General features: G+C 37.4%; 852 protein-coding genes, 15 tRNA genes, 3 rRNA genes, 1 other RNA gene, 10 pseudogenes, 1 CRISPR repeat array, 8 riboswitches and 3 other annotated features (2 of these 893 only partly in view). Of the genes and pseudogenes, 655 read left to right on the forward strand and 226 right to left on the reverse strand.

The window, feature by feature from the left end; translation table 11 throughout:
• The 4 genes from MHH51_RS06500 to MHH51_RS06515 form a co-directional block, all read right to left on the reverse strand.
• Window positions 1-336, reverse strand: the start of a protein-coding gene (locus MHH51_RS06500; RefSeq protein ID WP_339233414.1) for an ISL3 family transposase. The gene continues 870 nt to the left of window position 1, outside the view; the window shows 336 of its 1,206 coding nt (coding positions 1-336); it begins with the start codon at window positions 334-336; the stop codon falls past the left edge of the window.
• A 401-nt stretch (window positions 337-737) separates the two neighbouring features.
• The gene (locus MHH51_RS06505; RefSeq protein WP_147212037.1) at window positions 738-1,736 is read right to left on the reverse strand and encodes an inorganic phosphate transporter; all 999 of its coding nucleotides are present in this window, start codon (window positions 1,734-1,736) and stop codon (window positions 738-740) included.
• Between the two features lie 15 nt (window positions 1,737-1,751).
• Window positions 1,752-2,369 carry a DUF47 domain-containing protein gene (locus MHH51_RS06510; RefSeq protein ID WP_147212036.1) on the reverse strand — a complete coding sequence of 206 codons (618 nt, stop codon included), beginning with the start codon at window positions 2,367-2,369 and terminating at the stop codon, window positions 1,752-1,754.
• A 564-nt stretch (window positions 2,370-2,933) separates the two neighbouring features.
• Complete coding sequence (locus MHH51_RS06515) at window positions 2,934-3,470, reverse strand: helix-turn-helix transcriptional regulator (RefSeq protein WP_339285100.1); 537 nt, start codon at window positions 3,468-3,470, stop codon at window positions 2,934-2,936.
• 337 nt (window positions 3,471-3,807) lie between these two features.
• On the opposite strand from MHH51_RS06515, the gene MHH51_RS06520 reads away from it, so the two are divergent.
• From MHH51_RS06520 to MHH51_RS06585, 14 genes are all read left to right on the forward strand, one after another.
• The gene (locus tag MHH51_RS06520) at window positions 3,808-4,050 is read left to right on the forward strand and encodes a hypothetical protein (protein WP_147212034.1); all 243 of its coding nucleotides are present in this window, start codon (window positions 3,808-3,810) and stop codon (window positions 4,048-4,050) included.
• A gap of 59 nt (window positions 4,051-4,109) precedes the next feature.
• The gene (locus MHH51_RS06525; protein WP_147212033.1) at window positions 4,110-4,559 is read left to right on the forward strand and encodes a GNAT family N-acetyltransferase; all 450 of its coding nucleotides are present in this window, start codon (window positions 4,110-4,112) and stop codon (window positions 4,557-4,559) included.
• Between the two features lie 261 nt (window positions 4,560-4,820).
• Entirely contained in the window at window positions 4,821-5,450 is a 630-nt protein-coding gene (locus MHH51_RS06530; RefSeq protein WP_339285101.1) for a helix-turn-helix domain-containing protein, read from the forward strand.
• 236 nt (window positions 5,451-5,686) lie between these two features.
• Complete coding sequence (locus MHH51_RS06535; RefSeq protein ID WP_147212031.1) at window positions 5,687-6,628, forward strand: LCP family protein; 942 nt, start codon at window positions 5,687-5,689, stop codon at window positions 6,626-6,628.
• 220 nt (window positions 6,629-6,848) lie between these two features.
• Complete coding sequence (locus MHH51_RS06540; RefSeq protein ID WP_147212030.1) at window positions 6,849-7,565, forward strand: FAD-dependent oxidoreductase; 717 nt, start codon at window positions 6,849-6,851, stop codon at window positions 7,563-7,565.
• Window positions 7,566-7,838: 273 nt separating this feature from the next.
• Window positions 7,839-8,492, forward strand: a complete 654-nt coding sequence (locus MHH51_RS06545; protein WP_339285102.1) for a hypothetical protein — start codon at window positions 7,839-7,841, stop codon at window positions 8,490-8,492.
• 192 nt (window positions 8,493-8,684) lie between these two features.
• On the forward strand, window positions 8,685-9,011 hold the full coding sequence (locus tag MHH51_RS06550) for a helix-turn-helix transcriptional regulator (protein WP_339285103.1): 327 nt from the start codon (window positions 8,685-8,687) through the stop codon (window positions 9,009-9,011).
• A complete protein-coding gene (locus MHH51_RS06555; RefSeq protein WP_147212027.1) occupies window positions 9,011-9,559 on the forward strand; it encodes a DUF2812 domain-containing protein in 549 nt (182 codons plus the stop codon). Before MHH51_RS06550 ends, MHH51_RS06555 begins: the two co-directional genes overlap by 1 nt.
• A 511-nt stretch (window positions 9,560-10,070) precedes the next feature.
• Window positions 10,071-11,960 (forward strand): heavy metal translocating P-type ATPase, encoded by a 1,890-nt coding sequence (locus MHH51_RS06560; protein ID WP_147212026.1) that lies wholly within the window; start codon window positions 10,071-10,073, stop codon window positions 11,958-11,960.
• Between the two features lie 296 nt (window positions 11,961-12,256).
• Entirely contained in the window at window positions 12,257-13,183 is a 927-nt protein-coding gene (locus tag MHH51_RS06565; protein WP_339285106.1) for a phosphate/phosphite/phosphonate ABC transporter substrate-binding protein, read from the forward strand.
• A 3-nt stretch (window positions 13,184-13,186) separates the two neighbouring features.
• Window positions 13,187-14,032, forward strand: a complete 846-nt coding sequence (phnC, locus tag MHH51_RS06570; RefSeq protein WP_339285107.1) for a phosphonate ABC transporter ATP-binding protein — start codon at window positions 13,187-13,189, stop codon at window positions 14,030-14,032.
• Complete coding sequence (gene phnE, locus MHH51_RS06575; RefSeq protein WP_339285108.1) at window positions 14,029-14,823, forward strand: phosphonate ABC transporter, permease protein PhnE; 795 nt, start codon at window positions 14,029-14,031, stop codon at window positions 14,821-14,823. Before phnC ends, phnE begins: the two co-directional genes overlap by 4 nt.
• A gap of 18 nt (window positions 14,824-14,841) precedes the next feature.
• Window positions 14,842-15,642 (forward strand): ABC transporter permease subunit, encoded by an 801-nt coding sequence (locus MHH51_RS06580; protein ID WP_339285109.1) that lies wholly within the window; start codon window positions 14,842-14,844, stop codon window positions 15,640-15,642.
• A gap of 41 nt (window positions 15,643-15,683) precedes the next feature.
• Window positions 15,684-16,439 (forward strand): tyrosine-protein phosphatase, encoded by a 756-nt coding sequence (locus MHH51_RS06585; protein WP_339285110.1) that lies wholly within the window; start codon window positions 15,684-15,686, stop codon window positions 16,437-16,439.
• Between the two features lie 160 nt (window positions 16,440-16,599).
• Here the strand turns inward: MHH51_RS06585 and MHH51_RS06590 are convergent, their stop codons facing one another.
• Both MHH51_RS06590 and MHH51_RS06595 read right to left on the reverse strand, forming a co-directional pair.
• A complete protein-coding gene (locus MHH51_RS06590) occupies window positions 16,600-17,454 on the reverse strand; it encodes an arginase family protein (RefSeq protein ID WP_156988383.1) in 855 nt (284 codons plus the stop codon).
• A 51-nt stretch (window positions 17,455-17,505) separates the two neighbouring features.
• The gene (locus tag MHH51_RS06595; RefSeq protein WP_339285112.1) at window positions 17,506-18,360 is read right to left on the reverse strand and encodes a MerR family transcriptional regulator; all 855 of its coding nucleotides are present in this window, start codon (window positions 18,358-18,360) and stop codon (window positions 17,506-17,508) included.
• Between the two features lie 299 nt (window positions 18,361-18,659).
• Here MHH51_RS06595 and sda point away from each other — a divergent pair, with 299 nt between their 5' ends.
• Both sda and MHH51_RS06605 read left to right on the forward strand, forming a co-directional pair.
• Window positions 18,660-18,836, forward strand: coding sequence for a sporulation histidine kinase inhibitor Sda (gene sda, locus MHH51_RS06600; protein ID WP_147212018.1), 177 nt, complete (start codon window positions 18,660-18,662; stop codon window positions 18,834-18,836).
• Window positions 18,837-19,110: 274 nt separating this feature from the next.
• Window positions 19,111-19,470 (forward strand): Lin0512 family protein, encoded by a 360-nt coding sequence (locus tag MHH51_RS06605; protein WP_147212017.1) that lies wholly within the window; start codon window positions 19,111-19,113, stop codon window positions 19,468-19,470.
• 369 nt (window positions 19,471-19,839) lie between these two features.
• On the opposite strand, the gene MHH51_RS06610 is transcribed toward MHH51_RS06605, so the two are convergent.
• Complete coding sequence (locus tag MHH51_RS06610; RefSeq protein ID WP_147212016.1) at window positions 19,840-20,439, reverse strand: TetR/AcrR family transcriptional regulator; 600 nt, start codon at window positions 20,437-20,439, stop codon at window positions 19,840-19,842.
• A gap of 308 nt (window positions 20,440-20,747) precedes the next feature.
• On the opposite strand from MHH51_RS06610, the gene MHH51_RS06615 reads away from it, so the two are divergent.
• The 4 genes from MHH51_RS06615 (at window position 20,748) to MHH51_RS06630 (ending at window position 24,997) form a co-directional block, all read left to right on the forward strand.
• On the forward strand, window positions 20,748-21,629 hold the full coding sequence (locus MHH51_RS06615; protein ID WP_339285115.1) for an ABC transporter ATP-binding protein: 882 nt from the start codon (window positions 20,748-20,750) through the stop codon (window positions 21,627-21,629).
• 25 nt (window positions 21,630-21,654) lie between these two features.
• Window positions 21,655-23,268, forward strand: a complete 1,614-nt coding sequence (locus MHH51_RS06620; RefSeq protein WP_339285116.1) for a tetronasin resistance protein — start codon at window positions 21,655-21,657, stop codon at window positions 23,266-23,268.
• A 208-nt stretch (window positions 23,269-23,476) separates the two neighbouring features.
• Window positions 23,477-23,785, forward strand: a complete 309-nt coding sequence (locus MHH51_RS06625; protein WP_156988379.1) for a PadR family transcriptional regulator — start codon at window positions 23,477-23,479, stop codon at window positions 23,783-23,785.
• Between the two features lie 18 nt (window positions 23,786-23,803).
• The gene (locus tag MHH51_RS06630; protein ID WP_339285118.1) at window positions 23,804-24,997 is read left to right on the forward strand and encodes a chromate transporter; all 1,194 of its coding nucleotides are present in this window, start codon (window positions 23,804-23,806) and stop codon (window positions 24,995-24,997) included.
• Between the two features lie 98 nt (window positions 24,998-25,095).
• Here MHH51_RS06630 and MHH51_RS06635 read toward each other — a convergent pair whose 3' ends face one another.
• On the reverse strand, window positions 25,096-25,788 hold the full coding sequence (locus tag MHH51_RS06635; protein WP_339285120.1) for an aspartate/glutamate racemase family protein: 693 nt from the start codon (window positions 25,786-25,788) through the stop codon (window positions 25,096-25,098).
• A 196-nt stretch (window positions 25,789-25,984) separates the two neighbouring features.
• Between MHH51_RS06635 and MHH51_RS06640 the strand changes: the two genes are divergently transcribed.
• From MHH51_RS06640 to MHH51_RS06670, 7 genes are all read left to right on the forward strand, one after another.
• The gene (locus tag MHH51_RS06640; protein WP_339285122.1) at window positions 25,985-26,332 is read left to right on the forward strand and encodes a metal-sensing transcriptional repressor; all 348 of its coding nucleotides are present in this window, start codon (window positions 25,985-25,987) and stop codon (window positions 26,330-26,332) included.
• 75 nt (window positions 26,333-26,407) lie between these two features.
• Complete coding sequence (gene copZ, locus MHH51_RS06645) at window positions 26,408-26,614, forward strand: copper chaperone CopZ (protein ID WP_077604021.1); 207 nt, start codon at window positions 26,408-26,410, stop codon at window positions 26,612-26,614.
• A gap of 86 nt (window positions 26,615-26,700) precedes the next feature.
• On the forward strand, window positions 26,701-29,127 hold the full coding sequence (locus MHH51_RS06650) for a heavy metal translocating P-type ATPase (RefSeq protein WP_339285125.1): 2,427 nt from the start codon (window positions 26,701-26,703) through the stop codon (window positions 29,125-29,127).
• 103 nt (window positions 29,128-29,230) lie between these two features.
• Window positions 29,231-29,737 (forward strand): YdhK family protein, encoded by a 507-nt coding sequence (locus MHH51_RS06655; RefSeq protein ID WP_339286269.1) that lies wholly within the window; start codon window positions 29,231-29,233, stop codon window positions 29,735-29,737.
• 73 nt (window positions 29,738-29,810) lie between these two features.
• Entirely contained in the window at window positions 29,811-30,479 is a 669-nt protein-coding gene (locus tag MHH51_RS06660) for a hypothetical protein (RefSeq protein ID WP_339285127.1), read from the forward strand.
• A 36-nt stretch (window positions 30,480-30,515) separates the two neighbouring features.
• A complete protein-coding gene (locus MHH51_RS06665; protein ID WP_339285129.1) occupies window positions 30,516-30,794 on the forward strand; it encodes a glutaredoxin family protein in 279 nt (92 codons plus the stop codon).
• A gap of 137 nt (window positions 30,795-30,931) precedes the next feature.
• A complete protein-coding gene (locus MHH51_RS06670; RefSeq protein ID WP_339285131.1) occupies window positions 30,932-31,552 on the forward strand; it encodes a nitrite reductase in 621 nt (206 codons plus the stop codon).
• A gap of 41 nt (window positions 31,553-31,593) precedes the next feature.
• Here the strand turns inward: MHH51_RS06670 and MHH51_RS06675 are convergent, their stop codons facing one another.
• Window positions 31,594-31,929, reverse strand: coding sequence for a thioredoxin family protein (locus MHH51_RS06675; protein WP_339285133.1), 336 nt, complete (start codon window positions 31,927-31,929; stop codon window positions 31,594-31,596).
• 305 nt (window positions 31,930-32,234) lie between these two features.
• Here MHH51_RS06675 and MHH51_RS06680 point away from each other — a divergent pair, with 305 nt between their 5' ends.
• Window positions 32,235-32,939, forward strand: coding sequence for an SDR family oxidoreductase (locus MHH51_RS06680; protein ID WP_339285134.1), 705 nt, complete (start codon window positions 32,235-32,237; stop codon window positions 32,937-32,939).
• 117 nt (window positions 32,940-33,056) lie between these two features.
• Here the strand turns inward: MHH51_RS06680 and MHH51_RS06685 are convergent, their stop codons facing one another.
• The 4 genes from MHH51_RS06685 to MHH51_RS06700 form a co-directional block, all read right to left on the reverse strand.
• On the reverse strand, window positions 33,057-34,043 hold the full coding sequence (locus MHH51_RS06685) for a polyprenyl synthetase family protein (RefSeq protein WP_339286271.1): 987 nt from the start codon (window positions 34,041-34,043) through the stop codon (window positions 33,057-33,059).
• Between the two features lie 49 nt (window positions 34,044-34,092).
• Window positions 34,093-34,647: a Gx transporter family protein gene (locus tag MHH51_RS06690; RefSeq protein WP_339285136.1), complete on the reverse strand. Its 555-nt coding sequence runs from the start codon at window positions 34,645-34,647 to the stop codon at window positions 34,093-34,095.
• 52 nt (window positions 34,648-34,699) lie between these two features.
• Window positions 34,700-35,116 (reverse strand): NusG domain II-containing protein, encoded by a 417-nt coding sequence (locus MHH51_RS06695; RefSeq protein WP_339285138.1) that lies wholly within the window; start codon window positions 35,114-35,116, stop codon window positions 34,700-34,702.
• A 91-nt stretch (window positions 35,117-35,207) separates the two neighbouring features.
• Window positions 35,208-37,082, reverse strand: a complete 1,875-nt coding sequence (locus tag MHH51_RS06700; RefSeq protein ID WP_339285140.1) for an FAD-dependent oxidoreductase — start codon at window positions 37,080-37,082, stop codon at window positions 35,208-35,210.
• 342 nt (window positions 37,083-37,424) lie between these two features.
• On the opposite strand from MHH51_RS06700, the gene MHH51_RS06705 reads away from it, so the two are divergent.
• From MHH51_RS06705 to MHH51_RS06725, 5 genes are read left to right on the forward strand one after another with little or no spacing between them, the layout of a single operon-like run.
• Window positions 37,425-38,477, forward strand: coding sequence for an FAD:protein FMN transferase (locus tag MHH51_RS06705; protein WP_339285142.1), 1,053 nt, complete (start codon window positions 37,425-37,427; stop codon window positions 38,475-38,477).
• A gap of 20 nt (window positions 38,478-38,497) precedes the next feature.
• Window positions 38,498-39,436, forward strand: a complete 939-nt coding sequence (gene menA / locus MHH51_RS06710) for a 1,4-dihydroxy-2-naphthoate polyprenyltransferase (protein ID WP_339285144.1) — start codon at window positions 38,498-38,500, stop codon at window positions 39,434-39,436.
• A 28-nt stretch (window positions 39,437-39,464) separates the two neighbouring features.
• Window positions 39,465-40,271, forward strand: coding sequence for an energy-coupling factor transporter ATPase (locus tag MHH51_RS06715; RefSeq protein ID WP_307725858.1), 807 nt, complete (start codon window positions 39,465-39,467; stop codon window positions 40,269-40,271).
• Window positions 40,262-41,119 carry an energy-coupling factor transporter ATPase gene (locus MHH51_RS06720; RefSeq protein WP_339285147.1) on the forward strand — a complete coding sequence of 286 codons (858 nt, stop codon included), beginning with the start codon at window positions 40,262-40,264 and terminating at the stop codon, window positions 41,117-41,119. Before MHH51_RS06715 ends, MHH51_RS06720 begins: the two co-directional genes overlap by 10 nt.
• Entirely contained in the window at window positions 41,116-41,928 is an 813-nt protein-coding gene (locus MHH51_RS06725; RefSeq protein ID WP_339285149.1) for an energy-coupling factor transporter transmembrane protein EcfT, read from the forward strand. Before MHH51_RS06720 ends, MHH51_RS06725 begins: the two co-directional genes overlap by 4 nt.
• A 217-nt stretch (window positions 41,929-42,145) precedes the next feature.
• On the opposite strand, the gene MHH51_RS06730 is transcribed toward MHH51_RS06725, so the two are convergent.
• From MHH51_RS06730 to MHH51_RS06740, 3 genes are all read right to left on the reverse strand, one after another.
• Complete coding sequence (locus MHH51_RS06730) at window positions 42,146-42,715, reverse strand: hypothetical protein (protein WP_147211973.1); 570 nt, start codon at window positions 42,713-42,715, stop codon at window positions 42,146-42,148.
• Window positions 42,716-43,145: 430 nt separating this feature from the next.
• On the reverse strand, window positions 43,146-43,580 hold the full coding sequence (locus MHH51_RS06735; protein ID WP_339285152.1) for a substrate-binding domain-containing protein: 435 nt from the start codon (window positions 43,578-43,580) through the stop codon (window positions 43,146-43,148).
• 10 nt (window positions 43,581-43,590) lie between these two features.
• On the reverse strand, window positions 43,591-44,013 hold the full coding sequence (locus MHH51_RS06740; protein ID WP_339285154.1) for a LysR family transcriptional regulator: 423 nt from the start codon (window positions 44,011-44,013) through the stop codon (window positions 43,591-43,593).
• A 157-nt stretch (window positions 44,014-44,170) separates the two neighbouring features.
• Here MHH51_RS06740 and MHH51_RS06745 point away from each other — a divergent pair.
• The 5 genes and pseudogenes from MHH51_RS06745 to MHH51_RS06765 all read left to right on the forward strand — a co-directional run bounded on the left by MHH51_RS06745 (window position 44,171) and on the right by MHH51_RS06765 (window position 47,131).
• A pseudogene (locus MHH51_RS06745) lies at window positions 44,171-45,601 on the forward strand (MFS transporter).
• A 119-nt stretch (window positions 45,602-45,720) separates the two neighbouring features.
• A pseudogene (locus MHH51_RS06750) lies at window positions 45,721-46,259 on the forward strand (cupin).
• A 77-nt stretch (window positions 46,260-46,336) separates the two neighbouring features.
• Window positions 46,337-46,546, forward strand: coding sequence for a gamma-type small acid-soluble spore protein (locus MHH51_RS06755; protein WP_147211968.1), 210 nt, complete (start codon window positions 46,337-46,339; stop codon window positions 46,544-46,546).
• Between the two features lie 207 nt (window positions 46,547-46,753).
• On the forward strand, window positions 46,754-46,897 hold the full coding sequence (locus tag MHH51_RS06760) for a helix-turn-helix domain-containing protein (RefSeq protein WP_246145231.1): 144 nt from the start codon (window positions 46,754-46,756) through the stop codon (window positions 46,895-46,897).
• Between the two features lie 6 nt (window positions 46,898-46,903).
• On the forward strand, window positions 46,904-47,131 hold the full coding sequence (locus tag MHH51_RS06765; protein ID WP_307725857.1) for a hypothetical protein: 228 nt from the start codon (window positions 46,904-46,906) through the stop codon (window positions 47,129-47,131).
• A gap of 296 nt (window positions 47,132-47,427) precedes the next feature.
• Here the strand turns inward: MHH51_RS06765 and MHH51_RS06770 are convergent, their stop codons facing one another.
• Window positions 47,428-47,886: an effector binding domain-containing protein gene (locus MHH51_RS06770; protein WP_339285158.1), complete on the reverse strand. Its 459-nt coding sequence runs from the start codon at window positions 47,884-47,886 to the stop codon at window positions 47,428-47,430.
• Between the two features lie 110 nt (window positions 47,887-47,996).
• Here MHH51_RS06770 and MHH51_RS06775 point away from each other — a divergent pair, with 110 nt between their 5' ends.
• From MHH51_RS06775 to MHH51_RS06815, 9 genes are all read left to right on the forward strand, one after another.
• The gene (locus tag MHH51_RS06775; RefSeq protein WP_339285160.1) at window positions 47,997-48,449 is read left to right on the forward strand and encodes an HTH domain-containing protein; all 453 of its coding nucleotides are present in this window, start codon (window positions 47,997-47,999) and stop codon (window positions 48,447-48,449) included.
• Window positions 48,365-48,883, forward strand: a complete 519-nt coding sequence (locus tag MHH51_RS06780; protein WP_339285162.1) for a WYL domain-containing protein — start codon at window positions 48,365-48,367, stop codon at window positions 48,881-48,883. Before MHH51_RS06775 ends, MHH51_RS06780 begins: the two co-directional genes overlap by 85 nt.
• Window positions 48,884-49,267: 384 nt before the next feature.
• The gene (gene ppc, locus MHH51_RS06785; RefSeq protein ID WP_339285164.1) at window positions 49,268-52,018 is read left to right on the forward strand and encodes a phosphoenolpyruvate carboxylase; all 2,751 of its coding nucleotides are present in this window, start codon (window positions 49,268-49,270) and stop codon (window positions 52,016-52,018) included.
• 414 nt (window positions 52,019-52,432) lie between these two features.
• Complete coding sequence (locus MHH51_RS06790; RefSeq protein ID WP_339282663.1) at window positions 52,433-54,094, forward strand: IS1182 family transposase; 1,662 nt, start codon at window positions 52,433-52,435, stop codon at window positions 54,092-54,094.
• A 147-nt stretch (window positions 54,095-54,241) separates the two neighbouring features.
• Window positions 54,242-55,294: a fatty acid desaturase gene (locus tag MHH51_RS06795; RefSeq protein ID WP_339285166.1), complete on the forward strand. Its 1,053-nt coding sequence runs from the start codon at window positions 54,242-54,244 to the stop codon at window positions 55,292-55,294.
• 101 nt (window positions 55,295-55,395) lie between these two features.
• Window positions 55,396-56,520 carry a sensor histidine kinase gene (locus tag MHH51_RS06800; RefSeq protein WP_339285168.1) on the forward strand — a complete coding sequence of 375 codons (1,125 nt, stop codon included), beginning with the start codon at window positions 55,396-55,398 and terminating at the stop codon, window positions 56,518-56,520.
• 2 nt (window positions 56,521-56,522) lie between these two features.
• Entirely contained in the window at window positions 56,523-57,122 is a 600-nt protein-coding gene (locus MHH51_RS06805; protein WP_339285170.1) for a response regulator transcription factor, read from the forward strand.
• 597 nt (window positions 57,123-57,719) lie between these two features.
• Window positions 57,720-59,210 carry an MDR family MFS transporter gene (locus MHH51_RS06810; RefSeq protein WP_339285172.1) on the forward strand — a complete coding sequence of 497 codons (1,491 nt, stop codon included), beginning with the start codon at window positions 57,720-57,722 and terminating at the stop codon, window positions 59,208-59,210.
• 518 nt (window positions 59,211-59,728) lie between these two features.
• Complete coding sequence (locus MHH51_RS06815; protein WP_339286274.1) at window positions 59,729-61,279, forward strand: glutathione ABC transporter substrate-binding protein; 1,551 nt, start codon at window positions 59,729-59,731, stop codon at window positions 61,277-61,279.
• Window positions 61,280-61,329: 50 nt separating this feature from the next.
• Here MHH51_RS06815 and MHH51_RS06820 read toward each other — a convergent pair whose 3' ends face one another.
• Window positions 61,330-61,656: a four-helix bundle copper-binding protein gene (locus MHH51_RS06820; RefSeq protein ID WP_147211958.1), complete on the reverse strand. Its 327-nt coding sequence runs from the start codon at window positions 61,654-61,656 to the stop codon at window positions 61,330-61,332.
• 509 nt (window positions 61,657-62,165) lie between these two features.
• Here MHH51_RS06820 and MHH51_RS06825 point away from each other — a divergent pair.
• Genes MHH51_RS06825 through MHH51_RS06835 form a run of 3 tightly spaced genes read left to right on the forward strand, consistent with a single transcriptional unit; the run spans window position 62,166 to window position 64,931 of the window.
• A complete protein-coding gene (locus MHH51_RS06825) occupies window positions 62,166-62,942 on the forward strand; it encodes a gluconate 2-dehydrogenase subunit 3 family protein (protein WP_339285174.1) in 777 nt (258 codons plus the stop codon).
• A gap of 20 nt (window positions 62,943-62,962) precedes the next feature.
• The gene (locus MHH51_RS06830) at window positions 62,963-64,702 is read left to right on the forward strand and encodes a GMC family oxidoreductase (protein WP_156988340.1); all 1,740 of its coding nucleotides are present in this window, start codon (window positions 62,963-62,965) and stop codon (window positions 64,700-64,702) included.
• Between the two features lie 40 nt (window positions 64,703-64,742).
• Entirely contained in the window at window positions 64,743-64,931 is a 189-nt protein-coding gene (locus MHH51_RS06835) for a twin-arginine translocase TatA/TatE family subunit (protein ID WP_147211953.1), read from the forward strand.
• Window positions 64,932-65,010: 79 nt separating this feature from the next.
• Here the strand turns inward: MHH51_RS06835 and MHH51_RS06840 are convergent, their stop codons facing one another.
• On the reverse strand, window positions 65,011-65,496 hold the full coding sequence (locus tag MHH51_RS06840; RefSeq protein WP_339285176.1) for a DUF4188 domain-containing protein: 486 nt from the start codon (window positions 65,494-65,496) through the stop codon (window positions 65,011-65,013).
• Between the two features lie 22 nt (window positions 65,497-65,518).
• Complete coding sequence (locus MHH51_RS06845; RefSeq protein ID WP_147211949.1) at window positions 65,519-66,058, reverse strand: PadR family transcriptional regulator; 540 nt, start codon at window positions 66,056-66,058, stop codon at window positions 65,519-65,521.
• A 389-nt stretch (window positions 66,059-66,447) separates the two neighbouring features.
• Here MHH51_RS06845 and MHH51_RS06850 point away from each other — a divergent pair, with 389 nt between their 5' ends.
• Window positions 66,448-68,178 carry an ABC transporter ATP-binding protein gene (locus MHH51_RS06850; protein ID WP_339285179.1) on the forward strand — a complete coding sequence of 577 codons (1,731 nt, stop codon included), beginning with the start codon at window positions 66,448-66,450 and terminating at the stop codon, window positions 68,176-68,178.
• A gap of 154 nt (window positions 68,179-68,332) precedes the next feature.
• Window positions 68,333-68,593, forward strand: a complete 261-nt coding sequence (locus tag MHH51_RS06855; protein WP_339285180.1) for a hypothetical protein — start codon at window positions 68,333-68,335, stop codon at window positions 68,591-68,593.
• 95 nt (window positions 68,594-68,688) lie between these two features.
• Here the strand turns inward: MHH51_RS06855 and MHH51_RS06860 are convergent, their stop codons facing one another.
• Window positions 68,689-69,687 (reverse strand): NADP-dependent oxidoreductase, encoded by a 999-nt coding sequence (locus MHH51_RS06860; RefSeq protein WP_339286276.1) that lies wholly within the window; start codon window positions 69,685-69,687, stop codon window positions 68,689-68,691.
• Between the two features lie 221 nt (window positions 69,688-69,908).
• Here MHH51_RS06860 and MHH51_RS06865 point away from each other — a divergent pair, with 221 nt between their 5' ends.
• Window positions 69,909-70,253 carry a metalloregulator ArsR/SmtB family transcription factor gene (locus MHH51_RS06865; RefSeq protein WP_339285182.1) on the forward strand — a complete coding sequence of 115 codons (345 nt, stop codon included), beginning with the start codon at window positions 69,909-69,911 and terminating at the stop codon, window positions 70,251-70,253.
• A gap of 242 nt (window positions 70,254-70,495) precedes the next feature.
• Here the strand turns inward: MHH51_RS06865 and MHH51_RS06870 are convergent, their stop codons facing one another.
• Window positions 70,496-71,329 (reverse strand): MerR family transcriptional regulator, encoded by an 834-nt coding sequence (locus MHH51_RS06870; protein ID WP_339286278.1) that lies wholly within the window; start codon window positions 71,327-71,329, stop codon window positions 70,496-70,498.
• A 103-nt stretch (window positions 71,330-71,432) separates the two neighbouring features.
• Here MHH51_RS06870 and MHH51_RS06875 point away from each other — a divergent pair, with 103 nt between their 5' ends.
• A complete protein-coding gene (locus MHH51_RS06875; RefSeq protein ID WP_147211940.1) occupies window positions 71,433-71,867 on the forward strand; it encodes a small multi-drug export protein in 435 nt (144 codons plus the stop codon).
• A 468-nt stretch (window positions 71,868-72,335) separates the two neighbouring features.
• On the opposite strand, the gene MHH51_RS06880 is transcribed toward MHH51_RS06875, so the two are convergent.
• Window positions 72,336-74,378 (reverse strand): 3'-5' exonuclease, encoded by a 2,043-nt coding sequence (locus MHH51_RS06880; RefSeq protein ID WP_339285185.1) that lies wholly within the window; start codon window positions 74,376-74,378, stop codon window positions 72,336-72,338.
• 346 nt (window positions 74,379-74,724) lie between these two features.
• On the opposite strand from MHH51_RS06880, the gene MHH51_RS06885 reads away from it, so the two are divergent.
• The 8 genes from MHH51_RS06885 to MHH51_RS06920 all read left to right on the forward strand — a co-directional run bounded on the left by MHH51_RS06885 (window position 74,725) and on the right by MHH51_RS06920 (window position 85,893).
• Window positions 74,725-75,051, forward strand: a complete 327-nt coding sequence (locus tag MHH51_RS06885; RefSeq protein ID WP_147211938.1) for a DUF4870 domain-containing protein — start codon at window positions 74,725-74,727, stop codon at window positions 75,049-75,051.
• A gap of 347 nt (window positions 75,052-75,398) precedes the next feature.
• Window positions 75,399-76,295 carry an NAD(P)/FAD-dependent oxidoreductase gene (locus MHH51_RS06890; protein ID WP_339285187.1) on the forward strand — a complete coding sequence of 299 codons (897 nt, stop codon included), beginning with the start codon at window positions 75,399-75,401 and terminating at the stop codon, window positions 76,293-76,295.
• 294 nt (window positions 76,296-76,589) lie between these two features.
• Window positions 76,590-77,591: an ABC transporter substrate-binding protein gene (locus MHH51_RS06895; RefSeq protein ID WP_339285189.1), complete on the forward strand. Its 1,002-nt coding sequence runs from the start codon at window positions 76,590-76,592 to the stop codon at window positions 77,589-77,591.
• The gene (locus tag MHH51_RS06900; RefSeq protein WP_339285191.1) at window positions 77,584-78,588 is read left to right on the forward strand and encodes an iron ABC transporter permease; all 1,005 of its coding nucleotides are present in this window, start codon (window positions 77,584-77,586) and stop codon (window positions 78,586-78,588) included. The genes MHH51_RS06895 and MHH51_RS06900 overlap by 8 nt, the downstream gene beginning before the upstream one ends.
• Window positions 78,585-79,367, forward strand: a complete 783-nt coding sequence (locus tag MHH51_RS06905) for an ABC transporter ATP-binding protein (protein WP_339285193.1) — start codon at window positions 78,585-78,587, stop codon at window positions 79,365-79,367. The genes MHH51_RS06900 and MHH51_RS06905 overlap by 4 nt, the downstream gene beginning before the upstream one ends.
• A gap of 34 nt (window positions 79,368-79,401) precedes the next feature.
• Complete coding sequence (locus MHH51_RS06910) at window positions 79,402-80,316, forward strand: AAA family ATPase (RefSeq protein WP_339285195.1); 915 nt, start codon at window positions 79,402-79,404, stop codon at window positions 80,314-80,316.
• Entirely contained in the window at window positions 80,313-82,160 is a 1,848-nt protein-coding gene (locus MHH51_RS06915; RefSeq protein ID WP_339285197.1) for a VWA domain-containing protein, read from the forward strand. Before MHH51_RS06910 ends, MHH51_RS06915 begins: the two co-directional genes overlap by 4 nt.
• A gap of 67 nt (window positions 82,161-82,227) precedes the next feature.
• Entirely contained in the window at window positions 82,228-85,893 is a 3,666-nt protein-coding gene (locus MHH51_RS06920; protein WP_339285199.1) for a cobaltochelatase subunit CobN, read from the forward strand.
• Between the two features lie 81 nt (window positions 85,894-85,974).
• Here MHH51_RS06920 and MHH51_RS06925 read toward each other — a convergent pair whose 3' ends face one another.
• The gene (locus MHH51_RS06925) at window positions 85,975-86,871 is read right to left on the reverse strand and encodes a LysR family transcriptional regulator (protein WP_339285201.1); all 897 of its coding nucleotides are present in this window, start codon (window positions 86,869-86,871) and stop codon (window positions 85,975-85,977) included.
• A gap of 121 nt (window positions 86,872-86,992) precedes the next feature.
• Between MHH51_RS06925 and MHH51_RS06930 the strand changes: the two genes are divergently transcribed.
• Window positions 86,993-87,727: an SDR family oxidoreductase gene (locus tag MHH51_RS06930; RefSeq protein ID WP_246145222.1), complete on the forward strand. Its 735-nt coding sequence runs from the start codon at window positions 86,993-86,995 to the stop codon at window positions 87,725-87,727.
• Between the two features lie 220 nt (window positions 87,728-87,947).
• Window positions 87,948-89,105: an MFS transporter gene (locus MHH51_RS06935; RefSeq protein ID WP_339285203.1), complete on the forward strand. Its 1,158-nt coding sequence runs from the start codon at window positions 87,948-87,950 to the stop codon at window positions 89,103-89,105.
• 97 nt (window positions 89,106-89,202) lie between these two features.
• On the opposite strand, the gene MHH51_RS06940 is transcribed toward MHH51_RS06935, so the two are convergent.
• Window positions 89,203-89,616 carry a MerR family transcriptional regulator gene (locus tag MHH51_RS06940; protein WP_156988317.1) on the reverse strand — a complete coding sequence of 138 codons (414 nt, stop codon included), beginning with the start codon at window positions 89,614-89,616 and terminating at the stop codon, window positions 89,203-89,205.
• Window positions 89,617-90,003: 387 nt separating this feature from the next.
• Between MHH51_RS06940 and MHH51_RS06945 the strand changes: the two genes are divergently transcribed.
• The 3 genes from MHH51_RS06945 (at window position 90,004) to MHH51_RS06955 (ending at window position 94,165) form a co-directional block, all read left to right on the forward strand.
• Window positions 90,004-91,113, forward strand: coding sequence for a sorbosone dehydrogenase family protein (locus tag MHH51_RS06945; protein WP_339285205.1), 1,110 nt, complete (start codon window positions 90,004-90,006; stop codon window positions 91,111-91,113).
• A gap of 203 nt (window positions 91,114-91,316) precedes the next feature.
• Window positions 91,317-91,832 (forward strand): cupin domain-containing protein, encoded by a 516-nt coding sequence (locus tag MHH51_RS06950; protein WP_339285207.1) that lies wholly within the window; start codon window positions 91,317-91,319, stop codon window positions 91,830-91,832.
• Between the two features lie 224 nt (window positions 91,833-92,056).
• A complete protein-coding gene (locus MHH51_RS06955) occupies window positions 92,057-94,165 on the forward strand; it encodes a penicillin-binding protein 2 (protein WP_339285209.1) in 2,109 nt (702 codons plus the stop codon).
• 353 nt (window positions 94,166-94,518) lie between these two features.
• Here MHH51_RS06955 and sodA read toward each other — a convergent pair whose 3' ends face one another.
• The gene (gene sodA, locus MHH51_RS06960; protein ID WP_339285210.1) at window positions 94,519-95,130 is read right to left on the reverse strand and encodes a superoxide dismutase SodA; all 612 of its coding nucleotides are present in this window, start codon (window positions 95,128-95,130) and stop codon (window positions 94,519-94,521) included.
• A 500-nt stretch (window positions 95,131-95,630) separates the two neighbouring features.
• Here sodA and MHH51_RS06965 point away from each other — a divergent pair, with 500 nt between their 5' ends.
• The 4 genes from MHH51_RS06965 (at window position 95,631) to MHH51_RS06980 (ending at window position 98,358) form a co-directional block, all read left to right on the forward strand.
• Complete coding sequence (locus MHH51_RS06965; protein WP_156987446.1) at window positions 95,631-96,614, forward strand: NAD(P)/FAD-dependent oxidoreductase; 984 nt, start codon at window positions 95,631-95,633, stop codon at window positions 96,612-96,614.
• A gap of 85 nt (window positions 96,615-96,699) precedes the next feature.
• The gene (locus tag MHH51_RS06970; protein ID WP_147209932.1) at window positions 96,700-96,939 is read left to right on the forward strand and encodes a 4Fe-4S binding protein; all 240 of its coding nucleotides are present in this window, start codon (window positions 96,700-96,702) and stop codon (window positions 96,937-96,939) included.
• Window positions 96,940-97,051: 112 nt separating this feature from the next.
• Window positions 97,052-97,525 (forward strand): DUF2621 family protein, encoded by a 474-nt coding sequence (locus MHH51_RS06975; protein ID WP_339285212.1) that lies wholly within the window; start codon window positions 97,052-97,054, stop codon window positions 97,523-97,525.
• A 275-nt stretch (window positions 97,526-97,800) separates the two neighbouring features.
• Window positions 97,801-98,358, forward strand: a complete 558-nt coding sequence (locus tag MHH51_RS06980; RefSeq protein WP_339285214.1) for an NAD(P)H-dependent oxidoreductase — start codon at window positions 97,801-97,803, stop codon at window positions 98,356-98,358.
• Between the two features lie 203 nt (window positions 98,359-98,561).
• On the opposite strand, the gene MHH51_RS06985 is transcribed toward MHH51_RS06980, so the two are convergent.
• Window positions 98,562-99,203, reverse strand: a complete 642-nt coding sequence (locus MHH51_RS06985) for a metalloregulator ArsR/SmtB family transcription factor (protein WP_339285216.1) — start codon at window positions 99,201-99,203, stop codon at window positions 98,562-98,564.
• A 607-nt stretch (window positions 99,204-99,810) separates the two neighbouring features.
• Here MHH51_RS06985 and rpsN point away from each other — a divergent pair.
• The 20 genes from rpsN to MHH51_RS07085 all read left to right on the forward strand — a co-directional run bounded on the left by rpsN (window position 99,811) and on the right by MHH51_RS07085 (window position 119,858).
• Complete coding sequence (gene rpsN, locus MHH51_RS06990) at window positions 99,811-100,080, forward strand: 30S ribosomal protein S14 (RefSeq protein ID WP_147209928.1); 270 nt, start codon at window positions 99,811-99,813, stop codon at window positions 100,078-100,080.
• Between the two features lie 162 nt (window positions 100,081-100,242).
• Entirely contained in the window at window positions 100,243-101,208 is a 966-nt protein-coding gene (locus MHH51_RS06995) for a GTP-binding protein (RefSeq protein ID WP_339285217.1), read from the forward strand.
• Between the two features lie 45 nt (window positions 101,209-101,253).
• A complete protein-coding gene (locus tag MHH51_RS07000; protein ID WP_339285219.1) occupies window positions 101,254-102,363 on the forward strand; it encodes an NAD(P)/FAD-dependent oxidoreductase in 1,110 nt (369 codons plus the stop codon).
• Entirely contained in the window at window positions 102,357-104,030 is a 1,674-nt protein-coding gene (locus tag MHH51_RS07005) for a nucleoside recognition domain-containing protein (protein WP_339285220.1), read from the forward strand. Before MHH51_RS07000 ends, MHH51_RS07005 begins: the two co-directional genes overlap by 7 nt.
• A gap of 18 nt (window positions 104,031-104,048) precedes the next feature.
• The gene (locus tag MHH51_RS07010) at window positions 104,049-105,239 is read left to right on the forward strand and encodes a GTP-binding protein (protein ID WP_339285222.1); all 1,191 of its coding nucleotides are present in this window, start codon (window positions 104,049-104,051) and stop codon (window positions 105,237-105,239) included.
• 22 nt (window positions 105,240-105,261) lie between these two features.
• Window positions 105,262-105,816 carry a dCTP deaminase gene (gene dcd / locus MHH51_RS07015; protein WP_339285223.1) on the forward strand — a complete coding sequence of 185 codons (555 nt, stop codon included), beginning with the start codon at window positions 105,262-105,264 and terminating at the stop codon, window positions 105,814-105,816.
• The gene (locus MHH51_RS07020) at window positions 105,813-106,994 is read left to right on the forward strand and encodes a GTP-binding protein (RefSeq protein ID WP_339285225.1); all 1,182 of its coding nucleotides are present in this window, start codon (window positions 105,813-105,815) and stop codon (window positions 106,992-106,994) included. The genes dcd and MHH51_RS07020 overlap by 4 nt, the downstream gene beginning before the upstream one ends.
• Window positions 106,995-107,245: 251 nt before the next feature.
• Window positions 107,246-108,607 carry a transposase gene (locus tag MHH51_RS07025; RefSeq protein WP_339283795.1) on the forward strand — a complete coding sequence of 454 codons (1,362 nt, stop codon included), beginning with the start codon at window positions 107,246-107,248 and terminating at the stop codon, window positions 108,605-108,607.
• Window positions 108,608-108,731: 124 nt separating this feature from the next.
• Complete coding sequence (locus tag MHH51_RS07030) at window positions 108,732-110,189, forward strand: YdiU family protein (protein WP_339285227.1); 1,458 nt, start codon at window positions 108,732-108,734, stop codon at window positions 110,187-110,189.
• A 251-nt stretch (window positions 110,190-110,440) separates the two neighbouring features.
• Complete coding sequence (locus MHH51_RS07035; RefSeq protein ID WP_339285229.1) at window positions 110,441-110,791, forward strand: VOC family protein; 351 nt, start codon at window positions 110,441-110,443, stop codon at window positions 110,789-110,791.
• Window positions 110,792-110,868: 77 nt separating this feature from the next.
• Complete coding sequence (kynU, locus tag MHH51_RS07040) at window positions 110,869-112,143, forward strand: kynureninase (protein ID WP_339285231.1); 1,275 nt, start codon at window positions 110,869-110,871, stop codon at window positions 112,141-112,143.
• Window positions 112,143-112,775, forward strand: coding sequence for an arylformamidase (gene kynB / locus MHH51_RS07045; protein WP_147209919.1), 633 nt, complete (start codon window positions 112,143-112,145; stop codon window positions 112,773-112,775). Before kynU ends, kynB begins: the two co-directional genes overlap by 1 nt.
• A 1-nt stretch (window position 112,776) precedes the next feature.
• Window positions 112,777-113,625 (forward strand): tryptophan 2,3-dioxygenase, encoded by an 849-nt coding sequence (gene kynA / locus MHH51_RS07050; protein WP_339285233.1) that lies wholly within the window; start codon window positions 112,777-112,779, stop codon window positions 113,623-113,625.
• A gap of 376 nt (window positions 113,626-114,001) precedes the next feature.
• Window positions 114,002-115,048 (forward strand): NAD(P)/FAD-dependent oxidoreductase, encoded by a 1,047-nt coding sequence (locus tag MHH51_RS07055; protein ID WP_339285234.1) that lies wholly within the window; start codon window positions 114,002-114,004, stop codon window positions 115,046-115,048.
• A gap of 31 nt (window positions 115,049-115,079) precedes the next feature.
• Window positions 115,080-116,024 (forward strand): ABC transporter substrate-binding protein, encoded by a 945-nt coding sequence (locus tag MHH51_RS07060; protein WP_339285235.1) that lies wholly within the window; start codon window positions 115,080-115,082, stop codon window positions 116,022-116,024.
• A gap of 36 nt (window positions 116,025-116,060) precedes the next feature.
• Window positions 116,061-116,873, forward strand: coding sequence for an ABC transporter ATP-binding protein (locus MHH51_RS07065; RefSeq protein WP_147209916.1), 813 nt, complete (start codon window positions 116,061-116,063; stop codon window positions 116,871-116,873).
• Between the two features lie 18 nt (window positions 116,874-116,891).
• Window positions 116,892-117,893: an iron ABC transporter permease gene (locus MHH51_RS07070; protein WP_339285236.1), complete on the forward strand. Its 1,002-nt coding sequence runs from the start codon at window positions 116,892-116,894 to the stop codon at window positions 117,891-117,893.
• Window positions 117,890-118,906, forward strand: a complete 1,017-nt coding sequence (locus MHH51_RS07075; protein WP_147209914.1) for an iron ABC transporter permease — start codon at window positions 117,890-117,892, stop codon at window positions 118,904-118,906. Before MHH51_RS07070 ends, MHH51_RS07075 begins: the two co-directional genes overlap by 4 nt.
• A gap of 123 nt (window positions 118,907-119,029) precedes the next feature.
• Window positions 119,030-119,126: riboswitch (guanidine-I (ykkC/yxkD leader) on the forward strand.
• Between the two features lie 76 nt (window positions 119,127-119,202).
• Window positions 119,203-119,544 carry a multidrug efflux SMR transporter gene (locus MHH51_RS07080; protein WP_147209913.1) on the forward strand — a complete coding sequence of 114 codons (342 nt, stop codon included), beginning with the start codon at window positions 119,203-119,205 and terminating at the stop codon, window positions 119,542-119,544.
• Window positions 119,544-119,858 (forward strand): multidrug efflux SMR transporter, encoded by a 315-nt coding sequence (locus tag MHH51_RS07085; RefSeq protein ID WP_339285238.1) that lies wholly within the window; start codon window positions 119,544-119,546, stop codon window positions 119,856-119,858. The genes MHH51_RS07080 and MHH51_RS07085 overlap by 1 nt, the downstream gene beginning before the upstream one ends.
• Window positions 119,859-119,970: 112 nt before the next feature.
• Here MHH51_RS07085 and MHH51_RS07090 read toward each other — a convergent pair whose 3' ends face one another.
• Entirely contained in the window at window positions 119,971-120,918 is a 948-nt protein-coding gene (locus MHH51_RS07090; RefSeq protein ID WP_339285240.1) for a YafY family protein, read from the reverse strand.
• A 124-nt stretch (window positions 120,919-121,042) separates the two neighbouring features.
• Between MHH51_RS07090 and MHH51_RS07095 the strand changes: the two genes are divergently transcribed.
• Window positions 121,043-121,876, forward strand: a complete 834-nt coding sequence (locus MHH51_RS07095) for an SDR family NAD(P)-dependent oxidoreductase (RefSeq protein WP_339285242.1) — start codon at window positions 121,043-121,045, stop codon at window positions 121,874-121,876.
• Window positions 121,877-122,064: 188 nt separating this feature from the next.
• On the opposite strand, the gene MHH51_RS07100 is transcribed toward MHH51_RS07095, so the two are convergent.
• Both MHH51_RS07100 and cax read right to left on the reverse strand, forming a co-directional pair.
• Window positions 122,065-123,270, reverse strand: coding sequence for a DUF418 domain-containing protein (locus MHH51_RS07100; protein WP_339285244.1), 1,206 nt, complete (start codon window positions 123,268-123,270; stop codon window positions 122,065-122,067).
• Window positions 123,271-123,541: 271 nt separating this feature from the next.
• On the reverse strand, window positions 123,542-124,600 hold the full coding sequence (gene cax, locus MHH51_RS07105; protein WP_156987414.1) for a calcium/proton exchanger: 1,059 nt from the start codon (window positions 124,598-124,600) through the stop codon (window positions 123,542-123,544).
• Window positions 124,601-124,818: 218 nt separating this feature from the next.
• Between cax and MHH51_RS07110 the strand changes: the two genes are divergently transcribed.
• Both MHH51_RS07110 and MHH51_RS07115 read left to right on the forward strand, forming a co-directional pair.
• Window positions 124,819-125,142 carry a metalloregulator ArsR/SmtB family transcription factor gene (locus MHH51_RS07110; protein ID WP_147209906.1) on the forward strand — a complete coding sequence of 108 codons (324 nt, stop codon included), beginning with the start codon at window positions 124,819-124,821 and terminating at the stop codon, window positions 125,140-125,142.
• 42 nt (window positions 125,143-125,184) lie between these two features.
• On the forward strand, window positions 125,185-126,147 hold the full coding sequence (locus MHH51_RS07115) for a cation diffusion facilitator family transporter (RefSeq protein ID WP_339285246.1): 963 nt from the start codon (window positions 125,185-125,187) through the stop codon (window positions 126,145-126,147).
• Between the two features lie 238 nt (window positions 126,148-126,385).
• Here MHH51_RS07115 and MHH51_RS07120 read toward each other — a convergent pair whose 3' ends face one another.
• Window positions 126,386-126,601 (reverse strand): hypothetical protein, encoded by a 216-nt coding sequence (locus MHH51_RS07120; protein ID WP_339285248.1) that lies wholly within the window; start codon window positions 126,599-126,601, stop codon window positions 126,386-126,388.
• 280 nt (window positions 126,602-126,881) lie between these two features.
• Here MHH51_RS07120 and MHH51_RS07125 point away from each other — a divergent pair, with 280 nt between their 5' ends.
• Together MHH51_RS07125 and MHH51_RS07130 are read left to right on the forward strand one after the other, a co-directional pair.
• The gene (locus MHH51_RS07125; RefSeq protein ID WP_198048712.1) at window positions 126,882-127,622 is read left to right on the forward strand and encodes a metallophosphoesterase family protein; all 741 of its coding nucleotides are present in this window, start codon (window positions 126,882-126,884) and stop codon (window positions 127,620-127,622) included.
• A gap of 24 nt (window positions 127,623-127,646) precedes the next feature.
• Window positions 127,647-128,606, forward strand: a complete 960-nt coding sequence (locus MHH51_RS07130; RefSeq protein WP_339285251.1) for a LacI family DNA-binding transcriptional regulator — start codon at window positions 127,647-127,649, stop codon at window positions 128,604-128,606.
• A gap of 248 nt (window positions 128,607-128,854) precedes the next feature.
• Here the strand turns inward: MHH51_RS07130 and MHH51_RS07135 are convergent, their stop codons facing one another.
• A complete protein-coding gene (locus MHH51_RS07135; protein ID WP_339285253.1) occupies window positions 128,855-129,280 on the reverse strand; it encodes a hypothetical protein in 426 nt (141 codons plus the stop codon).
• Window positions 129,281-129,715: 435 nt separating this feature from the next.
• Here MHH51_RS07135 and MHH51_RS07140 point away from each other — a divergent pair, with 435 nt between their 5' ends.
• Window positions 129,716-131,038: a replication-associated recombination protein A gene (locus MHH51_RS07140; RefSeq protein ID WP_339285255.1), complete on the forward strand. Its 1,323-nt coding sequence runs from the start codon at window positions 129,716-129,718 to the stop codon at window positions 131,036-131,038.
• A 328-nt stretch (window positions 131,039-131,366) separates the two neighbouring features.
• Here the strand turns inward: MHH51_RS07140 and MHH51_RS07145 are convergent, their stop codons facing one another.
• The gene (locus tag MHH51_RS07145) at window positions 131,367-132,077 is read right to left on the reverse strand and encodes a phosphatase PAP2 family protein (protein WP_339285257.1); all 711 of its coding nucleotides are present in this window, start codon (window positions 132,075-132,077) and stop codon (window positions 131,367-131,369) included.
• Window positions 132,078-132,290: 213 nt separating this feature from the next.
• On the opposite strand from MHH51_RS07145, the gene MHH51_RS07150 reads away from it, so the two are divergent.
• Window positions 132,291-133,304 carry an NADP-dependent oxidoreductase gene (locus MHH51_RS07150; RefSeq protein ID WP_156987400.1) on the forward strand — a complete coding sequence of 338 codons (1,014 nt, stop codon included), beginning with the start codon at window positions 132,291-132,293 and terminating at the stop codon, window positions 133,302-133,304.
• A gap of 160 nt (window positions 133,305-133,464) precedes the next feature.
• Window positions 133,465-133,668, forward strand: coding sequence for a hypothetical protein (locus MHH51_RS07155; RefSeq protein ID WP_339285261.1), 204 nt, complete (start codon window positions 133,465-133,467; stop codon window positions 133,666-133,668).
• A 52-nt stretch (window positions 133,669-133,720) separates the two neighbouring features.
• Here MHH51_RS07155 and MHH51_RS07160 read toward each other — a convergent pair whose 3' ends face one another.
• Window positions 133,721-134,140 (reverse strand): NUDIX domain-containing protein, encoded by a 420-nt coding sequence (locus tag MHH51_RS07160; RefSeq protein WP_339285262.1) that lies wholly within the window; start codon window positions 134,138-134,140, stop codon window positions 133,721-133,723.
• Window positions 134,141-134,351: 211 nt separating this feature from the next.
• On the opposite strand from MHH51_RS07160, the gene MHH51_RS07165 reads away from it, so the two are divergent.
• The 7 genes from MHH51_RS07165 to MHH51_RS07195 all read left to right on the forward strand — a co-directional run bounded on the left by MHH51_RS07165 (window position 134,352) and on the right by MHH51_RS07195 (window position 142,862).
• Window positions 134,352-135,143, forward strand: coding sequence for a MerR family transcriptional regulator (locus MHH51_RS07165; RefSeq protein WP_339285263.1), 792 nt, complete (start codon window positions 134,352-134,354; stop codon window positions 135,141-135,143).
• The gene (locus MHH51_RS07170; RefSeq protein WP_339285265.1) at window positions 135,133-135,549 is read left to right on the forward strand and encodes a hypothetical protein; all 417 of its coding nucleotides are present in this window, start codon (window positions 135,133-135,135) and stop codon (window positions 135,547-135,549) included. Before MHH51_RS07165 ends, MHH51_RS07170 begins: the two co-directional genes overlap by 11 nt.
• 184 nt (window positions 135,550-135,733) lie before the next feature.
• Window positions 135,734-137,302 (forward strand): IS21 family transposase, encoded by a 1,569-nt coding sequence (gene istA, locus MHH51_RS07175; protein ID WP_339283214.1) that lies wholly within the window; start codon window positions 135,734-135,736, stop codon window positions 137,300-137,302.
• Window positions 137,299-138,069 carry an IS21-like element helper ATPase IstB gene (gene istB / locus MHH51_RS07180; protein WP_042533127.1) on the forward strand — a complete coding sequence of 257 codons (771 nt, stop codon included), beginning with the start codon at window positions 137,299-137,301 and terminating at the stop codon, window positions 138,067-138,069. Before istA ends, istB begins: the two co-directional genes overlap by 4 nt.
• A gap of 232 nt (window positions 138,070-138,301) precedes the next feature.
• A complete protein-coding gene (locus MHH51_RS07185; protein WP_339285267.1) occupies window positions 138,302-138,727 on the forward strand; it encodes a hypothetical protein in 426 nt (141 codons plus the stop codon).
• Between the two features lie 178 nt (window positions 138,728-138,905).
• On the forward strand, window positions 138,906-139,526 hold the full coding sequence (locus tag MHH51_RS07190; protein ID WP_156987391.1) for a TetR family transcriptional regulator: 621 nt from the start codon (window positions 138,906-138,908) through the stop codon (window positions 139,524-139,526).
• A 129-nt stretch (window positions 139,527-139,655) separates the two neighbouring features.
• Window positions 139,656-142,862 carry an efflux RND transporter permease subunit gene (locus MHH51_RS07195; RefSeq protein WP_339285269.1) on the forward strand — a complete coding sequence of 1,069 codons (3,207 nt, stop codon included), beginning with the start codon at window positions 139,656-139,658 and terminating at the stop codon, window positions 142,860-142,862.
• Window positions 142,863-142,925: 63 nt separating this feature from the next.
• Here MHH51_RS07195 and MHH51_RS07200 read toward each other — a convergent pair whose 3' ends face one another.
• Together MHH51_RS07200 and MHH51_RS07205 are read right to left on the reverse strand one after the other, a co-directional pair.
• Window positions 142,926-143,327, reverse strand: a complete 402-nt coding sequence (locus MHH51_RS07200; protein ID WP_246145090.1) for a ribosomal protein L7/L12 — start codon at window positions 143,325-143,327, stop codon at window positions 142,926-142,928.
• A gap of 105 nt (window positions 143,328-143,432) precedes the next feature.
• The gene (locus MHH51_RS07205; RefSeq protein WP_339285270.1) at window positions 143,433-144,461 is read right to left on the reverse strand and encodes a putative sulfate exporter family transporter; all 1,029 of its coding nucleotides are present in this window, start codon (window positions 144,459-144,461) and stop codon (window positions 143,433-143,435) included.
• A 118-nt stretch (window positions 144,462-144,579) separates the two neighbouring features.
• Here MHH51_RS07205 and MHH51_RS07210 point away from each other — a divergent pair, with 118 nt between their 5' ends.
• The 3 genes from MHH51_RS07210 to MHH51_RS07220 all read left to right on the forward strand — a co-directional run bounded on the left by MHH51_RS07210 (window position 144,580) and on the right by MHH51_RS07220 (window position 148,376).
• The gene (locus MHH51_RS07210; RefSeq protein WP_339285272.1) at window positions 144,580-145,470 is read left to right on the forward strand and encodes a LysR family transcriptional regulator; all 891 of its coding nucleotides are present in this window, start codon (window positions 144,580-144,582) and stop codon (window positions 145,468-145,470) included.
• Between the two features lie 354 nt (window positions 145,471-145,824).
• A complete protein-coding gene (locus MHH51_RS07215) occupies window positions 145,825-146,712 on the forward strand; it encodes a TetR/AcrR family transcriptional regulator (protein WP_156987383.1) in 888 nt (295 codons plus the stop codon).
• Window positions 146,713-146,879: 167 nt separating this feature from the next.
• Window positions 146,880-148,376: a DHA2 family efflux MFS transporter permease subunit gene (locus tag MHH51_RS07220; protein ID WP_147209887.1), complete on the forward strand. Its 1,497-nt coding sequence runs from the start codon at window positions 146,880-146,882 to the stop codon at window positions 148,374-148,376.
• Window positions 148,377-148,447: 71 nt separating this feature from the next.
• Here the strand turns inward: MHH51_RS07220 and MHH51_RS07225 are convergent, their stop codons facing one another.
• Window positions 148,448-149,512 (reverse strand): nitronate monooxygenase, encoded by a 1,065-nt coding sequence (locus tag MHH51_RS07225; protein WP_339285274.1) that lies wholly within the window; start codon window positions 149,510-149,512, stop codon window positions 148,448-148,450.
• Window positions 149,513-149,656: 144 nt separating this feature from the next.
• Complete coding sequence (locus tag MHH51_RS07230) at window positions 149,657-150,037, reverse strand: hypothetical protein (RefSeq protein ID WP_147209886.1); 381 nt, start codon at window positions 150,035-150,037, stop codon at window positions 149,657-149,659.
• Between the two features lie 251 nt (window positions 150,038-150,288).
• Between MHH51_RS07230 and MHH51_RS07235 the strand changes: the two genes are divergently transcribed.
• Window positions 150,289-151,146: an MBL fold metallo-hydrolase gene (locus tag MHH51_RS07235; RefSeq protein WP_339285277.1), complete on the forward strand. Its 858-nt coding sequence runs from the start codon at window positions 150,289-150,291 to the stop codon at window positions 151,144-151,146.
• Window positions 151,147-151,762: 616 nt separating this feature from the next.
• Complete coding sequence (locus MHH51_RS07240) at window positions 151,763-152,425, forward strand: YoaK family protein (RefSeq protein ID WP_147209884.1); 663 nt, start codon at window positions 151,763-151,765, stop codon at window positions 152,423-152,425.
• 117 nt (window positions 152,426-152,542) lie between these two features.
• Here the strand turns inward: MHH51_RS07240 and MHH51_RS07245 are convergent, their stop codons facing one another.
• Both MHH51_RS07245 and MHH51_RS07250 read right to left on the reverse strand, forming a co-directional pair.
• The gene (locus MHH51_RS07245) at window positions 152,543-153,778 is read right to left on the reverse strand and encodes an MFS transporter (RefSeq protein WP_147209883.1); all 1,236 of its coding nucleotides are present in this window, start codon (window positions 153,776-153,778) and stop codon (window positions 152,543-152,545) included.
• Between the two features lie 38 nt (window positions 153,779-153,816).
• Window positions 153,817-154,554 carry a nucleoside phosphorylase gene (locus MHH51_RS07250; protein WP_339285280.1) on the reverse strand — a complete coding sequence of 246 codons (738 nt, stop codon included), beginning with the start codon at window positions 154,552-154,554 and terminating at the stop codon, window positions 153,817-153,819.
• 303 nt (window positions 154,555-154,857) lie between these two features.
• Between MHH51_RS07250 and MHH51_RS07255 the strand changes: the two genes are divergently transcribed.
• The 9 genes from MHH51_RS07255 to MHH51_RS07295 all read left to right on the forward strand — a co-directional run bounded on the left by MHH51_RS07255 (window position 154,858) and on the right by MHH51_RS07295 (window position 164,505).
• Window positions 154,858-156,297: a sodium:solute symporter family protein gene (locus tag MHH51_RS07255; RefSeq protein ID WP_339285282.1), complete on the forward strand. Its 1,440-nt coding sequence runs from the start codon at window positions 154,858-154,860 to the stop codon at window positions 156,295-156,297.
• Window positions 156,298-157,917 carry an amidohydrolase family protein gene (locus MHH51_RS07260; RefSeq protein ID WP_339285284.1) on the forward strand — a complete coding sequence of 540 codons (1,620 nt, stop codon included), beginning with the start codon at window positions 156,298-156,300 and terminating at the stop codon, window positions 157,915-157,917.
• A gap of 137 nt (window positions 157,918-158,054) precedes the next feature.
• The gene (locus tag MHH51_RS07265; RefSeq protein ID WP_339285286.1) at window positions 158,055-158,681 is read left to right on the forward strand and encodes a TetR family transcriptional regulator; all 627 of its coding nucleotides are present in this window, start codon (window positions 158,055-158,057) and stop codon (window positions 158,679-158,681) included.
• Between the two features lie 4 nt (window positions 158,682-158,685).
• Window positions 158,686-159,231, forward strand: a complete 546-nt coding sequence (locus MHH51_RS07270) for a GNAT family protein (protein WP_339285287.1) — start codon at window positions 158,686-158,688, stop codon at window positions 159,229-159,231.
• A 615-nt stretch (window positions 159,232-159,846) separates the two neighbouring features.
• Entirely contained in the window at window positions 159,847-161,025 is a 1,179-nt protein-coding gene (gene pgsB / locus MHH51_RS07275; RefSeq protein WP_156987380.1) for a poly-gamma-glutamate synthase PgsB, read from the forward strand.
• Between the two features lies 1 nt (window position 161,026).
• Window positions 161,027-161,476 (forward strand): poly-gamma-glutamate biosynthesis protein PgsC, encoded by a 450-nt coding sequence (gene pgsC / locus MHH51_RS07280; RefSeq protein WP_147209876.1) that lies wholly within the window; start codon window positions 161,027-161,029, stop codon window positions 161,474-161,476.
• Between the two features lie 11 nt (window positions 161,477-161,487).
• A complete protein-coding gene (locus MHH51_RS07285) occupies window positions 161,488-162,651 on the forward strand; it encodes a CapA family protein (protein ID WP_339285289.1) in 1,164 nt (387 codons plus the stop codon).
• Window positions 162,641-164,290 (forward strand): gamma-glutamyltransferase, encoded by a 1,650-nt coding sequence (locus tag MHH51_RS07290; protein WP_339285291.1) that lies wholly within the window; start codon window positions 162,641-162,643, stop codon window positions 164,288-164,290. Before MHH51_RS07285 ends, MHH51_RS07290 begins: the two co-directional genes overlap by 11 nt.
• Before the next feature lie 26 nt (window positions 164,291-164,316).
• Window positions 164,317-164,505, forward strand: a complete 189-nt coding sequence (locus tag MHH51_RS07295) for a hypothetical protein (protein ID WP_339285293.1) — start codon at window positions 164,317-164,319, stop codon at window positions 164,503-164,505.
• Window positions 164,506-164,812: 307 nt separating this feature from the next.
• On the opposite strand, the gene MHH51_RS07300 is transcribed toward MHH51_RS07295, so the two are convergent.
• Both MHH51_RS07300 and MHH51_RS07305 read right to left on the reverse strand, forming a co-directional pair.
• A complete protein-coding gene (locus tag MHH51_RS07300) occupies window positions 164,813-165,379 on the reverse strand; it encodes a spore coat protein (RefSeq protein WP_339285295.1) in 567 nt (188 codons plus the stop codon).
• A gap of 114 nt (window positions 165,380-165,493) precedes the next feature.
• Window positions 165,494-165,928 (reverse strand): YndM family protein, encoded by a 435-nt coding sequence (locus tag MHH51_RS07305; RefSeq protein WP_339285297.1) that lies wholly within the window; start codon window positions 165,926-165,928, stop codon window positions 165,494-165,496.
• Window positions 165,929-166,298: 370 nt separating this feature from the next.
• On the opposite strand from MHH51_RS07305, the gene MHH51_RS07310 reads away from it, so the two are divergent.
• Complete coding sequence (locus tag MHH51_RS07310) at window positions 166,299-166,931, forward strand: LysE family transporter (RefSeq protein ID WP_147209871.1); 633 nt, start codon at window positions 166,299-166,301, stop codon at window positions 166,929-166,931.
• Window positions 166,932-167,035: 104 nt separating this feature from the next.
• Here the strand turns inward: MHH51_RS07310 and MHH51_RS07315 are convergent, their stop codons facing one another.
• The 4 genes from MHH51_RS07315 to MHH51_RS07330 form a co-directional block, all read right to left on the reverse strand.
• Window positions 167,036-167,488 carry a hypothetical protein gene (locus tag MHH51_RS07315; RefSeq protein ID WP_339285299.1) on the reverse strand — a complete coding sequence of 151 codons (453 nt, stop codon included), beginning with the start codon at window positions 167,486-167,488 and terminating at the stop codon, window positions 167,036-167,038.
• Window positions 167,489-167,722: 234 nt separating this feature from the next.
• A complete protein-coding gene (locus tag MHH51_RS07320) occupies window positions 167,723-167,866 on the reverse strand; it encodes a hypothetical protein (protein ID WP_198048708.1) in 144 nt (47 codons plus the stop codon).
• Window positions 167,867-167,904: 38 nt separating this feature from the next.
• Window positions 167,905-168,372, reverse strand: a complete 468-nt coding sequence (locus tag MHH51_RS07325) for a hypothetical protein (protein WP_156987378.1) — start codon at window positions 168,370-168,372, stop codon at window positions 167,905-167,907.
• Window positions 168,373-168,379: 7 nt separating this feature from the next.
• Window positions 168,380-168,583, reverse strand: a complete 204-nt coding sequence (locus MHH51_RS07330; RefSeq protein WP_147209869.1) for a helix-turn-helix transcriptional regulator — start codon at window positions 168,581-168,583, stop codon at window positions 168,380-168,382.
• A 419-nt stretch (window positions 168,584-169,002) separates the two neighbouring features.
• On the opposite strand from MHH51_RS07330, the gene MHH51_RS07335 reads away from it, so the two are divergent.
• The 7 genes from MHH51_RS07335 to MHH51_RS07365 all read left to right on the forward strand — a co-directional run bounded on the left by MHH51_RS07335 (window position 169,003) and on the right by MHH51_RS07365 (window position 173,728).
• On the forward strand, window positions 169,003-169,671 hold the full coding sequence (locus tag MHH51_RS07335; RefSeq protein ID WP_147209868.1) for a thioredoxin domain-containing protein: 669 nt from the start codon (window positions 169,003-169,005) through the stop codon (window positions 169,669-169,671).
• A 10-nt stretch (window positions 169,672-169,681) separates the two neighbouring features.
• On the forward strand, window positions 169,682-170,095 hold the full coding sequence (locus MHH51_RS07340; RefSeq protein WP_147209949.1) for a disulfide oxidoreductase: 414 nt from the start codon (window positions 169,682-169,684) through the stop codon (window positions 170,093-170,095).
• Between the two features lie 131 nt (window positions 170,096-170,226).
• Window positions 170,227-171,054, forward strand: a complete 828-nt coding sequence (locus MHH51_RS07345; protein WP_147209867.1) for an AraC family transcriptional regulator — start codon at window positions 170,227-170,229, stop codon at window positions 171,052-171,054.
• Between the two features lie 8 nt (window positions 171,055-171,062).
• Window positions 171,063-171,206, forward strand: coding sequence for a DUF2000 domain-containing protein (locus MHH51_RS07350; protein ID WP_147209866.1), 144 nt, complete (start codon window positions 171,063-171,065; stop codon window positions 171,204-171,206).
• Between the two features lie 18 nt (window positions 171,207-171,224).
• Window positions 171,225-171,839: a LysE family transporter gene (locus MHH51_RS07355; RefSeq protein WP_147209948.1), complete on the forward strand. Its 615-nt coding sequence runs from the start codon at window positions 171,225-171,227 to the stop codon at window positions 171,837-171,839.
• Window positions 171,840-172,055: 216 nt separating this feature from the next.
• Entirely contained in the window at window positions 172,056-172,550 is a 495-nt protein-coding gene (locus MHH51_RS07360; protein WP_147209865.1) for an Lrp/AsnC family transcriptional regulator, read from the forward strand.
• On the forward strand, window positions 172,547-173,728 hold the full coding sequence (locus tag MHH51_RS07365; protein ID WP_156987374.1) for an aminotransferase: 1,182 nt from the start codon (window positions 172,547-172,549) through the stop codon (window positions 173,726-173,728). Before MHH51_RS07360 ends, MHH51_RS07365 begins: the two co-directional genes overlap by 4 nt.
• 95 nt (window positions 173,729-173,823) lie before the next feature.
• On the opposite strand, the gene MHH51_RS07370 is transcribed toward MHH51_RS07365, so the two are convergent.
• From MHH51_RS07370 to MHH51_RS07380, 3 genes are all read right to left on the reverse strand, one after another.
• Window positions 173,824-174,756, reverse strand: coding sequence for an aldo/keto reductase (locus MHH51_RS07370; RefSeq protein WP_147209863.1), 933 nt, complete (start codon window positions 174,754-174,756; stop codon window positions 173,824-173,826).
• 72 nt (window positions 174,757-174,828) lie between these two features.
• Complete coding sequence (locus MHH51_RS07375; RefSeq protein WP_147209862.1) at window positions 174,829-175,584, reverse strand: hypothetical protein; 756 nt, start codon at window positions 175,582-175,584, stop codon at window positions 174,829-174,831.
• A gap of 183 nt (window positions 175,585-175,767) precedes the next feature.
• Window positions 175,768-176,403, reverse strand: a complete 636-nt coding sequence (locus tag MHH51_RS07380) for a pentapeptide repeat-containing protein (protein ID WP_147209861.1) — start codon at window positions 176,401-176,403, stop codon at window positions 175,768-175,770.
• Between the two features lie 144 nt (window positions 176,404-176,547).
• On the opposite strand from MHH51_RS07380, the gene MHH51_RS07385 reads away from it, so the two are divergent.
• The 6 genes from MHH51_RS07385 (at window position 176,548) to MHH51_RS07410 (ending at window position 180,701) form a co-directional block, all read left to right on the forward strand.
• The gene (locus tag MHH51_RS07385) at window positions 176,548-177,003 is read left to right on the forward strand and encodes an 8-oxo-dGTP diphosphatase (protein WP_147209860.1); all 456 of its coding nucleotides are present in this window, start codon (window positions 176,548-176,550) and stop codon (window positions 177,001-177,003) included.
• 91 nt (window positions 177,004-177,094) lie between these two features.
• Window positions 177,095-177,526, forward strand: coding sequence for a DnaA N-terminal domain-containing protein (locus tag MHH51_RS07390; protein ID WP_339285305.1), 432 nt, complete (start codon window positions 177,095-177,097; stop codon window positions 177,524-177,526).
• Window positions 177,527-177,596: 70 nt separating this feature from the next.
• Window positions 177,597-177,872 carry an ASCH domain-containing protein gene (locus MHH51_RS07395; protein WP_147209858.1) on the forward strand — a complete coding sequence of 92 codons (276 nt, stop codon included), beginning with the start codon at window positions 177,597-177,599 and terminating at the stop codon, window positions 177,870-177,872.
• A 68-nt stretch (window positions 177,873-177,940) separates the two neighbouring features.
• Entirely contained in the window at window positions 177,941-178,867 is a 927-nt protein-coding gene (locus MHH51_RS07400; RefSeq protein ID WP_339285306.1) for a DUF2268 domain-containing protein, read from the forward strand.
• Window positions 178,842-179,621, forward strand: a complete 780-nt coding sequence (locus MHH51_RS07405) for a MerR family transcriptional regulator (protein WP_339285308.1) — start codon at window positions 178,842-178,844, stop codon at window positions 179,619-179,621. Before MHH51_RS07400 ends, MHH51_RS07405 begins: the two co-directional genes overlap by 26 nt.
• 81 nt (window positions 179,622-179,702) lie before the next feature.
• Window positions 179,703-180,701, forward strand: a complete 999-nt coding sequence (locus MHH51_RS07410; RefSeq protein WP_147209855.1) for an acryloyl-CoA reductase — start codon at window positions 179,703-179,705, stop codon at window positions 180,699-180,701.
• A 60-nt stretch (window positions 180,702-180,761) separates the two neighbouring features.
• On the opposite strand, the gene MHH51_RS07415 is transcribed toward MHH51_RS07410, so the two are convergent.
• A complete protein-coding gene (locus tag MHH51_RS07415; RefSeq protein WP_186813585.1) occupies window positions 180,762-182,666 on the reverse strand; it encodes a PTS sugar transporter subunit IIA in 1,905 nt (634 codons plus the stop codon).
• Window positions 182,667-182,844: 178 nt separating this feature from the next.
• Here MHH51_RS07415 and MHH51_RS07420 point away from each other — a divergent pair, with 178 nt between their 5' ends.
• From MHH51_RS07420 to MHH51_RS07440, 5 genes are all read left to right on the forward strand, one after another.
• On the forward strand, window positions 182,845-183,159 hold the full coding sequence (locus tag MHH51_RS07420; protein ID WP_156987364.1) for a PTS sugar transporter subunit IIB: 315 nt from the start codon (window positions 182,845-182,847) through the stop codon (window positions 183,157-183,159).
• Window positions 183,160-183,180: 21 nt separating this feature from the next.
• On the forward strand, window positions 183,181-184,422 hold the full coding sequence (locus MHH51_RS07425; RefSeq protein ID WP_339285309.1) for a PTS transporter subunit EIIC: 1,242 nt from the start codon (window positions 183,181-183,183) through the stop codon (window positions 184,420-184,422).
• Window positions 184,423-184,444: 22 nt separating this feature from the next.
• A complete protein-coding gene (locus tag MHH51_RS07430) occupies window positions 184,445-184,795 on the forward strand; it encodes a PTS lactose/cellobiose transporter subunit IIA (protein ID WP_246145088.1) in 351 nt (116 codons plus the stop codon).
• Window positions 184,796-184,818: 23 nt separating this feature from the next.
• Window positions 184,819-186,237: a glycoside hydrolase family 1 protein gene (locus tag MHH51_RS07435; RefSeq protein ID WP_156987362.1), complete on the forward strand. Its 1,419-nt coding sequence runs from the start codon at window positions 184,819-184,821 to the stop codon at window positions 186,235-186,237.
• 401 nt (window positions 186,238-186,638) lie between these two features.
• Complete coding sequence (locus MHH51_RS07440; RefSeq protein WP_147209852.1) at window positions 186,639-187,574, forward strand: YitT family protein; 936 nt, start codon at window positions 186,639-186,641, stop codon at window positions 187,572-187,574.
• A gap of 474 nt (window positions 187,575-188,048) precedes the next feature.
• Here the strand turns inward: MHH51_RS07440 and MHH51_RS07445 are convergent, their stop codons facing one another.
• The 4 genes from MHH51_RS07445 to MHH51_RS07460 form a co-directional block, all read right to left on the reverse strand.
• Window positions 188,049-188,246 carry a DUF1648 domain-containing protein gene (locus MHH51_RS07445; RefSeq protein ID WP_339285311.1) on the reverse strand — a complete coding sequence of 66 codons (198 nt, stop codon included), beginning with the start codon at window positions 188,244-188,246 and terminating at the stop codon, window positions 188,049-188,051.
• A gap of 11 nt (window positions 188,247-188,257) precedes the next feature.
• On the reverse strand, window positions 188,258-189,820 hold the full coding sequence (locus MHH51_RS07450; protein WP_339285312.1) for a hypothetical protein: 1,563 nt from the start codon (window positions 189,818-189,820) through the stop codon (window positions 188,258-188,260).
• Window positions 189,786-190,523, reverse strand: a complete 738-nt coding sequence (locus tag MHH51_RS07455) for an ABC transporter ATP-binding protein (RefSeq protein WP_147209849.1) — start codon at window positions 190,521-190,523, stop codon at window positions 189,786-189,788. The genes MHH51_RS07450 and MHH51_RS07455 overlap by 35 nt, the downstream gene beginning before the upstream one ends.
• A 68-nt stretch (window positions 190,524-190,591) precedes the next feature.
• Window positions 190,592-191,212, reverse strand: coding sequence for a TetR/AcrR family transcriptional regulator (locus MHH51_RS07460; protein WP_147209848.1), 621 nt, complete (start codon window positions 191,210-191,212; stop codon window positions 190,592-190,594).
• 204 nt (window positions 191,213-191,416) lie between these two features.
• Here MHH51_RS07460 and MHH51_RS07465 point away from each other — a divergent pair, with 204 nt between their 5' ends.
• From MHH51_RS07465 to cyoE, 20 genes are all read left to right on the forward strand, one after another.
• Window positions 191,417-192,136 carry an ABC transporter ATP-binding protein gene (locus tag MHH51_RS07465; protein ID WP_339285314.1) on the forward strand — a complete coding sequence of 240 codons (720 nt, stop codon included), beginning with the start codon at window positions 191,417-191,419 and terminating at the stop codon, window positions 192,134-192,136.
• Window positions 192,105-194,561, forward strand: a complete 2,457-nt coding sequence (locus tag MHH51_RS07470; RefSeq protein ID WP_339285315.1) for an FtsX-like permease family protein — start codon at window positions 192,105-192,107, stop codon at window positions 194,559-194,561. Before MHH51_RS07465 ends, MHH51_RS07470 begins: the two co-directional genes overlap by 32 nt.
• Window positions 194,562-194,567: 6 nt before the next feature.
• A complete protein-coding gene (locus MHH51_RS07475; protein WP_077603883.1) occupies window positions 194,568-195,077 on the forward strand; it encodes a PadR family transcriptional regulator in 510 nt (169 codons plus the stop codon).
• 237 nt (window positions 195,078-195,314) lie between these two features.
• Window positions 195,315-196,169 carry an ABC transporter ATP-binding protein gene (locus tag MHH51_RS07480; RefSeq protein WP_077603882.1) on the forward strand — a complete coding sequence of 285 codons (855 nt, stop codon included), beginning with the start codon at window positions 195,315-195,317 and terminating at the stop codon, window positions 196,167-196,169.
• Between the two features lie 46 nt (window positions 196,170-196,215).
• Window positions 196,216-197,250, forward strand: a complete 1,035-nt coding sequence (locus tag MHH51_RS07485; RefSeq protein ID WP_339285316.1) for an iron ABC transporter permease — start codon at window positions 196,216-196,218, stop codon at window positions 197,248-197,250.
• Window positions 197,247-198,281: an iron ABC transporter permease gene (locus tag MHH51_RS07490; protein ID WP_339285318.1), complete on the forward strand. Its 1,035-nt coding sequence runs from the start codon at window positions 197,247-197,249 to the stop codon at window positions 198,279-198,281. The genes MHH51_RS07485 and MHH51_RS07490 overlap by 4 nt, the downstream gene beginning before the upstream one ends.
• A gap of 39 nt (window positions 198,282-198,320) precedes the next feature.
• Window positions 198,321-199,232 (forward strand): ABC transporter substrate-binding protein, encoded by a 912-nt coding sequence (locus tag MHH51_RS07495; protein ID WP_339285319.1) that lies wholly within the window; start codon window positions 198,321-198,323, stop codon window positions 199,230-199,232.
• A 58-nt stretch (window positions 199,233-199,290) separates the two neighbouring features.
• The gene (locus tag MHH51_RS07500) at window positions 199,291-200,277 is read left to right on the forward strand and encodes an ABC transporter substrate-binding protein (protein WP_339285320.1); all 987 of its coding nucleotides are present in this window, start codon (window positions 199,291-199,293) and stop codon (window positions 200,275-200,277) included.
• 22 nt (window positions 200,278-200,299) lie between these two features.
• Complete coding sequence (locus MHH51_RS07505; protein WP_147209947.1) at window positions 200,300-201,304, forward strand: iron ABC transporter permease; 1,005 nt, start codon at window positions 200,300-200,302, stop codon at window positions 201,302-201,304.
• On the forward strand, window positions 201,301-202,323 hold the full coding sequence (locus MHH51_RS07510; protein WP_339285322.1) for an iron ABC transporter permease: 1,023 nt from the start codon (window positions 201,301-201,303) through the stop codon (window positions 202,321-202,323). The genes MHH51_RS07505 and MHH51_RS07510 overlap by 4 nt, the downstream gene beginning before the upstream one ends.
• Window positions 202,324-202,356: 33 nt before the next feature.
• Entirely contained in the window at window positions 202,357-203,112 is a 756-nt protein-coding gene (locus MHH51_RS07515) for an alpha/beta hydrolase-fold protein (RefSeq protein WP_339286281.1), read from the forward strand.
• 249 nt (window positions 203,113-203,361) lie between these two features.
• Entirely contained in the window at window positions 203,362-203,859 is a 498-nt protein-coding gene (locus tag MHH51_RS07520) for a small multi-drug export protein (RefSeq protein ID WP_339285324.1), read from the forward strand.
• Between the two features lie 147 nt (window positions 203,860-204,006).
• Entirely contained in the window at window positions 204,007-204,231 is a 225-nt protein-coding gene (locus tag MHH51_RS07525) for a hypothetical protein (RefSeq protein ID WP_186813582.1), read from the forward strand.
• 73 nt (window positions 204,232-204,304) lie between these two features.
• Window positions 204,305-205,312 (forward strand): LytTR family transcriptional regulator DNA-binding domain-containing protein, encoded by a 1,008-nt coding sequence (locus MHH51_RS07530; RefSeq protein WP_339285326.1) that lies wholly within the window; start codon window positions 204,305-204,307, stop codon window positions 205,310-205,312.
• Window positions 205,309-206,016 carry a hypothetical protein gene (locus tag MHH51_RS07535; RefSeq protein WP_339285328.1) on the forward strand — a complete coding sequence of 236 codons (708 nt, stop codon included), beginning with the start codon at window positions 205,309-205,311 and terminating at the stop codon, window positions 206,014-206,016. Before MHH51_RS07530 ends, MHH51_RS07535 begins: the two co-directional genes overlap by 4 nt.
• A gap of 377 nt (window positions 206,017-206,393) precedes the next feature.
• Window positions 206,394-207,302, forward strand: a complete 909-nt coding sequence (locus MHH51_RS07540) for a glycine betaine ABC transporter substrate-binding protein (protein WP_339285330.1) — start codon at window positions 206,394-206,396, stop codon at window positions 207,300-207,302.
• Between the two features lie 230 nt (window positions 207,303-207,532).
• Window positions 207,533-207,979 (forward strand): DUF4064 domain-containing protein, encoded by a 447-nt coding sequence (locus MHH51_RS07545; RefSeq protein ID WP_339285332.1) that lies wholly within the window; start codon window positions 207,533-207,535, stop codon window positions 207,977-207,979.
• A gap of 306 nt (window positions 207,980-208,285) precedes the next feature.
• A complete protein-coding gene (locus MHH51_RS07550; protein ID WP_339285334.1) occupies window positions 208,286-208,966 on the forward strand; it encodes a response regulator transcription factor in 681 nt (226 codons plus the stop codon).
• A gap of 4 nt (window positions 208,967-208,970) precedes the next feature.
• Window positions 208,971-210,413, forward strand: coding sequence for a HAMP domain-containing sensor histidine kinase (locus MHH51_RS07555; protein WP_339285336.1), 1,443 nt, complete (start codon window positions 208,971-208,973; stop codon window positions 210,411-210,413).
• A 283-nt stretch (window positions 210,414-210,696) separates the two neighbouring features.
• Window positions 210,697-211,614, forward strand: coding sequence for a heme o synthase (cyoE, locus tag MHH51_RS07560; RefSeq protein ID WP_147209832.1), 918 nt, complete (start codon window positions 210,697-210,699; stop codon window positions 211,612-211,614).
• 131 nt (window positions 211,615-211,745) lie between these two features.
• Here the strand turns inward: cyoE and MHH51_RS07565 are convergent, their stop codons facing one another.
• From MHH51_RS07565 to MHH51_RS07575, 3 genes are all read right to left on the reverse strand, one after another.
• Window positions 211,746-213,044, reverse strand: a complete 1,299-nt coding sequence (locus MHH51_RS07565; RefSeq protein WP_339285338.1) for an arsenic transporter — start codon at window positions 213,042-213,044, stop codon at window positions 211,746-211,748.
• Between the two features lie 339 nt (window positions 213,045-213,383).
• On the reverse strand, window positions 213,384-213,803 hold the full coding sequence (locus MHH51_RS07570) for a universal stress protein (protein WP_147209830.1): 420 nt from the start codon (window positions 213,801-213,803) through the stop codon (window positions 213,384-213,386).
• Window positions 213,804-213,817: 14 nt separating this feature from the next.
• Entirely contained in the window at window positions 213,818-215,254 is a 1,437-nt protein-coding gene (locus MHH51_RS07575) for a SulP family inorganic anion transporter (protein WP_147209945.1), read from the reverse strand.
• 87 nt (window positions 215,255-215,341) lie between these two features.
• On the opposite strand from MHH51_RS07575, the gene MHH51_RS07580 reads away from it, so the two are divergent.
• Window positions 215,342-215,899 (forward strand): recombinase family protein, encoded by a 558-nt coding sequence (locus MHH51_RS07580; protein WP_147209829.1) that lies wholly within the window; start codon window positions 215,342-215,344, stop codon window positions 215,897-215,899.
• 98 nt (window positions 215,900-215,997) lie between these two features.
• Here the strand turns inward: MHH51_RS07580 and MHH51_RS07585 are convergent, their stop codons facing one another.
• Window positions 215,998-217,299, reverse strand: a complete 1,302-nt coding sequence (locus MHH51_RS07585; protein WP_339285341.1) for an aminotransferase class V-fold PLP-dependent enzyme — start codon at window positions 217,297-217,299, stop codon at window positions 215,998-216,000.
• Window positions 217,300-217,580: 281 nt separating this feature from the next.
• On the opposite strand from MHH51_RS07585, the gene MHH51_RS07590 reads away from it, so the two are divergent.
• The 11 genes from MHH51_RS07590 to accC all read left to right on the forward strand — a co-directional run bounded on the left by MHH51_RS07590 (window position 217,581) and on the right by accC (window position 227,998).
• Window positions 217,581-218,477, forward strand: a complete 897-nt coding sequence (locus tag MHH51_RS07590) for a LysR family transcriptional regulator (protein ID WP_339285343.1) — start codon at window positions 217,581-217,583, stop codon at window positions 218,475-218,477.
• Between the two features lie 289 nt (window positions 218,478-218,766).
• Window positions 218,767-219,525, forward strand: a complete 759-nt coding sequence (locus MHH51_RS07595) for a 5-oxoprolinase subunit PxpA (protein WP_147209826.1) — start codon at window positions 218,767-218,769, stop codon at window positions 219,523-219,525.
• Between the two features lie 31 nt (window positions 219,526-219,556).
• Entirely contained in the window at window positions 219,557-220,282 is a 726-nt protein-coding gene (locus MHH51_RS07600) for an allophanate hydrolase subunit 1 (RefSeq protein ID WP_156987336.1), read from the forward strand.
• On the forward strand, window positions 220,279-221,241 hold the full coding sequence (locus MHH51_RS07605; RefSeq protein ID WP_156987334.1) for a biotin-dependent carboxyltransferase family protein: 963 nt from the start codon (window positions 220,279-220,281) through the stop codon (window positions 221,239-221,241). Before MHH51_RS07600 ends, MHH51_RS07605 begins: the two co-directional genes overlap by 4 nt.
• Before the next feature lie 5 nt (window positions 221,242-221,246).
• Window positions 221,247-222,323, forward strand: a complete 1,077-nt coding sequence (locus MHH51_RS07610) for a TRAP transporter substrate-binding protein (RefSeq protein ID WP_339285347.1) — start codon at window positions 221,247-221,249, stop codon at window positions 222,321-222,323.
• Between the two features lie 104 nt (window positions 222,324-222,427).
• Window positions 222,428-222,904, forward strand: a complete 477-nt coding sequence (locus MHH51_RS07615) for a TRAP transporter small permease (protein WP_339285349.1) — start codon at window positions 222,428-222,430, stop codon at window positions 222,902-222,904.
• A 42-nt stretch (window positions 222,905-222,946) separates the two neighbouring features.
• A complete protein-coding gene (locus MHH51_RS07620) occupies window positions 222,947-224,221 on the forward strand; it encodes a TRAP transporter large permease (RefSeq protein ID WP_246145085.1) in 1,275 nt (424 codons plus the stop codon).
• 156 nt (window positions 224,222-224,377) lie between these two features.
• Window positions 224,378-225,595 carry a pyridoxal phosphate-dependent aminotransferase gene (locus MHH51_RS07625; protein WP_339285351.1) on the forward strand — a complete coding sequence of 406 codons (1,218 nt, stop codon included), beginning with the start codon at window positions 224,378-224,380 and terminating at the stop codon, window positions 225,593-225,595.
• The gene (locus tag MHH51_RS07630) at window positions 225,592-226,032 is read left to right on the forward strand and encodes a RidA family protein (protein ID WP_339285352.1); all 441 of its coding nucleotides are present in this window, start codon (window positions 225,592-225,594) and stop codon (window positions 226,030-226,032) included. The genes MHH51_RS07625 and MHH51_RS07630 overlap by 4 nt, the downstream gene beginning before the upstream one ends.
• 81 nt (window positions 226,033-226,113) lie before the next feature.
• On the forward strand, window positions 226,114-226,596 hold the full coding sequence (gene accB / locus MHH51_RS07635; RefSeq protein WP_156987327.1) for an acetyl-CoA carboxylase biotin carboxyl carrier protein: 483 nt from the start codon (window positions 226,114-226,116) through the stop codon (window positions 226,594-226,596).
• A gap of 13 nt (window positions 226,597-226,609) precedes the next feature.
• Entirely contained in the window at window positions 226,610-227,998 is a 1,389-nt protein-coding gene (gene accC, locus MHH51_RS07640) for an acetyl-CoA carboxylase biotin carboxylase subunit (protein ID WP_339285355.1), read from the forward strand.
• A 66-nt stretch (window positions 227,999-228,064) separates the two neighbouring features.
• Here accC and MHH51_RS07645 read toward each other — a convergent pair whose 3' ends face one another.
• From MHH51_RS07645 to MHH51_RS07655, 3 genes are all read right to left on the reverse strand, one after another.
• Window positions 228,065-228,625, reverse strand: a complete 561-nt coding sequence (locus tag MHH51_RS07645; protein WP_147209817.1) for a biotin transporter BioY — start codon at window positions 228,623-228,625, stop codon at window positions 228,065-228,067.
• Window positions 228,626-228,809: 184 nt separating this feature from the next.
• Entirely contained in the window at window positions 228,810-229,454 is a 645-nt protein-coding gene (locus MHH51_RS07650) for an alpha/beta hydrolase (protein WP_339285357.1), read from the reverse strand.
• Window positions 229,455-229,518: 64 nt separating this feature from the next.
• The gene (locus MHH51_RS07655) at window positions 229,519-230,871 is read right to left on the reverse strand and encodes an MFS transporter (RefSeq protein ID WP_339285359.1); all 1,353 of its coding nucleotides are present in this window, start codon (window positions 230,869-230,871) and stop codon (window positions 229,519-229,521) included.
• 287 nt (window positions 230,872-231,158) lie between these two features.
• On the opposite strand from MHH51_RS07655, the gene MHH51_RS07660 reads away from it, so the two are divergent.
• The 7 genes from MHH51_RS07660 to MHH51_RS07690 all read left to right on the forward strand — a co-directional run bounded on the left by MHH51_RS07660 (window position 231,159) and on the right by MHH51_RS07690 (window position 240,592).
• Entirely contained in the window at window positions 231,159-231,860 is a 702-nt protein-coding gene (locus tag MHH51_RS07660; RefSeq protein ID WP_339285361.1) for a response regulator transcription factor, read from the forward strand.
• A complete protein-coding gene (locus MHH51_RS07665; RefSeq protein ID WP_339285363.1) occupies window positions 231,847-232,848 on the forward strand; it encodes a HAMP domain-containing sensor histidine kinase in 1,002 nt (333 codons plus the stop codon). The genes MHH51_RS07660 and MHH51_RS07665 overlap by 14 nt, the downstream gene beginning before the upstream one ends.
• 164 nt (window positions 232,849-233,012) lie before the next feature.
• Window positions 233,013-233,696 (forward strand): ABC transporter ATP-binding protein, encoded by a 684-nt coding sequence (locus MHH51_RS07670; RefSeq protein WP_147209809.1) that lies wholly within the window; start codon window positions 233,013-233,015, stop codon window positions 233,694-233,696.
• On the forward strand, window positions 233,693-236,284 hold the full coding sequence (locus tag MHH51_RS07675) for an FtsX-like permease family protein (RefSeq protein WP_339285365.1): 2,592 nt from the start codon (window positions 233,693-233,695) through the stop codon (window positions 236,282-236,284). The genes MHH51_RS07670 and MHH51_RS07675 overlap by 4 nt, the downstream gene beginning before the upstream one ends.
• Before the next feature lie 427 nt (window positions 236,285-236,711).
• Entirely contained in the window at window positions 236,712-238,184 is a 1,473-nt protein-coding gene (locus MHH51_RS07680) for an ABC transporter permease (protein WP_339285367.1), read from the forward strand.
• A 175-nt stretch (window positions 238,185-238,359) separates the two neighbouring features.
• Window positions 238,360-239,031, forward strand: coding sequence for an ABC transporter ATP-binding protein (locus tag MHH51_RS07685; protein ID WP_339285369.1), 672 nt, complete (start codon window positions 238,360-238,362; stop codon window positions 239,029-239,031).
• A complete protein-coding gene (locus MHH51_RS07690) occupies window positions 239,024-240,592 on the forward strand; it encodes a PASTA domain-containing protein (RefSeq protein WP_339285371.1) in 1,569 nt (522 codons plus the stop codon). The genes MHH51_RS07685 and MHH51_RS07690 overlap by 8 nt, the downstream gene beginning before the upstream one ends.
• Before the next feature lie 174 nt (window positions 240,593-240,766).
• Here the strand turns inward: MHH51_RS07690 and MHH51_RS07695 are convergent, their stop codons facing one another.
• Window positions 240,767-241,129: a YxeA family protein gene (locus MHH51_RS07695; RefSeq protein ID WP_339285373.1), complete on the reverse strand. Its 363-nt coding sequence runs from the start codon at window positions 241,127-241,129 to the stop codon at window positions 240,767-240,769.
• A gap of 189 nt (window positions 241,130-241,318) precedes the next feature.
• Between MHH51_RS07695 and MHH51_RS07700 the strand changes: the two genes are divergently transcribed.
• From MHH51_RS07700 to MHH51_RS07720, 5 genes are all read left to right on the forward strand, one after another.
• Window positions 241,319-242,017, forward strand: coding sequence for a response regulator transcription factor (locus MHH51_RS07700; protein WP_339285374.1), 699 nt, complete (start codon window positions 241,319-241,321; stop codon window positions 242,015-242,017).
• A gap of 24 nt (window positions 242,018-242,041) precedes the next feature.
• Window positions 242,042-242,479, forward strand: coding sequence for a GNAT family N-acetyltransferase (locus tag MHH51_RS07705; protein WP_156987304.1), 438 nt, complete (start codon window positions 242,042-242,044; stop codon window positions 242,477-242,479).
• Between the two features lie 57 nt (window positions 242,480-242,536).
• Window positions 242,537-243,538 (forward strand): sensor histidine kinase, encoded by a 1,002-nt coding sequence (locus MHH51_RS07710; RefSeq protein WP_339285377.1) that lies wholly within the window; start codon window positions 242,537-242,539, stop codon window positions 243,536-243,538.
• 87 nt (window positions 243,539-243,625) lie between these two features.
• On the forward strand, window positions 243,626-244,390 hold the full coding sequence (locus tag MHH51_RS07715) for an ABC transporter ATP-binding protein (protein ID WP_147209800.1): 765 nt from the start codon (window positions 243,626-243,628) through the stop codon (window positions 244,388-244,390).
• Window positions 244,365-246,263 carry an ABC transporter permease gene (locus tag MHH51_RS07720; RefSeq protein WP_339285379.1) on the forward strand — a complete coding sequence of 633 codons (1,899 nt, stop codon included), beginning with the start codon at window positions 244,365-244,367 and terminating at the stop codon, window positions 246,261-246,263. Before MHH51_RS07715 ends, MHH51_RS07720 begins: the two co-directional genes overlap by 26 nt.
• Before the next feature lie 69 nt (window positions 246,264-246,332).
• Here MHH51_RS07720 and MHH51_RS07725 read toward each other — a convergent pair whose 3' ends face one another.
• A complete protein-coding gene (locus MHH51_RS07725; RefSeq protein ID WP_339285381.1) occupies window positions 246,333-246,974 on the reverse strand; it encodes an alpha/beta fold hydrolase in 642 nt (213 codons plus the stop codon).
• Window positions 246,975-247,172: 198 nt separating this feature from the next.
• A complete protein-coding gene (locus tag MHH51_RS07730; RefSeq protein ID WP_339285383.1) occupies window positions 247,173-248,015 on the reverse strand; it encodes an N-acetylmuramoyl-L-alanine amidase in 843 nt (280 codons plus the stop codon).
• Between the two features lie 280 nt (window positions 248,016-248,295).
• Between MHH51_RS07730 and MHH51_RS07735 the strand changes: the two genes are divergently transcribed.
• Window positions 248,296-248,874 carry a TIGR00730 family Rossman fold protein gene (locus MHH51_RS07735; protein WP_147209796.1) on the forward strand — a complete coding sequence of 193 codons (579 nt, stop codon included), beginning with the start codon at window positions 248,296-248,298 and terminating at the stop codon, window positions 248,872-248,874.
• Between the two features lie 105 nt (window positions 248,875-248,979).
• On the opposite strand, the gene MHH51_RS07740 is transcribed toward MHH51_RS07735, so the two are convergent.
• Window positions 248,980-249,657 carry a cyclase family protein gene (locus tag MHH51_RS07740; protein ID WP_339285385.1) on the reverse strand — a complete coding sequence of 226 codons (678 nt, stop codon included), beginning with the start codon at window positions 249,655-249,657 and terminating at the stop codon, window positions 248,980-248,982.
• 256 nt (window positions 249,658-249,913) lie between these two features.
• Window positions 249,914-250,014, forward strand: a riboswitch (purine riboswitch).
• A gap of 341 nt (window positions 250,015-250,355) precedes the next feature.
• On the opposite strand from MHH51_RS07740, the gene MHH51_RS07745 reads away from it, so the two are divergent.
• From MHH51_RS07745 to MHH51_RS07755, 3 genes are all read left to right on the forward strand, one after another.
• The gene (locus MHH51_RS07745) at window positions 250,356-251,660 is read left to right on the forward strand and encodes an NCS2 family permease (protein WP_147209794.1); all 1,305 of its coding nucleotides are present in this window, start codon (window positions 250,356-250,358) and stop codon (window positions 251,658-251,660) included.
• A 502-nt stretch (window positions 251,661-252,162) separates the two neighbouring features.
• Window positions 252,163-252,825, forward strand: a complete 663-nt coding sequence (locus MHH51_RS07750; RefSeq protein ID WP_339285387.1) for a YehR family protein — start codon at window positions 252,163-252,165, stop codon at window positions 252,823-252,825.
• A gap of 563 nt (window positions 252,826-253,388) precedes the next feature.
• Window positions 253,389-254,102: a gamma-glutamyl-gamma-aminobutyrate hydrolase family protein gene (locus tag MHH51_RS07755; protein WP_147209792.1), complete on the forward strand. Its 714-nt coding sequence runs from the start codon at window positions 253,389-253,391 to the stop codon at window positions 254,100-254,102.
• A gap of 145 nt (window positions 254,103-254,247) precedes the next feature.
• Here the strand turns inward: MHH51_RS07755 and MHH51_RS07760 are convergent, their stop codons facing one another.
• The 3 genes from MHH51_RS07760 to msrA all read right to left on the reverse strand — a co-directional run bounded on the left by MHH51_RS07760 (window position 254,248) and on the right by msrA (window position 255,957).
• Window positions 254,248-254,853, reverse strand: a complete 606-nt coding sequence (locus MHH51_RS07760) for a GNAT family N-acetyltransferase (RefSeq protein WP_339285389.1) — start codon at window positions 254,851-254,853, stop codon at window positions 254,248-254,250.
• Window positions 254,854-254,959: 106 nt separating this feature from the next.
• A complete protein-coding gene (locus MHH51_RS07765; RefSeq protein WP_339285390.1) occupies window positions 254,960-255,403 on the reverse strand; it encodes an SRPBCC domain-containing protein in 444 nt (147 codons plus the stop codon).
• A 29-nt stretch (window positions 255,404-255,432) separates the two neighbouring features.
• Window positions 255,433-255,957 (reverse strand): peptide-methionine (S)-S-oxide reductase MsrA, encoded by a 525-nt coding sequence (gene msrA / locus MHH51_RS07770; protein WP_156987292.1) that lies wholly within the window; start codon window positions 255,955-255,957, stop codon window positions 255,433-255,435.
• 95 nt (window positions 255,958-256,052) lie between these two features.
• On the opposite strand from msrA, the gene MHH51_RS07775 reads away from it, so the two are divergent.
• Complete coding sequence (locus MHH51_RS07775; RefSeq protein WP_339285392.1) at window positions 256,053-256,610, forward strand: MOSC domain-containing protein; 558 nt, start codon at window positions 256,053-256,055, stop codon at window positions 256,608-256,610.
• A gap of 551 nt (window positions 256,611-257,161) precedes the next feature.
• On the opposite strand, the gene MHH51_RS07780 is transcribed toward MHH51_RS07775, so the two are convergent.
• Entirely contained in the window at window positions 257,162-257,692 is a 531-nt protein-coding gene (locus tag MHH51_RS07780) for a DUF4269 domain-containing protein (protein WP_147209787.1), read from the reverse strand.
• Between the two features lie 375 nt (window positions 257,693-258,067).
• On the opposite strand from MHH51_RS07780, the pseudogene MHH51_RS07785 reads away from it, so the two are divergent.
• The 37 genes and pseudogenes from MHH51_RS07785 to MHH51_RS07965 form a co-directional block, all read left to right on the forward strand.
• Window positions 258,068-259,176 (forward strand): annotated as a pseudogene (locus tag MHH51_RS07785) (transposase); the annotation flags it as partial.
• A gap of 348 nt (window positions 259,177-259,524) precedes the next feature.
• Window positions 259,525-260,118 (forward strand): DUF2179 domain-containing protein, encoded by a 594-nt coding sequence (locus MHH51_RS07790; protein WP_339285395.1) that lies wholly within the window; start codon window positions 259,525-259,527, stop codon window positions 260,116-260,118.
• An 85-nt stretch (window positions 260,119-260,203) separates the two neighbouring features.
• A riboswitch (purine riboswitch) is annotated at window positions 260,204-260,304 on the forward strand.
• Window positions 260,305-260,634: 330 nt separating this feature from the next.
• Window positions 260,635-261,126 carry a 5-(carboxyamino)imidazole ribonucleotide mutase gene (purE, locus tag MHH51_RS07795; RefSeq protein ID WP_339285397.1) on the forward strand — a complete coding sequence of 164 codons (492 nt, stop codon included), beginning with the start codon at window positions 260,635-260,637 and terminating at the stop codon, window positions 261,124-261,126.
• Window positions 261,113-262,246 (forward strand): 5-(carboxyamino)imidazole ribonucleotide synthase, encoded by a 1,134-nt coding sequence (gene purK / locus MHH51_RS07800; RefSeq protein WP_339285399.1) that lies wholly within the window; start codon window positions 261,113-261,115, stop codon window positions 262,244-262,246. Before purE ends, purK begins: the two co-directional genes overlap by 14 nt.
• Window positions 262,243-263,538: an adenylosuccinate lyase gene (purB, locus tag MHH51_RS07805; protein WP_339285401.1), complete on the forward strand. Its 1,296-nt coding sequence runs from the start codon at window positions 262,243-262,245 to the stop codon at window positions 263,536-263,538. The genes purK and purB overlap by 4 nt, the downstream gene beginning before the upstream one ends.
• Before the next feature lie 12 nt (window positions 263,539-263,550).
• Entirely contained in the window at window positions 263,551-264,264 is a 714-nt protein-coding gene (purC, locus tag MHH51_RS07810) for a phosphoribosylaminoimidazolesuccinocarboxamide synthase (RefSeq protein WP_147209781.1), read from the forward strand.
• Window positions 264,261-264,506: a phosphoribosylformylglycinamidine synthase subunit PurS gene (gene purS / locus MHH51_RS07815; RefSeq protein ID WP_339285404.1), complete on the forward strand. Its 246-nt coding sequence runs from the start codon at window positions 264,261-264,263 to the stop codon at window positions 264,504-264,506. Before purC ends, purS begins: the two co-directional genes overlap by 4 nt.
• Window positions 264,507-264,508: 2 nt before the next feature.
• Window positions 264,509-265,195, forward strand: coding sequence for a phosphoribosylformylglycinamidine synthase subunit PurQ (gene purQ / locus MHH51_RS07820; protein ID WP_156987284.1), 687 nt, complete (start codon window positions 264,509-264,511; stop codon window positions 265,193-265,195).
• Entirely contained in the window at window positions 265,179-267,407 is a 2,229-nt protein-coding gene (purL, locus tag MHH51_RS07825; RefSeq protein ID WP_339285406.1) for a phosphoribosylformylglycinamidine synthase subunit PurL, read from the forward strand. Before purQ ends, purL begins: the two co-directional genes overlap by 17 nt.
• The gene (purF, locus tag MHH51_RS07830; RefSeq protein ID WP_147209777.1) at window positions 267,383-268,789 is read left to right on the forward strand and encodes an amidophosphoribosyltransferase; all 1,407 of its coding nucleotides are present in this window, start codon (window positions 267,383-267,385) and stop codon (window positions 268,787-268,789) included. The genes purL and purF overlap by 25 nt, the downstream gene beginning before the upstream one ends.
• A gap of 30 nt (window positions 268,790-268,819) precedes the next feature.
• On the forward strand, window positions 268,820-269,839 hold the full coding sequence (gene purM, locus MHH51_RS07835) for a phosphoribosylformylglycinamidine cyclo-ligase (RefSeq protein WP_339285408.1): 1,020 nt from the start codon (window positions 268,820-268,822) through the stop codon (window positions 269,837-269,839).
• A complete protein-coding gene (purN, locus tag MHH51_RS07840) occupies window positions 269,836-270,411 on the forward strand; it encodes a phosphoribosylglycinamide formyltransferase (RefSeq protein ID WP_339285409.1) in 576 nt (191 codons plus the stop codon). The genes purM and purN overlap by 4 nt, the downstream gene beginning before the upstream one ends.
• Window positions 270,411-271,943, forward strand: coding sequence for a bifunctional phosphoribosylaminoimidazolecarboxamide formyltransferase/IMP cyclohydrolase (gene purH, locus MHH51_RS07845; protein WP_147209774.1), 1,533 nt, complete (start codon window positions 270,411-270,413; stop codon window positions 271,941-271,943). Before purN ends, purH begins: the two co-directional genes overlap by 1 nt.
• Before the next feature lie 117 nt (window positions 271,944-272,060).
• Window positions 272,061-273,305 (forward strand): phosphoribosylamine--glycine ligase, encoded by a 1,245-nt coding sequence (gene purD, locus MHH51_RS07850; RefSeq protein WP_147209773.1) that lies wholly within the window; start codon window positions 272,061-272,063, stop codon window positions 273,303-273,305.
• A 330-nt stretch (window positions 273,306-273,635) separates the two neighbouring features.
• Entirely contained in the window at window positions 273,636-274,736 is a 1,101-nt protein-coding gene (locus MHH51_RS07855; protein ID WP_339285410.1) for a glycerol dehydrogenase, read from the forward strand.
• 144 nt (window positions 274,737-274,880) lie between these two features.
• Complete coding sequence (locus tag MHH51_RS07860; RefSeq protein WP_339285411.1) at window positions 274,881-275,579, forward strand: GntR family transcriptional regulator; 699 nt, start codon at window positions 274,881-274,883, stop codon at window positions 275,577-275,579.
• 1 nt (window position 275,580) lies between these two features.
• Window positions 275,581-276,783: a CaiB/BaiF CoA-transferase family protein gene (locus MHH51_RS07865; RefSeq protein ID WP_147209771.1), complete on the forward strand. Its 1,203-nt coding sequence runs from the start codon at window positions 275,581-275,583 to the stop codon at window positions 276,781-276,783.
• A complete protein-coding gene (locus MHH51_RS07870) occupies window positions 276,783-277,694 on the forward strand; it encodes a hydroxymethylglutaryl-CoA lyase (RefSeq protein WP_339285413.1) in 912 nt (303 codons plus the stop codon). Before MHH51_RS07865 ends, MHH51_RS07870 begins: the two co-directional genes overlap by 1 nt.
• Window positions 277,691-278,713: a DctP family TRAP transporter solute-binding subunit gene (locus MHH51_RS07875; RefSeq protein ID WP_339285415.1), complete on the forward strand. Its 1,023-nt coding sequence runs from the start codon at window positions 277,691-277,693 to the stop codon at window positions 278,711-278,713. Before MHH51_RS07870 ends, MHH51_RS07875 begins: the two co-directional genes overlap by 4 nt.
• A 31-nt stretch (window positions 278,714-278,744) precedes the next feature.
• Window positions 278,745-279,242, forward strand: coding sequence for a TRAP transporter small permease (locus MHH51_RS07880; protein WP_147209768.1), 498 nt, complete (start codon window positions 278,745-278,747; stop codon window positions 279,240-279,242).
• Window positions 279,239-280,513, forward strand: coding sequence for a TRAP transporter large permease (locus MHH51_RS07885; protein WP_339285418.1), 1,275 nt, complete (start codon window positions 279,239-279,241; stop codon window positions 280,511-280,513). The genes MHH51_RS07880 and MHH51_RS07885 overlap by 4 nt, the downstream gene beginning before the upstream one ends.
• A 258-nt stretch (window positions 280,514-280,771) precedes the next feature.
• Entirely contained in the window at window positions 280,772-282,499 is a 1,728-nt protein-coding gene (locus MHH51_RS07890; RefSeq protein WP_156987265.1) for an adenine deaminase C-terminal domain-containing protein, read from the forward strand.
• Between the two features lie 141 nt (window positions 282,500-282,640).
• Window positions 282,641-282,940, forward strand: coding sequence for a YerC/YecD family TrpR-related protein (locus tag MHH51_RS07895; RefSeq protein WP_147209765.1), 300 nt, complete (start codon window positions 282,641-282,643; stop codon window positions 282,938-282,940).
• A 277-nt stretch (window positions 282,941-283,217) separates the two neighbouring features.
• Window positions 283,218-284,012, forward strand: a complete 795-nt coding sequence (locus tag MHH51_RS07900; protein WP_339285421.1) for a phosphotransferase — start codon at window positions 283,218-283,220, stop codon at window positions 284,010-284,012.
• A 200-nt stretch (window positions 284,013-284,212) separates the two neighbouring features.
• On the forward strand, window positions 284,213-284,899 hold the full coding sequence (locus tag MHH51_RS07905; protein ID WP_156987261.1) for a heptaprenylglyceryl phosphate synthase: 687 nt from the start codon (window positions 284,213-284,215) through the stop codon (window positions 284,897-284,899).
• A gap of 21 nt (window positions 284,900-284,920) precedes the next feature.
• Entirely contained in the window at window positions 284,921-287,164 is a 2,244-nt protein-coding gene (pcrA, locus tag MHH51_RS07910; protein WP_339285423.1) for a DNA helicase PcrA, read from the forward strand.
• Between the two features lie 6 nt (window positions 287,165-287,170).
• Window positions 287,171-289,180, forward strand: a complete 2,010-nt coding sequence (gene ligA / locus MHH51_RS07915; protein WP_339285424.1) for an NAD-dependent DNA ligase LigA — start codon at window positions 287,171-287,173, stop codon at window positions 289,178-289,180.
• Window positions 289,181-289,186: 6 nt separating this feature from the next.
• A complete protein-coding gene (locus MHH51_RS07920; protein WP_339285425.1) occupies window positions 289,187-290,299 on the forward strand; it encodes a CamS family sex pheromone protein in 1,113 nt (370 codons plus the stop codon).
• Window positions 290,300-290,616: 317 nt separating this feature from the next.
• A complete protein-coding gene (locus tag MHH51_RS07925; RefSeq protein WP_339285426.1) occupies window positions 290,617-291,885 on the forward strand; it encodes a tetratricopeptide repeat protein in 1,269 nt (422 codons plus the stop codon).
• Window positions 291,886-292,177: 292 nt separating this feature from the next.
• Window positions 292,178-292,468: an Asp-tRNA(Asn)/Glu-tRNA(Gln) amidotransferase subunit GatC gene (gene gatC / locus MHH51_RS07930; protein WP_077603800.1), complete on the forward strand. Its 291-nt coding sequence runs from the start codon at window positions 292,178-292,180 to the stop codon at window positions 292,466-292,468.
• A 17-nt stretch (window positions 292,469-292,485) separates the two neighbouring features.
• The gene (gene gatA / locus MHH51_RS07935) at window positions 292,486-293,952 is read left to right on the forward strand and encodes an Asp-tRNA(Asn)/Glu-tRNA(Gln) amidotransferase subunit GatA (RefSeq protein WP_156987251.1); all 1,467 of its coding nucleotides are present in this window, start codon (window positions 292,486-292,488) and stop codon (window positions 293,950-293,952) included.
• The gene (gene gatB / locus MHH51_RS07940) at window positions 293,952-295,382 is read left to right on the forward strand and encodes an Asp-tRNA(Asn)/Glu-tRNA(Gln) amidotransferase subunit GatB (RefSeq protein ID WP_147209756.1); all 1,431 of its coding nucleotides are present in this window, start codon (window positions 293,952-293,954) and stop codon (window positions 295,380-295,382) included. The genes gatA and gatB overlap by 1 nt, the downstream gene beginning before the upstream one ends.
• A 504-nt stretch (window positions 295,383-295,886) precedes the next feature.
• Window positions 295,887-296,801 carry a diacylglycerol kinase gene (locus tag MHH51_RS07945; protein ID WP_147209755.1) on the forward strand — a complete coding sequence of 305 codons (915 nt, stop codon included), beginning with the start codon at window positions 295,887-295,889 and terminating at the stop codon, window positions 296,799-296,801.
• A gap of 200 nt (window positions 296,802-297,001) precedes the next feature.
• Entirely contained in the window at window positions 297,002-298,384 is a 1,383-nt protein-coding gene (gene rlmD, locus MHH51_RS07950) for a 23S rRNA (uracil(1939)-C(5))-methyltransferase RlmD (protein ID WP_339285430.1), read from the forward strand.
• Between the two features lie 327 nt (window positions 298,385-298,711).
• Window positions 298,712-299,080 carry a metalloregulator ArsR/SmtB family transcription factor gene (locus MHH51_RS07955; RefSeq protein WP_339285432.1) on the forward strand — a complete coding sequence of 123 codons (369 nt, stop codon included), beginning with the start codon at window positions 298,712-298,714 and terminating at the stop codon, window positions 299,078-299,080.
• Window positions 299,073-301,211, forward strand: coding sequence for a heavy metal translocating P-type ATPase (locus MHH51_RS07960; protein WP_339285434.1), 2,139 nt, complete (start codon window positions 299,073-299,075; stop codon window positions 301,209-301,211). Before MHH51_RS07955 ends, MHH51_RS07960 begins: the two co-directional genes overlap by 8 nt.
• Window positions 301,212-301,299: 88 nt before the next feature.
• Entirely contained in the window at window positions 301,300-301,752 is a 453-nt protein-coding gene (locus tag MHH51_RS07965) for a DNA cytosine methyltransferase (protein ID WP_339285436.1), read from the forward strand.
• Between the two features lie 748 nt (window positions 301,753-302,500).
• On the opposite strand, the gene MHH51_RS07970 is transcribed toward MHH51_RS07965, so the two are convergent.
• Window positions 302,501-302,944: an SRPBCC domain-containing protein gene (locus MHH51_RS07970; RefSeq protein ID WP_339285438.1), complete on the reverse strand. Its 444-nt coding sequence runs from the start codon at window positions 302,942-302,944 to the stop codon at window positions 302,501-302,503.
• A 489-nt stretch (window positions 302,945-303,433) separates the two neighbouring features.
• Here MHH51_RS07970 and MHH51_RS07975 point away from each other — a divergent pair, with 489 nt between their 5' ends.
• The 12 genes from MHH51_RS07975 (at window position 303,434) to MHH51_RS08030 (ending at window position 315,237) form a co-directional block, all read left to right on the forward strand.
• Window positions 303,434-304,048 (forward strand): PH domain-containing protein, encoded by a 615-nt coding sequence (locus tag MHH51_RS07975; RefSeq protein ID WP_339285440.1) that lies wholly within the window; start codon window positions 303,434-303,436, stop codon window positions 304,046-304,048.
• A gap of 149 nt (window positions 304,049-304,197) precedes the next feature.
• Window positions 304,198-304,632: a VOC family protein gene (locus MHH51_RS07980; RefSeq protein WP_156987247.1), complete on the forward strand. Its 435-nt coding sequence runs from the start codon at window positions 304,198-304,200 to the stop codon at window positions 304,630-304,632.
• A gap of 269 nt (window positions 304,633-304,901) precedes the next feature.
• Window positions 304,902-305,891 (forward strand): O-acetyl-ADP-ribose deacetylase, encoded by a 990-nt coding sequence (locus tag MHH51_RS07985; protein ID WP_339285442.1) that lies wholly within the window; start codon window positions 304,902-304,904, stop codon window positions 305,889-305,891.
• Between the two features lie 92 nt (window positions 305,892-305,983).
• Window positions 305,984-306,637, forward strand: coding sequence for a hypothetical protein (locus MHH51_RS07990; RefSeq protein ID WP_339285443.1), 654 nt, complete (start codon window positions 305,984-305,986; stop codon window positions 306,635-306,637).
• A 418-nt stretch (window positions 306,638-307,055) separates the two neighbouring features.
• On the forward strand, window positions 307,056-308,003 hold the full coding sequence (locus MHH51_RS07995; RefSeq protein ID WP_339285445.1) for a Gfo/Idh/MocA family oxidoreductase: 948 nt from the start codon (window positions 307,056-307,058) through the stop codon (window positions 308,001-308,003).
• A gap of 17 nt (window positions 308,004-308,020) precedes the next feature.
• Window positions 308,021-309,949, forward strand: a complete 1,929-nt coding sequence (locus tag MHH51_RS08000; RefSeq protein ID WP_339285446.1) for a PTS sugar transporter subunit IIA — start codon at window positions 308,021-308,023, stop codon at window positions 309,947-309,949.
• A gap of 2 nt (window positions 309,950-309,951) precedes the next feature.
• Window positions 309,952-310,398 (forward strand): PTS sugar transporter subunit IIA, encoded by a 447-nt coding sequence (locus tag MHH51_RS08005; RefSeq protein WP_147209747.1) that lies wholly within the window; start codon window positions 309,952-309,954, stop codon window positions 310,396-310,398.
• A 58-nt stretch (window positions 310,399-310,456) separates the two neighbouring features.
• On the forward strand, window positions 310,457-311,845 hold the full coding sequence (locus tag MHH51_RS08010) for a fructose-specific PTS transporter subunit EIIC (protein ID WP_147209746.1): 1,389 nt from the start codon (window positions 310,457-310,459) through the stop codon (window positions 311,843-311,845).
• A gap of 1 nt (window position 311,846) precedes the next feature.
• Window positions 311,847-312,710: a ketose-bisphosphate aldolase gene (locus tag MHH51_RS08015; protein WP_339285449.1), complete on the forward strand. Its 864-nt coding sequence runs from the start codon at window positions 311,847-311,849 to the stop codon at window positions 312,708-312,710.
• Between the two features lie 565 nt (window positions 312,711-313,275).
• Window positions 313,276-313,737, forward strand: a complete 462-nt coding sequence (locus MHH51_RS08020) for a VanZ family protein (protein WP_339285450.1) — start codon at window positions 313,276-313,278, stop codon at window positions 313,735-313,737.
• 377 nt (window positions 313,738-314,114) lie between these two features.
• Window positions 314,115-314,642, forward strand: a complete 528-nt coding sequence (locus MHH51_RS08025) for a hypothetical protein (protein WP_339285452.1) — start codon at window positions 314,115-314,117, stop codon at window positions 314,640-314,642.
• Complete coding sequence (locus MHH51_RS08030; RefSeq protein WP_339285454.1) at window positions 314,593-315,237, forward strand: GGDEF domain-containing protein; 645 nt, start codon at window positions 314,593-314,595, stop codon at window positions 315,235-315,237. The genes MHH51_RS08025 and MHH51_RS08030 overlap by 50 nt, the downstream gene beginning before the upstream one ends.
• Window positions 315,238-315,435: 198 nt before the next feature.
• Here the strand turns inward: MHH51_RS08030 and dps are convergent, their stop codons facing one another.
• A complete protein-coding gene (gene dps / locus MHH51_RS08035) occupies window positions 315,436-315,921 on the reverse strand; it encodes a DNA starvation/stationary phase protection protein Dps (protein ID WP_147209741.1) in 486 nt (161 codons plus the stop codon).
• An 807-nt stretch (window positions 315,922-316,728) separates the two neighbouring features.
• Here dps and MHH51_RS08040 point away from each other — a divergent pair.
• Entirely contained in the window at window positions 316,729-317,115 is a 387-nt protein-coding gene (locus MHH51_RS08040) for a hypothetical protein (protein ID WP_339285456.1), read from the forward strand.
• Between the two features lie 58 nt (window positions 317,116-317,173).
• On the opposite strand, the gene ucpA is transcribed toward MHH51_RS08040, so the two are convergent.
• Window positions 317,174-317,971, reverse strand: coding sequence for an SDR family oxidoreductase UcpA (ucpA, locus tag MHH51_RS08045; protein WP_147209739.1), 798 nt, complete (start codon window positions 317,969-317,971; stop codon window positions 317,174-317,176).
• A 244-nt stretch (window positions 317,972-318,215) separates the two neighbouring features.
• Between ucpA and MHH51_RS08050 the strand changes: the two genes are divergently transcribed.
• Together MHH51_RS08050 and MHH51_RS08055 are read left to right on the forward strand one after the other, a co-directional pair.
• Window positions 318,216-318,785 carry a GNAT family protein gene (locus MHH51_RS08050; protein WP_147209738.1) on the forward strand — a complete coding sequence of 190 codons (570 nt, stop codon included), beginning with the start codon at window positions 318,216-318,218 and terminating at the stop codon, window positions 318,783-318,785.
• Window positions 318,786-318,898: 113 nt separating this feature from the next.
• On the forward strand, window positions 318,899-320,212 hold the full coding sequence (locus tag MHH51_RS08055; protein WP_339286283.1) for a D-serine ammonia-lyase: 1,314 nt from the start codon (window positions 318,899-318,901) through the stop codon (window positions 320,210-320,212).
• A gap of 66 nt (window positions 320,213-320,278) precedes the next feature.
• Here MHH51_RS08055 and MHH51_RS08060 read toward each other — a convergent pair whose 3' ends face one another.
• Both MHH51_RS08060 and MHH51_RS08065 read right to left on the reverse strand, forming a co-directional pair.
• A complete protein-coding gene (locus tag MHH51_RS08060; protein ID WP_339285458.1) occupies window positions 320,279-320,866 on the reverse strand; it encodes a YdhK family protein in 588 nt (195 codons plus the stop codon).
• 118 nt (window positions 320,867-320,984) lie between these two features.
• Window positions 320,985-322,985, reverse strand: coding sequence for a copper-translocating P-type ATPase (locus tag MHH51_RS08065; RefSeq protein ID WP_339285459.1), 2,001 nt, complete (start codon window positions 322,983-322,985; stop codon window positions 320,985-320,987).
• A gap of 198 nt (window positions 322,986-323,183) precedes the next feature.
• On the opposite strand from MHH51_RS08065, the pseudogene MHH51_RS08070 reads away from it, so the two are divergent.
• Window positions 323,184-323,723, forward strand: a pseudogene (locus MHH51_RS08070) (GrpB family protein).
• A 110-nt stretch (window positions 323,724-323,833) separates the two neighbouring features.
• On the opposite strand, the gene MHH51_RS08075 reads toward MHH51_RS08070, so the two are convergent.
• From MHH51_RS08075 to phnD, 3 genes are read right to left on the reverse strand one after another with little or no spacing between them, the layout of a single operon-like run.
• Entirely contained in the window at window positions 323,834-324,502 is a 669-nt protein-coding gene (locus tag MHH51_RS08075; protein WP_339285460.1) for a response regulator transcription factor, read from the reverse strand.
• A complete protein-coding gene (locus tag MHH51_RS08080; protein ID WP_339285462.1) occupies window positions 324,499-325,923 on the reverse strand; it encodes a HAMP domain-containing protein in 1,425 nt (474 codons plus the stop codon). The genes MHH51_RS08075 and MHH51_RS08080 overlap by 4 nt, the downstream gene beginning before the upstream one ends.
• Window positions 325,916-326,821 carry a phosphate/phosphite/phosphonate ABC transporter substrate-binding protein gene (gene phnD, locus MHH51_RS08085; RefSeq protein ID WP_147209941.1) on the reverse strand — a complete coding sequence of 302 codons (906 nt, stop codon included), beginning with the start codon at window positions 326,819-326,821 and terminating at the stop codon, window positions 325,916-325,918. Before phnD ends, MHH51_RS08080 begins: the two co-directional genes overlap by 8 nt.
• A gap of 291 nt (window positions 326,822-327,112) precedes the next feature.
• On the opposite strand from phnD, the gene MHH51_RS08090 reads away from it, so the two are divergent.
• From MHH51_RS08090 to MHH51_RS08115, 6 genes are all read left to right on the forward strand, one after another.
• On the forward strand, window positions 327,113-328,423 hold the full coding sequence (locus MHH51_RS08090) for an MFS transporter (RefSeq protein WP_186813577.1): 1,311 nt from the start codon (window positions 327,113-327,115) through the stop codon (window positions 328,421-328,423).
• A 184-nt stretch (window positions 328,424-328,607) separates the two neighbouring features.
• The gene (locus tag MHH51_RS08095; RefSeq protein ID WP_147209731.1) at window positions 328,608-328,991 is read left to right on the forward strand and encodes a DUF2089 domain-containing protein; all 384 of its coding nucleotides are present in this window, start codon (window positions 328,608-328,610) and stop codon (window positions 328,989-328,991) included.
• Window positions 328,988-329,362: a hypothetical protein gene (locus MHH51_RS08100; protein WP_339285465.1), complete on the forward strand. Its 375-nt coding sequence runs from the start codon at window positions 328,988-328,990 to the stop codon at window positions 329,360-329,362. Before MHH51_RS08095 ends, MHH51_RS08100 begins: the two co-directional genes overlap by 4 nt.
• A 569-nt stretch (window positions 329,363-329,931) precedes the next feature.
• Window positions 329,932-331,833, forward strand: a complete 1,902-nt coding sequence (locus MHH51_RS08105; RefSeq protein ID WP_339285467.1) for an endonuclease MutS2 — start codon at window positions 329,932-329,934, stop codon at window positions 331,831-331,833.
• Window positions 331,834-332,479: 646 nt separating this feature from the next.
• Window positions 332,480-333,268, forward strand: coding sequence for an Rpn family recombination-promoting nuclease/putative transposase (locus MHH51_RS08110; RefSeq protein WP_339285468.1), 789 nt, complete (start codon window positions 332,480-332,482; stop codon window positions 333,266-333,268).
• A 152-nt stretch (window positions 333,269-333,420) separates the two neighbouring features.
• Window positions 333,421-333,684, forward strand: a binding site (T-box leader).
• 64 nt (window positions 333,685-333,748) lie between these two features.
• On the forward strand, window positions 333,749-335,434 hold the full coding sequence (locus MHH51_RS08115; protein WP_147209728.1) for a 2-isopropylmalate synthase: 1,686 nt from the start codon (window positions 333,749-333,751) through the stop codon (window positions 335,432-335,434).
• A gap of 97 nt (window positions 335,435-335,531) precedes the next feature.
• Here MHH51_RS08115 and MHH51_RS08120 read toward each other — a convergent pair whose 3' ends face one another.
• Complete coding sequence (locus MHH51_RS08120; protein ID WP_339285471.1) at window positions 335,532-335,996, reverse strand: hypothetical protein; 465 nt, start codon at window positions 335,994-335,996, stop codon at window positions 335,532-335,534.
• A gap of 355 nt (window positions 335,997-336,351) precedes the next feature.
• Between MHH51_RS08120 and MHH51_RS08125 the strand changes: the two genes are divergently transcribed.
• Complete coding sequence (locus tag MHH51_RS08125) at window positions 336,352-337,314, forward strand: NAD(P)-dependent oxidoreductase (RefSeq protein WP_339285473.1); 963 nt, start codon at window positions 336,352-336,354, stop codon at window positions 337,312-337,314.
• Between the two features lie 90 nt (window positions 337,315-337,404).
• Here MHH51_RS08125 and MHH51_RS08130 read toward each other — a convergent pair whose 3' ends face one another.
• Entirely contained in the window at window positions 337,405-338,142 is a 738-nt protein-coding gene (locus MHH51_RS08130; protein WP_147209725.1) for a GNAT family N-acetyltransferase, read from the reverse strand.
• A 226-nt stretch (window positions 338,143-338,368) separates the two neighbouring features.
• Between MHH51_RS08130 and MHH51_RS08135 the strand changes: the two genes are divergently transcribed.
• The 4 genes from MHH51_RS08135 (at window position 338,369) to MHH51_RS08150 (ending at window position 340,533) form a co-directional block, all read left to right on the forward strand.
• Window positions 338,369-338,956 carry a TetR/AcrR family transcriptional regulator gene (locus MHH51_RS08135; protein WP_339285475.1) on the forward strand — a complete coding sequence of 196 codons (588 nt, stop codon included), beginning with the start codon at window positions 338,369-338,371 and terminating at the stop codon, window positions 338,954-338,956.
• Window positions 338,953-339,369: a DUF5367 family protein gene (locus MHH51_RS08140; RefSeq protein ID WP_147209723.1), complete on the forward strand. Its 417-nt coding sequence runs from the start codon at window positions 338,953-338,955 to the stop codon at window positions 339,367-339,369. The genes MHH51_RS08135 and MHH51_RS08140 overlap by 4 nt, the downstream gene beginning before the upstream one ends.
• An 83-nt stretch (window positions 339,370-339,452) precedes the next feature.
• Complete coding sequence (locus MHH51_RS08145) at window positions 339,453-340,028, forward strand: bifunctional transcriptional activator/DNA repair enzyme AdaA (protein ID WP_339285476.1); 576 nt, start codon at window positions 339,453-339,455, stop codon at window positions 340,026-340,028.
• On the forward strand, window positions 340,018-340,533 hold the full coding sequence (locus tag MHH51_RS08150; RefSeq protein ID WP_156987218.1) for a methylated-DNA--[protein]-cysteine S-methyltransferase: 516 nt from the start codon (window positions 340,018-340,020) through the stop codon (window positions 340,531-340,533). Before MHH51_RS08145 ends, MHH51_RS08150 begins: the two co-directional genes overlap by 11 nt.
• A gap of 109 nt (window positions 340,534-340,642) precedes the next feature.
• Here MHH51_RS08150 and MHH51_RS08155 read toward each other — a convergent pair whose 3' ends face one another.
• Window positions 340,643-341,746: a 5-methyltetrahydropteroyltriglutamate--homocysteine S-methyltransferase gene (locus tag MHH51_RS08155; RefSeq protein ID WP_339285478.1), complete on the reverse strand. Its 1,104-nt coding sequence runs from the start codon at window positions 341,744-341,746 to the stop codon at window positions 340,643-340,645.
• A gap of 305 nt (window positions 341,747-342,051) precedes the next feature.
• Between MHH51_RS08155 and MHH51_RS08160 the strand changes: the two genes are divergently transcribed.
• Genes MHH51_RS08160 through MHH51_RS08175 form a run of 4 tightly spaced genes read left to right on the forward strand, consistent with a single transcriptional unit; the run spans window position 342,052 to window position 343,913 of the window.
• The gene (locus MHH51_RS08160) at window positions 342,052-342,861 is read left to right on the forward strand and encodes a DUF817 domain-containing protein (RefSeq protein ID WP_339285480.1); all 810 of its coding nucleotides are present in this window, start codon (window positions 342,052-342,054) and stop codon (window positions 342,859-342,861) included.
• 35 nt (window positions 342,862-342,896) lie between these two features.
• Window positions 342,897-343,379 carry a DUF2975 domain-containing protein gene (locus MHH51_RS08165; protein WP_147209718.1) on the forward strand — a complete coding sequence of 161 codons (483 nt, stop codon included), beginning with the start codon at window positions 342,897-342,899 and terminating at the stop codon, window positions 343,377-343,379.
• An 11-nt stretch (window positions 343,380-343,390) separates the two neighbouring features.
• Entirely contained in the window at window positions 343,391-343,618 is a 228-nt protein-coding gene (locus MHH51_RS08170; protein ID WP_147209717.1) for a helix-turn-helix transcriptional regulator, read from the forward strand.
• Window positions 343,611-343,913, forward strand: a complete 303-nt coding sequence (locus tag MHH51_RS08175; RefSeq protein WP_147209716.1) for a hypothetical protein — start codon at window positions 343,611-343,613, stop codon at window positions 343,911-343,913. Before MHH51_RS08170 ends, MHH51_RS08175 begins: the two co-directional genes overlap by 8 nt.
• A 76-nt stretch (window positions 343,914-343,989) precedes the next feature.
• Here the strand turns inward: MHH51_RS08175 and MHH51_RS08180 are convergent, their stop codons facing one another.
• On the reverse strand, window positions 343,990-344,697 hold the full coding sequence (locus MHH51_RS08180) for a MerR family transcriptional regulator (RefSeq protein WP_339285483.1): 708 nt from the start codon (window positions 344,695-344,697) through the stop codon (window positions 343,990-343,992).
• 259 nt (window positions 344,698-344,956) lie between these two features.
• On the opposite strand from MHH51_RS08180, the pseudogene MHH51_RS08185 reads away from it, so the two are divergent.
• The 6 genes and pseudogenes from MHH51_RS08185 (at window position 344,957) to MHH51_RS08210 (ending at window position 352,888) form a co-directional block, all read left to right on the forward strand.
• Window positions 344,957-347,156: pseudogene (locus MHH51_RS08185) on the forward strand (excinuclease ABC subunit UvrA).
• A 229-nt stretch (window positions 347,157-347,385) separates the two neighbouring features.
• Complete coding sequence (locus tag MHH51_RS08190; protein ID WP_246145079.1) at window positions 347,386-348,114, forward strand: DUF998 domain-containing protein; 729 nt, start codon at window positions 347,386-347,388, stop codon at window positions 348,112-348,114.
• Window positions 348,115-348,392: 278 nt separating this feature from the next.
• Window positions 348,393-349,682 carry an MFS transporter gene (locus tag MHH51_RS08195; protein ID WP_339285485.1) on the forward strand — a complete coding sequence of 430 codons (1,290 nt, stop codon included), beginning with the start codon at window positions 348,393-348,395 and terminating at the stop codon, window positions 349,680-349,682.
• Between the two features lie 88 nt (window positions 349,683-349,770).
• A complete protein-coding gene (locus MHH51_RS08200; protein WP_147209713.1) occupies window positions 349,771-350,556 on the forward strand; it encodes an ABC transporter ATP-binding protein in 786 nt (261 codons plus the stop codon).
• Between the two features lie 57 nt (window positions 350,557-350,613).
• Window positions 350,614-351,699 (forward strand): hypothetical protein, encoded by a 1,086-nt coding sequence (locus tag MHH51_RS08205; protein ID WP_339285487.1) that lies wholly within the window; start codon window positions 350,614-350,616, stop codon window positions 351,697-351,699.
• A gap of 199 nt (window positions 351,700-351,898) precedes the next feature.
• Window positions 351,899-352,888, forward strand: a complete 990-nt coding sequence (locus tag MHH51_RS08210) for a diacylglycerol kinase family protein (protein ID WP_339285489.1) — start codon at window positions 351,899-351,901, stop codon at window positions 352,886-352,888.
• A 77-nt stretch (window positions 352,889-352,965) separates the two neighbouring features.
• Here MHH51_RS08210 and MHH51_RS08215 read toward each other — a convergent pair whose 3' ends face one another.
• Window positions 352,966-353,211, reverse strand: coding sequence for a phage holin (locus MHH51_RS08215; protein ID WP_147209711.1), 246 nt, complete (start codon window positions 353,209-353,211; stop codon window positions 352,966-352,968).
• 272 nt (window positions 353,212-353,483) lie between these two features.
• On the opposite strand from MHH51_RS08215, the gene MHH51_RS08220 reads away from it, so the two are divergent.
• From MHH51_RS08220 to MHH51_RS08290, 15 genes are all read left to right on the forward strand, one after another.
• Window positions 353,484-354,269: a lytic polysaccharide monooxygenase gene (locus MHH51_RS08220; protein WP_339285493.1), complete on the forward strand. Its 786-nt coding sequence runs from the start codon at window positions 353,484-353,486 to the stop codon at window positions 354,267-354,269.
• A gap of 667 nt (window positions 354,270-354,936) precedes the next feature.
• Entirely contained in the window at window positions 354,937-356,868 is a 1,932-nt protein-coding gene (gene thrS / locus MHH51_RS08225) for a threonine--tRNA ligase (protein WP_339285495.1), read from the forward strand.
• 111 nt (window positions 356,869-356,979) lie between these two features.
• Window positions 356,980-357,435, forward strand: coding sequence for a GNAT family N-acetyltransferase (locus MHH51_RS08230; protein ID WP_339285497.1), 456 nt, complete (start codon window positions 356,980-356,982; stop codon window positions 357,433-357,435).
• Window positions 357,436-357,711: 276 nt separating this feature from the next.
• Window positions 357,712-358,437 carry a GntR family transcriptional regulator gene (locus tag MHH51_RS08235; protein ID WP_147209707.1) on the forward strand — a complete coding sequence of 242 codons (726 nt, stop codon included), beginning with the start codon at window positions 357,712-357,714 and terminating at the stop codon, window positions 358,435-358,437.
• Between the two features lie 59 nt (window positions 358,438-358,496).
• Window positions 358,497-359,549 carry a TRAP transporter substrate-binding protein gene (locus MHH51_RS08240; RefSeq protein WP_339285498.1) on the forward strand — a complete coding sequence of 351 codons (1,053 nt, stop codon included), beginning with the start codon at window positions 358,497-358,499 and terminating at the stop codon, window positions 359,547-359,549.
• Window positions 359,550-359,561: 12 nt separating this feature from the next.
• Entirely contained in the window at window positions 359,562-361,463 is a 1,902-nt protein-coding gene (locus tag MHH51_RS08245) for a TRAP transporter large permease subunit (RefSeq protein WP_307725837.1), read from the forward strand.
• A gap of 30 nt (window positions 361,464-361,493) precedes the next feature.
• Window positions 361,494-362,684 carry an iron-containing alcohol dehydrogenase gene (locus MHH51_RS08250; protein WP_339285500.1) on the forward strand — a complete coding sequence of 397 codons (1,191 nt, stop codon included), beginning with the start codon at window positions 361,494-361,496 and terminating at the stop codon, window positions 362,682-362,684.
• Between the two features lie 157 nt (window positions 362,685-362,841).
• Window positions 362,842-363,756, forward strand: coding sequence for a selenium metabolism-associated LysR family transcriptional regulator (locus tag MHH51_RS08255; RefSeq protein ID WP_147209704.1), 915 nt, complete (start codon window positions 362,842-362,844; stop codon window positions 363,754-363,756).
• 144 nt (window positions 363,757-363,900) lie between these two features.
• Window positions 363,901-365,679: a sulfoacetaldehyde acetyltransferase gene (gene xsc, locus MHH51_RS08260; RefSeq protein ID WP_339285502.1), complete on the forward strand. Its 1,779-nt coding sequence runs from the start codon at window positions 363,901-363,903 to the stop codon at window positions 365,677-365,679.
• A gap of 196 nt (window positions 365,680-365,875) precedes the next feature.
• Window positions 365,876-367,033 (forward strand): putative sulfate exporter family transporter, encoded by a 1,158-nt coding sequence (locus tag MHH51_RS08265; RefSeq protein WP_339285504.1) that lies wholly within the window; start codon window positions 365,876-365,878, stop codon window positions 367,031-367,033.
• 261 nt (window positions 367,034-367,294) lie between these two features.
• Window positions 367,295-367,837, forward strand: coding sequence for a GNAT family N-acetyltransferase (locus tag MHH51_RS08270; protein WP_339285506.1), 543 nt, complete (start codon window positions 367,295-367,297; stop codon window positions 367,835-367,837).
• A gap of 12 nt (window positions 367,838-367,849) precedes the next feature.
• The gene (gene fosB, locus MHH51_RS08275) at window positions 367,850-368,296 is read left to right on the forward strand and encodes a metallothiol transferase FosB (protein WP_147209701.1); all 447 of its coding nucleotides are present in this window, start codon (window positions 367,850-367,852) and stop codon (window positions 368,294-368,296) included.
• A 165-nt stretch (window positions 368,297-368,461) separates the two neighbouring features.
• The gene (locus tag MHH51_RS08280) at window positions 368,462-368,995 is read left to right on the forward strand and encodes an isochorismatase family protein (RefSeq protein WP_339285508.1); all 534 of its coding nucleotides are present in this window, start codon (window positions 368,462-368,464) and stop codon (window positions 368,993-368,995) included.
• A gap of 328 nt (window positions 368,996-369,323) precedes the next feature.
• Window positions 369,324-369,509 carry a hypothetical protein gene (locus tag MHH51_RS08285; protein WP_147209699.1) on the forward strand — a complete coding sequence of 62 codons (186 nt, stop codon included), beginning with the start codon at window positions 369,324-369,326 and terminating at the stop codon, window positions 369,507-369,509.
• Window positions 369,510-369,524: 15 nt separating this feature from the next.
• On the forward strand, window positions 369,525-369,779 hold the full coding sequence (locus MHH51_RS08290; protein WP_077603737.1) for a spore coat protein: 255 nt from the start codon (window positions 369,525-369,527) through the stop codon (window positions 369,777-369,779).
• 123 nt (window positions 369,780-369,902) lie between these two features.
• Here MHH51_RS08290 and MHH51_RS08295 read toward each other — a convergent pair whose 3' ends face one another.
• Window positions 369,903-370,526 carry a response regulator transcription factor gene (locus MHH51_RS08295; protein ID WP_186813576.1) on the reverse strand — a complete coding sequence of 208 codons (624 nt, stop codon included), beginning with the start codon at window positions 370,524-370,526 and terminating at the stop codon, window positions 369,903-369,905.
• A gap of 309 nt (window positions 370,527-370,835) precedes the next feature.
• The gene (locus MHH51_RS08300) at window positions 370,836-371,216 is read right to left on the reverse strand and encodes an SLAP domain-containing protein (RefSeq protein ID WP_147209697.1); all 381 of its coding nucleotides are present in this window, start codon (window positions 371,214-371,216) and stop codon (window positions 370,836-370,838) included.
• A 158-nt stretch (window positions 371,217-371,374) separates the two neighbouring features.
• Here MHH51_RS08300 and MHH51_RS08305 point away from each other — a divergent pair, with 158 nt between their 5' ends.
• A complete protein-coding gene (locus MHH51_RS08305; RefSeq protein ID WP_147209696.1) occupies window positions 371,375-371,590 on the forward strand; it encodes a DUF2187 family protein in 216 nt (71 codons plus the stop codon).
• A 116-nt stretch (window positions 371,591-371,706) separates the two neighbouring features.
• On the opposite strand, the gene MHH51_RS08310 is transcribed toward MHH51_RS08305, so the two are convergent.
• The 6 genes from MHH51_RS08310 to MHH51_RS08335 form a co-directional block, all read right to left on the reverse strand.
• Window positions 371,707-372,759 carry a hypothetical protein gene (locus MHH51_RS08310; protein WP_186813575.1) on the reverse strand — a complete coding sequence of 351 codons (1,053 nt, stop codon included), beginning with the start codon at window positions 372,757-372,759 and terminating at the stop codon, window positions 371,707-371,709.
• Between the two features lie 15 nt (window positions 372,760-372,774).
• The gene (locus MHH51_RS08315) at window positions 372,775-373,731 is read right to left on the reverse strand and encodes an acetamidase/formamidase family protein (protein ID WP_339285512.1); all 957 of its coding nucleotides are present in this window, start codon (window positions 373,729-373,731) and stop codon (window positions 372,775-372,777) included.
• A gap of 227 nt (window positions 373,732-373,958) precedes the next feature.
• Window positions 373,959-375,842 carry a fructose-specific PTS transporter subunit EIIC gene (locus MHH51_RS08320; RefSeq protein WP_339285514.1) on the reverse strand — a complete coding sequence of 628 codons (1,884 nt, stop codon included), beginning with the start codon at window positions 375,840-375,842 and terminating at the stop codon, window positions 373,959-373,961.
• Window positions 375,843-375,856: 14 nt separating this feature from the next.
• Window positions 375,857-376,771 (reverse strand): 1-phosphofructokinase, encoded by a 915-nt coding sequence (gene pfkB / locus MHH51_RS08325; protein ID WP_147209693.1) that lies wholly within the window; start codon window positions 376,769-376,771, stop codon window positions 375,857-375,859.
• Window positions 376,772-377,518 (reverse strand): DeoR/GlpR family DNA-binding transcription regulator, encoded by a 747-nt coding sequence (locus MHH51_RS08330; protein WP_339285515.1) that lies wholly within the window; start codon window positions 377,516-377,518, stop codon window positions 376,772-376,774.
• A gap of 398 nt (window positions 377,519-377,916) precedes the next feature.
• A complete protein-coding gene (locus tag MHH51_RS08335; protein WP_339285517.1) occupies window positions 377,917-378,825 on the reverse strand; it encodes a YafY family protein in 909 nt (302 codons plus the stop codon).
• A gap of 75 nt (window positions 378,826-378,900) precedes the next feature.
• On the opposite strand from MHH51_RS08335, the gene MHH51_RS08340 reads away from it, so the two are divergent.
• Window positions 378,901-379,353 carry a glyoxalase/bleomycin resistance/extradiol dioxygenase family protein gene (locus MHH51_RS08340; protein ID WP_147209934.1) on the forward strand — a complete coding sequence of 151 codons (453 nt, stop codon included), beginning with the start codon at window positions 378,901-378,903 and terminating at the stop codon, window positions 379,351-379,353.
• A 123-nt stretch (window positions 379,354-379,476) separates the two neighbouring features.
• On the opposite strand, the gene MHH51_RS08345 is transcribed toward MHH51_RS08340, so the two are convergent.
• Entirely contained in the window at window positions 379,477-381,390 is a 1,914-nt protein-coding gene (locus tag MHH51_RS08345) for a VWA domain-containing protein (protein WP_339285519.1), read from the reverse strand.
• A gap of 19 nt (window positions 381,391-381,409) precedes the next feature.
• Window positions 381,410-382,279 carry a MoxR family ATPase gene (locus MHH51_RS08350; RefSeq protein WP_147209689.1) on the reverse strand — a complete coding sequence of 290 codons (870 nt, stop codon included), beginning with the start codon at window positions 382,277-382,279 and terminating at the stop codon, window positions 381,410-381,412.
• 1,018 nt (window positions 382,280-383,297) lie between these two features.
• On the opposite strand from MHH51_RS08350, the gene MHH51_RS08355 reads away from it, so the two are divergent.
• From MHH51_RS08355 to MHH51_RS08365, 3 genes are all read left to right on the forward strand, one after another.
• Window positions 383,298-384,251: a D-2-hydroxyacid dehydrogenase gene (locus MHH51_RS08355; RefSeq protein ID WP_147212341.1), complete on the forward strand. Its 954-nt coding sequence runs from the start codon at window positions 383,298-383,300 to the stop codon at window positions 384,249-384,251.
• Between the two features lie 46 nt (window positions 384,252-384,297).
• On the forward strand, window positions 384,298-384,828 hold the full coding sequence (locus MHH51_RS08360) for a thermonuclease family protein (protein ID WP_339285522.1): 531 nt from the start codon (window positions 384,298-384,300) through the stop codon (window positions 384,826-384,828).
• A 300-nt stretch (window positions 384,829-385,128) separates the two neighbouring features.
• Window positions 385,129-385,725 (forward strand): peptidoglycan-binding domain-containing protein, encoded by a 597-nt coding sequence (locus MHH51_RS08365; RefSeq protein ID WP_339285524.1) that lies wholly within the window; start codon window positions 385,129-385,131, stop codon window positions 385,723-385,725.
• Between the two features lie 499 nt (window positions 385,726-386,224).
• Here the strand turns inward: MHH51_RS08365 and MHH51_RS08370 are convergent, their stop codons facing one another.
• Window positions 386,225-387,097, reverse strand: a complete 873-nt coding sequence (locus tag MHH51_RS08370; protein ID WP_339285525.1) for a GNAT family N-acetyltransferase — start codon at window positions 387,095-387,097, stop codon at window positions 386,225-386,227.
• Between the two features lie 173 nt (window positions 387,098-387,270).
• Between MHH51_RS08370 and MHH51_RS08375 the strand changes: the two genes are divergently transcribed.
• The 3 genes from MHH51_RS08375 (at window position 387,271) to MHH51_RS08385 (ending at window position 388,785) form a co-directional block, all read left to right on the forward strand.
• Window positions 387,271-387,558, forward strand: coding sequence for a GNAT family N-acetyltransferase (locus MHH51_RS08375; protein WP_147212344.1), 288 nt, complete (start codon window positions 387,271-387,273; stop codon window positions 387,556-387,558).
• The gene (locus MHH51_RS08380; protein ID WP_147212345.1) at window positions 387,559-387,789 is read left to right on the forward strand and encodes an excisionase family DNA-binding protein; all 231 of its coding nucleotides are present in this window, start codon (window positions 387,559-387,561) and stop codon (window positions 387,787-387,789) included.
• A gap of 84 nt (window positions 387,790-387,873) precedes the next feature.
• Complete coding sequence (locus tag MHH51_RS08385; protein ID WP_147212346.1) at window positions 387,874-388,785, forward strand: RluA family pseudouridine synthase; 912 nt, start codon at window positions 387,874-387,876, stop codon at window positions 388,783-388,785.
• Between the two features lie 82 nt (window positions 388,786-388,867).
• Here the strand turns inward: MHH51_RS08385 and MHH51_RS08390 are convergent, their stop codons facing one another.
• Window positions 388,868-389,854, reverse strand: coding sequence for a P1 family peptidase (locus MHH51_RS08390; RefSeq protein WP_339285528.1), 987 nt, complete (start codon window positions 389,852-389,854; stop codon window positions 388,868-388,870).
• 98 nt (window positions 389,855-389,952) lie between these two features.
• Between MHH51_RS08390 and MHH51_RS08395 the strand changes: the two genes are divergently transcribed.
• From MHH51_RS08395 to MHH51_RS08420, 6 genes are all read left to right on the forward strand, one after another.
• Entirely contained in the window at window positions 389,953-390,474 is a 522-nt protein-coding gene (locus tag MHH51_RS08395; RefSeq protein WP_147212348.1) for a TlpA disulfide reductase family protein, read from the forward strand.
• A gap of 158 nt (window positions 390,475-390,632) precedes the next feature.
• Window positions 390,633-390,965, forward strand: a complete 333-nt coding sequence (locus tag MHH51_RS08400) for a PadR family transcriptional regulator (protein WP_147212349.1) — start codon at window positions 390,633-390,635, stop codon at window positions 390,963-390,965.
• Between the two features lies 1 nt (window position 390,966).
• Window positions 390,967-391,590 (forward strand): permease prefix domain 1-containing protein, encoded by a 624-nt coding sequence (locus tag MHH51_RS08405; RefSeq protein WP_339285531.1) that lies wholly within the window; start codon window positions 390,967-390,969, stop codon window positions 391,588-391,590.
• Between the two features lie 240 nt (window positions 391,591-391,830).
• Window positions 391,831-392,016 (forward strand): hypothetical protein, encoded by a 186-nt coding sequence (locus MHH51_RS08410; protein WP_147212351.1) that lies wholly within the window; start codon window positions 391,831-391,833, stop codon window positions 392,014-392,016.
• A gap of 28 nt (window positions 392,017-392,044) precedes the next feature.
• Window positions 392,045-393,934 (forward strand): ABC-F family ATP-binding cassette domain-containing protein, encoded by a 1,890-nt coding sequence (locus tag MHH51_RS08415; protein WP_339285533.1) that lies wholly within the window; start codon window positions 392,045-392,047, stop codon window positions 393,932-393,934.
• 384 nt (window positions 393,935-394,318) lie between these two features.
• Window positions 394,319-394,987 (forward strand): hypothetical protein, encoded by a 669-nt coding sequence (locus tag MHH51_RS08420; protein WP_147212353.1) that lies wholly within the window; start codon window positions 394,319-394,321, stop codon window positions 394,985-394,987.
• A 104-nt stretch (window positions 394,988-395,091) separates the two neighbouring features.
• Here MHH51_RS08420 and MHH51_RS08425 read toward each other — a convergent pair whose 3' ends face one another.
• Both MHH51_RS08425 and MHH51_RS08430 read right to left on the reverse strand, forming a co-directional pair.
• Window positions 395,092-396,441 (reverse strand): CoA-disulfide reductase, encoded by a 1,350-nt coding sequence (locus tag MHH51_RS08425; RefSeq protein ID WP_339285536.1) that lies wholly within the window; start codon window positions 396,439-396,441, stop codon window positions 395,092-395,094.
• Window positions 396,442-396,840: 399 nt separating this feature from the next.
• Window positions 396,841-398,196, reverse strand: coding sequence for a sodium-dependent transporter (locus MHH51_RS08430; RefSeq protein ID WP_339285538.1), 1,356 nt, complete (start codon window positions 398,194-398,196; stop codon window positions 396,841-396,843).
• A gap of 233 nt (window positions 398,197-398,429) precedes the next feature.
• Here MHH51_RS08430 and MHH51_RS08435 point away from each other — a divergent pair, with 233 nt between their 5' ends.
• Both MHH51_RS08435 and MHH51_RS08440 read left to right on the forward strand, forming a co-directional pair.
• Window positions 398,430-399,929: an aldehyde dehydrogenase family protein gene (locus MHH51_RS08435; protein ID WP_339285540.1), complete on the forward strand. Its 1,500-nt coding sequence runs from the start codon at window positions 398,430-398,432 to the stop codon at window positions 399,927-399,929.
• Between the two features lie 45 nt (window positions 399,930-399,974).
• On the forward strand, window positions 399,975-401,147 hold the full coding sequence (locus MHH51_RS08440) for a saccharopine dehydrogenase C-terminal domain-containing protein (RefSeq protein WP_147212357.1): 1,173 nt from the start codon (window positions 399,975-399,977) through the stop codon (window positions 401,145-401,147).
• 327 nt (window positions 401,148-401,474) lie between these two features.
• Here the strand turns inward: MHH51_RS08440 and mreBH are convergent, their stop codons facing one another.
• A complete protein-coding gene (gene mreBH, locus MHH51_RS08445) occupies window positions 401,475-402,482 on the reverse strand; it encodes a rod-share determining protein MreBH (RefSeq protein ID WP_147212358.1) in 1,008 nt (335 codons plus the stop codon).
• A 589-nt stretch (window positions 402,483-403,071) separates the two neighbouring features.
• Here mreBH and MHH51_RS08450 point away from each other — a divergent pair.
• Window positions 403,072-403,797, forward strand: coding sequence for a CAP domain-containing protein (locus MHH51_RS08450; RefSeq protein WP_147212359.1), 726 nt, complete (start codon window positions 403,072-403,074; stop codon window positions 403,795-403,797).
• Window positions 403,798-403,891: 94 nt separating this feature from the next.
• Here MHH51_RS08450 and MHH51_RS08455 read toward each other — a convergent pair whose 3' ends face one another.
• The 3 genes from MHH51_RS08455 to MHH51_RS08465 all read right to left on the reverse strand — a co-directional run bounded on the left by MHH51_RS08455 (window position 403,892) and on the right by MHH51_RS08465 (window position 406,909).
• On the reverse strand, window positions 403,892-405,112 hold the full coding sequence (locus MHH51_RS08455) for a CoA transferase (protein WP_147212360.1): 1,221 nt from the start codon (window positions 405,110-405,112) through the stop codon (window positions 403,892-403,894).
• A gap of 33 nt (window positions 405,113-405,145) precedes the next feature.
• A complete protein-coding gene (locus MHH51_RS08460) occupies window positions 405,146-405,922 on the reverse strand; it encodes an enoyl-CoA hydratase-related protein (protein WP_147212361.1) in 777 nt (258 codons plus the stop codon).
• Window positions 405,923-406,093: 171 nt separating this feature from the next.
• The gene (locus tag MHH51_RS08465; protein ID WP_339285545.1) at window positions 406,094-406,909 is read right to left on the reverse strand and encodes a MetQ/NlpA family ABC transporter substrate-binding protein; all 816 of its coding nucleotides are present in this window, start codon (window positions 406,907-406,909) and stop codon (window positions 406,094-406,096) included.
• A 95-nt stretch (window positions 406,910-407,004) separates the two neighbouring features.
• Window positions 407,005-407,115: riboswitch (SAM riboswitch) on the reverse strand.
• Window positions 407,116-407,351: 236 nt separating this feature from the next.
• On the opposite strand from MHH51_RS08465, the gene MHH51_RS08470 reads away from it, so the two are divergent.
• From MHH51_RS08470 to MHH51_RS08560, 19 genes are all read left to right on the forward strand, one after another.
• Entirely contained in the window at window positions 407,352-408,347 is a 996-nt protein-coding gene (locus tag MHH51_RS08470; RefSeq protein WP_147212363.1) for a glutaminase, read from the forward strand.
• Window positions 408,348-408,537: 190 nt separating this feature from the next.
• A complete protein-coding gene (locus tag MHH51_RS08475; protein ID WP_147212364.1) occupies window positions 408,538-409,008 on the forward strand; it encodes a low molecular weight protein-tyrosine-phosphatase in 471 nt (156 codons plus the stop codon).
• Between the two features lie 13 nt (window positions 409,009-409,021).
• Window positions 409,022-409,318: a YtxH domain-containing protein gene (locus MHH51_RS08480; protein ID WP_147212365.1), complete on the forward strand. Its 297-nt coding sequence runs from the start codon at window positions 409,022-409,024 to the stop codon at window positions 409,316-409,318.
• 167 nt (window positions 409,319-409,485) lie between these two features.
• The gene (locus MHH51_RS08485; protein WP_147212366.1) at window positions 409,486-410,301 is read left to right on the forward strand and encodes a YihY/virulence factor BrkB family protein; all 816 of its coding nucleotides are present in this window, start codon (window positions 409,486-409,488) and stop codon (window positions 410,299-410,301) included.
• A 186-nt stretch (window positions 410,302-410,487) separates the two neighbouring features.
• Entirely contained in the window at window positions 410,488-411,354 is an 867-nt protein-coding gene (locus tag MHH51_RS08490; RefSeq protein ID WP_339285549.1) for a transporter substrate-binding domain-containing protein, read from the forward strand.
• A 9-nt stretch (window positions 411,355-411,363) separates the two neighbouring features.
• The gene (locus tag MHH51_RS08495) at window positions 411,364-412,050 is read left to right on the forward strand and encodes an amino acid ABC transporter permease (RefSeq protein ID WP_147212367.1); all 687 of its coding nucleotides are present in this window, start codon (window positions 411,364-411,366) and stop codon (window positions 412,048-412,050) included.
• 194 nt (window positions 412,051-412,244) lie between these two features.
• The gene (locus tag MHH51_RS08500) at window positions 412,245-412,985 is read left to right on the forward strand and encodes a YfkD famly protein (RefSeq protein WP_246145265.1); all 741 of its coding nucleotides are present in this window, start codon (window positions 412,245-412,247) and stop codon (window positions 412,983-412,985) included.
• Window positions 412,986-413,333: 348 nt separating this feature from the next.
• Window positions 413,334-414,641 carry an SLC13 family permease gene (locus tag MHH51_RS08505; protein ID WP_339285551.1) on the forward strand — a complete coding sequence of 436 codons (1,308 nt, stop codon included), beginning with the start codon at window positions 413,334-413,336 and terminating at the stop codon, window positions 414,639-414,641.
• A gap of 61 nt (window positions 414,642-414,702) precedes the next feature.
• Window positions 414,703-415,485, forward strand: coding sequence for a delta-lactam-biosynthetic de-N-acetylase (gene pdaA, locus MHH51_RS08510; protein WP_147212370.1), 783 nt, complete (start codon window positions 414,703-414,705; stop codon window positions 415,483-415,485).
• 398 nt (window positions 415,486-415,883) lie between these two features.
• Window positions 415,884-418,028, forward strand: a complete 2,145-nt coding sequence (locus MHH51_RS08515) for an ATP-dependent Clp protease ATP-binding subunit (protein ID WP_147212371.1) — start codon at window positions 415,884-415,886, stop codon at window positions 418,026-418,028.
• A gap of 445 nt (window positions 418,029-418,473) precedes the next feature.
• Window positions 418,474-419,478, forward strand: a complete 1,005-nt coding sequence (locus tag MHH51_RS08520) for a response regulator (RefSeq protein ID WP_186813726.1) — start codon at window positions 418,474-418,476, stop codon at window positions 419,476-419,478.
• An 81-nt stretch (window positions 419,479-419,559) separates the two neighbouring features.
• The gene (locus tag MHH51_RS08525) at window positions 419,560-422,592 is read left to right on the forward strand and encodes an ATP-binding protein (RefSeq protein WP_147212373.1); all 3,033 of its coding nucleotides are present in this window, start codon (window positions 419,560-419,562) and stop codon (window positions 422,590-422,592) included.
• A gap of 582 nt (window positions 422,593-423,174) precedes the next feature.
• On the forward strand, window positions 423,175-426,231 hold the full coding sequence (locus MHH51_RS08530; RefSeq protein WP_147212374.1) for an ATP-binding protein: 3,057 nt from the start codon (window positions 423,175-423,177) through the stop codon (window positions 426,229-426,231).
• 271 nt (window positions 426,232-426,502) lie between these two features.
• Window positions 426,503-427,501 (forward strand): response regulator, encoded by a 999-nt coding sequence (locus MHH51_RS08535; protein ID WP_186813727.1) that lies wholly within the window; start codon window positions 426,503-426,505, stop codon window positions 427,499-427,501.
• 530 nt (window positions 427,502-428,031) lie between these two features.
• Window positions 428,032-435,678: a Cna B-type domain-containing protein gene (locus tag MHH51_RS08540; protein ID WP_339285556.1), complete on the forward strand. Its 7,647-nt coding sequence runs from the start codon at window positions 428,032-428,034 to the stop codon at window positions 435,676-435,678.
• 762 nt (window positions 435,679-436,440) lie between these two features.
• Window positions 436,441-436,638 (forward strand): anti-repressor SinI family protein, encoded by a 198-nt coding sequence (locus MHH51_RS08545; RefSeq protein WP_156987180.1) that lies wholly within the window; start codon window positions 436,441-436,443, stop codon window positions 436,636-436,638.
• Between the two features lie 277 nt (window positions 436,639-436,915).
• Entirely contained in the window at window positions 436,916-437,794 is an 879-nt protein-coding gene (locus MHH51_RS08550; protein WP_339285559.1) for an MBL fold metallo-hydrolase, read from the forward strand.
• Window positions 437,795-437,868: 74 nt separating this feature from the next.
• The gene (locus tag MHH51_RS08555) at window positions 437,869-438,714 is read left to right on the forward strand and encodes an SPFH domain-containing protein (protein WP_147212376.1); all 846 of its coding nucleotides are present in this window, start codon (window positions 437,869-437,871) and stop codon (window positions 438,712-438,714) included.
• Between the two features lie 12 nt (window positions 438,715-438,726).
• Window positions 438,727-438,906 (forward strand): Arc family DNA-binding protein, encoded by a 180-nt coding sequence (locus tag MHH51_RS08560; RefSeq protein ID WP_077603689.1) that lies wholly within the window; start codon window positions 438,727-438,729, stop codon window positions 438,904-438,906.
• 61 nt (window positions 438,907-438,967) lie between these two features.
• Here the strand turns inward: MHH51_RS08560 and MHH51_RS08565 are convergent, their stop codons facing one another.
• Complete coding sequence (locus MHH51_RS08565; RefSeq protein ID WP_147212377.1) at window positions 438,968-439,531, reverse strand: GNAT family N-acetyltransferase; 564 nt, start codon at window positions 439,529-439,531, stop codon at window positions 438,968-438,970.
• Between the two features lie 496 nt (window positions 439,532-440,027).
• Here MHH51_RS08565 and MHH51_RS08570 point away from each other — a divergent pair, with 496 nt between their 5' ends.
• Window positions 440,028-441,257 carry an Rpn family recombination-promoting nuclease/putative transposase gene (locus MHH51_RS08570; protein WP_339285563.1) on the forward strand — a complete coding sequence of 410 codons (1,230 nt, stop codon included), beginning with the start codon at window positions 440,028-440,030 and terminating at the stop codon, window positions 441,255-441,257.
• Window positions 441,258-441,360: 103 nt separating this feature from the next.
• Here MHH51_RS08570 and MHH51_RS08575 read toward each other — a convergent pair whose 3' ends face one another.
• Entirely contained in the window at window positions 441,361-442,254 is an 894-nt protein-coding gene (locus tag MHH51_RS08575) for a TIGR01777 family oxidoreductase (protein WP_186813729.1), read from the reverse strand.
• 82 nt (window positions 442,255-442,336) lie between these two features.
• Between MHH51_RS08575 and recX the strand changes: the two genes are divergently transcribed.
• Both recX and MHH51_RS08585 read left to right on the forward strand, forming a co-directional pair.
• Window positions 442,337-443,158 carry a recombination regulator RecX gene (recX, locus tag MHH51_RS08580; RefSeq protein WP_339285565.1) on the forward strand — a complete coding sequence of 274 codons (822 nt, stop codon included), beginning with the start codon at window positions 442,337-442,339 and terminating at the stop codon, window positions 443,156-443,158.
• A gap of 60 nt (window positions 443,159-443,218) precedes the next feature.
• Window positions 443,219-443,551, forward strand: a complete 333-nt coding sequence (locus tag MHH51_RS08585) for a YfhH family protein (RefSeq protein ID WP_147212380.1) — start codon at window positions 443,219-443,221, stop codon at window positions 443,549-443,551.
• A 149-nt stretch (window positions 443,552-443,700) separates the two neighbouring features.
• Here MHH51_RS08585 and MHH51_RS08590 read toward each other — a convergent pair whose 3' ends face one another.
• Window positions 443,701-444,690, reverse strand: coding sequence for a metal-dependent hydrolase (locus MHH51_RS08590; RefSeq protein WP_147212381.1), 990 nt, complete (start codon window positions 444,688-444,690; stop codon window positions 443,701-443,703).
• A 72-nt stretch (window positions 444,691-444,762) separates the two neighbouring features.
• Here MHH51_RS08590 and mutY point away from each other — a divergent pair, with 72 nt between their 5' ends.
• The 5 genes and pseudogenes from mutY to MHH51_RS08615 all read left to right on the forward strand — a co-directional run bounded on the left by mutY (window position 444,763) and on the right by MHH51_RS08615 (window position 449,577).
• Window positions 444,763-445,839, forward strand: coding sequence for an A/G-specific adenine glycosylase (gene mutY, locus MHH51_RS08595; protein ID WP_147212382.1), 1,077 nt, complete (start codon window positions 444,763-444,765; stop codon window positions 445,837-445,839).
• A 215-nt stretch (window positions 445,840-446,054) separates the two neighbouring features.
• Window positions 446,055-446,189, forward strand: a pseudogene (locus MHH51_RS08600) (gamma-type small acid-soluble spore protein); the annotation flags it as partial.
• A gap of 367 nt (window positions 446,190-446,556) precedes the next feature.
• Window positions 446,557-447,090: a DUF402 domain-containing protein gene (locus tag MHH51_RS08605; protein WP_147212384.1), complete on the forward strand. Its 534-nt coding sequence runs from the start codon at window positions 446,557-446,559 to the stop codon at window positions 447,088-447,090.
• Window positions 447,091-447,267: 177 nt separating this feature from the next.
• On the forward strand, window positions 447,268-449,016 hold the full coding sequence (locus MHH51_RS08610) for an ABC transporter ATP-binding protein (RefSeq protein WP_339285567.1): 1,749 nt from the start codon (window positions 447,268-447,270) through the stop codon (window positions 449,014-449,016).
• A 45-nt stretch (window positions 449,017-449,061) separates the two neighbouring features.
• Window positions 449,062-449,577 carry a GNAT family N-acetyltransferase gene (locus tag MHH51_RS08615; RefSeq protein WP_147212386.1) on the forward strand — a complete coding sequence of 172 codons (516 nt, stop codon included), beginning with the start codon at window positions 449,062-449,064 and terminating at the stop codon, window positions 449,575-449,577.
• A 27-nt stretch (window positions 449,578-449,604) separates the two neighbouring features.
• Here the strand turns inward: MHH51_RS08615 and MHH51_RS08620 are convergent, their stop codons facing one another.
• Together MHH51_RS08620 and MHH51_RS08625 are read right to left on the reverse strand one after the other, a co-directional pair.
• Window positions 449,605-451,266: an IS1182 family transposase gene (locus tag MHH51_RS08620; RefSeq protein ID WP_339282663.1), complete on the reverse strand. Its 1,662-nt coding sequence runs from the start codon at window positions 451,264-451,266 to the stop codon at window positions 449,605-449,607.
• Window positions 451,267-451,452: 186 nt separating this feature from the next.
• The gene (locus MHH51_RS08625; protein WP_147212387.1) at window positions 451,453-452,751 is read right to left on the reverse strand and encodes a glutamate-1-semialdehyde 2,1-aminomutase; all 1,299 of its coding nucleotides are present in this window, start codon (window positions 452,749-452,751) and stop codon (window positions 451,453-451,455) included.
• A gap of 346 nt (window positions 452,752-453,097) precedes the next feature.
• On the opposite strand from MHH51_RS08625, the gene MHH51_RS08630 reads away from it, so the two are divergent.
• The 4 genes from MHH51_RS08630 (at window position 453,098) to perR (ending at window position 455,195) form a co-directional block, all read left to right on the forward strand.
• Window positions 453,098-453,532 carry a potassium channel family protein gene (locus MHH51_RS08630; RefSeq protein WP_147212388.1) on the forward strand — a complete coding sequence of 145 codons (435 nt, stop codon included), beginning with the start codon at window positions 453,098-453,100 and terminating at the stop codon, window positions 453,530-453,532.
• Between the two features lie 65 nt (window positions 453,533-453,597).
• Entirely contained in the window at window positions 453,598-454,071 is a 474-nt protein-coding gene (gene bcp, locus MHH51_RS08635; RefSeq protein WP_147212389.1) for a thioredoxin-dependent thiol peroxidase, read from the forward strand.
• Between the two features lie 27 nt (window positions 454,072-454,098).
• Window positions 454,099-454,656, forward strand: coding sequence for a cob(I)yrinic acid a,c-diamide adenosyltransferase (locus tag MHH51_RS08640; protein ID WP_339285569.1), 558 nt, complete (start codon window positions 454,099-454,101; stop codon window positions 454,654-454,656).
• A gap of 98 nt (window positions 454,657-454,754) precedes the next feature.
• The gene (gene perR, locus MHH51_RS08645; protein WP_077603674.1) at window positions 454,755-455,195 is read left to right on the forward strand and encodes a peroxide-responsive transcriptional repressor PerR; all 441 of its coding nucleotides are present in this window, start codon (window positions 454,755-454,757) and stop codon (window positions 455,193-455,195) included.
• A gap of 266 nt (window positions 455,196-455,461) precedes the next feature.
• Here the strand turns inward: perR and MHH51_RS08650 are convergent, their stop codons facing one another.
• Window positions 455,462-455,833: a YgzB family protein gene (locus MHH51_RS08650; protein WP_156987178.1), complete on the reverse strand. Its 372-nt coding sequence runs from the start codon at window positions 455,831-455,833 to the stop codon at window positions 455,462-455,464.
• Between the two features lie 246 nt (window positions 455,834-456,079).
• Between MHH51_RS08650 and MHH51_RS08655 the strand changes: the two genes are divergently transcribed.
• From MHH51_RS08655 to MHH51_RS08765, 23 genes are all read left to right on the forward strand, one after another.
• Entirely contained in the window at window positions 456,080-456,961 is an 882-nt protein-coding gene (locus MHH51_RS08655) for a nucleotidyltransferase-like protein (protein ID WP_147212392.1), read from the forward strand.
• 1,007 nt (window positions 456,962-457,968) lie between these two features.
• Window positions 457,969-459,531 (forward strand): 16S ribosomal RNA (locus MHH51_RS08660).
• 253 nt (window positions 459,532-459,784) lie between these two features.
• A 23S ribosomal RNA gene (locus tag MHH51_RS08665) occupies window positions 459,785-462,705 on the forward strand.
• 130 nt (window positions 462,706-462,835) lie between these two features.
• A 5S ribosomal RNA gene (gene rrf / locus MHH51_RS08670) occupies window positions 462,836-462,951 on the forward strand.
• The 16S, 23S and 5S rRNA genes sit together here with 14 tRNA genes alongside, the layout of an rRNA operon.
• Before the next feature lie 67 nt (window positions 462,952-463,018).
• Window positions 463,019-463,093: transfer RNA gene (locus MHH51_RS08675), tRNA-Asn, on the forward strand.
• A gap of 3 nt (window positions 463,094-463,096) precedes the next feature.
• Window positions 463,097-463,188, forward strand: a tRNA-Ser gene (locus MHH51_RS08680).
• A 15-nt stretch (window positions 463,189-463,203) separates the two neighbouring features.
• Window positions 463,204-463,278: transfer RNA gene (locus MHH51_RS08685), tRNA-Glu, on the forward strand.
• Window positions 463,279-463,283: 5 nt separating this feature from the next.
• Window positions 463,284-463,359, forward strand: a tRNA-Val gene (locus tag MHH51_RS08690).
• Window positions 463,360-463,381: 22 nt separating this feature from the next.
• A tRNA-Met gene (locus tag MHH51_RS08695) sits at window positions 463,382-463,458 on the forward strand.
• Between the two features lie 4 nt (window positions 463,459-463,462).
• Window positions 463,463-463,539: transfer RNA gene (locus tag MHH51_RS08700), tRNA-Asp, on the forward strand.
• 23 nt (window positions 463,540-463,562) lie between these two features.
• Window positions 463,563-463,635, forward strand: a tRNA-Phe gene (locus MHH51_RS08705).
• A 16-nt stretch (window positions 463,636-463,651) separates the two neighbouring features.
• A tRNA-Tyr gene (locus tag MHH51_RS08710) sits at window positions 463,652-463,736 on the forward strand.
• Between the two features lie 15 nt (window positions 463,737-463,751).
• Window positions 463,752-463,825, forward strand: a tRNA-Trp gene (locus MHH51_RS08715).
• Between the two features lie 5 nt (window positions 463,826-463,830).
• Window positions 463,831-463,903: transfer RNA gene (locus MHH51_RS08720), tRNA-His, on the forward strand.
• A 36-nt stretch (window positions 463,904-463,939) separates the two neighbouring features.
• Window positions 463,940-464,014 (forward strand) — tRNA-Gln (locus MHH51_RS08725).
• A gap of 5 nt (window positions 464,015-464,019) precedes the next feature.
• Window positions 464,020-464,094: transfer RNA gene (locus tag MHH51_RS08730), tRNA-Gly, on the forward strand.
• An 8-nt stretch (window positions 464,095-464,102) separates the two neighbouring features.
• A tRNA-Cys gene (locus MHH51_RS08735) sits at window positions 464,103-464,176 on the forward strand.
• A 7-nt stretch (window positions 464,177-464,183) separates the two neighbouring features.
• Window positions 464,184-464,267: transfer RNA gene (locus MHH51_RS08740), tRNA-Leu, on the forward strand.
• Between the two features lie 257 nt (window positions 464,268-464,524).
• Complete coding sequence (locus MHH51_RS08745) at window positions 464,525-465,181, forward strand: SDR family oxidoreductase (RefSeq protein WP_339285573.1); 657 nt, start codon at window positions 464,525-464,527, stop codon at window positions 465,179-465,181.
• Between the two features lie 358 nt (window positions 465,182-465,539).
• Window positions 465,540-466,058: an AAA family ATPase gene (locus tag MHH51_RS08750; protein ID WP_339285575.1), complete on the forward strand. Its 519-nt coding sequence runs from the start codon at window positions 465,540-465,542 to the stop codon at window positions 466,056-466,058.
• A gap of 75 nt (window positions 466,059-466,133) precedes the next feature.
• Complete coding sequence (locus MHH51_RS08755; protein ID WP_339285577.1) at window positions 466,134-467,057, forward strand: GNAT family N-acetyltransferase; 924 nt, start codon at window positions 466,134-466,136, stop codon at window positions 467,055-467,057.
• A gap of 28 nt (window positions 467,058-467,085) precedes the next feature.
• Window positions 467,086-468,000: a serine hydrolase gene (locus MHH51_RS08760; RefSeq protein ID WP_339285579.1), complete on the forward strand. Its 915-nt coding sequence runs from the start codon at window positions 467,086-467,088 to the stop codon at window positions 467,998-468,000.
• A gap of 56 nt (window positions 468,001-468,056) precedes the next feature.
• A complete protein-coding gene (locus tag MHH51_RS08765; protein WP_147208786.1) occupies window positions 468,057-468,566 on the forward strand; it encodes a hypothetical protein in 510 nt (169 codons plus the stop codon).
• A gap of 46 nt (window positions 468,567-468,612) precedes the next feature.
• On the opposite strand, the gene MHH51_RS08770 is transcribed toward MHH51_RS08765, so the two are convergent.
• From MHH51_RS08770 to MHH51_RS08785, 4 genes are all read right to left on the reverse strand, one after another.
• Window positions 468,613-468,960: a hypothetical protein gene (locus MHH51_RS08770; RefSeq protein ID WP_339285582.1), complete on the reverse strand. Its 348-nt coding sequence runs from the start codon at window positions 468,958-468,960 to the stop codon at window positions 468,613-468,615.
• Between the two features lie 77 nt (window positions 468,961-469,037).
• Window positions 469,038-469,544 (reverse strand): GNAT family N-acetyltransferase, encoded by a 507-nt coding sequence (locus MHH51_RS08775; protein ID WP_339285583.1) that lies wholly within the window; start codon window positions 469,542-469,544, stop codon window positions 469,038-469,040.
• A gap of 263 nt (window positions 469,545-469,807) precedes the next feature.
• Entirely contained in the window at window positions 469,808-470,338 is a 531-nt protein-coding gene (locus MHH51_RS08780; RefSeq protein WP_339285584.1) for a DinB family protein, read from the reverse strand.
• A 12-nt stretch (window positions 470,339-470,350) separates the two neighbouring features.
• Window positions 470,351-471,118 (reverse strand): DUF2087 domain-containing protein, encoded by a 768-nt coding sequence (locus MHH51_RS08785; protein ID WP_339285585.1) that lies wholly within the window; start codon window positions 471,116-471,118, stop codon window positions 470,351-470,353.
• 312 nt (window positions 471,119-471,430) lie between these two features.
• On the opposite strand from MHH51_RS08785, the gene MHH51_RS08790 reads away from it, so the two are divergent.
• The 11 genes from MHH51_RS08790 (at window position 471,431) to MHH51_RS08840 (ending at window position 479,658) form a co-directional block, all read left to right on the forward strand.
• Window positions 471,431-472,474: a winged helix-turn-helix domain-containing protein gene (locus MHH51_RS08790; RefSeq protein ID WP_339285586.1), complete on the forward strand. Its 1,044-nt coding sequence runs from the start codon at window positions 471,431-471,433 to the stop codon at window positions 472,472-472,474.
• A gap of 5 nt (window positions 472,475-472,479) precedes the next feature.
• The gene (locus MHH51_RS08795) at window positions 472,480-473,712 is read left to right on the forward strand and encodes an MFS transporter (RefSeq protein ID WP_339285587.1); all 1,233 of its coding nucleotides are present in this window, start codon (window positions 472,480-472,482) and stop codon (window positions 473,710-473,712) included.
• 181 nt (window positions 473,713-473,893) lie between these two features.
• Window positions 473,894-474,025 carry a hypothetical protein gene (locus tag MHH51_RS08800; RefSeq protein ID WP_339285589.1) on the forward strand — a complete coding sequence of 44 codons (132 nt, stop codon included), beginning with the start codon at window positions 473,894-473,896 and terminating at the stop codon, window positions 474,023-474,025.
• A gap of 164 nt (window positions 474,026-474,189) precedes the next feature.
• Entirely contained in the window at window positions 474,190-474,336 is a 147-nt protein-coding gene (locus MHH51_RS08805; protein ID WP_156985587.1) for a hypothetical protein, read from the forward strand.
• Between the two features lie 117 nt (window positions 474,337-474,453).
• A complete protein-coding gene (locus MHH51_RS08810; RefSeq protein ID WP_339285590.1) occupies window positions 474,454-474,846 on the forward strand; it encodes a RidA family protein in 393 nt (130 codons plus the stop codon).
• 296 nt (window positions 474,847-475,142) lie between these two features.
• Window positions 475,143-476,387 (forward strand): MFS transporter, encoded by a 1,245-nt coding sequence (locus MHH51_RS08815; protein WP_339286286.1) that lies wholly within the window; start codon window positions 475,143-475,145, stop codon window positions 476,385-476,387.
• Window positions 476,388-476,462: 75 nt separating this feature from the next.
• Window positions 476,463-477,362 carry a PhzF family phenazine biosynthesis isomerase gene (locus tag MHH51_RS08820; protein ID WP_339285591.1) on the forward strand — a complete coding sequence of 300 codons (900 nt, stop codon included), beginning with the start codon at window positions 476,463-476,465 and terminating at the stop codon, window positions 477,360-477,362.
• Between the two features lie 65 nt (window positions 477,363-477,427).
• Entirely contained in the window at window positions 477,428-477,907 is a 480-nt protein-coding gene (locus MHH51_RS08825) for a GNAT family N-acetyltransferase (protein ID WP_339285592.1), read from the forward strand.
• 33 nt (window positions 477,908-477,940) lie between these two features.
• Window positions 477,941-478,384 carry a GNAT family N-acetyltransferase gene (locus MHH51_RS08830; RefSeq protein WP_339285594.1) on the forward strand — a complete coding sequence of 148 codons (444 nt, stop codon included), beginning with the start codon at window positions 477,941-477,943 and terminating at the stop codon, window positions 478,382-478,384.
• Window positions 478,385-478,413: 29 nt separating this feature from the next.
• Window positions 478,414-479,286 carry a hypothetical protein gene (locus MHH51_RS08835; RefSeq protein ID WP_339285596.1) on the forward strand — a complete coding sequence of 291 codons (873 nt, stop codon included), beginning with the start codon at window positions 478,414-478,416 and terminating at the stop codon, window positions 479,284-479,286.
• Window positions 479,287-479,337: 51 nt separating this feature from the next.
• A complete protein-coding gene (locus tag MHH51_RS08840; RefSeq protein WP_339285598.1) occupies window positions 479,338-479,658 on the forward strand; it encodes a hypothetical protein in 321 nt (106 codons plus the stop codon).
• 316 nt (window positions 479,659-479,974) lie between these two features.
• Here MHH51_RS08840 and MHH51_RS08845 read toward each other — a convergent pair whose 3' ends face one another.
• Window positions 479,975-481,243, reverse strand: coding sequence for an aminotransferase class I/II-fold pyridoxal phosphate-dependent enzyme (locus MHH51_RS08845; protein ID WP_147208761.1), 1,269 nt, complete (start codon window positions 481,241-481,243; stop codon window positions 479,975-479,977).
• Between the two features lie 929 nt (window positions 481,244-482,172).
• Here MHH51_RS08845 and MHH51_RS08850 point away from each other — a divergent pair.
• The 6 genes from MHH51_RS08850 (at window position 482,173) to MHH51_RS08875 (ending at window position 485,476) form a co-directional block, all read left to right on the forward strand.
• Window positions 482,173-482,427 (forward strand): hypothetical protein, encoded by a 255-nt coding sequence (locus tag MHH51_RS08850; protein ID WP_339285601.1) that lies wholly within the window; start codon window positions 482,173-482,175, stop codon window positions 482,425-482,427.
• 27 nt (window positions 482,428-482,454) lie between these two features.
• Window positions 482,455-483,513, forward strand: coding sequence for an ATP-binding cassette domain-containing protein (locus tag MHH51_RS08855; RefSeq protein WP_339285602.1), 1,059 nt, complete (start codon window positions 482,455-482,457; stop codon window positions 483,511-483,513).
• Complete coding sequence (locus MHH51_RS08860) at window positions 483,419-483,925, forward strand: ATP-binding cassette domain-containing protein (protein WP_339285604.1); 507 nt, start codon at window positions 483,419-483,421, stop codon at window positions 483,923-483,925. Before MHH51_RS08855 ends, MHH51_RS08860 begins: the two co-directional genes overlap by 95 nt.
• A gap of 98 nt (window positions 483,926-484,023) precedes the next feature.
• Window positions 484,024-484,236: a DUF3923 family protein gene (locus MHH51_RS08865; RefSeq protein ID WP_339285605.1), complete on the forward strand. Its 213-nt coding sequence runs from the start codon at window positions 484,024-484,026 to the stop codon at window positions 484,234-484,236.
• A gap of 122 nt (window positions 484,237-484,358) precedes the next feature.
• Window positions 484,359-484,838, forward strand: a complete 480-nt coding sequence (locus MHH51_RS08870; protein WP_339285606.1) for an NUDIX hydrolase — start codon at window positions 484,359-484,361, stop codon at window positions 484,836-484,838.
• Between the two features lie 149 nt (window positions 484,839-484,987).
• Window positions 484,988-485,476 carry an NUDIX hydrolase gene (locus tag MHH51_RS08875; RefSeq protein WP_339285608.1) on the forward strand — a complete coding sequence of 163 codons (489 nt, stop codon included), beginning with the start codon at window positions 484,988-484,990 and terminating at the stop codon, window positions 485,474-485,476.
• 193 nt (window positions 485,477-485,669) lie between these two features.
• Here MHH51_RS08875 and MHH51_RS08880 read toward each other — a convergent pair.
• Window positions 485,670-486,245, reverse strand: a pseudogene (locus MHH51_RS08880) (nucleotidyltransferase family protein).
• A 208-nt stretch (window positions 486,246-486,453) separates the two neighbouring features.
• Between MHH51_RS08880 and MHH51_RS08885 the strand changes: the two are divergent.
• The 8 genes and pseudogenes from MHH51_RS08885 (at window position 486,454) to MHH51_RS08920 (ending at window position 493,878) form a co-directional block, all read left to right on the forward strand.
• Window positions 486,454-487,035: a hypothetical protein gene (locus MHH51_RS08885; RefSeq protein ID WP_339285610.1), complete on the forward strand. Its 582-nt coding sequence runs from the start codon at window positions 486,454-486,456 to the stop codon at window positions 487,033-487,035.
• Window positions 487,032-487,397 (forward strand): hypothetical protein, encoded by a 366-nt coding sequence (locus tag MHH51_RS08890; RefSeq protein WP_339285612.1) that lies wholly within the window; start codon window positions 487,032-487,034, stop codon window positions 487,395-487,397. Before MHH51_RS08885 ends, MHH51_RS08890 begins: the two co-directional genes overlap by 4 nt.
• 88 nt (window positions 487,398-487,485) lie before the next feature.
• Window positions 487,486-487,997: pseudogene (locus MHH51_RS08895) on the forward strand (ClbS/DfsB family four-helix bundle protein).
• A gap of 152 nt (window positions 487,998-488,149) precedes the next feature.
• Window positions 488,150-488,914 carry a MerR family transcriptional regulator gene (locus MHH51_RS08900; protein ID WP_339285614.1) on the forward strand — a complete coding sequence of 255 codons (765 nt, stop codon included), beginning with the start codon at window positions 488,150-488,152 and terminating at the stop codon, window positions 488,912-488,914.
• Window positions 488,911-489,927, forward strand: coding sequence for a C45 family peptidase (locus MHH51_RS08905; RefSeq protein WP_339285615.1), 1,017 nt, complete (start codon window positions 488,911-488,913; stop codon window positions 489,925-489,927). The genes MHH51_RS08900 and MHH51_RS08905 overlap by 4 nt, the downstream gene beginning before the upstream one ends.
• A gap of 194 nt (window positions 489,928-490,121) precedes the next feature.
• A complete protein-coding gene (locus MHH51_RS08910) occupies window positions 490,122-490,886 on the forward strand; it encodes a class I SAM-dependent methyltransferase (RefSeq protein WP_339285617.1) in 765 nt (254 codons plus the stop codon).
• A 322-nt stretch (window positions 490,887-491,208) separates the two neighbouring features.
• Window positions 491,209-492,633, forward strand: a complete 1,425-nt coding sequence (locus tag MHH51_RS08915) for an MDR family MFS transporter (RefSeq protein WP_339285618.1) — start codon at window positions 491,209-491,211, stop codon at window positions 492,631-492,633.
• A 237-nt stretch (window positions 492,634-492,870) separates the two neighbouring features.
• A complete protein-coding gene (locus MHH51_RS08920) occupies window positions 492,871-493,878 on the forward strand; it encodes a ketoacyl-ACP synthase III (RefSeq protein ID WP_147208737.1) in 1,008 nt (335 codons plus the stop codon).
• Window positions 493,879-493,981: 103 nt separating this feature from the next.
• Here the strand turns inward: MHH51_RS08920 and MHH51_RS08925 are convergent, their stop codons facing one another.
• The 4 genes from MHH51_RS08925 to MHH51_RS08940 form a co-directional block, all read right to left on the reverse strand.
• On the reverse strand, window positions 493,982-494,701 hold the full coding sequence (locus tag MHH51_RS08925; protein ID WP_339285621.1) for an ABC transporter permease: 720 nt from the start codon (window positions 494,699-494,701) through the stop codon (window positions 493,982-493,984).
• A complete protein-coding gene (locus MHH51_RS08930; protein ID WP_339286288.1) occupies window positions 494,694-495,614 on the reverse strand; it encodes an ABC transporter ATP-binding protein in 921 nt (306 codons plus the stop codon). Before MHH51_RS08930 ends, MHH51_RS08925 begins: the two co-directional genes overlap by 8 nt.
• Before the next feature lie 74 nt (window positions 495,615-495,688).
• Window positions 495,689-496,729 carry a HAMP domain-containing sensor histidine kinase gene (locus MHH51_RS08935; protein WP_339285622.1) on the reverse strand — a complete coding sequence of 347 codons (1,041 nt, stop codon included), beginning with the start codon at window positions 496,727-496,729 and terminating at the stop codon, window positions 495,689-495,691.
• Window positions 496,719-497,432, reverse strand: a complete 714-nt coding sequence (locus MHH51_RS08940; protein ID WP_339285624.1) for a response regulator transcription factor — start codon at window positions 497,430-497,432, stop codon at window positions 496,719-496,721. Before MHH51_RS08940 ends, MHH51_RS08935 begins: the two co-directional genes overlap by 11 nt.
• 419 nt (window positions 497,433-497,851) lie before the next feature.
• On the opposite strand from MHH51_RS08940, the gene map (MHH51_RS08945) reads away from it, so the two are divergent.
• Window positions 497,852-498,592, forward strand: coding sequence for a type I methionyl aminopeptidase (gene map, locus MHH51_RS08945; RefSeq protein ID WP_339285626.1), 741 nt, complete (start codon window positions 497,852-497,854; stop codon window positions 498,590-498,592).
• 512 nt (window positions 498,593-499,104) lie between these two features.
• Here the strand turns inward: map (MHH51_RS08945) and MHH51_RS08950 are convergent.
• Window positions 499,105-500,583, reverse strand: a complete 1,479-nt coding sequence (locus MHH51_RS08950) for an amidase family protein (protein WP_339285628.1) — start codon at window positions 500,581-500,583, stop codon at window positions 499,105-499,107.
• A 608-nt stretch (window positions 500,584-501,191) separates the two neighbouring features.
• Here MHH51_RS08950 and MHH51_RS08955 point away from each other — a divergent pair.
• Together MHH51_RS08955 and MHH51_RS08960 are read left to right on the forward strand one after the other, a co-directional pair.
• Window positions 501,192-502,526, forward strand: a complete 1,335-nt coding sequence (locus tag MHH51_RS08955) for a hemolysin family protein (RefSeq protein WP_147208723.1) — start codon at window positions 501,192-501,194, stop codon at window positions 502,524-502,526.
• A gap of 365 nt (window positions 502,527-502,891) precedes the next feature.
• On the forward strand, window positions 502,892-504,316 hold the full coding sequence (locus MHH51_RS08960; RefSeq protein ID WP_147208721.1) for an aspartate ammonia-lyase: 1,425 nt from the start codon (window positions 502,892-502,894) through the stop codon (window positions 504,314-504,316).
• Between the two features lie 109 nt (window positions 504,317-504,425).
• On the opposite strand, the gene MHH51_RS08965 is transcribed toward MHH51_RS08960, so the two are convergent.
• Window positions 504,426-504,959 carry a 2TM domain-containing protein gene (locus tag MHH51_RS08965; protein WP_147208719.1) on the reverse strand — a complete coding sequence of 178 codons (534 nt, stop codon included), beginning with the start codon at window positions 504,957-504,959 and terminating at the stop codon, window positions 504,426-504,428.
• A gap of 95 nt (window positions 504,960-505,054) precedes the next feature.
• On the opposite strand from MHH51_RS08965, the gene MHH51_RS08970 reads away from it, so the two are divergent.
• Window positions 505,055-505,651, forward strand: coding sequence for a TetR/AcrR family transcriptional regulator (locus tag MHH51_RS08970; RefSeq protein WP_147208718.1), 597 nt, complete (start codon window positions 505,055-505,057; stop codon window positions 505,649-505,651).
• Between the two features lie 384 nt (window positions 505,652-506,035).
• Here MHH51_RS08970 and MHH51_RS08975 read toward each other — a convergent pair whose 3' ends face one another.
• Entirely contained in the window at window positions 506,036-507,265 is a 1,230-nt protein-coding gene (locus MHH51_RS08975; RefSeq protein ID WP_339285631.1) for an MFS transporter, read from the reverse strand.
• Between the two features lie 104 nt (window positions 507,266-507,369).
• On the opposite strand from MHH51_RS08975, the gene MHH51_RS08980 reads away from it, so the two are divergent.
• Together MHH51_RS08980 and MHH51_RS08985 are read left to right on the forward strand one after the other, a co-directional pair.
• Complete coding sequence (locus MHH51_RS08980) at window positions 507,370-509,133, forward strand: ABC transporter substrate-binding protein (protein ID WP_339285633.1); 1,764 nt, start codon at window positions 507,370-507,372, stop codon at window positions 509,131-509,133.
• Between the two features lie 60 nt (window positions 509,134-509,193).
• Window positions 509,194-510,069, forward strand: a complete 876-nt coding sequence (locus MHH51_RS08985) for an aminoglycoside phosphotransferase family protein (protein WP_339285635.1) — start codon at window positions 509,194-509,196, stop codon at window positions 510,067-510,069.
• 88 nt (window positions 510,070-510,157) lie between these two features.
• Here MHH51_RS08985 and fabF read toward each other — a convergent pair whose 3' ends face one another.
• Complete coding sequence (fabF, locus tag MHH51_RS08990) at window positions 510,158-511,384, reverse strand: beta-ketoacyl-ACP synthase II (RefSeq protein ID WP_339285637.1); 1,227 nt, start codon at window positions 511,382-511,384, stop codon at window positions 510,158-510,160.
• 109 nt (window positions 511,385-511,493) lie between these two features.
• On the opposite strand from fabF, the gene MHH51_RS08995 reads away from it, so the two are divergent.
• From MHH51_RS08995 to MHH51_RS09070, 16 genes are all read left to right on the forward strand, one after another.
• Window positions 511,494-512,351, forward strand: a complete 858-nt coding sequence (locus MHH51_RS08995) for a helix-turn-helix transcriptional regulator (RefSeq protein ID WP_260052014.1) — start codon at window positions 511,494-511,496, stop codon at window positions 512,349-512,351.
• A gap of 298 nt (window positions 512,352-512,649) precedes the next feature.
• On the forward strand, window positions 512,650-513,483 hold the full coding sequence (locus MHH51_RS09000) for a GNAT family N-acetyltransferase (protein ID WP_260052015.1): 834 nt from the start codon (window positions 512,650-512,652) through the stop codon (window positions 513,481-513,483).
• Window positions 513,484-513,578: 95 nt separating this feature from the next.
• Entirely contained in the window at window positions 513,579-514,106 is a 528-nt protein-coding gene (locus MHH51_RS09005; RefSeq protein WP_260052128.1) for a ClbS/DfsB family four-helix bundle protein, read from the forward strand.
• A gap of 528 nt (window positions 514,107-514,634) precedes the next feature.
• Window positions 514,635-515,087, forward strand: coding sequence for an NUDIX hydrolase (locus tag MHH51_RS09010; protein ID WP_260052016.1), 453 nt, complete (start codon window positions 514,635-514,637; stop codon window positions 515,085-515,087).
• 682 nt (window positions 515,088-515,769) lie between these two features.
• The gene (locus MHH51_RS09015; RefSeq protein ID WP_260052017.1) at window positions 515,770-516,348 is read left to right on the forward strand and encodes a type 1 glutamine amidotransferase family protein; all 579 of its coding nucleotides are present in this window, start codon (window positions 515,770-515,772) and stop codon (window positions 516,346-516,348) included.
• Between the two features lie 205 nt (window positions 516,349-516,553).
• Complete coding sequence (locus tag MHH51_RS09020) at window positions 516,554-516,919, forward strand: hypothetical protein (protein WP_339285641.1); 366 nt, start codon at window positions 516,554-516,556, stop codon at window positions 516,917-516,919.
• Window positions 516,920-517,205: 286 nt separating this feature from the next.
• Entirely contained in the window at window positions 517,206-517,679 is a 474-nt protein-coding gene (locus MHH51_RS09025) for a hypothetical protein (protein WP_339285643.1), read from the forward strand.
• 114 nt (window positions 517,680-517,793) lie between these two features.
• A riboswitch (SAM riboswitch) is annotated at window positions 517,794-517,896 on the forward strand.
• 95 nt (window positions 517,897-517,991) lie between these two features.
• Entirely contained in the window at window positions 517,992-519,107 is a 1,116-nt protein-coding gene (locus tag MHH51_RS09030; protein ID WP_260052022.1) for a 5-methyltetrahydropteroyltriglutamate--homocysteine S-methyltransferase, read from the forward strand.
• Between the two features lie 205 nt (window positions 519,108-519,312).
• A complete protein-coding gene (locus tag MHH51_RS09035; RefSeq protein ID WP_339285644.1) occupies window positions 519,313-519,786 on the forward strand; it encodes a GNAT family N-acetyltransferase in 474 nt (157 codons plus the stop codon).
• Window positions 519,787-519,825: 39 nt separating this feature from the next.
• Window positions 519,826-520,626, forward strand: coding sequence for a GNAT family N-acetyltransferase (locus MHH51_RS09040; protein WP_339285646.1), 801 nt, complete (start codon window positions 519,826-519,828; stop codon window positions 520,624-520,626).
• Between the two features lie 34 nt (window positions 520,627-520,660).
• Window positions 520,661-521,035, forward strand: coding sequence for a hypothetical protein (locus MHH51_RS09045; RefSeq protein WP_339285648.1), 375 nt, complete (start codon window positions 520,661-520,663; stop codon window positions 521,033-521,035).
• A gap of 2 nt (window positions 521,036-521,037) precedes the next feature.
• Window positions 521,038-521,718, forward strand: coding sequence for a response regulator transcription factor (locus tag MHH51_RS09050; protein ID WP_339285649.1), 681 nt, complete (start codon window positions 521,038-521,040; stop codon window positions 521,716-521,718).
• 106 nt (window positions 521,719-521,824) lie between these two features.
• Complete coding sequence (locus MHH51_RS09055; protein WP_339285650.1) at window positions 521,825-522,742, forward strand: ABC transporter ATP-binding protein; 918 nt, start codon at window positions 521,825-521,827, stop codon at window positions 522,740-522,742.
• The gene (locus MHH51_RS09060; RefSeq protein WP_339285652.1) at window positions 522,739-523,488 is read left to right on the forward strand and encodes an ABC transporter permease; all 750 of its coding nucleotides are present in this window, start codon (window positions 522,739-522,741) and stop codon (window positions 523,486-523,488) included. The genes MHH51_RS09055 and MHH51_RS09060 overlap by 4 nt, the downstream gene beginning before the upstream one ends.
• Window positions 523,489-523,505: 17 nt before the next feature.
• On the forward strand, window positions 523,506-524,414 hold the full coding sequence (locus tag MHH51_RS09065) for a HAMP domain-containing sensor histidine kinase (RefSeq protein ID WP_339285653.1): 909 nt from the start codon (window positions 523,506-523,508) through the stop codon (window positions 524,412-524,414).
• Between the two features lie 245 nt (window positions 524,415-524,659).
• Window positions 524,660-525,532: a helix-turn-helix domain-containing protein gene (locus tag MHH51_RS09070; protein WP_339285654.1), complete on the forward strand. Its 873-nt coding sequence runs from the start codon at window positions 524,660-524,662 to the stop codon at window positions 525,530-525,532.
• Window positions 525,533-525,650: 118 nt separating this feature from the next.
• Here MHH51_RS09070 and MHH51_RS09075 read toward each other — a convergent pair whose 3' ends face one another.
• Window positions 525,651-526,397 carry a hypothetical protein gene (locus tag MHH51_RS09075; protein ID WP_339285655.1) on the reverse strand — a complete coding sequence of 249 codons (747 nt, stop codon included), beginning with the start codon at window positions 526,395-526,397 and terminating at the stop codon, window positions 525,651-525,653.
• A gap of 354 nt (window positions 526,398-526,751) precedes the next feature.
• The gene (locus tag MHH51_RS09080; RefSeq protein WP_175637156.1) at window positions 526,752-526,901 is read right to left on the reverse strand and encodes a hypothetical protein; all 150 of its coding nucleotides are present in this window, start codon (window positions 526,899-526,901) and stop codon (window positions 526,752-526,754) included.
• Window positions 526,902-527,123: 222 nt separating this feature from the next.
• Here MHH51_RS09080 and MHH51_RS09085 point away from each other — a divergent pair, with 222 nt between their 5' ends.
• The 3 genes from MHH51_RS09085 (at window position 527,124) to MHH51_RS09095 (ending at window position 530,612) form a co-directional block, all read left to right on the forward strand.
• Window positions 527,124-529,289 (forward strand): DNA topoisomerase, encoded by a 2,166-nt coding sequence (locus MHH51_RS09085; protein WP_339285656.1) that lies wholly within the window; start codon window positions 527,124-527,126, stop codon window positions 529,287-529,289.
• Between the two features lie 154 nt (window positions 529,290-529,443).
• Window positions 529,444-529,878: a hypothetical protein gene (locus tag MHH51_RS09090; protein WP_077603521.1), complete on the forward strand. Its 435-nt coding sequence runs from the start codon at window positions 529,444-529,446 to the stop codon at window positions 529,876-529,878.
• 395 nt (window positions 529,879-530,273) lie between these two features.
• Window positions 530,274-530,612 (forward strand): DnaJ family domain-containing protein, encoded by a 339-nt coding sequence (locus MHH51_RS09095; protein WP_077603520.1) that lies wholly within the window; start codon window positions 530,274-530,276, stop codon window positions 530,610-530,612.
• Window positions 530,613-530,682: 70 nt separating this feature from the next.
• Here the strand turns inward: MHH51_RS09095 and MHH51_RS09100 are convergent, their stop codons facing one another.
• From MHH51_RS09100 to MHH51_RS09110, 3 genes are all read right to left on the reverse strand, one after another.
• Window positions 530,683-531,864 carry an amidohydrolase family protein gene (locus tag MHH51_RS09100; RefSeq protein WP_339285658.1) on the reverse strand — a complete coding sequence of 394 codons (1,182 nt, stop codon included), beginning with the start codon at window positions 531,862-531,864 and terminating at the stop codon, window positions 530,683-530,685.
• Between the two features lie 217 nt (window positions 531,865-532,081).
• Entirely contained in the window at window positions 532,082-533,236 is a 1,155-nt protein-coding gene (locus tag MHH51_RS09105; RefSeq protein ID WP_147208655.1) for an anti-sigma factor, read from the reverse strand.
• Entirely contained in the window at window positions 533,233-533,724 is a 492-nt protein-coding gene (locus MHH51_RS09110) for a sigma-70 family RNA polymerase sigma factor (protein ID WP_339285660.1), read from the reverse strand. Before MHH51_RS09110 ends, MHH51_RS09105 begins: the two co-directional genes overlap by 4 nt.
• Window positions 533,725-534,078: 354 nt before the next feature.
• Between MHH51_RS09110 and MHH51_RS09115 the strand changes: the two genes are divergently transcribed.
• The 8 genes from MHH51_RS09115 to MHH51_RS09150 all read left to right on the forward strand — a co-directional run bounded on the left by MHH51_RS09115 (window position 534,079) and on the right by MHH51_RS09150 (window position 542,989).
• Complete coding sequence (locus MHH51_RS09115) at window positions 534,079-534,729, forward strand: methyltransferase domain-containing protein (RefSeq protein ID WP_339285662.1); 651 nt, start codon at window positions 534,079-534,081, stop codon at window positions 534,727-534,729.
• A 30-nt stretch (window positions 534,730-534,759) separates the two neighbouring features.
• Complete coding sequence (locus MHH51_RS09120) at window positions 534,760-535,356, forward strand: hypothetical protein (protein WP_339285664.1); 597 nt, start codon at window positions 534,760-534,762, stop codon at window positions 535,354-535,356.
• A gap of 59 nt (window positions 535,357-535,415) precedes the next feature.
• Window positions 535,416-537,452, forward strand: a complete 2,037-nt coding sequence (locus tag MHH51_RS09125; protein WP_339285666.1) for a sigma 54-interacting transcriptional regulator — start codon at window positions 535,416-535,418, stop codon at window positions 537,450-537,452.
• 203 nt (window positions 537,453-537,655) lie between these two features.
• Entirely contained in the window at window positions 537,656-538,807 is a 1,152-nt protein-coding gene (gene iadA, locus MHH51_RS09130; protein ID WP_339285668.1) for a beta-aspartyl-peptidase, read from the forward strand.
• 42 nt (window positions 538,808-538,849) lie between these two features.
• Complete coding sequence (nhaC, locus tag MHH51_RS09135; RefSeq protein WP_339285670.1) at window positions 538,850-540,292, forward strand: Na+/H+ antiporter NhaC; 1,443 nt, start codon at window positions 538,850-538,852, stop codon at window positions 540,290-540,292.
• 230 nt (window positions 540,293-540,522) lie between these two features.
• Window positions 540,523-540,666, forward strand: coding sequence for a hypothetical protein (locus MHH51_RS09140; RefSeq protein ID WP_186813535.1), 144 nt, complete (start codon window positions 540,523-540,525; stop codon window positions 540,664-540,666).
• A gap of 100 nt (window positions 540,667-540,766) precedes the next feature.
• Window positions 540,767-542,227: a CoA-acylating methylmalonate-semialdehyde dehydrogenase gene (locus tag MHH51_RS09145; protein WP_339285672.1), complete on the forward strand. Its 1,461-nt coding sequence runs from the start codon at window positions 540,767-540,769 to the stop codon at window positions 542,225-542,227.
• Between the two features lie 162 nt (window positions 542,228-542,389).
• Window positions 542,390-542,989 carry a short chain dehydrogenase gene (locus MHH51_RS09150; RefSeq protein WP_156985549.1) on the forward strand — a complete coding sequence of 200 codons (600 nt, stop codon included), beginning with the start codon at window positions 542,390-542,392 and terminating at the stop codon, window positions 542,987-542,989.
• Window positions 542,990-543,034: 45 nt separating this feature from the next.
• Here MHH51_RS09150 and ileS read toward each other — a convergent pair whose 3' ends face one another.
• The gene (ileS, locus tag MHH51_RS09155) at window positions 543,035-546,112 is read right to left on the reverse strand and encodes an isoleucine--tRNA ligase (protein WP_339285676.1); all 3,078 of its coding nucleotides are present in this window, start codon (window positions 546,110-546,112) and stop codon (window positions 543,035-543,037) included.
• 445 nt (window positions 546,113-546,557) lie between these two features.
• Between ileS and MHH51_RS09160 the strand changes: the two genes are divergently transcribed.
• From MHH51_RS09160 to MHH51_RS09170, 3 genes are all read left to right on the forward strand, one after another.
• Window positions 546,558-547,490, forward strand: coding sequence for a D-2-hydroxyacid dehydrogenase (locus MHH51_RS09160; RefSeq protein ID WP_339285678.1), 933 nt, complete (start codon window positions 546,558-546,560; stop codon window positions 547,488-547,490).
• Between the two features lie 288 nt (window positions 547,491-547,778).
• The gene (locus tag MHH51_RS09165; RefSeq protein ID WP_339285680.1) at window positions 547,779-550,856 is read left to right on the forward strand and encodes an ATP-binding protein; all 3,078 of its coding nucleotides are present in this window, start codon (window positions 547,779-547,781) and stop codon (window positions 550,854-550,856) included.
• 230 nt (window positions 550,857-551,086) lie between these two features.
• Complete coding sequence (locus MHH51_RS09170; protein WP_339285682.1) at window positions 551,087-551,842, forward strand: glucose 1-dehydrogenase; 756 nt, start codon at window positions 551,087-551,089, stop codon at window positions 551,840-551,842.
• A gap of 212 nt (window positions 551,843-552,054) precedes the next feature.
• On the opposite strand, the gene MHH51_RS09175 is transcribed toward MHH51_RS09170, so the two are convergent.
• Together MHH51_RS09175 and MHH51_RS09180 are read right to left on the reverse strand one after the other, a co-directional pair.
• Window positions 552,055-553,566, reverse strand: a complete 1,512-nt coding sequence (locus tag MHH51_RS09175; protein ID WP_339285683.1) for an SLC13 family permease — start codon at window positions 553,564-553,566, stop codon at window positions 552,055-552,057.
• A 358-nt stretch (window positions 553,567-553,924) separates the two neighbouring features.
• Window positions 553,925-554,854, reverse strand: coding sequence for an alpha/beta hydrolase (locus MHH51_RS09180; protein WP_339285685.1), 930 nt, complete (start codon window positions 554,852-554,854; stop codon window positions 553,925-553,927).
• A 194-nt stretch (window positions 554,855-555,048) separates the two neighbouring features.
• Between MHH51_RS09180 and MHH51_RS09185 the strand changes: the two genes are divergently transcribed.
• The 3 genes from MHH51_RS09185 (at window position 555,049) to MHH51_RS09195 (ending at window position 558,599) form a co-directional block, all read left to right on the forward strand.
• Complete coding sequence (locus MHH51_RS09185) at window positions 555,049-555,672, forward strand: TetR/AcrR family transcriptional regulator (RefSeq protein WP_339285687.1); 624 nt, start codon at window positions 555,049-555,051, stop codon at window positions 555,670-555,672.
• A gap of 175 nt (window positions 555,673-555,847) precedes the next feature.
• Entirely contained in the window at window positions 555,848-556,567 is a 720-nt protein-coding gene (locus MHH51_RS09190) for a GntR family transcriptional regulator (protein WP_339285689.1), read from the forward strand.
• 676 nt (window positions 556,568-557,243) lie between these two features.
• The gene (locus MHH51_RS09195) at window positions 557,244-558,599 is read left to right on the forward strand and encodes an aminotransferase (protein WP_339285691.1); all 1,356 of its coding nucleotides are present in this window, start codon (window positions 557,244-557,246) and stop codon (window positions 558,597-558,599) included.
• A 145-nt stretch (window positions 558,600-558,744) separates the two neighbouring features.
• Here MHH51_RS09195 and MHH51_RS09200 read toward each other — a convergent pair whose 3' ends face one another.
• The 3 genes from MHH51_RS09200 to MHH51_RS09210 are packed head-to-tail and all read right to left on the reverse strand — an operon-like array spanning window position 558,745 to window position 560,793.
• Window positions 558,745-559,656 (reverse strand): ABC transporter ATP-binding protein, encoded by a 912-nt coding sequence (locus MHH51_RS09200; protein ID WP_339285693.1) that lies wholly within the window; start codon window positions 559,654-559,656, stop codon window positions 558,745-558,747.
• Window positions 559,656-560,351 (reverse strand): ABC transporter permease subunit, encoded by a 696-nt coding sequence (locus MHH51_RS09205; protein ID WP_339285694.1) that lies wholly within the window; start codon window positions 560,349-560,351, stop codon window positions 559,656-559,658. Before MHH51_RS09205 ends, MHH51_RS09200 begins: the two co-directional genes overlap by 1 nt.
• 28 nt (window positions 560,352-560,379) lie before the next feature.
• Window positions 560,380-560,793 (reverse strand): DUF4064 domain-containing protein, encoded by a 414-nt coding sequence (locus MHH51_RS09210; protein WP_339285696.1) that lies wholly within the window; start codon window positions 560,791-560,793, stop codon window positions 560,380-560,382.
• 154 nt (window positions 560,794-560,947) lie between these two features.
• Here MHH51_RS09210 and MHH51_RS09215 point away from each other — a divergent pair, with 154 nt between their 5' ends.
• The 12 genes from MHH51_RS09215 (at window position 560,948) to MHH51_RS09270 (ending at window position 572,064) form a co-directional block, all read left to right on the forward strand.
• Entirely contained in the window at window positions 560,948-561,664 is a 717-nt protein-coding gene (locus MHH51_RS09215) for a response regulator transcription factor (RefSeq protein WP_339285698.1), read from the forward strand.
• Complete coding sequence (locus MHH51_RS09220) at window positions 561,661-563,412, forward strand: HAMP domain-containing sensor histidine kinase (protein ID WP_339285700.1); 1,752 nt, start codon at window positions 561,661-561,663, stop codon at window positions 563,410-563,412. Before MHH51_RS09215 ends, MHH51_RS09220 begins: the two co-directional genes overlap by 4 nt.
• 132 nt (window positions 563,413-563,544) lie before the next feature.
• The gene (locus MHH51_RS09225) at window positions 563,545-564,255 is read left to right on the forward strand and encodes a response regulator transcription factor (protein ID WP_339285702.1); all 711 of its coding nucleotides are present in this window, start codon (window positions 563,545-563,547) and stop codon (window positions 564,253-564,255) included.
• The gene (locus tag MHH51_RS09230; protein ID WP_339285704.1) at window positions 564,252-565,709 is read left to right on the forward strand and encodes a HAMP domain-containing sensor histidine kinase; all 1,458 of its coding nucleotides are present in this window, start codon (window positions 564,252-564,254) and stop codon (window positions 565,707-565,709) included. Before MHH51_RS09225 ends, MHH51_RS09230 begins: the two co-directional genes overlap by 4 nt.
• 3 nt (window positions 565,710-565,712) lie before the next feature.
• Entirely contained in the window at window positions 565,713-566,792 is a 1,080-nt protein-coding gene (locus tag MHH51_RS09235) for a hypothetical protein (protein ID WP_339285706.1), read from the forward strand.
• Window positions 566,793-566,987: 195 nt separating this feature from the next.
• Window positions 566,988-568,013 (forward strand): hypothetical protein, encoded by a 1,026-nt coding sequence (locus MHH51_RS09240; protein ID WP_339285708.1) that lies wholly within the window; start codon window positions 566,988-566,990, stop codon window positions 568,011-568,013.
• Between the two features lie 6 nt (window positions 568,014-568,019).
• Window positions 568,020-568,211 (forward strand): hypothetical protein, encoded by a 192-nt coding sequence (locus tag MHH51_RS09245; RefSeq protein ID WP_339285710.1) that lies wholly within the window; start codon window positions 568,020-568,022, stop codon window positions 568,209-568,211.
• Window positions 568,212-568,224: 13 nt separating this feature from the next.
• On the forward strand, window positions 568,225-568,407 hold the full coding sequence (locus MHH51_RS09250) for a hypothetical protein (protein ID WP_339285712.1): 183 nt from the start codon (window positions 568,225-568,227) through the stop codon (window positions 568,405-568,407).
• Window positions 568,408-568,693: 286 nt separating this feature from the next.
• Complete coding sequence (locus MHH51_RS09255; protein ID WP_339285714.1) at window positions 568,694-568,897, forward strand: hypothetical protein; 204 nt, start codon at window positions 568,694-568,696, stop codon at window positions 568,895-568,897.
• 39 nt (window positions 568,898-568,936) lie between these two features.
• Window positions 568,937-569,122, forward strand: coding sequence for a hypothetical protein (locus MHH51_RS09260; RefSeq protein ID WP_339285716.1), 186 nt, complete (start codon window positions 568,937-568,939; stop codon window positions 569,120-569,122).
• A gap of 390 nt (window positions 569,123-569,512) precedes the next feature.
• Complete coding sequence (locus MHH51_RS09265) at window positions 569,513-570,307, forward strand: ABC transporter ATP-binding protein (protein WP_339285717.1); 795 nt, start codon at window positions 569,513-569,515, stop codon at window positions 570,305-570,307.
• Window positions 570,304-572,064, forward strand: a complete 1,761-nt coding sequence (locus tag MHH51_RS09270; RefSeq protein ID WP_339285719.1) for a hypothetical protein — start codon at window positions 570,304-570,306, stop codon at window positions 572,062-572,064. The genes MHH51_RS09265 and MHH51_RS09270 overlap by 4 nt, the downstream gene beginning before the upstream one ends.
• A 207-nt stretch (window positions 572,065-572,271) precedes the next feature.
• Here the strand turns inward: MHH51_RS09270 and MHH51_RS09275 are convergent, their stop codons facing one another.
• The gene (locus MHH51_RS09275) at window positions 572,272-573,384 is read right to left on the reverse strand and encodes a citrate synthase/methylcitrate synthase (protein WP_339285721.1); all 1,113 of its coding nucleotides are present in this window, start codon (window positions 573,382-573,384) and stop codon (window positions 572,272-572,274) included.
• A 111-nt stretch (window positions 573,385-573,495) separates the two neighbouring features.
• Here MHH51_RS09275 and MHH51_RS09280 point away from each other — a divergent pair, with 111 nt between their 5' ends.
• The 4 genes from MHH51_RS09280 (at window position 573,496) to MHH51_RS09295 (ending at window position 576,313) form a co-directional block, all read left to right on the forward strand.
• Window positions 573,496-574,377, forward strand: coding sequence for a LysR family transcriptional regulator (locus MHH51_RS09280; RefSeq protein ID WP_339285723.1), 882 nt, complete (start codon window positions 573,496-573,498; stop codon window positions 574,375-574,377).
• Between the two features lie 301 nt (window positions 574,378-574,678).
• A complete protein-coding gene (locus tag MHH51_RS09285) occupies window positions 574,679-575,029 on the forward strand; it encodes a PadR family transcriptional regulator (RefSeq protein WP_339285725.1) in 351 nt (116 codons plus the stop codon).
• Window positions 575,007-575,672 (forward strand): DUF1129 family protein, encoded by a 666-nt coding sequence (locus tag MHH51_RS09290; RefSeq protein ID WP_339285726.1) that lies wholly within the window; start codon window positions 575,007-575,009, stop codon window positions 575,670-575,672. Before MHH51_RS09285 ends, MHH51_RS09290 begins: the two co-directional genes overlap by 23 nt.
• 365 nt (window positions 575,673-576,037) lie before the next feature.
• A complete protein-coding gene (locus MHH51_RS09295; RefSeq protein ID WP_339285728.1) occupies window positions 576,038-576,313 on the forward strand; it encodes a hypothetical protein in 276 nt (91 codons plus the stop codon).
• A gap of 62 nt (window positions 576,314-576,375) precedes the next feature.
• Here MHH51_RS09295 and MHH51_RS09300 read toward each other — a convergent pair whose 3' ends face one another.
• From MHH51_RS09300 to MHH51_RS09315, 4 genes are all read right to left on the reverse strand, one after another.
• Window positions 576,376-576,699: a transposase family protein gene (locus MHH51_RS09300; protein WP_339285730.1), complete on the reverse strand. Its 324-nt coding sequence runs from the start codon at window positions 576,697-576,699 to the stop codon at window positions 576,376-576,378.
• A 197-nt stretch (window positions 576,700-576,896) separates the two neighbouring features.
• Window positions 576,897-578,111, reverse strand: a complete 1,215-nt coding sequence (locus MHH51_RS09305) for an ABC transporter permease (RefSeq protein ID WP_156985532.1) — start codon at window positions 578,109-578,111, stop codon at window positions 576,897-576,899.
• Window positions 578,089-578,811, reverse strand: coding sequence for an ABC transporter ATP-binding protein (locus tag MHH51_RS09310; RefSeq protein WP_147208546.1), 723 nt, complete (start codon window positions 578,809-578,811; stop codon window positions 578,089-578,091). Before MHH51_RS09310 ends, MHH51_RS09305 begins: the two co-directional genes overlap by 23 nt.
• A gap of 232 nt (window positions 578,812-579,043) precedes the next feature.
• Window positions 579,044-580,516, reverse strand: a complete 1,473-nt coding sequence (locus MHH51_RS09315; protein ID WP_339285734.1) for an MDR family MFS transporter — start codon at window positions 580,514-580,516, stop codon at window positions 579,044-579,046.
• Between the two features lie 292 nt (window positions 580,517-580,808).
• Here MHH51_RS09315 and MHH51_RS09320 point away from each other — a divergent pair, with 292 nt between their 5' ends.
• A complete protein-coding gene (locus tag MHH51_RS09320) occupies window positions 580,809-581,336 on the forward strand; it encodes a GNAT family protein (RefSeq protein WP_339285736.1) in 528 nt (175 codons plus the stop codon).
• Between the two features lie 129 nt (window positions 581,337-581,465).
• On the opposite strand, the gene MHH51_RS09325 is transcribed toward MHH51_RS09320, so the two are convergent.
• Both MHH51_RS09325 and MHH51_RS09330 read right to left on the reverse strand, forming a co-directional pair.
• Window positions 581,466-581,816: a hypothetical protein gene (locus tag MHH51_RS09325; RefSeq protein WP_339285738.1), complete on the reverse strand. Its 351-nt coding sequence runs from the start codon at window positions 581,814-581,816 to the stop codon at window positions 581,466-581,468.
• A gap of 127 nt (window positions 581,817-581,943) precedes the next feature.
• Window positions 581,944-582,114 carry a YfhD family protein gene (locus MHH51_RS09330; RefSeq protein ID WP_147208534.1) on the reverse strand — a complete coding sequence of 57 codons (171 nt, stop codon included), beginning with the start codon at window positions 582,112-582,114 and terminating at the stop codon, window positions 581,944-581,946.
• 469 nt (window positions 582,115-582,583) lie between these two features.
• Between MHH51_RS09330 and MHH51_RS09335 the strand changes: the two genes are divergently transcribed.
• The 4 genes from MHH51_RS09335 (at window position 582,584) to MHH51_RS09350 (ending at window position 587,868) form a co-directional block, all read left to right on the forward strand.
• On the forward strand, window positions 582,584-582,808 hold the full coding sequence (locus tag MHH51_RS09335) for a hypothetical protein (protein ID WP_339285741.1): 225 nt from the start codon (window positions 582,584-582,586) through the stop codon (window positions 582,806-582,808).
• 351 nt (window positions 582,809-583,159) lie between these two features.
• Complete coding sequence (locus MHH51_RS09340) at window positions 583,160-584,674, forward strand: Na+/H+ antiporter NhaC family protein (protein ID WP_339286292.1); 1,515 nt, start codon at window positions 583,160-583,162, stop codon at window positions 584,672-584,674.
• A 121-nt stretch (window positions 584,675-584,795) separates the two neighbouring features.
• Window positions 584,796-585,230, forward strand: a complete 435-nt coding sequence (locus MHH51_RS09345) for a GNAT family N-acetyltransferase (protein ID WP_339285743.1) — start codon at window positions 584,796-584,798, stop codon at window positions 585,228-585,230.
• A 94-nt stretch (window positions 585,231-585,324) separates the two neighbouring features.
• Window positions 585,325-587,868 carry a right-handed parallel beta-helix repeat-containing protein gene (locus MHH51_RS09350; RefSeq protein ID WP_339285745.1) on the forward strand — a complete coding sequence of 848 codons (2,544 nt, stop codon included), beginning with the start codon at window positions 585,325-585,327 and terminating at the stop codon, window positions 587,866-587,868.
• A 217-nt stretch (window positions 587,869-588,085) separates the two neighbouring features.
• On the opposite strand, the gene MHH51_RS09355 is transcribed toward MHH51_RS09350, so the two are convergent.
• From MHH51_RS09355 to MHH51_RS09390, 8 genes are all read right to left on the reverse strand, one after another.
• On the reverse strand, window positions 588,086-589,435 hold the full coding sequence (locus MHH51_RS09355) for an MFS transporter (protein WP_339285747.1): 1,350 nt from the start codon (window positions 589,433-589,435) through the stop codon (window positions 588,086-588,088).
• 321 nt (window positions 589,436-589,756) lie between these two features.
• Window positions 589,757-590,197 (reverse strand): hypothetical protein, encoded by a 441-nt coding sequence (locus MHH51_RS09360; protein WP_339285749.1) that lies wholly within the window; start codon window positions 590,195-590,197, stop codon window positions 589,757-589,759.
• Between the two features lie 214 nt (window positions 590,198-590,411).
• Window positions 590,412-590,798, reverse strand: a complete 387-nt coding sequence (locus MHH51_RS09365; protein WP_147208518.1) for an ectoine synthase — start codon at window positions 590,796-590,798, stop codon at window positions 590,412-590,414.
• Between the two features lie 40 nt (window positions 590,799-590,838).
• Window positions 590,839-592,086 carry a diaminobutyrate--2-oxoglutarate transaminase gene (ectB, locus tag MHH51_RS09370; RefSeq protein ID WP_339286294.1) on the reverse strand — a complete coding sequence of 416 codons (1,248 nt, stop codon included), beginning with the start codon at window positions 592,084-592,086 and terminating at the stop codon, window positions 590,839-590,841.
• 47 nt (window positions 592,087-592,133) lie between these two features.
• Window positions 592,134-592,688 (reverse strand): diaminobutyrate acetyltransferase, encoded by a 555-nt coding sequence (gene ectA / locus MHH51_RS09375; protein ID WP_339286295.1) that lies wholly within the window; start codon window positions 592,686-592,688, stop codon window positions 592,134-592,136.
• 320 nt (window positions 592,689-593,008) lie between these two features.
• On the reverse strand, window positions 593,009-593,737 hold the full coding sequence (locus MHH51_RS09380) for a polysaccharide deacetylase family protein (protein WP_339285752.1): 729 nt from the start codon (window positions 593,735-593,737) through the stop codon (window positions 593,009-593,011).
• Between the two features lie 299 nt (window positions 593,738-594,036).
• On the reverse strand, window positions 594,037-594,213 hold the full coding sequence (locus MHH51_RS09385; protein ID WP_198048580.1) for a hypothetical protein: 177 nt from the start codon (window positions 594,211-594,213) through the stop codon (window positions 594,037-594,039).
• A gap of 274 nt (window positions 594,214-594,487) precedes the next feature.
• A complete protein-coding gene (locus MHH51_RS09390; protein ID WP_339285755.1) occupies window positions 594,488-594,826 on the reverse strand; it encodes a DUF4363 family protein in 339 nt (112 codons plus the stop codon).
• Window positions 594,827-594,917: 91 nt separating this feature from the next.
• Here MHH51_RS09390 and MHH51_RS09395 point away from each other — a divergent pair, with 91 nt between their 5' ends.
• Window positions 594,918-595,778, forward strand: coding sequence for a DUF421 domain-containing protein (locus MHH51_RS09395; protein WP_339285756.1), 861 nt, complete (start codon window positions 594,918-594,920; stop codon window positions 595,776-595,778).
• A gap of 378 nt (window positions 595,779-596,156) precedes the next feature.
• On the opposite strand, the gene MHH51_RS09400 is transcribed toward MHH51_RS09395, so the two are convergent.
• Window positions 596,157-596,321 (reverse strand): hypothetical protein, encoded by a 165-nt coding sequence (locus MHH51_RS09400; protein WP_186813529.1) that lies wholly within the window; start codon window positions 596,319-596,321, stop codon window positions 596,157-596,159.
• Window positions 596,322-596,471: 150 nt separating this feature from the next.
• Here MHH51_RS09400 and MHH51_RS09405 point away from each other — a divergent pair, with 150 nt between their 5' ends.
• Window positions 596,472-597,470, forward strand: a complete 999-nt coding sequence (locus MHH51_RS09405; protein ID WP_339285758.1) for an SDR family oxidoreductase — start codon at window positions 596,472-596,474, stop codon at window positions 597,468-597,470.
• A gap of 385 nt (window positions 597,471-597,855) precedes the next feature.
• Here the strand turns inward: MHH51_RS09405 and MHH51_RS09410 are convergent, their stop codons facing one another.
• Complete coding sequence (locus tag MHH51_RS09410) at window positions 597,856-598,008, reverse strand: hypothetical protein (protein ID WP_186813528.1); 153 nt, start codon at window positions 598,006-598,008, stop codon at window positions 597,856-597,858.
• A 753-nt stretch (window positions 598,009-598,761) separates the two neighbouring features.
• On the opposite strand from MHH51_RS09410, the gene MHH51_RS09415 reads away from it, so the two are divergent.
• The 7 genes from MHH51_RS09415 (at window position 598,762) to MHH51_RS09445 (ending at window position 605,431) form a co-directional block, all read left to right on the forward strand.
• On the forward strand, window positions 598,762-599,157 hold the full coding sequence (locus MHH51_RS09415) for a DUF2642 domain-containing protein (protein ID WP_147208499.1): 396 nt from the start codon (window positions 598,762-598,764) through the stop codon (window positions 599,155-599,157).
• A gap of 13 nt (window positions 599,158-599,170) precedes the next feature.
• Complete coding sequence (locus MHH51_RS09420; RefSeq protein WP_147208496.1) at window positions 599,171-599,383, forward strand: hypothetical protein; 213 nt, start codon at window positions 599,171-599,173, stop codon at window positions 599,381-599,383.
• 160 nt (window positions 599,384-599,543) lie between these two features.
• The gene (sat, locus tag MHH51_RS09425) at window positions 599,544-600,695 is read left to right on the forward strand and encodes a sulfate adenylyltransferase (RefSeq protein WP_339285761.1); all 1,152 of its coding nucleotides are present in this window, start codon (window positions 599,544-599,546) and stop codon (window positions 600,693-600,695) included.
• A gap of 68 nt (window positions 600,696-600,763) precedes the next feature.
• Window positions 600,764-602,542 carry an SLC13 family permease gene (locus tag MHH51_RS09430; protein WP_339285763.1) on the forward strand — a complete coding sequence of 593 codons (1,779 nt, stop codon included), beginning with the start codon at window positions 600,764-600,766 and terminating at the stop codon, window positions 602,540-602,542.
• A gap of 12 nt (window positions 602,543-602,554) precedes the next feature.
• Complete coding sequence (gene cysC / locus MHH51_RS09435) at window positions 602,555-603,163, forward strand: adenylyl-sulfate kinase (RefSeq protein ID WP_339285765.1); 609 nt, start codon at window positions 602,555-602,557, stop codon at window positions 603,161-603,163.
• Complete coding sequence (gene cysQ / locus MHH51_RS09440) at window positions 603,156-603,989, forward strand: 3'(2'),5'-bisphosphate nucleotidase CysQ (protein WP_339285767.1); 834 nt, start codon at window positions 603,156-603,158, stop codon at window positions 603,987-603,989. The genes cysC and cysQ overlap by 8 nt, the downstream gene beginning before the upstream one ends.
• A gap of 449 nt (window positions 603,990-604,438) precedes the next feature.
• Window positions 604,439-605,431, forward strand: a complete 993-nt coding sequence (locus MHH51_RS09445; RefSeq protein ID WP_147208482.1) for a polysaccharide biosynthesis protein — start codon at window positions 604,439-604,441, stop codon at window positions 605,429-605,431.
• Window positions 605,432-605,596: 165 nt separating this feature from the next.
• Here the strand turns inward: MHH51_RS09445 and MHH51_RS09450 are convergent, their stop codons facing one another.
• The 3 genes from MHH51_RS09450 to MHH51_RS09460 all read right to left on the reverse strand — a co-directional run bounded on the left by MHH51_RS09450 (window position 605,597) and on the right by MHH51_RS09460 (window position 608,476).
• Window positions 605,597-606,523 (reverse strand): glycosyltransferase, encoded by a 927-nt coding sequence (locus MHH51_RS09450; RefSeq protein WP_339285769.1) that lies wholly within the window; start codon window positions 606,521-606,523, stop codon window positions 605,597-605,599.
• Between the two features lie 66 nt (window positions 606,524-606,589).
• Window positions 606,590-607,327: a sulfotransferase domain-containing protein gene (locus MHH51_RS09455; RefSeq protein ID WP_339285770.1), complete on the reverse strand. Its 738-nt coding sequence runs from the start codon at window positions 607,325-607,327 to the stop codon at window positions 606,590-606,592.
• 6 nt (window positions 607,328-607,333) lie between these two features.
• The gene (locus MHH51_RS09460) at window positions 607,334-608,476 is read right to left on the reverse strand and encodes an NAD-dependent epimerase/dehydratase family protein (RefSeq protein ID WP_339285772.1); all 1,143 of its coding nucleotides are present in this window, start codon (window positions 608,474-608,476) and stop codon (window positions 607,334-607,336) included.
• Between the two features lie 163 nt (window positions 608,477-608,639).
• On the opposite strand from MHH51_RS09460, the gene MHH51_RS09465 reads away from it, so the two are divergent.
• Window positions 608,640-609,740 carry a glycosyltransferase family 61 protein gene (locus MHH51_RS09465; protein WP_339285774.1) on the forward strand — a complete coding sequence of 367 codons (1,101 nt, stop codon included), beginning with the start codon at window positions 608,640-608,642 and terminating at the stop codon, window positions 609,738-609,740.
• A 76-nt stretch (window positions 609,741-609,816) separates the two neighbouring features.
• On the opposite strand, the gene MHH51_RS09470 is transcribed toward MHH51_RS09465, so the two are convergent.
• Entirely contained in the window at window positions 609,817-611,094 is a 1,278-nt protein-coding gene (locus MHH51_RS09470) for a glycosyltransferase family A protein (RefSeq protein WP_339285775.1), read from the reverse strand.
• Window positions 611,095-611,303: 209 nt separating this feature from the next.
• Between MHH51_RS09470 and MHH51_RS09475 the strand changes: the two are divergent.
• A pseudogene (locus tag MHH51_RS09475) lies at window positions 611,304-611,668 on the forward strand (glycosyltransferase family 2 protein); the annotation flags it as partial.
• A 7-nt stretch (window positions 611,669-611,675) separates the two neighbouring features.
• On the opposite strand, the gene MHH51_RS09480 reads toward MHH51_RS09475, so the two are convergent.
• Window positions 611,676-612,008: a hypothetical protein gene (locus MHH51_RS09480; protein WP_147208463.1), complete on the reverse strand. Its 333-nt coding sequence runs from the start codon at window positions 612,006-612,008 to the stop codon at window positions 611,676-611,678.
• 346 nt (window positions 612,009-612,354) lie between these two features.
• Between MHH51_RS09480 and MHH51_RS09485 the strand changes: the two genes are divergently transcribed.
• The 25 genes from MHH51_RS09485 (at window position 612,355) to MHH51_RS09605 (ending at window position 637,198) form a co-directional block, all read left to right on the forward strand.
• Window positions 612,355-613,425, forward strand: a complete 1,071-nt coding sequence (locus MHH51_RS09485) for a C45 family peptidase (RefSeq protein ID WP_147208460.1) — start codon at window positions 612,355-612,357, stop codon at window positions 613,423-613,425.
• A 184-nt stretch (window positions 613,426-613,609) separates the two neighbouring features.
• A complete protein-coding gene (locus MHH51_RS09490) occupies window positions 613,610-614,803 on the forward strand; it encodes an amidohydrolase (protein ID WP_339285778.1) in 1,194 nt (397 codons plus the stop codon).
• Between the two features lie 58 nt (window positions 614,804-614,861).
• On the forward strand, window positions 614,862-616,463 hold the full coding sequence (locus MHH51_RS09495; protein WP_339285780.1) for an ABC transporter substrate-binding protein: 1,602 nt from the start codon (window positions 614,862-614,864) through the stop codon (window positions 616,461-616,463).
• Window positions 616,464-616,627: 164 nt separating this feature from the next.
• Window positions 616,628-617,572: an ABC transporter permease gene (locus MHH51_RS09500; RefSeq protein ID WP_339285782.1), complete on the forward strand. Its 945-nt coding sequence runs from the start codon at window positions 616,628-616,630 to the stop codon at window positions 617,570-617,572.
• Between the two features lie 62 nt (window positions 617,573-617,634).
• Window positions 617,635-618,486, forward strand: a complete 852-nt coding sequence (locus MHH51_RS09505; protein WP_156985517.1) for an ABC transporter permease — start codon at window positions 617,635-617,637, stop codon at window positions 618,484-618,486.
• Window positions 618,487-618,503: 17 nt separating this feature from the next.
• The gene (locus tag MHH51_RS09510; protein WP_339285784.1) at window positions 618,504-619,523 is read left to right on the forward strand and encodes an ABC transporter ATP-binding protein; all 1,020 of its coding nucleotides are present in this window, start codon (window positions 618,504-618,506) and stop codon (window positions 619,521-619,523) included.
• Window positions 619,523-620,527: a dipeptide ABC transporter ATP-binding protein gene (locus tag MHH51_RS09515; protein WP_339285786.1), complete on the forward strand. Its 1,005-nt coding sequence runs from the start codon at window positions 619,523-619,525 to the stop codon at window positions 620,525-620,527. Before MHH51_RS09510 ends, MHH51_RS09515 begins: the two co-directional genes overlap by 1 nt.
• A gap of 32 nt (window positions 620,528-620,559) precedes the next feature.
• A complete protein-coding gene (locus MHH51_RS09520; protein ID WP_339285787.1) occupies window positions 620,560-620,994 on the forward strand; it encodes a hypothetical protein in 435 nt (144 codons plus the stop codon).
• Window positions 620,995-621,790: 796 nt separating this feature from the next.
• On the forward strand, window positions 621,791-623,050 hold the full coding sequence (locus MHH51_RS09525; protein WP_147208437.1) for an SAF domain-containing protein: 1,260 nt from the start codon (window positions 621,791-621,793) through the stop codon (window positions 623,048-623,050).
• Between the two features lie 192 nt (window positions 623,051-623,242).
• Window positions 623,243-623,599 (forward strand): PTS glucitol/sorbitol transporter subunit IIA, encoded by a 357-nt coding sequence (locus tag MHH51_RS09530; protein ID WP_147208434.1) that lies wholly within the window; start codon window positions 623,243-623,245, stop codon window positions 623,597-623,599.
• A gap of 68 nt (window positions 623,600-623,667) precedes the next feature.
• On the forward strand, window positions 623,668-624,210 hold the full coding sequence (locus tag MHH51_RS09535) for a PTS glucitol/sorbitol transporter subunit IIC (RefSeq protein ID WP_147208431.1): 543 nt from the start codon (window positions 623,668-623,670) through the stop codon (window positions 624,208-624,210).
• A gap of 27 nt (window positions 624,211-624,237) precedes the next feature.
• Window positions 624,238-625,254 carry a PTS glucitol/sorbitol transporter subunit IIB gene (locus MHH51_RS09540; RefSeq protein ID WP_339285791.1) on the forward strand — a complete coding sequence of 339 codons (1,017 nt, stop codon included), beginning with the start codon at window positions 624,238-624,240 and terminating at the stop codon, window positions 625,252-625,254.
• 55 nt (window positions 625,255-625,309) lie between these two features.
• Window positions 625,310-626,338, forward strand: a complete 1,029-nt coding sequence (locus MHH51_RS09545) for an alcohol dehydrogenase catalytic domain-containing protein (RefSeq protein WP_339285793.1) — start codon at window positions 625,310-625,312, stop codon at window positions 626,336-626,338.
• A gap of 29 nt (window positions 626,339-626,367) precedes the next feature.
• Window positions 626,368-627,363 (forward strand): 2-hydroxyacid dehydrogenase, encoded by a 996-nt coding sequence (locus tag MHH51_RS09550; RefSeq protein WP_147208422.1) that lies wholly within the window; start codon window positions 626,368-626,370, stop codon window positions 627,361-627,363.
• 104 nt (window positions 627,364-627,467) lie between these two features.
• On the forward strand, window positions 627,468-627,851 hold the full coding sequence (locus MHH51_RS09555; protein WP_147208420.1) for a transcriptional regulator GutM: 384 nt from the start codon (window positions 627,468-627,470) through the stop codon (window positions 627,849-627,851).
• 299 nt (window positions 627,852-628,150) lie between these two features.
• On the forward strand, window positions 628,151-629,092 hold the full coding sequence (locus tag MHH51_RS09560) for a sugar-binding transcriptional regulator (protein WP_339285795.1): 942 nt from the start codon (window positions 628,151-628,153) through the stop codon (window positions 629,090-629,092).
• A gap of 538 nt (window positions 629,093-629,630) precedes the next feature.
• Window positions 629,631-631,712, forward strand: a complete 2,082-nt coding sequence (locus MHH51_RS09565; RefSeq protein WP_339285797.1) for a BglG family transcription antiterminator — start codon at window positions 629,631-629,633, stop codon at window positions 631,710-631,712.
• 29 nt (window positions 631,713-631,741) lie between these two features.
• Window positions 631,742-632,215: a PTS sugar transporter subunit IIA gene (locus MHH51_RS09570; protein WP_339285799.1), complete on the forward strand. Its 474-nt coding sequence runs from the start codon at window positions 631,742-631,744 to the stop codon at window positions 632,213-632,215.
• A gap of 26 nt (window positions 632,216-632,241) precedes the next feature.
• Window positions 632,242-633,618, forward strand: a complete 1,377-nt coding sequence (locus tag MHH51_RS09575; protein ID WP_147208409.1) for a PTS transporter subunit IIC — start codon at window positions 632,242-632,244, stop codon at window positions 633,616-633,618.
• Window positions 633,619-633,637: 19 nt separating this feature from the next.
• Window positions 633,638-633,919, forward strand: a complete 282-nt coding sequence (locus MHH51_RS09580) for a PTS sugar transporter subunit IIB (RefSeq protein ID WP_229720119.1) — start codon at window positions 633,638-633,640, stop codon at window positions 633,917-633,919.
• A 67-nt stretch (window positions 633,920-633,986) separates the two neighbouring features.
• Window positions 633,987-634,433, forward strand: coding sequence for a hypothetical protein (locus tag MHH51_RS09585; RefSeq protein ID WP_339285801.1), 447 nt, complete (start codon window positions 633,987-633,989; stop codon window positions 634,431-634,433).
• Window positions 634,434-634,439: 6 nt separating this feature from the next.
• Window positions 634,440-635,477, forward strand: coding sequence for an alcohol dehydrogenase catalytic domain-containing protein (locus tag MHH51_RS09590; RefSeq protein ID WP_339285803.1), 1,038 nt, complete (start codon window positions 634,440-634,442; stop codon window positions 635,475-635,477).
• A 4-nt stretch (window positions 635,478-635,481) separates the two neighbouring features.
• A complete protein-coding gene (locus MHH51_RS09595; protein WP_339285805.1) occupies window positions 635,482-636,132 on the forward strand; it encodes an SDR family oxidoreductase in 651 nt (216 codons plus the stop codon).
• A gap of 23 nt (window positions 636,133-636,155) precedes the next feature.
• Window positions 636,156-636,905 carry an SDR family oxidoreductase gene (locus tag MHH51_RS09600; RefSeq protein WP_339285807.1) on the forward strand — a complete coding sequence of 250 codons (750 nt, stop codon included), beginning with the start codon at window positions 636,156-636,158 and terminating at the stop codon, window positions 636,903-636,905.
• Window positions 636,906-636,922: 17 nt separating this feature from the next.
• On the forward strand, window positions 636,923-637,198 hold the full coding sequence (locus MHH51_RS09605) for a hypothetical protein (protein WP_147208393.1): 276 nt from the start codon (window positions 636,923-636,925) through the stop codon (window positions 637,196-637,198).
• 76 nt (window positions 637,199-637,274) lie between these two features.
• Here the strand turns inward: MHH51_RS09605 and MHH51_RS09610 are convergent, their stop codons facing one another.
• On the reverse strand, window positions 637,275-638,225 hold the full coding sequence (locus MHH51_RS09610) for a sugar-binding transcriptional regulator (protein WP_147208390.1): 951 nt from the start codon (window positions 638,223-638,225) through the stop codon (window positions 637,275-637,277).
• Between the two features lie 199 nt (window positions 638,226-638,424).
• Here MHH51_RS09610 and MHH51_RS09615 point away from each other — a divergent pair, with 199 nt between their 5' ends.
• From MHH51_RS09615 to lpdA, 4 genes are read left to right on the forward strand one after another with little or no spacing between them, the layout of a single operon-like run.
• Window positions 638,425-639,405, forward strand: a complete 981-nt coding sequence (locus MHH51_RS09615) for a thiamine pyrophosphate-dependent dehydrogenase E1 component subunit alpha (protein ID WP_339285810.1) — start codon at window positions 638,425-638,427, stop codon at window positions 639,403-639,405.
• A 26-nt stretch (window positions 639,406-639,431) separates the two neighbouring features.
• Window positions 639,432-640,415 carry an alpha-ketoacid dehydrogenase subunit beta gene (locus MHH51_RS09620; RefSeq protein ID WP_339285811.1) on the forward strand — a complete coding sequence of 328 codons (984 nt, stop codon included), beginning with the start codon at window positions 639,432-639,434 and terminating at the stop codon, window positions 640,413-640,415.
• A gap of 14 nt (window positions 640,416-640,429) precedes the next feature.
• Entirely contained in the window at window positions 640,430-641,782 is a 1,353-nt protein-coding gene (locus tag MHH51_RS09625; RefSeq protein ID WP_147208381.1) for a dihydrolipoamide acetyltransferase family protein, read from the forward strand.
• 12 nt (window positions 641,783-641,794) lie between these two features.
• Window positions 641,795-643,168: a dihydrolipoyl dehydrogenase gene (gene lpdA / locus MHH51_RS09630; protein WP_339285814.1), complete on the forward strand. Its 1,374-nt coding sequence runs from the start codon at window positions 641,795-641,797 to the stop codon at window positions 643,166-643,168.
• Window positions 643,169-643,264: 96 nt separating this feature from the next.
• On the opposite strand, the gene MHH51_RS09635 is transcribed toward lpdA, so the two are convergent.
• Entirely contained in the window at window positions 643,265-644,821 is a 1,557-nt protein-coding gene (locus MHH51_RS09635) for a PTS sugar transporter (RefSeq protein ID WP_339285815.1), read from the reverse strand.
• A 288-nt stretch (window positions 644,822-645,109) separates the two neighbouring features.
• Between MHH51_RS09635 and MHH51_RS09640 the strand changes: the two genes are divergently transcribed.
• The 6 genes from MHH51_RS09640 (at window position 645,110) to MHH51_RS09665 (ending at window position 651,841) form a co-directional block, all read left to right on the forward strand.
• A complete protein-coding gene (locus tag MHH51_RS09640) occupies window positions 645,110-645,946 on the forward strand; it encodes a mechanosensitive ion channel family protein (protein WP_281289811.1) in 837 nt (278 codons plus the stop codon).
• A 544-nt stretch (window positions 645,947-646,490) separates the two neighbouring features.
• Entirely contained in the window at window positions 646,491-647,780 is a 1,290-nt protein-coding gene (locus tag MHH51_RS09645; protein ID WP_339285817.1) for a globin-coupled sensor protein, read from the forward strand.
• An 84-nt stretch (window positions 647,781-647,864) separates the two neighbouring features.
• The gene (locus tag MHH51_RS09650; protein WP_156985493.1) at window positions 647,865-648,695 is read left to right on the forward strand and encodes an alpha/beta hydrolase-fold protein; all 831 of its coding nucleotides are present in this window, start codon (window positions 647,865-647,867) and stop codon (window positions 648,693-648,695) included.
• Window positions 648,696-648,906: 211 nt separating this feature from the next.
• Complete coding sequence (locus MHH51_RS09655) at window positions 648,907-650,076, forward strand: ATP-grasp domain-containing protein (RefSeq protein ID WP_339285819.1); 1,170 nt, start codon at window positions 648,907-648,909, stop codon at window positions 650,074-650,076.
• Window positions 650,077-650,100: 24 nt separating this feature from the next.
• On the forward strand, window positions 650,101-650,841 hold the full coding sequence (locus MHH51_RS09660) for an alpha/beta hydrolase-fold protein (RefSeq protein WP_147208370.1): 741 nt from the start codon (window positions 650,101-650,103) through the stop codon (window positions 650,839-650,841).
• A gap of 151 nt (window positions 650,842-650,992) precedes the next feature.
• Window positions 650,993-651,841 (forward strand): metallophosphoesterase, encoded by an 849-nt coding sequence (locus MHH51_RS09665; RefSeq protein WP_339285820.1) that lies wholly within the window; start codon window positions 650,993-650,995, stop codon window positions 651,839-651,841.
• A gap of 137 nt (window positions 651,842-651,978) precedes the next feature.
• Here the strand turns inward: MHH51_RS09665 and MHH51_RS09670 are convergent, their stop codons facing one another.
• The 6 genes from MHH51_RS09670 to MHH51_RS09695 form a co-directional block, all read right to left on the reverse strand.
• Window positions 651,979-652,713 (reverse strand): GntR family transcriptional regulator, encoded by a 735-nt coding sequence (locus MHH51_RS09670; protein ID WP_339285822.1) that lies wholly within the window; start codon window positions 652,711-652,713, stop codon window positions 651,979-651,981.
• A 63-nt stretch (window positions 652,714-652,776) separates the two neighbouring features.
• Complete coding sequence (locus MHH51_RS09675) at window positions 652,777-653,598, reverse strand: PfkB family carbohydrate kinase (protein WP_147208364.1); 822 nt, start codon at window positions 653,596-653,598, stop codon at window positions 652,777-652,779.
• A gap of 6 nt (window positions 653,599-653,604) precedes the next feature.
• Window positions 653,605-654,492: a carbohydrate ABC transporter permease gene (locus tag MHH51_RS09680; protein WP_147208362.1), complete on the reverse strand. Its 888-nt coding sequence runs from the start codon at window positions 654,490-654,492 to the stop codon at window positions 653,605-653,607.
• Window positions 654,493-654,494: 2 nt separating this feature from the next.
• Window positions 654,495-655,376 carry a sugar ABC transporter permease gene (locus MHH51_RS09685; RefSeq protein ID WP_147208360.1) on the reverse strand — a complete coding sequence of 294 codons (882 nt, stop codon included), beginning with the start codon at window positions 655,374-655,376 and terminating at the stop codon, window positions 654,495-654,497.
• A gap of 85 nt (window positions 655,377-655,461) precedes the next feature.
• Entirely contained in the window at window positions 655,462-656,730 is a 1,269-nt protein-coding gene (locus tag MHH51_RS09690) for an ABC transporter substrate-binding protein (RefSeq protein WP_147208358.1), read from the reverse strand.
• A 95-nt stretch (window positions 656,731-656,825) separates the two neighbouring features.
• Window positions 656,826-657,800 carry an SIS domain-containing protein gene (locus MHH51_RS09695; protein ID WP_339285825.1) on the reverse strand — a complete coding sequence of 325 codons (975 nt, stop codon included), beginning with the start codon at window positions 657,798-657,800 and terminating at the stop codon, window positions 656,826-656,828.
• A gap of 338 nt (window positions 657,801-658,138) precedes the next feature.
• Between MHH51_RS09695 and MHH51_RS09700 the strand changes: the two genes are divergently transcribed.
• The 13 genes from MHH51_RS09700 (at window position 658,139) to MHH51_RS09760 (ending at window position 670,952) form a co-directional block, all read left to right on the forward strand.
• Window positions 658,139-658,828: a GntR family transcriptional regulator gene (locus MHH51_RS09700; protein ID WP_339285827.1), complete on the forward strand. Its 690-nt coding sequence runs from the start codon at window positions 658,139-658,141 to the stop codon at window positions 658,826-658,828.
• Window positions 658,829-658,856: 28 nt separating this feature from the next.
• Complete coding sequence (locus MHH51_RS09705) at window positions 658,857-659,867, forward strand: alcohol dehydrogenase catalytic domain-containing protein (protein ID WP_339285829.1); 1,011 nt, start codon at window positions 658,857-658,859, stop codon at window positions 659,865-659,867.
• A gap of 13 nt (window positions 659,868-659,880) precedes the next feature.
• A complete protein-coding gene (locus tag MHH51_RS09710) occupies window positions 659,881-660,636 on the forward strand; it encodes an SDR family oxidoreductase (protein WP_147208351.1) in 756 nt (251 codons plus the stop codon).
• Window positions 660,637-660,661: 25 nt separating this feature from the next.
• A complete protein-coding gene (locus MHH51_RS09715; RefSeq protein ID WP_339285831.1) occupies window positions 660,662-661,915 on the forward strand; it encodes an enolase C-terminal domain-like protein in 1,254 nt (417 codons plus the stop codon).
• Window positions 661,916-661,932: 17 nt separating this feature from the next.
• Window positions 661,933-662,919 (forward strand): C4-dicarboxylate TRAP transporter substrate-binding protein, encoded by a 987-nt coding sequence (locus tag MHH51_RS09720; protein ID WP_147208347.1) that lies wholly within the window; start codon window positions 661,933-661,935, stop codon window positions 662,917-662,919.
• Window positions 662,916-663,398 carry a TRAP transporter small permease gene (locus MHH51_RS09725; RefSeq protein WP_339285833.1) on the forward strand — a complete coding sequence of 161 codons (483 nt, stop codon included), beginning with the start codon at window positions 662,916-662,918 and terminating at the stop codon, window positions 663,396-663,398. Before MHH51_RS09720 ends, MHH51_RS09725 begins: the two co-directional genes overlap by 4 nt.
• Before the next feature lie 26 nt (window positions 663,399-663,424).
• Entirely contained in the window at window positions 663,425-664,708 is a 1,284-nt protein-coding gene (locus tag MHH51_RS09730) for a TRAP transporter large permease (RefSeq protein ID WP_147208343.1), read from the forward strand.
• Window positions 664,709-665,020: 312 nt separating this feature from the next.
• On the forward strand, window positions 665,021-666,010 hold the full coding sequence (locus MHH51_RS09735) for a C4-dicarboxylate TRAP transporter substrate-binding protein (protein ID WP_339285835.1): 990 nt from the start codon (window positions 665,021-665,023) through the stop codon (window positions 666,008-666,010).
• Window positions 666,011-666,041: 31 nt separating this feature from the next.
• A complete protein-coding gene (locus MHH51_RS09740) occupies window positions 666,042-666,992 on the forward strand; it encodes a D-2-hydroxyacid dehydrogenase (RefSeq protein ID WP_147208339.1) in 951 nt (316 codons plus the stop codon).
• Between the two features lie 215 nt (window positions 666,993-667,207).
• The gene (locus tag MHH51_RS09745) at window positions 667,208-667,681 is read left to right on the forward strand and encodes a thioesterase family protein (protein ID WP_339285838.1); all 474 of its coding nucleotides are present in this window, start codon (window positions 667,208-667,210) and stop codon (window positions 667,679-667,681) included.
• A 37-nt stretch (window positions 667,682-667,718) separates the two neighbouring features.
• A complete protein-coding gene (gene solA / locus MHH51_RS09750) occupies window positions 667,719-668,852 on the forward strand; it encodes an N-methyl-L-tryptophan oxidase (protein WP_339285840.1) in 1,134 nt (377 codons plus the stop codon).
• A 146-nt stretch (window positions 668,853-668,998) separates the two neighbouring features.
• Complete coding sequence (locus tag MHH51_RS09755; protein ID WP_339285842.1) at window positions 668,999-669,745, forward strand: sulfite exporter TauE/SafE family protein; 747 nt, start codon at window positions 668,999-669,001, stop codon at window positions 669,743-669,745.
• Window positions 669,746-670,004: 259 nt separating this feature from the next.
• Window positions 670,005-670,952: a bile acid:sodium symporter family protein gene (locus MHH51_RS09760; RefSeq protein ID WP_156985489.1), complete on the forward strand. Its 948-nt coding sequence runs from the start codon at window positions 670,005-670,007 to the stop codon at window positions 670,950-670,952.
• A gap of 46 nt (window positions 670,953-670,998) precedes the next feature.
• On the opposite strand, the gene MHH51_RS09765 is transcribed toward MHH51_RS09760, so the two are convergent.
• Window positions 670,999-671,340, reverse strand: a complete 342-nt coding sequence (locus MHH51_RS09765; RefSeq protein WP_186813524.1) for a hypothetical protein — start codon at window positions 671,338-671,340, stop codon at window positions 670,999-671,001.
• Window positions 671,341-671,641: 301 nt separating this feature from the next.
• Between MHH51_RS09765 and MHH51_RS09770 the strand changes: the two genes are divergently transcribed.
• The 4 genes from MHH51_RS09770 to MHH51_RS09785 all read left to right on the forward strand — a co-directional run bounded on the left by MHH51_RS09770 (window position 671,642) and on the right by MHH51_RS09785 (window position 675,000).
• Window positions 671,642-672,448, forward strand: a complete 807-nt coding sequence (locus MHH51_RS09770) for a transporter substrate-binding domain-containing protein (RefSeq protein WP_156985488.1) — start codon at window positions 671,642-671,644, stop codon at window positions 672,446-672,448.
• 241 nt (window positions 672,449-672,689) lie between these two features.
• Window positions 672,690-673,340: an amino acid ABC transporter permease gene (locus tag MHH51_RS09775; RefSeq protein ID WP_147208330.1), complete on the forward strand. Its 651-nt coding sequence runs from the start codon at window positions 672,690-672,692 to the stop codon at window positions 673,338-673,340.
• Window positions 673,340-674,062 carry an amino acid ABC transporter ATP-binding protein gene (locus tag MHH51_RS09780; protein ID WP_147208328.1) on the forward strand — a complete coding sequence of 241 codons (723 nt, stop codon included), beginning with the start codon at window positions 673,340-673,342 and terminating at the stop codon, window positions 674,060-674,062. The genes MHH51_RS09775 and MHH51_RS09780 overlap by 1 nt, the downstream gene beginning before the upstream one ends.
• 293 nt (window positions 674,063-674,355) lie before the next feature.
• Window positions 674,356-675,000 carry a hypothetical protein gene (locus tag MHH51_RS09785; RefSeq protein ID WP_147208326.1) on the forward strand — a complete coding sequence of 215 codons (645 nt, stop codon included), beginning with the start codon at window positions 674,356-674,358 and terminating at the stop codon, window positions 674,998-675,000.
• A 281-nt stretch (window positions 675,001-675,281) separates the two neighbouring features.
• Here MHH51_RS09785 and MHH51_RS09790 read toward each other — a convergent pair whose 3' ends face one another.
• Together MHH51_RS09790 and MHH51_RS09795 are read right to left on the reverse strand one after the other, a co-directional pair.
• Complete coding sequence (locus MHH51_RS09790) at window positions 675,282-676,412, reverse strand: FAD-dependent oxidoreductase (protein ID WP_147208324.1); 1,131 nt, start codon at window positions 676,410-676,412, stop codon at window positions 675,282-675,284.
• On the reverse strand, window positions 676,405-676,869 hold the full coding sequence (locus MHH51_RS09795; protein ID WP_339285845.1) for a DinB family protein: 465 nt from the start codon (window positions 676,867-676,869) through the stop codon (window positions 676,405-676,407). The genes MHH51_RS09790 and MHH51_RS09795 overlap by 8 nt, the downstream gene beginning before the upstream one ends.
• A gap of 354 nt (window positions 676,870-677,223) precedes the next feature.
• On the opposite strand from MHH51_RS09795, the gene MHH51_RS09800 reads away from it, so the two are divergent.
• Together MHH51_RS09800 and MHH51_RS09805 are read left to right on the forward strand one after the other, a co-directional pair.
• Window positions 677,224-678,147 (forward strand): manganese-dependent inorganic pyrophosphatase, encoded by a 924-nt coding sequence (locus tag MHH51_RS09800; RefSeq protein ID WP_339285847.1) that lies wholly within the window; start codon window positions 677,224-677,226, stop codon window positions 678,145-678,147.
• Window positions 678,148-678,390: 243 nt separating this feature from the next.
• Window positions 678,391-678,867 carry an SRPBCC domain-containing protein gene (locus tag MHH51_RS09805; protein WP_339285849.1) on the forward strand — a complete coding sequence of 159 codons (477 nt, stop codon included), beginning with the start codon at window positions 678,391-678,393 and terminating at the stop codon, window positions 678,865-678,867.
• A gap of 187 nt (window positions 678,868-679,054) precedes the next feature.
• Here MHH51_RS09805 and MHH51_RS09810 read toward each other — a convergent pair whose 3' ends face one another.
• Both MHH51_RS09810 and cspD read right to left on the reverse strand, forming a co-directional pair.
• A complete protein-coding gene (locus tag MHH51_RS09810; RefSeq protein WP_339233414.1) occupies window positions 679,055-680,260 on the reverse strand; it encodes an ISL3 family transposase in 1,206 nt (401 codons plus the stop codon).
• 230 nt (window positions 680,261-680,490) lie between these two features.
• Window positions 680,491-680,691 (reverse strand): cold-shock protein CspD, encoded by a 201-nt coding sequence (gene cspD / locus MHH51_RS09815; protein WP_077603415.1) that lies wholly within the window; start codon window positions 680,689-680,691, stop codon window positions 680,491-680,493.
• Between the two features lie 363 nt (window positions 680,692-681,054).
• Between cspD and MHH51_RS09820 the strand changes: the two genes are divergently transcribed.
• The 14 genes and pseudogenes from MHH51_RS09820 to MHH51_RS09885 all read left to right on the forward strand — a co-directional run bounded on the left by MHH51_RS09820 (window position 681,055) and on the right by MHH51_RS09885 (window position 692,384).
• Complete coding sequence (locus tag MHH51_RS09820; RefSeq protein WP_339285852.1) at window positions 681,055-681,384, forward strand: CotD family spore coat protein; 330 nt, start codon at window positions 681,055-681,057, stop codon at window positions 681,382-681,384.
• Between the two features lie 163 nt (window positions 681,385-681,547).
• A complete protein-coding gene (locus tag MHH51_RS09825; RefSeq protein ID WP_156985485.1) occupies window positions 681,548-682,102 on the forward strand; it encodes a DUF1273 domain-containing protein in 555 nt (184 codons plus the stop codon).
• 67 nt (window positions 682,103-682,169) lie between these two features.
• Window positions 682,170-682,841: an SIMPL domain-containing protein gene (locus MHH51_RS09830; protein WP_186813523.1), complete on the forward strand. Its 672-nt coding sequence runs from the start codon at window positions 682,170-682,172 to the stop codon at window positions 682,839-682,841.
• A 597-nt stretch (window positions 682,842-683,438) separates the two neighbouring features.
• Window positions 683,439-683,597 (forward strand): hypothetical protein, encoded by a 159-nt coding sequence (locus MHH51_RS09835; protein WP_339285855.1) that lies wholly within the window; start codon window positions 683,439-683,441, stop codon window positions 683,595-683,597.
• A 49-nt stretch (window positions 683,598-683,646) separates the two neighbouring features.
• Window positions 683,647-684,156: a GNAT family N-acetyltransferase gene (locus MHH51_RS09840; protein ID WP_339285857.1), complete on the forward strand. Its 510-nt coding sequence runs from the start codon at window positions 683,647-683,649 to the stop codon at window positions 684,154-684,156.
• A gap of 18 nt (window positions 684,157-684,174) precedes the next feature.
• Window positions 684,175-684,666 (forward strand): GNAT family N-acetyltransferase, encoded by a 492-nt coding sequence (locus MHH51_RS09845; protein WP_147208312.1) that lies wholly within the window; start codon window positions 684,175-684,177, stop codon window positions 684,664-684,666.
• Between the two features lie 184 nt (window positions 684,667-684,850).
• Window positions 684,851-686,029, forward strand: a complete 1,179-nt coding sequence (locus MHH51_RS09850) for an ROK family transcriptional regulator (RefSeq protein WP_339285859.1) — start codon at window positions 684,851-684,853, stop codon at window positions 686,027-686,029.
• A gap of 17 nt (window positions 686,030-686,046) precedes the next feature.
• Entirely contained in the window at window positions 686,047-687,327 is a 1,281-nt protein-coding gene (locus MHH51_RS09855) for a hypothetical protein (protein ID WP_339285861.1), read from the forward strand.
• Complete coding sequence (locus MHH51_RS09860) at window positions 687,327-688,499, forward strand: MFS transporter (protein WP_339285863.1); 1,173 nt, start codon at window positions 687,327-687,329, stop codon at window positions 688,497-688,499. The genes MHH51_RS09855 and MHH51_RS09860 overlap by 1 nt, the downstream gene beginning before the upstream one ends.
• 193 nt (window positions 688,500-688,692) lie before the next feature.
• Window positions 688,693-689,175: a GNAT family protein gene (locus MHH51_RS09865; protein WP_156985479.1), complete on the forward strand. Its 483-nt coding sequence runs from the start codon at window positions 688,693-688,695 to the stop codon at window positions 689,173-689,175.
• Between the two features lie 96 nt (window positions 689,176-689,271).
• Window positions 689,272-689,505 (forward strand): annotated as a pseudogene (locus tag MHH51_RS09870) (CotD family spore coat protein); the annotation flags it as partial.
• 49 nt (window positions 689,506-689,554) lie between these two features.
• A complete protein-coding gene (locus MHH51_RS09875) occupies window positions 689,555-689,707 on the forward strand; it encodes a hypothetical protein (RefSeq protein ID WP_246145020.1) in 153 nt (50 codons plus the stop codon).
• A gap of 459 nt (window positions 689,708-690,166) precedes the next feature.
• Entirely contained in the window at window positions 690,167-690,712 is a 546-nt protein-coding gene (locus tag MHH51_RS09880) for an NADPH-dependent FMN reductase (RefSeq protein ID WP_156985478.1), read from the forward strand.
• A gap of 274 nt (window positions 690,713-690,986) precedes the next feature.
• Window positions 690,987-692,384: a DHA2 family efflux MFS transporter permease subunit gene (locus tag MHH51_RS09885; RefSeq protein WP_339285865.1), complete on the forward strand. Its 1,398-nt coding sequence runs from the start codon at window positions 690,987-690,989 to the stop codon at window positions 692,382-692,384.
• A 40-nt stretch (window positions 692,385-692,424) separates the two neighbouring features.
• Here the strand turns inward: MHH51_RS09885 and pdxK are convergent, their stop codons facing one another.
• Window positions 692,425-693,255 (reverse strand): pyridoxine/pyridoxal/pyridoxamine kinase, encoded by an 831-nt coding sequence (gene pdxK, locus MHH51_RS09890; protein WP_339285867.1) that lies wholly within the window; start codon window positions 693,253-693,255, stop codon window positions 692,425-692,427.
• Between the two features lie 141 nt (window positions 693,256-693,396).
• Window positions 693,397-694,434 carry a C45 family peptidase gene (locus MHH51_RS09895; RefSeq protein WP_147208295.1) on the reverse strand — a complete coding sequence of 346 codons (1,038 nt, stop codon included), beginning with the start codon at window positions 694,432-694,434 and terminating at the stop codon, window positions 693,397-693,399.
• A gap of 112 nt (window positions 694,435-694,546) precedes the next feature.
• On the opposite strand from MHH51_RS09895, the gene MHH51_RS09900 reads away from it, so the two are divergent.
• Window positions 694,547-695,206: an endonuclease gene (locus MHH51_RS09900; protein WP_147208294.1), complete on the forward strand. Its 660-nt coding sequence runs from the start codon at window positions 694,547-694,549 to the stop codon at window positions 695,204-695,206.
• Window positions 695,207-695,259: 53 nt separating this feature from the next.
• On the opposite strand, the gene MHH51_RS09905 is transcribed toward MHH51_RS09900, so the two are convergent.
• The gene (locus tag MHH51_RS09905) at window positions 695,260-695,526 is read right to left on the reverse strand and encodes a hypothetical protein (RefSeq protein WP_147208292.1); all 267 of its coding nucleotides are present in this window, start codon (window positions 695,524-695,526) and stop codon (window positions 695,260-695,262) included.
• 227 nt (window positions 695,527-695,753) lie between these two features.
• Between MHH51_RS09905 and cydD the strand changes: the two genes are divergently transcribed.
• On the forward strand, window positions 695,754-697,478 hold the full coding sequence (cydD, locus tag MHH51_RS09910) for a thiol reductant ABC exporter subunit CydD (RefSeq protein WP_339285869.1): 1,725 nt from the start codon (window positions 695,754-695,756) through the stop codon (window positions 697,476-697,478).
• Window positions 697,475-699,193 (forward strand): thiol reductant ABC exporter subunit CydC, encoded by a 1,719-nt coding sequence (cydC, locus tag MHH51_RS09915; RefSeq protein WP_147208288.1) that lies wholly within the window; start codon window positions 697,475-697,477, stop codon window positions 699,191-699,193. Before cydD ends, cydC begins: the two co-directional genes overlap by 4 nt.
• Before the next feature lie 148 nt (window positions 699,194-699,341).
• Here cydC and MHH51_RS09920 read toward each other — a convergent pair whose 3' ends face one another.
• The 3 genes from MHH51_RS09920 to MHH51_RS09930 form a co-directional block, all read right to left on the reverse strand.
• Complete coding sequence (locus MHH51_RS09920) at window positions 699,342-700,355, reverse strand: cytochrome d ubiquinol oxidase subunit II (RefSeq protein ID WP_147208286.1); 1,014 nt, start codon at window positions 700,353-700,355, stop codon at window positions 699,342-699,344.
• Window positions 700,352-701,695, reverse strand: coding sequence for a cytochrome ubiquinol oxidase subunit I (locus MHH51_RS09925; RefSeq protein WP_147208284.1), 1,344 nt, complete (start codon window positions 701,693-701,695; stop codon window positions 700,352-700,354). The genes MHH51_RS09920 and MHH51_RS09925 overlap by 4 nt, the downstream gene beginning before the upstream one ends.
• A 67-nt stretch (window positions 701,696-701,762) precedes the next feature.
• Window positions 701,763-702,527: an NRDE family protein gene (locus MHH51_RS09930; protein WP_147208282.1), complete on the reverse strand. Its 765-nt coding sequence runs from the start codon at window positions 702,525-702,527 to the stop codon at window positions 701,763-701,765.
• A gap of 521 nt (window positions 702,528-703,048) precedes the next feature.
• Here MHH51_RS09930 and proB point away from each other — a divergent pair.
• From proB to MHH51_RS09975, 9 genes are all read left to right on the forward strand, one after another.
• Complete coding sequence (proB, locus tag MHH51_RS09935; protein WP_339285870.1) at window positions 703,049-704,167, forward strand: glutamate 5-kinase; 1,119 nt, start codon at window positions 703,049-703,051, stop codon at window positions 704,165-704,167.
• Window positions 704,164-705,411 carry a glutamate-5-semialdehyde dehydrogenase gene (locus MHH51_RS09940; RefSeq protein ID WP_147208278.1) on the forward strand — a complete coding sequence of 416 codons (1,248 nt, stop codon included), beginning with the start codon at window positions 704,164-704,166 and terminating at the stop codon, window positions 705,409-705,411. Before proB ends, MHH51_RS09940 begins: the two co-directional genes overlap by 4 nt.
• A 194-nt stretch (window positions 705,412-705,605) precedes the next feature.
• Window positions 705,606-706,556: an MBL fold metallo-hydrolase gene (locus MHH51_RS09945; protein ID WP_339285871.1), complete on the forward strand. Its 951-nt coding sequence runs from the start codon at window positions 705,606-705,608 to the stop codon at window positions 706,554-706,556.
• Between the two features lie 13 nt (window positions 706,557-706,569).
• Window positions 706,570-707,187, forward strand: coding sequence for a 3'-5' exonuclease (locus MHH51_RS09950; RefSeq protein WP_156985471.1), 618 nt, complete (start codon window positions 706,570-706,572; stop codon window positions 707,185-707,187).
• A 168-nt stretch (window positions 707,188-707,355) separates the two neighbouring features.
• A non-coding RNA gene (gene ssrS, locus MHH51_RS09955) (6S RNA) lies at window positions 707,356-707,543 on the forward strand.
• A 143-nt stretch (window positions 707,544-707,686) separates the two neighbouring features.
• Window positions 707,687-708,436, forward strand: a complete 750-nt coding sequence (locus MHH51_RS09960; RefSeq protein ID WP_147208272.1) for a glucose 1-dehydrogenase — start codon at window positions 707,687-707,689, stop codon at window positions 708,434-708,436.
• Between the two features lie 974 nt (window positions 708,437-709,410).
• Complete coding sequence (locus MHH51_RS09965; protein ID WP_339285873.1) at window positions 709,411-709,794, forward strand: VOC family protein; 384 nt, start codon at window positions 709,411-709,413, stop codon at window positions 709,792-709,794.
• Window positions 709,795-709,893: 99 nt separating this feature from the next.
• Window positions 709,894-709,995, forward strand: a riboswitch (purine riboswitch).
• Window positions 709,996-710,111: 116 nt separating this feature from the next.
• Window positions 710,112-710,696: a xanthine phosphoribosyltransferase gene (locus MHH51_RS09970; protein WP_339285874.1), complete on the forward strand. Its 585-nt coding sequence runs from the start codon at window positions 710,112-710,114 to the stop codon at window positions 710,694-710,696.
• Window positions 710,696-711,982, forward strand: a complete 1,287-nt coding sequence (locus MHH51_RS09975; RefSeq protein ID WP_147208266.1) for a nucleobase:cation symporter-2 family protein — start codon at window positions 710,696-710,698, stop codon at window positions 711,980-711,982. The genes MHH51_RS09970 and MHH51_RS09975 overlap by 1 nt, the downstream gene beginning before the upstream one ends.
• Before the next feature lie 62 nt (window positions 711,983-712,044).
• Here the strand turns inward: MHH51_RS09975 and MHH51_RS09980 are convergent, their stop codons facing one another.
• Window positions 712,045-713,463: a catalase gene (locus MHH51_RS09980; protein ID WP_339285875.1), complete on the reverse strand. Its 1,419-nt coding sequence runs from the start codon at window positions 713,461-713,463 to the stop codon at window positions 712,045-712,047.
• A gap of 276 nt (window positions 713,464-713,739) precedes the next feature.
• Here MHH51_RS09980 and MHH51_RS09985 point away from each other — a divergent pair, with 276 nt between their 5' ends.
• The 16 genes from MHH51_RS09985 (at window position 713,740) to carB (ending at window position 731,807) form a co-directional block, all read left to right on the forward strand.
• Window positions 713,740-714,138: a hypothetical protein gene (locus MHH51_RS09985; protein ID WP_147208263.1), complete on the forward strand. Its 399-nt coding sequence runs from the start codon at window positions 713,740-713,742 to the stop codon at window positions 714,136-714,138.
• Window positions 714,138-714,698 carry a maltose acetyltransferase domain-containing protein gene (locus MHH51_RS09990; protein ID WP_147208261.1) on the forward strand — a complete coding sequence of 187 codons (561 nt, stop codon included), beginning with the start codon at window positions 714,138-714,140 and terminating at the stop codon, window positions 714,696-714,698. Before MHH51_RS09985 ends, MHH51_RS09990 begins: the two co-directional genes overlap by 1 nt.
• Window positions 714,699-714,761: 63 nt before the next feature.
• The gene (locus MHH51_RS09995; protein ID WP_186813521.1) at window positions 714,762-715,292 is read left to right on the forward strand and encodes a DNA-deoxyinosine glycosylase; all 531 of its coding nucleotides are present in this window, start codon (window positions 714,762-714,764) and stop codon (window positions 715,290-715,292) included.
• Window positions 715,292-716,365, forward strand: coding sequence for a histidine kinase (locus MHH51_RS10000; RefSeq protein WP_147208259.1), 1,074 nt, complete (start codon window positions 715,292-715,294; stop codon window positions 716,363-716,365). The genes MHH51_RS09995 and MHH51_RS10000 overlap by 1 nt, the downstream gene beginning before the upstream one ends.
• 26 nt (window positions 716,366-716,391) lie before the next feature.
• Window positions 716,392-717,030, forward strand: coding sequence for a response regulator transcription factor (locus tag MHH51_RS10005; protein ID WP_147208257.1), 639 nt, complete (start codon window positions 716,392-716,394; stop codon window positions 717,028-717,030).
• 298 nt (window positions 717,031-717,328) lie between these two features.
• Entirely contained in the window at window positions 717,329-718,147 is an 819-nt protein-coding gene (locus MHH51_RS10010; RefSeq protein ID WP_147208255.1) for a cytochrome c oxidase assembly protein, read from the forward strand.
• Window positions 718,148-718,315: 168 nt separating this feature from the next.
• Window positions 718,316-719,248: an ABC transporter ATP-binding protein gene (locus tag MHH51_RS10015; protein WP_147208253.1), complete on the forward strand. Its 933-nt coding sequence runs from the start codon at window positions 718,316-718,318 to the stop codon at window positions 719,246-719,248.
• Window positions 719,249-719,261: 13 nt separating this feature from the next.
• Window positions 719,262-720,518, forward strand: a complete 1,257-nt coding sequence (locus MHH51_RS10020) for an ABC transporter permease (protein ID WP_339285877.1) — start codon at window positions 719,262-719,264, stop codon at window positions 720,516-720,518.
• Window positions 720,515-721,627 (forward strand): ABC transporter permease, encoded by a 1,113-nt coding sequence (locus tag MHH51_RS10025; RefSeq protein ID WP_339285879.1) that lies wholly within the window; start codon window positions 720,515-720,517, stop codon window positions 721,625-721,627. Before MHH51_RS10020 ends, MHH51_RS10025 begins: the two co-directional genes overlap by 4 nt.
• 231 nt (window positions 721,628-721,858) lie before the next feature.
• Window positions 721,859-722,824 (forward strand): alpha/beta hydrolase, encoded by a 966-nt coding sequence (locus tag MHH51_RS10030; protein WP_147208247.1) that lies wholly within the window; start codon window positions 721,859-721,861, stop codon window positions 722,822-722,824.
• 104 nt (window positions 722,825-722,928) lie between these two features.
• Window positions 722,929-723,780: an AraC family transcriptional regulator gene (locus MHH51_RS10035; protein WP_147208245.1), complete on the forward strand. Its 852-nt coding sequence runs from the start codon at window positions 722,929-722,931 to the stop codon at window positions 723,778-723,780.
• 195 nt (window positions 723,781-723,975) lie between these two features.
• The gene (argC, locus tag MHH51_RS10040) at window positions 723,976-725,013 is read left to right on the forward strand and encodes an N-acetyl-gamma-glutamyl-phosphate reductase (protein WP_339285880.1); all 1,038 of its coding nucleotides are present in this window, start codon (window positions 723,976-723,978) and stop codon (window positions 725,011-725,013) included.
• A gap of 346 nt (window positions 725,014-725,359) precedes the next feature.
• Entirely contained in the window at window positions 725,360-726,580 is a 1,221-nt protein-coding gene (gene argJ, locus MHH51_RS10045) for a bifunctional ornithine acetyltransferase/N-acetylglutamate synthase (RefSeq protein ID WP_339285881.1), read from the forward strand.
• A gap of 9 nt (window positions 726,581-726,589) precedes the next feature.
• Complete coding sequence (gene argB / locus MHH51_RS10050) at window positions 726,590-727,390, forward strand: acetylglutamate kinase (RefSeq protein ID WP_147208239.1); 801 nt, start codon at window positions 726,590-726,592, stop codon at window positions 727,388-727,390.
• A complete protein-coding gene (locus MHH51_RS10055) occupies window positions 727,383-728,576 on the forward strand; it encodes an aspartate aminotransferase family protein (protein ID WP_339285884.1) in 1,194 nt (397 codons plus the stop codon). The genes argB and MHH51_RS10055 overlap by 8 nt, the downstream gene beginning before the upstream one ends.
• A gap of 3 nt (window positions 728,577-728,579) precedes the next feature.
• A complete protein-coding gene (carB, locus tag MHH51_RS10060; protein ID WP_339285886.1) occupies window positions 728,580-731,807 on the forward strand; it encodes a carbamoyl-phosphate synthase (glutamine-hydrolyzing) large subunit in 3,228 nt (1,075 codons plus the stop codon).
• Between the two features lie 191 nt (window positions 731,808-731,998).
• Here carB and MHH51_RS10065 read toward each other — a convergent pair whose 3' ends face one another.
• Together MHH51_RS10065 and dat are read right to left on the reverse strand one after the other, a co-directional pair.
• Window positions 731,999-734,005: a S9 family peptidase gene (locus tag MHH51_RS10065; RefSeq protein WP_339285888.1), complete on the reverse strand. Its 2,007-nt coding sequence runs from the start codon at window positions 734,003-734,005 to the stop codon at window positions 731,999-732,001.
• A gap of 164 nt (window positions 734,006-734,169) precedes the next feature.
• Window positions 734,170-735,042, reverse strand: coding sequence for a D-amino-acid transaminase (dat, locus tag MHH51_RS10070; RefSeq protein WP_147208231.1), 873 nt, complete (start codon window positions 735,040-735,042; stop codon window positions 734,170-734,172).
• A 248-nt stretch (window positions 735,043-735,290) separates the two neighbouring features.
• Here dat and MHH51_RS10075 point away from each other — a divergent pair.
• The 8 genes from MHH51_RS10075 to MHH51_RS10110 all read left to right on the forward strand — a co-directional run bounded on the left by MHH51_RS10075 (window position 735,291) and on the right by MHH51_RS10110 (window position 746,392).
• Window positions 735,291-735,364 (forward strand) — tRNA-Gly (locus MHH51_RS10075).
• A gap of 191 nt (window positions 735,365-735,555) precedes the next feature.
• Window positions 735,556-737,250, forward strand: a complete 1,695-nt coding sequence (locus MHH51_RS10080) for an ABC-ATPase domain-containing protein (RefSeq protein ID WP_339285890.1) — start codon at window positions 735,556-735,558, stop codon at window positions 737,248-737,250.
• A gap of 58 nt (window positions 737,251-737,308) precedes the next feature.
• Window positions 737,309-738,445 (forward strand): tRNA epoxyqueuosine(34) reductase QueG, encoded by a 1,137-nt coding sequence (gene queG, locus MHH51_RS10085; RefSeq protein WP_156985463.1) that lies wholly within the window; start codon window positions 737,309-737,311, stop codon window positions 738,443-738,445.
• 99 nt (window positions 738,446-738,544) lie between these two features.
• Window positions 738,545-739,399, forward strand: coding sequence for an amidase domain-containing protein (locus MHH51_RS10090; protein ID WP_156985462.1), 855 nt, complete (start codon window positions 738,545-738,547; stop codon window positions 739,397-739,399).
• Between the two features lie 77 nt (window positions 739,400-739,476).
• Entirely contained in the window at window positions 739,477-739,950 is a 474-nt protein-coding gene (locus MHH51_RS10095; protein WP_147208798.1) for a tRNA (cytidine(34)-2'-O)-methyltransferase, read from the forward strand.
• A gap of 676 nt (window positions 739,951-740,626) precedes the next feature.
• On the forward strand, window positions 740,627-743,512 hold the full coding sequence (locus MHH51_RS10100) for a 2-oxoglutarate dehydrogenase E1 component (RefSeq protein ID WP_147208223.1): 2,886 nt from the start codon (window positions 740,627-740,629) through the stop codon (window positions 743,510-743,512).
• On the forward strand, window positions 743,499-744,758 hold the full coding sequence (gene odhB / locus MHH51_RS10105) for a 2-oxoglutarate dehydrogenase complex dihydrolipoyllysine-residue succinyltransferase (protein ID WP_147208221.1): 1,260 nt from the start codon (window positions 743,499-743,501) through the stop codon (window positions 744,756-744,758). Before MHH51_RS10100 ends, odhB begins: the two co-directional genes overlap by 14 nt.
• Before the next feature lie 446 nt (window positions 744,759-745,204).
• Entirely contained in the window at window positions 745,205-746,392 is a 1,188-nt protein-coding gene (locus MHH51_RS10110; RefSeq protein ID WP_147208219.1) for a nucleoside transporter C-terminal domain-containing protein, read from the forward strand.
• 71 nt (window positions 746,393-746,463) lie between these two features.
• Here MHH51_RS10110 and MHH51_RS10115 read toward each other — a convergent pair whose 3' ends face one another.
• Entirely contained in the window at window positions 746,464-747,837 is a 1,374-nt protein-coding gene (locus MHH51_RS10115; protein ID WP_147208217.1) for an MATE family efflux transporter, read from the reverse strand.
• Between the two features lie 105 nt (window positions 747,838-747,942).
• On the opposite strand from MHH51_RS10115, the gene MHH51_RS10120 reads away from it, so the two are divergent.
• Entirely contained in the window at window positions 747,943-749,028 is a 1,086-nt protein-coding gene (locus MHH51_RS10120; RefSeq protein WP_156985460.1) for an undecaprenyldiphospho-muramoylpentapeptide beta-N-acetylglucosaminyltransferase, read from the forward strand.
• Window positions 749,029-749,088: 60 nt separating this feature from the next.
• Here the strand turns inward: MHH51_RS10120 and MHH51_RS10125 are convergent, their stop codons facing one another.
• The gene (locus MHH51_RS10125) at window positions 749,089-749,643 is read right to left on the reverse strand and encodes a carbonic anhydrase (protein WP_147208213.1); all 555 of its coding nucleotides are present in this window, start codon (window positions 749,641-749,643) and stop codon (window positions 749,089-749,091) included.
• A 663-nt stretch (window positions 749,644-750,306) separates the two neighbouring features.
• Between MHH51_RS10125 and MHH51_RS10130 the strand changes: the two genes are divergently transcribed.
• The 6 genes from MHH51_RS10130 to MHH51_RS10155 all read left to right on the forward strand — a co-directional run bounded on the left by MHH51_RS10130 (window position 750,307) and on the right by MHH51_RS10155 (window position 758,498).
• Window positions 750,307-752,046, forward strand: a complete 1,740-nt coding sequence (locus MHH51_RS10130) for an ABC transporter ATP-binding protein (RefSeq protein WP_147208212.1) — start codon at window positions 750,307-750,309, stop codon at window positions 752,044-752,046.
• 2 nt (window positions 752,047-752,048) lie between these two features.
• A complete protein-coding gene (locus tag MHH51_RS10135) occupies window positions 752,049-754,076 on the forward strand; it encodes an ABC transporter ATP-binding protein (RefSeq protein ID WP_339285894.1) in 2,028 nt (675 codons plus the stop codon).
• Window positions 754,077-754,222: 146 nt separating this feature from the next.
• The gene (locus tag MHH51_RS10140) at window positions 754,223-755,041 is read left to right on the forward strand and encodes a serine protease (RefSeq protein WP_339285896.1); all 819 of its coding nucleotides are present in this window, start codon (window positions 754,223-754,225) and stop codon (window positions 755,039-755,041) included.
• Window positions 755,042-755,114: 73 nt separating this feature from the next.
• On the forward strand, window positions 755,115-755,837 hold the full coding sequence (locus MHH51_RS10145; protein ID WP_339285898.1) for a PRC-barrel domain-containing protein: 723 nt from the start codon (window positions 755,115-755,117) through the stop codon (window positions 755,835-755,837).
• Window positions 755,838-756,507: 670 nt separating this feature from the next.
• Window positions 756,508-757,248 carry an RNA polymerase sigma factor SigI gene (sigI, locus tag MHH51_RS10150; protein ID WP_147208206.1) on the forward strand — a complete coding sequence of 247 codons (741 nt, stop codon included), beginning with the start codon at window positions 756,508-756,510 and terminating at the stop codon, window positions 757,246-757,248.
• Window positions 757,248-758,498 (forward strand): anti-sigma factor domain-containing protein, encoded by a 1,251-nt coding sequence (locus tag MHH51_RS10155; protein WP_147208204.1) that lies wholly within the window; start codon window positions 757,248-757,250, stop codon window positions 758,496-758,498. Before sigI ends, MHH51_RS10155 begins: the two co-directional genes overlap by 1 nt.
• Window positions 758,499-758,558: 60 nt before the next feature.
• Here the strand turns inward: MHH51_RS10155 and MHH51_RS10160 are convergent, their stop codons facing one another.
• Window positions 758,559-758,792 carry a YhdB family protein gene (locus MHH51_RS10160; RefSeq protein WP_147208794.1) on the reverse strand — a complete coding sequence of 78 codons (234 nt, stop codon included), beginning with the start codon at window positions 758,790-758,792 and terminating at the stop codon, window positions 758,559-758,561.
• A 221-nt stretch (window positions 758,793-759,013) separates the two neighbouring features.
• Between MHH51_RS10160 and MHH51_RS10165 the strand changes: the two genes are divergently transcribed.
• From MHH51_RS10165 to MHH51_RS10180, 4 genes are all read left to right on the forward strand, one after another.
• The gene (locus tag MHH51_RS10165; protein ID WP_147208202.1) at window positions 759,014-759,583 is read left to right on the forward strand and encodes a YhcN/YlaJ family sporulation lipoprotein; all 570 of its coding nucleotides are present in this window, start codon (window positions 759,014-759,016) and stop codon (window positions 759,581-759,583) included.
• 455 nt (window positions 759,584-760,038) lie between these two features.
• Window positions 760,039-761,400 carry a dipeptidase gene (locus MHH51_RS10170; protein WP_339285901.1) on the forward strand — a complete coding sequence of 454 codons (1,362 nt, stop codon included), beginning with the start codon at window positions 760,039-760,041 and terminating at the stop codon, window positions 761,398-761,400.
• A gap of 227 nt (window positions 761,401-761,627) precedes the next feature.
• Window positions 761,628-762,386 (forward strand): (S)-benzoin forming benzil reductase, encoded by a 759-nt coding sequence (locus MHH51_RS10175; protein WP_147208198.1) that lies wholly within the window; start codon window positions 761,628-761,630, stop codon window positions 762,384-762,386.
• A 76-nt stretch (window positions 762,387-762,462) separates the two neighbouring features.
• Window positions 762,463-762,609, forward strand: a complete 147-nt coding sequence (locus MHH51_RS10180; protein ID WP_147208196.1) for a YjcZ family sporulation protein — start codon at window positions 762,463-762,465, stop codon at window positions 762,607-762,609.
• Between the two features lie 199 nt (window positions 762,610-762,808).
• Here the strand turns inward: MHH51_RS10180 and MHH51_RS10185 are convergent, their stop codons facing one another.
• Complete coding sequence (locus tag MHH51_RS10185) at window positions 762,809-764,452, reverse strand: hypothetical protein (protein WP_339285903.1); 1,644 nt, start codon at window positions 764,450-764,452, stop codon at window positions 762,809-762,811.
• Window positions 764,442-765,167 (reverse strand): ABC transporter ATP-binding protein, encoded by a 726-nt coding sequence (locus tag MHH51_RS10190; protein ID WP_156985457.1) that lies wholly within the window; start codon window positions 765,165-765,167, stop codon window positions 764,442-764,444. Before MHH51_RS10190 ends, MHH51_RS10185 begins: the two co-directional genes overlap by 11 nt.
• Before the next feature lie 318 nt (window positions 765,168-765,485).
• Here MHH51_RS10190 and map (MHH51_RS10195) point away from each other — a divergent pair, with 318 nt between their 5' ends.
• The gene (gene map, locus MHH51_RS10195) at window positions 765,486-766,238 is read left to right on the forward strand and encodes a type I methionyl aminopeptidase (RefSeq protein ID WP_147208190.1); all 753 of its coding nucleotides are present in this window, start codon (window positions 765,486-765,488) and stop codon (window positions 766,236-766,238) included.
• Between the two features lie 63 nt (window positions 766,239-766,301).
• On the opposite strand, the gene nhaC (MHH51_RS10200) is transcribed toward map (MHH51_RS10195), so the two are convergent.
• Together nhaC (MHH51_RS10200) and MHH51_RS10205 are read right to left on the reverse strand one after the other, a co-directional pair.
• Window positions 766,302-767,666 (reverse strand): Na+/H+ antiporter NhaC, encoded by a 1,365-nt coding sequence (gene nhaC, locus MHH51_RS10200; protein ID WP_339285906.1) that lies wholly within the window; start codon window positions 767,664-767,666, stop codon window positions 766,302-766,304.
• A gap of 385 nt (window positions 767,667-768,051) precedes the next feature.
• Window positions 768,052-768,948, reverse strand: coding sequence for a cation diffusion facilitator family transporter (locus tag MHH51_RS10205; RefSeq protein ID WP_147208186.1), 897 nt, complete (start codon window positions 768,946-768,948; stop codon window positions 768,052-768,054).
• A gap of 960 nt (window positions 768,949-769,908) precedes the next feature.
• Between MHH51_RS10205 and MHH51_RS10210 the strand changes: the two genes are divergently transcribed.
• Together MHH51_RS10210 and MHH51_RS10215 are read left to right on the forward strand one after the other, a co-directional pair.
• Window positions 769,909-770,145 carry a hypothetical protein gene (locus MHH51_RS10210; RefSeq protein WP_077603344.1) on the forward strand — a complete coding sequence of 79 codons (237 nt, stop codon included), beginning with the start codon at window positions 769,909-769,911 and terminating at the stop codon, window positions 770,143-770,145.
• Window positions 770,146-770,306: 161 nt separating this feature from the next.
• Window positions 770,307-771,617: an MFS transporter gene (locus MHH51_RS10215; RefSeq protein WP_339285908.1), complete on the forward strand. Its 1,311-nt coding sequence runs from the start codon at window positions 770,307-770,309 to the stop codon at window positions 771,615-771,617.
• Window positions 771,618-771,687: 70 nt separating this feature from the next.
• Here the strand turns inward: MHH51_RS10215 and MHH51_RS10220 are convergent, their stop codons facing one another.
• Window positions 771,688-772,602: a zinc dependent phospholipase C family protein gene (locus MHH51_RS10220; protein WP_339285910.1), complete on the reverse strand. Its 915-nt coding sequence runs from the start codon at window positions 772,600-772,602 to the stop codon at window positions 771,688-771,690.
• Window positions 772,603-772,761: 159 nt separating this feature from the next.
• On the opposite strand from MHH51_RS10220, the gene fumC reads away from it, so the two are divergent.
• The 6 genes from fumC to MHH51_RS10250 all read left to right on the forward strand — a co-directional run bounded on the left by fumC (window position 772,762) and on the right by MHH51_RS10250 (window position 780,594).
• Entirely contained in the window at window positions 772,762-774,147 is a 1,386-nt protein-coding gene (fumC, locus tag MHH51_RS10225) for a class II fumarate hydratase (RefSeq protein ID WP_339285912.1), read from the forward strand.
• A gap of 465 nt (window positions 774,148-774,612) precedes the next feature.
• The gene (locus MHH51_RS10230; protein ID WP_339285914.1) at window positions 774,613-776,280 is read left to right on the forward strand and encodes a thiamine pyrophosphate-binding protein; all 1,668 of its coding nucleotides are present in this window, start codon (window positions 774,613-774,615) and stop codon (window positions 776,278-776,280) included.
• A 46-nt stretch (window positions 776,281-776,326) separates the two neighbouring features.
• Window positions 776,327-777,808, forward strand: a complete 1,482-nt coding sequence (locus MHH51_RS10235) for an aldehyde dehydrogenase family protein (protein WP_339285916.1) — start codon at window positions 776,327-776,329, stop codon at window positions 777,806-777,808.
• Between the two features lie 28 nt (window positions 777,809-777,836).
• Window positions 777,837-778,982, forward strand: a complete 1,146-nt coding sequence (locus MHH51_RS10240; RefSeq protein ID WP_339285918.1) for a Glu/Leu/Phe/Val dehydrogenase dimerization domain-containing protein — start codon at window positions 777,837-777,839, stop codon at window positions 778,980-778,982.
• 73 nt (window positions 778,983-779,055) lie between these two features.
• Window positions 779,056-780,219 (forward strand): M20 family metallopeptidase, encoded by a 1,164-nt coding sequence (locus MHH51_RS10245; RefSeq protein ID WP_339285920.1) that lies wholly within the window; start codon window positions 779,056-779,058, stop codon window positions 780,217-780,219.
• Window positions 780,220-780,399: 180 nt separating this feature from the next.
• On the forward strand, window positions 780,400-780,594 hold the full coding sequence (locus MHH51_RS10250; protein ID WP_077603336.1) for an alpha/beta-type small acid-soluble spore protein: 195 nt from the start codon (window positions 780,400-780,402) through the stop codon (window positions 780,592-780,594).
• An 82-nt stretch (window positions 780,595-780,676) separates the two neighbouring features.
• Here MHH51_RS10250 and ugpC read toward each other — a convergent pair whose 3' ends face one another.
• Together ugpC and MHH51_RS10260 are read right to left on the reverse strand one after the other, a co-directional pair.
• Window positions 780,677-781,774 carry a sn-glycerol-3-phosphate ABC transporter ATP-binding protein UgpC gene (ugpC, locus tag MHH51_RS10255; RefSeq protein ID WP_077603335.1) on the reverse strand — a complete coding sequence of 366 codons (1,098 nt, stop codon included), beginning with the start codon at window positions 781,772-781,774 and terminating at the stop codon, window positions 780,677-780,679.
• A gap of 115 nt (window positions 781,775-781,889) precedes the next feature.
• Window positions 781,890-782,789 carry a helix-turn-helix domain-containing protein gene (locus MHH51_RS10260; protein ID WP_147208170.1) on the reverse strand — a complete coding sequence of 300 codons (900 nt, stop codon included), beginning with the start codon at window positions 782,787-782,789 and terminating at the stop codon, window positions 781,890-781,892.
• A 217-nt stretch (window positions 782,790-783,006) separates the two neighbouring features.
• Between MHH51_RS10260 and MHH51_RS10265 the strand changes: the two genes are divergently transcribed.
• On the forward strand, window positions 783,007-783,354 hold the full coding sequence (locus MHH51_RS10265; protein ID WP_147208168.1) for a YlbF family regulator: 348 nt from the start codon (window positions 783,007-783,009) through the stop codon (window positions 783,352-783,354).
• A 54-nt stretch (window positions 783,355-783,408) separates the two neighbouring features.
• On the opposite strand, the gene MHH51_RS10270 is transcribed toward MHH51_RS10265, so the two are convergent.
• Window positions 783,409-783,594 carry a YhzD family protein gene (locus MHH51_RS10270; RefSeq protein ID WP_339285922.1) on the reverse strand — a complete coding sequence of 62 codons (186 nt, stop codon included), beginning with the start codon at window positions 783,592-783,594 and terminating at the stop codon, window positions 783,409-783,411.
• Window positions 783,595-783,860: 266 nt separating this feature from the next.
• Between MHH51_RS10270 and MHH51_RS10275 the strand changes: the two genes are divergently transcribed.
• The 10 genes from MHH51_RS10275 (at window position 783,861) to MHH51_RS10320 (ending at window position 795,568) form a co-directional block, all read left to right on the forward strand.
• Entirely contained in the window at window positions 783,861-784,757 is an 897-nt protein-coding gene (locus MHH51_RS10275) for an ABC transporter ATP-binding protein (protein ID WP_339285924.1), read from the forward strand.
• A complete protein-coding gene (locus tag MHH51_RS10280; protein WP_339285926.1) occupies window positions 784,750-786,003 on the forward strand; it encodes an ABC transporter permease in 1,254 nt (417 codons plus the stop codon). Before MHH51_RS10275 ends, MHH51_RS10280 begins: the two co-directional genes overlap by 8 nt.
• Before the next feature lie 350 nt (window positions 786,004-786,353).
• Complete coding sequence (locus MHH51_RS10285) at window positions 786,354-786,653, forward strand: metal-sensing transcriptional repressor (RefSeq protein ID WP_077603324.1); 300 nt, start codon at window positions 786,354-786,356, stop codon at window positions 786,651-786,653.
• Between the two features lie 112 nt (window positions 786,654-786,765).
• Entirely contained in the window at window positions 786,766-787,980 is a 1,215-nt protein-coding gene (locus MHH51_RS10290) for a DNA repair exonuclease (RefSeq protein WP_339285928.1), read from the forward strand.
• On the forward strand, window positions 787,977-790,919 hold the full coding sequence (locus tag MHH51_RS10295; RefSeq protein WP_339285929.1) for an AAA family ATPase: 2,943 nt from the start codon (window positions 787,977-787,979) through the stop codon (window positions 790,917-790,919). The genes MHH51_RS10290 and MHH51_RS10295 overlap by 4 nt, the downstream gene beginning before the upstream one ends.
• 30 nt (window positions 790,920-790,949) lie before the next feature.
• The gene (gene yhaM / locus MHH51_RS10300) at window positions 790,950-791,894 is read left to right on the forward strand and encodes a 3'-5' exoribonuclease YhaM (protein WP_339285930.1); all 945 of its coding nucleotides are present in this window, start codon (window positions 790,950-790,952) and stop codon (window positions 791,892-791,894) included.
• Window positions 791,895-792,000: 106 nt separating this feature from the next.
• Entirely contained in the window at window positions 792,001-792,180 is a 180-nt protein-coding gene (locus MHH51_RS10305; protein ID WP_147208153.1) for a sporulation YhaL family protein, read from the forward strand.
• Between the two features lie 138 nt (window positions 792,181-792,318).
• Window positions 792,319-792,909, forward strand: coding sequence for a thioredoxin family protein (locus MHH51_RS10310; protein WP_339285932.1), 591 nt, complete (start codon window positions 792,319-792,321; stop codon window positions 792,907-792,909).
• Window positions 792,910-793,085: 176 nt separating this feature from the next.
• Window positions 793,086-794,108, forward strand: a complete 1,023-nt coding sequence (gene pdxA, locus MHH51_RS10315) for a 4-hydroxythreonine-4-phosphate dehydrogenase PdxA (protein WP_339285933.1) — start codon at window positions 793,086-793,088, stop codon at window positions 794,106-794,108.
• 110 nt (window positions 794,109-794,218) lie between these two features.
• The gene (locus tag MHH51_RS10320; protein WP_339285934.1) at window positions 794,219-795,568 is read left to right on the forward strand and encodes a four-carbon acid sugar kinase family protein; all 1,350 of its coding nucleotides are present in this window, start codon (window positions 794,219-794,221) and stop codon (window positions 795,566-795,568) included.
• A 74-nt stretch (window positions 795,569-795,642) separates the two neighbouring features.
• On the opposite strand, the gene MHH51_RS10325 is transcribed toward MHH51_RS10320, so the two are convergent.
• From MHH51_RS10325 to MHH51_RS10355, 7 genes are all read right to left on the reverse strand, one after another.
• Window positions 795,643-795,912 carry an HPr family phosphocarrier protein gene (locus MHH51_RS10325; RefSeq protein WP_339286296.1) on the reverse strand — a complete coding sequence of 90 codons (270 nt, stop codon included), beginning with the start codon at window positions 795,910-795,912 and terminating at the stop codon, window positions 795,643-795,645.
• 71 nt (window positions 795,913-795,983) lie between these two features.
• On the reverse strand, window positions 795,984-796,991 hold the full coding sequence (locus tag MHH51_RS10330) for a LacI family DNA-binding transcriptional regulator (RefSeq protein ID WP_339285936.1): 1,008 nt from the start codon (window positions 796,989-796,991) through the stop codon (window positions 795,984-795,986).
• Window positions 796,992-797,379: 388 nt separating this feature from the next.
• The gene (locus MHH51_RS10335) at window positions 797,380-798,276 is read right to left on the reverse strand and encodes a peptidylprolyl isomerase (protein WP_339285938.1); all 897 of its coding nucleotides are present in this window, start codon (window positions 798,274-798,276) and stop codon (window positions 797,380-797,382) included.
• A gap of 114 nt (window positions 798,277-798,390) precedes the next feature.
• Entirely contained in the window at window positions 798,391-798,576 is a 186-nt protein-coding gene (locus tag MHH51_RS10340) for a hypothetical protein (protein ID WP_147208139.1), read from the reverse strand.
• Window positions 798,577-798,928: 352 nt separating this feature from the next.
• Window positions 798,929-799,300, reverse strand: coding sequence for a YtxH domain-containing protein (locus tag MHH51_RS10345; protein WP_339285941.1), 372 nt, complete (start codon window positions 799,298-799,300; stop codon window positions 798,929-798,931).
• Window positions 799,301-799,849: 549 nt separating this feature from the next.
• Window positions 799,850-800,368 carry a tryptophan transporter gene (locus MHH51_RS10350; RefSeq protein ID WP_339285943.1) on the reverse strand — a complete coding sequence of 173 codons (519 nt, stop codon included), beginning with the start codon at window positions 800,366-800,368 and terminating at the stop codon, window positions 799,850-799,852.
• Between the two features lie 123 nt (window positions 800,369-800,491).
• The gene (locus tag MHH51_RS10355; RefSeq protein ID WP_339286297.1) at window positions 800,492-800,944 is read right to left on the reverse strand and encodes an HIT family protein; all 453 of its coding nucleotides are present in this window, start codon (window positions 800,942-800,944) and stop codon (window positions 800,492-800,494) included.
• A gap of 358 nt (window positions 800,945-801,302) precedes the next feature.
• Here MHH51_RS10355 and MHH51_RS10360 point away from each other — a divergent pair, with 358 nt between their 5' ends.
• Window positions 801,303-802,046 (forward strand): ABC transporter ATP-binding protein, encoded by a 744-nt coding sequence (locus tag MHH51_RS10360; RefSeq protein ID WP_147208132.1) that lies wholly within the window; start codon window positions 801,303-801,305, stop codon window positions 802,044-802,046.
• Window positions 802,039-803,259, forward strand: coding sequence for an ABC transporter permease (locus MHH51_RS10365; RefSeq protein ID WP_339285945.1), 1,221 nt, complete (start codon window positions 802,039-802,041; stop codon window positions 803,257-803,259). Before MHH51_RS10360 ends, MHH51_RS10365 begins: the two co-directional genes overlap by 8 nt.
• Before the next feature lie 51 nt (window positions 803,260-803,310).
• On the opposite strand, the gene MHH51_RS10370 is transcribed toward MHH51_RS10365, so the two are convergent.
• Complete coding sequence (locus MHH51_RS10370; RefSeq protein ID WP_339233414.1) at window positions 803,311-804,516, reverse strand: ISL3 family transposase; 1,206 nt, start codon at window positions 804,514-804,516, stop codon at window positions 803,311-803,313.
• Between the two features lie 61 nt (window positions 804,517-804,577).
• Between MHH51_RS10370 and MHH51_RS10375 the strand changes: the two genes are divergently transcribed.
• Window positions 804,578-805,051: an ABC transporter permease gene (locus MHH51_RS10375; RefSeq protein ID WP_339285947.1), complete on the forward strand. Its 474-nt coding sequence runs from the start codon at window positions 804,578-804,580 to the stop codon at window positions 805,049-805,051.
• A gap of 40 nt (window positions 805,052-805,091) precedes the next feature.
• On the opposite strand, the gene MHH51_RS10380 is transcribed toward MHH51_RS10375, so the two are convergent.
• Both MHH51_RS10380 and MHH51_RS10385 read right to left on the reverse strand, forming a co-directional pair.
• Entirely contained in the window at window positions 805,092-806,267 is a 1,176-nt protein-coding gene (locus MHH51_RS10380; RefSeq protein ID WP_147208129.1) for a M20 family metallopeptidase, read from the reverse strand.
• Window positions 806,268-806,472: 205 nt separating this feature from the next.
• Window positions 806,473-806,907 carry a ferritin-like domain-containing protein gene (locus MHH51_RS10385; protein WP_339285949.1) on the reverse strand — a complete coding sequence of 145 codons (435 nt, stop codon included), beginning with the start codon at window positions 806,905-806,907 and terminating at the stop codon, window positions 806,473-806,475.
• Between the two features lie 106 nt (window positions 806,908-807,013).
• Here MHH51_RS10385 and MHH51_RS10390 point away from each other — a divergent pair, with 106 nt between their 5' ends.
• From MHH51_RS10390 to MHH51_RS10405, 4 genes are all read left to right on the forward strand, one after another.
• The gene (locus MHH51_RS10390; protein ID WP_147208125.1) at window positions 807,014-807,664 is read left to right on the forward strand and encodes a phosphatase PAP2 family protein; all 651 of its coding nucleotides are present in this window, start codon (window positions 807,014-807,016) and stop codon (window positions 807,662-807,664) included.
• 66 nt (window positions 807,665-807,730) lie between these two features.
• Window positions 807,731-808,489 carry a cell wall-active antibiotics response protein LiaF gene (gene liaF, locus MHH51_RS10395; RefSeq protein ID WP_339285951.1) on the forward strand — a complete coding sequence of 253 codons (759 nt, stop codon included), beginning with the start codon at window positions 807,731-807,733 and terminating at the stop codon, window positions 808,487-808,489.
• A gap of 11 nt (window positions 808,490-808,500) precedes the next feature.
• A complete protein-coding gene (locus tag MHH51_RS10400; protein ID WP_147208122.1) occupies window positions 808,501-809,559 on the forward strand; it encodes a sensor histidine kinase in 1,059 nt (352 codons plus the stop codon).
• 17 nt (window positions 809,560-809,576) lie between these two features.
• A complete protein-coding gene (locus MHH51_RS10405) occupies window positions 809,577-810,218 on the forward strand; it encodes a response regulator transcription factor (RefSeq protein WP_147208120.1) in 642 nt (213 codons plus the stop codon).
• 169 nt (window positions 810,219-810,387) lie between these two features.
• On the opposite strand, the gene MHH51_RS10410 is transcribed toward MHH51_RS10405, so the two are convergent.
• Entirely contained in the window at window positions 810,388-810,885 is a 498-nt protein-coding gene (locus MHH51_RS10410; protein WP_339285953.1) for an antibiotic biosynthesis monooxygenase, read from the reverse strand.
• Between the two features lie 187 nt (window positions 810,886-811,072).
• Between MHH51_RS10410 and MHH51_RS10415 the strand changes: the two genes are divergently transcribed.
• The 5 genes from MHH51_RS10415 to MHH51_RS10435 all read left to right on the forward strand — a co-directional run bounded on the left by MHH51_RS10415 (window position 811,073) and on the right by MHH51_RS10435 (window position 817,844).
• Window positions 811,073-813,274, forward strand: a complete 2,202-nt coding sequence (locus MHH51_RS10415) for a PBP1A family penicillin-binding protein (protein WP_339285955.1) — start codon at window positions 811,073-811,075, stop codon at window positions 813,272-813,274.
• A 235-nt stretch (window positions 813,275-813,509) separates the two neighbouring features.
• Window positions 813,510-814,547: a uroporphyrinogen decarboxylase gene (gene hemE / locus MHH51_RS10420; RefSeq protein ID WP_147208114.1), complete on the forward strand. Its 1,038-nt coding sequence runs from the start codon at window positions 813,510-813,512 to the stop codon at window positions 814,545-814,547.
• A gap of 116 nt (window positions 814,548-814,663) precedes the next feature.
• Entirely contained in the window at window positions 814,664-815,599 is a 936-nt protein-coding gene (hemH, locus tag MHH51_RS10425; RefSeq protein ID WP_147208112.1) for a ferrochelatase, read from the forward strand.
• Window positions 815,599-817,011, forward strand: coding sequence for a protoporphyrinogen oxidase (hemY, locus tag MHH51_RS10430; RefSeq protein ID WP_339285958.1), 1,413 nt, complete (start codon window positions 815,599-815,601; stop codon window positions 817,009-817,011). Before hemH ends, hemY begins: the two co-directional genes overlap by 1 nt.
• A gap of 284 nt (window positions 817,012-817,295) precedes the next feature.
• A complete protein-coding gene (locus tag MHH51_RS10435; RefSeq protein ID WP_339285960.1) occupies window positions 817,296-817,844 on the forward strand; it encodes a GNAT family protein in 549 nt (182 codons plus the stop codon).
• Window positions 817,845-817,948: 104 nt separating this feature from the next.
• Here MHH51_RS10435 and pepF read toward each other — a convergent pair whose 3' ends face one another.
• Together pepF and yhfH are read right to left on the reverse strand one after the other, a co-directional pair.
• Window positions 817,949-819,769, reverse strand: coding sequence for an oligoendopeptidase F (gene pepF / locus MHH51_RS10440; RefSeq protein WP_339285962.1), 1,821 nt, complete (start codon window positions 819,767-819,769; stop codon window positions 817,949-817,951).
• Between the two features lie 336 nt (window positions 819,770-820,105).
• Window positions 820,106-820,237 carry a protein YhfH gene (yhfH, locus tag MHH51_RS10445; RefSeq protein WP_077603296.1) on the reverse strand — a complete coding sequence of 44 codons (132 nt, stop codon included), beginning with the start codon at window positions 820,235-820,237 and terminating at the stop codon, window positions 820,106-820,108.
• 108 nt (window positions 820,238-820,345) lie between these two features.
• Between yhfH and MHH51_RS10450 the strand changes: the two genes are divergently transcribed.
• The 15 genes from MHH51_RS10450 (at window position 820,346) to rodA (ending at window position 839,933) form a co-directional block, all read left to right on the forward strand.
• On the forward strand, window positions 820,346-821,074 hold the full coding sequence (locus MHH51_RS10450; RefSeq protein ID WP_147208104.1) for an MBL fold metallo-hydrolase: 729 nt from the start codon (window positions 820,346-820,348) through the stop codon (window positions 821,072-821,074).
• 74 nt (window positions 821,075-821,148) lie between these two features.
• Window positions 821,149-822,144 (forward strand): lipoate--protein ligase, encoded by a 996-nt coding sequence (locus MHH51_RS10455; protein ID WP_156985447.1) that lies wholly within the window; start codon window positions 821,149-821,151, stop codon window positions 822,142-822,144.
• A 257-nt stretch (window positions 822,145-822,401) separates the two neighbouring features.
• A complete protein-coding gene (locus MHH51_RS10460) occupies window positions 822,402-822,875 on the forward strand; it encodes a competence protein ComK (RefSeq protein WP_147208100.1) in 474 nt (157 codons plus the stop codon).
• Between the two features lie 332 nt (window positions 822,876-823,207).
• Window positions 823,208-823,846, forward strand: a complete 639-nt coding sequence (locus MHH51_RS10465; protein WP_147208098.1) for a TVP38/TMEM64 family protein — start codon at window positions 823,208-823,210, stop codon at window positions 823,844-823,846.
• A 158-nt stretch (window positions 823,847-824,004) separates the two neighbouring features.
• Window positions 824,005-824,553, forward strand: a complete 549-nt coding sequence (gene lepB / locus MHH51_RS10470) for a signal peptidase I (protein WP_339285965.1) — start codon at window positions 824,005-824,007, stop codon at window positions 824,551-824,553.
• 905 nt (window positions 824,554-825,458) lie between these two features.
• Window positions 825,459-828,956 carry a helicase-exonuclease AddAB subunit AddB gene (gene addB / locus MHH51_RS10475; protein ID WP_339285967.1) on the forward strand — a complete coding sequence of 1,166 codons (3,498 nt, stop codon included), beginning with the start codon at window positions 825,459-825,461 and terminating at the stop codon, window positions 828,954-828,956.
• The gene (gene addA, locus MHH51_RS10480) at window positions 828,949-832,665 is read left to right on the forward strand and encodes a helicase-exonuclease AddAB subunit AddA (RefSeq protein ID WP_339285968.1); all 3,717 of its coding nucleotides are present in this window, start codon (window positions 828,949-828,951) and stop codon (window positions 832,663-832,665) included. The genes addB and addA overlap by 8 nt, the downstream gene beginning before the upstream one ends.
• A gap of 2 nt (window positions 832,666-832,667) precedes the next feature.
• Window positions 832,668-833,825: a DUF418 domain-containing protein gene (locus MHH51_RS10485; RefSeq protein ID WP_307725828.1), complete on the forward strand. Its 1,158-nt coding sequence runs from the start codon at window positions 832,668-832,670 to the stop codon at window positions 833,823-833,825.
• A 435-nt stretch (window positions 833,826-834,260) separates the two neighbouring features.
• Entirely contained in the window at window positions 834,261-834,638 is a 378-nt protein-coding gene (locus tag MHH51_RS10490) for a YisL family protein (RefSeq protein ID WP_339285971.1), read from the forward strand.
• Between the two features lie 206 nt (window positions 834,639-834,844).
• Entirely contained in the window at window positions 834,845-836,344 is a 1,500-nt protein-coding gene (locus MHH51_RS10495; RefSeq protein ID WP_339285973.1) for an alpha-amylase family glycosyl hydrolase, read from the forward strand.
• Window positions 836,345-836,621: 277 nt separating this feature from the next.
• Window positions 836,622-836,837 (forward strand): hypothetical protein, encoded by a 216-nt coding sequence (locus tag MHH51_RS10500; RefSeq protein ID WP_147208084.1) that lies wholly within the window; start codon window positions 836,622-836,624, stop codon window positions 836,835-836,837.
• A complete protein-coding gene (locus tag MHH51_RS10505) occupies window positions 836,834-837,061 on the forward strand; it encodes a YolD-like family protein (RefSeq protein WP_339285975.1) in 228 nt (75 codons plus the stop codon). Before MHH51_RS10500 ends, MHH51_RS10505 begins: the two co-directional genes overlap by 4 nt.
• 231 nt (window positions 837,062-837,292) lie before the next feature.
• Window positions 837,293-837,841, forward strand: a complete 549-nt coding sequence (gene lepB, locus MHH51_RS10510) for a signal peptidase I (protein ID WP_339285977.1) — start codon at window positions 837,293-837,295, stop codon at window positions 837,839-837,841.
• Window positions 837,842-838,125: 284 nt separating this feature from the next.
• Window positions 838,126-838,383, forward strand: a complete 258-nt coding sequence (locus tag MHH51_RS10515; protein WP_339285979.1) for a helix-turn-helix transcriptional regulator — start codon at window positions 838,126-838,128, stop codon at window positions 838,381-838,383.
• A gap of 383 nt (window positions 838,384-838,766) precedes the next feature.
• Window positions 838,767-839,933, forward strand: coding sequence for a rod shape-determining protein RodA (rodA, locus tag MHH51_RS10520; protein ID WP_339285981.1), 1,167 nt, complete (start codon window positions 838,767-838,769; stop codon window positions 839,931-839,933).
• A 90-nt stretch (window positions 839,934-840,023) separates the two neighbouring features.
• Here the strand turns inward: rodA and MHH51_RS10525 are convergent, their stop codons facing one another.
• A complete protein-coding gene (locus MHH51_RS10525; RefSeq protein ID WP_147208037.1) occupies window positions 840,024-841,466 on the reverse strand; it encodes an FAD-dependent oxidoreductase in 1,443 nt (480 codons plus the stop codon).
• Between the two features lie 161 nt (window positions 841,467-841,627).
• Here MHH51_RS10525 and ddlA point away from each other — a divergent pair, with 161 nt between their 5' ends.
• Together ddlA and MHH51_RS10535 are read left to right on the forward strand one after the other, a co-directional pair.
• On the forward strand, window positions 841,628-842,719 hold the full coding sequence (gene ddlA / locus MHH51_RS10530) for a D-alanine--D-alanine ligase (RefSeq protein WP_339285982.1): 1,092 nt from the start codon (window positions 841,628-841,630) through the stop codon (window positions 842,717-842,719).
• A gap of 614 nt (window positions 842,720-843,333) precedes the next feature.
• Window positions 843,334-845,049 (forward strand): AarF/ABC1/UbiB kinase family protein, encoded by a 1,716-nt coding sequence (locus MHH51_RS10535; protein ID WP_186813515.1) that lies wholly within the window; start codon window positions 843,334-843,336, stop codon window positions 845,047-845,049.
• 73 nt (window positions 845,050-845,122) lie between these two features.
• On the opposite strand, the gene guaC is transcribed toward MHH51_RS10535, so the two are convergent.
• Window positions 845,123-846,106 carry a GMP reductase gene (guaC, locus tag MHH51_RS10540; protein ID WP_339285984.1) on the reverse strand — a complete coding sequence of 328 codons (984 nt, stop codon included), beginning with the start codon at window positions 846,104-846,106 and terminating at the stop codon, window positions 845,123-845,125.
• A gap of 248 nt (window positions 846,107-846,354) precedes the next feature.
• Between guaC and MHH51_RS10545 the strand changes: the two genes are divergently transcribed.
• Entirely contained in the window at window positions 846,355-847,155 is an 801-nt protein-coding gene (locus MHH51_RS10545) for an SDR family oxidoreductase (RefSeq protein WP_339285985.1), read from the forward strand.
• Window positions 847,156-847,202: 47 nt separating this feature from the next.
• Here MHH51_RS10545 and MHH51_RS10550 read toward each other — a convergent pair whose 3' ends face one another.
• The 3 genes from MHH51_RS10550 to MHH51_RS10560 form a co-directional block, all read right to left on the reverse strand.
• Entirely contained in the window at window positions 847,203-847,400 is a 198-nt protein-coding gene (locus tag MHH51_RS10550) for a hypothetical protein (protein ID WP_339285987.1), read from the reverse strand.
• A gap of 8 nt (window positions 847,401-847,408) precedes the next feature.
• The gene (locus MHH51_RS10555) at window positions 847,409-848,167 is read right to left on the reverse strand and encodes a DUF5068 domain-containing protein (RefSeq protein ID WP_339285988.1); all 759 of its coding nucleotides are present in this window, start codon (window positions 848,165-848,167) and stop codon (window positions 847,409-847,411) included.
• A gap of 368 nt (window positions 848,168-848,535) precedes the next feature.
• Window positions 848,536-850,131 carry an amidohydrolase gene (locus MHH51_RS10560; RefSeq protein WP_339285989.1) on the reverse strand — a complete coding sequence of 532 codons (1,596 nt, stop codon included), beginning with the start codon at window positions 850,129-850,131 and terminating at the stop codon, window positions 848,536-848,538.
• Between the two features lie 454 nt (window positions 850,132-850,585).
• On the opposite strand from MHH51_RS10560, the gene MHH51_RS10565 reads away from it, so the two are divergent.
• Window positions 850,586-851,488: a hydroxymethylglutaryl-CoA lyase gene (locus MHH51_RS10565; RefSeq protein WP_339285991.1), complete on the forward strand. Its 903-nt coding sequence runs from the start codon at window positions 850,586-850,588 to the stop codon at window positions 851,486-851,488.
• 61 nt (window positions 851,489-851,549) lie between these two features.
• On the opposite strand, the gene MHH51_RS10570 is transcribed toward MHH51_RS10565, so the two are convergent.
• Genes MHH51_RS10570 through MHH51_RS10580 form a run of 3 tightly spaced genes read right to left on the reverse strand, consistent with a single transcriptional unit; the run spans window position 851,550 to window position 854,627 of the window.
• A complete protein-coding gene (locus MHH51_RS10570) occupies window positions 851,550-853,784 on the reverse strand; it encodes a carboxypeptidase-like regulatory domain-containing protein (protein WP_339285993.1) in 2,235 nt (744 codons plus the stop codon).
• A complete protein-coding gene (locus MHH51_RS10575; RefSeq protein WP_339285994.1) occupies window positions 853,774-854,079 on the reverse strand; it encodes a hypothetical protein in 306 nt (101 codons plus the stop codon). Before MHH51_RS10575 ends, MHH51_RS10570 begins: the two co-directional genes overlap by 11 nt.
• Window positions 854,076-854,627 (reverse strand): sigma-70 family RNA polymerase sigma factor, encoded by a 552-nt coding sequence (locus tag MHH51_RS10580; RefSeq protein ID WP_339285995.1) that lies wholly within the window; start codon window positions 854,625-854,627, stop codon window positions 854,076-854,078. Before MHH51_RS10580 ends, MHH51_RS10575 begins: the two co-directional genes overlap by 4 nt.
• 248 nt (window positions 854,628-854,875) lie before the next feature.
• Here MHH51_RS10580 and MHH51_RS10585 point away from each other — a divergent pair, with 248 nt between their 5' ends.
• Window positions 854,876-855,445 (forward strand): XRE family transcriptional regulator, encoded by a 570-nt coding sequence (locus tag MHH51_RS10585; protein ID WP_339285997.1) that lies wholly within the window; start codon window positions 854,876-854,878, stop codon window positions 855,443-855,445.
• A 57-nt stretch (window positions 855,446-855,502) separates the two neighbouring features.
• The gene (locus MHH51_RS10590) at window positions 855,503-855,916 is read left to right on the forward strand and encodes an HIT family protein (RefSeq protein ID WP_147208019.1); all 414 of its coding nucleotides are present in this window, start codon (window positions 855,503-855,505) and stop codon (window positions 855,914-855,916) included.
• Between the two features lie 95 nt (window positions 855,917-856,011).
• Here MHH51_RS10590 and MHH51_RS10595 read toward each other — a convergent pair whose 3' ends face one another.
• From MHH51_RS10595 to MHH51_RS10610, 4 genes are all read right to left on the reverse strand, one after another.
• A complete protein-coding gene (locus MHH51_RS10595; RefSeq protein WP_147208017.1) occupies window positions 856,012-857,565 on the reverse strand; it encodes a flotillin family protein in 1,554 nt (517 codons plus the stop codon).
• 144 nt (window positions 857,566-857,709) lie between these two features.
• A complete protein-coding gene (locus tag MHH51_RS10600) occupies window positions 857,710-858,237 on the reverse strand; it encodes an NfeD family protein (RefSeq protein ID WP_147208015.1) in 528 nt (175 codons plus the stop codon).
• 207 nt (window positions 858,238-858,444) lie between these two features.
• Window positions 858,445-858,624: an aspartyl-phosphate phosphatase Spo0E family protein gene (locus tag MHH51_RS10605; RefSeq protein ID WP_147208013.1), complete on the reverse strand. Its 180-nt coding sequence runs from the start codon at window positions 858,622-858,624 to the stop codon at window positions 858,445-858,447.
• A 166-nt stretch (window positions 858,625-858,790) separates the two neighbouring features.
• Window positions 858,791-860,152, reverse strand: a complete 1,362-nt coding sequence (locus tag MHH51_RS10610) for a sigma 54-interacting transcriptional regulator (RefSeq protein ID WP_147208011.1) — start codon at window positions 860,150-860,152, stop codon at window positions 858,791-858,793.
• A gap of 237 nt (window positions 860,153-860,389) precedes the next feature.
• Between MHH51_RS10610 and pruA the strand changes: the two genes are divergently transcribed.
• The 3 genes from pruA (at window position 860,390) to MHH51_RS10625 (ending at window position 864,774) form a co-directional block, all read left to right on the forward strand.
• The gene (pruA, locus tag MHH51_RS10615; protein ID WP_147208009.1) at window positions 860,390-861,937 is read left to right on the forward strand and encodes an L-glutamate gamma-semialdehyde dehydrogenase; all 1,548 of its coding nucleotides are present in this window, start codon (window positions 860,390-860,392) and stop codon (window positions 861,935-861,937) included.
• Window positions 861,938-862,118: 181 nt separating this feature from the next.
• Window positions 862,119-863,120 carry a proline dehydrogenase family protein gene (locus MHH51_RS10620; RefSeq protein ID WP_147208007.1) on the forward strand — a complete coding sequence of 334 codons (1,002 nt, stop codon included), beginning with the start codon at window positions 862,119-862,121 and terminating at the stop codon, window positions 863,118-863,120.
• A gap of 619 nt (window positions 863,121-863,739) precedes the next feature.
• Window positions 863,740-864,774, forward strand: a complete 1,035-nt coding sequence (locus MHH51_RS10625) for a lactonase family protein (protein ID WP_339286000.1) — start codon at window positions 863,740-863,742, stop codon at window positions 864,772-864,774.
• A 66-nt stretch (window positions 864,775-864,840) separates the two neighbouring features.
• On the opposite strand, the gene htpX is transcribed toward MHH51_RS10625, so the two are convergent.
• Complete coding sequence (gene htpX / locus MHH51_RS10630) at window positions 864,841-865,746, reverse strand: protease HtpX (protein WP_147208003.1); 906 nt, start codon at window positions 865,744-865,746, stop codon at window positions 864,841-864,843.
• A gap of 178 nt (window positions 865,747-865,924) precedes the next feature.
• Here htpX and MHH51_RS10635 point away from each other — a divergent pair, with 178 nt between their 5' ends.
• A complete protein-coding gene (locus MHH51_RS10635) occupies window positions 865,925-867,541 on the forward strand; it encodes a M20/M25/M40 family metallo-hydrolase (protein WP_147208001.1) in 1,617 nt (538 codons plus the stop codon).
• A 77-nt stretch (window positions 867,542-867,618) separates the two neighbouring features.
• Window positions 867,619-867,834, forward strand: coding sequence for a twin-arginine translocase TatA/TatE family subunit (locus tag MHH51_RS10640; RefSeq protein WP_147208000.1), 216 nt, complete (start codon window positions 867,619-867,621; stop codon window positions 867,832-867,834).
• A 301-nt stretch (window positions 867,835-868,135) separates the two neighbouring features.
• Here the strand turns inward: MHH51_RS10640 and MHH51_RS10645 are convergent, their stop codons facing one another.
• Window positions 868,136-868,231 carry a YjcZ family sporulation protein gene (locus MHH51_RS10645; RefSeq protein ID WP_147207999.1) on the reverse strand — a complete coding sequence of 32 codons (96 nt, stop codon included), beginning with the start codon at window positions 868,229-868,231 and terminating at the stop codon, window positions 868,136-868,138.
• A gap of 136 nt (window positions 868,232-868,367) precedes the next feature.
• Here MHH51_RS10645 and dacB point away from each other — a divergent pair, with 136 nt between their 5' ends.
• Together dacB and spx are read left to right on the forward strand one after the other, a co-directional pair.
• Window positions 868,368-869,732, forward strand: coding sequence for a D-alanyl-D-alanine carboxypeptidase/D-alanyl-D-alanine-endopeptidase (gene dacB, locus MHH51_RS10650; protein ID WP_156985432.1), 1,365 nt, complete (start codon window positions 868,368-868,370; stop codon window positions 869,730-869,732).
• Window positions 869,733-869,975: 243 nt separating this feature from the next.
• Entirely contained in the window at window positions 869,976-870,383 is a 408-nt protein-coding gene (gene spx, locus MHH51_RS10655; RefSeq protein WP_147207997.1) for a transcriptional regulator Spx, read from the forward strand.
• 249 nt (window positions 870,384-870,632) lie between these two features.
• Here the strand turns inward: spx and MHH51_RS10660 are convergent, their stop codons facing one another.
• Window positions 870,633-871,739 carry a methionine biosynthesis PLP-dependent protein gene (locus tag MHH51_RS10660; RefSeq protein ID WP_339286001.1) on the reverse strand — a complete coding sequence of 369 codons (1,107 nt, stop codon included), beginning with the start codon at window positions 871,737-871,739 and terminating at the stop codon, window positions 870,633-870,635.
• A 78-nt stretch (window positions 871,740-871,817) separates the two neighbouring features.
• Window positions 871,818-871,922: riboswitch (SAM riboswitch) on the reverse strand.
• A gap of 324 nt (window positions 871,923-872,246) precedes the next feature.
• Between MHH51_RS10660 and MHH51_RS10665 the strand changes: the two genes are divergently transcribed.
• From MHH51_RS10665 to MHH51_RS10675, 3 genes are all read left to right on the forward strand, one after another.
• On the forward strand, window positions 872,247-873,098 hold the full coding sequence (locus MHH51_RS10665; RefSeq protein ID WP_339286002.1) for a hypothetical protein: 852 nt from the start codon (window positions 872,247-872,249) through the stop codon (window positions 873,096-873,098).
• Window positions 873,099-873,303: 205 nt separating this feature from the next.
• Complete coding sequence (locus MHH51_RS10670; RefSeq protein ID WP_147207994.1) at window positions 873,304-874,512, forward strand: NAD(P)/FAD-dependent oxidoreductase; 1,209 nt, start codon at window positions 873,304-873,306, stop codon at window positions 874,510-874,512.
• 308 nt (window positions 874,513-874,820) lie between these two features.
• A complete protein-coding gene (locus MHH51_RS10675; RefSeq protein ID WP_339286004.1) occupies window positions 874,821-875,699 on the forward strand; it encodes a VanW family protein in 879 nt (292 codons plus the stop codon).
• A gap of 59 nt (window positions 875,700-875,758) precedes the next feature.
• Here MHH51_RS10675 and MHH51_RS10680 read toward each other — a convergent pair whose 3' ends face one another.
• Complete coding sequence (locus MHH51_RS10680; protein WP_339286006.1) at window positions 875,759-876,292, reverse strand: YceI family protein; 534 nt, start codon at window positions 876,290-876,292, stop codon at window positions 875,759-875,761.
• A 213-nt stretch (window positions 876,293-876,505) separates the two neighbouring features.
• Between MHH51_RS10680 and MHH51_RS10685 the strand changes: the two genes are divergently transcribed.
• From MHH51_RS10685 to MHH51_RS10725, 9 genes are all read left to right on the forward strand, one after another.
• Window positions 876,506-876,730 carry a phage holin gene (locus tag MHH51_RS10685; RefSeq protein WP_339286008.1) on the forward strand — a complete coding sequence of 75 codons (225 nt, stop codon included), beginning with the start codon at window positions 876,506-876,508 and terminating at the stop codon, window positions 876,728-876,730.
• A 121-nt stretch (window positions 876,731-876,851) separates the two neighbouring features.
• The gene (locus MHH51_RS10690; RefSeq protein ID WP_339286010.1) at window positions 876,852-878,645 is read left to right on the forward strand and encodes a M3 family oligoendopeptidase; all 1,794 of its coding nucleotides are present in this window, start codon (window positions 876,852-876,854) and stop codon (window positions 878,643-878,645) included.
• A gap of 64 nt (window positions 878,646-878,709) precedes the next feature.
• Window positions 878,710-878,814: riboswitch (TPP riboswitch) on the forward strand.
• A gap of 183 nt (window positions 878,815-878,997) precedes the next feature.
• Complete coding sequence (thiT, locus tag MHH51_RS10695; protein ID WP_339286012.1) at window positions 878,998-879,564, forward strand: energy-coupled thiamine transporter ThiT; 567 nt, start codon at window positions 878,998-879,000, stop codon at window positions 879,562-879,564.
• 415 nt (window positions 879,565-879,979) lie between these two features.
• Window positions 879,980-880,672 carry a response regulator transcription factor gene (locus MHH51_RS10700; RefSeq protein ID WP_339286014.1) on the forward strand — a complete coding sequence of 231 codons (693 nt, stop codon included), beginning with the start codon at window positions 879,980-879,982 and terminating at the stop codon, window positions 880,670-880,672.
• Complete coding sequence (locus MHH51_RS10705) at window positions 880,673-882,037, forward strand: ATP-binding protein (RefSeq protein ID WP_339286016.1); 1,365 nt, start codon at window positions 880,673-880,675, stop codon at window positions 882,035-882,037.
• Between the two features lie 547 nt (window positions 882,038-882,584).
• Entirely contained in the window at window positions 882,585-885,221 is a 2,637-nt protein-coding gene (gene polA, locus MHH51_RS10710) for a DNA polymerase I (protein ID WP_339286017.1), read from the forward strand.
• Window positions 885,222-885,233: 12 nt separating this feature from the next.
• Complete coding sequence (mutM, locus tag MHH51_RS10715) at window positions 885,234-886,070, forward strand: DNA-formamidopyrimidine glycosylase (RefSeq protein WP_339286018.1); 837 nt, start codon at window positions 885,234-885,236, stop codon at window positions 886,068-886,070.
• A 3-nt stretch (window positions 886,071-886,073) separates the two neighbouring features.
• The gene (gene coaE / locus MHH51_RS10720) at window positions 886,074-886,676 is read left to right on the forward strand and encodes a dephospho-CoA kinase (RefSeq protein WP_339286020.1); all 603 of its coding nucleotides are present in this window, start codon (window positions 886,074-886,076) and stop codon (window positions 886,674-886,676) included.
• A 201-nt stretch (window positions 886,677-886,877) separates the two neighbouring features.
• The gene (locus MHH51_RS10725) at window positions 886,878-887,909 is read left to right on the forward strand and encodes a glyceraldehyde-3-phosphate dehydrogenase (protein WP_339286021.1); all 1,032 of its coding nucleotides are present in this window, start codon (window positions 886,878-886,880) and stop codon (window positions 887,907-887,909) included.
• A gap of 52 nt (window positions 887,910-887,961) precedes the next feature.
• Here MHH51_RS10725 and MHH51_RS10730 read toward each other — a convergent pair whose 3' ends face one another.
• Window positions 887,962-889,155, reverse strand: a complete 1,194-nt coding sequence (locus MHH51_RS10730) for a HAMP domain-containing methyl-accepting chemotaxis protein (protein WP_339286022.1) — start codon at window positions 889,153-889,155, stop codon at window positions 887,962-887,964.
• 5 nt (window positions 889,156-889,160) lie between these two features.
• Complete coding sequence (locus MHH51_RS10735) at window positions 889,161-889,649, reverse strand: MCP four helix bundle domain-containing protein (RefSeq protein WP_339286024.1); 489 nt, start codon at window positions 889,647-889,649, stop codon at window positions 889,161-889,163.
• 427 nt (window positions 889,650-890,076) lie between these two features.
• Between MHH51_RS10735 and MHH51_RS10740 the strand changes: the two genes are divergently transcribed.
• From MHH51_RS10740 to MHH51_RS10795, 12 genes are all read left to right on the forward strand, one after another.
• The gene (locus tag MHH51_RS10740; RefSeq protein WP_339286026.1) at window positions 890,077-890,460 is read left to right on the forward strand and encodes a cytosolic protein; all 384 of its coding nucleotides are present in this window, start codon (window positions 890,077-890,079) and stop codon (window positions 890,458-890,460) included.
• A 20-nt stretch (window positions 890,461-890,480) separates the two neighbouring features.
• Entirely contained in the window at window positions 890,481-890,954 is a 474-nt protein-coding gene (gene nrdR, locus MHH51_RS10745; RefSeq protein WP_077603243.1) for a transcriptional regulator NrdR, read from the forward strand.
• The gene (locus MHH51_RS10750; protein ID WP_156985427.1) at window positions 890,944-891,117 is read left to right on the forward strand and encodes a hypothetical protein; all 174 of its coding nucleotides are present in this window, start codon (window positions 890,944-890,946) and stop codon (window positions 891,115-891,117) included. Before nrdR ends, MHH51_RS10750 begins: the two co-directional genes overlap by 11 nt.
• Complete coding sequence (locus MHH51_RS10755) at window positions 891,114-892,433, forward strand: DnaD domain protein (protein ID WP_339286029.1); 1,320 nt, start codon at window positions 891,114-891,116, stop codon at window positions 892,431-892,433. The genes MHH51_RS10750 and MHH51_RS10755 overlap by 4 nt, the downstream gene beginning before the upstream one ends.
• Before the next feature lie 16 nt (window positions 892,434-892,449).
• Entirely contained in the window at window positions 892,450-893,379 is a 930-nt protein-coding gene (gene dnaI, locus MHH51_RS10760) for a primosomal protein DnaI (protein ID WP_339286030.1), read from the forward strand.
• Window positions 893,380-893,747: 368 nt separating this feature from the next.
• Window positions 893,748-894,581, forward strand: coding sequence for a sporulation protein YtxC (gene ytxC / locus MHH51_RS10765; RefSeq protein WP_339286298.1), 834 nt, complete (start codon window positions 893,748-893,750; stop codon window positions 894,579-894,581).
• A gap of 58 nt (window positions 894,582-894,639) precedes the next feature.
• Window positions 894,640-894,878, forward strand: a binding site (T-box leader).
• Between the two features lie 53 nt (window positions 894,879-894,931).
• A complete protein-coding gene (gene thrS / locus MHH51_RS10770) occupies window positions 894,932-896,866 on the forward strand; it encodes a threonine--tRNA ligase (RefSeq protein ID WP_339286031.1) in 1,935 nt (644 codons plus the stop codon).
• 226 nt (window positions 896,867-897,092) lie between these two features.
• Window positions 897,093-897,223: a sequence feature (ribosomal protein L20 leader region), on the forward strand.
• Window positions 897,224-897,294: 71 nt separating this feature from the next.
• A complete protein-coding gene (gene infC, locus MHH51_RS10775; protein ID WP_139344830.1) occupies window positions 897,295-897,801 on the forward strand; it encodes a translation initiation factor IF-3 in 507 nt (168 codons plus the stop codon).
• 33 nt (window positions 897,802-897,834) lie between these two features.
• Window positions 897,835-898,029 carry a 50S ribosomal protein L35 gene (rpmI, locus tag MHH51_RS10780; RefSeq protein ID WP_077603237.1) on the forward strand — a complete coding sequence of 65 codons (195 nt, stop codon included), beginning with the start codon at window positions 897,835-897,837 and terminating at the stop codon, window positions 898,027-898,029.
• Window positions 898,030-898,067: 38 nt separating this feature from the next.
• Window positions 898,068-898,424, forward strand: a complete 357-nt coding sequence (gene rplT, locus MHH51_RS10785; protein ID WP_077603236.1) for a 50S ribosomal protein L20 — start codon at window positions 898,068-898,070, stop codon at window positions 898,422-898,424.
• A gap of 137 nt (window positions 898,425-898,561) precedes the next feature.
• A complete protein-coding gene (locus MHH51_RS10790) occupies window positions 898,562-898,870 on the forward strand; it encodes a DUF1294 domain-containing protein (protein WP_147207977.1) in 309 nt (102 codons plus the stop codon).
• Window positions 898,871-898,970: 100 nt separating this feature from the next.
• Entirely contained in the window at window positions 898,971-899,576 is a 606-nt protein-coding gene (locus tag MHH51_RS10795; protein ID WP_147207976.1) for a VTT domain-containing protein, read from the forward strand.
• 409 nt (window positions 899,577-899,985) lie between these two features.
• Here the strand turns inward: MHH51_RS10795 and MHH51_RS10800 are convergent, their stop codons facing one another.
• Entirely contained in the window at window positions 899,986-900,384 is a 399-nt protein-coding gene (locus MHH51_RS10800; protein ID WP_147207974.1) for a sigma-w pathway protein ysdB, read from the reverse strand.
• Between the two features lie 217 nt (window positions 900,385-900,601).
• Here MHH51_RS10800 and MHH51_RS10805 point away from each other — a divergent pair, with 217 nt between their 5' ends.
• From MHH51_RS10805 to MHH51_RS10825, 5 genes are all read left to right on the forward strand, one after another.
• On the forward strand, window positions 900,602-901,309 hold the full coding sequence (locus tag MHH51_RS10805; RefSeq protein ID WP_147207973.1) for an MBL fold metallo-hydrolase: 708 nt from the start codon (window positions 900,602-900,604) through the stop codon (window positions 901,307-901,309).
• A complete protein-coding gene (locus tag MHH51_RS10810; protein ID WP_147207972.1) occupies window positions 901,306-901,863 on the forward strand; it encodes a TetR/AcrR family transcriptional regulator in 558 nt (185 codons plus the stop codon). The genes MHH51_RS10805 and MHH51_RS10810 overlap by 4 nt, the downstream gene beginning before the upstream one ends.
• Before the next feature lie 85 nt (window positions 901,864-901,948).
• Window positions 901,949-902,440 carry a dUTP diphosphatase gene (locus MHH51_RS10815; RefSeq protein WP_156985426.1) on the forward strand — a complete coding sequence of 164 codons (492 nt, stop codon included), beginning with the start codon at window positions 901,949-901,951 and terminating at the stop codon, window positions 902,438-902,440.
• A 182-nt stretch (window positions 902,441-902,622) separates the two neighbouring features.
• Entirely contained in the window at window positions 902,623-903,708 is a 1,086-nt protein-coding gene (locus tag MHH51_RS10820) for a M42 family metallopeptidase (RefSeq protein WP_339286038.1), read from the forward strand.
• A gap of 144 nt (window positions 903,709-903,852) precedes the next feature.
• Complete coding sequence (locus MHH51_RS10825) at window positions 903,853-904,836, forward strand: ring-cleaving dioxygenase (protein WP_339286040.1); 984 nt, start codon at window positions 903,853-903,855, stop codon at window positions 904,834-904,836.
• A 74-nt stretch (window positions 904,837-904,910) separates the two neighbouring features.
• Here MHH51_RS10825 and MHH51_RS10830 read toward each other — a convergent pair whose 3' ends face one another.
• From MHH51_RS10830 to sspI, 6 genes are all read right to left on the reverse strand, one after another.
• Window positions 904,911-905,549: a lytic transglycosylase domain-containing protein gene (locus tag MHH51_RS10830; RefSeq protein ID WP_147207968.1), complete on the reverse strand. Its 639-nt coding sequence runs from the start codon at window positions 905,547-905,549 to the stop codon at window positions 904,911-904,913.
• Between the two features lie 127 nt (window positions 905,550-905,676).
• Complete coding sequence (locus MHH51_RS10835) at window positions 905,677-906,351, reverse strand: ABC transporter ATP-binding protein (protein WP_156985424.1); 675 nt, start codon at window positions 906,349-906,351, stop codon at window positions 905,677-905,679.
• On the reverse strand, window positions 906,335-907,480 hold the full coding sequence (locus MHH51_RS10840) for an ABC transporter permease (RefSeq protein WP_339286042.1): 1,146 nt from the start codon (window positions 907,478-907,480) through the stop codon (window positions 906,335-906,337). The genes MHH51_RS10835 and MHH51_RS10840 overlap by 17 nt, the downstream gene beginning before the upstream one ends.
• Complete coding sequence (locus MHH51_RS10845; protein WP_339286044.1) at window positions 907,477-908,706, reverse strand: ABC transporter permease; 1,230 nt, start codon at window positions 908,704-908,706, stop codon at window positions 907,477-907,479. The genes MHH51_RS10840 and MHH51_RS10845 overlap by 4 nt, the downstream gene beginning before the upstream one ends.
• A 36-nt stretch (window positions 908,707-908,742) precedes the next feature.
• The gene (locus tag MHH51_RS10850) at window positions 908,743-910,341 is read right to left on the reverse strand and encodes a DUF6583 family protein (RefSeq protein WP_339286046.1); all 1,599 of its coding nucleotides are present in this window, start codon (window positions 910,339-910,341) and stop codon (window positions 908,743-908,745) included.
• Window positions 910,342-910,903: 562 nt separating this feature from the next.
• On the reverse strand, window positions 910,904-911,119 hold the full coding sequence (gene sspI / locus MHH51_RS10855) for a small acid-soluble spore protein SspI (protein ID WP_147207963.1): 216 nt from the start codon (window positions 911,117-911,119) through the stop codon (window positions 910,904-910,906).
• Between the two features lie 92 nt (window positions 911,120-911,211).
• Between sspI and MHH51_RS10860 the strand changes: the two genes are divergently transcribed.
• The 3 genes from MHH51_RS10860 (at window position 911,212) to pheT (ending at window position 915,833) form a co-directional block, all read left to right on the forward strand.
• Window positions 911,212-911,958: an RNA methyltransferase gene (locus tag MHH51_RS10860; protein ID WP_339286047.1), complete on the forward strand. Its 747-nt coding sequence runs from the start codon at window positions 911,212-911,214 to the stop codon at window positions 911,956-911,958.
• 390 nt (window positions 911,959-912,348) lie between these two features.
• Entirely contained in the window at window positions 912,349-913,383 is a 1,035-nt protein-coding gene (gene pheS, locus MHH51_RS10865; protein ID WP_339286048.1) for a phenylalanine--tRNA ligase subunit alpha, read from the forward strand.
• 20 nt (window positions 913,384-913,403) lie between these two features.
• Window positions 913,404-915,833, forward strand: a complete 2,430-nt coding sequence (gene pheT, locus MHH51_RS10870) for a phenylalanine--tRNA ligase subunit beta (RefSeq protein WP_339286050.1) — start codon at window positions 913,404-913,406, stop codon at window positions 915,831-915,833.
• Between the two features lie 87 nt (window positions 915,834-915,920).
• A CRISPR array of direct repeats spans window positions 915,921-916,150; the repeat unit is 32 nt; unit sequence ATTTCAATCCACGCACCCATATAGGATGCGAA.
• Between the two features lie 334 nt (window positions 916,151-916,484).
• Here pheT and ung read toward each other — a convergent pair.
• Window positions 916,485-917,177 carry a uracil-DNA glycosylase gene (gene ung, locus MHH51_RS10875; protein ID WP_339286051.1) on the reverse strand — a complete coding sequence of 231 codons (693 nt, stop codon included), beginning with the start codon at window positions 917,175-917,177 and terminating at the stop codon, window positions 916,485-916,487.
• Window positions 917,178-917,192: 15 nt separating this feature from the next.
• Window positions 917,193-918,110 carry a ribonuclease HIII gene (rnhC, locus tag MHH51_RS10880; RefSeq protein ID WP_339286052.1) on the reverse strand — a complete coding sequence of 306 codons (918 nt, stop codon included), beginning with the start codon at window positions 918,108-918,110 and terminating at the stop codon, window positions 917,193-917,195.
• A gap of 129 nt (window positions 918,111-918,239) precedes the next feature.
• Here rnhC and zapA point away from each other — a divergent pair, with 129 nt between their 5' ends.
• From zapA to MHH51_RS10900, 4 genes are all read left to right on the forward strand, one after another.
• Entirely contained in the window at window positions 918,240-918,500 is a 261-nt protein-coding gene (gene zapA, locus MHH51_RS10885; protein WP_147207958.1) for a cell division protein ZapA, read from the forward strand.
• 5 nt (window positions 918,501-918,505) lie between these two features.
• Window positions 918,506-919,057: a CvpA family protein gene (locus MHH51_RS10890; protein WP_147207957.1), complete on the forward strand. Its 552-nt coding sequence runs from the start codon at window positions 918,506-918,508 to the stop codon at window positions 919,055-919,057.
• A 245-nt stretch (window positions 919,058-919,302) separates the two neighbouring features.
• A complete protein-coding gene (gene polX, locus MHH51_RS10895; protein ID WP_147207956.1) occupies window positions 919,303-921,015 on the forward strand; it encodes a DNA polymerase/3'-5' exonuclease PolX in 1,713 nt (570 codons plus the stop codon).
• Between the two features lie 151 nt (window positions 921,016-921,166).
• Window positions 921,167-922,746, forward strand: partial view of an endonuclease MutS2 gene (locus tag MHH51_RS10900; RefSeq protein ID WP_156985418.1) — the 5' portion only. Its footprint extends 766 nt past the window's final position; the window shows 1,580 of its 2,346 coding nt (coding positions 1-1,580); the start codon lies at window positions 921,167-921,169; its stop codon lies off the right edge, out of view.

Genomic DNA, 922,746 nt, shown 5'->3' on the forward strand with positions numbered 1-922,746 from the left:
ATGCATCATCGCTGTCGTTTGCACACTCGCCATACAACGTTGATACCGATGAATCATTTGTAGACGCTCATAAAATGTGTGATGACACGACGTGCAAATATAACGTCGTTTTCGCAGGGAAAGATGAACTTCCTTGGTTGTAAACGCTGGTCCTTGAATGCTTTGCCAACGATAGCCATGTATCCGCTTGGTTCTTTTACGGCAAAAAGGACATTTCTGCATACGCTGTTTCGTGAATAATTCTGCAATAAAATAACTTTCTTCTTCTCTGATATCCCACACATCTACATGCGTATCTTTAATTCCTAACAACTCTGTGATAAAATGATGATGCACTCTTTTCCTCTCCCATTCCTTTTGTCTCGACAACTCAAGGTTACCAGAGAGAGGAAATAGAGTGTATTTTTTTGTCTCCGTTCCATCTGGCGATGGAACGGAGGGCACCACCACATTCAGTATAGAGCCAAAAAAACTGCTAACTTTAACGATAAAACAAAAAGTCTTCCCTGTTTAAGGAAAGACCCGATTAGAAAAATATTAAGACTTTTCGCTAAGCTTTATAATGAAGATCAGAGATACTTTGCTCTTCATTATAAAGCAGTGGAAGGTATTGCTTATTTTGAACTGGCTTTTTATGTTTAGATTACAACAAAAGTCAGCCTCAATCTGGTCCTTAGATTAAGCAGAAAACCACTATCCTTAATTGTTTAACAGCCATAATGAGAACCAAACAATCTTTATAGGAAGAAATTCAAAATATAATAAATAACTCCACCTAATGTAGCGGTAATCGGCAAGGTGATTACCCACGTAACAACCATCCGTTTTGCTACACCCCAGTTAACACCCTTGGGCCGATGAGAAGCTCCAACCCCTAAGATACCGGATGAAATAACATGGGTTGTACTTACAGGTAAATGAATAAGTGTTGCTCCGAAGATAACGGCAGCGCCAGTAAGGTCAGCTGCAACGCCGTTTACTGGACGGATTTTCATAATTTTTCCGCCAACCGTTTTAATGATTCGCCATCCGCCTACAGAAGTTCCAAGTGCCATTGCTGCAGCACAGGAAACTTGTACCCAAAATGGGATATCTGTGGTTGTGTGCATACCTCCGACAATCAATGCCATGGTAATAATCCCCATCGATTTTTGCGCATCATTCGTACCATGAGCGAAGGATTGCACAGATGCAGTTAATACCTGCACAAGTCGGAATCGTTTGTTTGTCTTTGCTAAATTACTGTTTTTAAAAATAACTTTAATAATCCCATACAGGATAAACCCGACTACAAAAGCTAAAACAGGGGAGAAAATCAAGGCTTCAAGTATAGAGAGGAATCCTTGGAAATGAATCGCATCAAACCCTGCTGACACAATAACTGCACCAGTTATGGCACCGATAATTGCGTGAGATGAGCTGCTTGGGATTCCTGCATACCACGTAACCAGATTCCAGATAATCGCCGCAATCAAAGCGGCTAAAATGACGGCCAGTCCATTATCCAATTTAAATGGGTCGGTAATGCCGCTGGTAATCGTTTGAGCGACACCAGTAAAGGTTAATGCTCCGACAAAATTCATTACAGCAGCCAATATAATTGCTCTCCTGGGTGTCAGGGCTTTCGTTGATACAGATGTTGCAATTGCATTTGCTGTATCGTGAAACCCGTTTATAAAGTCAAAGAGAAGAGCAAAAATTACAATCAATACAATAATTACAGTAAGAAACTCCATATTTTAACCACACTTTTACGCATTTTTCATAATGATGCTTTGTAATGTACTTGCTACGTTTTGACAATAATCGGCTATCTCTTCCAGAATTTCATAAATTTCTTTATACTGGATTACTTTAATGGCATCCTTTTCTTTTTGGAATAAATTCCTTAAGGATTCACGATATAACTCGTCACAGTTACTTTCATAATCTTTAATACGGATAGCATGCTCTTCCACATCTTTTAATTGATAATTCGCGATCAATTCCATTGATGTCAAAATTTCTTTGGAGCATTTTAGTATATAATTTGTAAATTGATCGATGTAATCATCGGAAGATATTATATTATAAATATCCATTCTGGAAGAGAAATCCTCCATTCCATCCATAATATCATCCAGATTATTTACAAGCTGGAGAATATCCTCCCTTTCAATAGGAGTAATAAAAGCCTGATTTAAATCTTTAATGATTTCATGAACTTTATCATCGGCAATGGATTCATGTTTTTTTATGGTATCGGAAAACTGTTGCAGTGTATCCGAATCTTTCACCTTAAAATGAAAGAAATAATCTGCCGTTTCATGTAAGTGCTTTGCGAAATCAACGAGATAAAGGGAAAATTTATCTGGTTTTTTCTTGAACATATTTTTTAACCTCCATATTAACAAAAGAAAACTTAGTATCCTTGATTATTATATATTTTTAATCCGCGTTTTGCACGAAATAAAAAAATAGCTGTCCGATTTTGTCGATTTTTCGTCACGAATTTCATTATACACTTTCATTGGATATTTTGTCGCTATCAAGTGAAGAATATCCAAAATTTTTTCTTATCTTTTTGCCGTTGGCCGATCATATTTATTTTCAATCTGGAAACTTCTATTATATATGCCCTGAAAAAATCCGCTTAAGTAGAAGGGAAATCATAAAAATATTACTTCAACCAGCATGTCCTAGACTTGGTTTATCTAATGTTATGGATTTTTAATCGCTGTAAGTTATAAGGAGAATGGCGAAGTATTTGGAGGAAACAAAAAATCCATCTTTCTCAAGATGGATTATAAATAGGAAAGTATTCTAATGGAATAAGGGAACTGGCCGTATAAAAGTATAATTAATAACACTTGTTCAAAATGGGTACAGTAAATAGAGATAAATTCTAGTCTTATATAGATAAGACAGATTGTTTTGTTTTTAAAAATTTATCATCATTTACCATCCTTTTTAAATGCTTCTTTCTCCATCAATCTTAAGTTCATTACTTTGTTATTTCTCAGCTCTTTGGATGTTTTAGTTAAATAATCATTTAATCTTTTTTTATAAAGGTATTCAGCGACTTCTCTAAAATGGTCATTTTCCCATGCAAAGTGATTTATAATTTCATGTAAAACTTTAGCTTCTTGCTTTTCTTCTCCATCCTCTTTATATTTTTCTGCCTTTGCCCATAAATCTTCAACTATTGTCATTTCCTGTTCCAAACCTTTTATGGAATATTCTAATTGATCAGGGCTCTCTGCTACCCATTGTAACCGTTGTGAATCCTCCAATAGCAGTTCGTTAGGAGTTGTATATAGTTCGTTACATATTTTGACTAACAGTGAAAAGGAAGGAGAGAAAACACCGCGTTCTATTTTGGAAATGGTCTGTTTTATAGCTCCTACTTTGTTCGCTAATTCTTCTTGTGTAAGCTGACGTTCGTTTCTAATTCTTTTGATATTCTTTCCTACATTTTTATCGATGCTCATTTAATTACCTCTCCTTATGAAACAATATAATTTATTTTGATAAAAGAGAACGTACGTTTGTTTTTATAACTAAATATGTTATAATAAATTTAAAGTAACCTATAAAGTTATTTTTAAATAAAAAATAAAAGAGGTGATTTTGAATAACCCCAATTATCACCAAATATAATTTGATAGAAATTGAATGATGCGACAACTATTGAACGAATTAAATTGATCATCTTACTGGAATTTGATAACAAGTTTATTTTCATTTCTTTAATAAAAGATTATCTATTCACAGAAAGTATAACATGAAAGATATTGACTAAGGAATCTTCTTAGGGAGAGTGATAAAATGACATCAGAAAAAACACCAAAAGATTTATTAATAGACAAATTAAGCCGTAAATTAGATTTTGCAGAAATGGCAGAGAAATTACTTCATGTGACTTATAACCTGGCTTCAGATAAATTATATACAATAGATGATGCACTTCCTGAGTTAATAAGAATTATTAGATTATTGGATTATGAACAGGAAAGCATAATGGATGATATAATCCGCTTAGAGGGAGCGGTATTTGAACAAAATGAGTAAAAAAGCAGATTTTGCAGATCCAGATATTCTGTTCGTTATATTATGAGGAGGTATACAATATGATTTTTCGGAAGGCTCAAAAAGAAGATCTGTCTATAATTGTCCGCTTATTAGCTGATGATGCATTAGGTTCCGGACGTGAAAGGTATGAAGAGCCATTACCGGAGGAATACTATCAAGCTTTTGATGCGATAGAAGCGCAAACAGGCAATCAAATTCTTTTAGCCATTGAAGATAAAACGGTAATCGGATGTCTTCAATTAACCATTATACCCGGATTAGCAAGAAAAGGGATGAAGCGTGCGCAAATAGAGGGCGTACGTATTGACAAGAATTTTCGTGGGAAAGGAATAGGAGAGGCTTTGTTTAAAGAAGCAATTGCTATTGCAAAAGCTGAAAAATGCGGTCTTGTACAGCTGACAACAGATAAGCAGCGGGATGATGCACATCGCTTTTACAAAAAATTAGGATTTTCAGCAAGTCATGAAGGAATGAAGCTAGTTTTTTAAGTAATAAAATGAAGATACTCATATAAAAGGGTGCAATCCTGTAAAACAGGGATTTGCGCCCTTATTTAGTTTTTTAATTCGTTGACATAATGTCAACATTCGTATATATTATCTAATAGATTATTATTAGAATACCTAGGTGATTATATTTAAAATGATGTAGAAAAAATATTAGCAGTGTGTGCCTTTTGTGGACTGTCTTAATTCGGAATACATGCATCGTGACCAATCATCAAATATATAAATGGAAGGATAATGCATATGACTGCGGACAATTTCGGAAATAGATTAAAAGAGTTATTGCATACCCGTGCAATGTCGATAAGAAAATGCAGTGAGCACACTGGCATAGATAAAGCGACCATTTCACGTATTATCAATGGAAAACGTAAAGCAAACATTCAGCATTTAGAGAAATTTGCTTCCTATTTGGATGTACCACTGGCGGAGCTTATGGAGGCTGCCGGTTATCCGATCCGTTCAGCAGAATCACAAGGCACTTCGGATATGTATACATCTGTAAAAGAGATTCAGCAAACGCTAAAAGCATCAGAGCTTTATGATGGTAATTTTAGTATGGATGAGGTTCAACAGCAATTAGGCAGTTATGAAAAATACGCTCAAACAGAAGAAGGAAAACAAATCATCCACAATAAATTTAAGAAAAAGATTGATGAAGTAGGCAGTATTGGACCATTTATCAAACAGCTGAAGAATTTTTATGCCCAATTTGAGCAATATAAGGGGACACCCTTCACGCTTACAATTATGGGAGGCGTACTATTGTACTTTATTACACCGGTAGATGTTGTCCCGGATTATATCTTTCCGATTGGATATATGGATGATGCTGTTGCTGTACAAATTGCTTTAAAATCACTTTCCAATTAAAGAGGAAGTTCAAAAAGTCATCAAATGATAAGCGGCGAGATAATGAATTTCCACAGGAAGTGCGTTGACGTGGATTTTTCGATGGGCTGGGACTGGGACTGCGATTACTCGTCCCACCGAAGAGCTTTTGCGATTACTCGCCCCATCGAAAAGAGTTTGCGATTACTTGTCAGAATAAAAAAACGATGTCTACTTTTTGAACCCTCGATTAAAGAAAAATACAAGGAGCGTTACATATGAAAAGACGTGAAAGAAAATCTGCGAAACGTAAATGGAGACGTCGTGTCCTGTTGTTTATTTTTGTATGTATTATTGCAGTGGGAGCTTATGCCATAACGCAATACTACCAAGGTTTATCAATAGCAAAAGAAGGCCCATACAAAGATGACGGCACAACCTTTGTTCCTTTTGAAGGTTCAGAACCGCAATTTGGAGAAATCAATGTTTTAATGATTGGCAGTGATACTCGCGGGGAAGAACGTGGTCTTTCCGATACGATTATGATTGCCCATTATAATCAGGACACACATGACATTAAACTTGCCTCTATTATGCGTGATACTTATGTAGAGATCCCTGGACACGGAATGCAGAAGATTAATGCTGCCTTTGCATTTGATGGTCCCGAGCTGCTCAGACAGACGCTGAAGCAAAATTTTGATATAGATTTGAATTATTATGCTGTTGTCGATTTTGAAGGTTTTTCAAAAATCACAGACATTATTGCACCAAATGGTATAGAAGTGGACGTCCCGCATCAAATGTCAGAAGGTATCGGTATGACACTTGAACCGGGCAGACAAGTATTAAATGGCGATGAGCTGCTTGGGTATGTACGTTTTCGTAAAGACGCAGACGGTGATTATGGAAGAGTACAGCGGCAGCAGGAAGCAATTACCAAGCTGAAGGACGAAGCGGTTAGTCTTCATGGTTTGGTGAAATTGCCAAAGCTGTTAGGGGTTGCTGATCCGTACGTTGACACAAATGTAGATAATAAAACCATTCTTACAATAGGCAAAGGATTAATTTCCGGAAGCGATCATCCAATGGAAACCTTAAGAATTCCTGTAGATAATTCTTTTTGGAATGCCCGTACAGACGCTGGAGCTGTATTGGAAATTGATATAGAGCAAAATAAACAGGCACTGCAGGAGTTTTTATCAGGGGATACTGAATAGAAAAAGTTATCAGTCCAGACTCTAATGAATTTGTGCAAGTATAAGACAAGGCGCTATCCTGACATAGTAAGGGTTAGCGTCTTTTTTATGAACTATTTTAAGAAGCTTGCCTGTTTGCATATAGAAAAATAAGGGTAAAAATATTATATAACAAAATTATGGCTTACGATCAGCCTCTTTCTAAGAAAAAGATTTACTCTATGAAAAGGAGTGATTGGAAATGACAAACAGCAAGATTAAATTAAAGAAAAAAGAATTAGTTGCGAAAGATACAATGGCTTTCCATTGGGAAATGCCAGAAGGATTTGAATTTAAAGCAGGCCAGCTGACGCACATCAAACTAATCAATCCAAGTGAGATAGATGAGGAAGGAACAAAAAGAGCATTATCATTCGTTTATGGACCAAGTGAAAATGAATTAGTTACGACAACCCGTCTGAGAGATACCGCTTTTAAACGGGAGTTAAAAAATCTTCCAGAAGGCAGTGAAGTTGAGTTTGATGGGGCAAATGGAAGCTTTACCCTGCATAAAACGGAATCAACCCCAGCTGTATTTATTATTGGCGGTATTGGTATAACTCCTATTCGAAGCATGATTGCGGAGGCAACAAATCAGAAAACAGGTCATGACCTTACGTTGCTGTATTCGAATAAAACGCCGGAGGATGCGCCGTTTTTATCTGACTTGGAGGATTTGGAAAAAAGAAATCCTAATTTTAACTTTGTCCCGGTCATGACGAGAGCAGAGGCCGGCGAATGGGACGGAGAGCGTGGGCATATTGATGCGGAACTGCTTAAACGCCATGTCTCAGATGTCAATAAACCAATCTATTATTTGTCCGGACCTGGTGATATGGTAGAAGCAATGCAGAAAATGCTTGTGGAAGCCGGTGTAAATGAAGACAATATTCGTTCAGAGGAGTTTGCAGGCTATTAAGAGAGATGAACTGCCTTTTTAATCATGCAGTATTCAAAACTTCTCAGTATGTTAACTAATATAAACCAAGTGAAATGATTTAGACTCAAACGAGCTGGAAAAGATACCAATCTAGTATCTTTTCCAGCTCGTTTTGTGCTTTATAAGAATATAACAAGTATTCTCTTATCTATCTGTTTAATTGATTAAAAAATACTATTGCCAGGTAATACAGAATCTGTATATGATAATAACAACTTCTCCTCTGTACGGAGATAAAAGAAGGAGCAGATTATGATAACAGATGAAATTCTTTCTACTCTTTTTGTAGTTGGCGGCTGTGTTGTACTTTTTATCATTATTTATATTTTCAGTAAAATACCCGGTTCCGGCCTTATTTTTGGGCTTATTCGAAGACTTTTCTTAATTCTCTGGAGTATTGTTGTTTTATGTCTCACCTTTTTTATGTTTTTTATGGTCGGTTATATGGTTATTGTATTCTTCACTTTTAACGGAAGTGAAGAAGGAATTCTGTTCCAGGGCGAGCCAATAAACTTTCTTATTGGTGATAATGCGAAGGATGCAGTATTTTTTACAATGCTCTATGCAGGGTTTTGTCTCGTGTCTGTGTATATTATTTCCTTTATCCTGGTGATGGGGCGGAAAGTTACACGTATCAGCGGCAGATTTCATGCTGAAATCATTTTAGTTATTATGATAGGCCTGTTGTTTACTGTTTTCCCTATTGTAGTTGAGGCTATTTTGCCAGATTTTGAAGTTGGACGTTATGGGAGGTATGCACTTGGTGTATTGCCGCTGATGATGTATATTCAGGCACAAATAAAAAGAGCCAGAGAGCGCAGGGGACACGGACGCTATCTTTCTCGTAAGGAGCGATTTTACAGGGATTTAGATGAGAAACAGTCAAATAGAGCGGGGAAACAATAAATTATTTTATATCGGTTGTAAAGGTATAAAGAAAATGATAGGAATGGAAAAGCCTCATTTATCAGGTTTATCGTGATGATAGACTTTGTAAATGAGGTTTTTTATATCGTTGACAGTTATATCGGGTCGCGATATAATATATTGTATCGGAATACGATATAACGTAGGTAGATATAAAAAGGAGATAATAAGATGCAAAATGAACAGATAGCTTTAACAGAAGCGATTTATTATACGCTGCTTTCCCTGTATGAGCCTCTCCATGGCTACGGTATTATGCAGAAAGTAGAGAAGATGTCGGAAGGAAGAGTAACCCTGGCAGCAGGGACGTTATACGGAGCTTTAAATAACCTCTTAAAAAAGGGCTGGATTGAAGCATTACCAAAAAGCGTCAACAATCGCAAAAAAGAATACCTTATTACCACGCAAGGAAAGGAAATAGTGGAGATGGAGCTGTTAAGATTGCAGGAGCTTATTGACAATGGAATGAAAATAGTTGAATCCGGAGGTGAGAAATAATGGAGAAAAAAATAAAAAAACTATTCACCGTTTGGAAATTTGCAGAAGAAGAACAGTGGCTAAACGAAATGGCTGCAGATGGCTGGGAATTGACCAAAGTAAATGTACCTCAGTATACATTTAAAAAGAGCACTCCTAATGAATATATATACAGATTAGAACTACTTGATCCAAAATTATCGAAAAAAGAACGTGAAGATTATATCGATTTTATTGAAGAAACTGGCGCGGAGAAAATTGGTGAGTTTTCTAATTGGATTTATTTTCGTAAAAAGTCCGAACTGGGAACATTTAATCTTTTCTCTGATTTGGATTCAAGAATTGGTCATTTAAAGAGGATGTTCCGCCGCCTTTTGGGAGGATTCATTTCTATTACAGCAGTTCTGCTTTTTCTAATTATTTTAATTGCAAATCAATCTTATTCAATTATTTTACCAATCATCACAGTTACCATATTTGCACTCATTCTGTGCTTGTTCGGATACGGGTTAACCCAAATAAATAATAGAAAAAAAGTACTGGTAGAAGAACGGAAATTCAGAGAGTAAAAAAATACAAGCTTCTTTTATCCCCGATATTCAATTCCATTATCCATCATGAAACAATAAAATGATCTGCCACTTCATGTGAAAAATATCTGAGATTTTGTCTCAGGTATTTTTTATATTCAATAGCGTTGATTACTGCAATTTAAATAAGAAGAATTGGAATTTCTAAAACTGTTCAGCCAGCTCCAACTGCTAAATCGGACAGGTGTCTATCGTTTACATTACTTTATGATTTCTTTAATGCCTTTACATGAGTTTTTCTCTTATTTTTATTTCCCCGGAATTATCTTTTCTTTATTTATGGATACAACTCATCCCACCGAATTTTGATATATGTCTCTTAATTGTGAATTTACCATGCTTTCAATAAAATTTGTCACCATTTCTACAAACAATTAAAAGAAAAGTATGCTATACTATTTATAATAATTATAATTTAATATTTGTTATAAATAAATGAAAATGAGAATCAATATCAGAAATACAAATCGCATTAAAGGAGGCTTATAAAATGGAAGAAATAAAAACAAATCAGTATCCTTTTTTTATACCCAACCTTAAAATACATGGAGAAATAATTGCCGCAGCCATAAGCGGAATCCTTATTTTAATAGCCTGGGTGTTATCCAGCCGTATAGATTATGCTCTATGGGTGAGTTTATTAATTGCTTCTTTTTTGATTGGGGGCTTTGCCAAGGCAAAGGAAGGAATCACAGAAACATATAAGACAAAACAATTAAATGTAGAATTATTAATGATTATTGCAGCAATTGGAGCTGCTTCTATAGGCTATTGGGCAGAAGGAGCTATATTAATTTTTATCTTTTCCTTATCCGGTGCATTGGAAAGCTATACAGAAAATAAAAATAAGAATGAATTGCAAAGTCTGATGCAGCTGCAGCCAGAAACAGCGACCCTGCTAAACGGTGAGGTGGCAGCCATTGACCAATTAAAACCTGGAGATCAGATTACTGTGAAAACAGGAGAAAGAATCCCTGCTGACGGGTTCATTGTCAAAGGTCATACAACAGTTGATGAGAGTGCTTTATCTGGTGAATCAATCCCAATTTCCAAGGAATCAGGCGATGAGGTGTTTGCTGGAACGGTTAATCTTAGCGGCAGTCTTCAAATTGAAATAAATACATTGCCAACGGAGACGATGTTTCAAAAAATTATTGAGTTGGTTCAAAATGCACATGAAGAACGCTCGCCTTCCCAGCAATTTATTGAAAAATTTGAAGGATTGTATGTCAAAATAGTTCTTCTAACAGTCGCGGTGATGATGTTTCTTCCGCATTATCTATTCGGATGGACCTGGACGGATACCGTCTACCGTGCAATGATTTTACTGGTTGTTGCTTCACCTTGTGCTTTAATTGCTTCGATCATGCCGGCAACTTTATCTGCTATTTCCAATGGAGCCCGGCAGGGTATTCTATTTAAAGGCGGCGTCTATGTAGAAGCTTTAGCTAAATTAGATGCTGTTGCTTTAGATAAAACAGGTACGTTAACCAAAGGAGAACCAGTTGTCGTTGATTACTTTATTAATCAAGGGCAGGATACTGCGTATCTGGCAAATATAATCTATATGATGGAAAGTGAATCCATCCACCCGCTGGCTCAGGCAATGAAAAATTGGGCTGATGAACATCGGAAAATCCAAAGGGAGATAACTGCATCTGTACAACATCATAACGGCAGAGGACTGTCAGCGGGAGTAGATGATGACTACTGGATGATCGGTAATGCAGAAATGGTCGGAAAGCAAGAAGCAGATAAGTTTCTACAAACCTTTACTACTCAAGAACAAGCAACGACCAATATCTTTGTGAAAAGGAGTAAAAAAATTATTGCCGTATTTTTGCTGAAGGACACACTTCGGCAGGATGCGGTAGAAGCTATTCAAGAATTACATGGCCTTGGTTTAAGAACGATTATGCTGACTGGTGACAATCAGGCTACAGCAGAAAGCATTGCTCAGGAGGCTGGTATAACAGAGTTCCATGCCAATTGCTTACCGGAGGACAAAGTAAATTACTTAAAGCAGCTGAAACAGCAAAAGCAGCAGACCGCAATGATTGGCGATGGAGTAAATGATGCACCGGCTCTGGCTACAGCAAATATTGGTGTTGCCATGGGGACAGGAAGCGATATTGCTTTAGAAACCGCCAATGTTGTGCTTATGAAAAATAATCTGGCAAAAATGGTAAATGCGATTCGTTTATCTAAAAAAATGAATGCGATTATTAAGCAGAATATCATTTTTTCCCTTGCTGTTATAAGCATTCTGATTGCCAGTAATTTTTTACAGATTATCAATATGCCGCTTGGTGTGATTGGGCATGAGGGGAGCACTATTCTAGTTATTCTAAATGGCTTGCGGATGTTAAAGGGGAATTAAAGAATCGGATAAAAGGCTTTGAGTGTTGATTAGCATTCAAAGCCTTTTTTATTGGATAAAAATATGGTTGTGGCTTTTATCAACCTTACAATAAGTTTACAAAAGTAGTGAATTATCTTAATAAACAGTAAGTATATTAAGAGTTGTAAGTATATAGATACATTGAATATGCAAAAGGAGGACAAAGGATTGTCATTTATTCGCAGACACCAGAAATCATAAATTACTATTTGGAGGGGTCTCACAGCATAATCAGATAAAAGAGCACAATAATTCACATTGAAGGAGCATAAACAATGTATAAAAATTTATTTAAAAGTTTTCTACTTATTGGATTGATTTTATTTTTAGCAGCTTGCGGCAAGACTGGAGAAGCATCCTCCGGGAAAGGGGAAAATGGCGATTGGCCGGAGGAAATAGCTATCGTTCAAATGCCAAATGAAGACAATCCCAATTCACCAACGCTTCATACCCAGCTCAGAGAGCATATTGCAGAAGAAGTCGGTATTGATGTAGTGGAGTATCAGGGAGGAAGTTATGCAGTGGGTATTGAAGCAATGGCGAGCGGGAATATTGATGTGATGCTTGCAAGTCCGATGAGCTATTATCAGGCACAGAAAAAGGCAGGTGCAGAGCTGCTCGTAACACCGCAAGCAGATGATATCCCAGAATATTATACTTCTTTTATTACACAGGGTGATAATGACGATATTAATAGTATAGAAGATTTAGAGGGCAAGAATTTCGCTTTTGTAAATGCAGCGTCCTCCTCTGGTTATCTATATCCAAAGGGGACGCTTGTTCAAGAATTAGATCTTGATCCAGCTTTAATAGAGCAATCTGGATACTTTTTCGAAAATGTAACGTTTACAGAATCTCATCCAAACAGCCTGATGGGGGTAGCCATGGGAGACTTTGATGCGGCAGCAGTTGTTAATGGACAAATTGATCAGATGCTGGAAGCGGCAGATCTTAATCCGGATGATATCAAAATAATTGGCCGTACACAAAGTATTCCTGATGCATCTTATATCATTCGCGGTGACATGCCGGAAGACTTAAAGCAGGCTATTGAAGATGCATTTGTAAGCTTTGAGGATGAAGAATATTTTGAAGCATTACATCAGACGCCGAATGCACGCTTCTATCCGACTGAAGATAACTATTATGAGGAAACGATTGAAATGTTAGAAACGATTAATGCTTTAGAAGGGGCAGAATAATAAATGGAACCATTATTATCCATTAAAGACTTAGTGAAGGTATATGGAAAATCAACACGTGCTTTGAACGGTATTTCCATCGATTTTTATCCTGGTGAATTCATTGTAGTTATTGGTCCTTCCGGTGCTGGTAAGTCTACCTTTATCCGCTGTATTAATCGTCTGATTGATTCAACAGAAGGGAATCTGGTTTTTCATGGAGATAATCTGGAAAAAGCCAGTGGAAGTAAGCTGAGAAAAGAACGCTCGAAAATAGGGATGATTTTTCAGCATTATAATTTAATTGGCAGGACAAATGTGATAAAAAATGTGCTGCATGGCAGATTGCACGATACGCCACTGTACAAAAGTATCTTTGGGCTTTTCAAGCATGAAGATAAAAAGGAAGCAGTAGAGCTTTTAGAAAAAGTAGGTTTAAAAGATCAAATCTACAAGCGTGCTGATGAGCTGTCCGGAGGGCAAATGCAGCGTGTAGGAATTTGCCGTGCGCTGCTGCAAAGACCAAAGTTATTGTTGGCAGATGAGCCGATTGCATCCCTTGATCCAATATCAGCTAATATTGTTATGGAGCAGCTGCATAATATTTCAAAGGAGAAGAAGCTGACATGCATCGTTAATTTGCATCAAGTGGATTATGCGAAGAAATATGCAAGCCGGATTGTCGGCATTAAGAAGGGCAGGGTTGTGTTTGACGGGAAGCCGGCAGAATTATCGGATAACATAATTCGTTCTATTTATGAAGGAAAAGAATCACAAATGACGCTGCAAAATGATGCAGCTCAAACAGGGATATCAACCGGAGTTAAGGAAGGGCCGGCGTTACAATTAACTGGGGGACAGAAGGCATGAGTAATCTCAACCAAAAAATAAAGCTTGATCAGGAAGATTCGAAAAAGCCGTTGTTAATTGCTGCTCTTATCTGTGCAACAATTCTATTTTCTGTAATTTACCTGAAGATATCTATGATTGATATGATGATGGGGCTGCCAAACTTTATTCTCTTTTTCTTCCAGAATTTCTTTCCGCCTAGTCTAGAAAATGTGCAGCAATATATTCCGGCAGTTTTGGATACGATTGGTTATGCTGTGATTGCCACCTTTTTATCAAGCATTCTGGCGCTTATTTTGGGAATTCTTATTTCGGAGAATACGAATAAGTATAAAAGCATCCGCATGATTTGCCGTGCACTTGTCTCAGTTATGCGTAATATTCCCTTTGTTATCTGGGGAGCATTACTCGTCTACATATTTGGATTAGGCGGTATCGTCGGTGTGCTGGCACTGATTTTTGTAACCATCGGATTTTTAGGAAAAAGTTATGCCGAATCCATTGATGAAATCTCTGGTGAAAAATTAGAGGCACTTCGGGCAAACGGCGCATCTTATTTTCAAATTTTATTGCATGGGGTCCTGCCGCAATTTGTCCCTTCATGGATAAACTGGACGTTATTTTCATTTGAGATCAATGTCCGTGCTTCAGTAGTGTTAGGTCTTGTCGGAGCTGGCGGAATCGGTGTCCTGATTGATACAAACATTAATTTATTCAACTATGGTGAGGCATTGGGGATTATTATTGTGATTGTTTCTATCATTCTGTTAACGGAGTTTGTCACCAATACACTTCGTAAAAAACTGATATAATGAAGGGAGTGAATTTCAATGGAAATGAATTATATCCGTGTAACATCTAAAGGATCTATTTGGAAAATGATTCTATTGGTTGCTGCACTTGTATCGATATTTGTATTAGCTGCAATGTTGATAAATCTCAATTTAGAACAATTTTTTGCAAGGCTGGAGAATGTCCCTGGCGTTTTGAACAGTATGATGGCGATTGACGCTTCTATTATTCCAGCTGCGCTATTAGAGCTTGTGACGAGTTTATCTTTAGCCTTTTTAGCATTAGTCGTTGGGGTATTTTTAGCGATAATTCTTAGTTTCTTAGCAGCATCAAATATAACACCAAATAACTTTTTATCCAGTTTTATAAAAGGTTCCTTTGCGGTTATTCGTTCGATCCCATCATTGGTCTGGGGATTAATGGTTATCGCAAGCCTGGGTTTTGGAAATACATCCGGCTTCATTGCCATGTTATTTTCTGCCATTGGCTACCTGGTAAAAATGTTTACAGGAAGTATTGAAGATGCTGGATATGATGTTATTGAGGCAATGCGTTCAACAGGTGCTTCTTGGTTTAATATTGTCTATCACGGGCTGTTGCCGCTTTGCATCACTTCCCTTGTCGCTTGGATTACGGTCCGGTTTGAAGGAAATATATCCGAATCTATCAGTCTGGGAATCATTGGTGTGGGTGGAATTGGACTGCTGCTTACACAGGCAATAGGAACATACAATTATGCGCAAACAACAACAATAGTTATCATTATCTGCAGCTTTATGCTTATCATTGAATTTTTAATGACACGAATTAAAAGTAAAATTACACATGGCAGCAGGTAATGAATGAATAAATAAAATTATAGTGGAGGAGAGAATACTTTATGAAAAATGCAGCATTAAACTGGGTTCGTTTACCGCTTGAAGGTGTGGAGAATTGCCGTGAATTAGGCGGGTACAGTACTGAAAATGGAGAACAGGTGAAATGGCATGCATTCATAAGATCAAGTGATATGCATAATTTAACGAAGGATGACAGTTCCTTTTTAGAAGCTTATGGTGTGAAAACGGTCATTGATTTACGCGGAACAGATGAAGTGGAAGAGCACCCGAATCCGCTCGCTGAAGCTAATTTTTGTGATTATCACAACATCCCGTTTGCCGGGCAGCCGATATTGGAGGCCGACGCTTTGAAGAATCTGACTATGGGCGATTTTTATGTAAAAATGCTTGAGGAAAGTCCTTATGTACAGGTAGTTTTTAACATTATTGATCAGGCAGCAGACGGAGGCGTGCTATTTCACTGTGTAGCAGGAAAGGATCGTACCGGAGTTTTAGCCATGTTATTGCTGGGACTAGCCGGCGTGGAGAAAAAAGATATTATCTCCAACTACGAAGTGACATATACCAATTTGGAGTCTTTTCATCAATTTGATAAAGGTGGCACAGCTCTTTTTGAGGTACCTAAAGAATTCCTGTATTCCAGCAGAGAATATATAATCCGTGCTTATGATTATCTTGAGGAAACATATGGAAATGTTGAGGAATATTTATTAGCAAAAGGTGTGGAACAGGATGCTTTGGATCGGGTAAAAGGAAGGCTTGGACAAGAAACTGGTGCAGCTTCTGTTGTTGAATAGAATTTCTAGTGAAATAGCATTATACTTATGGATACATATTACTGATTGAATGATTTATAGATAGATAATTTTAATTGAAAAAGGATTTTCGTATCGAAATATGACGCGAAAATCCTTTTTCTACGGGTAAATTTTCTGTGCCCGATTCTTTTAGAGCTTACTAGCTAAAAATATCTAACGCAGATAACGTATTCTTCAGGGTTATCTCATCCCAAGGTAAAAACTCTGCTACAGTCAAGCCTACAACTTGATTTTCTTTAAAAATATCTGTCAGTATATTTAATAATTCTTCTGGTGTCATTTTGCCAGATTCTGAAGGGAATTCCGTAACTCCTGGTTCGGAAAAGTATAAAGACCGGAACAACGCAGGGTCTAACACGTCTAAATCAAGATGAACAGCTATTTTAGTAAAACCATTTTCGTTAATCCATTTTTGGATGCCTTCCATTTTTAAATGCTCTTTATCCTGCACCGTATAATTTAATTTTAAATCATTTAATATATTCGCTTCTAAATCATTTGGTGCCTGCATTCCGACATATAAAAAGGAATCAGGAGTAAAGGGGAATTTTACATCTTTAGATAATTCTGGATCTCCTTTACCTAAGAGATTACCTAGCACCATAGCATGTTCATGATAAAAGATATCTGGAGTAGAAACATCAGGATGAGAATCTATCCAAATAACACCAAGTTCATTTCCATATTTGCCATGCAGATAATCAAAAGGGGCCTGAGATACTAAGCAGTTTCCTCCAAATGTAATAATTTTATCGGGCATTTCTTCAGCTAGCACCTGAGCTGCCATATTTACATTTTCTTTCACAACAGATTGAGCAACGACACCATTTTCTTTTTCTAATCCCTCGCCTTTTGGCTTTTCAATCTCTAATTTAATCTCTTTTTGATTATCATTTTTCGGAGCTAACCATGAAAGCAGCTCCGCACCCAAATAATACGCCTGCTTGTTACCTCCTTGCCAGTCGGGAGCTATTAACCGAATTGTTTTCATCATATTATCTACTCCTTTCATGATTAAATCATAAAGTCTATAGCAGCTATAGAGTCAATCTTTTTCTTTTAATTTAATTCTAAGTTCTGTTATAAAATCATCTTCTTCATAGGAGAAGTATCTATTAGGCAAAGAAACCTCGTAGACAGGCCCTGTAGTATTCAGTTTATTTTTACGAAGGTAATCATATAACGTTTTGTAGTATTGAAAATATTGAGCCTCAGACCATTGAAAGCAAATGCAGATATACCTTCCTTCTGAAATATGTTTTTTTGTTATATCTGATTGTGATTCTTCAGGTAATTGTTCATCTCCAAGTAAGGTTGTATAGATACTGGAATAAATAATGTGATCAGTACCCTGATAGTCTTTCAAATCATAAACACATCCATAGAAGTTATCAACGGACCTATTTTTCTGTGTTTCTAATAAGTATGCCAAATCACGCATGTATACGTCCGGATTGCCGTAAGGGGTAAGGTCTGTTGTAGAGAGATGCAGCTGAACCTGTTCTGCTACAGAACGGGTATAAATTTGTCCATGTGGCCGATTTGCTAACGTGTTTTGTTCTTTTATCTGGAGTTTGCGGTGATGAAGCATTCTTTGGGCTTGTTTAAGCTGATGTATTTTATTATCAATAATACCCCCTTGCTCCTCTAAAAAAGGCAGCATTTGTACGGCGTCTTTTTTCATTACTTCTCTAATTTGATTTAGTGGTGTATCTATATATTTTAGGTATTTTATAATATCCAGATAAAAGAATTGTTTTTCATGATAATATCTGTAATTACTTTCAGGATCTATAAAAGCGGGTGTGAATAAACCCATTTTATCGTAATATCTTAATGTCTGGATAGGAATATTATTTAATTTAGCCGTCTCTCCAATAGAGTACAAATTTTTGTACATATAACATTCTCCTCGTTTGGTTAATCTCTTTCTAATAATAAGGTAAACAATCGCTCTAACAAAAGAATTTAACTTCAAATAAGAGCATCAAGACATAGTCATTGCTATTATTTCTGCGAAGTATATCCCTGTTTGTTTATATTGTGATTATTATAAAGTCATGAAAAATGTCGTTTTCTCAGTATTTATTGTCGCAATATTTTGCCCTTTTTGTCTCACTTTGTAATATTTTAGATAGATTCTACTTCTGATTATTCAAAAATCAAAGGATTCAAAATGCAAATGTGGGAGGAATATCCATGAACAGTCTCAGGCATTTGTCAGATGAACTCTTAAAGGAGTCTCTGAGAAATGCAACCGAATTAAAGCTGGAACAGAATTTTTGTACAACTTTAAAGAATGAAATCAAGAAACGGGAAGAAAGCAGTGGGGAAAAATACTACGAAAGCGGTGACATGAAGAATACTTTAGAATGATGATAGAGATAGAATAATTATAGTTTCATCGCTCTGTAATCAGTAATTGTCGAAATCAGAAGTAGAATCCTTCCAGCCTTATACTGAGGCTGGAAGAGGCAGCGTTCGTACTGAATTGTACGTAACGCTGTCTTTTTTTATAGCTAGGTCATTATTTGTATATAGGCGGGCAGAGGAAGCATAGTTTTTACTTTTTCAAAAAACGGGTATATGTAGAAGCAAGACATTCATGTGTTATAAAGAAATATTGAATAATCTGGGAGGAGAGAAAAACATGGAACAAATGATATTTATTCAGACAGGTACAGGAGTAGATTTACATGGGCAGGATGTCAATCAGGCAGCAGAACGTGCTGTTATCAACGCGATTTATACTAATTCAATGCCAGGCATTCAGAACAGCCTGCCTGATCAAAATCTAAATAATATGAAGGTAAATGTGAAATTAGGTATTCCTAGGGATATAGAACATTTGGATGAGGAAAAAATTAAAAAATTGGTACCGTATGGAACAGTAACGGTGGAAAAATTAGAGGGCGGATTAGCTACTACGAGTGGAATCTATTTAAGCGATCAAGAGGATAAAAATGATTTAATGTACATTGTTAATGCAGTAGTTGAAGTGGGATATTAGGAAGAATGAGAAGGGCATGAAGGCAAATCTTTGAGCAGTACCAGTATCCCATATTGGCATGAAATATGACTAGTTATGCAAAAGAAGTTGGGTGACCCCCAGCTTTTTTTGTGCCAAAGTATAAAACTCTCCTACTGCATAAGCGCAACTAACGGTTATCATTTAAAAGCTTGATGACTACTAAGTTTTATAATAAAAAAACCACCCTTTGTAAAAAGAGTGGGAAATTCCACAAGAACCAGTCACGAATCACAGAAATTACCTTAGCCAGGTTGGCGAGGCTTCTAGGTTAAGATAGCTTTTTTGAAGAAAAAAGGATTAAAGAGTCTAAAGCTGGTCAAAAGAAAATGTAGAAGAGCACTTTAAGCATTAATCTTTCTTCGGCGCAATTCCTTTAATTAACATTTCTGTCCACTCTTCCGTATAAGGTGCAATTCTTTCATATATCTGCGGGCTGGAAATTCCTTCTACAATCGCTTGAAAATACAAAAGCAGAAATTCATCTGAATATTTTAAGTCCACCTTTCCTTCTTTACGGCCCCTATGAAATAAATCCAGCATCATGCCGTAATTTTCCTGAGTATATTTTTGCATCATGACGGACCAGCCTTCCTCGTCTTTTTCCGTTAAATATGCCATCATTTTAAGATAGAAGGATTGATTAATTTGATTTAAAAATTTGATTTTATTTTGACTTAATGCAATGAGTGTTTCATCAAATGGCTTATTTTCATTCATAATATCACTTGCAGTATCGATCATTTTTTCTAAGTAATACTTAAAAACCTCATGAATAAGATTGTCTTTGCTGCCAAAATACTTAAAGAGGGTGGCTTTCCCCACATTGGCATGTTTAGCAATTTTATCCATGGTTATATTTTTGCCTACCTCATTTCTATTCATCAGCTCAAAGGCTGCTTCCAATATATTCTTTTTCTTTTCTTCTGTTCTTTTTTCAAAACCATTCAAATTTATTACCTGCTTTCTGTCACGCATTCATTTCAAAAATTTCTTCACAGAAGCGTGTTTCTTCCTATTTATTATATATGTCTAATTATGAACTGGCAAATAAAAAATAGTATTTATCTTATTGACTAATGACTAAGAAAGGAATAATATTGAACTATAAAATATTATTATGGTTTAAAATTTTATTTTTAATGCATTAAAATGAACTGAAATCATATTAATAGTTTTATTCGGATGTATTACGTTCTTAAATGAAAAAGCAAGCTAAAACAGGATATTAAATTGCAGAAAGAAGGAGTGTCAGCATTATGACAGAAATTGTGAAGATAAAAGGTCTGCAAAAGAAGTTTGGTAAATTTCAGGCGTTAAGTGATGTGACATTCAGAGTTGGAGCAGGAGAAGTTGTCGGCTTTATCGGCCCCAATGGAGCTGGTAAATCAACAACAATCCGTGCTTTATTAGGAATTATCAAGCGCGATGCCGGGATAGCAGAGATTTTTGGAAAGGACGTCTGGAAGGATAGCTTGGAAATTCATAAACGTATTTCATATGTTCCAGGAGATGTTGCACTTTGGGGGAGCCTGACAGGTGGAGAAATTATTGACTTGTTTATGAAGCTGCATGGCGGCGGAGATAAGCAAAAACGTGATTATTTAATTAAACGTTTTGAATTGGATCCGAAGAAAAAATCGAAAGGGTACTCGAAAGGCAACCGTCAAAAGGTTGGGTTAATTGCAGCATTATCCGTGGATTCTGACTTATATATTTTTGATGAGCCGACTTCCGGACTTGATCCTTTAATGGAAGCAGTTTTTCAGGAGGAGGTAGAAAAAATCAAGGAAGCAGGAAAATCTATTTTGCTCTCTTCTCATATTTTGAGCGAGGTAGAGCGTTTAGCTGACAGGGTTGTTATTATTCGTCAGGGAGAGATTGTAGAATCGGGGACATTGGATGAATTAAGGCATCTGACCCGTTCTGCTGTAACCTTAGCAACGGAAAAAGATGTTTCGAAAATGGAGACTGTAGAGGGTGTGCATGATTTTATGCAAAAAGATAATCAAGCAACCTTTTCTGCTGACAACAAGTATATCAATGACATTTTAATGGAAGCAACCAAGCTGGGTGTGAAGAAATTTGAAGCGGTTCCGCCAACACTTGAGGATTTATTTATGCGTCATTATGAGGGTTAAGCGTTGATGGGGAGGTGAAAGAACAATGAAAGGAAAATTTGCACGATGGGATATATTGTTTTTGCAATATCTGAAGCGTGATTGGAAAAAAATTATTTTTTGGATTCTCGGAATTGGCTTATTTTCAGGAGGGTTTGTACCTGCTTTTGAAGAAATAGCAAAAGGGCAGAGTTTGATAGGGATGTTTGAGACATTGCAAAACCCGGCGATGGTTTCCATGGTTGGTCCTACCCCGGTTGAAACAGCGGCTGATTATACAATAGGCGCGATGTATGCGCATGAAATGTTATTGTTCTGCAGTTTGTTTGCAATGATTATGGCTGTTTTACACGTGATTGGACATACCCGTAAGGAAGAAGATCTCGGATTGACAGAGCTGGTACGCTCCTTTCAAATTGGACGGCAGGCCAACTCACTTGCGGCAATGGCAGAGGTTGTTGTCATTAATATCATATTAGCGCTTTTCATTAGTGCTCTGCTTATCGTTTTTAATGTAGATACGATTTCATTCCAAGGCTCCTTTTTATTTGGAGCATCTATTGGAATGGCTGGTGTCATTGGAGCAGTAATCGGCCTGGTGATGGCGCAAATTATGCCGGTTTCCTCCAGTGCAACAGGTTCTGCCCTGGGAATCGTTGGTCTGCTTTATATTGCTCGTGCCGGCACGGATGTTTCCAATGTGGACTTTTCTATGTTTAATCTGCTCGGCTGGACGTACTTGACCTATCCATTTACAGATAACAACTGGCTGCCAATTATTTTTGCCTTGATTTTCAGTGTTGTGATGGTAATCCTTGCTTTTGCGCTCGAGGGCGGTCGTGATATAGGCGCTGGTTATCTGCCGGAAAGAGAAGGACGGGAAAATGCAAAAAGGTCTCTATTATCTGTTCGGGGATTATTCATCAAGCTGAATAGAGGAGTTACTATCGGCTGGCTGATTGGTTTTGGAGTAATGGGCGCTGCTTACGGTTCCATTTACGGAGATATGCAAACCTTTCTGGAAAGTAATGAGATGATGAAGCAAAAGTTTGCCCAATCTGGTGTATCCATTGAAGAATCCTTTACTGGTACGATTATGATGGTGATGATGGTGTTAGTTTCGATTCTTCCGATTGTGGTTGTGAATAAGCTTTTCGCTGAAGAAAGCCGTCAGCATTTAAGTCAGCTTCACGCTACCAAAGTCACCCGGGGCCAATTTTACTGGACGACAATCGGTTTAGCTGTTATTGCCGGATTAATCGGTACGCTGCTAGCTGCGGGAGGGCTTGGCGGTACAGCTATTTCAGTAATGGAAGACAGTGCTGCAATGGATATCAGTGATTTTCTGGCAGCGGGTTATAACTTCCTTCCATCGGTTTTATTCTTTACGGCATTGGCAGCTTTAGCACTTGGCTGGGCTCCTAAACTCGGGAAGGTTGTTTATGCGTATCTCGGTTATTCCTTTATCTTAAATTACTTTGACGGTATTTTGGATTTACCGGAGTGGTTTTTAAAAACAGCTGTACAAAGCTGGATTCCACAAATGCCGACAGACAGCTTCGATGCGCCTGTGTTTATTACGATTACCGTAATCAGTATCGTTCTGATGATTGTTGGTTATCTCGGCTATAACAGACGGGATATGATAGAAGGAGCTTAACCCTGAGTAAGTAAATATATGTTTAAATATTAAAAGTCAATTTGATCCATATGTATATGGGGCGGATTGGCTTTTTCTATATTCGATTCGTTTGTAAAGTTTATGTAAAGTCTTATTGTAATGGGTTGCAAGGGTTATGTACCGATGATAAATTAATAACGAAATCCGATATCAAGTTTAGATATTGATAGTGCAGGAGACGATTCCATTGGAAGATAAATTATTAAGAAAGTTATTTTTAGGATTTATGCAAATACATATTCTGTATCATGCAATGGAAGAACCTATTTTTGGTGCATGGATGCTGGGTGAGTTGAGAAGGCATGGCTATACGATAAGTCCTGGCACCCTGTACCCAATTCTTCATTCCATGGAAAAGGATGGACTTTTGCGTATGGAGGAACGTAATGTAGACGGGAAAATAAGAAAATATTACACTGCTACAGAAAAAGGGGAGGAGGTTCTGGTGGAAGGCCGGGAGAAGGCATATGAACTGTTTAAAGAAATAATAGATTGATAGGAAAGGGTGTGTAAAATGAAGCATAGTGAAGAAAAAGGAAAATTAAAGCTTCTATTAGAAATTCTGTTTATTTCTGCACGGCTGGGATTGACATCCTTTGGCGGACCGATAGCGCATCTTGGATATTTTCATGAAGAATATGTCCGGAAAAGAAAATGGATGGATGAAAGAAGTTACAGCGATCTGGTTGCCCTGTGTCAATTTTTGCCGGGGCCTGCCAGCAGTCAAGTCGGTATAGGAATCGGCGTCATGCGTGGAGGGGTACCCGGAGGAATTCTTGCTTTTATCGGCTTTACACTTCCTTCTGTACTGGCATTAATTATACTTGCTTTGTTTTTACAAGGCTCATCTATGGAAGGAGCCGGTTGGATTCAGGGACTAAAAATTGTCGCAGTAGCTATAGTGGCGCATGCGATTTTGGGAATGGCCCCAAAATTGACACCTGATTTAAAGCGCAAATCGATTGCATTGTTTGCTTTAATAATAACTTTATTATGGCAAACTGCCTTTATACAAGTTGGTGTTATTTTACTAGCAGGACTGATTGGCTATATAGTTTATAAAAATCATGCTGATAATGAGAAAGCGGATTTTATTTTCCCGATTTCCCAAAAGCTGGGGGTAATCTGTTTATCGTTATTTTTTGGACTGCTTGTTTTTCTTCCTATTTTAAGAGAGATGACCACATTGAATTGGATTGCTATGTTTGATAGTTTTTATCGCTCTGGATCTCTTGTTTTTGGTGGAGGACATGTTGTTTTGCCGTTGCTGGAGCGTGAATTTGTCCCGACAGGCTGGATGGACGAAGCTTCGTTTTTAGCTGGCTACGGGGCCACACAGGCAGTTCCCGGTCCATTATTTACATTTGCTGCCTATATCGGAGCTGTTATCAGCGGGTGGAAGGGTGGATTAGTAGCAACTGTGGCTATTTTTTTACCGGCATTTCTGCTTATCTTAGGCGCACTGCCTTTTTGGAATCAAATAAGAAGCAATCATAAAATGAAAGGTGCGCTTATGGGTGTGAATGCTGCTGTAGTAGGAATATTAATTTCCGCTTTCTATCATCCTATTTGGACGAGCACAATTCTTGAGCCGATTGATTTTGCTTTTGCTGCCATCCTTTTTAGTATGCTGGTTTACTTCAAGCTGCCTCCTTGGATCATTGTTGTGACTGGAGCTCTTGGGGGTACGTTTATATCCATGTTATAAAGTAAATTCTAAAAACAGTGGGCTACGAAGAAGAACCCGCTGTTTTAGGATGATAGCTGAAGCTGTTTCACCATATAATGCCAAGCTATTAAATGTGATTAAATTCCTAACGCTTTATGAACAGCCTCTATGGCATGTATTTCAGCAGTATCAAATAAAGGTACTTCGGAATCCTCCTGCTTAACTAACATTCCAATTTCCGTACATCCCAGAATGATTCCTTCTGCACCCTGATTAATTAAGTGATGGATAACTTCCTTGTAATCGTTTCTTGATGATTGTTTAATATTACCCAAACACAGCTCTTCAAAGATAATCTTATTAATTATTTCTCTTTCCGTATCGTCAGGTATTAAAATGTTTATCCCATTTGACTTGATCCGCGCTTTATAAAAATCCTGTTCCATCGTGTATTTGGTGCCCAGCAATCCAACTGTATGCAGATTGGACTTTGCTATTTGATTGGCGGTTGCATCTGCAATATGAAGGACAGGAATATCAATTCTTGCTTCTATATCCTTCACTACTTTATGCATGGTGTTTGTACAAATAACGATAAAATCTGCTCCTGATTTTTCTAATGAATAAGCTGCATCTCCTAAGCGTTTCCCTGCTTCGTCCCATCTGCCTTCTGCCTGGAATCGTTCAATTTCTTCAAAATCAACGCTGTATAAAAGACATTTAGCAGAGTGTAATCCACCTAACTTACTTTTAACTTCTTCATTGATGATTCGATAATATTCAGCTGAAGATTCCCAACTCATTCCACCTATCAGGCCAATTGTTTTCATAAGAATACCTCCGCTATCTGCTTTTTTTATTTCCTTCATTATACAGTATTATATATATACTATCTGCTGGTATATAAACCTTTTTTGTTTTTTAGACAAATAATAATAATTCGACATACCTTATAGGGGTATAGTATGATGGATTTATAAACAAATTAGTCTTAACTAATCCTTGAAATAAGAGAGGAGAATAGATATGGGGAAAACAGCGGAACAAATGAATCCGATAGATCAGAAGAAAATGTGTTGTATGGAAGAAGGAGAAGAGTCCGGCACGCATATGCCGGATGAGCTTCAACGAAATTTAATGAATCGCATGAGCCGGATTGAAGGACAGGTCAAAGGAGTTAAACGAATGATTGACCGGAATGTATATTGTGATGATATTTTAACGCAAATGTCGGCGGTACAATCTGCACTGCATTCTGTTTCACGTCTGCTTCTGGAAAGTCATATAAATACTTGTGTAATTGATAGGTTAGAGAATAAAGATCCTGAAATCGTAACAGAATTTATGACAACTATCTCAAAAATAATGAAATAAAAAATTTTATTATTGACAATACCTATCTAGGGTATGGTAATATGAAAGTGGATTTAAAATTAGGAGGTAATTTACATGGAAAATATAACACTTAATGTACAAGGAATGTCATGTGGCCATTGCGTCAATTCTATTGAAGGAAACGTAGGAGAATTAGATGGAGTTGAATCAGTAAAAGTGCATTTAGAAGATGGAAAAGTAGATGTAACATACAATGCTGATAAAGTAGAATTAAAAGATATTACAGAAGTAATAGAAGAACAAGGCTATGATGTTGCTTAAATAAAAGGGAGTAATCGTGCTGCTTCAGCACGATTCCCTTTTTGAAATTTAAATACCCCTATGCGGTATATAGAGAGGTGAGAACAATGGGAGCACAAAAGGAAGTAAACTTACAAATACAAGGGATGACTTGTGCTGCATGTGCCAATAGAATTGAAAAAGGTCTCAATAAAATAGACGGCGTGGAAAATGCAAATGTCAACTTTGCTATTGAAAAAACAAAAGTTGTTTATGATCCTGACAAAACAAATGTACAGGATTTTGAAGATAAAATTGAGAAATTAGGCTATCACGTTGCACACGATAAACAAACATTCGATATTTCGGGTATGACCTGTGCTGCATGTGCTAATAAAATTGAAAAACGTTTAAATAAAATGGAAGGCGTCTCTAACGCTTCTGTTAACTTTGCTTTAGAAAATGTGGCAGTAGATTATGATCAGAGTCAGGTCACTGTCAACGATATGATGGAGGCAGTAAAAAAGTTAGGATACAGCTTAAAAGTACAGGCATCTAAAGAAGAAACAGCAAATAATAAAGAGGAAGAAATTCGTCATCAGACAGGGAAATTTATCTTTTCAGCTATTTTGACATTACCATTATTGTGGACGATGGTAACACACTTTGAGTTTACGTCGTTTATCTATTCCCCGGATATGTTAATGAATCCGTGGGTACAATTAGCTTTAGCTGCACCTGTACAATTTATCGTCGGGGCACAATTTTATAAATCTGCATATAAAGCACTGAAAAACGGCAGCGCTAATATGGATGTCCTTGTCGCATTAGGTACATCGGTTGCTTTCATTTATAGTATTTTCTTAGGGATTGAGTGGCAAATACAAGGCCAGGTTGGCATGCCAGAGCTTTATTTTGAAGCAGCTGCAGTAATTATCACTTTAATCCTGCTTGGAAAACTATTTGAAGTTCGTGCTAAGGGAAGAACAGGTCAGGCAATACAAAAATTGCTTGGTATGCAGGCAAAAACTGCCCGTGTGATAAGAAATGGGGAAGAACAGGAAATTGCAATTGAAGAAGTAATCGTTGGCGATACTGTTATGGTTCGTCCTGGTGAGAAAATTCCTGTGGATGGCCAAATCGTTAAAGGGGAGTCCGCAGTTGATGAATCGATGATTACTGGGGAAAGTATCCCTGTTGATAAGAAAACAGGCGACGCAGCTATTGGTTCCACAATCAATAAGAATGGATTGTTAACCATTGAGGCTACAAAGGTTGGTAAGGATACGGCCCTTTCTCAAATTGTAAAGGTCGTTGAGGAAGCACAGGGAAGTAAAGCTGATATTCAGCGCGTTGCTGACCGTGTATCTGGCGTATTTGTTCCCATTGTTGTAGGAATAGCACTGGTGACCGGGCTTGTATGGTATTTCTTCGTAGCACCTGGTGACTTACGTTCTGCTTTAGTCCCTGCGATTACAGTATTGGTTATTGCCTGCCCTTGTGCGCTTGGTCTGGCTACTCCGACATCTGTGATGGCTGGTTCAGGAAGAGCAGCAGAGCTGGGAGTCTTGTTTAAAGGCGGAGAGTATTTAGAAAATACACGTAACCTGAATACGATTGTTTTAGATAAAACAGGAACGGTAACCAAGGGGGAACCTGAATTAACAGATGTTCTGCCAGAAAAAGGATTTTCAGAAGAAGAAGTGCTTGCTTTAGTGGCTACTGCTGAAAATAATTCAGAACACCCGCTTGCAGAAGCAATTGTAAAAGGTGCAAAAGCAAAAGGTGTTCAGATTAGAGAAACCGATTCTTTTGAAGCAATACCAGGATACGGTATCCAAGCTTCTGTAGATGGAAAAATGATTTTTGTCGGTACAAGGAAACTGATGAAACGGGAGAATATTGATGTTTCTTCTGTAGAAGATAACATGGCAAAGCTTGAATCAGATGGGAAAACAGCGATGTTAATCGGTTTGGAAAATCAATTAGCGGGCGTTATCACAGTTGCTGATACAGTAAAAGAGACATCTAAAGCGGCTATTCAGAGAATGCACGAGCAAGGTCTGGAAGTCATTATGCTGACCGGGGATAATCAACGGACTGCCAATGCGATAGGGAAACAGGTCGGAATTGATCGTGTAATCGCAGAAGTAGTACCGGAACAAAAAGCAGATGAAATAAAAAATCTTCAACTGGAAGGTAAAAAAGTCGCTATGGTAGGTGACGGTGTTAATGACGCACCAGCATTAGCCGTAGCAGATATTGGAATGGCAATTGGTACAGGAACAGATGTAGCCATTGAAGCTGCAGATATTACACTGATGCGCGGGGACTTAAATAGTGCGGCAGACAGTGTAGAAATTAGTGCAAAAACAATGCGTAATATCAAACAAAACCTGTTCTTTGCCTTCTTCTATAATTCAGCTTCCATTCCGGTTGCAGCAATAGGACTGCTCGCTCCATGGGTTGCGGGAGCGGCTATGGCATTCAGTTCTGTATCGGTTGTATTAAACGCTTTACGATTACAACGCTTGAAGCTGAAAGGGGGACAATAATATGTCTATTAAGAAATGGGTTTCCTTAGGGATTATTTATGTAGCAGCTGTTTTTGTAGTGTTTAGTGTTGTTTCTGGCCAAAATCCGTTTGCAAGTGGAGAGATGGAACATGATGGACACTCTAATGAAGAAACTCAGAGTCATGAGGAACATGAAGAGATGAACCATTCAGCTGAAGAAATGTCAAGCTCTGGAGAAATCCCTGCAGTTCTTCAAGAAGCAGTCGATCCGACATTTGAAATCGGCAGTGAAGCAATAATCAGCGCGGACCATATGCCAGGTATGGACGGTGCTGTTGCAGAAATCTCCGGTGCATTTGATACGACAGTTTACACTGTATCTTATACGACAGATGATGGGCAGGAAATCGAAAATCATAAGTGGGTTATCCATGAAGAGCTGGAAAACGCAGATGCTGCATCACTAGAACCTGGTACGGAGGTTGTATTAAATGCAGACCATATGGAAGGAATGGATGGTGCTAATGCAGAAATCGATTCAGCAGATGAAACGACTGTTTATATGGTTAATTTTGAAACAACAGATACTGGCGAAAAAGTCCAAAACCATAAATGGGTAACAGAGGAAGAGTTATTACCGGCAGATTAAGTTTTATCGTCGTGTAAATGGCCGTAAGATTCCTGTTTCACGATAGGAAAGAAAATCAAAGGAGGAAGATAATATGGATCATAGTCACCACCACCATAATTATTCAGATGAGTCAGAGGTTAAAGCAACGGTAACGTATAAGGATGGAAAAATATCTATATCCTTAGAAGATAATACTGGAAAAGCGCCGGAACTGGCCTTGGCACATGAAAAAGAATTGCATTTTATTATGGTATCCAACGATTTGGAGCATTATTATCATTTGCATCCAGAAAAAGAGCAGGATGGACTTTATACGATTAACCACCATTTAAATGATGGTACGTACAAAGCTTTTGTTGATATTACGCCAAAGAAAAAAGCATATCAGGCAGCTCCAAATACGGTTCAGGTCGGAACGAATGAAACAGGTAAAGCCGCCTTAAAGCCTGACGATGATTGGATCAAAGAAATGGATGGAAAAACTGTTACGTTAGAGAATGTCAAAGCAGAGGCAGGTAAAGCAGTTCCTTTAAATTTTAATATGCACGGAGAAACTCCTGAGCCGCATCTAGGTGCTTTAGGTCATGTGGTCATTGTAGATGAAGCTGCAGAACAATATATCCATGTTCATCCGGATTCAGATGACACAACAACATTCCATGCTCATTTTCCGAAGCAGGGAATGTATAAAATTTGGGCAGAATTTCAATTTGGTGATAAGGTGCACATCTATTCATTTATTATTGAAGTAAGTAAATAACAGATAGCATCATACCTGGAGGAGGTAAGTTAACAGATGACTGAATATCATTTGGAAATCTATACGAGACCGACTTGCTCAGATTGCCAGGACTTGAAAAATTTCTTGGAAGAACATCAAATCCCGCATAAACAATACGACTTAGCAAAGCAGCCTGAAAAAGAGAAAGAATTAAAAAAGATAACAGGAAACAGAATCGTTCCCGGCATCGTTTTTTCTCGATCTTCTATGCTGGGTTTAAGGAAGAAAGTGAAGAGTATGACTGGATTTGAGCAAAATAAAAAAGAAATTAAGAAGCTGTTAGAAGTTAGCTGACAGAAATATACAGATTCCATAAATAAATTTGAAGAATATTTTATTTCTTTATGGGATCTAATTATTTTTTATCATTATAAATACCTTACAGGCGTATTGTATAAAAGATGATAAAAGTAGGGACGGGGGGACTCCATATGGAAAGTGATGATAAAAAGATAAAAATAGCTGTCAATGGAGGTATTGGATTTGGATCAAAACTAAATGCCAAGCAGCTGGTGACCATTTCCAAGTATATGGATGAAAATGAGGGGCTGGAATTAACCACTTTTCAACAGCTTTATATTGAAATTGCAGAAAACAAAAAAGAAGAGATTGTAAAGGAATTTGAAAGTGTAGGATTAGCTTGTTATCCAGTCGGAAGTTATGTTAAGAGCCTGAGAACCTGTAATTTCTGTAAAGGGGAAGAACGGGAAGGGATGCCTGTAGCGAAAGAGCTCAATAAACGGTTTGCCGGCAAACAAGTTCCTTTTACATTAAAGATGGCTTATACGGGCTGTCCAATTGGCTGTGGAGAACCAATGATCAGCGATATAGGCGTGATGAAATTCAAGGATCAGTACAATTTATATGTAGGTGGAAAAGGCAAGGGATTTGATGCAGAAGTGGGGATGCTTTTGAAAGAAAACCTGGAGCCGGAAGAATTATATAAAATTGTAGAGAGAATTATTGAGAGTTATGCACAGCAAGGAAAGAAAAGGGAATCTTTCTTTAAATTCTGGAGAAGAATCGGGAAGGATCAATTGATAAATATATAAATAGCATCTTGTGATTTTCCCGTCCAACTTGAAAGTATAATTTACTCCGTATACATTCCATATATTTGATCCAGCTTTTCTTCTAATTGATCAAAACGTACGAAACGGTCCTCACGTATATATTCTTTGCCTTCTATCATCAAAAGCATGATGGGAACAGTGAAGATCAGGAACTTTTCTGCTACTTCTTCTACCTCGGAAGCATCAATATGACCAAGATGGATAAGAGGATAGTTATCCAGCAGCTCTCTTACCTTTGGTAATATAGCATGACATACACTGCAATCCGGTCTGGATACAAAAAGGAAACTTAACGCATGATTATTCAAAAATTCTTCGGTCATTTTTATGTTAGTTAATTCATGTATCTTTTTCATACTGAGCCCCCTTATGGATAAACATCAATCCATTTATTTTTCTCTCCATATATTATATGACAGAAATATTTTTTTCAAAAATAATTCGTATTTCATACACTGAAACGATACGTGAGTCAAAAAATGTCGTGGAGAAATTAATGCGAAACAGTCTAAAAGAACATGTTACACTAAAATAAATCCATATATAATAACTTTGCCTTTGAATCGGTATTAGATCTAGGGCTCGGCAACTATACGCAGTAATAAGGAAGAATAGGATAATGACAAAACAAATGAAGTGTTTTGAAAACAAAGTTGCACTGATGACAGGGGGGCGCTCTGGGATTGGTCATGCCATTGCCCGTCGGCTGCATGATGAAGGAACGACTGTTATCACTGCACAGCGCAGGAAGGGCGAGGAATTTGATTGGATAGAGGCTGACTTCTCCAATCCACAAACACCAACTCAGGTCATTGAAGAGGTCATTACCCGTGCTGGAAGGCTGGATGTACTGGTCAACAATGCAGGCATGATGCAAGAGATTGCGGTTGAAGAAATGAGCCTTGAGGATTGGGAACGTAATCTCAATGTGAATCTGACTACTCCCTTTCTTCTGATCAAAGCAGCGCTCCCCTATCTGCGTAAAACAAAAGGCAGTATCGTAAACACCGGTTCAGTGGAAGGCTTAGCTTCTAATCTTGGACATGCGGCTTACGATGCTTCTAAAGCTGGACTTCATGGGCTGACGCGGGCGGTAGCTGTAGATCATGGTCATGAGGGAATTCGCTGTAATGCGGTGGCTCCAGGCTGGATTGATACGGAGCTAAACCTTAACTTTATTGAAAACACATCTGATGCAGAGGCATTCCGAAACGACATTGCACGTATTCACCCTGTTGCCCATACAGGTTCTCCTGAAGAAGTAGCAGCACTTGTCGCCTTTCTTGCCGCCGATGAGGCAGCGTTTATCACTGGGCAGGTCTATACAGTGGACGGAGGGAGAATGGCCAAGCTTAGTCTCCCTTGAATAGAGAAAGATAACAGAGGCGAGAGAAGTATTTAGAATAATAATGGGCAGTAGATAGTATTTAATAAAAAGAAGAATCCATTTTTTGATACAAAATGGATTCTTCAGATGATATATTTACATTTTTCGATCCAGCAGCATGGTAGTCAATTCATACAAAGTCTCCTTATACTCCCCGTCCGGCAGTTTGCTCAGGGATTTTAATGCTTTGTCTATATACTTTCGGGCAAGCCGCTTGGATTTCTCTATCCCTTTCGTCTGTTCAACAATAGCAAGGACCTCCATTAATTCATCATCTGTCAAATCCGCTTTTTTATTTAGATAAGGAGACAATTTTTCCGGCCGCTCACGTAAGGCATAAATCAGCGGAAGCGTATAGATGCCCTGACGAATATCTGCCAGGGTTGGTTTTCTCACAGTGTTAAAATCCCCTTTAAAATCTAACACATCATCAATAATTTGGAATGCCATGCCGATATAGTGTCCCATACTCCAGGCAAGCATCGTCTGTCTTCGTGTTGCCTGGCTGGTAATGGCACCTGAATAGCAGCTGACGGCAAACAGCTGTGCGGTTTTACCAGAAATACGGGCTAAATAGTCTTTGATACTGGTACCTATTTGATAACGTGCATGGAGCTGATCCAGTTCACCTGTTAAAATTTTTTCCATACTGCGCGCATTAAATTCAAGATGTGCTAATGTACGGGCATATTTGGATAAAATGGTAAAGCAGACACAAAATAAATAATCACCGGAATAGATAGCAAATTGGTTGCCTTGCTGTGTATGAATGGTGGGGTTCCCGTGACGGAAGTCTGCTTCATCAATGACATCATCATGAATGAGCGTTGCCATATGCAATGTTTCCAGTGCTGCAGCAACGGCTATAGATCTTTCTTTATCCTGATTTGATATATCGCCAATCTGAGCGCATAAAAGCGTGTATGCCGGGCGCAGCAGCTTTCCACCTGAATAGACTAATTCTTTAATCATTGCTTCAATATGCTTATCATGGATTTGCAGATGGGATTCAATCACCTGTAAAACAGACTGTAAATCAGCTTGTAAGCGGGGATAAGGCTCCCACATCGGGTGAACTGGGATAGTCATTGTAATAACCTCCATTTAACGAACATAGTGATTTTGTTTCACGCTAGGATGCTTGATTGAGCTGTGTATATTTCATTTCCTGCAGACTTCGGTAATAGTGAAGCTGTTCTACGTGATTTAATAAATAATTAGCAACCATTCCCATGGCAATACCTGATAGAATACCGAAAAAGGATAAAACAGGGAGATAGAGCAGAACGGTCCATGTTTGAGCAACCCAACTGGCGATTGTTAATTGTCCGATATTATGCAGGATAGCTCCAGCGACACTGACTCCAATTAAGCTGATGCGGGACGGCCCGAGTTTTTTCACGCTGCACATTCCAAGAAAGCTTAAAGCAGCTCCAGCAGCACTATACATAAAGGATGAGATTGTACCGCCTAAGAGGGTAGCAAGGATAATCCGTATCATAACAACCTTGGATGCATCTTTTACAGGCAGCGTATATAATGCCATGCACGTAATAATATTTGCTAAGCCGAGCTTTGCCCCTGGAGCGATGGCAAAGGGAGAGGGGATAGCTCTTTCTATTAAACTGATAATGACCGCCTGAGCAGCTAATAACGCAATATATACAAGACGCTGATTATTTGTCATCGCAGACCCTTCCCATCTATTTCAGAGCATTGATACATTTTCACGTACAGAATTAAGAACTGATAATGATATCCTCAGTCTCGCCGCTGTCAGATTGAATTTCTACCACGAGCTTATGCGGCAGGCAGACGATGGTCTGGCCCGGTCTTGAGATATATCCAGTACGGACACATATCTGATCGGGACAGGTGGCGCTTTTAATATGAATACGCTCGTTGTCTACCTCAATAATATTATTATCATGATCGGATATCGCAATCTCTATTTCTCTAGTTTCCATATTATCTGTCAGTTGAATTTCTTCAACGACTTCATTATCTACTGTAATCACCGCAATATTTACTGAATCCTCTTCGGCATACTGAGACTGCTGAGAAACAAAGATGGCAATAGGAAGAAAAGATAGAAGCACCAGCAGAACAGTCAAGATAACATCCCATGGTTTCAGCATATGATAAATATCCTTCATTCCCATTTACCCCCCTGCGGCTTCACCTGTAAGCCTTCATAGTAATCTATAAAATATATAATCTTGTTTTCTAAGCAAGCATTCCGGGAGTTTATTCCCGGTCTTTATAAATAGCACGTTCTTTTCCGTACCAAAGCAGACCTGATTTTCTTTGCAGCCATGGAACGACCCAGTAATCTAAACCAATGGAACGTCCGGAACCATTCATTAAGGCGATGGAAGCAGGAAGAGCCCAGATTTGATCCCAGCCGAGCATTGCAGATAAAGTAAACATCACCAGGAACCCGGCACTTGCAGCACTTGCAAGCCATGTAAATAAACCAAATACAATAGCAAGACCGATAAATAATTCAATAAAGGTCATAACCTTTTGCATAAAGATAGCTACTTCCGGTGTCGGCAGCATAATCTGCATAAACCATTCAAAAATACCCGGCATTTTACTCAAAAGTGGTGTAGCCCACTCAGCACCGCCATCAACCGCTTCACTGGCACTGCTGGTCGTTGTTTGCAGCCATTCAAATGGCATGTTCACACTATTTCCTGTCAGCCAGGAGTCTTCTCCGATTCCTTGAAATAGCCTTGAGATACCGGCAGATCCTGAAGTGACTTCGCTCCAGACCGATTCACCCCAAATTTTAGAGGCTGCCTCCTCGAGCCAAAAACCCCCGACAAACAACCGCAATGGTAAGCTCCATAAAACATTGCCATATCTGGTAATCGTATCTCTGAAAATATTGCGTTTATCTTTTGTCTGGAAAAATTCATGCATAATATAATGAAACATATAATAGCCGCTTCTTATTCCGAAAAAATAATACAGATTAACCAAGTGCTTCATCAGATTTGCCAGCCAGCCGCTTAAGCGGAGTCCCATCAAATTCGCTACGCCATATCTGGCGCCAATGGAAACCATCGTACCATGATATTTTCCTTCAAAGGCTTCTTTTTGGCCGTTATCTATTTCTGCAATAATAGATTTAGCTGCTGTGACACCTGTCTGTTCGGCAGCTTCTACAATCTGTGGAGTTGGTTTACCTTCCTCTTCTTCAAAATAAGCCAAGTCGCCAATAACATAAACGTTCTCTAAATTTTCTGCTTCCATATATTCGTTTACTTTGAGACGTCCTGCTCTGGCGGTCGGGATACCGTAATCTTCTGTATCGGAATTTGCTTTGACTCCGGCTGTCCAAATCAGGGTATGGGTGGAAAGTGCTTCACCTGATTTAAATACGACGGCATCTTCTTTTACCTCCACAATTGGAGAGTTTTTAAGCAATGTAACGCCTTTTTTATTTAAATATTTCTCTGCTTTATCCGCACTTTTCCGGTCCAGCATATTTAGGATAGATGAGGCTGCTTCAACAACATACAGCCCGATTTCTTCTTCATCCAGCTTGTTTTCCTTTGCTAAACGATGCTTCCACTCGATGAGCTCTCCTATCATTTCAATGCCGGTAAAACCGGAACCACATACTGTGAAGGTAAGCATTGCACGGCGCTTTACAGGATCATGTTCTAATGCTGCTCGTCTGACAACATCTTCTAAATGCTGCCGGATTCGGACAGCATCCTCCCAGGACCAAAGGGTAAAACCATGCTCTTTTACACCAGGTGTGCCAAAGTCGTTTGCTTCACCGCCCATCCCCAGAATCAGGTAGTCATAAGCAAACTCATCATGCTCTGTTGTAACAGTCTGTGCCGCATGATCGACATTAGTGACATTGTCTGTGATAAGCTTCACTTTCGTACGATTGAATAATTTCCGTAAATCAAACTGAATAGCAGAAGGCTCTACACGGTGTGCAGCTACTTCGTGTAATTCTGTCATCATCGTATGGTAGGAATGCCGATCTATAAGAGTAATAGAAACAGAATCGTCACGTTTGTATTTTTTTGCAAGCTTTTTAGCTGCATGCACACCAGCGTAGCCAGCACCAATAATAAAAATATTCTTCTCCGCCATTGTATTCACTCCTCTGTAATCTATAATGTTAACTTTGTGAACAACTGAACAATTTTATTCTAACATATAAAGAAATAATGTCCATACATTTGATAAATAGTTCACAAATTAAAAATATATTTTAAAATATTAAGCTGTGTCATATTAATGACAAAATCGTTGATATTAAAAGATTTATTTATATTTTTTATAGACATGATACAATATAAATTATACAATTGACATATAAAATTGTGAAAAAATTCACATTTAAAACAAAGGAAATTAATGTGATTATTTTCACATATTAAACGATATTTATTATATTAATTGTAATTTAAAAGAATTAAGGGAGGCATGGGAATGAAAAGACAAATTTATATCCTGATGATACTGATGATACTATTCACCGCAGGCTGTTCCACAAGTGCTGATTCCTCAGAAGATGATTCGTCCTTAGTCAAAAATCCATATAGCGAAACAGAATTCTTATTAGGAACAGTTGTAACGATTAAGATTTATGACGAGGATAAAGAATCGGCATTAGACAAGGTCTTTGATCGAATGGAAGAGCTGGAGCGGCAAATGACAGCAAATGAAAATGGTTCAGAGGTTGCTGAAATTAATGAACAGGCAGGAATAGAACCTGTTCATGTGTCGGAGGATGTGTGGGAGGTTATTAATCAAGGCAAGGATTACAGTGAAATGGCTGAGGGTTCTTTTGATATTGCTGTCGGCCCGTTAACCAGTCTTTGGAATATTGGCATGGAGGGTGCCCGAAAACCGTCACAGGATGAAATCGATGATATACTGCCGCTGATTGATTATGAAAAAATAGAACTGGATGAAACGGAGCAAACAGTTATGCTGAAGGAGTCAGGAATGCGATTAGATTTAGGAGCCATTGCTAAAGGATATATCGCTGATGAAGTAATGGAGCTGTTAGATGAGGAAGGTGTTACAACAGCCGTCATTGATTTAGGAGGGAACATCTATGTGATGGGAAATCAAACATCAGGTGATCCCTGGGTAGTCGGCGTCCAAAATCCATTCTCAGGAAAGGGGGAGACAGTTGGCAGATTAACTGCAACAGATCAGTCCATCGTTACTTCAGGGATTTATGAGCGTTATTTAGAAGTGGATGGTGAAATATACCATCATTTGTTGAATCCAAAGACTGGATATCCATTTGAGGGTGACCTTGCCAGTGTTTCTGTTGTCAGTGAACATTCTGTTGATGGAGATGGGCTTTCTACCTTATTGTTTTCAAAAGGCCTGGAAGAGGGCATAGAATTTATTCAGGATTTCGATGGTGCAGAAGCTATCTTTGTGATGGAGGATAAAACTGTGTATATCACGGATGGTTTAGTTGATAACTTTGAACTGACAGATGAGGACTTTACATTAGTAGAATAGATGAGAGGGAGCTGGCTGTGATGACACTGCCTACGTTTTTGAAGCTGGTAGAAATCCGCACTAAATTGGCAAGTTTGTTTCCATTTCTAATTGGAATATTATTTGTTATCTATCGTTATGATGAGTTTGCCCCGCTGAATACGGCTATCTTTTTTAGCGCCATGCTGCTGTTTGATTTAACAACAACAGCAATTAATAACTACATGGATTATAAGAAGGCACTGAGTGATGACTATCGCAGGAAATCTAATATTATCGGACAGAAGAATATTCCTGAAAAAGTTGTCGTGACATCGATCATTACTATGCTGACGATAGCTTCTTTATTAGGGATTTGGCTCGTATTCCGTACTGATTTATTTGTGCTGATTATTGGTATGCTGTGCTTTGCAGTCGGTATTTTTTATACATTTGGACCTATTCCGCTGTCCCGTATGCCGCTTGGTGAAGTGTTTTCTGGTGTAACGATGGGGCTGGGTATCACCTTCCTGGCTATCTATGTAAATGCTGCTGATCAAGGGATTGCGCATTTTGGCTTTAGCGGATACACGCTTATTTTTGAAATGAATGTTCTTTTACTGCTGGAGATTTTGCTGGTTTCCCTTCCATGCATGCTGACTATTGCAAATATCATGCTGGCCAATAATATCTGTGATTTGGAAGAGGATATTGCCAATCAACGCTTTACCCTTCCTTACTATATTGGCAGAAAAAATGCCTTAATGTTATTTCATCTGCTCTATTTGCTTTCGTTTGCAGCGATTGTAAGTGCTGTGCTGCTTCAGGTGCTGCCTGTTTATGTATTACTTGTCTGTCTGGTTCTGATTCCAATCACAAAAAGTATCAGACAATTTCGGCAAAAACAAAGCAAGCTGGAAACTTTTCCATTATCTTTGAAAAATATGATGCTTGTAAATGGAACGATGGCTATTACCTTACTTATATCCGTCATTCTGTAATATTGGAAAGAGGGGTGGGGAAATGTCAATGACTTGTATTAAAGTAGAAAATGTAAACTTTCATTATAATTTGCAAAAACAGGAGCATACCATTACAGACCTTTCCTTTACGGCCCGGCGTGGAGAGTGGCTGGCTGTTGTAGGACATAATGGTTCTGGAAAGTCGACATTAGCCAGTTTACTAGTTGGCCTTCATACGCCCTCCTCTGGAAAAATCTATATTAATGGTATGGAGCTGAAGGAGGAAACGAAATGGGAGCTTCGCAATCAGATAGGACTGGTATTTCAAAATCCGGAAAATCAATTTATTGGAACTACTGTAAAGGATGACGTGGCATTTGCATTGGAAAATCAGAATATGCCTTATGACGAAATGAAGCAGCGCGTCGATAGAGCGTTAGCAATGGTTGGTATGACCAGCTATGCTGATTATGACCCGTCCCGCTTATCAGGGGGGCAGAAGCAGCGAGTGGCCATTGCCGGGATTTTAGCGTTACATCCAGCAATTATCGTATTAGACGAGGCAATGGTTATGCTCGATCCCAAAAGCAGGCAGGATTTCATGAGCCTCTTAGATGAATTACGGAAGCAGCATCAGCTGACCATTATTTCGATTACACATGATATGAATGAAGCGGCAGCAGCTGATAGAATATTAGTTTTAAAAAAAGGAAAATTGATGGAAATAGGCAAGCCTGCCAAGATTTTTCAAAGGGAAGAGCGGTTAGATGTTCCATTCACCGAGGCATTAAGAAGAAAGTTAAAAGAACAGGGGAGCACCATACCTGATGCCTATATGACAGAAGATGAAATGGTGTGGTGGCTATGCAGATAAATCTTCATCAAGTAACGGTAGATTATCAGGCGGGACCGATTAGAAGTCCGGAGATATTAAAATCAATCAGTACAACAGTAAAGTCAGGATCTTTTACGGCAGTAGCCGGCAAAACCGGATCCGGAAAATCGAGCTTGCTGAAACTGATGAATGGATTGCTTGTTCCGGTAAAAGGGCGAGTATCGATCGGGGAAATAATGATTACATCAGAAAACGCGAAGCAATCAGTGAAGGAAGCACGTCAAAAGGTGGGAATGGTTTTTCAATTCCCGGAATCGCAATTATTTGCTGAAACCGTTGAAAAGGATATTATGTTCGGCCCGATGAATTTTGGTGTACCGGAAGCAGAAGCAAAGCAGATTGCTCTGGAGGTTATCAAGCGTGTTGGTTTAGATGCCTCTCTATTATCTAAGTCACCATTTTCTCTATCCGGCGGCCAAAAAAGGTATGTGGCAATGGCCGGGATATTGGCGATGAGCCCGGATATTCTTGTTTTAGATGAGCCTGGTGCAGGGCTTGATCCAAAAGGGAAAAAAGAAGTGATGGATCTTCTTCATGCCTGGCATAAAGAACGCGGATTGACAACCTTGCTGGTTACTCATGATATGGACGATGTTGCTTTGTATGCAGATGAAGTTATCGTAATGGACGGAGGCAGGATTGTTTTTCAGGATAATCCGGAGAGGTTATTTGCTGATATGGCTGCGATTCACCAATGGGGCCTGGATTTGCCGCAGGCCAGAAAGCTGCAAATAAGGATAGAGCAGGAAGCGAATGTAACCTTATCACAAATCTGTCTGACACTGGCTCAGCTGGCAGATGCTTTAATAGAGGCGGGATTGGCATGAACAAATTAATCTTAGGACGCTATTTTCCGGGTAATTCGCTTCTTCATCGTATTGATCCGAGAGCTAAATTACTGGCCGGGATTTCTTTTATTTTTATCTTATTTATCGCTAATAATTGGATAACATATTTGGTACTTTGGCTTTTCACCTTTACGATGATGAAGTTATCTGGTGTATCCATCCGTATATACATCCGGGGAGTCAGACCATTAATATGGTTGATCTTGTTTACAGTATCACTGCAGGTACTGTTTACTGCAGGCGGAGAAATTTATATTGATTGGGGACCGGTTACGATTTCATCATTTGGATTAATAAATGGTATGTATACATTTAGCCGATTTACCATGATTATTTTTGTTTCAACCGTGGTAACCTTAACCACAAAACCGATTGATTTAACGGACGCAATGAATTATCTGCTTCAGCCATTAAAAAGGCTGAAACTGCCGGTTGATGAGATATCGCTTATGCTGGCAATAGCACTTCGTTTTATCCCGATTATATTGGATGAAACACAAAAAGTAATGGACGCGCAACGTGCAAGAGGTACCACATTTGGAGAAGGATCACTGCCTCAGCAAATAAAAAAAATTGTTCCTATTTTTATTCCTTTATTCGTCAGTTCTCTGGTAAGGGCAGAGGATATGGCTAATGCAATGGAGGTAAGAGGTTACCAGTCTAACAATCCAAGGTCATCCTTTCGCCGTTTGCAGTGGCAGAAAACAGATATAGCAGTCCTTATTGCTATGGTGCTGCTGGCAGTTATCTTATTTATACTGCGGACAGAGGGGCATCACTTTCATTGATTATAGAGAAAAATAAAATTACATGATGAGGTCTCATCTCTGGTTGTGGAATGGAGATGAGACCTCATCATGTAATGGGAAAGTATTTGATGAGAGCGGAAAGTATATAAATGAAGCGGACAAGCTTTGGCCTGCCCGCTTTATTAGCGTGGTATAAATTAATTCGATTTGAAGCGGGGAGGGAGCCAAGGCTCAATTGATAATAAGCTTTCTGTTATTATTCGATTTCGCCTGTAACTTCACCATCAATAGTAGCTGAGCTTTCTGCTTCTTCATTAGCAAATTTTAAATTTCCGTCAATGGTAGCTGTTTCATCAAGCATAAAACCATTTGCTTCGACAATCACATCACCCTGTAATGTACCACCTTGGAAATTCAAGTTTTCACTCTGTACAGTAAGGCTTGGGACTGTGATAGTAAATGAATCTGTAATGTTATGATCTTCATCTTGTGTATATGGGGCAATTTTACGATAAATATCACTGGATTCGTCATCCTTATCGTAGAATTCACCTGCGACCACTACATCTTCATCTATTGTAATATCATCCAGTGTAGCAATAATCCATGTTCCATTCTCGCTGACAGCATTGACAAAGGCGTCGGGTTCATTAACCAATGAGGCTGTTGTTACGACATCTTCTTCTGTTTCTTCTGTACCTTCTGTTTCTTCCGTATCGTTTGCTGTATTTTCATCAGCCTGATCCTCGTCATTCGAGCCGCATGCGGCCAAAAAACCTACCAGTAACAGGGATAAAAAGGACATTAAAATCAGCTTGAATCTCATTATAAAACCTCCTAGTATATTATTGTGATCTATTTCACAATAATTATATCATGGAATGTTGTGTGACTCCGTGAAGTATTTGTGAAATAATGAGCAATATATGTAGGAAGTGTGACAAATTTGAATCAATTGAAAGGCTAACAACTAAATTTTCTAATTGCTATTGGTTGCTGAATAAATAAAGCGTTATTTGTATGGGAAGTTCCTTCATAATTTTTAGTTGCAATGATGATGTCTGGAGGTTAAGAGTATTAGAAAAGAGGAGCATATTTCAAAATTATTAAGTTAATAGTTTGAAGTATGATCAGTACTATGTTTTTAAATATATATTCATTTATCTTCTATTTGCTTTATTAGCATTTAAATCGCAGGGTAAATAATAGAAATTATGGTGCCCGACTTTTTTCATTCAGCCGGGCTTTTTATTTTTTCACTCATCCCAATGCAGACGATGTTCTTTCATCAATGAAATCATAGATTTGATGGCAGGAGAGAGTTGTTTGTTTTTATGATAAGCAATAAAAGTAGTGTTTCCTGTATGATTTAACTGAATATTTTCCCCTTGTATCTGCTTTGTTGCAAGCTCCTTTTCCACTGAAAAATATGGCAGAATAGAAAATCCAAGACCTGAAATCACACACTGTTTTATTGCTTCCAGACTTGAAAAGTTTAGCGTATTTTTTACTTCGATTTGGTTTTCCTGGACATAGGTTTCCATCATACTTTTATAACTGCAAGTCACTTCCGTAACAAGAATGGTGTTTTCGACATTTTCCTGATTGACAGGGTATGTGAGAACAACGGATTCTTCCTTTAATTTTTCAATAGTCAGCTCCTTGTCAAACCAATCATTTCTTTCTAACACAAAAGCCAGATCAATTTGCCCGTTTTTTGAGTGCAGCAGAAATTTCTTTATTTTCCAGTGACCGTAAAGATAAATTTACATCGGGATATCTTTTTTTGTACTCCAATAGCAGGGAGGGGATTCGGTATTGAGAGAAAATCTCTGTAACACCGAGAACAAGATTCCCTTTTGGTTTATCGTCTATCTGCATAATTTCCGTTGCCTCTTTATATAAATCCGCGATTTTAACTGCATAAGGATGAAATTGTCTGCCGTAGTTTGTCAAAAAGACTTTTCTGCCAATACGGTCAAATAAAGGTTTTCCAAGTTCTTCTTCCAGCTCCTTTACATGTACCGTAACCGATGATTGTGAGTAATCAAGAGATTCTGCTGCCCGTTTAAATCCTCCCTTTTCGACGATTGTCTTAAAGGTAATTAAATGACGTAATTCCAAATGCATTTCCTCCTTAATTTATAGTTTAATTTTATTAAACTATAAATCTAAAAAGATTCGTTTTATTAAACTGTTATGTATTAGTATAATCAAATCAAGTTTCGTTGAAAAGGGGGAGAGTAAAAAGAAATAGAAATAAAAAGGAGGAATTTTTAAAATGAAAGAAAGATACCCGACATTATCTCAACCGGCTACATTATTAGGCTTACTTATTCTTTTATTAGCCGGTTTTATGACTATCCTTGATCTTTTTATCGTGAATGTGGCAATTCCTAGTATACAAGGAGATTTAGGCGCAAACTTTTCACAGGTTGCATTTATTGTGGCAGGCTATGAGCTTGGGTTTGGCGTGCTTTTGATTACAGGTGGAAGACTGGGTGACCGTTTTGGCCGCAGACGTCTATTCATCGCAGGTATGCTCGGTTTTACTATTACATCTGCATTTTGCGGTCTGGCAGTTAACCCGGACATGCTTATTATTGCCAGAGTACTTCAAGGCTTGACCGCAGCAATGATGCAGCCGCAAATTTATTCTTCTATTCGAGTGAATTTCTCAGGCCGTGAAAGAGGAATTGCTTTCAGTCTGCTTGGCATGGTGTTAGGTCTCGCTGCGATTGCAGGTCAAGTACTTGGCGGTTTTATCGTAGAAGCTGATTTTGGAGGACTTGGCTGGCGTATGATTTTCTTAATTAATGTTCCAATCGGGATCTTTTCGATTATTATGGCAAGGTTTATTCCAGAATCCCGTGCTCCAGAGCGTCCTTTACTTGATTGGTCCGGCGTAGTCATTGTCAGCCTTGGACTGATTTTATTCCTGGTGCCGCTGATTGAGTCCCAAAATCATGGGTGGACAATTTGGAGTTTCTTATCATTGGCATCTTCTGCGCTGCTATTATAAGGATTTTGGCTTCACCAGGAAAGGCGACGTATTGCTAAAAGACAGCCATTGATAGATACGCAGCTTTTACGCCAATCCCGGTTCGCGATGGGGGGAAGTCTTGTATTGCTCATCTATTCTACTTCTTCTGTATTTTTCTTATCCTATGCACTCCTGGTACAAACAGGTCTGGGATTGAGCCCGCTTTCTTCAGGACTTCTTTTTGTACCCTGCAGTATCGGGTTTACAGCAGCATCGATAGCAGCGCCACGTCTGGTAGAACGCTTCGGTACAAAGACAATCTTTTGGGGAGCTGTTTTTTATACATTCTCCTTTGCTGTATTAATTGGGCAGGTATGGATTGCAGGAGGTGAATTGATTGCATCTCACTTAATCACGGGGCTAATTATTGTAGGAATCGGTCAAGGATTAGTCATGACACCGCTGTTAAATCTTGTATTAGGATTCGTAGAAGAAAACAAGGCTGGAATGGCATCAGGGGTTATTTCTACTTTGCAACAGGTTGGTGCAGCTATCGGACTGGCAGCAGTAAGTATCCTTTTTGGCGGTGTTATTGCTAATGGTGCTGGAGAGGATGCTCAGAGCGGACTTTATGCTTCTGCGTTTGTCAGCTCGATGTTTTACAATCTGATTGCTTCACTGGTTTCAGCGATTCTGCTTTGGAAAATGGCAAAAGAACAGAAAAAATAGAAATTTTTATACAACGGAAAGCCACGTTTTTAATCATCAGGAACAAATAAAAAGAATCGGGCATATGCCTATACTAAAAGAATGATTTGTGTATAAACCAATAAAAGAGATGCTTTTTGATGGAAGATCGAACTATTAACCCGTGGAATGGAAATGTGCCACAGCCTATTCGGAGTGACGGAGCCGGTGCAATTGATGCAGGACCACGTAACATTATGCGAGATATACAAAATCCGGATATGCTTATTCCGCCATCTACGGACACAGGATTGCTTCCTAACTTAAAATTCTCATTCTCTGATACCTCGATGAAATTAAAAAAAGAGGATTGTCCCGAGAGGTTACTGCGAGGAAGCTTCCAGCTGCTACTACACTTGCAGGGGGAAATATGAGTTTAACAGCCGGTGGCGTCGGCTATGTTCCTCTTGCTAATGGACATTATATCCAGAATACAGGTAATGAAACATTATGGTTTTTAGAAATGTTCAAAAGCAGTCGATTTGCTGATGTGTCGCTGAATCAATGGCTGGCATTAACACCTGAAGAACTGGTCCCAAGTAATTTGAACGAGGGTTCCGAATTCATTGATTCGCTGCGTAAGGAAAAATGGGCTGTTGTGAAATATCCTAGATTTTCTTATTTTTCTAGGAATAAATAAGTGTTAAATGAATTCATTTTGGTTAAAACCCTTCTCTAATGGACAACATAAAAAGAAACAAAGCAGGAGGTATAGAGATGCAGGAAAATAAGGATAATAAATTTACTGCTGCAGGGACAGACATAGAGGCTGTGAAAAAAGCAAATAAAAACTCAGGGATGTCTTATAATGAGGCCAAGGAATTCATAGCTAGAACAACAGGAGGACATGGAACTGAAATATACAGTGATACCGATTTTGAAGATGTGAGTGCGCAGAATCAGCAATCTCAGAAAAATAGTAAATGATAATGATGTAAATAAAACAAAAAATAACATGGTCAATTCTCTTGCAGAGTGATCATGTTATTTTTTAGGCGGCATATACCCCATAGCCTGTGAAATGAAGAAATATTATGTAATATATATTGAATGTTAAAGTGGAAAGGAGTGATGAAAATTGTGGAAAACAATCTCAAAGTAGCCCGCATCCAAGTAGATTTAACACAATAGCAGCTGGCTGAAAAAACAGGAGTTACCCGGCAAACCATCAGCTTAATTGAAAAGGGAAATTATAATCCAACCTTAAACCTCTGTCTTGAAATTTGTTATGCAGTGAATAAAACTTTAGATGAAGTCATTTGGAGGGAAAAGGAGTAATGCCAGATGAAGAAAATTAAAGATGAACGGTTAAAATTAAAAAACTTAAAAGATATTAGAGTACTGTTTTTGATTCAAACCATTGGTATTGTTGTGGGGATATTAGGGTATGATTTTGTTACAAAAGGAATAGACGGAATGACGGATAATCCATTGTGGTATGTTTTTATGATTACAGCTATTGTTTCCGCATATTTATCCATTGGTATTAGCGTAGATCATGAAGCCCAGTGATAAATCTCCTGAAAAAGGATTAGCTTATCTCTCTAGCTGTAACAGTGTTTATATCCGTTGTTATTGGAATTCTGGCATAATTAGGTGAAGAATTTCCAGCAATGAATGGTGTTTTAGTAGGTGGAATAATTTTTATATGTGGATTCATTCCATGTTATTATGTATATCGTTTGCGAAGAAGGTCAAATGAAAGCTGAGAAAGATAAGCTAATAAACATTGCAGGATAAATTGTTCCCCAAAAGGATTTTATAGCTCCTTTTGGGGAACAATTTATGCTTTACAGCAGTCTGTTCTCCTATTCATTTGTCACGGGAACCCACAATTCCACCTCTGCATTCGCAGGATTCCCATTCAAAAGAACCTCCAAAACTTCTTTACCGTTATATTGCACACTTTTCTCCTTGTCTGTAAAAAATGTATCCTCCAATTGATCGAATAAGTTTCTGGATATCCCATCTTGTGCAGCAAGTACTACATAACTCTGTGAGGTAATCTCCAGCTTTTCATACCCTTCGATATAAACATCTGATAGAATCCCGGCAAAATATCTGATTCCATTTTCAATTGGAATAATAAGGGCATAGCCTTTTTTATCCTTTGATACCGGCATTAATTCTTTCATCATACCTAGCTTAAATAATTCTTGATAAAATGCTGTTTTTTCCTGCGAGTATTTTTCATCATGTATTCCTTTTCCTGCTATTTCAATACTTCTGCCAATAAACTGACCTGCATCCTTCTGTTTAATCTGCATGTTTACTACCTCCTTATTTTTTATGCTATAATGCTACCAAAGATAATATGGCAACTGTATGTCATATTAAAAATAAAAAGGACGTGTTTATCATTAAAATAGATAGACATATGGGGATCGTCTCTTATTTAATCGACCATCAACAAACAACAGCAAAAGAACTATCGGAAAAGTTTCATGTAGACAGAAGAACGATTATGCGCGATATTGATGATCTGTCACTAGCTGGAATCCCTTTATACTGCAAGAAAGGAAGAAACGGAGGGATCTATTTAATGGGCTCGGTTGAAATGAATAAACCTCCTTTGTCAAAGACAGAACTAATGACCATTGAAACCAGCTTAAAGAGCAGGATGCAGGTACTCCATGATGACGCCGCCTTTAATGCCATCTTAAAATTAAATAAAATGGAAGGAATCGCTGATTTTGAAATAGATTTGTCTCTTTCCACAGGTAATATTGAATTAAGAAAAATTGTTTGGAAATACTTTTTGCGATTTGGAACAGCAGACTTATTTATTTTGACTATATTAACTCACAGGGAGAAGAATCAAATAAAATAGCAGAGCCCTATCGTGTCGTCTTTAAGGACAGAAGCTGGTATATGGACGCTTATTGTTATTCCAGAGAACGATTCAATGTTTATAAGCTTGCAAGAATATCCAATCTAAATACAAGAGGGACATTTTCCAAGAGGGATTATCAACCAATCTCTTATAATGGCGGGGAGTGGATGGAAAAAGATAATGTTCCCGTTACATTACTTGTCAATAAAGTGGTTATTGATAAATTTCTGGAGCTGTTAGGAAGAGAAAACGTGAAAAAAGTAGATGATACGTGGTATTCTGTCATTTATCCGTTAAAGGATAATGTATTTGGATACAATAAACTTCTTGGCTATGGAAAATTTTTGAAAGTGATATCTCCCGATTCCTTTCTCAGCCATTTCACAGCATATATAGATGAAGTGAAAGCTTTCTATCAATATAGTAACTAAGATAAACCATAATCTAAGTTTAGTTCACAAAGCTTATTTTTAACAAGAGAAATGAAGCGTTCATCCGGTTTTATAAGATAATATTTAAGGCAGATTTTATACTTTATAGAGAAAGCTGGACAGCTGAAGAAAGCTATTATATATTGATTTAAATCTTTAAGGTTTATTTTGATTAAGTTTCAGATTCTTAAAACAGGGAAAATATTTATTAGCTGAAATTCAAAATATCTGTATCACCAATTATATAAATGGAAAGATTGGAGAGTTATTTAACAGGTAGTGATTTCGGGATGGAAAATAATCCCTTATGTATTTAGAATTTATTATTTTTTTCAAAAGATGTTATGATATTTTTACGCTAATTGAATAGTAGGAGGAAAAAGCATGACAGAAACAATCGATAAAAATGCATCATTGCGAAATGATGTCAATATGCTTGGGAATATATTAGGGGAAGTACTGAAGCTGCATGGAGGTACAGAGCTATTTGATAAGGTTGAATCGATTCGTGAAATGACGAAAAGTATCCGAAATGAATTCGACGAAGATACATATCATACCTTAAAAAGAGAAATCAGCAATCTAAAACCGCCGCTGCGTCAGCAAGTAATCCGTGCTTTTTCTATCTATTTTCATTTGATTAATATCGCGGAGCAGAATCATAGAATCAGGCGCAAACGCCAGTATCTGCTGGATGAAGAGACCAGTCAATCCTTTTCTATTGAAAAAGCGGTCTCGAAAGTAAAAGAAAGCAGTCTTACAAATGACGGAATTCAAGAAGTGCTGAATGACTTATCGATTGAATTGATTATGACAGCCCATCCGACAGAGGCCACAAAACGAACTGTGTTGGAAATACAAAAACGTATATCGGCACATCTGCGGACATTGGATAATCCACAGACTTCACAAAGAGAGAAGGCAGACGTGGAAGAAAGTTTGTTTAATGAAATTACTGCTTTATGGCATACAAATGAACTGCGGCAAAAGAAGCCGGGAGTACTGGATGAAGTGAAAAATGGTCTTTATTATTTTGATCAAACATTATTTGAAACATTACCTGATGTCTTTCAAGAAATGGAAATACAGCTGCAGAAGCAAATTCCAGAAGGAAACTGGGAAGTACCAAATTTTATTCATTTTGGTTCCTGGATTGGGGGAGACCGGGATGGGAACCCAAATGTCACACCTGAAATTACTTGGGAGACATTGAAAATGCAGCGGAAATTGATATTGAAGAAATATGAAGCTTCCATCGTTGAGCTGATGAGACGGTTCAGTCAATCCAGTGAACGTATATCTATCAACCAGCAGTTTATTGACAGAATGGAAAAAGAAGAGAATAGCTATTTAACTGAGAGGGATAGATGGCCAATCAAGTCGGAAGTATATCGCCGTAAATTTGCCATTATTCTAAAGAGATTGCGTGAAACAGGGAAAACGTCACAAGGTTATCTTTATCCAGAAGAGCTGGTTCGTGACCTCAAAGAAATTAAGGAAAGTGCCGAAGCACATTTACCGAAGACGAAAAAACTGAAAGCAATTCGAAAGGTCATCCGACAAGTAGAGCTGTTTGGCTTTCATTTAGCGACATTGGATGTACGAAATCATAGTGGAGAGCATGAAACAGCTGTGCATGAGATTCTAACAGCCGTCCACGTTACAGATAATTACGCTGCGCTTACAGAAGAGGATAAACAAAAAGTATTATGTGAGGTTTTGAATGAACCGAGACCGTTGTTGCTTTTCGATGGGGGTTATTCTAAAGAAACGCAGGATATTTTGAAAGTCTTCAGAACAATTAAAAAAGCGCATGAGGAATTTGGAAAACGAGCTGTTGAAGTTTATTTAATCAGTATGTCTGAATCACCGAGTGATCTCTTAGAAGTCTTATTACTTGCTAAAGAAACAGGTATTTATCGTCTTTATCCAGATGGGACAGTGGAAAGTGATCTTGATGTCGCTCCATTGCTGGAAACAATTGATGATTTAATTGCAGGTCCGGATATTATGAAGACATTATTTGAAACAGAAGTATACCGTAAACAATTAGAAGCACGCGGTGAACATCAGGAAATCATGCTGGGCTATTCGGATGGAAGTAAAGACGGTGGTACATTAAGTGCAAACTGGAATCTGTTTAAAGCTCAGGAGGAAATCCATAATATAGCAAGACAATACCATATCCGTTTGAAATTCTTCCATGGCCGCGGAGGCTCTCTTGGTCGTGGTGGCGGTTCGTTGAGTACCAGTATTCTCTCTCAGCCGGCAGAGACGCTGGAGGATGGTGTGAAAATCACAGAGCAGGGAGAAGTACTTTCTTCCAGATATCTGCTTGAAGATATTGCTTACCGTAATTTAGAGCAGGCAGCCTCTGCTTTATTTACAAGGTCTGCCAAGGTTTCCAATACACCTGCTCAAGAAGAGTTGCGCCAAAAAGAATGGGAAACTATAATGGAATCCATTTCAAAAAAATCATTGAAAAAATATCAATCACTAGTGTTTGGTGACCCGGATTTTCTGACATTTTTTAATCAGGCAACCCCTTTGACAGAATTAGGTGCTTTAAATATTGGTTCACGGCCGATGAGCAGAAAGAACAGTCAGCGTTTTGAAGACTTAAGGGCTATTCCATGGGTGTTTGCGTGGACGCAATCCAGATATATGCTGCCTGCCTGGTATGCTGCAGGAACAGGACTGCAAACTTTCATCGAAGAAGACAGTAGTCATTTGAAAATATTGCAAATGATGTATAAGGAATGGCCTTTCTTCAAAGTGACCATTAACAACTTACAAATGGCATTGATGAAAGCTGATATGAAAACAGCTAAGGAATATCTGGCTTTAGTTGAGGACCAGGATACAGCGAAACGGATATATGAAGACATCGCTGATGAATACGATCGGACAAAAAGGGCACTTCTACAAATTTCCGGGAATGAAGAGCTGCTCAGCCATACGCCGAATATACAAGGGTCTGTTCACCTTCGAAATCCGTACGTTGACCCGCTCAATTTCCTGCAGGTGGATTTAATTCATAAATTAAGAGAAACAGACAATCCTCCTGAAGATTTAGTGACTGAGGTGTTACTGACGATTAATGGTGTAGCAGCAGGGTTGGTGAATACGGGTTGATCAAAGGTTAAAGAAAATACTGAACGAAAAAACAATTGGTCATTTACGGTTTGAAGTGACCAATTGTTTTTTTGATGAAAAATTGCATAAGGAAGGTCAAAATGCCGCAGGGTATTGGTTGAGAAATTCAGGAAAGGGAGTGGATAAATAAGTGTGATTCTAGCTGTTGAAATAATTTTATTGCGGTGTAATCAGTTGTTCTATCGAAACCATTTGTGCATCAAAAAAATCTCCATTGAATGAAGTTGAGGCTGGGACAAAAGCCAGTAAAAATAGAAAAAGTGACTTTCTACTATGATTTTAAGTAGGAAGTCACTTTTTTAATTTGATTAAAAAATGAAATAAACGTACAAAAAAAGGATACCTTCTGATAAAGTTAAAGTACCACTACAAAAACAGAATCGAGGTATCCTTATGTTTAAATATTATAACGTAAATCAAGTCGTTTTGCCATTAGATTTCGAGATGAAATTACAAGAAAATGATATTGCTTATACCATCCATGAATTTATCGAACAGATTCCAGAAGAAGCTTTCACCGGTTTTACCCGTCAAACAGGCTGTCCCGCCTATCACCCGCGTATGATGATGAAAATTATTTTATGTGCTTATACCCAGTCGGTGTTCTCTGGCCGAAAAATCGAAGCATTATTAAAAGATAGTGTGCGAATGATGTGGCTTGCGCAAGGATATGAGCCGAGTTACCGTACTATCAACCGTTTTCGTGTGAATCCAGAAGTAAAAGAACTATTGCGTCAGTGCTTCGTCCAATTTCGTTGTCAGCTGGTGGAAAAAGAGTTGATCGATGCGGAGGCTATCTTTATTGACGGGACCAAAATTGAAGCCAATGCCAATAAATTCACCTTTGTCTGGCGAAAATCGATCGAGCGTTATCAAACGAAACTTGTAGAGAAGTCCCATGCCCTCTATGAAGAATTAGTGGAAAAAGAAATTATTCCAGAAATCAACCGGGAAAACCCGGAAGCTCTATCGACGCAAGAACTTCAACAGATGGCAGCGAATTTGGATAAGTCAGTCCAAACGTATACGAAACAAATCGAATCGATTGAAAAAGCACAAGACCGAAAAGCCCTGCGTTCGGAACGAAAGCAGCCAAAACAAGCCTTAAAACAGGTGCACGATTTCATCTGTCGTCAAGAAAAATATGAAGAAGCCTTGGAGATTTTAGAAGAACGTAACAGCTATTCCAAGACGGATCACGACGCAACCTTTATGCGATTGAAAGATGACCATATGAAGAACGGACAGTTGAAAGCTGCTTATAATGTGCAATTGGCAACAGAAGGACGTTACGCATTAGCCTATGATATTTTTCCGAACCCTACCGATACACGAACGCTGATTCCTTTTTTAGATCGTATTGAAAAGGATTATTTTGCGTTGCCTGATGTCCTCGTAGCTGATGCGGCTTATGGAAGTGAACAGAATATAGAAGATGTCACCCTGAACCGGTTACGAACTGCCTTGATTACCTATAGTATGTACCGCAAAGAGAAGAAGAAAAAATATAAAAATAATCCCTTTAACACCGCTAACTGGGATTATGATGCCGAAATAGATGCCTTTACTTGTCCAAATGGTCAAGCTGTTACTTATCGCTATAACTCCAAACGCACAGACAAGTATGGTTACCAGCGACAATTTAAGGTCTATGAATGTGAAGATTGTACAGGCTGTCCTTTGCGAGAGCAATGTACCAAGGCAAAGGAAGGTAACCATCGGAAAATATTTTATAATGAAAAATGGGAAGCACAAAAGAAAATGATACGAGAACAGCTTTCAGATGAAGAAATGGGCAAGCTTTACGGAAAACGTAAGATAGATGTGGAGCCTTTCTTTGGATTTTTGAAGGCTAATTTGGGTTTCACTCGTTTCTCTGTACGAGGAAAATCCAAAGTGGATAATGAATTGGGATTCGCCTTAATGGCAGTGAATCTGAGAAGATACACTGCCTCTAGCTGCTTTTTTATGTATCTACTTATAAATGATTTCAAAAAAGATGGATTTCACATCAAAACCCAATGTGAAATCCATCTTTTCATTATTTTTGGCTAGTTATGTCCCAGCCTCTTCCATAATAGGAAAAATCCCCCTGATAACATGACATGTGTCATATTGAATTACTGACAACTGTGTCTAATATTTCATTGCGTTATTCTTTATACTTAAAGCCACAGTATGTTTTAAAGGGCGGGGATATAAATGAGCAAACAAAAGCAAGTACAACTTAGAAAAGACGTTATGCCATTTGCAAAATCTAAAATGAAGACAAGTATTGTTCAACTTTTAAATACGATTCCTCCATTTTTTATCTTATGGTTCTTAGCTTATCAGAGTTTAGCTGTTTCCATTTGGTTGAGTTTAGTATGCAGCATTGCCGCTGCAGGCTTTATGGTCCGGACGTTTATTATCTTTCATGACTGCGCGCATCAATCTTTTTTCAAAAATCCGAAATATAATAGACTGCTCGGAACCATTACAGGTGTGATTACTCATTTTCCTTTTGAAAAATGGAAAAGAGAACATGCGATTCATCATGCGACAAGTGGAAATTTAGATCAGCGAGGTACTGGTGATATCTGGATAATGACCGTTGAGGAATATAAGCAGGCAATAAAATGGGAAAGACTGCAATATCGCTTATATCGTAATCCAATCATCCTGTTTGGTTTAGGACCATTTTCTTTGTTTCTCTATAGCAATCGTATCAATCGTAAAGATGCGAGAAAAAAAGAACGTAGGAATACCTATATTATTAATATCGTATTGATTGCAATCTATTGTCTTATCGGCTTCCTGCTTGGCTGGCAAGCGCTTGTATTCGTTCAACTGCCGATTGCTTATATCGCTGGAGTATTGGGAATTTGGTTATTTTATGTCCAGCACCAGTTCGAGGATTCTTATTTTGAGAATGAGTCGGAATGGGATTATGTGAAGGCAGCGGTAGATGGAAGCTCTTATTATAAGCTGCCAAAATGGTTAGAGTGGATGACAGGAAGTATTGGTTATCATCATGTGCATCACTTAGCACCAAAAGTTCCTAATTACAATTTGGAGCAGGCACACCGTGAAACTCCGCCATTACACAAAGCAACTACTATTACGTTAAAAACAAGCTTGGAATCAATCAAGTTTCGTCTCTATGATGAAGAACAGAAAACATTTATCAGCTTTCGGGCAATGAAACATCGTTTAAAGCAAATAAAAGATCAAGAGATAACGGCAGTAAAGTCAACTCCTACGATTCGTTCCTAAATAATTACAACCCTCTAATCGTTTTAGGGGGATTCTTTATCTGGGAAGAGAAATATTTGGTACAATAAATAATATCCAGCAGGAACATAGGAGGCTAAATTGTGCGGCAATGGTATCATATCTTTCCGAGGAATACAGGATTAAGCATATATATTTGGGTTATTTTTTGTGTGTTGCCGTTTTACTTTATTTTTCGCTCTACTTCCATTTGGGAAATCGGGGTCGGTGTACTGCTGACGTTACTTTTCTTTGCAGTTTACTGGTTTACCTTCAATTCCCATCAACAGCTTATGTACACAGGATTAACAATGGAATTTATTATTAATATTGTGATGACGATTCTATATGGATATGTTTATTTTGCTTTATTTACTGCGTTTTTTGTAGGTAATGTTCGCGGTAAAGCAGGATTTATTACGATGTATGTGATTCATATGGTGGTAATTGTAGGGGCTATCACGGCAGGCTTCTTCTTTAACTATTCTCTGTTTTTGAATCAACTGCCGTTCTTGATTATAACCTTGTTAGGGGTTATTCTGATACCTATCAATCGTTATAATCGCTTGAAACAGGAAGAATTAGAGGAGAAATTAGAAGATGCCAACCGCAAAATTGCTGAATTTGCTATTGTTGAAGAACGACAAAGGATAGCACGTGATTTACATGATACATTGGGCCAGAAACTGTCGATGATTGGACTGAAAAGTGAACTCGTTGCGAAGTTATTGGATAAAGATCATGTGCGGGCGAAGAAGGAGCTGCAGGATGTGCAGAATACTGCCAGACATGCTTTAAAAGAAGTACGGGAAATGGTGTCAGATATGAAAAATATTCGCTTGACGGAAGAAATTGCACATGTTGAACAATTAATGGAAGTTGCACAGATTAAGCATAAAATTGTGATGAAGGTTGAACAATCTTCTTTACCAATGTTAATGGAAAGTGTATTAAGTATGTGCCTGAAAGAAGCAGTAACAAATGTTGTAAAGCATAGTCAGGCAAATCATTGTTCCATTGAGTTTTCTGAAACAAAGGAAGAAGTCAGGCTGCAGGTAGAAGATGATGGAGTAGGAAAGAATAGTATTCCTGAATTTGGAAATGGGCTTCAGGGTATGAGAGAACGCCTGTCCTTTATCAACGGGACCTTAGCTATCTCTGCACACGTTAAAGGCTTTAAAATAGATATGACGGTGCCAAAGGTTCTAAGACAGATGGAGGAGGTTTAAATTTGATTCGGATTGTAATTGCAGAGGATCAGCAGTTATTGTTAGGAGCACTAGGTGCGCTTTTGGATTTAGAGGAAGATATGGTAGTGGCAGGTAAAGCAGGTAACGGAGAAGAGCTATTGGCATTAGTCAAACAAGAGCAGCCGGATATTTGCTTGATGGATATTGAAATGCCGGTCATGACAGGGCTGGATGCTGCAGAGCATTTAAGGAATGATTCATGTAAAATTATTATTTTGACTACCTTTGCCAGACCGGGCTATTTCGAAAGAGCTAGAAAGGCGGAAGTCGATGGTTATCTGTTAAAGGATAGTCCAAGTGAGGATTTGGTTCACTCTATTCGTCAGATTATGAAAGGGAAACGAATGTATTCTCCAGAATTAATTGACCTTGCTTTTGCGGAAGAAAATCCCTTAACCAAACGAGAAATAGAAGTATTACAATTAATATCAGAGGGGAAAACAACCAAGGCGATTGCCAAGGAATTATTTTTATCCAATGGTACCGTTCGAAATTATATTTCGATTATCTTGGATAAGTTAGAGGTTGATAATCGGATAGAGGCTGTAACAAAAGTAAATGATAAAGGCTGGCTAAAATAGCAGCCTTTATCGGCGTACTTCAAATATTCGTGATAACAGTTATTTCACCAATTAAAGAAGGCTTGGAAATATGTTCTAAACTTGTGTAAAGTTGATATTTGTTGCAAATCAAAAAGAGAACAGCTTCTGTCCGCAGAATATTTTAAGAATATTAAATAACAGTCTTAATGGATAACTTTATTTTTAGCCCACTTAGAAAGTGAGTATGATTTAGGCAGATGTTATGTTAACGCTATGATGAGTTTCAAGAAGTATAGAAGCTTCTTATTTTGATTAAGATAGATGTATGAATGCAGCTGGCCTGGTATAAATATTTGATAGAGGCTGAAGCTGATTTGCTTCTTGCAGACGCTGGGAACACGTGTTAGTATTAGTTTACTTAAAGGAACGGAGGGTTTTGAAATGCTGTTAATTCCGAATAACCTCGTTAACTGAATAACAGATTGCTTGTGTAGCAAAATCGGGATTTGTCTGCCTTTTTGAAACCAATAATTGAGCTGGGAGAGAGAATCAACTCTCTTTTTTTATTGGACAAAAATGTAAAAGCTTGATGATTGCTGCCATCTTACAGATCTTAAATTGAAAGGGGTTTCGTTAATGACGGAACAGAATTCAACTAAATATGAATACCTGGCAGAAGACCCGAATTTTAAGGTTATGCCGATTATGCTATCACTAATCATTGGTGCTTTTTTTGCTATTCTAAATGAAACATTGTTAAATATTGCTTTAACAACGTTAATGGGAGAATTTAATGTCACCCTTCCAACTGTTCAGTGGATGGCAACAGGATTTATGTTAGTCATGGGAGTGGTTATCCCGGCTTCTGCTGTTCTTCTGCAATGGTTTACAACCAGACAGCTGTTTTTAGGAACAATGATTATATTTACAATTGGAACAATTATCTGTGCTGCAGCTCCGACTTTCTCTATTTTACTAGTTGGAAGGTTTATCCAGGCAGCTGGAACTGGTTTATTAATGCCAGTCATTTTTAATGTGTTTTTACTAATCTTTCCACCGCATAAACGTGGAAAGATTATGGGGATTGTTGGGCTTGTTATAATGTTTGCGCCGGCGATAGGACCAACACTTTCAGGTATTATTGTAGAGTATTTAGGATGGCGCTTTTTATTTATCTGTGTAATTCCGTTCGCTCTTTTTTCTATAGCATTTGCATACAAATATTTAATAAATGTGTCGGAAATTACAAAGCCGAAAGTTGATGTCTTATCACTTGTATATTCAACTATTGGTTTTGGTTCACTTGTTTACGGATTTAGTTCAGTAGGAGAAGAGGAAGCAGGATTCCTAAGTCCTGATGTGTACAGTTTTATTATAATTGGGGCTGCTGCCATTATTTTATTCTCTGTAAGGCAATTTAAGCTGGATGATCCTGTCTTAGATTTGAGAGTTTTTAAGTACCCAATGTATACGCACGGGGTGCTTATGTTTCTTGTTATTATGATGACAATGTTTTCATCTGAAATCATTTTGCCTGTTTTTATGCAGGGACCGTTGGCATTATCTGCTGCAACAGCTGGTCTGCTTCTTTTGCCGGGAAGCATATTAAATGGAGTGATGTCACCAGTGATGGGGCATCTTTTTGACAAATTTGGGCCAAGAGTGCTGATGATTCCAGCTTCACTTGTGTTAAGTGGAACCATGTTTATGATGAGTCGGCTTGATGCAGATACACAACCGTGGATGATCATTGTTGGTTATATATTATTAATGCTTGCTGCTTCAGCGATTATTATGCCGGCGGAAACCAATGGGTTAAATCAGCTTCCGAAACGTTTATATCCTCATGGAACATCGGTCATGACGACATTGCAGCCCGTGGCTGGTGCTATGGGGGTTTCTGTATTCATCAGTATTTTGAATGCAAGGCAGCAGCATTATTTAAATCAATCAGCCACACCTGAGAATCCCGGAACAATAAATGAAGCAATGATTGCAGGAGTCGAGCTTGTGTACTTTATTGCTTTTGCGATCTCTGTCATTGCGGTTATCTTAGGGTTCTTGGTCTATCGTGCAATGCCAAAAGACCAGGAAGAGGAAGCACAAATGGAAACCGAAGACATTTAATATCTGACAATAACAGACCCATCCTTGGTATCTTACCAAAAGACACCAAGGATGGTTTTTATTAAATTCCAGATATGAGATAAGGGATAGCTGTTTTAATGAATTTTTCTGGGGCTGTTTTTTCATCTGTTATACATTATTCAAATATCATATCTTTTAAATGTCTGCCTGCTCTTATTCCTATTAGATATTCTTTTCATTTATATAGATTGAAAAACGGAGTAAAAAGTATAAAAAAGCTTTTTTTAATAATGTCGAGTAATTTGGGCAGAAGAGCAATATTTAAAGTGAAAATAAATTTATTCTCAAATAATTTTAATCAGAAGCATTGGTAAAGCATTTGCGTCAATATTTTTAATAAGATGCTTGTTTCTTCTCTCTCTATTCAAAATAGGATATACTTATCCTCAATTAGAAGGATTGTATTCTTAGCAAAATGAATGTAATTTTACTTTTATGATAAAAAAATAGGAGGAGTAAATTTGAAGAAAATAATTGGATTGGCTTTGTTGTTTTCTATGTTGTTCATTATGGCAGCATGTGCAGACGATAGTGGACCGCAAGACGAAACGGGAGCCCCTGCCAAAGAGGCTGCTGAAGAAATGCAGTTGAAAGCGGGGCTGGCATCAGAGCCTGTATCGCTTGACCCGCATGCTGCAAATGATGGAAATTCTTTATATGTAATGAATACCTTGTATGATACGCTGGTAGAACAGAATACTGATTTGGAAATACAGCCTGCATTGGCTGAAAGTCTGGAGCAAATCGAGGATACGATGTGGGAGGCGAAGCTGCGTGAAGATGTCACTTTCCATGATGGATCAGCCTTTAATGCAAAAGTAGTTAAAGCAAATTTAGATCGTGTACGTGATCCAGACATAGGCTCTCCACTTGGTTTTCTATTTGACATGATTAAAAATGTCGAAGTGATTGATGATTACACAGTTCATATTGAAACAGAATATCCGTTTTCCGCATTACCTGCCCATTTAGCACATCCTGGCGGTCATATGATCAGCTTGGAAGCGATTGAAGCAGATAATGAAGCAATTGCAAATGGTGAAGAGCCTTTTTCTACTATTAATGAAAATCCGGTGGGAACAGGTTACTTTAAATTTGAGGAGCGTGCAGTCAGTGGAGAAATTACTGTAGTAAAGAATGAAGATTATTGGGGAGAGCAGGCTGGAGTGGAAGCTATTGCTTTTCATTTTGTTCCGGAGGACTTAACTCGAATTGCTGAACTCCAGACAGGAGATTCAGACTTTATCTACCCCGTGAATGCCAATAATGTTGAAGAAGTGGATGACAATGAAGGTACCCATGTAATGCAGTCTGACAGTGCCAGTATGACATATCTCGGTTTTAACGTAGAGCGTGAGCCGTTTAATGATGAAAGAGTTCGTCAGGCTATTGCAATGACCATTAATAAAGATGAAATTATTAATGGTGTTCTAAATGGGATTGCTTTACCTGCCAAAGGGCCTCTTGCCCCGACTGTATTTGGCTATGATGAAAATATAGAACCCATAGACAGAGATGTGGAAGAAGCGAAAACATTGCTGGAGGATGCGGGTTTTGCAGATGGCTTGGAAATAACCTTAATGGCTTATGATACAAATACAGGCGATATTGCACAGGTTATTCAATCCCAGCTGAAAGAAATTGGAATTGATGTAAATATTCAAATGACAGAAACGGCCACCTATTTGGAAGATACAGCAAATGGCAGTGTCGACATGTTTTTAGGGAGTTGGGGAACGGTGACATTGGACGCTGATTATGGATTATATCCAATGTTTCATTCCGACAATGCAGGTGCACCAGGAAATCGTTCCTTCTATGCAAATGAAGAGGTGGATGAGCTGCTGGAGCAGGCAAGACAAGAAGGGAATGAAGCAGCACGCTTATCCCTGTATGCCGATGCACAGCAAATTATTGTAGATGAGGCGCCAATTGTACCTATTTATCATTCTGTACTTTTATCCGGTTTGCGTGATGAAGTGAATGGATTCTATCAGTTTCCAAGCAGCTTCCCATTCTTTAGAGATGTTACTATTGAACCGGAATAATGTAGAAAGAAGCAGTTCTTTGGACGACAGAGCTGCTTCTTTTTTTGCATTTAAGCAATCTTTTTACATGCTTCTGCACATTGAAAACATGCATCAGCACACTTCTGACAATGCTCATGATCATGCTGTCTGCATTCATTTCCACATGCTTCACAAATGGCAGCACAAACAGAAGCTAGCTCAGCAGTAAAAGGAGTATCTCTGCATAAAGCTTGTGCAAGATAGGAGCAAATTTCAGCACATTCCCGGTCTAAACGGATACATCCAGCCATCATTTGTATATCTTCTTCTTTAAGGCATGCATCATAGCAGTGGTTACAGGCAACGATACAACTTTGCAGTGCCTCAATTAACTGCTGATGTTGTTTATGCAACATAAAAAAACCTCCGTAATGTATTTTTTAGCTTACATGTTATAACGTTCCCCTGTAATTAAATATTAATCCTTTTTTTGACTGCTTTTTCAAATTCTATCATTTATCTAAAATACAATATAGATTCAAAGTATCTGATATTTTTACTGGGTGAAAATAGAATGAAAAGATGTTTATTTAAACATCAGTTATATATAAGACAAATTATTCATATATATATTTATACCATGACGTAAGGGAATAAATTTAAATGGTCAATCAATTTTAAGGAGTTTTTTTATATTAAAATAAATAGTTTTAACTTTTATTTTTGGAAAATTAAAAATGTTTATGTTTTCCTATTTTCTTAAATATAACCAAAAATAATCTCAAGAAGCATTACAGATATATATTTTCTACTGATTACAGAAACACATCATATAGATAAAATAGTTCTTTCTACCATTGTCTTGAAAGGAGGTACTTCAAATATATATGTTGAAGTTGTGATTTGAAAAAAAGGGGGAAATCACATGACAGAAAACAAAGATGTCAACCAAAAGAATGTAAGTGATAATCAAGAAGAAGTAGATCTATCGAAACGTCAATTTATAAAGACTGCAGGGATGACAACCGGTGGAATTGTTGGCGGGATTCTTTTAGGAAGTTTTATAAGTAAGCCTTTTAAAACAGAGAAGTACGAGCCTGCTTCTGAGGATAGTCATCATCATGGTTCAGGGGGGCATAATACTTTTACAGAAGCGATGCAGTTTTTTACGAGAATTGAAGATTTATTAACACTCTCGGCAGCGGCAGAAATCATATTCCCGGAGGATGAAAATGGCCCCGGAGCAATTGCTTTGGGCGCACCCTATTATATTGATAAGCAGTTAGCATCCCCGTGGGGGAAAAACATAGACGACTATCGGAAACGGCCATTTCTTGAAGGGGAATCTCCTTTAAATCGTGGAGATACCATGCTGACTGGTTTACGTAAATTGAATGAAGTCAGCCAGTCCAAATATAATGATATTTTCAATAATTTAGAGGAAGATGCACAAATTGAAATTTTACAAAGCTTTGAGGCAGGAGAAATAGAAATGAATCTGGTTTCTTCCGCTGGATTTTTTGCACTATTAAGACAACTGACACTGGAAGGTTGTTACGCTGATCCGTTATATGGCGGCAATAAGGATATGGAAGGCTGGAGAATGAAGGAATTTCCTGGAGCGTATATGTCTTATACAGATGTTGTAGAAGCAGAGGAATTTGTTAAAAAAGAACCGATGAGCTTAAGCAACCATATGTAATGTAAGAAAAGGGGGATAATATGGCGAAAAAATTAGATAAAGTGGATGTTGTTACTGTCGGTGTCGGCTGGATGGGTGGAATTGTTGCGGCAGAGCTTACCAAGGCCGGTTATAAGGTGGTGGGCCTTGATAAAGGAAAAGAGAAGGATATAAAGGATTATCTCCACACACATGATGAAGTACGTTATCCGGTGAGGGGAGAAGGCTACGAAAAATTAACCAATGAAACCTATACAGTCAGAAATACACTTGAAGAAGATGCCCGGCCGATTAGAGATAAATCGACAGCTGTTATCGGAGAAGGTATCGGCGGGGGAGGAAGTCATTGGGGAGCGCAAACACATCGTTATTACCCTTATGATTTTGAGATTCGTTCCAAAACAATTGAAAAGTATGGGGAAGAAAAAATCCCTGAAAATATGACTTTACAGGATTGGGGAATTACGTATGACGAATTAGAACCGTATTATGATAAGTTTGAAAAAATGGCAGGTATTTCTGGTGAGCCAGACCCAAATTACCCGGAACGTTCGGACGATTATCCAACACCGCCTTTAAAAAAGAATCGTCAAATGCTTCTATTTGAAGAGGCTGTGAAAAAAATGGGGTATAATCCATTTGTTATTCCTAGCGGTACACTTTCAGAGCAATATACAAATCCGGATGGTGAAACATTAAATGCCTGTCAGTATTGTGGATTTTGCGGAAGTAACTATTGTGAATATGGAGCGAAAGCTGATCCAGTTATGACAGTAATCCCGACAGCAAAAAAAACCGGCAATTTTGAATTGAGAACACATGCAAGGGTAATTCGAATATTACATGAAAATGGAAAAGCAGTTGGTGTATTATATGAAGATACCAGAACGGGACAAGAATTCGAGCAGCCAGCAGATTTAGTTGTATTGACAAGCTATGTATTTAATAACGTCCGGCTGCTGTTATTATCTGAAATTGGTAAACCATATAACCCGGAAAACGGGACAGGTGTAATCGGAAAAAACTTTACAGATCATCATGGCGTGACGTCATCGCATGGTCTGTTTGATAATGAAAAATTTAATAATTATGTATCCACTGGAGCATATGGAATGGCGATAACAGACTATACAGGGGATTTAGTAGATCATCATGATTTAGATTTTCTGCATGGCGGTCAAATTGAAGCACGTATTACAGGGAATGCACCAGTAGCGAATAATATAGTGCCGGAGGGTACACCGCAATGGGGGAAAGAATTTAAAGAGAAATCTTTATTTTATGCGAATCGATTTCTTATGATATTCAGTCAAAAGGCTACTCTTCCTTATCAAGAGTATTATCTTGATCTGGACCCGACCTATACAGATGCCAACGGGGATCCGTTAATACGGATTACATGGGATTATTCAGATAATGACAAGGCAATACATGAATTTATTCAAGAAAAACATGTTGAGATTTTAGAAGAGATGGGAGCAACACATATTCTGGCTTATCCAATGCCGGAGCATTTCAGCGGAGGACTTGCCTTTCAGCATAACGGTGGCGGGGTAATCATGGGAAAAGATCCAGAAACATCCGCTGTAAATAGTTATTTGCAAATGTGGGATATGGATAACCTGTTTGTATGTGGTGCAAGTGCTTTCCCGCATTTCAGCTGTACCAATCCGACAACAACAGCTGCGGCCTTAACCTATCGTGCAGCAGAAGGAATGATGGAATTCCTAAAAAATGGCGGTCAGCTGGTGGAAGCAAAGAGTCAAAAGAGACTGGTTTAATGTACGAAAAAATTTATTTGAGAGCTGGAGGTGACTTCTGATGGGATTGGCAAATATAGGAATCCCTGGATTAATTCTTATTGTTGTTCTGGCATTAATTATTTTTGGACCAAAAAAGTTACCCGAGATTGGAAAGGCTGCCGGAGAAACATTGCGGGAGTTTAAAAGCACAGCGAATGATATTATGGAAGATAAAACAGAGAACACAGAACAAAAAGATAAAAGTTAACCATAAAAATAAGCGCCAAAAGCATTCAAGTTTTGGCGCTTATTTTGTAGGGGGAAAATTAATAAAATGAAAATCAATTTTAATTTGTCTTCACACCCTGGAGCCGTTTGCGGGCAGAATTGTGCGGAGCGGTGATAGGGATGTGTTTTTTTGCATTTCCCATCCCAAATAATGGCATATTCCGATAGACAGATTCATAGCTTCCTGCCTTTATTTGATAGGTTTCATGGTAGAATCCGACAGCATCATTTTCTCCAACCTTTTTGTTGAAATTCTGCCATGCAGTCAAATGTTTTTTTCCTTTTGCATAAGCGAGTAAATCTTCTGTAGAACGCCAGTATTGAACCATTATTGTGGTGCGCAAGCCAAAATAGCTTTCCATGGAAAGAAATCCTAAATCCTTCTGTTTTTCATAAAGTTCTTTAATCATACCGGGCATGGCTGTGAAGACGGGACCCCATTTTCGAACTGCAAGTCTTTTATTGATTCGCATCCCGATGATAAAAACAACGACATCCTGATCGTTTTCTGTCGTGTATCTGCCAGTGTAAATTTTTTTACCCATGGATGATTCCTCCTCTAAAATTTTAAATTTCCTTTAACGTTGTGTCACACCATTCCATTGCGGCCGCAGTTGTCCGCTTTCCGTAATCCAATGTAAACAGCCAATATTTTGCATCGCTTTGATTATTGTTATGGCTGGCTATTCCCGCTTCAATACCTTCGTACGTCTGATAAATCTTTTCTAATTTTTGTTTATAATCCTCCAATAGACGAATAGTTTGTTCTTCTGTCTGATGATTTCCAAAAAACAGCTTCAGCAATACTTCATTTCGTTCCACCGGCAACTGCTTTAACGGCTTTTCCAGCCAATCCTTTAATATTTCTTTCCCTTTTGCTGTCAGAAAGTATTCCTTACGATCAGGCTTTCCTTCCTGGGAGGTTGCCTGTATAGTTGCCAAGCCTTCTTCTTCCAGCCGTTTTAATGTTGGATAAATCTGTCCATAGCTGATTTTCCAAAAGTGGTTCAGACTATTATCAATAAATTGTTTTATTTCATAGCCTGAACGGCAGTCAGTTGTTAAAATGCCGAGGATAGCGTATGTTGTATCGTTGTATTTTTTCATTTATCTCACCTTATATCTTTTTGATATGTATCATTAAGATATATAATACAGGAATTTATTTAGAAAGTAAAGAACAGTTTTAATCTGATTTTTTATAAAAATTCAAAAGGTAGATGAGGCAATGCCGTTATGTTTTTTATAAATAACCTAATTGTATTAATTTTTTGAAAATGCATAGAAATAATAACGTTATAATGTTAAAGTATTAATGTAGAAATGTTTGTAAAGAAAGGGAATATTTAATTATGTAAGCGCAATCAAAAAATTATATTATTATCTTTTGTTATTAAATGTATTGCCATAAATGTAACTGTCAAATTCTAATATAGTTCGCTGATTAGCAGCTGCAGTATATTTTATCACTTTAATAGAAAAGGGGACGCAGAACGATGAAGGGGATTTACTCAGAATTATTTGCATATGTAAAAAAGAAAAAATTTACATATGCATTGCTTATGATTTGTTTATTTACTGGAATAATTTTAGATTTGGCTCTTCCCTGGTTTATGATGAACATTACGGATTCAGCTTTAGACGGCAATACGAAAGAATTTCGCTTTATATTAATCATTGGTATTCTCATACTATTTTTTACATTTGCACAAAATTATTTTGATGTGCTAATAAAAAATTACATTTCTTCATTTGTTAGAAATAACCTGCGTTTACGTTTGTTTGATCATTATTTAAAATTACCAATGCAATTTTTTAGTAAAACAAAATCTGGAGAAAATTCTTCAAGAATAATTAATGATGTAAACGTTGTAGGAGATTTGATGGGAAATACACTCATTAGTCTTATACAAGGGCCTCTTGTTGCAATAGCCGCCTTTATATTTTTAATCAATATCCAATGGCAGCTGGCATTAATTTGTGGCCTGATTGGTCCGCTAATTATCCTGATTGGAAAAGTTTTTGGTACATCGATGAGAAAAATTTCTGGTGAATTACAGGAGCAGGTGTCACAAAGTCAAAGCTATATCCAGGAAACAATGAATAATATGCCCTTTGTAAGAACTTATTTAATCGGAAATCTGGTAGCTGAAAAATTTGGAGGTTTAACAAAGAAAATTTTTAATTATGATTTGCAGAAAGGAAAAGTACAAGCTGCTTTACAAGGCTCGTCACAGGCAGTCGGATTTTTAACCTTTCTGATTGCGTTTGGTTTGGGTGCTTATCTTATCTTGATAGGTGAAATTACGGTAGGAGCGCTGCTTGCCTTTATTCAACTGTTAAATCACGTTGTATGGCCATTTTCCGGATTAGCACAGGTTTGGGGAACAACGCAGGAATCCTTATCAGCCTGTGAACGAATATTTCGTGTTTTAAAGGAAAAAAGGCAATTTACATCATTTCCCGAAGCATTAGCTGCATTTCAGGAGAGTAATCATATTTCTGTAGATAAAGTGAGCTTTTCTTATGATGAAGGAAACAGGAAAATATTGAATGATATTAGTCTGGAAGTGAAAGAAAATCAATTTGTTGCGATTGTCGGCCATAACGGATCGGGAAAATCAACTATTTTTAAGCTTCTGCTGGGATTCTTCCCTTATTCTGGAATGATAAAGATTAATAATAAAAAAACGAATGAAATGACGTATGGAGAGCTAATGCAATATTTTTCTTTTGTCAGTCAGGATCAATATTTATTCTCCGGTACAGTTTTTGAGAATATCCGTTATGGTAATTTACAGGCTACGGAAACTGAGATAAAAACATTATTAAAAAATCTGAAGTTTGATGATCTGATAAACCATTTACCGAATGGATTAGCTACAGAAGTAGGAGAAGGGGGATCAGGTTTATCCGGTGGGCAGCGGCAAAAAATATCCATTGCCCGGGCAATATTGCGTGATGCACCTATATTTCTTTTTGATGAGGCGACTTCTGCATTAGATTATCAATCAGAGGAACAGATTCAGGAAGTATTATTAAACTTTAAAAATGAGCGGACCACATTGGTGATTGCTCATAAAGCTTCTACAATTAAACAGGCAGATTATATTATTGTTTTAGATAAAGAAGAGATACGTGCAAAAGGCTCCCATAATGAACTTATGAATAAGGATGCCTATTATCGTGATTTATATGAAGAATACGCTGCGGGAGAGACGGTATGATACCGAAAAAGATTAATATAAAAGCTAAGTAATTAATAAATATTTTTTTCATGCTAAATTCTTCTCCCTTTTTTATGTTGGTTCATGTATAATATTTATATACTGTTAACGCTTTCGTGACCATTTTATTTTGGGAAAAGAGGGACAAATTGGATTGGGAGATACGAAGAATGCTAAAAAAAGAAATCCTTTTGATTATGCTCTCATATTATTAGCAATAATTGGTTTTGCGTCTCTGTTTTTGTACCCTGATTTTATGGATGTGTATTTCTCGCTAATATTATTATCCATCGGGGCTCTCGCTTTTTTAACAAGATTAGTTGTTTTAGTGAAAAACAAAACATTTGGCTTACATTTTATTGTATTTTTTTTATTAACCATTGTAACGATATATTTTCTTTATGATTTAGTTTAACTATGTTATAGAATAGAAAAGTTTCCTATCCAGATTTTTTTCTATTCTATAACATTTTTTAATTTCCCTGTCTTCTCCACATAAAAAGAGTGGGTCTACTTGATTTTAACGATGATTTTTCCTTTTGCTCTTCCTGTCTCTGAATATTCCATTGCTTTCTGTGTGTCTTCAAAGGGGAAAATCTGATCAATCAATGGTTTGATTTTCTCAGCCTCGATAAGTTCTTTAATCTTGTTTAATTGCTCACCGCTGGGCTTCATAAATAAAAAGTTATATTGTACCTGGTATTGTTTTTCTAGCTTTGTTAATTTCCTTGAAATCAATTTAAAAGCAAGTGTTTTCCAAAAAGGATAATTATTTTCTTTTCCAAAGCGGGCATTTGGAACATCAGAAATTGATACAATTTTTCCACCGGGTTTAAGGATTTTAAAAGAATTGATTAAAGAATCGCCGCCCAAAGTATCATATACATAATCATAATCGGCTAATTTTTCCTCGAATTTTTCTTCCCGATAGTTTATTACCTTGTCTGCACCCAGGCTTTCTACTAAATCTTTTCCGGCATTACTCGCTGTTGTTGCGACATAAGCTTCCATTTGCTTTGCTAGCTGGATTGCAAAGGTTCCAATACCGCCTGATCCTGCCTGAATCAAAATTTTGTCTTTTGGCTGCAAGTTTAATATATCATGAAAGGCCTGATAGGTGGTTAAACCGACTAAAGGCACAGCTGCTGCTTCTTCAAATGTTAAGTTTTCCGGTTTTAATACAATATCATCTTCATGAATAGCAATGTATTCAGCAAAAGTTCCGATTCTTGATTTTCTAGGGCGCCCATAGACAGGATCACCAGCTTTAAATTTTGTTACATTTTTTCCAGTTTTGATAACTGTTCCGGAAAAATCATTTCCAAGAATCAATGGCATCTTATAATTGATAAGCGGCCTTAATTTCCCGTCTCTAATTTTGAAATCAACAGGGTTAATGCTGGCAGCGTGAATTTCTGCCAGTACATCATTACTGGATACTTCCGGCATAGGTACATTCTCGATTTCAACGTTTTTTTGTCCGTATTTATGAATAAGCATTGCTTTCATCTGATTTTTCATTGTAAGAAACTCCTTTTGGTTTATTGGTTTAAATAATTAAACGATTGAACTAATAATGAATGATAGATGGATTTTTAAAAAATGTCAACTAAATAATTTAAACGAAGCTGGAAAGATTTTTAGATAATAGTCAGCATCGTTGACTTGTTTACGCTTTAATGGTTTAATAATTTAAACGATTATACCAATTAAACGAATTGAGGATTTATATGAAAACAAATGAAATAAAAAAATTAAAATACGAATTTGAGGAAGTAAAGGATTTTTTAATTGCTTTAGGGGATGAAAAACGGCAAATTATTATTATTGCCTTGTTGAATGATCATGCCTGTCAAGGGTTGCGTGTAGTTGATTTAACAGAAGCGACGGAGCTTTCCCGGCCCGCTGTATCACATCATCTAAAAATACTGAAGCAAATTGGAATGATTGATATCCGCCGGGAGGGAACAAAGAATTATTACTACCTGTCTAATGCAGCTGCGGAAATTAATAAATTACGAAATTTATTGGATAATGTCATGTCGGTTATGACTGAGAATCAGAAGGAATTGTAAAGAGGGCAGACAATAAAAAGAATATTGATTTGATAGTAGGGAATAGAAGATGGTGACTTCCCGGTTGATTAGCGGGAGGTCACCATTTAATTCCATTCTACAAACACATCCATCATTCCGTTAATAACAATATTTGTATGAGTCAATCTAAGCAGGGAGGGAGTATCTTTAATATTTGAACTTATCGATTGTCAAGCTTTATTAATAAACCTTTGATAAAACTATAAATGCGGCAGGTTGTTTTAGATATTAATTTTTTCTTCTACTTCAATCATTAGCCTTATTACATAATTTGCTTCCACACCTGAGCTGATTCCGTCCATGAGGTATAGATATTCTTCAAAGCTGTCACCGCAAATACGATATCCTTCCTTATCCAGATAATCTTTTATTTTTTCATATGTTTTATACGTATTCATATAGCTTCCTTTATGATAGCCAATTACATATTTCCCGGCTTTTTTTATAAATGTTTCTGTTAAATGAAGCTGGTTTTCACGTAAATAAAAATTGGAATAATTTAAGTAATCTCCTGTTTCTATTTGTTCCCGGCGAATAAGAGCTCCCCAATTTTCCACATTGATTTCTCCCTGTTTCACGTATTTCATAAACGATATAATCATTTTTGTGATGTCTTTATGAGAGTAATTTAAAATATTTTCGCTTAAAACAATCTGCTCTGCTTCCATATTCTCGACAATGAATCGATCAAGGTCTAACTGTGATGCTTCTTCAATTTGTTTTTTCTGATCTTTAATGAGGTGCTGTATACGTTCCATTTTCCGGATTTTTATTTCCACCAGTTTTTCTTTCTCTGTTAATAAATCAGTAATTTTCTTCGTGTTTTTAGATTGTAAAAAGCTTTTAATTTCTGTTAAAGACATTCCAATCTCTTTTAACATGTCAATCATGCTATAAGCTTCAGCTTGTTGAATAGAGTAATAGCGATAGCCATTTTCGTTTTTATATTCAGGTTCTAACAGGCCAATATCATCATAATGGAAAAGAGTTTGCTTTTTCACATCGCATAAATCCGCAAATTCTCCAGTTGTCATCAGTTTTTTGGAAGAGTTCATATTTTTCACCAACTTTTCACTTGAGTATACGGTAGCCATATACTTTATATTATACTATAGAAAATAAGAACATACAGTGTAAGAGAATGAGAGGAATATATTTATGTTGAATTATTTATGGCTGGCAGCGTCCGCATGGTTCATGGGATTTTTTCCTATGTTAGAGATATATGTTGCAATTCCTGCTTCAATGGTGATGGGGTTAGATGCGGTTTCTTCAATTATCTGGGCAGGATTTGGAAATTTCCTTCCTGTCCCGATGATTGCTTTTTTCTATCAGCTTCTTGCAAAATCTGAACGTATTAAGAAGTGGCTGGATAAATTAGCAAACAGCAAGTATAAGTATCGAATAGAAAAACAGGGTCCTTTAGTTGTTGTATTGCTTACACCTATTATTGGTTCTTGGGCAGTAGCAGTTATTGCCAATGGAATTGGAATGAATAAGCTGAAGTTATTCATCTCCGCTGGTGCAAGTATTTTAATATATGGGGTTATTATAGCTGTTCTAACACATTATGGTGTAGAGTTTATAAGCTGATGTGCGCTGTATTAAAAATATAAATCCACATATCCTGCAGCGTGTAAATCTGCGGAATATGTGGATTTATTTGTTGCAGGATGAAGTATCTATTAACAAGCTGCTCATAAATTTCTTTGAGATTTAAATGAAAAGAACTTTATCTCAAATCTTATTTCATTTTATAGTTAACAGCCAAGATAGAAAATAACAATAGAAAAATGATTGCCACGCTGGCTACATGAATAATATCAGCGAAATAGCTTAAATTACAGAATATAGCCAAGCAGAATTTAAAAAACTGGCAGGCGAGTAAGGGAAAAGAATAGGTAGTTCGGATATAGCATTTAAAAAAGGTGAGCAGTTTTCATATAAACTGACTCACTTTTTAAATGATGAAACTAAATGAAGGTTCTATCCGCAGACTTTGGGCTTTTATCCTTCCGTTTAAAATAATTTTGCCTAAGGGCTTTATACAACCAAAATTCTTTACCCTTTGGAAATCAGCTTCGATGCTTTACCGCTGTAAATAACTGATAAATGATGCAGTGCCCTTGTACAGCCAACATACAACAATTTGATAGTTTGTTCTGTTTCAGGATAATGTTCTTCATCGACATCAACCATTAAAACCGAATCAAATTCCAAGCCTTTTGATACATACACGGGCAATAAGGAGATTCCTCCTTCGTATGATTTATCCTCTGTTGTAATAATTGTCAGCTCGGGAATTTCTTCTTTCAGTTTTGGATAAATCTCATTACATTCTGCCTCAGATCTTAAAATAACTGCGATGGTATTCATGTCTTGATCTTTCATCTTATGAACCCAGCTTATGATTTCTGCTGATTTTTCTTCTGCCTCTACCTGCTGGATATGGACATCCTCACCGCTTCGGAATACCGGCTCTGCAAAAGCGGGGCGATTGGTAAGATGACTAAGAATGATGTTGGAAAACGCAATAATTTCATAGGTGGAGCGGTAGCTTTTGGTCATTTGGAAAAATTTTGCACGGGATGTACCGAAAAGGTTGATAAAGTTGTTCCACTCATCAATTCCTTCATTGCTATGGATACCCTGCGCTAAATCTCCTAATATCGTAAAGGATGCTGTTTTTGTACGCGCGTTTAGTACAGATACCTGATAGGGAGAAAAGTCTTGCGCTTCGTCAATGACAACATGATCGAACTTTTCGTCTCTTTCTATTCCGTACCAATAATCATGAATATCGAGCAGAGGAGCCAGGTCATCCAGAGTTATTTTATTCTTCGGCGGCAGAAGGTCTTTTCTTCCCATCTTTTTTAAAATTTGTGCGTAAAGCTCATAAGGTTTTCTTTTTTTCCATTTTCGTAAATATCTTCGCAATTCCTGTTTGCCGTCTTTTCTGGCTTGCTCTTGTTCTTTTTTCTCTTCATACATCTTCGCTTCAATTTCTACCCAGCGCGTTAACTTAGCTTTCACTCTTTCATATTTCTTGGTGACAGGATTTCCTTTGAAATCTGCTTCTATCCAGTTTCTGATTTTTTTCAGCGGAACACCTTGTTTATTTTCCCAGGGAATAAAATCTTCTTCAGGAAGCCATTCTTTTTCTAATTGTGATAATTGCTCCCTGATTTGCTGCTGAAAATCTAAAGAACCTTTCCAATTATTCTGCTCCAATGTACCGGATTCAAAAAATGTTTTTCTTCTTTCGCTGAGAGATTCCAGCCTGCATTTGGGATCATCGATAATAGAGGTCATAACCCATTTTGGAAAAGTGGTCTGGACAATGTCTCCTACACCTAATTCAGGCAGCACCTGTGAAATATAATCAAGGAAAATAGTGTTTGGTGCAAAAATAATCATCCGATGTGCTGTTAATTGTTCCCGGTATTCATATAACAGATAGGCTAACCGGTGCAGCGCCACTGTTGTTTTCCCGCTGCCGGCAACTCCCTGGATAATAACAGCCTTGTTCAAGGGATAGCGGATGATTTCATTCTGTTCTCCCTGGATAGTGGCAACAATGTCACGCAGTCTGTTATCCTTTTGGTCTTCCAGTTTATATAATAGAAATTCATCTCCTCCAGATGATCCCTGTTCTCCGCGAATATATCGGTCTACCACCCTTTGCAGCTCCTGTTCATAGGTGACAATATTTCTTTTTAAGTAGATTTCACCTTCTACGACGCCATCTGGAGATTGATAATAGACGTCATCTTCACTCCCACTGAAGCCATAGAACAGGCTGGCAATCGGTGCACGCCAGTCAGTAATCAGTACATCTCCCGTATTCTCATCAAAAACACCGGCTTTACCAATATAGGTTGCTTTTACTTCCTCGCTTTCTTCATCTTTAAAATCAAGCCGGGCAAAGTAAGGTTCTTTTTTAGCGACAATTAAAGATTCTCTTAATCGCCTTCGATTATCTTCTAATACTTTTTCGGTAAAATCGTCACCAATGTATTCAGGTATGGAAGCTAAACGATCATATTGTTTGTTGATAACTGCTAACGCTTTGGATAAACTCTCTTTTTCTTGTTTAAATTGCACGGTGAAACCCTCCTTAACTTGAATGTCTTGTTTATTTTAGCAATGAAATAAAGAAAAATATAGACTTATATATTCCGTTCATGTATACTATTAAATACAGTCATGCCAAAAAAACAGAAATTACATATAATGTAAAATACCTCAGGGGATAAATCGATTCCTTGAGGTATTTTTTTACTTATTATAGAGATATTTCTATGGGAAAGCCCCGTAAAATTCAACGAAAGAAGGCTGTATTTTACTATACGGAATCCTGTATGAAAAATAATAGCCTTTATCATGGACACTAAATTTATTACCATGTAAAATATTTTTTTCAGGAAGAATTATTGGAGGAGTATAAGGGATGGAAGGAAATAAAATATTATCATCATTATGTTATTTTAGTATCTTTTTTGCACCATTTCTATTTCCGGTTGTTGTTTGGATTCTTGGAGATGAAGAAACAAAAGTACATGCAAAAAAAGCACTATGGACACATCTTATTCCGATTATCGCAACAATTATAGCAGGAACCATCATCTTTACCATTGGCATGGGGCAATTTTGGGCAGGGGAAGTAAATGGAGGATTACTCATCGCAACGATTATTGCGACAGCTATTTGCTTTATCATTGATATTTATTATTTCATCTGGAATATCATTAAGGGTATTAAGGTTCTTACTGTTTAATATGTATCTGACAATAAAATATTTAATGAAGAAGGAATCTATTGGAGAGGAGACATCTTTATATAGATTCTTTTTTTAAAAGTCCAATAAAGATGACACGGCGAATTTCTTCGTTGACGAGCTTTTTCCGATGGGACTGCGATTACTCGCCCCACCAAAAGCGTTACTCACGTATTATAAAGCATACGCTCCGTTCGTAAAAAGCTAGTCGCCTTGAACTTCTTGGTCCTATTTATCAGCCTTTTTGAACACGCACTTTGAATCATGAAACTTGATAAATCGTAATCATTACGATATATTAATGAAATTACGTAAAGAAGATTCTGCGTAAAAAGGAGGAGACTATATTGTTATATGATTGCGCTGTAATCGGGGGAGGACCTGCCGGATTAAACGCTTCTCTCGTGTTAGGCAGGGGAAGAAAAGAAGTTATTTTATTGGATGACGATGCACCACGTAATGCTGTTACACAGGAATCTCATAATTTTATTACCAGAGATGGTATTGAGCCTGTTGAGTTCAGGAAAGCGGCGTATGCAGATTTAAAGAAGTATCCAGGTATAGTGATTCAAAAAGAGCGGGTGACTGATATTAATCCTGCTGACGCTGTTTTTCATATTCAAACAGAAGCGGGGAAGAATTATGAAGCTAAGACTATTATTCTATCTACAGGACTGAAGGATGTATTGCCTGATATCGAGGGAATTCATAATTTTTATGGAACGAGCCTGTTTTCCTGCCCCTTCTGTGATGGCTGGGAACTGAAGGATACTCCGCTGATCTTTATTGCTGATGGAGCATTTTCTTTTCATGGGGTGAAGATGGTTTCCAATTGGAATAAGAATATTGTCATCTGCACAAATGGAAAAGAGAGCTTATCCCCTGAACAAAGGGATATATTAGCGAAAAAGCAAATTGAGGTTATAGATGATGAGATTTTACGATTGCAAGGAGAGAATGGGCAATTAAAAACGGTTCAATTTAAAAATGGGAAAGAGCTGCATAAAGAGGCAGGTTTTATCTCTGCCAAAATGGAGCAGGCTGCCCCTTTTGCTGAACGTCTGGGGCTAGAATTGACGGATACGGGCGGAATTAAAACAGATCCATACGGCCGGACAAGTATCAAAGGAATTTATGCCGGGGGAGACAATGCAGCTGGACCTCCGCAGCTGGTTATTGCCGCAAGTGAAGGAAGCAAAGCTGCAATAGGAGTAATCACTGATTTTGTAGAAGAAACATTTTAAATGATTTAATTATCTATACACCCTCTTGATTCAGCTATATAAGAAGAGGGTGTATTTTCTTTACCTAGCTTCATTGCTCATTTGTCATTCTGCTGCTTCACGCAAAAAATGACAAAAGTGGTTGCAACTTTACAAAAAAATGATATAATACGTAATCATTACGGTTTGTTTTTTTAAACAAATTAGTTTAGTAGAAAGGAAGTGGCAGCTTAGCGGTAGTGTAACTACATAAACAAACACAGTATTTTTTTTAATTAATAAATCGTAATCATTACGGAAGGGTAGGAAATTACTTTGGGGAAATTATTACAAAAAAATAGAATAATAGGAATTGCAGCTGCTATGCTTGCGGTTATTTTGATGGCAGCTTGTCAGCAGGATGAAGATACATCTGCAACGGAGGAAGCAACAGAGGAAAGTCAGGATAATACAACAGAAGAAATAGCTTTTACAGATAGCATGGACAGAGAAGTGGTACTTGACGGACAGCCGGAAAGAATTGTTGTTTTAGCGCCGGAATTTTTGAAATTAATTTATGATCTGGATGGGGAAGCAGTTGGAAGAATGTCAACCAGCAGTATACCTATTCCAGAGCAGGCAGAGGATTTACCTGAATTGGGAACAGTGAATCAGATAAATACAGAGGAATTGGTGGCTCTTTCACCGGACCTGGTTATTGGAGCACCGAATTTCCATGCGGATTTAGAAGGCATTATGGAAAACAGTGATATTCCTTTTGCACTGTTAGATATGCGCTCTTTTGACGATGTGAAGGAAATGGCAACACTTATGGGAGAGATATTAGGAAAAGAAGAGCTTGCAGCTGAGAAACTGCAGGAAACTGAAGACGAGATGCAGGCAATAGAAGATAAACTGCCAAGTGGTGAAGAACCGTCTATCGTCGTTTTAAATATTACACCGAGAAGTGTTTCTGTTCAAAGATCCAATACAACTGCACTGGAGATTGGTGACCTGCTTCATGTAAATAATATCGGAAAGGATATGGAAGCCAGCCCGGATTCGCAAACTTCAGCACCGTACAGTTTAGAAACAATTGCTGAGCAGCAGCCTGATTATATCCTGATGACAATCCATGGAAGTGAAGAAGCTGGAAAGGAAACAATAACGGACGAATTAGAAGGAAATCCTGCATGGAGCTCACTAAAAGCAGTACAGGAAGGAAATGTCCATATTGTCCCTTCCGAAAAATATCTATCCAATCCTGGCCTTGATTATGCTGATACGATGCAGGATATGGCAGAGATGGTGTACCCAGAAGTGTTTGAGAATGAGTAAAAAAGAAGCATTAAGAGATAGAGCCGGATGGAAAGGATTTATTGTTGTGATTTTTGCTGTTTTAATGGTAATCTCAATCATTTTTAGTATCCAGTTTGGATCGGCAAATATTCCCTTAAAAGATATTTGGACAACTTTTACAGGAGATATCCAAAGTGATTTTCAAAATATAATCTGGAACATCCGGGTCCCGCGTACATTTGTTGCTATTCTGGTAGGTGCTAATCTGGCAGTAGCTGGTGTCCTGCTTCAGGGGATTATGAAAAATCCGCTGGCCGATCCATATATTATTGGGGTCTCCAGCGGGGCAGGCTTAGCGGGTATGATTGTTTTAATATTGTATCCGCATCTGCCTCATATATTGACCCCAGTTGCGTTTATTGGGGCAACCATTGTGGCTTTTACGGTATATGCTTTAGCGTGGGAAAAAGGAATTGCGCCAACCAGGATTATCCTGGCTGGTGTTGCTATTTCTGCTTTTTTAGGCTCCGGTATATCTGCCCTGATGGTTTTTTACAGTGACAGAGTGCAGGGTACCATTGATTTTATGGTTGGCGGTTTAAGTGCAAGAAGCTGGCCGCAGGTAGAAGTGATTCTGCCTTATTCGATTGTTGGTATCCTTCTTGCAATTATCGGTATCCGAAAAATGAATCTATTAATGCTGGGAGACCGGACAGCTAAGAGTCTGGGAGCCAGAGTAGAATGGATTCGTTTTTCTATGACTGCTGTTGCTACGCTGTTAGCTGCCAGTGCTGTCAGTGTCGTTGGCTTATTGGGATTTGTCGGTTTAATTGTTCCTCATACAGCAAGATTAATTGTAGGCAATGATTATCGTGTGCTTCTGCCTGCTTCTATATTTTTAGGAGCAGCAATTCTGACGGCCTCTGATACTTTGGGCCGTATTATGTTTGCACCGATTGAAGTTCCGGTAGGTGTTATTATGGGTGCATTGGGAGCACCGTTTTTTCTATATTTACTAAGGAGGAAAATGGTATGAGTGCATTAGAAGCTGCTTCCATTTCTCATTCCTTTTCGGATAAACGCGTATTAAAGCAAATAGATTTGGAACTGAAGGAAGGGCGTATATACAGTATTATCGGGCCGAACGGTTCGGGGAAAAGCACCCTGCTGCATGTCCTCTCCCGTCAGCTGAAGCCTGATCATGGCCAAGTATATTGGAAGCAGGCCGACCTTTACCGGCTTTCACCAAAGAAAGTGGCACAGGAATTGGCTTTGCTTGCTCAAGTGAATGATGTAATGGATTTAACCGTGGAACAATTGATTTCATATGGCCGAACGCCGCATAAATCGATGTTTCAAAGGCTCGATGAAGAAGACCAGATAATTATTGATGAAGCGATTCAGCTTACTAAATTAGATGCGCTGAGAAAGCGGAACGTTTCTCAGCTGTCTGGAGGTGAGCGGCAAAGAGCTTGGATAGCTCTTTGCCTGGCTCAACAGCCGAAAGTTTTATTTTTAGATGAGCCAACAACATACTTAGATATTTCACATCAGCTGGATGTGCTGGAAATCGTAACACAGTTGCAAAAAACTCAAAACGTAACAATTGTTATGGTTTTACACGATCTCAATCATGCAGCTGTTTATTCGGATGAAGTAATTGTGGTTAAAGAGGGGCATATTTATGGACAGGGTACTCCAAAAGAAATGATGAACCCGGATATGTTTAAGGATGTTTTTAATGTCCAGGCAGATATCTATGAGGATAAAGATAATGAATTATTGCGTATCGTGATGATGTCGCTAAAAGATTAAATAATCGTATGTGATTTTGGAAAGAAGGTTAAATGTGAAAAATTATCCTTTTACAGCAATTGTAGGGCAAGACAAAATGAAGAAAGCGTTAATTTTAAATGGAATTAATCCCAAAATTGGAGGTGTATTAATCCAAGGTGAAAAAGGAACAGCAAAGTCAACGGCTGTAAGAGCATTGGCAGATGTGCTGACAAATACATCTGTAATCAATCTGCCGGTAAGTGCGACAGAAGACCGTGTTGTAGGGACACTGGATATGGAGCATATTCTAAAAACAGGAGAAAAGAAGCTGGAACCGGGAATATTGGCGAAAGCAGATAAAAATATTTTATATGTAGATGAAGTGAATCTTCTGGAAGATCATCTGGTTGATATTCTTTTAGATACTGCCGCAATGGGAGTTAACCGGATTGAAAGAGAAGGCGTATCCTATGAGCATCCATCCCGTTTTGTATTAGTAGGAACGATGAATCCTGAGGAAGGCACGCTTCGCCCACAGCTGCTTGATCGATTTGGTTTATGTGTGGATGTGGAAAGTGAGAAAAATGTGGAAGAACGCATGGAGGTTATCCGCCGCCGCTTGAATTTTGAACAAAATCAGAAGCAATTCGAGAAAAAATACGAGCAGGATCAAAATCAGCTTACATACGAGATACAACATGCGAAGGAGCTTTTGCCAGCTGTTGAGATTAATGATAATCTTCTCCGTGCTGTAGCTGATTTATCCATTGAACTGGGCATTGAAAGCCATCGTGCTGATATAACGATTATTATTACCGCTCAGACATTGGCAGCTTGGAAGCAGCGAACAATGGTGCAGCTGGAGGATATTTACGAAGCGGCAGAACTTGCATTGCCGCATCGATTATTACAGGATCCGATGAGGGAGAATACTTCTTATCAGAAGCTGACTGAGCTATTAAATCAGAAGGTTGTCGATAATCAATGAATCAGCTGATTGGACAAACGAAAGCAAAGCGCGGCATTGCCGCAGCACTTATCAATCCATATTTGGACCGGATCTGTGTCACCGGGGCAAGTGGAACCGGAAAGACAACTTTGCTGCAAATGGTCTTAGCTTACTTTCCTAAAGAGGATACTGTTATTATTCCTTCCCACGTTACGACAGAAAAATTATTGGGAGAAAAAGAGCTTGCCTTGTTTTCTCCACTCAGGAAGAACTCAAGTAATCAAAGTATTTTTCATCAAGCAAAGGTGGTTATTACCGATCAATTTGCATCGATGCCGGAGAATAATCAGCGTTTACTTGTGCAATTGCTGAAAAATAAGGGAGTGTCATTTTACGGGGACTCTCATTATCCTATCCTGGCAAAATGGTTTTATTGCCTCGACCAGGAAATACTGGATAAATCCTTGTTAAAGCATGCCAAGCTATGTGTCCGTCTGCTTCCTGTTTTTGATGTGTCAGAGCGCAAGAATATTTTATTATTCCGAGAGAACGCAGAGCGTGAATATACAAAGGGAGAACTGGATAAAGTCAGGCAGCGATTGTCCACTGTTCAAGTTTCTGAAAAAATGCTGAAGCTGGCAGTAGAGGTTGTCATGGGTTCGGGCTGTAAAAATCAGGAAGCTGATATGGATTTGATTGAAACAGCTCGGGCATTAGCAACTTTGGATTCGGATCAATCGGTACAGCCAAAGCATATTGAGGAAGCAGCGGGGTATGTACTTTCTCATCGAATGGGAGAGCAGCAGGAATCTTCTAATCAGGAGAATTCAGAGTCACAGGCAAAAGAGGAATCTTCTAACAACCATTCGGAGGATACGGGTCAAAGCCATCCATCCTCTGGCAGTGAAGCAAAACCATCGGATAATGGCGGACAGGATCATGAAGCCCCTGGTGATTCTTTTCCAAAGGAAGAACCGCCGGATAACCAGTTTATTACAGAGATCTCTGAAGAAGAAATAGACCAGGTGATAACATCATTGAAAATGCAGTCAGATTTCCTTTTCTCGAAAAAATATATCTATCCATATGCAATGAATGGAAAGCATCGGGAGGGGACTTCTGCTGGAGGTAATGGGCGAATGCTCCGTGCAGTGCAGAGACCCACTGAAGCAATTTCTTTATATCATACACTGACAGTGGCAGCTCCATTTATGAAGGTTCGTACGCCTTCTGCGGGAATAAAGCTGGCGATTGAAAAAGAGGATATACGCTATAAATTAAAGGAAAAGCAGCAGGGATTTACCATTCTATTTTTAGTGGATGCAAGCCGCTCCATTGCAGCGAAAAAAAACATGAGAGTTGTCAAAGGAGCTGTTATGGAATTACTTCAGCAGGCCTATCAAAAAAGAGACCATATTGGCATGGTTTCCTTCCGAAAAACAGGAGCGGAAGAGGTATTGCCTTTTACGAATAAGTTTGCAGAAGCAAAGCAGAAACTAGGAGAAATACCAACTGGCGGGAAAACACCGCTGGCAGCCGGACTGGAAAAAGCATTAAAAATATGTGAAAAAGAGAAGCGCATTCATAAACAGGATATACCTTATCTTGTTATTTTGACGGATGGGAATGCCAATGAAACGTTGAGTCCAGGCGGTACTGCAGCTCAGGCAAGAAGCGAAGCCTATCAGATTGCCAAAAGAATTGCACAGGAACAGCTCTCGGTGACTGTTATTGATATCCAAAGCGGGAGAAATACATTTGGCCTGGCAGAGGAGCTTGCAGCTGTTATAGAAGGGGAATACCTCTCACTGGATGCTTTAACAGATAAAAATATTGCAAAAGCAGTGCAAAACCGGCTGCATCCATTAGCAGGGCGCAGATAAAATCATAGGCCCTGCTATTTATTTTCAGGATGTAAGAAAGTTAATAAAAGAAGGGAGAGAAGTATTCGTGCATATTATTTTTGCTGCTGCTTCATCTGGAACATTAGCTGATGCCGCGAAAGCACATGAACAGATAAAAGAAATCTATCCGGAGATAAAGCTTTCTCTATTTTTAACCGAGGAGCCATTAAGCGCAGAACAATGGAGGCGATTTGAACATGTCTCTCAATCTGCCAATCTATTTATCTATGATCCACACGGAGTTGAAGATGATCTGGTCATGAGAATGGCCCGGATATGTGAAAGATATGAATGTGATCAAATATCATTGATGATTAATGGAGCGAAATGGGAGAAAATCATCCGCTTTGGTGCATTACAAGGACAGAATATTCAGGTTAAACCACAATCGGGAAAGCTGGCCCTGTTTGATCCATCAAATGAGTTGACTAAGGAAGAACGGAAATTAAAGGAGCAGGTGATAGCAAATTATGAGCAGATAAAAGACTATTGGCATGCTTCCGGTATTGCAAATTGGAAGGAGCTCTTCTATTTTACGGCTCATCTTTATGGGAATACGGATGTCCCCGAAGCAAAAGCTCCAAGTTATGCAGAGAAAACAGGAATTATCGATCCTGCAACCGGCGAGTATTACAGCAGTGCAGAGGTATTTCTGCAAGATTCTAAACAGGATGCAACGAAGCCAAAAATTGTCTTTTTATATATTGCTTCCCAGGCCAGAGTAAAGTCTGCGGATGTTATTGCTGGGCTTATCGAACGGTTAAGGCCGACCGCTGCAGTTATTCCTGTCGGCTTAACAAGTATTATGAAGATTGATTTGGAGAATTTGGAGAGCTTGTTCGTCGGGATGCTGGATGACATACAGCTCATTGTGAATTTTATCAGCTTCCGTCTTGGATCAGGACCAAGAGGAGGAGACAGAGAAGATGTAACAGATTGGCTGGAGAAGCTGGATATTCCTATGCTTCATCCATTCTTTCTGACGCGCACCACATTAGCGGAATGGGAGGAAGCAAAGGGACTTTCACCTGTTGAAGCGATGGTGAACGTTGTTTTGCCGGAGCTGGATGGTGCAGTGGAGACCTACCCTATTGCAGCAATCCAATCAGCAGGCTTCGATAAAAACTATCAATTTGAGAAAAAAGAGCTTGTTCTTATGGAGGAGCGCGTTCATTATTTTATGGATCGTATTGAGCGCTGGCTGCATTTGCGTAAGCTTGAGAACGGTCAGAAGCGCGTGGCTCTAATCGGATACAATTATCCGCCTGGAGAGGGGAATCTGTTTGGCGGCTCCTTTTTGGATACATTTAGCTCCATCTCTGCTTTATTAAATAAACTGGCAGATGAAGGCTACCAGGTGGAACGAATGACTGGAGATGAACTGGAAAAACAATTTCGCGGGCATCAGCTATTTAATGAAACAAGCTGGGGCGTAGATGAGGATGCAGATCAAAGATTACAGTATTCAGTTTCAAAAGCAAAAGAAGATTGGACCAATCATCTGGACCGGGAACGGATGAAGAGCCAATGGGGAGAGTATCCTGGAGAAATAATGACAGATGAAGAAGTATTTTTCATACCAGGTTTTATTAACGGGAATGTTTTCATTGGATTACAGCCAAGCAGAGGAGGAGCAGACCAGGATTCATCAGCAGATTACCATGATCAGTCTGTACCGCCCCATTATCAATATCAGGCTTTTTATAACTGGCTGGAAAAGGACTTTCAATCCGATGCCATTGTACATATTGGCACGCATGGAACACTGGAATATTTGCCAGGAAAAGAAAATGGCATGTCTTCCAGCTGCTATCCAGATCAACTGGTACATTCCCTGCCGCATTTTTATTTTTATTATATCGGCAACCCGTCTGAAGCAATGCTCGCAAAGAGACGGACACATGCTGTACTGAGCAGTTACCAGGCACCTCCTTTCAGAGATGGGGGACTATATGGCGATTATGAAGAGCTGGAACGTCTGCTCCATGAATATCGGGAAGCCGAGCAGCTTGACCCGCAGCGCTGTGAAGAGATTTTGAAAGAAATTCAGGAGCTGGCAGATAAGAATGGCTTTTCCAATCAACAATTAGAAGATATAGAGCAGGAGCTGCAAAGGATGCAGTATGCTTTAATCCCGTATGGACTGCATATTATCGGAGAAGGCTTGAAGCATGCAGATGCAATTCTTCATACAGTATATACGTTGCGCAGAGAGCATATGGGAATTACCTTGAAACAGCTGGTATCCCAATTAAAGCCGGCGCTGCAGAATGATGAAGCAGAACTGGAAAAAGAAGCAGCTGTTTTATTAAGGGATTATATAGAATCCAGACATTTACCGGATGTACAGGGAAATTCTCATGCAGCAGCATTTGCAGATATTTTGGCGTATGGGGAAAGCATTTATCACAGAGTAAGAAAAACAGAGGAGCTATCCTCTATTATAAAAGCGTTAAATGGAGGCTATCTGCCTGCAAAATTGGCAGGTGATATCTATAGAAATCCAGAATCTTTGCCGACGGGGACCAATTTGTATCAATTTGATCCGCGATCTGTACCGAGCCCTTCTGCGGTTGTAAGAGGTGCTGAAATTGCCAAAGCAACCTTAACGCAATACCAGGAAGCTCACGGGAAAATCCCGCATACCGTAGCCTGTGTACTTTGGGGGATTGAAACATCGAGAACGCAGGGAGAAACAATTGGACAAATTTTAGAATATGTCGGGGCAAAAGCAGTGAAGCATTCCCAGGCAACAAGTACAACATTTGAACTTATTCCCCTTTCAGAGCTGGGCAGACCGAGAATGAACGTTGCCATCAGTATGTCAGGGGTATTCCGTGATTTATTTCCGAATGTGATTGATGCTTTGAATGATTTATTTGAAAAGCTTGCGTGCGCAGATGAACAGGAAGAGGATAATTATTTTAAGGCATTTACTTTAAAAGTACAGGAACAGCTGTTACATGAAGGGTATGAACAAGCGGATGCTTTCGATTTAGCTTCTTCCAGGATATTTGGACCAGCCTCAGGCGAATATGGAACCGGGATTAACCATATGATTGAGGATGGCAGCTGGACAGATGAAGAAGAGCTTGGTGAGATGTACAAGCACCATGCCCAGCATGTCTATAGTAAATTAAGAAGAGGAGAAAGCTTTCCTGATTTATATGATCTTCATATGGAAGCAGCCGATATCGTTTCCCAGCTGCGGGCCAGTCATGAATATGAAATTACGGATATCGATGATTATTATAATTTCTTCGGGGGATTGGCGAAATCGATTGAAAAAGCAAAGGGAGAGCGTGTTGATATTTATATAACCGATACGACTCAGCAAACGCCGCAGACAGAAGATGTAGAGCATGCCATTAATCGCGGTGTCAGAACACGTCTGACCAACCCGAAGTGGATGGAAGGGCTGCTGGAGCATCCTTATCATGGTGTTCAGCAGATGGCAAAGCACACAGAGAATTTACTGGGGCTGGCTGCCACAACGAACAAAGTGGAAAATTGGGTGTTTTCCCATGTGCATGATACGTATGTGGAGGATAAAGCATTGCAGGAAAAAATACGCCAGGCAAACCCACAAGCATATCATGATTTGCTTGGAACATTGGTCGAGGTATCAGAGCGGGGGTATTGGAAGCCTACTGAAGCACAATGGGAAACTTTAAAAAATGCATTTTTGGAGGCAGAGGCTTCGATGGAATGAGGTTTCATGAAGTTATTAATAGTAATAAATAAGCGCCCAATCATAAAAAATGATTGGGCACTTTAAATTTGAGTTTCAAATTTAATCATTTTGAGTATGCTTTTCAATATTATACCGAATTTGACCTAAAAATTTATTGGCTGCGTCGGAAAATACTTGATGTTTCTTCCAAATAATATTTAATCCTGCATGTAAATCAGGGGTTAAAGGTTTAAAGCAAAGTTTACTGTCTCCGGATGTGTTAATTAATTTATCTAAACATAAAGCATTTCCAAGACCTTCTTCTACCATAAGTGCAGCATTATAAAGCAAGTTGTACGTTCCTGTGATATGCAGATTCCTGACATCTTGTCCAAACCATCCGGACAGTTCATTATCCACAGTTGTTTGCCGTGAAATCAATAAAGGCTGATCCATTAGATCTGAGGGTTGTATAGAATCTTTATGCGCCAACGGACTATCTCTATGCATCAATACACCCCAAACATCGGAAGCTGGCAGATGTATGTAATCATATTTTTGTTTATCTGTCGGTTCGATAACAATACCAAAGTCTAACAATCCATTGTCTAATTTTTCCATGATATCATCTGCATTTCCACTATATAAATGAAATTGAATATCCGGGTGGATTTTAAGCAGGTCTTTTAAAGCATTCGCGATAAAATGCATGGCTTCTGTTTCACCGCCGCCAATATATATTTCTCCGCTAATAATTTCTGATGGCTGGTTAAAATTCGCTTCTGTTTTATCAATTAACTCCACAATTTCTTTCGCTTTTGTTAATAAAAACATCCCTTCTGTTGTTAAGGTGATTTTTCGGTTTCCTCTAATAAATAATGAAGTACCTAATTCTGTTTCTAAATCACTTAATTGTCTGGATAAGGTAGGTTGTGATATATGTAAATATTTTGCTGCACCAGAAATACTTTGTTGATTTGCGACAGCAATAAAATAACGTAATAACCGGATTTCCATTCTAAATCCTCCTATGCTTTTTAAGTATAACAATATATTTGATATAGGTATTTGATATCTGAATCGTATCATTTTATGATGTTATTGAAAAGAAAATTACTTAAGAGAGGAGAGTTTAATAATGGCAATAAAAGATAAAGTAATTATTATTATGGGTGCCTCCAGTGGGATTGGTGAAGCAACTTCAAAGCTGCTTGCTGAAAAAGATGCCAAGCTGATTATTGCTGCACGCCGATCAGAACGTTTGGAAGCAATCCAAAAATCATTCCCTAAGGCAGATATTCATATCCAACAAGCAGATGTCACCAATTATGAAGATGTGAAAAAAGTAGTTGACCTTTCGATGAATATGTATGGAAGAATTGATGTGCTATACAACAATGCTGGTATTATGCCAACTGCGCCAATTGTGGAAGGACGTCGTGATGAATGGCAGAAAATGCTTGATATCAATATTATGGGTGTATTAAATGGTATTGCTGCAGTTGTACCAATTATGGCACAGCAAAAATCAGGTCATATTATTGCAACGGATTCTGTAGCAGGTCATGTGGTCTATCCTGATTCTGCTGTATATTGCGGAACAAAATTTGCTGTACGTGCGATTATGGAAGGATTGAGACAAGAGCAAAGAGAAAATAATATTAAATCAACTATTATTTCTCCGGGGGCAGTTGCAACAGAACTATACAAAACCATTAGTGATAAACAGGTTTCAGAAGACCTCCATAAAGCACAAAAAGAATGGGGCTTAGCTCCAGAAGATATTGCTTCTGCAGTAGTATTCGCAATCGATACACCTGATCGAATGGCAGTAAGTAATATGATTGTTCGTCCGACTGCACAGCCTGTTTAAGTATATAAAAAATGATAAAACAATAGCTGTTTTCTCTATGCGTGCTGTTTCTGTAAAGATGCAGCAGACTATAATAAATAAAAAGTGTTTACGGTACTTTATTTTAGATGTACTTCTATATTTTATTAATGAAATCTTATGGCTTCCTATCTTTAAATATGAAAAAAATAATAAGAAATTCTAGCCTCGATGAATTAAGAAGGAAGTGGAGTAATATTTTATGAAGAATTCGAAAGGTTTACTTATATTTATATTGGCGGTCGGTGTGTTTGGTATTATCAATACCGAAATGGGGGTTATCGGTATACTCCCGGATTTAGCAGTATATTTTGATGTCAGTGTCTCGACTGCAGGCTTATTGGTGAGTCTATTTGCCTTAGCGATTGCTATTGCCGGGCCGACAATGCCGTTAATATTTTCTGGAATGAACCGGAAAAATGTTATGTTATTGGTGCTGACTATTTTCATTATCGGTAACATTATTTCCGTCTTTACAAACAACTTTACGATTACCTTGATTGCACGTGTGATACCGGCCTTTTTCCATCCGCTTTATGTATCGATGGCTTTATCTGTTGCCGGAGCATCTGTAAGTGAAAAGGAAGCACCGAAAGCAATTTCCAAAGTGTTTATTGGAGTTTCCGCAGGGATGGTATTAGGCGTTCCAATCGTCAGCTTTATTGCGGATGCGATTTCTGTTCAAGCGGGCATGGCCTTTTTTGCTATCGTTAATATCTTCACATTAATTGCAACGATCTTTTTGTTGCCATCTATGCCGGTTACAGAAAGACTATCCTATGGCTCGCAGTTGAAAATATTAACAAAAGGAGTTACCTGGCTTTCGATTTTAGCAGTTCTGCTTATCAATGCAGCTATTTTCGGAGTATACAGTTACCTAGCTGAATACTTAGGAACGGTCACAAATATGTCGTCCAATTTAATCAGTATTATGCTTCTGGTTTACGGTTTGGCAAATATTTTAGGAAATATTATAGCTGGAAGGCTGCTTTCCGAAATTCCTGTCCGTACGGTAACTGTTTTTCCTATCGCATTAATTGCCCTTTATCTTATCTTTTATCCTGTAGCAGAATTAACAGTTCCTACGGCGATTATTATTTTAGTGTGGGGGATACTTGGCGGAATTGGTGCAAATATCAACCAGTATTGGATTATGTCTGCCGCTCCAAAAGCTCCGGATTTTGCCAATGGTTTATTTCTGACATCCGTTAATTTGGGTACTACGATTGGAACTGCTGCAGCGGGAATGATTATATCGCAAATAGGAACAAAAGAAATTCTGTTTGTAGGTGTTGTTGCGTTAATAGGCGGTTTTATATTTATTATACTTCGAAATACTTTGTACAAAACCGCCGGGTAAATAGTGTTTTCATTATTTAGTGTTCTGGTATTTACTGTAACCGGGGAAGAAAAAAACATCTGCACTCTATATAAAATAGTGAAGTGCAGATGTTTTATTAATCAAAAACGGTATTGCCTATTTTGTTGTTTTTATGAACATTTTCCGTGCCTGCTTCCAGCGCTACTTTGTAGTAATGACATTTATGGTCAATGAGATCCATTGTATTTTTTAATTCCTCCATTTGTTTTTCTACTACTGCTTTTTGCTCTAAAAATAAGTCATATCTTTGCTGTAAGGTGGAATCGCCATCCGAACACCATTCAATAAAGGTCTTAATATCCTTGATGGTCATACCGCTGGATTTCAAACATTGAATAACTTTTAATAAATCTATATCAGACTCTTTAAATACCCTCGTTCCATTATCCGTACGTTCTACAAAAGGAATGAGCCCCTCTCTATCATAATAACGTAAAGTTGGTATAGATAAATTTAATTTTTTAGCAACTTCCCCAATAGAATAAGTCATTTTTATCTCCTCTTTTCAAATATAAACCTGAAGTTAACTTAATAGTTGGGAGAATTCTAACATAATAATTAACGGCCGTCAAAACGAATTATCAAAAAATAGAATCAAATTATTTGACCTAAAGTTAACTTTATATACTAATATTAATTCCAATAAAAGAAGGAGGGATAGAGAGGTTAACATATATTAATTTGAAATTCTGATATACATGAATATGTAAAACGAGAATCGTATCCTTAAAAAATGGCGAGAAAACGGAATGATGATATTGTTTCAGAGATAAAAGCGATAATGGCAAATCAAATTCGTTAAGCTGACAACTATCAATGGCTTCCGATGTTAACTGAGGATTTGAATTTATTAAAAATAATGTGAGGAGAAATGTGAATGAAGAAAATTTTATCTGGACATCTAATTGGTCTGCTTTTCCTGATTGGCTGCTCTCCGAATGATGAACAGCCTTCTCCGGGCAGCAATGAAAATACATCTGATAATGCAGGTGATTCACAGGAAGAGCTAAATCTGTCTATAGAAGGATTAGAAGTTATTGCGGAAAATTTGGATGTTCCATGGTCGATTGAGCAGATAGAAGATACCTTTTATGTAACTGAAAGAACGGGAAGTATTGTCAGAATAGAAAATGGGGAAGCAGAACGGCAGGATGTAGAGCTTGAACATGAAGTATCAACAGCTTCAGAAGCAGGATTACTTGGTTTTGTACTGGCTCCTGATTTTTCTGAATCAAACCAGGCTTATGCTTACTATACGTATGAAAATAGTGATGGACAATTTAATCGTATTGTAACACTTCAATTGGAAGATGACGTGTGGAGAGAGGATGATTTACTTCTGGACCAAATCCCCAGCGGTACCTATCATCATGGAGGAAGACTGAAGATTGGCCCGGACAAATTGCTCTATGCTACAGCAGGAGACGCATCTGAGCGTGAAATAGCACAAGACCTTGATTCATTAGGCGGTAAAATTTTAAGGATGAACTTAGATGGATCGATACCAGTGGATAATCCATCTCCAGACTCCTACGTCTATAGCTATGGGCATCGTAATCCTCAAGGAGTTACCTGGGCTGATGATGGAACGATGTATGCCAGTGAGCATGGAGATAATGCAAATGATGAAGTGAACATCATTGAAGCGGGTGAAAATTACGGATGGCCGGTTATTGAAGGAGAAGAAGAGCAGGAAGGAATGATTTCCCCTTTATACACTTCTGGGAACGAAGAAACATGGGCTCCATCAGGTATGGCGTATGATGAAGGTAAACTATATGTTGCCGCGTTAAGAGGATCGGCTGTTTTAGAATTTGATATGGAGAGTGGAGAGCATCATGAGGTTATAAGTGATCTTGGAAGAATCCGGGATGTGCGGATTGATGATAACTATCTATATTTTGTAAGTAATAATGGAGATGGGAGAGGCACTCCAGATAATAATGATGACAAGCTTTATAGAATTTTACTTTCAGAATTAGAGTAGCTGGAAAAGAGTAATTGTTATTCAAAAACATAAAAATGAAGCAGATGAAGAAAGTAAAAATTTCTGGAAGGTGCAAATTGTGCAGTAAATTAAGTTCGTTATAATTTGGCGAATCGGGAAATATCATGTAAGAGTCTATATATGGTTTGTTTTTTTCTCCTTGTGGAATAGGTTAAATATATTAATTTTAAGGAGGGAAAATAATGAAACAGCCAGCAAAAATTACGATTAAAACCTTCATATTTCAAGATAATGGATCAATTCCCAATCATCCAACATACCCTTTGCTGTTATATAAAAATGTCATAACTTCCGCTGACAACCCTAAAGATGTTTTAGCAGAAAACAACTGGCTTGGCCAATGGCGTGGAGGTATTGCACCTTATCATCATTATCACAGCAACTCCCATGAAGTGCTTATCGTAGTTAATGGAGCAGCTCAGGTACAACTTGGCGGAGAGCAGGGAGAGCGAGTTCAAATTGAACAAGGGGATACAATTATACTTCCGGCAGGTTTTGGACATAAGTTAATCGAAAGCAGTACGGATTTTTCTGTTATTGGTGCATATCCAAATGGACAAAGCTATGATTTTTACTATGGGAAGAAAAATGAAAGACCTGAAAACTTGGAAAATATCAAAAAAGTACCTTTGCCGGATAATGATCCATTGTTTGGAAGAACTGGTCCGCTTTTTACGTATTGGGCAGATGAAAAATAGTACCTCCTTTCGTGTTTTAAATGACATGTAATATAGTCAATAATCATATAAAATAAGTTGATTTATATAGTTGAGAAATTTATTTTCTATAAGATTTTTCTGCTTTATATGTTGACCTGGAGGGGGCTATATATAGTAAGCTTTACTAATTAAGGCAGGAATAATCAATGTCAGCTAATTTAAGCATTTAAAGAAAGCTTCATACAGCACGAAGGAGGTAAAAAGTGGTAAATAAGAAAAACAAGAAGAAACGTGCCCCGCTTATGACACGTATGAATATCCTTTTCTTTGTCATCTTCATCCTATTTTCTGCATTGATCTTTCAGTTGGGAGTTGTACAAATTTTAAATGGGGATTCTTATCAGGAAGAAATTGAAAGGACAAATTTAGATACGGTCGATATCCCTGTACCCCGTGGGAAAATCTATGATACCAATGGCGAATTGATTGTGGATAATGAAGCAATGTATTCCATTACGTACACGCCTTCGAATGATGTGCAGGCAGAGGGTCGTTTGGAAGTAGCGGAAACCTTAGCGCAATATATTGATATGCGGGATAAACAAACAATGGACCGGATAACAGAAAGAGACAGGCGCGAATATTATTTATTGCTTCATGAAGAAGAAATAGAAGAACGATTAGAGGCAATAGACACAGAGGAGATGGAGAATGGGGAAGTCTATGATGCAACCCTTGAATTAATTACCGATGAAGAGATTGCTGATTTTTCCGAAGATGAATTAGAAATTATTGCGATAAAAAAGGAGTTGGATAAAGCCTATGCACTTACGCCTCAGGTTGTAAAAAATGAAGATGTCACAGCAGAAGAATATGCAGCTGTGGCGGAAAATCTGGATCAGCTGCCAGGAATCAATGCTTCTACCGATTGGGATCGTGTCTATCCAAATGGAGAAACATTAACCAGTATTCTGGGGAATATTTCAAGTCAGGAAGAAGGAATTCCGGCAGAGGATATGGATGCCTATTTAACGACGGGATACAGCCGAAATGATCGTGTTGGCAGAAGTGGACTGGAAGAAGAATATGAAGACTTCTTGAGAGGACGTAAAGAACAAATTCAATATACAACAAGCCAGAATGGTTCCATTATTGGCTCAGAGACGATTGTTGAAGGAGAAAGGGGAAAAGATTTAGTATTAACCACAGATTTAGAATTCCAGCAGGAAGTAGATGATATTTTATTAGATGAATTTCAGTCGATGAAATCAAGTAATTCTTATGAGAATCGATTTGCAACAAATGCCTATGCAGTTGTCATGAACCCACAAACAGGAGAATTGTTAGCTATTTCCGGAGTAGAATATGATACCAAGAATGATGAATATAATAATAATGCCGGACTTACGACGTTGACTAATGCACATGAACCAGGTTCCAGTATTAAAGGGGCAACGATTCTGGCTGGATATGATTCGGGTGTTATTTCTCCTGGGGAGACCTTCCATGATGCACCAATGAAGCTGGCGGGGACGGAAATAAAAAGATCTGTGCAAGATATGGGAACGGTAAATGATTTAACAGCGCTGGAAAGGTCCTCGAACGTTTATATGTTCTATGTAACTTTGCGCTTGGGAGGGGACTATCGTCATCCAATGCCGCAAAATGCTAATTTAGACATAAACATGGGAGAAACGTTACAAACACTGCAAAATTATTTTAATCAATTTGGACTAGGATCGACAACAGGAGTGGATTATCCACGTGAAAGCACTGGATTAAGAGGACAAGTACCAGATAATCCAGGGAATCTTCTTGATTTTGCCATCGGTCAGTATGATACATATACGACCTTGCAGCTTGCCCAATATGTATCAACTATTGCCAATGACGGCTATCGTGTTCAGCCTCATTTCCTAAAGGAAGCGCGTGAACCAATCGATTCTATGGATGAGCTTGGTCCATTGTATTATTCGTCCAGTACAACGACGATGAACCGAATTGATATGATAAATGATGAAATCAGCCGTGTGCAGGAAGGATTTCGCCTCTCCTATCAAGGCTCACAGGGAACCGGAAAGGACTATTTTCAAAATAAATCCTATGATCCGGCAGGGAAGACAGGTACAGCGCAATCATATGAATTCGTTGATGGAGAACGGTTTGACCTTAATAATTTAACACTGGTCGGTTATGCTCCATTTGATGATCCAGAGGTTGCTTTTGCTGTGGTGGTGCCACATGTTGGAATTGGAGAAGGAAACCAAATTAATTTAAAGGCTGGAGAGCGTATTTTAGATTCTTATTTTGACATAAAGGAAGAGCATGATGAAGAAGCAGAGGATTCTGATGGTGATAGTAGGGAGGGATAAGAAACTGTTATTATACTATCTATTGTATAAATTTAAGATAAAAAGACTGTATTAGAAATTATAGTAAACCGTGATGTGATTAATTCACATCACGGTTTATAAAATTATTAGAACTGTCTCCAATGAGTCTTTCTTTAATGAGATAAACAATTTAGCAGGACTTTAACTTTGTGATTAATTAAAAGAAAAAGTGAAAAGTCTCTGTATTTCTAATAAGAATAAAGATGCACCTTAGCAAAATACGGTGAGATGTCAGTTTCTAGATAATCTAGATAACTTCCAACCACCAACCTGCGAGGTGCATTTTCATTGAATCACAATTTGGGATAAACTACTCTGAAGTGATTTATCATTTATTTTGCAGCTTCGTAATGATTAGCTACTTGATCCCAGTTTACTACATTCCAGAATGCTGAAATGTATTCCGGGCGTTTATTTTGATATTTAAGATAGTATGCATGCTCCCATACATCCAATCCTAATAATGGTGTTTTGCCTTCTGTTAATGGTGAATCCTGGTTTGGTGTGCTTGTGATTTCAAGCTCGCCATTATTTAATACCAGCCAGGCCCAGCCAGAACCAAAGCGTCCTGCTGCTGCAGCTGCAAATTCTTCTTTAAATTTGTCTAAAGAACCGAATTTGCTGTTGATTTTATCAGCCAGCTCTCCTGCAGGTTCTCCGCCGCCATTTGGTGACAGTGTCTTCCAGAAAAAGCTATGGTTAGCATGTCCACCGCCATTGTTGCGCACTGCTGTGCGGATGTCTTCAGGAACCGCGTTTAAATCGCTGACAAGCTCTTCTACGGATTTATTTTGCAGATCTTCATGTCCGTCTAGTGCATCATTTAATTTTGTAACGTAGGTGTTGTGATGCTTCGTATGGTGAATATTCATTGTTTCTTTATCGATAGTTGGTTCTAATGCATCGTATGCATAAGGTAATTCTGGTAATTCAAATTTTGTCATATGTAACTCCTCCTAAATATTTATTAATAATTTTCAGTTTATATGATTTTACATACTTTTTCAACCTTTAAGTATAAAAAACTTCAATGCAAGCATTAGAAAATAGGACCCAAAAAAATAATTTTTAAGATACATTCAGGCATGTGTCTTGACTTTATAATTCACTATTATTATACTTCATGGTATAAAAAGTATAATAAGGTACTTGTAAATTTAAATAATATTTTTGGTGAAGAGCCACTATTTTTATTCAGTAATTCAATTTTCAGGAAAATGATTACATAATATATAAGAAATACTGAACTGAATAGATCATTATTGTACTAAACTACACAGGAAAATCTGAGAATCATTAATACCGCCAGATTGATTTAGTGGGTTTTAATGTATTACTCTTTCAAAAATCTTTTCATTCGCACTTTGAACGTCTTTAATTAATGGAACTAACGGAAGTATTATTCTAGAGTTAGAAAAAGCTTCGTAAAGAAAAGAGGTATTGTATGGAGAAAGTTTTTGATGTAACGATCATTGGAGCTGGACCCACTGGCTTATTCACAGCCTTTTACGGCGGTATGCGTCAAGCTAGTGTTAAAATAATTGAAAGCCTCCCTCATACTGGGGGACAATTAACGGCACTCTACCCAGAAAAATATATATATGATGTTGCAGGATTTCCAAAAGTCCGTGCACAGGAGCTTGTCAATCAATTGGAGGAACAAGCTAATTTATTTGACTCTGAAATTGTGCTTGGACAGGCTATTGAGACGATAGAACGTTTAGAAGATGACAGCTTCCGTCTTGTATCCAATACCGGGGAAGTGCATCTGACAAAAACAATGATTATCACGGCTGGCAATGGTGCATTTCAGCCGAGAAGATTAAATGTAGGAGACAGCGAAGCCTACGAAAATACAAACTTACATTATTATGTGACGAATATGAATAAATATAAAGACAAGCATGTGGCTATTCTAGGCGGTGGAGATTCAGCTGTTGACTGGGCATTAATGCTTGAGAAAGTTGCTTCTAAAGTGACATTGATTCACCGTCGCGACCAATTTCGCGCCCATGAACATAGTGTTGAGCAATTAGATGCATCTACTGTAGAAAAACTCACCCCTTATGCTCCTACAGCAATCGTAGCAAATAATAAAATTGAAAAGCTTATCTTACAGAAGATAAAAGAAGAAGAATTGATTGAATTAGAAGTCGATGAGGTTATCTGTAACTATGGGTTCATATCCAGTCTCGGACCAATTAAAAACTGGGGATTAGAGATTGAAAAAAATAGTATCGTTGTGAATTCTAAAATGGAGACAAATATTCCGGGAATATACGCTGCTGGGGATATCTGTACGTATGATGGAAAAGTCAAACTGATTGCAACGGGATTTGGTGAAGGGCCGACAGCGATTAATAATGCTAAAAATTACATCGATCCAAAAGCAAGAATTCAGCCGAAACACTCAACTGCAATGTTTTAAAGTAAAATATCATGATGATTGAGTAATTAGAAGAATAAAATCACTAGATTAGATTTAATACATACAAATAAGGAGGTTTTTACCAATGGCTTTTGTTATTCTTGATCCATGCAGAGGTGAAAAATCTGGAGAATGTGTTAGTGTCTGCCCTGTTGACTGTATAGAAGAAGGCGTTAAACAATTCTATATTGATCCAGATGTTTGCATAGATTGCGGAGCATGTAAAGCAGTTTGTCCAGTATCTGCAATTGAGGAAGAATATGATTTAACGCCTAGTCAAGAAAAATATTTGGAAGAAGCTGAAGAATTTTTTGCTAGCAGTTAAAAACTTACACAAAATATTCAATATTACTTTGTGAACAGATAAATAAACTATAATATCCTTTTTAAAAAACGAGTGCGTAATTTTAGTTGGATGCTGAAGGATGAGGTGCACAATGATTTCACTTATCATCATATTATGGGGTTGTTTGTTAATAGGGTTGATGGCAATCGGTGGTTTTTTCATGTTTCGTAAGTTTTTAAAATGCCTTCCAAAAGAAGATGGACGTTCTGCTATGGACTGGGAAGAATATTATATGGAGCTAACACTGCATAAATGGACTCAATCAGAAAAAGTCTTGTTGGAGGAATTAGTCTCCCCTGTCCCTGAACTTTTTAGAGATGTTGCCAAACAGAGAATCGCTAGTAAAATTGGAGAATTATCTATTCAAAAACAGGAAGAATTAATTACACGTTCTACTTTAATTGAAGGCTACATTCTAGCAACACCTAAACGAGATCATACATATCTTCGTAAAAAACTTCAAGAAAATAATATTGATACAACACCATATGAACCTTATTTCCTGCAATCCAAGGATAGTTACCGCGAAAACTGGCAAGAAAAATATAAAAAAAAGAAATCTTGAGAAAATATATTTTATCGCAGTGTAACTGGCTGGGACTGCGATTACTCGCCCCACCGAAAAACATTTGCAATTACTCGCCCGTCGAAGAGTTTTTGTAAGACTCCCACTTCAAGAAATGAAGAAAAATTGTTATTTCTAAGTGGGAGATCCAACAGCCAGTAACGGCCCGATTCGTTCAACTAACAAACAGTGGGGGATGAAAAGAAAACCCCACTGAATGAAGTTTCACTTTATAAGACATTGGCGACAGAGTGGATAATTTAGGAGGTTGTTCCATGAGAATAATTGGTATCTCAGGTTCTACAGTTGGTTCGAAAACAAGGATTGCTGTTAAACAAGCTTTATATTATATTCAAAAGGCATATACAGAAGTCGATATAGAGCTTATTGACTTAAAGGAATACAATATTGTTTTTAGTGATGGTCGTCCGTATCAAGATTATACGGGCGATACAGATATTGTATTGAAAAAAATCATGCAAGCAGATAGGTATTTAATTGGAATGCCTGTTTTTCAAGCCTCTATCCCAGGTACACTAAAAAATATTTTCGATTTATTGCCCATGGATGCATTTCAAAATAAAATAGTCGGGCTCCTGGCAACAGCAGGTACCGCTAAGCATTATCTGGTTCCAGAACAACATGTAAAACCAATTCTTCACTACATGCATGCAAGGGTGATTCCTAAATATGTATTTATCGAAGAAAAAGATTATACAAATTATATAATAACAAATCAAAATGTGATTGATCGATTACATAAATTATCCGATGAACTGGTTAACTATGTTGACTTTATGCAAAAATATACAAAGACTACTTCTTTTATTTAAAATTTACTATCTTAAGCACCTTGGTTTTTGGGATATCCAAAGAATAAAGGTAATTTTTATAAAGAAACAGAAGGCATTTTAGAAGGCAAATTTCAAAATAATTAACAATGCATAAAGTAAAATAAAGGATTGGTTCTGTATTATAATACAGCCCAATCCTTTATAGTTCTCATATTTTCTTAAAATGGTTCTGTAATGAAGAATTATTCATTAGTCTTATAAAAATCAACCAAAAACTTACAATAATTATCTCCATCGCTTTTACAGCAAACTCTCTTTACATTATCCGTTCCTAATACGTTCTTAAACATTTGTGTCTCACAAGTACAGGCAGTTTTAAAATCGTTTGCCACTGCAAAAATCGGACAATTATACTCAATAAGTTCATATTTGTTTTGACCTATTTGAGATAAATTTGTCATATAACCTTTTTCAGTTTGAATTTTAGAGAGTTCATTTATTTTATCGTGATTTGATTTTTGATGGGTTCTTTTTATATATTCATTTGTTAACCGCTGCTCTCTTCTATTAAAAAGATTCCGAATAGCTTCTTCTCCATAAATATCTTTAATATCATAAAGGAATTCAACACTGATTCCTTCATAGTTTTTAGGGAAAAGACCCTCTCCTCTTTCTGTTAAAGAATACATTTGCGAAGGTCTTCCTATAGGCTGTTTCACTTCTTTGCTTTTAATTAAACCATCACGTTCTAGTATATTAAGGTGTTTTCTTATAGCCATATGTGTCATATCTAATAACTTAGTTAAGTCGCTGACTGCTAAAGATTTTTCCTTTTTTAGATAATCAAGTATTTTATCCTTTGTTGTTTTTTGTGTAATATTCATATCATGAGTACCTCACTCCTGATTTAAAGTAATAATGAAAGCTGTCTTCACTTAAAAATTGCTTTTGTTATTATTTTTTAAAATTTATATTTTAATAGTTAATTATACTACACAATCGATAATAATTAAAACTTTATCCTGTTTAGTATTACCTTTATATAGTTTGTTTAACAAAAAATTTATAATTATTATAAGTTTTAATCATTAATAAGTACCATATTAAAATCTCGATACCTACTATTTAGATGAAGAGAATAATCAATATATTCTAGTAATGTTTGGAACAAGACTATAAGGCAATAGAGAATGCAACAGCTATATTAGAGACGTATTACAGTAAAATTCTCTTTGAAACTAATGAAATACTATCGTTATTGGTCTATTTAGAAATAAAAACCCAAATGAGGGCAGTTATATTAATCAACTGCCCTCATTTGGGTTTTTAAACGTTTTAGAGAGAGGGGATTAAATTAAAATGTAAATCATAATAATTACTGTTTACACGAATAACAAAATAGTTTATAATGAATTTTATTCGTAATCGTTACGATTTGAAGTGTTGAGAAATAGAAAATAAATAGTTAACATCGAAAGGAGTAAGTTTAGAATGGCTAAAAAGTCTAAAATTGCAAAAGAGAAAAAACGCCAGAAAATGGTTGAACAATATGCTGAAATAAGAAGAGAGTTAAAAGAAAAAGGGGATTATGAAGCCCTTCGTAAGCTGCCCCGGGATTCTTCACCGACACGTTTAAAAAGCCGTTGTGAAGTAACAGGCAGACCGCGCGGTTATATGCGTAAATTCGGCATGTCCCGTATTGCTTTTAGAGACTACGCGCATAAAGGACAAGTACCCGGTGTGAAAAAAGCAAGCTGGTAAAAGGCATTGTGAAACAGGATGGCATCATTCATGTCATCACATTATTATTACAATACAAGACCATAAAGGGCATGAAGGAAAATGAAGCTTTCGTCCATGATTGGCGATAGGATACATTTTCTTTCATGTACATACTTACGTGATGCATAAGGAGGAAAAGTATTGTCAGAAAAGACACCCATTCCAGTAACTATTTTAACCGGTTTTCTGGGCGCTGGTAAAACAACACTGTTAAATAAATTATTACATGACCTGTCTGATCAAAAGGTTGCTGTCATTATTAATGAATTTGGAGATACCTCGATTGACAGTCATTTGGTGGTATCAACAAAAGAAGAAATTATTGAAATAAACAGTGGCTGTATTTGCTGTAATGTACGGGGCGACTTGATTAACTTATTAGATAATTTAATGAAACAGGAAGAAAAGCTGGACCGCGTTGTTATTGAGACAACAGGCATGGCAAATCCTGCTCCAGTTATTCAAACCTTTCTAATGGATGAAAAGACTGCAGATTCCTTTGAAATTGACAGTGTAATTACAATGGTAGATGGCAAGCATATCGGGCAGCATCTGCAGGAAGAAGAGCCAGCGCAGCAGATTGCTTTTGCTGATGTTTTGCTTGTAAACAAGACAGACCTGATTTCAGAAGATGAAAAAAGGGAGCTTGAACAGCAGCTTATGCAAATGAATCCAAATGCAAAGCAGTATCATACGACTTATGGAAATGTCAAAACCAAAGATTTAATAGGAAAAAAATCCTTTGATTTAGATCATGCATTAAACATTGATCCTAATCTGTTAAAAGAAACACATCACCATCATCACAATCATCAGGTGATATCCTTTGTATTCCAGGAAGACCGTCCGCTTGACTTAGATAAAGTGAATAAATGGTTTGCCTACCTAGTCCGTATAAAAGGAGAAAGTCTATACCGCTACAAGGGTGTGCTTTCCATTAAACAGCTTGATAAAAAAGTTGTGTTTCAAGGAGTGCACATGCTGTTTGCAGGTACAGAAGGTGATGTATGGAAGAAGAGCGAAAAAAGGCAAAGCGAGGTTGTATTTATTGGAAAGCATCTTGACCAGGAAGAATTGGAAAAAGGCTTTCAATATTGCCTTGCTTAATTTTCGGGGTTATAACCGTAATGATTACGTTTTAGGAGGGCGACGATGAATAAAATATATGATGTCATTATTGTAGGGGCTGGCCCTTCAGGTATTGGTGTTGCGTCTATCTTGAAGCAAATGAATGCATCCTGTCTGGTTTTAGAAAAAGAGGATATCGGGGCTTCTTTTTTGAGCTGGCCAAAGGAAATGCGATTTATTACACCTTCTTTTCCAGCACAAGGGTTTGGACAAACAGACTTAAATGCGATAGCTCCGAAAACCTCACCAGCTTATACGCTTGATTCGGAGCATCCTACTGGAGCCGATTATGCAAAGTATCTGAATTTACTAGCCGAGCATTTCACCGCCCCAATTAAAAAAGGTGTTCAAGTGAAGCATGTAAACAAAAAAGGTTCTGTATTTTCGCTGGACACATCAGCCGGTCTTTATCAGAGCCGTTATGTGGTTTGGGCAGCTGGTCAATACCAATATCCCAATTTAAGACCTTTTCCAGGCGCAGAACTTGCGATGCATAATAGTTTGGTTTCATCGTGGGAAGAAGTAGACGGAGATGACTTTATCGTTATTGGCGGGTATGAAAGCGGTATGGATGCTGCCTATCAATTAGGTAAGCTTGGTAAAAAGTCTACCGTCATTGCCAGGACGAACACATGGGAGCAGGATACCAGTGATCCGAGTATTGCTTTGTCTGTCTATACCTATAATCGGGTACGTCCTTTAATTAATGCAAATTTAATAACTGTTGTGGGCAATACAGCAGTAACTGGGATTATAGAGAATGCTTCCGGATATGATGTATATACGATAGATGGAAAAGTATTTTTCACCCCAGAAAAGCCTATCCTGGCAACAGGTTTTAAGGGGAGTACAACTCTCATTGAAAACTTAGTCACACGCGGGAAGCATGATGAAGTACTCGTTAATGAGAAGGATGAATCGTTTTTGACACCTGGTCTGTTTTTAGCAGGTCCGGAATTGCGGCATGACAGTCATATTTTCTGTTATATTTATAAATTCCGCCAGCGCTATGCAATCATTGCCGAAACAATTGGTAGGAATTTAAATTTAGATTTATCAATTTTAGATATATATAAACAGGAAAACTTTTATTTAGATGATCTTTCGTCATGCGGGGAAATGTGCCAATGCTAGATTACAGCGAGGTTTCTTCTCCCGGTGAAACAGAAGTATTGCTGATAGGTTGTGAATCGGTCGGGAAGTCCGGTTTGTTTCGTGAGCTTACCGGTGAAAAAAGTGCCGTAGCCAGAAATGTAAAAGGATCAACCATAGCTGCTTTAGAAGCCTCTTGCAAGTTAAATCCTGATATCCATGTAACAGACCTGCCCGGGCTTCAATTTGAGACCGACAGCCAAAATACACAGCTTACTTTAGATCATTTCCAAAATGAAAAGACGATTCTTTTAGTAGTGAAAGCAACCAATCTGAAGGAAGAATTGATAGAGCTGCAGACAGAGTTGAATTTAAAGGGTAAAAGGGTTGCAGTTGTTGCAACTCATCGGGATAAATATTTGCCTTCTCAAGTCGAACAAAATCGGATCAGAGAATTATTACAGTTGCCTGTTGCCTGGATTAATACCAGAAAAATGGACAAGGCAGCGCTTGAGGAAGTCATTACATGTATCGAACAGGCAGAAACGTGGGGAGCTTCTAAAAGTATTCTTAATTTTCTTCCTGCTACACCTTATGCTGTTAACCAATTAATCCCCGTATTCCGTTTGCCAATAGCAGGACCATTACTGGCTTGTTTATTTATTTTTGCTATGTTTGCTCTGCCGGTATTTGGTGCCTTTTTATTTGTCAGCTGGCTGGAGCCAATCGCAGATCAATATCTGCTCGATCCAATTGTTGCTTGGGTGAATCAGGCTCCTGCTTTTTTAGCTGATATATTGATAGGTGATTACGGGATAATTACTTTGGGGTCCTATTCGTTTCTGTGGGCTTTTCCCGTTGTTTTGCTAATTAGCATCATGACAAGCTTGACAGAGGAAACGGGCATACAGGAGCATGTAACGAACGCGCTGGATCCCTGGCTTCGTAAAATTGGTTTGACAGGCAGGGATTTACTTCCTGTTATCACCGGATTCGGCTGCAATGTTGTCGCTGTTTTCCAAACCCGAGGCTGCAGCAGCTGTACCCGTACTTCTTGTGTTTCGCTGATTGCATTTGGCTCTGCATGCAGTTATCAAATCGGAGCAACGCTGTCTATCTTTAATGCAGCGCATGCTCCACTTTTATTTATTCCTTATTTATTTATCTTATTTATCGTCGGAGCGATTCACACAAGAATTTGGAACCGGGATGAGGCAAATGAACTGACCCGTATTGCTCCGCTTCCTTATATCCAGAAAATAAATTGGCAGGCGTTTGCCTGGAAGGTTGCCGGATCAATTAAACAATTTTTACTTCAGGCGATGCCGATATTTTTAGTTATCTGTCTGGTTGCATCTGTACTCCAGACAGTAGGTGTATTATCTGTTTTCAGTTGGCTTGCCGCACCGATATTATATTTGTTCGCCCTGCCTGTAGAGGCAGCTCCGGGATTGATCTTTTCTTTTATCAGAAAAGATGGCCTGCTTGGTTTAAATGAGGGACAGGGCAGCTTATTAATGGATATGTCACTCAGTCAGATTTTTATTCTTGTTTACCTGGCATCTACACTTTCCGCCTGTCTAGTCACGTTATTTACAATTGGTAAGGAACTGGGCTGGAAAAATTCCTTGTCCATTGGCGGAAAACAGATGCTGACAAGTGTTGTAAGTGCAGCAGTTCTTGTTGGGGTATTGTATTTCTTATTTTAAAAAGAGGAGGACGAATAAATGAAAAAGATTCCTGTTACAGTATTAAGCGGCTATTTAGGAGCCGGAAAAACAACTTTATTAAACCATGTCTTACATAACCGGGAAGGGTTAAAGGTGGCGGTTATCGTCAATGACATGAGTGAGGTCAACATTGATAGTGAACTGGTTCAAACACAGGGCGGTTTTTCACGTACGGAAGAGAAGCTGGTCGAAATGTCCAATGGCTGTATTTGCTGTACCTTGCGGGAGGATTTATTAGTGGAGGTTGAGAAGCTGGTAAGACAGGGAGAGTTCGATCATATCCTGATTGAGTCCTCTGGCATCAGTGAACCGATTCCGGTTGCGCAAACCTTCTCTTATATTGATGATACGATGGGGATTGATTTAACACAATACTGCCGTCTGGATACAATGGTTACCGTTGTCGATGCGAACCGTTTCTGGCATGATTTTGGTTCAGGGGACTCACTGCTTGACCGAAAACAGGCGGTCAGTGATGTTGATGAACGAAATATTGCTGATTTATTAATTGATCAGATTGAATTCTGTAATGTACTTATTCTCAATAAAACGGATTTAGTCAAAGAGGAAGATTTAGAAAAGCTGGAGAAAGTCATTCGTACCTTACAGCCGGAGGCAAAAATTATCCGTACCGAGCATTGTAATGTTGATTTAAAGGAAATTGTTAATACCAATTTATTTGATTTTGAAGAAGCCAGTGAATCGGCAGGTTGGTTACAGGAATTAAATGCAGGGGTTGAAAATCACACGCCGGAAACAGAAGAATACGGGATCAGCTCCTTTGTATATCGGTCCAGATTGCCATTCCATACGGAAAGACTCATGAGCTGGTATCAGGATTTACCAAGAGAAATTGTCCGGATGAAGGGCGTAATCTGGTGTGCGACACATAATGATTTAGCTTTATTATTATCACAGGCAGGTCCTTCTGTAGAGGTAGAGCCATTAGCCTATTGGGTTGATTCCTTGCCAAAAGCCCAACAAAGAGAAATATTAGAGCATAATCCGGAGGTTAGAGATTTGTGGGATCCGGAATTTGGAGACCGCCATACCAAACTCGTTTTCATCGGAATGGATTTGGATCGTGAGCAGATAACAGAGGATTTAGAGCGCTGCCTGTTGAGTGAATCAGAAATGAACGAGGACTGGTCGAGGTTCAGAAATCCATTTCCTTGGCAATTATCTTAAAAGGGGAAGGAGCTTTAAATAGATGATTTTATCAGGACAAACGATAAAACAGCATGTATATGACAACCAGCTGTCCATTACTCCTTTTCAGGAATTAAGTATCCAGCCGGCCTCTGTTGATTTGCGGCTAGGGACGGAATTTCTAGTCGTTGATGATATATCCACTCCTTATTTATCCATTGATAAGCCGGCAAATTATCAGGAAATAGAGATAACGGATAAAGAAACAATAACTATTCCGCCGCAATCCTTTATGCTGGGAACTACTCTGGAGCACATCGGTTTACCCGGTCATTTAACTGCTTTTGTGGAGGGAAGAAGCTCTATCGGCAGACTCGGTGTTTTTATTCAAAATGCCGGCTGGATTGATTCCGGCTTTTCCGGACAAATTACGCTGGAATTATTTAATGCAAACCGTGTACCTGTCAAGCTGCAAGCGGGAATGCGTGTGTGTCAGCTGGTTATTGCTGAGGTGGATCAGGAAACAGAGGGATACAGCGGAAAATATTTGTTTCAAAAGGGTACAACCCCAAGCCGTGTATATATGGATCCCGAAAGAAAGGAGCAGCAAGAATGAGCAAGAAAATTCCAGTAACAGTTTTGAGCGGATTTTTAGGAGCAGGGAAAACATCCTTGCTTAATTATCTGCTCCAAAATGAGCAAGGACTTAAAATAGCAGTTATCGTAAACGATATGAGTGAAATTAACGTTGATGCGAAATTGGTAAAGGAAGGCGGTTTTGTCAGAACAGAAGAAAATATGGTGGAGATGACAAATGGCTGTATCTGCTGTACATTGCGAGAGGATTTAATTGTTGAGCTTGAAAAACTGGCTAAGCTCGACATTGATTATGTGTTAATTGAATCCAGCGGTGTATCAGAACCGATCCCGGTTGCCCAAAGTTTCGTATATGCTGATGACGAATTAGGAATAAACTTAAATACCCTTTTCCAGCTTGATACGATGGTAACGGTGATAGATGGGCATCAATTTTGGAGAGACTATCAATCAGATGATCTGTTGATGGACCGCCAAATGGAGGTTTCTGATGATGACGAGAGAGGGATTGTTGATTTATTGGTAGATCAGATTGAATTTGCTAATGTGATTGTTTTAAATAAGACAGACAAGATGTCTGAAGAGGATATAACATCCTTAAAGAGTTTACTCTATAAATTAAATCCGGAAGCAAAATTTATCTCGGCAACGTATGGGCAGGTTAATCCATTGGAAGTGCTTCAAACCGGTCAGTTTGACTTTGAAGAAGCAAAGCATGGAGCCGGCTGGATCAAAGAATTAAATGAAGAGCATATACCGGAAACCGAGGAATATGGTATCAGCTCCTTTGTCTATCGAAGCAGAAAACCGTTCCATCCAGAACGCTTTCAGGCGTGGCTGGAGAATTGGCCACAAGAAATCCTTCGGGCAAAAGGTTTTTTCTGGTTAGTTACAAGAAATGATGTAGCAGGATTTTTATCGCAGGCAGGCTCTATGATGACGCTGGAAGGAGCAGGCAGATGGCTGGCAAGCTATTCCGAAGCGGAACAGAAAGCGTTAAGAGTTCAGGATCCATCTTTGTTTGAGGGCTGGGATGAACAGACCGGGGACAGAATGACAGAGCTTGTTTTTATTGGCAGTGATATGGATAAGGAAGGGATTATTCGTTCGTTGGATGATTGCTTGGTGACGGAGAAAGAGGCGGGGCAAACTATTTCATCTTTTGTTGATTTGCTGCCTGCTTTTCCTGTTGTGTAAGCATTTTTCACAAAAAAATTAATGGATATAAAGAGAGGAATGCATATTTCTATGTGTTCCTCTTTTTCTTTACAGATATTATTAACTCAACTTTCGCACCTATAAAAGTTCGATAAGTTCAGCCAGCAGTAGTTGCTGACGCCTTTAAAATACTAACATTGACACAAAAAATTGCATGAAAAAACACCCATCCGTTTGGTATAGTTGATTTGACTAGAATCACATAACCATACAGAAGAGGTGTCCTCTATATGATAGCGAATCATGACCAAACGAAGCAACTACCAAATGAATTAAAATCTACATTTAAAGAACTAAACGTCTTGAAACATCTTAGAAAAGCTGGGATTACCAAATCACTTGGCTTTACTTGTGCTTATTTATTTCAGCTTATTTTCTGTTTGATTTTCGAAAACAAAAACTGGTTTCGTACACTCGAAAGCAAGAAGTCGACGGATATTCCAGCTAAAGATGCGGTTTACCGTTTCTTAAATCGCTCCACTTATTCATGGAGAAGATTTCTCCTTCTCCTCAGCTCAGACTCCATTGAAAAAGTGAGTAACCTGACAAATCATGAGCGTATAAAAGTACTGATTATTGACGACTCTTCCTATGACAAAAATCGAAGTAAATCGGTTGAATTACTTGCGCGTTGCTTTGACCATGCGTCTCAAAAAATGCGTTTTTACAAGGGTTTTCGTATGCTTACAATGGGTTGGTCTGATGGTACAACGTTTATGCCTGTAGACTTTTCTTTATTGAGCTCAAAAAACAGTATCATAAATGGAATGTCAGACCAAATTGATAAACGCAGTTCTGGTTATAAGCGACGTCTAGAAGCTTTACAATCCGCACCTGAACAAATTCCAACGATGATTCAGCGTGCCATGAACACGGGGATTGAAGCCTCTTATGTGCTGATGGATACTTGGTTTACACATCAACCGCTTATGAAAGAGATCAAAGACCAAGGTCTAGATGTCATTGGCATGGTGAAAAACTTAAAGCAACGCTATCTTAACAATGATAAAAAGGTTAGTTTGAAAGAGCTTTATCAGTTAGCTTCACCTATTCAGGAAAAGAAAGGGATTCTTCGTTCTATCCAAACGACGCAAGCTAATGGAATTCCTGTCAAAATTGTCTTTGTACGTAATCGTAATAAAAAGAGCGAATGGTTAGCTATTTTAAGTACAGATTGCACATTAAGTGAACAAGATATCATTCGTATTTACGGAATTCGTTGGGACATTGAAGTCTTTTTCAAAACAACAAAGTCATTATTAAAGCTACAAAAGGAGTTTCAAGGTCGTTCTTATGACTCCTTGATTTGTCATACCACGATTGTCTTTACTAGATACATTGTACTCTCTTGGCAGAACCGTTGCAGCACAGATCAAAGAACATTAGGGGGTCTGTTCTATGAACTATGTGATGAAATCAGTGACCTCGATTGGGCTGTTGCACTTGGGCAGCTACTTGAGCTTCTTCAAGATGTCCTAAAAGAAAGCAACAAAAAAATTCAAAAGTTAATTCAAAGTCAACTACAACACTGGATTGCGGGCTTACCTAATTACATCAAGGTCTACCTGCCTATTTCAGTGTGCGAAAGTTGAGTTATTAAGAAATAAAATTACAATATTTATAAATAAATTTATACTGCAAGTGCAAAGTAAAAGATAGTTGTTATATGGATATGTTATCCTAAAGGGAAATAAATTTAATATTTGGAGCGATTATATGACAAATAAAACAAATCAGGGATGGAATTTGGAAAATAGCTATCAGCGCTTACCTGATCTTTTTTATACCAGTCTTCAGCCAGAAGAAGTGGGGCAACCGGAATTAGCAATATTTAATGAAAAGCTGGCAGCTGAATTAGGACTTAACAGCAGCCATTTGAAAAACAACTCTGAAATCTTTTCAGGCAATCATCTTCCAGAAGGGAGTAAACCAATTGCTCAAGCCTATGCCGGTCATCAATTTGCAAACTTTAATATGCTGGGCGACGGGCGGGCTGTACTAATTGGCGAACAAATAACTCCTGAAGGGAAGCGCTTCGATATTCAGCTGAAAGGGTCTGGAAAGACTCCTTACTCACGGCGAGGGGATGGAAAGGCGGCACTTGGCCCAATGTTAAGAGAATACTTGATCAGTGAGGCGATGTATAGCTTACGTATCCCGACGAGCCGAAGCTTAGCTGTAGTTTCTACAGCGGAAGAAATTCAACGTGAGGTTTTATTACCTGGAGCTATCCTGACAAGAGTGGCTGCCAGTCATATCCGGGTCGGAACATTTCAATATGCACGGAATTGGGGAAGTAAAGGTGATTTACAAGCACTCGCAGACTACACCATTGCCAGACACTATCCGGAGCTGATAAAAGAAGAGGACCGTTATTTATCATTTTTGTATAAAGTGGCAGAAAAACAAGCAGCACTAATTGCAGACTGGCAGCTGAAAGGATTTATCCATGGTGTAATGAACACGGATAACGTGGCAATCAGCGGGGAGACCATTGATTATGGTCCATGTGCCTTTTTGGATCAATATGATCCGAAAACATTTTTCAGTTCCATTGATCACCAGGGCCGTTATGCTTATGGAAATCAGCCTGGAATAGGAGCCTGGAATATGGCCCGTTTTGCAGAATCACTGTTAATTCTTATCGATGACGAAGAAGAACAGGCAATTCCAAAGGCGAAAGAAGCTGTTGAAGCATATGTAAAATCAGTAGAAGGATATTGGTTAGATGGAATGAGATTAAAACTGGGAATTATCGATAAAAGTGAGGATGATAAGGTATTGGTCAAGACCTTGCTGGACTTGATGGAGAAATATTATGCTGACTATACGAATACATTCCGCTCATTAACCTTGAAGCAGCTCGATTCAGAGCCGGGTCTTTTCCAATCGACCGCTTTTAAAGAGTGGTATCAGTCATGGCAGGATAAGCTACAAAATCAGTCAGCTCCAATAGAGGAAGCTTATCAATTAATGAAGCAGCATAATCCATCTGTTATTCCTCGAAATTATTTGGTGGAAGAAGCGTTAACAGCTGCTGTGGAAGAAGGAGATTATAAACCTTTTCATGCACTATTAGCTGTTTTGGAAAATCCATATGCTTATACGAAAGAGCAGGGAAAATATGCTGTTAAGCCGCCGAATGAGGATTATCAGACGTTTTGTGGAACGTAAGGATTTGATTTGAAATTGGAATGAAATGTATAAAGTGTCTAAGATAATTCTAAATGTAATTTCTTGAAATTTTTCCTCTCTTTGTAGAGCTAAAAAAATCCGGACTATTATTCAAAATCCCATACAAGGAATCTTGAATAATAGTTCAGATTTCTCTTTGAATAAAATATTATTTATGATAAACGTGATAGGATATGATTCTGTTACCTGGCCAGACGGCGAAAATATGAAAACTTTAGGAGAGTGCAAGGATGAAAATCAAACGAATTGTTGTCAATGTAGAGACACAGGACATTTCTAAAGCGGTGTATTTTTACGGAGATCTACTTGGACTTGATCTGCTGATGGATATGGGATTTATTGCAACTTATGGTTCAAATGAGAAAATGGATACTCAAATCAGCTTTCTTTCAGAGGGAGGATCCGGTACACTGGTTCCTGACTTATCAATTGAAGTCGATGACTTTGAAGATGCATTAACTCGTATAAGAGAAGCGGAGATTCCAATTGAATATGGGCCGGTTGAGGAACCTTGGGGAGTTCGGCGATTTTATGTAAGAGACCCATTTGGAAATCTAATCAATATTCTTATACATTTATAGAGAGCTAGGGTTATATTGACGTTAATTATTATTGAAGCACGTTCCTAGTTCGTATTTCATAAAGAGGAAGTGAAGAAATGGAAGAAAAATACACAAAAGCTTATGCTGAAAAATTAGACGCAAAAGATGAATTAAGAGCCTTTCGAAATGAATTTTATCTTAAAAATGAATGCGTTTACATGGATGGGAATTCACTAGGATTAATGAGTAAAAGAGCGGAGCAGTCTGTTTATGATTTATTGGCATCATGGAGAGAATATGGCATTGATGGATGGACAGAAGGGAATCAGCCCTGGTATTACTTATCTGAATCACTTGGCGGAAAAATGGCTGGTCTTATTGGTGCTGAAAAGGAGGAAGTTGTTGTTACTGGCTCGACCACGGTGAATTTGCATCAGCTTGTGTCTACATTTTACGAACCAAAAGGAAACAGAACAAAAGTATTGGCAGACTCACTTAACTTTCCCAGCGATATTTATGCATTAAAAGCTCAATTAAGAGGAAAGGGATACGATGATTCCCACCTTATTCAAGTACAGAGCGAAGATGGACATATACTGGATGAAGAAGCAATTATCAATGCAATGACAGAGGATGTTGCATTAATTGTATTGCCAAGTGTACTCTACCGTAGCGGGCAGATCTTGGATATGGAAAAGTTAACAAAAGCAGCGCATGAACGCGGGATTAAAATCGGTTTTGATCTATGTCATTCGATTGGAGCCATCCCACATCAGCTGCATGATTGGGATGTTGATTTTGCTTTTTGGTGTACTTACAAACATTTAAATGGCGGACCTGGCAGCGTCGCAGCACTCTATGTAAATGAAAAACATTTTGGTGTGTCTCCCGGACTCGCAGGCTGGTTCAGCTCAAATAAGGAAAAGCAGTTTGATATGGAGCATACATTGACACCCGCAGAGGATGCCGGAGCATTCCAAATTGGGACACCGCATGTGCTAAGTGCTGCTCCGCTTATTGGCACGTTGGATTTATTCCATGAAGCAGGAATTGAAAAGATACGTAGAAAATCCCTGAAATTGACAGCATATATGATAGAGCTGATTGAATATGAATTAAAGGAATTTAATTTTGTTATCTGTAATCCGGTAAATGACAAGCAGCGCGGCGGTCATATATACCTTGAACATCTGGAAGCTGCCCGAATTTGCAAGGCCTTAAAAATGGAAAAAGTTATCCCTGACTTTAGAAAACCGTCTGGCATCAGGCTTGCACCAGTTGCTTTATATAATTCTTTTGAAGATGTTTATGATTGTGTGCAAATACTGAAAAATATTATGCAAGAAAAAGTATATGAGCAATTTTCTAATGAAAGAGAGGTTGTTTCCTAATGTCTAAATGGATTGATATTTCTCAAGTTTTGAATAATAAACTGGCACACTGGCCGGGGGATGAACCGTTTCACTATGAAACATCTGTAACGAAAGAGATGACGGACTCTGTTAATATTGGCAAAATAACAACGAGTGCGCATATTGGAACCCATGTTGATGCGCCTTTTCATTTTTTAAATGACGGGAAAAGGATACTTGACTTAGATATTGAACGCTATATCGGTCCTTGTAAGGTCATCGACTTAAGTGATTTTGATGAAATTAGCGAAACTGCTATAAAAACAAAAGAAATCTCGCACGTAGAACGTTTGTTAATCAAAACGGCACTGCCAAATAAACCGGACCGTTTTCCGGAGGAAGTGTCACCCATAACTGAGAATGGTGCGGCTTACATGCAATCAATCGGTGTAAAACTGGTAGGTGTGGACACACCGTCTGTAGACAAGGTTTCAAGTAAAGATTTGACTGGACATCATGCGCTTTTTAAACATGATATTTATATTTTGGAAAATGTGATGCTGGATCAGGTCGAGGAGGGTGACTATGAACTGATTGCCCTGCCATTAGCTCTGGAAGAAGGCGATGGAAGTCCAGTACGTGCTGTAATCAAACCAATAGAGGAGAGCTAAAATGAAGTCTATCAATCAACATCAGGCCTTTGAAAATGAAAAAAGTATCCACACAGATTTTAAAGAAAAAATGACTTATAGTGACTATCTGGGACTGGATACGTTATTATCCAGCCAGCGTCTCTTGAGCGATCATCACGACGAAATGTTATTTATCGTTGTTCATCATGTGAGCGAGCTCTGGATGAAATTAATCCTTCATGAAATCAATTCTGCTGTTCAGGATATACAGTCTGATAACTTGAGATCTTCCTTTAAGAAGCTCGCACGGGTATCCCAGATACAGGAACAGCTGAAAAGTGTATGGGATGTCCTTTCCACCATGACACCGAGTGAATATATGGAGTTTCGAGATAAATTAGGAAATGCATCCGGTTTTCAATCCTATCAAAATAGATTGATAGAATTTGCTCTTGGATATAAAACAGAATATGTTCTGAAAATATATGAAAAAGATTCAGATCTTCATCAGATTTTACAGGAAGCGCACGAAGCACCGAGTCTCTATGATGTTTCGATACAGGCACTTGCCAGAGCAGGGCTTCCAATCGATGAGGATGTATTGAACAGGGATGTCAGTGTTACACATAAATCTAATGAAAGTGTGAAACAGGCCTGGATGACGGTGTATAAAAATGTAGATCAATATTGGGAGCTGTATGAACTTGCGGAAGAGCTGGTCGATATAGAGGATTTATTCCAGCAGTGGCGTTTCAGGCATATGAAAACGGTAGAACGGATTATTGGCTTTAAAAAGGGGACAGGAGGCTCCGGTGGCGTAAGCTATTTGAAAAAAGTACTTGATCAGTATTTCTTTCCGGAGCTTTGGGAATTGAGGACAGAGCTTTAGACTATAATGTTTTATTTTCATGGAAAGAGCAGTTCTTCTTTATCTAAGAGGAGCTGCTCTTTCTGCTGGATACCATACATTTCTTCAATTTCTTAAAATAATAATCGTTTTCTTCTTCAGAGTTATTAAAATCAATCAACTCCAATTCGTGTGACAAAATATTGAATGCTCCATTTTAGTTGTCATTACTATAAGGCAGAATAGAAGCTATGAATCAAAATGTTTATCAGGAAGATATGATTATATTCATGCAAAAACAGTCATAGGTATATCCAAAAAAATGTATTGACTTATAAGAAAATTGAATTATAATTGATTTAATTGATAACGATTATCATTATCAATGAGGATATAAATATAAAGGATGGGATAATGGATGTCTATAAGTAAAGAAGAAATATGCGATATTACAATTATTGGCGGCGGGCCAGCAGGGTTATTTACTGCTTTTTATGCAGGGCTGCGGGAAATGAAGACGAAAATTATCGAAGCCGATAATAAGCTTGGCGGGAAAGTACATGTTTATCCGCAAAAAATGGTATGGGATGTAGGAGGACTTACTCCTTTAACAGGAAGAGAATTAATTGACCAATCAATTAAACAGGGACTGACATTTGATCCAGCTGTTGTATTGGGACAGATTGTAACGGATATAGAGAAAAATGAAGACGGTATCTTTATGCTGACAACCAGTGCAGAAGAGAGACATTATTCTAAAACAATTGTTATTGCTACTGGAATGGGCGGTGTTATTAGTCCGTTAAAATTGGAAGTACCAAGGGCAAATGAATTTGAAAGTAAGAATCTTTATTATAAGGTTCTCGATGTGAATGAATTCCGTGGAAAATCTTTGCTTATATCAGGCGGCGGTCCATCCTCGATTGACTGGGGCAATGATTTATCGCCAATAGCTAAAGAGATTACATTAATATACCGGGGAGATGATTTAAAAGGGCTGGAATCAACTAAAACGAAGCTCATAAATAACGGAGTGAATATCGTGTTTAATACAGAAATACATGAGCTTGCAGGCGAAGACGAAGTTTCAGAGGTTGTCCTTTATAACAACAAAACAAATGAAAGATATACGATGCCGGTAGATGCGCTGCTCGTGAATCATGGATACAACAAGGACAATTATCTTTTTAATAATGAGCAAAATAAGACCGGGTTAGAGTTGGGAGACTATTTCCAGGTGAAAAGTGATGCTAATGGAAATACCAATCTTCCAGGAATTTATGGAGCAGGTGACTGCGTCTCCTATGAAGGGAAGTTGAAATTGATTGCCGGTGCTTATCAGGATGCAGCAAATGCAGTAAACAGCGCCAAGCTGTATATGGAACCAGATGCACATAAAACTGCTATTGTTTCCTCCCATAATGATATTTTAGATGAAAAAAATAAAGTATATTTGTACGGATAAAAACTTACACAAAAAAGAGGAGAGAAACACCATGAAAAAAAGCTTGTTCTTTTTAATCAGTGCAATATTTCTTATATTTTTAGCAGCCTGTAATGATAATAGCCAGGAAGATAATAATGCTGAGGCAAATGATGAAGAAAGTAATGAATCAAGTGAGGCTGAAACCAAAACATTTACAACTGACGGCGGAGATGAAGTGGAAGTACCTGCTGATCCTGAACGAATCGTTGTACTTCACCCGACATACATAGGTGCATTACTTAAGTTTGGACATGAGCCGGTTGGAGTAAGCTTTTATGTCGACCAGGATGAGGTTCTGAATGAGGCAACAGAAGGGATTGAACGCATAGATCCAGAGGACGTAGAGAGTATTATTAATTTAGAGCCTGATTTAATTGTTGCGACAGCGACGGATCCCAATTTAAATAAACTGCAGCAAATTGCTCCTACTATAACGTTTGACTCGATGATCAGCACGTATAAAGATAATACAAAATTATTGGGAGAACTTGTAGGAGAAGAAGATCAGGCACAGGCCTGGCTGGATGAATGGGAGGAACAGATGGCTCATGATACAGAAGAATATAAAGACTTAATAGGAGACAGTACACTTTCGATTTTCCAATCAACACCAAAAGGGCTGGTTTCATTTAATACAGATTATGGCCGCGGTGGAGAAATATTATACGATGGCTACGGGTTTGTACAGCCGGAAGCGCTGGCAGAAGTCACAAAAGATCAATTTAATGTGGAGCTGTCTACGGAAGAGCTTCCAGAGTACGCCGGTGATTTTATAGTGTTAGCTACAGAAGGTGAGGAAGCTCCTATAGCGGAATCAGCAGTTTGGAAAAATGCAGAAGCTGTCCAGGAAAACAGAGTGATTGAATTAGATTTAGCTGTGACGAGATATAATGATCCTATTTCATTAGAAGCGCAGAGAGACATCATTAAAGAGCAGCTGGATGCAATGAAATAAAATGATAGATTAATTTAATAAAAAAGAGGGAGCTCTATGAATCGTCTTACTGGAAGAAATTTAACCATCGCCTACGGAAATAAGGTTATTATTGAGGATTTGGATATTGAGATTCCCGATAAAAAAATAACCTCAATTATTGGTCCTAATGGCTGTGGAAAATCCACTTTATTGAAAGCATTATGCAGACTTCTTCCAATAAAAAAAGGAAAAATCGCTTTAGATGGAACAGATATCAATAAATCGGCTTCTAAGGAGATTGCCAAAAAAATTGCTATTTTACCTCAATCTCCAGAGGTGGCTGATGGTTTAACCGTCGGGGAACTAGTGTCTTATGGAAGATACCCCTATCAAAAAGGGTTCGGGCGTTTAGTTCCAGAAGATGTAGAGGTAATTGATTGGGCTTTGCAAGTTACAGGCATAACCGAGTTTAAGCATAGAATAATCAATGATCTGAGCGGCGGCCAGAAGCAAAGAGTATGGATTGCTATGGCCCTCGCTCAAAAAACAGATATTATTTTTCTGGATGAACCAACCACTTTCCTTGATATAGCACATCAGCTTGAAATCCTGGAATTGATAAAAGAGCTGAATCAAAAACAGCAAACAACAATCGTAATGGTACTTCATGATATTAATCAGGCTATTCGTTTTTCGGATTACATGATTACCATGAAGGATGGAGAAGTGATAACACAAGGTAATATACCAGAGGTTTTATCAAGCCAGCTGCTTGCTGAAGTTTTCCAGATTGATGCTGAACTGATGCAGGATAAGCTGACTGGCAAACCAATGATAGCAAATTACCAATTAGTTAATAGGAAGTATTCAAAAGTTGAAATTAAGTGAAGAAATGAGTTAATAGTTATGGAATTGAAGAACAAAATCCCTTTTCATTTTAGTATTATTTTTACCATTGCTTGTATCATTCTCGTTATAACGTTTTGGATATCGATTGTGTATGGCAATGCTGATATAGATACCTCAACAATTCTAAATGCCATTTTTAACTATGATCCAGAGGACGTGAATCATAATATTATTATAGATGTCCGTATTCCCAGAGATATCGGAGCTTTATTAGTTGGTGTTGCTCTTGCAGTTTCAGGAGCAGGAATTCAGAGTGTCACGAGAAACAGTCTTGCTGATCCCAGTTTAATTGGTTTGAATTCGGGAGCTGCTTTGATGCTGGCATTGACTTACGCAGTTTCACCTGTTATAACGTTCCCACTTTTAATTTTAACTGGATTTATTGGTGCAATGCTTGGCGGAACTATGGTGCTGATGATCGGGAGTTCCAGAAAAGACGGATTTAATCCTGTCCGCCTTATTTTGGCAGGGGCTGCAGTCAGCGCTCTGCTTAGTGCGGCAAGCCAGGCTATTGCATTATATTTTAGATTAAATCAATCTCTAATATTCTGGAGTTCTGGAGGTGTTTCTGGAACTACCTGGCAGCAGTTATATACTGGTATCCCTGTTGTTGCTATTATCGTGGTTATCTTTATTCTTATAAGCGGACAATTGTCTATCCTGAATTTAGGTGAATCAATTGCAAAAGGGCTGGGACAGAATGTGAAGCTCATACGGGCAGGAACAATGCTTTTGAGTATGCTTCTTGCCGGAATTTCTGTAGCAATAGTCGGGCAAATTGCATTTGTTGGCTTAATGGTTCCGCATATTTCCAGGTTTTTAGTTGGTACAGATTATAAAAAAGTTATCCCATTAACTGCTGTTTTAGGAGGTTGTCTGGTCGTTGGTGCAGATACTGTTGCCAGATTAATGGGAGAAGCTCCTGTCAGTGCAATTATTTCCTTTATAGGTGTCCCTTATTTTTTATATTTGATTAAAAAAGGGGGACGTACGATATGATCGATTCCAAGCTGAAAAGAAAGCAGATAATAGTATGCCTCGTTTTAACAGTACTGCTTTTTTTGGCAGTCACTTGGAGCATTACCTCCGGTGAATATAAAATGGATTTATCCGCTTATTTGAAAACATTGATTGGGCAAGGAGAATTCAAGGATAACTTAATTTTAATGGAATTCAGAATGCCGAGAATGCTGATTACATTGCTAGCCGGAATGGCACTAAGCATGAGTGGTGCCATTATCCAGAGTATTACTAAAAATCCATTGGCAGAATCCGGGATTCTTGGCATAAATGCAGGTGGAGGTTTTGCTATTGCTGTTTTTATTGTTATTGGACAAGTAAACCCCAATACCTTTATTTATGTTCTGCCACTGATAAGCGCAGCAGGAGGGATTTTGACTGCATTGCTCATTTTTTTGTTCAGTTATAATAAAGGCAAAGGAATCAGTCCTGTCAATATGGTTTTGATAGGTGTCGGACTATCTGCAGCGCTATCTGGGGGCTCTATAACAATGATGAGGAAATTTAATGAAGATCAGGCTGAATTTATTGCTGCCTGGATGGCAGGGAATATCTGGGGAGATGAATGGCCCTTTGTTCTTGCATTTTTACCATGGATATTAATCATTATTCCATTTCTATTCTTTAAGTCAAACAGCCTAAATATTATCAATACGAATGATCAAACAGCAAAGAGTTTAGGAGTGAACCTGGATAAAGAAAGGCTTATTTTGCTTATTGCCTCAGTTATTTTATCATCTGTTGCTGTTGCAGTGGTTGGCTCTATCGGTTTTATTGGTTTAATGGGACCACACATTGCGAAGTCTTTTGTCGGACCAAGACATCAGCTGTTCCTGCCGATTGCATTATTGACGGGTGCATTTCTATTGGTGGTTGCTGATACCGTTGGCCAGACGGTTTTGCCGATTGGTACGATTCCGGCAGGGATTGTTGTAGCAATTATCGGTGCTCCATATTTCTTGTATTTGATGTATAAAACAAATGCGGTTTAAAGATTTATCGCTGAAAAAGGAAGCTGTTATTGGTGATGAAGAATAGTAAAGCATGCCAATTTAAGGCAGATTACTGTTTGACTACATCCAAAATATATGTATAATATTAGCTAAGTAAATAAGTTGAATGTTTTCTAGGGTTCCGCAACAATCAGTTGGTCTGGTCCGAGAGGAAACTCACAGCTTAGCTGTGCCACGGAGGGACAAAAGCCCGGGAGAAACTGTTTAACAGTTATCTCCCGGTTTTTTTGTCCCTTTTTTGTTTTTCTTGAAATTAAATTGGAGGTGCGGATGGAATGAATATGAATTGGTTAAAAGTAATTATTGCTGCAGTGATTGAGGTGTTTTGGGTAATTGGCTTAAAACATGCTTATGATTTTTGGACTTGGACGGGAACTGTGATCGCAATCATTATCAGTTTCTATTTGATGATTATGGCTGGGAAAAAGCTTCCTGTTGGAACTGTTTATGCCGTTTTTGTGGGTCTGGGGACTACAGGAACAACTTTCGCAGATATTGTCTTCTTTGGTGAGCCGTTTCAAATGGTAAAAATCCTTTTAATTGCTATTTTATTGACGGGTGTTATTGGTTTGAAATTAGTAACAAAAGATAATATTAAAGAAGGAGCTGAATCGTGATGGCTTGGACTTCATTAGTTGTAGCAGGCTTGTTTGAAGTATTTGGTGTTACCATGATCAATAAATTACACAAAGATCGCAGCTGGCAGGCATTGTCTTTGCTGGTTTTGGGTTTTGGAGCGAGCTTCTTTTTTCTGGCCTATGCCATGGAAACCCTGCCTATGGGAACTGCTTATGCTGTTTGGACCGGTATCGGTGCTTCTGGCGGTGCAATAGCTGGAATGGTTTTTTATAATGAGGTAAAAGATTGGAAAAGAATTATGTTTATCACAATGGTATTAGGTGCTGCAGTTGGTTTAAAGCTGTTTTCTTAAATATAAATATTGATGGATAGAAGCAACACGATTTATTTAACAGAAAATAAATCGTGTTGCTTCTATCCGAATAACGTATTCTGTAAAATTTTTAGGAATAAGCAATCTTATACTATACTTTATAATGAGCAACAGCTGCTTCGGCTAATTTAAGAATTTCGAAATGCAGTTCCTCCGGCTCGATAATGGATATTTGGTCTGCGAATCCGAGAATATATCTCTTTGCCTCGTCCTTCGTATCAAAAGCTAATTTGACAGATTTCCAACCTTCTTTATCGCTAGATTCTGCTTCAATTATCCGTACAAAATGATTTGAAAAGGAGAGTCTTGACAGAACTTCCTCAGAAACCTTAACCCGCACTTCATAAGTTGGTAACGCTTTGATAAAAGCTTGTTTTGAGGATTTCCAATATGCTGCAATATCGAAGTCATCCGGTCTTTCAAACGTATTCACCCCGGGCACAGCAGACTGAATTCGCGAAGCACGGTAATTCCGGATATCTCCATTTTCTTTGGCGGCAATAAAATACCAGATGCTCCCTTTAGCAACTAATCCAAGCGGTTGGACGATATAGCGATTTGTCTGTCCATCTGCACGCTGATAAATAATCTCCAATGTAACATTCTCCCATATCGCATTTTTCAACACTTCAAAAGAGGATATTTTTTCTTTTGTTCCCCGCCATGAGCTGGTGTCAATATGGATGCGGCTCCATATATCCTTTGCATTTTTACGGTAAGCTGCAGGAAGGGAGGCAATAATCTTATTTCGGGCGTCTTCAGAGGTGCGGGTTAACCCCAAATCATCCAATAATTGTGGAGATACAGGAGCAAATAAAGCACGTATTTCTGATTCTTTTAAACCGGTTAAATCTGTCTGATATCCATCCATTAAAGACCAGCCGCCATTTTTTCCACGATCGGCAAAAACAGGAATACCAGATCCGCTTAGAACCTCCATATCTCGATAAATTGTCCGTTCGGAGACCTCCAGCTTTTCAGCCAGCTCTTTAGCAGTTATTCGCCCTTGAGTCTGCAGCATTAAAAGAATTGATATCAAGCGGTCACCTCTCATTAAAATCACCTTTTTCCAATGAATTATATTTATTAAATAAAATATGACAATAGATGTCAAGAATACATCCTTATAATGAAAATATCTGATGAAGAAAGGATTGAAGTTAATGAAGATACTGGATGGAAAAGTAGCACTTGTTACAGGAGGAAGCAGAGGGGCCGGCCGCGGTATTGCTGTAGAGCTGGGGAAAGCTGGTGCAACAGTATATGTCACAGGTCGGAGTATCCGGGGGGCATCTACGAATAATTGGCCAGGGACTATTGATGATACTGTATCAGAAATAGAAGCCTCCGGCGGAGATGCAATTGCAGTACAGTGCGACCATACCAATGACGCAGAAACTGAAGCAGTTATATCTCAAATTAGAGAAGAGCAGGGAAGGCTGGATATATTGGTTAATAATGTGTGGGGTGCACATGACCTTGGTGTAGATGGAAAACCTTTTTGGGAGCTGTCATTGAAAAATTGGGATACGATGTTTACTGCTGGTGTGCGTGCTCAACTGGCAACAAATTATTTTGCAGTTCCATTACTTCGTGAAAATAAACAAGCACTTATTATTCATACAACGTTTTGGGATCGGAGTATGTATACAGGGCAGTTTTATTATGATTTAGCAAAGAATGCATTGGTACGAATGGCTTACGGACTATCGATAGAATTAAAACAGGATAACATTGCTGTTCTTGCTGTTTCTCCAGGGTTTATGCGGACAGAGCTTGTATTGGAATTTCATGGTGCAAATGAAAAGAGCTGGCAGGAAGCAGAAGATTTAAAGCAAACAGAAACACCATATTATGTCGGCCGGGGGATAGCTGCGCTTGCAGGTGATCCAAATGTGATGGAGAAAAACGGGCAAGTGTTCAGGGCTGGAGATTTAGCGAAGGAGTATGGGTTTACAGACATCGATGGACGTTACATTCCACCATTTACAATATGACTTTTCGTTCAGATTATCACTATAATATTTATTTTCAATCATTAAAGAATGCAGTCTGTTTTAGAGTTGAAACTAATATATAAGAAAATTACCACCAGTATTTAAAAAGTATACTGGTGGTAATTTTCTTGAGAAGTAGAAAGCCTCATACTGCTATCAATCTGTCATCAGCCAATAGGATTGATTAATTAATCTTTGACAGATTTCTTCGCTTTCAAAGGCGGTAAGGACAAATAGGTAATTCCTCTCCAAATCCATTCTAATGGTCCCATCCGGAAATAACGAAGCCAGTGCTTGCTCCATATAACCTGCATGATAAAGATCAGGACAGCAAGCAATGAACCTGCTGCAGGCCCTATCTTACCAAATAGGCCAAGTCCATAGCTGTAAAAAATCAAGGTGCAGATAACGGATTGCATAATATAATTAGTAAACGCCATACGACCGACACTGGATAATGGGCTTAACAAGCGTTTCCATGTGCCTTTTTGGATTAATAAAGCAATCAATGTGATATAGAAGACAGCAATCAGCGGACCGCCCAGCAGATGCTGAAGAACTTCAAATTGATTCATCCACATTGTCAGCGGGTCCAAAGTCAGCTTTAAAATTACGGGGATAAGCTGTAATAAAAAGCCGATTCCCCCTGTCCACAGACAAATCTGCAATAGCTGAGAGTAATTAGCGGGTATATTTGAAAACCATTTTTTCTTTGCAAAATAAGCACCAAGCAGAAACAATCCAAGAATTTGCGGATAAAAGATAATTTGATTCATTACGGAGGAATTCCAATCTCTTATCCGGAGCTCTTGAATTTCTGCCCATGAACCACTGCTATATACCGCTTCATCAGCAGTAATCCATTGATGAACCTGCTCCATCCATTCGGGGTTAGGCTCATAGCTTCCATCTGGACCGCTGAACAGCAATAGTCCAGGAATAAAAAGAAGCAGAAGACATGCCCAGACCAGCAGTGTTTTTGCTGCCCGTTTGTGGAAGAGTAATAAGAGAAAACCAAGTAAGGCATAATGAAAGAGAATATCTCCATACCAGATAAACCATCCATGTATCAACCCGAACAAAAGTAATGCAAGCAGGCGGCGGGTGTAGATAGGCACAAAATGGCGCTTTCTTTTTAAGGCACTATCCTTCATTAAAATCATACTGTATCCAAACAAAAAAGAAAAAATAGCAATAAATTTGCCGGAGACAAAGAAATCAAGGAAGGATTGTATGGCTTGATCCCACCTGCCCGGCCATAATTCCAATTGGAATTGAATAGCCTGCAAAGAGGTAGTGAAAAAAAGCATATTAACTAAAAGAATACCGAGAATAGCCAAACCCCGGACAATGTCCAAAAGTATTATCCGATTGTTGGCCGGTTTAAAATTCATTATTTCATCTTCCTTTCTGACATAAAATGATAATGTTTTGTAGTGAATAATTTGATTGTAAATAACAATTCTAAAGAGTTTATAAAGTGAATTGATTATAAATTGAAAGCAAAGAATTAATTAATGTAAAGGCAGATTATATACAAAAGGAATTTCTCTTATAAACGGAAATATGACAGAAAATCCATTGCATAAAAAAGCGATTGCCTTTTAAATTTATAAAAGGCAATCGCTAGAAAAACGCTATCTATATAAAATGTATCTTCTATATTTAAATAAAGTAAAATCCAATTCCCATAATCACATATGCAGCTAGTAAAGCGAGTCCTTCAAACCAATTGGAATCCCCATCATTCGATATGGTTATCATTAATAACACAGCTGTCACCATACTAATCAGCTCCGGCCATGTGAAGACAAGCGGCATGGATGTTGAAAAGAAGAGGGATAACAGCACTAGAATCGGCAGAACAAACATGGTTACCTGCAGTGTAGACCCGACAGCAATCTCAACAGCAACATCCATTTTATTTTTATAAGCCATGATGATTGCTGATGCATGCTCTGCTGCATTTCCGACAATGGCGACAATAATTATCCCGATAAATAATTCCGACCATCCGAAGGCAGCCCCAACAGTATCAAAGGTCGAGACTAAATGCTCTGAAACATAGGCTACAGCAGCCGTTGCAAGTGCCAGGATTGAAATTGCTTTTCCCTTTCCCCATTCAGGCTTTTCTTCATGACCAGGCTCCACTGGTGTATGATCTGTTTGATAAACCCCGCGATGAGTAACGAACTTAAATAACAATGCTGCCAAATATAATACGATTAAAATAATGGCGATCCCGACACTTAAAATCATTGTATCCTGTTCATTCATCGTATGTGTAAACACTTCAGGGATAACAAAGGCAACAATAACAGCAAAAATTAGCATTCCTGCATTATGACGTGCATCATAAATGCTGAAAGTTTGCCTTTTATATTTCAGGCCACCTACAAAAAAGGAAAGCCCACCGACAAGCAGTAAGTTGCCTAATACGGATCCTGTTAACGAAGCCAGCACGATTCCAATAAGTCCAGCCTTGAGTGCAAAGATAGAAATAATAAGTTCAACCGCATTTCCAAAAGTTGCATTTAATAAGCCGCCGACTCTTGGGCCCAAAACAATTGCTAAACTTTCAGTGGCTCTGCCAATAAATCCGGCTAAAGCAATAATAGTTAAACAATAGATGATGAACATAATAGTGGCAGACCAATGAAAAATAGAACCGATGATGGAGAGTGGCAGGCCAATGAAAACGAAAATCATAAATAATTTATTCATCGTTATCCCCCGTTTTCTAGATTTGGATAACAATAGGTTGCCCAGATTTATTAGATATTATTTTTAAAGGGAGGAGTTTCATGTTCCCGGCGGATAAATAATAGTTGTATTATTATAATTGTAATATATATGCTTATATGATAATATGTTCATATAATGAATATCAGGTTAAATAATTGTATTATTATCCAAAATTATAAAAGGAGGTAAATCAAACATTGGAGGAGTACAAAGTGGAAAACAGTTCTTCTGAAGACCTGGACAGTGAAACATTATTTATCGTATCACAAACATTTAAAGCATTGGGTGATCCAACGAGAATCCGCATTCTTCATTTACTTTTTAAAAAAGAATGCTCCGTTAATGCAATCGCAGAGGCTTTAGATATCAGACAATCAACGGTATCACATCAATTGCGTTTCCTGAAGAATTTACGTCTTGTGAAGTATCGCCGTGAAGGAACAACGCTTTATTATTCGCCTGACGATGAGCATGTGATGCTTATTTTAAAACAAATGATAGATCATGCAAGTCACAGTTAACAGGTACTTATAAATTCATATTTTAAATAAGGAGGTTATCATATGGGAGCGGGACATCACCATGGTCATGATCATACACATGGTGCTAATAAAAAAACACTCATAATCAGTTTTATCATTATTACAGTGTTTATGATTATCGAAGTAATCGGCGGTATTCTTACAAATAGTCTGGCTTTATTGGCAGATGCCGGACATATGCTGAGCGATTCTATTTCCTTATTGATTGCTCTCATTGCTTTTATATTGGGAGAAAGAGCTGCAAATCATGCTAAAACTTATGGATACAAACGCTTTGAAATTTTGGCAGCTATTTTGAACGGTGTCACATTACTTGCTGTTTCACTATTTATTTTTTATGAAGCATTCCAGAGATTATTTGATCCGCCTGAAGTAGCTTCTTCTGGTATGCTAATTATTGCTGTAATTGGTTTAGTAGTAAATATTCTTGTTGCATTTACCATGTTACGTGGTGGAGATACAAAGGATAATCTAAATATGCGTGCAGCTTTCCTGCATGTTCTCGGCGATTTGCTTGGCTCTGTCGGAGCTATCGCAGCAGCACTGCTGATGATTTTCTTCCAATGGACGTGGGCAGATACAGTAGCGAGTGTATTGGTTGCAGTACTGATTTTAATCAGTGGCTGGCGGGTCACAAAAGATTCCGTTCATATTTTGATGGAAGGAGCACCGCTTAATGTAGACCTGAAAGAAATTGTGAGGACTATCGAGAATGTAGATGGCATCAAGGGTATCCATGATTTACATGTATGGAGTATTACAAGCGGGCAAAATGCGCTTTCCTGTCATATCATTGTAGATGGGAATATGATGGTAGAGGAAAGTCAATTATTGCTTCGTACCGTTGAGAGTGAATTAGGACATAAAGGTATTGGACACGTAACCATCCAAGTAGAAACGGATACACATCCACATGAAGATTCTATTCTGTGTCATGCAGATTATGAGATTGGTGCTGAGCACCATCATGGCCATAGTCATTAAAACATAGAAAATAAAGAGTTATATAATCTGTATTTCAGATTTATTGCAAATCAGAGTTAGTATCGTAAAAAATTAAAGTCCCCCCGCGCTATTACAACAGTGATACAGAGGGGGCTTTTAACATTTTGGGATTTAAATAATAAGGAAAGTGTTATTGCGGTTCTGAGTAATGGCGGAGTTTTTTCTCGTGCTGGGCAGTTTTACTTAATAGAAAATCGGTAGTATCTTGGGTTTCTGTTTAATCTGTCGGGACCCCATCTATCTTCTTCCCTAAGTGATCAAAGCCTCTGTCCATCCTGACTTCCCAATCTGCCCGCATGTTGTCCATCTTCGTTTCTAAGTCTGTCCGCATATTATCCATCTTGGAATCCATTTGATCAAACTTTTTATCTATATGCTGAGAATGAAGTTCTAAGGAATGCAGTATTTCTTTTAACATCGGTTCTTTTTCCATGTTTTCGCCTCCCTTTGTAAGTAGTATAAGCGAATTTTTGCGTATTGGAAAGTACTTGAGGTAATCATTTAATCAGGTTTTATCATAGCCCCGAAGTGTTGCGGACTGAGGTTTTATTCCTCAAATAGTAGATGATGCAAAATTTTCTGGAAACCCTTCACTTTATAATTCTTCAATACCAAAATAGTAACATACATCAATTCCTGTCATAAATATTATTCTATAGAAAATCTGCTATCAACAACTATAATTTAAGCATGTTATAATTGAAGTCAAAGGAGTGATTACCATTTCAAAGAAAAGAATCCTGGCTATCAGTGACATCCATGGTTGCTATAAAGAGCTTGTAGAGCTGTTGCAATTAAACGATTATAATCCGGAAGAAGACCAGCTTATTCTGCTTGGAGATTATATTGACAGAGGTCCTGAATCGAAGCAGACGGTTACTTACATAATGAAACTTGTAGACGAAGGGGCTATTGCTTTAAGAGGCAATCACGATCAAATGTTTATAGAGTTTATATTTAGTAATAATCCAGACAAACAGCGGCGTTATTTAATTAACGGCGGAATGACTACATTGGAAACTTATGTTGGAGAAGACTATTTTCCAAATAATGCTGCAGAGGAACATTTACATTCTGCAAAGCAGCTGATCAAAGAAAAAGATAGTGAACATTTAGAGTTTCTGTCCAACCTGCCATATTATTATGAAACTGAAAAGCATCTTTTTGTCCATGCAGGTATTAATCCACTATTGGCTGATTGGAGAGATACTCCTGATTATGATAAAATCTGGATTCGTCAAGAATTCTTAGGGGTTGATCATCCTTATGATTTTACCGTTGTTCATGGGCATACGCCGACACAATCTATTCGTGGAAACAAAGATAATAGTATTTTTTTTGGTAATAAGAAGATTGACATTGACGGAGCATGTGCTTATGGAGGCAGGTTAAACTGTTTAATTATTACGGGAGATTCATATCAGACAAACTATATAAGTAATGAAAAAGGCTAGAAATGGAGCTTTGGGGGTGAGGAAATGGCAAACATTCGTGATGTTGCCAAAGCTGCTGGTGTATCTGTTACTACAGTTTCACGTGTGCTGAATAATCATCCTTATGTAAAGGAAGAAAAGGAAGCAGCAGTAAAAAAAGCAATTAAAGAAACTGGCTATATTCCAAATATTAATGCGGTTAACTTGAAGAAAGGAAAAACAAACTTAATTGGTGTTGTTTTGCCATTTCTTGACCAGCCGTATTTCTCAAATTTGATTCAAGGGATATCACAGGCAGCTTCTGTTCATCAATATAAACTGGTGCTTTATCAGACAGGATATCATGAACATCAGGAAAAAGAAGCTTTGGAGATGTTAAAGTTAAAGCAAATTGACAGCCTGATCATTTGTTCCAGAAAAATTTCCTTAGATATAGTGGAAAGCTATCAGCAATATGGCAATATTGTTCTTTTTGAGGATGGAGAACAAACATCATTAAGCTATACATTTATCGATCATTATGCATGTTTTATAAAAGCCTTAGAATACCTTTATGAGCATGGACACCGGGAAATTGGGTTTTCAATAAACAGGCTGGAAGGAACGAACAGCAGGCAGCGCGAACAGGCTTATCGTGATTTTCTAAAGCTAAAAGGACTGCCTTATAATGAAAAATATATATTTAAAAAATGTCTCAACATAGAAGACGGGGAACGTATTTTGAAAGAAATGGGAACATTCCAAAAGCGTCCTACAGCTATACTTGCTACTGGTGATCAAGTGGCAGCAGGAATAATTACATCAAGCTCTAAGCACCACCTTAAAATACCAGAAGACTTAGCAGTTATTGGATTTGATGATCAGCCGATAGCACGTGCAATGAGTATAACTACAGTCGACATACCCTTATATTCTATCGGCCAGCTTCTCTTTGAGCAGGCCGTATCCGAAAAAGTTTCCCATAAAGAAGTTTCTGCTGAATTGATTGAAAGGTCGACAGTGTAAAGACTTATCACAATGCAGCAGGAAAAAGAATAATAACAAAAGAACAGCCCGGGATTAGCTGGAATACCAGAATATTATATGATCATGCCATTTTAGTTACACTCATCATAATATTCAGATTCCACGCTAAATTTACTCCGGACTGCTTCTTAAATTGAGTGTACTTTCTGATAACGATTTCAGGTCAAGTGTTTTTGTAAAATTAAATATAATAGATCTGAACCACTCTGTAAAAAGTGGGAATTACTTTAAAGCATTGTATTTTTGAATTTATCAATGTAATTCTTCGCTTTTTCGAAGCTTAATCCACTATAATCCTGTACATATTTAACTGCTTTATGTTCATTTTCAGGTTTTTGGAGCATGTCTTCTAAATGTTGTACAACTTCAGGGTCTTCTAATTTTTGATAGGGGGATGTAGAATTTTCTATATATCTTTTTAATTCGAAGAAGCCCATTCCAGTTTCTTGTTTTACATATTTCATTACTCGCATATATTTTATAGGCGATGCATTATTTTCTTTGTTTTCAAGCATTTCCGAAGCTTCTAAAATAACTTCAAAAGGATCCCTGCGTGATTGTGATGGATCAAATTTATTTCTTTTGCGTAAAAATATTAAATATACAATTCCGGCAAGTATAATAACAACTAAAAGGATTTGTATAAACAGCATATTTCACTCTCCCTGGAAATGGTTTTATTTTATTATAACATAAAGGGAATTAGCTTCTAATAATATATAAGCCTATCAAGTTATTAAGGATGGAAGATAAGATAAAAGAGCGGCATTACTGCAGTATTTAACGTCGCGGAATGAAAAAAGATATACCTGAAGATACGAGGAAAAGATGAAAACTATCAGGCTGAAATGCTTAACAGAAAATGAAAGAATTAGAAAGAGCTGCGATTACCAGTTCTTTTTGTTTTTATAAATTCTTTTCTGGATTTAAATAACTTTGCAAATGAATAAGTATTTGTTATAATAGAACAAATGTTCTTTTGGGCGGATTTCAGAAAATAAGTCAGGCTAAAGCAGCTACTTGTTTTAAACCCAAAATAAAATATTTAAATCCTAACATGCAAATCATTCAAAAGAGAGGTGAGCCCAATGAAGCAGGAATCACTTTTTGCAGAGGATAATAAAAGAAATTCTCCACTTGCCAGCCGTGTGCGGCCAAAAACACTGGATGAATTTTCCGGTCAGCAGCACTTATTAGCCCATGGGAAGGTTTTGCGAGAGATTATCGAAAATGATCAGGTTACGTCTATTATTTTTTGGGGACCGCCCGGGGTCGGGAAAACAACATTGGCTGAAATTATTGCCAATAAGACAGAATCAAAATTTATTAACCTGTCTGCTGTAAACAGCAGTATCAAGGATATTAAAATAATTATGAAGGAAGCTGAAGCAAGGCTTGATTTAGGTGAAAAAACGATTATTTTTATTGATGAAATACACCGGTTTAACAAAGCGCAGCAGGATGCCTTTCTCCCTTATGTAGAAAATGGCAGCATTATTTTAATTGGAGCAACAACAGAGAACCCATCCTTTGAAGTAAATGCCGCATTGTTATCGAGAAGCAAGGTATTTGTTTTAAACCAGCTGGAACTATCTGATATTGTAAACCTGCTAAAGAATGCGATAAATCATCCGTACGGGTTTGGTGATAAGAATATTCAAATAACAGATCAAAGCCTGGGAGCCATCGCGAAATTTGCCAACGGGGATGCAAGAAGTGCCCTGAATACGCTGGAAATGGCTGTTTTAAATAGTGATACAAGCTCTGAAGGTTTCTATATTAATGAGTCTAATCTGGAACAGCTGATTACCCGAACTTCCTTCCTGTATGATAAAAGTGGGGAAGAGCATTATAACATCATTTCTGCCCTGCATAAATCGATGCGGAACAGTGATGTGGATGCGGCTGTTTATTGGCTCTCCAGGATGATGGAATCTGGAGAAGATCCGATATATATTGCAAGAAGGTTAGTCCGTTTTGCAAGTGAAGATATCGGTCTGGCAGATACACGTGCCTTAACAATTACAACAGATGTATTCCAGGCCTGCAGGTATATCGGGATGCCGGAATGTGATGTTCATTTGACAGAGGCTGTCATTTATTTATCTCTTGCTCCAAAATCAAATGCTGTATATAAAGCACGGCAAAAAGCAAAAAAAGATGTAAAGGAATCTATTAATGAACCAGTACCATTGCAAATAAGAAATGCACCGACAAAATTAATGAAGGAGCTGGATTATGGAAAAGATTATCAATATTCACATGATGAACAGGATAAATTAACAACGATGAAAACAATGCCGCCTTCTTTGGAGGGACAGCAGTATTATTTTCCAACAAATCAAGGAAATGAGAAAAAATTTAAAGACAGGTTAAACTACATTAGAGAGTGGCATGAGAGGAACAATTAAGAATCTAATCGGTTGAAGCTTTTCCGGTAACAAAGCAGAACTGAAGCATGGCGTTTTAACGAAAACAATGCTATACTTTAAATTGCGATGAGCTGATTTGCGTAAGTCGGGAGACAACGTATTATATATGTAGATGTGAACTGCATGTTCTTCCGCCGCAAATTTCGTAAAGGCTGAGATATGAGTATCTCGGCCAGTAAAAAATCCGAACTATCATTTGATATTCTTTTGTTAGAATACAGATAAGTTCGGATTTTTCTTTATATGTTGGTATTTCTTATAATTATTTGCTTTTTAACCTGCTGATTTCGCTGTGCGCTGACTTCTTCTAGTAATTCTCTGCTCTTTCAAAAGTCTTACTTTTATCAACTAGATTTAGTTTTTCAAGCAGATGACGAAGTGGCTGCTGGACAAGTAAATAGACACCTATTGAAATGAATACAACAGCTGTTCCATATAAAAATCCGGCAAGTACATCGGTTGGGAAGTGAACTCCTAAATAAATTCTTGTATACAATATAAAGCCAATCCACAAAAGCGCGATGAAGGCGACAATTACTTTTTTCCAAATTTGAACAGCAGTAAGTATAAGTACTAATCCAATGAACCCATAGAAAATAGTAGTTGCTGTGGCATGTCCGCTCGGGAAGCTTTCATTGGTTTTCTCGATAAGCTGTAAAAATGCGGGGCGGTCACGATCAAATATTTTCTTTAGAATTTTTCCTCCGATAGCTGCACAAAAAAGGATTGTTCCCCCAAACCATAATCCTTCAGCAAACCTGCGCTTAAAGAATAATACAATAGCAATAATAATTGTTAAAGCAATAACCAGCTTCATACTTCCGAGCTCTGTTACTTTTATAATAAAGGATGTTTTCCCTTCAGAGATAGAACCTTGGATCCGGTCAATCCATGCCAGATCAAAAGATCTGATCCAACTGCTGTCAAAATACACTCCCCAGGAAATAGCTCCAAATAAAATTAAAAATAGTATCCCTACTATAAAAAAAGGTACAGGAGATACTTTTTGTTTTCCCAATCTAATAACCTTCTTTCTGTAAATGTTTTTCCATCATTGTTGATTTAGAACTTTCATTGTACCTAATAATCGATATTTTTGCATGGATAGAGCTGAAAAAATTTTAGATAGAGGGAATTTTACATGTTTATAGTTTTAAATAGAAAGGAAAAGTGAAGTATAGCAAATATTAATTACTGCATAATAGATAGCAGGTTAAGGAGGAATATAGAAATGGAACAAGAACAATTGATATTACAAGAGCGGCCGAATGGATTGCCAGATAAGGATACATTTCAATTTAAAAAGGTTGAAGTCAATGAACCTGAAGAAGGGGAAATATTACTGAAAACATTATATGTTTCCGTCGATCCTTACATGCGGGGAAGAATGTCTGATGCACCTTCATATGCAGCGCCATTTGAGGTCGGAGCTCCTTTAGTGGGAGGGAATGTTAGTCAAGTAATGAAGTCAAACAGCGACCAGTTTACTTCAGGTGATTTAGTGACAGGAAATCTTGATTTTCAGGAATACAACGTTGTTAAGGCGGATAAGGTTCGCAAGGTCAGAACAAACGATTTAAGCCCAAGCAATGCACTTAGCGTGCTGGGAATGCCTGCACTGACTGCATATTTTGGAATGATGCATATTGGTGAACCTAAAAAAGGAGAAACGGTGGTTATCTCTGGAGCAGCAGGAGCAGTCGGGCAAGTAGCAGGGCAATTGGCTAAGAAAGTTGGTTCACGAGTTGTCGGAATTGTCGGGTCAAAGGAAAAGGCCAAGTATATTACAGAAACTCTGGGATACGATGCTGCAGTGGAATATAAAAAAGGAAATGTCAGCGAGCAGCTGAAAGAAACATGTCCGGATGGAATTGATGTCTATTATGAAAATGTTGGCGGAGAAATTTCAGATGCTGTTTGGCCTTTGTTAAATGTATTCGCCCGTGTACCTGTATGTGGCGCAATTTCTGCATACAACTTAGAAGAGGGAGAGAAAGATATTGGTTTGCGTGTTCAACAATTTCTTATTAAATCGCGTGTGAAAATGCAGGGATTACTGATTGGAGATTTTGCTGAACACTATGATGAAGCATACCAAGCATTGGAAGAAGCAGTTTCCAATGGAGAATTGAAATTTGAAGAAACGATTCACAAAGGGTTTCATGCCATTCCAGATGCTTTCTTAGGATTGTTTTCTGGTGAGAATATTGGAAAACAGCTTGTGAAGGTCGCTGATAAAGAATAGGATTACAGGAAAAGGAAGCCGCTTCATTCATATGTATTGAATGAGCGGCTTTTTACACAATAGAAGAGTATAAGAGGGATTAGGCCTAATAGACATTGATGATAAAATACAATAACATTATCTTGACAGGATTTCTGCTTATTTGAAGAAGGGGATGGTTATGATGAAAGTTTTTAAAAATAAACGTTATTGGATACTTATGCCGCCGACGTTATTAATTGGCATTTCGCTGATTATCTTTATTCCGAATAATGATGGATTCCCTTATGCCTTTTCATCCCTCGTCCTGTTTTGGATCGTTTATTATACGTGGACCTATTATGCGGAAAAGAAGAATAATAGGCAAAATAAAGAAAGTCTATAAACATGGCTGCAGCTTCTTAGAAGCTGCAGCCATGTTTATTTTTGAGCAAAGCCTATTGAAAAATATAATCTAAGTAATCTCCGTGCCCACGGACAAGTTCTGTTTCATTTTGAGAAAAAATCCAAAAGTAGTGGAAGGTCAGCCCTGATTCTTCACCGCCCCCGGTTGGCTGATATTCCCATTCATCAGGGGCATCCAGTACAGTTATCTTATAAAAGAACCTGTGATGAATAGACCCATCATCATTTTTCCAAAAATCTTCTGTAATCAATCCTTCTACTTTAAACTTTTGCAATCCTGTTTCTTCTTTTACTTCCCTGATGATGGCATAATCTATCTCCTCTTTTGCCTCCACAGTTCCTTTAGGTATTTGTATCCCAGCTTCAGGGTTAGAATGCTGGAAAACAAGAACTTGTATTTTATCGTTCTTTACCCTTGTTATATATCCGTATACTTTTTTTATTGGATTCATAATTACACAACCTCTCTCAATAGCTAGTTTTTTAAAAAGTAGACTTTAAAAAACTTATAACAATTTTTTCTTCTTATACAATTATTTTAATGTAATAAATTCAAATAAAAAGATACTGCACCAATGATTATAAATATTGTTACATATAAAAATTGACTATGACCTAACGTCATACTTTAGAATGTAATAATGAAGGAAGGAGAGAACAGATTTGAATAAAAAAATGTATACAGTAAAAAAATTCGCCGAATTGACAGGTGTCACGGAACGAACTCTTCATTATTATGATCGCAAAGGAGTGCTCACTCCAACCAGCTATACAGAAAATGGATATCGACTCTATAGTCATGAAGACATATTTAAAATGCAGAAAATCTTAACACTAAAATATTTAGGGTATTCTTTAAAAGAGGTCATTGAATATCTTTCTAAAAATTCAACAGCTAGTGTACACGATACATTATATAAACAGAAAGAGTTACTTAAGAAGAAAAGAGACGAAATAGATCATATTATTGATACTTTTTCGAGAGTAGAACAATTAATTCAAGATAAAAAGATTGAAAGTGATCTGCTGCTGGCTATCATTCATTCCCTTCAATTTGAAAAAAGACAGAAAAACTGGCTATCTACCAAAGTTTCTAAATCAGTTGTTGATCAAGTATTTATGCAGCATATGACCAAAGAAGAAAGAATGAACACGGAAAATGATCTGTTGATCGCTATAAATAAATTACAAGGCCTTTATGAGAATGGAGTTCCCCCACATAATATAGAAGTTCAAAATTTAATGAAACAAATGGAAAAAATTTTAAACAAAATTTTGGAACCAAAGTATCAAGAAGAACTGGAAAAGCTGAAAATAGAAGAAAGTTCATTATATCATTTTTCGTATATATCAAAAGGGTTCCAAGATTACACTGCTGAAGCCTCAAGAATATTAAGTAAAGAAAACAATAGAACAAATCATGGCAGCAAAGGAGAAAATGAATATGAGGGTTAATCGCCTGCAAATATCCATTTTACTTATGATTCTTTCTACTATAATGATAAGCAGCTTTATCATTTTGCGTTTAAGTAATATTAATAGTTTAACCGTAATATTATTAACGTTAGCTCTAATCATTTTATGCCCATTGAGTATTTATTTCTTTTTTATACTACCCGGATCCATGCCAAAAATACTATTATATTTATCATTTATTTTATGTTTAGGGCTTTCGTATTTTATTATCCCATCTTCTCAAAAATATTTTTTTAACGAAATTTTAGTATGGCTTCTGCCTATTGTGCAGATTAGTGTCGCTATTTTTATTGTGCACAGTATAGTTAAAGGCATTATTCGTTATAAGGAAATTAATTCAAATGGAAGTTATACATTTCTTGAAACAGCAAGAAAGCTGCTGTAACTGCTAAACTAAAGTAGACCATTATTGCTTGATAAGAATGAACACTTTTCTTGGGGGATAGGCATGTAACAGGCTGTTGCCCCGTAGGGGCGGCAGCCTGTTACATGCTCGCCGTTCCGTCAGGTACCAACTAACTATTGCAATCTTTCATTTACTGTATAATACATGTTTGTACGATACAGAAATGGGAGGAGTAAGAAAGGTGGAAACATGGAAAGTGTATATGGAAATCTATCAACTAAAACAAGAAGGATTTAAAATACGGAGAATAGCTAGAAAACTAGGTATATCAAGAACAACAGTATATAAATACCTTGAAAAGTCTCCTCAGGAAATGGCGGAGTGGGTAGCTTCCACACAGACAAGAAAGAAGAAATTAGATGCCTACGAATTACTTATTCATACTTGGCTAACAGAACATCCAGATCTTTCTAGTGCTCAAGTTCATGATTGGTTAAAAGAAAGGTTTCCAACTCTACGTGTTGGAGAAAGTACCGTTCGTGGTTATGTCAAAGCACTCCGGGAAAAATATCATATTCCAAAAACAGAGATGAAGCGTGTCTATCAAGCTATTCCAGATCCACCAATGGGGCAGCAAGCCCAAGTAGATTTTGGTCAGACGATACAGAAAACATCCCAGGGAAAGGAAAAGAAATTATATTTTATTAGTTTCGTGCTTTCGCACTCTCGTTATAAATACGTTGTGTGGCTCTCCCGTCCTTTTACAACAAAAGATATGATTCAAGCTCACGAAGATGCTTTTCAGTATTTTGGAGGAATTCCATATGAGTTAGCTTATGATCAAGATTCCCTTATCGTAGTAAGTGAAAATGAAGGTGATCTCATCCTTACCAGTGAATTTCAAGCATACAGGGAAGCAAGAAAATTAAAGCTCTTTGTATGTAGAAAAGCTGATCCAGAAAGTAAAGGGAAGATTGAAAATGTCGTAGGATTTGTGAAGAAGAATTTTGCGAAGAACCGCGTATTTCACCATATAGATAAATGGAATGAATCCTGTTTAGCATGGCTGATTCGAACGGGAAACGGAAAAGTGCATAATACAACAAAAAAAAGACCAGTCGAAGTGTTTGCCCTAGAAAAACAACACTTAAGACCAGTCAACAAAAAAATTTCAATTTCAAATATCGATAATAGTATAACAAGAAATGTTCGTAAGGACAATACTATTATCTATCAATCGAATCGGTATTCGGTACCACTTGGTACATATAAAAAAGATAAAGAAGTTTTTATTGAAATAAGCGATCAAAACGAATTAATAATACGTGAAGAATCGAATGGAGCAATCATTGCCAAACACACATTAAGTTTAGAGAAAGGGAAATTGATTCAAGATTCTCAACATACCAGAGACCGTTCTAAAGGAATAGCTGCCTATATAGAAACGGTATCGACGTACTTTGATGATAAGGAAATGGCTTCTGATTTCCTTCAGGAAATTCACCAAAGATATCCTCGTTATATACGAGATCAATTATCTCTTATTTTAAAGGTAGCAAGAGAACGAAGGAACCAAGCTTTAGAAGAATGTGTCGCACGCAAAATATATAGTGCAACAGAGTTTAGAGATGTCGTAGAGTTTATCCAAAGACAAACGGATTCTCATCAAAGGCCTCCGCAAATAGAAGCTATCAAAACATTGCATGGTATGGATGATACGCTGCTTCAAATCAAGCCAAAAACAAGAGAATTGGATTCTTATATAGAGTTATTGAAAGGAGCAACGGTATGAGTCATTCAATAGAAGAAATACAACAACAGTTTCGATCGTTGAGACTCACAGAGACGGCAAATTATTTGCCATCTCTGATTCAACAAGCAGAGTCAGAAGATTGGACATATCAAGTACTTTTGAAACAATTGACTGGATATGAATTAAAACGTAGGGATGAAAAATTAATCGAAAAACGATTAAAATGGGCTGCATTCCCTTCCTATAAGACGTTGGACGAGTTTCATTTAGATGAGCAGCAATCACTCAGCAAAAGACAAGTAAATCAATTAAAGGAGTTTAACTGGCTAGATCAACTCTATAATTTAATCGTTTTAGGACCGCCAGGTGTAGGTAAAACACATTTAGCCACAGGGCTGGGCATAGAAGCTATACAAAAAGGATATAAAGTCTCTTTTATTTCCATGGGGCAGCTGATTCAAACATTAAAAACAGAAGAAGTTACCAGAAAATCACAAACGAGAATGAAACGAATTCGTTCCTCTCATTTAGTGATTATTGATGATTTAATGTTTATGGCAATGGATACACGTGAAGCGAATTTATTTTTCCATCTTATTAACGACCTTTATGATAAGGCTTCAATTATATTAACTTCTAATAAAGGACCGAATGAATGGGGAGAATTACTAGGTGATCCAGGGATTACAACGGCTATCCTAGATAGAATTTTACATCGAGCTGAAGTTATTCATTTTCATGATGATGATAGTTATCGAATGAAACACCGTTCTTCCATTTTCATGGAAGAAAGTGTCCAAATTTAATTAGCAAAAAGTGTTCATTTCTACTTGACGCTCACAGCTGCTTGAACCAAAATTAGGAAAGGGATTTTTCTTAGAAGCAGTCATTACGGAAATCAGTATTTTTTATTATGCAGTATTGGTATGGTTCAAAAAGATAAATATAAAAAGAAGTGAAGTTTTTACCTATCATAAAACATCGCAGATTAAAACAATAGTAATCGTGTTTTCAATTATCATTGTTTCAGAAGGAGTGTTGTTCCATTTTGTTATTCAATGGTGGAGTAACATTGCTGCATGGATTTTTACAGTATTAAATATTTACGTTTTATTGTATATGGTTGGCCTTTATAACTCTGCAAGATTTTTACCCCATGTTATCAATCAAGACAGTCTAATTATACGTCTTGGCTATCAAAGCAGTGTTGAGTTGGAGATTAGAAATATAGAAAGTATAAAAAATGCAAAACAAGGGGGAATTGAAGATAAGATACCGAAAGATACCTATTATTCATTGTTAAATATGGATTCCCCGCAATATGAAATTATTTTAAAAGAGCCGGTTTTAATGAAAGGTACTTACGGAAGGAAGAAACAGGTTAAAACTGTTGTTTTTAGATCCGATGAGCCAATTAAAATGATTGATCGAATAAATAGGATAAGAGAGCAGAAATCAAAATAATTTTGTTAGTCTGTCATTTTTACAGCGCTGTAAATGGACTGGATTTATGCTTTCAGTATTATAACTTTACATAAAAGTGACAATGTGTCGCTTTTAAAATTGACAATAAAATCTTTATCATATAAGATTAATCAAGTTCAGATGCGACAAAGTGTCATATTTAGATAGGAGGGGGATTGTGCCTAGACAAACATTTTTCAATTTACCAAAAGAAAAACAGGATAACTTACTTGCTGCTGCTAAAAAGGAATTTTCGAATAAGCCTTTAAATAAAGCATCTGTTTCAAATATTATTAAAAATGCAGATATACCGAGAGGAAGCTTTTATCAGTATTTTGATGGTAAAGAGGATGCTTTTTATTATTTATTAGAAAAACAGATGAAGTTGAATAGTGAGGAGTTTATCTCTATTCTGAAGAAAAATAACGGGGATCTGTTTGAAACATTTACGGAAACCTTCCAAAGAATGCTAAAAGAATTCCAGGTACAAAAAAATCGTGATTTTTTTAGAAATGTATTTTTAAATATGGATTATAAAATGGAAAATAAAATATTTAGTGATTTTAGGGAAACTGGAATCAGCAAACCTTTTTTAGAGGTTATAGCAGGTATCGATAAGGAAAAGCTGAACATTTCTAATGATGAGGAAGTTGTTCATGTGATGGAAATTATGATGGCAGTAACATTTCAAAATTTAATGAAGCAGTTTGCCAGACAGAGCACATTTGAAGATGCTTTGAATAAATACCTGTTTGAAATAAATTTACTTAAAAAGGGATTATATAGAGGGAGTGAATAAAGAGAAGTGAAAGAACATAATCCTGCATGGCATTTATAAATCGTTTATGCCAGTAAAGATGGAGCAGGATACAATAAGATATATTTAGACAATTAGTTTTTAAACATACTATACAAGAAGGTGTACTATTTGAAGAAGATTATTAATTTTTCGCTTAATAATAAGTTTGCCATATGGATTCTTACCATTATGGTAGTTGTTACGGGCTTATACGCAGGCTTAAACATGAAACAAGAAACAATGCCTGATATTACACTTCCGAATGTTTCTGTTATGACGACTTATCCGGGGGCTGCTCCAGATGAGATTGTTAATGAAGTAACAGAGCCGATTGAACAGCGGGTACAGAATTTAGAAGGAATAGAAAACGTTACTTCCTCTTCTATGGCAAATATGTCTTCTGTTCAATTAGAATTCGACTTTGACAAGGATATGGATAAGGCGATAGATGAAGTGAATGAAGCATTGTCTGATCTTTCTTTGCCTGAAGGAGCAGAAGATCCAGAAGTTTCCAGATTAAGTATCAATGCATTGCCGGTCATGGCTCTAAGCATTAGTGATAATGAGCACAGCTTAGAAGAATTAACAAACAGTGTGGAGCAGGACGTTGTGCCGGCTTTAGAGGGTATTGATGGAGTTTCAGATGTCCAGGTTACCGGGCAGCAGATGAAACAGGTTAATATTACTTTTGATGAAGATGCATTAAATGAATACGGATTAGATCAGGACACAGTTGAACAAATTATCCAAGGCTCTGATGTTACTTTCCCACTTGGATTAACCACTTTTGATAAAGAAGTAAAAAATGTGGTAATTGATGGAGATATTACATCGGTCGATGATTTGAAAGAGATGGAAATCCCTGCGGTACCATCTGGTGATACAGCAGGCGGCGGGCAGGACATTGCTCCTCCTGAAGGGATGCCGGAGCAGGGTGAACAGGATCAAGCTATGATGGACCCTTCTCAAGGTGCGGAGGCAGATGGCGACATGCCTGATCAATCTGAAGCAGAGCAGCAGATTCCGATAGAAATGCCGACAGTACAGCTTGATGACCTTGCGGATATTGAACTTGTTGGTGAAGCGGAATCCATTTCCCGGACAAATGGGGAAGACTCCATTGGTATTCAAATTGTGAAAAGTGCGGATGCGAATACGGTAGATGTGGTAAACGGTGTTAAAGCTGAAGCAGAAAATTTTGAAGATGATTTAGGGCTTACAGTAACATCGACCTTTGACCAGGGAGAACCTATTGAAGAATCTGTCAACACAATGTTGAATAAGGCTTTATTTGGGATTATTTTTGCAGTCGTTATTATCCTGCTATTTTTGAGAAGTATAAAAACGACATTGATTTCTATTATTTCCATTCCGTTATCCTTATTGATGGCTTTATTCCTATTACAGCAAATGGATATTACTCTGAACATTTTAACGTTAGGTGCCTTAACGGTAGCTATTGGGCGGGTAATTGATGATTCCATTGTTGTTATGGAAAATATATACCGGAGAATGTCTCTGCCGGGTGAGAAATTACATGGAAAAGATTTAATACGTGAAGCAACCAGACAGATGTTTGTTCCAATTTTTTCATCTACTGTTGTAACCATAGCAGTATTTTTACCATTAGGTCTGGTAAGCGGTCAGGTTGGAGAACTGTTCCTGCCGTTTGCACTGGCAGTTGTTTTTGCGCTTGCTGCTTCCTTATTAGTAGCAGTGACAGTTGTTCCAATGCTTGCTCATTCTTTATATAAGAAGAAATTAAACAGCAAAACGTTTGAAGAAAAAAGTGTTCATGCTGAGAAGCCGAATAAATTAGCACTTTTTTATAAGCGTATATTAAATTGGGTATTGGACCATAAGCTGGTTACTTTTGGTGGTGCTGTTGTCGTACTTGCACTTAGTTTATTCCTGCTTCCGGTTATTGGCGTAAGCTTCCTGCCGGATGAAGAACAAAAAATGATTATGGCTACGTATAGCCCTGAACCAGGAGAAACACAAGAAGAAGCAGAAGAAGCTGCAAGTAATGCGGAAAGCTTCTTGAGCGACCGTGAGGGTGTTACTACTTATCAGTATTCTCTTGGCGGCGGTAATCCGATGACTAGTATGATGGGAATGGGCGGAGACAATTCTGCGCTATTCTTTATCGAGTATGATGATGATTTTGAGAATTTCAGTGAGGAGCCTGCCAAGGTAATTGATGCGCTGAATGAAGATACGGAAAATGGCGAATGGAAGAGCATGGATTTTGCCAGCATGGGCAGCGGCTTAGAACTGTATGTATATGGTGATAATTTGGAGGATATCCAAACCGCTACGGATCAAGTTTTACCAATTTTGGAAGACAACAGTGATTTGGAGAAAGCCGAATCCAGTATGTCAGAAGCATATGACCAGTATACACTTGTGGCTGATCAGGAAAAATTAAGTCAATATGGACTGACAGCAGCTCAAATTGGTATGAGTTTGAGCAATGCGGGAGAAGCGCCAGTTCTTACTACGGTAAAACATGATGGCGATGATGTTAATGTCTATGTTGAAACAGAAGAAAAAGAATATAATTCAATAGATGATTTAACAGATATTGAGATCCAGACGCCATTAGGAACTACGGTTACTGTAGGAGAAGTGGTGGAAGTAAAAGATGGAAAATCACCAGATACAATTGACCGAAGAGACGGAAAAATGTATGCATCTCTAACAGCAGATATAAAGACAAATGATGCTGGAGCGGTATCAAATGAGGTAGATGAACAGATTAGTGAATTGAATCTGCCAAGCGGTGTGAAAGTAGAATTTGGCGGAGTAACCCAGGAAATCAATGATTCCTTTACACAGCTGGGGCTTGCAATGCTTGCAGCAATTGCAATTGTCTACTTCGTACTTGTCGTTACCTTTGGCGGTGCATTAGCGCCATTTGCAATTTTGTTCTCACTGCCATTCACAGTAATAGGAAGCTTAGTTGCCTTATGGATTGCAAAAGAACCGTTAAGTGTTTCCGCGATGATTGGTGCATTGATGCTGATTGGTATTGTGGTAACCAATGCCGTAGTATTAATTGACCGAGTTATTCATCAGGAGAAGGAGGGGCTTTCTACCAGAGAAGCACTGCTGGAAGCTGGTTCTACAAGACTTCGTCCAATTCTGATGACAGCTCTTGCGACAGTCGGGGCACTTATCCCGCTGGCAATTGGAGCTGAAGGCGGCGGTCTGATCTCTAAAGGACTTGGTGTTACGGTAATTGGCGGTTTAACAAGCTCTACACTATTGACGCTTGTAATTGTACCGATTGTTTATGAGGTACTTGCTAAATTTCGTAAAAAAGAATTAAGATAATAAAAATAAGCAGGACAGTCTTTTCGAAAAGGCTGTCCTGCTTACTATTTTCCAGATTATTAACTATCTGTTAGCATTATCAACAAAATCCTTTGCTTCCTTTAATCCCCATCCAGTCTGCTCACGGACATATTTTGTTGCTTTAATTGGCCCGGATCCAGATTGAAGCATTTCTTTTACTTTTTGCTGAAGTTCAGTGTCCGAATCAGCTGTATTCATTTTAAAGTTCCCCTCAACCAGATCCTTCGCTTCCTTTAACCCAAGTCCGGTTTCTACACGTACAAATTTAATCAATTTAATTTTATCCTCACCCGATTCAAGTCTTTGCTGAACTTCAGGGAGAATTTCTTCTGGAGTTTTCAGCTCTTTTTCCTGTCCATCAACGTGTTTATTTCTGATTCGTAATGATAACAGGTAGATACCTCCCAAAATAATAACAGCAATTAGTATAACTTCCGTGGACATGTCAATTACCTCCAATGGTTTTGATTTGTCCATTTATAATAACATAGATAACCACAATCTATGGATTAAGAAAGAATGTTTCATAGAGCCGTTTTTATAAAGCATTTAAATAATAAAATAAGCAGCAACAGAAAGGAGAATAGATGTAATAGTAATTGCCAGCAGCGGTTTCAAAGCCTTAGACCGCAAGTCTTTTAGGCTGACATTCAAGCCCAATCCGACCATAGCTGCTGTCAGTATCCAAGTTGTTGCGACAGAAATACCTTCCATTACACTATCGGAGACAGGAATTATATTTCCAACCACATAACTTCCAATAAGGCTCATCAGAATAAAACCAATCAGGAACCATGGAAAATCAACTCTGCTTTGTGTCTGATCTCCTTTATTTTTGCTTCTCATAATATAAATTAGAATAAAACAGAGTGGCACAAGTAAAAATACGCGTCCTAATTTTGCGAGCAGTGCAACAGCTAATGCATCTTCTCCGGCAGGTTCAGCAGCGATAGCTACATGGGCAAGCTCATGCAGGCTTATTCCCGACCAAATTCCGTAATCCGATGGTGTCAAAGGCACTAATGGCTGTATTAAAGAATACCCGATTGCAAAAACAGTTCCCATCATTGCGATAATCCCGACACTGATTGCGGTATCTTCATCCTTTGTTTTTATAATTGGGGCAACAGCTGCAATTGCAGCAGCTCCGCAGACCCCTGTACCAACTCCAAGTAACAGAGTAATATTTTTATCTGCTTTGAATATTTTACCAAGCCAGATCATCACGCCTATTGCAAATAGGATAACAAAAGCATCACGTGCAAGAAGTCCCAGCCCATCATGAAATACGGTATTAATATTTAGCTTCAATCCATACAAAATGATAGCTAAGCGCAGCAGTTTTTTTGAAGAAAAAGTAATCCCAGAGCGCAATGCTTCCGGGTAACCGAAAAATTGTCTGTAAATAACAGCAATGATAATAGCACAGGCGAGCTGCCCAACCTGGTCAAAGCCGGGAACTTTTGCTAACAGGAATCCAAGCATGGCAATAAAAAAAGTAAATCCAATGCCGCCAACCCATTTTCCTGAAGAATTTAATTTGAATCGTTTTTTTCGTTGTGATGCTTGTGCAGTCATAAAAGCACCTCCTTTTCATAGCATAGCTAACATTAATGTATAAGAAAAATAATTTATTATAATAAATAAGATAAGTAAATTGTTATAATAGAAAAAACAGATAAAAGAAGGTGAACGAATGGACAATCATTTGCGAATATTTATCTCAGTTGCAGAAAAGCAGAGTTTTTCTAAAGCTGCAGAGGAGCATTATATGACTCAGCCGGCAGTCAGCCAGTATATTCGTGCACTGGAGGATAGTGTAGGTATGCGCTTATTGGAACGCAGTAATAAATACGTCCGTTTAAATAAAGCAGGAGAGATTGTTTATCATTATGCAAAGGAAATATCAGGCTTATATACAACGATGCAAAACTTAGTAGATGACTTGGTGAACAGAGCTAATGGACCGCTGACAATTGGAGCAAGCTACACTTTTGGAGAATATGTTCTTCCAAGAATAATTGCGGACATGCTGGGAAGATATCCGAATATTGAACCAGCTGTAACGATTGGAAATACAGCTAAAATTGCAGATCTAGTTGCCACGCATCAGTTGGATATAGGGATAGTAGAAGGACATTTTAACAGGAAAGAAATTATTTCTGAGGAATTTGCGGAAGATGAAATGGTCATCGTTGCTTCTTCCGAAAACAAGCTGCTGGATAAAGAAGAAATAGAGCTAAGTGATTTAGTAAAAGAAACATGGGTTGTACGCGAACGCGGTTCAGGTACGAGAGAAGCAACAGAAAAATTCTTTCAAAAGTTTGATATAGCACCTTTTCGATTGATGCATTTTAGCAGCACCCAATCTATTAAAGAATCCGTTGCGGCTGGGCTAGGTATTACCTTGCTTTCAAAGTGGGCTGTTCAAAAGGAAGTAAAATATGGCGATTTGAAGATTATTCCTATTAAAGGACTTCCTTTTATACGAGAGTTTTCTATCATTACGAAATCACCGTTCAAAACGAACACATTGGAGATTTTTATGAAGCTGCTGCGTGATAGCAGTCAGCTGTGGACATTTTAACATTTTATGGGAGGAATACTAGCAAGCGGTATTCCTCCCATTTTTATTGAAATCATCACCTAATCAAGTACTCTGTGAAAATGTAATGAAACTAAACCATCCTTTATATTATATGTTTACCTGCCTTAATATAATTATTTTAGTGTATACGATTAAGAATTTATTAATTTAAAGAACTGAGTGGTTGACAAAGAACCGAGTAGTCAATTATAATATGTCAGTGACTTAATAGTTCTCGTTTGACTTAGTGGTCATATGGAAGGGAAAAGCATTACTGGTAAACTCATTCAGCTGCTTCTCGAAAATCAGAAAGTGTGAACCTGAAGAGGATGGGTTTTAAAGAGGGGACAAAAGATGGATAAAAAAGAAGAAATTATGCAAGCAGCAATTCACCTTTTTTCTAAAAAAGGGTATTCCGCCACTTCGGTTCAGGAAATCGCTAATGAATGCAGAATTTCCAAAGGAACATTATATAATTTTTTTGATTCTAAGGAAGAGCTCTTGATTCAAGTTATCCGCCATAATCAAAGAAAAATGCTGAGGCAGGCTGAAAATATTAGTCTGGATTCAACTCTGCCGCCGAAAGAAAAATTGATTCAAAAGCTTGTGGTACAATTTGACGGTATTCGTGAAAATAAAGATTATATGAGCATGCTGCTCACGGCATTACCGCCTCATGATAATCCGAAAATTTCTTTGCTCATGAAAAGAATCAGAATCAGCATGATGAATTGGTATAAGGATTGCTTTATTGAGGCTTATGGAAGTAAAGTGAAGCCGTATATCTGGGATCTTACGCTAATGCTTCAGGGGACATTGAAGGAATATATATCACTGATTTTCCGGGATCATAAGGAGCTTGATTTTGAAGATGTAGCCCGTTTTGTCATAGAACGATTGGATACGATGATTCATCATACATCAGACGCAGAGCCAGTTTTGACACCTTGGAAAATGGAAGAGTACGAGGCTTATAAAGCAGATTTGGATTCGAAGTCTCCAGAAGAACAAATAAATCAGCTTTTGGAAGAACTAGAGAAAAAAGTGAAAAAGTTAGCACTGCATGACGAGGAGAAAGAAGAGTATATTTCAGCGATGCAATCATTGCAAAAAGAGATTTATGAGAAGAAACCGAAAATGTTTTTGATTAAATCCTTGCTATTGTTTTTAGCTCAGGAAGAGGAGTGTCAACCACTGGTCCATCGGGTAGAGATATTTTTAAATACTCTACAGGCAACGTAAAAGCTCTTAGAAGCTAGATAGGTATGACTGGCAGATTGGAATGTGATTTTTAACATTCTTTTTTTCTTGAGTGATTAACATAAATCTAAATAAAAGTTGAAATCAGAATCAACGATAAAATTACTAGAGAAATAAGTATATAGAAGAAATAGGAGATGAAAGGAATTATGGCTGAATCAACAATGAATAATATAAAAAAGGGGCCCATTCTGGCTGTTATCATTCTGGGAGCATTTGTATCGCTCTTGAATCAGACATTGATGAATGTGGCTTTGCCTTCGATAATGGAGGATTTAGATATTGTAGAGAGTACAGCACAATGGATTACTACCGGATTTATGCTGGTTAATGGTGTACTTATCCCGGTTACTGCATTTTTAATGGAGAAATTTTCAACAAGGCAGCTGTTTTTAACGGCGATAAGTCTATTTGCAGCTGGTACATTAATTTGTGGTATTGCACCAGATTTTACTATATTAATGGCTGGACGGGTAATTCAAGCAGTTGGAGCGGGAATTATAATGCCGTTGTTAACAACGGTTGTATTAGCGTTATTCCCAGTTGAAAAACGCGGAGGAGCAATGGGAGTTATCGGTATTGCTATTATCTTCGCACCTGCTGTCGGTCCAACATTATCAGGGTTTGTCGTAGAGCATTACTCTTGGAGATTATTATTCTACATTATTTTCCCAATTGCTGTTTTAACGATTATTCTTGGAGCAATTTTCTTGAAAAACGTTACAAAACAGACCTTCCCGAAAATTGATGTGATAGCAATTATTCTATCAACGCTCGGATTTGGCGGCATTTTGTATGGATTTAGTACTGCTGGAACAAATGGATGGACAGATGCAACGGTAATTACAGGATTAGTAGTCGGATTTGTAAGTTTAACTCTGTTTGTAATACGCGAGCTTAAAGCAGAGGTCCCAATGCTTGATTTTCGGGTTTTCAAGGATGGTATTTTTTCACTGACAACGGTAATTAATATCGCAATTACAGTAGCTATGTTTGCTCCAATGCTGTTAATTCCGTTATATTTACAAAATGTGTTAGGTGTCAGTCCAATGAATTCAGGTCTGATGCTGATGCCGGGAGCGATTGTCATGGGGATTATGTCGCCGATTACCGGTAGAGTATTTGATAGAATTGGTGCACGTCCGCTTGCGATTACAGGGTTAACAATAACAGTTATTACAACCTATTTATTTACGCAGCTGACAGACACAACAAGTTATGCATACCTCATTTCTATTTATACAATTCGTATGTTTGGAATGTCTATGATTATGATGCCTATTATGACAGCCGGATTGAATCAGCTTCCACAAAGACTTCATCCGCATGGCACAGCAATGGTGAACACTGTCCGTTCGGTTGCGGGTGCAATAGGTACTGCATTTCTGGTTACTGTAATGACTAATCAGGCAAAAAATAGTATCGAAGGTATTATTGCGGAAAATCATTTTGATCCTGCAAATCAGCAAGACATGGTGCATGCTGCGCATCTTGCACAGGTTACAGGAATCAATGATGCCTTTATGGTCTCAACGGTATTCGCCGTTATCGGGTTGATTCTTGCATTCTTTATTAAACGTGGCAGAACAACTCAAGCGGAAAAAACAGAGTTACAACAAGAAAATCTCACACCAGAAAAGGCATAAAATAAAAAAGCGGGATACTGTTCAAAAAATGAACGGCATCCTGCTTTTTTCGTTAAGAAGCATTTTTTCTTTTACTTTTGCATATTTTCAATTTGTGAAACAATGGAAGTAATTAGTTCGTCCACTGACTGTGATTTGCAAGATCGCGGGTTTTGACCGCACCACAATGACATCCATTCCGTACGGTTTTGCTTTCCAGCTTCACTTCGGATCTGCTTGGTTAAGGTGTTTTGAATTGGATACGGCGGTAAATGCTTTTCATGTTTTTTCATCTTTTTGATGAAATCATTCCGAATACCCCGTGCAGGCTTACCGCTAAAGGCCGAGGTTATGGTCAATTGATCCTCTTCAATGTTCAGGACAGCCTGCTTATGCTGCGTATTTGCGCCACTTTCGAAGCAGGAAAGAAACGCGGTCCCCATTTGAGCTCCTTGAGCTCCAAGGACGAAGGATGCCAGTACACCTCTTCCATCGGAGATTCCGCCCGCAGCAATCAGTGGAATATTTACCTGATCTGCGGCTTGCGGAATAAGTGCCATTGTCCCAATCATTGCATCTTCAAAAGAATTTAAAAATGTTCCGCGGTGTCCGCCAGCTTCGCTTCCCTGCATAACAACCATATCTAATCCACTTTCTTCATTAGCTTTTGCTTCTGTAACAGTTGTTGCTGTTCCCATTACTATAATATGATTTTCTTTCAGCTGCTGAAGAACAGCTTTGGAGGGAATCCCGAATGTAAAGCTGCATACAGGGACCCGCTCTTCAATAATAATTTGGATTTGCTGTTCGAAAGTAGCAGTCTGTATTTCTTTTACTTCGGGAGCTTCAGAGATCTGTAATCCTTCGCGAAATGGAAGAAGCCATTCATTAGCCTGCGCTACTTCAGTATCATTTACTTCTGGTGTTTCCGGCGTAAATAAATTGACTGCAAAGGGATTATCAGTCAGCTGTTTTATCTTTTGGATACTTTCCCGTGTCTGTTCCGGCTTCAAATAGCCTGCGCCAAGTGTACCAAGTCCGCCCGCATTAGACACTGCAGCAACGAGCTCTGGTGTTGTTATACCTCCGGCCATACCTGCCTGGATAATCGGATAGCGAATGCCAATTTTTTCGGTTAATATATTTTGATTCCACATCATGATTCCTCCTTTTTTATGAGACGAAAAAGTTGTGAATAGTTCTATATATATTATGACAGCTTGTGCTTAACAAAGGAACGTATATCTTTTGTATCCATTTCATTATGAAAAAAATGGATAAGACAAAATCTAATCCATTTTTTAGAAACTATATGTATTTTTACTTTTTCCTGCAAATAAAGTTACAAAAATACTTGCAATACTTGTAAGTGTTCCCGCAATTGCTGCAATCGTAACAGCGATTCCAGCTGATGCAAAAATGGCTGCTGGGATGAGCCCTATAAAAGCAATCGCAATGAATATCTGGTAGACGGCAGAAATCGTTCTAACAATAGAATTATGAAAGAATGATAAAAGTAATGGCGGAAGAAATAGCACAACGACCATTCCTATCGCAATTAATAAGCCTGCAGGGTCAGCATATGAAATAGTATTGGGGGCGGTCTGGGATCGGGCTGCAAATAAAATAGCTGCAATAGCAATCAGTAAAGTTACAATAATTATCAGAAATCTTTTAGACATCATAAAACCCCTTTCTCTGTTTTACTATAACATATTTTATTATAAATTCTATTTTCAAAATCAGCTAATTATTAGTTAAATAATGGAAAAAAGTATGTGAGGATTCAAAAAAGTTTTAATCTGCAGTATCGTACAGCTTTCTTTTTAACCGGACATTTTTAGAAGCATTCCATCCTAAAGAATAAAAATTATAACAGAATGGAAAAGTATCTATATAATAAATGTTTCCTAATATAGGAGGAGATAAGAAAATGGACAAAGATATTTCTTACGGAGATGATTACAAATATATCCCGGCAACCTCAGTGAATAGTGGCGCAGGATTAGAAATATTGCCAAATATATATTGTTACACGGTTCAGATTGTTAATATCTGCTTTGTAGGAAATCCGGACACACAGGATTTTGTATTGGTAGATTCTGGAATGCCTGGATCAGCAGATGAAATTATAGCTGTAACTGAGGAGCGTTTTGGTAAAGGCAATTTTCCAAAAGCAATTATTTTAACACATGGTCATTTTGACCACGTGGGAGCAGTTGTTGATTTAGTAAAGTATTGGAAGATACCTGTTTATGCTCATAGATTAGAGCTTCCTTTCCTGACAGGAAAAGAGAGCTATCCAGAACCTGACCCAGGCGTAGAAGGAGGATTAATTGCAAAGGCTTCTGCCATATTTCCTAACGATCCAATTAACTTGGGAAGCAGCATATTGGAGATTCCGTCTGACGGAAGTATACCGGGGATGCCTGATTGGAGATGGATACATACACCAGGCCATTCTCCAGGCCATATTTCCTTATACAGAGATGCAGATCGTTTCCTGATTGCTGGAGATGCATTTGTTACGGTAAAACAGGATTCCTTATATAAAGTGATGATACAGGATAGAGAAGTACATGGACCACCAAGATATTTTACAACAGATTGGGAAGCAGCAAAGAAATCTGTTCAAACACTGGAAGCTTTAAAACCTGCAATTGCAGTAACCGGCCATGGAGAACCGGTGCATGAGGAAGAACTGTCTGCAGGACTGGCGAAATTAGTGGATACTTTTGATCAGACTGCTGTGCCGGATTATGGACGATATGTGAACCGTAAAGAACATTAGTATATAATTGCTTTTTCAGGAAAGAAGAATAAAATCTTTTTTGGAAAAGCAATTTCTTTTGAAGAAAATTAATTTAGGACAGATTGGTGAACAATGAAATACTCCAAATAAAGCCGGCGGTAGAAAACAAATTAAAAATCGTCAGAATAAGTGAGAGAACAGCAATTGTCTTTTTTCTTCTTTATTTCTCCAGGTAATGAAGAGAAAAATAATAGCGATAATATTCATCCCAACCAGGGCATATAATCATGAACAGTAAATTTTCAGAGCTCAATGAAGACCCAACGGACTCAGGTACGATATGAGAAAAATACCGGCAATACACTCGTTATGAAACAGCAGTAGCTTCTCCATGAATATTTTATGTCCTTCCCCATATTATGCTGCCTTCTTAATTGATAAATAAACTTCCTTGCTTTGAAGACCTTTTCTTTATACTACAGTTTATTTCTTTGTTGGACAACTGAAACAAGAAGTCTTAAACTAAGTATATTTCCTATTTAAAAGAATATAGTATAAATTATTCGGGGCTAGGTTCTGCTTTTTCATGAATTGCAAAGAATATAAAAAGCTATTATTCTATCCATTCCATAACCTAGGAAAGGGGTGATAAAGGGTGCAACATGAAATCAATCAAAATAAAATTTTAACTATATTAACTGTTTTCTCCACTTTTCTAATGGGATTTATTGACGCATATACATTTCTAACCCAGGATGGATTGTTTGCCAGTGCACAAACAGGAAATATGGTTGTTTTGGCTGCCAAGCTGTTTGAAGGAAATTTTCCAGACGCCTTAGTCCATATCTCCTCATTTATTGGCTTTGCTCTTGGAGCATTTATAGCTCAAGGAATTATAGAGCGCTTTAAAGCATATGGCTGGAGGAAGTATCGTATCTATCTTTTTCTTCAGATGGTATTCCTGTTTATACTCGCCGTCATACAGCAAAACATCGGGCCATCTGTTATCGGCTTTCTATTAGGCTTACTGGCAGGATATGAACTGACAGTATTTCGTAAAATCAAATCAACCAGTATAAATAACGGGATTATGACTGGTAACACAAAGAACCTTATGAATAATCTTTATTTAGCAGTATTTCATAAAAATAAAGAAGCCTTACATACTTTTTTTACTCTATTAATTGGAATCACTGTATTTATGCTGGGAGTTGGAACAGGTACAGTTGTTTTACTTTTTGGTGATTATATAAATTTGTGGCTGGCTTTTGCTATTACAGGCTGTTTTTACCTTTGGCTGCTGTTTAAACGAGATTAAATGATAGGGGAAATGATAATTTTTCGAAGAAGGAAAGAGCAGAACGAAGAAGATCCTGGTTTCATTTCCTAATATGAAGGAATGAAATCAGGATCTTGCTGCTTGTTAAAATTTTATCTATGCATTCTTTTCCCTGTGCTTCATCCCTTTCAGAGGGTTATTTCGAAGCGTCAAAATAATTATCAGGGAAATCATATATAAAGTAGATAAGAATGCCATTGCTGCTGTTATACTGTAATTATCTAAAAAGAATCCAATTGCGATAGGGGATAAACCGCCAATTGCCCGTCCAGTATTAAAAATAGTATTATTTGCAGTGCTTCGGATTTCTGTCGGGTAGAAGCTGCTGATCAGTGCGCCGTAACCTGCATTCATTCCATTTGCGAAAAAGCCGACAATCACTCCGCCAATCAATATGGTAACAGCGCTTTGCGCAAAGACATATAAAAAGACAGAAGCGGCAGATGCAATAAGAAAAATGCCGTAGGATGTTTTGGCGCCAAAACGGTCTAATATCTGGCCAAACAAAAGCATTCCCAGACACATTCCGATAATGGTGCTTATCATCCAAAGGGAAGAACCGGAAACACTTAATCCCAGCTGTTCCTGTAAAATAGATGGCAGCCAGTTCATTAATCCGAAATATCCGGCTACCTGGACAGTGGACATAATAGTCAATGCAACCGTAGTGTACGCCCGTTTAGGTGTATTGAACAGCTTGGATAAGGAGCTGTCTTTCTTTTTTCCTTTTTTGATTTCTGTTTGTGCTTTTTTCCATTCTTCGGTTTCGCCTAAATTTCTTCTGACATAAAAGATGAGCAGTACAGGGACGATACCTGTAATAAATAATGCTCTCCAGCCAAACAATGGAATAATAAGAGCAGCTAAAAGAGCGGCAGCTATTGCGCCAAGCTGTCCACCGATTGTCACCCATGAAGTCATTCTTCCGCGCTTCTGTTTTGCAAATACTTCCGCAACTAATGCCATACCTATTCCAAATTCTCCACCACCGCCGACTCCGGCTAAAAATCTTAAAATATAAATAAAATAAATATTATCTGCGAAGGCCATTAAAGCAGTAGCTACAGAGAAAAGAAAAATCGTATAAGTAAATATCCTGATTCTTCCGTATTTATCAGCAAGTACGCCGAATACGACACCTCCAACCAGCATTCCGAAATTTGTAATAGAAACAATGGATCCGCCGGCTGCCGAAGAAATACCGAATTCTGCAATGATGGAACTTAAAACAAATGAGAGGAACATGATATCCATACTTTCCAGACCTAGTCCAAGCATGGATGATGCTAGAATTTTCTTTTTATATTTACTGCTTTCTATTGTATTTCCCATGGTGTTGTATCACGCCTTTTCTAGTAAAGTCTGCTTCATCAGATGCAAGCATCTAAAACGATTTTTGCTGCTTCTTTATGCAGCTCTCTGTAATCTTCATCAGGAACCCACTGGTCGTTCATACGGCTAACATGAACAACAAGACAGTTTGCAGCTGGTATTTGGTAAAGCGATGCTAAGATGAATAGTACAGCTGATTCCATTTCACAGTTAAGAATATGTCTTTCCTTCCAGTAATTCATAAAGCTTTGATCAGGCTGCGGGCCATTTTTAACCCCGTGTTCACGCGATTGGCCGAGATAATAACTTTGGGTTGTCATTCCAATGCCTGTATGTACATTTAGTCCATTTCGTTCTGCCTGCGATTGAATGGTCGCTAATAAAGCTGGATCTGCTGCAGCAGGATACACATCACTGACATATTGATGGAGCATACCGGGATCTCTGACCATTGCATGATTCAGGAGTAAATCTCCAGGAGACAGCATGTCACTCCATACGCCGCACCCCCCTAAACGTACAAACTTTTTGGCACCGCTCTGGATTAATTCGATAATCGCAATTTCTGTTGAACCGGCTCCGATACCTGTGGAGCATATGGAAACTCTTTTTCCTTTCCAAATACCGCTGACTAAAATAAATTCACGGTTTTTTGAAATTAATTTAGACTGCTCCCAATCACTGGAGATTAATTCTACTCTTGCCGGATCGCCGACTAAAAGCGTAACCTCGCCTAAATCAGCTGCATCCACCTTGTTTAAATGAATATTGTCCATATTTATTCTCTCTCCTTAAGAAGCGGGTGATATTGTATTATTTTTTACATACGAAATAAATTATATTACTCTGAATAAAAAATACAAGAAGTTTTTTGAGAATGTTTTTCTGATTTATTATTATCTCCAAAACTGGAATGGTTTTAATTGTAAAATAGAGTATTAAAATTACTAGATTATATATTGAGTAGTGTTGATAAGGGTTTCTATTTGACTAGTATTTTCAGAAAAAATAGATAATAATTTAAAAATGAAACGTGATAGTATATAATGAAATTATTTTAAAAAAAGGGGAGGAAAATAATGTATTGGTATATTACATATTTCACGCTATATTTTGGAATTATGATTGCGGTTGCATGGTATTACTACTATAAGATTAAAACATATGAAGATTACATGATCGGGTCATGGAGCACTGGATTTTGGAAAATTACCGGAACCATCATTAGCACCAATGCAGGGGCTGCAGTATTTATAGGTTGGGTAGGGCTTGGATTTACTGTCGGTTTTTCGGGGTATTTTAAATTTGCACTCGTGGCTTATGCTTTCAGCTTAACGCTGGTTTTCCTTTTTGCAAAACCGCTAAGGCGTCAAAAATTGTTTACCCTGGCAGACTTATTTACAGCCAGATTTGGCGGACGTACTGGAATTGTTCCATCCATTACTTCTGCTATTGTGTATTCTGTTCCTACGCTAGGGCTTCAGCTGGTAGGAATGTCCACCGTTTTTAATATCACGCTAAACTGGGATTTAAACACAGGTTTAATTGTAAGTACGATATTAATTCTTCTGTTTTCCATTCCAGGCGGATTGCCTGCCACTATTATCACAGATGCAGTTCAAGCCCTTATTATTATTTTAGGCCTTATTGTGCTTACTGTCACAATTGTTATTCACGTAGGGGGATTAGGAGATTTATTCAGCAACACTTCTTTTGAATACTTGAGTCCAATCAGTCCTGATGGATTATCGGACACTTTACTGTATGCATTATCAGTTGGACCATTCTATCTTGTCTGGCAGTCGACATGGCAGCGTATTTTTGCAGCCAAGGATGAAAAAACAGCATTGACCGCAGGAATTACTGGCCATTTAATTGTTGCTGCAATTTCATTTTTTCCATTTTTAATCGGAGTTTCTGCAAGGCAATTTGTAGATTTGAATATGGATCAGGATCTGGTGTTTTCTTATGTGACCAATGAACTACTGCCCGCACCTGTAGCCGGAATTATTTTTGTTGCACTGCTTGCGGCATTGATGACTGGTGCGACTTCTTTTAATTTGCAGGGAGCAAGCAACTTAACCCGTGATTTCTATCAAAGGCTGATAAATCCAAAAGCTACGAACGCGAAGCTGCTGCTTGTATCTCGTATATCCGTGGCGATTGTAACTATTTTAGGTACTGGTGCAGCAGTGTTTATAACGAATATTAATGATGCATATCGTTGGGCCTTAATGGTGAATGGTGTCATTCTTGTCTTTCCATTCTTAGCAATTATGTTCTGGAAGCGCGTGACCAAAAAAGGCGTGTTCATCAGCATGATCGGTTCATTAATATTTATATTGATTTATCCGTATACGGGTATGCCCTTTGATCAGGCACTTGCAGGCTATACATTCTCTTTTGTCCTGCTGGTAGTAGCGAGTCTACTCACATCTCATGATAAATCTGAAGTGGTGAAGACGGCAATGCGTCATAAGCTTGAAGATGAAAAAACACTTGCAAAGGAGCTGGAATAAATGACTGTAAATAAAATAATTAATGCGAATGTACTGGATTTATTGAAGGATAGAGTATATCTGGCTACTGTCGAGCTTTCAGAGGGCCGGATAAAAAAGATAACAGAGCAGAATAAAACCATAGAAAATAATAGTGCGCTGGATTTAAAAGGTAAATGGCTTTCACCCGGTTTTATTGATACGCACAGCCATTTGGTGATGTATAGCAGTTTTCGCAAGCAGCTGAACTGCTCTCCTGAAAATGTGAAGAGTATCAGCGATATTATTGAGAAATTTAAAGAACAGCAGGAAGATATCACCTTCGATGGATGGCTGCGGGGGTACGGCTATAATGAGTTTGAACTTGCTGAAGGACGCCATCCAAACCGTTTTGACTTAGACCAAATTTCAAAAGAAATTCCCATCTATATTCAGCAGAGTTCAGCACATATGGGTGCAGTTAATACAAAAGCACTGGAAATAATGGGAGTCGGTTTAAATGATCCAGATCCTAAGGGCGGACGATATGAACGTGATGAAAATGGTCTGGTTAACGGAGTGTTGTTTGAATTTCCGGCGCTGGATAAAGTCAAAGCAGTACTTCCAAAAGCAGAAGCAGATGTGCTGGCAGCAGATATCGAAGCAGGAGTTAAGGCTTATCAAGCGAGAGGAATAACCAATACGACAGAAATGGGAGTCGGTATTTTCTCCGGGATGGATGATTATGAAGCAGTGCTGAAATTTTTGGAGACGCCGCAAAGTATTCGGACAAGGTGGGCGATTACGTATCAGCTGCTTCTTCATGAACCAAAGCTTCAAAACCTTAACGCAGATGAGCTGAAGGAGAAATTTGAGTCGCTCAGTAACGGGTACAGCACCTTGGCTGGCGCTAAATTTTTCAGTGATGGCTCTATTCAGCTGCATACAGCAGCTATCCGCGGTAATTACTATGATGGGGGATCATCAGATGATTTACAAATTGAAAAAGAAGAGATGGAAGAGCTTTTTAATCATTTCCGGCGGCTTGGTTATCCATTGATTACCCACGCAAATGGGGACAAGGCTGCACGGACAGTGATAGAGGCTTATAAAGCAACAGCCCAGACAAAAACGACTGATATAATGAACAGAATCGAGCATCTGCAAACAGTAAATAAAGAGGATATTGAAGAAATGACAAAGCATCAAATTGGCGGATCATTCTTTACGAATCATATTTACTACTTTGGAGATATTCATAAAAAGTACTTTTTAGGACCGGAAAGAGTACAAAATCTGGACCCTGTCCGATGGGCGGAAGATACAGAGATGACATTCACGATCCATTCCGATTGTCCTGTTACAGATATCTCGCCGTTAGATTCTATCCGGATTGCCGTGGAGCGCAAAACAAGACAGGGAGAAATACTTGGTGAGCATCAAAAGCTGACAAGAATCGAAGCTTACAGAAAGATGACTGTAGATGCTGCTAAATTAAATGGTACCGACGAGAATGAAGGCAGCATTAATGAAGGTAAATTTGCAGATTTTGCAGTATTAAACCAAAACCCGCTTGATTCATCTGTTCATTTATCAGATGACCTGGTAGAGATGACCATCGTTGGTGGTGAAGTTGTCTATCAAAGAGAGAGTTATACCTGAATAAGTTATGCTAAATCTAATTATTTCTATTTCTGCATTATAATAAGATAAAAATAAAGCTTGAAAACTATACATAGTTGTCGTTATAATAAAAAAGACAATCATGTATAGTTTTTTATTTTAATTGAGGTGATTCTATGCCAAAGGTAAGTGAAGCCTATAAAAAAGAAAAAAAGAAGAAGTTGATTCAGGCAGCGAAAACAGTGTTTATCCGGAAGGGCTATGTGCAAACATCCATGCAGGATATTATGAACGAAGCAGGCATATCAAGAGGAGCAATGTACAGTTATTTTGATAATATTGATCATTTGTTTATGGAGGTTTTAAAAGAAGACGACTATGACGATATGCAGTTTTTTGAAGCCTCGGATGATGAGCTGCTCTGGCCGCAGTTGAAGCAATGGTTTGAAATGCAGCAGGAGGCTATTGAAAATACTCATCAGTCATTAGTTCAGGCTAAAGCAGAATTCTTTTTGTCCTCCAATTATGTAAAGCATGCAGAAGATTTCCCATATATTTCACAGCGTTATAATGAAATGACAAGATTGATAGAAGAGGTGCTGAACTGGGGAGTGTACAAAAAAGAATTTCAACTGCAGCAGCCTGCTGATACGATTGCCAGATATATTATTTCTTTTATAAATGGGCTGATGCTGGACACTTTTCAGCTTGGGAATGAGCAAACGAAAGTAAAAGAGCAATTATCCATCCTGCTTTTTTCTTTAGAAAATATTGTTTGCCCTCATGCGGCAGATAAGGAGTGATTGTATGTTGTTTGAATCTAGAAGAGTGAAGTTAAGGAAGATAACAAAAGACGATACAGAACTTTATCACAAATGGAGAAATGATGTAGAGGTAATGCACTCAACCAGCCCCTCTTTAGATGTCTATCCCAAGAAAGCGACAGAAGAATTTGTAGAATATGCTATTTTGGGATCGGATACTTCAAAAGGGTATATTTTGGTAGATAAGAAAAGTGAAACATCTATCGGTATTGTTTCTTTAATTAATATGGATTATAAAAACCGAAATGCAGAATGTATTATTGATATTGGTGAGAAAGAATACTGGGGAAAAGGATATGGAAAGGAAGGGCTGTTACTGCTGCTGGATTACGCTTTTTATGAACTGAACCTGCATAGAGTTTCCTTGCGGGTATTTTCATTTAATGAGCGGGCGATTCATTTATATAAAAAAATAGGCTTTGAATTGGAAGGGAAAAGCAGACAGACGCTATTTCGGGATGGTAAGTGGCATGACATTATTCATATGGGGATTTTACAGGAAGAGTATTTTGTGAAAAAAGAAGCATAATAGAATCTTAGATAAAAAACAGGAGCAGGAAATTTTTATTTCTGCTCCTGTTTTTATGTTTGTTTTCATTGCATTTATGTTTCAGGCTATTTGTTCTGTTGGTTAGTAAATTTTTTCAATTTAAAAGTTAAGTTTGGGAATAGGTATTTTTGGGAAGTAGGGTATTATGAGCGCATATTGGATTCAATGAAGCAATAATAAAGTAATATAAAGATTTTGGAAAAACCCAAAGCTCATAGTTACTTAATCAACAGTCATAAATTGGCTAATAAATCTTACAAATTTGCCTCAATGAAATGAAATCCATTGTTTGAATATTTTTTCAAGTTAGAATGAAAACCTCAAGCAAGCATTCAATTCATATGAATTCCTTAGTGTAAACAATATGCACGTGCTAAGTGTATTTATTCTGCAACATTATTACATTAGAGAGTCAGTTTATTCTCAGATATTACAAATAGAATAAAAAAAGGGATTTTTATAGTAAAGTATATATTTTTTGTTAAAATATCTTAGGTATTGTCAATATGTGTCTAAATACTTCAACGGATGAATTTTAAGAGTGAAAATCTGTGTTTTTATTGATTTGATGAATGGTAAAGGAAGGATATAGTTATGTTATTAATTCCAATTGTGCTCGTGATTGCACTGGTTATCGGTATTATGGAATGGAATTCCCATAAAAAGCATGTGAATGCTCTGCCAATTCGGGTCAACGTGAATGGAATCCGTGGGAAATCAACCGTCACGCGATTAATTACAGGTATTATCAAAGAGGCAGGCTATAAAACCATCGGTAAAACAACTGGTACTTCAGCAAGGATGATTTATTGGAATACATCAGAGGAAGAGCCTATCCAGCGACGTCCCGAGGGACCGAATATCGGTGAACAGAAAATGGTTGTAAGGAAAGCGGCAATGCTGGGAGCTGATGCTTTAGTCAGCGAGTGTATGGCAGTTAACCCGGATTATCAAATTGTATTTCAAGAAAAACTGCTTCAGGCGAACATTGGTGTGATTGTTAATGTGCTGGAAGACCATATGGATGTGATGGGACCTACACTGGATGAAGTTGCCGAGGCTTTTACAGCTACGATTCCGCATAATGGCCATTTAATTATTTCACAAGGCCCCTATGTAGATTATTTTAAAAAAGAAGCAGCAAAAAGAAATACGAAGGTGATTGTTGCTGATAATAGTAAAATCCCCGAAGTATATTTACGCAAATTTGATTATATGATCTTTCCGGAAAATGCTTCACTGGCATTAGCAGTTGCTGAAGCATTGGATATTGATGAAGAAACGGCATTTCGAGGAATGCTTAAGGCCCAGCCAGATCCAGGTGCAATGCGGATTAAGCATTTGAAGCAGGGAAGCAAATCAGCATATTTTGTCAATGGATTTGCGGCTAACGATCCATCCTCAACAATCAATATTTGGAAAAATGTAGTGTCTCAAGGCTATTCTGCAAAATCTCCAATTGTTGTAATGAACTGCCGGGAAGATCGCGTGGATCGGACTATCCAATTTGCAGATGATGTTTTACCACATATACCGATGGATAAGCTCGTGTTGATTGGGGAAAAGGCAGAACCAATTAAGAATGCGGTGAGGTCAGGAAGACTCAAAGTCAATCAAATTATTGATCTTCAGGGAAAGTCAACTGACGAAATCTATGGAACATTAATAGAGATAGCATCTAATAATATCATCTATGGGATTGGAAATGTTCATGGTGCGGCAGAACCTTTAGTTGAAAAACTGCAAGCACACACAGAAATAGGAGGATCATAGAATGTTTGGTTCAGATTTATATATTGCACTCGTGCTAGGAGTGATTCTAAGCTTACTTTTTTCAGAGAAAACAGGCATTGTACCAGCTGGACTGGTTGTGCCGGGATATTTAGCACTGGTTTTTGACCAGCCTATATTTATCGCCGTTATTTTTGGGATTAGTCTTCTAACCTATGTCATTGTTACATATGGGTTGTCGCGCATTATGCTGCTTTACGGACGAAGAAAATTTGCAGCAATGCTGTCGGTAGGAATTGTGTTGAAGCTCCTCCTGGATTACGCTTATCCAATGCTTCCATTTGAAATATTGGAATTTAGAGGAATTGGGGTTATTGTGCCCGGCCTGATTGCGAATACGATCCAAAAGCAAGGGGCGATTATTACAATCGGAAGTTCGCTTCTATTAGGCGCACTTACTTTTGTTATTTTAAGCGTCTATTACATCATATAGGAAGGGTTAATATGTCTAAAAAATTAACATACCAAGAAAAAATATTGCGAATGGGGAAACAACAAAAAAAATCTGCTGGTAAACATGTGGCCATCGGTTTAGCTGCCATTGTTATCTTCATTATCGGACATCAAATCTTCTTTTCACCAGATGTAGCAGAAGTGGAAGAAAAGGGTGATTCAGAGTTCACCGCTACTTTCGTTGGTGACATCATGTTTGGCCGCCATGTAGAAGATGTAACAGAAAAATATGGATTAACATATCCCTTTGAGAAAGTAAAACCTTTCTTTGACAACGCCGACTATGTGTCAGGTAATTTTGAAAATCCAATTTTACTTCAAGATGAAGATAATTATGAACAAATAGATAAGCGGATTCATCTACATACGGGTGAGGAGGCAGCCAATGCTTTAAAAGAGCTGAATTTTACAATGCTCAATTTAGCCAATAATCACATGATGGATTATGGGGCAGAGGGACTGAATGACACGATTTCAGCACTGGATAATATAGGTTTAAACTATGTTGGTGCAGGGGAGAACCTGGAAGAAGCAACTGCCATAGATTATCAGGAAGTAAATGGCTTAACGATTGCAACACTTGGATATACAGATGCTCTTGTTGAGGGCTTCTCAGCTCTCGGTTATCGTCCAGGGGTTGCCCGTGCGTTACCGGATAATATTTTTCCGATGATTGAGGAAGCGAATCAAAATGCTGATCTTGTTTTTGTAAATATGCATTGGGGTGTTGAATATGACAATCAGCCGCACCCGAGACAAACAGAGCTAGCAAGGGCGATGATTGATGTTGGCGCAGACGCTATTATTGGGCATCACTCCCATGTACTGCAAGAAGTAGAAAAATATAAGGACGGCGTTATATTTTACGGACTTGGCAACTTTGTTTTTGACCAGGGGTGGTCCCGGACTAAGGATAGTGCCATTGTTCAATATGATCTGTTAAGTGATGGGACAGGCAGGTTTGAAATTACTCCGTTACGTATAAACGGAGCACAGCCTTACGTAACAGAAAACAAATACAATCAAATGAAAATTCATTTGCAATTAATGAGAAACCAGCCGGAAGAGAATTTTAAAAAAGAAGATGGAAAGTTGATCTTGGAAGTAGATCATTCTAATGTTTTAGAGGAAAGGGGTTCTGATAGTGAGCAATAAAAAGCTTATTACGATATTGACGATTGTTGTCGTTGCAGGACTGGTATTTGTTTATGCGCAGCAAGGGATGTTTGAGGAGGAAGTGACAAATACCGATTATGGTGTCGAGCAATCCGAAATGATGAATACATCGGAAGGCTATGGTGTCAGTGCTTCCCATCCATTGGCAGTAGAAGCTGGGATGAAGGTGCTGGAGGCAGGCGGTAACGCTGCAGATGCAGCCGTAGTGGTTGCCTACGTACTTGGTACTGTAGAGCCTTATGGTTCAGGCATCGGCGGAGGGGGAGAGATGTTGATTTATCCCTATGATGCGGATGAACCGGCTGTCTATGAGTACCGTGAAACTGCACCAGAGTCGGGGGCGAGGCCGGAAACCTTTGCTATTCCCGGTTTAGTAAGAGGAATGGAAGAGCTTAATAATGATTTTGGTTCGATGGACATGCAAGACTTGATCCAGCCGGCTATCGATTACGCAGAGGAAGGATTTGAAGTAGATAATCATTTGGTAGATCGACTTGGTAAAGGATCTTACCGGATGGATGTCGCAGAATTAGATGAATTTTTCCCGAATGGTGAAATACTGGAAGTGAATGATACATTAGTACAGCCTGAATTAGCAGAAACATTACGTTTAATCCAGGAAAATGGAGCAGATGCTTTTTATGATGGGCCTATTGCGGATCAAATATTAGAAAAGGAAAATACATTGCAAGCAGAGGATTTAAGCGGTTATACGGCAACAACAGCTGAGGCGGCTCACGGCAGCTTTGCCGGCTATGATGTTTATTCTGCACCGCCGCCATTAGCAGGAGTTACACTAATTCAATCTCTGCAAATGGCTGAACAATTAAATGTTGCTTCGACTGAGGATAACCAAAGGGACTATATTCATCTGATCGGAGAAATTTCCAAACGATCTTATGATGATCGTATCCAGAATGTGGGAGATGCGTCATTTACAGATACATTACCGACCGATGAACTGACTTCCGCTGATTATACACAACAAATGGCAGATACCATTTCACTTGATGAATTATCCGAGGATTATGAAGTGAATGATTCGATATCAGACGAGGAAGATCACGATAATACGACACACTTTGTCATTATCGATCAAGATGGTACAATGGTGTCAGCGACACATACCTTAGGAAATTTCTTTGGCTCCGGTGATAATGTAGGCGGGTTTTTTATGAATAACCAAATGGAGAATTTTAGTACAAATGATGATTCGTTAAATAGCATTGAACCGGGAAAAACACCAAGAAGCTTCACAAGCCCGACTATTTTGACGAATGGTGAAAAAACTATCGGTATTGGCTCACCAGGTGGGAAAAGAATCCCAATGGTAATGACACAGGTGCTCGTTAAATATTTGATGTTTAATGAACCATTTGATGAAGCAGTTGAGGATAATAGATTTTATATTGAAGGTAATGATATTTTCACAGAAACAGAGTTGGATAGAGATGTTCAATCAGAATTGAGAGCACGTGGATATGAAATCTACAATCAAACGGATATTGACTTTTATGGAGGTATACAATCACTTGTTATCGACGAGGGGTCCAACAGTATATATGGTGCTGCAGATTCCCGGAGAAACGGTGTTTGGCAAGCCGATACAAATAATTAATCTTAAAAGAACAGGAGGAAGGTAAAGTGAAGAAAGTATTATCAGGCGTTACGCCAATTTTACTGCTTGTTCTCGCATTAACATTTATGACCAATTATAAACAATTGGATGATCTATCGGATTCAGAACGATATCAAATCCGAAGCTACGTGGAAGCAGTTGAAAATGATGCGACAGCAGATTCAGAATCTGTCAGTGCCCAGGAAGAGGAATAGTTTGAAAATAGTGTTACGGACACGAATATGAAGAGGATAGATACGGTTTCCAATGAAAATCCAGAATTGAAAAGCGTAGGGAAAGGGTCTCTTTTCGTGATAACAGCAAGGAGTACGAACGTGCAGTCAATACAGAATTTTGGAAGGTAAAATGGTAGGAAAAGAGGCTTATGCTAAACCTATATATCTTATTTTTTCTTCGTTATTTTAACCGTAGAAAAAAGCATGCCGAGAAAATACCTTCCTTATTTTTAAAGCTGAGCAGGAGCAGAAAATATTTATTTTCTGCTCCTGCTTTTCCTTAGTTTTAAATTTGAGACGGCTGCTCTACTGGCTGATAGATAGATGCTACAGTCTGTATTGCTTGATCTGGTGCAGCCATTAATGGGTAATACCCTTTTTTAGTCATATACTGCCAAATATCATAAGCGTGATGATTACTATTCAAAAAAGCATTTTCCAAAAATATTCTTAAATCGGGGTTAGCACACTCTACGGAAGCATTACCGTAGTTTTTGGCAGAACTTTTTTGATTTATTAGATAAGCTGTAGCAATTTCACGGTCAGTATGCTGCTGTACTTCTGTTCGGGGTGTTGCAGGTGGAAATTCAGAAACCGGCGCTTGTGTATAAGATTCCAGTACTGGATTTATTTTAGCTGGTTGAAATTTTGTGATATCAGGTGTTGTTTGACTTTGAACAAATTCCACTTTTAAATTGTAATCCTGAACATGTAATGGGAAATGCTTTTGTAATAATCCCTTCAGTTCAGGATCTTGAGCCTGATTTATAAAGCTGGCCATACAGGATATTGTATTATAGCATCCTGCAATCAGCTCGCTTAACTCATGTAATTCATGTGAAGCTAATTTCATGGTAACTACTCCTTTAATCGTATTTTTCTTATGATTTGCAGAGAAAGTTAATTTATACACTTTATGCATGTGCAGAAAAATCTTAAGTGAAAAATGAATCAATACTATCCTTCTTTATTCGTTCTTATCTTTTTTATCATGAAATTCTTCTCCAGCTTCTATCTGCAGATTTTCATGATGAAGATGGTTTTGTGGTTTATCTACATTATCAAAAACAAAATTACGTAAATATCTATGATAAAAAAGTTCGCCTATTGTAATCAAGAAGGCAGCAATTAATGCAGAAGCATCAACGGAAAGCAAGCTATCATATAAAAATGAGCCTATCCCCCAGATAATAATATAAGCAAGTGCAAAATCGCCTACTGCAGCAGCTACGTTCCCTATTCGGGGCAGTATCAGCATATCTCCTGCAAAGCCAACTGCAGTTAGTATCAAACTGGTAATAACTAAGTTACCGAAAGAAATATTAAAAATCATACCTAATGTTATACCTAATATTACTGTCGTCATAACTAATTTAAATAGAAATGCTAAAATGTATCTCATTAAATCATCATCCTTATATTTTTTACTTACAGCTGTATTTTGCACTCTGAAAGTGGAATTTATTCGTTGCTGCTTATTTGACAATATCACCTGAGCTTCAGTAGAGGGGCGTATCCATTTAAATGAGCGATGTATCGATAGATAATTGAAGAAACCGGTTATTTACGAAAAAAACGAAAATAGCGGAAGAGATTCCATGGATAGTTGTGTTAAGCAGTGAAAAATTAATTGAATAGGTATACGCTTTTTTCAGTTTATAGTAAGATAAAAACTCCTCCATTTCATTTTTCATTTATTGCATAATTGAAGTGAGGCCTTCTGAACTCTTAATGACAGAAAATATTTATTTTTTGAAGGGAGCTTACAAGTAATGGTGCTATTTTTTACATATGTGATGGCAGGACTTGCCATTGCAATGCCTGTAGGAGCTATTACAGTAGAAATGACAAAACAGGGATTGAAAAATGGCTTTATGCATGGCTGGGCTGTAGGGCTTGGAGGGATGACAATTGACCTTGTTTTAATTGCTGCACTTTATTTGGGGTTAGCATCTATTTTACAGCTGCCTTTTATTCAAATCCCGATGTGGCTGATCGGCGCAGTATTCTTATTCCTGATTGGCTATGAATCAATAAAAAATGCGGATAACGATATCACACTGGCTGGAGAAAAGTCTGATAAATCCATACGCTCCTCTTATCGTAATGGGTTTCTTGTCGCCATTTCGCCAGGAAATATTATGTTTTGGCTGAGCGTTTTTGGAGCTGTGTTAAGTAATACATATAACCCATCTGAACCATCCAATTTTTTACTTATTGCTGCGGGTATTTTAACTGGGATTTTATTTCATGATATCGGATTATTAGTAATTGTGGCTACAACAAGGAAAGTAATGAACCGAGCCATGATTAAGGGGTTTTCTATTATTGCAGGCGTTGTTTTAATTGGTTTTTCCGGATATTTTATTTATGAATTTTATGTGGTAATAATGGATATCATGTAAGCCGGAACATTTTAAATACTTGAAAGGAAAAGAGATCAAAGCACTGGTTATTCCTGTACTTTGATCTCTTCTTTGGAGAATCCGGGTATATGAAAAAAACAGGCTTACTTCTCTAAAAGAATTGCAATTGCAGGGCTATCTGCTGTATATGAAGCTCCCGTAACGTCACCAAATACTTCTATCATTTTAAATCCGGCATCTTCAACTTCTTTTTTCAAACGTTCAACAGTAAAATAACAGTTCCAAATATTATAGTTTGTGACAGCTTGTTTTTCAATAACAAGTGTTTGTTCCAAAGTGACATGATCTGGATATTTTTTCAATCTTTCAATAGCTAAATGTTCGTTTGCGCTCCAAAATCCGCCGCCTGGATAGTTGTCCCAAGTATTACGTTCTTCAAAGGCTTCATACTTTTTCATAGAAAAAACATCCAGTAATAATTTCCCTCTCATAACAAGAGCCTGATAAATATTTTTTAAGATTTGCTGCCGGTTTCCAGCAGACAAAGCTCTGTAATCACAATAAATAAATGCAGCAAAATCAAAAGAATTTTTCATATTCATTTCTAAATTAATTTTGATACAAATAGGAAATATTTAATCCATGCTGATCAACTGACTGCCTAGCATAGTTAATAGAACGCCTGGAAAAGTCAATACCGGATACTTGATAGCCTGCCCTGCATAATCTTTCCCCATATAGTCCCGGCAAGCAGCCTATATCCAGCAATCTGGGATAATCTTTAGAAGGGATGATGTACTCCATCCAACGTACAGACTTATCAATAAACCTTACTTACGGCTAGCTCCTTCAAAATCAGGATTTAAATGTGCATCCAGCATATATTTTGAAATATGTTCATCATTCCAAGAATTATTGTCGCTCGGCTGATAGAGAGGAGGAAATTCTAACTTTAGGAAAATATCGTTGTGCATTGTTTTCTCTCCTTTTTCGTTTTCATAAGAAGGCAAGCTCAACCCTTTGAATCAAGTGCTATCCACGTAATCAGATAAGTAAGAAAGCTTATAATAAGACTGCCTCCTAAAATGCCGATGACTGTGGTTTGAAAAATTTTGATATCGGTAAAGAGCAGACTCAATCCAAAGCATAGAAACAGGAGAACAATCCATAAAGGAATCAGCATTTTAAAGGTAAACAGACTTGCTTTTATCGAAATCAGCTCTTCCCGTTCATCCTGTGTGCTGAATTCTCCTTTTTTTGTACTATAGCCCTCGTTATTCTTTTTCTTCCCATATAAAAATCGGGCAATACCAAAAATGATAAGCCATCCGATAAGCAGAAACCAAAAAATACCGAATTCAAAAGAAAAGGAGAAGGGCTCTTCTGTAACGGTAGCGGTCAAAACTGTTTGGATCATTCCTAAGGTAGTAAGCAGTATCATAATGATATTTCCAGTCTGTTCAAATATTATTTTCTTCATCAAAAGGTCACTCCTTCCCTAAATAAAAAATAGCATTAATATCTATTTCCAGTACTTCCGCAATTTGCAATGCCAATAACAACGATGGTGTATAATTTCCCTTTTCCAGGGATACAATTGTTTTTCTGGATACACCAACCTTATTTGCTAATACTTCCTGCGTCATTTTTTTCTTCTTTCTAAATATCTGTACACGATTGATAACATTCATGATATCTCTCATTTCTTCATTAAATGTGAAGTTAACTACTCATTTAATAGTATCAAAATAAAAATGTGTAGTCAACTTCACATTTTTCTATATAAAACTAGGTAACTGACTTTACTTGATTTATATCCTTGCATTCAGATTGATAAAATGAAAAGAAGGTGATTGTTTATCAAAGAAAGCAGTAATAGGCGATTCTTTTAATATCAGTATATTATTAGTAAATACCATATAATAGACAAAACCCATATGTTTTGATATTGTCATAAAAGCGACAATCAAATATATGTTTTAAATGAAAAAATAATGTATATTAGAACTGTATTTGATTTTTTATTATGGAGTTACTTTTCGTAAACTTCAACTGAGCAAAAATGTATTTTTATGTTATATTTTACATAGAGATAAGGAGAGGTGTTTATATGAAAAAATCGCCATTAAAAATAATTGTGGCTATTACTTTAATTGTTGTCGCACTGGTTGTTTTACTAGTTGTGCTGGTGAATCGGGACTCAGAATCCTTTGGAAGGGAGTTTGATGAAGCCCCATCAACAGAAGGACAACCTGTATATGGTGACCCGGAAGCTCCTGTAACTGTCGTGGAATTTGGAGATTATAAATGCCCTGGCTGTAAAGCATGGGATGAAGGTATTTTTCCGCAATTAGAACAGGACTATATAGATGAAGGGAAAGTTAACATCGCATTTGTCAACGTCTTATTCCATGGAGAAGAATCGCGATTAGCTTCATTAGCCGCAGAAACAGTCTATGAGCAAAATCCTGAATCATATTGGGACTTCCATCATGCGCTTTTTGCTGATCAACCAGAAAATCAGCAGGCAGTATGGGTGACAACAGATAAGATAGAGGAAATTGCAGAAGGTGTAGAAGGAATTGATACAGAGACATTAATGGAAGAAGTTGAAAATAACACATTTATGGATGAGCTTATAAAAGATGATGATCTGAGAAATGCTTTTGAAGTCGAATCCACTCCAACGATTATGGTTAATAATGTCATGATAAACGATGATGATACATTTGATTACGAGGTTATCAAACAAGCTATCGATGAAGCGTTAGGTGAATAAAATGAATAAACTGGATATGAGACAGCTTTATATGTATTTTGCCTGGGTCGTTTCTCTGGTTGCAACTTTGGGGAGTCTTTATTTTAGTGAAATAAAAGGTTTTATACCATGTGAATTATGCTGGTATCAACGGATTGCCATGTATCCGTTGGCTTTCATTCTTGGAGTAGCAACGTTTAAACAGGAATTTACAATTAAGAAATATGTACTTCCAATTGCAATGATCGGCTGGTGTATTTCACTATATCATTATCTTGAACAAAAAGTACCGGGATTTGCACCATTAAAACCATGTGTGGGCGGTGTACCGTGTAATACAGAATATATTAATTGGTTAGGCTTTATTACGATTCCGTTTTTAGCTTTCACTGCTTTTACGCTGATCATTATCTTTATGTTATTGATGAAATCAAATAAAAAATAAGAAAAAGCCGCCGATATTTTATCGGCGGCTTTCGCTTTGTCTGAGAAAAGAGCAATATTATACAAGAAAAAATAAATAATACTTGATATTTTAGGAACAGGATAAAGAAGTATGGGAAGGGAGGTTTAAGCATGTTAAATGAAACCCGAACAATTTATTTAGACCCTGATTTAGATTTGGAAGCATATCGGTTTAAAGGAATTACGCAAAAGTTTCCCGCGCATTTTCATGATTATTATGTGTTTGGTTTTATCGAGGAGGGAGAGCGTGAGTTGATCTGTCAGGGAGAAGAATATGTTATTCACCCCGGCGATGTACTTATTTTCAATCCTTATGATACGCACAGCTGTGAGCAGGTAGACGGTGGAACACTGGATTACCGCTGTATTAATGTAAAAGCTGATGTAATAAAAAAAGCAATGTTTGAGATAAAAGGTGAGGAGATTCTTCCACGTTTTAAAGAAAATGTTTTGTATAAGAGTGAAGTGGCATCTACTTTAAAAGACCTTCATCTGAAAATATTGGAGGAAGAGGAAGCTTTCAAAAAAGAAGAACTGTTTCTTTATTTAATGGAGGAGCTTATTGAGATAAACTCAGACTTGGCTATCCCGAAAGCAGCCCTGGAATCTTCTCACAAAGTTCAAACAATCAGCAGCTTCCTGGAGGAGCATTATACCAAAAAAATTTCCTTGAAAGAGTTAAGTGATCTGATTGGATGGAGTAAGTATCATCTGCTCCGGTCCTTTACCAAGCAGAAGGGGATTTCACCATACAGCTATTTGGAAACAATTCGGGTGAATCATGCAAAAAAACTTCTGGAACAAGGAGTAAAACCGGCTGAAGCAGCTTTTTTAACAGGATTCAGTGATCAGAGCCATTTAACCAAATTTTTTAAGAGCATGATTGGATTAACACCGAAGCAGTATATGAAGATTTTTGAAAGTAAGGGAGAGGGGTAACAAGCTCTATGAAAATAAAATGTGTACGGCTAATTGATGATGATTTGCCTTTAGGATTAATTGTTAATACAGCAGTTATTCCTGTCCTGGAGTCTCGTTGGAAAAAGAAAAAGGTAAATCAATTAACAGGCAGTCTCATTCTATTAAAGTAGCTGAGAGGAGGAAGCATGATAGATAATTTACCTGCATATATCCTGATGGCACTGATGATGTCCATGCTGCCTGGAACAGATACGATATTGGTGATGAAAAATACATTTAGTTATGGTACAAGGGCCGGCTATTGCACAATTCTTGGGATAGCAGCCGGTCTGACTTTCTGGACGATGATTGCTGTATTGGGCTTGTCCATTGTTATTGCTCAGTCTGTTATTCTTTTTAATATGATTAAATATATGGGAGCTGCATACCTGCTTTATTTAGGAATCAGAGCCTTCTTTTCAAAGGATACTTTTTCTATGGATGCTATACCAAATGGGAATCGCACAAATAAAAATAATAAAGCTTCCTTTGTGCAGGGGGCAGTCAGTAATATTTTAAACCCGAAAACTGTTTTAGTATACGTTACTTTTATGCCGCAATTTATTGATTTAAGCGGGCGTATTAATCAGCAGCTTATTATTTTGGGATTTATCCTTACGCTGATAGCTGCAGGCTGGTTTTTCATACTTGTTTATTTTCTGGATGCAATGAAAAGATGGCTCAAGAAGCCTTTATTTCAAAAGATGCTTCAAAAATGTACAGGGATTCTGTTGATAGGGTTTGGTGTGAAAACAATCTTTTAAAAAGATTTTTCTACAAAATAAACTTTGATAGCCTTCCAGATTTCATTATATTTTCCATGGTATCTTCTAAAAATAGAAATATTTGATACATTTAAAACAAAAAATTTAAAATATTTGTGGACAGAAATTAATTTATCGCATCGAATATGTTATGATGAGATATAATCCAAATACGGGATTAGATACTGGGCAGAAATGGTAAAGGAGTCAAAGGTAATGACAGATAAAGAATTAGAAATATTGAGAATTATAGAAGAAGATGCACGAATTGATTTAAATACATTAGCGAAAATGACAAGTATAAATGAAGAAGAAATTAAAGCGATATTAAAAAAATTGGAAGAAAAGAAAGTTATCTTAAACTATTCGACTGTCGTGGACTGGAGCAAGGTACCGCAGGCTGAGCAGGTAACAGCGATGATTGATGTAAAGGTAACACCAAAACGCGGGGTCGGATTTGATGAGGTAGCAGAGCGAATCTACCGTTTTTCTGAGGTGCAGGCTTTGTATCTAATGTCAGGAGCTTATGATCTTCAAGTGGTAATAGAAGGAAAAACGATGCAGGAGATTGCCCGTTTTGTTTCTGAAAAACTTTCATCGATAGATTCTGTGATTTCAACAACAACACATTTTCAGTTGAAAAAATATAAGCATGATGGAATCGTTTTTGAAGAGGGCGAAGAAGATCGCAGAATAGTGGTGACACCATGAGTCAATTAAATGTAAAAACCAAAAGCCGCTTATCGTCACGTGTACAGGATATTCAGCCATCCGGTATCCGGAGATTTTTCGATTTGGCTTCCTCCATGGATAACATTATTTCTTTAGGTGTCGGGGAGCCGGATTTTATTACACCGTGGAATATCCGTGAGGCCAGTATTTCTTCTATGGAAAGAGGATTTACTGCTTATTCAGCAAATGCCGGTGTACTCGAATTGAGACAGGAAATTACAAAATATATGTATGATCGTTTTGATGTGGATTATGACGCAGAAACAGAAGTACTGGTAACAGTTGGAGCAAGTGAAGCAATTGATATTGGCTGCCGTGCTATTTTAGACCCGGGTGATGAAGTCATAATTGTAGAGCCTGGATTTGTATCCTATTCTCCACTGGTATCAATGGCAGGCGGAGTTCCAGTCTCTGTAGGAACAAGAATAGAGGATGACTTTAAGGTATCAGCAGAGCAGATTAGGGCTGCGATTACGGCAAATACAAAGGCATTAATGATCAGTTTTCCGAATAACCCGACTGGCGCTGTTATGCTGAGAGAGGATTTGCAGGAAATAGCGACATTGGCTGAAGAGCATGATTTAATCGTGTTTTCTGATGAGATTTACGCTGAATTGAGCTATGATAACCAGCACGTTAGTTTTGCAGCACTTGAAGGTATGAAGGAGAGGACAATATTAATATCAGGATTCTCCAAAGCATTTGCGATGACGGGATGGCGGTTAGGTTTTGTAATGGCTCCGCCTGATTTATTGGCTGCGATGCTAAAGCTGCATCAGTACAGTTTAATGTGTGCACCGACAATGGCACAGTACGGGGCACTGGAAGCATTGAAGAGCGGAATGGACGATGTGGAGAGAATGAAGCAGTCTTATAAGCAAAGACGCGGATTTTTTGTAGAGTCTTTTGCAGAGATGGGCTTAGCATGTCATATGCCTGGAGGTGCGTTTTATGCCTTTCCTTCTATTAAAGCCACTGGATTAACATCTGAGGAATTTGCGGAAAAATTATTATATGAAGAGCATGTCGCTGTCGTGCCAGGAGATATTTTTGGCGCAGGAGGAGAAGGGCATATTCGCTGTTCCTATGCGACTTCGATGGATAATCTGCAGGAAGCTACAAAGCGCATGAAACGTTTTGTCAGCAAACATCTGTAAACATAAGTAATTTGCAAAAAATAATCACTTTATCACTAAAAAATCCGCTTATTGCTTTTTTATTAAAACAATAAGCGGATTTTGTATTTCATTGATTATGCAAAGATATTGCTGATTTTTTGAATATCATCTTCAGATAAAGAAATTTCAGCTGCTCTTTGGTTGCTTCGTACCTGTTCCGGACGTTTTGCGCCAGGGATAATTACATCAACAGATGGTTGAGAGAAATACCAGGCCAGAACAATATGAGCGACCTCCTCACCATAATTATCAGCAATTTTTCTTATTTGCTCTATTTTTTCAAGGTTATCTAAAAACTGCTGTCCCTGGAAATTTGGATTTTTCTCTCTTAAGTCTGAGAAACTAGAATCTTTATCATATTTACCTGCTAATAATCCTGACTCCAGCGGGAAGTACGGGATAAAAGTAATTTGATTCTCCGCTGTATAAGGGAAATAGTTTTTCTCAGCATCACGTTTTAATAAATTATATTCTCCTTGAAACACATCTACATAGCCATCTTGATTTGCTTCCTTCAATTGATCGGGTGAGAAGTTAGAAACACCGATAGAGCGAATTTTTCCTTGATCTTTTAATTCTTTTAAAGCGCCGACTGCTTCTGCTTTTGGTGTATTCTCATCCGGAAAATGGATATAAAATAAGTCAATATAATCTGTACGTGTACGTTTCAAAGCGTCATCAACGGCTTGTTTTAAAAATGCTGGTGAGTTATCCATTACTGTATCGTTACCGACAAATTTATGCGCTGCTTTCGTTGCCAGTACAATATCTTCACGTTTATATTCTTGCATAACTTCTCCTACCAACTCTTCAGAGCGCTCCGGTCCATAAATAAATGCTGTATCCAGCATATTAATACCATTATCCAGTGCTGTACGGACAACGTCTTTTCCTTGTTCTTCATCCAGCATATTTGGATACAGATTATGACCGCCTACAGCATTCGTGCCTAAACCGATTGGATTTACCGAAATATCAGATTTACCTAATTTTACGTGCTTCACCATTTTAAAACCCCTTTTCCGATAAAATTACTACACTAAAAATATACCACAAAATAAGGTAAATAAACATTTTAATCAAGCTGTCCTATTCAGTTTCTCTCCTTGTCTAATAAGAAAGAAGAGAACCAATAATATAAATCCCACAGCTAATGTTACGAATGGAAATAGGATAGGGAAAATTATTGTAGGAATACTCTCCCGCGCATCGGTATAATATCCAATCGGATAAGGAGCCAAAGAGCCGGCAGAAAGCAGCTCTGTTTGTAAAGCGTCCCGATCAGTGAAGCTGAAAGAAGTCATATTTATATTGCCGTTTTCATCTAATATATGCGCGGTGTATTTTAATTTTTCATCTGGAACTCTGTCAGTTATATCTCCGTCTGACGTTTCTTTTTCAACTTCTTTTGTTTTCTTTAAAAGTATAATGAATTGCGTTTTATCATTACTTTTATCCTCCAGGGTTAAATAGGCAATTTCTCCATAGTACCGGTTTAATCCTGCTTCCTCCATTCTGACAGGATAATCTTTCAATTTATCCAGTCCCTCACCGTTGATTTTTAATGATAAATCTGCGATGCTCATTTTTCTGCTCCAAGGGTCTCTATGGCTATTCTCTATTTTTACAGTTTCCTCTGTTTCTATTATGTGATCATTAAAATGAAATGTAGATTCAGTAGGCGGCCCCCCTGTACTCACATTTGTAATCTCATACGCTGCATTCATTTTTTGATTATGTATAAGCTCCATGATCATTTTTGTGCTTAAGGGTAAAGAAGTTAAAAATAAGAGTGCTCCAATAGAAAATAATAAGAATTTTAACATTTTTTTCATGATGATTTCACCTCTGGATGGAAGTAGCTTTGGGTACGGAAATAATAATTCTGTTTGCATTATTATTCCGAATGCAAGTTCATAACTTCACAATGTGTTTCCCATTTTATCACAGTGCAATCATTTTCACAGTAAAAACAGGGAAAAAAAGCCTTTTCCCGATTTTCTCAGGAAAGACTTTTCTTATTCCTTAACAATCAATCCAATCAAAGAAGCAAACTGAATCGCCTGATAGGAAGACACCTTGCAGCCTTTTAAACTTTCCAGGGAAACAGTCAATGCTTCAAAGCTGGAGGAGCTTATATCTATTCCCTTCAGAGAGGTCTCTTCAAAGTTAGCATCATTTAGATCACAGCGGTTAAACTCTATTTTTTTGAATTTGCAATTATAAAAGTCAACATTCGTTAATACAGCTTCATTAAATATGACCTTTTCCAGCTTGGCGTTTCCGAAAGTGGCCAGATTTAAGGTGGAATCGTCAAATCTGACATTGCCGATGGAGGACTCCGGGAATTCACAGCCGACCAGCTTGCAATGAATAAACTCTACGCGGTGGATAGAGGATTTTGTCAGGTTTACATTTGAGAGGTCACAATTTTCGAAACGGACATCCGTCAGCTCTATATTGCCAAAATCCGTCTGATTGAATTGACAATTTTTTAAGACTGCATCGTAAATCCGTACACGTTCCACAACTTCATTGGTGAAATCAGCTCCAGTAATTTCACACATTTCCAGCATGGGATCCTCATCATAAAAAATATCGGTAAATCTTTTTTCTGTTAATATAGGTGAAATTTTAGGAATATCTATCTTCATTTTTATGCCTTCTTTCTGTAAATGCTATTATAATTTTGATACAGGATTTGTTTCAATCATAACATAATATAGCTTTATCGATCTTTGCACAATGGTATACTAGATAATAATGAAAATGATAGATAAAAAGGGAAGGGGATTCAAATGGGAAGATCTGAGGCAGCAATTTTTACGAATATGTGTATGATTGAAAATGAGAAGGGGCAAATTTTAGTTCAAGACAGACAAAATCCAAACTGGCCGGGTATTACTTTTCCAGGAGGACATATTGAAAAAAGAGAATCCTTTCATGACGCAGTTGTACGGGAAGTAAAGGAAGAGACGGGCTTACATATTAAAAATCCTGTCCTGTGCGGGACGAAGCAATTTCAGACTGATCAAGATGAAAGATACGTTGTTTTATTTTATAAAACAGCTTCCTTTTCCGGAGAGTTAACAAGCTCCGATGAAGGAAAGGTATTCTGGATTGAAAAGGATGAACTGCCAGATTATACGCTGGCTAATGATTTTCTAGAAATGTATAGAGTGTTTGTTGATGAAAAAATTTCGGAATTTTATTATGAACAGAATGGTGAAGAAGCAAATGTAGTATTATTATAATTATTTTGATGTTTTTATATGAAGAATAGCATACGGCAGTGAATGAAAACCAGCTGATAACTTTGAATAAAACATACAGGAGGAAAATTCAATGGGTATATGGCAAAAAGTATTAGAGAAAATAAGCTACCAAATATCTAAACCCAGTTTTGACACATGGTTTAAGAAAACTACAGCTGAATTTGTAGAGGATGCTTTAACTGTCTATTCGTCCAGTGAATTTACAATAGATTGGCTGAAGGAAAAATATAGTACATTGGTTGCAGAGTCTGTAAAAGAAGTAACAGGAGAGGATTACAGTATTCATTTTGAAGTAACAGAAGAAAATGAAAAGCTTGCATCTATTTTCCCGAACGCTTATTTTGAATCATCACCAAATGATACAGACAGCATTAGCAGATTAGAGAGAAAGATAGACCGGCTGGAGCAGAAAATTCAGCAGCTAATCGATGTGAAACGCCTGGATGAAAGAGCGGAGCAGCTTGAAGAAAGGATAAGTAAGCTGGAGGAACAAGTGAAATGATTTTTAATTGTAGATATTTGAATTATTTAAATTCGTTGTTACGGTAATTTAAAAAGAGGTGAATCATTAGATGAGCAGCTTTTATCGGCCAGATTTATTTTTAGATGAAATCAGCGTGGTCACCAAAGGTCTAATTATTAAAGAAATCTGGGCCAAGGCAATATTAAGAGGCAAAAAAGAATTAGAAATCAGGGGCAGTAATACGAAAATAAGAGGTACGATTGGAATAATTGCCAGTGGTACTAAAAAAGTTATAGGCATAGCTAACCTTACTTCTGTTATCGGTCCTTTATCCATTGAAGAATATAAAGGAGAATCTCAGATACCACTGGGGTTCTTTTTTTAATTTTTACTTGACCTTCACGTTACGTAATGCTTTAAGTTATAAACAAAATGTGAAAAGGTGTGAGATAAATGAATATCAATATATTACGATCAGATAAAATTTATAGGGAGATTATCGCTTGCCCGCCAAAAGAAAAAACAGAATTGTACCGTCAAAAGATGTTAGCTCCTTACATGAAAAAGTGGGAAATACAGCAGATTCCATTCCGGGCGAAGGAGGAAAATGGGTTTGATGTGATGACGATAAATAATATGGCCCACCTGGCACCAGAGATGATAACACCGCAAATAGAACCAGAGCTTAAACTGATTTCCTCTGATAAATTATGGGGTGAGTTAAAGCAGGCAATGGAATATAGCTTAAACCAATTTACTAAGCATGGTATTAATTTGCCTGTGTCTAATTATTTATTTACGGTTTTGTTAGGGAATCCTGACAGCGAAATCCTGCGGCTGAGTGAAGGATACAGTGGAGAAGGCGGAATTCCTGGTTATATTTTTCTTAGTTTGCTTCCAAATGAGTACACATTAAAACGATTAAAACCCGCATTAGCACATGAATGTAATCATAATGTCCGTTACCAATTTATTAAATGGAATGATAAAATTAACCTTGGGGAATTAATTGTCAGTGAAGGGCTAGCAGAAAATTTTGCCACTTATCTATATGGAGAAGATTTAATTGGGCCATGGGTCAGTAAAACAGATGCCAACACACTGAATCGTGTTATTAAACCTATTTTAAGAGAACATTTAGGAATAACAGGATTACAGCAAATTATGCCTTATCTTTACGGAGATGAAATTACTAAATTACAAGGTTTACCAACAGTAGGAGTACCGCACAGCGCGGGCTATGTATGCGGATATTATTTAGTGAAGTATTATCTGCAAAAAACGGGGAAATCCATTGTAGAAGCAACAACACTTCCGGCTGATGAGATATTAAGCGAGGTGAAAGAATATTGGGATGAAGAAACCGTACTATACCGTTAAAGATATGATTACTATAACTGGTGTTACGAAAAGAACACTTCATTATTATGATGAAATCAATTTATTAAATCCGGATAGTTATTCAGATAAAGGCTACCGGCTGTATAATCATGAGAATCTAAAAAAATTACGGACGATTTTGCTGTTAAAGGAATTAGATCTGCCATTGAAAGAAATAGCGGTGATTATACAGTTGCCAAAACAAGAGCAAAGGAAGATTTTAGCCGGGCATTATGAAGCGATGCAAATAAAAAAGCAAAACCTTGAGCGGACATTAATCAATTTAAATGATTTTATGTCAGGAAAAGATATTTCTTTTTTAGATGTTTTTCATAAAGGTAATGTATTACCATTAAAAGAGCAGTATCAATTAGAAGCAAAATATGTGTATGGGGACACTGCAAAGTATCAAGAATACGAAAAAAATATCAAACAAATTCCCGAAGAAGAAAGAGCTGCTGTTTTTGAAGCTTTTGATCAGAATATGCAGGATGTATTCTTAAAATTTGCCAAGTTTTCAAAGGAATCACCTGCTTCTAAAAAAGTACAGCAAATCGTTCTTGAATGGAAAAGTTATCTCGAACAGTTTATGATAGGTGATACAGAAATCCTTCAATGTATTGCTTATACGTATAAGGAAGATAAAAGCTTTAAAGTATATATCAATCAATTCGGAAACGAAACACTGAATGAATTTATTCACCAAGCTATTTTACACTATTGTGAAGAGGAAGAGCTTTCCCAATATAAATAGCAAATCAATATAGGGTTGAAGCACCTAAATTCAGGGAATAATCAATTAGAATATATAGTATAGTTAGATGGAGGTTATATCATGACAAACACATTTAAAGCACTCGTTGTAGAAAAAGAAAATGAAAACTTAAATTTGAATGTAAAAGAAATCGAACCTTCCGATTTACCTGAGGGGGAGGTTCTGGTCAAAGTAAAATATAGCGGAATTAACTATAAAGATGGGCTTGCTGCTCATCCTAATGGCAATATTGTAAAGGACTATCCTTTTATTCCAGGCATTGATTTGGCAGGAGAAGTGGCTGATTCCAAAGATGACCGCTATAAGGCAGGAGATCCTGTTATTGTTACCAGCTATGAATTAGGTGTTTCCCATTTTGGAGGCTACAGTGAGTATGCACGTGTTCCGGCTAAATGGATCGTACCTCTCCCGGAAGGCTTAAGCTTAAAAGAAAGCATGATCTTAGGAACAGCCGGTTTTACAGCTGCTTTATCTGTGCAAAGATTAGAGGAGAATGGATTGAAACCGGAAAATGGTACTGTTCTTGTCACTGGAGCTACAGGCGGTGTAGGAAGCGTTGCTATTTCTCTCTTGAAAAAGAAAGGGTATCACGTAGCGGCCAGCACTGGAAAAGACTCTGAAAAGGATTATTTGCAGCAGTTGGGTGCAGCAGAGGTTATTGACAGAAAAGAGGTTTATAACGGAAAGCTGAAAAAGCTCGACAAACAAAAATGGGCTGCTGCAATTGATGCGGTTGGCGGAGAGCCGTTAGCTTCCTTATTAGCACAAATGAAATACCGGGGCAGTGTCGCTGTCAGTGGAATGGCAGCAGGAGTAGAGCTTCCTTCATCTGTTTTCCCGTTTATTTTACGCGGAGTTTCTCTGCTTGGAATTGATTCCGTATATTGCCCGATGGAAGAACGGGAGCAGATATGGCAGCGTTTAGCTGGAGATTTAAAATTAGATAATCTTGAGGACTTAGTTTATAAGGAAGCAGCGCTGGAAGAATTACCGGAGTTATTGCCAGCAGTATTTGAAAGCAATCATTTAGGAAGAGTGCTTGTGAATTTAGAAGGTTAATTATATATCATGTATTTTGAAGGAGAACGGAGAAAATAGCGTTCTCCTTCATTTTTTTAATTAGTCTGTCTGCTTGTCAATAAAATCGATCAACTGATCAATAAAACCTTCATAAGACCTTGAATTGGCCAATTTGTTCACGTTTTCGGGGTTAGACAGAATTTTAATATATTCATCGTAAATATCACGGTAAAGGTTTCGTTCATTATAGTTCATAGCAATTAAAGAGACAATTTTTATATTTGAAGCGTCTCCCCAAGAGATAGGCTGTTTCGTTATCAATACAGCAATGGCTGTTTGCAATGCGTCCATATTTATAGAATGGGGGACGGCAACAATATTATTAAAAGCGGTAGACGATAGATTTTCTCTTTTTATAACATCCTGAGCAAAATGTCGTTCAACCAGCTGCAAGGAAGCCATTTTTTCCGTAATAAAACGAATGACTTCAAATTCATCTTTAAAAGCTTTATCACTCAGGATAAAAAGTCTTTTATCAAATAATGAGATAAGGTTTCGCTTGATTTGCTGCTGTTTTTTATCATGCTTTATCTTGTTTACCTGTGTTTGTATTTTTAAAATATCATCCGCATCCATAAAGGTATTAATAAGCACCTCTTTTATATGAAGGTCAAATGGAAGATTTACAGTAGAAATAATTAAATCTCCATGCATCTCAGTTATCTCCTTATCAATCCTGGTTATTATTTTTGAAATAACCAGTTGATTCGCAAAATAATGCTCCAGCTTCTCTTTTATTACCAAGTGTAAATTGTTATAGGCAGGACAAATAAGAATGACATTTATAGACTCGTCATTTTTTTGTTTTAATTCCAAACAACTCCCCACATGCAAAGCAATATAGGTTATTTCATCTTCAGGCAATTGAATGTTCAATTCTTCAGAGAGAAGATTAGCAATATAGACAGATAAATCATAAATCAATGGTGAAGAGCTTTTAATAGACTGTGTAAGCGGATTTTCAAAAGAAAAATTATTCGAAGCTCTAATCACCATATTTTGAACATGCAAAGCAAATTTGGTTTTGAACTCTTCATCATCCAAGCTGATTAAATAGCTCTCGTTAACCTTTTGGATAATTCGATTGACTAAATCCAGATATCGGGATTGAGCATCATTTCCAGTCTCTTCAAGAGTATTCGTTGTTTTACTGCTTATCAGTGCCTGCAGATAATATAATTCATTTTCATCCATTTGGACTTGAAAATAAGATTCAATTAAGTGTTGTATTTCATGAACAATCTTTATTGAAATGAATTTTTCTTTAAAAGGATAGACATGATAATGCACATATTGATTATCCTGCATTCGTTCAATGGAAACAACAATATGATAGATAATATTGCCAAGGGTATATTCATTAATATCATAATCGTGACTTTGAATAATTTGCAGCAGCTTTTTTTTGAAGTCACCCAACTCATAACCAAATGACTTCTCTAAGTCAATAATGTTGTAAAAGGTTGTATTATATTCTTTAGTATAAATCACACGCATTATTTTGCGCTTATCTATTTCTTTACCTCTTAAAAACAAATAATCTTTTGCTCTTTCAATAGCCAAATCGTAGCTTTTAATAAATTTCCGGCATTCTATTAAATCCTTTTCAATGGTTGGAACGCTTACAAATAACTCATCACTTAAATCAAATATATCCACACCGTTCTTGGCTAAAACGAGTCTTTGTAAAATGAAGTACATTCTATTTTCAAAGGGTTTATTCTCTGGTTGTATAGTTTCATTATTTTCTATTTTTTTCAGACGATAACCTGCACTTGAAGATTCTATGATAAATAAGTGACTATACTGTTCATTAATATACTGGATATAGTTCCTCAAGGTCCGGGGCGAAATATTTAAATAAGTTAGTATTTGTTTTGATTTCATCCAGTTGCCGTGTTCCTCTAATAAATGAATGAGTGCTTCAATGTTTTTTTCCTTCATTAGAATTCCCCTCCCTTCGTTCTGTTCAAACAATCTTTTTAGAATTAACTTCATTATAATCCGACGTTACATGATAAGAAAATAAATCTATTGCCAGCCGGTAGGCAAAAGGAATATTCGTTAGTATTCCTTATCCTTGGCATAATATAAGTACATCAAAAACAAGGGGGAAAACAAAATGAAAAAAACAGTTTTATTAATTTGCAGTGGTGGAGCTTCCAGTGGTTTCCTGGCTCAAAATATTCGTAAGTCTGCTAAGAAAAAAGGGTTAGAGGTAGAGGTGATAGCAAGAGGTGAATCAGAACTGGTTGATTATATGGATCGAATCAACATGGTATTAATTGCACCACATTTAAGCTATATAAAGGACGATATAGCAGATCAGCTTTCAAATACAAATATTCCTTATCAAGTTATTGATCAAATGACTTATGGAACATTGAATGGAGATAAGGGTCTTGACATTATCGTTAAAGAACTTGGGTTAGAATAATTCTGGATAAGGGGGATTACCATGAACAAATTGATTGAGTATATGAACCGGTCATTTGCACCTAAGATGAATAAGATCACAAGAAATGCCTGGGTATCTGCCATACAAGAATCCATTATGGGTGTATTACCGCTGATTCTCGTTGGATCATTAATCACACTGATTATGATTTTAAATGATTTCATACCTAATATGCCTAATCTGCAGCCTATCAGTGATTTTTCATTCGGTTTAATGAGTCTATTCATTTCTTTTCTGACACCATATTTTATTATGGAAAAATTGAAGAAAAGTGATCGGAAATTAGTTGCAGGTTTAACGGGTGCGGCAATGTTTTTATTTTTGCTCTCTCCTACATTTAATGATGAGGGACAAATTATCTTTTCTTTTGAAAGATTTGGGGCAAATGGAATGTTTGTCGCAATTATTGTCGGGTTGCTTGTTGGTGTTGTGTTTTATCTATTCAGTAAAATGTCCTTTTTTAAAGAATCAAGCTCATTGCCAGATTTTATTATTGTCTGGTTCGATACGATTGTACCAATTACGTTATTACTGTTGGCTGCATGGCTTTTTACAATTGTCGGAAGTTTTGACCTTTATGCTGCCATCCTCAGTCTGTTCGAGCCGCTCAACTATATCGGTCAAAGCTTTGCAGGCTTTGTTATTATCACATTTATCAGTGTGTTTCTATATTCTTTCGGCATTAGTCCATGGGCTTTATACCCTATTATTTTTCCAATATGGATGGCCGGAATTGAACAAAACGCAAATCTATTAAGTCAGGGAGCAGATCCTTCCTTTATTCATACATTCGAAACAATGATGGCATGGATATGGATTGGTGGAATGGGAACAACATTGCCATTAGTCATTATTATGCTGCTAATTGCCAAATCGAATCATTTGAAAGCAATCAGCAGGGTAACAATAGTTCCTTCTATCTTTAATATTAATGAACCGGTTGTATTTGGTGCTCCTGTAGCTTTTAATCCGATTCTTATGATTCCAATGTGGCTGAATGGTATTATCATTCCGGCAATCACATATATCGTTCTTTCAATGGGGGTAATTCCCCTTCCTGCTGAGGTAATGCAATTATGGTACGTGCCGATTGGAATTTCCACCTATCTTGTTAATACAGATATTAGCGGACTGTTACTTCTGCTGGTTAATCTCGTTGTATCATTAATAATCTGGTATCCTTTTGTCAAAGTATATGACAATCAAAAAGTAAATGAAGAAAAACAGCCAGAGGAAGTTTAATTTAATTTAAGGAGGGCTTGATTTGAGCCAACATAATGCAGAAAGTTTACAAGAAGTATCCATGAAAATTATATTAGGAGCCGGCGATGCAAGGGCTGATATTCAAGCTGCTTTGAAGGATGTAGAAACGTTTAAATTCGAAGAGGCAGAAGCGAAATTAGCAAAAGCAAAAAAGCATATGTCAGCAGCACATTCAGCTCAAACAGAAACGATTCAAGAAGAGGCTAGAGGAGAAGCTGTTCCTTATTCTACTTTATTTACACATGCTCAGGACCATCTGATGACAGTAATGAGTGAATGGAATATAGCCAGAAATCTATTAAAGATTTCTAAGGTCTTTGATCAAAGAATCAAGAAATTAGAAAGTGAATAATACGCTGATTGGAAGTGATACCGATGTCTGTTCAGGCACCTCATTTATTTCCGAGTGATTTTCTATGGGGGGCAGCAACTGCTGCTTACCAAATTGAGGGGGCTCATTTAAAGCATGGAAAAACATTATCGGTTGTTGAAAAAAATATGAATAAAAATTACGCTGATCCAAGTATTGCTTCAGGTCATTATCAATATTGGGAGAAAGATATTGCACTGATGAGGGAGCTTGGATTGAAAGCATACCGATTTTCTATTTCCTGGCCGCGAATATTGCCGGATGGTCGAGGGAAAATAAATCAAGAAGGCGTAGATTTTTACCGTAAATTGATTAATAAACTAAAAGAATATGAAATAGAACCGATCGTTACCATTTATCATTTTGATCTGCCTCAGTGTTTACAAGAAGAATACGGGGGCTGGTCATCCAGAAAAGTCATCGATGATTTTGAAGCATATTGTCAGGTGCTTTTCACATATTTTGATGATGTAAACTATTGGCTTACCATTAATGAGCAAAGCAATATGTTTCAGCTGCCATATCTGATGGAATTTAATCCTGATATTCCATTGGAGAAGCAGAAATATGAAATGAATCATATTATGACATTGGCTCATGCTAAAGCAATTCATTTATGTCGTACGCTGCTGCCAAATGCAAAAATTGGACCAGCTTTAGGAATTATCCCTAATTATCCTGCCAGCCCCAAGCCGGAAGATATTTTGGCAGCAAGATATGCGGATGAAATGCGGACTTATCTGTTTATGGATTTATATATGAAAGGAGAATATAGACCTTTTGTATGGAATTACCTTGTGGAAAATGGAATAGAGCCAACCGTTGAGCCGGAAGATATGGCACGTATACAATCTGCGAAACCCGACTTTATAGGAATTAATTATTATCAGTCTCGTGTTGTAAAATATATTCCAGAAGATACGGACAAAAAAGAATTAAAATTGAATTATGATGGAAAAGATGATGATACACAATATGATAATATTCCAGGGCTATTTGAAGGAATGACTAATCCATTCACACCTAAAACAAGATGGGATTGGGAAATTGATCCGATAGGGTTTCGATATATATTAAATGAGCTTTATGACCGTTATCAGATTCCATTGATGATTACAGAGAATGGTCTTGGAACATTGGATGAACTAACAGCAGATAAACAAATCCATGATCAGGAAAGAATTGATTTTCTGCGTGACCATATCCGGCAGCTTCAACTGGCAATCAAGGATGGTGTAGAAGTTTGGGGATATATGCCATGGTCCTTTATAGATTTGTTAAGCACCTCCAGCGGTTTTAGAAAAAGATATGGGTTCGTATATATAGACCGTGACGATAAGGATATTAAAACCTTGGAGCGGATTAAAAAGGATAGCTTTTTCTGGTATCAAAAAGTGATTGCTTCCAATGGCTGTCAGCTTTAAATAAAAAGAATGCCGAGATTGTATAATACATATCTGGGCATTCTTTTTATTTGATAAAATGTATGGTTTGCTAAAGTCCGGGAAGAAATAAAGCCTGAAGCTTTTTTATACAATAATCGGCTGTTTGTTCTAAAATATTATCAGATAACGGAGCAATTTTATCTAACTATTGAATTTAGCTCTTAATTCGGGTAAAGTAGCCTTTGTAAGAAGAGTGTGTTCTAAACTTTCCAGATAACGGCAAGCGGTTTTTGTTGCGTAATAAGAACCTTGGTTTAAATTTATATGATTTCATAAAAATCTTTTTCATGTCTGACATGGAAAAGATTTTTTAGGGACGAATAATGCTGTTTATGGAAGGAATAATGCATTTAAAAAACATACTAAGAAAGGGGTTTTGTATGAAAAACTATCTATTTCTAATTACCGGCACCTTTTTCTTTGCTGCTTCTGTAGCCATTTTCGCGATGCCGAATTCCTTAGCAGAGGGAGGCGTTCCCGGGCTGGCGCTGCTTATCTACCACGAAACAGATATATCACCTGCATTAACTACTCTTATTCTGAATGCAGTAATTCTTTTAATCGGCTTTCGTTATTTGCCGAAAGATATGATTATCAAATCACTTGTAACTATACCACTATTTTCATTCTTTATTTATATCCTCGAAGACATAACTTCAGGAATACCAGACCCTCTTCTGGCAGCAATCTTTGCAGGTGTATTTACTGGTGCAGGCTTTGGACTTATTTTCCGTTCAGGAAGTACCACAGGTGGAACATCGACCATTGCCCGTATGTTGAACTATAAATTTGGCTGGGAATTGACAGGGACCAATTTTGTTTTGGATGCCTCTGTTGTCGTTGCCGGGATTTTTGTTATTGGTCCGCTATACACGATGTATACGGTGCTCGCGCTATTTATTGGAAAAAGGGTAACGGATTATGTGTTAGAAGGTTTTGAAGCTAAAAGAGTGGTGCATATATTTTCTAATAAAACGAAAGAAGTGGAGCATGCACTGCAAACGAGCCTGGGAACACATACGACTGTATTAAAAGCAGAAAAAAATGCAGATGGTGTCGAGGAAAACCTGATTTATGTCGCTATTCCGAAACAGCGGCTATTCTATCTGAAAAAGCTGGTCAGCAGTATTGACGAAAACGCATTTACAGTTGTACACACTGTGAAGGATGTTACAGGCGGCAGCTTTGCAGAGGCACATCACCCGGGACAGAAAACATTTAGAAGCAAGAAATTGGAGCGTCGTTATTATAAGAAGCAGGCAGATGAAGAGAGTTTTACACCGACTGCCGATGCAGTAATTGAGAATAAAAAATAAATTCTATTTACAAGTTAGAAAGTTTTTTCGCTATATGAATTGCACTGTATCGCTAGTGCTCGTCTATATTGCGTTTGTATTTCGCCCTGTTTTCGGGTATAATTCCATTATAGAATCGTATAATATTAAAAACCGTCTGGTGTGTCAGCACCAAACGGTACAATAAACCAATTCTCTATTTGAGGGTTGGCGCTTTAGTTATAAAATAACCCCTAACGCCTGCAAAGCATATGAGGGGTTATTTTTTATTGTTTTCGGACATGATAAACGCAATTAGTGATCCAAAAGAAATCATCAGTATTAATACGCTTCCAATATCCATTAGCGTCACCTCCCTTCTTTGGAAAAATCAAAGAAGGTATAACGGTGCGCTCCCCTCATATGCAATTGGTTTATTGATAGATTTAGTATAGCATATAGATTTAAAAAAGCTCCATTTTATAAGGATATTTCCTGTTTTTTTGTAAAAGAAGCTTAATCTCTCTTTTCTCTAAAAAACTGCCAATAAACAGAATAAGGAATAATAACCCCAGCCAAAAGAAAATATTTATGAACAACTATATCTGCTTCACCCCGCCAGTTAAAATGGATTGGAATCGAATCGGGTAAAAGTAAAATAATGATAAACAAAACAAAAAACATAATTAAAAATACGATAATATCCTTTTTCATAAACATTCTCCTTATATAAGTTTTATTGTGCAGGTCCGTCGATAGAAAATCACAGCTAAACTGATTAATAGGATGGAGAGAGCAAGGTAAATAATGTATAACGGAAGCACCTGGAACAGAATAAGCGCCAGCGGTACAATCACTATTGCCATCCCGGTGAAGGCTGAAATCAAAACAGGCGGGCTTTGTTTAACGATATACATATCATTTTTCCAGCTGAAATTTGGATTGAAAAAATTCAGCATTAATCCAAATGTCGTGATAAAAGCTGAATAGCTTAAAGGAATAAGTATCGCCCATATCAGCTGTTCCATATTTGGAGAAAGCCTGATAATAAAAGCAATAATACTTATCCAAAAACCAGATAAATGCAGGGAAAAGGTACAGGCTAATTTAGCATGAATTACTCTTCTTTGTTCAATAGGCAGTGTTTTTAAGATCCAGATTTTATTTCCCTCCATCGATAGAGCTGCAGTTGCCGGATTACTTATCAGAAGTAGAGCTGCACTAAAAGTAGGGAATATATTTGTTATTGTCCCGCTAGAAACAGACATCGGAATAAGAGCTGTCAATTTTTCCACTCCAAACAAGAGCAGAGCCATACTGAGAAAAATTAATAGTACGGTACCCAGTATCGAATTGAGCAGGTAGTTGTATGAACTGAATAAAGTATTTATTTCCTGCTTCCAAAGCGCAAAGAAAATGCTTCGCTGTTTGATAGCTTTTTGCTTCACATTGTTATTACTTTTTAAAGCAAGAAGGCGTAAATTAAGCTTCCGGTAGTATTTACTGCCAGTCAGAATCAGCAAAATAAGCAGTAAACAACTGATAAAAATAAAAGCAAGAATATGAAATATATGATCCGTACTATCAAACTGCAATAATACAGATGGCAGATAAATATTAGTCATTTGTCTGTATAAAAATGCTCCGATATTCTGCATGTCACTTGTCTGATTAGATTGCGTGATAATAAAATAGCTGAACATACCTAAAAGAATAAGAGAGAAAGAAACGGCAATCAGCTTCATCTGTCGAAAATAAGCAGCCAGGTGATAAACAAGACTTCCAAAAATTACCCCAATACAAATGGGAATAACAGGTATAATCAGTGCTGTAATAAAAAACAGCAAGATTAAAAGTGGAGATGCCGCATCATCAGGCGCCCAGACAAGTAATACTGGTATAGTAAAAAGCAGGCTGACCAGTAAATGAAAGAAGTATAAATGAAGCAGCTTGCTGATAAATATTTCTTTTTCACTGACTGGATAAGTGGACAGCTGTTCAAAATCACTACTGCCAAAAATAGTGCCGTTTGCACGTAAAAGTGATAAAAAAATCATCATGATACTGGAAACAGAAAGCATGTATGCCGGGATGAGAGCTGTCTGCCCAAGACTGACCAGTGTTTTTGCTGTCAACGTATTATAAATAAGTAGAAATATTCCCATAAGGAGCAGCGCAGCAAAAGTTATTTTGACCCCATTACCTTGTTTGGCGGAACGAAATAATTGATGGAATGGAATACTGTTGGCAAGGTCATTTTTGAATAATATCCATATTTTTTGATTCATTACGGACCTCCATAAATATTTCTTCTAAGCTTTTCGAGCCGGCAACCTCTTCCATCAGTCCATTTTTAACAAGACTTCCTTTATGAATAATAGCTACCTTATTACATAGCTTCTGGGCAACCTCTAATACATGTGTCGAAAAGAATACAGCACCACCATTTTCTGCATGCTCCTGCATCAGTCTTTTTAATTCAAAGGAAGCGGTCGGGTCTAAGCCGACAAATGGCTCATCTAATATAAATAATGCCGGTTTATGAACTAAAGCAGCAATTAACGCAATCCGCTGTTTCATCCCGTGAGAATAAGAAGCAATACTGTTATTGAGTTTGCTTGTCATTTCAAAAATCGTACTGTATTTTTCAATGGATTGTTTTCTTTCAGTCAAAGGAACCTCGAAAATATCAGCGATAAAGCTGATGTACTGAAGTCCGGTTAAATGCTCATATAAATCGGGATTATCCGGAATAAATGCGATTCTTTTTTTACAGTTAACAGGGTCAGTTTTGATTGAATAGCCATCAATCCAGATCTCACCCTGGTTAAAATGATGGATACCGACAATTGCTTTAATAGTCGTAGATTTACCAGCCCCGTTTGCTCCGATAAAGCCGTAAATATCACCATTTTGGATGTGGAGATTAATATCCGTAATTGCTTTTGTTCCATCTTCATACATTTTTGAAATGTGATTAACTTTTAACATAATTTCCCTCCTATTGACAAATTGTCAGTCATGATGATAAAAGAAACCAATGAAATAAAGGACATTGGTTAGTCTTCTATAGTAGATACTTCAATATTCAGTGATTTTGCCAAGACTTCTTTAAAAGCTTGTAAATAAACTTTCATTTCATCTAAACTGGATTTCTTGAGCTTAAGATCATTGGAAACAAAAACATATCCAGTTACTAGAAAATGGGCAGTTTCATAAGGATAGTCTACCTGAAAAATATTCTGTTCTTTTCCTTCTTCAATAATTTGTGTAAATAAAGGGAGAAGTTTTTCAATAAATTTATGATAAAAGCGATCCATCATATACCTATTTTCCTCCAGCTGAACGGTTTCCTGCAGCGTGACTGTTTCTGCTGTAACCGTATCTTCCTGAATAATGGTTGTCTGTAAAAATTGGTTTAACTTTTCCAGCGGAGTTAACGATGCATTTTCTACTATTTTCTCCATCTGTACAATTAGCGGCTTAACAGACTTTTCAACCAAGATATAAAGAATTTCTTCTTTATTTTTAAAATGATAATAAAGCAGCCCGCGCGAAATTCCAACTTCATTAATAATATTTTGGGTCGTTGTCTGCAAATAGCCTTTTTCTGTAAATAATTTCATTGCCGCATCTAAAATTTCTGCTTTTCTGACTTCAGGCAATTTCACATCTCTCATGTAATATACCTCCTTGCGTTAAGTATATACAAATGACTGACAAAGTGTCAATTCATTTATGAACACGCATTAAATATGTGGTATATTTATCATTTTATTATAGGTACTTACTTAGTATATAATTAATATTGAACAAATAACGAAATTAGGTTAATATTAGTTTTGTAATTATATACTAAGTATATATTAAGGGGATGGAATAATTTGATTAAAGTTAGTGGGCTAGTGAAATCTTTTACACAAGGAAAAAATATCACAGAGGTACTGAAGGATGTCGATTTGAAAATAGAAGAAGGGGAATTTGTTGCGATTATGGGACCTAGTGGTTCTGGAAAAAGTACACTTTTACAGCTTTTGGGTGGACTGGATTCCCCTACAAATGGAAAAATTGAGGTGGGTGGAAAAGCGATAAGTGAGATGAGTGAAAACCAAAGAACTATTTTTCGCCGTAAAAGCATTGGAATCATTTTTCAAAATTACCAGCTTTTAAATAATTTAACGGTTGAAGAAAATATTGCTTTTCCATTATATGCAGATGGAACACTTGACAAAGAAAAAATGAAGGAAGTAAAAGAACTTATCCAGGCGGTTGGATTAAATGAATTAAATAAAAAGCAAGCCAATTTATTGAGCGGTGGGCAACAGCAAAGGGTAGCTATTGCAAGGTCTTTGGTGAATCAGCCCAACGTTTTATTAGCCGATGAACCGACCGGAAATTTAGACCGCTCTAAAGCAGAAGAAATATTGTTGCTTTTAACACAATTTCATAAAAAGAATAACCAGACGATTATTATGGTTACGCATGATATATTTGCTGCCGGTTTTGCGGATAAAATAATCTTGTTTAAAGATGGAACGATTGAACAAATCATCTCCAGAGAGGATGAGAACTATGCTCAATATCTGGCGAATTTCATGGCGTAATATTACGAGAAAGAAAAAAAGATTTGTATTAACCTTATTAGCAATTATAATGGGAACGTCCTTTATTACTGCTATGCTGATAGCAGATAGAACGACAAAGGATGTTTTTGATTACTATGAAGAAATGTATACAGGAAATGCGGATTTTTGGATTTTAAGCGATGAACACACTTATCCAGAAGAGATAATTAACACTGTTCAAAATCATCAAAATGTAGATGAGACGCTTATGGCGTTAGATAAACAAACCTTTCTTGATTTACCTGGTGAATATTCGGACAGCCAGCTGGCTGTCCGAATTACGGGGGTGGATAATCAAAATAGTAATTTATTAAAGCTGCCAGTAGTAGAAGGAGAACTTGATAATGAAGGGTTAGTCATTCCCGAAACAGTTGCGGATTTGTTGCATGTTGATGTAGGTGATACGTTGTCCTTTCGAGAAATGGGGGAAGTGAAGATATCAGCAATTGTAGAATATACCCAGTTGTTATCAAGTCCAGGGAGTTGGGAACGGGCAGCATCCTCCAGTTTTCGCATGATGGCTCCCCTCGATTTATTGCAGGAGCGGGCTGAGTTGAATGGAGAAATTTCATATATCAGGTTGAGCACACTTGGAAATGACGAGAAATTATTTCGTGACATCCAAGAAGAGCTTTCTGACTCAAGAGCTTTTATTCAGCCGGTTGTTGCTGATGACCGTCAAAGTAATGATGTGGAAGGGCTCTATACATTCTTTTATTTAATAGCCATCCTGACCATGTTTATAAGTGGGTTTATTGTTTTTAATATGATTTATACGGGCGTTATTGAGCGAAAAAAAGAGTTCGCTATTATGAAAAGTCTGGGATATGGGCAAATTTCTATTTCAAGACTAATTTTGATGGAAGTTTCTTTCATAGCTATGATTGGAACAATTATTGGTGTACCTATTGGTATTTGGTTAGGCGATTTGTTTATGATGACCCTTCTAGGCATATTTGAATATGACATGGTTTATTCTCTCAATTGGATTATGCCAACTGTCATTTCTTTAGCAGCAGGTGTTATTTTTCCCGTTTTGTTTTCTATGTTTCCAATATATAGTGCAGGAAAAACATCTATACTTGAAAATTTAAAAATGGGTGCAAATACAAGCTCCAATGAAAAAGTGCACTGGATCAGATACGTCATTGGTTTTGGGTTATTATTATTTTTCTTTATAGACAGTCCTGTGTCATATATCAGCCTCATATTATCTGTCGTTATGTTAAGTCCATTGTTTTTAAAAATATTCAGCATGCTGATTAAGCCGATTATTCTGTTATGCATGGGGCATCCGGGCAGAATGGCAATCTCTAACTTAAGAAAACAACTATATAGAAATGCAAATACTGCGACGCTGCTTTCCGTCGGAATTGCGGTGATCCTCTTATTGGGGGCACTTTCAGATGCAGCACCAGAAAACTATGCAAATCAGATAAAATCGAACTACGGTGGAGATGTCAGATTAACTTCGGAGAAACCATGGTCTGCAAGCGATTTAGATAAAATAAATGATAAAGAATTTGTTGAATCCAGTACTTTATTAACAGAAGCAACACCAATTACATGGATAAATAAAGATATGCATTTAAGGCAATTCTCCATTATGGGAGTAGATCAGAACAGTTTATATTATGATGATTTCAATTATACAAGCTTTGAAAATAATGATACATTATCTATTATACTGGGTGAAAGAGCTTTTCGGGAATGGGGAGGAAAGATCGGGGAAGATATCTTTGTCCATACTCCGGCAGGAACAAAACCGTTTGAAGTAATCGATGTAGCTGCGACCTCACATTATTCCGGCTACGTAGCATTTATGGATGAAGAACAGTTAAATCATCAATTTGGCTGGGAGAATAGTTTTGATTTGTTGATTCATCTGGATGAAAACACAACGGAAGAATCGGTTAGAAATGCATTATGGAGTGAATTTGGCGGTTTTTTGTCTAAGATGATTTTTGTAGAAGAGGAAATTGCTTCAACAACTTCCGCATTTGAAGGAATGAATGAATTGATTCAATTCATGCTAGTCTTAGTTATCCTGCTTGCCAGTGTCGGAACAGCGAACACACTTATCATGAATACGTTTGAACGAACTTCAGAAATAGGTACGATGAGAGCATTAGGCTTTACAAGATTACAAGTTAAAACTATGGTGTTAGTAGAAGGTTTTCTGATAGGATTGGCCGGAGTTTTAGGAGGACTAATTACTGGCTTGTGCTTATTAGTTGTTGCAAGCAACTCTACATTAATAGGCGATTTCGTTACGGTGTATTTACCTGTCGAATCAATAATATTAACGGTTACCGCCGGAATTCTGTTAAGCTTGATTGCTTCTTGGATATCGAGCAGTGCAGCAAGCAAAATAGATATCCAATCATCTCTAAAAGAAGGTTGATTATGAATGTCCGTGAAATATGGAATAATGACGTTGCTCTATGATAAAAAATGTCATGGTTATGAATTAAAAATTGAATTGGATCAGTTGCTGGGGAGTAAAGGGAAAGTTAATCCGGGTCAAATATATACGACCTTAGACCGCTTAATTCGGGATGAACTTGTTATCCCTTTGGATATAGATGAACAAGAGAGAAAATTGTTTACCTTGGATGTATCAGGCAAAACAGAACTGGAGGAATGGTTATTAGAAGCAGTTCCTTATCATTCAACCAAAGAAGATTTCTTCTTTAAATGGATCTGTGCAAGAAAAATCGATTATGCTAACGAGTCGCAAATGCTTGAACAGCAAAAATCGATGGTTTTAAAAGAAGTAATGGATCTGACCAAATTAAAAACAGACTTGCTGATAAAGGGAGATGAGAACAACTATCTTTTAATTACTGGGAGGCTGCTTCACTTAGAAGCTGATTTAAACTGGATCACCCAAGTGGAGAACAGGCAGACAAAACCATAATATGCTCTGTTGCACCTTTTGCTGTAAAGCAATATGTTTATTAATGTTATCATAAGAAAACCGTTATTTTGAGTGTTTATCAAAATAACGGTTTTTATTTGGAAATTTTAATAAGGTTCTATTTCCTAAAAAAATAATCTTGACAAGTCAACCTTTTTAATCGATAATGATAATCGTTATCAATGATAATGATTATCATTATCGTAGAGTTGACTATACACGGAAAGAGGCGAATCAATGAAAACAATTGAAGTAAATAAAATCGATGTCGGCTATGCAAATGAATTAATCATTAAAAATCTCAGTATTTCGATTCCATCTAATAAAATCACAACCATTATCGGCCCAAACGGATGCGGCAAGTCAACTTTAATCAAAACAATTGCACGTATTTTAAATGTGAAAGGCGGTGCAGTCTTTTTAGAAGGAGAAGAAATTCATAAGGTTGATACAAAAGAGATTGCAAAACGTATGGCAATTCTGCCTCAAACTGCTGAAGCGCCTGGTGGGCTGACAGTATATGAATTGATTTCTTATGGACGTTTTCCTTATAAAAAAGGAATGGGTTCCTTAAGAAAGGAAGATTACGAATATATTAACTGGGCAGTTGATGTTACGGGGCTGACAGAGGTCCAGAATCGAGCAATCAGTGCATTATCCGGCGGACAGAGACAGCGGGTGTGGATTGCAATGGCACTGGCACAAGGGACAGATACGCTTGTGCTGGATGAACCGACTACTTATTTAGATCTGGCACATCAATTAGATATTTTACTTTTATTGGAGCGCCTTAATAAAGAAGAAGGACGTACCATCATTATGGTTTTACATGATTTAAACCATGCTTCCCGTTTTTCTCATTATATGATTGCGATGCGTGATGGAGAGGTTGTAACAGATGGGACACCGGAGGAAGTAATGACCTGTGCTAATTTGCAGCAGGTTTTTCAGATTGATGCACACTTAGCAAGATGTCCGCATAGTGCAAACCCGATTTGTTTATCATACCAGTTATGCCAGGCAGAGAAAGCATCTGCGTGCTGCAGTATAAATTCTGCGTCTAAAGCATATCATCAGACGGCATCTGGTTAAAAGATATAGAAATAAGTAAAAGTACTAAAGCGAAAGGTATCATCCCATGAATGAACAAGAAGAACTAAAAGAAGTAAAAAAAACAGTGCGTCCTATCCGTGGTGTGATTATTTTAACGGGTGGAAGTCTCCTTTTACTATTATCTCTTATGCTGGCTGTTTCGCTAGGAGCAGCAGATATTCAACTGAAAACAGTGTGGCAGGCAATTTTTCAATTTGATCCTGATCTACAGCAACATCAGATTATCAGGGAAATACGTTTTCCCCGCGTACTTGGAGCAGCTATTGTCGGCAGCTGCTTTGCAGTATCAGGGGCATTGATGCAAGGGATGACACGTAATCCGCTTGCTGATTCAGGATTACTTGGTTTAAATGCAGGAGCAGTTTTTATGTTAGCCTGCTGTTTTGCATTTTTCCCGGACTTGCCTTATTTATATATGATTTTATTTTCATTTCTAGGCGCCGCGCTTGGAGCGGGAATTGTATATGGAGTCGGATCTCTGTCTAAAAATGGGCTGACCCCGATACGTCTGGTGCTGGCTGGGGCGGCAGTAAGTGCACTTTTAGGCGCTTTAAGTGAAGGAATTGCGCTTTATTATGAAATTGGACAGGATTTAGCATTCTGGTATGCAGGAGGTATTTCTGGTACAAGCTGGAACCATTTGCAAATCATTACTCCATGGCTGCTTCTTGCGTTGGCTGTTGCAATGACATTATCTCATTCGATTACGCTATTAAGCTTAGGCGAAGAGGTTGCCGTCGGATTAGGAACGAAAACTGGACGTGTTAAATTAACTGCTTCTATCATTATTGTTATTTTAGCCGGTCTAGCTGTTTCTGTAGTTGGTGCGGTGAGCTTTGTAGGATTGATCGTACCGCATATTGTCCGCTGGTTTATGGGATATGACTACCGCTGGATTATCCCTGGAACAATTATTTATGGTGCTTTACTTGTGGTGCTGGCTGATTTAGCAGCACGCATCATCAGTCCTCCTCATGAAATGCCAATTGGTGCGTTAATTGCCTTATTAGGCGTACCATTCTTTTTATACTTGGCAAGAAAGGGCGGAGGGATGGTATGAGAGCAGAAAAATACAAACAGCATAGTCAGAAAGGTAAAGCGAAAAGAGCAGTGTTGGTCAGTGTTACCTTAGTTTTTCTGATTATTATCATATTTTTTATCAGCTTAAATACGGGGAGTATTTATTTAACACCAGCAGAGGTTATCTTAACCTTATTTGGCCAGGGTACGGAGCAGCAGAATCTTATTTTATTTGATTTTCGTCTGCCGCGTATGGTTATCGCCCTGCTTGTAGGAACGGGTCTGGCTATCTCAGGAGCGGTACTGCAGGGTATTGTCCGAAATCCATTGGCAGATCCCGGGATTATCGGTATTAATGCGGGAGCCGGCTTATCTGTAATGTTATTTCTATCTTTCTTTGCGGTAACGACGATGATATCTATTATTCTCATGCCTTTTTTAGCTTTTCTTGGAGCCGCAGGAGCTGCATTTATCATTTATGTGCTTTCTTATAAACGCTCTGAGGGAATTACGCCAATGCGATTAGTGTTGACAGGGATTGCAGTTGCAGCTGGGATTAATGCATTAATGATTGTTTTAACACTGCGATTGAACCCGGAAACCTATCAATTTCTGGCAACTTGGCTTGCGGGAAGTATTTGGGGATCTGATTGGCAGTTTGTTCTTGCCTTGCTTCCTTGGCTGGTTATCCTGATTCCATTTGTTTATTCTAAAGCGATGGTTTTGAATATTCTTCACTTAGGTGAGGAAACGTCAATTGGATTAGGAGCAAATCTGGAAAAAGAACGGCGTATGCTTTTAGCTTCAGCAGTCGGACTTGCCGCAGCGAGTGTTTCTGTCAGTGGCGGAATCGGGTTTATTGGCCTTATTGCCCCACACCTCACCAGACAGCTGGTTGGCGATAAGTATGAGTATGTAATCCCTGTATCAGGATTAGTGGGAGCACTGCTGCTTCTTCTGGCGGATATGATTGGAAGGTTCATTAAACAGCCGGAGGTACCGGCCGGAATTATTGTAGCAGTAATTGGAGCGCCTTACTTTTTATATTTATTAGCCAGACTGAAAGATTAATATTTTAAAACAATATAAAAATAGAAAGAGGAAAAACAAATGAAAAAGCTACTATTTCTTTTTGGGTGTTTGCTTTGTCTTATCGTTATAGGCTGCAGTAATCAGTCAGATGGAAAACAAAATAATGCAGGAAAAGAAGGATCAGATAAAACTGTAACATATGAATCAGAGCAAGGGCCGGTTGAAATACCAGCCGGTTCTCAGCGAATTGTAGCGCTGACAAATGGACCAAATGTCTTCGCCTTAGACGGAAATTTAGTAGGAGTAGATGAATGGACAAAAGCAAATCCACTTTTTGAGGAAGGCATGGCAGATGTAGAAGTGGTTTCAGAAAATGATCCGGAAAGTATTTTAGCATTGGAGCCGGATTTAATTATTGCCGGGTCACATATGGAAAATCTGGATGAGTTAGAAAAGATTGCTCCGACTGTTATTTATACATGGGGAAAGCTGGATTATCTAGAACAGCAATTGGAGATTGGTAAATTACTAAATAAAGAGGAAAAAGTCCGGGAATGGATTGATGACTTCAGTAAGCGAGCTAAAGCAGCTGGTGAGAAGATTAAAGAAAAACATGGGGAGGATGTTTCTGTTTCCGTATTTGAAACAGATTCAAAAAATTTCTCTGTCTTTGGAGATAATTGGGCCCGCGGCACAGAAATATTGTACCAGGCTATGGAGCTGGGTATGCCAGAAAAAGTGCAGGAAGACGCACTTGCTGAAGGTTATTATAGCTTATCGCTGGAGACTCTGCCAGAATATGCAGGAGATTTTATTGTTCTAAGCAAGATGGGAGCAAATAATGAATTTACGAAGAGTGAAACATGGAAGTCTATTCCAGCGGTGGAAAACGGTCAGGTGATTGAATTTGATACAAAAGAAGCCACATATAGCGATCCAGTTACACTAGAGCATTTACTCAAGATTTTTGAAGAAGGATTTCTTAAATAAGAAGAATGTTTTACTTCGTCTATCAAACAACTAAATATATGAATGGAGAAAAAAGAAAATGAATAAAAAGTTCCTATCAATCTTTATTTCAATCGTATTTTTCATTATGCTGGCTGCGTGCGGTCAAAATAGTGATTCACGGGAAAAAGACGAGAATAAAGCCGAAGCGGGTGAAGAAGAAACTGCTGCGCCGGAGGAAAATGCTACACAAACCATTGAATACTTAGAAGAAGAATATACGGTCCCTGCCAACGTAGAAAGAATTGTTATTACAGGAGCGATGGAGGCAATGGAGGACGCGGTGCTTCTTGAAGTGAATCCGGTTGGTGCAGTAACAGTAGCCGGGGAATTTCCAGAGGTTTATTCCAGTGCAATGGGAAATGCAGAATCTATAGGTGAAAAACAAGAGCCTAACTTTGAGAAAATTTTGGAGCTGCAGCCAGATGTTATTTTGGGGACAACCAAGTTTCCAGAAGAAGTTATAGAAAAATTAGAGAAAATCGCACCGACTATTTTAGTATCACATATTTCTTCTGATGGAGAAGCAAATCTTCAGTTAATGGCAGCATTAGCTGGAAAAGAAGAGCAGGCAGATCAGATTTTAACAGAATATCAAGAAAACGTTGAAGCAGCTAAAAGTACATTAACAGAGCAATTAGCAGATGAAAAAGCAGCCGCAGTCCGTATAAGAGGCGGAGAAATGTTTGTCTATCCTGAGGATGTTTTCTTTAATACCGTGTTATATGGCGAACTGGGATTGGAGGTTCCGGAAGAAGTGCAGAAAGCGGAAGCGCAGGAAGCCATTTCTGTAGAGCAGCTGGCTGATATGAATCCCGATTATCTTTTCTTACAAATTCCTGAAGGTGCAGATGGGGAAAGTAGCCAAATCTATGAAGATATACAGGCAAACCCGATTCTTCAAAATGTAGAAGCCTTTAAGAATGATCATGTCTATGTCAATGTGGTTGATCCTTTGCTGGAAGGCGGTCCGATATACAGCAGGGTGTTATTTTTAGAACAATTGCGTAACAAAATAGAAGAATAAATGGATGGAGGCAGTGTGGTTTATGCGCTCTATCATAAAAAAATATGCAATAATTATTCTAATAGTACTTATCCTTCTGGTAATCACAATGGCAGTATCAATTGTCTATGGCTCTAAGTCAATCAGTCTTTCTACTGTGTGGGAGGCTTTTATCCGATATGATACTGAGGATATGGATCATTTAATTATTCATACCTCCAGATTGCCCAGAGTTCTCGGAGCGTTACTTATAGGAGCTTTTATGGCAGTTTCTGGAGCTCTGATGCAGGGAATGACCAGAAACTATCTTGCTTCCCCCTCGATTATGGGGGTGGCAGACGGATCTGTGTTTGTTATCACATTATGTATGATTTTTCTGCCTGATGCCGCACCAATGACGTTGATTCTCTATTCTTTAGCCGGTTCAGCGCTGGGAGCATTACTTGTTTTTTCCATTGCCCGGTTATTACCGGATGGAATGACACCATTAACGCTGGCTATCTTAGGAACAATTCTGGGGACTTTTTTAAATGGAATTTCCCAGGCTATGGCCACGTACTTTCAAATATCACAGAATATGAGTTTCTGGTACAACGCACGTCTGCATCAAATGGATCCAACCCTTATAAAATGGACGGTACCATTTGCTATTGTAGGATTATTCCTTGCGATTTATGTTTCCAAGGCGATTACAGCCATTTCTTTTGGTGATGAAGTAGCACAGGGGTTAGGAATTAAAATCACGGCAATGAAATCATTAACGATACTCAGTGTTGTTATTTTAACTGGTATATCTGTAGCAATGGCAGGGAAAATTGCTTTTATCGGCTTAATTATTCCGCATATTACCCGATTTTTGATAGGGGAGGATTATCGGAAAATCATTCCATTCTCTGCGATATTTGGAGCTTTGTTTTTAGCCTGGTCGGATATTATCAGCCGTTTTATCAACCATCCTTTTGAAACACCAGTCGGCGTAGTAACCGCACTATTTGGTGTTCCTTACTTTCTTTATTTAATTAAAACGAAGGGAGGAAGGAGCTTTTGAATAAGCGTAACTATCGCAGTCGTTTTATACTCACTTTTGTCCTAAGTGCATGTTTAGCTATATTCGTTATGTATTTGAGTGTAACAAATGGGACGTTTGATATCACGGCATTAGAAGTGATAAGAACACTGCTGGGCCTTGATAGTGCAAGTGACCATACTTTAGTTATTTTTGAATTTCGATTGCCGAGGATTTTGATCGGTGCTATGGTCGGCTTTGCTTTAGGCATTGCGGGGACTGTTTTACAAGGGTTGACAAGAAACCCATTAGCTGATCCGGGGATATTAGGCATCCATGCAGCGGCGGGGCTGTCTATTGTTATCTATATGTTTGTAGTGAAAGAGGCCATTAAAAGTGCTGGCTGGCTGTCCGTTTTAAATATGACATTCTTTGGATGGATTGGCGGGGTTGCCGCAACAGCTTTTCTGATTCTTTTCTCCAGACAGCAGGGGAGGGTTAATCCCCGTATGCTGATACTTGTCGGTATAGCACTAAATTCAGGATTTAGTGCGTTAACCTTGTATATTTCATTAAAGATGAATCCGCAGGATTTTGAGATGGCAACCGTCTGGATGTCAGGAAGTATTTATAGTGCATCTTGGGCACAGATTACAGCTATATTACCCTGGATTATCTGCTTTGTTCCAATCTTGATCTGGCGCTCTTCTATATTAAATGTCCTGCAACTAGATGAAATTTCAACAATGGGCATTGGTGTGAATTTGGAAAGAGAACGCCGTATTTTATTAATATGTTCTGTTGCGCTTGTCAGTGCCAGCGTGGCGGTATCAGGAAGTATCGGTTTTGTCGGATTAATTGCTCCGCATATTGCGAGGCGTTTAGTAAGTATTCATCATCAGTATAGTCTGCCAATCAGCGGAATGATCGGCATGCTGATGGTATTAACAGGAGATTTTATCGGAAAAACAATTTTCTCTCCTGCAGAACTGCCGGCAGGAATTGTTATTGCCATTATTGGTGTACCTTATTTTGTTTATCTGCTGGCAAGGTCCAGATGATAAGAAAGAATGAACGCAGGAGGTAATTATTTGATGTATCACAAGGAAGTATTTCAGTTTTCTGGAAAGCATCACCCATATGTTATAAATGTATTTATTCCTGAACAACCAGTTCCAGATAACGAGTTTCCTGTGTTATATATTCTGGACGGGAATGCTTATGGAACGCTTTTTAGTGAGATAATCAAACTGCAAAGCAGACGCTCAGAAAAAACGGGGATAGATCCGACGATGTTAGTTAGTGTAGGTTATGAAGGTGATGAACCATTTCAGCCGAATCGGATATATGATTTTACACCATTTGCAGAAGATACAGAACTTCCGGCGAGGCCAGATGGGTCACCCTGGCCGGAACATGGAGGAGCTGAGATTTTTTTGGACTTTTTGGAGAAGGATTTAATCCCATTTATTAATGAGAAATATAAAACAAATAAGCAGAAGCAAACAATCTTTGGCCATTCACTCGGCGGGTTATTTGTTTTATACACGCTATTTCAACGTTCACACCTTTTCAGCCATTATTTTTCTTGTAGTCCTTCTATATGGTGGAATAAGCAGACAATTCTATCCTATGAAACAAAGATAGATGATAAAAATGTAAAAGGTTTGTTTATTGCTGCAGAACCGATAGAAAATAAGCAAATGTATGCAAACGGATTAGCTATGTATGAAAATCTTTCTGAGCGCAATAAGGGGATTAAAACAGCTTTTTTTGCACCGGAAGGAGAGAATCATATGTCTATCGTGCCTACTTCCTTTAGCAGGGGGATGCGATTTTTGCATAAGTAAAATAAAGAAAGGAATCTCTTAGGAGGTTCCTTTCTTTTCTTCGTTAATATTTTAATTTATTTTGATTTAAAACTCCGTTCATTCTAAAATAACTCCATTCACCCTACTCTTTTCCAAAAATCGAGTACCATTTATCATCGTTCAGACTCCGTTCAATGTTTTCTCCCCTCTCTTCATCAGTATTCTAATGCAGCAATATATTCTCTCCCATATGCTTGAGACAACAAACACATGAGGAGTGAATATTTAATGGAGTGGTTTCAGAATCTATTGATTAATTTAATGGAGGCAGACACATGGGTGCAGTATTTAAGTGTATTCCTTATTTCTATTGTGCCCTTCTTTGAATCGTATGTAGCAATTCCAATTGGGATTATCTTTGGATTTCCTAGTATCCAGGTTGTTTTAATTGGAGCTGTTGGTAACTGGCTGTCTGTGATGGTGTTTATTTGGGTTATTTCTGGTTTGCGAAAGAAAGTAGTCGCTAATAAAGGTAAAGACAGCAAAAGAAAAAATCGCGCGCAGAATATATTCAAAAAATATGGTGTTGCAGGCCTATCCTTTGCAGGGCCGATTATTTGTTATCACGTATGTGCAGCGATTTCTATTGCATCAGGGGCTAAAAAATCTTATGTGAGTATTTGGCAAGCGATTGGTATAGGAGTATGGTCTGTTGCATTAGGAGTAGCTTTTCATTATGGTATCAATCTTTTGGAATATCTTCCAAATCTAAACCCATTTTCATAGGAAAAAGACGTGATTATCAAATAGAGATTTTGAGTCATGGATTATTTCCTGGGGAATAATCCATGACTTCCAAAAGATATGCATTAATAACAATTTATGTAAAAATATTATTGTATCGTTTATTTCAGTTTTAAGGAGAGATATATGATGAAAAAAATAATACAGATAGTTGTAGCTTTACTGATGATATTGCTAGCAATTATTCCATTTCTGGTTGTCTATGATCCCTTATCACAAGCTATTCCAGCATTACCGGAATTTGAAGCTCCCGGATGGTTTGTGCCTGTCGGGTTTATCAATATTGCCTTAATTGTTGCTCTGTCTTTTTTGTTAGCATCTTTAAGCTCAAACAAAGATTCCGGCAGCCATTAAAATAATGGTTAAATAACAATGATTCCTATATGATTAAAATGAAGAAAACGAATGCAATAAAGGAGTAGTTTGGATGGTAATTTCTTTTAATCAGCTAAGAAAAATTGAACAAAATACAATCCTGCTGCCGGAATTGAATTTAACCGTTCAAAAGAAGGATATTGTCGCTGTTCAATGCGAAAACGAATATATCGGTCATCTGTTTGATCTGTTAAATCATCCGAATCAGATAAAAAAGAAAGCAATTACCTTACCAGAAGGCGGATTTCAAAATGTGTATCTGTTTCAGCAGACAGACGGCTTATATAAACGGTTAACCGTGATACAAACGCTTAAATTTTGGTGCAAATTATATCAGCATCAAGCAGATTTAGAAATGATTTTAAATTTATGTGAATTACAGGCCTGTGCATCGAAGAAGACAAAGCAGTTGACTCGATCTGAACAGCGCCGTTTACTGTTTGCTTCAGCACTGATTCAGCAGGCTGCTGTATATATATTTGAAGATCCTTCTCTCGGATTGGATCTGCAATCAAAGCATGTACTTCATAATTTGCTGATACATCTGGCTGATAAAGGCGCAGCAGTACTATTGTTTACACCGACATTGGAAGAGGCAATCCGTCTTGGCAATTCAGTTTACCGTTATTCTAATCGGGGTACTCAGCAGCTGGAGCAGGATATAGAGGATACAGAAGATGTGGGGAAAGAGAACCACGAGGAAGAGATGACAAGTATACAGGTACAGTTAGATAAGATTAGTGCAAAAATTGAGGATAAAATCATTCTCTTTAATCCGCTTGAAATTGATTATATAGAAGCTCGTGATGGACAGACTTATCTTTTTGTAAACGATGAGGAGTTTGCGTCGTCTAATACGATAAAAATATTAGAAGAACGCTTACAGCCGCTGGGCTTTTTCCGCTGTCACCGTTCTTATCTGGTTAATCTGCAACGTGTACGGGAAATTATTATTTGGAGCAAAAACAGCTATAGTCTCAGTCTGGACAATCCATCGAAAAGTACCATCCCATTGTCGAAAGGAAATTATAGCAAGCTGAAAGAGTTGATTCATTTATGATGAAAAAAAGAAAGCAGGTACGTTTGGATCGGTGGAAGGCGTTGCTGTATAAGGATATATGTGATTTGCGCTGGAATGGGCAGGTATTACTTAATTTTATTGGTGGAATTTTTTTGATTTCTTTACTTGCTTTTGTTCCGGAAGAAACCATCTCATTATCTTTTTTACTTGGATTTATTTTCGTAATGCTTACCATGCTGATGCAAGGTAATTTAATGGTTGAGGAGCAGGAGCAATGGACAATTCGACGTCTAAAGCAAGCTGGTTTTTCGTTTAAAGAAATCTATATTTACAAAATGATAGTCACGTTTACAGCAACAGTACTTGTATTGGTTATATTCTCTGTACTTTACGGAAACCATTTTTTATTTAGCATAAAACTATTTATATTGGTTTTGCCTATCATGATTATCATGCTAGTTGCAGGAACTTTCTTAGGAATAAAAACAAAGAATACCATTGAAATTAGTCTTTATGGTGTGCCAATCATTATATTATATTTTTTTGTTGAAGGTCTCCTGATGAATAGCAGTAAGGAGGATATGCCCTGGCTGGTTGTATTTCCAAATTATCATCTTCATTACGGAATTGATCAGCTTTACTTCAATGAACCATTTCTTTCTTATTTTGTCGTTCCTGTGATATGGGTGACAGCCGTAGTTGCAGTATTTGTAAGCTGGTATAGAAATCAGAATTTTGATTAGAAAATGATATGATACGTTTTCCTTAAATGATAAATAAACTAAAAGCGGCAGATGAATTGTCTGTCGTCTTATTTTTAGAATTTAAAAAGAATATTATGACAATTTAATATAAAGGTATAATTACAAGGTATAAGCATTAAATCTATGCTTTTGCATGTTGAAGTATAAACAAATCAGTTTTTTCCTGTTTTAAGTGATTATTTGCTGATTTATGACATTTGAAGGAGTTGTATTAGAAAGGTAAAATAGTAATTATCTTGCTAAAATCCCTTTCAAAGAGGAATTGTAGGTTAAGCAATTATTAAAGAGATATAAAAAACATAAAGTATCCAAAAAAGGTTTATTTTACAGAATGAAGAAAGGGGAGCAATACTATTATGAAAAGTGTGAAAGGTATTGGATTTATTATCTCAATTTTGGCTATATTCTTACTTGCAGCATGTGGAAGTTCAGATGATGCTTCAGGAGATGGTGCCGAGGATAATGATAGTGAAGCGGTAGATCATACAATAATCGGAATTGAACCTGGTGCAGGTATTTCTGTTACAACTGAAAAAGCTATTGAAGAATATGATAATTTAAAAGGTTGGGATGTTGAATTATCATCTACTGGAGCGATGATGTCTGAATTAGGTACAGCTATTCAGAATGAAGAACCAATTATTATTACAGGATGGAATCCGCACTGGATGTTTGCGCAATATCCGGATATGAAATATTTAGAAGATCCTCAAGGTATTTATGGCGGAGAAGAAACGCTTAATTCTTTAGCAAGAATAGGATTTGAAGAGGATAATCCAGATGCATATAAATTTATTGACCAGTTTGAATGGGAAGTAGAAGACATGGAAGAGATTATGTATGAAGCGGAAGAAACTGGTGAAGACATAGAGGATATTTCAGCACAATGGGTGGAAGACAATCAGGATAGAGTAGATGCATGGGCTGAAGGAGTTAATGACGGCAATGGAGCAGAAATTAAACTTGCTTCTACACCATGGGATTCTGAGCGTGCATCCTCTGGAGTTTTAAAAGCGGCAATGGAACAGCATGGATTTCAGGTAACGGTTACCGATGTAGATGTTGCGGTTGTCTTTGAATCTGTTGCTTCTGGAGATGCTGATGCTACTTTAGCAGCCTGGCTGCCAGTAACACACAAAGATTTCTATGAGAAGCAGAAGGATAACTTAATTGATTTGGGACCTAATTTAGAGGGAGCTAAAATTGGCCTGGTTGTTCCGGAATATATGGATATTGATTCAATTGAAGATTTAGAGCCAAAGTAATTAAATAAGTGATGAAGCCTTATAGGGAAATCTGCTGAGTAATCAGTACTTTTTTTCCTATAGGGCTTTTTATTTTTAAACTATTATGATTGGCAGCGATGGTTTAAAAAGAAGAAAAAATTACCTGTAAACCGTTACATTCCTTTTCATTTTTCCTGTTTATGATTTAATATAGAAGAAGGGTAAAAAGATCGATACATAATTTCATATGTAAATAGGGGGGTGCGACTTTGAGAACAGGAGAAGTCAAATATAATATCAGCATTATATTTATTATTATTGCTATTCTATCATATGGTCTTTTAGCAATGAATTCCTACAGTATGCTTGGTGATTTAGATTCTGATGAGGAGTTCAGAGAGGAAGTAGAGGATAGATTACAAAGTACAGGAGATGAACTCGGCGGTGTAACGCAGGAAGAACAAATAGAAATTTTTAGTAATAGTGTGACCTTTGTTATTATAGTTGCAATTATTTCAATCCTTTTAGGTATTACGGCAGCGGTCTTCTTAGGGAAGCGGATAAGAGTAAAGCTTATTGGTATATTGCTGATCGTTTTAGGCATTTTAAGTACTATTTTAACACTGGGATTAGGCATCATCGGTGGTATTGGTTATCTGATTGCTGGTGTGATGACGGTGGTAAAACAGCGGAAAGCAGGGAATGGAATAATATAAAAATAGATTGAAGTGAGAAACACACATACTGAAAAGTGGTATGTGTGTTTCTCACTTCATTGTTTTTAATGGTTATTATATTTATTTTATGCTTCTTTATAATATCTTTATTTTTATTATCTAAACTATTGAATAAAAAGAGGGTTAATTAGAAAAAGGGGTTAATCTAATCATTGTCAGTCCTGCTGTTAATGATTAAGCTAGCCGAGAGCAGAAGCTGAAAATGTTCTCTCTGATATTGTCTCTAATTTTTAGAGGCTATATACTAAATATAGGGATTCGGAAAAGAAAGATAGGATGATAAGAGTGAAAAGTAAAATTATGCTTGTAGATGATGAGAAGGATATCGTAACCTTTATGAGAGATTCCCTGGAGGATGAAGGATATCAAATCCTGGTTGCTTATAATAGTGAGGAAGCCTTGCGTCAACTCCCGCAGCAGCCGGATTTAATTGTGCTTGATATCATGATGCCGGGAATGGACGGATATCAGCTCTGTGAAGAGATACGGCAGCATGTATCCTGCCCGATTCTATTTGTCAGCGCAAGAAATACAGAGCATGACCGGATCAAAGGTTTGGTGGTAGGAGGAGACGATTATATAGAAAAGCCATTCAGTTTAAAGGAACTGAAAACAAGAATTTTTGCACATTTACGGCGGGAGCATCGGAATTCGCATAAGGCTTATCATCGGATTCATGCTAAAAATCTCATTATTGATACATTGGCCTATGAAGTATTTTATCAGAATGAAAAGCTGGCCTTCACATATCGGGAATTTGAGATTATAAAGTTCCTTGTGATGCATCCCAATCAGGTTTTCTCCAAAGAACAAATTTATGAACAGGTTTGGGGAATAGATTCTTTAGGAGATTCTACAACAATCACAGAGCATATTAAGAAAATACGTGCAAAAATTCAAAAGTATGATCCGCTTTCTACCTATATATCAACTGTCTGGGGTGTCGGATACAAATGGGAAGGCTAATATTATGTTAGCGTTACGAAAACAATTAAGCCGTCATTTTTATCGTATTATGCTGTTTAGTATTCTGGCAACTTTGCTTACCTGGATACTTGGATTTCTTTTATTTACTATCATCAATCAAAACAAAACATTGAATCCTGCTAATTACTATGAAAGCCAGATTCCTGAAATGGTTGATAAGGTGAATGCGCAGGATGATATATTGAATCCGGATAATCAGGCGATGTTAGACAAAATCATTCCTTTAGAGGGATTAGACTATCAGATTGTGAATGCAGAGGGGCAGATTCAATATGGCAGTATGAGCGAACGCTATCTTACTTCAAGAGAGGATGTTTTTACGCAGCTGAATAAAAATATTTATGATAACAATCGGATTGTTGTATACTATCCTATTTTTGACAGTGGGCAGAATTTTCTTGGAGCGGCTGGATTTCGGTATCAATTATCCGTTATATCGGCAAATGCAGAATCGCGGATGCTTCTTTTCAGTTTATTCATTTTTGCTATTATCACACCGTTTGTATATATTTTTCTGTTTACTTTTATTATTGGCAGACGCTGGGCGAAACGAATGAAGGAGCCGTTTAATGAAATTATCGCCGGTGCCGGAAAAATAGAAAAACAGGATTTAAATTTTACGATGCATAATCAAAGTAACATTAAAGAACTGCATCAGCTTGTTGCAGCATTTGATAAGATGAAGACAGCTTTAAAAGAAGCACTTGAAAAACAATGGGGTATGGAAGAAGAAAGAAGAGAAATGGTTGCAGCTGTGGCTCATGACCTGAAAACACCGTTAACCATTATTCAAGGACATGCAGAGGGAATATTGGAAAGTAATCACGAGCTTCCAAAGCGGATAACACAGTATTTACAGACTATTCTTTTAAATTGCCAGCGATCTATTCGTTTAATTCAAGAATTAAACGATGTATCCAGCTATGAGAATACAGAATTTTATTTAGAAACAGAACCAGTAAATCCTGAAGTGCTTATTCAGAATAAAATGAACGAGTTCAGACAGCTATGTCATGCACAGAATATTGAGCTACGGGCTTCTATTCATAATCCGGAAGGCAATCAAGATTTATTTTACCTGGATCCTTTCCGGATTAACCAGATGCTGGATAATATATTAATTAACAGCTTACGCTATACGAAGGAGCGGGGGACTATCACATGGGAAACATATATATCAGAAAAAGAACTTAAATTTATTATTGCCGATAGCGGTCCAGGCTTTTCAAAAGAAAATCAGGTAAAGCTTTTTAAAAAGTTCTTTCGGGAGGATAAAGCGCGGAATAGTGCAGACGGTCACTCTGGTTTGGGCTTATTTATTGCCAAAGCCATTGCAGAGCAGCATCACGGTAAAATCAGTGCGAATAATCATCCAGAGGGAGGGGCGGTTTTTACAGTAACTATTTGTAATATGAAATATAAGTAACTTTTGATTTTTTAATCCGCGTATCTTTAAAAGCTGCATGGATTTCTTTTTTTGCTATAGAAAAAATCCGGCACAGACGCAATTTAAACTCTAATATTTTAAAATTGCGAAAACGCGTTCTTCTAATGTTCACAATTTCATCTGATAAAACCTTTTATATAAGCAAATTAACTGGAATTAAAGTAGTGTATGGTATATATTTTTCTTAGTGCTTAAAATTAATTATATTTATTTGCATGTTTTAAATTTGATATAGATAGGTAAAAGGGAGATTAGATCAGAAATGGCAGAAGCAGCAAATGGGCAAAAACAAAATATGTCCTTACTAAAAATTCTTTCGCAAACGGTAAAAACAGGAATTATCCGTTCCAATTTGATACCGATGTTTGCGGGATTAACATTATCTTTATACACATACCAGATTGGTATTTTAGAGAAGCTGCCGGAAATCCTGTTTGCCTTTTTAGGCTCTATTTTCGTGATAGGGGCAGCGGGAGCTTTTAATAATTTATATGATCGTGATATTGATGCGATAATGAAAAGAACACAGGGGAGGCCGACTGTTACAGGAGAAATCAGGCCCGCGACGGTATTGTGGCTGGGTATTATCATGGCAGCGGCAGGAATTATTCTGCTTTCCCTGACAACCCCGCTGGCAGGGCTCTTGGGTTTTCTGGGATTGTTTTTTTATGTTGTTCCTTATACTATGTGGAGCAAGCGGAGAACAGTATTTAATACAGAGATTGGCAGTATCTCCGGAGCTATGCCTCCTTTAATCGGCTGGGCAGCGATGTATCCAGATATCACACATCCGGCGATTTTGGGATTGTTTGTGATTGCAGTTATCTGGCAGATGCCGCATTTTTATTCTATTGCAATCAGGCGGCATGAAGAGTATCAGGCAGCCGGAGTTCCAATGCTTCCTGTTGTAAAAGGAGTAAGACGGACATATATCCAAACTAATATTTATTTAGTGGTTATGATAGGAATCAGCTTTTTACTAAGCTCTTTAAGTGTCGGCCTTATGCTTGTATCTCTTATAATGGGTACGGGCTGGCTTGCTCTAAGCATTTTTGGCTACAAACGGATGGATTCGGAAAAATGGGCCAAATCAATGTTTATTTATTCTCTTATTCATATGACAATTGTTTTTTCAACAGTGATTATTTATTCACTGATGGGGATTATTTTTAAATTATAGTTTGATATGGCGAGTTGCATCAATTAATAAGAAAGAACCAATTCTGATTTAGAGTTGGTTCTTTTTCGTGGGAGGGAATTTAGTTCTTTAACTGAACTTCTTGCGTTTATTGCTCAAGTTTTACCATGTGTTCAAAAAATCAATAGAGTCAGGTACAGTCCTAACAAAGTAATAAAGAGAATAGGAACAGTTAAAATAATACCGATTTTAAAATACTCTCCCCACGAAATCTTTATTCCTTTTTGCGATAGTACATGAAGCCAGACTAAGGTTGCCAGAGAGCCGATTGGAGTGATTTTCGGACCTAAATCAGATCCAATCACATTGGCGTAAATCAGGGATTCTCTGAGAACACCGGATGTGCTTGTTTCTGCAATGGCAAGCGTATTAATCATTACTGTCGGCAAATTGTTCATAATGGAAGACAGGATTGCTGCGATAAAGCCCATTGCAAAGGTTGCAATAAATAATCCCTGGTTGGCTGCAGCCTGAATTACTGCGGCGAGGGCGGAGTTAAGGCCTGCATTTCCCAGACCATAGACAACGACGTACATACCAATAGAAAAGATAACGATATTCCATGGAGCATCTTTAATAACTTTTTTAGCTTGTACATATGGACTGCGTCTTGCTAAAAAGACAAAAATTACTGCTATTAGCCCTGCGATAATAGAAACAGGTACATGAATAAATTCACTTGTAAAATAGCCGATAAGTAATAATGTCAAAACAAACCAGGCTAAACGAAATATTTTAATATCCTTGATAGCATCCTTTGGTTCTTTTAATTTCGATAAATCATATCTTTTAGGAATTGTTCTGCGGAAATAAAGCAGCAGAACTAAAATCGTCGCAATAAAGGAGAAAAGGTTAGGGATTATCATCCGGACTGCATACTCTGCAAAGCCGATTCCAAAAAAGTCAGCAGATACGATATTTACCAGATTACTAATGATAAAAGGAAGTGAAGTTGTATCAGCAATAAATCCTCCGGCGATAATAAATGGAAAAACCATATGTGCTTTAAAATGTAAATTCTGAACCATTGCGAGTACGATTGGTGTCAAAATAAGAGCTGCTCCATCGTTTGCGAATAATGCTGCCACTACAGTTCCTAATATACTGACATAAATAAACATCTTCAGCCCGTTGCCTTTAGCTGCTTTAGCCATATGCAGTGCAGACCACTCAAATAAGCCGATTTCATCTAAAACTAAGGAGATTAAAATAATGGCTACAAACGCCAATGTAGCATTCCAGGTAATATCAATTACTTCCAGAACGTCTGCCCATCCAACAATCCCTAATAAGATAGCGAGGACAGCTCCACCTGATGCAGACCAGCCAATATTCAGACCTCCAGGCTGCCAAATGACAAAAATAAGTGTAATGCTAAAAATAATCAATGCAATTATAAGCGTTGATGTCATAATAATTCTCCTTTATATGACTTTCTTTCATGGAAGCCATGCTGCCTGCCCTATATTTGTTCAAAGCACTATTAAGAAAAAAGAAATTTTTGCATATGGGTGTAAAAATAAATAACTATATGATTATATAGCCCAATCTATTGAGACAGCAAACATAAATTAAAATAAGGACACCAAATTGGGTTTAATCCAGATTTGGTATCCTTGTTTTTAAAAAAGGCGAGGGGTGGTTATTATATAGATATCTTGATGATTTTAAATATGGACTGGTTTTATTTACTTAAGTTAAGGGCGTAAACATTCTTTTAACTTTAGGTGATTAAGATGATTAGCTTATCATTATTTCACAATCAACGCAGGACAATGCGCGCGTTTCATTACTTTGTGACTTACGCTGCCCAGTACCATTTCCTGCAGTGCATTTAAACCTCGACTGCCGATTACTACAATATCTACCTTTTGGTCATTGGCATATTTAACAATTTCCGGACCAGGCTTTCCACGTAGAATAGTAGTCTTGAAATTTGCATTTGCATCATGAAGAAATTGGATTACTTTTGAATTTTTTTTACGGCGTTCCACGTCGATTGCTTCACTGGAACTGGAATGCAGTACATCTGTTTTTGACTTTTCATAGTCGATAACATACGTAACGTCGATAATAGCTTCTTTATCATACGAAGCCAGTTTAACCGCTTCTTTAGCTGCACGTACCGCATTTTCTGAGCCGTCTGAAGCCAGTAAGATATGTTTATACATAAAATATCTCTCCTTTAATGTGATGACAAAACACCATTCAATTTATCCATTATTTTCTTACTGGAAGTATCCAGTTCTACAAGTTCAACCTGAATGCCTTTTGTTTTTAACAGATCGACTACCTTTAAGACAGCGCCGACACCGGAATCATCCCAAATTTGACTCTCAGAGAAATCAATCTGGATTTTTTTACTCTGTATATCAGATTTTTTAAAGTAATTAACAAATCCATCAATGGAAGCAAAAAAGAGCTGACCCTGAATGTGGTACCGAGTCCCGTCATTTGAAATTTTAACTGTTGAAATTTTTATAACAAAGAAAATGGCACTTAGTAGAACTCCGGCAAGCACACCTTTTGATAAGTCATGCGTATAAACGACAATCACCACAGTAGCTAACATAACCAGCGCGTCTGTCCGGGGAGCCTTCATTAAATATTTAAATGAGCTCCAATCGAATGTTCCAATACTTACCATAATCATTATGCCTACTAAAACTGGCATTGGGATTTGAACAACAAGATCACCCAGCACAATAATAAGGAACATTAAAAAAATTCCTGCAATGAAAGTAGATAAACGGCCGCGGCCGCCAGATTTTACATTAATCACAGACTGTCCAATCATTGCGCAGCCAGCCATACCGCCAAAGAATCCGGTAATAAAATTGGCAATACCCTGGCCGCGGGCTTCTCCGTTTTTATTACTTTCTGTTCCAGTCATGTCATCAACAATTTGTGATGTAAGTAATGTTTCCAGCAGCCCTACAATAGCCATTGATAGGGAGTATGGAAAAATAATTTGTAATGTTTCAAACGTCCAGGGCACATCCGGAATAAAAAAAGACGGGAAGGCTTGGGTAATGGCTCCAAGATCTCCTACTGTTTTAAGATTTACTCCACTGAATATGGCAATGGATGTTAATGCTACAATGGCAATCAACGGAGCTGGAATTACCTTGATGAAGCGCGGTAAGGTATATAATAGAATTAATGTTATGCCCACAAATACATAGGTCATTGTTGATATACCGATGAAATGTTCCAGCTGTGCAGTGAAAATCAAAATAGCTAACGCATTTACAAAACCGATCATAACGGCATTTGGAACAAATTTCATGACTTTGGCAACCTTGCATATACCAAATAGAAGTTGAATAATACCTGTTAAAATGGTTGCAGCCAATAGATAATCAAGTCCATAATCTCTGACCAGTGGGACCATAAGTAACGCCATTGCTCCAGTGGCTGCAGAAATCATTCCAGGACGGCCTCCGGCAAAAGAAATGACGACAGCAATAATAAAAGAGGTGTATAAACCGACCATTGGATCTACACCTGCTATAATAGAGAAAGCTATTGCTTCAGGAATAAGAGCGAGCGCAACGACAATACCGGATAAAATATCAGCCCGGATATTACTGAACCATTGTTGTATTAAATTTTGCATGATGAACTCCTTTTCTAAATTACTTTTCACATTGTAGCACTAGTTTTCCTAAAAAGGAACCCTTTAGGGAATAAAATAGGAGCGGATAATATGATATATGGCTATACAAGACCTTTATATAATGATATAAAATCTCAAAATCAACTAAATTCTCTTAGAAATAAATGTGACCGGATTTATTGCGAAGAACATGGAAGTCCTAAAAAAAGGGATCAGTTGGAGGCGCTTTTAATGGAGATACAATCAGGGGATTGTATCTTAGTAGAGAGAATGATTGCTTTGGCTGACACATTTCATCATTTGATGGAAATATTAAAAGTGTGTGAAAAAGATAATGTGAAAATTCATTTTCTGAATGAGGACATTCAAAGCGATACACTGCTGAATATTTATTTACAGAATATGGTGATGTATATGCTTCAATTCCAGTCAGACAGTATCAAACAATCCACAACGCAAGGGATGTATAAAGCGAAACAGCGGGGGAAATCTATAGGTCGTCCAAAAAAATCGGATGAAAATATTAAAAAGGCTATTGCAATGTATCATGATGGTTATACATTATTCGATATCAAAAATGAAACCGGAATAAGTAAGTCTACATTATACCGTTATTTGGAAGCGTTTGGCGGGGAAGAGGAGAATTAAACTTTTCAAAGTAAAAGTCAGCCGCCAGCAAAGATTGGCTGAAATAAAGAGAAATCCAAATACAAATGAATTTTTATATGTTTGGATTTCTTTTTTCTCTATTCGAGCTCTGAAATAGATTCGGTGATTTCTAAAAACTTTTCAATATCAGATATATTATGACAATGCATCGGCGACACACGAATGGCGCCAGGGATACCTAAAGAAATCAGCATCCTTTCCGAATAAGGGCTTCCCATGATTCTTTCAAATACAATACATCCCCGTTTCCCGTATTCCCGTGCAGCGGCAGAATAATCGAGATGATCAAATCCGATTGCCACAATTAAATCTTTATGCAGCAGGCTTTGGGTATCTGTATAAATGGTAACCATTGGATTTTCTCGTAGCCCTCTGGCATTTTTCGTTCCATTTAATAAAGCAGAAAGAAGTGCTCTTTCATGTAAGTGAATTTTTTCCATACCTTTTACAAATAGTGCTCTCCGATTCTTTGTATCCGTGTAATTTTCACCAATCCAGCAGACATAATCAACAATCGCTGAAATAGATGCATAATTTGACGGTGTTGGAGACCCTAATTCCCACTCGTCACTTTTTTTAGCTAATAGCTTATGATGGCGTAGATTGGCTAATCGGGGAGAGACCCAGCCGATACCGATCCCACGATTTCCAAAAAATTTGTAGGGCGCCATAGTAACGGCATCGACTCCGGTATCCTTTACGTCAATGACCCCGTGAGGAGCATGCTGTACAGCATCTGTAATTACGTATAGATCAGGCTTTATTTTTCTGGACTGTGCTGCAATTTCTTTGATGTCCATAATTGATCCAGAAATATTGGATGCTGACATAATACTCACAAAACAAGTATCCTCGTCAACTAATGCTGCTACTTCTGCAGCATCAATCCCGCCAGTATCAGGATTTGCTTTTGCTACCCGCAGCTCCATGCCCATTTTTTGTGCAGCATAAGAGGCTGCATCATAAGCAGAAGGATGCTCCATCGCTGAAGTCACAATATTTTTGCCGGGGACATTTTCTGCAATCGTTTCAGCAATTTGAAACATCACCTGAGAAGCAGACAGCTGTGTGATAATGGAGCCTTCATCCGCACCGAAAATAACTTTTGTCATATCCTCGATGCTTTGTTTTTTGATTTCCTGCAAATCAAGGGAACGGTTGTGAACTCTGTCTGGACAATCAGGAAAGCTTTCAATAAATGCTTTTATTTCTACAGCACTTTTTAATCTGAGAGATCCACCGGAGTTCTCAAAAAATAATCTTTCTCCATATTTCGGATCTTCATCCAGATAATAAAATTTATCTTTTATCTCTTTCTGCAGCTGAGGAGAAAAGAATTCCCCTTCATTTTGTATTTTTTCTATTTGTTGGTTAGACATGGATAATCTCCTCCTTTAAACTGGACAAATAATGAAAGCATCTGTATTTCTGTATGTAATTATGTATGATCAGCTTTATTATCTAATAACTGAAAGCGATTTTATTATTGAAGGAAAGCTGAAGAGAATAGATAGATTACAAGCAATTTCAAAATGATTACAGATCAATGTGTGTTTCAAGCTTTCATGTTAGTAAAAATTGTAGCAAATGATTGAAATATAGTAAAATTAAATTTATAGTTATTAATTATCGATAAAATAGATATAAAGGGAGGGGTAGTATGAATTTTAATCAAATAGAAGCTTTTTTAACAACAATTAGACTGGGAAGTCTTTCAAAAGCAGCGAATCACTTATATGTATCTCAATCCACTGTAAGCCAGCGTTTACATTCAATCGAAAAAGAATATGGCATCCTATTACTTAATCGGGACAGAGGGGTGAAAGGTATTTCTTTAACGGATGAAGGAGAAAGGTTTTATCAGATTGCATTGGAATACGAGCTTCTTCATGCAGAAGCCAAAAATATGAAAATGAGAAGCGGCAATATGACCATTACTATTGGTGCTGTTGATAGTGTTCATAATTATATATTTCAAAACCTGTATAAAAAAATCACAGAAGAAATCCCCAATATTCGTTTAGCAGTCAGAACATATCAATCAAATGAAATCTATTCATTGATAGAACAACGGAAAATTGATATAGGTTTATCGCTGCAGGAGCGCATATTACGCCATATTCATCTGAAAAAGCTATTTGCTGAGCAGCTTGTACTGGTTCAGTGCAGAAAAAGAGGAGAGCAGCGAAAGGTAATTGCAAATGAAACGCTTCTCCCTGAAAATCAGCTGTACATTTATTGGGGAATCGACTATCAAATTTGGCAGGAAAAGCATTGGGGATCATCTTCTAATTCACATATTCAAATTGATACGGTAAAAATGCTGCAGGAATTTATCGTTGATTCTAATTTATGGGCAATTGTTCCGGTTTCTGTTGCCAGGAGTCTCTATAAGGATGAAATTGTTAATGTTTATATGCTGGAAGATCCGCCGCCAGATAGAATTTGTTATATTGTGGAACGGGAAGGAGGGAATCGTTATTCAAAGAAAATAAATGAAATTCTGCGTCATTCTATGGAGGAAATCGAAAATATTGTCAGACCCTGGAACGAATAAGAAAGAATATGAGCATAGTGGAATAGAAGTTTTATATCGTCCATGCCTTTTTTTGTATGGGCGTTATTTATGTTAAATGAGAGTTTTTCTATTTTATGGCAACCATATTTCACAGCTGTGGACCTTTTCTTAAACATCATTAAATATTTGATTTTTAAATATTTAATATTTATATATTGTATTTTACAATAAAACAATTTGAGTGTTACGATACATTACAAGCAATTCTAATTTGAAATAAATACTTTATGATCAATTTATTGTAAGCGGATACAGGGAGTTGGATATTATGAAGCACACTATTGATATAAATACGGATATGGGAGAGGGCTTTGGCAGGTATACTGTAGCGAATGATGAAAAGCTGCTTGATATCGTAAGCTCTGTAAATATTGCCTGCGGTTTCCATGCCGGCGATCCAGTGATAATGAATAACACAGTTAAAAAAGCTGCTCAAAATCAGGTAGCAATCGGGGCACATCCGGGCTTGGCCGATTTAATAGGATTTGGAAGAAGAAAAATAAATGTAACGATGGAAGAAGTAACGACAAATGTGCTTTATCAGCTTGGAGCTTTGAGCGCATTTACAAAGGCGCATCATACAACTTTGCGTCATGTTTCTCCGCATGGTCAGCTCGGACATTATTGTGTTCAGGATAAGAATTTTGCCAAAGCGTTTATGGAAGCAATTAACAGCTTCGATGAATCTATTAAAATAGTTGCTCTGGAAGGTGAATTGGCAGAGGAAGCGAGAAGGCAGGGCTATACGGTTGTTAAACAGATTTTTTCCGACAGGGCATATAATAATGATGGAACTTTGGTAGAAAGATCCAGAGTAGGTTCAGTAATAACAGATTTTGATGAAATGGTTACCAGAACGATCCAGATGATTAAGGAAAATACAGTAAAAACCATTGATGGTAAAATAATAAAAATGGAGGGAGATATTCTTTGTATTCATAGTGATACCGCCAATTCAGATGTTCTTGCTGAAAAGCTCAAGGCAGAATTGGTGAAAAACAATATCAGCATTTCCCCTTCCACTTAACTGTGAATTTACTAAATAGGGGGGCGTAATAATGAATGACTACAAGATGACCAGTTATGGTGATGCAGCTATCTGTGTTGTTTTTTCTGAAATATTTACGGAAGACGCCTGGATGAGGACACATGCTTTAGCTGCAAGGCTGAAGGAAGATAATTATCAATGGCTTTTAAGTATTATTCCTACGTATACTACGGTGATAATTCATTACAATATTATTTTGATAGACAAAGAAGCTGTAACACAAATAATCAGAGAAACTATTAATAAGCTTGATCCTGAATTAAAAGTCCAAAAAAGAGATACACATTTTCTTCCTGTTGTTTATGGAGGAGAATTCGGTCCTGACTTACCGGCGATTGCAAAAAGGTTATATATGACAGAGGAAGAAGTTATCCAGAAGCATATAAACAGTCCAAGTCAGCTTTTATCTTTTACAAGTCCGGCAGGCCAGCCTTTAATGGGGAAATCTGAAATTCCGAATACGATTCCCCGAATGGAGACACCTTATGTGAAGATTCCTAAAGGCACGATTGCAATTGTAGGCAGTCAGACAACAATTTATACAAAGGAAACTCCGGGAGGATGGAGGTTGATCGGGCGCACTCCATTGCAGGTTACTAATCCAGAACAAATTCCACCATCCCCCTTTAAGATTGGAGATCTAATACAATTTTTCAGAATAGATGAAAAAGAATGGGATTTCTATAAAAATAAAAAAGTAGAAGATATGCCGTATCTATTGGAGGAACAAAAATGAGTGACGAGCTTCTCATCTTAGAATCAAATATAGCATCTATTCAGGACATTGGAAGGTATGGGTTGGAGAATTATGGTTTTAGTATCAATGGGGCACTTGATCAGTTTGCTTATAAGATAAGTAATGCTTTACTGGGAAATCCGCTTGAAACACCGGCTATTGAAGTAACAGCCTTTAATTTTGCATTAAAAAGTCATGTTGATATCAGTGTTTGTGTTACTGGAGCACAGGCAATTGTTGAAGCAGACAATGAAGTCATGCCTCAATGGGAAACCTTTATATTAAAAAAAGAAAAGAAATTACGTATTTCCAAGATTCATTCTGGTATGAGAGTGTACATCAATATTGCAGGGGGAGTAAATGTCCCGCTTATACATGGAAGTGCATCCTACGATAGCATGATAGGTATCGGTACAAAATTAACTAAAGGAGATACGTTATCTTTAAATGGAAGTCTAACTAACTGTATAAGGGATAAAGTGCGTATGCCGAAAGACGATATACCAGGGTATCAATCTCCTTGGAAAATCAATGTATGTCCTGGCCCTGATGTTGCTATTTTTAAAAAGCATATAAAGGTTTTTGAAGAAGCAAAATTCCGGGTTTCTTTGGAAAGTGACAACATTGGTATCCGGCTGGAGAAATATAGGTTAACCAAATTCTCACCACAGCAGAATTTATCAAGAGGTATTATTCCTGGCGCGATAGAAATTACCCCGCATGGCCAGCCTATTATTCTGCATAGGGGCAGGGGAGGAACAATAGGATATCCGGTAATAGCCTGTATTTCTTCAGCTGATTTGGACTTGGCGGGACAGGTAAGACCTCATGATACTGTCCGATTTACTTTTATCTCCACGGATAAAGCCATAGAGATTTATAGAAAAAGAGAAAAATATATTCGGCAAATACTGGATAAGAGCCTTGAATTAAATGATATATCAACAAAAGAGGAGTGATATAGGTGAGAAGCTTATTGAGAAGTATAGGTCTCCTGGCAGTTCTATGTATCTTTTCTATGCTGGCTGGTTGTATTGAGTTAACGGAACCCACAATAGCGGAGGAGAGCGGACCTTCAAATGAAAGTAATTCAGAGAGTGAGGTTACCCTCAGGTTAGGCCATGTATTTGCTGAAGATGATCCAATACATAAAAGTACGGTAATGCTGGCCGATCTTGCAAAGGAATATAGTGATGGTGAGCTTCAGATAGATGTGTATTCAAATAGTCAACTAGGCGAGGAAAGAGAATTAGTGGAAGGTGTACAAATGGGAATGGTTGATATTGGACTTTCGGCTAATGCTGCTGTGACTAACTTTATTCCATCACTTGTATATTGGGATTTTCCATATCTCGTAGACAGTATTGAGCATATGGAGAGAATTGAGGATGATGAGTCAATTATGGGATCTTTGCAAGCTGATTTTGAAGATAATAATCTTGTGAATTTAGGCATACAGTATGGCGGATTCCGTCAGATAACAAACTCTGTACGACCTATTGTAACACTGGTGGATTTCAAAGGAATTAATATCAGACTTTTAGAAAGCGAAGTAATGATTTCTACCTTTGAAAACATACCTGGAACAAGAACTTCCAATATGGCATTTTCAGAATTATACTCAGGCTTGCAGCAGGGAGTTGTAAATGCTCAGGAAAATCCTTTGAATTCTATTTATAGTATGAAGTTTTTTGAAGTACAGGATTATTTGTCATTAACGAATCATTTTTTCACCACAAGATACTATCTTATGAATGCTGATAGATTTGATCAATTATCTGATAAACAACAAGAAGCACTGGTAAGAGCGACTGAGGAATCAATGGAATATCATAAAGAACAACTTTTTGCAGAGGAATCACAAATATTAGAAATATTAGAAGAGCAAGGTATGGAAATTAACGAAGTATCTGATGAATTTGTAAATGAGTTTAGAGAACAGATGAAAGAAGCAGTATACCCGCGATTTTACAATGTTGTTGGAAATGGCGACGAGGCAGAAGGGGAAGAGCTTATAGAGAAAATTGAAGAATTAAGATAAGAATCTGGAAAAGAGTTTATTAATCATTTTGCTTCCACGGGAAGCATGGTTCCCGGTAATATTAGCTGCGAAAGTGAATAAAGTCTAAGAAATAGGGTGAGGTCATGGAGCGAATTGAATCTATATTTAAATATATTGCAGTGTTTTTAATGGGTATCATTATTGTAACTGTCACATTACAAATTGTTGCGCGGGAAATAATCTATTTTCCTGTCAGCTGGACTCAGGAAGTGGCTAAATATTCCTTTATATGGATGAGTTTAATTGGAGCAGCACTTGGCATTAAGAATTTTTCTCATGTAAGTATTGATGCATTTGTTAGTAAATTACCACTAAAACTCCAAAAAATTATTCAATATTTTGTAGAGATCAGTATTATTTTATTTATGGCTGTTTTATTAGTTCAAAGCATTAAATTCCGTGTATCTGCTGCAGGGCAGACATCTCCAGTCTTAGGAGTACCCATGAGTGCTGTATACGTAGCCTTAATCGTATTTTCTATTCTATCTATATTTTTTGCCTTTGAAAAAATTATAAAAATAAAAAGAGGAATCATAAATTTTGAAGAACAAGATAAATAGAATAAATGTCTCTTGGAGCTACTTTAAAGGAGGTACAAAACAGTGATAGCAATACTTATGATTACATTTATCGTGTTAATATTTTTGAATATTCCAATAGCATTTGCTTTAGCCATAGCCTGTTTATTAGCATTACTAACTGATCCAGTACTGCCATTGACTCTTATTCCGCAGCGGGTTTTTAACGGCTTAGATTCCTTTCCTCTGCTGGCGATCCCTTTCTTCATTCTGGCGGGTGCTATTATGGACAAAGGCGGTGTATCTGCAAAAATTATTAATTTAGCTAATGTATTAGTAGGCCATATCCGGGGAGGATTAGCAATGATTACGATCGTTGCTTCGATGATATTTTCTTCCATGACCGGATCATCTACAGCTGCAACTGCAGCTATTGGTAAAATTGTAGTACCTTCAATGAACGAAAAAGGATATTCTAAAGGGTTTTCTGCTGCATTAGTAGCTGCTTCCGGATCACTGGGCTCGGTTATACCGCCAAGTATTACTCTGATTATTTTTGGAGTTGTCGGCGGGGCTTCTATTGGTAAATTACTGATCGGCGGAATTTTACCTGGTATTATTTTAGGAATTATGTTAATGCTGGTCAGTTATATTATCGCATTGGTTATGAAGTATCCATCTGAAGAAAGGCAATCTATTAAAGACCTTGGGCGGTCATTCGTTGATGCAATTTTAGCATTATTCATGCCTGTAATTATGCTGGGAGGTATTTTGCTTGGTATTTTTACAGCAACGGAATCTGCTGTAGTAGCCATTATATATGGATTAATCCTGGGTATGTTTGTTTATAAAAAGATACGTATAAAGGATCTGCCGAATATTTTTTATGAGACCATATTAATTTCTTCTATGGTTGTACTGATTATTGGAATTGCAGATTTATTTGGCTGGCTGGTTACTTCCCAACAGCTTCCACAATTAATAGCTGGTTTAATCACTTCTATCACAACGAATCCATATCTGATTTTGTTCTTGATCTTGTTGTTATTGCTGTTTGTAGGATTATTTATGGAAGCGAGTGCTGCAATTATTATTTTGACGCCTGTACTGCTGCCTATAACTAATTCAATGGGAGTAGATCCAATTCATCTGGGGGTAGTAATGATTTCTGCATTAGCAATCGGAGTGGTCACACCACCAATGGGAGTTAATCTTTTTGTAGCAAGTGCAATTACAAATTTAAATGTCAGTGTCGTGATAAAACATATTTGGCCATTTGTGCTGGCCATGATTGTTGGTTTGATAATTATCGCATACTTTCCATTTTTCACTACCTGGCTGCCATCTCTAATTGATTAAATACATTATAATCCCTGGACAGTACATGATGCATTTCAACAATTGCAAAATGTGCTGTCGGCAGTAAAAGAGGATTTGTAAGGAAATGAGCAGGGGAAATTAAAATAGAAAGTCAGAAAGATTTCATTACAAACTTAAACGGGAGAGGGTGCTTGTATGGATTCTGTGGAAAAGAAATTTTTAAAGCTTGGTGCTGAGAATGCACCAGGTCAGGAAGGAAGGCAGAATAATGATGCAATGAACCTGGTGGGTGATAGGATACCGGGAAGATCAGTTGATTTTTCCCATGGCGACGTCGATGCTTTCCAACCAATTCCAGGCTCTTTAGATAATTTTGTAGAAGGTGTTCAAGTTGGCGGTAAACAGGCATATACGGAATATCGGGGCAGCAAAGAAATTCGTGAAATAACGGCCGGAAAACTTGCTGCATTCACTGGCTCAAAACAAATTGATCCTGAAAAGAATCTAATTATTACTCCAGGTACACAAGGAGCTCTTTTTTTAGCAATGGGTTCTGTTATTAGCCGGAATGACAAGGTTGCTATTGTAGCACCTGATTATTTTGCCAACAGAAAATTAGTAGAATTTTTTGAAGGAGAAGTCGTTTATATAGAAATGGATTACTTTCATTCTGTTTCAGGTGCTGGATTAAATCTGGAAAAGCTGGAGGAAGCCTTTAAAGCAGGTGTGAAGCTCTTTTTATTTTCGAATCCAAATAATCCGGTGGGGGTAATTTATTCCCCGGATGAAATTAGAGAAATTGTTGAGCTTGCGCAGGCTTATGATGTGCAGATTATCGTTGACGAGCTATATTCACGACAGGTTTTTGAAGGTCATAGCTACACGCATTTAGCAGCACAGAATATTTTAAATCCTGAAAACCTGATTACTATTATGGGCCCTTCAAAAACAGAATCCTTAAGCGGATATAGGCTGGGTGTAGCATTCGGTTCATCTGAAATTATTAACCGCATGGAAAAACTGCAGGCTATCGTATCGTTGAGAGCAGGAGGCTACAATCAGGCCGTATTGAAAACCTGGTTTCATGAGCCGGAGGGGTGGATGGCCCAAAGAATTGCGCAGCATCAAGCTATCCGTGATGATTTAGTTACAAAGCTGCGTTCGATTCAAGGTTTTAAAGTAAGATCAACAGAAGCGGGCAGCTATTTATTTCCTAAAGTGCCGGAATTAACTGTTACGATAGAGGAATTTGTAAAGATTCTCCGTATTCAGGCAAATGTTATTGTAACTCCGGGAACTGAATTTGGTCCAGAGTTTACCGATAGCTTTCGTATGAACTTTTCACAGGATCATTCAGCTGCTGTAGAGGCTATAGATCGTATTGGAAAAGTAGTGAAGGGGTATCGAAAATGATTCATTCTGAAGAAAATGTCTCCCCTATTCCGCAGGGACAATATATCCCTGCTTCACGTTTTGGAGATTTGATATTCACATCCGGTATGACACCAAGACGCAAAGGCATTTTGATTCAAACTGGAAAAGTCAGTTCAGAAGAGCCTCTGCATATTTATAAGAAAGCAGTCAGACTTGCAGTTTCAAATGCATTGAATGCCGCTAATAATATAATTAATGAAGACGAAAAATTAAATCAAATATTAGCGTTAAACGTCTACGTTAATGCGCAAGAAAGCTTTCAAGCACATTCGGACTTAGCTGATTTTGCTTCAGAATATCTTTATGAACAGCTGGGGCAGAATGTTATTGGGAGCAGAGCAGCAATAGGAGTTGCATCATTGCCTGGTAATGCACCAATAGAAATCCAAATCACCGCTGCTTGTACTAAATACTGAACGACCTGTATTTTCTCTATCAGTATATGCTGAAAAAGAGATATTTTATTGTAAACTGGATGATAAGGAAGTGAAAAAAAAATGCTGAAAATACAAGAAATAAGTGAACTTATTAAGTCAATAGACCAGTCCTCCATCAGTGAATTTACCTTTCAAGCAAATGGAACGACGATATCCATGAAAAAAAATAGCAACACCACCAACACAGAACTGCAGAATCAAGCAGTAGCAGTGCATGAGCATGCATCAGTAAAAGAAGAGCAGGAGCGGACTGCATCAGACGCATCAGCGAAAATAGAAGATGTTAAAGATACAGCTGACTATGATTATGAAATCCTATCTCCTATTGTAGGAACACTTTATATGTCACCATCACCAGACAGTGATCCTTATGTTTCTGAAGGCAGTGAGGTAAAAAAGTATACAGTGGTCTGTATTGTGGAAGCAATGAAGCTATTTAATGAGGTAGAAGCAGAAGTTACAGGGGAAATAATAGAAATATTAGCTGAAGATGGTGAAATGGTTGAATATGGTCAGCCATTATTTAGAGTAAAGGTAAAGTGAGGGGATGGAGCAAGTGATACAAAAACTGTTAATTGCTAACAGGGGAGAAATAGCTGTACGAATAATTCGTGCGTGTAAGGAGATAGGAATTGAGACTGTCGCAGTTTATTCCAAAGCGGATGAAGACGCATTGCATGTTCAACTGGCGGATGAAGCATATTGCATCGGACCGGCATCGAGTAAAGACAGTTATCTTAATTTCACGAACATCATGAGTGCAGCAGCACTTTCAAAGGTTCAGGCAATCCATCCGGGCTACGGGTTTTTGGCTGAGAATGCTGATTTTGCGGAGATTTGCAGGGAGTGTAATCTTATATTTATTGGCCCCTCGCCGGAGGCTATTCAAAAAATGGGAATAAAAGATGTTGCCAAAGAGACGATGAAGGAAGCTGGAGTTCCTATAGTGCCAGGCTCAGATGGAATTATAGAAAGTGAAGAAGAAGCAAAGGAAATAGCTGAAAAAATTGGTTATCCAGTTATCATAAAAGCAACTGCCGGTGGCGGAGGAAAAGGTATTCGGATTGTGAGGACAGCTGATGAACTGGTTAAAGGTATCCGCATTACGCAAAAAGAGGCTGAAACAGCATTTGGAAATCCCGGGGTGTATCTTGAAAAATATATTGAGGATTTCCGGCATATAGAGATTCAGATATTAGCGGATAACTATGGCAGTGTTGTTCATTTGGGAGAAAGAGATTGCACCATCCAAAGAAGACTTCAAAAGCTGATTGAAGAATCCCCTTCACCTGCAATCACTCCGGATATACGGAAGAAGATGGGAGAGGTTTCTGTTCAGGCTGCAAAGGCAGTAGACTATACAGGTGCCGGAACAATTGAATATATTTTTGATAGAAAAAGTAAAGCATTTTACTTCATGGAAATGAATACAAGGATTCAGGTAGAGCATCCAGTTACAGAAATGGTAACCGGTGTAGATTTAATCAAAGAACAAATTAAAATCGCAAACAATGAGGAAATTTCCTTCGAGCAGGATGATATTAAATTTGAGGGCTGGTCAATCGAGTGCAGAATCAATGCAGAGCATCCCTTTAAAAATTTTATGCCTTCAGCAGGTGAAATAGAAATGTACCTGGCTCCAGGAGGATTAGGTGTAAGAGTTGATTCAGCTGTGTATTCCGGCTATCGGATACTACCTTATTATGATCCTATGATTGCTAAATTAATTACATATGGGTCCAGTCGTGAAGAGGCAATTCATCGTATGAGACGGGCGCTGGATGAATTTTTAATTGATGGGATCCATCATACAATCCAATTTCATCGTCTAATTATGGAGCATGATGTTTTTATAGCAGGTGATTATAATACGGACTTTTTGGAGGAGCATCCGATACCTGAAAAAAAACAGCAAATGGATGATTCGGCCAGAATAGTTAAATGACAGCGAAGCAGCTTGAATCTAATTCAGGCTGCTTCTTCTACACGCTGATCTGTCAGATTAACCAACCTAATACGTATTTCGCTTTTTACTGTCAATCAAAGGATACACCCGATTTAATTTTATAATAACAGCACTTGCTATAAGAGCTTTTAAAAGATCCCCCGGCAAAAACACCAAGGCTGAAATGGCAGTCGGCCCCCAAGGAAGATTAGATAAAATAGATAAATAGGTAACGCCAATAATATTAATGACGATGACTCCGCCAAGGGTTGTGATCAATACGAGCTTCCAATAGGTCAGGCTGCGGATACTTTTTTCTGTTAGATAACCAATAAGCCATGCTGCAATCGGATATGATAGAATATATCCTCCTGTTGGTCCAATAAGCACACCTAAGCCGCCGCGTCCGCCAGTTAATAATGGTGCACCAACCGCAACGAGAAAAACGAAAAGTAATATACTGAGTCCGCCCCGCTTTGCTCCTAATATACCGCCAGCAAGCATGATGCCAAGTGTCTGTGCTACGATTGGTACAGGAATAAAGGGAACTGGAATAGGAGGGAAAATAGCTAAAACTCCCATAATTGCTGCGAATAGTGACATAAACATCATATCTTTTAACTTCAATGTACTTCCCTCTTTCTTTATGTAATATTAATAGAATAAGTGAATGAATACTTGTTTGTCAACCTATATTATTTTAGGGTGACAAATTAAGTTTATTTTGGTGAAGCATCGTTACATTAACCAAAGAAAGAGTTCAAATCATATGCGATTTGAACTCATGAAATTACCTTTCTCATTTATTTTGCTACTTACAGCAAATAGTTTCTTGAAGTTTTTCTATTATCTTTGATAATGCTGCGATGGAGTGATTCGCATCAAAGGTATCAACATCTAAAGAATGATTTGCATTTGGAACAACGTCAAGCTTAAAGTTTGTTTTCATTAACTGGCTAATCTGTATCGAATTATAGTGATGGTCTTTGTCGCCGATAACGAGAAGACCTTGATGCTGACTATTCAAGATGGAATCAAAAATCGCATCAAATTTTAGCAGAGGAGTAAGCAGTATCATTTTTGATGTTAAGGATTCCTCATTCTTCATTATGTTGTTAGCAATTGGAATGGTTCCAAGTGATTTACCTAAAAAGATTGTTTCTGTATACTGATTATTTTTTAGGACATCAGAAATAACAGGTCGAATATCTTCCATCATTATTTCTGTTATTTCTATAAGCGGCTTTTTTAATAAATCATTTCCATAGGCGTAGTGAACATGAATAATATCAATATTATTTTGCAGCATTGCCATGGTGGCATAGTAAAATAAAGGCTTATCATAATTATAATCTGACCCGGAAAACATAAAACAAATAGCGTTGGAGCCTGTTTCAATATGTGTATAATACATCATGTGATTACTGAATTGAATCTCTTTTTTACTTAATTTCATAAAGCATTTCTCCCCATTTTTTATAAGAACACCATATGGTCCATGGAAAATCAACGTTCAGAAATCAATAGCTTTTCATCTTCATTTTACCAGGCAGCTTCAAAGCCAAAGCAAGTACAATGACACAGAAAACAAAACAAATAATCGCGACCAGATGTAAATGCTGATCATCTAAATGACGGTTAAATGTCAGCCCAAGTAAACTGGAAGATAAAATCGAACCTAAATACCTGCTAGTCTGAAATAGACCGGATGCTGAACCTGTTTCTTCCGGTTTTACATGTTCATAAAGTGCTGTTTGCATAGAAATATTATTGAAGCCGTTACTCATTCCAAGCACGGCCATAATGACGAGCAGCCATAACAATGGAGATGTTTCATGATATGTTAACAGGAGACCTGTACCAACTAAGAGCAGTGCTGCTCCTATAACCATTGGCAACTTGGAGCCATATTTATCAATGATACGGCCCGCAAGTGGAGAAACAATTACACCGAAGCCTGCCAGTGCTAACATAATCAAGCCGGTGTGCTGTTCACTATAGTTACGAACCTGCTGCAGAAATGTAGGAAATCCAAAAAAGTAGCAATAATAAATCAGGTTAATACTCATAAATTGCACATAAATCAATGAAACGGTATGATTTTTCGTTAATCCTTTCATATCAATAAAAGGCTCCGCCTGTTTTATTTCATATAGATAAAATACGGTTCCTGCAGCTATAAACATGAATAATGCCCACCAACGAACATTTTGATCCAGTGACAGCAAAAATAGTATGATACCCACGATTGCTGTGATAAATAGGCCTATTCCAATAAAATCAATTCGTTTTATCTCAAATTTTCCTTGCCCTGTATTTGGCAAAACAAATAAAGCCAATACAAAGGACAATATAATAAATGGGAAGTTAATAAGAAAAATGGAATGCCAATCCCATGATGCAATCAGAAAACCGCCAATGGAGGGTCCAAACGCTGCTGAGGTTGAAGCAAAAACTGATAATACAGCCAGTGCTTTACCTTGTCCTTTTGTAATGTGCGTCCTGACCATGCTCATCCCGCTGGGAAATAATGTTGAACTGCCAATTGCCTGCAGTGCACGACAGGCTAAAAGTGAAAGGAAATTCGGCGAAAACGGCGCCAGCACAGAAGCCGCAGCTACGAGAATTAATCCTGCTATAAATAATTTTTTCGGACCAAACATATCACTTAATTTTCCCATTACAGGCTGGCCGGCCGCACTTGCCAGATAGAATATAGAAATAAGCCAGCTGGCATCGGCAAATGTTAATGTGAATTCATGCTGCATTCTTGTTAATGCCACTGAAATCATTGAAGAATTCAATGGGTTAAGTAATGTTCCCAGCCCGATTGTTATAATGAACAGCCAGGGCTTTTGTATTTTTTCAGTCATTCTAATCACCTAAAATAGTATGTAGTTAAATTTAAATAATATCTTTATCATAGGCGAATTTAGAAAAAATAAAAAGTTATTTGTTTATTAAAGCAAACAAGAGCAACACTTTGCTGGAAACAGGATAGATTCTTTTAAATGGAGAATAAGCCAATAATAATTTCCTGAAAATTTTAGAAGAAAAAGTGAAAAAGGCATTTTTATTCTATAAATTTTTGTAATTCATTTGTATAATGACTAATAGATATCAGTTAACAAGCAGTAAACTGAGAAATAGGAGGACAGCTATGAAATTACTCATTGTAGAGGATGATAAAACGATTGCTTCCGGCTTGGAGTATTCCTTAAATCAAGAGGGATACGAGGTTTTTGTGTGCCATCAGGTGCAAGAAGCGGAGAAAATAATCAATACAGACATAAACAGCATTTCCTTATGCTTATTTGATTTATCACTGCCTGATGGAAGCGGCTATGATTTATGCCGGCTTGTAAAAGAAAATGCAGATGTCCCAGTTATTTTTCTCACAGTTATCGATGATGAGGTAAATGTAGTGATGGGATTGGATATGGGGGCAGATGATTATATTACGAAGCCATTTCGTATCCGTGAGTTAAGCTCACGGATTAAAACCGTGCTCAGACGTTATCAAAAGAATGGTACAAAGGAAAAAGATTCTATCCAAATTGATTCGTTAGTAGTATTACCGTTAGAGGGAAAAGTATATAAGGCGGATGCTGAACTTGCTCTAACAGCACTGGAATATCGGCTGTTAATGATTTTTATCAACCATCGCGGACAGATTCTTTCACGGGAGCAGCTTTTAGAAATGATATGGGATGCGGCCGGTGAGTTTGTTAACGATAATACACTTACAGTCTATATTAAACGGCTCCGAAAGAAAATAGAGGATAATCCGCAAAGACCGGCGTTAATAGAAACAGTCAGAGGACTGGGATACAGGATGGCAGCAGAAGATGTTAAGAAATAAAGAAATAAGTGTCTTTCTCACTTCAACTATATTGATTCTGGGAATCGGTATTCTATCAGGTTTTATGCATTCACCAGTAACTGCTTTATTTATTGCTATTGTCGGCGGCAGCCTGGCCATTTGCTATATCGTATGGATGGTTTGGCGTTACCGGAAAATCATTCAACTGTCTAGTTATTTACGAAAAATCATGGCAGGAGATACGACACTGGATGTCCGCGATAACAGAGAGGGCGACCTGAGTATATTAAAAAATGAAATCTATAAAATGACAAGGATGTTATCTGAACAGCAGGAAGGATTGCAGAAGGATAAAGAAAAGCTGACGGATGCGATTTCAGATATTTCCCATCAGATAAAAACACCGCTCACCTCGATGACGGTGATGGCTGATTTATTAAGCGAGCCGAATTTGGATATGAAAAAACGGCAGGAATTTACATACCATATCCGTAAGCAATTGGAGCGGATGGAGTGGCTTGTTTCTTCCTTATTAAAGCTTTCCAAAATGGATGCCGGGACTGTTTTATTCAGTAAGGAAAAAGTGGAAGTGCCCCAGCTGGTAAAAGAAGCTGCTGCACCAATGGAAATACCTCTTGAATTGAAAGAAATAAAGCTGAAGATAGAAGGAGCTCAGAAAACTACCTTTATGGGTGATAAAAACTGGACGAAAGAAGCTTGTATTAATATTTTAAAGAATGCAATTGAACACACACCAAATGGTGGAGAAATTACTATTTCTTATGAAGAGAATGCTATTTTTACAGAAATCAGAATCAGGGACAATGGGCCGGGAATTGAAAAACATGAGCTCTCACATATATTCAAACGTTTTTATAAGGGAAGTCATGCAGCAGAGGGAAGTGTTGGTATTGGACTTGCTATGGCTTATTCAATTGTTACTAACCAGAAGGGAGATATTGAAGTCCTTAGTAAGCCGGGGGAAGGAACCGTCTTTATTTTGAAATTTTATAAGCGGGTCGTCTAAAAGAAGGTTCAAAAAACTCGCAATTGATAAGCGAACGAGATTTAGCAGCTTTTGGAACACGTGTTTTAAAATAAAGTGACAATATTGTCACTATCATTGTCACTGTTCCGTCATTTTAGACAATTAAAGTAGTAGTTAATAGAAAGTAACAAGGAGGAAACGGAATGGAATTAATGCGGATTGAAAATTTGTCTAAGGTGTACGGGAAAGGTGACACAGCAGTAAAGGCATTGGATAATGTATCTTTTTCTGTGGAACAGGGGGAGTTTGTAGCGATTATTGGACCTTCTGGTTCAGGGAAATCAACCCTGCTTCATTTGCTGGGAGGAGTTGATAAGCCAACAAGTGGAAAGGTGTTTATCGAGAAGACTGATATTTATGGATTAAATGAAACGCAGCTGGCTATCTTTCGGAGGAGGCAAATAGGGTTGATTTATCAATTCTACAATCTCCTGCCGATTTTAACAGTAGAAGAAAATATTAATCTGCCGATGTTATTAGACGCACATAAAGTAAATCAAAAGCATTTCAAGGAAATTGTGGACATACTTGGACTGCAAAAGCGTCTGGATTATTTGCCGAATCAATTATCCGGCGGACAGCAGCAGCGGGTTTCCATTGGTCGAGCGCTGATCAGCAATCCATCTATTATTCTTGCTGATGAACCTACAGGAAATCTGGACAGCAAAAACAGTAAGGAAATCATTGATTTGTTAAAGCTGTTTAATAAAACATACAATCAGACATTGGTGGTTATTACACACGATGACCGGATTGCTTTACAAGCGGACCGTGTCATTCAGGTAGAGGACGGAGCGATTGCCAAGGACGAGGTGATTCGTCCATGAATATTGTCAACAAAGTAACCCTGAGACATCTTAAGCAGAATAAACGCAGGACGCTCGTTACAATTTTTGGCGTTATTATTTCTGTAGCGATGATTACAGCTGTTGCGTCTTTAGGAGTCTCTTTTATCGATATGCAGCAGCGGGATGCCATCTCCTATAACGGTGATTGGCATTATGCTGTGGAGGATGTGGATAAAGAGCAAATAAAAGCCATTCAGGCAGATGATAATACAGATGCTATAGGGCTTGTAGAGGAATTGGGATTTGCTCCTTTAAACGACCAATTGACGAAAAGATACCTCTATGTCCGTGCGATGGATGAAACAGCAATAGAGCAAATGCAAGTGAAGCTGAAAGAGGGAAAGCTTCCAACAAATGAGAATGAGGTTGCTATTTCTGAGGAATTAAAGGGAGAAGATTTCCCCTATCAGATCGGAGATACGATTGAGCTGGACATTGGTGAGAGGTATGCGTTGAATGAGGAGGAAAATCGACCATTAGTTCAGGATGAATCCATCTATGAAGGTGAAGATGGCATTGAGGAGGAGTTACGCAATCAGGAAAAACAGGACTTTAAAATTGTCGGTGAAATAGAAACACCTCTTTGGGATAATCCTTGGTCGGCAGGGTATACTGTACTGTCGTATACAGATGGATTATCCTCGTCAGAGATTGATGGTGCATATGTTAATGTAAAGAAATTACGTCATTCACTATTTGATGATTTAGAGAAATTACGGGAAGATTTAGATATTAATGCTGAAAATATGGGGACAAATACTCCACTATTAGATACGTATTTAATCTCCGTAAATAGCGGTATGGTAGCAACATTATCGGGACTGCTTACGGTAATCATTGTGATTATTATGGTTGGATCGATTGTGTTAATTTATAATGCCTTTGCCATATCTGTATCTGAACGTTCCCGATATTTAGGAATGCTCTCCAGTGTCGGGGCAACGAAAAGGCAAAAACGGAACTCCGTGTTATTTGAAGGGCTGGTTATTGGCCTGATTAGTATCCCTGTTGGAATTGGGGCAGGACTATTAGGAATTGGCGTTACATTGCATTTTATTAGTGAAATGCTGTTAAGCGCAGGCTTTAATTCAGAAATTCGTCTCGTTGTAACTCCCGCTATATTTATTATAGCTGTTGCAGTATCCTTACTTACCATTATGATTTCTGCATGGATACCTGCTGTCCGGGCATCTAAAATTACTGCGATAGATGCAATCCGTCAGGCGAAGGATGTTAAGCTTACCAAGAAGAAAATCAAAACAAATCGTTTTGTCCAGAAGCTGTTTGGCTATGAAGCAGAGATTGCCTTAAAGAATTTAAAAAGAAATAAAAAGCGCTACCATGTTACTGTATTTTCTTTAATGATTAGTATTATCTTATTTTTATCGGTCGGTTTTTTCACAAATACGCTGACCAAGTCCTATGAATTACAGTCGGATGAACAGAATTATGATATTTCTATTCGAGAATACTACTCTAATGATAATAATTTGGCTGATATATACCCTGCAATAGAAACGATGGAGGATGTAGAGGAAAGCATCATGTATCAGAATATGAGATTCTCTGCCGTTATACCTGAAGAGATTGCAGGAGATACGTTAGAAGGCCTGGATGATGACTCAATTGAGATGTATGAAGAAGGAACGGGCTATACTTTAGAACTAATAGGTCTCTCATCAGAAGACTGGGGTGATTATCTTCGTGAAAATAATATTCCAGCAGCATCTGATGAGCAGCAGCCGGCTGTTTTAGTTAACACCGTAAATTATATGGACCATAATAATAAATATGTGGAAACAGAGATGTTGAATGTTCATGAAGGTGATAAACTGCCTTTTCGTCAGGAATACTATATTGAGGAAAAGGATGACTGGGAACTTTCGGATTCTGAAGAGCTTGAGCTGATAGGTCTTACAGATAATTTTCCAATGGGAAATTTTTATACTTCACCCAATACATTGTCTGTCATTGTTAATGAACAAACGTTTAATGAACTGACGGAAAATTTGCCTGATAGTTATGATAGAAGCTGGGAAGTATATGTAACTTCAGATGATCCTTACGGGGTAGAGGAAGCTATTGAAGAGCTTGAACCTGGAAGCAGCTTGGAAATAAGTAATATATATGCCTTTCAACAGCAGGATAAACAAATCACTTTAGCCTTATCCGTCTTTATTTATGGATTTATTACGCTAATCACTTTAATTTCCATTGCTAATATTTTTAACACCGTTTCAACCAGTGTAGCACTAAGAAAAAGAGAATTTGCGACAATGAAATCCATTGGTATGACGCCAAAGGCTTTTCGTAAAATGATTCGGTTTGAAAGTCTGTTTTACGGAATCAAGTCGTTAATCTACGGACTGCCAATCAGTTTTGTGGTGATGTACTGGATTCATTTACAAACAAGGAGTGCTTTTGAATATCGTTTTCAAATACCTTGGGTTTATATCGGAATTGTCATTCTGGCGGTCTTTATCATTGTCGGAGCTGCCATGCTTTATTCGACCTCTAAATTGAAGAAGGATAATATTGTTGAGACGTTGAGGCAGGAGAATATTTAAATGAATAAGGAGCTATCTTAGATGGGATGATCTGGGGTAGCTCACTGATGACTTGGCTATTTGCACATAAGATATTAGAAAAAACGCTTTTGAGATTGGATAATGCATAAAATGTCTAAAGAGAAAAGAACTGTATTTATTAAATAACCAGAACTTTGTGGTGGAATAGATACAGTTTTTTATGCATTTATTAAAGAAAAGAAAAATTTGGATAATTTTCTAGATTACTATTGTATTTCTATTATATTACGAATATAATACATTTAAATGTGTGTCTTAATGTATTAATACAGTATGACAAAAATGAATAATTAGAATGAGGTGAGCGGCTCCATTAGAGAGAGAATTTGGATAGTTACATTGAAAAACATGTAATATTTATCCTTTAAAAGAAGTCGTTGTCATTATTTAGTTGAGGGGGTCAGTAATGAATTTTATCAAGCGTGGGTTTTTAGGAATTACAAGAAAAAAAGGAAAGTCTTTAATTTTATTGGCAGTTATTTTTATTTTAGGGAATTTAATATCCGGTGCTATTTCCATTCAGCAGGCAACTGGAAATGTGGAGTCCACTATTAAAGAGAGACTTGGAACTGCAGCAACAATTGATATTGATTATGATGAATGGGACGCAATGTCTGAATCAGAGCTGGAATCATTAGAGATGGAAGAAATCAGTGTAGATTTAATTAAACAAATTGGTGAGCTTTCTTATGTGAAATATTATGATTACAGTATGTCTACCTGGTTGGGATCAGAGAGTGTAGAGAGCTACCATGATGAAGAATCGGATGTCGACTATATAGTTGAAGGTCCAAGTACGGATTTCAGACTGAAGGGGATTAACTACGCCCCGGTAATTGATTTTGAAGAGGGAAAAGCGGAGTTAGCAGATGGCCGTGTATTTACAGATGATGAGATTGAAAAAGGTACCTCTGTGGCAATTATTTCTCAAAAACTGGCAGATGAAAATAGTTTGAATGTAGGAGATACCTTCACTTTAGCGAATGATGTATATACGTATGACGAAGAAACTGGCGAGGATGATATCGTTAACTCCCGTGATGTTGTATTGGAGATAATTGGATTATTTGAACCTTCAGAAGCGAAGAAAGAAACGGATGAAAATTCAGATAGTGACATGATGATTCTTACGGATGATATGGATTATCACAATACAGTATATGTTCCTAATGAAATTGTAATTGATGAAACGCAATTTAACTGGGAAGAGTATCTGAAGGCCGATGAAGAACTTGCTGAGATGATGGAAGGGGAAGACGAATCATTTGAATACTATGAACCTATCTATTATTTGAATAATCCGGAAGACATTGAAGCATTTACAGAAGAAGTAAAACCATTACTGCCTGAGCTTTATTCAGTAATCAGTGCAAGTGACCAGTACGACAATATTGCCGGACCGATAGAATCGATGTCGAAATTAGCGAAATATGTTTTAATTGTTGCGGTAATTGCAACTGTGTTGATTACTGGTTTAGTAGTTTTACTGTTTTTACGGGACCGCAAACGTGAATTGGGCATTTACTTATCTCTGGGAGAGAAAAGAAGCCGGGTTGTCGGACAGATTTTAATTGAAGTGATGGTCGTTGCCGTCATTGGTATTACCTTATCGCTATTCAGCGGAAACCTTCTCGCACAGCAGGTATCCGATACAATGATGAAAGCCGATGATAACCAAGATGAGTACTTTGAAGAATATTACTACGAAGGTATTAATACGGATTTGACAGCAGAGGATGTTATGGATTCCTATGAAGTAACGCTTAATTCCAGTTATGTTCTGGGCTTCTATGGTGTTGGTCTGGTAACAATCTTAATTTCAACAATTATTCCGCTTATATATATTGTAAGGCTGAATCCAAAGAAAATACTGATGTAATAGAGGTTGTTCAAAAAGTTCAATAAAAATGACACATCGAATTTCTGCGTTAGCTTGCTTTTCCGTTGCTCATGTATTAAAAGCATACATTCCGCTACTCAAAGCTACGCTGCCTTGAACTTCTCGGTCCTTTTTACCGCCCTTTTTGAACACATATTTGTAGAGAGGTGAAATGATGATATTAGAAGCGAAGGATTTAAATTATTATTATCAGGATGGCGAACAGCGCCGTTATATATTAAAGGATACATCAATCTCTTTTGAAAAGGGAAAGTTTTATACGATTTTGGGGCAGTCCGGATCTGGAAAAACCACCTTGCTATCATTGCTCAGTGCCTTGGATTCACCGCATAGCGGAGAGGTATTATTTAACGGAGATGATATTAAGAAAATTGGGTACGAAAAGTATCGCCGCAATAATGTCGGAATTATTTTCCAAAGCTATAATCTGGTTCCGACTTTCACAGCTGTTGAAAATGTACTGGTTCCGATGTCTATTACAGAAAATGAAATTCCGGAAGATACAAAAACAGTTGCCTATAACTTACTGGATTACATCGGTATTGTGAAAAACAAAGCTGATCGCCTTGTGAACAGACTTTCCGGGGGAGAACAGCAGCGTGTGGCTATTGCTCGCGCTCTGGCAACCAATGTAGAATTAATTCTTGCCGATGAGCCGACAGGAAATCTTGATGAAGAGATGGAGCAGGAAATCATTGAAATCTTTAAGAAATTGGCACATGAACATGGGAAATGTGTCATTGTGGTAACTCACTCCAATGAAATTGCCCTGCAGTCTGACCGGGCTTTCCGTTTGAGGAAGGGTGTACTGACTTCTTATGAGTGATTTTTTATCAAAATTTAATAAAGACAAATATGATGATCTGGTGAACGAAAAAGAAGACAAGGAAATAAATAATAAGGAAGAAAAGAAAGCTGAGAAGCAGGAAGAAAAGGAACCACAGCAGAAGCAGGAGGAACAAGCTTCTGCTGTGGAAAAGGAAGAAGCCGTACATAAGCGTGAGACCACCCCGGTTTCTGAACCTGTCTCCTCCAGAAGCAGCCGCCGGCAGGATGCAGAAGAGGAAGTGGAGATTGATTTGGATTACCGAAGGAAGAAAAAACTGCGGATGTGGCTGATTATTGCAGGGTCTGTTTTAGCTTGTCTATTGATTTTCTTCATTTATTATATGCTTGTTCATGTAAAGGTTGAAAATTTTGTAGACCAGCCAGTTTCGGAAGTCCGTGCCTGGGCCGGCGAGAATGATGTCGAGGTTGAATTAGAGCAGGAGTACAGTATGGAATATGATGCGAATCAGGTTATTTCGCAAAGCGTAGCTGAAGGTGACAGAATTAGAAAAGGGAAAGCATTGAAATTAACCAGCAGTTTAGGTGCAGACCCGGAAGAGATTATTCCGCTTGCTGATTTTTCAGAAATGACCCAGGAGGAAGCACAGACCTGGATTGATGAAAATAAGGCAGAAAATCTGCAGATGGTGACAGAATATAGTGATGATATAGAAGCTGGAGACTTTATCAAATTTTCCATCAAGGATAGCAATATTGCAGAATCAGAATATAAGCGCAAAGATAGTGCAGCTGTTTATTATTCAAAAGGGGAAGAGGTTTTTGAGAAGAATATTACCATCCCTGATTTTACTGGAGTTGCTAAAGAAGAAGTGGAAAAATGGGCAGAAAAGAATGAAGTCGAGATGACCTATGAAGAGGCTGATTCTGACAGTGTTGAAGAAGGAAATATTATCAGTCAAAGTGAAGCCGCAGACGAAAAAATTGCGAAGAGAGATAAGATGGAAGTTGTTGTATCTGCAGGTAAAGCTGTAATCGTTCCAAGCTTTTCTGGATTAACTGCAGAAGAGGCAGCCATGAATTATCCGGATTTAAATGTGACGGTGAAGCATGCTTTTCACGCTGATGTTGCCTATGGATCGCTTATTTCACAATCTGTTGAACCGGATACGAAGCTGACGAACAAAGATGATAAGAGTGTTACCGTTACGTATTCGCAGGGCAGACCATATTTACATGATTTCCGCGGCCAATCAGAAGGTGATTTGCCAAAATTGTTCTATGAGCAATATAAATCAAAGGGTGCTGATATTAACTATATTGTGAAGTATGTTGATTCATCAGAACTAAAGGGAACAGTCGTTGATATGGGTGTATTTAATGAATTTGTACCGATGACTTATACAGTAGAGGTCAGAATTAGTAATAATGCTTCTGCACCGCCTAATCCGCCAGATTTTAGTGAAGGACCGGAAAATATCTATCCGGAGTCTGGTGCAGGTGAAGATGTGGGACAAGAAGAGCTTGATCCAGAGCCTGGAGCAGAAGAATCTCAAGATTTATTGGAAGATGGAGAAAATCTTGAAGTAGATGAGAAGTAAGAGAGAAGCAGTTATTGAGCTGAATTTTTCATAAAGCACATATGCAGATAAATGATATAATAGGAGTATTCCCTTAAGAGGGAGATACTCCTGTTTTTTTAGGATATTATCCGTAATTCCTAATTCAAAAATGGTTCTAGCTATTTTTATCTTCTTGACTATTACCTCTTGTTTTTAATTCAGTTGCAATAAAGGATTTTCTGGAATATCCTCTTCCAAAACTTCTATCCAGCCCTTTCCATAGCTGCCCGATGCATCCATACGTAGAAAAGCGTTCGGCCGCAGTTCTTTGTTCATCACTTTTGTAATTTGCTGTTCATCGCCTTCTTCGTTATAGCCTAAAAAGACATATTTATATTTCCCGTTCCACAGCTTTTCGTAATTATCTTCTGACGTTTCTACGTAATAGGTTTCTACAGGGTGCTGTAATAACCAGTCTGTCAATGGAATAATGCCGGCAGTGGTTTTTTGGATGGCTACTGCTGCAATTGTTAATATAATGAGGATCGCAATTAACCCCTTTACTCCTTTTTTCATAAAATAGCACTCCTTTTTCACTTTTTATTCTTAACTTTATTGTAAAGAAGGAGGCAGGCTATAAAAATCGTTTATTCTTACAGTTACCTTACATATTTGTAAGGTGAAAATGCTTCCTCTATTTTTGTGGTTCATTTCAAACTATGCAATAATTATTAAAAACAAAGTGTACATAAAAGGGGAATAAAGATGCAAACCATTATGATAGTAGAAGACGATCCGAAGATTTCGAGGCACTTACAGGATTATATCGAAAAATATGGCTATCAAGTATCTTTTGTTACGGATTTTGAGCGAATTATGGATGTTTTTCAAAAGGCCGAACCTGATTTAGTGCTTTTAGATATTAATTTACCAAGCTATGATGGCTTTTATTGGTGCAGACAAATCCGCAAAGAATCTACCTGCCCGGTGATTTTTATTTCAGCTCGGACAGGAGAAATGGATCAGGTAATGGCGCTCGAGAACGGAGGCGATGACTTTATAACTAAACCGTTCAGTGCAGAAATTGTGATGGCTAAAATACGAAGCCAGCTGCGCCGTGCTTATGGAGAATATGCGCAGGATGTCAAAGAACGCTTTTTGGAGGTAGAAGACCTGAAGCTTTTACCTGAACGTTTGGAATTAACTTTTGCTGGAAAAGATACGTTTTTATCTAAAAAAGAAGCAGATATCATCGAAACGTTAATGAACCGTTATCCGCGTGTTGCCGGCAGGGAAGATTTGCTGGAAAAGCTGTGGGATGACCAGACCTATGTAGATGAAAATACGTTAAACGTTAATATAACAAGAGTACGAAAAAAGCTGCAGTCTGTCGGAATTGAGGACGGTGTTGAAACGGTCAGAGGTGTTGGTTACCGCCTGAAAAGTATGCGTAATAAAGAATGATGTAATTAAAAAGGGAGTGTTAACATGCAATTTAAAACTGTTGAAGAATGCGATTTACTTACATGCAGTAAACTGTTTTTAAATGTTTTTAATGAGGAACCGTGGAATGATAAATGGACATTAGAAAAAGCGCAACAATACTTATCAGATTTTTATCAGACTCCAGGATTTTTAGGTGTGTCCGCAGTTGAAAATAACGAGATAGTCGGATTTATTTTCGGAGTACGGCGGGTATGGTGGAGCGGTGATGAGTTTTTTATTAATGAGATGTGTGTGAACACAAATCAGCAGAATAAAGGAATTGGGAAAGCGCTCATGGATTATTTGAAGGAAATAATAGGTTCAAATGAGGTTGCGACTATTTCTCTTTTAACCGACAGAGGAATACCTGCAGAAGAATTTTATAAAAGAAATGGATTTAAGGAAATTGAGAGGCTTGTATTTTTAAGCAGTGATGTATAAATAGAAAAAGATATTTATTACGATTAAAAATGTCTCATGGTACAAAGGAGATTTGCAATGAAGCTATTTTTAAAGGAACATGCTCTGCTGATTGCTCTCAACATATTGCAATTTGCTTCCATTTTGATTATTTATTGGCTGGATGGTTATCGGAATCTGCTGCCGGCTTTATATGCGATTTTTATCGGCTTCTTTTTTCTTACCTGCTATCTTTTTTACCAATATTTCAGTCGGCGAACGTTTTATCAGCGTTTAAGCAGACCTTTAGAAACACTGGATGAATCACTTCAAAAGCACGATCAGCACCCGGTTTCGGATGCTTTGAATGAACTTTTACGGAGTCAATATAAACATTATAAGCAGCAAATAAATAAGATTGGAAAGGAAAGGGAGGAACATCTTAAACTGATGGATCATTGGGTGCATCAAATGAAAACACCTATCTCTGTGATTGAGCTTACTGCACAGAATCTGGACGAGCCGGATTCCTCCAGTATCAGAGAGGAAACTGAGCGGATGAAATCAGGTTTAAATACGATTCTTTATATGGCAAGGCTGCGGACAATTGAGCAGGATTTTCATATCAAGCCAATCTATCTGGAAGCATTGGTGCACGAGGTGAACGGAGAAAATAAAAGATTTTACATACGTAATAAAGTCTATCCTAAGGTGGAAGAAAGAACAGGAGGGCTGACTGTACAGACAGATGAAAAGTGGCTTTTCTTTATTTTAACCCAGCTTGTCTTAAATGCAGTAAAGTACTCAGCTGGAAAAAGCAATTCGATTCTTATCTCTATCTATGAAAGAGAAAAAGAAGCAATATTGGAAGTGCAGGATTTTGGAGTAGGGATTCCGGAAGAAGATAAGAAACGCATTTTTGATGCATTTTACACTGGAGAAAATGGCAGGAAATTCAGAGAATCTACCGGGATGGGGCTGTATTTGATAAAAGAGGCAGTGGAGTACCTTCATCATCGCATTGAATTTGAATCACAGGTTGGAGATGGTACAACATTTCGGGTTATTTTTTCAGAGACGCAAAACCTTACAACAATGTAAGGTAACTGAAAGGAATTTCGATAGTTTCTTCCTTAAGAACAGCGATATACTAAGGTTACATTAAATGATAAGAAAGGAAGTATTTTTATGCTGAAAGTAAGACAGGTCAGTAAAGTATATGAAGGAAAGGTTTCCTATCGTGCATTGTCAGATATTAATTTAATCGTAGAGGACAATGAATTTGTAGGGATTATGGGGCCTTCTGGAAGCGGTAAAACAACATTATTGAATATGATTGCTACGATTGATGAACCGACTACAGGTGAAATTTTAATAAATGGAAAGGATCCGCATCGTCTGAAAAAGGAAAAGCTGGCGCAATTCCGCAGACGGGAGTTAGGGTTTGTCTTTCAGGATTTTAATTTGCTTCATACCTTGACCGTGGAAGAAAATATGGTGCTGCCATTAACACTTGACGGTAAAAAGGTAAGTGAAATGAAGGAAAAAGCAAAGAACATCGCTGCAAAGCTGGGAATAACAGAAATAATGAATAAAAGAACGTATGAAATCTCTGGGGGACAAGCGCAGAGAGCAGCTGTTGCCAGGGCAATGATTCACACGCCGAAGCTGCTTTTAGCGGATGAGCCGACAGGAAATCTGGATTCAAAATCCTCCAAAGATGTGATGGAAATGCTGGAATCCATTAATGAAAAGGAAAAAACAACGATGCTTTTGGTAACACATGACCCACAGGCTGCGAGTTATTGTAATCGCGTTGTGTTTATCCGGGATGGGAAGTTTTATTCAGAAATTCACCGCGGAGATAACCGGCAGGCGTTTTTCCAGAAGATAATTGACACACTCTCATTAATGGGAGGGGATTCCAATGACTTTTCGTCAGTTCGCGTTTAATAATGTCATCCGGAATAAACGGCTGTATGCTGCTTATTTTTTGACCAGCCTTTTTACAGTAATGGTATTTTTTACATTTTCTATATTTGCTTCTCACCCGCAGCTGACTGGGAATAATATGGATTCCTATGTCAGCTTTGGGATGAATGTGGCTGCAGGGATTATCTATGTATTCTCCTTTTTCTTTGTACTTTATTCGATGAGTTCTTTCTTACAATCACGGAAAAAAGAATTCGGATTATTGATGATGCAAGGGATGAGCATGAAGCAGATCCGCTCAATGGTATTCTTGGAGAATATGTTTATTGGCCTGCTGGCTACAATCGGCGGTATTGGGTTAGGACTGGTTTTTTCAAAAGGTATTTTATTGATTGCAGAAAATGTGCTTATTATTGATAATGAACTGCCTTTCTATTTTCCAACGCAGCCAATTCTGCTGACTTTTGGCTGTTTTATGGTGTTGTTTTTCCTGATTTCTTTATTTGTATCCTACGTTCTGAGGAGCCGGAAATTGATCGATTTAATCAAAGGCGATAAAAAGTCAAAAGGAGAGCCGAAAGCCAATCTATTTTTAACCATTTTGGCAGTTCTTTTACTTGGAACTGGATATGCGGTTGCTTTGACAGTAGATGGATTAAAGGTGATTGTCGCAATGGTACCGGTTATCCTTGTTGTCATTATTGGCACATATCTTCTGTTTACGCAATTAAGTGTATTTATTATCCGGCGATTAAAGAAGAATGAGAATGTTTTCTGGTATAAAACAAATATGATATTGCTGTCAGATCTTTCTTTTAGAATGAAGGATAATGCAAGATCTTTTTTCTTAGTAGCAATTATTTCTACCGTAGCTTTTAGTGCCATCGGTTCGTTGTATGGTTTTCAATCTTTCCTTACCGCTGGAATAAAACAGGCGCATCAAACTACTATTTCCTATCAAGACTATGATACTGGAAATGAGGAAGCAAATGTTTCATATATTGATGAAACGCTGCAGGAAGCAAATATTGACATGGATAAGGACCAAATAACGCTTCATTACTATGAAGTGTCTGATGAATCGCGAGTCTTTATTACAAAGGAATCCGATTATAACCGAATTGCCGATTTAAGTGATAATGAAACTCTCCAGATAGAAGATGGGTCTCCTGTTTTGGTAAGCCCAGAAATGATTTTGCTTAGTAGTGGCGGAGACAATTCAGGTACAGATGAAGCGGATATACTAAAAGATGCGGTGCTTGAATTGGATGAAAATAATACATTAGAGCCGGCACAGTTGGTATTATCCAATGTATTGCCTTCTATTACAAAGTACTATGTTGTTTCTGATCATGATTTTGAGAGCTTGCCCGAATCTGCGGCGGAGGAAAATTACTATGCTTGGCAGGAAGCAGAGGATAATGAGATTCCTTTACAGATAGCAGAAAAATTAGATGAGAAATTATCTACAGAAGGAATTAGCATAGGTCAGTATGAAGAATATGCAGTAAATAAAGCTTATGGTCCAATTCTTTTTGTCGGCTTATTTATTGGTATTGTCTTTTTCGTATCAGCAGGAAGCTTTCTTTATTTCCGGCTCTACTCCGATTTAGATGAAGATAAGAAAAAATTCCAGGCAATAACGAAAATGGGGCTGACAGATAAAGAATTAAAGAAGGTATTAAACAGACAAACAGCACTTCTTTTCTTTGCTCCAATAGCAGTTGCACTGGTTCATGGAGCAATAGCATTAACTTCGCTGTCCCATATGTTTTTCTACAGTCTGGTAAAGGAATCAGCTATGGTTCTGGGACTGTTCTTAATCATACAGATTGTGTATTTCTTTATTGTCCGTTTTTATTATATCAGGCAGGTTAAACAGGCGCTGCGATAATGGCTTTTGTATAAAAGGAAGGCTTCATAAAAGTGGTGAACTTGATAGACTCCACTTTATGAAGCCTTTTTAAAATGGGGATGATGCTGTCTGATTCCAAAAAATTTTAATTATTTCTCCCAGTCCTTCCGGATTATCTACATTTGCTTCATGCCCGGCCTGTTTAATAATTTCCAGTTTTGCACCATTGATTAGGCTGCTTAATTGTTCAGCTGCTTTTCTATTTGGTTTATCTTTTTCTCCACACAGAATAAGGGTTGGACAGGATATATCCGATAATTGATGGCTGAAATCTAATTTCTTCATAGATGAGGTTAATTGAATCACATCCTTTTTAGGTAAGCCCATTTTTTGAAACATAGAATTGGGCAGTATTTGAAAAATACCATTTTGCACGGAGAGAAGAAACCGAGGCATTGTGTATTGTGCGGCAACTAAAATAAGAGAGTTCACTTTTTCTGGGCGGTCAATTGCGTAATTTAAGGAAAGAATTGCGCCTAAGGAAAGGCCGCAAAGCTGAATTGGGCCATTGAAACTTTCACAATAATCGAAAAAAAGATGATACAGATTATGATAGTCCACTTTGCTGCCTTCAAGTAATGAAAATAAGTCAGGTGAAACAACTTGTTGTGTATCCATATCTATGTACTCTATTGTTTTTTGCCAGCTGGAGGCATTTTGACCAAGACCGTGGACAAAGATATATGCCATTATTAAATCACTGCCCTTCTGTTACAGTAAGTTGCCTTTATAATAACATATAGACGATGATGCTGTATTTTTTATTCACAGTGATAAGGGCGGATATATATTTGAGCTTGAAGATTTTATAATAAATTTGCTGAATACATTCAATTAAGAGATATAATAATTATATATCCCCCCGCCATGAAGCAGGGGGATCCTCACTTATTCCACTCTCAAACGTGTACCTGGTTGAATAACGTCACTGGTCAATCCATTGAGGCTCTTAATCGCATTTACAGTTGTATTATATTGCTGGGCTATTCCCCAGAGAGTATCTCCTGACTTCACTGTATAATAAACAGCTCCACCGCTGCTGACAATCAATACCTGACCCGGATAAATCGTATCATTTGTTAATCCATTTAAATTTTTCAATTGCTGCACAGTCAGATTATGGGCTTGGGCAATACTCCAAAGTGTATCTCCAGATTTAATAGTATACGTATTGCTGCCACCGCCAGATTTTCTTTTTAATCCAAGAGCCTGTGCAATTCCATTTGCATGCCCTGTGGCAATTCGGTTAAGATAGGCATCCGATTTTAATTTATTTGCATCAGCAACCGTGTCAATAAAGCCATTCTCTGTTAATACTGCCGGCATACTGGATTCACGCAGCACATGGAAATTCGCTCTTTTTTTACCGCGGTTTCTAAAGTCGACCTGCTTCATAATCTCTGCATGTACTTTATCACGGTACGTTAGTGTATTGTTAGATACACTTCCGTTATAGATATAATCCTCATATCCAGTGCCGCCGCCGGCGTTAATATGAATACTGACAAAATAATCAGCTCCCCAGCTGTTCGCATCATTTGTACGCTGCGTGAGACTCCGGGTCGTGTCGCTTGTCCTGCTCATACGAATACTATGACCTTCATAATCGCGGTTAAGGATATCTCTTGCTTTTAAAGCAATCGATAAAGTGACATTTTTCTCCTGCAAACCATTTCCGGCTGCTCCCGGGTCAGTACCGCCATGTCCAGGATCAAGATAAATTTTAACCATAATAAAAATCCCCCTTAGAAGTTGGTATAAATAAGTGTTCAAAAGTAGTCAAAGTTTTTGGATGGGGCAAGTAACCGCAATCCCAAAATTAGAAGCAAGAAAGTCATTACCTCGCCGCTTATCATTTGAGCACTTTTTGAACATTCCTTATACTATTTTGTATTAAAAAAACAGCTTGCCCGTTTGGACCAGCTGCTTATGGAATAAGCTGATTTTGCTGTTGAATCGTTATTTTAAATTGTTTCCTTATGTTAGAATAGGATGGGGAAGGAGAAATGTTATGAATATTGCTGTATATTGTGGTGCAAGCCTTGGAAGTAATACAGCTTACCAAGATGCAGCACAGAAGGTTGGAAAATGGATAGCTGAAAAGAATAATACGCTGGTATATGGCGGGGGAAAAGCAGGATTAATGGGTGTGGTTGCCGATGAAGTTCTGGCAAATAACGGTGAAGTTATTGGGATCATTCCTGATTTTCTGGTTGAAAGAGAATTAAGCCATGCCAATCTGACAACATTAGAAATCGTTGATTCTATGTCCGTAAGAAAAAATAGAATGATTGCGTTAAGCGATTGCTACATAGCACTGCCTGGCGGACCGGGAACGCTCGAAGAAATTGCAGAGGTCATATCCTGGGCAAGAGTTGGTCAGAATCAAAATCCATGTATTCTTTTCAATCAAAATGGATACTATGACAGTCTTGCCAGATTTTATGATGAAATGGTAGAGAATGGGTTTTTATCCGTGCAAGATAGAGAGCGTATCTTATTCACGGATTCGCTGGAAGAGATAGAAGTATTTATCTCCGACTATACACCTCCTGAAGTAAGAAAATATACGGCACATTCACCGAGTTAAAGCATACTAAGTAATTATTTACTTCATCCAATTTGGAGGAAATCAATAAAATATACGAACTGTGGACAATGAGCACCTGTCTGTTGCAGACAGGTGCTCATTATTTTAGTCTTTCAGTTCAGCTAAAATCGTACAAGGACCGCTGTCCAAGCCTTTCAAGAGAAGTGGAAGAGCATATACACGTTCAATGCCGGTTAAGTCCTCATCTAATTTCATATCTTCAATAATTAAAATCGCCTGGTCATCCTTTCTGCCTAATCCAAGAACGGATTGATGAAACTCTACACCATGTGGATTGACATTCTGTGCGCCGGCAGCAGATGGAAGGTCCATACCAATTGCTTTTATATTTGAGAATTCCATAAGGAAATCCCCGGCATCTTTGGTGAAGCCTGGGTTATGCTGGCCATAACGGTAAGCGTCATCCCGATATTTATAGAAGCCGGTCCGGACAATAATTAGATCACAAGAACCTAATGCCTCAGAAAATACTTCTAAATCCTTTTTTGTTATTAACTCGTCATCGGATTTGGGAATATCTGCTACTAATACGCTTTCATAAACAAATGTGTCAATCGGATTTTCCCACAATTGCTTTCCTTCGGGATTAAAATGATTTGCACCATCCATATGTGTACCGCAGTGATTTATGGCCATATAAAATGATTGATTAAATACATCTCCATGATCTGTGGAAAACTGCGGCCACATACTGACCGGCGGATTCTCAGAAAAACGTGGTGTGTCAACACCCAGTGGATAAGATAGAGCAATTCTGCGCATTTTTTATGGCTCCTTTCAAAATAAAATAAGTTGTTTTTTTAATGAATAGATTGCAGAAACAATGCGGCAGATAACGAGCTTATTCTGTATCCCATTCATTAAAATAATCGTACTATTAAATTTAGAAAATTTCAACTTTTAGTAGATTGTCGTTAGAATTTTTGCGCATTGATGTCTAACAACGAATGTTAAAGGTATAAAATATGGTTTTTGTTCGTGTTTTATTGACAAATTTTGTGCAGATTAGTAATATTATAATGTGAACTTAATAGAAATGCGTATAATTTCGGGGATAAGGCCCAGAGTTTCTACCAGACTGCCGTAAATAGTCTGACTACGCAGCAGAACTAACCTTAAATTTTCAATATCTGTCTTGAAAATGAGGATTATTATCTGCTGCTCCAATAGAAACTCTTAAGCTATTTAAGAGTTTTTTTGCACTGTATAAAAGTATAACATTCCAGCGGATCTTTTTTGGGGGAGTAATCGCTGCCCTGATTCAGCAGAGTTCTTAAGATTATAGTACAGATGCAGATAAAGCATTCCTATTGCTTTTTTAGGATTGGATTGCTAAATCTACTTTATGGCATAAGCACTATTTAAATAGCACATACTAGAGCTTATTCTATAAAATTTATGGAGCTTTTCTAGATAAGAGAACATTCAAAAAGACCGGTAAAAATGGAGGAAAAGAATTCATGAGTAAATATTTTGAATTTGACAAACTGGGAACTAATTTTCGAACAGAGTTTATAGCTGGTTTAACAACTTTTTTAGCTATGGCTTATATTTTATTTGTTAACCCGAGTATCCTGGGAGAAGCGGGTATGGATCAGGAGGCAGTATTTGCTGCGACAGCAATTGCGGCTGCTTTTGGTTCCATTATTATGGGAGTTCTTGCTAAATATCCTGTAGCACTTGCGCCAGGTATGGGATTAAATGCATTTTTTACTTATACAGTAGTAATTGGTTTTGGTGTCCCTTGGGAAACAGCACTTGCAGGTGTTTTAGCTTCAGGAATTATTTTTATTGGTTTAACTTTAACAGGAATCCGTGAAATTATTATTAATGCAATTCCGCCAAGCTTAAAGATGGCAGTGGGAGCTGGTATTGGTTTATTTATTGCATTTATCGGATTGAAAAATGCGCAAATTGTTCAAGCGGATCCGTCTACAATTATTGCGCTTGGTGATTTAACATCTCCACCGGTTTTATTAGCGATTTTTGGAATTGTTATTTCCGTTGTTTTGATCACTGTAGGTGTTAAAGCGGGGATTTTTTATGGGATGATTATCAGTTCCATTGTCGGTATGATTTTTGGTCTGATTCCAGTGCCATCCGGCATTAGTGGAATTGTAAGCAGTGCCCCGAGTCTGGCGCCGACATTCGGCCAAGCTTTTATTCATTTTGATCAGATTTTTACGATGCAGATGCTTATTGTTATTTTGACATTTTTATTTGTTAATTTCTTTGATACAGCAGGAACATTGGTTGCTGTTGCGACAAAAGCAGGACTGATGAAGGATAATAAATTACCAAGAGCAGGTAAAGCGCTCTTTGCAGATGCTTCTGCCAGTGTAGTAGGGGCTGCTGTCGGTACATCTACGACAACATCCTTTGTGGAATCCACTTCAGGTGTAAGTGTAGGCGGGCGTTCAGGATTCACAGCTGTTGTCACAGGCTGTCTGTTCCTGTTAGCTTTGTTCTTCTCTCCATTACTAAGTGTTGTAACGAATGAAGTAACTGCGCCGGCATTGATTATTGTCGGAGTATTAATGGCCAGCAGCTTAAAGGATATCCCATGGGATAAATTTGAGATTGCTGTACCAGCTTTCTTTACAGTGCTGATGATGCCAGTAACTGCCAGCATCGCAACTGGTATTGCCATCGGGTTTATATTCTATCCAATTACAATGCTTGTAAAAGGAAGAGCGAAGGAAGTTCATCCGATTATGTATGTATTATTTGTTGTCTTTGCATTGTATTTTATCTTTTTAACCTAAAAATAAATATGCAGTTGAAGAGAGGGGAGTGTAGTACATTCTCCTCTTTAAGTTTAGATAGATATGGGAAATCACTATTTTGTCAGTTTAGTTATCTGTAAAATATTTGTTTTATTAAACTGACTACATAGGTAATCACAGTATGTACTCTTGGTCATTGTTGTTAAGAGATAATACGAGCAAGGACTAGCTTGTAAACGTATTTTGTTACATTAATAAGTTCAATTTATATAACTAAAGGATTGTTTTGTGGAATAGGAAAAAAGGATTATTTTATAATTCCTCCGGGGAAGCAGTAAGTTAAATTATACTAATATAGAAGAAATTAAATAATTACAGATTAATTAATAGGAAAAATGGTACAATTCTAAATTTAGTATGCCTTTTTAAGCAGTAAGTTTAAAGACTTTGACCTATTGAAAACCTTCCAAGATTTTCATATGATTATGAAATAGTATTAACAATGCTATTGTTAACTTCAGAGGAGAAAGGAAGAGCAGAAATGAAAAAATGGCTGATGCTATGTATGGCACTACTTCTAAGTGTTGCTTTGGTTGCTTGTGGTTCTGATAATTCAGACGAGGATAAGGATACTAAAGATAATGAGAGCACTGAGGACACAGCAGAAGGAACAACAGATAACGAAGAGGATACAGAAGAGGGTGCCGCAGCAGAAGATGAAGAAGCTGATGAAGAGGCAGCTACAGATTCAGAAGAAAATGCTGGTTCAGAAAATGACGCAGCTGCCGAGTCACAAGATTTTGACTTTGATCCAAATGGTGAAAACACAGTTACGCTTCAATTTGAACAGGCAGGTGTTATTGTAAAACTTACTTATAAAGCGGATGGCGATATGGTCTATGAACAAACTGCAAATAATGAAATGCCTTATTCCGCATTAGGAGTTTCTACACCAGAAGAAGCAGAAGAAATAATGGCAGAAACTGCTGAAGGTTTTCAAGACATACAAGGAGTAACACATAACTTTGAATATCTTGATGATAAAGTCGTTGAAACATTAACGGTAAATTACGATGAAGCTGATGTGAACGAAGTAAGCCAATTGACAGGATCTGAATTTGAAGGAGATTTAAGCGGTGGTGTAAGTCTACAGCAATCTGTTCAGATGCTTCAGGCACAAGGCTATGAAATTGTTGAAGAATAATTTGCATAGAAATTATTAAGAAAAAGACACTTTTTTGATTATGGATTACTTTCTGTAGATTAGATAAGTGAAAAAATTTACTACAGCCTGGCTCTGTTATTTTTTAACGGTGTCAGGCTGTTTTATTTTTTAGAATTTTCTCCTGTAAGTAATTGAGGATACGAAATTGATACATAGAACAGGACTTAACTAATAAAGGCTATAGGCAGAATAAGTATAAAATTATTCTATAGAGACAAATGAACTTCCAAAAAGTAATACGTATATTACGGTTCAGGAAGGCTAATATTTAACAATACAAGATATGACTATTGATACAAATTAAATAAAAAATCTCTCTTTCCATTTTGGTCAAGGAGATTTTTTATTAATAGCGTATTTATTTTCAGGAAATCAATGTTTACTATTTGAAAAAGACTTAATTTTCTTTTAATATCTGATATAAATAAGAGGTACGAAATACAGTGCCAATGTATAGAATACACCAAAAAGTAAAGCTGGATAGTAATTATAATACTGTTATCACTTGTGCAACAGCAACAAAATCATAAGGAGGCAATGAAATGAAGCCAATTATTGGAGTAACAGCATCGATGGAAGCAGATGGAACGGAATATAAGATGCACCTGCGAAATATAAGGGCTATTGAACAAGCTGGAGGCATCCCGGTTATTCTGCCGTATTATAGTGATTATCAGGAAATAGCTGTATTGCTTGATAAAATGGATGGCCTCTATCTGCCGGGCGGCTATGATATTGACCCATCTTTATTTCAAGAAGAGCCAAACCCGAATCTCGGTACTATTATTCCAGAAAGAGATCGATTAGAGAAGGAAGTTATCACATATTTTTTAGAGAAGGATAAGCCGATACTGGGAGTTTGCAGAGGATGTCAAATTTTAAATGTTGTGACGGGAGGAGCTATGTATCAGGATTTAGATTCACAATATCCGAAGCAGCTAATTCAGCATACTCAAAAAGCAGCATTCCACCATCGTTCACATACTGTCAAAATAGTCAGTGCTTCTTTATTGGAAAAGCTGGTTCAGACGGAGAAAATCAGGGTAAACAGCTACCATCATCAGGCAAACCGCTCTCTAGGCAAAGATTTTATGGTCTCCGCTGCAGCAGATGATGGTGTTATGGAGGCATTTGAAAGTAAAATACATCGCTTTGTTTTAGGGGTGCAGTGGCATCCAGAAGGCTTGATTCATCTTTCAGATGATCCATCACTGGCTATTTATCAAGGCTTTATTGAGGCTTGTAAAGATAAATAGATTACTGTTATAGGAATGTTTAATGGGAGTTGCTTGTATAGAATAGCAGGCACAAATTGTCTTAGATACTATTTTAGAAAAGTATCTTACAGGCGGCCTCAGCAGATTCTAGAGTGCTGAGGTTACCTGTGTAATAACTTTTATATTAGACACTTTTGATGCTGCCGTTTTCATTCAATGCTTTAATATAGCAGACACACTGATGCTTTCTCTGAACACCGGAAAACTGTTTAAGGTTTTCTCCGGTGTAATGTGAGAAAACAGATACAGGGAAGAGCTGTTCTGTAGCAGACTGGAAATGGCTTTTGATTTCATTTCCTTCTAAATAAATATGATAATAAGAATCGGTCATTGTAAAGTTCATTTTCTCATACCAATTTTGAACCCATGTATCATCTCGTGTCCAAGCTTCAAGGTAATTCAATTTTCGGGTCTTTGCAATTTTCTCTGCCTCATTCAACAGTGCTTGCCCAACCCCTTGCCGAGAATAATCGGGATGTACTGCAATATGCCATATCATTCCTCCTAAACCACTGTTACGGGAGCAAACCGTCCCTTCCTTGGTCTCATACTCTATATCAATTAGCCCTGCTATTTTTCCTTCGATTTCAGCGACAATTTCAATAGACGGAAACGCATAGGATTCTTTTTCCTGAAGAACATTATCAAAATAAGCTGTTTCTAAAAAGGCAAGTACGCGGCAATGAAGCCAACCTTTTTCGTCAGCTGGAGTATATGCTCTGATTTTCATATTTTCCCCACTTTCCAAGCTTCAGTGATTTTTGGTCGTAATAATATAAAAAGAGAGACCTTCCAAAATATCAATTATCAGGTCTCTGTAAAGATTTCATTCTGTATTAAACTGTTTCACTTTCGGCTAAAGATTTAATTACTTTAGAAGACTCTTTTGCAAAGTCCACGGATGCTTCGTAGTAATTTTTCCCTTGTTCCAAAAGAGAGAAATCGCCAATTTCGATAAATAGTTTGGTGCTGCTTCCCGTATCTTCTAATAAATAGCGATAGGCAACTTCTCCTTGCTCAGGTTTGATTTTCCATCCTGTTCCATGTAAATCAATAATCAGCTCTTTTTCTTTTTCATCCTTAATAATGGTAGTGATAGACTGCTCTCCATTCGGTAAGTCCCAAAGCACCTTGCTGCCTTCTTGCATCGGCTCTTCAGGATAGTCCTCTGGAAGTTCATCCCATTGTGCTACATATTTAGGCAGTGTTAATATTTCCCAAACTCTTTCTGATGACGCGTTTATTAATATTTCTTCTGTAACAATCAGTTGTTTTTTCAATGGAACCCCTCCATATGATGTTTTGAAGTCTATGATTTCCAGTTTTCGGCAATAAATTCATCACGGCCTGATTTAGCACGGTCTTCTTCGTATTCTGTCTTACTTTTTTTATAAAAATCCTGATGATAATCTTCAGCAGGGTAGAAAACAGATGCTGCTTTAATTTCTGTCACAATTGGTCTAGCAAATCGGCCGCTGTCCGCCAGTGTCTGCTTTGCTTTTTCAGCAAGCTCTTTCTGCTCTTCATTATGATAAAAGATGGCAGTTCTATATTGCTCGCCTCTATCCTGAAATTGCCCGTCTGGATCTGTCGGATCGATTTGTGGCCAATATAGGTCAAGAATCGTCTGGTAATTGATAAGAGAATCATCATAGGTAATCTCCACTGCTTCATAGTGTCCTGTATTCCCTTGCTTGACTTGTTCATAAGCAGGATTATCTAAATGTCCGCCTGTATAGCCTGATATAACCTGGTGTACGCCGTCCCATTGATCAAAAGGCTTCACCATACACCAGAAGCAGCCTCCGGCAAATGTTGCTTTTTGTATTGTCATGTTCATCCCCCTTTAGGCTTTTCAAATGTCACGATAGTTTGTAGAATGAAATTAATATAACATATTTCAGTATTTTTTAGAAATAAGGTGACATCATGGAAGAACCATTTGTACATAGGATTTTTAATAATAAACAGAATGAAATAAAAAATAGTATGTTTTTATCGAGACTTGGTTTTGCAAAAGAGAATCCGGACAAAAAGATAGCTATTTATGATAAATGTATTTTTGCTTTTCCGATTAGGCATTACAATGAACCAGGTATAGATAAATTATTTACAAAACGTGCAGGAGAAAAGAAGGAAAATCTTTCTGTTTTGGAAATGGACGAGTATTCAGTATTTATTGGTGATATTTATCAATTTGGGAAAGCTGTTATCCAGGTTTCTCAGCCTGGAACGGTATCGCAGAGAGAGATGGAAAATGGATTGAAAACAGGCTGGTATTTCCGGGTGCTCGAGGAAGGCAAAATTCAGCCGGAGAGCGATTTACAACTGATAGAGCGCCCCAACTCAAAGTGGTCCATTGCAGCTTGTAATGAAATAATGTATCTGGATCGTGATAATTTATGGGGAGCAGATGAACTGTTTCATTGCACAGATTTAGGGATCGTTTGGAGGAAGACATTGAGAAAGAGATTGAGAGGGTTCTAGAAAGGCAGGTTGCTTTAACACAGCATTTGGAATCATTATTCTTAGAAGCAGCACTTGCAGGAGTAGACGCTGTTTCGTCATTTATCATAGCTGCCGCATTATCGCGAGTTAATGGGGTTATTGCATATTAGAATAGCGTTCTATTAGAAAAGGAAGGTGAGAAATCCCCTTCTTTTTTAAAGAATAAGAAAGTATATAAAAATGCTGAAGAATAGCCGCTCCAGAAATACACTACGCTTTCCGTGGGCTTGAGCTCAGCCTCCTCGAAAAAAAGAGGAGGGCTTTTTTTTTCTGCGGGGTCTTCCCACTGCGCTTTCCCACAGGAGTCTACGTGTATTTCTTCTGGGACTGGGACTGCGATTACTCGCCCCACCGAAAATCATTGCGATTACTGGTCTCAACGAAGTGCTTTTTTTAAGATTCTCACATTAAGAATATAGGGTATTTAAAATTCTAAGCGGGGATGAAAAAAGCCTCCATTGAATAAAGTCTCATTTTATGTTCATAAGAGCATATAAAAGCGATTTGTCATGGATTTATTTCAAAAAAGATTAAATTATTTGTTTTCTTAGTCCATAATTTATTAAGGCTTCATAAGGGTCTCCTGTTAATTCAAGCATATGGCAAAACGCCTGCTCTGTCTTAAATCCTCGTTCTTTTAAAGCAATAATTTCACATCTCCAAGATGGGTTCGTATCCAGAAGATATTTTTCAATTACCATATGCAGATAAGCATATTGCTGCGTTACAGGCTGTGCTTGTCCAAATAATTCAAATTCAAAATTATCATAAATGAAATTTGCTTTTACTATCAATTTGCTTCTGATTATCTTCCGTTTAAGTTTGAATTGAGGGAAGGGCCCATAAAGAAAATTAATTTTATCTCCGAAACCGCTGAAATCATGAACCTCCATAATAATATCTAAATCAGAGGATGCTGTATCTATACTAAGTGGTATTGTTCCGCATAAAATTGGAGAGTATATTTTTAAATCCTCCATCATATTCAGCTGGTTAATCACTTTAAATGCTCTTCTTTGTTTTTCATTTCCGGACTTTAGATATTCCAGGTTTTTCAACATGTATTCCCACCTCGTTTATTAAGCTACAATGGAAAGCTGCGGTAACTCAAATATACCGGATCAGACTTTTTAAATAAAGTGTAAATATGGTCTAGCTGTTTATGGGAAATCATATGAATGAAGAAGAATCGTTTATAGAAGTTATGTTCTCTTGATCTTATGACCCTATCGGAAATTTTTAAACAAACATCTATCATTTCAGCCAAGAGGACTCCTTCCTCAAAAATTCCATCAGATGTTAGGTGGGAGGTGAATTGGCGGTTTTAATACTTCATCCATTTAGCTGTTAAGAAAATCTAAAGAAATATTTAACAACAGCATCAGCATACCATGAACAGCCCAAAAAAAGTTGTTAGCTACTTTCAGAATAGTGGTATTTCTTATCCTTTTTTGAATGCCTTGTTTAAATCGATGAAACAGACCGATTATCAATCCCTGCCAATCCAATCGAGTCAAGGCATCATGAGAACAGTTTTTCAAAACTGGAAAGCCTTTTATGGCAGTTTGCGTGCGTATAAAAAGAACCCGATAAAGTTCAAAGCAAGACCTAACATACCGTCATATTGTCGTTTCAAAGAAAAGGAAGTATCCTTTTCGAACCAGGATTGTGTGGTAAAAGAAAACAAATTCTTGAAGTTTCCTAAAACAAAATTGTGTTTGAACACTGGGAAATTAGGTTATTCGGAGGAGAAACTTAAGCAGGTTCGGGTGATTCCGAGGTATGGCCATTATGTTGTGGAGTTAGTTTTTCAGGTTCCTATAAAAGTTGAGAAAAAAGAATCCAAAAATCGTATTTTGGGTGTTGATCTAGGTATTGATAACCTAGCAACCATCGTCACGAATACCGGCAAAAAAGCCGTCTTAGTGAAGGGCAAAAACGTCAAATCCGTCAATCAACGCTTTAATCAGCTAAAAGCTTATTATATGGGTATCCTTCGACAAGGAAACCAAGCCAACGAAGGTACCTTTACATCCAAACGTTTGGAAAAAATCAGTCATCAACGATTTCTTCAAATCAAAGATCTCTTTCATAAAGCCAGTTTTCAAATCGTAAAAATAGCTTTAGAAGAGGACATTGATACGATTATTATTAAACAGAATAAAGAGTGAAACAACACGCCGCTATGGGGAAAAGGAATAACCAATCCTTTATCGTCATCCCGCATACCCTGCTTATTCAAATGATCACATACAAAGCAGAGAAGCATGGGATAACCGTGTTGTTGACAGAGGAATCTTATACGTCGAAGGCAAGCTTTCTCGATAACGATGACATCCCGGTTTATGGTCAGAAGAATAAAAACGCTGTATTTTCAGGGAAGCGTATCAAACGTGACCTTTACCTTTCAAAAAACAGGGAACGTATCAATGCAGATGTAAATGGCGCTGCAAATATCATACGGAAAGTTTTCGAAGATGCGTTTCATCACAGCTTTTCCAATATCGAGGCTTTACGAAGACCGGTACCTTTAATCATAAAATAAAAGTAGTCTCAGGAGGCAGGACCAATGGGATAGCGGGGTTGGGTGTTTTCAGCACACCGATGTGTCAACTCCACTGGAGGTTAATCGTCATCTTGAAAGTCGACACTCCAGAAACCCACACTTCAAATTTCGATAAAAATGAAGTGGCGGGAGTATTCATACAATATTTTCTTATAGCGTCATTTAATAGAATTGTGATAAATTAAAGTCACCCTATTTTACGTAGGACAGGAACGACGTGTTTTATTTTAGAAAAAAAAGGGAATTATTCACAAGATATGATATCTTATTGGATGTGCTTTTCTTCTGTTTGAAGTGATATTTTATGAAGTAAAAGGGGGAATCAATATGTTAGAGAATGCGCTCATAATGCTGGCAATTATATTTACCGTTAATGTCTTATATGTATCACTCATGACGATTCGTATGATTTTGACATTAAAGGGCAGAACGTATATTGCTGCATTTGTGAGTATGTTTGAGATTGTTATTTATGTTGTAGGGCTGGGGTTAGTATTAGACAACCTGGATCAGATTCAAAATCTGATTGCTTATGCCATTGGTTTCGCAACTGGTTTAATTATTGGTTCCAAAATTGAAGAGAAGCTTGCACTTGGGTATATCACCGTGAATGTTGTTTCCGCAAATCCGGATTTAAAGTTTACACAGCGTCTACGCGAAAAAGGATATGGTGTAACAAGCTGGTCATCCTATGGAATGGATGGAGACAGGCTTTCTGTTCAAATTTTAACACCTAGAAAATATGAGTTAAACTTGTATCAGGCAATTCATGAAATAGACCCGAAAGCATTTATTATTTCCTATGAGCCAAAACGGATTCATGGCGGCTTCTGGGTGAAACAAGTCCGTAAAGGAAAGCTGATGCGAAAAGAGAATAAAACAAAAGAAAAATCACAAAATGAAAGTCAACAGAGAGATTAATTATCAAAAACCGAACATTAATTAAATGTAAAGCTTAAATTGTTCGACATTATCTTGCATTTTTCTATTTTATTTGGTATGCTAAAGCCAACAATTGAAAATGCCTCATATATACTTGAGAATATGGCTCAAAAGTTTCTACCCGGCACCGTAAATGACCGGACTATGAGGGAGGATGAGCTGCTGTTTTAATGAACAGCAGATGTTGAATGATGCTTATAAAAAAGGATGTTCAAAAGTCCGATTAATCACATTTTGAATCTCTTTTAAACCAAGTCTATTCATCTTCCCTTATGGGAGATGAATGGACTTTTTTAATTTTTTAACACTTTTGTTAATTGTGAATTACCTTTGAGATAAAAAATGTTGGCAATGTGGACGATTAAAAATACGGTGTTTTTGGCAACAGGCAGATACAAATCAATTTTTAAATGTTTCAACCAAAAACCGAACTTTAACACAACCATCACCTTTTAAAATCCGTAAAAAACAACTAAAAAAAGAAAGAGGGATTCGATGGCTCAAGTTGGCGTCATTATGGGAAGTATCTCAGATTGGGAGACCATGCAGTATACCTGTAAAGAACTCGATACATTAAATATCAGCTATGAAAAAGAAGTCATTTCCGCTCATCGTACACCAGATGATATGTTTACCTACGCTCAGAGTGCGAGAGAAAAAGGACTAAAAGTCATTATTGCCGGAGCTGGCGGAGCAGCACATCTGCCCGGAATGGTTGCATCACAGACGACCTTGCCTGTTATTGGAGTTCCAGTAGAAAGCAAAGCACTCAAGGGAGTCGATTCACTCTTATCTATTGTTCAAATGCCAGGTGGTGTACCGACAGCAACAGTTGCCATTGGTAAAGCAGGCGCAAAGAATGCCGCTATTTTAGCAACGCAGATTATCAGTACATTTGATAAAGATGCAGAAAAGGCACTGGATGATTACCGTGCAGCAATGAAGGATGCTGTTCAGGAAATGAGGGATCAGCTTGCAACCTATTAAAATTATTTTACCTCCTCAGACAATTGGAATTATTGGCGGTGGTCAGCTTGGAAGAATGATGGCAATTGCAGCAAGATATATGGGATATCGCATCGTTGTTTTAGACCCGGCGCCAAATTGTCCGACAGCACAGGTAGCTGATGAGCAAATCACTGCAGATTATACGGATTTGACAGCTGTAAAAGAATTAATCGAAAAAGCGGATGTAATTACATATGAATTTGAAAATGTGGACTTGAAGGCCGCAGAGCTTATCCAGAACGCTGGAAAGCTTCCACAGGGCGCATTGGCATTAGAGGTTACACAGAACCGGGAAAAAGAAAAGCAGCTTGTTGACGACTTAGAGCTTCCTGTTCCTGCTTTTCGGATTGTGAAAACGGAAGAAGATTGCAGAGAAGCATTATCTATTATTCCGCTGCCGGCAGTGATTAAAACCTGTCGGGGAGGTTATGATGGGAAAGGTCAGCTAAAACTTGTGACAGAAGAAGATAAAAATGAAGCTTTAGCATTTTTCGAGGAGCATGGCTACTGTATAATAGAGCGATGGATTCCTTTTGATAAAGAAATCTCGGTTGTCTTTACAAGGTCGCAGCAGGGAGATATTTCTTTTTTTCCGATTGCAGAGAATGAACATCGTAAACATATCCTATATAAAACTACAGTGCCGGCAGATATTGACGCTGCACTTGAAGAAAAGGCCTATGCCATGACGGCGAAAATTGCTGAACGAATGGAGATTGTTGGTACTTTTGCAATTGAAATGTTTGTCGGTGAGGATACAATCTATATTAATGAAATGGCTCCAAGACCGCATAACTCCGGGCACTATACAATTGAAGGATGCAATGTTTCTCAATTCGCACAGCATATCCGGGCGATTTGCGGGCTGCCGTTCGTTCCTGTCAATTTGTATGAGCCGACCGCGATGGTTAATATTTTAGGAGAATCTCTTTCGAAAGCTATACAGTTTACCACTGCACATAACTTTGGTTTTCTTCATCTTTATGGAAAGGAAGAACCGAAAGAAAAACGTAAAATGGGACATATTACATTTACAGCGGAAACACCGGAAGCTTTACAGAAACAATTGGATATTTTTGAGGAGGCAATACAACAATGATCGAACGTTATACAAGAGAAGAAATGGGCAATATCTGGACAGAGGAAAATAAATTTAAAGCTTGGCTGGAAGTAGAGATTCTGGCTTGTGAAGCTTGGAGTGAGCTAGGTTTTATTCCAAAAGAAGATGTGAAAAAATTGCGTGAGAATGCTTCCTTTGATATTAACCGCATATATGAAATTGAACAGGAAACACGGCATGATGTGGTGGCATTTACCCGTGCTGTATCAGAAACTTTAGGAGAAGAAAGAAAATGGGTTCACTATGGATTGACTTCTACAGATGTTGTCGATACAGCTCTTTCTTATTTATTAAAGCAGGCTAATGAAATTTTAAGAGAAGGTCTGCATCGGTTTGTCGGGATTTTAGAAAGCAAGGCAAAGGAACATAAACATACCGTTATGATGGGACGTACACATGGTGTGCATGCAGAGCCGACAACATTTGGTCTGAAAATGGCTTTATGGTATGAGGAAATGAAGCGTAATCTGGAGCGTTTTGAGCTTGCTGCTAAAAATGTGGAATTTGGAAAGCTTTCTGGAGCAGTTGGAACCTATGCCAATATTGATCCATATGTAGAGCAATATGTCTGTGCAAAGCTGGGCACATCACCTGCTCCAGTTTCTACACAAACATTACAGCGTGATCGTCATGCAGCTTATTTATCTACATTAGCTTTGATTGCTACATCGATTGAAAAGTTTGCAACGGAAATCCGGGGACTGCAAAAGACAGAAACAAGAGAAGTAGAAGAACGTTTTGCAAAAGGACAAAAAGGATCCTCAGCTATGCCGCATAAGCGCAATCCAATTGGTTCAGAGAATATGACAGGAATGGCACGGGTTATCCGCGGCTATATGGTAACTGCTTATGAGAATGTAGCTTTATGGCATGAACGTGATATTTCGCATTCCTCTGCAGAGCGTGTTATTTTACCGGATGCGACTATTGCTCTTGATTATATGCTGCACCGTTTTGGAAATATTGTGGAGAACTTAACAGTATTCCCTGAAAATATGAAACGTAATATTGACCGCACTCACGGAGTTATTTTTTCTCAGCGCGTACTGCTATCTTTGATTGATAAAGGGATGGCCCGAGAAGATGCTTATGATATTGTTCAGCCAAAAGCAATGGAAGCGTGGGAAACAGCAACTTCCTTCAAAGAATTGGTAGAACAGGATGATCGGATTACAAGTAAATTAAGCCAGGCGGAAATTGATGATTGTTTTGACTATACCTATCACTTAAAAAATGTAGATCAGATCTTTACAAAAATTGGATTGGCATAGGAGGATTCCAATATGGAACTTGAGCTTTTATATGAAGGCAAGGCAAAAAAGGTTTATCAATCGGACACGAATGAAAATCACTTGATTCTCTCGTATAAAAATGCTGCAACGGCTTTTAACGGAGAGAAGAAAGCTCAATTTACAGGGAAGGGGAGACTCAATAATGAGATCTCTTCCCTCCTATTCAAGGCATTACAAAATAAAGGAATTCAGTCGCATTTTATCAAACGGCTGGATTCTGTTACTCAAATGGTTCAGAAAACAGATATTATTCCGTTAGAAGTGGTAATTCGGAATATTGCAACAGGAAGTATTACAAAGCGTTTGGATATCCAGGAAAAAACTCTTTTTGAACCTGCTTTAGCAGAATTATTTTACAAGGATGATAGTTTAGGAGACCCATTGATTAACGATGAACACGCCCTCTTTTTAACAGATATTACGGAAGAAGAACTAAGCAGTATCAAGGAAAAAGCAAGACAGGTAAACCTGGCATTAACAGAAATATTTGCGGCTATCGGTGTCCGGCTGGTGGATTTCAAATTGGAATTCGGCAGAAACAAGGAAGGCAAAATTCTGCTTTCTGATGAGGTGTCACCAGATACCTGCAGATTATGGGATATGGAAACGAACGAAAAGCTCGATAAAGATGTTTTTCGTCAAGGTACTGGAGATTTAATTACCGTATACGAAGAAATACTAAATCGTTTGGAGGATCAGTTATGAAAAAGGTGCAGGTATATATTACATTAAAACAAGGTGTTTTAGATCCACAGGGAAAGGCAATTCAAACTTCTCTTCACGCTTTAGACTATCCTGAGGTTGACGATGTCCGTGTCGGAAAATATATTGAACTCCAGATAGAAGAAGGTCCTGATTTAGAAACAAGAGTGACACAAATGTGTGAGCAATTATTGGCCAATCCGGTTATTGAAGATTACCGGATTGAGTTAGAGGAGGCACGTTAATTGTGAAGGTAGCTGTTATTGTTTTTCCAGGTTCCAATTGTGACAGGGATATGTATCATGCGGCAGGAGAGGTTGCAGGTGCCGAAGCCAGTCTGGTCTGGTATACCGATACGCATTTACTGGATGATGTAGATGGAATTCTTATCCCTGGCGGATTTTCTTATGGAGATTATCTGCGATCCGGTTCAATGGCCTCTACATCAGATATTATGAATAAAATTCGTGAGCATGCGGAAAAAGGCAAGCCTGTACTGGGCATTTGCAACGGATTTCAAATTTTGACGGAATCAGGGCTTTTACCTGGGGCGTTAATGCGCAATAAAAATCTTTCCTTTATGTGTCATCAGGAAGAATTGATTGTTGAGGATAACGAGAATGTTTTTACTACATTATACGATAAAAATGAAGTAGTCCGTTTTCCAATTGCGCATGGGGAAGGTAACTATTTCTGTGATGATGAAACATTAAATGAACTAAAAGCCAACAATCAAATCGTATTCACCTATAAAAATAATCCCAATGGTTCTGTGGCAGATATTGCCGGTATCCGTAATAGAGCCGGTAATGTGCTGGGTATGATGCCGCATCCGGAAAGGGCAGTGGAAGCATTATTAGGAAGTGAAGACGGCTTACGAATATTTCAATCTATGATTGCGAATTGGAGGAGCAGCAATGCAGTTAACGCATAGTATTAATCCAGTGAAAATTGAACAAGACCGATTGTATCAGGATATGGGTTTAAGTGATGAAGAGTTTGAAAAAATCAAAACGATCCTTGGCCGCCTCCCGAATTTTACGGAGACCGGAATCTTTTCGGTTATGTGGTCAGAGCATTGCAGCTACAAAACGTCTAAACCGCTCTTAAGAAAATTTCCGACAGAGGGCCCGAACGTTCTGCAGGGTCCGGGAGAGGGAGCAGGAGTAATCGATATAGGAGATGGACAGGCTGTTGTTTTCAAGGTAGAAAGCCATAATCATCCATCTGCTGTGGAGCCATATCAAGGAGCGGCAACCGGTGTCGGCGGAATTATCCGTGATGTATTTTCCATGGGTGCCCGTCCGATTGCATTAATGAATTCTTTACGTTTTGGACCTTTAACCACCAACCGTACCAAGTATCTTTTTTCAGAAGTTGTTGCCGGTATTGCCGGTTATGGAAATTGTGTCGGTGTTCCGACAGTTGGCGGAGAGGTGCAATTTGATGACAGCTATGAAGATAATCCGCTTGTCAATGCAATGTGTGTGGGACTGATTAATCATGGTGATGTGCAAAAAGGAATTGCTGCCGGTATTGGCAATACAATTTTGTATGCAGGACCACCAACAGGAAGAGATGGTATTCATGGAGCTACCTTTGCCTCGGATGATTTAGCTGAGGATTCCAATAAAGACCGTCCTGCTGTTCAGGTTGGTGACCCATTCATGGAAAAACTGATCATTGAAGCATGTTTGGAGGTAATTCATTCTGATGCGCTTGTAGGAATGCAGGATATGGGGGCTGCCGGTTTAACCTCATCTGCAAGTGAAATGGCAAGTAAAGCGGGTACTGGTCTTGAAATGAATTTAGATCTTGTACCGCAGCGTGAACAGAATATGACTGCCTATGAAATGATGCTGTCTGAATCACAGGAGCGGATGCTTCTTTGTGTAAAGACTGGCCGTGAGCAGGAAATCATTGATATTTTTGAAAAGTATGGTTTGCAGGCCGTTCCTGTTGGAAAGGTTATCGAGGAAAAAGTGTTCCGGATTAAACATCATGATGAGGTTGTAGCAGATATTCCTGTGGATTCGTTAGCGGATGATGCTCCAGTGTACCATATGCCGTCGAAGGAAGCTGAATACTATCAAGCTTTTCAACAGATGGAGGCCCATAGACCCAATGTAGATAATCATGGAGAAACTTTAAAACAATTACTGCAGCAGCCAACCATCGCCAGCAAAGAATGGGTATATGATCAATATGATTCCATGGTGCAGACTAATACTGTTGTTACACCAGGATCTGATGCAGCAGTTGTCCGTATTAAAGGAACAGATAAAGCATTAGCAATCACGACAGACTGTAATTCCCGCTATATTTATTTAGATCCGGAGGAAGGCGGAAAGATTGCTGTCGCAGAAGCTGCCCGTAATATTGTCTGCTCTGGAGCTAAACCATTGGGACTAACAGATGGATTGAATTTCGGTAATCCGACGAATCCGGAAATCTTCTGGCAAATGGAAAAAAGTGTTGAAGGTATGAGCGCTGCATGTGAAGCATTACAAACGCCGGTTATTAGTGGAAATGTTTCCTTATATAATCAATCTAAAGGAAAATCTATTTACCCGACGCCGGTTGTCGGCATGGTTGGATTGCACGAATCAACAGCACATATTACACCAAGTTTTTTCCAGGAAGCTGGGGATATCATTTATCTAATTGGTGAAACACGAAATGAATTTGGCGGCAGTGAATTGCAATTTATTCAGGAGGGGAAATATGAAGGAAAGGCTCCGTACCTGGATTTGAAAATAGAGACAGAACGTCAGAAAAAACTGCTTTCTTTGATTCAGAAAGGAAAGATCCAATCTGCACATGATCTTGCAGAGGGCGGCTTAGGAGTTGCTTTAGCGGAATCCTTATTCGCGGATGAAGTGGTTGGCGCAAAAGTTGAGCTTTCAGGCAATGCCACGGTGGAACTGTTCAGCGAAACACAGTCACGTTTTCTTGTTACCGTAAAGCCTGAGAACCAGGGTGCTTTTGAAGAAGTATTTGCAGATGCAGCAAAGCTGGGTGAGGTAACAGCAGATAATAAGCTAAGGGTAAAGACAAATAATGAAACAATTCTTCAGGAAGAAGCTGCTGAATTAAAAGCACTTTGGAAAGGAGCTATTCCATGCTTGCTGAAATCAAAGGCATAAACGAAGAATGTGGTGTGTTCGGCATTTGGGGGCATGAGAAAGCAGCAGAATTAACCTATTACGGATTACACTCGATGCAGCATCGCGGTCAGGAGGGGGCAGGGATTGTTGTCAGCAGGGATATGCAATTAAAAGCTCATAGACAGCTTGGCCTCGTTAATGATGTCTTTAAGCATGTGAATTTTGATGATTTTAGCGGAGAAATAGCCTTAGGACACGTCCGGTATGCAACCCAGGGTGGAAAAGGACTTGAAAATGTGCAGCCTCTTGTTTTTCAGTCTCTGACCGGCGGGATGGCTCTAGCACATAATGGAAACTTAATGAATGCAACGAAATTACGTGAAGAACTCGAAAGTGAGGGAAGTATTTTTCAAACTACTTCAGATACAGAGGTGCTGGCGCATTTGATTAAACGGAGCGGGGAAGTGACCGAAGCAACCATCTCAGAGGCTCTTAACCGTGTTAAAGGCGCTTATGCCTACCTTATTTTAGAGGATGATACATTATATGCCGCACTGGATCCTGCCGGAATAAGACCACTTTCGATTGGCAGATTGGGTGAAGCATATGTGGTTGCTTCTGAAACTTGCGCTTTTGACCAGATCGGTGCCACTTTTGAAAGAGAGGTCTTACCGGGAGAATTGATTAAAATTAATGAAGAAGGTCTGACTTCATTCCGGTTTGCTCCACGAGGAAAAAGACAGATGTGTGCGATGGAATATGTTTATCTTTCCCGGCCTGACAGTGATGTGAATTATGTCAATGTACATGCCTCCCGTAAACAGATGGGGAAAGAATTAGCCAAGGAAGCTCCAGTTGACGCAGATTTAGTGGTCGGTGTGCCGGATTCAAGTATTTCAGCTGCTATCGGCTATGCAGAAGAAAGCAAGCTTCCGTATGAAATGGGCATTATCAAAAATCGTTATGTAGGAAGAACATTTATCCAGCCGTCGCAAGAATTAAGAGAGCTGGGAGTAAAAATGAAGCTGTCACCTGTCCGCGGGATTGTAGAAGGAAAACGTGTCATTATGATTGATGATTCGATTGTCCGTGGAACCACGAGCCGGCGGATTGTGAAAATGCTGAAGGATGCAGGTGCGAGTGAAGTTCATGTGCGTATTGCTTCTCCGGCGATAACGGATCCGTGTTATTACGGGATTGATATGTCTACCAAGGAAGAGCTGATCGGAGCAAACAATACCGTTGAGGAAATTGGTGAAATTATTGGGGCGGACAGTATTGCCTACTTGTCAGAAGAGGGATTAGAGAATGCAATTGTCAAGGATAAAACAATCAATCAAGGCGTATGCATGGCTTGTATGACAGGTTTGTATCCTGTTGCCCCGGCTGATAAGAAGGAAATGGACACATCAAACTGCTAAGATCAAAAATCACTTTGGAGGGTAAAAAATATGTCAGATGTTTATAAAAAAGCTGGTGTAGATGTTGAAAAGGGCTACGAAGCAGTAGAAAGAATGAAAAAACATATAAAAAAAACACATCGGAAAGAGGTACTGGGCTCCTTAGGCTCCTTTGCCGGGGCATTTGATTTATCCTCCTTTTCTTATAAAGAGCCTGTTCTGCTTTCGGGAACAGACGGGGTCGGTACAAAATTAAAGCTTGCTTTTGAGCTGGATAAGCATGATACGGTAGGAATTGACTTAGTAGCGATGTGTGTCAATGATATTGTTGCACAGGGAGGCAATCCGCTTTTCTTTTTAGATTATATTGCCTGCGGGGAAAATGATCCTGCCCGAATTGAAGCGATAGTATCCGGTGTTGCGGCGGGCTGTCAGGAAGCAAATGCTGCATTGATCGGCGGGGAAACAGCTGAGATGCCGGGTATGTATGAGGCAGATGAATATGATTTAGCTGGTTTCGTTGTCGGTATTGTTGAGAAAGAAGAGATTATTACAGGAAAAACGATTACAGAAGGAGACACTCTGATTGGATTAGCCTCCAGCGGCATTCATTCCAATGGCTATTCTCTTGTCCGCAAGCTGATTGAAGGGCTCGATTTTGAAAAGACACCAAATGGGCTATCAAGGCCTTTAGGTGAGGTTCTGATGGAACCTACGAAGATTTATACCAAAGCGATTAAAGCTATCAAAGAAAAAGTACATATAAAAGGTATTGCGCATATTACAGGCGGCGGTTTTGATGAAAACATACCCCGCATGCTTCCGGAAGGCCTTGGAGCAACAGTGCAGCAGGAGGCATGGAGCGTTCCTGAAATCTTTCCTTTTCTGCAACAGCTGGGGAAAATTGATGCACGTGAAATGTATCGTGTTTTTAATATGGGAATTGGCATGGTGGTTGCTATTTCTAAAGAAGATGAGCAAGCCGTTTGTGATGTATTGAAGGAAAACAATATCGAGGCTGCTGTTATTGGACATGTCATTCCAGGTGAAGAGGTGCAAATTACTTCATGAAGCAAAGGCTGAGTGTATTTGCATCAGGAACAGGCAGTAACTTTGATGCCATGATGCAGGATGAAAAAATTGCAAGCTCTATAGTTTTGCTTGTTTGTGATAAACCGGGAGCTGCTGTCATAGCTAAGGCTGAAAAATCAGGTCTTGAGACACTTGTACTGACTCCAAAAAGCTTTTCCACCAAGCAGGAATATGAAAAAGTAATCTATGAAAAGCTTCAATCTCTGGGAGTAGAATGGATTTTCTTAGCCGGTTATATGCGACTTATCGGGGAAACATTACTTTCGCATTATGAGGGCAGGATTGTTAATATTCACCCGTCTGTTTTGCCGGATTTCCCCGGCAAGGATGCAATTGGGAAAGCTTATCGGGCCGGGGTTTCGAAAACTGGAGTCACAGTTCACTATGTAGATGAAGGAATGGATACAGGTCCAATCATTGCACAGGAAGAAATAGAAATGATTCCGGGTGAGACGGAAGAACAGTTGAAAACTAGAATTCAGGCGGTAGAGCACCGCTTATATCCAAATGTGATAAAACAACTTACGCAGAATGTAACGGAGGAATTATAATGAAAAAACGTGCGCTTATTAGTGTATCTGATAAAACAGGTGTCGCAGAATTTGCAAAAGGATTAGAAGCAAAAGGATTTGAAATCTTATCAACTGGCGGAACGATCCGTTTGTTAAATGAATCTGGTGTACAGGCTATTCCTGTAGAGGAAGTGACAAATTTCCCGGAAATGCTTGATGGCAGAGTAAAGACATTACATCCAATGATTCATGGCGGGCTTTTAGGAAAACGTGACAATGAGAGTCATCGTACGCAAATGGAAGAGCACCATATTGCTCCGATTGATCTTGTTGCAGTCAATCTCTATCCATTTAAAGAAACCGTTCAAAAGGCGGGAGTAAGCCATGACGAGATAATTGAAAACATTGATATTGGCGGGCCTTCCATGCTACGTTCGGCAGCGAAAAATTTTGCGGATGTACTTGTTGTCGCAGACCCTTCTGATTATTCATCTGTATTAGCAGCTTTAGAAAAAGAAGAGGATACCTATGCTTTCCGTCAGCAATTGGCAGCTAAGGTGTTTCGTCATACAGCACATTATGATGCAATGATTGCTGCGTATTTCCAAACACAAACAGAAGAGGTATTCCCGGAAACATATACAGTAACATATGAAAAAGTGCAGGATCTGCGTTATGGAGAAAATCCGCATCAACGGGCAGCGTTTTACAAATCACCTATTCAGAACGCTGCAACCCTGGCGACTGCGTATCAATTGCATGGTAAGGAGCTTTCTTATAATAATATTCAAGATACGAATGCAGCATTAGAAATTCTGCGCGATTATAAAGAACCTGCTGCTGTTGCAGTGAAGCACATGAACCCGTGCGGTATCGGAATTGGCTCGACCTTGGCAGAAGCTTTTGGGCGTACATATGAAGCAGACCCTGTTTCTATTTTTGGAGGCATCGTTGCCTGCAATCGTCCGGTTGATATAAAAACAGCAGAACAGCTTTCTTCTATTTTCTTAGAAATAGTCGTTGCTCCTTCCTTTGATGAGGATTCGCTGGCTTTATTAACGAAAAAGAAAAATATCCGTCTATTAGAATTGGATGTTTCTAATCAGCAGGCAGATCAAAAACGGATGACAACTGTTGATGGTGGTGCTCTTATTCAGGATTTAGATGTAAAAGAGATAACAGCTGATGAATTAGAGGTTGTGACGGAAAAACAGCCGACAGAAGCAGAGATTGCTAATTTATTATTTGCCTGGAAAGCTGTAAAGCATGTGAAATCAAATGCTATTGTACTTGCTAAGGATGCACAGACTATTGGCGTGGGGGCCGGTCAGATGAACCGGATTGGTGCAGCGGAAATTGCAATCAAGCAGGCAGGAGATAAAGCAAAAGGAGCAGTGCTTGCATCGGATGCATTTTTCCCAATGCCTGATACCGTAGAAGCAGCTGCTAAAGCTGGTGTCACAGCGATTATCCAGCCGGGCGGCTCCAAACGTGATCAGGATTCCATTGATGTATGTAATCAATATGGTATCGCCATGGTCAACACATCTGTCCGTCATTTTAAACATTAATTATATATAGAAGCTCCTGTATTTCTTTTCTATGTATGCAGGGGCTTTTTAATCAATATCTGGTTATTTTATTAAAGAAATCAATTTGTTTGAGATGCTGGAAACGGAGGATAAGCTATGAAAATATTAGTAGTAGGCCGCGGTGGCAGAGAGCATAGTATTGTTAAAAAATTAAAGGAAAATCAACAGCTGGAGAAAATTTATGCTGCTCCAGGAAATGCAGGAATGGAAGAGGATGCAGAATGTATTCCGATAGATGAAATGAATATAGAAGAGCTGGTGTCTTTTGCCAAAGAAGCAGCAGTTGATTTAACGATTGTAGGACCGGAAAATCCATTAAATGCTGGTATCGCAAATCATTTTCATCAGGAAAATCTTGCTATTTTTGCTCCTTCAAAGGAAGCAGCCTGGCTGGAAGGAAGCAAAAGTTACGCAAAGGATTTTATGAAAAAATATGATATACCAACAGCTTCCTATGGTGTTTTTCAAGATGCAGAGGCAGCCAAAAAACACATTGCCGAGACCGGCGCCCCGATTGTTATTAAAGCAGACGGCCTGGCAGCGGGAAAAGGTGTTATCGTAGCGATGACAGAGGAAGAAGCTAATCAGGCGATTGATGATATGCTTGTTGATAAAGCATTTAATCAGGCCGGCTCTACAGTTGTTATTGAAGAGTATATGGAAGGTGCTGAATTCTCTTTAATGGCATTTGTACATGAGGATAAAGTATACCCAATGATGGCAGCAAGAGATCATAAAAGGGCGTTTGATAATGATGAAGGGCCAAATACAGGAGGCATGGGAGCTTTTGCGCCAATTCCCGATTTAACGGAGGAGGCTTATCAATTTTCTGTAGAACAAATTCTAAAGAAAACAGCAGAAGGTATGATGACAGAGGAGCGACCTTTCACAGGGATTCTTTATGCAGGGTTAATGCTTACGAAGAATGGTCCAAAAGTAATTGAGTTCAATACCCGTTTTGGGGATCCAGAAACCCAGGTGGTACTTCCATTATTGAAAAATGATCTGGTACAAGTCATGCAGGATGTATTGGAGAAAAAGAACCCGAATCTAGAATGGCATGCAGAAGCTTGTGTAGGTGTTGTCCTTGCATCAGAAGGGTACCCCGGTTCATATAGCAAGGGGAATCCTCTCCCGTATTTTGATGATAAAGAATATACTTATATTATTCATGCAGGAACAAAAAAAGTAGATGAAACGCTAGTATCTGACGGAGGAAGAGTCCTTCTGGTCGGCAGCCGGGCAGAAACATTATCACAGGCCATAGATAAAGTGTATCAGCAGCTGGATAAAACAGAATTAAACGGTAACTTTTTTTACCGGAGTGATATTGCTAAATAAAAAAATAAACATGCAATGGATAGAAACACATCCTTGCATGTTTATTTTTTGATATCGTGCTAAAAGGTTTCATTGTATAAGGTGTTTATAGTAGTTATATAAAGATTTGCAGTAAAACCATTAAAAAGGGGCATATTATGAAGGAGAGCGTATTTTGATTAACAGCTTTACTATGGCGGTAATATATGTTATTTTTAACTGCTATTTTTACCCGAAGTGGAAGAATCGGTTTTAGATTTAATACAACATATAAGCTGCAATTTACTCATGTTTAATAAATTATGAGCTGTGTAATATAATAATTACAAATTTAAGGAATGGAGAGATTATATGCCAAATATTATTTATACTTCACCGAGCAAGTATGTTCAAGGAAAAGGAGCTTTAAAAGAGCTTGGTAAATACGTTGATGCGGTTGGTAAGAAACCATTAATTATATCTGACGAGGTCGTATGGGAAATTACGAAAGAAACCGTTGAAAAAAGTCTAAAAGATGCGAATATCGATTTTCACTTTGTTTCATTTAATGGAGAAGCTTCCTTAAATGAAATCAGCCGTATAGCAGAGGAAGGTAAAAAAGCAGAGGCAGATTTTGTAATTGGAGTCGGTGGCGGAAAAACACTTGATACCGGCAAAGCAGTTGCTGATGAACTGAAGGTCAGTGTTGTTATTGTGCCTTCCACAGCATCAACTGACGCACCGACAAGCGCTCTATCTGTTATTTATAATGATGATGGTGTATTTGAGTCCTATAAATTTTACAATAAAAATCCAGAATTAGTACTTGTTGATACAAAAGTAGTCGCTGGCGCACCGCCTCGATTATTTGCATCAGGAATTGCAGATGCGATGGCGACATGGGTAGAAGCAAGGGCAACGATTAAGAGTAATGGAGAGGCAATGGCTGGAGGTAAAACTAGTATAGCCGCACGTGCTATTGCAGAAGTTTGTGAGAAAACTTTATTTGCCTATGCGCAACCAGCTTATAAAGCAGTAGAAAAAGGGCTGGTAACCAAACACGTGGAGGCTGTGGTGGAAGCAAATACCCTATTATCAGGACTTGGTTTTGAAAGCGGCGGATTGGCGGCGGCACATGCAATTCATAATGGCTTTACAGTACTCGATGGGGATATTCATCATTTGACCCACGGGGAAAAGGTTGCGTATGGTACTTTGACACAGCTCGCGCTTGAACTGCATTCGGAAGATGAAATTCAAAAATATATAGCATTCTATCGTTCATTAGGCTTGCCAACTACATTGAAGGAAATGCATTTAGATGAAGTATCCTATGAAGATTTGCGAAAAGTTGGAGAAGCAGCAACACAAGAAGGGGAAACAATGAGCAATCTTTCTAAGGAAATTACTGCGGATGACATTGCAGAAGCGATTTTAGCAGTTGATCAATTAAGTAAAAGTAGCCTTCTTTAAAGAGAATAGATTGGATAAATAGAGCCGTGTATCCTGTGCAGGTACACGGCTCTATTTGCTGTTTATATAAAGGGAACGAGTATTTTGATTTTATTAAATTTACCTTCAAAAAATAGTTTGACTTTTTAATTTTATTGTAATAGTATGAACAATACAAATGTATACTGTATACAAGAGGTGATCGTCATTGTAAATATTGTGAAAAAAACATTAAAGAGTCAGGTATATGATTACTTAAGAGAGCAAATTATTGTCGGAAAATTCAAACCCGGAGAAAGGCTGATTGAAGAAAAGATTGGAGAAGAACTGAATGTGAGCAGAAGCCCCATCCGTGAATCGATAAGGATGCTGGAGAAGGAAGGGTTTCTGAATTTATCAAAAACAGGCGGTGTTACAGTAGTTGAGCCATCGCTTACAGATTATCAATATCTATATGAGTGCAGGATAGAAATGGAATCTCTTGCTGCTTATTATGCTGCTATGAGGCGGACAGATGAACAACTGCTGATGATGAAGAAGGAAGTAGAGAATACAGTTCTTCATCAAGAAACACAGGATGAAAAACGGGTTACTGTAGCTTTTCATGACATCATTATTGAAGCCAGTGCGAACCCGTTTCTTATATCCATGCTTCGAATGTTGAGAGGTGTTAACAGTTTTTACAGGGAAGTTATTGTTGATAAAGATCCAAAATACAAGGAGATAGCATTTGTAGATCATGAACAAATATGGGAGGCAATTGCCGAACAGGATGCAGACGGTGCAAAAGAATTAATGAAACAGCATATTGAAAGAGATTTTACACACTTTATGAATTTAAACAGAAAAGAGCTGGAGGGATAAGATGCGTACGAAAAAGCCTCTTGAAGGAGTAAGGATATTAGAATTAGGAAATATTGTAGCAGCTCCCTTTGCTGGAAAACTTTTCTCCGAATTTGGAGCAGAGGTTATTAAAGTAGAAGAGCCTACAAATGGAGATCCACTTAGAAACTGGAGAGTGATGTATAAGGATACATCCGTCTGGTGGCATGTCCAATCACGTAATAAAAAATCAATTACAGTCAACCTTCGTGAGGCAGAAGGGCAGGAAATCATTAAAAAACTGACGAAAAAAGCAGACGTTGTTCTGGAGAATTTTAAACCGGGGACTTTGGAAAGATGGGGTTTGGGTTATGAGGCTTTAAAGGAAGTTAATCCATCGGTGATATTAACGAGAATTTCCGGTTACGGGCAGACTGGTCCTTATCGGGAAAAGGCCGGATTTGGCAGTGTTGCAGAAGCTGTTGGAGGTTTAAGATATTTGACAGGATATCCTGATCTGCCACCAGTTCGAGTCGGGATTGCTATTGGAGACATGGTAGCCGGATTGTATGCAGTTATTGGTACGCTAATGGCACTGCGGGTACGGGATCATGATGAAGAAAAAAGAGGGCAGGAAGTGGATGTCGCTCTCTATGAATCTGTATTTAGTTTATTGGAAGGGATGCTTCCGGAATTTGATTTAACAGGAGAAATTCGTGAGAGAACAGGAAGTACATTGCCTGGCGTTGCACCATCTAATTCATACTTATGTGCGGATGGTTCTTATGTCATTATAGGTGGAAATGGAGACCGGATATTCCAGCGTCTGATGACTGCAATAGGGAAAGAGGATATGGCCATTGATCCAAAATATGCGACAAATCAGGATAGAGTAAATAATGTGGAATATATTGACAAAATAATTGAATCCTGGACAAAACAATATCCGATTGAAGAAGTACAGCGAATCTTAGATGAAGCCTCTGTACCGGTCAGTCCAATTTATAGTATTAAAGATATTATTAATGATGCACATTACAGTGCCCGGGATATGATACAGGAAATTGAGCTGGAGGATGGCAAGAAGGTAAAGACTCCTGGCATTGTTCCAAAGCTCTCAGAAACACCAGGGAAAATAGAGACAAATGGTCCGGCACTTGGTGAGCATAATGAGGAAATCTATAAGGAATTTTTGGACTTCTCCTATGAAGATTTTAAACGGCTAAAGCAGGGAGGAATTATCTGATGTCACAAGTAACCATTATTGATGTAAGTCCCCGCGATGGATTACAGACAGAAACAGAATTAGTTTCTACAGAAGATAAAGTAAAGCTCATTCATAAATTAACAGAAGCAGGGTTAGGAAAAGTTGAGGTTTCTTCTTTTGTTCATCCAAAAAGAGTTCCACAGATGGCGGATGCAGAAGAAGTATTGAAACAGGTTAGCCAAAATGAAAAATTACAGGCTATTGTATTAATCCCAAATCAAAAAGGGTTTATGAGGGCAAGCCATTTTCAGGGACTGGAACTAAACTGGGCAGCATCGGCAACAGAAACATTCAGCGATAAAAATTTAGGAATGACTATGGATAGAAATTTCGAAATATTCAATGATGTGATTAAAGAAGCGAAATCTAAAGGAATAAAGATTTGCTTCTCGATTGCTGTCAGCTTTGGATGTCCTTATGAAGGAAAAGTAAAAGAAGAAAAAGTTCTAAAGCTGGTAGAAAAAGCTGTACAAGCAGGAGCGGACAGAATTGGAATTGCTGATACGATTGGAATTGCAACGCCGGTTGAGGTAGATAGTCTGTTTAGAAAAGTATTGGATATGGCGGGCGAAACAGAGGTTTCTTTCCATATCCATGATACAAGAGGCTTGGGAATCGCGAATGCATATTCTGCTTATTTGGCAGGTGTACGTATTTTTGAAACAGCAGTCAGCGGTATTGGAGGATGCCCATTTGCTCCAGGATCGGCAGGGAATTTAGCAACGGAAGATTTGGTTTATTTGTTTGAACGTATGGGGATTGATACAGGGATTAATGTAACTAAATTGTTTGAAGCTGCAGATTTTGCAGCAAGTCTTACTTCGAAGATGCCGTTGGGAAGAATACGCCATCTTGATAGAGAGCGTACGGTGAAGGAGATGATTAAATGAAAAAACTATTACGGATTACTTTCTTGCTATTCATGGCAGGAATCATTTTGACAGCCTGCAGCAATGATAAGCAGGAAACAGAGGCAAGCGGAAAGGAATATGAACCAGCTACGATCCGATTAGCTTATAACCTGCCTGCTGATCACCATATTTCACAGGGTGTTGAAGAATTTGTTAAGAAAATAGAAGAGAAGTCAGATGGGCAGATTGATATGCAGGTTTTTGCGAATGGACAGCTGCTGACAGATAAAGATATGAACCAGTCGCTTTTAACAGGCGGTGTAGAAATGGGAATGAATTCATCCACAATTTGGGCTTCTACTGTACCGGCTATGGGAATATTTGATGTTCCTTATGCATTTGAGACGTACGAAGAAGCTGGGGAAGCATTGAACGGCGAATTGGGAAATGTACTTCGCTCAGAGATGGAAGATGTCGGCGTGAAGGTGCTTATGTTTGCGGATTATGGTTTTGGACAATTTGCGAACAATAAACATCCATTAGAATCACCGGAAGATTTTAAAGGACTGAAAATTCGCAGTGTCGGAGCACTCCCTTCTGAATTTATCCAAGCTTATGGTGCATCGCCTGTATTTATGGGCGGGGGAGAAGTTTATATGGGACTGCAGAGGAAAACAGTTGATGGCGCGACATCTGGAACTACTGCAATGGTGCAGCGTAATTACGATGAAGTAACCGATTATTTAACGGTAAATAATTATGTTTATTTCGAGTTTATTCTTGGAGTAAATAAAGATTTTTGGGATGAATTACCAGAAAAAACACAAAACTTAATCGAGGAAACGGCCAATGAAACAGAAGAATGGATTCGTCACCAGACAAAGCTGGAGGATGAGAGAACCTTACAGGAACTAAAGGATAGAGGGATGGAGGTATATGAAGTACCAGAAGAAGATATTCCTTTATGGAAAGAAGCTTCCATGCCGGTCTGGGAGAGTTTTAAGAATGAGGCTGGAGATGTAGGCGAAGAATTATTAGACATGGTAGATGGCGAATAAAGCTGCTCATCATATAGAAAGGAGTTATATCATGAATAAACTATATCATTTTTCTGATTTACTGATTAAATGGGCTGCTTATTTGTCCGGTATCTTAATATTTATCACGACAATTATGACATTTTATGAAGTGGTAACCAGAGCACTTTTTGGTATGCCGACAATATGGGCCACAGAATTATCCACTTATGCGATTATTGGGAGCTGCTTTTTGGGGACGGCCTATGCAGTCAGAACGTATGCTCATATTACGGTAGATTTAATCGTTAACCGTGTGAACGAGAAAGCACGCGTCGCATTGGCATATGTGTCTAATGCGCTCGGCTTGCTGTTTAGTATTATTCTGGCCTGGTATGGATTTCACCATGTTTTAAAAACATTCGAATTAGGAGTGACTTCTACCTCCTTATTGCGGATACCGATGTATCTGCCGGAAATGTTCATTCCAATAGGCGGCGTTTTACTTATTATCGCATTTATATTACAGCTGATAGATGGCGGTGTACATAAAGGGGGAGATCATCTATGAATTTATTTTTTACAGGAGGTTTAGCGGCACTATTGCTTATTGGTCTCCCCGTAGCTTTTTCTTTAGGGCTGCTGGCTGTGCTGGGGATGTATTTTTTCAATGGCGGAAGCTTTGCCTTTGCGCAAATTCCAATTATTGCCTATAAATCATTGGATGACTTTACTCTAACGGCATTGCCAATGTATGTACTGATGAGTCAAATACTAGTTGTCAGCGGCGTCGGCAGAGATTTATATGAGATGGCAAGCAGATGGTTCAGACATTTTCCTGGAGGCTTAGCTATAGCGACAGTTTTTTGTTGTACGATTTTCTCTGCAATTTCTGGATCCAGTGTTGCTACAGCTGTAACAGTCGGTGCAGTTGCACTTCCAGAAATGGTGCGCCGCGGATACAGAAAGCGGTATGTGCTCGGTTTGCTGGCTGCTGGAGGTACGTTAGGAATTCTTATTCCGCCGAGCGTACCGATGATCCTATACGGATCACTTACTGGTGTATCCGTCGGGAAATTATTCATTGCCGGAATTATACCGGGAATCATACTAACCCTGGCTTTTATGGTCTTTTCATCGATTCAAATGCGGCATATTAAAGAAAAACCTGCTACATGGGCAGAAAGATGGGAAGCTTCCAGAAAAGCAATTTGGGGACTATTACTGCCGATTGTGATTATCGGAGGAATCTATTCAGGGATATTTACACCGACAGAAGCTGCTGCCGTGGGTGTAGTTCTTGCCTTCTTAATTGCTTTACTGGTATATCGAAATCTGACAGCCGATAATTTAAAGCAGATTATCTTATCTACTGTTAAGACAAATGCAATGATTCTATTTATTATCATTGGAGCTATGTTACTTGGATTTATTCTGACTATTTTACAGATTCCGCAAGCAATCACGGAAGCAGCTATATCGTTGGATGTATCGCCATGGGTTATATTTATTCTGATTAACATCGTATTACTTATACTAGGAATGTTTTTGGAGACAATTTCTATATTGGTTATTACAGTACCAATATTGTATCCTATTATAACTGCTCTTGGGTTTGATCCAATATGGTTTGCGATTATCATGGTAATCAATATGGAATTGGCATTAATTTCACCACCGGTAGGATTAAATCTCTTTGTTTTAAAAGGATTGGATAAGAAGAATACAATCATTGAAATTGTTAAAGGGGTCATCCCATATGCTGTGATTATGATTCTATTTATTGTGCTGTTATGCTTCTTCCCGCAAATAGTAACCTATTTAGTGGAGAATGTGCAATGATAGAAAAAATAGGATCTTTATAATGGATGAAGATAGCCGGAGCTCTATAAATATGTAGAGCTCCGGCTATCTTTTTGTTTTATATATAAATAAAGTATAAGAAGAAGCTTTAGCAGACATCTCTTTGCAGGAATACTAAAGCTTTAAAGACTAAGAAATTTTCTTATAGAAGGAATTATTGAAAAAATCAACTTTACTATATTAAAGTACTGCAATGTGATAAAATAAAGAAAATGACAAATAGTGGAGAGTTGCTTAATGACATTATGGAGAAATCGAGAATTACGACAGCATATAAGAGTAATTGACGGTTCGGTTGCACCAAGTATTGTCTTAACCAATACAACCTATTTAAATGTATATACAAATCAATGGGTAGAGGCAAATATTTGGATTTATGAGGATCGAATTGTATATGTTGGTGAGAAATTACCGGAAGAAACCACAGAAACAGAGTATTATGATTGCCAGGGGAAATTTGTTGTCCCAGGGTATATTGAACCGCATTCACATCCTTTTCAAGCTGCAAATCCGGAAGTAACAGCAATGCATGCTGCAAAAACAGGAACAACAACATTTGTGAACGATAACTTGACGTGGTACTTACTGCTTAATAAAAAGAAAACGTTCTCCATCATAAATGCTTTCTCTAATTTACCTGTAAGTATGTTCTGGTGGAATCGGTTTGATGGTCAAACAACACTGAAGGATAATCGTATATTTAATACAAAGGATGTGTTGGATTGGGCAGAGCATCCATTGGTAATTCAAGGTGGAGAGCTCACCGACTGGCCAAGCCTGTTAACAGGAGGAGACCGTTTACTTTATTGGATTCAGGAGATGAAGAAGCTGGGGAAACCGATAGAAGGTCACTTGCCTGGAGCATCCTCCCGTACTTTAACCAAGATGAAGCTTTTAGGAATCACCAGTGACCATGAATCGATGTCTGCAGATGATGTTTTAAAAAGACTGGAGCTGGGCTATCGTGTCAGTCTTCGCTATTCACCAATTCGTCCAGATTTACCTGATATTATCGAAGGTCTGCTTGAGAAAGAATTAACGCAGTTTGATAATATAAGTTTTACGATGGATGGACCGACACCTGCCTTTATGAAGGATGGCATGATAAATGTTTGTATTGAGAAAGCAATTGAAAAAGGCCTGCCTGCAGAGACTGCTTATCGTATGGCGAGTTACCATCCGGCCAGACATTTTAATATGGAAGAAGAATTCGGCAGCATTGCACCGGGGCGCGTAGCTCATTTGAATATTTTATTGGATAAACAAAACCCGCATCCTGAAAGTGTTATCGGCAAAGGGGAATGGATAAAAAAGAATGGAAAAGGAATCTCTTTTCCACCGGTAATTGATTGGAAAAAATATGATATTACACCACTTGAACTTAACTGGGAGTTGACTGAAGAAGATTTGCAGTTTTCCAGCCCAATAGGGATGGATATGGTCAATGATGTAATTATCAAGCCTTATAGTATCGTTTCTGATGTTAGTGCGGAAGAAATTTCTTCTGAAAAACTGGAGCAGTTTATTACATTAATTGATAAAAATGGGGAGTGGCGTGTAAATACAATTATTCGTGGTTTTGCGCCAAAGCTTGGAGCATTAGTCAGCAGTTATTCTGCTACAGGAGATATTATTCTTATTGGCAATTCCAAAAAAGATTTAAGTGTAGCAACAAAACATATGAAAGAGTTAGGCGGAGGCATTGTACTGGTAGACCAGGGTGAAATTTTAGCAGAAATGCCGCTTCCTCTTGGTGGCGTTATGCCAGATAATAGGATGGAAGAATTAATTGAAATGAATGAGAAAATAAAGAAAGTACTGACAGAGCATGGATATGCTTATCAAGATCCAATTTACAGTTTATTATTTCTTTCAGCATTTCATTTACCTTTCTTTCGTATTACACAGCAGGGGTTACTCGATGTGAAAATGAGAGAAATTGTTATTCCGGCCACCATGCGATAAAATCATACGTTGTTCCAATAAAATAAAAGAGCTCTTTATTTTACAGTGGTAATCTTTGGTTATGTATAAATATTAACCTTATCATTCTTTCAGGGACAGTTCATGAGAAAGAATGGCAAGAGAAAACAAGGGGGGAAAGAAATGCAAATAGATAAATTACGAGGAGAGCAGCTTGATCAGTTGTTTGATGCCATATTGTCATTAGATACGCGCGAGGAGTGTTATCAATTTTTTGATGATATTGCAACGATGTCAGAGATACAATCCTTATCACAACGGTTACAGGTAGCGAAAATGCTCACAGAAGGAAAGACGTACAGTGCGATAGAGCAGGAAACAAAAGCTTCGACCGCAACTATTTCCCGGGTAAGACGCTGTATTAACTATGGAAGCGATGGTTATAATCTTGTTTTGGAAAGACTGGATGTAAAAGAGAATTAGTTTTAAATTAGATCAATAAAGCATAGAAAGAAAACCTGGACGAATGCTGGTAAGAGCACTTGTTCAGGTTTTTCTTTTTATATAGGCCTTTGTAAAAGGTAACTGTTGATATTTGAAAACTAATCACATTCTCTATATAATCAAAATGAGAACAAACGTTTCTAGGTTGTCGAGACGTGAAAAGTGTTTAGCAATCTATTGAAGCATATTGCTAATTTATCTGTCGTCCTGCTTTAAAGTATAATGGAAGAAAAAAGTTCATGGGGGAGGAGAACAATTGCCACCTATCCATATTGATGAAATTCCAATGGAAATAAAAGAATACTTAAATAAGATAGTCAGTATAAGTTTTCCACGCCAAGGCTATACATCTAATTTGGGAATAATTGAAAGTAACGAGGGAATTTTTGCGCTCAAAAGGACAAAGGGAGCATTATTTAATGCCATGTTAAAGAAGGAAGTTTCGATTCTAAATTGTTTAAACAAGGAGACAGAATTACCTGTTCCCAAAATGAAAATATTCGTAGAACATAATAATATCGAAGAATCTTGGGCGCTTATAGACTTTATTAAAGGAGAAACAGTAAGAACGGCCTTATTAAATCAGGACAACAATCAAAAACGGCAGGAAATTATATTTAATTTTGGCAGCATCTTGTCTGAAATCCACTCAACCCCATGTCCTGATGAGCTTATAAATGAACAACTATGGCTTGATAAAATGTTATACCAGGCCGAATATAACTTCAATAATTACGAGGTTGACGGCACGAAAGAGTTACTGGAAAGGTTGAAAGTAAAAAAACCAAAAAAGTATAAACAAACGCTGATTCATGGAGATTTTACGATTGATAATGTTATGGTTTCCAATGGATCAATTACCGGAGTTATTGATTGGAGCGGCGGAGCCTATGGTGATCCCCGGTATGACGTATCTTTAGCCATCCGCCCTAAACCAAATGTCTTTGTTAATGAAAGAGATCAGCAAATCTTTTTTGAAGGCTATGGAGGAACGATAATTGATAAGGATGATTACAATTATTTTGCCAATGGGCTATATGAATTTTTTTAACATTTCAATGGTAATGTTAAAAATTATGAAAGAGGTTCTATGTATTAGGGCTCCTTTTAAATCCAGGCAGATATTTATATGAAACAGCAGCTGGGCTTTATATAAAAGAACCATAAATCTTTACCTTATCCGTTCTAATAATTTGCCGATTTTTGTTATAATGAAGAAATGAATGTAACAATGGAGGATTAGTAACTAATATGAATATAAATGAATGGAAACATATGTTTAAATTGGATCCGGCAAAGGAAATATCTGATGAAGATTTAGATAAAGTATGTGAATCCGGGACTGATGCAATTATTGTCGGGGGTACAGATGATGTCACGTTAGATGGCGTTCTGGATTTATTGTCGAGAATACGCAGGGCTCACATGGTTCCGGTTGTTTTGGAAATATCTAATGAAGAGGCATTAACACCAGGGTTTGATTACTATTTTGTACCTTTGGTGCTGAATTCGAAAGAGAAAAAATATGTGATGGATATCCAACAGAAAGCCATCAAAGAATATATCGACATGATGGAGTATAGTGAGGTATACTTTGAAGGTTACTGCATTTTAAACCCGGAAGCAAAAGCCTTCCAGCATACGAATTGTGAGCTGCCGGAAACAGATGATGTAAAAGCATACGCTTATATGGCAGAGCATGTCTTTCATCTGCCTATTTTTTATGTGGAGTACAGTGGTATCTACGGTGATACAGAAGTTATCCGTGAGGTAAAAGCAGAGCTTGATAAGACAAAGCTTTTCTACGGAGGGGGTATCGAGACTCCGGAGCAGGCCAAAGAGATGAAGGAACATGCTGACGCAATTATTGTTGGAAACAGCATTTATACGAATTTAAAACAAGCGCTCAAGACAGTGGACGCTGTTAAAAGAGAATAAGCTCAGGAAGGAAGATGTAACATGGAGCAAACGCTTGAAGCGATGATAAATACATTAAACCCGGAGCAGCAGAAGGCTGTACGGCATACAGAAGGGCCACTCCTGATTATGGCAGGGGCAGGCAGCGGGAAGACACGTGTATTAACACACCGGATTGCTTATTTGATGGGAGAAAAGGAAGTAGCTCCACGAAATATTCTGGCGATCACCTTTACCAATAAGGCTGCGAGAGAAATGAAGGAACGTGTAGCAAAACTGGTCGGTCCTCAAGGCCAATACATGTGGGTTTCTACCTTTCACTCGATGTGTGTCCGGATTTTACGCCGGGATATTGACCGGATTGGATACTCTTCGAACTTTTCTATTTTGGATAGTGGAGACCAATTATCTGTTATAAAGCAAGTTCTTAAAAATTTAAATATTGATCCAAAGAAATTTGATCCCCGGGCGATGCTTGGACAAATCAGTGCAGCAAAAAATGAACTGATTACGGAAGAAGAGTTTGCGAAAAATGCTGGTAACTTCTATGACCGGCAGGTGTCACAGGTCTATGAAGGCTATCAAAAAATGCTGCGGAAAAATCAATCCTTAGATTTTGATGACTTGATAATGCAAACCATCCATTTATTTGATCGCGTGCCAGAAGTTTTAGAATATTATCAGAGACGTTTTCAATATATCCATGTAGATGAGTATCAGGATACAAACCATGCGCAATACTACCTGGTAAAGCAGCTTGCTGAAAAGTATCAAAATTTATGTGTTGTCGGTGACTCGGACCAGTCTATTTACCGTTGGCGCGGGGCAGATATTACAAATATCCTGTCCTTTGAAAAAGACTACCCTTCTGTAAAAACAGTGATGCTGGAGCAAAATTACCGTTCTACCAAGTCTATTTTACAGGCAGCAAACAAAGTAATTGGAAATAATTCCGGCCGTAAGCCGAAAAATCTTTGGACGGATAATGATGATGGAAAAAAGATATCCTATTATAAAGGAGCAACTGAGCAGGAGGAAGCACTGTATGTTGCAGATACCATTCAGCAATTAACCCGATCAGGAAAATATCAGCCAAGTGATATTGCGATTTTATATCGTACCAATGCACAATCCCGTGCAATAGAGGACACCTTTGTAAAATCAGCTATCAGCTATCAGATGATCGGCGGCACGAAGTTCTATGACCGTAAAGAAATTAAGGATATGATTGCTTATTTAAGATTAATTACTAATCCCGATGATGATATCAGCTTTCAGCGCGTGGTAAATGAACCGAAAAGAGGAATTGGAAAAACATCGATTGAACGTTTGCAGGCATATGCTGCAGAGCATGATATTTCCCTTTATGAAGCAGTAAAGGAAGTTGATTTCACAGGAGTTTCGAAAAAAGCTGCCAATGCCTTAGCTGGATTTCAGGACCTTATTCGTTCTCTCACACAGCAGCAGGAATTTTTAACTGCAACGGACATGGTAGAAGCTGTGCTGGAGCGGACAGGCTATGAGGAAATGCTGAATAATGAACGTTCTATTGAGGCACAATCGAGATTAGAGAACTTAGAAGAGTTTAAAACCGTTACACAGGAATTTGAAAAAGCAAATGAAGATAAAACACTCATTGCCTTTTTAACTGATTTGGCATTGATTGCGGATATTGATCGTGTCGATGAAGAAGACCCTGATCACTCTCAAAAAATTACCATGATGACACTGCATGCAGCAAAAGGATTAGAATTTCCTGTTGTTTTCTTAATTGGGATGGAAGAGAACGTATTTCCGCATAGCCGTTCTATGTTTGATGAGGAAGAGATGGAGGAAGAGCGCCGTCTTGCTTATGTCGGCATTACAAGAGCGGAGCAGGAGCTCTACCTGACTCATGCGCAAATGCGTACGCTATATGGGCGCACTAACATGAACCCGATCAGCCGTTTTATTGATGAAATCCCTGAGGAATTACTGGAAGGAAGAGAAGCGGCTCAAAAATCTCCATTTGGCGGAGGCGGCAGTTTGCAAAACAGATTTGGTATGAAGCAGAAGCAGGAAGCTCCTCCCAAAAGACGTGCCGAGAAAATCCAAGGCCCTAAATCCAGCGGTGCAGAATCAAAAGGCTGGTCGGTCGGTGATAAAGCAGCGCATAAGAAATGGGGAGTCGGAACTGTTGTAAGAGTCCAGGGTGAAGGGGATAAGCTGGAACTGGATGTAGCATTTCCAGCTCCAGTCGGAATCAAACGTCTTCTTGCAAAATTTGCCCCAATAACAAAGGAGTAAAGCAGAATGAATAAACAAGAAATAAAAGAACGTATGGACTCACTTGTAGAAGTACTTAACCAATATGGTTATTCCTATTATGTATTGGACAATCCGACTGTCCCTGACGCAGAATATGATAAGAAATTACGGGAACTTGAGGATTTAGAAAAAGAATATCCCGAATTTGCGAGAGAAGATTCTCCTACGCAGCGAATTGGCGGAGAGCCGCTCGATGCCTTTCGAAAGGTAACACATGAAACTCCGATGATGAGCTTAGGCAATGCTTTTAATGAACAGGATTTAAGAGACTTTGCCAGACGTGCTACAGAAGGAGTTTCCGGTGCTGTTACTTTTGTATGTGAACTGAAAATAGATGGTTTAGCCATTTCCCTGAAATTTCAGGATGGCAAGTTTGTTCTGGGCTCTACCAGAGGCGATGGGAGAGTCGGCGAGGATATTACGTCTAACCTGCGCACGATACGAAGTATCCCATTAAGCATTAACGAACCTGGGACCTTAGAAGTCCGCGGGGAAGCTTTTATGCCGCATAAGTCTTTTTTAGCACTCAATGAAGAGCGGGAAGAAAAGGGGGAAGAGCCTTTTGCCAATCCAAGAAATGCAGCTGCCGGATCATTGAGACAGCTGGACCCGAAAATAGCAGCTAAGCGTAATCTGGATATTTTTCTGTACGGGGTGGGCGAATGGGATAATAACGATATAACAAGTCATAGCGAAAGTTTAGAGGCTTTGCATCAGCTTGGATTTAAAACAAACAAAGAATGGAAAAAAGCTGAGAGTATTGAAGAGGTTTTGGAGTATGTTGCATACTGGACGGAGCATCGTAAGGATTTAAATTATGAAATAGACGGCATAGTTGTAAAAGTAGACAGCCTGGATCATCAGGATGAACTAGGGTTTACTGCAAAAAGTCCGCGCTGGGCGATTGCTTATAAATTCCCTGCAGAAGAAGTAATAACAACATTAAAGGATATTCAATTAAGCATCGGCAGAACCGGGGTCGTAACTCCTACTGCAATTCTGGAGCCGGTTCGCATAGCGGGATCCACTGTGCAGCGGGCATCCCTGCATAATGAAGATTTAATTCGTGAGCAGGATATTCGGATCGGTGATCAGGTTGTTATCAAAAAAGCAGGAGATATTATTCCAAAGGTTGTCCGTTCGATTATCGAACAGCGGACAGGTGAAGAAGAAGAATTTCATATGCCTGAGGAATGTCCTGCATGCGGCAATGAACTTGTCCGTCTGGAGGGAGAAGTAGCATTACGCTGTATCAATCCGAATTGTCCGGCACAATTGATGGAAGGTTTGATCCATTTTGTATCCAGGAATGCGATGAATATTGACGGTTTAGGGGAAAAGGTAATTATTCAGCTTTTCCATGAGGATTTGGTTCATACCATTGCGGATTTGTATCGGCTGCAAAAAGAAGATCTGTTGAATTTAGAACGGATGGGCGAGAAGTCTGTTGCCAATCTTTTGAATGCAATAGAAGCCTCAAAGGAAAATTCTTTGGAAAGATTACTGTTTGGACTTGGCATCCGTTTTATCGGTTCTAAAGCAGCACAGATATTAGCAATGGAATTTGAGACAATGGAGCATCTGCAAAAAGCAACCTTTGAAGAGATTGTAGCCATTGAAGAAATAGGGGATAAAATGGCAGATTCGATTGTCCGTTATTTTGAAGAAGAAAAAGTTATACAGCTATTGAAGGAATTAAGTGAGTTAGGTGTGAATATGACATATACCGGTCAGCGAAGATCAGAAATTGCAACAGATAGCTTATTCTCTGGAAAAACAGTTGTATTGACTGGTAAAATGGAACAGTATACCAGAAAAGAAGCGAAAGAGCTGATTGAATCCTTAGGTGGATCCGTGACAGGCAGTGTAAGTAAAAAAACAGATTTAGTTATTGCCGGAGCAGATGCCGGTTCAAAGCTGGAAAAAGCTGAAAAGCTGGGCGTAGAAGTATGGGGCGAAACAGAGTTAAAAGAAGCGGCTCAGGGAGAGGAGTGATTAGCTTTGAAAAAATGGATAGCATCCATTGCTGTAATAGCGCTGATCTTAAGCGGATGTACGCAGCAATCATCAGATGAGGAAGAGGTTGTACAGGATGACCCGGAACAGGAAGAAACCTCCATCGTGCCAAGCAATAGACTTTCTGGTGATAATTACCGAATGATTTTACCGTATAAACCGAGTGAAGCAAGAGGAGTTATAACAAGACAGGTAGCAAATCGTGTGGATATTGATGAGATGGAAGAAGGGCTGCGCCGTCTTTCAAAGGATTACTATAACCCAGATGATTATTACTTCCAAGAAGGACAATATTTTGACTCCAGTCGTGTTACGGATTGGATAGATCAGCTGAATCCGGAAGTAGAAAAAGGCTCAGATGAAAAAACATTCCGGGAAAATCCGCGTTATCTGACGCATGTATTAGAGCAGAATTATTTAAAGTCGACGGAAGGCGGTAACGCTAATTTGGAAGGAATTTCTATTGGACTTGCGATGAAATCTGTTTATGAATTTCAGACAGATACTGGCGAACCCTCTCAATATGAAGAAATTTCTGAGAGTGAGATGATGGAACAGGCGACAGAGATTGCACAGAGTATTGTCAATGATATACGTGAAAATGACGAAGAATTAAGTGATATTCCTATTATGATTGCTGTATATAGAGAAGAAGAAAAATCTTCTCCTGTACCGGGAAATTTTGTTGCTAAAACAAGTGTTGCCGGTGGAAGCAATTCCATGGATGGCTGGGATGATGTAGAGGAAGAGAATATTCTTTTCCCATCTGATGAAGGACAGGAAAAATATTATGATGACCAGGAGCGTGTAACAAATTTCGGAAATGAAATTCGGAAATTTTTCCCTAACTACGTCGGTATGGTAGGAGAAGGCTTCTATATAGATGGAGAGCTGCAGAAATTACGTATTGATGTGCCAATCGAATTTTATGGCAAGGGAGAAATTATTGGATTTACGCAATATGTGGATGGACTTATTGACGATATATTCCCGAACTATTATGACATAGAGATTAATATTACCTCCAGCCAGAAGACGGAAAGCCTGCTGTACCGTAATGCCGGTGAAGATGATATTCAGGTTCATATTTATGATTAAGAAGGATAAATCTTTTAAACTTTAGAAAATTTACTGTTATTAGCTGTTTTATCAGTTAGTGGCAGTGGATTTTCTTTTTTTGAGAAAATTTTTCGGGAAAATGAATGTTAATTAGAGTTTTTGATGCTTATTTTCCCAAATTGAAGAGGGGCAGAGTATGGTACAATAAATGTATAGAAATTATAAAAGTAGAGGGAATAAGTTAATAAAATAGCTTACAAACTAATTAAAAACATTTGAACTGATTTTCTTTATTTATGAAAAGAAGAAATAGGATAAGCTATAAAAGTTTAAAAAATCGTGGGGTGAGAGAAAATATGATAGCAATCGGGACATACATTAAAATTCAACGCACGAAGCAGAAAATGACTTTAGGGGAGCTGTCGGAGGGAATTGTTTCCTTATCCTATTTATCTAAGATTGAAAATCAAAAAACAGAACCTAATGAGGATATAATAAGGAAATTATGTCAACGTCTGAGTATTACAACGGATCATAGTCAGGATGAGGAAATAGGAGAACTATGTAGGAACTGGTATACAATGCTGGATGAGAGCAGCAACGAGCATGATATGGAAGCATCATATAGAGAAATTCAGGATCTGATGGATAAAAACTATTCTAATCACCTTATTATGTTCGAGATTCATAAAATTAAATATTTTTTATTAATTGACAGAAAGGATCTTGCTGCCAATAAAATTACCCAATTAAAAGAAGCTGTGAATACATTCAGCATCGAAGAACAATATTACTGGTATAAATTTAACGGCCGCTATAGTTACGCCTTGAAGAACTACTATCACTCCATGTATCAATACAAACGGGCAGAAAAGATTACAGAGAGTTACCGGTTGGATGAGGAGGCGGAAGCTGACCTGAAGTATTGTATTTCTATGACGCATTCCAGGTTAAGAAATTCTCTGGAAGCAATTGAATATGCGGACGAAGCTCTGGAAATGTATATGAAACAATATAATTTCTTACGTTGTGCACGTGCCCACAATATCTTAGGGATATGTTATAGTCATATTAAATTTTATGAAAAGGCTCTTAAGAATTTCACGCTCGGCTTACAGCTTGCACAAACAATCAATGATAAAAATATAATTCAAAAAATCTACCAGAATATTGGTTATCTATATGCGTCGAAAGGTGATTCAACAAAAGCAATTGAATACTATAAAAAGGTTCTGGGTAATCAAGAGGTGCACGGTAGTATTAAAGTAGAGGTAGCATCGTTACTTGTACGTGAATACTATCATTCAAATTATTATGATGAAGCTGAAGAATACATTGATTATGGATTAAGTGCATTTTATGATCTGAAGGATAAACAGCCATACGTAATATATAAATATATTTTACGGAGCTACAGCTATTTATTAGATGAACAATTAGAACAGTTCGAGCAGCTGTTGGTTAATGATCTCCTGCCGTTGTTAAAGAAACAAAAGGACTATGGTAATTTCATTCTCTACTCTGAATTTTTAGCGAAGCATTATGAAAGTAATAATAATTACAAAGATGCTGTACAGCATTATAGAGAAGCAAGCCAAGTTTACAAACATATTGCACATATTTAGTGCTGTTTTAATCCTTAAAACCAAGTTATTCTATGCTATTAATTGCACATATAGAATGATTTGGTTTTTTGTATTGAATGTATAAACTTGCCTTGTATGGGCTGGTTTTGCTATTATCAATAGTGTTAAATAAATTAACATTGTTTAATTATTATATAAAGTTAATTCTTATATTATGATATAATATTAATTTGTTGAACATTATAAATAACCCTGCAACCATGCTGGAATATAAGTGCTATTACGGTAGCATATTATAAATATAACTACTACAATTTTGGAGGTTAAACGAATGGCAGAGATTTCAAAAGAGCAAGTGAAGCACGTAGCTAATCTGGCACGCTTAGAATTTGATGATGAAGCCGTTGAGCAAATGGCGAACGAGCTGAGTGCAATCATTGAATATGCTGAACAGCTGAATGAGTTAGATACAGAGAATGTGAAGCCGACAACGCACGTATTGGATTTGAAAAATGTGATGCGTAAAGACGAACCTAAAAAATGGATTACACAAGAGGAAGCATTGAAGAATGCTCCAGATCAAAAAGATGGGCAGATCCGCGTGCCATCGATCTTAGAATAAAGGAGGGAATAGGATTCATGTCTTTGTTTGACTATACAATAAAAGAATTAGAAGCAAAATTACATAATCATGAGATTACTGTAGAAGATTTAGTAAAAGAGTCTTACGCACAAATTAAAAAAGTGGATGGAGATGTCCATGCATTCTTAACACTTGATGAAGAAAAAGCATTGGAAAAAGCGCGAGAATTGGACAAGTGCGAGGATAAATCCGGTATCTTATTCGGTATTCCGGCAGGTATTAAGGATAATATCGTAACGAAAGGGCTTCGTACTACCTGTGCAAGTCAGTTTTTAGATAACTTTACAGATCCGCTGTACAATGCAACCGTTGTTGACAAGCTGGATGCTGAAAATCCGGTTGCTGTCGGCAAATTAAATATGGATGAATTCGCAATGGGTTCTTCCAATGAAAATTCAGGATACGAACCGACTCGTAATCCATGGAATATAGATCATGTTCCCGGCGGTTCCAGTGGTGGATCAGCTGCAGCAGTAGCAGCAGGTGAAGTATTGTTTTCACTTGGTTCTGATACAGGCGGATCTATCCGTCAGCCGGCAGCATTCTGTGGAGTTGTAGGAATGAAGCCGACATATGGCCGTGTGTCTCGTTTTGGTCTTGTGGCATTCGCCTCTTCATTAGACCAGATTGGCCCGTTAACTCGTACAGTAGAGGATAATGCACGCGTGCTGGAAGTTATTGCTGGTCATGACAAAATGGATTCTACCAGTGCGGATGTAGATGTTCCGGCTTATACAGAAGCATTAACTGGTGACGTGAAAGGCTTAAAAATCGCTGTACCTAAGGAATACCTCGCAGAAGGTGTTTCTGAAGAAGTGAAGAATTCTGTGATGGAAGCATTAAAGGTCTATGAATCACTTGGTGCAACCTGGGAAGAGGTTTCTTTACCGCATTCTAAATATGCCTTGGCAACTTATTACCTACTATCATCCTCAGAAGCATCTGCGAACTTAGCACGTTTTGACGGCGTCCGCTATGGTGTTCGCTCAGAGAATGCAGAAAATATGCTGGATATGTTCGTGAAATCCCGCAGTGAAGGCTTTGGTGATGAAGTAAAACGCCGTATTATGCTTGGAACGTTTGCGCTTAGCTCCGGATACTACGATGCTTACTATAAAAAAGCGCAAAAGGTACGTACATTAATTAAAAATGATTTTGATAAAATTTTAGAAGAATATGATGTGATTGTTGGACCGACAACACCAACACCAGCGTTTAAAGTTGGAGAAAAAACAAGCGATCCTTTAACCATGTATGTGAATGATATCCTGACCATTCCTGTTAACTTAGCAGGTGTGCCTGGAATATCTATTCCATGCGGTTTCTCTGAAGAAGGGCTGCCGATCGGCTTGCAGATTATTGGAAACTATTTTGATGAAAGCACTGTTTATCGTGCTGCACACGCATTTGAACAAGCAACAGAACACCATAAAAAACGACCTCAACTGGGAGGTGCCAAGTAATGAATTTCGAAACAATTATTGGACTTGAGGTACACGTAGAACTAAAAACAGCATCAAAAATCTTCAGCCCGAGTACGAATGAATTTGGTTCAGCACCAAATACAAATGTGAATCCAATTGATTTGGGTTATCCCGGAACATTACCGGTGTTAAATGAAGAAGCGGTAAACTTTGCAATGAAGGCTGCAATGGCGCTCAATTGCGAGGTAGCAACTGATACAAAATTTGATCGTAAAAACTATTTCTATCCAGATAATCCGAAAGCCTATCAAATCTCGCAATTTGATCAGCCAATTGGTGAGCATGGCTGGATTGAAATTGAAGTAAATGGCAAGAAGAAAAAAATCGGCATCACCCGCCTGCATTTAGAAGAGGATGCAGGAAAACTGACACATGGGGAAGATGGCTATTCCTATGTCGACTACAATCGTCAGGGAACACCATTGATTGAAATTGTGTCTGAACCGGATATGCGTTCTCCGGAAGAAGCTTATGCATACTTGGAGAAGCTGAAAAATATTATTCAATATACAGGTGTATCTGATGTGAAGATGCAGGAAGGTTCTTTGCGCTGTGATGCCAATATTTCACTACGTCCAATCGGACAAGAAGAATTTGGTACAAAAGCAGAATTGAAAAACTTAAACTCCTTCTCCTTTGTACAAAAAGGATTAGAATTTGAAGAAAAACGCCAGGAAAAAGTACTATTATCCGGTGGAGAAATCCTGCAGGAAACACGCCGTTACGATGAAAAAACAAAAGAAACCATTCTTATGCGTATCAAAGAAGGATCTGATGACTATCGTTATTTCCCAGAACCGGATCTTGTTCCGCTGTATATTGATGAGGCATGGAAGGAACGAATCCGCAATGAAATTCCTGAGCTTCCAGATGCAAGAAGAGCCCGCTATGTGAGTGAGTTAGGTTTGTCTGAATATGATGCCAATGTTTTAACAGCGTCCAAGCAGATGTCTGATTTCTTTGAAGAAGCAGTAGGCTATGGAGCTGATGTGAAACAAGTATCCAACTGGTTAATGGGAGAAGTTTCCGCATATATGAATAAACATTATAAAGAAATTGAAGAGCTGGCCATTACACCAGATGCTCTGGCGAAAATGGTTAAACTGATTGAGGATGGTACAATCTCATCTAAAATTGCGAAGAAGGTATTCGCCGAACTGGTTGAAAATGGCGGAGATCCGGAAAAAATTGTTGAAGAAAAAGGTCTGGTTCAAATCTCTGATCCAGAGCAATTAAAACAGATTGTAAATGAAATTCTTGATCAAAATGAACAATCTATTATTGATTTCAAGGATGGAAAGAAAAAAGCAAAAGGCTTCCTGGTAGGGCAAATTATGAAAGCAACAAAAGGCCAGGCGAACCCGCCGCTTGTAAATCAGATTCTTGCAGCCGAGCTAGAGAAAAGATAAGCTCTCTTGATAAAAAAGCAAAAAGAATAGGTAATACCTAACAGATGGGCTGTCGCAGAAATTAGATGTGGCAGCCTATCCAATGGGAAAAAGATGAAAAAATCATTAGCAGCCATTGTAGAAAACAGTTTCGTTTTATCGAAGCCTGTTATTTTTTGTTCATTTTGCTTTTCAAACATATAAAAAAGGGCTATGATATGGATTAGGTGAGTTTGTTTAATAGGGAAGCATATAGTATGGTTTCAGAGATTTTTTCTGGAGACTTAAATATATGAATAACTTTATCTAACATCATAAAAGCGATCACCTCACTGGAATTTATTTTTATATGTGAGGTTTCATTTTATAAGCTTTTTACAATGTATTATATATTTTTTAGCTAAGTTCTATGCAATGTATGTAACAAAGTAAAAACCTCTCAATAATCGAGGTTCACTTTAATTTATACGTGTCTGACAAAATCCAAATTACAATATCGACTGGACCGTATGGGGAGGAAAGAACATGAAAAAGGCCCGAATCATTTATAACCCAACTTCGGGACGCGAAGCTGTCAAAAAAGAATTGCCAAATATCTTGGAAAAGCTGGAAAGAGCGGGGTATGAGACATCAGCACATGCAACGACCTGTGAGGGAGATGCAACTGCTGCAGCAAAAACGGCTGTGGAAAGAGGCTATGATTTAATTGTTGCTGCCGGTGGTGACGGTACTATTAATGAAATCATTCACGGAATGGCAGAACAGGAGCATCGGCCAAAGCTGGCAATCTTACCTGCCGGAACTACAAACGATTTTGCCAGAGCGCTCAGTATTCCTAAGGATATCGGTAAAGCAGCTGACATTATTTTGGAAGGTAATTCGATGAAATTAGATATTGGAAAAGTGAATGAGCATTATTTTATCAATATTGCTGGAGGCGGGAAGCTGACAGAATTAACATATGATGTGCCCAGTAAATTAAAAACAATGATAGGCCAATTGGCATATTATATGAAAGGTATTGAAATGCTCCCTTCCTTAAAAGCGGCCAGGGTAAAGATTGAATATGATGATCAGGTGCTGGAAGAGGATATTATGCTTTTTCTAATTTCTAATACGAATTCCGTCGGCGGTTTTGAAAAGCTTGCTCCTGATGCGCGTTTAAATGACGGGTATTTTGATGTTCTGATTTTAAAGAAAACAAATCTGGCAGAGTTTATTCAAATTGCTACACTCGCACTTCGGGGAGAGCATTTAAAAAGTAAGAATATTATCTATACACAGGCAAAGCGTGTTAAGGTTACCAATGAGGAAAAAATGCAACTGAACATTGATGGAGAATATGGCGGCCTGCTTCCTGGAGAATTTATTAATCTACAGGAGCATATTGAGTTCATGGTTCCAGCTGAATTTATTGAACACCAGGAAGATTTGAAATAATTTTGAAAGCCTCTGAACATGACATTGTTTTGGAGGCTTTTATTATGCGTATGTAGTTTTTTCTGGAAAAGCACGGAACAAGATAAAACTGCCATTCCTTACGTCAAGAAAGCCTAATAAATGAGGGCAGTTGTTGTTCTCTAAACGGGTATGATAAAATAAGGTATTAAAATCGATTACGAAAATAGAGGAAGATAAAAATGGCGAAATCACCAGGAAATACTCCTGTCCAAAAAAATGAACAATTAACTATTACGATTGAGGATATGACCCATGAAGGAAGCGGGGTAGGAAAAGTAGACGGTTACCCTTTATTTATTCCTAAGACCCTGCCGGGAGAAGAAGCAGTGATCAAAGTAGTCAAAGTAAATAAAAACTATGGCTTCGGGAAGCTGTTAGAATTGAAGAAAACAAGCCCTGAACGTGTAGAGCCGACCTGCCATGTCTATTGCGGAGGATGTCAGCTTCAGCATATGAGCTACTCTCTTCAATTGCAGATGAAGCAGAATCAGGTCCATAACGTGATGAAAAAAGTAGCACATCTGGAGCATGTTCTTATTTCTCCGATTATTGGTATGGATGACCCTTCTCATTATCGAAACAAGATTCAAATCCCTGTGGATGAAAAAAACGGTGAATTAATTACAGGCTACTACCAGAAAAGAAGCCACCGAATTTTACAAAATCAAGATACCTGCCATGTTCACAGTCATGCAATGAATGAGGTCCTTCCATTTGTTCGTCATTTAATGAATAAATATGGTATCAAAGCTTATGATGAAAAAACGCATCGCGGCGAATTGCGCCATATTATGATTCGGACAGGTCATTTCACAGGAGAAATGATGGTTGTCTTTGTAACTCGTACAGCAAAGCTGCCCGCAAAAGAACAAATTATTGAAGAATTGACAGAAAAATTCCCTTTTATCAGTTCGATCATGCAGAATATTAATGATCAGCGTACGAATGTTATTTTAGGGAAAAAGACGAAAGTGCTATGGGGAGCAGCCTACATTCATGATACAATAGGCGACCTTACCTTTGCGATTTCTCCGAAGTCATTTTATCAGGTCAATCCGGTTCAGACAAAAGTGCTTTATGATAAAGCTTTGGAATATGCCAATATTGATGAAAATGATGTTGTAATTGATGCATATTGCGGGATAGGAACAATTTCTCTTTTCCTTGCTCAAAAAGCTAAAAAAGTCTACGGAATTGAAGTTGTTCCAGAAGCCATTGAAGATGCAAAGAAAAATGCAGAGCGCAACGGAATAGATAATGCTGAATTTACAGTAGGACGGGCTGAAAAGGTGATGCCTAAGTGGAAGAAGGAAGGGCTGAAACCGGATGTGATTGTCGTTGATCCTCCAAGAAAAGGCTGTGATCCTGAGTTTCTGGATGCAATGATTGCAATGGAACCGAAGCGAATTGTTTATGTTTCTTGTAATCCTTCGACGTTAGCTAGGGATTTAAGGATTTTGGAGGATGGCGGTTTTGAGACGAAGGAAGTGCAGCCGGTGGATATGTTTCCGAATACGGGGCACGTGGAGGTTATAGTTTCGATACAACGGAAAATTACGTAGAACTCCTTCGTTTCAATGCGTTCCGCAAAAATTACCGATTTGTGCCAGATGGTCAAAATGGCGCAAAAAAGTGCTAAAACACCATGTTGTCATTTCAGTGGGAATCAATCTGGTATATGGAGACACAACAAAATAAAAATTCCATAATAAGCAAGTTTAAAATTTTAGGCGTTCAAATAATTGAACGTCTATTTTTTTGTATTAATTGTAAAAAATGAGCTTTTGTTCAGCTAATCCCCTTTCTTATTCAAATATATACTTGAATATATAAAGGAAATAAGATAACCTATAATCAAATAAATATTTGAATGAAACGGAGTGATAAAATTGGCTAAAAAAGACATATGTGAAGTTTATTGTTATGACGAGGAAAAAGTCAATCGTATACAAGAAGAATTACTAAAAGAAGATTTATCTTACGTTTCCCAATTATTCAAAGTACTTGCAGATGAAAATCGAACAAAAATTTCCTATGCGTTATGTATAGATGATGAGTTGTGTGTATGTGATATAGCAAATATCATTGGTTCTACTGTAGCAACTGCCTCCCATCATTTAAGGACGCTTCATAAACAAAAAATTGTGAAGTATCGTAAAGAAGGAAAACTTGCTTTTTACTCATTGGATGATGAACATATTAAGCAATTAATATCAATTACATTAGTTCACCAAAAAGAGGTAAAAGCAAATGTCTGAATCATTAAGCAAAGAAGAAATGAAAGCTTATCGTGTACAAGGATTTAGTTGTGCAGGTTGTGCAAAAACTTTTGAAAATAACGTAAAGAAATTACAAGGTGTGGAAGATGCTGAAGTAAATTTTGGAGCATCAAAAGTTTTTGTGAAAGGGAAGATAACCATTGAGGAGCTAGAAAAAGCAGGATCATTTGAAAATTTAAAGGTGCGAGATGAAAAAGAACAAAAGGTAGTTCATGAACCTTTTTGGAAACAAAAAGAAAATATAAAGGTCTACATTTCAGCAATATTGCTTTTAGTTAGTTGGTTTTTAGGAAAACAATTAGGAGAAGAACACTTTCTTCCGACTATTTGGTATGCACTATCTATTTTAATTGGCGGCTACACGCTCTTTATTAAAGGTCTTAGAAATCTTAGTAGACTACAATTCGATATGAATACGCTTATGACTATCGCGATTATCGGTGCAGCCATCATTGGTGAATGGATGGAAGGAGCGACAGTTGTTATCCTTTTTGCTATTAGTGAAGCATTGGAACGTTATTCTATGGATAAAGCCCGTCAATCCATCGAGTCATTAATGGATATTGCACCAAAAGAAGCTTTAATTCGTCGAGGCAATGAAGAAATGAGTATCCAGGTGGATGATATTCAAGTTGGTGACATTATGATTGTAAAGTCTGGTCAAAAATTAGCAATGGATGGCACAGTGTTGAAAGGAACATCCACCTTAAATCAAGCTGCCATTACAGGTGAAAGTGTTCCAGTTACAAAAACGGTAAACGACGAAGTATTTGCTGGAACTTTAAATGAAGAAGGTATGCTTGAAGTTAGAGTAACCAAAAGAGTGGAAGATACCACACTTTCCAAAATCATTCATCTTGTAGAAGAAGCCCAAGCAGAACGCGCACCTTCTCAGGCATTTGTAGATAAGTTTGCCAAATATTATACTCCCACTATCGTAATTTTAGCTATGTTAATAGCTATTATTCCACCATTGATTGTTGGTGACTGGAATACATGGGTTTATCAAGGTTTAGCTGTTCTCGTAGTTGGTTGCCCTTGTGCTCTCGTTGTTTCTACTCCAGTCGCCGTAGTTACTGCTATAGGAAACGCTGCAAAAAATGGTGTACTAATTAAGGGCGGTGTCTATTTAGAAGAGACTGGAAGCCTTAAAGTCATTGCTTTTGATAAAACAGGAACCTTAACAAAAGGGATTCCCGTTGTGACAGACATTGTAACGTATAGTGGAAATGAAGATGAATTAATGACGATTACAGCAGCAATTGAAAAAGGATCACAACACCCTCTTGCTTCCGCTATTATAAGAAAAGCAGAGGAAAAGAGATTACATTTCAATGATGTATCTATGGAAGAATTTCAATCTATAACAGGAAAAGGCGTCAAAGCACAGATAAATAATAAAATATATTATGTTGGAAGCCCAAGTCTTTTTGAAGAACTGCACAATCAAATAAGAAGTGATCAAAAAGAAAAAATTATCCATTTACAAACTGCAGGAAAAACGGTTATGGTTTTAGGGACGCAATCAGAAATTCTTGCATTTATTGCTGTAGCAGATGAAATAAGGGAAACATCCAAAGAAGTTATCAATCAACTAAATCATCTTGGAATAGAAACAGTCATGTTGACAGGTGATAATCGACGAACTGCAAAAGCTATTGGACAACAAGTAGGGGTTGTCGATGTTGAAGCTGATTTACTGCCAGAAGATAAGTTGACTTTTATTAAAGAACTTCGAAGAGAACATAAAAATGTCGCCATGGTTGGTGACGGTGTGAATGACGCTCCAGCACTGGCAGCTTCTACAGTTGGGATAGCTATGGGTGGTGTAGGAACTGATACAGCATTAGAAACAGCAGATATTGCTCTTATGTCTGATGATTTAAATAAGCTGCCTTATACTGTTCAATTAAGTCGAAAAGCATTGACCATTATCAAGCAGAATATTACTTTTTCTTTGGGAATTAAAGCTCTTGCATTATTGTTAGTTGTACCTGGTTGGTTAACATTATGGATAGCGATATTCGCAGATATGGGAGCTACATTACTTGTAACATTAAACAGTTTACGATTACTGAGGATAAAAGATAAAAAATCAAATTTAAATTAAATACATCTATATTCATATTTGAAACGTTATGTGAACGGTATTTACTGACAGATAGCGTTTTTTTGTATTCAAAATTAGAGGCGAAATAATGATTAAACTCAAAAATGATAAAGAATTAAAAATTGGAAGCCTTTTTGATGGTATTGGAATTTTTCCTTTAGCAGCTTCTTGTTATGGAATGAAACATGTTTGGGCAAGCGAAGTAGAAAAAGCACCAATTTCTATTACTAAACATTATTTTACCAACATGCTTCATCTTGGGGATATTACAAAAGTAAATGGAGGAGAAATACCTCTTGGATGGTTCTCATCTGACATGCTTTTTTTATGGTTTAAAAGCAGGAAGGGAGAAAGATATATGATGTCTTTAAAAGAACAGGAAATATACGAAGAAAAGGTGATGGAGTGGATTGGGGATCATTTTGTGTTGAATGAGGTTGAAATTGAAGACTATCCGTTTTTTCTTCATGGAAAATTATTTCGAGATAAACAAGGCGAATCAATAGGTGTTTTTTTGGTGTGTGATATATGGACGTGTTGATTATCGTTTTCAAGACGCATAAACAGTTGCGATTGAAAGAATAAACTATTCTATTTTTTATAATATTCCACTGCCAATGAGCACTATCTCGAATAAAAATAGTGCTCTTTTTATGGGCAACTTTACCAATGTGGAATTATTTAATCGACAACATCCCCGAATTAGGATATTTGGGGAGGTGGAGCCTGCACCATCATTCTTTCAATTAAATCACAGTACCTTTTTCATAACGAGTCCAGTCTGAGGGTCGTTTATGTTATTCCAAGCATGAAAAAGACCATTACCAGTATATCGTTAAAATTAAAATCATCTGCTCCAGTCATATTAATCCTTCACAAGTAATTAAGAAAATCTGTGATTGAACTCATAAGCAAAAAACTTTGCGAACAAGTAACGTTTCATAAACAAGTTTTCCATACAAAAGTACTGAGGGGAGAAGCCTATTTGGAATTATGCACAAGTACATGAAACACAAGGACTCCAGGCTCTAAGCAATGCGTTTTTGGATGCTGATTTTCAGAAAGCCGTGGATTAAAAAGCATTAGTGCTTCTCAGCTTGCTCGTAAAACAATGAAATCAATCTTTCCATTTTAGCAACGCTGGTGATGATATAATAATTATTTGTTTCTTATCTATCGAAGATTTAATTCTACTAAATTCATTTTTGTTTTTCTGATATAACTTTATAGTCCTCAATTTATTGACATAAATTAAGAAAGATAATTATGGTTATTTAAGATGTTCCTAACTAATGAATTAATGATGCTCTCAAATCACAAATTCCATTTTCTAAATAACCCTTTAAACAAGTTAACATATATACCCAACCTTCTTTTTGTCCCAGCATTTTGCTTACTATTTCAGGATCATGTTCATTCAGGCCAGATTCGTTCACTTCAATAATTGTACTCGTATTATCTAACTCTTTTAGTGTAATTGTAACAACTGTTACTTCATTAGATTCTTCACCCCATGAAAATTTGATTTCCTTATTTTTCTCAACTTTTAATACATTTATTATACCTTCTGCTTCATATTCATCATATCTCAAAGTGATGGACTTGCCTTGTTCCCAACTCTCGGAACTCGAAGAGAACCAGAAATTTCCGATTTTCAAAGGGTCTATTATTGCTTCAAACACCTCATTAGATGGTTTATATATTTTAAATTTTGTAGTTACTTGAGTATTCATAACAAAATCAACTCTCTTTCAAATTATTTTATACTTTTTTATCATTATATAATAAATGATGAAAAAGATAAAAAGCACCATTATTATTTCAATAGGATTTGACTAAGTAGTAGCATAACACCCTGAAAATTTTATCATAATTTATTTTTATAATTTTAGGCATTCACTTACCTGGACGCTTATTTTTGATTTTAATCTTTCTAAATGTAATCGCATTTCAGATCCTGAAAATTCAATAGTCAGTTGTAAATAATGTGAAATTTTCAATATGTATTACCAGCAACTCAAATAGTCAGCTTTGCTGTAAGTTAAAAATTCAAAGGTGAATAATATATAGCGGTGAATCATAATTTTCCCGCCTAATAGATTCCTATTAATAGATAATTACGATAAAATAATATTGTTAAAATAAATTACTACAGAATCAACTCTCAGTTCTGAATGAATAATTTCCGCTTAGAGAAGATTTATTGGAGGAGGAATTGCTGCATGTTTAAAAAGATTGCTAGTGATGCATTAGGATTAAGTGATATTGGAAAAATTATTCGCCCGGATGATTTCGATAAAACGGAATCAGATGATTACGTATTGCATGAAGAAGGAGAGCAAATTCATTTTCTGATTAAATCTAAATCAGATGAGTATTGCTTTACAAACCGTGCCCTGATCCACTTAGATGGGGAAAAGGCAACAAGTAGTAAGCGGAATATTTATCGCTATGATTACTATCGCTATCCTATTCAAAATATTTCCGTTGAAACGGCTGGTACGATTGATCTCGATCTTGAAATAAAATTTACAATCGGCAGTCAGCCTATTTCTGTAGATATAGAGAAAAAAGAAGGCGAGGCTATTGCTGATTTATATAAATCATTAGTTACTATTTCACATATCCAGGACAGTGATGCACGTGTTAAAGGCTATGCAAAAGATAGCCTGGAATTATCCAAAACTTTATTCACTGACAATCGCATCCAGGAAGGAACCATTGCTAATGAATTTGAAAAAGCTGCTAAATTTGCTTTTGATTGGCTAAATACAACATACAATGAGAATACAAGAAAAGATTTTGGCGATATCTTTAATAAATATATCCAAAATTAATAAGGATTATTTTTAATGAATGATGTTTCTTGATATAATACTGCAATCTGGTTTTCGTCAGTAGCTTCTGAATAAAAACAAGTGCATTGCAGAAGATAGAAGAACAATCGATAGCCATGAAAAATAATTAAAAGTCAGGAGAATGCCAAATGGTCAATGGAGTGGAATTTGATTTTGTTGTAAAAGACAGCAAAGCTGCGCTGGAGCAATACAAATCTATTTTTGATGTAGAAGTAGTAGAGGTGACAAATTTTAAGACAGGAAACAATGAAGCGGTGTTCAATATCTTTGGCACACGTTTTCATATGCTTGATGAGAATCCTGAATATCAGTTATTTGCTCCGAAAGAAGGGGATACGCAATCATTTTGGTTTAATGTCGTAGTCCCAAACATTCAAGAAACATATGACAAAGCGATGGCTGCTAATGCAACAGAAATACAGCCTGTCACAAGAATGGAGGAAATGGGTATTTCTAATGCCATGTTTTCCGATAGCTATGGGTATGTATGGATGTTACATGAGATTCATCGTGAAGTATCCTTTGAAGAACGCGTAGATATTTTAAGTAAAGATTTTGAATAAGTATTCTGTGCTTAAATAGCGCAGGATTTTTAAGGACAAACAGCTTTCTATTATACATTAACTTATTGAAGAAGGGCGCTTACTAATTCCTTTATGGAAGATAGAAGCGTCTTTTTATTTAAAAAACTATTTTTAATAAAAAATTCATATGAGAAATGCAAATATAGTTGCTGCCACCCCTTTGGATAATTCTATCTTCATTTGCAACCATATACTAACTTTTCTATAAACATGATAAAATGTAAAGCAAGTCATCTGGAGGTGTCTTTATGCCATTTCAAATTATTCGCAACGATATAACAAAAGTCCAGACAGATGCAATTGTGAATCCAGCTAATTCCACTTTGCTTGGAGGCGGCGGGGCTGATGGAGCAATCCATAGAGCGGCAGGACCTGAATTATTAGAGGAATGCCGCACTCTTGGAGGATGTAAAACAGGACAAGCTAAAATAACAAAGGGCTATCAGTTACCTGCCGAGTATGTTATTCACACTGTCGGACCAGTCTGGCATGGCGGAAAAAGTAATGAAGAGAAATTGCTGTCGGATTGCTATCGGCATTCCCTTGCATTAGCAAAGGAATATCAATTAGAGAGCATTGCTTTTCCACTCATCTCTTCGGGTGTTTACGGATATCCCAAGGATAAAGCGTTTAAAGTGGCAGTCTCCGTAATTAGCGATTTTTTGTTACAGAATGAGATGCAGGTTTATCTTGTTGTGTTTGATAATGCCGCATTTACCTTGTCAGAGAAGCTGTTTTCATCCATTAAGCAATATATTGATGATAAGTATGTAGAAGAACCGCCTGCAGATCGGGGAAATCGGTATGATGAAGTACGTCTTTTTAAAGAGGCTTCTTTGGGAGAACCAGAGGATGAATATGTAAGCAAGAGAAACTTAACAGAAGTTGTTAACGGTATGGAAGCAACTTTTTCACAGATGCTGCTGCGCTTGATTGATGAAAAAGGTATGTCAGATGCAGAAGCGTATAAAAAAGCAAATATCGACCGGAAGCTGTTTTCAAAAATCCGTAATGATGTTCATTATCAGCCAAGTAAGTCTACAGTTATTTCCTTTGCGATGGCATTAAAGCTAAATCTTGATGAAACAAGGGATTTGTTACTTCGTGCCGGCTTTGCACTTTCACGAAGCAGTAAATTTGATATTATCATCGAGTATTTTATTGAAAAAGAAAATTATAATATTTTGGAGATCAATGAAGCTTTATTTGCTTTTGATCAAAAGCTTCTGGGAGTGTAAAGCACAGCAGAAATATGTCGCTTTGTATGCGACCTTTTTATTCATAGAGAATGATATTCTATCATCATAATAAGTGATTAGGAGATGATAGAATGAAAAAAGATTTAACAGAACTTGTATTTATTTTGGACAGAAGTGGTTCAATGAGAGGGCTTGAAGGAGAGACAATCTATGGATATAACACCCTCCTGGAGAAGCAGAAAAAGGAACCTGGTAATGCTGTTGTGACGACTGTTTTATTTGATAATGAGTATGAATTGCTGCATGATCGGGTGAATATTCAAGATATCGGGCCAATCACAGATAAAGAATATAATGTAAAAGGGTTTACGGCGCTTTTAGATGCAGCAGGAAAGACCGTGAACAACATCGGCAATGCATTAAAAAATACAGTTGAAGCGGAACGGCCGGAAAATGTGATGTTCGTCATTATTACGGATGGCCTGGAAAACGCAAGCCGGGAATTCGATTATGAAAAAGTCCATAAGATGATTGAACATCAAAAGAGTAAATATAACTGGGAATTTATTTTTCTTGGTGCAAATATCGATGCAGTTGCTGCAGCCGGCCGTTTTGGCATCGGAAAAGACAGAGCAGCAAATTACCATGCAGATAGTGTGGGGACCTCGCTTAATTATGATGTTATCAGTGAAACAGTAAGTCATTTTCGCTCCAATCATAGTATTTCCGAGAACTGGAAGGAACAGCTTGAAGATGATTTCGGGATGCGGGATGGTCAGGAATAAAAGTCTCAGTATTAATTTTTCTGTTGTATTTAAGTATAGTGTAAAAACAAGTGTGTGATTGTAATCTTTATGAGACCATTAATCAGGGGGAGAACTCCTTCGATTAATGGTTTTTTAGAAAGATAGGATAAATAAAAATATGAAGTTAAAACTGTGACCTTGAAATTCATAATAGGAATATTCTTCTAAATACTTACATTTGATTATCAAGGGAGCAGCTGGCCCAAATTGTAAGTCTGAACTGGTTGTATCAGGAGCGAATAACTTGTATTAAAAAGTATATAAATTCATCTGTATAGCGATTTTTATTCTGCTGCTGTTTGGTCAATGTCGTAAAAAAAAGATTTATTGAATACCCTTTTTAAATAAAATGCCTGCTATACTTTAATCAAATCTTAAAAGGAAGCGAGGTAATAATGTGAATTGGGGGATTATAGGTCTTGGAAATATTGCTCACGAATTTGCTGAAAGTATGGAAGCAGCAGGGTCTGTTTATGGGGTCAGCTCAAGAAATTATCAAAAAGCTTTAGATTTTCAAAATCAGTACAATATTAAGAAGGTATATAAATCATATGAAGAATTATTAAACGATAGGGATATTGATATTGTGTATATAGCTACCGTTAATTCACAACATTATCAAAACATCATGGATTGTTTAAAGAGTGGGAAGCATGTTTTATGTGAAAAAGCGATTTGGGATAACTATGAGGAACTAAAAAAAGCTTATTTATATGCACAAGAACATGATTTGATACTAGCTGAGGCAATGACAATTTATCATATGCCGCTTTTTACTAAAATTAAAAACTTAATAGAGCAAGGGAAACTGGGAAAAATAAAATATGTTAATGCTAATTTAGGTAGCTTAAAAGAAGATAACCCTTCGAATCGTTTTTTTAGTAAGGAATTAGGTGGTGGTGCCATGCTTGATATTGGCACATATGTGTTGTCATTCTTACGTTTTTTTCTGCAAGATGAAATTATCGAGATAAAGCATGTAATGTCAAAATATAAAACAGGTGTTGATGAGATGTGGAGTATAGCCGTTAAAACAGATAAGGATATTATCGGGAACGCAAACATAACATTTCGATCAAAACTCCCTAAAAAAGCAATTATTGCTGGAGAGAAAGCTTATATAACAATCGATAACTATGTCAGAGCTGATAAAGCTGTCGTTACCTATCCTGATGGGAAAGAAGAAACGATTAAATGCGGAAATACAAATAATGCCTTAATGTATGAAATTTTAGATATTGAAGAAACAATCAAGAATAGGAAAGCAGGCAAAGATTATATAAATCAAACGATGGATGTTGTGTATCTTATGGATAAATTACTTACAATTGAAGGGCTAAAATAAAGTTTAGGGAGAATATTATGAAGAAACCAACAGTTGAGGATATCATTTATTATCTGCTTGAATGTTCATGTCCTGTAACGATTAAGGAAATTTCAAGACATTTTATGATTTCAGAAAAAACAGTGTGGAATAGACTTCATAATGAAATGTTGAATCAATTATTAGGGAATCGTGTTAAATTAATTCTAAAAAACAATGTTGGTATATATTTAGAAGGCGAAACAGAAGAATTAGGATCTTTAAAACGAAGAATTTTAAAAAGCCTTGGTTCAAAAAATTATCAGCATGAATTAAGACAAAATCATATTTTATTGGATTTGTTACTTGGAAAAGAAGAATATACAATTAAAGGATTAATGGACCGGCATCTAGTTTCGAGAAATCATATCATTCAAGATTTAAATGATTTGCAAAAATATATTGAGCCTCTGGACCTTGTTATTAAGAAAACACAAAATTCAGGGGTTAGTATTTTAGGAGATGAAATCTTAATAAGGCAGCTTCTTGAGAAAACTATTTTGCAAACAAGCTTTTTTTATAAGAAAAGCTTAAATAAAGATATAAAGTTTGATGAAGGGATTCAAATGGTTCTGGATGAACTTCTTCTGGAAAAAGAATTGGTTAGAGCCATTTATGTAGTTGAGAAAGTTCAACAGAAAATATTAAAACCCTTTACTGATGAAGGTAGAAAAGAGTTGATTCTTCAAATAATAATCAGTCAATATCGCAGCAGTATAGATAATGATATCCAATATGTAGAATACGATTTGGATAAAGATAAAATCCGATTTAGAGAATTTATCAAACTATTCTTAGATAACCAAATGTTCCTCAAAGAAAATGATTATATATATTTATGGAAAAGATGTGTTTTGAACCGTTTTGCATCCAATGATGACTATCAAATAAATAATAAATTATTAGAAATGTCCCGAAGCCTGTTAAATTCGATTATGGATATTAAATATAATGAAGAAAATGAACTTTTAATTAAAAATTTGGCGTATCATTTATCCCAGGCTATTAATCGAAGTAAAGAAGGGATAAAACCCAATAATCCAATATTACCCAAAATAAAACAAGAATACGGGAAATTTTATTCGATGGTGCTTACCAATGTTCAAATAATTGAAGAAGAATTTAATGTATCATTTAATGAAGATGAGATAGGTTTTATAACGATATACATTAGTTCAATTTATGAAACAAACCTTAATAAAGAATTTCATAAGGTTTTATTGATTAGTGATAGCGGGATTGGTCAAACTCAATTAATGGCAATGCGGCTTATGAAAAAATTTCAAAATTTATTAATACATGATATGAAAACTACAATGAACATTGAAGAATTTCAATTACAAAATTGTGATGTGATTTTAACCACAAGACCTATTCTAACTAAACCAATTTATAGAAACAAGATAATAAGAATCTCAAATTTTGTGAGTGAGGATGATATTGAAAAAATTAAAGAGCACTTAAATAAAAAATATATCTTAAAAACTAATGAAAACGATTTCCTTAATAGTGATATCGATTTTAGGTTCTTTCGAAGTGATTCTGATAGCAGGGAAGATATATTAAATAGATATATTCAAATTGCAACAAATGAAGAGTATTGTACAAATAGGTTATTAGAAAGTGTATTTGAGCGTGAAAAAAGATCATCTACTTCAATAGGGCAAGGAATCGCCATACCACATGGGAACAGTGCATATATTAAAAAACAAGCTGTATTTATTATCAAAAATAATAAAAAAGTGTCATGGGGAAAGGAAGAAGTCGATATCGTATTACTTTTGCTATTAAGATTTGAAAAACTGAGTGAAAATAGAAACTTTTTTGTCAGACTATATAGCTGTTTAGAAAGAACTGAATTAATTAGAAATATTGATAATGAAAATCAATTAGAAGAATTGAAAAAGTATATTTTAAAAGGAGATTGAAAATGAAGTTTGAACAACTATTCTCTAGAAATAGAGTTTTATTTGAATATGAATTAACTAAACACGAATTAATTAAGAAAATGTGTGTAGCTTTCTTTGAAGACGGAATAGTCTCAAATTTAGAACAATTTGAATTGGATATTTATAAAAGAGAAGAAGAATATAGCACCTATGTCGGACACGGAATAGCTATTCCTCATGCTATTTCAAAACAGGTTAAGGAAGCTGGGATTTGTTTTTTAAAACTAGAACATAACCTCTCATATGGAGAAAGGGAAGAAGATGTAAGATTGGTATTTATGCTGGCTATTCCTGAAAATTCAAGCGAAAACCATTTACGAATATTAAGTTCACTTGCGAAAAATCTAATGAAAGAAGATTTTAGGAAATTATTGGAATATTCTAACGATATTGATGATTTTTACAGAGCAATTAAAACAATTCAATAACGGTTGTATTCATTTATATCTAACAAACTTTTGATATAACAGAAAGGGAGGAAATAAATTGACCAGATTAGTAGCTGTTACAACATGCCCGACTGGAGTTGCTCATACTTATATGGCTGCTGAAGCAATTATAGAAGCGGCTAAAGAAAAAGATATTTGGGTTAAAGTTGAGACACAAGGTGCTTTGGGAGCAGAGAATATTCTTTCTGAAGATGAAATAATGAATGCAGATGTTGTTTTAATTGCTTCTGGTAAGAAAGTGAATAAAGACCGTTTTGAAGGTAAAAAAGTTTTTGAAGCAGATATCTCCAGAGCTATTAAAGATGCTGCCGGGTTAATAGATGAGGCATTTCAAAGTGCAAAAGTTCAAGAAAATAAAATATCTGAAAGTCCAGATGGTAAAGAAACGAAAAATAAAGAACTGCCAGAAGTCTATAAACACTTAATGACCGGTGTTAGTTTTATGACCCCAGTTGTAGTGGCTGGGGGAATATTACTAGCTATCAGTTTTATCTGGGGATTGGATTCTTCAACAGAAGGTGATCCATCGTATAATCCAATTGCTGCCGCATTAAATTTAATTGGTGGAGGGGACGGTGCATTAGGACTTATGGTCCCGGTTCTCGCTGCAGGAATTGCATATTCTATTGCCAATAGAGCAGGAATAACATCAGGACTATTGAGTGGTTTGATAGCTCAAATAATAGGGGCAGGTTTTCTTGGAGGAATAATTGGTGGGTTTTTAGCTGGCTATATCACCAAATATTTAATTAAATGGATCAAAGTTCCTAAAAGTATTGAATCAATAAAAGCTGTTTTATTAGTTCCTGTATTATCTGTAGGCCTCACAGGTTTAATTTTAATTTTTGTTATAGGCACTCCGATCGCAGCTTTATTGGATATCCTTGAAACAGCATTAAGTAATTTAGAGACCGGCAATAAAATATTATTAGGTATTATTACAGGTAGTATGATGGCTTTTGATATGGGTGGACCGCTTAATAAATCTATCTTTGCATTTAGTATGATTGCTTTTGCGGAAGGTAATTATGAGCCTTTTGCAGCTGTTATGGCTGGGGGAGTAACTCCACCGCTTGCTTTAGCCCTATCCACTATTTTATTTAAAAACAAATACTCTGTAGAAGAGAAAGAAATGGGTAAATCAGCCTGGATCTTAGGAGCATCAAATATTACTGAAGGTGCAATTCCATTTGCAGTAAGCGATCCATTGCGAGTCATACCATGTATTATGATTGGTAGTTCTGTTTCGTCGACATTGTCACTTATATTTGAAGCCGCTTGCCGGGTTCCGCATGGCGGTTTATGGGCGACTTTAATACCGAATGTATTTGATAATCCATTACTTTGGGTATTTGGTATTTGCTGTGGCACAGTAGTAGGGGCAATTTTACTGGGCTTAGTAAAAAAAGGAGGTGTACATCAATAATATGATTTATAACATGAGAGATGTTTTACAAGTTGCAAGAAAAAACCAATTCGCTGTACCTGCATTCAATATTAGCAGTCTTGAAATGTTAAAAGCCGTTATAAAAAAATCTGAAGAATTAAATGCTCCAGTTATTATTGAAATTCATCCAGATGAATTAGCTTATATGGGACTTGAATGGATGGCAACCATAAAAGAGTACGCTCAAGGCGCTAAAGTTCCTGTTGTCATTCATCTTGATCATGGTAGAACAATTGATGAAGTTATGAAAGCTGTCCAAGCTGGATTCACTTCTGTAATGTTTGATGGTTCACTAATGGAATATAATCAAAATGTGATTGAAACTCAAAACGTTGTTCAACTTATGAAAAGTTTGAATATATCAGTTGAGGGAGAATTAGGTACAATTGGTAATACAGGAAATAGTGCTGAAACAAGTTCAAGCGAAATTATCTATACTAATCCAATTGAAGCAATTGACTTTGTAGAGAAAACAAATATTGATAGCTTTGCAGTTGCTGTTGGAACAGCACATGGTTTATATCCAAAAGGAAAGCGCCCACGTTTAAACATTAAATTGTTAGAAGAAATTAGCTCTAAAATAAAGATACCTCTCGTTCTTCATGGCGGTAGCGGCAATACAGACAAAGAACTTAAAAAAGCCGTTTTGTTAGGGATTGCAAAGATCAATATATCAAGTGATATTAAAAGTGCATTTTTTAATCAGATGAGAATCGTATTATCAAATAATGGCCTATATGAGCCGAATCAAATATATCCCTCATGTATGAATAAGGTGAAAGAAGTTGTTGAACATAAAATGAATATCTTCAATACGGCAGGAAAAGCAGCCTTATATGGTTAAATTTTCATCGTCATGAAATAAAATTATAAATGCCTTATACCAACATAGAAGTAGAATAGGTATACACATAAAAGGAATAAAGAAATGGGGAATTCTCCTCTCTTTATTCCTTTTAGTATTTGTTAGTTATTGCATTTAAAATGTTTTACCGCAATGGGAACATATTATAGAAGAAGTAACCAGCTTAGCAAAAAAAGATAGATTGTTAAAATATAATTGGAAAAGCTAAGCTAGTACTTTGAAAGGGGATTTTCTTGTCTACTTTTTCATATTTTTTTGTTTCATGTTTTTTATACAATTGTTCTATGAAGCAAACTTAGATAGAAACAAAAATGAAAAAAATTTTAATAGAACTGCAAGGCGATATATGGATTAATAGCGTATAATGTCAATTATAATAAATATTTCACTTTAGCTTGTAATAGTATAGTAAACTGGGTTTATCCAAGCTTAGTCAGTAAACAAGAAAGAAGCTGACACACGCAGTTGTATAGTGATAAATACACTATAGCTATGTTCTGCTGTGTATATCTACATATAAAAATATACAAAAGGAGACAGTTACATGTACAAATCACTCTCCTGGATTGCTGTTATATTTTGGATGGCACTTATTTTTTATTTATCACATCAGCCAGCTGCAATTTCCAATGAACTCAGTTCAGGAATTACAAAAATGATTGTAAATACCTTGGATAAACTTGCTTCACAATTCCAGTTTAACATTGAAGATCTGCACCATATCGTTAGAAAAAATGCGCATTTTTTTGCCTACTTAACGCTGGGTATTCTCGTTTTGAACGGATTAAGAAGAAGTGGTGTAAATGCCAAGCAAGGTGCAGGGATTGCGCTGTTGATATGCATTCTATATGCCATAACAGATGAGGTGCATCAGCTGTATATCCCTGGAAGATCAGGAGAGGTAAGGGATGTTTTGATTGATAGTGCTGGTGCGAGTATAGGGATTATTATTTATTTCATTGTTTCCAGGCTTACAGGGTGGCTTAAGGATAAGCGTACCATCTGACTAATAGTTTATGGGATTTCGGGTAGAATAGGGGTATCTATATTGAAAGCAACAAATGAGTAAACTTTTTGTGAAGCTGTCTCTTCTTGTCAATGGAACAAGCGTAGAGGCGGTTTTATTCCTGTGAAAAAGGAAAGAAATACAGAAGTACTCAGGTTCGTTTTGTGTGCTAATATATTTCTTAAGAATGTTTAAATATACTTGAACAAATGCAATGTTGTATTTGATTTTTCTCTTTGAGGGAAAAAGTATCAAACAGGCTTTTATTACTTCATGAAGTGAAAAAAAGCAGGATAAATTTTATATTAATGAAATATACGAAGGTACGAGGTGTCTGTTTCATAGCAGAAAAAGATAAATAGAGTGTGAGGGAAAATATGGTACAGAATAAAATGATGTTAAACCCGGAAGTAAGAAAGGCGACCAATATTGATGAAATTGTAAAGGTATATGCAAAAATAGATGAAGGCTGGCTCCGATTTCATTATAAATTATCGATATGGCTGGTAGCCTTTGCCTTTATAATAGAATGTCTCCTTAGCATCATGATTGTCCAGACAGACCTATTAAGTACCTCCGTTCCTGTCTATATTTGGAGATATATTGCAGTGCCAAGCGGTGTGAACCTGATATGCATTGGCATCGGAACCGTTGTCATGCGTTCCCAGCGTATCTCACATCAGGTGAAAATGTATACGATATCTCTTCTTTTAGTTGCTGTAGCTTTTATTTTATTTACAATCCATACGATATTTGTATCGAGCTATTTTATTTTTGCGATTGCAATTATGTTGAGTACTGCCTATACGTGCTATAAGGTAACCACAGTAACAATAACAGCAAGTCTTATTGGTTTTGCTGTATCAGAAATATTTATTGTATGGGATACGGAGAAAAGAAGGTGATTTTTTAGTTGGATTAGTTATTCTCCTGGCTTTTTCTTTTATTTGTATGGTTTTTATTCACTACCAGAGAAAGAAAAATCTTGCCAGTATCCAGCTAGAATTAGAAAGATTCCGTTTAGAGAAAAAGCTGGAAATAGATGAAATGACAGGGGTCAATAATCGGACAGCTTTCCTGCGCAGTTTGAAAAATATTGAAGGTACTATGGATAAAAAGTATATTCTGGCTATCGTGGATATTGATAATTTCAAAAAAATTAATGATACATGGGGGCATTATAGTGGAGATGAATGTATTGTCCAATTTTCAAGAGTGTTAAAAGAAAATAGTGAAAAGTATACTCCTTACCGTTATGGTGGAGACGAATTTTGTCTGATTTTTCAAGATATAGATCTGGAAGAAGCAGAAGAAATTTGCGGGAGAATACAGGAACAGTTAAATAAAGTAGATATCAAAAAACTTCCTGATTTGAATCTGACAACAAGCATTGGAATGGCGGTATATATAGATGAAATGGAAGTTTCTGAATGGTTTGGCTGTGCAGATCGAGCTTTATACCAGGCGAAAGAGGTACGGAATGCGATAAGAGTTTATTGAGAATATGTAGGGAGCTTGTAATATGACATTGTTAATGTTACAAGAATAAAGATGATAAAAAAACGAAATCAGCGATGCTTCAATACGAAGTGTCGCTAATTTCATTAAAGAAACATGATTCTAGAAAATAACTAAAAGATTATAAGAAACGAAAAATCCTGGCTATTTTACAAAGACCGAGCTATTAGTATTTCATATTTATTCTGAGCTTCCATCTGTCAGATGAGATTCTAAAAACCAGAGGCTTTTATCCAGCTTACGAGATACCTCAGTAAATAAATCAGATGTATCCGGATCCTCGTCAGCCGAAATTTCAACCGCTTCCCGGATATTATTAGCCACAATTGCCCACCGTTCAGTCAGATTTTCAAGTACAAGAATATCTTTTGTATTTTGAAGTTCCCAGGCAGGAAGTCTTGTTTCTGATGCGATAAATTGTACCGGTTTTCCAGCAGACCCGCCTAAGCTTGCAGCCTGTTCCGCAAGAGAGTCAATTAATTCCGGAATTTCCCCGGCCAGGTCATCGAAAAATTCATGATAGGCAATGAAGTGTGGTCCACGGACGTTCCAATGTGCCAGCTTTGTCTGAATAAAAAGGTCAGTTAAGTCGGTTACCTGCTGATTAAGTAGTTCTATCATATGTTCTCTGGATTTTTCTGAATGTGCTTTTCTAAATGTACTCATTTTCTTTCCCTCCTGAAATGTTTTTCCTCCAATGTTTTCTGGATAGCCTCAACGGATGAATGTCTAAAGAGGCGGGAGTACCTTAATTGGCTGCAAAAATTATTAGCAAGATAGTATTGAGTAACTGAATCAATACAGTAATTCTAGATATAGCCGTGTAATTTAATGCTTAAGTATCAGGTACGTTTTGTTAAAAAACTGTTTAATTGTGCTACAGTTTTGTATCCATATAATCACATGAAAGGTATTTATTAAAATAATAAAGATACCCCTAAAATTACTAATACCCAATTTTATTAAATAGTAAACCTCTGCAATAAAAATCAGGAAAATATTGATGGTGAAAAATATAAAGATATATAGCTCTCATCAGTCAAATACAGTAAAACAAAATGCGTCCCAAATAACCTATTTCTAAAGTTGGAGGATCAGCATATAAAGGAACGCAATTTTAAATAAAATAATCTATCCAAATGAATATTATCTTCAAAAACTAAGTTAAAACAAATAAATATAGAGATGATAAGTAATTAAAAAGTAGATATTTATAAATACAACACATAACTTTTAATTTAAACGTAAGTGATTGAAGAAGAAAAGGCTTACCGTATTTATGCTGAATAATCTTTCAGAGATAAGGAAGGATTTATTTTTTGTTTTCGTGTAGGCTATTCTTATAGAGGTTGTGCAAAAAGTCTAATAAAACGACACTTCGAATTTCTATTCCGTCTTGAACTTCTTGGTCTTATTTATCGGACTTTTTGAACATGCACACATATACATTTTCTGGTAGGGAGGAAGCCCGCTATGAGAGAAGCAATTATGTTAATAGTGGATTTAATCAATGATATTCATGATGCGATTGCCGGTACATTTGGGGCTGGTATGACAGATAAAGAATTGCATTTCTGGATTTTTGGCATCCTGGGTATTGTAACGTTCTTTATTGTCTATATTGTATTTAAGATTCTGTCAAAAATAAAGTGGAGCATTGCTATTTTAGCATTTCTCTACACATTTACCGTGATGATCGTCCTTGTGTTTGCGGTTGAGATTCAGCAGGCTTATACACAACGGGGGAATATGGAATTTGCAGATGCGGTTATGGGTTTATGGGGATTTATTGTCTTTTTTGCTGTCTATGCAGTGATTGGTATTATAGGTTACTTTATCTATAAAGCTTTTAAGAAATAAACAAAGCACTTTGTCAGCGCTGGCAAGGTGCTTTGTTTATTTCAGGCTGTACCTGTCCTTATTCTATGCCTGCCGAAACAGATTCCGGTAACGTGCTTCCACCATCAATAACATACTGGCCGCCAGTCATATAGCTGGATTCATCACTTCCCAGAAAAGCTGCGAGCTCTCCAACCTCTTTAGGTAACCCAAGCCGGCGCATTGGAATAGCGGCTGCCATCTCTGTAAGAACAGATTCTGGATCATCAGGATTGGACGTTTTTGCAATACTCTCAGCCATTGGCGTCCGGGCATAACCTAATTGCATGGCATTCACACGAATATTTTTAGCCGCGTATTCTACCGCTAATGATTTTGTAAATCCTATTAATGCTGCTTTTGATAGGGCATATGCTACTTCACCGGGGTCAGCAACGATATCCCCTGTTACAGAAGACATTACCACAATGCTGCCGCCGCCATTTTCAAGCATATGCGGCAGGACTGCTTTGGTTGTATTCCACACGCCCTTGATATTTACATCAATGTGAAAATCAAGATCAGCATCACTCATTTCCAGGAAATCACCTAACTTACATACACCAGCAATCGCTGCCAGTATATCAATTTGACCAAATTTGTTTACAGTTTCTGCAGCAGCAGCTTTACACGATTCCACATCAGTGACATCTACAATTTGTGCGGCAACTTCGACATCGTATTCTTTTATAATTTCTTTAGCAACCTTTTCTACCTTTGGATGAACGTCAACAATCATTAAGTTAGCACCATGCTTGGCATAAACATGTGCAATTCCTTCGCCGAGCCCCATCGCCGCTCCTGTAATAAATGCAGTTTTTCCTTCCAGTTTTTTCATGAAATCGCCTCCAATTTAGTAGTAAATAGAATAATCTCACTTTTATTATAACGTACATTATTTGTGTATATATTTAAATACTTTAAATATCAAAATTTTGTCATGGAGAACGATCTGAAAACTTCAGTTGAAGGAAGCTTTGTTTTTATGAAATAGCGGTGGTAGAATACAAGAGAAATTTAATTAATTGAAAATTCGAAGCATATACGTGTATCTTAATTAAAAAGGGGAGAGGGGAACCAGAATGATAGATTTAGGCCATAAACCTGTATTGGAAGGTGAAAAAGTTATACTTAGACCTTTTAAAGAAGAAGATTTTCCTTATATAAAAGAATGCTTAACAGATTACGAAGTGTTAAAGCTGACCGGAAGTGATATGGATTTTGATTTTGAGGAGGAAGCGGAAATCATTCTTGATTGGTACCGTACAAGACATACACAAACTGACCGCTTGGATCTTGCCATTGTTGATCAATCTCAGGGCATCTTAGTAGGTGAAGCAGTAATCAATTTATACGATGAAACAAATCATAGTATGAATTTCCGGATTCTTATGGGTCCAAAGGGAAGGAATCGCGGTTTAGGAACGGAAGCAACGCAGCTTATTATTGATTATGTATTTAAAAACACAACACTTAATCAATTGACTTTAAGTGTTTTGGATTTCAATCCAAGAGCCCGGCATGTTTATGAAAAAGTCGGCTTTGTAAAGGACAATATCGATGAAAAAGAAGTGGAATTTGAAGGAAGGTGGATTGACTCTATTAATATGAAATTACCCAGGGAAAAATGGCTGAGTAAGAAAGAAGTTTAATAGAATCTCCGTCGTGAAAGTTATTTGTTCCATATGAAAGTGTTATAATCTTACTTAACAGTGCTAATTTAAGAAGAGGTGACAGAATAATGACAATCGTAAAAGGGAAAACGATGGAGAAATGGATTAGTGAGTTTCCGGACTTGGGTCCTGTCATAAATTATACACCGTTTTATTGGAGTAACCCTTATGTGAAGGATAACAAAACAGCTTTCCAGGGACAGCCGCTTCAATTAAAAGATATACAAGATGCAGAGGAACGCTTAAAACGCTTTGCTCCATTTATCGTCAAAGCTTATCCGGAGACGGAAAAAACAAGAGGAATTATTGAATCTCCACTGAAAAAAGGAAATCAGGTTAAAGAAAGAATGGAAACGATTACAGGACAAAGAATTCCCGGTGCTTTATACATCAAGCTGGACAGTCATTTACCTATTTCCGGTTCAATCAAAGCAAGAGGCGGTATTTATGAAGTACTTAAATATGCAGAAACATTACTGTTGGAGCATAACCTATTATCGGAAAAGGATGACTACAGTAAAATTGCAGAAGATAAGTACAGGGAATTTTTCTCGCAATATACGATTCTTGTAGGTTCAACAGGGAATTTGGGACTGAGTATTGGAGTGATTAGTGCTAAGCTTGGATTTCGTGTGGTGGTCCATATGTCTGCGGACGCAAAGAAATGGAAAAAGGATTTATTAAGAGAGCGGGGAGTTCAGGTAGTTGAACATCCATCAGATTATAGCAAGGCTGTGGAGGAAGGAAGAAAAGAAGCAGAAAATGATCCCCAAAGCTATTTTATTGATGATGAAAATTCAGAAGACTTATTCCTGGGATATACAGTGGCGGCTATTCGTTTGAAAAAGCAGCTGGAAGAACAAGAGATTCAAGTAAGTCTGGAGAAACCGCTGCATGTTTACTTACCATGTGGTGTTGGCGGTGGTCCTGGTGGTGTCGCATTTGGTTTGAAAGCTATCTTTGGTGATGCTGTAAAATGTTATTTTGCAGAACCGACACATTCTCCTTGTATGCTTATTGGAATGATGACGAGAATGCATAATGAGATTTCAGTGAGTGATTTTGGTTTAGATAACCGGACTGCCGCTGATGGACTAGCTGTCGGAAGGCCATCCGGTTTTGTTGGAAAAGTGATGGAGCCGCTGATAGAAGGAATCTATACGGTGAGTGATGAGCAAATGTTCCGGCTTATTGCTGAGATGGCCGATGCAGAAGGGGTTCATCTTGAGCCATCTGCAGTTACGGGATTAATGGGGCCTTCTTATGTCGTTCAAAATTACCCAAAAGTAACAGAAGAAGATACGCATTTAATCTGGGCTACCGGTGGAAGTATGGTTCCAGATGAAATTAAAAAAGCGGAGTATCAGAAAGGGTTGGAGTATAAAATAAATCCTGATGCAAAATAGCTATAATTATATAAAAGCGCAAATCAGACATTTCATCTGATTTGCGTTTTCTTATGACCAGAATGATTAATCAACAGGAGATAATTCACTTTCTGTTACCCATTTATGATTCTTTATCTTTTCTCCACCAGTTGTTGGGACGAAGTCAACCATGTAGACTGTTGTCTTTTCTGCTGAATCAATCGTTGCTGTTGCCCCTTTCATTCCATCCATATGATTAGCCTCCAATACAACCTCCGTTCCTGGCTCTAAAGGAGCTTCGTCAGCATTTTTAATTTCTTCCTGAATAACCCATTTGTGATTTTTTACTTCTTCTCCGCCGGTAGTTGGTTTATATGTTACCATATAGGCGATTGTATCATAAGCACCTGTAATCGTTGCTTTAGCCCCTTTCATGCCTTCCATATGATCAGCTTCGATGATGGCATGACTGCCGACTTTATAGGTTGGATTTTCAGCTTTCTTCAAGTTTTCAGGAACTTCTCCGGAGCCGGACTTATGATGCCCTTCATGTGCAGAAGCATCTGTTTTTTCCTGTGTTTTTATACCTGAATTTTCTCCGCTATTTTTATTTTCAGGACTGTTTCCACATGCTGCTAATAATAATAGCAGACAGGTTCCAAAAATAATGATCCAAAATTTATTTCGCTTCATTTTATCCCTCCGTTGTTTGTGTCCGGATTAATTTCCCCGATATTTGGAAATCTATAAGCGATTTAACGAAGTTTTTACTATAATCATTATTCACACGGGATAAAGATGGAAATTATATTTAGGGTTGTTTACTTTTCAACAATCTGGCATTGAAAGCCACGATAATCGTACTGAGTGACATCAATACTGCACCGACTGCAGGGTTCAGTAGAATACCCCAAGGGGCTAAAATTCCTGCGGCCAGTGGAATAGCAATAATATTATAGCCGGCTGCCCACCAGAGATTTTGAATCATTTTACGATAGGTTAAGCGGGAAAGTTCAATAATAGAAACGACGTCTACCGGATTACTATTGACCAATACGATGTCTGCTGTCTCCATGGTTACATCTGTTCCAGCACCGACTGCAACTCCTAAGTCTGCAGTAGCTAGAGCTGGAGAGTCATTGATTCCATCACCAGTCATGACAGTTCTTTTCTTATTTGCTTGCAGCTGTTTAATCTGATCTGCTTTTTGATCTGGGAGCACCTCTGCAATGACATTGTCAATACCGATTTCTTTGGCAACATTATTAGCTACAGTTTCATTATCACCAGTCAGCATTAGTGCTTCGATACCAAGCTCATGTAAACGGCGTACGGCTTCTTTAGAAGAATCTTTGACCTGATCAGCAAGTGCAATTATTCCGATAAATTGTTCTTCCTCCAAAACAAAAATGACCGTTTTTCCTGTATTGGATAACTTGTTAAAAGCATCCTTGTCATAAGGGATGTTGTTTTTATTCATATACCCTGGACTTACTGCTAAAACCCAGGAATTTTCCAGTCTAGCTTTTACACCGGCGCCTGAGATCGAATCAAAGGCTCTGGGTACCATTAAGTTTAAATTCTGTTTCTTAGCAGAAGCAACAATACCTGCAGCTATAGGATGCTCAGACTGAGATTCAATAGAAGCTGCTTTTTGTAAGAGCTCTTTTTCTGTGGTATTACCCCTTGGAATAATATCCGTTACAGCAAACTCTCCTTTGGTTAAGGTTCCTGTTTTATCAAAAACAACAGTATTAATTTTTCTTGCATCTTCAAAGCTGGCACGGTTTCGGATAAACAGTCCGTTTTGTGCTGATAAATAAGTAGAACGGGCAACTACTAAAGGAATTGCCAGCCCGAGTGCATGTGGACAGGAAATAACTAATACTGTAACCATTCGTGTCATCGCTTCTTCAACACCATAACCAAGAGAAATCCAAATAACGAAAGTAAGGATCCCTGCAGCTACAGCAATATAAAACAGCAGCTTAGCCGCACGGTCGGAAAGCTTTTGGGTTTTTGATTTACTTTCCTGAGCTTCTTTAACAAGCTGAACAATCTGGGAGAGATAACCTTCTTCACTTGTTTTCGAAACTTCAATTGTTAATGATCCGGATGTGTTGATAGAACCGCCGATTGCTTCATCTTTTATCTGTTTTTCAACAGGGGCAGATTCTCCAGTCAGCATCGATTCATCGACAGAGGATTTTCCATCAATAATAATACCATCTGCAGGTATTTTTTCACCTGGTTTAATAAGAAGATGATCACCTTTCTTAAGCTCTGAAATCTGGATAATCTCGGTGTTGCCCTCTTTATCTATTTTTGTTGCTTCCTTTGGCATCAGTTCTACTAAAGATTCCATAGAATCGGATGCTTTACTGACAGAGCGCATTTCCACCCAATGGCCAAGCAGCATAATGGCAATCAACGTTGCTAATTCCCAGAATAAATCATGAGCTTCGAGACCGAATACAGTCGCTGCGCTGTAAACATAAGCAACAGTAATCGCAAAGCCAATTAATGTCATCATACCGGGAGATTTTTGTTTTAATTCATCGATGGCACCAGTTAAGAAAGGCCAGCCGCCATAAAAGAAAATAATGGAAGCCAGTAGTAATTCTACCCAGTGATCACCTGCAAAAGCCAGTGAGTAGTTAAAAAAAGACTGAATCATGTCTGAAAGCAGAATAATCGGCAGGGCTAATACAAGTGAAACATAGAACCTCTTTTTAAAATCAGCAATCATATGTTCATGATGGTGCTCATGATTAGATTGATGCGCCACGTGATGATTATGATGTTCATGCATTTTAATCTACTCCTTTCACTTATAAATAATATACCCCTATAAGGTATTTGTAAAACATTTGATTTCTGTATTATATATAACTGTCGAATTACCAGTTATAAAGTTCTGGTTTTAACTATAGGCAGAAAAATTACTAATATTTGTATAGAAAATGATATAGTGAATTAACGGAAGTATTGGAAATAGGAGGGGAGCTTATTGGAAAGAAAGATAGAAATTGCTGCTCATTGTACAGGGTGGGGAGAAACTTTCCTGGAGTTGAAAAGTGTATTAAATCAATAAATAGGTGATATTGTATTAGGGATTGAACATGTAGGCAGTACATCTGTAAAGGGACTGGCTGCAAAGCCTATTCTAGATATTGATATTATTATTGAAAGTTATCATGTTTTTCTAGAGGTCACAGCACGCCTAAAAGAGCTGGGCTATTTTCATGAAGGAGATAAAGGAATTGAAGAAAGGGAGGCCTTTGGCAGGAGAGATAACGAGGTGCCCTGGAAAAAAGATAAAAGAAGCTGGATGGAGCATCATCTGTATGTTTGTTCAAAAGACAGTAAAGAATTAACCAGGCATTTAGCTTTTCGTAATTATCTCAGAGAGCATCCTGGAACAGCTGATGAGTATGCAAAACTCAAAAGAAGGTTAGCCAAAACAGCAGCAAGCAGAGAGGCATATACACTTGGGAAAACAGCATTTATTGAAAGGGTGCTGGAAACAGCATTTGATGCGTTAGCATGAAATATGAAAAATAAGCCGTTATTCCGAGACAGGTTAAAATAATTTGTCTCAAGAATAACAGCTCTATAAAATGGAATGTAAGAACGCTAAATAATTATGTTTGTATTTTATTAGGATGAAAGATTAAATAAATTATTTTTTAATGCAAATTCCACTAGCTCACTTTTCTTGTTAATATTCAGTTTATGAAAAATTCTTGTTTTATGCGTATCTACGGTTTTAATACTGATAATTAACTCTTCAGCGATTTCCGTTAACGAATGTCCTTTTACAATTAATTGCAATATCTCTTTTTCGCGGGGGCTCAGCGATGCATATAATTTAAATGCGCTGCCCTCTGTTTGTTTGAATTTCATGATAGAAGTTACTTCTTTTGGCCGCAGGTAGATATAACCTTCCATAACAGTATCAATCGCTGTATACAGTTCTTCATCTACAGCTGCTTTTGGGATATAGCCTGAAGCGCCGGCCTCCATAATAAGCGAAATGTATTCCTCATCTTCATACATTGTCAGTACAATAATTTTTGCATTTTCATCTATTTGTTTAATATGCTTTAATACTTCTAATCCATTCATATCCGGTAATGAAATATCTAAAATCATCAAATGAGGTTTTAGCTTTTCATATAGCTCAATCGCTTTTTCTCCATTTTCTGCAACCCCGGCTACTTGAAAAGGTTCCCGTTTTTGAAGTAACAGCTTTAGTCCGGAGATGAGTATGGCATGATCATCAACCAGTACAATATTAATTTTGTTTTGCTCTCCATGCGCCATCATGATAACCTGCCTTTCTGTATTAACGGCAATGAAACGATGATTTTGGTCCCGCCAAGCTGATTTGTCAGTATAGTAAAAGATCCGTTTTGAACTTCTACCCGTTCTTTCATACCATGAATGCCAATCCGGTTTTGTGCTTGAGCTTTCATGAAATCACCTTCTTTAATACCTTGTCCATTATCACTCACCGTCAATTTGATATTGTTATCCTCCAGAATTAAACCAACCTTAATTCTAGTAGCTTCGGTATGTTTTATTACGTTATTAAGGCTCTCCTGAACAATTCTGTAAATTGCTAAAGCAACATTTTCATCTAAGTCAGTAATTTCCGTAACCGATGTATAGAATGATACATCGACATCGTATTTTTCTTTAAAATCTTTAATGTATTTTTTTATAGCTGATACTACTCCCATATTATCCAGTATTGGAGGACGTAAATCGACAGCCAGGTCACGGATTTGCCGTAAGATGTCTGCTGCAATATCTCTGCTTGTGAAAAGCAGTTGCTGCTGCTCCTCATCCTTTGCTTCATTAGCTAGGACACGCATCGTAACCATTAGAGAAGTAAGTGCCTGGCTTGTTTCATCATGAAGCTCCCGGGAAATCCTTCTCCGTTCATCCTCCTGTACAGATAATAATTGTAAAATTAATTTGCTGCGAAGCTTCTCTTTTTCCTGCAGTTGTTTTAACAGCGTGTCTATTTGATTATTTGAATTAATTAAGTTATCAGCCATCGCATTAAATGTGCTTGCAAGCTCTCCTACTTCATCATTTTTAATACTTTTAACCCGCAGCGATAAGTCACCGGCAGAAATTCCGGAAGCAACATCTACCAAACGCTGAATAGGGCTGGTAATTCTTCTTGAAATAAAATAAGCAACTCCTGTTGCGAACAGTGCAACGATTAATGTAACGATAAATAGTTCAGTCATTTTAGAAAAAATATACTGATTAGCCTGCTTTTCAGACATTCCGACCCGGACATAACCTACCTCACCATCTTCAATAGGAACGATAATATCTTGAATTGCACCTTCATCAGAGGAGATAGTTTTTGCATTGGAGGTATTTTCGTTATAATCCGAATGAGCATTTATAATACCTTTTGGAAGAAAATCAGAAAAAGTGTGTTCATACACAGCACTATTACTATCCAAAACCATAATATAACGGACATCTTCATTTAGCTCATAGGTTTCCGTAATTAATTGATGAACGGCGTAGTTATCATCGAATAAAATATAATCCGAACTGGTTTCTGAAATATGTACAGCAATATTGTTTCCGCGGTTGATTAAATCCTCTCTCATCATATTTGTCAAAGAATCCCAAATAATCCATCCTAATAGAATAGCGAGCGAAAATAAGGAAGCGAGAATGGTTATAAATATTTTTTGACGTATATTTAATTTAATCATGTGAGTCACCAGATGTTGGATAGAGATTTGGATCAAATGGAATGAAACGATCAATATATAATCCTTCTAATGCTTGCTTCATGGATGAATCATCTGTCATATTCAGAAAGCTATCCGTAATAATTTCTTTCTCTTTATCCGGTAAATCACTTCGGACCAGAACAGGACCAGTACCCATCGCTTCTGATTGGGAAATAATTTTTAAATCTTTTGTTAAATCTGAATCGGTAAGCTCCATGTTTTCATAGGAAAGAGAGTGAACAGCTGCCGCATCCACTACATTATTTTTTACAGCATTAATCGAACCTTCATGACTGTATGTAAAAAGATGACTTTTAAAAAAGCTGTCAGGCGTTTCATCCCATGATGCTAATTTTTCTTTAACAAAGGTATAACCTGAATAACTCGTTGGATCAAAAAAGGCAATATCCTTTCCTTTTAAATCTTCCAGGCTTTCTATACTGCTATCCTCCTTGGCAACAATATATCCGTAGTAATAAGAACTACCAAGTCTTTCCTGCATGGCTACGCCTTCTAAATTATCATGTAAGCCATAGTTAATATAGGCACCAGTCGGAAATAAAGCAATATCTGCACCGCCATTTACCATTAAATTATTAATTTCATTATAGCTCCTGCGTTGAATCACAATAGCAGGTCTATCGAGCTGCTCTCCAATAAAGGAGGCGATTTCACGATAGTTCTTCACTGTCTCTGTAGGAGAGAGCACGCTGGAAATTGCTATTCGAATGGGAGGAGGACCATTATCCTGTGCACCTTCATAATCTATTTCTGACTTAGAAAAATCAATATCATAAGCAGCTTGCTTCGGCTGACAGCCAGAGCTAATAAACAAAATAGAAATAATTAGAAACAATAATATACGTGATATTTTCATAAGTATCTCCCAGCTTTTAATTATAAGGTGTTTAGACAGTAACCATAATATAGCATAGCTGATTTTTGTCAACAGGGCAGGGGCAATGGATACTTTTACTGTCTTTCTCCAGTTTGTAGGATATTTTCTGACAAAGTAGTCTCCTTTTTCTGATAAAAAATCAGAGTTTTGCTGATAGTTTCTGTATACAGCTTTACGATAAGCTTTCATAAGAAAGAAAGGAATAATATTTAAATGAAACCCCTTTCTTTGCTGGAAATCTATTTGAAAGAGTTAAGAGGAGGTTTTTTTATGTCGGCTAAGCACGGACTGGGAGAAAAGACACCTGGATTTGCAGAATATCTTGCCCGAAGAAAAATTGTTTTTCTAGTTACATATTTTGGCTACATTTCTTGTTATTTAGTTCGAAATAATTTTAAGCTGTTGAGTGAAGAGTTAAGAATTGCGAATGATTGGTCTTTAACAGAAGTTGGGTTTATTTTGACTGCATTTACGATTACCTATGGATCAGGGAAATTTGTTATGGGGATGGTGGTTGATCAATTTAAGCTCAACCGGGTTTTTGCTATATCACTTGCCATTAGTGCAGTTGCAGCTATTATGATGGGATTTGTTGAAAGTATTGTCTTGATGTTTATCTTGATGCTGATTTTAGGGTTAGCTCAAGGAGCAACAGCTCCAGCGACTTTATCTATGATAGGTGCCTGGTACAATAACCATTTAAGAGGATCTCGCGTAGCTGTTTGGAATACGGCACAAAATCTGGGAGCTGCACTATTGCCAATCGTTATTGCCGGATTATTAGCATTAGCGGGACCTTCGAATTTGGCAGTTGCTTTCTGGGTTCCCGGCTTAGTAGTGCTAGTATGTTGTTTTTTCTTTTACAAGTATGGGGGAGATCGCCCAGAGTCAGAAGGCTTACCGAGCTTGAAAGAAATGTTTGGAGAGGCTGGTCAGCCTAAAGCAAAACATGTAGAGGGAGATACATATTGGAAGATTTTAAGACAAGAAGTATTAACAAGCAGGGTACTTCTTATGATTGCGCTTGTTAACGCACTTCTTTACTTTTTACGATTTGGAATTTTAAACTGGATGCCTGCCTATTTAGGAGGAGACAAGATGTTTACTGTCTTCCAGGTACAAGCAGCAATATCTGTATTGGAATGGCTGGCAATTCCTGGATCATTATTCTTTGCATGGCTGGCAATTAAATGGCCAAATAAGCAATCCATGGTTGGAAGTATATCCATGCTGATCTGTGGTTCTGCTGTTTTCTTCTATATTATTGTTGATAGCTTTGTAGGCATATTAATTATTGTGGCAGTATTAGGAACTACAATTTACGGTCCGCAGCTTATTATTAATATTATGACGCTGAATTTTGTATCCTCACGATCTTCAGGAGCTGCAGTAGGATTTGTTGGTCTGGCAGGCTATATTCTTGGAGAATTAAGTGCAAATTTTGTAATGCCGATTGCAGCAGAAAATTTCTCATGGACAGTAAGTATTTCCTTAGTAATTGTTGTAGCTGTTTTATGTATTCTTTGTTATGGCTCACTATATAGAGCTGAGAGACGTATTGTGAAAACAGAAGAAGCTTAGAAATAAGCATATAGATCAGAAAGAGACTATGATGAAGCGTAGTCTCTTTTGTTTTTAATGGAAAATTAATTAAAGACGAAAAATATATTAATTATTTTAACCTAATTATTAATATTTTTAACTATTTGATTGATTATATTAATTTGATGTGATATTCTTTTAGCTATAGAGAGGAGAATAGCATATGCCCTATCCAATGATTCAAACTTGCCCAACCTGTAACCACACATTACATGCGACCCGGCTGGAATGCTCGAATTGCCATACCACCATAGAAAACCACTTCGAATTCTCGAAATTTTCCACATTGAATGAAGAACAGCTGCATTTTATTGAAGTATTTCTTTTGAGCAGAGGAAACATCAAAGAAGTTGAAAAAGAGCTGGGAGTTTCCTACCCGACTGTCCGCGGTAAATTGAATGATATTATTGCAAAGCTTGGACATAGGAAAAGAGAAAAAACAGAACCACAAAACAAATCCCGGATTATTACGATGTTTGAAAATGGAGAAATCAATACAGATGAAGCAATTGAATTATTACAAAAGAAAAGAGGGGATGAAGAATGAGAGAAGATATTCGCAAAATTATTGAGTCTGTTAAGCAAGGGAATTTAGATGTGGATGAAGCGAGCCAATTAATTGAAGCACTAAAAACAGAGCCGAAGTCAAACAACACAGCAGATTATTTGAAAAAAAGCCTCCGAATTGATATTGAATCAGCCACTAGAGAGGATGTCCATGTGAAGATTCCTATTAAAATGGTGAAAACAATGCTTAAGTTAGGAAGTAACTTAATGGATAAAATTCCAGCTTCTGTACACTATAGCAGCGAAATTGATATGAATGTAGTTATTCATGCCATTGATAATGAAATAGAGGGTACAATTATTGAAGTAGATTCAAATAATGGAGATGTTATCGTCATTTCCATTAAATAGATATCTTCAAGAAAGCATTGCTTTTTAAAATTGTTATCAGGGCGTTTCCTTATCAAATATAAAATTGTAAGGGAACGCTTTTAGGTTTGAAGATGAAGCCTATTTACATGTCAGGTTATCCTGTTGTATACTGTTTTACATAGATTAGATTTCAATGATATTCAAATAAATAAGGAGTGTGCTGTGTGAGTATTGTAGTAGGTTCTATATAGGATAATTTAAAACGAAATAAATATGGGAATAATTAGGTCTAATTGGCCTTTTATTTGCTGTGTATTTATTTCTCCCTATGAAGATACCTGCTGAACTTATAAGCACCTATCCATAATAGTATTGTCCAGTTGTTTTGTCTGTTATTTTAAATAGATGTACACGACAGGGGTGGATTATTATGGTCAAAAAGCTGCGGTATCCCTGCGGCTTTTTTTATTTGAGAAGATTTCTATTTGAAATGGATAAGAAGATGCACATTGAAATCTAATGAGCAGGTATCTTCATTCATACAGTCTCTTTTAATCGGAAGAGCAATTTGATTACTTCAACGACTATAATACGAGGAGAGCAAAAAAATGAATGAGATAACCTATGAAAAATTACAATATAACGAATTAAAACAAATTATCAGATCTTATTGTATCAGTGGGCTGGGAAAGCAGTTAATGGATAAATTAAAACCCAGTTCAAATATCAATATTGTGAAAGAACGGTTGAATGAAACGACAGAAGCGGTTGCAGTACTGAATACAAATAGCCGTGTTCCCTTCCTGGGTGTTTCAAGCATTGAACATATCCTGAAAAACCTTGAAAAGGGCATCATTTTACAGCCAGATGATTTAGTAAATGTATCTGATTTTCTTCGGGGCTGCCGGAAAATCAAAAAATATATGCTTGATAAAGAATTTATAGCACCTGTTATAGCTTCCTATGCAAATTCAATGACCATCTTTCAAAGCATTGAAGAGGAAATCGATTTTTCAATAAAAGGAAATCGAATTGATTCAGCAGCAAGTAAAGAATTAAAACGAATTCGAAATAATATACAAGCTGTTGAGTCGAAGATGGAAGAACGGTTAAATCGATTTTTGAAAAGCAGTGCGAATAAAAAATATATTCAAGAGGCTTTTATCAGTAAAAAAGATGATCGTTACACGATTCCAATTAAAGCTGCTTATAAGCAGCATGTCGATGGGGCGATTGTAGATACTTCCTCCAAAGGATCAACGGTTTTTATTGAACTTGCTGCTGTCAGCAAATTAAACAATGAATTGGCTGTACAAAAGGCAGAAGAGCAGATGGAAGAATATCAGATTTTAGCAACCTTATCAGGAATGATTTTAGAAAATATTTATGAGCTTAAAATAAATATGGAATTGATTGGTCAATATGACATGGTATTTGCCAAAGCCAAATTTAGTAAACAGATAGATGGGATAGAGCCGAAATTAAATGATTATGGCTTTATTAAACTGGTCGATTGTAAACATCCGCTATTGACAGGTGACGCAGTGCCTTTGAATTTTGAAATAGGAGAAGATTTCCGGAGCTTAATTATCACCGGGCCTAATGCTGGAGGCAAAACCGTTGTGTTAAAAACGATTGGGCTCTTAACATTATCTGTGATGTCAGGTTTTCATATCACAGCCAATAAAGAAACAGAAATCAGCTTATTTGAAAGTATTTTTGTGGATATTGGCGATAATCAAAGTATTGAAAATGCATTAAGTACCTTTTCTTCCCACATGCAGAATATAGCAGGTATTATGCAGCGGGCTAATAATCGCTCTTTAGTGCTCTTTGATGAAATCGGGAGCGGGACAGAGCCTAATGAGGGAGCGGCGCTTGCTATTTCTATTTTAGAAGAATTTTATCATATGGGCTGTATTACCGTAGCTACAACGCATTATGGGGAAATAAAACGCTTCTCAGAAAGACATTCGGACTTTATGAATGCTGCAATGCAGTTTAATAGCGAAACATTGGAGCCGCTATATAAATTGATTTTAGGGAAATCAGGCGAAAGTAATGCTTTATGGATTTCTCAAAAAATGAATATGAGAGAGCAGGTCCTTCAAAGAGCGAAGGATTATATGAATAATAAAGAATATGATTTACAACGTATTGATAAAAATAAAATCAGGAAACCTAAACCTGTTAAGCAGAAATCAGAAGTATTTACCGGATATGAAAAAGGGGACCGCGTGAAGTTATTGGAATATGATGATTTTGGGATTATCTATAAAGGGATAGATTCACAAAATAATGTAGCTGTTTTTTATAAAAATAAGCTGATCACTACGAATGTAAAGCGGGTTGCACTAGATATTAAAGGGAAAAATTTATACCCGGAAGGCTATAACCTGGATGCTTTATTCGAGGAATATAGTTCCCGGAAAATGCAGCATGATTTGGAGCGGGGGTCTAAAAAAGCTCTGCGTAATATTGAGAAACAAATTAGAAAAGGTAAAAATTAAGCGAAGTAGACAGTTGTAGAAAAAGGTTAGTCATATCCTGTTGTTAAAGTATGACTAACCTTTTTATTTTGACAGCAAGTATAATTAAAGATTAATCCAATATCTTCGGACAAGTTCTCCATCACTATTATCCACTATTTTATTTTCTAGCGTACCATTATTTTCCTCAATTACTCTGGCAGAAGCAAGATTTGAATCATCACAGTTAATGAGAACACGATTTAAATTGTTTTCTTTCGCCTCTTTTAGAGTTAATTCTAGTATTTTCTTTCCATAGCCTTTTCCTCTTTCATCAGGATATAATTAATGAAAACATCCAGGATTGCTAAAAGAGCGGGGAAAAAAGGAAGATAAAAATAATTATAGAACATACGTTTGTTTTTATCAGAATCCTATGTTAATCTAGAGATAGATCATACATTTGAATAAGTCATCAAACTCCAATGATGAAAGGACTCGGTAATTTTGCAGATTCAAAACCCGCATGACAAAATTTTTAAAGAAACATTTTCAAATGTGGACGTTGCTAAAGATTTTATTACCCACTTCTTACCGCCTTCTGTACGTAATACCATTGATGTAACATCCATTCAGCCCCCAAAAAGATAGCTTTGTCAATCACGACCTCCAAGAATATTTCTCCGATTTGCTATTCCAGACGAAAATTCATCAAAAAAACGCTTATGTATATTTTCTGTTCGAGCATAAAAGCTATCATGATTACTATACTGCTCTGCAGTTACTGCGGTATATGGAGGAGATATGGGAAACCAAGCGGGATAATAAAGAAGAAAAGAGGCTGCCGATCATCATGCCGATTGTTTTGTATCATGGCAATACGGATTGGTATGTCGGAGCTTCGTTCAGTAATCTTTTGGAAGGGTACCGGGATTTTCCTCAGGAACTGCAGAAATTCGTTCCTGATCATGAATTCTTTATATACGATGTATCTGCTTACGACGATGAAGATACGCAATTAAATGTGTTCCTGCGAATCATACTGATGGTGTTTCGGGATATCGGTAATAGTGATATACAAGTCATATTGAATACGATTTATCGATCCATTGATTATTTGCGGCAATTACAGGATCAGAAAATGGAAACAGAGTACCTTGAAACATTGTTTTATTATATCTTCCGTGCCCATCGTCATCTTACCAAAAAACAATATTATGATTTAATCAACCATATAGAAAACACTTATCAAGAAGGGAGCGAATTGGCAATGACTTTAGCAGAGATTTTTCGAAATGAAGGGAAAGCAGAAGGTATAGCCAATACCACCATTCGATTAATCACAAAGTTTGTAGCTCCACCTGCAGAAGATGTAAAGAAAAAGGTGCACGAACAGGAAATAAGCACGCTGGAAACCATAATAGATCATATAGATGAATTTGAAACTATAGAAGACGTTAAACAATACTTGAAATAGATAAAGTTTGGAAATATCATGATGTGATAAATCAATACAAAAAGTACGAATCATGCATTTCCACTTTAAATTACAAGCAGTAAAAAAATAATTTTAAATTTCCTCTTCCAATTCTCTGATAAATCTGATAAGATAGTGAAAATATAAAAAGTTGCAATGCGAAGATAAGGAATAGTACTTGCTGAAGTGTTTTCAGAAAGTTGCTGGCTGATGAGAAGCAACAGCAGGAAAGCAGGGAACTCACCTTAGAGCAGCCTTAGTGAAATGAATTTGTTACAGTAATTAAGGACGGAACCCCGCCGTTACACGGGAAGGATATAAGGCATAATTGTCTGTATCTGGATAAGTGCATGATAATATTGGTTTATCATGAAACCGGGGTGGTACCGCGTAAGAATAAGTCTTTCGTCTCCAAGCAAAGTAAATTGCTGGAGAGGAGAGGCTTTTTTATTTTTAACTTAATCTGAGGAGGAATGTATCATGTTTAATCATCAAAAATACGGAAAGCAATATTTTATGCCGCCAACATTGTCTTATGACTGGGTGAAGAAAGAAACGATAGAGAAAGCTCCGACATGGTGCAGCGTGGACCTGAGGGATGGAAATCAGGCATTGCCGATTCCAATGAATTTAGAAGAAAAGCTTGAGATGTTTCAGCTATTAGTAGATATCGGATTTAAAGAAATCGAGGTTGCTTTTCCAGCTGCTTCAGATACAGAATTTAAGCTGCTGCGGACTCTGATTGATAATAATATGATACCCGATGATGTAACAATTATGGTAATTACGCAGGCGAGGGAGCATATTATCCGCCGGACCTTTGAAGCAATTAAGGGAGCACCGAGAGCTATTGTGCATTTATATAATTCAACTTCAGAAGCACAGCGTAGACAGGTATTTAGAAAATCGCAGGAAGAAATTAAACAAATTGCAGTTAATGGAGCGATTTTAGTAAAAGAGCTGGCTGAACAAACAGAGGGGAATTTTTATTTCCAATATAGCCCGGAAAGCTTTCCTGGAACAGAGGTAGAATATGCGTTGGATATTTGTAATAGTGTGTTGGATATTTGGAAGCCGACACCTGACCATAAAGCAATCATTAATATACCAACAACTGTTGAAATTGCGATGCCGCATATTTTTGCCAGCCAAATCGAGTACATTCATAAAAATCTGTCATACCGAGATGGGGTCACTCTATCTATTCACCCGCACAATGACCGTGGAAGTGGAGTGAGTGATGCAGAATTCGGTGTTCTGGCAGGTGCGGAACGAGTAGAGGGTACTCTATTTGGTATCGGTGAACGGACAGGAAATGTAGATTTGATTACTTTAGCGATGAATATGTATTCTCAAGGATTCGATCCTGAATTGGATTTCAGTCAGATGAATGCGATTCGTAAGAAGTATGAGCAGTTAACTAGAACCGAAGTGCATGAAAGACATCCATATTCAGGTGATCTTGTTTTTACAGCCTTTTCCGGTTCTCATCAGGATGCGATTTCCAAAGGGATGAAATATCGTCAGGAAACGAATACAGAAAAGTGGGATGTACCATATATTCCGGTTGATCCTCAGGATATTGGAAGGAATTATCAAACCGATGTTATCCGGATTAACAGCCAGTCTGGAAAAGGCGGAATTGGTTATATGCTTGAAACGAATTATGGAATCAAGCTGCCATATAAAATGAATGAAGCAATGGGCTATGCAACGAAAAAAGTATCTGATGAAACAAGCAAAGAGCTTTCATCTGCGGAAATCTATCAGGTCTTTAGAGAGAATTATATTGAATATCATCCATATTTCGAATTGGTAGACTATCATTTCCATAAAGGGACAGGGCAGGAAGTTACTTTAACCGTACGGAAAGATAATGAACAGATTGAAATGTATGGAGAAGGTGCCGGAAGTCTGGATGCCATCAGCAATGCATTAAAAGCCTATTTTGATATTGATTATGCATTGGAGGTTTATGAGCAGCATTCTTTAGGTAAGGATTCCTCTGCTGAAGCCTGTGCGCAAATCGGGATTTCCCATCACGGAGAGATTTACTGGGGGGCAGGAATTCATGAGGATATTACAGCGGCATCGGTTTATGCTTTAGTCGTGGCTGTAAATAGATTGAAGGATTTCGCGGCAAGCCAAAAAGAAATCGTGAAGTAACACAATAAATAGATTATCAAGTAAATAAACTATAAATGGAAGAGCTATTCTTAAGTATATGCTTAAAAATAGCTCTTCTTCAATCAAGATTCAATTTTTAGTCTTTGTAGTCCTGATAGGCGTCATCTAAATAGTGCTTATAATCATGATAATTTTCCCATGTGCTAATAAATCCAAATAGTGATTCTTTTAAATCATCTTCTACCCAAAATCCATAAGTGACCAGATAATAGCTTTCATAGTAAGCATCTACAAATGGAAAAATTTCTTCAGAGATGTCTTCATCTGTAAATTTTCCGTCACAATTTTTAATAGAAAATTCTATCCCTGACATAGTTTCATCTCTTACAGCTTTTAGATCATCATTTGCTATCTCTTTCAACAATTCACCTTCAAAATGATTTTGAATAATCCAGGTCAGAAAGAAGCCGATATGATTTCCGGCATAATACTCAATCGCATCTGTATCTTCTTCTGTCAGTTCTTCCTCGTCCTTTTGAAATTTGTGCATATACTGTTCGTAAGCAGGTTCATGGTGATAATCAATTCTGTCAATATACATGGTCTTTTCACCTTTATTAAATTTTCAACGTTTTAGTATTATGAGTGTATCATACAACAAATATATGTGGATACCGCTTTCCGGTTATACAGGTTGATAAATGTAAAAAAAGAAGGTACTTATGAGATAAAATTAAGGGGTGAACATTTCTTGAGATAAAGTAATGTTTCCTATTATAATAAGAACATTTATATTTTAAGAAGGTGTTCGATTCTTTTACAAATGTTTTTGAAAGATTTATACTGTGAGATGATAATTCAGAATAAAGTACTGTAGAAAAGCTATGATAAGAAAGGAATCCATTTGGATTAAAACAGAAAAGCAGTAAGACGCATCGCGGAAAGGGATAGATAATATGTTAGTTAAATTATTAGAACCGTTAAATGTTCCGGATTCACTCATTGAGAAACTGGCAGAGCCAATTAAACAGAAAGGCCATGAATTTGTTTATTACAACAATAAAACAACAGACAGCACGGAGTTGGCAAAACGCAGTGAAGGTGCAGATGTTGTGATGATTGCCAATAATCCGTATCCGACGGAAGTAATTGATCAAAATGATAATTTAAAATTAATTAATGTTGCCTTTACAGGTGTTGATCACGTAGGAATAGCAGATGCAAAAAAACAGGATATTCTGGTATGTAATGCAGCCGGATATGCAAACCAGGCAGTAACAGAATTAACCATCGGTCTGGTAATGGATTTATATCGCGGCATTACACAGGGAAATAGTGATGTCCGTGCCGCTGATTATCCGGGAGCTTACCAGGGAAATGAAATTAAAGGAAAAACTGTCGGTATCATCGGTACAGGGCAAATAGGGATCGAGGTTGCCCGTTTATTTAAAGCATTCGGTGCAAAATTAGTTGCTTCTAATCAGGCCAGCATTAATCCGGAAGCAGTGGAGCTGGGCGTAGAGTATATGGATTTAGATGATGTTTTATCTCAATCAGATATTGTAACATTACATGTACCATTACTACCAAGTACAAAAGGTCTGCTCTCTAAAGAGAAAATAAAATTGATGAAAGAATCGGCTGTTTTGATTAACTGTGCAAGGGGGCCGATTGTTGATAATGATGCACTGGCGGATGCCCTGAACAATGGAGAGATAGCTGGAGCGGGTATCGATGTATTCGATATGGAACCGCCAATTCCGGATGATTACAGACTATTACATGCAAAAAATGCAATTTTAACACCTCATGTAGGATTTTTGACAGATGAGGCAATGGAGCTTCGCGCCCAAGTTGCATTTGATAATACGATAGCATTTTTAGAAGGTAACCCTCAGAATGTGATGAAGCGAAAATAAAGCTGCATATAAAAAATAAATAATATGCTTTACTCCAGAAAGGGATGATTGTGCCATATTGCAGGCATAGTCATCCCTTTTAAAGCTTATTTATTCTTTTACCCTGTACCAATACTTATAAATCTCTGAATAGCCAATTTTGGAATAAAGCTTCAACGCAGGTTTGTTATTCAAAAGAACAGCTAAGTAACTGTATTTAGCTCCTATTTCTTTTCCCCATTTTAATAAATTCAATAGCAGCTGTTCAGCAATTCCCTGGTTCCTGAACTTAATATCAGTAACAATATCATAAATCCCTATGTATTCTCTTTCAACAACACCCAGCCCGCAGGCAATTACATTTTCCTCATGGTAGAGTGATATAAAACATTTTTGAGTTACGATATTTGATAGCATTTGCTTCATGGTATGTTTGTTTTGTTCCTCCACATGATTCAATCTGCAAAAATGGTCCAGCCACTCAATTGTTATATCCTCATCTAAATTCACAGAATGAACTGTCGGCTCCTTCATATCTTTTAGATTCATGATTTGCACGCTGGTAATGTCAATTAATGAATAAGCCATTCCTTTTAGAATATCATCTAAATTATCCGGTTTAACAAAAGGAGTTATTTTAAATATGGTTCGTAAATTATTTGCTGAATAGATTTTTTCACATGCTTCTATTTTTTGAATTAATTCGCAGGTTGAATAGAGAATCGGCTGAATCGAATTGCTTCTTTTGGTATAGCCATTTGAAAATCTCAGTATCCAGCCATCATAAAGCAAGGTAGACAGCGACGGCCAATTGTTTAAAGACAATTCCTCAATCATTTTATAATTCATTTTATTTCTCCCTATTGTTTTTTTTGAATTATAATACAATGAAATGTATAAATATGCAATAAAAATCTTTCTTTAGTAGGTATATTTTGTTATTGCTGTCTGTAAAAAAGCTTCATTTTTTAATAGCTGAAAATGAATTTCTGAAGTGAGTGCTTTCCTTGTAACTATTTTATAGCTATGATATTTTAGAGTTATTCAATTGAATAACTAAAAGGGCGGTGTAAAAATGGCTAAGCCAAATGGAGTCAGTAAGCAGGAGTTAATTCAATATGCAAAGCAATGTCTGGTCGAGAAGGGGATGGAGAAATTCACTTTAAGAGCGGTAGCGGACACTGCAGGAGTAACCCAGGGGACGATTTATTATCATTTCCGTACAAAGGAGCAATTATTGTTAGGTATTGTAGAGGATATTTGTAAAACAAGCTGGGAAGAAATCTCGAAAAGCAATACCTTTGTACTTGAACAGGCAATCGCTTCAGCTAAAAGCCGCTGTTCCTATGATTCCTTTTTTCATCAATTGTTTATTTTAATCACAGCAGCAAGCTTTAAGAATGACAAAATAAGATATCAGTTATCAGAAATAATAAAGGCAGAGAATCAGGCCTTATCAGAGAACTTATTAAAAATATGGCCTGAATTCCCTGTCAAAGGTGTGTCCATAGATACGTGGGGAATTATGTTTAACGCAATGGTTGATGGATTAGCGATGCAGGCATTATTGCAAAAAGATTTTCCGGTCGAAAAAGTATATCAGGAATTGGAGTATCTTGTAGGAGCGCTCACTAATTTTGGCAAGAAGGAGGCAATAGAATGAAAACCTATTTGTTCACAGCTGCATGGGGCGTCATAGTCTGGATAATTGCCACGTTATTTTTTCGGATTTTTGGAGAGGATGTTCTTTTTACTCCTGGTACAGACGCATTTATGTATAGTACCGCCATACTTTTAGTTGGAACAGCTATTTTATTAACGCTGGTTATTTATCTCTATACATTATTTGATAAAAAGGATTATGCAGCGATAAGATTTGGAATTGTAGGAACGATGACTGGATTGGTGCTGGATAGCTTTGTTTTTTCAAACTATCAAATGATATTTCCAAATTTAGATGAGACACAGATTATTGCTTTTTCGTCCTGGATGTCTTTTGCTTATGCCTTGTATTTAGTTATTCCATTTCTTTTTCAGCAGAGAAGCAGGCAAAAACAAGCTGTAAAAGGAAAATAGAAGTTTTCATATCTTGCTTTTAAATTGGATAAATATTTATTTCTTACTCTTCAGGTGTACAATAAGAGAAGAGGTGATTGCCAATGAGTAGTAAAATAACTGCAGAGCAGCGGAAGGCGATTATGGAAAATGATAAGACATATGACGGACAGTTCTTATATGCTGTGAAAACTACTAAAATCTTTTGCCGTCCTTCTTGTAAATCAAGAGTACCCAACTTCGATAATGTAACGATTTTTAGAACGGCAGAGGAAGCCTTACAAGCTGGTTACAGGCCATGTAAGAGATGTAAATCTGGAGGAAGCAGCTTGCCGGATGAAGAATGGGTTATGCAGGCAGAAGCGTATATTAAAGAAAATTATGCCATGTCTTTCACATTAAGTGATCTTGCTGAAGCTTGTCATGGCAGCCCTTATCACCTGCACCGCGTGTTTAAAAGATTAAAGGGAGTAAGCCCTCTGGGTTATCAGCAGAAAATTCGTATGGAGAAAGCAAAAGTCTGTTTAATAGAAACCGATTTATCTGTAAAGGAGATAGCAGGGCTTGTTGGAATTTCGAACCCAGCTCGATTTATAACATTATTTAAAGAGAAAAATAATCAAACACCGGGTCAATATAGAAAGGAATATGCAGGAAGGGGCGTATGCAATGAAAAATAATCAGAAGGAAATTATTTATTATGGCAAAATAGAGCATAATAACTGGTCTATGTATCTTGCAGCAACAGATAATGGATTATGTTATGTCGGGTCACAAGATAAAGGCTTAGATGAAATAGAAACCTGGACAGCTAAAAAAAGAGCAGATGCAAAGCTGATTCACGATGAAGAGAAAATTAATGTTTACAAAAAACAGCTGGTTTCTTATTTAGATGGGGAAAGAAAAGAATTTGATTTGCCAGTTGATTTAAAGGGGACTGCTTTTCAGGAATCTGTTTGGGAAGCGCTGCAGCATATTCCTTATGGAAAAACCGTTTCGTATATGGATATAGCAGAGAAAATAGAGAAACCGAAAGCAGTAAGAGCTGTTGGTGCGGCTATTGGTGCGAATCCGGTAATGATTCTGGTCCCCTGTCATCGTGTGATTGCAAAGGACGGCAAGCTGACAGGATTTCGGGGAGGTATTCCGATGAAGGAACGTTTATTAGCGCTGGAGCAAGGGTAAGTACTTGGGACATGCATTTATAATATTAGAAACCGCTAAGGATAAAAAAGCATTAGAAAACTAAGCAGGCAGCTACGTTTTCTAATGCTTTAACAATTTCACCGCTATTTTAGAGAAAGTCTTGACAGGAAACTAACAGGTCAATCTTTTTCCATTGTATATCCTCATCAATAGAATTTCCTTCTTCCACAGAAGCAAAACCGCATTGTGGAGATAGCGCAATATTGTCCCCAACTATGGATTTTGCTTCCAGGTATCTTTTCTTAAGTTCATCATGTGCTTCCAGTACAGGATTTTTAGTGGAAATAAGACCAACCACAAATGTAGCGCCTGTATCTTTCAGCACTTTCCAAGGCGCAAAGGAACCAGAACGTGCATCATCATATTCAACAAAGAAACCGTCATAAGGGATTGTGCTGATAACCTCTGCAACAGAATCATAAAAACCCGAAAAAAGTGGATTCCCTTTAAAGTTTCCTTTGCAGAAATGCGTTGCTATCGTCATTCCTTCCGGTTTCTGTTCTAGAGCTTTTGCAGAAGCTTTTCTAAACCATTCCAGAACCTCTTCTTTTGTGTAGCCGAGAGCAGTAACTTTTTCGTTGAATTTATCATCAATCATATATGTCCATGAGGTATCATCAATTTGTAAATATCGACATCCATGATTATATAAATCCTGGATTGCTTTCTGATATGCTGTTCCAATATCCTCAATAACTAAATCAATATCGTTGCCGTAATAGGGTGTATCCTTGATGCCCAGCTGAAGAAAATGATCAACGAGAATCATATTTGGTCCGGAGATAGATTTCTTTGCTTCTACTCCATTGTATTTTTTAGCAAGGCTATGTAAATAATCCCAAGCCTCTATTTCCGGATGACTCTTATTTTTATCATAAGAAATTTTTCCTTCAATATATCCTAATTCAATTTTATTAGTTACACCGTTGATTACTTTATCAAAATGCTTTGTAGTAAAGCCATCAAATTCTTTCAGCCAGTCGAGATGCCACCATCTGCGTCTGAACTCACCGTCTGTAACAAACTTGAGGCCGTGTACCACTTCTTTTTCCACTAAATCTGAAATTGCCTGATTCTCAATCTCTCTCAGTGCTTTTAAATCAATTTCTCCATTAAAATATTTTGCACGGGCATTTTTGATTTCTTCAGGTCTTAAGAAAGAACCTACAATATCATATTTTATATCCAGCATTGTTATATCTCCTCGCAGTACATATTTACTCACAGTAATAGTATTAATTATATGGTGAAATCGAAAAGTTTGTAAAATAGCTAAAACATATTGTTGGATATAGTTTTAAGATATAGCGGATTATCTGATTTGATGAAAAAGTCTTTCAGAACAGGTTATTTTGTCCTGTGATAAATATAAAAAAAGGGAAGTTTTAATAGGATGAATTTATTTTTATTCTTTTTTAGTATTTTTTTATTGATTTTCGATAAATAATTATCTATAATCAATGGTAATAATAAAACTATTAGATGGGGATTGAAAAAATGAGAGCAATGAAACAGCTGATTCGATTCGGCTATGAACAAGCATTATCCTGTATCTTTCCAGTCATTATTTTTGCATCCTTGGCAATTACAAAATTTATTGAGATTCCTTTTCTGCCGAGATATGATTTATTATTAATCATTTGTCTGGTGACACAGGCTTTTATGATAGCTTCCGGATTGGAGACCAAAAAAGAACTTGTTGTTATCACATTATTTCATATAATTGGATTGACTTTAGAAATTTTTAAGGTGAACATGGGATCATGGGTCTATCCGGGAGAAGCGTATACGAAGTTTTTTGGAGTCCCGCTATATAGCGGATTTATGTATGCAAGTGTAGCAAGCTATTTATGCCAGGCCTGGAGAAGATTAGATGTTCGGTTGGTAAAATGGCCATCCATCTTTTTAGCGGGTCCTCTGGCAGCTGCGATTTATTTGAATTTCTTTACACATCACTATTGGCTGGACATCAGATGGTGGCTGTCCGCAATAGTGCTTATCGTATTCTTAAGAGCATGGGTGGACTATAAGGTAGGCAATAAACGTTATCGTATGCCGATCGTTCTTTCCTTTTTCCTGATAGGCTTCTTTATTTGGATTGCGGAGAATATAGCAACCTTCTTCCAGGCGTGGGAATATCCAAATCAGGCAGAGGTATGGAGCATGGTACACTTGGGGAAAGTAAGCTCCTGGCTGTTGTTAGTCATTGTCAGCTTTTTAATTGTAGCAATGCTAAAGCAATCACAGGCAAAAATTGAAGGATTGCTGGAAGGGAATAATCAAGGGTTTATCAAAAGTAAAAGCTAATCAGAGAAAAGAATTTTATAAATGAGGTGATTTTTATGCCAAAAAGCTCGACAGCATTTTTGAAAACAGTAATTTATATAATGGGATTAATTATGATTGCTTTATCAGTTATTTTAATTCCGCAAATTATCATCAATATTTCGGATAGCTCTTCCATGGTTAAATGGATAGTATATCCAATTGTGATAGGAGTTTTTTTAACAACCATTCCATTTTATCTGGCGCTTTATCAAGCCTTAAAGCTGTTAAGACTGATTGATCAGAAGCAGACATTTTCAGAAGAAGCTGTTTTTACTCTAAAAAGAATCAAGCAATGTGCTTTAACCATTACCGGTATTTATATTTTGACAATGCCGTTTATTTATCTGTTTGCAGAGAAGGATGATGCTCCAGGTGCAATTATAATTGGAATGGTACCATTGTTTGTATCGTTTGTTGTTGCTGTATTTGCTTCCCTTTTACAGAAGCTGTTTAAAAATGCGTTAGAAATTAAAACAGAAAATGATTTGACTGTGTGAGGGGTGATGATATGGCTATAGTGATTCATATTGATGTGATGCTGGCAAAACGAAAAATGAGCGTGACGGAATTAACAGAGAAGGTTGGTATTACGATGGCAAACCTTTCTATCTTGAAAAATGGAAAGGCAAAGGCAATTCGTTTTTCAACACTGGAAAGAATTTGTGAAGCTTTGGAATGTCAGCCCGGGGATATTTTAGAGTATGTTCCGGATGAAGAAGGGGAACGACATGAATAAGCCAATTATTTATGTCACTATCCTCGGTATATTATTGATTGCTGCGCTATTGAATTTCTTATTTGTTTATCCATTTCTGCTGATCCAGTATACAATCTATGTTTTTATTATATCGGGATTATTGTTTACCCTTCTTTTTGGCTGGTTTGCAATTAGAAAAGAATATCCGTTCATAATCGTCAGCAATATACTTATTCTGTTATTGATTGTTTTATTTGTGGTTTTTATTTATTTTTTTGGAGAATGCGGTTATCCGCCCGCTATTAACCTCTTCAATAATGAAATAAACGTATAAACACTTAATCAAATTAAAATGAAAAAGTTACCTTATCTTCAATAATTATGTTATATAAATAAGGTAACTTTTTATATTATTTATCCTGTTCCTTCAACAAATCAATCAATTTATAAAGATAATAAGCCCCTCTTAATTGCTGTTCAATTTGATAATCCATATAATCCAACGCATCGATAACAATCTTTCTGGCGTCTGTTAAACTGTGATGCTGTATTTTATCCAGTATATCGCGTACAGTGGCCAATAAATAAACTGACGATTGTACGGTTTTAATAATTAATACTCTTCTCATGTCTTCCCTTGTATATATCCGGTAGCCATTTTCGGGGTTTCTTTCAGGCGTGATTAATCCTTCTTTTTCCCAATGTCTGAGGGTTGTTGCAGCGACATGCAATTCATCTTCTACCTCTCCAATTGTATAATACTTCTTTTGCTGTTTTGTCATGAAATCCTGCATGTTATCAGGGCTTAAGATGGTGGCAGCGTCCAGTGCCTGCTGCTTTCTCTCAAATAACTCAGCCTGCACTTCGTTCACTGTCCATAGTGCTTCAATAAATTTATTTTCCTGTAACAAGGGCATGACTTTGCGTACAGTTCCCATACCAAATCCCGGGTACATCGCCCGGATGCACAGAAAATAAGCCTCATGGACCTCGGTATATACACGATAACCATTTGCTTTACGGATAGCTTTTGGTACTATGCCCCATTCTTCATAATGTCTTAACGCACTCGTCCCAACATCCAGTTTTTTTGCTATATCAATTGGTCTCAGTTCCATATTCACCTCCGAAGATTCAATTAAAACCTTATAGCTCCATGACGGGTTTTTTCTTTTGAAAGCTATTATAGCTTATTATTATATGCAAAACTTTGCACTTGCACAAATGTTATATGATTGTAATAGATGCTTTAAAGGAGGGATATCAAGATGCAATTGGTTATTAAAACACTATTTTATCACGCCACCATGAAAAGAACATTGCACTTGCAAGCAGGAAGTACGAAGGAAACAGAAGTTATGGAGGAGGAAAAACGATATGCATAATATGATGACAGTAAAAGGAGCCCGTGAAAATAATTTAAAGAATCTTTCTGTGACTATCCCTAAAAATAAACTGATTGTTGTTACTGGCCCTTCGGGTTCCGGTAAATCTACACTGGCATTGGATACTTTATTCAATGAATGTCAGCGCCAATATTTAGAATCAATGGGGATGCAGGGAATTAATAAGCCTAAAGTTGATTCTATCAGTGGTCTGTCGCCTGCAATCAGAAGGTGCCTGTCCAACCTGTAAAGGATTAGGAAAAACAGTGGATATTCATTTGCCGTCTGTTTTTCATGAAGAGATTTCCTTAGAGGATGGTGCGGTAGATATATTTGCAGGACGTTACGGGGAATACCAGATTGCTGTTTTAAAAGCAGCTTTTCGTTATTACAAACTGCCAGATGCAGAAAACATGCCTATAAAGGATTTTAATGAGGGGCAAAAGGCAATCCTTTACTATGGTGTAGAAAGTGCTGAGGTGAAGCAGCTTTTTCCAGATGTGAAGCCTCCAAAAACAGTGGAGAAAGGAAAATTTCCTGGTGTACTAACCTCCATGTGGCGCCGCTATTCAGAGCATGACGGTTCTTCGGCAGAAGCAGAAGCTTATTTTTATTCGCAAACCTGCCCGGATTGTCATGGTGATCGTTTAAATGCGGTAAGCAGAGCGGTTACTGTTGATGACTGGACGATACCGCAATTAGTTGTGGATTCCTTAGAAGAAATGTCTGCCTGGGCAGCTAAACTGGAGGAGTCATTGGAGCAAACAAGTTATCAGCTTGTCGAAACATTTATTCAAGATATAAAAACAAAGCTCTCCCGTATTATTAAAATAGGATTAGGGTATCTGACGCTGGACAGGCAAGTAATTACTTTATCTGGTGGAGAGGCACAGCGAATAAGGCTGTCAGCCCTTCTAGATTCTGCACTTACAGGCGTGCTGTATATTATGGACGAGCCGACAGTAGGATTGCACCCTAAGGATACAGCAGGTTTGATCAGTGTATTAAAACATCTGCGTGATTTAGGAAATACGGTTTTATTAATTGAGCATGATGTGGATGTGATGAAAGAAGCCGATTATATTATTGATATTGGCCCTGGAGCAGGAAAGCTTGGAGGAACTGTGGTTGGGCAAGGAATCTTAAAAGAATTAATTGATGAAGAAAAATCAATTACAGGACAGTATTTACGTACAGAAAAGCCAATGAAGACTAATTATCGAACTGGGAAAAAGGAAGGTATAACGATATATCATGCTACTGCAAATAATCTCCAGGATGTGACAGTAACCTTTCCAAAAGCCTGTTTAACAGCAGTAACAGGTGTTTCGGGCTCAGGTAAGTCATCACTGTTATTTGAAGTACTAGCAAAAGCAAATGATACGATCCCTGAAGGCTTTGAAAAGGTAACAGGCATGGATACCTTTGGTCAGATGATTATTGTCGGCCAATCACCGCTCAGCAGAATGAAACGATCAAATACAGCGACTTATATTGATTTATTTACACCAGTTCGTTCACTGTATGCTAAATTGCCTAAAGCAAAGGAAAAGAAGCTAACTGCCAAGCATTTCTCTTTTAATACAGCAGGGGGGCGCTGTGAAAACTGCCAGGGGCTTGGCTATGTGACCACAAATATGCTCTTTTTTCCCGATTTAGAGGTAGTATGTCCGGAATGTCAGGGGAGAAGGTTTAAGCAAGAGGTGTTAGCGGTGAAATATCAAGGTCATTCCATTAATGATATTTTGGAATGTTCAGTGCATGAGTGCCTCTCTGTTTTTGAAGGAGAAAAGAAGATACAAGCCATTTTAAAGCTCTTAACAGAAATAGGTTTAGGTTATCTAAAAATGGGGCAATCCTTAACTACTCTGTCAGGTGGAGAAGGGCAAAGGCTGAAGCTTGCGAAAGAGTTAATGAAGCAGGGAAAAAAGACTTCTCTTTATTTATTGGATGAACCAACCACCGGATTACACCCGAATGATACAATTCAACTCTTGAAGCTGTTAAACAGGTTAGTAGATGCAGGGAATACGGTAATTATGGTGGAGCATAACAGTCAGGTTATCGAAGCAGCGGACTGGGTTGTTGATTTAGGTCCTGAAGGCGGGGCAAAAGGAGGACAGGTGATAGCTGAAGGAACGCCGGAAATGATTAGGAAAAATAAAGATTCATTTACGGGGCAGTATTTATAAGTCAGATTGAATTTAATATCTTTTAAACTCAAAGGTCATTCTTATAAAAAGGATGGCTTTTTAGCTTGTAAAGACTTTGCATAAAAAAGTAAAGAACATTCCCAATAAAATAGAATGAATCTTTGCAGGGTGAAGTAACGTAAATAGAAGAGAAGGATATTTATTAGTATATTTGTCAGGGGATTGTATGAACATTAGATAGATGATAATAAAGAGGAGGTGTAATAAAGTGAGCTATGGGTTTCATGCTGCAGCGATGATAATTGTTACACTAACAGTTGTATTGGCAATATTATTATTCCGTAAATCCAACAGCAGGCTATCTATTCTAATTGGTCTGATTAGCTGGGTTGCATTAAGCGCCTACTTTATGATAGAAGCGATTGTTATTCGTGCGACTACAGAACCTTACAGTTTCTTGAATCAGCCAATGAGTGACTTAGGTGTAACTGCTTGTGGGACAGATACCTATGTACTCGCAAGCTATATGATTTGTTCACCTCATCACTGGCTGATGAACTGGACTTTTTTCTTAACAGGCTTGTTTATTTTGATTGGTGCAGTTTTACTTTACCCACTATGGCCGAAGGTTCGTTCTATAAAAACAGCAAGTATTTTCATTGGTATTTTTGGAGTAAGCTATGGAATCTCTGGAATTGTCCCTGCTGACATTGATTTTTACTGGCACACGTTAACTGCACTTCCGGGTATGGTTGTACAGATTCCTGCAATGATTTTAATCAGTATTGCTACTCATAAAAAAATGCCCCGTATATTTTGGTGGACAATTATTTGTACAATAGTTACCACAGCAGCTCTTTTAAGTCTGTTCTTACAGCCAGTATTTACTGGGGTTCCCGGTGGTTTACTTCAGCGTATACTCTATGCTTCTGTATATATTTGGCTGACAGGTACTGCAATTGGCCTTTGGAGCAGGCGAATTCGTGAGGCAAAGTAGAAAGGAAACTTGAGGTACTAAAAAGACTCTTGTCTGAAGTAAGTTCGTTTAAGATCAGGGGTCTTTTAAGTAGGAAAATACCAATTAGAAGTATCTTTCAGTCTGCCATCGGTATTCTAATCAGCTGATTATCATTATTTCGGAGAGAGCCTCGTCTATCTGATTATTAACTAAAATTTTTGGAATGAACAAATTATATTGAACTGGCAGATGCTTAGTGCTATGATTTTCATATTCTAATAAATTCAGATAATTGATGGAGGAAGGAAGATTAGATCTTGAAAGAAAAGAAAGAACAAATAAACGAATACATAGAATCACCTGAAAAACAGCAGCAGCTGTATAAAAGAACTTTGATGGTTGTTATTCTTGCACAAATTTTCGGAGGAGCGGGCCTTGCTGTTGGAGTTACAGTTGGAGCTTTGTTAGCACAGGATTTATTAGGATCAGATAGTGTGACAGGCTTACCATCCATGTTGTTTACACTAGGGGCTGCAGGAGCCGCCTTATTTGTCGGGCGGGCATCTCAACGTTATGGCAGGCGGTTTGGACTTACTGCCGGATTCTTAGGTGGAGCGCTTGGAGCTGTTGGAATAATTATAGCGGCAGTTTCAGAAAATATTATTTTGCTATTCTTTGCTTTACTGGTCTATGGAGCAGGTTCAGCGACTAATCTGCAGGCTCGATATGCAGGAACGGATTTAGCGAATTCAAACCAGCGTGCAAAAGCGGTAAGCATGGCCATGGTATCGAGTACTTTGGGAGCTGTAGCTGGTCCTAATTTAGTCAGTGTGATGGGGAATGTTGCAGAATCCATTGGAATACCAGCTCTTGCCGGACCTTTTATATTAGCTGCAGCTGCATATTTTTTTGCCGGACTTATCTTCTTTATTTTATTAAGACCGGATCCATTTATTGTAGCTAAAGAAATCAGGCTGGCAGAGGCCATAACCAATACGCAGTCTGCAGCTGCTGAAGAAGAAACTCTGGAAAAAGATAAAAGAGGAATTTTTGCCGGTGCTTTTATTATGATTATCAGTCAGTTTACGATGGTCGCTATTATGACGATGACACCTATACATATGGGGCATCATGGTCACGGACTAAGTGATGTTGGATTTGTCATTGGTCTCCATGTCGGGGCAATGTATCTTCCTTCTCTAATTACAGGTTATCTGGTGGATAAGGTTGGAAGGGTAAATATGGCATTTGCATCTGGTATTACACTCATGCTGGCGGGAATATCAGCAGCTTTTGGACCGGCAGAATCCACGATGGCTCATGTAACTGCTTTAGTATTGCTGGGGCTTGGGTGGAATTTTGGTTTGATTAGCGGAACCGCTATGCTGGTAGATGCAACTCCTGCAAATACCCGTGCGAAATCACAAGGATCGGTGGATGTCTGGATATCTCTAGCCGGCGCAATTGGCGGAGGATTATCAGGAGTGATTGTTGCCCAGGCGAGTTATATGACATTAACTTTATCCGGAGCATTGCTTGCCGTAAGCATTATTCCAGTTGTTATTTTAACAGTGGGCTATTTAAGAGGCTGGCGCTGGAATCATTAAGAAGTGCATTTTACTAGAAAAGAAGAGTGGAATATAGTATTCTAGCGTAATAATTAACAGACTTTTCAATCAGATAGAGGGGATAAAAATGGAGAATATTGTTTATTTTAATCAGATAACATGGCGCAGAAATAATCAGGAAATTTTAAAGGATATTAATTGGCAAATTAAAGAAGGGGAGCAATGGGCTATTTTAGGTTTAAATGGTTCAGGAAAAACTTCTCTTTTAAATATTATAACTGGCTATAACTATCCAACATCCGGAAAAATGACGGTATTGGATCAACTTTTCGGCAGAACAGATTTATCTGAATTACGGAAATCAATTGGTTATGTAAGCAGTGCACTGGACCGTTTTCAAGATACAATCCAGCTTGAATCAGTTGAAAATGTGATTGTCAGCGGGAAATTTGCTTCCTTTGGTATTTATGAAGAAGTATCAGAAGCAGATTGGCGTCTGGTTGATCGAATACTTTTCGATCTTCGATTAGAGTATTTAAAAGGAAAAAAATACAGTGTGCTTTCCCAGGGAGAAAGAAGGCGGGTTCTGATTGGCCGTGCACTAATGAGCAGACCTGAGATTCTGATTTTGGATGAGCCATGCTCCGGATTGGATATTTTATCGCGTGAAGAAGTACTGGAATTAATGGATGATTTAAAAGAGAATACACATTTGCTTTATGTTACACACCATATTGAAGAGATTACAGAAGCAATTACTCATGTTGCCTTGGTGCGTGATGGTGAATTGGTTGCTACGGGGGAAAAGCGCGATGTCCTGACAGATGCTTTATTAAGCGAAACATTTAAAATCCCTGTTCAAGTGCATTGGGATGGCGGCAGACCCTGGTTAACGATTGAAAAAAGAAAATAGCTGCATGGATGAAGCTTCCCTCTTTGAAAGATATTTCTAATTTCCAGGAAAAAGTGTATGATAGAGAAGAAGAAACTCGAAATGGGGGAAAATATGGTGAAAAGCAGACTTTTTATGGTTCTTGCCATAGCTATGGTATTGTTGCTGGGAGCTTGCAGTAAAGACAAAGAAGAAGAGCAAGAACCGGCTCTAGAACCAGAGGAACAGACAGAAGAAATTCCTGAATTAGAGGAAGAAGAAGCGAAAGAAGTATTACAAACTTATGAAGAGATCTATCAAAATGTGGTTGAAAATGCAGAAGAAGATGGAGAATTAGCTGATTTTGATTCTATAGATGAACTTCATGAAAAATTCTTAAACGCTATGTCGGAAGAACTGGCTGATGACTTAATTGATACTTACTTTGAGGAAGATGAAGAAGGTCTCATCTACATAGATACATCAGAAGCTCCTGTCTGGTTTGATGAAGAAGAAGCGTATGAATTTGAAAAAGTAGAAGATGATTTATATGAGATAGAGCAGGAACAGGAAGAAAATCAAGTGATTGTTACTTATTCTATCTCCTGGGATGAAGAGAAATGGATCGTTTCAGATGTAGAGACAGAAGAAATTCCATCCGAGGAAAGTGATATTTCAAATGATGGCTCGGAATCTGATATGGATGATAGTCAATCTGAACAAGAAGACAATGAAGCAGCAAACGAAGGAACAGGCGTTACTGAAGAAAATGAATCTAATGATAGTGCTGGTAACACGATGGAGGAAGAGGAAGAGGAAGAAAATCAAGCAGGTTCTGATAGTGAGGAAAACAATTCCAATCAGGGCGATTCTGATGGCAGCGGAACCTCAAACGACACCGATACCTCAGAGGATGATCAGAATTCGGACCCGGCAGAGGATGACGGCGGAAATACGGAAGAAACAGCAGGGTCAATTAGTGAGTCAGAGGCTGAAAGCATTGTTAAAGAGTATTTAAGCATTGTCGATGATGAATTGAATGTTGTGACCGATCATCAGGATGAAAATGGAAATTATGTAGTTCAGGTATACTCTGTTGTTGGAGAGGGAGACTCTTCCCACACTTCTACTTACGGCTGGTTTATCGTGAATAAAGAAACTGGTGCAGTGGAGCAGATGCAATAACGAAAGAGTATAGTGAATAGGTTAGAAGCTGGCAGGATAATCTTAATGAGAGAGATTATCCTGCCAGCTTTTTTAAATCCAGTAAAAAACATGATTTTCGTGCTGGGAAGCAAATTTAAGTATTCCTATTACATTGCAGTTTTTCGTTTTAAGATTATTGTATAATGTAAAAGAAAGATTCTTTTTAGGAATACAATTCATGCAATATTTTTCAGCAGGTCGAGTAAATGCAATTCAAGTTCCGAAATATTTCGATGCAATAAAAATTGTTATTTTTAAAGGAGCGGAAAAAGTGAAAAAGGTCGCTTTAATTATAAATCCTCAAGCGGGAAAGTGTAAATTAGAAAAGGAACTAGATAAAATTGAATCCAGACTGACGAAAGCATTTGCGAAAGTTACTATTTATCAGACTGGGCAGGAAGGTGATGGAAAGCGATTTGTAGAACAGCATGCAGAAGAAATCGATTTATTGATAGCTGGAGGTGGAGATGGCACTGTTTTTGAAATAATGAATGCCCTGGTTCCTTTAAAAAATAGACCCGTGTTTGCCATCTTACCAGGTGGTACCTGCAACGATTTTTCACGGACGCTCGGTATCAGCCAAAAACCGCTGGAGGCACTGGAGCAAATTATTATGCAGAAGTGTATGCACGTCGATATAGGCAGCTATCATAAGCATTACTTTTTAAATTTCTGGGGAATTGGTATTATTTCAAAGGTTGCTGAGGAAATGGATGATGCCAATAAGCAGCTGCTCGGACGAATTTCTTATTATCTGAATACATCAAAGCTTGTTTTTCAAGATAAAGCATTTTCTTTAAAAATACGCAGTGAGGAGCTTCACTATGATGAGAAAGCAGAACTGCTTGTTGTCGGAAATGGCTCCTATCTTGGCGGAATCCAATCCTTTTTTCCTCACGCGGATGTACAGGATGGAAAATTCGATGTATTAATTGTCAAGGAAGCAAAGCTGAAGTATCTGAAGAAATGGCTGGAGGCGAAAATTCAGGATGATTATCCGGAAAATGAAAAAGATGATGACATTATTTATTTCCGGACAAGTAAATTAGAAGTCTCTGCTTCTCCGGAACAGAATATCGATTGTGATGGAGAATTTTTAGATAAAACACCTGCTATAGTAGAGGTGCTTCCTAAACATCTGAAAATGATTTATGGAGAGATACAATAAGTTTTAAAAGCTGACGGACAGAGCATGCTCATCTTGGTAAAGGATGAAGCAAGTAATTGTCCGTCAGCTTTTTTATTTTAGCGTTTAAGCTTCTTCATCAGTTTATCTCCTTCTTTTGCCTGTGAAGTATAGCTGTTATTTTTCCAGTGATTCCAGATTTCTGATACGAATAAAGCGATAAGGGATAGCACTGAAACAAGATCTTCATTTGAAAGAGGAATGATTCGATAACCTAATAGCATTGCAGCAGTATTAATAAATACAATAACTAAAACAGTCAGCCGTACCCACTTATTATTTATTCTTGCCAAGTTTTCACTCATGGACCAAGCCTCCTTTTTATAAGGTATGGGAGAATGCGGTGGATTATGAGAAGGAGCAGTAGCTATTAAAAACGGAAATATTACATAAATATTAAAAATATTACAATATTGTTAAACATTATAATCTTTGTTGACGCTTTCAATTTTAGTGCTAATATAAAGTTAAGATGGTTGTAAATTAAATACAAAATTGACAATTTTACCTTTGCAGCTTAGATATTTTTGGCTCTTGATCTATAACCGTCTAAACAAATAAAGGAGGAGTTTTATTTATGCAAAGGTTATTTCAGGACAAGTCGTTGAAGTATCTCGGAACATCAATTGTTTCACTCGTCTTTTTCATGTTTGTTGGACTGGGGGCTGCTGCTGCACATGGATATATTGAGCAGCCGAAATCAAGAGGATTATTATGTAAAGAACAGGTGAACACAAATTGTGGAGGCGTTCAATGGGAGCCTCAAAGTCTGGAAGCACCGAAAGGATTTCCTGGAGCAAGCATCCCGGATGGAGAAATCGCTTCTGCTGGAGGGACATTTCCTGAATTGGATGCACAAACTGCTGACCGCTGGGCAAAGGTTAATTTGAATTCTGGTGTAAACACATTTACTTGGCATTTAACAGCGAAGCATGCAACAACAAAATGGCATTATTATATTACCAAGCCGGATTGGAATCCGAATCAGCCGCTGACAAGGGATCAATTTGAACTCATTCCATTCTATGAAGTTTATGACGGAGGCGCAAGGCCAGGTGAGAAGGTGACACATCAAGTGACAATCCCGGAACGGAAAGGCTATCATGTGATTTTGGGAGTATGGGATGTGTATGATACAGCCAATGCTTTCTACAATGTAATTGATGTTAACTTTGGCGGTGAAGGAACAAACCCAGGGCCGGGAGAACCCGATCCAGAAGTTCCTGGCTATCCAGCATGGGATGCTAACAATGTCTATCTTGGAGGAGACAAGGTTACGTATAATGGAAAAGTATATCAGGCAAAATGGTGGACCACTGGAGAAACACCAGGAAGTGCCGGAGTATGGGAGCTTGTAGAGTAATTTGAATTAAATTATCAAAATGTTTAAATAAATTAACGAAGCAGATTATTTTACTAAAAATAAGAAAGAATGTTGCATAAATGTAAAAATTCTAGTATGATAATTTATAATTTATTTTTGAGAAGCAATGAAGAGGACATGAATTACTTGGAAGGTTTAAAGAGAGGAAAGTAAAAGGTGAGAGCTTTCTAACCAGGAAATGTAATTTACCACCTCAGAGCTGCGTTGGAGTAACAACTAACGCCGTAAGCATGCAACGTTACTGCAAAATGAAGCCGTTAATAATGTTGACGGAAATTTGGGTGGAACCGCGGAGATAACACATTCGCCCCTTCTTAGGAAGGGGAGGGTGTGTTTTTTTAGTATCATAAAAGTTATTAAAATAGAAAAAGCGATGAAGAGGATATGAATTATTTGGAAGGTTCAAAGAGAAGGGAGCAGCAGGTGAAAGCTCTCTAACCGGAAGGATAATTTACCACCTCAGGAGCTGCGTCAGGGTAACAACTGGCGCCGTAAGCATGCAACGTTACTGCAAAAATGAAGCCGTCAAATTAATTTGATGGGAAGCTGGGTGGAACCACGGAAAAGCATATTCGTCCCTTTGTATGGAGGGAAGAGTATGCTTTTTTACTGTATAAAAATTATAAGTCGAAGGAGTGTTTAGAAAATGAATAATAAAGTAAAGATTATACTTCCAGATGGAAAAGAGAAATGCATCGAAAAAGGGACTTCATTAAGAAAAATTGCAGAACAGATATCAATGAGTTTAGCGAAAAATGCTGTTGCAGGAAAAGTGAACGGTAAGCTGGTAGATATAAGTTGCGCTGTTTCAGAAGAGAGTCATATTGAGCTGTTGACACTGGATTCAGAAGAAGGGCTGAACGTTATGCGGCATACTGCTGCCCATATTTTGGCACAGGCTGTGGAACGGCTTTACGGAAAAGGCAACGTACAGTTTGGTATTGGGCCAGTTATTGAACATGGTTTCTATTATGATATGAAATGCCAAGTATCCATTAATCAATCTGATTTGGTGAAAATAGAAAAAGAGATGCAAAATATTATTCAGGAGAATATTCCAATCCGCTCATATGAGCTCTCTTTGGAGGAAGCTCAGACTTATTTTAAAAAAAAGAAGCAGTCTTATAAGGTAGAGCTGTTAGAGAGTATTCCTGCAAATGAAGCTATTACTATCTACGAACAGAGGGATTTCTCTGATTCATGCAGAGGTCCTCATTTACCGTCGACAGGTTACGTAAAGGCATTTCATCTTACAAAACTGGCAGGGGCATATTGGCGTGGAGACAGCAATAATGAGATGCTTCAGCGCATTTATGGAATTGCATTTGCAAGAAAAAAAGACTTAGATGCACATTTGCATTTCTTAGAAGAAGCTGAAAAACGGGATCATCGTAAATTAGGAAAGCAGCTGGAGCTGTTTATGTTTTCTGAAGAAGCACCAGGTATGCCATTTTATTTGCCAAATGGTCAGATTATCCGTCAGGAGCTTGAGCAGTTTTCCCGTGAAGCGCAGTTAAAAGCGGGCTATCAGGAAGTACGTACCCCACTTCTGATGAATCAGCAGCTATGGGAAGAATCCGGCCATTGGGATCACTATCATGAAAACATGTATTTTTCCGAAGTGGACCATACAAACTTTGCACTAAAGCCGATGAATTGTCCGGGACACATGTTGATGTATAAACAGAAGCTGCGCTCTTACCGTGATTTGCCAATCAGGCTGGCTGAATTTGGGCAAGTACATCGCCATGAATACAGTGGAGCTTTAAACGGATTGCTTCGCGTCCGTACTTTCTGTCAGGATGATGCCCATATTTTTGTAAGGGAAGATCAAATTGAAGCGGAAATGGAAAAAGCAATTCATTTAATTGACGAGGTATATGGTGTGTTTGGTTTTTCTTACACTGTTGAATTATCTACTCGTCCAGAGAATTCAATGGGTGAAGATGCGGCCTGGCAAATGTCGGAGCAGGCTTTAGCAAATGTTTTAGAGCGGATAGACCTGCCTTATCAAGTAAATGAAGGAGACGGCGCATTTTATGGACCGAAAATTGATTTTCATATTAAAGATGCTTTAGGGCGCAGCCATCAATGTGCAACACTGCAGTTGGACTTTCAAATGCCGGAGAAGTTTGATTTAACTTATGTCAATGCAGATAATGAAAAGCAGCGTCCAGTGGTTATCCACCGGGCTATTTATGGATCAATTGACCGCTTTTTCGGAATTCTGATTGAACATTTTGCAGGTGCTTTTCCTTTGTGGCTGGCTCCTGTTCAAGCAGTTATTTTGCCGGTATCGTCTGTGCATCAGCCTTATGCTGCTCAATTGGAAGATACTTTTAAAGCGGCGGGCATCCGTATAGAAGCAGACTGCCGGGAAGAGAAGCTCGGGTTAAAATTAAGAGAAGCACAAATGAAGAAAATACCTTATATATTTGTTATTGGCAATGAGGAAGAAGAAAAACAAACAATAAATGTTCGGAAATATGGAGAGAAGCAGAGCCAGAGCTTGTCTATTATGGAAGTGCAAAAGATTCTTCAAAAAGAAATCGCAGAAAAGGCAATAAGACATGTGTAATTTCACGAGTCTAGGATAAAAGGACTGGAAAAAATCGCGTAATTACTATTCATTCTTGTTCAAGTAGTATAAAATGTAATTATCATCTAAAGCTGAAGGGGATGAGTGAGGATGACAATTACATTTAAGAAAATTGATAGCTCAAATTATAAAAAATGTTCGTTCTTAAAGGTGAATGATAATCAAAAAGATTTTGTAGCTCCTAATTGGTATTCTGTACTGGAAGCAGTTTATGAAGAGGAAGAGAAACATCCATATGCTATTTATTATGGAGAGGATATGGTTGGATTTTTAATGTATTCTTATTATCCGGCAGATGAAGAATATGATAAAGATTCATGGTGGATGGAACGTTTTATGATTGCCAAGGATTTTCAAGGAAAAGGCTATGGTAAGGCTTCTTTAAGCAAATTTATAGAAAACTTTCAAAAAGATTATCCGGGAGAAGAATTGCGCACATCTGCTGTAAAAGATAACCATGTTGCTATAACATTGTATGAACACAGCGGTTTTCAGCGGACAGGTGAATTTGTTGAAAAAGAAGCAGTGCTGCTGCTAGATAGTTAGAAGTTCTAAAAATATTAGTAAAGGGCGGATGATTAATTAAAATCATCCGCCCTTTTGTAATTCGAGAATCTTCTTTCTTCTAAAAAAATATTTAGAGCCCTATATAATCCCCATTATAGATGCATTTCTAAGAATTAATAAAAATTATTAATAAATCTAATAAGATTTTATAATAATGTAATTTTTCGTAAAATATTGATTTATTATTAAATTCATGTTTTAATTTCTAATAGTGATAACTGGTAGTGACGTCACAACCAATGAGGTGGAAATAAGATGATTGATGATACATTATATATTCCATTACACGTTCAGCTTAGTAAAAGTTTAGAAGAAAAAATAAAAGCGCAGGAATTTATCGAAAAAATACCAAGTGAACGAGAATTGATGGATATGTATTCAGTAAGCAGAACTACGGTAAGAGAAGCTGTCACAAAGCTGGTAAATGACGGCTTGTTAATTAAAGTGCACGGAAAAGGGACTTATGTAAATAAGAAGCCTCCGATTCAGGAGTGGTTATCTTCTTTAAACAGTTTTACAGAAACAGTAAGAAGAATGGGAATGATGCCAACAAGTAAATTATTAACATCTAAAAAGTTAACAGCAGATAAACATGGAATTGAAGTATTTAAAGAAGAAATATTTATGATAGAAAGACTTCGTTACGCTGATGAAAAACCTATTGCAATTGAGCGGCATTATTACCCGTTATCAATTGGAGAACGTTTATCTGAATTTAACCTGGATAAGGAAACAATATATGATTTATTAGAAAATGAGTTAGGCATTGTTCTGGATGAAGCAGAGCAGTATATAACATCAGAAATAATTGAAGATCATCTAGCACCATATCTGGAAATACCTAGTGGATCAAATGTATTGCTTGTAGAAAGGACAATAGTTGATGAAAAAGGTAATGTCGTTGAGTATTACATTGGACAGTACCGCCCTGATATGTACACATTTCGGATAAAAACCAAAAGAAATTTAAATAAAAAATAACTGATGGTGCAGCTGATTTTTATTAGTTTAAATGTAAGCGCTGTCAAATGGAGGCTGTTATGAAAAGGCTGTTTCTACCGATCCTCGTTGTTTTCGTATTTTTCATGATGGTATTTTTAGGTGATGAAAGGTTAGCCAGACTTTCCGGATCGACAGAATTAGATGTTATTACACTTAGAGCTGCTCATTCAAAAGCCTGGAATCATCCCGTTTCACAGGGGATTGATAAGTTCGCGGAATTGGTGGAGGAAAAATCAGATGGAGAAATAATTATTGAAACGTATCATGATGGGCTGATTGGGGATGACAGGGAAGTAATTGAAAGTGCTCAAAGAGGAAGTATCGCTTTCGCCAGCTCCTCTACACCGAATATGACAAGCTTTACAAATTATTTTACGGCTTGGGATCTGCCTTACATTTTTGAAAATAAAGAAGAAGTATATAAAGCAATTGATGGAGAGCCTGGGGATATTGTACGGGCAGAGATGGAGAAATCAGGGTTTAAAGTTATTTTCTTCCCAGACTACGGTTTTCGGCAAATTGTCAATAACACGAAAGCAATTGAAAAACCATCTGATCTTGATGGGATGAAAATTAGAACAACAAATTCAAGAATTGAGCAAGCTGATTTTACAGCCTTGGGTGCAAGCCCGACTCCAGTTGCCTGGTCTGAAGTCTTTACAGCACTTCAGCAAGGAACGGTCGATGGCGAAGGAAATACGTATTCGCTTCTTTGGGATTCAAAGCATCAGGAAGTGCTGTCACATGCTGCAGAAGTAAATTATAATTACAGCTCAGATATTCTTGTTATGAATAAGGATCTTTATGAAGAGCTTGAACCGTACCAGCAGGAAATTATTATGGAGGCAGGGCAGGAGGCGATGGAGTGGCAAAGAGTCGTTGCAACAGAAAGAGATGAGGAGGCAAAGCAGCAATTTATTGATTATGGAATTGAAATATACGAGCCTACGGATGAAGAATATCTGGAGTGGAAGCAGGCGACAGAAATTGTTTGGGATCAATATGTCAGAGAAGGATACGCAGAGCCTGATTACGTTGACACTATTCTAGATACCTTAGGGAAGACAAAAGAAAGTATTTTTGAAGAATAGGAGGTGAGACAAGTGGAAGCGGCTGTAGAAAGTAAAGTAAATAATTATTCCGGCAAACCGCCAAATTTTTGGATGAAGGGTCTTTCTGTTCTTGATCGCAGATTTGAAGAAATACTCATTGTCTCAGGTTTTTTGATTTTTATTATTCTAATCAATCTTCAGGTGATTAACCGCTATTTACTTCCATTCTTAGACATTGGAAATATTACTACATGGACGGAAGAGCTTTCGAGATATTTATTTATATTTGTTTCTTTTTTAGGAGCCAGTCTTGCAATACGGAAAAGAGAATCTATTCAGGTCAGTATATTAACGGACAGATTGCCGGCAAGCATTCAAAAAGGCCTTCTGCTGTCAAACACATTATTTATGTTTTACTTTAGCTACATGATGGTAGTGAATGGTTTTGAGCTTATATCCTTTCAAATTGAAACAAACCAGACAACTCCAGCTTTGTCCATACCAATGGCAGTTCCTTACAGCGCTGTACCGATTGGATTTGCGTTAATGATGATTCGTCTAATCCAGATGTTTATAAAAGATACCAAAGAAATAACTATGAAAGAAGGGCTGTTAGGAATCTCCTTTGCTATTGTAATGATTCTTCCAATTGCTTTTCTCGGAGATGCAGCAATTGCGCTCGTCTTATTTGGTTACTTTGCTCTATTTATTCTAATTGGAATGCAAATTGCATTTGCACTAGGGGCGAGTACATTAGCAACAGTTCTGGCAACTGATGCAATTCCAGTTGATTTCTTTCCACAGACAGCATTTACAAGTATAGATAACTTTCCAATCATGGCGGTCCCATTTTTCATCGCAGCAGGGATTATCATGGGCGGAGGAGCAATTATCAAACGATTATTAAATTTATCAGATGAATTGATAGGATTTTTGCCTGGTGGATTGGCGTTGGTAGCAATCATTACTTCCATGTTTTTTGCCGCAATAAGCGGTTCAGGACCAGCTACAGTGGCTGCTATTGGAACATTACTTATTCCGGCGATGATTAAACAAGGCTATAATCCAGGCTTCGCCACTGGAGTTGTAGCGACAGCCGGAACGATAGGAGTCATTATACCACCAAGTAATCCCTTGGTTATTTATGGGGTAGTATCACAAGAGTCTATTTCTCAATTATTTCTTGCCGGCATACTTCCAGGGGTTTCTACCGGGCTCGTTTTATTAATCGTAGCTTTTATTATTTCTAAGAAAAATGGCTGGCGGGGCGAGCGGACATCCTTTAACCTCAGAAATTCTGCAAAAGCTGCCTGGGATGCAAAACTTGCCTTATTAGTTCCAGTTATCATTTTAGGAGGAATCTATGGGGGCTTTATGACTCCTACTGAAGCAGCGGCAGTAGCCGCAGCTTACGGGATTATTGTCGGTATGTTTGTATATAGGGACCTTGGCTTAAAAGGTGTTTATCAAAGTCTTGTTAAAGCAGGTGTTACCTCTTCTGTAATTATAATGTTAATGGTTATGGCAAGTATATTTGGCCGGCTAATCACATTGGAAAAGGTAGCGGAATTTGTAGCAGAATTTGTCTTGTCATTAAGTGAAAATAAATTCGTTATTCTCTTGCTCTTGAACCTGTTTTTATTACTTATAGGTTTAGTTTTGGAAGCACTGGCTGCCATTGTGATACTGACACCAATATTATTACCGATGGCAGTGGCAATCGGACTTGACCCGGTTCATTTTGGGCTTATTATGATTTTTAACTTAGCGATTGGATTTATTACACCTCCAGTAGGAGTAAATTTATTTGTAGCAGCAAGCACTGCGAAAATAAAGATTGAAGAAATTATTAGAGGAAATAAATACTTACTCTTAACGATGATTGTTCTTCTTTTATTATTTTCATACATTCCGCAAATTAGCATGTGGCTGCCGGAATTAATTAGAAACTAGATAATAAAAGTTACAAAGGGAGGAACTATTATGTATATTACGTATCAGCCGAAACAAACCGCAATAGGTGAAAACAGCTTGAGGAATTTGGGGGGGAGCGCTAAAAAACTAAAGGTAACTCATCTGTTAGTTGTAATAGATCAATTTTTAACAACTGACCCATTAAATTATGATGACAGAATCACACAGATTTTAAATCAGGAAAATATTAATGTCTCCTTCTTTTCAGACTATCAAGGAGAACCAACTACAGACCATTTAGGGGCAGCTTTAACCATTGCGAAAGAACAAAAGGTTAATGGAGTAGCGGCAATTGGAGGAGGAAGCGCTATTGATATTGCGAAAGCAACAGCGCTCTTTTGTAAAAGCCCTCAAATGGAATGGAATGCAATAACGAAGCAGGACAATTTGGAAAGACTGCCTTTAATTGCTGTTCCGACTACTGCAGGAACAGGTTCGGAAGCAACAAAGGTGATGGTTATTACAGATACGGAAAAAGGCATTAAAATGAACCCGGGACACCCAGATTTAATTCCTGATATAGCCATTCTTGATCCTGCTTTAACGAGCAGTCTGCCGAAAAATTTCACAGCGTATACTGGGGTTGATGCTATAACTCATGCGATTGAAGCCTTTGTATCAACAAAAGCCAACATAGCAACTGATCAATATGCTTTAACAGCAATTCAAATTGCAGGGAGATCTTTACCAGTTGTATATCATGATGGAATGAATATCAAGGCAAGAGAAGAGATGCTGCTGGCCAGTACGTATGCGGGAATTGCCTTTTCAAATGCTTCTACTAATTTAGCACATGCAGCAGGAAGGGCTTTAGGAGCCAGATTCCATATCCCGCATGGATTAAGTGTGGCAGTGCTATTACCATTAGTGATGCGTTTTGGCTTGCAGGCAGCACCCGAGAGATATGCGCAAATTGCAGTTGCTTTAGGAGAGGATGCAAATAAAGACATACATGAACTGGCTGAACAATCAATACAGATAATTGAAAAATACTGTGATGATTTTCAAATATGGAAGGATGCATTGAAATTTATTGATCTTCAGGATTTAGAAAGTAATATTGATTTACTGGCAAAGGATGCATTGGACGGCAATGGGATTTTAACGAATCGTATTGTTCCTTCCAATTCTGATATAAGAAAACTATTTTTAGATTTGATAGATAAATTAAATAAAGTAAAAGCAATTGAACAAGTATAAATATACAAGGGTTGATCATACAATTAGTTCTGGAGAGAAACAGAGAAGAAAGTATCTTATTGTAAAACGCTTATTTCTTAACTGGTCGTGATGTCAGTATCTCTATAAAAGATAAGTTCCTGACAATTAAAATGAATGATTGATGGGATGGAAAAATATGAACTATGAAAAATTAAAAACCTTTATAGTGGTTGCTGAAAAGAAAAGCTTTTCTGAAGCCGCAAAGCTGTTATTTGTTACCCAGCCTACCATCACAGCGCAGATTAAAGCTTTAGAGGAGGAGCTGAGCACAAAATTATTTGAACGGACCACCAAAAAGGTGAGCTTAACTCAATCAGGAATAATTCTGATGAACTATGCAAAGGAAATAGTCCGGCTAAATGATACAGCCCGAAAAGAAATTACGGAAATAGAGAATACAGTCTATGGTGAATTAAGTATCGGCTGCAGTTTTACTATCGGCGAGTATATTATGCCCGAGTTTCTAAAACAATTTAAAGATATGTATCCACTTATTCAAATAAAGGTAGATATCACTAATTCCAATAATATCATTTCCGATATTAAAGATCAGCGTGTGGATGTTGGTTTGATTGAAACGCCGATAGATGATTCGGAAATAGTTGTTGAATCCTTTTTAGAGGATGAATTGATTCTTATTGCTTCTCCGTTATCTTTTTCATCAGAAAATCCTGTCATATCAGTGGATGAATTAAAAGCGTTACCGCTGATAGTAAGAGAGAGAGGATCAGGAACAAGAGCCGTAGTAAACCAATATTTAAATCAATCTGGTGTGAGAGAGGAGGACCTGAATATTGTAATGGAGCTGGGCAGTACAGAGGCAATTAAAGCGGCGGTGGAAGCGAAGCTGGGTATCTCAATTACTTCTAAAAGTGCTATAAAAAAAGAGCAGAAGCTGAATTTATTAACAGCATATAAAGTAAAGGATGTATCCTTCTATCGATTTTTTTATACTGCTTATGGGAAAAATCAGGTTTTGAAATCTACGGCAGAACTGTTTATAGAAGAGTTATATAAGATGACACGGAAAAGGAGGGAGCTCACTTTGTAACAGCATTTTTCAAAATAATATCTTAAAGGGGGTGTTTACAAAAACACGACTCCAAAAGTTTTTATGGCGATGGTAATAACGTGAATGGTTAATTATTCGGACAATTCATAAATAAAATATAAATATTATCAAGGAGGAATTATAATGGCAAAGCAATCATTGGATGTAAAACAGGTGACAAATCAGAAAATGAAGATGACTCCAAGTGAAGCAATTGTTGAGACCCTGGTAGCAGAAGGAATAAAAGAGGTCTATGGTATCGTTGGTTCTGCATTTATGGATATGCTCGATTTATTTCCAACAGCAGGAATCCGATTTCTACCGGTAAGACACGAGCAGAGTGCAGCTCATATGGCGGATGCCTATACACGTGTTTCTGGTACTGCCGGGGTTGTTATCGGTCAAAATGGCCCCGGGATTACAAATATGGTTACGTCTGTTGCTGCTGCAAACCAGGCACATACTCCAATGGTAATCATATCACCATCAGCGGGTACACCTACAATTGGCTGGGACGGATTTCAGGAAGCAGATCAGGTCTCTATTTTTCAGGCTATTACAAAAGAAACAGTAAGAGTGACGCATAAAAGCAGAGTTGCAGATTGCTTGCGTACAGCATTTCGGATAGCTTATGCAGAGCGTGGTCCAGTGCTTTATGATATCCCTCGTGATTTATTCTATGGAGAGCTGGAGGATCAGATTTTACAGCCTTATCAATATCGAGTAGACTCACGCGGCAGCGGAGATCCTGTCTTATTAGACAAAGCAGCAGATTTATTAAAGAATGCCAAGTATCCAGTAATCATTTCTGGTCGCGGAGCAGTTGATTCTGATGGGGTAAATACTGTAAAACAGATTGCGGAGCATTTAACAATTCCGGCGGCTGTATCCTATATGCATAATGATGCCTTTCCAGCAGAGCATTCACTGGCAGTAGGCCCGATTGGATATATGGGCTCAAAAGCAGCGATGCATACCCTGAAGAAAGCAGATGTGGTATTAGCAATCGGAACAAGGCTGTCTGTGTTCGGTACACTGCCTTGTTATGATATTGACTATTTCCCGAAAAATGCTAAAATTATTCAAATTGATATCAATCCAAGAAATATTGCCAGAACACATCCAGTGGAAGTGGGGATTATAGGTGATGCAAATGCGGCAACAAAAGCATTGTATGAAAAACTAACAGAAGAGGTACCAGATGCTGTAGAAAATCAAGGCAGATTAGAGGAAATTGCGAAAGCCAAAAAAGAGTGGGAGCAGGAACTGGTTGACTTGGCGATGGAGGACGGGAATCCGATTAATCCGCGCCGTGCCTTGCTGGAGCTGACAGGAGTATTACCTGAGAATACGATTATTTCCACAGATATCGGTAATGTTTCCTCCACAGCAAATGCTTATTTAAAATTTAATCAGACAAGACGCCATATCGCTGCTCTGACATTTGGAAATACGGGATTTGCATACCCGGCAGCACTGGGAGCACAGCTGGCAGAGCCTGATGCACCAGTAGTTGCAATCATTGGTGATGGAGCATGGGGAATGAGCTTACATGAAGTAAGTACGGCAGTAGAGCAAAATATTCCTGTAGTTGCCTGTGTATTCAATAATAAATCATGGGCAGCAGAGAAGAAGAACCAGGTGGATTATTATGATGATCGTTATGTTGGATCTGATATAGAAGCACCAGAGTTTGCAGAAGTAGCTAAATCAATGGGAGCTTTAGGATACACTGTTGAAAAAGCAGAAGATATTGGACCAATTATTAAGGAAGCTTTAGATGCCAGAAAACCTGCTGTCGTCAATATTTATGTAGATGGAACACAATTAGCTCCTCCTTTCCGGAGAGATGCATTACAAATGCCAACCAGATATCTTGATAAATATAAGCATTTGGATTATGAAGTGTGGGGGAAAGAATAATCTGATATAATAAAGCGAAACTTCCTTTAAGAGGAAGTACAATAGGAGTTTTACGGACGGCTATCTACAATGAATTTCCGTACCGGTTTATCCGGTGCGGAAATTTTAGATATATTTACATGTATTTTTAAAGTACTAAGAGCGGTATGTTAGGTTAAATGATTCTCAAACAGTTGTACATAAGGGAGTTGATAATTTGGGGAAATCAAGAAGTAGTAACATTTTAATAGACATACTGCCTGGGTTACTGCTCTGTATTGTTGTGATGTTTTTGGGTATCTATGGTGCGGAACTGATTGGATATATCATGATATGGACGGGATTATTATCAGAAGGAAGCGCAACGCCGGTTTCCGGTATATTTGTGGCAATTTTAATTGGAATTATTATCCGGAATGTGATAAATCTATCAGATAGATTTACAAAAGGAATCAGTTTTTCCATGAAGTACGTATTGCGTGCCGGAATTATTCTGCTGGGGCTGCGTCTTAGTCTGATGGAGGCGTTAAAGCTTGGCGCATTTGGAATTCCACTGATTGTTGCCTGTATATCTGTCGGTTTAGCTTTAACACTCTATTTGACGAAAAAAATGAATCAATCCATGAGGCTTGGAACATTGATTGCCAGCGGTACCGGCATTTGTGGAGTGACCGCCATTATGGCAACATCTCCGGTTATTAAAGCTAAGGAAAATGAGATTTCTTATGCTGTGGCTAATATTACTATTTTTGGTTTAACCGGTATGATGCTCTATCCTTTTCTCGGCCATTTTTTATTTGCGGACGATCCAATTAAAGCAGGCTTATTTTTAGGAACGGCAATACATGACACTGCTCAGGTAACCGGAGCTGCATTAATTTATGATCAGCTCTTTCAAAATCCTGCTGTCATTGAAACAGCGACAGTGACGAAATTAACTAGGAATTTATTTATTATTGCAATCATTCCGCTTGTATCTTATATATTTTTCAATTATTCCAGAAGGGAAGCTGGAGAGGGTAAGCCGGAAAAGGATACATTACCGAAGTGGTATACATTTATCCCATTATTTGTAATTGGCTTCTTGATTCTTTCCATTATCCGTACGATTGGAGATGCAACTTTGGAAAGTACTGGAGATGCCTTTGGTTTATTTGCAGGGAGAACATGGGAATCAATTTATAATAATCTAAGCTCATTTGGAACAACATATCTTCTGGGGGCTGCCATGGCAGGTGTAGGTCTGTCTACGAACTTTAAAAAGTTTAAAGGAATGGGGCTTAAGCCATTTTATATCGGATTTATGGCGGCAGTAGCAGTAGGTGTTGTAAGTGTTATTTTAGTTTCCTTATTCGGCGGATTTGTCAGGGTTTAATTATTTATCATAGTACAGCTGACTGTAAGACCCTGCTTTACGAATAGAGAATATTCTAAGTGGAGATGGAAAAAATCACTGCGTAAAGTTTCGCTAAAACAAATAGTATCTCTCTTTAGAGTGAACGGGGAAATAATAAATATTCTCTTAACTTGTAAAGAGGGATTTTTTTGTGCGGGAAAAAAGTTTGAGCAGGCTTTAGGTGATTTTCTTACTATCCTGTTATAAAATGAAGGAAGTAACGTAACAGGAGGTAGTATTGTGGATTGGTTCCAGCGGTTAAATGAATATTTTCCGGTAGAGGAAATGAAAGCAAAAGAACAAATAGAAGCTTTACTGAAGGAAAAACCAAATAATTATTATAAGGATGAAAGTGACCTTCATATTATGATGTATGCAGAATATGAACAGTTTGTTTTTGTTGATTTTTTGTGGGTTTCTGAAAAAGCCCGTGGAAAAGGAATTGGTAAAAAATTGATTCAGCAGTTAAAAGATAAACAGAAAACAATTATTTTAGAGGTAGAGCCGGTAGATGAAAACAATGAGGATACAGAAAAACGGCTGCGCTTTTATTTCCGTGAAGGGTTCAGGATATCAGAAGCAATTTCTTATCAGTTTCAGGCATTAGTATCTCATTCGGAAACAGAATTGGATATTATGTATTGGGATGCACAGGAGAAAACGGATGAGCAATTATTGGATTATATGGTAACAATCTATGAAGAAATTCATTCTTATAATCAGAAGCAAATTTATGGATATGAGCCGAAGCCGACAAGTGAAGTATTGAAGATAGAGGCTTAACAGGAGGATTCAATGCAAATTCAAGGAGTAAATCATTTTTTATATTCTGTATCTGATTTAGAAAAATCTATCGCGTTTTACAAAAATGTATTTAATGCAAAATTACTCGTAAAAGGAAGATCTACTGCTTATTTTGATTTAAACGGAATCTGGCTTGCTTTGAATGAAGAAAAGGATATTCCCCGCAGTGAGATTCAAGCTTCCTACACACATCAGGCATTTTCTGTTAAAGAGGCAGAATTAGAAGCCTGGGAGCAGCATTTAAAACAATTAGGGGTTCATATATTGGAAGGACGGGAACGTGCGGAAGAGGATAAGCAATCCATTTATTTTACTGATTTAGACGGACATAAGTTTGAACTCCACACAGGAACACTTCAGGAGCGTTTAGACTATTATCAGAATGAGAAAAAGCATATGCGTTTTTACCCGGAAAATGTAAATAACTTAAAAGAATAAATGGATAAAAAGAGTTCTCGGACAGAGAGCTCTTTTTTTAGCGGAAAGCAGGAATTTGATGAATAAAACGGAAGTTATATAAAAGAAGGAGTTGATTCCAGTGGTATATCATACGTAACCAAATCATTTTAGGAATAAATTCAATATCATTGGAGGGCTGTAATATTGAAAGCATTATTAGCAATAGATATGCAAAAAGCACTAATTAATGAGCGGCATGATTTAGGAGAGCGTGTTAATAATATGGAGCTTATCTTAAAAGACTTTTCAAAGCAAGGCTTACCAATTTTTCTGATTCAGCATACTAGTGAAAATAAAGAAGATCCATTTTATATAAACGGAAGTGGAGCAGAGATTTATCCACCCTTTAAAAAGTATGGTACAGAAATAATTCAAAAAGAAACACCGAGCGCATTTTATCAAACTAATTTGTTGGAGAAGTGCAAAACATACAATGTGGACGAACTTGTCATTATCGGTCTTAATACAGAATTTTGCTGTTTATTCACAGCGATTGCAGCATATGATCGCGGATTTAAGGTTGTATTTCTGGAAGATGCTACTGCAACAGTAAACAATGGAGATGTATATGAAATGAAGGATTTAGATATTCCAGATTTTATTGGAACGGTTTTGCATTGGTCAAAAACGGTGAATGTCCTTGATTTGGATGAATATAAAGAATGGCGTAATGAATGATTAAATCCTGTATAAGGAAATTTAAAAGCCGAATGAATGGTCTTGAGAAACTGCTTGGTTAAACAAGGGAAAAAGTAATGAATTTGTTAATAATACCCTTCTGTGGGCATATAAAATAATTCGTCGGGCATAATAACCTTGATAAAACGAAACTGCATTCAATGGAAGGTTTTTCGATGCACGATTCTTTACGAGGGAGCGGATAATCGCACTCGTTGATTATGCGTACTTAATCCGCTTCCTCTTTTCCTATTGAATGTCAGTTGCGTAATTCAGGGAGTTAGCGTTTGTTATCTCCGTGATAAATTTTTGGAAAGGGGTTTGTCTGATGAGCCAATTAACGCAAACTGAACTGGAAACATTGCGTAAAGTCATTGGAGAGCATGGAATGATTGTCAATAAACTGGAGGCTTATGCTGAACAGGCACAAGATCCGGAATTTAAATCAATGCTGCAATTTGATGCAGAAGATGCTCGCAATGCCAAGCAACAATTAATGTCATTTTTACAATAGGAGGGTGGTTTGAAAATGTTTCAGGATAAAGAGATGGTGAATGATTATTTAAACGGTCTTAATGCAAGTTTAAAAGGTTATGCTGGCTATATTTCAGAATCAAATAATCCCCAGCTGCGCCAAAAATTTGTGGAACTGAGAAACCGTGATGAGGCACGTCAATTGAAAGTATACCAATATGCATTGCAAAATGGATATTATCAGCCTGGTCAGCAGGCAAGTCCCCAAGAAGTGCAGCAAGTGCAAACTGAATTATCTCAGGGCAGCTAATAAAACAGGGCATGTATATGACGGCTTAGAGATAGCGTCATAATTTTAAAATATGTATGCATTAAAAAACGAGAAGTCTATTTCTTGCATAGGCTTCTCGTTTTACTTCATTACATTATTTTTCTAAATCCAGCCTTTACGATATGCCAAAAGCATTGCGTTAGTCCGGTCATTTACATTTAGTTTCCGTAGAACTGTTGTAACATGGTTTTTAACTGTTTTATCAGATATTTCTAAGTTTCTGGCGATAATTTCGTTATTATTGCCTCTTGATATCTCAAGCAGCACATCCCATTCCCGTTTTGTAAGGAGTCCCTCAGGACGGGATTGTAATGTAGAAGAGAGGGTTAAAAATTCGTCATGTAAATCCTTAGCTAACTCAGGATAAACATAAATACAATCTGAGTCAATAAAACGAATTCCTGATACGACTTCATTTAAACTCATATTTTTAACAAAATAGCCATCAAAATCTAATTCATATAAGCGGATAATATCCTTCATATGCAGATTAGGCAGGATAATAGCAGTTTTAACATCATTTAATTGCTCCTGTTCAAGAATACGTGTGATGTCATTATATTGATAAATTGGTACCATGACTAAATCTGGTACATTTGATGAATCAAGCTGAAAATCATCTAAATCTCTTAAAGATAGTATAGAAATATTTAAATTCGTTTTTTCGGATAACGTAAAAGCGTCAATAAAATTCAAAGTTCTGTTCGAAGTTGGTGTTATACTCAAAATTATCATCTCCTGTCATTTGAGTGAGTATTTTCGTGATGTAAATAAAAAATGAATAATTATGCGATATTGATTCTTGAGTCTAGTAGCAGTTCAAAATAAATATTTGGCAAAACTATTCGAGCTTGTTTTCTATAAGAAAAGGGGATATGAATTTTTAGACTTCTGCTGATGAAATCATATCTTCAAATATAGCATAGGATTGTATGAATTTAAATCCTGAAAAAGATTTTAATTAAAAAATGATAGTTAAATCCTGGTTTAAAAAAGTAAAAGTACCTACTTATGCATGATTATCCAAGAAATATACTATTTATAAACTAGGTTACCGTGTAAAATGATAGGGAAATCTGTAAAACTGGACTCTGGAAAAATAAAAGTCCAGGGCATGCTTGAATCTGGAGGTACAAAAACCCTTTCTAAAGTAAATTGTTTTTCTGCTTTTACTACGTCGTCTTCTACATATTGTAATGTTGTGTTACTAAATGAGCACGCTTGTCTGCTGTAATTATTAATTAAAACAGTTACCAATAAATCTGACCGATGGTTTCTTGCTTGCCACAAAGCAGTGAATGTCATCTGCTTATCAACCGTGTTATGTTGTACAGAATTTTGAAATATTTGTTCAATCTTGCGCCGGTCAGTATCGGGAAGCGCTTTATCCCATTTGGGTTCAAAAACAAGGTTCATAACAAATCCTCCTTATAGATACCTTGATTATATAAGATTCGAGCATAGAAATAAATTTTTAGCGTTTCTTTTGAAAAAAAATGTCATTCGTTTTAGACTTATGTTACGATAAGTGGGATAAAAACACTAGTCAGCTATGAACTAAGGGAGGTTATAACATGGAAGAGGAAAATTTAGAGCAACAGGCAGTGAAGCCGGAGAATATTGCGGAAGTTGGAGAAACAATCAGTATTGTACGCGGAGAGCATAAAGGTAAAAAAGCAGAGGTACTTATTGTACGCGAAAATTCTGTTATTGTCCGTATCGGAAATCATCCATCTACTGGAGAGCCGATTAAAACAGTAGTAAATCATAAAAATTATAAAAGAAAATAATTTGGATAGTATAAAAACAGCCCTGGTGAATAATGTGCTAGAGCTGTTTTTATATAGAAGAAAGAAAATGGTTTCCATCTGGATAGTATTCGTTTTTCGTGAATAAAATACAGACGTTATACTACGGTGTCTAAATCTCCTTTGTAGAGTAATGATGAAGCTTCTAATTCTGCCAAATCTTCAGTAAGTATTTTATTAATATCATTAAAAAGTGCAACGATTTTTACAAAGCAGCCTTTTTGTCCCGTATACGGCTCTGCGATAAAAAAAGGTTGTGTTAAATAAGCTTCCAGCTTTTGACCGCGCGTAAAGTCGTTCTTTTCCTTTTTACTCATTTTTTCATATCCTCTAATAGCATAAAGCGCTCGCAGTTCCCTATAGCGCCGTAAAGTCTTCCTGGCATCCTGCTGCAATCTGTTTTGTTTTTTATCGAGCGGGTAGCTCTCTGAAATTGAAAAGAGAGGGTGAATGGCAGGATAGTACTTTTGAGCAACGAGTTCTGCATCAAATTGCCAAATTGTATCCAGAGGGCCAAATGGAAGGTCCTCATCAGGAGCCTCACCACTTAAATCCATTAAAAAAGTTGTTAAGCTGAGAACTTCTTTCAATTGAAGATTTTGATTAAAGTCTCCCAGTTCTCCGGATATAACATGGGCTCTGTCAACGACAAGCAAAATATTTTTATTTTTCCATTCATCTGATAAGAGAACAGCAATTTCCTCAAACCCCGCGGCAATATAGTCCGATTCATGAAGTAAATCTTTTAATCCAGGGTCTTCCTGTTTTGGTGTGAGAGTTATTGTCTTAAAGGAGTTATTTTTTAATCTGTGAAACACTTCAGCTAAGAGAGCGAGCTGTCCCATATCAGGCCGTGCAATTAACCCTACTGTACTATTCAAGACAAGTGGAGCGAATAAATCTATTGTTTTTATACCAGTCTCTATTTTTTTGCTGTAGTCTTCTATAATAATTAAATCATCTACACTACAATTTGCTAATTTTGCAAGCAAAACAATCGTTCTAATTTCTGCACGTCCTAAAGGAATCTTACCTGTACAGAGATTGGAGACAGTTGCAGGCCGCAGTCCAGCATTTTTTGCTGCGACTGTCAGGTTAGGCACTCTGCTTCGTAAAAAAGTTGTATTCAATCTTATGGTAAGAGGGTCCATTGCAATGCTCCTTTCTTATTTACAAATCTTATCTTTTGCTAAAAAAGCATGAACTCCTTTGTTTCCATTAACAATTTGGGTGATGCGTAAATCAACAGCCAGTGAAGCCCATGCACTTGCTTCAGCTCTTGAAAATGAGTAGATTTCTATCATCCAGTCTATCATATTATTTAGTGCTAACCACATAGCTTCGTCTAAATCTTCATGGAATGCCATGGTAATCCATGCTTCTGGTGTTTCAGCTTTTGGAAATGAAAGCTTTTGTTTCTTATGAAGAATGAAGGTTAAATCAACTTTCTCCATTGGACATTCTAAAGCGGGACCGCTAATTTCACCATCGCCTTGAATAGCATGACCATCTCCTGTTGAAAAAAGCCCGCCCTCAACAGAAACCGGCAAAAACAAACGACTTCCAGCCTGGAGTTCCTTACAGTCTATATTCCCTCCAGATGGTCTCGGAATAAAAGTACTATGTTTTCCTTCAGTGTTAGGAGGCATGCCCATTATCCCCATAAAAGGAGCTATTTTAATTTTATAAGGAAAATTACCAAACTGGCTCACTGCTTCTTTACGATTGTTATCAACTAAAAAATCAAGCATAGCTTCTTTTTCTTCTGCGATTCCTATTTTTTTGTTCAATTCACTGGGAAATCCTCCCCCGGAAGTCCATCCCCATTCACCTGGAACAATTTCATTAATTTTAATTTCTAAGGTATCTCCGACTTCTGCATGATGAATAGAAATCGGACCAATGAGAGAATGACCGAAGAAGGAAGCTTGCCGCTCCGGGTTGATTTCTGTCCAACGTTTTCGTTGAGCACCGGGAGCACTCCTTTTCTCCATACCCCAAGCGGAGTCGAGTGTTTTAAACACAACAGAATCTCCACTGTGAATAGTAAGAATTGGATCTAAATCTTGACTGAAATGATTGTGTAAAGAATTTTTGTCAGGGATTAAATAATAAGTCTTCAAGAAAATCACTCCTTATATATTTACTTTATAAAGTAACATAAATTACTTATAAAAGTAAATATATAAATTGAAATAATCTGAATTTATTAGGATTGTTTAACTTGATGAAAGTAGCGAAAGACAATTTTTATTTTTATATTCGATAGTTTTTAATTCCGTTCTTAATACATAAAAAAAGGAAGTCCAACATCTGTTGAACTTCCTCAGAAATCTGAATTGTTTTCTATTTATTGTGAAACAGGCTTTTTCCATAATCCAAGTATTAGCCCTGAGATAACCGCACCGATAATTAATGATAACAAGAAGAATATTGGCGCATCACCTAATGGAACAACGAAAATACCACCATGTGGAGCCGGGATTGTGCTATGGAATAATTGTGTCAGTCCACCAGCAATTGCTGCTCCGATTACAGATGAGGTAATTACACGCAATGGATCTGCTGCTGCAAATGGAATGGCTCCTTCTGTAACAAAGGATAATCCCATAATATAGTTAGCTGTTCCAGATTTACGCTCATCTTCTGTAAATTTATTTTTAAAGAAGGTTGTTGCCAGAGCAATCGCTAGAGGAGGTACCATACCACCGACCATAACTGCGGCCATAAAAGCTCCGTCTCCAGTATCTGTGAAAATACCGATGGAGAATGCATATGCTGCTTTGTTAAATGGTCCACCCATATCGATAGCCATCATACCGCCAAGGAGAATACCCAGTAAAACAATATTTCCTGTACCAAGACCTGTTAAGAAGTCTAAAATATAATTATTTAGTGTTGAGAAAACAGGACCGATTGCAAAATACATCGCTGCCCCAGTTACGAGTAAGCCGATTACCGGGTACAATAAGATCGGTTTAATACTTGCCAGAGATTGTGGCATATTTCTTAGTAGATGCTTGATTAATACTACGATATAACCTGCAGCAAAACCGCCGACAAGACCACCGATAAAACCTGCGTTACTGTCTACTGCCATTAGACCGGCTACCATACCAGGCATTAATGCTGGTCTGTCACCAATACTCATTGCAATATAGCCAGCAAGAATCGGTATTAAGAAGTTAAATGCCATACCACCGACGCCATTAAAGAAAAGGAAGAACTGTGATTCATCTCCTAATACATTTTCAAACAGAAAGGAGATAGCAAGTAAGATTCCGCCCCCGATAACAAATGGAAGCATATGGGAAATTCCGTTCATTAAATCTTTATAAATTTTACCCCAGGTAGATTGCTTTTCATATTCTCCATCGCCCTCAGATCTTTCTCCCGAGTCACGATAAATTGGTGCATCTTGGTTTGATGCTTTGGTAATAAGCTCTTCTGCTTTTTTAATACCATCTACTACAGGACGTTCGACTACGTGTTTTCCATCAAATCGCGCCATTTCTACTTTTTTGCTGGCAGCAACGATAACGCCGGAAGCACGTTTGATTTCTTCAGATGTTAAACGGTTTTTTGTGCCGTCTGAGCCGTTTGTTTCCACCTTAATGTCTACATTCATTTCTTTAGCTTTTTTCTTCAAAGCATCTTCTGCCATATAGGTGTGAGCGATTCCAGTAGGACATGCTGTTACGGCAACTACAAATGGCTTTTCATCTGTTGCTGCTGTAGTACTTTTTGCAGCTTCATTTGTTTTTTCCTGAGCTTCCTCTTCTTTCGTTGATTCAATGAATAGCGCTTCTACTTCATCAGGAGTCGAAGCATCTTTTAACTTATTTACAAAGTCCGGTTCCATCAGAAGACGGGACAATGCCGCTATCGTTTGCAGGTGTGTATCATTTCCGCCTTCAGGAACAGCGATCATAAAGAAAAGGTGGGCAGGCTGTCCATCTAAGGAATCATAATCAATCCCAGCTTTACTTTTCGCAAATAATACAGTAGGTTCTTTCACAGATGCCATTTTTGCGTGGGGCATTGCGATTCCATCACCTAACCCGGTTGAGGATTGTTCCTCGCGGGCCAGAATTGCTTTTTTAAATGACTCTTGTTCAGAAATGATTCTGTACTTATAAAGGTTTGCGATCATTTCATCAATGGCAGCTTCTTTGGATGTAGCTTTAAGGTTTAAAAGCATTACATCTTTTTTTAATAAATCTGCAACTTGCATGTCTATCATCCTTTCTATTTTAGGTTTTCTACTTGTACATGAGCTAACAGGTCTTTAATCACTTCGGTGCTGGCAAGATCTTCCGAAAAAGCGGTTGCACTGCCGGAAGCGACAGATGTTCTAAAGGATTGTACAGAATCCTTTGATTTTAAGTAGGAGCTGATAAATCCAGCAACCATCGAATCACCAGCACCAACGGAATTAATTAGTTTACCCTTAGGAGCTTCGGCTTTATACGTTCCTCGTTCGGATATGAGCAAGGCGCCATCTCCACCCATAGAGATAATAACGTGTTTTGCTCCTTTTTCTAACAGCTTCTTCCCGTAGGCTATAACTTCTTCATTTGTTTCCAGCTTCACATTAAATAATGCTTCCAGCTCATGAATATTTGGTTTAACCAATAATGGTTTATAGCTTAAAGATGCTTCAAGTGCAGCGCCTGTAGTATCAATAGCAAATTCAGCGCCTTGACTCGTTACTTGCTGGATTAATTTCTCGTAAAAATCTTCGGGCAGGGAAGGGGGCTTGCTTCCGGATAAAATCACGGTATCTCCCTCTTTAATCTTTTCCAATTGCTTTAGGAACGCAGCAACCTCTTCATCTGATAAAGCAGGACCACGCCCGTTTATTTCTGTTTCCTGATCCGATTTAAGTTTAATATTAATGCGCGTATCTTCTTTGATGTTGATAAAGTTTGTACGCACATCTAATTCGTCTAAGGCATCTTCAATAAACTTTCCTGTGAAGCCGCCTACGAAGCCAAGGGCAATAGATTCTGTTGAGAGTGCCTTTAAAATTCGCGATACATTAATACCTTTTCCGCCAGGGAGCTTATAGTCGTTCTTCATATAACTCAGCCCGCCCAATTCTATTTTGTCGACAGGAACAATGTAGTCGATCGATGGATTTAAAGTAATCGTATAAATCATCTAATCTACCTCCAAAATGGTTGTTTGATTTAAATAAGGCTGATGTATATTTGAGATTTTATCTGTAATAAATGTTACATCAGAAACATCACATATCTTTGCAAAACTGACTTTATTCCATTTACTATCATCTGCAAGAAAATAAATGTCTGAAGCTCTTTCAATGGCTAATTGTTTCATAGAAGCTTCCTCAGGATCTGGTGTTGTACAGCCAAATGTCATATCAATACTATCCACACCGAGAAAGACTTTTGTAAATTGATAATTCATTAAAGAACGTTGACTGGGTGCGCCTACCATCGCTTTTGTAGAATGCTTTAATTTACCGCCTACGAGATAAGCATCAATTTGCCTGTCTGCAAGCATAGAAGCATGGGCAATACCATTTGTAACAACTGTAATAGACAAATTAGAAAGAAACGGAATCATTTCAAGTGTTGTCGTACCTGCATCTAGATAAATGACATCATTCTCTTCTAAAAGTGAGACGGCATACCTCCCTATATTCATTTTTTGTTGACTGTTTTTGATCGTTTTTTCCTGATACGTCAGCTCTGCTCCAAACGTTGCGTTCAATTTCGCACCGCCATGAATGCGGAGCAGGAGCCCTTTACTCTCTAATTGAGCGAGGTCTCTGCGAATTGTTGACTCTGAGCAGCCAAGGCTCTCGATTAAATCAACAGACTTGATTACACCGCTTTCATTTAGACGACGTAAAATATATTGATGGCGTTCATCTGTTAGCATATCCTCACCTCTTGTTTTTATAATATCATCTAAATCATTCAAAAACAACCAAAATCATTCAAAATAAAGCTGAGAAATAAATAATAATGAACGTGGATGGAAGATAGGTATAATATACGTAACATTTTCTATTTGAAATTGAATAATATTTTCTTCCTGTAAAAAGAAAAGGAATAAAATGAAGAGGCGGGAAAGTGAAAGAATCAATCAGATAGTGCATAATTGATTGAGTATGCGAGGTATCATAGGAAACAGCTGATGGTTTCTTAGTGTGGAATTAAAATTATATAAGATGTTGAGGACTGCTGGTTTGGTAATGATTCTGTTTTTTGAGCTCATACGCCATTTACTTATATCTATATGAGCCCATTATTTATAGAAAGCCAGCCCGAAGAAACTTATTGATAAAGCTTTAATGCCTCCTCCAAAAAAAATTTATAATTAGCAATAAAGCTTTCGGGTTTTATAATTTTAATTTTATCGCCGAATCCTGCTAAAAATTGATAGGAAAATGGATTCTCAGGCAGTTCAATAGTTGCAAGATAGTTTCTTGGGGTAACTTCTGTTACAGCGTTTTTTCCGTATCTCTCGATAAATTGATCTCTTACAGCGACATCTATCAATACTTGCACACTAACCAAATCTTGTTGTTTATTATATTGTTTTTCTTCCTCAAATATCTTATCTGTTTTTGGGGTGAAAAAACCTTCTTTTTCGATATTTGTTATCCTTGTTAACTTAAACGTCCGATAGTCTTCCCGTTCTAAGCTAAACCCGATAAGATACCAATGCATTTCACTTAAATGTAATTTATAAGGTTCTACAGATCTGTATGTTATATTTCCTTTTTGGTCTACATATTCAAACTTTAGTAACCAATTATTTTCAATGGCTTGTCTGATAAATGAAACATCTTCTTTAATTTGTCTTCTTCCAGTCCAGTCATAAAAGGATAAATCATATTTCGGGGAAATGTCAGCACTGGTCATTCCTTTAATTTTCTGGATAGTCGTTTGAATTTCCTGGTTCGTGATTAACTGTTCAAAACCGCTTAATGCTACAAGTATATTTTCAATATCACTGTTATTTAATAAACGTTTATCGAATTTATAATCTTCCATAAGGGCGTATCCTCCTTCAGCACCATATGTTGCATAAACAGGTATTCTTGCATAACTTAATGTTTCCATATCGCGCTGAATCGTCCGTTTGGATACATTAAAAAGCCTGCTGAATTCTGAAGCGGAGACAGATTTCTTTTGTAATAAAATCATAACTATGGAGATAAGCCGCTCAATTTTTTTCATGTTTTCCTCCCATATACGACATACAGTTGTCGTCTTTGTTCTATTATACTTCAAATATGAAAAGGGGGAATAATGATGAAAGCAATAGCTTATTTACAATTTAATGGGGAAGCAGAGGAAGCAACAGCTTTTTATGAAAAAGCTTTTCAGGCAAAAAGCGTTAAAGTGAAATTTGGTGCTTTTGGTCAAAATTCAGAATATCCGTTATCGGAGGAGGAGGAAAATATGATTATGGAATCTCGTATGGAGTTTTCAGGGAATATTTTAATGATCTCGGATGTTCTGCCTTCTATGCAGGCTGTGACAGGCGCAGTCACAAAGGGGTGTATGGTCTTAATCAGCATTATTGATGCTGATCCGGAAACGAATAAACAATTTTTTGAAAAGCTTTCGGAAGGCGGTACTGTGATTATGCCTTTATCTTCTACGCCTTGGTCAGCAAGCTTTGGCATGTTAGTTGATAAATTTGGTGTGACATGGAAATTTAATAGTGAGGCAAGTAAATTTCTAGATAGCTTCTTAAATTAAATTTGTAATATTAGAACGAGACTCACATAATATTTTAATGTAATGTCCACGTTAAGACAGCAATACCTTAACAGGCCCTGAAAATCCTATATAATTGAAGATTTTCAGGGCCTGTTATACTTTTTATATGGCCTTGAGCAATAAACGCTTGAGTAAAGGTGTGAAATGCTCTGGCAGAGCACTCACATCCGGAACCATAATGCGCTCTTTTCCATAAATATTCTGCATCATGTTATCATCATTCTCGTCAATTTGTCCGTTTGCAAGAAACATACCGACTACATCAATTTGATGTTTACGGGCCTGGGCAACAGCCTGGTACGTATCAACAATGCCATTTTGGTCATAACCGGAAGCTGCCGGCTGTCCGTCGGAAAAGACAAGTAAAAATTTATTCTTCTCGCTGCGGCTGATTAATTTTTTAGTGACATGACGAATACTGAAGCCGTCCCGATTATCCTCCTGTGCTTCCAGCTGCATAATTTTAGCACCCTGTTCTTTATATAAGGAATCCTCTAACGTCTGGATATATTGGAGATAATTCGGCTGATAATTTTCACTGACTTTATTGGCATCCTCCCAAAAGCCGATAATTTCATGGGGGATGCGTAATTCTTTTAGTACTTCATGAAACAGGGTAACACCCCGTTTTGTTTCCTCCATTTTGTTTTCCATAGAAGCAGAGCAATCGATTAATAAAGTGAAAACCGCATCAAATTCCTTTGATTCTTGTTCTTTTTTATAAAAAACTCGTGGAGAATCCTCCAGGAAGACAGGAAGCAGCTTTTTAGAAAGTCTGCCAAATAAAAGGTTTGTTCTCGGTGTATTCTGCTTATGCTCCAGAGTTAATTGAATGGTTTTGGCAAGCTTTCTTTTAAAGGGGTCAATTTCCTCTATAAATTGCCGATATTGCAGCTCTTCATCCTCTGTAGGAGCCTCTGCATATTCTGTAAACATCCGAGCATGCTCATTCTCTTTGCCAAAGCTCGATTCACTGCTGTTTTCCGAAGTATTCTCTTCCTTATTTAGAGATTCTTTATCAGAATAATCATTTTGTGTGCTCTGGCCGGATGCACCTTGAATCGCAGCCATCGCCTGATCACCATCCTCTGTTTCACGGGCACCGCCACCCAGTATAGAGGTTTTTGTTCCCTGTTCTAATTCAAATTGCAGGAAATTCTGTTTGCGGTCATCATTTTTATTTTCACGATGCCATGTAGAGAAGGTCTCATCAAAGTATTCATTTTCTTCGTTTGTTTCTTCCTGCTGATCTTCATTCACAAGTGGATCTGTCCGTGTCAATTCATCAAAAAGTGTATTTTTCTCATAAGTTTCCACATGCCCGATTGGCAAGATAAAATATTCATGAATGGAATCTGTATAGCCTGCCTGTTGCATTCTCTGAACAATTTTTTCTGTTAAAGCAACATTATCCCGCGTATTTCTAGTTTCAAAAACGCTATATAGCTGAGGTTTTAAACTATCGAGCATATCCAGCTGCTCCTCTTCTACGCGAGGAAAATCCGGATCTGGCTGATTGGCAAACAGTAATAAATAAATCATACAAAAAATTTCATCTGTTGCGTAACTGCGTGTCACATTAGACTGCAGCTGTGTCGTGAAATAATGATGAAAATATTGTTGCCGATAAGTGAAGTTCCGTTTTGTGCCAGGGCGTTTTTTGCGAATATCGTCTTCTAAACGAATATCTTCTAATAAAGTCATTAACTGTATTGCGAATTTAGGAAGAAAGGAATCCTGCAAACCTTCTTTAAATTGCTGCAGGCTTTTCACATCTGTTTGATGCAGTGTCCCTAATGTCCGCAGAATGACATCTGATTTAGCGCCTGCTTCCTTCATTTCTGATGGGAGCCGGTCCCAGAAACGGCTGGCTGTTACTTTGTTTTCTACTAAATCAATAAAGGAGCCAAAGCTGGATTCAAATTGCAGCTGTCCATTCTTTGCCAAAACAGTGGTCAAATCCTGCAATTGCATAAATAAATGGGTGTCGACTTTTGTTTGATGAAATCGATACATATGAATATAGCTCCTTTAATTAAAATAGTGTATCTGCCAGATTTTCAACGAACGATTTTTCGCGGTCTTCTTCCAGCTTATCAACGATACTGCGTAAAATAGCACGCTTAGGCGGAAGATAAATCGAAAGATCACAGGCATCCAACAGAGCGCGGATTGAAGCAGCATCCTCCGATAGTTTCCCCTGACTTACTGCTGTGATTAAATCATTAGATAATGTGACAAAATGACTGATCAGCTGCTTGTCTGTCAGATTTGTTGAATCGTTTATTAACTGTTCCAGCTGCTCCCCTTGAATATATGGTACATCAATAACGATAAAACGGTTTTTTAAAGCTTCGTTTAATGGAACTGTTCCAATATAACCCTCGTTAATGGCTGCAATCACACCAAATCCCTCTGCAGCAGTGACAATTTCATTGGTAAAAGGGTTGGTAATCGTTCGGCGATAGTCTAAAACTCCGTTAATCAGAGGTAACGTTTCTGGTTTGGCCATATTAATCTCATCAATATACAGAAAACTGCCTTGCTTCATTGCATTTGTAACAGGCCCGGGTACAAATTGGATTGTTTGCTTCTCTTCTTCATAGGCAAGCGTTTTGAAACCCATCAAGCTTTCTGCATCCAAGTCAACAGAACAGTTTACGCTGTACATTGGACGCTCAAAAAGAGAGGAAAGTGTTTCCGCAAACTTTGTTTTTCCAGCTCCGGTTGGTCCTTTTAATAAAATGTTTTTACCCATGCTCAATGCAACAATCGCATCAACTAATAATTCCTCACTCGGAGGAAGGTATCCGCCGGAACGGATCAGCTCCTGATGGTCTGTTGCTTGTTTTTTATTATTTTCAAGCAGCTCTTGAACTGCTTTTGGTAATTGATTTGTATTCATGGTTGGTTCTCCTTTTGAAATCATTTGCAGTGATTCCTTTTTTATTGGAGTTTTGAATATCCGCTATAGATTAAAAAAGCTCCGTTCACATTGTATTACTACTTGTACAAAAATACAAAGAATGCGCAGTCGTTGCGATATGGGGAAGCAATTGCTAAGATAAATATAATAACTCAACTTTCGTATCTAAAAAAATAACTTGCTTATCATAGAGACAGGTGTTGATTGTTTCTTCCATCTATCTCTTGTTAAAGCATAAACTCTAGCTAGAAAGAAGGTAACGAGTAAGGCCCCGCTGCGGCGGACCGTTTTGCTTTCCTAGGGGCACGCTCTTCAGCTAACTTTTGCCAAGAAGAGCACTTGGCAAAAGTGGATTTTCAGATGGTGCTAGTCCCTCAGGAGTCAAAACGGTCCGCCTCCGCTAGAAGGGGATTCTATACCTTTTAATACAACGGAGCCAATAGAGATTAGATAGTAAAGGACATATTTTTCGTGGTGCATATAAAAATGTCCCATCACGATTACTTTCTTTTCATAAAAACTATTCTTGATATTTATTATTCATGCTGTGTGGTGTGTCATAGTCTCAATTGCCACATTAACCATTTGAAACACTAAAATGATCTTTTAATCAAGCAAAAGACAATGATTTCATCCAGCTCCATCAGGCTATGATTTCTTTCATTCACTGTGGAATCCTATTAGAGCGCAGGCCAACCACGTAGACTCCTATGGGAACAGGGCGAGCTGAAGATCCACTTGAAAAGCGGGTTTCTTTTCAAGTTAGCTGAAGCCGTCCCCATGGAAAGCGGAGTGGTTGGCTGGAGCGGAAGCTATACACAATAACCTGTTCAAAAAATAAAAAGATGAGTTAATTAAAAGCAAACATGATAATAGAGACCATGTACATCCTGGAACAGCAAGGTATAGATGTTTATTCTTAGGTGCAAAAGTTGAATAATAATATAGAGACAGGCATCATCACTTGTTATGAGAATGGTGCCGGATAGGAGGATATATGGCTAAACGGACAATTGCGATTCACTTAAACCTGGAGGATAAGTATGTAAAAGAAATTCAGAAGGTTGCTCCAGATTGGGATATTCATACTGGAAAAGAGCTTTCAGATGATATCCTCAAAAAAGCAGAAGTTCTTGTTAACTGGCAAAAGGACAAAGAGAGCACGTATCTGAAAAATAATCAGCTGAAATGGGTACAGTCCTGGAGTGCAGGTGTAGATTCCTTAAATCTGAATAAAATTGAAGGGAAAGGGATAAAGCTGACAAGTGCAAACGGGGTTCACAGCTATCCAATATCTGAAACAATTTTTGCTTATATCCTTGGATTTACAAGACTGATTCATACCTATGTCAGACAGCAGCAGGAGAAGGTTTGGCATCATGCAAAGCTTCGCGGTGAAATACATAATAAGACGATTGCAGTGCTTGGTGTCGGAAAAATAGGGCAAGAAACAGCTAAAATAGCAAAAGCTTTTGGAATGAAGGTGCTTGGCGTTCGTCATTCAGGAAAAGCAGCGGAATACGTTGATGAAATGTATCAGCCCCATCAATTAGACAGTGTGCTTCCACAAAGTGATTATGTTGTTGTTACTTTACCATTGACAGAGGATACACATCATCTGATCGGTGAGGAACAATTTAAACAGATGAAAAAAAATGTTTTCTTTGTCAATATAGGACGCGGTCCGATTGTTGACGAAAAGGCATTGATTGCAGCACTGCAGAATAACGAAATTGCTGGTGCAGGAATGGACGTATTTGAAAATGAACCATTAGATCATACCAGTCCGCTCTGGGATATGGAGAATGTTATATTGACTCCACATACAGCAGGAGCAACGGAATTTTATAATCAGCGTGTCATTGAAGATATATTTATTCCAAATTTAAAAAGCTACTTAAATGGGGAAGCACCAGCGATTAATCTATACCAGCATGAACGTGGATATTAATTGTTAGCTTAAAAATAGAATTTAGATGAAAGTAAGGATGCAGGAAATGAAAAAGATACTGATTTTGCTCGCATTGCTGTTTATGTTAACAGGGTGTGAGCTGCTTGATTTTTTAGAAGACAGTGAGCCGGCAGAAGGGAGAGAATTTGTAACCATTGAGCGTGTTGTTGATGGCGATACGGTGATTGTGCATTTGGAAGATGGAACAAGAGAAAGGGTTCGTCTGCTCTTAATTGATACGCCAGAAAGTGTGAAGCCTGATACAGAAGTGCAGCCATTTGGTGAAGAAGCAAGTGATTTTGCGAAAGAGCTGATGCCTGAAGGCGAAACTGTCGAAATGGAGAGAGGGAATCCGGACCGGGATGATTATGACCGGATGCTTGCCTATATCTGGGTGGATGATGAAAATGTTAATCAGATATTAGTTAAAGAAGGCTATGCAAGAGTGGCTTTTGTTTATGAGCCGAATACGAAGTACTTGGAAGAACTAGAGGAAGCACAGGAAAAAGCAAAGGAAAACGAAGAAAATATCTGGTCAATCCCCGGCTATGCGGAAAGCAGATTTCATGAATATTAAGCGGGAACAGAAAAAGTAAAAGTTTTTGTAAATAACAGAGGGACTTAACTGAAAATCAAATAATTTATTACAATGGAAAATCTGAACATATTTGACTTCTTGTAAAGAGACGTTGAATGATGGTTTAGACTTTCCTTTTTTAGTCTGGACACGAGCAGATACTTGTAGTTGAAACGAGGCAGGATTTATCTAATTATTGCATGTTGGTTACAATTAAGTTAAGTAACAATATATAAGGTTTCATTTATAAATTGGGTGGTATTGGTATAATGTAACAAATTTTAGAGGAGGACTCTATCTATGAAGAAGAAATGGTTTGCTGTTGTGCCGTTAATAGCCTTGAGTGTAGCACCGCTCCAATTTCAATCAGTAGAAGCCTCAAGCGGAGAGGTAGTTCAGGCGGAGGAGCACCCTGAAGTTTCAGAAGAATTAAAGCCTTTATTAGATATTGCTCCAGAGCATCAACCTACCCTGGAAAACGCTGATTCTGGATTAGAAGTTCAATTATTACAGGAAAAACTAAATCATTTCGGTTTGAAGGTTGAAGCCGATGGTATATTTGGTCCCGAGACGGAAAAACAGGTGAGACAATTTCAAACAGATCATGATTTAATAGCTGATGGAATTGTAGGAGAAAAAACCTGGACAGAGTTATTGTTTGAAGAACGTAAAGGCCAGTTCACAGTAGATGATGCTATCAGCCTTGCTGAAAATAAGATGGAGAACGAAGATCTTATATTTAGCAGTGACGGTGTATTATATGAAGAAGACGGGAAAACATTCTACTCGTTGAAAGCTTCCAGCCAATCATTAATAGATAACGGTGGAACCGGAACAGTAGGGTATTATCATGTTTATAGTAACGGTGATGTTGTCGAATCTGAACCTCCAAAATAATAAACTCAACTTTTGCGCATTAAAAAATAACTTGCTTATCATTGAGACATGTGTTGACCGTTCCTTCCACCTATCTCTTGATAAAGCATAAACTCTAGCTAGAAAAAAAGTAATGTGTGAGGCTACTACTGCGGCGGGCCGTTTTGCTTTCCTAGGGGCGTGCTCTTCAGCTAACTTTTGCCAAGAAGAGCACTTGGCAAAAGTGGTTTTCTTTTCAAGTTAGCTGAAGCCATCCCCATGGAAAGCATAGTGGTTGGTCGGAGCGGCGCTATACACAATCTGCATTTCAATAAAAAGGTGACAAAATGCAAGCAGGATAATGAGGAACATGCCTAATCCTGGTATAATAAGGTATAGATGTTTATTCTCAGGTGCGAAAGTTGAGTAATAAAGAAGTTCGGTTAAATTTTTCGTGAAATGAATAAGAATACAAATAAAAAAGATTTTTGCAGCCATATTATGGTTACGAAAATCTTTTTTTATTTCAGTGTATGCAGACTTAGTTATTTAACCACGTATCCCGGCCCGTCCCGTATAACAGCCATGGAGAACCCAATTCAAATGGGTGGTTTTCAGGCAGGTGGTTTATAATGGAAGCCGGAATATCAATCCATATATGGACTTCTTCATCAGGGCATTGGTTTTGTAAATCTTTTTGTGCCGCAGCAATAGTTTCCCATAGGCCTCGTCGATCAAATAAATCCTTATATGGATATACTGCGTGAAGATAAATCTCTTTTTTAATATCCTTTTTTGTAATTAAAGGGGGAAGTCCTTCCTCTTGAAAAAAACGCCAGCTTTTAATTTGATCATTTTGAAAAAGCTCCGATAAGCTTGGAAAAGGGTAGTAGCATTCAAGCGGAAAGAACGTTTTCTTTGCAATGTGATATGTATTGAGTAATTTATTTTTCAATTCTTTCTGCGTTACTTCTTGCCAGCCGGGTTCTTTATCCATCAATACATCAAGTCTCTTTGCTGTGCATCCATAAAATGCTGTCTGCTTTTCCAAATGAATATGGTTCAGCACCTTTTGTGCGGGAATATTATCGGCTTGTGTATTTGCACCTAGCCATTTCAGCTCCTTTGTTTGAAATGCCTGGTCAAGTACATATTTTGTTAACTGCTTTGAATAGCCATGCCCCCGGTAGCGGATATCACTTCTTAATCTTCCAAGCATGGCAAGTCCAGGTCCAAATATAGTGTAGCCGGCAGTACTTACTAACTGATTATTAATAAAATATCCAAAAAGTACATGGTTTCCAGTACATAATCTATCGAAAATACGTATAATATAATCATCAGCCATGCCTGTATGCATGCTCTCCATAAAATTTTTGTCTGATGGTAATAATTGTCGGATTACAGCATTCATCAAATCACCTCAAAGTTTATTATAGGAAGAGGTTTATAGTTTCGTCCAGCAATTCAATCTGAGAAAAAGAGTTTAATTTCTCAATATTTAAAACGCTTACAAAAATAATATCTTGAGACAAGAAACCTGAAAGAGTATAATGAAAGATAATGTTGTGATTTAGGAGGGCTAAAATGGCTACAATTCATAAAGGAGAAACTAAATTTTATGTTGGGGAGGACATCCGGGATCCAGAAGCAGAAATCACTTTTGTTCAATCAGGGTCGAATCGTCTAGTTATTGATCATACGTATGTGGCAAAGGAACTCCGAAGCCAAGGAATTGCTCAACAGTTACTGAAGCATGTTGTTCAATATGCAAGAGAAAATGATAAATATATTATCCCTTTATGCCCGTTTGCAAAAAATCAAATGCAGAAAAATGAAGCGTATCATGACGTCCTTCAAAAACAATTTATTTAAATGTATCTGACAATTAAAGAGACAGCGGCATATTTATCTATAGATGAATCTATTGTACGGACGTATGTGTTACAGGGGAAAATCCGTACAATTTATGATGGGGAGAACTATTTAATCAACAGAAACCAATTTACAACATACTTCGAGCAGGTTGAGAAATACAGAAAATTAGTACAAGCGTACTTAGACGAACCAATTCCAGAAGATATTGATGTGAAGGATGAAGATTAATTTTGATCCACAAGGCTGAATATACAGATGATTCTCTGAAATAATAAGAAAATCGATACAGCAAAACATTAAAGGAGTTTTTAAATGAAAAACAAAAAACGTCCCCGATCGAAAAAGCCCGCCCCGTATTTGACTTATGAGGTTACGGAATCGAAGGAATTATTTCCTTTTTTAAGAGAGGTTTTAGAAAATCGCAGCCGTAATTCAGTAAAGTCTATTTTAACCAGAGGGCAGGTTTCTGTGAATGATCGTATACAAACTCAGCATAACTACATGCTGGAAAAGGGACAGGTTGTTAAAATATTAAAGAATAAAGAAGCTGTAAAACAAGAAGTCTTTATTGGAATGTCCATTATTTATGAGGATGAAGATATTATTGTCATTGATAAGGAAGCTGGACTTCTCTCAATTGCAACAAAGGAAGAAAGACGCCAAACTGCCTTTCATCAGTTAATGGATTACGTGAAGCAGGAAAATCCGATGAATCGCATCTTTGTTGTCCATCGTTTGGATAAGGAAACTTCTGGAGTCATGGTTTTTGCAAAAAGTGAGAAGGTAAAGCGTAAACTTCAAGATAATTGGAAAGATATTGTTAAAGAAAGAACATATGTCGTTTTAGTTGAAGGAAAGGTTTCAAAGGAAAAGGGTTATATTGTTTCCTGGTTAAAAGAAAGCTCGACACATAAGATGTACTCCAGCCGAGTAAAAAATGACGGTCTGCGTGCAGCGACACGTTATCGGGTCATTCAATCGAACCAGCAATTTTCTTTACTGGAGGTAGAACTGGAAACGGGAAGAAAGAATCAAATCCGTGTTCATATGCAGGAGCTTGGCCATCCGGTTGTTGGTGATAAGCAATATGGGGGCGGACATCGTCGTGTACTTGGCCGGTTAGGGCTGCATGCAAAAGCATTAGCGCTTTACCATCCAAGAACAGATAAATTGATGTTTTTCCGTTCCGATGTTCCAACATCTTTTTACCATAAATCTAAATAATAAATAAAGCCATTATCCTTTTGAAATATCAGGATGATGGCTTTTTACGTGCCTGGAGAGGATAAAACAAGAAAATCTGTTATTAAATTGGTGCTTTTTCTAATTTTCTTCCTCCGCGTCCAATTGTTGTTTCTGCCTGCTGTAAAGAGTTGTAAATGGCTTCTTCAATTACTTCTGCCGCAGCCCGGAAAAATTGATTCATGATTGGATGATCATCTCGAATCGTGGTGATAGAGCTTGTTATCTCGTTAGAATGATGATCGATTTTAGCAGCTGTTGAGAAGGCTATGGCAATATCACCGCTGCCATTATCTATCGTGCTTCCCGTTCTTCCAAGACCAATGGAGCAACGCTTTGCCAGCCGCTTTAACTGACGATCAGAAAAAGGAGCATCTGTTGCAAGGATCATCATAATTGAGCCATCTGGCGTATCCGGGTTTTCTTTAGAATCACTGGCAAACAGAGCTTGTTCACGTCTGCCGAAGTTACTGACAACGAGTGCGCCCAGTGTAAAATTTTCTTCTTCAGCAGCAATTATTCTCGAGGAAGTACCAATACCACCTTTATACCCCAGACATTGCATACCAGTTCCTGCGCCGACAGCACCTTCAGCAACTCTTTCATTTGTTGCGTCTTCAATGGCGGCGATAGCATGCTCTGGTTTTATCGCCTGAAGCCGGATGCTGTTTAAATAACCATCATTACATTCTCCAACTACTACATTAATCGTTCCTGTAGTATCGCCGATTTCCTCCGTTTCATTCAGCATATAAGTTAATGTACCCTGCATGACAGCTCCCACACTTAATGTATTTGTCAGCATAATCGGTGATTCAAGAACACCGAGCTCATCAATCTGTACTAAACCTGCTGTTTTACCAAACCCATTAATAACACTGTTTGCAGCAATTACCTTTTTTCGAAATAAATTTTCTGTATGGGGCAAAATAGCTGTGACCCCTGTACAAATGGTTTCTTTATCGTTTAAATGCTCATACAGTGTAATATGACCGACCTGCACACCACTAACATCTGTAATACAGTTCTTTTTTCCTTTTGGTAAAGTCATACGCTTCAAAACCCTTCATTTTTGATTAAATTATAACAAATCATTGTTCACTTGTATGGAATAAGACATCTTGGAAAAATTAACAATGGGGTGATGATATGAGGGGAAGAATAATAAGAATTTTGTTTTTTAGCGTACTTTGCTTTGTTTTAACAATAAATTCTGTAAGTGCCAATGATGATGTTAAGGAAGGTTTAGAAATCGGCGATAGGGCTCCGGATTTTAAATTGAATACACTGGAAGGAGAAACATTGCAGCTGTCTGACTTCCGTGGCGAGCGGGTAATGATTAATTTTTGGGCAACCTGGTGTCCTCCCTGCCGTCAGGAAATGCCGGATATGGAGCGGTTTTACCAGGAGCATAATCCGGTTATTTTTTCTGTGAATGTAACTGATGAAGAGTTAAACACGCAATTGGTGAAAGATTTTATGCAGGAATTAAAACTGACATTCCCCGTTTTATTAGATAAAGAAGGCGAAGTCAGTAATTTGTATCGCATTCAGGCAATTCCGATGACGTATATGATTGATGCGGAAGGTATCATTCAATTTAAATCTTTTGGGGCGTTAAGCTATAAGCAGATGGTGAAGCAGTTTGAGCAGATGAATAAAACAGATTAGCCTTTGAAAAGTATAAGAACAAGCATGTAGCAAAACAACAAAGTTATTACATGCTTGTTTTCCTATGTGTAGAATTCAAATCTAAGTTGTATTAATATCTATATGTCATTGCCATATAGTATTTTTTGCGATATAGTAGAACCGAAGAGGTGAAAGGGATGGAAACAGATAAATGGCAGCTGCAGTTTAAAAAAGGCGTCATTGAGTTAATGATTATGCTGCTTATTAAAGAGAAGGCTTACTATGGTTATGAACTGACAGCAGCTTTAAAAGATACAACCTATTTGGGGCTGTCTGATGGAGCTATCTATCCTATTTTAAAAAGACTTGAAAAAAACGGATGGACCTATTCTTATTGGGATACGCCGGAAGATGGTCCGCGAAGGAAGTATTATCAGTTAACGGAAAAAGGTGCAACTGCTTTGGAAAAACGTTTAGAGGTATTTATGTATTCAGCGGATATGATTCAATCTATAAAAGGCGGTGATTAATTTGGATGCATTAATCAATAAGTATTTAGGTGAATTATCGAAATATTTGAGTGTCTTACCAAAAAGAGAACGGGAAAACATTGTGATAGAGATTGAATTACATTTAAATGAGAAAGTCAACGAATTAAAAGAGGAAGGTTACAATGATCAGCAGGCAGTAAATAAAGTGCTAACTGAATTTAAAACTCCCAAATCATTGTCTATGGAAATGATGGAAGAATATGATGATAAAGAAATAAAAAAGAAACCTACATTTTTCTATTTCTTTTCTGTATTTTGCTTAGCGGGATTTTCACAATTGGCCATACCTATTTTAAGAAGGGAATTAGATCTAGCTTTTATATCATTTGGATTAATTTTAATTACATGCGGAATTATCTCCATGTTCTTAAAGAATAAATGGAGGATAATAGAAATAGATTTATTGAGAATTTTTCCAAAGATCATATTGTCTGTACCTTTTCCTATTTCAATACTTTTCTTTTGGATTGCAGTAAAGCAACAAAACTCGCTTGTTTTAACATGGATATATTATGTAGTAGCTTACTGGCTTTTGCTCTTGATTTACGGGCTTCTTTCAAAGAAAACATCTCAAAAAGCTGAGAAGACTTTTTATGAATTTTAGTAAGTGAAGATAAGAGGTTCTTATTAATCATACACGTCGTTAAATGAAGTACTTTTCAAATAAGAATAATGAATAAAAATAGAAAAATGCCTGCGTATGCGATAAACTATACGTTAGGCGTTTTTAATTTTGTTCGAAAAGATAATCTATATTTAGATATTAGCCCTGATAGAGCTTTTATTCAATTTATATAAATAATTTCTTTACATAAAATATTTTAAATTGGGGGAGGGTGTTAAAATGAAATTATTATTAGGACAATTTGTTATTATTTTCATTGTATGGATTGGTTTGCTTACTTTTTTTCAGGATATGAGCAATGCAAGTCAGCTTATCTTCTACTTAGTTACTTCATGGCTTCTATTACTAATCGTTTTAATAATAAAAACATGGATTCGAGAGAAGAAAAAGTCGAATCAACAATAATCCATCTTTTATAAGGAAGTGATGCGTTATGCTACGTATTGAAAATATCAGCAAGTCCTACGGAGATAAAAGTCTTTTCACAAATATAAATACAACTATCGGTGAATTTGAACGAATCGGCTTAATCGGTGTCAATGGAACTGGGAAGTCGAGCTTTTTAAAAGTAATTGCGGGAATAGATGAACCGGACCAGGGAGAAATTAAACACGCGAAGGATTATCAGATTGAATATATTGCACAGGAAACAGTGCTTTACGAAGATTTGACGGTTATTGAACAAATTTACTATGGAGAATCGGAACAGATGAAGCTGATGCGTGCTTATGAGCAGGCTATGTTAAATCTGGAAAAGGCCCCTGAAAAAGAAGCATTTCAACAGCAGTTATTACAGCTGCAGCAAAAGATGGATCAGGAAGAAGCATGGGAAGCTAATGCGAATGCGAAAACTATTTTAACAAAGCTTGGGATTACTGCATTTGATAAAAAGGTTCATGAGCTTTCCGGCGGTCAGCGAAAAAGAGTTGCCATCGCCAAAGCACTGATTCAGCCTGCTGATCTGCTTATATTAGATGAGCCGACAAACCATTTGGATCACGAAACGGTAGAGTGGCTGGAGAGATATTTACAGAGCTATCGCGGTTCTATTTTATTAGTAACGCATGATCGCTATTTCCTGAATCGTGTAACGAACCGTATTTTTGAACTGGATAAAGGAAATCTGTATGTCTATGAAGGAAATTATGAGTTGTTTTTAGAAAAGAAAGCAGAAAGAGAAGCACAGGAAATAAGTGATGAACAAAAGCATCGTAATACATTAAAGCGTGAGCTCGCCTGGCTGAGAAGGGGAGCAAAGGCAAGATCAACGAAGCAGCGTGCGCGTGTAGAGCGGGCAGAAGAGATGAAAGAAAAGAAATTTGATACAAAAAAAGAGAATCTTGCTATCCAGGCTGGATCGAAAAGACTGGGGAACGATGTTATCGAGCTGGAAGATATCTCAAAAACCTATGATCAAGAGACGCTTATCAACCATTTTTCATATCAAATTATCCCTGGTGATAGAATTGGGATTATCGGTCCTAATGGCACCGGGAAAACGACTTTACTCAATATAATGGCAGAACGAATCTTACCAGATGAGGGAAATGTAAAGCTTGGTGAGACTGTTCAAATCGGCTATTATACACAGGATGATGAGGACTTGGACGGGAATTTACGTATTATTGAGTATATTAAAGAAGTAGCAGAGGTAATGCACACTGCAGATGGACAGGTTATTACAGCTGAACAGCTCCTGGAGCAATTTTTATTCCCGAGAGCACAGCAATGGTCCTATATCCGTACATTATCAGGAGGGGAAAAACGAAGACTTTATTTACTCAAAGTATTGATGCATGAACCGAATGTCTTGTTCTTAGATGAACCGACAAATGATTTAGACACACAAACACTGGCTGTTTTAGAAGAATATTTAGAAACATTTCCGGGTGTCGTTGTAACTGTATCCCATGATCGTTATTTCTTAGATCGAATTGTTGAAAAGTTATTTGTGTTTAGAGGTGCAGGAGAGGTTTCGGTTTACTATGGTAATTACAGCGAATTTCTGGAAACCAACTCCATCCCAAAACAAATGAAAACTGCTGCTTTGAAAGAAACAAAAACTGAAGCTGCAGTTAAAACAAAAAAGAAACTATCTTACATGGAACAGCGCGAATGGGAAACAATAGAGGATGAAATTACACAGATGGAAACACGTCTTAGTGAAATTGAACAGGAAATTGCTGAAGCGGGAAGTGATATAGAAAAGGTGCAGCCTTTATTTACAGAACAGCAGGAAGTTGAACAGAAATTAGAAGAAAAAATGGAACGCTGGGAAGAACTATCACTGTTAAAAGAGAGTTTTGAATCAGGTACTGAATAAAAATTGCAGTGTAATATAATGGACTTGTATTATCTTACAATAAATAGGTGCAGTCGAGAACAATGCAGTATAACAAATTTGCAGTGTCAGATATAAAATCCGGGTAGCATTCGCATGTTTGCCATGTTATACTTACGTTTGAAATCACCAGATAAGTAAAGGAAGCCTAGTGTAAAGAGGCATATCGCTTCATACGCTGGAGAAAAGACTTCTTTCTTCGTGAAAAATAAACAATGCCAATCCCTGCTCCTCAATTTAAACAGTCTACAGCTTCTCCAAATGGAAAAGAAAGCTTTTAATATGTTTCATTTTTACGAGTATAAGGGAATACAGAGAAGAAGAGTGTACCTTATTTTGGAATTGATTAATCAAGGAGGTTATTTAATGAAGCTTTTTCAAGTTAGAAAAGGGCAATTTGTATTTTATGAAAATGAATTGCATAAGGTTTATTCTGTAAAACCAATGTTCAAAAAATCTGTTCACATGTATCGGCTGAAAGATATGAAACAGGTATTAACAACAGCAAGAGAAATTAATTTTTATCGCCCTAAGCATAATGATACGTTTATTTTTTATGGGAAGCGATATACGATTGATCAATATGCAAAACCAAAAGCCGGTGATTATATTTTAATTGTGAAGCCTACTCCCGACTTCCTGGATCATTATTCATTGAATGAGATTGAGAAAGTAGAACGGGTAGAAGATGGAAATGTAATTACGACCCGTGATAATGGTGTAAAGCATAGTGAATATGTTGTGATGGTTCCAGGAAAATCGGAAGCAAGCCAGGAAATTGCTTATTTCGATAAGACCCTTGTTCCAGAAGAAAAACAGCTTCAGGACGAGTCTATTTCTTACTTAGCAGAAAATGATGATACGTTGAAGCCGGCTGTTGGTGACATTTATTTAGATGTTCATAACAATACCCGCGCTATGATTGTAGCGATGTCCAGTGATGAGATTGTATTTGGACATGGTGTTCGTGTACATGTTGCTGAACTGTTAGATGAAACAAGGTATGAGCTTGTTTATCAATTTGAAGACCATTAAGCCATTTAGCTCTAAGCTGAACGGTGCTATCTTTTAAAACGATTATTTCGTATAAAAATCCGGCTGAATTTTACCCAGCCGGATTTTTATATGATTTTATCGGTTTAGCTGTTTGATTTTTTCCATTGCTCCCGTGCTTTGTAACCTAAAATATTGATTGCATCCTTGGAACTCGAGTAAATAGGATTGTATCCTAACTCCAGGTCTGTTAAATCGTCGACAGTAAGTTTGCCTTTAATGGCTGTAGCTAACACAGCCATTCGTTTATCAGCCCCTTTTTCTCCAATAACACTGCCTCCTAATAATCGCCCTGATTTCGGGTCATATACAATTTTCATCCAAAGCTTTTCTGAGCCGGGATAATACCCTGCATGGGAAAAGCCTTTTGAAGTAACAGATTTAAAAGGAATATTTAATTCTTTTAATGCCTGGCTGTTTTGGCCTGTAATAGCCACTGTTAAATCAAAGACCCGGAAAAGAGAGGAACCTAAAATACCATCACGCTGAATAGTTTCTCCATTTAAATGTGATGCAATGACAAATGCCTGCCGGTGTGCAGGCCAGGCTAAAGCAACATGTGCCGGTTTTTTGGTTATGAAATCAACCTCTTCCACGGCATCGCCCAATGCATAAATAGAAGGATCATTCGTCTGCATGACTTTATTTACTTTGATGGCGCCGGTTTCTCCTAATTCCAGTCCTGCATCCTTTGCAAGCTCCACGTTTGGCGTGATACCGACAGCCATAAGTGTAATATCTGCCTGAATCGTTTTTCCGCTTTGAAGATGCAGGGTCGTGCCATGATTGGAATAGCTTTTTAATTTATCGTTTAGATAAAGCTCAACGCCATTTTCTATTAAATGTTCATCTACATGACTGGCCATATCAGGATCTAAGCGTTTCATTACATGCTCTGAATGGTCAATAAGGGAGCACTGCAGCCCCCGCTTATGCAGGTTCTCCACCATCTCCAGGCCTACAAAGCCCCCGCCGATAATCGCAGCTGTTTTTGGTTTTTTCTCTGAGATAAACGCTTCTATCTGATCCATGTCTTCAATAGTGCGCAATGTAAAAGTATTGGACTGAATACCTTGTAAATCTGGCATAACGGCCCGGGCTCCTGGAGAAAGAATTAATGTATCATAATCCATCTCATAGGGTTTATTATTTTTTTCAAAAAAAATTGTTTTCTTCTCCCTTTCAATATGTGTAACCTCAGCATGGGTTTCAATAGAAATATTATATTTCTCTGCAAAATCATTCTCGGAATAAATAATGCGGTCTCTATCGGTAATATCTCTGCCTAAATAATAGGGCATGCCACAATTAGCAAAGGAAATGTACCCACAGCGGTCAAGAATATGAATTTCTGAATCAGGATCAGTTCTCCGTATTTGTGCAGCAACCGTAGCTCCTCCGCCAACACCACCGACAATTACAATTTTATTTACCATAATATAATAGCCCCTCTCGAAATAACTTCTCGAAATATCTTAGAATTAATTCATTAATATAATAGTTCCCCAAATTGCCTTAATCGAAAAGTGATTTATTTGTAAAAGTAAATATGAAACCTAAATGTCGTAATTAAAGTGCGTGTTCAAAAAGTACGGTGAAAAGGACCAAGAAGTTTAAGGCGATAAGCTTTCTCCAAGGAGCGTATACTTTATAATACGTGAGTAACGCTTTTGGTGGGGCGAGTAATCGCAAATGTTTTCGATGGGACGAGTAATCGCAGTCCCAGTCCCATTGAAAAAAGCTTATCAAGGCAGAAATTCGCCGTGTCATTTTTATTGGACTTTTTGAACATCCTCTTAAAAAAAACTCTCCACCGAAGCAGAGAGTTTTTATTCTTATATTTTCAATATATCTCTAATTGAGTAAAGAAAAACAATAATAATCATCACTGGAGCAAGCCATCGTAATATTTGATACCACACTAGAAACATTCCGTTACCAAACTGATTTCCTGCATGAAATTCCTGCTCAACTAATGTACGATTCATTTTAAAACCTACAAATAACGCAATCAGTAAGCAGCCGCCAGGAAGCATAATGTTACTGACTAAGAAATCACTTGCATCAAATGCAGTTTTTCCGAAAATATGAAAATCAGCTAGAACATTAGATGATAAAGCAGCAGGTATACCAAAGATAAACACTGCCAGTCCGGCAACCCATGCGATTGTATTACGTGATGCCTTCACTTTTTCGTTTACGGAAGAAGTAATAATCTCCAGCATACTGAAAGAAGAAGTTAAAATGGCAAACAAAAATAAGAACAGAAATAAGCTCAGGAATAATTCTCCAAAAGGCATTTGTGAGAATGCTTCTGGAAGAACAATAAATAATAGCCCCGGGCCTTCCGCCGGTTCAAGTCCAAATGCAAACACGATTGGGAAAATCGCTAGGCCGGCAAGCAGAGATACCATAATGTTCATAACAGAAACAGAAACTGCTGACTTTGTTAAACTGACATCCTTAGCTAAATAAGAGCTGTAAGTAACCATAACAGATATCCCGACAGCAAGGGAGAAAAATGCCTGTCCCAGTGCGTATAAGATATTTTCGCCGTTTAGCTGAGAAAAGTCAGGCTGAAGGAAAAAACGTATACCTTCCATAGCGCCTTCAAAGGTTAAAGCACGGGCGACAATAATAATGAAAAAGATAAATAATAAAGGCATCAGTACTTTATTATATTTTTCAATACCATTTTGAATTCCGTTAGAGATAACAAAGGAATTTATTAATACGAAAGCAGCAAGGCCTGCAATCGTAAGCAGCGGATTACCAGTAATCGTATCAAATAGCGCTGCATAATCTGTACCATTTGTAATAAGCATGCCGGGAACGGACATTAAACTGTAAATAAGCACCCATCCACCGACAACACTATAAAAGGACATTAAAATAAAAGCACCAATTACTCCCCAGTGTCCAATAAAAGAGAAGATGCTCTTTTTTGGTGCGAGCTTTTGATATGCACTGACTGCCTCCTTCTGAGCACCGCGCCCAATAACAAATTCGGCAATAAGCAGGGGAAGACCAATTAGTACGGTAAATAATATAAAGATAAAGAAAAATGCTCCTCCACCGTTTATCCCAGTCATATACGGGAATTTCCAAATAGCACCTAAACCGACTGCAGCACCGGCAGAGGATAAAATAAATCCAAGTCTTGTTGACCATTGTTCTGTCTTCTTTTCCATATTCGTAAAATCCTTCCTATTAAAATCAATGTTCAGTATAACATAAAACACAATTACGTTCAGTGCGCTTTTATTCCTGCAGAAACAATATTGTTTCCATTTTCTGAATATTATTTGAAAATAGTTGTAAACATATTTGAGCTTCCATTATACTAGTATTAGAAAGAATAGAAATTAATAGTTGGAAAGCAGTGCCGGAAGTAGTAATTATTTAATGACAGGGAGGAATTAAAATGATAACGCTTACATCAGAGGAGAAAAACTTAAAAAACTTTATTAATGGGGAATGGATAGAGGTCTCTAATAAGGAAAAGGTTTATAATCCAGCCAATGGAGAAGTCCTTGCAGAAATTCCTAATTCTGATTCTGCAGCTATTGATATGGCTGCAGAATCCGCCCGCATCGCTCAAAAGGAGTGGGCACGTGTGCCTGCGCCTCAGCGTGCTGAACTGCTGTATAAAGTTGGAATAAAGATGAAAGAGCAGAAGGAAAGGCTCTCTCAACTATTAACATTAGAAAATGGAAAAGTGATTGAGGAAGCGCGTGGAGAAGTCCAGGAAGGGATTGATATGGCTTTTTATATGGCTGGAGAGGGCAGGCGTTTATTCGGGCAGACCACACCATCTGAATTAAAGGATAAATTTGCGATGAGCCAGAGGTGCCCGGTTGGCGTTGTGGGAATTATTACACCGTGGAATTTCCCGATTGCAATAGCAACATGGAAGTCATTTCCTGCTATTGTTTCCGGAAATGCAGTTATCTGGAAGCCTTCTTCAGAAACGCCGTTCATGGCAAAAGCATTAGCAAAAATATTTGAGGAAGCAGGATTGCCAAAAGGAGTTATTAATGTTGTATATGGATCAGGAGCGACAATCGGGCAGGCTATGATTAATCATGAAGCTATCCGTGTTATCTCTTTTACCGGCTCCAATGAGACAGGCAGGAAAGTCGCAACAGAGTGCGGAAGACAATTGAAAAAGGTATCTCTGGAAATGGGTGGTAAAAATGCAGTGATTGTTATGGAAGACGCTGATATAGATTTAGCAGTGGAAGGCATTCTATGGAGCGCTTTTGGAACGAGCGGACAGCGCTGTACAGCCTGCAGTCGTGTTATTGTTCATAAAGATGTCTGCAAAGAACTGGAGAACCGGCTGCTGAAGGCAATGAAAGATTTAACCATAGGGGATGGACTTAATCCAAATATTAAAGTCGGTCCAATTATTAATCAGGCCGGATTAGATAAGATTTTAAAATATATTGAGATCGGAAAAGAAGAAGGGGCAAATTTAGTTACAGGTGGTAAACAGCTGACAGTGGAAAATTATGAGAATGGCTTTTATTTTGAACCGACACTGTTTTCAGATGTAACCATAGATATGCGGATTGCACAGGAAGAAATTTTTGGTCCGGTAGTTTCACTTATCGAGGTGAATGATTTTGATGAGGCTATCGCTGCAAATAATAAAGTGAAATACGGCTTGTCCAGTTCTATTTTTACACAGGATGTTAATCGTGTTTTTAGAGCACAGCGCGATTTAGATACTGGAATTGTTTATGTAAATGCAGGAACAACAGGTGCAGAGATTCATTTACCCTTTGGAGGAACAAAGGGGACAGGAAATGGGCATCGTGATTCCGGTGTACAGGCACTGGATGTTTTTACAGAGTGGAAGGCAGTCTATGTCGATTATAGCGGGAAGCTGCAGCGTGCCCAAATCGATACAGATGCATAAACTGTAAGTGCCTTTAAAAGCAGTAAGTGAAAAGGAGGAATTAGCATGAAAATAGGTGTATTAGGAACCGGTCTCATGGGAAAAGAAGTGGCAAGAGATCTGGCAGGAAGTGATGGTATTAGTGATATTGGTCTAGCAGATATAGATTTACAGCGAGCTCAGGATATTTGTTATCAATTACAATCCCCATTAATGACGGCCTATCAGGTTAATGCGAAAAATGAAGATGAGCTTGCGGATTTTATGAGCCGTTTTGATGTTGTTGTGAATGCGCTATTTTATACCTTTAATGAAGTAGTTGCCAAAACAGGTATCAAAGTAGGCACTTCTGTTGTTGATTTAGGCGGACATATTGATCATATTACGGATAAAGTGCTAGATTTAGAAGGAGAGGCAAGAGCGGCAGGTGTAACAATTATTCCTGATTTAGGCGTTGCGCCAGGCATGATTAATATATTATCCGGTTATGGAGTCAGCAAATTAGAAAAAGCAGCCTCGATTCAATTGTTTGTTGGTGGAATCCCTGTTCATCCAGAGGATCCATTGAAATATAATCATGTATTTTCCATGGAAGGCGTACTGGACCACTATACTGATCCGTCAGAGATTATCCGGGAAAATAAATTAATTACTGTACCTTCTTTATCAGAAATTGAATCCATTGAATTTGATGATTTTGATGAACTGGAAGCATTCCATACGTCAGGTGGAACATCGACATTGACAAAGTCTTTCCCTTTTTTAGAGACATTGGAGTATAAAACCATCCGCTATCCCGGGCATGCTGAAAAATTTAAGCTTCTAGTAGATTTGAACCTGACCAGAAATAATTATGAAGTAGTCGTAGATGGCTTACAAATCAGCCCTCGGAAGGTTTTATTAAAGGTACTGGACCCAATTGTTGATTTAAAGGATAAAGAAGATGCCGTTTTATTACGTGCTATCATTACAGGCTATAATAAGCAAGTGAAAACACAATTCACATATGAAATGACAACATATAAAGATCAGCAAACAGGGGTAACTGCGATGGCACGTGCTACTGCAAATACAATTTCTGTTGCTGCCCAAATGATTGCTGATGGAACAATTACTAAAAAAGGTGTCTATCCACCGGAGAAAATTATCCCGGGTGAAGCTTATATCGGAGAAATGGCGAAAAGAGGAGTAATCATAAAAGAAAAAATATCTATGGAGAACCACTCAACTATTTCCTGATAAAGTGAAAGAAATCTTATAAGAAATCAAGACAAATAAGCTTCCTAATTGTTAATTTTAAAAAAAGGAAGAGGATTAATTTTTTTTTGCAACTTAAACTAAAATATGAAGCTGAATCACAAAAGAAATCAGATGAACTCATTGTCTGATTTCTTTTGAATAGAAACAGCTCTTTAAAGCATCTTTAAAAAGCCTTTTTAAATCAAATTTTTAAAAGGCTGGATAATCTGTGGGGCGCAGGAAAACCCCGCAGATTATATATGAAATTAATTAAAAACAAATACCGGTATACAACGTTATATATATTCTCTAGAGAAAATACAAGTTCTATTTTGCTGCTTTTTGCAATTTATGAATCATTTTTAGTGCACGGCCAGTTCCAATTGCTACAGATTCTAATGGACTTGGAGCCATATGAACAGGGACGCTGATCTCCTCAGCAAGCCACTCCTGCATACCGTTCAGTAGGGAACCTCCACCAGTAAGAACAATTCCATTATCAACAATGTCACCACTTAATTCAGGCGGGCATTCTTCCAGAGTTGCACGGATTGCTTCTAAGATTTGTTCTAAGGATTCTTTTAGAGATGCATAAATCTCTGTAGAAGTAACCTCAATCGTTTTTGGAAGCCCTGTAACCATATCACGGCCACGAATTTCCATTGTTACTTCTTTGTGGTTTGGATGTGCATAACCAATTTCCATTTTAATATTTTCGGCAGTACGTTCCCCGATTAAAATATTGTATTGCTTACGGATATGTTGGATAATTTCTTCATCCATTTTATCGCCGGCTGTACGCACAGAATTGCAGGATACAATTCCGCCAAAGGAAATAATACCAACTTCCGATGTTCCACCGCCGATATCCACAATAACATTTGCATAAGGTTCATCTACAGGCAGATCTGCTCCAATAGCTGCAGCAACAGGTTCTTCAATTAAATGAACTTGTTTCGCACCGTAGCTTGATACAGCATTATGAATTGCTCTTCTTTCCACACTTGTGCTGCCAGATGGGGTACATACAATAACATTCGGTTTACGCATAGACATACCCAGTGTTTTGCTTACTTTTTTTAGCAATTCTTTCAGTAATTGGGCAGTAACATCATAATCAGCGATAACACCATCTTTTAAAGGACGGATCGGGATGATGTTTTTTGGTGTCTTACCAACCATTTCTTTTGCCTCTGTCCCCACAGCCATCACCTGCTTAGTGTTCACATCGATTGCTACTACACATGGCTCGTTTAATACAATTCCTTTTGATTTTGAATACACCAAGATATTTGCAGTTCCTAAATCAATTCCAATTTCAGCGCTTGAAAACATATATAAAATCCTCCATATAAATACATTTTTTATTTTCGATTGTAGACAGAAAAGACAATATACGACACTTTTCCGTATTAAATAGTGTTCAAAATTTAATGAATTAGTTCTTGTTGTCAGCCTTTTGAACATATATTGTTATTCCATTTATACATTTCTTACACATTTCTATTTTATTTCAGTTTCTTAGAATACTATTCTATCAAATAATTGCTTTTTTGGGGGTGTTAAACTCCCTTTATTATATAGAAAGAACTAGTCTATAAAATAAAACATAAAAGAAATGAAATCAAGTAACATTTTCGTTACAATTTTGCTTATAATGTAACATTAGACCTGCTGTAGAAACTTGTCAATATTCGTTTTATAGAAATGATTTCCTATCTATTGTTTAATTTCCAACACAGGAGAAATATACCCAATTTAGAATAGTAGATTTGATAGGCTTTTACAAGTTTAAGAGCAAGAAAATAATCCCTTAGAAATGACTCTGGTAAACCTTGCCTTAATTATTTCAAATATTACAGGAAAACCCGTGTTATGATCATTTTGCACAAAACAAAACAACAAAACAAAGGAGTGTATGTGCATGTTTAAGAAAGTAGGCATTGCTACGGCGTTGTCAGCAACTGTATTATTCGGAGGAGCATTTGTTTCTAATGCTGAAGCATCTGCAAATAATGGAGCTTCTCCTCAAAATTCTATGCAGGTCTATTACTCAGCTAATGGACAGGGCTGGAACGAATTAAATAATGAGCAATTTGAACAAGGTAGCTTCGATTGCTTTAATCTAATAAATGGAGAAGCTGCTCCAAACGCTGAAGCTGAGGCAGAAGCACCAGCAGAAAACCAATCTTCTGAACAAGCAAATCAAGAAGAGACTGGTAATAAAGAAGAAGCTGAGAAAAATACAGAAGATCAGCAAGCAGATGGTGATGTTAGTCAATTTGAACAAGAAGTAGTTGACTTAACAAACCAGGAAAGAGAAAAACAAGGACTTGCTCCACTTGAATTAGATTCTGAGCTAAGCAAAGTAGCCCGCGCGAAATCTAAGGATATGCAAGCAAACAACTATTTTGATCACAATAGCCCAAACTATGGTTCTCCATTTGATATGATGCAAAGCTTCGGTATTGATTACAATACTGCTGGTGAAAACATTGCTCAAGGGCAACAGTCCCCAGAAGAAGTAGTAGATGCATGGATGAACAGTGAGGGACACCGCGAAAACATCATGAACGGTGATTTCACTCATATTGGAATTGGTTACGTAGAAGACGGTAACTACTGGACACAAATGTTTATCGGAAAATAAGCTGATAAACTTTATAGTTTAAATAAAAAACCTTCCCGTCTGGAATAACTATCTTTTAAAAAAGAGAGTACATCCAGACGGGAAGGTTTTTTTATTATGAATTTACTTTTTCGTTAATATGATTAACTTTTAAGATATTATTATTCATTAACTGCTCCAGATCCTCTAGGCTATAGCCGAGCTCTTCTAGAATTTCATTATTATGCTGGCCTAAAAGCGGGGCTGGTTTTTGAAGTCTGCCAGGAGTTTCGGAAAACTTGGCTGGAAAACCAAGTGTTTTCATAGAACCGCCTGCCGGGTGTTCATAATCTAAAATCATATCCCGGGCTTGAATCTGTTCATTACCGAGAGCCTGATCATATGATAAGATTGGACCAGATGGAATTCCATGCTTTTCTAATAAATTTAACCAATAATCAGAGGTATTGGTTGTTAATACTTTCTCAATCTCCGATTCTAATTCTTCTACGTTTTCTGCCCGAATACTATTTGTTAAGAAACGCTCCTCTTTGATCCATTCAGGTTTATGAAGAACGTGCTGACATAGATTTTCCCACAGCTTCTGATTTCCGGCACCAATCAGGATGAAGCCATCCTTTGTTTGGAATCCCTGATAAGGAGCTGAAACACGGTGTGCTGTACCATTACGGGTTGCAATTTCACCTTTTCCAAAAAAGGCAGCAGCCTCCCAGACAGTCCATGCTAACCCAGAATCGACGAGGGAAATATCGATATATTGTCCTTTTCCTCCTTTAAGCCGATGAATATAAGCTGCTAGAATGGACTGAATGGCTGTTTCTGCAGCAGCAATGTCATGGATAGCGATACCTACTTTTGCAGGTTTACCTTCTTTATCACCAGTCATATCAATTAAACCGGAAAGACCCTGTGCCATAATATCGAATCCGCCCTTATCACGATAAGGACCTGTTTGTCCATAGCCGGAGATAGAACAATAGATAATATCTGAATTAATTTCTTTTAATGTTCCATAATCAATACCGAGCTTTTTCGTAACGCCGGGGCGGTAATTTTCAACGAGAACATCTGCATCCTTAATCAGTTCATAGAAAACCTTTAATCCTGCTTCCGTTTTTAAATTTACACACATTCCCCGCTTATTGCGGTTTACCATCATGTACATATAGCTTTCTTCATTAATATAAGGTCCCATTGTCCGTGTATCATCACCCAGCGGGTATTTCTCCACCTTAATAACGTCTGCTCCCATGTCGCCTAATACCATAGTGCAATAAGGGCCAGCCAAAACCTGAGATAAATCTACGACTTTCATTCCTTTAAGAGCTTGTTCCAATATATTTCTCTCCTTTGTATATAAACCTCTTAATTAAGAAAAATCTGGTTTCCGTTTTTCTAAAAAAGCCTGAATGCCTTCTGTGTAATCATTTGAGCTGTAAGAGTCTAAGACAAGATTTGCGATATCTTCTGTTTCCTGATTTTCACCATCAATAATTGCCTGGATGACCTGTTTAATTCCTGCATTGGCAACAGGGGATTTTTGAAGCACGCGTTTTACAAATTTATTAACATCCTGCTCGATTTCATCAGGTTTACAGATAAAATCGACAAGGCCGATTTCTTTGCCTTTTTCTGCCGTAATTAATTCTGCTGTATAAAGTAATTTCTTCGCTTGTGATGGTCCAACCAGATTAAATAGACGTTTGGTGCTTGTCAGATTGTAAATAATTCCAATATTGGCTGCTGTAATGCCAAGCTTGCTTCCTTGCGTTGCAAAGCGAAAATCACATGAATTAGCCAGTTCGAGTCCTCCACCGATGGCAAGTGTTTGAATTAATGCTGCTGTCGGTCTGGGAAAGCGATAGAGCTTTTCAATAGCCCCAAGTGCAAAATCGTTATATGCTTTCGCTTTTTCAGCATGAAGGCGGACTTCCAGAAATTCAGAAATATCTGCGCCGGCAGAAAACGCAGTATCATCAACACCTCGAAGGATAAGGAACTTCACTGTTTGATCTTCTTTTAATTCATCTAATAAATCCTCAAGGTGACGGAACATCTCCAGAGAGAAGCAGTTCTTTTTTTCTGGCCGATTAATGACAATGGTTGCAATGGAGCCATTTCTTTCGATATAAAGATAATTAGACATACAAGATAAATCCCTTCGCAAATATTATTTTTGTCAGTATCCAGATATGTATTGATAGAGGTAATGTGAAACTTTATTTGGGGGGAAGTTATTTTTCATCCCCCGCTTAAAATGGGTATAACTTCTTTTTTCTTGAAGTAAGAGTCATACAGCTAGTTGTTAATAGATATTTTAATCCTCCCAGCCGGGGATAATGGAGCCTTCAAATTCTTCTTCAATAAATGCTTTTACTTTATCAGACTGATAAGCATTAACCAGTGTTTCTACGACTGGATCATCTTGATTCTCCGCACGGACCACAATGTAGTTTACATATGGAGAGTTTGTGGATTCCAATAAGATAGCATCATCTTTTGGACTGATTCCGGCCCCTAAAGCAAAGTTCGTATTAATCGCAGCAGCGTCTACTTCACTTAATTGGTTAGGAATCTGTGCAGCGTCTAATTCTACAAATTCCAGCTCGAGCGGATTATCAACAACATCATGAATAGATGCAGTTTCTTTGTTTTCTTCATCCAGTGTAATTAGGCCTGCTTCTTCTAAAATAAATAGAGATCTGCTTCCATTAGACGGATCATTAGGAAGCCCGAATGTTGCGCCTTGAGGGAGATCATCAATATTATCATATGTTTCTGAGTAAACCCCCATTGGATTTAAAATAGTTTCTCCGACTGGTACTAAATCTGTATCATGGTCTTCATTGAATTCATCTAAAAATGGTTTATGCTGATAGCTGTTTGCATCCAAATCACCTTCAGCTAACGTTGTATTTGGCAGTACATAATCAGAGAATACTTTTATTTCTATCTCAAGACCGTCTTCTGCAGCTACCTCTGCAGCAGCTTCTAAAATTTGTTCCTGCGGCCCGGCAGTAACACCGACAACAAGCTTATCTTCACTGAGTGCTTCAGCATTTTCCGCGTTATTGCCGCAGGCAGCAAGTATTCCGAATAATAAAATAACAAATAATAATGCTAATTTCTTCATGTTTTTCCACCTCATATTCGTTTTTAAATAAAAAAAGAAAGCCTCTCTTACTTTGAATTAAAGAAAGAGAGGCTTGTCCAATGTACAAATTTCCTCTCTCATCTTCCAAAACGTATCGTTTTGCAGGATTTAGCACCTTTTTATGCATAAACATAAAAGGTTGCCGAGCTTCAACGGGCCAGTCCCTCAGCTACTCTTGATAAGAGATATATGGATTCAATTTTATTATTAAGTAATAACTTAATCTAAATTCTCATTTAAGTCAATACTTTTTTAATTATTATAATTTTATTTGTTTTTAAATAGTATTATTTCTTTTTAAGACACAAATAATTAATATTAAATATGTTAATGGGTAAATAATTGTTATATGGGGTATAGTTCAAATAAGGATATTCATGAATTTATCTGTACAATTATAATAGAAGCGGGGTGTCAATACATGGTACAAGGATATGTAAATTTAAATACTGAAAAAAATAAACAGTGGCTCCAGGAATATGTAGATAATTGGGTGACCTTTTTTAAGAAACAAACAGACACTGGGAAGGTTGCTGATTACATACCGAAATTAGAGGAAGCAGACCCTGATGCTTTAGGTATTACAATTATTGGTAAGGGAGGAATGCAGATCCGTTCAGGAGATTTAAATCACTCCTTCTCCATTCAAAGTATATCCAAGGTTTTAAGTTTTATTGTTGCATGTATTGATAGGGGAATAACTTATATCTTGCAGCGTGTAGATGTAGAGCCGACTGGAGAAGCATTTAATTCCATTATGCATTTGCAGATTAACAATCCGAAGCGCCCTTTTAATCCTTTGGTAAATTCAGGAGCGATTACAGTATCTTCTTTATTAAATGGAAATACATCAGATGAGAAGCTGGAGCCACTATTTAACTTAATGGAAAAAATAATTGGCTACAGACCTGAAATAGATGTAGATGTTTATGTCTCTGAACGAGATACATCGATGCGTAATCGAGCTATCGGTTATTATTTGCTGGAAGAGGGATATTTGGAATCGGATTTAGGGGTAACATTGGAAACTTATTTTAAACAATGCTCTATTAATATTACAACCGATGACTTGGCCCGTATTGGCCTGGTTCTTTCAAACGATGGGATTCATCCTGATACAGAAGAAATAATTATTCCTAAGAACGTAGCTCGAATTGCCAAATCTCTGATGTTAACATGTGGTATGTATGATGCTTCCGGGAAATTTGCCTCCTATGTCGGAATTCCAGCAAAAAGTGGTGTTTCTGGCGGTATTTTAGCAGTTGTACCGCCAAGGGTCCGTAATAATGATTTGCCATTTTTAGATGGCTGCGGTATTGGTGTGTTTGGGCCGGCGTTGGATAAGCAGGGAAATAGTGTTGCAGGAATTAAATTGCTCCGTCATATTGCAAACAGCTGGGATATGAGCGTATTTTAAAGGCTGTATCTTTTCGACAAAAATGGAAGCAGGATAACAACTTTCTACAATTAACTCTTTGCTTATCGGTCTAAGTTGCTTATAATAGAGTTACAGCAAAACACCCTAAACTTATTGTATACCGTTTAGGGTGTTAATTGGGAAGAGCTTATTTTTTAAGCCAACGCGAGATGAATGGGGTGAAAAACGATTGGTACGTGTATTATTTGTTTGTTTAGGTAATATTTGCCGTTCCCCTATGGCAGAAGCGATATTCAGGGATCTTGTAAAGAAAGAGCAGCTGGTAGATAGCGTGCAGGTTGATTCTTGCGGGACAGGAGATTGGCATCTCGGACAATCACCCCACCCGGGAACAAAGGAAATACTTGACCAGCAGGGCATTTCCTATGATGGAATGGAATCAAGACTGCTTACAGCAGATGATTTTAATCAATTTGATTACCTGGTTGCAATGGATCAGAATAATTATAATACGCTTATCGGGTCTAACCACCATGAGGGAACAGCGATTGTGAAATTAATGGAGTTTGTGGAGGACATAGAAGAAGATGATATTCCTGATCCATATTACACAGGAGATTTCGGACAGACGTATCGGTTAGTTTCAGATGGCTGTTACGGATTACTTCAATTTTTAAAAGAAAAGCATCATTTAAATTAAAGGAGAGATAATAATGGGAAAACGTAAAATTATTTTAGGTGTCGTTGCAGGAGCAGTTATTGGAGGAGCAGCATCATTATTTGATAAAGAAGCACGCAGTTATGCATGCGGAAAAGTAAAAGATATGAAAGCTGCATCATCTTATTATATCAGCAATCCTTCCGAAGCAATTCAAGGCCTGCAAAAAACAGTGGATAAGGTGAATCATGTTTTTGAAAGTGGATCTTCTAATGCTATGAACGCTTTAGAGCAAGTGGAGCAAACACTAGATAAAGTTACGAATAAATATTCAGGTAAAGCAATAGATTAATACAGGATGTTCAAAAGTAAGGGTTGATGGAAGGATAAGAATGTAAAAAAATAAAATGTTACCTTTATTTCGTATTGAGATAAAGATTTTAACATCTCCCTTCTCCTTTTTTGAACAAGCTGTTTTAAAGAGGAAGCTCACCAAGCAAGAAGGGCAGGTGGATCGGCATTCGAAACCTTCAGGGTATAGGCAAGGATTTTTGGAGACGTTATGGAGAAGTCGAGGTGTTTGGACTGGCAGCTCAGCTTTCTTATTTCTTTATATTGTCTTTATTTCCTTTTCTAATTTTCTTACTTAATCTAATTCCATACCTGCCGATTGATATGGGTTTGATTTTGGAAACAATTGGAGACTTTGCACCTGAGCAAGTGATGGGGCTTATTACAACAAATTTGCAATCATTAACTGTTCAAAACGGCGGTCTGCTTTCCATCAGTATTATTGGAACCTTATGGGCAGCGTCCAATGGTGTCAATGCAATTACCAGAGCATTTAACCACGCTTACGGGATTAAGACAGACCGCTCGTTTATAGTTTCACGGCTTGTAGCGATGATGCTTACAATAGGGATGGTTTTAATTATAATTTTAGCTTTATTGCTGCCGGTTTTTGGAAAAATGATTGGTACTTATCTTTTTTCCTGGATTGGTTTTACAGAATCTTTTTTAGCGGTATGGGGAACCTTGCGATGGGTAGTCTCATCTCTTATCTTCTTTATCGTGTTACTATTTTTGTATAAGCTTGCGCCTAATCGGCGACTAAAATTTTCACAGGTGGTCTGGGGTACAGCATTTGCAACACTTGCCTGGCAGCTGGTATCCTGGGGATTTTCCTTTTATGTGCATAACTTAGGGAATTTTTCTGCCACTTATGGCAGTTTAGGTACTATTATTATTTTGTTAATCTGGTTCTATTTATTTGGAATTATTATTATTATCGGCGGCATTTTAAATGCAACGATTCTAAATCAGAAAAGAGCTTAGAAAGGAAATGGCCAGATAATTAGCCGTTTCCTTTTTTATTGGGAGAAATTAATCAACAAATGTGCATTTGTTAAATTGTATTACTATAAGATTTAGAATTTATTATACAGAATTATAAAATGTTTTCATATAAGACTTTCTTTGTTATACTATTTCTGTATAAAAAGTATAATACAGGGAGGTTTTATGGTGAGGAAGAACTTATTTGTTTTTAGTTTTATGCTTCTTACAGTATTTTTACTGGCTGCTTGTAGTGAAGGGGATAACGGCAACGAAGATAATGCCGAAGCAGAGGATAAGCATTGGGAAGAAATTCAGGAAAAAGGCGAAATTGTGGCCGGGACTTCTGGAACCCTGATCGGTGCATCCTATTACGATGAGAATGATGAGTTAACGGGATATACGGTGGAGATTATGAAAGAGATTGGGGAACGTTTAGGCTTAGAGGTTAAATTTGAAATTTTGGGTGCGGATGATTTAGCTACAGCGATTAATAGCGGCAGAATTGATGTTGGAGCTAATGATGCAACTATAACAGAAAAAAATCAAGAGAAATTTGGATTTTCTGACCCGTATAAATACTCGTATATAGTGGCAGCAGTAAGAGAATCGGATAATTCAGGAATAGAAACACTTGAAGATTTAGAAGGGAAAAAAGCCGGCGGGGCAGCAACAACCATTTACAGTCAAATCGCAGAGCATTTTGGGGCGGAGGTTGTAACGTATGGAAATGCTCCAAATGAAGCTTACCTGAGTGATATAAGTACAGGAAGAACAGATTTGGTATTAAATGATTATTACCTGACTAAATTTGGAGTAGCAGCATTTCCTGACTTTGATTTACATCTGCATCCTACACTGAAATTTAATCCGACAGAGCAGGCGATTATGATGCCAAAGGATGCAAGCAAACTTCAGGAAGAAATTAATAGTGCTTTAAACGATATGCGTGAAGATGGGACATTAAGCGAATTGGCAAAAAAATTCTATGAAGAAGATGCTTCAGAGGAACCGGATATAGAAGTTGAAATTGTAGAAGGTCTGGACTTTTAGAGGCTTCTAATGAACATATCAAATGTGAATTTTGGTGGATTCTTTGATGTCCAATTAGCTTGGGAGAGCTTGCCATTTGTATTGGGAGGACTCCCCATAACCTTGCTTATTTCCATTGGAAGTATGCTTATTGGACTTATTTTAGGGCTGCTGTTAGCTTTGGCAAGAAGCTCTAAATATGGCTTAGTGAGATGGCCGGCACGGCTGTATATATCGTTTATGCGGGGAACACCGATTATCGTATTTTTATATATTCTATATCTGGGCTTGCCTTCAGCGGGAATTCAGCTTGTAGCTGTTCATGCTGCAATTATTGGACTGGGGTTGAATAGTGCCGCCTATATTGCTGAAATTGACAGATCCGCATTAAGTAGTGTGGAGAAGGGACAATGGGAATCGTCACGGGCGTTGAATATGCCTTATTGGCTGACTTTGCGTAAAATTATTTTGCCACAAGCCACCCGGATTGCAATACCTCCATTAACAAATGTCTTTATGGATATTGTGAAGGCAACTTCTTTAACAGCAGTAATTACAGTGCCGGAGCTGTTTCAAAAAGCGCAAATTGTTGCAGGAAGAGAATTCGATGCAATGACCATGTATATTTTAGTGGCGCTTATTTATTGGCCGGTGTGTATTTTAATTGGCATGCTGCAGGAGCGTTTAGAGAAAAGGTATAGTGCATTTATAAAATAAATATAGGAATGAAAGAGATACTCTTTAAGGCTAAAAGGGTATCTCTTTTTATTTGCCAAAAAGTCTCAAAGTACCGGATGTATAGTTTTCTTCCTTTCAGAAAAAATAAAACAAAAAGAAAGGAAGGTACGGAAATGAAAAAATGCAATCGTGTTTATTTTTTTATGCTGCTCTTATGTTTAGCATGGCTGTGGATGCCAATGAACAGTTTTGCTGAAGAAATAAAAGAGAAAAAAGAATCTGATATACCTAGTCATGTATTAGATGTATCCAAAGAAAACACATTTCCAAATTCAACTGAAGACCAGGAAATTATTGAGGCGAGTGATTTAACAAAGGAGTTAATCGAGGGTGTCGATATACCAATTGAAAATCCGGAGCTGATCAAGATTTTAAATGAAAGCAATATTAAACCTTCTCCAATTGCAATTGGCTACCGCGGTATGGTTTATCTGGGAAGATGGCCGATAAATTATCAATCCAGTGAATCAAATGTCAACTGGGAATATCAATTGATTAATAAAAATGAAATGAATAATATCGGTGGTGACCAGGCACAAGAAATGAGTTATTACCAACAGGAGCAAAAAGAAGTAAAAGGTGCTTTAACCAGTAAAATAAGTAATCCAGAACAGGTAAAAACAATGATGTTATTAAAGGCAAGCGAAAAAACAAAGCTGCCTCTCTCTTATCAAACCGTTATTGGGCATAATACAAAATTGGCAAATTCATATAACATCCCGGTTCAGAAGCATGGAATACTTGATGCCTATGCTCCTGCAGTTAATGAAAAGGGCCAGGTAACATTTGGAGAAGTCTATATTGAATTAAAAGGCTCCAATAAAACCATTCAAATTAAAAATGTAACAAAACAAGGAATTGGTGCCTGGATACCAGTACAGGATTATTTGTCCTTTTCATTCAAAGTCAAATAATAGCTCAAATTGTGATGGTCTGTCTTAAATCTTCTCGATTTTCGTTTGGGCTGACATCAGTTATTTCTAAATAAAAGGAACAGATGGAACTGAGATTGGGAGTAGGACTGCGATTACCCACTCCATCTAATCCATTTATAAAACTCTAAGATATCTTATTCTAATAACAAAGGATTGTCTGAAGGCAGTCCTTTTTATCAATTTCTGGAAAAAACTTTCTGCCTCTATGCATGAGGGGAGTGTGGGAGTATTTCAAATGAGTATAAAAATTCCTTGCAATTTTATCTTTGTTGCTTTATCATGATAAAGTGTTAAAGAAATTGATGGTTATTTATTGGAGGAAGAAAAATGGAATGGGTTGTTCTTTTAGCAGTCCTATTAATGACTGTTTTATGTTTATTAAAGGTAAATGTTATTTTATCTATTTTAATTTCAACGATTGCTGCCGGATTAATGAGCGGTTTAGGATTTACGGATTCTGTTAAATTAATGGTGGCTGGGATGGGGGACTCTGCAAATACAGCACTCAGTTATATTTTATTAGGTGCTTTTGCAGTTGCCATCAGCTACACAGGTATTACAAAAATATTAGTCAATTTTATTATTCGTATATTGACAGGGAAGAAAACAATAATGCTATTTGCGTTAGCTGGTGTTGCGTGTTTATCACAAAATTTAGTGCCGGTGCATATCGCTTTTATTCCTATTTTAATTCCTCCCTTATTAAAATTATTTGATCAAATGCGGATGGATCGCCGGGCAGTAGCAGTAGCGCTGACATTTGGTTTGAAAGCACCCTATATTATGATTCCAGTAGGATTCGGTCTGGTTTTCCAAGACTTAATTTTAAAAGGGGTAAATTCAAACGGTGCAGAAATTACTTTGCATGAAGTAACATTATCTATGCTGATACCTGGTGCCGGGATGATTGTTGGGTTGTTAATTGGAATCTTATTTACTTATAGAAAAGATAAAGATCCTAAAGATACAGTAAAAGAAAATAAAATTAAACCAGAGGATTTAGTAGAAGAAGTAACATTCAATAAACAGCATTTAATGACGATTATTGCAATTATATTAGCTCTTATTGTTCAAATTATTACGCAAGATTTGATTTTGGGAGCATTAACTGGAATTATAGCTATGTTCGTTCTGGTAGCATTACCATTTAAAGTCTTGGACCGGGTGATGACAGAGGGTATCTCCATGATGGCTACCATATCTTTTATTATCCTGGTAGCTGCAGGATTTGCAAATGTTCTGCAGAAAACCGGAGTAATAGGAGAATTAGTGGAAGTATCGATTTCTATGCTGGGAGATAATAAACCGCTGACTGCGTTTGTATTATTATTACTTGGATTGATTATTACGATTGGTATCGGAACTTCCTTTGGAACCATTCCAATTATTGCAGCATTATTTGTTCCAATTTGCCTTGCAGCCGGTTTCTCACCGCTTGCAACAGCATCTTTAATTGGAACAGCCGGAGCATTAGGCGACGCAGGCTCTCCAGCTTCAGACAGTACGCTGGGGCCAACCTCGGGGCTTAATGCAGATGGAAAGCATGATCATATCTGGGGTACCTGTGTACCGACATTTATACACTATAATATTCCTTTATTTATTTTCGGCTGGATTGCTGCAATGGTATTATAAAAAAAGCGTATAAAAGTAGAAGCAAAAGGAAAAGGTAAGAGAAAAACTGGGTGGGATTTGAATGAAACAACTAATCGCTTTCCTGTTATCACTTGCCTTTTTCTTTTGTGCTTTCACATGGAACACAGCTTTTGCGTATGGATGGGGCTACCAGAAAAATAATAATCATACGCCTCCGGAGATAGGGTCATATCAGGAAGTATTGGATAAATATAATGCGTTCTATCTGGATGACAGCGGGGAGAAAAACCTTTATCTCACCTTTGACAATGGCTACGAGCAGGGCTTTACCTCTGACATATTAGATGTATTAAAAAAAGAAGAAGTTCCAGCAACTTTTTTTGTAACAGGACATTATGTAGAAAGTGAGCCTGATTTAGTCAAAAGGATGGTGGAGGAAGGGCATATTATTGGAAATCACTCCTACCATCATCCAGACTTTACAATTATGAATAAGGAAGCCATTGAAAAAGAACTGACAGATTTAGAACAGGCAGTTGCCGAGATAAGTGATCAAGATGAATTAATATTTGTCAGACCTCCACGGGGGACATTCAGTTCAGATACATTGAAATGGTCAACAGAAATCGGACTTGTTCATGTGTTTTGGTCACTGGCTTTTAAGGATTGGGAAACAAACGCACAAAAAGGTGCAGATTATGCCTATGACGAGATTATGAAACAGATTCATCCCGGAGCAATTATTTTACTGCATGCTGTCTCCAGTGATAATGCAGCTGCCCTGGAAAAAGTAATTCAGGATTTAAAAGAAGAAGGGTATCAATTTAAAAACTTAGATGATTTATGGATGCGTAATCAATTGCCAAAGCAGTTTCCTTATTAAAGTAAACTGTCCTTTTATAGAAGAAAACGTAGTTATTCAGAAGAGTATATTCTGATAAAACGTTACGCTTCTAAAAGGACAGTTTTTTTGATATACTGCAAAAACAAATTCTCCTTATGAAAAAAGAAAGTCATTCTTTTCATAAGAAATTTGTATTTTTGAACCTCTTTGATCAGAAATCTGATAAACAGATAACTTGCTAAATCTCTTATGTAATAAGGCGTTGGCCTATATTCAATCTATCATAAATACAAAAGGTCAAAAAAAAATAAAAAAATTTGACTAAAACACTTGAAAGTCAAAGAAGGTCAGAGTATAATGTAATTATAGTCAAAGATAGTCAAAGTCAAAATAACGAATAAATAAGCTATCTGACTAATTTAAAGGAGGAATGAGAAATGAAATGTCAAAACTGTGGACAAAATGAGGCAACGATTAATGCACAAATGCAAATGAATGGACAACGTATGGAAGTGCATCTTTGCCATGAGTGTTTACAAGAAATACAAGGAAATATGATGAACAGTGACTTTTTCTCTAATTCTCCATTTGGCAATATGGATCAATCATTTGCCAACAACTTTTTCCAAGGTAATCAACAAAGTGGTGCAAGTGCACGCACTAGAACGAAACAAAAATCAAACAATGGAAATGGCTTAATTGATCAGTTAGCAAAAAATATTACTGATCAAGCGCGAGCAGGGAAGATTGATCCTGTCATTGGTAGAGATAAAGAAATTAAACGAGTTATTGAAACATTGAATAGAAGAAATAAAAACAACCCCGTATTAATCGGTGAACCAGGTGTTGGTAAAACCGCAATTGCAGAAGGACTGGCAGTAAATATTGTCGAAGGTAATGTACCTGCTAAATTAATGAACAAAGAAATTTATCTGCTGGATGTAGCTTCTTTAGTTGCAAACACTGGTATCCGAGGTCAATTTGAAGAGCGGATGAATAAACTGATTGCTGAATTACAGGAGCGTAATGATGTAATTGTATTTATTGATGAAATTCACCTTCTTGTCGGCGCGGGGACAGCAGAAAGCTCACAAATGGATGCGGGCAACATCTTGAAACCGGCTCTTGCACGTGGTGATTTGCAGGTAATTGGTGCAACAACATTAAAAGAATATCGTCAAATTGAAAAAGACGCAGCGTTAGAACGACGCTTACAACCTATTATCGTGAAGGAACCATCATTAGAAGATGCAGTAAAAATCTTGAAGGGAATTAAAGACCGTTATGAAAAATTCCATGAAGTACGTTATTCTGATGAAGTAGTCGAAGCATTTGTCGGTTTATCCAACCGCTATATTCAGGACCGCTTCTTACCAGATAAAGCAATTGACTTGATGGATGAGGTTGGTTCCAGATTGAATCTGGCAAACGCACAAAAAGATTCTGATTCATTACAGCAACGCTTAGATGAAGTTGTGAAACAAAAGCAGGAAGCAGCAGAAAAAGAGGACTATGAGCGCGCTGCAAATCTCCGTTATCAGGAAATTCAATTACAAAAGCAATTGGATAAAGTAGAAGACGGAGAAAAAACAATGGATGTGGATATTTCTGATATTCAATTGATTGTAGAAGAAAAAACGGGTATACCAGTAACTAAAATGCAAAAAGATGAAAAAGAAAAAATGAAAAATCTGGCTGATGATCTTCGTGCCAAAGTAATCGGACAGGAAGAAGCTGTAGCAAAAGTTGCTAAATCAATTCGCCGAAGCCGTGCCGGATTAAAAGCAAAAGAACGTCCAATCGGTTCATTCTTATTTGTCGGCCCTACTGGTGTCGGAAAAACAGAATTAACAAAGGTACTGGCAGAAGAATTGTTCGGCACAAGAGATGCCTTGGTCCGTCTGGATATGAGTGAGTATATGGAAAAACACACGGTGTCTAAAATTATCGGTTCACCACCAGGATATGTAGGACATGAGGAAGCTGGACAGCTGACTGAACGCATCCGCAGAAGCCCATACTCTATTCTATTACTGGATGAAATTGAAAAAGCACATCCAGATGTGCAGAATATGTTCTTACAAATTATGGAGGACGGTCATTTAACAGATTCTCATGGCAGAAGAGTAAGCTTTAAGGATACAGTCATTATTATGACAAGTAATGCCGGAACTGGTGAAAAACAAGTGAATGTCGGCTTTAACAGCAAAACACATGAATCAGTTTCCACATTAGAAAATCTAAGTAACTATTTCAAACCAGAGTTTCTGAACCGTTTCGATGCTATTGTAAACTTTAATGAATTAAAAGAAGAAGATCTATTACAAATTGTTGACCTTATGCTGCATGATTTAGAAGCAACTATGAAGGAAAACCAAATCAGCATCACTATCTCTGACGAAGCTAAGCAGCGTCTTGTTAAATTAGGATACGATCCACGCTTTGGTGCACGTCCATTACGCCGTGTTATCCAGGATAAAGTAGAAGATCAATTAACTGATTTAATTCTCGAAGGGGAAGATGTAAAAGCAGTTCATGTGGATGTAAATGAAGAAGAAATTGTTGTTTCAAATGCATCTTAATAAAAAGTTAGAATAATTGCGTAAGGCATATTAAATAAAGGGATATACAAGGATCAGCTGACCCAATTAGTGGGTTAGCTGGTCTTTTTTTGTTAACAGGAAAGTTATAATAAAACTATGGTTTTAAAGGAACTGCGACTTAGCTCCCCCAAGTGTTCTTGTTCTGTATAAAGTGGCGGCTACGGATTTTTAGAGTATCTTCCGTAAATTAACAATAACAATAATTTTAAAAACGAAGGTTTTCTGAGTCGATATATGGTATAAAAAAATTAGATGTAATTTTTGTACAGGAATTATGATAAGGAGTTTTGAAAACCGATGCTTCATTCTGTATAGAATTTGTATAGAAAATTGTCGATTAAAGCTCTCATTATTATCATGTATGATATGTTTATATACTTTGTTTCTCAATGAAATTACAAACCTATTTTTAGGAGGCTATAAATTGAATATTTGTATCATCGATGATGAGCATTTAGCTTTAGAATACTTGGATTTTCTTTTTAATAAAATAGAAGGAGTACAGGTTACAGGCAAATATAACAGCCCTGGGGATCTAATAGATCATGTTCAAAGGGAAAGCATAGATGCTGTATTTATGGATATACATATGCCTGAGATAAAAGGGATTGATTTAGCGGAAAAACTATTAAACATACAGCCTTCCTTACAGATTGTTTTTGTAACTGCCTATAATGAATATGCAGTCAAAGCTTTTGAATTAAATGCATTGGATTATATTTTAAAGCCGGTTCAAAAAGTACGGTTAGAGATAACGATACAGAGGATAAAAGAAAGTAATTATATAAAATTAAATACAGCATTGGAATCAGATTCAGATAAAGCAAATTATAGAATTAAGAATTTAGGAGCTCTTCGCTTTTATAAGGAAAATAATCCAATCGAAGTGAAATGGAGGACATCCAAAGCGAAGGAGCTGTTTGCTTATTTTGTACAGAATCATGAAAATACAATTCGAAAAGGTGAATTAACAGATTTAATGTGGAGTAATCTTCCTTGGGAGAAGGCTCATTCACAGTTGTACTCCACTGTTTACCAAATTAGAAAGGTAACACAGCAAATTGGAATGCCGATTAAAATATCCAGTCAGGACGAATTCTATCATATAACTATAGAAGGTGTAGAAATTCAATCAGTTAAGTGGAAGCGTGCAGCATTGGATGTATTGAGAAATAACAATGTATCTGCAGCTGCATATTTTAAACTGTTAGAAGCATACCAGGGGAATTATTTGGAGGAAATTGAAGCAGCATGGGTTCTTAAAGAAAGACACAGTCTGAGAAAAATATGGCTGGGATTAATAGAAAATCTGGTTAAACATATCATTTATTACGAGAATCCTTCATCATATAATGCTTCCAAATTAAGTGCGCTTGTCAGCTCTGATGAGGAGGCTGTAATGTTATTGAATAAAAAATTACAACATTAGCAAAAGATTTTATCTCCAAGGACACCTCTATGTCGGCTGTGACATAGAGGTTGAAAATTGTATGGGGAAGAGTTGATAGGAATGAGAAAAAATTATATTCGACTGGGAGTTATTCTGCTCCTTTTTATTATTTGTTTATCTACTTTCCGCATGATTTGGATGGGGTTTTTTCAAAATGAGATTCAACCTGATATTCAAAATGGTGTTCTGGATATACAATCATGGGATCTGGGGGACAAAGAAACACTTGTTTTGGACGGGGAGTGGAAGTTCTATCCTTCTCAGTTTATTATGGAAGAAGTAAGCAGGGCAGGCAGTGAATCGGAAATTTTAGATGTGCCTGAAGGCTGGAATGATATCTTAAATTCTTCTTTTGGCTATGGTACCTATCGGTTACAAATCAAGGTTAACCCTGATATAGATCAGAATTATGGTTTATACATACCAAGTATTCGCAGTTCATCAGAAGTCTATGTTAATGGACGAAAGCTGTCTTCCTCTGGTGAGATAGCTTCAGATGAAGAGCAATATACAGCTAAAAATTTACCGCAAAACGTGGTTTTTACAGCAAATGAAGAAGGAAATATTGATATTGTTATACAAGCTGCCAACTATAAAGATATAAGAAGCAGCGGTATCATCCGTTCTGTGAAATTTGGTACGGAGCAGGCAATCTCAAGAGGAACACAGATATCCAGCTATTTTCAAATCAGTATCATTGTTATCTTTTTAATTCATGCAGTGTATACATTTATTTTATATCTGATAGGAAACCGGGATAAGTACCTATTCTATTTTTCCATTTTAATGTTATCGATAATCGTAACTTCTCTTTTAAGTAATGGAGATAAGTTAATTCATCAGTTTTTAAATATATCCTATGATTTTGATTTTCGTCTGGCAAACACCTTGCTCTTGGTGGGCTGTTATGCTTTGCTGCAATGTACGAATCATCTGGAGCTGCCATATTGGAGAAGGGTATTTCCTTTTTATAAATGGAGTATATTTGGGGTGATGGGAATAACTTTATTCTTATCAATACCGCAGATTCTGTTCTTATTTCCTGTTTATTATCTATTTGCTTTTATAGTGATTGTCGTTACATTTTGCTCGATTGCACGGATGTATAGACAAAACCCGGCGACGAATCTGTTCCTTGTACTCAGTTTTTTTGCGGTCGTGCATCATTATATATGGGATATAGGATGGAGGGAACAGAGTATATATTTAACATTTTATCCATTTGATCTGATTGTTGCGGTGGTGTGCTATATTACTGTCTGGTTCAAAGGTTATTTTCAAATGCATGAGGAGACCAAAGAATTGGCTGATAGTTTACAAAGGATGAATAAGGAAAAGGATCAATTTCTTGCTAATACATCGCATGAGTTCCGTAATCCTTTGAATAGTATCTTATTACTTTCCAAGGCTGTCATGGACAGAGAAGAAACAGTGTTGTCAGAGCGGAGTGTAAGTGAGCTCAATACGGTCTTGAATGTCGGAAAGAGAATGAATCTGTTATTAACCGATCTGCTCGAGGCAAGAAATTTAAATCGTACGAAACCGCGTTTAAATAAACAGGTAATTTCCCTTGAACCAATTGCAACAGGAGTTCTTGACCTATTACAGCTTTCATCAGATATGAAACAGCTGGAGATGATTAATAAGATTCCAAAGGAATTCCCGGCAGTTTATGCCGATGAAAATCGTGTTACGCAGATTTTATTTAATTTAGTTGGTAATGCCGTTAAATATACTAGTAAAGGTGGAGTAACTATATCAGCTGAGAAGAAAGAAAAATATGCGGAAGTTCATGTGACAGATACAGGTATCGGAATTAGTGGAGAAATGCAAAAGCGGTTATTTCTTCCTTATGAGCAGGACAACGCAACAAGTGGAATGCAAGAAGGCGGATTTGGTCTGGGATTGAGTATTACTAAGCAGCTGGTTGAGCTTCATGGAGGGCAGATTTGGGTTTCATCAGAAGACGCAGAGAAGACAACCTTTACATTTACTTTGGAATTAGCTTCTTCGCAAGAAGCTGTACAGCTGCCGGTGCAGACTGTGCGTACTGCTGCAAAGAGCGAAGATAAGGTGGAATCCGGATTACCGCAATTAAATGACGGCCGGGCCTCAGCAGTATTACTGGTTGATGATAATCCGGCCAGTTTATTAGCATTAAATTCAATTTTATCAGAGGATATGTATGATACTGTACCTGTTTCCAATGCGAAACAAGCACTGGAAGAAATGAAAAAACGGGAATGGGACATTGTTGTTTCAGACATAATGATGCCGGAAATATCAGGCTATAAGCTCACTGGTATGATTCGTGAACGCTATTCGCTGACAGAGCTTCCTGTCCTTTTACTTACGGGCGGGAATGCAGATATACAAGCAGCATTTGTAGCAGGAGCAAATGATTATATTACCAAGCCCGTTGAGCCGGTAGAGCTGAAAGCAAGAATGGATTCGTTAATAACAATGAAGCGTGTTGCAGAGCAGCAGTTACAGTTTGAAACAGCATGGCTGCAGGCACAGATACAGCCGCATTTCTTGTTTAATACTCTGAATTCTATTTTGGCACTAAGTGAATGGGATGTAGAAGAAATGAGAAAGCTGCTCAATGAGCTTAGTAATTTCTTGAGAAGTAAATTCCGGTTCCAGCAGATGAAAGATCTGATACCTTTAGATGAGGAATTAAATATTGTCCGCTCCTATCTATATATTGAACAAGTTCGATTTGGAGAAGCTCTTCAGGTGAAATGGGAGCTGGACGGTTATCAAGGGATAAGTGTTCCATTTTTATCGATTCAGCCATTGGTAGAAAATGCTGTACAGCATGGTATTCGAAATAGACAAGGAAAAGGCACAGTAGTAATCAGATTTAAAAAAGATACTGCCTGTTCGAAAGCATTCATTACGGTAGAAGATGATGGAGCGGGGATAGAAACAGCAGATATTGCGAACATTTTGCAGGGGAATTCAGGCAGTGAGTCAGGAGTCGGCATTTTAAATGTTGAAAAAAGACTGCATCAGCATTATGGAAAAGGATTAATGATTGACAGTTCTCTGAATAAGGGAACGAGCGTATCTTTTGAAATTGATATATAAACAAAACAAGACTTCATTCTGCAGAGGTGATTAAGCCCCGATTAGAATGGAGTTTTATTTTTATATAATCATTGTATGATTTTGAGTTGTATAGAATTTGTACATATTTATTTGGGAATATAGCTGCTTGGAACTGTTAAGATTTGTATAGTTTATTAAAAAAATAAATATATCCCGGAGAGCATATGACCGGCAATGGGTTGATTAATCATGCTCAAATAGAAATGCGGATGCTGTATTTGTAAATATACATTTGCCAAGTGAAAAGAGCATAAATTTTGTGAACAATTGTTGTATATAACCTTTATAAGTTTTGTTACCGCATATGATGAATACATGGTGAATGCGTTTAAACTAAATATAGAAAAATTATATTTGAAATCTTGTAAATAACAGAACGTTTATTGATATCCGTGAACTGGATAAAGAACAATTTATCATAAAACCAAGTATACAATCATCAGCATCAGCCTATAGAATAAAGAGTCTTATGCTTAAGCAGGAGAACTCTATCCAGTTCATTTGCCGTCAAAGAAATTTGAAGGATATATTTAAAATTTGACGTTAGAAGAGATGATATCAATGAGAAATAACTATATGAAGCTGGTGCTGATTTTACTGCTTGTTTTCGTCTGTTTATCAGCTTTTCGATTGATTTGGATGGAAGGTTTTCAAAATAGTACCCCGTTGGATATTCAAAATGGAAAGCTTGATTTAAGGGAGTGGAAAGCGGATGGGGACGAAACCTTGGTATTGGACGGGGAATGGGATTTCTATCCATCCATATTTATAATGGAGGAGAAGGGAGCAGTACTAGCAGATACAGAAACCATTCATGTGCCCGAAGGCTGGAATAATATATTGAATTCACCTATCGGTTACGGAACATACCGATTGCAAGTTCATGTGAATCCAGGTCAAGATAGTCATTATGAATTATATATACCGAGTATCCGCAGTGCCTCTGAAGTCTATGTCAATGGAAATAAACTCTCATCATCGGGAGAAATTGCCACGGAAGAAGAAGCATTTACCGCTGAAAACTCTCCACAAAAAGTCGCGTTTAAAGCAGATGAAAATGGCGTCATTGATATCATTATTCAAGCGGCCAATTTTAAAGATATCAGAAATTTAAATGGTGGCATTATTCGCTCGATTCAATTTGGAACAGAACAAGAGCTTACCAATGAATTGCAATTTTCGATTTACATGCAGATTGCCATGGTTGTTGTCCTGTTGATTCATTCAGGGTATGCTTTCATCTTGTATTTAATTGGAAACAGAAATAAACAGCTATTCTTTTTTTCTTTACTAACTTTTATATATGCTATTCTATTTCTTCTTAGCGGAAAAGATAAATTATTACATTCTTTTTTCTATGCACAGAGTGATTGGTGGAACCAGTTATTTGTAGCATTGATATTAATCGAGTGCTATGTTTTTCTGCAATGTACCAATCATCAAAAGCTTCCTTATTGGAATAAAATATTTCCTTATTTTCAATGGGGAGTATTTGGATTAGCCGGCGTTACGATATTTTTTCCTCTATCTCTGCCACAGCTGATTATGCAGCTGCCACTTTATCTGTTCGCTTGTTGTTCCCTGGTCGGTATTGGTGTTTTTGCAATAATACGGTCGTACAAACAGTCATTGAATACAGATTTCTTTTTAGTATTATCCGTTGCAGCAGCTATTCACCATGTTGTATGGGCTTTAATATGGAGAGGAAGCGGAGTATATATGCCGCATTATCCTTTTGATCTCATTTTTGCAGTGGTGTGCTTTATGATGGTTTGGCTTAAAGGATATTTTCGTACCTACAGGGAAACGAAAGAACTGGCCGAAACGTTACAGCGGATAAACCGGGAGAAAGATCAATTTTTAGCAAATACCTCTCATGAATTCCGCAATCCTTTAAACAGTATGTTATTACTTTCGAAGGGTGTACGCGATAGAGAGGAATCTGCTATAACAGAGCAAAGTATCAATGATTTAAATACGGTATTGAATGTAGGAAAGCGGATGAATCTACTGTTAACGGACTTATTAGAAGAGAGACAGCTGCAGCAGGGCAAGCCCAGACTAAACAAACAGGTTATTATTTTGGAACCGATTGTCACAGGAGTGATGGATTTATTACAATTTTCATTTGACATGAAGAAGGTTCAAATCATCAATCAAATTTCTAAAACATTTCCGGCAGTGTTCGCGGATGAAAATCGAGTGACGCAAATTTTATTTAATTTAGTCAAAAATGCTATAAAGTATACAGATCATGGAACCATTACTATATCGGCAGCTGTAAATGGAAATGTTGCAGAAATTCATGTTACTGATACGGGCGCGGGTATCAGTCCGGAGATGCAGAAGCGATTATTTCTTCCTTATGAGCAAGGAGATGCTCCGGAAGGGATAACACGGGACGGCGGTTTTGGGCTGGGACTAAGTATTACGAAACAACTGGTAGAACTTCATGGCGGGACTATTCAGGTTTCTTCCAAAAAAGGAGAGAAAACAACCTTTACCTTTACGTTAGAATTAGCATCATCCCGGGAAGCTGTTCATCTGCCTGAAGAGAATACACAAACAATCAGGAGGATCGAGGATTCGGAGCAATTGAAAATCCCGTCTTGGAAAAACGAACAAAAACCATCTGTTCTAGCAGTAGATGATGATCCGGCCAGTTTGTTAGCGTTACAAGCTGTACTGCCCGAGGATGCATATAATCTGGTTCTTGTTACCAGTGCCGTCCAAGCTTTGGAGAAGGTGGAAAAAGGAGGGTGGGATATTGTTATTTCCGATATTATGATGCCGGAAATCTCCGGATATAAACTCACCAGAATGATTCGTAAACGGTATTCTCTGACAGAGCTTCCTGTATTGCTGCTTACTGGCGGTAATTCAGATATACAAGCAGCTTTTGCTGCCGGTGCGAATGATTATATAACCAAGCCTGTAGAACCGGCAGAGTTAAAAACCCGGCTGGATTCACTAATCACTCTTAAGAAGGTTGCAGAGCAGCAATTACAATTAGAAACGCTGTGGCTTCAAGCGCAGATACAGCCACATTTCGTGTTTAATACTTTGAATGCTATCAAAGCATTAAGCGAATGGAATCTGGAGGAAATGAGACAGCTCCTGGATGAGCTTGGAAACCTGTTGCGAAGCAAATTTCAGTTCCAGCAAATGAATGCTTTAGTACCTTTAGAAGAGGAATTAAATATCGTCCAATCCTATCTGTATATTGAGCAGGTCCGTTTTGGAGAAGCCCTTCAGGTGAAATGGGAGCTGGAGGATTATCAAGAGATAAATATTCCATTTTTATCGATTCAGCCATTGGTGGAAAATGCTGTACATCATGGTATCCGAAAGGGAGATGGGAAAGGCTCAGTAGTAATCAGAATAAAAAAAGATTATACCCGTTCCAAAGCATTAATTACAGTAGAAGATGATGGAGTCGGAATAGAAACAACAGATATTCCGGGCATTTTACAGGGGAAATCTGACAGTAAATCAGGCGTCGGTATTTTAAATGTTGAAAAAAGACTGCATCAGCATTATGGAAAAGGCTTAACGATTAACAGTTCACATGGCTGGGGTACAAAGGTTTCTTTTGAAGTGGATTTAGCAGATAATTAAAATATTTATCCAGTGCATGACAAGACAAAAGATGTAACTTCATTTGATGGGAAAAAGATAGTATACCCATCAAGTGGAGTTTTATTTTTATTGGGCCATAATATAGTATTTTCAAGTATTGGAAGAAATGAAGGTAAGTGGAGGCGGGATAATTAGTAAACCAGAAAATTGTATAGAATTTGTTTAGAAAAAGGAAGATAGCTAATATTTATTGTCATGTATGCTTGAATTATACGTGATATATCGTGAAAATAATCAGGAAGGGGATTCTATGCTGCATATTGCTATCATTGACGATGAACATTTGGCATTACAATATTTGTATTTACTGTTGAATAAAATAGAAGGAGTACAGGTGACAGGAAAATATATAGACGCTGGCGACTTAATCCAACATGTACAGGTAACCGATCTAGATGCTGTATTTATCGATATACATATGCCCGTTATAAAAGGAACTGATTTAGCTGAACAATTGTTAGACATTAAACCTTCCTTACATATTGTTTTTGTTACGGCTTATGACAAGTATGCGGTCAAAGCTTTTGAATTAAATGCAGTAGACTATATATTGAAACCCGTAAAGCAGGAACGTTTAGCAGTAACCATACAACGGATAAAGGAAAGAAAAGCGGTAGAACAGGAAATTGCGACCTGTAAATCATCGTTTGTTATTAAGGATTTAGGAGTGCTGCAAATTTATCATGGGAATAAATGGATAGAAGTAAAGTGGCGAACGTCTAAAGCGAAAGAATTATTTGCTTATTTTATCCATAATCATCAAAATACGATCCGGAAAAGTGAATTAATTGATTTGTTGTGGAGCAATCTACCTTGGGAAAAAGCAAATGCCCAGCTTTATACTGCCATATATCAGATCAGGAAGGTTATCCGGCAAATAGATGCTCCTATTAAAATCGTCAGCCAGAAAGAATTTTATCAAATAGATATGGGGGATGGCATACAGATTCAATCTCATGAATTTAAGCTCGATGCCCAATATTTATTAAAAGAAAATAAAGTAGATGTTGAACAATACTTTGCAGTGCTGGAAGTGTATGGAGGAGAGTATTTAGCTGAATTGAATTATTCATGGGCTGCTGCAGAGAGGAAAATGCTGAAAGATTTATGGGTTAAATTAATTAACAAATTTTCAGAGCATTTACACCTCCACGAAGAACCAGCATCCTATAATATTTCAAAAATGAAGGATTTAACAGGTTTTGATATAAAAGCAACAGATATTATAAAAGAAAAATCCAGGGTTTAAAGAGGATGTTCAAGTCGGGTGGCGAACGGAATTTTAAATTATATATATCGAGAAATTCATGAAAATTCATTTTATAAAGCAGAAACAATGCTTTTATAAAATGAATTTTTTTGCTGACTTAATATAACCAAATATTGGGATATATTAGATTACCAGGATGTACAGAATTTGTATATATACACACTATTCTCTGGGACATATTCAGTAAGTTATTATGAAAATGACTACAGAGTCTCATTTCCAGTAACTCGATATTAATTGTAATTTTCTTCATAGAAACTAGTAAAAAGCTGCTGTATAGAGGATGAGTATGTAGTCAGAAGAGACTTTAAAATGTTTCTGTCAGTTGGATAAGGGTAATGCCAGGGCGTTTTCATAAATAGTGAATCTATTCATCTATTAGATAACGTTCTTTTACGCTTTTTCTGCAGAACAGAAATTATTTTAAAGATATAAAGATATTAGGAGGTGTTGGGTTTCACTATTCCAGCAGTTAATAAAAATAAAAAAGAAAAGGGGGACTGGACTAATTGAAGAGAAGAGCAAAAAGAGTAAGTATATTTATGATTTTTCTTCTTGTTATGCAGTCATTTGTAACAGGTTTTGCACCGATACAGACGGCATACGCAGAAGGAAATAAAAATGATACGTTCTTTGATTTTGAAAGCATTTCCGAGAGCTCTTTTACCGAGGAAGAAGATAGTCGGCTTCTACATATAGACTGGTCGCTTGCGGATTATGATCTAGAAGATGTAAGCCAACCTGTAGATTTCGATTCTCCTGTAGAATTAGCAGCGCAGAACGGCATCATCTCTTCGGATGAAGAAGCTGTGGAAATTGCTTCCTTTAAAACAACAGAAAATATGATTAGCGTCACGTTTAATGAAGCGGCGCTGGAGCATCCGGAAGCTGAAGGTACATTAAAGCTGCAGGTGCCTTTAGAGGAAGAGGAAGTTGTGGAGGAAGAAGAAGTAACTACTGAAGAATCTGTTGAAGAGGGGTCAACGGAAGAAGGAACCGGGGAAGTTGTAGAGGAAGAAGCGGTTGAAGAAGAAAGAACTGGGGAAGCAGTAGAGGAAGAAGTGACTGAAGAAGGTGCCGAGGAAGCGGTAGAGGAAGAAGAGACTGAAGAAGGGACCGAGGAAGCGGTAGAGGAAGAAGAGACTGAAGAAGGGACCGAGGAAGCAGTAGAGGAAGAAGGGACTGAAGAAGGCGCCGAGGAAGCAGTGAAGGAAGAAGAGACTGAAGAAGGTACTGAGGAAGCTGAAGAAGAGAACACTGCGGCTTCTGCTGCATTTAATGTAGGACCGCAGGCTGAGTTAGGGAATATCTTTACCTTTGAAAGCTTAAAAATTGATGGTCAAACGATTGAAGATGGTGACATTATTTCCATCACTGAAGGTACTATTGCAGATCTTAGGTTTAGCTGGCATACACAAGGGATGAGTGCGAAAGCTGGTGACACAGCCGAGATTAGTCTTTCTGATGCCTTTAAGACGGTTACTACACCAGTTCAAGATCTCATAGTTGATGGAACAAAGGTAGGAACCTACCACGTTGAGGATGGTGTGTTAAAATTTGTATTTGATGAAGGCATTGAGACTTCAGACGTCCAAAACGGGTTTGTCAATCTTGGTTTAGAGTTCAATTTGGATAAATTCAGAGAAAATATTGAACAAGAGATTCCATTCAATGACGGTCACGAAAATAACATAACTGTTATTGCGCGGCCAAATATAGAACATAGCGGTATTGAAAAAGAAGGACATCCCGATATGGACCATGATGCAAGAGAAATCACATGGACGATTGACGTGGTCAATACTAATGATGAAGAGATAACGGAGGCAACATTAGCGGATAACATTCCTGGTGGATTAGGAGAAGCTAGAGATTTTGTTATCCATAAGCTAAACATTGGCTTTGATGGAGGTATAAGCGAAGGAGAAGACGTAACATCGACTCTAAATCCATCAGAATTCCCAATTGATTTAGGCACAATTGCACCTTTTAATGGCTATCGTGTCCAATATACGACAACCATTGAAAATTATGCAGAAGAATCATTTACTAATGACGCAACTTTTAAATACGGTGAAAAAAGTTTACCGGCTGAGGCTACCGTTGGAGGATTGACAAGAAGTAATCCGATTGAAAAGGATGGCTGGCAAGATGGAGACAGCGATGTTATTCAGTGGCAAATTGATGTTAATAAAAATGGAAGTCTTATTAATGAGGCTATAGTAGAAGATAGTCTGCCTCCTGGCTTAACCGTAGACCCAGATAGTATTGAAGTGGTTAGAATTACACAAAGTGAAGGAACTTGGACAGAAGGAGCTGCTCATGGCGGTTCGTTTATGGAGTTCCCGATAAACTTAGGGGCATTAGGACAGGATGATGCCTATCGAATTAAATTTAAAACAGATATAAATTGGGCAGATATCAATGATAGCAAATATCAAAAAGATAATGGCTTCTTAAATGAAGCAACCCTAAAAGATGGTGAAAATGAATTAAATAGTGATGATGCAACAGTTAACATTGTTAGAGATCCGGTCCTTCGCAAAGAAGGGGTATCCAATGTAGATTATGACAATAAAACGGTCAGCTGGACGATTCACGTCAATGAAGCAGGACACCCGATTGGGAATGCTGTGCTGACAGATTTAATTCCGGAAGGGTTAGCGATTTCTGAAAGTGATATTGTAATCACTGACGAAGAAGGCAATTCTTATACTCCTGTTAACATCAGCCTTGACCCTAATGCTGATGGTGGAACAGCAGTTGTTATTAACTTAGGAGATGTAGGTACACACAAGCTGAAAGTAGAATATACAACTGCGATTACCGATTTCACTAAAAATAATTTTAATAATAGTGTAGGTATGACAGGTGATGGTGTTGGTGAAGAGGGAGAAAATAGTAACGCTGAGATTAGACCAGCAGCTAACACCTATGGTAAGAGTTTCCGGGGAATAGATTATAATGCCAAAACGATGAATTGGCAATTAAATGTGAATCCAAGAAGAGAAGCAATTGATTCATTAGTAATAGAAGATACTTTCCCGAATAAAGGGATGATTCTATTGCCGGGTTCGGTAAAAGTAAATCATGCTGGGAACGAACTTGTAGAAGGTACAGATTACACGCTTGCACCTAGAACTGAAGATGGTGAAACAGGTTATCATAAAGGATTTACTATTACTCTTCTAGACAATGCGTTACCATTAAATGGAGGACAGCTAAGTGTTGATTATCAAACCTCTTATGACCCGCAAGAAGAAGTGGATGGTAATACGCTAGAACCTCATATATCTCGTGTAGGCGGAGAAAATCAAGATGGCGCCAGACTTTATGTCAATCATGCTCATTTTAAGGGAGAAACAGTAAATGAGAATCCGATTGATGAAACTCGTAGTGCTGATACTAGGGTAAGAGAAGACTCCTGGAACAGCGGTAAAAAAGAAGGGCAGTTAGTCCATTTTGATGACGAAGGCAAAGCAGTAAATGGTTGGGTAAGCGGCAGTGAAAGAAAGGTCGCCTGGCAGTTGTACACGAACTATCAAAAACAAAACCTAGGATCAGATGTTTCGATAACAGATACGTTAGCTTATGCTGGAAATATTGATGCAGATAGTATCCGAGTATCGGTTTATAACGTAAATTCTAATGGTTTAACTGAAATTACTGGACCAGTATTAGACCCGGATAATTATTCAGTAGACGTTGATGGCGGCGAATTTACAATTACCTTTAACAATGAGGTAACAGAAAGATATGTGATTGAATTTACGACATCTGTACCAGACATCTCAAAGCAAAGCTATACTAACAACGCAATAGTTAGTGTTGGAGATGTGGAATATCCTTATAGTGCTACCCTTAACTATGGTCAGTACGATGATTTCTTGGAAAAAGGAGCAATTGGTTTAAACGGTGATCGTGTATTCACTGGGGATGAAGTGGATTGGCAAGTTACGGTTAATGAAAGCCTTTCTATCATTAAAAATCCTGTGATTACGGATACTTTAAGCTCCGGTCACGTATATTTATCAGATAGTCTTGAAATCTATAGAGCGCAGGACTTAGAGAATGCTCTGGTAGAAGGAACAGACTATATACTTGATGTCAGCGCAACAGACGATGGTGAAAATGTTTTAACTATCAACATGGCAGAAGATTTACAAGATACCTTAGTTTTAAAATATACAACCGTTGTAACGGCAACAGATGGTGATATTGGTAACAGAATTTCATTGGATGGATCTGCTATCGATCAGCAATCTGTAGAGTCTAGTAAATTAAATGCCAGACAATTCTCTGATGCAGGCGGCGAATGGGCACCAAACAGAGGAGCTTTAAAAGTTACAAAAGTCGATGCAGAAGAAGAGGAAGTTATTGCAAATAACGAAGCGACCTTTACACTGTGGTACGATTTAAATGGGGAAAGAGTTCAATACACACAAGAAGAGGCATTTACTACGGTAGATGGTATCCTTCAAATTGGAAACTTACCACTTAGAACGTATTACCTAGTAGAGGAAGAAGCACCAGCAGGATATGTTATTTCTGAAGATGAGATAGAAATTGTTGTTAATAAAGCATATGGTAACGACGAAGAGAATATTGTGTCAATTACGTTTGAAAATACAAAAGAAAAAACTGACATAACAGGAACAAAAGTATGGGAAGGTGGACCGAAGCCAACCATTGAATTGCAGCTGTACAGAGATGGTGAACCATACGGTGATGCAGTAGCGCTGGAAGATGGCGAAACAGAATATATTTGGTCTGAGCTAGACAAAACAGATATCGATGGGAATGAGTATAAATATACAATCGATGAAGTGGAAGTTCCTGATAATTATGAGAAGACAATATCGGAAGATGGCCTAACTATTACCAATACTTTTGAATCAGGAGAAACAAGTATTAATGTAGCAAAGGTTTGGGAAGATGCAGATAACCAGGATGGTGTCCGCCCCGCGTCGATTACCGTTATATTGTTAGAAAACGATGAAGGAACAGGGCAATCAATCGTGTTAAATGAGAACAATAACTGGGAAGGCACATTTACAGGATTACCAGTCATCGATCAGACAGGTGCAGAAATTACCTATACCGTTAGAGAAATAGCTGTTGATGGATATGAAACAGAAACAGCAGGAAATTCTGCAGATGGTTATGTGATTACCAATACGCATGAACCAGCTATGATTGATTTAGAAGGTACGAAAACATGGGATGACGCCGATAACCAGGACGGTAAACGTCCAGAATCCATCACTGTTCGTCTGTTAGCAAATGGTGACGAAATAGAAGCTGTGGAAGTTTCTGAGGAAACAGAATGGAGTTATGTCTTTACAGATTTACCGAAATTTGATAATGGAGAAGAAATTAATTACACCATTCAAGAAGATAATGTAGAGGACTACTCTGCAGAAATTAATGGAATGGATATTACCAACAGCTACACACCAGAGCAAACAAGTATCAATGTAGTCAAAGCATGGGAAGATGCCAATAATCAAGATGGTGCACGCCCAGACTCGATTACTGTGAAACTATTGGCTAATGGTGAAGAAACAGGCCAAGAATTAACTCTAAACGAAACAAATAACTGGCAAGGAGACTTCATCGAATTAAATGTTTATAAAGATGGAGAAGAAATTCAATACAGCATAGAAGAAGTAGCTGTAGAAGATTATGAAACAGAAACAGCAGGAAATCCTGCAGACGGTTATGTGATTACCAATACCCATGAACCAGAATTAATTGATTTAGAAGGAATGAAAACATGGGATGACGCTGATAATCAAGACGGCAAACGCCCAGAGTCAATTACTGTTCGTTTATTAGCAAATGGTAGCGAAGTAAATGCTGTAGAAGCTTCTGAGGAATCTGATTGGAGCTACATCTTTACAGGTTTACCGAAATTTGATAATGGAGAAGAAATTAATTACACCATTCAAGAAGACAACGTGGAAGACTACTCTGCGGAGATTAATGGCCTGAACATTACCAATAGCTATACACCAGAACAAACAAGTATCAATGTAGTCAAAGCATGGGAAGATGCGAGTAATCAGGATGGTGCTCGTCCAGGTTCGATTACAGTGAAATTACTTGCAGATGGTGAAGAAACAGGTCAGGAATTAACTCTAAACGAAGCGAGTAACTGGCAGGGAGACTTTATTGAATTAGACGTCTATGCAGATGGAGAAGAAATTCAATACAGTGTTGAAGAAATAGCAGTTAATGCTTATGAAACGCAAACAGCAGGAAATCCTGCAGACGGTTATGTAATTACCAATATACATGAACCAGAATTAATTGATTTAGAAGGAACAAAAACATGGGAAGATGCCGATAATCAAGATGGCAAACGCCCAGAATCCATTACTGTTCGTCTGTTAGCAAATGGTGATGAAGCAGAATCTGCGGAAGTTTCCGAGGAAACAGATTGGAGCTATGCCTTTACAGACTTACCAAAATTCGAGAATGGGGAAGAAATTAATTACACTATTCAAGAAGATAATGTAGAGGATTATTCAGCCGAAATTGATGGTCTGAACATTATCAACAGCTATACACCGGAACAAACAAGTATTAATGTAGTCAAAGCATGGGAGGATGCAAATAACCAGGATGGTGCACGCCCGGACGCGATTACAGTAAAATTACTTGCAAATAGTGAAGAAACAGGTCAGGAATTAATACTAAATGAAGCAAATAACTGGCAAGGAGACTTTACTGAACTAGACGTCTATACAGATGGAGAAGAAATTCAATACAGTATAGAAGAAGTCGCGGTAGAAGGGTATGCAACCCAAACAGCAGGGAATCCTGCAGATGGTTATGTAATTACCAACAGCTACGAGCCGGTGCTAATTGACTTAGAAGGAACAAAAACATGGGATGATGCCGATAATCAAGATGGCAAACGTCCAGAATCCATTACTGTTCGTTTATCAGCAAATGGTAGCGAAGTAAATGCTGTGAAAGTTTCTGAGGAATCTGACTGGAGCTACACCTTTACTAACCTGCCAAAATTCGAGAACGGAGAAGAAATTAATTATACTGTTCAAGAAGATAATGTAGAAGATTACTCTGCTGAAATTAATGGTATGGATATTACCAACAGCTATACACCAGAACAAACAAGTATCAATGTTATAAAAAGCTGGAATGACGAAAATAATAAAGCTGGAAATCGTCCAGATTCCATTACAGTGAAACTATTGAAAAATGGAGAAGAAACAGGTCAGGAAATTACTCTGAGTGAAGATAATAACTGGCAGGCTGAATTCACTGGCTTGGACGTATACGCAGACGGAGACTTAATTGAATATACTGTTGAGGAAGAAGACGTTCCAAACTATGAAAGTAATGTAACTGCTGGTGAAGAGAATGGATATAATTTCACAGTAAAAAACAATTATAATCCGGCAAAAGTAAGTGTTGGTGACTATGTATGGTTTGACAAAAACAAAGACGGTTTACAAGACGAAACAGACATCCCGATTAAAGGAGTCGTCTTAACGATTGAAGATGAAGATGGAAATCCAGTAACAGATGTTTACGGAAATCCAGTAGGACCAGTAACAACAGATGAAAATGGATATTATATCTTTGAAAATCTGCCAATCGATAAAACGTACATTGTACGAATTGATCGGGAAGCATCCAAAGAAGCCTTGAAAGGGTATGTACCAACTCTGGAAGAGGTAGGCGATGATAATTCCATTGATTCCTCTTTATGGTTTGCGGTATCCCGTCATTTAACAGAAGACGGAGAACATGACCCGACATTAGACTTTGGTTTTGTAAAAGCAGAACCAGAAGAGCCGGGTAAAGAGCCAGAGGAGCCAGGTAAAGAGCCAGAGGAACCTGGTAAAGAACCAGAGGAGCCAGGTAAAGATCCAGGTAAAGAGCCAGGAGAAGAGCCAGGAGAAGAGCCAGGAGAAGATCCAGGAGAAGATCCAGGTAAAGGATCAGCTGAAGTTTCAGGTAAAACGGATTCAGGTGATTCTAAAGAAACAGATAAAGGTGATGGTGAAACATTGCCGGGTACAGCAACATCTATGTTCAACTTATTGCTTATCAGCTTAGGTTTACTGGCAGCCGGTGCAATCTTAGTTATTGTCAACCGCTTCCGTAACCGTTCATCTGACTAGGTAAAGCAGATTTAAGTAAGAAAAAGGAGTTATTACTAATTTTCAGTAATAGCTCCTTTTTCAAATTTATTGGCAGGTATCTTCTAAAACATCTCCACTCCCCAGCTCCACCTTTTGTTTTTAGGGTTGATTACACATAATATGAAATCGGATATAATTATTCGCAAGAAATCAATTTTAATCAAAAAATACATAAACTATTAACATTCCTCAATATACAAATGTGTGAATATAGTTTATTATCCACATTAGATATATAATTCAGAAAAATTAACTGAATTATGACATATAACTATGAATAATCAGGAGGGGAAGGACTGATTTAGATAACTTTACACTGTCACGCATATTTAATTCTTTATCATATGTAAAGCTGATCAAAATGAAATGAGTATATAACATGATTAGTGTCCGGGAATCCAGATATCTTACTAAGGTTTACAGGAAGCTGCTATGGAAAAGCTTTAAAAGATAAGGGCATGAAAATTATTTTAAATGCAGTTGAATATAGAAAGCAACTGAAAAGAAAAAGAGAATATATTAACTTGTTTTCTAACTGTTGTAAAAGAGCCGAGAAACAGTTAAATATAGTCATTCATACGTTGATTATCTTTTTTTACAAGAGGCAGGATGTCAATATTCGGAATAATCGGTCAATTATTTTATGTATGCTTCCATCTTGTTTGACAAAGTAGACTGTTTTTATACAACATGGGTGATGGAACATTGCTAATTATCTGGATTAATAATGGGGGCGAAAGTATGAAAAAGATAATTGAAAATGCTGCATATGATCAAGAATGGATTAGCTTAATTATAGAAGCGAAAAAACTGGGCATACCATTGCACGAGATTCGCCAGTTTCTGGATAGTGCAAATGAAAAATCAAAGTTTGATTTAATTTTCACAGATTTTACAAACAAAAAAACCCGCTCTTTCAGACGATTTGTTGAAAAATGAATGGAGCTTTCTAAAATAGTTAATTTTAAAATTATAGTAGTAAAATGCTTTAAAGGCTTTTAACCTATATAAATTAAAACAGGAACTTAAAAAGGTAAATCCTATTCCTTATTATGTTTTATTTTAACTGGAGAATAAATAATTATTCACGTAAGTTTTTTATATCCATTTTACTGGGCGCAAATAGAACCTTTTTCAACAATTACCAATCACCTTTCCTCATAGCATTCTTTTATTTTGTTTACACTAATGAAAAAGAAGGGGAGGTGTTTGAAGTTTGTGGAAAAAAGGTTTAATTTTTTTATTGCTTCTGACAGTTGTTCATTTTCATCATGCTTCACCCGCCCATGCAGAGCAGGAAATGCCGCCGCTGAAGGTACATTTTATTAATGTCGGTCAAGGAGATAGTATTTTAATCGAAACGCCTTTAGAACGGACCATTTTAATTGATGGAGGACCTCCGGAAGCTGGTAATGCTGTTGTTAAATATATAAAAGAGCTGCGGATTAATGAAATTGATTTAATGATTGCGACACATCCGGATATCGATCATATTGGCGGTCTAATCAATGTATTAGATGAATTTGAGGTGGGAAATGTGATTGATACAGGAAAGCTTCATCCGACAAAGACTTTTGCCTCGTATATGAATCGAATCCGTGATTTGCAAATCCCGGTTACTATTGCTGAAAAGGATACACCAATTGAAATAGACCCGACGATTTCTTTAGATATTTGGAATGCTGCACAGCCATTAACCTCTCCAAATGCATCATCTCTTGTATTAAAGCTCCGTTATGAAGAAACAGATATGCTCCTTATGGGAGATGTCGGTAAAAAGGAAGAAAAGGAAATACAGAGAATGCATAATGTGAATGCAGAAGTAATTAAAATAGGGCATCATGGCTCCAATACAAGCTCTTCAATGTCTTTTCTGAAAGAGGTAGATCCTGAAATAGCCATTCTAACCTACAGTAAAAATAATACCTATGGCCATCCTGTTTCCCGCGTTATCGACCATTTAAATGAAATAGACGCTTTGATTTATTCCACAGCAGCCTTGGACAGTATTACTGTTGAAACGGATGGCAGCACAATAATGGTAAATCCTAAAATGAATCCAATCCAGAAGTTTATCGAGGAACAAGTTAGCTGATGATATATCATTTTACATTTTAATACAAAAGTGATATCATTATAGTATAATAAAGATATGGAGGAGAGGATCTCATGCAGGAACGTAAGGCATGGAGTATTAATGGTATTCTTGGAATAGGTTTAATCATCGTATTGCTGGCTTTAGGGGCATTCGGTATTTATCAGCAGTATTTTGCTTTAGGGATTGTGCTGATTCTGATTGCTGGTATTTTAATCAGCGGAATAACGATTGTGCAGCCGAATCAGTCTATTGTTGTGATTTTTTTGGGGAAATATATGGGAACAGTACGTCGGGAAGGCATTTTGGTAACTGTACCATTTTCTGTACGCAGAACAATTTCTTTAAGAGTTCGTAACTTTAACAGTAACCGGTTAAAAGTAAATGATGTGAATGGAAATCCAATTGAAATAGCAGCAGTTGTTGTTTTTAAAGTGGTAGATGCAGCGAAAGCAGTTTTTGACGTGGACCAATACGAGGATTTTGTTGAAATTCAAAGTGAAACGGCTATCCGTGCAGTAGCGACAACGTATCCATATGATTCATTTACCAATGAAGAATTAACATTACGCGGGAATGCAGATGAAGTATCTAATCAGTTAACAGCAGAGCTGCAAGATCGCCTGCAGGTTGCCGGTGTGGAAGTAATTGAAGCACGGTTAACACATTTAGCTTATTCTACAGAGATTGCCCAGGCAATGCTGCAGCGACAGCAGGCAAGTGCAATTATCTCTGCCCGGGAGCAAATTGTTCAGGGGGCAGTTGGTATGGCGCAAGATGCAATAGCCCGCTTGGAAGCTGATAATATGGTGGAGTTAGATGATGAGCGCAGAGTGGCATTGATTAATAACCTGCTGGTTGCCATTGTCTCTGATCAGGGAACACAGCCGGTAATCAATACAGGATCGCTTTACCAATAAGCAGGGCTTACTATGGCTAAAAAGAAAAACTTTCCATTACGTATAGATCCCGAGCTCTATGATATTTTACAGCGTTGGGCAAAGGACGAGTTCCGGAGTGTCAATAGTCACGTTGAATTCTTGCTTAGAGAATCTGCCAAAAAAGCGGGAAGACTTCCAAAAAAGCATGATAAGAAAATAGGGGAAGATTAAATTAACCCTCAAAATATAAGCCTTAAGAAATCTGCTGCTGATTTCTTAAGGCTTATTTGATTTAAGATACTTCCTCATCAGAACTGACTGCGGTTTCCGAATGGAATTGCTGATAGGACAAATAATGCTCCTTCGTAATCACGAATAAATCATATATCACTTCATTGGAATTTGCATTAATACGTTCATACATAGATTGGTACAGTTCATTAGCAGCGGTGACATAGGGAAGCTTCAGGACGGCTTTCAATGAGCGTTTGTTGCTTTTTTGCACCTTCATAAAGACCCCGTCAATTTCCTTGGTTGTAAAAAGCTCGTGAAAGAAGGCATCTTTAGCTTGACGGTTATATCCTTTACCAAAATACGGTTTCCCAAGCCATGTAGCTAAAAAACCATAATTATCTTCAATATCAAAAAGGTTAATAGTGCCAATTGGCTGCTGGTATTCATCTAAGATGGTTCGTGAAATTAATTCGCCCCGCTCTTCCGCTTCTATCGTTTGTTTTGTTAAAAAATAGAATTCATCAACGGTTGTTGCTTTTTGTCTGACAAAAGGAAACACCTCAGGGGCAATCATAAGTTCAAATAACATAGGTACTTCAAGTAAATCACGTATTTTCAGCATGAAAATACCCTCCTTTTTTCCAGGCGGGTATTCTTACATGCAAAATAAACGCAGTAAGTGAGTCACCCACCCTCGAATTTTTATTTTAAAAGTAGCATTGAAACAAAAATTCGGGGTGGGAATCGAACCCACTAGAACCAGGAAACCCCGGTGGCGCACCATTTGCCTTCCCTATTTAATTGATTTTCTCTCAGTACAACCGAAACAGGCTGCTTATCAGCTCTTTTCAAATTCATTTTTGATAATTTTATTGTATGATTTTTTCAGTGAAATGCAAGTATTTTTTTATAAGAATACAAAAAAATTTTACTTAGGAATAATTGTGTCCAATTAAGTAACAGGGGAGATATATAAGGAAGAAGAGAGGATGATAAACATGCGGGAAAAAGGTTTATCATTTAATAAAAACTTCTTGATGAAAGAACGTTTGTTCTGTATAATGTAATCAGATTTACTCCTCAGAAGCCTGCCTCATAATATAAAAGGATGTGTTTTTATGCCACGAATCAGTCTTCATAAAGTATACTCCTCACAGGCAACACCCTCTTTGCGTTTGCAGGAGGCTCACAAATCATATAATAAGTATCAAAGAAGAAAAGGAAAGACAAAGAAAGTATTACATCAGATACAAGATATTCAGCTGATGGATTTAAAAGTAGACTATGCCTTTAAGCAATTATTTGGGAGCGAGAAGAATAAGGAAATTACAGTTGTTTTTCTTAATGCAATTTTAACAAAATCAGGAAGAAGCCCTGTTAAACAGCTTTTCTTTCAAAATATTGAAATTGGCGGGGAGTATGAAGAGGACAAAAAATCCAGGCTGGATCTTCTTATTGAGACAGAGGATAAGGAGATTATAAATATAGAAATTCAAATCAACAATGAGTATAATATGGTTAACAGAGCTTTATATTATTGGTCACGGATTTTTTCGGAACAGTTGAAAGAAGGACAAAATTATAAGACATTATATCCTGTTATCAGCATTAATATCATGCATTTTGATTTGTTGAAGGAAACGGACGCCTATCATAATATCTTCCGTTTATATGAAATGAATCAGAAATATCCATTAACGGATAGAATTGAGTTTCATTTTGTGGAGATTCCTAAATTAATCTCTGCCTGGAAGAAGAATCAGCTCAATCCATGGGAAGATGTCTTGACTCGATGGTTACTGCTGCTAGGAACAGTAGACCGGCAAACGAATCATTTTTACAATGATATTTATCAAGAATTGGAGGAGATTGCGGTGGCGGATAAGTCTTTAAATGTCGCTATGCGGGTCTGGGAAGATTTGAGCCGGACAAAAGAGGAGCGTCTGGCATATGAAGCACGCTTGAAGCAGATTTTAGATGAACGATCTAAGCTTCTGGACAGAGAACAGTTAGAACAGGAAATGGAAGAAATAAGAGCTCAAAAAAAAGTGATGGAAATGCAGAAAGAAGAAATAGAAGCGAAGAATCAAGAAATAGAGACACGAAATCAAGAAATGGAAATGAGAAACCAAGAAATAGAGACACAGAATCAAAAAATGAAAGACAAAATGGAAGAAGAAGAAACCAAAAGAAAAGCGGCTGAATCTGCTTTGGAGAAATCTGCAAAACAGATGGCGCTCCGCCTGTTGGAGCAAGGAGTAGAGCATTCAGCTATTATGCACGCAACTGGATTCACAGCAAAACAATTAGAGGTAATCCAGCAAGCATTGAAAATAGATAAAAAGTAAACCGCTAAAAGATGTAATAAAAGCGAAATTGACAAAGGAGCATGCTGATAAGTAAAGCAGTAACATGCTCCTTTGTTTTAAAAAGCTATAATTCCATATTTTTTTAACTCTTTTTCAGATCCAATAAGGCTCGATCAAGGGATGCAAATTCATACTCGAAACCATTATTAAGTGCCTTCTGTGGATAAGCATATTGTCCTTTTATTATGAGCTGTGCCATTTCTCCTAAAGTGAAATAAAAGAATACAGCCGGTACATGCAGCCAATTTGGTCGATTATAAATCTTTGCTGCTTTTTTCATAAAGTCTTTATTTCGTTTTGGGTTTGGAGCAGTCACATTAACAGGCCCTTTCATGGTTTGATGTTCCAGGCAAAAAGTGATTAATTTGACAGCATCCTTTACGTGAATCCAGGATAGCCATTGTTCACCATCACTGATATGTCCGCCGGCATATAATTTTATTGGCAACGACATAAGTGGAAATGCACCGCCATCATTGCCGAGTAGCACACCAAATCGCGCATAAATCGTACGGATATCCATTTTTTCTGCTGCACCTGCTTCTTGTTCCCATTGACGCGTTATAGATGCAAGAAAGTCGTTTCCAGGCTGTACAGTCGCTTCTGTATAGATAAAATCCTCTGACATGCCATAGTATCCTACCGCCGATCCACTGATAAATACCTTTGGTTTCTCCTTCATATCTTTCATCAATTGAACAAGATATTTAGTAACACGAAGGCGGCTTGTAAGAATGGCTTCTTTCTTTTTTTTCGTCCAATATCCAAATAATGATTCACCAGCGAGATTAATGACAGCATCTATGTGAGGAAGTTCGTTTGCAGTCGTATTATAATCCATAAAAGTTATATGTGATGTATTCGATCTTTTCTCTGTAGAACGAGTCAGGATATATAAGTTATGATTTAGAACTGTGAGATGTGCAGCTAATTTACTGCCTAGAAATCCCGTGGCTCCAGTAATTAATATGTTCATAATAAAGAAACCTCCTTTAATTATATTTTCTATTGTTATCTGATTGCTGAAAATTTTGCTATGATGTTAAGAGAGGTGAATGATGTTGAGAAAAATTACCCGGATAACAACTCAAAAAAAACAGAAGCATCGCTATAATATATTTTTAAATACACCAGCTGGTGATGAATATGGGTTTAGTGTCGATGAAGATATCCTTATTAAATTCCGGCTTGAAAAAGGAATGGAATTAGATAATGAGCTTATCAAAACACTAAAAGAACAGGATAATCTCCATAAAATATATACCCTTACTATACACTTTTTAAGCTATAGAATACGCTCAGAAAAAGAAATTATCATGTATTTGCAGAAAAAAGAAGTAGAAGATGAACAAATTGCTGTTATTATGCAGCGCTTAAAGAAGGAAAAGCTCCTTGATGATCAGCAATTTGCAGATATGTTTGTACGATCGCGTATGAATACAAGCTCAAAGGGACCAAAGATTATAGAGCAGGAATTATTTGAAAAAGGAATTACCGGGCAAATCGCCGCCAATGCTTTAGAGCAATATACACCTGTACTGCAGAAAGAAAAAATTCAAAAGCTGCTTGGAAAGAAAATAAAGCAAACCTCGAAGGATTCTTTTCAAAAGCAAATAAACCAGGCAAAAAATATGATTTTGCAAAAAGGATTTAATCAGCAGCTTGTCTTTGCGGCTATTCAGACGATGGATCAGGAAGAAAACGCAGATCAGGAATGGGAAGCATTGAAATTTCAGGGAGAAAAGCTGTACCACAAGCATGTGAAAAAATATGAAGGCTTCCAGCTGAAGCAAAAAATAATGGAAGGTTTATACAGGAAAGGCTTCCGTTTTGATAGAATCCAGCAGTTTGTGGATGTATATATAGAAAATCAAGAATAAATTCAGGTTAACTCTACATTATTTTGGTACAATAGGAATCGAAAGCCAGGGGGGAGAAGAATGAAATTTCGTTACAGCGAATATTCCATCGAACAATTACATCAGGAAATTGGTAAATTAAAAGAACAGGCCCAAAAAGCAGAACAGCTTGGCAATGTTTCTGAGGTCCAAGTTTGTGAACGGAAAATGCAGGTAGCTCTTGCGTATACAATGAGTCCAGATGATTTTAAAAAAGAGGAAATTTATCAGCTTAAAATGGAAACAGGCTATAAATTTAAAATATCTTATGTTAACGGGGTCTTTGCGTGGGGTTACCGTATTGATTTATTAGATAAGGAAAGTGAAGATATAGAAGCTTTGCCAATTTCTTTATTAGGAAAAAAGGTAAGCTGAATAAAAACAACTCAGGCGAAACTTTACCTCACCTGAGTTGTTACTTTTTTATATAGAGAATGGGAATTTCTGCTAAAAACGACCTTCATGAAAGGTTGAGTCTCTGTATAGATCCTGAAGGGTGCAGAAGTTATTTGGTCTTTTCAATGTTAAGGGGTTGAGTCACTTGGAATCAGTTTGCTTTGAAGCTTCTGTTCCGAGAAAATCCATCCTGTATAGGAAGTAATTACTTCCAGATTTTTATCCAGCTTCACAACGGCAACAAATGGATAATATCCTTTGCTGCGATAACGCAAATCAATAAAACGGACTTCTGTGACATCATCTTCATCAGTATTTATTTCCCAGCGGTATACTGGAGAAAAATTAAGGAAGGAAGAGATGTTTTTATCGTTTTTGGCAGCTTTTATGACATCTGTATCAGGTAATGGAACACGATAAAATTCATCAACAATCTCAATATGCCGATTTTCAACGCTGCCTACATAGTAACGGTCGCTAGTTGTTATTGCAACACGCCAATAATTTTGTTTGAGTGTAGGGGAGGTAGCGACAACCTCTGTATCTGGAAAATATTCTTTGATTTTCTGAACAATTTCTCTTTTGTCCATGTAGCGTTTAATGTAATATAGTACAATGACCGTATAAATAATGACCCAGGTATAACCCGGATTTGCGCCTAATGCCCAGGCAATGATACCGGCGACATTCAGGAAAAAAATGTACGGATCAAATGTATTAATAAACCCTTTTGCAATCCATTTTTTGGTGAATGGACGGAAGGCCTGCGTACCATACGCATTAAATAAATCGACAAATACATGAATAGACACAGCTAATAGTGTCCATAACCAAAGAGTCAGATAGCTTACTTCTGGAACAAATAAATAAATTGCTCCAGATACGAGCAGACTCCACATAAGGATAGCAGGAAGAGAATGCGATGCTCCTCGATGCTGTCTTATATAAGTTGCATTATTTTTTAATTTAAATATTGTATCAAAATCAGGAGCGTGTGATCCCACGACTGTTCCAACTAATACAGCATGAAATAGTGCAGGATTACTTTGCACAGCAGGGTCCAATGTTGCCAAACCGCCAAGTGCAACACCCATAACTATATGCGTACCAGTATCCATAGCTATATATCCTCCTTAAGTTGCTTCCATCAAAGCAATCCAATACTATTTTAACACATAGGAAGTGAAAACATGAACGATAAAAGGCTAGAACATATAAATATTTCAGCTTTTCAAGAAGACCTGCTCAAATGGTATGAAGAAAATAAACGAAATTTGCCCTGGCGTGAAAATAATAATGCTTATCGCGTATGGGTATCAGAAATTATGCTGCAGCAAACGAAAGTAGATACGGTTATCCCTTATTTTAATCGGTTTATGGAGAAATATCCAACTGTATATGAATTAGCTGAAGCGGAGCAGCAGGACGTTTTAAAGCAATGGGAAGGACTAGGTTATTATTCCCGCGCAAGAAATTTACAAACTGCAGTACGTGAAGTCGTGGAAGCATATGACGGAAAAATTCCTGATGATCCGAAGCAGCTTGGCAGCTTAAAGGGAATAGGGCCTTATACAAAAGGAGCGATTCTTTCGATTGCTTATAACCAGCCTATACCGGCAGTAGACGGCAATGTGATGCGTGTTTTTTCCCGGGTTTTACATATTAAAGAAGATATTACGCAGAGCTCTACGAAAAAATTATTCGAATACTATGTGGGAGAAATGATTTCAAAGGAAGATCCTTCTTCATTTAATCAGGCAATCATGGATTTAGGAGCGACAATTTGTACACCAAAAAAGCCTTTGTGCATGTTTTGTCCTGTGATGGAGCACTGTCAAGCATATGTGGAAGGAGTACAAGAAAGCCTTCCAGTAAAAAAGAAAGCAAAAAAACAGCAGAAGAAGAAATATATTGCATTACTTATCCAAAATAAGGAAGGTAAATATATTATTGAAAAAAGACCGGATGCTGGATTGCTGGCAGGATTATGGCAATTTCCAATGATACCTGCAGATGAAATTGTTGAAAGTGATTGGCACCGGTGGCTTCTAGAAAATTATGAGGTAGATGCGGAGATAAAAACTTCATGCACAGCTATTAAGCATGTTTTTTCTCATATTATTTGGAATGTAGATGTAAGAAGAGCAGTAACAAATCAGGAAACAGTATCGGACAGCCGGTTAAAATTTGTTTCTATAGAAGAGCTGAAGGAATATCCTTTTCCAGTTCCGCATCAAAAAATGATTCCTTTTTTAGAAGAAAAATGAAATAAGAATGAAGGTAAGGCGTTAATTGTGAAACCTGTAAAAAAATCACATTATCAAAAAATGGCTGCAATACTTTGTTTTCTGGGGTTAATTATTTTTAGAAAATATTTTTTAAAAAAGTTTGGATAAAGAAATTCACTTCGGGAACATTAATTATTGCGGAGGTGATATTGATGGCTAAAAAACAAAATCAACAAAACCAACAAAATCCTGCAAAAACTAACGCAGCTGAAGTAAGAAAGCAAAACCAACAAGCAGCTCAAGGACAATATGGTACTGAGTTTGCTTCAGAAACAGATGCACAACAAGTGAAAAAACAAAATCAACAATCTCAACAAAACAAGCAATAACATCTGTTTTACCCCAAAAAGGGTTTCCAAATACGGAAACCCTTTTAATCATTTAATAAATGCTTATTAATAAAAAGGGACCCCCGAAATACGATTATCATTTGAACATATGAATAATTTATGCAAATTCATTAATAATGGATATAGATGAAATTGGTTTTCCGCATCATACACCGCATTGCCCGGTTTCTGCTTAAAATCCTCGAATTTTCTCTGTTCTTAAAGCGGGAGTGTTACAGCAAGTTATACTGCGATACATAAAAGCATTTCAATTAAAAAGGAGTTATCCTTTAACTTTTGTAGCTGAAGGCTTATAATAAAATATAATGCATAAATCACTGTATGAAAATGGAGAGGGAGATTTTGGATGGTTTCTCCAAACGCTGGTTCGAAAATGATGATACAAAGTTATAAGCATAGTGGACAACTTCATAGAGTCTGGAAAAATAGTGTGGTATTAAAAGGTACGGAAAGCGTTATAATTGGTGCAAATGACCGAACAAAGGTTATTGAAAGTGACGGCCATTCATGGATGACGAGAGAGCCTGCTATTTGTTATTTTGATGCCAGGCATTGGTTTAATATTATAGGTATGCTCAGGGATGATGGAATACACTATTACTGCAACCTCAGCTCTCCGTTTGTTTATGATGAAAATGATGAAGCTTTGAAATATATTGACTATGATTTGGACGTGAAGGTATTTCCAGATATGACTTTTCATCTTCTTGATGAAGATGAATATGAAGAAAATAAAGCCTTAATGCATTATCCTGAAGAAATTGACCGTATTCTTTATCAGCAATTAGACATCTTAATTCATTGGATTCGTCAAGGGAAAGGTCCGTTTTCTCCTGGATTCGTTGATGATTGGTATGAAATGTACTTAACATATCACTAAGCTGAAGAGTACAGAGACGTGAAAATACTTCAGAGCGATTTAATTGCAATTAGAATGAATAAAAGGGTATCCTTGTTACGAGATGGAGTAGCAAGGATTTTTATATTACATTTTAGAGAATGGATGTGAAATGACGAACATATTCCGTAATACCTTTCAAGCAGAGGAAGATGATGAATGAGCAGTATTAAGCAGTATATGCAATTTGTAAAACCATATAAATGGAAAATAATATGGACATTACTTATCGGTGTTATTAAATTCGGTATCCCATTGATGATGCCGTTAATTTTGAAATTTGTTATTGATGATATTATTACGGTAGAGGACTTCACCCAGTCTGAAAAGATAACACGCTTATTCTGGATAATGGGTATTTCTTTTGTCGTATTTTTAATTGTCCGCCCGCCGGTTGAGTATATACGGCAATATCTGGCCCAATGGGTTGGAAATAAAATTCTTTTTGATATTAGAGGGAAATTATTCGACCACCTTCAAAAATTAAGTTTAAAATTTTATTCGCAGACAAAAACTGGCGAAATCATTTCCAGAGTAATAAATGATGTGGAGCAAACGAAAAATTTTGTTATGACAGGGCTGATGAATATTTGGCTGGACGTAACAACCATTTTAATAGCAATTATTATTATGTTTACAATGGATGTACCGCTCACCTTTGTATCAATTATTTTATTCCCTTTATTCGGTATCTCTGTTAAATACTTTTTTGGACGCTTACGACGGTTAACAAGAGAAAGGTCACAGGCCTTGGCTGAAGTACAGGGGCATTTACACGAGCGAATCCAAGGCGTACCAGTTACAAGAAGCTTTGCGCTGGAGGATTATGAAGATGAACAGTTTGATAAAAGAAACAGTCATTTTCTGAATCGGGCTTTGAAGCATACAGATTGGAATGCCAGAACTTTTGCGGTGACAAATACAATTACTGACCTAGCACCGTTATTAGTTATCGCTTTTGCGGGTTACCAGGTCGTTATGGGTAATACATCTCTTGGTACGATGGTAGCTTTTGTCGGATATATGGAGCGGGTTTATAGCCCGTTGCGCCGACTTATTAACTCTTCTACAACTTTAGTACAATCGATTGCGTCTATTGACCGGGTGTTTGAATTAATGAATGAGCCTTATGACATTACGGATAAAAAAGATGCAGTTAATCCGGGACGATTGCAAGGAAAAGTAACCTTTAACCAAGTCTCTTTTCAATATGATGAAGAAACGGAACCTGTGCTCAAGGATATTGATCTCCATGTTCAAAAAGGAGAAACTATTGCCTTTGTCGGAATGAGCGGAGGAGGAAAATCAACATTAATCAGTCTGATTCCCCGTTTCTATGATGTGACTGGTGGATCCATTGAAATTGATGAAATGGATTTAAGAGATATGAAAGCACGTTCACTGCGGGACAATATTGGAATGGTGCTTCAGGATAATATTCTGTTCTCCGAATCAATTGCCACAAATATTCGCATGGGAAACCCCGATGCAACGGATGAGGAAGTTATCAGTGCAGCAAAAGCAGCAAATGCTCATGACTTTATTAATGAAATGCCGGAGGGGTACGAGACGATGGTTGGAGAGCGCGGTGTGAAATTATCAGGTGGACAGAAGCAGCGGATTGCGATTGCGCGGGTATTCTTGAAAAATCCGCCAATCTTGATTTTTGATGAAGCAACATCCGCGCTGGATTTAGAAAGTGAGCATCTTATTCAGGAAACACTGGAAAAGCTTGCTTCTGATCGGACTACCTTTATTGTTGCTCACCGTCTGGCAACAATTACACATGCAAATCGTATTGTCGTCGTTGAGAACGGAGAAATTGTTGAAATAGGATCGCATGAAGAATTAATGCGGCTCCGTGGACATTATTATGATTTGTATCAGATTCAGAATTTGGAGGAATAGGGAGAGCGTCTCCTTATTCCTTTTTTAATAAAAGGGAGGTTTTCGATGCAAACTTTTCGAGAGTTGAAAACAGAAGATGAAACAGCTTTTTACCGTTATATTAATCAATGGTATTTAAAAGAAGAAATAGTAATTCCAACAGCGACGGAGATAAAACGGTATAAAAATTATCAGCACTTTATTGAATATCTTTCTGCGAGTAAACAAGCTAATTTCAATCATAATTTCGTTCCTAATTCTACATTTTTTCTCTTTATTGGAGATGATATTGTTGGTGCGTCTAATATTAGACATGAGTTAAATGATGGGTTAAAAGAAATTGGCGGACATATAGGCTATGGAGTTGCGCCAAATGAACGCAATAAAGGATATGCAACAAAAATACTGGAGCATTCCTTAATTTATTTAAAAAAGATGCAAATTCAAGAAGCTCTAATAACCTGCAATCAAAAAAATCAATTTTCAGCTAAAGTTATTATAAATTGCGGGGGAGGAGAGATATCTTCTTTTAAAGATGAGAAAGGAAATATAACTAGAAGGTTTTTGATTTCATTAGTTTAACGGATACAAGAAGAGGCTGGGACATAACTAGCCAAAAATAATGAAAAGATGGATTTCACATTGGGTTTTGATGTGAAATCCATCTTTTTTGAAATCATTTATAAGTAGATACATAAAAAAGCAGCTAGAGGCAGTGTATCTTCTCAGATTCACTGCCATTAAGGCGAATCCCAATTCATTATCCACTTTGGATTTTCCTCGTACAGAGAAACGAGTGAAACCCAAATTAGCCTTCAAAAATCCAAAGAAAGGCTCCACATCTATCTTACGTTTTCCGTAAAGCTTGCCCATTTCTTCATCTGAAAGCTGTTCTCGTATCATTTTCTTTTGTGCTTCCCATTTTTCATTATAAAATATTTTCCGATGGTTACCTTCCTTTGCCTTGGTACATTGCTCTCGCAAAGGACAGCCTGTACAATCTTCACATTCATAGACCTTAAATTGTCGCTGGTAACCATACTTGTCTGTGCGTTTGGAGTTATAGCGATAAGTAACAGCTTGACCATTTGGACAAGTAAAGGCATCTATTTCGGCATCATAATCCCAGTTAGCGGTGTTAAAGGGATTATTTTTATATTTTTTCTTCTTCTCTTTGCGGTACATACTATAGGTAATCAAGGCAGTTCGTAACCGGTTCAGGGTGACATCTTCTATATTCTGTTCACTTCCATAAGCCGCATCAGCTACGAGGACATCAGGCAACGCAAAATAATCCTTTTCAATACGATCTAAAAAAGGAATCAGCGTTCGTGTATCGGTAGGGTTCGGAAAAATATCATAGGCTAATGCGTAACGTCCTTCTGTTGCCAATTGCACATTATAAGCAGCTTTCAACTGTCCGTTCTTCATATGGTCATCTTTCAATCGCATAAAGGTTGCGTCGTGATCCGTCTTGGAATAGCTGTTACGTTCTTCTAAAATCTCCAAGGCTTCTTCATATTTTTCTTGACGACAGATGAAATCGTGCACCTGTTTTAAGGCTTGTTTTGGCTGCTTTCGTTCCGAACGCAGGGCTTTTCGGTCTTGTGCTTTTTCAATCGATTCGATTTGTTTCGTATACGTTTGGACTGACTTATCCAAATTCGCTGCCATCTGTTGAAGTTCTTGCGTCGATAGAGCTTCCGGGTTTTCCCGGTTGATTTCTGGAATAATTTCTTTTTCCACTAATTCTTCATAGAGGGCATGGGACTTCTCTACAAGTTTCGTTTGATAACGCTCGATCGATTTTCGCCAGACAAAGGTGAATTTATTGGCATTGGCTTCAATTTTGGTCCCGTCAATAAAGATAGCCTCCGCATCGATCAACTCTTTTTCCACCAGCTGACAACGAAATTGGACGAAGCACTGACGCAATAGTTCTTTTACTTCTGGATTCACACGAAAACGGTTGATAGTACGGTAACTCGGCTCATATCCTTGCGCAAGCCACATCATTCGCACACTATCTTTTAATAATGCTTCGATTTTTCGGCCAGAGAACACCGACTGGGTATAAGCACATAAAATAATTTTCATCATCATACGCGGGTGATAGGCGGGACAGCCTGTTTGACGGGTAAAACCGGTGAAAGCTTCTTCTGGAATCTGTTCGATAAATTCATGGATGGTATAAGCAATATCATTTTCTTGTAATTTCATCTCGAAATCTAATGGCAAAACGACTTGATTTACGTTATAATATTTAAACATAAGGATACCTCGATTCTGTTTTTGTAGTGGTACTTTAACTTTATCAGAAGGTATCCTTTTTTTGTACGTTTATTTCATTTTTTAATCAAATTAAAAAAGTGACTTCCTACTTAAAATCATAGTAGAAAGTCACTTTTTCTATTTTTACTGGCTTTTGTCCCAGCCTCTTCTATTGTGTTACCTTTATTATTGATTCTCTGCCATTTTTGCAAATACACGGCCAACCGCATCAATCGTATTTTCGATATCAGAATCTGTATGCTCTGTTGTTAAGAACCAGGCTTCGTATTTAGAAGGTGCCAGGTTAATGCCTTCTCTCAACATAAGCTGGAAGAACGTTGCAAAGGCTTCTCCATTTGAAGCTTCGGCCTCTCTGTAGTTTGTGACTTTGTCGACTCCGAAGTATACAGTTAGAGCTCCGCGGAGACGATTAACTGTAATATGAATATCATTTTCTTCTGCTTTTTCCAGAATACCTTCTTCCAGGCGTTTTCCGAGTCGTTCTAATTCTTCATATACACCGTCTTCTCTTAAAACCTCTAAGCAGGCAATACCTGCTGCCATAGAAGCGGGATTTCCCGACATAGTTCCTGCCTGGTAAGCTGGTCCGAGTGGTGCAACCTGTTCCATGATATCCTTTCGGCCGCCGTAAGCGCCGATTGGGAGACCACCGCCAATAATTTTACCCATTGCTGTTAAGTCCGGCTCAATATTGTAGAGCTGCTGTGCACTTCCATAAGTGAAACGGAATGCAGTAATCACCTCATCATAAATGACAAGAGCACCGGCGCGGTGGGTAAGTTCATTTACTTCTTCTAAGAAACCTTCAAAAGGTTCTACAATTCCGAAGTTACCTACAATCGGTTCAACGATTACAGCTGCAATTTCACCTTCCCATGCTTTTAATGCTTCTTTAAAGGCTTTTAAATTATTAAATGGAACGGTAATCACCTCTGCAGCACTGGAAGCAGGAACACCTGCTGAATCTGGTGTACCCAGTGTTGACGGTCCAGATCCTGCCTCCACCAATACAGCATCAAAGTGTCCATGATAGCATCCGGCAAATTTAATAATTTTTGTTCTGTTTGTATAGGCGCGGGCTACACGAATGGTTGTCATCACAGCCTCTGTACCTGAATTATTAAAACGAACCTTCTCTAATGAAGGCATGGCTTCTTTTAACATTTTTGCAAATGTGTTTTCAAGTTCCGTCGGTGTTCCGTAAAGAACTCCGGTTGTTGCTGCTTCAGCAATAGCTTTTGCAATATGCGGATGTGCGTGACCAGTTATGATTGGCCCGTATGCAGCTAAATAGTCAATATATTTATTATCATCGACATCCCAGAAATAGGCTCCCTGACCTCTTTTCATATATACAGGAGATCCTCCGCCAACAGCTTTATAGGAGCGGGAAGGAGAATTAACTCCGCCGACGATATGTTGTAAAGCTTCCTCATGCAGCTTTTCAGAATTTGTAAATTTCATTTTGTTTTCCTCCTCATTCTGCCCAACCAGTAAAGTATCTGAACGTTACCTTACAAGTTCATCTAAAAAAGGTAAAAAGCAGATTTTCTCTGTTTATTTTCACCCCAATTACTAATATAACAAAAAAATGAATGGAAAACTTGTACAAACTGTTTCAATTTCCGCATATACATTAGATAGTGAAGAGTGACTGTTTAAAGATGTAGTGATCTGAACCTGGATTTTGGACCGTTTAAATTTTATCTCTTCTGGTGTCTGGAGCTTGCTAATCGTATGCCGTATTAACCTTTATGCTTGTCACTAGCAGCTGTTCCATAGAAAAGATTATTTGGAAGGAGCAAAAGAAATGGGTATCCCTTGGATATTCTTTATCCTGATTATGGTTTTAATCGGTAAAAGCATCTATGATTTTATTCAATATAAATCAATTCATTCACGTATACAAATGAAGGAAGGGCATTTCTCTTTAGAAATTTTTATAGCAATGCTTGTTGTTTATTGCATTACAATGGTCGGTTATGGTCTGATTTATTTCATTTTATCCTTTCAAGGGATTGTCATCGTTGAGCATGGAGAATTAAGAGAGGTAACCATATGGGGATCAGTTATCCATTCCATCTATTTTAGCGGTGTAACAATATTGACCCTTGGCTATGGAGATCTGGCTCCAGTCGGCATTGGAAGAATTATTGCTATTTCCGAAGCTTTGATTGGGTACATTCTGCCTGCTGCTTTTGTATTAAAGGTTGTACAAATCAGCAGCCGTGACAGTGATAAATGAATCTAATTCTGTAATATGCTATATTTAAGAGAGAAAAGGGACTCATTTATAATTGGAGGGATTAGATGCCAATCGAATTAGGAACAAAAGTAAATGATTTTACATTACCAAATCAGGATGGCGAAAAAGTAAGCTTATCTGATTTTAAAGGAAAGTACGTTGTTTTATATTTTTATCCAAAGGATATGACCCCGGGGTGCACCACGGAAGCATGTGATTTCAGAGATAATCATGAAAGCTTTGAAGAGTTGGACGCAGTAATAGTCGGCATTAGTCCGGATCCGGAAGCTCGTCATCAAAAATTTATTGATAAGCATGATTTGCCGTTTACTTTACTTTCAGATGAAGATCACCAGGTGGCCGATCAATTTGGAGTATGGAAGCTGAAGAAAAATTTTGGAAAAGAATATTACGGTATTGAACGTTCTACATTTATTCTTGATAAAGAAGGAAACCTTGTCAAAGAGTATCGAAAGGTTCGAGTGAAAGATCATGTACTGGATGCTTTAAACTATTTAAAAGAAAATAGTGCAGATTAAGTATTTCGGGATTGGAGATGGAATAACATGCGAATCTATACAAGATCTGGAGATAAAGGACAAACATCGCTGGTTTACGGACAACGTGTACCGAAAAATCATTTAAGAGTAGAAGCGTACGGGACCTGTGATGAAGTGAATTCTAGCATTGGACTGGCAGCAAGTTATATAGAAGAAACAAGCTGGGACGGTAAGCATGCATTTCTTGACCAGTTACAACGTGTACAGACAATTCTTTTTCATGTTGGTGCAGAATTATCTACGCCAAAAGATAAAGAAGTTTATTGGAAGCTTGAGCAGAAACATATTGATGAGATGGAAAAACAAATTGATGAATGGGATAAATCACTTGAACCGTTGAAGAATTTTATTCTTCCATCAGGCCATCGGGCAGCAAGTGCGTTACATCATGCTCGCACAGTGGCCAGACGGGCAGAACGTTTAACAGTAGGACTGGAAGATGAAGTAGAGAATAAGCTTGTTTTCGGTTATTTGAACCGGTTATCGGATTATTTATTTGTTGCTGCCAGATATGTAAATCAGCAATTAGGTGGAGAAGAAAAGCAACTCCACACTGATGTTTGATTTACGTGAATTAATTGACATTATGAACACAGGGCGATAAACTAATTATAAGAATTATAATCTAATAATTTTATTAATTGGGAAGAGAGGTGTTTAGGGTGTCTGAAGATAAATTACGGCAAGCAATTGATACATTAAAACAGTCAGGCGTCCGCATTACACCACAACGACACGCCGTACTGGAGTATTTGCTTAATTCAATGGTTCACCCGACTGCGGATGATATATATAAAGCACTTGAAGGAAAGTTTCCAAATATGAGTGTTGCAACAGTATATAATAATTTGCGTGTATTAAAAGATATTGGACTGGTCAGAGAGCTCACTTATGGAGATTCCTCAAGCAGATTTGATTGTAATACATCAGATCATTATCATATCATTTGTAATCAGTGTGGAAAGATTGTTGATTTTCATTATCCTTCATTAGATGAAGTAGAATCGCTTGCAGAGCAGGTCACAGGTTTTGATGTCAGTCATCATCGCCTGGAAGTTTATGGTACATGCAATGCCTGCAAGGAGCAGCATGCGGCAAAATAAGAGATTTTAAATATGTAAAAAAATGACTGGAGATAGTATTTATTAAGGCTCGTGTACTATCTCCAGTCATTTTTTGTTTTATGGCAGAAATTCTAGATTTTATGCAGCTCTTCCGCGAACTAAAATTTAAATATATTGCATATAAGTATAGCATAAAATAGTTCAGGCTTACGAAAGAACAAGTTAATACAAGCTTTCAAATTATCATCAAAAAAGCACCATACTTAAGTGAGAATTTATTTTCACAAAGGCATGGTGCTTTTTAATTATTTATTTTCTTCACGGAATTTGCGATTATTATACCGTTCATCGAATTCCTTACCTTCTAAATTCTTATCTAATGTCAGCGGCTCTTTGCAATGCATGCAGGCATCTACCCGGCCTAGCATTTTTGTAGGCTTTTCACAGTTTGGACATATAACAGGAACTGCTCTTAAGGACAAGGTGCCAATCCATATGTATACAACACAGCTAAGTACAATCATCAGTACACCTAACACAAAAAGGATAAGCATTAACCATTCAATACGACGAGCCATAATTCCACCATACATTATTAAGATACCAGCGAACACAAGGATTAAGGCAAAGGTACGGATTTTATTTATTTTACTTGAGTAAGTTATTTGTTGTGCCATTTAAATCCCCCTTAAGATACAAATTTAGTATATCATAGAATATTAGAAGAATGAATATTAAAGAAAACTTCACAAGCCAAGCCGTAAAATGACATCGGATTGGTTACTTGTACTGAGGAACTGCCAGTATTACGATTACTATCCTTCAGTAAAATTTTATACTTTCCTATAGTTCAAAAAAGGGTTTTTAAAAGTATATATAGAATTATGTTTAATTAGAGGGAAAACAGGGAGGCAACTGTTATCATGGAGAATTTTCAAAGAATGATTTATCAAGAGCATGCAAGTAATCCAAATACATTAGGCATACTTGTTGTGGAGAAAACTCAATTTGACCGTCCAATTACGGATGAATTTGATAGTATTTTATTGATTATTGTTGAAAATCAAGAAGTGGATTGGTTTGTAAAACATTATGAGGTGAATGGACAAACGGTAGCTATGCATATTGTAACGAGATCGATTCTGATGGATTGGATTGACACAAGTGGTTACAGGCGTGCAGCAGAATGGGTTATCTATGGAAGAAAAGTTTATGACAGAAATGAGTTTATAAAGGGATTAAAAGATGAACTTCAATCGTTCCCGGAGGACAAACGTACACTCAGAAAGATAATTGATTTCGGAAAACTGTTGAAAAACTTTAGTGAAGGAAAAGCGTTATATGAATCAAAGGAGGTTATGGATTCTTATAGTAAAATTTTAAATGCCCTGCACTATTTAGCGAGGTTATCTGTTGTTGATCAAGGCTATTATCCAGAAGTAACTGTGTGGAATCAGGTAAAGAGTATTGATTTAGAAGTGTACAAACTATATGAAAAATTGATGGACAGCACAGAAAATTTAGAAAAGAGAATTGAATTAATGCTGATTGCAATGGATTTTGTTATGTTGAATAAAGCAGAGTCCGCCGCAGCACATCTGCTAAATTTATTAAGCAAAGAAGATGATTATTGCTCATATGCTTCTATTAAAGCTTTACCGGAGATAGAACACTATACCTTAGATTTACATGCAATTGTATCTTATTTAGAAGAAAAGGATATTATTGATATGAAACTGGTTCCTACTAAAAATCCGGATGTATTTCAGAGAATGTACAAGGTGAAAGAACTAGAGGAAGTATGATAATGGTATCTGAAACAGAAGTTTTCGGTGAGAAAACTAATTACTTATCCTGCAATTTTTATGAAGTTGTGGAATAAGTAATTTTTGGTTTCTGTTTCTTGATTATATCATTATGGCTGTAGCAGGTTTCAATTATTACTTATAGAAGATGATTTTAGAGAGAAAACTAAATTTAGCAAATCATATATACAGTAGAGAACTTTATTTCTCCTTTTGGAGGAGAGAATAACTGGAACTGTATTAAATGAAGTCTCGTTTTATGACAGGTATAGAGAAATGTATTTTTAGAATAGCAGCAAATACTTTGCAATAATAATATGTGAAAAGGATTGGACTTTGATTTATATCGGACCTGTATTTTTTACTGTACATAATGAAACTTCAAATATATCTGTAATTAATTAAAAAACTGACGTATATTATTTTATTTGAATTAATAAGGGGGACATTTAAGCCTTTGTATAAACTTTTTAACATGAGATTGGATATTTAAAATAGAAATAAACTTTTTTATGCATGTGTCTTAAGGGAATGACCGCATGTGAAAGAAAGAAAATCAAAATGCGTATTAAATGTGATTAATGCTTTTAGAAGGGGATACTCTATATTTGTATATGAAATACATAAGCTTAAGAAAAGGTGATATATCAATGTTTTATATTGTTATATTACTTTTGCCTAAGGTACTGTTTCAAGGCGAACCCTGATGGATCCGAAATTTGCTTTTAATAAATTTTAAAATAATCGTTGACTTTCTATTTTTAGCATGGTAAAGTTAATCTCGTTGCTGATTCGAGCAAGCGCTCAGTTAATAAAATATAAAAAAAGAAGTTGACAACAAACTTGAAATTATGTTATATTAATAAAGTCGCTGATTGAAGCGAAGCAATAAGAAATTGCTCTTTGAAAACTGAACAAAACAACCAGTACGAAAGAAGAAAAACACCTCGTTTTTCTTGAATATTTAAGTCAGAAGTTGACTTCTGAAAGCTAAAGAAACAAACACTTTTATGGAGAGTTTGATCTTGGCTCAGGACGAACGCTGGCGGCGTGCCTAATACATGCAAGTCGAGCGCGGGAAGCGGACAGAACTCTTCGGAGGGACGTTCGTGGAACGAGCGGCGGACGGGTGAGTAACACGTAGGCAACCTGCCTGTAAGACTGGGATAACTCGCGGAAACGCGAGCTAATACCGGATAATACTTATCATCTCCTGATGGTAAGTTGAAAGGCGGCTTTTGCTGTCACTTACAGATGGGCCTGCGGCGCATTAGCTAGTTGGTGGGGTAATGGCTCACCAAGGCGACGATGCGTAGCCGACCTGAGAGGGTGATCGGCCACACTGGGACTGAGACACGGCCCAGACTCCTACGGGAGGCAGCAGTAGGGAATCTTCCGCAATGGACGAAAGTCTGACGGAGCAACGCCGCGTGAGTGATGAAGGTTTTCGGATCGTAAAACTCTGTTGTCGGGGAAGAACAAGTATGATAGTAACTGATCGTACCTTGACGGTACCCGACCAGAAAGCCACGGCTAACTACGTGCCAGCAGCCGCGGTAATACGTAGGTGGCAAGCGTTGTCCGGAATTATTGGGCGTAAAGCGCTCGCAGGCGGTTCTTTAAGTCTGATGTGAAATCTTGCGGCTCAACCGTAAACGTGCATTGGAAACTGGAGGACTTGAGTGCAGAAGAGGAGAGTGGAATTCCACGTGTAGCGGTGAAATGCGTAGAGATGTGGAGGAACACCAGTGGCGAAGGCGACTCTCTGGTCTGTAACTGACGCTGAGGAGCGAAAGCGTGGGGAGCGAACAGGATTAGATACCCTGGTAGTCCACGCCGTAAACGATGAGTGCTAGGTGTTAGGGGGTTTCCGCCCCTTAGTGCTGAAGTTAACGCATTAAGCACTCCGCCTGGGGAGTACGGCCGCAAGGCTGAAACTCAAAAGAATTGACGGGGACCCGCACAAGCGGTGGAGCATGTGGTTTAATTCGAAGCAACGCGAAGAACCTTACCAGGTCTTGACATCCTTTGACCGCTCTGGAGACAGAGTTTTCCCTTCGGGGACAAAGTGACAGGTGGTGCATGGTTGTCGTCAGCTCGTGTCGTGAGATGTTGGGTTAAGTCCCGCAACGAGCGCAACCCTTGATCTTAGTTGCCAGCATTTAGTTGGGCACTCTAAGGTGACTGCCGGTGACAAACCGGAGGAAGGTGGGGATGACGTCAAATCATCATGCCCCTTATGACCTGGGCTACACACGTGCTACAATGGACGGAACAAAGGGAAGCAAGCCCGCGAGGTCAAGCAAATCCCATAAAACCGTTCTCAGTTCGGATTGTAGGCTGCAACTCGCCTACATGAAGCCGGAATCGCTAGTAATCGCGGATCAGCATGCCGCGGTGAATACGTTCCCGGGTCTTGTACACACCGCCCGTCACACCACGAGAGTTCGTAACACCCGAAGTCGGTGAGGTAACCTTTTTGGAGCCAGCCGCCGAAGGTGGGACGAATGATTGGGGTGAAGTCGTAACAAGGTAGCCGTATCGGAAGGTGCGGCTGGATCACCTCCTTTCTAAGGATATATAACGGAATTTTGTACTTGGTTGTTTGGTTCAGTTTTGAGAGAGCAATCTCTCAAGGAACTTCTGTTAAAACCGTCACGTCCATGTGACAACACAGAAGTCACCACATCCGTGTGGAAGCTTGTACCTTGAAAACTAAATAAGAGTAACAACGACATCAAACTTTAGAAATAAGGCAAAAAAGCTATTGATATAGCAACACAACTGATTACGAAGTAATCAGCAAACTTATTCCAAAACTTTAGTTAAGTGAATAAGGGCGCACGGTGGATGCCTTGGCACTAGGAGCCGATGAAGGACGGGACTAACACCGATATGCCTCGGGGAGTTGTAAGTAAACTTTGATCCGGGGATTTCCGAATGGGGGAACCCACTGTTCGTAATGGGACAGGACATCTATCTGAATACATAGGGTAGATGAGGCAGACCCGGGGAACTGAAACATCTCAGTACCTGGAGGAAGAGAAAGAAAAATCGATTTCCTGAGTAGCGGCGAGCGAAACGGAAAGAGCCCAAACCAAGAAGCTTGCTTCTTGGGGTTGTAGGACACTCCATTGGAGTTACAAAGAAATTCTTTAAACGAATCGACTTGGAAAGGTCAGCCGAAGAAGGTAACAGCCCTGTAGTTGAAAAGGAATTTCCTCCGGAGTGTATCCTGAGTACGGCGGAACACGTGGAATTCCGTCGGAATCCGGGAGGACCATCTCCCAAGGCTAAATACTACCTAGTGACCGATAGTGAACCAGTACCGTGAGGGAAAGGTGAAAAGCACCCCGGAAGGGGAGTGAAATAGAACCTGAAACCGTGTGCCTACAAGTAGTCGGAGCCCGTTAATGGGTGACGGCGTACCTTTTGTAGAATGGACCGGCGAGTTACGATTGTATGCAAGGTTAAGTGGAAGACACGGAGCCGTAGCGAAAGCGAGTCTGAATAGGGCGAATGAGTATGCGGTCGTAGACCCGAAACCGTGTGATCTACCCATGTCCAGGGTGAAGGTCAGGTAACACTGACTGGAGGCCCGAACCCACGTATGTTGAAAAATGCGGGGATGAGGTGTGGGTAGCGGTGAAATTCCAATCGAACACGGAGATAGCTGGTTCTCTCCGAAATAGCTTTAGGGCTAGCCTCAAGATCGTGAGTACTGGAGGTAGAGCACTGATTGGACTAGGGGCCCCTACCGGGTTACCGAATTCAGTCAAACTCCGAATGCCAGTTACTTCAACTTGGGAGTCAGACTATGGGTGATAAGGTTCATAGTCGAAAGGGAAACAGCCCAGACCGCCAGCTAAGGTCCCAAAGTATACGTTAAGTGGAAAAGGATGTGGCGTTGCACAGACAACCAGGATGTTGGCTTAGAAGCAGCCATCATTGAAAGAGTGCGTAATAGCTCACTGGTCGAGTGACGCTGCGCCGAAAATGTACCGGGGCTAAACGTATCACCGAAGCTGCGGATTGTTCTTACGAACAATGGTAGGAGAGCGTTCAAAGTGCAGAGAAGTCAGACCGTGAGGACTGGTGGAGCGCTTTGAAGTGAGAATGCCGGTATGAGTAGCGAAAAAAGAGTGAGAATCTCTTTCACCGAATGCCTAAGGTTTCCTGAGGAAGGCTCGTCCTCTCAGGGTTAGTCGGGACCTAAGCCGAGGCCGACAGGCGTAGGCGATGGACAACAGGTTGATATTCCTGTACCACCTCATGATTGTTTGAACAATGGGGGGACGCAGGAGGATAAGGAGTGCGCACTGATGGATGTGCGTCCAAGCATGCGAGGAAGTCAGATAGGCAAATCCGTCTGACATATTTCTGAGCTGTGATGGGGAGGGAAATAGAGTACCGAAGTTCCTGATTTCACACTGCCAAGAAAAGCCTCTAGTTAGATCATAGGTGCCCGTACCGCAAACCGACACAGGTAGGCGAGGAGAGAATCCTAAGGTGAGCGGGAGAACTCTCGTTAAGGAACTCGGCAAAATGACCCCGTAACTTCGGGAGAAGGGGTGCTCACTTGTGAGTGAGCCGCAGTGAATAGGCCCAAGCGACTGTTTAGCAAAAACACAGGTCTCTGCGAAGCCGAAAGGCGAAGTATAGGGGCTGACACCTGCCCGGTGCTGGAAGGTTAAGGGGAAGAGTTAGCTCTTCGGAGCGAAGCTTTGAACCGAAGCCCCAGTAAACGGCGGCCGTAACTATAACGGTCCTAAGGTAGCGAAATTCCTTGTCGGGTAAGTTCCGACCCGCACGAAAGGTGCAACGACTTGGGCACTGTCTCAACGAGAGACCCGGTGAAATTATACTATGCGTGAAGATGCGCATTACCCGCGACAGGACGGAAAGACCCCGTGGAGCTTTACTGTAGCCTGATATGGAATGTTTGTGCAGTTTGTACAGGATAGGTGGGAGCCTTTGAAGCGTGAGCGCCAGCTTACGTGGAGGCACCCGTGGGATACCACCCTAACTGTATGACCATTCTAACCCAGGACCGTAATCCGGTTCGGAGACAGTGTCAGGCGGGCAGTTTGACTGGGGCGGTCGCCTCCTAAAAGGTAACGGAGGCGCCCAAAGGTTCCCTCAGAATGGTTGGAAATCATTCGTAGAGTGTAAAGGCAGAAGGGAGCTTGACTGCGAGACCTACAAGTCGAGCAGGGACGAAAGTCGGGCTTAGTGATCCGGTGGTTCCGCATGGAAGGGCCATCGCTCAACGGATAAAAGCTACCCCGGGGATAACAGGCTTATCTCCCCCAAGAGTTCACATCGACGGGGAGGTTTGGCACCTCGATGTCGGCTCATCGCATCCTGGGGCTGTAGTCGGTCCCAAGGGTTGGGCTGTTCGCCCATTAAAGCGGTACGCGAGCTGGGTTCAGAACGTCGTGAGACAGTTCGGTCCCTATCCGTCGTGGGCGTTGGAAGTTTGAGAGGAGCTGTCCTTAGTACGAGAGGACCGGGATGGACACACCGCTGGTGTACCAGTTGTTCCGCCAGGAGCATAGCTGGGTAGCTACGTGTGGAAAGGATAAGTGCTGAAAGCATCTAAGCATGAAGCCCCCCTCAAGATGAAACTTCCCATCACTTCAAGTGAGTAAAATCCCTCAGAGACGATGAGGTTGATAGGTCCGAGGTGGAAGCGTGGCGACACGTGCAGCTGACGGATACTAATCGATTGAGGACTTATCTAAGTTTTTTGATGTCACGTTACTCTTATTTAGTTTTCAGGGTGCAAAATTATACATATTTTTTAAAATTAGTACTTGATTTTTTCTCAAAAACGATTATAATATTGATTGTTACTGATTTTTAAAATCCTTGTCTGGTAACGATAGCGAAGAGGTCACACCTGTTCCCATGCCGAACACAGAAGTTAAGTTCTTCAGCGCCAATGGTAGTTGGGGGCTTCCCCCTGCAAGAGTAGGACGTCGCCAGGCAAGAGTATTCTCTTATTAAGTCCTTAAGGACAAGCGAATTACTTCTTTATTTAATATTATGGATTATTCCACAGTAGCTCAGTGGTAGAGCAATCGGCTGTTAACCGATCGGTCGTAGGTTCGAATCCTACCTGTGGAGCCATATGGAGAGCTGTCCGAGAGGCCGAAGGAGCACGATTGGAAATCGTGTAAGCCGCTACCGCGGCTTCGAGGGTTCGAATCCCTCGCTCTCCGCCATTAAAACTTTTACATGGCCCGTTGGTCAAGCGGTTAAGACACCGCCCTTTCACGGCGGTAACACGGGTTCGAATCCCGTACGGGTCACCAATAATGGAGGATTAGCTCAGCTGGGAGAGCACCTGCCTTACAAGCAGGGGGTCGCAGGTTCGAGCCCTGCATCCTCCACCATGTAAGACTTATAAATTCATATCGCGGGGTGGAGCAGTCTGGCAGCTCGTTGGGCTCATAACCCAAAGGTCGCAGGTTCAAATCCTGCCCCCGCAACCAAAATGGTCCGGTAGTTCAGTTGGTTAGAATGCCTGCCTGTCACGCAGGAGGTCGCGGGTTCGAGTCCCGTCCGGACCGCCATTAAAAGATTTAAAACAGTATATGGCTTGGTAGCTCAGTCGGTAGAGCAGAGGACTGAAAATCCTTGTGTCGGCGGTTCGATTCCGTCCCGAGCCACCTTTTTAATCTTCGTGGAGGGGTAGCGAAGTGGCTAAACGCGGCGGACTGTAAATCCGCTCCCTCAGGGTTCGGCAGTTCGAATCTGCCCCCCTCCACCATTTATAAAATTTCATAGGGGTATAGTTTAATGGTAAAACGAAGGTCTCCAAAACCTTTGATGTGGGTTCAATTCCTACTACCCCTGCCAATATGGCGGTCGTGGCGAAGTGGTTAACGCACCGGATTGTGGCTCCGGCACACGTGGGTTCGATCCCCACCGGTCGCCCTTTTTTATTTAATACATAAATTAATATTTAATCATTGGGCCATAGCCAAGCGGTAAGGCATCGGGTTTTGATCCCGTGTACCCTAGGTTCGAATCCTAGTGGCCCAGCCATTTTCGCGGAAGTAGTTCAGTGGTAGAACATCACCTTGCCAAGGTGGGGGTCGCGGGTTCGAATCCCGTCTTCCGCTCCAGAAGAAATGGCGGTATAGCCAAGTGGTAAGGCAGAGGTCTGCAAAACCTTTATCACCGGTTCAAATCCGGTTACCGCCTCCAAAAACGTGCCGGTGTGGCGGAATTGGCAGACGCGCGGGACTCAAAATCCCGTGTCCTCTGGGACGTGTCGGTTCGACCCCGACCACCGGTATTAGCAGGTCGATTTAGGATGATTTTAGAAATCATCAATATGCTTATGAATGTTGATATAACAACGTTCATAAGCATTTTTTATTTTATAGGAGTAACATATAAAAACATAGGTTTTTAAACTTACAACACATTTGCAACACAAGTCTTAACTGGATATAAGCCATACAGATATCAGAGCTTTATTCTACTCAAACCAATTATTTAACATCTCTCCTTGGAACCTTTACAATAAAAAGAATAACTCAAAATGAAAGGATGAGGGTATTGAATATCTTAGTAGTAGGAGCAAATGGACAAATAGGGAAGCACCTGGTCAAGTTGATTCAGGAAAATGGAGATCAGGCACGTGCGCTTATCCGTAAGGAAGAACAAGCGGCTTATTTCAAGGAATTAGGAGCTGAAACAGCCATTGTAAACTTAGAGGATGAAATAGACGCGATTGCCAACGCGACAGAAGGTGTTGATGCGGTAGTATTCACAGCTGGATCCGGCCCTAAAACAGGAAAGGATAAAACCCTGATGATTGACTTAGACGCTGCTGTAAAAACCATTCAGGCCGCGGAAAAAGCGAACGTCAAGCGCTTTATCATGATTAGTTCGTTTGATACCAGCCGTGAAGCTATTCAAGCTGCGCCTGAGTCATTTGCACCCTATGTCGTAGCGAAACATTATGCAGACGAGTGGCTATTAAACACTGATTTAGACTACACCATCATCCATCCAGGTATGTTAACGAATAATCCTGGTACGAATCGGGTAAATCTTGGAGCCAGCGTGGAACGGGGAGAAGTACCACGAGAGGATATCGCTAAAGTAATTTATGCCAGCTTGAAAAATGACATAACCATTGGTAAAAGATTCCGGGCAGTAGGTGGACAAACACCTGTTGAAGAAGCAATACAGTCGGTATAATTATTAAAAATCGGGCAGACGCATGCCCGATTTTTTATGGGAGAAAATGGCCTTAAATAAGATATTTATGTAGAATACAGACAGTTTTTTATGAGCGTATAAACTTCAGACAGGAGGCATCCTTGCAAAATGAATAGAGCTTTTCAGTCATTGATGAGTTTAAGTAATCCTTCTCTTTATTTGAAACTGTACTTTTTCATCCCCAAATTGTTGTAATTTCAGAAATTTACAATTAAAGTATAAAATAGTATGGTAGTATGTGATTACAAGGTTGCTATATAAATAGAATTATTCAGCAGCCGTAAAAAAAGATTAGTTATTTACATAGTAAAGCTGCTGAATAGTTTGAGGTGGATAAATGAATCAAAAGTTTCCCGGGAAAATACATATTATAGGATCAATTGGAAGTGGAAAAACGACTTTGGCCAGGAAGCTTTCCGCTCAACTGCAAGTTTTTTATTATGAATTGGATAATGTTGTTTGGAAAAGATTTGATACAGGAGATATTAAAAGGACTCCGGAAGAAAGAGATGAATATCTGAAGAATATCGTTAATTCTGACAGTTGGATTATTGAAGGAGTCCATCATAAATGGATTGCTTCGAGTTTTCAAAATGCTGATGTTATTCTGTTTATAGATACTAAGCTATCAATAAGGAAATTTAGAATCATCAAAAGGTTTATTAGGCAGAAATTGGGCTTAGAAACAGCAAATTATAAGCCAACATTAAAGATTCTAAAAGATTTATATAAATATAATACTGCTTTTGAATATCATACTAAGCCAGAAATCTTGAATATGTTAAGACCTTATGAACATAAATTAATTTATGTTAAAAGTGACATTGAAATTATAAATTATTTTAAAAACAGCTGATATAATCTCCAGTAAGTAATTACTTGGTTTGTAAAAATATATTGTAGAACTAATAAGTAAGCGGGGGAATGTGTTATGCAAAGCAAATACATAATTAGAAACTATCAATCTGAGGATAAACCAGCTGCAATACAATTATATAAAAATTTGATTGAACACCATTCGGACATTATTTATTGGCAGCCTGGTCCAGAAAGTAATTGGAAGAATGTATATTTTGTTTTTTATAAGGATTTAATGATTGCTAAAGGGCAGTTAGAAGCGATTAATATTGTCTCGACAGACCATTCAGCCAATGCAAGTCATTTATTATTCTTTAATATAAAATTGCACTCTAATTGGGAAGATGATAATGAATTGAGGAATCTTCTTTATAAAAAAGTTCTCGAAGGAGCAAAATTATTGAAAAAGAAGCTTCCAGCTCAGTTTCCTGTGAAATTTTGTGTCGGAAATTTTGCATCAGAAGCAAAAGAAAATGCTTATTTGGAATCCAGAGGCTTTGACCATTTTAAAAGTCTGTATTGGATGCGCTGTAAATTGAACAACCTGATTCCGCAATCAGCTTTAAAAATACCAGACATTTCCGTAAAGCATTGGGATATGGGAACAAGAGTGGAAGAATTAGCATATTTGCAGGCAGAGCAGGGAATTTGGCCGGATGAGCCTACCAATTTAGAAAAATTACCTGCGTATAAAAGTAATCCATTTTGGAAAGCGATTACGGCTTTTTATAACGGTGAGATAATTGGGAGTATCATGGCTTGGAAAGAAAAACAGGAGGATATAGGAACTATCGAGAATGTTTTCGTAAAGCCGCACTGGAGAAAGTATGGACTTGCCAGTTACCTGATATCAGAGGGGCTCCACTATTTAAAAAGCTGCAATCTGAGTAAAGTACAGCTTCTTGTTGAAACGGAGAATGAATCTGCATTAAAGCTTTACAGGTCTCTTGGCTTTGAAACTATAAAAGAAGAGAAACGATATTGGATAGATCTATAATGAATGCAAGATTTCGGGGGACGTCAATATGAATGAAAATCTTATGAAGAAGTTTGAAAGAGAAGTAACAAAAGATAAAATTGACAGCTGTCTCATCCAGCATGATGGTAAGACTGTTTTTGAATATTATCGAAATAATAAAATGAAGGAAAGACAGCATAAGATATATTCTGTTACCAAAAGTATCTTATCAATCCTTGTCGGTATTGCAATTGACAAAGGCTATATACCACATGTGCATACGCCAATTACTGCATACTTTCCTGACAGCAGGAAGGATTCAGCTGGAGATGAAATTACGATTAAACATTTATTAATAATGACCTCAGGGCTGTATTGGCCAGGCAATACAGCGATGATACCGAGTAAAAATTGGGTTAAATTTGTTCTGAGCCAACCAGTTGAATATAAGCCGGGGGAAGAGATGATTTATAGCTGCGGTTCTTCTCAATTAATTAGTGCTATTTTACAAAAAGCAACTGGTTTAGATACTGTATCCTTTGCGCAAAAGCATTTATTTATGCCACTGGGTATAACACAATATAAATGGAACCGTGACTCGCAAGGAATTGCTATTGGCGGATTTGGATTGAATATGAAAACGGAGGATTTATTAAAAATAGGGATGCTCTATATGAACAATGGTCAATGGAAATCCAAACAGATTGTGCCAAGTGATTGGGTTAAGGAGTCTACTGCAGCCAGTGTTAAAATAGATAATACATTTTCATATGGTTATCACTGGTGGGTTTTAACAGGGGATGATCAAGAGTTTCCTAGACCTGAAACTTTTTTTGCTCTTGGAAAAAATGGACAGTATATCTTTGTTGTTCCAAGCTATAAATTAACAGCTGTATTCACAAGTGATATTACTGATGATTCATCTAGGCCGATAGAGTATTTTAAGAAGTATCTATTAGCTAACGCTTGTATTAAATCGTAGAAACTAAAATACAGCTACTGCATAAATAGATTGAATGGATTTAGAGAGGAAAAGACATGAATAAGAAAACAATATTTTTATCTATTGGCATTTTTACTATTTTATTAGCAATCTTTGTAGCCGGGAAATTCTTTACAGAGGAAAAAAATGAATCTGAGATAGTGTCGGAAATTATGGAGTATGCCTATGAAAAGTATCTAATATATGCTTATATGGCCGGCGATAACTCGTTATATTTTGAGATTGATGATACAGAGGATTATCATCAATTTCAGGAAGATATTACACAAAGATTAGATAAGCGTAACCTGTTGGGTAAGTATGAACTGGAAATTAAACAGACTTCAGATGAAGAGCATAGAGCTGAAAGATTAAAAATAGATATTGAGGGTATGATTTCCGATTACTTAGAGGAGCATAATCTTAATAATATAGATGTTGAATTTAATGATGACTCTAAATTAGACATTAGATTGCATCTATCTGATGATTCTGATCTGAGTGCAGAGGAGTTAAATAAGATGATGGAGGATTTTCTGGATGTTGAGATTTATGAAGATAAGTGAAATTGACTTGCTTATAAAAAGAGATTTTATAATAAGAGCCAGTTTCTTAAGCAAAAGGAGCCGGCTCTATATTTTTATTTGCTAAAAAGCTCCGACAAAGAAGTGCTCCGACAATACCTAATGTGGATAGGAACGTACCTGTAATCGATGTTAGCATGAGGAGATTGTTCATTTTTTTCTCAGTTAATATAGTAGACAGGATAAAACAGATTGTACTTATTAAAAGTGCATATGATGTTCTCAATCCTATTTTATGTAAAATACCAATAGGAAGCGAATCGTTCCTGGATGATGGACGTAACGGACGTGAAAAAGCTTCTGTCCAAATTGTTGAAGCAATAAGGAAAAGCATGAAGTATCCAAATATAAGTAAAAAGTTTCTGGTGCTATTCATTCTTTCACCTGTTTAAATAATATTATTTGCTTCTTAATTTAACTGGAGTATCAGACATCTGAAGAAGCATTGCCTAGTCATTTAGTAGAATATAGATTTACATTTCTTCCGCCCAGCACAATTTCTTTATCTAATTCCATTCCAATTTTTCTCGCCACATTTTGGGAAGAAATATTATCAGGCTGAATCAATGAGATAAATCTTTGAGTATCAAGCTGTTTGTTGCCGTAATCTAATAGTGCACCAGCTGCTTCAGTAGCGTATCCTTTACCCCAATATTTACGGGATATCCAATAACCTATTTCCATTTCCAAAGTATTATCAATTGTTTGAGGAACGATACCTGCATGCCCGATTAGAGTGTTATCTTCTTTGCGGACTAAAAGCCTTAAACCTATATTTTCACCAACTTCATAGGTGCTGTATATCCAGTTTAAAAAAATATTTCCTCCATTTTCATCCCGTGTCTCTCCATTTCCAATAAAACGGACTACTTCAGGGTCTGACAATAAAGACATTAGAAAATCAAAATCATCATCGTGATATTGGCGAAATAATAGTCTTTCTGAGGTAATTGACGACATTTATAGCATCCTTTCTTTTTTTCATTGCTGCGTTCAGTGATTCCAAACGAAATGATAGGTTAAAATGAAAGTACTGTAATGGATAGTTTATCAATCTAAATTATAGTAAATTAGAGAAAGGATTGATATATATGATGGGAAACATCGGAATCCCGGGAATGATTATTACTGTTATCGTTGTTGGTTTTGTTATTTATTTAATTAGAAGAATGCTGAAAAGATAGAAGGGGAGCTTTATATAAGAGCTTTCCTCTACCATAAAACTATTTTTTAACAGAGGCATATTCAAAGCGGACATAGCCAATCTCGGCAGCATTTTTCATTAGTTCGAGATTTAACCATGAAGCTAATTGATGAAATTCTACCTCATTATTAAATGGAAATGCAGTATATGCTTTGCTGTAAAGCTCCTCTTCCTTTAAATTCATTAGTACCTCTTCCCATTTTGCAATTAGGGAATGAATGACTGTCTTCACTGCTTCAACATCTTCGTGAACTTTAATTTCCTCTTTCGTCAGCGTGCCAGCTCCGAAAGCATGATCCAATACCATTTTCCACCAGAAAGTAATATGCCATAATGTCCAGGCGAGGCTGGGAGTTCCAATATGATAAGCTTTCGTTTCAGGCAAATCAGCATACCATTCTCCGTTTTCCTCTTTAATATAAAGTCCGTCATTTGGTGACAGCCACCTGTATTCTTCCTGCTTCAATGAAGTAAGATGATATTCCAGCAGTTGTTTAGAGATACTAAATTGAAATGTGATGTTATTTAGCAGCGCATTATTTTCGTTCACACTATATCCTCCTTAGTTCTTTACCCAATATTCCATACCATCTTTACTGCGCTCCATAAAACCATACTCAATTAAATATCTTCTAATTGTAACAAAATCGCTGTAGACAGGCTTTAATACAGTATTTATTTCCTCCTCCGTATAAATCCTGTTTAATTCAAAATGGTTTATGATATTTTGCAGGACAATCAACTTCCTTTTTTCTTTACTTGGGAATTTGTCGAGTTGACCATTCAGGCCGTCTTTAAAATAAGTTGATAAAACCTTATTTTTCTCGTCCTCTGTAATGGCGTAACGATCATCCACCATTTTTGCCCCCTTGTGAAAGTGAATAAATTTATGATCGTTTTCCTGATGAGATTCTCTATTTAACAGATTCATTAATGCCAGGAAAACCTTTGCGCGTTTTTCCTTTTCCTTTAAGTTAAAGCGGTGACTCCGGATAGTGGAAGGACTTCCGCTGCCTAGTTCTTTGACGATTTCTTTATCAGTTAACCCCTGATAAAAAAAGGTTAGTAATTCTTTTTGATGGTCTGTCAATCCAGTGTATTTCTTATCAAGTTGAATCAAATAATCAAATACGGAATCATGCTCCTGTTCAATATGTTGGATAACTGCTTTTTTTGCTTCGTATAATACGCCGTCTATTGGATAAATTATTCCATCTTCAAAATGTTCATTACATAGCACACATACATAGCTGCCGATATTATCAGCATAAGAATAACCTTTTGAAAGATCATCAACTGTGGTATCCCAAAAATGATTTTCATGTGACATACTAAACGACCCTTTCATTTGTCTGCTTATTTACAAACATTATATAATAACGTCCATTATTATTCAATGATTTCTAGACTGGAGAATAGAGATTAATAAAGCAAAAATCAAAATATAATGCCTGTTTTAAATAATTATAAGCATGAAGCTCCTTTTTATTTTTATATAAAAGTCTGGAGAAAGACATGGACAATAATAAGAAAATGTTCAAATAAATTCCTTCATGGAAAGAGTAAAGGATAAAAAAATAACTTGTAATTATTCTATTGTTAGATATACTTAAAATAACATATTTGATGGAGGTTAAATGTTATGAAAAACGTATCTGATAATTATTATGTAGAACAATCTGATGTATTTGAATTACTCGCGCTCATGTTCCGTTTAAATAATTATGAATACATGCAATCAGAAAAGCATCGCAAAAAAGAAAGCTTTAACCATTTTATACAGGATTCATTTTCTTTACTATCTGATGAAACAAAAAAGGAACTAGATTGCTTTTTTCATAAGGATAGTTTTTTTGGATTAACATTTGTTCAGCTTCTTTATCAGCATAATAAATGGCATGATATACCATCCTTTTTAAGTTTTATGGCGCAATTGGAATTTGAAGAAATCATTTCAGCGTTTTTGACCAGCGGTTACTCGTCACCAGAAAGAGTAGAGGATTATACGGATAGGCAGGAAGTATTTTCGCATATTCAGTCCTCTGTATTACCTTTTTCTGAACAGGCAAAGTTATTTTATTTATATTTTGATAAAGAAAATACCAAGCAACGTTTTTTAAAGGTTGTTGAAGAAATTAACGAGAAGATATATCAGCCTTCCATAAAGAAAATAAACGCTTATCATGAAGAAAGTATTCATAAATTATCGGGAATGAACAGAAAGCAAATATACAAAATAACTAATCCGCATTTTGATTCTTTTGAAGCAAATGAGCCAAATAAAATTATACTAGCTCCGTCTTATTTTTATTATAACAGCTCTTTATTTTCTTATAGCTCCGAGAGTGATATAGCTATTTATCTCATTGGTACAGAGATTATTGAACAGACGATGGATGAAAGCAGGGAAGAGGATAAGGTGATTGATCTGGCAAAAGCTCTTTCTGATCGGACAAAAATTAAAATTATAAAGGAACTAAATCGACAGCCGCGATATGGCTTTGAACTGGCAAAGCAATTGAATCTATCCAGTCCGACTATTTCGCATCATATCTCAAAATTATCTGATTTAGGTTTAATCACGGCGAAAAGATATGAAAATAAAATTTTCTATCAGGCAAATCAAAAGCTGATTGAGGAAGCATTAAAAAGTATGTCCGACATGTTGATACAGAAAGAGAGGTAAGGCAAGTGAGAGCATTATTTGCAAATCGTAATTATATGCTGCTGTGGGCCGGATTATCTGTTTCAAGGTTTGGATACCGTTTTTTTAATCTAGCTGTCCTTTGGTTTGTAATGCAGGGGACTGGGTCTGCATTATCTCTTGGTATGACCGTGCTTTGCTTTACAGTGCCAACTATTATTATAGAACCTTTAGCGGGAGTTGCAGCCGATCGTTTTGACAGAAAGAAAATTATGGTATTTTCCGATATTTTTACTGGAAGTACGATGCTGGTTATTGCGGTATTGATGATAAACGGGTCGTTATCACTCCCTTTATTATATGTTTTATTAGTCTGTTCAGCTGCTTCCATGGCTTTATTCAACCCTTCCGCAAATTCAAGTATACCTTTACTAGTTGAAGAAGAGCATCTGACAAAAGCGAATTCCTTAAACCAGCTCAGTACACAAGGAAGTAATATCTTAGGGCCAGCACTTTCAGGGATATTGATTGGATTCGTTGGAAATATTGGCTTTCTATTAATTATCAGCGGTGCTGCATTTGTCATATCAGCAATAACAGAATCATGGATAAAGGTTCCGCGTATGAATAACCATAAAAAAGATGGGAAACAATCATTTGTCTACGAAATGCTGGATGGGTTCCAATATGTGAAGAAAGACAGGGCGTTATTATTTCTGGTTATTGTCGGCGGAATTATTATTAACTTTTTCTTAGCACCACTGACAATATTTTTCACATATATGAGTGATTATATTTTTGATGTTGGGGCATCCGGTTTAGGGTTTATTAATTCTGTTCTGGCTACAGGCGCAATGTTTGGGTCACTAATGATTATGTTTAATGTATTTAAAAATAAATACAGAATGGCAGTGGCAGGCTTGCTGCTTGAAGGTATTGCACTGCTTATTATGGGAATTGCATTAAGTTATTATGCTACAGTTGCTGCGGCTGGTTTATTAGGGTTGGGAGTCTGCTTTGCCAGCGTGGGCTTAAATACCATGTACCAAACTATGATTCCGAAAGAGATGATGGGAAGAGTATTGAGCTTAGTTTCTATGATGTTAGGTGCTTCCGTTCCATTGGGGCAATTATTTGGTTCGTTGATTATAGAACATTATTCGATGACTGCGATTTTAATGATATTTGGTGCTATTGTGAGTATCTCTTCGTTATCGCTAATTCGGATAGTCAGGGTAGAGAATAAAGAAGAGATTATTGCAGAAAAAGAAGTACAATAATTTATTTTAATTGAAATATTTCTACTTATTGTCTCTATAATATATCGTCAGTATCTTCTACGGGATGAAACAGAAATGATGACATCATAAGTCTTTTATTATTCTGTTCATATCTGCCGTTGTAAACAGAAAGAATGATGGTTTAGAATAGTGATAAATTAATTAAAAAGCTGGTGAACCAATGGATCAAAACGTTGAGCTGGAATTGGAGATAGAAAAGAAGAAATTTTTAAGGAAGCTAGGTTACCTGGCATGGGGGTTATTGCTAATATTTGGATCTTTTATTTCGGTTGCTGCTGTATTATTTTACTAAATAAATTTTAAAGAGGATACGCTTTTAACCAGTACTTCCCCAAAACAAACAAATACGATTGAAATTGTTGAAAAAGGAGAGGCGTTCTTTTTAAACCACATACTATTAGAATAAAGTATGATAGAGAAAATATAGATATCGAAGTAAATAACGGTTTGAAATCATTGAATGAATCAAATGTGAGTATTCGCTGGATAAGAGAAAATAAAGCTGAAATTACTCTGGGTGGAGAAGGACGGTCACCTGAAATAGTTATATTTTATGCGGAAGCTTCTCCACATTTTGTAGTGAAAGAAACAGATGAGGAATAAGGTGAAAAAGTAATATAGTAAATAATAATCAATGATAATGTTTTTATATTGAATAATTATCTTCACTAATTTATCATAAAGGTATTAAAAGGAAGAGAATAAAGGGGAGGTATCAGGATGATAGAATCTAGAAATCCCAAAAATGTACATAAACCATTGGCTCCGTATAGTCATCAAATCGAAGCTTCAGGGGATATCCGATGGTTAACCTTATCAGGACAGCTGGGAATGGATTTGGAAGGAAAGGTCCCGGAAGATTCAGTTGAACAATTAAAAATGGCTTTTGAAAACATCCGTATCAATTTACTGGAAGCGGATATGGACGTAAAAAATTTGATAAAGCTGGTGTTTTACATTGTTGGAGAAATGGACGCGGACAGAAGAAGAGAAGTAATAGGCGAATTTTTAGGTGAGCATTTACCATGTACCACAATGGTTTTTGTAGCTGGATTAGCCGGTCCGCAATTTAAAGTAGAGATAGATGCATGGGCATGTAAAGACAATACATAAACATCTAATTAGGTATTATAACTGATTTGATTTTTAGAATGTTTTTATTACTCAGTTTAATTTTACAGAGTAATAAAAAAGACGTAGAAATATAAGCTGATAATTAATACAGTTTTACATGTAAAGAATAATCTTGTAATTATAAGGAGCTAAATAAAATGGATCGTCCAATCTAATATTCTCTCTGTTCAAATATTTAACCAATATTAAACAGGGAGAAACGGTTAAACGGAAGAGAATGTGAGTCCTTGAAGCAGTGTTTCTCCCATATAGAGGAGAGAATTAAATTGAAGACGGTGCTTATTAATAGAAATTTCAGATGTATGTGGGGATCAGAGCTTCTTTCTATCTTAAATAGCAGATTTAGAGAATTAGTGATTCCATTGGTTGTGTTGGGATTAACCAGTTCACCGCTGATTACAGCACTTGTGGCTTTATCACAGCAACTAGGTACAATTTTATTTGCTATACCCATTGGAACATGGGTGGAAAATAAGAATAAGGTCAGGGTAGCAGGGATTTGTCATTTTCTATATGGTGCAGGGATCTTTATACTTGCTTTTCTGATAGCAACCAATAATGTAAGTGCAGTTATTATTGCTTCATTATTATTTGTAATGGGATTACTTGCATTAATCAGCAGAACAGCGTTTACTACAATGATTCCTGCTATTGCGGGCAGAGAGAACTTATTGAGAGCGCATACAAATATCGAAGCTGCTGATGCTATTGCCACTGTAATCGGTCCTGCATTGGGCGGGGTGTTATTAGCAAAAACAGATTCAGTATTAACATTGATTATTTGTGCAGCTTTATCCCTTTTGTCTGCTTTATTTATTGCTTTTATTCGTAATGAGGCAGATTTTATAAAAGTAGACAAGGAAGAATCGGAAACAAATAAATTGAAAGTGTTTTTAGGGAAATCATTAGAAGGCTTAAAGATTTTGGTAGATAATCCACAGCAGCTGATCAGCACATTGGTAATGTGTATATTGGGTTTTATAACTGTATTTATTACATTAACCATTATTTTTTATGCCCAAATAACGATGGAACTGTCAGAAGGGCTAATTGGTATTTTGCTATCAAGTGCCGGTGTGGGTAATATTATAGGTATTTTTTTGATAAATAAATTTAAAAATAATAATTGGATTATGCTGATGGGTTTATTAATGGTTATCTCCGGAATAGGTATATTAATAATTGCAGCAACAAATGCTTTCCTTATAATGTGTATAGGAATGGCGGTTTTTGATTGTGCTCTCTCTATGGCATTTATTGTACAGGGAGCTGTGCATCAGGGAATTACTCCAAACGAATTTTTATCCAGAGTCAGGAGCTCAACCTATGTTATCGGAGGTATATTCACGATGCTTGGCACTTTTTTAGCTGGAGCTATCCCGGAGTTACTTAATGGGGAAATTGCATTGATAATAGGCGCTTTTATCCTTTTAATCCCGGCTTTCATACTGATCAGCTCCAGAAAATTTGGTGTGAGATTGAGCAAGGTTGAGCCCATTTACAAGAAAAGAAAAGTGTAAGCAACATAGCATATTAGGGTTCTCGATGAAAATTACTCATCGAGAATTTTAATATAATTATTGGAGGAATTTATCATGAGATCTGTAGAAGTATTTCATTATGATGCGTTCAGTAAAGAACCTCATAAAGGAAATCCGGCTGGAGTAGTTCTAGATGGAGATAAATTAACAGAGGATCAAATGCAGGAAATTGCATTTAAGGTAGGATTTAATGAAACAGCCTTTCCGGTTATGTCTGAAGCAGCAGACCTTGGCATACGTTTTTTTACACCAGGGCATGAAATGAACTTATGCGGGCATGCGACGATGGCAACGGTGTATGTGTTAAAAACAAAGGGATTGTTAGGAGAAAAAACAGAGCTGACGATCGAAACAAGAGCAGGGATTTTACCTGTAAAGCTTCATTCAACTGCCAATAAAGAAATAATAATAACAATGAACCAGGCAGCGCCAATATTTAAAGCATTTCATGGTTCAAAAAGAGATTTAGCTCATTCTATAGGGTTAGAAGAAGCCGATATCCATGACACCTTACCAATTTTATACGGAAGTACAGGGACTTGGACGCTGTTAGTCCCAATAAAACACCTAGAGGCTTTTCGTAGAATGAAACCCCAAAATGAAGATTTTCCTTCTATATTAAAAGAAATACCTAAGTCATCTGTTCATCCATTTAGTTTAGAAACTTATGATGAAGAGGCTGACATGCATGCCCGGCACTTTTCCTCTCCCTATTCAGGAACTGTTGAGGATGCAGTAACTGGTACTGCGTCAGGGGTTATGGGTGCTTATTATGCCGAATATATAAGAAAGGATAGAAAAGAAGCTTTGAAGCTTGTGGTTGAGCAGGGGAATGAAATTGGCAAGAATGGCAGAGTAGGTGTCCAGGTTTCTGAGAACGGTGAGTTATATAATGTTCAAATTACAGGAAGTGCTGTTTTTGTTAACGAGTTAAATATTATGATAAATGATTAAAGAATCCCAGTGGATAGCAGCTCAATAAATGGGTCAGAAATGATTAGGGTCAAAGGAGAAATAATGTGCAAATTAAAGTATCTCAACAATTACCTAAAGACAAAATTAATACCTTTTTTATAAAGCAATGGGGAAGTCCTGAAATGGTTATTTCCAGCGGTGTTTTTGATTGTACCACCTTGGAAGGATATGCAGTGTTAAATAAAAACAGTGAGATAATCGGTTATATCTCATATGTTATAACGGATAGTGAGTGTGAAATAATCTCTTTAGACAGCATAGAAGAGGGCAAAGGAATTGGAACAGCTTTAATTCAGGCTGTAGAGCATATGGCGAAGGAAAGAAGCTGTCAGAAAATCAAACTTATTACTACAAATGATAATTTACATGCATTAAAATTTTATCAGAAGCGTGGATATTGTTTAAGCGTCCTACTTAAAGGAGCAGTGGACAGAGCAAGAGAACGCAAGCCAGAAATACCGCAATTGGGGAATGAGGGAATTCCGATTCGGGATGAAATTCTTTTGTCTAAATGGTTGATTTAAAAAGCTGTCATCATAGGATAAGGAGTTGAAAAAATGGAGCACAAAATTGATATTTGTTTAGGAAAAGACAACAAATTCACCGATTTTTTACACCAGAAGATTAAAGATTATAATAATAAGCACTCCCCCCACCATAGACGAATAAGAGAAAAAGAAGCAATACACCCAATAAATATTATTGTTTCTGATAACGATAATAATTGGATTGGCGGTTTAAGTGCAGAGGTTTACTGGGGATGGCTGGAGGTTGATTATTTTTGGATTTGTGAAAAGCATAGAGGTAAAGGCTTAGGAAGGAGAATTCTTATTGAAGCGGAAATGGTTGGTAAAGAAAAAGGGACAACGAAGGCTTTGCTAACAACTTTTGAATTTCAGGCCCGTTCCTTTTATGAAATGAATGGATATCAGGTTGCCGGTGAGATAGAAGGATATCCGCCTGGAAGCAGTTACTGCATGATGGTGAAATCATTACTTTAAAACCACCCTTTAATCAGGAGGAGATTATCTTGAAAAAGGTCATTGAATTACCAGAAAAATTTAATTTCAAAGCTGCAACTACAGATCATGGCTGGTATATGCTGCCTCCCTTTCACAGTAATGATGATATGAGTGCTTTGAACAGAGTGGAAAAATTATCAACTGGTAAGATCGTTATGCTTCACATCAAACAAGATAATGCTAAATTAATTATTGAAATAGAGGACAAGAAGACCTTAACAAATAAAGAAAGTGAAGAGATAATTCGTAAAATCAGCTGGATGTACCGGCTGGATGAGGATTATAGTGCCTTTTATAAAATGTGCGCAGATAACAAGGACATGCAGGAAATCGTAACAGAAAATAGAGGCAGACTATTACGATCACCGAGTATATTTGAAGATATTGTAAAGACAATCCTCACAACCAATACTACCTGGAGCCGTACGATTTCCATGACAACTAATTTTGTAACACTTTTAGGAGAAAGATATTCGGACGATTCAGGATTATTTACGTTTCCCACACCTGAAGCAGTTTTAAAAAAAGATAGGGACTTTTTAAATCAAACTGTCAAATTAGGATATAGAAGTGACTATATTTATGAGCTTGCATTAAATATAGTAAATGGCGTCTATAATTTAGATGTACTAAAAAATCCGGAAATTTCAACAGAGGACGTTGTGCTTAAAATGAAAAAAATTAAAGGGGTAGGACCATATGCGCTCAGTAATATTCTAATGCTGTTGGGAAGGTATGACTATCTGCCTGTAGACAGCGAATTTAAGAAGCATGTAAAAAATAAATATTTCTCAGGTGAGCTTCCTCCTAATGCACAGCTGCATCAATTATATAAAGAGTGGGGAGAGTATAAATTCTTGGCTTATTGGTTTGACAGGTAATCTTCATATGCAGGGAACGCTGGAGCAAAAATGGAGCAGGGAGTTTAATCTATGATGTTTTTTTCACGCTGGACATTATTTCAAGGTATTATAATTATTTCTTTGGCAGGGCTTGCCTTTATAGCGGATTTGTTTAAGACAGAAATTGCCATACCTGCTTCTGAAAGTATGGAAGCAAATGGATCTGAGGTGATGACATTTTTGTTTATAATAGCTGTAATTGGTTTGCTAAGCCTGTTAATGTATTTCCAAACGAAGAAAAGTCACACATTTTTAAAGCACCCGTTATGGGATAAAATGTACATCCTGATGCCCGTTTTATTTGCTATATCTTTTTATTTTGATATTCTTTTTGATAGATTCAGTAAGTAATATAAGTAAGTAATATAATAGAAAGTCACCGTTGGCTGCTATATATCTTGTTTTATTATATGCTATTTTTAATAAATTTAGTGGTGTTGGCATTTATCTATAAATTAAAAAAGAATACAATCCCAAATGAAAATAAAATCATGTTTTCTTTTATTTGGACTACATTAATTCTCTTTGTAATTTATTTTCTGCTGTAATTTTTATATATACTGCTCTTGTGTAGAACCGGAATAGATTTTTTGAACCCTGCCTTTAAATCTTATAAAATAAGCAAAAAACCATTTAACGTTTTAATGCCAAATGGTTTTTCCTTATTTTATAAAAGCTTATTCGTACTTACGAGGATAATACAAATACATAAAACCTCTATTGCCTGCTCTACTTCCTCTAACGTTGGGAAGGATGGTGCAATGCGAATATTTCTGTCGCGCGGATCGTTTCCATATGGAAAGGCTGCTCCAGCTCCGGTTAATGTTACTCCGGCCTCTTTGGCAAGCCTGATTACTTCAGAAGCGCAGCCATCCATGGTATTCAGGCTGATAAAATAGCCGCCCTCAGGCTCTGTCCATGTAGCAACACCATAGGAATCTAATTTGGAATGGAGTATATTTAATACTGCATCGAATTTAGGTTTCATAATATCCGCATGCTTCTTCATATGTGCCAGGATATTATCATAGTTTTTAAAAAAGCGGACATGGCGCAGCTGATTTACTTTATCGGGACCGATTGTCTGTACGCTAAGCTGTTCCTTAATAAAATTAATATTTTCCTTGCTTGCCGCTACTACTGCGACCCCAGCTCCAGGGAAAGTGATTTTCGAAGTGGATGCAAACATAAATACTCTGTTCGGGTTGCCATGTTTTTTACATGCTTCCAAAATATTTTTTAGTCTTGGAGAATAATCGGTTAAGTCATGTACAACATAAGCATTATCCCAAAAAATCTTAAAATCATTTGCTTTGGTCTCCATTTTAGCTAAACGCTCCACAACATCATCGCTGTATGTAACACCATCAGGATTACTGTATTTGGGAACACTCCACATACCTTTGATGGACGCATCATTTCGGACAAGTTCCTCCACTTTATCCATATCCGGACCATCTTCCAGCATATCGACGGAGATCATTTCGATATCGTACTGTTCACAAATCGTAAAATGTCTATCATAACCAGGGACCGGACAGATAAATTTAATTTTATCCTCTTTGCCCCAAGGAGCTTCACTATCGACAACACCTTTAATCAATGCTTTTGAAATAAGATCATGCATGATATTCAGGCTGGCATTGCCTCCGATTAGAATCTCTTCTGTATCTACTCCAAGCATATCCTTAAACAATGCTTTTGCTTCCGGTATCCCATCAACCAGCCCGTAATTCAGAACAGAAAGATGATCACCGATATTTTCAGAATTCACACTGTCTAATAGTTTCAATGATAATTTCAGCTGTTCAGCGCTAGGCTTTCCTCTGGCCATATTTAAAGCCAGGTTCTGTTTTTTTATAGATTCAAATTCTTGCTTTGTTTTATTATAAAGATTTTGCAGACTGGAATGATCCATCTGTTTTAACTCGCTCATTTTATCCCTCCGCAGTACTTACCTTGATTTTGTCTCTTGTTATTATTTTATTGCATTCAATGGGAATTGCAAAGGGGAAATGCGGAAAGTCGCAAATTTGTCAGTTAAGATATTTTTTCTTCAAATAATTGGATAATTGAAACGTTTGCAGGCTTTAATTCGTAAGCTAATATAACAATATAAAAAGGGAGAACTGAAATCTGTGAATGAATGGTGGAGAAAGAAAAAGTCAAAAACAAGAAAAAGCAGAAAGAATAAAGGGGATTATACAACAAGAGATTTTCTGTTCGATATTTTCTTTTGGATTCCCGAAATCATCATATTTCCAATACGTCTTCTTTTTTGGTCCTTCAGAGGTTTGTTTCGATGGATAACTGAGGTGTTCTAATAAGAATGGCAGCCTGTTTGGGAGACATATAGAAAATACAGCTATAAAAGCAGGATAAATGTTAAATATGGAGAATTATGTATATAGGCAGGGGTTCAGATTTATATATGTAACATCATTTTCCTGCAGCACTATTACTGACAGAAAATGAAAAATAGGGGCCATTTTATGGGAAATATAATTGGAATATCATGGAGGTTTAAATTAAAGCTGGCATTGCATCTTCTAATTACTGTCACAGGATTTATCAGTGTGATTTTACATGTTTTGTAATCTCCTGACCTTTGGGTTTCTTTAACTAAATTCACCTTTCAAGCAAATTTGATAGTTTCAATAACCTTCTTATGAAGCGGTCTTGTCCTGTTTTTTTAGGAAGAAGCAGACTCCGTTTTTGTATTTTTACATATCATTTTCTTCTCGCCAGCGGCGGTCAATATGCTGGAATCTGGGTTATCACAAATTTTACGCTTCATTATTTTATTCCTTTAGCCGTTGTTATTAATTGGTTTCTTTTTGAATCGAAGAAAATGTGCAGTTATAAGTGTATTTTTTATTGGATGGTCTATCCAGTTCTTTATTGTATTATTTCAATTGTGAGGGGATATTCGATGGTTTTTATCCTTATTTCTTTTTAAATCCAAATGGGGAAATTCCGTCTGGTGTTGGCAGTTACTCGAATGATGCGGCCTTTATTGCTGTTTTTCTATTTGTTTATATCATGCTGAGTTTTTTATTAATTATATTAAACCGAATATTAATGAATGGGGATAATAAAAAAGATATATTTGATAGTTAATAAAAATAAGGAAAGGGGGTCACGTATATGGCCGGTAATATACTCATCAGTAATTTGACATTTAAATATCCATCCATGATTCATCCTTTATTTGAAAATATAACAGTGAATATTGATGAGAATTGGAAGCTGGGGCTGCTTGGGAGGAATGGTCGCGGCAAAACGACTTTCTTTAAAATCCTTTTAGGAGATCTGGATTACGATGGGAATGTTCAATCCTCACTTATATTTAAGTACTTCCCGATATTTCCTGCTCCAGATAATCATCTTACTGCCGAAGAAGTATTGCTTAAGGAAAATTCAATGATTGAACGCTGGGAATTGGAGTTGGAGTTATCCTATATGGATTTACCTGCGGAAGTGCTGAACAGAGATTTCTATGTTTTAAGCGGCGGTGAACAGACAAAAATTTTATTAATAGAGTTATTCCTCAATGAGGATGCTTTCCCGCTGATAGATGAACCGACAAATAATTTAGATGTTCATGGAAGGAAGGTTGTCGGGGATTACCTGAATCGGAAGAAGGGCTTTATCGTCGTCAGTCATGATCAGCATTTTCTCAATCAGTTTGTTGACCACACTATGGCAATTAACAAAGAAAGCATTGATGTAGTAAAAGGTGATATCGATACATGGGCCTATGAGAAAAAGAATGCTGATGAACTTGCTAAAGAAAAAAATCATAAACTTCATCATGAGATTAATAGACTGGAAACTGTTTCAAAAAGAGTTGGCTCATGGGGGCATTTGAGAGAGGATAGTTCCAAAGACGCCGCCAGCAGAAGATTAGCAGCAAAACAGATGAAGCGCTCCAAAGCAATCAAAAAAAGAACAGAAGAAAAGATAGTGGAAAAACAGGATCTGATTCATAATATTGAAACTGTGGAAGCATTAAAAATGCGGGTGGAGCAGCCTCATAAACAAGTCCTCTTACTTCGGAATTTTTCTATTTTACAGAATGGAAGGAGCTTGTTTGAACCGGTCAATATAGATGTCTATCCCTCTGAACGCTTATTTATTACAGGAAAAAAATGGGGCAGGAAAAACATCCCTGCTGAATTTTATACTTGGGAATGGTCAGTTTGAAGTCATAGGAGATTATCAAATCAGACTGCCGGATAAAATCTCTCTCCTGCAGCAGCAAAATCAGCTTGACGAGGATCATGCCTCTATCCTTCAACAACTAACAGCAGAGGAAAAACAATCTTATCTGCATTTGCTGCGGCAGTTAGGTTCCAAACGATCCAGTTTTGCTGATCGTTCAAGTGAACATTGGAGCTCGGGGGAGCAGAAGAAAGTATTTTTGGCAAATGCGTTGTTAGGTAACCATTCCTTATTTGTATGGGATGAAGTAACAAATTATTTAGATATGATGGTAATTGATCAATTAATGGCAGCAATAAATAAATATAAACCGACAATGATCGGCGTAGATCATAATGAGCATTTTGTAGATTCTGTTGCTACGAAGACGCTGGAGCTGATTAAGAGAGGTTGATTAGTGGGAGTGGTGTTTTTTGGGTTTATAAATCAAAAATAGATATTTACATATGGATGATTAAGCTCAAACAAGAAAAGGAACAGGTGATATAGATGATGAAAATATGGTGGGCAACAAATGTGCTTTGGTTAATATTTTTTACAGGGACTTCAATTGTTATTGGAGTTCGAAATGTGGATGGAGCTGGAGTAGCGCAGACTCCGGAATTAAAAATGCTGGCGTTTATTATTTTGGGAGGTTTTTTCGTCGTTGTCTTAATTGGGCAGCTGCTATTCCTCTATTTTGTCAGAAAACGAAAAGCAGTTTAGTTATTGCGTTTTTATTCTGAATATTATTTCTATAAGATTACTATAACGGAAGTTCAGGCTGGATCACAATAAGGAATCCGGCCTTCATTTATCATAAAATAGCAGCTATTGGAGGAAAAAACATGGTCCGCTTAAATGCTTTTAAATTATATCGAATCGTGTCTTCCATCATTTTAGAAAATGAAAGAATTCTTTTAGTGCAAAACAAAGATGAATATGCTAACTATATCTGGAGCCTACCCGGCGACCAAATTGAAGCAGGAGAAACGATTAAAGAAGCATTATCGAGAGAAGTGTATGAGGAAACAGGATTAAGCGTAACAAATTTTGATATAGCTTATATTCACGAAAGCTTTATACCTGAACATGCTGCACATAGCTTAGTCACTGTTTGTAATATATCCGTTAAGCATGGAGAACGTATTAAAATAAATGATCCAGATGGTGAAATTACAGATATAAAATGGGTTCCTCTTACAGAGATTGAAAATTACATAAAAAATACAGGTGTGTCCGCTCCATTATCAGAGTGGCTGAAAACTAAATATACTTGTTTTTATAGGCTGGATAAGGATTTAGTCTGGAATGATACGAATAAATAAAACAACCTGCTTATAAGTAACAAAGAGAATATTTATACATATCTGCTTAGCTGATCCCAATTAATATAGTTTATTAATAAATAAAACACTTCAGTTAAGATTCGATAATCAAGATAGTTGTGAGAACAGTTAGAAGAGGGAGGGTAATAATGATTTATACAAATGTTAGGGCTTTCATTATAAGAGAAACAGAACAAGGGGAGGAGGTACTAGTCCAACGTCGTGTCAGATCTGATGAACAGCGAGCCCCGATAGAATTGCCTGGAGGAAGACTTGAGGAGTTTGAAACTTTGTTGGATTGTTTGGCAAGAGAGATAAAAGAGGAAACAGGACTTGAGATGGAGAAGGTAATAGATCCAACTGACAGAGTGGAAACTGTTACAGATGAAGGATTCAAAGTCGAATGCATGGCTCCTTTTGCAGTCTACCAAACAATAGAGGGACCAGTAGATTCTTTTGGCGTATATTTTAAATGTAAAGCTGCTGGTAAACTTCTTGAAAAAGGAGATTATACAGACAATATTAAATGGATCACAAGAAACGAATTAGCTATTTTACTTAAGGAAGATAAATTAAGCTTTGTTGATAAGGCTGGTGTTCAATTTTTTCTTAATAAAAAGAAGCGGGTAACAGATTAATGGAATAACAATTTGTACAACTGCTTCTGTTGGCTTAGCTTTAGTTTTCTTCGACGAAACAAGAAAAATAAAGAGAAATAACAGATAGATTAAATGTTGCTTAGTGTTTGCCAGAACTCAAAGACCATCACTATGAATTTTTTCGTTGGATATAAAAAAGCCATTTCATCAAATGAAACGGCATATCCCGGGATCAGTTATTTATTATATGGTGAACTTTAATTTTTTGCCAAACAGCCTTCCAATTCTTTTTTACAATCCGCTCCTCGTAAATTGCAGCAAGTTCTTTTGTTTCGATAAAGAAGGGAGTCGGTTTCAATTCTAAATTAATGACATCATCTATTCCACAAGGAGTAGTAAGAGCCAAATTATGATCCTTGTCCAGCTTGACTCCCAGAGCAGTTGCAGTTTCTGGAAACTTTGAAATGGCATCCTCCGAAGAAGTATAGGGAGGAAGATTATTAAGGACGTGCATTCTTGCTTCATTTTTAACAGACCAAGGTATATTAGGGATGATGCTTATCAGCTTATTCTCTAATTCCTTTTCAAAATTCTCATTAATGTTTGTGTTATCAAAGTAGATAACATCAACATCTGGGGTCTCCGTTCTTTCATTAAACCCGTGCAATGTGTCCCAGATTTTTGAACGTATAAATCATGCACATATCCACCAGTCAGGTAAATTCAAAGTACTTGCAGCCTTTATAATCTCCATCATCTTTTCATCACTTTGGATTAGCTTTATTACATCTTCTTTATTCTCTAACATTTTTAAGTTACCTCCTCTTTGGAACCGAACGTATATTCTTGTGTTAACACATAGAAACGGAAAGAGGGAATATTCTATTAAAATTTTCAATCAAACTTAATATTTAAAAGCAACAAAGCATACGAAAAAGCCTAATCAAAAGAAGCAGTTATTAGATTAAAGAAATAAAGAAATAATAGACTTTATTTTTGAAAGGAAGTAGAAGCTCATGATGAATCCAATTATTTTGGAACAAATAAAATCATTGTATACAGAAAACATCGAACCTCTTGAATTACTGGGAGGCTTTCATAATAATGTATTTCTCAGCCGTAACCAGAAGATGGTTATAAAAATATTGGACGCGGAAACATATAGAAAAATTAATTTACTCAATGAACAGGAAATAATAAATTTAATGCTTCTGCATGGAATAAAAACAGCCAGTCTTATCCCTTCAAAAAACGGTTCGCTTATAGAACAAATCAATCCGAAAGAGAAAAAATTCTATGTGATGGCATATTCATACATTGACGGAGAGGTTTTGTCTCCCCATTTGAAAGAAGATCATTTAATAAAAGCATGGGGGAAGCAGCTTGGCAAAATGCATGAAATAACCAAATTGAATAATCATGCAATGAAGCAAAATTATTTAGAGTGGGATCATGATATTAAAAATGAAGATTTTGCTAAGGGTCACGGTAAAATAATTGAAGAGAAGTGGAAGGGATGGACGCGTTTTCTACGCTCTCAAAGAATGAAAATAATTATGGAATCGTCCACCACGATCTCCATAATGAGAATATTATGATTGCAAATAAAGATATGTATGTTTTAGATTTTGGTGATGTCCGCAGAAGCTGGTATGCCTATGATGCTGCTATTCCAATTTTTCATTTTATGGAAAATAATAGACACCTTAGCAGATTAGAACAGCAACAAATCTATCAAAATTTTACAAAGTTATTTTTTGAAGGTTATGCAGAAGAAACAGCTTTGTCTGAATCTCAATTGAAGATGATCCCTAAACTTCTGGAATACAGACTCTTATACTCATTTTTATTTTTCAACTATTCATTTAAGGGTAGAGAAATGAGTGCAAAAGTTAAAAAACATTTGGAAAAGATGCGAAGTCGGATTGAAAATGAGGTGCCCTTTCTACCTGTGCCATAGATACAAATTAATTGAGTATATGATATAAAAGTGTAGTAGTTATAGGCCCTGGAGACAAGAGATTACATATAAGGAAGGATGATTTGAAATGCAAGCTTATGACAGTAAACAAGCTCTAATTGATGAAATTACCAAAAGAGCAGATCTGTTTATCAGTGAATTTGCACCAATTAATAATTCAGATAAAGATATCTCCGTAAGTGAAGTCGATCGAACACCGGCACAAATGATAGCCTATCAGCTGGGCTGGATGAATTTAATCTTATCCTGGGAGCAGGATAATCAGAATGGAAAGGATGTTATCACACCAACTCCTGACTATAAATGGAATAATCTTGGAGGTCTCTACCAAAGCTTTTATGACAAGTATGCGGATACTCCACTCGAAAAGCTGATTGAGACGTTTCGTCATGATGTTGCCCGTATCATTCAATTAGTAGAAAGCTATCAGGATAAAGAATTATTTGAGCAGGGAGGCAATGGGCGACGACGACACCTTCCAGCTGGCCGATTTGGAAATGGGTTCATATTAATACTGTCGCGCCATTTAAAACATTTCGTACAAAAATTAGAAAATGGAAAAAGGTACGTGGAGTATAATTAGATTGATTATATAAATTAAAAACAGACTATCAAAACACATTTAAATTCAGATTTTAAATGTGTTTTAATATGCAAAAAATGATGCTTGACATTAAAGTTACTTTAAGGTTTATGCTTATAATTAGAAAAGGTGATAAGGGGGAGTGAGCATGTTGATGACCATACAGACATTTTCAATGAAGACCGGAATTCCGAAAAGTACTCTTCGTTTTTATGAAGAAAAGCAACTTTTAAAATCAGTGAGGCACGAGGATAGTAACTATCGCATGTATTCAGAGGATCAAGTCCCTCTTGCTAAGATGATTGCAAGCTTGCGGATAGCAAAGGTTCCTATTTGTGATATTCAGCTTTACTTAAAAGCTGATGAAAACAGACAGATGCAGATGAAGCGAAAATGGATTGAGGCAATAAAAGAAAACCAGAGACAGCTGGAAATCAGTCTCCGCTATTTAGAAAGTGATTATGGAGAAGAGGAGATTTATATGCTTGAAAAACCTGCAGAGAAGGTTATCTGGTTTGAGGCGGAAGCTTCTCCAGGACAGTTTACCGTGGAATTTGAGTTAAGACGCAAACAGATGAAGCAGCATCATATTCCAGTTAAGAATACGTACTTACGGTATTTGTCCGGAAACAGCAAGCAAATCAATGCAGAAATTGGCTTTGGTGTACCAGCTAATATAAATACAGCCCCTGTTCCAGAAGCTTTTTCAGAAGAAATGAGGAGGAGCTTCTGTATTGGCCTTGCTTTCAAAGAGGATTTTTCCAAAATAGAAGCCGCTTACCGCAAATTAATTCAATATTGTATGACAAATAACTGGGCTCCGGCCGGTTCTATTTTTGAATGGTATCGCGGTGATCAGATGGACGAAGCGGATATCATTATACCCGTCACATATATAGGAGGGAAGCCATGAGTCAAAGAAAAAATTTACAGGTGGAAGTTGTTGAATTAAAAGGCTCTGCTTATGATATAGGAGTGAAACAGGGCGCTGCACTAAAATTACATCCAAAATGGAGACAACAGGCAGAATTACAGATAAATGAAGATATGGTAGAAGCAAGGAAGCAGATAGAGAAAATTTCCCCAACTCTTTTGAAAGAGATAGAAGGTCTGGCTGCAGGGATGGGGATCAATATAAATACCGCAATAAAGCTGTTTGGAGGCTATAATATGCAGATGCCTTCTATGGGCTGTACGACACTGGCCAATGATTCCTTCTATGTAAGAAATTATGATTTCAATGATGAATTATATGACGCCAGACTTGTCCTAATCAGACCGGACAACGGATACGCAAGCATCGGGTTCAGTCAGCAGATTACAGGCAGACTGGATGGCATGAATGAGAAGGGGCTTGTTATTGGGCTGCATTTGGTAAATGAAAGGATCGGCCAAGAAGGGTTTTTGGCAACAGCGGTTTGCCGCCTTGTTTTGGAGCAATGCGCTGCCACAGATGAAGCGGTATCGCTTATTAAACAAATTCCTCATCAATATTGTGTTAATTTTTCTATAATGGATAAGGAAGGAAATAACGCCATTGTGGAAGCGGCACCTGAAAAACAGATTGTTCGTAAAAATGCGCAGATTATTTGTACAAATCATTTTGAATCTGAGCAGCTAAACAGGAAAAATAGAGTAGTCATTAATGGATCATTAGATCGGAAAAAATATTTATCAGTACTAGAAAAAGAAAAGCTGACGCCAGACTCTGCTTATTATATTTTTAACAGGGAACACTCACCATTGTTTTTCAAACACTATAAAGAATTTTTTGGTACATTGCATACAGTTGTTTATTGCCCAAAAGATTTAAATGTAATGATTGGTATTGGTGGAGATTGTGCTCCTTATGAATTTTCCTTTACTGAATGGCTCAAAGGAAAAGAAAAACTGCCTGGCATGCTTGAAGGGAAGATAATAAGTTAAGCAAGCATTCCTGCCGGCGTCAGAAATCAATAATGATACATCCTGAATTTTCAATATCTGATATAATAAGTATATTACTTTGAAAGGTTGTGGTGCGAATGAAAAATATAAATAACTTCCATCAAATATATGCAGGTGAAGCAAAATAATAGATCACAAATATTTTGCTTCGATATGTAAGGAGGAGCAAATTTTTGAAAGAGATATTTGAAAATAACTTTGAAAAATATGAAAACCCTGAGAAATATGATGAAATGTATAGAAAATATCAAGATGATTTACTATATTTAATGGATTATGCAAGTGGAATGCATGAACCTATCATTGATCTTGCTTGCGGCACAGGCAGATTAACGATACCTATGGCTAAAAGTGGATTAAACATGACAGGAGTAGATTTGCATGCTGGTATGCTGAGCAGGGCAAAGCAAAAAGCAGATGATGAACAGATAAATATTATTTTTGAACAGCAAGATTGTACGGAATTAGATTTAGCTTATAAATCACCATTGGTTTTTATGACTGGTAATTCGTTTCAACATTTTTTAACAAATGAAAGCCAAGATGCGTTATTACATTCAGTGAAAAAACATTTATTAACGGGTGGACAATTTATATTTGATACACGAAATCCGAATATAGAGGAGTTGTCTGTTCCCGGGGAATTTGAGGAATCTTATATAAATAACGAAAATCAAACTATAATCGAAAAGAGCCGTGAAGAGTACAATCATGAAACTCAAATTTTGAATTGCACAACGCATACTGAAATTTTTGAAAATGAGCAATTAATTCATACGGCAAGTGATTCCATTTCACTGCGTTATGTTTATCCAATGGAGCTGTATCGCCTATTAGACTCACATGGTTTTGAATTAATAAACTTATATGGTTCCTGGAAAAAAAATACTTTTGTGAAAGATAGCACTTCAATGATAGTTCATTGCCAATTAAAATAGGAATGATTTCTTTTAGTTGAATGATATTACAAAGTTAAAGGCGTATTAGTCAGATTCCTAATACGCTTTTAACTTTGAAAATGATATCCAATAGAAGAGACTTTCATTTGCTTTTTTATACAAATGCAGCTTGGTTTTCATATATGCCTTTTGTCGAGATGTCATTATATTTTGCAGAAGTCTAAGATACTTATTTTAGAAAATACTTCTATATGTTTATGGATGAAAATGTGATGAAAAGCACATTCATCGACAAAACGAGAGGAGTCCTGTAACATATCCTCTATTGTAAATTATTATTAAGGGAGGTAATCACTAAAACGTGCAATCATTTAATAAAACACCTATCATTATTGTTCTTCTCATTGGCGGATTCATTTCAATTTTAAACCAGACAACCATGATTACCGCAATTCCGCCAATCATGGAAGAAATGAATGTGACTGCTAATACAGGGCAATGGCTGACGACCGTTTTCATGCTCGTAAATGGTGTGATGATTCCTGTTACAGCATTTTTAATGGCGCGGTTCACGACAAGACAGCTGTTTATTACTGCAATGACAGTATTTGCTGTCGGTACAGTATTTTCTGCTCTGGCTCCAAACTTTGGTATGCTGATTTTAGGCAGAATTATTCAATCCAGTGGAGCTGGTGTGATTATGCCACTGATGCAGACTGTTTTTCTATTAATTTTCCCTGTTAAAAACCGCGGGATGGCGATGGGACTGGTGGGCCTCGTAATATCTTTCGCTCCGGCGATTGGACCTGCTTTGTCTGGGTGGATTATCACCAATTATTCCTGGCGTGCTGTATTCCTTATAATATTGCCTATCGCGATTATCGTCATTCTGCTTGCCGCTAAGGTAATGAAAAATGTTACAGAATTAACTAATCCGAAAATGGATATGTTATCGATTATCCTGTCTTCCTTCGGTTTTGGAGGATTGTTATATGGATTTACAAGTGTGGGCAACAATGGCTGGGACAGTATCATCACGATTGCAACATTGCTTGTTGGTGCCGTATCCTTGTTGAGTTTCATTATCAGACAGCTTCGTATCGAAACACCTATGCTGGAATTCAGGGTATTTAAAAATCCAATTTTCACCTTGTCGACGATTATTCCTATGATCGCATTTATGGGGTTGATTGGTGCAGAGACACTAATTCCGCTATATATGCAAAACGCACGTGGTTTTACAGCGACAGAAGCGGGAATTGCTCTTCTTCCCGGTGCGCTTGTGAATGGAATGATGTCTCCGATTACGGGGCGTATCTTTGACCGTTTTGGTGCAAGATGGCTTGCAGTTACCGGGCTTACCATTATTACAGCTTCCACTTTCGCACTTTCCAATCTGGGGCCTTCTACATCGATGACGATGATTATGATTTTGTATGCGGTTCGGATGTTTGGACTTTCTATGGTCATGATGCCTGTAACAACAGCAGGTTTAAATCAGCTCCCAAGAGAATTGATTTCACATGGTACAGCAATGACCAATACCATGCGACAGGTCTCGGCATCAATTGGGACAGCTATTGTCATCACCGTAATGACAACGACGGAAGTATCTGCGGAGCTTAATCTCGAAATAGCCTATCCGATGATTCATGGTATCAATGTTGCCTTTATGGTCATTACCGTACTCTCGCTGATTGGGATTATAATTAGCTTTTTTATCAAGAATGGCAATTCACCAGCAGAAGAGCAAAATCATGTACAGTATAATAAAGGAGAACACTAAAAAAATCATGTATCCCGGCAAATATTTCAATTAGAGTTTAAAAAGCGTTAAGGTGTTCCTTGGCGCTTTTTTAAGGTTATTATACTTATTTAATATAAAGATACTTGTTTCCCTTTATTATCATTCAGCATTTTTTTAGCCAGTTAAATATTCATTTTAGAAAGCTGTCAGTTATTTTTTATGTTATAATTAGTACCAAGTAATAATACTAACTTCTAATTAAATTGGAGGGGTTTGATGACAGGAACAAGAGTGAGCGCGATAGGAAGTTATGTACCTGAGAAAAAATTAACCAATTTTGATCTGGAAGAAATGGTTGAGACAACGAATGAATGGATTGTTCAAAGAACAGGAATTCATGAACGGAGAATAGCGCGTTCCGATGAATTTACAAGTGATTTATGTGTTTCAGCTGTGAAAGATTTAATGCACAGATATAATAAAACAGTAGAAGACGTTGATATGATTATTGTTGCAACAAGTACACCGGATTTCCCTTTTCCGTCAGTTGCCAGCATCATTCAGAATCGGCTGAATATCACACAGGCAGGTGCAATTGACCTGAGTGCAGCATGTGCAGGCTTTGTTTATGGCTTGCATACAGCGCATAGTTTAATTCGCTCTGGTCTTCACAAAAAAGTACTTGTAATTGGAGTAGATGCACTATCTAAAATAACAGATTACACGGATAGAAGTACCTGTATTTTATTTGGTGATGCTGCCGGGGCGGTACTGGTTGAAAAAGATGAGGAATCAGAAGATTTTGTTGGATTCCACTTGGGAAGTGATGGAAGTGGAGCACAGCATGTCTATCAAACAAGCTTATCCAAAACAGTTAATGGAGTAGAACTGGTTGATACACAATATCTTGTCCAAAATGGAAGAGAAGTTTTTAAATGGGTAGTAAGGAATGTACCGAAGAGTATCAGAGAGCTTTTAGAGAAAACAGAAACGAGCCTGGATGAAGTGGATTGGTTTATTCCACATAGTGCAAACTTGAGATTGATTGAACCTATTTGTGAGAAAATTGGACATCCAATCGAAAAAACACTTTATAGTCTCGTGAAATTTGGAAACACTTCAGCAGCAACCATTCCATTAGCGCTTGACCTTGGAATCCGGGAAGGAAAAGTAAACAATGGAGATAAAGTACTTATGTACGGGTTTGGCTCTGGTTTAGTCCATGCAGGCCAGCTGTTAAAGATGCATTTTGATGAACAAATCAATAATCCGACACCATTATAATTAAATATTTGCAGTAAAGAAAAAGGATTTTCGTGTGTCATGAACGAAAATCCTTTTTAATCAAGCTTCTAAAGCAATTATTAAAAGTTTTCATATAATCATATTAATGAATATCTGTCTTTTTAAAATAAACAAGCATACTTATCAATCCAATAATAGCTGTAGCTGCAATAATAATATTCGAATATTCAGCCGGATAAGTCGAGGGAAGTGTATGATTAGAAATATCTCCTGCAGCTGCCCATGGAAATAACCCTCTATGTTCTGAATTTCCAGCCATAACGTTAATCAGCGTAATTACAACCGTAAAAATAATGGTCGGCACATAATTTTTCAGCACTAATGTCACCAGGATAATAGGAGTGGAGAGGACAAATAATAATAACCCTCCTGTACTAAATTGTTTTAATGAATCCAGCAATAAGGAAGTGTCTAAACCATCAAACTGTGTTAATAAGCCTAAAGTTAATGTGAGTACCCAGGCTATTATTGATAGCATCATGATCCACATAAACAGCAAAAGCATTTTACTAATAATAAAACTCATTCGTGACACAGGTATCGTTAATAAATTTTTCAATGTATTTTCCGCATATTCTCGGTTGAAAAGATACGTTGTCACCACGCCATATAAGGGGACCCCTATGATGAGAACGGTATACAGATTAACATTGTAAAACAGATTCTCAAAAGTAGTGGCTGGTTCATGAATAAATGTAGCTATTACTACTACAAAGGGGGCGACAGCTGCTCCAAGTATACTTATCAGGAACATGCTGGAGCGCTTAAGTTTTAATAATTCCGTGAATAATAAATCAGCCAATTGCTCCACCCCCAACCAATTTTGTAAAGTAGTCCTCTAAATTGTCCTCGCTTACTTTTATTTTTAACACTTCAATATCATTTTCAACGAAAACCTTATTAAGCTTACCCTGACTTCCTAAATGGGAATATACACGAATATTTCCTTTATCATGGACTTCATAATCCGAAATACCGAAGTGGCTTTCCAGGAGCATCGCTGCTTTATTATCATTAGAAACTTGAAACTCTAAATATTTGCGGTTCCGTTTCCTGAGATTTTCAAAAGCGATTTCTTCCATGAGCTTTCCTTCATGGATAATTCCCATATGATCTGCCAGCTGTTCGATTTCTGATAATATGTGGCTTGATACAAAAATGGTTATATTTCTTTCTTTAGCCAATGATTGGATAAGACTTCGCATTTCCTTGATGCCAATTGGATCTAAACCATTAGTAGGCTCGTCTAATATTAACAGCTCCGGATAATGAAGCAGCGCTCTGGCAATGCCTAATCTCTGCTTCATCCCTAAAGAATATTTGCCGACAAGTTTTTTCGTTTCATGATGTAAATCAACAATCTCTAAGGCTTCCTCTATTGCATTTTTCTTATGCACACCGATGATTTTAGCATTGATTAAAAGGTTTTCCCTTGCCGTAAGATTTTCATAAAACCCCGGAACTTCCACTATTGAACCAATTCTTCTTAAAATTCCTTTTTGATTCTTAAACAGATTTTCACCAAATAATTCAATTTGACCGGAAGTAGGTTTGATCAGCCCTAATAGCATTCGAATTGTAGTAGTTTTCCCGGCTCCGTTTCGGCCGAGAAAGCCATAAACTTCTCCCTGATTCACAGTAATATTAAGATGATCCACCGATTTCTGCTGTCCATAAACTTTCGTCAGATTTGTAGTTTTAATGATTTCACCTATTTGAAACACCTGCTTTCAATTGAGTCTATAATTAGATTATAAAGAGCAGATTTTAATCCGGGCTTAACCGTTTCTTAATTGTTTCTTAATTCAAGCTGGAGGGGGTGTTTAGGAATAGAAAAGCCAAAGGCAGTTCTTTCCCATGGAATACTTTCGACCCAAATCTTGCCATGATGTTTTTCTACTAATGCTTTTGCAATAGACAGACCGAGCCCGCTTCTACCGTATAGCTGATTTCTTGACTGATCTCCACGGTACATTCTTTCAAACACATGTATTACATCTTTATCTGCAATTCCCGGTCCCTGATCCCATACAAGTAATTGATAGTCTTTAGGAGTTTCTGTAAGTTCTATCCCTAATATTTTTCCTTCTCTGCCATAATACAAGGCATTCTTGATTAAATTACCTACGATTCGTTTAAGGCTCAAATGATCTGCTGTGATGATACATTTTTCTTCCGGAATAACGGTTTTTAATTCAATATTTTCTTTTTTTAAATCAGGCAGGAACTCAATTAAGGATTCTCTTGTAATTTCAGCAAAGTCGAGTTGTTCTGCCTTTAATGTAATTTCATCCGCATCAATTTTTGCCAAATGAAAGAGTTCATCTAATAATTGCTTTAGGCCGTTTGCTTTTCTGGATATAATTTCAATATACGCTTTCTTTTCTACTTCTGAAGCAGCGATATCATCTTTTAGAGCATCAACATAACCGATAATAGACGTAAGGGGTGTACGGATATCGTGTGAAATTCCTGACAGTATTCCTTTTCTTGCTATTTCTGATTTTATTGAATGAACTTGGATCTTTTCCAGTTGTTCCACTAACTCGTTAATAGAAAAAACAAATTCATTTAATTCCTTATCGTGTTTAGTTAATAATCTTGTTTTTACGTTTCCATCAACTGCACGCCTTATTTCTATATTCATCCGTTTTAATTGTGTAAGATATCGAAATCTCAAAATAAAAAAAGCAGTGGATATGAGAAATAAGATAATGTATAAAGACCATTTTAATGCGTCTCCTGAATGGGCATTGATATCTACAATACATACTCCTGCCAATATGACAAACTGAAAAATAATAAGAAGGAGAACCTTGTCATTCTTCATCCATTTCACCAACAAATTTATAGCCGATTCCCCATACCGTTTGAATGAATTTAGGATTAGAGGGGTCTGTTTCTATTTTCTTTCTGAGCTTTCGGATATGTACCATTACAGTATTATCATCTTCTATATAATCGCTTCCCCAGACATTACGAAATAATTGTGTTTTAGTAAAAACTTGTTCAGGCTGGGAGGCCAAAAATTTAAGAAGTTCAAATTCTTTTGCAGTCAGCGGAATTTCCTTCCCGGCAATGGTTAGTGTATAGTTTTTAAGATTAATCGTGAGGTCTTTAAAGGTGATCGATGATTTTTCAAGGAAACTATTATCCATCTCCCGTATAAAGGCTCTTCGTAACAGAGCCTTGACTCTGGCGACCACTTCATGGATACTAAAAGGTTTTGTAATATAGTCGTCTGCACCAATTCCTAAGCCTAAAAGTTTATCGATCTCCTGATCCTTCGCAGTAAGCATCATGATCGGGACGTTTGTTTTTGCTCTGAGTCGCCTGCACACCTCTATCCCATCCAACTTAGGCATCATCAAATCTAAAATGACAAGATGATATTGCTTTCTATCAAATAATTGAAAGGCTTCGTCACCATCTATAGCCAAATCTATTTGATATTGTTCTCTTTCTAAATATTTTTTTAATAAATCTCTAATTTCTTTTTCATCATCAGCTATCAGAATTTGAATGTTCTCCATATTTCCACCTGCTTTTTAAGGTTAAATGATATATTACTGCTGGTTTGCGATTCATAAGTGTGTTTCTTCCTTCTGTTCCTTGACGTTATTTTTCAGGTTTCATACACAATCTTTATTTTAATGTTTGACGTATTCATTATATTTCTCTTGTAAAAGATCTACAAGTTTATGAATACATGCCATTAAGTAAGGTGATTTCGTATATGCTTTTATTCGTACAGAATCTATAGATAGAGCATACTATAACAAATAAAGACAGCCAAAAAAAGACATATAATCATTTTTAAGAATGGAAAAGACCGTCTTTCAAATTACCTGTTCTTTCAACGAATCTTTAGCTGAAGGAAAAATCATTGCATATATGTTAAAATCTAAAAGGACTATAGCTCATAAAATAAATTTAAAAGCGAGGATATATAATGATTGCAAAGACAGAAGAGGATTTTAACGGATTAAAAGAAATTGGTAAAATTTGCGGAGCAATCCGGGATGAATTAGTCCAGCGTGCTAAACCTGGAATTACCACGAAAGAACTGGATGAATTTGCAGGGGAGATGTTTGAAAAAGCTGGTGCTCAATCTGCACCGAAAGGAGAGTACGATTTTCCTGGGTATACATGTATCAGCGTAAATGAAGAAGTAGCGCACGGGATTCCAGGGAAACGGGTTATTCAAGAAGGAGACCTTGTTAATATCGATGTTTCGGGTTCGAAAAATGGTTACTTCGCAGATACTGGAATTTCTATTGTAGTCGGCAAGGGAGATAAGATGTTACAGAAAATATGTGATGTGGTAAAAGAAGCATTTAACGCTGGTCTTGAGAAAGCAAAACCAGGCTCGAAAAAAAGTGCACTTGGGAAAGCTGTACACAATGTAGCAAAACAGCATGATTTAACGGTTATCAAAAATCTTACTGGACATGGTGTTGGACGATCTATCCATGAAGCACCAGACCATATTTTCAATTATTATTCCTGTTGGGATGACGAAATTTTAAAAGATGGAATGGTCATTGCTTTTGAACCATTTATTTCTACATTGGAAGAGGAAGTTTTACAATCCGATGATGGCTGGACTTTTTTTACAGATGAAAGCTTTGTAGCTCAATATGAACATACGATTATTCTGACAAAGGAAGGGCCGATTATTACTACATTGTAGGAAGTACTCTTACTTTTTTGTTAAAGAGTAAGAAAGTATATACAAATGAACGCATATACAATAAAGAACAAGGACTAAGATATCTTCAAAATAAAATTAGCGAGTTTGAAAGTGAACAAAACTTATAATTTTTTTGGTCGAATATAATAAGTAGTTTATTCAATAGAAGGGCGGTGCGGCATAATAAATCCATAACCGTCCTTTAATAATTTCTATCTAAAAACAGAAGCAAATTACTTAACACCCATAGAATACCTGCTATTTGAGTTATGATATAAAATATCAGTTCAACAGGCGTTAAGTTTCTTTTCTTTTTGATTTTTTTAAAATGAAAATAATAATAAACGGCACATATCAATAAAGCTGCTCCAGATAATTGGTATATATTTTCTAATAAGTTTACCAACAAATTCTCCTCTCTTTTTAACAAGAATTATTCTATAGCTGAATCGTCGCAATTCCAGTTTGGCAACGCAATTGTGTCAAAGTTTTTTATGAAAATCAAACATAATTTAGCCTTCTATATTAAACTTCGGACTTCTGCGAATATTGGCTGCTTGTTCAAAAGCAAAAGCAAGCTTAATTAATTCTCCTTCACTGAAAGAAGTCCCGGCAAAAGTTATCCCAAAGGGTCTGCCACTTTCCATATAGCCGGCAGGAACCGCTATAGAAGGATATCCGGCTCTAGCGCTAATTGTTGATCCTATATAGGAAGGGAAGACAATCGCGTCAAGATTATACTTTTTCAATGCATAATCAATTCCTTGTTCTTGAGAATAGTATAAGTCCTCTATTTTTGCATTTAAGTATTCAGGATTACTTAATGTATTAGGAAGCTGTTCTATGCGTTCCAAAGTATCCTGCCCATATTTCAGCGCTTTTTCTTCTATGCTTCTATTAAAATGAATCAATTCAGATATTGAATGTACTGGCATATGTGAAGGTAACTTTGTAAGGTAATTATCCAGACTATGTTTCAACTCATACGAAGTTACTTCCTTTTTCCAATCTCTGTGAAAAGAAGGAATTTCAATACCTTCCATAATAGTAGCGCCTTGCTTAGCTAAAACATGAATAGAATTTTTAAACAACTGCTCATCATACTCATCAGATTCATAATATTCTTTATGTGCATCATTAAAGATACCAATTCTGGCATCTTCTAGTCCTGCCGGATCTAAATAGGTTGTATAATCTTGCTGCGTTTTGCCTTCACTTTTATATGTGGCAACGTCATTTTTGTCTATACCGGTTAGTGTGCCTAATAATATAGCAGCATCTTCAACAGTTCTTGCAAATGGACCTGCAGTATCCTGGGAATATGTAAAAGGAATCATTCCGCTTCGGCTTATTAAACCGGTAGTAGGTTTGATACCGACAACGGAGTTTTGAACAGCGGGACTAAGAATAGATGCATCTGTTTCTGTTCCAACAGATAAAACAGAAAAATTCGCAGCAACTGCCACTGCCGAACCTGAGCTGGAACCACCTACAAAAAGCTTGGGGTCACCATATGGATTTAACGTTTGTCCCCCTCTGGAACTGTAGCCAGCCCACATTCCACTCGCCATCCCGTTAGCTAATTCCGTCATATTGGTTTTACCTAGTATAACAGTACCTGCGTCTCGAAGCTTTTTCACTAGAAATGCATCTTTATCAGCTAAATGATTTTCTAATGCAATTGCCCCAGCACTCGTATGCATGAAATCATTTGTTTCAATATTATCTTTAAGCACAACAGGAATACCGTGAAGGGGACCTCTGGTTCCTTTTGTTTCTCTTTCATTATCTAGCCCTTCAGCAATAAATATTGCTGAAGGATTTATTTCAAGCATTGAATTAATTCTTGGACCAGCCTGATCATACTTAGCCGTCCTATTCAGGTAATACATCACCAATTCTTTTGAAGTTATTTCACCATTATTCATAGCTGTTTGTATTTCATTGATTGTTAATTCTTCTTTAAAAAAACTTTTAAACCTTATACTCATTCAATTTCTCCATTCTTTAACGTTTCTTTGGCATTATTTAACTTCTACATTTGCATGAAGAAGTCCTTTTTAAATTGTAGAAATTCCTATTTAGAATCGTAGTATCTCCGTTCCTGGTTTTTATTAAAATATTAATGAAACCATAATAGTACCTATCTTTTAAGAGAATGGAGGGTATTTGGAACAATATTTTAATGGGATAAATATTGATTTCCTGTTTCGCGGAAATAGATTATTTAATAGGATGATGAATAAGGAAAAATACGTTTATATAGGGGGCGTAATTAATAAAAAGTTTGTTAGTGTATTTATTGTACAATGTTGGAAATGCTTTTAAACAATTGCGTCATACTGTAAGCTTTTTTACATTTATTATATAATTAAGTATAGACAATGAATTTGGAGAGCTGTTAAAAATAAAACGTGCCTCTTCCAATTATCAATATTATTATGATAAACAAGAAAATTTATAGATGCATTTCAAAATCATTTATCTAATATCATTGAGCTTAATAATAAATAAAATTGTACATGTTTTCATGATTTTATCAATTAAATTTATTTCATTTGGAGGTGAAATCCTTACATATTTATGTGTAAGGAGCATTTTGGATATATTCAGTCTTATAATGGTAGTTATTTTAATTCTAATATCATCGTTTTTTGTTGCAACAGAGTTCGCGATTGTCAGAGTGAGAAAATCAAGAGTTGACGAGCTGGTAGCACAGGGCAAACCCGGGGCAAAAGCTGTTGAAAAGGTTACAGGTAATTTAGACGGGTACTTAGCTGCCTGCCAATTAGGGATAACAGTTACCTCGCTTGGTATTGGCTGGTTAGGGGAGCCCGCAGTCGCTCATCTGATTCAACCACTATTTGCTTTACTGGGACTTTCAGAAGCGATTGTATCTACAGTGTCGGTAATTATTGGATTTGGTATTATTACGTTCATGCACGTTGTCATTGGTGAGCTGGCACCAAAATCATTCTCAATCCAAAAAACAGAGGCAGTCAGTTTATTGGTTTCTCCATTATTAATTATTTTTAATAAAATTATGTATCCATTTATCTGGGCATTAAATGGAGCCTCCCGTTTTTTAGTTGGTCTGTTCGGGTTACCGCCTGCAACGGAAAATGGAGAGGTTTACTCAGAAGAAGAAGTACGTACGATCTTATCATCCAGCTACCAAAGCGGGGAAATTAATGCTTCGGAAATGGGTTACTTAAAAAATGTTTTTGATTTTGACGAACGGGTGGCAAAGGAAGTCATGGTTCCAAGAACAGAAATTGCCTGTATTTATAATGATAATACGTACGAAGAAAACCTGGATGTCCTGAAAAAAGAAAAATATACAAGATATCCTGTAGCGGAAGAGGATAAAGACCAAATTATCGGTGTTATTAACACGAAAGAATTTTTTAACGATTTTCTTAATGAAACACCAAAAGAGGATTTCAAAGGGTATATTAAACCAATTGTTCATGTTGCTGAAAATACACCCGTCCATGAAGTACTGACTAAAATGCAAAAGGAACACAGTTATATGGCCATTGTTGTCGATGAATACGGTGGAACAGCCGGTCTTGTTACAGTTGAAGACATTATCGAGGAAATTTTTGGTGAGATACAGGATGAGCTTGATATAGATGAAATACCAATGATGCAACGAACAGGCGAGGATACTTATTTACTGAATGGCAGGTTGCTCATTTCAGATACTAATGAATTATTGGGTACTGAGATTGATGATGATGAACTCGATACTATTGGCGGGTGGATTTTTAATCAGTTGGGTGAAGCAAAACCTGGTTTATCGATTGAATATGACAACTACCATTTTACAGTGAAAAAAGTGGACAGGTATCAAATAAAATTAATTGAAGCCAAAAAGATAAACAAGGATAATGAAGCTAATTATTCAGATGATCAAACAAAAAATGAGTGATTGTATTTTTACCACATTGTAATTTGCTGTAAGACTCCGTTTTAAGAATAAAGAAAAAACAAAAATTCTAAGTGGAGCAGGCAGCTAATCATGGCCAAATTAGTTCAGGGGACTTTAAGAAGACCGGTTTTTGTTCATTCCTTTAGGTGCATATCCTGGGGACATCAACAAATTTTTATGATGGGGTGAGTAATCGTAGCCCCATCATTTTACGTATGAATTAATATTCTATTGTATTCTAAAAACTTACGGAAATTAAGCAGACCATATGGAACGAATATGAACATAAAGGATGGGTAGGAATAATTTGCTTTTGATAGTATAATGAACGTGATAGATTAGTATTAGTACAGGAAGTGTATATAATGAAGAAAACTAGCTTTAGAACTGAAAAAGACTCTTTGGGTCAAAAAACGATTTCTCAGGACGTCTATTACGGCGTTCAAACAGTACGTGCTCTTGAAAACTTTCCTATCACGGAAATCCCCGTTCATAAAGAGTTAATTCTCGCTCTTGCTGAGGTGAAAAAAGCAGCAGCAATGGCCAATATGCATACTGGAATGCTTCCGGAAACTATTGGGGAGGCTATTGTAAGCGCTGCCGAGGAAGTGATTGAAGGAAAACTATTGGATCAGTTTGTTGTAGATTCCATCCAGGGCGGAGCAGGCACCTCCATTAATATGAACATGAATGAGGTTTTGGCCAATCGTGCTTTGGAAATATTGGGAAAAGAAAGAGGCGAGTACAATTTCTGTTCGCCTAATACGCATGTCAACATGTCCCAGTCCACAAATGATACAATACCAACGGCTTTAAAAATTGCGTCCTATCGTATGGCTCAGGAATTAATCACGACTTTGAAGAGATTGGAAGAAGAACTGCTGAAGAAAGAAGCGGAATTTCAGGATGTGCTAAAAATGGGAAGGACCCATTTGCAGGATGCTGTGCCGATTCTGTTAGGCCAGGAATTCAGTGCATATTCGGAAGTGGTTGGCCGCGATATTAAAAGAATTAAGCAAGCGGCGGAGGCAATGCTCACGGTCAATATTGGTGCAACAGCTGTCGGGACAGGGCTTAACGCAAAACCTGAATATATAGAAAAGGCAGTAACGCAGTTATCCGCCCAGCTTGGTGTAAAACTTCATTCAGCGAAAAATTTAGTTGATGGTACACAGAATACGGATGCTTATACAGCACTATCAGCAGCATTGAAAGTGCTGGCAATGAATATGTCCAAAATTTGTAATGATCTGCGCCTGATGGTATCCGGACCAATGACAGGCCTTCAGGAAATTATTCTTCCCGCAAAGCAGCCGGGTTCTTCCATTATGCCTGGGAAAGTAAATCCGGTCATGATCGAAGTGGTAAATCAGGTTGCTTTTCAAGTTGCGGGCAATGATCAATCGATTTGTATGGCATCTGAAGCCGGGCAATTTGAGTTAAATGTGATGGGGCCTGTTATCATTTTTAATTTGCTGCAGTCCCTTAAAATAATGGATAATGGCTTAGATGTATTTACGCGCTATGCAGTAAGCGGTATAGAAGCCAATGTGGAGAAGTGTCGTGAGTATGTGGAAGAAAGCTATGGCATTATCACCGCATTGAATCCACATTTAGGATATGAAACAGCTGCCAAGGTAGTCAAGCAGGCAATTGAAACAGGGCTGACTATCAAAGAAATCTGCAAAGCACATGACCTTTTATCGGAGAAGGAATTGGATACTATTCTGGATCCAAATGAGATGACTACACCAGGAATTGCCGGGAACGAGTTTCTGGTAAATAAATGAACATAAACAAAACGGCAACCACCTGCTTGTATTTTAAAGGAAGTGGTTACCTTTTGTTTAATTAAACTTCACGCATATAATGTCCTGTTTCTCTTCCAAAAATGTATTATCACGTCTTTTGCTTCTTTGGAAAAAGCGTATAACTGAAGCTTATGAAAAAATCGATGACCACAATCAGAGACCAGAGCAGCATTATCTGCAATAACACTTCCGTTTGATAGGAATTGTTAATATAGAAAATGATAATTATTAGGATTCCACCACCAATTATCAGGGAAAGCAAATGACGATACCATGCTTTACGTTCTTTTCTGGCGTGCTCTTTTCCATATTTAATTTTCACAGGTTTATTCCCATCTCCAAACCGATAATTAAAATGGCTGTCTGCCCATTGAATCATTCGATGGCCAAAGCCTATACTTACCCCAATATAAACCGCAGCTATTCCATGCATCGCGGTAGCAACAGCGCCATTTTTTAAATCGAATATAGTTACAATAAGCAAGATGAGATCCACAAAAGGTGTACAGATTAGCAAAAATGTACCCAATTTTTTCTTTTTCAATATATACCTGGATACTAATCCAGCTAAAACAAAGACCCAAAATCCAATTTCACAAGCTATAATCAATAAACCAATCAAATGGAGCACATCCTTTATGTTTATTTTAGTACAAATGTATTAAAATAAATGGTAGCATAATTGTTTATTTAATACAAGTGTGCTAAAATAAAAATATGCCGAAAAAAGTTGATCATCAAAAACGTAAAATTCAAATCGCAGAAACAACATGGAAAGTCATTGTGGAAGAGGGGCTCGAGCAGGCAACAGTGAGAAAAATTGCACAGGCTTCAGATCTCTCGGTTGGTGCTGTAAGACATTATTTTGCATCACAGTCGGAATTGCTGCATTTTTCCATGGAACTTGTGTCAGAACGGGTAATTCAAAGAGCTAAAGAAAGGAAGTTTTCAAAAGAACAAAATCCATTGGAATTTGTGGCAGAGGGAATATATGAAGTACTGCCTATCGATGAAGAACGAAAAATAGAAATGGAGGTATGGCTGGCTTTTTCAGCAAAGGTTCTGATCGATAAAACACTTCAGGAATTGAGCAATAAAGTATATCAAGATATGCATCAAGGATTAAAAAATGTCGTTCAGGTATTACAATTATTTGAAATTGCCAAGGAGGGACTTGACCTTGAATTGGAGGTGAACAGGCTCCATGCAATCGTCGATGGGATGGCGATGCATCACTTATTAAATCCGGAGCAGTTTACACATGAAGAAATGATTAAGACTTTAAATTATCATCTTCAATCTCTTTTACAGTAATGCAGAGCTGCTAAATTTCTTGAGAAGGGGATTATATACTTTGGAGTGAAACTAAATTCAGTATCAATAACTCTAGCAGAATGATGATGGAGCGGTTTGGATACATGAAGGATAGAATGTAAAAAAGCATAGAAATATTATTCTATTTTTGTTTAACGACTGAACCGGATTGTGGCATGAAATTAGATATAAGAAGAAATATCTAATTTCATGCCATCAAACAAAGCGGGGAGCGCTGAGATGAGAACAATACCAATAGCTGTCAAAATAAATTTTAATAAAATACAATAGTAAAGCCCCATAAACTGCGCTCCCTTTCACCTTTTGTTAAAAATTAACACAGTTTAAATAAATTTACAAATAAGTTTTAATATTTGTAACCTTTTATCTTGCTTTTAATCTACTGTCCTGAACAGACCAAAAGAAACCCAATATTCCAAGTCCGCCTATTAATAAGAACAGTCCTGCCATCGTTGTATTGGATAATAGAGCACTAACCATTAGTCCTAAGCTGCCTAAGATTTGTCCTGCATCCATGGATAATCCGCTCACTGCTATATAAGAACCTCTTGAATTCTTGTTTGCCAGCTGTGCTACATAGGTTGACCGTATAGGCTGAAAGAGAACTTCTCCAACCGTTGCAATAGCAATTGCGATAGCCAACACAATGATCAGCTCACTCCATGCTAAGAAGCTGTAACCTGCTACATACAAAAACAAGCCCGCAAACAAAGTAGTCTTTATATTGAACTTTTGAGCTGTTTTACCAATGAAACCAGAGGCAAAAATCACAATTATTGTGTTCGTGATAATGAGAATACTTAACATCCTTGGACCATCAATGATGATGCCGAACACCGAAGTATGAATATCCTCATTTAGGCGGACTGCAATAAAGCCGTAAAGCTGCGATTCTAAAGAGAGGACAAGTAAGGTTGAGATGCAAAGAATCATAAAACAAGTGTCTCTTAATACTTCTACGTAGCTGAAAAATAATCCTGAAAATACATTATTTTTTTTATCTTTTTGAGGTACATAATCATCCTGAATCCATCCTAGTGTCAACAGAAATGTAAAGATGGAGAGAATGGAAAATCCTAAAAATAACTCAAATTTATGCTCTTGAAAGAATAAGGCCCCAACAATAATGCCAATAGAGAATGCCAGATTTGTAGACCAGTAAATAAAACGATACATCAATGGCTGTTCATTTTCTGAACTGGCATCTATCAGAAGAGCTTCTGAAGCAGGATCGATAAATCTGCTAGTAATACTTAATAAGAAAAACATAACAAAAGTCAGCCAGACGGATTCAAACCATGGTGAATTAGCAAGCGCAATAATGATAAATGAGGCTGTTTGGATGATGCTTCCCGATACTATAACTTTTTTTCTTCCAAATTGATCTGCAAAAAAACCTCCATACATACCAAAAGTAACAGCTACAACGGTTGTCAATGTTAAAATTGCTCCTGCCCAAGCTATTCCTAGATTACTGGAAAAGTAAATGGCCATAAAAGGGAATATACTCATCTCTGCAATATCCGAAATAAATGAAACAATCATACGGATTTTAATATTTAAATGAAACTGTTTAAATTCTGATAAATTCATTATTCGTCTTCTCCTTCCACTTTTTTTATTGTATATTGGAAAATAGGAAGGAAAAAGAGCAAGGTGTATTTTTATATTTCCTATTTTAGAAGGAGTATATCTTAATGGATGTTTTAGAGTACTATATTGATTTAAAATGCCTGCCAGAATACCAGCAGGCATACGAAATTCGCATATCTAAACAAGAAATCGCAGATATTTTATTCTGCTCTTCCAGAAATGCGCACTATATATTACAAAAATGGGTACAGGAAGGGTATATTGGCTGGCAGGGACAACGCGGAAGGGGTAAAAAATCTAAGCTGACATTTCTAAAATCTCTGGATGAAGCGGCATTTCTTCATGTGGAAAATTTGGTTCAAAGGGAGAAAGTGAAAGAAGCAGTAAGCTTTGCAACAGAAGGTCATTTTTCTGCTCGGCTAAAAGAGCTGCTCCTAAATACTATCCAAAGGGCATTTGGCATCCAGCATATAGAACAACAAGAGGAAATGAATGACGTTTTGCATATTCCGCTGCAGCATAATCTGTACAATATGAACCCTTTCTTTGTAACAATCGCTGTGGAGGCTCATATTTTAAATGAAATTTTTGACACATTAGTTCGGTATAATGTTGACAGTAAAACGGTTGAACCCCATCTTGCACATGGGTGGGAAGTGAATGAAGACTACACCTTCTGGACCTTTTATATTCGCAAAGGGGTTCGGTTCCATGATGGGAGTAGTCTAACCAGTAAAGACGTGCAATGGACATTTCAAACAATTATAAACGAAGAAATAAAAATTCCAAACAAATGGTTATTTGAAGGGGTACAGGAAATTATAGTTCGGGACAAATACACCATATCCTTTCATTTAAAGAATGGAAATAGAGTATTCCCTTATTTTTTAAGTGCCGTTTTTACATCTATTGTTCCTGAAGAATCAGATATCAAAGGCTCTTCACTGAAAGGAACAGGGCCTTTCAAAATAGAAGATGTCAATGATGAAAAAATGATTTTGAAAGCTTTTGATTATCATTTTCGAGGAAGACCTTTTCTGGATAAGGTTCATATGTGGAAGCTGCCTGAAAGTAAGCTTGATCCTCTGAACTTTTTCACACATGAAAATTTGGAGAAAGAAAAAAAGAATCGCTCCACATATACCATCGATGATAATGGCAGTAATTACATTATCTTTAATATGAAAAAGACAGGTATTCACCAAAACAGTTTTTTTAGGCAGGCTGTAAGTGAAATGATAGATTCGCGGCAAATGGTACAGGAACTGGGTGGACCAAGAGTTGCCCCTTCCACAGGTTTTATTCCGGACAGGAGTGACTACAGTAATATCAGGCATTCAACTCAGAAAGCAAAACAGCTGCTTAATCGATCTGGGTACAAAGGAGAAACCATTCATTTAGCTGTATTACGTTTTGATGATTTTTTAGAGGATGCCCGTTGGATGGAGCAAAAACTCAATGAGATTGGTATGAAGGTCAAGGTTCATCCGATTGAGCTGTCTGATATCTATAATGAAGACTTCATGTTAGCCTTTGATGCTGTGTATACAGGAGAAAGTTTTGAAGATAATATGGAGCTGGCAATTCTCATATTACTTCGGAATGAGTATGGAATTCGAATATTTCTTAATCCATCTCAATTGAGCGAATTAGACAATGGATTCAAATCTATCATTAAACAGCCGGATTATGAAAGCTTTCTTCAGGAATTTCAAGCAGTGGAGGAAAAGTTGAAAGAAAGTGGTACTATTATATTCACTGTCCATGCTTCGGAGCAGAATACCTTCCAATCCAATTTACAAGGCATTCAAATCAGTGGATATGGCTGGCCGGTGCTTCATAAGTTATGGATTAAAAAGGGATGTTGAAGTAAAGTGGGAATAGGTTATAAATATTTTTAATACAAAAACATAGGAAGAAGGGTGAAAATGTCTTTTAAATATATAGAAAGCATTAAACAGATATATCCCGATCTTACCATAGAAAATTATTATCCTAATGAAATTGGCCAGAATAATGATGTACTAATTGTAAATAATTCATTAGTATTCAGGTTTCCAAAGTATAAACAAGGCATCATTCAATTAAAAAAAGAAACAGAACTATTGGAGTACATAAATGAAATAATCACAATGCCAATCCCGCATCCGACATATCAGTCTTTTGAAACTTCAAAGCCTGGAGAAGTATTCGCAGGGTATAAATTAATTGCAGGGGTTCCATTATGGAAAGACAGCTTACAAAATATAAAGAATGAAGAATTATTGAAGGGGCTGGCATCACAGCTGGTGACTTTTCTGATGGAGCTTCACTCTATTTCTAAAGAAAAAGCAAAGAATGATCTAAACTTAAATGATAATAATCCTGCTGCGGAAATGTCCGATCTATTTAATAGAATACAAAATAAGCTGTTTCCTTTTATTAGAGGAGAAGCGCAGGAGGAAATAATCCAAGCCTTTGAATCCTTCTTGAACGGAAAAGCGGCTTTAAATTTAAAAACAGTACTGATACATGGAGATTTCGGAGCATCTAATATTTTATGGAAGCCCAAATCTGGAAGTATTTCAGGGATAATAGATTTTGGAGGTTCAGGTATAGGAGATCCAGCATATGATTTTGCCGGAATATTGTCCAGTTATGGAGAGGAATTTTTTGATATGTGTATCGGCCGGTATCCTAATGGAAACGAGATTTCTGAACGGGTAAAATTTTATAAAAGTACGTTTGCATTACAAGAAGCATTGCATGGAATTGAAAATAATGACCAACAGGCATTTGAAAATGGAATAAAAGATTACAGATAAAATAATAAGCTCAATTTGATAGGGATATAAAAAGGCTGACAGAGAAGATTCCACAACGTGACATCCTTCTCTGTCAGCCTTTTACAAATCATAAATATTTCTTTAGTAAAATCGTGGCATTATGCCCGCCAAATCCAAATGAATTAGACAAACCGATATTTATTTGCTGTCTTCTCATTCCCTCTGAAACATAATCCAGATCACAATCCGGATCAGGATTATTCAAGTTAATTGTCGGAGGGATAATGCCATGCTTTATACTTTCGATTAAAGCGATTGCCTCTACACTCCCTGAAGCACCGAGCATATGACCCAGCATGGATTTATTAGCTGTAATTGGTACGCCGTAAGCTTTTTCACCAAATGCTTTTTTGATGGCAAGCGTTTCAGAGATATCTCCAATTTTTGTACTGGTTGCATGTGCACTAATCAAATCTATTTTGTCTGGTGTCACATTCCCGCTTTCCAAAGCTTTCTTCATCGATAGGTAAGCACCGATTCCTTCTGGATTTGGAGATACCATGTGATACGCATCGGAACTGGAGCCATAGCCTATAACCTCACAAAGAACAGGTGCTGCTCTCTTTACAGCACTTTCTAATGACTCAAGAACCAATATCCCGGCGCCTTCACTGATCACAAAACCATCTCTTTCCTCATCAAACGGGCGGCTAGCAGAGGTAGGGTCCAGATTTTTAGTTAAAGCCTGGGCATTTCTAAAGCTTGATAAAGATAAACTATTAATGGCAGCTTCTGTTCCGCCGGCAAAAATAATATCTGCATCTCCGTGTTTTATCGTGTTGAAAGCTTCCCCGATAGATGTGTTTCCAATTGAGCATGCAGTGACCGGTGAAATTGATGGGCCTAGTGCGCCCAGCCGAATACTGATTTGTGCTGCAGCGGCATTGGGTATCATGGTTGGAACTAAGCTTGGACTGACCCGGCTTGATCCTTTTTTATTCAGGATATTCACATTTTCAATCAGCGTATTTATACCGCCAATGCCAGAGCCTACAAAAACACCCAGCCGTTCTTTATTTGTTTTATCCAAATCCAGCTCCGAGCTTTCCAATGCCTGTTCTGTCGCTGCCAGAGCAAATTGCGTGAAGCGATCCATTTTTCTGGCCTGTTTTTTACCAAATATCTCTACAGGATCAAAATCATGTACAACACCAGCAGCAGTTTTTCCATAATCTTCATCGACATCTAATATAGAAATCCCTGATTTTCCCTGCTTTAAATGATTCCAAAATGTATGAACGTTATTACCTAAAGGTGAAATAATACCTGCGCCGGTAATGACTACTCTGTTCAAAAGAATTCCTCCTTACTGTATCTACATTTTATTTTACGGAAACTTTATCCCATTACAAGTTGGCATTTATCATAGTATAATTAATACTATGTAAGAGGAGGCAGAACGAATGGAAAAAGAAACAAGGCTTTTAGAGCTATCCAATTTCTTAAAGAGTAAAAGAGCTAAGCTTCATCCGCAGATGGTTGGCCTGCCGGCAGGAACCAGAAGAAGAACTCCCGGACTGCGGAGGGAGGAGGTAGCTCAAATAGCCGGAGTAAGTACAACATGGTATACATGGCTTGAACAGGGAAGAGATATTAAGGTATCTGGTTCTGTATTAGATGCTGTTTCGAATGCTTTAAGATTAAATAAAGATGAAAAACAATATTTGTATGCTCTTGCATCCGGTGAAAGAGCAGTGGAAAATTCATCTACTATAAATGAAGCAGAGAAATCCTTGATGACCCCTTCCTTGAATAGAATTCTCCAGGAACTGCGGCATTGCCCCACTATTATTTCGGATAAATACTGCCGCATTGTCGGCTGGAATAAAGCAGCAGCAATGGTTTTTATCGATTTTGAGAAAATACCTGAAGAAGACCGGAATATTATCTTTTTATTATTTTCGAGAAAAGAATTTAAAAGTCTCGCAGTAAACTGGGAGCATTTTGTAAAAGGGTATCTCTCCATCTTTAGATCCTACTATGGGCAATATGTGGCTGATGAATGGTATAAACAATTTATCGAGAAAATGGAACAGCAATTTCCGGAATTTAAGAAGCTGTGGGATGAGGAAGAGGTCAGCTCAGCACCAGATGTTTTGATTGAATTCCGTCATGCGAAGGCCGGGAAAATGTTATTTAATTTGACCTCTCTGCAAGTTCAGGGTACTTCGGATTTACGGTGCAGTGTATATACTCCGGTAATGGATACAGATACAGAATTAAAGTTAAGGAATTTATTGAATAAATCAGCTGGTAAATAGTTTATCTGTGTTTTGTATTAGTACATGTGCAAATAAAAGGAAGGAGGTTTATAAGTATGACAAAAAAGAAAGCTATATTAGTTGGCCTGGCAGGTTTTCTCACTTATTTCGTGGTTACAACCATATATCATCTTATTTTTTAAGTTAGGATATATTTTAGGACCTGGACAATTTGGCTGATTCAGTTTTTGGCTTTTTTACATTCAGGGATAGTAATTAAGCAAATGATTTGAGCCTGTTAATAAGATATTAAGATCATTTGATAAATTTAAGTAAGAGAGGAAAAGAGGAATTAATAATGATAACAGAATTACAAAGTTCAGAATTCTACAAATGTAAAGAGTTATTACATGAGCAAGGTCAATTAGAAGCGAAGGCAGTCGTGGAAGGAGTAAACCCTGGCCGTGTTTTTGTTGATAATGTAGAGACTCCTGCTTCAGGGCTTATCTGGTTAGGTAATAACGATGGTTTTTTCTTTATTGGTAACGAGAGTAATGAAGCATTTAATAGTGAATTAAATTATTTTATTGATACGATAATCATACCGGAAGCGAGAAAGATTGAGCTAACTTGGTTTGAAGGGATTGGTGATCATAACAAATGGGATAAGACGATAAAAAGGGTGTTTGAAAATCGTCATTTAGGAAGCTGGGATCAGAGAGTTTATATTTTGCAAAAAGAGGATTATAAAGGAAACAGCTTTGAACCAGTTATTAAAGCAGGTTATAGTGTAGTCAAAATTTCTGAGAATCTTTTTCAAAATAGAGATCAATCAGTTGAAAATATCGATTTTTTACATTCAAGGATATTAGAATCCTGGTCTTCCATCAACAGCTTTTTAGAAAAAGGCATAGGTTATTGTGTGATATATAAAAATAAAATTGTAAGCATCTGCTTTTCAAATTTTGCAGTTGATAATATGCACGCTATTGCAATCGAAACCATAGAAGAACACCAGGGTAAAAAGTTGGCGCAAAAAGCAGCTCTAGTTTATGTGAGGGAGTGCTTGAAAAATAATCTTATTCCATATTGGGATTGTATGGATTCTAACAAGCCCTCAATTGCAGTTGCTGAGAATATCGGATTTAGAAATGTATTTAATTATACAGGCTATGAATTTAAGATTGAGTAATGTTTTACTCAATAATTAGCAGATTATTTTTCTGGAAATTAGTACAATCATAAAGATTTTTATGTTAAAATATAGTAAAAAAGGGGGTAATTATCATAGCTGAGAAAAGCGGGAAAGAAATTTTATTAACAGAAAGCGAAAAGAATTTTAATGCATTGTTTGAGTTGATTGAATCCATCCCTGCCAGAAAGAGAACGATTACCGTTGAAACTGGAGAGAGGGATAAAAATTTTCGTGATGTATTAATGCATCTTTATGAGTGGCACGCAATGCTTGAGAGATGGTACAGAGAAGGGATGAATGGAGATATGCCTTTTATGCCGGCGCCGGGTTATATGTGGAGAACTATCAAACTCCTTAATATGCAGATTTGGGAGAATCACCAGGATGTAACGATAAATCAAGCCATGAAAAAATTGAAGCTGAGTCATGAAAGAGTAATGAATCTTGTTCAATCACATACGAATGAAGAAATTATGACGAAGAAATATTATAAGTGGACAAAAACAAGTAATTTATATAGTTATTTTGCTGCGAACACTTATAAACATTACATATGGGCAATAAAAAAATGTGAGGTTATTGCCGAATCTATTAAAGTACGTGATCAAAAAGTCCTGTAAACAGGACCAAGAAGTTCAAGGCGACGAGCTTTTTCTGAACGGACTTGCGCGTGTTGTGATGACTTCTGTGTTGTCCACAAATGTTTTCGGTGGGACGAGTAATCGCAAAAGCCCTTCGATGGGGCGAGTAATCGCAGTCCCAGTCTCATCGGAAAAAGCTCGTCAACGCACTTCCGCAGGATGCGGTGGCTTCTACGTTGCCCACACGACGTGGGCGTTCTTAGTAGAAGATCCTCTTATCGCCGTGTCATCTTTATTGGACTTTTTGAACATCCTCTTAAAGAAAAAACTTTAAAGTAATAGTCATTATATAGTGTAGTAATGTAAAGGAGCAAAGACTGAAAGAAAATTCATTGTTAATTAGGAGAAACAGTATGGAAGATTTAAGTTTTAAAAAGTTTCTTAAAAGAAGGATGAATTGGTTATATTAATGACAAGTAATGTTTGGAATTTCCATTCTAGAGTAGTGGATGAGTCTAGTACAGGCAAATTATCGTATTTTTAAATCTGATAAAAGAAGGGGATTTAATGGATTATGTAAAAGAATTAAGAAAATTAGTCGGCACCAGACCATTAATTTTACCTGGTTCTGTTGTAATTATGCTTAATAATGATAATCAAATTCTACTTCAGCATAGACATGATGGAGGTTGGGGAGTGCCAGGAGGATTAATGGAACTGGGAGAAAGTCTGGAGGATACAGCAAGAAGAGAAGTGAAAGAGGAAACGGGTCTTACGGTAGGGAGTCTGAAGCTGCTTGATGTATTTTCCGGACCGGACTATTATTTTAAAGTTTCCAACGGTGATGAGCTATATTCCGTGACTGCTGTTTATTTGACCAATGATATACAGGGGGAAATGAATATAGATAAAAATGAATCTATTGATTTTAGATATTTCCATACAGATGATTTACCGGACACTTTAACGTTTGAAGCAAAGAATTATATGAAGCCTTATCTTAACCTTAAAAATAAATGATATAAGGAAAAATGGCATGCATACAATTATTTCAACTGAATTCAGATTATTAAAAACTTCTGCTATCTACGATTAAAAATGTAGATCAAATATTTATGTTAGATAAGGGAATGCTGGTGGAACAAGGAAGTCATCAAACATTGTTATCACAAAAGAGTCATTACTTTAAGCCTATTCAGGCTGATGAATTGGCTGGCAGTAAGTTAGGAAGCTAGGAGATTTAGATTGTTGGAATAAAGCAATAATAAAATAGCGCATAGATTGTAGAAAAGTACCGCTCAGGCTGGCGGGAGTATTCCTTAGTCTGAGCGTTATTTTAAAGTAGTAACTCCATCTTCACTTACTTTGACATTTTGATATGGAAAAACAGTATTTAATATAGAATAAACTATTAGAAAAATAACTTGTGTTAGGAACGTTTGTTTGGTAACCTTGATATAAGGTTGAAAGTTTTGATTTACGATGAACCAAAATGAAACGATACGCTATAATATCTGTTTAGAAAAGTTATCGTTGCCCAAATATTTATGTTTACTCTAGATTAAGGATTTTATAATATTTAATGGCGGAATATTCGAAATGATAAATATATTTTTACTGAGATAGATGAACAATGGAAGACAGTTGAATTAGCCATAATAAAAAAAGATAAAGTAAACTTATCAAAAAGGAGTGTAAACCTATGAAAAAAGAAATTTTGATTTTTCTGCCAGAGAATTATGCAGATTGGGAGGGATCTTATATTTGCTCCGAATTAAATAACCCGAAAACCGGATATGCTGTAAAAACATTATCCCTTAGCAAGAATCCGGTCAAATCAATGGGCGGATTTACTGTTATTCCAGACTACACAATCAATGAAATACCCGAAAATTTTCATATGCTTATTATGGTTGGAGGTACAACCTGGGCGAAACCGCAAAATGAAGTTGTTAAATCAGTAGTAGATATGTGCGTAGAAAAGAAAATCCCGGTTGCAGCAATATGTGATGCTTGCACATTCCTGGCAGACAAAGGATATTTAGACCATATCAAACATACCGGAAATTCAGCTGCTCATTTAATAAAAGGTGCCCCGGGTTACAAAGGCAAAGAGCATTTCATCGAAAAACAGGCCGTTTCAACAAAGGGATTTATTACCGCTAACGGAACAGCTGCAGTTGAGTTTGCGAGAGAAATTCTAAAATACTTTGAGATTATGGAGCAGGCTGAATTGAAAGAATGGTATCAAATGTTTAAAAAAGGGTTTTATACAAGTTGAGGTTGATCTGAAGGTTTTATTTTCAAAAGCAGGTTTTGGTCGCAACAGAGCAAGTATGTTCATTTTAAATTATTTATTAAAAGTCTTCTTTTCCTTTTTGATAGAAGCCTTTTTAATATAAAATTTCCAGGAGAGGGGATGAAAAAAAACAGCACATATTGTATAATAAAAATATCGTATTTAAGCGGTGAAGGAGCGATTTTGCATGAGTAAAGAAGTAAAAGTGACAAATGAAGCTTTAATGCTAGCTATAAAGGAATTAATACAAAAAGTAGATAATCTGGGTTCAAAAGTCACTTCACTGGAAGGGAAGGTAGATAATCTAGATTCAAGAGTTATTTCGCTGGAAGAAAAGGTTGACAAACTGGATCTAAGGGTCACTTCACTGGAAGAAAAAGTAGATAAACTGGATTCAAGGGTTATTTCATTAGAAGAAAAAGTAGACAGACTGGATTCAAGGGTTACTTCATTAGAAGAAAAGGTAGACAAAGTAGATTCTAAATTAGATGTTTTATCAACAGAATTATTATCTACCAGGGCAGACGTGAATATTTTGAAGAAAGCTAAGTGAACATATTTTCCAAATAAAGTAAATTTATTGTTTGATAGAATAATAAATAAATCATAGATTATTTCAAACCATTAGTGTATCTAATATTAGATAGTGCTGTGGTTTTTTGTTGTAGAACAATTAAAGAGTATTCCTGCATAATAATCCTGTAGTAGAGTAACGAACAACTGTATTGTACTTCATTTATGATACAATTGTAAGTAGCCTCATTTGGAACGATTAAAATATTTTTTTAGAAACTTATATATAGTAAAGGTTTATACAAAGGAAGGCGGTCCTATAAATTTTGAACAAGAAAAAAATAGACTATTCCAACCTTATTGCTAATCTGCTTCTTGCCGGCCTCGTAATTGTTAGTGCAGCAGTTATTGTGGCCATCCCCATTATGATAATATATGGCTTATCAAATATCTTAGCAGGCTGGAATCTTATTGAAATACGATTCTTTGATAATATTTTCATTAATATTCTTTATTTTGGCGGCTTGCTTTTTCTTTCTTATCTTGTAGGAATAATTTTTAATCTGTTATATCAGTTTATTCTTAAATTGGCAAAGATGAAAGAAACGAAGAAGGTAATGTTTCTGAGTTATATGGTGCAGCTGCTATGTAGTGTTATTTTTTATAAAAGCTTTATTGAGCCTCTATTTACGAGAATTAATATATCATGGGAAGGAACAGCCATTTTATTCTTCTGCTTGTATTTGTCTGCTTTTGTTATCAGCGAAGATTATAAAATTTTTTCTGATAAAAAAAGCTGACACTATCTTGATTTTAAATCAATTGCAGCAGGATCCCTATATTTTGGGATTACCCTTGACGAATCCAACGCTTCCATGTAAAGTAATCTGTAATTATTCGTATAATTCCATATATTCTTATCCAGAAAGGTGGAGGGACTGGCCCGTTGAAGCCTTAGCAGCAGACACTAATTTGTACTGTGCTAATTCCAGAAGCATTTTTGCTTGAAGATAAGAAGAGATTTTACTATACCAAACCTCTTCTATTTTCAGAAGGGGTTTTTTAATTGGATTATAGAATGAAGATAGCAGGTAGAGAGGAAGGGGTATTCGATGACAATATCAACAGAAACAAAAAATACACGAGCTCCGTTCAGAGCAGATCATGTAGGGAGCTTTCTCCGTCCCCAGCGTTTAAAGGAAGCTCGCGCGCAAAAAGCAAAAGGAGAAATCAGTCCTGAACAATTGCGGCAGATTGAAGATGAGGAAATTATCAAACTGGTAGAGCAGCAGAAGGAAGCCGGTCTTCAATCAGTGACAGATGGCGAGTTTCGCCGTGCCTGGTGGCATTTTGATTTTCTGGAAGGCTTAGATGGTGTAGAAGGTTACACCGCTGAACAAGGTTTACAGTTTACGGGAGTAGAAACCAAAAAGCGGGGTATTAAAGTAACAGGTAAAATTGGTTTCAGTGACCATTATATGCTTGAGCATTATAAATTTCTTCATGGTATTGCCGGAGATGCTGTTGCCAAATTTGCGATTCCAAGTCCGAATATGCTCTTTTTCCGGGCGGATTTTGAAAAGGGTATTTATGAAAGTGATGAAGCAATTATCGATGACCTGGTTACTGCTTATCAAGGAGCCATTCAGGCATTATATGATGAAGGCTGCCGCTACTTACAGCTGGATGATACTTCCTGGGCAACCTTTTTCTCAGAAAAGGGGAGAAACTCTTTGATTGAAAAAGGAAGAGATCCCGAGAAAACAGCGGAATTATGTGCAAGAGCAATTAATGAATCGATTGCAAACAGACCGGATGATATGCTGGTGACGATGCATATTTGCCGGGGAAATTTTCAGTCTACCTATATGTCAAGCGGCGGTTACGAAGCCATGTCAGAAACCATTTTTGGAGGTCTGCAGGTTGATGGACTTTTCCTGGAATTTGATGATGATCGTTCGGGCGGATTTGAACCGCTGCGTCATGTGAACCGCGATGATTTGTATATTGTGCTTGGGCTTATCACTTCTAAATTCAGTGAACTGGAAGATCCAGAGGCTGTTAAAGCAAGAATAGCAGAAGCTGCGGAATATGTACCGTTGAATCAGCTTTGTTTGAGCCCTCAATGCGGGTTTGCTTCCACAGAAGAAGGGAATTTGCTGACTGAGGCGCAGCAATGGGGAAAAATCCGCCATGTTGTTCAAATAGCAGAAGACGTGTGGAAATAAATTTTACTAGAAAAAGGGGATTTGGAGAGGGATCTTTCCGAGTCTCCTTTTTAATGTCATTCTACATATGTTTATAGCGGCGTTTATTTTAAACAGGGAAAGACATTAATATAATTTTTTGATATATTAGAAATGTACAATAAGAATATTCGGCTATTTTTATTCCTTTTTAAATGGATAATATAACTTAATAAGGTGGTATAAAATGGAGATACGCAGTTTAATAAGCTCTGATTATGATGTCTTGGCTCCAAGGATAAATGATTGGTGGGGCGGCCGTGATATGGCAGGTATGCTGCCTAAGTTATTTTTTAATCACTTTAAAAATACAAGCTTTGTTGCAGAAGAAGGTAGTGAAATTATAGGATTTGTAATCGGGTTCCTGTCCCAGGATGAGTTAGATGAAGCCTATATTCATTTTGTTGGTGTCCATCCGGATTACCGGAAGAAAAATATTGGAAAAGTCCTTTATGAAAAATTCTTCGCCAAGGTTAAAATGGCAAATCGAAGTGTCATCCGCTGCATCACTTCACCAGTAAATAAAACGTCAATTGCCTTTCATCAAAGAATGGGATTTGTTATTGAACATGGAGATAAAATAGTAGACGGGGTGTCTGTAAAGGCGAATTATGATGGATTGAATAATGATAGAGTTTTGTTTAAAAAAGATCTGATATAAGTCCTTGTAAAAATGCCTATATTAATTGGAGGAAATTAAATGATACGAAAACTGACAAAAGAGGATCATACAAAAGTAATGGAGCTGATTGAGCCGAAAGCTGCAGAAAACCTGTTTATAATCGGTGATATTGAAGCGTTTGGCTACGATTCTGATGTGCAGGACGTCTGGGGACAATGGGAACAGGATAATCTAATCGCTATTCTCCTGCGCTATCGTGAGAATTACATAATTTATAGCGAAACGGAATATGATCTGAAAGGGTTTGCGGAGATTATTAACAGCTATAAGCAACGATGTAATTTTAGTGGTCTGAAGTATATTGTGGAGCCATTATTACCATATATTGATAAAGTTACCCGTGTACATAGAGAAATGTATTATGCAGCTTGTGAAGAATTAAGCTATACGGTGAATGCAGAACAAATAAAGCAGGTTGAGCATTTGAAGCCGGCTGATTATGAAGAGAATATAAAGATGCTGGCCTCTATACCTGAATTTTCATCCAGTAATATAACAATAGAAACAAGAGAGAATGAGGAGAAAAATAGAACAGGCCGTACCTATTTTATCCGTGATGAAAAAGGTACGATGGCTGCATCTGCATCGACGACTGCTGAGAATTCTCATTCTGCAATGATCGTTGGCGTATGCACACGGCCGGGATATGAACGGCAGGGTTTTGCAACGAAATGTATGGAAAAACTATGTCTTACCTTATTAGAAGAAGGAAAATCACTTTGTCTTTTCTATGACAATCCGGCAGCCGGGAATATTTATAAAAGATTGGGATTTGAGGATATTGGAATGTGGACGATGCTTCGCTATGAGGCGGAATAATTTTTAATTTTATCTAAATAAGGAGATGGCAGCTTTGAAAATTATTTCTTTTGAAAAAGAATTTGGAGCATCTGTAGATACTGAGTCAGCGAAATTTACTGCCAGCCGGATTTTGCTGGATGCCAGTGATATCCGAATGGGATATATGTACCTTGGAAAAGATGATAAAATTCCATTTCACGAGGCTCAGGCAGATCAGTTTTTTATGATTGTAACGGGAGCGGGCTGGGTCTGTGATGGAGATAAGAATAGACTTCCTGTAACCTCTGGAAAAGCGGCTTTTTGGAAAAAGGGAGAATTTCATGCTGCTGGAACGGATTCTCAGATGACTGCGATGGTTATAGAAGGACAGAATTTAAATACGCAAAATATGCCTGTTTTAAAGAATGTTATCAAAAGTGAGTGGTAAACATGAATAAGGAGAAAAGAATTTTAATTATTGAGGATGATCAGGAAATCAGCAAACTGTTGCACGTTATTTTAACAAAAATGGATCTGACGCCAATATCTGCTTATTCGGGTACAGAAGGTCTGCTGCAGCTGAAAAGTAGTACATTTGATTTGATTTTATTAGATTTGATGTTGCCGGGAATAAGCGGAGAAGAATTTATTACACAGGTCAGGGAAGAGAGTACAATCCCCATTATTGTGATTTCCGCAAAAGTCGGTATTGATGATAAAGTTCAACTCTTGAAGATGGGGGCCGATGATTATATAACGAAGCCATTTCACCAGAAAGAAGTAGAGGCCCGCGTGGAAGTGCAACTGCGAAAATCGGTTGTCCAACCCTCCCAAGAAGACGAAAAAGTATGGCGCAATCTGAGAATTTTTCCAGAAAAGCTGTCTGTCACATTGGAGAACAAATCATTGCAGATAACCAATGCGGAGTTTGATATTTTGAGCTTATTAATCGATCATCCAGAGCACGCATTTTCTAAAAGAGAAATATATGAAAAAATTTGGAAAGGCACGTATGTAGGGGATGATAATACTATTAGTGTCCATATTTCCAATCTGCGCAGAAAAATGGCCGGGGTGACCGCCGAAGAGTATATCAAAACAATTTGGGGAGTAGGCTTTATGTTGGTTTAATCCCAATTTGTTTTTCTTTACGAATTCTTTATGATTCGCTTAAAGAATTTTAAAGGGTCCTGCGCTAAACTAGGTAACAAGAACATTTAGTGAAGGAGCCGAGAAGATGAGTGCTGTTATTCAGACGTACACATTAACGAAGAAGTTTAAGCAGGATGAAGTTATTAAACCGCTGGATTTTTCTGTGGAGAAAGGAGAGATTTGTGCTTTAATTGGTAAAAATGGAGCCGGAAAATCAACTATTTTTAAAATGCTTTCGGGCCAGTTAACGCCGACAACTGGAGAAATTTACTTATTTGGAAAGTCAGGCAAAGATATGATTCAAGCAAAAAGAAGAATGGGATTTATGATTGAGACACCTGTCTTTTTTCCGGATTTTACAGCAATTCAAAATTTGGAGTACTTCCGGATTCAAAGAGGAGTCGCAGAAAAAAAGCGGATAAATGAAGTGTTAGAAATTGTCGGGCTGGCAAATCAAAAGAAGAAAAAATTTGGAGAATACTCCATGGGTATGAAGCAGCGGCTGGGAATAGCTCTTTCTCTCTTAAGCAGCCCGGATTGTTTAGTGCTTGATGAGCCAATTAACGGTTTAGATGCAGAAGGTATTATGGAAATTCGCAGACTATTAATTCAGTTAAACCAGGAAAAACAAATAACCATTTTGATTTCCAGCCATATTTTGACGGAATTGCAGCTGGTAGCAACCCGTTTTGTATTTATTAAGAATGGTGTGATTGTCGAGGATGTCAGCAAGCAGCTTCTGAATGAAAAAAGCAGGAAACAAATCCATTTAAAGGTGGATGACACAGGAAAGACCGCACAGCTTTTAGAACGTGCCTATGAGGATATCCAATATAAATCCGTTCCTGATCAAATAATCACCATACAAAATCATATAGAAAAGGCTGGGGAAATAAACCGCCTTTTAATCAAAAATGATGTACTTGTGATGGAATTCCGTGTGGAAGCGCTGAATTTAGAAGAATACTTCTTAGGATTAGTGGAGGGGGCAGGAGAGAAATGATCAACTATTTGAAAAGTGAGAACTACCGTATATTGCGTAAAAAAAGCCTTTATTTGACGACGGCTATTTGCTTTATTCTAATTACTGCAGCAGCATTTGTTCTGTATTATTTTAATGAAGCAGATGCGCATTTTCCTTATGGCACAAGTTCGTTTTTTTATTCAAATGTTCTTGGTATGGGTGTGCTGATTATAATTATTTCCTTTGTGTATAATGCAACATTGACAGGGAAGGACATATCTCTTACTAAACAAGCTGTCTCCTTTGGTATTTCCCAAAGTAGTATTTTCTGGTCAAAATTAATGCTGACTTTATGTTATTTTATGTTCGTTTGTATAGCTGGTATACTCCTGATGATTGGATTAGGAGAGATCCTTTTTGCTAAAGAGCCGGAGACAACCGGCAATTTCTTAATTGCCAGCTTTAATATGGTGCCGATTGTACTTAGTGGCTTTATATTGATACACACATTGAAAATGCTGAAAATCAGTGATATATATAATATCATTATTATTGCATTTATATATATTTTCTCAGGTGATTTGCTGTATTTCGTATTTCGTCAAATGAATGGATGGAATGAGTTTTACTTATTTGCCCCAAGCACACAGCTGAATGACAATTTAATGAGCTTTATGCATCAATCTGTGCAATTAGATTATCATTATTGGGTGACAGGTATTGTAATCAGTGTTATTGCTTTATTCATCGGAGCGGCAACGTTTACGAAACAGGATATTGGTTGATTTATGGAGGGATAGAAGTGAACAGCTGGTTGATTATTGTTATATTGAGTATATTATTAATTGTTTGTATCGGCATGCTGTTGTTACTTCATTGGGATATCAGAAGGATAACTGCTCAGCTCAAAGATATTAATGAAAACTTTGGTACAAATGAATTAATCCGTACAAATACACACAGCAGAGGCCTGATTCGGTTTATTACCAATATCAATCAGCTGATTCATTTATTTAAGAAGGACCAGCAGAATAACCAGAAGAGAGAAGAAGAATTAAAGCAGGAAATTACCAATCTCTCGCATGATTTAAGAACACCCTTAACCTCGATTAAAGGATTTTCAGAATTGCTGACAGATTCCTCTTTGTCAGATGCAGAGAAAAAAGAGTTTTTATCTATTATTCAAAAGAAGATTGGCAATCTGACTATGATGGTTGATTTATTCTACGAGCTCTCTCAAATAAATTCCTCTGATCAGCAATTAAGTATGGAACGAGTATCTTTGGACCAGCTGATTGTGGAGACAATGCTGATGTTCTATCATGATTTTGAAGAAAAGGAGCTTAAAATTGAGATAGATGAAACTCCTGTATCTCCTGTTTTAGCTGATAAAAAAGCAGTCGATCGGATTATCAGCAATATTGTTCAAAATGCTTTAAGATATGCGGAAACTTACTTCACTATTAAGCTGAAGGAAGAAGGGAAATTTATCCTTCTTCAGGCAGAGAATGATATCTCTGATTTTCCTGAAACCGAGCTTCAGCGGATTTTTGACCGGACATACCGGATGGATAGCAGTCGAACGGGAGACCAGCTTGGATTGGGTCTGCATATTGTCAGGCAATTGGTTCATAAGCTGGAGGGAAAAATAGATGCAAATGTCACTGGAGATAAGTTTCAGCTGGTTGTATCGTTAAAAAAATGGGCGTAACCACTCAAAGACAGTATTAAAAAGATAGAAAACCTCATGTGTTTTAGAGATGCTTTCAATACAGCTGCTTATTTTAAGTAAAAGCACCTGCGTTTGAAGCATTTTTTTATTCCTTTTGATTTCCTTCAACATAGCACCAGCAGCCCTGTCTTTGTTGAACTGTTTATAACTATATGATATAAATAATAAATAATGAATATTTTTTAATTATAAAGCATCTCTATCATGATAATGGAGGAAAACGGATGGAATTAAATATGGGTACAAATATAAAGAAAAGACGTCAGGAGTTAGGTCTCACTCAAAAAGAGCTTGCGTCAGGTATATGCACACAGGCACAAATAAGCAATATTGAAAAAGGTGTGCTGAATCCTTCCAGTCTTGTTTTGTTTGAACTCAGCAAAAGGTTACTGGTTGATATGAATTATTTCTTTGACACCAATCCTGTAAAGTCCAATGGGCATTTTAATGAAATAAAAAACATGATACACCAGTTGAAAGCGCAAAGGAACTATACTTCCATTAAATATATTGTAGACAATGAGCTGACAGTTAATATAAATAGATATTCTTCTTATGAACATCGCTATTTATTATGGCATAAAGGGATTTCACTTTATCATCTAACAAATAAGTTTAAAGAAAGTGTCCGGATGCTTGAGGATTTATTAAGCGTAGAAAACACCGATTCTGATAAATTGCTGAATATTAATGTAAAAACAAGTATTGCCACCATATATCAGGATGAGAAAGACTATCATAAAGCTCACCAGCTATACAAAGAAGCCTGGGATCAGTTAGAAGAAATGGAAGAAACAGATGATTTTGAAACAGAGCTGAAAATTCTGTTCGGTTTATCTCAGGCGCTGACTTATTTAGGGGAATACAACGAATCAAAATCGTATAGCTTACGGGCAATATCTATTTGTGTGAAAAGAAATACACTCTATATGCTTCCGGACAGCTATTATCAGACTGGTAATAATCTGGTGAAATTAAATAGAAAAGAGGAAGGCTTAGCTTATATCCAAACAGCAAAGACTTTATTTGAGATTCAGGGGAATACGAATATGGTGAATATTGTGAAGGGAATTTTAGAGGAACACAAATCTATATAGGAATGTGTATTGTGGGTAGTATAATGTAAAAAGATGAATATTGCTGCAGATAAACATAAAGCGGATAGAATTAACGTTTTCTATCCGCTTTATTGTATATCGTTCGATTGACTGTCTATCAATCAATAATATACATTTTTTCAATAATATTTTTAACCTTTTCATCATCGCCGGGATCAATAGAGACTAATTCTGGATTTTCAAGCATCTCTCTCATTTCCTCCTTAACGTCTTCTAAATCAATATCGTCAGGACGAGGAGTGCCTCCATACCAGCGATTTCCGTATGGAATGTTATAGACATTGATGGTGCCGTCGCCATTGCCGCTATATGTTACCATACCATCTACAATACGGGAGCCGGATACCTGAATAACATCCTCCGGGTAACTGACATCATTCTCCTCATCATTTGGATCAAGCGGTGTGCCTGCAGGAACATGATCTACATATAATTCATCGATATCCTGATTTGGTCCAAGCTGTAGCCAAACGCGGGCATATTCAATTTCTTCGGAGGAATAGCTGGATAATGCATTATCATCATCTTCTGAAGAGCTGTCATTACTTTCTTCATTTTCAACTGAGCTGTCGTCAGAAGAATCAGTATCCGATTCTTCACTTGAATTATTATCCGTATCATTTTCGCTGGAATTTTCATCAGACTCGTCTGTTGCTGTACTCTCGTCAGATTTATTATCATCTGTCACATTGTCATCTTCTGCTGTACCAGGTTCTTCAGCCGCTTCATTTGTTGCAGAATCATTATTATCACTCTCGTTTGTATTATCCGAGCAGGCAACCAGTACAAAGGTGATAAAAAGCAGAAGAAGGATACAACTGGTAAACTTTATTTGTTTCTTCATTTTATGACCGTTCCTTTCTTTTAATTAAAAATAGTTGTTATGCTATGAATGCCAATTCAATAAATATGATAAATTAATCATAAAGTATTCTGGGCGGCTTGTAAAACTTCGATAATCAAAGTAAATGGATAATTGAAGAAATATACTAAAAAATGAAAATCCGAATTGATAAAACGCATAATAAAGGCGAACTGACTTATTGGACAAGAAAAAGCTTTTGAAAGCAAGGATTACAGACAATAAACTCGTTTAGAATAAAAGAATTAATGCTGAAAAAGCAGTATCTGAGAAATTATATGTACAAAAAAACTGAGTCGAGCTTTAGCAGCTTGATTCAGTTTTTTTAGATAAATATTATCTTTTTCGTTTATTTTTCTTATTATCTAAGTTCAGGAACTCGCTGTTTTCACTTGCAAATTCCGTATCATGACCTGTTTTATTATGCTTATTGCGATTATTTTGTTTTCCTTTATCCTTGTTGCGATTTTTATTTTGTTCAGACATGATGGCACCTCCTGTAAATATTCATGATAATTTATACAATTAGTTTAACCATACATTTAAAAATTATAGGTGTACCATAAATATAAATTGTGAAGCAGGTATCTATTAGAAAAAAAATAGAATGTATGACATAATAGTATATCGAACGAATGTTTCTAATAAGTGAAAATAATAGTTGAAAACTGATTAATATGGCTTTAATGGAAAGGCGATGAATTCGAAATGGGAGTCCGGTTAATTTTAGCAGAAAAACCATCCGTCGCAAAAAATATTGCAGACGCATTAAAAATAAAAACCAAGAAAGATGGTTATTTTGAAGGGGATAACTATGTCATTACCTGGGCATTTGGCCATCTGGTCGAGTTATATGATGCAAAGGACTATGATGGAAAAATGCGAAGCTGGAAAATGGATAATTTTCCTTTTATCCCTTCTGAATTTAAATATAAGATAAAAAGCAGTCCCAGAAACCGGGCACAGACAGATGGCGGAGCTGCAAAGCAGTTAAAAACAATCCATACTCTGATGAGACGGAATGATGTAGAAGCAATTATTTCGGCATGTGATTATGACCGGGAAGGGCAGCTGATTGCTGACAGTATCATCTACCGGGGCGGTAAGAAACCAAAGGCTGCGGTGTATCGCCTGCTCTTGAATGAATGGACGCAAAATGAGGTGCTGCAGGGGCTGGAAAATCTCAAGCTGAATGCGGAGATGCAGCCGTTGCGGGATGCAGGGGTCAGCAGGCAATGGGCTGATTGGGTTATCGGCATTAACCTGACCTCCGTAGCAACTTTAAAATATCAGCAGGGGAAAAGTAAAGCACTCAATATAGGAAGAGTACTCCTGCCAACATTAAAAATCATCTATGACCGCGATCAGGAGATAAAAAATTTCAAACCTGAGGATTATTTTAAACTGACTGCAACCTTTCAGACAGCAGATAAACAGGAATATGAAGGTATTTATACAGAAAAGAAAGAGGATAAATTTAAGAAAAAAGAATTATTAGAGCCAATTCACGAGGCAATTCAAAACAAGCAGGCTGTCATTACAGATAAGCAGGTGGAGAAGAAAAAGGAATTTCCTCCGTTTTTATTCAATTTATCCAATCTGCAGGGGTTTATAACGAATAAGTACAAGGGATGGACTTCTGATAAGGTGTTAAAGGTGGCTCAGTCACTTTATGAGAAAAAGCTGATTACCTATCCAAGAACGTCCAGTATTGCACTGGAAGAGAGTTTGGTTGGAAAAACAGTCCATGTGTTAAAGGTACATGCTGAAGAGCTTCCTTATAAAGATGAAATTAAATTTATGAAAACAAAACGTGTTTTTAATAACGCAAAAGTGGAAAGTCATAGTGCAATCATTCCAACCTATATGAAGCCGAAACGACTTTCAGCGGATGAAGGAATTGTGTATACAGCAATTAAAAACCGCTTTATTATGCAATTTATGCCAATTGCTGAATATGAGGAAACAAAGCTGACTACGAAAATTCTGGAAGTGGAATTGCCAGGTATGTTCCATTCAAAAGGAAAGGTTCAGCTTGTGGAAGGCTGGAAAAAAGTTGAGAAAATCCAATCAAAGGATACATTACTGCCTGCGTTGAACAAGGAGGAGCTTGTAGATGTAACAGGTGCTGAGGTCACTTCCCATGTAACCAAGCCGCCAAAGAATCATACGGAAAGAACCCTGCTGCGTGTCATGGAAACATGCGGAAAAAGCTACAAAGAGGATGAAAGTGAAGAGCTGCTGGGCAGTATATTAACGGGTTTTAGTATTGGTACAGCTGCAACAAGAGCGGAAACCATTAAAAAATTAAAAGATGTAGGCTATATTACAACCGAAAGCAAGCATCTGCTTTGCACAGAGCTTGGCAATCGTCTTGTTGAGATCTTTCCTGTGAAAAATCTGTTTGACTTAGAATTCACTGGACGTCTTGAAAAAGGATTATCAGATATTCAAAAAGGAAAAGCAAGTAAACAGGAGTTTCTCCGGCTTGTTTTTGATTTCACCACGGAGTCAGTTGAAACAATTAAAGATGGAGAAGACATTATTATTAATAAAGTAGCCTCCACACGGGCAACCAATGAAGTATTGGGGACATGCCCGGAATGCGGCGGCAAGGTGATAGATGGTTATAAAGCCTTTAACTGCAGTAATTGGAAAAAGGGCTGTTCCTTTGCGATTTGGAAAAATGATAAATATTTAGCGTCGATGCGGAAAAAACCGACCAAAACAATGGTGAAAAAACTATTGAAAGAGAAGAAAGTCTTTGTGAAGGGTCTGACAAGTAAAAAAGGCAAGAAATTCAATGCTTATTTAAGCTATGAGAAGAATAAGGAAAATGACTATTATAGCTGGAAAATGGAATTTTCCAAGTGAAATAACCTGTGATGGATGTGCGCATCCCCAAGTTTCCAAGCTTTTAGCCGGAATATAGTGTATAATGGAAGCAGAGGTAGCATTATTTTAATAAACGGAGATATAAAGAATTGTATTTACCATGCTAAATTTTCCTCTAGACAGGATGCCCAACATGAAAAAGGTTATCGTAAGCACAAAGGAAAATCTGGATTATGGTACATTAATATGGATTTACGCAAATAACCGTAAAGTATACCGCAGCAGTAAAAGCATTGATGCCGATACGCCATTCCACCGTTATGATTCGCATTATATGGGAATGGTTGAAGATCTGTACAGAGATCAGGAAAAACATCCCCTTTTATTTCAAAGGATGATTGAGAGATCGGACCGGATTTTTGGAGTATGCTTGAATAAACGGCGAAATAGTGATGGTACACGGGACACGATAGTTCTATTTTTTTCGGATTGGGACAGTGTGCAGGATTTTGCTGAAGATGTCTTCCCAAGGCTATTAAAAGAGGAAGTAAAGAGAAGAAAAGCAGCTAAACAAAAATGGCTGGAGAGAGGGAAGCTATTCTCTGAAAAGAAAAAAATGTCACAATAAATGTTTTGGTAATCAGATAAGCTGTCCATGAGGTGATGTCACTTCATAGGGCAGCTTTTTATCTGAATTCATATGCTCAGAAATTATGTCTCTTTTAACTGAAAATATTGCTTAATCTCTCCAAGAATATACCTTCCCGCTTCGAGGATCATAAAGAAGATCAATGAAATCGCCAGGGCTTGGCGGATATAGTAAACTGACAATCTGTTTTACCTCTCGCCGTATAAGGTCATGCTGATAGGTAAATTTGAAATACTTAAAAATGATTCCTTTTCACATAGCAGATTGTGTAAAAAGGCAGTATACTAAAAAGTAGCATTTATTATTTAAATTTTCTGGATTTCGAAAGTTTATCAGATTGTCATTCACAAAACAATAGAGGGGAGGCTATACGATTGGATAGGAAGTATAATGATTTAATTGGAGATATGATTAAAGAAAATGACTACAGCTATGAAAAAGATTTACCAGGCAAGGGGAAGCCTTTGGCTAAAGATTATATTCAAAAGGATACTTTTCAACAATTTCAAAAAATAGCGAAGGATGCCGGCTATTTGCCCCCATGGCTGAAGCTGCAAAAAGAAATCAGCTTATTAGTGCAAGAAGCGCAGACAGAAGGGGATATCAAAAAAATTAACAAGCAGATTAAAAAGCATAACCGAATTTGTCCGGCGCCATTGCAAAAGAAATTTGTCAGCTTAGCTGATCTGGAAGCAGCGAAGAAAGAGTGGTAATCATAAATTAAAACTGGACCTGCAGGATATAGCTTATCCTTACACAGGTCCAGTCGGATTTCTCTTATACTTATTCCACTTTCTTTCCTTTTTTGTAAACAATTTTATCAGCTTGGACAGCTTTTATATCTTCCATTGGGTTTTCTTCGATAATGATAAAATCAGCGAGTTTGCCTTCCTCAATAGATCCTGCATGATCGTCGATTTTTAACAGCTCTGCTGCGTTAACGGAAGCGGATTGTAATGCCTGCAATGGCGTTAAGCCGGCCTCGACCATATGTTCAAGCTCCTCGGAAGATCCATTTTCAAAATCATTATAAGCGGTTCCGGAATCAGTTCCCATTGCAATTTTAACTCCAGCTTTTGCCGCTTTGCCGATACTTACAATATGTGCTTCCTGAACAGCGAGAGATTTTTTAACCATAAAATCAGGTAATTTGTCCGGATGCTGATTAATCGCCCATGGCGCCATTAGTGTTGGCACGAGATAGGTATCGTTTTCCAGCATCATTTGTATCGCTTCATCGTCAAGATAAATTCCATGCTCAATGGAATCTACACCAGCACGGATTGCGTTCTTGATTCCTTCTGTTCCCTGGGCATGGGCACAGGCTGTATAACCTTTATGATGTGCTTCATCCACCGCCGCACGCATTTCATCTACACTCAGCTGAATATCATGCGGTGTTTCTCCATCAATGCTTACGCCGCCGGTAGCCATTAATTTAATGTTTCGTGCACCATTTTTAATATTGGTACGAGCATTTTTACGAAGCTCGTCAACACCATCAGATTCGAGTCCCAATTCAACACCGTGTCCGCCGGTCATCACAAGCGCGGGACCGGATCCGATAATTCCTGGTGCTGTAATTTTATTTTCTTTTTCTAATTTAGATAATTGTAAATCAATGTCATCAGAAGAACCGACATCACGTATATATGTGACTCCATTTTTTAAAAGCTTGTTTAAGTTATCCACCGCAATATAAGTATTTACAACTGCTCCTGTTTTGACAGCATTCACGGAGGATAGACCGCCAATTTTGAAAAAAGGATCTAAAACAATATGTGTGTGGGCATTGATTAAACCTGGCATCACATATTTTCCTTTCAGGTCAATGACTTTATCTGCTGCTTTTGTTTCTTGATTGATAAATCGACCTGATTCTGTATCTACCGCAAAGTCAATTGCTTCAAAATCTGTGTTTTTACCGGTAAATACTTTAGCGTTTTTAAATAAAATCGTAGTCATTCTTGTCTCTCCTCATGATTGGTTTTTCTAATGTTGTATGAAAAATTTTAGAATACAGATAAATATATCATAAAAAAAGAGAGAATTGTGGGAATTTGTCTTAGAATTATTTTCTTGGGGAATTATTTACATGAAAATTAAAAAACAAAAGACACCCCTCAATTGGTCCACTGTAAAAGCAGTGAACCAATGAAAAGATTCCTCTATAAAAGCAGCTCTATTCTTCTCTGTCTGTCCAGTTCCAAAGTCTTGTTTCATCCAGCTGTAATGCATAGATTTCGTCATTTTCCCGCAGTTTCAGCAGTTCTTTTGTCGGCCCGGTGACAACCACACCATAATGATTGATCCCGTTCTCTTCAAAATATTGTATGGTTTCATCGATATGCAAATCATCCCAAACATATTTATTAGCCAGCTTTTCGTGGTTTGACAGGAAATGTAGTACTTTAAAAAATTGCTCATGCAGTATTTTACTGTCTCCATACTCATAAGTGGGAGAGGAGCTCGTTTCAGAAACAGTTCCTGAACCAAACCAACCTTTTTCTTCCTGTCTTTCTACGGTATGCATATCCTCCTCCAGCCAGATAGGACTGGCTGGAAATCCAAAAAAGAATGGATCGGGACTAGAAATAAAATCAATTTCATACTCATCCGACATGTCACCTTTTTGAACTCCGAACCAAAGAATTTCTAAATTATAGTTATCGAAGAGTTCATATACTTCATCTGTTTCAAGAAACTCATTGAAAGAAATATAAGCAGAGGATACTGTTCCTTCCGGTAAATTTTCAAGCTGCTCCCAATCAGAGTATTGTGCCTCTTCCTCACCAGGCAGATAAAAACCTGGCGATGCGGAATTGGCATTTGTAAATAAAGTATCATCCTGCCCTCTTAAATAAGAAAAGAAGAAGGACGATTTAGATTGACCGACTTCAAATATTTCATCTCCAACCTGTTTTCGCTTTGTTGTTTCTACATCCAATCCAAAGAATAAACCGCCCTGTGCTGAAGAATAGGACAAACTGCCATAGGGGTCTGTCAGTGCGGAAGTATAATCATTAACATTCATGATGATTTCTGATCTGTCCGGTGTCCCCCAGGAGTAATAGATGCCGGTACCTATCATGCTAATAAATAAAACACCAATAAATATAATAAAAACGAAAAAAGTTGTCTGAATCCGGGCTTTCCATTTTCCTCTCCGCAGGATTTTCTGCTCTTTTTTATTGAAAGAATTATTATTATTCTGCTTTTCTCCATTTTCAAAGATATTTTCCAGTGTATCGAGTTCCTTTTCAAATGCTTTTCTCTCTTCTTCTGTTAACTCGCCTTTTTCGTAGGCCTGTAATTTTTCTTCAAATGTTCTTTTCATTGGTTTTCATCCTTTCTCTGTCTGATTGCCTGTCTTCCTCGAAACAGCAATATTTTAAAATGACCGAGTTTTACATCCATTATCTGCGAGGCTTCTTTATAAGATAGCTCATGAATATCGTGAAGAATAATAGCGGTCCGCTGTTTATCCGGCAGCTGGTCAATGAGTGCTAAAACTTCTTGTACCTCTTCGCTTAAAATAAGCTGATGATGAATGTCTGCGTCATTTTTCTGTAGTTGCTGAAAGAAGTCCGTATCTGTAACGACATTTTTTCGATGCCTTCGATAATAATCAATATAAGTACGATAAGCTACGGTAAATAGCCAGGATTTTACGTTTTCATTATGATAAAATTCCAGATACAGATAAGCCCGCAAAAATGTTTCCTGCACCAGATCTTCAGCTGTATAATGGTCGCGGCTCAGAGAAAGAAGGAAGTGATAAACACCTCGAAAGTATAATTGATAAACCTGATCAATCGATTTCATGTGTTACTCCTTTCCATCTACACATAACACGTTTCAAATAAAAAAAAGTTACAGATTTATTTCAAGTTTAGTAAAATAAAATATATAATTGCCAGAGTGGTATTATATATAGTAGCATTACCGTATTTCAACGATTGTCAGCTATTATGCGATAAATCCGTTAAAAACTTTGATACGATTAAAAGAATATATAAAATGAAAGCAGATTGAAACCTTATTACAAATAAAATTCCTATGTTTTAGGGGGAGAAAATGAATGAACAAAGTAAAAGAAATAAAATTGCCTGGGAGTAGAGAGCTTATGAGTATTGGAATAAAAGATATGGAACGCCTCAAAAATTAGCTGGACAGATAGTGGAGAATTCGATTGCTCAATTGAAGAAGCATAAGGATTATTTTAAACATATAGAGGGGAAGAAGGTTGCCAATCTCTGCGGATCTAATGGCAAAAAAGCAGTTCCAATTGCTTTACTAGGCGCAGACGTTACTGTATTTGATATCTCGGAAGAAAATAAGCAGTATGCCTTGGAACTTGCCGGATATGCTAAAACCATTATTGATTATATTGTGACGGATATTTATGAAATTGACTTATCTGCGTATCAGAGCTATTTTGACGTACTATATCTGGAGGGCGGGATTTTGCATTATTTTGATGATATTGAAAAATTGATGAGCATACTTTACGCACTTTTAAAAACGGATGGGAAAATGATTTTGAGTGATTTTCATCCGTTAAGAAAATGTGTCTTGGCTGATAGTAAAAAGGTAAGTTACTTTGAGAATAAGAATCTCCAATTAGGTGACTTAGCTTATAAAGATTTTTTTGATGAAGCTGAGCAGACTGATTTTCCCAATGTATCTGTCCGTTTATATACATTAAGTGACATTATTAATGCTGTTATCGGATCCGGTTTCCAACTGGAAAAATTTGATGAACACCGCAGCTGGGATGGCGAGGATATACCTTGGGAATTTACGATACTTGCGAAAAAGTATAAATAAAAAATTTATCAATCTAGAAGGGGAAACAAAATGATCATTTCTACAATTATATTAGGCTGGTCAGGTATTATATTATTTCTTATAACTGCATTTATATTTCCGAAAATGGCCAAAAATAACGAATTTGCTTTTATCCATTTTTTATTGGCATGGATGTATGCCTTTTGGCTTCCTGTTCCTTTAGTTTTAAATCAGTTGCTGGATTTTGACTATCTGCAAATAGGAATTATTTTTGGATTTATCTATTTGTTTATGCTGATTATTACAATGGTTTTTCAAACGGGTCATATTACATATATCGTAAAGAATAATACCGGACAGGCAATTACTGATAAAGAGAGTAAATATATGATGGCAACACTGTCTGACCCATTTGAAGCTTTTGCGAATGTTTTTAAAATTATATGGGCATTATTTTTAGCGATTGGTTTTTGGAATAATGGAGAATATGTGATGGGATGCCTTATGATTTTATTTAGTTTATTTGGCGTTTATTATTTATTTCTGATTCTGAATAATATCTTAGTAACCCCCGTAAAGCTATTTGCTAAAGCAAAACCGAATGTTTATGTAACTAACTTGGAGACCTTTTTCTTCTTTTTAATTTTACTGATCTATATAACCTAATTGGTTCAAAGATTTTTTTACTATTTAATTACCGCAATATCAGATTGGAGTGAACACCTATGAGTAACCCGGTTATTCTGATACTTACCAAGGAAATTGATCTTTATTATACGTTTCGCGATAATATCCGGGAGGTTTTCGGAAATGAAATCCGGCTGCGCAGCAATCATTTTTTACCGGTTCATCTGGAGGATGTGGATTTAATCCTGTCTTCGGCCCCGGATAGCCTGGTTGAGGATTTTATTGATTTTGAGAAGACAAAGGCACCTATGCTGATTGCCAATCGATCTATTGATTTTAAAAAGCTGGAAAAATTATTTGAATTGCCTAAAGCGACACGATGTCTGCTTGTCAGCAATGATGAGGCTATTGCTTATGAATCTGTAACGATGCTGAAGTATTTGGGCTTCGACTACTTAGACTTTTACGCGTACTCCCCTGATATGGAGAACCCTCCTGATATGAAAGGCATTGATGTGGCGATTACACATGGATTAGCAAACCTTGTTCCGGCAGAGCTGGAAGCAGTTATCGATTTAGGAAACAGACGTCTTGATCTGAGTACACTTTTTGATATTTCAAAAATTCTTAAGTGTAATTTTGATCATGCTCATCATATAACGATGGGCTATGTGAAAAATTTTGCCCGAATTGGCAGAGAGCTTGCTAATTCTGTCCGAAACGAGAATTATATTAACTCCAGTTTGCAAGCTGTTCTCAATGCTGTTCAGGATGGTGTTGTTTTTATTGACAGTGGAGGACATGTTTCTTTATTTAATGAAGAAGCGGGCAATATTTTAGGAATAGACGGACAGGATGCCTTACATAAGCACTATGCGGATGTGTTACATGAATTTCAAATTGATAAAGTTATGGAGACAAAACAGCCAATTCCCAGGCAACTGATTCAAGTACATGGAATGAATCTGTTAGTTACGCTAAATCCGATTTTGCTTGATGAGGCTTTTTCGGGAATTGTTCTTGTTTTTCAAGATGTAACGCATGTAGAACGGATGGAGCAGGAGATAAGGAAAAAGAAGCTGCAAACAGGATTAACCACAAAGTATTCCTTTGATGACAACATTGGCAACGGCTATATGATTACGGAGACACAGCATATAGCGAAAAGGTTAGCCAGAAGTGACTATACCATACTAATCACCGGAGAAAGCGGAACAGGAAAAGAGATTTTTGCACAATCAATTCACGAGTATTCTTCCAGAAACAAAGGTCCTTTTGTGGCAGTAAACTTCGCAGGGATTTCCGAATCACTCGCGGAAAGTGAATTATTCGGCTACGAGGAAGGGGCTTTTACAGGAGCAAGAAAAGGTGGGAAAGCTGGCCTTTTTGAGTTAGCGCAAAACGGGACAATTTTCCTGGATGAAATAGGAGACGCGCCATTAAAAATTCAAGCAGCTATTTTGAGAGTGCTGCAGGAAAGACAGGTTATGCGGGTCGGAGGAAATAAAGTTATCCCAATTAACGTCCGGATTATTGCTGCAACTAATAAAAGCTTAGAGGAGATGGTCAGAAATGGAGAGTTCCGTGATGACTTGTTTTACCGTTTAAACCAATTGCCATTAAGGATACCTTCTTTATCCGAAAGAAGGGAAGATATTCCAGATTTAATAAAGTATTTCTTAGCACAGAAAAATAGCCAGTTGAATTTTCCATCGGATGTTATGGAGCAGCTTTCCTCTTATAGATGGCCGGGAAATATCCGGGAATTGGAAAGTCTGGTTACTTATTTGTCAGTTATTGTGAACGGGCCGGAAGTGAGTCTGGCTGATTTACCATCCAAAATGAAGGATAATCTGTTTACAGATGTCCAGACGGATAAAATAATCAGACTGCTTGAGCACTCAGGAGATATAAATCTTTTTAAGAATATTCTAGAATGCTTATCTATTACAGAGAACGAGAATACAGGTATTGGCCGTTCAACATTACAGGCAATGCTTTCTGATAAAATTTCTGAGAGTAGACTGCGTACAAAATTGGAAGTGCTTAAAAAATACGGTTTAATAGAAACTGGAATAAAAAAGCAGGGAACAAGAATAACGGAGCTCGGAGCAAAAATGATAAAACTTATTTAAATTTAGGAGTGTTTATAGGGCTATTTTGATCCTATAAATACTCCTAAATTTTGCTTGTTTTTGAAAAACAGCTGCTTGAAGCTTTATAATTTATTGGCATGTTTTTTGCATAAGGTACCTTATAGCGTTTTATTTAGAAGCAGAGCTTCTGTTAAATGTTTTTTCAGAAAATAAGTATTATTTAGCAAATGGAGGTCAGATGTATGATTACATTAATTAAAAATGCAGAAGTTTATGCTCCCGAGTCATTAGGGAAAGCATCTATTTTATTGGTTGATCAAAGAATTGCCAAAATAGGAGAAGTGGATGAGGAAGCGGTAAAAGGATTAGGTATTGACTATAAAATAGTAGATGCTGACGGCGCTTATGCTGTGCCGGGCTTTATTGATCCGCATGTTCATTTAATTGGCGGAGGCGGAGAAGGAGGCTTTGCGACCCGGACCCCGGAAATACAGCTGAGCGATATGATTCAGTCTGGAATTACAACGGTTGTCGGTCTTTTAGGTACAGATGGGACAACCCGTCATATGACTTCCCTTCTCGCAAAAGCTCGTGGACTGGAAGAGGAAGGAATGACAACATTTATTTATACAGGAAACTATGCGGTTCCTACAACGACAATAACGTCAAGTGTCAAGGAAGATATTATTCTGTTTGATAAAATTATTGGAGCTGCTGAGATTGCTATTTCTGATTCCCGCTCCGGACAGCCTTCCCTGCATGAGCTGGCTAAAATAGTAGGAGAAGCCCGTGTAGGCGGTATGCTCAGTGGGAAAGCAGGAGTAACGCATTTTCACACTGGTCCCGGGAAGGAATATTTATCACTCCTGCATCAGCTTTTAGAGGAGTATGAGCTTCCTGCTTCGAATCTTTATGCTACACATATTACCCGCAGTCAGGAGCTGCTGGATGATGCAATACGTCTGGCAAACAAAGGCAGCTATGTGGATATCACTGCTGATGATGAAACAGGTGAGTGGGTTGCGTACTATAAGAAGAATGGTGGCGATATGCAGCATTTAACGATTTCTTCAGATGGAAATGGCAGTCTGCCGAAATTTGATGAAGCAGGAAAAATGATTGGCTTTGGAGTAGCGAGTACCCAAACGTTGTACCAGCAAGTCATTGCCGCTGCGAAAAACCAAGCACTGTCTATAGAAGAAATTCTTCCGCTTGTAACGAGTAATACGGCAGAAGCATTGAAATTGAATAATAAAGGCGGCATCCAGGAAGGTAAAGATGCTGATGTACTTATTTTAGATAAAGAAACGCTGGCGCTTGAGCATGTATTTGCGAAAGGACGTCACATGCTGGAAAATAAAAAGCTTCTTGTAAAAGGAACCTTTGAAAAATAAAGAAATTTATACTGACAGATGAAGAGAGGAAGGATTTCACAGATGAGAAAACAACCCAATTTATTTGAAGCTTTTTCGCCTATTGTCGTGATGCTGCTGTTACTTGCTATCGGTTTTGGTGTGTATGGCTTCAGTCCGGAACCTCTGTTGATTTTAGCTTCTGTATATGCAGGGTTTATTGCATGGCGATTAGGATATACATGGGACGAAATGATGGAAGGTATTCAAGAAAAAATAAAGCAGGCAATGCCTGCCATCCTAATTCTGATTTCAATTGGAATATTGATTGGGACGTGGATGATTGCCGGTACGATTCCGATGATGATTTACTATGGCTTAAAAATAATTGATCCAACTTTTATTGTCCTGATTGCGTTTGTAGTTTCGGCGATTATTTCTATTGTTACGGGAACATCATGGGGGTCGGCAGGTACTGTCGGTGTGGCATTAATGGGGATTGCAACTGGGCTTGGAGCGAGTCTGCCTGCAACTGCAGGCGCAGTTGTTGCTGGAGCATATTTTGGAGATAAATTATCTCCGCTTTCAGATACAACCAATATTGCGCCGATAGCCGCCGGAAGTGAATTGTACGAGCATATTCGTCATATGCTTTGGACTACAGTCCCGGCAGCCATTCTGAGTATGATTGTATACTTTTTTGCCGGTCTTCATTTATCTTCCGGTAACGCAGCAACATCTGAAACAATGAATACGATGCTGCAAACACTCACAGAAATGTTCGATTGGAATATTTTGCTGCTGCTTCCACCGATAATTATTTTATATGGAGCCATCCGGAAAAAGCCTACGCTTCCGATGATTATCTTTTCATCTGCAGTTGCAGCAATTTTAGGGATTTTCATGCAAGGATTCAGTGCTGGTGACGTATTTGCATCTACGGTTTCAGGATTTGATGTAGCCATGGTGAATCGAGCAAATTTTGATCCTGATTCAGTTATCCCTGAAGTACTTAGCCTGGTGCATCAAGGTGGTATGCAATCAATGACCGGGGTCGTTTTAATTGCCTTTTCTGCTTTTATCTTTGCTGGTATTATCGCTAAATCAGGATCACTTGAAGTGATTATCCAAACATTGATGAAAGTGGTTAAACGAACAGGGGATTTAATTCTGACAACGGTTCTGTCTTGTATTACGATGGCCTTGGTTACAGGGAATTCATATCTTTCTATTATCGTACCCGGGGAAATTTTCAAAGATACGTATAAGAAAAAGAAATTACAGGCGAAAAACTTATCCCGTACTTTAGAGGACTCTGGTACTGTTGTAGTACCGCTTATCCCTTGGTCATCAGCAGGGGTGTTTATGGCCGGAACACTGGGCGTTTCTACACTGAGCTATGCACCATGGGCTGTATTATGCTATACAGGATTTATTTTTGCGATTATTTTAGGATATACAGGTATCGGCATCGCGAAAATACCGGATGAGGATTCTGTAGAAACTACAGAAGTTAAACCGGAATAGTAAATAAATCTTACCAGAAACATCCTCTTTTTTGAATGTTATCAGAATCAAAAAAAGAGGATGTTTTTTGTGAGTTAGTTTAAGAGATACTAGAGTCTTTGCATAGTAGTCCCAAATTCTAAGAATGAAAGAAATTACCAGTCTTGCTATGAATTTGTACTTGAGTTCCTTGCTCCCTTACTGAATTTTCGATAAACTTATGATGTAATTAAATAAAAAGCTATGAATGCATGCCAGTTCATGAAATCAGATTGTATATTCCTGGGCATTACCGTTATTTAGAGATGGCATCCGGCGATTTCAGTTCACTCCTGCTTAAAGGAATTGCTGCTGTTACAAAGGTAAAAGCTATTTCTGGAGAGACACACATCTAGGAGTATAGAGCAGTTTTCCTTATAAATATTATTGTTCGATGCATCATAATTATTACTGGTAAACTTGCTTTATAAAGAACTATTACAGGAGGTTATTTCATTGGCACAAAAAGCAATAAAAACATTGAAAAATTATGTAGGCGGAAAATGGATTGAAGCGAATACAGTAAAAACAGAAGCGGTAGTTAATCCGGCAACTGGAGAAGTGCTTGCTTATGTGCCGCTATCCTCTTTAGAGGACATAAATCATGCAATAGAAACAGCAGCAGAAGCATTTGAAACGTGGAAGGAAATCCCCGTACCAAAACGTGCACGGATTCTATTTAAATATCAGCAGCTCCTGGTAGAGAATCATAATGATCTGGCAAAGCTGATTACCCTTGAAAATGGTAAAAACTTTCCAGAAGCATACGGAGAGGTGCAGAGAGGAATTGAAAATGTAGAATTTGCGACAGGAGCACCATCATTGATGATGGGGGAGCAGCTTGCTTCGATTGCTACGGACTTAGAGTCCGGGATATATCGTTATCCAATCGGAGTCATTGGAGGAATTACACCTTTTAATTTTCCGATGATGGTCCCATGCTGGATGTTTCCAATGGCGATTGCTACTGGGAATACATTTGTTATGAAGCCTTCTGAACGTACACCGCTGCTTGCGAATCGTTTAGCCGAATTGTTGGAAGAAGCCGGCCTTCCGAGCGGCGTGTTTAATATCGTTCATGGCGCACATAATGTTGTAAATGGAATATTAGATCATCCGCAAGTAGCAGGAATATCATTTGTCGGATCGCAGCCGGTAGCAGAATATGTTTATAAACGCGGTACAAATAATTTAAAGCGGGTGCAGGCTCTGGCAGGTGCAAAGAATCATTCCATTGTGTTACATGATGCCAATCTTGATAATGCAACCACACAAATTATGAACGCTGCATTTGGTTCAGCTGGAGAGCGTTGTATGGCAGCTTCTGTAGTAGCTGTTGAGGAGAGCATTGCAGATGAATTTATTGAGCTTTTGACACAAAAAGCTAATGAAATTAAAATTGGCAATGGTTTAGATGAAGGAATTTTCCTTGGGCCGGTAATACGTGATAAGCATAAGGAGCGTACATTAAAATATATTGAAGCGGGTAAAAAAGAGGGAGCAAGCCTGGTACGGGATGGCCGTGAAGATGAGGCTGTGAAACAAAAAGGCTATTTTGTCGGTCCAACTATCTTTGATCATGTTACTTCGGAAATGAAAATATGGCAGGATGAAATTTTTGCTCCGGTTTTATCTATTGCTCGTGTGAAGAATTTAAGTGAAGCAATTGGGTTGGCCAATAAATCCCGCTTTGCTAATGGAGCATGTATCTTTACAAGGGATGGGGGAAGTGTCCGTCAATTTCGGGAAAAGATTCATGCTGGAATGCTTGGAGTTAATATTGGGGTCCCGGCACCAATGGCGTTTTTCCCTTTTTCTGGATGGAAGGATTCCTTCTATGGAGATTTACATGCCAACGGAAAAGATGGATTACATTTCTATACAAGAAAGAAAGTTATCACAACCAAATGGGTTTAAGGTAAAAGGAATTCACTGTATTTACAGTGGCTTTTCTAATTAACTGCCTATGTCATTTTCAAAAAAATGTGATGAGCTGGAATTTATGCATTTTATAAAATTCATGAGATACTGAAGCAAAGAAAATATATAAAATTTTTCAGAAGTGAGGAGAGGCAGAATATGAAAATACTATTAGTCGGAGCAACAGGATCGATCGGAGAAGTTGTATATGAAGAGCTAAAGGATGATGCGGAATTTATTCGAGCCAGCCGAAATTCTTCTGACTATCCAGTAGACATCACCTCTGAAGAGAGTATAAAAGCACTTTTTGAAAAGACAGGTCAGGTAGATGCTATTATTTGTGCAGCTGGTTCAGCACACTTTGCAACGGTGGATGAGCTGACTCCGGAGCAAAATATGATTGCTGTAAATAGTAAACAGTTAGGGCAGGTAAATTTAGTATTAATCGGTCTGCACTATCTGAAGGATAATGGAAGTATTACCCTGACAACCGGTGTCTTAATGGATGATCCATTGAAAACAGCATCCTCTTCTGCGATGGCCAATGGCGGTGTATCAGCGTTTGTGAAATCAGCAGCGATTGAAATGCCGCGTGGAATCCGGATTAATCATGTCAGCCCGTCTATGCTTGAGAAATCAAAAGAAAAGTATGGTAAGCTGTTCCAAGGATTTGAGCCTGTTTCTTCCAAACGGATTGGTTTGGCTTACAGGAAAAGCGTTTTTGGTGCGCAAACAGGGCAGGCTTATAAAGTATATTAAGTATAAAAAGCAGATCAAACAAAATGTTCGATCTGCTTTTCTCTTTTAACCCTGTATAAATAATTCTATTACATGTCCTTCGATTTCAAATGACTTCATTTCTTCCTTTTTCTCAAAATGAATGGAATCGAGAATAAGATGCTTATGCACCAGTTCAGTAAATTTTGTTAAAATACGCTGTGCAGCAGCATCCGTATGCACGAATAGTTGTACACGCTGTTCCACTGGCAGATTCAATTCTTTGCGGCAGGTCTGAACAGCACGTGCGAATTCCCTGACAAACCCTTCTTCTCTTAATTCGTCCGTTAAGCGAATATCCAGCAGCGTCATAAACATATTACCTTCAGCAAATGCAAACCCATCTATTCCTTTCTTTTCGATAAGCACATCCTCTGTAGTCAAAGTAATTGTTTCACCAGATTGCAGGGTAAACGGATATTCTTTGTCTGCAATAAATTTTTCTTTTTCTGTATTATCTAAGGCTTCTACTTTATTTTTTAATTCACCAACAGCCTTACCAACTTTGGGGCCGGCAACTGAAAAGTTTAATTTAAAAACAAATTGTAAAAGCTGATAGTCCATCTGTTTGAATAGTACATCCTTGACATTCAATTCTTCATTGATAATGGATTTGTAGTTTTCTAATGCAGACAGATCAATGTTTTCTTTTGGCATCACAATTAATTGTGATAAAGGGAGCTTTGTTTTTATTTCAACTGCATTTCGTAGAGAACGGCCTTGCTCGATAATCTGTAATACATCGCCCATATCTTTTTCAAGTTCTGTATTGATCTGTGTTTGATCAGCTTCTGGGAAATCAGATAGATGGACACTTGAGCCGTTTAAATTAGAGTAGATTTCCTCTGTCAAAAATGGTGCGTAAGGCGCCATGATTTGCGACAGCTTTGTCAGCACTTCAAATAAAGTATGGAATGCTGCCCGCTTATCGTCTGTCATTCCTTCACTCCAAAAGCGCTGTCTGGAACGTCTGACATACCAGTTGCTGACCTCATCGATAAATAACGAAATCACCCTTGCTCCTTTGGTAATATCATAGGCATCTAAGCTTTGTGTAACCTCTTGAATTACAGTATTTAAACGGGAAAGGACCCATTTGTCAAGCATAGTTGGATGGCCGGCTGCCTCTTTTTCCGGTTTAAAGTCATCAATTTTTGCATACATTTGATAGAAAGAATAAACATTTAGAAGTGTATCCAGTACTTTTGTTTTTGCCTGGCTGACTGTCTTTTTGGAAAAACGTTTATTATTCCATGGGGAGCTGTCGGCAAGTAAAGCCCATCTGAGAGCGTCCGCACCAAATTCATTGATTAAATCAATGGGTGATAGGGCATTTCCTTTACTCTTGGACATTTTCCGTCCGTTTTCATCTAAGATATGTCCTAGTGACAGCACGCGTTTGTATGGTGGTTTCCCGGTGAATAAGGTGGAAACGGCCAATAAACTGTAAAACCAGCCTCGTGTCTGATCAACACCTTCAATGACCACATCAGCAGGGTATTGGCTATCAAATAATGCTTCATTTTCAAAAGGATAATGATACTGGGCAAACGGCATGGATCCACTGTCAAACCAGACATCAATCACCTCACTGGTCCGGTGCATCTTTCCTCCGCAGTCACAGGCAAAATGGATGTTATCTACATAGGGCTTATGCAATTCAATATTCTCAGGGAGTGGATCAACTGACAGCTCTCTTAATTCTTTGATGGAGCCCGGTGATTTCTGTGCTCCGCAGTCATCACAGACCCAGACGTTAAGCGGCGTTCCCCAGTAGCGGTTTCGCCCGATATTCCAATCGACCATATTATCCAAGAAGTTGCCGAATCTGCCTTCTTTCATATGAGAAGGAAGCCACTCCGCCTTTTGGTTATTTTCTATCATCTTTTCTTTTACTGCCGTTGTCTTGATAAACCAGCCTTCCATTGCATAATAGAGAAGGGGAGTGTCACAACGCCAGCAATGCGGATAGCTGTGCTCGTATTTTTCTTTATCAAATAGAAGGCCTTTTTCAGCAAGCATTTTGATAATATCTACATCACAGTCTTTGACAAATTTACCTGCAAGCGGCGCAATCGCATCTTTATAGCGGCCTTTTGTATCGACAACATGAATAAAATCAAGATGATTATCCTGAACAGCTTTATAGTCATCCTCTCCGTGTGCCGGCGCTATATGAACAATTCCAGTACCGCTTGTATCTGTCACAAAATCTGCACCAATCACTACATGCCCGTTGGAAACATCTGCAAAATCAAATGGTGGATGATAAGAAATACCAATTAAATTATGTCCTTTGACAGCTTCTAAGACTTTATAATCTTCCTTCATCAGATCCTGGGCTAACGATTTTGCCACGATATATATTTCATTTCCCTGCTGCAAACGCACATAATCCATTTCCGGATTCACAGCGAGAGCTACATTGGCCGGCAGTGTCCACGGTGTTGTGGTCCAGCCTAACAGATACTCATTTTCTTTTCCTGTGATCTGAAACTTAGCAGTCGCAGATAAATCTGTAACATTTTTATACCCTTGAGCCACTTCATGAGAGCTTAAGGATGTCTCACAATGCGGGCAATAGGGAACAACACGATGTCCTCGGTATAAATAATTTTTCTTATGAATATGAGAAAGAATATGCCAGACTGATTCAATATAGTCATTATTCAATGTGATATAAGGATCCTCCATATCCACCCAATATCCGAGTGCTTCGGTAAATTGCTTCCACTCATTTTCGTAGGTGAAGACACTTTCTTTACATTTCGCGATGAAATTCTCAATGCCATATTTCTCAATCTGTTCCTTACCGCGGATGTTTAATTGCTTTTCAACCTCCAGCTCAACCGGCAGGCCATGAGTATCCCATCCTGCTTTTCGTAAAACCTGATAGCCGGACATAGTTTTATATCTTGCTACAAAGTCCTTTATCGTTCTGCCAAGAGCGTGACCGGCATGCGGCAAGCCGTTTGCTGTTGGCGGCCCTTCGTAAAAGACAAAGGTTTCTTTTCCTTCTCTGTTGGAAATAGAACGCTCAAAAGTATGATCTTTTTCCCACTCTTTCCGGATTCTTAATTCACGTTCTGCACTTGATTCCTTCATTTTTCTCACCTCATTAAATTAAAAAATCCCGATTCTGCGCAGGAGAATCGGGATGGTTACATTCGTCATAAAAATAAAAAAACCAACATAGTAGTGGTTTCGAATGGATTTTCACTACGTACTATCATACGCGTTCCGGATATCGGTAGAATGCCGTCAAAGTTTAATGTACGGTGAAGCATTCAGGTACTTACCGTTTTCTTTTCAACTTTGCTTCTCAGGGAGGATTTTCATCATCTTTCTTAACATTGACTTTCAGCACATGGTCAACTCTCTGTAGATAAGAGGGGATAATTACTCTTTCCCGTCATCGAATTAGATTTTTAAATTAACAATAACAATAAACGATTAAAAATAAAAAGTCAACTTGTTTCAACTATTGGCTTTTTAGCAAATTGGTAAGTAGACTGTATAATAGGAAATAAAAGAAGGGGAGACCGGTTAAATGGATATTCAAAAAATAATAATCGTCAGTCCAATGATAAACGAATTAAAAGAATACATAGATCAGTATAATCTGGATCAAGAAATCCGTTACCTGACAGATGATAAATTAACAGAAGAAGACCTGGAATGGGCAGATGCTTTCTGCGGCTTTCAAATACAGAAAAATATAGACTACAGCAAAGTGAAATGGGTACATTCATTAGGTGCTGGTGTGGACGGATTTTTATCCGGCAGAAATTGGAATGAGAATGTATTATTAACACGGACGATTTGCTCGTTTGGACAACGGATTGGAGAATATTGCTTAAGCTATATTTTAAGAGATGCTCAGGCTCATCAGAAGTTTGCAGAGCAGCAAGACGAGAAAACCTGGAATGCAATTACTCCTGAATTATTGAGTAAGAAGAGGGCCGTTATCTATGGAACGGGAGAAATTGGTCAAAAAGTATCAGGAATACTATCTGTATTTGGAATGAAGGTGTATGGGATATCTTTAAGCGGCAAACCAAAGTCAGCTTTTAACCAAGTAGCAGCTATTGATTCACATTTTTCGGTTATAAAAGAAGTGGATTATGTAATTAATACATTACCGTTAACAGATAAGACAGCTGATTTATTTGATAAAGCTTTTTTTGAACAAGTAAAAGGGGTTGGATTTATCAATACAGGCAGAGGGAAATCTGTAGTTGAAGCAGCCCTAATGGAGGCAGTAGAAAAAGGTCAGGTACGATTTGCTGTGTTAGATGTTTTTCGGGAAGAGCCGCTGCCTGCATCGCATCCATTCTGGGAGCATCCTGCTATCACAATAACACCACATATTTCAGCTGTGACAACTGCCAAGGAAGCAGTAGGCTGTTTTATTGATACGCTGGAAAAAGTGAAGTCAGGGCAGGTGTTGGAAAATAAGATAGATGTCCAAAAAGGATATTGAGGATAATATGATATTAGTGAAATGATTGTAAGGAGAAAAGTATCAGTTGTCAGATGCTTTTCTCCTTTTGTATGTTGCCTAGGTATTTTCTACGATGTCCATTTATTTTACAGGGATTTTTGTATTGTTGTTTGCTATAATACAAGAAAAAGAGAGAATTTTGTTAATATACGATGCATTTATAATGGAGCAGCGCTTGAGCAGTCAGATTCGCCATCAGCAGGGGTGAGCGTAAACTCTGCTGAAGGCAGCTGCTCTTTACTAATTGATGGCAAGGCGGTTGCTGCTATGAAAAATAAAAATATCTTAACATACCTTAAGGTTTTTAGCATTTTATTACTGTTTTTAACTGGTCTAATTAGTTTACGTTTCGTGTGGATCAATTACTATAACAAGGATGATCAGCCTGTTATTACAGATGGTGTCCTTGATTTAACAGGTTGGGATTTCTCTGACGAAGAGACAATTGCTTTAAATGGGGAGTGGATATTCTATCCGAATCAGTTTATAGGTACATCAGATATATCCTCGGCAGGGGATCAAACATTGATTCAGGTTCCCAGTGATTGGCGAAGCGAGCTAAGGACAGGTAAAGAAGAGTCTTCAGACAGCTATGGGTACGGCAGTTATTATTTAAAGGTGTTATTGCCGGAAACGAGTCCTTCATTTCTAGGGCTGCGTGTGAATAATATACAAACGGCTTTTAATATTATGGTCAATGATCAGCTGATTGAATCTATGAACCAGCCAGCTGCGGAGAAAATGGAGCAGTCACATATACGTGGACCAGTTACCAGTCTATTTTATGCAGACCCGGATAATAATGAACTGGAAATTATATTGCAGGTTTCTAATTATGAGCTTCCGTTTACGGGTGGAGTAGAGCGGACGATTTCTTTTGGAACGGCAGATGCTATCAATCAGGAAACGAATCTATCCCGGTTCCTTCAGTTAACGGTTATTATCATTCTATTCTTGCATGCCCTATACGCCTTTGCGATTTTCTTCATGAATAAAGGTAAACGGCAAACCGAATTAATTTATTTTGGATTCATGTCTTTACTGATTGCCATAGGTAATTTATTTGACGATGAAGTTTTTGTTCAATTGCCGTTTAGCGCAGATATCTCCTTTCGTCTGCTGATTGCAATATATATTCTGGTGTTATTTGTTTTAATAAAATTTATTCAGCATTTATATCAGATGCAGCAGAGGTTTATAAAGGCGTTAGGGGCAGGGGCGATTACATTTGCTGTATTGACTTTGACTGTCTTTTCGCTGGAGCATTTTACAGTCTTATCAATCATATTGTTTGTATATGATGCTATTGTTATTTCTTATCTTTTTGTTATCACACTCAGGCAAATTGTCCGCGGAGATAAGAATGGCATTCTGATTTTGCTCTTAATATGCAGCTACACATCTAATTTAGCCTGGGGAGCTGCGATACAAACAGGAAAAGCAGATTTTCCTTTTTACCCGTTTGATTTCTTTGTGCCAATTGTTATCATTGCTATCCTGTTGATTAAGCGTCATATTCAATTAGCACAGCTGAGTGAGGAGCAGGCTGTAAGATTAATAGAGGAGGACAAGAAAAAAGATCAATTCTTAGCCAATACCTCTCATGAGATTCGCAATCCCTTACATGGGATGGTTAATATTGCGCAATCCATTATTAATAAACATAAAGATAGCTTAACTCCGGAAACGGTCAGTAATTTACAGCTGTTAGCTCGAATTGGCCATCGTTTAACATTTACATTAAATGATATTCTGGATATTACAAGATTAAAGGAGCAGCAGATTCAGTTACAGCAAGAGAAGTTTTCCCTGCATTCCATTACAAACGGTGTCATTGAGATGGTGCAATTTACAACTCCTAAACAATCAATTACATTACATAACGAAATCGATAGGGATTTTCCATCTTTATATGCGGATGAAAACCGGCTGATTCGTATTTTGTTTAATCTGATTCATAATGCCGTAAAGTATACAGAAAAAGGGGACGTTATTATTTCTGCTGTAAAACGGGGAGATATGGCCTTTATTACTGTCCGGGACACAGGAAATGGAATTGCTCAGGATGCCCTGGAACGAATCTTTCTTCCCTATGAGAAGCTCAGCAAGTCTGACGTAGATAGTGGGGGAATCGGGTTAGGACTAAATATTTGCAGACAATTAATTGAACTGCATGGTGGAGTAATTAGTGTAGATTCTGAGCTTGGCATAGGAACGGCCTTTACTTTTAGTATACCTTTGGCCTCTAAGAAAGGTCTTGCCCTTGCACAGTCAGAAATTGCGAAACAAGATATATTTTTTGAAGATTCTACTATTCATACAATTGGAAGGTATGAACAGGCATCTGCATCAGACAAGCCTTTGCTGCTGGTCGTAGATGATGATCCTGTTAATTTGAAAGTAATGGAGAATCTTTTAGAACCGGATTATCAGCTGCATAGCACAACAGATCCTAGGGTAGTCATAGAATGGCTGGAGAAGCAATCCTATGATCTGGTTATCTCGGATGTGATGATGTCGCCATTCTCCGGTTATGAATTAACAAAGCGTATCAGGGAACGCTTTACTATTTCTGAATTACCTATTTTATTATTAACTGCCCGCAACCAGACCGAGGATATCTATACCGGCTTTATATCCGGTGCAAATGATTATATTTCAAAGCCTGTTGAAGCATTAGAATTACAGGCCAGGGTTAAGGCGTTAACAGATTTAAGCCGTTCTATTGATGAACAATTACGGATGGAGGCAGCCTGGCTGCAGGCACAAATAAATCCGCATTTTATGTTTAATACCTTGAACGCTATTGCTGCCTTAAGCAACATAGATATCGAGCGGATGATTAACCTGTTAAATGAGTTTGGCAAATATCTTTCCAAAAGTTTTCGAAGTAAAAATACGAAGCCGCTGGTATCATTGCGGGAGGAGCTGGAGCTAGTAGATTCCTATATCTATATAATGCAACAGAGATTTGCAGGGAAGCTGACAGTTCATAAGGAGTTTGATGACTCTGAACATATCCTTGTACCGCCGCTGTCTATCCAAACAATAGTTGAAAATGCTATTAATCATGGGATTATCTCACAAAATAAACCAGGTACACTATGGCTTAAAGGCAAGCAGATGGAGAACAGCTATCAAATTAAAATTATCGATGATGGCAGAGGTATCCCGTCAGAAATATTGGCAAAACTATTCAATAAAAATGATGAAAAAAATGGTGTTGGGCTACTGAATACTGAACAGAGATGGAAGAAGCTGTTTGGGCAGGGGATTGACATCAAAAGTATAGCAGAAGAGGGTACAGAGGTCACGATGTGGATACCTAAGAAATCATATGAATAAGACAATACAAACTATTCCATTCGTAATATACAACTATAGATGAGGTCTAATTTTTAGTAATAAATAACAGATAGAATTAAAACAGCAGTCAAACGGTTATCTCTTATTCCGTTTTTACTTTCCTTGGTTAAAATTTAATTTATCAGGATGTTTAAAAGCCTAAATAAAGGGAATTAATATAAGGTATGTAAATTTCATGATTTATTGAAGTAGTTCAAGGAGGAATTAAGATGAGAGTGCAAGATAAAGTTACACTAATCACAGGAGCTGGTACAGGTATTGGAAAAGAAACAGCTCACTTGTTTGCAAAAGAAGGCGCAAAGCTTATTTTGACAGATGTGAATATAGAAGGTGTAAGAGAAACAGAAAAAGAAGTAAAAGAGCTTGGAGCAGAAGCTATTTCCATAAAGCATGATGTCAGCGAGGAAGAAGACTGGCAAGTAGTTGTAAAAGAAGCGGTTAACCAATTCGGAACCATTGATGTATTGTTTAATAATGCAGGTATATATATTATCAAACCAATTACAGAAATTGAATTAGATACATGGAATAAATTAATGAATATCAATGTGACAGGTACATTCTTAGGTATGAAGCATGTGCTGCCTGTCATGCAAAAGCAGAAAAGCGGTTCGATTATTAATGCTTCTTCTGTAGCCGGTCTTGGCGGAGCACCTGGACATGCCTTATATGGCGCAAGTAAAGGTGCAGTGCGTATTATGAGTAAAGACGTTGCAATGGAAGTTGCCAAAGACCAGATTCGGGTCAACTCCATTCATCCGGGCTATATTGATACGCAAATGGCGGATTATGGGGCAGAGTCACAGGGGAAATCCACTGATGAAGTAGGTAAAACTTACCCGCTGGGCCGTTTAGGAAAACGGGCAGAAGTTGCGAAAACAGTGTTATTCCTGGCATCTGATGATTCATCTTATACGACAGGTGCTGAGTTCCCAATTGATGGTGGATCTACCAGCTCACTTTAGTTAAATTACTAATTATCCAAGAGACTGAGGCATAACAGCCTAAACTAACTTAAAAAAGGTTCTGATTATCAAAACTAGATACTCAGAACCTTTTTGTTCGGGTTTTTTTATTCGTATCCATAGCAGTGTATTTCCTCAAGTTAACCGCCGTGAACGCTAATCCTGATTCACTTAATAAGTTTTGTCTCAATCTCTTTAATGAGAAGTTTTATTTATAAATTGAAAACAATTGGCATCCAGAAGTATACTGCGGCGGTAATAACCACAACGGATATGATGTTCAACCATACACCAGCTTTAGCCATATCTGAAACTTCTAAATATCCAGCACTGAACACTGCTGTGTTTGGCGGTGTCGCCACAGGAAGCATATAACAGGATCCTGCAGATAGCGCTGCGGCTGCCATCAGCGGAAGCGGATCGACACCAATAGCAATCCCGAGACCGACAGTCAGCGGCAGGATTAAATTCGATACCGCTGTATTTGAAAGTACTTCAGTAATGCTGAGCACAAATACAACCAGCAGCAGTAGTACAAAGATATATTGCATACCCTGAAGCATCTGCAATACTTCACCAATAGAATCATTTAATCCTGATTCACTAAATGCTGCTGCGATAGACATACCGCCTCCGAAAAGAATGAGAATTCCCCAGGGCAGCTCCTTCATATCCTTCCATTCCAGTATCCGTTCGGCTTTTTTTGAGCTTGGCAAAAAGAATAAGAGTGCTGCCCCAAAGATAGAAATGGTTGCATCATCCAGATTATCAAAGAATGCACCAATATTCTCCGATATGAATCCAATACTGGAAACAAATGGAGATATAATCCATAGTATTACGGTAATTAAAAAGACAATGCCAACCTTTATTTCGTCCGAAGTTAATTTACCAAGTTTATTGATTTCATCCTTCACGAACTTTAATGCACCATCGGCTTCTTCGGAGGCATTAACTTTGAATTGTATCTTAGTAAGATAAAAATATAAAATAACTAATAAGATAAGTGCCACTGGTCCCGCAAAGAAAAACCATTCGGCAAAGGTAACTGTCCGGTCAAGCTGTGAAGATGCAATTCCCGCCAAAAGGGCATTGGGAACTGCAGATACCAGCGTTGCAAGCCCACCAATTGTTGCTGCATATGCTACAGCAAGTAATATACCTTTCGAAAAATAATTGACATTTTGTCCTTTAAGTATTTCTTTATCCTTCACTTCATCAATAAGTGCGATAGCAACCGGCAACATCATCAAAGCAGTTGCTGCATTGGACACAAACATCGAAATCCCTGCCGTAGCAATCAGAATTCCCAATATCATCCGATTACTTTTTGTTCCGATCATTTTAATAACATTGAGTGCGATGCGTCGATGAAGATTCCACTTTTGTATAGCCAAGGCAATGACAAAACCGCCTCCGTACATAAAGATAACTGAGCTGCCATAGGCAGGTGCTACGATATCGATATCTGCACCATGAAAAGCAGGAAACAGAACTAGCGGCAATGCAGATGTTGCAGCCATTGGCACAGGTTCTGTGACCCAGAAAGTCGCGATTAAAAGTGTTACGCCCAGTACTATTTTCGGCTCATGCGGTAAAACGCTTTCGGGGATAAGGAAATAAACTAAAGCAAACAAGAGCGGCCCCAGGATAAGTCCAATCCAGTTGCGTGTTGTGTAGTGGGGGTTATTTTCTTTATTCTCTTTACTATCTTTGGATTCCATAATGCGCTGTCCCCCTATGCTTTATGTAAAGCTTGATAAAAAATCCTGATATCTGTTTATCACCTCAAATCTCCATTAGTTAAATAAAAATTTGTTTGCTGGGTTCTTGTACTATTCCCACAAGATTTATTTATAAAACTGGATAAAAGATATAACTAACATCTAATACATTTTGATAAAGCTAAGATTATAACAGTATTAATAATTTACTTATGGATGATAGATAACAATAGGGGATGTATTATTTGCGATAGACCAAGGATTTCTTTGTCTATCAATTTATCAATTTCTAAAGGAAATCAGCTGACTTTTTATGGTCAGCTGTATCTCTTTTACATGAAAGAATCAAAATTACGCACTAAATGTGAAAATCTCTCATTTCCTTTTTATTAAAATATTCTTGATAGATTAACTCCTTTATTTCTTTGATTACTAATTGAGGCTGATCTAAATAAATATCATGACCAGCACCTAAAGCAAAAAGCAGCTTGGCATTTTTGTAAATATCCTTTTGCTCCATAATCAATTGATGCCAGGTATCTTCTAACAGCTCTGCTTCCTCCTTTGGAACCCCATCATCAATATAGTTTAATATACATTTCCTCTTATCACGGCCGATAATAGTTACCGGAAAGTTTCCTGTATATGATAAGGCTTTAATAATTTCAGCATCTTTTTCCCAATTTGAAATTTCTTGAAGCATGGTTTTATATAACGAAGGATTTGTATAAAATGCAATTAATTTTTCCTGTGTTTTTTTCGGCAGTTTTTGCTGTTCTTTTGTTAAAACAGGGTCTAATAGTTTCAAAAGTTCTGTGGGAGACAGAGCTGCGTGTTTTTTACAGATTTCAATCCACGCAGCATCTGAATCATTTTCGTTTAGATAAGGTAAATCTAATTGATCCAGTTTATATAAATCTACAGAGGTTGAATCTAATAGTAATAATCCTTGTATTCTTTCTGGATATAATTTTGAAAAATGCTGTGCACATAAACCGCCATAAGAGTGGCCCGCAAGAATGATAGGTTCTGTTATATTCAATTTCTCGAGTATCTGTGGGATTTCTGCATTAACATTTTCAGTAGACCTTTTTTTATGGAGGTATTCACTTTCTCCTAATCCCGGACGATGATACATAATAACCTGATTAGTTTCAGCAAGCTCAGAAGAGATTTCTTCCCATTCATAGAAGGGAGATCCCATTCCTGATAATATGAGAATTGCCGGTTTTCCTGTTCCTTTTGATAAAATTTCAATCTTTTGACCATTGATTTCGATAAAATTCAAAAAATAGCCCCCTTATAGAAATCAAAATTTGATACTGAATCCTAAATGAAGCATATCATACAATTATAAATTGATTGTGCCTCAAATCGAATAAAATACTTCAAGACTGCAATTTCATTATTCATGACAAACCGGATGTATATCCTATATAGTATAAATAGAGACATGTCTAACGTGATAAGAGGCGAGATAAGATGACAAATAAAGAACCCAAACTGACAAAAAAACAAATAGCGATATTAGAGGCGGCAACGGATTTATTTGCGGAGAAAGGATATGCAGGGACCTCAACGAGCGAAATTGCAAATAAAGCAGAGGTAGCAGAAGGAACAATTTTTAAGCATTTTAAATCGAAAAAAGGCTTGCTGCTGGCAATTGTTTCTCCAATGATGGTGAAATTGGTTGCGCCAATGATAAAAAATGATCTGAATAAGGTGCTTGACCAGGAATTTGAATATATTCAAGATTTTATTCGTGCCATGATTGAGAATCGGAAAGAATTTATTCATAATAATTTGCCGATGTTAAAAATATTAGTTCAGGAAATTCCTTTTCATCCAGAATTGAAAGAACAGTTTATTGAGTATGTCGGGAAGGATATTTTTGATAAGCTGAGAGAAATTATCAAGTATTATCAAGATAAGGGCCAACTAGTTGATATGAAGGCAGAAGTGATTATGCGTACGGTTGCAACGTCTATCTTATCCTATATTGTAATGCGCTATGTGTTTCTTCCAGAAGCAAACTGGGATGAAGAAGAGGTGGAAACAGAAAGAATTATTCAAATACTGGAAAGTGGAGTTATACAGAAAAATTAAAAGGATACTCTACGTCTATGGAAAGCAGGCTGATCTCATTTGTTGGAATGGCAGTCTGCTTTTTTATAGTTTTGAGATAATATAAAAATCTGTTATGCTTTATCCCATAGAAAGCAAGAATGCCTGTTATTTCAGTATTGAAAATACAACTAAAAAACGAAAAGGAGCTATTATTGTGCTTGATTACAATAATTCAATTGCCTTACATATACAATTAAAAAATATTATTGAGAAGAAAATAGAAGAGGGGATATTTACAGGCCAGATTCCAAGTGAAAGACAGCTTATGACAGATTATAATACGAGCCGAAGTACGGTCAGAGAGGCTGTTAATCTTTTAGTTCGTGAAGGAATATTGGAGAAGAGACATGGGAAAGGTACATTTGTTTCTTTAAAACCGATTCAAGATTGGCTGGGGAATTTAAGCAGTACGACGGCAACTATTTTACAGATGGGGAAGAAACCGGGGGCAAAGTTAATTGCATCTTATTTGATGGAAACTCCGCATTATATTCAGGAAAAGACCGGCCTTCAAGAGGCATATTTTATTAAACGGATTCGCTATGCCGATGACACGCCAATCGGTATAGAACAGCATTACTATCCAGTCCATATTGGAGAGAAATTAATAAAGTATGATCTAAATGATGTAACCTTGTACGATTTGTTGGAAAATGATCTGGGAATCATACTTGCTGAAGCGGGCCAGACAATAAGCAGCGGCGCCTTTTCTGATGAGGATAAGGAAAATTTGGAATTGGCAGATGGAACCAATGCCCTGATTGCTGAACGTATTATTAAGGATCGGAATAATGAAATTATTGAAATGGAAAAGGCATTTTATAGAAGTGATTTGTATACATTTAAATTAAACCTGTCGCGTAAGTTTGGGTAGAGGGAGCAGTTGAAAATCGCAAATTAAAATGGTGGTGATTAGGCTTATTTCTCATGTTAGAAAGTTTTGATATAAAATAGGACCCGTTGAACGCATGAATGCAGGTTTATTAAGAACAGTGATAAGACTTATTATTTTTTCAAATAACTGAATATATTGAATTAGGGGTTAGGCTGGATTATACTATGAGCAGACCTATTATATTACAACTGGTTCGGACGTCAGAATCTTTATGAAGGGATTAGTTTGTCTTCTGTAATTTTTGAAGTATGAGGGAGGAAGCAAAGAGAATAGTTGGCGGTGCTGCAAACGGGATAAAATATAACGACTTTTGTGTTGTGACGGCTTTTTTTGATGTTATTTTGAAGTGTTTAAGGGGACATTGGATGCTTAGAATAGTTCATTAAAGGAGAGCGGTCTTTTTATTGTGTGAATTCTTCACTGGCCAAATACTGCACTGGGCTTATAAGACATAAACTGGCTGCACTGATAAAGGATGTATAACCTGGAGGCGTTCCCTCATATGCTATAGGACTGGTTATTTGAAACTCAAAATAGTTGTACCGTACACAAAATGGCATAACAATCGATTCAACCGGTTCCTGGATTTTCAGTTTCTTCTTAAGTTTATAGTTTTTCAGATTCATAATCTTAGATAAATGAGGAGGTATGAAGGATGAAAGTTGAAAAAGAAATGAACAATCGGCTTGAGAAAAAAGAATCGTTATTGTGGAATGCGATGCACCGTTTTAATCCAGAAGCGGAGCAGGTTGTTGCTGTAAAAGGGGAAGGCTCGTGGTTTACAGATGAAACCGGGAAAAAGTATATGGATGGAGTTTCCGGGCTATGGTGTTTAAATCTTGGTCATGGCCGTGAGGAAATAGCCGAAGCGGCAGCGGAGCAAATGAAAACCCTCTCCTATTTTCCTTTAACGATGAGCTATCAGCCTGCAATCAAACTGGCTGCTAAGATTAGTGAGTTACTTGGTGAGAAATATCAGACGTTTTTTGCAAATAGTGGCTCGGAAGCAAATGAAACGGCATTTAAAATCGCCAGGCAATACCATAACCAGACCGGCAACCCGCAGAAATATAAAATTATTTCCCGTTATCGGGCTTATCATGGTTCAACCTTAGGGGCACTTAGTGCAACAGCACAGGCCAACAGACGAGTCAAATATGATCCGACAGTGCCCGGATTTTTGCATGTATATCCGCCATACAGCTACCGCTCCATTTTTAATGGTAGTGCAGAGGAGTCAGATCTGAAAGCAGCGCAGCTGTTGGAAGAAATGATTAATTGGGAAGGTGAAGAAACCATAGCTGCCTTTATTATGGAGCCCTTTATTTCCGGCGGCGGGGTTATTATTCCGTCAATGAAATATATTCAACGCGTATCTGAAATTTGCAAGCAACACAATATCCTTTTAATAATGGATGAGGTTGTGTCAGGCTATGGACGCACAGGGAAAATGTTTGGGTTTCAGCATGCAGCAGGAGTACAGCCTGATATTGTAACAATGGCGAAAGGACTGACCAGTGGCTACCTGCCTTTGGGGGCTACTGCGGTTAAAACTGAAATATATAATGTATTTCAAAAGGACGGGAAGGACTCGCATTTTCGGCATGTTTCCACATACGGCGGGCACCCGGCAGCGTGTGCGGTAGCGCTGAAGAATATTGAAATCATTGAAAATGAGAATATCATTGAGCGTGTAAATAACCTTGCACAAACTAAATTGGCAGACTTGCATCAATTAATCGACCATAAAAATGTGGGGGAAGTCAGGCAGACTGGTTTTCTATTGGGGATTGAGATGGTAGAAGATAAACAGTCCAAAACACCGTTAGCTGATGAAAAATTAGCCAAAATAATTGGTTTGTGTAAAGAAAAAGGGCTAATTATTGGAAAGAATGGAGATACCGTCCCGGGTCACAACAATGTTATTATCGCTGCACCTCCATTAACAAGTACGGAGGAAGATTTAGAATTTTTAATTGATACATTGCAGTGGGCAATCCGCAGTCTGTAATTGGCGCGTTTGTTGCAGAAGCAAATTTCACCAAATTAAAAAGTGCTCCAATAAAGCACTTTTTAATTTGGTATAAATAATTACTGATATTTGTACAGTTATTTTAAATAGATACTTCCGTAAAACAATCGGTTAACTCACAGCGCTATTCTAAATCAAGAAAAATTTCCTCAAGTGACGGCTCTTCTACCTCCAGCCGAAATACACCGATATCCTGTTGTACAAATTTTTTATTTACCTGTGGAATGAGCTCATTTGCCTGGACGGTAATTTCTGAAATATTCTCAGCAATTTGGGTGTCCGCAGCGAGCTCTGTGAGAGAATTTTTCAATTGCGTCTGTTCTTTTTCAGAGAGGGAACGATGATGAATATGGACTATAATAGCCTGCTGATACTGTTCACGCAGCTGTTTCATCGTTCCCTGTGTTTGAATGCTTCCCTTGTTCATAATGGCAATTTCATCACATAGCTTCTCCACTTCATTTAAATTATGTGAAGTTAAGAAAATGGTCGTTCCTTGTGCGGCAATTTCTTTGATTAAAGAATGGATATTTAAAACGGCATTAGCATCGACACCTGATGTGGGTTCATCAAGGAAGAGCAGCTTTGGCTGGTGGATGATGCTCTGAGCAATTCCTAATTTCTTTTTCATTCCAAACGAAAACTTTTTCACTTTTACATGGACAGCGTCTTCTAATCCGACTTGTGTAAGAACATGAATAATATCCTGCCTGGAAAGAGATTGCTTTAATAATTTCTGAAAGTAGTTTAAATGGCTGAACGCAGTAAGATCCTCATAGAATGTGGAGTAATCCGGCAGGACACCAATTTCTTTTTGGAGAGATTCAAGTCTGTTTCCTGATTGTCCCAAAACCTCGAATGAACCGGAGCTGGGTTTAATCAGCCCTGTTACCATATTAATCAGGGTTGATTTGCCGGCTCCATTTTTACCGAGGAAACCAAAAATTGATCCTTGAGGAATATGTAAATCAACAGAATCGACAACCGTTTTCTTACCATATGTTTTTGTTAACTGATTAGTTTGCAAAGCTTCCATTATAAATCCCTCTTTCTAAAAATAAAAATGCTTAGTAAAATAAATAAAATGGGGAAAAATGCTACGAAATAGACATAATAATTATTGGATTCTTCCTGCATGTAATAAAAATAAGGTGTCACGTAGCCGACCGCTTTAATAAAAAGGTTGTCTGTTCCTGCACTCCATAAACCAAGCACCGGCAATGCAATTGAAATAATAATTCCTAAAAACATGCTTAAAGACGGCTTGGGGATAATGGTTGATAGAAAAAGTGTCAAGCCGATGAAGTAAGACACAAAAATAATCGATTGAACCAGGTTTAAAATGGAAAACGACTTTGGAAATGGGACGATAAGCAATAAAGCGACCGCAATACAAACGACCCAAAATAAAAAGCTTCCGATAAATTTTCCAAGGATAATATTGCTCCGGCTTGTCTTTGCTGCTAAAAATCGGATGGTCCTTGTATCCATTTCTTTATTGACAACATTGTGGGATAAGCTGGTTACAAACAAAGGAGCAGCTAAAATTAATAAAAGCATTAATCCCATGGCATAAGCATCATTTCCAAGGCCTAATTCCTGCAGGGGTGCCTCGAATTGACGGACTAATCTTGCAGAACCGATAGTTACTCCAAAAAGGACGACAATAATTACAATAGAGCGGATGCTCGAAAATAAACTTTTAAATTCTCTAAAACCAACTGTAAACATAAATCAATCTCCTCTTTTTCTATGTGTATTAGCTGATAGAACGACTGCGGGTCAATGCCATGACTCCAGCAATTAAATAGAGAATACCGCTGAAAATTCCTAAACCGATAGTTGAAAGTGTTCCAAGTACTGCTGTCACTATCAACAGAATCCCTGCAGTTTTTCCTTTATCTTCTTTTTTGAATAAGAAAATAGCTAATGCCCCTGAGATTATCCAGACGAACGAAACAACAGATAAATAGATAAAAAGATAACCTATATAACTGATGAGCTGCTGTTCGCTGAATTCATCTATGTTCTCGTCCTCCATAAAAGACTGGACAAGCTCCAATGTGTCGGGACTTCCCTCGAGGTTGCCATACAGCAGGATACTGCCTGCGAACAAAATCCCAAATAATAAAATACCAATGGCTGTTAAAATTGTTTCTGTTTTATACTTCATTTCATATTCTCCTTCTCCTGTTTCTCGATTCTTACTCTAGCAAACACAGCTGTCCTTTAATTGAACAGAACTTTACCAATAAATAAAAATAGCACCGATTTGTTCAACTGTTCGTAAACTTGCTGTGTTAAGCTACCTATTGGAGGTGTTGTACGTGGAGGAACAGACAGATATTTTAATTGTCGATGATGAAAAAGCAATTGTGAGTATGCTGGAGATGATGCTGAAGAAGGAAGGGTTTCAGCATGTACATAAAGCTTATACAGGGCAGGAAGCCATACATATATTAAAGGAGCATAAAATAGAAGTTGTTATTTTGGATGTGATGCTGCCGGATGGAAGCGGATTTGATTTTTGTCCGAAGATTAGAGAGCTTACGGATGCCTATATTCTCTTTTTAACGGCAAAAGTATCTGACTTAGATGTGTTAACAGGTTTTGCGACAGGCGGAGACGACTATGTTACAAAACCATTTAATCCATTAGAAGTAGCGGCAAGAATCAAAGCGTATTTAAGAAGGAAATCAACTAAAAAAGAAACCTATGCATTTGAAAAATCCGGTAAATATGACTTTGGCCGTTTTATATTGGATGAAAATGCAGGAGAACTGAAGGTTAATCGAGAAAGCGTTCCGTGTCCAACGCAGGTTTACTTACTGCTTCTTTACTTATGTAAGCATCCGAACAGAATTTTTTCTAAAGCGGATTTATTGGAGGCTGTTTGGGGATTTGAGCATTATGCAGATGAAAATACCGTCTCCGTACATATTAGAAGAATCCGTGAAAGAATTGAGGTCAATCCGAGTAAACCGGAATTACTGCTGACTGTACGGGGACTGGGATATAAATTGGTGAAAGGGAATGCCTTATGAAGAAATTACGGAGCCGGTTGTTTTTTCATTTTTCGATTCAGTTTGGTTTTATTTCTTTGTTAATGATTGTTGTTGTTTTTACTGCCTTTTTTATCGGTTTGTATTACATTTCTAACGAGGATAGAGAAGCAGATTATTATCAAGCACAATTAGAGGAACTTGCAATTGAAGTAGGTGATCCATACGATTATAAAGAAATGGGAAACGATATTAGTGATGTATTACCAGAAAACGTGTGGCTGCAAATTATAGATGAAGGGGGAAACGTGATTGAGTCTGAAAATGTCCCGGAAGATTTAAAAGAAAGTTATAAAAGTTTTGACATGGTACAGATGAAGGAGCGGGAACAGCTGGGAGAATCTGCTGTAAAATACTCATTAGAAAAACCTTTGTATGGGAATGGAAACGAATATTTATTTGTACTGGGTTATAAAGATTCAGGAACAATCCTGATGAATGAATTGGTAGAAAACGTCAAGATCAATGGTAGCATTCCTGAAGCAGACAAGTCTGAGGTAGAAGAAAAATTGAACCGGCTGGAAGGAACACTTGTTATTTATAATGAAGCAGGGAATTTGGTTCAACAGTTTGGAAATCAGGAACAAGTAGAAGAACAACCACTAGGAATGATTGAGAAAGACACTTCTCCAGATCATTTCTCTGAAAAACAGTATACTTTTTTAGATAGAGATTCAGGTAACTCATGGATCTTATATACGCCAAATGAACAAAATCAAGATATGCCATTAACATTATATAGAAACATTACTCTTGTATTCGTTGGGTTAGCTGGGATTATATTGCTAGTAACTGTCTTTATCTCTTTCTGGAACAGCTTCCGCTATGGAAGTCCTTTATTTATTTTTTCAAATTGGCTGAACCGCATGGGAAATGGTAATTATGAAGAAGTGTTAACAGAGCAGGAGAAGAAAAATGTATATCGTAAAAACGGCAAATTAAAAAGACGATATAAATTATATAAAGAGGTTTTTCAGGCATTTGATGATATGGCTGCTAAACTAGATGCTTCGCGAAAAGAAAGAGAACAGCTGGAAAAAAGCAGAGAGGAATGGGTTGCAGGGATTTCCCATGATTTACGTACGCCTTTGACTACCATGGAAGGCTATGGCCGCTTGCTGGGAAATAGGGAATATGACTGGTCGAAGCAGGAGCTTCAGGAGATTGGAGATACCATCACTGATAAAAGTAATTATATGGTTGATTTAATCGAAGACTTTACGCTCAGCTTTAGGCTGAAAAATGATGCCAATAGCCTAACATTCAGCCTGGCTAACATCAATGAATTTATGAAACAGATTTTGGAGAAGTTTCAAAAGGATGTAGCCTTTAAGGATTACCAGATTATATACAAACCCATTCATCCAGATAAAAAAATAGAAGTCAATGAGCGGTTGCTTGAAAGAATGATAGATAACCTGGTGTACAATGCCTGGAAGCATAATCCGCCTGAAATAGCAATAAAGATCGAAGCAGCTGAATCGGGAGAAGGAAAAGCATTGGAAATCAGAATTATTGATAATGGAATCGGGATGGATGAAGAAACACAAAAGCATCTGTTCACCCGCTATTACCGCGGAACCAATACAGAAGAGAGAAATGAAGGAACAGGGCTTGGCATGAGTATTGCTTTACAAATTGCCAAGCTGCATCAGGGAACGATTTCTGTTCAGTCTGAAGAAGGTCTGGGCACAACTGTAACAGTAGTTTTGCCCTGCGATAAAGAATAATTAAAGAACGCGTTACAGTGTATATGAGGCTGTAACGCGTTCTTACATAACAATTATTAACTAAAAATAAAGATTTCAAAGTCAGCATAATAGATGATTTATACTAAAAGTAGTAAGAGAAGAGGGATCCCGATGGAAGAGAGAACTAATATTTTAATAGTAGAAGATGATTATGAAATTGCCCGTATCATGAAGGATCACTTAGACAGAGAAGGATATCAGGTGACATGGGCATCAACTGGTGTGGAAGGCTGGGAGGATTTTAAAGCAGGAGCCTATTCAATGGTACTTATCGATTTGATGATGCCGGAGATGGATGGCTATGAGCTGTGTGAAAAAATCCGTTTGGAAAATGATGTTCCCTTATTAATTGTCAGCGCAAAAGGGGAGGATGACAGTAAAATTAAGGGATTGAATTTAGGTGCAGATGATTATTTAACCAAACCGTTTAGTCTCAAGGAATTAACAGCTCGTGTCCAGTCCCATTTAAGGAGGTACCAGCGCTATACAAGTAAAAACTATGATTCGCAAATTTCACAGTATACACATGGATTAGCCATTGATTTCTTAAATGACGCGGTTTTTTTGGAGGATGAGCTTCTTGTTCTGACTGCGAAGGAAAAGGAAATTTTATTTTTACTTTCCAGAAATCCGTTTATTACGTTTGAGAAAGCGCAAATTTATGAGCATATCTGGCAGCTGAAAAATGTAAATGGCAATAATACCGTGACAGTGCATATTAAAAGTCTCCGCACAAAATTAATGGATACTGGAAAGCAGGCGAAATTTATCCAGACGGTTTGGGGAGCGGGATATCGTTTTGTAGGAGAGCAGCTATCATGAAGATTAAAAATTGGCTGATGGTAAGTCATCTTGTAGTGATGCTGCTGCCAGTAGTGGCGGTGTATCTGCTGTATGTCAGTTTACAGAATTATAATCAGGAAGAGGATTTAAAGGAATATCTTGAATTTCAAAAACTTGTTTCGGATTTAGATAGCGAGTTGAATGATGCGTCTTTATATAAGCGTGTAGGTGATGAGAGATACCAGCAATTGCAGAAGTTGGGAAATGCCAGTCTTCGAGTTGATCTATATCGTTATGACGGTGTTCAATTATTTTCAACGATGGAGCCGGAAGCAATTTTTACTATGCAGAAGTCTCAAGATACACTACTTGAAAATTTAAATGAAATGCAGAAAAAAGTAAGAACCTATTCATATAAAAAGTCAGTGTTTGATGAAGATAAACAGCTGGCAGGTATCTATGAAATTACACAAGGAAGAGAAGCTTGGGTAGAAACTACGAATCAAAATATGCTGATTATGCTGATTTCTTCAGGTGTCATTTTTATCCTTCTATATGCTATCGTCATTACAGCAATTAATCGAAAACTGAATCGTCCGATGAATCAGTTGCAGGAGCATATGCAAGCATTTGCAGATGGAAAGGAAATGGATAAAAAGCTCATTCAATCACGAGATGAAATTGGTGAATTAAATACCCATTTTGAGAAAATGAAAAATCAAATCATAGAAACTAGAGAAGCTCTTGTGAAAAAGCAAAAAGAGAAAGAATATATGATCGCTGCTTTATCCCATGATTTAAAAACACCACTTACCGTTGTACGAACGTATACAGAGGCTTTGGAAGATTATGATTTAACCAAAGAAGATCGAGCTGAATATCAAACGATTCTCCATGATAAATTAGAGCATATGAAACAAATGATTGATGATTTATCAATATTTACAGCACTCCAATCATCTAAAAATACGCTGCAGTCTGTACAAGTAAATGGAAATGAATTTTTTGAAATGTTATTTTCCGGCTATGAAGAGCCATGTGCAAGAAAAGATATCCGATTAACTACAGAATGGGCAGTTCGTAATGCATACGAACTCGATCCGAAGCAAATGATCCGGCTGGTAGATAATCTAATGGATAATAGTATTCGATATACCCCGCAGCGCAAGCAGATTTGGCTGGCAGCGGTTGCATCAACCAAGTCGTTACCAGATTGGATTTTCCCGTCATTTAAAGAAGAAGTGAACAGATGGAGAGAAGCGGGAACAGTTATTCTGATTCAAAACGAAGGAAAAGGAATGGAAGAAAGTCAGTTAGAAAAAGTATTTGAACCATTTTATCAAGATAATGCATCAAGGGGTAAAGGAGCAACATCAGGTCTAGGCTTAAGCATTGCGAAAATAATTATGGAAAATCATAAAGGGAAAATAAATATATGGTCAAGTGAAAATGAAGGAACTTTATTTGTATGCTGGATAAAAGAAAGGGGATAAAACATGTTAAAACGTAGATGGAAGGAAAGCTTAATCGGACTAATTATTTTTACAATCGTATTAGGAGGCTGTTCGCAGGATATGCAGGTCTCTGCCGAGGAAATCATTCATAATGCAATTGAATCAGAGAAGGAAATTACTGATTTCTATGGCGAAGCTGAAATGAAGATGTTTGAAGGAGAGGAACTGGCAGAACAGATGATTATGAAAGAATATCATTCAGGGAGTGATAGGAAAATTGTAATGGAAGGGAAATTGCAAGGAGAAGAGGCAGAGGCGTTAAACGATGGTGAAATGATGCAGGTATATGATAAAACAAACGAAACCGTAATGGAAGTAGATACTTCGGAAATGGGAGATATATATGCATTAAGCCCAAAGGAAAATTTCCAAGCCATGATAGATACAATGGAGGATTCGCATACTTATGAAGTAGTAGGCGAGGAAGAACTCCTGGATCGAGATACCTTCCATATTAAGATGGAAGCAAAAGAAGCAAATAGTTTATTAGGAGATACAGAGGTGTGGGTAGATAAGGAAACATGGATTGTTATAAAATCAATCTCTGAAGCTGCTGAGATTCGAACAGAATCTGAATATACGAAACTTGATTTTTCACCAGAGTTTGATGAGAATACGTTCACAATGGAGATTCCAGATGACGTAGAAATTAATAATATCGAGGATATGTTTTCTTCTGATTCGGTGACATTAGAAGAAGCAGAGGAAGCTTTGGGTCAGGAGTTTTTAATCTTTCCGGAAGAGGACATTCAAATTATGGATATACAAGTGCATGATTTAGATAATGAACAGTCAGGGGAAGAAATACAATTAAGCTATGGTACCAAAGAAGGTGTTTCATTATTCGAACTGTTTATTTCTATTGCTGATGAGGATACAACAATAGAAGACCCCAATATGGAAATTAGGGGAACTCCGGCAGAATATGAAGAAATGTTTAGTAGTATGAAATGGGATGAAGACGGTTTAAATTATTTTGTAATGCGGATGGATAATGAAGAAGGAGTAGATGATATCGTCGAATGGGCGGAAGATATGGTGTTGAGTTCGGAAGAGGATTAGATTGATATGTTATATCGAGGACGGTAAGGAAAGATTTGGTATATATGTATTTGATCATTATTGCATTTATTTAAAATCTCTCACTATCGGTCCAAGAATATAATATTCGCATTAAAAAGGCTAAATATCATCCATTTCAGTTGAAAACGGTCAAGGATAGTATTTAGCCTTCTACCATATTAGGGGGAGAAAAATATGAATATATCCGCAGAAGAAATTATGAGGAAGGCAGCTGAATTAGGGAAGGGAATAGAGAATTATTATACTTTATCAGAATCAAAAGTATATAAAGGAAAAGAATTAATAGAGCATAGTATCTTAGAGGAGTACGTTGCAAATGGAAAAAGAAAAATAGTTACTAATGACCAGCTTCTTGGAGAAGATGCGAAGTCAGAAGCATGGAATGATGGAGAAAAAGTAATTATCTATGACAAGCATAACGGACGTGCTTTTAAGCTGGATATAGCAGAGGATGAGAATATACAATCATTGGATCCAAAAGAGAAAATTAATAATGTGATGGGCATAATGAATGGTTCTCATGAGTTTACATTTATAGGAGAAGAAACAATACTTGATTTCGATACAGTACAAATAGATGCAAAAGCTAAAACATCGAATCATTTGTTTGGAGATACAGTATTGTGGGTGGACAAGAAAACAGGATTTATTATAAAAATGATTTCGAATAATGGCGGTGTTCAAACTGAGATGCAATATAAAGAAATAGATTTCTCACCGGAATTTCCAGAGGATGCATTTACTTTGAATATTCCAGAGGGTGTTGAAATAAAGGATTTAGAAGCATACGCTCCGGATACAGTAACATTAGAAGGAGCAGAAGAAATTCTTGAACAGTCCTTTTATCTATTTTCAGAAAAAGAATTTAATTTAAAAGATGTTGAGATACATCATATTGAAGGGGAAATAACACGTGATGAGTTAAATTTAACTTATTATTCAAAAGAGGATGCTCCAATGTTCTATTTAACTATTTTTCATTCACCTGAGGGTATGAAAATAGAAAAAGCTGATTTGAAAATCCGGGGGAAGCAGGCAAAATACGAGAAGATTGTAAATAGTATTACCTGGGATGAAGATGGCTTGCGGTATGCCATCATTCTGATTAACCCGGATATTGAAAAAGAAGAAATAATAAAGAAGGCAGAAAGCATGGTGTTGAGTTCGAATTTAAATAGACAATCTTATAACAAGAGGTGATTCACCGTGAAAAAAGTAAAGATACATCCCCTTATTATTGTCGCCGTATTCATCAATACATGGGGAAATGGATTTTCTTCTTATCGTCTTTATGAGGATGATAGAGCAGCTGCTATTATCTTAGCAGTGTTGTGTTTATTTACATTAACTTTGGCTATTTACGGTATTATCCGTAATCAGAAAATAAAAGAAAGGTAAGGAGATGTTGAGTATGTCACCAGAAGTTATTGTCAGAGCAGCGATAGTTTCTATCATTATTTGGATTATCATGTCCAAGGAGCTTGTGAAACCTTCAAAAGAGCAGAATGGGAAATTAATTGCTTTACTAATATATGCAGGGTGCTTATCAACAATTATATTGATGGTTCCACTTTATCAAAATCTTCCGTTTTAAAAAAGTAAAACTAATTATAATCGTTCCTGGTATATACATTTTCAAACTAATTCTTAGAAAAGAAGTGATAATAAAAAATGGTTAACTTTATTTTAACGGTTATTATTGCAGCCGCAGCTAGTTTAATTGCCTTCAATGAGAAAAAAAAGAAGAAATAGAGAGTTTAAGGAATTAACCTGTTATTGATTGAAGCAGTTCGATGCCAAGAACTTTATGCTGTTAATCTAATGACCAGAAAGTATTTAAAAGTTTATAATAAAGGGATTTAAGAGAATGGAGAAGGATTATGGAAATTACAACAATTTTTACTGTGTTTGTCGTAGTATTCACGTCAATAATTTTGGCATTTTTATATTACTTATATTTTTGGGGATATAGTAAAGGAGAGCTTTCGAGAAAAAAATTAGTCAAATTTATTGTTATAACTGCTTTCTTTGGTGTTTTTGGTGCTGGCGGTTTAATATTCAGTACTGTAGACTTTATGAGTTGAAGAAATTGATTAAGCAAAGATGAAGTGGAGGAGTTAAAAGTGAATAATAAGATTACATATATCATATTTCCATTAAGTGTACTGGTAATTCCGTATTTTATGTTTCAAATTATACATCATACCGGTAACCTTAGTTGGCAAATTTATTCAGGCTTAATGATTATTTGTTCAATTATCGCTGCATCATTTATTGTCAGTCATTGGAGAGACGTGAATAATCAATAAGTTATGACACTATGAAATCTATTTGAATAGCTAATATCGTAATTTAAACTATTTTATAAGCAGTGAAGGGTTTGTAATAATTAGGGTGCTGTAAAAACGTTAATCTGAGTTGTTGCAATTTACATAGAAACAAATGCCATTAACTTCTGCTTTCCTCATCTTCTTTATGTTATTGCCCTTTTTAGTAAGGCTTAGTAATAAAGAGGAGAAAATATATTAAATGTAATTCAACTTATCGGAATTTGTTTGAAATGAATTAATTGAAAGTTAATAATATTTACTGTATAAAAGCAGATAACAAGAGTATTGAATTGGTTGTTGAAGAAATAGCAGAAAAACAAAGTGACTCTTTTACCGGATAAATGAATGGGATACACAGGGGGCAATAAAATGAGTGAACAATCCATTAAAATTTTAGAGCTTGAAAAGAAATATGGAAATCAAGCTGCTGTCAAACAAATTAATTTTGAAGTGAAGAAAGGAGAGCTGTTTGGATTTTTAGGGCCAAACGGAGCAGGGAAAACAACGACGATTAAAATGATGACTGGATTGCTTGAACCGACAAGTGGCACGGTTGAAATAAATGGTTACGATATTTGGAAGAATCCGCTTGAAGCAAAAAAGAAGATTGCTTATGTTCCAGACCAGCCAAATTTATATCCGAAACTAACTGGCTGGGAGTATTTAGAGTTTGTAGCATCAGTATTTCAAATACCATCAGGTCGTTTTAAAGAACGGGGGAATAAGCTGCTGTCCATATTTGGTCTGACGGATCGGGCTGATGAATTGATTGAAGGATATTCTCATGGGATGAAACAAAAGATAGCAATCTGTGGAGCACTTATTCATGATCCGGAAATCTTATTTTTAGATGAACCGACAGTAGGTCTTGATCCAAAAAGTGCGCGGAATCTAAAAAATTTGCTTAGAGAAGAATGCGATAATGGCATAACGGTGTTTTTAACAACGCATATCCTTGAAATAGCGGAGCAGATGTGTGACCGGATTGGTATTATTTCAGATGGCAATATTATCGCTCTTGGAACAATGGATCAATTAAGAGAAAAAGACGGCCGTATGGAAGGAAGTCTGGAAGATATATTCCTGGAGTTAACAGGCAGTGATGATCAAGAAGCGGTCATTCAGGAGATGGCGAAAGAGGATCAGCCAGGTGACCCATTATGATGAAAAAATTGATCAAAAACCAGCAAAGAATATTTGTGAATACACTTAAATCTCAAGATTTGAAAAACTATTTTGCTTATCTTGTTATTTTTGCAGTTTTGGCTGTTCTGTTATTTTTATTTTCTCAAACGATATGGCGAATCGCTGGTTCGCTGACTGAGCCAATGCTGGCCGGTATCTTTTCCTACAGCATGTTAATGATAATTGGGATGGTTATTTTAATAGGGATGCCTCAAGTGTTTAAGCACATGTACTCGGCAACTGATTTAGAGTTTCTATTTACATTCCCGATTAAAACAAGGCATATTTTTCTAATGAAATATATTCAAAGTTTTATCGGTACACCTTTATTTGCTGTTTTCTTTTTTTTAATACCATTTACTGCTTATGGAGTGGCTAGTGGTGCCAGTTTTTTATATTATTTTGTACTCTTGCTTGTTTTGCTTGCAACATCAATTATTGGACTTTCCATCGCCTACCTGCTTAATTTAATTGTTATACAAATTGTGCCTGCAAGCCGGGCAAACGAATTTATGACTGCGATGAGCTTTCTATCAGGATTATTTGTTTATTTGATATTTATGTTACCACAGATATCAAGTGGCCGTTCACTTACAGACTCCCTCATGGCAGGGCTTCCGGTTTTACCAGATTGGGTGCCGGTAAGCTGGGGGAGTGATGCAATAATTAGTGCAGCGAATGGATCAATGGGCTTTTTCCTGCCTATGATTTTATTTATATTACTCACTGCTGTGCCGGTTTTACTTACAACGATGTTAGTTGAGAAAGGTTTCCGTACGGGCTGGATTAGAATGAGTGAGGGAAGCCGTAAAAAGAAAAAGCGTAAACCTAAAAAAGAACGTGCGCAGGGTGTATCACATCCAGTTATTGCGATCGGGAAGAAAGAATGGCTTTCCATTAAGCGTGATATGAGGGAATGGATGGCATTTTTACCGCTCGCCTTTTTCATTGTTTTTCCTTTAATTGGTTTCATAAGTGGTGACGTCAGCTTAAGTGAACTACGTGGATTTAATGAAATTTCATGGCCAATTGCTCAAGGATTTTTTCTGTTTATTTATGCATTGTTTAACGGACAGCTCGCTGCCTCGGCTATTGCGCGAGAAGGATTATCCGCGTGGGTCTTACGTATACTCCCATTATCAGGGAGAGATATAGCCCTGGGAAAGCTATGGATCAGCTGGTTACTTCCACTCATTATTTTAACAATCTTGGAATGCATTGTAGGGATTTTACTCGGCTGGGCATGGTGGCAGTTTATCGCTGGAATTTTGTTGAAAGCAGGAATTACAATCGGAATCAGTGCCACAGGAATTTGGATTGGAACAATTGGTGCGAGGTATAATCCGGGCAATCCGCAACAGCGGTTAACCTTTGGAACATCCATGATTTTATTATTGTTGGCGTATGTTTATTTAGCTATTTTAAGCATACCTTACGCATTAATGCTTATACCTGATGAGGCAGCTCCACTTGTCGTTGAGATGGGTAATAATAGTTCCGGATTTTTCGGCTTTGTGTTAAGTCTATTCGGTGTTTTGCTTACATGGAAAGCAAGTTACCCAGTTATAGTAACTGGTTTAGGCCTCTTGCTGATGTTTCTATTGTCTATTGGTGTTGCATGGTTGTTCTTGTACGTGAGTGCGAAGCGGATCAATCGTGGTGTCACTATCGATATAGTGAGCGGAACAAGTGGAAAGACTAAGTTTAAATGGAAATCTGGCGGCAGCTTGTATTAAGCTTTGTTCTTTTAAGTGAAAAATTCAATTTTTCCGATAGATGAAGCGGTATTTAATGAGAATATAACTATTTTATGTTCGGTAAACATAAATCTGATAAATCAGATGTGTATCCGCAGTAATAATAGATAATATTATCAGAAAAATTTTTTCTTTATTTATCGATTAATACTTTAGTGCAGTATTACCAAAGAGGCTAGTATTCTCCTAGCCTCTTTGAGTATTTTCTTTAATCATACTCCCCGGCCCAATATACTCAGAAAGTGGCCGGAAAATCCGATTATTTTCAGCCTGTTCAAGAACATGAGCACACCAGCCGGCAGCTCTGCTGGCAGTGAATGTAGGAGTATACAGCATCTCAGGCAGATCTACAGCTTTAAATACAGCAGCTGCATAAAATTCAACATTTGTATAAAGCCTGCGTCCAGGTTTGTACTCTTCCAACAGACGGATAGCTGTATCCTCCACATGTCTGGCAAGTAAAAACCAATCGTCATCGGCCGATAAACTTTCCGTTACATCTCTCAATGCTTCAGCCCGGGGGTCATTGATTTTATAAACACGATGACCGAATCCCATCAATTTTTCCTTGTTATTCAGTTTTTTCCTTAACCAATCTTCAGTATCTTCCGCTGTTTCTATTTCGTTTAGCATGGATATGACACCAGTTGGCGTGCCTCCATGCAACGGCCCCTTCATGGCACCGATAGCTCCGGTAACTGCAGAGAACAAATCAGATTCAGTAGATGCAATCACTCTTGATGTGAAGGTGGCAGCATTCATGCCATGCTCTGCTGTAAGGACAAAATAAGCATTCATCACCCTTACATGTGCATCTTTAGGTTTTTGGCCAGTAAGCATATATAAATAATTGGCAACATGATCTAATTGATGATTCGGCGGAACAAATTCTAAATGATGTAAAGATCTGTAACGATAAGCAAGTATCGTTGGTATCACAGCAGTTATATGGACTGCCTCTTCTAATGTTGGCGGCCATTCCGGTTTTGCTTTTAATGCAGATATACATGTTCTTAAAACAGCCATCATTTCCATATCCTCCGGTAATTCATCGATAATGCGAACGATATCTGCCGGTAATTTTCTTGCTTCATGAAGCTGCTTTTTCAACTTTTCTAATTCATTTTTGCCGGGTAAATAGCCATGCCAAAGTAAATGGACAACTTCTTCAAATGCATGCTTGCGAGCTAATTCATCTGCATGATAGCCGCGAAAAATCAAACGTCCATTCTCACCATCTATAGAACTTAAATTGGTTTGCACGGCGATAACGCCTTCAAGACCAGGTCGAAAACTCATAAAAACCCTCCAATTTTGTTGTTGTTTATATTATAAATGATATATATAATAATGAATATTAGTTATTTAGTTAATAATTGATTAAAAAACATAATCAATTGAGGTGATAATATGAATATTAATTGGTTACGGACTTTTATCATAGCTGCAGAAAATGAAAATTTCAGAAAAACAGCAGAAAAACTGTACATGGCTCAACCCACCGTAACAGCACATATTAAGCAGCTTGAAAGAGATATAGGTACACAATTTTTTAGGAAATCTGGACGCAGTATCGTTCTTACAGAAGCCGGTCGCCGATTCTTGCCCCATGCCCGATCGATATTGGCCTCCTATGACCGGAGTACGCATGATTTGCTGGCCTGGGAACAGGGATATAAAAGAAAACTGAACATTGCTGTTTCTCCATTACTGGCAGCCACGATTCTCCCGTATATTATTAGACAATTTATGGAGCGGCATATAGATATTGAAGTTATCGTGCAGGTGAAGGATTCCAAAGAAATTAGTGAAATGATTGAAAAAGGTGAAGCTGATTTAGGTCTGCTGCAGATGAAGCCTTTACAAAAAACATTATATGTGGAAAAAATAAAAGAAGATAAGGTAGTCTGTGTATGTCCACATGATGGCGGTGATCTGGAAAGCAGTCCGCCAATTGATATCCGCGACCTGTTCGAAAATCAGACATTATTCACTTATAATCACCCAGAGTACTGGGATAATCTATTGAGTGCCATCCATGCAAAGTATCCTAAGGTGCGTACCATGGTCGTTACACAGGTTCATATTACAAAAAGATTTATTGAAGAGGGACTGGGTTTTTCTTTTCTCCCAAAAATATCTCTGAATCGGGAGCTGATGGAAGGGCGTCTGCTGGAAGTAAGAACACCGGAATTAAAGCTTCCAAGGGCATCTACTTATATCATTACTCGTGAGGATACAGAAGAAAACAGGTTATTCCAATCTTTTCTCAAAGAATATTTCACATATTAGCCCGGCATTTTCTGGCATCGGAAGATAATTATTAGAAAAAATATTTTCCATTCAATTGGAGACCCTTTTTAAGACAACTTATTACCGTTTATATTCTCATAGTTTCAAGTAACCTATTTTATAAAAGTATTCACCCTCCATATGAACTTGACAATAAAAATGATAATATATACAATAAAGGCAACTACTTGGTTATACAAAGTAGTGATAAAATAATTTATTATGCTAATGGATATACAGATCATTAGCTTTTTTACAAATAGCTATCTTGTTAAACAATATAGTATTTGGAGTTGATGTGATGTCGATACGGAGTCAGCTGTTAAAAGGGATTTTAGATGGCTGTATATTAGCTGTGATAGCAGAGGAATCAGTATATGGCTATGAGCTTTCAAGGAAGTTACAGCAGGTTGGATTAAGCGATGTGAGCGAGGGGACGATTTATCCAGTTTTATTACGCCTGCAAAAGAATGGCATGATCGAAGGAGAGATGAGACCTTCTGATTCTGGTCCAAATCGTAAATATTATGATATTGCCAAGCAGGGTGAAGAAGCGCTTGAAATGATTCAGGAGGAATGGCGGATTTTAGTAGATCCAGTCAACAAATTATTGCAAAGGGGGAGAATAAATGAACGCGAAACAGATGATTGAAGAGAATAATCAAAAGCGGGAGCAATTAACCGTTGATAACGAAAAATATTATTCGGATCTTATGCTGTATATTCGGACAAATTGGCAAGTATCCGAACAGCATACAGAAGAATTATTGCTTGAATTATTGGACCATTTACTTGAAGGGCAAAAAGAAGGGAAGACCGCAATTGATATATTTGGGGAAACACCTAAAGATTATGCTGATCAATTAATTGAACAGCTTCCTGAAGAGAAAAAAAGGTCTTGGTTTCCCTTTATTGCTACCTTGTTTGTTCAAATTATCTCGTATGTTTTAATAATTAGAGGGTTGGTATTACTAGTGTTCCCGTTATTTACAGAGGTAAATGATCAAGTGAATATTTTTTCATTATTGATTACTACTATTTTCCTGGGAGTTGTGGTTGCGGGAGTTGTCCGATATATTTTTAAAGTAATTCATCGTTCTATTTTTGAAGAGAACAAAGCTGCATGGAAAGATCCTGTAAAGGTAGGTGCAGTAGCTGCTGTAAGTATGGGAGCAATCATTTTACTCAGTGTATGGCTGCCTGAAATCGGCCCTTCTTTCCATTTTACCTGGTGGTTATCTCTTCTTTTTGGTGTAGTAGTATGGAGTATCTCCAAGGTGTTTAAAAGAAATTAAAAGGTTATAAGTGTTCTAAATTGTCCCCGATTATTCAAGATAGACGGGGACAATTTATGTTTTAAATGATTTTAAGTTCCTATTCAAAAGCTACCGATTAGAGCCTTTCTACAATAGAACATCATACTATATTCTGCTAATAGATGTGGCACGTTTTATTGCCAGAATGAAATGGAGTGGAGGAAAAGTTACCTCAAAAGATTGGTGAGGAACCGACAATAATGAATTCTAAAATGGTAATATCTGATAAAAAACTTTTCATTGGTTACTATCCTATAAGGTTTAGTACAAAAGACTTGAAAATGGTACAATTTTCTAATGCTAAACCTTAAAATGAATATTTTAAACAAAGAGGAGGAACACAAATGGAAATTAGTCAAGCAACGATGAAAGATTTAGAGGGAGTATCCAATTTATTTAATTTGTATCGTGTGTTTTATCAACAAACATCAGATTTAGAAGGTGCTAGGGCATACATAAAGCAATGTTTAGAACGCAAGGATTCTGTGATATTTGGGTTCTATGTCAAATGTGGTGGTGGAATAATCATTCCCCACCTCTTTTTTTATGAGCTTATTTTAATACAAGCTTTACCTCTTGTTGCCATAGAATTTTCTTTCTCATTCGCTCAAATTTTTTAATTCCATAAGATAGTCTCTTTAATACTTTAATGGTGTTATTTACTCCTTCTATGTAGCCATTATTATAAGGGAACGCTCGCCATACACCGTTGATACCGTTGAATCATTTGTAAACGTTCATAAAATGTGTGGTGGCACGACGTAGAAATATAACGTCTCTTTCGCAGGGAAATATGAATTTCTTTGGTCGTAAACGCTGGTCCTTGAACGCTTTGCCAGCGATAGCCATGCATCCGCTTGGTCCTCTCTCCGCAAAAAGGACACTTCTGCTTGCGTTGTTTCGTGAACAATTCCGCAATAAAATAATTTTCTTCTTCTCTGATATCCCACACATCCACATGTGTATCTTTAATTCCTAACAACTCTGTGATAAAATGATGGTGCACTCTTTTCCTCTCCCATTCCTTTTGTCTCGACAACTCAAGGGTAACAGAGAGAGGAAACTGAGTGTATTTTTTTGTCTCCATTCCATCTGACGATGGAACGGAGGACACCACCACATTCAGTATAGAGCCATAAAGAATGGATTTTTTTGTCAACAGTTAAAAAAATCTGAGTTTACTTTATCATAATCACGTTACTTTTATACCTTCCGATACCGCCGCATACCTAAAATATTCAGCGTAACAAAAACAACAATAAATAAAACTAAAATAGATAATGGAGCTATTATCTCCCCAAGTGTGAATCCTTTTAAAACAACATCAATCATCGTATTTCCTGCATAGTACAATGGCATAATCGGTGCAATCCATTGCAGCCAGGGTTCCATTGTATCTACGTTCAGCATGCCAGAGAAGAATATCTGCGGAATAATTACAAGCGGAATGAATTGAATCATCTGGAATTCGCTGCTGACAAATGTAGATAACAGAAGACCAAGTCCTAGTGCAACAAAGCTTAATAAAATATTGATAATAAACATGTTGGTAATTGAACCGGCGATTTCCATATCTAAAATGTACACGGAGTACAAAATAATAACAGCCGTCTGCAAAATAGCAAAAATCCCATATCCAAATAAATATCCAAATACAATCTCAGATTTTCGGATTGGCGTAGACAGCAATTTCTCCAATGTGCCGCTGCTTCTTTCCTTCAGCATTGACATGCCGGCAATTAAGAATACAAAAAAGAATACAAAAAAGCTGACTAAAATTGGATTTAAAATTTCAAAAAAGGTATAGCTCTCATCACCATAAATATATTCTACGGTAATCGGGTCTTCGTCCATATTGATTTCCGAATCTATTTCGGTATCAACATCTGTGTCTACACCCAAGTCCGTATTTATATCCAGGTTCTGAGCTGCTTCAGGTGGAAGCTGGTCCATCATTTCATTGATACTTTCTACCATATCTTCTACACCAGCTGACATATCTTCCATATTATTTATCATGTCATCAATATTGTCGGAAAGGTCATTTAAATTCGTTTCCATTATTGCCTGTGAGCTTCCCTGGATAGCAGGACCTTCATCCATCGGGTTGTCATTAAGGATGGTTAATGTCCATTCTCCATTCTTTTCCTCCAAAACACCACTGGCATTTCCATCTTCCAAATAAGACTTTATATTAATCTCGTTTTCTTGTTTTACAATCATATCATTGTCTTCCAAAATATCAATTACATCATCACTGACATTGACAACGGCAATAGTTACTTCATCATCCGGGTCAGGAAAAATATAATTCAGCAATGTAATCACAAAAATAGGAGCCAGAAATAAAAGTGCGAGGGTACGTTTATCACGCAGGACTTGTTTGCAAATCCGTTTAATTAGCTGCAGCATTCTCATATTCTTGTTCCTCCAATTTCAAAAAGACCTGATCAATATCGCTGACACCAAAGTTCTCTAGTATTTCCTGAGGGCTGCCGCTTGCTGCAATCCCTTTATTTTTCATTAATAAAAGCTGATCGCACTTCATGGCCTCATCCATAATGTGCGTGGTAATAAGCAGAGTGCTGTCCTTTTTTAAATCATGCAGCTGATTCCAGATGCTTAATTTGAGAACAGGGTCAATTCCGACAGTCGGCTCATCTAAAATTAAATACTTGGGCTGATTGATTAGAGCAATCGCCAGAGATAGGCGGCGTTTCATCCCGCCGGAATAATGCTGAACTAATTTCTTTTTATCCTGCTCAAGCTGGACTAAATCCAAGATAGATTGAACATTCTGTTTTGAGATTTTATTGCCATACATATGAGCGAAAAACTGGATGTTTTCCAGACCGGTTAAATCATGGTATAGTGAATCACTTTGAGCCATATAGCCGATTTTGTTTAAGAGCTTACGGTTTGGAACAGCTGTATCGTCAATTTGGATAGAGCCAGTATCGTGTTTTTCCATTCCCATTAAGCATTTAATCAATGTTGTTTTACCTGTACCTGATGGACCAATCAAACCGGTAATTTGGTTCGCACCAATATCTACGGATACATTTTGCAAGATAGTTTGTTTACCAAAGCTTTTAGACATATTGGATAGTTTAATCATTTCTTGCTGTCTCCTCTCTAAAACATATAGTGAGTAATCACTCACTATATTAACAGAAAAAATAAATGATGGCAATTCTTCTTTTGAAAATCCATAATAAATTAAAAAAAGGGGAAAGCTGAATCACAATTTTAGACGATAAGAAGCAGGATCCTAATGTAGAAGCTGCGATAGTATCCTGCTTATACTAGTTTTGATTATTAATTTTAAGAATTAAAGAAAGAGAGATTTCTTATTTATGAGTTACGGTGTCTTTTGGGAAAAAACACAAGATAATAAAGGTCAGTGTACCAATTAAAAATAAGCCAAAAAATACGGTATGAATAGCATACGTTAATCCATCCTGCATGAGAATAAGCGTCTCTGACGATATCTTTTCTCTTAAACCTTCATTTAAGATAGCGTCAGTATCAGGCATATCATTGTTTCCTGCCTGCTGATAATATTGCTGAAGGCGAAGATTCAGAATTCCTCCCAGCAGAGCAGTACCAATCGCGCTGCCGATAATACGCATAAACATATTTAAAGAAGTCGCTGAGCCTCTTTCTTGCCAGGATACACTATTTTGAATAGCTACGATAAATGTTGTCGAAGTCAACCCCATACCTATTCCGACGATAAAAGAGCTGAATCCGGCATAAATGGCTCCTTTTTCTGCATCGAGCAGGAAAAAGAGAAATGTACCAATAAACAGGGCAATTCCGCCAAGAAATGCAGTTCTTCTAAAACCGATTCTTAATACAAGATGTCCGGCAATTGTCGAGGAAATTGGCCAGCCGATGGATAAAGTACTCAAAGTAAAACCGGCTGCAACAGCTGTCTCACCCATGACACCCTGCACATAAGTAGGGAGGAAGGTGGTTAAACCTAAAATAATCATCCCAGAGAGCAAGGTGGCAATATTGGCAACGACCATTAATTTATTTTTCCATAAATATATAGGCATCATTGGTGTAACGCATCTTTTCTCCTGCCATATAAATAAGGAAATACAAATAATAAACAGAGCAATCAGTCCAATTGTTTCCAGTGATAGCCAGGACCAATTCGTACCTGCTTGTACAAAAACGATAATCAACGAGGATATTGCTATGAAAAAGAAGCTAGTTCCAAGATAGTCAATGGTTTTCTGCTCTTTATCCACTTTTTCATGAAAGAACAGGATAACCCCGGCCAAACCAATTAAGCCTATTGGAATATTGAGCCAGAAGATCCAAGCCCAATCAATGTATTGTACAATCATTCCTCCCAATAGAGGACCGGCAACGGAGGATATTCCCCAGACACTTGCTAAATATCCTTGTACTTTGGCACGTTCTTCGACATTATACATATCTCCGACCATAGTAGTTACCATCGGATGAATGGCGCCGGCCCCCAGACCCTGAATAAGCCGGAACACAATAAGAGCAGTCATTGTTTCAGCGAATCCACATAATAGGGAACCGGTCAAAAAGATAACTACACCGATGATAAAAACAGGTTTGCGTCCGAATAAGTCTGCTAATTTACCATATACCATAATCGTAACTGCCTGCATTAATAAAAAACTGGAAAAGACCCAGCTATATAATGTAAATCCGCCCAAGTCCGATACAATATCAGGCATAGCGGTGGCAATAATTGTTCCTTCAATCGCCGCCATAAACATAGATAATACCAGAGCAATAAGTACGATAGGGCGCTTCGTTTGTTTATGTATCATCGATTTACCTTCCTTTATATCAGCTAATGGTTTCTTCGAAATGATATAATTATTTTGAAAATAAAAGATATTTTCAGCTAACAGAAATAACTTCAGGTGAAATTTTGTTTTATAATCTAATTAACTTTATTGTAGCAGATGCTTTCTTATTTTGTTAGAAAGGTGCTGCTGAGTAAATATCAGGGGGGGAGCAGCAGGAAGGCTGCCCAGCAAAGATATACTATCTCTACTGGGCTCCAAGTGCTGCAGTGAAAACATATTTCTTATTTTAAAATAGAGGGAGGATGGATCATTGAATCTGCCGGAAGTGAAATTAAGAGAGTTAAAGCTGGAGGACGCAGCAGATCGTTATAAATGGTGTTTGGATAAAGAAGTAACAAGGTATTTAAATGTTCCCGATAGATTTCCGCCATTCACTATGGAAGAAACAGAAAATTGGATTCAAAAATGTATAGATAAAACAAATGGTTATGAACAAAAAGCAATTCTCTCTGGTGATGGAAAGCATATTGGCTGGGTGGATTTAAAAAATATCGATACATTCAATAAGCAAGCCGAACTGGGAATTACTATTGGAAATACGGATTTTTGGGGAAAAGGATATGGAGCTGCAGCGATGAAGGCAATGCTGCTGTGGGGATTTCAGGAATTAACTTTGCATAAAATTTGGTTGAGGGTGGATATTGATAACCTGCAGGCGATTAAATCATATAAAAAATCTGGTTTTATAGAAGAAGGTATTCTAAGGGAAGACCGTAAAAGAGGTAACGGGTTTGTTGACAGATTAAGAATGAGTATTCTTCGATCTGAATTTTTTTAAAAGGGATAAAACAGTATACTTGAAAAAATCTGAAATTTATTTAATGGTATGTTAAGTGTTATCTGTAAAAAAGGGGAGTATCTGCTTCTGTGTTTGGTAACAATAAAGGGGTAAACCCTTTATTGTTGTTTAAACCAATTCAATTTTATAAACTCCACGATCTGTAGTAATAAAAAATTTCTTGCCATTAAACTCATATAGGGAGTCATCCTGCAAGGGGATTTCATAAGTAGATGATGGAAGCGGCTCATTATCCATTGCAGTCAATGTTTCAATTTGCCCGTCACCGTTCAAAAGTAAGCTGTGTTTTGGTACATAGCTATCTGTACTGCGCATGTTCTGATCATAGGATATATTTTGCAGATTTATTATTGTTTGATCGATATCATTTATTTCATGTTTTGTAATTTTGATTTTTTCCCCGTTCCATTGCTGAATCAATGTATTAAACTCCTCAATTGATAAAAAACCATTCTCCATAGAAAAATCCCTCCTAAGTATAATTTCTCCTGAATTCAACGAAAATATACGGTGAGGACAGTGAAAATAAAGGCGGAATCATAACAAAGCGATTCAATTTAATCATCGAATCGCTTTGTTATATTAATTATTTCTTGTGTGCTCGTTTATCGGCAGCCCGGCTTCTTGCTTGAGCCTCTCTATCATCTGCATCAGCAAGCTCATCTGAAAATTCGACATCAATGCCGTCTGTTTTCTGATTTTTAGGAGTTTGTGCTAAATAGTTATTTTTTCTTTTGTTATGCTCATCTCTACCCATTTGAATCACTCCTTTTGATTGTATACAACAGGTTAGTCTATCGTTGCCAAGAATTAGGTCGGTTAAACTTTCAGCACATTGAGACACCTTATGACGATGGTCATGCTGCACCTACATTATTCACAAACAACAAAAGAAAAACCAGTGTTTATACATCTGTATTTTTAACTGGTTTACGATACTTATTCATTTTTATCAGCAATAAGTTCCCCATTTTAGGAATGGAGCGAATTCGAATATGACCCATCAACAGGTAATGGTCCGATTCGTTTGGATTTAAATGTTGCGAATTAAGCCTTTGCTTCTTAGGCAGTTGGGGATGATAAGACCTATTGAATTATACTTATTAGCATCTTTTGAGTCTGAGGCAGTAATACGTAGATGTGAAAACAGAATTTTTTGCATAATGATGTTTAGCAACTCAAAAAGAAAGGAAAAGGAATAAAAAAGACAAAGAGGTGAGAGGTAAATGGGTAATGAAGATAAACGTGCTTCAAAGAGCAGAAATTCGAAATGGAATGAAGAGCGAAGAACAAAGCTGGATAAACATGAGGAACAAAAATTTGTAGATGATATTCCGATGGAAGATTTAAAAATAGAAGCACAGGATGAGAAAAAGAAAACAAAATCTAAGGATGATTCACAGAGCGAAAGAAAGTATAAAAAGAAAGGGGACTCTGAGCGTAATAGCTGAGAGTCTTTTTCATGGATGTTGACCAAAAGATACGAAATAGCTAATGGAATGGTTCTGGAATTAAATCTCCATCATTTTTGATTAAGAGTAAATGTGGATAATCCGAAGATGAATGAGAAGAGAAATACAAAAGAATAATTATTCGTTTAAATGTATAATTATTAGTTAATTAGGTTCATTTATTTTCCTTCATTCCATGATAGAATAAGGAACATAAAATTTATTTGCAATTTGATAGTTGTAAATCCGTTTTTATTTTTTGAGGTAAAAAATGCAGCCAATGAATTTGAGCTACATATCATTCGTAAATCTATGGTGGACGCATTTGGGAGGGGAGATAAGGTGGAACACATGGGATGGTTATCACTTATTCCGCCGGTTTTGGCAGTTATTTTAGCTATTATTACAAAAAACGTTATTATTTCATTGTTTTTAGGTGCTTTTACTGGTGTTCTTATTATTGTAGGAGGAAATCCTTTAACGGCAACAACAGAAACTATAGGTAATTTTCTGTTTCCTCAGGTAGCAGATAGTTACAATGCAGCTGTGCTTGTGCTGCTGTTTTTTATCGGGGGCTTTGTTGCCTTAGTGGAAAAATCAGGTGGAGGAGCTGCACTTGCTGCAAGAACAGTAAAATCAATCAATTCGAAGGTGAAAGCACAGTTATCTGCCTGGTGCGGGGGGGTAATTATTTTTTTCTCAGATTTAGGAACACCCTTAATCGTCGGACCGATTTTTGAAAAAATCTTTGATAAAGCAAGAATTTCCAGAGAGAAACTGGCGTATATTATTGATTCCACATCTTCTCCAGTTGCAGTATTAATCCCTTTTATCGGCTGGGGTGTTTATATCATGGGACTGATAAAGAGTGAATTCGACAGTCTGGGGATAACGGCATCAGAATTTGATACATTTGTACATGTTATTCCGTTTCAATTCTATGCTATTTTGGCAGTATTAATGGTACCGTTAATGGCCATATTAAAGTTGGATTTTGGACCTATGGCCAAGGCTGAACAAAGGGTTAGAGAGACAGGCCAGCTGTATTGGAAGGATTCTAAACCGCTGCGCAGATCAGACAATGAAGCCGATGCTGATCAAGAAAGTAAAGCAATTTTAATTTGGCTGCCTTTATTAGTATTGTTCGTTACTTTGTTTGGATTATTATTAACAAAAGGTTTTCCTTTTGAACCGGTAGACGGAAATGATTTCCGGGTATCTTTAATAACTGCTTATTTATTTGCAGCAATTTCTATTTTTATTTTATTAATTGCCTTCCGTCTGAAAAAATTTGGAGATATTTTTGATATATACACTTCAGGAATGCAGAAAATGGTTTATGTCGCAGTGACACTCGTATTGGCATGGTCACTTGGAACAGTGATTGGTGAGATGGGAACAGCTAATTATATTGTAGAATTGATGCAGGGAAGAGTCCCGGCATTTATTATTCCAGCACTGCTTTTTATTATCGGAGCAATTGTTTCTCTTGCTTCCGGTTCTTCTTGGGGAACTTTTGCAATTATGCTTCCAATTGCTATTCCGATGGCAGTAGCACTGGATGCACACATGCTTGTCTGTATCGGTGCCGTATTATCAGGAGGCATTTTTGGGGACCATAGTTCACCAATTTCTGATACAAGTATTTTATCATCGACAGGGGCTGGCGCAGATCATATTGACCACGTAAAAACACAATTCCCTTATGCATTGACTAATGCGGTGATTGCATTAATCGGTTTTATTGCAGCAGGATTGACCGGAAGTCCATGGACAGTAGTATTAACAGTAATACTGCTTGTTTTAGCAGTAGTTGTTTTATCAAAGCTTACAAAGAAAAAATATGAATCAAATATAAACGTATAAAGAAATATGCCTTGTACATCAGCAAGGCATGTTTTTGTTTGCTTCTTATAATAAAATAGAAGATATAATTATTTTCGGATCAAAAAATTTTCATCTTTTTATGAAAGAGGGGAAATAAATAATGAGATGGGAAAAAGCAGCTAAAAAAGATTATACCAGCTTAATTCAATTATGGGAGAAATCCGTTTTGGCAACCCATGATTTTTTAAAACAAGGTGATAGAGAAGCGATTAAAACAGAAATTCCTACATATTTTCCACAATTAGAATTGAAAATGTGGTATCAGGATGACAGGTTCATTGGGTTTTCCGGCGTGAATGAAAAACATTTGGAAATGTTGTTCATAGATCCTGGAGAAACAGGGAACGGATTTGGCAGCAATATTTTAACGTCTTTGATAGAAAATGATGGTATTAAGTCAGTGGATGTAAACGAGGATAATAAGCAGGCAGCTGCTTTTTATCTGAAAAATGGATTTCAAGTAATTAGTAAATCGAAACAGGACGATCAGGGAAGAAATTATCCAATTTTGCATTTGGCTTTGAAAAAGTTATAAAATTAGAATAATAGGTTGGATGTGTAGTTGGAAACCTTTGTTTATTTCTTTTACAATAAATTTTATTAAACCACTTAGAAAGGACAGACATCATATGGAAGAGTCAGTAGTAGTAAAAAAAGGTGGACTTTTTAATAAATATCGTACAATTCAACAAGGAATAGATGCCGTTTCTGATGGAGGTACAGTCTATATAGAGAATGGTCAATATTCAGAAAATATAACAATTGATGGAAGAAGTGTAGCGCTAAAGGGAAAAGGACAAGTCGCTATTTCAGCTTCATCAAATATGCCTTTATTAAAAACAATAGATGCAGCTGTAACACTTCAAGGAATTGCATTTCATCAGACAGGACATACCAATGCAATTTATGTAAAGGAGACTTCTGAGGTTAACATAGAGGATTGCAGAATTGAAGGCGAAAATTATCAGGATGTAAAGACAACTTATCCGGCCCTATGGATTGGTTTAGAGTCAAAGGTGCATGTGAAAAACAGCACGCTTATCGGTCATACATCCAATTCCCTTCATGCAGAAGAATCCGTAGTAACCTTAGAGAACTGTGATGTGAAAGGTGTTGGGATTTATGCCGGCTTAGGCAGCAGGCTGACTGCAGAGAATCTGATAATAAAAAATCCCAGCAACTATGGAATTTTTGCAAAAGAAGCAGAGCTGAACCTGCACGAAGTAAGTATGACTGGCGGTGGCGTAGCTGTTATCTTAGAAGATAGCAAAGGTTATATAAATTCCCTGACAACCAATCATACATACCGGGATGTGCTAAGGGTGGATCACAGTGAATTAACTGTTGAAAAAGCGGAAATGAAAAACTTTTGCGAGATAAAGAGAAAAGATGAGAAGGCTGGTTACCCGGCTGTCTATATAAAGAATCGTTCCGTTGTAAAATTAGATGATGTGCAGATTCACGATTCTCTATTTGATGGGATTCAAGTCTATCAGTCTCAATTGGAGCTTTCAAATGCCTTTTTGAAAAAACTGTTTATGGGAATTTATATTCGTGAACAATCTACAGTAAAATTGGAGAATGTTGAAATGACCAGATTGGAATATAATGCAGTCAGCTCTGCAGGCCAATCGAATGTAATGATAAAAAATAGTACGTTTGATCATTGTGTAGATGAACATGAAAAGAATTATCCGGTTATTTTTATAAAGGAGGAGGGAAGTCTGCATTTAGAGGAAACAACAATAAAAGGTTCACTTCATGATGCTGTTTATTTAGATGGAGTTCAAAACACATACTTAGATAATGTGACATTTGATGCGGTAAATATAGGGGTTTATATACAAAAATCTATTTTAAATGCCAATCAGCTGACGATAAAAAATTGCTATAAAAATGCCTTGATACTTCAAGATGGCGAGGCAGATATTCGTAACAGCTATTTAGAAAATAATAATCTGAATAGTTCGGCAACCTACGAAAAAAATTCAGATATACCAAAAGCGGTAGATGCGGCCATTTCAATTGCTAATGCCAGGGTAGTTTTGGATAGTGTAGAAGTGATTGATAAGACAGCAGCTGTTTCTTTACGGGAGCGGAGCAGTCTGAATGCAAGTTCACTGCAGCTTTCCGGAGGGGTTTTTTCGATGGATAGTATTATTGATATTTCTTACCTGACATTCAGGAATATAGAGAAAGAAGCTGTTCACTTTAAATTATTAAGAGGCACTGCTGCCAAGGTTCAGTTTGATGATCCAAGTGTAAGAGTGTGGCTGCAGAAGGATAAGGGCAGCCGGTTTTCATCTAATTTAATACACTCTCCGCATATGGTATTATCGTATGATTTTACAGAGAAAGCAACAGGACCAGTGCCAGTCAATGATGCCATTCCATTTGAAATGAAAACGAAAGAGTCCCAGCCTAAGGATAAAGAAACTGTTCAGATGGAAAGCCTGATCGGCCCGACAGCTTATAAAGAAGTGATGAAAAAATTCCTGAAAGAAATTACTTTATATAAGGTCCGGACTGCCCAAGGAATCTCAATGGATCAGCAGTGGGGAATGCTGTGGCTGCAAAAAGGGATGAATGATCTCACTCCATTTTTTGATCAAACCCGAAACTTGCTTATTGAAACGGAGCTAATAAAAGAAAACGAATGCTTTCGATTTTCTGAAATGTCTTCATTAAATGATTTAGAACAGATAAGTAGCGGTTTGTTATGGATAGATCAGCTGGAAAAAATAGAAAATGACACTAACCTGATGACGTTATTAGAAAATAAATTTCCTAATCACAAACTCGTTATCATTATTTCGGGTAAAGAAACAGAAATTAACCGATTGAAAAATTTTGCTCCAAAATTGATAGAGCAATTAAACTATAAGTCTGTATTTGGTTTGTATACACCAGAGGAAACAGCAGAAATTGTCCGTCAAATCTTAGTGAAACATCAATTTGTATTTGATTCAACCTTTCTTAAGGAAGCTGTTAACGATAATTATCCGTCATCAACAGATGAGCGTATAAATCAATGGCCTGAAGAAATTGTTAAATCTATTATTCAGGTGCAGTCTGAGAGATTAATAGACCAACCTGAGTTATCGCTTGAAAAAGAGCAGATTATCAGTTTAACACAAACAGATATATTAAAAGGGATTATGGCCGTGAAATAACTAGAAAAGGCTGGTTATAGGTAAATTTGCTTTTCAAACTTCTATAAAAAATAACTTTAGAATGGAATCAGCACAATATCTGATAGGCGGGATAGCCAGTTCATTTTTGAAGCCGTTTGTTTCTGGGGAATTTGAGAAACAGACGGCTTGATTTATGATGAATTATTATTTACTAGTTCATAGCAATCGTAATATTTTTATAGATACAGGTAATACTTCAAGTTGTTTTTTGTTTTCCTACAGCCACATTGACAGGGTCAAAGCTCGCATGTTTTTCTCGGACTGTAACAAAGGCAATAGCTCCAATCAGACTAGGTATAGCAAAGGCCATAAACGCATGCTGCGGGTCTAAATTGGTTGTCAGTAAAAGTGCAATGGCCACCGGTGCCATGATTCCTCCAATCCGCCCGACGCCGACAGCTATACTTAATCCGGTCGTACGAATCTCCTTTGGATAAAATTCGGAAATATATGGATTGACTAAATTTTGTGTTCCCACTGTACAAGCACCTGTTAATGTAATGATAAGATATAGTAAAAGAGAATTTGTTGTTATACTTAACATAACAAAACATAGTGATCCGATAAAAAACATCAGGATTAAGACAGAACGATGTCCGAGACGGCTTACTAACATTCCGCCAAATATAGAGCCCGAAATTTGTCCGACAGCAAGCATCAGGTTAAAGGACAGGCTGGATGTAAGACCGTGACCTGATTCAACCATAATTTGCGGCAGCCAGGTTGTTAATCCGGATATAACGAGCATCGAGCAAGTGACTGCAATCCAAAATGCAAGTGTACTGCTGGTTCGTTTATTTGAGAAGACCTTTTTAATTGGGAATTCTTTTGTACTCTCATTAAATGTTTCGTATTCATAGTTATCAGCCGCTTGATAGTTACCACAGGGATCAACTTTATTAAGAATCTCTGCAATTTTATCTCCTTTTTTCTTTTTAAGATAATAAGAAACAGATTCAGGAAATTGCTTTAAGAACCAAGGCAGCGTGATAAGGGGAATAATACTAATCCAATATAATAACCTCCAGCTCGTCAATTCCATCAAATACATTCCAATTAAGGAAGCGATAATTGCTCCGATAGAATAGCCGCAGTACATTGTAGCAATCGTCAATGCGCGTTTCTTCACCGGAGAATACTCTCCCATAATTGCAACAAGGATTGGCATAATTCCGCCTAAGCCAAGTGCAGCAATCACCCGCATAATCATAAATAAGGTAGGCTCCTGTGCAAAGCCTGCTAAAAAGGTGAAAAGACTAAATAAGGTTAAACAAATGGCTATTGCTTTTTTACGGCCGATAAGATCTGAAATAGAGCCTAACAGAAAAGTACCGATCATGGCACTGATAAGGGTATAGCTGCTTATTGCCCCGGCTTCTACTCTGCTGATATTAAAATCCTCCATCATTAATGGTAATCCAATTCCATATATAGCAACATCAAAGCCATCAAAGCCGATAGCGAAAAAACACCAGAGAAAAATAAGTAAATGAAATTTATTAAATTTACTGTTCCCCAAAACTTGAGTTGTTTGAACCGTCCGCATAATTTTAAAACTTCCTTCCGTTTATTTAAATTTCACAATGTAAATGATTAAACAGAATGTTATCATGAAACAGCAGTTATAAGGTAATTGTAAAAATGTATCGTTTGCTATAGGAAAAAACTATATGAAAGAAGATTAATTATTATCTTCTTGTCCAAGTCCGTTATCATAAGGTGGTACACTCAAAATAAGAAGTTTTAAATTAACAAATAATAGCGGGCTTATTTCAGGGGAGTATATGCCCCTTGGAATAAGCCCGCTAAATATAATGATAACAGGTGATAATTTAATGACAATTCAATAAATTCTGTTTATTTTTTATCACATTCGTACAATAACGGCTCCGCCGCCGTTTCCCTGAACACATTTGGTATCTTCCTGATCATGTATTGACTGTAACAGGCGATTATTTTGTATAATCAATCGATTAAGCTGATCCATTTGATTTTTGAGCTGAGTTATCATTTGCATCATGTATTGCATATCTGGTGTTATACCATGATAAGAGCTGACAGGATAAGTTGAATAGGTATTATATTGGCTATTCCCTAACCCCTGACTATTTGTATCCCGGACAGAAAGTGTATTATGCCCAGACAACATTCCTGTTCCATATACAGGACCTTGAATTTGTGTTTCCACATTTTGATTTCCTGAATTGTTCCTGTTATCAAAATGCAGATAGTTATCCTGCTGAATATTATCTCTATGATTTTGATGATAAGATTGCCAGCCGGGCGAGGGGTGATTGTGAAAAGACATCCGATAACCTCCTTTCATCCTACCCCCAGTTTATTCGCCTTTTCTTTCCGTGTGTGTAGCAATCTGAAAAGGATTGCTTTGCTGCAGCTGCGTCAGTCCATAATTTAGTCTGATTATAATTATATGAAAGCTCTTTAATGAACTATTATTCTTTTAAAGCTTAAAAAATCGCCTGATATGAGTTTTTTTCGTATCAGGCGATTTTTAAGGCTTGTTATTCAGTTAATAGAGGGTAGAAACCTTCTTCATTATGTGTTTCTGTTCCCACTAACGGCGGGTTGAATACACACACCATACGCATCTGGGTACGTGCGCGAAGACGGTGCTTATCATTTTCATCTAAAAGATACATTGTACCAGGCTTAATCTGGTACACATCTCCAGTTGATATCTTCTCAATTTCTCCTTCACCTTCGATGCAGTAAACTGCTTCAATATGATTTTTATACCAAAAGAAATTATCTGTTCCTGCTTTAATTATTGTATCGTTCATACTGAAACCGACGCCGTCCTTCTTTAAAATAAAACGACGGCTCTCCCAGTTTTCGGATTTTGTTTCAGCTTCTGTTCCAAGTAAATCCTCCAGTGATTTTACGATCATTTATTTTTTCTCCTCTCTATTAATAAATCTCTATCTATTTTTATCGTTCAAGTACGTGTTTTATACTGTCTTCAAGCAGCTCCAGTCCTTTTTCCAAACCTTCCTGATCAATAATCAACGGCGGTAGAAACTTGACTACTTCATCATCTGGACCGGAAGTTTCAACAATCAGGCCACGATTAAAAGCTTCGGCACAAATTTCTCCTGCCAAGCCTTCTTTTTCTATGGCAATTCCTTGCATTAAGCCTCTGCCTCTTGCTTCGCCCTGCAATTCAGGATATTTTTCAATCAGCTTATGCACTGCTTTTTTCAAAAATATGCCTTTTTCCTGTACGTCATTACTGAAATCATCCGTTTCCCAATTTTTCAATGCTTCAGTCGCAGCAATAAACGCCATATTGTTGCCGCGAAAGGTTCCGTTATGTTCACCGGGTCCCCATTGGTCATACTCTGATTTAATCAGTGTAATTGCCATTGGCAGACCAATTCCACCGATAGATTTGGATAGACAAACAATATCTGGTTTAATTCCTGCAGGTTCAAAGCTGAAGAAGGTGCCAGTACGACCATTTCCAGCCTGTACATCATCAACAATCAGGAGAATGTCCCAGCGTCTGCATAGCTCTTCCACTTTTTTCAGCCATTCCATTCGAGCAGCATTAATTCCTCCTTCTCCCTGAACGGTTTCCAGAATAATTGCGGCAGGCAACGCTACGCCGCTTCCGCTGTCATCTAAAAAGCGATCCAGATAAGCAATGGAATCATGATCCTCAACATAATTATCAAATGGCATAGATACAGCATGATGCAGCGGAACACCGGCTCCATGGCGCTTAAAGGAATTTCCTGTTACAGAAAGTGACCCGATTGTCATTCCATGAAAAGCGTTGGTAAAACTGATTACGGTCTCCCGGCCAGTCACTTTTCTGGCAATTTTCAGCGCGCTTTCTACGGTATTTGTTCCGGTAGGGCCAGGGAACATAATCTTGTAATCAAGATTTCTCGGCTTGAGTATAACTTCGTTGAAGCGTTCCAGGAAATTTTCTCTTGGGGGGGTCCCCATATCGAGGCTATGGATAATGCCATCATTTTTGATATATTCAATTAATTTCTCCTGCATCACATTATCGTTGTGACCATAATTCAATGTGCCTGCACCTGCAAAGAAATCAATATATTCTTTTCCGTCGGTATCCCACAACTTATAGCCTTTTGATTTTTCAAAAACAGTTGGCCATCCTCTGCTGTAGCTTCTTACTTCTGATTCTAAATTTTCAAACGTTTTCATTTTCGCATTATTTAATGTTGCAGTTGTCAATGAAATCATTCCTTTAATTATTTATTTTCTGCAGTAATTGGTCCAATCGTAAACAGTAACTCATCCTCGTGTTCTTTCTCCTCATCCGGGAAATCTTCCGCGATAAAATAATCATTGATATGACAATCTGTATCAAGCTTTTTAGCAAGGCCTCTGAATAAAGATTGTGAAGGTTGATTGGACGGAGAAACAGTTGCCTCAACATAATCAATATCTTTACAGGCTTCGCGCTTTAACAATTGGCGCAGCATTTTCGTCGCTAATCCGTTACCTCGGGCGGAAGCATCTACAGCAACCTGCCAGATGAATAACTTATTCATATTATTCGGATTTTTATACCCGGAAATAAAACCGAACGTTCTCCCGTCTTTTTCTGCAATAATCGAGGTTTCAGAAAAAATATCACACCACATTAAATAACTGTAAGATGAATTAAGATCGAGTACCTTGGAATCTTTAATCAATTCCCAAACAGCAGCTCCATCATCTTTTACGGGCTTGCGAAAATAAAAATCGTTTTCAAAACCAACAGTTAATGTCGTTTCATTTTTATTTTTGGTGTTTGTGTTAATGCTCTCACCTCCTGAGTGGATTTTTTTTACTTACCATATTAGATTAACATAAGCAGAAATAACGTCAAAACGCATAAAGTGGAGAATAAAGTGATTATTCGTGATAAGAAGGGGTGAGCATGAAATGATAGCTATTTACTATAAAAAGCTTTGAATATAATAGAAATAATCCGTTTTTTAATGTTGGGGGAAATAAATGGGTAAAACATTTTCCAGACAGGAGATTGATGATTAAAAATATTTAATTCATTACAGGGGGATAAAACAGCTGTCCACTCAAGTTTGATGTTTAGGGACAGCGGTTATATAGCCTGTATCTGTTAATTTTCTTTTAACTTTTCATCTTTTTCCATCATTTCAGATACTGTAATGGTTTTATATTGGTTTTCAGCTAAATAATCGAGAATTAGCGGGAGAGCTTTAACTGTTTGTTCCCTTTTGCCTCCTGCATCATGAAACAGCACGACATCTCCTGGAGAAATATTGTTGATGACATTGTCTGCAATGGTTTTATAATCTATACCGTCCCAGTCTTTAGTATCCTGATCCCAGGACCATAGCGCAACATGCAGCTGGTTCTCTTCGGCTCTCTTTACAATCGCATCATTATAACCACCGCCGACTGGACGGAAGAGCTTTGGTCGGCTTCCGGTGATGGCATAAAGTATATCTGAGGTTTCTTTCATTTCTTGACTGAGTCTGCTTAGTCTAGTGGTGTGATCATAAGTATGATTGCCAAGTTCATGTCCTTCCATTACTTGCCGGTGAATGATATCCGGGAATTTTTCAGCATGGGCTCCCAGTACAAAAAAAGTGGCTTTGGCTTCATATTCAGCTAAAATATCCAATATAGCAGGGGTGTATTTTGAGTGCGGTCCGTCATCAAAAGTTAAAGCGATCACTTTTTCCTCTGTTTCTGCATCCCAGAAAATATCCCCATCTTCCTCAAAATCAAACCTGTCTTTCGCATATATCTGTTCCTGGATTAACAAGAAAAAACAAGAAGTCAGAAGCAGGTAAATAATCGTATAAAGTATTTTTTTCTTCATTTTACACCTCTCATTTCTAAAAATTAAATTAATCTTTAAGTATGATTTATAACTATTATTTACTAGAAGGATTTTTTTATCATATGCGAATACATGAAAATTTTGGAGAGGCAAAAGGTTATGCTCATTAACCTGTTTCTTCATTTTTACAACTGTTATAACAAACAATATGTATTGCGAATTGTTTATTCAAAGACGTTGTTCACATTGGGGTTTAGGAATTTATTCATAAGAAAGATACCTGAATCGGGGGATTTTTCAGTTCTCCAACGATTCAGGTATCTTAAAAGCAATGTTACCTATTTACGATTATTGCGTCGTTCGTTGTTGCGATTGTCATTTTCTTTGAAGGTATTTTCGTCAATAAACTCATTCTCATTTGCAAATTCCACGTTATTAATTTCTTGATTATGATTGTTCTCATTATTACGGTTTCTACGTTCATTGCGTTTAAAATTACGTTTATTGTTATCCATTGAAAACCCTCCCAGTATTCTGTATGAGGAAAACATTCATTTTTGGAGCCTTGCTTTAAGCAGTTGCTTCCAGCGTAAATGCCATCCTCGAATTATATTTTATCCCTTTATCAAAAAATCACTCACTTTTTGATAAGCCATATTTTGTTATTTGAAAAAGTGATTACTTTAAACTCTAATTTTGCTGAATTCATATGAAAATTACGTTGATGTAAAAGATAAAAAATAAAATTCACCAAATCGTATATATAACCGTTTGTAATCCAATATTAACCTACAATGAATAAATTCCTTCGAAAATAGACTTAACCGTTGCAAGCTCCAGCCTGGTATTTAGCGAATCTTCTTCCTTAGCTGCTGCAATCAGATTACTGATGCTCTCATCCAATCCTTCATATTCATCTTCGTCACCTACCAGCTGGATTTTCCACTTATCCTTCTTGTACATTTTCTTTAATTCTTCAGCCTGAGATGCAACTTTACTCCATTCAGGTTGATCGATAGCCTGTTCAAGCTTATCAATTTGTTGAAAGAAGTGATCACCGCCAACTAGATTGGAGCATCCTGAAAGTATGATAAAAATAAGTGTAAAAATGATTATTATCTTCTTCATTTTAATCCCTTTCTGTTTTATGAATGGTTATACATAGATTGCCCCATAATACGAATATATTACGTATCTTAGAAAGGTTGGGAATTGGATAATGCCTGAGATTGTATTAATTCTAATCCGTTCAATAACTGCATTCTTTTTATTATTTTTAATGGCACGGATTATGGGAAAGAAGCAAATTTCACAGCTCACTTTTTTTGATTATTGTGTTGGAATCACTATCGGTTCCATAGCGGCAACTTTGTCTGTTGATCAAAACGTTAAAATAGTTAATGGATTAGTTTCATTAACCATTTGGGGATTTTTTCCGATTATTTTGGCATATCTAGGTTTGAAATCAATGCTTTTTTCAAAAATAACAGACGGGAAAGCAACTATAGTCATTCGAAATGGAGAAGTATTAGATAAAAATTTGAAAAAGAATTTGCTGACAATTAATGAATTATTAATGCTGTTAAGGGAGAAAGGAACATTTAAAGTTTCTGATGTGGAAATGGCTGTTTTAGAAACAAATGGTGAACTGAGTATTATGTTGAAAACGGATCGACAGCCAGTTACCCCGCAAACATTAGGGATTCCGCTGGAACAAGAGCATGGTCCGGCTGTCTTAATTATGGACGGAAAAATAATGAAAAAAAGCCTGGAGAATCTTGGTTACTCAGAGGAATGGCTCACAGGGGAAATACAAAAACAAGGAGCTGAAGATATAAAGGATGTATTTCTGGCTCAAATTGATTCGCGCGGCAGCATTTATGTGGATTTATACGAGGATCAATATACAAAAATTATGATAGAAGAAAGGCCATTGTTAGCAGCTTCTCTTAAAAAAATACAAGCAGATTTGGAGGGATATTCCTTTCAGACAGATAACCCGGAGGCTAAGAAATTATATTCAGAGCAAGCAATGAAGGTTCAAAAAATACTGGATGTTATTTTACCGTATTTAAAGTAATAGAAGCAGGATTTTATTCAGATTTTGTTGCCGGGATATTTGCTGATCTGGTTATGTTCTTCTAACCTCACTCCAATCAGCTTATTTTATGACAGCGGCTTTTGGATAATTTATCCATGATGAAGAGACAAAGAATAAATGGTGTTACGCATAGTCAGAATTCGGATTTGTAACACCATTTTACTTTTGAATAAACTGTTTTTTCAAGCTGATCAGTTCATTCATTAAGCTCTTTATATAGCATGTTTTCATTGTTACCAAATTGAAACAGACACATAGCTTAATAAAGACAAATAAGCCCAGACGCACTGTTGATTGCAGCCCGGGTTTTTTCAATATATTAGGTCATTAACTCATTGCTTCTGACGGTATGAAAGGTTAATCTATATCCGGATAAAAAGGCTCATATACTGGATCAGAGTAATATGGCGGTCTAATCTTAATTGTTGGTGTATTCCAGCTGTAACTCAAATAATGCATTTCCAGCTCTTCTTCATTATTTTCTAATAAACGTCTAACCTGAGGATAAAATTCAAATTTCAATTTAGTACCTCCTTTCATTAAAACAGGGCTTCATTCAGGGAGAGGCCTATGGTAAATCAATCTTAAACCATTACAACGGCATTTATGATGCTTATGCTTCACATATACAAAAGCCTAATCATAGTCTATGAAAGGGGAGGGAGAATCGTTATGAAGAATCAAAATAATGATCGTAATCCATCGTTATCTGAAGAAGTATTGGAACAAATTAGGATATATCAAAAATGGTTTGAAGAAAATAAAATAGAAGATCCTTATCCGTATTATCCGATATACGGCAAAATTACTCAGTATGAAGAGGTACCTCTTACGCAACCGGAGCAAAGACAGCTCGTTCAGCCGGGGCTCGAAAGATTAATGGTGCCAAAACCGATTATTGAGAACCCAAACTATAAAGGAAGTGGAAAATTAAAGGAGAAAGTTGCATTAATAACCGGTGGAGACAGCGGAATGGGAGCTGCTGCGGCAATTGCTTTTGCAAAAGAAGGAGCTAACGTTGCAATTGCTTATTTAAATGAACACGAAGATGCCAATCGGACAAAAAGAAGGATAGAGGAGCTTGGCCAGGAATGCTTACTATTGCCGGGAGATCTCCGTGAAAAAACACAGTGTGAACAAATTGTTTTGGAAACAATTGATAAATTTAATAAATTGGATATTTTATGTAACCATGTTGGCATTCAATTCCAGCAAAATGACGTAACTGAAATTACAGATGAACAATTTGATCAAACCTTTAAATTGAATATATATTCACATTTCTATACAACGAGGGCAGCACTGCCTCATTTAAAGGCGGGAAGTTCTATTATCGGAACGTCCTCTGTTGTCACTTATGCAGGAGAGCCTTTATTAATGGATTATGCAGCTACAAAAGGAGCCATTGTCGGATGGACGCGCTCTTTAGCAAAGAACATTGCCAAACGCCAGATTCGTGTGAATGCCATTGCTCCCGGCCGAATTTGGACACCGCTTATTCCAGCAAGTTTTTCTTCAGATGAAAATGCTTTGACTGGAGGGAATTTATTTGATCGCATGGCTCAACCTTTTGAAGTTGCGCCGACTTTTGTTTATTTAGCATCAGATGATTCCAGACATGTTACTGGTCAAGTGCTCCATGTGGACGGGGGAGAATCAACTAATTCTTAAAAGTTGTTTACAGTGGAGAGCAAAAATAACTTTCCTTCTTTGAAGCACAGTTTTTCAGTAACTCCTCTTTTTATTGACTCAAATAACAGTATTTTAACATTAATAGACATCAGCAAAAAATTTAGAAAGTGTCAGTAAAATTGTTTTAATCATTAATTATACGGGAGCATTTTGCCAAAATATTTATCACGATGCAACGATCTTGAAGAAGTGAGCAATCGCTGTTTCAAATCTTTTAGATGAGGGAAGGAATCGTTGTATTAACATCACATGGACTATTACCGTCATCTAATGAAAAAATCAATTCAGGCGAGAGAGTGCAAATAGATGAATTCTCTGATTTGTAAAGCTGTCATATCTAAAATGAAGGCTTCATGGAGGCTGGTTATTGATTTCCTTTTCCGCCCCAATCGTTTCGTTGAGGATTTTCAAATGGTTTGTCTTGCTCCTGCTCATCTTGTACTGCACCACATCCGAATAACAAACCCGCAGAAATAATTAAAGTAATTACACATAAAGTTAACTTTTTTAATTTCATTGCTATCACCTCACTTAAGGAATAGATATTCCACCTTAGTGATTTCCTTTTATTTAAATCTTATGCTTAAAGGAAAGTCTTACAAAAATATTTAAATATCATAAAAACAGTATCTTCCCGCTTAAAAATGTGCGAAGTCACTGTTTTTTATTTTTTTATGACTTTTGTCCAGCCCTTTGTTTTAAGAAAACGATATTTTAATGAATGTGTACAATCTTACTAATTAAAAAAGCATAAATTATTTTATATCTAAATGAAAGGAGTGTTAGTTATAACTTCAAGTTGACGTTTTTCTGATAATGTTTATTCCTCTAAACACGAATCTTATTATTAAGAAGGAAAAAGCTTTCATGACAATGCATCGAGACTTGAAAACATTACAAATGTGATAGTTATTATAGCAACCAGGACTCTAAATATTAGGACAAACACTGGGGTAATAACGTACAAAATGATGTCACTGCAGCACAATATCGAGGCGGGTCGATCTAATTTTCATAAGTTTCCTTGGAATGAATTATTATTAAATCTTCAGAATACGTCGAAATACCACGCGTGGATACGCAAATAACGGATTCCTTGCACAGCAGTACCTTGAAGGCGATTGCGCCAGTTCGGGTATGGGCTCTAAAAGGAATAAATGACAAGAGAATTAGCTGTTGATAAGGTACAGTTAATTTCTTAGTTGTTTTGTGGGTTTTCTAATTAAATAAAGAAGGCCTTAAAAAACATCATGGAAAGGAATGAACAAGCTTGGCTAATTTAACAGATCGTCAAAGAAAGCTATTGAATTTGTTAAACGAAATGTCACAAAACTTAGTTACGTCCAACAACGCCAATAGTGTGAATAATGACAGCACGCTAAGTCATAATTTTTCTCTGAATTTACCTGGATTCAGTTTAGATGGCGGTCAAAATTTAAATTTAAGTTTAGGTAAATGGGGAGGCGGAGGAACTCCTGGTACACCAACGACCATTAGAGAGGTCCTGTTGAGTTTAGTAAACGAACAAGTGCAGGTCACTACTCCTTTTGACACAATATCCGGAACACTGCTTGCAGTACAGGACGACTATATTGTGATTATTGAAGCTTCTGGCTCACAAGTATTGGTTCGAATTGAAAAAATTGAATTTGTCAGTAATTCGTAAAGGAGGAGTTTAAATGTTTGCAGCAAAGTTTACTGCGGAGCTGGCTAACCGGATTGGTTCAAGAGTTGAAGTAGCAACAGATAATAATTTAATTGAAGGTATCCTCTCAACAGTTACTGCAGATCTGGCCCTGGTTATTGATGTATCAAGCGGTTACGGAGGCAATGTCAAAATATATATTTCAGTAGATGCTATCAACTTTGTCCGCTTTCCTGTAGCAGCGTAAAAAAGAAGGATAAAAGATACCCTGGCTTGATAGCCGGGGTATTCTATTATGAAACGCGTATAAAAATCATTTATGACATGAAATGGAATCATGCATGGTTCCTTCCTATGCAGCTGTTCAATATATCACTTCATGAAAACTGAAATCAGGAGGTTGTTTTATGGTTAATCAACCATATGGCGGAAAATTAATCTGCCGTGAACTAACTGGAAAGAAAAGAGAGGAAGCGATCAGGGATGCTGAAAAGCTTCCATCACTATCTGTGAATTCCTGGGTGCTCTCTGATTTGGAACTGATTGGAATAGGAGGATTTAGTCCGCTGACAGGATTTATGGGCCGGTCTGATTACGAATATGTTATTGAGCGTACACGCCTTGCGGATGGCACAATCTGGAGTATACCGATTACACTGCCGGTAACAGAAGAACAGGCTAAAAACCTTAATATTGGTGAACAAATTGCCCTTAGAGGAACAGACGGTATTATTTATGGGACAATCACCATGGAAGAAAAGTATGCTTACGATAAAAAGAAGGAAGCGGTAAATATCTATGGAACAAATGACGCAGCTCATCCTGGTGTGAAGAAAGTTTATGAGAAAGGAAATATATACCTTGGCGGACCTGTTACACTGCTTCGACGTCCGGATCATAATCCATTTGCAGCATACTATATGGATCCGGCTGAAACGCGGCAAATGTTTGCAGACTTAGACTGGAAAACCATCGTCGGTTTCCAGACCCGCAACCCTGTTCACCGTGCTCATGAACACATTCAAAAGACTGCTCTTGAGGCGGTGGATGGATTGCTGTTGAATCCACTTGTTGGTGAAACAAAGTCTGATGATATTCCGGTCGATGTCCGTATGGAAAGCTATGAAGTAATTTTGAAAAACTACTATGTGACAAATCGTGTTCGCCTCGTCATTTATCCCGCAGCAATGCGTTATGCAGGACCGAAAGAAGCTATACTGCATGCCATTGTACGCAAAAATTATGGCTGTACCCATTTCATCGTAGGGCGTGATCATGCTGGTGTCGGGGATTATTATGGCACGTACGATGCTCAAGAACTGATTGGACAATATGAAGAAGAACTCGGCATTCAAATTTTCAAATTTGAACATGCGTTTTACTGTAAATCCTGTGAAAATATGGCGTCCGCAAAAACATGTCCGCATGGGGAGGAAAACCATGTCCATTTAAGCGGCACAAAGGTGCGTGAAATGCTTCGGAACGGTAAGCGTCCTCCAAAAGAATTTTCACGGCCGGAGGTTGCCGATGTACTGATAAAAGGAATGAAGAAAAAATAATAAATGCTGTTCGAAAAGAGTTGTACTTTTGCTTTTTGAACATGTACTAAAAGAGGATCTGATAACCTATGACGTTGGAAATGATATTTGTTTTGATTTTACTTCTGACTATGTTTGCTGTTCTGATTCTCGAAGCTGCCCGGCCAGACATGGTTATTTTCTCAGTGCTGATTATTTTGATGCTCTCTGGCATATTGACAGTTGATGAAGCATTGAGTGGTTTTTCCAATGAAGGGATGCTGACAGTTGCGTTATTGTTTATCGTTGCAGGAGTTGTACAGAAGAGCGGTTTGATTAATCAAATGATGAACAAATGGCTGAAGAACAGCCGATCGCCCAGAGGTTCTATGATGCGATTCTTTGTGCCTACATCTGCAATTTCAGCTTTTTTGAATAATACACCGATTGTTGTGACTCTTACGCCAATTATTAAAAAATGGTGTGAAGATCGCGGAATTGCTCCTTCCAAATTTTTAATTCCATTATCTTATGCCACCATTTTAGGCGGAATGATCACGTTAATGGGGACATCCACGAACCTCGTTATTCATGGATTACTGCTGGACTTTGGGCTGGAGGGTTTTTCATTATTCACTTTAACTGCAGTTGGTATTCCTGTCACTTTAATCGGGCTCATTTATTTATTTACTATCGGATATAAATTGCTGCCGGATAATAAAGGCTTCAGTCAGAGAGTGGAAGAAGAGCCTAAAGAATATATTGCTGAAATACAGGTGACAGAAGAATTTGGGCAGCTTGGCAAAAGTGTTGAGCAAGCAGGTCTCCGTGATTTGAAAGGACTTTATTTGATTGAGATTATCCGTGGAAACGAGAGGATATCACCGGTCAGATCCACAACTGTTATTCAAAGTGGAGACCGCCTGATTTTTACCGGATTGATTTCAACCATTGCTGACTTGCAAAAGATGAAAGGTCTGAAATTGGTAACAGGAACAACTATTGGCCTTGATGATCTTAAGGATGGATCCATCAATCTGGTGGATGCTGTTGTATCAGATCAATCATCACTTTTATCTAAGTCAATTAAACAGTTGCGGTTTCGTTCACGATATGATGCGGGCGTCATTGCAGTACACCGGAATAACGAACGTATTAAGAGCAAGATTGGGGATATCGTTTTGAAGCCTGGAGATTCATTATTGCTTTTAGCAGGTACCGATTTTATTGGAAAATATGACCGGTCAAATGATTTTTTTGTCGTGTCACCATTGGATATCCCGCCATCGCTGAAGCAGAGTGTGAAGAAAGGCTGGTTTTCTATCATTATGCTGCTCGGCATGATTGGAACAGTTACTCTTGGATGGCTCAGTATGTTTAAAGCGATGGCACTCGCAGTATTGGTATTTTTGGTTGTGAAAATTATTACACCTCAAGATGCCAAGAAATATATTCATTTTAACGTTTTATTGTTGATTGCCAGTTCATTTGGAATAGGCACAGCAATGAGAAAAACGGGACTGGCGGAATGGGGCGCAAATATGCTGTTGAATTTTGGTAAGCCGTTAGGATTGCTAGCCATTTTGTTTATGATTTATCTTTTGACAAATTTATTTACGGAGATTCTCAGCAATAGTACAGCAGCTGTTATAGTACTGCCGCTTGGAGTTGAAATAGCACAAACACTTCATGTCGATCCAATGGGAATAGCTGTCCTTATTGCAATAGCCGCTTCAGCAAGCTTTATTACACCAATTGGTTACCAGACAAACTTAATTGTATATGGACCTGGCGGCTACAGGTTTATAGATTATGTAAAAGTAGGTCTTCCGCTGAGTCTAATAGTAATGGTGACGGCTGTTTTGATTATCTATCATATATGGTTTTAGGAGGGGAAATTTATGGATGAGCCAGAAAATATTAAATGGCATTACTCGAAAGTAGCGAAAGAGCAGAGGAGGGATTTGAATAATCATAAGAGCGCTGTGATATGGTTTACCGGACTGTCCGGTTCGGGCAAATCTACTATTTCAGTTGAGCTGGAAAAAGAACTGCATCAGTTGGGAATCCGGACTTACCATTTGGATGGAGACAACGTCCGGCACGGCTTGAATAAAGATCTTGGCTTTGGTCCGGATGACCGTAAAGAAAATATCCGCCGTATCGGAGAAGTATCCAAGCTGATGGTAGAAGCCGGTCTGCTTACATTGGCAGCCTTCATCTCACCGTACTGTGCCGATCGTGATGAGATACGTAAAATGATGGAAAGCGGAGAATTTATTGAGGTATTTGTAGATGCAAGTATAGAGACATGTAAATCACGTGATCCAAAAGGGCTCTATAAAAAAGTACGTGCTGGTGAGATTACAGGATTTACTGGAATTGATGCACCATATGAAGCACCGGTGAACCCGGAAATTACAGTGAATACTGATCAAAAGAGCGTTGAGGAATCGGTCCAGACAATCATGTCCTATTTGAAAACGAAAGGGTACCTTATTAATGATTAATGTGAGTTTAAAAACAATGCTGGACATATCACTGGAAGCGGGCCGGGAGATTCTGGATATTTATGATAACGATTATTCAATTGAGACGAAATCAGACGGTTCATTACTGACTGAAGCTGATCGACGTTCACATCAAATCATTGTCGAACGGCTTCAAGGTGTGTATGAAGAGGTTCCGATTTTAAGTGAAGAAGGAAGTGAAATTCCGTATACCCAACGCCAACATTGGTCTAGGCTTTTCCTGGTGGATCCACTCGACGGCACAAAAGAATTTATCAGGAAAAACGGAGAATTTACAGTGAATATCGCATTGGTTGAAGAGGGCTATCCTGTAGTTGGTGTCATTTATGCACCAGCGCTTGATGTGTTTTATTTCGGACAGTCCGGTCTGGGAGCATTTAAATTAGATGCAGCATCATATGCAGATCCAGCTGATGATAAAGCACTGATTGAACAAAGTGTGCAGCTGCCGATTGCTGATGCGGGCAACAGTGTAAATGTAATTGCGAGCCGATCTCATATGTCAGAAGAAACGAAAGTATTTATTGAAGAACTTCGCAATCACCATACGGTCGATGTAATATCCGCCGGAAGCTCTCTGAAGTTCTGTCTTGTGGCAGAAGGAAAAGCCGATTACTATCCGCGCTATGCTCCGACAATGGAATGGGACACAGCAGCAGGCCAGGCGATTGTTGAAGCTGCCGGCGGAACAATGTTGCGATATAAGGATCATGAGCGCTTTTATTATAATCGGGAAAATTTGAAAAATGGCTGGTTTTTAGTGAAGCGTGAAACTGATTCGCAAATTTTATCGCGATGTGACTGATTGTAGGACTTCTACTTTAAGAAAAGAAAGCTGATTCATTATAAAATCTCTGAAGTTTGATAGTCTTGTTAATCTTACTAATTGATATTTGTTATGGTTTGGCATTTTTTAATGACTGGTCGTTTTGTGCAGTATTCGCAGCTCCTTGTAATACTTCATCCAAAAAGACAACACATTTGGACTCGCAGCAATTGCCTCTTTTACCTTTATTTAAACGACTATCATGTACCGTCTATTAGTTTTTTCATAAATTGAGGTATAACCTATTTGAATGTAATGATGTCAGTCGCCAAACAGGTAGTAAACGAAGGAATTCGGGGATCTGTTTGAGGAGAGTTCCTGTCATCCAAGCCATCAGCTATGTTCGAATGCATCTATTAGAGGATGCACGCGAACTATTAGCCTGATGATATAAATAATAGGCATTATTCCTGGAGGAGTGTTTAAATGTGTTTCAAAATACCACAATATTAATTACTGGAGGAACAGGCTCCTGGGGCCATGAACTCGTTAAAAAGCTGCTTTCCTTCCAGCCGAAGGAAATAAGAATTTTTTCCCGTAATGAATTCGCTCAGGTGAAAATGAAAAGAGAGTTTTCAAATCATCCTTGCTTGAAATTTGTGATTGGGGATGTAAGAGATTTTGAAGCAGTAAATGAAGCGGCAAAAAATGTTGATTATGTATTCCATCTTTCTGCACTGAAACATGTACCAATATGTGAAGAACAGCCATTAGAAGCGTTAAAAACCAATGTAAACGGAACGGAGAATATTATCAAAGCAAGTTTAAACCAAAAGGTGAAGAAAGTCATTGATGTTTCCACAGATAAAGCAGTTGAACCAATCAACTTTTATGGACTGACGAAAGCAATCGGAGAAAAACTAATCATTCAGGCTGATCAATTAAGCAATCATACACGTTTTGTCTGTATACGTGGAGGTAATGTTATTGGGACAAATGGCAGTGTCATTCCGTTTTTTAAAGAACAGATTGCTGCTCACCATGCAGTCCCACTTACATCCAGAGAAATGACACGCTTTTTCCTGACGGTTTCTCAAGCCATTGATTTACTGATATATGCATCTGAAAAAGCAGTTGGCGGAGAAATATTTGTTATGAAAATGAAAGCATGCCGGATTGTCGATTTAATAGGTGTTTTGGAAAAGCATTTTGCTAAAAAAGCAATCAGTATAAATGAGATTGGCATCCGCCCAGGAGAGAAAATTCATGAGGTATTAGTGTCAAATGCCGAATCCCGGAATGCTTACAAATTTGATGAAAATTACTATGTTATTTTACCTGATAATGTTTCTGAAGAGGTAAAGAACAAGTATGAAAAGTTACCAAAGGTTGCTTTTACACGATACCAATCCGATGATGAATTAATGGCAGCCAATGACATTGAACAAATTCTTAAGAAAGCAGATATTATCACAAAGTAAGCCTTTTTAGCAGTAATCCGTAAAGAGGCCCAAAAAGGATTGAAAGTATCCAATAAAACACTGATTTTAGGAATAGGTCTGGGACAACCCCCAGAAAATCAAAAATAGTGAGTCTCCATTTGCAGGGGATTCACTATTTTTTTACTGAAATTTTTGAACATCCTCTTATATAACAATTGTTATCTGTTGTACTAATTCGTTTGCCCGATGCGCGGTTGAATGATGATTGTGAACAAAACGGCAGCCGGCTTCGGTAATTTTTTCCCGTTCTTTTGTATTTTTAAGATAGTACGCAGCTCTTTCTGGAAAATTATCTGCATTTATATCCACAAAATGCTCTCCCGGTATCAAGCCAATCTCCTCAAGTTCCGGTAAGGCAGGGGCCATCAGTAATGTACGGCACGCCGGCACCTCAAAATATTTGAAAGTCACCACCTGGCGTATGGAGCCGCATGCAAAAAACAGTTTTGCCTGATTAATGGCCTGAGCATAGTTTTCTCCGATTAATGCTGTATTTGCGTCTTCACCTGCAAAATCTTGCCACCCGGGATGAGGATGGTTGAAAAATCCGGGAGTATTCTTATAATGCTGTAATATTTTTTCTCTCAATGGATAGATTTGCTGGAACGAAACTTCTCCAAGCATCATTAAATCTATCTTTTTTTCATTACCATAGTCTTTAAAGATAGAGGTATTAGCAAATTGAGGGAGGAAAAACACCTGATTATGTCTTTGTTGGGGATAATGATGGTAAAAATTATGCTGGCATATGACAAAGAATGTTTGAATCTTACTACGCATGATATATCTTCTTCTCTGTTCTACAAAGCGATGGGCGTCATTTACCATCAGGCCTGCAGGAATGCTGATATCAGCAAGACCGGTGACGACAGGGGCAAATGTTTTACCAACATCATTTATTATTAAAATGAAATCCGGTTTTTTAGGAAGTTTATACAATATTTTTTTGATAGGACCGGATTTACGGGAAATCATCAAATTTGTCACCTTTGCCAGTTCCTGCTCTAAGACAGCATAGTTACTGTTAGTAAAATGAGAAGTATCTGCTGCAATCAGTAGTAATTTTAGCATTGGATTTTCACACCTTTCTGAAATGAAAACGCCTTCTTGAAACGGAAGGCGTCTACATAGAGCTTTTTAATTATATCCGAGCCTTGATAAAGTTTTAGCAAAAGTTTGATTGATTTGCTGCTGCTGGTCGTTGCTTAAAACAGATTTCCATTTATTTGCCTTGCCCTCTCTTACAAATGGAAGTGCAGGATTGACTAACTGCGAAGGACCATTTAAATGTTCCTTTTGCTTCTGCTCCAATGCTTTCATATTATCAAAAGAAGCCCAATGGACAGCTTCGTTAATTTCCTGCTCTGATCTGTTTAAGTTTAAGAAGTTTATCAATCTTTTTGCTTCTGTTGCAGTGTCTGCAAGAAGATCTTCATATTTCACAAGCAGGAAACCATTTCTGACTTTGTCCTGATTATCCAGCCAGCTTTCTACTTGAGCGTCCCACATACCGGGATCGATATCACCATTCATAAAGGCTGTAAAAAATGCATCGAATTGACGGCTTTCATTATAATATTTCTGGAAGTGATGATGATATGAAATAACGACATCCCTTGGATCCCTTACCAGGTAGATAACTTTGGGATAGGATGCGTCATAACCATTGTGGCTCCATACAAGATGCGGCGAAGGTAAGTTTTCAATTGGTTCGCTTGCCACATTTTGAATCATTTCGCCTTTTGTAGCCCAGTCCATTTTTTTTCGATATAACAGCGCAGTGACGAGAAATAATAAGAAGTTGTTACCGGATTTTGGATAGGCAACAAGACAAATATCGTCTTCCTGGCATGTATATGTTTTATTTGTTGACATGAGGTATCATCCTTTCTTTTCATCAGCTTCATTCGGCTGAACATCCAGATAGATGGTATCCGGGTTATCCGGATCAAACAATTCATTTGCCCAAAACATAACAATTATTTCATCGTCTGTTACGTTTTCAATCGAATGTGTGTATCCTGGAGGGATGTCTACTATTTCAATATTCTGATCTGAAACCTGATAGTTAATTAATTTTTCAGAATCAATTTTCCTTAATTTAATGGCTGCTTTTCCTTTGAGAACACAAAATTTCTCTACCTTTGTATGGTGATAATGGTTTCCTCTTACAACGCCCCCGAGTGATGTTGATATAAAAACCTGCCCTGCCTGATGCGATTTAATTAATTCCACTAAACTGCCTCTTTCGTCCTCATGAACAGGTAATTCATATGAAAAGTTATTAGCATCTAAATAAGATAGATAGGTCGTATACAGATATTTTGTTAATTTATCGGACAGGTCAGGTATAATCAGTGATTTCCGTACTTTCTTTATTTCGTAAAGCTTTTGGGCCACCTCGCCTACTGTTGTATGAAAGGTCTGATTGATGGAATAATAGAAAGACTTTTCCTGCTTTTTCTGTTCAAGACAATTAATGAAACTATCTATTACATCATCAATATATACGAGCTCAAGCATTTTATCCGCATCATGGATTTCAATATCTTTATCATGGGAAATTTCCTGGCAAAAGGTAGCCACAACCGAATTATAATGTGGTCTGCACCACTTGCCGAAGACGCCTGGTAAACGGTAAATGCACACATCTGCACCGGTCTTCATACTATAAGCTTTAAGAACATCTTCCGCAGCTTTTTTACTCAAACCATAAGGATTATTATGCTCAGCCTGAGTGGATGAGGTGAAAACAATTTTTGGTGTTTTATGATGATCTATTAAATAGCTGACTATGGATTCCGTAAGTCCTCTATTAACACTTTCAAATTCCTCCTTATTTTGTGGTCTGTTTACTCCCGCTAAATGGTAGATGATATCCGTATCGTTTAAATACTCATGCAGTAATGACAGGTCATCCCCATGACGATATTGTTTGAGCTTGACTCCTTTTTCTCTGAGCAGTCTATCAACCAGATTCTTGCCGATAAATCCGCCTGCACCGGTCACGGTTACGTTTATCATGTTATGAACCTCCAGTTTCTATTACCCATGTTTGTACGCAATCGGTGTGAATAGACGATTGTTCAACACCTTTGAATACTTTTCTACATATTATGGAGTATCCGGCGAAATGTGAAAAAATAGGGCATAGGCAAGGTTGTTAATTGAAAAAGGGGATGTATATATGTCAGATTTATATACTCATACAAAGGATTGGATTGAAAAAGAAACGCCAAAAGCGGGTATACATGATGCTTACAAAGAATTCTATACTGATGAAACAGTAACATATACACTTCCCAAAGGGGATCTGCCGGAATGGGTTGATTGGGTAAAACCGCCAAGGTTTGGAGAGACTCACAAGTTTGATAAATCCTATGTGGCGAAGATAGAAAAAGGGAGCATATGGATGTGCGATAAAGGGGAAGGTATGATTTATACACTGGCATCTGACCAGACTTACTTTCGCGATATGGTTTTTCATTTAAATTGGAATTATTTTGAGAAGATTGCAGTTAGAACTATTCCTTCTGCTTCCTCTTTTAAAGGAACACTGGGGGTTCTTGCCTGGGCCGGGCATACGAATTATTGGCATTGGCTCCATGATACATTGGGACGCTATCATTTACTGCAGCTCAGCGGATTTGAGATAGATAAATATGTTCTGCCTCCTTTAACATTGCCATTTCAGCGTGAAACGATTAACATGCTTGGAATCCCTGAGGATAAAATCTTACAACTCACGCCGGGAAAACATGTGAAAGCTGACCAATTGGTTTTGCCATCGGTGCCGTTTAATACAGGAACCTGTGTGAAATGGACAATTGAATTCCTGCGTGACGCATTTTTGAATAAGAGCCGCAATACAAGCACCAATCAATATGATCGAATCTATATCAGCCGGGAGGATGCTTCTTGGAGAAGGGTCGCCAACGAATCGAAACTGGTGGATCTTTTAACCAAAAAAGGATTTAAAAAAATTGTATTAAGTAATTTAACCGTGCAGGAGCAAATCGATATTTTTTCTTCAGCTAACGCTATTATAAGTCCGAATGGAGCTGGACTGGCAAATCTTATGTTCTGTCAGCCTGGGACAAAAATCATTCAGTTATTCACAGCTACGTCAGATGAATTCATAAAAATTGGACAATACCTGGATTTGGATTATCGTTTTCTAAAGTGCAGGACCGCTAACCCCGTATCTACAGAGCATGAAGTCATCAAAAATCTTGTAGTAGATGTGAAAAAAATGGCCGGAATTCTGGAGAAGGAAGGGATAGAGTAATCAGCATTATTTCAAAAATTCAGGTGCTTTTTTAGGCACCTGAATTTTTGATGGCAGGAACAGTCGTCCTTTATGGTTACTTCAGTGATTTTAAAAATTTACTCCATTCAGGACGGTTAGTTTTGGTGATGCTGTCTTTATGTTCCCTTACATTGTATACAGTAAAATCATGATATTGGAAACGATTGTCCTTGATTAATTGATTTAGCACACTAACATCTTCATAAAGCTTTCCATCTTTAAATGCAATCACTGGAAAGCCTTCGATTCTTTTTAAAGCAGAAGTACGATATATCCTTGGCCCAAGTGGGAAACGATAGGAGAGCAAGTCTGCTCTTCCGTTGATAATATTTCCTTTTGTCACTCCTTTAAAAAGAATATCTTCTTCTAATTGCTTCCACTTTCGGAGATTTCCATATAATACAGATACATTTTCTGACACGTCTGCCAGAAGTTTTTTTATAACAGAAATGGCATCAGGGTCCAGCCAATCGTCGGCATCAAGTTCTAAGATGAAATCAGTCGTAACATGAGGTAATAAATGGTTTAAAGCGATTGCTTTTCCTTCGTTCTTTTTTTCAAAAAGTCTCACCTGCTTACCATCGTTCCACAGCTTTAGCTGATGAGAGGAGTTATCTGTTGACCCGTCATCTATAATGAGTATCTGCTCTGGTTGTTCATTCTGCAGCAGGCAGGAGACAACGGCTGTTTCCACATATTGCTCCATATTATAGTTCGAAATGAGAACAGTCAGGCTTGGATTCGTTGTTTGGATTTTCTTCAGCTGGTATTTCTGCATAAATTTTTGTTTTTCCAGTATATTTACAGAATTGTTCCCTCTGGATTGAAGCACCATGTCTTCTTGGAAAGTCTTCATTGAACTCGATTTATCAAAAATCCAGGCGGGAAAAAGAGCCTCTTGAAACGGCAGCTGCGAGCTCAATAGAAATGGATGGCTTTTAAGAAAAGATGCACGCGCAAGGAAAGGACGATGAACAGCTATTTTTCGATTATGGTAGATGTTTGTTGAAAATGAATCTGATTGGGAGAGGTGAAGGGAATTAGCTTGAATAGCAGGAGAAAGGTAATCTGTATCATAAAGGAACAATACATATGAACTGTTGATTTGTTGAATGATATCGTTCAATGCTTTGCCAAAATGATGCTCTTTCCACATGAAAGTTTGTAGTTGCTCAAAGTGAATATCTTCCTGAATCCTGGTTAAAGGCATTCCCTCTTTATGGAGAACAATAACAGAATCTAGTCTGGAGCCAATCCTTTTTAAAGATACCAGAGCTTTATGGATTGCTGCTGCATCAGAATAAAGAAGGAGTATTGCTGTAATATCTTTCAATAGAAGGCCTCCATTCATTTACAGTATTTCTATTTATGTATATGAGTTCTTTTTAAATTTTATCCCCTTCGAAGGAAGCCTTTGATGCTATTTTGTTTGCTCGAAACTATCTTATCTGAAAAGGTCCATCCAACCATTTTTTAATTCTATGTTTCGGATAGAACCTCCGTAACATATATTAATATATCTTGTTTATTGGTGGTGTGAATATGGTGAAAATAAGTCTTTGTATGATCGTGAAGAATGAAGAAGAGGTGCTGCGTCAATGTTTAGACAGTGTAAAAGGAATTTGTGATGAAATCATTATTGTCGATACAGGTTCAACAGATAAAACGAAGGAGCTTGCAGGTGAATATACAAAGAAAGTAATTGATTTTGAATGGATTGATGATTTTTCAGCTGCGAGGAATTTTGCTTTCCAGCAAGCCACCTCACCTTATATTTTGTGGCTTGATGCCGATGATATTTTACAGGAAGAAAATCAAAAAAATTCAAAAAGCTGAAGGAAGAGCTGGATGATTCCGTGGATGCTGTTTCAATGATGTATCATATTGCTTTTGATGAATTTGATAACCCGTCCTTCAGCTACCGCTAGGTCCCGTCGGCCCCAAGTCCCCGCTAGGAATAATACTAGTTACTTGCTTTAATTTGTTATCCAATAGTAATTCTTTTTTCATAGCTGTCGCAAGCATATCTTGAACTGCTTCATTTACCTCCAATATTTCAGGTAAAGTTGCAGGTGTTGTCAGACCGGGAAGGGTGCCTAAAGCATATTGTATTTTTTCGCCCTCTGCATTAATAATATGTGAAAGCCCTAATTCTTCCATAGCAATGGAAGCTAATAGTAAATTGATTGCATCATCTCTTGTTAATGTAATATTAGGTGTAAAGTTTGGGATATTTGGTTGGGACATTATGATTCTCCTTTCATTAAAAATGGATATTTCAAACAAAATGTATTTGCGAGAAATATATTCACAAATCCAGCGTTCTCAACCAATATATTCTTTGGCACAAAGTCGGTGTAGACACATTACTATTATTTTTCTTTTCAGGGAAAATGGGTTGAAAGTATATAAAAGAAGAGAAGATATATAGGGAAAAAGTTGTTACATTAGAGGTAATATGAAGGTATAACCAGCGAAGGAACACTCCGGTGTGATAAAACAAGCAGGATCATTTCCTTTTTTACTTATACTTTGTACACTTAATATATAAATCATGGGCTATGAATAATTAGATAGTGAGAGGAGAGACAGTTTGAAAAAAATATCAACAAATGTTATTCAATTTCGGGGAACGCATTATGAATTTGGTTATCATCAAGGTACTTTAGTGAAAAATCATATCCTATTAAAGAATCGTGAAAATCAATGGAGGGTAAGAAAGCCTTTATTCTCTATTGATATTGAACAAACAAAACATGTTTTCCAAGAAATAGCACCGGCGATATGGGAGGAATTAATCGGCTTTGCAGAAGCGCTTAAATGGCCGTTGGAAAGAGTTCTGCTTGAATTTGGAGGGTATCGGGTTAAGCTGGACCGGTCAGGATGCTCGATTTTAACAGGAGAGAATTATTTAATCAGGAATTATGATTATCATCCTAAAACCTACGACGGGATTTATTCAGTATTCCAGCCAACCGATGCAGGTCATGCGGTGATAGGTGTAACTCAGAAAGTGACGGGAAGATGTGACGGCATGAACGAAAAAGGCCTGGCGATGGGATATACCTTTATGCACCGTAAACGTCCAGGAGATGGATTTGTTTGCAATATGATTGGAAGAATAATTTTAGAAACATGTGCCGATATCAATGAGGCTGTTGCGTTACTAAAGAATATTCCGCATCGCGGTTCATTTAGTTATGTATTACTTGATAAAAATAATACGGAGTCAATCATTGTAGAAGCTTCACCCAGAAATGTTGGGGTAAGGAAGGGAGCTGCATGTACGAATCATTTTCAAATCATGAAGGAAGAAAATCGCCATTATCTGAAGGATTCTAAAAGACGATTGGAAATCATGGAAAGCAATCGAGCAAATTCACTTCATGGAGAGGAAGCATTTCAATTGTTAAATGGTACAGAAAATGGTGTGTTTTCTAATCTTTATGGACAATGGGCAGGAACGATACATACTTCTGGGTATTTTCCATCCAAACTCGAAGCATGGCTTGCTATCGGTGGGGACCAGCAGCCAGTGAAATTTAACTTTGCATCTTGGCTGAAAGAGAATAATTTTCCAATTTCAGAAGTTACAGGGGTAATTAATACAGAGATTCCATTCGCGCATATGGAAAAAGCTGATTGGTATAAGGGAAATAAATAGATTTTAAGAAGAAGTTTTGTCTTTTTAGGCACAACTTCTTCTTTTTTTCATATAATCTTTCTAAACCTAGTTGACAACTAGGAATAATGAGTTTAAACTAATATAAAATTTCACCAATTTAGTTATTTAAAAAAGTGAAGATAAACAGACATATAAAACTGGAAAGCAAGTGAGGGACGGGAGAATGAGTAATATTAAAGAAAAAACAATTGATTCCATTTTTGAGGAAATTGATCATTCATTTGAGGAAGTAAGAGGCTGGAGAAGATACATGCATCAGCATCCTGAATTATCTTTTCAGGAAGTACATACAGCAGCGTACATTGAAGAAAAATTAAAAAGCTTTGGACTAGAGGTTCAAAAAAACATTGGCGGTCATGGTTTAATTACTGTTTTGGAAGGTAAAGAGCCTGGAAAGAAAATTGTATTGCGAGCAGATTTTGATGCTCTGCCGATTGATGATGAAAAAGAAACTTCATATAAGTCTACCAATCCGGGGGTAATGCATGCTTGCGGGCATGATGGGCATACAGCTGCTCTCTTAGGTGTAGCGAAAGTAATCAGTAAATATAAAGAAAAATTAAGAGGTAGCATTGTATTCGTCTTTCAGCCAGCTGAGGAAACTCCGCCGGGCGGAGCTAAATTTATGATTGAAGAAGGAATTTTAGACGATGTGGATTATGTTTTTGGAGCACATCTGGCTTCAGATATTCCTGTTGGAAAAGTAGGCGTAGGAGAAGGCTATCAAATGGCAGCGGTAGATAAATTTGCTATCGATGTTAAAGGTCATGGCGGTCATGGGGCCCGCCCGCATCAGACTACGGACTCACTTGTGATTGGAACAAGTATTGTAGAAGCTTTACAAAAAATTGTCAGCCGTCAAATTGATCCATTGAAATCAGCAGTACTTACAATCGGTGTTTTTCAAGCAGGAAATGCGTTTAATGTAATTCCGGACACTGCCCATATTGAAGGAACTGTCCGTACTTTCGATCCTACGGTTCGGGATAAAGTAGAAACAGAAATTCGTTCCATTTTAGACGGGATTACAAGTGCATTTCACGCAACTTATCAACTGGATTACCTAAGAGGATATCCAGCGTTATTTAATCATAAGGAAGAAACAGATTTAGCCAGAGAGCTTTTTAAAGAAGCTTTTGAAGAAAAGAATGTCGTAGAATTTTCACCAACCATGGGAGCAGAAGACTTTTCTTATTTTCTGGAAGCAAAACCTGGAACTTACTTCCGTGTCGGATCACAAAACGAGGATGAAGCAACACATTATCCACACCATCATCCGAGATTTGATATTGATGAACGTTCGTTAGTTAATATTGAAAAATCGTTTGTGTCCATTATCAGCCATTATTTATTTTAAAATGAAACCCAATAGCCGAGTAGTAAAATAATTATTCAACAACGAGGAGAAATGCAGAATGAAGAAGCGGTTTACTTTATTATTAATTTCAATTTTTACAATATTCATTTTAGCTGCCTGTGGAAATCAAGAACAGTCAGCAGGTGGAGCAGGAGATAGTAATGAGCCGGCAGGGGATCCTGTGGAAGGTGGAACATTGACGATTGCATATCCTTCTGAACCGGATACACTTGATTGGATGTCGACAGGAGCAACACCTACCCGAGATATTGCCTGGCATATTTTTGAACCATTACTTGCCTTGGATAATGATTATCAGGTACAACCGATGATTGCAGAAGATTTTACAGTTAGCGATGATGAAACACTTTATACGATTACGTTAAGGGATGATGTGAAATTTCATGATGGTTCTGATGTAACAGTAGACGATGTGATTGCATCTTTAGATAGATGGAGAACTGTTTCATCGGTTGGAAAAGAGTCTGATAGATTCATTGAATCCGTTACAGCGGTAGATGATAAAACAATTGAAATTCAATTGACAGAAGTATATAACGCATTTTTATCTGATATGGCCGCACCGAAAAATGCTTTGATGATTATTCCTGAAGAAATTGCAGAAGAAGCTGGAGAACAGCCATTAACACCGGAACAATTAATAGGAACAGGTCCTTACCAATTTGATAATTGGAGTCGTGGCAGTGAAATTGTTCTAACTAAATTTGAAGATTATGCTGCGCGTGATGAAACCGATTTAGGAGGATTGACAGGGGAAAAGGTCGCTTATTTTGATGAGCTGGATTTTCAGATTGTAAAAGATCCACAGGTTGCAATTAACGGTATTAAAACAGACTTGTATGATTATGCTTTATCAATTCCAAATGATTTATATGACGTTGTAGAAACAGATCCTTCGATTGATCCAGTAAGCTATATCAATGGATATTCTACGATTACACCGGATAAATCGGAGCCGCCGTTTGATGATATTAAAGTGAGAGAAGCTTTAAATCTTGCATTAGACAAAGAAGCAATTGCAGAAGCAACTTATGGAAACAGTGATTTTTATTCCTTTGATGGGGCACTGTTTGATCCAGAGCAGACGAAGCTTTATTCTGAGGAAGGTACAGAGAATTATTTAAATTTTGATCCGGAACAGGCAAAGGAATTATTAGCGGAATCTGATTATAATGGAGAGTCACTTAAAATAATGCATTCTAATGACTCAGAGACTTATAAACGAATTTCACAGATAATGAAGCAGCAGTTAGAGGAAGTAGGATTTACGATTGAAATTGTACCGCTAGAATGGGCGACATATTTAGAACAGTGGTCTGATCCGGCAAATTGGGATATTGTAGTTGTCGGCTGGTCAACACGATTCTCTCCAAATGAACTGGGTATGCTTGTCAATGACACCAATAGCAGCGGCTGGTATGACAGCGAGAGCTGGAGAGGATTAATTGATGACTGGGCTGTCGCTTCTGACGACGAAGCCAGATTAGATATTTTGTCAGAAATGAATGAAACTGTTTGGGAAGAGCTTCCGTTTATTAAAGTGGCTAATGAAACAAGGCTTGATATTAAAGGAGAACAGGTTCAATTAGAAGAAACATGGGTTGGACCAAGATTCTGGGGAGCCTGGAAGAATCAATAAATAAAAGGATTAAGAAGCCATGTTCATCCGTTATGCTGATATGGCTTCTTTTTCTATTAAATTTGAACACGTATTTAAACTGATAAAATATTACTATGCTGGCACCAGAAGCATCGGCTTATCAGGAGCCGCTATGGTAAAACAGCAAATGAGGTGAATGAGGTTTGTTACAATATACAATTCGTCGGCTTCTATCTATTATTCCAGTCATATTAGTGGTAAGTATTATTGTTTTTATGATTGTCCATCTAACTCCCGGAAATCCGGCTTACTTGATTCTGGGAGAGGATAGCTCAGCAGAGGCTGTCCAACAGCTGGAGGAACAACTTGGGTTGAACCAGCCAATAGTTGTCCAATTTTTTGACTGGGTGACAAATGTTTTTAAGGGAGACCTGGGAGAGTCTGTTTATTCTTCCGAACCGGTTCTATCTATTATATTGGATCGAATTGGACCTACCTTCAGCGTGATGTTGATTTCTATGATTTTTACGTTAGTTATTGCTATACCAATTGCGATTTTTGTAGTCTGGAAAAGGCAGACTGTTTTAGATCCGCTATTTATCTCAGCGTCTTTATTAGGTGCATCTATTCCAGAATTCTGGTTTGCTATGTTATTAGTATTAGGATTGGGAGTCAGTATCCCGATTTTTCCGGTAGCAGGTTATATACCAATTGCAGAAGGATTTCTGCTTTGGCTGCATCATTTAATCCTGCCGGCTTTTGTTCTAGCAACAGTAGAAATAGGTTTAATATCGAGAATGCTGCGTGACGGAATGTTAGAGGCAGTAAATCAGGATTATACGAAAACAGCCCGGGCGAAGGGAATAAAAGAGAGTGTTGTACTGATGAAGCATGTTTTTGCTAATGCTTTAATCCCGACAACTACCGTTATTGGTGTAACGATTGCAGGATTGTTAGGCGGGACAGTTATTATTGAGACGATATTTACCATACCAGGAATTGGGCAGCTGCTCATTGATTCGATTCACCGGAGAGATTACCCGGTAATACAAGGCGTTGTTTTATTTATTGCTGTTATTTATGTCGTTATCAATTTACTGGTTGATTTGCTTTATGGTCTGCTTGACCCGAGAATCCGTTATGATTGAGGCGGAAGTGCAGCACCATTTATGAGATTGATTTACTCTATTGAGAAAAAGGAGATATCCCTATGCTGAAGAAAAAAAGAAATCTTGTTGCTCTTTCTATACTGTTATTATTGACAATTGCAACAATAACAGCTGATGTCTGGCTGCCTGTTTCTCCTGGTTTTATAGATGCTGCGCAGCGGCTGCTTCCTCCATCCGGGACATTCTGGTTTGGTACTGACCATTTTGGAAGAGATGTTTTTGCATTAACTGTGGTAGCAGCAAGAGTCTCTCTGACTGTCGGTTTTACAGTTGCAGTATTAGCAACCATTCTGGGAACAATCACAGGCTTAATCGCTGGTTATTATAAAAAAGCAGATTTTATTATTATGCGCGTTATTGACGGTATGCTTGCCTTTCCTTCTTTACTTCTTGCATTGGCGCTTGTTGCAGCATTGGGAGGAAGTGTAACAAATATTATTATTGCATTAACTTTTTCATTTTGGCCGGTAATGACACGTATCGTAAGGTCAGCTGTTCTGCAAATAAATTCGGTTCAGTATATTGAAGCGGCGAAAACTTCAGGAGTCAGTGATCCGGTAGTTATATCGAAATATGTTTTACCGAATGTTTTGTCTCCTATTATAGTTCAGGGAACGTTTATCTTTGCGAAAGCCATTCTTGCAGAAGCGGCGTTAAGCTTTTTAGGTGTTGGGGTAGACCCATCAACGCCAACCTGGGGAAATATGCTTCAGGAATCACAAATTTATATTTCCATCGCACCGTGGATTTCCATTTTTCCAGGATTAGCAATTGTTGTTACCGTACTTGCCTTAAATATGCTTGGCGACGGATTACGTGATTCATTCGATCCACATGCAAGAAAAAACAAAAAAAGAAAGCAGCGCTTCGTTAAAACGAAAATAGCATCTTAAGAGAGGGGGCGGTATTCATGCTTGAGATAAAGAATTTAAAAACCTACATTGATACAGAAAACGGAACGGTAAAAGCGGTCGATGATGTATCTTTTCAAATTAAAGCGGGAGAAACCATCTGTATTGTAGGTGAATCCGGGAGCGGGAAGAGTGTATTAGCACATTCCATTATGCAGTTAAACCCTTCTCCCCCAGTCTTTCATCCGGAAGGAGAAATACTTTTTGAAGGGAAAAATCTGCTGGATGTAAGTGAAAAAGAGCTTCGTAGAGTGAGAGGAAATGAAATCTCTATGATTTTTCAGGATCCTATGTCCAGTCTGAACCCCGTTTTTAGAGTTGGAGATCAGCTGATTGAAGCAATTCGTTCTCATGAGAAGGTATCGAAAAAAGCCGCAAAAAAAAGAGCTTTGGAGCTCTTAACAGATGTTGGCATTCCTGATCCTGAACGTAGACTGCATGACTATCCACATCAATTTTCCGGGGGAATGCGCCAGCGTGTTTTAATCGCGATTGCACTCGCTGGCCGCCCAAAAGTATTAATTGCTGATGAACCGACAACAGCACTTGATGTGACCATACAAGCGCAAATCCTTGAATTAATGCGTTCGATTCAGAAAAAGTATGGAACTGCGATTATTTTAATTACACATGATCTGGGAGTCGTTGCACAGATTGCTGATAGAGTGCTTGTCATGTATTCAGGCAGAATTGTTGAGAAAGGTAGTGTATCAGATATATTTTATCGTTCCACGATGCCTTATACCTGGTCCTTACTACGGTCACTTCCTCGTATTGACTCAGATGCATCGAATCGATTGATACCAATTCAAGGGCAGCCCAGCAATTTAATTGATCGTCCAAAAGGCTGTTATTTCCAGCCAAGATGTCCATTTGCTACAAAAGCATGTTTAGAAATTGATCCTTCGTTAACAGAACGTGGAGAAGAACACTGGGCTGCTTGTATATTGTCTGAAGAGGAATTTTCTAATAAGAAACAAGAGCTTGAGGTAAATGCTCAGAAGGGAGTTGCAAAATAATGTCTGAGCCATTACTGGAATTAAAGGATATAAAAATGTACTTTCCGATAAAAGAAAAAGTGTTTAAAAAACCTGTGAACCATGTAAAAGCTGTAAATGGGGTCAGCTTGACTGTCAACAAAGGAGAAACCCTAGGAATTGTAGGTGAATCAGGGTGCGGAAAAAGTACATTGGCACGTACTATTGTCAGTCTTTTAGAACCGACATCCGGAGACATACTTTTTGAGGGAGAAAGCATTCTGGGTTACAATAAAAAGCAGATGCATGAATTGCGCAGAGATATTCAAATGGTATATCAGGATCCATATACCAGCCTGAATCCAAGAATGAAGGCCGGTGAGATTATTGCAGCACCGCTGAAGGCATTTGAAATGACAAGTAATTTAAATGAACGGGTTTATGAATTATTAGATCTTGTCGGTTTAAAGAGAGAGGATGCAGATAAGTTTCCGCATCAGTTTTCTGGAGGACAGCGTCAGCGGATAGGTATTGCCAGAGCTCTTGCTTTAAATCCAAAGCTATTAATTCTGGATGAGCCGGTAAGTGCATTGGATGTATCCGTACAGGCACAGGTAATTAATCTGCTGGAAGATTTGCAGGAGGAACTGGGGCTGACTTATGTATTTATTGCCCATGATTTATCGGTAATTAAGCATATAGCCGATAAAGTTGCAGTAATGTATCTTGGTAAGGTGATGGAATTATCCGATAGTGATACATTGTATCATCATTCCAAGCATCCATATACAAATGCGCTATTGTCGGCAATCCCATTACCTGATCCTGAGAAAGAGAGGCGGCGTCAGCGTATTATGCTGAAAGGCGAATTGCCGTCTCCTGCTAATCCGCCAACTGGATGTATTTTTCATACGAGATGCCCGATTGCCCAAGAATCCTGCAAACGGCATATTCCTGTTTTAGAAGAAAAGGACGGGAGTAATCCTAATCATCAGGTTGCCTGTTTTTATCCGCAGGAGACCGAGGCAATTGTCAGTAGTAAATAAATAAACTTAAAGGAAGAAAGGAATGTATCCAGATGAATCGGCCAAAAATTTCTCAGATGGAAGCGTATATAATTGAAACATTACGTGTAAATGGAATAACGAATGAAGAAATAATACATGATGTAAAAGAAAAAGATGTGTCAAAATGGAAGCAAATTCATGAAAAGTATGATTATGAGCAGTTGATTACGTTAGCTGAGAAGGATTTTGAAGCCTTTGAACAAGTAATTAATGAAGGATATGCTGTTAAATTTGTCACGGTTGGCGGTTTGGAAAGGTTATTAAGACTGAAGTTCCAAAAAGAACCTGGAGAGGATTATCAGAAGCTCGAAACAGGTGCCAAGGAATTGAAATTGGATGCAGCTCCTCTTCATGAGTTAGAACAGATGCTTTCTCTTAATTGGAAAGTGGAGAAAGATGAGCAGGGGATATCGGTATTGTTGAAGGAGCAGAAGGAATTTATATAATATAATTTTAGAAAACGCTATGAACCTAATATTCATAGCGTTTTTTAATTTATATCAGCTAAAAGTAATTTAATTGAAAGCTTCTGGAGTATTTCATGTTATCACCGGGTTCTGTATGTAGAATATTAATTAAACTTAAGAAGTTACAATCCAAGAATTAAATATTAATTTTATTGTTTCTTCTAAATAATATCAGTAATGGTCACCTTCTCAGTTTCTAGTATAACTTTGAAATGTTTAACAATAATAACCTTTTCTTACTCCCTTTTTGTTGCAGAAATTTCTATGTAAGCACCGCTTTTTAAAAAGGTAAGGACAATGTCTATAACGTTTACTTTTAATTTTGGGAAAAGAAATTTATTTTATAAAGTAAAATTTTATTAGCTGGGGTTTTCTTTTTGCTCTCCTATATCTAAAAAATGCGAAGTTCACGATGTTGTAGGACTGGGACAGCGATTACTCGCCCCACCGAAAAGCGTTGTAGTAACCCCTTTTATGACCTTCATCTAGTCACACAACGATAAATTTTTTAAGAATATTAATTAAGCATCAAAAATGGTAGCGTCCTTATATTTGATTAAGAAATTATTGAGTTAATATTCGAAAAAAATAATTCTACTTGTTGACAAGAAAAATATATCAGCATATAATAAAAGCGAATTATAACATATGTTATATCATATAACATATGTTAAAAAATCAATCATAAGTGATGATTTATAACATATGTTATTTAATGTTGTTTTATGTTATGAATATAATGTATGCGCTTTAAAAATTGTGAGGAGGAGTTAATATGTCTATTTATCAAGAATTACAAACAAGACAGAAAGAAAATAACCCTATCAAAGTAGGCGTTATCGGAGCAGGACAAATGGGTTTCGGTCTTATCTCACAGATATCCCGTATTCCTGGAATGATTGTTGGAGGCGTATCTGATATTGATCAAACCAGGGCACAAAAGGCTGTTGAATTTTATAAGTCCGAGGAAATTTTAAAAGTTAACACACTTGCATCATCTGATTATAGAGAAGTAATCCAGTCTTCCAATGTAGAGGTAGTAGTTGATGCAACTGGAGTACCTGAAGTCGGAGCAAATATTTCTTTAGAAGCATTAAATTCAAGAAAGCATTTGGTTCTATTAAACGTAGAAGTGGATATAACAATTGGTTCTTATATGAATTCATTATTTCAATCTTCTGGACTTGTTTATTCTGGTTCAGCAGGAGACGAGCCGGCAGCTATCGTAGAATTATATGAATTTGCTAAGACAATGGGCATGAAAGTTGTTGTTGCAGGTAAAGGTAAAAATAATGCGTTGAAGCCAACAGCTAACCCAGATACAGCAGCTGCTGAAGCAAAATCTAAAAATATGAGTGCGCATATGCTGGCTGCATTTCAAGATGGAACAAAAACAATGGCAGAGATGAACTTATTAAGTAACGCAATAGGCTTAGTTCCGGATAAAGTTGGAATGCACGGTTTAGACGCTAATTTAGATGATGTTGCAAAAAAATTAAACTTAAAAGAAAATGGTGGAGTTTTAGATCGTTTAGGAGTCGTCGAATATGTAAACGGATTAGCTCCGGGAGTTTTTGTCATTGTTAAAAGTGATTTAGATCCTGTTAATGAAGAATTGCGTTATTTATTAAAGGTAGATGAAAGTCATGGAGATCACTATACATTATTCCGTCCATATCATTTAGCCAGTTTAGAGACTCCGATTACTATTGCTAAGGCTGTTTTACAGCAAGATACGTCAATTCATCCATTAGGGGCACCGATTTCAGAAACGGTAACCGTTGCAAAAAAAGATATAAAAGAAGGAGAAAAATTAGACGGGATCGGTGGTTTTTCTATTAGAGGAGTATTGGAAACGCATAAAGAAATGGAAAAGAATGGACATATCCCTATCGGTTTAATTAGTGGAGAAGTCGTTGCTAAGAAAGATATAAGAGAAGGTCAATTTTTAACACATGATGATGTGGAACTTGACCCTTCAACAACTGTTTGGAAGTTAAGATCCTTACAAGACCATATGTTTCGCAATAAATAATATTGATAATTATAAAATCTGAAATAGATTTATTTCCTTTTTACATGCTTGTTTAAAGGATTTGAGATATTTGAAGGAATTTTATTAAGAGAGAGCTATTTCTAAGAGAAGATTTATCTAAGTAGTTGATGTTGAATATTGGATTAAAGATAGGAAAAAAATTCTGTCATCAAACAGTAGGAGGAGAAGGATATGATAAAAATGAATATTCTTGAAATTGGTGCCCTAGTACCAGATTTTGAAGAAGAAAATTTATTAGTACTTTTTAATGAAACCGTTCCGCCTGAGTTAAGAGATATTTCGGTAATTCATCGCTTTGAAGAACAGCCTAAAGATGCCTTAGAATTTGGAAAAATAATTGTGATTGGTGGTAGAGAATATACCATTCAAAAAGTTGGAGAAGAAGCCAATTCTAACTTTGAAAGTCTCGGTCACCTTTCCATTTATTTTAAAGATGATAAGGAAGAAGAAATTTTACCAGGTGCAGTTTTAGTAACGCCAAGTGATTTTCCAATATTAAAAGAGGGAGATTCGATTCAAGTTAAATAATGTGAATAGTTTATTTCATAGAGTAGCTGTTTCTAAATAGATTACTATTACGAGAGGATGGGTGTTAAATGGATTTTATGATAATGATTGCTGAAGGCTTCATTGGAATGTTTGAAGCTGGAGCTGAAGTATTTATGGGTTATATGACGGGGATTATACCTTTATTAGTTACATTGATCACAGCTGTTAATGCGATAACAAAAATGATTGGAGAAGAAAAGATAAATGGGTTTATTCAAAAAATCACGAAATATGCTGTACTCCGTTATACGCTTGTACCTTTTATAGCAGTTTTTTTCTTCACGAACCCAATGTGTTATACAGTTGGTCGATTTTTACCAGAGAAATATAAACCGGCATTCTATGATTCTGCGGTTTCTTTTGTGCATCCTATAACCGGTCTTTTTCCCCATGCCAATTCTGCAGAATTATTTGTATGGCTGGGAGTGGCAACAGGATATACAGCTGCAGGTGGTAGTCAAGCACAATTAGGTCTTATGTTTTTACTAACCGGTTTAATTGTTATTTTAATGAGAGGTTTGGTTACTGAACGAATTAGTGCTTATATGTTTAAAAAACAAGGTCATGAAAAGATTCTTAAGGAAAATTAAAATCTAAACATAAAGGGAGGAAATCTCATGAGTGCTTATAAAAAAGTCAAAGTATCTAAAGGAAGAAATGGGTGGGGCGGTCCCCTAGAATTTACACCAACAAATGAAAAAAAATATGTCATTAGTGTTACAGGGGGAGGCATCCACCCGGTAGCTGAAAAAATTGCAAAACTTTCCGGAGCAGAAGTAGTAGATGCATTTAAAAATCCGGTAGATAAAAATGAAACATTAGCAGCGGTCATTGATTGTGGTGGAACAGCAAGGGGAGGAACATACCCAAAATTAAGAATACCGACAATTAACGTTAAAGTAATGAGTCCATCGGGCCCATTAGCAAAATTTATTACAGATGATATTTTTGTTTCTGGTGTATCTGTAGAGAATATTGAGCTTGCTGATGAAAAAACACCTTATGTAGAATTAAAATCTGAAAAAAGTGATTATTCCGAACAAAATGAAGAAGCAGCTGCTCCAACTGCTGATGATCAGCCAGAAACCAATAGTGCACAAAATGCTGGCTTCATAGGATTAATTAATAAAATTGCCAGAGTCGCAGGGGCTTTCATGAATATTTTGTACCAGGCAGGTCGTGATACTGTCGACTCTATCATTAAAAATATAATCCCATTTATGGCGTTTGTTGCAACTTTAATCGGAATTATCAACTATACAGGTATTGGAGAAATATTAGCAAATGTATTTGTCCCACTAGCAAATAATATCGGCGGACTTATTATTTTAGGTGTAATTACAGCGCTTCCATTTTTATCACCTCTACTTGCTCCAGGGGCTGTTATAGGTGCGATTATCGGAACACTAGTTGGAAATGAAATTGCAAACGGTAACATTGAAATGAGTATTGCACTTCCAGCGTTATTTGCAATAAATGCACAAGTTGGAACGGACTTTATTCCAGTTGGTATGGCGTTAGGAGAAGCAAAATCTGAAACAGCTAGCGTTGGAGCACCAGCAATTCTATTTTCGAGGGTAGTCACAGGACCTGCAGCAGTAATCATTGCATATTTTATGTCATTTATGTTGTAGAAAATCGTTTGATAGGAGGAATAGGATGCTACCAGATTCATTTAGATTTGGAGTTATGGAAGGAAAAGGAAACGTTAAAGTGCGAGAAGAGAAGTTACCCAATTTAAAAGATGATGAAGTGCTAATTAAGCAGGAAGCATGTAATATTTGTACAACAGATTATCAACAATGGCAAGGAAAACGTGAACATCAAGGATACCCAATGGCAGGTGGACATGAAAGTTCAGGAATAATTATAGCTAAAGGAGAAAAAGTAAGTAATTCTTTAACAGTTGGAGATCGGGTTTGTATTTTATATGATTTTTGTGGGGACTGTGATAAATGTAAAAAAGGGGAAATTACTTCTTGTAGAAACATTAAACAATTTGGAAAAAATTATTCTGACAAATATTACGGTATTTTTGGGTTTGCGAATTACTTTATTAGAAAATCAAAAAGTGTCGTGAAAATTAGTAATGAGTTGTCTGCTTCGGAAGCAGGCTTTGTGGAACCTTTATCCTCCGTACTAAAAGGAATGCGCAAACTCCGGATTAATTCTGGATTTGATACGGTTGTTGTTATTGGTGGGGGCACAATGGGATTACTAAATGCAGCAGTTGCTCAAGCAATGGGAGCAAGGGTAATTGTATCTGAACGGAATCCCCAAAAAGTAAAAAAAATTAAACAAATGAAATTAGAATTAATTGATGCTGGCAATGAGGATCCGGTAGAACAAGTTAGAAAAAGAACAAATGGTAATGGTGCAGATATCGTCATTATTGCAGTTGGAACTTCTTCAGCAAATGAGCAAGCTTTAGAGATGATAAAAAATGATGAGGGGAAGATTCTTTTATTTGCTGCGGGTTACCCAGCACCAGAATTAAATATAGATTCTAATACCATTCATTACAAACAATGTGAACTTATTGGTACGTATGGATCGAATCTGGATGATTTTAATAATGCAGCAAAAATGCTAAGTGAACATCGAATTAATGTAAGCCCTTTAATTGAAGAGAAGATTCCATTAACTAGAATTCAAGAAGCTTTTGAAAAAGCAAGTACACGTGGGAATTATCGTATTTCCGTTTTATTACAGTCGTAAATATAAAGAAAAGATGAGAAGGTGAAAAAATGAAATGTTTAGCAATCGCTGATTTATTTATTGATAAACAAATGATGAAAGAAGGCCTTGCTAGTTTAGAAGATTTTGGGATAGAGATAATTGTAAAAGAATGGAAACATGAAAATTTAGAAGCATTACAAAATGATAATATAACATTGGAATCCAAAGGTAGCGAGGCAATTGCCCTTCCTGAAGAATTAATAGAAGGATTAGAAGACTATGATATGATCATTACCCAATTTGCACCTATCGGGAAAAAGGTAATCGATCAATGCGAGAATTTGAAGTTATTAGGAGTACTTCGAGCAGGTATTGAAAATGTGAATCAAGAATATGCTAAATCGAAAGGAATCATAGTTTTAAATACACCAGGACGTAGCATTACAAGTGTCTCAGAGTTTACAGTAGGGATGATTCTATCCGAAATTCGAAATATAGCTAGAGGTAACCATAAACTAAAAAATGGGGAATGGGAAAAATATTTTCCAAATGGTGTACTAGCACCAGAATTGAAGGAATCAACCATTGGTTTAATTGGGTATGGTGCTATTGGTCAACGAGTTGCAGAATTACTTCGACCTTTTGGCGGTAAAATTTTATTCTTCGATGACTATTATCAAGGCGATACACATGACACACAAGTTAATACCTTAGAAGAACTAGTAAAACAAGCTGATATTCTTTCCATGCATTACCGTCTAACAGAACAAACGAAAAATATGATTAACAAAGAGCATTTTAACGTAATGAAAAAAAATACAGTTTTAATAAATACTGCACGTTCCGGGTTAATTAATGAGCAGGATTTGGCAGAGGCATTACGAGAGAGAAAAATTGCCGGAGCAGCAGTAGATGTGTTTGATATTGAACCATTACCAAGAGATCACCCTTATAATAATTTGGATAATATTACGATCACACCACATATTGCGGGGTCAACAGTTGGTAATTTTGCTAATTCACCAGTAATATTGAGTAAACGAATTATTGAAGCATTAGAGTGAAATTATATTAATTTAAACAATGGGTGAATTGTTTATTTTTCATCCATTGTTCTTTATTCTTAGTATGATTTTGTAAAAAAAACACCAAAGTAGGAGGTTAAAAAATGGACCCCTTATTATTTCTATCATTTTTAGTTATTATTCTTATTATTCAAGCATTAACAGGAATTATCCATGTGAAATATTATCAGAAAAAAGTTAAAAAACTCACACAACAATATAGTGAAGGTTATCTTGGTGTTGGAATGACTAAAAAAATGTTTCGGATCGGAAAAGTAGCTATTGTTGTTACGGATAATGAAGGAATCATTCAAGAATGTAATATTTTATCAGGATTAACGGTACTTTCTAGATTTGCAAAGTATAAAGAATATGTTGGAGAAAATATAGAAATTGTTGATTGGAGAAAGAAAAAACATAAATTAGTTGTCCAAGACGCTATTAAACGTATAGAAGAACAAATGAAAAGAAAAGCTAAAGTAATGTAAATTTGTCACGGAGAATCGTCTAAAAAACTCCTGCCTCCCAAATAAAGAATAAAAATAAATTTATTTAGGCGGAAAATTCAGATGAGCTAACTCTTTAAATCACTTAGGCTAACTCAATGGAAGAAGAATAAAACTCCCGCTAAGTGAAGCTTTGACTTATATTAGAAAAAAAGAAAAAATTCAATATATACAAATTTTTAATCCCCGTTATATTTATCAAGTGGATAAAATGATATAATAAGATTTAATTAATTTGAATTTAAATTTATATAATTTTAACAAGAACAGGGTGTAAAGGAATGTCCTATTTAGATGATCGTAGATTAATGATTAAGATTGCGAATATGTATTATGAAGCAGGAGAAACGCAATCAACTATTGCACAAAAAATTGGGGTTAGCCGATCATTAATATCGAAATATTTATCAAAATCTAAGGAATTGGGTATTGTCGAAATCATTATTCATGATGAGGAGTATCATACGGTATCAAGCTTGGAGACAAAGCTGGAAAAAAAATATGGATTACGTGAAGTGGTTTGTTTACCTGAAACGGAGCAGGGAAATATTAAAGCTCAGTTGGGAGCGGCAGCAAGTAAATATTTGTTAAGAATGATAAGAAATAATCAAGTTATCGGAGTATCTTCTGGAACGACCCTATATGAAGTTGCAACAGCCATGACATCCAGTCAGTATTTTTCAAATGTATGCTTTGTTCCTATTGTTGGAGGGATGGGGGACGAGCGTTTAGACATACATGCAAATCATATTGTTGCAAAGCTAGCAGAAGCATTAAAAGCAAATTATCATCTTTTGCATGCTCCTGTTGTTGTTGATTCTAAAGAGACAAAAGAAATTATATTAAAACAATCGTCTATAAAAAATACTCTTGAAATGGGTAATCAGGCGGATGTCGCTCTTGTAGGTATTGGAGGATCTCCAAAGCATTCAACGATGGTCAAATCTTATAAAGATTATGGTATTATTGATGATTTAAACGAGAAAGAAATTGCAGGAGATATTTGTTATAACTTTATCAATGATGAAGGAAATTTAATAGAAAATGAATGGAATGAAAAAACGATTTCCGCTGATATCAATAAGCTGAAAAATATTCCATTAGTAATTGGTGTTGCAGCCGGTGAAGAAAAAGTAAGAGGAATTAAAGCTGCTCTCCGTGGGGAACTGATTCATGTATTAATAACCGATGAGATTACAGCAAAACTATTACTAGAGAATTGAGTTCATATTTGATTAATGAGCAGTATTTCGTATAAAAAACGTCCAAAGTAAAAATAGTGATTTTCCTTTATAAGTGGAAATTCACTATTTTTTTATGCTTGAATAATGTTGTTTATTGCACAGTGATTGGTATTAAAACTACCACTTCTAGAACTGGTAGAACCGAAAAAATTTAGTTTAGAAGAAAATACAAAGTGCAATCATTTATCACCGTACTCCACAAGTAGTATGCTTTTCTTTTTTTTAATTACGATAGAAGAAATTCTTGAAAATAGAATAATTAATGGAAAATAGTATGTAAACATCTTTTGTTCATTTATGTTACTTTTGTAAATATAGTACTGAAAAAATATAATTTTATTTATTATATTAAAAAAATATATTCTAATTGCTTGTTATAAACGTATAAGTGATTTATTTTTAGTATTGACACCCAATCACAATCATGTACAATGATGTTACAATTTTTTTGTTTATAAATGTGTTAATAAAGAACAAATGATATGATACAGTATTAATAAGCAAAGGGGATTATTTTATGGGGTTAGATACAAAAAGTCGTCTTATTATGGAAGTGCTATTGAGAAATCCTTTTATTACGAGTAAAGAATTGGTGGAAGATCAGCAAATAAGTAAGAGACAATTAACTTATTTATTATCTAAAATTAATGAATATTTAAAAATGAAAGGGCTTCCAAAAATATCAAGAAATAAAACTGGTCTTTTTATCATTCCGGATGAACTGTTTGTTCAACAGCAACATAAATCACAATCAATAGAAAGTCATCAAGATTTTTTTACTGAAGAACAAAGAATCTTAGTTATTATTTTAATGACTTTAACTTCAGACGAAGAATTATCTTTAGTACATTTTGCTTCATCACTACAAGTAAGTAAAAATACTATTTTAAGCGATATAAAAAAAGTAAAAGAATATGTACAAAATTTTGAAGTTAACTTTGTATACAACAGGACAAGTGGTTACTTAATAACAGGGGATGAATACGCTATTCGCAAACTATTAATCTCAATCATCCGAGAATGTATGGATATGAGGAGCAATGGAGAGAAATTTGCACAGCGATATGGACGAATAAAGGAGGAGGATATTAAGGATATTGCTGATAGAATGATGGAAATTGAGAACAGGCTACAGTTAAAGTTCACTGATGACAGAATGGCAATTATGCCTTATGTTATTGCTTCTATTCTAAGAAGGGTCAGGTTAGGGTATTCTATAGAACATTTTCAATTACGTTATGAAGAAATTGCAAATACGAAAGAGTATCTTGCAACTGAAGAGCTATTTTCAGATTATAAATATGTTTCAACAAATGAACGCGTATATATAGCTCTTCATCTGCTTTCAACTACTTTGCATTCTTCAAAGTTTGCAGAGGAAAGTGTAATGCCGCAGATTAGAGAAGCAATTGAGTTATTTTTAATTGATTTTGAGCGGCAGGCATGTGTGATTTTAAAGGATAAGGAGCAGTTAATAAGCCAATTATTGTTACATGCAACACCTGCTTATTACCGAATTAAGTATCGTTTGAGTGAATTAAACCAAGTTGATATATCATTTACAAAGGGTTTTAAGGAGTTACATTATTTGGTGAAGAAGACACTTACTCCCTTTGCGAAGTTGTTTGATCAACCAATTCCAGAGAATGAAATTATTTATTTTAGCATTTTAATAGGCGGATGGTTATCTAAGCAGGGTGACAACGTAGCAGAAAAAATTAGGGCCATTGTTGTCTGTCCCCATGGTACATCTATTTCCAAAATGCTGATGAATACTTTAAAACGGGTTTTTCCAGACTTTATATTTCTAGGTTCTATGTCTTTGAGGGAGTTCCAAGAGTACAAACAGGATTATCATATTGTTTTTTCTAATGTCCCTTTAAAAACAACTAAACGTCAATATTGCATTAATAAGTTTCCGACAAATACAGAATGGAAAAAGTTACAAAAACTTGTTGTTAATGATTTATACGGATATAAACCGCAAACTCCGGAGTTAGATGTCATCATGCAAATTGTTGCGGAAAGTTCAACTATTCAAGATAAAGCAAAATTAAGAAGGGAATTAGCTGCTTACTTACATGGACCAAGCGAAATTTCGAAGTTTGATTTAAATGTTACTAAGCGAAATTTATTACAAATGATGGAAACTGATTATGTTCAATTTATAGATTGCGTTAAGGATTGGAAAGAAGCTATTTATATAGCAGCACAACCGCTGATTAGAAATAATATTATTAAACCGGAATATAGAGATACGGTTATACAAGGTTATAATTACGACAGTGATTACTTGTTTTTAGGAGATAAAACCGTTATACCGCATACAGATCCTGAATATGGAGCTTTAAAAGTAGGGATGAGCTTTTTGATTGTGAAACAGGGAATTAATTTTTCGAAAAATAAGAAAGCTAACTTTGTTGTATTGTTATCTGCGATTGATCGTGAACAACACTTGCGGGCATTGTTAGAATTAACTGACATTGCTCAGAACGATCAAAAAATTAACCAAGTAATAGCATCTGTTTCATATCAACAAATACATGAATTGATAAAGCAATTTATTGAAAATGAAAAAGAGGAATACAGTGACGTTTAGTTTAATAGCAGGATGGAGGAATACAGGTTATGAATTTTGACGCTTTTTTTAGTGAAGATCTTGTCTTTTTTCTTAATGCATCGTCTCAGGAAGATGTGTTTAAGCAAATGTTTCATCGTATGTATGAGCAGGGGTATGTAAAAGAGTCTTATTTAAAGGCTTTAAGTGAGCGGGAAAAAGTATATCCTACAGGCATACAAACTGAACATATTGGGGTAGCCATTCCTCATACTGATTCTATTCATGTAAATAAAGAATCCATTGGTGTAGCAGTGTTAGAGAAACCTGTTTCTTTTATTCATATGGGGATGGAGGAGCATACAGTAGAAGCAGAAATCATTTTTATGTTAGCTATCCAAAAGCCGGAACGACAATTAGGAGTTTTACAAGTAATTACAGGATTAATTCAAAATAAGGTATTGCTGCAAAGTATTCAAATGGCTGAAAATGAAGCTGCAGTAATAGCTATTATCCAGGAATATAGTCAAAAATTAAATGTATAGATAAAAAATAGAAAAGGGTGATATAAATGTTTCAATCGACAATTGATTTTATTTTAGATTTAGGTCCATCGGTTATGCTGCCTATTATTATGACCATTTTCGGTCTTCTTCTAAAACAGGGTTTTAATAAGTCTTTTCGAGCTGGTATTACAATCGGTATCGGTTTTGTTGGTATTAACTTGGTCATTGGTTTATTGACGACATCTTTAAGTCCGGCAACAGAAGCGATGGTAGAGCGATTTAATTTAAATCTATCAATCTTAGATGTTGGCTGGCCAGTTGGGGCAGCAATATCATTTGGTACTACATTAGCACCAGTTATGATACCTATAATCATTGTCTTTAATCTTATTCTTGTTGCTTTAAACTGGACAAAGACAATCAATGTTGATATTTGGAATTTTTGGCACTTAATATTTTCTACATCTTTAGTGTACATTGCTACAGATAATGCATTTCTGTCGATTGCAATAGGACTTATTGTAACAGGGATTACGCTTAAGCTTGCTGACTGGACAGCGCCAGTGGTAGAGCATCATTTTGGTTTGAAAGGTGTTTCGCTTGCGCATTCAGAGTCAGTAAACTTTGCGCCAATCACATATGCGTTAAATAAAATACAAGATATGATTCCTGGATTAAATAAATTACATGCTGATCCCGAAACCTTGCGTAAACGTTTCGGTGTGTTTGGGGAACCGCTGGTAATGGGGCTGCTTCTTGGACTTTTAATTGGAATATTGGGTGAATATAATATACAAGGCATTTTAACATTGGGAATCCAAATGGCAGCAGTACTGATTCTATTACCTAGAATGGTTGCTTTGCTGATGGAAGGGCTTATCCCAATTTCAGAAGGAACTAGAGATTTTGTTACAAAGAGGTTTCCAGGAAAAGAAGTATACATTGGTTTGGACGCAGCTGTTGTTATTGGTAACCCTGCAAATATGGCGGTAGCGTTATTGATGGTACCGATAACATTGGTTTTAGCTGTTATATTACCGTGGAATGAAATGCTTCCATTCGCTGATTTAGCAGTATTGCCTTTTACGGTGATTTGGGCAGTAGCAGCTTCCAGAGGGAACATTATTCGTGGTTTAATTAACTCAATTGTAACAGTAATGATTGTGTTGTTTATTGCAACTAATATTGCAGAATTGACTACAAAAATGGGAGATGCAGTTGGATTTGCAATGCCGGAATCATCCAGTTTAATCTCTGGTATCGATGTAGGCTCACATATCCTTGTATTCATTCTATATAACTTATTAGATCCGACCAGTCCATTATTTATTACTGCAATTATCTTTGGTGTTATATATGCATTGTTATGGTATTGGGTACGTAATGATATCAAGAAACAGTACGCAAAAGAGTTAGGTATTGATAAAAAAACATTAAAATAAGAAAAGGTGGCGTTTCATTATGAAAAGAATTTTAGTAGCATGTGGCACTGCGATTGCAACATCAACAGTAGTGGCAAAGAAGATCGAAGAAGTATTAGGAAATAAAGGTTATCAAGTCTATGTTGATCAATGTAAAGCTGCAGAGGCTCCTTCAAAGGCGGCAAATTTTGATCTGATTGTTACTACCACGCCAGTTAGTGGAATTGGCGATGTGCCAGTCATTCAAACTGTTTCCTTTCTATCTGGAGTAGGAATGGATCAAGATATTCAAAAAATAATGGATATTTTAGGATTAGAGTAAAAAAGAAAGCCTGTCAATTTATACAATTGTCAGGCTTTCTATTAAAAGGCCAAGGAAGGTGTTCACGTTGAAACATTATCAATATACAACTTCGAAATTTGTGACAACTGTATTACTACCTTTAATTATCATGATAGGGTTATTGATTTGGGGCATATTATTATTACTTTCAGGAGAACAAACACCATTTGCTCAGCTATTAATATATGGGAGCGCTATTCTATTATTTTTTAGTATTATAGGTATTCATACACCTGGATGGATTAAATTAGATGATGAGAAAATTATCTTACATGCTTTTTTTGTTACACATGAGTTCTACTGGAAAGAACTATCTTTTGTTCAATTACGAGTATACCAACAAACAGGTAATTTATATATCAGGCTTGGGACAAATAAATTCATCAAAGGGCGCTACTGGATAACCAGTGATATCAAAGGATATGATAATTTATTTGAAGAGTTAAAGACTAAAAGCTTTGTAGAGAAAAAAATTTCAAGTGTCAAGAGGTGATTGTGAATGCAAAAAAGTGTCTATTACGATAAAAATCATTTTGAGATGCAGCCAATTGGTAATCTCGATATCAACAGCGATGAAGTATTGATCAAGATGAAAGTATGTGGTCTTTGCGGTACAGATATTCATAAAGCCGTGGATAAAACAGTAGAACCGCCGATTACTTTGGGGCATGAAATAGCTGGGGAAGTGATAGCGGCGGGGGATGATGTAATGGATTTTAACGTAGGTGACCGAGTGTTTGTAGCTCATCATGTCCCTTGTTTTACATGCACTTACTGTAAAAGAGGGTATTATTCATTATGTCCTCAATTTAAAATGACAAATGTAGACCCAGGTGGTTTTTCAGAATATATTCGTGTGCCCGCATTGCATGTTAAGCATACAATGGGGAAATTGCCTGACGAATTAAGCGATGAAGCAGGAGCAATGGTCGAACCATTAGCCTGCTGCTTGCATGGATTTGAACAAATTTCTATAAACCCAAGTGATCAAGTATTAATTCTTGGAGCAGGGCAAATTGGCTGTTTACAAATACAATTAGCTAACCATTTCTTAGCAGGGCAAGTAATAGTTAGTGATGTGAATCCTTATCGATTAGAAAAAGCAAAAGAGGTTGGCGCTACCCATGTTATAAGAGCGGATGAAGAAGCGGTACAGGAACAAGTAAATCGTTTAACGGATGGTCATGGGGCGGATATCGTTATAATTTCTGCCGGCATCAGCTTTTTATTAGAACAGGCAATGCATTGTGTGGCCCGGGGAGGAACAGTCTTAGTGTTTGCTCCATTTACTAAAAATGATATTCCTATCCCTGCTTATCGTTTTTTTGAGGATGAAATCTCTATTGTAGGCGCTTATTCCTCTACACCTTATAATTATACTCCTGCACTGGAACTTTTGAAAAAAGGAGTTATTGATGTTGATAAGATGGTGACGCACCGTTTCCCGTTGTCTAAACTGAATGAAGCAATAACGCTGGCTCATGATACAACCAAAGAGGTTTTAAAAGTATTAATTGTTCCTGATGGAAGCAGGTGAGTAAATGAATATTTTATTGTTTGATGCTTCACATCGCATTTCCGGAATGATGACTGCATATTACCAAAAGGTATATGCACTTGATTTTACTGATAAGTTAAATGGGAAAGGCAGTTTATATCAATATATAAATGGTCAAGATCCAGTTCAATTAATAACCTTTGATTTATTAGATGATCAAGATATATCAATGGAATCCTGGTTAAATAAAAATAATATACAATTTGATACAGTAATTAACAATTTAGAACATCTGATTGGCAATACACTCACAGAAACATCGATAGACGAATGGCGGAAGTCCTTGTTTATCAATCTCCACCTTCCTTTTTTAATAATTAAAGCATTCATTTCGTATGTTCCTGATGACGGCCAGATTATTCATATATCCTCTACCGCAGCGGTGAGCGGGGAAGCAGGAGATGTAAGTTATGCCAGCCATAAAAGCGGTCTGGAGTCTTTTAGCAAAAGTCTGTCAAAAGAACTTTCAAAACGAAATATTCGCTCAAATGTAATTAGTATATCTCCAAAATGCTGGAGGAAGCCAGATGGAGCCAGACAAATCATTCAGTTGTTAAAAGAGACTTGTAATGAGCATATGAGTTTCTTAAATGGTCAGGTTATAACTTTAGATAATGGAGAAACGTTATCATAAATATAAAACGGGGAGGAGACGTGATGAGGCAGACATCGGTAGTACTGATTATCGGCGGAGCTGCGGGGATAGGTCAAGCAGTAGCTGAAAGCCGTCTGAAAAATGATGATAAAGTAGTCTTCACGGATATAAATGCAGAAAAGGGCCATCAATTAATGACAGAGTGGAGGAATCAAGGATACGAAGCAACCTTTATCCAACAGGATGTTACTTCATGGAAAGATACGGAAAAAGTAGTAAGCGAAACGATAGAATTGTATGGGAGAATGGATGTGCTCATTATTTCAGCAGGAGTTACATCGCAAAAAAGGTTGGAAGATATTACTGTTAAAGAATGGCGTTTTACTTTAGATGTAAACTTGACTGGTCTGTTTTATATCTTGAAAGCTGCTCTTCCAGAGATGGTCAAGTCTAAGGGAGGAAGCATCGTTATTGTTGGTTCCGGATCTGCTATAACCGGATCAGGCGGCGGGGCACATTATGCTGTTTCCAAGGGAGGGGCATTCGGCTTAATGCGTGCTATTGCTAATGAATATAGTGATCAAGGTATTCATATTAATCTTGTAGCTCCACGGGTAATAGAAACCGAGATGCTAGATATACTTTATCCGACAGAAGAAGCTAAGGAAGCGCTTCGTCAAAAGATTCCTATCAAAAATTTTGGTACATTAGCAGATACTACAAACGCCATCAATTTTCTGGCAAGCGGGGAATCCCGGTATATCCAAGCACAGGTTTTATTAATGGATGGCGGAAGAACATATTTAACATGATTAAAGGAGAGATTAAGTTGGCAAAAGTTTTGGTTGCAACAGGAACTTCACAAAACAAAATGAACAAAGTAGTGGAATTATTACAGGCGGGTCTTAATGACAAAAACGTTGAGGCTGAGATTGTGGCAGGAAATATTTACGAAACCAATGTGGAAGACATTAATCCAGATGTTATTGTACTTGTAGGAGTCAATAAGCTGGATACAGAAATTCCTACTATTGACGGCGTTCCATTTATAACTGGTATAGGAATAGATAATGTAATTAATGATGTGGTAGCACATATTTCCTAGTTGAAAAACTCTTTGGTTAGACCAGGTTGTCTGCCAAAGAGTTTTTTAGAAGGTGATTAAACAATCTATAGATGACTTATTCACTGGCATATAATAATTCTGTTGCTATTTGTTCATCAAGAACTAATACATTAATATAATTGCCTTTTAAAGATGCTAATACGCTTTCCGCTTTATGTGCTCCTGAGACAACACCTATTACTTTCTTGATATTACGCAATTGTTCCAGAGATATCCCAATTACTTTTTTATTAAACGAACTATTGACAGGGTTTCCGTTTAAATCGAAGAAGCGAAAACCCATATCGCCAACTACACCTAATTGACGAAGCTGTTCTAAATCATTTTGGTTAAGATAACCAATATCTTCTAAAGTTGATTGTACATATGGGTTAGACAAACCAACTAATGCTATATCAACTGTTGCTGCTTCCTGAAGAACTGCATTAATGTCATCCATCTTCATTAAGCGCTCACGTAATTCACTGGATTCAGCCATGGCTGGTGCATAGAGATAAGAGCATGTACCACCTAATCTTTTAGCGAGCTCGTATGCTAATTGATTAGAATGAATTTCCACCTTCTTTCGTCCCAAGCCGCCTTCTAAGGGAAAGATTGTGATATTCTTTTTCATCTCATAAGGATATTCTTGGACTAACGCTTCTAAAGTCGTTCCCCATGATATCCCAATTTTTTTTGCCTTTTTGATATTTTTAGATAAGTAATAAGCTCCTGCTTGTGCAACAGAAAGCTTGACTACATCAGGTGTTTGACCAGAAATAGGAACAACAATGGCATCTTCTAACCCAAAGTGTTCTTCTAATTTTTTCTCCAAATTTACTGTATGTACTGTTTCATCTTTAATAAAAATCTCAATGATTTTATGTTCGCGGGCCTTTTGTAATGATTTAGATATGACAGGTCGCGAAACACCAAGTTTCTTAGCAATCTGCTCCTGTGTCCAACCGTCGTTATAATATAAATTAGCTATTTTTACTAATGAACGTCTTTCTTCCCAGCTAAGCACATGCTCACATCCTTTCAAATTAACATATCTATTACAATTGATTGTAAAAATAATCCTTTAAAATAAAGTTTACTATAAATCGAAAAATAATCAATAAATTCAATATTTATAAGATAATTATCTTGACCTTTCCTGAAAAAAAACATACACTTATTACAAAGGTAACTATATAGAACATATGTAAAAAGGAGGCAAAAAAATGAAGGATTTAAAGGTTCCAGAAAGAATAACAGAAGAAAATTTAGTAGAACTCTACAAACAAATGTGGACTATCCGTTATTTCGAAGAGAAAGTAGACCAATTTTTTGCGAAAGGTAAAATTCACGGTACCACACACTTAGCTGTTGGACAGGAAGCAAGTGCGGCGGGCGTATGCGCTTTACTGGATAAAGAAGATAAAATTACCAGCACACATCGTGGTCACGGACATTGTATCGCAAAGGGAGCAACTCCAGATAAAATGATGGCAGAGCTATTCGGCAGAACAACAGGCTATTGCAAAGGTAAAGGCGGTTCGATGCATATTGCTGATGTAGAAATGGGTAATCTTGGCGCGAATGGAATTGTTGGCGGAGGAATCCCATTAGCAGTGGGGTCAGCTTTAACAGCACAGATGAAAAAGTTAAATTATGTAACCGTTTGTTTTTTTGGAGATGGTGCCACAAATGAAGGAAGCTTTCATGAAGCAGTTAACCTTGCTGCTGTTTGGAATTTACCGGTTATCTTTGTTTGCGAAAACAATCAATATGGCATGTCAGGATCAGTCAAAGAAATGGTGAAGATAGAAGATATTGCGACAAGAGCAAAATCCTATGGCATCCCTGGGGTTGTTGCAGATGGAAATGACATTATCGAAATGATGAATGTAACAAATGAAGCGATGGAACGTGCTAAAAATGGAGAAGGCCCAACATTGATTGAAGCAAAAACATATCGCTGGAAAGGTCATTCGAAAAGTGATGCTAAAAAATATCGTACCCGTGATGAGGAAAATGAATGGAGAGAGAAAGATCCGATTAAACGCTTCAAGGAGTCTTTGATCAGTGAATCTATTATCACAGAAGAGCAGGCAGAATCAATACGAAAAGAAGCTTTAACAGGAATTGAAGATGCAGTGGCATTTGCTGAAGAAGGCCCGATGCCTACCAAAGATGATTTATTAACAGATGTATTTGCTTAAAGTGGTTGTATAAAGGAGGAGAAAAAATGAGAGAGATAACATATTTAGAAGCTGTTCGTGAAGCAATGAGTCAGGAGATGCGTGAAAATGAAGATGTTTTTATCCTTGGTGAAGATATAGGGGTATATGGGGGTGCTTTTGGAGTTACCCGCGGAATGATTGAGGAGTTTGGCCCTGAACGTGTGCGTAATACACCAATCAGTGAGTCAGGTATCGCCGGCGCTGCAATTGGTTCTGCTTTGACAGGAATGCGTCCGATATTGGAGCTGCAATTCTCTGATTTTATTACGATTGCCATGGACCAGATGGTGAATCAGGCAGCTAAAATTCGTTATATGTATGGAGGAAAAGGTAAAGTTCCAATGGTTTTACGTACGCCAAGTGGATCGGGAACCGGAGCTGCAGCGCAGCATTCGCAGAGTTTGGAGGCGTGGGTAGCTCATATTCCTGGACTAAAAGTGGTTCAGCCTTCTACAGCACATGATGTAAAGGGTCTATTAAAAGCAGCTATAGACGATGATAATCCGGTGATTTTTTATGAGCATAAATTGCTTTATAAAACGAAGGGAGATGTACCGGAAGAACAATACAGCATTCCTTTAGGAAAAGCAGATGTGAAACGGGAAGGAACAGATGTAACGATTGTTGCTACAGCTATTATGGTACATCGTGCTTTAGAAGCTGCTGAAGAACTGGAGAAGGAAGGCATCAGTGCAGAAGTAGTGGATCCGCGCACTTTGGTTCCATTAGATACAGAGACAATTATTAAATCTGTATCTAAAACTTCCCGTTTGGTAGTTGTTCATGAAGCGGTAAAAAGAGGCGGATATGGAGCGGAGATTGCAAGTATGATTGCTGAAAGTGAAGCATTCGATTATTTAGATGCACCAATTAAACGATTGGGCGGTGCACCATCACCAATTCCATATAATCCGGAATTAGAAAAGCTGCACGTTCCGCAGGTTCCAGATATTATTCAGGCAGTTAAAGAAACATTAAATAAAGCATAGAAAGGAGGATTCTAGTGGCTAAAGAAATATTTATGCCTAAACTAAGCAGCACGATGGAAGTGGGTACCTTACTTCAATGGTTTAAGGAAGAGGGAGATTCTGTTGAAATGGGAGAGCCTCTATTTGAAATTATGACGGATAAAATCAATATTGAAGTAGAGTCGTATGAAGAAGGGATATTGCTAAAAAAGTATTTTAATGTGGATGATGAGGTCGAAGTGAATGCTTGTATCGGCTATATTGGGGAAGCGGGGGAGAAAGTCCCTGATTCACCTCCGGCGCCTGCAGCAGAGACAGAGTCAGAAGAAAAAGGTCAAGGCAATTCTTCTGTTGAGACTGCCGGGAAAACGGTAAGTGCCAATGCGGATTCGAATGAAAATAATGATGGAAAAATCAGAGCCACTCCTGCTGCCCGTCGTGTATCCCGGGAAAATGATATTTCCTTATCTGCTATTTCTGGATCTGGTCCAAATGGAAGGGTGCATCAGCATGATGTAGAGCAGGCGATTGCAGAAGGAAGGTTAGCCGTAACGCCGCTGGCAGAAAAGATTGCAGCTGATCATGGGGTAGATTTAAGTCAAATAACCGGAACGGGGGCCCGTGGGAAAATTGAAAAGCAAGATGTACTTTCTTATCTTGAATCTGTCAATGTGTCAGATCAAGAACCAGTCGCATCTCCAGCGAAGCGGATCAAATTGAAAGGACTTCGTAAAGCAGTAGCTGATAAAATGGTTGAAAGTGTACAAACCATCCCGCACGTAACCTTAACGAGCGATGTGGATATGACAAATGTGATTGCGTTACGTAAATCATTGCTCCCTGTAGTCGAAAAAGACACGGGATATCGTTTGTCCTTTACAGAAGTCATTATAAAAGCTGTTGCCAGCGCACTTTGCAAGCATCCTGAATTAAACGCTTCTTTAATTGGAGACGAGATTGTGATGAATAAGGAAGTGAATATCGGACTTGCAGTTGCGGTGGAAAATGGGTTAATTGTTCCTTCTATTAAGGATGTAAATCAAAAAGGACTTGCGGAATTAACGCAGATTAGTAAAGAATTAGGCAGAAAAGCAAGAGAAAATAAACTAAAGCCTGATGAAATGCGGGGAAGTACATTTACGATCAGTAATTTAGGAATGTACGCCATTGATGCTTTTACACCGATTATTAATGGACCAGAAACAGCCATTCTCGGTGTAGGAAGAATTACAGAAAAAGCCGTTGCAGTTGATGGAGAGTTAGCAGTACGTCCAATGATGGTTCTTAGCCTATCCTTTGATCATCGGGCAATTGATGGCGCACCGGCTGCTGCATTTTTAACCAATTTAAAAACAAATCTTGAAAATCCTTATAGTTTATTAGTTTAAGGAGCTGAGTAAATGACGAAATTTGATGTAGCAATAGTTGGCGGGGGCCCCGGAGGATATGTTTCAGCAATCCGTGCTGCAAAGCTGGGCCTGTCAGTGGCACTGGTAGAAGGTAGAGAATTAGGAGGAACCTGTTTAAACCGTGGTTGTATCCCTTCTAAAACATTATTGAGAAATGCTGAAGTAATTAATCAAGTAAAAGATGCGAAAAAGTTCGGTATTCAAATCGATTCATTTTCATTTGATTTAAATACGATGGTTGAAAGAAAGAATCAGGTTATCGGTCAGCTTCGTAACGGAATCAACAACTTGATAAAAGCAAATAAAATTAAGTTATATAATGGTTATGGAACAGTCGATAATCAAAAAATAATTTCTGTGGATATGGAAGAAAAAACAGAAAAGCTGGAAGCAGAATCAATTATTTTGGCAAATGGCTCAAAACCCTTTGTTCCAAACCTTCCCGGGCTTTCAGACATACCTTACCATACAAGTGATACCATTTTTGATATAGACCAAGTACCCGGTCATTTAACGATTGTCGGGGGCGGTGTAATTGGGCTGGAAATTGCCTGTATTTTTCATAGCCTGGGTACAAAAATTGAAATTATTGAAATGGCAGATCGTATTATTCCGGCAGAGGATAAGGAAGCATCTAATTTTCTGGAAAAAGAGCTGAAAGGTAAAGGGATACTCATTCATACAAGTACTAAGGTACATTCGTTTAAAAAGAATGAAAAGACCAAGGTGCAAATAGAAAAGAACGGGAAGGAAACAAGTATGGAAACAGATGGCGTGCTGGTCTCTGTTGGTCGAGAGCCTAATTTGATCGGTTTAGATAATCTTTCTGTTGATTATGATGGTAAGTTTGTAAAAGTGGATGATAACATGCAGACCTCTATAGAAGGAATTTATGCTATCGGGGACTTAATCGGGGGATATCAGCTTGCTCATGCAGCAAGTGAAGAAGGTATCCGGGCAGTTAATCATATTCTGGGAGAAAATAATAAAAAGGATTTCATCATGCCGCGCTGTATTTATACTTTTCCTGAAATCGCAAGTGTCGGTATGACTGAGGAGCAGGCTAAGGCCAAAGGTTACCAGGTGATGTCTCAAAAAGTAGACTTAGCTGCCAATGGAAAAGGAATTGCTTCCTCGGAAAACAATGGATTTATGAAGATAATTTCCGAGAAAAAATACGGAGAAATTCTCGGTGTCGTGATGGCGGGAGCACATGTAACTGAAATGATCAGTCAGGCAACCTCCTTTATGTACTTAGAAGGAACCATGGAAGAGCTGGAGGATATGGTATTTCCGCATCCAACTTTATCAGAGGCTATGTTTGAGGCAGCTGCAAAATGGCTGGGTAAAGGAATACATTACTAACAGAAAAGATAGCAGCTGTTAACCAGAAAATTTGGTTTCTTGTTTTACAAGAAGGATAGAAAAAATAGCAAAATAAGTTAAGAGAAGAGGAATAATTCATATTTCTCTTCTCTTTTTCTTATTTGCAATCAATGTAATGGCGAAGGATAATATAAATGCTGCGAGCATGGCAATCACAAACCCCAGAGGATTATCAGATAAAAAAGGTGTGGTGAATGTCGGAACGTAGGCTGTTCCGCGTACATCGAATAAACCGACTAGTGCACCACCGACTCCGGCAGATAGAATTGCACCGGCAAAGACAATTTTATTAGAGAACATGAACGGATATGCCGCTTCCACAAATGTTCCGAATCCCATATTGATTAAGAAACCTGGAGTTGCAGCAGCCGCTTCCCCTTTCTCTCTTGGAGCAATGATATTTGCTAGATTAATTCCGGCCGATACCATAACCAGACCAACCATATCAATAGCACCCAGGAAACTTACTCCTGTTTTTTCCATTTCAAGTAATACGATTGGCAGAATAGCAGCATGGTATATTCCTCCTAAAATAGCTGGCCAAATAAGCAAACCGCCTAATAGACCTGCTAGAATCGGGTTAAATGCAATTGTTGATTCGATAGCAATTTTAATTCCATCGCCGATAAACAATGCGATTGGTGCGAATAAAAAGTAGACTAATAGACCTGCCAGTAAACCTGCTATTCCTCCAGTAACGATATTGACGGTTGTCATCGGAAATTTCCAGCTAATACATTTCAGGAAGAAATAATGCACAAAAACACCGGCTAAAATACCGCCAATGATACCGCCAATAATTCCGCCGTCTACAGATAGCACACCAGCTATAACTCCAGCTACAATGGAGACTTCTCCTAAATTAGACACTTGTTTAGCTGCAATTACTGCAATAATAATTGGCAGTGCTCCAATCATAATATCAAAAATATCTTGCAGACTGCTAAATAGAGGGACCTTACTTAGTGCAAGAACTAGAGCCATCGCAATAAAACCTGGCAATGCAGAAACCATGATGCCGCGAATATTAATGTTTTTCCAGATGCTCCCGCTGTTTTCCGCATCCGCTTTATTTGCATCACCGATGGTTGGTTTATATTTTACATCCCAATATTTAGCCAAAGCCGCCACGAAAGAGATAGCTCGAGTTCGATTTGTAGTACCAGTTGTTCCAGATTGAGCTATAACGTTCGCACCTTTTGCACTGATTATCGCCATGGATGTTCCGCCTGTGCCAACGATTGGAATATTCATCTTGACTGCTGTGTCAATGACTTGTTGATTAGCATTTTCTGCGTCAGCACTCATGACGATTAACCCATCTACTGTTTTATTAAGAATAAGAGCAGCTATCTGTTCGTCTGCCTTTTTTGCTTGTTCATTTATTTTTTCTAATGTATTTGCAGGGCTTTGAGTCATTTGTCCATTTTCATCTATACTAAAAAGGGATGTTTTCGAGTCTGCTTTTGCTTGATCCATAGACACTTCTGAAGCGATAAATTGAATAGCAGCAATGTTGAAATCTGCAGCATGACATTGATTTTTAATTTCATCTAATAATTTTCTTGGATTTTTTCCGCCTAAATTGTACAGGTTGCCGCCCGAGCTACCTATGATAGCAATATTTTTCAAGAGAATTCCCCCAGGTAGATAGTTTCAATGTGATAATTATTTAATGAATTAATATTTTATCATACTAAAGTAATAAAGTCTTTAGGGATTTAAAAGAAAATAATTTGATTACCCATGTAAGATTAGGAAAAACTCTTTTTATACCTTGGATTTATAGTAATGAATTTCATTTAAAAGACAGCAGATTTTATTTTGAGAATTACTAGTACTGAATCTTTTCTTATTTTACATTGGATTCTTCATTTGATATAATCATCAATCATTGAGAGCAGTAGTAAAGAGGAGATGATGGAATTGGATTGGATAGAAAATATAAATTGGGAGCAGCTTCTATTAAATGCGGGTTTAATAATTTTAAAATTGATAGTAACACTTATTGTATTTTATATTGCACGGGCTATTGGAAAGAGATTTATTCGAAATTCATTTTCCAAAGCACAGGTTAAGAAGAAAATGTCGGCTGGCAGAACAAAAACCTTACAGTCCTTAACAATCAGTGCCTTTTCGTATGTTTTATTTTTCGTAACATTAGTAGTTGTACTCGGTATTTTTGATATTAACGCTACAGGATTGATTGCCGGGGCTGGTGTTGTTGGTCTGGCTATCGGGTTTGGGGCTCAAGGGCTGGTTAGTGATATTGTTACAGGCTTTTTCCTGTTGTTAGAGAAGCAGGTTGATGTCGGTGATTATGTTACAGCTGCCGGATATGATGGTGTTGTCGAAGAAGTTGGTCTGCGTACCATGCAAATACGGAGCTTTGATGGTACTTTAAACTATGTACCGAACAGAGAGGTCAGCTCTTTAAGCAATCACTCCCGTGGAAATATGCAGGCTCTTGTAGATATAGCAATTCCATATAGTGACAATATTGATAATGCGGTTAGTATATTGCAAACAGTGTGCGATGAAATGAAAGAAAAGAACTCTAAGATTGTAGAGGGGCCGGATGTACTTGGTGTGCAAACATTTGGTTCAGCGGAAATAACTTTACGGATTATTGCAAAAACAGAATCCATGGAGCAATGGGCTGTAGAACGTGATTTACGTAAAGCGATTAAAGAAGCGCTTGACGCGAATAATGAAGATCCTGAAATAACCTATGCTGAAAAACCGCAGGAAGAATAGTTAGAACCTGTAAATGAAATTTGGACAGGCAAATTAAATAAATTTGTAAGAGGGTCACCGTTTTGAAATTCGGTGCCCTTTTTTGTATAAAAGGATTTTATCGATAGTAAGAAACTATCGTACAAAAAATGTTTACAAGCACCTATGAAATTATTCATTTTCTTTAATAAGGAAATAAAAAAGGATTAACTGTAGTTCTTTCGGTTTATTTTCTTTTAAGAAATATTTATTTTAGATAATGAAGCGCATTTTTTCACTTAAATCCTGTATAATAGCATTTAAATAAAGGGATAAAGGTTTTACTTAAATAAAGGGAATATTAATGAATAAATTAGCAGGAACTAAAACATATACGTATGGTGAATTTTTCCTTTAAAGAGAAATAAAGAATTCTGGTAATAAAAGTGCGTATTAACAGCTTGTAATTATTTTTGTAAGCATGATTAATCACTCTGTAAGATTACCGGTGTATTGACGTTTTCTCAAGGATTTACAGCATGGAAGGCAATGTTAGTTTGTAGAATAAACATCGGGAGTGGTTTGGATGAGGAGTATTTTTCGGAAAGATGTGACAGAGGGAAATTTATTGGAAAGCAGTAAAGAGGTGAATGTAGTTTTAGATGAGCTGCAGCAAATGGATTTAACCTTACAATTGCAAATATCAAAAATAACAGAACAGGATCTGGCTGTTGCGAAGTTACTGCAGCCTATTATCAAAGAAAATATAGAAACAATTATAGATGCTTTCTACGATAATTTATCTTTAGTCCCTGAATTAATAGGAATTATTGAAACAAATAGTTCGATCAGCCGTTTAAAACAAACACTGACAAGGCATGTTATCGAGATGTTTTCAGGGGAAATAAATCAAGATTTTATTGATAAACGCCGCAGAATTGCTAAAGTTCACGTTCATATTGGGTTGAAGCCAAAATGGTATATTGCTTCATTTCAAGAGATTTTCTTTCAAATTTCTATACTGTTAGCTGATACATATAAGGATAAGGAAAACTTTCTCCATGCTGTTCAAGTGACAAATAAGCTGTTAAATTTCGAACAGCAGATCGTTCTGGAAGCTTTTGAGATAGATACAGAAGAAAAAAGAGCAATTATGGATGAAAAGAACCAGAATTTAATAAGCTCAATGAAAGAAACAGCAGAAAGATTAGGCTATTTATCAACAGAGACTAACCAATCTGTGATGAAAATGGTCAGTCAGGCAAACCGGATAAATCAGATTTCCAGACAAGGGGAAGAAATCGCTGCTGCAACAAGCCAGTCAGCGCAGCTTGGAATGGAGCAAACGAAGACAACGAATACAGGAATGTCCAATTTAGATAATCAGATGGTGCTTGTTGTGGAGAGGCTGGAGCAGTTAACAAACAGTGCTGAGAAAATTAAATCTGTTATTTCTATCGTTGAATCTATCGCCGGACAGACAAATCTGTTAGCATTAAACGCGTCCATTGAGGCTGCCAGAGTAGGAGAACAGGGTAAAGGGTTTGCAGTGGTGGCAGAAGAGGTCCGTAAGCTGGCTGTACAATCGGCAGCAGCTGTGGCAGAAGTAAGTGATTTAATCCTTGAAACGAATGAACAAGTTGCAAATAGTCGAGAAGCAATTAAGGAAACACAGGAGGAAGTAAGAGCAGTCCGTGAACAAACGGCGAAAACAGAAGATATTTTAAGCCGGGTTTCTGAATCAATGACACTTATTTCAGAGAACAGCAGTCATATACAGCAATCCTTAGAAGAAAATCAGCTGAGTATTACTGAAATTGAATCCTCTATGGGGGAGATTGAGAACTATTCGCAGAAATTTAATGAAATGGAATAGCAGCATTTGATTATTCATCTCATCAAAATTATGCGGGATAAAGAAATGAGATTCAAAGAATCTTGATGGAATGAGGAATTTGAAATGAGACACTCCTATTTTTATTTGAAATTGGAAACACACGAGCTGGCTATGAATTATAAAAATGACAAGCGCCGGATACGCGTGCTATTGCCAAAGAATTATGGTAAAGAAAAGAATAGGCACTATCCCGTTGTTTATATGCATGATGGACAAAATGTTTTTTACAGCAGTGAAGCCTATAGCGGTTATTCATGGAAGGTTATCCCTGCAATAAAACGAAATCCTGATTTGCCAAAGATGATTATTGTCGGCATAGACAACGGTGAGCAGGATCGCATAAATGAATATACACCCTGGAAAATTACAGAAAGTCCTCTCCCTGAGGATATTGAATTAGGGGGAAGAGGTGCTGAATTTGCTGAGTTTATCATGACAGTTGTGAAGCCTTTTATTGATCAACATTACCGGACTAAGTCTGATAAATATCATACAGCGATGATTGGCAGTTCTCTAGGTGGAAATATTTCTGCTTTTATGGGGATTGAATATAAAGACCAAATTGGCTGTCTTGGTATTTTTTCACTGGCAAATTGGATTACAAGCACAGCTTTTGATCACTATATTGATAGAGAGCCTTTGGACCATGAACAACGTGTGTATATTCAAGTTGGCACGCAAGAGGGTGATGATGCTGACCGGCAGTTAATGTATGGGAATATGAAGCAGGCGTATATTGATTGTTCACTGAAATATTATAAGCAGCTGGTTAAAGGCAATATTCCCATTGATAATATTCATTTAAATATTTTTGCGGATGAAGAGCATAATGAAGAAGCCTGGTCAAGGCATTTGCCGGAATGTTTCCGATTCCTCAGTGAGAAATGGTCTTAAGAAATATGTGTATAAAATATTGATAAAAAACATCTGCCATCCAATATTTAGCTGGTCTTGGACGGCAGATAATATACAAATGTAATGTATAACTACATTTATTCATCTATTTTGACAATTTTCGAAAAATTAGATTGATTTTAAATTGAAAAAATGGTATTTTAACAATTAAACTACTGATTATTGCGGGAATCAGGAAAGGAGTTTTATGATGAATTATATTTTGATATCACCATATTATCCCAATAATTTTCAGCCCTTTGCCCACCGTTTAAACGATGCAGGTGTCAACGTGTTAGGAATTGGTGAAGAGCCGTATGATCAATTAGGCTCTGAATTACAAAAATCACTGACAGAGTATTATCGTGTCAATGATTTGGAAGATGTTGACGAAGTGAAACGCGCTGTTGCATTTTTATTTTATAAACATGGTCCCATTGACCGGATTGAATCGAATAATGAACACTGGTTAGAGCTTGATGCCAAGCTTCGTGAGCAATTTAATGTATTTGGAAATAAATCAAAAGACCTAAAAAAAGTAAAATTTAAATCAGAAATGAAGAAACTGTTCAAAAAAGCTGGTGTACCAGTGGTAGAGGGGCGCGTTGTCAAAAACAAAAAGGATTTAGCGAAAGCCGTTGAAAAATTGGGTCTGCCAGTTATTGCGAAACCGGATAATGGAGTTGGTTCTGCCGCTACATTTAAACTGAGTTCGAAAGATGATGTACATCGTTTTGAAGAAGAATGGAAGGAAGCAACAGCTTATTTTCTGGAGCCTTATGTTGAAGGTGGAAAGCTTTGCACATTTGATGGGTTAACTGATCAAAAAGGAAATATTGTTTTTCAGACAAGCTTTACATATAATGTACCAACGCTGGAGCTTGTCCAAGGTCAGCTGGATTTATTTTATGTGATTCAAAAAGAAATTGATCCGAAGCTTGAAGAATATGGACGGGCAATTGTAAAAACCTTTGGAATGAAGGAACGTTTTTTCCATATTGAGTTTTTTCAATTGGAAAATGGAGATTATGTAGCACTTGAATATAATAATCGTCTGGCTGGAGGTTATACAATTGATATGTATAACTATGCCTACTCCATCGATTTATTTGCGCAGTATGCTTCATTGGTAACTGGAGGAGAGTTTAAGGAACCGGATGTTCCAAACCAATATTGTATTGGAGTTACACAGCGTGATGCCTATCAATACCAAAATGATACAAAAACAATCCGTGATAAATTTGGGGACAGGGTAAAGTTTGCCGAGCGTATACCAGAAGCATTCGCTCATCTTCAAGGAAATCAATTTTATGCCATCAATGCGGATACAGAGACAGAAGTGGATGAAATCACCCGCTTTGTGCATGAACGAAAAAAATAAAGAACATAGACAGGGGATTTGACTATGCATATGGAACAGTTAAGTCATTGGAGCGGAGAGTTAGGGCGTGAGATGCCGTTAAACAGATATGGACACAGTGGTATGCCGATTATTGTTTTTCCATCATCTGGCGGAACGCATTTTGAATATTATGATTTCGGGATGATTGATGCATGCCAGGAATTTATTGAAGCAGGTAAAGTGCAATTTTTTGCACTAGCCAGTGTAGACAGTGAAAGCTGGCTGCATGATTCAAAGTCTCCGCATGATCGTGCACTTGCACATGAGGCATATGAGCGTTATGTGATTTCAGAAGCAGTTCCATTTATTAAACATAAAACAAACTGGTTTGATCCAATGATGACAACAGGATGCAGTATGGGTGCTTATCATGCGCTGAACTTTTTCCTGAGACATCCGGATGTATTTCAAACAATGGTTGCGCTTAGCGGTGTATATGATGCACGTTTCTTTTTTGGAGATTATGGAAATGATCCGCTCGTATATGAAAATTCACCAAGTGATTATATCTGGAATCAAAATGATGGCTGGTTTATCGACCGTTACCGCTCTGCCAATATTATAATGTGTACAGGATTAGGTGACTGGGAGCAGGATGGTCTGCCTTCTTACCGTTCGTTAAAAGAAGCTTTTGAAGAAAAGCAAATTCCAGCCTGGTTTGATGAGTGGGGCGAAGATGTTTCTCATGATTGGATCTGGTGGAGAAAGCAAATGCCATATTATTTAAAAAAATTATTTTCCTAAAAATATTAAAACATCAGTATAATAAAGATACTGGTGTTTTTTATTGGAGAAAGCTAACATTATAAACTTTCTCTTTCTATATACATAGATAATTTGATGTATAATTGTGGGAGTAATCTAAAAGATAGATGGATAAAGAGGTTAAGAGTTGATGAAGAAAAAAACAAAAATCAAAAGCGGTTTAAGAAAGTGGATTATTTTTATTGTTCTGCTGCTGGCAATGCTGTTAGTAACTATTAAAATATATTTTGATACTGCTACATTTAAGATAAATAAAGAGCAGTTTCAAAGTGACAAGCTGGAGGAAGGCACAGAGCTGAAGATACTGCAAATAACAGATGTACATAGCCATGTATTTGGGGCAGAGAACAGTGCAGTACTTGAAAAAGTGAAGGAACTTGATGCTGATATCATTGTTTTAACAGGTGATTTAATTGACCGGAAAACAGAAAATCTGGAGATAGCTTATCAGCTTGCAGAAGAATTAGTGCGGATAAACCCGGATACGTATTTTGTCACTGGTAATCACGAGCATGAAAATCTTGAAAAAGAAGCATTTTTAGCTGGATTAAAGGACAGAGGGATTATCACTCTAAGTAATGAAAATACGCAATTTGAAAAAAACGGCCAGCTATTTAATATAGTTGGTGTGAGTGATGTATCCACAGAGCATGAAGATATGACCTTGGCCTTTGCTGATTTAGATACAGATAAATATACTATCTTACTTTCCCACGCTCCAATCGTTGTTCAAAAATATCCTGATGTTGATGCTGATATCGTACTAAGCGGTCATACACATGGAGGGCAGGTAAGATTGCCATTTATAGGAGCGCTTGTTGCTCCGGATGAGGGACTATTGCCGGAATTGCAGAAGGGGATATATCCATTAGGCGATGAGCGTTATTTATATATTGACAGCGGATTGGGAACTTCTGCGTTACCGATAAGATTTCTTAATCAGAGTCAGATCAGTTTGATTACTATCCAATCAGATTGATAAAAATAGTGATATAAAATAAGCAATGGTTTTACTGAAAATTTTAACTAACCATTGCTTATTTTACTGATCAAACTTTACCATATTGATAGCTCCTGCCTTATAAACAAAATAATTTGGCATTTCTAAGCTGTAGACTAAGGTAAGTTATTTTCAATTCTTAATTTGACAGTATCTGAGATAAGGTAGTACTCGGAGTAATGCACAGGTTGATGATGTTCGTTATAAATAATTTTTTCTACTAATATAAGTGGCGTTAATCTACTGATGTTAAGATGTTTTTGCAATTCTTCCGTAGCCGGAACAATTTCCAGTTCTTTCTTAACTGTTTTAAATGCAATTCTATAATCATCGTGAATAATTTTAAAAGTTGAGCTTTCTTTTTTTATTTTATCTTCTATATTTGGATAAATAGCAGTCGGAAGATAAGCATAATCCATACTTAAAATTTGGTCGTTACGATATACTTTGCGGATAAGCTCAATAAACTCAGTATATTTATTCTCAAATATACTGTTTACTTTTTTATTGTTACTTATTTTTTTCATAGAAACAATCTCTTTTGATATCTTATCATTATCTGACGTCAGACCTTCAGAGAACCCTTGCAAATGCAGCAGATGTATTTCTTTACGCTTCTTGTTTACAAAGGTTCCTCTCCCATGAATAATCTTCAATACACCTTCATCTACAAGCTCTTTGATTGCTCGTCTAATAGAAATGCGACTGGCTTTAAATAACTTGCCTAATTCTTTTTCAGTAGGGATACGATCTCCGGGCTGGAGTTGATTTTCATTAATATATTCCTTAATTCCTGTCATAATTTCTTCGTACAAATAGTTTTGCCCGCCGTTCAAATTATCTTCCTTCATAAAATTAGCTCCTATAATGTAAGTATTCTCTTACATTATACATCAAACTAGGGTATTCGTTAACTAATCAATCAAAGGTTGAGGATAACCAAAGCCACCATAGACTTGACACGTATTTTCAGCTGATTTCGTACCTTGTTCGATTGCTGATAAGATATTTTTATTCTCTATATATGACGTTAAAAAACCCGCTATAAAACTATCTCCTGCTCCCATTGTATCAATCACATTAATTTTATTCAGCTTTTGATAGAACCGACCCTGCTTGGAAATAACGATAGCTGGATTGCCGCCTCTGGTAATAACAATCACTTCAAACTGAAATGCTTGTATAGAAGAAATGAAAGTTTCCAAATTATCTTCTGACAACTCTGCAGCTGAAAAGAATGCATAGGAAATATATGGAGCAATAGATTCAATATAATCTAACGCTTTATTATCAGAGAAGTCATAAGCAATTTTAATCACTTCAGCTAATTTTGGAAGCTCGCTTTCCATTGATGAATAACAGCTCACATGGCATAAATCAAATTGCCGAATATAATCCAATTCCTCTAGGGTGAGCTGAATTTTAAAACGATGCTGTACTGTGTTTTTTGGACCGCCTACAAAAATACGATCTCCATCAGGAGACAGATTTACTTTTGGTTGCCCTGTAATACCAGCAGCAATCCGGGAATAATGATAATCAATTCCTTCTTGCTTTAACGCAAATTGCAGATGCTTGGCAGGAGCATCATTTGCAAAAATACCGATATAGGCAACTTCTTCAGCCCTATTGCGTTTGGCATTTACGGCTACATTGACACAATTTCCGCCCGGGAAGTACTCTTTTCGGTCTAAATAACAGTCCACTACATTATCTCCAATAGTAATTAATTTCATTTTTCACTATCCTTTCACAGAACCTTCTGCAAGCCCTCTTACTAAGTATTTTTGTAAAAAAATTAATAGAATAATCATTGGTATGGAAGCAATAACCATACCTGACAACAGCACACCCCAGTCGGTTCTTAATGCGTCACGAAAAACCATTAAGCCGGATGGAATTGTTTTTAAATCACTGGAGTTGATAAATACTGTAGCAAATAAAAACTCATTCCAGGCAAAGAATGCATTTAAAATAACTGTTGTAACAACTACAGGAATGGATAAAGGCAGATAAATTCTCCGATAGATACCAAATTCACTGCATCCATCCAATAAAGCTGACTCAGAAAGTTCTTTTGGAACAGTTAAGAAAAACGCCCGAATAAGAATGATAGTTAAAGGTAATCGATATGCGACATAAGTTAAAATTAATGCCCAGCGTGTATCGATTAAATTAAAAAATGTTAATATCTCAAACAATGGAATTAACGCTACTTGCGGATTCATCATTAGTCCACCGATGATAAACAACAGTGCTATGTCAATCCAGCGATTGTGGTAACGGGATAAAGTAAATGCTGCCATCGAACCGATTGTGACGGTAATTAGGATAGCAAAACCTGTTACATAAAGACTATTTATAAAGTAATTTTGTATACCTTGCTCCCAGGCTAATGTGTAGTTTGAAAAATTCCAGGTGCCTGGCAGATTCCATACATCAGAGTAAATTTCTTCATAGCTCTTAAATGAAGAAATCAACATCCAAAACAGCGGGTAAAGAATGATTAATGCAAAAATCCCGAGGCCAATTAATGTACTGTATTTAAATATTCTTGTTTGGATTTTTGCAGATTTAGGCTCTTTCTGACGGGAATTGGAATATTGCTTTGAATTTATATTCTCTTTCATTATCAATCTTCCTTTCCGGTCTTAGACACTTTAATTTGAATTAATGCAAAAATGGCAGATAAAAGAAAGGTAAGTGTTGCGATTGTTGACGCGTACCCCATATTGTCTCTGGAGAATCCTGTTTGATACATATGCACTGCGAGTGTCATGGAGCTGTTTCCAGGACCGCCATTTGTTAAAATAAATGGTTCATTGAAAACTAGTATGGATCCAGTAACGGTAATTAATAAATTTACAAACATCGTTTCTTTTACCTGGGGAAGTGTAACACTGAAAAATTTTCGAATCCGTCCGGCACCGTCTATATCAGCAGCTTCATATAATTCGTTAGGAATCTTTTGGATAGCTACAATAAAAAGCATGGTGATCAGACCGATGCTTTGCCATTGAGACATCGCAATAACACTATAAATAGCTGAAGTCGAGTCTCCAAGCCACGGACGCGCCCATGTATCCAAACCCACCAGCTCAAGAAAACTATTTAATAATCCCATTTGCGGATTATAAATAAAACTGAATAGCAGAGCAATTACGGAAATAGATATCATTACCGGAATAAAATAGATTACTCTTAGCGTAGGAGCGACTTTCCGAAATAGTTTATCTTCTAAAATACTTGCTAAAATTAATGCAAAGAAAATTTGGAAAATCACTGATATAATCGCATACTTAAAGTTATTCATGATAGAAACCATAACTATGTCATCTTGAAAGAGCTTTTTTATTTGTGCTAGCCCAACGAATTCCTTCGAATTGGAAAATACATTAAAATCAAAAAAGCTGTTATAAAAATTTTGTACTAATGGTATATAAATGAAAACAGCTAAAAAGAAAACAGAAGGTAGTAAAAATAAAATAGGTGTTAAAGGAAATTTTTTCTTCATAAATTAAACCTACTTTCCTTTTCAAAATAAGTGGAAAGCCCCGACATTCAGATGTCAGGGCAAGCTATTTAATTGTTGTTTCCTTTTAATTTGCAACTTGACTTTGAACTTCTTCTATTATTTGCTCTGGTGTTGTTTGACCAATCGCTAAATCTTGTCCTCCGCGCATAAAGATATCAGCGGTGGTAATATCGACAGCATTATCAAACCAAGGGGCTGTTTCGGAGGAATCTAAAACAATTTGGTATGCCTCGTAGCTCGTTGGGTTTGCATTTTCTTCCGTTACCCCGCCTTCAATCGCATTTAACTGTCCGTCTACTTCTGTAAATTCAGCAGCTGTTTCTTCAGAAGTTAAGAATTTTAAAAATTCCTCAGCTTCTTTTGGAGCATTTTCGCTTAACATCCAGCCTTCTGGAGCACCAGTTAAGGAATCAGCACTGCCATTTCCATCGGTTACTTCTGGAAAATTAAAGAACCCAAAATCCACATCTCCTGCATCTTCTACCATTAAAATTTCTGCAAATTGCATGTAAAGGACAGGTACTTCACCGGCGGAAAACATATTACGTGCAGCTTCATGATCGATCGCTGTGGAAACTTCGCCCATATAGGTAGTCAGTTCTTGAAAGATTTCCAATCCTTTAATATAACTTTCATCTGTAAATGCCGCAGTTTCTGGATTATAGTCTTGTGCTAAGATTTCCGGTTCTACTACACGGTGAAAAATAGTTCCCATATAATGTGAGATTGCCCAAGCATCTGTTAAACCTTCCACAAGCGGTGTCTCATAGCCTGCTGCTTGCAGTTCATCAAGAACTTCAATGAATTCATCATAGGTTTCAGGCGCATCGACGCCTACTTCTTCAAAAATTTCCTTATTGTAGAAAAAGGCTTTTCCATCAATGGTAAATGGTATACCATACGTTGTGTCATCAAAGGTGAACCCTTCGTATTGCGATTCAATAATTTTACCGCTCCAATCCGAGTCACTTTCAATCAGGTCAGTTAATGGTTTGATTCTGCCCGAACTAACAAGGTTTTCAGCAAAAGTATCAGACCAGGAAGAAAAGATGTCTGGCAGGTCATCGTTTGAAACAAGAACACGTACTTTCTCTTTGTAGGAATCGTTCAGAACTGAATCAACGTTAATTTTTACGTTTGGATTGGCTTCTTCAAATTCTTTAATTTTTTGATCATAGAAAGATTTTCTTGGTTCATTTGGCCAACGATGAAAGAAGTCAATAACTACTTCATCCCCACTTGATTCCGCCTCATTGGAAGAGTTAGAACCACAAGCAGCCAGGATGCCAGTGAGTAGCAATACGACTATTAGACAACCAATTCTTTTTTTCATTCTCTCGCCCCATTTTTATACTAGATTTTTAATAGATAGTGTTTAGAGAAAAGATAAAAATAATATATTTTTATCTTTTCTCAAACATTTTATTCTTAATAATCCATTTTCCACATATAACGTCTCACAGATAGAGGGTGACCGGTGTGTTCAGCTAATCCGTCTGCATAAAGGCGTAGAACAGAGCCTGATAAAGCGCTTCCAAAATACTCTTTTAAGTCCGGATCAATACCATCGTAATCTAACTCACGAATATCAACAACTTCTACTTTATCACTGAACTTCTCAGCAAAATCTAATGCCCTTAAATCAAGTGGAGTACTTGGCCCTTCACCAACAACCAGCAAGAAAGGAACATCATAGTCTGTTACTTCAAATGGACCATGGAAGAATTCTCCAGCATGTATTGCATTTGAATTAATCCAAAGCATTTCCATTAGTAGACAACTAGTGAATGAATATGCCTGATGATAGTAAACCCCGCTCGCCATTGTATAAATTAATTTCTCACGTTTATTCTTTCTTCCAAATTGATCAGCAGCTTTTTTGAATTTTTCCTGATTTTTTTCAATTAAAGAGCCAAGGTTTTCAAGCTGCTTTTCTGCCCGCTTATATTTTTCATTATCTGTAATTAATTTAAGTATTCTGAAAAGTAAAGTGTAAAAAATACCAAGTTCGCCATCAATCGCATCTGAGCCATCTTTATAATTGTAATGAAGGATGTACTCTGCATTCTGGCAAAGTGGGGATTCTACTTCCATAGAAATCGCAATGGTTAATGCACCTTTTTTACGGGCGAATGATGAAGCTTCAACAGTTTCGGGAGTTTCCCCGGAATGTGAACGTAAGATAACTAAGCTATTTTCACCCAATGCTCTTGGTGAACGATGAATAAATTCGTTTGATGTATAGACAAATGCCGGTACAGCAGTATCTTTGGAAATAAAGTATTCACCAGTTGATAATGATGCCATCGATCCGCCACATGCTACAAAGAATATATTGTCGATTTGTCGTTCTTCAATTGCTTTAATTGCTTTTTGAATCTGTTCCACATGTTCTTTTTTCATAAATAAAATTCCTCCTCTTTTTTTGCACACCTATAATGTAACCGTTTACCAAAAACCGTAAATTACACCTCCTTAATTTTATGATGTAATATAACATCATGTTATTTGTATATTACATCATATGACGTTATATGTAAATAGATAAATTTAAATTTTCTTAAAAATTATTTTATTAATCTTGCTTAAAGTTCATAAAGCTTTTGAACTTCAAGCCCTCTGAAATATAAAAAAGAAGTATCTCTGCAAGTTTTATATAATATAAATTAAGCATTTACAATTGTGAAAATTCATGCTACCATCTGTATATGTTGTATACAAGATGTGTAAGGAGGGATAATATGAGTTTTCCAATTCATCGATTACCTTCTTCTTCTAAAGGAGAGGAGGTTGCAAATTTCATTCGATTTGAAATTATTTCAGGAAAGTTTCAAACGGGAGATAAAATCTCAGAGAATTTTATTGCTTCTACTTATAATACAAGCAGATCTCCAGCGCGGGAAGCTTTGCGTATTTTGCAATATGAGGGCCTCGTTAGTTTAGAGCGGATGGGTGCGGTAGTTCATGGGATGACAAGAAAAGACCTGCAGGAAATCAATGATTTACGTTTGTTATTAGAGGGATTTTGTATGAAAAAATGCGCAAAAGAAGGAGATGAATCTCTATTTGCGCTCCTTAATTTTTTACTAGAACAAATGAAGATCTCAGCAAAAAAAAATGATTTAGTTGAATATTCGCTTCACGATATTGCTTTTCATGAAGCAATTATTGAAGCCAGCAAACATAAACGTTTTATGAATGTGTGGAAGGGCATTAAGAATATTGTTGTTACAACATTATTAATTGCCACAGAAAAAAGGATGGAAATGGCAGAAGAAGAAGCGGAATTTTTGGTAAAAAAATATGAAGACGTTAAACATGAAGATATTGTAGAAACGATGCAAAAAAAAGATATGGAGGGGATTGATCGAACTCTTCGTATTCATTTTGAGGATACCAGAAAAACAGTACTGGACATTCTATTTAAGTAGAAATGCTTGGAAGAGGTGGATTGAAATAATGAAAGCAATTACTTATGCAGGTAAAGAGCAACTATTATTAGAAGAATTAAGTGTTCCTCAAATTACTACTGATGAGGCATTAGTTAAAGTGAAGTATGGTGGTATCTGTGGAACAGACATGATGATTTATGCTGGAGTTCATCCGCGGGCAAAGACTTCATTAGTTATGGGACATGAATTTTCAGGTGAGATTACAAAAATTAGCAGCGGCTCATCATTTAAAATAGGGGATAAAGTTGCTATTAATCCAATCCGATACTGTAATGAATGTGAACCATGCAGATTAGGAAATTATCATATTTGTGAGAACTTAAAATATATTGGTATCGATTTACAAGGTGGTTTTGCAGAATATGCAAAAATTCCAATAGAGAATTTACATATCCTCTCCGATAAAGTAAAAGAGGATGAAGCAGCTTTAATAGAACCTTTAGCTGTTGCTATACACACAGTAAGAAGATCCCAATTTAAAGTTGGAGATAATGTTACCATTTTAGGCGCTGGACCAATCGGAATTCTAATTGGCATTATTGCTAAAATATCTGGCGCGACTGAAGTAATCATTTCTGATGTCAGTAAGTATCGTCTAGAGGTAGCTGAAACATATGGGCTTATCACTGTCAATTCAATGGAAATGGATTTAATTGAAAAGGTAAAAATGACAACAAAGGGAGTAGGATCAGATGTTGTTTTTGAAGTTGCGGGAAACCAAATAACTGCAAATCAAATGATCTCAGCCATTAAGACACAGGGTGAAATTATGGTTGTAAGTGTCTATAAAAAAGCACCGATTATTGATTTAGCAAAAATGCATTTTAGAGAACTTTCTCTATCCACTACGAGATGCTTTTCCCCTAAAGATTTTGAAGCTGCAATTAAATTTATGGAGGAAGGAAGAATTGATATTTCCAGGCTGATTAGTCACCGCTTACCAATCGAATCATTTAAAGAAGGGTTCGAATTGGTGAAAGAGTCTAAAAATTCATTAAAATTGCTATTTGAGCTATAAGGAGGAATGAAAAATGGCTATCCAAATTAATTTAGAAAATAAAGTAGCGGTAGTTACTGGAGCAACAAGGGGAATTGGAAAAGCGATAGCAATTGGATTAGCAGAAGCTGGAGCTGATATTGCACTGATTCAACGCTCAACAGACATAACTGTACAAGAAGAAATTAAGGGATTAGGAAGAAATTGTGAAATAATAGAATGCGATTTAAGTGATTTAAAGAGAGTCAGAGAAGTAATTCCAGAAGTCAAGAAAAAAATGGAATCTGTTGATATATTAATAAATTGTGCAGGTATTCAACGAAGATACCCGGCAGTAGATTTTCCTGAGCACGAGTGGGATGCTGTGATTGATGTGAATTTAAAATCTGTATGGATTCTTTGTCAAGAAGCAGGCAAAATAATGACCACTCAGCAACGCGGAAAGATTATAAATGTAGCTTCTTTAGTTTCCTTTCAGGGAGGTATTCTTGTTCCTGCGTATACTGCAGCAAAAGGAGCAGTTGGTCAACTGACAAAAGAATTAGCTAATGAATGGTCTTCCTTGGGAGTGAATGTTAATGCCCTTGTACCAGGCTATTTTGCTACTGAAATGAATACAGCACTTATAAATGATCCAGAACGCAGCAAACAAATTCTAGATAGAATACCTGCCGGGAGATGGGGGGACCCAAATGATATGAAAGGGGCAGCCGTATTTTTAGCATCATCTTTAGCTGATTATATTCATGGACATTTATTAGCAGTGGACGGTGGATGGTTAGCGAGATAGAAAAATTAATTAGGGAGAATGAATAATGAAGAAACTTGAGATTAAAGATGTAAAGGTATTTATTACTGCACCAAATAATATTAATTTAGTTGTTGTAAAAATAATCACAAATAAAGAGGGATTATATGGTTTAGGCTGCGCCACATTTTCACAACGGGCCTTTACTGTAAAAAGTGCCTTAGAAGATTATTTAAAACCATTTTTAATAGGGAAAAATCCTGAAAATATTGAAGATATCTGGCAGTCAACCAATGTAAGCGGTTACTGGAGGAATGGTCCAGTAGTTAATAATGCTATATCTGGAATTGATATGGCTTTATGGGATATTAAAGGGAAGATAGCTGATTTACCAGTTTACTCTTTGGTTGGGGGAAAGTCGAGAGATGGGATTGCTTTATATCCTCATGTTGATGGAGGAACTGTAGAAGAAGTCGAAGCTAATGTTAGAGAAGCACTGAAAGAAGGTTATCAGCATGTACGCTGTCAGATGGGGATGTACGGCGGTGCTGGCACAAATGATACAGGATTAATATCTAAGAAAATGAAAAAAGCAGAACATTTTAAGTTGAAAAAGTCTCCTGAAAACAGAAGAAGTGGAGAGTATTTCGATCCTGAATTTTATGCGAAAAATGTAGAAGAATTATTTAAACATCTACGTAATAGTTTAGGGAATAATTTTGAAATCATTCATGACATTCATGAAAGAATACCACCTATTGAAGCAATACGTTTGGCTAAAAAATTAGAAAAATATGATTTGTTTTATCTTGAAGATCCTTTTTCGCCGGAAAATGCAGATTGGCTGAAGGTTTTACGAGAACAGGTTTCTACCCCTATCGCTATGGGTGAATTATTTACACACCCGAATGATTGGAAGGAGTTAATTATTAATAAACGCATTGATTTTATTCGAGCTCATGTAAGTGCAATTGGCGGATTGACTCCAGCAAGAAAACTGGCTAGTTTTGGAGAAATGTTTGGAGTACGTACGGCATGGCATGGGCCTGGCGATCTTTCACCGGTAGGGGTAATGGCTAACTTCCATTTGGATTATGCAGTTAATAATTTTGGTATTCAGGAATGGACACCGACCAATGAAGCTCTTGATAATGTATTCCCGAATGATTTGGAAATAAAGAAAGGATATGCATATTTAAATGATCAACCAGGTCTCGGAGTAGACTTTAATGAAGAAATAGCTAAAGAATATCCGCCGATTAATTCATTACCTGAATGGACATTGGCGAGAACGCCTGATGGAACTTCTGTTAAACCGTAAATTAGAGGAGTGGAACGATGACAAAGAATTTATTAATGATCAGCATGTTAAGTATGATACTTTTACTAATTGCTTGCGGTTCTGATAATGATGCAGATGCTGGCGATTATACTTTGAGATTAGGAATAACTCAAAATGATCAGAATGCAGAATTTAAAGGAGTGGAAACATTCAAAGAGGGAGTTGAAAAGAGAACTGAAGGAGAGGTTACTGTTGAATTGTATCATAGTGATCAGTTAGCAAATGTACCGGATTTAGTTGAACAGGCCTCCATGGGGAATAGTGTGGGTACGATTTCAGATGCTGCAATGCTTGGAGATCTAAAAAAAGAATTTTATATCTTACAGTCACCGTATATGTTTGATAGTTATGATCAAATAGGTAAAGTTACAGAATCTGAATTATATCAAGGATGGGTAGAAGACTTTGCCGACCAGGGAATTCGTATCCTTTCTTTTAATTATTATTTGGGAGAAAGAAATTTAGCTACTACAAGTGAGGTTACATCTGCTGCTGATCTAAGAAGTAATGTTATCCGGACCAGTGGAGCACAAATTGTTGATGAGACTATTTCTTCAATGGGAGCCTCTCCAAGTGGAATGCCATGGACAGAAGCTTATCCTGGATTAGAACAAGGGGTTATTAATGGGGTAGAAGCTCATAACCTGGCGATTTATGAATCTAGTATGTATGAAGTAATCAATCATATTGCAAAAACGAATCATTATCAACTCGTATCAGCACTGATTGTAAGTGAAGATTGGTATGATAATTTACCTGAAGAATATCAGGAAATTGTTATAGAAGAAGCTGAAAAATCCGGAGAAGCAGCTGCTGAATTAGCCTTAGAGCAATCAAGAGAGTATGAAGAGCTCATGGGCGAATATGGAGTTGAGTTTCATGAAGTAGACAGAGAAGAATTTAGAGAGTTAACAGAACAAGTATATGAAAAGCTTGATATGACTGAGATTAGGGAGGAAGTGCTAGAGGTGTTGAACCAATGATTGTAGAAAAGATAAGAGTTGGTTGGATTAAAATAGAAGAGAGCTTAACAACATGGTTATTATTACTGCTAGTTGGTTTGGTATTTATGGAAGTTGTTGTTCGTGCATTTGGCAGTCCAACAACCTGGTCAGTGGGATTAGCTCAGTTAGTCTTTATTTGGGTTATATTTTTGGGAGCTAATCAAGCTCTTAGAAACCATGCTCATGTAGGTGTTGATGCAATTAATTACTTTTTAAAGCCTAAATTGAGATTAATCACAGAAATGATAATGAATGTTTTGATGATACTGTTTTTACTTTTTCTTATTTACTATGGCAGTGATATGGTTATATCATCAACAGGTCGCCTTATCACAGGAACATCAATACCTTATTGGACAGTAACTTTAGCCATTCCTATAGGTAGTGTTCTGATGTTGTTGACTACATTGGGACAAATTTGGGGGAAATGGAGAAGGATGCAGGGCAAAGTTGAATAAAGGTAAAGAGCGAAGGAGATAAAGATATGACTATCATGTTAATTATATTTTTTGTTTTACTTTTTTTGAATATGCCAGTTGCATTTGCAATCGGAATTTCAGGTGTTGCTTATTTCTTTTTAGCAGATATCCCTAATTCGCTGGCTATTCAACAGTTTGCTACGGGTACACAGTCATTCCCATTACTGGCAGTTCCATTCTTTGTATTAGCCGGTCATATTTTAAATGCTTCTGGAATAACAAGCAGATTAATAAAATTTGCAAATGATTTAACCGGTCATATGATTGGTGGACTAGCACAAGCTTCTGTTTTGTTGAGTGCAATGATGGGTGGAATATCCGGATCTGCTACTGCGGATGCAGCAATGCAAAGTAGAATCATGACTAATGATATGTTGAGAAGAGGTTATTCAAAAGGCTTTTCAACAGGATTAATTTCTGTGAGTTCAATTATAACGGCTACATTTCCTCCAAGTATTGGTTTAATCCTATATGGATTTATTGGAGGAGTTTCGATTAATAAACTTTTTATTGCGGGTATTATACCTGGAATAATTTTGACACTGGTATTAATGATAAGTGTATATTTTGTTGCCAAAAAGAATAATTATGATCAGGATAATGAATTTAATCCGCCCACATTAAAAGAAGTTGTAATTAGTTTTAAGGATTGTATATGGGCAATTTTATTTCCGATATTATTAATTATCGGGATTCGATTCGGTTTATTTTCTGCTTCAGAAGGTGGAGCAGTGGCGGTTGTTTATGCAATGACTGTAGGATTTTTATTTCATAAGGAACTGACTTGGAAAAAACTAAAAATATGTTTAAAAGATGCAGTAACAGATAACAGTATGATTATGTTAATTATAGCATCTGCTTCCATTTTTAGTTATGTTATAGCTTTTGAAAATTTCCCAAGGACAATGTCTCAATTCGTTACTGGTATTACTGAGAATCCACAGTTGTTATTTTTATTAATTTTATTATTTGTATTTATCGCTGGTCTGTTTATGGAGGCTACTGCAAATAATTTAATGTTAACTCCTATATTTCTTCCAATTGCAGAAATGGCAGGAATTGATCCCGTTCATTTCGGTGTAATCTTGGTTGTTCTTATCACATTTGGAGGTATGACACCACCTCTGGGAGTCACTATGTTTGCTGTATTATCAATAACTAAAACTGGAGTAGTTGAGTACACAAAAGGTGCTTTACCTTTTATATTAACAGTTTTGACAGTTATCATTTTATTAGCGATGTTCCCAAGTGTAGTATTATTTTTACCGAATTTGTTATTGGGTCCATAGATAATAAATATAAATATTTTAGTAGGCTTAAGTTGTATACAACGTATGTATATAAAGAAAGAATTTAAAAATTAAGTATCCCATGCAGCGATCATAAATTATTCGCTGCATGGAGGTATAGTAACAAAAAGAAGCTGAAGATAATTGTATTGAATATTTAAGTAGTATTAGATTTTTGTTTATCTAAAATAAAATCCATATATAGGAATGGCTTTAACAAATCTAGTAAAGTTATATGGATACTGTTGAAATGATAAAAAAAATACAAATTCTATAAACACGTAATGAATTAAATAATAGGGGTGTTTTAAAATGAAAAAATTGTATTGTTTTTTGTTGTTAACTGTTAGTCTAAGTATTTTAGCTGCTTGTGGTTCGAAATCAACGGAGGGTAGTAATGCAGAGTATACGTTACGTCTGGGAGTCACGCAAAATGAACAGAATGCTGAGTACCAGGCAATATTTCAATTTAAAGAAGCTGTGGAAGAAAGGACAGAAGGAGCAATTAAAGTAGAAACCTATCATAGTGATCAATTAGCGAATATTCCGGATTTAATTGAACAAGCTTCTATAGGAGCTGATGTGGGAACAGTTTCGGATGCAGCTCAATTAAGTGATTTGAAAAAAGAATTTTCTATTATACAGTCTCCTTTTATGTTCGAAGATACTAGTGATATTGAACGTTTTGTGGAGTCTGACTTATATCAGGAATGGGTAGAAGAATTTACTGAGCAGGGAATTAGAATTCTTTCATTTAATTTTCAATTAGGAGAAAGAAACTTAGCAACAACGCATCAAGTTACAAACGCTGCTGATTTTAAAGGCTCTGTAATAAGAACAAGTGGGGCAGAAATTGTAAACGCTACCATATCAGCTATGGGAGGATCACCTACTGGTATGCCGTGGACGGAAGCTTATCCTGGTTTAGAACAGGGAGTGATTGATGGAGTAGAGGCTCACAATACAGCTATCTATGAGTCAAGTATGTATGAAGTAATCAATCATATTGCAAAAACAAATCATTACCAGTTAGTTTCAGCACTAATTGTCAGTGAGAAGTGGTTCGATAGTTTACCGGAAGAGTATCAAGAGATTGTGTTGGAAGAAGCCAAAGCTGCGGGAGAGAGGGCTTCTGAAATGAGTTTGGAATCTTCTATAGAGTATGAAGAGTTAATGAAAGAAGCGGGTGTTGAGTTTCATGAGGTAGACCGTGAGGAGTTTAAAGAACTGGCCGACAGTGTATATGAAACAATGGGATTACAAGAAATAAGAGATGAGGTAAATGCAGTATTAGGAAAATAAGCTGAACCAAAAATTGACAGGAGGAATTCACTTGAAGATATTAGCAACGGCTGAATTACCGCAAGAAAACCGACTGAAGTTAAAAAACTTGTTCCCAGAGGATGAATTCATCTTTTGTAGCAATATGGAAGAGGCGGAAGCTTACCTTTCAAATGTTGAGATTTTAATAACCTATGGTAATGATTTAACAGAACCTCTAATTCAAAAAGCATCTAAATTAAAGTGGATAATGGTTATTGCCGCTGGTGTTGACCAGCTTCCATTTGAAGAGATAAATAAAAGGGGTATCCTGGTTACAAGTGCTAAAGGCATCCATAAAGCGCCAATGTCTGAATATGTATTCTTTGTATTAATGTTGGTTTATAGAAAAGGAAAAGTATTAATAGAAAATGAGAAAAATAAAATTTGGACAAGAGATATTCATATGGAAGAGATAACGAACAAAACAATGTTGATTGCTGGAACTGGAGTCTTAGGAAGAGAAATTGCAAAAATAGCAAAAGCTTTTCAAATGAAAACTATTGGAGTTTCAAGAAGCGGGAGACAAATAGAGTATTTTGATAAGAACATTGCTTTTAAAGAGATGAATAAGTATTTGAATGAAGCAGATTTTATAGTTTCTATACTTCCAAGTACTCCAGAGACTAAAGGATTCTTTCAGTATAAACATTTTGAATTAATGCCTGAACATGCAGTATTTGTAAATATAGGAAGAGGAGATGCAGTCAGCGGGGAAGATGTACTAAAAGCTGTGTGTGAAAAGGAAATATCCCATGCAGTATTAGATGTATTTGAACAAGAACCTCTTCCAAAGAATCATCCATTTTGGGAGGAAGAAAATATTACCGTAACTACTCATTTATCAGGGGTTTCTCCGCATTATTTCGACAGAGCATTAGAGATATTTTCTGAGAACTTTAAGAAATATAAAAGTAATAGTAAAGATATGATTAATATTGTTGATGTAATACAAGGTTACTAGTATTGCGGATATCCAATAAATTAAAATCTTTTTTTCAATACAACAAGCATTAACTAAGATAAATTCCTATTGTCAACGAATTATGATGATAGGAATTTTTTAGTTTTTATAAACCTTGCAAATTAATTTACCGAATACTTAATGCTATAATTTATATAGAGAATTATTATACATCAATTTAAATTGCTAGTTTTAAGAAACAGGAGGAAATAGAAATGACACAAGCATGGCATCAGCATAAAATGCGCGTACAATACAAGGACACCGATCAAATGGGAGTAGTTCATCACGGAAATTATATTACCTGGTTTGAGGTTGGGCGAACAGAGTGGATGAGACACTTTGAAATGTCCTATCACGCTCTTGAAGAAAAGGGCCTGCTTTTACCGGTATTGGATGCAAGTGCTGTTTATAAAAGTTCTGCAAGATTTGATGATTTGGTTGTATTGTTTACACGTATTGAGCAGTATTCACCAATTCGTCTTGCTTTTGAATATGAGGCCAGAAGAATTACGGAAGAGGATTGGAAAGCAAATGGGATGCGGAGCGCTACAGCAGATGACCCTTACGGTGAGTTGCTGACAACAGGAAAAACAACGCATATGTGGGTGAATGAAGCATGGAAGCCTGTAAAGCTTCGCAAGAATCATCCAGAGATTTACGAACAAATTAAAAGAATTGCTGAGTAGAAAAAAACGCAGAGATGAGTGAAGGGAGATGGTAAAGATGATATATGACGTTATTATTATTGGTGCCGGATCCATGGGGATGTCAGCCGGCTGTTATTTAACGGAATCCGGTCAGACGGTGGCACTGATTGATTCTTATGAACCTCCTCATAATGAAGGTTCGCATCATGGAGGAACAAGACTGATTCGGCATGCCTATGGAGAAGGCGGTAATTATGTTCCTTTGGCTTTATATTCACAAAAACTATGGGAAGAGTTGGAAGAAAAAACGGAAGAAAGGATATTTTCAAAGACAGGCATTCTTAACTTTGGCTCAAAAGGAAATGAATTTTTAGAAACAGTACGAAAATCAGCAGAGGAATATAATCTTTCTTTAGAAGTGATGACAGCAGAAGAAATTAATAGACGCTGGCCGGGGTTCCAATTAAAGGATGGAATGATTGGTTATTTTGAGAAAAATTCTGGTGTACTGTTCAGTGAAAATATTGTTCGGGCTTATCGGGTATTGGCAGAAAAAAATGGTGCAGATTTATATACAAACAGTTATGTACAAGGTGTCGAAATGACAGCTGATCAAGTTACAGTGAAATTAACAAATAGTGAAGTCAAAGGGAAGAAGCTGCTTATCTCCGCCGGTAAGGGTACTAATCAAGTAACGCGTATGCTCGGTATTAATTTGCCTCTTACTCCAGTTCGTAAGACGTTTTCCTGGTTCAAGGCAGAGGAATCAAATTATAAAGAAGGATTGTTTCCCGGCTGGGGATATATTGATGAGGAAAGTACATATTATGGTTTTCCAAGTATTGATGGAGCTGGTATAAAAATCGGCAGGCATGACGGGGGTCATCTCTTAAAGAATCATGAAGAACTGGAGCCATTTAGCACATTTCCAGAAGATGAACAAGAAACACTTTCTTTTGCACATAAGTATTTTTCTGAAGATATCGAGCTGAAGGAGGGAAGAGTGTGTACGTATACACTTACTCCAGATGAAGATTTTATTATTGATTATTTACCAGGATATGATAATGTTCTTGTTGCTTGCGGGTTCTCCGGTCATGGTTTTAAATTCAGCAGCGGTATTGGGGAAAGCTTAGCAAAAATGCTGATGGATAAAGAGCCTGCTGTAAGTTTAGAGAGCTTTCGTTTAAATCGATTTGATTATCAATAATAGCATAGTAGAAAAGGTATAGCCTCATAGATTGTGTGTATACCTTTTCTGTGTGTTTATATATGTTCATAGAATTAATCCCTTTTTATTATTTGTTAAATAGATAGGATTGAGACGGGAATAATAGAATTTAAAGGAGAAGAAAGATGCTAGAGCTCGAATTACTGGATTGGCTGATAATCGGTTTATGTGCTTTACTGATTGGTTTCTCAAAATCCGGGCTGCCAAACATGATTATTTTAGTAGTTACGTTAATTATGTTTGTTCTTCCGGCAAGAGAATCAGTCGGGTTTTTACTGCCGATGCTTTTGATTGGTGATTTATTTGCAGTTACATACTACAGAAGAAATGTTGTATGGAAATATTTAATAAGTCTCATTCCATGGGTGCTAATAGGAATTATCAGCGGCTTTTTCGTTTTGCAAAATATTGGAGATGGATGGTTGAAGCCGATGATTGGTGTGATTGTATTAGTGATGATTGCACTAAATTTAATTCGGCAAAAGCTTGGAGCCCGTTTTAACGAGATACTGCCAAATTCGTTTCTATTTATTGTTTTTATTGGGGTGCTTGGCGGTTTTACGACGATGGTTGGAAATGCTGCTGGTGCAATTATGACCATTTATTTGTTAGTAAAAGGGCTGCCGAAGAAAGAGCTGATTGGAACAGGATCCTGGTTCTTTTTAACAGTGAATTTAATTAAGTTTCCTTTTTATGTTCACTTGGAAATTATTACACTGAATACACTTTCTGTTAATATGATGCTGATACCAATTATATTAATTGGAGCGTTTACAGGAGCAAGAGTACTGAAATATATTCCACAGCGCGTATTTACTATTTTAATTTTGGTTCTCGCCACTCTTGGTGGGTTGAATCTTATTTTTAATTAAAAAAATTTTAACAGCTGTTTTCAAGCATTTTTAACATAAATAGACTGTTGGATAATATTATATAAATGTAAAAATATTTCAATTTAATATAGACATAATTATCAGAGTTTTGGTATGATATAGAACATCTCTTATTTTTAAAAGGATAGAAATTAAAAGCGAATTCTATTGATTTCGTCCTTCTGTAATATTAGATTGAATTGTTTTGATTTTTCTGACAACAGAGCTGTCAGAAAAATTACTTTAGGAGGATTTGGAAGTGAAGGTTTTAGAAAGAATCAGTAGTATTGCAGGAAATACATTTGCTGCTTGGGTAATTCTATTTGCGGTTGTCAGTTTCCTGTTTCCAGGCGGGTTTACCTGGATTGCACCACATGTAAGTATTTTATTAGGAATTATTATGTTTGGAATGGGGTTAACGCTTACGCCCAAAGATTTTAAGGAAGTATTAAAAGCTCCCAAAAGTGTATTTATCACTGTGCTTGCGCAATATATTATTATGCCGCTGTTGGCATATGGATTATCTATTGCTTTTCAATTGCCCCCGGAGGTCGCAGTAGGTGTGATTCTGGTAGGGTGTGCACCAGGCGGAACGGCATCTAATGTAATTACTTACTTAGCAAAAGGGAATACAGCTTTGTCTGTATCAGCAACAACCGTTTCTACGTTACTTGCGCCAGTTTTAACGCCTGCTTTAACACTTTTATTAGCGAATCAATGGATGCCGGTTTCTTTTAAGGAAATGTTTATTCAGATATTGCAGGTTGTACTTCTTCCAATTATTTTAGGTTTTGTCATCCGCTTATTATTCAGCAAACAGGTAGAAAAAAGTATTTCTGTACTTCCGCTTGTTTCCGTTATTGGTATTGTTGCAGTTGCCGCAGCAGTAGTATCCGTAAATAAGGATGCAGTTGCAACATCAGGGTTACTCATTTTTGGTGTTGTTGTGCTGCATAATATACTAGGCTTGTTACTTGGGTTTGTTACAGCAAGACTCTTTAAACTAAACTTTTCAGATCAAAAGGCGGTATCCATCGAGGTTGGTATGCAGAACTCTGGACTGGCCTCTACATTGGCTTTGACATTCTTTTCAGCTACACCAATTGCTGCCGTACCAAGTGTTATCTTCAGCATATGGCATAATATTTCAGGGCCAATCCTTGCAACGTACTGGTCAAAATATGACGAGAAAAAGAATAATACTTAACAAGAAAGTCTCTGGAGATAGAAAAAGCTATCTGCCAGAGACTTTTTTAATGTATTGATTGATTTAATTCATCTATTTCCTGGTTGGATAAACTTTTCCCATAAAGCGTTACATTCCCATCTGATATAGCTTTTACAGGGATTTGTCCATCTATTAATGCGCTGCCAGGAATAATAGAGGGGATTGGATCCGTTATTTGCTTACCCTCTATATCATAAAAAAGAAAACCTTCCTTTTCATCAATTATAAAAGAATTGACCTTGATATTTGGAGAGATAATCAATGTTAATTTATCTGTATCACTCCAGATTAATTTCACTAACATTTTCTTCTTACGTTTCTTTTCAACAAATACTTTCCATTCCAGAATAGAGATATTATCCTGCATATTGATACAACGCCCCCTGTAATCTTGATTTATCTGTAATTGAAATCCATAGAAACAGTTTAACAGATTTCATTTATTTTTACTTTAAAACCTAACTTTTGCCATAACTATGTGAAAAGGAAAGAATTTTTGAAGATTTCCGAGTTTAAAGACAGTAAGTGATGGGTAAAGACTTAAAATCACAGAATTCCCCTATATTTTCAGAAATATGGGTTAAAAGTGAATTTTTAATAAAAATGGAATTTTGTTATACTTAGAGTTATCCACAGAATTAAAATCAAATAACAGGGGGTAATTTTTGATGTTTAGCAAAAAGAAAAGTTGGATTTTTATGCTGGCACTTATTTCATTATTAGTTTTAGCTGCATGTGGCAGTAGTGATGATTCTGCAGGGGATGACGCAGATTCAGACAATGGTGATTATGATTTAAATGATTCGTACACTGTTGTAAGCGATAACTCTTTCGTACCATTTGAATTTATGGAGGATGGAGAGCTGGTAGGCTTTGATATTGAATTAATTACTGCAATCGCAGAAGAGGCTGGATTTGAAATTGATGGCGAGATTCAAACAACGAATTTTGATGGTATTATTCCAGGTTTGCAGACTGGCCAATTTGAAATTGCGGTTGCTGGAATAAGTATTACGGAAGAAAGAAAAGGTACAGTTGATTTTAGTGATCCTTATTATGAATCAGGGATTACTATAGCTGTACCAGAGGATAATGAGGATATTAATAGTTTGGAAGATTTAGAAGGTAAAACGATTGCAACCAGGTTAGGATCTACCAGTGCACAATTTTTGGAGGAAAATTTAGAGGAGAAGCAAATTGACCCTTATGAACAGCTGGATCAGGTATATATGTCTGTTGAAAATGGTAATGCCGATGCGGCAGTATATGACCTGCCTAATGTAGAGTACTATATTGCCACAACGGGTGATGGGCTAAAAGCAGTTGGTGAAACATATCAGGCAGAAGATTATGGGATTGCAATTGCAAAAGGGAATGAAGATTTAGTAGCTGCGATTAATGATGCTTTAGCTACATTACATGAAAATGGGACATATGATGAGATTTATGATAAGTGGTTTGGTTCTTCAGAGTAATATCAAAGATAACTATCTGGTTATTAAAAGAATGAAAGGTAGCTTTTCTATAGGAGTTAATTGCTTCTTCACACATAATAAAAAATTTAATTTAAAATTGTGATGTGATGACAGTTAAATAAAATTTTTTTAGAAATATTTTCTAACCGAAAATTATTGATACATTTGACTTTGCAGGATGGGATAAGGAGCTGGCAATCCATGCACGGCTCCTTATTTTATTGACTAGAGAGGTGAGAGAATGTTTGATTTTGGTCAAGTAATTGATTTTTTACCGCAGTTAGGTAAAGGTTTATATTATACTTTATTAATTTCAATTGTTGGTTTGTTAATTGGTTTTATATTGGGGGCTATATTTGGTCTGGGAAGAATATCTAAAAATAAATTCTTTTTTATTATCGCATCTATTTATGTAGAAGTTATTCGAGGCACACCAGTACTTGTTCAGGCTATTTGGCTTTACTTCGCACTACCAATTATTCTGCAATTCCAAATGGCTTCGATTACTGCGGGGATTGTTGTTATCGCAATAAACTCTGGAGCGTATATTGCGGAGATTGTACGCGGATCTGTTGATTCCATTAATAAGGGCCAGATGGAGGCGGGACGTTCTCTGGGATTGAATAAGCACCAGACTATGCGCTATATTATTTGGCCGCAGGCTTTTAAGCGGATGATACCGCCGCTTGGTAACCAATTTATTATTAGTATTAAGGATACCTCCTTATTGTCCGTTATTTTAGTTCCAGAATTAATGTTCCAGGGCAGATATATTGCATCGAATCATTTTAATGCAGTCGAGATTTATACAACAGTAGCTTTGTTTTACTTAGTAATTAATTTTAGCCTGTCCTTATTACTGCGTTATATAGAAAGAAGGTTGAATTACTAATGATAACTGTACAGGATTTACACAAAAGCTTTGGAGATAATGAAGTTTTAAAGGGAATTAACTGTGAGGTAGAAGAAAAAGAAGTAGTATGTGTTATTGGTCCAAGTGGATCAGGTAAAAGTACTTTTTTACGTTGTTTAAATTTATTAGAGGATATTACAAGCGGAAATGTTATTGTTGATGGCTATAATTTAAAGGATAAGACAACAGATATTAATATGATTCGCACCGAAGTGGGGATGGTATTCCAGCAATTTAATTTATTTCCACATAAAACTGTGATTGAAAATGTAATGCTTGCTCCTCGGAAAGTCCGTAAGATTTCTGTACAAGAGGCAAGGGAGCGTGGAGAAGCGTTGCTGAAAAAGGTAGGCCTCGCAGAGAAGGCGGATCAGTATCCGGCACAATTATCAGGGGGACAGCAGCAGCGTGTAGCAATAGCGCGTGCACTTGCGATGGAACCGAAACTGATGCTTTTCGATGAACCGACTTCAGCACTTGACCCGGAGCTTGTTGGAGAAGTTCTGGAGGTAATGAAACAATTGGCAAAAGAGGGAATGACCATGGTTGTGGTGACACACGAAATGGGATTTGCCAGAGAGGTTGCTGACAGGGTAATGTTTATGGATGAGGGTATTATTATGGAAGAAGATACACCGGAAATTATCTTTACAAATCCAGCTTCGGAACGGACGAAGAACTTTTTAAATAAAGTTTTATAATATAGGGTAAGGCAGGTTTATGGGATAGATAGATTCTATAAGCCTGCTTTTATCATTGGAATATACTTTTTTAAAGATAAGGGGAGCCCTCTTTTTATTTGCTATGAAAAAGCGTATAATTGAATCAGTTTCCATAAGGTTGTCTCATTGTGGGGAGAAGATTATAAATTTTATCATAGAAATATTTCGACATAGTGAAAATTTTAAGTACTAAATATAAGTGTAACTAAGGTAATCCAAGCCTGGAAATGGCCTGAATTACAAAGTTTTCTATAGAAAGAAGGTTCTTGGCTTTGGCTAAATCATTTCGATGGTTATTTTTTTTGCTCGGATTATTGGTTTTTAGCGCTGGAATATCACTGACCATTAATATGCAGCATTTAGGTGTGCATCCATGGGACGTTTTAAATGTTGCTATGTTTGATAAAATTGGATTTACGGTTGGAACATGGAATATTATTATTTCTTTTATACTGATTGGTGTATGCTTAATTTTAGACCGAAGATACATAAAAATAGGTACTTTTTTTAATGCTGTGCTTATAGGATCTTTTGTTGATTTCTATCATTGGACAGGAATCCTTCCGACAGCAACGAATACATGGCTGGATGTTATTTTCATGTTAATTGGTATTTGTATTATGGGTTTTGGCGGGGGAATGTACAATGCCGCCGGTGTCGGTTCTGGGCCACGTGACGGCTTTATGCTTTCTATTGCAGATAAATTAGGAGCACCTATTGGCAGAGTGAGAATTATAACAGAATGCAGCGTACTGGTGTTAGGATTAATTATTGGCGGGCCGGTATTTATCTTTACATTTGTGTTTACCTTCATTCAAAGTCCTATATTTCAGGCTACATATCTAAAACTGGGGGATTTTGTATTAAAGATAGAATATAAACAAAATGAGAATAGAAAGAAAAGGGATGTCTCATAAAAGCTGAGATAAACATAAGTAAATTAAATGCAGTAGACAGTATGAAAATTTAACCTGGATAAGAAAAAGGGCCGATTCTCAGGAGTATGAGTGAACCGGCCCTTTTTCTGCAGGATAAACCAAACTATTGAATAATGCAGCTATACTTTCTTGGTTGCCTTCAAAACCCTGTAGCCATAACCAGACAAAGAAGGCAGTCAGGATAATTAGAAGAAGGATGATGATAACGATATATGATCCCTTCATATGGGATTCACCTCTTTTCATCATTTATCATAATGTTAAGCTTCGTTTGTTATTAATGCAGATGTTACATCATAATGATTTAAATCGATATCAAGTTTTTCATTTAAGGCTAATTTTGCAAGCTGCTGTCCAAGATATGGTCCCATGGTCAGCCCGGATGAACCAAGTCCGTTCGCAAGCAGTACATCTTGATACCCGGGCAGTTCTCCGATAACGGGTAAGAACCCGGGGGTGTATGGTCGGAAACCTACACGAGTCTCTAAAATTGTTGCTTCTGCTAAATCTGGCGCAATCGCAAGTCCCTGATCTAAAATTTCATGTACAGCAGCAGCGGTAACACGGTAATCAAAATCGATTTTGTCTTCATGGGTTGAACCAATCACAAAGCGGTTGTCATCCTGTGAAAGTAAGTATTTGCTTCCAGGCGGCATTACAACGGGCCAATCTGCTGTTTGCAAAGCTGGGATTTCCAGGTGCATAATTTGTGCACGTTGAAAGGAGACATCCAATCTGATTCCCAAAGGCTCAATGGTTTCCTTCATCCAGGCACCACTTGCTAAAATAACCTTTTCAGCATCTATTATTTCACCATTATATTTCACACCTGTTATGGTATTTTCTGATGCGTACAGCTCTGCATTGCCGGATAAAAGAACAGCTCCGTTAGCCTCGGCTGCGTTCTTTAGGGCTTTTAATAATTTTCTTCCATCAACCCGTGCGGCACCGCTGATAAAGACAGCTTGATAATCCTTGTCCAGAATAGGGAAACGGCTGTGTGTTTCTTCAGCGTTAAGCCTGGTAATATCACCAATTTCTGGAGCGTCTTCCCGTCTTTTATGCGCTCTTTCCTCCATACCATCTAACTTTTTAGAATCAGTATGTAAGCTTAATGCTCCAACTTGCCGATAACCGGTATCTTTCTCGCCTAGACTCTCTAAATCAGCTATAAGAGATGGATATATTGCTGCACCATTTTTGGCAATGTGATACCATTTTTTATTACGGCGCTGAGAAATCCATGGACAGATAATTCCAGCAGCAGCATCCGTTGCCTGACCTTTATCATGCCGGTCAATAAGAATGACCTCTGTACCTTGTTTAGAAAGGTAAAAGGCGGTACTGGCACCTAAAATGCCACCGCCAATAATAACATAGGGTTTACTCATTTTTATCCTTTGCAACAACCTGATGCATTGCTTTGATTTTACCAAGATGCTCTGCTTCATGGAAGGAAAGCATAATCAGCAGATCGCCTTGTGTTTCGACACTGCCGAATGGGACTTTAAATTGCACATTTGATTTCCAGAATAACTCATTAAATTCATTAATGCGCTGTTGCTGTACTTCTAACGCTTCTAATAACACTTCTAAGCTTGGCGGTTCCTCCTGCCAATCCTTAGGGCTTGTTCCAGAACTGAACAGCTGGGCATAGCTCGCAGGTATATTTTCTGATTTCTTAGGATAGCGGAATAAGAATTTTTCCATTGTTACAAGCGCATGACCTAAATGCCAGCGGATTGTATTATTAAAATAATCTGCTTGTACATCAATAACAGAATCGTCCAATTCTGAAGCGTAGGTGAGTAAAGCAGTACGCGTTAAGTTAAATTGTTTTCTTGTCATTTCATAAATCCCTCCAATGAGATTAATTATAATCTAATAATGATTACTTTTACAGTATTTTGAGGCAGAATGAAAATATTTCCGGTATTTTTTAAAGAAAAAAGATTAGGGCTGGAGCATTAGAGGTTAAATATGATAATCTATATATATGCGTTCAAAAAGTACGATGAAAAGGATCAAGAAGTTCAAGGCGACGAGCTTTTTCCGAACGGACTATCATAGGATGTGATGACTTCAGTGTTACCCACACGACGTGGGCGTTCTTAGTAGAAGTTCCTTTTATCGCCATGTCATTTTTATTGGACTTTATGAACATCTTCTATATGGAAAGTTTGTCGAGGGAGGAAATAAAAGATGTCAAAAACACTCATTTTCGGACATAAAAATCCAGATACGGATACAATTTGTTCCGCTTTAGCTTATGCTGATTTAAAAACAAAACTTGGGGCAGAGGTAAGCCCGGCCCGTTTAGGTGAAGTAAATGGAGAAACACAATTTGCTTTAGACCAATTTGATGTAGAGGCGCCCCCGCTTGTTCAAGGACTTGAAGATGGTGCCGAGGTTATTTTAGTAGATCATAATGAATTCCAGCAAAGTGCTGATAACATTGAGAATGCTGTTATCCGTGAAGTCATTGACCATCACCGCGTATCTAATTTTCAAACAAAGGAGCCGCTGTATTTCCGTGCAGAGCCAGTCGGCTGTACAGCAACCATCCTGAACAAGATGTACAAAGAAAATAATGTTGCATTAGACAAAAATATTGCTGGGTTATTATTATCCGCCATTATTTCTGATTCTCTATTATTAAAATCACCAACCTGTACAGAGGAAGATGTGAAAGCAGCACATGAACTAGCTGAAAAAGCGGGTGTGGATTTAAAAGAGTACGGTTTAGGAATGCTGAAAGCCGGCGCAGATATCAGTGATAAAACTGTGAAAGATTTGATTACAATGGATGCCAAGGAATTTGCGATGGGTGATGCAAAGGTGGAAATTGCTCAAGTAAATGCAGTGGATGTCAGCGAAATCTATCAGCTTCATGATGAGCTAGTAAGTGAAATTACAGCAACAGTTAATGAAAAAGGATTAGACTTATTCCTGTTTGTTGCAACAGATATCCTGAATAATGATTCAGAGGTTCTGGCAGTCGGCCCTGCGAAGGATAAAGTAGAAACAGCCTTTCGTGCTGCTTTAGATGGAAATGACCGTGCTTTATTAAAAGGTGTTGTTTCCCGTAAAAAACAAATTGTTACAGCCTTAACAGAGCAGTTTTAAGGAAGATATAATGCTTAAGTAAAACATACAGAGAAACCCTTCTATATCACATGAGTAGAAGGGTTTTTTATACCCTGTAGAAATAGAATAGAAGCATTAATTTTTACAGATAGAAACATCTGCTTGTCTGACTCGTGAGAGAATTTTGCTTGGTTTGTCATCAATAGAATTATTTTTGCGCAATTGAGAAGAAGTTTATTGCATTCCTGTTTGTTAAACTTTAAAAAGGAAGGGGGCTCTATCATGGCAAAGGAATCAAGTAACAGAAGGATAGATTCTGCATCAAGGTTGATTATGGCATCACCGCAAACCATATATCAGGCATTCGTAAGTCCGAAAGCATTAATTTCATGGCTGCCGCCAAGTGGAATGTCGGGTCATATTGAAAACTTTGATCCTAAAAAAGGCGGAGAGTACAGGATAATTCTAATGTACGAAATGGATAACTTACATCAGGGCAAAACTACAGAAAACACAGATGTAACACAAGGAAGGTTCCTGGAGTTGGTTCCAAATGAACGAATTGTACAAACCGTAAACTTCGATTCTGAGGATCCGGCATTCTCGGGAGAAATGATACAAAAATGGTTTTTTGAAGCTGTTTCAGAAGGGACAAAGGTTACTATCGTCTGTGAGAATGTGCCTGAGGGGATACGAAAAGAGGATCACGATACAGGGTTAAGGTCTACACTGGAGAACCTTGCTATCTTTACGGAATAAAGAAAGGTAAAAATCCATATTGATTTTTTAGTGTTATTTCATGATGAAGGAGAATAGCAATCCTGTTTGCCTGAGGAGTCTGTGAAGTCCAAATATAGGTTCACTGGTATTGGAGAGCAGTTGTTGGAGGATAATGAAGTTTGGTTCTATGTCAAATGTGGTGGTGGAATATCATTCCTCCACCTCTTTATTTATAAGCTTGCTTTAAGACAAGCTTTACCTCTTGTTGCCATAGAATTTTCTTTCTCATTCGATCAAACTGTTTAATCCCATAAGATAATCTTTTTAATACTTTAATCGTATTATTAACGCCTTCTATGTAGCCATTATTAAAGGGATACATAAAAGAATGCAGAATTTCTTGTTGCCATCTTTTAAATGTACGTGCGACACGATGAAATCCCTCTAACGCGGATGCATTCAACTTCTCCAGGCACGCTTCTAATCCAGCAGTTGCGTTGTGCGCATCACTTTCCTTAAACCACGTATCCAATTCATGCTTTAAACCATAAGCTTCCTTTAAGCGGGGATCTATCCTTAATAATTGCTCGACTTTCTTCTTCTGATCATCTGAACAGGTTGTCCATGATTTCCACAGAAGTTTTTTGGAACGTTTCATTCGAATTCGATCTTTCTTGGGCAGCTCCTTTTGAACTTCACGGCGGACCTCATCTAGAGCCCAATAGGCCTGACGCATAAAGTGAAAACGGTCAGCGATAATCAGAGGATTTCCCAGTGCTTTTCGAATTGCTTGTTTAAACGCTTGAGATAAATCCATTACTACCATTTCTACTTTACCTGTATCACAGGACTTTAAGTACGCTTCAATGGTTTCCACTTTTCGATTTGGCAAGATATCGATAATTCTTCGGTTCTCCACATCGACCACATTCAATTGAAACCTCTCTCCATCCGCGTCACCTTTAAACTCATCGATCGCAATGACTCGCGGCAACACTTTGCTGGTAGTTAACTCCTTCTGATCAAACCACCGTAAGACACGATTCACTGTTACTCCGGTTACTAGCGCCGCTGTACGAAAGGAACTCACCGCTGCATGCATCATCGCTGTCGTTTGCACACTCGCCATACAACGTTGATACCGATGAATCATTTGTAGACGCTCATAAAATGTGTGATGACACGACGTGCAAATATAACGTCGTTTTCGCAGGGAAAGATGAACTTCCTTGGTTGTAAACGCTGGTCCTTGAATGCTTTGCCAACGATAGCCATGTATCCGCTTGGTTCTTTTACGGCAAAAAGGACATTTCTGCATACGCTGTTTCGTGAATAATTCTGCAATAAAATAACTTTCTTCTTCTCTGATATCCCACACATCTACATGCGTATCTTTAATTCCTAACAACTCTGTGATAAAATGATGATGCACTCTTTTCCTCTCCCATTCCTTTTGTCTCGACAACTCAAGGTTACCAGAGAGAGGAAATAGAGTGTATTTTTTTGTCTCCGTTCCATCTGGCGATGGAACGGAGGGCACCACCACATTCAGTATAGAGCCTGAAGTTTTAACTCTAAAGCGATAAAAACACGACTTTTAAATCAATTTAATATAAATAAAAAAGCTGACCAATATTGATCAGCTTTTTTTCTATCTGCTTATTAGCCTTTTACAACGTTAGCAGCTTGTGGTCCACGGTTTCCTTCTTCGATGTCGAAAGTAACTGTTTGACCTTCTTCTAAAGTTTTGAAACCATCGCCTTGGATTGCTGAGAAATGTACGAATACATCGTCTCCACCTTCTACTTCGATGAAACCGAAGCCTTTTTCAGCGTTAAACCATTTTACAGAACCTGTGTTCATTCTTTTACCTCCACGTGCAATTGTTGCACTGTTTATTACTATTTAGTTCAAAGTTGAATCTCAAGACGAAAGATCAATTCTTTTATTGTATCTCATCCTGTGTTTCTAACGAACTTAAATAATTATCTATAGTATATCACACACCTATCATAAAATGCCAACTTTTTTCGAAAAAAAGTTGCTAAAAGATTATTTTAATGTGTTTTTGGAACTATTTCGCTATTTGTTATTGACCTTAAAAAACCATAGAAACAGGTTTTCTACTGCTGATTTAAAATCATAAAAGAAATTGGGTATCTGTCTTATTCGACCTGTACGTTTATAACATACATTGAAAGAGAGAAGAAAAAGGAGGCAGAGCGTATGCAAGGTAGAGGACAATTTAATCAGCAGCGTCCTAATGAAAAGACCATTGTTCATCCGACAAAGCATCAATATGTTCATACGTCATCAGAAGCCATTGTTAATCATATTCATCCCATGCACACAACCTATGTGAATCATCATTCTATAAAAAATCAATATCGCCAGCCGTATGGGAAAGAAGTATTTATGGGCAGGCAGCATTCAGGATCGCGACCGCCATTCCTCTCTCCGCCAATGGGGTTACCGGGACAAATACCCCCTGGACCCAATGGAGAAATGGGAAGGCATCCGGGTGCTCCTCCATGGAGAAGACCGGGAATGTGGTAACAACAATAAGGCAGCAAAGGACTGCCTTATTGTGATGGGGTGGACTGGCTTTCAAAACAAGTATTCCTGCGTTAGAATGGTATGTAGCATATAATACTAATAAATGAATAAAGAATTAAAACCATATAAGAGCTATAATGTTTTATCAGGAAAGGATAGTAAAGTGAAAATATTACATGTAACAGGCTATAAACCAACAGAATTGGGTATCTTCAAAGAAAATGACCCAAGGATTGTTTTTATTAAGGCGGCTTTGGAAAAAAGACTGCGTACATTTATAGAAGAAGGATTAGAATGGGTTATTATTTCTGGACAAATGGGTATTGAGCAATGGACAGCGGATGTAATTATGGATTTAAAAGAGGAGTATGATGTGCAAATAGGTGTTTTCCCTCCATTTGAAAACCAGGATCAGCGTTGGCCTGATCCTATCAAGGAAAAATACGAAGAGTTAATGATGACTGCCGATTTTTTTAAGCCTCTCTATAAAGGGGAGTATCAGGGAGCTTATCAATTTCGGGCGAAGGATCTGTGGCTGATTGATAAAAGTGATGCCGCCTTGCTTCTTGTCGATGATGAATATCCCGGCAGCGTCAAATTTTTTTATGATGCTACCAAGCGGACATCTAAAGAGTACCCCATTTTTACGATTACTCCTCAGGATTTAGATGATATTGTGCAGGAGCTGCAAATGCAGGATCCGAATTATTGGGATTAGCCGGAGAATTCTTGAATGGTACGACCCTTATACAACATAGGATGGTATGAGGGGAGGGACGTTTGCAATGTATTATACTTATGGACCGCCTAATTATGGGCATAGAATGCCGGAGCGCCAGAATAATCAGCAGCAAGGTACGATTACAGTGACTGGTGTCGGTACCGTTATTGTTTCACCAAGTATTGCTCGTATTCAATTAGCTGTTTCAACAACCAATATTTCTTTGCAGGAAGCGCAGGAAGAAAATGCAAGACGAATGAACCAGGTTCTGGAGGTTTTGCAGCAAATCGGTATTCCAAGAGAGCGAATCCAGACAACCAGCTTTTCCGCAAGACCTGTTTATAGTTATCAAGATGGTAATCAGACATTGCAGGGGTATGAGGTACGGAATGAAATAACGGTTGTTACAGAAGATATGGACCGGATAGGAGAGATTATTGATCGTGTTACTGAGAATGGAGTGAATGAGGTTGTTTCGATTGAATTTTCCGTAGACAATCCGGAAAACTTTTATATGGAAGCATTAAGCTTTGCACTTTCAGATGCAAAAAAGAAGGCGGAAAGCTTAGCAGAACAGTTGGGTGCAAATTTAAGCCCAGTTCCATTAAAGATAAACGAACAGACCTCATCACCTGGTGTCGGACCGGCACAGGTATTTAAAATGGTATCTACACCAATTGAGCCGGGAAATCAATCGGTAGAAGCAAGATTGGAAGTGGTTTATCAGGTGCAGTAGAGAGAATGTTTCATCTGTTTATCGCAGTGTAACGGACTTTATGACGCCCGCTCCAAGGATGGAGAAAAATCAAGACTTCTAAGTGGGAGATCAAACAGCCAGTAATAGCCTGACTGGCCCAGGGATCTTAAGGAAGGCCGCTTTTTGTTCATACCTTAAGGTGCATGCCTTTTGGTACTAACAATCAGTGAGGAAAAGAGAACACCTCCTGATTGAAATTTCACTTTATATAAAAAGAAATACAAATCAAGTCAGCTAAAATGCTTGGTTTGTATTTCTTTTATAAATGGACTGGCCCTGCTTACATATAAAAATAAGAGTAAACAATGTATAAAATAATTGCAGCAATAATCAGCAGCCCGTTAACATTAAAAATAAGCCGTAATATTTTAAAATTCCTTCCTTATTTTGTCACTGAAATACCCAATCATAGTGAATATTGTAACATTATTACCATTACCTTGTTTTACAGATTTTTTTGAACGGAAAATTCCTTCTTCTGTAGCGATAGAGACAAGTAGAGCATAATAACAAAACTATCACTAAGTGGAAATGGGTTTTATAATATAAGTATAAAAAGAAAAAGGAGATGGTATTTTGGGTTTCTTATTAAGCTTTATCGCATTTATTCTTCCGTTTATTATTTTATTTTTTGTTGTAGCTGCAGGAGTTAAACGAGGTATTGACAGTTCCGAGACAGGTAAAGCAATTTTAAGAGGTATGGTAGAGCAGGAGAATGCCAAGAAGAAAAAATAAATAGGGAACCTTGGGATATTTTTAAATTGTATTGAAAGGGGAGATGGGATTGGATTATAAAGTGAGATCGGCGAAGAAAGAGGACTTTACTGCAATTCAAGATGTTGTTTACACAAGCTGGCACGATACATATGAGGGGATTATACCAAGAGATATCCAGGATGAATTTTTAAACTCATCCTACAGTAATAAAACAATGCAGCAGCGAATCGAGTATTCTCATCTTTACGTGGTGGAATCTGATAAACGAATTGAGGGATTTGCCAATTTCAGCCCTGTGTCAGAAGAGGGCGTCAGTATATTGTATGCGATTTATTTGTACCCGGATACGCAGGGAAAGGGAATGGGGACAAAGCTGCTGGAATATGCGATTGATGAATTATCACCAGCATTCATCCATTTGAATGTGGAAAAAGATAATAAAAAAGGAATGTCATTTTACCAGACAAAAGGATTTCAAATTATTTCTGAATTTACAGAAAATATTAGCGGACATACCTTGTATACCTGCAAGATGGAATTAGATGTGAACCGTTACAATACAGGAAGGGCGTCATAAAGTGAAGAGGAGAAACAAATGATGGAATTACGAAAAATAACCGAGGATAACATAGACGAAGTAATAGCGCTTGAAGTGGGGGAAACCCAAAAGGATTTTATCATGGCTACTAACCTACGATACATTGCAGATGCTTATGTGTTGAATGCAGAGGGGGAACCAACTATTCCATTCGCCATTTATGCTGATGATGTTGTGGTAGGGTTTTTGATGTATTCTTATGATACATTGGATCATGAATCATTTGAAAATGAAGCATTTTACAGAAAGAAGAGTTATTTTATTCACCATATTATGATTGACAAGCATTATCAGGGGAAACGGTACGGCAAGCTTGCCTTTGAAAAAATGTTGGTGGATATTGAAGCAATGCCTTATGGAGAAGCAGAGTATATAGCACTCTTTTACCATACAGATAATATCAAAGCTAAAACATTATACGCTTCATTTGGTTTTTCAGAACCAGGAATTATTCAGGATAATTCGATCATGGCGGTAAAAACTCTGTAAAACCTGAACACATTTTCTTTTAATCAAAAAATAAATAAAAAAAAGATTGACAACCAATCATTAAGTTCATAAAATAAACTTAATGATTGGTTTTTTATTTTTAAACTAATATAAAAGCCCTTACAAATTTAAAAAGTAATTTTATTTACAATTTAAGTTTATAATATAAACAAGGAGAAGGATTATGTCTGTAAATATGCCAAGTACGATCAGAAAAATGAATAAAGAAATTGTATTGAATACGATTCGCGAGGAGGGACCGCTTACAAGGGCTCAAATTTCAAAGGAGTCCGGGATAACGAAGGCGACGGTTTCAGAAATAGTCTCTGAGCTGATAGATGAACAGCTGGTTACTGATGAAAAAGAAGATGATGATACTAGTCGGAGAGGAACTAAACTCAGCTTTGCAAAAGATTCGTTTTATGGAGTTGCGGTTGATCTTGGAGGAACAAAAATTAATATCTGCCTGTTTAACCTGGAGGCAGAAATATTAGGACAGTATCAGACGCCAACCTATAAAACAGACAGCAGTGAAGCATTTATCGATTCACTTACAGAAGATATTGAAGCGTTTATAGCAGAAAAACAAGTTCCTAAGGAAAAAATGAAAGTTATCAGCATAGCAACTCCAGGGATTGTTGATTACAAAGCTGGCGTCGTCCTTGAAGGTTCGCCGAATTTACCTGAATGGTCTAACCTTCATTTAAAAGAAATGCTGTATAAAAGAACAGGAATCGAGATTGTTATAGAAAATGATATTCGGGCAGCTTTAATCGGTGAGCTGTATAAGGAAGAAGCACAAACTTCATCCAGTGCCGTATTAATAGGCCTTGGAACAGGAGCTGGTTCAGCATTATTTATGGATGGGAAAATCATACGCGGGGCGAATAATGCAGCTGGAGAAGTTGGCTATATGCTCTTTAATCGTGAACATCTGTATGCCCCTACGGATAAAGGTTATTTTGAGATATTATGTGCAGGTTCCGGCATTGAAGAGAGCTACCATAAGTTAAAGGGAGAGAAGGTCACTCCTGAAGCTATTTTTAAGCTAGCTTCACAGGGCGATCTCACAGCAAAATATATTGTTGATAAATTTAGTGACTATTTAGCAATAGGAATTTTAAATATTAATGCTGTGATTAACCCGGAAAAGGTTTTACTTATGGGAGGTGTTACGAAATCTGCAGGGCTTTTCCTGGAGGATGTAAATCAAAAAATCGCAAATCAGACCTTCTCTAATACAAAGGTCCAAGTAGAACTCTCGAGCTTAAAGGAACAGGCTCCACTATATGGTGCAGCTGTTTTAGGATTGAGCACTGTATTTCCATCTATTAATTTCATCAAGGATGCACAGCTATATTAATAAGGAGGCAGAAAAACATGGCAGGAATTCATATTCATCCACATGATGTTTTAGACGAAGGTGTGACGCAAATAAAGGATTTAATAGGAGAAATGACAGACATCAATTATATTTTTCCGCAAATGAATACCATTTTTGAAAGGAATCCTTATCCTATTGGAGTTCTTCCACATAATCCGAAGCATAAATTTGTGCAGGGGAAAGGAGAAATGCATGTCATTTTGCCTTCCTATAAGGGAGAGGCGATTGATCAAAAGCGAAATACTGGGTTGACATCTGATGCAGATCCATTAATGATTTTGAAAAATGAAATGACAGATACGGATATTCAAATTATTCCATGGGCAAATATTTTAAATGGTGATTTTACAGGAACAGCAATTCAAGATAATTTGGTGGTTGATGATCAAGGAATAGCAGTAGAAAAATGGTTGTGTCCTAATGCACCAGATGTTATTGATTTTTGGGAAAAAGTATTTACAGATACTTATCAGCGTTATGGTTATACCACCTATATGATTGACCGCATTCGTTATCCTGATTGGGCAGGGGAGAAGGTTGATCCGCGGGGACTTTTAACTTGCTTCTGCCCTCATTGTGAAAAGAAAATGTCTGCTAGAAATCTGAATATAGATGATATAAAAGAAAAATTAGCTGAAATAAGAGCTTTATTGAAAGATAAACAATTTAATCAGGTTGTAGATATATTAACTCAAGATCAAAGCTTAAAGGATTGGCATCGTTTTAGACAAAATAGTGTTACAACATTTATTGCAAATCTTACGCAGCGCTTGAAGCAGGTAGATAATCGTTTTGCATTTTTGCTTGATTTGTGGCCGCCGGCATACAGCTGGATCTTAGGGCAGGATTATTCCCAATTAACAAGATATTCCTCGAGCCTCAAGCATTTTCCATATCACAAATTAGGAGGCGGTGCAGATGTACAAGGAATGATAGACTATTTTGCTGATGACTCAAATGAATCAGAAAATGCTTTTAAAGCATTTAACAGACTATTTGGTTTATATGACGACTTATCTTACAGCCAGTTTAAAAAAGAGGGATTTCCAATTCGCTTTGTTGCTGAGCAAAATAAGCTGGCACGCAAAAAATCACAGCCCGACACGCATATATTCAGCGGTATTCAAATGTGGAATATTGAATCCGAAAAGCTGGTCGAGGCAGTGAAAGCAGCAGATGAAAGTGAAGCAGATGAATTGATTTATTATTGTTATGGCTGGGCAGACCGAGAATTATTTCATGCCATTGGCCAATACCGGAGAGGAGATAACAGCTAATGAGTAACAGCAGACAACGCGTGAAAGCATTTATTCTCATATTTACAACAATGTTTATTCTTGGAGGAATCCAAAATACGAAAGGGATTGTATTAGAAAAGGTTCAGTCAGATATCAATCTGGATATTGGTCAGGTAGGAACAATGGTATCTATCTTTCAAATCGGCTTTTTGTTAGCCAGTTTAATAGCAGGGTTTGTTGTAGATAAAAAAGGCATCAAATTTATGATGTTAGCAGGTACAATTAGTATGATTATAGGACTTGCGGGTACAAGCTTTGCTTTCTCTGTTGCATTTTTCTTAGGCTTTTATCTGGTGGTGGGTGTCGGAATTGGTGCTATGACCGTTTCTGTTGCTACGATTATACCTACCTTTTTCCAGAGTAAAGCGGGGGCCATTTTTAATCTGGCGAATGCTTTGTTTGGAATGGGGATGATTTTTACACCACTTATTCTTAATGCGATGTTTGCAAATAATATCAGCTGGCGCTTCTTCTATGCTGGGGTTGCAGTTTTAGTGGCATTGATTATTCTTGTCCTATTATCATTGGAAAACGAAAAGGTGGAGCAGGGAGAAGAGATAAACCTAAAAAGCTTTATGAGTCTCTTTGCAGATAGACAGGTTATGCTTGTTATTTTATTCATTCTTTTCTATGTAGCAGCGGAAGCAGGATTTCTTAATTTCTTCCCGATTTTCTATACTTCTCTGGATATTGGCGGAATGGACGTTGCGCAAAAAGCGGAAATTGCTGCTTATGTTATCGCCAGCTTTTCCATCCTGTTTACTTTAGGACGTTTTGCAGGAGGGTATATCAGTTACAAATTTGGAGAAAAACGTACCTTGGTTACTTTTTCATTGATGGCGTTAATTGCGATTATTATTACACGTTTATTTATCACCGAGTTTGCTTATATAGCAATGATATTTGGACTTGCTTTATCAGTTCTCTTCCCGACGGCACAAGGAATTGGAGCGAAAATCACAGATAAAATCGGTTCGTTGCAAGGTTTGATTTATGTAGCTTCCGGCCTTGGAGGAGCACTTATCGGCTGGGTAGTTGGAACTGTGTCGCAATCTTTTGGTATACAAAACGGTTTTAACTTGCTTATCGTGTTTGTGGGACTTGTTTTTATAATATCTTTATTTATAAAAACACCACAAAAGACTGCTTAACAGACAGAAATGATGTTGTATGCCATTAAAAGAAGTTATTTTATAGATGATGACGTGAAACAAGCAGAAGAAATCCTTCTGCTTGTTTTTTTGAATTGAAAAGAAAATAATATAGCTGATGAAATTCTATATTCCCCTCTTCAGAAAATTATGGAATAATAAAGGTAGGCTAAAGGGAAAGTGGGGATGCTTAATGGATATACATATTGCTCGAATGACACAAAAATATGCAGTTGAGGCACTTTGCTGGAAGTACGAAAAGCCATATGATTTTTATAACAATGTATTAACAACTAGCGCCATTGTTGAACTGCTTGGCGGCAGCTATTATGCAATAGTAGACTCATCATATAAATTAATTGGTTTCTTTTGTACCGGCCGTTCAGCAAAAATCCCAGCCGGAGAAAGAAACGCTGTTTATATAGAAGACTGTGTGGATTTGGGCTTGGGAATGAATCCTGTTTTGACGGGAAAAGGACATGGAGATCAGTTTCTAAAACGGATCCTTCACTTTATTGAGCTGGAGTACAAGGGAAAGCCAATCAGGCTTACTGTCGCTTCTTTTAATAAAAGGGCAATCCGCTTATATGAAAAGAATAATTTTATCAAAGAGCACCAATTTCAATATAAAGATATGGAATTTATAACGATGAAGCGGAACGGTACAATAATATAGAAAAAACGTACATTTATTGTTTTAATAGTTATTTGTGTAGGACAAATCCACTTCTTTTCATAAGATGTATTATGCATTGGAAAGGAGGGAGTTCAAATGAGCCAAAATAACTGTCAATGCAGCCGTTGCCGTAATTCTAACAGGGATGAGGAAGTCCGTGTTCATCCAACAAGACATGAGGTACGTCACAGCAAAAGTGTAAAGACTGTAAAAAACATTCATCCAACTGAAATTAAAAATGTGCACCGCACTATTATCCGAAATGAAAACTATTATCCAGTTAGAGAATCCAATGTGAACGAAACGGTTGTTGAGAATTACGATTGTGGCAGTGATGTAAACAATTCAAGCAATTGTCGCAGAGTAGGTGGTTCTAACAATGGCGGGAATGGAAACAATTGTGGAAACCACTCTAACCATTGTCGGAAAGAAAATAACAGAGGTTCCAGAGACTGTTCATGTGAAAGAAAGCGTCCTTGCTGTTCTAACCGGAAACGTAATTGGTTCTTTTAAACAATGTAATTTCACTTAGTAGGAGGATAGACTATTCTTCTATTATTAATAATTTGATAAAATAACTCTTATTGAGAAAGCATTCCAAGGGGATAGAAGCATCCTCTCTTGAAGGATTTCTTGATAGGAGTCTTTTTTATACAAGAATATATAAAAATGCTGGAGTGGAAATCTTTTTGGCAAGAATACCAGTATTTTAAAGACCAAGTCATTTCCTTAGTTTTTCTTATTGAAATATGGAAGCTTTTAATGAAATACTCTTAGTAATTGCTGATGAAGAAGCGCGATTTGCTTAAAGTTGTTTGTGCCTTTTGGTAAAGATTTATTATTTATCCTGCATATATGCTGGAAATTCCTGAGCAGATTTCTTGAGGTAGATAAATCATTATGGTAATAATATTAATTGTGTTTAAAATCAATCGATAAGTATTTGTGATAAACATAACATAATTACAGCAGACATATTGGAGGTATACAGATGAAAGTTACAGCAATGATTGGAAGTAATCGCGCAGAATCTTATAACAAACAACTTGTTAAATATATGAAGGATCGTTATCAGGATAAAATTGAAATTGATATTTTACCGATAGAAAAGCTGCCTTTTTATAATCAGGATGAAGAATTAAATCCGCCTGAGATTGTAAAAGAATTAAGGGAGCGTATTAAAGAAAGTGATGCAGTTTTATTTGCTACACCTGAATATAATGGTTCTATTTCGGGAATGTTAAAAAATGCAATTGACTGGTTCTCACGTGTTGATTTAGTACTGGTAAACAAACCAGGAATGATTGTTGGAGCTTCTATGGGAGCTCTTGGTACAGTGAAAGCTCAATTACAGCTTCGTCAAATTTTAAACTCTCGCGGAGTTGGGGTATTAACCCTGCCGGGAAACGAAGTATTAATTGGTTCCGTTCAGAACAAGGTAGATGAGCAAGGGAATCTGACTGATGAACAAACAATTGATTTTCTTGATTCTGTTGTTCACAACTTTGTCAGTTGGTGTGATACTTTACAGAAATAATTTTACGCCGGTGATTTTACAGTCACCGGTTTTGTCTGTTTTTATACTCGTAAAATAATTTTTTAAAAGAATAAGAAAGAATATAATAATGTTGGAGCGGATATCTCCTTTGCAAGAACACTAAAGTCTTATAGACTAAGCAATTTTCTTAAAAACTGATTTACGATGAGGTGAAAATGGGAAAGAACTATATATAAGAAAATCTACGATTCACCGATTGATGGATGAATATAGATTTTTCCAGAATATATGCTTAACGAAAGAGGGGTTGTAAATGGATGAGAGTAATGGTTCACTGCCGGAAACGAAAAGTACAAGCCGTGTGCCGATTCTAGTTGTTTTATTATCTGGAGCGTTTGTAGCCATTTTGAATCAGACCTTATTAGGAACAGCATTGCCGCATATTATGTCCGATTTAGATCTTGATGCGAATACTGTCCAATGGCTGCAATCCGCATTTATGCTCGTAAATGGTATTATGATTCCGATAACTGCTTTTTTAATCGGTACATTTACGACACGCACTTTATTTTTAACTGCTATGTCTCTGTTTACGGCAGGTACACTTATTTGTGGGATTGCACCAGAATTTTTATCACTTTTAACAGGGCGTGTTTTGCAGGCAGCCGGCGCCGGAATTATGATGCCGCTGATGCAAACCATTTTAATTTTGATTTATCCAAAAGAAAAACGGGGCAGCGCAATGGGGATGTTTGGTTTAGTTATTTCCTTCGCACCGGCCATTGGACCGACGCTGTCTGGTTATATAGTAGAGCATTTCCCTTGGAGGACTTTATTCTTCATGGTACTGCCAATTGCTATTTTAAACATAATTATCGCTTACTTTTTACTTAAAAATGTGACGAAACGAACCTTCCCTGAATTGGATAAGTTATCTATTCTATTATCTACACTAGGTTTCGGTGGTATTCTCTATGGGTTTAGTACTGCTGGAAATGCAGGCTGGATAAGTTATCAGGTCATTGGTTCCTTAGTCATTGGCGGAGTTATGCTGGCTTGGTTTATTATCAGACAGATGCATTTAAAATCGCCAATACTTGAATTCCGTGTATTTAAGTATCAAATATTTACAGTTACTACAGTATTAGGTATGGTTACATTTATGACGATGATCGGAGCTGCTGTTATCCTGCCGCTTTATATGCAGCAGATGCTGGGATTCAATGCTTTCCATTCCGGACTGGCATTGCTGGGAGGAGCCATCATCCAAGGGATAATGAACCCGATTACTGGAAGGCTTTTTGACCGTTATGGAGCAAGATATTTAGCAATGATTGGTTTGGTACTGATTGTCGGGACCACATTTATGCTGAGTACATTGACGCCAGAAACAAGTTTTGCCTTTATTGCAACAATCCATGCATTAAGAATGCTTGGGGTGGCCATGGCGATGATGCCTGTAACAACAGCAGGATTAAATGCATTGCCAGAAAAATATATTTCTCATGGTACAGCAGTAAATAATACTTTGAGACAGGTTGCAGGAGCAATTGGAACGGCATTGCCTATCACAATTATGTCTACGGCATCTATTCCTGAACAGGGTATTGAAGGTATGGTGCATGGTGTCAATGTTTCCTTCCTTGTCACAGGAATTATTTCTATTATTGCGCTGATATTGACATTCTTTATCCATGACCGGGATAGATAATAAAAAAGACCTTAGAACGCTTGTTCTAAGGTCTTTTTTATTATACGCTGAATACTTCTACTTTCTTACTGTCCGTTTTGTTGTAAGCACCGTGCATAACAGGTCCAACATATTCATTTAATTTCCAGCCGTTTGCAATAGCTGCAGCAACAAAGGTTTTAGCTGCTTTAACAGCATCATGAACATCTACTCCATGGGCTAAATTTGCCGTGATTGCCGCAGCAAATGTACAGCCTGCTCCATGATTATAAGTAGTGTCAATTTTTTCACTTTCCAATAGGTCAAAGTTTGCTCCATCATAGAATAAATCGACAGCTTTATCATGCTCCAGCTGTTTTCCGCCTTTAACGACAACATTTTTTGCACCTAATGCATGAATTTTTTTAGCCGCTTCTTTCATTTGGTTAATGGTTTTTATTGGAGCCATCTGCGCTAATTGTGCTGCTTCAAACAGATTAGGAGTAACCACTAAAGAACGGGGAAGTAATTCTTCTCGCATTGCATCTGTATTTTCCGGCTGAAGCACCTCATCTTCACCTTTACATACCATGACAGGATCCAGAACATATTTCTCAATGTTGTATTCATCAATTTTTCTTGCTCCTAAATTAATGATATCTACAGAACCGAGCATTCCGGATTTCATTGCATCTACGCCGACAGAAAGAATGGTATTAAGCTGTTTTTCTACTACGTCTACGTCGATTGGTGTGACATGGTGGCTCCAGCCTTGCGGATCCATTGTCACGATGGACGTTAAAGCTGTCATACCATACACATTATGCTCCTGAAAGGTTTTTAAATCGGCTGCAATTCCTGCTCCACCGCTAGAATCAGAACCAGCAAGGGTTAATGTTTTTTTCATTATCATCTGTTTGTCCTCCTCATAGATAGCCAGTTGGTGTCAAAAACCATAGGTTGCTGGCTGCTTGTATTAACTTTTCCTTTGTAGATAGAATAATCCTTTCTAACTCAATTGTAAAGCCATTGAAATGATTGCAGCAAATGGCTCCTACGTGTTAATAAATGTATCTGTAGCATTGATAAGCCCTTTTATCTTTGTTGCATGTAATTTATTACCCTGCAGCCATTTTTTAAAGGAGAAAATAAATGGCTGACGATTGCCTCCCAATGCAATCCATGCAGAAAGTGCTTTCGGTAAATAAAGAGCTGTATGCAATGTTCCTGCCCATGCTCCGTATTTTTCAGAAAAGATTCCGTGTTCGATATCATTTAACATGCGAAACGCTTCATAAGGTGTATGAGCATCCTTCTGTTTTGTTATTATTCTCTCCAGTCTTTCCATTGATTCATCTGAACGGTACCGGTTTTCTTCTGTTAATGCATTGAAATGGTTGGTACAGCTATTGTCTTCCCGGACAAAGAAAGAGCGGGGAGATACTTCGACGACAAGTGATTTTCCGGATGTATCTAATAACACATAGTTGAAGGTATTACGGTGAGGTACATCACGTAATAATTGAACGGCTTCTTCCACTGTGGCACAGTTTTCTAAAATCAGCCTGCCAATCATATTACAGACAAAGCCGTCACCAGATTTTTTACGGTTGACGAAATTATAGCCCATGGTCAGTCCTTTTTCATTTATCCCATCAGTGCGTCCGGTAATTTGCATGGAAGGGCCTGCACTGGCATATCCCGTATCAGATGGTGCGTATAATACATAACGCCCTTCATAGGAATTAGGGGCGTTATCATAATTCCGTACCAGAAAATCCTGCTTTGTATTGATAGAACAGCCACTGCGGCCGTATTCATAATAGTAGCCGCCAAATTCCCGAACAGCGTCATTCCAGGGAATACCTAATCCGTCGCTTAATCCTTGCAGCTCTTCCCAAATAGCTGGAGAAAATGTTTTGAATACAGCTTCCACTTCTTCTTCATCGACAAGAAAGTTTCTCCATCGTTTACTAAGCAATATTTTCCTGGATTCAAGTATAGGAGAGTTTTTTAGTTTATCCGCTTGAAAAAGTCCGAATTGATAATGGCTTCCCCGGAATTGTATAATATCAGTGTGAACAGATTTCATAGTTGTTCTCCATTTCTTTCGTAAATGTATTGTAATTGTATCTCGCTCAGGCTGATTAGAAAAGAAATCAGCTTTACAAGACTATCACATTATAGATATAGAGGAGTTTTAGATGATTGAAAAAATAAGTTATACGGAATTGTATCGTAAATTATTTCATTACTATGGTCCCCAAGGGTGGTGGCCGGCCGCTTCGGATTTTCAAATGCTGATTAGTGCTATTTTAGTTCAACGGACTAATTGGAAAAATGTCGAGTTAGCTTTAGGGAATCTAGGGGGAAATATAACTGCCGGAAAAATAATGCAGATGAAGGAAGCAGAGCTTGCCGAAAAAATACGTCCAAGCGGCTTCTACCGAATGAAGGCAAAGAAGGTTAAAGCTTGGCTGCAATGGTTTCAAAAATATGATTTTCAGATAGAAGAAGTCCAAAAGGTTGATCCGGCTGTTCTCCGTAAAGAATTATTAGCTGTTCATGGTATTGGAGAAGAAACAGCAGATGCAATGATGCTCTATGCTTTTAAGAAACCCGGGTTTATTGCGGACAACTATGCGGTCAGATTATTTCAGCGACTCGGCTATCCTCTTCCTAAAACATACCATGCTTTTAAAATAGAAGTAGAAAAATTATTCCCTCATGACTTAGAAATGCATCAGGAATTTCACGCATTAATTGTGGAGCATGGAAAACAATATTGTAAGAAGACGCCTTTATGTGAAAACTGTCTGCTGCTTTCGAATTGCAGGATGGGAAGAGAAAAAAAGATGGAATAAAAAAATAAGCAAAACTATATTAAATAGGCAGATCAAGGACAGAGTTTGGCGATTCACTGCCCTTGATTCTCCAGCCGATCTATTTTTTGCTGCAGCAGCGCAATCTGTTGCTGCATTTCAACAAGTTGCCGGTTCGTAACAGGTGCGTTTTCTTCGAACGCAGTTTCTTCTATATCTTCGTTGTATAAAATTGTTGAGCCGACGAGGGACATAATACTTCCCAATGTAGTAACTACTCCGCCATAATAAAGTAATTTGTCTCCAAGGCCTTTTTCGTTCGTATTGAAATTTGCGGGTGTGTTAAGGAAGAAATTAGACATGGTATGACACTCCTGTAAATCATTTTCTTGTCTCAATAAACATGGGACAGTTGTATATAGGTTAATATATGTGTTTTATGAAAAAACTCTACAATTCTGATGTTCATAGAATGTTCATTTGCTTTGAGTCAGCTGGCTGTGTGATGAGCTATAGGAAGCCTGCTGTTGTATAATGGGATATAAGATGTATTCATATTTATGATGTCAGCTTTGAAGGTGGTGGTCAGTTGTTAAAGGAATTTATGAAAGACTTTCGGAACAGGACGATGTGGATGGGAGCTGCATCAATTTGTATGGCGTTAGCTATTGTAGGGCAGAGCTATCTGGTTGTTACGGTTATTCAGAAGCTGTTTCTGGATAATGCTGCTTTTCCATCTATTCTTCCGGCAGTTTTTATATTGATTGGCATGCTTTTATTACGGACTATTTTTCAGTATATGATAAAAGGATCCGGCATTAAAATGGCGCAGATTGCGAAGGTCTCTATACGGAAAAAGCTGCTCCAACATTTTAACGGTCAGCAAATGACAGATGCGGATAAAGGTCAATCCGGACAGAAGACAAGCTTGTTTATGGATACAGTAGATGAAATAGATGGATACTTTAGTCAATATCTTCCGCAGCTTATTCAATCTGCTGGCATTGTTCTGATTGTATGGATTGTTATTTTTATTCAAAATTGGACAAGCGGATTGATTATCCTTATTTCAGCGCCATTTATCCCAATATTTATGATGATTATTGGTGTGAAAACAAAAGATAAATCAAAGGAACAGCTATCACAATTAGCCGCCTTTTCAGGAACTTTTCTCGATACGTTGCAGGGGCTTCCGACGGTTAAGTTATTTGGTCAATCCGATGGACAGAGAAATAAAATTAATCAGGACAGCACAAGTTTTCGGGATGCAACCATGGGTGTTTTAAAGGTTGCATTTACGAATTCCTTATCACTGGAATTTATTTCCATGCTAAGTATCGGCTTAATTGCACTGGAAATCGCTATTCGGATGATTATCTTCCAAAATCTCAGCTTTTTTAGCGGTTTTTTTGTATTACTTCTTGCACCAGAGCTGTTCAGCCAATTGAAGCAGCTGGGCTCTGCGTTTCATTCCGGGCGTGCAAGTATGGGGGCAGTATCGCGAGTTGAGGATGTACTCAAAGAAGAGACCAAGCCAGTTTCTTGGGGCACTGTACCATTAAAATCAGATAAAGCTCCAGAAATAATACTTGAACAAGCTTCATTCCATTATGAGCAGGGGAGATTTCGGTTAGAACCAGCTTCTATGACGATTTCACCTTATGAGCAGGTTGCAATTATCGGGAAAACAGGTGCAGGAAAGTCCACACTACTCGGTTTGCTCGCCGGTTTCCTGCCTGCTGAAGATGGAAAATTTCTGATTGACGGTATTCCACAGGAGAAGGTACAAAAAGCAGATTGGTTTCAAAGAATCAGCTACCTTACACAGCAGCCATATGTTTTTTCTGGAACTGTACGGGAAAATATATTGCTCGGCTCTCTGGAAAAGCAAAGTGATCAGGAGATTCGGGAGGTTGCAGACCGTGCCGGGATATGGGATTGGATATCGGACTTGCCGTTTGGATTAGATACAATTATTGGAGAAGGAGGCAGAGGTTTATCAGGAGGGGAGAAGCAGCGGATTGCGATTGCGAGAACACTTTTGAAAAAGCCACAGATTCTTTTCTTTGATGAACCGACAACAGGCTTAGATATTCAAACAGAGCATATTTTACAAAGATCATTGGATTCTTTAAAAAATCAAGCCACAATGGTTACGGTTGCCCATCGTCTTCATACTGTCCGGAATGCTGATAAAATTTTTCTCCTGGATCATGGGAAAATAGCTGGTGAAGGAACACATAACGAACTTTATAAAAATAATAAAATGTATCAGCAAATGATAAATACACAGCAAGGGGGGAGAGAAGCATGAAGGATATCAGTCTGGTATTGAAAATGATGCTGAAAGAAAAAAAGGATATTCTTTTCTCAGTCTTCTTTGGATTTCTAGCAGGTATTACTGCGGTCTCCCTGTTTGCAGCAAGCGGATATTTAATCTCACAAGCCGCTTTTGCACCGCCAATTTATACTTTGATGATTCTTGTAGCAAGTGTAAAGCTCTTGGGGATTACATCGGCAATAAGCAGGTATGGGGAGCGTTATTTTTCCCATCGTGGAACGTTTACCATTTTAAAAAATATCCGCTTAAAGGTTTATGATCAAATAGAGCCGTTGGCAAGCAGACTTTTACAAAAATACCGAAGTGGAGACATTTTAGCCAGGATTGTAGGGGATGTCGAGTCCTTGCAGCATTTCTTTTTGCGTGTATTCTATCCACCTATTGTATTAGCAGCTGTTTTTATAGCTACTATTTTCTTTACGATGTATATATCTGCTGGAGTGGCACTTACAATGTCAGCCGGTATGATTGTGGTGCTAATTGTTTTTCCGGCAATATTTTATATGATTCAGAAAAAGGCAGCATTGTCTATGCGGGAAAAAAGAGGTGTACTGTCTTCGGAATTTACAGACTATCTATATGGTTTTCGGGAATTAACGATCTTTCAACAAGCTGAAAGAAAAGAGCAGCAGTTGTTTGATGAGATGAATCAATATGAAGAAATGAAGGCAAGCGAGAATCGTCAGCTTGCTATTCGGGAAGCAATTGTTATTTTCTTTTCTTTTTTTATCGCGATAATTATTTTAGTACAGGCCGGATTTTATGTAGCAGAAGGAAATCTTGCCGGAACGCTGTTAGCCATGCTGTTTATGATTGCTATTACTGTATTTGAAGATACACCATCCATGGCTGTACTCCCAGCTCATTTAGAGGAAAGTAAATCCTCCTCTAAACGGCTTATTGAAGTTTGGGAAAATGAGGAACCTTCCAAAGTGGCAGTACAAGAATTGGAACCAGATCTCCCGCTTCATTTTGACTTTAAGGATGTTTTTATTCAATATCCAAATGAAAAGAAACCTGCAGTACAGCATGCCTCCTTGCAAATAAAACCAGGAAAGAATATTGCTATTGTTGGACCCAGCGGTTCTGGGAAATCAACATTGATGCAAGCACTGCTTACCTTTGCACCAGTTAAATCCGGGCATATCTTAGTGAACGGTGAGGATATAAATACCATTGCCCCCGACAGCTTATGGGAGCAAATGAATGTATCGCTTCAGCATAATCACTTTTTCTATGGGAGTATTTATGAAAATTTACGATTTGCTAATAGAAATGCCAGTGCAGAAATATGCCGGGACGCTTTAGAAAAGGTTCAATTGACTCATTTTTCTTTAGAAGATCAGGTGCTGGAAAAGGGAACAAATCTGTCAGGCGGGGAAAAACAGCGTCTTGCCCTTGCCCGTTTGTTTTTAAGGGAAGCTTCTATTTGGCTGCTGGACGAGCCGACGTCATCTCTTGATTCGATTACGGAGCAGCAAATTATGAATGAAATCGAAAAGGTAACAAAATATCAGACTGTTGTGACCATCAGGCATCGTTTAACTGGCCTGGAAAGTATGGACCGGATTATTGTCATGAATCAGGGAGAAATTGTTGAACAAGGCACGTACACGGAGCTGATGGGAAAAGAAAATGGTTATTTTAAGGCGATGAAGGAACTTGAAAGTCAGCAGTTAGCATTTTAAATAGAAACTCCGCGATTCATTCTAAATCAGAATAGATCGCGGAGTTTTCAATTATCTATCCTTTGCCGCAGCGACAAATGCAAAAGCAATTGCTGCAATCAGGACAATGAAAGGGGCGATGAAAATCAGAAATTGATTTAACATTTGATCACTTCTTTCCTTTAATATAGTTTTTATCAAACAGGAACAGCTTTAACAATAGATAAAGTGATGGAATCAAGAGTGCCATACCTAAGATAAAGACAACGATAAGCGAGATTGCCATTGCCGGATTTGTAAACCCTTCATGGATACTGATATGAGGGTACAAAAGATATGGATAATGAGCAATTCCGTAACCGAAGAATGCAAAAGCAAATTGCCCGGTAAGAAGCCAGAAAGCAGTTCCGTAGTTTCGGCGCTTCCAAATTAGAACAACGGTTAATATCCACAGAACAAAGGAAACAGCGAACATCCACCAGAGACTCAAAAGATTTTCAAAATGAGTTTCATTATGAAAATAAAGTTCCACAATGATTCCGGAAGCGGCAATAATCAAAGGAACAGACCAGCTTAGTGCGTACTTTCTCATTAAATTCGTTGCATCTTTATCACCGGTTTCATTTGCGTACCAGGTTAAGAAGACTGCAGATATATAAAGAACAGCTGCAATGCTCAAAACAACAATTGACCAGGTTAATGGGCTATAGAACAAAGCACCGTAATCTAAAACTGGATTTCCGTCTTCCATAAATACAAAGCCGCCCTCAGAGATGGTCAAAACAATCGACAGAGAAGCAGGAATAAGTAAACCGGATAAACCGTACATAATGGCATAGCCCTTATGCCCCTGCTTTCCATAGGATTCAAATGCATAGTAAGAGCCGCGGATTGCTAATAAAATCAATGCTAAGCTTCCCGGAATCAGTAAAATGGTTCCGAAGTAGTAAGCAGATTGCGGGAAGAAGCCGACAATCCCGACAAAAAAGAAGACAAAGAATACATTGGTTACCTCCCATACTGGTGACAGATAACGCTGAATGATTTTAGAGAGAATATGCTGTCTCCCTGTAACAATACTATAGGCATTAAAAAAACCTGCACCGTAATCGATTGATCCAACAATGATATAACCGAATAAGAATAACCAGAGGACGGAAATACCGACAATTTCTAATATCATGACGACTCACCACCTTGCATGCGCTCCAAATCCTTTTCTACAGGATTTTTTCGGAACATGTAACTTAATACAACAACTGTGCCGACCCCGAGAATAAAGTAAAGAACTGCAAATAACACAAACATCCAGCCGACATAGTCACTTGTTGTAGCGGCTTCTTCAATCGTCATCAGCCCCCTCAGAATCCAAGGCTGACGGCCGACTTCAGCCATCCACCAGCCTGCTTCAATAGCTAAGAAGGAAAGCGGGCCGCCTGCAACAATCAGCCAGCGATACCATGTTTTTTCAACGAAAGCCCATTTTCTCCGCATTCCAAACCAATAAAGCAAGGATAAGGCAATCATAAACATTCCGATTGTTACCATCGTATCAAAGAAATAATGGATAACAAGTGGAGGCCGTTCATCAGCCGGAAACTCCTCCAGTCCAATTACTTCTGAATTAGGCAGCCCATGTGCAAGAATACTTAATGCATAAGGAACATGCAGAGCATATTTGGCTTCATTATCTTCTCCAAGCACTCCCCACATCACCAGTGGCGCTTCAGTTGTTGTTTCAAAATGCCATTCAGCAGCAGCCAGCTTCTCAGGCTGATATGCCGCTAAGTATTTACCGGATAAATCACCAATTAAAGCTGTTGCAACCGCAAAGATTAAACCAATCTTCATGGCCATATGCAAGGATTTTTTGTGATATTCCTGGTTTTTCTTCTGAAGCAGCCGGAATGCCGCGATAGCAGCAAACATAAAGGCAATGGTCATATAGGCTGTAGACAGCACGTGAGCAACCTTGGTCGGCATGGATACAGTAAACATGGCAAGCAGCGGATTTGCATTGACAAGCTCTCCGCCAATGATATCAAATCCAGCAGGACTGTTCATAAATGAGTTCACCACAGTAATAAAGTAAGCTGACATTCCGCCGCCGACAGCTACCGGAATTAACAAAAGCAAATGCTTTTTCGGATTATCAAAGCGATCCCAGGTATATAAATAAATTCCTAAGAAAATGGCTTCAAAGAAAAAGGCGAATACTTCCATAAATAATGGCATGGCAATAATATTTCCTGCTAGTTCCATAAAGCTTGGCCAAAGCAGGGATAACTGAAGGCCAATGATGGTCCCTGTCACTACCCCGACAGCAACGGTAACAACAAATCCTTTCGCCCAGCGTCTTGCCATCAACAGATAATGATTATCGTTGTTTTTAATTCCGATCCACTGAGCAATCATAATCATCAGGGGAACACCGACACCGATTGTGGCATAAATAATATGAAATGATAATGTCAACAGTGTCAGCATTCTGCTGGCATATGCCGGATCTTCAAATAAGGTCATGGATAAACCTCCTTTATGTAATTTTTTATTTAACCTATATTTTTTAACATTCCCTGTGTACGAAGATTTAATCAGGTTGAATCAAAAATTCATACTGCTGAAATATATCCTCCTTATCATACGTTTTTTCAATAAAAGTTACATGTTTGTGGTGATCAATCAGTAAAATAGTAGATGCTCTGGTACCATAGCCAGGTGTTTCGATAAAGATAGAGGATAATGCTTTTTCTAAATCTTTTCGAATCCCTGTCTGGGGCAGAAATATATCCTCAGCCTGTGTGTTGTTTTTCAAACTGTGCAATAAATCTTCTGTTTGTACTACTGTATGGGACTGTATATAATCCGACAGCTCACTTTTTGAACGTTCGACTTTCGGCCAGGGTGTATTAAGTGTATCGTTACTTAACCCATAAACACCTGCTTTTATTTCAGAGCCCTGATTATACACATTATTATAGTGATACAATTTGTCCTTGTCACCGAAAAGAATGTTATATCCAGCATAGTTATGACGATTTTTTGAAAGCTGGTCTAAAAACATTTTCCCGTCAATATTCTGTAACAAAAAATCCACCGGAAGTTCACCGCGGGAAAATGTCTTAGCTTCTGGAAGTTCAGGGTCCCTGTAGTTTGTGACTGCTGCGAATTTTCCCTGCTTTGAAACCGCCAGCCAAGTCCCAAGCTGCAGCAAATCTCTTCCACCAAGAATGTCAGGCTTGTCCTTCCAAAACCTTGCGGGAAGTGTTGGCCTATTATAAAATTCATCCCGGTTACTGAGCAAAATTAATTTGTATTTTGGATGGGCGTGATAAGCAAAGGTAATTAAGCACATGGGGTATAAACCCCTCCCTCTATAATAAATTTAAATGACATTATTGTATTTAGTATACTTTTCTGATATTTTAGAATCAATGTTATCGTATTCAAAGAAATAAGTTGTATTTTTCTATTGACAAGAAGCAAAATTCTGCTAATAATTAATATCAATACATTGAACGTTATGGAAGGATCAGTAAGTAAGCCATCACAATGTCAGAGATGGAGTCGGAGGATAAGTTATTTGTTTTTATCCGATGCTGCGAGATTCCTCATTGCTGATTTACCGAACCTGCCTTCATCAGTCTTATGCAAACATAAGCGTTCCCCAGACGTTATCATGGGATAAGTGGAATACAATTCTTAGTAAGGATGTTCAAAAGTCACCAGTTTTATTGAACACGCATTTATAGTATTGTATTTAAGTTGTGGTGGTACCGCGGAAGTAAACTCTTTCGTCCCTTCGTTTTTACTGGGGATGGGGGAGTTTTTTCATTTCCTGTGGAATGTTTTTAGACAGTGAAAGGTGGAATAACAATGGCAGCAAAACGTATTGTCGTTAAAATAGGCAGCAGTTCATTAACTAATGTAAATGGAGAAATTGATATGCAGCAGCTGGAGGATCATGTCCATGCGCTGGCACTGCTTCATAAGAGTAATATGGAAGTGATATTAGTATCCTCTGGAGCAATAGCTGCCGGTTTTAAACAATTAGGCTATTCTTCAAGACCGGTTACACAAAAAGGGAAACAGGCAGCAGCGGCCGTTGGTCAAGGGCTGCTTATTCAAACATACATGGAAAAATTAAAAGAATATGGTATTACCGCTGCTCAAATACTCCTAACAAGAAGTGACTTTTCAGATCAGGGGCGATACAGGAATGCTTATGCAACGATGGAAGAATTGCTGGAGCGCCGGGTAATGCCGATTATTAATGAAAATGATACGATTGCCGTTGATGAACTGACGTTTGGAGACAATGATATGCTTTCTGCTTTAGTGAGCGGTTTAATTCATGCAGATCATTTAATTATTTTAACGGACATCAATGGAATATATGACAAAAATCCAAATAAACATCCAGATGCAACACGATATGACCATTTAATGAAGCTTAGTACCGAACTAATTAAGCAGACGGATGCAACAGGATCCAAAGTTGGTACAGGCGGTATGAAATCGAAGCTGATGGCAGCTAAAATGGCTTCTTCCGTAGGAATTCCAGTATTTATTGGACGCGGGCACGGGAAAGAGAAGCTGGCAGAGATGTTAAAAGGGGAGGGGGACGGCACCTATATTGATAGTGAAAGAAAAGCACATTTACCGGCAAATAAACAATGGATTTCACTGCATTCGCATCTTGATGGCAGGTTAGTAGTAGATGAAGGAGCAGAAAAAGCCTTAATGCATCATGGCAGCAGTCTGCTTTCTCCTGGCATTACAGCAGTAGAAGGCTATTTTGCAAAAGGGGATGTTGTCGAGGTTTATGGGACGTCTGCCTTATTAGGAAGAGGGCAGGTAAAATGCTCCTCAGAAGAATTAGAAGCTGTTATGAAATTGCGCGAATCAACCTATATTCACGCGGTACCGACCATTGAAGTTATCCACCGTGACAAATGGGTATCATTTGAGACAATGAAAGGAGAATTGACATGAGTGAAGTTATTGAAAAAGGAAGGCTTGCAAAAAAAGCCAGTTATCAAATTGGAATATGTACAACAGAGGAAAAGAATAATGCATTATTAAAAATTGCTGATGGATTGAGAACTAATGAGAAAGCGATTCTTGCTGCAAATCATCTGGATATTCAAGCCGGGAAAGAGAAAGGCTTATCCGAATCACTCCTTGACCGTGTCGAGTTAAGTAAAGAGCGAATTAACGATATTGCAGATGCTATCCTGCAAATTATCGATTTGACGGATCCTATTGGTGAAGTGCTTGAAACGATTGAGAAGGATAACGGCTTAAAAATAGTCAATACACGAGTTCCTATTGGTGTTGTGGGTATGATATATGAAGCGAGACCTAATGTTACTGTTGATGCCGCAACGCTTGCAATAAAGACAGGAAATGCCATCATTTTACGGGGCAGCTCCTCTGCTATTCATTCCAATTTAGCAATTGTTAAAGTAATTCATGAAGCGCTGGCAGACAGTGCGGTTATTCCCGACGCAGTTCAATTAATTGAAGATACAAGCAGAGAAACAGCGAGTGAGCTTTTCCGTTTAAATGATTATCTTGATGTACTTATTCCGCGCGGAGGAAAAAATCTAATTGACACAGTTGTTAGAGAATCCCGTGTGCCAGTTATTGAAACTGGAGCTGGAAATTGCCATATCTTTATTGATGACACTGCAAACCTTAAGATGGCAAAAGAAATCACTTTAAATGCTAAGCTGCAGCGCCCTTCTGTTTGTAACTCTATTGAGTCCTTGCTTATTCAGTCGGATTGGTTTGACAGTAATGGAAATGATTTGATTTCATCTCTGATTGAGAACGGCATCACTGTACATGGAGATGAACGGGTTGTAGAAGAAATTCCTTTTGTTCAGCCGGCAACAGAAGCGGATTGGGAAACAGAATATCTTGGTCTGGAGATTAGTGTGAAAACGGTGAAGGATGTTTATGAGGCTATCGACCATATTAATACCTATGGTACAAAACATTCTGAAGCCATTATTACAGAGAACGAAAACCATGCGGAAGCTTTTAAACAAAAAGTAGATGCCACAACGGTATATCATAATGCTTCTACACGTTTTACGGATGGTTTTGAATTTGGTTTTGGGGCAGAGATTGGCATCAGTACGCAAAAACTGCATGCCAGAGGTCCGATGGGGTTAAAAGCTTTAACATCTAATAAATTTATTGTTTCCGGAAACGGACAGATTCGTGAATAAGATAATAGGAAGGGAGTGACAGGTTTCACTTCCTTCTTTTTTGATTAATAATAGCGAGATATATGAAAGTTGATTTTACTAGATAGAAAGGTTGGATGCCCAATCATTATCAGCATTCAGCCTCTTTCATTTTGCAAAATCAGTAAATCACGGTAGAATAACTATATAAAAAGGTTGTGAAAAGAGAGGTTGACATGCTGGAGCAAATAACAGATGACATTTACCGTCTTGTTGTCCGCTTTAAAGGGGCAATGGGAGAAGTGAATAGTTATTTAATTAAAGGCGATTATGGCTATACCGTGATTGATACAGGAATTTATGCATCAGAAACAAAAGAATTATGGGAACGCGTTTTCAAAAACTATAAAATAGAGAAGCTTGTACTGACGCATACACATGAGGACCATATCGGCTTAGCTCGGTGGTTTCAGGAAATATATAAAATTCCTGTGTATGTTTCTAAGCGCGGCTATGAAGAAATGTGTAAGGGCAGAGATACAAAAGCCCGTAAAAGCCGGATAAAAGAGTTAATCAAAAAGCATGGAGCACCGCCGATTCCATTAAAAATAAAGGACGAATCTTCTATTTATAAATTTGAGCCGGATGGATTTTTTTGCGATAATGATGAGATAACACTTGGCAATCGTTCTTACCAGGCAATATGGACACCAGGCCATGCTCCTGATCATTATTGCTTCTACCAGCCGGACACAGAGATAATGATCATCGGTGATCATGTATTAAATCATCTGTCTCCTGTAATTGGGCTTTGGATGGGGGAAGAACTGAACCCAATGGAGGATTATTTCTATGCATTGGATGTATTGAAGAAATATTCTGTACGCCTGGCGTTACCTGGTCATGGTGATATGATTAAGCATCTGGATGAGCGAGTAACAGATATTTCAAATCGCCATGAAAAAAGAATGGAACAACTAATAGAGATTATGGAACATGAGGAAATGACAGCTTTTAAATTAACGTCAAAAGCATATGGACCGATGAAAAGTCTTGCCTTTGCCAGTCAATTTATGGCAACCCTGACCCGGCTAATCTATTTAGAAAAACAATCAAAAATTAAAGTGAAAACAAAAAAAGGGAAGAGTTACTATGGCCTTCCTGCAAAAGCATTTATAAGTGATTAGGAGCTGATAACCGATGAAGTTTGCAGCAATAGATTTTGAAACAGCAAATGAAAAAAGAAACAGCGCCTGTTCCATAGGAGTTGTCCGTTTTGATGAGAATGAAATCTTCGATGAATATTATTCGCTGATAAATCCGTTAAGTGATTTTCGCAGTATGAATATTCGTATTCATGGAATTAAGAAAGATGATGTGGAGGATTCTCCAAGCTTTAAAGAACTATGGCCGACCTTGCATGAAAAGCTGGATGGACATATTATTGTCGCACATAATGCCAGCTTTGATATGAGCGTATTGCGTCAATCTTTATTAAAATATGATTTGGCACATCCGGATTACGCTTCATTATGTACTGTGAAAATTTCGCAGCGTGTGTGGCCACATCTGGAAAATCACCGTTTGCATACCGTCGCTGCATATCATGATATTCCATTGATTCACCACCATGCATTGGAAGATGCGAAGGCTTCTGCATCCATTTTGATGAAGGCATTGGAAGCCCAGCAGGATGGAGATGCCGAACACTTTTTGGAAAGATGGCTCTCGTCAAAAGCGAATGCACGCCGCGGTTATCCGAAGACAGGCGCTAAAAGAAAGTCAGGCCGTGAATCAACAAAGCTGTTTTTATCCTGATAAGGGGCTCCAGGGCAATCTATATAAGAAAATATCACGTCAATATTATTTCCGGTTAATTTATCTGGAAATGAGAGAATGGGAATAGTGCTTCTTAATTTTTTAACAAGAAAAAATTAGGCTATCCTTATCATTGCGTATTTCAGAAAAAAGGCGTATTATATTAACTACAAGCTACATTGTTCGTATCAATAAAAGTTTTAACCTCTAATGTTGGAATAGGGAGTTTTACATCGAAATTGAAATGTCGAGCCGTCATAAAGGAATGGAAGACAGGAAGGTTTCTGCGGACACCCACTTTGCGAAGTGGTGGTTTAAAACTTTTTATTGCATGGTACGGCAAATGTGGCCTGTATACATAATTTAATCTCAATCCCGATAGCGTTAACCGCTATCGGGATTTTAATGTTTGAAGCATGTTAATGAGTATTCTTTTTCTAAGTTGGGAAGAATACTGCATAATGAATTTTAGCTGAAGAACAGAAGGGAAGTAATGGAAATGGCAAACCGATTTGATGAAAAAATAGTGATTGTAACTGGAGCTGCAAGCGGTATTGGAGAGGCGACTGCTGTAAAATTTGCTGAACAGGGGGCCAGGGTAGTTCTCTCTGATATGTCAGAGAATGGGGAAAATCTGTCAGAAAAACTGAATCAAAAAGGATTTGAAACTACCTTTATCAGAACTGATGTGACAAACGAAGAGGACGTCAAAAAATTAGTGCATGAAACAGTCTCTAAATATGGGCGGTTAGATGTAGTATTTGCAAATGCCGGAATCGGAAATAGTACAATTCTGCATGAATTATCTCTGGAAGCCTGGCAAAAAGTGATTGATGTGAATTTAACAGGTGTATTTTTAACGAACAAATATGCAATTGAACAAATGCTAAAACAGAAAAGTGGCGGAGCAATTGTAAATAATGACTCCATTCACGGTTTTGTCGGCAAAGCAGGTGTAAGTGCCTATGCAGCTGCAAAGGGCGGTGTAAAGCTGTTAACGCAAACAGCGACAGCGGAATATGCAGCTAAAGGAATACGTGTTAATAATGTAAACCCGGGCTATATTGATACACCGTTACTAAAGAATGCTCCGGATGAAGCAAAACAGGAGCTGATAAATCTCCACCCGATTGGCCGGCTTGGAAAACCAGAGGAAGTGGCAAATGCTGTTTTATTCTTAGCAAGTGATGAGGCTTCCTTTATTACAGGCTCAAGCTTGCTGGTTGATGGCGGCTATACCAGTATATAATGCAGTGAAAAGTCTCCTGATACCGGGAGATTTTTATTTATAAGAAACTCAACTTTCGCACCTAAAAATAACTTGCTTATCATAGTGATAGGTGCTGATTGTTCCTTCATCTATCTCTTGACAAAACATAAACTCTATCTAGAAAGAAGGTAACGTATAAGGCACCGCAGCGGCGGACCGTTTTGCTTTCCTAGGGGCATGCTCTTCAGCTAACTTTTGCCAAGAAGAGCACTTGGCAAAAGTGGATCTTCAGATGATGCTATTCCCTCAGGAGTAAAAACGGTCCGCCTCCGCTAGAAGGGGGTTCTATACTGTTTAATACAACGGAGCCAATAGAAATTAGATCAGTAAAGAACATATTTTTCGTAGTGCATATAAAAATGTCCCGTCACGATTACTTTCTGTTCATAAAAGCTATTCCCGATATTTACTATTCATGCTGTATCATTATTTAAATTGCCAAATCAACCATTTGAAACACTAAAATGGTCTTTTCATCAAACAAAAAGCAATTATTTCATCCAACCCCATCTGGATATGATTCCTTTCATTCGCTGTAGAAGCCTAACTGAGCGCAGACCAACCACGTAGACTCCTATGGGAACAGGGCGAGCTGAAGATCCACTTGAAAAGCGGTTTTCTTTTCAAGTTAGCTGAAGCCGTCCCCATGGAAAGCGTAGTGGTTGGTTGCAGGAGCTATACACAATTTCCATTTTCATAGAAGGATGATTTAACAAAATACAAGCGGAATAATGATTATGGAATAGTTAAGGTATAGATGTTTATTCTCAGGCGCGAAAGTTGAGTTAATCATAATAAAAATGATTAAATTTTAATTTATATAGGTCTCTTTTTAGTTGCTGTTTCAGTTATAACTAAAACAAATTGAAACAGATAATAAAATACGATTTTTCCTTCTTCCTGATCCCTGCTATGCTTATTATATGAATACTGTTTCAGGGAGGAGAATTAATATGACATTTCAATTAGAAAGAATAGACCATGTTCAGCTATCTGCACCAAAAGATTCTGAAGAGACAGCAATCAGGTTTTACAGTGATATCTTAGGCTTTAAGGAAGAAGAAAAACCGGAGACGTTAAAACCGAATGGGGGTGTCTGGTTCAGGAATGGTGAAATAGCCCTCCATATAGGAATTGAGGAGCCGTTTACTCCTTTGAAAAAAGCACACCCGGCATTTGAGGTATCAGGAATCGATGCATTGCAAACATATTTAGAAGGTGCAGGTATTTCAACAAAATGGGATAATAAACTTCCCAATGCTAAAAGATTCTATATAAATGATCCATTTGGTAACAGGATTGAATTTCTGGAATGGAAAAATAAAATAAACAACTAAAAAATTTTATCGAAATTATTTGAAAGATTTTAATTTTTTCCTAATCCTTGTTTTTGTGAATGTACGTGCTATACTAAAAGCATTCTTTAATTTTTAATTCAACCCAAAACGAATATTTTTCATATAATCGCGGGGATAAGGCCTGCAAGTTTCTACCGGTTTACCGTAAATAGACCGACTATGGAAAAGTATAAAAAAAGCTTGTGTTTTGTCACTAGACAATACTTGCTTTCTTGATCATTCGACAAGACGCTCGAAAATCTACTTTTCCCATTAGTAGATTTTTGGGCTTTTTTACATTTTAGGAGGAATCATTCATGGAATTACTGAAGGAAAAAATTATAGCAGAAGGAAAAGTCTTATCAGATGCGGTATTAAAAGTGGATGCTTTTTTAAACCATCAGATAGACCCTGTATTAATGCAAGAAATTGGGAAGGAATTCGCGAATCGATTCCGGGATAAAAAAATAACAAAAATTCTTACGTTAGAATCATCAGGAATTGCTCCTGCGACAATGGCAGGCCTGGAGTTGGGGGTTCCTGTGATTTTTGCAAGAAAACGGCAATCATTGACTTTAACAGATAATCTTCTGACCGCAGAGGTTTATTCCTTTACAAAGCAGACAACGAGCAAGGTTTCTGTTTCTCATGACTTTATTAAAGAAGGCGATAACCTGCTGGTTATTGATGATTTCTTAGCCAATGGACAGGCAGCTCTTGGATTATTGGATATTGCTGAGCAGGCAAAAGCAACTGTTGCCGGTATCGGAATTGTTATAGAAAAAGGATTTCAGGAAGGCGGACAGGCTCTTCGCGAAAAAGGAATTACTGTAGAGTCATTGGCTATTATCGAGTCATTGGAAAATAAGCAAGTGGTTTTTAAAGAGGAGGCTCATCAGTAATGAAAATGGCAGCATTGGGTTTACAGCACCTATTAGCGATGTATGCCGGAGCGATTTTAGTACCGCTTATTGTCGGAGCTGAGTTAGGGCTGACTACCGAGCAATTAACGTATCTGGTAGCTATTGATATTTTAATGTGCGGAATAGCCACGCTTCTTCAGGTTATGAACAGCAAGTATATTGGTATTGGATTGCCGGTTGTATTAGGATGTACCTTTACCGCTGTTGCACCAATGATTGCTATCGGAGGACAGTACGGTATCTCCGCTATCTATGGCGCAATTATTGTATCTGGATTATTTGTATTCTTAATAAGCGGATTCTTTGGTAAGCTTGTCCGCTTCTTCCCGCCGGTAGTGACAGGATCTGTTGTAACGATTATTGGAATTACTCTGATTCCTGTAGCAATTAATAATTTAGGCGGCGGAGAAGGAGCAGCGGATTTTGGTTCATTTGCTAATATCGCACTTGGATTTGGAACATTATTATTTATCATTTTAATGTATCGATTTACAACTGGATTTGTGAAATCTATCTCTATATTAATTGGTTTAGGTGCTGGAACGATTGCTGCCGGGTTTATGGGAAGAGTTGATTTTTCAGCCGTTGCAGAAGCTTCTTATTTCCATATGGTGCACCCTTTCTACTTTGGAACACCGACATTTGAATGGTCAGCGATTATTACAATGATTTTAGTAGCAATGGTATCTCTCGTAGAATCAACAGGTGTTTATTTTGCTTTGGGTGATATTACGAAGAAAAAATTAACAGAAAAAGATTTATCCAAAGGATATCGTGCAGAGGGCTTAGCAATTTTACTCGGAGGAATATTCAATGCATTTCAATATACTGCTTTTTCTCAAAACGTTGGTCTTATGCAGATGACCGGTGTAAAAAAACGCAGTGTTATTGTTATCACTGGTTCTATGCTGGTTGTATTAGGATTCATCCCTAAAATTGCTGCTGTTACAACAATTATTCCGACTTCGGTATTAGGCGGAGCGATGCTGGCAATGTTTGGGATGGTCGTAGCACAGGGGATTAAAATGCTTGGTGCAGTCATTTCAGAGTCGACGGAAAATTCGATGATTATTGCATGTTCAGTTGGCATGGGACTCGGTGTTACAGTTGTACCGGAATTGTTTGATATACTGCCATCTTCGTTACAAATTTTAACGAGTAACGGTATTGTAGCGGGAAGTGTTACAGCAATTGTTTTAAATATTATATTTAACATGACTCCACGACGTAAAACGGAAACTGGAGAACTGGCAAAAGAAGTATAATAAAAAAGTACAAACGATAAGAAAAACTACTGATTTCTTCAATGAATCAGTAGTTTTTTAATTTACTGGCGTAATCCTTCCGATACACGTTTACCCAGCTCAGGGGAAGCAAGAGATAGATATTCAATCACCTTCGTTTGTAAGTCTCTGCGTACTCCTGTCAGTGCGGCGACAAGGTTCGAGACAAGATGAGATTTTCCTGTTGGCGATAACGATTGATAGAACTCTCCAGCTTGAGAAAAATCATCCTGTTTTGCTTTTGGTATATCTGAACGCACGAGTCTCCCTTCTACAAATTCTCCTTCTCCACTTGTCTGCAAATCATCTGGCTGCCAATGCTTCTGATCATTTATTGGCACTTTACGGAATTGCGGTCCAATCCGATAACGTTGGGAATCCCAATATATATTCGACCGCCCTTGTAATATCTTATCAAATGACAACTCCGCTCCATCTAATAAATTTGAAGGTGAAAAGGCAATCTTTTCTACTTGTTCCATGTAATTGTCAGGATTGCGGTTGAGTACCATCTTGCCGACAGGGTGGAAAGGTAATAATTCCTCATCCCACACTTTTGTATCATCAAGCGGATCAAATGGCAGTTTTTCTGCATCCTCGAGGTCTAAAATTTGAACGTACAAACCGTATTCTACGGATTCTCCTCCGGCAATTGTCTGGAAGAGATCTTCAGCGGCATAGTCCGGGTTCATCGCTGCAAGCTTCTCTGCCTCTTCATTTGTAATATATTCCACACCATCAAATGGAACCCAGAGGTATTTAATGTAGTGGCGCTTTCCCTGTGCATTTCGCCATACGTACGTACTGACACTGTGGCCAGGAATCCGCCGCAGACTTTTGATTGTACCATGATCAGAATAAAGCTGGACGAAAAAATTAATGGACTCTGGAGTGGTGGCGACAAATTCCCAAACCCGGTTCGGATCCATTAAATTGTTCTTTGGTGAGGGCGACATTACTTCCACGCTTTCTGCAAAACGTCTAGGATCGCGTAACGAAAAGATAGGGATATGGTTGCAAATAAGGTCAAAGATTCCATCGTCTGTATAGAATTTCGTTGAAAATCCATGAACGTTTCGTAACGTGTCTGGAGTGCCTTTATTGCTCGCTCCGAGCGAAAAACGGACTGCGACAGGAACGGTTGTACCAGCCTGCTGCAGAAAGGGAAGCTTGGTATATTCGCTCATACTATTCAATGTTTCGAAATAACCGAAAGCCCCTGTCCCTTTCACATGTAAAGGCCGCTCCACAATCTTCGAGTGAACAAGTGTTTCCAACGATTCATGCAAAATACTATCTTGCTCAAGTACCGGGCCTTCCTTACCAACCGTCTGTGAATATAATAATTCAGGATTATCCGGCTGCTTAGGTTGACGAACAGGCTGCTTGTTTCCTGTTGATACTGCTGTTTTTCGCACAGGTATGCGTCTTTTTTGTTGAGGATTTTGATTATTATCGGTCATTATTTCCTCCTTGTAAAAAATGATCTACTTTATATTGTTATGAATGGGACTTGTATCAATATGCATTATTAACGGGAAATAATCGGATTGATTAGAAAAGTAAATGGTGAGAAATAGATACGGAAGGTTGAAAAGGAGCACCTAATAAACTGCAGCTTTAAAATTTTTAAGGAGGATAAGCAGGTAGTTCATTTGATTGCTAGCATTTGAGAGCAACCTGAGCTAAAATCAAAGTATATCTTTTTTATGTAAACTAATGAAGGAGGAAGTGCAGGAATGACTGATTTGTCAAATGGTACACTATTTATCTATGGACTTATAATATTAACAGCATTGCTGATTGGTATCATTCAATGGGTGAGAAGGCGTTATGAAGTGTTAGCGGTTTTAGCTATTATTTTATCTCTTTTATTGCCGCTTGTGAGCTTTTTATATAGTATTAATCGACCAGAAGGTATGAATGAAATAGCTTATATATGGCAGCAGGCCAGAGGAAGAAGCGGTATTGGTGTTTTTCTTTTATTAGGATATCTGTATATCCTTTTTTGGATATTCTTTGGTCCTGAATTAAAAAAACTATATACATTTATTTCCGATAAAATAAAAAGGATAATTCGCTGGTGGAAAAATCGCGAGCAGAGACAAAATAAGAATAAGATGAAAGAGGAGATATAATGTCAATAGAAAAAGAGAAAATGAAAGCAGGAGAATTATATGATCCGGCAGACAGCGAACTTGTAAAAGATCGGCTTCATGTCCGGAAAATGATGCGTTATTATAATGCGCTCACAGAGGATGACACTGTCAGACGCACAAGCTGTCTGAAAGAAATATTTGGATCAACAGGAGAATCCCTTTTTATTGAGCCTGATTTTCACTGTGATTATGGCTATAATATTCATGTTGGAGAGAATTTTTACGCAAATTTTAATTGTGTCATGTTAGATATCTGTCCGATTCGTATTGGTGATAATTGTATGCTTGCACCAGGGGTACATATTTATACAGCCACTCATCCAATTCACCCTGAGGAACGCAATTCTGGAATAGAATTTGGAAAAGCAGTGACTATAGGCAATAATGTGTGGGTCGGCGGCGGAGCAATAATTAATCCCGGTGTAACAATTGGAGATAACACAATAATTGCCTCTGGTTCAGTCGTGACAAAGGATGTACCTGCAAATGTTATTTATGGTGGAAACCCGGCTAAGTTTATTAAAAGTGTAGAGCTGTAGAAGCAGTTCTGCAAAATTCCAGGTTTATTCTTTTGTAGTCAAAGATTAGTGAGGAGGGTCATTATGGCTAAGCTTCAATCGTTTGCGCCTGTTATCGGCAATAAGCCGAGAGTTCTTATTGTTGGTTCCATGCCAAGCATAAAATCGCTGGAGGAGCAGGAGTACTACGGAAATCCCAGAAACCATTTCTGGCCAATAATGTATCGTATTTTAGAGGATAAGCCGGCTGAAACTTATGCTGAAAAAATACACTTGATTAAGAAAAATCACATAGCATTATGGGATACAATTGGGTATTGTTACCGGCAGGGAAGCCTGGATATACATATTGAAGAAGAAGAGCCTAATGATATTGCGGGTCTTTTAGAAGAATATCCAACCATACAGCTTATTGCCTGCAATGGAACGAAGGCCTATCAAATGTATAAGAAGTTTATCTCTCCACTATTGCAGCAGGAAATCGATGTTATCAAGCTCCCTTCCACAAGTCCTGTTCCAGGGAAGTATAATAAAACGTTCGAAGAAAAAATAGAATCCTGGAGTGTCATTACAAATTACTTAGATGTTATAAAGTCTTACGAAGAGGAGATATAATGAAACTATTCTGGCTGCAATTTGTGCTTTTTTCAATATTATGGATTGGTTTACTCCTATTCAGCAGTAAGTTCATCCCTTATCATTTCTTTTTATTTGCGCTGAGCCTGGCTTCGTTTTTCCTGCTGTCATTCCGTACAAAACGGCTGTATCTATTACTCGGAAATATTATTATTATATTATGTGCTGGATTCTTTTTCTCTGAAAATGTTTTATTTTCTACTGGTTTAGTATGGTTACTTTTGTTATTAGCCGCCAGACAGCTACATACAAATGCATACTATATCCTTTTATCGGGGGCCGTTATTACCTGTCTGTTATTTTCATTTATTCCATCCATCTCCTATGCACTGTTTCTGGGAAGTGTTTTTGTTTTTGCGTTAAGCTTTCTCCTGCATAAACAATGGAGCAAAGATCAATATTATAAAAATTTATATGATAAGTTAAGTGATTCCTATCGGCAATTGAAGCGGCTTCATCTTACAGCTGAAGAAAATGCTAAGATAGAAGAAAGAACACGTATTGCCAGAGATATGCATGATTCTGTCGGACATCATTTAACCGCATTAATCATGCAAATAGAGATGCTGTCTATTAAGTACCCAGATTTAGAATTAGGACAAATGAAGGGGTTAGCGAATAGAAGCTTACAGGAAACAAGAGACGCTGTAAAAGCATTAAAAGAGGAAGAAACGGAAGGAATAGCAACCGTAGTCTATCTAATTCGAAAATTAGAAAGTGAAAGTCATTTGAATGTACATTTCACAATGAAAAATGGTGTATTATCTGTGCCAATATCGAATGTCAAAAGTGTACTTCTTTACAGAGTTATTCAAGAGGGGATTACCAATGCCATGCGTCACGCAAACAGTCGTGAAGTCCATGTGACATTAAGCAAATCTGCAGATGGAGCAATTCAATTTGAAATAACGAATGCAATTTATGAGGTGAAGGCTTTTGAACCGGGATTTGGTCTGACAAATATGCGGAGCCGTATTGAAGAACAAGATGGTAAATTAGAGATCATTCAATTGCCGGATAAATTTGTTTTATCAGGCAGGATTCCCGGATAACATACAGTAATAGGAGATGATAATGGATGTTTCACGTTATGCTTGTAGAAGATCAGGAGATTGTACGGCAAGGATTGCGAATGATTCTCGAACAGGATAACGAAATCCGTGTGAGCTGTGAAGCAAGTAATGGATTAGAGGCTATAGAGAAGATGGCAGCTCATCGAGTTGACGTTATTTTTATGGATATCCGTATGCCGGATATGAATGGAATTGAAGCAACGAGAAAAATAAAAGATCAGTGGCCAGAAACAGCTATTTTAATCTTAACCACCTTTAACGATGATGAATATGCACTGGAAGCGCTTAACGAAGGAGCGAGCGGTTTCTTATTGAAAACCTCTGACGGAAAAAAGCTTATTGAAGCTGTTTACAGTGTGATGAAGGGCGGCGTAGTGCTGCATGACGAAGTAACAGCAAAAGTAATGCCGAGATTATTGAAGCAATCTAAAAAAGCAGCTGCCGCCCCGCATGTTGATCTTACGGAAAGAGAGCGGGCGATTACGAAACGGATTGGACAGGGAAAAACGAATAAAGAAATCGCTGCGGAACTGTATCTATCCATAGGAACTGTTAAAAATCATATTTCTGTTATTCTTCAAAAGACAGGTCAGAGAGATCGGACACAGCTTGCTATTTATGCAGTAACGCATGACATTTCCTGAAAGAGAATGTCAAGAAATTGTACGTTTTTCTACGGATGTCAGGTGTTGCATATTTTATAATGAAACAAGGAACATCAGTGTTGAGGGTACAGCGGGTTTCGCCTCATCCATCTGTATTAGCGAACAAGATGGCCGGGTGTTTTGCCAATGATTGTTTTGCGGGGGTTCGTCCCGGTCTTAAGCTCTGATGAGAATGAAGTTGACTTATATTGTCATCGGAAATTTGAAACACTTTGAGATTTTAATAACGAGTAGTTCAAGGTTGAAGTAATCTTAATTGAAGTTTGGTGAAGGATTTATGATTGAAATATTTTTAGATGAATTTCATTTTTCTACACTGTGGAACGGCGGAATCTTCTTATTTTGTGCATTTATTATTATTTGTTACTTTTTTATGATTCCTTCCAAGGGGAAAGTCAAGGCGATACATACAATCTCTTTCCTATTGGGTATGACTGTTCTATTTTTAGCTGCAGGAAGTCCGCTGAATATTATTGGCAGACTGACACTGCAGGCGCATATGTATCAAATTGTCGGCTTGCTGTTTGTGGCAGCACCGCTGCTGGTTATTGGCTGGAGACCGAAATCGTGGATCAGCCAAAAAATAAGCTGGATGCAGAGAATGCTTGATTATCTCAGAAAACCGGCAGCAGCTATTATAATACTGACTGTCTTTTTTTACAGCTATCATATGCCATTTATGTTTGACATTGCCCGTATGGAGTTATATTGGAATCATTTCTTTATGCTGGGTTTATTTATAGCAGCTTTAAATTTCTGGTCTGCATTTTTCTATTATTGGCTGGATAATCGTGTCAGATGGTATGCAATGGCGATACAAATTTCTGCTTTTCTGCCATATTGTTTTTATGGATTATTAGCAAGTACAGGTATTTATCAAACTTACAATGATCCTGCTGTATTTCTGGAATCATTAAAAGTCTGTATTCCAGTTGACCTGCAGATGCCCGATGAATTTTATATAGGCTTTTTACCGTTCGACCCGGTTTATGAGCAGCAAATGGGGATTTTAATTTTTCTATTCAGTATTGCACTGGTATCTGTTATTACTTTGGTTTGGTCACAGCGGCAATTTAAGAATGAAAAAGCATTATAAACTTTAAAACAGCAGAACTGATTTTTCAGCTCTGCTGTTTTTCTATTCTATTATCTCAAAAAAATGACTGGAGTCACTTTTTTTCAGAGTGATTAGTGACGAGAGGTAGTGTTTCTTTGTTTCAAAAGACTATAAAATATAAGTAGATTCTCGTGAGGAGGGAATATCGTGCTGGAATTAGTTGATATTTCAAAGCGTTTTAAAAAAATAGAAGCAGTAAAGTCATTAAATATGTTTATCGAACAAGGGGAGATTGTTGGGTTGCTCGGGCCGAATGGAGCTGGAAAGTCAACGGCGATCTCTATACTTTCTACGTTAATTGAACCAACACAGGGAGACGTGCGTTTTTTAAAAGAGTCTGTTATCCAAAAGCCTGCTCCGTTACGGAAAGCCATCGGGGTTGTTCCCCAGGAAATTGCGCTATACCCGCAGCTGTCAGCGGAGGAAAATCTGCTTTTCTTTGGAAGAATCTATCGATTGAAAGGATCAAAATTAAAACAGCGTGTCAATGAAATTTTAGAGCTGATTGGTTTAACAGAGAAAAGAAAAGCACTTGTGGATTCTTTTTCAGGTGGAATGAAAAGACGCTTGAACATTGGAGTTGCGATGCTTCATAATCCCCAAATCCTGATTATGGATGAACCGACTGTGGGAATTGATCCGCAATCAAGAAGCTATATTTTAGAGACGGTAAAGCGTTTGAACAAGGAGCACCAAATGACGGTCGTCTATACAAGTCATTACATGGAAGAAGTCGATTATCTGTGTGATCGTATTTACATTATGGACCAGGGGAATTTAATTGCTTCTGGTACCAAAGAGGAAATTAAGCAGATTCTTTCCTCAGAAAATACAATTTCCATTCAGGCTGATCGTTGGAACAGTATGTTTATTGCACAGTTAAAGGGACATGAATCCATTACGAAGGTTCATGTTGAGGAAGATGAGATTACATTAATTACACCAAAGGAAGTCAATCTGTTTTCCGAAATTATTTCCATGACGGAAGAATACGGGATTGCTTTACGCTCACTGCATGTAAAGTCCCCGACATTAGAAGATGTGTTCCTGCACTTAACTGGAAGAGCATTACGCGATTAAAGGAGGGGTTTCTATGTTATTTCAATTAATTAAAAAACAATTGCTCCTGCTATGGCGTAATCCAGTCCAAATTTTTTTACTTTTGGGATTACCGATTATACTCATTCTTATTTTAAGTATTGCATTAGCTGGCTTTATGGAAAGTGGCAGTCCAAAACTTGAATTAAAAGTAGCCTGGCTGGAGCATGAGGATGAATCGAAACAGATAGAGCGATTTATTAATGAAATGGATGCGCTTGGTGTACCGGCAGAGACTTTTGGTAACAGTGAAGATATGCAAATGATTACGATGCTTAGAGAGGATATTTTTCAAGGGGAAGATTTGCAGGAAATGATCGAATTAAATGTTATTCATGAAGATGAAAAAGCAGATGTGCTTGCAGATGATTCCTATTCAGGTCTAATCGAGGTTCCGGAAAACTTCACCTATGATATGTTGCAGAGTATCTCTGAACAAGGCGGTGAAAGACCTGAAATAACGTTGCATGTCAATCAGGAAGATGGCATTTATTCATCTGTCTTATCGCAAATTTTAGAACAATTTGATGAGAATCTGACAACACAGACCTTCCTTCAGCAGAATGGTCTTGATGTAGACATGGAAGAAATGCAGGCGGCAGCAAGTGTCGGGGAGCAAACACAAATTGATCAAATGGAGCCGATTTCTTCGCGCGATTATTATACCATAGCAATGGCTGTCTTTACCGGATTATATGTTGCTTCCACAATTGGATTCTTTGCAACCAGAGAAAGACAGGATCAGGTATTTGATCGTATTATTGTCGGCGATATGTCAAGGTGGCTGTATTTCCTTAGTATTTTAATTTCGGGTACGATTATTGCCTTTATTCAATTATTATTTCTCTTTTGTTTTTCGTATTTTGTATTCCAGGTTAGTTTCAATGACATTCTGACATTTTTGATTACTACCATCTCTTATGCTATTGCTGTAGGGGGAATTACTGTTTTATTGACGGCTATCAGCTACCGTTTTAAATCAGATGCGATCATCGGATTTTTTTCAGGAGTAGTAACCTCTATCTTAGCATTTATCGGAGGAAGCTTTTTCCCAATTGGAGAATTATCGGAAACCATAGCGCGCTTAGGTAATTTGACGCCGAACGGATCTGGATTGAGTGCTTATATCCAAATACTCCGTGGGAGCGGCTTGGAGGATGTTGCCAATTATCTTATCTATATGATCAGTTTTGGTGTTGTAATGATTATTGTGGCTGCAATGAGCTTTCCAAAAAGGGGGTCAACACGATGAAAGGGATACTCTTAGCGCGGGTACGTGAATTTATTCGTAATCCATTTACTTTCCTCCTTTTTACAGGAATGTCTATTGTATTTGCCTGGGTGATTTCATCTATGAACGTTGGTGGCGGGGGAGGAGGTCTTCCGGTACCGGTATATGTAGAAGAAGGAGCTGACGGCTATCAGAGTTTTCTTGAACAACAGGAGGCTTTTCAATTTTATCCAGTAGATAAAGAAACGTTAGAAGAAGAGCTCAGGGAAGGCGAAGCAGATACGGGTGTCATTTTATCTAAAAATCGGTTTGATATTTTAGTAGGTGTAGAATCACCGAATGCTGGTCTGATTCAACAAACGGTTCAGGAGGTATATACAACAGATATTCAGGAAACGTTAATCGAAGATACAGCTGATGCAGCGGGGATGGAGGCAGATCAAGCTGTTTCAGCCTACAAAGAAACATTATCTGATGGAACATTCGATTTGGCTGTAAACAGCTTTTCAGGGGAAGAGTCGTGGAAATACGATGATAATGTTCATCGTATCGGCGGCTTTGCATTATTTTTCGCAATTTATACCATTGCATATGGAGTAGTGAAAATTTTGACAGAGAAGCGGATGGGTGTCTGGGACCGAATAATTTTATCGCCGGTAAAAAAATCAGAAATGTATATTGCTAATCTGCTATACAGCTTTATCGAGGGATATCTGCAAATTTTAATTATTTTCAGTGTCTTCTATTTCTGGCGAGGGATTACCTTCAATGATCAGATGATTGAAATCTTACTGATGTTAATTCCATATGCTTTAGCAATTGTTGCTATGTCAATTTTAATTACAGCGCTTGTTAAAAATGTGGAGCAATTTAATGCAGCAATCAGCATTATTACAGTAAGTTTAGCGATGATTGGCGGGGCATTTTGGCCGCTGGAAATTGTCAGTAATCCTGTTTTACTGTTTTTAGCCAAGCTGAATCCAATTAAATATGGATTGGATATTATCCAAGGAGCGGCAGTATATGGATACTCTTTTACGGAGCTTCTGCAGCCGATCAGTATATTGACATTGATGGCTGTTTTATTTACCGGAATCGGCATTCATTTAATGGAAAAACGTCATATTTAATTAAGAAAGTCGATAAAACGTAGAAGAATTTGTATTCATACAGGTTCTTCTACGTTTTTATGTATCTAAGGGTATGAAAAATCAGGAGAATTTAAGAGATGAATGACTTAAGAAATGCCTATCTATTCTATAAAAATGTCATAATATCTCCCATAACTTGGATTATATACATAAGTGAATTTCTTGTATAATGAAATAGAAAGATAGACAGATAGAAAAGAGGGTCATGGTGTGAAGAAAAAGAAAAAATGGATTTGGATTATTTCAGGGATAGTTGTCATACTCCTTATTATAAATTTTGCAGCTGCCGTTTTCTTTTATAATCTCGCCGTTGAGCGTAATGTAAAGGATTTTTTGAACGGAAATACTGATTTAGAGGTTGAGGCAGAGACTTTGGATATATTACTGGAGGGAGATTGGCGTGACTGGTCGGATGAACAGCCATTTGAAACATGGCATCAGACTTCCTTTGACGGACTTGACTTGCAGGGATACTACCTGGAGGCAAAACAGCCGACGAAGAAAGTAGTTATTTTCGCTCATGGCTACTTAGGGCGCGGAAAGGATATGTCTTTATTTGGTCAGCATTATTATGAGGACCTGGGATATAATGTTTTTACTGCAGACATGCGCGGGCATGGAGAAAGTGAAGGAGATTATATTGGTTTTGGCTGGCATGACCGTCTGGACTTAATCAACTGGATTGATCAGGTTATTGAAAGGGTTGGTGATGACGCGGAAATTGTACTTCACGGCGTTTCTATGGGGGGATCCACTGTTTTAATGGCGAGTGGAGAAGAGCTTCCTGCTAATGTGAAAGCAATTGTAGCAGATGCATCTTATACAGATGCCAATGATCTATTCGCTTATCATCTTGACCGGATGTTCCATCTGCCAGCGTTCCCGTTTATTCCGTCTACCAGTCTGGTAACACAGATTCGGGCCGGCTATGATTTGAAGGAAGCCTCTGCACTGGATCAGGTCGAAAAGGCAAAAGTCCCGATTTTATTTATTCATGGAAAAAAGGATGTCTTTGTGCCGACAGAAATGACAGAGGAGCTTTATGAAAACACAAAAACTGAGAAAGAACTTTTACTTGTGGATGGTGCAAGCCATGGAGAATCCTTTGTGAAGGACGAAACACTATATAAGAAAACTTTGGATGAATTTTTAGAGCGTTTTGTAAAGGAAGACTAGCAAAGACGCGGCAGATGGTTACCTATAAATCTGTCAAAGGTGAGCACGGAAGAACAGGATTTCATCGGGAAGTCTTGCTAAGATGTCATTAAGGGGTGAATCACTTGATGTGGGTGAAATCAATACAAACAGCTTTGAATTATATGGAAGAAAAAATGTTGGAGGAGCTATCCATTGAAGAAATTGCAAAGCAGGCGAATTTTTCCGTGTTTCATTTTCAAAGAACATTTAATATAATGACAGGAATCACAATTGCAGAGTATATTCGACGGCGTCGCCTGACCTTAGCAGCCAATGAGTTAAGAAAATCAGATGAAAGGATTATAGATATTGCCCACAAATATGGGTATGAAACCCCGGAAGCTTTCTCGAAAGCATTTCGTAAACAGCATGGAATTACACCAAGAGAGGCGCGGAAGTATTCAGGAAACTTCACATCATATAACCGCCTGGTTATTCAGGTGAATTTAAAAGGGGAGAATCCTATGAACTACAAGATTGTTGACCATGAGGCATTTAAGGTGATTGGAGTAAGAAAAGAATTTTCATTAATTAACGAGCAAAATCTGACTGGAATTTCTGAGATGTGGCAGTTGGCGCATACAGATGGTACAGATGAATTATTAAGCAGTCTGAATAATGGACCAGTACAAGGTGTTATAGGTGTATGTGATGATAAAAATGATAAATCCATTGACTATTGGATTGGAACAGCTTATCAGAATGAAACACCAGAAAGGTTTGAAGCCACGGAGATTCCGGCATCTAAGTGGGCGATATTTGAAGTTCATGGAGCAATGCCTAATGCTATTCAAAAAGTGTGGAAGCAAATATTTTCAGAATGGTTTCCGTCTAGTAATTATGAGCATGCAGGTACACCAGAATTAGAAGTGTATTCAGATGGTGATGCTTCTGAAGAGAACTATTATTCAGAAATTTGGATTCCGGTTAAATAGGCAGGCATTATATTAGAATGAAATAAAAAAAGACATTGATCAGCTGGTCGATGTCTTTTTTTTTATACATTTTTTATACGTGTTAACTCGTTATTTAAAGAAAATTTATTAATATTTATAAATTCTCTTGCATAAACATACATAAAAATTTATAATGATTAATAATTAATTTTTCAGATAAGGGAGAGAAGGTTATTGAAAAAAGCAGCAATTATTGGAGGAACTGGTTACGGGGCAATTGAGCTTATAAGACTCCTCCAATCGCATAAAGAAATCCAGCTTACTAAAATTATCTCGCAATCACAAGCAGGGGAGGATTTATCATCTACTTATCCTCATTTATCGGTAATTATTACTAAAAAGATGGAATCACTAGATTTAGAGGAACTGAAAAAAGAGATTGATATTTTATTCTTAGCAACTCCAGCGGGTGTCGCTAAGAATATTATCCCTTCTTTCCAGGACACTTCCGTTCAATGTATTGATTTATCAGGGGATTTCCGGCTGACAGGGGAGGAATACAGTGAATGGTACGGAAAAGAGCCTGCCTCGGCGGAGGTCTTGGAAAAAGCGGTGTTTGGTCTTAGTGATATTTTTACAGAGGATATAAAAACAGCTTCTATTATTTCTAATCCAGGCTGTTTCCCAACTGCTGCTTTGTCAGCGTTAATCCCTCTTATCGATGGGGATAAGATTCAGACGAAAGGGATTCGCATTGATGCAAAAACAGGAATATCCGGAGCGGGAAAAGGGCTGAGTGAAAAAACACATTTCTCTACAACAAATGAAAATGTTATTCCATATAAAATTGGGCAGCATCAGCATATTCCGGAAATTGAACGTTATGCTTCAAAGTTTGCTGGAAAAGACTTAAAAGTATCTTTTACAACGCATTTAGTTCCAATGACAAGAGGCCTGATGTGTACGATATATGCGGATATAAAACAGCGGGAAACAACGGCTTCTATTTTAAATTATCTTGAGGAATATTATCAGGAAAAATCCTTTGTCCGGATTTTACCGGAGGGAATATTCCCGACAACGAAAGGGGTAGCGGGCAGCAACTTCTGTGATATGGGGGCATATGTGGATGAGAGGACAAATAGCCTTGTGGTTGTATCAGCGATTGATAATTTGGTAAAGGGAGCTGCCGGCCAGGCAATCCAAAATGCCAATATTATGAACGGATGGGAAGAGACTATGGGACTGGAATTTATACCGGTATTTCCGTAAATAGGAGGATATTCAAAAAGTTCAATAAAGATGACACGGCGATAAGAGGATCTTCTACTAAGAACGCCCGCGTCGTGTGGGCAACGTAGAAGCCACCGCAACACGTGAGAAGTGCGTTGACGAGCTTTTTCCGATGGGACTGGGACTGCGATTACTCGTCCCACCAAGAGCGTTACTCACGCATTTAAAAGCATAGAGGAACTTCTGTTAAGACAGTCCGCTTCCTGTGGATAACACAGAAGTCATCACATGCTGTGAAAGTCCGTTCGTAAAAAGCTCGTCGCCTTGAACTTATTGGTTCTATTTATCGGACTTTTTGAACACGCACTCGATAGGAGGAGAATAAATGGAACAGACTTTATTAAAGCCATTTAAGATTATAGAAAATGCACATATCGATCAGCCCAAGGGGTTTACAGCAGGAGGTGTTCATGCCGGATTGCGCAGATCAAAGCTTGATTTTGGGTGGATTAATTCGAAAGTTCCAGCAACTGCTGCAGGTGTTTATACACAGAATACTTTTCAAGCTGCTCCGCTTCAGATTACACAGGAAGCATTAAAGCAATCTGATCAGCTGCAGACAATTATTGTGAATTCAGCGAATGCCAATTCCTATACAGGTGAGCAGGGCTATCAGGATGCTGTTCAAATGCAGCAGCTGGCTGCAAAAAAAACAGGTGTTGATCCCTCTCTGGTAGCTGTAGCTTCAACAGGTGTTATTGGTGAGATGCTGCCGATGAATTTGATAAAAGAAGCAATAGCACGAATTGATGAAAATAAAGATGCAGATGCTTTTGAGCATGCTATTTTAACAACGGATACGAAAACCAAGCATATAGCGGTAGAGGTTGAAATAGATGGAAAGCCGATAACGATTGCAGGTGCTGCCAAAGGCTCCGGCATGATTCACCCGAATATGGCGACAATGCTTTCCTTTATTACGACTGACGCCAAGGTGGAAGCAGAGAGCCTCCAGCACGGATTAAAGCAATCTACTAATCAGACGTTTAATCGTATTACCGTGGATGGTGACTGCAGTACAAACGATATGGTGCTGATATTAGCTAATGGAATGCAGAATAACGAAACACTTCATCAGAAGCATCCAGAATGGAACAGATTTATGGAGGCATGGCAATTTGTCAGCCGGGAGCTTGCCAAAATGATTGCCAAGGATGGAGAAGGGGCAACGAAGCTTGTGGAGGTCACAGTTGAAGGCACTGAGACAGAGGAGCAGGCTGCGCAGATGGCTAAGGCTGTGATTGCATCAAGTCTTGTTAAAACAGCAATTTACGGAGAGGACGCCAATTGGGGAAGAATTGTCAGTGCGCTTGGGGCAAGCGGTGTGCCTTTTAATAAGAACAGTCTATCCATTGCCATCGGCTCTGAACGTATTATTGAGGATGGTCAATTATTGTCCTTCCATGAACCAAACTGTGTGGAAGAATTGGTCAAGGATACGGTCCAGCTTTTTATCAGGCTTAAGGATGGTTCAGAAAAAGCTACAGCATGGGGCTGTGATTTAACCTATGATTACGTAAAAATCAATGCATCCTATCGGACATGAGGTGTTTTAATGACAAAAGCAGTATTTAAAATAGGCGGAAGTATATTACAGGAGCTGCCGAAATCCTTTTATCAGCTGTTGATTGATTTGAAGGAAAAAGGGATTTGTGATCCTGTGATTGTTCACGGCGGCGGGCCGGAAATCAATCAGGCGCTAAAACAAATGAATATTGAAAGTACTTTTGTTGACGGGCTTCGTGTTACTACAGAAGAAGTATTGGAAGTAGCACAGATGGTTATGAGCGGAACAATCAATAAACGGATTGTCGGTTTATTTCAGGGACAGAATGGAAAAGCAATCGGATTAAGCGGCGTAGACGGCAGGCTGCTGCAGGCTAAACCTATTCATAATGGAAAGCTGGGATTAGTGGGAGAAATCACAAAAGTGGAAACAGCCTGGATTGACATGATACTGAAAGAGGGGGGCATCCCCGTTATTTCTCCGATTGCAGCAGGTGAAGGGGAAAGCCGTTTAAATATTAATGGTGACACAGCAGCCGGAGCTGTAGCAGAGGCATTAGGCTGCAAGCTTGTTCTAATCAGCAATATCCCCGGAGTAATGGAAACAATCAACCAGAAAGAAATTATTTATCATCATTTAACAAAGAATGATGTGGAAGCAATGATAGCTTCGGGAGTAATTTATGGCGGCATGATACCCAAAGTGCGCTCTGCACTGGCAAGTTTAAAGGGGGGCGTAGAAGAATCTGTGATTTTAAACGGCCTGGAGCCTGATAATATTTTAAAATATTTAGATGGTGAAAAGGTAGGAACTATTTTAAGAGAAAAGGAGATTGCAGAACATGTCTAGTACAATGACAACATCAGCATTAATGAAAAACTATCAACGCCTGCCAATTACTATTTTAAAAGGTAAGGGAAGCTATGTATGGGATGATCAGGGTGTGAAATATCTTGATTATACATCAGGGATTGCTACATGCAGTCTGGGACATGTACCAGATTATGTGCAGGAAAAAATATCAGAGCAATTAGAGAATTTATGGCATGTTTCTAATTTATACCGGATTCCTCAGCAGGAAGCATTGGCTGAGAAATTAGCTTCTTTAAGCTGCTTCGACCAGGCATTCTTTTGTAACAGTGGCGCAGAAGCGAATGAAGCGGCTATCAAATTAGCTAAAAAGTATGCAAAAGACCATCAGAAGCCGGAAAGAACAGAAATCGTTACCTTTTCAAATTCCTTTCATGGAAGAACTGGTTCGACAATGGCGGCAACTGCACAGACGAAAATTCATAACGGCTTTACGCCATTAACGCCCGGGTTTACTTATTTACCGTTTAATCAGCAGGAGGCAATTGAGCAAATAGATACCGATAAAACAGCAGGTGTTTTATTGGAGCTTGTGCAGGGAGAAGGCGGGGTTCATCCGGCAGATGTGCAGTGGGTAAAAACTCTATATGCGTATTGCAAGGAAGCGGATATTTTGTTTATGGTTGATGAAATCCAGACAGGAATCGGCAGAACGGGATCTCTTTTTGCATACGAGCAATATGAAATAGAACCGGATGCGATTACTTTGGCTAAAGGCTTAGGCTCTGGTTTTCCTATTGGAGCATTATTAGCAAAAAACAAAGCGGCAGAGAGTTTTTCTCCCGGAACGCATGGCAGTACCTTTGGCGGAAATCCTTTGGCAGCAACAGCAGGGCTGGCTACATTGGAGCAAATTACAGATACTAATTTTTTAGAAGGGTTACAGGAGAAAAGCCTGCTGTTAACAGAAGCGTTAACGAAGCTGGCAGAAACTAATTCACTCATTAAAGCGGTTAGAGGAAAAGGATTTTTAATCGGATTGGAAGTTGAAAATAAAGCTGGTGTCTGGGTCGAAAAATTAAGAGAAAAACAAATTCTTGTTTTAACAGCAGGGGAGAATGTTGTGCGTATTTTACCTCCATTAACAACAGAGAAAGAAGAGTTATTCACTTTTATCGGAGTGATAACGGCTATTGCAGCAGATTTAGAGGAGAAGGGAGAATAATATATGCCTATACATCCAGGGATTAAGAAAGTGCTTGTTTTAGGTTCGGGACCAATTGTTATCGGGCAGGCAGCAGAGTTTGATTATGCAGGAACACAGGCTTGTCTTGCTTTAAAAGAAGAGGGGCTGGAAGTAGTTCTTATCAATAACAATCCCGCGACTATTATGACAGATGAAGCTATCACAGACCAGGTCTACTTAGAACCATTAGAGGTAGAGGTGGTCGAAAAAATCATTGAAAAAGAAAAACCGGATGGTTTAATTGGAACCTTGGGTGGGCAAACAGGATTGAATTTATCCATGGAGCTTCATGATAAAGGAATTTTGGAAAAATATAATGTAGAATTACTGGGAACATCTATTGCTTCTATTCAAAAAGGAGAAGACAGAGAAAAGTTCAGAGATTTAATGATTGCCATCCAGGAACCTATTTCTGAATCACAAATTGTGACGAATATAGAGGATGGTCTGTCTTTCGCTGAGCAGATTGGTTACCCGGTTATTCTCCGTCCAGCCTATACATTAGGCGGGGAAGGCGGGGGATTTGCGAATAACAAGGAAGAATTCTGTGACTTATTAGCAAAAGGCCTCCATTTAAGTCCTATACACCAGGTGCTTGTAGAACGCAGTATCAAAGGCTGGAAAGAGATTGAATATGAAGTAATGCGTGATGAAAGTGATGCCTGTCAAATTATTTGTGATATGGAAAATGTTGATCCGGTCGGGGTTCATACCGGTGATTCAATCGTTGTTGCTCCGGCTCAGACATTAACACCAGAACAAAGCAGAATCTTGCGTGACGCATCTATAAAAATTATTCGGGCATTGGAAGTAGTCGGCGGCTGTAATATTCAATTTGCCCTGCATCCGGAAATGAATGAATACTGTATTATCGAGGTAAATCCCCGTGTCAGCCGTTCTTCAGCATTAGCATCTAAAGCAACAGGCTATCCTATTGCAAGAGTAGCAGCAAAATGTGCAGTCGGCTATCATCTGGATGAATTAGTGGATCCAGTCAGCGGAGCAACCTACCTTCATTTTACACCTGATTTAGATTATACGGTTGTGAAAATTCCACGTTTTCCATTTGACAAGTTCTCAGAAGCAGATCGCAGTCTGGGGACACAGATGAAAGCAGCGGGGGAGGTTATGTCTTTGGATAAAACCTTCGAAGGTGCATTAAATAAAGCAGTCCGTTCGCTGGAAATGAATGTTCAATCATTGCACTGGCCGGTTTTTGCAGAAAAATCGGAGGAAGAATTAATGGCGCTGCTTGAAGAACCAAATGATTTACGTCTCTTTGCAATTGCAGAGGCCTTCCAGCGTCAAATTTCTATTGCAAGGGTATCTGAACTGACTTTAATTCAGCCCTATTTCTTAGAAAAGATTGCAGCAATGATAGAGCTGGAAAAAAATTTAGCAGCAACTGGGTGGGGGAATATAACAGAAGAATTAATATTACAGGCAAAGCAATATAATATTAGTGATGTACGCCTGGCTCAGCTATTTGATATCCAGCCTGCAGGTTTACGTCAATATTATAAAAATCACGGTCTTTCCCCTAATTACCGTTTTGTCGATACATGTCCAGGTACTTCGGGTAAAAATTCCACTTATTTTTATTCAACCTGGTCAGATTTTAATCAAGTGCTTCCCGTGTCTGATAAGAAGAAAGTACTTGTTATCGGCTCTGGACCAATCCGTATCGGGCAGGGAGTTGAATTTGATTATTGCTCTGTTCATGCTGTGCAGGCTCTGCAGAAGGCCGGCTATGAAGCGGTAATGATCAATAATAACCCGGAAACAGTCAGTACAGACTTTACAGTGGCAGACCGTCTCTATTTTGAACCGCTGACTCTTGAAGATGTGTTAAATGTGATGGAAATAGAGCAGATTGAAGGAGTCCTTATTCAGTTTGGCGGACAGACGGCCATCAATTTAATGGAGCAGTTAAAAGAAGCAGGTGTTTCTGTTTTAGGTACTACTCCTGAAAACATGGATAAAATGGAAGACCGGGAACAATTCTATGCTTTTTTAGAGCAATTAAATATTGCGCATATACACGGAGAAATTGTGCATAGTGCTGAACAGGCGAAAACAGCAGCTTATCAGCTTGGTTATCCTGTTTTAATCCGTCCTTCTTATGTTATTGGCGGCCAGTCAATGTTTGTCTGCTACAACAAGGAGGAGTTAATCAGTAACGTAGAGAGAGTGCAGGTAGATACCTATGACCAGTGCTGGCCATTATTGATGGATTCGTATTTGCCAGGATTAGAATGTGAAGTAGATGTAGTGAGTGACGGGGAAAATGTGATTATTCCGGGGATTTTTGAGCATATTGAAAAAGCAGGAGTTCATTCGGGGGACAGTACGAGCGTATTCCCGTCGATCACATTAACAAATCAGCAAAAGGAACAAATTTATCACATCTCGAAAAAAATTGCCACAGAGCTGCCAATTGTCGGAATGATGAATATCCAGTTTGTCATTTATCAGGAAGAAGTATATGTCCTTGAAGTAAATCCGAGATCTTCCCGCACTGTGCCGGTAGTAAGCAAGGTAACAGGAATTCCGCTGGTTGCTTTAGCAGTAAATGCGCAAATAGGTGAGTCCCTGCAAGTCTTTATGAAGGAATTCTCTGCTTATAAAGAACCGGATTATTATACAGTTAAAGCACCTGTCTTTTCTAAAAATAAATTAAAAGGTGTCGATCATATTTTAGGACCGGAAATGAAATCAACCGGGGAAGCAATCGGTATGGACGTTACTTTGGAAAAGGCAATTAGAAAAGCGGTCATACTTTCTCAGCATAAGTTGAATAACACAAAAAAGTGGTTTGTATCAGTTAGCAATCACCATAAGGAAGAAAGCATACCGTTTATTCAGGAAATTGCCGAAAAAACAGAAATCATTGCTACTCAGGGAACAAGCACATATCTGGAAAACAATCAAATTCCTTCTATAACTGCGGATCGTGAAATAGCTGATCTCAAAAAGCTGTTTTTGCATGATCCACCGGGGTATGTGATTAATATTCCAAGTATCGGAAGAGATAAAGAACGATTCGGCTTTCAGCTTAGAGAGCTTTGTATTCAATTGAATATTCCTTACTTTACCAGTCTGGAAACGGCAAAGCTTGTATGGAAATACCAGCATCTAGAGCAGAAGGATATTCAATCTTTACAAGAATATTTAAAAACAATGAATAAAGTTGACAGTGTTACCTTGTAAATAAACAGAAAAAACTGCCTGCACGCAGGGATAATTCCTAATGATATCAGCATCATTATCTGGTGTAATCCTATTTAACCAATAAAAGTGTGAGGCTTGATAACAATTACCGGAAAGAAAGCATTATGTATCTAAAACCATAAAAATAGAGGCTGACAGGAGCTGTCGCCTCTATTTTTTCGAGTTCATTATTAGAGATACTTTTCAAACCAGCGGCATATATTATCTAACCGGGCTACCCGAAGTGTAGGATTGCCGCTTCGACTCAATTCATGGTTAGCATTCGGGAACCGGATAAATTCCACTTCCTTATTTAAATATTTTAAGGTAATAAATAATTGTTCGCCCTGCTCAATTGGACAGCGGTAGTCTTTTTCACCATGCAGAATAAGCAGTGGTGTCTCCACGTTTTCTGCATATTTCAACGGAGATATATCCCAAAGCTCTGTCGGATCCTCCATTAAGTTCACACCATGCTCCCATTTTGTAAAGAAGAAGCCGATATCACTTACACCATAAAAGCTTAACCAATTGGAAATGGACCTTTGTGTAACAGCTGCTTTAAAGCGGTTTGTATGACCGACAATCCAGTTTGTCATAAACCCGCCATAGCTGCCTCCTGTCACACCTAAGCGATTTTCATCAATAAAGGAATACTGTTCCAGACAATAATCAACAGCCTCCATCAGATCGTGGTAATCCCCTTTACCATAGTTCTCACGCACACCATTGACAAACTCCTGTCCATAACCATGGCTGCCGCGGGGATTTGTATAAAGTACAACATATCCTTTAGCTGCCAGAAGCTGCAGCTCATGGAAGAAGGTTTGTCCATACATGGCATGCGGACCGCCGTGAATCTCCAATACAAAAGGATATTTTTTACCTTCCTGGAAACCGTATGGACGAAGCAGCCAGCCCTGTATTTCTAAACCGTCACTTGAAGTAAAAGTAATCTCCTCCGGACTGCTTAAAGCTATCTCACTGATAAATGTTTTATTTACATCTGTCAGCTGCTCTAATGTACCGTCTGCTGACAGTTTGTAAAAATTACAAGGATCTGTCGGAAGGCTGATTCCTAATATAAAGCTTTTAGTATCCGGGTTATAAGAAAAGCCGAATAGATGATTATTATCGCTGTAGCGTATTTTTAAATTACCCTCTAAATCTGTTTCATATAAAGAAACGGTTCCATTATCTGACCCGACAAAGTAAATAGATTCGTTGTCCTCAGACCAGACAGGACCAGCTTCCGAGCTGCCAAGACGTGTATCTCCGACCATTGTATCTCCGGGCTGGATGCTCCAATCTCTGGACAGGAGCATTCTTTCCTTACTCTCTACGTCGTATATGAACAGCTTTGTCAATGTAGCACCAGCATATTCAAATCCGTGACCGTAAGCAACAATTTTTTTACTGTCTGTCGAGAAGGATGCCCCGTGATAGCTTCCTTTACTGTCTGTTAATTTGGTTATTTCTTTCGATTGCAATTCAAGTAAATACAGATCAGAAACCAGTGAAGAATCAGCATCTTCCTCCAAATTAGCAGCAAAGATAAGCGTTTTGTTATCAGGAGCAACATCCACCAAGTGGTGATCAGCCTCTTTATCCGTCAGCTGATGAAAAGTACCTGATGTTAGATCATATTGAATAATTTGAACTTTGGAATTATCATGGAATCCTCGTGCATCTGATTTATATCTTAGGCGGTCCACAACCAGCGGCTTTGTCTGCGCTTCTTTTTGCTTTGCCTTTTTTTCTTCTTTATTTAATTCTTTTAAAGCAGAAATATCATCATCTTTTTCAAGGTAGGAGCAGAATAAAATAGATTTTCCATCCTCTGACCAGACAGGTGAGAAAGCACCATTTGGAAATGTAGTAACTTGTTTTGCTTCCCCGCCATCCATATCTGTCAGCCAAATTTGTGAAGCACCGCTGCGATTGGAAAGGAAGAAGGCTTTTTCCTTGTTTGGAGAAACGCAAAACGTATGATTTCGATGACTTCCTGAAGTCCACTGTTTATGTGAATCATCGATAAGATTATGTACATAAACCTGTGATTCATATTCTTTATCTTCATTAACAAATGTGGTGACATAACTATACCTGTCTTCTGAAATAAATTGCGGCTCGCTAAGAACCTTAATATTCTGAAAATCTGTTGCGGTAATAGCTCTTTTCTTTGTCGATGCAGTCATAATACCCCTCCTGAATTTAAAAAATGTATTTCATTCTATCTGTATTTCAGTTTAAACTATTTCGGGTTGCGAATCAATAATATTTAGCTGTATACTTGTGATTTGCCATAGAGCATTTATTAATACAAAAACAGCCATCTTGAAAAAAAGACGGCTGTTTCTAATTACAAGTTTGTAATTAATTTATCAGTAATTTTAGCATCCTGTTCATATGCTCTTTGAAGTATACGAGTAATTTTGCCAGGTTCACCATTACCAACGACAACATTATCAAGTTGGATTACAGGCAATACTTCGGATGTACTGCTGGATAAAAACATTTCATCAGCATGTTGAATATCTTCAATATGAAAGGCTTCTTCAATCAGCGGAATGTTCTCTGCTTTTAAGAAGCGTTCTACTGCCATTCGTACACAACCATGTAAGATATTATTGGTAGCCGGGTGTGTATATACTTTCCCATCTTTTACTAAGTAGATATTGGAAGAACTGCATTCCGTTACAACACCATCACGATGGAGAATAGCTTCATAGCAGTTATTTTCTTTTGCTGTCTGTTTTGCCAAAACATTCGGCAGCAGATTTAAACTTTTGATGTAACAGTTTTCCCATCGGACATCACGCTGGGAAATTGTCTTCACACCGTTTTCCAATATCTTTTCATTTCTTGGTAAGTCCTGAAGATATGCATAGATATTAGGTGTGACTTCGTGTGGGAAGATATGATCTCGCGGAGCTGAACCACGTGTGATTTGCATATATACCTTTCCATCATTTTTCATATTATTTTTTTCCATTAATTGATGTAATAGTTCCGTCATCTTTTCTTTATTATATGGGATTTTAATTTTTATGGCCTCGGCAGAACGATACAGACGATCGACATGTTCTGTCAGGAGATAGTATTCACCTTTATAAATACGAATCACCTCATAAATTCCGTCGCCAAACTGTAATCCTCTTTCTTCAAATGGGTAGCTTAGACTATCCTTATCAACAAACTCTGATTGGGTAAGAATAGTTGAATATACTGACATTTTAAAATTCTCCTCTCCGTGAAGCATAACAATAGTTTATTACGCGACCAGATGATTGTAAATAGATAACAAGATAAACTTCAGCATTTTAGAAGTGTATGCGCTGGAATTTTATATTATTCTTGAAGTCCATTATTTCTAAATATTACTTTTGATTAACTTTTTATGAAAAAAATAAATTTATTGTTGATTTTTAGCGAATACGTTGCTATAATAAATTTTGTCGTTGAAAAACAATTGAAAATCATGCGGGTGTAGTTTAGTGGTAAAACCTCAGCCTTCCAAGCTGATGATGAGGGTTCGATTCCCTTCACCCGCTCCATACATATGTGATAACGCAGTGTTTCGTACTTAGTCTACGAAGTGTTGCGTTTTTATTTTGTACTAGAATATATTAGATTGAACGAATGCAGGTTTTTCCTAATAAAATATTTGTTTAACTTCTTTAAAACAATAGTAACCTGTCTATAAAAGAGGGTATAGTAAAAATCATAACAGATAGGAGAAGCTATTATGAATCGTCTTAAAAACAGTTTATTACAAATTGACCGGAAAAGTTACAAGTCGTATAAGCAAATTGCAGGAAGCTATACGTATCCTCGTTACACGCTCCATATTGACTATGTACAAGGTGATCCATTTGCAAGCCCTTCGAGAATAAGAGTGGTAATTCCTGAGAAAGAGCGTCACGTGGCAGCTGAATGGCTGGAAACGAAAGCCCGCCGGATTGCTGTGGAGGATGCTTTTGCAAGAGTAGTTGGTAAAGCAGTGAATCAAAATAAGATTTTCATTAAAGGTTCGGGTAAAAGCGGCATAGTTGCTTTTGACGGCCCTGGTCAGGAAATATTAGAACGGACAGCTGTAAGTGTTACCCAAAAGGAAATTACTGTTTGTTTATCGGCAGGGTTACCTGCTAATGGGCGTTCCATTAACGGAAAAGAAGCAGTGAAATTATTCAATCAGGCTATTCCTGGTTTATTGGAGGATTCAGTCTTCCAAATCTTAGATAGAGATATTGAGAAAACTGTTCAGCTGGCGGATCAGCAAGAAGCGATATGGAAAGCAATGAAAGTAAATAATTGGGTGAGTTTTATTGCCAATGGCTCTATTTTACCAAGAAAAAGCGGTGTAAGTGATTTGCCGGCTAAAGGTGCGGTAGCCTTTAAAAGTCCTGAAGAAGATGAGGTGGAATTAGAGCTTCCTCATGATAAAATAGTAAAAGGAATGGCAGTTAAAAAGGGAGTCACATTAATCACCGGAGGAGGTTATCATGGGAAAAGTACACTGATCCAGGCAATCGAACGTGGTGTTTACCCTCATTGCGAAGGGGACGGACGTGAATTTATCTGTACTGACCCGAGTGCAGTTAAAATTAGAGCAGAGGATGGAAGGGAAATATCGTCTGTAAATATCTCTCCTTTTATTTCTAACCTGCCCCATGGAAAAGGTACAACTTCTTTTTCAACAAGTAATGCCAGCGGTAGTACGTCACAGGCTGCCAATGTAATGGAGGCACTGGAAGTAGGAGCGGAAACATTGCTTATTGATGAAGATACAAGTGCAACAAATTTTATGATTCGTGACAGTCGCATGCAAAAGCTGATTGACCAAAAAAATGAACCGATAACACCTTTCATACATCGAATTAGGCAGCTGGTGGATGAAGCAGGCAAATCGGTGATTTTAGTAACGGGCGGATCTGGAGATTATTTTTCCGTAGCGGATACAGTTATTCTTATGGAGGAATATAAGCCAAAGAATGTAACACTAAGAGCAAAGCAAATCATAAAGGAAGAACCTATTGCGCATAGTAATGTGGAACCCGCAGATTTTACAAGTTTGAAGAATCGGCAGTTATCAGCCTCTACATTTTCCAAACAGACAGATAAAAGATTTAAAATCCAGGCAAAGGGGCAATTTCAAATTTTATTTGGAAAAGAACCAATCACCTTTGCTTATACAGAGCAGCTGACAGACTCTTCGCAAACAAGAATGATTGCAGAAATCATTCAATATCTTTACAGGAATGCAGGAAAGAATTTTTCTTCGTTTGAAGCATTAATAGAGCATATAGATGATAAAATGGATCAAGGCTTGGAAAAGCTGACTAAAAGTAACGGAAAACATCCGGGAGATTTAGCAAGACCAAGAAAAAATGAAATTGCAGCGGTATTAAACAGAATGCGCTCAGGAGTGTTTTTAACGTAACCTCAATATTTAAAGTGGATTGACAGAAATTAAAAGTAGATAGAAGGGGGGCGGTAAGGTGAGAGTGGACGAACTGAAAAAAGATATTCAAGCATATGCAAAAACTATTGGAATAGACAAAATCGGCTTTACAACAGCGGATATTTTCACAGAAATGAAGGAGCGTCTAAAACGTCAGCAGGAGTTAAAATATCAATCCGGCTTTGAAAAGGGAAGCATTGAAGAAAGAACAGAGCCCAAAAGGCTGCTCCCGGAAGCACAGTCTATTATTTCCATTGCCGTCGCCTATCCATCGCGTTTGGAGAAAACACCGCGAGGAACAAAAGGAGACAGACGAGGTATTTTCGCACGCGCTTCCTGGGGAATTGACTATCACATAGCTTTACGGGAACGGTTGGATAAGCTGGGGGAATATATTAAAGCAAGAGTACCTGATGCTATCATCAAGTCTATGGTAGATACAGGAGAATTAAGTGACCGGGCCGTTGCTGAACGGGCTGGTGTGGGCTTTAGCGGCAAAAATACGTCGATTATTACAAAGGAGCATGGTTCCTTTGTTTATCTGGGAGAAATGCTGACCAATATTCCATTTATTCCTGATGAAAAGATAGAGGATGGCTGTGGAGATTGCACCATTTGCTTAGATGCCTGCCCTACAGGTGCTATTGTACAGGGCGGACAGCTGAATGCCCAGCGCTGTATAGCTTTCTTAACACAGACAAAAGATTTTCTGCCGGAGGAATTCCGGACCAAAATAGGAAATCGATTATACGGTTGTGATACATGTCAGCAGGTTTGTCCCTGGAACCGGGATAAGGATTCTCATTTTCATAAAGAACTGGAGCCGGATCCAGAATTGGTTAAACCTAAGCTTAAACCAATGCTGCATTTGTCGAATCGGGAGTTTAAAGAGAAGTTTGGGCATATGTCAGGATCCTGGAGAGGAAAAAAGCCGATTCAGCGTAATGTTATTTTAGCATTGGGTCACTATAAAGAAGCATCTGCTGAAAATGATTTGATTGCTTTGATGAAGAATGATCCCAGGCCGGTTATCCGTGGCACTGCTGCCTGGTCATTAGGGAAAATAGGAACAGATGCAGCAAAAGAAGCACTCTCTAAAGCGCTGGAAAAAGAAGATAATGAACAAGTACAATATGAAATGCAAAATGCACTGTCTGCAATGAATATAAAGTAAAGTCTATGTTCAAATAGACTTTGTCGCAGCCAGACAGGCTGTTTTTTTGACCTAATTCGCCTCCTCTATGCATAAGCTTTGACGAGGAGGCGATTTTTAATGGGAGATATCACTACCTATTGGCAGCATTTTTTCAGGGAGAATAAAGAAAGCCAGGATTGGTGGCATAAAAAGAAGGCTCTTTGCAAGAAAAGGAAGGCACAAATTGTAAAGATAAAAGGAAAAGGAATTGTTTTAAGCAGACAATCCTACGATACAATCAGAAATACGGGGTATGCAGTTCATCTGGTATATTTAATGAAGCAGGGCGATTTTTTTTACACAGAAGAACAGATTATCCCTTATCAGCTTACGGAAAAATCGAACGGAGAAGTCAAACACCAATATATTGAAAAGCCTCCAGCAGAAAATACCAGTAATCAGCTTCCCGTATTAAAACAGGAAAATATGAAGCAAAGTAAGCGTCAAATAGAATATAACCGGCTGGAAGCAGTAAAATATGCTGAACGCTGGTGGAACAGTTTCAATCCCGAATATCGCCGCTTTGAAGATGACTGTACGAATTATATCTCGCAATGTCTGCGGGCAGGTGGAGGTCCGATGTGGGGAGAACCGGTCCGTGAGCGCGGCTGGTGGTATGGAAGGGATTCATGGAGCTTCAGCTGGTCTGTGGCGCATTCTTTCAGGTGGTATTTAAGCGGATCTGAACGCGGTATTAGAGGAATAGAAGTTGAGCAGCCGGAAGAGCTTAATCCAGGTGATGTGATCTGCTATGATTTTGATGGTGATGGCGCCTGGAATCATACGACTATTGTAGTGGCAAAAGATGCTGATAATATGCCGCTTGTCAATGCACATACAAATAATAGCCGCAACCGTTATTGGTCTTATGAGGATTCTGCAGCCTGGACGCCGGAAATTCAATATAAATTTTTTCGGATTGAGATAAGTTAGTGTATAATTAATTTTTGAATAGAGATAGAAGGCAAAATACTAATCTCTTAGAATTTGTAACTGAAGGAGAATGAATGGTGAGTTTGCACGTTGTATTATTTGAACCGGAAATCCCGGCTAATACAGGGAATATCGGCAGAACATGTTTAGCAACTGGAACGACTTTACATCTTATCCGTCCACTCGGTTTTTCAACAGATAGTAAAATGGTCCGCCGTGCTGGTCTGGATTACTGGGAGCATGTCGATGTAAAAGAATATGATTCCATAGAAGATTTGTATAAAACCTATCCAGAAGGAAGTTTTTACTATATAGAAAACTTTGGAACAAAATATTACACAGATTTTGATTTTTCACCTGTAGACATGGATCAATTTTTTGTGTTTGGAAAAGAGTCCACAGGAATCCCGCGTGAACTGCTGACGGATAAAGAAGATAAATGCCTGCGGATTCATATGAATGATAAGGTTCGTTCATTAAACCTTTCAAACACTGCCTCCATTATTATTTATGAAGCATTAAGACAGCAGGGATTTCCAAATTTACATTAAAAAAAGATGTCTCCAATTTTGTGGAGACATCTTTTTTAACATCTAAACGTTTTTGAAAAAGTATTATATTGGTTCTCAAGTGCGCTGGTCTTCTTTTGGTACTCCTGGTTTTGATTCGTAGCCGGCTGTGAAGCAGGAGACGAGGAATGTAACAATAACACCCATAAGTAATGCTAATTTCATAATGTGGTTCCTCCTTTTATGTAGTAATGGTACCCAATTTTACATCAAAAAGAAAAGCAGTATATTATATTTGGAAATATGGATACACTTTTTCTCACCCTGCAGAATCAATGATTATCTGACAGAATGAAGTTTTATTTAATAATTTGTCCTTATTATAACGGAAAAATCACATATTGTGAACTATTCCTATGTTTATTTATACAGAGAAGAAATTCAATCATAGATGTCATTAATTTTGTTTAAAAAAGCAATGATTTATCCAACAGGTAATTCAAATGATTAACTATCGGAATAGTTCGATAATTAATTGATTAGAGTGTATTTTTATTGATTCTTGAAAAATGTCGAATTATCCCAATAAATCCGTTCCGATTCCTTGTAACCTCACTAAAAATCATGTATATTAGTTGATGTAAAGAAATCAATCTTATCACAAATAATTTGAACCGTTTTCATGAACGGATTAGTTAATTCAATGGGGGTATCAGTCGTGCCAGGAAATGAAGAGTCTGCAGAAAAATTTTGGGGACAGTTTCACGGACAAAATGCGGGGTATTTGGAACAGCAATATGAATTGTATAAAGAAGATCCGGAGCTAGTCGAATCTTCTATAAAATCATTATTTGATACACATGGAGCACCTGCTTGGATGACAGGAGAAGAAGTAATCAGTCCTATCAGTGAACAACCGGCTTCTAATCTAAATGTATCAGAAAATTTTGATGTGACTAAACTAACCTCAGCAATCAAACTTGTTGAGGCTATTCGGCGTTACGGTCATACAGATGCTGATATCTATTCAGTTGGCGGATATAAGAGTGCTCCGTCACAAATGCTGAGCTTAAAACATTATGATTTAACAGAAGCTGATTTAAGAAAAATCCCGGCATCTTGGATCTGGGAACGTGAAAAAGAAGGAGTCGAAACAGGTTTAGATGTTATTAACCTGATGAAGAAATATTATACAGGTACCATTACATTTGAATATGATCATGTAAATAATGATGACGAACGTACCTGGCTCTTTGATTTAATTGAAGAAGGTAATGCAAGGTTTGATCCTGATCAGGAAGAGAGAAAAGATATTCTGAAACGTTTATCAGAAGTAGAGGGTTTTGAAAAATTCCTTCATAAAACATTTGTCGGTCAAAAGCGCTTTTCTATCGAAGGCCTTGAATCTATGATTCCGATGATTGATTTTCTCGTAAAATATGCAAATGAGGATAACATCGAACATGTGATGATGGGGATGGCACACCGCGGTCGTTTAGCTGTACTTGCGAATGTATTGAAAAAGCCATATGATAAGATTTTTTCCGAGTTTAATTATACAAGAGACAAGGAATTAATGCCGTCAGAAGGTTCAAAAGCGATTAATTATGGCTGGACCGGAGATGTGAAGTATCATTTTGGTGCAGAAAAAGAAGTTATACATGGAAGTAAAGTAAATACTAAAATAACACTTGCACATAATCCGTCACATCTTGAATTTGTAAATCCGGTCGTAGAAGGATTTGCACGGGCAGCACAGGATGAACGTGATGTAAGCGGTTATCCTGAAAGGGATATTAATAAAGCAATGCCGCTCGTAATTCATGGAGATGCAGCTTTTATCGGAGAAGGTGTAGTTGCTGAAACGCTTAATCTCAGCGGTTTACCGGGGTATACAACAGGTGGAACGGTGCACCTTATCGCAAATAACCAGCTTGGTTATACAACAGACCGTGTAGACGGACGCTCAACACGTTATGCGAGTGACCTGGCAAAAGGTTTCGAGATTCCTGTTATTCGTGTGAGTGCAGATGATCCAATTTCCTGTATTTCTGCTATTAAAATAGCTTGTGAGTATCGTAAAAAATTCCATAAAGACATTTTAATTGATTTAGTAGGTTATCGCCGTTATGGACATAATGAAATGGATGAACCAAGAACGACACAGCCGCAACTATACAGCGAAATTGATAATCATCCATCGGTATCAACATTATTTGCTCGTGCGATGGAAGAAAGAAATCTATTAGAATCTGGGGAATTCGACGAAATTAAAAATGAGATTGAAACAAGGCTTTCTGATATTTATAAAGGAATGACAGAAAGTGAGATTGGAGAACCTCAGCCAAAATCAATGCCGGAAGTACTGTCTAATAGATTAGATCAATTTGAAACGGCAGTAGATTTAGAAACTTTACAGAAAATAAACGAAGAGTTGCTGGAACGTCCAGAAGGTTTTAAAGGCTTTAAAAAGACCGAAAGAATCCTGCAGCGCAGAAAAGATGCGCTGAAAGAAGGCAATAAAGCTGACTGGGGCACGGGAGAAGCTTTAGCATTTGCATCTATCTTAAAAGATGGTACACCAATTCGTTTGACAGGTCAGGATACAGAGCGAGGGACCTTTGCCCACCGTCATGTTGTTCTTCATGATGTGGAAACAGGTGAAAAATATAGCCCGATGCATGGATTATCGGATGTAAAGGCATCCTTTGACGTTCGGAACAGCCCGTTATCAGAGGCTGCGGTGTTAGGCTTTGAATATGGTTATAGTGTTTATTCGCCAAACACTCTAGTTATCTGGGAAGCACAATTTGGTGACTTTGCCAACGCCGGTCAGGTTATTATTGATCAATTTATTGCATCAGCAAGAGCTAAATGGAATGAAAAATCAAATATGGTGTTATTGCTTCCTCATGGCTATGAGGGGCAGGGCCCAGAGCATTCGAGTGCCCGTCTAGAACGTTACTTGCAGATGGCTGCAGAAAATAACTGGATTGTAGCTAATGTTACTTCATCTGCTCAATTATTCCATCTTCTTCGCCGTCAGGCAGTGATGCGTTCCCGTCCAGAGGCGCGTCCATTGATTCTGATGACACCAAAGAGCAGTTTGATTAGAGATTATAAAATGGCTTCAAGTGCAGAAGAATTTACGAGCGGCGGATTTAAAACATTACGTGAGCAGCCATATTTTGATACTGATCCTGAGAAAGCAACACGACTTTTATTAGGCAGCGGAAAAATTATGCTTGATATTGAAGGGGAAATGGAAGAAGCGGAAGAAGCCTGTGATTGGATTCGCGCTCTGCGTGTAGAACAAATCTACCCATTCCCTAAAAAAGCAATTCAGGAAGAAATCAAAAAGCTTCCTAATTTAAAAGAAATTGTGTGGGTACAGGAAGAACCGAAAAATATGGGTTCATGGGATTTTGTAGACGACTATTTAAGAGATCTTCTTGAAGAAAACCAAGAATTACATGTTATCAGCAGACCGAAGCGTGCAGCACCAGCTGGAGGTATTCCTACTGTGCATAAAACAGCTCATAAATATATTATTGACCAAGCATTAAGCGAATTTGAAGGAGGAAAATCAAGTGCAGGAAATTAAGATACCTGAATTAGCGGAATCCATCACAGAAGGAACAATAGCAGAATGGCTTGTAAAAGAAGGCGATAAAGTAGAAAAGGGCGATGCTATTGTAGAGTTAGAGACTGATAAAGTAAATGTGGAAGTAAACTCAGAATTTACAGGTGTTATTACGGAAATTATCAGCACAGAAGGGGAAGATGTTTCTGTAGGTGATATAATTGGCAAACTGGATGAAAATGGAGAAGCCGGGGCATCTTCTGGTGATGAAGAAAGTAAAAAAGAGGAGGAAGCTCCTAAAGAAGAGCCTAAGAAAGAGCCTGCTGTAGAAAATAAGCAGGAAACTGCATCTGAGCAAAATAATGGCAATGTCATTGCTTCACCGGCAGCTAGAAAACGTGCTCGTGAATTAGGTATCGATTTAAGTGAAGTACAGACACGTGATCCTCTAGGCAGAGTTCGCCCGGATGATGTGAATGCACATAATAATGCACCTAAAAATGAGTCTGCACCATCAAAGCCGGCTCCTAAAGAAGAGCCTAAATCAGAGAAAACAGAGTTTGATAAGCCGGTAGAACGTGTTAAAATGACACGCCGCCGTCAAACGATCGCTAAAAATCTTGTAGAGGTACAGCATAACACTGCAATGTTAACTACATTTAATGAAGTAGATATGACTTCAGTGATGGAGCTTCGCAAGCAGCGGAAGGATAAATTTTTGGAAAAAAATGGTGTGAAACTTGGGTTTATGTCCTTCTTTGCAAAAGCTGTGGTAGGAGCACTTAAGGAATTCCCGCTTCTTAACGCAGAAATTCAAGGTAATGAATTAGTCATTAAGAAATTCTATGATATTGGTATTGCTGTTTCCACAGACGATGGTCTTGTTGTTCCAGTTGTTCGTGACGCAGATCGTAAAGACTTCGCAGGAATTGAACAGGATATCGTTGATTTGGGTAAAAAAGCACGTGATAATAAATTATCCTTAAACGATTTGCAAGGCGGGTCCTTTACAATTACAAATGGCGGTACATTCGGCTCTATGATGTCTACGCCAATTTTAAATGCGCCGCAGGTTGGTATTTTAGGAATGCACAACATCATCAAGCGTCCGATCGCTATGCCGGATGATTCCATTGAAGTACGCCCGATGATGTATATTGCGTTATCATATGACCACCGTATTGTTGACGGTAAAGAAGCTGTCCAATTCCTAGTTCGAATTAAGCAGATGCTTGAAGATCCATACGATTTATTGCTGGAAGGTTAAAAGATAAACAAAGTCTTGATATAGAGGTATCTATCCTGAGAGTCAGTACGAAAACGGGCTTTCAGGGATAGGTATTGAAGTATCAAGGCTTTTTTTATTGAAATAAAGATACAACATAAATATGAGGATTATTTTATTAAAATCGGGTAAATAGATTATATAAAAAATAACTGGAATAAATGGTTATTAAATACGAACAATAATAAGTAGTACATTTTTAAAACCACAATCATTTTATTTACTAATTTGGGAATTATTTTAATAATTAATTCTTTTTGAGAGCATTGAAATTTTTTTTCATTACGAATATGATAGTATTTGTACGGACAACTTGTATAGGCAAGGAAACGAATGTTGTTATAAATGATTATATGTATCAGATATTTATTTTCTGCAGATAGGTTTGTACATTAAATAAAGCGCTTTTATAAAAAGGAGGAACTAGCTTGGACATTCTCTTAGGCATCCTGGCAATTATCATCACATTTGGGTTAGCATTTTTAATGTCAAATGATAAGAAGAGAATCAATTTTAAAGGCATTGGTATTATGCTGGTCTTACAGCTGTTGATTACCTGGTTTATGTTTTCAACAACTATTGGTACAAAAATTATTACTGGAATATCAAATGTTTTTAATAAATTAATTGAATTTGGACAAGAAGGTATAAGTTTTGTCGTGGGAGGATTTATCTTAGATGAGAATGGCGTATTCTTTTTTAACGTCCTTCTATTAATTATCTTTTTCGCCACATTGCTGTCTGTTTTAACTTATCTAAAAATCCTACCGTTAATTATTAAATATATCGGGGCTGCTATTTCAAAAATTACCGGTCTGCCAAGAATTGAATCATTTAATGGTGTAAACAGTATTTTCTTTGGCCAATCCGAAGCTTTGATTGCAATCCGTTCACAATTTCATCATTTATCGGAGAACAGGCTTTATATTATCTGTGCTTCTGCAATGAGCTCTGTTTCTGCATCGATCGTAGGCTCGTATATTCTTATGCTGCCTCCCAAATATATTTTAGTGGCTCTTCCATTAAATATGTTCAGCGGATTAATGATTGCTTCTATTATTGCACCGGTGAATGTTCCGAAAGAGGAAGACAAAGTGGATATAAAAGATGTCAGTAACGATAAAAGTATTTTTGAAGCAATGGGAAATGGTGCCTTAGAAGGCGGGAAGATTGCACTGATTGTTGCAACGATGCTAATTGCATTTATCGCATCATTAGAATTGGTAAACTGGATTATCCAGGCTGTATTTGGAGGAATTACACTGGAAGAAATTCTAGGGTATGTTTTTTATCCTATTGGAATCCTTATGGGAATCACACCTGGAGAGGTATTGCAGGCCGGAAGTATTATGGGTACGAAAATTGTTACAAATGAATTTGTCGCAATGCTGCAGTTAGAGCCTCTATTAAACCAATTATCTGAGAAAACGATTGGTATTGTAACAGTATTCTTAACAAGCTTTGCCAACTTCTCCTCAATCGGTATTATCGCGGGTACTGTAAAAGGAATTGACAGTGCAAAAGCAGTTATTGTTTCTAAATTTGGAATGAAGCTGCTGGCAGGATCGATTTTAGTATCCATTCTTTCAGCATCGATTGTCGGACTGTTCCTATAGAAGAACGTAAAAGCACGATGCATCTTAAAAAAAGATGCATCGTGCTTTTAATCATATTTATAAAATCATTTTTAGCTTCGTTTCATCTGATAATTCTGTTTTACCTTAACCTTACGCTGGATATATAACAAACGGAAAAGCAGAGCTGCCGCACCTGCGCTTAAACCGACAATAATTCCAATCCAGTAGCCAAAGGCATCAAAGTCTGTATAATTTGCAAATAAATATCCAACAGGCAATCCGATGAGCCAATAAGAAATTAATGCGAGAACAAGTGTTACATTAACATCCTTATATCCTCTTAAAGCACCTTGAATCGGAGCCCCAATTGCATCTGCAAGCTGATAAAAAATCGCAAAAAGAATAAATTGCTTTGTCAATGTAATGACCTCTGGATTTGTATGATATAACCGTGCAACAGCCCCGTCAAATACAAATAGAATAATACCGGTAAATACAGCTATGAGTATCCCTCCTGTAATTCCTAAATATGTGTAAGAACGGGCATCCTTGAAGCGTTTTGCTCCTATTTCAAATCCGACAGCAATTGTGAGAGCCATGCCGACACTTAATGGCAGCATATATAATAATCCGGCAAAGTTCATGGCTGCCTGATGTGCTGCAATGGTATTCGTATCATAGACACTCATCATAATGGTTACTGCAGAAAAAATACTTGTTTCAAAAAACATGGCAAGTCCGATGGGCAAGCCAATTTTTAATTGACTGAGCCAATAAGAAATCTGTGGTTTAAAACGAACCTGAAAGATTTGATAAGACGTAAAAGGAGCCACTCTATGTATCATATATAAAGAAATAATACTGACTATCCAATAGGTGATACTTGTTGCAATACCTGCTCCAACACCGCCAAATGCCGGTATTCCCAGCTTGCCAAAAATAAATATATAATTTAGAAGTGCATTAATTGGCAGAGAAATTAAGATAATAATCATAGAAGCTCTTGTTTGTCCCAACCCATCCATAAAGCTTCGGACGGTATGGAAAATAAATAATGGCATAATACCGGTAGCGAGTGATACTAAATAATATTTTGCTACATGATGTACGTCAGGCTCCAGACTCATCAGATGTAAAACAGGATCTAAAATAAAGAAGCCTGCAATAAGGATAATACAGGATAATACAATGGAAAGGTAAATACCTTGCTGAATAACTTGCGGGATATCTTTTTTCTCTTTAGCACCGATCAGCTGAGCGATGATAGGAGTTATTGCGAGAACAATGCCGTTTACAGCTGTTAAAATAGGTATCCAAAGACTGGAACCAATCGCAACTCCAGCTAAATCTACTGCACTGGCCTGCCCGGACATGACGGTATCAAAAAAATTCATCAGGTTCATACTGACCTGGGTTACAAGGATTGGCAGCATAATGATAATAAAAAGTTTAATCTTTTGTCTTCGGTTTGTTGTTTCATACATAGTTAATCTATCCTAACATTTCGTAATTAAGTTTTTAGTTAAATTAATAGGTGCATTGGTAATTATACGCTGATATAATAATTTGGGAAAGGATGAATTAATTCCATGGAAAAAAGAAATAAAAAACGTATTATATTTACTGGCGGCGGGACTGCCGGGCACGTCATTGTTAATTTAGCACTTATACCATATTATCAGGAGCAGGGTTATGCAGTAGAATACATCGGGTCATATGAAGGAATTGAAAGAAACTTGATTGAAAAGCTGGATGGCGTAACGTATCATCCAATATCTACTGGTAAACTGCGTCGCTACATGTCTAAAGAAAACTTTAAAGATCCATTTAAAGTCTTAAAAGGAACGATGCAGGCTTTTCGCATTTTGGGAAAAAGAAAAAAGCCGGCAGTTGTATTTTCTAAAGGCGGTTTTGTATCGGTACCAGTAGTTGCGGCTGCAAAATTAAGAGGAATTCCGTCTGTTATTCACGAGTCGGATTTTACACCAGGTCTGGCTAATAAGCTGTCCATACCATTTACAAAAAAGGTACTGGCAACATTTCCTGAAACAATGAAATATCTTCCGGAGAAGAAAGCCTCTTATGTTGGAGCGGTTATCCGTGATGAATTATTCACAGGGGATAAAAAGACAGGATTGGAATTTGCGCAGCTCCAGGGAGAAAAACCTGTTCTATTGATTATGGGAGGGAGCGGCGGATCTGAGAAGATTAACGAAACTATCCGTGAAGCGTTGGGTGAATTACTGACTACCTTTGAAATTATTCATATTTGCGGAAGCGGGAAAGTAGATTCATCTCTTCGAGTACCAGGATATGCCCAATTTGAATATGTGCATGAAGAATTAAAGGATATTTTTGCAGCAACAGATTTTGTTGTGTCTCGGGCCGGCTCCAATGCCATTTTTGAATTTCTGGCTTTACGGAAGCCGATGCTGCTAATTCCGCTTTCACGAGGAGCGAGCAGAGGAGATCAGATTATTAATGCAAATTCTTTTAAGAAAAAAAACTATGCCAAGGTTCTTGAAGAAGAAACATTAACAACTGAAAAGCTTATCCAGGAAACAGCTGCTCTGAAAAAAGCTGCTCCAATCATGCTGGATGAAATGAAAAAATATAAAAGTGAAGAATCAAGAAATAAAGTAATTGAAATTATTGAATCGGTTCAAAAAAAATAAGAAAGCTGCATTTTTAAAGAAAGGACCTCAGCAAACGCTCAGGTCCTCCTCTTATTTCTTTTAGTCTTCTCTTGTAACAACATCTAATTTGCCTGTTTCGGGGTCAATAACAAGTCCGTGAACTTTTACTTCCTTTGGCAACAGCGGATGATTACGAATTATCCCTACGCTCTGTGTTACAGAGTCTTCGATTTTTTCAAAGCCATGGAACTCTTTGTGAAGATTAATACCAGAATGCTCCAGGGTATGTAACGTTTCCTCTGGTATTCCACGATCCAGCATAGACTGTTGTAATGCTTCTGTATCTACGTTGGACATTCCGCAGCCATGGTGCCCGATAACAACAACTTCCTCTGCTTTTAAACTATAAATTGCTACAAGTAAACTTTTCATAATACTGTCAAATGGTTTTCGGATAATTGCTCCGGCATTTTTAACCATTTTCACATCACCATTACGAATATTCAATGCTCTTGGAAGCAGCTCTACTAAACGGGTGTCCATACATGTAAAAATGACCATCCGTTTATTTGGGAACTTGTCCGTTGTATATTCTTCATATCCTTTACTATCGACAAATTTTTCATTGAAATCTAAAAGTTGATCTAAATTCATTTTCTCATCTCCTTAACTAAAAATAATAGCACGTAATATAAAATATGAAAATAAATAGAATGTTAAAATCGGTTATAAAATTTAATGAATAAGTTAAATGAAAGGTCTAAATCTGGCGTCAAAGTGCGGTTAATCGCACTTCTATCAAAAATCTTTGCAAATGTATATTATCATTTATCCCTTTTTATGAAGGTAAGCAAAAGGACATAATTTATATACTATATCGGGATAAACAGCAGTGAAAAAATAATATATAATTTTGATAAAATTAAAAAAACAATTGACTTGCGATTTGGAAAAATATATAATGATAAGGCATTCAATTTTCAAATAAATGAGAAAAGGAGGATAACACAAAATGAATAACTTACAGCATCAAATTAATCAAACGAATCAATCTAACCAATTAAAACAGAATATGATTTTGTGGCCTCCAAAAACAAAAGGATGCTTTTTCTTCTAAATTTCTGGGGAGAAAAGTGCGTGTATGGCCGCGAATTTCCATGTGGCCGGCTGATAAGGGGATAAATAGGTTTTTTATAAGCATATGCCGACAAATGGTATATGCTTTTTTGGTGCTTTTTTAAACAGAAAATGGAATGTAAACAAATTTAATGGAAAAAGTTTAAGATGTAGGATGCTACATAGAAAGCAGGTGAAAAGATGTTTGCGGTTTTTAAGAAATTAAGCTGGTTTTTTGCACATTATTGGAAACGATATACATTTGCAATTATAGCGTTAGTTCTTGCGAGTGCAATTGGATTAATCCCTCCAAAATTAGTGGGATATATTATAGATCATATTCAATTTGAAACGTTAACGGCGCAAATCCTGACAGCAGTTATCGCAGGATATATAGTATTGCTTATTGTGCATTATATTATTTCATATTTATGGGATTATACACTTTTTGGCGGAGCTGTTATTTTAGAACGCTGGATGCGGAGTAAGCTGATGAAGCATTTTCTATCCATGTCACCGACATTTTTTGGGAAATACCGGACTGGTGATTTAATGGCCAGGTCGACTAATGATTTAAAAGCAATCAGCCTGACAGCAGGTTTTGGAGTACTGACGCTGATTGACTCCAGTATATTTATGCTGATGATTATTGCAGTAATGGGGTTAACAATCAGCTGGCCTCTTACTATTGCTGCTTTACTCCCTCTGCCAATCATGGCAGTCATTATGAATTTTTACGGCAGCGCAATCCACCAGCGTTTTACGAAAGCTCAGGAGGCTTTTGGAGAAATGAATAACAGTGTCCTGGAATCCATACGCGGTGTTCGGGCTATCCGGGCATTTGTTCAGGAGGAGCACGAGAAAGAACGGTTTGAGGATATGACGAAGGATGTGTATGACAAAAATATAGAAGTTGCTAAAATTGATGCTTTATTTGAACCGACGATGAAAATTCTGGTCGGGTTGTCTTACACCATTGGAATTGGTTACGGGGCAATGCTTGTCTTTGAAAACAGATTGACTTTAGGAGACCTTGTTACCTTTAATGTCTATTTAGGAATGCTGATTTGGCCAATGTTTGCAGTGGGAGAGCTGATTAATATCCTGCAGCGGGGAAACGCATCCCTGGACCGGGTAAATAAAACATTATCCTATACGCCGGATGTCCGGGATGTGCTGGAGCCGAAGCTGGTTGAAACGGTTAAAGAAATCTGTTTTCAGGATGTATCCTTTAACTATCCAAATACGGCAGAGAAGGCTTTAAAGGGAGTTTCCCTGGATGTGCAGGTTGGAGAGACCATTGGTGTTGTCGGGAAAACAGGAGCAGGAAAAACAACGTTATTTAAATTAATGCTGAGACAGTATCCGGACGTACAAGGAAATATACTCATCTCCGGAGAGAAAATAGAAACCATTCCATTAAAGCAAATCCGTGATTGGATAGGGTATGTACCACAGGATCAAATGATGTTTTCCAAAACAATCCGTGAAAATATTCAATTCGGTAAGGAAGCTGCGACAGATAAAGAAATATTCCATGCGCTTGAGCTTGCGTATTTCTCAAGTGACATTCTGCAGCTGCCTGAAGGATTGGATACCCAGGTTGGGGAGAGCGGGATTACATTATCAGGAGGACAAAAGCAGCGAGTAGCTTTGGCACGGGCTTTTATTAAAAATCCGGAGGTTCTTATTTTAGATGATTCCTTATCTGCAGTGGACGGCAAGACGGAAGCAGCAATTATTGCTCATCTAAAAGAGGAACGCAAAAATAAAACCACATTTATAGCTGCACATCGCTTATCTGCTGTAACACATGCCGATCATATTATTGTTCTGGAGGACGGCAGGATTGCAGAAGAAGGAAGTCATGAGCAGTTAATGAAAGAAAAAGGCTGGTACTATACACAATACGTTCAGCAGCAAATGGAAGAGGAGGTGTAAGAATGAAGAAGAGTACAGAGCAGCGGTTATTTCAATATGCCTTAAAATATAAAAAAGGAATTATTATCGGTCTTATCTGTTTAGTCATAGCTGTTGCTTTGGAGCTTGCTGGTCCTTTGATTGCCAAACGGGTTATTGATGATCATATTTTAGGTGTGGAGGGCTATTGGAAAGCAGTGGAATCAGCCGATGATACAGCGGCTCCTTATCACGGCGCGTTATTAAAACGGTCAGATCGTATTTCAGAGGAAGATATTCTCTCGGGGGATACTTATACTTTGTTGCAAATCGGTATTTCCTACTACATTTTTGAAGGGGAACTGCCGTTGACGGGACAACGGGAGATGAATGATGACGAATTAACTATCGAATTAAATGATAACGTTGTTCATGTTGAAGGAGAGCGTTTATCTGTTCAAGAAGCGTATCCATTTTTTGAACCGGAGAAAACACCAATTATCTGGTTATTGGTATTATATATGGTTTTATTAGTGATCGCTGGTGTTTTTCAGTTTTACCAGACATTTTTATTGCAAAAGTCTGCAAATCAGATTGTAAAGCAGATGCGGACGGATTTATTTGCACACACAGAGCGGCTGCCGATTAATTATTATATTGATCAGCCGGCTGGAACGATTGTTGCGAGAATTACAAATGATACCGAAGCAATTCGTGATTTATATGAGCGTGTTTTATCTATTGTTGTTACCAGTTTAATATATATGGCTGGAATCTTTGTTGCTTTATTTATTTTAGACCCTAAGCTTGCAGCACTCTGCCTGCTTGTCATTCCTTTATTATACGGATGGATGCAGCTTTATAAGTATTTTGGCAGTAAGTATAATAAGGTCATTCGAAAAACAATCAGTCAAATTAATGGGAACATCAATGAAGCAATTCAAGGAATGCCGATTATTCAGGCTTTCAATAAGGAAAAAGCGGTAAAAGAGGATTTTGAAGTATTAAATAACCGTAATTATACATTTCAAAAGAAATTGATCCGCTTAAGTGCGTTAACATCGTATAATTTAGTAACCGTATTTCGTAACATAACATTTGTCGGCTTCATCTGGTATTTTGGATCTTCTTCCTTTGATACGGCAAGTATGATTTCTATCGGTGTTCTATATGCTTTTGTGGATTATATTAACCGTTTATTTGAGCCGGTGACGGATATTGTGAACCAGCTCCCGTTAATTGAACAGGCAAGAGTAGCAGGCAGCCGGGTATTTGAACTGCTGGATCAGCCTGCTGAAGAAACAGATAACACCGAAATTGACAAGTATAGAGGAACTATTTGCTTTGACCACGTATATTTTGCTTATCAAAAAGAAGATTATGTTCTAAAGGATATTTCTTTTAAGGTAGATGCCGGCCAGACAACTGCCTTTGTAGGTCATACAGGTTCAGGGAAAAGCTCTATTATGAATTTACTGTTCCGTTTTTATGATCCGCAAAAAGGAAGGATTACCATAGACGGGATGGCCACATCTTCTTTATCCAGACAGCAGGTCCGTAGTCATATGGGGATCGTTCTTCAGGATCCGTTTTTATTCTCTGGTACTATTTTGAGTAATGTAACAATGCAGGATGAAAAAATTACAAGAGAAACAGCAATTGCTGCATTAAAAGCGGTGGGGGCAGACCGGTTTATTGAAAAGCTGCCGAATGGCTATGAGGAAGAGGTAACTGAAAATGGGTCTACCTATTCATTGGGCGAGAGACAATTAATTTCCTTTGCACGGGCGCTCGCCTTTGATCCATCTATCTTAATCCTGGATGAAGCGACAGCAAATATTGATACAGAAACAGAGCTGTTGATTCAACATGCACTTGAGGTGCTGAAAAAAGGAAGAACAACACTTGTTATCGCTCACAGGTTATCAACCATACAGCAGGCAGATCAAATTATTGTTCTGGATAAGGGAACTATTATTGAGCAGGGGAACCATGATACACTGATTGCAGAGCGCGGGTCATACTATCAGATGTATCAAATGCAGCAAGGGTCCTTGAAGGTTAGTGTTTAAAATAAAATCGAATGATTGTCAAAAGAAGGCTCATATATTCTTAAACAAAAGAGTATATGAGTTTTTTAAATAGAAAAAAAGGCTGCTTTTAATAATATTTGTTAAAATAAAGATGATTGATTTACAAGCAGAAGGGAGGCTGGGTGTTGTACAGTCAGGATGAAGATGACCGAACAAATAAACAGATGGATGAAGACTTAATTGAAGATATAGATGATGAGGAAATGCATGAACTGGTTATGCAGGCGAAGGCAGAAGCGTTGGCAAGAGCACAAGCAGAAAAAAATGAGCCTAAACCAAAGCGACGATTTTCAAAGATAATAACAATTTTGATAGCTGTTGCAATGACTTTTTATGTCATTTCATTATTCCCCAGAGTCATATCCATTCCTGCTATAGAGTTTCTCCAGGCATCCAGCCGCTTATCGCAGGATGAAGAAGTGGCAGCATACAAAGAGGCAGTAGTTGTTATTGAAGCAGGGGATAGTAAAGGAACAGGATTTGCTATCTCTGAGGAAGGGACGATTTTAACGAATTATCATGTCATTGAAGATAATCAGAGTGTTACTGTAGCTTTCCCTGAAGAAGGTCTATTTCAAGGAGAAGTAGTAGAAGAGTATCCCGAGATTGATTTAGCAGTAGTTGAAGTTGACGGTGAAAACTTTCCATATTTAACTTTAGAGGAAGATGCTTCTGTAGAACATGGAGATTATATTCGCTTTATAGGTAATCCATTATTTTTCAATGGAATTGCCAATGAAGGTACTGTATTAGGTCCATTGCAGCTTTCCAGCTGGGAGCAAGAGGTCATGATGATCAAAGCCCCTGTGTATCGCGGGAATAGCGGCAGTCCTGTAATTAATGAAGAAGGCTACGTGATTGGAGTTGTTTTCGCAACATTGAATCACGAGGAGCATGGACGTGTAGGTCTTTATGTGCCTATAGATTATTTTACAAATTATTAACAATCCAAATAGAGCTGTTTAATTCCCCGGTAAAAGGGTATTAGATAATAAAACCTTTTACGGGGGTGTTTTTATGTTTCTCGGCTCAACATTAACAAACTTAAATATTCATGCTGTAGACGGAGAAATAGGAAAAGTAAAGGATTTATACTTTAATGATGATTGGGAGTTACGATTTATTATTGTGGATACAAGAAAATGGCTGCCCGGCAAGAAAGTTCTTTTGCCTTTCCATGTACAAGAGGAGATTAATTTAGAGGAAGGCTATATGAAAGTAGACAGACATAAAGAAACGATTCGCGAAAGTCCTAAAGTTCCAGAAGATAATGATTTAATTTCGTCTTATCAAGGAACTGTATTAGATTATTTTGGCTGGAATAATTATAAGGAAAATGCTGTACTTGACTCAGATCATGGTCCGGTAACAACTGGTAATAATGAATACAATAACGGAGACATACCACCGGAACCGGATCTGGCTGCACCGGATGAAGGACAGAATGATAACCTTAGAAGTATTGATGAATTTTTGGAGTTTAAAGTACATGCAAAAGACGGTAAAATTGGTATGCTGGACGATGTTATTTTAACAGAAGATGGAAGGATACAGTATCTAGTTGTAAATAGCAGCGAAAGCTATGTAGAAAACAGCTTATATTTATATCGGGCTGATCAGGTAACATCTGTAGATTGGTTTGAAAAAGATTTGTATTTAGATGATTCTGTAAAAGGCATGAAGCTGGTAACACCATTTAAAAACAAAGAAGAAGTATTCGAACATTTAAATCATTCATAAATGACTTTATATTATTTGCAGTAGATACTTTTTTTGTTCTATTAGACACCGATTTACTTGCGAAGTTAATAAAAAATGGCAAATGTTATATAAGCTGAAAAAAGTATAGCTTTTTTATATTAATAAGAGGATTGCCCCTATGGTAATCCTCTTTATTAATATGCCAGGTGACGGAAGATATCCAGATAACGAAAAATTTGTCATTATCCAATCAGATAAGTATTACCTGGTAAGCTTTATTATTTAAGCACTCTCTCAATTTTTACCAGAGATTAAGAAAGAAGATTCTTTATTTTTTCATAAATATTCCTTGATTAAATATTTCTTACAAACTTCTACATTGTTCTGCTATATTTTACAAAAATATTGATTTCCGTCATATTAATTTAAATGAAATGTTATTCATTTGTGATAGTAAGTGCTGTGATTATAGGGTAGTATTATGTATACGGCATTGTGAAGGCTGTATATATATAACCAATAAAATTGATTTTTATTGCTGACTAAAACAATTTATTCGTTTTAATTATAAATAATTAAGAAAGACAAAAAAATGGAGATTATTTAATATGAGAATAGAAAATAAAAAGAAACATTTCATAAAAATAAATTTAAAACCCGAAAAAATAAAAATATGTTCGAATAATATGATGATAGGGGGAATCTACCAATGATCATGACAAAGCAGTTAACAGATACCCCTATTGAAGAAAAAATAGAAGCAATTCAGGCAGGTGATATTGTATTACAAAATGAAATTCTTCAAACATACAAGCCATTTATCGCCAAATGTGTTTCGGAAGTATGTAAAAGATATATTGATCCTAAGAAGGACGATGAATTCAGTGTCGGATTAATGGCATTTAATGACGCTATTTTTTCCTATGAGCAAGATAAGGGCAGCTCATTTCTGTCGTTTGCAAAACTTGTCGTAAAAAGAAAAGTAATTGATTATATTCGTTATCATCAAAAAAGGCCGAATCTGCTATCATTAGATGAAATAAACGATGCAGAGCAGATGGAAAATCCGCTCGTTATTGCTGCCGCAAAAGAAAAACATCAAATAGAAGCGGAAAATATTAAAAGGAAAGAAGAAATAGCTTTATTTAATGAAAAATTAAAAACGTACAAGCTTACATTGGAAGAACTGACGAAGGCTTCTCCTAAGCATAGGGATGCCAGAGAATCTGCGGTTCAGGTAGCTTATATTTTATACCTGGATGGCGAATTAAGTGAGTATGTTTATCGCAAAAAAAAGCTGCCAATCAAGAAATTATTAAAGAAAGTAGAAGTGAGCAAAAAAACATTAGAAAGAAACCGGAAATTTATTATAGCTATTTTTATTGTATTGAGCAGTGAGTATGCTTACCTTAAGGATTACCTTAAGGATTATCTCAAGGATGTGGAATAATGAAAAAAGGAATTGTGATGGAAATCCATCGCAAATATGCCATTTTACTTTCCAAAAATGGCAGTTTTGAAAAGGGGATTATTTTAACGGAGAATGCCGAAATAGGGGACGAGGTTATTTTTCAGCCGGTATATGAAAAATTCGAATGGAAAAGATGTTGGGGAAAATCACATATTACTGTAAGATTATCTGCAATTTTCATCCTGGCCTTGTTGCTTTTCGGTTTTCCTCTGTTTAAAACAGGGTTAAGCGATACAGAAACCCATGCTTATGTTGCCATTGATATAAACCCCAGTCTTGAATTGGAATTGAATGAGGACTTAATTGTTACAGATGTCAATGCATTAAATGAATCTGCATGCGAGTTGATAGACGAGGTAAGCAGTATTCAGGACGAGCCGATTACCTCTGTTTTAGCCAGTATTGTTGATGAAAGTGAAGATAAGGGTTTTGCAGATCATAAAACGATGATTGTAGGAATTAGTTATGAGGATCAGTATAGCAAAGATGAAGTCATCACAGAAATTACTCCATACATAGAATCGCTTCCTGATTGGGAGGTTTCAACTTTGATTATTCCAGAAGAGGTCCGGGAAATTGCGCAAAATCAAGATAAATCAATGAATGAAATAATGGCTCTTGAAATGGCAAACGGTGAAGAAGGTGAAATAGAACAGGTGAATGATGTTATAACAGACTCAGAAGAAGATAGTGCTATTATTGATTTTTTCTATGGAGAACAAGAGTCTGAGGCTGATGTTGACCGTTCTATCGAGCAAGATGAAGATCCTGCGGAACAACGAAATAATAAATTTACAGATGATGTACCTGACTTAGATGATGACGAGAAGGATGAGGAACAAAGCCAACAGGCTGATACAACTCAAGAAGTTGAGGAGGAGCCGGATCAAGACCACTCTTTCAAGGATGGTAATATGATACAGGAGTTAGAGAAGCCGTCGGAAAATGATACAAATATTGAATATAACCAGTATAAGGAAATAGAACAGTACAACAAGGAAAAGGAAGAAAATAAAAAGCCAGCTGATGTATTCTATGCGCAAAAAAAGGTAAATGTATTTCCAGAAGAAACAGAGAAAAATGTAAACAGGCATGAACAAGAGCAATATAATTCTCGAAACGAAACACAGGCTGGTGAAGACGAAGAAGATGCGGATATTGAACAGGATGAGCTTCCTCCTGTTCAGGAGGAAGAAACAGAGCCTGAAATAGTCACATACACAGGGTAAGGTTGTAAGCAGATGTAAGCCAAAATTATTTGACCGGCATCTGCTTAATAAGCAAGTAAATTATTCAACTTCATACATCCATGGACTGCTGATTTGGAGTGCATGTTCTAAATAGTAAAGCAGTGTATCATGAGATTGTTCAACGTTTTTTTGACTGGATGAATGGTGGTAATCGTAAAGAAAACGTTCAATTTTTTTTGCAAGTAAATCATCATCTGTCCGTGACATTAACAAAAATAAATTATCCCACTGTCCCCATATAGTGTAGTATAAAGCTTTGTCGTAATCAGGCATCTCAGGTATCAAAATTATCACTCCTTTATAAAGAAGGAAGACCATCTTAATATAGACAGGCTAAGTTAAAAAGGTAAATTACCTCGTTTATATCTTCTCCATTGCTCATTAAATATCCCTGCTACTTTCATGGTCTCGTTTCCAAAAATTAACGTTATTTACGTGCATAAATCCTTACCTGCCTATCCATAATAAAGGCAAACAGGTAAGGAGGAATGAAAATGAAATTACGCTTATTTGCAGTTTTAACTGTTCTTATGATGGTGCTAGTAGCTTGTCAAAATACGGATAATGGGGATACGAATCCTAACGATAACGAGGGAAATGTAGAGCCGACACGATATCAGGGGCATAACATGGGTGATGATGCAAGGAATCAGGGCCGTGACCATACGTTAGAAAGAGTATCTGACCGTAACGGTGACGCGGATTACGATGTCTCCAAAGAGGCAGCTGAAAAAATAGCAGCTGAAATGGATGACATTGACAATGCTTATGTATTAACAACAAAAAATAATGCTTACGTTGGAGCTAATTTAGACACTGGCAATAATGAAGCTGGGCATGACAATGGTAATGGAATGGAAGTAACTGATGATGTAAAAGACAAAATTGCAGATATCGTCCGTTCTGTTGATCCATCTATCGATAACGTTTATGTAACAACTAACCCAGACTTTTTGGATCTGGCGGACAGATATGTAAACGATATGGATAATGGTCATCCGGTAGAAGGCTTCTTTGATCAAATCGGCAGCATGATCGATCGTGTTTTCCCAGATGCGAAATAATACTGCAGCACCATTGATTAGTAATTTTTCCACAAATTAATGTGATAAAAATCCAATTCCGTCAGCTTTAAAGCAGGAATTGGATTTTTATTTTCTGATGGAAGACTTGTGTGAAAAGTATAAAAAGGATGTACCGGCGTATGGATAGCACCGCTCTCTACTTTTCTTTGACGTTTTTTTCATGTATGATATATAAAGGTTCAAAGCACTGCAATTTTTGAAATACAAGGAAGTTTTAAGGCATGATATATGAGAAGCAGCAGAGATTCCAGCTTGTAAAGAAATTTAACAGGGCTGGGCAGCCGGTTGCTTTCTGGAAGGCACAAAAATATTGAACCATCAAAAGCACAGCATGAAGTATTCGAATAAGGATATGAGGCAGTTACGTAATACATTAATTTATTATAGGCAGCTGTTTATTTTAATTACATAATGTTGAAGGAGGAAATAAAATTATGAGCGAAAAAGCAATTGCTTACTTAAAAGAAAATCAGGAAGCATTACTAAAAAAATTATATGAATTCTTAGAAATTCCGAGTGTAAGTACAGACCCGGCACACAAGGATGATGTACATCGTGCTGCTGATTTTTTAACCGGGTATTTAAATGAGCTGGGATTTGAAAGCGTAGAAAAAATGGAAACAAAAGGCCATCCGCTTGTCTATGCTGAATATACAGCAGCCGGACCTGAGGCACCAACAGTTTTACTTTATGGTCATTATGATGTTCAGCCTGTTGATCCAATCAATTTATGGGATAGTGAGCCCTTCCAGCCAGAAGTGCGTGATGGAAGAATCTATGCCCGTGGATCAAGTGATGATAAAGGGCAAACTTTCATGCATCTTGCTGTTTTTGAAGCGTTTTTGAAAACGGAAGGGAAGCTTCCGATGAATGTAAAGGTTTGTATTGAAGGGGAAGAAGAAATTGGCAGTGAGAATCTTTATGAACTTCTGCACGAGAAGAAAGAGCAATTCCAGGCAGATTTTGCAGTTATTTCTGATTCTGGTATGGCAGAAAAAAATCAGCCGACTATTTTGTACGGTTTAAAAGGCTTTACAGGGATTGAAATTACATTAACAGGACCGGACCATGATCTTCACTCTGGTATGTACGGTGGAGCAGTCCGAAATCCTTTAATGGCAATGAGTCATTTGCTGGCATCTATGAAGGATGAGGAGGAAGTCATTACTGTTGCTGGTTTTTATGACGGCGTGAAGGATTTGACACCAGATGAAAGAGAGCTTATGGAGAAAGCTCCGGGAGAAGACTTTGTAGAAGCGACAAACATTCCGGAAACAGTATCTGAAAAAGGGTATACAGTGAAAGAACATACCATGGGCAGACCGACATTAGAAGTGAACGGACTATTTGGAGGCTATCAGGGAGAAGGTACGAAGACAATTATTCCTTCTACAGCAACAGCCAAAATTACATGTCGTCTTGTCCCTGGCCAGGACCCACGGGATGTCCAGGAAAAATTAGTAAACCATATTCATAAACATGCTCCTTCGGGTGTCCATGTTCATGTGGAAAAGGAAAAGCTCTCTGCAAAAGCATATAAAGTAGAACCGGATCATCCATTAATTAAAAAAGCAGCCAAAAGCTATACAAAAGCATTTGGAAAAGAAACAGTTTTCCTGAGAATGGGAGGCTCCATCCCTGTAGTGGAATGGCTGGAAGCTGCTTATCAATATCCAATTGTTCTTTTAGGATTTGGTACACCGGAAGACCGGCTTCATTCGCCAAATGAAAGCTTTCCGGTTGACAGCTTCGAAAAGGGTATGGAAACATTAGCTTATTATTGGAGCGAGCTGTAATATATTGTAAGTGTTGAAAAAAGATCAGCTTTCGATCGGTTGGTACTGGTTAAGGCTGATCTTTTTTAAAGGATAAAGAATAATATCAGATTTAAAGAAAATACAGTATTTATTTGTACTTGTGATGTCAGTCATACATATAACGGATGTGTGTTTAGGACACATTAGATTTGTTTTATTTAAAAAGGGGAAATAAATAATAATTAGAATAGAGAGGGGTAAAGCGTATGGAGACAGCAATTATTACTGGGGCTTCGAAGGGGTTAGGTGCAGCGCTTGCAAAACTTTTTTTAGAGTCCGGAATAAATGTAGTGGGGATTTCCAGAACAGATAATACCAAATTATATGCATATGCTAAAGAAAACAATGCCGATTATAATTATGTGGCATGTGATCTATCTGAGAAAGCTTCCATACAGAAAGCAATGGAAGGCCTTGATGAAACTTTATTTAAAGATAATAGTGTGTCAAAAGTATACTTAATTAATAATGCAGGCTTAGTTGATCCGATTGATCGTGCCGAGAATATTGAAATAGATGATTTAATGAGACAAGTTCATGTAAACACAGTTGCACCGATGATTTTAACGAACCATTTCTTAGAGAAAGCATCAGAAAATAATGTTCAGCTTATCGCAGCAATAGTGACCTCGGGAGCAGCTGTAAAACCAAAGTATGGATGGAGCGTATATTGTTCTACAAAGGCCAGTATGAATATGTATACGCAGACAGTTGCTTTAGAACAGATGGAACAAGAAACAGAGCATGCTATCATTGCATTTAGCCCGGGAGTCATGGATACAGGAATGCAAAAGACAATTCGTGCCAGCTCAGAGGGTGCATTTAAAGATGTAGAAAGCTTTCGCGCATTAAAAGAGAATAATCAATTAAAGGATGCAGACATTATCGGTGGTGTATTGATTGATATCCTAATGGATGAACATTTAGAAAACGGAAAAATTTATGATGTCCGGGAGTATATTTAAAAAAATGGTCATTCGCCTTCCCAATTTGGATGAAGCTGCATAAGTTAAAGTAGTTCAGATAGAGGAGGTTATACACATGGGTAGAGAAGAATGTTGTGAAGATCGTCAAAGCTTCGGCTCAGCTGGCTTTGCGTTATTAGTTGTGTTATTTATCTTGTTGATTATTATTGGAACTGCTTATTCAGGCGGCAACCAGTGTTACACTGGCGGGTATTACTGTTAATTATTAAAAAAAGACTTGTCGGGTTATATTCCCGGCAAGTCTTTTTACATGGTTTGGAAAGTATAAAATTTTAGCTGATGCCTTTAGAGAGACTGTAATTGTGATCGCAACGACGAAATTTGATGGCGTAAAATTATAAAACAGCAAATATAAGAAAAGCTGCAGATTTGCTATTGGAAAAGCGAATGTGATTTTTAGATTAACTATCCAGATTCTGCAACGTTTCCAAGGTTACTTTTTTCCGTAAATAAGTTTTTGCAATATCTGATAAAGCTCCTACTGCAATCAGCAGAATGAGCATTATCAGATAAACATTCTTAATATTTGTATTCCAAAGTACAAGTGTTATAATACCAAAAACAGCTGTCTGCACAAGGGAAATAAAAAATGGTGTAAATCTTCCTTTAAATAATTCCTGTTCATCTGTCCAGTGAAGCTTTGGACTAAACACATCGATAAGAAAGTTAATAATTACTGCCAAATAATTATACAATAAGGAAATACCTATCCAGCCGATTAATATATGAATAGGGATATTTACATAAATTCCAACACAGGTAATAAGTATAAATGGTATGAGCGGAATAAGGTAAGCAACCAGTAATTTTGCAAAAATTAAATGGTGAAAAGGGATAGGCAGGAATAAATTTATTTTTCGGCCTGCTCCATCTCTGGAAATAGCGGTAAATGCTGTAGCATTGGCACTTAGCATAATAATTGAGAACATAAATAAGATAAGAAACAGATTTTTTTCCGCTGTAATAGAGCCCAGTGATGACAAACCTTCTCCCAGGTCTAAAAACAGAATAACAGTTATAAATACAGGAAAGAACAATGGCTGAACAACACACTGCATTAAAAAAGCCGGGGTTCGAATAATAATTTTTATATCCTTCAGTATATATGTTTTTAAAATGGAACGCTCTTTTGTTAATTTATGTGAGGCTTTCTCAGATAATTTTCCTTTACTTCCTGAACTCATGCCTCTTACACCCTTCAGATAAAAGTGGTGGCCTGCCAGGATAAATAACAATGCCGTGATTGTAAAAATAGCCAGAAGGGCCGCAAGAGCCGGCAAGCCTGACCAGCTGCCGGCGAAATGAAGGCTGAGTGCACCAAAATAGGCAGGTGGAAAAATCATTGTAATCATTTTCAATATACCTTCCTGCTCCTGCATATAGACAGTGAAGGTATTCATGAGCGCCGCATCATCTAAATTTAAGCGGACAAGCACATTAATCAGAATAACAAATAGCAGGGAACCGGCACCCATAAAGATTTTGGAACGGTCTTTATTTTTGGCAATATTTACGTATCTCATAACGAACATAAGTATAACCGCTACAATAGTAAACGGAATAATTGGGAAAACAATAAACAAAATAAGACCATAAACATAAAATAGAATAGGCGCATTGCTGATGCTTCCGTAAATAAACAGAAATGGAATAAAAATAACTGCCGATATTAAGTAATTGTAAATTAACGGATTTGCTGCTTTGCCAATTAATAATTGATGAGGATGTAAAGGTAACGGGATGTATGCTGTAATATCATCTGAAAAATAAAATGCTGATAAAATGGTGATAAAAGAAAAGAAGAGCAGTACAGCGGTAATAAAAAGAAATGCTAGACCAAGCAGCATGCTTTCCTGGTTTACCTCTGCCAGCAAGTGATAAACATTTTCAATAATTGAACGGAAGACCTGCATCATTATTATAAGGAAAAATGGAATCAGAATAACAACAAGTAAACCATAAATCCATGTATTACTCTGTTTGCTGGTGGACGAATATTGCATTTTTAACATAATTTTAGTTACTATCCATGTGTTACGCATCATTTGTCAACTCCAAAAATACATTTTCAAGTGACTGGTCTGTTTGATATTTTGCCTGGAGCTCTTCAATCGTTCCATAAAATAACAGCTTTCCGTGATTAATAATAGCTACTTCATCGCAGATCTGCTCAACAACCTCCAGACCATGACTGGAGAAAAAGACAGTATTTCCTTTGTCAGCATGCTCTCGCATCATTTGCTTTAAAGCATGTGAGGATTTTGGGTCCAGTCCAGTTAACGGTTCATCTAAAATCCAAATGTCGGGATCATGCAGAAGAACAGATGTAACCATTATTTTTTGCCGCATTCCATGGGAATAACTCTGAATATAATTTCCGAGCGCATGATCGATTGCGAATTGTTCTGTATAGTATTTGATTTTCTCCTGCCGTATTTCTTCAGGAACCTGATAAATATCAGCAATAAAATTAAGATATTCTAACCCTTTTAATCTTAGAAAGATATCTGAACGGTCAGGAACAAATCCGAAAATTTTTTTTGCTTTTAAAGGCTCCTTGTCAATATCAATATCATTTAGCGTAATTGTTCCCTTATCAATTGGTAAAATCCCCGTCATCATATTGATGGTAGTAGATTTACCTGCTCCATTTGGTCCAAGGAAGCCGACAATCTTCCCATCAGGAATGGTTAATGTTAAATTATCAATAATTTGATTCTTCCCATCAAAGCTTTTATTAATTTGAGATATTTCTATCATTGGAAAGCCTCCATTTCTGTTAATAGAGTAAAAAACTAAAATAGCAAGAAAAAATATATCTTTATCGTAACACGCTGTTTAAGTTTAGCAAAATAGGAATTTTCTAACTTTAACCACAAAAAATTGTTCCTGAAAGTATTACTCAATTTATACAACAAGAATATGGACTTTCATAAGGATGAGAAAGTTAACTTTCTGTTCGTTTTAGAGCGGTTGTGTTAAAATTTACAATGGACTATGGATACGAAACAGCATTTAAAATAAGCTTATTACCCATAAAGTATTGCGTATATAGAACATAGAAAGGAAGAAAAGTAAATGATAACTAGAAAAAGTAAACGAGAAGTACAGCAAATGCAGGAAGCTGCGGATTTGCTGGTGGCAACACATAAAGAAATTGCAAAGCGTATTAAACCGGGTGTTACTACACTGGAATTAGATACGTTTGTGGAAAAATTTTTAGAGGAGCATGGTGCAACACCGGAGCAAAAAGGCTATAACGGTTATCCTTATGCAATCTGTGCTTCCTTAAATGACGAAATCTGTCATGGATTCCCAAATGATATGCCTTTAAAAGACGGTGACATTGTGACGGTGGACATGGTCGTTAATTTAAATGGAGGGCTTGCAGACTCTGCTTGGACATATGCAGTTGGAAATGTAGACGAAAAAGGGCAGAAGCTGATTGATGTGACAAAAGAAGCGTTATATAAAGGAATTGCTCAGGCGAAACACGGAAATCGTTTAGGTGATATTGGCCATGCCATCCAGTCTTATGCCGAAGCGGAAGGATTTTCTGTTGTACGTGACTTTACTGGCCATGGAATTGGACCTACCATTCATGAAGATCCACATGTTCCACATTACGGATTGCCAAATAAAGGTATCCGTCTAAAAGAAGGCATGGTTATTACAATTGAACCGATGATTAATGAAGGTGACTGGCGCAGTAAGATGGATGATAACGGGTGGACTGCCAGAACAGTGGATAAAGGCCGTTCTGCACAATTTGAACATCAAATTGTTATCACGAAGGATGAAGCGATTATTTTAACAGAGCAGGATAAATAATTTTTAGAAATAGAAAAATCCCCAATGAGAGTGTTGAAACGCTCGTTCATTGGGGATTAACTTTTACTTTTTAGCTGTTCTCGCGCCAAATAAAATAGTGATTATTGGACTTAACAAGCAGAAAAATGCAAACGGCAGGTAAGCCAATACAGGAACACCGAGGACATCTGCGATAAACACACCGCACACACTCCAGGGAACGAGCGGGTTAATTACAGTTCCAGCGTCCTCTAAAGTTCGCGATAGTGCTTTCTTTGTTAACCCAGCGCGTTCATAAATCCGTTGAAATGTTTCTCCGGTTAACAGGATGGATAAATACTGTTCTCCGATAAAAACATTCACACCAATGGCTGTACCGGCAGTTGAAGCAATGATTGATCTCGTTCTTTTGAGCCGTGTTTGAAGTGCATCCAGTATTGTGGGCAGTAGACCAGTAACAAACAATAACCCGCCAAAGCTTAAAGCAAGGAGCACAAGGGCAATAGTGAAAAACATACTTTCCATACCGCCTTTTGTTATTAATTCATTAACAGGCTCGAAGTCTGAACCGCCAGTATACCCTTCAAACCAAGCTTTTGGGACGTCACTTAATGGAAATTTATTCACTGCCATAGCTATTATACTGGCAACCAAGCTGCTGATAGACAATGATAAGAAAGCAGAAAGCTTAAAGATAGTACAAACGATTAATACAATCAATGGAATCCAAGAGCTCCAATGAATCAATCCTGTAGCCTGTAAAGCATCCTGATATTGCGCAATATTATTGTTGGCATAGGATTTACCTGGTGATAAAATTGCAAAAGCAATAAAAGATATAATAAAAGCAGGAATAGTAGTTAAACTAATATGTTTAATATGCTCAAATAAATCTACCCCGACAATAGCTGAAGCAAGATTGGTCGTATCGGATAAAGGTGACATCTTATCACCAAAAAAAGCTCCAGAAACAATTGCGCCCGCTGTAATTGCTAAAGAAGCATCCATTGCTCCAGCCATTCCAATTAACGCGACTCCGACTGTCGCTGTTGTTGTCAGTGAGCTTCCTAAAGAAATTCCGATAATTGCTGTAATGGCAAATACAATCGCATAGAACCAGGTTGTAGAAATAATAGATAACCCTACCATCATCAGTGCCGGGATGGTGCCGCTAATCATCCAGCTGCTGATTAAAATACCGATAACGAAAAACAAGAATACTGCTCCCATGGCAGAGCCGGCGCCTAAAGCCATTGCGTGCTGAAGAGACTGATAGCTGATTTTGTTCCATAGACCATAACCAATTAAAATAAAAATAGCAATAAGAATTGGGATGTGAGGAGCGGTCTCCATTACAATCATAAAAAAGCTGATAATACCAACAATCATTATAAAGAAGATGATTGAAACAGCTAATGAAGGATTATGCTTTGCCTCAATTGAATTCATTTTATTTCCTCCTTGAATTTACATTCTATATATCATTATCTTACTTCTATAAAAAATCAGGTGATTATTTTATTCAACAAAAAAACTCCGCCCCTAAAATAGGGACGAAGTATATCTCCGCGTTACCACCCTGCTTGATGCACAAAAGCACATCCACTTGATTGCAGTGACAAGTTTTATTACAAAGTCTGTAATTCAATCCATTAAATACCAAGGTTTTCACCACCCACCTTGTCTCTATAAGCTGTCATATAATGATTTACTTCGGACTTTTACTGTCAGAACGATAGAATTGTTAATAATGACTATACAATTAATTTACTGGAATTGTCAATAACAGATTTTGATAATGCTCTAATTTACGTACAAATATAAAATTGTGATTTCAGTCTCGAGTTGTTGACTCTTTGTCTTCTTCATAAGGTTCAATATGAATTAATGCGTGATTAATTCCGTATTCCTTGTAAAGATAGTCTTCAATATGCTCTGTGATAGCATGACTGTCAACGACATTCAGTGTAGGATCCACCAGAATAGTTATATCTAAAAGCTCCTGGTTTCCGTGAATTCTGCCTTTAATATCAACAATATCACGGACATTTTTAAATGTTCGAATAGCATTCTTCATTTCATCCAATTTCTTATAATCAAATCCGTCTGTTAATGTAACAGTTGAGTCTTTAAAAATATCCCAGGCTGTTTTACAAATAATTAATCCAACTAACACAGCAACGACAGGATCTAGCCAGAAAAGCCCAAATTGTGCTCCGATAATACCGATAAATACACCAACACTTACAAAAGCATCAGAGCGGTTATCCATTGCCGCTGCAAAAAGTGCGCTGCTTCCTACTTTTTTTGACAGCTTCAAATTATAGCTGTAAACACCAAGCATAACGAAGGCAGCAAATAGAGCAACCCAGGCTGTCAGCATATCCGGTTGAGAGTAGTTGGATAGATACAGCGTCTGGCTGGCAGTAAATATAACTTGAAGGCCGATAAGCATCATAATAAAAGCTGCAAATAAAGAAGCAATACTTTCTGCCCGGTAATGGCCGTAACGGTGTACGGAGTCTGCTGGTTTCCGTGCTATTTTTAATCCCACTAATACAGCAATGGAAGCGATGATATCTGTAAAGTTATTTAATCCATCTGCCCGCAAGCCGTCAGAACTTCCGATGGAAGCAATATAAAGCTTCATAACTGCTAAGAAGATATAAGCAACGATGCTTAACCAGGCGCCCTTTTCCCCGGTTTTTAAGTTTTCATTATGATTATTCATTTTAATCCCACCATATTTTAATATTCATTGTTTAGCGATGAAGAATTCCTTTTAGTTCGTGTTCAAAAAGTCCGATAAATAGGGCCACGAAGTTCAAGGCGACGAATATTTTTCAAACGGAGCGTATGCTTTATAATACGTGAGTATTGAAAAATATTTGTCAACGTAGAAATTCGCCATGTCATCTTTATTGGACTTTTTGAACATCCTCTTTTAAGAAGATAGCTTATATAGTCTATCAAATCACCTGCTGGTGGGTCTAGAGAAACATAACAGACCACAGGAAGAGTTATTGAAAGCTGCAAGCATATTTTCCTTTGGGAAAAAAACATTACTCAGGCAGTATTTATTGTGGCTCTCTATTTGAAAAATAATTCGGAAATAAGATTTCAAAATACAAAGCATAAACTCTATTTAGAACGAAGATAACGTGTAAGGTCACTGCTGCAGCGGACCGTTTTGCTTTCCTAGAGACATGCTCTTTAGCTAACCTTTTCTAAGAAGAGCGCTTGGTAAAAGTGGATCTTCAGATGATGCTTTTCCCTTAGGAGTCAAAACAGCCCGCCTCCGCTAGAAGGAGATCCTGTACTGTTTAATACAACTTAGCCAATAGAAATTAGACCAGTAAAGAACATTTTTTTCTTGATGCATATAAAAATGTCCGTCATGATTGCTTTCTATGTATAAAAGCTATTCCCGATATTTACTATCCCATGCTGTGACATCATTTAAATTGCCAAATCAACCATTTGAAACATTAAAATGATGTGGTATCTTGATAAATACCTTCCTAAAGCCTTGAAAATACATGTTTCACCGTATCTAAGAACTTAGTTTGCGCGTACCTTAAATAAAGGCAATAAACCAAATAAGCAGAAAAAAATATTTTAAAATATATTTTAGTTGAAATTTATAGAAAGTTTGTGCATAATGGGAAAAAGGCTTAAGGGGGAATTTTCCGTGAAACAAGAAAAAGTCGTTTATCGCTTTTTTCAATATGTAGGAGAGCCGTTAACAGCAAGAAAAGAACTGGCGTTTGAAGAGCAGTTGTATGCACAATTATTATTGGACGAGCTTTGTTTTAACTGGAATAAGTCTCACTTGGAAGATAAAATAAATCATGCAATTGAAACAAATAATTATAATGATTTTAAGAAATATAGTAAAGCTTACAAACAATATGTTTGGGAAGATTAAGCATACAAGCATAGGACGCTGTCTAAAGCGTGCCTATGCTTTTTTTGTTTCTGTAATTATGCTTTTTACCGAAGTGAATATTTAGTAAATTCATATTGATTAAAAAACTGATAGGATAAACCAAATAAATCCATTATAATGCAAGTAAGAGGGGGGATAAGATGGACTCAAAATCGAAAAAGAAAATACAGCGCAGCTGGATGATGTATGATTTTGGAAACTCTGCTTTTGCAACAACGATTATGGCGGCAGTACTGCCGGTTTATTATTCAACTGTTGCTGCTTCGGGGCTGGATGATCATTTAGCAACGAGTTATTGGGGTTATTCACAATCTATCTCTGTTTTAATCGTAGCTATCCTTGCACCAATTCTGGGTGCTATCAGTGATTTTTCTGCGGCAAAGAAAAAATTTCTTCGTTTTTTTGCGTTTATGGGGATTATTGCAAGTATTCTAATGATCTTTATCAGTGAAGGCGATTATTTGCTCGCTTCTTTATTATTTATTATTGGTTCGATCGGGTTCTCCGGCGGAAATATATTTTATGATGGTTTTCTGCCAGAGATTGCAGAAAAAGAAGAGATGGATAAAGTATCATCAGGAGGCTTTGCATATGGATATATTGGCGGCGGAATTCTACTAGCCATTAATGTCATGATGATATTAAATCCGTCATGGTTTGGTATTGCAGATACAGAGTGGGCAACCAGAATTTCACTTGCTTCTGTAGGAATATGGTGGCTTATTTTTACGATTCCGCTGCTTAAAAATATAAAAGAAGAGAAAAAAGAGAAAGTGGAACGGACGAAATCATATGTATCAATCGGTTTTCAACGAGTGGGTAATACTTTCCGGGAAATGAAACAATTCAAACAGCTGATTATTTTTCTGATAGCTTTCTGGCTTTATAATGACGGTATTTCCACCATTATTCGTATGGCCACTGTTTATGGAAGTGAGATAGGTATCGGCCAAAATGATTTAATTATTGCATTATTAATTACGCAGTTTGTCGGGATTCCATTTACATTCTTTTTCGGCTGGCTGGCGGTAAAAATTACAGCAAAAAAAGCCTTATTTATTACTTTATATGTTTATTTAGGAATAGTTATTATTGGTTATTTTATGAGTACAGCATTACATTTTTATATCTTAGCGATTATTGTAGGTATGGTCCAAGGAGGAGCGCAATCATTGAGCCGGTCTATTTTTGGAAGAATGATTCCGACTGGCAAGCACGCTGAGTTTTTTGGATTTTACGGTATTTCATCCAAATTTGCAGCCATCATTGGACCGTTTATGTTTGCGCTTATTGGACAGCTGACAGGGAATAGCCGTTTAGGAATTCTGTCACTTATCTTCTTCTTTATTATTGGAATACTTCTCCTGAAATTTGTAGATATTGATAAAGGAATAGTAGAGGCGAAAAGAGCTTCGAATAAAAATGAGGGAGTAAAAATACGTCCGCAATAAATTGAATAAAAACAAAAAGAAGCGCATGCTGTTTGATTATACGAAATCAAAAAACATGTGCTTCTTTTTATTATACAATTGGTGCACTAAAACGGTTTGTGAAATGATCTGCTAAATGTGTACCAGTATCATATGAAATATTATCAATACGGCGGATCAGCTGTTTTTTTGTGGATTCTTCGGCTTCATTCCAATAGTCAAAAGCCAGAGGAAGTACGCTAACTACATCATTTAAGGCATCCGTATATAATTCTTCAAAGCTTTCCTCATATAACTCTCCTGTAGCTGAATGAACCCAGGATGTTTTTCCTTCATTAAGATAATCGACATATTCATCAGCCGGCTGATGTGAATAGGAGCGGATAAATGGTTTCAACAGTTTATTTTTTAAGCCTGACGGATCAGAAAAAAGCTTTTGAGCGGTAATCATATCCTGGTAAGCAGTTTGAACAGTGTTTGTTTGAAAAGACAAATCAGGATAAACTTTCCGGATAGCTTCATCCAACAGATGTAGAATGGCTGGCGACAGCATTTCGCCGAGGTAAATCTCTTCAAATACCGGATGCTTCCAAATCTCTTTTTGCCGATGTTTTAAAGCCATTTTTGTATCAATAATTGTTTCCAGCAGCTGATGTTTGCTTCCTTGGTAACCGGCACGGTAATGGATATAGGGATGTGTATGACGATCCAAAAAATGATGTGTGATAAACCCAATTACATAAGCTTTTACCTCGTCCGGTTGTCTGTTTGCCTTCTCAATAAGATATAGTAGAAAAGGGCCGCATTCTTTTGTATGTAATGCATTACCGATATCATGCCCGGCCTTTTGACCGGAAAGCCAAGGCCAGAATCGATAATAGAAAAAAGGATCGGGACCTTGTGCGCCCAGAAATAAAGCATTTCTGTCAGGAGAATCGGGTATATCATATGATAGTGAATTACAAGCATCTTCTGCGAAAAAAATATGTGTCCAGATATTCGGCATGTTTTATTCCTCATTTCTGTCAGGTTTAAAATGGGTGAAAAAGATAATATTTTCTGAAAATAAGATTACCTATATCATATCACGAAAAAGAAATCGAAAAAAATGAAATAATTTGGTACACTAGATATGGATTCAGGAAAAGTTCAAGGAGGAATCAGGATGGATTATCGCATAGAAAAAGATACGATTGGGGAAATCAAGGTCCCTGCAGACAAATATTGGGGAGCACAGACACAGCGCAGCAAGCAGAACTTTCCGATTGGTCAGGAAACAATGCCTGTAGAAATTATTAAAGCGTTTGCAATTTTAAAAAGAAGTACAGCAATTGCTAACTTTGAGCTGGGCTTAATGGAAGAAGAAAAAGCAGAAGCAATAAAATATGCCGCAGATCAAGTATTAGCAGATAAATTAAATGAACATTTTCCACTGGTGGTCTGGCAAACAGGAAGCGGGACACAATCAAATATGAATGTAAATGAAGTATTGGCTTATGTGGGTAATGAATGGTTAAAAGAGCAGGGCAGTGAATTAAAGCTTCACCCAAATGATGATGTGAATAAATCGCAAAGCTCAAATGATACATATCCTACAGCCATGCATGTAGCAGCGGTATTAAAATTGGAAGATACAGTATTGCCTGCCATTCAACAATTAAAGGGAACCTTGGAAGAAAAGCAAAATAAATTCGCTGATATTGTAAAAATTGGCAGAACTCATCTGCAGGATGCAACACCACTGACATTAGGTCAGGAAATCAGCGGCTGGCATCGGATGTTAGAAAAATCGTACACAATGATCAAAGAAAGTAACGAACATCTGCGGGAATTGGCTATTGGCGGAACAGCTGTAGGAACTGGTTTAAATGCACATCCAGATTTCTCAGAAAAGGTTTGTAAAGCTATTTCAGAGTATACTGGAAAAAGCTTTATTTCTGCAAAAAATAAATTTCATGCATTAACTAGTCATGATGAGACTGTTTATGCCCACGGAGCATTAAAAGGACTCGCTGCAGATATGATGAAAATTGCCAATGATGTCCGCTGGTTAGCAAGTGGACCACGCTGTGGGATTGGAGAAATCACGATTCCAGCAAATGAGCCGGGCAGCTCTATCATGCCAGGGAAAGTAAACCCGACCCAAAGTGAAGCAGTAACCATGGTTGCGACACAGGTAATGGGAAATGATACAGCAATCGGTTTCGCTGCGAGTCAAGGGAATTTTGAATTAAATGTATTCAAACCTGTCATCGCTTATAACTTCTTACAGTCCAGTCAATTGCTAGCAGACAGCATTCTTTCCTTTGATGAGCGTTGTGCTGTAGGAATTGAAGCAAACCTGGAGCAAATCGAGAAAAACCTGCATGGCTCGCTAATGCTGGTAACAGCTTTAAACCCGCATATCGGCTATGAAAATGCTGCGAAAATTGCTAAAACAGCCTTTGCTGATAATGCAACATTAAAAGAAACAGCGGTGAAGCTAGGCTTACTGACAGCTGAGCAATTTGACGAATACGTGAAACCAGAAGAAATGACACATCCAAAATAAGTACAAGCAATCCGGAAAACTGTTGAGTTTCTACTTTAAAACTCAACAGTTTTTTTGAGTAGAAAAAGTGGAATATTGGTGTGAAAGTAAACTTTTTTGTGTGAAAATCCAATATGCAGGACAAGACTCTCTGTAAATGATGTAACCGCTATCGAAAGCTGGAAAACACCAAGGAAATCGCTTCGCTTCCCTTGCAATCTTTTGAAGGGTACTATAAGCTGAACTTAAATTAAAAACTTCCATTTGAACTTTTTTCTCACTTATAATCGGTTTATTGTTTTCCTTTCTCTATTATTTATTGTTGAAGAGAAGATTTACATGCGAATAATTATAAAATACATAGAAATAGTTAATAGGTTTTACGCAGCCAGTTATATTTTACTGTTCTGTTTGGAGAGGAACTATAATGGAGGTGTCCGATGAAAAAGGTGAGAAAAGCATTCATGTAGCAAGGAGAGAATTATCATGGTAAAACAGAAGGAATTTACAGTTGCAGATGCAATTGTAAAAGAACTTGTAAAGGCAGGAGTAGATACAATTTTTGGAATTGTCAGTATCCATAATATGCCTATTTATGAGGCGATGCTGGAGGAAGGTTCCATCCGAATGGCGACTGCACGGGGAGAGAGTGGTGCCGTTAATATGGCAGATGCTTATTCACGCACAACAGGTAAATTAGGTGTTGTGCTTACCAGTACAGGGGCCGGAGCAGGTAATGGGGCAGGCTCATTAACGGAAACCTGGAATTCAGGAACACCGCTTCTTCACATTACAGGAGAAGCAAATTATAACTATATTGGAAAAGATTTACGCTACATTCATGAATGTAAAGATCAGCAAAAAATGATGGAGGGTGTTAATAAAACATCTTACTTATTACGGCTGCCTCGTCAGATTACACCATTTATGCGGACAGCCATTAACGAGGCTCTCGAAGTCCCTAAAGGTCCTGTCACTGTATCTATTCCAACGAATTTCCAAGCACAGATTATCCCGCAAAACCAGATTATCGAGACAGAAATACAGCCGAAGAAGACAGAAATTACTGTACCAGAAGAAATAATTGAAGCAATTATATCTGCGAAAAGGCCGATTGTTTGGACAGGCGATGGCATTATTCATTCCGGAGCATCTGAAGAGCTTTTAACATTAGTAGAAAAGCTTCATCCGGCAGTTGTGACAAGTGAATCTGGAAAAGGCGGCATCCCGGAAAATCATCCGCTTTGTATCGGAAATTTTGCTGCAACGCCACAATTTACAGAGCTTCTGAAAAAATCAGATTTACTTATTAGTATCGGCGTCAGATTTCGTGAAACAGAAACCGCTGAAGGTACGCTGCCTTTGCCGGAAAATCATATCAATATTGATTTGAACCCACATGCTTTTAATCGTAATTATGCTACAAAATCCGGATTAATTGGTGATGCGAAAGCAGTTTTACAAACAATTAATAAAACGCTTGCAGAAAAACATGTTCAATCAGACAATTCCTATGTCGAAGAAATAAAAGCGTGCCGCCAAGCTGTTCGGAATGATTTAAACGAAACCATCCAGCCTTATGGAGAGTTTGCCCGTATTATGAATAAGCAATTGCCGGAAAACACAATTTTAGTAACGGATGTAACGATGCATGGATATATATGGGGAAACAAACTGGTAAATATTCATGAGCCTGGGAACTATCTGCATATGACCGGTGGAGGAATTGGGCAGGGGTTGCCGATGGCAGTCGGCGCAAAAATAGCGCAGCCGGAAAAGCCGGTTGTTTTAATAGCTGGTGATGGAGGGTTTATGGTGAATGCTGGAGAGATGATTTCAGCTGTTCAGGAGGATGCGCCAATCATTGTTTTGCTGTTTGATGACGGTGGCTATGGAATCCTGCAGTATTATCAGGATGCAGCGTATGGCAGACAGACAGCTGTTCATTTGAAAAATCCTGATTTTGCGATGATGGCAAAATCGATGGGCTTTGAAGCGGAAAAAGTAACATCTGCCAGTGAATTTGATAGCGTTCTGGAAAAAGCACTTGCAAGCAATCAATCCTGTATGATTGTTGTCGATGCCAATAAAATTGGTGATTTGAAATATGAAGATTCACCAGAATATATTCAATCATTCCGACCGCATCAATAATAAAGCAGCTAGAATCAATCAGATTTTATCAAAGGAGAATCGTAATATGACAAAACATTTAAAGCTGTATATAGATGGAGAATGGACCGATTCTGCCAATCCAAACATGCAGGACGTGATTAACCCTGCAAACCAGGAGGTTATTGCGAAAGCCTCACAAGCTACAAAAGAGGAAACAGAAAAAGCAATTTGTACTGCTAAAAAAACATTTGAAAGCGGCGTCTGGTCGGAACTGACGCCGGGAGAAAGAGCAGAGATACTGCTTCAAATTGCAGATAAGATAGAAGTAAATTTGAATGAATTGGCAGAGCTTGAAGTAATGAATAACGGTAAAACAAAAAGAGAAGCTGATGCTGATGTGGAAGACGCCGTAAATACCTTCCGTTATTATGCCGGGTTGTTACACAATCAAACTGATGAAACCTTTGAGGCAGACAAAGATTTGCAAACAGTGATTGTGAAAGAGCCGATAGGAGTAGCCGGTTTAATTGTACCTTGGAATTTTCCAATTCTGATGAGCGTTTGGAAAATAGCACCTGCTCTGGCAGCAGGGAATTCCATTATTTTAAAGCCTGCAGAGATAACTCCGGTAACAGCAGTTAAGCTTTATGAACTTATAGAACAGACAGATTTACCTAAAGGTGTTTCGCAGCTGCTGCTGGGAACAGGATCTGTTGTTGGCCAGACACTTGCTGAAAGTAATGATGTGGACATTGTTTCCTTCACAGGCAGCACGAAGGTCGGGCAGCAAATTATGCAGGCTGCGGCGGGAAATTTAAAAAAAGTTTCCCTTGAGCTGGGCGGGAAATCTCCGAATATTATTTTAGGTGATGCAAACATTGATTTAGCAGTAGATTATGCTTTATTCGGTATTTTTATGGGAGCTGGACAAGTCTGTACGTCCGGAAGCCGGCTGCTTATTCAGGAAAACATTTATGATGAATTTATAGAAAAATATATAGAAAGAGCGAGTGCCATTCGTGTCGGTCCTGGAAAGGATACAAAATCAGAAATGGGAGCGATTGTCAGCGAAAGACACATGGAAAGCATTTTAAACTATATCCAAATTGGAAAAGAAGAGGGTGCACGTCTGGCCTTAGGCGGCAACCGTATAGAAAAAAACGGTTTGGAGAAAGGCTTTTTCATTGAGCCGACAATATTTACGGATGTTACAAGCGATATGCGTATCGTCCGGGAAGAAATTTTTGGTCCTGTTATTGTTATTCAGAAATTTAAAGATGAAAAGGATGCAATTCAAATCGCAAATGATACCGATTACGGGCTTGCAGGTTCAGTATTTACCAAGGAGCAGGGCAAGGCTATCCGCATCATAAAGAAGATACGTGCCGGCATTACATGGGTGAATACATATCACTTATCCAGTGTACAATCTCCGTGGGGAGGATATAAAACAAGCGGTATCGGAAGAAGTCTTGGGAAATATGGGTTGAATGAATATCAGGAGACAAAACAAATTAATATCAGCATAAACCCTGAGAGACTTGACTGGTTTGATGGAAATAAATAATTTGAAAGAAAAATAAAGGAGAAGAGAAATGTTAAAACCATACTTAGTTCTAGAATGGAATGATACAGAAACAGATGCTCAAGGCTGGCTTGTTGTTCAAAATTTAAAAAAGGGATATTCCGGCGGAGGAACCAGAATGCATCCTTCCGTAACGAAAAAAGAAGTGATCCGGCTTGCTGAAGCAATGGCTTATAAATATGTAGCAAGCGGTTCTCAAACCACAGGCGGATGTAAAGCAGGAATTGCTTATGATTATAAAGCGCCGGATGCACACGGTGTATTAAAACGATTTTTAATCGCTATGATGCCGTATATTGATAACGGTGTGTCCTTAGGGAATGATTTAGGAACAAAATACGAAGATATCCTGGAAGTCTTCCATGAATTTAGTATTGATATCCCGCTGACAAAATCAATGAAAGAAGATCCCGTCGTCTTAAAAGGAATAAAAGACTATGATTATTTGTTAACACAAAAAATGGATGGGCTTCTTTTAAACGATATTGTTACAGGCTACGGAGCTGCATTTGCAACAGATGAAGCATGGAAGTTTACGAATGGAAAAGGTGGGGCAAAAGTAGTTATTCAGGGATTTGGCTGTGTTGGTGCCAGCTGCGCATTAAAATTGCATAACCTGGGATACAAGGTAGTAGGTATTTCTGATGCTAATTTATTGGTAAGCTGTGAAGAAGGATTAGATATTCCTTCCCTTATTGAACATAAAAATGAATATGGTGAAATGGATCAGGCTTATTTTGAACCAGACTATCGTGTAAGACCAAACAATGAGTGGCTGGACGTAGATACAGATATTTTAATTCCTTGTGCACTGGAAGATGTGATTAATGAATCCAATGCAGATAAAGTCAATGCAAGCCTGATTGCAGAAGCAGCAAATATTCCGATTTCTGCTGGAGGAGACAAAATCATTAAAGAAAAAGGAATTCATTTAGTAAATGATTATGTAGTGAATTTAGGATCTGTACGTGCTTATGATGTAGTGGTATTCGGTCTTGTAGACCCGACGCCTCAAGCTGTGATAGATGATATTGAACAGCTGTGCCGGAAAAATGTACAGCATTTGTTTATGGAAGCTGAAAAACAAAAAAGATATCAGAGGGAAGTAGCAAATGAGCTTTTTAAGCCTGGGAAAAGTGATTTATTAGAATATTAAAAGACAGTGGAGAGCGCAGAGTGATGCGTTCTCCATTTTACAAATCAGATAACAGTTAAGGCGGGGTATTCGGATGGAAAAAATCTTAAAAGAGAAATTAGCAGACATTCAACAGCGATTATGGGATATAAGCGATAAAATGTACCATAACCCGGAATTGGGAGATGAAGAATTTGCATCAATGGAGCTTTTGACGAATTTGTTAAGAGAACATCAATTTCAAGTGGAGACAAATATTATTAATCGTCCGACTGCATTCAAAGCAGCTTATGACAGCGGCAAGCCTGGCCCGGCAATCGCCTATTTGGCAGAATATGATGCACTGCCCGAGATTGGTCATGGCTGTGGACATAATTTAATTGGAACGATGAGTACTGGCGCAGGAATAGCTTTAAGCAAGGTGCTCGATCAAACAGGAGGGAAAGTGATTGTCTTTGGTACACCTGCAGAAGAAACGAACGGAGCAAAGGTGCCAATGAGCAAAGAAGGTATCTTTAATGATATGGATGTGGCTATGATTCTTCATCCGGAAGGCGAATCCAGAGAAAGTGGAGCTTCACTGGCAAATGATGCGCTTGAATTTAAATATACAGGAAAAGCAGCGCATGCAGCCGCATCTCCTGAAGAGGGAATTAACGCGCTTGACAGTGTTATTCAATTATACAATGGTATAAATGCTTTAAGAGAGCATTTACCAGATGACATCAGTATACATGGAATCATTACTAAGGGCGGAGAGGCAGCGAATGTTGTCCCTGATTTGGCTGCGGCTGAATTTTATATTCGGGCCCAATCACGCCAAACTTTAGATGAAGCCAAAGAGAGGGTCATGCAGATTGCAAAAGGAGCAGCATTAATAACTGGCGCGGAAATCGAGATAATAGAACAGGAAGGTAGTTATAATAATATGGTGACTAACCGGACGCTTTCAGATATATTTACAAAAAATTTAAAAGCAGCAACTGGTGAAATTGTATATCCTCCTCAGCTTTTGAAAGCTTCTATGGATATGGGAGATGTGAGTCGGGTTGTACCGGCAATACATCCATCGATTGGAATAGGTGACGCTTCACTGGTTCTGCATACAAAAGCGTTCGCAGATCAGACTGTTAGTCCAGCTGGGAAGCAGGCTCTGGTTAATGGTGCACTGGCATTAGCTTGTACCGGCTATGATATTTTATCCGATACTGTATTATTGGATGAAATAGAAAAAGAGTTTGAAGAAGTAAAGGAGTAACATCGTTTTTGAGCCATCTCTTTTATATGTATAGAATGTAAGGAGTTTGAATAAAAGTGTTTGGCTGCAGTAAAATTTTATAATTATAAACGATAAGCTATTTGCCATCATAATTACCAATAATTAACTATCATAAGTTCAGAAAAAATGCAGATGATATGTTTACAGGAGGTGATAACTATGGCAAATAACAATTCAAACCAATTAGTAGTGCCTGGAGTACAACAAGCTCTTGATCAAATGAAGTACGAAATTGCTCAAGAATTTGGTGTAAACCTTGGTCCAGATTCAACTTCTCGTGCAAACGGTTCTGTAGGTGGGGAAATCACTAAACGTTTAGTGCAAACTGCTCAACAACAAATGCATGGTAAATAATTTTATTTAAAAAAATATTACTGGCTAACAGGGGGAGCTCATTATGAGCTCCCCCTTACCAATTTTTTATTTTAGAATTGTATTAACGTATACGCTGTTCATTGTCTTTATCAAAGAAGTGGACTTTATTCATATCAAAGGAAAGCTCTAATTCGTCTCCGCCTTGTACATCAGTACGGGAATCAACACGTGCAACAAATTCCTGTCCATCAATACTGGAATAAAGAATAGATTCAGCTCCCATTAACTCAGCAACTTCAATTTTTGCTGTTATTTTTGAATCAGGAGAAGCTTCCAGGAAAACCAGCTCATCATGGATATCCTCAGGACGAACACCAATAATCAGCTCTTTTCCTTCATATCCCTGATCACGCAGAGGTATCAGCTTCGCTTCTGGAATTAAGAAAGTGCTGCCGCCAATTTTGAATTTGTTTCCTTCCAGTGTTCCAGTAAAGAAATTCATGGATGGGGAGCCGATAAATCCGCCCACAAAAATATTTTCTGGTAAATCATACACATCCTTTGGAGCTCCAAGCTGCTGGATAACACCGTCTTTCATAACAACCAGTCTTGTTGCCATTGTCATTGCTTCCGTTTGGTCATGCGTTACATAGATGGTAGTCGTTTGCAGGCGCTGATGAAGCTTTTGGATTTCTGCACGCATTTGTACACGTAATTTGGCATCTAGGTTGGATAGAGGCTCATCCATCAGGAATACCTTTGCATCACGGACAATCGCACGTCCTAATGCAACACGCTGTCTTTGTCCACCTGACAATGCTTTCGGTTTTCTATCTAAGTATGCTTCCAAACCTAAAATTTTAGCAGCCTGATCAACCCGCTGTTTAATTTCTTCTTTTTTGAATTTACGAAGCTTAAGTCCAAATGCCATATTATCATATACATTCATATGCGGATATAGAGCATAGTTTTGGAATACCATAGCGATATCACGATCTTTTGGTGCGACATCGTTCATTAACTTTTCATCAATGTATAATTCTCCATCAGATATTTCTTCTAGGCCGGCAATCATACGCAGAGTCGTCGATTTTCCGCAGCCGGATGGGCCGACAAATACAATAAATTCTTTATCCTGGATATGTAGATTGAAATCTTTTACCGCCAATACATCTTTATCATATTTCTTTTGAATATGCTCTAATTTTAATTCTGCCATGCTTACATCTCCTTCGATTGTTTAAATTTCAAAAGTTTATATTTGAAAGCGTTTTAACATCTGGTTTCATTTTACTGAAAAAGCTGTAAAAACAATATGGAAATGTTGCACAAAATTATGTGTGGAAATTGTGCATGTTTGCCAGAATAGCTAAATAAACGGTAAAAGCCTTATCAAATTGTTTGATATCAATGCCTGTGCTTTCATGAAATTTATCAAGCCGATACTGTAAGCTGTTTCTGTGAATATATAATTTCTTTGCGGTTTCTGAGACATTTAAATTACATTCAATAAACATCTGAATGGTATCTAATGCTTCCTGATCTGTTGTAAACTCCTTTAAAATCCATTGGCTCAGCTGCTGCTGTTCTTTGGAGGAGAGAGTTTCAATAAGAAAAGAAGGATATACTTGGGTATAGTCAATCACAGCAGTATCCATTTTGCGAAAGCTCATCTCTGCCATCTGTGTGATTTGTTGGATATAGTCTTCTAAATCACTGTCATTTTCCAAGTAAGGACCGATGAAGAAAGTAGTTTTTACATATAATTCACTCATTAATGTATCCGCAAGATGATGATAAGCTAAATCTTCTTCCAAATAATTCTTGCGGTCTTCAATAATAAATCCTTTATTTCCATTATTCCAAAGAATAGATAAATCTCCATAAAAAAATTCTTGCAGGATTTGTTTAAATGTATCCAGATCAACCTGTCCTTTTTCAATTTGAAAGAAAATAAAACGATAGCGCCCTTCTTTTCCAAGGTTTTGGTTATTCTTTTCTTGAATGCGAATTTCCCATTCCTTTTCTTTGGATGTTTGGACTGGTAATTGAATTTGATAAGCGGGAAGAAAGGTGCCTAAAAGTATTCTATCTCTCTCAGTCAATTCTTTATTATCAATACCGATAATTGTATTTTCAAATTGATACCATCGATAATCAGGATTAATATCCTCACGGTTTTTGGGCAATTTTATTAAACTTGGGTAGAGTCTCTTTAATCGTTGTAAATTCAATCTTATTTCCCCTTTTTCATTTATGTATGAAGAAAAAAATCTTACATATAAATAATAATTAGTACAGCGGCTTTTTCCTTGAAAATATATATACTCCTTTTCATTATACCTGAAATATAACTGTAGAATTTTTTCGTGACACCAAATAGATATAGCTATACATACGTTAACAGCTTTGTTATAGTAGCAAGAGACGATGAAGGAGGAATTATATTTTATGGCAAATTTACAAGAGCAAGCAAATCAATTAGAACAAGCACTTCGTGAAAGCGCAGAATTTAAAGATTTAAAACAGGCTTATGATGCAGTGATGTCTGACCCTGCTGCAAAGCAAATGTTTGAAAACTTCCGTGAAACACAACTCAACCTACAAGAAAAGCATATGCAAGGCTTAGATATTTCCGAAGAAGAAATTGAAAAAGCAAGACAAATTGTTGAGACTGTACAACAGCATGAAGCAATCTCGAAATTAATGGAAGAAGAGCAAAAACTAAACAATGTGATTAACGAAATTTCTCAAATTATCACAAAACCATTAGAAGAACTCTATGGTGCTGCTGAATAAACAGTTTGATAAATACCCCGCTGCTACAAAATGTAATGTAGCAGCGGGGTATTTTTAACGATGGAAGAGGACCAGTTTAGCACTTGGACTGGCACAACGATGTGTATGTTCGGCGTATCCTTCATTCTCAAGTTTACCCTTACCTATTTCTTTCGCATCTAAATCATTCGAAGCTTCAAACTGCTCATCCAGCAGCTTTTCCCCAGTTTTTGAAAATACCGTTAAATAATATGCAGCCATGATATACCCTCCAATAAATGAAATCGCTTTATTTATAAATTGTAAATCAAAGTGAGTAAATATTGCAATGAATATTTATTCATTTTTGAATGGAAAGCGTTTAAGACATAGGTACCAGACAAAATATACATGAGGAAATATAAGAAAAGATGAAACGATTTTATTTTTTGTGCGTATTACAAGTTGAATAAATAAAAATTTGAATATAATTGAACCTTTTCATTCGTTCAATTGTATAAGTTAGTAAAAGGAAGGGAGAGAGGTATGTGCTGAAATTATCAAATGTAACGAAGCGGTTTGGAGAACATACTGCTGTGAATAATTTATCTCTTGAGATACCAGAAAGTGAGATGTTTGGTTTCTTAGGAGGAAATGGAGCTGGTAAAACAACGACCTTCCGGATGATTCTCGGGTTACTAGATAAAACATCTGGAGATATCACCTGGCAGGATAAACCCATTTCTTATAATGAAAGCCATTTAATTGGTTATCTGCCGGAAGAAAGAGGATTGTACCCGAAATTAACTGTGAAAGAGCAGATTATTTACTTAGGTCGATTAAGAGGAATGAAAAAACAAGATATTCTTCAGAAGCTTGATGAATGGCTGGAACGGTTTAAAGTGCCTGAGTACTTAGATAAAAAAGTACAGGAATTATCGAAAGGGAACCAGCAGAAAATACAGTTTATTTCTGCCGTAATTCATGAGCCCAAGTTATTAATATTAGATGAACCATTTTCCGGGTTAGATCCGGTTAATGTGGAGATGTTAAAAGGTGCTGTCAAGGATTTAAAAAATCAAGGGACATCCATTGTTTTCTCTTCTCATCAGATGGAGCATGTGGAGGAGATGTGTCAGCATATCTGTATTCTGCAAAAAGGGGCTCCTGTTGTACATGGCTCATTACGGGAAATTAAACGCAGCTTTGGAAAGAAAAATCTTAATATCCGCGGCGATTTTTCCATGGAATTTTTAAAAGATTATCATGGCGTGGCTTCTTATAAAGAATTGCCGGATGGATGTGCACTGCAGATTGAGGATGAGCAGACGGCGCAGGATATCTTTTCAAGTTTACATGGGAAAGGTTTTGTCCGAAAGTTCGAAATAGAAGAACCATCTTTAAATGACATTTTTATCGCAAAGGTAGGTGCTTCTTATGAATAAGTTCTGGACGATTGTTGGACACACATATTTTTCCAGAGTTAAAGCGAAATCATTTATTATTACAACGGCTATTACATTGGCAATCATTATTGGCTTAGCAAATTTACCTTCCATTCTTGAAATGTTTTCAAGTGATGACGAATCCGAACATGTACTTGTCATTGATGAATCTGAAATTTACAGCAGTTATTTGCAGGAAGATGAGATAAGTGGCGGGGCCGGGATTACCTTTGAAAATTTTGAAGGAACAGAGGAATCTGCCAAACAGGAAGTAATAGATGAAAAATACGATGGTTTACTTATAATTACAACGGATGAAAATAATTTACCTGAGGGAAGTTATTACGCAAACCGTATTTCTGAAATGGGAGAACAAGTAGAAATTGAGCAGGTATTACAGCAGCTGAAAACGGTTGTTGGAACACAGGAGACCGGGATTGACCAGGAAACGTTGGCGACTATTTATGCTCCTGTGACCTTAGATACAGAACAACTGGATGACAGTGCAAGAACAGCGGAAGAAATGAATCAGTCAAGAGGTCTAGTTTACGTGATGCTGTTTGTTCTGTATATGACTGTTTTAGTCTATGGACAGATGATTGCCACAGATGTTGCAACAGAAAAATCTTCCCGTGTGATGGAGCTTCTTATCTCCAGTGCTCCTCCAATTACACATATGTTTGCAAAAATTATTGGGATTGCCTTCTTAGGATTAACACAAGTTATCATACTGCTTGGTGGAGGTTATTTTGCCATCCAAGCAAATCAAGACACGATGGCAGGCGAATTTTTTGAAGTGATGGGACTTACAAATAATGATCCGGTGATTTATATTTACGCAGTTGTCTTTTTCTTATTAGGGTATTTCCTTTATGCAACATTAGCTGCGATGCTGGGATCATTAGTTAGCCGGATAGAGGATGTTAATCAATTAATTATGCCAATGGTTATGTTAATTGTTATTGCATTTATACTTGCGGCAACAGGTCTAAGCGTGCCTGAATCGACAATGATTACTGTAACATCCTATATACCTTTTTTTGCGCCGATGATTATGTTTCTTCGAATCGGCATGCTGAATATCCCAATCTGGGAAATAGCCTTGTCCATCAGTATTCTTGTTTTGACCATAGCTGCATTTGCTGCATTGGCAGCACGAGTCTACAAAGGCGGCGTACTGATGTATGGTAAGTCTGGATCATTGAAGGATTTAAAACGTGCTATAAACTTATCGAAAAAAGAATAGATGCAAAAAGCCTCCAGCGATTGGAGGTTTTTCACTTATATTTCAAATTTTTATTTATTCCACTTCACGTATTCTAACAATCCCTTTTCAGTCTTATGCTAAATGTATTTGCCGAAAAAAGATCTTATCTTATATAATTACTGCTAATAAGGAATAATATAAAAAACAGCTATAAAATAATAATGGATAATTTATGTTATATTAAAGATAAAGTTTATTATGCGCTATTATTATACCTTAAGTTCATTTCTTTTCAGTAATTATACTCTCAGCCTTTAAGTGAACGCTTCTTCGTTGACATATATACGGTAGGGTGGTATTTTATAGATGAAGACAAAAGGAGGGATACGATGGATTCCTTACATGAGCATACATTGAAACCAAGAACAGAAACAGAGAAAAAAGCAGTTACCAATCGATTAAAAAGAATAGAAGGCCAGGTGCGCGGCATTCAAAAAATGATTGATGAAGATAGATACTGTGTGGATATTCTTGTTCAAATCAGTGCCATCAATTCAGCGTTGAAGCGTGTAGGATTTGAAGTAGCTGAACGTCATGTCAAACACTGCGTCAGCGATGCAGTGAAGTCTGGAGAAGGCGATGAAGCGATTGAAGAGCTGATGGATGTACTTCATCAGTTTACAAAATAAAATATGTTTTGAAAAGTCTGCCCTGGGCAGGCTTTTTTATTTGATGATAGAACGTGCATTCTATTATTAGCTCTGTTAAAATAAGGATATCATTAAACTGGGAGTGGAGATTGTGGATTCTGCGGTTACTTTTATTCATGCAGCGGATTTACACTTAGACAGCTTGTTTAAAGGCTTAAGGCATGTACCTGCAAATATATTTAAAGAAATTCAAGAAAGCACGTTTACCGCTTTGAACCATTTGGTCGATGAAGCGATAAACAATAACGTTGACTTTGTTTTGTTAGCCGGTGATTTATACGACCATGAATCACAAAGTTTAAAAGCACAAATAAGATTGCGGCGTGCCTTTGAACGACTGGCAGAACAGAATATTGATGTATTTTTATCCTATGGGAACCATGATTTTATGAAAGGTGATTCCTTTGATGTGGAATATCCTGATAATGTGCACATCTTTTCAGAGGAGAGAGTAACATGCATTCCTTTTTATAAAAACGGTGAAGCAGCTGCAGCAATATATGGATTTAGTTATGAAAATAGAGCGGTATATGAAAATAAATCATCTGAGTATAAGATTGCTGATGGAGAATTTCCATTTCATATTGCCATGCTGCATGGAAGTGTGGCAACGAATACGGAACATGATTCGTATGCACCGTTTCTAATAAAGGACTTGTTAAATAAAGGAATGGATTATTGGGCTTTGGGCCATATACATACAAGACAGCAGTTGTATACCAATCCGCCGGTTATTTATCCTGGTAATATCCAGGGGAGGCACCGGAAGGAAACGGGAGAAAAAGGCTGTTACCTTATAAGTTTGAGCAAGCACAATATAAAACAGACATTTCTACCGCTTCAGGCAATCCGTTATGAAGAGGTTGAGGTGGACATCCGAGAGTGTCCTACTCCGTCACATGCAGAAAAGTCCATTATGAGCCAGCTGCCAGCATATAGTGTACCGAGCTTATTATATTTAAAAATAACAGCAAAAGAAAATGAATTGTTCACACCGGATGAAGGATTCATTCAAGATTTAATTGAAGTGGTCAATGAATCTGTGGCTGAAGCCTTTCCATGGCAGTATATCTACCATTACCGGCTTGTTTTGGAGAAAGAATCGACCTGGATGGAGGACTCCTTTTTAAAAGACATATTGGAAGAAGCAGATACTTCATTTATCCAAGAAGGCTTAAATGAAATTTATCATCACCGGAATGCACGTAAATTCCTATCCTCCTTATCCGATGAAGAGGAGCAGGATGTTAAAGAGGATGCCTATCAGCTGCTGAATATGTTATTGCGAAGGGAGAGAGCGGAGTGAAGATAAAGGAAATAACGATATACGGATTTGGCCGGTGGGTCGATCAGACTTTTTCCTTTTCCAATTCCAATCTGATAACACTTCTTGGCGATAATGAATCTGGCAAAACAACCTTGCATCAATTTATTATATATATGCTTTTCGGTATGACAAAAAAGAAATGTGATTTTTATCGTCCAAAAACAAGCAGTAAGCTGGGGGGAAGGATGATTATAGATCATCCTTTTGAGGGTACTGTATGGATAGAAAGACTGGATGCTTCACAAGTACAATATTTTGCTAATAATGGGGAAGAAAGGGATGAAGCCTGGTTCAGGAAGCTTTTGGGAAATATGAATGCAGAAGCCTTTCAATCGATTTATTCCTTTTCCAACCAGGATCTAGCTGTCTTCCAGAATATGAAGGAATCGGATATAAGTGAACTTCTGTTAAGTATCGGTTTAACAGGGTCAGCAGCGGTTTATAAGGTAGAGAAGAAACTGCAGTCAGAATTACAAAAGCAATTTAAACCCTCTGGTACAAAGCCGGTTATTAATGAAAAATTAAATGAGATACGTGCTATGGATAAACAGTTGGGAGAAAGTAAGAGACTTGAAAAATCATATAAAGAACAGGTAGAAAAAATCCATACGCTGGAGAAAAAGCACACATTAAAAAAAGCACAAATTGCACAAACGAATGAACAGCTTGAGAAAGAACAGCTTATGGAGAAAATACTGCCTGTCCGAAAAGAAATGCAACTTATTTCTGGAGAGCTTCAAGAGCTGGCTGATGTGCGTGATTTCCCGTTAGATGATCAAGAGCAAATAAAAACGCTGTATATAGATATAAATAATATTAATAGAGAGCTTGAATCTCAGCAGGCTACATTGGATACTTATACGAAGAAAAAAAAGGATTTAGAAATTGCCTCCCTCCAGAATGAGAAAAAAGAACAGTTAGATTCTCTTTTGAATCAAAAAGCGGAAATAACATTAATGCGGGAACGCCAGAGAACGTTAGAACAGGATTACAGTTATAAAACCCGTGAAATAACAGAAATGATTCAGGAGAAGCAGATTCATATAACAGCGGATGAACTGGAGCAGCAGGAATTGCCATTCTATCTTGAAAAAGAATGGGGATCCTTACGGAAAGAACAGGAAAATATACAGGATAAACTTACTGGGAATATTCAAAAAAAAGAACAGCTTTTAAAAGAAAAATCCCGAATGGAGGAAGAGCAGAAGGATTTAAACCAGGAACTGCTTGCTGAAGCACATATAAAAGAATTAAATCAGCGGATAGAAGCTTATAAACAGAAGAATCATCAGGATGGAAGGCAGCAAAAGAATATGTATCAAATCCTTGAGAAAATGATTCAAGAGAAGCAAAAGCAAGGGCGGATGCTCGCTATCACTGGAGCAGTGATAGCTTTGGCTGGAGCTTTGACTGGTTTTGCAGCAGATATTCCCTGGCTGTATCTGATAAGTCTTGCCGTCGTTGCGGGAGTATATTATTTTCGGCGTATACAGCTGCAGGATATTAAACAATTAAAGCAGCAGCGGGAAAGCCCGCAGCAGAATCATCCTGGCCAGGAAACTGGCGTGACAGAAGCGGAGTACCAGGAGGCAAAGGAAATCCTGGAAGAGCAGCAGGAATTACAGCGCAGGCTGCATTCATTAGAAGACAGATTACAGCATACACGCAGTCAATTTGAGGCAAATGAAGCAGTACGATTTGATTTAGCAGAGCAGCAAAATAGTTTGGAAGAGAATGTTGTTGATCAGCAAAATCAGTTTCCCTTTTTACAGACTGTGAATGTTTTGTACTGGCAGGATATCTATCATCTCTTACAAAAGCTGATTCAGCTGACCAATGAAAAACAAAGTTTAGAAAAAGAATTGGATAGAGTAACAGAAAGGATATACGAGTTTTCTAACCAGGTCAAGAATTGGTTTAAGACAAATGGGTTAGCCAATCAAACCAACCTGGAAGAAATGATGCTCGCACTGGAGGATATACAACAGCACGAACAGCAGCATCAGCACGAGCTTCAGCAGCTTACACAATTCATAATGGATGTCCAGAATAAACTGACGGTGTTAAAACAAAAACGAAGCCGTTATGTGGAGGAAAGAGATAAACTCTTAAAAGCCTCTGGGACAGAGTCAGAAGAGATCTATTTTGAAAAACAAACGAGAAAAGAGCGATATAATAAGCTTTATGAACGTCTGGAGGAGCTAAAAGAAAGGCTTCAGATATTGATTCCTGAAGAATGGCAGCAGGAATTGACTGATGCTCCTTTAGAAGCGGAGAACTATTATAAGAATAAAAAAGAACTGGAATTAGCGCTGGCTGATTATGAAGAAGACTTAGAACAATTAAAAAGCCAACTTGCAGAGCAGAGATTGCGGATAGAGCAGCTTGAATCCGAGGAAGACATATCCTTGCAAATGCATCAGCTGGCAATGGAAAAGGAAGAGCTGGAGGATCTGGTGAGAAATTGGGCAGTGCAAAAAACGGCTTTACGCATGCTGCAAGCTGCTAAAAATCAATTTAAGGACAAGTACCTGGCACTTGTTATAGAAACAGCACAAATCTATTTTAAAGAGATTACAGCAAATCAATATGATACAATATATTCACCGGCAGCGGAAAGATCTTTTCAGGTAGAAAATAGTAAGAAAAAACAGCGGTTTTATGTAGAGGAGCTTTCTCAGGGAACCAAGGATCAGCTATACATTTCCTTGAGGTTTGCTATAAATGAGGTGATGGCAAAAACATCTGGTTTACCATTCCTTATGGATGATGCTTTTGTACATTTTGATATGAATCGTACAGAGAAAATGCAAAAGGTGTTAAGGAGATTAGCTGAAGAACAGCAAGTGATATTATTTACATGCCGCAGGGAGCTGGCTGAAGCTGCCAATGGGGATATAATTCATCTCTCCACATAATGTTTTATTGATTTGGAAGGAGGAATAAAAATGAAAAAAGGCATTGCAAATTTAACCGTCGGGGATAAATTTGAAGGATTTTTATTAATAAATGAAGCGACCAAAGGCACAACAAGTAATGGAAAGCCATTCCTGACATTAATGCTGCGCGATGAATCTGGTGAATTGGAAGCAAAGTTATGGGATGCCACCAAAGAAGATGAAGAAAATTTGCTGGCAGAGCAAATTATTCATGTGACAGGAGATATTAATCAATTTCGCGGAAAAAATCAATTGCGGATTCATTCTATCCGTCTGTCTCAGCCTACAGATCAGGTTCAAGTAAGTGATTTTGTCGGTAAGGCTCCTATAGGTCAAGAAGAGCTGGGGGAAAAACTGACAGAAGCTATTTTTGAAATGAAGAACCCTACATTACAACGTATCGTACGGGGATTTGTAAAAAAATATCAGCATGAATTACTTATTTATCCAGCTGCTGCTAAAAATCATCATGATGTAGCATCGGGTTTGGCTTATCATATTGTCAGTATGCTCGGGATTGCAAGACAGCTTCACGAGCTTTATCCTTCCATCAATAAAGATTTATTATATGCAGGTATTATTCTTCATGATATTGGGAAAATAAAGGAATTGTCAGGTGTTGTGTCGACTACATATACACTTGAAGGAAAGCTTCTTGGCCATATAACGATAATGGTAGAGGAAATAGCAGAAATGGCTAAGGAGCTGCAGGTTGAAGAAAAAGAAGAAGTACTTATATTGCAGCATCTAATTCTGAGTCATCATGGAAAAGCAGAGTGGGGAAGTCCGAAGCCTCCAATGGTTAAAGAGGCAGAGCTTCTGCATATCATAGACTTAATTGATGCAAAAATGAATATGCTGGATAAAGCTTTGGATAAAGTTCAGCCGGGTGAATTTACTGAACGGCTTTTTGCGATGGATAATCGTTCTTTTTACAAGCCGTCCTTTGAGTAAATTTCAATTCGAAATAGTATATCTGCAAGATAAAAATGAAGTTCGTGTCATTTTCTATTAACTTGTTCATATATATTTAGTAAGGAATGGACAAGGGGGATATAAGATGAGCTCGATTCCAATTTGGGTTTTTGCAGTGATTCTATTAATTTTTCTAAGTGGATATATGGCAATACGTGCGTTTTTGGCAGAGAAAAAGCTGGATAGGCAGTTTATTGAACGTGAAGGCAAAATATATATGGAACGTATCCAGGAAGAGCGGATGAAACGAAGAGAACAGGAATGAAATATGAAGTTACCGAAGCACTATATTATTCCATTAACGGAAGGAATAATATAGTGCTTTTATATTTGAGAACTTACATTGACGAAACACAAAAATTCTGATAACGTTTAACAAAAATATTTATGTGGAGGAATGAAGATGTCATACACTATTGAACTGGGGACGAAGGCACCAGGTTTTTCTCTTCTGGCAACGGATGGGAGGAATTATAGTTTAAATGATTTTAAGAATGCAAAAATATTAGTTGTATTTTTCACATGCAATCACTGCCCGTATGTTATCGGATCTGATGAGGTGACAAGAGAAACTGCTGATAACTTTAAAGATAAAGGAGTTGCTTTTGTAGGAATTAATTCTAACAGTGTGGAGACAAAGGTATTGGATTCCTATGATTTTATGGTTAAAAGAATGGAAGAAAAACGATTTCCTTGGGTTTATCTCAGAGATGAAAATCAAGAAATTGCCAAAGCCTATGGAGCATTAAAAACACCGCACTTTTTTATTTTTAATGAAGACCGTGAGCTTATATACACTGGCAGGGGCCTGGATAACCCTAAAAATCCGGAAGATGCATCGATAAATGATTTACAAAATGCATTGGAGGAAGCAGTTACAGGTAAACAAATCACAACACCAGCCACCAATCCGCTCGGATGTAATATAAAATGGAATGGGAAAGATAAATATTGGATGCCGGCAGAAGCTTGTGACCTGGTTCCGAGAAGCTGATTGTATAACTTAAGAAAATATCTTTGGAGACTGACTATCTGATATAAAAGATTTGTTAGTCTTTTTTTGTTTGGTTAAACGATAAAATAAAGGTGTTGACATATTGTAATTAAATATATAAAATATATGTTATAAAAACGTTTAACCAAAACTTGAAATAGATAGGGGTAGTTTACATGAGCGGAGATTTTAAGAAACCAGTTGTTGCAGTTACAATGGGGGATCCGGCTGGGATAGGACCGGAAATAACAGTGGACACTATGCTGACGGAGAAGGTTTATGACGAATGTAATCCTTTTCTTATTGGATCTGTTGATATAGTAAAAAGAGCTTTAGAGATAAAGAACAGTGATTTTGAAATTAATAACATTGCTTCCCCTTCAGAAGCGAAATTTACTTATGGCATTATTGATGTGCTGGAGCCGAAAGAATATGACTGCTCACAAATTGAGTACGGCAAGGTACAAAAATTAGCTGGAGAAATGGCGTATGATTACGTTACAAAATCAATTGAATTAGGGCTGAATAAAGAAATAGATATTGTCTCTACAGCTCCGATTCACAAAGAAGCGATTAAATTAGCCGGATGTAAACATGAGGGCCATACAGAAATATTTGGTGATTTAACGAATTCTGATTATGCACTTACTATGTTTAACTGTCATAACTTGAAAGTATTCTTTGTCAGCCGGCATAAAGCGCTGATTGAGGCTTGCCGCTATGCTACAAAGGATGTTGTTTTAGATACTTTACGTCAAATTGATACAGAATTAAAGGGGATTGGATACGAAAATCCGGAAATCGCATTGGCCGCACTAAATCCACATGCATCTGATAATGGACTGTTTGGCACAGAAGAGAAGGATCATTTAATTCCTGCAGTGGAAGCTGCGAAAGAAGAAGGAATGAATGTTGTTGGTCCTGTACCGGCTGACTCTGTATTCCACCTTGGATTACAAGGGAACTATGACGCTATTTTATCTCTTTACCATGACCAGGGACATATTGCTTGTAAAACATATGATTTTGAAAAATCTATTACAATTACTTGGGGGCTTCCGTTTATGCGCAGCTCTGTAGACCATGGTACAGCATTTGATATTGCTGGTAAAGGAATTGCGGGCTCTGTAAGTATGATTGAGTCTACATTGGTTCCAGTTCAGTATTGGAAAAAACAACAAAAAGCATTACAAGGATAAATAGCAATTTCATCCTGACAGACTTTACTCCATAAAAATAGAGGTGAAAACAGGGAGGGAGACTTTCCTGTTTTTATTTCTATATATGGTCAGACAAACGAGGTGCGGAAATGTCGAAATTAGGTATTATTGCTGATGATTTAACGGGCGCAACAACGGTGGGGGTATTATTAGCAAGGTCAAATATATCTGTCGCAGCTTATTTTGAGGCAGAAAATTTATCAAGGGATAATGAACAGGAAGCATTTGTTTTAACAACAGATTCCAGAGCGATAAAAAAAGAAGATGCAAAAGCAAGAGTTAGAGAAGCTGTTATCAGCTTAAAAGAAAACGGTGCCACATACTTATCAAAAAGAATAGATACAACACTGAGAGGTAACATCGGTGCAGAAGTAGAAGCTATGCTTGAGATGATGGATGAGAGTACAATTGGTATTATGGTTCCAGCGATGCCACAGTCTAAACGTATTTTAGTCGGAGGATATTCTATTATTGACAGTGTGCCTTTATCTCAGACACCTGTAGCTAAAGATGTTCGTACACCTGTTGAGGAATCGCACTGTCCTACATTAATAGAAAAACAAACAGATTATCCGATTGAAACTATTTCATTAAATACTATATTAGCCGGTAAAGAATCACTTCGGAATAGTCTTATAGAAGCTCGTAATAAGGGAGCGAAAATTATAATTGCTGATGCTGTTTCTTTGGAGCATATTGACTTGATTGCCCAGGTTATTTCAGGCTTAAAATGGAATATACTGATGATTGACCCAGGACCGTTCACAGAAAGAATGGCTTATTATAATGGGTTTGGGAAGAAAGACGAAGCACCTGGTAAGGTTAGTGCTTCTGCTGATCAACTAAACGGAACTGTTCTTGCTGTTGCAGGAAGTGCTTCTTCTGTAACGAAGGAGCAAATTAATCATTTATCAAAGCAGGAGAATGTAATTCAAATACCAGTCACTGCAAAAGATTTAATTTGCTGTAATGAAATTTCGTCTAAAGAAATAAAGCGTGTAATTGATTTAGCGGTAAACCATTTAAAGAAATCTTCACCACAGGCTCTTGTTATTGAAACGTCGGTTACAAATGAAAGAGTTGACTTAAAAGCAGAGGAAAAAAGAAACGGGCTGCAGCCGGGCGAGTCTGCAGATAATATTAATAAGGCATTAGGTGAAATTACCAAAGGAATATTGCTGCAGACATCTAAAATTAGAGGGATATACATGACGGGTGGAGATACAATGGTTCACATCTTGAAAATGCTTGAGGCTGTTGGTATTAAGCTTGTTGATTATGTTATTCCGCAAGCTGATTTAGGTGTTGTTATCGGCGGTTATTCTGATGGATTAGTTGTTGTTGGCAAGGGCGGGTTGACAGGCACTGTTCAGACAGCAGCAGCTATAATAGAGCGGATTGTTAAAGAGGCAAGTGTCCGGGATTTGATAGAAAACTAAAAGCAGAAAAGTAAAAAAACATCAATTTTAATAAGATGGTTTTTTACTTTTCTGCTTTGTTTTTATTGTACGGTTTATTCGCCTCCAAAGAAACGGATAACCTCCAAAACAGCTTCTTCAGCATCTTTTCCCTCTGCGCGTACAGTAGCTTCAACACCATTTCTCAGTTGCAGTGTAGCAAGTCCCAAAACACTTTTAGGGTTTACTTCGTGAATTTGATTGCCTGATTCATTCCGGATAAACACTTCGCAATCATATTTTTGAAGCAGATAGCTTAATTCAATAATAGTCTGCTGCTCGGTAATATTGATTACAGTATTCTTTTTAAACGATGATATAGTAATCTCCTCCTTTTAATATATAACTATTTAAAGTATATAGGAAAAAAGAGAAAAATTAAAGAAAAACGTTTAACCTAACAGCCGCAGGATTTTCTTTTTATCAAATAGGTTGGAACTATAACCTTATTAATATAGTCTGGATTATTTATTTTATTTAAAAGCATATCAAAAGCGGTTCTTCCCATTGTTTCAGCAGATGCACTAATTGTTGTAATCGGCCGGCTGATAATTGATGCGGAAGGGAAATCACCAAAACCGATAATTGCCATGTCATTTGGAATGGAAACATTCATATCCTTTAAAGCAGAAATAGCACCAATGGTCATAGAGTCATTCAGAAGGAACATTGCTGTAATATCCGGCTGGTTATTAATTAATTTCTTCACGGCCTTCTCAGCCCCCTGAACCGTTGCTTCTCCGTCAATAATCTGTTCGGGATCCAATGTCAATCCTTCCTGTTCTAATGCTGCTTTAAATCCTTTAATACGGTTAAAAGTAGGTCCGATATCGTCCATTGCATACACAACTACCATTTTTTTATGTCCGTGTGACAGAAAATGCTTTGCTGCATCGAAACCTGCCTGATAATCATCCTGACAAACCATAGGGGTATCTGACAAAGCATCATGATATCTGCTGATTAAAACAACAGGCAGGTTTTTCATAATACTATGAATATCATATGGAAAAGGCTTGGAATAGCTGGCTGCAGGGGAAAGAATAATACCATCCACCATCTGGGAGCTAAAAAGCTTCAAAGTAGATTCTTCATAATCTACATCCTCATTTGTATTTACGAAAAGTAAATTATAATTCATTTCCTTTGCCCTTAAGGAAATAGCATTTATATACTGTGTGACAAAAGAATCCGGGAAACTTGGAACAATGAGACCGGCTGTTTTCGTTGTGTTATTTCTTAAATTTTTTGCAGAATAGTTAGGCACATAATTGTATTTATTTACGATGTCCATTACTCTGTTATATGTTTCTTCAGTTATTTTTTTGCTGCCGTTAATTACATGTGAAACCGTCGTGACAGATACACCGGCTTCTTTAGCTATTTCTTTCATTGTGATACGCATTATATTCACCTCGTAGAGTTGGATACTGTTGTATATAAATAATGTAGCATCTGGCAGTGTTAATACGTTTAGAAGATAATGCCGGCTACAGTCATTTTTACATGAAGAAAAATTTCGTTTAACAATAATTTTTATTTTTGTCGATTATATAGAATTATTTTACAATATGCTTCTATATTATATCAATGTTAACTTCAGATTGCGATAAAATGGTTTTCTATTATTTTACCAGAGGTGTGAGGAAATATGATTATCTAAAGAAGAGTAGGGGAAGCAGGTTATAATTTTCTATAATGATGAGAATAAAACAACAATCGCATACTGTTAAAAGCAGCATGCGATTGTTGTTAATTATTATAAAGGTATTGTCTAGAGAGACTTTTGCTTATTACTCTTCAGTTTCTGAAGTATCTGCACCTTCGTCTTCTGTTTTAAATAAATCTTCAAGGCCATCTGCCTTAACATCTACATTAGCTTCTTCGATGATTTTTTGAAGTTTTGCCTGGATTTTTTCCTGGTCTGCCTGCTGAAGTACTAATTCACTTCTTAATTCATCTTTTAATTCGTCGAAGTCACCGATTGTTTCTTCTTTTTCACGAACATCATTTACTTTAATGATGTGGTAGCCAAATTGAGATTGTACTGGGTCGCTAATCTCGCCTGGTTCCATAGAGAACGCTACTTCTTCAAATTCAGGAATCATATCCCCTGCAGAGAAATAACCAAGGCTGCCATCATTTTCTGCGCTGCCGCTGTCTGTAGAGTACTCCGCAACAAGGTCTTCAAACTCTTCTCCATCGTCTAATTTCTGTTTTACTTCATTAGCTGTTTCTTCATCCTCCACAAGAATATGCTGTGCATCTACCTCTGTATTCTTTTTATCGTAGTACTCCTTTAAATCTTCATCTGTAATATCCATATCTTCAGAAATAGCAGCTTCTTGAAGCATTCCTACATAAACAAGATCTTTAAGGGCTTCTTCACCGCCAAATTGCTGTTCTACCATTGAATCAAATTCTTCAGGGCTGCCAAACTCGTCCTTCATTTTTTCAATTTCGTCATTTACCTGATCGTCAGTAACGTCGTATTTATCCTCAAGAACTTTGATAGTAACAAGTTCTTCAAGAACAGCTTCTCCATTACGGTCTTTCAATTCATCGTAAAATTCTTCTTTTGTGATATCGCCGGCATCCGTAGTTGCAACTACATCGCCGTCCGAAGAATTACATGCAGCCAATGCAAGCAAGCTGGCAGATATTGTTGCTGCTAATGTCCATTTTTTCATGTCTGATATACACTCCTACTCTTTCCTAATATTACTTTTATTGTTTACCATGATTAATATATCATACTTTTCCATTTTAAATAAATATTTTCAACAATTTACTTAAAAATCACATTAAACTGTCACATTTAAAATCCGGATATATGAACACACAAGCATAGCTACCAGTATCATGTTTGTAACCCGGTCCATTCTTTCTGACTTCTGTCTGGACAGCTCCATCTTCGTACAAATAGCACTGATCATGACGTTAAAAATAAGTAATACAAAAAAACCAAAAATAATATAGAAGATAGCCATGTTCTATGTAACGCCCCTTTACAATAATAATACTCCTATAACTCTATCAAAAACAAATAGTGTTGAACAGTAATAAAGTATATGTAATATTACTTTCTTTACAAATGAATGCCTAAAAAGTGCAATAAAAAATAATTCATCGGGAAAAAGAACCCCTGTTAGAACTCTTCAGAATCAATGTAGCGCGGGAGATTATTCCCTTGTTTTTCCACTACTGCCGCGGACCTGGCAAAATTGTTTTTTTATTTCCTGCTCTGTAAGAGGGGATGAAGAGCATAATAGAAGTATTTTGATTGACTGATAATAAAAAGAAAGCTTTTGCCTGTATACTCACTGGCAAAAGCTTTCTTTCTTATGAATTGGCATTTGTGTTTTTAATTTTTTCTTCTAATTCACGAATACTTGATTCAATTTGCTCCAATGATTGATGAATATTTTCCTGCTGAGGTTCTACAGCATTTTTCCAGTCCTCTACAGATTTTCGCATTTCTTCTGTCAAATCTTTGACTAGAACGGCACCTTCTTTAGAAGTCCGAAGCAGCTGTTCTTTAATTCGGATACTGTCCTCTTTTAGGTTCATCAGTAGTTCTTTTAATTCTAAGGATTGGTTTTTAACTCTTACACGGATGTCTTTTCCGGATTCTGGTGTGCTTAATAATGCAATGCCGGCGCTGACGGATGCTCCAACCAGAAACCCGAGCGTTAATGATTTTTTCTTAGACATAGGAAACGCACTCCTTTCTTCTTTCGTATATACTTTCCTTTTACCACATGTAATTAAACATTTTACAATAAAGAGGATGTTCAAAAAGTTCCCAAATGATAAGCGGCGAATCTCTGCGTTGACGTGGATTTTACGATGGGGCTGGGACTGCGATTACTCGCCCCACCAAAAGCGTTACTCACGTATTTAAAAGCATAGAGGAACTTCTGCTAAGTACGTCCACGTCCTGTGGACAACACAGAAGTCATCACATCCTGTGAAAGGCCGCTCGTAAAATCCACGTCGCCTTGATCTTCTTGCTTCTAATTTGTCTACTTTTTGAACACTCATATAAAGTAAATCCTATATACTTATTATAGGAAATGGAATCATTTTCTGCTAGTAATAATGTTTTTAACCTACCTTTATATTAACACAAAATAGTTAATATATGATAAATATACTTTGTGATAACAGAAAAAAGCATTCGTTCAAATAAAAATGGAACGAATGCTTTTGAAGACGAAGAAGGGGAAAGAAGTTTTCTTTTTCCTTTTCCTTCTTCTTCATTTAAACCGTAGCCACCTTACTTCGTTTCATAATACCTTCCACAATTGGGTAAACAACTAACATGATAACTGTATTCATTACTGCTGCCGGAAGAACAATTCCTGCAAATAAAGCAAGAAAACCGCCTTCTAAAAAACCAAGAACGAAAAGGGCTACCGATAAAAAGATACTGCCGCTGATCAGTGTCCCTGCAAAAGTTAATACAGATGCTGTTATCTTTGTATTCCATTGCTTTCCTACTAATAAAAATAGCAGGAAGAAAACAACTGCGGTTATTGGTTTATCAATTAGATTGGCAATTTGCCCTCCAGGCGCAGCAGTTGTTAGTGCGGAAATAGCTGCTGTTGCAAATGCAATCAGAAGTACATAATTCCATTTTGGGAATAAAATAATTCCTAAAAACATCATTGCCAGCATCATATCAGGCTTCACTCCAAATAATAACGGGGGCATTACCAAGTGCAGTACGGTTCCGATACTTACCAAAAGGGCAAGCATAGTTAAAATTTTTGTCTTCATAGCTTAACTCTCCTCCGCTTTTCTAAACTCTGCTTTCCGGCTGTGCGCTCATTGCCAGCCGCGAAAGGATACAGACAGTATATCAAATACTGTTTAAAATAAAAAGAACTAAATTCACTGCTTCTAACGCTTTATTTGCTCGTTAATTGCTTTAGCGACAGCTTGTAAATCCTCTGATGAGTAATCTTCTGTATGTGTTGTCCAGTTTGGATAATACCCGTCTCCATCACCGTAACGCGGAATCAAATGTACATGCAGATGGAAAACAGACTGCTCTGCTGCTGCTTCATTATTGTTTAGCAGATTGATTCCCAGCGGCTGATATGCATCGCGAATGGCGTTAGCAATAACGGGTATTCTACTAAATAGCTCTTGCGCTGTTTCTGGTGAAGTTTCATAAATGTTTTTTGTGTGTTCCTTAGGAATAACAAGTGTGTGTCCTTTTGTTACCTGACTGATATCGAGGAAAGCATATACCTTTTCATCCTCATAAACCTTTGCGGAAGGTATGTCTCCATCGATAATTTTACAAAAAATACAATCTTCATGAGCCATCTTTTGTTCCTCCTTATCAATAGAAAAAAATATTCTTTTTTCTATTGTAAAGAGTTATGTCGGGTAAAGTAAAGGATTCTATATTATTCTATAGAAGGAAGTGTACAAGGTTTCTCTAAAAATAGAATTTTAAAAAGGAACTCTGTGTTTTTTTGCAATTAAAATGAATGTTGCTTAGGTACTAACTAGACAAATTATATCTTCTGATCAAACGCTGCTTAGACAGCTTTAAGCTCTATTTTTCAAGAAATTAAATATTTGATATGACTTACTAGCTTTTATCTTTAGCAAAAGTTCCCGCAATTTGTAGAACGGTTCATTTTGGAATCTTTCTGGAATGATGATAAAATCAAAGTAATGAACAAAGGAGGATGACAGGGTGACTACCTTATTACATATAGAAAACTTATACGGAGGCTATACCCATAAAAATGTTTTACACGATATATCATTTGATTTAAATAAAGGAGAAATCGTTGGGCTCATTGGATTAAATGGCGCCGGAAAAAGTACAACCATTAAACATATTATCGGTTTAATGCAGCCTAAAAAAGGGGAAGTGCTGGTTCAGGGAAAAAGCTTTCAAAATGATCCAGAAGCATATCGTAATCAGATGGCATACATTCCAGAAATGCCAATTCTCTATGATGAACTGACTTTATATGAACACCTCAGGCTGACCGCAATGGCTTACGGAATTGAAGAAGAGGTGTTTGAACAGAGACTGCCAAAGCTTTTAAAAGAATTCCGTCTCGAAAAGAAATTGAATTGGTTCCCGGTTCATTTCTCAAAAGGAATGCGGCAGAAGGTCATGATTATGTGTGCTTTTCTTATTGAACCGCCACTCTATATTGTTGATGAACCGTTTGTCGGACTGGATCCATTGGGAATCCAATCTTATCTGCAGATGATGGATTCCATGAAAAAGCAAGGGGCAGGGGTGTTAATGTCTACACATATTCTGGCTACAGCTGAAAGATACTGTGACCGTTTTATCATTTTACATGATGGAAAATTACGGGCAGAAGGGACCTTGGAAGAGCTTCGGAGAGAGTTCCAGATGCCGGATGCAACACTAGATGATTTATATGTTCAGCTGACAAAGGAAGATGACCATGTTTGATTCCCATGCATTTTATAAAAAACGTTTATCTGCGCATGTAAAAAATTTAAGCAGGTATTTAAAATATATGTTCAACGGGCATATTGCATTTGCTATGTTTTTTTTCATAGCTGCAACAGCTTATTACTATCAGCAATGGCTGGAACAAATCCCCGCAAATTTCCCAACAGGCATTATCATGGGAATCGTTTTAGGACTGCTGATAAGCTATAATCCAATAAGAACACTGCTGCAGGAACCGGACCTGGTATTTCTTTTAGCAGCAGAACAGCAGATGGGACCGTATTTCCGCAATAGTATTATTTATAGCTTCGTCATCCAGACATATCTGATTGTGTTAGCATCCGCTGCATTCAGTCCGTTGTATTTCACCAGCTTCAGTGAACGGTCAGGGAGTGTTTTTCTTGTTACAATTTTCTTGTTCCTTCTTTTAAAAGGGATGAATATGCTGATAAACTGGTACATGCTGAAAGTCCGGGATAAAAGTTTAAGAACAATTGATTTAACAGTACGGACTCTGCTTAATATTGTCATAGCCTATTTTGTTATTGAGGGGCTGGCTTTATATGCTGTTATAACGATTGTGCTGCTTTTTCTGGTCATCGTGTATGATTTTATTGTGGCATCGAAGCAACCTGGAATCTTTTGGGACTTATTGATCGAGAAGGATCAGAGCCGTTTACAATCCTTTTACCGCATTGCCAATTTATTTGCAGATGTTCCGCATTTGAAAAATAAAGTAAAAAGAAGGGAATGGCTGACGAAAACGTTTATCAGCAGAATTCCATTTGAACGGTCAGCAACCTATGATTATTTATATCAGATTTCCTTTCTGCGCAGCGGTGATTATTTAGGAATGTACCTCCGACTTGTCGTAATTGGCGGGATTTTTATTTGGGTCATTCCTAATATCTGGATTAAAATGATATTCGCGATTCTGTTTATCTATTTAAGTGTCTTCCAAATGATGGCTCTTTATCAGCATCATCGTACACAAATGTGGCTGGATCTTTATCCGGTTAACCCGGGTTTGAAGCAAACAGCTGTTATCGGGATTATTCGGAAGCTTGGCTATGTACAGGCATTTGCTTTTACTTTTTTATTTATATTCCAGCTTGAATGGCTGGGGACTATGATTATATTAATTGGAGGGCTTAGCTTTGTTTGGGCATATATTAAGCTCTATGTAAAACCTAAATTGGATAAAGTATAAAAAAACGGTTCTATGTCAAATGTGGTGGTGGAATATCATTCCTCCACCTCTTTATTTATAAGCTTGCTTTAAGACAAGCTTTACCTCTTGTTGCCATAGAATTTTCTTTCTCATTCGATCAAACTGTTTAATCCCATAAGATAATCTTTTTAATACTTTAATCGTATTATTAACGCCTTCTATGTAGCCATTATTAAAGGGATACATAAAAGAATGCAGAATTTCTTGTTGCCATCTTTTAAATGTACGTGCGACACGATGAAATCCCTCTAACGCGGATGCATTCAACTTCTCCAGGCACGCTTCTAATCCAGCAGTTGCGTTGTGCGCATCACTTTCCTTAAACCACGTATCCAATTCATGCTTTAAACCATAAGCTTCCTTTAAGCGGGGATCTATCCTTAATAATTGCTCGACTTTCTTCTTCTGATCATCTGAACAGGTTGTCCATGATTTCCACAGAAGTTTTTTGGAACGTTTCATTCGAATTCGATCTTTCTTGGGCAGCTCCTTTTGAACTTCACGGCGGACCTCATCTAGAGCCCAATAGGCCTGACGCATAAAGTGAAAACGGTCAGCGATAATCAGAGGATTTCCCAGTGCTTTTCGAATTGCTTGTTTAAACGCTTGAGATAAATCCATTACTACCATTTCTACTTTACCTGTATCACAGGACTTTAAGTACGCTTCAATGGTTTCCACTTTTCGATTTGGCAAGATATCGATAATTCTTCGGTTCTCCACATCGACCACATTCAATTGAAACCTCTCTCCATCCGCGTCACCTTTAAACTCATCGATCGCAATGACTCGCGGCAACACTTTGCTGGTAGTTAACTCCTTCTGATCAAACCACCGTAAGACACGATTCACTGTTACTCCGGTTACTAGCGCCGCTGTACGAAAGGAACTCACCGCTGCATGCATCATCGCTGTCGTTTGCACACTCGCCATACAACGTTGATACCGATGAATCATTTGTAGACGCTCATAAAATGTGTGATGACACGACGTGCAAATATAACGTCGTTTTCGCAGGGAAAGATGAACTTCCTTGGTTGTAAACGCTGGTCCTTGAATGCTTTGCCAACGATAGCCATGTATCCGCTTGGTTCTTTTACGGCAAAAAGGACATTTCTGCATACGCTGTTTCGTGAATAATTCTGCAATAAAATAACTTTCTTCTTCTCTGATATCCCACACATCTACATGCGTATCTTTAATTCCTAACAACTCTGTGATAAAATGATGATGCACTCTTTTCCTCTCCCATTCCTTTTGTCTCGACAACTCAAGGTTACCAGAGAGAGGAAATAGAGTGTATTTTTTTGTCTCCGTTCCATCTGGCGATGGAACGGAGGGCACCACCACATTCAGTATAGAGCCTGATTATTTATATCAGATTTCCTTTCTGCGCAGCGGTGATTATTTAGGAATGTACCTCCGACTTGTCGTAATTGGCGGGATTTTTATTTGGGTCATTCCTAATATCTGGATTAAAATGATATTCGCGATTCTGTTTATCTATTTAAGTGTCTTCCAAATGATGGCTCTTTATCAGCATCATCGTACACAAATGTGGCTGGATCTTTATCCGGTTAACCCGGGTTTGAAGCAAACAGCTGTTATCGGGATTATTCGGAAGCTTGGCTATGTACAGGCATTTGCTTTTACTTTTTTATTTATATTCCAGCTTGAATGGCTGGGGACTATGATTATATTAATTGGAGGGCTTAGCTTTGTTTGGGCATATATTAAGCTCTATGTAAAACCTAAATTGGATAAAGTATAAAAAAACAAGCTGACGGTCATGTGATAGCCGTCAGCTTGTTTTATTTTGCTTGGTCCTGATAGGTTAAGTAAATATTGGCGAACGCCTTTGCAGCGATGACCATTGATTTTTCATCAATATCGAATTTAGGATGATGATGCGGGTAATCATTTCCTTCCAGATTTGCGCCTGTGAGGAAGAAAGATCCGGGTTTTTCTAATAAATAATAAGAAAAATCCTCTCCTACCATTAATGGCTCTGTAATAGCAGTGAGATCTACCCCGTCAATTTTCTTTGTTGTCTGCAGAACGAGATCTGTTTGTTCCGGATGATTAATAACTGGCGGATACCCTTTAACATAGTTAAATTCATAGGAAGCTCCAAAAGAATCACAAATCCCCTTTAAAATCTGTTCCATTTCTCCAATAATTTTTTCCTGAACAGCAATATCGAAGTGTCTGACTGTTCCAACGAGTTTCGATTGGTCTGCAATCACATTAAAAGCATTTCCTGCTTCAAAAATACCAATAGAAATCACAGCGGATGCTAACGGGCTTAAGCGTCTGCTGACAATCTGCTGGAATTGTGATACCACTTCAGCACCAATTACAATGGCGTCCTTCGTATCTTGTGGAATAGCACCATGCCCGCCTTTCCCTTGAATGGTAATTTCAAACCGGTCTGCGCCGGCCATGATTGCCTGATGTGAAGAGTAGATAGTACCAAGCGGGAGAGGAGCCCATAAATGTGTGCCGAATACAGCATCTACATCTTTTAAGGCGCCTGCTTCAACAATTGATTTCGCTCCGCCTGGAGCATACTCTTCTGCATGCTGATGGATAAAAACAATGGTTCCCTCCAATTCATTCTCGAACTGCTGCATAACTTTTGCAAATGTAAGCAGGATAGCCGTATGTCCATCATGGCCGCAAGCATGCATGACACCAGGTACTTGTGATTTGTATGGGACATCTTTTTCGTCCTGTATAGGTAAAGCATCAAAGTCGGCACGGAAAGCGACCGTTTTACCCGGTTTTGCTCCCTTAAGTGTTGCAACAACACCATTTCCACCAACATTTTTTTCATAAGGAATACCTAATTTTTCATAATAATTCGCAATATATTTTGCTGTTTCCGTTTCTTGAAAAGACAATTCCGGATGCTGATGCAAATATCTGCGAATGTCAACCATTTCTTCATATGTGTTATCAATTTGCGAATGAATAGCTGATAACATTTAATCACCTCTTAAGTATTGTAGTACATCTGAGAATTATGTGAAATCTCTTTTTATTGCCAATCTATTTTATTATATCACTAATTAATTATACTGTAGAATAAAATAATTCGAGGCTGGAATAATTTTGTTAATGCAAATAAATATAAAAATCCATGAAGCGGTAAATACCTCATGGATAGAAAGAGTTATATATCAGTTATTTTTAATTAATACGCGGGTCTTCTAATAATCTTTCAATTTCTTCTTTGTGATGTGTTTCATCAGAGATTAAATCCTCTAACTTAACTACAAGCTCTGTTAAACCCAGTTCATCAGCCTGTGCTTTTCTTTTTTCGTAACGTTCAATCGTATCCGTCTCAGATTGAAGAGAAGCTTTTAATAAATCAGCAACTTGTGTAGGCTGCGGTATAGAAGCGGCTGTGGTAGTCGGGGTACCGCCAAGGGATTTGATTTTTTCGGATAAATAAAGTGCATGACCTAATTCGTCTGTTATTTCTGATTCAAAAAATGGTTTCAGAGCCGAGCGGTACAGTCCTGAAACTACAGATGCACTATACGTATATTGGATAACAGCTGCATATTCATTCGATAAATCTTCATTTAATCCATCAATTAATTCTTGTAATTTTGCATCCATGATTTATCACCCTTTTTATGATTTTTTACTTCCTTTTATATATTTCCCGTTGTTATTTTTATCAAACCTGTTTAGCATAAAAAGAGAGAAAAGAAGGAGAGATAGGATGAAAAATAAATCTGCAGCCATTTTATTCAGCATATGGGCAGTTGGATTGCTATTAAGTATTGTCTGGGTAATACAAATAAAACTTGAGATGCTTCCTTATATAGATCAATGGACAAGAGAAATTGTACCTCTTGTTCATGGGACGAGGATATATGATTTCTTCCGGATGGTTACGGAGCTTGGATCATCCCATGTACTTATACCAATAGCTATTGTAGCAGCTATAGGGATTATGCTGTTATATAAGCATTGGTATCCGGGACTATTGCTTTTAGGAGGATCTTTATTTGCACATTTACTGAATTCATTTATAAAGCAGCTGGTAGGCAGAGAAAGACCAAGTATTTCAGTTACACTAAATGCAGAAGGATTCAGTTTTCCGTCCGGCCACAGTATGATTTCAATGGTCTGTTACGGACTGATTGCATACTTGCTATGTAAAAAGATTCGTTCAGAAAGAATAGTATTCATTGTACAGATCGCGCTGGGCACACTTGTATTTTTAATAGGAATCAGCCGCTTTTTTATCAACGTTCATTATTTAACAGATATTATAGCCGGATTTACCATTGGCTTTGCACTGCTTTATATTTATATATTTATGGACAAAAGAATCTCAGACTTAAGGCGGAGAAGGAAACATTCTTAAGCTGGTTCTCTCTAAACAGCTTTCTAAAGTAAAATAGAAGCATAGAGAAAGGAGTTGATGAAACGAATGAGGAGAATTATTTCCTGTTTTATGGCGATTTGCTTTATTTGGATTGGAGTCATGTTAATTGTAAACAGTTTGAATATAGATGATTTTGAAATAAGCTTTGGCTGGGGTTATATTTATCCGCTTTTCTTTGTTGTTACAGGAGTAGTACTGTTGGGGACAGCTATTATCAAAAGACGTGGAAGATGGATGATAGGAACATTTCTGCTTGTTTTCGGGGGATTGCTATTAGCAGATCGGTTTGGATTGGTTGATTTTACTTTTTGGAGTGTATTTAAGCTCTGGCCGATGATTTTGATTTTTATTGGGTTTAGTTTATTTCGCGGAATTCATATTCATTTGGATTACAGCAGAGGATCTAATAAGAAAAAAAAATCTGAAAAAAGAAAGAAGAATAAAGAGACTTCATTTACCTTTGGTGATATGGAGAAAAAGGGAAACTGGAATCTGGAGCCGATGAATATAAATACAATGGCTGGCAGTTTTTATCTGGATTTAACGAATGCGTATATCCCTGATGAAGAAACAGAAATACATATACGCTCCTTAGCAGGCGATGTAACTATCCTTATTCCAGAAGAAATAGAGTTTCAAGCTCAGGCAACTGCACAGTTTGGAGATATTAATATTTTGGATCAGGAATCTACCGGGGTGAATACAGAATTATTTTATGAAACAGACCAGTTTGCCAATGCTGCAAAAAAATTAGATATTATTATTCGGTTAAAGGCGGGTTCTATTCGTATTGACCGGGTATAAGGAGGGATAGAATGAAACAACGATGGAGAAGTGTCCGATTCAGTTTTATAAAATTGTATTTATATAATTTATTTTTAACGGCTTGTATCCTGCTGGCAATTATTCTATCCTTGTTTGTTATTTGGGAGCCGGAATGGTTAACCGCACAAAGTATATTTTTATTTATCGGCCTGTATATGATTATCGGTTTTATTTTATCCTTACAAGCAGGATTTACGCAAATAGGGAACTTTTTAAAAGTCCGTTTAGATGCCATTTCTATTCAAATTAAGCAATATGCCAATGGGAATTATACTGCTAAAATTTCGAAGGTTCATGAAGAAATAGATGAAACAGATCGAATTATTGACGAACTCAATGATTTAGGGGACAAATTACAGCGCCAGGTTCAGTCATTACAGCGGATGGCTGATGAGAAAGCAGATTATGCGAAATCAGCTCATAAAGCAGCGGTCATCGAGGAAAGACAGCGGATTGCCAGAGACCTTCATGATGCTGTCAGTCAGGAGCTTTTCGGACTGGCAATGTTATCGGAAACAGCATTAAAGCTATTTGATAAAAGCCCTTCTACTGCAAAAGAACAGATGCAGGAAGTCGTGCATTCAGCACATCAGGCTCAGGCAGAAATGCGAGCATTACTGCTTCATTTACGGCCGGTTTATCTGACAAGCGGGGAAACATTGGAAGAAGGTGTACAGAAGCTGATAGACGCATTGGAGCAGAAGAGCAACCTGACATTTCAAGTCGATATTGATGAAATGCCAGATTTAAAAGAAGTGGTCGAAGAGCATCTCTTTCGGATTATTCAGGAATCTTTGTCAAATATATTGCGCCACGCGAATGCAAATACAGTAAAGGTAGAAATAAAACGGAAGCAGGAGGAGCTCTATGTCCGTATTGAAGATGATGGAGTTGGATTTGAATCTGAAAATCAGCAGGACAATAAAGCTTCTTATGGGCTGAAAACGATGAAGGAACGCAGTGAAGAGCTGGGAGGGACCTTTGCCATTCGTTCAAAGCAGGGCCAAGGTACATATATTCATATTCGAATTCCAAATCAAGGAAGTTAAAAGGGGGAGAAGATTTTATGATTCGTATTGTTGTCATTGATGATCACGATATAGTCCGGAAAGGAATTATTTCTTTTCTGCAGACAGAAGATGATATGGAGGTTATCGGGCAGGCGAACAGTGGATTTGGTGGTGCTGAGCTTGTATTAAAGGAGCAGCCGGAAGTGGTTCTGATGGATCTGATAATGGAGAACGGGAATGGGATAGAAGCGACAAAGCAAATAATGTCCGCTTATCCTGCATGCAAAGTCATTATTCTTACGTCCTATTATGATAATGAACAGGTTATCCCTGCGTTAGAGGCAGGAGCGTTCAGTTATTTACTAAAAACATCAAATGCACAGGAAATTGCTGATGCAGTACGTAAAGCTGCTAAAGATGAAAATGTGATTGAACCAAAAGTTGCCCAAAAGATGATGAGTCGTTTTCGTTCATCAGTTAAGAAACCACATGAAGATCTTACAGAACGGGAATTAGAGGTGCTCTTATGTATTGGAGACGGTATGACAAACCAGGAAATCAGTGAAAAACTTTATATTGGTATAAAAACGGTCAAAACTCATGTGAGTAATATTTTAAGTAAGCTGGGTGTTAATGATAGAACGCAGGCTGCTGTTTATGTCCATCGAAATCAATTGTTTAAAGCAACTGGAGATTAATTCGTTTATAGTGCATGTTATTTTTATTGGACTTTTTGAACATTTTCTTAAAACAATTTTTAATATTTATCATAAAAAAAGGTTATCCCATCGACGGGACAACCTTTTTTTATCTACAAGTTGAATAAGAAAAGTCAAGAATTATGAATACAGCATACTGCTGTCTCATTTATTCTTCTTTTTCATGCATGTGACCAGAAATAACAAATGGACGATCCATAAAGTAGCTTGGCTGTTTTGCTTTTTGGGAATCATGTGCTTTTTTAAATTGATCAGAGTTTTTCCAATTTTCAAAGTCGGCAAAGGATTTCCATTGTGTCAAAACAACGTATTTGCTTGTCTTTTCCTGACGTAAAAAGCGCCATGCCTGGAAACCGTCCATTTCTTCAATGCCGCTGTCACTTTGCTTCATGCGATATTCGAAGGTTGAACTGCTGTCTTCGGAAATAGGAAGATGGTTCATAACTACATATCCTTCTTTGGATAATTCTCCGACAGCTTTTAATACTTCGAAGGCTTGACCGGCTGAAAAAATATTTTTAGGGCTATTTTCATAATAAGCAATACCACCATCATTGCTGGAGATAAAGTAAAAATCAATATCTGTATTTTTTTTCTCTAAGGTTTCCAAAAAATTGATGGTTCCTCTTGACGTAAACGCTTTCATTGAAATTCCTCCTTATATGAACGGGCTTTTTGAACATCCTCTTATAATTAAATTGTACACAAATACAAATAATATTGAAAATAATACATATTTCCTGTCGAATCTTTATGTAATTCAGAGATGTCCATTCTTTATCAAAAAGTTAGAATAACGTATAATAATAACGTATATGCACCGAGGTGAGCTTATGAGAACTGAACGAAGAAATGAAAAAAGAAAAGATAGAAGAAAAAATCAAAAGAATGTATTTCGACAAAAAATAAAGTGGCTGGGGATTGCTGTTGCTGGTGTTTTTGTATTTTTGTTAAGCGGTTATGGACTGCTTATTTTAGGAGGGAAAATGGTTGCTGATGAGGATGATCTGCAGCTTGATTTGACAACCACTGTCCGTACGGAAGATGGAGAAGTTGTCAAAACTCTATATAATGAAAACAGAGAATATGTATCCGTAGATCATATCCCGGATCATGTGCTGCAAGCATTTGTGGCTGTCGAAGATCGTCGTTTTTATGAGCATCAGGGGATTGATTTGCAGTCTATTGGACGGGCTGTCTATCGTGACATATTAGCGAGAAGTAAAGTAGAAGGCGGCAGTACAATTACACAGCAATTATCCAAAAATCTTTTTCTTACAAATGATAAATCGTGGACCAGAAAAATAAAAGAATCTATGGCTTCCCTATATCTGGAAAGAAGATTGAGTAAGGATGAGATATTAGAATTATATGTTAACCAGGTCTATTTTGGAGAGGGAGTATACGGGGTCCAAAAGGCTTCACAATATTTCTTTTCTAAGGATGTTGATGATTTAACTATCTCTGAAGGAGCATTGCTTGCCGGTTTAATGAAAGCACCGAATGGATATTCTCCCTTGAACCATCCGGAAAAAGCAGCTGAGCGCAGAAATGTCGTTCTTCAGACAATGGAATCAGCCGGTTATATAGATGAAGAAACAAAAGTGCTTGAGCAGGAAAAAGATTTAGGGATAAATTTGTCAAAAGAAGAAAGAGGAACAAACCCCTGGGTTGACAGCTATGTTGATATAGCAATAAAAGAGGCTGCAGAAAAGCATGATTTAAGCTTCGCAGATTTACAAAGCGGCGGCTATGAAATCACCGTATATATGAATGATGATTTTCAGCAGATTGCTTATCAAAACTTTAAGGAGGATGCTTTTTTTCCTGGAAATACAGAGGGAACAGAGGGGGCATTTGTAATGCTGGATAAGGATAACGGCCATCTTGTCTCGGCTGTAGGCGGACGTAATTTCAGCATTGGTGATTTAAACAGGACAAATGTGCAGCGCCAGCCTGGGTCTACCTTTAAACCAGTGGCTGTTTATGGACCGGCGTTAATGAAGGAGGATAAATATAATCCTTTTACTATAATTCCTGATCAATATATGGAGGAGTATGAAGTTAAGAATGTTAGTGGAGAATATAAGAATAATATTACGATTTATCAGGCTATTGTAGAATCAACAAATACTTCTGCTGTCTGGCTGCTTGATCAGATAGGGATAGATTATTCTAAATCTTATCTGAACAAACTGGATTTACCTCTCGATGAGAAAGATAAGGGGACATCTATTGCTTTAGGAGGCTTGGAAAAAGGTGTGACGCCACTACAAATGGCTCAAAGCTACCAAGCTTTTGCGAATAACGGCAGTATGTCTGAAGCAACAGCTATTGCAGAGATAAAGGACCGGAATGGTGAAGTGATATATCAATCAGAAACAAGTAACAAAGAAATATTTACACCACAGGTTGCCTGGGATATGACAGAAATGCTTAAGGAGACGGTCCGGTCAGGAACTGCCAGCAGCGGCTATTATGCCAAAGAGCTTGCAGGTAAAACAGGAACTACACAGCATACTTATGTAGATGGAGCGTCTAAGGATGCATGGTTTGTCGGATATACACCGGATTATGTTACAGCCATGTGGATGGGGTATGATAAGTCAGATGAGGAACATTATTTAACAGGAGGGAGTGCCTATCCCACCTCGTTAACTAAGAAAATACTGACAGAAATTGATAATCAAACCGGATCTGCATTTACTGCATCCTTTTCAAGGCCGGACGATGTAGAGCCTTTGCCAGATCCAATTGATTTACCGGTCATTGAGAATGTAGATGCAAGCTATACCTTTGGAGGAATGGCATTGGTGAAAGGAAAGCTTACCTGGAATGGTTCAACAGATGACCGTATTGTATACCGTATTTATAAAGAGGACGAGGGTACTGATGAACTGGTGGGAGAAGTAGAAGGGGAAACAGAATTTATCATTGATGATATCTGGTTCCGCAATGAATACTATTATGTTGTACCATTTGACCCAATTACGAATATGGAAGGGGCACATTCTGAATCCGTATCATTTTTCTAATACTTTATAAGAGGATGTTCAAAAAGTCCCCAAATGATAAGCGGCGAACTCTTTAGTTGACACGGACTTCTTGTTTCTTATTTGACTACTTTTGAATGCACACTGTAAAAGATATTTCTTTAGAATTATTTTAAAATGAGACAATTTAATGACAAACAATTCTCTTCCCTATACATGAGCGTGATAAATAGATATAGTTAGAGATGGAAAAAGAATATAAAAGGATGAACGTTGCATGGTAAAAGTGAAAAACACAACAATTTTAGACGCTTATCGCGGAAACAAAACAGATTACACACCAGCCTGGTTTATGCGTCAGGCTGGGAGATCACAACCAGAATACCGGGCATTAAAAGAAAAGTATTCCCTTTTTGAAATTACCCATCAGCCAGAGCTTTGTGCTTATGTTACAAGACTTCCAGTTGAAAATTATGGAGTAGATGCGGCTATTCTTTATAAAGATATTATGACGCCTCTTCCGGCTATCGGAGTTGATGTAGAGATCAAAAGTGGAATTGGCCCGGTTATTGAAAAACCGATCCAGACCATTCAGGATGTGGAAAAACTCGGTGAGATTAATCCGTCAAGTGATGTCCCATATGTCCTTGATACAATCCGTTTATTGACTGAGGAGCAGCTTGATGTACCATTAATAGGCTTTTCCGGAGCGCCATTTACATTAGCAAGCTATATGATTGAAGGTGGCCCTTCTAAAAATTATACGAAAACAAAAGCACTAATGTATCGTGAGCCGAAGACTTGGTTTGCATTAATGGATAAGTTAGCAAGTATGATTATTCGTTATGTGGAAGCACAAATTAAAGCTGGAGCAAGTGCTATTCAAATTTTTGATTCTTGGGTTGGCGCATTAAACGTGGAAGATTACCGTTATTTTATTAAACCGGTAATGACAGATATTTTTTCAGCATTGAAAAAGTATGATGTTCCGCTGATTACCTTTGGCGTAGGTGCAAGCCATCTATTACTGGAGTGGAATGACTTGCCAGTAGATGTAATTGGTTTGGATTGGCGTACTTCTGTAGAAGAAGCCAGAAGCCTAGGTGTCACAAAAACATTACAAGGAAATCTGGATCCTGCTATTTTACTTAGTGATTGGGAAACAATTGAAAAAAGAACGAAAGCTATACTGGACCAGGGTATGAACACAGAAGGTTATGTCTTCAATCTTGGCCATGGCGTTACTCCTGATATTAAGCCGGAAACATTAAAACGATTGACGGACCTTATTCACAATTATTCACAGCAAAAGTAAGAAAAGTTCATAGCCTGGTAATAACTGTTTAAAATCAGTTATTACCATGTCCTTAGAACAGATGCATATAAGCTAAATTTTTACTCTTAAACAAAAAGTAACGAGGTGTATTGATAATGGAAAAGAAGAAATTAGGATTATTAGTAATGGCATACGGAACTCCGTACAAAGAAGAAGATATTGAGCCTTATTACACACATATTCGCCATGGCAGAAAGCCTGATCCTGAAGCGTTGCAGGACTTAAAGGACCGTTATGAAGCAATCGGCGGCATTTCACCTTTAGCAAAAATAACAAAAGAACAAACTTATGCGTTAGAAAGCAAGTTAAATGAAGTGCAGGATGAGTATGAATTTAAAGCGTATATCGGGTTAAAACATATTGCACCATTTATTGAGGATGCAGTAGAAGAAATGGCGAAGGATGGAATAAAAGAAGCTGTTTCTATTGTTTTAGCACCTCATTACTCTACATTCAGTGTTAAATCATATAATGAAAGGGCTAATAGTACAGCAGAAAATCATGGTATGAAAATCGAATCCGTACAAGATTGGTATACAGAACCGGGGTTTATTGACTTCTGGGCAAAAGGCGTGCAGAAAGCTTTTGCGGAAATGCCTGCTGAGGAAAAAGAAAAATCTGTATTAATTGTTTCTGCTCACAGTCTTCCTGAAAAAATTCTTCAAAATGGAGATCCATATAAGCAGCAATTAGAAGAAACAGCACAATTAGTAGCTGAAGCAGCAGATGTGAAGAATTACGAAGTTGGCTGGCAAAGTGAAGGAAATACACCGGACCCATGGCTTGGACCAGATGTTCAGGATTTAACACGTGAATTGTATAACAAAGAGGGATACAAAGCATTTGTTTATACACCTGTTGGATTTGTAGCAGATCACCTGGAAGTTTTATATGATAACGACCATGAATGTAAAGTAGTCTGTGATGAGATTGGAGCAAGCTACTATCGTCCGGAAATGCCAAATGCCCGTCCAGAATTTATTGAAACATTAGCAAATGTGGTATTAAAGAAAGTTAAGCGTGCTTCCTGATGGATAAAAAAAGAGTAGTCATTGTTGGAGGCGGTGTGACAGGATTGTCTGCCGCCTATCATCTTCAAAAACAGGTGCAATTAGCAAAGCTTCCAATCGAAATTACTCTGATAGAAGGTTCAAACCGCCTTGGTGGCCGGATTCATACTATAAAACGTGATGGATTTACAATTGAAAAGGGACCAGATTCTCTTTTAGCACGTAAACCAGTTGCAATGGAGCTGGCAAAGGAATTAGGTATTCTTAATCAAACGAGATATAACTCTACAGGTCAATCCTTTATGCTTATTCAAAATCGATTACATAAAATGCCAAAAGGTGCATTTATGGGCGTGCCAAAGGAAATTGGGTCGCTCATGCGTTCTAAATCATTTACATTATCAGGTAAAATCCGTGGTTTGATGGATTTAATTAAACCAAAGAATAAAAGTACAGAAGATGAATCTTTAGGGCATTTTATGCGACGCCGTTTTGGGAATGAAATTGTAGATAATCAAATTGATCCTTTGCTTTCTGGAATTCATTCTGGTGATATTGATAAAATGAGTCTTCAAGCAATTTATCCAATCTTTGGGAAGATGGAGCAGGATTACGGCAGCGTAATGAAAGGTCTTGCCAAGACAATGCCAAAGCCTGAGAAAAATAGAAAAGCAAAGCCTGCTCAAGGCCAATTCTTCTCTTTTACAAATGGTTTGCAAACTCTTGTTGATGAACTTGAAGCACAGTTGGATACTATAGAAATTATCCGTGATAATAGAGTAAACCATATTGAGAAAAAAGAAGAGGGGTATCATCTTCTTTTAGATTCTGGAAATGTTTTAGCTGCAGATTTTGTTTTAGTTGCAGTACCGCATACACAGGTCCCGGGGATGCTAAGCAAACATCAGCCATTAAAGGAATTATTTGATATTCCTGCGACATCAACAGCTAATGTTGTGCTTGCTTTTGATGAAAAGCAGATTAAACGTGATTTAGACGGAACCGGATTTTTGGTGACGAGAAACAGTAATTACCGAATTACTGCATGCACCTGGACTCATCGTAAATGGGAAGGGACTGCACCTGCAGGGAAAGCTTTACTGCGCTGCTATGTCGGTAAGCCTGGAGATCAGGAGATAGTGAAGGAATCGGATGAGGTACTGGTTGATATTGTGTTAAAAGATTTAAACAAAGTGATGAAAATCAAGGGAGAGCCTTTATTCTATGAGATTACAAGATTTATCGGGGCCCGCCCGCAGTATCACACTGGCCATTTAGATCTTGTCAGCCGTATCAGAGACTATGTAGCCGGTCATCTTCCCAACTTGACATTAATCGGCAGTTCCTATGATGGAACAGGGCTTCCAGATTGTATTGAACATGGACAAAAAGGTGCTGAATTGGCGCTCAAAGCATTAACTGAAAATAAATAAACAATTGATTTTATAACAGCTGTGAAATAGAAAATAATTTCATAGCTGTTTTTATTATGAAGTAGTTTGCTTAACAGGGCATTAAATACAATATTTTTGATGAAATAATCATAAAATCCCTTGCCTGGGCAAAGCAATTATGGCATCAGCTTTTATTGGAGAAAGAACAAAAATTCCCATTAAGTGAAGTTTTGTTTTATACTTTAAAGAAATATTGTTATAGACATTACCAGATAACCATGTTTGTAAATATAATCGAGAGACAGAGAAGAGGAGGAGAAGCATTGCTTAATAATCAGGTTAATGAGGATATTATGCTTTCATTACTGGAAGAAAATGACACACAAACATTGTTCAATTTAGTGACAGTAAATAAAGTGTTTTTAGGCAATTGGTTAAACTTTCCGTCTGTAACCAATAAGCTGGAAGACTCAAAATACTTTATACAAAGGTCATTATTTCGTTTTGTGAATAGGGAAGGTTTTTGGGTGGGCATTTGGTATAATGGAAACTTAGCCGGTTCTGCTGGATTTTTATATTTTGATTGGAAGGTAAAGAAAACTGAAATTGGATATTGGCTTGGAGAAGCTTACACAGGAAAGGGGATTATGACAAGTGTCTGTGCTGCAATGGCAGATTATGCATTTAATGAACTGGAATTAAATAAAATCGAAATAAAAACAGCGGTAAAGAATAGCAGGAGCGCAGCTATTCCTAAAAAACTCAGATTTAAACACGAGGGGACAATCCGGGCCGATGAAGTGATTGGAGATATATTACATGACAGAGAAGTCTACGGTATGCTAAGAGGGGAATGGGAAAGTAGAGGTTAAAAAATTCTCTTCAGTCTTTGCAGGTTAATTAGGGGACAGTCTTTTTTTATATCCAAGAAAACCAGGCTGTCCTCATGTCCAGCCTGGTTTTTGACAAATAAATTTTATTCGGAATAGCTTTCGACTAATTCATCAATCAAAGAACCGACATAATTGACAGCTATCTCGATGTTTTCCGGATCGGACATATCGATGCCTGCATCCTTAATTAAATCAAGTGGTTTCTTCGTACCACCCGATTTTAAAACATTTAACCAATCGTCAACAGCTGGTTGTCCTTCTTCCCTAATTCGTTTGGCGACAGTTGTAGAAACGGTAAGTCCCGCAGAGTAAGTATATGGATATAAGCCCATATAATAATGCTGCTGGCGCATCCAGGTTAATCCAGCCCCTTCATCAAATGTAACTGTATCACCCCAGAAGGATTCTAAAACATTACGTTTTTCCCTGCATAAAACATCGGCAGTTAATGGTGTTCCGGCTTCAGCAAGTGCATAAACCTTGCGCTGGAACGCTCCTTCTAATAAATGTGTAATAAAGTTATGATAGTATGTTCCTAATAATTGTGTAATAACCCAGCGTTTCATACGCGGATCGTCTTTATTTGTCTTCATTAAATGATCTGCGAGCAGTAACTCATTTAATGTAGAAGGCGCTTCGATAAAGTAAGTCGATGGTCTGGTATTGAATAAACTCTGATATTTACCAGCTAAGTAAAAATGACCTGCATGTCCAAGCTCATGAGCTAAAATAAAAGCATTGCGCATCTTGTCAGCCCAGGTCACAAGAATATATGGATGGGCTCCATAAGGACTGGAACAGAAAGCGCCATTAGCCTTGCCGACGTTTTGAGCACGGTCCACCCAACGGTTTGATAGTGCTTTTTTCATTCCTTTTAAATATTCTGGGCCCATAACATCTAATGCGGTTAAGATTGTTTCCGAAGCATCTTCATAAGACGTGCTCGGGTTAAAAGACGGATCCAGCGGTGCTTTTAAATCACAGAAGCGCAATTCTTCTAAGCCAAGCTTTTCCTTTAATAACTTTGCGTACTTCCGCATATGCGGTGCTAATTTTTCTTGAATGACATCTAATTGATTATGATACATTTCTGTTGTAACCTGCTGCGGAGCTAAAAGCATATCTGTGACAGAATCATATTTTCTTAATTTAGAAAGCTGTACTTGTTTTGTGATTTCTGTCTGATACGTTGCTGCATACGTATTTTTATATTGTTCAAACGTATTTACATATGATGCATATGCGTTTCTTCTCAACACAGTATCCTCAGAATATTCGTAGCTTTCTTCGTATAGTGGTTCACTCATTGGCTGTGTATTTTCCTGTCCATCAACAATTGTTTCAAACTGCATATCGGACTGTTTACTACGCGAAAAGATATTATGCGGTGCGTCTAATACCTCACCTAATGCAGAGAAAGCTTCCTCTAATTCAGGTGAAAGGATATGCTCTTTCTTTTCAAGAATATCAAATAAATATTTACGGTATGTTTCGAGTTCCGGTTCGTCTTTTATAAACTGTTCTATGTCTGAGGAAGTAAGCTTAAGAAGCTCTGATTCAAAGAAGGAAAGCTTCGAACTGATTTCTGCCAGAGCAGCGCCGCTTTTAGCTGCGGCACTCTGATTAGAAGGGTCGCTTCCGTCTGCACTTATTAATAAATTAGCATAAACAGCAACGTGAATAACCTTCTGTTGATAAGCCTCTGTTGTTTTTAAAGCCTTGGACAAAGTCTTTGCACTCTCAGAAAGTCTCCCCTTAAAAGCCGTTATTTGCTCAGCTTCCTGAACGGCTGACTGTAGTGCTTTTTCCCAGCTCTCTTTGTCTGGAAAAAGATCTGTTAAATCCCATGTTTGTTCGACTGGAACATCTTTCCGATATTGTCTGTTTGAATTTGACATATTCATTCCTCCCTAAATACTTGAAATATTGATCCATGTAAAAGAAAATAAAGATACAGCAATACTTTATCAATTAATTCGACTACCTAATTAATTATAGTACAGGAAGAGAAAAAATTATAGGATTTTTTAAATAATTCAAAAGTTAATTTGCAAAATAAAGGCAAAAAAAGAATAGCCATATAACAGGCTATCCAGGAGAAGGATTATAACTTATGGGAAATCATAATTTATCGCAGTCCCAATCAGCGGGGAGGAAGGAACTCCTCACTGATTGAAGTTTCACTTTATTAAACAAGGCGTTAAAAACAGTAATTTATAATAGTCCGATTACTGACAGCTTTAACGTCCCGGATAATCACAATCATCGCAAATATTACCATAACAGTCTGCTTTTTCGTTTACTATTGCGTTCCCGCATTTTGCGCATTTCTTCTTTGGCAGATTTTTAAAAAATTCGATAATTCCAGTCATTTCAATTCCTCCTAAGGTTTTAATTGATTTAAAAACATTGTACTATAACAGTTTATTTGTGTCAATACTGTATTGATACAATTTTATAAAATATAAGGAGAGGTTAGAATGAAATTAACTATAATTGGATTTTGGGGAGGCTATCCCAATAAGGATGGTGCTACATCAAGCTACTTATTAGAAAAAGATAATTATAAACTTATGCTGGATATGGGAAGCGGATCTTTGTCCAAGCTTCAGAAATTCCTTTCTGTATCTGAATTAGATGCAGTGATTTTATCACATTATCATCATGATCACGTAGCAGATATCGGTGTATTACAGTATGCGAAGCTCATTGATTATTATGTTAATAATAATGAAAAGAAATTGAAAATATACGGTCACTTGGAAGATAAAGATGGCTACCTTTCTTTGTCACATCAATATACAGAGGGGGTTCCTTATCATCCGGATGAAGTTTTAAAAGCAGGTCCGTTTGAGATTACATTTTTAAGAACAGAGCATCCGGTTCCATGCTTTGGAATGCGTATTACAGATGGTAAAAAGACAATTGTATACACTGCAGACAGCAGTTATACAGAAGCATGGATTCCATTTGCAAAAGGGGCGGATTTACTGATAACAGACTGCAACTATTTTAAAGGGCAGGATGGAACAAAAGCAGGACACATGAACAGTGAGGAAGCAGCAAGTATTGCACAGTCTGCTGGCGTAAAGCAGTTAGTGCTCAGTCATCTGCCACAATTCGGTGTACTAGAACAGTTGAAAGAAGAAGCGAAACAGATTTATACAGGTGAAATTGTGTTAGCAGGTGAAGGATATGTATGGGAATAGTATCTAGGTAGAAGTTTTGATTTGCAATGGTTTATGCGTTAAAATAGGACTAGCAAAATAAGGGAGGAATTAAGTTGAAATTTATTGATAATAAAGGAATTACTGATCCTCGTATCAATCTGGCTATTGAGGAATATATTCTTGAAAATTTTGGTGAGAAAGATACATATCTATTATTTTATGTAAATAGTCCTTCTATTATTATTGGAAGAAACCAAAATACTATTGAAGAAATTAATACGGACTATGTAGATGAAAAAGGAATTAAAGTTGTCCGGCGTCTTTCCGGAGGCGGAGCTGTTTATCATGATGAACAGAATTTAAATTTCAGTTTTATCACAAAGGATGATGGCGACAGCTTCCAAAACTTTGCTAAATTTACACAGCCTGTTGTTGATGCTTTAAATAATATCGGTGTTCCAGTTGAATTACAGGGAAGAAACGATTTAGCGGTAGAAGGAAGAAAAATCTCGGGTAATGCCATGTTCTCTACACGCGGACGTATGTTCAGCCATGGAACTTTAATGCTGGATTCACAATTAGAAGAATTAACCAAAGCATTAAAGGTGAAGAAAATCAAAATTGAATCTAAAGGAATTAAATCCATCCGCAGCCGTGTAGCGAATATTGCTGAATATCTTGATAATCCGATATCAATGGATGAGTTTAAAGAATTAATTTTGCGATATATCTTTGATGTTGAAGATGTTAAAGATGTTCCACAGTATGTGTTAACTGAGGATGATTGGGAAAAAATTTACGAGATTTCGGAAAAACGTTATCAGCAATGGGATTGGAATTATGGTAAATCACCTTCTTTCAACTATCAGGAGTCTAAGAAATTTCCCGGCGGGCTGGTCGATGTCCGTTTAGATGTAAAAAAAGGAGTTATCGAAAATTGTATTATCTACGGTGATTTCTTTGGTATAGGTAATGTAAAAGAGCTGGAGGATGCTTTAACAGGCACCCGCCATAATCGTGATGCCATTAAAGAAGCACTGGACCAGATTGATGTTTCACATTATCTTGGAAGGATTTCTAAAGAAGAATTTTTAGAACTGCTTTATTAATACATTTTGAGATAGAAAAAACTTCATTCTAAAGGGCGGATTAAAGCCTTGAAAAGAATGGAGTTTTTTTATCAGTAAATAATAGATTGGCAGAAAGAGATTATTTTAGTTGAAACAATATATACTTTAGCTTTACTAATTTCTTTTTATTTTTAAATTAACACAAAAATTCAAAATAAATATATCTTTTTACTTATTTGAGTGCTATAATAATTCTAACCTCACTTATGTCACTGGGTAATTAGGAGGCATACGAAATGAAAATGAGAGAAATAACGCCTTATACCATGGCGGTAATATCTGTTAAAGATGAAAACGGGAAATATGTTTCCAGAGTTTTAGAAGACGAAGTAGAATACGTATTAGAAGGAAAACCGACAAAAGTGATCGAGTATGCATGCGCCTATTTTGGATCTGATTTAAAAGGCAGACAAAATGGTATTAAAAGTATTTCTGGTATCACACATAAAACTCCAATACCGGTTGACCCAAGAAACAGGATGTACTTCTTCCCAACGAAATCCCCATCACATGAAAGCTGTTCCTGGATCTCACATTCCCATATAGATGAAGTGAAAAAAATAGACAGTACATCCACACAAATTCTATTTAAAAATGGAAAAACGATTGATGTAGAGGTTTCTCACGGTATTGTAATCAATCAAATACAGCGGACAGCCCAAATTCGCTTTCTTATCGATGAGCGGAGCACTGCGTTTGACTATAAATAATGCTCTGTATGGTTAAATTTATTATGTTCTGCTTTCCTTCCAAAAGATTCTCACTAACTTAAGATTTCCCCTTACCTAGATAGTGCAAAAAAATCTTTTATAATAAAAACTGCATAAAATAATGTTATTTTCTAAGAATATCATTATGAATACTTCTCTGCTTATTTCTTTCTTGAAGCATGAATAAATATTAAAATAATAAAAAAGTAAACCCTGGTGACAATTTGAGTTTGTTAAGCTTCATTTAATAGAGAAGTTTATACTTTTCAAAAAATCTGCAGTAGCATATAATCATCAATAAGATTGTTGGAATTTTGAGGGAGACTGACCGCATGTACGTAATGAATATTACATTTTCAAATTGGCAGGAATATTTAAAAGAAGAAGGCTGGGAGGAATTTATCCGTCAGCTGCTGGAGCAATATGAAGGGTTGGGACCATTGCCTGGTATTGCATTGCCTTTTTTTGAAGCTTTTTTACCATTCTTGCCGCTCATTGTATTTGTTCTCGGAAATGCAGCCGCCTACGGGTTATTTGAAGGCTTTCTGTACTCCTGGCTTGGTGCAAGTCTTGGTGCTGTCATTGTGTTTCTGGTTATTCGCCGTTTAGGAAATACAAGGCTATTAAAAAAGATTCGCCATAATAAACAGGTGAGCAAAATTACGGCATGGGTGGAAAAACATGGGTTTGGACCTTTGTTCTTATTGCTTTGTTTCCCGTTTTCCCCGTCTTCTGTTATCAATGTCGTGGCAGGTTTGTCCAAAATCAATATCTACCCATTTATATTAGCTGTACTTTTAGGAAAGACAGTAATGATTTTCTCTATTTCCTACGTCGGCTCCAGTATCATGGAATTTGCCCAGAATCCGGTACGGACGATTGTAGTCGGTATAGGTATTGTTATTTTTTGGATGTTCGGTAAGTTTTTAGAGAAAAGGCTTCATAAAAAAGTGGATAAGCATAGTGGATAATACATTACATGATAAAACTCCGCTGGAAAATAAAGTGAACCTTTATCCAGCGGGGCTTTTTTTGACGCATATGTACTTCCTGTCTGTGATAGAAAGGTTAGAATCCTTTGCTTTGGGGTATGATGTAAGTAATAAACTAAAGCGAAGGAAGAATAACAGTGAAAAAATATAATTATTTAAGGGTTTCTATTGTAGCTGTTTTGTTAATCGCTGTGTTTGTAATTGTTCGGGCTTTTTTATTTGAGAACTATGTTGTCAATGGAAAATCCATGGAACCAACACTCTATGACGGAAATTTAATGATGGTAAATACGGTCACAAGTAACATTTCAAATATCCACCGTTTTGATGTTATTGTATTTCATGCAACCGAAGAAAATGATTATGTAAAACGGGTAGTCGGATTACCGGGAGAGACCGTAGAATACAAGGATGATCAGTTATATGTAAATGGTGAGTATATTGCTGAGGATTTTCTGGAGGAAGAAAAAGATAATGCAGAAACGAAGCCATTAACAGAAGATTTTACCCTTCTTGAAATAACGGGTGAGGAGACTGTGCCAGAAGATCAGATTTTTGTATTAGGTGATAACCGCGGAGACAGCTTAGACAGCAGGTCCATTGGCTTTGTCCCTGTGGATGAGGTGGTTGGAAAGGTTGACATTACTTATTGGCCGATAACACAGTTATTTAAGCAGCCTCGTTAATTCAAGTGAACGTTTCAACAGCGGAAATTGCCATCGTTGAATATCCTTATGGACAGAATCTTATCACTGCAGAACAGAAGAAAATATAAAATAATTTTATTAGGAACAGGCTCCCATCTTTGCTAAAATAAAGATAGGAGTTTTTTTCGCACTTAAAAAAGTATAAAACTCAAACTGAAAGTAAGTCATTTTCATCATTTTATGTAAATGTATGTGAAGAAGCTCCTTCGGCAATATTAGAATATCTTTGAAAATATGAATGATAAATGCCCAAGAACTGGTATATTAAATATAATTGACATGGAGTTAACTCTATCTTTTATAGTATGAATAATAAAAGATTGGAGGGAGTATAATGTCAATTATTATTTATTTCTTAATCGGTTTATATGCTGTATTAACAGGAGCAGCAGGAGTAGTGAGATGCATATAAACAGGAAGGAATATAGGTACAGGCCACTTTATTTGTACTGGTATCATTTGCAATGCTCGCAGCTTTGTTTACTCCAGATAAAACAGCCATGTTTATTATTTTAATTCTTGTTTTGTTAATTTATAAATATATTGTTTAGCAGGTGATTAACCATTAAAATTAGGGAAGCTTCTTCATATAAAACGTGTATTGAAGCAAGCAAATTATAAAATAGACTAATTACTGGAAAAATTAAATAGAAGACTATATCCTGGTAACTTCAAGTGAAATAATTGCTGAATAGCCCTCGTCCTTCACCGCTTTTTTTCCTGTTTTTATATACGGTATTATTGTTGTGTTGGCAGGGATTATTTCGCTTTACTGTTATGTTAGATAATTGTATGAAAAATAGAAAAGAAAATTTGTGTTTGAACATTAATAGAATGTGCTCGATATATAAATACATATGTCACTACAAGAGGAGTGTGTGCGATTGACTGTACAATTTATTTTAGGAAGATCCGGTACAGATAAAAGTGAATGGATGATGAATGATATTGAAAATCGTTTGCAAAAAGAGCCAATAGGACCGGCTATTTTTTACATTGTTCCGGATCAAATGACATTTCAATTAGAAACCTCTTTATTTAGCCGGAAGCATTTAAGTGGAAGTATCAGGGCCCAGGTAGCCAGTTTTTCAAGACTTGCATGGCGCGTTTTACAAGAAACAGGAGGAGGGCTACAGCCTTTTATCAGCTCGGTTGGAACACAAATGATGCTTCGGAAAATTATTGCTGAGAAAAATGGAGATTGGATGGCATTTCAAAAAGCAATGAAAAAGCAGGGATTTCTTGATCAGCTGGAATCCGTTATTCGAGAATTTAAAAGATATGAAATTACACCTGACACACTTCGAGCCCAGCAGGATCAATTAAACAAATTTGTCCATCAATCTCCATCGGAAATGGGATTAGCACGAAAACTGGATGATTTCATTTATATTTATGAACAGCTTCTTAAACAGCTGCAGCATTCTTATATGGACAATGAAGACAGATTACAAATATTAAAGGAAAAAATTCCAAAAGCCAGCATGCTTGAGGGAGCACATATCTATATAGATGGCTTTCATCGTTTTACGCCGCAGGAAATATCCGTGATTGGGGAATTAATGAAAAAGTGTGCTGCTGTTCATATCGGTTTGACGTTAGATCCGGCCAATGCAGAAAAGCTGGAGGAGTTAGATATCTTTTATCAGACAAACCTGACCTATCAGCAATTGACAGCTATTGCCGAGGAAACCGGGATTTCGTTCGAACAGTCAGTTTATTTAAATCCGGCAGACGATCAATTTAAAGATCGGACCTATTTTGCCCATCTGGAACAAAATTTCGATGTCCGTCCCTCTCCGGAGTATACAGAAGATGCGCCCATTCAAATAGCTGAAGCGGTTCATCCACGTGCAGAAGTAGAAGGTGTTGCAGAGGAAATTCTTTCGCTGGTAAGAGACGGTGGATATCGCTATCGTGATATTTCTATTTTAATGAGGCAATCAGATGTATATGCTGATTTAATTGAAACAATCTTTGGAGATTATAATATTCCTGTCTTTCTTGATCAGAAACGCTCTATGCTGCATCATCCTTTAATTGAGTTGATCCGTTCGATGCTGGAAGCAATTGAAAATGGCTGGCGCTCGGATGCAATATTCCGTGTTTTAAAAACAGAATTTATACCTGCCAGTGATGAGGAGTTTCCACTAACAAGAGATGCAATTGATCAATTGGAGAATTATACAATAGAGTACGGAATTCGTTATCGGAAGCAGTGGTTAGATGATAAGCCATGGAAATATCAGCGCTTCCGTGGGTTTGACCAGGCTGCGCAGACGAGCTTTGAAAGCAAAATGCAGGAGGAAATCAACAGATACCGGGACCAAATCACAAAAGCGTTAAAGTCTTTTGATGAGAGCTTTCGTACGGCCGCAAGCGTTAAAGAACGCTGTGAAGCTATTTTTATTTGGCTGGAATCACTGGGGGTTCCTGAACAGCTGGAGGAAATGCGCGCTTCCTTTGATGAGCAGGGTATTCCTGAAAAAGGAAGGGAGCAGCAGCAGGTATGGGATGCACTCATACAATTGATGGATGAAATGGTCGAGATTGCCGGTGATGAAGAACTGGATTTGTCTACCTTTAATGTATCGATCAATGCGGGATTTGAAGCATTAGAGTATTCACATGTCCCGCCTACGATGGACCATGTATTAGTGGGAACCATTGACAGATCGCGGATGTCAGGTGTCCGCTGTGCTTTTTTACTTGGTGTAAATGAAGGAGTATGGCCAATGAAGCCGCCGGTAGACGGCATGATTGATGATGAAGAAAGAGAGCTATTGGAGCAAAACGGATTAAAGCTTGCTGAAAACGGAAAAAGACAGCTGCTTGATGATTGGTTTTATATCTATTTATCGTTAACGATTGCCAAGGATAGGTTGATGATTAGTTATCCAATCAGTGATGAAGAGGGAAAAGCGAAAGTTCCTTCTCAAGTAATCAGCAGGATTGAGGATCTTTTTCCGAAATGCCAGGAGCATTTATTATTTCAGGATGTGGAAGATACTGCAGATACACTGAGATTTATTACTACAAAGACAAAAACCAGGGCTGCTCTGACAACGCAATTTGCCAGGCTGCAGCGGGGATATGAGATTAGTGAAGCCTGGTTTGCTGTTTACAACTGGTATGTGAAAAATCAGCCGAAGTATGGGATGACCTACCGAATTTTACAAGGTTTATTTTATAAAAACCAGCCAGAGCAATTGAATAAAGAAACAGCTGAAGAGCTTTATCCAAAACAAATCAAAGCAAGTGTCAGCCGGCTGGAATCCTACTATCGCTGCTCCTATCAGCATTTTGCCCGTTACAGCCTGAATTTACAGGAACGGCAGACTTATAAATTAGACGCTCCTGATATTGGACAACTATTTCATGAGGCGTTACGTTTAATTACAGAGTGGGTTCAAACTGAAAAAACAGATTTCAAACTGCTTACCAGGGAAACATCAGCGAGTTACGCGCACCGGGCAATTCAAAAATTATCACCTGTGCTCCAGCATCAAATTCTGCATAGCTCCAATCGTTATACCTATATTCAGCAGAAGCTGGAAGAAATAATTGCCAGAGCAGCATTTATATTAAGTGAGCAGGCAAGACAGACAGATTTTAGCCCGGTAGGTCTGGAGCTCAGTTTTGGAGAGAAGAACAGTCCGCTGCCGCCGCTTATTTTGCCACTGGAAAATGGCTATGAGCTTCTCTTACGCGGGAGGATTGACCGTGTAGATAAAGCAGAGCTTCATCAGGATTTATATTTGCGGATTATCGACTATAAATCAAGCTCACGTGCTTTGGATCTGCTGGAGGTTTATTATGGCCTCGCCCTGCAAATGTTAACTTATTTAGATGTTGTATTGACACATTCGGAAAAATGGCTCGGTCAGCAGGCGAATCCGGCAGGCGTCCTTTATTTCCATGTGCACAATCCAATGATTAATCTGGATAAAGAAAAAATAGACAGTGATATAGAGGGACAGATTTTTAAGTCTTATAAAATGAGAGGGCTGCTTTTATCTGATGAAGAAATCGCCAGGGCGATGGACGAATCGTTAGAAATGGGGACAAGTAATATTATTCCTGCTGGTCTGAAAAAAGATGGGACATTCAACCATCATTCGAAAATTGCGGATAATGATACCTTTGATAAGCTTAAAAACCATATCCACGTATTGCTTGAAAAGGCAGGGCTGGATATGACATCCGGCGGTGTAGAGATTAATCCGTTTTTGAAGAAGGATACAGCGGCATGTACGTATTGTCCTTTTCATGCAGTTTGTCAATTTGACCCGGCATTGCAGGGAAATAATTATAGAAAAATACCAAATATAAAAGAAAAAGAAATTATTGAGCGGCTAAAAGGAGGGGAAATCCGTGGTTAAATGGACAAAAGAACAGGAACAGGCAATTTATCGAAGCGGTACGGATATCCTTGTAGCCGCAGCAGCGGGCTCTGGAAAAACAGCTGTCCTCGTAGAGCGTATTATTCAGAAACTCTTAAAGGAAGAAGATGCGATTAATATTGATGAATTACTCGTTGTTACCTTTACGAACGCAGCAGCACAGGAAATGCGGGCGAGAGTCGGAGCAGCACTGGAGAAGTCATTGGCTGAAAAACCGGGATCTCTTCATTTAAAAAAACAGCTTTCTTTATTACAGAGAGCGTCTATTTCAACGCTGCATTCCTTTTGCTTAGATATTGTACGGAAAAATGCATATATGATTGATTTAGATCCTTCTTTCCGCATTGCCGATGATGTAGAAATGGATATGATAAAGCGGGAGGTTTTGGATGATCTGCTGGAAGGCTGGTATGATGATTCGAATCAGGAGCAGGAACAATTTTTTGAAGTAGTAAACCGTTTTTCGAATGATAGAAGTGATCGGGATGTGGAAGAATTAATCCTGAAAACAGCAAATTTTGCAGTTCAACATCCGTCACCAAAAAAGTGGCTGCACCAGCTGACAGCAAATTACGAAATAGAGGAAAACTGGACAGAAGAAACCATTCCCTGGCTCCAGGAAGTCAAGGAAGAGATTACCAACCAATTGAAAGCAATGAAGCAAGAGAACGCTTTAGCTATTGCTGTGGCAAGAGAGCCTGATGGGCCATATCATTATTTGGATGCGTTGGAAAAAGACACCGCGGTGCTGGAAGCTGCGGCGGGAAAATTATCAAAATGGGATGAATTACACCAATTTGTTCATGATACGAAGTTTGCGGCTTTATCAAGAAAAAAAATAGAGGATAATCCAGAGAAACGGGAACAGGTGAAGGCTTTCCGAAAAAAAGTCAAAGACAGATGGGACAAAATGAAGGAAAAATGGTTTGTCCGCAATCTGGCTGCCCACATTCAGGATATGCAGGGCATGGCTCCTGTTTTAAAACAGATGACCTCTATGGTAGAAAACTATATGGATAAGTTTCAGCATCGTAAAAAGGAACAGGCTATTGTTGATTTTAACGATTTAGAGCATTATTGCCTGGAGATTTTAATGGAGACAGATGAAGAAGGTGCTCTAATCGGTGCTTCCTCCATTGCTATGCAGCTGCAAAAGCAGTTTAAAGAGGTTCTCGTTGATGAGTATCAGGATACAAACCTTGTGCAGGAAAGTATTCTTCAGTTAGTCCGTAATCCTGAGGATAATGGAAATATGTTTATGGTTGGTGATGTGAAACAGAGTATTTATGGATTTCGACACGCAGAGCCTTCCCTGTTTATTGAGAAATATAAAAAGTTTGCAGCAACCAATTATCCTGCCGAACGAATTGATTTGAACCGGAATTTCCGAAGCCGGAACGAGGTGCTGGTTGGCGCTAACTATTTATTCCGTCAGCTTTTTGATGAAGAGGTCGGTGATATTGAATACGACCAGGATGCCGAGCTTATTTACGGTAATCGTGTGTATGATGAATTTCCACTTCATTCTAATCCGGAATTGCTGATGATTGATACTCCTCAAGGACAGAAGTCTGGAGAAGCGGAAGAGACAGGAGAAGATTTAGAAAAAGCACAAATTGAAGCACGGGCCTATGCTAAAAAAATCCGGGAATGGATTGGCACTGAAGGTACAGATACACCTATGCAAGTAGTAGATAAGGGAGCTGGCCAGCATAGAAATTTGATGTATCGTGATATTGTAATCTTAATGCGTTCCATGACGTGGACACCTATTATTATGGATGAGCTGAAAAAACAAGGCATTCCCGTTTATGCAGAATTAACATCAGGCTACTTTGAAGCGATTGAAATTCGGGTCATGATCAGTTTATTAAAGATAATTGATAATCCGCGTCAGGATATTCCGCTGGCCGCTGTATTGCGTTCGCCCGTTGTCGGTTTGCAAGAAAATGATTTAGCAGCAATTCGATTAGCAAATCGCCATGGGAATTTTTATGATGCTCTTATAGCATATTTGGAAAAAGAAGAGAATCAGGTTACAGTACAATTAAAAGAATTCCGGGAGTTGTTGGATACATTAAGACAATCTGCGCAGCAAGGAGCGTTGTCAGAATTAATATGGCAAATATACCGGGAGACCGGCTATTATGATTTTGTTGGAGGCATCCCCGGCGGTAAACAGCGCCAGGCAAACTTACGGGCTTTATATGACAGGGCAAGAAGCTATGAAGAGACCTCTTTTCGAGGTTTATATCGTTTCCTGCGCTTTATTGAAAGAATGGAAGAAGAGCAGAAGGATTTGGGTGCTGCACGTGCCCTTAGTGAACAGGAAGATGTTGTCCGGATAATGACGATTCATAAAAGTAAAGGTTTGGAATTTCCTGTTGTGATACTCGGAGGTATGGATAAAGAATTTAATATGATGGATTTAAACGAGAAATATCTGCTTCATAAAGATCTGGGATTTGCCAGTAAATTTATTGATCCTGATAAACGGATTCAATATTCAACTTTATTTTATCATGCGTTGAGAGAAAAAATCAGAAGAGAACAGCTGTCGGAAGAAATCCGCTTATTATATGTAGCCTTAACACGTGCAGAAGAGAAGTTGTTTATGGTAGGAACAGTCAATTCTGCAGAGAAGCGGAAAGCATCATGGTCATGGATTGCTCATCATGCAGACTGGGTGTTACCGGCGTATTTTCGGGTTGGAGCAAAGAATTATCTGGATTGGGTCGGACCTGCATTGATCCGTCATCCGCAAGCAGAAATTTTGAGAAAAGAGGAGATAGGAACCAGCGTTTTATCTGAAATCACACAGGACTCATCAAAGTGGGATGTACAAATTCATCCGAGTCAGGATCTTATTTTCCTTGAAAATACGCTACAGCAAAAACAAGATGCATTAAAAAATCAAATCAGAAATTGGGACCGGCTTGAACAGGATTATAAAGACCTGGATAGTTGGGTCGATAGACGACTTTCCTATCAATATCCATATCAACAGGCTGTACACTCCCGTGCAAAGCAATCTGTAACAGAATTAAAACGTCAGCAGGAGCAGAAAGATGCATACAGTGATGAGAGAATGATTCCTCAATCTGCGATACGTCCGATTACAAACAGACCGAGATTTATGCAGGCTGAAAAAAAATTAACTGCGGCTGAGAAGGGAACTGCACTGCATACAGTGATGCAGCATCTTCCTTTGAAGGATAAACTATCCGAAGAGGAAGTGAAGGAGTTTATTGAGAAACTGGTTCAAGAGGAGAAAATGTCAGCTCCCGAAGCGGAAAGTGTTTCCGCTTCAGCTATTGTAGATTTTTTAGAATCAACGATCGCCCAGAAAATTTTTGTGGAGAATAGAGTATATAAAGAAGTGCCATTCAGTTTGATGCTGCCAGCGGAAAAAGTATATCCAGACTGGAAGGATCCCGTGAAAGAAAAGGTATTAATCCAAGGGGTTATCGATTGTATTATTCCTCAGAAAGAGGGCTGTATTATTCTTGATTACAAAACAGATATGATAACAGAAGATGTTACGGAAAAATTAGAGGAGCAGCTGAGAAAACGGTATAAAACACAGCTGGAGCTTTACCGGTATGCAATTGAAGAAATCTGGAAACAGCCTGTTAAGGAAACATACCTTTATTTCTTTTCTAAAAAGCTTCTTATCAAAGGAGAATAATAGTGCAACCTTATCAAGTGAATAAACGTTTAGAATGGATAGATGCTGCAAGAGGCTTTGCAATTTTAGGTATATTCATGGTTAATATAGGATCATTTTCTGCTCCTTATTTTCTCTATGGAGGAGCAGAAGATGCCTGGACTGCTGGAATTGATCAATTTAGTCTGGCTTTTATTGATATCTTCTTTCAAGCCAGTTTTTACACTTTGTTCTCTATTCTCTTTGGCTTTGGGATTCAAATTCAAAAGGATAGCCTGGATAAAAAGAAAATCTCACCATATGCTTTTTTCGGAAGAAGACTGGGAACATTAATTGTTTTTGGAATCATCCATGCTTTTGCGGTTTGGAATGGAGATATTCTCTTAACCTATGGAACGATGGGATTTTTACTGCTGTTATTCTTAAATAGCAGAGATAAGACCCTGGCAGGCTGGGGGATTGGTCTATTAGGATTTTCAACAATTGCATTTACAGGTCTGCAGTATTTAGCAAGGGATTTTATTGTTCTGGGTAATACATCCGAAATAGAGCAGGCTTTTCAAAGCTATCGCTCCAATGATTTATCTATTATTCTGGCGCAAAATTTTCAAGATTGGCAGCTGTCGAATGGACTTTTAGGCTTTATTATATACCCATTCATTATTCTCCCTTTATTTTTATTTGGGATGTATCTGGCAAGAAAGAGATGGCTTCATGATCCACTCTCCTACAGGAGTATATTGAAAAAGATTTGGGCTTTCTCATTGGTTGTATTTATTCTGTTTAAAATCGGACCTTATCTATTTGGTAACCCGCTCTGGTTTGCTCTTGTGCAGGATAACATCGGAGGGACAGCATCCGCAGTCTTCTATCTGACCACCATTACGTTATTGTGGCAACAGGATATCCCACGAAAAATACTTCGTGTACTGACACCGATTGGCAAAATGGCATTGTCCAATTATTTGCTCCAATCAGTTATTTCCTTTTGTCTTTTCTACGGTGCCGGTTTCGGACTTTATGGAGAAATTCGTCCTGTTCAGCAAATTTTGATTGTCCTTGTTATTTTCTGCCTGCAAATTATCGGCAGTACGATTTGGCTTCGTTATTTTCAGTTTGGACCTGTCGAGTGGTTATGGAGATGTATCACATATAAAAAAATGCAGCCGTTTAGACGTTAATCATGGCGATTTGTTGACAAAGGGACATTAAAATGTCATCTTAGGGAAGAAAATGGTATTATAGAGGATGTTCAAAAAGTCCCCAAATGATAAGCTGCGAATCTCTGCGTTGACGTATCTTTTCCGATGGGGCTGGGACTGCGATTACTCGTCCCACCGAAAACATTTGCGATTACTCGCCCCACCAAAAGCGTTACTCACGTATTTAAAAGCATAGAGGAACTTCTGCTAAGTACGTCCACGTCCTGTGGACAACACAGAAGTCATCACATCCTGTGAAAGGCCGTTCGTAAAAGTTACGTCGCCTTGACCTTATTGCTTCTAATTTGACTACTTTTTGAACAAGCACTTATAGTAAACGGATTATTAGTCATTTTTGTTAAATGTGGAAGATGATTATTACATGTACTTATAAAAATGAAGGAGGAAACTTAAATGGGAGGAACACATCTGCATATTACTGCGTGGGTACTAGGACTGATTCTCTTTATTATTGCATTAGTCTTGTACAAAAAAAGCAGTAATAAGCCTGCAACGATTGTTCATATGATTTTACGTCTTGTGTATTTATTTATCATCATCACGGGAGGATTATTAACCTGGGATTATATTCAAGGCTATTCCATGCCGATACTTGGTGAAGTAATTGTAAAAGCACTTGCCGGTCTTTGGATTGTAGTAATGATGGAAATGATATTAGTTGCCGCAAAAAAGGGCAAATCAGCAACAGGCAAATGGATTCAATTCCTTATTGCACTGATTATTGTCATTATTTTAGGATTCTTCCGCTTGCCAATGGGCTTTTATTTCTAAAATAAGTAAAACAATAACTTCCTGTTGAACAGGATAAAATAAAGTGCCTTGGTCAGCTGGCTGAGGTACTTTATTTATTTGCAAAGATAATTGTGAACGCTTTTTTACATCATTTTAATCAAGGTATGATTTTTTAAGAAAATAAGTGATAATAGAGAATAGGGTAGAATGAAAATTACAGTTTTATTATCATTGGGGGAAAATCTATGATCAAAAAAATAAGTATTGGACTTGCTGCTATCATAAGTATGTTCATTATACAAGAGCCTGCTCATGCACAGGATGAAGATATACATAATGAAGTATTTTATCAAATATTGGTTGACCGGTTTAATAATGGAGACGCTAAAATCCAGGGAGAAATAGATATTGATGATCCTCATAACTATCATGGTGGTGATTTTCAGGGAATCATAAATAAATTAGATGACCTGCAGGATATTGGAATTACTACGATTTCTCTGTCACCAATTATGGATAATAAAGAAAAAGGCTATCATGGGTTTTGGATTACTGATTTTTATCAAGTAAATCCACAATTTGGAACAATGGAAGATTTTGAGCGTCTTGTATCAGAAGTGCATCAGCGTGATATGAAAATAGTTATTGATTTCGTGTTTAACTATGCTGCAGATACAAATCCTTTGACGAATGACCCGGATAAAGAAGATTGGTGGCTGGGAACACCTGCTTCAGATGATGAAAGATTATCAGAAACGGTTCAATTAGACTTAACGGATCCTGACGCTGCAGATTATATGTTAGATGCTGCTATATATTGGGAGTCAGAAACGGATATTGATGGATTTAAGCTGCCTAATGTTGATCTTGCACCAGAAGCGTTTATCAAAGATTTGACTGCGGCTTTAAAAGAAAATCGTCCTGATTTTTATCTTATTGGTGATATAACAGAAGCAACTATGGATGAAGCAGTGGATTTATTAGAAAATACATCGCTGGATATTATTAATTATCCGGAGTTAAATCAAGAATTAAGTGAAACATTTGCAAAAAGTGACAATGATGTTTCTGCGATTTATGATATCTGGAAAGAACAGGGATTAACCGATTTTTATAAACAGATAGACGGCTTCGGTCAGGAACGTTTTACAAATATTTTTTCAGAAAATCAACGTAATGCAGTAACTGCTTGGACGCTGGCATTAACATATATGTATACAACACCGGGTGCAACGATGATTACTCAAGGGACAGAGCTTCCAATGTATGGCGGGGATGCTGAGGAATCACAGCGGCTCGTTCCATTTAACAGTGGAGATGAGGATTTAAAGGAATTTCATAAACGTATTGCTTCCCTGCATAATGAATTTCCTGCATTAAGGTTTGGTGATTTTGAATATGTCGGGTCTGAAGCATCGATGTTGGTGTTCCGTCGTAGCTATCAAGATGAGATAATGTATGCTGCTATTAATAATGGCAGTGAGTCAGCATATATAGATGTAGATAATATAGAATCTGGTATGCAATTAAAAGGTATCTTAGAGGATAATTTAGTACGTGAAAACAAAGAGGGCAATTACCGGATTGGAATACCAAGAGAATCCGTAGAAGTATATATCTTAGAAGAAGATAAAGGCTTTAATTGGCTGTTTATCGGTTTTATTGTTTCCGTTCTCGCATTGTTTGTTATTGCAGTTATACTGTTAAAAAGAAAACAAAAAATAAGAGAACATCAAGAAAGTTGAAAATAAAAACACAGAAAATTTTTTGGTACGGGTACAATTGTCTGGTAGCAGCTTGGGGAAATGCATCAGTTACTAAAAATAAGTCCTTCCTTTTAGGGCTTATTTTTTTACGTGTAAAAATAGTCCTGTTAATACGAATTTATATCAGATAAAGTAAACAAAGGTTAATTTAGTTTGAAATAATTTTATCCATTTATTTCATGTTTACAACTTTATCTGTTTTGATATAATAAGAACAAATGTTCAGAACAAAAGTTCTTATCGAGGGGTGGTTAAAATGATTGGTTTCTTAACAAGTGCGATGGAGAAAAAAGAAAAGGTAATGATCTATTATATAGACTCTAAAGGAAAGATCAGCCAACGAATAATAAGAGTAGTCGACATAGATAACACCAAAATTTTGGCTTACTGCTATTATCGTAAACAAGTGAGAAGTTTTAAAATAGACAGCATACTGTCTTTTGGGCAGTTGAAAAGGAGTGTCGGAGCATGAACTTATATGTACAACAAGAAATTGGTTTTCAGTTGATGATGGCCCATAAAGATAATCTACTAATTAAAATTGAGTATCATAAGGATAATAATTTCTATATGGAGCAGGGATATATTGATAGCATCAATTATGAAGACAGGTACATAAAAATAGTTAATAAGTTTGGCCGTGTTAATTTTACTAAAATAAATTTAGAAAATATTGTTAAGGTTTTTCTCTTATAAAAAAAGAAGAAAGCCCTTTCTTTAAATGTCTGCTCTCGTATTATTCTTTTACAAATCAATACTGTATGATATGTTTTTTATGATTTATCTTTATGGAAGAACCCTTATATACCAATTCATATAGTCTATTTGTACAATGAATTTTATTTGTGTGACATTTTTCCTGATTATATAGTATAATAAAATTGAAATATGGTAAGAGATATAATTTACTTAAAGGAGGTGCGGAGCATGGAGAAAGGTCTTCTGAAGAGAAAAATTTATCTATTATGCAGAATAGCAGTGATTATTATTATTGCGGCATTTATTGTTAAAAATTTCCTTCTGGCACCTTCTGTTGTCTGGGGAGAATCCATGCAGCCTACTTTCTCGGATCAAGATAAGATTATTGTAAATAAAGTTGCATCCATTGACCGGTTTGATGTGATCGTATTTCATGCTCCTGACTCTGATAATTACTATGTAAAGCGTGTGATTGGCATACCAGGTGATCAGATTGAATATATAAATAATGTTTTATACTTAAATGGAGAACCGGTAGATGAGCCATACCTGCTGAATGAAAACAGTCCTGCAAAACGCGCCTTTCAAACCGGAAACTTTACTTTAGAAGAGTTAACAGGTTACTCAACTGTCCCTGAAAACACCTATTTTGTTTTGGGGGATAATCGTGGAAACAGCAATGACAGCCGCTTCTTTGGATTTTTAAATGAACAGGCAATTATTGGTGAAGTTACATTCCGGATTTATCCATTCAGTAATATTGGCAGACCTAAATAAAACCGTATGTAGAAGGATACCTTTACATGCGGTTTTTAATATTTAAAAGGAATTTTATGTTGTACGCTTTTACTTCGGGCTTACGCCATTCAAAATAAAAAAAGAAGTCACACTAGAATACCGTCTTTTATATACATCTGTATATGAAGGCGATCTTTTTATTTTTCGAGATATTCCATGCTATTAATAAAATCACTGGAAAGTTTGACATTTTGTCAACGCTGCTCGTATATTAGAGAGTAACAGAAGAAAACATTTGAATGATAGAAAGGTCTGGATAGTTAATGAATCATAGAATTGGAGATTTCATCAAAGAGAAATTAGAGGAAAAACAAATTTCAATGCGGGCATTAAGTAAAAAAACAAATATTAATATATCTATTGTATCACGCATTATTAACCACAAACGCAAGCTGACAAATCAGCATTTAATGGAAATCTCAACTTTGGATATACCTTTTGAAGAATTGCTTCAGAAAAATGGGCTTCCGGTAAAACAAAGGAGAAAAGTACAAATGATGCACAGGATTATACTGCAATGATTAAATACTTTTTAAAGCATTCAGGTGATCAATACGATTCTTTTTCTATGAAAAAATAGATGAGAAATTATATGAATATGAGCAGGATGCTGAAACAGAAAAAAGACAGCGCCTTATAATTGAAAATTTCCAAAAAAAGAAGGAAAATGCGGGGAATCAAGGAGCATACATACAGCAGCTTACATCCTTTTTTCATCGATTTTGTCATAAAAAGGGGACACTTAAGGAATTGATTTTAATGGGAGCAGTACTAATTTATTTTATCAGTACTGCAGATGTTGTCCCAGACTATCTTTTTTCAGTTGAATATTTAGATGATGCTATAGCAGTTCAGGTGGTAAGGAATTTACTTTCTAATAAATACTAGTAATGAGGTTTTTGATATGCAGCAAAAGAAATATAATTTAGATTACAGTATTATAATAATTTTATTTTTATTATTTTTAATTAGTTTAATTACCATATATAGTGGTTCAGGACAATATGCGCAATCACAGCCTTTTTATTTTGTGATCCGTCAGGCTGTTTGGTATGTTTTTGGTATTCTGATCATGCTGGCAGTTATTTTCTTTGATTATGAGCTTTTGAAGCACCAGGCATTTAGGTTATATGCCATTGGCACTTTTCTTTTGATTTGTGTTCATTTTTTTGGTGTCTTTCGGAATGGCTCACAGCGCTGGTTAAATCTGGGTTTTTTTGAAGTGCAGCCATCTGAGTTTATCAAAATATTTCTTATCATTTATTTGGCAGTCCTTCTGGAACGTCATGGTAATCGAAAGCTGTCTTTAAAAATGAGTATCCAATTAACAGCGAAAATAATGGCAATAACCCTTATTCCATTTGTTTTTATTTTTCTTCAGCCGGACTTAGGTTCAGCCCTGACTATATTTGCCATTGCGTTTACAATGATTATTGTTTCCAGTATTTCGATAAAAGTTATTTTACCGATACTTTTTTCAATGGCTGCTTCAGTAGCAGGTTTAATTTTTATATATGCTTATTATTTCGATGCTTTCTCCCGTTTGTTTCAATCACATCAAATGGAAAGGATTTATGGCTGGTTAAATCCGTCAGAGTATGCATCTGACTATGGATACCAGCTTCAGCAGGCAATCATGGGGATTGGTTCAGGTCAATTAAGCGGTGCAGGGTTTAACCAGGGGTTGCAAATTCAAAATGGAAAAGTTCCAGAAGCACATACAGATTTTATTTTTACAGTAATTGGAGAGGAATATGGTTTTATTGGCGCAAGTATTCTGATTCTGCTGTATTTCCTGCTTCTCTATCGGATTACAAAGGTTGCTTATGAGACCAATAACTTATTTGGAGTATACCTTTGTGTTGGTGTCATTGGAATTCTTGCTTTTCAAGTTTTCCAAAATATTGCGATGACGATAGGGTTAATGCCAATTACAGGTATTACTTTACCATTTATAAGTTATGGGGGCAGCTCTTTAATAACAAACCTGATGATGGTTGGATTAGTAATTAGTGTACAAATCCGTTCTTCCAGGGATGATTTATTCCGTAAAAAAGCTATTAGTGATTAGGCAGAGGATAATTGCGAAAGAATGAAGGATAGAATTTAAAATTGTAAAAAAACAGTAGAACTAAAACCTTCATAATCGCTATGAAGGTTTTTATTTATTATTGATTTCAAATGCAGTACGAATTCCTGCTTCAATAGCTCCTTCCATCCAGCCATTGAAGCCAGAAACATGATCACCGGCGAAATATATTTTTCCCTCGGCTTTTTCCATGTCAGCTTCTGCTTTTGCTGCACCGAGGGTCGGGGTAAGTAAACTGAAACAGCCTGCAGAGTAGGGATTTAAACTCCAATTAAAATAAACGAGCTTTTTAAATGCCTGGTAAACAATAGTGCCGTATATTTTAGCTAAATCCTTCATGACATATTCATATATGGATTTTGGAGGAGCACTTGTCCAGAGAAGAGCTCTTTCCCCCCAGGTATAGCTGACAGTCATCACGTTTATATCTTTTTGGCTGGGAATATAAGCAAAGGATATAGGTAAATCAGTGATGGCATTTCCGAAAGAATATTCTTCCCAAAAACGGAAGTGAAATTCAATACCAATTTTTAAAGAAGGAATATGATTTAATCTGCGAATCAACTGCCATTTTTGAAATGGGATAGAGTGCTTGGGGTAGATATCTATAAATTGGAGCAGGGGAAAAGGAATTGCGGAAATAACGAAATCTCCGCGGAAACTGGATTTTTGATTCGTATGAATTTCAACATAGGATGCAGGCGACTGATCGATAGCAACCACCTTATGATGTAAATAGGTATCTTCCTTTACCTGGTGATAGATAGATAATGGTAATAAATCATTTCCATTAGTTATTGCCGAAAAAGATACATCCTTTTGTGTTAAAGGCTCAAAAATATCCGTTAATATATCTACAAAACTGCCTTGTGAAAAACCTTCAATGCCTAACATAATGCTGATTAGAAAAACAGCATTTTTAGAAAGCGAAGGACCGATGGGATTATGAAGCAAAAATTCCTCAATAGAATAATTTTTATAGGCTTCCTCTAATTCTTTTTTTCCGGCGCTATCTGCTTGCTGATATTGTGTAAGGAATGGATGAATTGCTTCTTCGAATAAAGCAGAAGCGGTTTTACCTTTTTCTGATGGTGGAAGAGGAATCTGTAATATATCTGGATTTTTCTCATATATTTGACGTGTTGTCCGAACATGGTTGATGAAAATAATATCTTCTGGAGTTTCATTTATAAAGGGGTGTGTATGCAGCGAGAATTTATGTAAATAAGCGTGTACCAAATAATGATAATCTGGAATGCGCATGGCACCGGCATTAAGATAATTTTCATCACTGAAGGTTTTTCTGATGGTTAGAATTCTGCCGCCAATCCGTTCATTTGCTTCCAGGATGATGATATCATGTCCTGCTGCTTTTAACAGGCTTCCTGCAATCAGCCCTGCCAGTCCAGCTCCAATAATGATAATTCTTTTTGACTTACCGGTAACTTTTAAACCATCTGAGATAATTTCTAAGTAATTAGATGGGTATTTAAGCATCTCTTTATTTCTATCCATGAAGGATGCACCTCTTCTTATTAATTTAGCACATTAAATTCCCCGTCGAAATGAACTCTATGATAAAATAGCGATACAGGTCAAACAAATGATGATGTAAGAACATATTATGTGATAAATATAATAATTATGTTATTAGAGTCAACAAGGAGAGGATTTAAATGAAGAAAAAAGTTGGTATTGTATTTGGAGGGAAATCATCAGAGCACGAAGTTTCTTTGCAATCAGCCAAAAATATTGTGGATGCTATCAATCTGGATAAGTATGAAGTATATTTGCTGGGGATTGATAAACAGGGAAACTGGCATGTAAATGACCGGTCCCGTTATTTAATAAACGAAGAGGATCCAAGCTTAATCGCATTAAATAAAACAGGGAAGGGAATAGCTATTGTTCCTGGAGCAGAGGAGAACCAAATTATCCAGACTGGCTCTGATATAAGCATGGATCAATTAGACGTTATCTTTCCTATTGTACATGGAACACTCGGAGAGGATGGAAGCCTGCAGGGAATGCTGAGAATGGCAAATATTCCATTTGTCGGTTCCGGAGTACTCGGCTCAGCTATCAGTATGGATAAAGATATTGCCAAACGTCTGCTTCAGGATGCAGGTTTAAATGTGGCCTCCGGTTACAGCTTCCGTAAAGCGAAGCAGGACCAAATAGTCTATCAGGATATTGTGGCGAAATTAGGGACACCATTATTTATCAAGCCGGCAAACCAGGGCTCCTCTGTAGGTGTGCACAAAGTTGAAACAGAAGAAGAATTTAACCATGCTATCCAGGATGCTTTTATGTATGATCATAAAGTTTTAGTTGAGGAAGCTATCGAAGGGAGAGAGATTGAATGCTCGGTTTTAGGTAACGATCATCCAATTGCTTCTGTACCTGGAGAAATACTCCCGACTGTCGAGTTTTATTCATATGAAGCGAAATATATTGATGAGTCCGGGGCAAATCTGGAAATTCCGGCTTCATTAGAAAAAGACGTAGCAGAAAAAATTCAAGCTACTGCTATTCAAGCTTTTGAAGCTTTAAATTGTGAAGGGCTGGCCAGAGTAGATGTATTTTTAAAAGAAGATAATACTATTATTATTAATGAAATTAATACGTTACCAGGTTTCACGAAAATAAGTATGTACCCTAAACTCTGGGAAGAAAGCGGCGTTTCCTACCGGGAACTGATTGAGAGATTAATTGAACTGGCAATCGAACGCCACCAGAGAGATCAGCAATTAAAGAGCTCTATTTAATTATGTCTTCAAGATTAAAAGTTATAAAAGGATGGTTGAATGTCTAGCGGCAAAACAGAAAAAAATAATGCTAAAGTCTACTTACAAAGTAATCTTCCTTCAGTGATGTTTCATTTTTTCTTGACCGTGTCTGCAATGTTGTTGGTACTCTTTACAAATCAGGTAAAAGGAATATTTTTTAGTATTATAATTATATATGCTTTATTTGGATTGTTTTTGAAAAATCAAGGGGCGCTATTAAAAAATATCCAATCTGTTTCATTGGTTTTCATTATTAATCTGATACTTTATATACTGCTTCCTGTGGTACTGCCTCAGGCGCTGATGTTTTATTCCCTGCCGTATATTTATTTGGGTTTTATAAATGAGCGATTAATATATTTAGCTGCTATATTCCCATCTACTTGTATGCTGATCGGGTTATACGTGAAAGTATTGATGACCAGTTTAAAAAAGTAATATGTCAATAACAGGAACATTATTTGGAACAAATGTGACAGATGGTCCTCCAAAGTAAATGAAAAAAAGAGGAGCTGTGATAAATAAAGGAACAGTTCTTCTTTCTAATTAATGCTTGGATTTCCTGTTAGCAGATGGATAAGAATGGGTATACTATGAATATAAGCAAATACGGAGGGAGGGGACGTACCATTTTCAATAAACGTATTCGCCATATACAACGCTATCGTGAAATACTGGTAGCTTTTTCCCGAAACGGTTTTGGTTATATTGTAAAAGAATTAGGGCTTCAAAAAGTTGTTTCTTTACCTGAGAGAGTGCTCAAAGGAAAAAAAGAAATACATAATAAAACAACAGGGGAGCGAATCAGATTTTTCCTGGAGGAGTTAGGACCAACTTTTGTCAAGCTGGGGCAAATCGCAAGTACGAGAAATGATTTGATTCCACCGGATATTATAAAAGAATTGGAAAAGCTGCAGGACCAGGTTGGAAAAATTCCTTATACTGATATACAAGAAATTGTAGAACGGGAATTAGGGGAGCCTATTCAGGAAATATTTAAGGATTTTGATAAAACCCCCTTAGCGGCTGCATCTATAGGACAAGTCCATCATGCGGCTCTGCAGACCGGGGAAGAAGTAGCTGTAAAAGTGCAGCGCCCAAATATTGAAAAGAAGATTCATACAGATTTAGAAATTTTAATGAATTTTGCAGCACTTGCAGAAACACGTTTAGAGTGGGCAAAGCAATATAAAATTACAGAAATCATTGAAGAGTTTAAGGCATCTATCCTGGCTGAATTAGATTATACGCTGGAAGGAAGAAATGCACATAAAATTGCAATGAATTTTAAAAATGATAAAGAAGGTGTCAAAGTCCCCGATGTTTATTGGGAGTATACGACAGAACGGGTTTTGACGATGGAATTTGTCAAAGGTATAAAATTGGATGAGAATGAACAGCTTCTCAGGGAAGGGTATCAGCCCAAAATTATTGCGGAAAAATTAATTCAAAACTTATTTGAACAGATTCTGATGGACGGTTTTTTTCATGCCGATCCGCACCCGGGAAATGTAATGGTTCTTCCGGGTCATCAATTATTATTTATGGATTTTGGAATGGTCGGACGGCTGACACCGATGATGAAGGATCATTTGACAGATATGATTATTGCGCTGGCACGTCAAAATACGCATGCAATTGTGAAGGCTATTTATAAAATGGGTGTTGTTCCTGACGATGTAGATGACGATATGATGCGTGCTGATATGGAAGAGCTGCGTGATAAATATTATGATATCCCATTTAGTCAGGTAAGCTTGGGAGAAGCAGTCAATGATTTGTTCCGTGTTGCTTCTAAACATCGAATCCGGATTCCTGCTGACCTTTCTTTAGTCGGAAAAACGCTCTTAACGCTTGAGGGTACAGTAGAAAGATTAGATCCAGATATCAGTATTGTTAAAATTGCGCAGCCTTTTGGTAAAAGATTAATAAAAGAAAAATATCGTCCGAAAAAAATAGCTGAGGAAGTTTATGAGCAGGTTGATGATTATAAAGATATTATTCTGGATTTACCGGAGCATATTAATGCGATTTATAAGCTGCTGCGTTCCGGGAAGTTTCCTTTAGAAATATCAGTTGCCAGAGTGGATATGATTCTTAAGAAGCTTGACAGAGTCAGTAACCGGCTATCCTTCAGTATTGTATTGTTATCTTTTAGTATTATAATGGTTGGTTTAATTATTGGCTCGGCAATTGCCGGAGAAGTGTCTTACTTCTGGAGCCTGCCAGTTATTGAAATCGGTTTTGTTGTTGCAGTACTACTGTTTATATGGTTAATTTTTTCGATTTTCAGATCGGGAAGGTTTTAGGGAAGAGAAAAGCTTATGTCAAGCAGGAGGAATCTCCTTCAGACATAAGCTTTTTTGTTTTCAACTAATTTTATTAAAATACTTTATCGCCATTAAAGATGGAGTTTTTCACCACTACATAATCTACTGTACGGATAGAATCTAATTTCTTGCCGCCGGCATAAGAAATAGAAGATTGAAGATCCTGCTCCATTTCTGTCAAAGTATCCTGAAGTGCGCCTTTATGCTCTACATACATTTTCTTGCCTTCTACGTTTTTCTTTTCACCTTTTTGGAATTCAGAAGCAGATCCAAAGTATTCTTTTAATTTTTTACCGTCTTTTTCAATTGTCTCTCCTGGAGATTCTTCATGGCCTGCAAATAAAGAACCAATCATTACCATAGAAGCTCCAAAACGTACAGATTTTGCAATATCTCCATGCGTACGGATGCCGCCGTCTGCAATAATTGGCTTGGTTGCTGCTTTTGCACACCAGCGCAATGCTGCTAATTGCCAGCCGCCAGTTCCAAAACCGGTTTTGATTTTAGTAATACACACTTTACCAGGTCCGATACCAACCTTCGTAGCATCTGCTCCAGCATGCTCTAGCTCACGGACTGCTTCTGGTGTTCCGACATTTCCGGCAATTAAAAAGCTGTCTGGTAAATACTTCTTAATATGCTTGATCATCCGGATAACAGAATCAGAATGCCCGTGTGCAATATCAATTGTAATATATTCAGGTATAAGATTGTCATTAGCAAGCTCTTCAACAAATGCATACTCTTCATCTTTTACACCGACACTGATAGAAGCGTATAAATCCTGCTCTTGCATCGTTTTAATAAAATCAACACGCTTTTCCGGTTCAAAGCGGTGCATAATATAGAAATAATTATTTTCAGCTAAATAGGTTGCAATTTTTTCATCTATAATAGTCTGCATATTTGCAGGGACAATCGGTAACTTAAAGGACCTTCCACCAAACTCAATGGATGTATCACATTCTGAACGGCTATTTACAACACATTTTGCGGGAACTAACTGGATATCTTCATAATCAAAAACATTTTCCATGAAAAAACACTCCTAAACACGAATAAAATTTGTATTATATATTAAAAACATTCGCCTTTAGTAATTTAACCCAATAAGGATATTTTGTCAACGTTTTATGCTTGAGTATCGACAAAATAATTAGAAAATAAGAAACAGGAGTTTTACGAACGATTTTTTGTAATAAAACAACGTTTTTAATAAATAAGGGCAGACATGATATAATAAGGAACCAAAATCAAAGAATTGGATGAAAGAGGGAGGAAAAAATGTCTATATTTGCAAAGGATGCTTTGAAGGGAAGGCATGTATTAATTACAGGAGCAACTGGCGGAATAGGGATGGAAACTGCGGAAATCGTTGCGGGCATGGGTGCCAAAGTTACCATTACCGGACGGAATACAGAAAAGCTTGCAGAGCTCAGGCAAAAGCTTGAAACCATCATGGATGCTTCAGATATATTTGTTCAAAGAGCAGATATAACAAATAAGTCAGATAGAGAGCAATTAATCCGTGATGCGCAGGCGGCGTTAGGATTTATCTCTGATTTAGTGAATGCTGCCGGAGTTGCAGGGAATATGACGGTAGATCAGCTCGAAGAAGAAGATATTAAAGCAATGCTCGATATTAACTATTTATCGGCTTTCAGTTTAACAAAAGAAATATACAAGGAAATGCAGGAGAAAAAGCAGGGGAATATTGTTAATATAGCTTCTTTGTCCGGTTTGCGCGGTACATTTGGAAACACAGCCTATGCTTCATCTAAATTTGCGATGATTGGCTGGACACAGTCCATGGCGCTGGAGGCGATTGCATTTAACATCCGTGTGAATGCTGTTTGTCCCGGCTTTGTTGATACAGAAATGGTGGAAGGGTTATTTGAGAATAAAGCAAAAAATACAAATCAATCTTACGTACAAGTAAGAAAATCAGCGGAAGAATCTTTACCCTCAAAAAGAATTATGACTGCCGATGAGGTTGGCAGCACAATAGCTTTTCTGCTGACTGATGCAGCACAGAATATTGTAGGAGAATCTGTGAAAATATCAGGTGGAGCGGTAATGAGATAATATTGAAAAAGACTAACAGATTATATTTTCCGTTAGTCTTTTTCCCTTTATTTAAGCAGGAAGGCGGCTTTGTTACCTTTGGAAATATCTTTCGCTTCTGTATTTCTCATTGGCCCAGCTTCAATCTCCATACTTTTATCCTTCCAAATTTTTTCATACATTTCTTTGTCTAATAAGAAGGTTTGCAGCAGCTCGCCTTCTTCACCAGGTGCAACAGTATCACTATTGTCGTAAGGGAGCAGCATACCCTCGTTTAAAAGATATTTGATCCATCGTTTACAGTGAGTTTTGAAGATATATCTCCCAGACCAATTTCCTCTTCACTTTGGTTGTCAATCTCAAATCTGATTGTAGCTATTGCTACGTTATCAGGATCTGTATAGCGGGGCGCTTCATCAGCATTATACTCTGTAGTTGGGGCAGGGGTATCTACAATAACATTGCCCTCTGCTAATATTTCTTCCGGTTCATCTTGTCCAAAAGGGTAAGCATAATAGCCGGTCACTTTGTCTTCTGCTTCAACTAAGTATTCGTTATCAGGTGCTAATATAGTTGGTAATTGTTCCTCTAAAGGAATAAGATCCCGATAATTATTGTGATGTTTTGTTGCTCCAACATAATCTATGTTTAGGGTAGGCATATAATGTAAATCCTGATCTGAATCATTCTTAATAGTATATTGTGCCAGGATAACGCCGCCATCTGTCTGATCCCCGAAAGGAATACTGAAATTAGTATAGAAATCCTCTAATTCTACCAATGGGTAAGCGTCCAGCGTTAATGATAACCCTTCCCTCTCATGAGACTGAGATTCATTGTTTTCAAAAAGAAGTGTAGCAGTACCTTCTGTTTCTTCTTCCATTGCAGTAATTAGTGCATCAAATTCTGCGTTAGAAGAGCCTGTTTGTGGCTTTTCTTCTTCATCAGTTTCAGTTCCGCAAGCAGTTAAAACGATTGCGAATATAGCTGCCAGAAGAACGTAAGCGTTCTTTTTGACATCTAATATCTCCATTTTTGTAATATGTATAATAGTAACATAATTTGGTGTGGAAAAAAGTAATAATTTGTAAATAATTTTCTTTTTTAAAGAAAATTTCCTAATTTATTCGATTATTTGGAAATAAAAGATGCATTTTGAAGGAGAGACATAAAAAATGGAGTAACTGACTTTATACACCAGGAAGAAATTCCAGTTTTACAATGAGAAAATCAGAAAGAGCTCTATATCGAAAAGAAGCGCTGAATAAAGTTTCGTTTATAGATGAGCATTAAAAATAAGCTGCTGCGAAAGGGGAAGATCGGTCAGAAACCTCCCGCAGTGCTTGAAATATTTTATTGGAGCTGAGCCATCCCTTTAAAAACCAATTGACTTTACCCTGTCTATTCTTTTCTATACATCATATCCCCGTTAATAATTGTCATTTCAATATTGGTATCTAGTAACTCATCAGCATCCTTTAATTGAAATGGGTCGGCAGAATAGACTGTCATATCTGCAAGCTTGCCACGGGAGATTGTTCCCTTTATTTTTTCTTCATTGGTTGTGCAGGCTGCATATTTAGTAAATAAATAAAAAGCCTCCTGCATACTTAGCTTTTGCTCAGGATACCAGCCGTTATGAGCTTCCCCTGGAGCTTTTCTTGTAATAGCGGCATGAATTCCAAGTAAAGGATTAATTGGTTCAACAGGTGCATCTGATCCACCTCCGCAAATAACACCATTGTCCAGCAAGGTTTTCCAGGCATAGGCATAAGGCATTCGGTCTTTCCCGAGGCGATCCCTTACCCAAGGATAATCACTGGCAAGGAAGCGGGGCTGAATATCAACGATACGGTCAGGAGTGGCAAGACGCTTTACTAAATCAGGATTGATAACCTGCGCATGTATCAGCCGATCTCTATATGCAGCAGCTGGAAATTGATCCAGGATGTTCAGCACATTTTCTAATGCCTGATCACCAATCGTATGAACGGCAACAGGCATCGCTAGCTCTCTTGCACGTTTTACAATATTATAAAGGGTGTCCTGGGAAAGCATGGCCTCCCCAAATTGTCCAGGGTGATCAGAATAAGCCTCTTTTAATAATGCAGTTCTTCTGCCAAACGCACCATCTGCAAATACTTTAATTGCCCCAATTTGCAGTGTATTATTCCCATAGCCGGCATACATACCTTCTTTATGAAGATCCTCCAGGTAATCATAATCAATTAAAAGATTTGTCCGCAGCCCCATACCTTCCTGATTTAATAATTCCTGGTAGAGGCGATAGGTTTGCTGCAAACCTCCTAAATAAGCCGGATCATTGGAGTGAACACTTGTAACACCATATTGAATAACAGTCGAAATGGTTTTTCGAAGTGCTTTTTTCCACGTGTCATAAGATTTATCAGGAATTTTTGCTTTAAATAATGTGGCGGCCGATTCCAGAATTAATCCGTTAGGTTCCCCATCTGCATCCGTCACAATTTCACCGCTCTCTGGGACAGAGAGATTGCTGGAATAATTAATTTGCTCAAGGGCTTTGGAATTAACCACTGCAGCATGTTCACATATTCTTGTAAGAAAAAGCGGGTGATGCGGGGCAACAGCATCAAGCTCCTGTTTTGTCGGCAGACCGCCATCTGTAAATAAATTTTCATCCCAGCCGGCACCAAGCAGCCACTCGCCTTTTTCCAGGGTGCCAGCATGCTGTTTAATTTTATTTAAGAATTCTTTTTTCTGGGTGACCCCGGTCACATCTAAATCAATAAATTTCATTGCCTGCATAGAGAGGTGGAGGTGGGTATCAGTTAATCCCGGAGTAACTGTTTTTCCCTCAAGATCAATAATTGTATTGGTTTTTGTACTCCAAAAAGCAAGTATTTGAGTACTTGACCCCATATCAATAAAGCGTCCATCTTTGACAGCAACAGCTTCAACAATTGGCTGAGATGATTGAAATGTATATATAACACCATTAATATATATCGTTATCATCGAGATTCTCCTTGTCTAAATTATCATATCGTAATCTTTATTTAACACCTTTTCTAAATGAAAAAGCATATAGAAATGCAGCCATCAATCAAGTTTACAGGATTATTTCCAATCCTTTGCAAAAGAGTAATAAGATAAACTGTACTGTTATTTATCTTACCAAAATTGTTTCATTTTGACAGCAGGGAGATTGACACTTTCAGAAATTTTATTATATACTGTATTCAACAAAGTTGAATATAATGAAACTGAATTGAATTGTAAATAAACTCAATAAGAGCAGTTGTTGTAATTTTAATTTAACTATTTTCTTGTTAATTTGTGCAGCATCTATGCTTTCTTAGTTTCATTAGAAAATAGGGCATTCCTCAGTTTTAGTTGTACTTGTGCAAATAACATTTGATTTCTATTTTCATAAATTAAAATGAAAACGGATACAATGGGAGGGATTTTGATGCGCGGCTTACCAAGTAATGTGTATTTGAAGGAAGTAGGGCCAAGAGACGGGCTGCAGAATGAAAAGCAGTGGATTTCTACAGATGATAAGGTTGCCTGGATTAATATGCTTTCAAAAACAGGTGTTTCGGAAATTGAGTATTCTTCCTTTGTTCATCCCAAAATGATTCCCGCATTAAAGGATGCAAGGGAGGTAGGGAAGCGGATTATTCGTAAAAGTGGGGTAACATACTCTGCTTTAGTACCAAATATGAAAGGGTTAGAGTACGCTTTAGAGGCAGGTATCGATGGAGCATCCGTATTTATGTCGGCAAGCGAGACGCATAACAGGAAAAATATTAATAAAAGTATTTCTGAGACATACCCGGTACTGACAGAGGTCATTAAAGAAGCTAAAAATGCAGGCAAAATTGTAACAGGCTATGTTTCTACGGTCTTTGATTGTCCATACGAAGGGAGAATTGCCGTAGATGATGTACTAAGAGTATGCGGTCAATTGATTGATAGCGGGGTAGATTATCTTTCACTTGGAGATACAATTGGAACTGCTGTACCGACACAGGTGGAGAATCTGCTTGAAGGACTTTTTCCTTATTTTCCAAAGGATAAGCTGATTTTGCATTTCCATGATACAAGAGGGATGGCAATAGCCAATATTATGACTGCGCTTCATATGGGAATTACCCGGTTTGACAGTACTGTCGGAGGTTTAGGGGGCTGTCCTTATGCGCCGGGAGCTGCGGGTAATGTTGCCACAAATGATGTTTTATATTTATTGAATGGCCTTGGAATTGAAACGGGAATTAATGAGAAACGCATTCAGGAAGCAAGTATTTATATTCAAAATAAGCTGGGAAAAACGTTACCAAGCAGATCTGTAGCTTATTTAAAAAATGCTTAACATAGCGAAAGACACTATAAAAGTCTTGTCAAGTAAGTATTGACAAGACTTTTATTATATTTTAGAAATGCATTTCTTTTAATTGCTGTATAAACACCTTTAATGCTTCCAAATTAGTTGATTCTATCCATGTGTTTAATGCAGGGATATCCCCCGCAATATATAAAGATAAAACATGCTGCAATTCTTCTTGATAGTTATCCACATTCTTTGATTCCTCATTCATATTATGCAAAATAATGCTCCAATCTGTATAAAAGGATGCTGCATATTGACTGGGGTATTGCATAGCCAAGTCAGCTACTTCTTCCATACTTTTCCTGTCGAGCAGTTCCAGCACAAACCAATTTTCCAGATTCGCATCATTCCAGTCACTGCCCGCAGCAGCATTTTGAAAGAAGGTACGTGCCTGTTCTATTTTCCCTTGAAATAAGAGCGCTGATGCATGGGAGGACGCTGCATAACCATCCAATCCATTATTAGTCCAATTGGTGTACTGCTGGAACCAGTGATTATAATTATCCCAATCGCGCTGGTACAGATAATAATCTAGAATCTCCCAGACATATGCTGCATTTTCAGTCTGCTCAGCAAGCATAATATAGTAAGGAAGAGCAAGTTCTGTACGGTTTTCCCAGGTTCCATCACTTTCCAGCCCAATCATTGCTGTAATCATGCGTAAGCTGTGCAAATCGGAATCATCTTTTTTCACATTTGCTTTATATTCCTGTAAAGCTTCCTTCAGCTTTCCATCAAGAAGCAGTTCATCTGCATTTGTCAGTTTTCTGTTCTGCAAACGAATCATTGGAATGTTATTTATATTTTCCTCACTTAACCGATAACCCCCACTGGATCTAAGCAGCTGGCCTTGGCTGTCGTAAGCAGAAACTCCCCAAGAATAGGTTCCTTCCGGGTTAGAAAAACTGAGCAGGGAAGCAGGCTCAAAAAAGTCTTCCTTGGTATCCTGTTCATTTAAAATAAAATTAGTTGAAAGAGCGTATAAATCCTCCAGTTCAATGGTGGTTTTATGACTTGTTATTCTATTATCTAGTTTTACGCTATAGCTGGCTCCCTCTTTTTCTATAGTAAATTCCAGCAAATAATAACTTGCATCTTTCACGGGCTCCCATTCCAAATCGAAATGGTCTTCTTGAATCACTGTTTCGTTTACCGGCTGGACCAGATTAATAACTGGTTCTAAGGTGATATCATATACCTCATCTTTGCTTCCATCTATGGAAAGGATCTCACCAGCTTCGAATGGAATCATATAACCATCTACCATTTCCATACTGAGGCCGGCAGTAACTTCATAGTTTCCAGGTAAGATTTGGTCAAATGTGAATTCACCATTTTCATTTGTCTCTGTATGATTTTCTTCGTTCGAAAAGATGGAGTAATTAGCAAATGCTGTATCACGTAAAAATACACCTGCACCGGGTATCGGTGTTCCATCTGCATAGGAGACTCTGCCCGTTACTTTTTTTAAAGGTTCATCTGTTAATAAAGCGTATTCGAGACGATTATTCAGTGCCTGCAGTTTCTCGTATAAAACAGAATCTGTAAGCGTAATATCTCCGTCGCTTTTTTCAATGTCCGTTAATATTTGTCCGACCTCACTTGCTGCCAGCTCTATTTGACCCTGTTGAATTTGCATTTCCGCTTCTGCTTTTGCTATTTGTATTTGTAAGTCCATATTCGAAGGGTCTGCATATTCCTTTAATTCCTTCAGCAGGTTTTCAGCTCCTAGAAAATCATGAAGCTGTACACTTGCTTCTAATGAAAAAAGCTGAAGCTCCTGTAATAAAAAAGGATCACCGTTTTGCTCTAATCGTTTTAACCCTTGCGCATAGATTTCTTCAGATATTCCAGGCTCGCCATGTTGTTGATAATAAAAAGCAAGATTTTTTACAGCATAAGGATATTCTGAATGTAAAGGTCCGTTCTCTATATAGTCCTGCAGATAGGGAAGTTTTTCATCCCATGAAAATTTCGAATACATTCCGTTCGTCGAGGTATATCCGGATCCTGAGGGAGAAATGTTTATATCGTATAAACTGCTATCCGCAGGATCAACCATATATGTTTGAACAGCATCATATCTTTGTTGTTTTGTTATTTTTTTATCTAACACCTCGAGTAATTTTACATTGGCGTCAGGTTCACCATTTTCGATTTTTTGCTTTGCTATCCATAACTCTGCCTGTGGAAAAAGAAAGATCATACATGCCGGCAAAATAATAAGGAAAACAGCGAGCATCCAGGTGAGATGCTTTACTTTTAATTTAATTCTCATTTTCAATCTCCCTCTCAAATTGCTGCTGTAAATAAGTACTTCCACCAAACTCAATGAATAAAAGCTCATCATCCACCGGGGCTTTTCCGTTCAATCCAATGAAGGTGAAAACAGCTACCCCCGTAATAAATATAGTGCTGACAGGTATAACAGGAATTGAAATTTCCTTATTCCAAAAGCGGTGCCATTTTGACCTTTGTTCTTTCAACTTCTGTAAAACATTCTCTTGCTTTGTAAAATGTATGGAATGCAGCTCTGATTCCAGTTTTTTCATTATTTGTTTTTTCTCAGTCATCCAATCCCACCTCCATTTCCGGTTGATATTAATACACCTTTTAAAGAATTGCGCCCCCGCTTCAGTCTGGATTTAATCGTGCTCTCCTTTATTTTGGTAAGATGAGAAATTTCTGCAATTGCTAAGTCGTTATAATAATATAGAATAATGACTTCACGGTATTTATAAGGAAGTTGTTGAATCGCATGAGCCAGCACTAAATTTCTTTCTGTACCTAAAATATTGTCCTCTGGTGTAGGATTGCTATCAATAGAGTTCTCAAGTTTATCATTACTTGAAGGAAATACATTTTTTAATGCGGCTTTACGCATGATGCTGCGGCAATGATTTAATAAAATGGTTGTTAACCAGGCTTTTAGCCGATCCGGATTTTCCAGCTGATGTATTTTTTGAAAAGCATTTAGAAAAGTATCCTGGACAATCTCTTGAGAGAGCTGATAATCCTTTAAAAGAAGAAAAGCGGTGCGGGTTAAATACTCGCCATACAGCTGCATGGTTTCTATGTAAGCTTCTTCATTCTGTTGCCTGATACGTTCTGCGAGTTCCAATAAATTATCACTCCTTTCACTATATAGATGCGTTTTTCTATGAACAGGTTGCATAAAACGGAAAATTTTTAAATTTCTTTTCTATATACATGACGCTGAGTAATTATACTATAAAAAAGAAAAACTAAAATAATTTTTCAAAGACTATTATTTTAGAATAACGCCAGAGTATAGATTGACTACATTGGTTTGTCTGGCTTATGATTAAATATACTATAGAGAATATGAATTCAGTTTAGCAGGAAGGAATGAGCAGTATCGAATTACATAAAATCGGCGAAAAAATTAAGTATGCAAGACGTCGGGAGAATAAAACACAACAGGAAATTGCAGACGCTTCCAAAATTTCTAAGAGCCTCCTCTCGAAAATAGAGAATGGCCAGACAGCTTCAGCGATAGCTACCTTATCACGGATTTGTGATAGTCTCCATATAGAGCTGTCATGGGTATTGGATGATAAAGAGGAACAGGATATTGTTATTCAGAAGAAAAGGAACCGGCCACAAAAAGTAGGGGACGAAAGCATGGGCTATTCTTATGAAATACTAGCCAATCGCTCACAATATAGCGGGATTGAACCGACTATTGTACATGTTACACCTAAATCTCAGAATCTGCGTGATGAAAAAACGTATACACATTCACAGGATGAATTTATTTATATATTAGAAGGGGAAATTGAATTATTATACGATGGAAAAAAACAGCTGCTTCAAACAGGGGACAGTGCTTATTTTGCAGGATCTAAGCCGCATTTATTTCTCCCTGTGGATGACCAGGAAGCAAAGGTGCTGACATGTTTTATTGACCGGGTTTGAGGGGAAATAGTGAAATAAATTTATTTCACATAGACATTTGATGTGGGGGGCTAAAAAATGAATCCATCTGAATGTCCTTTTTGTTATCCGCATCTAGAGAAGAATCAGCAGATTATATTGGAAAATAAACAAGCAATGTTTTTACAGTTGGACGAAGCAAGGCAGCCAGGTACTGCACTTGAAGGAGCGGGTGTGATTGTAACTAGGGCACATCGGGTTTATCCATTTGACTTAACAGATGAAGAATGGCTGGCAGTAAAAGACCTTTTACAGAGGGCTAAATGTTTAATTGATGAAAAACATACACCTTCTGGTTATAACATTGGCTGGAATAGTGGTGCAACAGCCGGACAGCATATTATGCATGCACATTTACATATATTGCCGCGGTATGAAGACGAACAGATGAAAGGGAAGGGGATAAGGTATTTATTTAAACATGAATCAAACAGTCGTGCTGGAAACGATTAATCAACTATAAAACAAAAAATGACTTTCTCCTATGTTTAAGAGGAAGTCATTTTTTGTTTTATAGCTTTACAGAATAGATTTTTTAGAAATAGTTTCTATTTGGATATATCATCTGTATTTTCTTTATCTGTTTTCGCTGCAGCTGCTTCAGAAGTTGCTGTTGCAACAGGTGTTTGATGGGTTTCAGGATTGCTTCTTCCTTTTGATGCACCTGCCAGTAACTCTTTAATATCAATTCCGGAAGTTTCCTTCAGGTTTTCCTGCAATGTACTAATTAGATTGGTTGCATAGCTGGAGACTTTGTTTGCTCCGCCATTTGGACCGTTACTTCCAGTATCGACAACAGTAATCTTATCAATATTAGATAGAGGGCTGGCAACTTGTTTAGCATAATCAGGAAGCATTTTGATAACCATATCAAGGATTGCTGCTTCACCGTATTTTTCAAAGGCTTGCGCAACTTTTTCTTTTGCTTCAGCCTCCGCCAGACCTTTCAAGCGGATAACTTCTGCTTCAGATTCCCCTTGTGCACGTTCTGCATCGGCTTTTGCAAGACCATCCACACGGATTTTCTCAGCTTCCGCCCGGGCAGCTGTTTCAATACGGTATTGGTTTGCATCTGCAGTAGCCATTTCTCTGGCTTTTTCTGCAATGGCTGATTGCTCAACTGCATATCTGTCTGCATCTGCTTTTTTCTTAACCTCTGAGTCATATTGTTTTTCACGACGCAGAATTTCTTTTTCTTCCAATTCAATTTGCTTTTGACGCTCGATAATTTTGATTTGCATTTCCTGTTCTGTAACTTCCTGTTTAGAACGAGCTGTTTCAAAATCATAAGCTTGGTCAGCACGTGCTTTTGCAGTATCCTGCTCACGGCGGTATTCGGAAGTTTTTAATTGATTTTCTTTTTCTGACTCGGCAATCTCAGTTGCTCGCTGTAATTCTGCACGTTTAGCATCTTTTGCAGCTTCCGCACGTTTAATACGTGTTTCTTTTTCTGCTTCAGCTGTCGCAATATCTGCATCACGCTTTACTTGCGCAATACGAGGCTTACCAAGAGATTCTAAGTATCCATTTGTATCTCTTACATCTTTAATGGTGAAAGATACAATAACTAATCCCATTTTTGCCAGGTCGTGAGAGGCAACACGCTGTACTTCCTGAGAGAACTTATCGCGGTTTTTATAAATTTCCTCAACAGTCATGGAGCCGAGGATAGAACGAAGATGTCCTTCCAACACTTCTTTCGCTTCCATTTCCCGGTCTTGCTTGGATTTTCCAAGGAATTGTTCTGCTGCTGTAGCAATTTCACTGATAGATCCACCTATTTTTATAATTGCTGTACCATCTGCTAAAACAGGAACACCTTGCTCTGTGTAAACTTCTGGAGTAGTTACTTCTAATTTACTGGATAATAGACTTAGAGGTTCGGCCTGTTGAAAAACAGGAACGACAAATGTTCCGCCACCGCGAATAATTTTAATTTTATTTCCGGCTTCATCAACGTGAACATTCTTTCCTCCAAGATAACTTCCTGTAACAATGAGCGCTTCATCAGGTCCTGCTGTACGATACTTTGTTACAAATAGTCCAAGTAAAGCTAACAGAAGCGCTGCTGCTACAATAATGACAATCCAAAGTTCTGACATTTTTTTCCTCCTCTATGTTTTATTTTTCAGCCTGCTATCACCTGTTTTCTAATTGATGAGAACAAGCTGATTTCATCCACTAGCATTCCTTCCAATGAATAAGGAATGAAGTTTCATTATATGTGAAAAGCTAATATATATTAGCTAATCCAACGATTCATAAGGGCTGACATAGAAAACACCATCTTTTATTTCGATAATTAAAACACGTTCTCCCTGAGGGAGTGCTTCATTGTCATAACTTACAGCCGGTTTAGAAATAACCCCGCTTTTCCATTGCACCATTACTTCCCCGTAACCATCTATTGGAATAGATACAATCACTGTTCCCACACTTCCCATTAAGGCTTCCTCAGAATAGCCCCAGGATTGCTCAGCGGACCGGATTGGAACAAGCACAAATATGTGCAGGAGGGTTACAAAGATAATACTTAATATAGAAGAAATAATGAGAATAACAAGACTTTCCCAGTTCATAAACCATTCAAGAACATATCCGATGGCGGATAAAAAAATGGAAAAAGAAAGAACAATTACAGGATGTAAGAAAGGAACTGATTCAAAAATACCATCCAATAAATCTCCAAACAACAGGACAACTACGGTTAAAATTGCTGCTATAATAAGCATCCATAGGTATAAATCCTGTATAGCATAACCAAATAACGTCATTATGTAACCTCCCTTGCTCTTTATCTTAGTTATATGTACGTTTTAAATCTTCGTTTGGTTTCAAATTTTTGTTTCTTATCGGGAGACAGGTTCTATTTTATCATAGATAAACGTGAAAAATTTCCTGTGAAGGAAGTTTCATCTTATGTATATTATTATAATAAAACAGAGGCCTTTTTAAAAAAAGGGCCTCTTTCACCATTTATGTTAATTATTTAAAAGAACTAATCTATTCATCAGCTCATCTAATTCTTGGCTGCAGTTAACGGTTTCTTGGGCTGCCAGACCATTCTTCTGGGCCTGTTGCAGCATTTCACTCCTCTTTTTAACAATGGAAAGTACAATGGCTTCCCTTTTGTACTTATCAAGTTTTTCTTCAGAATTCATAGCTCATACTCTGCACCTTTCTTAGTAATATTTGGCTGCGATCAATAACGTGAATAAAAGTTCTGTTATCAAAGTACCAAAAGAATTATCGCAAATAGTGAAATAAAATGGAATGCTTTCGACAAAACTAGTAATTAGTTTATTTCTTTCGACAAATTTAATAAGGTTAGTCTGACAGATTGTATTTTTTAATCTTTTGGTACAAAGTAACACGAGAGATGCCCAGCTGTTTAGCTGCTTTGGACTTATTCCCATTACATATTTCCAGAGCCTGCTCAATGGATGTTTTCTCCATATTCTCTTTTTCCAGAGGCAGAGACTCTGTACGGGCTAAAGGAGGGGTTGAAAACGAAACAGGAAGGAAACCTAACACATCTTGGCTTGTTAAGGTTGTTCCTTCATGCAGGATAATGATCCGCTCCATCAAATTTCTAATTTCTCTTATATTCCCCGGCCATTGATATTGGCGCAATACTTCCATTGTTTCTGCAGGAAGCTTAGGGACAGAAGCTTGGTATTTAAGAGCAAACTGCTTTAAAAAAGTTTCCGCAAGTAACTCGATATCTTTTTTTCTATCACGCAAAGGGGGCATGGTTAATTGAATCACATTCAATCGATAAAATAAATCCGATCTGAATTTATTTTCCTGCATTAATTTTTCTAAATCCTGATTTGTTGCAGCTATAAAACGAACATCAATTTGTTTTCCGCGGGAATCACCAATACGATAAATACGATTTTCCTGCAGAACTCGTAAAAGCTTTACCTGCATGTCTAAGGGTAACTCTCCAACTTCATCTAAAAAAATAGTCCCGCCATCAGCCATTTCAATTTTTCCGGCCTTTCCACCTTTTTCTGCACCTGTAAAGGAGCCGCTCTCGTACCCAAATAATTCACTCTCAAACAATGCTTGAGGAATTGCGCCACAGTTGACCGGAATAAAAGGAGCATTTTTTCTGTTACTGGCATCATGAATAGCTCTCGCACATACTTCTTTTCCTGTACCGCTTTCTCCAAGGATTAATGTGGTTGCATCTGTATCAGCTGTTTTGCTGGCAAGTCGGATCATTTGATGAAGTGCTTGACTTTCTCCTACTAATTTTGCAAAGGGAGAACCGGAGGAGGAAGGACTCATTTTCTGCTTCAGCTCCTGCAGTTCCTGGGATGTGCTTTCTAAATTATCGTTCAGCTTCACAATATGTGTTACATCGCGTTCAATAGAAATAACACCAATTAATGTATTTTCCTGATTGAAGACAGGAGAAGTATTTACGACAACATGTTTATCTTTTCTTGGTCGATGATAGGCATTTTTTACTGGTTTCATGGTTCTTAAAACTTTCATTACCATCAGGTCATCATGTGAAAAAAAATCAGTAATAGACTGGTCGATAATTTGTTCTTTGGTAATTTGATAGGTTTGTTCTGCAGCATTATTCCAATAGATTACTTTTTTCTCTGTGTCGACAATAGTAATAGCATCATCTTCAGATTGTAATAATTCTTCAAAGAAAAAAACTTCATTCATATGCTCACCTCAAAGTGTAAATTAATATGTAAACCGTCTATGCAGTATGTGTAAATATACTTTACACTATTGTAAATATAAAACATAGATGAAAGCAATATAAATTTTTTAAAAAATGAAACCGTTATCATGAAGCTCAAGGTTTTAGCAGTATTACTTCGATTTTGAATCTAAAGTTGGCATGTTTTTTGCTTGTAAATGGTATAGGATCAAATTATTTTCTAGGGGGTATTTTACATGGTATTGCCATTTAAACATGAACCATTTACAGATTTTAAGGTGGAAGAAAATAAAAAACAGCTTGAGACTGCTTTAACTGCTGTCCGTAAAGAGCTGGGCAGGGAGTATCCGCTTGTAATCAATGGGGAAAAGATTTATACAGACGATAAGCTGGTATCAATTAACTCAGCAAATAAAGAAGAAGTGGTTGGAAAAGTATCTAAAGCAACGAAAGAACATGTAGAACAAGCTTTTGAAGCTGCGGTAAAAGCTTATGAAACTTGGAGGAAAGTTCCTGCTGAGGACCGTGCGCATGTTTTATTCCGGGCTGCAGCTATTGTACGCCGTCGTAAGCATGAATTTTCTGCATGGCTGATTCAAGATGCTGGTAAGCCGTGGGATCAGGCGGATGGCGATATTGCAGAGGGAATTGACTTCCTGGAATATTATGGCCGTCAGATGCTGGAGCTTGATCAGGGAAAGCATGTTGAAGATCGTATAACTGAAAATAATAAGTATTTTTATAAGGCTATGGGACCGGGTGTAGTTATTCCGCCATGGAATTTCGCTTTTGCTATTGTATGTGGAACAGTTGCAGCACCAATTGTTGCAGGAAACCCAGTATTGTTAAAGCCTTCTGAGAATACACCGGTTATTGCATATAAACTTGTGGAGGTTTTAGAAGAAGCAGGCCTTCCAAAAGGTGTATTAAATTTTGTATCTGGAGATCCAAAGGAAATTGGAGATTATCTGGTAGATCATAAAGATACACATTTTATTAACTTTACCGGATCTAGGGCGACAGGTGTCCGTATTTTTGAACGTGCTGCTAAAATTCAGGAAGGTCAGCAGCATCTGAAGCGAGTTATTGCAGAAATGGGAGGGAAGGACACCATTATCGTGGATGAAACTGCAGATTTAGATTTGGCTGCAGAATCAATTGTTCATTCTGCATTTGGTTTCTCGGGACAAAAATGTTCTGCTTGCTCGCGTGCTATCATTCACGAGAATGTCTACGATGAAGTCATAGAGAAATCTATTGAAATTGCGAAGACCTTAACAGTCGGAAATCCATCAGAAGAAAATGTTTATATGGCTTCTGTCATTAATCAAACACAATTTGATAAAATTAAAAATTATATAGAAATCGGTAAAGAAGAAGGAGAGCTTGTTTTTGGTGGAGAAGCAGATGACACCAAAGGATTCTTTATCTATCCGACAATTTTCAAAGACCTGGACCCTAAAGCGCGTATTATGCAGGAGGAAATTTTTGGACCTGTTGTTGCTTTTGCAAAAGCAAAGGACTTTGATGAACTGTTGGAAATTGCAAACAATACGGAGTACGGTCTGACTGGAGCTGTCATATCTACAAACCGTGCACATTTAGAACGCGCCCGAGAAGATTTTCATGTAGGTAACCTCTATTTTAACCGTGGCTGCACAGCAGCAATTGTCGGCTATCAGCCATTTGGCGGGTTTAAGATGTCGGGAACAGATTCCAAAGCAGGAGGACCAGATTATCTTCAGCATTTCTTAGAAGCCAAAATTGTATCTGAACAATTTTAAATAGATGGAGGCTTCCCTGTAAGCAGAAGAAAGCGTAATCCTTTTTACTGCTTACAGGGAGCTTTTTATAATTTAAGACTTCTTTGAGATTATTAGATTTCTTTGGATAATAAACGGCAGGGACAGATGTAAAACAGCTCTGCAAACACATAGTTTGTTTTTGGAGATGGGGGAAGGTATAATGGCGAGCTTGGCAAAGGATTTCTTTATAGGACTTTCAAATAATGAATTTTTAAATAAAAGTGCTAAAAAATTCGGTGCGCGCTTTGGAGCAGAGCGCTTTGTAGCCGGGACTGATTTTGATGCAGTTATTCCTGTTATCAGGGAATTAAACAAAAAAAAGATATCTTGTACAATGGATCACCTTGGCGAGTTCGTGACAGACAGAGAAGAGTCAGAACGTGCCAAAGAGAAAATAATTCATATGCTCCATCAAATTAATGAAGAGAATTTGGAGTGTCATGTGTCTATAAAGTTAACGCAATTAGGTTTAGACATAGAAGAGTCTTTCTGTATTCAAAATGTGGAACAAATTCTAAAAGTAGCAAATGATTATAATATTTTTGTGAATATTGATATGGAGAAGTATAGCCACTATAGAAAGACCTTAGAGATTTTAAAGCAGCTCCATCAAAGATATTCTAATATTGGTACAGTCATACAGACCTATTTGTACGATGTAGAGAAAGACATAGAAGAGCTCGAGAATGTGCGGTTACGCATTGTGAAAGGAGCCTATAAAGAAGAAAGAACTGTAGCATATACTTTTAAAGAAGATATTGATAGGAATTTTCTGGAAATAGCTAAAAAAAGGCTGCTTGGCAAAGCTTTTACTTCCATTGCAACACATGATCACCGTATTATCAATGAACTGAAGAAGTTTATAGAAGAACACCAAATTACAAAAGATAATTTTGAATTTCAAATGCTATATGGTTTCCGCGTGGATATGCAGTATCAATTAGTAAAGGAAGGCTACCAATTCTGCACATACATTCCATTTGGAGAGGATTGGTTTGGCTACTTTATGCGCCGCCTGGCAGAAAGACCGCAGAATCTGAATCTGCTTGTGAAGGATGTTTTTTATACAGAGGATGAGAAGATAAAAAAGCAGCCGATTATCATTGGTTCGGCGATTCTGGCATTGCTATTCTTTCTTGGGAAGCGAAAGAAGAAAGAATAAGAAAAACAAAGAAAATCACTTGGTCTTTAAAACACTTGTGTTCTTTCCAAGGAGATGTCCGCTGCGGGAAGTCGCTTTCCACGGACAACGCCTCAGCCTCCTCGGAAGAAGACCACTTCCTGCGGGGTCTTCACCTGTTGCTTCTTCCGTAGGAGTCGACAACATCCGTTCCCATCTTTGAAGAAATATGTTTCATTTGCTTTCTTTCAAAGAAAAGAAAATGATTCTAGCGACGCTTTTTGATGGGGCGAGTAATCGCAGCCCCAGAAGAAATACACGTAGACTCCTGTGGGAATGCGCAAAACGGAAGGAAGTTCGGTTAAGTTCGCGACGTCCTGTCGCAACACCGAACGGACATACGTCCTGTATGCCTCCGCAGGAAAAAAGTGCTCTTCTTTTTTTTGAGGAGATGAGCTCGGGGCCCACGGAAAGCGTAGTGTATTTCTGGGGCCTAAGATTACTCACCCCATGAAACCCGTTGGAGCGGCTATCTCCAGCATCTTATATACTTTCCTACTCTTTAAAAAAGTATTAGAAAATACTTTAGTATGTAACCTTTTTAAGTTAGATGATACAATAAGCTAATAAACAAGTTAGCTTTAAGAAAGGATGCATTCAAATGAGTAAATACTTTGGTTATGCAGGGACATACACAAGAAAGACAAGCCAGGGAGTATATCGATTTACACTGGATACCGATAAAGGACAGCTGTCTGCTTCTGAGGTAGCAGCAGAGCTTGGAAACCCAACATATATTAATTTTAATGAAAAGCAAGATTTTTTATATGCAGTTGCTCAGGAAGAGGATATGGGAGGCGTAAATGCTTTCCGTGTTGATAAAACGAGTGGTGAATTGCTTCCGTTAAACGGCCAATTGGTAGAAGGAAATCCACCTTGTTATGTAGAGGCTGCAGAAAATATATTATTAACAGGCAATTACCATAAGGGCGATATTGGACTTCATTTTATAAATGAAAATGGAGAAGTAGAGCAGGGTCATTTTACAAAGCATGAAGGAAACGGTCCGCATGAAAGACAAGAAAAACCGCATGTTCATTTCTCTGGATTTACGCCAGATAAAAAATTTGTTGTCGTTGCAGATTTAGGAACAGATCGTTTAGTAACGTATAAGATGGAAGGTTCCTCTTTGAAAGAAGTAAGTAGCTATCATGCAAAGCCGGGAAGCGGACCAAGGCATATTACTTTTCATCCGAATAAACCAATTGCTTATGTAATTACAGAGCTTTCTACAGAAGTTATTGTTTTAAATTACAATAGTGAGACAGGGGAATTTACAGAGAAGCAGACGATTCTAGCAAAACCTGCTGATTTTAAAGAAACAAATGATGCAAGTGCTATCCATATCACTTCAGATGGAAAGTTTCTTTATACAGGCAATCGTGGGCATAACAGTATAGCTTCTTTCAAAGTCGATGAAAATAGTGGTGAATTAACATTTCTTGAATTTACGCCATCTGGCGGAGATTGGCCAAGAGACTTTGTTCTTGATCCCACTGAACAATTTCTGCTTGCTTCTAATCAGAATACTGGAGATGTTGTGCTGTTTAGCAGAGATACAGAAACAGGAAAATTAACGCAGACAGATCAGGTAATTGATGTTCCAGAAGTAGTTTGTGTGAAGTTTCTTTCATAATTAGGTATTAAAAAACTTCCTTCTGCGGAGGAGTGTAAACTCTCTGTAGAAGGAAGTTTTATTTTCTTAACGCTGTTCTAATCTAGCAATTCGTTCTTCCAGTGGCGGGTGAGAGGATAAAGCTCTAAAAATACTGGATTTATTACTGATTTTCATTGTTTGAATTGCTGTATCATTTGTGTGATCATCTGATTCTGCACGACTAATATAAGCTTTTAAAGAGTGTAAAGCATGTGTCATTTTATCTTTACCGGCTAAATCAGCACCGCCTCGATCCGCGTGGTATTCCCTGTGTCTGGAATAAGCACTGACGACAAAGCTTCCTAAAATAGAAAATAAGATTTGAAAAATAATAATAGCAGCAAATTGAACGATCCATTGGAGCTCAGAACGTACAAATCTGGAAACAATCATTGCAGCAACACGGGATAAAAAGACGACAAATGTATTGATAATTCCTTGTAATAAAGTCATTGTTACCATATCACCATTTGCTACGTGAGCTACTTCGTGCGCAATTACTCCTTCTACAGCATCTTCGTCCATACTATCCAGAAGTCCTTGAGAAACAGCAACTAAAGAACGTTTCTTACTTGGTCCCGTTGCAAATGCATTTACCTCATGAGAAGGGTAAATACCAACCTGTGGTGTGTGACTCAGCCCTGCAGCACGGGATAACCGCTCTACCTTTTCATAAACAGCACGTTCCTGTCCACTGACAGCATTATTGGGATCAATTACCTTGACCTTCATCATGGTTTTGGCCATCCAGCGTGACATTCCTAAAGAAATAAAGGAGCCGGTAAAACCTACAATAATACTAAACACCATAAGTGAAAGATAATCAATTCCGCCATCTGAACGATAGCTTGGCCCGATATCAAATATACTTGTAATAATGGACCAGACAATAACGATTGTCGTCAAAACTAAGATGTTTGTTAACAGAAATAAAGTAATTCTTTTCCCCATAAATAACCTCCTGATGAATTTTCTCTTTTCTAAATCATATCATATTTTTTCCTATAGGCTGTACTGTTATCTAGCTTAAGAATGTAAATAATAAAAAAAGAGAATAAATGTAAATAATGTAAACGTGTTCAATAGCTGATATAATAGAAAGTAATGTTGAGAGAAAGGCGGGGGTTTAGTGGGTACATTTCAATGGAATAGCGCCAGTCAATTGCGGCAGCTGTTAAATGAGCTTGTCAGCTGGAAGAGTATTAGTCTTTCAGAGGGAGAAAAGCAGTTTCCGAGGAAACTGTATGCGAAGCTTCAGGATCTAGATTATTTTCATAAAAATCCTTCTTACTTAAATTTACATGAGGCGGATCAGCGTCGTAAACTTTTAACTGCTTTATATAAACATCCGGATGCCAAGCAAACGATTTGCTTAATTAGTCATTTTGATACGGTGAATACAGAGGAATATGGTTCTCTGGAGCCGCTGGCAACTCAACCTGAGGAGCTTACTAAAATATATCTGGAACAAAAGGATACTTTTTCAAGAGATATTCGTGCAGATATTGAATCTGGAGATTTCTTGTTTGGGCGCGGGACAATGGATATGAAGATGGGGCTTGTCATGCATATGAGCTTGATTGAACAAGCGAGTATAGAGGAGTGGCCGATTAACCTGGTTTTACTGACGGTTCCGGATGAAGAAGTCAATTCAGCAGGGATGCGCTTTGCTATCCCTGCACTTATTGATTTACAGAAACAGCACAATATAACCTACACTCTGTTTTTAAACAGTGAGCCGACATTCCGGCATGACCCTAAAGATAACACACACTATATTTATAGCGGAACGATAGGAAAGGTACTGGCAGGAGCTTTATTCTATGGAAAGGAAACGCATGCCGGGGAACCTTTAAGCGGAATGACATCACCATTTATATCTTCTTTCTTAACAAAAGAAATAGAATGGAATCCGATTTTTCAGGAAACGGTGCTTGGTGAGACAGCCCCGCTTCCGGTTACGCTGCAACAAACGGATTTACGGCTGCGCTATTCTACACAAACGCCATACCGTTCTTCTGCTTTATATAATATTTTTCTTTTAGAGCGGACGGCTGAAGAGGCCTTTGCTTTATTCGAACAGACTGCTAAAAAAGCGGCATTACAATGCAATGAACGATATAAAAAGGTATGTGAAGATAATCAGGTACAGCCAATCGGGCATGTTAAAGTAATTGCTTATAAGGAGTTATTGGAGTATGCTGAAAGTAAACTGGGAAATGAATTTATTGAAGAATTGAAAAAAGATATTCATTATAATGATGAATATGATGATAGAGAAAAATCGCTGCGGATTACAGACAGTTTAATGATTCATTGTCAGGAGCTTGCGCCTGCAATAGTGATTTTATTTGCACCGCCTTATTATCCAGCTGTAAATTCCAGTGGAAACCCCTTTGTAGAATTTTGTGTGGACTTTGTGGAAAAAGAGGCGAAAAAGAAATTTCAATTAGAGATAAAAAGAAGTCATTTCTTAAATGGTATTTGTGATTTAAGCTATGTCAATTATCGAGGCAGTGATACGGATTTACAGGTTTATGAAGAAAATACTCCAGTCTGGGGCGACTCTTATGAATTACCATTTTCGTCGATGCGTGAATTGAACGCACCTGTTTTAAATGTAGGGCCATTTGGTCATGATGCTCATAAAAGAACAGAAAGACTGCACATTTCCAATGCATTCGAGCAATTTCCATATTTAATTCGTCAGCTCATTCTGCAAATTTCACAAAAAGAAGACAATTAGTCATATTTTTATTGAATTACCCATTATAAAATAGAAAGAAATGCTTTATAATAAAATCAGAATGGAGGTGTGGTTCCATGAGTCCAGCAAATATAGGTGTTCCAGGTTTGATCCTGATTGTTGTACTTGCTTTAATTATTTTCGGTCCTAAAAAACTTCCGGAAATCGGGAAGGCAGCCGGACAAACCTTAAGGGAATTCAAAAATTCAGCTAATAATATAATGTCTGAGGAAGACAAAAAGAACGAACTGCAAGAGAATAATGATGAATCTGGAAACAGTTCAACAAAATAAGAAAAACAAGGCGCTATTTGATGCTTAAATCACGCGCCTTGTTTTTTATTTGAAAGAATAAGATAAATATATAAGAGTGTTGATGCGGACATCTCCTTCACCTTGGCAAAAACACCAATGTTTTAAAGAACAAGTGATTTTTTTGGTTTTTTAAAATAAACATAAAAATTGCTTGTAAAGAGGCTTTGCAGAGTGTCTTTACAAGCGTTCATAATCACGATCTGTTTATACAAGCTAATTGTACGTAAAATAGCTAGTTAACCATAGGGAAGAGGAGGAAAAATTGTTTGTTATGGAATCATTAGGATCCCCAATAAGAAGTTCCTACAATAATTAATAAGATGAACAATACTACCAGCAGCGCAAAACCTCCGCCAAATTCATTATAACTACTCATTATTTACACCCCCTGTAAGGTTAATATATGAAATGCTTTTCTGTTTGAGAGGGTATTTGACTAGAAAAAAGGATTTTAACCTATGGATATCGAATTAATCTCAGATACACATATTCTGTAATCTGAGGTGAAATCAATGAAGAAGCTAAAGGATTTTTTAATAGATAAATGTAAAAACGAAGGAAGCCTATTGGGTCTTAGTATCCGGTCCGGTACAAGTGGAATGAGTTTGTACAATTATTTTGCATCTGCACGTCTTCAGCCGGCCTCCAATTTAAAAATATTAACAGCAGTTGCTGCTTTAAGAAAATTGGGTCCTGATTATACATTTCAAACAGAGGTTTATTGTGATGGAGAAATAGTAAATAAAGGATGCCATGGAAATATATATCTAGTTGGAAAAGGAGATCCAACTTTACAGTTAAAGGATTATATGCAATTTGCAGCTTCTATAAAGGAACAAGGCATCAGACATATATATGGGGACTTTATTCTTGATGATAGCTGGTATGACGATATTCGGTGGTCTGAGGATTTAATATGGAAGGATCAGCAATATGCATATGGATCAGAAGTATCTGCATTAACGATTGCTCCAGATTCAGATTATGATACGAATGCCATTAAGCTCACAATAGAACCGGAGAAAAACAATCACCCTCCTAATGTAGAAGTTTCTCCTCATACAGAAGGAATTTCAATAACAAATGAAGCGATAACCGTAGAGGAGGCTGATGAAGAAGAACTTATTGTAAAACGGCTTAATGATGAAAATCATTTTTTTATATCGGGAAAAATAGGAATCAAAGAGGGAAAGCAAGAAGTATATATGGCGATCAAAGATGTTGAAAATTATATTGCAAAAACAATCCGGCATATTTTTAAAAGCACAGGGATTGTTCTGGAAGGTGAAATAAAAAGAGGAAAGAAAAAAACAGATGCAAAATGTATTTACCGGCAGCAGTCATTGCCATTATCCAGTATTTTAATTCCATTTATGAAGCTGAGCAATAATGGGATAGGTGAGATGCTTACAAAAGAATTAGGGCGTATTATGTATGATGACGGTTCATGGGAATCCGGCATAGCGGCAGTTAAAGAAAATTTAGCTCCGTACCGTATAAATCTGGATACTATCCAATTAAAGGATGGTTCTGGAATTTCAGCTGCTAACTTTATTCCCGCTGAAGAATTAACACATTTACTTTTTGAAATACAGGAGGAAAACTGGTTCCCTGAATTTTTAAAGAGTTTACCGATAGCGGGAGAAGAAGATAAAATGGTCGGCGGTACATTACGGAAGCGGATGAAAGGATTAGAAGTTCGGGCGAAAACAGGAACGATTGAAGGGACCAGCACACTTTCCGGCTACTTAACAAACGTGAATGGAGAGCGGCTTATTTTTTCCGTATTATTTAATCATTTGTTAGATGAGGATAAAGGGAAAGAGCTGGAGGATGAATTAATAGCATTGTTGGCTGTAATAGAAAATTGGTCTTAAGGTAAAGGTATTGATAAATCAGGGGTTTAGGCAAATAACCGGCTTGAAAAATTGTATACTTTATATAAATTAAGCTTCATTTTATGTTTTTTTCATGGCCTTACCATAGTTTTACCACATTTCCATGCTAAAGTTGTAGCTAAGATAGATTAATGAAATGAAAAAAGCTAAAAAAAGTTGTCATTTCAAACATTATCATTTTGATTCTTGTAATGGATATGTCAAATAATAAGGAGAATGGATATGACAGTGCATATTTACGGAGTATCTTGCTCATCTACAAGAAAAGCGAGACAATGGTTTCGCAAACATGGGATTGCATATAAAGAACGTAATATTTTACACCAACCGTTGACTATTGAAGAATTGAAAAATATTTTACAAATGACTGTAGAAGGTACGGATGAGATTCTTTCAACCCGTTCTAAAATTTACAAAGAACTAAATTTGAATGTAGAGGAGCTTCCTTTACAAACCTTACTAAAATTAATCCATAAGTATCCGAGACTGCTGAAAAGTCCGATTCTGGTTGATGAAAAGAGATTCCAGGTCGGTTATCACGAGGAGGATATTCGTCAATTTTTACCTAGGAAAACACGGCAGCTTCAATGGTTACAATGGAAGGTAGATTTAGGATTGATAAAAGGTTAAATAAACCTTAAATAAACCTTAAATATCAGAATATACTATGGAATTGCGTAAGTTTTAAAGCTTTGAACAGAGTATGAAAGAGAATAGGTTTACTTTATAAAGAAAAATACGGGGCAGCCTCATATTGAGGTTGCCTCATTTTTGTAAATTTTTATCACAATGTAACACTCTTTGCCATTGTGGGTAATTAAATCGTCAGCTCGATTTCCTGGGAGAAGAGCCGGGACTTTTTTGAGTAAAGTTTTGTTTTTATTTTTTTTCGTCATCCTGCAATGCTTGTTCAATATCTGCTATCAAATCCCCGGCATCTTCAATTCCCACCGAGAAACGAAGAAGATCATTACCAATTCCCCGGCTGTTTCTTTCTTCTTCCGGCATATCAGCGTGTGTTTGTGTAGTGGGATAGGTAATAAAGCTTTCTACACCGCCCAGACTTTCGGCAAATACAATTAAGTTTAGATTAGCTAAAAAGGACCTTACCTGATCGGCATCTGCTAAACAAAAAGAAAGCATACCGCCTTTATTAGGATAATAAACCCGGCGGATTGCCGGATGCTTTTGCAAGTAATCCGCAACTTTCTGTGCATTTTCCTCATGACGCTGCATGCGAAGTGCAAGTGTTTTTAACCCTCTGACAAGAAGCCAGCAGTCTGATGCAGATAATGTTGCGCCGGAAGCGTTATGCATTTCAAATATTTTTTCAGACAGAGCTGGACTTTTTGTAACCACAATACCTGCCAGTACATCGTTATGACCGCCGATATATTTTGTTGCGCTATGAACAACAATATCTGCACCCAGTGTAATAGGCTGCTGCAGATAAGGGGTCAAAAATGTATTATCGACAATTAGCAGCAAATTATGTTTTTTTGCCAGTTTTGAGTATTTTTCAATATCTACTTCTTGCAGTAAAGGATTTGTTGGCGTCTCTAAAAATATCGCTTTCGTATTTTCGTTAATACATCGTTCTGTTTTCGAGATATCTTGACATTCATCATAGGTTACAGAAATATTATATGCTTTTTCAAAATGATCAAAAATTCGATAAGTACCACCATAAATATCTTTTGTTGCAATAAGATGATCGCCATGACGAAAAAGGGAGGAGAGGATTAATTGAATAGCAGCCATCCCTGAACTGCAGGCAAAAGAAGCATCCCCTTCTTCCAGTTTTGCAAATCCATCCTCTAATACGGACCTTGTTGGATTTTTGGTACGGGAATAATCATAACCGGTAGAATGACCGATGCCTTGATGCTGATATGCTGTTGACATATAAATAGGCGGATTTATTGCTCCTGTACGTTCATCTGTTTTGTTACCTAGCTGTACTAACGCAGTTTCTAATTTTTTCATCTTTCATTCAGCCTCCTTAGAAATAAAAAAACCTTCTTATTTTAGGAATAAGAAGGGTATAACATCCGTATCATACGCTTCTTATCTTTAAAGGGATAGACCCTTCTGGAATTAGCACCTTGCTATGACAAGCTGGTTGCTGAGACATCATCGGGCCAGTCCCTCCGTCTCTCTGGATAAGAATTAAAATTTTATTCATTTATAATTACGTTTACTGTACAAGAGCCAGGAAAAAAAATCAAGTTTTATTTTGGAGAATATTCAAAAGCAGACTTCAGTCATACCAAGCTTTTACTCTATAGAATAATGAAGAGCAGGAAATAAGAATTCAAAAAAACGCGAAAAGTATTTGAAAAGGTATGAGATGAAGATTACAATAGTAGTGTTAGTATTTATTTGAATAATGTATTGCAAATTAGACACTCAATTAAAAAGATTATGAAGGTCTGAAATAAAAAGGGTGAAAAAGCAACAGTATGAAAATATATTAAAAAAGGAAGAAGATATATGCGTAAAAAAAAGCTATTATTGGTTAACATTTGTATGTTAACAGGATGTATCATTATCGTCGGTATCGGGATTTATAATGAAAATCGCTCCACACAATACCAGATGGAGCTGAATACCCGGGTCGGAGAAGCTGCAAATGGACAAACTGGCGAAAGTGTAGAGCTTTTTACAACTTCATGGGAGAATAAATTGTTATCAAATAATCAGCAAATTTATCAGACTGTCGATTTAAATAATCATCATAATTCTCAAGATGATGAAGTAGAGGTACAGGAAGATACAAACACGGCTCAAGAAACAGAAATTCAGGACGAAGCTTATGCAGTACAAGAAACAGAAGTGAAAAGTGAAACTTATTCAACTTCTGAGGAAGAACCTTCTTCCCAAATAACAAAAGGTGAAAGCAATCAAGCACAAACTGAAGAGAAAGAGCAAAGTAATAATTATTCCAATGAAAGAAACACTGCCGGTGGTGAAGCGAATAATTCAAAGGAAAAAACAGAAGCAGATCGTTATCAAAGCTCATCAGCATCTGGCAGCAAGATACACTCTGATGAAAATAAAAAGCCTTCTGATTCTAGTGGCTCTAAATCCGAAGATACAGAAGATACTGTAAAAGAAAATAATAATCCACCAGAAAATACAGAGGACAATCCAGACAAAGATAGCGACAAAGAAGAAGGCACAGGAGGTAAAGAACCTGAGCCGGGAAAAGATGAAGAAGATTTAGATGAAGAGGACAATGAAGAAGTAAATGAAGATACAGAAGATACTTCTGATCAGGAACCGGATAATGATGAATCTAAAGATGATGACAACAAGAGCGTAGCAACGGTTTACTCTGAGTAAATAATTATATACTATGTTTTTTTTAAATCTGAATATAATCGAAAACAAAAAAAGACAAAAAGAGATTTTTTAAAGAAATTACAATGAATATTAGCCTATTTCAACAAAATTTGATATTATATTAATTGCAGTAACTATTTATATGGATAGTTCGTTATTACATTAAATTTGATTTATGGAAGATAGAAAGGAAGGAAGATGAATTATGAGTAAACCAAAAGTAGTTGTGCTTGGTGCAGGCTATGCCGGATTAGTTGCCACAAGACGTTTAACTCAACAGCTGTCTCCTGAAGAAGCTGAAATTGTTTTAATTAACAAACATAATTATCACTATGAAAGTACATGGTTACATGAGGTTGCAGCGGGTACTATTAACCCGAATCAGGCACGTTTTATGCTTACAGATGTTGTTAACCCTAAGCGTGTCCGTCTAATTTACGATACAGTAACAGAAGTGAAACGCGAAGATAAACGTGTTGTTCTTGAAAACAGCGAAGTAGCTTATGATTATCTTGTATTTGCTTTAGGGTTTGTTTCTAATACATTTGGCATTCCAGGAATGGAAGAGCATGCATATGCGATTACTGACATAGATTCCAGCCGTTTGATCGCTGAACATATCGAATATCAGTTTGCTCAATACTCTTCAAGCGAAGAAAAACGCGATGAACAAATTTCAATCGTAGTCGGCGGTGGTGGTTTTACAGGTATTGAATTCGTTGGGGAACTCGCTGATAAAGTACCCGAGCTATGTAAAAAATATGATATTGACCGCAGTAAAGCAAGAATCATTAATGTAGAAGCTGCGCCATCTATTTTACCTATGTTTGATGAAGATTTGGTTTCTTACGGAAAACAATCTTTAGAAAATCGTGGTGTTGAATTCCGCATCGGTACCCCAATTAAAGAATGTACTGAAGAAGGATTTGTGGTTGGTGAAGACAATGAATTAATTAAAGCTGGTACAGTAGTATGGACTGGTGGAGTAACTGGTAACCCGGTATTAGCTGAATCGGGATTTGAATTATTTAGAGGAAAAGTAAATGTTGGACTGGATTTACGTCCGGAGGGTGAAGAAAATATCTTTATTCTTGGAGATTGCTCTTGGACAATGGATCCAGAATCTGGAAGACCATTTCCTCCAACAGGTCAGTTAGCTGTTCAAGAAGGAGCAAAAGCTGCTGACAACATTGTTGCCTTGATTCGCGATGAAGTTGTTACTGATTTTGTTTACTCTAATAAAGGAACAGTTGCATCTCTTGGTTTATCTGATGGTATCGGAAACGTACTTGACGGTAAAAAACTAAGCGGTAAAGCAGCGGCAGCAATGAAGAAAGTTGTTGATGACCGTTCTCTATTCTTAGTTGGCGGTGCAAAAACGTTACTTAAAAAAGGTAAATTCCGTCCGTTCTAAATAATAGGAAGTCATCCTAATCGTTGTATTCGATAAAATACTCCACAGGAGGTAAAAAATATGAAGAATTTCTTTTGCTATGTTTTGCTTGCTTTGACAGCACTGGTAGGTTACCGTGTTGCAAGTGAGTATTTAGAAGATAACAGGGACTTTAGATAAGTTTGAAAAATTGTCAGGATATATTCCTGGCAATTTTTTTATGGTTTTTAGTATAGATAGTGTTCTTCATTTACGAAACAATAATTCCAGATTTATTCACTGTATAGAAATAAAACATCCCAAACATAATAATACTTAAGGGGTGTGTCATGATGCGAATTTCTGTACTGCTATTGATATTTTTATTTCTTATATTTCCTCATACATCGCATGCTTCTGTCATGGAGCTTTACGATGAACAGAATGATTCTTGGCTTATTGATTTAAAACCTTATATATTTGAAATGGATGAGGCACTATTAAATTGGAATAACATTCAGTCCTTAACAAAGTATATGCAGGAAAAGGTCTATAAAAAGCCGAAAAACGCTTATATTAATAAAAATGGGGAAATTGTAAAAGAAAAACATGGGTATGCGCTGGAAGTAAACCAATTTCATACATTGATTAATGAATTTTACTATAGCGGAATGGATAACAGGCGGTTGCAAGTACCGAAACAAAAGATCCCGGCACGTGTTAGTGCAGAACTTTTAAAAGAAATTAAAGAGCACGAGTTAAATCGCTTTACAACCAGATTCAGGAAAGGAAATATAGAAAGAACACGTAATATTGAGCTTGCTGCAGATGCGATTAATAATACAGTCATTTTCCCCGGTGAGTACTTTTCTTTTAATGAAGTTGTGGGGGAAAGAACAAGAGAAAGAGGCTATCTTCCTGCCCCGGTTATTGTAAAAGGGGAATTTAGTGAGGATATTGGCGGAGGTATTTGTCAGGTATCATCGACATTATTTAATGCAGTAGATCTTCAAGGAATTGAAATAACGGAACGCTACGCACACAGCAGGGAGGTCCCATATGTTCCCAAAGGAAGAGATGCTACTGTAAGCTGGTGGGGACCGGACTTTGCATTTCGGAATAAATATAATCAACCTGTTCTTATTCAAGTGAGAGCTAATGAAGGAGCAATGACGGTCGCTATTTATACAAGTAACGATGCTTCTCTTTTTCAAGCAAAAAGTCCCTGATTTTTACTGTTGTGAGTAAAATCAGGGACTTGCTTTTTATCAGTTAAAGCTATTCAATATTATTCAGCTTTTTGCAATTCCAATTCAAAATTAATTTTTACTTCCTCACCAACAAGTACTCCGCCAGTTTCAAGGGAAGCATTCCAGGTTAAGCCAAATTCTTTACGATTAATACTTGTAAAGCCGCTGAATCCTGCAACAATGCCACCGCCCATTGGATCTTTACTTTGACCTTCAAATGTTACGTTAAAAACAGCAGGTTTTGTAGTTCCTTTTATTGTTAAATCTCCAGCAACTTCATAGTCATCACCAGATTTTTTAATATCTTTTGCTGTAAAAGTAATGTTTGGATAGTTCTCTGCATCAAAGAAATCTGCAGAACGAAGGTGGTTATCACGATCATTATTACGAGTATTGATGCTTGTTACATCTATTGTTACTTCAATATCAGCATCTGTTAAATCCTCTGCATCCGCATTGATTTTTGCATCAAAATTATCGAAAGTTCCCTTTGCTTTTGAAATCATCATATGCTTTACAGAAAAGCCTACTTCACTATGCGCTTTGTCTACTGTCCAATTAATTTTTGCCATTATTATTGCCTCCTAAAAAATAGTTACTTACTTTATGTTACTTAGTGTAAAATAATAAATTAAGAAAGTCAAGTATCTTTAATTAAAAATATTTTAAATACATATATACAGTACCCAAATACATATAGAATTAAACTTCTAAAGGTTTATGCCGTTTCCAAAAACCTGTTTTTTTAATAATAATATATAAGGGTTGTAAAGGAGGGGCAAAAAGTGGACAAAGGTACTATGATTAGTATAATAGCCGTGATTATCGCTGCAACAAACCAAGTTTTTGTGCTATTAGGTAAGTCACCAATGCTTATCGATAGTACCCTTATAGAACAAATATTATCTGCCATATTTACAATCATCACTGTACTCATTGCTTGGGTGAGACGGAAGAAAGCATATATGGCTAAACCGAAAAAGAAAAAGAGTAAGAAAAAAAAGAATTAATACAGATATTAGAAATAGAGCCTGTAAAAATATTTTTCTTTACAGGCTTTTTTAATGCTTCCTTTTATAAATTTCGGTATACTAAATATTAGATAATAGAATAAAAAAAGGAGAGATGTTAATGGTTCAACAATTACAGCCAACATGGGACTTAGATGTTATTTTTCCTGGACAAAGTAACTCAGAGGAATTCCGCCAATTTGTGAATGAGGTTAAGAGAGATACTGCTGAATTAACCGAAGAAGTTAATCATTTAGATGCTAATGGCGAAACGGAAGCTTGGGAAATAATTTTAGAAAAATTGGAGCTTCTTACAAAACAATCACGTGAAATGGGCGCATATATCAGTTGTTTAAGTGCGCAGGATGTAACAGATAAACAGGCTGCTTTATATGTTGCTGAGGCAGCTCAAGTACAAGCTTCAAGCAGTGCTTTGACAAAAATAATCGATCAAAAACTGGGAGCGATAACAGACGCAAACTGGGATATATTATTAGAACAGGAAGCGATAAAACCTCTTAAATTTATATTGACTGAAAGAAGAGAACGAGCACGCGAACAATTATCTAAAAATGAAGAAATTTTAATCGGCGATTTAGCTGTCGATGGGTATCATGCGTGGAATCAGATGTACGGAACCATTGTCGGCAATATGAAAATTGATATTGCAGAAGACGGAGAGACACAAAGTTATTCTGTCGGACAGGCTTCTAATAAATTATCAACACCAGACCGTGAGCAAAGAGAATATGTATTCCGGCAAATAAGCAAAGCCTGGAAAGAGAATGAAGACTTATTTGGACAAACCTTAAACCACTTGGCAGGTTTCCGTCTGCAAACATATAAGCATTATGAATGGGATAATGTTTTAAAAGAGCCTCTGGAAAAGAACCGGATGAAGGAAAAAACATTAAATGCTATGTGGGGAGCAATCGAGAAGCATAAGCCTTTATTTGTAGAATACTTAAATCAAAAAGCAACTCTATTAAATTTAGATCAATTAAGTATTTTTGATGTGAATGCTCCTATTCAATCAAAGGTAGAAAAAAAGAGCTATGATGAAGGAGCAGCTTTTATTGTTGAGCAGTTCCGGGGTTTTAGTCCACAGATGGCAGATTTCGCACAAATGGCATTTGAAAAACGATGGATTGAAGCAGAAGATCGGGCAGGAAAACGTCCGGGCGGATTCTGTACAAGCTTTCCTGCCAGCGAACAAACACGTATCTTTATGACCTATTCAGGAACTCCTTCTAATATAGCTACATTGGCTCATGAGCTGGGACATGGCTATCATCAGTATGTGATGAACGATGTGAACGGATTAAACCAAGGCTATGCAATGAATGTAGCAGAAACTGCTTCCACCTTTGCTGAAATGATTGTAGCTGATGCATCTGTGAAAATGGCTAAAACAGACGAAGAAAAACTGACATTGCTAGAGGATAAAGTATCGCGCAGTATTGCCTTCTTTATGAATATCCATGCACGGTTCTTATTTGAGAAGCAATTCTATGAAGAGCGTAAGCAAGGAATGGTAAGCACAGACAGATTAAATGAGCTTATGGTAGAGGCGCAAAAAGAAGCGTATTGTGACAATCTATCAGAATATGATCCGCATTTCTGGGCATCTAAGCTGCATTTCCATATTACTGGTGTGCCGTTTTATAATTTCCCTTATACTTTTGGATATTTATTCAGCCAGGGAATCTATGCATATGCACAGGATTACGAAGGAAACTTTGAAGAAAAATATACTGCTTTATTAAGAGATACAGGCCGATTGACAGTTGAAGAGCTTGCTGAAAAGCATCTGCAGGTTGACTTAACAAAACCTGATTTCTGGGAAAATGCAATAGAAATCTGTGAACAAGATGTCCAGGCATTTTTAGAATTGGCGAAGAAACTTCAAAAGTAGTATAAGCTATTGCGATTTACCGTAAAGTGATTTATACTGAACCTATACAAAAAAGTGAATAAAAAAAGCCTGCAAGGGGAGCCATTGGCTGAGAGTGAACATTATTCATGTTCTGACCCTTTGAACCTGTCAGTTAGCGCTGGCGTAGGGATTGTGGACTTTTTGATGGATATAAAAGTAATGTGTGAGCGGAGTTTTAGATGTTCTGTAGAGATGTACTCTCTTTTAAGAATATCGCCATCAAGAAGACTCCCTTGGCATTACTTTTTTGTTGTGTAAAAAAAGACTGTTGAAGCTATGAAAAAAATAAATTTGATTTTGGCATAGCGTCATGTATTTGGGGGAGAAGAAATTGAAAAATAAAACACTATTTTTAGTTGAGGTAGCAATATTTACTGCCCTCGCATTATTACTGGATATTTTACCGATAGGGTTTAAGCTCTGGCCACAAGGCGGCTCCGTATCTTTTGCAATGATTCCTATTTTTATTGTTGCTTTTCGCTGGGGGCTTAAAGGCGGTCTTTTATCAGGGTTTCTTTGGGGGGTATTACAGGTTGCGACAGGGACGGCTTTCATTATGCATCCAGTACAGGGGATTATTGAGTATGGATTAGCATTTACTGTTGTCGGCCTGGCAGGAATAGTCTCTAAACAGGTTGTGGAAAGTATAAAAGGTAAGCAGATGAAGAAAGCTTTTTCTTATATTTTAATTGGAGTATTTTTGGGTTCTGCTGCACGTTTTGTTTGTCATTATATTGCAGGAATGGTTTTCTTCGGATCTGCGGTAGACGGGCAGCCGGCCTGGCTCTATTCATTAATCTATAATTCATCTTATATGATTCCATCTTTTATACTGAGTCTAATTATTGTGTTTCTTCTGTTCTATAAACAGCCGAGAACATTAACAGGAAAAATTTAAAATAAAAGGGCAGAGAACACGCTGTTATTCAGTTTGGTATTCATAGACGGACGGTTATGTTCCTGGGAATTAATCTGTGAATAAACTATACTTTTGAAGAACTCCCTCACACAAAAAACCTGCAGCATTTATCGCTGCAGGTTTTTTTCTGTAAAGAATAAAGAACCAAATGTATAAGAGTGATCCGTTCCGAATTTTAATGACTCATGATTTGCATCGTTTTTGTTAAGTTTTATTAACATTTACTTATGTAATAGGCTATGTTCGTGAATAATGGTAGAATAAAGAAAATAAAAGAAATGATTACATGAAAAATAGAAGTAATCAACATTCCTGTTCAGCAGGAGAAAAAATGCTTCGGGGTGAAATTTTCATCTACGTAAGCATATATATGAAATAGGGGGGATTTTTCCAAATGGGAGAACAGATTCTAATTGTAGATGATGAGCAATCGATTGTTACTTTACTAAAATATAATATCGAAAATGCCGGTTTTACCACAGATGTAGCATACGATGGAGAAGAAGCTTATCAAAAGGCTGCTGCGGGTAACTATGAATTAATTATTTTAGATTTAATGCTCCCAAAACTAGATGGGATGGAAGTATGCAGGAAATTAAGAAAAAATGATATTGATACACCAATATTAATGCTTACAGCAAAAGATGAAGAAATTGATAAAATTCTTGGGCTGGAGCTTGGGGCAGACGATTATTTGACAAAGCCGTTCAGTCCAAAAGAAGTGGTTGCCCGAGTCAAAGCAATTATTAGAAGAACGCAGCGTCCACAGGAAAACAGTTACCAATCTATCAGAATAAAGGACTTGATTATTTATCCAGAACGCTATGAAGCAGAAATGAATGGAGAATTAATTACTTTTACCAGAAAAGAGTTTGAACTGCTGTACTATTTGGCTAAACATAAAGGGAAGGTTATTTCCAGAGATCAATTACTCAGCAGTGTGTGGGATTACGATTTTGTTGGTGACACAAGGATTGTTGATGTTCATGTAAGTCATCTGCGGGATAAAATTGAACCAAATTCAAAAAAACCTGTTTATATTAAAACAGTCCGTGGATTAGGTTATAAATTAGAGGAGCCGGTTTAAATGAAGATTTTATTTTCTAAAGCCTTGTTCCCCAATATACTTGGTATCACAATTGTCCTGATATTATCCGGATGGTTAATGGTACAAGCTGAAGGAAACTGGGTATTTACCATTGCTATTATTTTATTTGAATTTTTAGTGATTTCTATTATATTTATGCAATTCTATAATAAATACACGAGACCACTGAAAAAAGCTTCCAAAACAGTAAATGAAATGATTAAAGGAAATTACTCTGCCCGTTTCTATAATGGAAATAGTGAAGAAATGGAGCAATTGAGTAAAAATATTAATAAATTAGCCCGAAATATGAATGAGATTACCATTCAGGAGCAAATGCATGCTGAGCAGTTAACTTCTATTATTGACAACATGAAAAACGGTCTTGTCCTTATTGATGAGAAAGGATACGTTCATCTTGTAAATCGTGGATTTCTAGAGATGTTTCACGGAAATGAGAAACAATATCGCGGTCATTTATATTATGATGTATTTCAAAATGAGGCGATGCACGATGTTGTTCAAAAAACATTTCTATATGAGCAGCCAGTCAAACAACAATTTAAAAATAAACGCGGGTTGACTAAAAATTACATGGAGGTAATTGCCGCACCTATTTTTAATGAGCATAATATGATTAAAGGTGCTGTTCTGGTTATTTACGATATTACAGAATTAAAGCGGCTGGAAAAGATGCGCAAGGATTTTGTGGCAAATGTTTCTCATGAGCTGCGTACACCAATTACTTCAATACGAGGATTTGCAGAAACATTAAAAGAGGCACAGCATGATGAAAAAGCAGCAGAGGAATTTATAGAGATTATTTATAAAGAAAGTCACCGATTACAGTTACTCATTGAGGATCTATTAGAACTTTCCCGTTTAGAAAGAGAAGGTTTTCAACTGGAAAAAGAAGACTTTAATGTCAAACAGATGATAGATGCAGTTCTGCCGTCATTAGAACAAAAAGCAGAGAAGAAAGAGTTGAATTTGGCAACATCTATTTCCTCCGATATAAGCATTCATGCAGATGTTGAAAAATTAAAGCAGGTAATTATCAATCTTGTGGACAATGCAATTAACTATACACCTTCTGGAGGAGATGTGAATCTTAAAGTATCCGAGGATGAACATCGTGTCCATTTTTCAGTTGAGGATACTGGAATAGGGATGGAGCAAAAGGTAATACAAAGGATATTCGAACGGTTTTACCGGGTCGATAAAGATCGAAGCAGGAACACAGGCGGCACCGGTTTAGGTTTAGCCATTGTAAAGCATATTGTAGAAGTCCATCAGGGAGAAATCGTTGTGGACAGTGAAGTAAATAAAGGTACAGCCATACATGTATATATTCCGAAAGATTAAGTCATCGCTATGGTCATAGCGATGACTTTTCTCATTAACTCAACTTTCGCACCTTAAAAAATAACTTGCTTATCATAGAAACAGGTGTTGATTATTCCTTCCATCTATCTCTTGACAAAGCATAAACTCGATATAGAAAGAGGGTAACGTGTAAAGCTACCGCTGCGGCGGACCGTTTTGCTTTCCTAGGGACATGCTCTTCAGCTAACTTGAAAAGCGGTTTTCTTTTCAAATTAGCTGAAGCCGTCCCCATAGAAAGTGTAGTGGTTGGTTGCAGGAGCTATACACAATTTTCATTTCAATAGAAGGATGATTTAACAACATACAAGCAGGAAAAATGATGGAGATGTTTATTTTTGAATAGCAAGGTATAGATGCTTATTCTCAAGTGCGAAAGTTGAGTCATTAAATAAGCACTCATATCTAATTGTTATGAAGCAACTCTATAAAGGTTATCCTGTTTAGTAAGTAAATGTGCATATTATGCAGTTCTCTGCAAACATGATAAAATAATATTACTCAGATGATAGATAAAGGAGACGGGATTATGACTAAGAAGTTAATTTTAATTGACGGTAACAGCATTATTTATCGTGCTTTTTTTGCGTTACCGCTGTTAAATAATGAAAAAGGTGTCTATACCAACGCAGTCTATGGTTTTACAACGATGCTGCTTAGAATTTTAGAGGAAGAAAAGCCGACACATATGCTAGTTGCCTTTGATGCAGGTAAAACAACATTTCGCCATCAAACCTATAAAGAATATAAAGGTGGGCGGCAAAAAACTCCTCCAGAGCTTTCGGAACAATTTCCGGTCTTAAAGGAATTGCTTGATGCGTTTGATATTAAGCATTATCAGCTGGAGCAATATGAGGCAGATGATATTATTGGAACACTATCGAAGCAGGCAGATAATCAGGACTGGGAAGTGACTGTTATTTCTGGAGATAAAGATTTACTCCAGCTTGTATCGGATCATGTAACGGTCAGTGTTACCAAAAAAGGAATCAGTGATATTGAAAAGTATACACCAGAATATCTTCTTGAGAAAATGCAGGTAACCCCTGAACAGATTACAGATTTAAAAGGCTTGATGGGAGACAGCTCCGATAATATTCCGGGTGTTCCAGGTGTAGGTGAAAAAACAGCAACAAAGCTGTTAACACAATTTAATAGCCTGGAGCAGGTGTATGAGCATCTGGATGAAGTGAAAGGTAAAAAGTTAAAGGAAAATTTAACAACATATCATGATGATGCTGTCATGAGTAAAGAGCTGGCAACGATAAACAGAGATTCTCCAGTTGCGGTTGGTCTGGAAGATGTCATTTATGAAGGTTATTCAACAGGGTCTGTCCGGAATATTTTTATGGATTTAGGATTCCAATCATTATTGACACGACTTTCTGATTCAGAAGAAACAGAGGAAGAGGCCGTGGAACATAAAGAAATTAAATACGATATTGTGAACGATGTAACGGAAGAAATCTTCTCAGATGAAGATGTGATTGTTGTAGAAATGTTAGGCGAAAATTATCATACAGCACAGATTGAAGGAATCGGAATTGTAAATGACAATAAAAAAAGCTTTATTCCTACCTCTGCTGCAATGGAATCTTCTGTTTTTAAAAATTGGGCAGAAAACCCTAAAAAAAAGAAAATTGTATTTGATGCCAAACGGACAAAGGTTGCTTTACTGCGTAATGATATTCAAATTGAAGGAATTGTATTTGATGCCCTGCTCGCTTCCTATTTAATCAATCCTGCTGAAAATAATCATGATATTCCCGCTATTGCAAGCAGAAAAGGGAATTATGATTTATCCTTTGATGAAGAAGTTTACGGTAAAGGTGCTAAACAAAAAGTACCGGAAGAAGAAATTCTTAGCGAGCATGTTGTTCGAAAAACCAATGCATTGCTTGAATTATATCCGGAGATGGAAAAAGAATTAGAGGAAAATGAACAGGCAAAGCTCTTAAAGGAATTAGAAATGCCGCTTGCTCTGATTCTGGCTGAAATGGAGCATCAGGGTGTCTTAGTAGATGTCGAACGTCTGAAGGAAATGGGTGATGACTTAAAGGAAAGACTCAGCAATTTAGAAAAAGAAGTTTATGAATTGGCGGGCAAGGAATTCAATCTCAATTCACCGAAGCAGCTTGGTCCAGTGTTATTTGAAGATTTGGGACTTCCGGTAATTAAGAAAACGAAGACAGGCTACTCCACAGCAGCTGATGTGCTGGAGCAGCTTGCAGACCAGCATGAAATAATACCAAAATTACTTTTGTACCGTCAGCTGGGTAAGCTGCAATCAACCTATATTGAAGGTTTGCAAAAGGTGGTCCGCAAAGATACCCATAAAATTCATACGCGTTTTAACCAGGCATTAACACAAACGGGCAGATTAAGCTCGGTAGATCCTAATCTGCAAAATATTCCTATCCGTCTAGAGGAAGGCAGAAAAATACGTGAGGCATTCGTTCCCTCACAAAAAGGCTGGAAAATGTTTGCTGCTGATTATTCTCAGATTGAATTACGGGTACTTGCCCATATTGCAAATGATGAGAAATTGATTACTGCCTTTAAAAATGATTTAGATATTCATACGCAGACGGCAATGGATGTATTTCATGTTGAAAGGGACGAGGTTACATCGAATATGCGTCGCCAGGCGAAAGCTGTTAACTTTGGAATTGTGTATGGAATCAGTGATTATGGTTTATCACAAAACTTAGGTATTACGCGAAAAGAAGCCAAGCAATTCATTGAACGTTATTTTAACAGTTATCCAAGTGTAAAAGAATATATGGATGACATTGTTGTAGAAGCAAAACAAAAGGGGTATGTAACGACTCTGATGAATCGCCGCCGTTATCTACCTGATATTACCAGCCGAAACTTTAATGTACGCAGTTTCGCGGAAAGAACAGCAATGAACACGCCAATTCAGGGTAGTGCTGCCGATATTATAAAAAAAGCAATGATCGATTTAGACCATCGAATTAAACAAGAAAAACTGCAGGCCAAGCTTTTATTACAAGTTCATGATGAATTGATTTTAGAGGCGCCAGAGGATGAAATTGAAATCTTAAAAGAGATCGTTCCAGAAATGATGGAGAGGACCGTAGAGATTTCTGTGCCATTAAAAGTGGATTATTCTTATGGTGAAAGCTGGTTTGACGCGAAGTAAGGGGAAGAAAAAATGCCGGAATTACCAGAGGTAGAAACAATTAAAGAGACGTTGAAATTACTTGTCCAGGGCAAAACAATAGAAAATGTAGACGTGCTTTGGGCAAATATTATAAAGCAGCCGGATGATGCAGAGATATTTAAGCACCTGCTGGAAGGCCAAACCTTCCAGGAAATAAAGAGAAAAGGGAAATTTTTGCTCTTTTATTTAGATGATTATGTGCTCGTGTCTCATTTAAGAATGGAAGGGAAATATCGATTGCATGCACAAGCTGGGGAGATAGAAAAACATACGCATGTGATTTTCTATTTAAAAGGTGGCGAAACACTGCGTTATAACGATGTCCGCAAGTTTGGAACCATGCACCTGTTAACCAAGGGAAGTGAATTTACACAAGCACCTTTAATGGCTTTGGGACCAGAACCATTTGAGGAAGCATTTACTGCTGAGTATTTTTATCAGCAGCTAAAAAAATCATCTAGATTTATCAAAACAGCACTTCTAGATCAAAATCTTGTGACGGGACTTGGTAACATTTATGTTGACGAGACCTTATTCCGTTCCGGAGTTCATCCTTTAACAAAATGCAATGAACTGACCAAAAAAGAAGCAGGTGCGATTCGTTCTGCTGCAATTGAAACACTACAGGAGGCTGTAAAGGCTGGCGGTACAACCATCCGCAGCTATGTGGACAGCCAAGGAAATATGGGAATGTTTCAGCAGGTTTTGTATGTTTATGGTCAAGATAAAAAACCATGTAAAACATGCGGTGAAGAAATTATAAAAATGAAGGTTGGCGGCCGGGGGACACATGTATGTCCTAAGTGCCAGCCGCAAAAAGGTGAATGATTTATGAGTTTAGTGATTGGATTGACTGGAGGAATCGCCAGCGGAAAAAGCACAGTAGCAAAAATGTTTGCTGAGTTAGATATTCCGGTAATTGATGCTGATGTAATAGCCAGGGAGGTAGTGGAGCCGGGGGAAGAGCCATATAAGCGTGTGGTAGAGGTATTTGGTAAAGAAATATTAAATCCGGATGGCTCGATTAATCGGCCGAAGCTTGGCTCTATTATTTTTTCAAATGAAGACAAAAGAAAACAGTTAAATCAAATTGTTCATCCGGCAGTCCGTAAACAGATGTTAAAGAAAAAAGAAGATTATATTGAGCAAGGGGAAAAGTGCGTTGTATTGGACATTCCTTTGTTGTTCGAAAGTAAGTTAACTTCCCTGGCAGATCAAATTTTAGTTGTATTTGTAAATGCAAAAACACAGCGCAAGCGTTTGATGGAAAGGAATCAGCTTACTGAACAGGAAGCAATGGACCGGATCGGTTCACAAATGCCTTTAGAAGAGAAGGCAAAGCTTGCTGACGAACTAATTGATAATAATCATACTATAGAGGAAAGTAAAAATCAGCTGTTGGATTTATTAAGAAAATGGAACATAATTGAATAGTTAAACACAGTACAGGCACCATCTAAGCTTTTTATAAAGTGAAGATAGTGCTTTTCTTTATTATCTAAATTTTAAATGCAGATACTCCAAATAATGATAAGAAACATTTTTATATTTAATGACACACTTTACCTTATATATGTTATACTAATTGTAACAAAAGATAAAAAGTATAACATAATCAGGAGGAAAGAAGTGCTTATGGAGAAAACGCGTATTGCAATAACAGGTTTTGGCCGAATTGGTAGAATGGTTTTTCGTCAGGCGATGGAAGAGGAACAATTAGAAGTTGTTGCCATTAATGCAAGCTATCCATCAGAAACACTTGCTCATCTAATTAAATACGATAGTGTTCACGGCCCTTTTAAGGGAGAAGTGAAAGCGTTGCCGAATAAACTGATTGTTAACCGCAAAGAAGTTCTTTTAGTAAATTCCAGAAATCCTGAAGAACTCCCATGGCAGGATCTTGGTATTGATATTGTTATTGAAGCAACAGGTAAGTTTAAAACGAAAGAGACAGCGGGCCTTCATTTGCAGGCGGGAGCAAAAAAAGTGATTATAACTGCGCCTGGAAAAGAGGTTGATAAGACAATTGTAATTGGAGTAAATGAAAGTGATTATAACCCGGAGCTGGATGATGTAATTTCCAATGCGTCCTGTACTACAAATTGTCTGGCCCCCGTGGTAAAGGTTATTGATGATCACTTTACAATAAAGAATGGACTGATGACAACAGTCCATGCTTTTACAAATGATCAAAAGAATATTGATAACCCGCATAAAGATTTACGTCGGGCAAGGAGCTGTACGCAATCTATAATTCCAACGACGACAGGCGCTGCTAAAGCACTTGCAGAAGTGATGCCTAAGCTTAAAGGTAAATTACACGGGATGGCATTACGCGTGCCGACTCCTAATGTGTCCTTAGTTGATTTAGTGATTGATATTGAAGAAGATGTCACTGCAGAAGAGGTTAACGCAATATTTAAACAGGCTGCAGAAGGAAATATGCATGGAGTCATTCAATATTCTGATGAACCTTTAGTTTCTGTTGACTATACAACAAGTACTTATTCTGCAACAATTGATGGCCTGTCAACGATAGTAATGGATAATAATAAATTAAAAATTATTGCCTGGTATGATAACGAATGGGGTTACTCAAAACGAGTTGTTGACTTAACCAGCTATGTAGGCTATAAATTAGAACAGAAGGTACGTTTAACATCATAAGAACAGGAAGAAATCCGCGTGAAAAACTTCATGCGGATTTCTTTTTCTGTTATTAAACTTTAAATTTACCTGCTTCATCCTGAAGTTCTTGAGCAGTTTCGCTTAAGGATGTAGCGACATGAGCTACTTCATTCATTGTTGCAGTCTGCTCCTCCATCGACGCTGCAATCTTATCAATATTTCCGGACATGACTTGAGAGCCTGTTGAAATCTCTGTAACCGATGCTGCCACTTGTTCTGCACTTGCTGAAAGCTCCTGTGAGGTCGCTGAGATTTCCTGAATTTCATTTGTCATACCTCGAATAGCTTCTACAATAGCTTCAAACGATGAGCCAGCTTCAGTAATAACCTCTACTCCTTTATGAACAGCAGGCAGGGCACTTTGCATAGCTTTTTCAACATTTTCTGTGTCATTTTTAATTTCTTTAGTTAACATGCTGATAGAACCAGCTGATTTTTTTGACTCCTCTGCCAGTTTACGTACTTCATCTGCCACTACTGAAAATCCTTTTCCCTGCTCCCCTGCACGAGCTGCTTCAATTGCTGCGTTTAATGCTAACAAATTTGTTTGATCTGTGATATCAGTAATAACATTGGTAATATTTTCAATTTCTTCTGTTTGTTTTGCCAATTTTATCACAAGTTCATTTACTGAAGATGCCGACTCATTAATATTGTTCATCTGCTGCTGAGCATCACCGATAATCTTCGTCCCGTTTTGAGCAGATTCACTTGTTTCACTGGAAGAAGAATGAAGCGATTGTGCGGCTTCTGCAATCTGCTGTACACCTTGTGCAGTTTCTCCCATCGCAATGGAGCTTTCATTCGCTGCATCTGCTGCTGTTTGAGAGGTTTCAGCTGTATCGGCAGCCTGCTTTGTCACTTCTTCTGTTGTAGCAGATGCTTCTTCAGCACTTGCAGAGAGCTCTTCAGATGATGCACCTAACTGTTCCGCATTTTGTTGGATACGAACAATTAAGTCACGTGTATTATTTTTAGAAGCATTGAAAATAACAGCCAATTGACCTAGTTCATCTTTCGATTTAACAGCAATATCTTCAGCAGATAAATCACCATCGCCAATTTTCTTTGCAATATCCATGACACTTAATAATGGAGCTGTTATAGAACGGCGAACATAGAACATTAAACCAATTCCAATTAGTATACTTGCCCCTAAAACAATGATTGAAACAACCTGTGCGATACCAATCGCAGAATCTATTTCTCTTTCGATATTATCCATTTGTCCTACTTGATAGTTTTCATTGCTTGTGCCGCTTCAAACATTCCTTCATTGACATCTTGAACAGTTGTATTGACAATTTCTGTTGCCTGTTCTATATTGTCATTTTGAACAGCAGCTATTATATCAGGCATTACTTCGTTGAATTCATCATTTGGGATGCTGGCCTGTTCCCAATACATTCTCATTTCTTCTGAAGCTAAATACCCTTCCAGTTCGTTTAAATTTTCATCCAGCTCCCCGGCAACAGTCAGAAGATTTTCTCTATGCATGTCTTCCTCCGGTTCTAAAATCAACGAACGGATATGGAGCGCCTGCATGGCGACATCGTAGCGGATGTTTTCAATTAAGAAAAGCTGTTCCAGGCGGTAATCCATTGCTTCTTCTACTTCGCTTTTAATATTTTTCAAATTCATCATACTGCTGCCTACAGAAACAGCTAATAAAACAATTAACACAATAAAAGATAAATTTAACTTCTTTCCTACACTCATTAAACATACTCCTTCTTCTTTAAAAATGATATAATTACTTTCTTATTTAGTATATCGGTCGTTTATCATTAATATGTAGTAGGTCTTTGCTATTGTTTTGTGAAAATAATACTACAACCAATTACCGAAAAATGATCTTATTGAAGCTCCGAAAAATTTTACTTGTTTTTGGATGATTTCAATAAATTTTGCTTTATGTTTAACCTGAATGCTTCTTCGTTTTAGGAAAGTAGTTTAAATGTTTAAATCATGTTAAAATAGTACACACGTAATTATTATATTCATATGTTCAAGAAGTGTGCGCTTTATAAAGCAGATAAATAGAACCTGACAGCTGATTTCATAGGCTTACGAATACTGAAGGGTTATTTTTCACCGGACTTTTTGAACACTCTCTTACTAGTGAAAATATAGGATGTGTATGTATATGTCGATGGGTTATAAAATTAAACGTTTTTTTAATAATCATTCAGAAACCAGTGATAATCATATAGATAAGTCTTTAAAAACCAGGTATTATAAAGCGAGTAAGAATACAGTTATTCAAACTGTAGAGGATTATTTTAATTCGAGTCCGGATTTTTCAATTCATGCACGCTCCGATCAGCATGGAGAGATTGGAGCAACCAGCAAACGCGGTAAAAAAGTTTTAGTTATCGCTACAGTTGTTATGGTTCGGCCATACTATACAGCACTCGATTTTTCTGTAACGACAGAAACACCTGTCCATATTGATTTTGGCCATAGCAATAAAATAATAAGAAGAGTATATCAGCATGTAAATGAACAGCTGCCGGAGATAGAAATGTAATTTGAGAAGGAGTGAACGAAATGCGTTGTTCCAACTGTAATAACAAAAATACTAAAGTACTGGATTCTCGACCGATAGAAGAGGGAGCAGCAATACGTAGACGCCGGGAATGCGAGAAGTGCGGATTTCGTTTTACCACTTTTGAACGGATTGAAGAAGTACCACTCATTGTTGTGAAAAAAGATGGCATGCGTCAGGAATTCTCGAGAGAAAAGCTGACAAGAGGCATTATCAGAGCATGTGAGAAGCGGCCTGTAGCTATAGATACGATAGAAAACATTGCATTGGAAGTAGAAAAAAGTTTGCGAAACACAGGAAATTCTGAGGTTTCCAGTCATACAGTAGGTGAGATGGTGATGGAGAGACTTGCAGAAGTTGATGAGGTCTCTTATGTCAGATTCGCATCTGTATATCGTCAATTTAAGGATATCTCCGTTTTCTTAGACGAGCTGAAAGAAATTATTAAAACGGATAAACAAGCACATGAAGAATAAAAATGAAATTATGTGGCCGGGACTGCGATTACTCGTCCAGTCGAAAACATTTTTGATTGAGGGCCCTGCCGGACAAAATTTGGGACTGCGGTTACTCGCCGCACGAGAGACATTGCAGACTCTTATACATTTTTACTTTTCAAAAAAGGATGGGTTATCATGAATGTAATTGGAAAAATCCTTCCTATTGATGGATATAATGTTGTTATGGACAAACAGCCTCCACTTGATTTTAATGCTTCTTTGACACATCTGTATCAGCCGTTAATCGGTATCCAGGCAATTTCTTTATACTATACTTTGTTTTATGAGGTGGGTCATGTGCAAAAGGTGCAGACACACCATACATTAATGACATATTTAAATTTGACACTGGATGATATCTACCGTGCACGTATAAAGCTGGAAGCCATCGGGTTATTAAAAACTTATAAAAGAACAGAGGACGGCAGAGATTATTATACGTATAATGTGCAGTGCCCATACTCTCCGAATCAATTTTTCAGGGAAGCAATGCTGTCTCAGCTGCTGCTGCATCATATAGGAGAACTAAAATATAATGAGCTTTATTCGCGTTATGTAAAGGATAGTCATCTATATGGCGAAGAGGTAACAGCTGATTTTAATGAAGTGTTTGATACAATAACACCATCTTTGCCTGTTGCTGAGAATGTAAAAACAAAGAGGCAGTGCACTGAAAAGGATTCAATGGATTTTTCCTGGATAGAACAAACGCTCAAGCAGCGGTTTATTCCAGCTGAAAGAATCCTAAATTCTGCGAATAAAAAGCTTATTCATCAAATGAAGGTATTGTATGACATAGAAAGTGTTGATATAGAGAAAGCACTGCTGTGGGCTCTTGATGAAGATAATAAATTGAATCAGGAAGAGTTTAAATCAGCATGCCACGACATGTTTATTTCCCGTAACAACGGGCAGTCTATCCGTTTAAAAGAAAAGATAACGGCGAATACAGAGGCTATAATGAAGAAGCCTGAAACAAAGGAAGAACAGCTTATTCAAGAGCTGGAGACAATTTCTCCAAAGCAATTATTAGAAGATCTATCAGATGGGAATCATGCATCTGAGCAGGATATCAAGGTTGTCCGCGAGGTTATGACCAGGCAGGGATTGCCAGCTCCTGTCATGAATGTTTTAATTCATTATGTCCTGCTGCAATCAAATATGAAGCTGTCCAAAGCTTATATGGAAACTATTGCCGGCCACTGGTCCAGAGTTGGACTGAAGTCTGCCAAAGAAGCAATGAGCTTTGCTAAACAAGAACAGGAAAAATATAAGTCTGCTAAAAATAAACCAAGAAAAAATAATAATTATAATTACAATAATAGCTATAAGAAAGAGGTTGTTCCGGATTGGTTTAACAACCGGAAGAAGAAACAGCCGGTGAATACAGGCTTAAGCGAAAAAGAGCAGCAGGAAATTGAAGCTAAGCTGCAAAAATATTTAAATGAAAGCTGAAAAGGAGGGATGCTTGATGAAGCCTATACAATCAGAATTAAAAGCATGGATGGATACGAATGAGAATTTCAAATCCAATTATACTAGAATAAAAAAAGAAATTCTGAGTGATCCCTCTATTCAATCATTTTTACATGAACACCATGAACTGACTGACCACGATATTGAAAAGAACTTAATGCGGCTATATGAATATAAGACACAATCCAAGCAATGTGATCGCTGTGCTTCTTTTGGAGAATGTCAAAACATGGTTCAAGGGTACTCTCCGATATTAAGTATGGATAAGAATGAAATTAGACTCAGTTATGAAAAATGTCATTCACGTATTCAGGCTGAAGAACAGCAGGCGCAGCAGAGGTTATTTCAAAGTCTTTATATGCCAAAAGAGATTTTGGAAGCGAAAATGTCAGAAGTTATTCAGGATAAGTCGAGGATTTCAGCAATTGGTGAAATTATCAATTTTTTAGAGGAAGCTAAAACAAGCTTGCCTAAAAAAGGTTTATATCTTCATGGCTCGTTTGGAATTGGTAAAACATATCTATTAGGTGCTATAGCGAATGAACTGAAAAAGAGAAATTACTCAACTACACTTATTTATATGCCGGAGTTTGTCCGGGAAATAAAGGGTTCTTTTAAAGATGATTCTTTTAATGAAAAGATAGATTTCTTTAAGAAAGCAGATGTTTTAATGCTGGATGATATTGGGGCGGAATTACAATCAGCCTGGTTCCGGGATGAAGTATTAGGCTCTGTCCTGCAATATCGTATGATGGAAGGCTTACCTGTTTTTTTCTCTTCCAACTTTGATTTAAATCAACTGGAGAAGGAACTTGCAAGTACAAGAAATGGTGTGGAAGAAGTCAAAGCCGGGCGGATTATTGAGCGTATTAAGCAGGTAAGTACAGTGGTGAAAATGTCTGGTGAAAACAGAAGAGACGAATAGAAAAGAGGATTTCCGCTGATGGAAATCCTCTTTTCTATTCATATGTTTATCATCAGGTGAAACTTTTTAAATGTTTTTTTAAATAGGCATAACAAGTATCTTTTTGCAGATTTTTTTATAGAGGCTGTTCAAAAGTCCCTAAGTGCTAGTATATGCTCTTGATCCATTCGTGAGATTCATACGAATGGATCGAATCTAGTTTTAGCAAATATTACGAGCAAGAATTAACTTATATATCACTTTTTGAACACCCTCTTATACTACATCAAGCAAATCTGCTAGTCTGACTAGTTTGAGCATTTTTATCTGAACTTGTCCATATAATGTAACAGTTTGTAAGTGGATGAGGGTGATATGTATTGTTGGAAGTGTATTTTGAATCAGATAAGGAAGTAGCGGCTTTTCGTAATCAGTTAAATCCATATAGAAAAAAGATCAGAGTACATCAACAAGCAAATACCAGATGGGGTAATAAATTATGTCTGGAAGGTGATTTAGCAGGGATAGATTTAATTAACGTGATAAGCTCTGCGATGGCAAATGTTTTTATAGAAGAGCATCTTTCTGATATCATCATTCGAAAAATCACAAATAATTATTACTTTTCAGATCCTGATGAAATTAATCGTATTTATGATTTTTCTATGTGGATTTTATTTGACTCAGATTCTGATAATCAGTTTTTACGTGAGCAGGTAGATACAACAAAGCTTTTGCAGTATATCTTTTTTTTGCATTTAAAGGAACATACGAGTATTCATTTTAGTGCGATATTGCATTTTCGGCTGGCTCATTTTTTAGACTTTATTCAAGAATGTGTCGGGAAGGCTATTGAAGAATTTAAGAGGGAAGAGGATCATCAGACATTTATTGATATGTTACGTCATTATATTGAGAAAAAAGATCCTTGTGTTGATTTAATTCATATAGAGCAGGGAGAAAATTTTATTTTTTACAATGAAAAAGGGGAAGTAATTTCTAAAGATATGCTGCGTTTTTGGATGTATCAAGCCCCCTTATATGCATTAGGTTTACATGAAAATGAATTTAATTTAAGTCCGCTTATTGCAATGTCACCGGCCAGAATAAAAGTATATGGAGATAATCCAGCAGATCCGAAAATAATGACAATAACAAATATTTTTCAGGAAAGGGTAGAATTTGAAAGGAAAGGGGTATCGATTCTTTCTCGTTTAGATTAAACAATTGGACTTGCTTTTCAATCCTGGAAGGAATATAATACGTATAGAGTTTGAAAATGAAACTGCTGAGATGAGGACATGATTATTTTCAGCTTACGTATTCAGAGAGGGAAGTCCTTTGGCTGCAAGCTTCCTTTCGTAAAGAAATAATTACCCCCTTGGAGCATTGCTGCTGAAATAATTTGTAGTAGGCAGTAACGTTTTATCTGCGTTAAAGATCAATGAAGCTGGGGATAAAAGGATTTTTTATCTTCAGGAATTAGGGTGGAACCACGATATTAAACGCTCGTCCCTTTGCATAACGCAAAGGGATGGAGCGTTTTTATATTTGATAAAGGAGTTCGATGAAAATGGCTGATTTAACAATTATTTTTCCAGACGGAGCGGAGAAGCAATTCCCTGTAGGAACTACAGGGGAAGATATAGCAGCTTCGATTTCTCCAGGTTTAAAAAAACAGGCACTTGCTATTAGATTAGATGGAGAGGCTTTGGACTTACGCAGAGAGCTTCCTAAAGGCGGTAAGATTGAAATCGTTACTTATCGTGATCAGGAAGGCCTGGAAATTGCTCGTCACTCTACAGCACATTTACTGGCACAGGCTGTGAAACGATTATATTCCAATGTCCAATTAGGTGTCGGTCCTGTTATTGAAGAAGGCTTCTATTATGACATTGATATGGAGCATTCATTAACACCGGAGGATCTTCCTAAAATAGAAAAAGAAATGAAAAGAATTGTAGATGAAAACTTAGAAATAAAACGTGTGGAAGTATCCCGCGATGAAGCAAAAGCACGGTTTGCAGAAATTGGCGATGAATTAAAATTAGAGCTGCTTGATGCGATCCCTGAAGATGAAACTGTAACAATTTATGAGCAGGGGGAATTCTTTGATTTATGCCGGGGTGTGCATGTTCCTTCAACAAGTAAAATTAAAGCATTTAAATTATTAAGTATTTCTGGTGCATATTGGCGTGGAGACAGTAATAATAAGCAGCTGCAGCGTATTTACGGAACAGAATTTGAAAAAAAATCACAATTAGATGAGTATCTGCGCATTCTGGAAGAGCGTAAAGAACGAGACCATCGTAAGCTTGGTAAAGAGCTGGGCCTCTTTACTGTATCGCAGAAAGTTGGTCAGGGGCTGCCGCTATGGCTTCCAAAAGGGGCGACTATCCGTCGTAATATTGAACGTTATATAGTTGATCTGGAAGAACGATTAGGCTATGACCATGTATACACTCCTGTACTCGGTAATGTGGAGCTCTACAAAACAAGCGGCCACTGGGATCATTACCAGGAGGATATGTTCCCGCCAATGGAAATGGATAATGAAGAGCTTGTGCTGCGTCCAATGAACTGTCCACATCATATGATGGTTTTCAAAAATCAATTATGGAGCTATCGTAACCTGCCAGTACGTATTGCTGAGCTTGGTACCATGCATCGTCATGAAATGAGTGGGGCGCTTGCAGGTCTGCAGCGTGTTCGTGCAATGACTTTGAATGACGCGCATATTTTTGCCCGTCCCGATCAGTTAAAAGAAGAATTTATTCGTGTTGTAGAGCTTGTTCAAAAAGTATATAAAGACTTTGGGATTGAAGACTACTATTTCCGTCTCTCTTATCGTGATCCAGAGGATAAAGAGAAATATGTTGATAATGATGCTATGTGGGACAAAGCGCAGGCGATGCTGAAAGAAACAATGGAGGATATGAAATTAGAATATGTAGAAGCAGAAGGAGAAGCTGCCTTCTATGGTCCGAAGCTGGATGTTCAAGTGAAAACAGCATTAGGAAAAGATGAAACATTATCTACTGTACAATTAGATTTCCACTTACCGGAACGCTTTGATTTAACTTATATTGGCGAGGATGGAAAAGAGCATCGTCCTGTTGTTATTCACCGTGGTGTTGTGTCTACCATGGAGCGTTTTGTTGCATTTCTTATTGAAGAATACAAAGGAGCTTTCCCAACATGGCTCGCTCCGGTACAGGCAAAAATTATCCCTGTATCTCTGCAGGCGCACCTTGATTATTCGAAAGAGATAGAAGAAAAATTACGCCAGAAAGGTATCCGCGTAGAATTAGACAGCCGTGATGAAAAATTAGGGTATAAAATACGTGAAGCGCAGACACAAAAAATTCCATTTGCTCTTGTATTAGGGGATAAGGAAACGGAAGCAAACAGTGTTAACTATCGCCGTTACGGTGAGCAAAATACAGAAACACTCCCGTTTGATCAATTCGTTGACTTTATCAAAGCAGAAATTGATCAGAAGAAATAAGCATTGTTTATGACTAAAAAGGAGGCTATTTTCATGTGTTATGTGAGAATAGCCTTTTTGGTGTCTGACGGCTAACTGCATCAAAGTAATGGCTGTCTATTTTAAAAAATACATTGACACTCTTCAATAATCATGCTATGATTCAATAGTTGTTTAAAACAAAGGATACAAGTCCTTGACAATAAAACGATAAAATGCTATATTATAAAAGTTAATGATATGATCTAAAGACAAGTAGAAGCACCCGCTTCTCACCTGATTGACGCCTGTATAGGCAGTTAACGGGTTCATCACGATTCATGTTTACGAATGAGGAGATGTGTGGGTGCGTATGTGTACCGACACTTTTTTTATGGAATGAAATGATTTGACTTGTCCAGATAGATCAGTAACAAAATTTTCGGAGGTGGCTGGCTATTAGCAAGGATATGAATGTTAACGAAAAAATTCGTGCAAGAGAAGTTCGTCTCATTGATTCAAATGGGGATCAGCTTGGAGTAAAAACTCGTAATGAAGCATTAGAGATTGCCGGGAAACGAAACCTTGATTTAGTATTAGTTGCTCCAAACGCAAAACCGCCGGTATGTCGTATTATGGATTACGGGAAGTATCGTTTTGAGCAGCAGAAGAAAGACAAGGAAGCTCGTAAAAAACAAAAGGTAATCAATGTCAAGGAAGTACGTTTTACACCTGGAATTGGTGACCATGACTTTGAAACGAAGCTTAAAAATGCACGTAAGTTCTTGGAAAAAGGGGATAAAGTAAAAGCTGCGGTTCGTTTCCGTGGTCGTGCAATCACCCACAAAGAACTTGGGAAAGAAGTACTGGACCGTTTTGCTGAAGAAGTGAAAGATCTTGGTACAGTAGAAACAAAACCTAAAATGGAAGGCCGTAATATGTTTATGATGGTCGCTCCAGTAAATGAAAAAAAATAAGCTTTTATCGCAACGAACTAGGAGGAAAAAATTATGCCTAAAATGAAAACTCATAAAGGTTCAGCAAAACGCTTCAAAAAAACTGGATCTGGAAAAGTAAAAAGATCTCACGCATACACTAGCCATATGTTTGCAAACAAATCTCAGAAGCAAAAACGTAAGTTACGTAAAGGAACTCTTGTTTCTTCTGGAGACTACAAACGTATTAAAGCAATGTTACCAAAATAATAAATTCAGATATGTAATTGAATCAGGAGGGATTTCTTATGCCACGAGTTAAAGGTGGAACAGTTACGCGTCGTCGTCGTAAACGCGTCTTAAAATTAGCAAAAGGTTACTACGGTTCGAAAAGAACTTTATTTAAAACAGCAAAACAGCAGGTTATCAAATCAGGTCAATATGCTTATCGTGACCGCAGACAGAAAAAACGTGATTTCCGTAAACTTTGGATTTCCCGTATTAATGCTGCTGCACGTTTGAACGATATTTCTTACAGCAAATTAATGCATGGTTTGAAGCTTGCCGGTATTGATATTAATCGTAAAATGCTTTCTGATTTAGCTATTAATGATGAACAAGCATTTGCTCAATTAGCATCTCAGGCAAAAGAAGCTTTAAAATAATATAAGTAATTAGATCGCATCCAATTGAGGAGCGGTCTTTTTTTATATCTAGAGTTAAAGTGGTTCAGCGTTGCGACAAACTTCCTTATTATTTATGATAAAGGAGTGTTACTTATTTGTTTATCCAGGAGGGAAAAATGGAAAATCTATCATCATTACTTATTTATTTGCTCGTTGCTAATTTAATTGGATTTTATTTCATGTTTAAAGATAAACAGAAGGCAAAGCAGAAGGCATTTCGTATTCCGGAACGTACTTTTTGGCTATTGGCAGTTTTAGGAGGAAGTATTGGTCTTTTTATTGGTATGCAAATATTCCGGCATAAAACAAAGCATAAAAGCTTTACAATCGGGATTCCTATTTTTATTGGGGTTAATGTAATCAGTTTCGTTGGCCTGGTTTTCTTTTCTAAAGAGATTCTTCAATTTCTGTCTAATCTTTTTTAAGAATAGAAACAGGCTGGATTCTTTTATCATAGACTGCTCGTCTTGAAACATATATATAGATATAAATATAATACCAGCTTCCTCAAGAGGAGGGGTAGCCATGGAATACGTTGGGAATTATTTGCTGGTAATTATTGAGATGGGCGGCGTGCTTTCCCCGCTGCTATTTATTATTCTACATCTCATCAGGCCAATGTTATTCTTACCAGTTGTATTTATTTGTATTTCTGGCGGCATCTTATTTGGTCCAGTTGCAGGAAGTGCCTATTCTATTATTGGGATAACAATGGCAAGTTTGTTTTTTTATGTAATGGCAGGTTGGATGCCGAAATCAATCGAAAAGCTAATTATTTTGAAGCAGCGGTTACTTGGTAAAAATAGAGAAATGACTACAGCACAGGTTACTTTATTAAGACTCGTCCCATTTATTCATTTTCACTTACTATCATTATGTTTGATTGAAACGAACAAGACTTTTAAAGGATATGCAAAATCTTCTTTTATATCGAACATTCCTCTGGCAATTGTCTACACAAGTATCGGTGGTTGGATTTCCAAACTTTCTCCAGTATATATCGCTATTTTCATTATTGCCTTACTCCCATCCTTATATTTTTTAAGGAGAAAAGAAATTATTATTCAATGGCAGGAGTTTTTTGCAGCATCTTCTACACGCGTGAAGCATCGGGAATTATCAAAAACATAATACATGTAAAACACCCGGCTCTTGCATAAAAGAGCCGGGTGTTTTACGATAAAAGTATAAAATATAAAACTATGGAGAAGGTGGTGTAAACATTGAAACTTCCCTGCTGCTGGAATTGTCAGCACGAATTTAAACTGCGTGAGCTTTTTTTGCAGTGGAAATCCCGCTGTCCAGTATGTAATAAGAAGCAATTTCTGACAAAAGAAAGCCGTTTTAATACGATGCTTTTCAATCCCGTTATACTGATTATTATATTTGTTATGAATATAATGAGCGTTTCCTGGACAGTTATGATCCCGATAGTTCTTTTTATGCTGCTTATTTGTTTTAGTGTGATGCCTTATTTCTATCGTTTTACGGATAAAGAAGCTCCATTTGTGTAAAGAATAACCAGTCCTGTTGCAGCTGGTTATTCTTTTGTGATTTCCGTTATAATAAGTTCATTAATCGGATGCTTCCAGGTGATAGAAGCATGCGGATAGTGAATTAATATTTCCTGCTCTAAAAAGTATAAATCCTCTCTGGTTAATCCGCGAAGCTCTAATGGATTCTTAACAGTAATATGGATATCAACCACCTCAAAAGCGTCTTCTGTTGTTCCTAAATATTTCTCACCAATAAAAAGACATCCTTTATAAGTTAATTGAAAATTTTTCTGATTATTATTATGCTCATCTAATAAATAGAACCCCTGATTTTCCTGAGAAAGGCGCAGCTTGCGTTCAGGTTTTTTTAAGTATTGAATCCATGTATAAATAAGCAATGCAACTGCTATCACTAATAATATCCGAAAGATAATGATGACCATAATTATCTACTCCTTAGAAACGTCCTGTTACCACTACATACGAATGAAGAAACAAAAAGTTTCAAGAGAATAATATTTTATTATAAAAAATATAGAAAGTTTATATTTTTACGGCAAAACAAATTAATCATGTTAAATTTAGAATTAAAAAGTTTTTGTTGACTAAACTAATCGTGTTAGTTAATATGTTAATTATATTAGTTAGAGGGTGATTTAATTGAAAATAGAGCAACATAATAATTTATATCAGATAACATTTCTGCCGAGTATTTTCCCAATTAATTGTTTTGTCCTTGAGCAGGAGAAGGATTTAATCTGTATTGACATGGGAACCGGGAAATTTGTCAATGAAATAAAACAAATGACAGATCAAACGGGAAAGCAGTTAAGTAAATTAATTTTGACCCACGCACACGGTGATCATGTCAATGGAGTACCTTATTTTAAAAAGGTTTTTCCTGATGTGTCAGTAGGAATATCTAAACGGGACAGATGCTTGTTAAAGAAAGATTTTCGTCTGAAGGCAGATGAGTCCGATAAACCAATAAAGGGAGGATTTCCGAAAAGGGATATACCGATTGATTTTACTTTTGAGGAGGGAGATAAGATTGATACTTTAGAAGTCATTTCAACTCCGGGACATACGCCGGGTTCAGTAACTTTTTTTGAGGCGCAGCACCAGTCACTTATTGCAGGAGATGCATTTCAAACAAGAGGCGGTATAGCTGTTTCTGGAGTATTAAAATGGCTCTTTCCTTTTCCGAAAGCTGCAACATGGGATAAAGAAACAGCTGTGAAGAGCGCAGTGAAATTATTGGAGCTTAATCCGAAATTACTTGCAGTGGGACACGGAGATATGTTAGTTAATCCGGAGGAACAAATGAAAAAAGCAATAAGAAAAGCAGAAGCCGGGGTTGGAAAATGAGAAAAAAAATAACGAAAGAATTAATTACTGACGCAGCACTGGAACTGCTTGATCAGAAGGGAATCGAGGAAGTTACGATAAAAAATATAGCCATGCAGCTAGGCATTAAACCACCATCGTTATATAATCATATAGCAAATTTAGAAGATTTACTAGACATCGCTGCGCAAAGAAGTATGAGAAATTTGTATGATAAACTTGTGGTTACAAGCATTGGACTGGAAAAGAAGGAAGCTCTATGGGCAATTGCACAGGAGTACAAAAATTTTGCAAAGACATGGCCGGGTCAATATCAACTAGTACAAAAAGTGAAGTTATGGAAAAGTGATGAAACAAAAGAGTTATCTGAGCAGATTATCGAAATATTTTCTAAAATACTGCAAAAATATGCCTTGTCAGAGGATGATACCATACATTTTATCCGGACATTAAGAAGTTACCTGCATGGCTTTGCTCTATTAGAAATGGATGATGCTTTCGGGCTTCCTCAAGAGCTGGAAAAAAGCTTTTCAATAGGGTTAAATATAATTTTGACAGATTTGGATTCTGAATAGAACTCAAAGAGATTAATCAATATAAAAAGCATTTCTAAAAAGTCTGTGATAAAATGGAAGAGATGGCAGACAAGGAGGAGATAAATTGGATTGGAATCAGCTATTTGAAATGCAAAAGAAATTGGATACATATATTGAAAACAATCATGATTTGTCCAGCGTAAATTTATTTCATGAAAAGCATCTGGCCCTCCTTGTTGAACTTGGAGAGCTTGCAAACGAAACACGATGCTTTAAATTCTGGAGTACAAAAGCAAGAAATAATCAACAGGATATTTTAGAAGAATATGTAGATGTGTTACATTTCCTGATGTCAATTGGAATTGAGAATGGGTATATTTATCAGGCAGATGGAAAGATTAAGCCGGAAGAAAACATGACAGAATCAGAATGTTTTTACCAAGTATATAGAAAAGCTATTGCTTACCGGGATAACCCGCTGAATGAAAATTATCAGCAATTATTTAGCTGGAGTCTGCAATTAGGAAATCAGCTTGGATTTACTGATTCCGATATTCAAAAAGCATATTGGGAGAAAAATCAAATTAACTATCAGCGCCAGGATCAAGGCTATTAACTCTTTTCTCCATTTAACCGGCAGTAAAACTCCGCTTCAAAGATACGAAGGATATTTGAGTATGATATACAAGGGGCAGTAACTCTCGGTATAAGCCTAATTAATAAAATTATCATCCCACCTGGGAAAATCGTAACCTCCGGCTGGATGAGGTTTCACTATATGAAGGAGAGATTATGAATATGACAAAGCTAGATAACACATTGACAATGCTAAAGGATTTAACAGATGCAAAAGGAATACCAGGGAACGAAAAAGAAGTACGGGAAATGTTTGAGAGTTATATCAGGCCCTATGCAGATGAACTGACAACAGATAATTTAGGCAGCTCAATTGCTAAAAAGACAGGAGACGAGAATGGACCTAATATAATGATTGCGGGACATTTAGATGAAATTGGTCTGATGGTGACACGCATTGATGAAAACGGTTTTCTCTATTTCCAGACAGCTGGAGGCTGGTGGAATCAGGTTATGCTGGCGCAGCGTGTAACGATTATGGGCTCAAAGGGAGATGTGACTGGTGTTATCGGCTCTAAGCCTCCGCATATATTGAGTGCTGAAGCCAGAAAGAAACCTTATGAAATAAAAGATATGTTTATTGATATTGGCGCGACAAGTAAAGAAGAAGCAGAATCATTTGGTGTGAAGCCTGGAGATTCTGTCGTTCCTTATTTTGAATTTACACAATTAAAGAATGAAAAATTACTTATGGCTAAAGCTTGGGATAATCGTATTGGCTTAGCGATTGCAATCGATGTATTGAAAGCTTTAAAAGATGAGGAACATCCTAATACTGTTTATGGTGTAGGAACAATACAAGAGGAGGTTGGCTTGCGTGGAGCAAAAACATCTTCTCATCTGATTCAGCCGGATATCGGATTTGGTGTAGATGTCGGTATTGCGGGAGATACACCGGGCATTGCTAAGCAAGATGCGGACAGCAAGCTTGGTGAAGGCCCTCAGATTGTATTGTATGATGCTTCTATGATTTCTCATAAGGGACTGCGTGATTTAGTTGTTGAGACAGCAGAGGAGAATAATATCCCTTACCAATTTACTTCTATGGCTGGCGGCGGTACAGATTCAGGCTCTATTCATTTGACTGGCAATGGTGTTCCATCTCTATCTGTTACAGTAGCTAGCCGCTATATTCATTCACATGCAGGAATTCTACATCGTGATGATTATGAGAATGCTGTGAAATTATTAACAGCTGTGATTAAAAAATTGGATCGCAAAACCTTAGATACTCTTATTAAAGCTTAATAATAATGATTTATGCCGTACATTTTGAGACTGTTAAAATGTACGGTTTTTTATAGAAAAGGGTATTCTTGACAGAAATCAAATACCATGGTAAATTATATTTAATTAAATATTTATTAATTAAATATAAAAGGAGTTTTTTCAATGAATCCAATTCGTGGCATGCACCACGTTACGGCAATAACAAGCAGTGCAGAAAAGAATTATGAATTTTTCACATATGTGCTCGGTATGCGTTTAGTAAAGAAAACAGTTAATCAGGATGACATACAAACCTATCATTTATTCTTTGCAGATGATGAGGGAAATGCCGGGACAGATATGACATTTTTTGACTTCCCGGGTATCCCTAAAGGTTCTCACGGAACAAATGAAATCTATAAAACATCCTTACGTGTACCAAGTGATGCTGCACTTGAATATTGGAAGAAACGCTTTGACCGTCTTGGAATTAAACACACAGAAATTGAACAGCAATTCGACGTGAAAACATTATCCTTCTCCGATTTTGATGATCAAAAGTATCAGCTTGTTTCGGATGAGAATAATAACGGAAGGGTCTCAGGCAAGCCATGGAAAGATGGCCCAATCCCATCAGAATATGGAATTACTGGACTGGGCCCAGTAGTCGTACGTGTTGCTGATTTTAATTTCTTCAAGCAGGTATTAGAAAAAATATTTATGTACAATGAGGTTTCCAGTGAAGCATCACTTCATCTTTTTGAAATAGATAAAGGTGGAAATGGCGCCCGGATCATTGTCGAGCATAATGAAGAATTACCGCCGGCCAGACAGGGCTATGGTACAGTGCATCATGCAGCATTGTGTGTAGATGAACGCGAAGATTTAGAGAAATGGCAGCGGAGAATAGAACAATTTGGTCTTCAAACTTCCGGATTTGTCGAGCGCTTTTATTTCGGCTCGTTATATACTCCGGTAGCACCACAGGTATTATTTGAATTAGCAACAGCCGGTCCTGGATTTATGGAGGATGAGCCATATGAAACGCTTGGAGAAAAATTATCGTTGCCGCCATTTCTTGAGTCACAGCGTGAACAAATTGAAAGTCAGGTAAGAGAAATTGATACCGTTCGGAGCAATAAGGTAATAGAGAAAGAATATGAATAAAAAATTATAAATAAAAAGGATTCGTTGTCAAAAACAGACGAATCCTTTTTTATATCAAGTATGCTGACAGGAACCTAAGCTAATGAACGGTATGTATTCATTACTTTAGATACATAGGCAGTTGTTTCTTTAAATGGCGGGATACCCTGATATTTATCTACATTTCCAGGACCGGCATTATAAGCTGCCAATGCCAATTCCGTATTTCCGTTATATTTTTTCAGCATTTGGCTTAAATACTTTGCTCCGCCCTCAATATTTTGCCGGGGATCATATGAATTTGTAATTCCTAAGCCCGCTGCTGTTTTCGGCATTAACTGCATTAAACCCTGGGCACCGACTGGACTTGTTGCATTAGGGTTGAAATTAGATTCCTGCTTAATTACAGCATGAATTAAACTCTCACTAATATTGTACTTACTTGCCATTTGTTGAATGATATCCTGATAATTTGATCCAATTCCATTAACAGACTGCTTTGCTGAGGTTTGAATTGCTGCTGCCGCTTGAGTCAATGGTGGGGCAAAGCTGGACTGGCTAAGATTAGAGCCAAAATCCTGTGCTGTCCGTTCTTCTGCTTCACGAATTCGTTCTAAGAGCAGCTGTTGAAAGGACTTAGCGCCAAAGCCGCTATTTTCAGTGACTTCACCGGCAGCAGGAGTCATAGATAAAGCCTCAAAAGGGTTAGTCCGTTGATTTGTATTAATTTCCATTTATATTCACCGTCCGTATATGAGCTGAAGAGTAATTTTTTGTCCTGTGTATTTATAAAGTATTTAATCCATTTGTTAAAAATTCCTATTACTCATATTCTATCTGTTTTCAGCCCTTTAGGCAATATTATATAGAGATAATTTTCATGTTTGCTTCACGCAGCAAATTTTCATAAAAGGGGTCGTTTCCAATACACACGACAGCATCGCATATACTTTGAATTTCATCCATATCATGTGAAGTATACATAATCATTTTATTGTCAACCTGAGCTGTTTGCTTAAGATATTCGGCAATTTCTTTTTTGGATCGTAAATCAATCCCGACTGTCGGTTCATCCAGCAATAATAGGCCGGGATTATGGATTAAACTGATTGCCATATTTAATTTTCGCTTCATTCCACCAGATAATGTGTGGACAGGCTCTTTCCATTTTAATAATTCCATATCCTCACAAAGCTGTTTTAATTCAATCTTCGAGCGATTTATCCAGGAAAGCTTTTCAAAAAAAAGCATATTTTCTTCCACGGACATGTCTTCCCATAAAGCGATATCCTGTGGTACGAAACCAACCATTCTGCGCAGCTGTTTACGATTTTTCCCATATATCCATTTTCCTAAGCGGATACTGCCCGAATCTGCCTTTGAAATAGTTGCTAAAATATGCAGCAGGGAGGACTTACCCGCTCCATTTTCTCCAACTAACCCGATAATTTCACCGGAATTTACTTCAAAAGACAGATTTTCAAGTACTTTCTTTTTGCCGAATGATTTCGACACATTATTAATTTCCAGCTGCATTATTGTAACCTCCTTTCACATACCAAGCAATTAAACAAATCGGCCCAATAAATGTCCAGCCGCTCCACCATTGTTCATAAACAATCTGTCTTAATGGATTTAAGGCAGCAACCCATGGATAGCTTTCGTAAACGCCGTCCATCGGTAAAATAATTCCACTGATAACGATGGTTACTAAAATAATTAGAACGGCAGTTATATAATAGGGAAGCAGTTTTTTAAAGGGTAAACCTATTAAAAAGACAAGGATACAAATAGTTAAACGGAAACTAAATATATATACAAGTTGTGTAATATTAAACCCTTCATCATGTAAAACATGGAAAGCTCCCCAAGTGATTATATCTAACAGCAATAGCCCCAAACTATAAAGAAGAAGATTGCATACTAAATATTGCTGAAAAGATAAGCGATTAAATATAAAACGGATACGGACGGTCGCATTTCTTTCTTTTATCAGCCAATCAAATAAAAAGAAGGTGGACAATAGAGCAACGATAGACCAGAGTCCCCAAGGATTTTGAAATAAAGAAAATCCTGTATCTGCATCTGTATCTTCTCCCAGGAGAGTGAAATTAGTGAAAATAAGGTTTTCACTTTCTTCAATAGAATAAATCTCATTAATTATTTCATCATAGCCTGGTATGGAAGAGCTGTTTAATGTTTCTCCTAAATTCATAATGGTGTATGCTGTTTTTGATTTTCCACTATCCTCCTGAACATAGGAAGCAATCATTTCAACAACAGGTGTATACCCCATCGATAAATCTGTCCGGTAACTTGTAATTAACCGGTTCCGTTGTCCAGCATCAATTGCAGCTTTATATCCTTTTTTAATGATAAATGCGCTGTCCAGTTCATGTGTAGCAACCATTTGTCTGGCTTCTGTTTCATTTTCCATCTCAATCACACGAATTAAATCAGATGAATCAAGTTTTTCTTTTAATTGAACTGCCAGATCAGAATCTTCTTCCAGAATAATTCCAACTGGAATGGAGCTTTGATCCTGGATAGCCCCTGTCCCGGAGATAATTATCCAAGTGAAAAGAATAGGGAAGACAGCCCAAAATAAAATGGATAGGAGATGTTTTTTTGCATGCAGCCATCGTGTAGTAATTATATCCATCATATGCTTCTGCGCTCCTTCCAGCTTAATAGTCCCAGTAACAGGAAGATCAGAATCCCGATTAGAAGAAGACTGGAAGTATATTCGGCATAATGTCTTTGGTTCAGGATTATTTCCTGAAGCCAATAAAGACTGTTATAGGCATAAGAATAGGGGAGATAATCCTGAATTCCCATTGGCAGATAAAGTGTCGGTATAACAGCACCGCTAAATAAAATTAACACAGACACAAAAAATATTTGAACGAATAACCGTAATTTCAACGATGAAATAAGCACCTCAAAAACAGCTAGAGAAAGAATGAAACCAGCTTGATAGATTGAAATAAGTGTTATTGTCCGAAATATATTTTCCTGCGTAAGCTCAATATCTAAGAAATAAAGCAAAGAGAAAAATGAGAGACAAGCCAAAATGAGGGACACTATCAGCGTTACAATTATTTTTGCGAGTATCTGTCTGAATTGTGTAGCCCCATATAATCGGATGCGCTGACTGATTAAAGCCGGATTTTCTTTGGTAAAAAAATAATATAGGGAAAATAGCCATAAACTGCTGATAATAAACCATGCTCCCAAACTGAAATAGGAAACAGGGGATGAGCTAGCCTGATTTGATAAAGTCCGTTCTCTGATAACCTGGTCTCTGCCGACTGTATAAAGTAGAAATTCCTGAAATTGTTCAAAAACAAAGTCATTTCTTGCATCATCATCCATATTAAATTGTTTCGCATAATAATTCATTGTCAGAATATTAGCCTGTGAGGAACGAATATGACGCACGACACTTTGCAGAGTCTCATTAATCATGTAGCTTTCCAGCTGCTGCTGTCTGTTCCCGACAATGGGAACCTCCACAGAATATCCCTGATACAGGTCCTGAATAAACCCTTTAGGGAAAGCGATATATGTACTTAAATTATTTAATTCAATCTGTTTCATTGCTTCTTCCTCGGATAATTCTTTGACTTCTAAAAAATCAATAAAACCTGAGGATTGTTCTAATAATTGAACCATCATTTCCGTCTCTGTTGAATTATCTAAATCAACTAAACCTAATTGAATGGCTTCATTTTCATCCTGGGTAAAAAAACTGCCAACAATCATCATCATAAGTCCTGCTAAAGCAAGAGGAAATATGAAAAGAAGAGGAAGTGAATACCACTTCCTCTTGAGTTGCCGTATATGATTTTTTATAAAAAGCCCAGTTTGTTTGAAAAAAATCATGATCATGCACACTCTTTTCTTTCTAATTCAATAATACTTAGATTAGAATCCAAATTGCATTAACCATTGATCAAGCTGATTGGTGAAATCCCCTTGGAAGTATTCTTGCAGTTCTTCAGCGGACATTGCACCAAGATCAACGACATTCGATGTATCGATACCTTCTACAGCATCAATAACAGCACCTTCTGTATTTAAATCCATGGATACATTTTCGACATAACCAGGGAAATCCAATGCAATATTATTATTTGAATTCATTTGGTCACCATCATAGGTAGAATCGCCGGTCCAGCCAAGATTAACTGTTTCATTTTCTACAGTGACTTGCAGCTGACGGTCGAAATCACGAGTGGAACCATCTAACGTTTCATCCCCAGTATAAGCAGCAGCAAATTCAACAGGGGTATAGCCATCGTCAAATGCAAAATTAAGATTTGCATTATCTGTAACAGTATCTCCGGTACCTTGGAAATCACCATTAAACGCAATAGATACTTCTTCGGAGTCATCATTCATCGTTAATGTATGATCAAAATAAATTTGGTCATCTTTAAATAATTGTCCACCTGACAAATTAATAGTAACTGGTTCTTCGCCTTCAGGTGCTAGACTAATAGAAAAGTCGCGCTGTACAACTTTGTTATCAGATACCCAAAGTGTAGATTGAAGTCCATCAGGGAATTGGAAGCTGTCAACCTGTTCGATACCCTGGTCAATAGCATTGTCGAATTCTGCCATTACTTCATTAAGCTGCTCTTCAATTACTGCCGGGTCTTCAAGAGGCATATAAGCAGTTTGTTCGAACTGACCTTTTAAAATTTCTTTGAATTCGTCGTCGCCCTTCATTTTTTCCAGTACAGAAGTGATAACTGATTTCAGTTCATCTTCTGAAAGGTTCATCGTGATTTTTTCAGTATTGATAGAATCGCCGTTTACTTCCACATCCTCTTTATCACTCTCAAAGGAATCATCTGGAAGCTCCTCATAAATGAACATGAGATATTCATCTTGAATGTATTTTTCTTCTTCTTCTGTTAATAAAACAGCTTCATTATCAAATACAAGCTCTTCAATACCTAATCGTTCATTGCCTGTAAAAGTATAAGGATCAAATTGAGTTAATACACTTCCAATATCCTCATCAGAAATTTTAAGAACTTCATCCAGGAAAGGAAGCTGGGCGTATACATCAGGACCTTCAACATAGCCGGCTATGCCGCTGAAGTCCATACCGCCAACGTTGACGGATAAATCACTGTATGCCTGTTTGTTCTCCATATCTGTCTCTGAGTTTATTGAGAGCTCAGCATTAGAGAGCATAGCGATTATTTGTGGATCGGCATAATAGGAATTTTCAAGCCCTTCCAAGTTTAATCCAAGATTTACTGTTTGGGAAACAGGGTTCTCTAATGATTGTTCGTACCAGTTTAATTCATCCTCATATCGTGTTTCCACAAAAGTTTGAAGTTGTTCAATAGAATTTTTCTCAGCTTGGAAATATGTTGCTTTTGGTGTAGATGCTGTCAGGAAGAATGCCGCTGCACCTCCGCCAGCCAGGACGATTACAGCAATAATAATAGCAATAATTCCTTTCGATAGACCTTTCTTCTTTGGTTGTTCATTATCATTTTCAGCCAAAGTACATGCTCCTTTCTTAAAACTATATTTGCGCAATTTGCACATTTTAAAATGGACGTAAAAGCTTAGCATATGTAAATTTTGCCAGGCTGCCATTCCTTTTTTTCATACTATAAATTATATTCGCCAGCTGAGAATTAGAATCAAAAATTTATAATATGAAAAACTGCCTCAATTCGTTATAACATTAAAGGAATCGGTAGTCAAACCCTTCTTAGTCTTTATTTCCTACAGCTAAGCTTGATTTGCTGTTCCCTTTTTAAGATAATAATAAACAGCTTGGCAGCAGATTACTGAACAAAATATACTAGCTTTTATCTACAATGAAATACGAAAAAAATAAAAAAAGGTTTCAAAGTTTGCTAATTTTGTCGAATTTTCTGAGGGACAAGAAAACAGAGCATTTTTTGACTGGAGAATTTGCTGTTTTACAAAAATAAAAATACATGCCGGATTCTGTTTGGAAGCAGCATGTATTTTTGTTCTGCAGGAAGGTACTCAAAAGCATATTTTTTTATTTTTCTTTTATAAAATAAAAAGAATATATCTGGATATTAAGAAATTATAAATCGTTTTGAATCCCGGATTCTAAAGAAGATATCATCTCTTTTTTCTCTTCCTCATTGGAATGGTTCCAAATCAGTTCAAAAAGAACTCCAAGACCAGGGAGCATTTTTTCTTCTCCATTATTAATTGCATCGACGATAGTTGCTTCTAATTGTTCTTGATCATTATTCGATATGTTTGCATAAATTGCTTTACGGATATTTAAATCCATCACTATTCACTCCTTATTTGTGATATTAAAAGTAGTTTGACCATTAGTCGTGAATTTATGTATGATGTAATTAGAATTTAAAATGGGATAGGATGAATAAAGTGATTACATCTGTAAAGAATGAGAAAATAAAGACGTTAAAAAAATTACATCAGAGAAAATATCGTAAGCAGACGAATACTTTCCTAATTGAAGGATCACATTTAATAGAAGAAGCATTATCAAGTAATTGGATTACAAAAGAAATTATTATTTCTGAGGAGGTATCTGTGCCGGAGACTGCGGATAATCTTCCTGTTACCCAAGTGACTAAACAAGTATTTAAAGAGCTTTCCTTTACTGCTTCGCCTCAGGGAATTATGGCTGTGGTCGAAATGAAGAAAGATAACGCAGTAAACGGAGAGGTAGTAGTTCTGCTGGATGCTATTCAGGATCCGGGTAATTTAGGAACGATTATACGCACTGCTGATGCTGCAGGGGTTGATGGAATCGTGCTGGGCGAGGGCTGTGTCGATTTGTATAATGATAAAGTAATCCGCGCAACACAAGGATCGATTTTCCATTTGCCAATTCTGCATGCAGAATTGGAAGCAGAGACTGTCCGATTGAAACAATCAGATTACACTGTTTGGGCTACAGCCTTGGAAAAAGCGGAAAACTATAAAAAGCTGCCAGTACCGCAAAAAACAGCAATTATTTTTGGTAATGAAGGTGCAGGAGTAAAGGAATCTTTGTTAGAAAAAGCGGATGAACGCGTGACGATTCCTATCCTTGGCAAGGCAGAATCATTAAACGTCAGCATTGCAGCAGGGGTTTTATTGTATCATTTAAAGAATTAGGCTTGCAACGGAGACATAATTTTTCTATAATAGCTGTAATATAATTAATCTGTTCTCACAGCTTGAGAACAAACAACAAAACGCAATGAAAGAGCAAGTAACTGCCTGTAGAAGTGATTCAGGGAGAAGATGCCTTGACTGGAAGCATCTTTATCATTTCAGGTTGATTACATTTCACTCTGGAGCGGACACTTGGACCATAATCGAATGTAAAGGTGATTCGGATGCCATCCGTTATGAGGCAAGAGTTGGATTGGATACATTTGTTCAGTCAACAAGGGTGGTACCGCGACCATATAGCTTCGTCCCTTTTTTGGAGACGGAGCTTTTTTATGTTTTTAAAAAGTCCATCGAAAACAAGGAAAGCATTAAAAGGAGGTATTTAGCACGATGAAAGAAGAATTACAGGCGATAGAATCAGAAGCCCTCGCAGCTGTTGAAAAAGCGGAAGATAGTCAGGCTTTACAAGAGATGAAAGTAAAATATTTAGGTAAAAAAGGCTCTTTGACCACTGTTCTTCGTGGTATGGGCAAATTATCTAAGGAAGAGCGTCCAGTTATTGGTGAACTTGCTAATAATGTTCGAGCATCTATTACAGAAGCGTTAGATGCAAAAACAGAAAAATTAGAAAGAGCAGCTTTGGATAAACAGCTGGAAACAGAAACCATTGATGTGACACTGCCGGGAAATCCAGTCCATGTTGGGGGCAGACATTTATTAACCAGCATTATGGAAGAAATAGAGGATTTGTTTATCGGAATGGGCTATGAAGTGAAAGAAGGCCCGGAGGTTGAAACAGATTATTATAATTTTGAAAAATTAAATTTACCGAAAAATCACCCGGCTCGTGATATGCAGGACACTTTCTTTATTACAAATGAACTTCTTCTGCGTACACAAACATCACCGGTACAGGCCCGGACAATGGAAGCATATCGGGGAAACCGTCCGATAAAAATGATCTGCCCGGGCAAAGTGTACCGCCGCGATACAGATGACGCAACACACTCTCACCAATTCAGACAAATTGAGGGGTTAGTAGTAGATAAAAATATTACGTTAAGTGATTTAAAAGGTACATTAGATGTATTCGCGAAAAAAATGTTCGGGAAGGATCGTAAAATTCGCTTGCGTCCATCTTTCTTCCCGTTTACTGAACCATCTGTTGAAATGGATGTTTCCTGTAAGGTGTGTAATGGAGAAGGATGCTCTGTTTGTAAACAGACTGGCTGGATTGAAATTTTAGGCGGTGGAATGGTTCACCCGCGTGTATTGGAAATGAGCGGTTATGATTCCACAGTTTACAGCGGATTTGCATTTGGAATGGGACAGGAACGTATTGCGATGCTGAAATATGGTGTAAATGATATTCGTCACTTCTACACCAATGATGTCCGTTTCCTATCACAATATCATCAAGCGTAAGAGAAGAAGGAGGAGAGTACATGCTTGTTTCCTATAATTGGTTACGAAATTATGTCAATTTAGATAATGTAACACCAGAAGAATTAGCAGAAAAAATAACACGGTCTGGTATTGAAGTAGAAGGGATTGAATATCTGGCTCCCAAAAGTGAAAATATTGTAGTTGGATATGTGAAATCCTGCGAAAAGCATCCAGACGCAGATAAATTAAACTTATGTCAGGTGGATGTTGGAGAAGAGTCTCTGCAAATCATCTGTGGTGCGCCAAACGTTGGATCGGGGCAGAAGGTTGCTGTTGCAAAGCCCGGTGCAAAGCTTCCAAATGGTATGAAAATCAAGAAAGTGAAGCTGCGTGGTGTAGAATCAAATGGAATGATTTGTTCCCTGCAGGAGCTTGGGTTAGATGAAAAATACATTCCTGTTGATGTCGCAGAAGGAATCTTTGTTTTCCCTGAAGATGCAGAAGTAGGTGTACCTGTACAGGAATTATTGAACCTGGATGACGCCATTTTAGATTTGGATGTACTGGCAAACCGGCCGGATGCATTAAGTATGCTTGGTGTGGCATACGAGGTGGCAGCAATTTTAAATCAGCCAATGGAACTGCCTGATGAAAATCTGACTGTTGACGAATCTATAGAAGCAAAAGATTATATCGATGTAAAAATTGATTCCATTGAAAATAATCCATATTACGGTGCTTTTATAATTAGAGACGTGGAAATAAAACCGGCTCCATTATGGATGCGCAACTACTTAATGGCATCAGGTATTCGTCCAATTAACAATGTAGTGGATATTACTAACTTTGTTTTATTAGAATACGGGCAGCCGCTCCATGCGTTTGATTATGATCAATTTGGATCGAAGCAGGTAGTCATCCGTCAAGGAAAAGTAAATGAAACAATGGTTACTTTAGACGATCAGGAACGTCAATTAAACGAAAACAATCTTGTTATCACGAATGGAAAAGAGCCTGTTGCTTTAGCTGGAGTAATGGGAGGAGCTGATTCCGAGGTAACAGATGAAACAACGAACCTCCTGTTGGAAGCAGCGTATTTTAATTCAGCTTCTGTACGCCATACAGTGAAGCAAACAGGATTGCGCAGTGAATCAAGCACCCGCTTTGAAAAAGGTGTTGATCCAAATCGCGTAAAACGTGCTGGAATACGTGCATGCAGCCTGCTTCAAAAATATGCAAATGGAAAAATTGCAGGTGGTGTTGTAGAAGTAGATGAGCTGGATAAATCAGAGAAATCTGTCACAGTTACAACAGCAAAAATAAATCAGCGATTAGGAATGGAATTGGACGAAAAAGATGTGGCCTCTGTCTTGTCACGCTTACAATTTGAATTCAGTAAAAATGGAGAAGAAATTATTGTTCAAGTACCGACCCGCCGTCTTGATATTTCTATTTTTGAAGATATTCTGGAAGAGGTAATCCGTATTTATGGTTATGATCATTTACCATATACGATTCCTCAAGGCTGGGTTCAGGCTGGCGGTTTAACTGATATCCAGCTATTACAGCGGGAAATTAAAAATTATTTATCAAGTGCCGGGCTAATGGAAACATTAACCTACTCTTTAACAAACGAAAAGGATGCAAAGCGATTCTTAACACCGGATATTGAAGAAAAGCCTGCTTACTCTGTCGGGCTGGCAATGCCAATGAGTGAAGAGCACAGTCATCTGCGGTTAAGTCTTATTCCGGAAATGCTTCGCGTATTGCAGCATAATGTAGCCAGGACACAAACAGATTTAGCTTATTATGAAATTGGTAAGGTATTTATTTCCCGTGAAGAGGAGATAACAAATCAGCCAATTGAAAACCTGCATGTTGCCGGCGCCTTAACCGGTCTATGGCATAATCATCCATGGCAGCAGGAGAAGAAGCCGGTTGACTTTTATGTAGCTAAAGGAATTGTTGAAGGCTTGTTTGCACATTTAGAATTGAATGTTACCTTTGTACAAATAAAAATGGAAGATATGCACCCGGGACGCTGTGCAGAAATCAGGTTAAATGGAAAGGGCATTGGCTATGTTGGCCAGGTTCATCCACTGACTGCAAAAGATTTTGATGTGAAGGAAACATATGTCTTTGAAATAGATCTGGAATCTGTGTTCGCAGTTCATCAGCTGACACCTTCATTCACAGATATTCCGCGCTATCCATCTGTGACCAGGGATATTGCTTTTATCCTGGACAATGATATTCCTGCCGGTGATGTTCAGGCAGTTATCAAGGAAATCGGAGCTCCATTGGTAAAAGAGGTATCTATATTTGATGTCTATCAGGGAGAGCATATGGAAGAAGGTAAAAAATCTGTTGCTTACCGTCTTCTATACCAGGACCCGAGCCGTACGTTAAAGGATGATGAAGTGGATGCTTCTTATCAGGAGATTATTGAAAAAGTAAATAATCAATTCGGATCTTATGTCCGCTCATAATCAGAATAAAAGAAAGCCGCTGTCACTACTTTTCCTAAAGCTGTGACGGCGGCTTTTGTTTATAGTCTGTTGATTATCAATTTCCACATTTCAATCCACGCACCCATATAGGATGCGAAGCTACTGAAACAATCAGGGCAGATTTAGATTTGAGGATTTCAATCCACGCACCCATATAGGATGCGAAGCTGCATTTGATATGGAGACGGCAAATAAAGCTATTTCAATCCACGCACCCATATAGGATGCGAATGTTGGTTAAACCCACCTTGGACAACATCCCGGATTTCAATCCACGCACCCATATAGGATGCGAAAGCGCACATAAATTCTCTATATACAGCAAGGGTTTATATATACAAAAGTGCTAACCTGTATTTTACTCCTGATATTTTGTATTAATTTCATAGAAACAAGAGGAAAAACCTTTATAAATCAACAGGTGCTAATCTCCTTAATAATCTATGTTTGCTTTGGGTTAGCACCTGATCAAATAAAAGTAAGATAAAAAATTTCAAGGTATGCGGAAATAATGAATAATACTATTTTATCATAAACACTTTTGACTTTATTATCTTTTCAACAACCCAGCTTATAAAAGACTTTCCCTAAAGAAAATCAAGCATATTTCAATTTTAATCTGGCAATAAATCAATTATCCGTATTCACATTCATAGGAAGCTGCCAATCGATAGGAGTAAGATTTTCCTGTTTTAAAATAGCGTTTGTTTTTGAAAAGTGACGGCATCCAAAAAAACCGCGATGTGCTGATAAAGGACTTGGATGCGGAGCTTTTAAAACATAATGCTTATCCGTATCAATTAATTCCACTTTTTTCTGTGCTGCTGCTCCCCATAATAAGAACACAACTGGGTGATCCTTCTGATTTAAAGAATAAATCACCTGATTAGTAAATTGCTCCCAGCCTTTATTTTTATGAGAATGTGCCTGATGTGCCCGGACGGTCAGAACATTGTTAAGCAGAAGTACTCCCTGATCTGCCCACGCTTTCAGGTAGCCATGAGAAGGAATCTTAAAATCGACATCGGCAGCGAGCTCCTGATACATATTTTTTAATGAAGGAGGAACCGGAACACCGGGTTGTACAGAAAAGCTAAGACCATGTGCCTGGTGGGGGCCATGATAAGGATCCTGGCCTAAAATAACAACCTTTACTTTTTGAAAATCCGTAAAATGCAATGCATTAAAAATATCGTACATATCTGGATAAATTGTGTGTGAACTGTATTCTTTTTTTAGGAATTCCCGTAAGTGTTTATAGTAGTCTTTTTGAAATTCTTGCTTTAAAACTTGTTCCCAATCGTTCTTTAAAGGTATATTCATTATGTCACCTCATTCTTATAAGTATTTCTTTGCTTTGTTTGTGTTGGCAAAATGAAGTTTCGCTACATGTCCAAGCTGCTGTTCGCCGTGAGTTCTTATATAATTTGCTGCCACTTTATCTACTTTACTGGAGGCACCCTTTGGCAAAATTATCCCGGCTTCTTCTGATAATTTATCCATAGCAGTAACAAACCGGGCTCTTGCTAAAATAGAAGCTGCAGCAACATTAATAGAATGACTCTCTGCTTTGGTAATAAAGGTGGTATTTTCATGAAGCTTTAATGCTTCCGATTGCAGGTAACGCTTATATACAGCAGGTTCACAAAACTGATCAATTACTATTCCGCCGTAAGCTGATCCATTAAGTTTTTTGATCAATCTATCAATAGCGTGATGATGCAGCATCGCTTTCATCTTTCCTTGAGACCATCCTTTATTTTGCAGATGATTATATTTTTCGTTCCCTAATTTAAGAATTGTATATGAAATAGGGAGCTTTAAGATTTCTTGCGCAATGTCTTGTATAACATCGTCCTTTAAATTTTTAGAGTCTACAACTCCGAGCTGTTTTAGTTGGAATTGCTGCTCTTTTGTTGCGAAAACTGCAGCAACAGTAATCGGCCCAAAGTAATCGCCAGTACCGGACTCGTCCGAACCAATATGATTCTTTTGGAAAATAGCTGTGTCGATATTTGGGGAATGCTTTGTTTTTTTTGCTTGTGTAATGGCAGATTTACTCTTCCATTGGGTGCTTTCCTTCTCTGGCTGGCTTCCTTGAAAAAGAACTTTGCCGGAATGGTACGCTGTGATAACAGCAAAAGGTGTTTTTGCCCGGAAGACAGCTCCCTGGGGTGTTTTCTCTAAGTAAGCGTGATAATGCTTTTTCATTTCTTTTATTTTAGGTGCAGCTAATGTTAATACTTCTTGGCCCAAAGCTTCATTCCTCCAATCATTAGATACCTAAGACTATAGCAAAAATAGCGGGATTTTGAAATACTTCTTTTTAAGCAAAGTTCATGTTAATATATAAAAGAATCATCGTTGCACAGGAGGCAGCAAAAAATGACAGACAATGAGAAAAAACGCGTTACTGTTGAAATATATAATCGAACCTACCATATTATTGGTACAGAATCAGAACGCCATGTTCAATTAGTGGCAAATCTAGTCGATCAAAAAATGAATGAAATCCATGATGCAAATAAACAATTAGATACAGCCAGTTTAGCAGTATTAACAGCTGTAAATACAATGAACGATTATTTAAAACTAAAAGAAGACTATGCGACACTTTTAGGTTCACTACGAAAGAAAGAGGACTAACAAACATGATTAACTTAATTTTAATTATTCTTCTGTTATTTGGAATAATGATGGGGTTAAAAAGAGGGTTTATTCTTCAGTTATTTCATTTAACAGGTTTTATTATTGCTTTTATTGTTGCGGTAATGTACTTCCGCCCATTCGGAGAAAGACTTTCTCTTTATATTCCTTATCCGGACCTTTCAGGAGAAGGAGCCTGGTCATCGTTTTTGGAAAACCTGCCTATAGAAAACGCATTTTATAATGCTATCGCCTTTGCGATTATTTTCTTTGCAGTGAAGTTTATTTTGCAAATTATTGCTTCGATGTTAGATTTTGTAGCTGCGATACCAATCATCAGCTTTGTTAACAAAATCTTAGGAGCTGCACTTGGCTTTGTTGAATTATATTTAATCAGCTTTATTATTTTATATATCCTGGCCCTAACACCGGTTGGCGGTGTACAGGAAGCGATTCAAGGATCTTCACTGGCGATGCGGATCATTGAGCATACACCGTATTTTTCAGAACGTATTTTTGAATTATGGTTTAATTTGACGGAATCTTTGACTAAATAAAATAGCAGACCATGAACATGATGATAATAAGCAAAACTGACTCAGACTAAACTAGCTTGGGTCAGTTTTGTTACGATAGGAATGCCTGTAATTTCCAATGTGGCAGATTGAAGAAATATGTTTAAACAAATTGGGAAAACAAGTATTTCATCTCCTTATTAACTTATCAAACCTTCCGTGTATAAAGAAAAATCCACAAAAGGAAGTTTTGTTTATGTAAATGGTGACAGAATAGGGGAAAGTATATGAATAAAAAAGATATTATTCGTTTGCTGGAGAAAATAGCAGTTTATATGGAGCTGAAGGGGGAAAACCCTTTTAAAATAAGTGCTTATCGAAAGGCTGCGCAGGCTATTGAGACAGATGACCGCAGCTTGAGTGAAATAGATGACTTTACTAAGATGAAAGGCATTGGAAAAGGAACTGCTGCAGTAATTACAGAATTTATTGAAGCAGGTCATTCGGAAACACTGGAACAATTGGAGAAAGAGGTTCCTGCTGGGCTTGTCCCCTTATTGGACTTACCTGGACTTGGAGGAAAGAAACTGTCTAAGCTTTATCAAGAATTAGGCGTGGTGGACGCTGACACTTTAAAAGAAGCTTGTCTGTCCGGAAAGGTGGAGGCTTTACCCGGATTTGGCAAAAAATCTGTGGAGAAAATTGTTACAGCGATAGAGGAAGCTGGCAAGAGACCAGAACGAATTCCTGTAGCAATTATGCTTCCGATCGCAGAAAAGGTGGAAGCTTACTTAAATGATATCACTGGTATTATCCGCTATTCTCAGGCGGGAAGCATCCGGCGTATGCGTGAGACAGTTAAAGATCTTGATTTTATCATTGCTAGTGACAACGCAGAGGAAGTAAAAGAAGCGTTAATAAAATTTCCTTCCATCAAAAATGTTATCGCTAAAGGAGATACAAAGGTATCTATCACTTTGGAAGAGGTTTATGATATTAATGTTGATTTTCGTCTGGTTTCTGATGGGGAGTTTGCTTCCACTCTACACCATTTTACTGGCTCAAAGGACCATAATGTGGCCATGCGGCAATTAGCAAAATCACGTGGTGAAAAAATCAGTGAATATGGTGTGGAGATAGAAGAAACAGGGGAGACACTTCAATTTGAAACTGAAGAATCTTTTTTCAAACATTTCGGTTTGCACTTTATTCCTCCGGAGGTTCGTGAAAATACGGGAGAAGTAGAAATATTTAAAGATAAACAGGAATTAATCCAGCTTTCTGATATTCAGGGAGATTTGCATATGCACACCACCTGGAGTGACGGCGCGCAATCTTTGGACGAAATGGTTGAAAAAGTGAAGAGTATGGGTTATTCCTATATGGCAATAACAGATCACTCTAAATATTTGCGGGTAGCGAACGGATTAAATGAAGAACGGCTTCGGAAGCAGCGGGAAGAAATTAATGCTTTAAATGAAAAATATCCGGATTTCCAGATATTTTCCGGTGTGGAAATGGATATTTTGCCGGATGGAAGCCTGGATTTTGATGATGATTTTCTAAAAGAAATGGATTTTGTTATTGGTGCGATTCATTCCAGCTTTCAACAATCAGAAGAAGATATTATGCACAGGTTAAATAATGCATTGGAAAACCCATACGTATCCATTATTGCTCACCCGACAGGAAGACTTATTGGCAGAAGAGATGGGTATAGAGTGAATTTAAAGAAGTTGATTGAAAAAGCGAAAGAAACAAATACGGCTTTAGAAATCAACGCTAATCCAAATCGTTTGGATTTATCCCACGAATGGGCTAAAAAAGCACAGGAAGCAGGCGTTAAACTGGTTATTGATACTGACGCACATAATTATCAAATGCTTGAGCATATGAAATATGGCGTAGCAACGGCCCGCAAAGGATGGATTAAACCATCTACTGTTATCAACACATGGTCAAAAGAAGAACTAATCACATTTTTTAACCGGGGAAAATGAAAATTTTATAAATGAAATTGTATTTTCTTTTAATGGGCTACCACTAAAATTTATGGGTGAAATTAATTATATAAATATAATAAGGAAACAAAATAGCAACAAACTTATCTTACTAATATAAAAATAATTTTTAATAAAAGAGGGTTTTAAAATGAATGAACGCGTGTTAAAAACGCTAGAATTTCATCGCCTTGCTGAAATGGTGTGTGATCAAGCTGAAACCTCTATCGGAAAGGATTTAGCATCTAAGATACGCCCTAATTCCTCGCTGGAAGAAGTGGAGGAATTACAAGCACAGACAGATGAAGCAGTACAAATTTTCCGGCTGAATAAGGTGATTCCTTTAGGGGGTATATCGGATATACGTCCCAGCGTGAAGCGAAGTGCAATAGGCAGTATTTTGGCTGCAGATGAGGTTTTGCGCATTGGTGATACTTTGTATGGCGGCCGGCAAGCAAAAAGCTTTTTGGAGCAGGTGGAGGATTTAGAAATACCAATTCTTCAATCTGCTGCATCAAATATTATTGCAATTCGTGATTTAGAGCAGCATATTAATAGCTGTATTGATGATCATGGTCATATTATGGACGGAGCTTCTTCAGTTTTGCGTTCCATCCGCAGCTCCATTCGCACTTACGAGAGCAGTGTGCGGAGCAAGCTGGAAAGTTATACACGCTCTAACAGCAAAATGCTTTCAGATGCTATTATCACCATTCGGAATGACCGTTATGTTTTACCGGTAAAACAAGAGTATCGCGGTGCTATTGGCGGTATTGTTCATGATCAGTCATCATCGGGACAGACGTTATTTATGGAGCCTAAAGCAATCGTAGATATGAATAATAAATTACAGGATTTATTTTCTAAAGAAAAGCAGGAAATAGACCGTATTTTAAAAGAGCTGAGCGGCCATATTGCTTCCTATGAACAGGAGCTTTTGAATAATGTATACTGGCTTTCGCAAATTGATTTTATAAGTGCCCGGGGAAAACTTGCACAAAAAATGCATGCTGTAAGGCCTAAGATGAATATAAATGGTTATATAAAGATGCAACAGGCAAGACATCCATATATCCCGGAAGATCAGGTTGTTGCTAATGATATTGAAATGGGAGAAGACTTCCAGGCTATTGTTATTACTGGACCAAACACAGGCGGAAAAACAGTAACATTAAAAATGATTGGTCTCTGTACATTGATGGCTCAATCAGGGTTGCAGGTGCCGGCGCTGGATGGCTGTGAAATGCCGGTATTTGATGAGGTTTTTGCTGATATTGGTGATGAACAGTCCATTGAACAGAACTTAAGTACTTTTTCATCACATATGACTAATATTGTAGAAATTATGAAACATGTAACAGATCAGTCACTTGTTTTATTTGATGAATTGGGTTCAGGTACAGATCCTCAAGAAGGGGCTGCTTTAGCGATGTCCATTCTTGATGAAGTTCTTTCAAAGAATGCAAGTGTCATTGCTACAACGCACTACCCGGAGTTAAAAGCTTATGGATTCAACCGGAAACAAGTTGTCAATGCTTCCGTTGAGTTTAATATAGAAACCTTAAGACCTACCTATCGATTACTAATAGGAGTTCCGGGGCGCAGTAATGCATTTGAGATTTCAAAACGGCTCGGCCTTGATGAGACAATGATTAATCATGCCAAGCAGCTGATTGGAGTAGATTCACATCAGGTGGAAAATATGATTGCTTCTTTAGAACAATCCCATAC

The organism is Oceanobacillus sp. FSL K6-3682 (assembly GCF_037976165.1).
In the GTDB taxonomy this organism is placed as follows: Bacteria; Bacillota; Bacilli; order Bacillales; family Amphibacillaceae; genus Oceanobacillus; species Oceanobacillus sojae.

What these genes read in the sequence shown, in the direction of transcription:
- MHH51_RS06505 (WP_147212037.1), bottom strand. Translation starts at nt 1,736, where the DNA reads ATGGAGTTTCTTACTGTAATTATTGTATTGATTGTAATTTTTGCTCTT.
- MHH51_RS06510 (WP_147212036.1), bottom strand. Translation starts at nt 2,369, where the DNA reads ATGTTCAAGAAAAAACCAGATAAATTTTCCCTTTATCTCGTTGATTTC.
- MHH51_RS06515 (WP_339285100.1), bottom strand. Translation starts at nt 3,470, where the DNA reads ATGAGCATCGATAAAAATGTAGGAAAGAATATCAAAAGAATTAGAAAC.
- MHH51_RS06520 (WP_147212034.1), top strand. Translation starts at nt 3,808, where the DNA reads ATGACATCAGAAAAAACACCAAAAGATTTATTAATAGACAAATTAAGC.
- MHH51_RS06525 (WP_147212033.1), top strand. Translation starts at nt 4,110, where the DNA reads ATGATTTTTCGGAAGGCTCAAAAAGAAGATCTGTCTATAATTGTCCGC.
- MHH51_RS06530 (WP_339285101.1), top strand. Translation starts at nt 4,821, where the DNA reads ATGACTGCGGACAATTTCGGAAATAGATTAAAAGAGTTATTGCATACC.
- MHH51_RS06535 (WP_147212031.1), top strand. Translation starts at nt 5,687, where the DNA reads ATGAAAAGACGTGAAAGAAAATCTGCGAAACGTAAATGGAGACGTCGT.
- MHH51_RS06540 (WP_147212030.1), top strand. Translation starts at nt 6,849, where the DNA reads ATGACAAACAGCAAGATTAAATTAAAGAAAAAAGAATTAGTTGCGAAA.
- MHH51_RS06545 (WP_339285102.1), top strand. Translation starts at nt 7,839, where the DNA reads ATGATAACAGATGAAATTCTTTCTACTCTTTTTGTAGTTGGCGGCTGT.
- MHH51_RS06550 (WP_339285103.1), top strand. Translation starts at nt 8,685, where the DNA reads ATGCAAAATGAACAGATAGCTTTAACAGAAGCGATTTATTATACGCTG.
- MHH51_RS06555 (WP_147212027.1), top strand. Translation starts at nt 9,011, where the DNA reads ATGGAGAAAAAAATAAAAAAACTATTCACCGTTTGGAAATTTGCAGAA.
- MHH51_RS06560 (WP_147212026.1), top strand. Translation starts at nt 10,071, where the DNA reads ATGGAAGAAATAAAAACAAATCAGTATCCTTTTTTTATACCCAACCTT.
- MHH51_RS06565 (WP_339285106.1), top strand. Translation starts at nt 12,257, where the DNA reads ATGTATAAAAATTTATTTAAAAGTTTTCTACTTATTGGATTGATTTTA.
- phnC (WP_339285107.1), top strand. Translation starts at nt 13,187, where the DNA reads ATGGAACCATTATTATCCATTAAAGACTTAGTGAAGGTATATGGAAAA.
- phnE (WP_339285108.1), top strand. Translation starts at nt 14,029, where the DNA reads ATGAGTAATCTCAACCAAAAAATAAAGCTTGATCAGGAAGATTCGAAA.
- MHH51_RS06580 (WP_339285109.1), top strand. Translation starts at nt 14,842, where the DNA reads ATGGAAATGAATTATATCCGTGTAACATCTAAAGGATCTATTTGGAAA.
- MHH51_RS06585 (WP_339285110.1), top strand. Translation starts at nt 15,684, where the DNA reads ATGAAAAATGCAGCATTAAACTGGGTTCGTTTACCGCTTGAAGGTGTG.
- MHH51_RS06590 (WP_156988383.1), bottom strand. Translation starts at nt 17,454, where the DNA reads ATGATGAAAACAATTCGGTTAATAGCTCCCGACTGGCAAGGAGGTAAC.
- MHH51_RS06595 (WP_339285112.1), bottom strand. Translation starts at nt 18,360, where the DNA reads ATGTACAAAAATTTGTACTCTATTGGAGAGACGGCTAAATTAAATAAT.
- sda (WP_147212018.1), top strand. Translation starts at nt 18,660, where the DNA reads ATGAACAGTCTCAGGCATTTGTCAGATGAACTCTTAAAGGAGTCTCTG.
- MHH51_RS06605 (WP_147212017.1), top strand. Translation starts at nt 19,111, where the DNA reads ATGGAACAAATGATATTTATTCAGACAGGTACAGGAGTAGATTTACAT.
- MHH51_RS06615 (WP_339285115.1), top strand. Translation starts at nt 20,748, where the DNA reads ATGACAGAAATTGTGAAGATAAAAGGTCTGCAAAAGAAGTTTGGTAAA.
- MHH51_RS06620 (WP_339285116.1), top strand. Translation starts at nt 21,655, where the DNA reads ATGAAAGGAAAATTTGCACGATGGGATATATTGTTTTTGCAATATCTG.
- MHH51_RS06630 (WP_339285118.1), top strand. Translation starts at nt 23,804, where the DNA reads ATGAAGCATAGTGAAGAAAAAGGAAAATTAAAGCTTCTATTAGAAATT.
- MHH51_RS06635 (WP_339285120.1), bottom strand. Translation starts at nt 25,788, where the DNA reads ATGAAAACAATTGGCCTGATAGGTGGAATGAGTTGGGAATCTTCAGCT.
- MHH51_RS06640 (WP_339285122.1), top strand. Translation starts at nt 25,985, where the DNA reads ATGGGGAAAACAGCGGAACAAATGAATCCGATAGATCAGAAGAAAATG.
- copZ (WP_077604021.1), top strand. Translation starts at nt 26,408, where the DNA reads ATGGAAAATATAACACTTAATGTACAAGGAATGTCATGTGGCCATTGC.
- MHH51_RS06650 (WP_339285125.1), top strand. Translation starts at nt 26,701, where the DNA reads ATGGGAGCACAAAAGGAAGTAAACTTACAAATACAAGGGATGACTTGT.
- MHH51_RS06655 (WP_339286269.1), top strand. Translation starts at nt 29,231, where the DNA reads ATGGAACATGATGGACACTCTAATGAAGAAACTCAGAGTCATGAGGAA.
- MHH51_RS06660 (WP_339285127.1), top strand. Translation starts at nt 29,811, where the DNA reads ATGGATCATAGTCACCACCACCATAATTATTCAGATGAGTCAGAGGTT.
- MHH51_RS06665 (WP_339285129.1), top strand. Translation starts at nt 30,516, where the DNA reads ATGACTGAATATCATTTGGAAATCTATACGAGACCGACTTGCTCAGAT.
- MHH51_RS06670 (WP_339285131.1), top strand. Translation starts at nt 30,932, where the DNA reads ATGGAAAGTGATGATAAAAAGATAAAAATAGCTGTCAATGGAGGTATT.
- MHH51_RS06675 (WP_339285133.1), bottom strand. Translation starts at nt 31,929, where the DNA reads ATGAAAAAGATACATGAATTAACTAACATAAAAATGACCGAAGAATTT.
- MHH51_RS06680 (WP_339285134.1), top strand. Translation starts at nt 32,235, where the DNA reads ATGACAGGGGGGCGCTCTGGGATTGGTCATGCCATTGCCCGTCGGCTG.
- MHH51_RS06690 (WP_339285136.1), bottom strand. Translation starts at nt 34,647, where the DNA reads ATGACAAATAATCAGCGTCTTGTATATATTGCGTTATTAGCTGCTCAG.
- MHH51_RS06695 (WP_339285138.1), bottom strand. Translation starts at nt 35,116, where the DNA reads ATGAAGGATATTTATCATATGCTGAAACCATGGGATGTTATCTTGACT.
- MHH51_RS06700 (WP_339285140.1), bottom strand. Translation starts at nt 37,082, where the DNA reads ATGGCGGAGAAGAATATTTTTATTATTGGTGCTGGCTACGCTGGTGTG.
- MHH51_RS06705 (WP_339285142.1), top strand. Translation starts at nt 37,425, where the DNA reads ATGAAAAGACAAATTTATATCCTGATGATACTGATGATACTATTCACC.
- menA (WP_339285144.1), top strand. Translation starts at nt 38,498, where the DNA reads ATGACACTGCCTACGTTTTTGAAGCTGGTAGAAATCCGCACTAAATTG.
- MHH51_RS06715 (WP_307725858.1), top strand. Translation starts at nt 39,465, where the DNA reads ATGACTTGTATTAAAGTAGAAAATGTAAACTTTCATTATAATTTGCAA.
- MHH51_RS06720 (WP_339285147.1), top strand. Translation starts at nt 40,262, where the DNA reads ATGCAGATAAATCTTCATCAAGTAACGGTAGATTATCAGGCGGGACCG.
- MHH51_RS06725 (WP_339285149.1), top strand. Translation starts at nt 41,116, where the DNA reads ATGAACAAATTAATCTTAGGACGCTATTTTCCGGGTAATTCGCTTCTT.
- MHH51_RS06730 (WP_147211973.1), bottom strand. Translation starts at nt 42,715, where the DNA reads ATGAGATTCAAGCTGATTTTAATGTCCTTTTTATCCCTGTTACTGGTA.
- MHH51_RS06755 (WP_147211968.1), top strand. Translation starts at nt 46,337, where the DNA reads ATGCAGGAAAATAAGGATAATAAATTTACTGCTGCAGGGACAGACATA.
- MHH51_RS06765 (WP_307725857.1), top strand. Translation starts at nt 46,904, where the DNA reads ATGAAGAAAATTAAAGATGAACGGTTAAAATTAAAAAACTTAAAAGAT.
- MHH51_RS06770 (WP_339285158.1), bottom strand. Translation starts at nt 47,886, where the DNA reads ATGCAGATTAAACAGAAGGATGCAGGTCAGTTTATTGGCAGAAGTATT.
- MHH51_RS06775 (WP_339285160.1), top strand. Translation starts at nt 47,997, where the DNA reads ATGGGGATCGTCTCTTATTTAATCGACCATCAACAAACAACAGCAAAA.
- ppc (WP_339285164.1), top strand. Translation starts at nt 49,268, where the DNA reads ATGACAGAAACAATCGATAAAAATGCATCATTGCGAAATGATGTCAAT.
- MHH51_RS06790 (WP_339282663.1), top strand. Translation starts at nt 52,433, where the DNA reads ATGTTTAAATATTATAACGTAAATCAAGTCGTTTTGCCATTAGATTTC.
- MHH51_RS06795 (WP_339285166.1), top strand. Translation starts at nt 54,242, where the DNA reads ATGAGCAAACAAAAGCAAGTACAACTTAGAAAAGACGTTATGCCATTT.
- MHH51_RS06810 (WP_339285172.1), top strand. Translation starts at nt 57,720, where the DNA reads ATGACGGAACAGAATTCAACTAAATATGAATACCTGGCAGAAGACCCG.
- MHH51_RS06815 (WP_339286274.1), top strand. Translation starts at nt 59,729, where the DNA reads ATGTTGTTCATTATGGCAGCATGTGCAGACGATAGTGGACCGCAAGAC.
- MHH51_RS06820 (WP_147211958.1), bottom strand. Translation starts at nt 61,656, where the DNA reads ATGTTGCATAAACAACATCAGCAGTTAATTGAGGCACTGCAAAGTTGT.
- MHH51_RS06825 (WP_339285174.1), top strand. Translation starts at nt 62,166, where the DNA reads ATGACAGAAAACAAAGATGTCAACCAAAAGAATGTAAGTGATAATCAA.
- MHH51_RS06830 (WP_156988340.1), top strand. Translation starts at nt 62,963, where the DNA reads ATGGCGAAAAAATTAGATAAAGTGGATGTTGTTACTGTCGGTGTCGGC.
- MHH51_RS06835 (WP_147211953.1), top strand. Translation starts at nt 64,743, where the DNA reads ATGGGATTGGCAAATATAGGAATCCCTGGATTAATTCTTATTGTTGTT.
- MHH51_RS06840 (WP_339285176.1), bottom strand. Translation starts at nt 65,496, where the DNA reads ATGGGTAAAAAAATTTACACTGGCAGATACACGACAGAAAACGATCAG.
- MHH51_RS06845 (WP_147211949.1), bottom strand. Translation starts at nt 66,058, where the DNA reads ATGAAAAAATACAACGATACAACATACGCTATCCTCGGCATTTTAACA.
- MHH51_RS06850 (WP_339285179.1), top strand. Translation starts at nt 66,448, where the DNA reads ATGAAGGGGATTTACTCAGAATTATTTGCATATGTAAAAAAGAAAAAA.
- MHH51_RS06860 (WP_339286276.1), bottom strand. Translation starts at nt 69,687, where the DNA reads ATGAAAGCAATGCTTATTCATAAATACGGACAAAAAAACGTTGAAATC.
- MHH51_RS06865 (WP_339285182.1), top strand. Translation starts at nt 69,909, where the DNA reads ATGAAAACAAATGAAATAAAAAAATTAAAATACGAATTTGAGGAAGTA.
- MHH51_RS06870 (WP_339286278.1), bottom strand. Translation starts at nt 71,329, where the DNA reads ATGAACTCTTCCAAAAAACTGATGACAACTGGAGAATTTGCGGATTTA.
- MHH51_RS06875 (WP_147211940.1), top strand. Translation starts at nt 71,433, where the DNA reads ATGTTGAATTATTTATGGCTGGCAGCGTCCGCATGGTTCATGGGATTT.
- MHH51_RS06885 (WP_147211938.1), top strand. Translation starts at nt 74,725, where the DNA reads ATGGAAGGAAATAAAATATTATCATCATTATGTTATTTTAGTATCTTT.
- MHH51_RS06900 (WP_339285191.1), top strand. Translation starts at nt 77,584, where the DNA reads ATGAGTAAAAAAGAAGCATTAAGAGATAGAGCCGGATGGAAAGGATTT.
- MHH51_RS06905 (WP_339285193.1), top strand. Translation starts at nt 78,585, where the DNA reads ATGAGTGCATTAGAAGCTGCTTCCATTTCTCATTCCTTTTCGGATAAA.
- MHH51_RS06915 (WP_339285197.1), top strand. Translation starts at nt 80,313, where the DNA reads ATGAATCAGCTGATTGGACAAACGAAAGCAAAGCGCGGCATTGCCGCA.
- MHH51_RS06925 (WP_339285201.1), bottom strand. Translation starts at nt 86,871, where the DNA reads ATGGAAATCCGGTTATTACGTTATTTTATTGCTGTCGCAAATCAACAA.
- MHH51_RS06930 (WP_246145222.1), top strand. Translation starts at nt 86,993, where the DNA reads ATGGCAATAAAAGATAAAGTAATTATTATTATGGGTGCCTCCAGTGGG.
- MHH51_RS06935 (WP_339285203.1), top strand. Translation starts at nt 87,948, where the DNA reads ATGAAGAATTCGAAAGGTTTACTTATATTTATATTGGCGGTCGGTGTG.
- MHH51_RS06940 (WP_156988317.1), bottom strand. Translation starts at nt 89,616, where the DNA reads ATGACTTATTCTATTGGGGAAGTTGCTAAAAAATTAAATTTATCTATA.
- MHH51_RS06945 (WP_339285205.1), top strand. Translation starts at nt 90,004, where the DNA reads ATGAAGAAAATTTTATCTGGACATCTAATTGGTCTGCTTTTCCTGATT.
- MHH51_RS06950 (WP_339285207.1), top strand. Translation starts at nt 91,317, where the DNA reads ATGAAACAGCCAGCAAAAATTACGATTAAAACCTTCATATTTCAAGAT.
- sodA (WP_339285210.1), bottom strand. Translation starts at nt 95,130, where the DNA reads ATGACAAAATTTGAATTACCAGAATTACCTTATGCATACGATGCATTA.
- MHH51_RS06965 (WP_156987446.1), top strand. Translation starts at nt 95,631, where the DNA reads ATGGAGAAAGTTTTTGATGTAACGATCATTGGAGCTGGACCCACTGGC.
- MHH51_RS06970 (WP_147209932.1), top strand. Translation starts at nt 96,700, where the DNA reads ATGGCTTTTGTTATTCTTGATCCATGCAGAGGTGAAAAATCTGGAGAA.
- MHH51_RS06975 (WP_339285212.1), top strand. Translation starts at nt 97,052, where the DNA reads ATGATTTCACTTATCATCATATTATGGGGTTGTTTGTTAATAGGGTTG.
- MHH51_RS06980 (WP_339285214.1), top strand. Translation starts at nt 97,801, where the DNA reads ATGAGAATAATTGGTATCTCAGGTTCTACAGTTGGTTCGAAAACAAGG.
- MHH51_RS06985 (WP_339285216.1), bottom strand. Translation starts at nt 99,203, where the DNA reads ATGAATATTACACAAAAAACAACAAAGGATAAAATACTTGATTATCTA.
- rpsN (WP_147209928.1), top strand. Translation starts at nt 99,811, where the DNA reads ATGGCTAAAAAGTCTAAAATTGCAAAAGAGAAAAAACGCCAGAAAATG.
- MHH51_RS07000 (WP_339285219.1), top strand. Translation starts at nt 101,254, where the DNA reads ATGAATAAAATATATGATGTCATTATTGTAGGGGCTGGCCCTTCAGGT.
- MHH51_RS07005 (WP_339285220.1), top strand. Translation starts at nt 102,357, where the DNA reads ATGCTAGATTACAGCGAGGTTTCTTCTCCCGGTGAAACAGAAGTATTG.
- MHH51_RS07010 (WP_339285222.1), top strand. Translation starts at nt 104,049, where the DNA reads ATGAAAAAGATTCCTGTTACAGTATTAAGCGGCTATTTAGGAGCCGGA.
- dcd (WP_339285223.1), top strand. Translation starts at nt 105,262, where the DNA reads ATGATTTTATCAGGACAAACGATAAAACAGCATGTATATGACAACCAG.
- MHH51_RS07020 (WP_339285225.1), top strand. Translation starts at nt 105,813, where the DNA reads ATGAGCAAGAAAATTCCAGTAACAGTTTTGAGCGGATTTTTAGGAGCA.
- MHH51_RS07025 (WP_339283795.1), top strand. Translation starts at nt 107,246, where the DNA reads ATGATAGCGAATCATGACCAAACGAAGCAACTACCAAATGAATTAAAA.
- MHH51_RS07030 (WP_339285227.1), top strand. Translation starts at nt 108,732, where the DNA reads ATGACAAATAAAACAAATCAGGGATGGAATTTGGAAAATAGCTATCAG.
- MHH51_RS07035 (WP_339285229.1), top strand. Translation starts at nt 110,441, where the DNA reads ATGAAAATCAAACGAATTGTTGTCAATGTAGAGACACAGGACATTTCT.
- kynU (WP_339285231.1), top strand. Translation starts at nt 110,869, where the DNA reads ATGGAAGAAAAATACACAAAAGCTTATGCTGAAAAATTAGACGCAAAA.
- kynB (WP_147209919.1), top strand. Translation starts at nt 112,143, where the DNA reads ATGTCTAAATGGATTGATATTTCTCAAGTTTTGAATAATAAACTGGCA.
- kynA (WP_339285233.1), top strand. Translation starts at nt 112,777, where the DNA reads ATGAAGTCTATCAATCAACATCAGGCCTTTGAAAATGAAAAAAGTATC.
- MHH51_RS07055 (WP_339285234.1), top strand. Translation starts at nt 114,002, where the DNA reads ATGTCTATAAGTAAAGAAGAAATATGCGATATTACAATTATTGGCGGC.
- MHH51_RS07060 (WP_339285235.1), top strand. Translation starts at nt 115,080, where the DNA reads ATGAAAAAAAGCTTGTTCTTTTTAATCAGTGCAATATTTCTTATATTT.
- MHH51_RS07065 (WP_147209916.1), top strand. Translation starts at nt 116,061, where the DNA reads ATGAATCGTCTTACTGGAAGAAATTTAACCATCGCCTACGGAAATAAG.
- MHH51_RS07070 (WP_339285236.1), top strand. Translation starts at nt 116,892, where the DNA reads ATGGAATTGAAGAACAAAATCCCTTTTCATTTTAGTATTATTTTTACC.
- MHH51_RS07075 (WP_147209914.1), top strand. Translation starts at nt 117,890, where the DNA reads ATGATCGATTCCAAGCTGAAAAGAAAGCAGATAATAGTATGCCTCGTT.
- MHH51_RS07080 (WP_147209913.1), top strand. Translation starts at nt 119,203, where the DNA reads ATGAATATGAATTGGTTAAAAGTAATTATTGCTGCAGTGATTGAGGTG.
- MHH51_RS07085 (WP_339285238.1), top strand. Translation starts at nt 119,544, where the DNA reads ATGGCTTGGACTTCATTAGTTGTAGCAGGCTTGTTTGAAGTATTTGGT.
- MHH51_RS07095 (WP_339285242.1), top strand. Translation starts at nt 121,043, where the DNA reads ATGAAGATACTGGATGGAAAAGTAGCACTTGTTACAGGAGGAAGCAGA.
- MHH51_RS07100 (WP_339285244.1), bottom strand. Translation starts at nt 123,270, where the DNA reads ATGAATTTTAAACCGGCCAACAATCGGATAATACTTTTGGACATTGTC.
- cax (WP_156987414.1), bottom strand. Translation starts at nt 124,600, where the DNA reads ATGAATAAATTATTTATGATTTTCGTTTTCATTGGCCTGCCACTCTCC.
- MHH51_RS07115 (WP_339285246.1), top strand. Translation starts at nt 125,185, where the DNA reads ATGGGAGCGGGACATCACCATGGTCATGATCATACACATGGTGCTAAT.
- MHH51_RS07120 (WP_339285248.1), bottom strand. Translation starts at nt 126,601, where the DNA reads ATGGAAAAAGAACCGATGTTAAAAGAAATACTGCATTCCTTAGAACTT.
- MHH51_RS07130 (WP_339285251.1), top strand. Translation starts at nt 127,647, where the DNA reads ATGGCAAACATTCGTGATGTTGCCAAAGCTGCTGGTGTATCTGTTACT.
- MHH51_RS07135 (WP_339285253.1), bottom strand. Translation starts at nt 129,280, where the DNA reads ATGCTGTTTATACAAATCCTTTTAGTTGTTATTATACTTGCCGGAATT.
- MHH51_RS07140 (WP_339285255.1), top strand. Translation starts at nt 129,716, where the DNA reads ATGAAGCAGGAATCACTTTTTGCAGAGGATAATAAAAGAAATTCTCCA.
- MHH51_RS07150 (WP_156987400.1), top strand. Translation starts at nt 132,291, where the DNA reads ATGGAACAAGAACAATTGATATTACAAGAGCGGCCGAATGGATTGCCA.
- MHH51_RS07155 (WP_339285261.1), top strand. Translation starts at nt 133,465, where the DNA reads ATGATGAAAGTTTTTAAAAATAAACGTTATTGGATACTTATGCCGCCG.
- MHH51_RS07160 (WP_339285262.1), bottom strand. Translation starts at nt 134,140, where the DNA reads ATGAATCCAATAAAAAAAGTATACGGATATATAACAAGGGTAAAGAAC.
- MHH51_RS07170 (WP_339285265.1), top strand. Translation starts at nt 135,133, where the DNA reads ATGAGGGTTAATCGCCTGCAAATATCCATTTTACTTATGATTCTTTCT.
- istA (WP_339283214.1), top strand. Translation starts at nt 135,734, where the DNA reads ATGGGAGGAGTAAGAAAGGTGGAAACATGGAAAGTGTATATGGAAATC.
- istB (WP_042533127.1), top strand. Translation starts at nt 137,299, where the DNA reads ATGAGTCATTCAATAGAAGAAATACAACAACAGTTTCGATCGTTGAGA.
- MHH51_RS07200 (WP_246145090.1), bottom strand. Translation starts at nt 143,327, where the DNA reads ATGTCCACGGAAGTTATACTAATTGCTGTTATTATTTTGGGAGGTATC.
- MHH51_RS07205 (WP_339285270.1), bottom strand. Translation starts at nt 144,461, where the DNA reads ATGACTGCACAAGCATCACAACGAAAAAAACGATTCAAATTAAATTCT.
- MHH51_RS07210 (WP_339285272.1), top strand. Translation starts at nt 144,580, where the DNA reads ATGGACAATCATTTGCGAATATTTATCTCAGTTGCAGAAAAGCAGAGT.
- MHH51_RS07215 (WP_156987383.1), top strand. Translation starts at nt 145,825, where the DNA reads ATGGATAAAAAAGAAGAAATTATGCAAGCAGCAATTCACCTTTTTTCT.
- MHH51_RS07220 (WP_147209887.1), top strand. Translation starts at nt 146,880, where the DNA reads ATGGCTGAATCAACAATGAATAATATAAAAAAGGGGCCCATTCTGGCT.
- MHH51_RS07225 (WP_339285274.1), bottom strand. Translation starts at nt 149,512, where the DNA reads ATGTGGAATCAAAATATATTAACCGAAAAAATTGGCATTCGCTATCCG.
- MHH51_RS07230 (WP_147209886.1), bottom strand. Translation starts at nt 150,037, where the DNA reads ATGTCTAAAAGATTTCTGATAATTATTGTAACTTTACTGATTGCTATT.
- MHH51_RS07235 (WP_339285277.1), top strand. Translation starts at nt 150,289, where the DNA reads ATGGACAAAGATATTTCTTACGGAGATGATTACAAATATATCCCGGCA.
- MHH51_RS07245 (WP_147209883.1), bottom strand. Translation starts at nt 153,778, where the DNA reads ATGGGAAATACAATAGAAAGCAGTAAATATAAAAAGAAAATTCTAGCA.
- MHH51_RS07250 (WP_339285280.1), bottom strand. Translation starts at nt 154,554, where the DNA reads ATGGACAATATTCATTTAAACAAGGTGGATGCAGCTGATTTAGGCGAG.
- MHH51_RS07255 (WP_339285282.1), top strand. Translation starts at nt 154,858, where the DNA reads ATGTATTGGTATATTACATATTTCACGCTATATTTTGGAATTATGATT.
- MHH51_RS07260 (WP_339285284.1), top strand. Translation starts at nt 156,298, where the DNA reads ATGACTGTAAATAAAATAATTAATGCGAATGTACTGGATTTATTGAAG.
- MHH51_RS07265 (WP_339285286.1), top strand. Translation starts at nt 158,055, where the DNA reads ATGCCAAAGGTAAGTGAAGCCTATAAAAAAGAAAAAAAGAAGAAGTTG.
- MHH51_RS07270 (WP_339285287.1), top strand. Translation starts at nt 158,686, where the DNA reads ATGTTGTTTGAATCTAGAAGAGTGAAGTTAAGGAAGATAACAAAAGAC.
- pgsB (WP_156987380.1), top strand. Translation starts at nt 159,847, where the DNA reads ATGTTATTAATTCCAATTGTGCTCGTGATTGCACTGGTTATCGGTATT.
- pgsC (WP_147209876.1), top strand. Translation starts at nt 161,027, where the DNA reads ATGTTTGGTTCAGATTTATATATTGCACTCGTGCTAGGAGTGATTCTA.
- MHH51_RS07285 (WP_339285289.1), top strand. Translation starts at nt 161,488, where the DNA reads ATGTCTAAAAAATTAACATACCAAGAAAAAATATTGCGAATGGGGAAA.
- MHH51_RS07300 (WP_339285295.1), bottom strand. Translation starts at nt 165,379, where the DNA reads ATGAAATTAGCTTCACATGAATTACATGAGTTAAGCGAGCTGATTGCA.
- MHH51_RS07305 (WP_339285297.1), bottom strand. Translation starts at nt 165,928, where the DNA reads ATGAGATACATTTTAGCATTTCTATTTAAATTAGTTATGACGACAGTA.
- MHH51_RS07310 (WP_147209871.1), top strand. Translation starts at nt 166,299, where the DNA reads ATGGTGCTATTTTTTACATATGTGATGGCAGGACTTGCCATTGCAATG.
- MHH51_RS07315 (WP_339285299.1), bottom strand. Translation starts at nt 167,488, where the DNA reads ATGAAAAATTCTTTTGATTTTGCTGCATTTATTTATTGTGATTACAGA.
- MHH51_RS07320 (WP_198048708.1), bottom strand. Translation starts at nt 167,866, where the DNA reads ATGCACAACGATATTTTCCTAAAGTTAGAATTTCCTCCTCTCTATCAG.
- MHH51_RS07325 (WP_156987378.1), bottom strand. Translation starts at nt 168,372, where the DNA reads ATGAAGAAAATAATATTTGAACAGACTGGAAATATCATTATGATACTG.
- MHH51_RS07330 (WP_147209869.1), bottom strand. Translation starts at nt 168,583, where the DNA reads ATGAATGTTATCAATCGTGTACAGATATTTAGAAAGAAGAAAAAAATG.
- MHH51_RS07335 (WP_147209868.1), top strand. Translation starts at nt 169,003, where the DNA reads ATGAAAAAATCGCCATTAAAAATAATTGTGGCTATTACTTTAATTGTT.
- MHH51_RS07345 (WP_147209867.1), top strand. Translation starts at nt 170,227, where the DNA reads ATGTTAAATGAAACCCGAACAATTTATTTAGACCCTGATTTAGATTTG.
- MHH51_RS07350 (WP_147209866.1), top strand. Translation starts at nt 171,063, where the DNA reads ATGAAAATAAAATGTGTACGGCTAATTGATGATGATTTGCCTTTAGGA.
- MHH51_RS07360 (WP_147209865.1), top strand. Translation starts at nt 172,056, where the DNA reads ATGACAGATAAAGAATTAGAAATATTGAGAATTATAGAAGAAGATGCA.
- MHH51_RS07365 (WP_156987374.1), top strand. Translation starts at nt 172,547, where the DNA reads ATGAGTCAATTAAATGTAAAAACCAAAAGCCGCTTATCGTCACGTGTA.
- MHH51_RS07370 (WP_147209863.1), bottom strand. Translation starts at nt 174,756, where the DNA reads ATGGTGAAGCACGTAAAATTAGGTAAATCTGATATTTCGGTAAATCCA.
- MHH51_RS07375 (WP_147209862.1), bottom strand. Translation starts at nt 175,584, where the DNA reads ATGAAAAAAATGTTAAAATTCTTATTATTTTCTATTGGAGCACTCTTA.
- MHH51_RS07380 (WP_147209861.1), bottom strand. Translation starts at nt 176,403, where the DNA reads ATGAAGATAGATATTCCTAAAATTTCACCTATATTAACAGAAAAAAGA.
- MHH51_RS07385 (WP_147209860.1), top strand. Translation starts at nt 176,548, where the DNA reads ATGGGAAGATCTGAGGCAGCAATTTTTACGAATATGTGTATGATTGAA.
- MHH51_RS07390 (WP_339285305.1), top strand. Translation starts at nt 177,095, where the DNA reads ATGGGTATATGGCAAAAAGTATTAGAGAAAATAAGCTACCAAATATCT.
- MHH51_RS07395 (WP_147209858.1), top strand. Translation starts at nt 177,597, where the DNA reads ATGAGCAGCTTTTATCGGCCAGATTTATTTTTAGATGAAATCAGCGTG.
- MHH51_RS07400 (WP_339285306.1), top strand. Translation starts at nt 177,941, where the DNA reads ATGAATATCAATATATTACGATCAGATAAAATTTATAGGGAGATTATC.
- MHH51_RS07405 (WP_339285308.1), top strand. Translation starts at nt 178,842, where the DNA reads ATGAAGAAACCGTACTATACCGTTAAAGATATGATTACTATAACTGGT.
- MHH51_RS07410 (WP_147209855.1), top strand. Translation starts at nt 179,703, where the DNA reads ATGACAAACACATTTAAAGCACTCGTTGTAGAAAAAGAAAATGAAAAC.
- MHH51_RS07415 (WP_186813585.1), bottom strand. Translation starts at nt 182,666, where the DNA reads ATGAAGGAAAAAAACATTGAAGCACTCATTCATTTATTAGAGGAACAC.
- MHH51_RS07420 (WP_156987364.1), top strand. Translation starts at nt 182,845, where the DNA reads ATGAAAAAAACAGTTTTATTAATTTGCAGTGGTGGAGCTTCCAGTGGT.
- MHH51_RS07425 (WP_339285309.1), top strand. Translation starts at nt 183,181, where the DNA reads ATGAACAAATTGATTGAGTATATGAACCGGTCATTTGCACCTAAGATG.
- MHH51_RS07435 (WP_156987362.1), top strand. Translation starts at nt 184,819, where the DNA reads ATGTCTGTTCAGGCACCTCATTTATTTCCGAGTGATTTTCTATGGGGG.
- MHH51_RS07440 (WP_147209852.1), top strand. Translation starts at nt 186,639, where the DNA reads ATGAAAAACTATCTATTTCTAATTACCGGCACCTTTTTCTTTGCTGCT.
- MHH51_RS07445 (WP_339285311.1), bottom strand. Translation starts at nt 188,246, where the DNA reads ATGAAAAAGGATATTATCGTATTTTTAATTATGTTTTTTGTTTTGTTT.
- MHH51_RS07450 (WP_339285312.1), bottom strand. Translation starts at nt 189,820, where the DNA reads ATGAATCAAAAAATATGGATATTATTCAAAAATGACCTTGCCAACAGT.
- MHH51_RS07455 (WP_147209849.1), bottom strand. Translation starts at nt 190,523, where the DNA reads ATGTTAAAAGTTAATCACATTTCAAAAATGTATGAAGATGGAACAAAA.
- MHH51_RS07460 (WP_147209848.1), bottom strand. Translation starts at nt 191,212, where the DNA reads ATGAGAGATGTGAAATTGCCTGAAGTCAGAAAAGCAGAAATTTTAGAT.
- MHH51_RS07470 (WP_339285315.1), top strand. Translation starts at nt 192,105, where the DNA reads ATGCTCAATATCTGGCGAATTTCATGGCGTAATATTACGAGAAAGAAA.
- MHH51_RS07475 (WP_077603883.1), top strand. Translation starts at nt 194,568, where the DNA reads ATGTCCGTGAAATATGGAATAATGACGTTGCTCTATGATAAAAAATGT.
- MHH51_RS07480 (WP_077603882.1), top strand. Translation starts at nt 195,315, where the DNA reads ATGAAAACAATTGAAGTAAATAAAATCGATGTCGGCTATGCAAATGAA.
- MHH51_RS07485 (WP_339285316.1), top strand. Translation starts at nt 196,216, where the DNA reads ATGAATGAACAAGAAGAACTAAAAGAAGTAAAAAAAACAGTGCGTCCT.
- MHH51_RS07490 (WP_339285318.1), top strand. Translation starts at nt 197,247, where the DNA reads ATGAGAGCAGAAAAATACAAACAGCATAGTCAGAAAGGTAAAGCGAAA.
- MHH51_RS07495 (WP_339285319.1), top strand. Translation starts at nt 198,321, where the DNA reads ATGAAAAAGCTACTATTTCTTTTTGGGTGTTTGCTTTGTCTTATCGTT.
- MHH51_RS07500 (WP_339285320.1), top strand. Translation starts at nt 199,291, where the DNA reads ATGAATAAAAAGTTCCTATCAATCTTTATTTCAATCGTATTTTTCATT.
- MHH51_RS07505 (WP_147209947.1), top strand. Translation starts at nt 200,300, where the DNA reads ATGCGCTCTATCATAAAAAAATATGCAATAATTATTCTAATAGTACTT.
- MHH51_RS07515 (WP_339286281.1), top strand. Translation starts at nt 202,357, where the DNA reads ATGTATCACAAGGAAGTATTTCAGTTTTCTGGAAAGCATCACCCATAT.
- MHH51_RS07520 (WP_339285324.1), top strand. Translation starts at nt 203,362, where the DNA reads ATGGAGTGGTTTCAGAATCTATTGATTAATTTAATGGAGGCAGACACA.
- MHH51_RS07525 (WP_186813582.1), top strand. Translation starts at nt 204,007, where the DNA reads ATGAAAAAAATAATACAGATAGTTGTAGCTTTACTGATGATATTGCTA.
- MHH51_RS07530 (WP_339285326.1), top strand. Translation starts at nt 204,305, where the DNA reads ATGGTAATTTCTTTTAATCAGCTAAGAAAAATTGAACAAAATACAATC.
- MHH51_RS07535 (WP_339285328.1), top strand. Translation starts at nt 205,309, where the DNA reads ATGATGAAAAAAAGAAAGCAGGTACGTTTGGATCGGTGGAAGGCGTTG.
- MHH51_RS07540 (WP_339285330.1), top strand. Translation starts at nt 206,394, where the DNA reads ATGAAAAGTGTGAAAGGTATTGGATTTATTATCTCAATTTTGGCTATA.
- MHH51_RS07555 (WP_339285336.1), top strand. Translation starts at nt 208,971, where the DNA reads ATGTTAGCGTTACGAAAACAATTAAGCCGTCATTTTTATCGTATTATG.
- cyoE (WP_147209832.1), top strand. Translation starts at nt 210,697, where the DNA reads ATGGCAGAAGCAGCAAATGGGCAAAAACAAAATATGTCCTTACTAAAA.
- MHH51_RS07565 (WP_339285338.1), bottom strand. Translation starts at nt 213,044, where the DNA reads ATGACATCAACGCTTATAATTGCATTGATTATTTTTAGCATTACACTT.
- MHH51_RS07570 (WP_147209830.1), bottom strand. Translation starts at nt 213,803, where the DNA reads ATGTATAAACATATCTTACTGGCTTCAGACGGCTCAGAAAATGCGGTA.
- MHH51_RS07580 (WP_147209829.1), top strand. Translation starts at nt 215,342, where the DNA reads ATGATATATGGCTATACAAGACCTTTATATAATGATATAAAATCTCAA.
- MHH51_RS07585 (WP_339285341.1), bottom strand. Translation starts at nt 217,299, where the DNA reads ATGTCTAACCAACAAATAGAAAAAATACAAAATGAAGGGGAATTCTTT.
- MHH51_RS07590 (WP_339285343.1), top strand. Translation starts at nt 217,581, where the DNA reads ATGAATTTTAATCAAATAGAAGCTTTTTTAACAACAATTAGACTGGGA.
- MHH51_RS07595 (WP_147209826.1), top strand. Translation starts at nt 218,767, where the DNA reads ATGAAGCACACTATTGATATAAATACGGATATGGGAGAGGGCTTTGGC.
- MHH51_RS07600 (WP_156987336.1), top strand. Translation starts at nt 219,557, where the DNA reads ATGAATGACTACAAGATGACCAGTTATGGTGATGCAGCTATCTGTGTT.
- MHH51_RS07605 (WP_156987334.1), top strand. Translation starts at nt 220,279, where the DNA reads ATGAGTGACGAGCTTCTCATCTTAGAATCAAATATAGCATCTATTCAG.
- MHH51_RS07615 (WP_339285349.1), top strand. Translation starts at nt 222,428, where the DNA reads ATGGAGCGAATTGAATCTATATTTAAATATATTGCAGTGTTTTTAATG.
- MHH51_RS07625 (WP_339285351.1), top strand. Translation starts at nt 224,378, where the DNA reads ATGGATTCTGTGGAAAAGAAATTTTTAAAGCTTGGTGCTGAGAATGCA.
- MHH51_RS07630 (WP_339285352.1), top strand. Translation starts at nt 225,592, where the DNA reads ATGATTCATTCTGAAGAAAATGTCTCCCCTATTCCGCAGGGACAATAT.
- accB (WP_156987327.1), top strand. Translation starts at nt 226,114, where the DNA reads ATGCTGAAAATACAAGAAATAAGTGAACTTATTAAGTCAATAGACCAG.
- MHH51_RS07650 (WP_339285357.1), bottom strand. Translation starts at nt 229,454, where the DNA reads ATGAAATTAAGTAAAAAAGAGATTCAATTCAGTAATCACATGATGTAT.
- MHH51_RS07655 (WP_339285359.1), bottom strand. Translation starts at nt 230,871, where the DNA reads ATGACTGAAAAAATACAAAAGCCCTGGCTGTTCATTATAACAATCGGG.
- MHH51_RS07660 (WP_339285361.1), top strand. Translation starts at nt 231,159, where the DNA reads ATGAAATTACTCATTGTAGAGGATGATAAAACGATTGCTTCCGGCTTG.
- MHH51_RS07665 (WP_339285363.1), top strand. Translation starts at nt 231,847, where the DNA reads ATGTTAAGAAATAAAGAAATAAGTGTCTTTCTCACTTCAACTATATTG.
- MHH51_RS07670 (WP_147209809.1), top strand. Translation starts at nt 233,013, where the DNA reads ATGGAATTAATGCGGATTGAAAATTTGTCTAAGGTGTACGGGAAAGGT.
- MHH51_RS07675 (WP_339285365.1), top strand. Translation starts at nt 233,693, where the DNA reads ATGAATATTGTCAACAAAGTAACCCTGAGACATCTTAAGCAGAATAAA.
- MHH51_RS07680 (WP_339285367.1), top strand. Translation starts at nt 236,712, where the DNA reads ATGAATTTTATCAAGCGTGGGTTTTTAGGAATTACAAGAAAAAAAGGA.
- MHH51_RS07685 (WP_339285369.1), top strand. Translation starts at nt 238,360, where the DNA reads ATGATATTAGAAGCGAAGGATTTAAATTATTATTATCAGGATGGCGAA.
- MHH51_RS07690 (WP_339285371.1), top strand. Translation starts at nt 239,024, where the DNA reads ATGAGTGATTTTTTATCAAAATTTAATAAAGACAAATATGATGATCTG.
- MHH51_RS07695 (WP_339285373.1), bottom strand. Translation starts at nt 241,129, where the DNA reads ATGAAAAAAGGAGTAAAGGGGTTAATTGCGATCCTCATTATATTAACA.
- MHH51_RS07700 (WP_339285374.1), top strand. Translation starts at nt 241,319, where the DNA reads ATGCAAACCATTATGATAGTAGAAGACGATCCGAAGATTTCGAGGCAC.
- MHH51_RS07705 (WP_156987304.1), top strand. Translation starts at nt 242,042, where the DNA reads ATGCAATTTAAAACTGTTGAAGAATGCGATTTACTTACATGCAGTAAA.
- MHH51_RS07710 (WP_339285377.1), top strand. Translation starts at nt 242,537, where the DNA reads ATGAAGCTATTTTTAAAGGAACATGCTCTGCTGATTGCTCTCAACATA.
- MHH51_RS07715 (WP_147209800.1), top strand. Translation starts at nt 243,626, where the DNA reads ATGCTGAAAGTAAGACAGGTCAGTAAAGTATATGAAGGAAAGGTTTCC.
- MHH51_RS07720 (WP_339285379.1), top strand. Translation starts at nt 244,365, where the DNA reads ATGACTTTTCGTCAGTTCGCGTTTAATAATGTCATCCGGAATAAACGG.
- MHH51_RS07725 (WP_339285381.1), bottom strand. Translation starts at nt 246,974, where the DNA reads ATGGCATATATCTTTGTCCACGGTCTTGGTCAAAATGCCTCCAGCTGG.
- MHH51_RS07730 (WP_339285383.1), bottom strand. Translation starts at nt 248,015, where the DNA reads ATGGTTAAAATTTATCTTGATCCTGGACATGGCGGTACTGACCCGGGA.
- MHH51_RS07735 (WP_147209796.1), top strand. Translation starts at nt 248,296, where the DNA reads ATGAATATTGCTGTATATTGTGGTGCAAGCCTTGGAAGTAATACAGCT.
- MHH51_RS07740 (WP_339285385.1), bottom strand. Translation starts at nt 249,657, where the DNA reads ATGCGCAGAATTGCTCTATCTTATCCACTGGGTGTTGACACACCACGT.
- MHH51_RS07745 (WP_147209794.1), top strand. Translation starts at nt 250,356, where the DNA reads ATGAGTAAATATTTTGAATTTGACAAACTGGGAACTAATTTTCGAACA.
- MHH51_RS07750 (WP_339285387.1), top strand. Translation starts at nt 252,163, where the DNA reads ATGAAAAAATGGCTGATGCTATGTATGGCACTACTTCTAAGTGTTGCT.
- MHH51_RS07755 (WP_147209792.1), top strand. Translation starts at nt 253,389, where the DNA reads ATGAAGCCAATTATTGGAGTAACAGCATCGATGGAAGCAGATGGAACG.
- MHH51_RS07760 (WP_339285389.1), bottom strand. Translation starts at nt 254,853, where the DNA reads ATGAAAATCAGAGCATATACTCCAGCTGACGAAAAAGGTTGGCTTCAT.
- msrA (WP_156987292.1), bottom strand. Translation starts at nt 255,957, where the DNA reads ATGACAATACAAAAAGCAACATTTGCCGGAGGCTGCTTCTGGTGTATG.
- MHH51_RS07775 (WP_339285392.1), top strand. Translation starts at nt 256,053, where the DNA reads ATGGAAGAACCATTTGTACATAGGATTTTTAATAATAAACAGAATGAA.
- MHH51_RS07780 (WP_147209787.1), bottom strand. Translation starts at nt 257,692, where the DNA reads ATGTTGAAAAACCTGGAATATCTAAAGTCCGGAAATGAAAAACAAAGA.
- MHH51_RS07790 (WP_339285395.1), top strand. Translation starts at nt 259,525, where the DNA reads ATGTTAGAGAATGCGCTCATAATGCTGGCAATTATATTTACCGTTAAT.
- purE (WP_339285397.1), top strand. Translation starts at nt 260,635, where the DNA reads ATGGCTCAAGTTGGCGTCATTATGGGAAGTATCTCAGATTGGGAGACC.
- purB (WP_339285401.1), top strand. Translation starts at nt 262,243, where the DNA reads ATGATCGAACGTTATACAAGAGAAGAAATGGGCAATATCTGGACAGAG.
- purC (WP_147209781.1), top strand. Translation starts at nt 263,551, where the DNA reads ATGGAACTTGAGCTTTTATATGAAGGCAAGGCAAAAAAGGTTTATCAA.
- purS (WP_339285404.1), top strand. Translation starts at nt 264,261, where the DNA reads ATGAAAAAGGTGCAGGTATATATTACATTAAAACAAGGTGTTTTAGAT.
- purL (WP_339285406.1), top strand. Translation starts at nt 265,179, where the DNA reads ATGCAGTTAACGCATAGTATTAATCCAGTGAAAATTGAACAAGACCGA.
- purF (WP_147209777.1), top strand. Translation starts at nt 267,383, where the DNA reads ATGCTTGCTGAAATCAAAGGCATAAACGAAGAATGTGGTGTGTTCGGC.
- purM (WP_339285408.1), top strand. Translation starts at nt 268,820, where the DNA reads ATGTCAGATGTTTATAAAAAAGCTGGTGTAGATGTTGAAAAGGGCTAC.
- purN (WP_339285409.1), top strand. Translation starts at nt 269,836, where the DNA reads ATGAAGCAAAGGCTGAGTGTATTTGCATCAGGAACAGGCAGTAACTTT.
- purH (WP_147209774.1), top strand. Translation starts at nt 270,411, where the DNA reads ATGAAAAAACGTGCGCTTATTAGTGTATCTGATAAAACAGGTGTCGCA.
- purD (WP_147209773.1), top strand. Translation starts at nt 272,061, where the DNA reads ATGAAAATATTAGTAGTAGGCCGCGGTGGCAGAGAGCATAGTATTGTT.
- MHH51_RS07855 (WP_339285410.1), top strand. Translation starts at nt 273,636, where the DNA reads ATGCCAAATATTATTTATACTTCACCGAGCAAGTATGTTCAAGGAAAA.
- MHH51_RS07860 (WP_339285411.1), top strand. Translation starts at nt 274,881, where the DNA reads ATGAACAATACAAATGTATACTGTATACAAGAGGTGATCGTCATTGTA.
- MHH51_RS07865 (WP_147209771.1), top strand. Translation starts at nt 275,581, where the DNA reads ATGCGTACGAAAAAGCCTCTTGAAGGAGTAAGGATATTAGAATTAGGA.
- MHH51_RS07870 (WP_339285413.1), top strand. Translation starts at nt 276,783, where the DNA reads ATGTCACAAGTAACCATTATTGATGTAAGTCCCCGCGATGGATTACAG.
- MHH51_RS07875 (WP_339285415.1), top strand. Translation starts at nt 277,691, where the DNA reads ATGAAAAAACTATTACGGATTACTTTCTTGCTATTCATGGCAGGAATC.
- MHH51_RS07880 (WP_147209768.1), top strand. Translation starts at nt 278,745, where the DNA reads ATGAATAAACTATATCATTTTTCTGATTTACTGATTAAATGGGCTGCT.
- MHH51_RS07885 (WP_339285418.1), top strand. Translation starts at nt 279,239, where the DNA reads ATGAATTTATTTTTTACAGGAGGTTTAGCGGCACTATTGCTTATTGGT.
- MHH51_RS07890 (WP_156987265.1), top strand. Translation starts at nt 280,772, where the DNA reads ATGACATTATGGAGAAATCGAGAATTACGACAGCATATAAGAGTAATT.
- MHH51_RS07895 (WP_147209765.1), top strand. Translation starts at nt 282,641, where the DNA reads ATGCAAATAGATAAATTACGAGGAGAGCAGCTTGATCAGTTGTTTGAT.
- MHH51_RS07905 (WP_156987261.1), top strand. Translation starts at nt 284,213, where the DNA reads ATGAATATAAATGAATGGAAACATATGTTTAAATTGGATCCGGCAAAG.
- pcrA (WP_339285423.1), top strand. Translation starts at nt 284,921, where the DNA reads ATGGAGCAAACGCTTGAAGCGATGATAAATACATTAAACCCGGAGCAG.
- ligA (WP_339285424.1), top strand. Translation starts at nt 287,171, where the DNA reads ATGAATAAACAAGAAATAAAAGAACGTATGGACTCACTTGTAGAAGTA.
- MHH51_RS07925 (WP_339285426.1), top strand. Translation starts at nt 290,617, where the DNA reads ATGATAGCAATCGGGACATACATTAAAATTCAACGCACGAAGCAGAAA.
- gatC (WP_077603800.1), top strand. Translation starts at nt 292,178, where the DNA reads ATGGCAGAGATTTCAAAAGAGCAAGTGAAGCACGTAGCTAATCTGGCA.
- gatA (WP_156987251.1), top strand. Translation starts at nt 292,486, where the DNA reads ATGTCTTTGTTTGACTATACAATAAAAGAATTAGAAGCAAAATTACAT.
- gatB (WP_147209756.1), top strand. Translation starts at nt 293,952, where the DNA reads ATGAATTTCGAAACAATTATTGGACTTGAGGTACACGTAGAACTAAAA.
- MHH51_RS07945 (WP_147209755.1), top strand. Translation starts at nt 295,887, where the DNA reads ATGAAAAAGGCCCGAATCATTTATAACCCAACTTCGGGACGCGAAGCT.
- rlmD (WP_339285430.1), top strand. Translation starts at nt 297,002, where the DNA reads ATGGCGAAATCACCAGGAAATACTCCTGTCCAAAAAAATGAACAATTA.
- MHH51_RS07960 (WP_339285434.1), top strand. Translation starts at nt 299,073, where the DNA reads ATGTCTGAATCATTAAGCAAAGAAGAAATGAAAGCTTATCGTGTACAA.
- MHH51_RS07965 (WP_339285436.1), top strand. Translation starts at nt 301,300, where the DNA reads ATGATTAAACTCAAAAATGATAAAGAATTAAAAATTGGAAGCCTTTTT.
- MHH51_RS07970 (WP_339285438.1), bottom strand. Translation starts at nt 302,944, where the DNA reads ATGAATACTCAAGTAACTACAAAATTTAAAATATATAAACCATCTAAT.
- MHH51_RS07975 (WP_339285440.1), top strand. Translation starts at nt 303,434, where the DNA reads ATGTTTAAAAAGATTGCTAGTGATGCATTAGGATTAAGTGATATTGGA.
- MHH51_RS07980 (WP_156987247.1), top strand. Translation starts at nt 304,198, where the DNA reads ATGGTCAATGGAGTGGAATTTGATTTTGTTGTAAAAGACAGCAAAGCT.
- MHH51_RS07985 (WP_339285442.1), top strand. Translation starts at nt 304,902, where the DNA reads ATGCCATTTCAAATTATTCGCAACGATATAACAAAAGTCCAGACAGAT.
- MHH51_RS07990 (WP_339285443.1), top strand. Translation starts at nt 305,984, where the DNA reads ATGAAAAAAGATTTAACAGAACTTGTATTTATTTTGGACAGAAGTGGT.
- MHH51_RS08000 (WP_339285446.1), top strand. Translation starts at nt 308,021, where the DNA reads ATGAAGAAACCAACAGTTGAGGATATCATTTATTATCTGCTTGAATGT.
- MHH51_RS08005 (WP_147209747.1), top strand. Translation starts at nt 309,952, where the DNA reads ATGAAGTTTGAACAACTATTCTCTAGAAATAGAGTTTTATTTGAATAT.
- MHH51_RS08015 (WP_339285449.1), top strand. Translation starts at nt 311,847, where the DNA reads ATGATTTATAACATGAGAGATGTTTTACAAGTTGCAAGAAAAAACCAA.
- MHH51_RS08020 (WP_339285450.1), top strand. Translation starts at nt 313,276, where the DNA reads ATGTACAAATCACTCTCCTGGATTGCTGTTATATTTTGGATGGCACTT.
- MHH51_RS08025 (WP_339285452.1), top strand. Translation starts at nt 314,115, where the DNA reads ATGGTACAGAATAAAATGATGTTAAACCCGGAAGTAAGAAAGGCGACC.
- dps (WP_147209741.1), bottom strand. Translation starts at nt 315,921, where the DNA reads ATGAGTACATTTAGAAAAGCACATTCAGAAAAATCCAGAGAACATATG.
- MHH51_RS08040 (WP_339285456.1), top strand. Translation starts at nt 316,729, where the DNA reads ATGAGAGAAGCAATTATGTTAATAGTGGATTTAATCAATGATATTCAT.
- ucpA (WP_147209739.1), bottom strand. Translation starts at nt 317,971, where the DNA reads ATGAAAAAACTGGAAGGAAAAACTGCATTTATTACAGGAGCGGCGATG.
- MHH51_RS08050 (WP_147209738.1), top strand. Translation starts at nt 318,216, where the DNA reads ATGATAGATTTAGGCCATAAACCTGTATTGGAAGGTGAAAAAGTTATA.
- MHH51_RS08055 (WP_339286283.1), top strand. Translation starts at nt 318,899, where the DNA reads ATGGAGAAATGGATTAGTGAGTTTCCGGACTTGGGTCCTGTCATAAAT.
- MHH51_RS08060 (WP_339285458.1), bottom strand. Translation starts at nt 320,866, where the DNA reads ATGAAGCGAAATAAATTTTGGATCATTATTTTTGGAACCTGTCTGCTA.
- MHH51_RS08065 (WP_339285459.1), bottom strand. Translation starts at nt 322,985, where the DNA reads ATGCATGAACATCATAATCATCACGTGGCGCATCAATCTAATCATGAG.
- MHH51_RS08075 (WP_339285460.1), bottom strand. Translation starts at nt 324,502, where the DNA reads ATGATGGCGCATGGAGAGCAAAACAAAATTAATATTGTACTGGTTGAT.
- MHH51_RS08080 (WP_339285462.1), bottom strand. Translation starts at nt 325,923, where the DNA reads ATGATTAAATTAAATATACGTCAAAAAATATTTATAACCATTCTCGCT.
- phnD (WP_147209941.1), bottom strand. Translation starts at nt 326,821, where the DNA reads ATGAAAATATCACGTATATTATTGTTTCTAATTATTTCTATTTTGTTT.
- MHH51_RS08090 (WP_186813577.1), top strand. Translation starts at nt 327,113, where the DNA reads ATGTCGGCTAAGCACGGACTGGGAGAAAAGACACCTGGATTTGCAGAA.
- MHH51_RS08095 (WP_147209731.1), top strand. Translation starts at nt 328,608, where the DNA reads ATGCCCTATCCAATGATTCAAACTTGCCCAACCTGTAACCACACATTA.
- MHH51_RS08100 (WP_339285465.1), top strand. Translation starts at nt 328,988, where the DNA reads ATGAGAGAAGATATTCGCAAAATTATTGAGTCTGTTAAGCAAGGGAAT.
- MHH51_RS08105 (WP_339285467.1), top strand. Translation starts at nt 329,932, where the DNA reads ATGAATGAGATAACCTATGAAAAATTACAATATAACGAATTAAAACAA.
- MHH51_RS08115 (WP_147209728.1), top strand. Translation starts at nt 333,749, where the DNA reads ATGTTTAATCATCAAAAATACGGAAAGCAATATTTTATGCCGCCAACA.
- MHH51_RS08120 (WP_339285471.1), bottom strand. Translation starts at nt 335,996, where the DNA reads ATGTATATTGACAGAATTGATTATCACCATGAACCTGCTTACGAACAG.
- MHH51_RS08125 (WP_339285473.1), top strand. Translation starts at nt 336,352, where the DNA reads ATGTTAGTTAAATTATTAGAACCGTTAAATGTTCCGGATTCACTCATT.
- MHH51_RS08130 (WP_147209725.1), bottom strand. Translation starts at nt 338,142, where the DNA reads ATGAATTATAAAATGATTGAGGAATTGTCTTTAAACAATTGGCCGTCG.
- MHH51_RS08135 (WP_339285475.1), top strand. Translation starts at nt 338,369, where the DNA reads ATGGCTAAGCCAAATGGAGTCAGTAAGCAGGAGTTAATTCAATATGCA.
- MHH51_RS08140 (WP_147209723.1), top strand. Translation starts at nt 338,953, where the DNA reads ATGAAAACCTATTTGTTCACAGCTGCATGGGGCGTCATAGTCTGGATA.
- MHH51_RS08145 (WP_339285476.1), top strand. Translation starts at nt 339,453, where the DNA reads ATGAGTAGTAAAATAACTGCAGAGCAGCGGAAGGCGATTATGGAAAAT.
- MHH51_RS08150 (WP_156987218.1), top strand. Translation starts at nt 340,018, where the DNA reads ATGAAAAATAATCAGAAGGAAATTATTTATTATGGCAAAATAGAGCAT.
- MHH51_RS08155 (WP_339285478.1), bottom strand. Translation starts at nt 341,746, where the DNA reads ATGCTGGATATAAAATATGATATTGTAGGTTCTTTCTTAAGACCTGAA.
- MHH51_RS08160 (WP_339285480.1), top strand. Translation starts at nt 342,052, where the DNA reads ATGAGAGCAATGAAACAGCTGATTCGATTCGGCTATGAACAAGCATTA.
- MHH51_RS08165 (WP_147209718.1), top strand. Translation starts at nt 342,897, where the DNA reads ATGCCAAAAAGCTCGACAGCATTTTTGAAAACAGTAATTTATATAATG.
- MHH51_RS08170 (WP_147209717.1), top strand. Translation starts at nt 343,391, where the DNA reads ATGGCTATAGTGATTCATATTGATGTGATGCTGGCAAAACGAAAAATG.
- MHH51_RS08175 (WP_147209716.1), top strand. Translation starts at nt 343,611, where the DNA reads ATGAATAAGCCAATTATTTATGTCACTATCCTCGGTATATTATTGATT.
- MHH51_RS08180 (WP_339285483.1), bottom strand. Translation starts at nt 344,697, where the DNA reads ATGGAACTGAGACCAATTGATATAGCAAAAAAACTGGATGTTGGGACG.
- MHH51_RS08200 (WP_147209713.1), top strand. Translation starts at nt 349,771, where the DNA reads ATGGAGAATATTGTTTATTTTAATCAGATAACATGGCGCAGAAATAAT.
- MHH51_RS08205 (WP_339285487.1), top strand. Translation starts at nt 350,614, where the DNA reads ATGATAGAGAAGAAGAAACTCGAAATGGGGGAAAATATGGTGAAAAGC.
- MHH51_RS08210 (WP_339285489.1), top strand. Translation starts at nt 351,899, where the DNA reads ATGCAATATTTTTCAGCAGGTCGAGTAAATGCAATTCAAGTTCCGAAA.
- MHH51_RS08215 (WP_147209711.1), bottom strand. Translation starts at nt 353,211, where the DNA reads ATGAGTGAAAACTTGGCAAGAATAAATAATAAGTGGGTACGGCTGACT.
- MHH51_RS08220 (WP_339285493.1), top strand. Translation starts at nt 353,484, where the DNA reads ATGCAAAGGTTATTTCAGGACAAGTCGTTGAAGTATCTCGGAACATCA.
- thrS (WP_339285495.1), top strand. Translation starts at nt 354,937, where the DNA reads ATGAATAATAAAGTAAAGATTATACTTCCAGATGGAAAAGAGAAATGC.
- MHH51_RS08230 (WP_339285497.1), top strand. Translation starts at nt 356,980, where the DNA reads ATGACAATTACATTTAAGAAAATTGATAGCTCAAATTATAAAAAATGT.
- MHH51_RS08235 (WP_147209707.1), top strand. Translation starts at nt 357,712, where the DNA reads ATGATTGATGATACATTATATATTCCATTACACGTTCAGCTTAGTAAA.
- MHH51_RS08240 (WP_339285498.1), top strand. Translation starts at nt 358,497, where the DNA reads ATGAAAAGGCTGTTTCTACCGATCCTCGTTGTTTTCGTATTTTTCATG.
- MHH51_RS08250 (WP_339285500.1), top strand. Translation starts at nt 361,494, where the DNA reads ATGTATATTACGTATCAGCCGAAACAAACCGCAATAGGTGAAAACAGC.
- MHH51_RS08255 (WP_147209704.1), top strand. Translation starts at nt 362,842, where the DNA reads ATGAACTATGAAAAATTAAAAACCTTTATAGTGGTTGCTGAAAAGAAA.
- xsc (WP_339285502.1), top strand. Translation starts at nt 363,901, where the DNA reads ATGGCAAAGCAATCATTGGATGTAAAACAGGTGACAAATCAGAAAATG.
- fosB (WP_147209701.1), top strand. Translation starts at nt 367,850, where the DNA reads ATGCAAATTCAAGGAGTAAATCATTTTTTATATTCTGTATCTGATTTA.
- MHH51_RS08285 (WP_147209699.1), top strand. Translation starts at nt 369,324, where the DNA reads ATGAGCCAATTAACGCAAACTGAACTGGAAACATTGCGTAAAGTCATT.
- MHH51_RS08290 (WP_077603737.1), top strand. Translation starts at nt 369,525, where the DNA reads ATGTTTCAGGATAAAGAGATGGTGAATGATTATTTAAACGGTCTTAAT.
- MHH51_RS08300 (WP_147209697.1), bottom strand. Translation starts at nt 371,216, where the DNA reads ATGAACCTTGTTTTTGAACCCAAATGGGATAAAGCGCTTCCCGATACT.
- MHH51_RS08305 (WP_147209696.1), top strand. Translation starts at nt 371,375, where the DNA reads ATGGAAGAGGAAAATTTAGAGCAACAGGCAGTGAAGCCGGAGAATATT.
- MHH51_RS08310 (WP_186813575.1), bottom strand. Translation starts at nt 372,759, where the DNA reads ATGGACCCTCTTACCATAAGATTGAATACAACTTTTTTACGAAGCAGA.
- MHH51_RS08320 (WP_339285514.1), bottom strand. Translation starts at nt 375,842, where the DNA reads ATGCAAGTTGCAGATTTATTAAAAAAAGATGTAATGCTTTTAAACCTT.
- pfkB (WP_147209693.1), bottom strand. Translation starts at nt 376,771, where the DNA reads ATGATTTATACGATTACTTTAAATCCATCGATCGACTACATTGTTCCT.
- MHH51_RS08330 (WP_339285515.1), bottom strand. Translation starts at nt 377,518, where the DNA reads ATGCTAACAGATGAACGCCATCAATATATTTTACGTCGTCTAAATGAA.
- MHH51_RS08335 (WP_339285517.1), bottom strand. Translation starts at nt 378,825, where the DNA reads ATGAAAAAAATTGAGCGGCTTATCTCCATAGTTATGATTTTATTACAA.
- MHH51_RS08340 (WP_147209934.1), top strand. Translation starts at nt 378,901, where the DNA reads ATGAAAGCAATAGCTTATTTACAATTTAATGGGGAAGCAGAGGAAGCA.
- MHH51_RS08345 (WP_339285519.1), bottom strand. Translation starts at nt 381,390, where the DNA reads ATGTATCGATTTCATCAAACAAAAGTCGACACCCATTTATTTATGCAA.
- MHH51_RS08350 (WP_147209689.1), bottom strand. Translation starts at nt 382,279, where the DNA reads ATGAATACAAATCAATTACCAAAAGCAGTTCAAGAGCTGCTTGAAAAT.
- MHH51_RS08355 (WP_147212341.1), top strand. Translation starts at nt 383,298, where the DNA reads ATGGCTAAACGGACAATTGCGATTCACTTAAACCTGGAGGATAAGTAT.
- MHH51_RS08360 (WP_339285522.1), top strand. Translation starts at nt 384,298, where the DNA reads ATGAAAAAGATACTGATTTTGCTCGCATTGCTGTTTATGTTAACAGGG.
- MHH51_RS08365 (WP_339285524.1), top strand. Translation starts at nt 385,129, where the DNA reads ATGAAGAAGAAATGGTTTGCTGTTGTGCCGTTAATAGCCTTGAGTGTA.
- MHH51_RS08370 (WP_339285525.1), bottom strand. Translation starts at nt 387,097, where the DNA reads ATGAATGCTGTAATCCGACAATTATTACCATCAGACAAAAATTTTATG.
- MHH51_RS08375 (WP_147212344.1), top strand. Translation starts at nt 387,271, where the DNA reads ATGGCTACAATTCATAAAGGAGAAACTAAATTTTATGTTGGGGAGGAC.
- MHH51_RS08380 (WP_147212345.1), top strand. Translation starts at nt 387,559, where the DNA reads ATGTATCTGACAATTAAAGAGACAGCGGCATATTTATCTATAGATGAA.
- MHH51_RS08385 (WP_147212346.1), top strand. Translation starts at nt 387,874, where the DNA reads ATGAAAAACAAAAAACGTCCCCGATCGAAAAAGCCCGCCCCGTATTTG.
- MHH51_RS08390 (WP_339285528.1), bottom strand. Translation starts at nt 389,854, where the DNA reads ATGACTTTACCAAAAGGAAAAAAGAACTGTATTACAGATGTTAGTGGT.
- MHH51_RS08395 (WP_147212348.1), top strand. Translation starts at nt 389,953, where the DNA reads ATGAGGGGAAGAATAATAAGAATTTTGTTTTTTAGCGTACTTTGCTTT.
- MHH51_RS08400 (WP_147212349.1), top strand. Translation starts at nt 390,633, where the DNA reads ATGGAAACAGATAAATGGCAGCTGCAGTTTAAAAAAGGCGTCATTGAG.
- MHH51_RS08410 (WP_147212351.1), top strand. Translation starts at nt 391,831, where the DNA reads ATGAAATTATTATTAGGACAATTTGTTATTATTTTCATTGTATGGATT.
- MHH51_RS08415 (WP_339285533.1), top strand. Translation starts at nt 392,045, where the DNA reads ATGCTACGTATTGAAAATATCAGCAAGTCCTACGGAGATAAAAGTCTT.
- MHH51_RS08420 (WP_147212353.1), top strand. Translation starts at nt 394,319, where the DNA reads ATGAAGCTTTTTCAAGTTAGAAAAGGGCAATTTGTATTTTATGAAAAT.
- MHH51_RS08425 (WP_339285536.1), bottom strand. Translation starts at nt 396,441, where the DNA reads ATGGTAAATAAAATTGTAATTGTCGGTGGTGTTGGCGGAGGAGCTACG.
- MHH51_RS08430 (WP_339285538.1), bottom strand. Translation starts at nt 398,196, where the DNA reads ATGGAAAAGAAGACAGAACAATGGTCAACAAGACTTGGATTTATTTTA.
- MHH51_RS08435 (WP_339285540.1), top strand. Translation starts at nt 398,430, where the DNA reads ATGATAACGCTTACATCAGAGGAGAAAAACTTAAAAAACTTTATTAAT.
- MHH51_RS08440 (WP_147212357.1), top strand. Translation starts at nt 399,975, where the DNA reads ATGAAAATAGGTGTATTAGGAACCGGTCTCATGGGAAAAGAAGTGGCA.
- mreBH (WP_147212358.1), bottom strand. Translation starts at nt 402,482, where the DNA reads ATGTTTTCAAGCGCTGAAATTGGAATTGATTTAGGAACTGCAAATATC.
- MHH51_RS08450 (WP_147212359.1), top strand. Translation starts at nt 403,072, where the DNA reads ATGTTTAAGAAAGTAGGCATTGCTACGGCGTTGTCAGCAACTGTATTA.
- MHH51_RS08460 (WP_147212361.1), bottom strand. Translation starts at nt 405,922, where the DNA reads ATGTCTAATTATCTTTATATCGAAAGAAATGGCTCCATTGCAACCATT.
- MHH51_RS08465 (WP_339285545.1), bottom strand. Translation starts at nt 406,909, where the DNA reads ATGAAGAAATTAGCATTATTATTTGTTATTTTATTATTCGGAATACTT.
- MHH51_RS08470 (WP_147212363.1), top strand. Translation starts at nt 407,352, where the DNA reads ATGGTACAAGGATATGTAAATTTAAATACTGAAAAAAATAAACAGTGG.
- MHH51_RS08480 (WP_147212365.1), top strand. Translation starts at nt 409,022, where the DNA reads ATGGGAAAACGTAAAATTATTTTAGGTGTCGTTGCAGGAGCAGTTATT.
- MHH51_RS08490 (WP_339285549.1), top strand. Translation starts at nt 410,488, where the DNA reads ATGGTGAGGAAGAACTTATTTGTTTTTAGTTTTATGCTTCTTACAGTA.
- MHH51_RS08495 (WP_147212367.1), top strand. Translation starts at nt 411,364, where the DNA reads ATGAACATATCAAATGTGAATTTTGGTGGATTCTTTGATGTCCAATTA.
- MHH51_RS08500 (WP_246145265.1), top strand. Translation starts at nt 412,245, where the DNA reads ATGCCAATGAACAGTTTTGCTGAAGAAATAAAAGAGAAAAAAGAATCT.
- MHH51_RS08505 (WP_339285551.1), top strand. Translation starts at nt 413,334, where the DNA reads ATGGAATGGGTTGTTCTTTTAGCAGTCCTATTAATGACTGTTTTATGT.
- pdaA (WP_147212370.1), top strand. Translation starts at nt 414,703, where the DNA reads ATGAAACAACTAATCGCTTTCCTGTTATCACTTGCCTTTTTCTTTTGT.
- MHH51_RS08515 (WP_147212371.1), top strand. Translation starts at nt 415,884, where the DNA reads ATGAAATGTCAAAACTGTGGACAAAATGAGGCAACGATTAATGCACAA.
- MHH51_RS08525 (WP_147212373.1), top strand. Translation starts at nt 419,560, where the DNA reads ATGAGAAAAAATTATATTCGACTGGGAGTTATTCTGCTCCTTTTTATT.
- MHH51_RS08530 (WP_147212374.1), top strand. Translation starts at nt 423,175, where the DNA reads ATGAGAAATAACTATATGAAGCTGGTGCTGATTTTACTGCTTGTTTTC.
- MHH51_RS08535 (WP_186813727.1), top strand. Translation starts at nt 426,503, where the DNA reads ATGCTGCATATTGCTATCATTGACGATGAACATTTGGCATTACAATAT.
- MHH51_RS08545 (WP_156987180.1), top strand. Translation starts at nt 436,441, where the DNA reads ATGAAAAAGATAATTGAAAATGCTGCATATGATCAAGAATGGATTAGC.
- MHH51_RS08555 (WP_147212376.1), top strand. Translation starts at nt 437,869, where the DNA reads ATGCAGGAACGTAAGGCATGGAGTATTAATGGTATTCTTGGAATAGGT.
- MHH51_RS08560 (WP_077603689.1), top strand. Translation starts at nt 438,727, where the DNA reads ATGGCTAAAAAGAAAAACTTTCCATTACGTATAGATCCCGAGCTCTAT.
- MHH51_RS08565 (WP_147212377.1), bottom strand. Translation starts at nt 439,531, where the DNA reads ATGCTGAAAATACGTGATTTACTTGAAGTACCTATGTTATTTGAACTT.
- MHH51_RS08570 (WP_339285563.1), top strand. Translation starts at nt 440,028, where the DNA reads ATGCCACGAATCAGTCTTCATAAAGTATACTCCTCACAGGCAACACCC.
- MHH51_RS08575 (WP_186813729.1), bottom strand. Translation starts at nt 442,254, where the DNA reads ATGAACATATTAATTACTGGAGCCACGGGATTTCTAGGCAGTAAATTA.
- recX (WP_339285565.1), top strand. Translation starts at nt 442,337, where the DNA reads ATGTTGAGAAAAATTACCCGGATAACAACTCAAAAAAAACAGAAGCAT.
- MHH51_RS08585 (WP_147212380.1), top strand. Translation starts at nt 443,219, where the DNA reads ATGAAATTTCGTTACAGCGAATATTCCATCGAACAATTACATCAGGAA.
- MHH51_RS08590 (WP_147212381.1), bottom strand. Translation starts at nt 444,690, where the DNA reads ATGGATACTGGTACGCATATAGTTATGGGTGTTGCACTTGGCGGTTTG.
- mutY (WP_147212382.1), top strand. Translation starts at nt 444,763, where the DNA reads ATGAACGATAAAAGGCTAGAACATATAAATATTTCAGCTTTTCAAGAA.
- MHH51_RS08605 (WP_147212384.1), top strand. Translation starts at nt 446,557, where the DNA reads ATGGTTTCTCCAAACGCTGGTTCGAAAATGATGATACAAAGTTATAAG.
- MHH51_RS08610 (WP_339285567.1), top strand. Translation starts at nt 447,268, where the DNA reads ATGAGCAGTATTAAGCAGTATATGCAATTTGTAAAACCATATAAATGG.
- MHH51_RS08615 (WP_147212386.1), top strand. Translation starts at nt 449,062, where the DNA reads ATGCAAACTTTTCGAGAGTTGAAAACAGAAGATGAAACAGCTTTTTAC.
- MHH51_RS08620 (WP_339282663.1), bottom strand. Translation starts at nt 451,266, where the DNA reads ATGTTTAAATATTATAACGTAAATCAAGTCGTTTTGCCATTAGATTTC.
- MHH51_RS08625 (WP_147212387.1), bottom strand. Translation starts at nt 452,751, where the DNA reads ATGAAATTTACAAATTCTGAAAAGCTGCATGAGGAAGCTTTACAACAT.
- MHH51_RS08630 (WP_147212388.1), top strand. Translation starts at nt 453,098, where the DNA reads ATGGGTATCCCTTGGATATTCTTTATCCTGATTATGGTTTTAATCGGT.
- bcp (WP_147212389.1), top strand. Translation starts at nt 453,598, where the DNA reads ATGCCAATCGAATTAGGAACAAAAGTAAATGATTTTACATTACCAAAT.
- MHH51_RS08640 (WP_339285569.1), top strand. Translation starts at nt 454,099, where the DNA reads ATGCGAATCTATACAAGATCTGGAGATAAAGGACAAACATCGCTGGTT.
- MHH51_RS08650 (WP_156987178.1), bottom strand. Translation starts at nt 455,833, where the DNA reads ATGGCACAACAAATAACTTACTCAAGTAAAATAAATAAAATCCGTACC.
- MHH51_RS08655 (WP_147212392.1), top strand. Translation starts at nt 456,080, where the DNA reads ATGGAGAATTTTCAAAGAATGATTTATCAAGAGCATGCAAGTAATCCA.
- MHH51_RS08745 (WP_339285573.1), top strand. Translation starts at nt 464,525, where the DNA reads ATGAGGGTATTGAATATCTTAGTAGTAGGAGCAAATGGACAAATAGGG.
- MHH51_RS08750 (WP_339285575.1), top strand. Translation starts at nt 465,540, where the DNA reads ATGAATCAAAAGTTTCCCGGGAAAATACATATTATAGGATCAATTGGA.
- MHH51_RS08755 (WP_339285577.1), top strand. Translation starts at nt 466,134, where the DNA reads ATGCAAAGCAAATACATAATTAGAAACTATCAATCTGAGGATAAACCA.
- MHH51_RS08760 (WP_339285579.1), top strand. Translation starts at nt 467,086, where the DNA reads ATGAATGAAAATCTTATGAAGAAGTTTGAAAGAGAAGTAACAAAAGAT.
- MHH51_RS08765 (WP_147208786.1), top strand. Translation starts at nt 468,057, where the DNA reads ATGAATAAGAAAACAATATTTTTATCTATTGGCATTTTTACTATTTTA.
- MHH51_RS08770 (WP_339285582.1), bottom strand. Translation starts at nt 468,960, where the DNA reads ATGAATAGCACCAGAAACTTTTTACTTATATTTGGATACTTCATGCTT.
- MHH51_RS08775 (WP_339285583.1), bottom strand. Translation starts at nt 469,544, where the DNA reads ATGTCGTCAATTACCTCAGAAAGACTATTATTTCGCCAATATCACGAT.
- MHH51_RS08785 (WP_339285585.1), bottom strand. Translation starts at nt 471,118, where the DNA reads ATGTCACATGAAAATCATTTTTGGGATACCACAGTTGATGATCTTTCA.
- MHH51_RS08790 (WP_339285586.1), top strand. Translation starts at nt 471,431, where the DNA reads ATGAAAAACGTATCTGATAATTATTATGTAGAACAATCTGATGTATTT.
- MHH51_RS08800 (WP_339285589.1), top strand. Translation starts at nt 473,894, where the DNA reads ATGGATCAAAACGTTGAGCTGGAATTGGAGATAGAAAAGAAGAAATTT.
- MHH51_RS08810 (WP_339285590.1), top strand. Translation starts at nt 474,454, where the DNA reads ATGATAGAATCTAGAAATCCCAAAAATGTACATAAACCATTGGCTCCG.
- MHH51_RS08820 (WP_339285591.1), top strand. Translation starts at nt 476,463, where the DNA reads ATGAGATCTGTAGAAGTATTTCATTATGATGCGTTCAGTAAAGAACCT.
- MHH51_RS08830 (WP_339285594.1), top strand. Translation starts at nt 477,941, where the DNA reads ATGGAGCACAAAATTGATATTTGTTTAGGAAAAGACAACAAATTCACC.
- MHH51_RS08840 (WP_339285598.1), top strand. Translation starts at nt 479,338, where the DNA reads ATGATGTTTTTTTCACGCTGGACATTATTTCAAGGTATTATAATTATT.
- MHH51_RS08845 (WP_147208761.1), bottom strand. Translation starts at nt 481,243, where the DNA reads ATGAGCGAGTTAAAACAGATGGATCATTCCAGTCTGCAAAATCTTTAT.
- MHH51_RS08855 (WP_339285602.1), top strand. Translation starts at nt 482,455, where the DNA reads ATGGCCGGTAATATACTCATCAGTAATTTGACATTTAAATATCCATCC.
- MHH51_RS08860 (WP_339285604.1), top strand. Translation starts at nt 483,419, where the DNA reads ATGTCTATCCCTCTGAACGCTTATTTATTACAGGAAAAAAATGGGGCA.
- MHH51_RS08865 (WP_339285605.1), top strand. Translation starts at nt 484,024, where the DNA reads ATGAAAATATGGTGGGCAACAAATGTGCTTTGGTTAATATTTTTTACA.
- MHH51_RS08870 (WP_339285606.1), top strand. Translation starts at nt 484,359, where the DNA reads ATGGTCCGCTTAAATGCTTTTAAATTATATCGAATCGTGTCTTCCATC.
- MHH51_RS08875 (WP_339285608.1), top strand. Translation starts at nt 484,988, where the DNA reads ATGATTTATACAAATGTTAGGGCTTTCATTATAAGAGAAACAGAACAA.
- MHH51_RS08885 (WP_339285610.1), top strand. Translation starts at nt 486,454, where the DNA reads ATGATGAATCCAATTATTTTGGAACAAATAAAATCATTGTATACAGAA.
- MHH51_RS08890 (WP_339285612.1), top strand. Translation starts at nt 487,032, where the DNA reads ATGATTGCAAATAAAGATATGTATGTTTTAGATTTTGGTGATGTCCGC.
- MHH51_RS08900 (WP_339285614.1), top strand. Translation starts at nt 488,150, where the DNA reads ATGTTGATGACCATACAGACATTTTCAATGAAGACCGGAATTCCGAAA.
- MHH51_RS08905 (WP_339285615.1), top strand. Translation starts at nt 488,911, where the DNA reads ATGAGTCAAAGAAAAAATTTACAGGTGGAAGTTGTTGAATTAAAAGGC.
- MHH51_RS08920 (WP_147208737.1), top strand. Translation starts at nt 492,871, where the DNA reads ATGACAGGAACAAGAGTGAGCGCGATAGGAAGTTATGTACCTGAGAAA.
- MHH51_RS08935 (WP_339285622.1), bottom strand. Translation starts at nt 496,729, where the DNA reads ATGAAGAATGACAAGGTTCTCCTTCTTATTATTTTTCAGTTTGTCATA.
- MHH51_RS08940 (WP_339285624.1), bottom strand. Translation starts at nt 497,432, where the DNA reads ATGGAGAACATTCAAATTCTGATAGCTGATGATGAAAAAGAAATTAGA.
- map (WP_339285626.1), top strand. Translation starts at nt 497,852, where the DNA reads ATGATTGCAAAGACAGAAGAGGATTTTAACGGATTAAAAGAAATTGGT.
- MHH51_RS08950 (WP_339285628.1), bottom strand. Translation starts at nt 500,583, where the DNA reads ATGAGTATAAGGTTTAAAAGTTTTTTTAAAGAAGAATTAACAATCAAT.
- MHH51_RS08960 (WP_147208721.1), top strand. Translation starts at nt 502,892, where the DNA reads ATGAAGAAAACTAGCTTTAGAACTGAAAAAGACTCTTTGGGTCAAAAA.
- MHH51_RS08970 (WP_147208718.1), top strand. Translation starts at nt 505,055, where the DNA reads ATGCCGAAAAAAGTTGATCATCAAAAACGTAAAATTCAAATCGCAGAA.
- MHH51_RS08975 (WP_339285631.1), bottom strand. Translation starts at nt 507,265, where the DNA reads ATGAATTTATCAGAATTTAAACAGTTTCATTTAAATATTAAAATCCGT.
- MHH51_RS08980 (WP_339285633.1), top strand. Translation starts at nt 507,370, where the DNA reads ATGGATGTTTTAGAGTACTATATTGATTTAAAATGCCTGCCAGAATAC.
- MHH51_RS08985 (WP_339285635.1), top strand. Translation starts at nt 509,194, where the DNA reads ATGTCTTTTAAATATATAGAAAGCATTAAACAGATATATCCCGATCTT.
- MHH51_RS08995 (WP_260052014.1), top strand. Translation starts at nt 511,494, where the DNA reads ATGGAAAAAGAAACAAGGCTTTTAGAGCTATCCAATTTCTTAAAGAGT.
- MHH51_RS09000 (WP_260052015.1), top strand. Translation starts at nt 512,650, where the DNA reads ATGATAACAGAATTACAAAGTTCAGAATTCTACAAATGTAAAGAGTTA.
- MHH51_RS09010 (WP_260052016.1), top strand. Translation starts at nt 514,635, where the DNA reads ATGGATTATGTAAAAGAATTAAGAAAATTAGTCGGCACCAGACCATTA.
- MHH51_RS09015 (WP_260052017.1), top strand. Translation starts at nt 515,770, where the DNA reads ATGAAAAAAGAAATTTTGATTTTTCTGCCAGAGAATTATGCAGATTGG.
- MHH51_RS09020 (WP_339285641.1), top strand. Translation starts at nt 516,554, where the DNA reads ATGAGTAAAGAAGTAAAAGTGACAAATGAAGCTTTAATGCTAGCTATA.
- MHH51_RS09030 (WP_260052022.1), top strand. Translation starts at nt 517,992, where the DNA reads ATGACAATATCAACAGAAACAAAAAATACACGAGCTCCGTTCAGAGCA.
- MHH51_RS09035 (WP_339285644.1), top strand. Translation starts at nt 519,313, where the DNA reads ATGGAGATACGCAGTTTAATAAGCTCTGATTATGATGTCTTGGCTCCA.
- MHH51_RS09040 (WP_339285646.1), top strand. Translation starts at nt 519,826, where the DNA reads ATGATACGAAAACTGACAAAAGAGGATCATACAAAAGTAATGGAGCTG.
- MHH51_RS09050 (WP_339285649.1), top strand. Translation starts at nt 521,038, where the DNA reads ATGAATAAGGAGAAAAGAATTTTAATTATTGAGGATGATCAGGAAATC.
- MHH51_RS09055 (WP_339285650.1), top strand. Translation starts at nt 521,825, where the DNA reads ATGAGTGCTGTTATTCAGACGTACACATTAACGAAGAAGTTTAAGCAG.
- MHH51_RS09060 (WP_339285652.1), top strand. Translation starts at nt 522,739, where the DNA reads ATGATCAACTATTTGAAAAGTGAGAACTACCGTATATTGCGTAAAAAA.
- MHH51_RS09070 (WP_339285654.1), top strand. Translation starts at nt 524,660, where the DNA reads ATGGAATTAAATATGGGTACAAATATAAAGAAAAGACGTCAGGAGTTA.
- MHH51_RS09075 (WP_339285655.1), bottom strand. Translation starts at nt 526,397, where the DNA reads ATGAAGAAACAAATAAAGTTTACCAGTTGTATCCTTCTTCTGCTTTTT.
- MHH51_RS09080 (WP_175637156.1), bottom strand. Translation starts at nt 526,901, where the DNA reads ATGTCTGAACAAAATAAAAATCGCAACAAGGATAAAGGAAAACAAAAT.
- MHH51_RS09085 (WP_339285656.1), top strand. Translation starts at nt 527,124, where the DNA reads ATGGGAGTCCGGTTAATTTTAGCAGAAAAACCATCCGTCGCAAAAAAT.
- MHH51_RS09090 (WP_077603521.1), top strand. Translation starts at nt 529,444, where the DNA reads ATGAAAAAGGTTATCGTAAGCACAAAGGAAAATCTGGATTATGGTACA.
- MHH51_RS09100 (WP_339285658.1), bottom strand. Translation starts at nt 531,864, where the DNA reads ATGACTACGATTTTATTTAAAAACGCTAAAGTATTTACCGGTAAAAAC.
- MHH51_RS09105 (WP_147208655.1), bottom strand. Translation starts at nt 533,236, where the DNA reads ATGAAAAGAACATTTGAAGAAAAATTACAGGCCTACGAAAAAGGCGAG.
- MHH51_RS09110 (WP_339285660.1), bottom strand. Translation starts at nt 533,724, where the DNA reads ATGAAATCGATTGATCAGGTTTATCAATTATACTTTCGAGGTGTTTAT.
- MHH51_RS09120 (WP_339285664.1), top strand. Translation starts at nt 534,760, where the DNA reads ATGATCATTTCTACAATTATATTAGGCTGGTCAGGTATTATATTATTT.
- MHH51_RS09125 (WP_339285666.1), top strand. Translation starts at nt 535,416, where the DNA reads ATGAGTAACCCGGTTATTCTGATACTTACCAAGGAAATTGATCTTTAT.
- iadA (WP_339285668.1), top strand. Translation starts at nt 537,656, where the DNA reads ATGATTACATTAATTAAAAATGCAGAAGTTTATGCTCCCGAGTCATTA.
- nhaC (WP_339285670.1), top strand. Translation starts at nt 538,850, where the DNA reads ATGAGAAAACAACCCAATTTATTTGAAGCTTTTTCGCCTATTGTCGTG.
- MHH51_RS09140 (WP_186813535.1), top strand. Translation starts at nt 540,523, where the DNA reads ATGCCAGTTCATGAAATCAGATTGTATATTCCTGGGCATTACCGTTAT.
- MHH51_RS09150 (WP_156985549.1), top strand. Translation starts at nt 542,390, where the DNA reads ATGAAAATACTATTAGTCGGAGCAACAGGATCGATCGGAGAAGTTGTA.
- ileS (WP_339285676.1), bottom strand. Translation starts at nt 546,112, where the DNA reads ATGAAGGAATCAAGTGCAGAACGTGAATTAAGAATCCGGAAAGAGTGG.
- MHH51_RS09160 (WP_339285678.1), top strand. Translation starts at nt 546,558, where the DNA reads ATGGATATTCAAAAAATAATAATCGTCAGTCCAATGATAAACGAATTA.
- MHH51_RS09165 (WP_339285680.1), top strand. Translation starts at nt 547,779, where the DNA reads ATGAAAAATAAAAATATCTTAACATACCTTAAGGTTTTTAGCATTTTA.
- MHH51_RS09170 (WP_339285682.1), top strand. Translation starts at nt 551,087, where the DNA reads ATGAGAGTGCAAGATAAAGTTACACTAATCACAGGAGCTGGTACAGGT.
- MHH51_RS09175 (WP_339285683.1), bottom strand. Translation starts at nt 553,566, where the DNA reads ATGGAATCCAAAGATAGTAAAGAGAATAAAGAAAATAACCCCCACTAC.
- MHH51_RS09185 (WP_339285687.1), top strand. Translation starts at nt 555,049, where the DNA reads ATGACAAATAAAGAACCCAAACTGACAAAAAAACAAATAGCGATATTA.
- MHH51_RS09195 (WP_339285691.1), top strand. Translation starts at nt 557,244, where the DNA reads ATGAAAGTTGAAAAAGAAATGAACAATCGGCTTGAGAAAAAAGAATCG.
- MHH51_RS09200 (WP_339285693.1), bottom strand. Translation starts at nt 559,656, where the DNA reads ATGGAAGCTTTGCAAACTAATCAGTTAACAAAAACATATGGTAAGAAA.
- MHH51_RS09205 (WP_339285694.1), bottom strand. Translation starts at nt 560,351, where the DNA reads ATGTTTACAGTTGGTTTTAGAGAATTTAAAAGTTTATTTTCGAGCATC.
- MHH51_RS09210 (WP_339285696.1), bottom strand. Translation starts at nt 560,793, where the DNA reads ATGAAGTATAAAACAGAAACAATTTTAACAGCCATTGGTATTTTATTA.
- MHH51_RS09220 (WP_339285700.1), top strand. Translation starts at nt 561,661, where the DNA reads ATGAAGAAATTACGGAGCCGGTTGTTTTTTCATTTTTCGATTCAGTTT.
- MHH51_RS09225 (WP_339285702.1), top strand. Translation starts at nt 563,545, where the DNA reads ATGGAAGAGAGAACTAATATTTTAATAGTAGAAGATGATTATGAAATT.
- MHH51_RS09230 (WP_339285704.1), top strand. Translation starts at nt 564,252, where the DNA reads ATGAAGATTAAAAATTGGCTGATGGTAAGTCATCTTGTAGTGATGCTG.
- MHH51_RS09235 (WP_339285706.1), top strand. Translation starts at nt 565,713, where the DNA reads ATGTTAAAACGTAGATGGAAGGAAAGCTTAATCGGACTAATTATTTTT.
- MHH51_RS09240 (WP_339285708.1), top strand. Translation starts at nt 566,988, where the DNA reads ATGAATATATCCGCAGAAGAAATTATGAGGAAGGCAGCTGAATTAGGG.
- MHH51_RS09250 (WP_339285712.1), top strand. Translation starts at nt 568,225, where the DNA reads ATGTCACCAGAAGTTATTGTCAGAGCAGCGATAGTTTCTATCATTATT.
- MHH51_RS09255 (WP_339285714.1), top strand. Translation starts at nt 568,694, where the DNA reads ATGGAAATTACAACAATTTTTACTGTGTTTGTCGTAGTATTCACGTCA.
- MHH51_RS09265 (WP_339285717.1), top strand. Translation starts at nt 569,513, where the DNA reads ATGAGTGAACAATCCATTAAAATTTTAGAGCTTGAAAAGAAATATGGA.
- MHH51_RS09270 (WP_339285719.1), top strand. Translation starts at nt 570,304, where the DNA reads ATGATGAAAAAATTGATCAAAAACCAGCAAAGAATATTTGTGAATACA.
- MHH51_RS09275 (WP_339285721.1), bottom strand. Translation starts at nt 573,384, where the DNA reads ATGAGTTTTCGACCTGGTCTTGAAGGCGTTATCGCCGTGCAAACCAAT.
- MHH51_RS09280 (WP_339285723.1), top strand. Translation starts at nt 573,496, where the DNA reads ATGAATATTAATTGGTTACGGACTTTTATCATAGCTGCAGAAAATGAA.
- MHH51_RS09285 (WP_339285725.1), top strand. Translation starts at nt 574,679, where the DNA reads ATGTCGATACGGAGTCAGCTGTTAAAAGGGATTTTAGATGGCTGTATA.
- MHH51_RS09290 (WP_339285726.1), top strand. Translation starts at nt 575,007, where the DNA reads ATGAACGCGAAACAGATGATTGAAGAGAATAATCAAAAGCGGGAGCAA.
- MHH51_RS09295 (WP_339285728.1), top strand. Translation starts at nt 576,038, where the DNA reads ATGGAAATTAGTCAAGCAACGATGAAAGATTTAGAGGGAGTATCCAAT.
- MHH51_RS09305 (WP_156985532.1), bottom strand. Translation starts at nt 578,111, where the DNA reads ATGAGAATGCTGCAGCTAATTAAACGGATTTGCAAACAAGTCCTGCGT.
- MHH51_RS09310 (WP_147208546.1), bottom strand. Translation starts at nt 578,811, where the DNA reads ATGATTAAACTATCCAATATGTCTAAAAGCTTTGGTAAACAAACTATC.
- MHH51_RS09315 (WP_339285734.1), bottom strand. Translation starts at nt 580,516, where the DNA reads ATGATACATAAACAAACGAAGCGCCCTATCGTACTTATTGCTCTGGTA.
- MHH51_RS09325 (WP_339285738.1), bottom strand. Translation starts at nt 581,816, where the DNA reads ATGGAGAATGGTTTTTTATCAATTGAGGAGTTTAATACATTGATTCAG.
- MHH51_RS09330 (WP_147208534.1), bottom strand. Translation starts at nt 582,114, where the DNA reads ATGGGTAGAGATGAGCATAACAAAAGAAAAAATAACTATTTAGCACAA.
- MHH51_RS09335 (WP_339285741.1), top strand. Translation starts at nt 582,584, where the DNA reads ATGGGTAATGAAGATAAACGTGCTTCAAAGAGCAGAAATTCGAAATGG.
- MHH51_RS09340 (WP_339286292.1), top strand. Translation starts at nt 583,160, where the DNA reads ATGGGATGGTTATCACTTATTCCGCCGGTTTTGGCAGTTATTTTAGCT.
- MHH51_RS09345 (WP_339285743.1), top strand. Translation starts at nt 584,796, where the DNA reads ATGAGATGGGAAAAAGCAGCTAAAAAAGATTATACCAGCTTAATTCAA.
- MHH51_RS09350 (WP_339285745.1), top strand. Translation starts at nt 585,325, where the DNA reads ATGGAAGAGTCAGTAGTAGTAAAAAAAGGTGGACTTTTTAATAAATAT.
- MHH51_RS09355 (WP_339285747.1), bottom strand. Translation starts at nt 589,435, where the DNA reads ATGCGGACGGTTCAAACAACTCAAGTTTTGGGGAACAGTAAATTTAAT.
- MHH51_RS09360 (WP_339285749.1), bottom strand. Translation starts at nt 590,197, where the DNA reads ATGTCTTTTCACAATCACCCCTCGCCCGGCTGGCAATCTTATCATCAA.
- MHH51_RS09365 (WP_147208518.1), bottom strand. Translation starts at nt 590,798, where the DNA reads ATGATCGTAAAATCACTGGAGGATTTACTTGGAACAGAAGCTGAAACA.
- ectB (WP_339286294.1), bottom strand. Translation starts at nt 592,086, where the DNA reads ATGAAAACGTTTGAAAATTTAGAATCAGAAGTAAGAAGCTACAGCAGA.
- MHH51_RS09380 (WP_339285752.1), bottom strand. Translation starts at nt 593,737, where the DNA reads ATGAAGAAAAAAATACTTTATACGATTATTTACCTGCTTCTGACTTCT.
- MHH51_RS09385 (WP_198048580.1), bottom strand. Translation starts at nt 594,213, where the DNA reads ATGGATAACAATAAACGTAATTTTAAACGCAATGAACGTAGAAACCGT.
- MHH51_RS09390 (WP_339285755.1), bottom strand. Translation starts at nt 594,826, where the DNA reads ATGAAGAAGATAATAATCATTTTTACACTTATTTTTATCATACTTTCA.
- MHH51_RS09395 (WP_339285756.1), top strand. Translation starts at nt 594,918, where the DNA reads ATGCCTGAGATTGTATTAATTCTAATCCGTTCAATAACTGCATTCTTT.
- MHH51_RS09405 (WP_339285758.1), top strand. Translation starts at nt 596,472, where the DNA reads ATGAAGAATCAAAATAATGATCGTAATCCATCGTTATCTGAAGAAGTA.
- MHH51_RS09410 (WP_186813528.1), bottom strand. Translation starts at nt 598,008, where the DNA reads ATGAAATTAAAAAAGTTAACTTTATGTGTAATTACTTTAATTATTTCT.
- MHH51_RS09420 (WP_147208496.1), top strand. Translation starts at nt 599,171, where the DNA reads ATGTTTGCAGCAAAGTTTACTGCGGAGCTGGCTAACCGGATTGGTTCA.
- sat (WP_339285761.1), top strand. Translation starts at nt 599,544, where the DNA reads ATGGTTAATCAACCATATGGCGGAAAATTAATCTGCCGTGAACTAACT.
- MHH51_RS09430 (WP_339285763.1), top strand. Translation starts at nt 600,764, where the DNA reads ATGACGTTGGAAATGATATTTGTTTTGATTTTACTTCTGACTATGTTT.
- cysC (WP_339285765.1), top strand. Translation starts at nt 602,555, where the DNA reads ATGGATGAGCCAGAAAATATTAAATGGCATTACTCGAAAGTAGCGAAA.
- cysQ (WP_339285767.1), top strand. Translation starts at nt 603,156, where the DNA reads ATGATTAATGTGAGTTTAAAAACAATGCTGGACATATCACTGGAAGCG.
- MHH51_RS09450 (WP_339285769.1), bottom strand. Translation starts at nt 606,523, where the DNA reads ATGCTAAAATTACTACTGATTGCAGCAGATACTTCTCATTTTACTAAC.
- MHH51_RS09455 (WP_339285770.1), bottom strand. Translation starts at nt 607,327, where the DNA reads ATGTCAACAAATAAAACATATACATGCCAGGAAGACGATATTTGTCTT.
- MHH51_RS09460 (WP_339285772.1), bottom strand. Translation starts at nt 608,476, where the DNA reads ATGATAAACGTAACCGTGACCGGTGCAGGCGGATTTATCGGCAAGAAT.
- MHH51_RS09465 (WP_339285774.1), top strand. Translation starts at nt 608,640, where the DNA reads ATGTCAGATTTATATACTCATACAAAGGATTGGATTGAAAAAGAAACG.
- MHH51_RS09480 (WP_147208463.1), bottom strand. Translation starts at nt 612,008, where the DNA reads ATGTCCCAACCAAATATCCCAAACTTTACACCTAATATTACATTAACA.
- MHH51_RS09490 (WP_339285778.1), top strand. Translation starts at nt 613,610, where the DNA reads ATGAGTAATATTAAAGAAAAAACAATTGATTCCATTTTTGAGGAAATT.
- MHH51_RS09495 (WP_339285780.1), top strand. Translation starts at nt 614,862, where the DNA reads ATGAAGAAGCGGTTTACTTTATTATTAATTTCAATTTTTACAATATTC.
- MHH51_RS09505 (WP_156985517.1), top strand. Translation starts at nt 617,635, where the DNA reads ATGCTGAAGAAAAAAAGAAATCTTGTTGCTCTTTCTATACTGTTATTA.
- MHH51_RS09510 (WP_339285784.1), top strand. Translation starts at nt 618,504, where the DNA reads ATGCTTGAGATAAAGAATTTAAAAACCTACATTGATACAGAAAACGGA.
- MHH51_RS09515 (WP_339285786.1), top strand. Translation starts at nt 619,523, where the DNA reads ATGTCTGAGCCATTACTGGAATTAAAGGATATAAAAATGTACTTTCCG.
- MHH51_RS09520 (WP_339285787.1), top strand. Translation starts at nt 620,560, where the DNA reads ATGAATCGGCCAAAAATTTCTCAGATGGAAGCGTATATAATTGAAACA.
- MHH51_RS09525 (WP_147208437.1), top strand. Translation starts at nt 621,791, where the DNA reads ATGTCTATTTATCAAGAATTACAAACAAGACAGAAAGAAAATAACCCT.
- MHH51_RS09530 (WP_147208434.1), top strand. Translation starts at nt 623,243, where the DNA reads ATGATAAAAATGAATATTCTTGAAATTGGTGCCCTAGTACCAGATTTT.
- MHH51_RS09535 (WP_147208431.1), top strand. Translation starts at nt 623,668, where the DNA reads ATGGATTTTATGATAATGATTGCTGAAGGCTTCATTGGAATGTTTGAA.
- MHH51_RS09540 (WP_339285791.1), top strand. Translation starts at nt 624,238, where the DNA reads ATGAGTGCTTATAAAAAAGTCAAAGTATCTAAAGGAAGAAATGGGTGG.
- MHH51_RS09545 (WP_339285793.1), top strand. Translation starts at nt 625,310, where the DNA reads ATGGAAGGAAAAGGAAACGTTAAAGTGCGAGAAGAGAAGTTACCCAAT.
- MHH51_RS09550 (WP_147208422.1), top strand. Translation starts at nt 626,368, where the DNA reads ATGAAATGTTTAGCAATCGCTGATTTATTTATTGATAAACAAATGATG.
- MHH51_RS09555 (WP_147208420.1), top strand. Translation starts at nt 627,468, where the DNA reads ATGGACCCCTTATTATTTCTATCATTTTTAGTTATTATTCTTATTATT.
- MHH51_RS09560 (WP_339285795.1), top strand. Translation starts at nt 628,151, where the DNA reads ATGTCCTATTTAGATGATCGTAGATTAATGATTAAGATTGCGAATATG.
- MHH51_RS09565 (WP_339285797.1), top strand. Translation starts at nt 629,631, where the DNA reads ATGGGGTTAGATACAAAAAGTCGTCTTATTATGGAAGTGCTATTGAGA.
- MHH51_RS09570 (WP_339285799.1), top strand. Translation starts at nt 631,742, where the DNA reads ATGAATTTTGACGCTTTTTTTAGTGAAGATCTTGTCTTTTTTCTTAAT.
- MHH51_RS09575 (WP_147208409.1), top strand. Translation starts at nt 632,242, where the DNA reads ATGTTTCAATCGACAATTGATTTTATTTTAGATTTAGGTCCATCGGTT.
- MHH51_RS09580 (WP_229720119.1), top strand. Translation starts at nt 633,638, where the DNA reads ATGAAAAGAATTTTAGTAGCATGTGGCACTGCGATTGCAACATCAACA.
- MHH51_RS09590 (WP_339285803.1), top strand. Translation starts at nt 634,440, where the DNA reads ATGCAAAAAAGTGTCTATTACGATAAAAATCATTTTGAGATGCAGCCA.
- MHH51_RS09595 (WP_339285805.1), top strand. Translation starts at nt 635,482, where the DNA reads ATGAATATTTTATTGTTTGATGCTTCACATCGCATTTCCGGAATGATG.
- MHH51_RS09600 (WP_339285807.1), top strand. Translation starts at nt 636,156, where the DNA reads ATGAGGCAGACATCGGTAGTACTGATTATCGGCGGAGCTGCGGGGATA.
- MHH51_RS09615 (WP_339285810.1), top strand. Translation starts at nt 638,425, where the DNA reads ATGAAGGATTTAAAGGTTCCAGAAAGAATAACAGAAGAAAATTTAGTA.
- MHH51_RS09620 (WP_339285811.1), top strand. Translation starts at nt 639,432, where the DNA reads ATGAGAGAGATAACATATTTAGAAGCTGTTCGTGAAGCAATGAGTCAG.
- lpdA (WP_339285814.1), top strand. Translation starts at nt 641,795, where the DNA reads ATGACGAAATTTGATGTAGCAATAGTTGGCGGGGGCCCCGGAGGATAT.
- MHH51_RS09640 (WP_281289811.1), top strand. Translation starts at nt 645,110, where the DNA reads ATGGAATTGGATTGGATAGAAAATATAAATTGGGAGCAGCTTCTATTA.
- MHH51_RS09645 (WP_339285817.1), top strand. Translation starts at nt 646,491, where the DNA reads ATGAGGAGTATTTTTCGGAAAGATGTGACAGAGGGAAATTTATTGGAA.
- MHH51_RS09650 (WP_156985493.1), top strand. Translation starts at nt 647,865, where the DNA reads ATGAGACACTCCTATTTTTATTTGAAATTGGAAACACACGAGCTGGCT.
- MHH51_RS09655 (WP_339285819.1), top strand. Translation starts at nt 648,907, where the DNA reads ATGAATTATATTTTGATATCACCATATTATCCCAATAATTTTCAGCCC.
- MHH51_RS09660 (WP_147208370.1), top strand. Translation starts at nt 650,101, where the DNA reads ATGCATATGGAACAGTTAAGTCATTGGAGCGGAGAGTTAGGGCGTGAG.
- MHH51_RS09665 (WP_339285820.1), top strand. Translation starts at nt 650,993, where the DNA reads ATGAAGAAAAAAACAAAAATCAAAAGCGGTTTAAGAAAGTGGATTATT.
- MHH51_RS09670 (WP_339285822.1), bottom strand. Translation starts at nt 652,713, where the DNA reads ATGAAGGAAGATAATTTGAACGGCGGGCAAAACTATTTGTACGAAGAA.
- MHH51_RS09675 (WP_147208364.1), bottom strand. Translation starts at nt 653,598, where the DNA reads ATGAAATTAATTACTATTGGAGATAATGTAGTGGACTGTTATTTAGAC.
- MHH51_RS09680 (WP_147208362.1), bottom strand. Translation starts at nt 654,492, where the DNA reads ATGAAAGAGAATATAAATTCAAAGCAATATTCCAATTCCCGTCAGAAA.
- MHH51_RS09685 (WP_147208360.1), bottom strand. Translation starts at nt 655,376, where the DNA reads ATGAAGAAAAAATTTCCTTTAACACCTATTTTATTTTTACTACCTTCT.
- MHH51_RS09690 (WP_147208358.1), bottom strand. Translation starts at nt 656,730, where the DNA reads ATGAAAAAAAGAATTGGTTGTCTAATAGTCGTATTGCTACTCACTGGC.
- MHH51_RS09695 (WP_339285825.1), bottom strand. Translation starts at nt 657,800, where the DNA reads ATGAAAAAAGAACATGTGGAACAGATTCAAAAAGCAATTAAAGCAATT.
- MHH51_RS09700 (WP_339285827.1), top strand. Translation starts at nt 658,139, where the DNA reads ATGAGTTTTCCAATTCATCGATTACCTTCTTCTTCTAAAGGAGAGGAG.
- MHH51_RS09705 (WP_339285829.1), top strand. Translation starts at nt 658,857, where the DNA reads ATGAAAGCAATTACTTATGCAGGTAAAGAGCAACTATTATTAGAAGAA.
- MHH51_RS09710 (WP_147208351.1), top strand. Translation starts at nt 659,881, where the DNA reads ATGGCTATCCAAATTAATTTAGAAAATAAAGTAGCGGTAGTTACTGGA.
- MHH51_RS09715 (WP_339285831.1), top strand. Translation starts at nt 660,662, where the DNA reads ATGAAGAAACTTGAGATTAAAGATGTAAAGGTATTTATTACTGCACCA.
- MHH51_RS09720 (WP_147208347.1), top strand. Translation starts at nt 661,933, where the DNA reads ATGACAAAGAATTTATTAATGATCAGCATGTTAAGTATGATACTTTTA.
- MHH51_RS09725 (WP_339285833.1), top strand. Translation starts at nt 662,916, where the DNA reads ATGATTGTAGAAAAGATAAGAGTTGGTTGGATTAAAATAGAAGAGAGC.
- MHH51_RS09730 (WP_147208343.1), top strand. Translation starts at nt 663,425, where the DNA reads ATGACTATCATGTTAATTATATTTTTTGTTTTACTTTTTTTGAATATG.
- MHH51_RS09735 (WP_339285835.1), top strand. Translation starts at nt 665,021, where the DNA reads ATGAAAAAATTGTATTGTTTTTTGTTGTTAACTGTTAGTCTAAGTATT.
- MHH51_RS09745 (WP_339285838.1), top strand. Translation starts at nt 667,208, where the DNA reads ATGACACAAGCATGGCATCAGCATAAAATGCGCGTACAATACAAGGAC.
- solA (WP_339285840.1), top strand. Translation starts at nt 667,719, where the DNA reads ATGATATATGACGTTATTATTATTGGTGCCGGATCCATGGGGATGTCA.
- MHH51_RS09755 (WP_339285842.1), top strand. Translation starts at nt 668,999, where the DNA reads ATGCTAGAGCTCGAATTACTGGATTGGCTGATAATCGGTTTATGTGCT.
- MHH51_RS09765 (WP_186813524.1), bottom strand. Translation starts at nt 671,340, where the DNA reads ATGCAGGATAATATCTCTATTCTGGAATGGAAAGTATTTGTTGAAAAG.
- MHH51_RS09770 (WP_156985488.1), top strand. Translation starts at nt 671,642, where the DNA reads ATGTTTAGCAAAAAGAAAAGTTGGATTTTTATGCTGGCACTTATTTCA.
- MHH51_RS09775 (WP_147208330.1), top strand. Translation starts at nt 672,690, where the DNA reads ATGTTTGATTTTGGTCAAGTAATTGATTTTTTACCGCAGTTAGGTAAA.
- MHH51_RS09780 (WP_147208328.1), top strand. Translation starts at nt 673,340, where the DNA reads ATGATAACTGTACAGGATTTACACAAAAGCTTTGGAGATAATGAAGTT.
- MHH51_RS09790 (WP_147208324.1), bottom strand. Translation starts at nt 676,412, where the DNA reads ATGAGTAAACCCTATGTTATTATTGGCGGTGGCATTTTAGGTGCCAGT.
- MHH51_RS09795 (WP_339285845.1), bottom strand. Translation starts at nt 676,869, where the DNA reads ATGACAAGAAAACAATTTAACTTAACGCGTACTGCTTTACTCACCTAC.
- MHH51_RS09800 (WP_339285847.1), top strand. Translation starts at nt 677,224, where the DNA reads ATGTCAAAAACACTCATTTTCGGACATAAAAATCCAGATACGGATACA.
- MHH51_RS09805 (WP_339285849.1), top strand. Translation starts at nt 678,391, where the DNA reads ATGGCAAAGGAATCAAGTAACAGAAGGATAGATTCTGCATCAAGGTTG.
- cspD (WP_077603415.1), bottom strand. Translation starts at nt 680,691, where the DNA reads ATGAACACAGGTTCTGTAAAATGGTTTAACGCTGAAAAAGGCTTCGGT.
- MHH51_RS09820 (WP_339285852.1), top strand. Translation starts at nt 681,055, where the DNA reads ATGCAAGGTAGAGGACAATTTAATCAGCAGCGTCCTAATGAAAAGACC.
- MHH51_RS09830 (WP_186813523.1), top strand. Translation starts at nt 682,170, where the DNA reads ATGTATTATACTTATGGACCGCCTAATTATGGGCATAGAATGCCGGAG.
- MHH51_RS09845 (WP_147208312.1), top strand. Translation starts at nt 684,175, where the DNA reads ATGATGGAATTACGAAAAATAACCGAGGATAACATAGACGAAGTAATA.
- MHH51_RS09850 (WP_339285859.1), top strand. Translation starts at nt 684,851, where the DNA reads ATGTCTGTAAATATGCCAAGTACGATCAGAAAAATGAATAAAGAAATT.
- MHH51_RS09855 (WP_339285861.1), top strand. Translation starts at nt 686,047, where the DNA reads ATGGCAGGAATTCATATTCATCCACATGATGTTTTAGACGAAGGTGTG.
- MHH51_RS09860 (WP_339285863.1), top strand. Translation starts at nt 687,327, where the DNA reads ATGAGTAACAGCAGACAACGCGTGAAAGCATTTATTCTCATATTTACA.
- MHH51_RS09865 (WP_156985479.1), top strand. Translation starts at nt 688,693, where the DNA reads ATGGATATACATATTGCTCGAATGACACAAAAATATGCAGTTGAGGCA.
- MHH51_RS09875 (WP_246145020.1), top strand. Translation starts at nt 689,555, where the DNA reads ATGGCGGGAATGGAAACAATTGTGGAAACCACTCTAACCATTGTCGGA.
- MHH51_RS09880 (WP_156985478.1), top strand. Translation starts at nt 690,167, where the DNA reads ATGAAAGTTACAGCAATGATTGGAAGTAATCGCGCAGAATCTTATAAC.
- MHH51_RS09885 (WP_339285865.1), top strand. Translation starts at nt 690,987, where the DNA reads ATGGATGAGAGTAATGGTTCACTGCCGGAAACGAAAAGTACAAGCCGT.
- pdxK (WP_339285867.1), bottom strand. Translation starts at nt 693,255, where the DNA reads ATGATAATGAAAAAAACATTAACCCTTGCTGGTTCTGATTCTAGCGGT.
- MHH51_RS09895 (WP_147208295.1), bottom strand. Translation starts at nt 694,434, where the DNA reads ATGAAATCTGTTCACACTGATATTATACAATTCCGGGGAAGCCATTAT.
- MHH51_RS09900 (WP_147208294.1), top strand. Translation starts at nt 694,547, where the DNA reads ATGATTGAAAAAATAAGTTATACGGAATTGTATCGTAAATTATTTCAT.
- MHH51_RS09905 (WP_147208292.1), bottom strand. Translation starts at nt 695,526, where the DNA reads ATGTCTAATTTCTTCCTTAACACACCCGCAAATTTCAATACGAACGAA.
- cydC (WP_147208288.1), top strand. Translation starts at nt 697,475, where the DNA reads ATGAAGGATATCAGTCTGGTATTGAAAATGATGCTGAAAGAAAAAAAG.
- MHH51_RS09920 (WP_147208286.1), bottom strand. Translation starts at nt 700,355, where the DNA reads ATGATATTAGAAATTGTCGGTATTTCCGTCCTCTGGTTATTCTTATTC.
- MHH51_RS09925 (WP_147208284.1), bottom strand. Translation starts at nt 701,695, where the DNA reads ATGACCTTATTTGAAGATCCGGCATATGCCAGCAGAATGCTGACACTG.
- MHH51_RS09930 (WP_147208282.1), bottom strand. Translation starts at nt 702,527, where the DNA reads ATGTGCTTAATTACCTTTGCTTATCACGCCCATCCAAAATACAAATTA.
- proB (WP_339285870.1), top strand. Translation starts at nt 703,049, where the DNA reads ATGGCAGCAAAACGTATTGTCGTTAAAATAGGCAGCAGTTCATTAACT.
- MHH51_RS09940 (WP_147208278.1), top strand. Translation starts at nt 704,164, where the DNA reads ATGAGTGAAGTTATTGAAAAAGGAAGGCTTGCAAAAAAAGCCAGTTAT.
- MHH51_RS09945 (WP_339285871.1), top strand. Translation starts at nt 705,606, where the DNA reads ATGCTGGAGCAAATAACAGATGACATTTACCGTCTTGTTGTCCGCTTT.
- MHH51_RS09950 (WP_156985471.1), top strand. Translation starts at nt 706,570, where the DNA reads ATGAAGTTTGCAGCAATAGATTTTGAAACAGCAAATGAAAAAAGAAAC.
- MHH51_RS09960 (WP_147208272.1), top strand. Translation starts at nt 707,687, where the DNA reads ATGGCAAACCGATTTGATGAAAAAATAGTGATTGTAACTGGAGCTGCA.
- MHH51_RS09965 (WP_339285873.1), top strand. Translation starts at nt 709,411, where the DNA reads ATGACATTTCAATTAGAAAGAATAGACCATGTTCAGCTATCTGCACCA.
- MHH51_RS09970 (WP_339285874.1), top strand. Translation starts at nt 710,112, where the DNA reads ATGGAATTACTGAAGGAAAAAATTATAGCAGAAGGAAAAGTCTTATCA.
- MHH51_RS09975 (WP_147208266.1), top strand. Translation starts at nt 710,696, where the DNA reads ATGAAAATGGCAGCATTGGGTTTACAGCACCTATTAGCGATGTATGCC.
- MHH51_RS09980 (WP_339285875.1), bottom strand. Translation starts at nt 713,463, where the DNA reads ATGACCGATAATAATCAAAATCCTCAACAAAAAAGACGCATACCTGTG.
- MHH51_RS09985 (WP_147208263.1), top strand. Translation starts at nt 713,740, where the DNA reads ATGACTGATTTGTCAAATGGTACACTATTTATCTATGGACTTATAATA.
- MHH51_RS09990 (WP_147208261.1), top strand. Translation starts at nt 714,138, where the DNA reads ATGTCAATAGAAAAAGAGAAAATGAAAGCAGGAGAATTATATGATCCG.
- MHH51_RS09995 (WP_186813521.1), top strand. Translation starts at nt 714,762, where the DNA reads ATGGCTAAGCTTCAATCGTTTGCGCCTGTTATCGGCAATAAGCCGAGA.
- MHH51_RS10000 (WP_147208259.1), top strand. Translation starts at nt 715,292, where the DNA reads ATGAAACTATTCTGGCTGCAATTTGTGCTTTTTTCAATATTATGGATT.
- MHH51_RS10005 (WP_147208257.1), top strand. Translation starts at nt 716,392, where the DNA reads ATGTTTCACGTTATGCTTGTAGAAGATCAGGAGATTGTACGGCAAGGA.
- MHH51_RS10010 (WP_147208255.1), top strand. Translation starts at nt 717,329, where the DNA reads ATGATTGAAATATTTTTAGATGAATTTCATTTTTCTACACTGTGGAAC.
- MHH51_RS10020 (WP_339285877.1), top strand. Translation starts at nt 719,262, where the DNA reads ATGTTATTTCAATTAATTAAAAAACAATTGCTCCTGCTATGGCGTAAT.
- MHH51_RS10025 (WP_339285879.1), top strand. Translation starts at nt 720,515, where the DNA reads ATGAAAGGGATACTCTTAGCGCGGGTACGTGAATTTATTCGTAATCCA.
- argJ (WP_339285881.1), top strand. Translation starts at nt 725,360, where the DNA reads ATGGAACAGACTTTATTAAAGCCATTTAAGATTATAGAAAATGCACAT.
- argB (WP_147208239.1), top strand. Translation starts at nt 726,590, where the DNA reads ATGACAAAAGCAGTATTTAAAATAGGCGGAAGTATATTACAGGAGCTG.
- MHH51_RS10055 (WP_339285884.1), top strand. Translation starts at nt 727,383, where the DNA reads ATGTCTAGTACAATGACAACATCAGCATTAATGAAAAACTATCAACGC.
- carB (WP_339285886.1), top strand. Translation starts at nt 728,580, where the DNA reads ATGCCTATACATCCAGGGATTAAGAAAGTGCTTGTTTTAGGTTCGGGA.
- MHH51_RS10065 (WP_339285888.1), bottom strand. Translation starts at nt 734,005, where the DNA reads ATGACTGCATCGACAAAGAAAAGAGCTATTACCGCAACAGATTTTCAG.
- dat (WP_147208231.1), bottom strand. Translation starts at nt 735,042, where the DNA reads ATGTCAGTATATTCAACTATTCTTACCCAATCAGAGTTTGTTGATAAG.
- MHH51_RS10080 (WP_339285890.1), top strand. Translation starts at nt 735,556, where the DNA reads ATGAATCGTCTTAAAAACAGTTTATTACAAATTGACCGGAAAAGTTAC.
- MHH51_RS10090 (WP_156985462.1), top strand. Translation starts at nt 738,545, where the DNA reads ATGGGAGATATCACTACCTATTGGCAGCATTTTTTCAGGGAGAATAAA.
- MHH51_RS10115 (WP_147208217.1), bottom strand. Translation starts at nt 747,837, where the DNA reads ATGTATGAAACAACAAACCGAAGACAAAAGATTAAACTTTTTATTATC.
- MHH51_RS10120 (WP_156985460.1), top strand. Translation starts at nt 747,943, where the DNA reads ATGGAAAAAAGAAATAAAAAACGTATTATATTTACTGGCGGCGGGACT.
- MHH51_RS10125 (WP_147208213.1), bottom strand. Translation starts at nt 749,643, where the DNA reads ATGAATTTAGATCAACTTTTAGATTTCAATGAAAAATTTGTCGATAGT.
- MHH51_RS10130 (WP_147208212.1), top strand. Translation starts at nt 750,307, where the DNA reads ATGTTTGCGGTTTTTAAGAAATTAAGCTGGTTTTTTGCACATTATTGG.
- MHH51_RS10135 (WP_339285894.1), top strand. Translation starts at nt 752,049, where the DNA reads ATGAAGAAGAGTACAGAGCAGCGGTTATTTCAATATGCCTTAAAATAT.
- MHH51_RS10145 (WP_339285898.1), top strand. Translation starts at nt 755,115, where the DNA reads ATGTTTCTCGGCTCAACATTAACAAACTTAAATATTCATGCTGTAGAC.
- sigI (WP_147208206.1), top strand. Translation starts at nt 756,508, where the DNA reads ATGATCATGACAAAGCAGTTAACAGATACCCCTATTGAAGAAAAAATA.
- MHH51_RS10155 (WP_147208204.1), top strand. Translation starts at nt 757,248, where the DNA reads ATGAAAAAAGGAATTGTGATGGAAATCCATCGCAAATATGCCATTTTA.
- MHH51_RS10160 (WP_147208794.1), bottom strand. Translation starts at nt 758,792, where the DNA reads ATGCCTGATTACGACAAAGCTTTATACTACACTATATGGGGACAGTGG.
- MHH51_RS10165 (WP_147208202.1), top strand. Translation starts at nt 759,014, where the DNA reads ATGAAATTACGCTTATTTGCAGTTTTAACTGTTCTTATGATGGTGCTA.
- MHH51_RS10170 (WP_339285901.1), top strand. Translation starts at nt 760,039, where the DNA reads ATGAGCGAAAAAGCAATTGCTTACTTAAAAGAAAATCAGGAAGCATTA.
- MHH51_RS10175 (WP_147208198.1), top strand. Translation starts at nt 761,628, where the DNA reads ATGGAGACAGCAATTATTACTGGGGCTTCGAAGGGGTTAGGTGCAGCG.
- MHH51_RS10180 (WP_147208196.1), top strand. Translation starts at nt 762,463, where the DNA reads ATGGGTAGAGAAGAATGTTGTGAAGATCGTCAAAGCTTCGGCTCAGCT.
- MHH51_RS10185 (WP_339285903.1), bottom strand. Translation starts at nt 764,452, where the DNA reads ATGATGCGTAACACATGGATAGTAACTAAAATTATGTTAAAAATGCAA.
- MHH51_RS10190 (WP_156985457.1), bottom strand. Translation starts at nt 765,167, where the DNA reads ATGATAGAAATATCTCAAATTAATAAAAGCTTTGATGGGAAGAATCAA.
- map (WP_147208190.1), top strand. Translation starts at nt 765,486, where the DNA reads ATGATAACTAGAAAAAGTAAACGAGAAGTACAGCAAATGCAGGAAGCT.
- nhaC (WP_339285906.1), bottom strand. Translation starts at nt 767,666, where the DNA reads ATGAATTCAATTGAGGCAAAGCATAATCCTTCATTAGCTGTTTCAATC.
- MHH51_RS10205 (WP_147208186.1), bottom strand. Translation starts at nt 768,948, where the DNA reads ATGAATAATCATAATGAAAACTTAAAAACCGGGGAAAAGGGCGCCTGG.
- MHH51_RS10215 (WP_339285908.1), top strand. Translation starts at nt 770,307, where the DNA reads ATGGACTCAAAATCGAAAAAGAAAATACAGCGCAGCTGGATGATGTAT.
- MHH51_RS10220 (WP_339285910.1), bottom strand. Translation starts at nt 772,602, where the DNA reads ATGCCGAATATCTGGACACATATTTTTTTCGCAGAAGATGCTTGTAAT.
- fumC (WP_339285912.1), top strand. Translation starts at nt 772,762, where the DNA reads ATGGATTATCGCATAGAAAAAGATACGATTGGGGAAATCAAGGTCCCT.
- MHH51_RS10230 (WP_339285914.1), top strand. Translation starts at nt 774,613, where the DNA reads ATGGTAAAACAGAAGGAATTTACAGTTGCAGATGCAATTGTAAAAGAA.
- MHH51_RS10235 (WP_339285916.1), top strand. Translation starts at nt 776,327, where the DNA reads ATGACAAAACATTTAAAGCTGTATATAGATGGAGAATGGACCGATTCT.
- MHH51_RS10240 (WP_339285918.1), top strand. Translation starts at nt 777,837, where the DNA reads ATGTTAAAACCATACTTAGTTCTAGAATGGAATGATACAGAAACAGAT.
- MHH51_RS10245 (WP_339285920.1), top strand. Translation starts at nt 779,056, where the DNA reads ATGGAAAAAATCTTAAAAGAGAAATTAGCAGACATTCAACAGCGATTA.
- MHH51_RS10250 (WP_077603336.1), top strand. Translation starts at nt 780,400, where the DNA reads ATGGCAAATAACAATTCAAACCAATTAGTAGTGCCTGGAGTACAACAA.
- ugpC (WP_077603335.1), bottom strand. Translation starts at nt 781,774, where the DNA reads ATGGCAGAATTAAAATTAGAGCATATTCAAAAGAAATATGATAAAGAT.
- MHH51_RS10265 (WP_147208168.1), top strand. Translation starts at nt 783,007, where the DNA reads ATGGCAAATTTACAAGAGCAAGCAAATCAATTAGAACAAGCACTTCGT.
- MHH51_RS10270 (WP_339285922.1), bottom strand. Translation starts at nt 783,594, where the DNA reads ATGGCTGCATATTATTTAACGGTATTTTCAAAAACTGGGGAAAAGCTG.
- MHH51_RS10280 (WP_339285926.1), top strand. Translation starts at nt 784,750, where the DNA reads ATGAATAAGTTCTGGACGATTGTTGGACACACATATTTTTCCAGAGTT.
- MHH51_RS10285 (WP_077603324.1), top strand. Translation starts at nt 786,354, where the DNA reads ATGGATTCCTTACATGAGCATACATTGAAACCAAGAACAGAAACAGAG.
- yhaM (WP_339285930.1), top strand. Translation starts at nt 790,950, where the DNA reads ATGAAAAAAGGCATTGCAAATTTAACCGTCGGGGATAAATTTGAAGGA.
- MHH51_RS10305 (WP_147208153.1), top strand. Translation starts at nt 792,001, where the DNA reads ATGAGCTCGATTCCAATTTGGGTTTTTGCAGTGATTCTATTAATTTTT.
- MHH51_RS10310 (WP_339285932.1), top strand. Translation starts at nt 792,319, where the DNA reads ATGTCATACACTATTGAACTGGGGACGAAGGCACCAGGTTTTTCTCTT.
- pdxA (WP_339285933.1), top strand. Translation starts at nt 793,086, where the DNA reads ATGAGCGGAGATTTTAAGAAACCAGTTGTTGCAGTTACAATGGGGGAT.
- MHH51_RS10320 (WP_339285934.1), top strand. Translation starts at nt 794,219, where the DNA reads ATGTCGAAATTAGGTATTATTGCTGATGATTTAACGGGCGCAACAACG.
- MHH51_RS10330 (WP_339285936.1), bottom strand. Translation starts at nt 796,991, where the DNA reads ATGCGTATCACAATGAAAGAAATAGCTAAAGAAGCCGGTGTATCTGTC.
- MHH51_RS10335 (WP_339285938.1), bottom strand. Translation starts at nt 798,276, where the DNA reads ATGAAAAAATGGACATTAGCAGCAACAATATCTGCCAGCTTGCTTGCA.
- MHH51_RS10340 (WP_147208139.1), bottom strand. Translation starts at nt 798,576, where the DNA reads ATGGCTATCTTCTATATTATTTTTGGTTTTTTTGTATTACTTATTTTT.
- MHH51_RS10345 (WP_339285941.1), bottom strand. Translation starts at nt 799,300, where the DNA reads ATGTCTAAGAAAAAATCATTAACGCTCGGGTTTCTGGTTGGAGCATCC.
- MHH51_RS10350 (WP_339285943.1), bottom strand. Translation starts at nt 800,368, where the DNA reads ATGAAGACAAAAATTTTAACTATGCTTGCCCTTTTGGTAAGTATCGGA.
- MHH51_RS10365 (WP_339285945.1), top strand. Translation starts at nt 802,039, where the DNA reads ATGTTTGATTCCCATGCATTTTATAAAAAACGTTTATCTGCGCATGTA.
- MHH51_RS10380 (WP_147208129.1), bottom strand. Translation starts at nt 806,267, where the DNA reads ATGTTATCAGCTATTCATTCGCAAATTGATAACACATATGAAGAAATG.
- MHH51_RS10385 (WP_339285949.1), bottom strand. Translation starts at nt 806,907, where the DNA reads ATGGATGCAAAATTACAAGAATTAATTGATGGATTAAATGAAGATTTA.
- MHH51_RS10390 (WP_147208125.1), top strand. Translation starts at nt 807,014, where the DNA reads ATGAAAAATAAATCTGCAGCCATTTTATTCAGCATATGGGCAGTTGGA.
- liaF (WP_339285951.1), top strand. Translation starts at nt 807,731, where the DNA reads ATGAGGAGAATTATTTCCTGTTTTATGGCGATTTGCTTTATTTGGATT.
- MHH51_RS10400 (WP_147208122.1), top strand. Translation starts at nt 808,501, where the DNA reads ATGAAACAACGATGGAGAAGTGTCCGATTCAGTTTTATAAAATTGTAT.
- MHH51_RS10405 (WP_147208120.1), top strand. Translation starts at nt 809,577, where the DNA reads ATGATTCGTATTGTTGTCATTGATGATCACGATATAGTCCGGAAAGGA.
- MHH51_RS10410 (WP_339285953.1), bottom strand. Translation starts at nt 810,885, where the DNA reads ATGAAAGCGTTTACGTCAAGAGGAACCATCAATTTTTTGGAAACCTTA.
- MHH51_RS10415 (WP_339285955.1), top strand. Translation starts at nt 811,073, where the DNA reads ATGAGAACTGAACGAAGAAATGAAAAAAGAAAAGATAGAAGAAAAAAT.
- hemE (WP_147208114.1), top strand. Translation starts at nt 813,510, where the DNA reads ATGGTAAAAGTGAAAAACACAACAATTTTAGACGCTTATCGCGGAAAC.
- hemH (WP_147208112.1), top strand. Translation starts at nt 814,664, where the DNA reads ATGGAAAAGAAGAAATTAGGATTATTAGTAATGGCATACGGAACTCCG.
- hemY (WP_339285958.1), top strand. Translation starts at nt 815,599, where the DNA reads ATGGATAAAAAAAGAGTAGTCATTGTTGGAGGCGGTGTGACAGGATTG.
- pepF (WP_339285962.1), bottom strand. Translation starts at nt 819,769, where the DNA reads ATGAATATGTCAAATTCAAACAGACAATATCGGAAAGATGTTCCAGTC.
- yhfH (WP_077603296.1), bottom strand. Translation starts at nt 820,237, where the DNA reads ATGACTGGAATTATCGAATTTTTTAAAAATCTGCCAAAGAAGAAATGC.
- MHH51_RS10450 (WP_147208104.1), top strand. Translation starts at nt 820,346, where the DNA reads ATGAAATTAACTATAATTGGATTTTGGGGAGGCTATCCCAATAAGGAT.
- MHH51_RS10460 (WP_147208100.1), top strand. Translation starts at nt 822,402, where the DNA reads ATGAAAATGAGAGAAATAACGCCTTATACCATGGCGGTAATATCTGTT.
- MHH51_RS10465 (WP_147208098.1), top strand. Translation starts at nt 823,208, where the DNA reads ATGTACGTAATGAATATTACATTTTCAAATTGGCAGGAATATTTAAAA.
- MHH51_RS10490 (WP_339285971.1), top strand. Translation starts at nt 834,261, where the DNA reads ATGGGAGGAACACATCTGCATATTACTGCGTGGGTACTAGGACTGATT.
- MHH51_RS10495 (WP_339285973.1), top strand. Translation starts at nt 834,845, where the DNA reads ATGATCAAAAAAATAAGTATTGGACTTGCTGCTATCATAAGTATGTTC.
- MHH51_RS10500 (WP_147208084.1), top strand. Translation starts at nt 836,622, where the DNA reads ATGATTGGTTTCTTAACAAGTGCGATGGAGAAAAAAGAAAAGGTAATG.
- MHH51_RS10505 (WP_339285975.1), top strand. Translation starts at nt 836,834, where the DNA reads ATGAACTTATATGTACAACAAGAAATTGGTTTTCAGTTGATGATGGCC.
- lepB (WP_339285977.1), top strand. Translation starts at nt 837,293, where the DNA reads ATGGAGAAAGGTCTTCTGAAGAGAAAAATTTATCTATTATGCAGAATA.
- MHH51_RS10515 (WP_339285979.1), top strand. Translation starts at nt 838,126, where the DNA reads ATGAATCATAGAATTGGAGATTTCATCAAAGAGAAATTAGAGGAAAAA.
- rodA (WP_339285981.1), top strand. Translation starts at nt 838,767, where the DNA reads ATGCAGCAAAAGAAATATAATTTAGATTACAGTATTATAATAATTTTA.
- MHH51_RS10525 (WP_147208037.1), bottom strand. Translation starts at nt 841,466, where the DNA reads ATGGATAGAAATAAAGAGATGCTTAAATACCCATCTAATTACTTAGAA.
- ddlA (WP_339285982.1), top strand. Translation starts at nt 841,628, where the DNA reads ATGAAGAAAAAAGTTGGTATTGTATTTGGAGGGAAATCATCAGAGCAC.
- MHH51_RS10535 (WP_186813515.1), top strand. Translation starts at nt 843,334, where the DNA reads ATGAATATAAGCAAATACGGAGGGAGGGGACGTACCATTTTCAATAAA.
- guaC (WP_339285984.1), bottom strand. Translation starts at nt 846,106, where the DNA reads ATGGAAAATGTTTTTGATTATGAAGATATCCAGTTAGTTCCCGCAAAA.
- MHH51_RS10545 (WP_339285985.1), top strand. Translation starts at nt 846,355, where the DNA reads ATGTCTATATTTGCAAAGGATGCTTTGAAGGGAAGGCATGTATTAATT.
- MHH51_RS10550 (WP_339285987.1), bottom strand. Translation starts at nt 847,400, where the DNA reads ATGCTGCTCCCTTACGACAATAGTGATACTGTTGCACCTGGTGAAGAA.
- MHH51_RS10555 (WP_339285988.1), bottom strand. Translation starts at nt 848,167, where the DNA reads ATGGAGATATTAGATGTCAAAAAGAACGCTTACGTTCTTCTGGCAGCT.
- MHH51_RS10560 (WP_339285989.1), bottom strand. Translation starts at nt 850,131, where the DNA reads ATGATAACGATATATATTAATGGTGTTATATATACATTTCAATCATCT.
- MHH51_RS10565 (WP_339285991.1), top strand. Translation starts at nt 850,586, where the DNA reads ATGCGCGGCTTACCAAGTAATGTGTATTTGAAGGAAGTAGGGCCAAGA.
- MHH51_RS10570 (WP_339285993.1), bottom strand. Translation starts at nt 853,784, where the DNA reads ATGAGAATTAAATTAAAAGTAAAGCATCTCACCTGGATGCTCGCTGTT.
- MHH51_RS10575 (WP_339285994.1), bottom strand. Translation starts at nt 854,079, where the DNA reads ATGACTGAGAAAAAACAAATAATGAAAAAACTGGAATCAGAGCTGCAT.
- MHH51_RS10585 (WP_339285997.1), top strand. Translation starts at nt 854,876, where the DNA reads ATGAGCAGTATCGAATTACATAAAATCGGCGAAAAAATTAAGTATGCA.
- MHH51_RS10590 (WP_147208019.1), top strand. Translation starts at nt 855,503, where the DNA reads ATGAATCCATCTGAATGTCCTTTTTGTTATCCGCATCTAGAGAAGAAT.
- MHH51_RS10595 (WP_147208017.1), bottom strand. Translation starts at nt 857,565, where the DNA reads ATGTCAGAACTTTGGATTGTCATTATTGTAGCAGCAGCGCTTCTGTTA.
- MHH51_RS10600 (WP_147208015.1), bottom strand. Translation starts at nt 858,237, where the DNA reads ATGACGTTATTTGGTTATGCTATACAGGATTTATACCTATGGATGCTT.
- MHH51_RS10605 (WP_147208013.1), bottom strand. Translation starts at nt 858,624, where the DNA reads ATGAATTCTGAAGAAAAACTTGATAAGTACAAAAGGGAAGCCATTGTA.
- MHH51_RS10610 (WP_147208011.1), bottom strand. Translation starts at nt 860,152, where the DNA reads ATGAATGAAGTTTTTTTCTTTGAAGAATTATTACAATCTGAAGATGAT.
- pruA (WP_147208009.1), top strand. Translation starts at nt 860,390, where the DNA reads ATGGTATTGCCATTTAAACATGAACCATTTACAGATTTTAAGGTGGAA.
- MHH51_RS10620 (WP_147208007.1), top strand. Translation starts at nt 862,119, where the DNA reads ATGGCGAGCTTGGCAAAGGATTTCTTTATAGGACTTTCAAATAATGAA.
- MHH51_RS10625 (WP_339286000.1), top strand. Translation starts at nt 863,740, where the DNA reads ATGAGTAAATACTTTGGTTATGCAGGGACATACACAAGAAAGACAAGC.
- htpX (WP_147208003.1), bottom strand. Translation starts at nt 865,746, where the DNA reads ATGGGGAAAAGAATTACTTTATTTCTGTTAACAAACATCTTAGTTTTG.
- MHH51_RS10640 (WP_147208000.1), top strand. Translation starts at nt 867,619, where the DNA reads ATGAGTCCAGCAAATATAGGTGTTCCAGGTTTGATCCTGATTGTTGTA.
- MHH51_RS10645 (WP_147207999.1), bottom strand. Translation starts at nt 868,231, where the DNA reads ATGAGTAGTTATAATGAATTTGGCGGAGGTTTTGCGCTGCTGGTAGTA.
- dacB (WP_156985432.1), top strand. Translation starts at nt 868,368, where the DNA reads ATGAAGAAGCTAAAGGATTTTTTAATAGATAAATGTAAAAACGAAGGA.
- spx (WP_147207997.1), top strand. Translation starts at nt 869,976, where the DNA reads ATGACAGTGCATATTTACGGAGTATCTTGCTCATCTACAAGAAAAGCG.
- MHH51_RS10660 (WP_339286001.1), bottom strand. Translation starts at nt 871,739, where the DNA reads ATGAAAAAATTAGAAACTGCGTTAGTACAGCTAGGTAACAAAACAGAT.
- MHH51_RS10665 (WP_339286002.1), top strand. Translation starts at nt 872,247, where the DNA reads ATGCGTAAAAAAAAGCTATTATTGGTTAACATTTGTATGTTAACAGGA.
- MHH51_RS10670 (WP_147207994.1), top strand. Translation starts at nt 873,304, where the DNA reads ATGAGTAAACCAAAAGTAGTTGTGCTTGGTGCAGGCTATGCCGGATTA.
- MHH51_RS10675 (WP_339286004.1), top strand. Translation starts at nt 874,821, where the DNA reads ATGATGCGAATTTCTGTACTGCTATTGATATTTTTATTTCTTATATTT.
- MHH51_RS10680 (WP_339286006.1), bottom strand. Translation starts at nt 876,292, where the DNA reads ATGGCAAAAATTAATTGGACAGTAGACAAAGCGCATAGTGAAGTAGGC.
- MHH51_RS10690 (WP_339286010.1), top strand. Translation starts at nt 876,852, where the DNA reads ATGGTTCAACAATTACAGCCAACATGGGACTTAGATGTTATTTTTCCT.
- MHH51_RS10700 (WP_339286014.1), top strand. Translation starts at nt 879,980, where the DNA reads ATGGGAGAACAGATTCTAATTGTAGATGATGAGCAATCGATTGTTACT.
- MHH51_RS10705 (WP_339286016.1), top strand. Translation starts at nt 880,673, where the DNA reads ATGAAGATTTTATTTTCTAAAGCCTTGTTCCCCAATATACTTGGTATC.
- polA (WP_339286017.1), top strand. Translation starts at nt 882,585, where the DNA reads ATGACTAAGAAGTTAATTTTAATTGACGGTAACAGCATTATTTATCGT.
- mutM (WP_339286018.1), top strand. Translation starts at nt 885,234, where the DNA reads ATGCCGGAATTACCAGAGGTAGAAACAATTAAAGAGACGTTGAAATTA.
- coaE (WP_339286020.1), top strand. Translation starts at nt 886,074, where the DNA reads ATGAGTTTAGTGATTGGATTGACTGGAGGAATCGCCAGCGGAAAAAGC.
- MHH51_RS10725 (WP_339286021.1), top strand. Translation starts at nt 886,878, where the DNA reads ATGGAGAAAACGCGTATTGCAATAACAGGTTTTGGCCGAATTGGTAGA.
- MHH51_RS10730 (WP_339286022.1), bottom strand. Translation starts at nt 889,155, where the DNA reads ATGGATAATATCGAAAGAGAAATAGATTCTGCGATTGGTATCGCACAG.
- MHH51_RS10735 (WP_339286024.1), bottom strand. Translation starts at nt 889,649, where the DNA reads ATGAGTGTAGGAAAGAAGTTAAATTTATCTTTTATTGTGTTAATTGTT.
- MHH51_RS10740 (WP_339286026.1), top strand. Translation starts at nt 890,077, where the DNA reads ATGTCGATGGGTTATAAAATTAAACGTTTTTTTAATAATCATTCAGAA.
- nrdR (WP_077603243.1), top strand. Translation starts at nt 890,481, where the DNA reads ATGCGTTGTTCCAACTGTAATAACAAAAATACTAAAGTACTGGATTCT.
- MHH51_RS10750 (WP_156985427.1), top strand. Translation starts at nt 890,944, where the DNA reads ATGAAGAATAAAAATGAAATTATGTGGCCGGGACTGCGATTACTCGTC.
- MHH51_RS10755 (WP_339286029.1), top strand. Translation starts at nt 891,114, where the DNA reads ATGAATGTAATTGGAAAAATCCTTCCTATTGATGGATATAATGTTGTT.
- dnaI (WP_339286030.1), top strand. Translation starts at nt 892,450, where the DNA reads ATGAAGCCTATACAATCAGAATTAAAAGCATGGATGGATACGAATGAG.
- thrS (WP_339286031.1), top strand. Translation starts at nt 894,932, where the DNA reads ATGGCTGATTTAACAATTATTTTTCCAGACGGAGCGGAGAAGCAATTC.
- infC (WP_139344830.1), top strand. Translation starts at nt 897,295, where the DNA reads ATGAATGTTAACGAAAAAATTCGTGCAAGAGAAGTTCGTCTCATTGAT.
- rpmI (WP_077603237.1), top strand. Translation starts at nt 897,835, where the DNA reads ATGCCTAAAATGAAAACTCATAAAGGTTCAGCAAAACGCTTCAAAAAA.
- rplT (WP_077603236.1), top strand. Translation starts at nt 898,068, where the DNA reads ATGCCACGAGTTAAAGGTGGAACAGTTACGCGTCGTCGTCGTAAACGC.
- MHH51_RS10790 (WP_147207977.1), top strand. Translation starts at nt 898,562, where the DNA reads ATGGAAAATCTATCATCATTACTTATTTATTTGCTCGTTGCTAATTTA.
- MHH51_RS10795 (WP_147207976.1), top strand. Translation starts at nt 898,971, where the DNA reads ATGGAATACGTTGGGAATTATTTGCTGGTAATTATTGAGATGGGCGGC.
- MHH51_RS10800 (WP_147207974.1), bottom strand. Translation starts at nt 900,384, where the DNA reads ATGGTCATCATTATCTTTCGGATATTATTAGTGATAGCAGTTGCATTG.
- MHH51_RS10810 (WP_147207972.1), top strand. Translation starts at nt 901,306, where the DNA reads ATGAGAAAAAAAATAACGAAAGAATTAATTACTGACGCAGCACTGGAA.
- MHH51_RS10820 (WP_339286038.1), top strand. Translation starts at nt 902,623, where the DNA reads ATGACAAAGCTAGATAACACATTGACAATGCTAAAGGATTTAACAGAT.
- MHH51_RS10825 (WP_339286040.1), top strand. Translation starts at nt 903,853, where the DNA reads ATGAATCCAATTCGTGGCATGCACCACGTTACGGCAATAACAAGCAGT.
- MHH51_RS10830 (WP_147207968.1), bottom strand. Translation starts at nt 905,549, where the DNA reads ATGGAAATTAATACAAATCAACGGACTAACCCTTTTGAGGCTTTATCT.
- MHH51_RS10835 (WP_156985424.1), bottom strand. Translation starts at nt 906,351, where the DNA reads ATGCAGCTGGAAATTAATAATGTGTCGAAATCATTCGGCAAAAAGAAA.
- MHH51_RS10840 (WP_339286042.1), bottom strand. Translation starts at nt 907,480, where the DNA reads ATGATGGATATAATTACTACACGATGGCTGCATGCAAAAAAACATCTC.
- MHH51_RS10845 (WP_339286044.1), bottom strand. Translation starts at nt 908,706, where the DNA reads ATGATCATGATTTTTTTCAAACAAACTGGGCTTTTTATAAAAAATCAT.
- sspI (WP_147207963.1), bottom strand. Translation starts at nt 911,119, where the DNA reads ATGGATTTAAATATCCGTAAAGCAATTTATGCAAACATATCGAATAAT.
- MHH51_RS10860 (WP_339286047.1), top strand. Translation starts at nt 911,212, where the DNA reads ATGAATAAAGTGATTACATCTGTAAAGAATGAGAAAATAAAGACGTTA.
- pheS (WP_339286048.1), top strand. Translation starts at nt 912,349, where the DNA reads ATGAAAGAAGAATTACAGGCGATAGAATCAGAAGCCCTCGCAGCTGTT.
- pheT (WP_339286050.1), top strand. Translation starts at nt 913,404, where the DNA reads ATGCTTGTTTCCTATAATTGGTTACGAAATTATGTCAATTTAGATAAT.
- ung (WP_339286051.1), bottom strand. Translation starts at nt 917,177, where the DNA reads ATGAATATACCTTTAAAGAACGATTGGGAACAAGTTTTAAAGCAAGAA.
- zapA (WP_147207958.1), top strand. Translation starts at nt 918,240, where the DNA reads ATGACAGACAATGAGAAAAAACGCGTTACTGTTGAAATATATAATCGA.
- MHH51_RS10890 (WP_147207957.1), top strand. Translation starts at nt 918,506, where the DNA reads ATGATTAACTTAATTTTAATTATTCTTCTGTTATTTGGAATAATGATG.
- polX (WP_147207956.1), top strand. Translation starts at nt 919,303, where the DNA reads ATGAATAAAAAAGATATTATTCGTTTGCTGGAGAAAATAGCAGTTTAT.